This is a genomic window from Fictibacillus phosphorivorans (assembly GCF_007673525.1).
Classification (GTDB): Bacteria; Bacillota; Bacilli; order Bacillales; family Fictibacillaceae; genus Fictibacillus; species Fictibacillus phosphorivorans_C.
Map to the genome: position 1 here is coordinate 1 of NZ_VDZU01000001.1, position 922,746 is coordinate 922,746.

At 40.4% G+C, this 922,746-nt stretch carries 873 protein-coding genes, 4 tRNA genes, 1 other RNA gene, 6 pseudogenes and 10 riboswitches (1 of these 894 only partly in view); of the genes and pseudogenes, 650 read left to right on the forward strand and 234 right to left on the reverse strand.

Translation table 11 applies throughout. The annotated features are described in order from the left end of the window. Positions 1-277: 277 nt before the first annotated feature. From FS458_RS00005 to dnaA, 8 genes are all read right to left on the reverse strand, one after another. Positions 278-1,396, reverse strand: coding sequence for an HD-GYP domain-containing protein (locus FS458_RS00005; RefSeq protein ID WP_144696545.1), 1,119 nt, complete (start codon positions 1,394-1,396; stop codon positions 278-280). 89 nt (positions 1,397-1,485) lie between these two features. Beyond that, positions 1,486-4,038: a DNA gyrase subunit A gene (gene gyrA / locus FS458_RS00010; protein WP_144696547.1), complete on the reverse strand. Its 2,553-nt coding sequence runs from the start codon at positions 4,036-4,038 to the stop codon at positions 1,486-1,488. 186 nt (positions 4,039-4,224) lie between these two features. Beyond that, a complete protein-coding gene (gene gyrB, locus FS458_RS00015; protein WP_144696549.1) occupies positions 4,225-6,171 on the reverse strand; it encodes a DNA topoisomerase (ATP-hydrolyzing) subunit B in 1,947 nt (648 codons plus the stop codon). Positions 6,172-6,203: 32 nt separating this feature from the next. Then, entirely contained in the window at positions 6,204-6,473 is a 270-nt protein-coding gene (gene remB, locus FS458_RS00020) for an extracellular matrix regulator RemB (protein ID WP_066399572.1), read from the reverse strand. A 10-nt stretch (positions 6,474-6,483) separates the two neighbouring features. Then, a complete protein-coding gene (recF, locus tag FS458_RS00025) occupies positions 6,484-7,605 on the reverse strand; it encodes a DNA replication/repair protein RecF (RefSeq protein ID WP_144696551.1) in 1,122 nt (373 codons plus the stop codon). Positions 7,606-7,616: 11 nt separating this feature from the next. Further along, entirely contained in the window at positions 7,617-7,832 is a 216-nt protein-coding gene (yaaA, locus tag FS458_RS00030; protein ID WP_066399568.1) for a S4 domain-containing protein YaaA, read from the reverse strand. Between the two features lie 326 nt (positions 7,833-8,158). Beyond that, on the reverse strand, positions 8,159-9,301 hold the full coding sequence (gene dnaN, locus FS458_RS00035; RefSeq protein ID WP_066399565.1) for a DNA polymerase III subunit beta: 1,143 nt from the start codon (positions 9,299-9,301) through the stop codon (positions 8,159-8,161). A gap of 172 nt (positions 9,302-9,473) precedes the next feature. Next, positions 9,474-10,829 carry a chromosomal replication initiator protein DnaA gene (gene dnaA, locus FS458_RS00040; RefSeq protein WP_066399562.1) on the reverse strand — a complete coding sequence of 452 codons (1,356 nt, stop codon included), beginning with the start codon at positions 10,827-10,829 and terminating at the stop codon, positions 9,474-9,476. Positions 10,830-11,693: 864 nt separating this feature from the next. Between dnaA and rpmH the strand changes: the two genes are divergently transcribed. The 13 genes from rpmH to FS458_RS00100 all read left to right on the forward strand — a co-directional run bounded on the left by rpmH (position 11,694) and on the right by FS458_RS00100 (position 22,361). Further along, complete coding sequence (rpmH, locus tag FS458_RS00045; RefSeq protein ID WP_007201576.1) at positions 11,694-11,828, forward strand: 50S ribosomal protein L34; 135 nt, start codon at positions 11,694-11,696, stop codon at positions 11,826-11,828. Positions 11,829-12,018: 190 nt separating this feature from the next. Then, a complete protein-coding gene (gene rnpA, locus FS458_RS00050; RefSeq protein WP_144696553.1) occupies positions 12,019-12,366 on the forward strand; it encodes a ribonuclease P protein component in 348 nt (115 codons plus the stop codon). Positions 12,367-12,371: 5 nt separating this feature from the next. Next, a complete protein-coding gene (gene yidD / locus FS458_RS00055) occupies positions 12,372-12,599 on the forward strand; it encodes a membrane protein insertion efficiency factor YidD (RefSeq protein WP_082861542.1) in 228 nt (75 codons plus the stop codon). Between the two features lie 37 nt (positions 12,600-12,636). Then, the gene (spoIIIJ, locus tag FS458_RS00060) at positions 12,637-13,407 is read left to right on the forward strand and encodes a YidC family membrane integrase SpoIIIJ (protein ID WP_137791320.1); all 771 of its coding nucleotides are present in this window, start codon (positions 12,637-12,639) and stop codon (positions 13,405-13,407) included. Then, positions 13,404-14,036 (forward strand): RNA-binding cell elongation regulator Jag/EloR, encoded by a 633-nt coding sequence (gene jag, locus FS458_RS00065; protein ID WP_066399554.1) that lies wholly within the window; start codon positions 13,404-13,406, stop codon positions 14,034-14,036. The genes spoIIIJ and jag overlap by 4 nt, the downstream gene beginning before the upstream one ends. 280 nt (positions 14,037-14,316) lie before the next feature. Beyond that, the gene (mnmE, locus tag FS458_RS00070; protein WP_144696555.1) at positions 14,317-15,693 is read left to right on the forward strand and encodes a tRNA uridine-5-carboxymethylaminomethyl(34) synthesis GTPase MnmE; all 1,377 of its coding nucleotides are present in this window, start codon (positions 14,317-14,319) and stop codon (positions 15,691-15,693) included. Positions 15,694-15,711: 18 nt separating this feature from the next. Beyond that, positions 15,712-17,598 (forward strand): tRNA uridine-5-carboxymethylaminomethyl(34) synthesis enzyme MnmG, encoded by a 1,887-nt coding sequence (mnmG, locus tag FS458_RS00075; protein WP_144696557.1) that lies wholly within the window; start codon positions 15,712-15,714, stop codon positions 17,596-17,598. A gap of 17 nt (positions 17,599-17,615) precedes the next feature. Beyond that, positions 17,616-18,332 (forward strand): 16S rRNA (guanine(527)-N(7))-methyltransferase RsmG, encoded by a 717-nt coding sequence (rsmG, locus tag FS458_RS00080; RefSeq protein ID WP_144696559.1) that lies wholly within the window; start codon positions 17,616-17,618, stop codon positions 18,330-18,332. 127 nt (positions 18,333-18,459) lie between these two features. Further along, positions 18,460-19,323, forward strand: coding sequence for a nucleoid occlusion protein (noc, locus tag FS458_RS00085; protein WP_066399545.1), 864 nt, complete (start codon positions 18,460-18,462; stop codon positions 19,321-19,323). 72 nt (positions 19,324-19,395) lie between these two features. Then, the gene (locus tag FS458_RS20490) at positions 19,396-19,536 is read left to right on the forward strand and encodes a hypothetical protein (RefSeq protein ID WP_186320401.1); all 141 of its coding nucleotides are present in this window, start codon (positions 19,396-19,398) and stop codon (positions 19,534-19,536) included. Between the two features lie 236 nt (positions 19,537-19,772). After that, positions 19,773-20,546 (forward strand): ParA family protein, encoded by a 774-nt coding sequence (locus tag FS458_RS00090; RefSeq protein ID WP_144696561.1) that lies wholly within the window; start codon positions 19,773-19,775, stop codon positions 20,544-20,546. Next, complete coding sequence (locus FS458_RS00095; RefSeq protein WP_144696563.1) at positions 20,527-21,369, forward strand: ParB/RepB/Spo0J family partition protein; 843 nt, start codon at positions 20,527-20,529, stop codon at positions 21,367-21,369. Before FS458_RS00090 ends, FS458_RS00095 begins: the two co-directional genes overlap by 20 nt. Before the next feature lie 257 nt (positions 21,370-21,626). Further along, on the forward strand, positions 21,627-22,361 hold the full coding sequence (locus tag FS458_RS00100) for a DUF554 domain-containing protein (protein ID WP_144696565.1): 735 nt from the start codon (positions 21,627-21,629) through the stop codon (positions 22,359-22,361). A gap of 43 nt (positions 22,362-22,404) precedes the next feature. Here the strand turns inward: FS458_RS00100 and yyaC are convergent, their stop codons facing one another. Further along, positions 22,405-23,037: a spore protease YyaC gene (gene yyaC, locus FS458_RS00105; protein WP_144696566.1), complete on the reverse strand. Its 633-nt coding sequence runs from the start codon at positions 23,035-23,037 to the stop codon at positions 22,405-22,407. A gap of 223 nt (positions 23,038-23,260) precedes the next feature. On the opposite strand from yyaC, the gene FS458_RS00110 reads away from it, so the two are divergent. The 10 genes from FS458_RS00110 (at position 23,261) to dnaB (ending at position 32,644) form a co-directional block, all read left to right on the forward strand. Then, positions 23,261-24,145, forward strand: coding sequence for a mechanosensitive ion channel family protein (locus FS458_RS00110; protein ID WP_231607313.1), 885 nt, complete (start codon positions 23,261-23,263; stop codon positions 24,143-24,145). A 13-nt stretch (positions 24,146-24,158) separates the two neighbouring features. Next, positions 24,159-24,356, forward strand: coding sequence for a DUF951 domain-containing protein (locus FS458_RS00115; RefSeq protein ID WP_137791311.1), 198 nt, complete (start codon positions 24,159-24,161; stop codon positions 24,354-24,356). 195 nt (positions 24,357-24,551) lie between these two features. Beyond that, complete coding sequence (ychF, locus tag FS458_RS00120) at positions 24,552-25,649, forward strand: redox-regulated ATPase YchF (protein ID WP_144696568.1); 1,098 nt, start codon at positions 24,552-24,554, stop codon at positions 25,647-25,649. Between the two features lie 397 nt (positions 25,650-26,046). After that, a complete protein-coding gene (rpsF, locus tag FS458_RS00125; protein WP_066399533.1) occupies positions 26,047-26,337 on the forward strand; it encodes a 30S ribosomal protein S6 in 291 nt (96 codons plus the stop codon). A 21-nt stretch (positions 26,338-26,358) separates the two neighbouring features. After that, complete coding sequence (gene ssb, locus FS458_RS00130; protein WP_066399530.1) at positions 26,359-26,904, forward strand: single-stranded DNA-binding protein; 546 nt, start codon at positions 26,359-26,361, stop codon at positions 26,902-26,904. A 58-nt stretch (positions 26,905-26,962) separates the two neighbouring features. Next, positions 26,963-27,196 (forward strand): 30S ribosomal protein S18, encoded by a 234-nt coding sequence (gene rpsR, locus FS458_RS00135; protein ID WP_066399523.1) that lies wholly within the window; start codon positions 26,963-26,965, stop codon positions 27,194-27,196. A 464-nt stretch (positions 27,197-27,660) separates the two neighbouring features. Then, positions 27,661-28,605, forward strand: coding sequence for a YybS family protein (locus tag FS458_RS00140; protein WP_144696570.1), 945 nt, complete (start codon positions 27,661-27,663; stop codon positions 28,603-28,605). Positions 28,606-28,616: 11 nt separating this feature from the next. Next, positions 28,617-30,590 carry a DHH family phosphoesterase gene (locus FS458_RS00145; protein ID WP_144696572.1) on the forward strand — a complete coding sequence of 658 codons (1,974 nt, stop codon included), beginning with the start codon at positions 28,617-28,619 and terminating at the stop codon, positions 30,588-30,590. Beyond that, positions 30,587-31,030 carry a 50S ribosomal protein L9 gene (rplI, locus tag FS458_RS00150; RefSeq protein WP_144696582.1) on the forward strand — a complete coding sequence of 148 codons (444 nt, stop codon included), beginning with the start codon at positions 30,587-30,589 and terminating at the stop codon, positions 31,028-31,030. Before FS458_RS00145 ends, rplI begins: the two co-directional genes overlap by 4 nt. Positions 31,031-31,279: 249 nt before the next feature. Further along, positions 31,280-32,644 (forward strand): replicative DNA helicase, encoded by a 1,365-nt coding sequence (gene dnaB, locus FS458_RS00155; RefSeq protein ID WP_144696584.1) that lies wholly within the window; start codon positions 31,280-31,282, stop codon positions 32,642-32,644. A 16-nt stretch (positions 32,645-32,660) separates the two neighbouring features. Here dnaB and FS458_RS00160 read toward each other — a convergent pair whose 3' ends face one another. Continuing rightward, on the reverse strand, positions 32,661-33,065 hold the full coding sequence (locus FS458_RS00160) for a UPF0158 family protein (protein ID WP_144696586.1): 405 nt from the start codon (positions 33,063-33,065) through the stop codon (positions 32,661-32,663). A 221-nt stretch (positions 33,066-33,286) separates the two neighbouring features. Between FS458_RS00160 and FS458_RS00165 the strand changes: the two genes are divergently transcribed. The 16 genes from FS458_RS00165 (at position 33,287) to FS458_RS00240 (ending at position 47,117) form a co-directional block, all read left to right on the forward strand. Beyond that, the gene (locus tag FS458_RS00165; protein ID WP_137791304.1) at positions 33,287-34,573 is read left to right on the forward strand and encodes an adenylosuccinate synthase; all 1,287 of its coding nucleotides are present in this window, start codon (positions 33,287-33,289) and stop codon (positions 34,571-34,573) included. 186 nt (positions 34,574-34,759) lie between these two features. Then, positions 34,760-34,835 (forward strand) — tRNA-Lys (locus FS458_RS00170). 15 nt (positions 34,836-34,850) lie between these two features. Continuing rightward, positions 34,851-34,925 (forward strand) — tRNA-Glu (locus FS458_RS00175). A gap of 31 nt (positions 34,926-34,956) precedes the next feature. Beyond that, positions 34,957-35,032: transfer RNA gene (locus tag FS458_RS00180), tRNA-Asp, on the forward strand. A 7-nt stretch (positions 35,033-35,039) separates the two neighbouring features. Continuing rightward, positions 35,040-35,115: transfer RNA gene (locus tag FS458_RS00185), tRNA-Phe, on the forward strand. Between the two features lie 453 nt (positions 35,116-35,568). Further along, complete coding sequence (locus FS458_RS00190) at positions 35,569-36,156, forward strand: glycerol-3-phosphate acyltransferase (protein ID WP_186320402.1); 588 nt, start codon at positions 35,569-35,571, stop codon at positions 36,154-36,156. Positions 36,157-36,358: 202 nt separating this feature from the next. Further along, on the forward strand, positions 36,359-37,819 hold the full coding sequence (locus FS458_RS00195; RefSeq protein WP_144696590.1) for a peptidoglycan DD-metalloendopeptidase family protein: 1,461 nt from the start codon (positions 36,359-36,361) through the stop codon (positions 37,817-37,819). 558 nt (positions 37,820-38,377) lie between these two features. Then, positions 38,378-39,082, forward strand: coding sequence for a response regulator YycF (gene yycF / locus FS458_RS00200; RefSeq protein WP_066244253.1), 705 nt, complete (start codon positions 38,378-38,380; stop codon positions 39,080-39,082). A gap of 5 nt (positions 39,083-39,087) precedes the next feature. Further along, a complete protein-coding gene (gene walK / locus FS458_RS00205; protein WP_144696592.1) occupies positions 39,088-40,920 on the forward strand; it encodes a cell wall metabolism sensor histidine kinase WalK in 1,833 nt (610 codons plus the stop codon). Then, positions 40,917-42,326: a YycH family regulatory protein gene (locus FS458_RS00210; protein ID WP_144696594.1), complete on the forward strand. Its 1,410-nt coding sequence runs from the start codon at positions 40,917-40,919 to the stop codon at positions 42,324-42,326. The genes walK and FS458_RS00210 overlap by 4 nt, the downstream gene beginning before the upstream one ends. After that, positions 42,327-43,166 carry a two-component system regulatory protein YycI gene (locus FS458_RS00215; RefSeq protein ID WP_144696596.1) on the forward strand — a complete coding sequence of 280 codons (840 nt, stop codon included), beginning with the start codon at positions 42,327-42,329 and terminating at the stop codon, positions 43,164-43,166. Positions 43,167-43,182: 16 nt separating this feature from the next. Beyond that, complete coding sequence (locus FS458_RS00220; protein WP_144696598.1) at positions 43,183-43,980, forward strand: MBL fold metallo-hydrolase; 798 nt, start codon at positions 43,183-43,185, stop codon at positions 43,978-43,980. Positions 43,981-44,136: 156 nt separating this feature from the next. Continuing rightward, positions 44,137-45,345 (forward strand): S1C family serine protease, encoded by a 1,209-nt coding sequence (locus FS458_RS00225; RefSeq protein ID WP_144696600.1) that lies wholly within the window; start codon positions 44,137-44,139, stop codon positions 45,343-45,345. Positions 45,346-45,784: 439 nt separating this feature from the next. Beyond that, positions 45,785-45,949 (forward strand): CxxH/CxxC protein, encoded by a 165-nt coding sequence (locus FS458_RS00230; RefSeq protein WP_066399497.1) that lies wholly within the window; start codon positions 45,785-45,787, stop codon positions 45,947-45,949. Between the two features lie 80 nt (positions 45,950-46,029). Further along, complete coding sequence (gene rlmH, locus FS458_RS00235; RefSeq protein ID WP_144703137.1) at positions 46,030-46,509, forward strand: 23S rRNA (pseudouridine(1915)-N(3))-methyltransferase RlmH; 480 nt, start codon at positions 46,030-46,032, stop codon at positions 46,507-46,509. Between the two features lie 179 nt (positions 46,510-46,688). Continuing rightward, positions 46,689-47,117, forward strand: a complete 429-nt coding sequence (locus FS458_RS00240; RefSeq protein WP_144696602.1) for an ASCH domain-containing protein — start codon at positions 46,689-46,691, stop codon at positions 47,115-47,117. Positions 47,118-47,427: 310 nt separating this feature from the next. Here FS458_RS00240 and FS458_RS00245 read toward each other — a convergent pair whose 3' ends face one another. Continuing rightward, on the reverse strand, positions 47,428-47,736 hold the full coding sequence (locus tag FS458_RS00245) for a nucleotide pyrophosphohydrolase (RefSeq protein WP_144696604.1): 309 nt from the start codon (positions 47,734-47,736) through the stop codon (positions 47,428-47,430). A gap of 272 nt (positions 47,737-48,008) precedes the next feature. Beyond that, a riboswitch (glycine riboswitch) is annotated at positions 48,009-48,087 on the forward strand. 132 nt (positions 48,088-48,219) lie between these two features. Here FS458_RS00245 and FS458_RS00250 point away from each other — a divergent pair. Then, on the forward strand, positions 48,220-49,566 hold the full coding sequence (locus tag FS458_RS00250; RefSeq protein WP_144696606.1) for an amino acid permease: 1,347 nt from the start codon (positions 48,220-48,222) through the stop codon (positions 49,564-49,566). A 138-nt stretch (positions 49,567-49,704) separates the two neighbouring features. Then, complete coding sequence (locus tag FS458_RS00255; RefSeq protein WP_144696607.1) at positions 49,705-50,184, forward strand: SRPBCC family protein; 480 nt, start codon at positions 49,705-49,707, stop codon at positions 50,182-50,184. A 220-nt stretch (positions 50,185-50,404) separates the two neighbouring features. Here FS458_RS00255 and FS458_RS00260 read toward each other — a convergent pair whose 3' ends face one another. Beyond that, complete coding sequence (locus FS458_RS00260; RefSeq protein WP_186320403.1) at positions 50,405-51,328, reverse strand: DMT family transporter; 924 nt, start codon at positions 51,326-51,328, stop codon at positions 50,405-50,407. Positions 51,329-51,767: 439 nt separating this feature from the next. Here FS458_RS00260 and FS458_RS00265 point away from each other — a divergent pair, with 439 nt between their 5' ends. Next, positions 51,768-52,652 carry a radical SAM/SPASM domain-containing protein gene (locus FS458_RS00265; RefSeq protein ID WP_144696609.1) on the forward strand — a complete coding sequence of 295 codons (885 nt, stop codon included), beginning with the start codon at positions 51,768-51,770 and terminating at the stop codon, positions 52,650-52,652. 141 nt (positions 52,653-52,793) lie between these two features. On the opposite strand, the gene katG is transcribed toward FS458_RS00265, so the two are convergent. Then, positions 52,794-55,013, reverse strand: a complete 2,220-nt coding sequence (katG, locus tag FS458_RS00270) for a catalase/peroxidase HPI (RefSeq protein ID WP_144696611.1) — start codon at positions 55,011-55,013, stop codon at positions 52,794-52,796. Between the two features lie 238 nt (positions 55,014-55,251). On the opposite strand from katG, the gene FS458_RS00275 reads away from it, so the two are divergent. From FS458_RS00275 to FS458_RS00285, 3 genes are all read left to right on the forward strand, one after another. Further along, on the forward strand, positions 55,252-55,587 hold the full coding sequence (locus FS458_RS00275) for a zinc ribbon domain-containing protein YjdM (RefSeq protein WP_144696613.1): 336 nt from the start codon (positions 55,252-55,254) through the stop codon (positions 55,585-55,587). A 271-nt stretch (positions 55,588-55,858) separates the two neighbouring features. After that, positions 55,859-57,421: a UDP-N-acetylmuramoyl-L-alanyl-D-glutamate--2,6-diaminopimelate ligase gene (locus FS458_RS00280; protein ID WP_144696615.1), complete on the forward strand. Its 1,563-nt coding sequence runs from the start codon at positions 55,859-55,861 to the stop codon at positions 57,419-57,421. A gap of 166 nt (positions 57,422-57,587) precedes the next feature. Then, positions 57,588-58,205 carry a hypothetical protein gene (locus tag FS458_RS00285; RefSeq protein WP_144696617.1) on the forward strand — a complete coding sequence of 206 codons (618 nt, stop codon included), beginning with the start codon at positions 57,588-57,590 and terminating at the stop codon, positions 58,203-58,205. Positions 58,206-58,584: 379 nt separating this feature from the next. Here the strand turns inward: FS458_RS00285 and FS458_RS00290 are convergent, their stop codons facing one another. Then, on the reverse strand, positions 58,585-59,001 hold the full coding sequence (locus tag FS458_RS00290) for a carboxymuconolactone decarboxylase family protein (RefSeq protein WP_144696619.1): 417 nt from the start codon (positions 58,999-59,001) through the stop codon (positions 58,585-58,587). A 101-nt stretch (positions 59,002-59,102) separates the two neighbouring features. After that, positions 59,103-59,984, reverse strand: a complete 882-nt coding sequence (locus FS458_RS00295) for a LysR family transcriptional regulator (protein WP_144696621.1) — start codon at positions 59,982-59,984, stop codon at positions 59,103-59,105. Positions 59,985-60,151: 167 nt separating this feature from the next. Here FS458_RS00295 and FS458_RS00300 point away from each other — a divergent pair, with 167 nt between their 5' ends. Together FS458_RS00300 and FS458_RS00305 are read left to right on the forward strand one after the other, a co-directional pair. Then, positions 60,152-61,438: a GntP family permease gene (locus tag FS458_RS00300; protein WP_144696622.1), complete on the forward strand. Its 1,287-nt coding sequence runs from the start codon at positions 60,152-60,154 to the stop codon at positions 61,436-61,438. 24 nt (positions 61,439-61,462) lie between these two features. After that, the gene (locus FS458_RS00305; protein ID WP_144696624.1) at positions 61,463-62,239 is read left to right on the forward strand and encodes a 3-hydroxybutyrate dehydrogenase; all 777 of its coding nucleotides are present in this window, start codon (positions 61,463-61,465) and stop codon (positions 62,237-62,239) included. Between the two features lie 418 nt (positions 62,240-62,657). Here FS458_RS00305 and FS458_RS00310 read toward each other — a convergent pair whose 3' ends face one another. From FS458_RS00310 to FS458_RS00335, 6 genes are all read right to left on the reverse strand, one after another. Beyond that, complete coding sequence (locus tag FS458_RS00310) at positions 62,658-64,604, reverse strand: ABC transporter permease (RefSeq protein ID WP_144696626.1); 1,947 nt, start codon at positions 64,602-64,604, stop codon at positions 62,658-62,660. Beyond that, positions 64,594-65,355 (reverse strand): ABC transporter ATP-binding protein, encoded by a 762-nt coding sequence (locus tag FS458_RS00315; protein ID WP_144696628.1) that lies wholly within the window; start codon positions 65,353-65,355, stop codon positions 64,594-64,596. Before FS458_RS00315 ends, FS458_RS00310 begins: the two co-directional genes overlap by 11 nt. Before the next feature lie 98 nt (positions 65,356-65,453). Continuing rightward, on the reverse strand, positions 65,454-66,458 hold the full coding sequence (locus FS458_RS00320) for a sensor histidine kinase (RefSeq protein ID WP_144696630.1): 1,005 nt from the start codon (positions 66,456-66,458) through the stop codon (positions 65,454-65,456). Then, entirely contained in the window at positions 66,455-67,144 is a 690-nt protein-coding gene (locus FS458_RS00325; protein WP_144696632.1) for a response regulator transcription factor, read from the reverse strand. The genes FS458_RS00320 and FS458_RS00325 overlap by 4 nt, the downstream gene beginning before the upstream one ends. Positions 67,145-67,297: 153 nt before the next feature. Then, complete coding sequence (locus FS458_RS00330) at positions 67,298-67,678, reverse strand: VOC family protein (RefSeq protein WP_144703143.1); 381 nt, start codon at positions 67,676-67,678, stop codon at positions 67,298-67,300. Positions 67,679-67,731: 53 nt separating this feature from the next. Beyond that, positions 67,732-68,598 carry a helix-turn-helix domain-containing protein gene (locus FS458_RS00335; RefSeq protein ID WP_144696634.1) on the reverse strand — a complete coding sequence of 289 codons (867 nt, stop codon included), beginning with the start codon at positions 68,596-68,598 and terminating at the stop codon, positions 67,732-67,734. A gap of 158 nt (positions 68,599-68,756) precedes the next feature. Here FS458_RS00335 and FS458_RS00340 point away from each other — a divergent pair, with 158 nt between their 5' ends. Further along, positions 68,757-69,158, forward strand: a complete 402-nt coding sequence (locus tag FS458_RS00340) for a hypothetical protein (RefSeq protein WP_260858201.1) — start codon at positions 68,757-68,759, stop codon at positions 69,156-69,158. A gap of 72 nt (positions 69,159-69,230) precedes the next feature. Here the strand turns inward: FS458_RS00340 and FS458_RS00345 are convergent, their stop codons facing one another. The 4 genes from FS458_RS00345 to FS458_RS00360 all read right to left on the reverse strand — a co-directional run bounded on the left by FS458_RS00345 (position 69,231) and on the right by FS458_RS00360 (position 73,299). Then, positions 69,231-69,728 carry a C1q-like domain-containing protein gene (locus FS458_RS00345; protein WP_144696636.1) on the reverse strand — a complete coding sequence of 166 codons (498 nt, stop codon included), beginning with the start codon at positions 69,726-69,728 and terminating at the stop codon, positions 69,231-69,233. Positions 69,729-69,928: 200 nt separating this feature from the next. Further along, a complete protein-coding gene (locus FS458_RS00350; protein ID WP_144696638.1) occupies positions 69,929-71,107 on the reverse strand; it encodes an oxalate decarboxylase family bicupin in 1,179 nt (392 codons plus the stop codon). A gap of 130 nt (positions 71,108-71,237) precedes the next feature. Beyond that, a complete protein-coding gene (locus tag FS458_RS00355; protein ID WP_144696640.1) occupies positions 71,238-72,020 on the reverse strand; it encodes a DUF817 domain-containing protein in 783 nt (260 codons plus the stop codon). 121 nt (positions 72,021-72,141) lie between these two features. After that, positions 72,142-73,299, reverse strand: coding sequence for an acyl-CoA dehydrogenase family protein (locus tag FS458_RS00360; RefSeq protein WP_144696642.1), 1,158 nt, complete (start codon positions 73,297-73,299; stop codon positions 72,142-72,144). A 285-nt stretch (positions 73,300-73,584) separates the two neighbouring features. After that, a riboswitch (SAM riboswitch) is annotated at positions 73,585-73,695 on the reverse strand. Between the two features lie 153 nt (positions 73,696-73,848). Further along, a riboswitch (SAM riboswitch) is annotated at positions 73,849-73,950 on the forward strand. 116 nt (positions 73,951-74,066) lie between these two features. On the opposite strand from FS458_RS00360, the gene FS458_RS00365 reads away from it, so the two are divergent. From FS458_RS00365 to FS458_RS00375, 3 genes are all read left to right on the forward strand, one after another. Further along, positions 74,067-75,458 (forward strand): LLM class flavin-dependent oxidoreductase, encoded by a 1,392-nt coding sequence (locus FS458_RS00365; protein WP_144696644.1) that lies wholly within the window; start codon positions 74,067-74,069, stop codon positions 75,456-75,458. A gap of 32 nt (positions 75,459-75,490) precedes the next feature. Continuing rightward, a complete protein-coding gene (locus FS458_RS00370; RefSeq protein ID WP_144696646.1) occupies positions 75,491-76,300 on the forward strand; it encodes a MetQ/NlpA family ABC transporter substrate-binding protein in 810 nt (269 codons plus the stop codon). Between the two features lie 106 nt (positions 76,301-76,406). Beyond that, on the forward strand, positions 76,407-76,586 hold the full coding sequence (locus FS458_RS00375) for a hypothetical protein (RefSeq protein ID WP_144696648.1): 180 nt from the start codon (positions 76,407-76,409) through the stop codon (positions 76,584-76,586). A 686-nt stretch (positions 76,587-77,272) separates the two neighbouring features. On the opposite strand, the gene FS458_RS00380 is transcribed toward FS458_RS00375, so the two are convergent. Then, positions 77,273-77,761, reverse strand: a complete 489-nt coding sequence (locus FS458_RS00380; protein ID WP_144696650.1) for a GNAT family N-acetyltransferase — start codon at positions 77,759-77,761, stop codon at positions 77,273-77,275. A gap of 521 nt (positions 77,762-78,282) precedes the next feature. Here FS458_RS00380 and FS458_RS00385 point away from each other — a divergent pair. After that, the gene (locus tag FS458_RS00385; protein WP_144696652.1) at positions 78,283-79,227 is read left to right on the forward strand and encodes an AraC family transcriptional regulator; all 945 of its coding nucleotides are present in this window, start codon (positions 78,283-78,285) and stop codon (positions 79,225-79,227) included. Between the two features lie 13 nt (positions 79,228-79,240). Further along, positions 79,241-79,621 carry a DUF1761 domain-containing protein gene (locus tag FS458_RS00390; RefSeq protein ID WP_144696654.1) on the forward strand — a complete coding sequence of 127 codons (381 nt, stop codon included), beginning with the start codon at positions 79,241-79,243 and terminating at the stop codon, positions 79,619-79,621. A gap of 290 nt (positions 79,622-79,911) precedes the next feature. On the opposite strand, the gene FS458_RS00395 is transcribed toward FS458_RS00390, so the two are convergent. Then, the gene (locus FS458_RS00395; RefSeq protein WP_144696656.1) at positions 79,912-81,405 is read right to left on the reverse strand and encodes a peptide MFS transporter; all 1,494 of its coding nucleotides are present in this window, start codon (positions 81,403-81,405) and stop codon (positions 79,912-79,914) included. 323 nt (positions 81,406-81,728) lie between these two features. Here FS458_RS00395 and rlmN point away from each other — a divergent pair, with 323 nt between their 5' ends. The 3 genes from rlmN to FS458_RS00410 all read left to right on the forward strand — a co-directional run bounded on the left by rlmN (position 81,729) and on the right by FS458_RS00410 (position 86,144). Further along, the gene (gene rlmN, locus FS458_RS00400) at positions 81,729-82,808 is read left to right on the forward strand and encodes a 23S rRNA (adenine(2503)-C(2))-methyltransferase RlmN (RefSeq protein WP_144696658.1); all 1,080 of its coding nucleotides are present in this window, start codon (positions 81,729-81,731) and stop codon (positions 82,806-82,808) included. Positions 82,809-83,641: 833 nt separating this feature from the next. Further along, positions 83,642-85,594, forward strand: coding sequence for an endonuclease MutS2 (locus FS458_RS00405; RefSeq protein WP_144696660.1), 1,953 nt, complete (start codon positions 83,642-83,644; stop codon positions 85,592-85,594). A gap of 13 nt (positions 85,595-85,607) precedes the next feature. Beyond that, positions 85,608-86,144, forward strand: coding sequence for a GNAT family N-acetyltransferase (locus FS458_RS00410; RefSeq protein ID WP_144696662.1), 537 nt, complete (start codon positions 85,608-85,610; stop codon positions 86,142-86,144). A gap of 14 nt (positions 86,145-86,158) precedes the next feature. Here the strand turns inward: FS458_RS00410 and FS458_RS00415 are convergent, their stop codons facing one another. Beyond that, entirely contained in the window at positions 86,159-87,724 is a 1,566-nt protein-coding gene (locus FS458_RS00415; protein ID WP_144696664.1) for a glycosyl hydrolase family 28-related protein, read from the reverse strand. A gap of 390 nt (positions 87,725-88,114) precedes the next feature. On the opposite strand from FS458_RS00415, the gene FS458_RS00420 reads away from it, so the two are divergent. From FS458_RS00420 to FS458_RS00435, 4 genes are all read left to right on the forward strand, one after another. Next, positions 88,115-89,302 carry a ParM/StbA family protein gene (locus FS458_RS00420; RefSeq protein WP_066399370.1) on the forward strand — a complete coding sequence of 396 codons (1,188 nt, stop codon included), beginning with the start codon at positions 88,115-88,117 and terminating at the stop codon, positions 89,300-89,302. Between the two features lie 14 nt (positions 89,303-89,316). Further along, the gene (locus FS458_RS00425) at positions 89,317-89,904 is read left to right on the forward strand and encodes a hypothetical protein (RefSeq protein ID WP_144696666.1); all 588 of its coding nucleotides are present in this window, start codon (positions 89,317-89,319) and stop codon (positions 89,902-89,904) included. Between the two features lie 376 nt (positions 89,905-90,280). Beyond that, positions 90,281-92,320 carry a catalase gene (locus tag FS458_RS00430; protein ID WP_144696668.1) on the forward strand — a complete coding sequence of 680 codons (2,040 nt, stop codon included), beginning with the start codon at positions 90,281-90,283 and terminating at the stop codon, positions 92,318-92,320. Positions 92,321-92,429: 109 nt separating this feature from the next. Beyond that, entirely contained in the window at positions 92,430-93,089 is a 660-nt protein-coding gene (locus FS458_RS00435) for a glycosyltransferase (protein ID WP_144696670.1), read from the forward strand. Between the two features lie 36 nt (positions 93,090-93,125). On the opposite strand, the gene FS458_RS00440 is transcribed toward FS458_RS00435, so the two are convergent. Next, positions 93,126-93,314 carry a DUF4025 domain-containing protein gene (locus tag FS458_RS00440; protein WP_144696672.1) on the reverse strand — a complete coding sequence of 63 codons (189 nt, stop codon included), beginning with the start codon at positions 93,312-93,314 and terminating at the stop codon, positions 93,126-93,128. A gap of 318 nt (positions 93,315-93,632) precedes the next feature. Beyond that, on the reverse strand, positions 93,633-94,784 hold the full coding sequence (locus tag FS458_RS00450) for a GNAT family N-acetyltransferase (protein WP_186320404.1): 1,152 nt from the start codon (positions 94,782-94,784) through the stop codon (positions 93,633-93,635). 252 nt (positions 94,785-95,036) lie between these two features. On the opposite strand from FS458_RS00450, the gene FS458_RS00455 reads away from it, so the two are divergent. Both FS458_RS00455 and FS458_RS00460 read left to right on the forward strand, forming a co-directional pair. Continuing rightward, positions 95,037-95,729, forward strand: coding sequence for a pseudouridine synthase (locus FS458_RS00455; RefSeq protein ID WP_144696676.1), 693 nt, complete (start codon positions 95,037-95,039; stop codon positions 95,727-95,729). Positions 95,730-95,869: 140 nt separating this feature from the next. Then, positions 95,870-97,249 carry a YjiH family protein gene (locus FS458_RS00460; protein ID WP_228116108.1) on the forward strand — a complete coding sequence of 460 codons (1,380 nt, stop codon included), beginning with the start codon at positions 95,870-95,872 and terminating at the stop codon, positions 97,247-97,249. A gap of 48 nt (positions 97,250-97,297) precedes the next feature. Here the strand turns inward: FS458_RS00460 and FS458_RS00465 are convergent, their stop codons facing one another. Beyond that, entirely contained in the window at positions 97,298-97,774 is a 477-nt protein-coding gene (locus tag FS458_RS00465; RefSeq protein WP_144696678.1) for a glutathione peroxidase, read from the reverse strand. A gap of 115 nt (positions 97,775-97,889) precedes the next feature. On the opposite strand from FS458_RS00465, the gene FS458_RS00470 reads away from it, so the two are divergent. Then, positions 97,890-98,381 (forward strand): NUDIX hydrolase, encoded by a 492-nt coding sequence (locus tag FS458_RS00470; protein WP_144696680.1) that lies wholly within the window; start codon positions 97,890-97,892, stop codon positions 98,379-98,381. Between the two features lie 84 nt (positions 98,382-98,465). Here the strand turns inward: FS458_RS00470 and FS458_RS00475 are convergent, their stop codons facing one another. Next, the gene (locus FS458_RS00475; RefSeq protein ID WP_144696682.1) at positions 98,466-99,143 is read right to left on the reverse strand and encodes a carbonate dehydratase; all 678 of its coding nucleotides are present in this window, start codon (positions 99,141-99,143) and stop codon (positions 98,466-98,468) included. Between the two features lie 263 nt (positions 99,144-99,406). On the opposite strand from FS458_RS00475, the gene FS458_RS00480 reads away from it, so the two are divergent. The 5 genes from FS458_RS00480 (at position 99,407) to FS458_RS00500 (ending at position 102,908) form a co-directional block, all read left to right on the forward strand. Then, positions 99,407-99,754 carry a flagellar basal body rod protein gene (locus FS458_RS00480; protein WP_144696684.1) on the forward strand — a complete coding sequence of 116 codons (348 nt, stop codon included), beginning with the start codon at positions 99,407-99,409 and terminating at the stop codon, positions 99,752-99,754. A gap of 28 nt (positions 99,755-99,782) precedes the next feature. Further along, entirely contained in the window at positions 99,783-100,427 is a 645-nt protein-coding gene (locus FS458_RS00485; protein ID WP_313957510.1) for a PspA/IM30 family protein, read from the forward strand. An 87-nt stretch (positions 100,428-100,514) separates the two neighbouring features. Beyond that, positions 100,515-101,246: a cell wall-active antibiotics response protein LiaF gene (gene liaF / locus FS458_RS00490; protein WP_144696688.1), complete on the forward strand. Its 732-nt coding sequence runs from the start codon at positions 100,515-100,517 to the stop codon at positions 101,244-101,246. Beyond that, positions 101,243-102,304: a sensor histidine kinase gene (locus tag FS458_RS00495; protein WP_144696690.1), complete on the forward strand. Its 1,062-nt coding sequence runs from the start codon at positions 101,243-101,245 to the stop codon at positions 102,302-102,304. The genes liaF and FS458_RS00495 overlap by 4 nt, the downstream gene beginning before the upstream one ends. Then, positions 102,279-102,908, forward strand: coding sequence for a response regulator (locus tag FS458_RS00500; RefSeq protein WP_144696692.1), 630 nt, complete (start codon positions 102,279-102,281; stop codon positions 102,906-102,908). The genes FS458_RS00495 and FS458_RS00500 overlap by 26 nt, the downstream gene beginning before the upstream one ends. A gap of 4 nt (positions 102,909-102,912) precedes the next feature. Here the strand turns inward: FS458_RS00500 and ade are convergent, their stop codons facing one another. The 5 genes from ade to FS458_RS00520 form a co-directional block, all read right to left on the reverse strand. Further along, positions 102,913-104,649, reverse strand: coding sequence for an adenine deaminase (gene ade, locus FS458_RS00505; protein WP_144696694.1), 1,737 nt, complete (start codon positions 104,647-104,649; stop codon positions 102,913-102,915). A 101-nt stretch (positions 104,650-104,750) separates the two neighbouring features. Continuing rightward, positions 104,751-104,945, reverse strand: a complete 195-nt coding sequence (locus tag FS458_RS00510; protein ID WP_144696695.1) for a YwbE family protein — start codon at positions 104,943-104,945, stop codon at positions 104,751-104,753. Continuing rightward, a complete protein-coding gene (locus FS458_RS20495) occupies positions 104,945-105,121 on the reverse strand; it encodes a hypothetical protein (protein ID WP_171005587.1) in 177 nt (58 codons plus the stop codon). The genes FS458_RS00510 and FS458_RS20495 overlap by 1 nt, the downstream gene beginning before the upstream one ends. Positions 105,122-105,132: 11 nt before the next feature. Next, positions 105,133-105,627, reverse strand: coding sequence for a hypothetical protein (locus FS458_RS00515; RefSeq protein WP_066399317.1), 495 nt, complete (start codon positions 105,625-105,627; stop codon positions 105,133-105,135). A gap of 508 nt (positions 105,628-106,135) precedes the next feature. Beyond that, positions 106,136-107,530 carry a dipeptidase gene (locus tag FS458_RS00520; protein ID WP_144696697.1) on the reverse strand — a complete coding sequence of 465 codons (1,395 nt, stop codon included), beginning with the start codon at positions 107,528-107,530 and terminating at the stop codon, positions 106,136-106,138. Positions 107,531-107,753: 223 nt separating this feature from the next. Between FS458_RS00520 and proC the strand changes: the two genes are divergently transcribed. From proC to FS458_RS00535, 3 genes and pseudogenes are all read left to right on the forward strand, one after another. Beyond that, the gene (gene proC, locus FS458_RS00525) at positions 107,754-108,563 is read left to right on the forward strand and encodes a pyrroline-5-carboxylate reductase (protein ID WP_144696699.1); all 810 of its coding nucleotides are present in this window, start codon (positions 107,754-107,756) and stop codon (positions 108,561-108,563) included. Continuing rightward, a pseudogene (locus tag FS458_RS00530) lies at positions 108,564-109,634 on the forward strand (DEAD/DEAH box helicase); the annotation flags it as partial. 214 nt (positions 109,635-109,848) lie between these two features. Further along, on the forward strand, positions 109,849-110,934 hold the full coding sequence (locus FS458_RS00535) for a fatty acid desaturase family protein (RefSeq protein ID WP_144696703.1): 1,086 nt from the start codon (positions 109,849-109,851) through the stop codon (positions 110,932-110,934). A 158-nt stretch (positions 110,935-111,092) separates the two neighbouring features. Here FS458_RS00535 and FS458_RS00540 read toward each other — a convergent pair whose 3' ends face one another. After that, entirely contained in the window at positions 111,093-112,076 is a 984-nt protein-coding gene (locus tag FS458_RS00540) for a nuclease-related domain-containing protein (RefSeq protein ID WP_144696705.1), read from the reverse strand. Between the two features lie 121 nt (positions 112,077-112,197). Between FS458_RS00540 and FS458_RS00545 the strand changes: the two genes are divergently transcribed. Further along, positions 112,198-112,515, forward strand: coding sequence for a hypothetical protein (locus FS458_RS00545; RefSeq protein WP_144696706.1), 318 nt, complete (start codon positions 112,198-112,200; stop codon positions 112,513-112,515). A 41-nt stretch (positions 112,516-112,556) separates the two neighbouring features. Here the strand turns inward: FS458_RS00545 and FS458_RS00550 are convergent, their stop codons facing one another. The 3 genes from FS458_RS00550 to FS458_RS00560 all read right to left on the reverse strand — a co-directional run bounded on the left by FS458_RS00550 (position 112,557) and on the right by FS458_RS00560 (position 116,967). Beyond that, positions 112,557-114,221: a glycoside hydrolase family 13 protein gene (locus FS458_RS00550; RefSeq protein WP_144696708.1), complete on the reverse strand. Its 1,665-nt coding sequence runs from the start codon at positions 114,219-114,221 to the stop codon at positions 112,557-112,559. A gap of 289 nt (positions 114,222-114,510) precedes the next feature. Next, a complete protein-coding gene (locus FS458_RS00555; protein WP_144696710.1) occupies positions 114,511-115,302 on the reverse strand; it encodes an endonuclease/exonuclease/phosphatase family protein in 792 nt (263 codons plus the stop codon). A gap of 3 nt (positions 115,303-115,305) precedes the next feature. Then, positions 115,306-116,967, reverse strand: a complete 1,662-nt coding sequence (locus FS458_RS00560; protein WP_231607317.1) for a PTS transporter subunit IIBC — start codon at positions 116,965-116,967, stop codon at positions 115,306-115,308. Positions 116,968-117,291: 324 nt separating this feature from the next. Here FS458_RS00560 and FS458_RS00565 point away from each other — a divergent pair, with 324 nt between their 5' ends. Continuing rightward, positions 117,292-117,663 (forward strand): VOC family protein, encoded by a 372-nt coding sequence (locus FS458_RS00565; RefSeq protein WP_144696714.1) that lies wholly within the window; start codon positions 117,292-117,294, stop codon positions 117,661-117,663. Positions 117,664-117,756: 93 nt separating this feature from the next. On the opposite strand, the gene FS458_RS00570 is transcribed toward FS458_RS00565, so the two are convergent. Then, complete coding sequence (locus tag FS458_RS00570) at positions 117,757-118,722, reverse strand: aldo/keto reductase (protein WP_144696716.1); 966 nt, start codon at positions 118,720-118,722, stop codon at positions 117,757-117,759. 250 nt (positions 118,723-118,972) lie between these two features. Between FS458_RS00570 and FS458_RS00575 the strand changes: the two genes are divergently transcribed. The 5 genes from FS458_RS00575 to FS458_RS00595 all read left to right on the forward strand — a co-directional run bounded on the left by FS458_RS00575 (position 118,973) and on the right by FS458_RS00595 (position 126,409). Beyond that, positions 118,973-121,345, forward strand: coding sequence for a M14 family zinc carboxypeptidase (locus tag FS458_RS00575; RefSeq protein WP_144696718.1), 2,373 nt, complete (start codon positions 118,973-118,975; stop codon positions 121,343-121,345). A 417-nt stretch (positions 121,346-121,762) separates the two neighbouring features. Beyond that, positions 121,763-122,260 (forward strand): PTS sugar transporter subunit IIA, encoded by a 498-nt coding sequence (locus FS458_RS00580; protein ID WP_066399283.1) that lies wholly within the window; start codon positions 121,763-121,765, stop codon positions 122,258-122,260. Between the two features lie 55 nt (positions 122,261-122,315). Continuing rightward, positions 122,316-123,272, forward strand: a complete 957-nt coding sequence (locus tag FS458_RS00585) for an aminoimidazole riboside kinase (protein ID WP_144696720.1) — start codon at positions 122,316-122,318, stop codon at positions 123,270-123,272. 339 nt (positions 123,273-123,611) lie between these two features. Next, entirely contained in the window at positions 123,612-124,994 is a 1,383-nt protein-coding gene (locus FS458_RS00590; protein ID WP_144696722.1) for a glycine--tRNA ligase, read from the forward strand. Positions 124,995-125,299: 305 nt separating this feature from the next. Next, on the forward strand, positions 125,300-126,409 hold the full coding sequence (locus FS458_RS00595) for a M24 family metallopeptidase (protein WP_144696724.1): 1,110 nt from the start codon (positions 125,300-125,302) through the stop codon (positions 126,407-126,409). Positions 126,410-126,647: 238 nt separating this feature from the next. Here FS458_RS00595 and FS458_RS00600 read toward each other — a convergent pair whose 3' ends face one another. Beyond that, entirely contained in the window at positions 126,648-127,091 is a 444-nt protein-coding gene (locus tag FS458_RS00600) for an 8-oxo-dGTP diphosphatase (protein WP_144703155.1), read from the reverse strand. A gap of 127 nt (positions 127,092-127,218) precedes the next feature. On the opposite strand from FS458_RS00600, the gene FS458_RS00605 reads away from it, so the two are divergent. Together FS458_RS00605 and FS458_RS00610 are read left to right on the forward strand one after the other, a co-directional pair. Continuing rightward, positions 127,219-127,821, forward strand: coding sequence for a TetR/AcrR family transcriptional regulator (locus FS458_RS00605; protein WP_144696726.1), 603 nt, complete (start codon positions 127,219-127,221; stop codon positions 127,819-127,821). 66 nt (positions 127,822-127,887) lie between these two features. Continuing rightward, positions 127,888-129,150 carry an MFS transporter gene (locus FS458_RS00610; protein ID WP_144696728.1) on the forward strand — a complete coding sequence of 421 codons (1,263 nt, stop codon included), beginning with the start codon at positions 127,888-127,890 and terminating at the stop codon, positions 129,148-129,150. A gap of 41 nt (positions 129,151-129,191) precedes the next feature. On the opposite strand, the gene trhA is transcribed toward FS458_RS00610, so the two are convergent. Beyond that, the gene (gene trhA, locus FS458_RS00615; RefSeq protein ID WP_066399265.1) at positions 129,192-129,830 is read right to left on the reverse strand and encodes a PAQR family membrane homeostasis protein TrhA; all 639 of its coding nucleotides are present in this window, start codon (positions 129,828-129,830) and stop codon (positions 129,192-129,194) included. A 435-nt stretch (positions 129,831-130,265) separates the two neighbouring features. Here trhA and FS458_RS20910 point away from each other — a divergent pair, with 435 nt between their 5' ends. Next, positions 130,266-130,391: a hypothetical protein gene (locus FS458_RS20910; RefSeq protein ID WP_260858204.1), complete on the forward strand. Its 126-nt coding sequence runs from the start codon at positions 130,266-130,268 to the stop codon at positions 130,389-130,391. Positions 130,392-130,480: 89 nt separating this feature from the next. Then, on the forward strand, positions 130,481-131,353 hold the full coding sequence (locus FS458_RS00625) for a GNAT family N-acetyltransferase (protein WP_144696732.1): 873 nt from the start codon (positions 130,481-130,483) through the stop codon (positions 131,351-131,353). On the opposite strand, the gene FS458_RS00630 is transcribed toward FS458_RS00625, so the two are convergent. Continuing rightward, complete coding sequence (locus FS458_RS00630; RefSeq protein ID WP_144696734.1) at positions 131,354-131,821, reverse strand: NUDIX hydrolase; 468 nt, start codon at positions 131,819-131,821, stop codon at positions 131,354-131,356. It abuts the gene before it with no gap. A 96-nt stretch (positions 131,822-131,917) separates the two neighbouring features. On the opposite strand from FS458_RS00630, the gene FS458_RS00635 reads away from it, so the two are divergent. Then, positions 131,918-132,883, forward strand: a complete 966-nt coding sequence (locus FS458_RS00635) for a YbgA family protein (RefSeq protein WP_144696736.1) — start codon at positions 131,918-131,920, stop codon at positions 132,881-132,883. Here the strand turns inward: FS458_RS00635 and FS458_RS00640 are convergent. Next, positions 132,860-133,801, reverse strand: a complete 942-nt coding sequence (locus FS458_RS00640) for an AEC family transporter (RefSeq protein WP_186320405.1) — start codon at positions 133,799-133,801, stop codon at positions 132,860-132,862. The two genes, FS458_RS00635 and FS458_RS00640, sit on opposite strands and share 24 nt — an antisense overlap. An 87-nt stretch (positions 133,802-133,888) precedes the next feature. On the opposite strand from FS458_RS00640, the gene FS458_RS00645 reads away from it, so the two are divergent. The 3 genes from FS458_RS00645 (at position 133,889) to FS458_RS00655 (ending at position 135,644) form a co-directional block, all read left to right on the forward strand. After that, positions 133,889-134,383 carry a Crp/Fnr family transcriptional regulator gene (locus tag FS458_RS00645; RefSeq protein ID WP_144696740.1) on the forward strand — a complete coding sequence of 165 codons (495 nt, stop codon included), beginning with the start codon at positions 133,889-133,891 and terminating at the stop codon, positions 134,381-134,383. A 91-nt stretch (positions 134,384-134,474) separates the two neighbouring features. Then, a complete protein-coding gene (locus FS458_RS00650) occupies positions 134,475-134,975 on the forward strand; it encodes a hypothetical protein (RefSeq protein WP_144696742.1) in 501 nt (166 codons plus the stop codon). An 84-nt stretch (positions 134,976-135,059) separates the two neighbouring features. Beyond that, the gene (locus FS458_RS00655; RefSeq protein WP_144696744.1) at positions 135,060-135,644 is read left to right on the forward strand and encodes a sugar O-acetyltransferase; all 585 of its coding nucleotides are present in this window, start codon (positions 135,060-135,062) and stop codon (positions 135,642-135,644) included. Positions 135,645-135,693: 49 nt separating this feature from the next. Here FS458_RS00655 and FS458_RS00660 read toward each other — a convergent pair whose 3' ends face one another. Both FS458_RS00660 and FS458_RS00665 read right to left on the reverse strand, forming a co-directional pair. Continuing rightward, positions 135,694-136,524 (reverse strand): glycerophosphodiester phosphodiesterase, encoded by an 831-nt coding sequence (locus FS458_RS00660; RefSeq protein ID WP_144696746.1) that lies wholly within the window; start codon positions 136,522-136,524, stop codon positions 135,694-135,696. Between the two features lie 232 nt (positions 136,525-136,756). After that, a complete protein-coding gene (locus FS458_RS00665; RefSeq protein WP_144696748.1) occupies positions 136,757-137,458 on the reverse strand; it encodes a queuosine precursor transporter in 702 nt (233 codons plus the stop codon). A gap of 237 nt (positions 137,459-137,695) precedes the next feature. Between FS458_RS00665 and FS458_RS00670 the strand changes: the two genes are divergently transcribed. Further along, positions 137,696-138,667 carry an ABC transporter ATP-binding protein gene (locus tag FS458_RS00670; RefSeq protein ID WP_144696750.1) on the forward strand — a complete coding sequence of 324 codons (972 nt, stop codon included), beginning with the start codon at positions 137,696-137,698 and terminating at the stop codon, positions 138,665-138,667. Next, a complete protein-coding gene (opuFB, locus tag FS458_RS00675; protein ID WP_144696752.1) occupies positions 138,660-140,174 on the forward strand; it encodes an osmoprotectant update ABC transporter permease/substrate-binding subunit OpuFB in 1,515 nt (504 codons plus the stop codon). The genes FS458_RS00670 and opuFB overlap by 8 nt, the downstream gene beginning before the upstream one ends. Positions 140,175-140,495: 321 nt before the next feature. Here the strand turns inward: opuFB and ald are convergent, their stop codons facing one another. Together ald and FS458_RS00685 are read right to left on the reverse strand one after the other, a co-directional pair. Continuing rightward, the gene (gene ald / locus FS458_RS00680) at positions 140,496-141,626 is read right to left on the reverse strand and encodes an alanine dehydrogenase (protein ID WP_144696754.1); all 1,131 of its coding nucleotides are present in this window, start codon (positions 141,624-141,626) and stop codon (positions 140,496-140,498) included. A 125-nt stretch (positions 141,627-141,751) separates the two neighbouring features. Then, positions 141,752-142,999 carry a PucR family transcriptional regulator gene (locus FS458_RS00685; RefSeq protein ID WP_144696756.1) on the reverse strand — a complete coding sequence of 416 codons (1,248 nt, stop codon included), beginning with the start codon at positions 142,997-142,999 and terminating at the stop codon, positions 141,752-141,754. A 133-nt stretch (positions 143,000-143,132) separates the two neighbouring features. Here FS458_RS00685 and FS458_RS00690 point away from each other — a divergent pair, with 133 nt between their 5' ends. The 3 genes from FS458_RS00690 (at position 143,133) to FS458_RS00700 (ending at position 146,145) form a co-directional block, all read left to right on the forward strand. Then, positions 143,133-144,836, forward strand: coding sequence for a M3 family oligoendopeptidase (locus tag FS458_RS00690; protein WP_144696758.1), 1,704 nt, complete (start codon positions 143,133-143,135; stop codon positions 144,834-144,836). 402 nt (positions 144,837-145,238) lie between these two features. After that, positions 145,239-145,772, forward strand: a complete 534-nt coding sequence (locus tag FS458_RS00695) for a DUF420 domain-containing protein (protein ID WP_066399222.1) — start codon at positions 145,239-145,241, stop codon at positions 145,770-145,772. 70 nt (positions 145,773-145,842) lie between these two features. After that, positions 145,843-146,145 carry a hypothetical protein gene (locus tag FS458_RS00700; protein WP_144696760.1) on the forward strand — a complete coding sequence of 101 codons (303 nt, stop codon included), beginning with the start codon at positions 145,843-145,845 and terminating at the stop codon, positions 146,143-146,145. On the opposite strand, the gene FS458_RS00705 is transcribed toward FS458_RS00700, so the two are convergent. Both FS458_RS00705 and FS458_RS00710 read right to left on the reverse strand, forming a co-directional pair. Beyond that, the gene (locus tag FS458_RS00705; RefSeq protein WP_144696762.1) at positions 146,142-146,765 is read right to left on the reverse strand and encodes an NAD(P)-dependent oxidoreductase; all 624 of its coding nucleotides are present in this window, start codon (positions 146,763-146,765) and stop codon (positions 146,142-146,144) included. The two genes, FS458_RS00700 and FS458_RS00705, sit on opposite strands and share 4 nt — an antisense overlap. Positions 146,766-146,855: 90 nt before the next feature. Beyond that, positions 146,856-149,258 carry a S8 family serine peptidase gene (locus FS458_RS00710; RefSeq protein ID WP_144696764.1) on the reverse strand — a complete coding sequence of 801 codons (2,403 nt, stop codon included), beginning with the start codon at positions 149,256-149,258 and terminating at the stop codon, positions 146,856-146,858. A gap of 448 nt (positions 149,259-149,706) precedes the next feature. On the opposite strand from FS458_RS00710, the gene FS458_RS00715 reads away from it, so the two are divergent. Continuing rightward, complete coding sequence (locus FS458_RS00715; RefSeq protein WP_144696766.1) at positions 149,707-151,056, forward strand: MFS transporter; 1,350 nt, start codon at positions 149,707-149,709, stop codon at positions 151,054-151,056. Positions 151,057-151,075: 19 nt separating this feature from the next. Here FS458_RS00715 and FS458_RS00720 read toward each other — a convergent pair whose 3' ends face one another. Together FS458_RS00720 and FS458_RS00725 are read right to left on the reverse strand one after the other, a co-directional pair. Further along, positions 151,076-152,281 (reverse strand): hypothetical protein, encoded by a 1,206-nt coding sequence (locus FS458_RS00720; protein WP_144696768.1) that lies wholly within the window; start codon positions 152,279-152,281, stop codon positions 151,076-151,078. Between the two features lie 69 nt (positions 152,282-152,350). After that, the gene (locus FS458_RS00725; protein WP_137791202.1) at positions 152,351-153,085 is read right to left on the reverse strand and encodes a hypothetical protein; all 735 of its coding nucleotides are present in this window, start codon (positions 153,083-153,085) and stop codon (positions 152,351-152,353) included. A 438-nt stretch (positions 153,086-153,523) separates the two neighbouring features. Here FS458_RS00725 and FS458_RS00730 point away from each other — a divergent pair, with 438 nt between their 5' ends. The 4 genes from FS458_RS00730 (at position 153,524) to FS458_RS00745 (ending at position 156,904) form a co-directional block, all read left to right on the forward strand. Continuing rightward, a complete protein-coding gene (locus tag FS458_RS00730) occupies positions 153,524-153,838 on the forward strand; it encodes a hypothetical protein (protein WP_144696770.1) in 315 nt (104 codons plus the stop codon). A 62-nt stretch (positions 153,839-153,900) separates the two neighbouring features. Next, positions 153,901-154,770, forward strand: coding sequence for an NAD(P)-dependent oxidoreductase (locus tag FS458_RS00735; protein ID WP_255548956.1), 870 nt, complete (start codon positions 153,901-153,903; stop codon positions 154,768-154,770). Between the two features lie 157 nt (positions 154,771-154,927). Next, a complete protein-coding gene (locus tag FS458_RS00740) occupies positions 154,928-155,938 on the forward strand; it encodes a permease (RefSeq protein ID WP_144696772.1) in 1,011 nt (336 codons plus the stop codon). 18 nt (positions 155,939-155,956) lie between these two features. Continuing rightward, entirely contained in the window at positions 155,957-156,904 is a 948-nt protein-coding gene (locus FS458_RS00745; RefSeq protein ID WP_144696774.1) for a TIGR03943 family putative permease subunit, read from the forward strand. 38 nt (positions 156,905-156,942) lie between these two features. On the opposite strand, the gene FS458_RS00750 is transcribed toward FS458_RS00745, so the two are convergent. Both FS458_RS00750 and FS458_RS00755 read right to left on the reverse strand, forming a co-directional pair. Beyond that, a complete protein-coding gene (locus FS458_RS00750) occupies positions 156,943-157,488 on the reverse strand; it encodes a histidine phosphatase family protein (RefSeq protein WP_144696776.1) in 546 nt (181 codons plus the stop codon). Positions 157,489-157,671: 183 nt separating this feature from the next. Beyond that, entirely contained in the window at positions 157,672-159,255 is a 1,584-nt protein-coding gene (locus FS458_RS00755) for a hypothetical protein (protein ID WP_144696778.1), read from the reverse strand. 272 nt (positions 159,256-159,527) lie between these two features. Here FS458_RS00755 and FS458_RS00760 point away from each other — a divergent pair, with 272 nt between their 5' ends. The 5 genes from FS458_RS00760 to FS458_RS00780 all read left to right on the forward strand — a co-directional run bounded on the left by FS458_RS00760 (position 159,528) and on the right by FS458_RS00780 (position 163,237). After that, on the forward strand, positions 159,528-161,108 hold the full coding sequence (locus FS458_RS00760) for a bifunctional metallophosphatase/5'-nucleotidase (protein WP_144696780.1): 1,581 nt from the start codon (positions 159,528-159,530) through the stop codon (positions 161,106-161,108). Positions 161,109-161,126: 18 nt separating this feature from the next. Further along, positions 161,127-161,672, forward strand: coding sequence for a hypothetical protein (locus FS458_RS00765; RefSeq protein WP_144696782.1), 546 nt, complete (start codon positions 161,127-161,129; stop codon positions 161,670-161,672). A 111-nt stretch (positions 161,673-161,783) separates the two neighbouring features. Continuing rightward, positions 161,784-162,158 carry an SLAP domain-containing protein gene (locus tag FS458_RS00770; protein ID WP_186320406.1) on the forward strand — a complete coding sequence of 125 codons (375 nt, stop codon included), beginning with the start codon at positions 161,784-161,786 and terminating at the stop codon, positions 162,156-162,158. Between the two features lie 14 nt (positions 162,159-162,172). Next, positions 162,173-162,892, forward strand: coding sequence for a lysophospholipid acyltransferase family protein (locus FS458_RS00775; protein ID WP_260858206.1), 720 nt, complete (start codon positions 162,173-162,175; stop codon positions 162,890-162,892). 120 nt (positions 162,893-163,012) lie between these two features. After that, positions 163,013-163,237, forward strand: coding sequence for a hypothetical protein (locus FS458_RS00780; RefSeq protein WP_066399175.1), 225 nt, complete (start codon positions 163,013-163,015; stop codon positions 163,235-163,237). A 57-nt stretch (positions 163,238-163,294) separates the two neighbouring features. On the opposite strand, the gene FS458_RS00785 is transcribed toward FS458_RS00780, so the two are convergent. After that, entirely contained in the window at positions 163,295-163,792 is a 498-nt protein-coding gene (locus FS458_RS00785; RefSeq protein WP_066399173.1) for a YajQ family cyclic di-GMP-binding protein, read from the reverse strand. A gap of 178 nt (positions 163,793-163,970) precedes the next feature. Here FS458_RS00785 and FS458_RS00790 point away from each other — a divergent pair, with 178 nt between their 5' ends. Further along, positions 163,971-164,768 (forward strand): alpha/beta fold hydrolase, encoded by a 798-nt coding sequence (locus FS458_RS00790; protein ID WP_144696788.1) that lies wholly within the window; start codon positions 163,971-163,973, stop codon positions 164,766-164,768. 250 nt (positions 164,769-165,018) lie between these two features. On the opposite strand, the gene FS458_RS00795 is transcribed toward FS458_RS00790, so the two are convergent. The 4 genes from FS458_RS00795 to FS458_RS00810 form a co-directional block, all read right to left on the reverse strand. Further along, positions 165,019-167,148 (reverse strand): alpha-amylase family glycosyl hydrolase, encoded by a 2,130-nt coding sequence (locus tag FS458_RS00795; protein WP_144696789.1) that lies wholly within the window; start codon positions 167,146-167,148, stop codon positions 165,019-165,021. Positions 167,149-167,417: 269 nt separating this feature from the next. Continuing rightward, positions 167,418-168,206 carry a helix-turn-helix domain-containing protein gene (locus FS458_RS00800; protein ID WP_144696791.1) on the reverse strand — a complete coding sequence of 263 codons (789 nt, stop codon included), beginning with the start codon at positions 168,204-168,206 and terminating at the stop codon, positions 167,418-167,420. A 222-nt stretch (positions 168,207-168,428) separates the two neighbouring features. Continuing rightward, positions 168,429-169,643 carry an NAD(P)/FAD-dependent oxidoreductase gene (locus tag FS458_RS00805; RefSeq protein WP_186320407.1) on the reverse strand — a complete coding sequence of 405 codons (1,215 nt, stop codon included), beginning with the start codon at positions 169,641-169,643 and terminating at the stop codon, positions 168,429-168,431. A 521-nt stretch (positions 169,644-170,164) separates the two neighbouring features. Continuing rightward, entirely contained in the window at positions 170,165-170,515 is a 351-nt protein-coding gene (locus tag FS458_RS00810; RefSeq protein ID WP_066399166.1) for a general stress protein, read from the reverse strand. A gap of 261 nt (positions 170,516-170,776) precedes the next feature. Between FS458_RS00810 and FS458_RS00815 the strand changes: the two genes are divergently transcribed. Beyond that, positions 170,777-172,366 carry a bifunctional metallophosphatase/5'-nucleotidase gene (locus tag FS458_RS00815; protein ID WP_260858207.1) on the forward strand — a complete coding sequence of 530 codons (1,590 nt, stop codon included), beginning with the start codon at positions 170,777-170,779 and terminating at the stop codon, positions 172,364-172,366. Between the two features lie 47 nt (positions 172,367-172,413). Here the strand turns inward: FS458_RS00815 and FS458_RS00820 are convergent, their stop codons facing one another. Continuing rightward, on the reverse strand, positions 172,414-172,971 hold the full coding sequence (locus FS458_RS00820) for a beta-class carbonic anhydrase (RefSeq protein ID WP_066399162.1): 558 nt from the start codon (positions 172,969-172,971) through the stop codon (positions 172,414-172,416). A 359-nt stretch (positions 172,972-173,330) separates the two neighbouring features. Between FS458_RS00820 and FS458_RS00825 the strand changes: the two genes are divergently transcribed. After that, entirely contained in the window at positions 173,331-173,561 is a 231-nt protein-coding gene (locus tag FS458_RS00825; RefSeq protein ID WP_144696797.1) for a hypothetical protein, read from the forward strand. Between the two features lie 276 nt (positions 173,562-173,837). After that, the gene (locus FS458_RS00830) at positions 173,838-174,164 is read left to right on the forward strand and encodes a YwdI family protein (RefSeq protein WP_144696799.1); all 327 of its coding nucleotides are present in this window, start codon (positions 173,838-173,840) and stop codon (positions 174,162-174,164) included. Between the two features lie 185 nt (positions 174,165-174,349). Here FS458_RS00830 and FS458_RS20500 read toward each other — a convergent pair whose 3' ends face one another. Next, the gene (locus FS458_RS20500) at positions 174,350-174,520 is read right to left on the reverse strand and encodes a hypothetical protein (RefSeq protein ID WP_153236725.1); all 171 of its coding nucleotides are present in this window, start codon (positions 174,518-174,520) and stop codon (positions 174,350-174,352) included. Between the two features lie 204 nt (positions 174,521-174,724). On the opposite strand from FS458_RS20500, the gene FS458_RS21160 reads away from it, so the two are divergent. Both FS458_RS21160 and FS458_RS00840 read left to right on the forward strand, forming a co-directional pair. Continuing rightward, positions 174,725-174,958 carry a YvrJ family protein gene (locus FS458_RS21160; RefSeq protein WP_082861534.1) on the forward strand — a complete coding sequence of 78 codons (234 nt, stop codon included), beginning with the start codon at positions 174,725-174,727 and terminating at the stop codon, positions 174,956-174,958. Positions 174,959-175,073: 115 nt separating this feature from the next. Beyond that, positions 175,074-175,445 carry a DUF423 domain-containing protein gene (locus FS458_RS00840; protein ID WP_144696801.1) on the forward strand — a complete coding sequence of 124 codons (372 nt, stop codon included), beginning with the start codon at positions 175,074-175,076 and terminating at the stop codon, positions 175,443-175,445. A gap of 71 nt (positions 175,446-175,516) precedes the next feature. On the opposite strand, the gene gerQ is transcribed toward FS458_RS00840, so the two are convergent. The 4 genes from gerQ to FS458_RS00860 all read right to left on the reverse strand — a co-directional run bounded on the left by gerQ (position 175,517) and on the right by FS458_RS00860 (position 178,425). Continuing rightward, entirely contained in the window at positions 175,517-175,996 is a 480-nt protein-coding gene (gerQ, locus tag FS458_RS00845; RefSeq protein WP_186320408.1) for a spore coat protein GerQ, read from the reverse strand. Between the two features lie 12 nt (positions 175,997-176,008). Continuing rightward, positions 176,009-176,440, reverse strand: coding sequence for a cell wall hydrolase (locus FS458_RS00850; RefSeq protein WP_137791183.1), 432 nt, complete (start codon positions 176,438-176,440; stop codon positions 176,009-176,011). A gap of 386 nt (positions 176,441-176,826) precedes the next feature. Continuing rightward, the gene (gene hemQ / locus FS458_RS00855) at positions 176,827-177,570 is read right to left on the reverse strand and encodes a hydrogen peroxide-dependent heme synthase (protein WP_066399147.1); all 744 of its coding nucleotides are present in this window, start codon (positions 177,568-177,570) and stop codon (positions 176,827-176,829) included. A 78-nt stretch (positions 177,571-177,648) separates the two neighbouring features. Further along, entirely contained in the window at positions 177,649-178,425 is a 777-nt protein-coding gene (locus FS458_RS00860) for a sporulation protein (protein ID WP_144696803.1), read from the reverse strand. Between the two features lie 228 nt (positions 178,426-178,653). Between FS458_RS00860 and pta the strand changes: the two genes are divergently transcribed. After that, positions 178,654-179,625, forward strand: a complete 972-nt coding sequence (pta, locus tag FS458_RS00865) for a phosphate acetyltransferase (protein ID WP_066399140.1) — start codon at positions 178,654-178,656, stop codon at positions 179,623-179,625. A gap of 235 nt (positions 179,626-179,860) precedes the next feature. On the opposite strand, the gene FS458_RS00870 is transcribed toward pta, so the two are convergent. Both FS458_RS00870 and FS458_RS00875 read right to left on the reverse strand, forming a co-directional pair. Beyond that, positions 179,861-180,694 carry a lipoate--protein ligase family protein gene (locus tag FS458_RS00870; RefSeq protein ID WP_144696805.1) on the reverse strand — a complete coding sequence of 278 codons (834 nt, stop codon included), beginning with the start codon at positions 180,692-180,694 and terminating at the stop codon, positions 179,861-179,863. Next, on the reverse strand, positions 180,694-181,494 hold the full coding sequence (locus FS458_RS00875; RefSeq protein WP_144696807.1) for a class I SAM-dependent methyltransferase: 801 nt from the start codon (positions 181,492-181,494) through the stop codon (positions 180,694-180,696). The genes FS458_RS00870 and FS458_RS00875 overlap by 1 nt, the downstream gene beginning before the upstream one ends. 313 nt (positions 181,495-181,807) lie before the next feature. Here FS458_RS00875 and FS458_RS00880 point away from each other — a divergent pair, with 313 nt between their 5' ends. Beyond that, positions 181,808-183,091 (forward strand): HD domain-containing protein, encoded by a 1,284-nt coding sequence (locus tag FS458_RS00880; RefSeq protein ID WP_144696809.1) that lies wholly within the window; start codon positions 181,808-181,810, stop codon positions 183,089-183,091. 248 nt (positions 183,092-183,339) lie between these two features. After that, complete coding sequence (locus tag FS458_RS00885; RefSeq protein WP_144696811.1) at positions 183,340-183,843, forward strand: YwgA family protein; 504 nt, start codon at positions 183,340-183,342, stop codon at positions 183,841-183,843. A gap of 53 nt (positions 183,844-183,896) precedes the next feature. On the opposite strand, the gene FS458_RS00890 is transcribed toward FS458_RS00885, so the two are convergent. Further along, a complete protein-coding gene (locus tag FS458_RS00890) occupies positions 183,897-184,106 on the reverse strand; it encodes a hypothetical protein (RefSeq protein ID WP_144696813.1) in 210 nt (69 codons plus the stop codon). Positions 184,107-184,219: 113 nt separating this feature from the next. Here FS458_RS00890 and FS458_RS00895 point away from each other — a divergent pair, with 113 nt between their 5' ends. Next, complete coding sequence (locus FS458_RS00895) at positions 184,220-184,660, forward strand: immunoglobulin-like domain-containing protein (RefSeq protein ID WP_144696815.1); 441 nt, start codon at positions 184,220-184,222, stop codon at positions 184,658-184,660. Positions 184,661-184,898: 238 nt separating this feature from the next. Here FS458_RS00895 and FS458_RS00900 read toward each other — a convergent pair whose 3' ends face one another. Then, positions 184,899-186,215: an NCS2 family permease gene (locus tag FS458_RS00900; RefSeq protein WP_144696817.1), complete on the reverse strand. Its 1,317-nt coding sequence runs from the start codon at positions 186,213-186,215 to the stop codon at positions 184,899-184,901. Between the two features lie 162 nt (positions 186,216-186,377). On the opposite strand from FS458_RS00900, the gene FS458_RS00905 reads away from it, so the two are divergent. Next, positions 186,378-186,908, forward strand: a complete 531-nt coding sequence (locus FS458_RS00905; protein WP_144696819.1) for a YwhD family protein — start codon at positions 186,378-186,380, stop codon at positions 186,906-186,908. Positions 186,909-187,225: 317 nt separating this feature from the next. On the opposite strand, the gene FS458_RS00910 is transcribed toward FS458_RS00905, so the two are convergent. Beyond that, positions 187,226-189,289: a transglycosylase domain-containing protein gene (locus FS458_RS00910; protein ID WP_144696821.1), complete on the reverse strand. Its 2,064-nt coding sequence runs from the start codon at positions 189,287-189,289 to the stop codon at positions 187,226-187,228. 118 nt (positions 189,290-189,407) lie between these two features. On the opposite strand from FS458_RS00910, the gene FS458_RS00915 reads away from it, so the two are divergent. The 5 genes from FS458_RS00915 to speB all read left to right on the forward strand — a co-directional run bounded on the left by FS458_RS00915 (position 189,408) and on the right by speB (position 195,574). Beyond that, entirely contained in the window at positions 189,408-190,694 is a 1,287-nt protein-coding gene (locus FS458_RS00915; RefSeq protein ID WP_144696823.1) for an amidohydrolase, read from the forward strand. 145 nt (positions 190,695-190,839) lie between these two features. Then, positions 190,840-191,301: a CarD family transcriptional regulator gene (locus FS458_RS00920; protein WP_144696825.1), complete on the forward strand. Its 462-nt coding sequence runs from the start codon at positions 190,840-190,842 to the stop codon at positions 191,299-191,301. Positions 191,302-191,890: 589 nt separating this feature from the next. Further along, complete coding sequence (locus FS458_RS00925; protein ID WP_144703164.1) at positions 191,891-192,739, forward strand: alpha/beta fold hydrolase; 849 nt, start codon at positions 191,891-191,893, stop codon at positions 192,737-192,739. Between the two features lie 809 nt (positions 192,740-193,548). Next, positions 193,549-194,379, forward strand: a complete 831-nt coding sequence (speE, locus tag FS458_RS00930; protein WP_144696827.1) for a polyamine aminopropyltransferase — start codon at positions 193,549-193,551, stop codon at positions 194,377-194,379. 322 nt (positions 194,380-194,701) lie between these two features. Continuing rightward, the gene (speB, locus tag FS458_RS00935; RefSeq protein ID WP_144696829.1) at positions 194,702-195,574 is read left to right on the forward strand and encodes an agmatinase; all 873 of its coding nucleotides are present in this window, start codon (positions 194,702-194,704) and stop codon (positions 195,572-195,574) included. Positions 195,575-195,865: 291 nt separating this feature from the next. On the opposite strand, the gene FS458_RS00940 is transcribed toward speB, so the two are convergent. Further along, entirely contained in the window at positions 195,866-196,489 is a 624-nt protein-coding gene (locus FS458_RS00940) for an AmiS/UreI family transporter (protein WP_144696831.1), read from the reverse strand. Positions 196,490-196,717: 228 nt separating this feature from the next. On the opposite strand from FS458_RS00940, the gene FS458_RS00945 reads away from it, so the two are divergent. Then, on the forward strand, positions 196,718-198,457 hold the full coding sequence (locus FS458_RS00945; RefSeq protein ID WP_144696833.1) for a PAS domain-containing sensor histidine kinase: 1,740 nt from the start codon (positions 196,718-196,720) through the stop codon (positions 198,455-198,457). A gap of 161 nt (positions 198,458-198,618) precedes the next feature. Beyond that, entirely contained in the window at positions 198,619-199,473 is an 855-nt protein-coding gene (locus FS458_RS00950) for a GAF domain-containing protein (protein WP_144696835.1), read from the forward strand. A gap of 229 nt (positions 199,474-199,702) precedes the next feature. Here FS458_RS00950 and FS458_RS00955 read toward each other — a convergent pair whose 3' ends face one another. Beyond that, positions 199,703-200,716 carry an NADP-dependent oxidoreductase gene (locus FS458_RS00955; RefSeq protein WP_260858208.1) on the reverse strand — a complete coding sequence of 338 codons (1,014 nt, stop codon included), beginning with the start codon at positions 200,714-200,716 and terminating at the stop codon, positions 199,703-199,705. A gap of 160 nt (positions 200,717-200,876) precedes the next feature. On the opposite strand from FS458_RS00955, the gene FS458_RS00960 reads away from it, so the two are divergent. From FS458_RS00960 to FS458_RS00980, 5 genes are all read left to right on the forward strand, one after another. After that, positions 200,877-201,377: a DUF1934 domain-containing protein gene (locus FS458_RS00960; RefSeq protein ID WP_144696837.1), complete on the forward strand. Its 501-nt coding sequence runs from the start codon at positions 200,877-200,879 to the stop codon at positions 201,375-201,377. After that, on the forward strand, positions 201,374-203,044 hold the full coding sequence (gene argS / locus FS458_RS00965; protein WP_144696839.1) for an arginine--tRNA ligase: 1,671 nt from the start codon (positions 201,374-201,376) through the stop codon (positions 203,042-203,044). The genes FS458_RS00960 and argS overlap by 4 nt, the downstream gene beginning before the upstream one ends. Before the next feature lie 456 nt (positions 203,045-203,500). Further along, positions 203,501-204,067: a DinB family protein gene (locus tag FS458_RS00970; protein ID WP_144696841.1), complete on the forward strand. Its 567-nt coding sequence runs from the start codon at positions 203,501-203,503 to the stop codon at positions 204,065-204,067. Between the two features lie 89 nt (positions 204,068-204,156). Then, complete coding sequence (locus tag FS458_RS00975; RefSeq protein WP_066399082.1) at positions 204,157-204,327, forward strand: DUF1427 family protein; 171 nt, start codon at positions 204,157-204,159, stop codon at positions 204,325-204,327. Positions 204,328-204,334: 7 nt separating this feature from the next. Then, positions 204,335-205,108 carry an alpha/beta fold hydrolase gene (locus FS458_RS00980; RefSeq protein ID WP_144696843.1) on the forward strand — a complete coding sequence of 258 codons (774 nt, stop codon included), beginning with the start codon at positions 204,335-204,337 and terminating at the stop codon, positions 205,106-205,108. Here FS458_RS00980 and uvsE read toward each other — a convergent pair. Together uvsE and cls are read right to left on the reverse strand one after the other, a co-directional pair. After that, entirely contained in the window at positions 205,101-206,057 is a 957-nt protein-coding gene (uvsE, locus tag FS458_RS00985; RefSeq protein WP_144696845.1) for a UV DNA damage repair endonuclease UvsE, read from the reverse strand. The two genes, FS458_RS00980 and uvsE, sit on opposite strands and share 8 nt — an antisense overlap. 387 nt (positions 206,058-206,444) lie before the next feature. Then, positions 206,445-207,635: a cardiolipin synthase gene (gene cls, locus FS458_RS00990; protein ID WP_144696847.1), complete on the reverse strand. Its 1,191-nt coding sequence runs from the start codon at positions 207,633-207,635 to the stop codon at positions 206,445-206,447. A 203-nt stretch (positions 207,636-207,838) separates the two neighbouring features. Between cls and FS458_RS00995 the strand changes: the two genes are divergently transcribed. The 10 genes from FS458_RS00995 (at position 207,839) to FS458_RS01040 (ending at position 222,987) form a co-directional block, all read left to right on the forward strand. Then, positions 207,839-209,971: a (Fe-S)-binding protein gene (locus FS458_RS00995; protein WP_144696849.1), complete on the forward strand. Its 2,133-nt coding sequence runs from the start codon at positions 207,839-207,841 to the stop codon at positions 209,969-209,971. 156 nt (positions 209,972-210,127) lie between these two features. After that, positions 210,128-211,312, forward strand: a complete 1,185-nt coding sequence (locus FS458_RS01000) for an acetyl-CoA C-acetyltransferase (RefSeq protein WP_144696851.1) — start codon at positions 210,128-210,130, stop codon at positions 211,310-211,312. Positions 211,313-211,327: 15 nt separating this feature from the next. Beyond that, positions 211,328-212,182, forward strand: a complete 855-nt coding sequence (locus FS458_RS01005; protein WP_144696853.1) for a 3-hydroxybutyryl-CoA dehydrogenase — start codon at positions 211,328-211,330, stop codon at positions 212,180-212,182. A gap of 182 nt (positions 212,183-212,364) precedes the next feature. Beyond that, the gene (locus FS458_RS01010; protein WP_144696855.1) at positions 212,365-213,504 is read left to right on the forward strand and encodes an acyl-CoA dehydrogenase; all 1,140 of its coding nucleotides are present in this window, start codon (positions 212,365-212,367) and stop codon (positions 213,502-213,504) included. Positions 213,505-213,519: 15 nt separating this feature from the next. Continuing rightward, positions 213,520-214,662: an acyl-CoA dehydrogenase gene (locus FS458_RS01015; protein WP_066399058.1), complete on the forward strand. Its 1,143-nt coding sequence runs from the start codon at positions 213,520-213,522 to the stop codon at positions 214,660-214,662. Positions 214,663-214,924: 262 nt separating this feature from the next. Continuing rightward, positions 214,925-215,881 carry a methylmalonyl Co-A mutase-associated GTPase MeaB gene (gene meaB / locus FS458_RS01020; protein ID WP_144696857.1) on the forward strand — a complete coding sequence of 319 codons (957 nt, stop codon included), beginning with the start codon at positions 214,925-214,927 and terminating at the stop codon, positions 215,879-215,881. A 10-nt stretch (positions 215,882-215,891) separates the two neighbouring features. Further along, positions 215,892-216,515: a TetR/AcrR family transcriptional regulator gene (locus FS458_RS01025; protein WP_144696859.1), complete on the forward strand. Its 624-nt coding sequence runs from the start codon at positions 215,892-215,894 to the stop codon at positions 216,513-216,515. A gap of 15 nt (positions 216,516-216,530) precedes the next feature. Continuing rightward, entirely contained in the window at positions 216,531-219,794 is a 3,264-nt protein-coding gene (icmF, locus tag FS458_RS01030) for a fused isobutyryl-CoA mutase/GTPase IcmF (protein WP_144703170.1), read from the forward strand. 634 nt (positions 219,795-220,428) lie between these two features. Beyond that, positions 220,429-220,947 (forward strand): DNA-directed RNA polymerase subunit delta, encoded by a 519-nt coding sequence (gene rpoE / locus FS458_RS01035; protein WP_144703173.1) that lies wholly within the window; start codon positions 220,429-220,431, stop codon positions 220,945-220,947. 438 nt (positions 220,948-221,385) lie between these two features. Further along, positions 221,386-222,987, forward strand: coding sequence for a CTP synthase (locus tag FS458_RS01040; RefSeq protein ID WP_144696861.1), 1,602 nt, complete (start codon positions 221,386-221,388; stop codon positions 222,985-222,987). 207 nt (positions 222,988-223,194) lie between these two features. Here FS458_RS01040 and FS458_RS01045 read toward each other — a convergent pair whose 3' ends face one another. Further along, positions 223,195-223,734 carry a DUF2529 family protein gene (locus tag FS458_RS01045; RefSeq protein ID WP_144696863.1) on the reverse strand — a complete coding sequence of 180 codons (540 nt, stop codon included), beginning with the start codon at positions 223,732-223,734 and terminating at the stop codon, positions 223,195-223,197. Between the two features lie 167 nt (positions 223,735-223,901). Between FS458_RS01045 and FS458_RS01050 the strand changes: the two genes are divergently transcribed. The 9 genes from FS458_RS01050 to FS458_RS01090 all read left to right on the forward strand — a co-directional run bounded on the left by FS458_RS01050 (position 223,902) and on the right by FS458_RS01090 (position 232,651). Then, positions 223,902-224,282, forward strand: a complete 381-nt coding sequence (locus FS458_RS01050) for a response regulator (RefSeq protein WP_171005594.1) — start codon at positions 223,902-223,904, stop codon at positions 224,280-224,282. Between the two features lie 249 nt (positions 224,283-224,531). Continuing rightward, positions 224,532-225,395: a class II fructose-1,6-bisphosphate aldolase gene (gene fba, locus FS458_RS01055; protein WP_066399034.1), complete on the forward strand. Its 864-nt coding sequence runs from the start codon at positions 224,532-224,534 to the stop codon at positions 225,393-225,395. A gap of 198 nt (positions 225,396-225,593) precedes the next feature. Beyond that, the gene (gene fsa / locus FS458_RS01060; protein WP_066399032.1) at positions 225,594-226,244 is read left to right on the forward strand and encodes a fructose-6-phosphate aldolase; all 651 of its coding nucleotides are present in this window, start codon (positions 225,594-225,596) and stop codon (positions 226,242-226,244) included. A gap of 483 nt (positions 226,245-226,727) precedes the next feature. Further along, positions 226,728-228,020, forward strand: coding sequence for a UDP-N-acetylglucosamine 1-carboxyvinyltransferase (locus FS458_RS01065; RefSeq protein WP_137791147.1), 1,293 nt, complete (start codon positions 226,728-226,730; stop codon positions 228,018-228,020). A gap of 83 nt (positions 228,021-228,103) precedes the next feature. Next, entirely contained in the window at positions 228,104-229,072 is a 969-nt protein-coding gene (gene glpX / locus FS458_RS01070) for a class II fructose-bisphosphatase (protein ID WP_066244703.1), read from the forward strand. Between the two features lie 326 nt (positions 229,073-229,398). Further along, positions 229,399-230,685: a transcription termination factor Rho gene (rho, locus tag FS458_RS01075; RefSeq protein ID WP_144696865.1), complete on the forward strand. Its 1,287-nt coding sequence runs from the start codon at positions 229,399-229,401 to the stop codon at positions 230,683-230,685. A 104-nt stretch (positions 230,686-230,789) separates the two neighbouring features. After that, positions 230,790-231,035, forward strand: a complete 246-nt coding sequence (locus tag FS458_RS01080; RefSeq protein WP_066399025.1) for a type B 50S ribosomal protein L31 — start codon at positions 230,790-230,792, stop codon at positions 231,033-231,035. 218 nt (positions 231,036-231,253) lie between these two features. Further along, positions 231,254-231,880, forward strand: a complete 627-nt coding sequence (locus FS458_RS01085; protein WP_144696868.1) for a thymidine kinase — start codon at positions 231,254-231,256, stop codon at positions 231,878-231,880. A 300-nt stretch (positions 231,881-232,180) separates the two neighbouring features. Beyond that, positions 232,181-232,651, forward strand: coding sequence for a hypothetical protein (locus tag FS458_RS01090; RefSeq protein WP_066399016.1), 471 nt, complete (start codon positions 232,181-232,183; stop codon positions 232,649-232,651). A 48-nt stretch (positions 232,652-232,699) separates the two neighbouring features. Here FS458_RS01090 and FS458_RS01095 read toward each other — a convergent pair whose 3' ends face one another. Further along, positions 232,700-234,034: an FAD-dependent oxidoreductase gene (locus FS458_RS01095; protein WP_144696870.1), complete on the reverse strand. Its 1,335-nt coding sequence runs from the start codon at positions 234,032-234,034 to the stop codon at positions 232,700-232,702. A gap of 153 nt (positions 234,035-234,187) precedes the next feature. Between FS458_RS01095 and FS458_RS01100 the strand changes: the two genes are divergently transcribed. The 4 genes from FS458_RS01100 to prmC all read left to right on the forward strand — a co-directional run bounded on the left by FS458_RS01100 (position 234,188) and on the right by prmC (position 237,288). Next, the gene (locus FS458_RS01100) at positions 234,188-234,514 is read left to right on the forward strand and encodes a hypothetical protein (RefSeq protein ID WP_144696872.1); all 327 of its coding nucleotides are present in this window, start codon (positions 234,188-234,190) and stop codon (positions 234,512-234,514) included. A gap of 42 nt (positions 234,515-234,556) precedes the next feature. Then, positions 234,557-235,201 (forward strand): MOSC domain-containing protein, encoded by a 645-nt coding sequence (locus FS458_RS01105; RefSeq protein WP_144696874.1) that lies wholly within the window; start codon positions 234,557-234,559, stop codon positions 235,199-235,201. Between the two features lie 145 nt (positions 235,202-235,346). Continuing rightward, complete coding sequence (gene prfA, locus FS458_RS01110) at positions 235,347-236,420, forward strand: peptide chain release factor 1 (protein WP_066399006.1); 1,074 nt, start codon at positions 235,347-235,349, stop codon at positions 236,418-236,420. A gap of 1 nt (position 236,421) precedes the next feature. Next, positions 236,422-237,288, forward strand: coding sequence for a peptide chain release factor N(5)-glutamine methyltransferase (prmC, locus tag FS458_RS01115; RefSeq protein WP_144696876.1), 867 nt, complete (start codon positions 236,422-236,424; stop codon positions 237,286-237,288). A 146-nt stretch (positions 237,289-237,434) separates the two neighbouring features. On the opposite strand, the gene rbsB is transcribed toward prmC, so the two are convergent. Genes rbsB through FS458_RS01145 form a run of 6 tightly spaced genes read right to left on the reverse strand, consistent with a single transcriptional unit; the run spans position 237,435 to position 243,076 of the window. After that, the gene (rbsB, locus tag FS458_RS01120; RefSeq protein ID WP_144696878.1) at positions 237,435-238,355 is read right to left on the reverse strand and encodes a ribose ABC transporter substrate-binding protein RbsB; all 921 of its coding nucleotides are present in this window, start codon (positions 238,353-238,355) and stop codon (positions 237,435-237,437) included. A 12-nt stretch (positions 238,356-238,367) separates the two neighbouring features. Then, positions 238,368-239,324, reverse strand: coding sequence for a ribose ABC transporter permease RbsC (gene rbsC, locus FS458_RS01125; RefSeq protein ID WP_144696880.1), 957 nt, complete (start codon positions 239,322-239,324; stop codon positions 238,368-238,370). A 2-nt stretch (positions 239,325-239,326) separates the two neighbouring features. Continuing rightward, the gene (locus tag FS458_RS01130; RefSeq protein ID WP_144696882.1) at positions 239,327-240,808 is read right to left on the reverse strand and encodes a sugar ABC transporter ATP-binding protein; all 1,482 of its coding nucleotides are present in this window, start codon (positions 240,806-240,808) and stop codon (positions 239,327-239,329) included. A gap of 15 nt (positions 240,809-240,823) precedes the next feature. Then, positions 240,824-241,219, reverse strand: a complete 396-nt coding sequence (gene rbsD / locus FS458_RS01135) for a D-ribose pyranase (protein WP_144696884.1) — start codon at positions 241,217-241,219, stop codon at positions 240,824-240,826. Next, on the reverse strand, positions 241,216-242,094 hold the full coding sequence (gene rbsK / locus FS458_RS01140) for a ribokinase (RefSeq protein WP_144696886.1): 879 nt from the start codon (positions 242,092-242,094) through the stop codon (positions 241,216-241,218). The genes rbsD and rbsK overlap by 4 nt, the downstream gene beginning before the upstream one ends. Beyond that, entirely contained in the window at positions 242,087-243,076 is a 990-nt protein-coding gene (locus FS458_RS01145) for a LacI family DNA-binding transcriptional regulator (RefSeq protein ID WP_144696888.1), read from the reverse strand. The genes rbsK and FS458_RS01145 overlap by 8 nt, the downstream gene beginning before the upstream one ends. Before the next feature lie 387 nt (positions 243,077-243,463). On the opposite strand from FS458_RS01145, the gene spoIIR reads away from it, so the two are divergent. From spoIIR to FS458_RS01160, 3 genes are all read left to right on the forward strand, one after another. Beyond that, positions 243,464-244,129 (forward strand): stage II sporulation protein R, encoded by a 666-nt coding sequence (spoIIR, locus tag FS458_RS01150; protein WP_144696890.1) that lies wholly within the window; start codon positions 243,464-243,466, stop codon positions 244,127-244,129. A gap of 156 nt (positions 244,130-244,285) precedes the next feature. Beyond that, a complete protein-coding gene (locus FS458_RS01155; protein WP_066398985.1) occupies positions 244,286-244,723 on the forward strand; it encodes a GNAT family N-acetyltransferase in 438 nt (145 codons plus the stop codon). A 123-nt stretch (positions 244,724-244,846) separates the two neighbouring features. Continuing rightward, positions 244,847-245,902 carry an L-threonylcarbamoyladenylate synthase gene (locus FS458_RS01160; RefSeq protein WP_144696892.1) on the forward strand — a complete coding sequence of 352 codons (1,056 nt, stop codon included), beginning with the start codon at positions 244,847-244,849 and terminating at the stop codon, positions 245,900-245,902. Positions 245,903-246,176: 274 nt separating this feature from the next. On the opposite strand, the gene FS458_RS01165 is transcribed toward FS458_RS01160, so the two are convergent. Then, entirely contained in the window at positions 246,177-248,396 is a 2,220-nt protein-coding gene (locus tag FS458_RS01165; protein WP_144696894.1) for a PAS domain S-box protein, read from the reverse strand. Between the two features lie 196 nt (positions 248,397-248,592). Between FS458_RS01165 and FS458_RS01170 the strand changes: the two genes are divergently transcribed. The 4 genes from FS458_RS01170 (at position 248,593) to FS458_RS01185 (ending at position 251,277) form a co-directional block, all read left to right on the forward strand. After that, the gene (locus tag FS458_RS01170) at positions 248,593-249,135 is read left to right on the forward strand and encodes a manganese efflux pump MntP family protein (protein WP_260858738.1); all 543 of its coding nucleotides are present in this window, start codon (positions 248,593-248,595) and stop codon (positions 249,133-249,135) included. A gap of 369 nt (positions 249,136-249,504) precedes the next feature. Beyond that, positions 249,505-250,113 carry a low molecular weight protein arginine phosphatase gene (locus FS458_RS01175; RefSeq protein ID WP_144696895.1) on the forward strand — a complete coding sequence of 203 codons (609 nt, stop codon included), beginning with the start codon at positions 249,505-249,507 and terminating at the stop codon, positions 250,111-250,113. Between the two features lie 108 nt (positions 250,114-250,221). Then, entirely contained in the window at positions 250,222-250,662 is a 441-nt protein-coding gene (rpiB, locus tag FS458_RS01180) for a ribose 5-phosphate isomerase B (protein ID WP_066398975.1), read from the forward strand. A 42-nt stretch (positions 250,663-250,704) separates the two neighbouring features. Further along, entirely contained in the window at positions 250,705-251,277 is a 573-nt protein-coding gene (locus FS458_RS01185; RefSeq protein WP_144696897.1) for a TIGR01440 family protein, read from the forward strand. Positions 251,278-251,544: 267 nt separating this feature from the next. Here FS458_RS01185 and FS458_RS01190 read toward each other — a convergent pair whose 3' ends face one another. Next, positions 251,545-252,009: a GNAT family N-acetyltransferase gene (locus FS458_RS01190; RefSeq protein WP_144696899.1), complete on the reverse strand. Its 465-nt coding sequence runs from the start codon at positions 252,007-252,009 to the stop codon at positions 251,545-251,547. Positions 252,010-252,181: 172 nt separating this feature from the next. Here FS458_RS01190 and FS458_RS01195 point away from each other — a divergent pair, with 172 nt between their 5' ends. After that, complete coding sequence (locus tag FS458_RS01195; RefSeq protein ID WP_260858223.1) at positions 252,182-253,726, forward strand: gluconokinase; 1,545 nt, start codon at positions 252,182-252,184, stop codon at positions 253,724-253,726. A 16-nt stretch (positions 253,727-253,742) separates the two neighbouring features. On the opposite strand, the gene FS458_RS01200 is transcribed toward FS458_RS01195, so the two are convergent. Beyond that, positions 253,743-254,198, reverse strand: a complete 456-nt coding sequence (locus tag FS458_RS01200) for a hypothetical protein (RefSeq protein WP_144696901.1) — start codon at positions 254,196-254,198, stop codon at positions 253,743-253,745. 188 nt (positions 254,199-254,386) lie between these two features. Here FS458_RS01200 and glyA point away from each other — a divergent pair, with 188 nt between their 5' ends. The 6 genes from glyA to upp all read left to right on the forward strand — a co-directional run bounded on the left by glyA (position 254,387) and on the right by upp (position 260,685). Continuing rightward, positions 254,387-255,622, forward strand: a complete 1,236-nt coding sequence (glyA, locus tag FS458_RS01205) for a serine hydroxymethyltransferase (RefSeq protein WP_066398968.1) — start codon at positions 254,387-254,389, stop codon at positions 255,620-255,622. 141 nt (positions 255,623-255,763) lie between these two features. Continuing rightward, a complete protein-coding gene (locus tag FS458_RS01210; protein ID WP_144696903.1) occupies positions 255,764-256,681 on the forward strand; it encodes an ABC transporter ATP-binding protein in 918 nt (305 codons plus the stop codon). Then, positions 256,678-257,424 (forward strand): ABC transporter permease, encoded by a 747-nt coding sequence (locus FS458_RS01215; protein ID WP_144696905.1) that lies wholly within the window; start codon positions 256,678-256,680, stop codon positions 257,422-257,424. Before FS458_RS01210 ends, FS458_RS01215 begins: the two co-directional genes overlap by 4 nt. A gap of 151 nt (positions 257,425-257,575) precedes the next feature. Next, on the forward strand, positions 257,576-258,940 hold the full coding sequence (locus tag FS458_RS01220; protein WP_144696908.1) for a copper amine oxidase: 1,365 nt from the start codon (positions 257,576-257,578) through the stop codon (positions 258,938-258,940). A gap of 72 nt (positions 258,941-259,012) precedes the next feature. Continuing rightward, a complete protein-coding gene (locus tag FS458_RS01225; RefSeq protein WP_144696910.1) occupies positions 259,013-259,657 on the forward strand; it encodes a class F sortase in 645 nt (214 codons plus the stop codon). Positions 259,658-260,055: 398 nt separating this feature from the next. Further along, positions 260,056-260,685, forward strand: coding sequence for a uracil phosphoribosyltransferase (gene upp, locus FS458_RS01230; protein ID WP_137791119.1), 630 nt, complete (start codon positions 260,056-260,058; stop codon positions 260,683-260,685). A gap of 280 nt (positions 260,686-260,965) precedes the next feature. On the opposite strand, the gene FS458_RS01235 is transcribed toward upp, so the two are convergent. Next, entirely contained in the window at positions 260,966-261,391 is a 426-nt protein-coding gene (locus tag FS458_RS01235; RefSeq protein ID WP_144696911.1) for a DUF3889 domain-containing protein, read from the reverse strand. Between the two features lie 291 nt (positions 261,392-261,682). Between FS458_RS01235 and FS458_RS01240 the strand changes: the two genes are divergently transcribed. The 10 genes from FS458_RS01240 (at position 261,683) to FS458_RS01285 (ending at position 268,851) form a co-directional block, all read left to right on the forward strand. Beyond that, complete coding sequence (locus FS458_RS01240) at positions 261,683-261,907, forward strand: AtpZ/AtpI family protein (protein WP_066244770.1); 225 nt, start codon at positions 261,683-261,685, stop codon at positions 261,905-261,907. Beyond that, entirely contained in the window at positions 261,904-262,290 is a 387-nt protein-coding gene (locus FS458_RS01245; protein WP_144696912.1) for an ATP synthase subunit I, read from the forward strand. The genes FS458_RS01240 and FS458_RS01245 overlap by 4 nt, the downstream gene beginning before the upstream one ends. A 6-nt stretch (positions 262,291-262,296) precedes the next feature. Beyond that, positions 262,297-263,007 (forward strand): F0F1 ATP synthase subunit A, encoded by a 711-nt coding sequence (gene atpB / locus FS458_RS01250; RefSeq protein WP_137791116.1) that lies wholly within the window; start codon positions 262,297-262,299, stop codon positions 263,005-263,007. An 83-nt stretch (positions 263,008-263,090) separates the two neighbouring features. Then, positions 263,091-263,303, forward strand: coding sequence for a F0F1 ATP synthase subunit C (gene atpE / locus FS458_RS01255; protein ID WP_066244772.1), 213 nt, complete (start codon positions 263,091-263,093; stop codon positions 263,301-263,303). A gap of 112 nt (positions 263,304-263,415) precedes the next feature. Further along, positions 263,416-263,934 carry a F0F1 ATP synthase subunit B gene (gene atpF / locus FS458_RS01260; RefSeq protein WP_144696913.1) on the forward strand — a complete coding sequence of 173 codons (519 nt, stop codon included), beginning with the start codon at positions 263,416-263,418 and terminating at the stop codon, positions 263,932-263,934. After that, positions 263,931-264,482, forward strand: coding sequence for a F0F1 ATP synthase subunit delta (locus tag FS458_RS01265; protein WP_066398940.1), 552 nt, complete (start codon positions 263,931-263,933; stop codon positions 264,480-264,482). Before atpF ends, FS458_RS01265 begins: the two co-directional genes overlap by 4 nt. A gap of 19 nt (positions 264,483-264,501) precedes the next feature. Continuing rightward, positions 264,502-266,001 (forward strand): F0F1 ATP synthase subunit alpha, encoded by a 1,500-nt coding sequence (gene atpA, locus FS458_RS01270; RefSeq protein WP_144696924.1) that lies wholly within the window; start codon positions 264,502-264,504, stop codon positions 265,999-266,001. A gap of 122 nt (positions 266,002-266,123) precedes the next feature. Next, on the forward strand, positions 266,124-266,975 hold the full coding sequence (gene atpG, locus FS458_RS01275) for an ATP synthase F1 subunit gamma (protein ID WP_144696927.1): 852 nt from the start codon (positions 266,124-266,126) through the stop codon (positions 266,973-266,975). A gap of 57 nt (positions 266,976-267,032) precedes the next feature. Then, positions 267,033-268,421, forward strand: a complete 1,389-nt coding sequence (gene atpD, locus FS458_RS01280; RefSeq protein WP_144696930.1) for a F0F1 ATP synthase subunit beta — start codon at positions 267,033-267,035, stop codon at positions 268,419-268,421. A 22-nt stretch (positions 268,422-268,443) separates the two neighbouring features. Further along, on the forward strand, positions 268,444-268,851 hold the full coding sequence (locus FS458_RS01285) for a F0F1 ATP synthase subunit epsilon (RefSeq protein ID WP_066398933.1): 408 nt from the start codon (positions 268,444-268,446) through the stop codon (positions 268,849-268,851). Positions 268,852-269,233: 382 nt separating this feature from the next. Here FS458_RS01285 and FS458_RS01290 read toward each other — a convergent pair whose 3' ends face one another. Beyond that, entirely contained in the window at positions 269,234-269,413 is a 180-nt protein-coding gene (locus tag FS458_RS01290) for a hypothetical protein (protein ID WP_144696933.1), read from the reverse strand. A 192-nt stretch (positions 269,414-269,605) separates the two neighbouring features. Here FS458_RS01290 and FS458_RS01295 point away from each other — a divergent pair, with 192 nt between their 5' ends. The 4 genes from FS458_RS01295 (at position 269,606) to FS458_RS01310 (ending at position 274,618) form a co-directional block, all read left to right on the forward strand. After that, positions 269,606-270,151, forward strand: a complete 546-nt coding sequence (locus FS458_RS01295) for a glycerol-3-phosphate responsive antiterminator (RefSeq protein WP_144696936.1) — start codon at positions 269,606-269,608, stop codon at positions 270,149-270,151. Between the two features lie 202 nt (positions 270,152-270,353). Beyond that, positions 270,354-271,181 carry an MIP/aquaporin family protein gene (locus tag FS458_RS01300; RefSeq protein WP_144696939.1) on the forward strand — a complete coding sequence of 276 codons (828 nt, stop codon included), beginning with the start codon at positions 270,354-270,356 and terminating at the stop codon, positions 271,179-271,181. 36 nt (positions 271,182-271,217) lie between these two features. Continuing rightward, positions 271,218-272,720: a glycerol kinase GlpK gene (gene glpK / locus FS458_RS01305; protein WP_144696942.1), complete on the forward strand. Its 1,503-nt coding sequence runs from the start codon at positions 271,218-271,220 to the stop codon at positions 272,718-272,720. A gap of 239 nt (positions 272,721-272,959) precedes the next feature. Further along, a complete protein-coding gene (locus FS458_RS01310; RefSeq protein WP_144696945.1) occupies positions 272,960-274,618 on the forward strand; it encodes a glycerol-3-phosphate dehydrogenase/oxidase in 1,659 nt (552 codons plus the stop codon). Positions 274,619-274,908: 290 nt separating this feature from the next. Here the strand turns inward: FS458_RS01310 and FS458_RS01315 are convergent, their stop codons facing one another. Then, positions 274,909-275,298, reverse strand: a complete 390-nt coding sequence (locus FS458_RS01315; protein ID WP_144696948.1) for a DUF1722 domain-containing protein — start codon at positions 275,296-275,298, stop codon at positions 274,909-274,911. Between the two features lie 32 nt (positions 275,299-275,330). Then, complete coding sequence (locus tag FS458_RS01320) at positions 275,331-275,528, reverse strand: hypothetical protein (RefSeq protein WP_066398908.1); 198 nt, start codon at positions 275,526-275,528, stop codon at positions 275,331-275,333. A 219-nt stretch (positions 275,529-275,747) separates the two neighbouring features. On the opposite strand from FS458_RS01320, the gene FS458_RS01325 reads away from it, so the two are divergent. The 16 genes from FS458_RS01325 to FS458_RS01400 all read left to right on the forward strand — a co-directional run bounded on the left by FS458_RS01325 (position 275,748) and on the right by FS458_RS01400 (position 292,386). Further along, positions 275,748-276,122: an NADH-quinone oxidoreductase subunit A gene (locus FS458_RS01325; RefSeq protein ID WP_066398906.1), complete on the forward strand. Its 375-nt coding sequence runs from the start codon at positions 275,748-275,750 to the stop codon at positions 276,120-276,122. Continuing rightward, a complete protein-coding gene (locus FS458_RS01330) occupies positions 276,113-276,628 on the forward strand; it encodes a NuoB/complex I 20 kDa subunit family protein (RefSeq protein WP_137791106.1) in 516 nt (171 codons plus the stop codon). Before FS458_RS01325 ends, FS458_RS01330 begins: the two co-directional genes overlap by 10 nt. Then, the gene (locus FS458_RS01335; protein ID WP_144696951.1) at positions 276,625-278,049 is read left to right on the forward strand and encodes an NADH-quinone oxidoreductase subunit C; all 1,425 of its coding nucleotides are present in this window, start codon (positions 276,625-276,627) and stop codon (positions 278,047-278,049) included. The genes FS458_RS01330 and FS458_RS01335 overlap by 4 nt, the downstream gene beginning before the upstream one ends. A gap of 5 nt (positions 278,050-278,054) precedes the next feature. Further along, positions 278,055-279,155 (forward strand): NADH-quinone oxidoreductase subunit D, encoded by a 1,101-nt coding sequence (locus tag FS458_RS01340; RefSeq protein ID WP_144696954.1) that lies wholly within the window; start codon positions 278,055-278,057, stop codon positions 279,153-279,155. Further along, positions 279,152-280,153, forward strand: a complete 1,002-nt coding sequence (gene nuoH / locus FS458_RS01345) for an NADH-quinone oxidoreductase subunit NuoH (protein WP_066398898.1) — start codon at positions 279,152-279,154, stop codon at positions 280,151-280,153. Before FS458_RS01340 ends, nuoH begins: the two co-directional genes overlap by 4 nt. Positions 280,154-280,668: 515 nt before the next feature. Continuing rightward, a complete protein-coding gene (gene nuoI / locus FS458_RS01350; RefSeq protein ID WP_066244809.1) occupies positions 280,669-281,088 on the forward strand; it encodes an NADH-quinone oxidoreductase subunit NuoI in 420 nt (139 codons plus the stop codon). Continuing rightward, a complete protein-coding gene (locus FS458_RS01355) occupies positions 281,085-281,597 on the forward strand; it encodes an NADH-quinone oxidoreductase subunit J (RefSeq protein ID WP_066398893.1) in 513 nt (170 codons plus the stop codon). Before nuoI ends, FS458_RS01355 begins: the two co-directional genes overlap by 4 nt. After that, a complete protein-coding gene (nuoK, locus tag FS458_RS01360; RefSeq protein ID WP_144696957.1) occupies positions 281,594-281,908 on the forward strand; it encodes an NADH-quinone oxidoreductase subunit NuoK in 315 nt (104 codons plus the stop codon). Before FS458_RS01355 ends, nuoK begins: the two co-directional genes overlap by 4 nt. Before the next feature lie 18 nt (positions 281,909-281,926). After that, the gene (gene nuoL, locus FS458_RS01365) at positions 281,927-283,795 is read left to right on the forward strand and encodes an NADH-quinone oxidoreductase subunit L (RefSeq protein WP_144696960.1); all 1,869 of its coding nucleotides are present in this window, start codon (positions 281,927-281,929) and stop codon (positions 283,793-283,795) included. Next, positions 283,792-285,309, forward strand: coding sequence for a complex I subunit 4 family protein (locus FS458_RS01370; RefSeq protein WP_144696963.1), 1,518 nt, complete (start codon positions 283,792-283,794; stop codon positions 285,307-285,309). The genes nuoL and FS458_RS01370 overlap by 4 nt, the downstream gene beginning before the upstream one ends. 3 nt (positions 285,310-285,312) lie before the next feature. Beyond that, positions 285,313-286,845 carry an NADH-quinone oxidoreductase subunit NuoN gene (gene nuoN, locus FS458_RS01375; RefSeq protein WP_144696966.1) on the forward strand — a complete coding sequence of 511 codons (1,533 nt, stop codon included), beginning with the start codon at positions 285,313-285,315 and terminating at the stop codon, positions 286,843-286,845. Between the two features lie 765 nt (positions 286,846-287,610). Next, complete coding sequence (locus tag FS458_RS01380; RefSeq protein ID WP_144696969.1) at positions 287,611-287,844, forward strand: DUF1146 family protein; 234 nt, start codon at positions 287,611-287,613, stop codon at positions 287,842-287,844. Between the two features lie 109 nt (positions 287,845-287,953). Further along, entirely contained in the window at positions 287,954-288,700 is a 747-nt protein-coding gene (locus FS458_RS01385) for a YwmB family TATA-box binding protein (protein ID WP_186320409.1), read from the forward strand. A 30-nt stretch (positions 288,701-288,730) separates the two neighbouring features. Further along, entirely contained in the window at positions 288,731-290,041 is a 1,311-nt protein-coding gene (gene murA, locus FS458_RS01390) for a UDP-N-acetylglucosamine 1-carboxyvinyltransferase (RefSeq protein WP_144696975.1), read from the forward strand. A gap of 306 nt (positions 290,042-290,347) precedes the next feature. Further along, positions 290,348-290,494 carry a lmo0937 family membrane protein gene (locus tag FS458_RS01395; protein ID WP_137791095.1) on the forward strand — a complete coding sequence of 49 codons (147 nt, stop codon included), beginning with the start codon at positions 290,348-290,350 and terminating at the stop codon, positions 290,492-290,494. Between the two features lie 224 nt (positions 290,495-290,718). Then, the gene (locus FS458_RS01400; RefSeq protein ID WP_144696978.1) at positions 290,719-292,386 is read left to right on the forward strand and encodes a M4 family metallopeptidase; all 1,668 of its coding nucleotides are present in this window, start codon (positions 290,719-290,721) and stop codon (positions 292,384-292,386) included. 57 nt (positions 292,387-292,443) lie between these two features. On the opposite strand, the gene FS458_RS01405 is transcribed toward FS458_RS01400, so the two are convergent. Then, a complete protein-coding gene (locus FS458_RS01405; RefSeq protein WP_144696981.1) occupies positions 292,444-293,058 on the reverse strand; it encodes a DUF3298 and DUF4163 domain-containing protein in 615 nt (204 codons plus the stop codon). Between the two features lie 194 nt (positions 293,059-293,252). Here FS458_RS01405 and spoIID point away from each other — a divergent pair, with 194 nt between their 5' ends. The 9 genes from spoIID (at position 293,253) to FS458_RS01450 (ending at position 301,182) form a co-directional block, all read left to right on the forward strand. Then, the gene (gene spoIID / locus FS458_RS01410) at positions 293,253-294,293 is read left to right on the forward strand and encodes a stage II sporulation protein D (RefSeq protein WP_260858236.1); all 1,041 of its coding nucleotides are present in this window, start codon (positions 293,253-293,255) and stop codon (positions 294,291-294,293) included. Between the two features lie 185 nt (positions 294,294-294,478). Further along, positions 294,479-295,453 carry a M23 family metallopeptidase gene (locus FS458_RS01415; RefSeq protein WP_144696986.1) on the forward strand — a complete coding sequence of 325 codons (975 nt, stop codon included), beginning with the start codon at positions 294,479-294,481 and terminating at the stop codon, positions 295,451-295,453. 533 nt (positions 295,454-295,986) lie between these two features. Further along, positions 295,987-296,253 carry a sporulation transcriptional regulator SpoIIID gene (spoIIID, locus tag FS458_RS01420; protein ID WP_007203593.1) on the forward strand — a complete coding sequence of 89 codons (267 nt, stop codon included), beginning with the start codon at positions 295,987-295,989 and terminating at the stop codon, positions 296,251-296,253. A 195-nt stretch (positions 296,254-296,448) separates the two neighbouring features. Next, the gene (locus FS458_RS01425) at positions 296,449-297,444 is read left to right on the forward strand and encodes a rod shape-determining protein (RefSeq protein ID WP_066398851.1); all 996 of its coding nucleotides are present in this window, start codon (positions 296,449-296,451) and stop codon (positions 297,442-297,444) included. A gap of 384 nt (positions 297,445-297,828) precedes the next feature. After that, the gene (locus FS458_RS01430) at positions 297,829-298,659 is read left to right on the forward strand and encodes a flagellar hook-basal body protein (protein ID WP_144696989.1); all 831 of its coding nucleotides are present in this window, start codon (positions 297,829-297,831) and stop codon (positions 298,657-298,659) included. Between the two features lie 12 nt (positions 298,660-298,671). Next, positions 298,672-299,499, forward strand: coding sequence for a flagellar hook-basal body protein (locus tag FS458_RS01435; protein WP_144696992.1), 828 nt, complete (start codon positions 298,672-298,674; stop codon positions 299,497-299,499). A gap of 15 nt (positions 299,500-299,514) precedes the next feature. Further along, entirely contained in the window at positions 299,515-299,802 is a 288-nt protein-coding gene (locus FS458_RS01440) for a DNA-directed RNA polymerase subunit beta (RefSeq protein ID WP_260858238.1), read from the forward strand. A gap of 138 nt (positions 299,803-299,940) precedes the next feature. Then, on the forward strand, positions 299,941-300,366 hold the full coding sequence (fabZ, locus tag FS458_RS01445) for a 3-hydroxyacyl-ACP dehydratase FabZ (protein WP_066398842.1): 426 nt from the start codon (positions 299,941-299,943) through the stop codon (positions 300,364-300,366). 138 nt (positions 300,367-300,504) lie between these two features. After that, on the forward strand, positions 300,505-301,182 hold the full coding sequence (locus FS458_RS01450; RefSeq protein WP_144703185.1) for an HAD family hydrolase: 678 nt from the start codon (positions 300,505-300,507) through the stop codon (positions 301,180-301,182). 244 nt (positions 301,183-301,426) lie between these two features. Here the strand turns inward: FS458_RS01450 and FS458_RS01455 are convergent, their stop codons facing one another. Then, positions 301,427-302,863: a 4-hydroxyphenylacetate 3-hydroxylase family protein gene (locus FS458_RS01455; protein ID WP_144696995.1), complete on the reverse strand. Its 1,437-nt coding sequence runs from the start codon at positions 302,861-302,863 to the stop codon at positions 301,427-301,429. After that, positions 302,856-303,323 (reverse strand): cysteine dioxygenase, encoded by a 468-nt coding sequence (locus FS458_RS01460; RefSeq protein WP_186320410.1) that lies wholly within the window; start codon positions 303,321-303,323, stop codon positions 302,856-302,858. The genes FS458_RS01455 and FS458_RS01460 overlap by 8 nt, the downstream gene beginning before the upstream one ends. Positions 303,324-303,495: 172 nt before the next feature. On the opposite strand from FS458_RS01460, the gene FS458_RS01465 reads away from it, so the two are divergent. Further along, positions 303,496-303,924, forward strand: a complete 429-nt coding sequence (locus FS458_RS01465) for an RrF2 family transcriptional regulator (protein ID WP_144697001.1) — start codon at positions 303,496-303,498, stop codon at positions 303,922-303,924. Positions 303,925-303,954: 30 nt separating this feature from the next. Here FS458_RS01465 and FS458_RS01470 read toward each other — a convergent pair whose 3' ends face one another. Continuing rightward, complete coding sequence (locus tag FS458_RS01470; protein WP_144697003.1) at positions 303,955-304,989, reverse strand: class I SAM-dependent methyltransferase; 1,035 nt, start codon at positions 304,987-304,989, stop codon at positions 303,955-303,957. A 125-nt stretch (positions 304,990-305,114) separates the two neighbouring features. Between FS458_RS01470 and FS458_RS01475 the strand changes: the two genes are divergently transcribed. The 4 genes from FS458_RS01475 (at position 305,115) to FS458_RS01485 (ending at position 311,387) form a co-directional block, all read left to right on the forward strand. Beyond that, positions 305,115-305,711 carry an SGNH/GDSL hydrolase family protein gene (locus FS458_RS01475; RefSeq protein WP_313957511.1) on the forward strand — a complete coding sequence of 199 codons (597 nt, stop codon included), beginning with the start codon at positions 305,115-305,117 and terminating at the stop codon, positions 305,709-305,711. 21 nt (positions 305,712-305,732) lie between these two features. Next, positions 305,733-306,209 (forward strand): GNAT family N-acetyltransferase, encoded by a 477-nt coding sequence (locus FS458_RS01480; protein ID WP_144697009.1) that lies wholly within the window; start codon positions 305,733-305,735, stop codon positions 306,207-306,209. Between the two features lie 164 nt (positions 306,210-306,373). After that, entirely contained in the window at positions 306,374-306,550 is a 177-nt protein-coding gene (locus FS458_RS20505) for a hypothetical protein (RefSeq protein ID WP_156499221.1), read from the forward strand. A gap of 499 nt (positions 306,551-307,049) precedes the next feature. Continuing rightward, positions 307,050-311,387 (forward strand): alpha-amylase family glycosyl hydrolase, encoded by a 4,338-nt coding sequence (locus FS458_RS01485; protein ID WP_144703187.1) that lies wholly within the window; start codon positions 307,050-307,052, stop codon positions 311,385-311,387. Positions 311,388-311,476: 89 nt separating this feature from the next. Here the strand turns inward: FS458_RS01485 and FS458_RS01490 are convergent, their stop codons facing one another. Beyond that, positions 311,477-311,746, reverse strand: coding sequence for a hypothetical protein (locus FS458_RS01490; protein ID WP_144697012.1), 270 nt, complete (start codon positions 311,744-311,746; stop codon positions 311,477-311,479). A 202-nt stretch (positions 311,747-311,948) separates the two neighbouring features. Here FS458_RS01490 and FS458_RS01495 point away from each other — a divergent pair, with 202 nt between their 5' ends. The 9 genes from FS458_RS01495 (at position 311,949) to yidC (ending at position 321,219) form a co-directional block, all read left to right on the forward strand. Then, on the forward strand, positions 311,949-313,247 hold the full coding sequence (locus tag FS458_RS01495) for a YjiH family protein (RefSeq protein WP_144697015.1): 1,299 nt from the start codon (positions 311,949-311,951) through the stop codon (positions 313,245-313,247). 614 nt (positions 313,248-313,861) lie between these two features. Further along, positions 313,862-316,198, forward strand: a complete 2,337-nt coding sequence (locus tag FS458_RS01500; RefSeq protein WP_144697019.1) for an Ig-like domain-containing protein — start codon at positions 313,862-313,864, stop codon at positions 316,196-316,198. 89 nt (positions 316,199-316,287) lie between these two features. Then, positions 316,288-316,394, forward strand: a riboswitch (TPP riboswitch). Between the two features lie 69 nt (positions 316,395-316,463). Next, entirely contained in the window at positions 316,464-317,084 is a 621-nt protein-coding gene (gene tenI / locus FS458_RS01505) for a thiazole tautomerase TenI (RefSeq protein ID WP_144697022.1), read from the forward strand. Beyond that, positions 317,068-318,135, forward strand: a complete 1,068-nt coding sequence (gene thiO, locus FS458_RS01510; protein ID WP_144697025.1) for a glycine oxidase ThiO — start codon at positions 317,068-317,070, stop codon at positions 318,133-318,135. Before tenI ends, thiO begins: the two co-directional genes overlap by 17 nt. 5 nt (positions 318,136-318,140) lie before the next feature. After that, positions 318,141-318,335: a sulfur carrier protein ThiS gene (gene thiS / locus FS458_RS01515; RefSeq protein ID WP_231607380.1), complete on the forward strand. Its 195-nt coding sequence runs from the start codon at positions 318,141-318,143 to the stop codon at positions 318,333-318,335. Positions 318,336-318,339: 4 nt separating this feature from the next. Continuing rightward, positions 318,340-319,107 carry a thiazole synthase gene (locus FS458_RS01520; RefSeq protein ID WP_144697031.1) on the forward strand — a complete coding sequence of 256 codons (768 nt, stop codon included), beginning with the start codon at positions 318,340-318,342 and terminating at the stop codon, positions 319,105-319,107. Then, on the forward strand, positions 319,104-320,120 hold the full coding sequence (locus FS458_RS01525; protein ID WP_144697034.1) for a MoeB/ThiF family adenylyltransferase: 1,017 nt from the start codon (positions 319,104-319,106) through the stop codon (positions 320,118-320,120). Before FS458_RS01520 ends, FS458_RS01525 begins: the two co-directional genes overlap by 4 nt. Positions 320,121-320,158: 38 nt before the next feature. Next, a complete protein-coding gene (locus tag FS458_RS01530; protein WP_144697037.1) occupies positions 320,159-320,440 on the forward strand; it encodes a hypothetical protein in 282 nt (93 codons plus the stop codon). Positions 320,441-320,469: 29 nt separating this feature from the next. Then, complete coding sequence (yidC, locus tag FS458_RS01535; protein WP_144697040.1) at positions 320,470-321,219, forward strand: membrane protein insertase YidC; 750 nt, start codon at positions 320,470-320,472, stop codon at positions 321,217-321,219. A 271-nt stretch (positions 321,220-321,490) separates the two neighbouring features. Here yidC and FS458_RS01540 read toward each other — a convergent pair whose 3' ends face one another. Next, the gene (locus tag FS458_RS01540) at positions 321,491-322,411 is read right to left on the reverse strand and encodes a DMT family transporter (protein WP_144697043.1); all 921 of its coding nucleotides are present in this window, start codon (positions 322,409-322,411) and stop codon (positions 321,491-321,493) included. 376 nt (positions 322,412-322,787) lie between these two features. Between FS458_RS01540 and FS458_RS01545 the strand changes: the two genes are divergently transcribed. The 3 genes from FS458_RS01545 to FS458_RS01555 all read left to right on the forward strand — a co-directional run bounded on the left by FS458_RS01545 (position 322,788) and on the right by FS458_RS01555 (position 325,689). Then, positions 322,788-323,720 (forward strand): DMT family transporter, encoded by a 933-nt coding sequence (locus FS458_RS01545; RefSeq protein WP_144697046.1) that lies wholly within the window; start codon positions 322,788-322,790, stop codon positions 323,718-323,720. A gap of 87 nt (positions 323,721-323,807) precedes the next feature. Continuing rightward, on the forward strand, positions 323,808-324,758 hold the full coding sequence (locus tag FS458_RS01550) for an ABC transporter ATP-binding protein (protein ID WP_144697049.1): 951 nt from the start codon (positions 323,808-323,810) through the stop codon (positions 324,756-324,758). Then, the gene (locus FS458_RS01555; RefSeq protein ID WP_144697052.1) at positions 324,730-325,689 is read left to right on the forward strand and encodes an ABC transporter permease; all 960 of its coding nucleotides are present in this window, start codon (positions 324,730-324,732) and stop codon (positions 325,687-325,689) included. Before FS458_RS01550 ends, FS458_RS01555 begins: the two co-directional genes overlap by 29 nt. A gap of 258 nt (positions 325,690-325,947) precedes the next feature. Here FS458_RS01555 and FS458_RS01560 read toward each other — a convergent pair whose 3' ends face one another. Beyond that, on the reverse strand, positions 325,948-326,418 hold the full coding sequence (locus tag FS458_RS01560; RefSeq protein ID WP_144697055.1) for a GNAT family N-acetyltransferase: 471 nt from the start codon (positions 326,416-326,418) through the stop codon (positions 325,948-325,950). A gap of 112 nt (positions 326,419-326,530) precedes the next feature. On the opposite strand from FS458_RS01560, the gene FS458_RS01565 reads away from it, so the two are divergent. After that, positions 326,531-326,977 (forward strand): DUF2569 family protein, encoded by a 447-nt coding sequence (locus tag FS458_RS01565; RefSeq protein ID WP_186320411.1) that lies wholly within the window; start codon positions 326,531-326,533, stop codon positions 326,975-326,977. 71 nt (positions 326,978-327,048) lie between these two features. Here FS458_RS01565 and aceA read toward each other — a convergent pair whose 3' ends face one another. The 3 genes from aceA to yhfH form a co-directional block, all read right to left on the reverse strand. Beyond that, on the reverse strand, positions 327,049-328,335 hold the full coding sequence (gene aceA, locus FS458_RS01570) for an isocitrate lyase (protein ID WP_144697060.1): 1,287 nt from the start codon (positions 328,333-328,335) through the stop codon (positions 327,049-327,051). Positions 328,336-328,703: 368 nt separating this feature from the next. Then, entirely contained in the window at positions 328,704-330,293 is a 1,590-nt protein-coding gene (gene aceB / locus FS458_RS01575; protein ID WP_144697063.1) for a malate synthase A, read from the reverse strand. Between the two features lie 83 nt (positions 330,294-330,376). Next, positions 330,377-330,508, reverse strand: coding sequence for a protein YhfH (gene yhfH, locus FS458_RS01580; RefSeq protein WP_137791063.1), 132 nt, complete (start codon positions 330,506-330,508; stop codon positions 330,377-330,379). Positions 330,509-330,786: 278 nt separating this feature from the next. On the opposite strand from yhfH, the gene FS458_RS01585 reads away from it, so the two are divergent. The 11 genes from FS458_RS01585 to FS458_RS01635 all read left to right on the forward strand — a co-directional run bounded on the left by FS458_RS01585 (position 330,787) and on the right by FS458_RS01635 (position 342,326). Beyond that, positions 330,787-331,236, forward strand: coding sequence for an Lrp/AsnC family transcriptional regulator (locus FS458_RS01585; protein WP_066398772.1), 450 nt, complete (start codon positions 330,787-330,789; stop codon positions 331,234-331,236). Positions 331,237-331,851: 615 nt separating this feature from the next. Then, positions 331,852-332,793 carry a nickel ABC transporter permease gene (nikB, locus tag FS458_RS01590; protein ID WP_144697066.1) on the forward strand — a complete coding sequence of 314 codons (942 nt, stop codon included), beginning with the start codon at positions 331,852-331,854 and terminating at the stop codon, positions 332,791-332,793. Positions 332,794-332,811: 18 nt separating this feature from the next. After that, complete coding sequence (locus FS458_RS01595; protein WP_144697069.1) at positions 332,812-333,708, forward strand: ABC transporter permease; 897 nt, start codon at positions 332,812-332,814, stop codon at positions 333,706-333,708. A gap of 16 nt (positions 333,709-333,724) precedes the next feature. Further along, positions 333,725-335,257, forward strand: a complete 1,533-nt coding sequence (locus FS458_RS01600) for a glutathione ABC transporter substrate-binding protein (RefSeq protein WP_144697072.1) — start codon at positions 333,725-333,727, stop codon at positions 335,255-335,257. Positions 335,258-335,266: 9 nt separating this feature from the next. Then, positions 335,267-336,274 (forward strand): ABC transporter ATP-binding protein, encoded by a 1,008-nt coding sequence (locus FS458_RS01605; RefSeq protein ID WP_144703190.1) that lies wholly within the window; start codon positions 335,267-335,269, stop codon positions 336,272-336,274. Further along, positions 336,246-337,220: an ABC transporter ATP-binding protein gene (locus FS458_RS01610; protein WP_144697075.1), complete on the forward strand. Its 975-nt coding sequence runs from the start codon at positions 336,246-336,248 to the stop codon at positions 337,218-337,220. Before FS458_RS01605 ends, FS458_RS01610 begins: the two co-directional genes overlap by 29 nt. A 5-nt stretch (positions 337,221-337,225) precedes the next feature. Then, positions 337,226-338,869 (forward strand): gamma-glutamyltransferase family protein, encoded by a 1,644-nt coding sequence (locus tag FS458_RS01615; protein WP_144697078.1) that lies wholly within the window; start codon positions 337,226-337,228, stop codon positions 338,867-338,869. 36 nt (positions 338,870-338,905) lie between these two features. Continuing rightward, on the forward strand, positions 338,906-339,487 hold the full coding sequence (locus FS458_RS01620; protein ID WP_144697081.1) for a chromate transporter: 582 nt from the start codon (positions 338,906-338,908) through the stop codon (positions 339,485-339,487). Then, a complete protein-coding gene (locus tag FS458_RS01625) occupies positions 339,484-340,014 on the forward strand; it encodes a chromate transporter (protein ID WP_144697084.1) in 531 nt (176 codons plus the stop codon). The genes FS458_RS01620 and FS458_RS01625 overlap by 4 nt, the downstream gene beginning before the upstream one ends. Positions 340,015-340,297: 283 nt before the next feature. Beyond that, positions 340,298-341,260: a DMT family transporter gene (locus FS458_RS01630; protein WP_144697086.1), complete on the forward strand. Its 963-nt coding sequence runs from the start codon at positions 340,298-340,300 to the stop codon at positions 341,258-341,260. 196 nt (positions 341,261-341,456) lie between these two features. Next, positions 341,457-342,326 carry an AraC family transcriptional regulator gene (locus tag FS458_RS01635; protein ID WP_144697089.1) on the forward strand — a complete coding sequence of 290 codons (870 nt, stop codon included), beginning with the start codon at positions 341,457-341,459 and terminating at the stop codon, positions 342,324-342,326. A gap of 87 nt (positions 342,327-342,413) precedes the next feature. Here FS458_RS01635 and FS458_RS01640 read toward each other — a convergent pair whose 3' ends face one another. The 5 genes from FS458_RS01640 to FS458_RS01660 are packed head-to-tail and all read right to left on the reverse strand — an operon-like array spanning position 342,414 to position 347,001. Beyond that, positions 342,414-343,544, reverse strand: coding sequence for a hypothetical protein (locus FS458_RS01640; RefSeq protein ID WP_144697092.1), 1,131 nt, complete (start codon positions 343,542-343,544; stop codon positions 342,414-342,416). Between the two features lie 15 nt (positions 343,545-343,559). Continuing rightward, positions 343,560-344,828: a hypothetical protein gene (locus tag FS458_RS01645; protein ID WP_144697095.1), complete on the reverse strand. Its 1,269-nt coding sequence runs from the start codon at positions 344,826-344,828 to the stop codon at positions 343,560-343,562. After that, the gene (locus FS458_RS01650; protein WP_144697098.1) at positions 344,812-345,696 is read right to left on the reverse strand and encodes an ABC transporter ATP-binding protein; all 885 of its coding nucleotides are present in this window, start codon (positions 345,694-345,696) and stop codon (positions 344,812-344,814) included. Before FS458_RS01650 ends, FS458_RS01645 begins: the two co-directional genes overlap by 17 nt. After that, entirely contained in the window at positions 345,697-346,446 is a 750-nt protein-coding gene (locus FS458_RS01655; protein WP_144697101.1) for a hypothetical protein, read from the reverse strand. Beyond that, complete coding sequence (locus FS458_RS01660; protein WP_260858246.1) at positions 346,447-347,001, reverse strand: RNA polymerase sigma factor; 555 nt, start codon at positions 346,999-347,001, stop codon at positions 346,447-346,449. A 345-nt stretch (positions 347,002-347,346) separates the two neighbouring features. Here FS458_RS01660 and fabF point away from each other — a divergent pair, with 345 nt between their 5' ends. Genes fabF through FS458_RS01700 form a run of 8 tightly spaced genes read left to right on the forward strand, consistent with a single transcriptional unit; the run spans position 347,347 to position 366,321 of the window. Beyond that, complete coding sequence (gene fabF / locus FS458_RS01665; RefSeq protein ID WP_144697104.1) at positions 347,347-348,600, forward strand: beta-ketoacyl-ACP synthase II; 1,254 nt, start codon at positions 347,347-347,349, stop codon at positions 348,598-348,600. Next, entirely contained in the window at positions 348,601-356,670 is an 8,070-nt protein-coding gene (locus FS458_RS01670; protein WP_144697108.1) for a non-ribosomal peptide synthetase, read from the forward strand. 14 nt (positions 356,671-356,684) lie between these two features. Continuing rightward, on the forward strand, positions 356,685-360,611 hold the full coding sequence (locus tag FS458_RS01675) for a non-ribosomal peptide synthetase (protein ID WP_144697111.1): 3,927 nt from the start codon (positions 356,685-356,687) through the stop codon (positions 360,609-360,611). Positions 360,612-360,613: 2 nt separating this feature from the next. Then, a complete protein-coding gene (locus FS458_RS01680; RefSeq protein ID WP_144697114.1) occupies positions 360,614-362,113 on the forward strand; it encodes a lyase family protein in 1,500 nt (499 codons plus the stop codon). Beyond that, a complete protein-coding gene (locus FS458_RS01685; protein ID WP_260858248.1) occupies positions 362,083-363,018 on the forward strand; it encodes a kinase in 936 nt (311 codons plus the stop codon). Before FS458_RS01680 ends, FS458_RS01685 begins: the two co-directional genes overlap by 31 nt. After that, complete coding sequence (locus tag FS458_RS01690) at positions 363,019-364,071, forward strand: cysteine synthase family protein (protein ID WP_144697117.1); 1,053 nt, start codon at positions 363,019-363,021, stop codon at positions 364,069-364,071. It begins immediately after the preceding gene. Beyond that, positions 364,049-365,275: an ATP-grasp domain-containing protein gene (locus FS458_RS01695; protein WP_144697120.1), complete on the forward strand. Its 1,227-nt coding sequence runs from the start codon at positions 364,049-364,051 to the stop codon at positions 365,273-365,275. The genes FS458_RS01690 and FS458_RS01695 overlap by 23 nt, the downstream gene beginning before the upstream one ends. Then, positions 365,272-366,321, forward strand: coding sequence for a GntG family PLP-dependent aldolase (locus FS458_RS01700; protein WP_144697123.1), 1,050 nt, complete (start codon positions 365,272-365,274; stop codon positions 366,319-366,321). Before FS458_RS01695 ends, FS458_RS01700 begins: the two co-directional genes overlap by 4 nt. Positions 366,322-366,323: 2 nt before the next feature. Here the strand turns inward: FS458_RS01700 and FS458_RS01705 are convergent, their stop codons facing one another. Then, positions 366,324-367,325 (reverse strand): helix-turn-helix domain-containing protein, encoded by a 1,002-nt coding sequence (locus FS458_RS01705; protein ID WP_144697126.1) that lies wholly within the window; start codon positions 367,323-367,325, stop codon positions 366,324-366,326. Positions 367,326-367,437: 112 nt separating this feature from the next. Between FS458_RS01705 and FS458_RS20925 the strand changes: the two genes are divergently transcribed. From FS458_RS20925 to FS458_RS01780, 16 genes are all read left to right on the forward strand, one after another. Next, positions 367,438-367,566, forward strand: coding sequence for a hypothetical protein (locus tag FS458_RS20925; protein WP_255547200.1), 129 nt, complete (start codon positions 367,438-367,440; stop codon positions 367,564-367,566). 31 nt (positions 367,567-367,597) lie between these two features. Further along, on the forward strand, positions 367,598-368,251 hold the full coding sequence (locus FS458_RS01710) for a LuxR C-terminal-related transcriptional regulator (RefSeq protein ID WP_144697129.1): 654 nt from the start codon (positions 367,598-367,600) through the stop codon (positions 368,249-368,251). A 135-nt stretch (positions 368,252-368,386) separates the two neighbouring features. Continuing rightward, a complete protein-coding gene (locus tag FS458_RS01715; RefSeq protein ID WP_137791855.1) occupies positions 368,387-369,037 on the forward strand; it encodes a GNAT family N-acetyltransferase in 651 nt (216 codons plus the stop codon). Continuing rightward, positions 369,024-369,776, forward strand: coding sequence for an SDR family NAD(P)-dependent oxidoreductase (locus FS458_RS01720; RefSeq protein WP_137791856.1), 753 nt, complete (start codon positions 369,024-369,026; stop codon positions 369,774-369,776). The genes FS458_RS01715 and FS458_RS01720 overlap by 14 nt, the downstream gene beginning before the upstream one ends. Positions 369,777-369,792: 16 nt before the next feature. Then, complete coding sequence (locus FS458_RS01725) at positions 369,793-370,737, forward strand: ACP S-malonyltransferase (protein ID WP_144697132.1); 945 nt, start codon at positions 369,793-369,795, stop codon at positions 370,735-370,737. A 2-nt stretch (positions 370,738-370,739) separates the two neighbouring features. Further along, positions 370,740-371,651: a hypothetical protein gene (locus FS458_RS01730; RefSeq protein ID WP_144697135.1), complete on the forward strand. Its 912-nt coding sequence runs from the start codon at positions 370,740-370,742 to the stop codon at positions 371,649-371,651. A gap of 3 nt (positions 371,652-371,654) precedes the next feature. Then, the gene (locus tag FS458_RS01735) at positions 371,655-373,097 is read left to right on the forward strand and encodes a class I adenylate-forming enzyme family protein (RefSeq protein ID WP_144697137.1); all 1,443 of its coding nucleotides are present in this window, start codon (positions 371,655-371,657) and stop codon (positions 373,095-373,097) included. Further along, a complete protein-coding gene (locus tag FS458_RS01740) occupies positions 373,085-374,320 on the forward strand; it encodes an aldehyde dehydrogenase family protein (RefSeq protein WP_144697140.1) in 1,236 nt (411 codons plus the stop codon). Before FS458_RS01735 ends, FS458_RS01740 begins: the two co-directional genes overlap by 13 nt. After that, positions 374,313-375,983, forward strand: a complete 1,671-nt coding sequence (locus FS458_RS01745) for a thiamine pyrophosphate-binding protein (RefSeq protein WP_144697143.1) — start codon at positions 374,313-374,315, stop codon at positions 375,981-375,983. Before FS458_RS01740 ends, FS458_RS01745 begins: the two co-directional genes overlap by 8 nt. After that, the gene (locus FS458_RS01750) at positions 375,980-377,014 is read left to right on the forward strand and encodes a 3-oxoacyl-ACP synthase III family protein (protein ID WP_144697146.1); all 1,035 of its coding nucleotides are present in this window, start codon (positions 375,980-375,982) and stop codon (positions 377,012-377,014) included. Before FS458_RS01745 ends, FS458_RS01750 begins: the two co-directional genes overlap by 4 nt. A gap of 18 nt (positions 377,015-377,032) precedes the next feature. Beyond that, entirely contained in the window at positions 377,033-377,305 is a 273-nt protein-coding gene (locus tag FS458_RS01755) for an acyl carrier protein (RefSeq protein WP_231620164.1), read from the forward strand. A gap of 64 nt (positions 377,306-377,369) precedes the next feature. Then, positions 377,370-378,383 carry a beta-ketoacyl synthase N-terminal-like domain-containing protein gene (locus FS458_RS01760; protein WP_144697149.1) on the forward strand — a complete coding sequence of 338 codons (1,014 nt, stop codon included), beginning with the start codon at positions 377,370-377,372 and terminating at the stop codon, positions 378,381-378,383. A gap of 10 nt (positions 378,384-378,393) precedes the next feature. Next, entirely contained in the window at positions 378,394-378,807 is a 414-nt protein-coding gene (locus tag FS458_RS01765) for a hypothetical protein (RefSeq protein ID WP_144697153.1), read from the forward strand. A gap of 163 nt (positions 378,808-378,970) precedes the next feature. Then, the gene (locus tag FS458_RS01770) at positions 378,971-380,206 is read left to right on the forward strand and encodes a beta-ketoacyl-[acyl-carrier-protein] synthase family protein (RefSeq protein ID WP_137791865.1); all 1,236 of its coding nucleotides are present in this window, start codon (positions 378,971-378,973) and stop codon (positions 380,204-380,206) included. A gap of 3 nt (positions 380,207-380,209) precedes the next feature. Next, complete coding sequence (locus tag FS458_RS01775) at positions 380,210-383,257, forward strand: efflux RND transporter permease subunit (RefSeq protein ID WP_144697156.1); 3,048 nt, start codon at positions 380,210-380,212, stop codon at positions 383,255-383,257. Between the two features lie 176 nt (positions 383,258-383,433). Further along, entirely contained in the window at positions 383,434-384,120 is a 687-nt protein-coding gene (locus FS458_RS01780) for a CPBP family intramembrane glutamic endopeptidase (RefSeq protein ID WP_144697159.1), read from the forward strand. Positions 384,121-384,428: 308 nt separating this feature from the next. Here the strand turns inward: FS458_RS01780 and FS458_RS01785 are convergent, their stop codons facing one another. From FS458_RS01785 to FS458_RS01810, 6 genes are all read right to left on the reverse strand, one after another. Further along, complete coding sequence (locus tag FS458_RS01785; RefSeq protein ID WP_260858257.1) at positions 384,429-385,088, reverse strand: hypothetical protein; 660 nt, start codon at positions 385,086-385,088, stop codon at positions 384,429-384,431. A gap of 16 nt (positions 385,089-385,104) precedes the next feature. After that, entirely contained in the window at positions 385,105-385,602 is a 498-nt protein-coding gene (locus FS458_RS01790) for a PadR family transcriptional regulator (protein WP_144697162.1), read from the reverse strand. Positions 385,603-385,624: 22 nt separating this feature from the next. After that, a complete protein-coding gene (locus tag FS458_RS01795; RefSeq protein ID WP_144697165.1) occupies positions 385,625-388,090 on the reverse strand; it encodes an ABC transporter permease in 2,466 nt (821 codons plus the stop codon). Then, positions 388,053-388,784, reverse strand: a complete 732-nt coding sequence (locus tag FS458_RS01800) for an ABC transporter ATP-binding protein (RefSeq protein WP_144697168.1) — start codon at positions 388,782-388,784, stop codon at positions 388,053-388,055. Before FS458_RS01800 ends, FS458_RS01795 begins: the two co-directional genes overlap by 38 nt. Before the next feature lie 93 nt (positions 388,785-388,877). After that, the gene (locus FS458_RS01805) at positions 388,878-389,585 is read right to left on the reverse strand and encodes a 4'-phosphopantetheinyl transferase family protein (RefSeq protein WP_186320412.1); all 708 of its coding nucleotides are present in this window, start codon (positions 389,583-389,585) and stop codon (positions 388,878-388,880) included. Between the two features lie 163 nt (positions 389,586-389,748). Beyond that, on the reverse strand, positions 389,749-390,030 hold the full coding sequence (locus tag FS458_RS01810) for a hypothetical protein (protein WP_137791873.1): 282 nt from the start codon (positions 390,028-390,030) through the stop codon (positions 389,749-389,751). 165 nt (positions 390,031-390,195) lie between these two features. Between FS458_RS01810 and FS458_RS01815 the strand changes: the two genes are divergently transcribed. Next, a complete protein-coding gene (locus FS458_RS01815) occupies positions 390,196-390,483 on the forward strand; it encodes a hypothetical protein (RefSeq protein WP_144697175.1) in 288 nt (95 codons plus the stop codon). 145 nt (positions 390,484-390,628) lie between these two features. On the opposite strand, the gene FS458_RS01820 is transcribed toward FS458_RS01815, so the two are convergent. The 3 genes from FS458_RS01820 to FS458_RS01830 all read right to left on the reverse strand — a co-directional run bounded on the left by FS458_RS01820 (position 390,629) and on the right by FS458_RS01830 (position 393,826). Then, a complete protein-coding gene (locus FS458_RS01820; RefSeq protein ID WP_144697177.1) occupies positions 390,629-391,324 on the reverse strand; it encodes an OmpA/MotB family protein in 696 nt (231 codons plus the stop codon). A 5-nt stretch (positions 391,325-391,329) separates the two neighbouring features. Continuing rightward, entirely contained in the window at positions 391,330-392,955 is a 1,626-nt protein-coding gene (locus FS458_RS01825; protein ID WP_144697180.1) for a hypothetical protein, read from the reverse strand. A 208-nt stretch (positions 392,956-393,163) separates the two neighbouring features. Beyond that, positions 393,164-393,826: a DUF975 family protein gene (locus FS458_RS01830; RefSeq protein WP_144697183.1), complete on the reverse strand. Its 663-nt coding sequence runs from the start codon at positions 393,824-393,826 to the stop codon at positions 393,164-393,166. 120 nt (positions 393,827-393,946) lie between these two features. Here FS458_RS01830 and FS458_RS01835 point away from each other — a divergent pair, with 120 nt between their 5' ends. After that, positions 393,947-394,363 carry a thiol-disulfide oxidoreductase DCC family protein gene (locus FS458_RS01835; RefSeq protein ID WP_144697186.1) on the forward strand — a complete coding sequence of 139 codons (417 nt, stop codon included), beginning with the start codon at positions 393,947-393,949 and terminating at the stop codon, positions 394,361-394,363. A gap of 76 nt (positions 394,364-394,439) precedes the next feature. Beyond that, complete coding sequence (locus FS458_RS01840) at positions 394,440-395,387, forward strand: nucleoside hydrolase (protein WP_144697189.1); 948 nt, start codon at positions 394,440-394,442, stop codon at positions 395,385-395,387. A 79-nt stretch (positions 395,388-395,466) separates the two neighbouring features. On the opposite strand, the gene FS458_RS01845 is transcribed toward FS458_RS01840, so the two are convergent. Beyond that, on the reverse strand, positions 395,467-395,637 hold the full coding sequence (locus FS458_RS01845) for an aspartyl-phosphate phosphatase Spo0E family protein (RefSeq protein ID WP_144697192.1): 171 nt from the start codon (positions 395,635-395,637) through the stop codon (positions 395,467-395,469). Between the two features lie 255 nt (positions 395,638-395,892). Here FS458_RS01845 and FS458_RS01850 point away from each other — a divergent pair, with 255 nt between their 5' ends. Then, positions 395,893-397,866, forward strand: coding sequence for a methyl-accepting chemotaxis protein (locus FS458_RS01850; RefSeq protein WP_144697195.1), 1,974 nt, complete (start codon positions 395,893-395,895; stop codon positions 397,864-397,866). A 130-nt stretch (positions 397,867-397,996) separates the two neighbouring features. Here FS458_RS01850 and FS458_RS01855 read toward each other — a convergent pair whose 3' ends face one another. Beyond that, positions 397,997-398,557, reverse strand: a complete 561-nt coding sequence (locus FS458_RS01855; RefSeq protein WP_144697199.1) for a transposase — start codon at positions 398,555-398,557, stop codon at positions 397,997-397,999. Between the two features lie 341 nt (positions 398,558-398,898). Between FS458_RS01855 and FS458_RS01860 the strand changes: the two genes are divergently transcribed. From FS458_RS01860 to FS458_RS01900, 10 genes are all read left to right on the forward strand, one after another. Next, positions 398,899-399,537, forward strand: coding sequence for a spore coat protein (locus FS458_RS01860; protein WP_144703201.1), 639 nt, complete (start codon positions 398,899-398,901; stop codon positions 399,535-399,537). 181 nt (positions 399,538-399,718) lie between these two features. After that, the gene (locus FS458_RS01865) at positions 399,719-400,012 is read left to right on the forward strand and encodes a YhdT family protein (RefSeq protein ID WP_144697201.1); all 294 of its coding nucleotides are present in this window, start codon (positions 399,719-399,721) and stop codon (positions 400,010-400,012) included. After that, positions 400,009-401,448, forward strand: coding sequence for a sodium/pantothenate symporter (gene panF / locus FS458_RS01870; RefSeq protein ID WP_144697204.1), 1,440 nt, complete (start codon positions 400,009-400,011; stop codon positions 401,446-401,448). The genes FS458_RS01865 and panF overlap by 4 nt, the downstream gene beginning before the upstream one ends. Before the next feature lie 167 nt (positions 401,449-401,615). Beyond that, a riboswitch (cyclic di-GMP riboswitch) is annotated at positions 401,616-401,698 on the forward strand. A gap of 34 nt (positions 401,699-401,732) precedes the next feature. Continuing rightward, on the forward strand, positions 401,733-402,224 hold the full coding sequence (locus tag FS458_RS01875; protein WP_144697207.1) for a hypothetical protein: 492 nt from the start codon (positions 401,733-401,735) through the stop codon (positions 402,222-402,224). A gap of 91 nt (positions 402,225-402,315) precedes the next feature. After that, the gene (locus FS458_RS01880; RefSeq protein ID WP_144697210.1) at positions 402,316-403,050 is read left to right on the forward strand and encodes a YdcF family protein; all 735 of its coding nucleotides are present in this window, start codon (positions 402,316-402,318) and stop codon (positions 403,048-403,050) included. A 15-nt stretch (positions 403,051-403,065) separates the two neighbouring features. Then, positions 403,066-403,242 carry a hypothetical protein gene (locus tag FS458_RS20510; protein ID WP_186320413.1) on the forward strand — a complete coding sequence of 59 codons (177 nt, stop codon included), beginning with the start codon at positions 403,066-403,068 and terminating at the stop codon, positions 403,240-403,242. 138 nt (positions 403,243-403,380) lie between these two features. Next, entirely contained in the window at positions 403,381-403,713 is a 333-nt protein-coding gene (locus FS458_RS01885; RefSeq protein ID WP_144697213.1) for a PadR family transcriptional regulator, read from the forward strand. Next, on the forward strand, positions 403,710-404,480 hold the full coding sequence (locus FS458_RS01890) for an HAAS domain-containing protein (RefSeq protein WP_144697216.1): 771 nt from the start codon (positions 403,710-403,712) through the stop codon (positions 404,478-404,480). The genes FS458_RS01885 and FS458_RS01890 overlap by 4 nt, the downstream gene beginning before the upstream one ends. A gap of 175 nt (positions 404,481-404,655) precedes the next feature. Beyond that, a complete protein-coding gene (locus FS458_RS01895) occupies positions 404,656-405,540 on the forward strand; it encodes an ATP-binding protein (RefSeq protein ID WP_144697219.1) in 885 nt (294 codons plus the stop codon). Positions 405,541-405,605: 65 nt separating this feature from the next. After that, a complete protein-coding gene (locus FS458_RS01900) occupies positions 405,606-407,537 on the forward strand; it encodes a vWA domain-containing protein (protein WP_144697222.1) in 1,932 nt (643 codons plus the stop codon). A 52-nt stretch (positions 407,538-407,589) separates the two neighbouring features. Here FS458_RS01900 and FS458_RS01905 read toward each other — a convergent pair whose 3' ends face one another. Further along, positions 407,590-407,781, reverse strand: coding sequence for a hypothetical protein (locus FS458_RS01905; protein ID WP_144697225.1), 192 nt, complete (start codon positions 407,779-407,781; stop codon positions 407,590-407,592). Between the two features lie 179 nt (positions 407,782-407,960). Here FS458_RS01905 and FS458_RS01910 point away from each other — a divergent pair, with 179 nt between their 5' ends. Then, on the forward strand, positions 407,961-408,251 hold the full coding sequence (locus tag FS458_RS01910; RefSeq protein WP_144697228.1) for a hypothetical protein: 291 nt from the start codon (positions 407,961-407,963) through the stop codon (positions 408,249-408,251). Between the two features lie 28 nt (positions 408,252-408,279). Here FS458_RS01910 and FS458_RS01915 read toward each other — a convergent pair whose 3' ends face one another. From FS458_RS01915 to FS458_RS01925, 3 genes are all read right to left on the reverse strand, one after another. Further along, a complete protein-coding gene (locus FS458_RS01915) occupies positions 408,280-408,948 on the reverse strand; it encodes a sulfite oxidase-like oxidoreductase (protein ID WP_260858261.1) in 669 nt (222 codons plus the stop codon). Positions 408,949-409,416: 468 nt separating this feature from the next. Then, a riboswitch (SAM riboswitch) is annotated at positions 409,417-409,524 on the reverse strand. A 64-nt stretch (positions 409,525-409,588) separates the two neighbouring features. Further along, positions 409,589-409,804 carry a hypothetical protein gene (locus FS458_RS01920; RefSeq protein ID WP_144697231.1) on the reverse strand — a complete coding sequence of 72 codons (216 nt, stop codon included), beginning with the start codon at positions 409,802-409,804 and terminating at the stop codon, positions 409,589-409,591. 127 nt (positions 409,805-409,931) lie between these two features. After that, positions 409,932-411,107: a S8 family peptidase gene (locus tag FS458_RS01925; RefSeq protein WP_144697234.1), complete on the reverse strand. Its 1,176-nt coding sequence runs from the start codon at positions 411,105-411,107 to the stop codon at positions 409,932-409,934. A 324-nt stretch (positions 411,108-411,431) separates the two neighbouring features. Here FS458_RS01925 and FS458_RS01930 point away from each other — a divergent pair, with 324 nt between their 5' ends. Further along, a complete protein-coding gene (locus FS458_RS01930; protein WP_144697237.1) occupies positions 411,432-411,611 on the forward strand; it encodes a hypothetical protein in 180 nt (59 codons plus the stop codon). Between the two features lie 48 nt (positions 411,612-411,659). Then, positions 411,660-411,875 (forward strand): hypothetical protein, encoded by a 216-nt coding sequence (locus FS458_RS01935; protein ID WP_144697240.1) that lies wholly within the window; start codon positions 411,660-411,662, stop codon positions 411,873-411,875. 48 nt (positions 411,876-411,923) lie between these two features. Here FS458_RS01935 and FS458_RS01940 read toward each other — a convergent pair whose 3' ends face one another. Then, a complete protein-coding gene (locus FS458_RS01940) occupies positions 411,924-412,295 on the reverse strand; it encodes a VOC family protein (protein WP_144697243.1) in 372 nt (123 codons plus the stop codon). Between the two features lie 127 nt (positions 412,296-412,422). Here FS458_RS01940 and FS458_RS01945 point away from each other — a divergent pair, with 127 nt between their 5' ends. Further along, complete coding sequence (locus FS458_RS01945; RefSeq protein ID WP_144697246.1) at positions 412,423-412,920, forward strand: DUF1648 domain-containing protein; 498 nt, start codon at positions 412,423-412,425, stop codon at positions 412,918-412,920. A gap of 163 nt (positions 412,921-413,083) precedes the next feature. Here FS458_RS01945 and FS458_RS01950 read toward each other — a convergent pair whose 3' ends face one another. After that, complete coding sequence (locus FS458_RS01950; protein WP_144697249.1) at positions 413,084-413,224, reverse strand: YpzI family protein; 141 nt, start codon at positions 413,222-413,224, stop codon at positions 413,084-413,086. 162 nt (positions 413,225-413,386) lie between these two features. Between FS458_RS01950 and FS458_RS01955 the strand changes: the two genes are divergently transcribed. After that, positions 413,387-414,001, forward strand: a complete 615-nt coding sequence (locus tag FS458_RS01955; RefSeq protein WP_144697252.1) for a hypothetical protein — start codon at positions 413,387-413,389, stop codon at positions 413,999-414,001. Positions 414,002-414,084: 83 nt separating this feature from the next. On the opposite strand, the gene FS458_RS01960 is transcribed toward FS458_RS01955, so the two are convergent. The 3 genes from FS458_RS01960 to FS458_RS01970 form a co-directional block, all read right to left on the reverse strand. Further along, positions 414,085-414,264 carry a DUF2187 domain-containing protein gene (locus FS458_RS01960; RefSeq protein WP_066398675.1) on the reverse strand — a complete coding sequence of 60 codons (180 nt, stop codon included), beginning with the start codon at positions 414,262-414,264 and terminating at the stop codon, positions 414,085-414,087. 369 nt (positions 414,265-414,633) lie between these two features. After that, the gene (locus tag FS458_RS01965) at positions 414,634-414,849 is read right to left on the reverse strand and encodes a DUF2922 domain-containing protein (RefSeq protein WP_144697255.1); all 216 of its coding nucleotides are present in this window, start codon (positions 414,847-414,849) and stop codon (positions 414,634-414,636) included. 43 nt (positions 414,850-414,892) lie between these two features. Beyond that, positions 414,893-415,111, reverse strand: a complete 219-nt coding sequence (locus FS458_RS01970) for a DUF1659 domain-containing protein (protein WP_137791022.1) — start codon at positions 415,109-415,111, stop codon at positions 414,893-414,895. Positions 415,112-415,747: 636 nt separating this feature from the next. Between FS458_RS01970 and FS458_RS01980 the strand changes: the two genes are divergently transcribed. The 7 genes from FS458_RS01980 (at position 415,748) to FS458_RS02010 (ending at position 423,244) form a co-directional block, all read left to right on the forward strand. Next, the gene (locus FS458_RS01980) at positions 415,748-416,248 is read left to right on the forward strand and encodes a sigma-70 family RNA polymerase sigma factor (protein ID WP_144697261.1); all 501 of its coding nucleotides are present in this window, start codon (positions 415,748-415,750) and stop codon (positions 416,246-416,248) included. A gap of 195 nt (positions 416,249-416,443) precedes the next feature. Continuing rightward, positions 416,444-418,069: a DUF6583 family protein gene (locus tag FS458_RS01985; protein WP_144697263.1), complete on the forward strand. Its 1,626-nt coding sequence runs from the start codon at positions 416,444-416,446 to the stop codon at positions 418,067-418,069. Positions 418,070-418,368: 299 nt separating this feature from the next. Then, on the forward strand, positions 418,369-419,598 hold the full coding sequence (locus FS458_RS01990) for an ABC transporter permease (protein WP_144697266.1): 1,230 nt from the start codon (positions 418,369-418,371) through the stop codon (positions 419,596-419,598). Further along, positions 419,568-420,731: an ABC transporter permease gene (locus FS458_RS01995; protein ID WP_144697269.1), complete on the forward strand. Its 1,164-nt coding sequence runs from the start codon at positions 419,568-419,570 to the stop codon at positions 420,729-420,731. Before FS458_RS01990 ends, FS458_RS01995 begins: the two co-directional genes overlap by 31 nt. After that, positions 420,728-421,441, forward strand: a complete 714-nt coding sequence (locus FS458_RS02000; protein ID WP_144697272.1) for an ABC transporter ATP-binding protein — start codon at positions 420,728-420,730, stop codon at positions 421,439-421,441. The genes FS458_RS01995 and FS458_RS02000 overlap by 4 nt, the downstream gene beginning before the upstream one ends. 105 nt (positions 421,442-421,546) lie before the next feature. Beyond that, positions 421,547-422,416, forward strand: a complete 870-nt coding sequence (locus FS458_RS02005; RefSeq protein ID WP_144697275.1) for a DUF6843 domain-containing protein — start codon at positions 421,547-421,549, stop codon at positions 422,414-422,416. A gap of 174 nt (positions 422,417-422,590) precedes the next feature. Continuing rightward, positions 422,591-423,244 (forward strand): NlpC/P60 family protein, encoded by a 654-nt coding sequence (locus FS458_RS02010; RefSeq protein WP_144697278.1) that lies wholly within the window; start codon positions 422,591-422,593, stop codon positions 423,242-423,244. Between the two features lie 503 nt (positions 423,245-423,747). On the opposite strand, the gene FS458_RS02015 is transcribed toward FS458_RS02010, so the two are convergent. Then, positions 423,748-424,791, reverse strand: a complete 1,044-nt coding sequence (locus FS458_RS02015; RefSeq protein ID WP_144697281.1) for an STAS domain-containing protein — start codon at positions 424,789-424,791, stop codon at positions 423,748-423,750. Positions 424,792-425,028: 237 nt separating this feature from the next. Between FS458_RS02015 and FS458_RS02020 the strand changes: the two genes are divergently transcribed. Then, entirely contained in the window at positions 425,029-425,601 is a 573-nt protein-coding gene (locus FS458_RS02020) for a hypothetical protein (protein ID WP_144697284.1), read from the forward strand. A gap of 33 nt (positions 425,602-425,634) precedes the next feature. On the opposite strand, the gene FS458_RS02025 is transcribed toward FS458_RS02020, so the two are convergent. Continuing rightward, a complete protein-coding gene (locus tag FS458_RS02025; RefSeq protein WP_144703208.1) occupies positions 425,635-425,955 on the reverse strand; it encodes a helix-turn-helix domain-containing protein in 321 nt (106 codons plus the stop codon). A gap of 98 nt (positions 425,956-426,053) precedes the next feature. Further along, entirely contained in the window at positions 426,054-426,197 is a 144-nt protein-coding gene (locus tag FS458_RS02030) for an anti-repressor SinI family protein (protein ID WP_260858266.1), read from the reverse strand. Positions 426,198-426,226: 29 nt separating this feature from the next. Continuing rightward, a riboswitch (cyclic di-GMP riboswitch) is annotated at positions 426,227-426,319 on the reverse strand. Positions 426,320-426,529: 210 nt separating this feature from the next. Between FS458_RS02030 and FS458_RS02035 the strand changes: the two genes are divergently transcribed. Then, on the forward strand, positions 426,530-427,504 hold the full coding sequence (locus FS458_RS02035) for an NAD(P)H-dependent flavin oxidoreductase (RefSeq protein ID WP_313957512.1): 975 nt from the start codon (positions 426,530-426,532) through the stop codon (positions 427,502-427,504). A 65-nt stretch (positions 427,505-427,569) separates the two neighbouring features. Here the strand turns inward: FS458_RS02035 and FS458_RS02040 are convergent, their stop codons facing one another. Both FS458_RS02040 and FS458_RS02045 read right to left on the reverse strand, forming a co-directional pair. Next, on the reverse strand, positions 427,570-428,841 hold the full coding sequence (locus FS458_RS02040) for a hypothetical protein (protein WP_144697290.1): 1,272 nt from the start codon (positions 428,839-428,841) through the stop codon (positions 427,570-427,572). Then, positions 428,825-429,397 carry a sigma-70 family RNA polymerase sigma factor gene (locus FS458_RS02045; RefSeq protein WP_260858267.1) on the reverse strand — a complete coding sequence of 191 codons (573 nt, stop codon included), beginning with the start codon at positions 429,395-429,397 and terminating at the stop codon, positions 428,825-428,827. Before FS458_RS02045 ends, FS458_RS02040 begins: the two co-directional genes overlap by 17 nt. Positions 429,398-429,739: 342 nt before the next feature. Here FS458_RS02045 and FS458_RS02050 point away from each other — a divergent pair, with 342 nt between their 5' ends. Then, the gene (locus FS458_RS02050) at positions 429,740-430,111 is read left to right on the forward strand and encodes a hypothetical protein (RefSeq protein WP_144697293.1); all 372 of its coding nucleotides are present in this window, start codon (positions 429,740-429,742) and stop codon (positions 430,109-430,111) included. A 327-nt stretch (positions 430,112-430,438) separates the two neighbouring features. On the opposite strand, the gene FS458_RS02055 is transcribed toward FS458_RS02050, so the two are convergent. Further along, positions 430,439-430,945, reverse strand: coding sequence for a DUF2628 domain-containing protein (locus FS458_RS02055; protein ID WP_186320414.1), 507 nt, complete (start codon positions 430,943-430,945; stop codon positions 430,439-430,441). A 206-nt stretch (positions 430,946-431,151) separates the two neighbouring features. Continuing rightward, a complete protein-coding gene (locus FS458_RS02060) occupies positions 431,152-431,304 on the reverse strand; it encodes an anti-repressor SinI family protein (RefSeq protein ID WP_144697299.1) in 153 nt (50 codons plus the stop codon). A 402-nt stretch (positions 431,305-431,706) separates the two neighbouring features. Between FS458_RS02060 and FS458_RS02065 the strand changes: the two genes are divergently transcribed. The 18 genes from FS458_RS02065 (at position 431,707) to FS458_RS02150 (ending at position 446,750) form a co-directional block, all read left to right on the forward strand. Continuing rightward, on the forward strand, positions 431,707-432,939 hold the full coding sequence (locus FS458_RS02065; protein WP_144697302.1) for a glycosyltransferase: 1,233 nt from the start codon (positions 431,707-431,709) through the stop codon (positions 432,937-432,939). Then, entirely contained in the window at positions 432,936-434,336 is a 1,401-nt protein-coding gene (locus FS458_RS02070; RefSeq protein WP_144697305.1) for a sugar phosphate nucleotidyltransferase, read from the forward strand. The genes FS458_RS02065 and FS458_RS02070 overlap by 4 nt, the downstream gene beginning before the upstream one ends. Positions 434,337-434,428: 92 nt before the next feature. Further along, a complete protein-coding gene (locus FS458_RS02075) occupies positions 434,429-435,277 on the forward strand; it encodes a hypothetical protein (RefSeq protein ID WP_144697309.1) in 849 nt (282 codons plus the stop codon). 47 nt (positions 435,278-435,324) lie between these two features. Next, positions 435,325-436,254: a hypothetical protein gene (locus tag FS458_RS02080; RefSeq protein ID WP_144697312.1), complete on the forward strand. Its 930-nt coding sequence runs from the start codon at positions 435,325-435,327 to the stop codon at positions 436,252-436,254. Between the two features lie 100 nt (positions 436,255-436,354). After that, the gene (locus FS458_RS02085; protein WP_144697315.1) at positions 436,355-437,077 is read left to right on the forward strand and encodes a YveK family protein; all 723 of its coding nucleotides are present in this window, start codon (positions 436,355-436,357) and stop codon (positions 437,075-437,077) included. Continuing rightward, complete coding sequence (locus tag FS458_RS02090) at positions 437,064-437,687, forward strand: CpsD/CapB family tyrosine-protein kinase (RefSeq protein WP_144697318.1); 624 nt, start codon at positions 437,064-437,066, stop codon at positions 437,685-437,687. Before FS458_RS02085 ends, FS458_RS02090 begins: the two co-directional genes overlap by 14 nt. A gap of 14 nt (positions 437,688-437,701) precedes the next feature. Further along, positions 437,702-439,165 (forward strand): oligosaccharide flippase family protein, encoded by a 1,464-nt coding sequence (locus FS458_RS02095; RefSeq protein ID WP_144697321.1) that lies wholly within the window; start codon positions 437,702-437,704, stop codon positions 439,163-439,165. Then, the gene (locus FS458_RS02100; protein WP_144697324.1) at positions 439,149-440,399 is read left to right on the forward strand and encodes an O-antigen ligase family protein; all 1,251 of its coding nucleotides are present in this window, start codon (positions 439,149-439,151) and stop codon (positions 440,397-440,399) included. The genes FS458_RS02095 and FS458_RS02100 overlap by 17 nt, the downstream gene beginning before the upstream one ends. Continuing rightward, positions 440,396-441,454 (forward strand): glycosyltransferase family 4 protein, encoded by a 1,059-nt coding sequence (locus FS458_RS02105; protein ID WP_144697326.1) that lies wholly within the window; start codon positions 440,396-440,398, stop codon positions 441,452-441,454. Before FS458_RS02100 ends, FS458_RS02105 begins: the two co-directional genes overlap by 4 nt. A 114-nt stretch (positions 441,455-441,568) precedes the next feature. Further along, positions 441,569-441,874: a helix-turn-helix domain-containing protein gene (locus FS458_RS02110; protein ID WP_260858741.1), complete on the forward strand. Its 306-nt coding sequence runs from the start codon at positions 441,569-441,571 to the stop codon at positions 441,872-441,874. 133 nt (positions 441,875-442,007) lie between these two features. Next, complete coding sequence (locus FS458_RS02115; protein WP_144697332.1) at positions 442,008-442,439, forward strand: hypothetical protein; 432 nt, start codon at positions 442,008-442,010, stop codon at positions 442,437-442,439. 145 nt (positions 442,440-442,584) lie between these two features. Next, positions 442,585-443,106, forward strand: coding sequence for a hypothetical protein (locus FS458_RS02120; RefSeq protein WP_186320415.1), 522 nt, complete (start codon positions 442,585-442,587; stop codon positions 443,104-443,106). Positions 443,107-443,125: 19 nt separating this feature from the next. Next, on the forward strand, positions 443,126-443,500 hold the full coding sequence (locus FS458_RS02125; RefSeq protein ID WP_144697338.1) for a DUF2750 domain-containing protein: 375 nt from the start codon (positions 443,126-443,128) through the stop codon (positions 443,498-443,500). Between the two features lie 35 nt (positions 443,501-443,535). Continuing rightward, positions 443,536-444,087 (forward strand): hypothetical protein, encoded by a 552-nt coding sequence (locus FS458_RS02130; RefSeq protein WP_144697341.1) that lies wholly within the window; start codon positions 443,536-443,538, stop codon positions 444,085-444,087. 27 nt (positions 444,088-444,114) lie between these two features. Further along, a complete protein-coding gene (locus tag FS458_RS02135) occupies positions 444,115-444,372 on the forward strand; it encodes a hypothetical protein (RefSeq protein ID WP_144697344.1) in 258 nt (85 codons plus the stop codon). A 344-nt stretch (positions 444,373-444,716) separates the two neighbouring features. Next, positions 444,717-445,499, forward strand: a complete 783-nt coding sequence (gene tapA, locus FS458_RS02140; protein WP_260858743.1) for an amyloid fiber anchoring/assembly protein TapA — start codon at positions 444,717-444,719, stop codon at positions 445,497-445,499. 2 nt (positions 445,500-445,501) lie between these two features. Next, entirely contained in the window at positions 445,502-446,065 is a 564-nt protein-coding gene (gene sipW, locus FS458_RS02145) for a signal peptidase I SipW (RefSeq protein ID WP_391503401.1), read from the forward strand. Between the two features lie 91 nt (positions 446,066-446,156). Then, positions 446,157-446,750: a CalY family protein gene (locus FS458_RS02150; protein ID WP_144697353.1), complete on the forward strand. Its 594-nt coding sequence runs from the start codon at positions 446,157-446,159 to the stop codon at positions 446,748-446,750. Here FS458_RS02150 and FS458_RS02155 read toward each other — a convergent pair. Further along, on the reverse strand, positions 446,731-447,114 hold the full coding sequence (locus FS458_RS02155) for a hypothetical protein (RefSeq protein WP_144697356.1): 384 nt from the start codon (positions 447,112-447,114) through the stop codon (positions 446,731-446,733). The genes FS458_RS02150 and FS458_RS02155 overlap by 20 nt on opposite strands. 295 nt (positions 447,115-447,409) lie before the next feature. Here FS458_RS02155 and FS458_RS21235 point away from each other — a divergent pair. Continuing rightward, positions 447,410-447,541: pseudogene (locus FS458_RS21235) on the forward strand (LPXTG cell wall anchor domain-containing protein); the annotation flags it as partial. A gap of 159 nt (positions 447,542-447,700) precedes the next feature. Here FS458_RS21235 and FS458_RS02165 read toward each other — a convergent pair. After that, the gene (locus FS458_RS02165) at positions 447,701-450,070 is read right to left on the reverse strand and encodes an immune inhibitor A (protein ID WP_260858744.1); all 2,370 of its coding nucleotides are present in this window, start codon (positions 450,068-450,070) and stop codon (positions 447,701-447,703) included. 454 nt (positions 450,071-450,524) lie between these two features. Here FS458_RS02165 and FS458_RS02170 point away from each other — a divergent pair, with 454 nt between their 5' ends. The 7 genes from FS458_RS02170 to FS458_RS02200 all read left to right on the forward strand — a co-directional run bounded on the left by FS458_RS02170 (position 450,525) and on the right by FS458_RS02200 (position 454,868). Next, positions 450,525-451,058: a signal peptidase I gene (locus FS458_RS02170; protein WP_144697363.1), complete on the forward strand. Its 534-nt coding sequence runs from the start codon at positions 450,525-450,527 to the stop codon at positions 451,056-451,058. 107 nt (positions 451,059-451,165) lie between these two features. Continuing rightward, positions 451,166-451,888, forward strand: coding sequence for a TasA family protein (locus tag FS458_RS02175; RefSeq protein ID WP_144697366.1), 723 nt, complete (start codon positions 451,166-451,168; stop codon positions 451,886-451,888). A gap of 75 nt (positions 451,889-451,963) precedes the next feature. Continuing rightward, a complete protein-coding gene (locus FS458_RS02180) occupies positions 451,964-452,686 on the forward strand; it encodes a hypothetical protein (protein ID WP_144697369.1) in 723 nt (240 codons plus the stop codon). 45 nt (positions 452,687-452,731) lie between these two features. Further along, positions 452,732-453,655: an LPXTG cell wall anchor domain-containing protein gene (locus tag FS458_RS02185; RefSeq protein WP_144697372.1), complete on the forward strand. Its 924-nt coding sequence runs from the start codon at positions 452,732-452,734 to the stop codon at positions 453,653-453,655. A gap of 3 nt (positions 453,656-453,658) precedes the next feature. Continuing rightward, on the forward strand, positions 453,659-454,285 hold the full coding sequence (locus tag FS458_RS02190) for a class D sortase (RefSeq protein WP_144697375.1): 627 nt from the start codon (positions 453,659-453,661) through the stop codon (positions 454,283-454,285). Between the two features lie 18 nt (positions 454,286-454,303). Continuing rightward, complete coding sequence (locus FS458_RS02195; RefSeq protein ID WP_144697378.1) at positions 454,304-454,633, forward strand: helix-turn-helix domain-containing protein; 330 nt, start codon at positions 454,304-454,306, stop codon at positions 454,631-454,633. Position 454,634: 1 nt separating this feature from the next. Further along, positions 454,635-454,868 (forward strand): hypothetical protein, encoded by a 234-nt coding sequence (locus FS458_RS02200; RefSeq protein ID WP_144697381.1) that lies wholly within the window; start codon positions 454,635-454,637, stop codon positions 454,866-454,868. Between the two features lie 156 nt (positions 454,869-455,024). Here FS458_RS02200 and FS458_RS02205 read toward each other — a convergent pair whose 3' ends face one another. Further along, positions 455,025-455,897, reverse strand: coding sequence for an SDR family oxidoreductase (locus tag FS458_RS02205; RefSeq protein ID WP_144697384.1), 873 nt, complete (start codon positions 455,895-455,897; stop codon positions 455,025-455,027). A gap of 157 nt (positions 455,898-456,054) precedes the next feature. On the opposite strand from FS458_RS02205, the gene FS458_RS02210 reads away from it, so the two are divergent. The 4 genes from FS458_RS02210 (at position 456,055) to FS458_RS02225 (ending at position 460,435) form a co-directional block, all read left to right on the forward strand. Further along, the gene (locus tag FS458_RS02210) at positions 456,055-456,948 is read left to right on the forward strand and encodes a hypothetical protein (protein ID WP_144697387.1); all 894 of its coding nucleotides are present in this window, start codon (positions 456,055-456,057) and stop codon (positions 456,946-456,948) included. Positions 456,949-457,009: 61 nt separating this feature from the next. Beyond that, positions 457,010-458,905, forward strand: coding sequence for a SpoIID/LytB domain-containing protein (locus FS458_RS02215; protein ID WP_144697390.1), 1,896 nt, complete (start codon positions 457,010-457,012; stop codon positions 458,903-458,905). A 119-nt stretch (positions 458,906-459,024) separates the two neighbouring features. Continuing rightward, positions 459,025-459,885, forward strand: coding sequence for a hypothetical protein (locus FS458_RS02220; RefSeq protein WP_144697392.1), 861 nt, complete (start codon positions 459,025-459,027; stop codon positions 459,883-459,885). 28 nt (positions 459,886-459,913) lie between these two features. Then, positions 459,914-460,435: a DUF3916 domain-containing protein gene (locus FS458_RS02225; RefSeq protein WP_144697396.1), complete on the forward strand. Its 522-nt coding sequence runs from the start codon at positions 459,914-459,916 to the stop codon at positions 460,433-460,435. A 52-nt stretch (positions 460,436-460,487) separates the two neighbouring features. On the opposite strand, the gene FS458_RS02230 is transcribed toward FS458_RS02225, so the two are convergent. From FS458_RS02230 to FS458_RS02255, 6 genes are all read right to left on the reverse strand, one after another. After that, positions 460,488-461,417, reverse strand: coding sequence for a hypothetical protein (locus FS458_RS02230; RefSeq protein ID WP_144697399.1), 930 nt, complete (start codon positions 461,415-461,417; stop codon positions 460,488-460,490). A gap of 382 nt (positions 461,418-461,799) precedes the next feature. Beyond that, positions 461,800-463,473 (reverse strand): bifunctional metallophosphatase/5'-nucleotidase, encoded by a 1,674-nt coding sequence (locus FS458_RS02235; protein ID WP_228116141.1) that lies wholly within the window; start codon positions 463,471-463,473, stop codon positions 461,800-461,802. A 193-nt stretch (positions 463,474-463,666) separates the two neighbouring features. Further along, positions 463,667-463,969, reverse strand: coding sequence for a DUF3846 domain-containing protein (locus tag FS458_RS02240; protein ID WP_066398540.1), 303 nt, complete (start codon positions 463,967-463,969; stop codon positions 463,667-463,669). A 251-nt stretch (positions 463,970-464,220) separates the two neighbouring features. Continuing rightward, positions 464,221-465,120 carry an LCP family protein gene (locus FS458_RS02245; RefSeq protein ID WP_260858272.1) on the reverse strand — a complete coding sequence of 300 codons (900 nt, stop codon included), beginning with the start codon at positions 465,118-465,120 and terminating at the stop codon, positions 464,221-464,223. 339 nt (positions 465,121-465,459) lie between these two features. Next, on the reverse strand, positions 465,460-465,675 hold the full coding sequence (locus FS458_RS02250; RefSeq protein WP_144697405.1) for an AbrB/MazE/SpoVT family DNA-binding domain-containing protein: 216 nt from the start codon (positions 465,673-465,675) through the stop codon (positions 465,460-465,462). Positions 465,676-465,778: 103 nt separating this feature from the next. After that, positions 465,779-466,702, reverse strand: a complete 924-nt coding sequence (locus tag FS458_RS02255; protein WP_186320416.1) for a DUF2046 domain-containing protein — start codon at positions 466,700-466,702, stop codon at positions 465,779-465,781. A gap of 691 nt (positions 466,703-467,393) precedes the next feature. Between FS458_RS02255 and FS458_RS20930 the strand changes: the two genes are divergently transcribed. The 11 genes from FS458_RS20930 (at position 467,394) to FS458_RS02305 (ending at position 479,717) form a co-directional block, all read left to right on the forward strand. After that, positions 467,394-467,579 (forward strand): hypothetical protein, encoded by a 186-nt coding sequence (locus FS458_RS20930; RefSeq protein ID WP_260858274.1) that lies wholly within the window; start codon positions 467,394-467,396, stop codon positions 467,577-467,579. Then, complete coding sequence (locus tag FS458_RS02260; RefSeq protein ID WP_260858745.1) at positions 467,552-468,277, forward strand: DUF1672 domain-containing protein; 726 nt, start codon at positions 467,552-467,554, stop codon at positions 468,275-468,277. The genes FS458_RS20930 and FS458_RS02260 overlap by 28 nt, the downstream gene beginning before the upstream one ends. A 79-nt stretch (positions 468,278-468,356) precedes the next feature. Continuing rightward, positions 468,357-469,208 carry a DUF1672 family protein gene (locus FS458_RS02265; RefSeq protein ID WP_186320417.1) on the forward strand — a complete coding sequence of 284 codons (852 nt, stop codon included), beginning with the start codon at positions 468,357-468,359 and terminating at the stop codon, positions 469,206-469,208. A 41-nt stretch (positions 469,209-469,249) separates the two neighbouring features. Further along, positions 469,250-470,128, forward strand: coding sequence for a DUF1672 family protein (locus tag FS458_RS02270; protein WP_144697418.1), 879 nt, complete (start codon positions 469,250-469,252; stop codon positions 470,126-470,128). A 387-nt stretch (positions 470,129-470,515) separates the two neighbouring features. Continuing rightward, a complete protein-coding gene (locus FS458_RS02275; protein WP_144697421.1) occupies positions 470,516-471,418 on the forward strand; it encodes a DUF1672 family protein in 903 nt (300 codons plus the stop codon). A 15-nt stretch (positions 471,419-471,433) separates the two neighbouring features. Beyond that, positions 471,434-473,515: an SA1320 family protein gene (locus FS458_RS02280; protein ID WP_144697423.1), complete on the forward strand. Its 2,082-nt coding sequence runs from the start codon at positions 471,434-471,436 to the stop codon at positions 473,513-473,515. A 52-nt stretch (positions 473,516-473,567) separates the two neighbouring features. Then, positions 473,568-473,801 carry a hypothetical protein gene (locus FS458_RS02285; protein WP_144697426.1) on the forward strand — a complete coding sequence of 78 codons (234 nt, stop codon included), beginning with the start codon at positions 473,568-473,570 and terminating at the stop codon, positions 473,799-473,801. 19 nt (positions 473,802-473,820) lie between these two features. Continuing rightward, the gene (locus FS458_RS02290) at positions 473,821-474,084 is read left to right on the forward strand and encodes a hypothetical protein (protein ID WP_144697429.1); all 264 of its coding nucleotides are present in this window, start codon (positions 473,821-473,823) and stop codon (positions 474,082-474,084) included. Between the two features lie 296 nt (positions 474,085-474,380). Then, positions 474,381-476,480, forward strand: a complete 2,100-nt coding sequence (locus FS458_RS02295) for an Ig-like domain-containing protein (protein ID WP_186320418.1) — start codon at positions 474,381-474,383, stop codon at positions 476,478-476,480. Positions 476,481-477,129: 649 nt separating this feature from the next. Beyond that, a complete protein-coding gene (locus tag FS458_RS02300; protein WP_144697435.1) occupies positions 477,130-477,762 on the forward strand; it encodes a DUF4304 domain-containing protein in 633 nt (210 codons plus the stop codon). A 671-nt stretch (positions 477,763-478,433) separates the two neighbouring features. Then, on the forward strand, positions 478,434-479,717 hold the full coding sequence (locus FS458_RS02305; protein WP_144697438.1) for an alpha/beta hydrolase: 1,284 nt from the start codon (positions 478,434-478,436) through the stop codon (positions 479,715-479,717). A gap of 51 nt (positions 479,718-479,768) precedes the next feature. Here the strand turns inward: FS458_RS02305 and FS458_RS02310 are convergent, their stop codons facing one another. After that, positions 479,769-481,067 (reverse strand): S1C family serine protease, encoded by a 1,299-nt coding sequence (locus FS458_RS02310; RefSeq protein WP_144697441.1) that lies wholly within the window; start codon positions 481,065-481,067, stop codon positions 479,769-479,771. A gap of 83 nt (positions 481,068-481,150) precedes the next feature. Beyond that, positions 481,151-481,236, reverse strand: a riboswitch (cyclic di-GMP riboswitch). Positions 481,237-481,620: 384 nt separating this feature from the next. Between FS458_RS02310 and FS458_RS20515 the strand changes: the two are divergent. The 15 genes and pseudogenes from FS458_RS20515 to FS458_RS02380 all read left to right on the forward strand — a co-directional run. Further along, a pseudogene (locus FS458_RS20515) lies at positions 481,621-482,103 on the forward strand (T7SS effector LXG polymorphic toxin); the annotation flags it as partial. A 732-nt stretch (positions 482,104-482,835) separates the two neighbouring features. Further along, a complete protein-coding gene (locus tag FS458_RS20520) occupies positions 482,836-483,396 on the forward strand; it encodes an HNH endonuclease (protein WP_391503402.1) in 561 nt (186 codons plus the stop codon). Positions 483,397-483,413: 17 nt separating this feature from the next. Next, positions 483,414-483,881, forward strand: a complete 468-nt coding sequence (locus FS458_RS02320) for a DUF2004 domain-containing protein (RefSeq protein WP_144697447.1) — start codon at positions 483,414-483,416, stop codon at positions 483,879-483,881. Positions 483,882-484,026: 145 nt separating this feature from the next. Next, positions 484,027-484,338, forward strand: a complete 312-nt coding sequence (locus tag FS458_RS02325) for a contact-dependent growth inhibition system immunity protein (RefSeq protein ID WP_144697450.1) — start codon at positions 484,027-484,029, stop codon at positions 484,336-484,338. Between the two features lie 81 nt (positions 484,339-484,419). Continuing rightward, positions 484,420-484,542 (forward strand): annotated as a pseudogene (locus tag FS458_RS20935) (hypothetical protein); the annotation flags it as partial. Continuing rightward, positions 484,542-484,982 (forward strand): SMI1/KNR4 family protein, encoded by a 441-nt coding sequence (locus tag FS458_RS02335; protein ID WP_144697452.1) that lies wholly within the window; start codon positions 484,542-484,544, stop codon positions 484,980-484,982. The pseudogene FS458_RS20935 and the gene FS458_RS02335, both read left to right, overlap by 1 nt. A gap of 150 nt (positions 484,983-485,132) precedes the next feature. After that, positions 485,133-485,375 carry an excalibur calcium-binding domain-containing protein gene (locus FS458_RS02340; protein ID WP_391503403.1) on the forward strand — a complete coding sequence of 81 codons (243 nt, stop codon included), beginning with the start codon at positions 485,133-485,135 and terminating at the stop codon, positions 485,373-485,375. Between the two features lie 177 nt (positions 485,376-485,552). After that, positions 485,553-486,566, forward strand: coding sequence for a UDP-glucose 4-epimerase GalE (galE, locus tag FS458_RS02345; RefSeq protein WP_066398442.1), 1,014 nt, complete (start codon positions 485,553-485,555; stop codon positions 486,564-486,566). A 195-nt stretch (positions 486,567-486,761) separates the two neighbouring features. Continuing rightward, positions 486,762-488,024: an O-antigen ligase family protein gene (locus FS458_RS02350; protein WP_186320419.1), complete on the forward strand. Its 1,263-nt coding sequence runs from the start codon at positions 486,762-486,764 to the stop codon at positions 488,022-488,024. Between the two features lie 813 nt (positions 488,025-488,837). Beyond that, positions 488,838-489,188 (forward strand): YwqH-like family protein, encoded by a 351-nt coding sequence (locus tag FS458_RS02355; protein ID WP_144697460.1) that lies wholly within the window; start codon positions 488,838-488,840, stop codon positions 489,186-489,188. 32 nt (positions 489,189-489,220) lie between these two features. Then, positions 489,221-489,511 carry a YwqI/YxiC family protein gene (locus tag FS458_RS02360; RefSeq protein WP_066398429.1) on the forward strand — a complete coding sequence of 97 codons (291 nt, stop codon included), beginning with the start codon at positions 489,221-489,223 and terminating at the stop codon, positions 489,509-489,511. Next, positions 489,508-490,932, forward strand: coding sequence for a T7SS effector LXG polymorphic toxin (locus FS458_RS02365; RefSeq protein ID WP_144697463.1), 1,425 nt, complete (start codon positions 489,508-489,510; stop codon positions 490,930-490,932). The genes FS458_RS02360 and FS458_RS02365 overlap by 4 nt, the downstream gene beginning before the upstream one ends. A gap of 21 nt (positions 490,933-490,953) precedes the next feature. Next, positions 490,954-491,256 (forward strand): DUF4176 domain-containing protein, encoded by a 303-nt coding sequence (locus FS458_RS02370; protein WP_144697466.1) that lies wholly within the window; start codon positions 490,954-490,956, stop codon positions 491,254-491,256. Between the two features lie 3 nt (positions 491,257-491,259). After that, positions 491,260-491,601 (forward strand): hypothetical protein, encoded by a 342-nt coding sequence (locus FS458_RS02375; protein WP_144697469.1) that lies wholly within the window; start codon positions 491,260-491,262, stop codon positions 491,599-491,601. 16 nt (positions 491,602-491,617) lie between these two features. After that, positions 491,618-492,148 (forward strand): hypothetical protein, encoded by a 531-nt coding sequence (locus FS458_RS02380; protein ID WP_144697472.1) that lies wholly within the window; start codon positions 491,618-491,620, stop codon positions 492,146-492,148. 58 nt (positions 492,149-492,206) lie between these two features. Here FS458_RS02380 and FS458_RS02385 read toward each other — a convergent pair whose 3' ends face one another. Further along, positions 492,207-492,719, reverse strand: a complete 513-nt coding sequence (locus tag FS458_RS02385) for a hypothetical protein (protein WP_144697475.1) — start codon at positions 492,717-492,719, stop codon at positions 492,207-492,209. Positions 492,720-492,823: 104 nt separating this feature from the next. On the opposite strand from FS458_RS02385, the gene FS458_RS02390 reads away from it, so the two are divergent. The 9 genes from FS458_RS02390 to FS458_RS02430 all read left to right on the forward strand — a co-directional run bounded on the left by FS458_RS02390 (position 492,824) and on the right by FS458_RS02430 (position 499,221). Continuing rightward, on the forward strand, positions 492,824-493,015 hold the full coding sequence (locus tag FS458_RS02390) for a hypothetical protein (protein ID WP_144697478.1): 192 nt from the start codon (positions 492,824-492,826) through the stop codon (positions 493,013-493,015). 52 nt (positions 493,016-493,067) lie between these two features. Beyond that, positions 493,068-494,924, forward strand: coding sequence for a ribonuclease YeeF family protein (locus FS458_RS02395; protein ID WP_144697481.1), 1,857 nt, complete (start codon positions 493,068-493,070; stop codon positions 494,922-494,924). Further along, the gene (locus FS458_RS02400) at positions 494,917-495,435 is read left to right on the forward strand and encodes an SMI1/KNR4 family protein (RefSeq protein ID WP_144697484.1); all 519 of its coding nucleotides are present in this window, start codon (positions 494,917-494,919) and stop codon (positions 495,433-495,435) included. Before FS458_RS02395 ends, FS458_RS02400 begins: the two co-directional genes overlap by 8 nt. A gap of 194 nt (positions 495,436-495,629) precedes the next feature. After that, complete coding sequence (locus FS458_RS02405) at positions 495,630-496,079, forward strand: SMI1/KNR4 family protein (protein WP_144697487.1); 450 nt, start codon at positions 495,630-495,632, stop codon at positions 496,077-496,079. A gap of 51 nt (positions 496,080-496,130) precedes the next feature. Beyond that, the gene (locus tag FS458_RS02410) at positions 496,131-496,589 is read left to right on the forward strand and encodes an immunity protein YezG family protein (protein ID WP_144697489.1); all 459 of its coding nucleotides are present in this window, start codon (positions 496,131-496,133) and stop codon (positions 496,587-496,589) included. Positions 496,590-496,663: 74 nt separating this feature from the next. Next, complete coding sequence (locus tag FS458_RS02415; RefSeq protein ID WP_144697492.1) at positions 496,664-497,218, forward strand: T6SS immunity protein Tdi1 domain-containing protein; 555 nt, start codon at positions 496,664-496,666, stop codon at positions 497,216-497,218. A 179-nt stretch (positions 497,219-497,397) separates the two neighbouring features. After that, the gene (locus tag FS458_RS02420) at positions 497,398-497,883 is read left to right on the forward strand and encodes an antitoxin YezG family protein (RefSeq protein ID WP_144697495.1); all 486 of its coding nucleotides are present in this window, start codon (positions 497,398-497,400) and stop codon (positions 497,881-497,883) included. A 206-nt stretch (positions 497,884-498,089) separates the two neighbouring features. Further along, positions 498,090-498,545 carry an immunity protein YezG family protein gene (locus FS458_RS02425; protein ID WP_144697498.1) on the forward strand — a complete coding sequence of 152 codons (456 nt, stop codon included), beginning with the start codon at positions 498,090-498,092 and terminating at the stop codon, positions 498,543-498,545. 223 nt (positions 498,546-498,768) lie between these two features. Continuing rightward, a complete protein-coding gene (locus FS458_RS02430) occupies positions 498,769-499,221 on the forward strand; it encodes a DUF6985 domain-containing protein (RefSeq protein WP_144697501.1) in 453 nt (150 codons plus the stop codon). 150 nt (positions 499,222-499,371) lie between these two features. Here FS458_RS02430 and FS458_RS02435 read toward each other — a convergent pair whose 3' ends face one another. Then, a complete protein-coding gene (locus FS458_RS02435) occupies positions 499,372-499,575 on the reverse strand; it encodes an immunity protein YezG family protein (protein WP_144703219.1) in 204 nt (67 codons plus the stop codon). Between FS458_RS02435 and FS458_RS20940 the strand changes: the two genes are divergently transcribed. The 5 genes from FS458_RS20940 (at position 499,547) to FS458_RS02455 (ending at position 501,667) form a co-directional block, all read left to right on the forward strand. Then, on the forward strand, positions 499,547-499,669 hold the full coding sequence (locus FS458_RS20940) for a hypothetical protein (RefSeq protein WP_260858283.1): 123 nt from the start codon (positions 499,547-499,549) through the stop codon (positions 499,667-499,669). The genes FS458_RS02435 and FS458_RS20940 overlap by 29 nt on opposite strands. 35 nt (positions 499,670-499,704) lie before the next feature. Next, complete coding sequence (locus FS458_RS20945; protein WP_260858748.1) at positions 499,705-499,950, forward strand: SMI1/KNR4 family protein; 246 nt, start codon at positions 499,705-499,707, stop codon at positions 499,948-499,950. Positions 499,951-499,991: 41 nt separating this feature from the next. Next, the gene (locus tag FS458_RS02445; protein ID WP_144697503.1) at positions 499,992-500,501 is read left to right on the forward strand and encodes an ankyrin repeat domain-containing protein; all 510 of its coding nucleotides are present in this window, start codon (positions 499,992-499,994) and stop codon (positions 500,499-500,501) included. A gap of 58 nt (positions 500,502-500,559) precedes the next feature. Beyond that, a complete protein-coding gene (locus tag FS458_RS02450; protein WP_260858284.1) occupies positions 500,560-501,042 on the forward strand; it encodes an antitoxin YezG family protein in 483 nt (160 codons plus the stop codon). Between the two features lie 118 nt (positions 501,043-501,160). Next, entirely contained in the window at positions 501,161-501,667 is a 507-nt protein-coding gene (locus FS458_RS02455) for an Imm6 family immunity protein (protein ID WP_144697506.1), read from the forward strand. 187 nt (positions 501,668-501,854) lie between these two features. Here the strand turns inward: FS458_RS02455 and FS458_RS20950 are convergent, their stop codons facing one another. Further along, a complete protein-coding gene (locus FS458_RS20950; protein ID WP_260858285.1) occupies positions 501,855-501,980 on the reverse strand; it encodes a hypothetical protein in 126 nt (41 codons plus the stop codon). Between the two features lie 147 nt (positions 501,981-502,127). Between FS458_RS20950 and FS458_RS02460 the strand changes: the two genes are divergently transcribed. The 3 genes from FS458_RS02460 to FS458_RS02470 all read left to right on the forward strand — a co-directional run bounded on the left by FS458_RS02460 (position 502,128) and on the right by FS458_RS02470 (position 503,952). Further along, entirely contained in the window at positions 502,128-502,886 is a 759-nt protein-coding gene (locus FS458_RS02460; RefSeq protein WP_144697509.1) for a TrmB family transcriptional regulator, read from the forward strand. Positions 502,887-503,017: 131 nt separating this feature from the next. Then, positions 503,018-503,665 (forward strand): hypothetical protein, encoded by a 648-nt coding sequence (locus tag FS458_RS02465; RefSeq protein ID WP_144697512.1) that lies wholly within the window; start codon positions 503,018-503,020, stop codon positions 503,663-503,665. Between the two features lie 41 nt (positions 503,666-503,706). Further along, entirely contained in the window at positions 503,707-503,952 is a 246-nt protein-coding gene (locus FS458_RS02470) for a hypothetical protein (RefSeq protein WP_144697515.1), read from the forward strand. 49 nt (positions 503,953-504,001) lie between these two features. Here FS458_RS02470 and deoD read toward each other — a convergent pair whose 3' ends face one another. After that, entirely contained in the window at positions 504,002-504,712 is a 711-nt protein-coding gene (gene deoD / locus FS458_RS02475) for a purine-nucleoside phosphorylase (protein WP_144697518.1), read from the reverse strand. A 103-nt stretch (positions 504,713-504,815) separates the two neighbouring features. Then, a complete protein-coding gene (locus tag FS458_RS02480) occupies positions 504,816-505,988 on the reverse strand; it encodes an MFS transporter (protein WP_144697521.1) in 1,173 nt (390 codons plus the stop codon). A gap of 544 nt (positions 505,989-506,532) precedes the next feature. On the opposite strand from FS458_RS02480, the gene FS458_RS02485 reads away from it, so the two are divergent. From FS458_RS02485 to FS458_RS02510, 6 genes are all read left to right on the forward strand, one after another. Next, positions 506,533-508,311 carry a sensor histidine kinase gene (locus FS458_RS02485; RefSeq protein WP_144697524.1) on the forward strand — a complete coding sequence of 593 codons (1,779 nt, stop codon included), beginning with the start codon at positions 506,533-506,535 and terminating at the stop codon, positions 508,309-508,311. A gap of 23 nt (positions 508,312-508,334) precedes the next feature. Continuing rightward, positions 508,335-509,477 (forward strand): response regulator transcription factor, encoded by a 1,143-nt coding sequence (locus tag FS458_RS02490; protein ID WP_144697527.1) that lies wholly within the window; start codon positions 508,335-508,337, stop codon positions 509,475-509,477. A gap of 38 nt (positions 509,478-509,515) precedes the next feature. Further along, positions 509,516-510,790 carry an ABC transporter substrate-binding protein gene (locus FS458_RS02495; RefSeq protein ID WP_144697530.1) on the forward strand — a complete coding sequence of 425 codons (1,275 nt, stop codon included), beginning with the start codon at positions 509,516-509,518 and terminating at the stop codon, positions 510,788-510,790. Between the two features lie 305 nt (positions 510,791-511,095). After that, the gene (locus tag FS458_RS02500; RefSeq protein ID WP_144697533.1) at positions 511,096-512,553 is read left to right on the forward strand and encodes a glycoside hydrolase family 68 protein; all 1,458 of its coding nucleotides are present in this window, start codon (positions 511,096-511,098) and stop codon (positions 512,551-512,553) included. 102 nt (positions 512,554-512,655) lie between these two features. After that, positions 512,656-514,200, forward strand: coding sequence for a glycoside hydrolase family 32 protein (locus FS458_RS02505; protein WP_144697536.1), 1,545 nt, complete (start codon positions 512,656-512,658; stop codon positions 514,198-514,200). A 35-nt stretch (positions 514,201-514,235) separates the two neighbouring features. After that, positions 514,236-514,520: a hypothetical protein gene (locus FS458_RS02510; RefSeq protein ID WP_144697539.1), complete on the forward strand. Its 285-nt coding sequence runs from the start codon at positions 514,236-514,238 to the stop codon at positions 514,518-514,520. 164 nt (positions 514,521-514,684) lie between these two features. On the opposite strand, the gene FS458_RS02515 is transcribed toward FS458_RS02510, so the two are convergent. After that, a complete protein-coding gene (locus tag FS458_RS02515) occupies positions 514,685-515,197 on the reverse strand; it encodes a hypothetical protein (protein ID WP_144697542.1) in 513 nt (170 codons plus the stop codon). 163 nt (positions 515,198-515,360) lie between these two features. Between FS458_RS02515 and FS458_RS02520 the strand changes: the two genes are divergently transcribed. From FS458_RS02520 to FS458_RS02545, 6 genes are all read left to right on the forward strand, one after another. Continuing rightward, positions 515,361-515,708: a hypothetical protein gene (locus FS458_RS02520; protein ID WP_144697546.1), complete on the forward strand. Its 348-nt coding sequence runs from the start codon at positions 515,361-515,363 to the stop codon at positions 515,706-515,708. 16 nt (positions 515,709-515,724) lie between these two features. Continuing rightward, entirely contained in the window at positions 515,725-516,651 is a 927-nt protein-coding gene (locus tag FS458_RS02525) for a tetratricopeptide repeat protein (RefSeq protein WP_144697549.1), read from the forward strand. 145 nt (positions 516,652-516,796) lie between these two features. Continuing rightward, positions 516,797-517,636, forward strand: coding sequence for an electron transfer flavoprotein subunit beta/FixA family protein (locus FS458_RS02530; protein ID WP_144697552.1), 840 nt, complete (start codon positions 516,797-516,799; stop codon positions 517,634-517,636). After that, positions 517,626-518,651 carry an electron transfer flavoprotein subunit alpha/FixB family protein gene (locus FS458_RS02535; protein ID WP_144697555.1) on the forward strand — a complete coding sequence of 342 codons (1,026 nt, stop codon included), beginning with the start codon at positions 517,626-517,628 and terminating at the stop codon, positions 518,649-518,651. Before FS458_RS02530 ends, FS458_RS02535 begins: the two co-directional genes overlap by 11 nt. Beyond that, positions 518,644-519,939, forward strand: a complete 1,296-nt coding sequence (locus FS458_RS02540; protein WP_144697558.1) for an FAD-dependent oxidoreductase — start codon at positions 518,644-518,646, stop codon at positions 519,937-519,939. Before FS458_RS02535 ends, FS458_RS02540 begins: the two co-directional genes overlap by 8 nt. Then, a complete protein-coding gene (locus tag FS458_RS02545) occupies positions 519,940-520,233 on the forward strand; it encodes a ferredoxin family protein (protein WP_066398362.1) in 294 nt (97 codons plus the stop codon). It abuts the gene before it with no gap. A 42-nt stretch (positions 520,234-520,275) separates the two neighbouring features. Here the strand turns inward: FS458_RS02545 and FS458_RS02550 are convergent, their stop codons facing one another. Together FS458_RS02550 and FS458_RS02555 are read right to left on the reverse strand one after the other, a co-directional pair. Next, positions 520,276-520,563, reverse strand: a complete 288-nt coding sequence (locus FS458_RS02550; RefSeq protein WP_144697561.1) for a YesK family protein — start codon at positions 520,561-520,563, stop codon at positions 520,276-520,278. Positions 520,564-520,591: 28 nt separating this feature from the next. Then, positions 520,592-520,855: a hypothetical protein gene (locus FS458_RS02555; RefSeq protein ID WP_144697564.1), complete on the reverse strand. Its 264-nt coding sequence runs from the start codon at positions 520,853-520,855 to the stop codon at positions 520,592-520,594. A 525-nt stretch (positions 520,856-521,380) separates the two neighbouring features. On the opposite strand from FS458_RS02555, the gene FS458_RS02560 reads away from it, so the two are divergent. Further along, positions 521,381-523,816 (forward strand): bifunctional diguanylate cyclase/phosphodiesterase, encoded by a 2,436-nt coding sequence (locus FS458_RS02560; RefSeq protein ID WP_144697566.1) that lies wholly within the window; start codon positions 521,381-521,383, stop codon positions 523,814-523,816. Positions 523,817-523,882: 66 nt separating this feature from the next. Here the strand turns inward: FS458_RS02560 and FS458_RS02565 are convergent, their stop codons facing one another. Further along, positions 523,883-525,160: a helix-turn-helix domain-containing protein gene (locus FS458_RS02565; RefSeq protein WP_144697568.1), complete on the reverse strand. Its 1,278-nt coding sequence runs from the start codon at positions 525,158-525,160 to the stop codon at positions 523,883-523,885. Positions 525,161-525,383: 223 nt separating this feature from the next. Between FS458_RS02565 and FS458_RS20525 the strand changes: the two genes are divergently transcribed. Both FS458_RS20525 and FS458_RS20955 read left to right on the forward strand, forming a co-directional pair. Then, the gene (locus FS458_RS20525) at positions 525,384-525,542 is read left to right on the forward strand and encodes a hypothetical protein (RefSeq protein WP_186320420.1); all 159 of its coding nucleotides are present in this window, start codon (positions 525,384-525,386) and stop codon (positions 525,540-525,542) included. Positions 525,543-525,588: 46 nt separating this feature from the next. Next, positions 525,589-525,824, forward strand: a pseudogene (locus FS458_RS20955) (ABC transporter ATP-binding protein); the annotation flags it as partial. 99 nt (positions 525,825-525,923) lie between these two features. Here FS458_RS20955 and FS458_RS02575 read toward each other — a convergent pair. Then, entirely contained in the window at positions 525,924-526,418 is a 495-nt protein-coding gene (locus FS458_RS02575; RefSeq protein WP_144697570.1) for a hypothetical protein, read from the reverse strand. A gap of 563 nt (positions 526,419-526,981) precedes the next feature. Here FS458_RS02575 and FS458_RS02580 point away from each other — a divergent pair. Further along, complete coding sequence (locus FS458_RS02580) at positions 526,982-527,929, forward strand: hypothetical protein (RefSeq protein WP_144697572.1); 948 nt, start codon at positions 526,982-526,984, stop codon at positions 527,927-527,929. Between the two features lie 38 nt (positions 527,930-527,967). Here the strand turns inward: FS458_RS02580 and FS458_RS02585 are convergent, their stop codons facing one another. The 5 genes from FS458_RS02585 to FS458_RS02605 form a co-directional block, all read right to left on the reverse strand. Continuing rightward, positions 527,968-528,738, reverse strand: a complete 771-nt coding sequence (locus tag FS458_RS02585; RefSeq protein WP_144697574.1) for a DUF2628 domain-containing protein — start codon at positions 528,736-528,738, stop codon at positions 527,968-527,970. A 40-nt stretch (positions 528,739-528,778) separates the two neighbouring features. After that, positions 528,779-529,246, reverse strand: a complete 468-nt coding sequence (locus FS458_RS02590) for an NUDIX hydrolase (RefSeq protein ID WP_144703225.1) — start codon at positions 529,244-529,246, stop codon at positions 528,779-528,781. 201 nt (positions 529,247-529,447) lie between these two features. Further along, positions 529,448-529,801 carry a hypothetical protein gene (locus tag FS458_RS02595; RefSeq protein WP_144697576.1) on the reverse strand — a complete coding sequence of 118 codons (354 nt, stop codon included), beginning with the start codon at positions 529,799-529,801 and terminating at the stop codon, positions 529,448-529,450. A 141-nt stretch (positions 529,802-529,942) separates the two neighbouring features. Next, complete coding sequence (gene pssA / locus FS458_RS02600; protein WP_144697578.1) at positions 529,943-530,668, reverse strand: CDP-diacylglycerol--serine O-phosphatidyltransferase; 726 nt, start codon at positions 530,666-530,668, stop codon at positions 529,943-529,945. Between the two features lie 397 nt (positions 530,669-531,065). Beyond that, on the reverse strand, positions 531,066-531,812 hold the full coding sequence (locus FS458_RS02605) for a MurR/RpiR family transcriptional regulator (protein ID WP_144697580.1): 747 nt from the start codon (positions 531,810-531,812) through the stop codon (positions 531,066-531,068). 165 nt (positions 531,813-531,977) lie between these two features. Here FS458_RS02605 and FS458_RS02610 point away from each other — a divergent pair, with 165 nt between their 5' ends. The 4 genes from FS458_RS02610 to FS458_RS02625 all read left to right on the forward strand — a co-directional run bounded on the left by FS458_RS02610 (position 531,978) and on the right by FS458_RS02625 (position 539,769). Beyond that, positions 531,978-533,939 (forward strand): fructose-specific PTS transporter subunit EIIC, encoded by a 1,962-nt coding sequence (locus tag FS458_RS02610; protein WP_144697582.1) that lies wholly within the window; start codon positions 531,978-531,980, stop codon positions 533,937-533,939. Between the two features lie 332 nt (positions 533,940-534,271). Then, positions 534,272-536,938 (forward strand): glycoside hydrolase family 38 C-terminal domain-containing protein, encoded by a 2,667-nt coding sequence (locus tag FS458_RS02615; RefSeq protein WP_144697584.1) that lies wholly within the window; start codon positions 534,272-534,274, stop codon positions 536,936-536,938. Continuing rightward, on the forward strand, positions 536,938-538,611 hold the full coding sequence (locus FS458_RS02620; protein WP_144697586.1) for an alpha-amylase family glycosyl hydrolase: 1,674 nt from the start codon (positions 536,938-536,940) through the stop codon (positions 538,609-538,611). The genes FS458_RS02615 and FS458_RS02620 overlap by 1 nt, the downstream gene beginning before the upstream one ends. A 15-nt stretch (positions 538,612-538,626) precedes the next feature. Continuing rightward, complete coding sequence (locus FS458_RS02625; RefSeq protein ID WP_144697588.1) at positions 538,627-539,769, forward strand: glycerate kinase; 1,143 nt, start codon at positions 538,627-538,629, stop codon at positions 539,767-539,769. Positions 539,770-539,874: 105 nt separating this feature from the next. Here the strand turns inward: FS458_RS02625 and FS458_RS02630 are convergent, their stop codons facing one another. After that, a complete protein-coding gene (locus FS458_RS02630) occupies positions 539,875-540,189 on the reverse strand; it encodes a hypothetical protein (RefSeq protein WP_144697590.1) in 315 nt (104 codons plus the stop codon). Between the two features lie 88 nt (positions 540,190-540,277). Between FS458_RS02630 and FS458_RS02635 the strand changes: the two genes are divergently transcribed. The 4 genes from FS458_RS02635 to FS458_RS02650 all read left to right on the forward strand — a co-directional run bounded on the left by FS458_RS02635 (position 540,278) and on the right by FS458_RS02650 (position 545,705). After that, a complete protein-coding gene (locus FS458_RS02635) occupies positions 540,278-541,045 on the forward strand; it encodes a LamB/YcsF family protein (protein WP_144697592.1) in 768 nt (255 codons plus the stop codon). Between the two features lie 287 nt (positions 541,046-541,332). Then, positions 541,333-541,935 (forward strand): hypothetical protein, encoded by a 603-nt coding sequence (locus FS458_RS02640; protein WP_144697594.1) that lies wholly within the window; start codon positions 541,333-541,335, stop codon positions 541,933-541,935. A gap of 145 nt (positions 541,936-542,080) precedes the next feature. Then, positions 542,081-544,837, forward strand: coding sequence for a CHASE3 domain-containing protein (locus tag FS458_RS02645; protein WP_144697596.1), 2,757 nt, complete (start codon positions 542,081-542,083; stop codon positions 544,835-544,837). 13 nt (positions 544,838-544,850) lie between these two features. Continuing rightward, positions 544,851-545,705, forward strand: a complete 855-nt coding sequence (locus FS458_RS02650) for a CheR family methyltransferase (RefSeq protein ID WP_144697598.1) — start codon at positions 544,851-544,853, stop codon at positions 545,703-545,705. 43 nt (positions 545,706-545,748) lie between these two features. On the opposite strand, the gene FS458_RS02655 is transcribed toward FS458_RS02650, so the two are convergent. Continuing rightward, positions 545,749-546,879, reverse strand: a complete 1,131-nt coding sequence (locus FS458_RS02655) for a fused response regulator/phosphatase (RefSeq protein ID WP_144697600.1) — start codon at positions 546,877-546,879, stop codon at positions 545,749-545,751. A 495-nt stretch (positions 546,880-547,374) separates the two neighbouring features. Here FS458_RS02655 and FS458_RS02660 point away from each other — a divergent pair, with 495 nt between their 5' ends. The 4 genes from FS458_RS02660 to FS458_RS02675 all read left to right on the forward strand — a co-directional run bounded on the left by FS458_RS02660 (position 547,375) and on the right by FS458_RS02675 (position 551,973). Next, positions 547,375-548,145, forward strand: coding sequence for a DeoR/GlpR family DNA-binding transcription regulator (locus tag FS458_RS02660; RefSeq protein WP_231607332.1), 771 nt, complete (start codon positions 547,375-547,377; stop codon positions 548,143-548,145). Continuing rightward, positions 548,142-549,449: a four-carbon acid sugar kinase family protein gene (locus FS458_RS02665; RefSeq protein WP_144697602.1), complete on the forward strand. Its 1,308-nt coding sequence runs from the start codon at positions 548,142-548,144 to the stop codon at positions 549,447-549,449. The genes FS458_RS02660 and FS458_RS02665 overlap by 4 nt, the downstream gene beginning before the upstream one ends. A gap of 30 nt (positions 549,450-549,479) precedes the next feature. Continuing rightward, positions 549,480-550,514 (forward strand): 4-hydroxythreonine-4-phosphate dehydrogenase PdxA, encoded by a 1,035-nt coding sequence (pdxA, locus tag FS458_RS02670; RefSeq protein WP_144697604.1) that lies wholly within the window; start codon positions 549,480-549,482, stop codon positions 550,512-550,514. A gap of 85 nt (positions 550,515-550,599) precedes the next feature. Further along, complete coding sequence (locus tag FS458_RS02675; protein ID WP_066398295.1) at positions 550,600-551,973, forward strand: GntP family permease; 1,374 nt, start codon at positions 550,600-550,602, stop codon at positions 551,971-551,973. 287 nt (positions 551,974-552,260) lie between these two features. Here FS458_RS02675 and FS458_RS02680 read toward each other — a convergent pair whose 3' ends face one another. The 3 genes from FS458_RS02680 to FS458_RS02695 form a co-directional block, all read right to left on the reverse strand. After that, a complete protein-coding gene (locus tag FS458_RS02680) occupies positions 552,261-553,799 on the reverse strand; it encodes a PAS domain-containing sensor histidine kinase (RefSeq protein ID WP_144697605.1) in 1,539 nt (512 codons plus the stop codon). A gap of 377 nt (positions 553,800-554,176) precedes the next feature. Further along, a complete protein-coding gene (locus tag FS458_RS02690; RefSeq protein WP_144697607.1) occupies positions 554,177-554,629 on the reverse strand; it encodes a hypothetical protein in 453 nt (150 codons plus the stop codon). 140 nt (positions 554,630-554,769) lie between these two features. Beyond that, on the reverse strand, positions 554,770-556,173 hold the full coding sequence (locus FS458_RS02695; protein ID WP_144697609.1) for a DHA2 family efflux MFS transporter permease subunit: 1,404 nt from the start codon (positions 556,171-556,173) through the stop codon (positions 554,770-554,772). A 60-nt stretch (positions 556,174-556,233) separates the two neighbouring features. Here FS458_RS02695 and FS458_RS02700 point away from each other — a divergent pair, with 60 nt between their 5' ends. From FS458_RS02700 to FS458_RS02730, 7 genes are all read left to right on the forward strand, one after another. Further along, on the forward strand, positions 556,234-556,500 hold the full coding sequence (locus tag FS458_RS02700) for a hypothetical protein (RefSeq protein ID WP_144697611.1): 267 nt from the start codon (positions 556,234-556,236) through the stop codon (positions 556,498-556,500). Positions 556,501-556,626: 126 nt separating this feature from the next. Beyond that, on the forward strand, positions 556,627-557,919 hold the full coding sequence (locus tag FS458_RS02705; RefSeq protein ID WP_144697613.1) for a hypothetical protein: 1,293 nt from the start codon (positions 556,627-556,629) through the stop codon (positions 557,917-557,919). A 424-nt stretch (positions 557,920-558,343) separates the two neighbouring features. Beyond that, positions 558,344-559,147, forward strand: coding sequence for a YihY/virulence factor BrkB family protein (locus tag FS458_RS02710; protein ID WP_144697615.1), 804 nt, complete (start codon positions 558,344-558,346; stop codon positions 559,145-559,147). A gap of 113 nt (positions 559,148-559,260) precedes the next feature. Then, entirely contained in the window at positions 559,261-560,244 is a 984-nt protein-coding gene (locus FS458_RS02715) for a LacI family DNA-binding transcriptional regulator (RefSeq protein WP_144697617.1), read from the forward strand. A gap of 165 nt (positions 560,245-560,409) precedes the next feature. Then, positions 560,410-561,846, forward strand: coding sequence for a PTS transporter subunit EIIC (locus FS458_RS02720; RefSeq protein ID WP_144697619.1), 1,437 nt, complete (start codon positions 560,410-560,412; stop codon positions 561,844-561,846). Between the two features lie 60 nt (positions 561,847-561,906). After that, the gene (locus FS458_RS02725; RefSeq protein ID WP_144697621.1) at positions 561,907-563,397 is read left to right on the forward strand and encodes a glycoside hydrolase family 32 protein; all 1,491 of its coding nucleotides are present in this window, start codon (positions 561,907-561,909) and stop codon (positions 563,395-563,397) included. A 10-nt stretch (positions 563,398-563,407) separates the two neighbouring features. Then, positions 563,408-564,379, forward strand: coding sequence for a carbohydrate kinase family protein (locus FS458_RS02730; RefSeq protein ID WP_144697623.1), 972 nt, complete (start codon positions 563,408-563,410; stop codon positions 564,377-564,379). Between the two features lie 326 nt (positions 564,380-564,705). Here FS458_RS02730 and FS458_RS02735 read toward each other — a convergent pair whose 3' ends face one another. From FS458_RS02735 to pxpB, 4 genes are read right to left on the reverse strand one after another with little or no spacing between them, the layout of a single operon-like run. Beyond that, positions 564,706-565,497, reverse strand: coding sequence for a putative hydro-lyase (locus FS458_RS02735; protein WP_144697625.1), 792 nt, complete (start codon positions 565,495-565,497; stop codon positions 564,706-564,708). Positions 565,498-565,524: 27 nt separating this feature from the next. Then, positions 565,525-566,715: an NRAMP family divalent metal transporter gene (locus FS458_RS02740; RefSeq protein ID WP_144697627.1), complete on the reverse strand. Its 1,191-nt coding sequence runs from the start codon at positions 566,713-566,715 to the stop codon at positions 565,525-565,527. Positions 566,716-566,730: 15 nt separating this feature from the next. Beyond that, positions 566,731-567,744, reverse strand: a complete 1,014-nt coding sequence (locus FS458_RS02745; RefSeq protein ID WP_144697629.1) for a biotin-dependent carboxyltransferase family protein — start codon at positions 567,742-567,744, stop codon at positions 566,731-566,733. Then, positions 567,741-568,442 carry a 5-oxoprolinase subunit PxpB gene (gene pxpB / locus FS458_RS02750; RefSeq protein WP_144697631.1) on the reverse strand — a complete coding sequence of 234 codons (702 nt, stop codon included), beginning with the start codon at positions 568,440-568,442 and terminating at the stop codon, positions 567,741-567,743. The genes FS458_RS02745 and pxpB overlap by 4 nt, the downstream gene beginning before the upstream one ends. A 217-nt stretch (positions 568,443-568,659) precedes the next feature. Here pxpB and manA point away from each other — a divergent pair, with 217 nt between their 5' ends. Beyond that, the gene (gene manA, locus FS458_RS02755) at positions 568,660-569,619 is read left to right on the forward strand and encodes a mannose-6-phosphate isomerase, class I (protein ID WP_144703231.1); all 960 of its coding nucleotides are present in this window, start codon (positions 568,660-568,662) and stop codon (positions 569,617-569,619) included. 71 nt (positions 569,620-569,690) lie between these two features. Beyond that, positions 569,691-569,864 carry a hypothetical protein gene (locus tag FS458_RS20530; RefSeq protein ID WP_186320421.1) on the forward strand — a complete coding sequence of 58 codons (174 nt, stop codon included), beginning with the start codon at positions 569,691-569,693 and terminating at the stop codon, positions 569,862-569,864. On the opposite strand, the gene FS458_RS02760 is transcribed toward FS458_RS20530, so the two are convergent. Further along, entirely contained in the window at positions 569,853-570,827 is a 975-nt protein-coding gene (locus FS458_RS02760) for a nuclease-related domain-containing protein (RefSeq protein ID WP_144697633.1), read from the reverse strand. The genes FS458_RS20530 and FS458_RS02760 overlap by 12 nt on opposite strands. 407 nt (positions 570,828-571,234) lie before the next feature. Between FS458_RS02760 and FS458_RS02765 the strand changes: the two genes are divergently transcribed. The 14 genes from FS458_RS02765 to FS458_RS02830 all read left to right on the forward strand — a co-directional run bounded on the left by FS458_RS02765 (position 571,235) and on the right by FS458_RS02830 (position 590,352). Next, on the forward strand, positions 571,235-571,915 hold the full coding sequence (locus FS458_RS02765; RefSeq protein ID WP_144697635.1) for an N-acetylmannosamine-6-phosphate 2-epimerase: 681 nt from the start codon (positions 571,235-571,237) through the stop codon (positions 571,913-571,915). 15 nt (positions 571,916-571,930) lie between these two features. Next, positions 571,931-572,728, forward strand: a complete 798-nt coding sequence (locus FS458_RS02770) for a MurR/RpiR family transcriptional regulator (protein ID WP_144697637.1) — start codon at positions 571,931-571,933, stop codon at positions 572,726-572,728. A 32-nt stretch (positions 572,729-572,760) separates the two neighbouring features. Then, positions 572,761-573,948, forward strand: a complete 1,188-nt coding sequence (gene nagA, locus FS458_RS02775; RefSeq protein WP_144697639.1) for an N-acetylglucosamine-6-phosphate deacetylase — start codon at positions 572,761-572,763, stop codon at positions 573,946-573,948. Then, positions 573,945-574,697, forward strand: coding sequence for a glucosamine-6-phosphate deaminase (gene nagB / locus FS458_RS02780; protein WP_144697641.1), 753 nt, complete (start codon positions 573,945-573,947; stop codon positions 574,695-574,697). The genes nagA and nagB overlap by 4 nt, the downstream gene beginning before the upstream one ends. Before the next feature lie 174 nt (positions 574,698-574,871). Further along, a complete protein-coding gene (locus tag FS458_RS02785; RefSeq protein ID WP_144697643.1) occupies positions 574,872-577,235 on the forward strand; it encodes a glycoside hydrolase family 10 protein in 2,364 nt (787 codons plus the stop codon). Between the two features lie 433 nt (positions 577,236-577,668). Next, positions 577,669-578,997 carry an ABC transporter substrate-binding protein gene (locus FS458_RS02790; protein WP_144697645.1) on the forward strand — a complete coding sequence of 443 codons (1,329 nt, stop codon included), beginning with the start codon at positions 577,669-577,671 and terminating at the stop codon, positions 578,995-578,997. Between the two features lie 67 nt (positions 578,998-579,064). Continuing rightward, on the forward strand, positions 579,065-580,009 hold the full coding sequence (locus FS458_RS02795) for a carbohydrate ABC transporter permease (RefSeq protein WP_144697646.1): 945 nt from the start codon (positions 579,065-579,067) through the stop codon (positions 580,007-580,009). Between the two features lie 18 nt (positions 580,010-580,027). Continuing rightward, a complete protein-coding gene (locus tag FS458_RS02800; protein ID WP_144697648.1) occupies positions 580,028-580,849 on the forward strand; it encodes a carbohydrate ABC transporter permease in 822 nt (273 codons plus the stop codon). Positions 580,850-580,885: 36 nt separating this feature from the next. Next, on the forward strand, positions 580,886-582,241 hold the full coding sequence (locus tag FS458_RS02805; protein WP_144697650.1) for an FAD-dependent oxidoreductase: 1,356 nt from the start codon (positions 580,886-580,888) through the stop codon (positions 582,239-582,241). Next, positions 582,242-584,791, forward strand: coding sequence for a glycoside hydrolase family 38 C-terminal domain-containing protein (locus FS458_RS02810; protein ID WP_144697652.1), 2,550 nt, complete (start codon positions 582,242-582,244; stop codon positions 584,789-584,791). 42 nt (positions 584,792-584,833) lie between these two features. Next, positions 584,834-586,516 carry an ROK family protein gene (locus tag FS458_RS02815; RefSeq protein ID WP_144697654.1) on the forward strand — a complete coding sequence of 561 codons (1,683 nt, stop codon included), beginning with the start codon at positions 584,834-584,836 and terminating at the stop codon, positions 586,514-586,516. A 431-nt stretch (positions 586,517-586,947) separates the two neighbouring features. After that, positions 586,948-587,907, forward strand: a complete 960-nt coding sequence (locus FS458_RS02820; RefSeq protein ID WP_144697656.1) for an acetylxylan esterase — start codon at positions 586,948-586,950, stop codon at positions 587,905-587,907. An 18-nt stretch (positions 587,908-587,925) separates the two neighbouring features. Further along, positions 587,926-589,458 carry a DUF4127 family protein gene (locus tag FS458_RS02825; protein ID WP_144697658.1) on the forward strand — a complete coding sequence of 511 codons (1,533 nt, stop codon included), beginning with the start codon at positions 587,926-587,928 and terminating at the stop codon, positions 589,456-589,458. A 6-nt stretch (positions 589,459-589,464) separates the two neighbouring features. Then, positions 589,465-590,352, forward strand: a complete 888-nt coding sequence (locus FS458_RS02830) for an ROK family protein (RefSeq protein ID WP_144697660.1) — start codon at positions 589,465-589,467, stop codon at positions 590,350-590,352. Between the two features lie 29 nt (positions 590,353-590,381). Here FS458_RS02830 and FS458_RS02835 read toward each other — a convergent pair whose 3' ends face one another. Together FS458_RS02835 and FS458_RS02840 are read right to left on the reverse strand one after the other, a co-directional pair. Next, positions 590,382-590,594 (reverse strand): hypothetical protein, encoded by a 213-nt coding sequence (locus tag FS458_RS02835; protein ID WP_144697662.1) that lies wholly within the window; start codon positions 590,592-590,594, stop codon positions 590,382-590,384. A gap of 80 nt (positions 590,595-590,674) precedes the next feature. Next, on the reverse strand, positions 590,675-591,052 hold the full coding sequence (locus FS458_RS02840; RefSeq protein ID WP_144697664.1) for a hypothetical protein: 378 nt from the start codon (positions 591,050-591,052) through the stop codon (positions 590,675-590,677). A gap of 424 nt (positions 591,053-591,476) precedes the next feature. Between FS458_RS02840 and FS458_RS02845 the strand changes: the two genes are divergently transcribed. The 11 genes from FS458_RS02845 to FS458_RS02895 all read left to right on the forward strand — a co-directional run bounded on the left by FS458_RS02845 (position 591,477) and on the right by FS458_RS02895 (position 610,421). After that, the gene (locus FS458_RS02845) at positions 591,477-593,867 is read left to right on the forward strand and encodes a beta-galactosidase (RefSeq protein WP_144697666.1); all 2,391 of its coding nucleotides are present in this window, start codon (positions 591,477-591,479) and stop codon (positions 593,865-593,867) included. Between the two features lie 365 nt (positions 593,868-594,232). Further along, the gene (locus FS458_RS02850) at positions 594,233-595,597 is read left to right on the forward strand and encodes an ABC transporter substrate-binding protein (protein WP_144697668.1); all 1,365 of its coding nucleotides are present in this window, start codon (positions 594,233-594,235) and stop codon (positions 595,595-595,597) included. A 31-nt stretch (positions 595,598-595,628) separates the two neighbouring features. After that, positions 595,629-598,589, forward strand: a complete 2,961-nt coding sequence (locus tag FS458_RS02855) for an extracellular solute-binding protein (protein WP_144697670.1) — start codon at positions 595,629-595,631, stop codon at positions 598,587-598,589. Beyond that, a complete protein-coding gene (locus FS458_RS02860) occupies positions 598,570-599,466 on the forward strand; it encodes a carbohydrate ABC transporter permease (RefSeq protein ID WP_082861496.1) in 897 nt (298 codons plus the stop codon). The genes FS458_RS02855 and FS458_RS02860 overlap by 20 nt, the downstream gene beginning before the upstream one ends. A 19-nt stretch (positions 599,467-599,485) precedes the next feature. Next, positions 599,486-600,364 carry a carbohydrate ABC transporter permease gene (locus FS458_RS02865; RefSeq protein ID WP_144697671.1) on the forward strand — a complete coding sequence of 293 codons (879 nt, stop codon included), beginning with the start codon at positions 599,486-599,488 and terminating at the stop codon, positions 600,362-600,364. 20 nt (positions 600,365-600,384) lie between these two features. Further along, positions 600,385-602,400 carry a YIP1 family protein gene (locus FS458_RS02870; RefSeq protein ID WP_144697673.1) on the forward strand — a complete coding sequence of 672 codons (2,016 nt, stop codon included), beginning with the start codon at positions 600,385-600,387 and terminating at the stop codon, positions 602,398-602,400. Continuing rightward, on the forward strand, positions 602,393-604,678 hold the full coding sequence (locus tag FS458_RS02875; protein WP_144697675.1) for a DUF5696 domain-containing protein: 2,286 nt from the start codon (positions 602,393-602,395) through the stop codon (positions 604,676-604,678). The genes FS458_RS02870 and FS458_RS02875 overlap by 8 nt, the downstream gene beginning before the upstream one ends. After that, positions 604,659-605,519 carry a carbohydrate ABC transporter permease gene (locus FS458_RS02880; protein WP_144697677.1) on the forward strand — a complete coding sequence of 287 codons (861 nt, stop codon included), beginning with the start codon at positions 604,659-604,661 and terminating at the stop codon, positions 605,517-605,519. Before FS458_RS02875 ends, FS458_RS02880 begins: the two co-directional genes overlap by 20 nt. A 15-nt stretch (positions 605,520-605,534) precedes the next feature. Further along, a complete protein-coding gene (locus tag FS458_RS02885) occupies positions 605,535-606,485 on the forward strand; it encodes a carbohydrate ABC transporter permease (RefSeq protein WP_260858293.1) in 951 nt (316 codons plus the stop codon). Between the two features lie 307 nt (positions 606,486-606,792). Further along, on the forward strand, positions 606,793-608,013 hold the full coding sequence (locus FS458_RS02890) for a glucoamylase family protein (RefSeq protein ID WP_144697679.1): 1,221 nt from the start codon (positions 606,793-606,795) through the stop codon (positions 608,011-608,013). Next, positions 608,010-610,421 (forward strand): beta-galactosidase, encoded by a 2,412-nt coding sequence (locus FS458_RS02895; protein ID WP_144697681.1) that lies wholly within the window; start codon positions 608,010-608,012, stop codon positions 610,419-610,421. The genes FS458_RS02890 and FS458_RS02895 overlap by 4 nt, the downstream gene beginning before the upstream one ends. Positions 610,422-610,672: 251 nt before the next feature. Here FS458_RS02895 and bglX read toward each other — a convergent pair whose 3' ends face one another. After that, the gene (gene bglX, locus FS458_RS02900; protein WP_144697683.1) at positions 610,673-612,844 is read right to left on the reverse strand and encodes a beta-glucosidase BglX; all 2,172 of its coding nucleotides are present in this window, start codon (positions 612,842-612,844) and stop codon (positions 610,673-610,675) included. 316 nt (positions 612,845-613,160) lie between these two features. Between bglX and FS458_RS02905 the strand changes: the two genes are divergently transcribed. Both FS458_RS02905 and FS458_RS02910 read left to right on the forward strand, forming a co-directional pair. After that, the gene (locus tag FS458_RS02905; RefSeq protein ID WP_144697685.1) at positions 613,161-613,700 is read left to right on the forward strand and encodes a sigma-70 family RNA polymerase sigma factor; all 540 of its coding nucleotides are present in this window, start codon (positions 613,161-613,163) and stop codon (positions 613,698-613,700) included. An 11-nt stretch (positions 613,701-613,711) separates the two neighbouring features. Continuing rightward, on the forward strand, positions 613,712-614,698 hold the full coding sequence (locus FS458_RS02910) for a DUF4179 domain-containing protein (protein ID WP_186320422.1): 987 nt from the start codon (positions 613,712-613,714) through the stop codon (positions 614,696-614,698). Between the two features lie 52 nt (positions 614,699-614,750). Here FS458_RS02910 and FS458_RS02915 read toward each other — a convergent pair whose 3' ends face one another. After that, positions 614,751-614,978: a group-specific protein gene (locus FS458_RS02915; RefSeq protein ID WP_144697689.1), complete on the reverse strand. Its 228-nt coding sequence runs from the start codon at positions 614,976-614,978 to the stop codon at positions 614,751-614,753. Positions 614,979-615,109: 131 nt separating this feature from the next. On the opposite strand from FS458_RS02915, the gene FS458_RS02920 reads away from it, so the two are divergent. Beyond that, a complete protein-coding gene (locus FS458_RS02920; RefSeq protein WP_144697691.1) occupies positions 615,110-615,634 on the forward strand; it encodes a type 1 glutamine amidotransferase domain-containing protein in 525 nt (174 codons plus the stop codon). 50 nt (positions 615,635-615,684) lie between these two features. On the opposite strand, the gene FS458_RS02925 is transcribed toward FS458_RS02920, so the two are convergent. Then, positions 615,685-616,956, reverse strand: a complete 1,272-nt coding sequence (locus tag FS458_RS02925) for a helix-turn-helix transcriptional regulator (protein ID WP_144697693.1) — start codon at positions 616,954-616,956, stop codon at positions 615,685-615,687. Between the two features lie 210 nt (positions 616,957-617,166). Between FS458_RS02925 and FS458_RS02930 the strand changes: the two genes are divergently transcribed. The 7 genes from FS458_RS02930 (at position 617,167) to FS458_RS02960 (ending at position 625,248) form a co-directional block, all read left to right on the forward strand. After that, entirely contained in the window at positions 617,167-618,105 is a 939-nt protein-coding gene (locus tag FS458_RS02930; RefSeq protein ID WP_144697695.1) for an ABC transporter permease subunit, read from the forward strand. Further along, positions 618,102-619,139 carry an ABC transporter permease gene (locus tag FS458_RS02935; protein WP_186320423.1) on the forward strand — a complete coding sequence of 346 codons (1,038 nt, stop codon included), beginning with the start codon at positions 618,102-618,104 and terminating at the stop codon, positions 619,137-619,139. The genes FS458_RS02930 and FS458_RS02935 overlap by 4 nt, the downstream gene beginning before the upstream one ends. Before the next feature lie 127 nt (positions 619,140-619,266). Further along, positions 619,267-620,778, forward strand: coding sequence for an argininosuccinate lyase (argH, locus tag FS458_RS02940; protein WP_144697699.1), 1,512 nt, complete (start codon positions 619,267-619,269; stop codon positions 620,776-620,778). A gap of 104 nt (positions 620,779-620,882) precedes the next feature. Then, complete coding sequence (locus FS458_RS02945; protein ID WP_144697701.1) at positions 620,883-622,196, forward strand: peptidoglycan-binding protein; 1,314 nt, start codon at positions 620,883-620,885, stop codon at positions 622,194-622,196. Between the two features lie 137 nt (positions 622,197-622,333). After that, complete coding sequence (locus FS458_RS02950) at positions 622,334-624,343, forward strand: penicillin-binding transpeptidase domain-containing protein (protein WP_260858295.1); 2,010 nt, start codon at positions 622,334-622,336, stop codon at positions 624,341-624,343. Between the two features lie 129 nt (positions 624,344-624,472). Continuing rightward, positions 624,473-624,970, forward strand: coding sequence for a VanZ family protein (locus FS458_RS02955; RefSeq protein WP_186320424.1), 498 nt, complete (start codon positions 624,473-624,475; stop codon positions 624,968-624,970). Positions 624,971-625,005: 35 nt separating this feature from the next. Continuing rightward, a complete protein-coding gene (locus FS458_RS02960) occupies positions 625,006-625,248 on the forward strand; it encodes a DUF2584 family protein (protein ID WP_144697707.1) in 243 nt (80 codons plus the stop codon). A 30-nt stretch (positions 625,249-625,278) separates the two neighbouring features. On the opposite strand, the gene FS458_RS02965 is transcribed toward FS458_RS02960, so the two are convergent. After that, positions 625,279-626,037, reverse strand: coding sequence for a C39 family peptidase (locus FS458_RS02965; protein WP_144697709.1), 759 nt, complete (start codon positions 626,035-626,037; stop codon positions 625,279-625,281). A gap of 363 nt (positions 626,038-626,400) precedes the next feature. Between FS458_RS02965 and FS458_RS02970 the strand changes: the two genes are divergently transcribed. The 9 genes from FS458_RS02970 (at position 626,401) to FS458_RS03005 (ending at position 636,401) form a co-directional block, all read left to right on the forward strand. Next, entirely contained in the window at positions 626,401-627,240 is an 840-nt protein-coding gene (locus FS458_RS02970; RefSeq protein WP_144697711.1) for a C40 family peptidase, read from the forward strand. A 126-nt stretch (positions 627,241-627,366) separates the two neighbouring features. Then, positions 627,367-629,478, forward strand: coding sequence for a S8 family serine peptidase (locus FS458_RS02975; protein ID WP_144697713.1), 2,112 nt, complete (start codon positions 627,367-627,369; stop codon positions 629,476-629,478). A 174-nt stretch (positions 629,479-629,652) separates the two neighbouring features. Beyond that, complete coding sequence (locus FS458_RS02980; RefSeq protein ID WP_144697715.1) at positions 629,653-630,366, forward strand: NlpC/P60 family protein; 714 nt, start codon at positions 629,653-629,655, stop codon at positions 630,364-630,366. Between the two features lie 200 nt (positions 630,367-630,566). After that, the gene (locus FS458_RS02985; protein ID WP_144697717.1) at positions 630,567-631,370 is read left to right on the forward strand and encodes a glycosyltransferase family 2 protein; all 804 of its coding nucleotides are present in this window, start codon (positions 630,567-630,569) and stop codon (positions 631,368-631,370) included. A 457-nt stretch (positions 631,371-631,827) separates the two neighbouring features. Next, positions 631,828-634,422 (forward strand): hypothetical protein, encoded by a 2,595-nt coding sequence (locus tag FS458_RS02990; protein WP_144697719.1) that lies wholly within the window; start codon positions 631,828-631,830, stop codon positions 634,420-634,422. A gap of 235 nt (positions 634,423-634,657) precedes the next feature. Then, a complete protein-coding gene (locus tag FS458_RS02995) occupies positions 634,658-635,521 on the forward strand; it encodes a ComEC/Rec2 family competence protein (protein ID WP_144697721.1) in 864 nt (287 codons plus the stop codon). Then, a complete protein-coding gene (locus FS458_RS03000; protein ID WP_144697722.1) occupies positions 635,484-635,738 on the forward strand; it encodes a DUF3006 domain-containing protein in 255 nt (84 codons plus the stop codon). The genes FS458_RS02995 and FS458_RS03000 overlap by 38 nt, the downstream gene beginning before the upstream one ends. Before the next feature lie 52 nt (positions 635,739-635,790). Continuing rightward, positions 635,791-635,943, forward strand: coding sequence for a hypothetical protein (locus FS458_RS20535; protein WP_186320425.1), 153 nt, complete (start codon positions 635,791-635,793; stop codon positions 635,941-635,943). Between the two features lie 56 nt (positions 635,944-635,999). Continuing rightward, on the forward strand, positions 636,000-636,401 hold the full coding sequence (locus FS458_RS03005; protein WP_144697724.1) for a hypothetical protein: 402 nt from the start codon (positions 636,000-636,002) through the stop codon (positions 636,399-636,401). Positions 636,402-636,501: 100 nt separating this feature from the next. On the opposite strand, the gene FS458_RS03010 is transcribed toward FS458_RS03005, so the two are convergent. The 3 genes and pseudogenes from FS458_RS03010 to FS458_RS03020 form a co-directional block, all read right to left on the reverse strand. Beyond that, entirely contained in the window at positions 636,502-637,833 is a 1,332-nt protein-coding gene (locus FS458_RS03010; RefSeq protein WP_144697726.1) for an Ig-like domain-containing protein, read from the reverse strand. Positions 637,834-637,977: 144 nt separating this feature from the next. After that, a pseudogene (locus tag FS458_RS21240) lies at positions 637,978-638,368 on the reverse strand (YkyB family protein). Between the two features lie 132 nt (positions 638,369-638,500). After that, positions 638,501-639,562: a toll/interleukin-1 receptor domain-containing protein gene (locus tag FS458_RS03020; RefSeq protein WP_186320426.1), complete on the reverse strand. Its 1,062-nt coding sequence runs from the start codon at positions 639,560-639,562 to the stop codon at positions 638,501-638,503. 183 nt (positions 639,563-639,745) lie between these two features. Between FS458_RS03020 and FS458_RS03025 the strand changes: the two genes are divergently transcribed. The 16 genes from FS458_RS03025 (at position 639,746) to FS458_RS03100 (ending at position 660,111) form a co-directional block, all read left to right on the forward strand. Next, positions 639,746-642,007 carry a protein kinase domain-containing protein gene (locus FS458_RS03025; RefSeq protein ID WP_144697730.1) on the forward strand — a complete coding sequence of 754 codons (2,262 nt, stop codon included), beginning with the start codon at positions 639,746-639,748 and terminating at the stop codon, positions 642,005-642,007. Between the two features lie 81 nt (positions 642,008-642,088). Next, a complete protein-coding gene (locus FS458_RS21310; RefSeq protein ID WP_425589493.1) occupies positions 642,089-642,205 on the forward strand; it encodes a hypothetical protein in 117 nt (38 codons plus the stop codon). Between the two features lie 368 nt (positions 642,206-642,573). Then, positions 642,574-643,266, forward strand: a complete 693-nt coding sequence (locus FS458_RS03030) for a hypothetical protein (RefSeq protein ID WP_144697732.1) — start codon at positions 642,574-642,576, stop codon at positions 643,264-643,266. Between the two features lie 284 nt (positions 643,267-643,550). Further along, positions 643,551-644,705, forward strand: coding sequence for a lipase family protein (locus tag FS458_RS03040; RefSeq protein WP_186320427.1), 1,155 nt, complete (start codon positions 643,551-643,553; stop codon positions 644,703-644,705). Further along, on the forward strand, positions 644,702-645,007 hold the full coding sequence (locus FS458_RS03045; RefSeq protein WP_144697737.1) for a hypothetical protein: 306 nt from the start codon (positions 644,702-644,704) through the stop codon (positions 645,005-645,007). Before FS458_RS03040 ends, FS458_RS03045 begins: the two co-directional genes overlap by 4 nt. A 70-nt stretch (positions 645,008-645,077) precedes the next feature. Then, positions 645,078-645,320, forward strand: coding sequence for a hypothetical protein (locus FS458_RS03050; protein ID WP_144697739.1), 243 nt, complete (start codon positions 645,078-645,080; stop codon positions 645,318-645,320). 186 nt (positions 645,321-645,506) lie between these two features. Next, complete coding sequence (locus FS458_RS03055; protein WP_144697741.1) at positions 645,507-645,830, forward strand: hypothetical protein; 324 nt, start codon at positions 645,507-645,509, stop codon at positions 645,828-645,830. Positions 645,831-646,297: 467 nt separating this feature from the next. Further along, positions 646,298-646,447 carry a DUF4304 domain-containing protein gene (locus FS458_RS21245; RefSeq protein WP_144697743.1) on the forward strand — a complete coding sequence of 50 codons (150 nt, stop codon included), beginning with the start codon at positions 646,298-646,300 and terminating at the stop codon, positions 646,445-646,447. Positions 646,448-647,008: 561 nt separating this feature from the next. Then, a complete protein-coding gene (locus tag FS458_RS03065; protein WP_144697744.1) occupies positions 647,009-647,308 on the forward strand; it encodes a hypothetical protein in 300 nt (99 codons plus the stop codon). 150 nt (positions 647,309-647,458) lie between these two features. Further along, positions 647,459-647,545: riboswitch (cyclic di-GMP riboswitch) on the forward strand. A gap of 136 nt (positions 647,546-647,681) precedes the next feature. Further along, the gene (locus tag FS458_RS03070; protein ID WP_186320428.1) at positions 647,682-649,298 is read left to right on the forward strand and encodes an Ig-like domain-containing protein; all 1,617 of its coding nucleotides are present in this window, start codon (positions 647,682-647,684) and stop codon (positions 649,296-649,298) included. 897 nt (positions 649,299-650,195) lie between these two features. Further along, positions 650,196-651,617, forward strand: a complete 1,422-nt coding sequence (locus FS458_RS03075; RefSeq protein ID WP_144697748.1) for an MBOAT family O-acyltransferase — start codon at positions 650,196-650,198, stop codon at positions 651,615-651,617. A 12-nt stretch (positions 651,618-651,629) separates the two neighbouring features. After that, entirely contained in the window at positions 651,630-652,814 is a 1,185-nt protein-coding gene (locus FS458_RS03080) for a DHHW family protein (protein ID WP_144697751.1), read from the forward strand. A gap of 119 nt (positions 652,815-652,933) precedes the next feature. Then, positions 652,934-655,906: a heparinase II/III domain-containing protein gene (locus tag FS458_RS03085; protein WP_186320429.1), complete on the forward strand. Its 2,973-nt coding sequence runs from the start codon at positions 652,934-652,936 to the stop codon at positions 655,904-655,906. A 460-nt stretch (positions 655,907-656,366) separates the two neighbouring features. Then, on the forward strand, positions 656,367-657,530 hold the full coding sequence (locus FS458_RS03090; RefSeq protein ID WP_313957513.1) for a glycosyltransferase: 1,164 nt from the start codon (positions 656,367-656,369) through the stop codon (positions 657,528-657,530). A gap of 109 nt (positions 657,531-657,639) precedes the next feature. After that, on the forward strand, positions 657,640-659,724 hold the full coding sequence (locus tag FS458_RS03095) for an LTA synthase family protein (protein WP_186320430.1): 2,085 nt from the start codon (positions 657,640-657,642) through the stop codon (positions 659,722-659,724). Positions 659,725-659,736: 12 nt separating this feature from the next. Then, positions 659,737-660,111, forward strand: a complete 375-nt coding sequence (locus tag FS458_RS03100) for a hypothetical protein (protein ID WP_144697757.1) — start codon at positions 659,737-659,739, stop codon at positions 660,109-660,111. Positions 660,112-660,153: 42 nt separating this feature from the next. On the opposite strand, the gene FS458_RS03105 is transcribed toward FS458_RS03100, so the two are convergent. Then, positions 660,154-661,743, reverse strand: a complete 1,590-nt coding sequence (locus FS458_RS03105) for a M14 family metallopeptidase (RefSeq protein WP_144697759.1) — start codon at positions 661,741-661,743, stop codon at positions 660,154-660,156. Between the two features lie 75 nt (positions 661,744-661,818). Here FS458_RS03105 and FS458_RS03110 point away from each other — a divergent pair, with 75 nt between their 5' ends. Both FS458_RS03110 and FS458_RS03115 read left to right on the forward strand, forming a co-directional pair. Further along, a complete protein-coding gene (locus FS458_RS03110) occupies positions 661,819-662,538 on the forward strand; it encodes a L,D-transpeptidase family protein (protein ID WP_144697761.1) in 720 nt (239 codons plus the stop codon). A 164-nt stretch (positions 662,539-662,702) separates the two neighbouring features. Continuing rightward, the gene (locus tag FS458_RS03115) at positions 662,703-666,254 is read left to right on the forward strand and encodes a S8 family peptidase (RefSeq protein ID WP_144697763.1); all 3,552 of its coding nucleotides are present in this window, start codon (positions 662,703-662,705) and stop codon (positions 666,252-666,254) included. A gap of 52 nt (positions 666,255-666,306) precedes the next feature. Here FS458_RS03115 and FS458_RS03120 read toward each other — a convergent pair whose 3' ends face one another. Further along, positions 666,307-667,452, reverse strand: a complete 1,146-nt coding sequence (locus FS458_RS03120) for a hypothetical protein (protein WP_144697765.1) — start codon at positions 667,450-667,452, stop codon at positions 666,307-666,309. 280 nt (positions 667,453-667,732) lie between these two features. On the opposite strand from FS458_RS03120, the gene FS458_RS03125 reads away from it, so the two are divergent. The 7 genes from FS458_RS03125 to FS458_RS03155 all read left to right on the forward strand — a co-directional run bounded on the left by FS458_RS03125 (position 667,733) and on the right by FS458_RS03155 (position 675,580). Beyond that, positions 667,733-668,950, forward strand: coding sequence for a hypothetical protein (locus FS458_RS03125; protein ID WP_144697766.1), 1,218 nt, complete (start codon positions 667,733-667,735; stop codon positions 668,948-668,950). Between the two features lies 1 nt (position 668,951). Then, on the forward strand, positions 668,952-669,845 hold the full coding sequence (locus FS458_RS03130) for a hypothetical protein (RefSeq protein ID WP_144697768.1): 894 nt from the start codon (positions 668,952-668,954) through the stop codon (positions 669,843-669,845). A 6-nt stretch (positions 669,846-669,851) separates the two neighbouring features. After that, positions 669,852-671,690 carry a DUF2194 domain-containing protein gene (locus FS458_RS03135; protein WP_144697770.1) on the forward strand — a complete coding sequence of 613 codons (1,839 nt, stop codon included), beginning with the start codon at positions 669,852-669,854 and terminating at the stop codon, positions 671,688-671,690. Further along, on the forward strand, positions 671,690-673,117 hold the full coding sequence (gene pelF, locus FS458_RS03140) for a GT4 family glycosyltransferase PelF (protein ID WP_144697772.1): 1,428 nt from the start codon (positions 671,690-671,692) through the stop codon (positions 673,115-673,117). Before FS458_RS03135 ends, pelF begins: the two co-directional genes overlap by 1 nt. After that, entirely contained in the window at positions 673,105-673,803 is a 699-nt protein-coding gene (gene pelG / locus FS458_RS03145; RefSeq protein WP_144697774.1) for an exopolysaccharide Pel transporter PelG, read from the forward strand. The genes pelF and pelG (FS458_RS03145) overlap by 13 nt, the downstream gene beginning before the upstream one ends. Positions 673,804-673,808: 5 nt before the next feature. Beyond that, positions 673,809-674,552 carry an exopolysaccharide Pel transporter PelG gene (gene pelG, locus FS458_RS03150; protein WP_144697776.1) on the forward strand — a complete coding sequence of 248 codons (744 nt, stop codon included), beginning with the start codon at positions 673,809-673,811 and terminating at the stop codon, positions 674,550-674,552. A 63-nt stretch (positions 674,553-674,615) separates the two neighbouring features. Further along, a riboswitch (cyclic di-GMP riboswitch) is annotated at positions 674,616-674,707 on the forward strand. A gap of 36 nt (positions 674,708-674,743) precedes the next feature. Then, complete coding sequence (locus FS458_RS03155; RefSeq protein WP_144697778.1) at positions 674,744-675,580, forward strand: endo alpha-1,4 polygalactosaminidase; 837 nt, start codon at positions 674,744-674,746, stop codon at positions 675,578-675,580. An 80-nt stretch (positions 675,581-675,660) separates the two neighbouring features. Here FS458_RS03155 and FS458_RS03160 read toward each other — a convergent pair whose 3' ends face one another. Both FS458_RS03160 and FS458_RS03165 read right to left on the reverse strand, forming a co-directional pair. Further along, complete coding sequence (locus FS458_RS03160; protein ID WP_144697780.1) at positions 675,661-676,566, reverse strand: C39 family peptidase; 906 nt, start codon at positions 676,564-676,566, stop codon at positions 675,661-675,663. A gap of 148 nt (positions 676,567-676,714) precedes the next feature. Next, the gene (locus tag FS458_RS03165; protein WP_066398112.1) at positions 676,715-678,064 is read right to left on the reverse strand and encodes a sugar transferase; all 1,350 of its coding nucleotides are present in this window, start codon (positions 678,062-678,064) and stop codon (positions 676,715-676,717) included. 260 nt (positions 678,065-678,324) lie between these two features. On the opposite strand from FS458_RS03165, the gene FS458_RS03170 reads away from it, so the two are divergent. From FS458_RS03170 to FS458_RS03190, 5 genes are all read left to right on the forward strand, one after another. Beyond that, positions 678,325-678,990 carry an HAD family hydrolase gene (locus tag FS458_RS03170; protein ID WP_144697782.1) on the forward strand — a complete coding sequence of 222 codons (666 nt, stop codon included), beginning with the start codon at positions 678,325-678,327 and terminating at the stop codon, positions 678,988-678,990. A gap of 126 nt (positions 678,991-679,116) precedes the next feature. Then, positions 679,117-680,148: a processed acidic surface protein gene (locus FS458_RS03175; protein WP_144697784.1), complete on the forward strand. Its 1,032-nt coding sequence runs from the start codon at positions 679,117-679,119 to the stop codon at positions 680,146-680,148. Positions 680,149-680,156: 8 nt separating this feature from the next. After that, positions 680,157-680,783, forward strand: a complete 627-nt coding sequence (locus tag FS458_RS03180) for a class D sortase (protein ID WP_144697786.1) — start codon at positions 680,157-680,159, stop codon at positions 680,781-680,783. 323 nt (positions 680,784-681,106) lie between these two features. Beyond that, complete coding sequence (locus FS458_RS03185; protein WP_144697788.1) at positions 681,107-683,887, forward strand: SpoIID/LytB domain-containing protein; 2,781 nt, start codon at positions 681,107-681,109, stop codon at positions 683,885-683,887. A 215-nt stretch (positions 683,888-684,102) separates the two neighbouring features. Next, positions 684,103-684,822, forward strand: coding sequence for a hypothetical protein (locus tag FS458_RS03190; RefSeq protein ID WP_144697790.1), 720 nt, complete (start codon positions 684,103-684,105; stop codon positions 684,820-684,822). 139 nt (positions 684,823-684,961) lie between these two features. Here the strand turns inward: FS458_RS03190 and FS458_RS03195 are convergent, their stop codons facing one another. Together FS458_RS03195 and secA2 are read right to left on the reverse strand one after the other, a co-directional pair. After that, a complete protein-coding gene (locus tag FS458_RS03195) occupies positions 684,962-685,852 on the reverse strand; it encodes an accessory Sec system S-layer assembly protein (protein WP_144697792.1) in 891 nt (296 codons plus the stop codon). 1 nt (position 685,853) lies between these two features. Continuing rightward, positions 685,854-688,235, reverse strand: coding sequence for an accessory Sec system translocase SecA2 (gene secA2, locus FS458_RS03200; RefSeq protein ID WP_144697794.1), 2,382 nt, complete (start codon positions 688,233-688,235; stop codon positions 685,854-685,856). A gap of 250 nt (positions 688,236-688,485) precedes the next feature. Here secA2 and FS458_RS03205 point away from each other — a divergent pair, with 250 nt between their 5' ends. The 15 genes from FS458_RS03205 to FS458_RS03275 all read left to right on the forward strand — a co-directional run bounded on the left by FS458_RS03205 (position 688,486) and on the right by FS458_RS03275 (position 706,582). Continuing rightward, a complete protein-coding gene (locus FS458_RS03205) occupies positions 688,486-689,772 on the forward strand; it encodes a lipopolysaccharide biosynthesis protein (protein ID WP_144697796.1) in 1,287 nt (428 codons plus the stop codon). A gap of 8 nt (positions 689,773-689,780) precedes the next feature. Continuing rightward, positions 689,781-690,788, forward strand: coding sequence for a polysialyltransferase family glycosyltransferase (locus FS458_RS03210; RefSeq protein ID WP_144697798.1), 1,008 nt, complete (start codon positions 689,781-689,783; stop codon positions 690,786-690,788). 29 nt (positions 690,789-690,817) lie between these two features. After that, positions 690,818-692,044 carry a hypothetical protein gene (locus tag FS458_RS03215; RefSeq protein WP_144697800.1) on the forward strand — a complete coding sequence of 409 codons (1,227 nt, stop codon included), beginning with the start codon at positions 690,818-690,820 and terminating at the stop codon, positions 692,042-692,044. 25 nt (positions 692,045-692,069) lie between these two features. After that, the gene (locus FS458_RS03220) at positions 692,070-693,074 is read left to right on the forward strand and encodes a UDP-N-acetylglucosamine 4,6-dehydratase family protein (RefSeq protein ID WP_144697802.1); all 1,005 of its coding nucleotides are present in this window, start codon (positions 692,070-692,072) and stop codon (positions 693,072-693,074) included. A gap of 9 nt (positions 693,075-693,083) precedes the next feature. Then, positions 693,084-693,776 carry a cytidylyltransferase domain-containing protein gene (locus FS458_RS03225; protein WP_144697804.1) on the forward strand — a complete coding sequence of 231 codons (693 nt, stop codon included), beginning with the start codon at positions 693,084-693,086 and terminating at the stop codon, positions 693,774-693,776. A 1-nt stretch (position 693,777) separates the two neighbouring features. Next, positions 693,778-694,812, forward strand: coding sequence for an N-acetylneuraminate synthase (neuB, locus tag FS458_RS03230; RefSeq protein WP_144697806.1), 1,035 nt, complete (start codon positions 693,778-693,780; stop codon positions 694,810-694,812). After that, a complete protein-coding gene (gene neuC, locus FS458_RS03235; protein ID WP_260858304.1) occupies positions 694,809-695,957 on the forward strand; it encodes a UDP-N-acetylglucosamine 2-epimerase in 1,149 nt (382 codons plus the stop codon). Before neuB ends, neuC begins: the two co-directional genes overlap by 4 nt. A 9-nt stretch (positions 695,958-695,966) precedes the next feature. Further along, a complete protein-coding gene (locus FS458_RS03240; RefSeq protein WP_144697808.1) occupies positions 695,967-696,572 on the forward strand; it encodes an acetyltransferase in 606 nt (201 codons plus the stop codon). Positions 696,573-696,602: 30 nt separating this feature from the next. Then, on the forward strand, positions 696,603-697,763 hold the full coding sequence (locus FS458_RS03245; RefSeq protein WP_144697810.1) for a DegT/DnrJ/EryC1/StrS family aminotransferase: 1,161 nt from the start codon (positions 696,603-696,605) through the stop codon (positions 697,761-697,763). Between the two features lie 423 nt (positions 697,764-698,186). Further along, entirely contained in the window at positions 698,187-700,538 is a 2,352-nt protein-coding gene (locus FS458_RS03250; RefSeq protein ID WP_144697812.1) for an N-acetylmuramoyl-L-alanine amidase, read from the forward strand. A 116-nt stretch (positions 700,539-700,654) separates the two neighbouring features. Continuing rightward, a complete protein-coding gene (locus FS458_RS03255) occupies positions 700,655-701,407 on the forward strand; it encodes a glycosyltransferase family 2 protein (protein WP_144697814.1) in 753 nt (250 codons plus the stop codon). Positions 701,408-701,460: 53 nt separating this feature from the next. Next, positions 701,461-702,342, forward strand: a complete 882-nt coding sequence (galU, locus tag FS458_RS03260) for a UTP--glucose-1-phosphate uridylyltransferase GalU (RefSeq protein WP_144697816.1) — start codon at positions 701,461-701,463, stop codon at positions 702,340-702,342. A 24-nt stretch (positions 702,343-702,366) separates the two neighbouring features. After that, complete coding sequence (locus FS458_RS03265) at positions 702,367-703,668, forward strand: UDP-glucose dehydrogenase family protein (RefSeq protein ID WP_144697818.1); 1,302 nt, start codon at positions 702,367-702,369, stop codon at positions 703,666-703,668. Between the two features lie 764 nt (positions 703,669-704,432). After that, entirely contained in the window at positions 704,433-705,101 is a 669-nt protein-coding gene (locus FS458_RS03270; RefSeq protein ID WP_144703242.1) for a sugar transferase, read from the forward strand. 119 nt (positions 705,102-705,220) lie between these two features. Beyond that, positions 705,221-706,582, forward strand: coding sequence for an O-antigen ligase family protein (locus tag FS458_RS03275; protein WP_144697820.1), 1,362 nt, complete (start codon positions 705,221-705,223; stop codon positions 706,580-706,582). Positions 706,583-706,612: 30 nt separating this feature from the next. Here FS458_RS03275 and FS458_RS03280 read toward each other — a convergent pair whose 3' ends face one another. Next, positions 706,613-708,052, reverse strand: a complete 1,440-nt coding sequence (locus FS458_RS03280) for an oligosaccharide flippase family protein (RefSeq protein ID WP_144697822.1) — start codon at positions 708,050-708,052, stop codon at positions 706,613-706,615. Between the two features lie 278 nt (positions 708,053-708,330). On the opposite strand from FS458_RS03280, the gene FS458_RS03285 reads away from it, so the two are divergent. Continuing rightward, entirely contained in the window at positions 708,331-709,374 is a 1,044-nt protein-coding gene (locus FS458_RS03285; protein ID WP_144697824.1) for an LCP family protein, read from the forward strand. Positions 709,375-709,422: 48 nt separating this feature from the next. On the opposite strand, the gene FS458_RS03290 is transcribed toward FS458_RS03285, so the two are convergent. Beyond that, positions 709,423-710,490: a glycosyltransferase family 4 protein gene (locus FS458_RS03290; protein WP_144697827.1), complete on the reverse strand. Its 1,068-nt coding sequence runs from the start codon at positions 710,488-710,490 to the stop codon at positions 709,423-709,425. A 62-nt stretch (positions 710,491-710,552) separates the two neighbouring features. Next, positions 710,553-711,185 carry a YigZ family protein gene (locus FS458_RS03295; RefSeq protein ID WP_144697829.1) on the reverse strand — a complete coding sequence of 211 codons (633 nt, stop codon included), beginning with the start codon at positions 711,183-711,185 and terminating at the stop codon, positions 710,553-710,555. Positions 711,186-711,498: 313 nt separating this feature from the next. On the opposite strand from FS458_RS03295, the gene FS458_RS03300 reads away from it, so the two are divergent. Continuing rightward, positions 711,499-712,647: a sensor histidine kinase gene (locus tag FS458_RS03300; protein ID WP_144697831.1), complete on the forward strand. Its 1,149-nt coding sequence runs from the start codon at positions 711,499-711,501 to the stop codon at positions 712,645-712,647. 12 nt (positions 712,648-712,659) lie between these two features. Next, entirely contained in the window at positions 712,660-713,391 is a 732-nt protein-coding gene (locus tag FS458_RS03305; RefSeq protein ID WP_137792006.1) for a response regulator, read from the forward strand. A gap of 453 nt (positions 713,392-713,844) precedes the next feature. Here FS458_RS03305 and FS458_RS03310 read toward each other — a convergent pair whose 3' ends face one another. Continuing rightward, entirely contained in the window at positions 713,845-715,638 is a 1,794-nt protein-coding gene (locus FS458_RS03310; RefSeq protein ID WP_144697833.1) for an ATP-binding protein, read from the reverse strand. A gap of 470 nt (positions 715,639-716,108) precedes the next feature. Here FS458_RS03310 and FS458_RS03315 point away from each other — a divergent pair, with 470 nt between their 5' ends. The 15 genes from FS458_RS03315 to FS458_RS03385 all read left to right on the forward strand — a co-directional run bounded on the left by FS458_RS03315 (position 716,109) and on the right by FS458_RS03385 (position 727,223). After that, entirely contained in the window at positions 716,109-716,957 is an 849-nt protein-coding gene (locus FS458_RS03315; RefSeq protein WP_144697835.1) for a DegV family protein, read from the forward strand. Positions 716,958-717,006: 49 nt separating this feature from the next. Further along, a complete protein-coding gene (locus FS458_RS03320; protein ID WP_313957514.1) occupies positions 717,007-718,488 on the forward strand; it encodes a DEAD/DEAH box helicase in 1,482 nt (493 codons plus the stop codon). Then, positions 718,485-719,195, forward strand: coding sequence for a ComF family protein (locus FS458_RS03325; protein ID WP_144697837.1), 711 nt, complete (start codon positions 718,485-718,487; stop codon positions 719,193-719,195). The genes FS458_RS03320 and FS458_RS03325 overlap by 4 nt, the downstream gene beginning before the upstream one ends. Positions 719,196-719,277: 82 nt before the next feature. Beyond that, on the forward strand, positions 719,278-719,673 hold the full coding sequence (locus FS458_RS03330; protein ID WP_144697839.1) for a TIGR03826 family flagellar region protein: 396 nt from the start codon (positions 719,278-719,280) through the stop codon (positions 719,671-719,673). A gap of 86 nt (positions 719,674-719,759) precedes the next feature. Continuing rightward, positions 719,760-720,026, forward strand: coding sequence for a flagellar biosynthesis anti-sigma factor FlgM (gene flgM / locus FS458_RS03335; RefSeq protein WP_144697841.1), 267 nt, complete (start codon positions 719,760-719,762; stop codon positions 720,024-720,026). 10 nt (positions 720,027-720,036) lie between these two features. After that, entirely contained in the window at positions 720,037-720,495 is a 459-nt protein-coding gene (locus FS458_RS03340; protein ID WP_186320431.1) for a flagellar protein FlgN, read from the forward strand. Positions 720,496-720,513: 18 nt separating this feature from the next. Beyond that, positions 720,514-722,049 (forward strand): flagellar hook-associated protein FlgK, encoded by a 1,536-nt coding sequence (gene flgK, locus FS458_RS03345; protein ID WP_144697845.1) that lies wholly within the window; start codon positions 720,514-720,516, stop codon positions 722,047-722,049. 10 nt (positions 722,050-722,059) lie between these two features. Next, positions 722,060-722,956: a flagellar hook-associated protein FlgL gene (flgL, locus tag FS458_RS03350; protein WP_066398006.1), complete on the forward strand. Its 897-nt coding sequence runs from the start codon at positions 722,060-722,062 to the stop codon at positions 722,954-722,956. A 64-nt stretch (positions 722,957-723,020) separates the two neighbouring features. Further along, positions 723,021-723,575, forward strand: coding sequence for a DUF6470 family protein (locus tag FS458_RS03355; RefSeq protein WP_144697847.1), 555 nt, complete (start codon positions 723,021-723,023; stop codon positions 723,573-723,575). Between the two features lie 26 nt (positions 723,576-723,601). Further along, positions 723,602-724,045: a flagellar assembly protein FliW gene (gene fliW, locus FS458_RS03360; protein WP_144697849.1), complete on the forward strand. Its 444-nt coding sequence runs from the start codon at positions 723,602-723,604 to the stop codon at positions 724,043-724,045. 3 nt (positions 724,046-724,048) lie between these two features. Beyond that, positions 724,049-724,276 (forward strand): carbon storage regulator CsrA, encoded by a 228-nt coding sequence (csrA, locus tag FS458_RS03365; protein ID WP_144697852.1) that lies wholly within the window; start codon positions 724,049-724,051, stop codon positions 724,274-724,276. A 144-nt stretch (positions 724,277-724,420) separates the two neighbouring features. Then, positions 724,421-725,233, forward strand: coding sequence for a flagellin (locus tag FS458_RS03370; RefSeq protein WP_144697854.1), 813 nt, complete (start codon positions 724,421-724,423; stop codon positions 725,231-725,233). Between the two features lie 70 nt (positions 725,234-725,303). Further along, positions 725,304-726,374 carry a glycosyltransferase gene (locus FS458_RS03375; protein WP_144697855.1) on the forward strand — a complete coding sequence of 357 codons (1,071 nt, stop codon included), beginning with the start codon at positions 725,304-725,306 and terminating at the stop codon, positions 726,372-726,374. Between the two features lie 233 nt (positions 726,375-726,607). Further along, positions 726,608-726,784: a YjfB family protein gene (locus FS458_RS03380; RefSeq protein WP_144697857.1), complete on the forward strand. Its 177-nt coding sequence runs from the start codon at positions 726,608-726,610 to the stop codon at positions 726,782-726,784. Positions 726,785-726,908: 124 nt separating this feature from the next. Then, positions 726,909-727,223: a DUF5658 family protein gene (locus FS458_RS03385; RefSeq protein WP_066397985.1), complete on the forward strand. Its 315-nt coding sequence runs from the start codon at positions 726,909-726,911 to the stop codon at positions 727,221-727,223. A gap of 64 nt (positions 727,224-727,287) precedes the next feature. On the opposite strand, the gene FS458_RS03390 is transcribed toward FS458_RS03385, so the two are convergent. The 3 genes from FS458_RS03390 to FS458_RS03400 are packed head-to-tail and all read right to left on the reverse strand — an operon-like array spanning position 727,288 to position 729,985. Continuing rightward, entirely contained in the window at positions 727,288-729,084 is a 1,797-nt protein-coding gene (locus tag FS458_RS03390) for a hypothetical protein (RefSeq protein WP_144697859.1), read from the reverse strand. Positions 729,085-729,087: 3 nt separating this feature from the next. Then, on the reverse strand, positions 729,088-729,567 hold the full coding sequence (locus tag FS458_RS03395; protein ID WP_144697861.1) for a prepilin-type N-terminal cleavage/methylation domain-containing protein: 480 nt from the start codon (positions 729,565-729,567) through the stop codon (positions 729,088-729,090). Continuing rightward, a complete protein-coding gene (locus FS458_RS03400; RefSeq protein WP_066397981.1) occupies positions 729,548-729,985 on the reverse strand; it encodes a type IV pilus modification PilV family protein in 438 nt (145 codons plus the stop codon). Before FS458_RS03400 ends, FS458_RS03395 begins: the two co-directional genes overlap by 20 nt. Positions 729,986-730,153: 168 nt before the next feature. Between FS458_RS03400 and FS458_RS03405 the strand changes: the two genes are divergently transcribed. The 11 genes from FS458_RS03405 to FS458_RS03455 all read left to right on the forward strand — a co-directional run bounded on the left by FS458_RS03405 (position 730,154) and on the right by FS458_RS03455 (position 741,160). After that, on the forward strand, positions 730,154-731,572 hold the full coding sequence (locus FS458_RS03405) for a hypothetical protein (protein ID WP_144697865.1): 1,419 nt from the start codon (positions 730,154-730,156) through the stop codon (positions 731,570-731,572). Positions 731,573-731,609: 37 nt separating this feature from the next. Then, positions 731,610-732,347: a PRC-barrel domain-containing protein gene (locus FS458_RS03410; protein ID WP_066397975.1), complete on the forward strand. Its 738-nt coding sequence runs from the start codon at positions 731,610-731,612 to the stop codon at positions 732,345-732,347. A 10-nt stretch (positions 732,348-732,357) separates the two neighbouring features. Then, positions 732,358-733,749 carry a VanW family protein gene (locus FS458_RS03415; RefSeq protein WP_144697867.1) on the forward strand — a complete coding sequence of 464 codons (1,392 nt, stop codon included), beginning with the start codon at positions 732,358-732,360 and terminating at the stop codon, positions 733,747-733,749. Further along, positions 733,746-735,410: a GspE/PulE family protein gene (locus FS458_RS03420; RefSeq protein ID WP_144697869.1), complete on the forward strand. Its 1,665-nt coding sequence runs from the start codon at positions 733,746-733,748 to the stop codon at positions 735,408-735,410. The genes FS458_RS03415 and FS458_RS03420 overlap by 4 nt, the downstream gene beginning before the upstream one ends. 8 nt (positions 735,411-735,418) lie before the next feature. Then, a complete protein-coding gene (locus FS458_RS03425; protein WP_066397967.1) occupies positions 735,419-736,459 on the forward strand; it encodes a type IV pilus twitching motility protein PilT in 1,041 nt (346 codons plus the stop codon). A gap of 1 nt (position 736,460) precedes the next feature. Further along, entirely contained in the window at positions 736,461-737,669 is a 1,209-nt protein-coding gene (locus FS458_RS03430) for a type II secretion system F family protein (RefSeq protein WP_066397965.1), read from the forward strand. 30 nt (positions 737,670-737,699) lie between these two features. After that, the gene (locus FS458_RS03435; RefSeq protein WP_066397963.1) at positions 737,700-738,128 is read left to right on the forward strand and encodes a type II secretion system protein; all 429 of its coding nucleotides are present in this window, start codon (positions 737,700-737,702) and stop codon (positions 738,126-738,128) included. Positions 738,129-738,158: 30 nt separating this feature from the next. Next, entirely contained in the window at positions 738,159-738,563 is a 405-nt protein-coding gene (locus tag FS458_RS03440; protein WP_066397961.1) for a type II secretion system protein, read from the forward strand. 179 nt (positions 738,564-738,742) lie between these two features. Continuing rightward, a complete protein-coding gene (gene pilM / locus FS458_RS03445) occupies positions 738,743-739,726 on the forward strand; it encodes a type IV pilus biogenesis protein PilM (protein WP_144697871.1) in 984 nt (327 codons plus the stop codon). Then, entirely contained in the window at positions 739,720-740,331 is a 612-nt protein-coding gene (locus FS458_RS03450) for a PilN domain-containing protein (protein WP_066397949.1), read from the forward strand. The genes pilM and FS458_RS03450 overlap by 7 nt, the downstream gene beginning before the upstream one ends. Next, positions 740,318-741,160 (forward strand): hypothetical protein, encoded by an 843-nt coding sequence (locus FS458_RS03455; RefSeq protein ID WP_144697873.1) that lies wholly within the window; start codon positions 740,318-740,320, stop codon positions 741,158-741,160. The genes FS458_RS03450 and FS458_RS03455 overlap by 14 nt, the downstream gene beginning before the upstream one ends. A 52-nt stretch (positions 741,161-741,212) precedes the next feature. Here the strand turns inward: FS458_RS03455 and FS458_RS03460 are convergent, their stop codons facing one another. After that, positions 741,213-743,156: an acyltransferase family protein gene (locus FS458_RS03460; RefSeq protein ID WP_260858310.1), complete on the reverse strand. Its 1,944-nt coding sequence runs from the start codon at positions 743,154-743,156 to the stop codon at positions 741,213-741,215. Positions 743,157-743,415: 259 nt separating this feature from the next. Here FS458_RS03460 and flaG point away from each other — a divergent pair, with 259 nt between their 5' ends. Genes flaG through FS458_RS03480 form a run of 4 tightly spaced genes read left to right on the forward strand, consistent with a single transcriptional unit; the run spans position 743,416 to position 746,075 of the window. Continuing rightward, positions 743,416-743,754, forward strand: coding sequence for a flagellar protein FlaG (gene flaG, locus FS458_RS03465; RefSeq protein WP_260858312.1), 339 nt, complete (start codon positions 743,416-743,418; stop codon positions 743,752-743,754). A 21-nt stretch (positions 743,755-743,775) separates the two neighbouring features. Continuing rightward, positions 743,776-745,293: a flagellar hook-associated protein 2 gene (locus FS458_RS03470; RefSeq protein ID WP_144703251.1), complete on the forward strand. Its 1,518-nt coding sequence runs from the start codon at positions 743,776-743,778 to the stop codon at positions 745,291-745,293. A gap of 30 nt (positions 745,294-745,323) precedes the next feature. Next, positions 745,324-745,725, forward strand: coding sequence for a flagellar export chaperone FliS (gene fliS / locus FS458_RS03475; protein WP_066397945.1), 402 nt, complete (start codon positions 745,324-745,326; stop codon positions 745,723-745,725). Continuing rightward, positions 745,725-746,075: a flagellar protein FliT gene (locus tag FS458_RS03480; protein ID WP_144697877.1), complete on the forward strand. Its 351-nt coding sequence runs from the start codon at positions 745,725-745,727 to the stop codon at positions 746,073-746,075. Before fliS ends, FS458_RS03480 begins: the two co-directional genes overlap by 1 nt. Before the next feature lie 58 nt (positions 746,076-746,133). Here the strand turns inward: FS458_RS03480 and FS458_RS03485 are convergent, their stop codons facing one another. Both FS458_RS03485 and FS458_RS03490 read right to left on the reverse strand, forming a co-directional pair. Continuing rightward, complete coding sequence (locus tag FS458_RS03485; RefSeq protein ID WP_144697879.1) at positions 746,134-746,919, reverse strand: AAA family ATPase; 786 nt, start codon at positions 746,917-746,919, stop codon at positions 746,134-746,136. Positions 746,920-746,996: 77 nt separating this feature from the next. Beyond that, a complete protein-coding gene (locus FS458_RS03490; RefSeq protein WP_144697881.1) occupies positions 746,997-748,103 on the reverse strand; it encodes a citrate synthase/methylcitrate synthase in 1,107 nt (368 codons plus the stop codon). Positions 748,104-748,217: 114 nt separating this feature from the next. Here FS458_RS03490 and FS458_RS03495 point away from each other — a divergent pair, with 114 nt between their 5' ends. Continuing rightward, positions 748,218-749,096: a LysR family transcriptional regulator gene (locus FS458_RS03495; RefSeq protein ID WP_144697883.1), complete on the forward strand. Its 879-nt coding sequence runs from the start codon at positions 748,218-748,220 to the stop codon at positions 749,094-749,096. A 141-nt stretch (positions 749,097-749,237) separates the two neighbouring features. Here FS458_RS03495 and FS458_RS03500 read toward each other — a convergent pair whose 3' ends face one another. Then, a complete protein-coding gene (locus tag FS458_RS03500; RefSeq protein WP_171005664.1) occupies positions 749,238-749,501 on the reverse strand; it encodes a YqhV family protein in 264 nt (87 codons plus the stop codon). 202 nt (positions 749,502-749,703) lie between these two features. Here FS458_RS03500 and FS458_RS03505 point away from each other — a divergent pair, with 202 nt between their 5' ends. The 5 genes from FS458_RS03505 to FS458_RS03525 all read left to right on the forward strand — a co-directional run bounded on the left by FS458_RS03505 (position 749,704) and on the right by FS458_RS03525 (position 753,391). Continuing rightward, entirely contained in the window at positions 749,704-750,903 is a 1,200-nt protein-coding gene (locus FS458_RS03505) for a DUF819 domain-containing protein (protein WP_144697885.1), read from the forward strand. 227 nt (positions 750,904-751,130) lie between these two features. After that, positions 751,131-751,328, forward strand: a complete 198-nt coding sequence (locus tag FS458_RS03510) for a cold shock domain-containing protein (RefSeq protein ID WP_066245425.1) — start codon at positions 751,131-751,133, stop codon at positions 751,326-751,328. A gap of 240 nt (positions 751,329-751,568) precedes the next feature. Beyond that, positions 751,569-751,769, forward strand: a complete 201-nt coding sequence (gene cspC / locus FS458_RS03515; protein WP_066397937.1) for a cold shock protein CspC — start codon at positions 751,569-751,571, stop codon at positions 751,767-751,769. Between the two features lie 421 nt (positions 751,770-752,190). Next, positions 752,191-752,745, forward strand: a complete 555-nt coding sequence (gene hpf, locus FS458_RS03520; RefSeq protein WP_144697887.1) for a ribosome hibernation-promoting factor, HPF/YfiA family — start codon at positions 752,191-752,193, stop codon at positions 752,743-752,745. A gap of 163 nt (positions 752,746-752,908) precedes the next feature. Next, complete coding sequence (locus FS458_RS03525; protein WP_144697889.1) at positions 752,909-753,391, forward strand: DinB family protein; 483 nt, start codon at positions 752,909-752,911, stop codon at positions 753,389-753,391. Positions 753,392-753,411: 20 nt separating this feature from the next. Here the strand turns inward: FS458_RS03525 and FS458_RS03530 are convergent, their stop codons facing one another. Further along, positions 753,412-755,274, reverse strand: coding sequence for a dihydroorotate dehydrogenase (locus tag FS458_RS03530; protein ID WP_144697891.1), 1,863 nt, complete (start codon positions 755,272-755,274; stop codon positions 753,412-753,414). A gap of 225 nt (positions 755,275-755,499) precedes the next feature. On the opposite strand from FS458_RS03530, the gene FS458_RS03535 reads away from it, so the two are divergent. Beyond that, a complete protein-coding gene (locus FS458_RS03535) occupies positions 755,500-757,128 on the forward strand; it encodes a long-chain fatty acid--CoA ligase (protein WP_186320432.1) in 1,629 nt (542 codons plus the stop codon). A gap of 380 nt (positions 757,129-757,508) precedes the next feature. Here FS458_RS03535 and FS458_RS03540 read toward each other — a convergent pair whose 3' ends face one another. Continuing rightward, entirely contained in the window at positions 757,509-758,132 is a 624-nt protein-coding gene (locus FS458_RS03540; protein ID WP_144697893.1) for a hypothetical protein, read from the reverse strand. Between the two features lie 212 nt (positions 758,133-758,344). Between FS458_RS03540 and secA the strand changes: the two genes are divergently transcribed. Together secA and prfB are read left to right on the forward strand one after the other, a co-directional pair. Beyond that, positions 758,345-760,864, forward strand: coding sequence for a preprotein translocase subunit SecA (gene secA, locus FS458_RS03545; protein ID WP_144697895.1), 2,520 nt, complete (start codon positions 758,345-758,347; stop codon positions 760,862-760,864). A 132-nt stretch (positions 760,865-760,996) separates the two neighbouring features. Further along, positions 760,997-762,095 (forward strand): peptide chain release factor 2 gene (gene prfB, locus FS458_RS03550; RefSeq protein WP_260858322.1). Its coding sequence is split into 2 segments (ribosomal slippage): positions 760,997-761,059 and positions 761,061-762,095, totalling 1,098 coding nucleotides; the frame shifts between segments, so codons are not numbered across the junction. Positions 762,096-762,386: 291 nt separating this feature from the next. On the opposite strand, the gene FS458_RS20540 is transcribed toward prfB, so the two are convergent. Next, positions 762,387-762,539 (reverse strand): hypothetical protein, encoded by a 153-nt coding sequence (locus FS458_RS20540; RefSeq protein WP_186320433.1) that lies wholly within the window; start codon positions 762,537-762,539, stop codon positions 762,387-762,389. A gap of 351 nt (positions 762,540-762,890) precedes the next feature. Between FS458_RS20540 and FS458_RS03560 the strand changes: the two genes are divergently transcribed. From FS458_RS03560 to tatC, 3 genes are all read left to right on the forward strand, one after another. Beyond that, positions 762,891-764,522, forward strand: coding sequence for a PhoX family protein (locus FS458_RS03560; protein ID WP_144697899.1), 1,632 nt, complete (start codon positions 762,891-762,893; stop codon positions 764,520-764,522). Positions 764,523-764,577: 55 nt separating this feature from the next. Next, positions 764,578-764,763, forward strand: coding sequence for a twin-arginine translocase TatA/TatE family subunit (tatA, locus tag FS458_RS03565; protein WP_066245439.1), 186 nt, complete (start codon positions 764,578-764,580; stop codon positions 764,761-764,763). Between the two features lie 293 nt (positions 764,764-765,056). Further along, on the forward strand, positions 765,057-765,821 hold the full coding sequence (gene tatC, locus FS458_RS03570; protein WP_144703257.1) for a twin-arginine translocase subunit TatC: 765 nt from the start codon (positions 765,057-765,059) through the stop codon (positions 765,819-765,821). A gap of 46 nt (positions 765,822-765,867) precedes the next feature. Here the strand turns inward: tatC and FS458_RS03575 are convergent, their stop codons facing one another. Then, the gene (locus FS458_RS03575) at positions 765,868-767,112 is read right to left on the reverse strand and encodes a helix-turn-helix domain-containing protein (protein ID WP_144697901.1); all 1,245 of its coding nucleotides are present in this window, start codon (positions 767,110-767,112) and stop codon (positions 765,868-765,870) included. Between the two features lie 345 nt (positions 767,113-767,457). On the opposite strand from FS458_RS03575, the gene FS458_RS03580 reads away from it, so the two are divergent. After that, the gene (locus FS458_RS03580) at positions 767,458-771,525 is read left to right on the forward strand and encodes a S8 family serine peptidase (protein WP_144697903.1); all 4,068 of its coding nucleotides are present in this window, start codon (positions 767,458-767,460) and stop codon (positions 771,523-771,525) included. A gap of 18 nt (positions 771,526-771,543) precedes the next feature. On the opposite strand, the gene FS458_RS03585 is transcribed toward FS458_RS03580, so the two are convergent. Beyond that, positions 771,544-772,545 (reverse strand): nuclease-related domain-containing protein, encoded by a 1,002-nt coding sequence (locus FS458_RS03585; protein WP_144697905.1) that lies wholly within the window; start codon positions 772,543-772,545, stop codon positions 771,544-771,546. Between the two features lie 373 nt (positions 772,546-772,918). On the opposite strand from FS458_RS03585, the gene FS458_RS03590 reads away from it, so the two are divergent. The 23 genes from FS458_RS03590 (at position 772,919) to FS458_RS03700 (ending at position 792,527) form a co-directional block, all read left to right on the forward strand. Further along, the gene (locus tag FS458_RS03590; protein ID WP_144697907.1) at positions 772,919-773,779 is read left to right on the forward strand and encodes a YitT family protein; all 861 of its coding nucleotides are present in this window, start codon (positions 772,919-772,921) and stop codon (positions 773,777-773,779) included. Positions 773,780-774,231: 452 nt separating this feature from the next. Then, on the forward strand, positions 774,232-774,918 hold the full coding sequence (gene ftsE, locus FS458_RS03595) for a cell division ATP-binding protein FtsE (protein WP_066397909.1): 687 nt from the start codon (positions 774,232-774,234) through the stop codon (positions 774,916-774,918). Beyond that, positions 774,908-775,801: a permease-like cell division protein FtsX gene (ftsX, locus tag FS458_RS03600; RefSeq protein WP_137791962.1), complete on the forward strand. Its 894-nt coding sequence runs from the start codon at positions 774,908-774,910 to the stop codon at positions 775,799-775,801. Before ftsE ends, ftsX begins: the two co-directional genes overlap by 11 nt. Before the next feature lie 69 nt (positions 775,802-775,870). Then, positions 775,871-777,088 carry a murein hydrolase activator EnvC family protein gene (locus FS458_RS03605; RefSeq protein WP_144697909.1) on the forward strand — a complete coding sequence of 406 codons (1,218 nt, stop codon included), beginning with the start codon at positions 775,871-775,873 and terminating at the stop codon, positions 777,086-777,088. A 134-nt stretch (positions 777,089-777,222) separates the two neighbouring features. Further along, the gene (locus FS458_RS03610) at positions 777,223-778,683 is read left to right on the forward strand and encodes a S41 family peptidase (RefSeq protein ID WP_144697911.1); all 1,461 of its coding nucleotides are present in this window, start codon (positions 777,223-777,225) and stop codon (positions 778,681-778,683) included. Between the two features lie 352 nt (positions 778,684-779,035). Further along, on the forward strand, positions 779,036-779,215 hold the full coding sequence (locus tag FS458_RS03615) for a hypothetical protein (RefSeq protein ID WP_144697912.1): 180 nt from the start codon (positions 779,036-779,038) through the stop codon (positions 779,213-779,215). Next, on the forward strand, positions 779,212-780,411 hold the full coding sequence (locus FS458_RS03620) for a PDZ domain-containing protein (RefSeq protein WP_144697915.1): 1,200 nt from the start codon (positions 779,212-779,214) through the stop codon (positions 780,409-780,411). The genes FS458_RS03615 and FS458_RS03620 overlap by 4 nt, the downstream gene beginning before the upstream one ends. A gap of 228 nt (positions 780,412-780,639) precedes the next feature. Beyond that, on the forward strand, positions 780,640-781,428 hold the full coding sequence (locus FS458_RS03625; protein WP_144697917.1) for an SMODS domain-containing nucleotidyltransferase: 789 nt from the start codon (positions 780,640-780,642) through the stop codon (positions 781,426-781,428). Positions 781,429-781,441: 13 nt separating this feature from the next. Beyond that, positions 781,442-782,203, forward strand: a complete 762-nt coding sequence (locus FS458_RS03630) for a hypothetical protein (protein ID WP_144697919.1) — start codon at positions 781,442-781,444, stop codon at positions 782,201-782,203. A gap of 504 nt (positions 782,204-782,707) precedes the next feature. Continuing rightward, positions 782,708-783,229: a hypothetical protein gene (locus FS458_RS03635; protein ID WP_144697920.1), complete on the forward strand. Its 522-nt coding sequence runs from the start codon at positions 782,708-782,710 to the stop codon at positions 783,227-783,229. Between the two features lie 54 nt (positions 783,230-783,283). Further along, on the forward strand, positions 783,284-783,598 hold the full coding sequence (locus FS458_RS03640) for a hypothetical protein (protein ID WP_144697921.1): 315 nt from the start codon (positions 783,284-783,286) through the stop codon (positions 783,596-783,598). Positions 783,599-783,694: 96 nt separating this feature from the next. Continuing rightward, entirely contained in the window at positions 783,695-784,171 is a 477-nt protein-coding gene (locus tag FS458_RS03645; protein ID WP_144697922.1) for a hypothetical protein, read from the forward strand. A 147-nt stretch (positions 784,172-784,318) separates the two neighbouring features. Beyond that, positions 784,319-784,825 (forward strand): DUF2716 domain-containing protein, encoded by a 507-nt coding sequence (locus tag FS458_RS03650; RefSeq protein ID WP_144703259.1) that lies wholly within the window; start codon positions 784,319-784,321, stop codon positions 784,823-784,825. 193 nt (positions 784,826-785,018) lie between these two features. Further along, on the forward strand, positions 785,019-785,453 hold the full coding sequence (locus FS458_RS03655) for a hypothetical protein (protein WP_144697924.1): 435 nt from the start codon (positions 785,019-785,021) through the stop codon (positions 785,451-785,453). Positions 785,454-785,612: 159 nt separating this feature from the next. Next, complete coding sequence (locus FS458_RS03660) at positions 785,613-786,236, forward strand: hypothetical protein (protein ID WP_144697926.1); 624 nt, start codon at positions 785,613-785,615, stop codon at positions 786,234-786,236. Between the two features lie 1,054 nt (positions 786,237-787,290). Beyond that, the gene (locus FS458_RS03665) at positions 787,291-787,800 is read left to right on the forward strand and encodes a GNAT family N-acetyltransferase (RefSeq protein ID WP_144697934.1); all 510 of its coding nucleotides are present in this window, start codon (positions 787,291-787,293) and stop codon (positions 787,798-787,800) included. 270 nt (positions 787,801-788,070) lie between these two features. Beyond that, complete coding sequence (locus tag FS458_RS03670) at positions 788,071-788,562, forward strand: hypothetical protein (RefSeq protein WP_144697936.1); 492 nt, start codon at positions 788,071-788,073, stop codon at positions 788,560-788,562. 115 nt (positions 788,563-788,677) lie between these two features. Then, entirely contained in the window at positions 788,678-788,893 is a 216-nt protein-coding gene (locus tag FS458_RS03675) for a hypothetical protein (protein WP_144697938.1), read from the forward strand. A 308-nt stretch (positions 788,894-789,201) separates the two neighbouring features. Then, positions 789,202-790,695, forward strand: coding sequence for a serine hydrolase (locus FS458_RS03680; RefSeq protein ID WP_144697940.1), 1,494 nt, complete (start codon positions 789,202-789,204; stop codon positions 790,693-790,695). Between the two features lie 21 nt (positions 790,696-790,716). Continuing rightward, positions 790,717-790,965: a hypothetical protein gene (locus FS458_RS03685; protein WP_144697942.1), complete on the forward strand. Its 249-nt coding sequence runs from the start codon at positions 790,717-790,719 to the stop codon at positions 790,963-790,965. Between the two features lie 105 nt (positions 790,966-791,070). Further along, positions 791,071-791,283, forward strand: a complete 213-nt coding sequence (locus FS458_RS03690) for a hypothetical protein (protein ID WP_144697944.1) — start codon at positions 791,071-791,073, stop codon at positions 791,281-791,283. Positions 791,284-791,432: 149 nt separating this feature from the next. Further along, positions 791,433-792,020 carry a histidine phosphatase family protein gene (locus FS458_RS03695; protein WP_144697946.1) on the forward strand — a complete coding sequence of 196 codons (588 nt, stop codon included), beginning with the start codon at positions 791,433-791,435 and terminating at the stop codon, positions 792,018-792,020. 18 nt (positions 792,021-792,038) lie between these two features. Further along, a complete protein-coding gene (locus tag FS458_RS03700; protein WP_144697948.1) occupies positions 792,039-792,527 on the forward strand; it encodes an NUDIX domain-containing protein in 489 nt (162 codons plus the stop codon). A 107-nt stretch (positions 792,528-792,634) separates the two neighbouring features. On the opposite strand, the gene hxlB is transcribed toward FS458_RS03700, so the two are convergent. Continuing rightward, positions 792,635-793,192, reverse strand: coding sequence for a 6-phospho-3-hexuloisomerase (hxlB, locus tag FS458_RS03705; RefSeq protein ID WP_144697950.1), 558 nt, complete (start codon positions 793,190-793,192; stop codon positions 792,635-792,637). 7 nt (positions 793,193-793,199) lie between these two features. Continuing rightward, a complete protein-coding gene (hxlA, locus tag FS458_RS03710; RefSeq protein ID WP_144697952.1) occupies positions 793,200-793,832 on the reverse strand; it encodes a 3-hexulose-6-phosphate synthase in 633 nt (210 codons plus the stop codon). Positions 793,833-794,022: 190 nt separating this feature from the next. On the opposite strand from hxlA, the gene FS458_RS03715 reads away from it, so the two are divergent. The 6 genes from FS458_RS03715 (at position 794,023) to FS458_RS03740 (ending at position 797,461) form a co-directional block, all read left to right on the forward strand. Then, positions 794,023-794,397 (forward strand): winged helix-turn-helix transcriptional regulator, encoded by a 375-nt coding sequence (locus tag FS458_RS03715; protein WP_144697954.1) that lies wholly within the window; start codon positions 794,023-794,025, stop codon positions 794,395-794,397. A gap of 184 nt (positions 794,398-794,581) precedes the next feature. Then, positions 794,582-794,947, forward strand: a complete 366-nt coding sequence (locus FS458_RS03720; protein ID WP_144697956.1) for a DUF2089 domain-containing protein — start codon at positions 794,582-794,584, stop codon at positions 794,945-794,947. Positions 794,948-794,959: 12 nt separating this feature from the next. Continuing rightward, positions 794,960-795,361, forward strand: coding sequence for an SHOCT-like domain-containing protein (locus FS458_RS03725; protein ID WP_066397810.1), 402 nt, complete (start codon positions 794,960-794,962; stop codon positions 795,359-795,361). An 11-nt stretch (positions 795,362-795,372) separates the two neighbouring features. After that, positions 795,373-795,654, forward strand: coding sequence for a hypothetical protein (locus FS458_RS03730; protein ID WP_144697958.1), 282 nt, complete (start codon positions 795,373-795,375; stop codon positions 795,652-795,654). A 274-nt stretch (positions 795,655-795,928) separates the two neighbouring features. After that, entirely contained in the window at positions 795,929-796,636 is a 708-nt protein-coding gene (locus FS458_RS03735) for a DNA alkylation repair protein (RefSeq protein ID WP_144697960.1), read from the forward strand. Positions 796,637-797,131: 495 nt separating this feature from the next. Then, positions 797,132-797,461 (forward strand): HIT domain-containing protein, encoded by a 330-nt coding sequence (locus tag FS458_RS03740; protein WP_144697962.1) that lies wholly within the window; start codon positions 797,132-797,134, stop codon positions 797,459-797,461. A 509-nt stretch (positions 797,462-797,970) separates the two neighbouring features. On the opposite strand, the gene FS458_RS03745 is transcribed toward FS458_RS03740, so the two are convergent. The 4 genes from FS458_RS03745 to FS458_RS03760 form a co-directional block, all read right to left on the reverse strand. Then, positions 797,971-798,645, reverse strand: a complete 675-nt coding sequence (locus FS458_RS03745) for an ABC transporter ATP-binding protein (RefSeq protein ID WP_144697964.1) — start codon at positions 798,643-798,645, stop codon at positions 797,971-797,973. 3 nt (positions 798,646-798,648) lie between these two features. Continuing rightward, on the reverse strand, positions 798,649-799,683 hold the full coding sequence (locus FS458_RS03750; RefSeq protein WP_144697966.1) for an ABC transporter permease: 1,035 nt from the start codon (positions 799,681-799,683) through the stop codon (positions 798,649-798,651). A gap of 133 nt (positions 799,684-799,816) precedes the next feature. Beyond that, positions 799,817-801,196, reverse strand: coding sequence for a sensor histidine kinase (locus tag FS458_RS03755; RefSeq protein ID WP_144697968.1), 1,380 nt, complete (start codon positions 801,194-801,196; stop codon positions 799,817-799,819). Beyond that, entirely contained in the window at positions 801,193-801,873 is a 681-nt protein-coding gene (locus tag FS458_RS03760) for a response regulator transcription factor (protein ID WP_144697969.1), read from the reverse strand. Before FS458_RS03760 ends, FS458_RS03755 begins: the two co-directional genes overlap by 4 nt. Positions 801,874-802,350: 477 nt before the next feature. Between FS458_RS03760 and FS458_RS03765 the strand changes: the two genes are divergently transcribed. From FS458_RS03765 to FS458_RS03815, 12 genes are all read left to right on the forward strand, one after another. Further along, on the forward strand, positions 802,351-802,542 hold the full coding sequence (locus tag FS458_RS03765) for an alpha/beta-type small acid-soluble spore protein (RefSeq protein WP_066397779.1): 192 nt from the start codon (positions 802,351-802,353) through the stop codon (positions 802,540-802,542). Between the two features lie 126 nt (positions 802,543-802,668). Beyond that, positions 802,669-802,809 carry a hypothetical protein gene (locus tag FS458_RS20545; protein ID WP_186320434.1) on the forward strand — a complete coding sequence of 47 codons (141 nt, stop codon included), beginning with the start codon at positions 802,669-802,671 and terminating at the stop codon, positions 802,807-802,809. Between the two features lie 284 nt (positions 802,810-803,093). Continuing rightward, on the forward strand, positions 803,094-803,729 hold the full coding sequence (locus tag FS458_RS03770; protein WP_144697971.1) for an FMN-dependent NADH-azoreductase: 636 nt from the start codon (positions 803,094-803,096) through the stop codon (positions 803,727-803,729). Between the two features lie 252 nt (positions 803,730-803,981). Then, complete coding sequence (locus tag FS458_RS03775) at positions 803,982-804,653, forward strand: DUF4867 family protein (protein WP_260858330.1); 672 nt, start codon at positions 803,982-803,984, stop codon at positions 804,651-804,653. A 33-nt stretch (positions 804,654-804,686) separates the two neighbouring features. Beyond that, positions 804,687-806,465: a solute:sodium symporter family transporter gene (locus FS458_RS03780; RefSeq protein WP_144697973.1), complete on the forward strand. Its 1,779-nt coding sequence runs from the start codon at positions 804,687-804,689 to the stop codon at positions 806,463-806,465. A gap of 13 nt (positions 806,466-806,478) precedes the next feature. Continuing rightward, the gene (locus FS458_RS03785; RefSeq protein WP_144697975.1) at positions 806,479-808,512 is read left to right on the forward strand and encodes an alpha-glucosidase; all 2,034 of its coding nucleotides are present in this window, start codon (positions 806,479-806,481) and stop codon (positions 808,510-808,512) included. Positions 808,513-808,668: 156 nt separating this feature from the next. Further along, complete coding sequence (gene sftI / locus FS458_RS03790) at positions 808,669-810,009, forward strand: sulfoquinovose isomerase (RefSeq protein ID WP_144697976.1); 1,341 nt, start codon at positions 808,669-808,671, stop codon at positions 810,007-810,009. 17 nt (positions 810,010-810,026) lie between these two features. After that, entirely contained in the window at positions 810,027-811,199 is a 1,173-nt protein-coding gene (locus FS458_RS03795; protein ID WP_144697978.1) for a diphosphate--fructose-6-phosphate 1-phosphotransferase, read from the forward strand. Next, on the forward strand, positions 811,186-811,902 hold the full coding sequence (locus tag FS458_RS21165; protein ID WP_144697980.1) for a GntR family transcriptional regulator: 717 nt from the start codon (positions 811,186-811,188) through the stop codon (positions 811,900-811,902). Before FS458_RS03795 ends, FS458_RS21165 begins: the two co-directional genes overlap by 14 nt. A gap of 24 nt (positions 811,903-811,926) precedes the next feature. Further along, complete coding sequence (locus tag FS458_RS03805) at positions 811,927-812,817, forward strand: class II fructose-bisphosphate aldolase (protein ID WP_144697982.1); 891 nt, start codon at positions 811,927-811,929, stop codon at positions 812,815-812,817. A gap of 18 nt (positions 812,818-812,835) precedes the next feature. Beyond that, positions 812,836-814,269, forward strand: a complete 1,434-nt coding sequence (locus FS458_RS03810) for an aldehyde dehydrogenase family protein (RefSeq protein ID WP_144697984.1) — start codon at positions 812,836-812,838, stop codon at positions 814,267-814,269. Positions 814,270-814,341: 72 nt separating this feature from the next. After that, on the forward strand, positions 814,342-815,244 hold the full coding sequence (locus FS458_RS03815; RefSeq protein ID WP_144703264.1) for an AEC family transporter: 903 nt from the start codon (positions 814,342-814,344) through the stop codon (positions 815,242-815,244). A gap of 39 nt (positions 815,245-815,283) precedes the next feature. On the opposite strand, the gene FS458_RS03820 is transcribed toward FS458_RS03815, so the two are convergent. The 6 genes from FS458_RS03820 to FS458_RS03840 form a co-directional block, all read right to left on the reverse strand. Then, positions 815,284-816,009 carry an alpha/beta hydrolase gene (locus tag FS458_RS03820; protein ID WP_144697986.1) on the reverse strand — a complete coding sequence of 242 codons (726 nt, stop codon included), beginning with the start codon at positions 816,007-816,009 and terminating at the stop codon, positions 815,284-815,286. Position 816,010: 1 nt separating this feature from the next. Beyond that, positions 816,011-816,667, reverse strand: coding sequence for a hypothetical protein (locus FS458_RS03825; RefSeq protein WP_144697988.1), 657 nt, complete (start codon positions 816,665-816,667; stop codon positions 816,011-816,013). 114 nt (positions 816,668-816,781) lie between these two features. Further along, a complete protein-coding gene (locus FS458_RS20550) occupies positions 816,782-816,949 on the reverse strand; it encodes a hypothetical protein (RefSeq protein WP_186320435.1) in 168 nt (55 codons plus the stop codon). Next, positions 816,950-818,092, reverse strand: coding sequence for a Ger(x)C family spore germination protein (locus FS458_RS03830; protein ID WP_144697990.1), 1,143 nt, complete (start codon positions 818,090-818,092; stop codon positions 816,950-816,952). After that, the gene (locus FS458_RS03835) at positions 818,089-819,189 is read right to left on the reverse strand and encodes a GerAB/ArcD/ProY family transporter (RefSeq protein ID WP_144697992.1); all 1,101 of its coding nucleotides are present in this window, start codon (positions 819,187-819,189) and stop codon (positions 818,089-818,091) included. Before FS458_RS03835 ends, FS458_RS03830 begins: the two co-directional genes overlap by 4 nt. A gap of 3 nt (positions 819,190-819,192) precedes the next feature. Beyond that, positions 819,193-820,689 carry a spore germination protein gene (locus FS458_RS03840; RefSeq protein ID WP_231607347.1) on the reverse strand — a complete coding sequence of 499 codons (1,497 nt, stop codon included), beginning with the start codon at positions 820,687-820,689 and terminating at the stop codon, positions 819,193-819,195. Positions 820,690-821,156: 467 nt separating this feature from the next. On the opposite strand from FS458_RS03840, the gene FS458_RS03845 reads away from it, so the two are divergent. After that, complete coding sequence (locus FS458_RS03845; protein WP_144697997.1) at positions 821,157-821,336, forward strand: aspartyl-phosphate phosphatase Spo0E family protein; 180 nt, start codon at positions 821,157-821,159, stop codon at positions 821,334-821,336. A gap of 10 nt (positions 821,337-821,346) precedes the next feature. Here FS458_RS03845 and FS458_RS03850 read toward each other — a convergent pair whose 3' ends face one another. Continuing rightward, positions 821,347-822,246, reverse strand: a complete 900-nt coding sequence (locus tag FS458_RS03850) for a LysR family transcriptional regulator (RefSeq protein ID WP_144697999.1) — start codon at positions 822,244-822,246, stop codon at positions 821,347-821,349. Positions 822,247-822,524: 278 nt separating this feature from the next. Between FS458_RS03850 and FS458_RS03855 the strand changes: the two genes are divergently transcribed. Beyond that, positions 822,525-823,148 (forward strand): methanogen output domain 1-containing protein, encoded by a 624-nt coding sequence (locus tag FS458_RS03855; protein WP_144698001.1) that lies wholly within the window; start codon positions 822,525-822,527, stop codon positions 823,146-823,148. A 23-nt stretch (positions 823,149-823,171) separates the two neighbouring features. On the opposite strand, the gene FS458_RS03860 is transcribed toward FS458_RS03855, so the two are convergent. Further along, positions 823,172-824,068: an STAS domain-containing protein gene (locus FS458_RS03860; protein ID WP_144698003.1), complete on the reverse strand. Its 897-nt coding sequence runs from the start codon at positions 824,066-824,068 to the stop codon at positions 823,172-823,174. A gap of 171 nt (positions 824,069-824,239) precedes the next feature. Then, positions 824,240-824,440, reverse strand: a complete 201-nt coding sequence (locus FS458_RS03865) for a cold-shock protein (protein WP_066397748.1) — start codon at positions 824,438-824,440, stop codon at positions 824,240-824,242. A 377-nt stretch (positions 824,441-824,817) separates the two neighbouring features. Here FS458_RS03865 and moaA point away from each other — a divergent pair, with 377 nt between their 5' ends. From moaA to FS458_RS03930, 13 genes are all read left to right on the forward strand, one after another. Then, positions 824,818-825,837: a GTP 3',8-cyclase MoaA gene (gene moaA, locus FS458_RS03870; protein WP_144698005.1), complete on the forward strand. Its 1,020-nt coding sequence runs from the start codon at positions 824,818-824,820 to the stop codon at positions 825,835-825,837. A gap of 138 nt (positions 825,838-825,975) precedes the next feature. Beyond that, the gene (locus FS458_RS03875; protein WP_144698007.1) at positions 825,976-826,836 is read left to right on the forward strand and encodes a VOC family protein; all 861 of its coding nucleotides are present in this window, start codon (positions 825,976-825,978) and stop codon (positions 826,834-826,836) included. A 64-nt stretch (positions 826,837-826,900) separates the two neighbouring features. After that, positions 826,901-827,575, forward strand: a complete 675-nt coding sequence (locus FS458_RS03880) for a TVP38/TMEM64 family protein (RefSeq protein WP_144698009.1) — start codon at positions 826,901-826,903, stop codon at positions 827,573-827,575. A gap of 184 nt (positions 827,576-827,759) precedes the next feature. After that, the gene (locus FS458_RS03885; RefSeq protein WP_144698011.1) at positions 827,760-828,302 is read left to right on the forward strand and encodes a peroxiredoxin; all 543 of its coding nucleotides are present in this window, start codon (positions 827,760-827,762) and stop codon (positions 828,300-828,302) included. A 249-nt stretch (positions 828,303-828,551) separates the two neighbouring features. After that, entirely contained in the window at positions 828,552-829,001 is a 450-nt protein-coding gene (locus FS458_RS03890; protein ID WP_066397740.1) for a TlpA family protein disulfide reductase, read from the forward strand. Between the two features lie 12 nt (positions 829,002-829,013). Beyond that, positions 829,014-829,448, forward strand: coding sequence for a Dps family protein (locus FS458_RS03895; protein ID WP_144698013.1), 435 nt, complete (start codon positions 829,014-829,016; stop codon positions 829,446-829,448). Positions 829,449-830,015: 567 nt separating this feature from the next. Beyond that, positions 830,016-831,005, forward strand: coding sequence for a TAXI family TRAP transporter solute-binding subunit (locus tag FS458_RS03900; protein WP_144698015.1), 990 nt, complete (start codon positions 830,016-830,018; stop codon positions 831,003-831,005). A 49-nt stretch (positions 831,006-831,054) separates the two neighbouring features. Next, positions 831,055-831,558, forward strand: coding sequence for a DUF1850 domain-containing protein (locus tag FS458_RS03905; RefSeq protein WP_144698017.1), 504 nt, complete (start codon positions 831,055-831,057; stop codon positions 831,556-831,558). 52 nt (positions 831,559-831,610) lie between these two features. After that, on the forward strand, positions 831,611-833,536 hold the full coding sequence (locus FS458_RS03910) for a TRAP transporter permease (protein ID WP_144703267.1): 1,926 nt from the start codon (positions 831,611-831,613) through the stop codon (positions 833,534-833,536). 209 nt (positions 833,537-833,745) lie between these two features. Then, positions 833,746-835,365: an ABC-F family ATP-binding cassette domain-containing protein gene (locus FS458_RS03915; protein WP_144698019.1), complete on the forward strand. Its 1,620-nt coding sequence runs from the start codon at positions 833,746-833,748 to the stop codon at positions 835,363-835,365. 275 nt (positions 835,366-835,640) lie between these two features. Next, positions 835,641-835,964 (forward strand): MGMT family protein, encoded by a 324-nt coding sequence (locus tag FS458_RS03920; RefSeq protein WP_137791646.1) that lies wholly within the window; start codon positions 835,641-835,643, stop codon positions 835,962-835,964. Between the two features lie 26 nt (positions 835,965-835,990). After that, a complete protein-coding gene (locus FS458_RS03925) occupies positions 835,991-836,488 on the forward strand; it encodes a GNAT family N-acetyltransferase (protein ID WP_260858339.1) in 498 nt (165 codons plus the stop codon). Positions 836,489-836,644: 156 nt separating this feature from the next. Further along, the gene (locus FS458_RS03930) at positions 836,645-838,021 is read left to right on the forward strand and encodes a DUF2254 domain-containing protein (protein ID WP_260858341.1); all 1,377 of its coding nucleotides are present in this window, start codon (positions 836,645-836,647) and stop codon (positions 838,019-838,021) included. Positions 838,022-838,057: 36 nt separating this feature from the next. On the opposite strand, the gene FS458_RS03935 is transcribed toward FS458_RS03930, so the two are convergent. Both FS458_RS03935 and FS458_RS03940 read right to left on the reverse strand, forming a co-directional pair. Then, positions 838,058-838,858 carry a serine/threonine protein kinase gene (locus tag FS458_RS03935; RefSeq protein ID WP_144698021.1) on the reverse strand — a complete coding sequence of 267 codons (801 nt, stop codon included), beginning with the start codon at positions 838,856-838,858 and terminating at the stop codon, positions 838,058-838,060. A gap of 22 nt (positions 838,859-838,880) precedes the next feature. Beyond that, positions 838,881-839,066 (reverse strand): hypothetical protein, encoded by a 186-nt coding sequence (locus FS458_RS03940; RefSeq protein WP_137791648.1) that lies wholly within the window; start codon positions 839,064-839,066, stop codon positions 838,881-838,883. 244 nt (positions 839,067-839,310) lie between these two features. On the opposite strand from FS458_RS03940, the gene FS458_RS03945 reads away from it, so the two are divergent. Then, complete coding sequence (locus FS458_RS03945; protein ID WP_186320436.1) at positions 839,311-839,541, forward strand: DUF2198 family protein; 231 nt, start codon at positions 839,311-839,313, stop codon at positions 839,539-839,541. A 15-nt stretch (positions 839,542-839,556) separates the two neighbouring features. Here FS458_RS03945 and FS458_RS03950 read toward each other — a convergent pair whose 3' ends face one another. After that, positions 839,557-840,429, reverse strand: a complete 873-nt coding sequence (locus FS458_RS03950; protein ID WP_144698025.1) for a sulfite exporter TauE/SafE family protein — start codon at positions 840,427-840,429, stop codon at positions 839,557-839,559. A gap of 239 nt (positions 840,430-840,668) precedes the next feature. On the opposite strand from FS458_RS03950, the gene uvrB reads away from it, so the two are divergent. Next, positions 840,669-842,660: an excinuclease ABC subunit UvrB gene (gene uvrB, locus FS458_RS03955; protein WP_144698028.1), complete on the forward strand. Its 1,992-nt coding sequence runs from the start codon at positions 840,669-840,671 to the stop codon at positions 842,658-842,660. A 6-nt stretch (positions 842,661-842,666) separates the two neighbouring features. Next, entirely contained in the window at positions 842,667-845,537 is a 2,871-nt protein-coding gene (uvrA, locus tag FS458_RS03960) for an excinuclease ABC subunit UvrA (RefSeq protein WP_144698030.1), read from the forward strand. 61 nt (positions 845,538-845,598) lie between these two features. Here the strand turns inward: uvrA and FS458_RS03965 are convergent, their stop codons facing one another. The 5 genes from FS458_RS03965 to FS458_RS03985 all read right to left on the reverse strand — a co-directional run bounded on the left by FS458_RS03965 (position 845,599) and on the right by FS458_RS03985 (position 849,316). Then, positions 845,599-846,276 carry a response regulator transcription factor gene (locus FS458_RS03965; protein WP_144698032.1) on the reverse strand — a complete coding sequence of 226 codons (678 nt, stop codon included), beginning with the start codon at positions 846,274-846,276 and terminating at the stop codon, positions 845,599-845,601. 109 nt (positions 846,277-846,385) lie between these two features. Next, on the reverse strand, positions 846,386-848,086 hold the full coding sequence (locus tag FS458_RS03970) for a methyl-accepting chemotaxis protein (RefSeq protein WP_144698034.1): 1,701 nt from the start codon (positions 848,084-848,086) through the stop codon (positions 846,386-846,388). Then, complete coding sequence (locus FS458_RS03975) at positions 848,064-848,579, reverse strand: chemotaxis protein CheW (protein WP_186320437.1); 516 nt, start codon at positions 848,577-848,579, stop codon at positions 848,064-848,066. The genes FS458_RS03970 and FS458_RS03975 overlap by 23 nt, the downstream gene beginning before the upstream one ends. A 228-nt stretch (positions 848,580-848,807) precedes the next feature. Further along, the gene (locus tag FS458_RS03980) at positions 848,808-849,011 is read right to left on the reverse strand and encodes a hypothetical protein (RefSeq protein ID WP_144698038.1); all 204 of its coding nucleotides are present in this window, start codon (positions 849,009-849,011) and stop codon (positions 848,808-848,810) included. 104 nt (positions 849,012-849,115) lie between these two features. Beyond that, positions 849,116-849,316, reverse strand: a complete 201-nt coding sequence (locus FS458_RS03985; RefSeq protein ID WP_144698040.1) for a hypothetical protein — start codon at positions 849,314-849,316, stop codon at positions 849,116-849,118. 174 nt (positions 849,317-849,490) lie between these two features. Between FS458_RS03985 and FS458_RS03990 the strand changes: the two genes are divergently transcribed. From FS458_RS03990 to FS458_RS04070, 17 genes are all read left to right on the forward strand, one after another. Beyond that, positions 849,491-849,793 carry a DUF4870 domain-containing protein gene (locus tag FS458_RS03990; RefSeq protein ID WP_144698042.1) on the forward strand — a complete coding sequence of 101 codons (303 nt, stop codon included), beginning with the start codon at positions 849,491-849,493 and terminating at the stop codon, positions 849,791-849,793. A 91-nt stretch (positions 849,794-849,884) separates the two neighbouring features. Further along, positions 849,885-850,964, forward strand: a complete 1,080-nt coding sequence (locus FS458_RS03995) for a DUF4097 family beta strand repeat-containing protein (protein ID WP_144698044.1) — start codon at positions 849,885-849,887, stop codon at positions 850,962-850,964. 14 nt (positions 850,965-850,978) lie between these two features. Further along, a complete protein-coding gene (locus FS458_RS04000; protein WP_066397692.1) occupies positions 850,979-851,167 on the forward strand; it encodes a PspC domain-containing protein in 189 nt (62 codons plus the stop codon). A gap of 1 nt (position 851,168) precedes the next feature. Next, a complete protein-coding gene (locus FS458_RS04005; protein ID WP_144698046.1) occupies positions 851,169-851,540 on the forward strand; it encodes a phage holin family protein in 372 nt (123 codons plus the stop codon). Positions 851,541-852,377: 837 nt separating this feature from the next. Continuing rightward, on the forward strand, positions 852,378-852,878 hold the full coding sequence (locus FS458_RS04010) for a cytoplasmic protein (RefSeq protein WP_144698048.1): 501 nt from the start codon (positions 852,378-852,380) through the stop codon (positions 852,876-852,878). Between the two features lie 73 nt (positions 852,879-852,951). Then, positions 852,952-853,458, forward strand: coding sequence for a GNAT family N-acetyltransferase (locus FS458_RS04015; protein WP_144698050.1), 507 nt, complete (start codon positions 852,952-852,954; stop codon positions 853,456-853,458). A gap of 75 nt (positions 853,459-853,533) precedes the next feature. Continuing rightward, the gene (gene hprK, locus FS458_RS04020) at positions 853,534-854,469 is read left to right on the forward strand and encodes an HPr(Ser) kinase/phosphatase (RefSeq protein WP_144698052.1); all 936 of its coding nucleotides are present in this window, start codon (positions 853,534-853,536) and stop codon (positions 854,467-854,469) included. 22 nt (positions 854,470-854,491) lie between these two features. Beyond that, positions 854,492-855,307 carry a prolipoprotein diacylglyceryl transferase gene (gene lgt, locus FS458_RS04025; RefSeq protein WP_144698054.1) on the forward strand — a complete coding sequence of 272 codons (816 nt, stop codon included), beginning with the start codon at positions 854,492-854,494 and terminating at the stop codon, positions 855,305-855,307. 16 nt (positions 855,308-855,323) lie between these two features. Beyond that, positions 855,324-856,292, forward strand: coding sequence for a nucleoside recognition domain-containing protein (locus tag FS458_RS04030; RefSeq protein WP_144698056.1), 969 nt, complete (start codon positions 855,324-855,326; stop codon positions 856,290-856,292). Beyond that, on the forward strand, positions 856,267-856,908 hold the full coding sequence (ppaX, locus tag FS458_RS04035) for a pyrophosphatase PpaX (RefSeq protein WP_144698058.1): 642 nt from the start codon (positions 856,267-856,269) through the stop codon (positions 856,906-856,908). Before FS458_RS04030 ends, ppaX begins: the two co-directional genes overlap by 26 nt. Next, on the forward strand, positions 856,909-857,421 hold the full coding sequence (locus tag FS458_RS04040; protein ID WP_144698060.1) for an acyltransferase: 513 nt from the start codon (positions 856,909-856,911) through the stop codon (positions 857,419-857,421). An 89-nt stretch (positions 857,422-857,510) separates the two neighbouring features. Continuing rightward, positions 857,511-858,101: a hypothetical protein gene (locus FS458_RS04045; RefSeq protein ID WP_137791669.1), complete on the forward strand. Its 591-nt coding sequence runs from the start codon at positions 857,511-857,513 to the stop codon at positions 858,099-858,101. A 452-nt stretch (positions 858,102-858,553) separates the two neighbouring features. Then, complete coding sequence (putP, locus tag FS458_RS04050; RefSeq protein WP_144698062.1) at positions 858,554-860,023, forward strand: sodium/proline symporter PutP; 1,470 nt, start codon at positions 858,554-858,556, stop codon at positions 860,021-860,023. 94 nt (positions 860,024-860,117) lie between these two features. Then, positions 860,118-860,561 (forward strand): GNAT family N-acetyltransferase, encoded by a 444-nt coding sequence (locus FS458_RS04055; protein WP_186320438.1) that lies wholly within the window; start codon positions 860,118-860,120, stop codon positions 860,559-860,561. A 70-nt stretch (positions 860,562-860,631) separates the two neighbouring features. Beyond that, a complete protein-coding gene (locus tag FS458_RS04060; RefSeq protein WP_144698064.1) occupies positions 860,632-860,940 on the forward strand; it encodes a hypothetical protein in 309 nt (102 codons plus the stop codon). A 76-nt stretch (positions 860,941-861,016) separates the two neighbouring features. Further along, positions 861,017-861,478: an SRPBCC family protein gene (locus FS458_RS04065; RefSeq protein ID WP_144698066.1), complete on the forward strand. Its 462-nt coding sequence runs from the start codon at positions 861,017-861,019 to the stop codon at positions 861,476-861,478. Positions 861,479-861,500: 22 nt separating this feature from the next. After that, positions 861,501-862,043 carry a histidine phosphatase family protein gene (locus FS458_RS04070; protein ID WP_144698068.1) on the forward strand — a complete coding sequence of 181 codons (543 nt, stop codon included), beginning with the start codon at positions 861,501-861,503 and terminating at the stop codon, positions 862,041-862,043. A gap of 205 nt (positions 862,044-862,248) precedes the next feature. Here FS458_RS04070 and FS458_RS04075 read toward each other — a convergent pair whose 3' ends face one another. Both FS458_RS04075 and cax read right to left on the reverse strand, forming a co-directional pair. Beyond that, positions 862,249-863,271 carry a redoxin domain-containing protein gene (locus FS458_RS04075; protein WP_144698070.1) on the reverse strand — a complete coding sequence of 341 codons (1,023 nt, stop codon included), beginning with the start codon at positions 863,269-863,271 and terminating at the stop codon, positions 862,249-862,251. 407 nt (positions 863,272-863,678) lie between these two features. Then, a complete protein-coding gene (gene cax, locus FS458_RS04080) occupies positions 863,679-864,734 on the reverse strand; it encodes a calcium/proton exchanger (protein ID WP_144698072.1) in 1,056 nt (351 codons plus the stop codon). Between the two features lie 261 nt (positions 864,735-864,995). Between cax and FS458_RS04085 the strand changes: the two genes are divergently transcribed. From FS458_RS04085 to FS458_RS04170, 18 genes are all read left to right on the forward strand, one after another. Further along, the gene (locus FS458_RS04085; RefSeq protein ID WP_144698074.1) at positions 864,996-866,180 is read left to right on the forward strand and encodes an ATP phosphoribosyltransferase regulatory subunit; all 1,185 of its coding nucleotides are present in this window, start codon (positions 864,996-864,998) and stop codon (positions 866,178-866,180) included. Then, positions 866,177-866,821 (forward strand): ATP phosphoribosyltransferase, encoded by a 645-nt coding sequence (gene hisG, locus FS458_RS04090; protein WP_144698076.1) that lies wholly within the window; start codon positions 866,177-866,179, stop codon positions 866,819-866,821. Before FS458_RS04085 ends, hisG begins: the two co-directional genes overlap by 4 nt. Next, complete coding sequence (gene hisD / locus FS458_RS04095) at positions 866,818-868,089, forward strand: histidinol dehydrogenase (protein WP_144698078.1); 1,272 nt, start codon at positions 866,818-866,820, stop codon at positions 868,087-868,089. The genes hisG and hisD overlap by 4 nt, the downstream gene beginning before the upstream one ends. Continuing rightward, positions 868,090-868,686 carry an imidazoleglycerol-phosphate dehydratase HisB gene (hisB, locus tag FS458_RS04100; RefSeq protein WP_144698080.1) on the forward strand — a complete coding sequence of 199 codons (597 nt, stop codon included), beginning with the start codon at positions 868,090-868,092 and terminating at the stop codon, positions 868,684-868,686. It abuts the gene before it with no gap. A gap of 2 nt (positions 868,687-868,688) precedes the next feature. Further along, on the forward strand, positions 868,689-869,330 hold the full coding sequence (gene hisH / locus FS458_RS04105) for an imidazole glycerol phosphate synthase subunit HisH (protein WP_144698082.1): 642 nt from the start codon (positions 868,689-868,691) through the stop codon (positions 869,328-869,330). After that, on the forward strand, positions 869,327-870,058 hold the full coding sequence (gene hisA, locus FS458_RS04110) for a 1-(5-phosphoribosyl)-5-[(5-phosphoribosylamino)methylideneamino]imidazole-4-carboxamide isomerase (protein WP_144698084.1): 732 nt from the start codon (positions 869,327-869,329) through the stop codon (positions 870,056-870,058). The genes hisH and hisA overlap by 4 nt, the downstream gene beginning before the upstream one ends. Continuing rightward, a complete protein-coding gene (hisF, locus tag FS458_RS04115) occupies positions 870,058-870,816 on the forward strand; it encodes an imidazole glycerol phosphate synthase subunit HisF (RefSeq protein ID WP_144698086.1) in 759 nt (252 codons plus the stop codon). Before hisA ends, hisF begins: the two co-directional genes overlap by 1 nt. Next, on the forward strand, positions 870,813-871,457 hold the full coding sequence (hisIE, locus tag FS458_RS04120; RefSeq protein ID WP_144698088.1) for a bifunctional phosphoribosyl-AMP cyclohydrolase/phosphoribosyl-ATP diphosphatase HisIE: 645 nt from the start codon (positions 870,813-870,815) through the stop codon (positions 871,455-871,457). Before hisF ends, hisIE begins: the two co-directional genes overlap by 4 nt. Positions 871,458-871,987: 530 nt before the next feature. Further along, the gene (locus FS458_RS04125) at positions 871,988-873,613 is read left to right on the forward strand and encodes a tetratricopeptide repeat protein (protein ID WP_186320439.1); all 1,626 of its coding nucleotides are present in this window, start codon (positions 871,988-871,990) and stop codon (positions 873,611-873,613) included. Positions 873,614-873,697: 84 nt separating this feature from the next. Then, positions 873,698-874,654 (forward strand): thioredoxin-disulfide reductase, encoded by a 957-nt coding sequence (trxB, locus tag FS458_RS04130; protein ID WP_144698092.1) that lies wholly within the window; start codon positions 873,698-873,700, stop codon positions 874,652-874,654. Between the two features lie 646 nt (positions 874,655-875,300). Continuing rightward, positions 875,301-875,759: an NUDIX hydrolase gene (locus FS458_RS04135; RefSeq protein ID WP_066397616.1), complete on the forward strand. Its 459-nt coding sequence runs from the start codon at positions 875,301-875,303 to the stop codon at positions 875,757-875,759. A gap of 51 nt (positions 875,760-875,810) precedes the next feature. After that, positions 875,811-876,686 (forward strand): RNase adapter RapZ, encoded by an 876-nt coding sequence (rapZ, locus tag FS458_RS04140; RefSeq protein ID WP_144698094.1) that lies wholly within the window; start codon positions 875,811-875,813, stop codon positions 876,684-876,686. Further along, positions 876,687-877,637 carry a gluconeogenesis factor YvcK family protein gene (locus tag FS458_RS04145; RefSeq protein ID WP_066397612.1) on the forward strand — a complete coding sequence of 317 codons (951 nt, stop codon included), beginning with the start codon at positions 876,687-876,689 and terminating at the stop codon, positions 877,635-877,637. It begins immediately after the preceding gene. Between the two features lie 40 nt (positions 877,638-877,677). Further along, the gene (gene whiA, locus FS458_RS04150; protein WP_144698096.1) at positions 877,678-878,619 is read left to right on the forward strand and encodes a DNA-binding protein WhiA; all 942 of its coding nucleotides are present in this window, start codon (positions 877,678-877,680) and stop codon (positions 878,617-878,619) included. A gap of 39 nt (positions 878,620-878,658) precedes the next feature. Beyond that, a complete protein-coding gene (locus FS458_RS04155; RefSeq protein WP_066397607.1) occupies positions 878,659-878,916 on the forward strand; it encodes an HPr family phosphocarrier protein in 258 nt (85 codons plus the stop codon). 139 nt (positions 878,917-879,055) lie between these two features. Next, entirely contained in the window at positions 879,056-879,355 is a 300-nt protein-coding gene (locus FS458_RS04160; RefSeq protein ID WP_144698098.1) for a hypothetical protein, read from the forward strand. Positions 879,356-879,634: 279 nt separating this feature from the next. Next, the gene (gene trpE / locus FS458_RS04165; protein ID WP_144698100.1) at positions 879,635-881,167 is read left to right on the forward strand and encodes an anthranilate synthase component I; all 1,533 of its coding nucleotides are present in this window, start codon (positions 879,635-879,637) and stop codon (positions 881,165-881,167) included. Positions 881,168-881,307: 140 nt separating this feature from the next. After that, the gene (locus FS458_RS04170; RefSeq protein ID WP_144698102.1) at positions 881,308-882,285 is read left to right on the forward strand and encodes a zinc-binding dehydrogenase; all 978 of its coding nucleotides are present in this window, start codon (positions 881,308-881,310) and stop codon (positions 882,283-882,285) included. Positions 882,286-882,338: 53 nt separating this feature from the next. Here the strand turns inward: FS458_RS04170 and clpP are convergent, their stop codons facing one another. Together clpP and yvfG are read right to left on the reverse strand one after the other, a co-directional pair. Beyond that, entirely contained in the window at positions 882,339-882,941 is a 603-nt protein-coding gene (gene clpP / locus FS458_RS04175) for an ATP-dependent Clp endopeptidase proteolytic subunit ClpP (RefSeq protein ID WP_137791692.1), read from the reverse strand. Positions 882,942-883,159: 218 nt separating this feature from the next. Then, entirely contained in the window at positions 883,160-883,375 is a 216-nt protein-coding gene (gene yvfG, locus FS458_RS04180; protein ID WP_066245683.1) for a protein YvfG, read from the reverse strand. A gap of 334 nt (positions 883,376-883,709) precedes the next feature. On the opposite strand from yvfG, the gene cspD reads away from it, so the two are divergent. From cspD to eno, 9 genes are all read left to right on the forward strand, one after another. Beyond that, positions 883,710-883,910 (forward strand): cold-shock protein CspD, encoded by a 201-nt coding sequence (gene cspD / locus FS458_RS04185; protein ID WP_066245685.1) that lies wholly within the window; start codon positions 883,710-883,712, stop codon positions 883,908-883,910. A gap of 215 nt (positions 883,911-884,125) precedes the next feature. Further along, entirely contained in the window at positions 884,126-885,451 is a 1,326-nt protein-coding gene (gene rpoN / locus FS458_RS04190) for an RNA polymerase factor sigma-54 (RefSeq protein ID WP_144698104.1), read from the forward strand. A gap of 218 nt (positions 885,452-885,669) precedes the next feature. Continuing rightward, positions 885,670-885,915: a glutaredoxin family protein gene (locus FS458_RS04195; protein WP_144698106.1), complete on the forward strand. Its 246-nt coding sequence runs from the start codon at positions 885,670-885,672 to the stop codon at positions 885,913-885,915. Between the two features lie 282 nt (positions 885,916-886,197). Further along, positions 886,198-887,220: a sugar-binding transcriptional regulator gene (locus tag FS458_RS04200; RefSeq protein WP_144698108.1), complete on the forward strand. Its 1,023-nt coding sequence runs from the start codon at positions 886,198-886,200 to the stop codon at positions 887,218-887,220. A gap of 81 nt (positions 887,221-887,301) precedes the next feature. Beyond that, positions 887,302-888,309: a type I glyceraldehyde-3-phosphate dehydrogenase gene (gene gap, locus FS458_RS04205; RefSeq protein WP_066397583.1), complete on the forward strand. Its 1,008-nt coding sequence runs from the start codon at positions 887,302-887,304 to the stop codon at positions 888,307-888,309. A gap of 130 nt (positions 888,310-888,439) precedes the next feature. Next, the gene (locus FS458_RS04210; RefSeq protein ID WP_066397581.1) at positions 888,440-889,624 is read left to right on the forward strand and encodes a phosphoglycerate kinase; all 1,185 of its coding nucleotides are present in this window, start codon (positions 888,440-888,442) and stop codon (positions 889,622-889,624) included. A gap of 222 nt (positions 889,625-889,846) precedes the next feature. After that, on the forward strand, positions 889,847-890,605 hold the full coding sequence (tpiA, locus tag FS458_RS04220) for a triose-phosphate isomerase (RefSeq protein ID WP_144698112.1): 759 nt from the start codon (positions 889,847-889,849) through the stop codon (positions 890,603-890,605). Continuing rightward, positions 890,602-892,134 carry a 2,3-bisphosphoglycerate-independent phosphoglycerate mutase gene (gene gpmI, locus FS458_RS04225; protein ID WP_144698114.1) on the forward strand — a complete coding sequence of 511 codons (1,533 nt, stop codon included), beginning with the start codon at positions 890,602-890,604 and terminating at the stop codon, positions 892,132-892,134. The genes tpiA and gpmI overlap by 4 nt, the downstream gene beginning before the upstream one ends. A 93-nt stretch (positions 892,135-892,227) precedes the next feature. Further along, positions 892,228-893,520 (forward strand): phosphopyruvate hydratase, encoded by a 1,293-nt coding sequence (gene eno, locus FS458_RS04230; protein WP_066245699.1) that lies wholly within the window; start codon positions 892,228-892,230, stop codon positions 893,518-893,520. 133 nt (positions 893,521-893,653) lie between these two features. Here the strand turns inward: eno and FS458_RS21250 are convergent, their stop codons facing one another. Beyond that, positions 893,654-893,740, reverse strand: a complete 87-nt coding sequence (locus FS458_RS21250; protein WP_225218726.1) for a putative holin-like toxin — start codon at positions 893,738-893,740, stop codon at positions 893,654-893,656. A gap of 544 nt (positions 893,741-894,284) precedes the next feature. Here FS458_RS21250 and FS458_RS04235 point away from each other — a divergent pair. The 8 genes from FS458_RS04235 to ssrA all read left to right on the forward strand — a co-directional run bounded on the left by FS458_RS04235 (position 894,285) and on the right by ssrA (position 901,169). Beyond that, complete coding sequence (locus FS458_RS04235) at positions 894,285-894,986, forward strand: FHA domain-containing protein (protein ID WP_144698117.1); 702 nt, start codon at positions 894,285-894,287, stop codon at positions 894,984-894,986. Positions 894,987-895,507: 521 nt separating this feature from the next. Beyond that, positions 895,508-895,840 (forward strand): hypothetical protein, encoded by a 333-nt coding sequence (locus FS458_RS04240; RefSeq protein WP_144698119.1) that lies wholly within the window; start codon positions 895,508-895,510, stop codon positions 895,838-895,840. Between the two features lie 89 nt (positions 895,841-895,929). Further along, positions 895,930-896,169: a preprotein translocase subunit SecG gene (gene secG, locus FS458_RS04245; RefSeq protein WP_144698121.1), complete on the forward strand. Its 240-nt coding sequence runs from the start codon at positions 895,930-895,932 to the stop codon at positions 896,167-896,169. Positions 896,170-896,312: 143 nt separating this feature from the next. Then, positions 896,313-897,002 (forward strand): alpha/beta hydrolase, encoded by a 690-nt coding sequence (locus tag FS458_RS04250; RefSeq protein ID WP_144698123.1) that lies wholly within the window; start codon positions 896,313-896,315, stop codon positions 897,000-897,002. Between the two features lie 12 nt (positions 897,003-897,014). Then, on the forward strand, positions 897,015-897,761 hold the full coding sequence (locus FS458_RS04255) for an alpha/beta hydrolase (protein ID WP_144698125.1): 747 nt from the start codon (positions 897,015-897,017) through the stop codon (positions 897,759-897,761). A 58-nt stretch (positions 897,762-897,819) separates the two neighbouring features. Next, complete coding sequence (gene rnr / locus FS458_RS04260) at positions 897,820-900,111, forward strand: ribonuclease R (protein ID WP_144703279.1); 2,292 nt, start codon at positions 897,820-897,822, stop codon at positions 900,109-900,111. A gap of 104 nt (positions 900,112-900,215) precedes the next feature. Next, entirely contained in the window at positions 900,216-900,683 is a 468-nt protein-coding gene (gene smpB, locus FS458_RS04265) for an SsrA-binding protein SmpB (RefSeq protein ID WP_066239234.1), read from the forward strand. Positions 900,684-900,831: 148 nt separating this feature from the next. Further along, positions 900,832-901,169: a transfer-messenger RNA gene (ssrA, locus tag FS458_RS04270) on the forward strand. A 335-nt stretch (positions 901,170-901,504) separates the two neighbouring features. On the opposite strand, the gene FS458_RS04275 is transcribed toward ssrA, so the two are convergent. Then, complete coding sequence (locus tag FS458_RS04275; protein WP_144698127.1) at positions 901,505-901,912, reverse strand: LAGLIDADG family homing endonuclease; 408 nt, start codon at positions 901,910-901,912, stop codon at positions 901,505-901,507. A 125-nt stretch (positions 901,913-902,037) separates the two neighbouring features. Here FS458_RS04275 and FS458_RS04280 point away from each other — a divergent pair, with 125 nt between their 5' ends. The 3 genes from FS458_RS04280 (at position 902,038) to FS458_RS04290 (ending at position 905,754) form a co-directional block, all read left to right on the forward strand. After that, on the forward strand, positions 902,038-903,099 hold the full coding sequence (locus FS458_RS04280; RefSeq protein WP_144698129.1) for a M42 family metallopeptidase: 1,062 nt from the start codon (positions 902,038-902,040) through the stop codon (positions 903,097-903,099). A 167-nt stretch (positions 903,100-903,266) separates the two neighbouring features. Continuing rightward, a complete protein-coding gene (locus FS458_RS04285; RefSeq protein WP_144698131.1) occupies positions 903,267-904,103 on the forward strand; it encodes an undecaprenyl-diphosphate phosphatase in 837 nt (278 codons plus the stop codon). Positions 904,104-904,323: 220 nt separating this feature from the next. After that, the gene (locus FS458_RS04290) at positions 904,324-905,754 is read left to right on the forward strand and encodes an LVIVD repeat-containing protein (protein ID WP_144698133.1); all 1,431 of its coding nucleotides are present in this window, start codon (positions 904,324-904,326) and stop codon (positions 905,752-905,754) included. Positions 905,755-905,810: 56 nt separating this feature from the next. Here the strand turns inward: FS458_RS04290 and FS458_RS04295 are convergent, their stop codons facing one another. Further along, a complete protein-coding gene (locus tag FS458_RS04295; RefSeq protein ID WP_144698135.1) occupies positions 905,811-906,017 on the reverse strand; it encodes a CsbD family protein in 207 nt (68 codons plus the stop codon). A gap of 17 nt (positions 906,018-906,034) precedes the next feature. Next, positions 906,035-906,565, reverse strand: coding sequence for a general stress protein (locus FS458_RS04300; RefSeq protein ID WP_144698137.1), 531 nt, complete (start codon positions 906,563-906,565; stop codon positions 906,035-906,037). A 218-nt stretch (positions 906,566-906,783) separates the two neighbouring features. On the opposite strand from FS458_RS04300, the gene FS458_RS04305 reads away from it, so the two are divergent. The 6 genes from FS458_RS04305 to FS458_RS04330 all read left to right on the forward strand — a co-directional run bounded on the left by FS458_RS04305 (position 906,784) and on the right by FS458_RS04330 (position 914,927). Further along, positions 906,784-908,007 (forward strand): EAL and HDOD domain-containing protein, encoded by a 1,224-nt coding sequence (locus FS458_RS04305; RefSeq protein WP_186320440.1) that lies wholly within the window; start codon positions 906,784-906,786, stop codon positions 908,005-908,007. A 116-nt stretch (positions 908,008-908,123) separates the two neighbouring features. Beyond that, entirely contained in the window at positions 908,124-909,128 is a 1,005-nt protein-coding gene (locus tag FS458_RS04310) for an LLM class flavin-dependent oxidoreductase (RefSeq protein ID WP_144698142.1), read from the forward strand. 101 nt (positions 909,129-909,229) lie between these two features. Beyond that, entirely contained in the window at positions 909,230-910,243 is a 1,014-nt protein-coding gene (locus FS458_RS04315; protein WP_144698144.1) for an LLM class flavin-dependent oxidoreductase, read from the forward strand. 394 nt (positions 910,244-910,637) lie between these two features. Next, positions 910,638-911,159: a DinB family protein gene (locus FS458_RS04320; RefSeq protein ID WP_144698146.1), complete on the forward strand. Its 522-nt coding sequence runs from the start codon at positions 910,638-910,640 to the stop codon at positions 911,157-911,159. Positions 911,160-911,336: 177 nt separating this feature from the next. After that, the gene (locus tag FS458_RS04325) at positions 911,337-911,789 is read left to right on the forward strand and encodes a MarR family winged helix-turn-helix transcriptional regulator (protein ID WP_144698148.1); all 453 of its coding nucleotides are present in this window, start codon (positions 911,337-911,339) and stop codon (positions 911,787-911,789) included. Between the two features lie 15 nt (positions 911,790-911,804). Further along, on the forward strand, positions 911,805-914,927 hold the full coding sequence (locus FS458_RS04330; protein WP_144698150.1) for an MMPL family transporter: 3,123 nt from the start codon (positions 911,805-911,807) through the stop codon (positions 914,925-914,927). Positions 914,928-915,263: 336 nt separating this feature from the next. On the opposite strand, the gene FS458_RS04335 is transcribed toward FS458_RS04330, so the two are convergent. Beyond that, entirely contained in the window at positions 915,264-915,644 is a 381-nt protein-coding gene (locus FS458_RS04335; protein WP_144698152.1) for a hypothetical protein, read from the reverse strand. A gap of 81 nt (positions 915,645-915,725) precedes the next feature. Then, complete coding sequence (locus FS458_RS04340; RefSeq protein WP_144698154.1) at positions 915,726-918,113, reverse strand: immune inhibitor A domain-containing protein; 2,388 nt, start codon at positions 918,111-918,113, stop codon at positions 915,726-915,728. A 407-nt stretch (positions 918,114-918,520) separates the two neighbouring features. Between FS458_RS04340 and FS458_RS04345 the strand changes: the two genes are divergently transcribed. The 3 genes from FS458_RS04345 (at position 918,521) to FS458_RS04355 (ending at position 922,361) form a co-directional block, all read left to right on the forward strand. Next, positions 918,521-919,432 (forward strand): STAS domain-containing protein, encoded by a 912-nt coding sequence (locus FS458_RS04345; protein WP_144698156.1) that lies wholly within the window; start codon positions 918,521-918,523, stop codon positions 919,430-919,432. Positions 919,433-919,599: 167 nt separating this feature from the next. Next, positions 919,600-920,835 carry an aminopeptidase gene (locus FS458_RS04350; protein WP_186320441.1) on the forward strand — a complete coding sequence of 412 codons (1,236 nt, stop codon included), beginning with the start codon at positions 919,600-919,602 and terminating at the stop codon, positions 920,833-920,835. 350 nt (positions 920,836-921,185) lie between these two features. Continuing rightward, positions 921,186-922,361 carry a glycosyl hydrolase family 18 protein gene (locus tag FS458_RS04355; RefSeq protein ID WP_144698160.1) on the forward strand — a complete coding sequence of 392 codons (1,176 nt, stop codon included), beginning with the start codon at positions 921,186-921,188 and terminating at the stop codon, positions 922,359-922,361. A gap of 51 nt (positions 922,362-922,412) precedes the next feature. On the opposite strand, the gene thrB is transcribed toward FS458_RS04355, so the two are convergent. Beyond that, on the reverse strand, positions 922,413-922,746 hold the final stretch of the coding sequence (thrB, locus tag FS458_RS04360; protein WP_144698163.1) for a homoserine kinase. Its footprint extends 581 nt past the window's final position; the window shows 334 of its 915 coding nt (coding positions 582-915); its start codon lies beyond the right edge, outside the window — the gene reads right to left on this strand; the stop codon is at positions 922,413-922,415.

Sequence of the window (922,746 nt, forward strand, 5' to 3'; positions counted from 1 at the left end):
TAAAACTGACGGAATTAATTCTTAATTCCTTACCTATTTCTTTTGTTCAGTTTTCAAAGAACTGTTTGTTTCGTGCACCGTTTTGTTTTGGCGACTTTAATAATATATCACGCTGAAGCACTAGAGTCAATAGCTTTCTTTAACTTTTTTCAAAAACATTTCATTGTGAAACATTTCATCGTGCTAACAGTTTATATTGTGCTGTTTCTGAGACAGCTTGATTAGTTTACCACGGTTGCCAACCCATGGCAATACCTAAATTAAAAAAACTTCTATCCTAGGATAGAAGCTCTTCTATAAACAGATCGTTGCGGTTTTTAAGGGCGATGATATCGCCGCTTGCCTCTAACTTAATCATTGGTCTGGTCGGTTGGCTTTCTTCTATAAATACGATCTCACCGATATCATAGTTTGTAAGTCTAACACGGCTGCCCACTGATAGAGTGGAAAGACCAGCTAACATGGCTTGCATCACTTGATGATCAAATTTCCCAAACTGATCTTTCATCATCATCTCCAGCACTTTAAAAGGAGACTGCTTGCTTCGGTAAGGTCGTTCGGCAGTCATAGCTAAGTAAACATCTGCTACAGCTAGAACTTTACTGAATGGATGAAGCTTATTTCCTTTTACTTTTAGGGGATAACCTGATCCATCTGTTCGTTCGTGATGTTGAAGAACACCGAGAAGGACACCTTCTTTAATAGAGGGAATCTTTTTCAGCATGTTGTAGCCTTGAATCGTGTGCTTCTTCACTTCATCAAATTCAGCTGTCGTTAATGACCCGCTCTTCTTAAGTAATGTAGGCTGTACTTTTGCCATGCCGCAATCGGACAGCACTCCCGCTAGACCGATCTGTATACAGTCTCCGCTAGAGAAGTTTAACTTTTTAGCTAAGAACGTGCTTAAGATGCCTACAGCTATTGAATGATGATACATATAATCAGCACTCGTAGCGTAGTGGTGCAGCAGCAGGATCTCTTTCGGTACACTCGATCCTTTCTCTAATACAGGTAGAACACTTTGCCGTACTTCAAGCATATCGACAGGACTGCCAGATTGCCAGTTTGTAAACAATTGTTTATAACGTTTTACCGTTTGCATGTACAGCGCTGGAAAAGAAAGCTCTTCTTTTTCAGGCGTTTGAGTATGTATTTGTTCTTCAGATATTCTCGCATCACTTCTATTATTCAGTGAATCTTTTACTTGACGTGTTGTGTTCACACCTGACGCTGATTCGTTCAAAACATCTATCTCATTGATCTGAAAACGAGTAAGTACGCGCAGATGCTCATTATTCAATCTCGTGTTTTTATTGACGATCGGCTGATTAGTCATCGAGAATACATCCTGAACCAGCATCTGTCCGGTCTTAGCTTGACTCGTTTTTATCCTCATACAAAAAGCTCCTTTTATTTGGAAGGTCATAATTTTATTTTACATATAAAAAAGAGGAAAATGTAGATTCATTTTCCTCTTTTTAGAAATTATTCGTTATTCTCTTCGTTTGTATCTGTTTCTGGAGCTGTCGTTTCTGCAGCAGGTGCTATACCTTCTTCACCTTCTGTAATGATTGGATTACCTTCCTCATCCAGCAACTCATCCGTTTCTTCTTCACGTTCTACAACAGCTACTGTTGCTACGTGATTCGTATCATTCATGGTCATCAACCTAACACCTTGAGTGTTTCGTCCCATTTGGGAGATGCCTGAGATGTTCATACGAATGATGATTCCTTTTGCTGTAATGATCATGAGGTCTTCTTCATCTGTTACAGTCTTAAGCGTAACAACCGGACCGTTCTTTTCAGTGATGTTCACCGTTTTGATCCCTTTACCACCACGTGATTGAAGACGGTATTCGCTCATAGGTGTACGTTTTCCGTAACCTCGGTCTGTAACGATCAAGATATCTTGTGTCTCATCTAAGACTTCCATACCTACAACCGCATCGTCATCGCCGAGAGTGATGGCTTTAACACCAGTTGCTGTTCTACCCATTGATCGAACGTCAGTCTCTTGATAACGGATCGACATCCCTTGCTTCGTTCCGACTATGATATCTTTTGTTCCATCTGTTAAACGAACACCCATCAACTCATCTTCTTCACGAAGGTTGATCGCGAAAAGACCACCTTTACGAATGTTGCTATAAGCTGATAACGGAGAACGTTTTGTGATTCCTTGCTTCGTCATGAAGTTAAGGTAGATCTCATCACTTTCCATATCTTCTACCGGAATGACAGCAGAGATCGTTTCACCTTGCTCGATCTGCAGCAAGTTGATGATTGGAATACCTTTTGCTGTTCTTCCGTATTCAGGAATCTCGTAGCCTTTTAGCCTATAAGCCTTCCCTTTATTTGTGAAGAACAGGATATAGTTGTGTGTATTTGTCGTAAACAGCTGTTCAACAAAGTCATCCTCACTCGTGCCCATTCCTTGGATTCCTTTACCACCACGACGCTGTGAACGGTAAGTAGAGATCGGAAGGCGCTTGATGTAGCCTTTGTTCGTTAATGTAATAACAATGTTTGAACGAGGAATAAGATCTTCGTCTTCAATACTATTAAATCCTACAGAGATGATCGTACGTCTAGGGTTGTCGTACTTTTCTTTAATCTCGATAAGCTCTGTACGAATAATCTCGAGAATTCTTTGTTCATCTGCAAGAATCGCTCTCAATTCTGTAATTAAAGCAACAAGATCGTTGTATTCGTTCTCGATTTTGTCTCGCTCTAAACCTGTTAAACGCTGCAATCTCATATCTAAGATAGCTTGAGATTGCTCGTAGCTTAGTTCAAACTTTTCCATTAAGCCTTCACGCGCAAGATCCGTTGTTCTGGATCCACGTATGAGTGCAATAACTTCATCCAGATGATCTAGTGCGATACGAAGACCTTCTAAGATATGAGCTCTTGCTTCTGCTTTTTTAAGATCAAATTCCGTACGGCGACGGATGATGACTTGCTGATGCTTCAAGTAATGATACAAACATTCTTTGATGTTAAGAACTTTTGGATGTCCATCAACAAGTGCAAGCATATTGATACCAAAGCTTGTCTGTAGAGCTGTCTGTTTATATAAATTATTTAAGATAACATTTGCATTCGCATCACGGCGTATCTCCATCACGATGCGCATACCATTACGGTCAGACTCATCACGAAGATCCGTGATACCCTCGATCTTTTTATCACGAACGAGCTCAGCGATCTTTTCGATCAAACGTGCTTTGTTTACTTGATAAGGAAGTTCCGTTACGATAATCGCTTGTTTTCCGCTAGGCATCTCTTCGATTTCTGCTTTTGCGCGGATAATGATAGAGCCTCTTCCAGTTGTGTACGCTTTGCGAATTCCTTCACGTCCTAGAATTTCACCTGCTGTTGGAAAGTCTGGGCCTGGGATAATTTCCATCAGTTCAGGAATCGTGATATCCGGATTTTCACTCACTGCTAAAATACCGTCGATAACTTCACCTAATTGATGCGGCGGAATGTTCGTCGCCATACCAACCGCGATCCCCGCAGCACCGTTAACGAGCAAGTTCGGGAAACGAGCAGGTAATACAACCGGTTCTTGTTCAGATCCATCATAGTTATCTTTGTAACCGATCGTGTCTTTGTTGATGTCACGCACCATTTCCATGGCGATCTTAGACATACGAGCTTCTGTGTAACGCATCGCTGCCGCTGCATCGCCATCGACCGAACCAAAGTTACCATGACCATCGATCAGCATGTGGCGGAAGTTGAAATCCTGTGCCATACGAACCATCGTGTCGTATACAGCAGAGTCACCGTGTGGGTGATACTTACCAATTACTTCCCCAACGATACGAGCAGATTTTTTGTATGCTTTATCAGCCGTCATACCAAGGTCGTTCATCGCATAAAGAATACGTCTGTGAACAGGCTTTAATCCGTCACGCACATCTGGCAAAGCTCGGCTGACAATAACACTCATAGCATAATCCATGAATGATGCTTTCATTTCCGTACTAATATTAATTTCTTTAATCCGGGAACGTTCCATTTCAGACATTCATTTTACCTCCATAACCTCTTTAGAACAGGTTTTTAAAGCCCCCTAATTTGGCGCTTAAACGCACCGAAACTGGACCTTGTCCAGCTTCAGTATCTTTTATGTTCAGCTTTCGCGGCGTTAACCGCTAAGCATTTTATATGATTATTTACTTTAAAGTAACTGCTTACCGCAGGCGTGCCTTACTTAAATATCTAAGTTCGTCACATATTGTGCGTTTTCTTGGATGAAATCACGGCGCGGTTCAACTTTGTCGCCCATTAAGATATCGAAAGTTTCATCAGCTGCCATCGCATCTTTCATTTCAACCTGTAGTAATGTACGAGTCTCAGGATCCATTGTCGTTTCCCATAACTGAGATGGGTTCATCTCTCCTAGACCCTTATAACGCTGAAGCTGCGGCTTAGGAACTTGCGGAAGTTCAGCCAGCAATTTTTCAAGCTCTTTATCGTTATAAGCATACTCGATACGCTTACCTTGCTGTATTTTGTAAAGCGGTGGCTGTGCGATATAGATATAGCCGTGCTCAATGATCGGACGCATATATCTGAAAAAGAACGTTAGAAGCAACGTACGGATATGTGCACCATCGACATCGGCATCTGTCATGATGATGATCTTATGATAACGAGCTTTCGTAATATCGAACTCATCACCGATTCCTGTTCCTAAAGCCGTGATGATCGCACGAACCTCGTTATTGGATAGAATCTTATCAAGTCGTGCTTTTTCAACGTTGATGATCTTACCGCGAAGTGGCAAGATCGCTTGGAAATGACGGTCACGTCCTTGCTTAGCCGATCCACCGGCAGAGTCACCCTCAACCACATAGATCTCTGAGATGCTTGCATCTTTTGAAGAACAGTCTGCAAGTTTACCAGGCAACGATGATACTTCTAACGCACTCTTACGTCGTGTTAATTCACGTGCTTTTTTAGCAGCAACACGCGCTCGCAGTGCCATCATCCCTTTTTCAACGATTGATTTCGCAACGACCGGATTCTCTAGCATGAAGGATGAAAACGTCTCTGAGAAGATGGATTCTGTGATCTGTCTTGCTTCAGAGTTTCCGAGCTTGGTTTTCGTTTGCCCTTCGAACTGAGGATCAGGGTGTTTGATCGAGATGATCGCTGTCAGACCTTCACGAACGTCTTCACCCGTTAAGTTCGTATCGTTGTCTTTGAACAGATTGTTCTTACGGCCATAATCGTTGATCACACGTGTTAGAGCTGTTTTGAACCCTGACTCGTGCGTACCGCCTTCATGTGTATTGATGTTGTTCGCAAACGAATAGATGTTACTTGCGTAGCTGTCGTTGTATTGGAATGCGATCTCAACCGAGATGCCGTCCTTTTCCCCTTCAACAAAGATCGGTTCTTCATGCAGCACTTCACGCGTACGGTTGATGTGCTCTACATAAGATTTAATCCCGCCTTCATAGTGGTATTCCTTTACAACCGGCTCTTCTTCACGCTTGTCTTCAGCAATAATACGAAGACCACGGTTCAAGTATGCAAGTTCACGAATACGGTTTGAGAGTGTAGGGAAATCATATTCTAATGATTCAGTAAAAATTTCAGGGTCTGGTTTGAAGTGAGTACGAGTACCTGTCTTGTCTGTTTCGCCGATAACTTTCAGATCTGCAGTCGGCACGCCGCGCTCGTAAGACTGATAATGCAGCTTTCCATCACGAGATACGGTTACTTCAAGCATCGTGGACAAAGCGTTAACTACTGAGGCACCAACACCATGCAGTCCGCCTGATACTTTGTAACCTCCACCGCCAAATTTTCCTCCGGCATGGAGAACCGTCATGATAACTTCTAGAGCTGGTCTTCCCATCTTTTCATGCATACCTACAGGGATCCCGCGTCCGTTATCTTCTACTGTGATGCTGTTATCTTCTTCGATCGTAATTCGAATCGTGTCACAATAACCTGCTAAAGCTTCATCGATTGAGTTATCGACGATCTCCCATACTAGATGGTGAAGACCGCGTACGTTCGTAGCACCGATATACATCCCTGGACGTTTACGGACGGCTTCAAGACCTTCGAGTACCTGGATATTACTTTCATCATAGTTTTGCTGTTGTTCTAACTGTTGTTCAGTCGTCAATTCGTTCACCTTCATTCCGGTTTAAAAACGCTTTATTTATAAAACCTTTATTTTATATTCCAGCCATTTTCAAGTTCGAGGCGATCAGAGGCTCTCTTTTTTAACGTAGAGGCAGAAAGAGGAGATAGATAGATCGTTTTATCTGTAATGATTACGGATTTAGCAGCATTTCCGCTTAAATCGGTCAATGTCTGATTGTTCTCATGCTTTTTAAGAAACTCTAAAGCTAACTCAGAAGCCTTTAACGCATTGATATCCAATATCGCCAGCACATCTTTTGAATGAATGACTTCTTCATCACCTAAATGCAAAAGCAATGTCCTCACCTCATTTCAAACGTTCTATAGAGCCTGCATGAACCTTGTAAGTTGCGGCTTTCTCGAGTGTTTCGTGGTGTATCCCTTCCACACTAGTCGTTGTAACAAAGGTTTGTACTTTACCTTGAATCGTATTTAAAAGATGTGATTGTCTGAAATCGTCTAGTTCAGATAACACATCGTCCAACAATAGGATCGGGTATTCCCCGACTTCTGAATAAATCAGATCGATCTCAGCGAGCTTCAAAGAAAGAGCAGTCGTTCTCTGTTGTCCTTGAGATCCGAATGTCTGCACGTCTTTTCCGTTCACTGAAAAAAGCAGATCGTCCCGATGAGGACCAAATAAGGAAGTTCCTCGTTCAATCTCTTTTTCTTTTATTTTACCAAACTTCAGATGAAACGCTTCTATCATTTTCGACAAGTCGAGCTCATCACATACCTCTATAGTTGGTTTGTAATGAATTTTTAAAGTTTCCAACCCTCTGGATATTCCATGATGGATCGGTTCTGCCCAACTTTGAAGCTTCTCCATGTATTTCATGCGTTTCAACGTTACTCTGGCTGCTTTATCAATAAGCTGTTCGGTTAAGATCTCGAGCATCGTCATGTTCTGCTGACTTTTGTTGCGATACATCTCTCTTAATAAAGAGTTTCGCTGAGACAAAATCTTTTGGTACACAGAAAGGTCATTTAAATAAACTGCGTTAACCTGGCCGATTTCCATATCGATAAAACGACGACGCACCTGTGGACTGCCTTTTACAAGATTAAGATCCTCAGGTGCAAACATAACCACATTTAGATGTCCAACGTAATCGGTTAACCGGCGTTGTTCGATACGGCTGATTTTCGCTTTTTTTCCTTTTTGTGAGATGACGAGACTTAAATCAAAAGAACTGTTTCTCTTTTTGATGCTACCCTCTATTTTAGCATATTCTTCGTCCCAAGATATCAACTCTTTATCTTTTGCTGTTCGATATGATCGTGCCATGGCCAAAACATAGATTGATTCCATAACATTTGTTTTTCCTTGTGCATTCTCACCTAGAAAAACATTGACTTTATTCTCGAACTCCAGAGACTGCTCTTTATAGTTTCTGTAATTCCTAAGCTGAAGCTTTTCGATATGCAAAGGGATACCCCCTATTCCGTTGTTACCTTGAACTCTCCTACTTCTGGAATGGACACAACATCACCCGCATATAGTTTCTTACCTCGGCGTGTTTCATGTTCTCCGTTCACAAGAACTTCATGTTCTGCTAAATACCATTTTACCATTCCTCCCGATTGGATGACATCGGTAGTTTTCAACAGTTGTTGAAGGGTGATGAATTCGGTGTTGATCTTTACGTTTTCCATTTTAAAAAAACCTCCTGGTTGTTTCTCTGGTGTGTTTGAAAGGTTGATCTGCGTTCCAGGTTGCTCGCTTTCCGCGGGGCAGGCGGTGAGCCACTTGCCGCTATGCGCCATTAAGTGTCTCACCTGACCGCTTGTCCCGCAGGAGTCTCGCACCTTCCACTCCGATCAATATTCGATGATGTGAAATAAACAAAAATTCAAAATTAAAATCCAAAAATCTGTTAGTGAAAATATTAGTAAAAACATGTCGCTCTTACTAGTTTCTCCAAAAAACGTTGGACTTAGAAAGAAAAGAAAGCCACCGGTGATTCCGGCAGCTTTATATTTTAGTAAGTTCTTACAGGCAGAATTAATTGTCGGATCGAATCGTCTGATACGGGTTGGATAAGAAACGGTCTCATCGCCCCTGTGAACAGGATGCTGATCTCTGTGCAATCCATAACTTTTAGAGCTTCCATCACATATTTTGCGTTGAATGAGATCTTTAGCTCTTCTCCTTCAATCTCCTCTGCGATCATATGTTCAAATACTTTACCGATTTCTGGAGAATTTGATGAGAGTTCGATTGTTTGGTTATCGAGTGTTGCTAGCTTCACGACGTTGTTTCTTCCTTCTCTTGCTAATAAAGAAGCACGGTCGATCGCTTGTAAGAATTCTTTTGTCTTCAGAACAAATGTTGTTTTGCTCTCTGAAGGAATTAATTTAGATGTATCCGGATAGTTACCGTCCAATAGTCTTGAGAACAATAAGATATTTTTTGCTTTGAACAAGATCTGATTGTTCGTTACAACGATTTGAACTTTTTCAGCATTCTCATCCAGAATTTTTGAAAGTTCGTTCAAACTCTTTCCAGGAATGACGACGTTCTGGAAGGAAAGTTCTTCACTTTGAGAATCGATCGGCATTTTACGTTCAGCCAAGCGATGACTATCTGTTGCAATACAGTTTAGTACACCGTCAGTTAACGTCCAGTTAACACCTGTTAGGATAGGGCGTGTTTCTGAGGTGGACACCGCAAAGACAGTTTGGCGGATCATTGCTTTTAGAAGATCACTTTGAATCTCAAAGACTAAGTTCTCTTCGATCTGCGGTAATCGAGGGTATTCTTCAGGATCTAATCCTAAAAGGCTGAATTCAGAAGCGCCTGAACGAAGAGTCGTTTCAAAACGCTCACCTACTTCAATCTCAACGGAATCGTTCGGAAGTTTTTTAACGATTTCTGAAAAATAACGAGCAGGAAGTACAACACTTCCTTCTTGCTTCACTTCGATATGTACAAGATCTCCTTCTTCAACCGGTATCAGTCGTTCAATTGAAATATCAGAATCACTACCAGTCAGATGAACACCGTCATATGTGACTTCCATTTTGATTCCTGTCAGAATCGGAATTGTTGTTCTTGAAGATACAGCTTTCATTACATCTTGAACAGCTTCGATCAACTGGTTTAACTGAATCTTAACTTTCATTATTTTGCCCCCCTGATATTTATTAAAATCTTTTAAAAAAATAGTAGTAATAGTACTAGGCGCTGTGAATGTGTGGATAACCCTAGAAAACAAAGATAGAACAGCCTATCCACATGTGGACAGACTGTGTATAAAGTAACTGCAGTTATTCACAGTATTCAGTGTTGTTTATTTAATTGGATTTCAGCTGATCATGAATTTCTTGCACTTTTCTTTGCAGAACATGATCCGTAATCAGCATAGTAGAGATCTTTTCGTGAGCATGAAGAACCGTTGTATGGTCGCGACCTCCAAATTCCTCACCTATTTTAGGTAAAGAGTTATCGGTTAGTTCACGAGAAAGATACATCGCGATCTGCCTAGGAAAAGCTACAGATTTTGTTCGTTTCTTTGCTGTGAAATCTTCTAGCTTCACATTGTAATGCTTGCCAACTACTTCTTGTATATGGTGAATCGTCAAAGTTCTTGGCTTTGCAGAAGGAATAATGTCGCGAAGTGCTTCTGCTGCAAGATCTGCATTCATATCTTGGTTGATGAGAGAAGAATAAGCAACAACACGAATGAGTGCACCTTCTAACTCTCTAATGTTCGTATCAATCTGATTAGCGATATAAAGCATTACTTCGTTTGGAATATCAAGGCCTTCTGCTTTCGCTTTTTTACGCAGAATTGCAATACGTGTTTCTAAGTCAGGAGGTGTGATATCCGTAATAAGTCCCCATTCAAAGCGAGAACGAAGTCTGTCTTCTAATGTCGGAATCTCCTTTGGAGGTCGATCACTAGAGATGACAATCTGCTTACTTTCTTCATGAAGTGCGTTAAACGTATGGAAAAATTCCTCTTGGGTTTGTTCTTTTCCTGCAAGGAACTGAATATCATCTATTAAAAGCACGTCCACACTGCGAAATTTGTTGCGAAACTCAACTGTTTTATTGTCACGAATCGAGTTGATGAACTCGTTCGTAAATTTTTCTGAAGACAGGTAAACAACCTTAGCCCCAGGATTATGTTCCAATACATAATGGCCGATTGCATGCATAAGATGCGTTTTTCCTAAACCAACGCCCCCGTAAATAAATAGCGGATTATAAGCTTTTGCAGGTGCTTCGGCAACAGCTAATGAAGCGGCATGAGCAAAACGGTTTCCTGAACCGATAACGAATCGGTCAAACGTATATTTTGGATTCAACATACTTTGAGAAACTTCTTCGTGAGGCTCATTTGCTGCTTTTGGGGCTTTTTTCATTGAAAGTTCCAGATCTAAGTCTAGTTCTGTCTGATTTTGTGGAATGATGAACTTTACGTCAAGTGCTGCTCCTGTTACGTCCAGCAGCGTCTCAGAAATGATACCTGCATATCTGGATTCCAGCCAGTCACGGGCAAACTCATTTGGCGCAGTAATTACGAGCGTATCATTTTGTAATGCATGAGCCGTTGTTGATTTTAACCAAGTCTCAAAGCTAGGCTTACTGACTTTTGTTTCGATCGCAGCAAGTGCTTTAGACCATAGGTCGTTTATGTTTTCCAACCAATTTACCCCCCTTATCTCTTTCGAATCATCCTATTTCAGAAGTCATTTCCCTGTTGTATAAGAATTGTACACCCAGTGAATACCTATGAGTAAAAATAAAAAGTCCACACCTTATGTGAATGATAATTAATATAGTAGATAATAGGATTATGAACAGTAAAACCTTGTCTGTGGACAACCTTTATAACAGCTTTTAAAACCTGTCCACAAGTTTATCCACAGGTTGTGAATAACTTTATTAGCTGTGCAGGTTGTTAACGAGTTAAAACACAACTAGCATATCAAAAATAATCAGGCTTGGCAACGAGTTATTGTTACTTATCCACAACGCCCATACCTTGTGTAGAAAAGTTGTCCACAACACTAGATTTTGTGTAAAACGTGTCGATAATTGGTGTGGATAATGAAAATCATGTCGAAAAAGATGTCCACAGGTTAGGTCATGAAGATTTTGGTGAAGCTTGTAGAAGGATTATATGGAGCTATTGTTGTCCTGTGATAATTGGGAAGCTGCAGTGGATCGTAAGCTCTGCAAACTTTGTGTTGATTTTAAAAGAGTGTTTTGTTTTTATATTTACTTCGTTGGTTTGTTGATTAGAGTGGAAGGTGCGAGACTCCTGCGGGACAAGTGGCTCACCGCCTGCCCCGCGGAAAGCGAGCAGCCTGGAATGGAAATCAACTACTTTCAAGAACTTTACTAGCATTTCGAAACAGAGAGCTTCCACTTTCAAAGGCATTCAAAGGCAAAAAACTTGCAAATAAACACAAACTTAAAATCCAACTTGACAAATTTATGGGTCAGTCATTATACTTTATTAGACTGTCTTTTATAAGAGATATCCTCAGGGAGGTGTAATATACATGAAACCTACATTTCAACCAAACAACCGTAAGCGTAAGAAGGTACATGGTTTCCGTGCACGTATGGCTACTAAGAACGGTCGTAAAGTTCTAGCTCGCCGTCGTCAAAAGGGAAGAAAAGTGTTATCCGCATAGGCCACTGACATCAGTGGTCTTTTTTTACTTTTATAGAGAGAATTTTGCTCACTCCGAGTCAGTGTTTTCTGTACGAGGTCGTTTTTTCAAAGTTAAAGGTTTTATATGAAGAAAACAGGCCGATACTGGGTGATGATCGCAACAAAAAGACTTTGGAATGGGATTGCATAATTGATGGAGTGTTAAATGAATGAAGAAAGAACAGCGCATCAAAAAAAATGAGGAATTTCAAGAAGTCTTCAAAAAAGGAAAATCAACGGCTAATCGCCAATTTGTAATATACAGTTTAAGAAAAGAAGATCAGCCTATTTTTCGAATCGGTCTTTCTGTCAGCAAAAAAGTTGGAAAAGCCGTTACGAGAAACAGAATTAAACGATCGGTTAAAGAAATCTTCCATAAATATAGTGAACAGCTTCTTTCAGGCAGGGATTACGTGGTTATCGCGAGAATACCTACTGCTAACATGGACTTTCACGAGATGGAAAAAAGTCTGCTTCATGTTTTGAACAGAGCAAACGTATTAAAAAAGAGGGTGTAAGAAAAATGAGGTCCTTATTTATAGGGATTATTCGTTTTTACCAGCTATGGATTTCCCCGCTAACACCGCCTTCATGCCGCTTTTATCCGACTTGCTCGCATTACGGTATAGAAGCTTTCAGGCGTCACGGTGTATTTAAAGGAATGTGGCTAACTTTTGTCAGAATTTCAAAGTGCCATCCTTTTCATCCCGGAGGCGTTGACCTCGTGCCTGAAAAAAGAGACAATAAATAATTGAGATAAGATTTATGATTTTAAGGAGGATAAGAGTTTGCGTAAGAAAATAGGTTTACTGATTGCCCTTTTCGCACTCATGGCTGTCCTATCAGGATGTGGAACGATGGATCCCATCACAGAAGACAGAACGGGAATTTGGGACACATATTTTGTATATCCGTTATCATGGTTGATCACATACTTTGCGACCCTAACTGGTGAAAACTACGGATTAGCGATCATTATCGTAACATTGATCATCCGTACTGCGCTTCTTCCGTTAATGATTAAGCAAACACGCAGTTCTAAAGCGATGCAAGAAATTCAGCCTGAAATTCAAAAGCTACGTGAAAAGTACAAGTCGAAAGATGCGAACACACAACAGAAATTACAGCAAGAAACGATGGCTTTATTCCAGAAGAACGGAGTTAATCCGCTTGCTGGTTGTTTACCTTTATTAATTCAAATGCCGATCCTTTTAGGATTTTACCACGCGATTATGCGTACGGGTGAAATCGCGAACCATAATTTCCTTTGGTTTGATTTAGGAGATCCGGATCCATTTTATATCTTACCGTTAGTAGCCGGTTTAACGACATTCTTACAACAAAAGATCATGATGGGCGGAATGGATAATCCAAATCCGCAGATGAAGATGCTTTTATACATCATGCCTGTAATGATCGTTGTATTTGCGATTAATTTCCCAGCTGCACTATCTCTATATTGGGTGATCGGTAACATATTCATGATTGGACAGACATATTTCATTACGACCCCAATGAAAAAGAAAGAAAACCAAGTTGATGGGGGAGCTAAAAAGTGAAAAAGGTACAGGTAACAGGGAAAACGGTTGAAGAAGCAGTAGCAGCAGCACTAGAACAACTTCAGACTTCAAAAGATCAAGTAGAGATATCCGTTCTTGAAGATTCCAAAAAAGGTTTCTTTGGACTTGGCGGGAAGCCAGCAGTTGTTGAAGTAACAGTGAAAGCTGATCCTGTTAAATCCGCGATCGACTACCTCGAGGATGTTACATCCAAAATGGGAGTGCCCGTTACCATCACACAGCGACAGGAAAATGATCATCTTGTGCTGGATTTATCCGGTGACAAAATTGCGATTTTAATTGGAAAACGTGGACAAACGCTTAATGCGCTACAGCTTTTAACGAATATGGTTGCAAACTCAGATCCTGCAAGCAAGCATGTGAAAATTGTGCTTGATGCTGAAAACTATCGTACCAGAAGACAGGAATCACTCGAGCGTTTAGCTGAGCATTCTGCCCAAAAGGTGTTTTTCACGAAGAAAAGCTTTGCTTTTGAGCCGATGCCTGCTAACGAAAGAAAAGTGATTCATTTAGCACTCAAAGAAAACAGAGATGTTGAGACTACGTCTGAAGGGGTTGAACCTTTTCGTAAGGTTGTAATCCGCCCGACATCCTCAAGCAAAAGATAAAAAAGCTTCAGAGGTTTATCCTCTGAAGCTTTTTGTTTGCATTCATCAAATTATGATAAGCACCGTATTTTAGTTGGTCATGGGAGCACATTTAAGGTTGTTTTTTAGCTTGATTTCAGCCTCGTTTTCTTTACTGTGAGCACTTTATGCGATACACTATTTTTTATTGTGGATATTTATGTCCATTTTTACTAGAACCTTATCGCAGTACGTATTTAAGGCCATACTAAAGGTAATTTATATAGAGCGTAAGAAAGAGGAAAGCCGAGGTGAAACAACAATGGAATTTGACACGATTACAGCGATCTCCACTCCTATGGGAGAAGGAGCGATCGCGATTGTCCGTTTGAGCGGACCTGACGCAGTTGCCATTGCAGATAAAGTATACAGTGGGACAAAACGTCTCGCTGAAGTTGATACACACACGATTCATTACGGAAAATTGATCGATCCGAAACTCGATCAAGCGGTAGAAGAAGTAATGATCAGCGTGATGCGTGCACCGCGTACGTTCACGCGGGAAGATGTTGTTGAGATCAACTGTCATGGAGGGTTAGTTTCTGTAAATAGAGTCCTTCAATTGATTCTTCAGCAGGGAGCGCGCTTAGCGGAACCAGGAGAATTTACGAAGCGAGCATTCTTAAACGGCAGGATCGATCTTTCTCAAGCTGAAGCCGTAATGGATTTGATCCGAGCGAAGACAGACCGTGCGATGAACGTTGCCCTCAACCAGATGGAAGGCCGTTTATCATCACTCGTTATGCGTCTTAGACAAACTTTACTAGAAACGATCGCACATGTAGAAGTGAACATCGATTATCCAGAGTATGACGCAGAAGAGATGACTCATTCTCTGTTGAATAACAACCTTCTCACTGTAAAAAAAGAAGTAGAATCAATTTTACAAACCGCAAGCCAAGGTAAGATCCTTCGCGAAGGATTGTCTACGGCGATCATCGGAAGACCGAATGTAGGGAAGTCATCACTCATGAATGCACTCGTTCATGAGAATAAAGCGATCGTTACAGATATAGCCGGAACGACGCGTGACGTTATCGAGGAGTACGTGAACGTTAGAGGCGTGCCGTTACGATTAGTTGATACAGCAGGAATTCGTGAGACTGAAGATATCGTGGAAAAGATCGGTGTTGAGAAATCACGTAAAGTATTAAAAGAAGCAGATCTCATTCTGCTTGTTATTAACGGGAATGAAGTGCTCTCACATGAAGATGAGAACTTGTTCCGTGCAGCTGCAGGACTCGATAAGATCGTTATAATTAATAAGACAGATCTTGAAATGAAAGTAGACTTGAACCGAATCAAGGAACTTGCAGAGAATTCACCTGTGATCTCAACCTCTTTAGTAAAAGAAGAGGGAATAGATGAACTAGAACAAGCAATCGCAAACCTGTTCTTTGCAGGCGGAATTGAAGCGCAAGACTTAACATACGTATCCAACTCTAGGCACATCGCACTTCTGCAGCAGACGATTCATCATATCGATGAAGCACTCGGTGGTATTGAAGCGGATCTACCTATAGATATGGTACAGATCGATATTACAAGAGCTTGGGAGATACTCGGAGAAATCGTAGGAGACACGGTTTCAGAGAGTCTGATCGACCAATTGTTCTCTCAATTTTGTTTAGGAAAATAAAAAAAGGAGGAAAAAACGATGGGATATAAAGCAGATACGTTTGATGTGATCGTAGTCGGTGCTGGACATGCCGGTGTTGAATCGGCACTTGCTTCTGCACGTATGGGCGCTAAAACATTATGTTTAACACTGAACCTAGATACAGTTGCCTATATGCCGTGTAATCCGTCAGTAGGTGGACCGGCTAAAGGGATTGTCGTTCGTGAAGTCGATGCACTTGGCGGAGAGATGGCACGCAACATCGACAAGACACATATTCAAATGCGTATGCTAAACACAGGAAAAGGTCCAGCGGTACGCGCGCTGCGCGCGCAAGCGGATAAATACCTGTATCAGCATGAAATGAAAAAAACGATGGAAAACACAGAAAACCTTACGTTGCGTCAAGGGATGGTAGAGCGTCTGATCATCGAAGACGGTGAATGTAGAGGGGTTATTACAAAAACAGGAGCTGAGTACGCGGCAAAAGCGGTCGTACTTACTACAGGAACGTACTTAAGAGGGAAGATCATCATCGGAGAGCTTGCTTATGAGAGCGGCCCGAACAACATGGCTCCTTCTATCAACTTGTCATATCATCTGCAAGAGTTAGGCTTTGATATGGTACGTTTCAAGACAGGTACACCACCGCGTGTTAACAGCAAGACGATTGATTATTCAAAAACAGAAATTCAGCCTGGTGACGATGTGCCTCGTGCTTTCTCTTATGAAACAACCGAGTACATCACAGATCAGCTTCCTTGCTGGCTAACGTATACTGGTGAAGAAACGCATCAGTTGATCAACGGAAACCTTCATCGTTCACCGATGTATTCAGGCATGATCGAAGGTACTGGACCGAGATATTGTCCATCGATCGAGGATAAGATCGTACGATTCAATGATAAGCCAAGACATCAGATTTTCTTAGAGCCTGAAGGACGCAACACAGAAGAAGTATACGTTCAAGGTCTTTCTACGAGTCTTCCGGAAGATGTACAGAAACGAATTTTAGCAACGATTCCTGGTCTTGAAAAAGCAGAGCTGATGCGTGCAGGATATGCGATCGAGTATGATGCGATCGTGCCTACACAACTTTGGCCATCTCTTGAGACAAAGCGTGTGAACGGTCTATTTACAGCAGGACAGCTGAACGGTACGAGCGGATATGAAGAAGCAGCGGGGCAAGGACTCATGGCGGGAATCAACGCAGCGTTAAAAGTTCAAGATAAAGAGCCTCTTGTGCTTGATCGTTCAGAAGCGTACATCGGAGTTTTGATCGACGACTTGATCACAAAAGGAACGAACGAACCGTATCGCCTTCTAACATCGCGTGCAGAGTACCGTTTATTGTTAAGACATGATAACGCAGATCTGCGCTTAACGAAAAAAGGTCATGAAATCGGACTGATACCAGAAGATCGTTACGAACGCTTTGAAGAGAAGAAAGCATTAATTGCGCAGGAAATAGATCGACTTGAGCATGTTTCGATCAAACCGAGTGAAATCGTCCAGCAAGTTCTTGCAGAGTCACAATCGACTCCATTAAAAGAACCAATGTCAGCAGCTAGCTTGTTAAAGCGTCCTGAGATCACTTATCCGGTCATTCATAAACTGGTACCAGCTGAAACAGCATTGCCAGAGACAGTGATGGAGCAGGTTGAGATTCAGGTAAAATATGCGGGATATATCGATAAGCAGCTCGCACAAGTTGAAAAGATGCGTAAGATGGAAAACAAAAAGCTTCCGGTAGATCTTGATTACATGGCAATCAATGGACTAGCGACAGAAGCAAAACAAAAACTTCACGAAGTTCGGCCTCTTTCTGTCGGGCAGGCATCACGTGTATCAGGGGTAAACCCAGCAGATATCTCGATTCTGTTGATCTATCTCGAACAAGGTAAACTGGCGAAAATCGCCCGTTGAGGGGGAACGTGAAAATTATGAATATCGATTTGTTTCAAACTTCCTTAAAAGAAAAGGGAGTCGAATTATCTGAAAAGCAACTTTCACAGTTTGAAACGTATTATAACCTGCTCGTTGAGTGGAACGAAAAAATGAATCTTACAGCGATCACAGAAAAAGAAGAAGTGTATTTGAAACACTTTTATGATTCTGTGACAGCAGGTTTTTATTTTGATTTTAATCAAGACATCACGGTGTGCGATGTTGGAGCTGGAGCGGGATTTCCAGCTATACCACTGAAGATCGCGTTTCCAGAAATCAAACTAACGGTGGTTGATTCCCTAAATAAACGCATTGGATTTTTGCAGCACGTAGTAGATGAACTTGGTTTACAAGAAGTGTCTCTTTATCATGATCGTGCAGAAACATTTGCTCACCGTCCGGAATTTAGACAGACGTTCGACCTTGTGACGGCTCGTGCGGTTGCTAGACTATCTGTACTATCTGAACTCTGCTTACCACTCGTAAAAATTGGTGGACACTTCTTAGGTATGAAAGGTGCTAACCTTCCTGAGGAAGTGAGAGACGGAGAAAAAGCAGTCAAACTTTTAGGCGGTAAAATAAAAGATATTCATTCGTTCGTATTACCGATCGAAGAGAGCGAACGTAATATCATTGTTATTGATAAAGTAAAAGAAACACCAAAGAAATTTCCGCGTAAACCAGGAACGCCAAATAAATCTCCTATTTCGTAATCTTAGGCTGTGTTTCTATGTGAAACACAGCTGTTACATAAAAGAAAGATTTTTACAGACTTGCAGGATTATTGAACTAGAGAGAAGAATTAGTTAACAGGCAGATTACAAAAGGTGGTGTATTCGCATGAAGCATCCTTTTTCACGTTTATTCGGCATCGGCGAAAAGAGCCAGCAAACCTTAGATCCAGAACCAGCTGAAAAAAACGACAACGAAGAAGTACTTCAACTTCCGGTTCAAAGAATCATACCTAACCGGTTTCAGCCTCGTACGGTTTTTATAGATGAACGAATCGAAGAGTTATCACAGACGATTGAAGCTCACGGAATCATTCAGCCCATCGTTGTTCGAGGTATAGGCGACGACAAATACGAGCTGATCGCGGGCGAACGTAGGTGGCGTGCTGTCCAAAAGCTTGGGTGGGAAAAGATTCCTGCGATCATTAAAGAGATGGACGACTCGCAAACGGCTTCTGTTGCACTTATTGAGAACCTTCAGCGAGAAGAGTTAACAGCTATTGAAGAAGCGATGGCATATGCTAAGCTTTTAGAATTGCACGGACTTACACAAGAAGGCCTTGCTCAAAAATTAGGAAAAGGTCAGTCTACGATAGCGAACAAGCTGCGTCTGTTAAAGCTTCCGCAGTCTATTCAAGATGCCCTTTTGCAGAAAAAAGTGACAGAACGTCATGCTCGTGCATTGATCGTTTTGAAATCTCCTGAAAAGATGGAGGCCGTTCTTCAAGAGATCATTGAAAAACAATTGAATGTAAAGCAAACTGAAGAACGTGTAAAACGAATGATCGAATCTGAGACAGCGGAAAAGAAACCTCAGTCACGCCGTAAATCGTATAGCAAGGATATGCGACTAGCGATCAATACGGTAAGACAATCGGTTGACATGGTCGTGCAAAGCGGACTATCTATCGATACAGAAGAAGAAGAGCATGAAGAGTTCTATCAGTTCACGATTCGCATACCTAAGAAATAAAGAGAAGGCCATCAGCTTGAATGGGAGCTGGTGGTTTTTTTGTTGTTTTGATGGTGCTGGGGGCTGGCTGAAATGGATTGGGTGTGGGGTATCTGGCAAACAGCATTTGTCGATTATTGTAGACTCGCGGATAAACGCCATAGTTTCGCGGGATTATTGCCAAAACTCGCGGAATTAAATCGGAAATTTCCTGAATTGATGCTAGAATTTTAGGGATTCTTAGGCGGAATACCCCTCTCCGTATAGTTAATAATCTACTTCTGAACTCTAAAATGCTACTTCTTCAACTCTTTCCCCCTTAAATTCCTGCAGAAGACAGATATTAGAATCAATAAGATAAAAAACCCAACAAAATAAATCCTTCTTTTTCTATAATTCCGTACGTCATTTTATTTTCTTCATGATAGAATAATAGATAATGAATGTTTTTAAGTGAGGTAGGTGACAACGTGGCCAAGACCATTGCAGTAGCCAACCAGAAAGGCGGAGTCGGGAAAACGACTACGTCGGTCAACCTTGGTGCATGCTTAGCATATTTCGGTAAAAAAGTATTGCTCGTAGACATAGATCCTCAAGGGAACGCAACAAGTGGAGTGGGTGTAGATAAAGGGGATATCGACCAATGTATCTACAACGTTCTCGTCGAGGATGTAGAAGTAAAAGATGTGATCGTCGAGACCATCTGTGAAGGTTTACATATCCTCCCGTCGACGATACAGCTTGCTGGAGCTGAGATCGAACTCGTACCAACGATCTCTCGAGAAGTTCGGTTAAAAAGATCGTTAGAAAAGGTAAGTTCCAATTATGATTTTATTATTATTGATTGTCCGCCATCATTAGGGCTGCTTACCATCAACTCGTTAACAGCTTCTGACTCAGTCATCATACCTGTTCAGTGTGAGTATTACGCGCTAGAGGGTTTAAGTCAGCTTTTAAACACAGTACGACTTGTACAAAAGCATTTAAATACTGATCTGATGATTGACGGTGTGCTGCTTACCATGCTGGATGCACGTACAAACTTAGGTATTCAAGTCATTGAAGAAGTAAAAAAATATTTTCAAGATAAAGTGTATGAAACCATCATACCAAGAAACGTTAGACTATCTGAAGCGCCGAGTCACGGGAAACCGATCATCATCTATGATCCAAAATCCCGAGGTGCTGATGTTTATTTAGATTTTGCGAAGGAAGTGATCGGCATTGGTGAAAGGGTTAGGTAAAGGGCTACATGCCTTCTTTCCTCCAACAGAAGCAGGGGAAGAAGAGCAGATTAAAGAAGTCAGTATATCAGAGCTAAGGCCAAATCCGTATCAGCCCCGAAAAGTGTTTGACCAAAAAGCCATTGAAGAACTAAAAGAATCCATTATTGAACATGGCATTCTTCAACCCATTGTTGTCCGAAAAAGTATTAAAGGGTTTGAAATCGTTCTAGGAGAAAGACGGTTCCGTGCGGCTTCAGAAGCGGGATTGAAAGTCATCCCTGTAATCGTAAAAGATTATGACGAACAAAAAATGATGGAAGTTGCTCTTATTGAGAACTTGCAGCGTGAAGATCTCAATCCTGTTGAAGAGGCTCAAGCGTATCAGAAGCTGATGGAACACTTAAAACTGACGCAAGAAGAGTTAGCCACTCGTGTTGGAAAGAGTCGTCCTCACATCGCAAACCACATTCGTTTGCTTCAGCTTCCAAAACCTGTTATTGAACTCTTATCTAACGGGCAAATATCAATGGGACATGGACGAGCATTGCTGGGTCTTAAGAAAAAGACGAAGATGCAGCTTGTTGTGGACCGGGTAATGAATGAAAACTTAAACGTGAGACAGCTTGAGAAGTTGATCTCTGATATTAATATGAATGTTTCACGTGAAACAAAGAAAAAAACAATCCCAGCGAACGTTTTCTTCCAAGAAAAAGAATCATCTTTACGCGATCGTTTTGGTACTTCAGTTTCGATTAAGAAATCAAAACGAAAAGGAAAGATTGAGATTGAATTCTTTTCACAAGATGACCTGGAACGCATTTTAGAACTGTTAGAAAAGTAAGCAGAAAACCATCGCTAAGGTGGTTTTCTTTTTTACTATTTCTAAAAGAGTTTTGCTTAACAGTTTCTAGATTTGTGTTTTGAAATGCACCATTGTCAAGTTGATCGGAGTGCAAGATGCGAGACTCCTGCGGGAAGGGAGCGTCTGGAACGGAGATCAACCACTTTTAAAGCTAAAGTATAAACGAAAGTAAGCATCTTGAATCTAGCTCATTAAATGGTTAGTGAAGACCTACTTAGATAGGAGAGCATAAAAAAATGTCACTGTTAGGTACGATAGTTAACGGTATTGCAATTATTGCAGGAAGCTTTTTAGGATTATTTTGGACGAATATCTCTGATCGGTATAAAGATACGATCTTACAAGCGATGGCATTAGCTGTTACGATCTTGGGAATCGGAATGGGTCTGAAGAGCGAGCAGTTCTTAATCGTAATCGCTAGCTTGGCGATCGGCGGTGCTCTTGGTGAGTGGTGGAATCTTGAAGAGAGATTGAACGCGATCGGAAAGTGGCTCGAGACGAAGGTCGGAAAACAAGATAAGGGATCGGTTGCTACCGGCTTTGTAACGGCTACGCTTGTGTTTGTTGTAGGAGCGATGTCGATCGTGGGTGCTCTTGATAGCGGTCTTAGACAACAGCATGATGTTCTGTATACAAAAGCGTTGATCGATGGATTCTGTGCGATCCTGTTTACTTCAACACTCGGCATCGGTGTCATGTTCTCTGCTATACCTGTCGTTTTATATCAAGGAATAATCGCATTAATGGCCACACAGATCGACCGTTTCGTATCTCAAGAATTAATGGATGCTCTAATCGTCGAGATCACAGGAACGGGTGGAATCATGATTGTCGCGATCGGACTTAGTTTACTTGGAATAGCTAAGATTCGTGTTGCAAACCTTCTCCCAGGTTTACTCGTCGCAACGATTTTAGTTTTTATCGTTGAAAAATGGGAGAGTATTTTAGCGTTTTCTCAAGGATTGATGTAAACAAAAAAAGCCGCTTCTATTCTAATATTAGAAGCGGCTTTTGCTATTGAATTTTGTAAATGTCTTGTGGACGAGATTCGGTGCTTGCCATCATGTTTTTTTGTTGAATCTTTTTACGTAAACAAGCCATATGAAGAGAATCAGCGATGAGATCAGCCATCTTCATCACAATGCTGAGTCGTGTGTTTTGAAGGACAAAGTACTCCATAAAACCACTGACGTTTACGATGCCTGTAATATGCATATCGCCAACAGGTGGCAGCTGTTTGTTAACGCCAGCCCCTGGTTTAACAGGTCCATCGTTGATTGAAACCATGCCAACGTGGTTTAATCGACCTAAGCAAGCATCAATTCCTATAACAAAAGCACCTGGATGCTCGGTTGCGATCATCTTTAGCTTTTCTTCTAAATTTACCGCATGAACAGGATCATCTAGTGTGCCGTAAACAAAGAATGGAAATGTATCTTTGTTGTGCAACTTTGTACCAACTAGAGGGCCTAATGCATCGCCTGTCGATCTGTCTGTTCCTATACAGACAACGACAACTGGCTGATGAGCTGATTCCGGAAGCATAGGTAAAATTTGTTCGGTGATTCTGAGCATCGCTTCCTTGTCTTCGTGGTGCAATTTATATTGAATGGGTTTCCCTAATCCCAGCTTCCGTTTGAGGAACATGACATCCTCTCCTTTATAATGGTTCTACTAGTATACGGAAGAAATCCTTTTCTTATACATGGTAGAATACAATAATCACAGACTTTTGTTTAAAGTCTATACCCGTTTCCTCTGCACTCGTAACTCTAGAAGTTTTTCGAGAAGCAGACCACACGATTACATTTGATATTCTCGGCAAAAGCTGATTAAATAATTTCATAATCAAAGAGAGGAAGATGACCCATTGGCAGGTGCGAATTTACCGGAAACTGCAGAAAAAGCCGTCACGATTTTTTCCGATAAAGAATGGTGGACAGGCATTGCTACTACGAGCTTAAAGATCGTAGGAATCATAATACTCGCTATTATCTTTAAATATATTGTAAAAGCAGCAATCGCTAATGTATTTAAAGTTCGATTGAAATCTCCTCTGCGTTTAAGTGAGAGAAGAGAGAACACTCTTTTTAGACTCTTAGATAATGTTGCTTCTTATGTGATTTATTTTGTGGCGATCTTAACCATATTAACGGAGTTCGGTGTGGATATTAAAGCCATTCTTGCCGGAGCTGGAGTGGTTGGTCTAGCGATCGGTTTCGGTGCCCAAAGTCTTGTGAAGGATATCATTACCGGCTTTTTCATCATCTTCGAAAATCAGTTCTCTGTTGGAGACACGGTACGAATCACAAACTTTGAAGGAACCGTTGAAGAAATCGGATTAAGAACGACAAAAATTAAAAGCTGGACAGGAGAATTGCATATCCTGCCGAATTCGTCTATCACAGAAGTTACTAATTTTTCTGTTCATAATAGCATTGCGGTCGTTGACTTGAGCATTGCTTATGAAGAGGATATCGATAAAGCTCAAAATATTATTCAAGAAGTTGTGAAGAATGCTAAGCCGAACTATCCTGAGATGGTCAAAGAACCAGAAGTATTAGGCGTTCAAATGCTCGGTGCTTCAGAAGTAGTGATTCGTGTTACGGCAGAGGTACTTCCGATGACTCACTTTAAAATCGCTCGTGAACTTCGTAAAACGTTAAAACATGAGCTTGAAGTAGCAGGGATCGAGATTCCATATCCAAAAATGGTTACGTATCAAAAAGAACCATTACCAAAAGAACATAAATAAGGGAGAGCTGAATATGCAGCAAAAAGAATTTCAACTTCACGATGAAGTAGAAATGAAAAAACAGCATCCATGTGGAACGAATCGTTGGAAAGTAATCCGAATGGGTGCTGATATTAGGATTAAGTGCATGGGGTGTCAACATAGCGTGATGCTGCCAAGAGCTGAGTTCGCTAAGAAAATAAAGAAAGTTCTAGCATCTCCTGGCGAGTAACAATTCCTGTTTCACGTGAAACAAAAAACACGCCTTGAAATTCCAAAAAGTAATTAAACGTTTGAGCCGGGTTACACGACCCGGTTCTTCTTGTTTTTTAAGATGATAAAACCTATAATTGGGAAGGATATTTTTTTATTAAATGAAAAGTCTTAGGTTTCTAAGCTTTATATAAAACAGAGGAGTGAATGAACAGTGGCTCTTACAACTGGAATCGTTGGTTTGCCGAATGTTGGTAAATCTACATTGTTTAATGCTATTACACAAGCGGGTGCTGAATCTGCTAACTATCCGTTCTGTACGATTGATCCAAACGTTGGAATCGTTGAAGTACCAGACAACCGTCTTCAAAAATTAACAGAGATGGTACAACCGAAAAAGGTAGTTCCTACAACTTTTGAATTCACAGATATCGCTGGAATTGTAAAAGGTGCGAGTAAAGGAGAAGGATTAGGAAACAAATTCTTATCTCACATCCGTCAAACAGATGCGATCCTTCAAGTTGTTCGTTGTTTTGATGATGAAAACATCACGCACGTACACGGTAAAGTGAATCCGATCGATGATATTGAGGTTATCAACCTAGAGCTTATCTTTGCTGATCTAGAGTCGATCGACAAGCGTGTAGCACGTGTTGAAAAACTTGCAAAGTCTAAAGACAAAGAAGCTGTAGCGGAGTTTGCTGTTCTTTCAAAAATCAAAGAAGCTCTTATGCAAGAACTTCCGGCACGAAGTGTTGATCTAACACCTGAAGAGAAGAAGATTGTTCATACAATGCACCTTCTTACAATGAAGCCGATCCTTTACGTTGCTAACGTAAGCGAAGATGAGCTTTTGGAAGGAACGAACGAGCACGTTGAAGCAGTTAAAGAATATGCTGCACGTGAAAATGCAGAGGTTATCGTAATCTGTGCAAAAGTGGAAGAAGAAATCGCTGAGCTTGATGGCGACGAAAAGATGGCATTCTTAGGTGAACTTGGTATAGAAGAAGCAGGTCTTGATAAATTGATCCGTGCTTCTTATTCACTTCTAGGTCTAGCTACTTACTTTACAGCGGGTGTTCAAGAAGTACGTGCTTGGACGTTCCGTAAAGGCATGAAGGCTCCAGCATGTGCAGGAATCATTCACACGGATTTTGAAAGAGGATTTATCCGTGCAGAGATCGTAGCTTATGATGATTTGATGGCGGCGGGGAACATGGCAGCTGCTAAAGAAAAAGGTAAGGTACGTCTTGAAGGTAAAGAATATGAGATGAAAGATGGAGATGTTGTTCATTTCCGTTTTAATGTTTAAAAAAACGACAGGAAGAGGTTGATTTCCGTTGCAGGTGCTTCGCTTTCCGGGGGGCGTACGGTGAGCCACCTAGCGCTTTGCGCTGTTAGGTGTCTCACCTGTCCCGCTGATCCCCCAGGAGTCTCGCACCTTCCACTCCAATCAACTTGTCAGTGAAGTTCTTTAAAAAAACAATTCAAAGCATTTTAGATTACGGCCTAAGTATTCTAGAAATCGAAGGAAAAGCAATCGCTTTTCCTCTTTTTTATGCTTTCTTTTAAGAGGTGCTTGTTTTATACAAGATGTTTTGATATAATTCTTTATTGTGAGTTAATTGTCAACAAATACTGTTATGATGATTTTCTCCTTGCCCGAAATAAATGTTTTGGGCCGCTTAGACCAAAAGGAGGTGAACGGAATGAAAAAGTACGAAATTATGTACATCGTCCGTCCGAATATCGAAGAGGAAGCTCTTAAGGCAACTAAAGAGCGTGCGAAAAGCATCCTAACTGACAACGGTGCGGAGATCGCGAACGAAAAGGAAATGGGTAAAAAGCGTTTAGCTTACGAAATCAATGACTTCCGCGATGGATATTACACGCTATTGGAAGTTAACGCTCCAAACGAAGCGATTAATGAATTCGACCGTCTTATGAAGATCAACGAAGATGTTCTTCGTTTCATGACAATCGTAGACGAAAGAAATTAATCCTTTAAGGAGTGGTTCTGAATGCTAAATCGAGTAGTACTGGTGGGACGTTTAACAAAAGACCCAGAATTAAAGTACACTCCAAACGGTGTGGCTGTTGCTAACTTCACACTTGCTGTTAATCGACCTTTTTCGAATCAGCAAGGTGAGCGCGAAGCAGATTTTATTAACTGTGTCGTATGGCGTAAGCCCGCTGAAAATGTAGCGAACTTCTTGAAAAAGGGATCGCTTGCAGGAGTGGATGGACGTTTGCAAACTCGTTCTTACGAGAACCAGCAGGGTCAAAGAGTGTATGTTACTGAAGTAATGGCAGAAAGTGTTCAATTCCTTGAACCTAAAAACGCTAATGCTGGAGGCCAGCAATATCAAGGCAACAGCAACAACTTTGGTGGACCATCAAATGACCGCGGATTTGGGCAGCAAAATCAGAACCGCAGCTATGGAAGTGACAACGGCTTTGGAGGACAGCAACAACAGCAGAATCCAAAACGTAATAACTTCAACGATGACCCGTTTGCAAATGATGGCACGCCGATCGACATTTCTGATGACGATTTGCCATTTTAAACTAACGTAAACTATGAATCGGAATATATAAAAATAAAACTAAAGGAGGGGACCAACTATGGCTGGACGTCGTGGTGGACGCCAAAAGCGTCGTAAGGTTTGTTTCTTCACTGTAAACAAAATCACTTACATCGACTACAAGGACACTGATCTTTTAAAGCGTTTCGTTTCTGAGCGCGGTAAGATTCTTCCTCGTCGTGTAACTGGTACATCTGCTAAATATCAACGTCAATTGACTCGTGCGATCAAACGCTCTCGTCACATGGCATTGTTACCATATGTATCTGAATAAGATCGTTTAAAAAGCGCAGCTGGGTTTTCTAGCTGCGCTTTTTTGTGTGTTCAAAGGGATAGTAGTGGGTTTCGACTTTTGTCGAGGATTGTAGACTCGCGGATAAAAGGCTAAAACTCGTGGATAAACAGCTAAAACTTTAGGATTCAGGTAAGAAATTTGTGGATTGGAGCTCAAAACTTTTGGATTCCTCTTCATTGCGCATCAAAAACGGCCGCAATTTGGCCGATTACCCTCTATTGAACCACCGTAGGCAGCTTCCCACACCATCTCATAACATTGTTTTCACACATGAATTACCTAAAAACAGGTTTACATCACCTATTTCGGACTCCATCCAAGCAAACCTTCCATAATTTGTTTACTTCGCTTCAAGTACGTCTATGCTAGAATTATCGTTTAAGTTGAATTACGGCGGTTATGTCACTACAATTAGAACATATGAAGAATTTATGAGGTGAATCATGCGCAATACTAGAGTATTGGTGGAAGGTGCCGTTGTTTCGGGCATTTATACGCTTCTTTTTTTGATCAGTATGTACATACCGTTATTTAGCTTGGTCTCGTTATTTATTTTGCCGCTTCCGTTTATCATTTACTTGTACCGGCAAGATCTTAAAGCGGGATTACTTCTTTGGGCGGTCACGTTTGGCGTTTCATTGGCGTTTGCGGGGCTTAACGGTATCATTGTTACCCTCTTTGCTGGTTTGACAGGAATCGTGATGGGGGAACTTTATAGAAGAAAAAAACCTGCATTTGCGGTTCTACTTGGGGCGAGTTTGTCCAACATCGTGAACATGTTAGGAACGCTTGCTATCGCTCAAGTATTCATGGGCATTAATTTTGTAAAAGAATTAGAGTCTCAGTTTCAAAGTGCGATAGGTACAGCAGAAGACTTTTATAAATCGGGTGGACAAGATCCTACCCAGATTGAGAGATTTAAAGAGCAAGCGGAATTAATTCCGATGATGCTTCCGACATATATTATCGGGGGAGCTGTTATCCTTGCCTTCTTAACACATATCGCTGCAAGAATGCTGATGAAAAGAATGCGTTATGATGTGCCATCGTTCCCTCCATTTCGTGAGTGGAACCTGCCAAAATCGTTTTTGTGGTATTATATTATAGCGATTGTTTTAACATTTAGTATGCCTGAAAAGGGTACGTCTTTATATATTGTAACGATAAATTTGTATATGATATTATCGTTTGTACTTATAATTCAAGGTTTCACAGTTATTTTTTATTATGCCTGGATAAAGAATTGGAAGAGAAAAAGAATCATATTGTTGATTATACTCTTGTTTTTGCTGAACTCTTTCCTGCCGATTCCTCTGGAAGTCGTTAAATTCTTAGGTATAATTGATTTAGGATTTATGATAAAAAAACGGTTGAAACCAAAACAGTAGGAGCTGAAAGTATGCCAAAGTTTTTACTAAAACGGTGGCATGGTTATCCCGTCATCGCCTTATTTGTAACTTCTGTTGTTCTGGTAAGCATCATCACGTATTTTCATTGGATGATCGGAATGGCAGGCTTCGTGCTGCTCGGCGGTTTGTTTTATTATGCCATGAAAGCCGAAGCTAGTTTTCAGGAGGAGCTAGGCGATTATATTTCGACGCTTTCTCACCGCTTGAAGAAGGTGGGAGAAGAAGCGTTGATGGAAATGCCGATCGGGATTATTTTGTATGATGAGGATTTTAAGATCGAATGGGCAAATCCTTATATGGGAGCCCTCATTGAAGAAGAGTCCTTTATCGGCCATTCTCTAAACCATGTTTCAGAAGAACTGATTCCTCATATCAAGAGTGATGCGAAGGAAGAAGTTATTAAGATTAACACACATAGATTTCAAGTGAACTTTAAGAAAGAAGATAGACTGCTTTACTTTTTTGATGTGACCGAGCAGTTAGATCTTGAACGTTTGTATGATGAAGAACAAACGGTTATGGCGATTATCTATCTCGATAACTATGAAGAAGTAACGCAAGGATTAGATGACCAGTTTCGATCAACGATCAACTCAAAAGTGACGTCTGTGTTGAATGAATGGGCGAACGTACATGGCATCTTCCTTAAACGAACGTCTTCTGAGCGGTTTTTAGCTGTATTTAACCAACGCATTCTCTATGAGTTGGAAAAGAATAAATTCAGCGTATTAGATGAGGTGAGAGAGTCTACAGCGAAGCAGAATATCTCTCTTACGCTCAGTATCGGGGTTGCAGCTGGAACATCTTCACTCCCTGAGCTCGGACAGCTATCACAATCAAGTCTAGATCTTGCTCTTGGACGCGGAGGCGACCAAGTTGCGATCAAACAGACGAACGGTAAAGTACGTTTCTATGGAGGAAAGACAAATCCTGTTGAGAAACGCACCCGCGTACGTGCCCGCGTCATTTCTCATGCACTCAGTGAATTGGTGGCAGATAGCGACAAGGTCATCATCATGGGGCATAAGAATCCGGATATGGACTCTATCGGTTCTGCGATCGGGATTCTAAAGGTCGCGCAAGTGAATGGAAAAGATGGATATATTGTACTCGATCAAGCGAATATCGACATTGGCGTTCAGCGCTTGATGGATGAGCTGAAAGAAACAGAATCGATCTGGAAGTATTTCATCTCGCCTGAAGAAGCGTTAGAGCTTGCATCGCGCGACACGCTTCTAGTCGTAGTGGATACACATAAACCGACGATGGTTATTGAAGAAAAGCTGTTAAGCAAGCTTGATCATGTTGTTGTCATCGATCACCATCGCCGTGGTGAAGATTTCATTAAAGATCCGGTGCTTGTGTACATGGAGCCTTATGCTTCATCTACAGCAGAGCTCGTGACCGAACTTCTCGAGTATCAGCCGAAGAGACTGAAGATGCGTATGCTTGAAGCAACGGCACTTCTTGCGGGTATTATCGTTGATACGAAGAGTTTTACCCTCAGAACAGGTTCTCGTACGTTTGATGCTGCGTCTTATTTAAGGGCTCATGGTGCAGACACGATTCTTGTTCAAAAGTTCTTAAAAGAAGATTTAAACACGTATACAAGACGTTCCAAACTCATTGAGAGTGCGGATGTTTATAAAAAAGGCATCGTGATTGCCAAGAGCTCTCCTGAGGATGCGTACAATCAAGTAGTCATCGCTCAGGCGGCAGATATACTATTAACGATGAACGGCATTCAAGCATCCTTTGTTATTGCAAATCGCATTGACGGCAAAGTAAGCATCAGTGCTCGTTCACTTGGGGACATCAACGTGCAGATGATCATGGAGAGACTGGAAGGCGGAGGACATCTTACAAACGCTGCCTGCCAGATTGAGAACAGCTCGATTGATGAAGCGGAAAAACACTTAAAGCTAATCATTGATGAGTATATTGAAGGGGGAGAAGAGGAATGAAAGTAATTTTTCTTCAAGATGTAAAAGGTAAAGGTAAAAAAGGCGAGGTTAAGAACGTTTCTGAAGGATATGCACGCAACTTCTTATTTCCGAAGAACTTAGCTTCAGAAGCTACATCTGGCGCGATGGCGACACTTCAAGGTCAACAGAAGAGCGAAGAGAAGAAACAACAAGCTCAACTAGAAGAGGCTGAAGCGTTAAAAGCAAAACTTGCGGAGATGACGGTTACGATCAAAACGAAAACAGGTGAAGGTGGCCGCGTTTTCGGTTCTGTGACAAGTAAACAGATCGCTGATGGCTTGAAAGAGCAAGGGATTAAGATCGATAAGCGTAAGATCGAGCTTCCTGAGCCGATTAAATCACTTGGGTACACGAATGTTTCGATCAAGGTTCATCAGCAAGTTACTGCAACTGTAAAAGTACACGTAACAGAAGAATAAAAGAGCCGGGTTTTCCCGGTTTTTTTGCGGGCCAAGAAAGCGTTGATCTCCGTTTCAGATGCTCGCTTTCCGGGGGGCGTGCGGTGAGCCTCTTAGCGCATTGCGCTGTTAAGAGTCTCACCTGTCCCGCTGATCCCCCAGGAGTCTCGCATCTTACACTCCGATCAACCTTGGAGCCAAAAACCAAACTAATCTAAAAGTTCTTAAAACATATACAAACCATTACTAGTAAAGAAAGGAGGAACTACTATGAGTGATTTATTTGCTGACCGTATACCGCCGCAGAATATTGAAGCGGAGCAGGCTGTTCTTGGTGCGATCTTTTTAGAGCCCGAAGCTCTTATAACGGCATCAGAGATTCTGCTTCCGGAAGATTTTTACCGTGCTACTCACCAAAGAATCTATCGCGTGATGCTCGATCTAAACGCAAAAGGTGAGCCGGTAGATCTGATCACTGTCACGTCAGAGCTTCAGGACAAGAACCAGCTGGATGAAGTCGGCGGTTTATCCTTCTTAACAGAGTTGGCGGATAGTTCTCCGACGGCTGCGAACATCGAATATTACAGCAAGATCGTTGAAGAGAAATCACTGCTTCGCCGTTTGATCCGTACAGCGACAGATATTACCGCGAACAGCTATGCGCGTGAAGAAGAAGTAGAGGCAATCCTGAACGAAGCGGAGAAGTCGATTCTAGAAGTAGCGAACCGTAAGAACACGAGTGCTTTTACAGCGATTAAGGATGTGTTGGTTCATGCTTATGACAACATTGAAGCTCTTCATAACCGTAAAGGTGATATAACGGGGATTCCGACCGGCTTTAATGACCTGGACCGAATGACGGCTGGGTTTCAGCGGAACGATCTGATCATCGTTGCCGCTCGTCCATCCGTAGGTAAAACCGCATTTGCTCTGAACATCGCACAGAACGTTGCAACAAAGACAGAGGAGAACGTAGCCATATTCAGTCTAGAGATGGGTGCTGAGCAGCTTGTTATGCGTATGCTTTGTGCAGAGGGTAATCTAGATGCACAGCGTCTGCGTACAGGGTCATTGTTACCTGAAGACTGGCAGAAGCTTACGATGGCTATGGGAAGCTTGTCAGCGGCAGGTATCTACATCGATGATACACCGGGTATTCGTATTAACGATATCCGTGCGAAATGTCGTCGTCTGAAGCAGGAGAAGGGCCTAGGAATGATTTTGATCGATTACCTGCAGCTTATTATGGGTAGCGGGAAATCAGGCGAAAACCGCCAACAGGAGGTTTCTGAGATCTCTCGTTCCCTTAAAGCACTTGCTCGTGAGCTGGAAGTGCCGGTTATCGCCCTTTCACAGTTATCACGTGGTGTTGAATCTCGTCAGGACAAGCGACCGATGATGTCCGATATTCGTGAATCAGGTTCCATCGAGCAGGATGCCGATATCGTTGCCTTCTTATATCGTGACGATTACTATGATAAAGAATCAGAAGCGAAGAACATCATCGAGATCATCATCGCTAAGCAGCGTAACGGTCCAACGGGAACGGTAGAGCTCGCTTTCGTAAAAGAATATAACAAGTTCGTTAACCTGGACAGGCGGCACGATGAGAGTGCCATACCACCAGGCGCATAAAAAAAGCAGCTGGGAATTATTCCGGCTGCTTTTGTATTTCTTTGATTTTATTTTCTGTTAGCCACATTTCTATTCTGCTTTTAACTTTATCTTTTTGAAACGTCTGCCATTTTTCATGCAGGTTCAGTTCACTTACTTTTTCGGTAAAACGTTTAAATGGCTCGTCCTCATTTAAAGCGTGCAGCAGTTCGTTGTTTTGATGAACGCTCTCAAACTCAACCATCCAGCTGAAAGATTCAACGGTCATCACTTTAGGGATCTCAAGAAATCGCTCTGGTTCTTCAGCATCTAGAAATTCTAGGTTGGGAAGACCACCTGGCTCGATCGCATCAAGCAATATCGTTTGTTCATTTTTATCTAAATAATAGATGTGGTTTGCTTTTGTATCCATATAAGCCACCATTAATTTATCGATAAGCAAAGAATCGTACCTCCTAAAAAAGGTGAATACTACAGGATACGATAAGGTTTTCGATCTTCTGGCTATAGAAATGTAAAATTATTACGAACGAAAATATTGTTTTTTCTTTTAATGTTCGTGTTTTTAATTGACTTCTATCAGATATATTGCTAAACTAAGCATGGTTTTCAAGATTAGATGATAAATTCGTCAATCGTTAATTTCATGGAGGTGCAACAACCATGTCATCAGTAGTAGTAGTAGGAACACAATGGGGAGATGAAGGAAAAGGTAAGATTACCGATTATCTCTCAGAAAAAGCAGAAGTAGTAGCTCGATACCAAGGCGGTAACAACGCTGGTCATACAATTGTATTTGAAGGAAAGAAGTATAAGCTTCACCTTATTCCATCTGGAATCTTTTATAAAGATAAAATCTGCGTGATCGGAAACGGAATGGTTGTCGATCCGAAAGCAGTTCTTGAAGAACTTGCATACCTTCACAGCCACGGAGTAAGTACGGACAACCTTCGTATCTCTAACCGTGCGCACGTAATTCTTCCTTATCACCTTCGTCAAGATATCTTAGAGGAAGAGAGCAAGGGCGCTAACAAGATCGGTACAACGAAAAAAGGAATCGGTCCTGCATACATGGATAAAGCAGCTCGTATCGGAATCCGTATCGCTGACCTTTTAGATCGTGAAGAATTTGAAGAGAAGTTAGAGCGCAACTTAGCGGAAAAGAACCGTTTATTCGAACGCATCTACGAATCAGAAGGATTCACAAAAGAAGAGATCTTAGATGAGTATTACGAGTACGGTCAACAAATTAAAAAATATGTAGTCGATACATCAGTTGTTCTTAACGATGCATTAGACGATGGCCGTCGCGTTCTTTTTGAAGGCGCACAAGGTGTAATGCTTGATATCGACCAAGGAACATATCCATTCGTTACGTCATCAAACCCTATCGCAGGTGGAGTAACAATCGGTTCTGGTGTTGGTCCGTCTAAGATCAACCATGTTGTAGGTGTTTCAAAAGCCTATACAACACGTGTTGGTGATGGTCCTTTCCCAACTGAGCTTCATGATGAGATCGGTAATCAAATTCGTGAAGTTGGCCGTGAGTACGGTACAACGACAGGACGTCCGCGTCGTGTAGGTTGGTTTGACGCAGTAGTTGTGCGTCATGCTCGCCGTGTTTCGGGTATCACGGATCTTTCTTTGAACTCAATCGACGTTCTAACAGGTATTGAAACGTTGAAGATCTGTGTAGCCTACAAATACAAAGGTGAACTAACGTATGAATTCCCAGCGAGCCTTAAAGAGCTTGCTCAATGTGAGCCTGTATTTGAAGAAATGCCAGGCTGGACTGAAGATATTACAGGTGTGAAGGATCTTGGAGAGCTTCCAGAAAACGCGCGTCATTATGTAGAGCGTATCTCACAAGTAACTGGTATTCCACTTTCTATCTTCTCAGTTGGACCAGACCGTGCACAAACAAACATGGTACGTGGCGTATTCGCTTAAATAACTAGTGGCCCCTTGTTGAAACGAGGGGCTTTATTTTTGATGAATGAGGAATGCTTTCGTGAGTATTTTTAAGCATTTGAAAGTTTTTTTGAAAAATATATAGAAAACATATTGCCAAAGCTTCGATATCGTGATAAAGTAACACTTGTCGTGAAAAAACGACAAACGTTTAAAACAAAGCACGAGCCATTAGCTCAGTTGGTAGAGCATCTGACTTTTAATCAGAGGGTCGAAGGTTCGAGTCCTTCATGGCTCACCACTTTTTTAAAAAAGTGGCCCGTTGGTCAAGCGGTTAAGACACCGCCCTTTCACGGCGGTAACACGGGTTCGAATCCCGTACGGGTCACCATTTTTCTTTAAGTAAATAAAAGCATTTAAGTGGACTCGTGGTGTAGTGGTTAACATGCCTGCCTGTCACGCAGGAGATCGCCGGTTCGACCCCGGTCGGGTCCGCCACTTTTATGGCTCGATAGCTCAGATGGTAGAGCAGAGGACTGAAAATCCTCGTGTCGGCGGTTCGATTCCGTCTCGAGCCACCATTTTACTTTAAAAAATCCTAAAACATGTTGCATGTTCCTTGAAAAGGGAGCATGCTTTTTTTGTATTTTTATTTTTGTGGGCACGCTTGGGTGAGGGGTATGGAGCAGAGTCGTGAATGTCGAGAATGATCGAATCGCCTTTATTTTGATACTTAGACTTAATTGCTATCGATTTTGACTTAATTTTTTTCGTTTTAACTTAATTCCATCAAGATTAGGCTTAATTTACAGTTCGAGTACCCCGTTAGGTATATGGACTGACCACTTCCTACCGCAAAAATAACACCGATACACATTCAAAAAAGCATACAAAGAGACATCCACTGCACAAATCAGCATCTAAACACTCACGTTTCGTACATTTTCACACCCACCATAGACTTTTAATGCTGATAAAGAGGGATAAGTACTCAATCGTTCGAATATAGTGTATCAATTGGGATGAGGAAGGTAGTGATCATACAGATGGAATTTGAATGGGCGCTGTATTTGATCGCGAGTTACCTTGTTGGTTGTATCATGACAGGGTTTCTTGTAGCAAAGCTTATAAAAGGCGTTGATTTACGATTGTTGGGCAGCGGAAATATAGGAGCGCGCAATGCTGGCAGAGTATTAGGGCCATCAGGATTCATACTCACGTTAGCTGGCGACATTCTAAAAGCGGCAGCGGTCGTTTGGGCAGGGTTACAATTTCAATATCCACCATATATACAGCTTCTCGGTTTTTTAGCGGTTATTTTAGGGCATCTTTATCCAATCTTTCTTCGTTTTCATGGGGGAAAGGGAGTGGCTTCATTTATCGGAGGGATGATTATTTTTCACCCCATATCTGCTGTTCTTGTAGCAGCTGCGTTTCTACTCTTTTATGGAATTAAAAGAAGTTTAACCGTAGCTGGACTTTTTGCCTTTGCACTCACACCTTTCTTCTACTGGCTGTTTGAAAAGCAATGGCTTGAGACATTGATTCTGATTCCGATCAGCTTCCTTGTTGTGTATGTTCAAAAAGAAGATATAAAAGAACGCATCAAATTAACGGAATAGGTGTTAAAAAAGGGTATAAATCGGTGAATTTATGCTCTTTTTTATGTCGTTTATTTACAGTTGCATTACAAAATCCCTGAAATTCTGACAAAGCGAAATTCCTTATGATAGGATACTAGAGGTGCTAAAGACACAAGTAGCAGTAGTTCTTTAGACACATTTTAGAGATAGCAGAGAGAATCTTTAGGGGGAAATAGAAAAAGTGAACAGTCGAAAAACCACTGAAAGATTTATTAAATATATCGCACTGCCATTTACTGCAGTGATTTTAATAGTGTCAGCATTCACGCTGAATCCATCGAATACTTCCGCGAGTAGCGACGATAACCAGTTGATCAAAACGGTGTATCACGTTTATGTAGATGGAAAGAAGGTTGGAACGGTTCGTGAAGAAAGTGTTGTCGATGAGACAGTCGACCAAATTCTCCAACAGGCAAAAGGGAAAAAGAACAACTTTGCTTTTGCAGTGAGAGAGTCTATCGAGCTTAAGCCTGAAAAGATGTTCAGACCAGAGTTCGATAACGAAGAAGTAAGAGAGAACTTGAAGGAGCAGCTTACGGTTGAAGTTGAGGCTTATCGTTTGGTCGTTGGCGGACAAACTGTTGCGTATGTCTCTAGCAAGAAAGAAGCGAAAGATACGTTGCTGAAGTTAAAGCTTGAGCATGTGTCAGAGGCTGAGCTAGATGACATTGAAAAAAAGAAAGCAGAGAACGAAAAGCTTGAAGTACCGGACTTAAAACCGGGAGAACGAAAAGTGGTTGATATCGACTTTTCTACGCCAGTTCTCATTCAAAAAGCACAAACATCAATCAGTGAGCTCGTTACAGTAGATGATGCCATTTCTTCTTTAAAAGAAGGCAGTCTGCATAAAAAAGAGCATATGGTACAAAAAGGAGAAACGGTTCAGTCAATCTTAGAAAGATATCACTTAACGATGGATCAGTTTTTCACGCTAAACCCGAGACTCATGTTAGTACCTATTATTCGTTCGGGACAGGCAGTAACAGTTACAGAGAAAAAGCCTTTTACCGAAGTTCTTGTGTATGAAGCAACACGTGTTCAAAATGAACTTCCTTTCCAGGTTGAGAAACAAGAAGACAGTACGTTGGAAAAAGGACAGATCAAAACGGTTCAAAAAGGCCAGTCTGGGTTAGAAGATATTACGTATACAACAAGAAAAGCCGATAACAGAATGCTACAAAAAGAGATTTTAGAGAAGAAACGAGTGAAGGAACCGGTTAAGGAAATTCAAAAGATTGGTACCAAAGTGATTCCTTCCAAAGGGACAGGCACTCTTTCTTGGCCGGCTGTAGGTGGATATATTTCTAGCCATAAAGGCACGCGTTGGGGTAAAGAGCACAAAGGTATGGATATTGCTCGACCTTCAGAACGCTCAATCCTAGCTGCTGACAATGGTAGAGTTGTTTCTGCCGGTTGGGACGGAGATTATGGGAACAAGATCATCATTGATCACAACAACGGCATGAGAACCATTTATGCGCATCTTGATTCGATGTCTGTATCAGCAGGTGATGTGGTGCAGAAGGGGTCTAAGATTGGTGTGATGGGTTCAACCGGTCAATCGACTGGTGTGCATTTGCATTTTGAAGTGTATGAGAATGGTGTTCTTAAAGATCCAGCTGATTTTGTAAGTGAAAATTAAAGTAATGTGAAAGTAAGTTGATTTCCGTTTCAGATGCTCGCTTTCCGCGGGGCAGGCGGTGAGCCACTTGCCGCTATGCGCCTTTAAGTGTCTCACCTGTCAAGTTACAGTGGCTAGACCCTCGAGGTCAAAAGTTAAATGGCTCAGAAGGGAAAGTGCACCTTCAAATCCATTCATCTTTTGCTTGTCGGGTCTGAACGAGCCACTTCACTCTTCGGACTGACCGCTTGTCCCGCAGGAGTCTCGCACCTTCCACTCCAATCAACTAGTCAATGATGAAAAGAAATAAACAAAATGTCAAAAACCTCTTAGGAACAATATCTTCCTGGGAGGTTTTTCTTGCTCGAATCTAATAGAATTAATTTTCAGGATGTGATTCAAACTACACAACCGGAAAACTAGAGTGAAACCAACTTTTCTTTGTCTAAAATTAGAAGGTTTTGCTAGTAGTATGGAGAAAGTTTCAACTGTGATAAAATAGTAGAGATACCATATAATCGATACTACAAAATATTCTGCTATATATAAAATAGAGTTTCTGAAAGAAGGAGCGTTCTCATGGATAAGAAAATTCTCGTTGTGGATGATGAAAAACCCATTGCAGATATTCTGCAGTTTAATCTTGAAAAAGAAGGTTTTACCGTTAGCTGCGCGTATGATGGCATCAATGCGTTAGAAAAGGTAGAAAAAGAGAAGCCGGATATGATTTTACTAGATATCATGCTTCCCCTAAAAGACGGCATGGAAGTTTGTCGTGAAATCCGTAAAAAGTACGATATGCCGATCATCATGCTTACGGCAAAAGACTCTGAAATTGATAAAGTATTAGGCTTAGAGCTTGGTGCAGACGATTACGTGACAAAGCCGTTCAGCACGCGTGAATTAATTGCACGTGTTAAGGCTAACCTGCGTCGTCATCAGCAGGAATCTGAGCGTGAAGTAGACGAGAACAACGAGATCACGATCGGTTCTCTTACGATTCATCCTGATGCGTATATCGTGACTAAACGTGGTGAGACAATCGAGTTAACACATCGTGAATTTGAACTGCTGCATTATTTAGCAAAACATATCGGACAAGTGATGACGCGTGAACACTTGCTTCAAACGGTATGGGGATATGACTATTTTGGTGATGTAAGAACGGTAGATGTAACGGTTCGTCGTCTGCGCGAAAAAGTTGAAGATAACCCGAGTCACCCATTATGGATCATTACAAGACGCGGAGTGGGGTATTACTTAAGAAATCCTGATCAGGAGTAGTCATGATGGATAAAGTCAATTTTTTTAAATCAATACACGTTAAGTTTGTATTGATTTATGTATTGCTCATTTTAATAGCCATGCAAGTGATCAGTGTTTATTTTATTAACAACTTAGAATCTGATCTTCGGCAGAGCTTCTCTAAATCACTGTACGATAGAGTGAATTTATTAGAGTTTAACATTGAGCAAAAGTTGAAGGATAAAGATCGATATAAGGTCAAAAAAGATGAAACGAGTGAACCTCCTCTAACGCTTGAAGAAGATATTCAAGCGTTAATTGATGAGGAGTTTGAAGAGAAAGAAATTCAAGTACTTAACGAAGATGGCACGGTACTTGCGAGCAATAAACTGCAGTTGGTGGGGCAGATCAGCTTCAATCCTAAGATCAAGCTTGCTCTTGAAGGAACGGTCGATGATGAGATCATGCTTCATGAAGGAGAGCGGGTCATGGTGCTCGCCAAACCGATTAAAATTGATGCTACAGGAGAGAACATTGGGGCTATCTATTTAGTAGCTTCTATTGAAGGCATCTTTAAACAGATTTCTCGAATCAATAGCATTCTAGTGACAGGAACCGTAATCGCTCTTATTATAACCGGACTTCTAGGGGTCTTCTTGGCGCGTACGATCACAAGGCCAATGGCAGATATGAGAAAGCAAGCCCTTGTTATGGCAAGAGGGGACTTTTCTCGAAAAGTTCAGCTGTATGGAGACGATGAGATCGGTCAGCTTGCTATGACCTTTAACAACTTAACAACGAAGCTGCAAGAGGCAACAGCCATCACAGAGAGCGAACGAAGAAAGCTGCGTTCCGTTCTTACGTATATGACAGATGGAGTGATTGCGACAGATCGTGACGGAGCGATCATCCTCATGAACGACCGGTCTGAAGAGATGCTGAACATCTCTAGACAAAACGCTCTTGGAACGCCTCTTATGGAGCTATTGCGCTTAAATACGGAATACACGTGGGAAGAGCTTTATAACGAATATGAATCCATGCTGCTCGATTTTAGTACAGACGACATGCATTATGTGGTCCGAGCAAACTTCTCCACGATACAAAAAGATGACGGGCCAATCAATGGTCTTATTTGTGTTCTTCATGATGTAACAGAGCAAGAACAGATCGATAACGAGCGACGTGAGTTTGTATTCAACGTTTCGCACGAATTAAGAACACCGCTGACGACGATGAGAAGTTATCTGGAGGCGCTGGCTGAAGGGGCGTGGCAAGATGAGAACATCGCTCCGCGTTTTTTAGAGGTTACTCAGAATGAGACAGAACGTATGATCAGGCTCGTAACCGATCTGCTTCAATTATCAAAAATGGACAGCAAAGATTATCGATTTAACTTTTTTGAGATTGATCTGGTGGAGTTCTTGAACGGCATCATCGATCGTTTTGAGATGCTTGAAAAGGAAAACATTGAACTTTCCAGGTCCCTGCCTAAGCATAAGATCAACGTTCAGTTGGATACGGATAAGATGACACAAGTGCTTGATAATATCATCTCGAACGCAATGAAATATTCTCCTGAAGGTGGAACGATTACCTTTAACGCTGCTGTAATCGGGCGCAAAGTGAAGGTAAGTATTTCCGATCAGGGTGTAGGAATTCCGAAGAATAATGTTTCTAAGATTTTTGATCGATTCTTTAGGGTAGACCGTGCCCGTTCTCGAGATATTGGAGGCACAGGCCTAGGTCTTGCGATCGCAAAAGAAATCGTACTTGCGCATGGCGGAGACATCTGGGCAGAAAGTGAGTGGGGCCAAGGAACGACCATCCACTTTACTCTTCCTTTAAAAAAGGTTAAGGAGGGGCTACAACAATGAACTGGTTAAAGTGGATTACACATGCAAAAGAAGTGATCACTTTTTTCAAGAAGAATTATGAACATATCAAATCGATCGCGCTAACTTTTTTAATCGGATTGAGTCTAGTTCTTACATGGAGCTTATGGACATTTAAACCAAGCTATCCATCGCTAGAGGGAGCTCGTATCGTTAAAAAACAAGAAGTTGATGTTGAAGCAGAAGTTAAACAGCTCGTCTATCCAACACAGGTAATCTATCATAGTGGAGACGATTTATATGGACTTGAAGCAAACAGTTTAATAAGAGATTTCCATATGGGATTAAATGAAACCAAATTTATGTTCGATACGGGTAACAAGAGCAGCCGATCATTCGATCCCGACGAAAAATTCTTACGAGACAACAAGTACGTGGAGATAATTTATCCTACCGGAATCACTCAAGATATTTATAAAGAAATTTTCTCATTTGAAACAGATGTTCAAGGAAAGCTTCCTAAAATGGATCGTATCTTCTTATATCAAGATAAGTTAACCGATAGTATTGAAGGCTATCTAGTTTCCTATCAAGCACCGAGAAAAATGCAAAAGATTACGGCTGCCAACAATAAGCTTAATCCGTTAATAAAAAATATGGATGAGTGGGTGGAGAACGGAAGCTTTACGCCATATATCAACTATGATGTTGAGACTGCTGATAAAGAAGGCGAGGCCGAGATAACAAAAAGATACTATTTTCCTAAGAACTCTCTAGAGCTGACTCGTTATACGTATTTTTCAAACTCTACAGGCGAGGACACGTACGAAATGTACAAGAAGGCTCTATTTAAAGATCCGTTAGCTGTGAAAAGTGCTTCTGATAAGAATCAGATCACATACGCAGATGGTACTGCTGCAATGGTTGTTAACGAGGTTATGAATCGTTTTACGTATACTAATTTTTCCGGCAATCGAAACCAGAATACAACACCAAATATTTCGCCGCTTTATCAGTCCAAAGATTATATTAACACTCATGCTGGATGGGGGAACCCCTACATTCTATCCGACTTAACAGGGGATTCGGCTGGCTTCTGGTTATTTATTGATAATTTGCCTGTACTGGACCCAGAGATGCAAATGAGTTTAGTATGGCTTGAAAATGAATTAAAAGAATATCAACGATCACTGACTCAGTTACAATTAGGCCAAAAACCAGATCTATCACAGAAAATGACGATTCCATCGGGATTAGAAGTCATTAAAGAGCTTGAAGAAAAAGAATACAACATGAACTACATTCAGGATATTCGAATCGGATTAACGATGAAAAAGCAAAAACAACCACACATCTATCGATTAGAGCCTCAATGGTTTATCAATTCAAACATTGATTCCAAAGGATGGCGACCATTATTCACAGAAACGGGAAAGGAAGGATTTTAATTGAATTGGCAAAGAACAAAAAGTATTTTTATCCTTACCTTTCTCGTCCTAAATCTATTCTTGGGGTATCAGCTCTATCAAAAGAACGATATTAACAACATTTCGAGGCTTACAGAACAGCCTTTAGAAGAGAGATTAGCCAACAATAAAATTTCACTTTCAGAAAAGCTGCCAAAATATAAAGAAAAACAGACCTTAATCAGTGCACAGCGTTACAAGTTCTCTGAGGAAGAGAAGAAATCTCCTTCTAAGAATGTATCATTGGATAAGGAAGAGAGCACTGACATCACCCTTCACTATGATCTTAGTAAACCGATGGATCTTCCGAAGAAGGACACAAAAGATCTGATATCAGAGCTTAGTCAATTTGCAGAAGAGAACATTTCACGCGGTAAAGAATACGCTTTTTACGAATGGGATAAAGAGAGCAACACCGTGTGGTTTACGCAGGTCTATCAAGAAAAAAGAATTTTCTATAACCCTACTAATTTTGATATTGTTGCGGATGCAAAAGATTATGATGCACCTAACGGAATGCTTAAGTTCAAACTCGATGACAAAGGAAACCTTACTAATTTAACACAAACCTATCTCTTCATTACGAGACAAGGAGCTTTTCAACAAATTATCTCTCCTAGTAAGGCACTTGAGAAACTATTAGAAACGAACCCGAAAAAAGGTGATCATATACAAAAAGTAGAGCTTGGCTACTATAGCCTTGTAGGTGAAGGGGAAGTTCAAGTTTATACACCTACTTGGTTCATAAAAACCAAGAACGGAGAGTACTTAGTTAATGCAACTGACAGTTCCATTCAAGTTTTGACGGAAAAGGCAGAGTAGAGAGGAACATGCGGTTATGAGTTTAAAATTTAGCGTTCTTGCAAGCGGCAGTTCGGGAAACGCTGTTTACGTTGAAACCGAACAAACACGCTTGCTCGTGGATGCAGGCTTAAGTGCCAAACAGATTCAGATTTTATTTGAAAAAGCAGCATGTGGTGAGGTGGCAGACATTGATGGAATTCTTGTCACTCATGAACATAGCGATCACATTAAAGGACTCGGTGTGCTGGCTAGGAAATTTAAGCTGCCGATCTATGCGAACAAAAACACATGGAATGCCATGAACGGTTTGATTGGGGAAGTGGCGACCGAGCAAAAGTTTGAGTTTGAGATGGAAAGTGTAAAAACGTTCAACGATCTAGAAGTTGAATCTTTTGGCGTGTCTCATGACGCGGCAGAGCCCATGTTCTACGTGTTTCATCATAACGGCCGCAAGCTTGCACTCATGACAGATACAGGCTATGTGAGCGATCGGATGAAAGGTATCATCCGTGACAGCCACTCCCTTGTGATTGAATCCAACCATGACATCAACATGCTCATGATGGGACGTTATCCATGGAACATTAAACGCCGTATTCTGGGGGACCATGGTCATATTTCGAACGAAGATTGTGGACATGCTCTCGCTGATGTAATCGGTGACGGTACGAAACACATCTATCTTGCTCACTTAAGTAGAGATAACAATATGAAGGATATTGCTCGTTTAGCCGTTGAGCAGACGTTAAAAACGTATGATATTTCAGCGGGTGAACAAGTGATTCTTCACGATACAGATGCTAGTCAGCCAACAAAATTGGCTTTAGTTTAAAATACTTACTTGTTTAAAGTAAGCCGTTTCCGGAAATAACAATAAGTGTGGGAAATTATGAAAAATAACCCAAAATGTCCATAATTTCAGGACTAATTGCTTATACTAGGTTATGAATTCATCCATTTAATTGTTGAAAGGAACGGTGAGGAGTATATGGGCTATTACGATGATGATTATCAATCACCATCTCGACAAAAAGGAAACCGCGGAGGAAAGTTTCTACCAGCTTTGCTAGGAGCTATTCTAGGCGGTTTGCTTGTCCTATTTACAGTACCTGCACTAGGAGGAGCTGGTCTTTTGCCAGACAATCTGTATCCTCCGAATGAAGAACAAAACGGTCTAGGTACTGACGAAAATGTGGAACAGCGAAAAGTGGATGTCGATCTGACTACGAATGTAACGGATGCCGTTGATAAAGCATCTGGAGCGGTTGTTGAAGTTATCAACATTCAGCAGACTGATTTTTGGAGCCAGCAGCCAGCGGGCACGGGATCAGGTGTTATTTATAAAAAAGAAGGCAACAAAGCCTATGTGGTAACAAATGACCACGTAGTTGCCGATGCGAACCAGATCGAGATCACGCTTAGCAACGGAACGAAGCTTAAAGGTACACTACGCGGAACAGATCCTCTGATGGACTTAGCTGTAGTTGAAATCGATGGCAGCAAGGTCGATAGTGTAGCGGAGTTCGGAGTGTCGGGTGACTTAAAGCGTGGTGAACCTGCCATCGCAATCGGAAATCCGCTCGGAAACTTCCCAGGATCAGTCACACAAGGTATCGTATCTAGTGCGGATCGTTCGATTCCCGTTGATTTGGATCAAGACGGAAATCCAGATTGGCAAGCTGAAGTTATTCAAACAGACGCAGCGATCAACCCTGGTAACAGCGGTGGAGCACTGATTAATATCGCAGGTCAGGTGATTGGGATCAACTCTTCTAAAATCGCGCAGAACGAAGTAGAAGGAATCGGATTTGCTATTCCATCTGATGTGGCAAAACCGATCATTGAAGACCTTGAGAACTATGGTGAAACACGCAGACCGTTCTTAGGCGTTAACATCATTCCGCTTTCTCAAGTGAACACGTATCAGCGTGAACAGACACTTAAGATTCCAGACAGCGTTCAAGAAGGTGTCGTTGTTATGGAGATCACGTCAGCTTCACCAGCAGCTCGTGCGGGTATTAAGGAAATGGACGTTATTGTCGAGATGGGTGGAGAGAAAATCAAAGACCCTATCGCTCTTCGTAAGTTCCTTTATACAAAGGCGAAGATTGGTGATGAGGTGGATGTGACGTATTATCGTGATGGAAAGAAGAAGACCGTGAAAGTAGAACTGAGCGGCGGGAAGCAATCTCAATAAAATCGGGAAACAGGGGGCTTTAGGGTCTCCTGTTTTTCTTTTTGATGAGGCTATGGTGTCTTTGGAAGTGAGTTGATTTCCGTTTCAGGTTGCTCGCTTTCCGCGGGGCAGGCGGTGAGCCACATTCGATCGTTTCACTCTAAAGTGTCTCACCTGCCCACCTGTCCCGCAGGACAAGGAAGGCTGCGGCAGCAAAACATCGCACGAAGAAAATTTGAAGTTTAATTTTCGAGGAGTCTCGCACCTTGCACTGCAATCAACTTGTCGATGAAGTAAATAATAAGACTAAAACAAGAAAAACAAAATGTCACCACCATTTAAGAAAAATCTATGGTTGATTCCACATGTGGACAACTTTATTTTTGCGGATTGTTTACACACAGCTGTAAATTCGTTAGTGTAAGAGGAAGGATTGTGGATAAGTTAGGAGTGAAAAGATTTGGTTATTATTTGCTGCAAAGACCATGCTGAGCTTGCGATTGACATCATTGTGGATGAGTTTGAAACGCCACCTGTAGTAGAGTTACTAACAGAGAATGATGAGTTATCAACAGGTTGTGAATACTGCGATAACAAAGGTGTATATAAAGTATCGAACATATGAACGCCTACAAGATATAGCACTAACTGTGCATATGTGGATAAGTTCTGGGGATAACTTATTTGAAAGGAAGTTTTCAACAAGTGAATATTTCAATCATTTCCGTAGGGAAATTAAAAGAAAAATACTTAAAACTAGGTATTGATGAATACTTAAAACGACTAGGACCTTATGCAAAAGTAGAAATCATCGAGGTCCCTGATGAAAAAGCACCTGAAACTTTAAGTGATCAAGAGATGATTATGGTTAAAAACGCTGAAGGTGAAAGAATTCTAGCTAAAATCGGCCAAGATGTGCATGTGATTGCGATGGCGATCGAAGGAAAAGCTGTTTCATCTGAAGACTTGGCTAAGAATCTGGACCAGCTTGCAACGTATGGAAAGAGCAAGGTTGCCTTCGTCATTGGAGGCTCGTTAGGGTTGAGTGATGCTGTTATGAAGCGGGCGAATGAGAAGATTTCTTTTGGGAAAATTACTTATCCGCATCAGTTGATGAAGCTGGTGTTGGTTGAACAGGTTTATCGAGCGTTTCGGATTAATCGGGGGGAACCGTACCATAAATAACGGTAAACTCCAAGGTTGGATGGTTTCAATGTACTTTTTAATAGTAATCCCCTCATTTTTTTATTTTTCCGGAAGATTACTACTTACCGTGGGCACTTAGACCTTTTTGCTAATATTATTCTTCTCTACGGACACGATAAGACAAACGAACGAAACTTTATAGGTTGGTGGCAGGCAGAATGAAGGTATTATCTATGATTCAGCCTTGGGCAAGTCTTTTTGTTCTTCGAGAGAATGAATTTGAAACAAGGTCATGGAAAACAAATTATCGCGGGCCGTTGGCCATTCATACAAGTAAAAAAATAGATAAGTCTGTCTGCAGGCATGTTGCCATCCGTTCGCTGCTCGATAAGCATGGATATACAGAAGAAACCCTTCCAACGGGAATGATCATTGCTGTATGTCGGCTTGAAAATTGTCTGAAGATAACTGAGGAAAATCAGACATCAGCAGTCCTGGACAATGGACAAATCGTATCAGGAAATGATTATTTTTTGGGAGACTTTAATGTGGGAGGATATGCTTGGATGGTTCAAGACATGAAGATCTTGAATGAACGTATCCCAGCAAAAGGCCAGCTTGGGTTATGGGAAACTGATTTATTTTGAAAGGCGATGAGCTAAGGAGTATTTCACTTGTACATAGGAATCACGGATTAATTTTTATACTGAGGGCAGTTATGATTTTCAAAGGGAAACCAACAGATTAACTGAATTCTTAAAATGATTTTATAATTGAATTCGGTAAGGTATAGATTTTAAAGAAAGGATAGTTATGTAAAAAATCTACACTCAAAAAAATAATTAAACCTCATTTAGACATCTCGTAGAGCCTTATCATAAATAACGATCTAACAGCACCTACTTAACTACTTACTATAGGTGCTGTTTCTTATTTCATTTTGTATTTTTTTCGTATCTAACTATTTGAAACAGGATACTTCAACCCATTTTTCTTAATCTTATCTTTAATAATGGTTTCGACATCCAAATCCAATTCACTGCAGAGCATAAGTCCATAGATGAAAACATCAGCAATTTCTTCTTTAATGTTTTCGATGTTTTGTTCTATAGCCTCTTCACTGCTTTTCCACTGAAAATCTTCTAATAGTTCAGCTGCTTCAATGGAGAGAGAAATGGCAAGATCTTTTGGATTGTGGTGAGGTTTCCATCCTCTTTCATCACGGAATTCATTGATAGCGTTTATTAGCTGTTTAATTTCATTCATGTATACTCATCCTTATTAAGTAGTCTTTTATAGGGGAAATCTAGTTCATATAATTTTATCACTTTAGTGCAGGGAGTAGAGGATATACTCGTAAAGCTGTTATGTACAATTAGTTAAAAGTTTGAACTCTTCTACTCATGTGGGGTAAATGCAATACCAGTATTGTACAGTTGACAAAACCCCAACTCCGTAATAGTATTGAAAATTATATTCAGAACTACTAAAAAATTTATAGATAGCAAGCTATGATCGCTGTAGGTCGTACTACAGCAGGAGCAGCTTCTGGAGAGACCGCTTTGTTAGCGGCGCCGAAGGGTTCACAATCTCAGGCAAACGGACAGAAGAGTATTGAATTTTGACTTTGTTGTGCCTGTCATATCTAGCGCAGTGAATGCTTTTTTCATATTCTAATGTACAAGAGATTGGAGATTCTTCCAGTCTCTTTTTTTCGTTTGTTTTGCATCTTAGAAGGAGGATTCATACGTGTCACAGCAAGAGTTGAAGAGAGATTTAGCTAATCGTCATGTGCAGCTGATTGCCATTGGCGGAACGATTGGTACGGGGTTATTTTTAGGTTCAGGAAAAGCGATTCAACTTGCCGGACCGTCTGTTATATTTGCTTATTTGATCGTTGGGATCGCGTTGTTTTTTATGATGAGAGCGTTAGGAGAACTGCTGCTTTCGAAGGAGGGCTATGAGTCGTTTACCGATATTGCAGAGGACTATCTTGGTCCGCGAGCTGCGTTTATCACAGGATGGACGTACTGGTTTTGCTGGATCATGACAGCGATGGCCGATGTGATTGCGGTCGGTGTTTATGTTCAATATTGGTTTGACATACCGCAGTGGGTTCCTGCGATTGTTTGTTTGCTTCTTTTACTTGGGCTGAATCTGTTAACGGTAAAGCTTTTCGGAGAATTGGAGTTTTGGTTCGCTTTGATCAAGGTGATTACGATTCTAGCGTTAATTGTGATAGGCGTTGTTCTACTCGTTATGGGTTACCAGACGGATGCGGGGACAGTCTCTATAAACAACCTGTGGGATCATGGAGGTTTGTTTCCCAATGGCATGACAGGGTTCTTACTCTCGTTTCAGATGGTCGTGTTCGCGTTTGTCGGAGTGGAGTTGGTCGGTGTGGCGGCAGCAGAAACGTCTAATCCGAGAAAGAATATCCCGTCTGCGATCAATAAAATTTCACTGCGAATTCTATTTTTCTATGTGGGCGCATTGATCGTGCTGCTATGCATCAATCCTTGGACAGAGTTAAACGCATCGGAAAGTCCATTTGTTAAAACGTTCAGCTTAATCGGAATTCCACTTGCTGCTGGAATCATTAATTTTGTTGTGCTGACATCAGCGGCATCTGCATGCAACAGCGGGTTATTTTCAACGAGCCGCATTCTATTCACATTAAGTAAGAGTGAGCAGGCTCCTCGATCTTTTAAAAAACTAACGAAAAATTCTGTGCCGGGAAACGCATTGTGGGTTTCGACTATAGTCGTTTCAGTGGGAGCGCTGCTCAGCAAGTTGATTCCAGAGCAGGCTTTTGGCATCGTAACAACAATAAGTGCTATCTGTTTCATCTGGGTGTGGAGCGTGATCTTGATCAGCCATATTAAATACCGTAAGACACGATCTGATCTGCACAATAAGTCAGCGTTCAAAGCACCTTTTGCTCCATTCATTAATTATGTGGTGCTCGCGCTGTTTGGGTTAATTTTGATCGTGCTGCTCGTGGCAGAAGCTACACGTCCGGCGTTATTGCTGACACCCATTTGGTTTATTTTATTATTTTTCTTGTATGCTTTTAAAAAACCTATGCTGAAATAAAAGGATTGGTTATTTGGAATGCATCATTGATCTGGATTTTTAGAGACATCTTACATTTTATAAGTAGCATCTTTAAGCAGGTGATAAGCAGGAAGCGACGAATTTTCCTTTAGAGTTAATTTCAAGGAGGTTTTTAGGATGAATTTGTCAAGAAATCGGAGAACAGATACTGCTTCAAAAGTGATCCCAGTTCCACCTCAAATCGTCTATCTAGCTATTATAAATCCGGATTCACTAATTCAATGGCTTCCGCCTGAAGGGATGTCGGGTAAAATTGATACCTATGATTGCCGTGAAGGGGGAGCTTATAAAATGACGCTTACGTATGAATTGGACGAGTTGATTCTTGGCAAAACGTCGGATAACACCGATGTGGCGGAAGGAACATTTTTGGAGCTGGTCCCAAACCAGCGAATTGTCCAATCTGTTAACTTCAATTCCGAAGATCCTGCTTTCTCTGGTGAGATGATACAGAAATGGCTATTGGAAGATGTTTCGGGAGGCACTAATGTTACAATTCTTTGTGAAAATGTACCAGAAGGTATTCGTAAGGAAGATCACGACACTGGACTAAGGTCCACGCTAGAAAATCTTGCTGCTTTTACTGAGAAATTGTAAATAGACACATGAAATTTATCGGATTAACAAGCCAGAGATTTTTTAAAATCTCTGGCTTGTTTCAGTTATTTTATTGATCAGCGCGTATCTTTTAGTTTTTTAGTTTAGGGGCGCGGGGACGGTTCTCTTGCTTCTTATTGTATAATTAGATGGAAAAGGTGAATCCTTTAGTGTTTACAGTTGTAAGTTAGGAAGCAGCAGAACCGTCCCTTTGCTTTCCCTACCTCCTCGCACCCCATCGATTTATCAGTCCAACTAGATGACCATTTACGAAAATAACCCCAAGGATAATGATTGCTCCACCTAGAATACTGGTATAAATAACCTTTTCATGTAGAAGTAGCACAGCTGCTATCAGTGTAGAGACTGGTTCAAGGTATAAGAAAACAGATACTTGAGTGGCCTCCAACACCTCTAATGCTTTTGCCCAGTACCAGTAGGCAATACCGGATACAAAGACTCCAAGGAAGATAAGATGAGCCCATTCTACTCCATCTAGAAGAGTAAGCTTTTCCCAGCTTTTGTTCTGATAGATGAATGGGAGAGTAAGCAAAAGTCCCAAAGTACTCATGTAAAAGGTGAGGACCAATGCAGGCAATGGCACTTTTAGGCTTTTTAGTAAAACTGAATAAATGGCCCAATTTAAGGTACTGAGAACCATCAGTAGATACCCGATGTTGATCGAGAATCCTAATGACCTGTCTCCACCTGCTGTTGTGACCAGCAATACACCACTAATGGCCAAAATAATTCCAATAGCCTTTGGAAATGTCATCTTTTCATGCAGAAAGACCATGGAAAGAACGACGGTGAAAATCGGGGATAACGTAATGAGCCAGCCTGCAGAGGATGCATCAATGGATAAAAGCGCGCTTGCCTGAATAACTTGATGAAGAAAAACACCAAGAATCCCTAATACGATTAAGTGAGGAATATACTGTATCGGCAGCTTCATGGAATGTTCCTTTTTTACAAGGATAAGTACTAATAAAAATAATGCACCTATACCAAAACGGATGACCAGAAGAGTAAAGGGATCAAGCTTGTCCAGTACCGCTTTAGTCGAGACAAAGGATATTCCCCAAAGGCTGATGGACATGGTGGCATACAATGAGGCTCCTAGCATTTTTCGAAATGAAATCATAGATAGGCTTTCCTTTCCCAGTCAATTGTTCTACCATCTTATGCTTGTCCTCGAAAAAACATGAGAATGAGAAGCTTAGCTAGGGTCAAGAAAGTTCTTGTGAAACGAGGGGAAGGAACCAGCAGAACTGTCCCTTTGCTTGCAAATATTACGGAGGTGTTGTGATGGTAAGGAAATATCCCGAGCGTATTGCTGCACGAATGACGAAGAAGGGAAACGAGATGATTTCTCTTCTTTTTTGCGTTTGCGATTAGATATTTAAAAAACGACCGAACGACCAACCTTTCGTTTCCATCTGTTAATTTCCCCATAACACGTTTATCTTTTTTATGAATTGTGCTCTAATAAGAAAGAGTTAAAAAAGCAGGTAGCTTACGTGCACTATGGCTTAAATGAGCATTAGTGTATGTATCAAGAGTTTGCGAAATGAGGAATACCCATGAAAAGATTTAAGAAGTTTTATATAGAGATTACGAGCATCTGTAATTTGGCGTGTCATTTTTGTCCTCCAACGGAACGAGCTAAACAGTTCATCTCCATTGATGATTTTACGAAGCGTTTAGACCAGATCAAGCCGTATACCGATTTCATCTATCTACATGTAAAAGGTGAGCCGCTGCTTCATCCTAAAATCGATCAGCTATTGGACATAGCCCATGAAAGAGGATTTAAAGTTAATATCACGACGAATGGGACACTCATCAAAAAGAACTGGGACAAGCTTATCAATAAGCCTGCGCTGAGACAGATGAATTTCTCCCTTCATAGCTTTGATGGCCACGTCGGGCAGAGTATGACGGATAAAGAAGAATACGTTAGAACGATTCTTTCTTTTGTACAAGAAGCAACGAAAGAGTCTTCGTTATTTGTTTCTTTAAGGCTTTGGAACCTGACGCAAGACAATGCAACGAACTTGGAGAAACAGCGTAATCGTCAGCTGCTTGAGATTATTGAAAACGAATTTAATCTCACATTTAAAATTGAAGAAAAGCTCACGCCGGGAAAAGGTATCAAACTAGCGGATCAAATTTTCATCAATCAAGATTACGAGTTTAAATGGCCGGCATTGCATGAAGAAGAGGACGATGGAAAAGGGTTCTGCTATGGTCTGCGCAATCAAGCAGGCATTTTGGCGAACGGTACAGTCATTCCATGCTGCTTAGATGGAGAAGGGGTCATTAACTTAGGAAATATCAATGAAACAGACTTCTCAACTATTATTGAAGGTGATCGAGCAAATAATCTTGTAGATGGTTTTTCACGAAGAGAAGCGGTTGAAGAACTTTGCAGAAAATGTGGTTATCGTAAGCGGTTCGGTAAATAGTACGAAAACACATGCTAGACATTTAAGACGGGGGAGTTATCCTGTCTTTTTTTATTATGGGGGAAAAACGCACCTAATCTTAAGAGCTCTGAAGCAGCAAATTCTGCATCCAGCATTGTGATTAGGTGCGTTCATTGTTTATTATTTTAATTTAACATCAAATCGATCAGCGTCCATCACTTTTACCCATGCTGCAATAAAGTCACGTACGAATTTTTCTTGGTTGTCATTCTGCGCATACACTTCAGCTAGTGCGCGAAGCTCTGAGTTGGACCCGAACACAAGATCGAAGCGGGAAGCTGTTCGTTTCACTTCACCCGATTTACGATGGCGGCCTTCGTACTCGTTAAAGCCTGTTGATTTCCACTCTACACCCATGTCGAGCAGGTTTACGAAAAAGTCGTTCGTTAACGTTCCAACGCGGTCGGTGAAAACACCGTGTTTCGTATTCTTATAGTTTGTCCCAAGAACACGCAGACCTCCTACGAGGACAGTCATTTCAGGAGCAGATAGACCTAGTAGCTGAGCTTTGTCTACGAACATCTCTTCAGGGCTTGTGCTATATTCTTTCTTTTGATAATTGCGGAACCCGTCTGATACCGGCTCTAAAACATCAAACGAAACGGCGTCTGTTTGTTCAGGCGTTGCATCACCGCGTCCAGGTGTAAATGGAACGGTAACATCAAAGCCTGCATCTCTTGCTGCTTTTTCAATAGCGGCACTTCCACCAAGAACGATTAAGTCGGCAAGACTCACCTTCGTGTCGAGCTGGTTTTGTAGATCTTGATAGATTCCTAGCACTCTCTCCAGCTGCTCAGGTTCGTTTGCTTCCCAGCCCTTTTGAGGAGCTAGTCGGATGCGTGAACCATTCGCACCTCCACGCATATCAGAAACGCGGTATGTGCTTGCTGAAGCCCAGGCTGTTTTGACGAGCTCACTCACCGATAGTCCTGTATTTAGAATTTTTTCTTTTAACTGAGCGATGTCAGATGCTGATAGATCATAATCCACACTCGGAACAGGGTCTTGCCAGATAAGTTCTTCGTCTGGTACCTCAGGACCTAGATAACGAACTTTCGGCCCCATGTCACGGTGCAGCAATTTAAACCACGCTCGTGCAAAAGCATCGGCGAATTCATCTGGGTTCTCGTAATAACGACGAGAAATTTTTTCATACTCTGGATCCATACGCAATGCCATATCAGCTGTTGTCATCATCGTTTTCACGCGGATGGACGGGTCCTCCGCATCAGGAGCCATGTGCTCTTCTGTCATATCAACTGGACTCCATTGGTAAGCGCCTGCTCTACTCTTCGTTAACTCCCACTCGTAACCGAACAGAAGATCAAAGTATCCATTATCCCATTGTGTTGGGTTCGACGTCCAAGCCCCATCAACACCACTCGAAATGGTATCACGGCCTTTTCCGCTGCCGTGACGGCTCAGCCAGCCTAGTCCTTGTGTTTCGATGTCTGCTGCTTCAGGATCGTCTCCTACAAGAGAAGGATCGCCTGCACCATGGGCTTTTCCGAACGTATGACCACCTGCGATAAGCGCAACCGTTTCTTCGTCATTCATCGCCATACGGCTGAACGTATCACGAATATCACGAGCACTCGCGAGCGGATCAGGCTTTCCGTTCGGTCCTTCAGGGTTCACGTAGATGAGACCCATCTGAACCGCAGCAAGCGGATCTTCAAGCTCGCGGTCACCAGAATAACGGTTATCCGCTAACCATTCTTTTTCCGTTCCCCAATAAACATCTTCTTCTGCATGCCAAATATCTTCACGTCCGCCAGCAAAACCAAACGTTTTTAGCCCCATGGATTCAATGGCTACGTTACCCGTGAAAACAAGGAGATCTGCCCATGAAATCTTGTTGCCGTATTTTTGTTTGATCGGCCATAAAAGACGGCGAGCTTTATCAAGGTTTACGTTATCTGGCCAACTGTTTAGAGGTGCGAAGCGTTGAGAACCTGATCCACCGCCACCTCGTCCATCAGCCGTACGGTATGTACCTGCAGCATGCCAAGACATACGGATGAAGAAAGGACCATAGTGACCATAATCCGCCGGCCACCAATCCTGGCTGTCTGTCATCAATGCATGAAGATCTTTCTTCAGTGCGTCATAATCCAGTTTGGAGAATTCTTCACGATAATTAAAGTCGTCTCCCATCGGATTCGACTTTTTGTCATGTTGGCGAAGAACATTTAAATTGAGTTGATTCGGCCACCAATCCTTATTTGTCGTACCATGAGGAGCTCTAGATGTCGTAATCGCACTATCCTTGTGGTGTGTGACAGGACATTGACCTGCAGAAGTGTGTTCTTTTTGATCGGGCTTGTTGTTGTTTTCCATTACAATTTCCCCTTCCTTTTTTGGAACTTAAAATTGCAAAACACGAAAAGCCATGATGTTAAATATTTGATTATTATGATAACTCAATTATAGTGGACAGATATGTGGATTCAAAGCGTAATGCACTTTTGATTGTCACATTATGAGTTATGTGTAAAACGCGAACTCTGGAAGAAGTCTTGAGTGAAATTCAGTGTGGTAAAATGAACAATAACTATAAGAAATGAGGACTACATAGATGTCTAACCTACCAAACCGCCCGAAATGCAGCTCTGCTTATGTGTATGAGGATGGAGCTTTTCTCGTTTGTCCCGAGTGTGCTCATGAATGGGCTCCAGAAACAGAGAGCGAATCTGAAGAAAAGGTTGTAAAAGATTCTAACGGAAACATTCTTCAAGATGGTGACTCTGTATCTGTAATTAAAGATCTTAAAGTCAAAGGAACATCTTCTGTTATTAAGATCGGAACAAAGGTAAAAGGAATTCGTCTCGTCGAAGGTGATCATGATATCGATTGTAAGATTGACGGATTTGGCGCAATGAAACTGAAGTCTGAGTTTGTAAAAAAGATATAAAGTTATTCCGAGTAACCACCATTCTCCGGTGGTTATTTTTTTCGTGATATAATCCCGCTTTCTAAGGTTCTAACTCTCTTAACCCCCGTCCTTCCAGTATTTAACGCTCATTTTTTCTCAAAAAAAGATGGAGAAACATAAATAAAAAAAGGTTAACAATCGAATACTTAGGGTATTTAATGAAAGTATGTGTGCATAAAAATTTTAAATACAAACTTTTATATTCTACTATAGTAATTATTCATAGATTGATCGCAAAAGGAGAGGCAGAATGAATATACATTTTGAACAAAAGAAGCAGCAATTAGGTGTTCGGAAAATTTGGGGAAGCAAACAGCAAACCATTTCTTCTGTCTGCTTTGATTCCAGAAACGTAACGAATAACTCTTCCTTTGTTTGTATAACGGGTGAACAATTTGACGGTCACAACTTTATTGAGAGTGCCATCAAGAACGGTGCAGTTGTGGTGGCCGGTGAAAATAAAGCGATTCTAAAAGAGGCGAGCGAAACCTATAGAGATTGTACATTCTTACTCGTTGAGGATGCTCGCGTATTTATGGCTCAATTATCTATCCTATTTAATAAACGTATACATGAAAAATTAATCACAGTGGGCATTACTGGCACGAACGGGAAGACGACGGTCGCTGCTTATGTCAGATCATTAATGAACTTATGTGGTGTGAAATCTGGTTCAATCGGAACAACAGGTATGATTTCATCTTCGGGAAACCTGAACATGAAACAGTCCACACCAACAACGCCTGAAGCACCTGATCTTCATCACATCTTCAAACAATTTGTAGAGAATGGCGATCAGCTCGCTGCGATGGAAGTTACTTCTGTTGGTATTGAACAAAAACGAACAGCAGGAATAGATTTTGATGTAGCGATTCACACAAACTTATCGCCTGAACATTTGGAGTTTCATCATACGTTTGAAAACTACAAACAAGCAAAGTTGAAGCTATTTAAACAAGCCAAAAAAGCGGTTGTGAACATTGATGACGAGGGAATGGGTAAAGAAATCGTTGAGTTGTTTGCAGGTCCGCTGCTAACGTACAGCATGAATGAAAAAAGCGGTGCGGATGTGATCGCATCGGATGTTAAGCAGGTATCGAACGGGACTTCATTCACTTTATCCGTTCACGGAAAACATTATTCTGTCATAACACCATTTTATGGATCTTATAATATAGCGAATCTCCTTTCTGCCATCTGTACAGGTTTGCATATCGGAATTCCATTAGAAAAAATGCTTCATGTTCTACCTGAAATGACAGGACCTGAAGGAAGATTTGAAATTATTCATAAGCAAAAGCGTAAGATCATTCTGGACTACGCACACACTCCTGTTGCTTTACAAAACTTAGTAACAGAAGTGAAAAAGCTGCCATACAGTCGACTGATTGTTCTAGTGATGGGTATTGGCATAAGAGATAAAGAGAAGATGCCAAAAATGGCAGAAACGATTGAGAACCAAGCAGATGAAATCGTCGTATCGGTTGATCATCCAGGATACAACGATCCGAGCGAGATTGTCGGTCATGTGATGAAAGGTTTCAAAAATCCTGATGCACCTAACATTCACTCGGAGCTTACCCGTCATGATGCGGTAATCAAGGCATTGTCTCTTAGTGAAGAAAATGACATCGTTCTCCTCACGAGTGGCTGCATCAATGGGGCTCAAATAGTAAAAGGCGAGAAGATTCCTCACTCTGACAAAGACATCATTGCAGACTTCTTTAGAAGTAAAAAAGTGGCGAAGAGTGGAAGAATGTTTGCTTCTTCTAAGATAAGATGGGCTCCATCTAAAAAGAGAAACGTATTGTAAAAAAGTTGGATAAAAATGAACCCCGTTATGGATATAGCAGGGTTTTTACTCGTTGTGATTTCAGTAAACGAAGCATCAAACACTCTCATTTTACAGTTATGGGGCATAACCCCTGAACAAGCCGGGTATTGGTTAATACTTACAAAATGTTGAGGGAGCTGACAGCGTGAATACACTTTTTTTAGTTTCTTTTTTAGTGAGTTCGATTGTGACAAGTGCGAATTCAAGCGAAATGGCCTTAAATCGGACGAGTAATGAAGTAACGCAGAATGATGAAGAGGAATCACAAAGCTTTTCTGAGCCGATCAATACGGAGAAACAGCAAAATGCTGTTTTGAAATTTATCAATGTGGACGTCGCAGCAGTCTCCACCTACGAAGTACAAGCCTTTGATTCTCTGGCAAGCGTTTCTGGCGGAAATTATACAGACGACGAGACCATGTATTTGGAGTTAGTAGAAACGACGATTCCTGCTTACGAAAAAGCAGTGTCCCAAGCAAAAACAATCGATGTTCAAGGAGAAGAATTAGTAGGAATGAAGAAGCAAATCGTAAAAGCTACTGAGACTTTTTATGAAGGCTTAATCCTTCAAAGGCAAGCGTTAGAACAACAAGATGAAAACCTCATGACACAGTCTAATTTAAAATTAGAAGAATACTTCCAATTGGTAGACGCTTATCACGCAGAAATGGAATTGTTGAGCAAAAAATACGACATCGAATATAAAGACGCTCCAAGTCAATCAGAGCAATTGGAGCAAACAGAAGAAGGAGATTTCTTGTAAATGCTATACCAAAGGGCTTAAGTCAGTGCATAGACATAGATTTTTATAAGACTTCATTGATAGTTGATTGGAGCGCAAGGTGCGAGACTCCTGGGGGATCAGCGGGACAGTTCGAAAAGTGGAAGTGGCTTGTTCAGCCCCGACAAGCAAAAGATGAATGGGTTTGAAGGCGCACTTTGCCTTCTTAGCCATTTAACTTTTGACCTCGAGGGGCTAGCCACTGTAACTAGACAGGTGAGACTCTTAACAGCGCAAAGCGCTAAGAGGCTCAACGCACGCCCCCCGGAAAGTGAGCATCCTGGAGCGCAAAGCAACCTCTTTCAAGACTTCTAGGCATAACAAAAAGTAGCTACCCTGTAAAAAAGGATAGCTACTTTTTTTAATGTGCCTTTGATTCACTCACTTCTTCATCACGCATTGCAAAAACTTTCTTCGCAACCGTTAACGCGTTCAACACACGCGGAAAACCTGTGTACGGAATCAAGTGTGTAATGCTCTCCACGATTTCTTCTTTCGTTAGACCTGCTGTCAGACCCGTATTGATATGAAGCTCCAATTGAGGTTCCGTTCCTTGTGTCACAAGAGAAGAAATGGTAATAAGCGCTCTTTGTTTGTTCGTTAGTCCTGCTCGTGAATAGATCTCGCCGTACGCAAATTCAATAATGTATTTTCCTACATCTGGCGCGATATCTTGCAAATCATCTGAGATTTTTAAGTGTGTTGAAATGTCTTTGTTATCCGTTAGCGTGTACTCCATTAATTTATCTAATCCATTTTGAAAACGATCTTTTTCCATGAGTAGTGCCTCCTATAATTTGTATAGGAATTACTTTATCTCAACTCAACCTATTCGTAAAATACATATAATTTATCTAAATTATGCATTTTAGTTATATGTTATTCGCTAAATGGCGAGAGCATATTAATGAATTCTCGAGTCGCATACGTAACGTATTTATCTTTCTTTTTTATAATACCGAGCTTATAAGGTAGTGAAGGATCAACGATCGGAATGGCTTTAACCAAAGTTTGATCAACCTTTTTTGCGATGGATTCTGGAAAGATAGAAACCCCTAAGTTCTCCCCGATCATGCCGCTGATGAAGTCCCATTGTGAGCTTTCGTAGGAAATTTTAGGCTGAAAACCAGCTGCTATACATTCATTGATCACTCTGTCATGCAGGGTGAAGCCTTCTTTAAAAATGATAAAAGATTCATTCTCTAATTCCTTCATCGATACTTTTTCTCTATTCGCGAGCGGATGTGAATGATGAACAAATAGCATCAGGTGCTCGGTTAAGAAAGAAACGATTTCGAGTTTATCTTCATTTAAGGGCATAACGACAACCCCCAGATCTAAGAGACCGTCATTCACTTCTCGCTGCACACGGTTTGCGCCATGTTCGACGAGTTGAATCTGTATTTCAGGGTATGAAGCTTTGAATTTCTTGATGATTTTAGGGAAAAATAAGAAGCCGATCAACGGGGGAATCCCAATTTTGATTTTCCCTTTTTTTAAGTTCATTAAGTCGTAAAGGTTAGATGATAGATTGTCCAAAGACTCTAGAATCATCTTGCTTTGCTCAAACACAATCTCGCCGGCTTCTGTTAGTTCAATCTGTCTTGAAGATCGATCAATCAGTTCCATCTCAAGTTCATCTTCTAAACTTTTTACCATTTTACTGAGACTAGGCTGAGATAAATGCAGTACAGTAGAAGCTTTCGTGAAGCTTTTGTGCTTGGCCACAGCATGAAAATAGGTCAATTGTCGAATATCCATATGGAGAACTCCATTCTATAACTTTTGTGCATACTATCTATAGTTATAATTCATTTTACTTAATAAATACACAGGAGTAAAATGTCCTTCGTGCAATGAAAACTTTTGAAAAGTAAGTGCTAATAGATGAAAGCGCACTCTTTCTATATAAAAAAGGAGGAAAGATTTTGATTAGTATCATAATAGGTCTGGCTCTACTCATGTTTTTTGCCTACCTGGGCTGGTCGATCATCTGGGTCGCTCCAATCGTAGCGGGTATCGTTGCTCTGATGAGTGGTTTAGACTTGATGGACGCGTATACCAATACGTATATGACCGGCTTTGTAGATTTCGCAAAAGCATGGTTTCCGATCTTCTTATTAGGAGCTGTACTCGGTAAGTTGATGGAAGATACGGGAGCTGCTAAATCGGTTGCGATTCAGTTCACGAAATTTATAGGTGAAAAACGTGCAATTCTTGGAGTTTTGGTAGCATCAGCTGTCTTAACTTACGGTGGCGTAAGTTTGTTTGTCGTTGTGTTCGCCATCTATCCGATCGCATTGGCATTGTTTAAAAAAGCAGATATCTCTAGAAGATTGATCGCACCTACGATCGTTCTCGGTGCATTCACGTTTACGATGACTGCTGTACCAGGTACACCGCAGATTCAAAACTTAATTCCGATGAATACGTTTAAGACAACACCTATGGCGGGTACCATTATCGGTATTGTAGCTACGCTGATCATGGCAGTTGGCGGGTATTTCTGGCTGAAGTTTAGAGAGAACCGTTTAACAGCTGCTGGTGAAAAGTATACAGAACCAAATAAATCAAAAGAAAATGAAGATGAAGATGAGGAAAATCTTCCAAACTGGATTCTTTCATTAGTTCCTTTAATCGTTGTTGTTATTTTACTTAATTTCTTAAAAATCGCTCCAATTCCTTCGTTGTTAGCTGGAATTCTAGCTATTCTTCTTATCAATATCAAGCAATACAAAAAATTTATCCCTTCTATGAACGAAGGTGCTAAAGGTTCTGTAATGGCGATCATCAATACGAGTGCTGCAGTTGGATTCGGTGCGGTTGTAACGAGTGTACCGGATTTCGACAAAATCACTGATATGCTTTTAGGAATCTCAAGCAATCCGCTCGTATCTGAATCCTTAGTCGTACAGCTTTTAGCGATGATCACTGGTTCAGCATCAGGTGGTATGGGAATCGCATTACAAGCTCTTGGCGGAACGTATTATGATTTGTCTCAGTCAACAGGCATGAGTCCTGAGGCGTTCCATAGAATGGCATCCATTGCCTCTGGAGCATCGATCCTGCCTCATAACGGTGCATTGTTAACGCTTCTTGCGGTAACACAGTTATCACACAAGGAAACATATAAAGATGTATTTGTTGTCGCATTAATCATCCCTACTATTGCTGTAATTGTTGGAATTATTATGGCGAGCATGGGAATTATATAAAAACTTTTTAGGAGTGAGTATAGTATGGTAGAAAATAAAGTAGTCGTTATTACAGGTTCTGCAAGTGGTATCGGATTTGAAATCGGAAAAACATTCGCTCAAAATGGAAGCAAAGTAGTCTTAACTGACCTTAATGAAGAAGGCGTAAAAAAGGCTGCAGAAGAATTAAAAGGTCTTGGACTTGAAGCAATCGGTCTTAAAGCTGACGTTACAAGTGAAGAAGACATCAAGAGCATGATCGAAACAGCACACAAAGAATATGGACGTGTTGACGTTCTGATCAATAACGCTGGTCTTCAGCACGTTTCACCGATCGAAGAGTTTCCAACAGCTAAATTCGAACTTATGATCAAAATCATGCTAACTGCACCATTTATCGCAACAAAGCATGTAATGCCGATCATGAAGCAACAAGGATTCGGACGTATCATTAACATCTCATCTATCAATGGTTTGATCGGATTTGCTGGTAAAGCGGCTTATAACAGTGCGAAACATGGTGTAATCGGTCTTACAAAAGTTGCTGCCCTTGAATCAGCAGCAGAAGGTGTTACAGTTAACGCACTTTGCCCAGGTTACGTGGACACACCACTTGTTCGTGGTCAGATGGAAGACTTAGCGAAAACAAGAAACGTTTCATTAGATAAAGTACTTGAAGAAGTTATCTACCCATTAGTTCCTCAAAAACGTCTGATGGAAGTAAGCGAGATCGCAGACTATGCGATGTTCCTATCCAGCGACAAAGCGAAAAGTGTAACTGGACAAGCTATCGTAATCGATGGCGGTTATACTGCTCAATAATTTCAGCTTTTTATAAACCTCAGCCGATTTTTGGCTGAGGTTTTCTTTTTGACTGTTGTGGAAGGCGGCCTTTGTTTATCAGGGTTGAGGGTATATAGATAGGGGATAGCAGTGGAACATTGTCGACTCGCCGATATGTAAGGAAAACTCGCCGGATTATGGCCTAAACTCGCCGGAATAATCCTAAAACTTCAGGGATTATTTCTTAAATCTCCTGAATTATCTTGATGAATACCCCTTATGGTATCAATTAAAATCACCTATAAGCTACATAAACATCAACTTCTAGCCAAGTTTCAGCTCCAAAAACCATTCAAGCTCTTAAACAAAATGAAAAAACCGACTAAATCATCATTTTTCAGTCGGTTTTGTTTACTTTATTCAATTTTGACACTTAGAAAACAAAGCATCCATCAACCTACAGTGCTTCCCTAACCACTTTCTTATAATAAAGAACAGACAGCACACCAAAGATTGAATAGAGGACTGTATACATGACCATGACGATGATCATCGGTGTCCAGAGTTCAGCTCCGAACAGGAACCATCCGGATTGTACGGCAAAATAACTATGAAGCAGGCCGACCACGAGTGGAATTCCAAAGTTAAAGAGCTGCTTATACTGAATGCCTTTCAACAGATCACTCTGCGTGTAACCAAGTTTTCGCAGAATCATATAGTTCGGCTTTTCACTTTCTCCCTCGTCCATCTGTTTGAAGTAGAGGATACACCCTGAGGTGACGAGGAAAGTCAGTCCTAAGAAACCTACGATAAACATCATGAGTCCCATGTTTTTCTTTTGATTCGTGCTGATCTCATGACGGGATTCGTTGTATAGCTTTTTGTACGTTTCAGTTGATTTAAATAGTTTATCTGCTTTTTCTAATTGTTCCCCATTAATAATGTCAACCCCAATATAGAGGGTGGATTCTTTTTGTACCTTAGGATCAATATCATTTTTTAACTTTGTAAAAATGGCATCATCAACGATTGCTGTAGGAACCCCTCCAAAGGTGAAATACCAAGATACGGGATAATCATCTTCTAAGCCTACATAACGTTGAGTGATCGTTTTAGTTTTTCCTTTTATTTTAATTGATCCAGAATTCTTTAAAGGCATAAACTTTTGAAGCAAATCATTATAACCGGTAAAGACCACTTCATTCTGAGAAACATCCATGCCATCTACTGACTTTTCACTGATCACAGGAAGTGGCATCGCTTTTGGATCGATGACAAGTTCTTCTAAGCTTCGGTCAATTAGCTGTGAAGCGTTAACGGTTACTTGAATGACCTCAATTGATTTTTCCGAATACGGAATATTGTTCTTCTTTAAAGCGGCTTGGAACGTATCTGCTGACTCTCTATCAATGATTGAGAAATCATGTGGAACGTTATTTGCAGCCGTTTTTTCAGCAGAATAATACGAGATATATGCAAGGCACAACAAAGCGATCGAAAGCGCTGAAACGGTTGTGATGATCATAAGCAGAAGTGCGTTAGACTTCATACGGAACATGACGGATGCGAGTGACATCACTTCGTTAATGGACAGGTAGCCACCTTTTTGCTTTCTCACTAGGTTAAGCAAAAAACTGACAGAGCCTTTGTAAAAGAAGTACGTCCCTAGAATGACGGCAGCCAAAATGAAGATCATTGCTCCAAATAATTCAGGCATGGTAGTAAAATCGCCGCCGAAAAGTTTGGATGATACGATGTAACCTGTCGCGATCAGAACAAGACCCACGATTCCCATCACCATCTCAAAGCGAGATAGTTTTTTCACTGTGATTTCTGTTGATGATGTGACACGGAATAGGGATAGGATGGTCTGCCTTTTAATGAATGTATAGTTCATGATCATGATCAACAGATAGATGACTGTGAAAACGATAACCGTTTGTACAAGAGCTAGAGTTGAAAACCGTAGTGATGCGATCGAATCAACACCAGTCGTCTTGAACAAAACGAGAATCATTAATTTTGAAAACGAGAACCCAGCAAAGATTCCGATCAATAGGGAACCAAAGTAGAGGAATAAGTTTTCGATTGAAAGAATTCGAAAAATCTTTCCCTTCGTCATTCCGATCAACTGGAACAGCCCAATCTCTTTGCTGCGTCGTTTGATAAAGATGTTGTTCGCGTAAAGTAAAAAGACCGATACGATTACAACAAGTAGGATAGAAGCGGCTCGAATCGCGGCTTCACCTTTTACAGAACCTTCAACAGAATCCATAGACGGATCATATTGCAGCGTCACAAATGCAAAATAAAGCGCTGAACTGAACACTAAAGCAAAAACATATAGGTAATAGTTTCTTAAGTTCTTCTTTAAATTACGGAAGATCAGTTGATTAATGTTCATGCTGAACACCACCTAAAACACCTTGCGTCTTCATAATATCCTTAAAGAAGCTCTGTCGATCCTGTTCTCCTTTCATAAGCTGCGTGTAGATCTGTCCGTCTTTTATAAAGACCACACGGCTGCAATAGCTGGCTGCTACAGGATCATGCGTTACCATAAGAATCGTCGCTTGTCTGTTCTCGTTAAGAGCGCTTAGTTTATTGAGAAGGTCAGACGCAGACTTGGAATCGAGAGCACCGGTCGGTTCATCTGCGAAGATGATACTTGGCTCATGAATGAATGCACGCGCCGCAGATGTTCGCTGCTTTTGGCCACCTGAGATCTCGTTCGGATATTTATCTTTTATCTCCAAAATACCAAGCTCTGCTGCGACTTGATCGAATTTCTGTTCAGCTTCCCTTTTCGGTGTTCTGGTTATCGAAAGCGGCAGGAGAATGTTTTCTTTAACCGTTAAAGTATCTAATAGGTTGTAATCCTGAAAGATAAAACCAAGGTTGTTCTTTCTGAATTCTGCCAGCTGTTTTTCCTTCATAGCTGTCATCTCAAATGAGTTAATATGAATCGTTCCTTCGGTTACTTGATCAATGGAAGAAAGGACGTTCAATAACGTTGTTTTACCTGATCCTGATGCTCCCATGATACTGATGAACTCACCTTTTTCAACGGAAAGATCGATGCCTTTTAGGACATGCTGTTTATTATTTTTATTTCCATAGCTCTTATGAAGCTTAACTGCTTTCAATATACTCATGATCTTATTACCCCTCTCTGATAGTTTCATTATAGAAAGCATTTCAGCTCTTTTCCTTCTGTTCACATAACAAAACAGAAAAGCATGTGACACTTTCGTCACATGCCCATCGTTTGATCGAACTCATTTCTTTTTGGGAAAGCGAGCGTAACGGTTGTTCCTTCATTTCGCTTTGACTCTACAGAGAGTTTAATATGTAGGGATTCGGCTGCTTTTTTGGCTAAATATAACCCCATGCCGGTGGACGCTTGATCCTGATGGTCTGTCGTTGACGTGAACCCTTTATCAAAGATACGAGGCATATCCTTTGTATCAATTCCTCGACCAAAGTCTTGAATCGTTAAATAGTTTCTGTCGTTCATGCAATAGCTGTTAATAATGATTTCTGAAGAATGACTGTATTTCACAGCATTCGTTAAAATCTGACGAATAATAAAAGCTAGCCATTTCGCATCGCTTAAGACATGAGTGACTTCAAGGTTAAAATCAAAGCCGATTCCTTTTTGAATGCACCACGTCTGAAGCGTTTTTAGTTCGGAAAAAAGTAACGTCTCAAGATCAGTCACTTCCATATAAAGATCGTTCTTAATAAAAGGAATCCTCTTTTGATGAAGCTGCTGATCAAGCAGAAGGTGGATGCGAAGCCACTCGTAGGTTAAGTCTCCTTTAAGAGGAGTATCGTCCATGCGCTGTATCATAAGGTGCATCGCTGTCAGCGGCGTTTTCACCTCATGAATCCAAGCGAGGAGATCGTCCTTTTCCTGTTCGATAAGTAAACGGTTCTCAGAAGCGGTTTGTTTTAAATGCTTCGTTTGTTCGATGATACTGTTTTCAACGATTTTCTCAAAAGGTGAAGAAGCTGATGACATATTAGAAAGGTCAAAGTCATTTTCCCTTTCCTCAAGCTGGTGAAAGAAGTCTGTTTCCTTTTGATACCGATAGATAAGAAAGATAACAAAGACGATTAATGAGACGAACACGATATAGCCAACAGCAGAAAGGGGAATCGATGGATCGAGATAGGCGATCAAAAGGAAGATAATCTGCTGCAATAAAAATAAAAAAATCCAGCTGACGCGTTCGATCAAATAGCGTTTGATCATACAGAATCCTCTTCTATTGCACGATAGCCTTGTCCCACTTTCGTCTCGATAAATTGTCCGAGTTCGATTTCCTCTAGACGTTTTCTTAATCGATTCACATTCACGGTGAGGGTATTGTCACTAATGAATTTTTTATCATCCCATAAGCTGTTGATGAGATTGTCGCGACTTACGATTTTATTCTTTTGCTCGATCAGAAGTTTAAGAATAAACACTTCATTCTTAGTCAGTTCAACTGAACCCTTCTCGTTTGTTACGATATTCTTTTCATAATCAATTTGAGCGCCGCACCACGTTTTAAGACTAACAGTGTCTGTATTGTAATTATAAACACGCCTGAGAATCGCATGAATCTTTGCGATCAATACTTCAAAATGAAACGGTTTTTGAACAAAGTCGTCTGCACCGAGCTGCATGGAGAGGACCATATCGCTCGGATGATCACGCGAAGATAAAAAGATGATCGGTACGTTAGAATGCGATCTAATATTTCGGCACCAATGAAACCCATCAAACTTTGGCAGCTGAATATCAATTACAACGAGATCAGGTTTAATCTCTGTAAATTCCTGCATCACCCGTCCAAAGTCATTAATGCCATACACCTCATACGACCATTGAGACAATCGTTCCTTGATCTCGCTGAATAGTGTCGCATCATCTTCAATAAGCAAAATTTTAAACATCAATTATCACCACATCATATTTGATATGTTTTTTAGTGTATAGCAAAACTTGGATATTTTCTAGGATGTGCATTTTTTTTACGTCACAACCGACTAATCTAATAAAAGTCGCTAACTAAAAAAGATGCCTAATCTAGGCACCTTTCTGAAAACTTATGATGTTACAACCTCACTTATCAAAGCTTGGGTATTTCCTTCTGAATCCTTAAAGAATACCATCCAAGTTTCCGTACTCTCCATCTTAGCGACGATATGAGGGGAGTCTAGGAAGGTTATCTCTTTGTTCTTAAGTTCTTTATAAGCTTCTGTTATGTTTTCTACTTGAAAGTATATAACCGAGCTAGCTCCTGCAAATTCTTCTTTTTCAGGAAGGCTGAGAAGTAATCTTAGACCATTACAATCAAAAAAAGCCATATTTTCGGTACTGAAAAGAAGTTGTAAACCTAATACATCCTTATAAAAGTGAATTGAGCGCTTGATATCTAGAACGGGTACTGCAATTTGTCCAATTCTTTGAATGACATCAGTCTGAATCGTCATGTGAATCTCTCCCTTATCATTTTCTCCATCATAAACAGTAATAAAAGCTATTTCTTATCCGATATCACCTTTTTTCGATATTGAAGGGGAGAGAAACCTATATGTTGTTTAAATAATCTGCTGAATGAAACAGGGTTATTCAAGCCAATTTCATAGGTAATGTCAGTCATGGAGTATTCTGTAGTCTTGAGTAACGTAATTGCTTTTGCGATTCTTAACTCAGCAATATGCTGAAAAGGTGTTTTTTTGTAGATGGTTGAGTAATTTCTTAACAGGTGATTAGGAGATAAGCATGAGATTGCTGCAATCTCATCAAGCGTAAGTTGTTTATCATAAAAGGCTCTTATGTATTCATTTGCGATGTTGACTCGTTTATAAATTTCTTCGCGTGTAGATTTTCGGACTAAATCTAGCCGATCGATTTCTTTGAAGGTTTTCATCTGTTCTCTTAATAGAGCAGTCATAATGGAATGAAATTGTTCATCTAATAAGCTTGAATCATTTTGGAATTGATTTGTATTGTATTTTAAAAGATTCATTTGGTGAGTTAGTACGGGACTCTGTGCATACGTCTTTTCAAAAAATGAAGAAGGTGTATGATGACTAAAAGGATCATCTACTAGTTGATGATTGGACGCTGACAGGTTACGAAATACATCGTTTGCAAAATCTTCTTGGAAAAAGACACAGAATGATTCTACTTCTTTTTGTTCGTCTATGGTTATGGTGTAAGGACCTTGATTGAGTAGCAGATAACTTCCTTCTTCAACAACAAAATATCCTCGATTCGTTTTGTAGTAAGCTTTTCCGTTCGAAAAGGTTTTAATAGAGAGAAGTCCAGTGCCGTCCCAGTGAAACTGAGCGCTCTTTGCATGGAGGATGTAATTTGATTTGTGTTTGTTTTTTTCTGCCATATGATGACTCCTAAAAGAGATAGTTATAGGAAAATTATACCTTATCATTAAAGGTCTACGAGAGGATTTTTAATCAATGTTCCACATGAAACAATAAATAATGGCAGAATTCATGTTAAAGTAAATATATGGAATTAATGTGAGGGCGGGATAATTTAATGAAGAATAATACAATTACAATGCTATTTCTTATATTCCTATTGTTAACAGGGTGTAGAAGAGTAACTCATAATACTGACTTGGAAAAATCCATTCGATCTATTGTAAAAGATAAAAATAAAGTTGAAATAAACATAAAATCTCTAACAAATTTTGATTGGGACAAAGGATATTTATTTCCACCATATACAGCAGAAGAAAGTATGGAGAAACAAATGGGCGTAAATTTTAAAGACCGAAGTAATATTTATAGTAGAGATGACATCTATCTATTAGTTTTTCTTAATAATGACGAGGTTGTGCAGTATGTGGAGATAAATCGTTACCAATCGGATTTTTCCATTGGTGATAATCAATATATATCTCCATCAAGTTCTTCAATAAAAATAAAGAGACCTTGAATGAATACTGCAAAAAAAAGCCCGCAACGAGATTTGTTGCGGTTTTTTTTCGTGTCTGTGCTGGGAATCTACTTAACCTATCTTCGCACCCTCAAACCGAGTGGCGATTGGATTTACTTCTATTTCAATCGTTGCGCCTGATGGGCTCGAAGCGACTACTTGAACTTCATCGCCTCTTCTTAACTCGAGAAGTGATGAAGTAGCGACGATCGCATTTGGAGATGTAATCGTTTCTTGATTTCCTGCGACGATCTCACCATTAACGCGGATGCCAACGAACGCAGAATACGGTGTTCCTGTATAAATTGGCAAAAAGATACTCGCTGTGAACGTATAAATGCCGTTGCTCTTTGGAACAAACGTTGATGTATCTGGATTATATTCGTTATTGCTATCAAAAACTTCTACGGGATAGATCACTTGATTTGGTGTGGAGCCTAAAATAAATTGAAACAGATCTTTAACTGCTTTAAATGCGGAAACTTTTTGGCAAGGCTGAATCTTTCTATGCTTGCACTCACAATCTCGTTTCATATGTGCGTACGGATTTTGATCATAGTGGTCGTACATACAAACTTTCCCTCCTATTTTCACTCTAATCTAGAAACTAGTTCAGAGAATAATCTAATAGATTATTACTAGTAGATTATGCGGACAAGTTGTAAGTGGTGTATATAAATAGTGTAGGGGAAGGTGTTTTACTAGAAAGAATAAAAGAAAGCGATCAGAGAGTCCTAATCGCTGTTAAGGGTGTCGTCGTGTACTTCTAGCTAATCATATTTCACTACGGGCCATTTTTCTTTTCGAAGGGAATTCATGAGTTCAGGACTAGCGTTTACGTTCGTCTGCACGATTTCTTTAGGCGTTAAGGCCATCCATTGGTTTAAGGACACATCTGCAAAACGGTCACTTTTGAACATTTCTAAAAACCATAAACTCTTATTTCCGGTATTCTGCACATAATGCCCAAATGCAAACGGGACATATCCCACATCACCAGCTCTTACGTCAAACGTTCGTGCCGTTCCATTTCCAGCGAATGCGGTCATCCGCCCTTGACCAGCTAAATAATATTGCCACTCATCATTATTCGGATGCCAATGCAACTCTCTCATTCCGCCAGGTTTTATTTCTACTAAAGCGGCAGCAATTCTCTGTGAGATCGGAAAATTAGTAGAGTCAACAATGCGTACGGTACCACCGGGTGTAACGAGCGGTTTCTGGGCCATTAAGCGGTGCGTGAAGCTTAATGGTACCGTTCCATATGGATCAGGTACGGCTTGTGTTTCAATCGGACCGGGAACGGTAGACTGATAAATATAACGTTGTTCAGTCGGAATGTTGGCAAACGCACTCTCCGGTATACCAAAGTTTGCTGAAAGAACTTCTTTCGGTGTATGTGCAAACCAATCTGAAATAGAGAATGTGCTCAGATCGGAAAAGTTCCCATCATCAAATACGAGTAAAAACTCACAGCCTTCTTCAAGCCCTTGAATTGAGTGAGGAATGCCAGGAGGAAAGTACCAAAGATCACCTTCACCCACATCGGCGATAAAATTTCTGCCGTTTTGATCAACCGAGGTAATCCGTGCACGGCCTAAAATCATATAAGCCCATTCCGCTTCTTGGTGCCAATGCAGCTCTCTCACACCGCCTGGGGTAAGACGCATATTCACTCCGGCAAGGGTCTTGGCGACGGGAAGCTCACGAACCGTAATTTCTCTCGACCAGCCCCCAAAATTTAATTGCATATGAGTATCAGAATAGGAAAAGCGCAAATTCGGGACAGTTCCCGCATCTGTTGCAGGAGAAACTAGCATATCCGGATTTTGTATATCACGCATAATGTCGCGAGGTCCTAAGTCGGTAGCACCCGCACCATCACTGCGAATTGGTTGCGGAATCTGCATTGGTCTTCGTTGCTGTTGATCTTTATTGTTCTTATCCATGTGATGAGCTCCTCTCTTATAGAAGGTTCAAACGTCATCTATGTATGCATATGGAGCGGACATCTTGAACATGCAGATTTCTTGAGAAGGAGCCACACAAAGAAAAAACACCTAAAAAGCCTACGGCAGCTTAAAGGTGTTTCGTATGCGTGAAAATCTCATCTTGGTGGCTTTTAATGCGTTTTAACTGTGCCACAATAATAATGCTGATGATGACAAGCAGAAACCAGGAGCTGATCTTACCAATATGAACAAGTGACCAAGCGGCTTCCTGATTTGGATATTGCCAGGCATCAAGAAACGTTGTGATGTTCTCAGCGATCCAGATAAAAAATCCAATCAACAAAAAGGAAAGAAGGATCGGCATTTTATAGACACGCTCGTTGATCGTATAATGAACAACGGTCTTATAAAAGATAGGAAATAAAAGCAGAATCAGAATCCATCTGGCATCAAACAAGTAATGATGGAGAAAAAAGTTAAAATAGATCAGGACACAAATACCGAAAGAAAAGAGAGGATTTGGCCAACCCATAATCTGTAGATCGAGTCTTCTCCAGCTTTGGCAAATATAGCTAGCAACACTTGCATACATAAAACCGCTGTAGAGAGGAACACCGTTGATTTTAGAATAGGCTTCTTCCGGATAGCTCCAGGATCCCATATGAACTTTAAATAGCTCTAGTGCTAGGCCGATCAAGTGAAAGACGCAGATGACTTTTAGTTCATCAATCGTTTCAAGTTTCGTTACGATCATTGCAACCTGTGTGATGAGACAAAGGAGGAGTATGAAATCGTATCGAGGAATGAACGGAATGCTGACGAACTTTGAAAGAGCTAACGCCCCAAAAATGATGACTGGAAAGATGCAAGAAAGTGCTTGTAAATAAGTGAATGTCAGAAGCGCTCTCATGAGCAAACCACCTTTTATCGATTGATATGGAAATATATTGTATCCATAATAACCCATGGTGATTGAAATCTCATCATACAAAAAAATGATGAGTTTAACATGAATCTGTCAGTTGACTTGCTTATTTAAGCGCAGCATCTGCTAAGGAATAGACGATCGCATCATCTGTTGGTGGATTATGAAGGCCAGCTCTCACATCGCGAAAGTGCCGCTGAAGCGGATTTTGTACAGAAAGACTTCGAGCCCCAACGATCCTCATCGCAAGGTCTACGACTCTGTTTGCACTGTTTGTTACAGAATGCTTAACGGCAGCGAGTTCTGTTCCTAAATTGTGACGCTGTTCAGGGTGATTCACCCATTTTTCAGCAACGGCGTGCAGAATCGTCCTGGCTTGGAATAATTCAAGTTCGATCTTGCCAATCTTTCTCCTCACTTCTGGCACGTCTGAGATCGGTCCAGATAAAGTGTTAGGACTATATTCAGATGCAAATTGAATCGCATAATTTCGCGCGGCTCTTGCGATACCTAAGTACACAGCGGGTACTTGCAGATACCAGCCTTTCGGAACAATGTTCTTCCCATCTTCAACAACAAGAAGGTTCTCCTCGGGCACATAAACATCTTTCAAAAGGAGATCGTCACTTTTCGTGCCTCTCATAGAGATGCTGTCCCATGTTTCTTTTACAAAAACCCCTTTTTCACGATGATTCACTAAGAAAAACCCTTTATGGTTAGTTTCAGAAATGGTGGCGGTGATGATCGAGTAATCCAGAGCCTCTGCCATAGAAGTAAAAGCCTTGCTCCCGTTGATCAGCCATCCGTCTGCTTTCTTGACTGCTGTTGTAGTAGGAATACCCCCGCGAGAAGGACTTCCCGTTGCACGCTCTGTTTGTGCCAAGTTGATGAGTGCTTTTTGTTCAACAACCTTCCGACTAAGACCAGCGAACGCATCTCCATTCCAATGACGGTTTTCCGCCGCTTCTAAAAGAGTCCCCAGATGCCAGCCAAGAGAAAGAGCAGTAGGAGCATCTCCCTCGGCTAAATGCTCTTGAATGGTTAAGAACTCAAGTAGATTCAACCCTTTACCGCCATATTCTTTTGGGATGGTAAGAGAAAGAAAGCCAGCATCCTTCAAATCTTGAAAGTTCTCATAAGGAAAAACGCCTTCTTGATCTACAAAATCTGCCCGATTCTTGAAAACTTCTTTTAGTGCTAGTGCGGTATTTATCGCTTCTTCAAAACTATCTTTTTGGATGGTTTTTCTCAAAGGTATGCTCATGGTTCCCTCCTATAGTTTTTTCAGTAAGTTGTTTATGTCTGGATGGTTCTTAAAAACTTCATTGTCTTGTTGGTTGGAGTGTAAGGTGCGAGACTCCTGCGGGACGAGTGGGCAGGTGAGACACTTACCGGTGCGAAGCGCGAAGTGGCTCACCGCACGCCCCGCGGAAAGCGAAGCAACCTGAAACGGAAACCAACCGCCAACAAAGACTGCAAAGGATAAACAAACAAAAAAAGCCCTCTTTCAAAGACGAAAGAGGACGTAGATTCCATGTGCTAACACGCTCTCTCATCTATCAGACATTCAAAAACATCTGCTGGAATTAGCACCTTTCTTTTTACAAAGCGGTTGCTGCAGGATCGTAGGACCAGTTCCTCCCCTGACTCTTGATAAGAAAAATATTTAATTATTAGTCAACACTATAGAGGATAAAGCAAACCACTGTCAACTAAAAACTGATTGTTAAGAAAATTATTTTATTTCTCTAAATTCCATTGACAGGTTATTTTTATTCCTGTATATTTCGTTACTAAATTGAATAGTATCGATTCCTTATCGAGAGAGGTGGAGGGACTGGCCCTTTGAAGCCTCGGCAACAACTATTTTTAGGACTGTGCCAATTCCAGCAGGCGAAAGCTTGAAAGATAAGAGGAAATCTATATACGTATGTTTAATTCACGTATTTTTTAACCTCTTCTCATAGCTGAAGAGGTTTTTTATTTTCTCTTGGAACGGGTACGAAAAAATTGGATACGGAGGAATGTAAGTTGAGTAAAGAAATTTTATTAAACGCGTTCGAGATGACGAGTGCCATGCACAATTCTCATGGCCTTTGGAAGCACCCGGAGAACAAGAGACAAAGAAGTTACAAGGATCTGAACTATTGGATCGAATATGCAAAGCTATTAGAAAGAGGGAAGTTTGACGCGGTGTTCTTTGCAGATGTATTAGGCGTTTATGACGTTTATAAACAAAGCAAGGCACCTTCTATTCAAGATGGACTTCAAGTTCCTTTAAACGATCCAGCACTTCTTGTATCGGCTATGGCGAGCGTAACAGAGAACCTATCTTTTGCTGTTACGGTGAGCACAACGTATGAACAGCCGTTTGGGAACGCGCGCCGCTTTTCTACGCTAGACCATCTAACTAATGGGCGAATCGCTTGGAACGTAGTGACGTCTTATCTGCCAAACGCGGCAAGGAATTTTGGACTGCAGAATATGATTAAGCACGATGAACGATACAACATCGCAGATGAATACCTGGATGTTTCATATAAGCTTTGGGAAAGCAGTTGGGAAGATGGAGCCGTTGTAGAAGACGTTGAGAACAATAAACTGGTGGATCCTGAAAAAGTCCATGAGATCAATCACGAAGGGCAATATTTCAGCGTTGAGGGACCTCACTTAAGCGAGCCTTCGCTGCAGCGTACACCTGTTATCTATCAAGCGGGAACGTCTGAGCGTGGACGAGACTTTGCTGCCAAGCATGCTGAATGTATTTTTGTAGGTGGTCCAACACCAGAGAGAATTCGCTTTTATGCGGACGATATTCGTAAACGCGCTATCAAACACGGTCGAAATCCGGAAAACCTTAAGATTTTCTCTTTCTTAAACGTGGTGGTAGGGAGAACGACTGAAGAGGCGGAGGAAAAATTTAAAGAGTATGCAAGTGTGTGGAGTGCAGATGCTGCAAAAGCGCAGTATGGAGCAAGCGGTTATGATATTGCGGAATATGAAGACTTAGATCCGGAACTTCCATTCTCGTACAATAAATCAACAGAAGGTGGACATTATAAGGCTGCGACGCTCACAACGGATGCTCCTAAACCGTTAACGGTGGGAGAAGTATTAAATCGCTTTGAGTCACCTGACAGAGGTAGTTTTATAGTCGGCAATCCGGAAGAGGTAGCAGATGGGATTCAGAAGCAGTTTGAAGAGTCTGGCGTGGACGGTTTTAACCTTAATCACCTAGTAACACCTGGAGACTTAGAAGCTTTCGTGGAGCTTGTTGTCCCTGTTCTTCAAGAAAGAGGATTATATAAAAAAGAGTACAACAATGGTACGCTTCGTGAAAAATTATTCTCACCTGGGCAACCTTTGCTGCCAAACGATCATCCTGCAGCTAGATTTAGACCGGTGCTAACGGAAAGTAAATAAATAAATAAAGAGTGAGTGAGGAGAGAAAACATATGAAACGATTTAACATATTTTTAACAGCAGCTTTATTAATCGGCGTTTTAGCAGGGTGTGGCGTTTCGGGTGAGAAAGAAAGTAAGAAGATCACGCTCGGCGCAACCGTCCCTTACAGCGACATGCTAGAAAAAGGCGTAAAGCCCTATCTAGAGAAAAAAGGATACAGTGTTGAAGTAAAAGAATTCAATGACTATGTACAACCAAACATCTCTTTAAAGAGCGGTTCATTAGATGCGAATTTGTTTCAGCATAAAGTGTACATGGATGCTTTTTCAGAAGAAAATGATATGAAACTAGCATCAGTGATTACGGTACCTACTGCACCAATCGGTATCTATTCTAAAAAGTTCAAGTCCATAGACGAAATCAAGCCTGGAAGCACGGTTTCACTAGCCAATGATCCTACGAATTTAGCAAGAGGACTTACTGTTTTAAGAGACAATGGACTAATCGAGATCGATTCTTCGGCCAATCCGTTAAAAGTCTCAGAAAAAGATGTGACGAAAAATCCAAAGAACTTGAAGTTCCAGCCTGTTGAAGCCGCTCAAACACCAAGAACGCTAGACTCCGTAGATCTTGCAGCAGTAAACGGAAACTTTGCTCTATCCTCTGGACTAGACTTAAAGGATGCACTTGTAAAAGATAAACTTCCAGAGGAGATCATCAATCGAATTGTCGTGCTAGACAAAGATAAAAATTCACAGCTTGCTAAAGATCTTAAAGCGGCAGTAGAGTCAGACTCATTTAAAAAGGTCATTCAAAGTGATTTTGAAGAGTTTCATAAGCCAGATTGGATGAACAAATAACTTTTAAAAATAAGCATCTTCTTTCATGGAAAAGCTGTACGAAAGCCGTTACCAACTCTCTTAAATGCACATAGAATAGGTTATGTTGACTCAAGGGGGGATTAATATGAGTAACTGCCCGCACTGTGGCCTTTTCCGATACGATTTAAGTGGATGTATCTGTTCTGATAAAGATTTTACTAGTGATTGGAATCAAAGATACATTGAAGAAATCTTCAATCCAAACAACAATCAGGTGAATGGATCGAAGAAGACAAGACGCCCGCAAAATCTCTTAGATCTGTAAGAACAATAAGACTTATTCATTCTTATTATTAACGTTAAAAAGCCGACTTTTTGATTTGTTTCTGCAAATCATGAGTGGGCTTTTAATTTTTTTATGGGACTTTTTTAAAGGTTGCTTTTGGAAGTATTGATCTCCGTTCCAGATACTCGCTTTCCACGGGGCAGGCGGTGAGCCACATTTGTTCGTTTCACTCTTAAGTGTCTCACCTGTCTAGTTGCAGTGGCTAGCCCCTCGAGGTCAAAAGTTAAACGGCCAAGAAGGCAAAGTTCACCTTCATAGTCCATTCACCTTTTGCTTGTCGGGGCTAAACGAGCCACTTACACTTTGAGGACTGCCCGCCTGTCCCGTAGGAGTCTCGCATCTTACACTCCAATCAAAGATTCATGAAGACAAAATTTGAAAGCGCAATGTTTTAAAGAGCATGTCTATCATACATTGGGTTTTTCACTTCCTCCTTCCATGCAAGTTGATTGGAGCGGAAGGTTGCCGACTCCTATGGGACGAGCGGTCAGGTGGAGACTCCTAAGGGCGCGAAGCGGCAGGAGGCTCACCGTTCGCCCCATGGAAAGCGAGCAACCTGGAGCGGAAATCAACTACTTTCAAAGAGCATCAATGAAATAAAATTAGTCTTTGAAATTCAAAAAGCAGACCTCACATAGAAGATCTGCTTAAATATTATCCATCAATTAGCGAAGCGATGGAGGAGTAGCGAGCTTTCTTACGCTTGAATTCGTACGAACACCAGTCGGCGCTGAAAAAGAATTAGTAAGCTCTTTTTGGATAACGATACTAGAACCTAGCTGGCCGTGAACTTTAAAGCCCCAATGTTGAAAAGTCTTTAGAGCATCCGTATTCTCTTCATCAACCGTACCAAATACATTGCGAATACCTTGTTTCATAAGGTGACTCTCGAATACGGGCAGAAATGAAGTTGCGATCCCTTTTCCTTGATGCTTCGTATCTAACACAACATAATCCACAAAAATTGTTGGCCCGATTCTGAATCGATAACATACAAAACCAATGATCGTGTCATTGCTGTCACAGACAATCATGACCTCGTTGGCCATGTTTATAATCATTTCAATCACGTTTTTCCGGACTTGGAAATTACTTACTACCATATCTACTAAAAAAGGATCGTCCTTACCAGGAACCCGTTTGCGAATATACAAATATATTCCCCCTTATATTACTTTACGAAGGGAAGATATAAAGAAATAAATAGAAGATGATTCACTTATAGAAACACTTAGGTTACATCGAACATAACTATTATTTTATTAAAAATCCCCCTTGCTTGTACTATATGTGCTTGTCCTTGAAAGGGTCTGGATACCGTCCTAGTTCTAATGAAAAAGGCGCTATGTAAAAGAATGTTCTAAAAACATATAAAAGCCGAGGAAGATCCCCGGCTTTCAACCTGCTTATGCTACTTCAGGTCTTTTTTTACCTTTTTTTCTTTTCTTAAATCCTAATAGGCTACCGATTAAGCTCACTATAGACCCCCCCTTCTATAAGCGAACTGTCGAGAAAAAGAACAATCACTCTTGTTTTCTTCTCTACTCTATCTTACGCAAGCTTGTCTCAAAGGTTTGGACGATTCTTAAAAATGGATGCTAAAAAAATACATTTACAAATACATACAAAGATTCGTTTATAATTTAAGAACTAGCATGAAAAAGGAGTACGATTTATGAGTGTTGAGCGCGAGCAACGAAAACAGATCTTCAGAGTTTTGGAGTATATTGAAGAGCATGTAGAGGATTCTCTGCCACTAGAGAAATTGGCTGGCATCTCTACTTATTCTCCTTTTCATTTTCAGCGAATTTTTAAAAGTATTGTGGGGGAAACACCAGCTGCTTACGTAAAAAGGTTCCGATTGGAGAACGCTGCACATCGATTGATCTATGAAACGTATATCCCTATTACTCAAGTTGCGATGTTGTGTGGTTTCTCTTCCTTATCGTATTTCACATATTCTTTTCAATCCTATTTCAAGACGAGTCCGAAGAATTGGAGAGAAGGAGCTTATCTAAAGCAATTTCCTCGGGAATATGAAGATAGCAAGAAATCTAAACAAGTTCGCAACCCATCGAAAGAAAAAGAGGGCAATGCTCCTTATAATGAGTTTAAATGGCTAGATTTATCTAAAATAAGAATCGAATCATTTCCAAGCCACACTACAGTGAAAGGCCATCATTTTGGGACGTATACGAGTGGCGTTTCTAAAGCTTGGGAAGAAGTTCATAAATGGTGTGAGTCTAGAAATCTAATCGATTCACATTCGTTGTTTCTTGGGATACCGCGAAACAATCCTTACATCACGCCTCCTGGAAAATGCCGGTATGATTGTCATATTACAATCAGTGAAACAATAGCTGATTCGATCGCGCCTGATGATATTTCTAAGTTTGTTGGTGGAAAGCATGTGGTGTACGAATTTGAGGAGCCTGTTGATTATTCAAAACGCGATCTGATAATTGACTGTTACTCCGAACTGTATAGCTATTGGCTACCAAGAAGCGGATACAAATATTTAAGTAATCCAGTTGAAGTCATACAGATTCAACAGAACAAGAATACGTTACAACGGGAAAGCAAGATTAAAGCGATTGCCCTAGCCATTGAACCAAAATAACAAGGGGGCCATTATGGAAATAAACGGAGTTCTATTAAACATGACAGCAATCATCGGTGGGGGACTTTTATATATGATCTACGGAGGAATCTACTATTCAACGATCCTCGGAAAGAAAAAGGAAAATGGCGAGACGGGACCTTTTAAATACATTTTTTCCGTAATCGTTGCCTTTGTCAGCTCATTTCTTATGTCTTATTTTATCGGTTTAATTGGAGCTAAAAGTGCAGCAGAAGGACTCTTGGTTGGGTTTATCATAGGTATCTTGATTACGATGGTCTATTATAAAAACACACTTTTTGGTCTACTGACAAGGAAGTCTTTTATCATTGCGATCGGAGATCATCTAGTGATTTTCACACTACTTGGATTGTTGCATGGATGGATGAATTAAGGATGAAGAAGCTTAGTTGATAAGCTTCTTTTTTTTTTTGTAAAAGCTTAAATGATAAAGCATGATGTTTATGCTTACAATGGCATCATTGACAAGTTGATTGAAGTGTAAGGTGTGAGACTCCTGGGGGATCAGCGGGACAGGTGAGACTCTTAATAGCGCAAAGCGCTAAGAGGCTCACCGCACGCCCCCCGGAAAGCGAGCACCTGAAACGGAGATCAACTACTTCTAAACAAAAAAACCACTGACATAATGGAGGACCATCACATCAGTGGTTGTAAATTTTAAGATTAACGGATACCTTTCATCTTCTCTTGAATCTTAGGTGAGATGACAAATAGGATAAGTGATAACACAATCGCAGCTCCACCGATCGTACCGAAGTACATCATTTCTGTTTCTGCAGAATAGAACTTAACGATTTGTGCGTTGATCGCTTGTGCAGCTGCACTTGCTAAGAACCATAAGCTCATTGTTTGTGCAGAGAACGCTGCTGGAGCAAGCTTCGTTGTTGCAGAAAGTCCTACTGGAGACAATAGAAGCTCACCGATAACAACGATAAAGTAACTAAGCACTAACCATAATGGACTTACTAGTGAATCCTCTCCTCCAAAGTAAGCAGGAAGAAGAATAACTAAGAAAGATAATCCAGCAAATAACAAGCTTAGTGCAAATTTCTTAGGTACTGACGGTTGACGTGTACCAAGTTTTACCCACATCCATGCGAATAATGGAGCAAGTGTAATGATGAATAAAGGATTTAGAGATTGGAACCAAGCTGGTGAAATCTCAAGTCCTGCAAATGTTAGATCTGTACGCTTGTCCGCATAAGCTGCAAGAATCGTTGAACCTTGTTCTTGAATTGCCCAGAACATAACAGCTGCGATGAATAGCGGGATGTACGCAATAATTCGTGAACGCTCGTCAGATGTCGTTTTTGGACTGCGGTACATAACCACGAAATAGATGGTAGGAATCGCGATACCAAAAATACCAACTAGTGTAATGAATACTTCAAGTGTGAAAATACCTGCTGGAATTGTTGTTCCTAAGATAACAGCTAGTACAACTGCAGAAATACCAACGATGATTGATACTTTCTTCTTCTCAGCTGGAGTTAATGGGTTAGGCACATACGTACCAGCAAGCCCAAGATTCTTTTTCTTCGTCACAGCAAATACGATTAGTCCTAATAACATACCAACTGCTGCGATACCGAAACCTAAGTGGAAACTCTTTTTAGCAACTTCCCCAACGATTAATGGAGATATGAAAGCACCAAGGTTGATCCCCATGTAGAAGATAGAGAAACCTGCATCGCGACGAGTATCGCCAGGAGCATAAATATCACCAACAACACTGGATACGTTAGGTTTAAGCAAACCTGTACCGATAACGATAAAGACCATGGAAATAAACAGCATAGTCAGATCGCCTGGTAATACAGCTAGGACGATATGACCAATCATGATCAAAATACCACCATAGAATAACGCTCTAGATGTACCAAAAACTCTGTCTGCTAACCAACCACCGATTACACCGGACATATATACAAGTGAACCATAAATGGACATGATTGCTAGTGCAGTGGACTCTTCTATCCCTAGACCACCTTTAGAAACTTCATAGTACATGTAGTAAATTAGGATTGCACGCATTCCGTAGTAAGAAAAGCGCTCCCAAAACTCTGTGAAGAAAAGTGTGAATAATCCTTTAGGGTGTCCAAAGAAGCCTTTTTGCGGGACACTATCCACAATTTTCTGTCTATTGATGTCTGACATATGACAACCTCCTCTTAGTACATTAAATATAATACTTTGAAATATTTATTATTGTCAAAAGTTTTCGGCTTATCTATTATTACAGGTTCTTATGCATACGTAAATGGAAATTACACCCTTTATGGGCATAATGGCTTATATCTATGCAAAAATAGAGTATAAAAAGTGTATAAAAGTAGTGCGGAAATTTACTTATGTAGTATGCTCAAAAAAATAAAAAAATTGTAAGGTGCTGGGAAACGGGTTCAACCATTGTGTACATAGTGAAATTTTTAGTACTATAGAAGAATAAGTTTACAGGTAGTGAAAAGAGGTCTTTTTACATGAACAAAAATTCCATTTATGGATTAACGATTGAACAACTTACATCATGGCTTGGGAAGCATGGCTATAAACCGTATCGCGCTTCACAAGTATGGAACTATTTATATAGAGAGCGAGTAACCACGTTTTCGGAAATGGTCGATATCAAAGCAGATTGTATTGAATTATTAACCGAAAATTTTACCATTCAAACGCTTCGGGAGCACGTGAAGCAGGAAGCTTCAGATGGAACGGTGAAATTTCTTTTCAAATTGAATGATGGTAACCTAATCGAAACCGTACTGATGAGACATAAATACGGTTTATCGGTCTGTGTAACAACACAAGTCGGATGCAATATTGGATGCAGCTTTTGTGCAAGTGGTTTGTTAACCAAAACACGAGATCTATCAAGTGGGGAAATCGTAGAGCAAATCATGAACGTTCAGCATCATTTAGACACTGCAGGTGAGGGAGAAAAGGTAAGTCATATCGTTGTAATGGGAATCGGTGAGCCTTTCGATAACTTCCAAAACATGATTGATTTTCTAAAGATCATGATTGATCAAAAAGGGTTAGCAATCGGTTCAAGGCATATTACAGTCTCAACAAGCGGAATCGTGAACAAAATGTACGAGTTTGCAGATGTTAACATCCCAGTAAATCTTGCATTATCCCTTCATGCACCGAACAATGAACTTCGTACAAAAATCATGAAGATCAACCGAGCTTTCCCTGTTGAACAGCTGATGGATGCGATCAACTATTATATCGAGAAAACAAATCGCAGGATTACGATAGAATATATTCTATTAAAAGATGTAAATGATCATGTTGAAGAAGCCGTTGAACTCGCAGCTCTTTTCCAAGATAAAAAGAAAAAAACGTATATCAATCTGATCCCATATAACCCAGTTGATGAGCACAGCCAGTATCAGCGAAGTGACCAAGAATCGGTTCTAGCGTTTTACGATACGCTCAAGAAGAACGGCATCAACTGTAAGATCCGCCAAGAGCATGGTACAGATATCGATGCAGCTTGCGGTCAGTTGAGAAGTAAACAGATCAAGAAGGATAAAGATCAATCGATTAAGTCTTAATGGAAGGCTGTTTACTCCTAAAAGTGCGTGGTGAATGGAAGTGGACAGTAAAAATGGCCAAGTAGACAGTAAACGTGTAAAAGTGGACAGTATTTCATCGAAAGTGGACAGTAAAACTCAAAAAGTGGACAGTATTTTCTAAAAAGTCGACAGTAAGCACACTTTGAGGTGTTTGCACGCTACCCATATGCATGTCTACGCCATTAAAACTGCTCCTATGTAGAGGTAGTTTTGTTGATGGTGACGGTAATCTGTCTGATTCTAAGATTAATCTGTCCAATTGGCCACATAATCTGTCCAATCTGCACCGTAATCTGTCCATTTCAGCAAATAATCTGTCCAATTATATATTTCAAAAGCAGCATTGAATTCGAAAACAGCCTAATGAAAAGAGACCGGTTTTTTTAACTGGTCTCTTTTTATTAAGTTGACAACTGTAAAACAATTACATATGATGATGGTAATTCAATGGAAGGGATGGTGTGTTTGTGAGCGTTGTCGTTCTTAACTAAAACAATTTGGATATCGGTCTACAAAAGAAAAATGAAACGGCATGTCCGGTTTATTTGTTATGTCTTTTGTTTGCCACCAATAGTTAAGAACAGCGGTCAGATACAAGCCATCATACTCAACCCCTTGATGCTGCGGACTCTTCTTATGAGCCGATTTTTTTATGCATTTTTTAGGGTGAAGTCTATCTATGAGGCAGAAATGACATGTTCATTTCTGTCTTTTTTTTATTGGCAGTTCCTGGCCTCTGTTAAGAGGAGGGATAATAAACAATTCTTTAAGATAACTTGTTTTTGCTATTAAAAATTTTGGAGGTAGTTCCATTGAATACACAAACTATAAACATGCTTGAATATAACAAAATTAAAGAACAACTTGCATCTCATGCATTAAATAAAGCTACAAAAGAACAAATAGAAAAACTTAAACCTTCTTCAAACCTGTCTGTGATTCAATCATGGATGCTCGATACGACGGAAGCAAAACGCATTTTAGAGAAGAGTGCGAGTGTTCCGATCGCTAATTTAAACGGTTTGGAGCAAGTTCTAGAGATACCGAAAAAGGGATTAAATCTATCTCCCGAACAACTCACATTAATATTCGGACTTCTAGAAAACGTGAGCCGGATGCAGCGATTCATGAGAGACAAAACTTCTGTAGGACCCGGCGTCTCTTCTTATGCGTACTCTATGTTTGACCTAAGTGATTTAAAAGAGGAGATCTATCGTTGTATTCGTAACGGTGGAGTAGATGATCATGCTAGCAAAGCTTTGTTAAAGGTAAGAAAAAAGATTACCGTTGTTGAAGAAAGAATTAAGTCTAAGCTCGATAACATGATGAAGTCTTCGGTTTACCGTGATATGCTGCAAGATCAGATCGTTTCCATGAGAGATGGTCGTTATGTTATTCCGGTTAAGAGCAAATACAAGCGTAATATTGACGGTCAAGTACTTGATAGTTCCTCAAGTGGCGCTACCGTGTATATAGAACCACATGATATTCGTAAACTTCAAACCGAAATCAGTATGCTTAGAGCAGAAGAGGAGATCGAGATCTCTATGATTCTAGGCGTGCTGACAGGTATGGTTGCGAGTTACGAAAGGGAATTGCATATTACGATTGAAGCGATGATTCATTACGATTTTATCTTTGCAAAAGCGAAGTATAGCAGAGTGCTAGATGCGAAATCAGTAGCCTTAAATCAAGAGAATGTGATAAGCATCATTAACGGCAAACATCCGTTGATCGTTGAAAAATGTGTTCCATTGCATTTTAATCTTGGCAAAAGCTATCAGTCACTCATCATTACAGGACCTAATACGGGTGGAAAGACGGTAGCTATTAAAACAGTAGGTCTATTAACCTTAATGGTTCAAACAGGGCTACATGTACCTGTTGATGAAGGAAGTGAATTTGCCGTATTCAGAGACGTTTTTGTTGATATTGGAGATGGGCAAAGTATCGAACAATCTTTAAGTACGTTTTCTTCCCATATGACAACGATCATCTCTATTTTAAAAGATGCAGGACCACAGGATTTGGTCATTTTAGATGAACTAGGTGCAGGAACGGATCCTTCTGAAGGAATGGGGCTTGCCGTTGCTATCCTTGAGAGATTGTACAGCAAAGGAAGTATGATTTTAGCAACCACTCATTATAGTGAAATAAAAGAATTTGCTTCCGTTACACCTGGATTTGAAAACGGATCGATGGATTTTAATCTTGAGACGCTTCAACCTACGTATTCATTAATCATCGGTAAAGCAGGTAAGAGTCAGGCTTTCTCAATCGCAAAGAAATTAGGAATGGACGATGAAATTATCCACCGTGCACAACTCGTCTCAGGAAAAGAAGGTTATCCACATGTGGATAACGATGATGTTTCAATGTTTTCCACAGATGATTTTCAAAAACTTGAGAACTTACGTGATAAAGCTCAGTCGAAAGTAAAGAAACAAGAGGAGAAACCCCGAATAACGGAAGAGCAATTAGGAGAAGTTTTTCATATTGGTGATCGTGTATTCGTTTCAAGTCTAAAAGCCGCAGGTATTGTTTACAAGCTAGAGAATGATCATGGAGAATTAGGTGTATTGGTTGGAGAAAGTAAGCATATCATTCATAAAAAGCGTTTAAAACTTCATATTGAGAGTAAAATGCTGTATCCAGACAATTATGATATGGACATTGTATTTGAATCAAAAGAAAATAGAAAAAAGAACAATTCCATGATAAAGCGTCATGTTGAAGGTCTTTCTATCGAGAGGGAAGATCACTAAGTGAGGGAGCAAAATGAAGAACCTTGTCACGTGTAAAGTAGTTGGCGTTATTGAACTAACGGATGATTTCTTAAAGGAATTCAACCGATTTCAAGAAACAAAACAAGTATGGTATGTAGAAGATAAATCCCACAAAGTGAAGGATGATTATTTTATTGATGACTGGTCGCCGGAAAGGAAGGTTCAGGTCATTGAAGAGTTAAGAAGATGTGTAAGCAGCGGTGGAGTAGTTGTTGCAGCATGGAAACAGAAGCAGTTAGTAGGGTTTGCGAATATAGAAAGTGAACGCTTTGGATCCGAAGCACAGTATGTAGAGCTGCCATACCTACATGTCTCAAATGAGGTGCGGGGTATGGGGATAGGGAAGAAGCTTTTTTCTCTTTGCTGCCAAGAAGCGAAGAGGCTAGGCGGTAAGAAACTCTATATTGCAGCGCATCCGTCTATTGAATCACAATCGTTTTATCGCGCTGTAGGGTGTTCACCAGCAGAAGAAGTGAATGAGCGTATCTTTAAAAGAGAACCTTTAGACATTCAACTTGAAATAACGTAAAGGGAAAGAGACATCTACGTACTGCTAGATGTCTCTTTTTCAATAACGACCTCTTCAGCCAGTGCTTGCTCGATGTCTGAAGCAATATCTATCACTTTTGTAAAAAAATGATCGCAGCGAATGCCTTTCAATGTTACATCATTGGGGCGATGAGGTCCTCCGTATACTTTTACAGCAGGTCCAGAGGTTGTAAAATCTTTTACGACAACATCGTTCAGAACTATGTTGTGAGCACGATATTGAATGGCAATCACCGGATTACCTTCATAGTTATATGTGCGATCACCTAGGACGGTTAAACCATTAATCACAACATGATTATAACCTGATACCACGAGGCCACGAGGAGTTGAATCTTTATAGAGCTCTGTAAAAATAGGCGCGATGCTAAACAGATTAGTTGCTGAGATATGATGAGCTGTTTTCGATTCAGGATCTATATCCTTATGATGGCCGATATGACGAAAATTGTAGGATCGGTTATCATTTACAGATAAATGACCATAGATGTGTACATTTGTAGCGGCAGAAGCGTTATGATGTGCTTTAATCTCAACGCCTCCAAAGCAGCGTGCTGTTGAGTTGTTCAGAAGCCAAACATTATGAGAACCGTCATCGATTTCAATGCCATTAGAGTTCGAGAATCCTTTCTTATGGGACCTTCCGCTTGGATCACACATATGGGAATTCGAAATAAATATATACTCACTGTGGTGTGTGGTAATACCATCATCACCAAAGCCGTAGCCATTGAGATTGTCTAACCAGATGTATTTACTTCCTCTTCTTGAACGAGTACCGTCCCCGAGGTAAGTATATAGCGAAGAAGACACATCAAACCCGTGCAACCCTGGATTAATAGCTTCTAGATCAAACATCCAGCCATAAGTGACATTAGCGAAGGTTAAACAGCTTGATCGATTGTTTCCTGCACTCGTTTTTTCTTCGGAACCTAGCCGTTCTAAGTTCCAATCGAGTGTCATTCCTTTTACAGCTATGTTTCGATTACCTTTAAAATGGTTCTTATTTGTGATCAGCCATTCTGCTTTAGGACAATCATCATGCAGTTGTAGGGTCGTTTTACGTTTTCCTTCCCCTAAAAGAATCGTCCACGAAGGCAATTTGATGCCTTTTGTTATGAATTTTCCTGCTGGAATACGTACAATGACTCTTCCTTTTCCGATTGCTTTTTTAAAAGCCTCTGTATTATCGGTTATTCCGTCCCCAACAGCTCCATAGTCTAATACGTTTACTTCCTCTTTTATATAACGATAAAGCATCTCGTACTGCTCATTTAACTTCGAGATCCATCTTGGATAGATATGTTCTTGTTCATCTTTATCCCAATCAGTTGTATCGACGTCTTTGTAGCGAGCCTTTTTTATTACCAAACTTTTTGTTGCATATTTGAACCATTCTAAAGAATTTCTGCTACGTTTCTTATATTTTTTTAATGAGTCTTTGAATAGATTCTCTGAAGTATTTAAATTAATAGATTCTGTACGAGCATACTTTCTTCTCATTTGTGCGATTAAGTTTTTATTAGTGAGTGGATCATGATGTTTATTAAGTGAAATCATTAAACGATCACCTCGGCTTTAAATAAATAGATTATAATTCATGATTTCCCTATCTCAAATATAATAATCAGCATGTTAAAGGAGTGGGGGAGAGGTATTTTGACAACCTAATTTTGGATGTAAACAAATACGTTTGCAAGTTTACAAATACGTTTGCATTTGTTTGCTTATATGTTTGCAAGTTTACAAAACTGTTTACTTGTTGGTGTATAAGGGTTTGTCCCATATTAAGCGGTTTGTTTGCAACTATGTTTACAAGTTTACAGAAAATGTTTGCGTGTTTACAAATGTATTAAAAAGAAAAATAGGCATTGTTTAATTTCAATTAACCCTCTAATCTATTTATATAGCAACAAAATAAAGATTTGAAAAAAGAAAGGATGTACGCCCATGAGTAATTCTAGAATTGCTGCAGTTGATGTAGGTAACGATTCACTAAAAGGAATTTTCGGTACATTAGAACATGAATTAAACATCCCTAACGTAATTGCTAGAGATATTGAGGATCGTCCTGTAATCGGGATTGAGGAGTTAGACAGCAAAGATCCTTTAGAAGGCATACATATTAGAGTTCACTCCCCTGCCCTAAAAGAAAACAATGTCATTTATCGTGTAGGTCAGCTTGCTGCTAAGAGCGATAACTCTACTGAATTAGATCCAGGAAGCAGTAAATCAGAAGAAGATCAAACATTGATCATGCTTTTTGCAGCATTAGCTCTTGATGCTGTAAATGAAGATAATGCTAAAACATTTACAAAAAATAACAATGTGATTGATACAAGCTATATTTTAGGTACAGGCCTTCCTCTTCGCGAAGTGAAGGAAGGTAAGGATGCTGGATATCGATCAAAATTACTAGGTTCTGTTCACCAAGTAGAATTCTTAGTAACGCCTAAGTATCAAGGAATTAAAGTAAACTTAAAGTTTGAAGAAGTGAAAGTGTATCCTGAAGGTTTTGCTGCTTTTATTAACCTTGTTATGGATAACGATTTAAACATTACTAATAAAGATCTGATCGACAAGCCTATACTGATTCAAGATATCGGCGGACTGTCTACAGATATCGCAGTTATTAAAAATAGAAACGTTGATGATGATAAAGCTCAAGGATTTAACCTTGGTGTTTCTGAAGCGCTAGAACAAATTAGAGAAGAAATCCGCTCTAAACATGGCGTGGAATTAGACAGCCGACGTGATGTAGTAGATATCATTACGAAAAAGACGAACCGCAACCACATCATGGTTCGTGGTAGCCGTACGAGTGTTCATGACATCACGGACCGCATTTTAGTAGACCTGGCGAAAAAGCAATACCGTCTTCTTCGCAACGTTTGGCAAAAGAATTCGCAAACTGAAATCTGCTATTTTGTAGGTGGAGGATCTGCGGTACTTAAAGATTATATCAAGACGTTAAACAATAACCTGGATGGCTACAACATCGACTTTTTTGAAGATGAAAAAGAAAGCATCTGGATGATGGCAAACGCTTATTATAAGCTGATCTCTGATCACTTAAGAAGAACTGCGCCTAAAGAGAAAAAGAGCGAGGATAAAGACAAAAAAGCCGTTAAAGCTTAAGCAAGGGTGATGAAATGGACAAAAAAGCATCCAATGAGATTACAAGAGGTAAAACGATTGCTTTTCGTATCCCCTCTGACACCCCAGATCACGTCATCAAGCAGCTTCAAAAGCTAAAAGAGACGGAGAGGCGCAATTTTTCGAGCAAGATCTCAGAGTATGTTCTTCAAGGTGTTGGACAAGACATCCAAAGAGATCGAGAGACGATTACGATACCGTTGCCGAAAAATTTAAGTAAGATGCAGCGTGATTGGTTAAAGCATGAACATTCAGAAGCCTTGTTAGGCAATATATTGTATCAGCTCATATCCAATCCTGTAAGAACAGCATCTTTACTGGCGGCTTTAAACAGCAACGCAACCGATATTGATCAGGCTCTATATCTACAGGAAGACATACAGCGCGAAGAGGATTCATTGGATCAGTACGAAAATCCAGTTGAGACCGAACAATCAACCGATGGCTTTGACGATGATGATCTAAGTCAATTCGATTGGAACAGTGCAAAGCGAGATGAGCCTGAAGAAAAAGAAGAAACACAAAATCCAGAGCAGGAAATGGAAGATCTGCTTGGGGATTTTCTGGCACATATGAATAAGTAACTAGAAAGCGCAGCTGAATCCTCAGCTGCGTTTTTTTTATAAAAGTGAGCTTTCATGCTACGGGGTATGTAAGAGAAATTAAGATGCATAATTTGTCGAGGATTGTAAACTTGCGGATAAACCATTAAAACTTTTGGATTGAGCAACTAATCTCGTGGATAAACAGCCGAAATTTCTGAATTGCGTTCCAAAACTTCTGGATTGAACGAGTTGAATACCCATATAGGTATATGTAACGTTCAGTTTCGGTACACGAAACAGTAACTATTTTGATTTTAAAGGAGAAGAACTTTTATAAAATATCAGTTTGTTTCCAACACAGGTAGGGAAAGGTCTCTTTGTGATGTGAAAATACATAATGGAGAGGATTAGTTATATGAGCGATCAGAACAAAGTGAACGGCAACAGCAAGAATGAACAGCTGGAACAGTATCGTGCAGATGACAAAGGCAAAAAGTTAACGACCAATCAAGGGTTAAAAGTTGCTGAAGACGAATTCTCGCTAAAAGCGGGAGAACGTGGTCCAACACTTATGGAAGATTTTCATTTTCGGGAAAAAATGACTCACTTTGATCATGAACGAATTCCTGAGCGTATCGTACATGCTCGTGGATTCGCAGCTCATGGTGAGTTTGAATTATATGAGTCTTTAGGAGAATTTACTAAAGCGAATTTTTTAAATGATATCTCTAAAAAAACACCTACGTTCGTCCGTTTTTCAACCGTAGCAGGTTCACGTGGATCCGCTGAAACGGTGCGTGACGCGCGCGGTTTTGCAACGAAATTTTATACGGAAGAAGGAAACTACGATCTTGTTGGAAACAACATTCCGGTTTTCTTCATTCAAGATGCAATCAAGTTTCCCGATCTCGTTCATGCGTTAAAACCTGAGCCTCATAACGAGATGCCGCAAGCAGCAAGCGCTCATGATACGTTTTGGGACTTTGTAGCCAACAACCAAGAGTCGGCGCATATGGTGATGTGGGCGATGTCTGACCGAGCGATTCCACGTAGCTTTCGTATGATGGAAGGGTTCGGCGTTCATACGTTCAGACTTGTGAACGACGAAGGTAAAGCGCATTTTGTAAAATTTCACTGGAAGCCAGTCTTAGGAACACATTCACTCGTGTGGGATGAAGCACAAAAAATTTCCGGGAAAGATCCGGATTTCCACCGAAGAGATCTTTGGGAGTCAATTGAAAATGGGGATTACCCAGAATATGAACTAGGATTACAAATCATTGCGGAAGAAGATGAATTTAACTTTGATTTTGATATTCTAGATCCGACGAAATTGTGGCCAGAAGAGGATGTGCCGGTAAAAATTGTCGGCAAGATGACGTTGAACCGTAACGTGGATAATGTTTTTGCCGAAACAGAGCAAGTAGCGTTCCATCCGGGACATGTTGTACCTGGAATTGATTTTTCTAACGATCCACTTTTACAAGGACGCTTGTTCTCCTATACAGATACACAACTTTCTCGTCTTGGAGGACCAAACTTTCATGAACTTCCGATCAATCGACCTGTTTGTCCGTTTCATAACAATCAGCGTGACGGAATTTCACGACATACGATTAACAGAGGGCAAGTGAGCTATCACAAGAATTCACTTGCAGCGAATACGCCGTCACCTACTCCAGAAGCAGATGGCGGATATGTTCATTATCAAGAAAAAGTAGACGGAAGAAAAATCAGAGGCAGAAGCGAGAGCTTTAAAGATCATTTCTCTCAAGCCACTCTATTCTGGAACAGTATGAGCGAGCCGGAAAAACAGCATCTAAAGAACGCTTTTAGTTTTGAGCTGGGTAAAGTGAAGAGCAAATCTGTACAACAACAAGTCGTAGATATGTTTGGCAACGTGAGCCTAGAGCTTGCGACTGCTTTTGCAGAAGCGATCGATGCGGTACCTCCTCAAGGAGAAGAGTCTTCCGTTACGAAGTCTTCACCAGCGCTTAGCCAGCTAAATACGGTTAAAAGCCCTAAAACAAGAAAAGTAGGGGTAATTGTTGGGTCTACTGTGAGTGGTGAAGTGGCAGAGATTTTGCAATCGTTAAAAGACAGTGGTATTCAGGGTGAATGTATCAGCGATAAGTTAGGTAAGCGCACAGCGGCTGATGGATCAGAACTAGAGATCATGCATACGTTCTTGACGGCAACGTCGGTTATCTTTGATGCGATCTACGTAATAGGTGGAAGTAATGATGCTGCGTTTAAGAAAAATGCTCTGCACTTCGTTAATGAAGCCTTTGCGCACTTTAAACCGATTGGTGGTACTCATGAAGGTCAGCAGTGGCTGAATGAAGCAGAACTGACCGGACAGCCTGGTGTTGTTAGTGGAGATGGAAAAGACGATTTCGTACAGAACTTTACGGAAGCTATTTCTGTTCATCGCCATTGGAACCGTCAACTATAAGGATGAAAGAACAGTGAGCCTAAGGTTCACTGTTCTTTTTTGTATCTTAGGAATGAAATGATGAACTCGATACAAACTACATAAGAAACTAACATGAAGGAGAGTTCATATGTATAGAAAAATATTAAGCATGATTATGGTGCTTGCTATGGTTTTTCCAGTTTTTGGTTTACCCTTATCAGCTGAAGCAAAGACAAAACAAAGAGTGCAGGGACCGTGTTTTAACCAGAATGCGATTGATCTGTATTCGTTGCAAAGAAGACTGTGGAAAGACCATGTTTATTGGACGAGAAGTTACATTGTAAGCGCTACTGAAGGAGCCAAAGATCAAGAGGCTGTGTTAAAGAGACTATTACAGAATCAAACCGATATTGGTAACTCGATCAAGCCGTATTATGGAGATAAAGCCGGGAACGAACTCGGAAAATTATTAACAGAGCACATTGTGATCGCAGGCCAATTGGTGGATGCCGTGAAAAAAGGCGATACGGCAAAAGCGGCGACAATTAATAAAAACTGGTATCGTAACGCAGATGATATAGCCAAATTTATGAGTAAGGCGAATCCAAACTGGTCAGAGCAACAAGTCAAAGAAATGCTTTACACACATTTGAAGTATGTAAGTGATGAAGTTGTTGCAAGGCTTAAAAAAGATTATGCTGGAGAGATTGCGATCTTTGATAAGAACAAAAACCATATGGTGATGTTTGCCGATGAAATAACGAATGGCATCATGAAGCAGTTTCCAGACTCATTTAGAACATCATAAGAAAAAAGCCTCTCGGGAATGAGAGGCTTTTGTTTGCTATTTATCCTTTTTTTCTTTTTTGTTCTGTTCTTTTTGATCAATCGTACCTTGATTAAATGTATCGTTGATCTGCTCGTGAACGGTTTCTAATTCCTTGTCTGTCTTTGATTTGTTTTTCTTATCAAGTTCAAAGTTTTTCTCTGCGATGTCTTCTGATTGCTTTTGTTTATCTGTTTTGTCACTCATGAATGATTACCTCCTATTTTAAAAAAAGGGTCTACTTATCCTTTTCCCTCTCAGTTTTCCCTGAAACATGCTGAATTAAAATAGCCTTATCCGATGGTGGATAAGGCTTTTGAAAAGGCTGTGCTTGAAAGTAGTTGATTTCCGCTCCAGGTTGCTCGCTTTCCACGGGGCGAACGGTGAGCCTCCTGCCGCTTTGCGCCCTTAGGAGTCTCCACCTGACCGCTCGTGTCCCGTAGGAGTCGGCAACCTTCCGCTACAATCAACATGCAACAGATGAGAAAAAACATCTATAAGCCACTGACTTTTAGCAGTAACTTATTAAAAGAAATCCAGGAAAGCTGCGGGCTTATTTGTAATGATTTCTTCAAATCGTTCAGTGTTTTCTTGGTTACCTTTGATTTTTCCGCATGAAAATAAAAACTGGGGCTTTTGTGAGCCTAGAAGTGCTGCTGCCAGCGTTTGTACATCCATAGCTAATGCTTCTGATACAGTCTCTGATTCCCTCGTGATGCCATTTGCATCGATTGTGAACGTACCGTTGTTCCATTCAGCTTTTTCATCTGTAATGGATAGTGTAAGTCTACCTTCTACGTTTTTGAACGGATATTGCTTTAGAAAGCTTTCTACATCCACAATACGTGCCATGAAGTATGGATAGTGCTCTTGGTGAATCCTTGGATTGTTCAATAAAAACGGAAGCTGATCATTAGATGGTGCGATGATTTTCACTTTGTCTACCATCGAATCGTGTTGACAGATGAAATTCCATAGAGCACGCCGTGCGTCATCGCTAACATAGACAAACTCTTGAACGTCCAGCAATTTATCTGCGACCTTGCAGCATAGGTATCCCTTAGGTTCTCCGTTTTTATCTTTATAGAGGATACGGTTATAGCCTTCTGTAAACACATGATTGTTCCACCAATAGTCTGAACGAGCAAGCAGATGATTGTATGTACGGAACCAACCTTCGTAAACCGTATTTAGTAACTCATTTCCGTCCTTTTCCGTTAACCTGGAAATGGTTCCAGGGACATCTTCATATCGCACGAGGTCACTTTTGTTAAGTGTATATTTGTTCACTGAGGCTGTGAGCTCCCAGCCGAAACGACGATAAAATTGGATATTGAAAGGGTGAAGCAAGCTGATGCTTTGACCGTTTTCCTTCATTCGTAAAAGTGCTTGTTGTAATAGACGGGTGACCGATCCTTTTCGGCGATGCTCTGGCCAAGTAGCTACACCAGCAATTCCCCCCATCGGAAAACGTTGATTTTCAATAGAGATCTCCAAAGAGTGAATGTGGAGCTTAGAAATAAGCTCTTCGTTTTCAAACTCTCCCCAGATTTCCTGTCTCTTCATCATTTCATACCGTTTTGGCAGATCTTCTTTTTTTACGATGTACTGAAAAGCATATTGAGAAAGCTGAATGGATTTTTCAAATTCTGATTCTGATAATACTCTAAGTTCCATTTTAAAATGACCTCCCTTTACTTCCTCCATAGTACAAGTTTGGCGAGAGAGTTGAAAAGGATTTCACTAAAAAAGTTTTTGTTGTTCCTTTTTTACAGATTAAAGCATGCATAAACGCTTTAAATAAAAATGGTAGTATGAATAGAGAAGTGAAAAATAATGGATATTTATAAAAACTATCGAAATTATATTCATTTGGAGTTATAATTATAAATCGTTGTGCATATTCACAACGTTGAAGTGAGGATTAGCATGCGCATTCATAAATATATTAGTTTAACGGGTTTTTGCTCTAGAAGAGAGACGAATCGGCTATTGAAGAATGGCCGTATTTCTATAAATGGAGAGATCGCCAATAAAGATAGTTTTGTACATGAGACAGATACTGTCCTTATCGATGGAAAAATCATTCCTCAAAAAACGTCAGCGGTCTACCTCGCTTTTAATAAACCAGTGGGAGTAACGACCACATCTAATTCTGAAATTGATGGAAATATTCTAGAGTATATTGATCTATCAGAGCGCGTATTTGCTGTTGGAAGATTAGATAAAGCTTCTCAAGGTTTGATTTTATTAACGAATGACGGAGAGTTAGCCAATCGGATCTCGCAGACGGATTATGGTCATGAGAAAGAATATGAAGTGACGGTCGATCAACCTGTTACCGAGTTGTTTCTCCAAAAAATGGCTCAAGGCGTCTTCATTTTGGATTCAATAACAAAACCTGCGAAAACAGAGCTCGTAAGCAAATATGTTTTTCGCATCACACTAACGCAAGGACTGAACCGGCAGATTCGGCGTATGTGTAAAACGCTCGGGTATGAAGTGGAGAAGTTAGAGCGTATACGCATTATGAATATACATCTTTATGCATTGGAACCTGGAAAGTGGCGGTATTTAAGGGATGACGAGCTTAGCGATTTGAAAAAAGGTTTAGAAATTTAGTATAAAAGGAAAGAAAAACTAGTATTTTATAAGAATTCTAGCATTTCTTACAATATTGCGAAAATTGTAGAATAAACATATACTTGGAAATGGAAAGTGTATGAAAGCGCTTTACATCGTAGGAAGAGAGGCATAAGATTATGGGTTTACCAAAGCAACAAATGGATTATGAAATGAAGCGAACAAATTTCTCTAGTTTGATTAAATTTATTGTTCCGTCTTTGATTGGTATATTTTTATTTATGATTCCTATCTCATATGATGGGGAAATTACCATTCCTGTAGCGATTTTAGCAGGAATGTTGCAGGATGGAATAGGTGCACATATCCCGAAAATCATGACAGCTATTATAGCGATTACGGTCGTAGGCTCTTTAGGCACATTCTTTTTTAAGCCTAAAGCCATTGTGAATCAACCGTTTCTAAATACATTGTTCAACGTTAATATCGTATGGCAATTGATTCGTGTAATAGGGCTAATTTTTGCTGTGATGACGTTGTTCAAGCTTGGGCCAGAAGCCGTATGGTCTGAAAATACAGGCCAGCTTCTACTCTTTGATTTGATTCCTGTATTGTTTTCCGTGTTCTTATTTGCAGGACTGTTCTTACCGCTGTTATTCAACTTCGGGCTGTTAGAACTTTGTGGAGCGCTACTCGTAAAAGTGATGCGACCTGTATTTAAACTGCCTGGACGTTCTTCTATCGATTGTTTAGCATCATGGCTTGGAGATGGAACGATCGGTGTTCTTTTAACAAACAAGCAGTATGAAGAGGGCTATTATACGAAGCGTGAGGCAGCTGTAATCGGCACAACGTTCTCTGTCGTATCCATTACGTTCGCAATTGTTGTTCTTGCTCAAGTAGATCTGGCTCACATGATCGTTCCATATTATTTAACGGTCGTTTTAGCAGGGCTTGTATGTGCGATTATTATCCCGCGCATCCCGCCACTGTCTCGAAAGCCTGATACGTATTATGAGGGCGCAAAAGAAAATGTAGCCGATGAAGTGATTCCAGAAGGTGAGACACCTTTTCGATTTGGTCTTAAAAAGGCGGTTGAACGTGCTGATCAAAATAAAAAAGCGGCACCGTTAGTAAGAGAAGGTTTTCAGAACGTCCTTGATATGTGGATGGGGGTTGTTCCAATCGTAATGGCGATCGGAACATCTGCACTGATGGTAGCAGAGTTCACACCTTTCTTCACATACCTGGGAGCACCTTTTGTTCCGATCTTAGAGTTCCTGCAAGTTCCATATGCATCAGATGCAGCACAGACGATTGTAATCGGATTTGCAGATATGTTCCTTCCTTCTATCATCGGAGCAGGAATTGAGAGCGAACTGACTCGTTTCGTAATCGCGGCAATGTCAGTAATCCAATTAATCTATATGTCTGAAGTTGGCGGATTGCTGCTAGCTTCAAAGATTCCTGTTAACTTTAAAGAATTAGTTATTATCTTTTTCTTGCGCACATTCATCTCACTTCCGATTGTTGTGGGAATGGCACACCTTATGTTTTAAAAGAAAAGCTGTTCAGAGATTAGTTTCTCTGAACAGCTTTTTTAGATGCTATAAAAGTTCTTGTATATGTTTTTCAATGGTTTCAGGCTTGTCCGTTGGGGCGAAACGCTTTACGACTTGTCCGTTTCGGTCTACTAAAAATTTCGTGAAGTTCCATTTGATCGCTTTAGATCCTAAGATGCCTGGTGCTTCAGCTGCTAAGTATTTAAAAAGGGGATGCGCTTGGTCGCCGTTTACGTCAACTTTTGCAAACATCGGAAAGTTAACGCCATAGTTCAACTCGCAGAACTCCATAATCTCGTCACTTGATCCTGGTTCTTGCGCTCCGAATTGGTTACATGGAAAACCAAGAACAGATAACCCTTGCTCTTTATGGCTCTCATAAATGGATTGAAGGCCTTTGTATTGTGGGGTAAAACCACATTTACTAGCTGTATTTACAATTAAAAGCACATCGCCTTTGTAAGTATCTAAGTTGGTTTTCTCGCCTTTGATCGTTTCAACTGAAAAATCATATACAGACATTTTCTCAAACTCCTTATTTTCGTATTTTTTATTAGTGTAACGGTAAATGGAACGGCTTTCACTGAAAATGCTCGAAGTGGTAAAATAAGGAGCTAACAAAAAGGGGGAAGATAAAATGGACGCAGTGTTTCATGTGGAACATCAAGTTTTTAATTACCGTGTGGCTGGTGTATTGATTAGAGAAGGCCGAGTGCTCCTGCATCGAGCGAAAGCAGAAACAAATTGGTCTTTACCTGGGGGACGCGTGAAGCTTGGTGAAGATGCGCAGACAAGTTTGAAGCGTGAAATGAAAGAAGAACTGGATTTGAACGTAAAAGTTAATGGTTTCTTATGGACAGTTGAAAACTTTTTTACATATGCAGAAAAAGAGATTCACGAGGTTGGATTATATTTTAAAATCACAGCAAAAAACCCGTTACCGTTTCATAATGGTGAGGAATTTACGGTGTTAGAAGCAGATCGACTTGTCTTTAAATGGGTTCCGTTGGAAAACTTAAATGAGTATGTGTTGTATCCCCAAGTGGTGAAGGAAAAGCTGGAGAAAGGTTCTTTTGAACCGGATTATTTCTTAGTAGATCAATCTCCTGTAATGGGTACACGTTTTTAACAGATACGAGATAAGAAAAACAAGGTAAGCAGCGAGGTTTAAGTGTGTTTGACCAGAAGCTGCTTACCTTTTTTACTGCTGTTATTAATCAGATTCTTCTTCACTATTATTGTTGTAAGCTAATCCGCAAGAACAACGACAATCACCAAACAAAAGATGATAAGCAGCTGGGAACTCCTGATTCACTACCTGTACGCCGCGTGCAAACTCTTTAACGTCAGTAGGTACGCGGGAGAGTGCATCGGCTTTCTTTTGAGAATCAATATATGCTCCAGGCGGGACGAACCGATTCTTCCGTATACGCACTCCGTTCGTTACTACTGCATTGTAGGAAATAAAGCTTCCTTTCTCCACCGTAGCGTTATAAACGATCGCCTTAAAGCCTACGAATACTTTTTCTCCAATAAAACACGGCCCATGAATGAGAGCACCATGTGCAACAGATACTTCATTGTCGATAAAAATGGAATACTTTCGGCCATCAACTTTGACGAACTGATTCGTTAATCCATGAAGAATGACGCCATCTTGAAGGTTCGTATCAGAGCCGATATAAAATGGCGTTCCTTCATCTGCGCGAATACTCACCAGTGGTGCGACATATACGTTCTCTTGTATCCTTACATCCCCGATTACGCTTGTAAATGGACTTAAAAATGAACTTTGATCAATGGTTGGTGAAACTTGAATTGGATTAAATGTCGTCTTAGGATTAGGGCTAACAAAAGGTTGAAAGCCATCTCCGCAATCATTGTGTTTCAAAACTACCCACCCCTTACAATTTATCTTCTCAGCGTATGCAAAGAAGAAAGAAGTGGAATCTGGTACTAAAAACCAATACTAGTCTGAAGAGATATGGATTGAAATTATATTAGTGTCCACCCCGCCTGTACAAAGCGGGGTTTTTGTATTTGTGTGGGGTCAGACCCCACTACGCCTCGAGGCTTATCTAAAGATACAGCTACGGCCAGTTTTGAGAAAATGCTGAGGGAGGTAAGCTAAAGATACGAAAGGAGGAAGCCAATATGAAAAAATTAGGCTTGCTTGTAGTTGGAGGAATTGCAGCAATCGTTTTAATCGCGAATCTTGGCCCGATGGTTGGTCTTGCAATCGGTCTGGCTGTCATGTATTACGCATTTAAGAAGGCGATGGCTGCGCAAAGTGGAGGAAAGAAATTTTGGTGGGGTGCTCTATCGGTAGTAGGACTCTGTGTATCCGTTAGCAACCTTCCTGCCATATTAGGTGCTGTCGCGATCTATGTTCTTTACGTGGTCTATAAGAAATGGAACCAATCAGCGGTATTAGATGAGAACGACAATAATGACCCTTTCACCAACTTTGAAAGAGAATGGGCAAAACTTAAAAATAGCTAAAAACAAACGTTAAAAGGAGCGAATCATTATGAATTTATTTGAACGCATCAAAAACTCAATTTCAGCAGATGTACATGAGCTTTTAGATCAAAAAGAGGATAAGAATCCGTTATCTCTTCTGAACCAATATTTAAGGCAGTGTGAGTTAGAGGTGAACAAAGCTCATAAGTTAGTAGAACGTCAACAGCTATTAAAAGATCAGTTCGTACGTGAGATGGAAGAAGCCGAGGCAAGAGCAGCTAAGCGTGCGCATCAGGCAGAAATTGCTCAACAAGCGAATGAACAAGAGCTATATCAATTCGCAGCTCAAGAAAAAGAACAGCATGCATTACGTGCAGCGAACTTAAAGGAGTCGACACTTCAAGCAGAAAAGGATCTTGTAGAGCTTGAACAAAAATATGAGCAGATGAAACATAAGCTAAAAGATATGCAGATCAAACGTATGGAATTGATGGGACGTGAAAATGTAGCACGTGCTCACCAGAAGATGGACCGTGTAATCGATCCGTCTCAATCCATGAAAAAATCGGCTTTCCGTTTTGATGAGCTTGAACATTATATGGATCATCTTGAACAGAAAGTAAACGCTGATTATCAAGCAAGTTCAATGGACGCGAAGCTAGCTAAACTTGAAAAAGATTGGAAAAAGGAAGAATCATCTACTACCGTTTAAGGCAGTATGTGATACGATAAAATAAGAGACAAGGCGCAAATTGCTGCGCCTTTTACCTCGTTTATGACAGAAAGTGAGTGAGTGCAGATGCTGAATCGGAAAAGAAGTGATTTCATAAGTTGGGGGCTTTTATTAGCGGTGGTCTTGGTGTTACTAGAAGCGACCTTAAACGGAGGAGGAATCTTATTTTCTCTTTTATTTAGTGCTGCACTCTTGTTTTTTGGACGAAAACGAATGCCGAAGCGCTCCGGCAAGATCATGTTCTGGCTCGGTGTTTTTATCGCAGTCATGAACGTTTTAAGCATGTTCACTTTTAAGCTTTTATTAGTAGCATTCGTTATCTATGTGATTTATGAATTTTATCAATCTAAACAAAATCCAGTTTTCGTGACGCCTCAGTTCGAACAGGTTCCAACTATGTCACAAGATGATGTATACAAAAAAGAAACACTGTTAAAAAACATCTTTCTAGGCACTCAACAAACACCAGAGCATGTGTATGAATGGAACGATATTAACATCCAATGTGGTCCTGGTGATACGATCATTGATTTGAACCAGACCATTTTACCTGATGGGGAATCCGTTATTCTGATCCGTGGTACGATCGGAAATATCACGATCTATGTTCCTTATGAGATGGAGGCAGCAGTCAGCCATTCTATGATCATGGGGAATTCAAGAATTTTTGACCGAAGTGAATCTAAGCTGTTCAATCAGACGCTTTTTTACCGAACGAAAGGGTATGGAGAGGCTGAGAAAAGAATAAAAATTGTTACAAGTATGTTTGCCGGCAGTCTGGAGGTGAAACGGGTATGAGTACTGTTTTACGTCATATGTTCTCCGGTATCGTAGCTGCATTTGCTGTAGCAATTCTATTAGGTTCGATCGTATACACTACATTTCCGATCGATAACTGGGATTTTTTATTACAGAAGAACTTACTTGATATCCCTTTAGCTTTCGTCTTGCCTTTTTTAGTGTTTATCATGGGAGCTTTCTTTGGCTTAAATTCAGGCATCACCTCTCGTAAACAACTAAACTCCATCAATCGTACACTGAAGTCTATTGAAGACGGCAGGCAAGTAGACATGAAAGAAGTCAGGAGTCTTGAATTACGAACGATTAAGAAGCGAATGGAAGGTATTCAAAAGCAATTAGGGGAAAAGATTCGTCAGTCTCAGAAGATGGCTACTGAAAAAGCGGTTGATCAAGAGAAACGAATCCAAGAGATTATTTCCCAAGAAAGAAATCGTTTGGCGAGGGAACTACACGACTCTGTTTCGCAGCAGCTTTTTGCAGCAAGCATGATCATGTCGGCTGTAAATGAAACGCGAAGAGAAGAAGACTCACGTGAAACTAAACAGTTAAAGCTTGTAGAAGAAACGATTCATCAAACACAGCTTGAGATGAGGGCACTGCTTCTGCACCTACGTCCTGCAGCATTAAACGGGAAATCATTGCAGAAAGGGATGGAAGAGCTTCTACAGGAGCTTCTGCAAAAAGTACCGATCGAACTAAAATGGAAGATTGAAACGATTCCTCTTGCAAAAGGAGTAGAAGATCACCTGTTTCGTATTCTTCAAGAGTCGGTGTCGAACATTTTAAGGCATGCACAGGCAAATAAAGCGCAGATCTTGCTCGTCCAAAGAGATGATCTGATTATCCTCCGCATTGAAGATGATGGTGTAGGCTTTAAGATGGATCAAGAAAAAACTGGTTCCTATGGACTTCAAAACATGCATGAACGGGCAGCAGAAATTGGCGGTACACTTAAGATTGTGAGTTTGCCAGGCGAAGGAACGCGGCTTGAAGTAAAAGTACCTATTTTGAAAGCGGGAGATGAGGGTAATGATCAAAGTATTATTAGTGGATGATCATGAGATGGTGCGTATTGGGGTATCGGCTTACCTTTCTGCGCAGCCTGATATAGAAGTAACGGATGAAGCGGAGAACGGAAAAGTTGCCATAGAGAAGGCACTAGCATTAAGACCGGACGTAATTTTAATGGATCTTGTTATGGATGAGATGGATGGAATCGAAGCAACACGCGAGATAACAACGGCATGGCCAGAAGCGAAGATCATCGTTGTTACAAGTTTTCTTGATGATGAAAAAGTATATCCGGCACTAGAGGCGGGTGCGTCTAGTTATATGTTAAAAACGTCAAAAGCGAGTGATATCGCTCAAGCTGTTCGCGATACGTATCATGGTAAATCTGTTCTTGAACCCGAAGTAACCGGGAAGATGATGAGCAAGATGCGTAAAAAACAAACGCGCGAGCCACATGAAGAGCTGACTGCGCGCGAGATGGAGATTCTTCTGTTGATGACGAAAGGAAAGACCAATCAAGAAATTGCAGATGATCTGTTCATCGCTTTAAAAACAGTGAAAGTACATGTGAGTAACATATTGAGCAAGCTGGATGTACAAGATCGTACGCAAGCTGTTATCTATGCCTTCAACCATTCACTCGTGTAACGCTTTATTCTGCCTGCACAGGGATATGCTGAAAGATTTTGAAATCAAAGAGACCAAGATCTGTCAGCTTGATTTCCGGAATTACAGGAAGTGTTAAGAAGGATAGGGTCAGGAACGGATCAAAATCTCCGCTGAATCCAATCTCCTTTAACTTTTCTTTTAGATGAATGATTTGGTCGTTGACTTCTATAAATGGTCGATCTGACATCAACCCGGAGATGGGAAGCGGGACAGATGCGAGCACTGCTCCGTTTTTCACGATCACATAGCCGCCTTGCATCTTGCTGATAGCTTCTATCGCGACTTGCATATCCTCATCATTCGTACCTGCAACGACTAAATTGTGTGAATCATGCGCAACAGTTGAAGCAATCGCTCCGTTTTGGATAAGAAGGCCTTTTACCACTCCTAGACCAATGTTTTCAGTCTTGTTGTGGCGTTCGATCACAGCCATTTTTATTAAATCGTTCGTGATAGATGGTATGAATTCTCCGTTTTCTGCTGTTGCCGCAAAAACTTTCTTCTTGGTAACAATCTGATTCGGGATGATTTCGATCACATGCATGGGCTTACCATCGGTTATAGGAATAGAAAGCTTTTCGGAATCTATCATTGTCATGTTTACGGACTTTGTTAAAGCGGCTGGAGGCTGTGCGCTTCTAGATTCTGATCCTTTGTACTTCCCGTTCTGAGCAACCAATTTTCCTCCAACAAAAACATCGGATATTACAATGGAATCCAAATTCTCAAGCAAAAGAAAGTCTGCTTTGTAACCTGGAGCGACAGCGCCTTTTTCTTTTAAACCGTAACATTCTGCTGCGTTCAAGGTTGCGAGCTGGATTGCTTGCAGAGCATCCATGCCTTCTTGAATAGCGACCCTCACGTTATGATCTACGCTTCCTTCCGCTACTAAATCATCCAGGTGCTTATCATCTGTACAGAATAAAAAGCGACGAGCGTTTTTCGGTGTTACAGCTGTTATGAGCGCTCTTAAATTTTTGGCTACAGATCCTTCACGTATTAACACGAACATCCCTCGAGAGATTCGATCTAGTGCATCTTCCTTCGTCGAACATTCGTGGTCCGTCGTAATCATTGAGGAGCGATAGACGTTGATGCCATTAGCGTCTAATCCTGCTGCATGGCCATCGATCATTTTGTTTTGATCAGCTGTAGAAACGATTTTTTGAAGCATATCCTCATCCCCTCTAAAAACAGCAGGAAAATCCATGACTTCCGCTAAACCGAGGACACGTGGATGAGTTAAAAAGGGTTCTAAATCAGATGCTTTTAAAACAGCACCTGCGTTCTCAAAAGGAGTTGCAGGAACTGATGAAGGAAGCATCACTCTGACGTCCAGAGGAAGCCCTTCAGAGTGATTCAGCATAAAGGAGATACCTTCAACTCCTGAAACGTTACCGATCTCATGAGGATCCGTTATAACAGTTGTAACACCATGTGCGAGCAGCACTTTGCTGAACTCTGCCGGCGTTACCATAGATGACTCGATGTGCACATGACCGTCGATGAAAGCAGGGGATATAAATTTACCCGCTGCATCAATCGTTTCATTTCCTTCGTACTCACCAATACCGGCAATATACCCATCAACGATCGCAACATCTCCTTCCATGACTTCAAGATTAAACACATCAATGATTTTCCCGTTTTTTATTACAACATCTGCTGGCATTCTTTTTGTACTAACATCAATTCGTTTTTTTAGAGAATCTATGTTCATGAAGTGATCTCCTTTTAAAAAAATCTATCAACTAGTATACGGATATCCAATGTATTCCATGTACAGAAAAAACGGTCCCGAGGTGGTGACCGTTTTCGTGGTTATGCATTCAGAATGTCAATGACTCGTCCAACTTGACCGTCTTCAAGGCGTACCTTGATGCCGTGTGGATGAGTAGGTGAGTTCGTTAAGATATCTTTTACGATACCTTTTGTTTTCTTGCCAGAACGCTGATCTGCTTTTAAGATTACGTTCACGGAAAGACCAGGGGTGATATTTGCTCGCTTACGATGCATTAAACACCTGTTCTCCGCGCTTGGTTGTTTGCTTTTTTTGTTTGTTGGTTTTTTAACTGGTTGGCCACTTTAACAGGACCCTTGCTGAATGATCCGCCTGATTGCTGTGCTTTCTTCTCAGCTAAACGTTGCTTTGCGATTTCTTGAAAGCTTAACTTCTTTTTCTCCTCAGCCATCTTAGTCACCTCTATTTTTTCTTTTTAAAATCTGCTTCTTTTAAATAACCTTCTGCTTCTGCATATGTTTCAAATGCAGCTTCTAGTGCATCATCTTCATCAAAGATGAACCACATGCCATCTTCTCCTACGAGGCGAATCTCCTCATGGCTGTGGCTGTACCAGTGTTCTTCTTTACGTTCTTCGTCATCAGAACGATCTTTCTTCGGCTGCTGCCAGCCGTGTTTCTTTGATAAGAACTCCATGGAGTCTTGGATTAAAGCAATCAGTTCTTCTGCTTCGTAGTCTCGGATGTTCACATAGCCTTTGTCGTTCTTTACGCTTTGTGGCAGGTGTCCGCCATACACGAAGCCGTTTCCGTTCGGGTGAAGGTGGTACACGACGATTTTTTTGTCTTGTACACTTTCTTCAAAATGGAAGTTCAAGCGGCCAAGGGATACCTCGTGCATGTCGAGCTCTGGGAAGTTTTCTTCGATTAAAGCAATTTTATCTTCAAATGAAAGCATGTTTATACTCTCCGTTTCTTTGTTGTGATTGGTTGATTATATCACATTGAGGGGTGAAAACGAAAAGGTCTCAGGGGAAACTGTTAGGGGAAAAATGGTTATATGGATAAACAGGTTGTTTTGTAAGTAGTTGATCTCCGTTTCGGGTGCTTCGCTTTCCGCGGGGCAGGCGGTGAGCCCCTTGCCACGTTGCGCCCTAAGGGTCTCACCTGTCTAGTTGCAATGGCTAGCCCCTCGAGGTCAAAAGTTTAACGGTCAAGAAGGCAAAGTGCGCCTTCATAGCCCATTTAACTTTTGCTGGTCGGGGCTAAACGAGCCATTTCCACTCTTCGGACTGCCCGCTTGTCCCGCAGGAGTCTCGCTCCCTACACTCCAATCAACTAGTCAAGGTGTCTAACAATCAAAAAACAAATTCAAGAGATGAGCCCTTGTTTCAGTCACACGTATAAAATAATAAAACTGACAAGAAAAGTTTACCTAAGTAACTTTCCTGTCAGCTTCATCTGTTTTATTTTGTTGTTGTTTCTTTTTGGATGGATTTTTCGAGTTCGAACCAGTAGTCTGCTAGTGTTTCCATGCCTTTGTCGAAGTTTTCGAGATGGAAGTGCTCGTTTGGTGCATGGAAGTTTTCTGTTGAGAGTCCGAAGCCCATTAATACGACTGGGATGTTTAGCATTTGATCGAACGTTGCTACGATTGGAATCGATCCGCCGCCACGTGTGAACGCTGTTGGTACACCGTACACTTTTTCATAAGAACGTGCCGCCGCTTGGATGGCTGGGTGATCGAACGGCGTTACGTATGGAGCTCCTTTATCAAACAGAGTAACCTTCACATCAATGCCTGCAGGCTTATGCTTTTCAATGTGCGCTTTTACTTTTTCGATGATTTCATCCGGCTCTTGGTTTGGCACGAGTCGGCAGCTGATCTTTGCGTGTGCTTTTGCAGGGATTACAGTCTTGATTCCTTCACCTTGGAACCCTCCCCATACTCCGTTTAACTCTAAAGTAGGGCGTGCCCACGTACGTTCGATGTGAGAGTAACCTTCTTCACCTGTGAGCTCTGTTACGCCAAGCTGATTCTTAAGCGCTTCTTCTGTTAGAGGAAGAGCGCGGAATGCTTCTCTTTCTTCTTCCGTCAATTCTTGTACATTATCATAGAAGCCATCTACTAAAATGCGTCCGTTCTCATCACGGAACGATTGAAGAAGCTCTGTGATCGCGTGCAACGGGTTCTGAACAGCTCCACCATAAAGACCTGAATGCAGATCACTGTTTGGTCCAGTAACATCCACTTGCATCGCACACATGCCGCGAAGGCCGTAGCAGATTGCTGGTTTTCCGCGGTCTAGCATACCCGTATCAGAAATAACGATAACATCTGCCGCTAGCAAATCTTTATTTTCCTCGATAAACTTCGGAAGGCTTGGACTCCCGATCTCTTCTTCACCTTCGATACAGAACTTGAAGTTAAGAGGCAGTGTACCTTCTGATTGCAGTATGGCTTGTAGAACTTTTACGTGCATGAACGTTTGACCTTTGTCATCTGAAGCTCCGCGCGCGTAAAGTTTGTTATCACGAATGGTAGCTTCATAAGGTGGAGATTCCCATAGCTCGATCGGATCAACAGGCTGAACATCGTAATGGCCATAAACGAGTACAGTCGGCTTACCTTCTGCTTTTAACCAGTCTCCATAAACAACAGGATGTCCGTCTGTTTCATAGATTTTCACGTTGTCCATTCCTGCATTCGTAAGACTATCTGCGATCCACTCTGCTCCTTTTCGAACGTCTTCTTTATGTTCAGGAAGTGCACTGACACTTGGAACAGCAAGCCAGTCAATTAACTCTTTTAAATGTGTGTCGCGATTTTCTTTTAAGTAATTTACGATTTTATCTGTCATATCAAAATCCTCCTTATGTACGTTATGCTCTAATCCTAGTTTAATGGAGTTCAGCTCGGAAATGAAATATTCTTTTTTATAAGCCATTCTTTGAGTGTAAACCTCTCCATCCATTTCACACGCCATATGTATTTGTGGTTTACTAAAGGTAAAGCTATCGGTATGAGTATTCTGTAAAAGTGAATATTTCCCTTTATAAAAGATAGAAAGAAGTGCATAGAGTATGGAAAAAAAAATAGGTTTTATCGGGTTTGGAAAGATGGCGCAGGCGATGGCAGGAGGTATGATCAGTTCCGGTTTAATCAGCCCTGATCAGATCATCGCGAGTATGCGAACGGAGAAAACACGCCTGTTTGTAGAGAAACAATATGGTATCCACACATTCTCGTCAAACAGTGATGTTGCAAAAGCGGCTGACGTGCTGTTTCTTGCTGTAGCGCCATATTCCTATCTTGAAGTAATTGAAGAGGTAAAGGAATTCGTAAAATCTGATGCGACCATCGTAACAATTGCAGCGGGGATTACAACAGAAGATGTTGAGCTGGCGTTCGGCAAACAAGTGAAAGTGGTACGGACGATGCCGAACACACCATCACTTGTCGGGGCAGGTATGACGGCTGTTTCGGTTAATGATGGGATTACGGATGATGATCTACAAACGGTTGAGAAGTTGTTAGGCAGCTTCGGAAAAGTAGAGGTGATCATAGAATCTCAGATGGATGCGATTCCTGCGATCAGCGGTTCTTCACCAGCTTACGTGTATATGATGATTGAGGCGATGGCAGACGGAGGCGTCGTACAAGGTTTGTCACGTGATCAATCCTATCGTTTAGCGGCACAAGCAGTTTTAGGAGCAGCCCAAATGGTGCTTGAAACAGGAAAACATCCAGGTGAGTTAAAAGATCAAGTAACGTCTCCGGGTGGAGCAACGATTGCAGCTGTCGCAACGCTAGAGCAAGAACGCTTTCGTGGTGCGGTGTTAGCGGCGATGGAAAGCTGCACTGAAAAAGTAAAGAAATTGGGGAAAAAATAGATGGGCTTTAAAGAATTAGGGATTCATGATGAATTTATAGATATTTTGCTGCAAAACGGAATCGGTGAACCAACGCCTATTCAAAAGGAAACGATTCCTGTCATCTTAGAAGGTAAGGATGTCGTGGGACAAGCTCAAACCGGTACGGGAAAGACACTTGCTTTCGTGCTTCCTCTTCTGCAAAAAGTTGATGCTGAGCGTGATGCAGTTCAAGGATTGATCGTCGCACCGACGCGTGAGCTTGCCATTCAGATCACAGCTGAAGTACGCAAACTTACTGAAGCTCTCGGTGAGGTCAACGTGCTCGCTGTCTACGGTGGGCAGGACGTTATCGCGCAGATGCACAAGTTAGAGGGCAAGGTACATGTTGTTGTCGCAACACCTGGAAGACTGCTCGATCATATTCGACGAGAGACGATCGACTTATCTCATGTTTCAACGTTCGTACTAGATGAAGCGGATCAGATGCTTCACATCGGGTTTTTAGATGATATAGAAGACATCATGTATGAGGTGCCTAAGGATCGCCAAACTTTACTTTTTTCCGCGACGATGCCTGATGAAGTGAAAAAGCTGGCTGAAACGTATACAAACGATCCTCAAGATATTCATGTGAAAACGAAACAGATTACGTTAAAAGAAATTCGCCAGCGAATCGTGGAAACAACAGATCGAGGGAAGCAGAATGACCTTGTTCAAACGATCAGACTGCTGCGTCCTTATCTAGCGATCATTTTTTGCCGAACGAAAAGAAGAGCAAGCAAGTTGAATGAAGCTCTGCAGAATATGGGTTACAATTCTGATGAACTGCACGGTGATCTTTCTCAAGCGAAAAGAGAAGACGTGATGATGCGCTTCCGTGAAGGAGAGATTCAATACCTTGTAGCAACGGATGTGGCGGCACGCGGGCTTGATGTTGATGGAGTCACGCATGTTTTTAATTATGATATCGCGCTAGATGCCGAAAGCTACATTCATCGAATCGGAAGAACTGGGCGTGCTGGCGGAAAAGGACTTGCGGTTACGTTCGTTGCGCAAAAAGACCGTCGTTTGCTACAGGTTATCGAACGAGAGACGAATCAAAAGTTGAATGTGTTAAAACTTGAATATATGTAAGATTATTTTATGAAAAAGTGGGCTATCCTTCAGGATGGCTCCTTTTTTTGTGGGTACATAATACCAACTATTATTACCAGGTAACAAAAATAGTTGCTTCATAAAACAAACCTTGTTACGATTGTATTGTACGAGAATTCGAAAGAGTCAGATTAGAGGAGTTGAGCAAATGAAAGATTTACAATCGTTTGGCTGGTATGCAGCAAAGATCGCTCCAAAGCTGCCGAAAGAAGCCTTTAAGCCAGTACCTTCAAGATTATGGGGTGGGCTTGTCTACTTATTGATCGCAATCGCCGGTATTTTAGTTATCGGGTTATTGAATAATCTACACCCTTGGTTAGGGATTGGAATCGCCGTTATATTAGGAACATGTTTCGCGGGTATGGGCTTCTTAGGCCATGAGATCTTGCACGGCACAGTGATCCGAAAGCCGTGGCTTCGTGACTTTTTAGGAGCAGTAGCTTTCTGGCCGTTAAGTGTTGGACCGAAGCTCTGGCGTAAGTGGCACAATACGACGCATCACGTTCACACACAACATGATGGGAAAGACCCTGATGCGTGGCCAACACTAGAGAACTTGTCTCACAAACCATTGCTTCAAAAAGTGTACAAGCTTCCGATGTGGATGCGTTCGATCGTAAGCTTTGCTTTCTTGTCTGTTTCGTTTACGCTGCACGGACTTTTCATGTTCAAACGATTTATTACAGAATTTAAACCGAGTAAACGGCCTTCTGTTTGGATTCAGCTGTTATTGCCGTGGGCGATGTGGCTAGGATTGTTAGCGTGGCTTGGACCGGTTAAATGGTTCTTTGCGGTATTGCTGCCGTTGTTGATCGCAAACGCGATCGTAATGAGCTATATCTCAACCAACCACCGCTTGAACCCAATGACAGACGTGAACGATCCGTTAGCGAACAGCTTAACGGTTACGGTTCCAAAATGGATCGATGTGATTCATTTTAACTTCTCTTACCATACGGAGCATCATCTGTTCCCTGGGATGAGTCCAAAATATTACCCGCTCGTGAAAAAGCACATTAAAGAGATGTGGCCAGAGCGCTATCACGAGATGCCGCACTGGAAAGCACTAGTTGCACTATGGAAGACACCGCACGTGTACTTTAATCAGACTCAGTTTGTTGATCCAGCACCGGGGAATTTGTACCCTTCGCTTGGGCATGGGATGAATGAAACCGTGGACGAGCAGAAGCGGGAACGAAAGCCAGTGAACCGCACATCGAAAAGCATCCATTAATTTGGGTGTTTTTTTGTTTGGTGTGGGAGTGGGTTTTGTGATTGGACAGATTAACTGCTGAATTGGACAGATTATACTCAAGATTAGACAGATTACGGCCTCAATTGGACAGATTATACATGCAATCGGATAGATTCCCCACTCAATTGGACAGATTCTTATTCCTGAAGGTCATTTAGGGTGTTTAAATCGTATGTTCGCCCTCTTGTTGCACCTGTATAAGGCAATTTCATGGATACTAAGAGCTTAGATGCTACCGAAATAGAAGAAAGCTTCAGAAAATCACGTGCTTGCTGGTTGGTTATCGTAGTTTGGATGAAAAGAGAGTAATCTTTGAGCGCTCTTATGTGAGGATTCCTGCTTGAATCTGAACAATGCGGACAATTCCAGGTACGATAGCCTTTTTTCATATCGAAACCCAAACACCCCTCACACTGCACCCCCTTAATAATCATCTCTTTACTAATTTTATACCTTTCCATTACATTTACATCCCGTGGGGTGTGTTCCTTGATTAACCGCCTTGTAATCTTGTTCATTACATCTCCAGCAACAACCACATGCTGTTTATATTTCCGTTGAAGCTGCCATATACGGTCTAGCAGCTGAACGCTATGAATCACTTTTTTCGATATACGGCTCGACACATCGTTCGTTTTCAAGACAGATTGGGAATGAGTCATAACAACGAGGGTCTCGATCGGAACTGAGGGGAATTTATTTTTACTCAGCCAATTTTCAAGCTGGTATTTTTGGCGTTCAACTTGTGCGATAGGATCTTGGAAGGGTTCTTCTATACCGTTTTTGGTACGTAATAGTTGATTGAAGGTATGATCGAAGAAAAGGTTTCCGGAGATGTTCTTCACTTCAATAATAAGAATGTACGCGGGATTAAGAATGAGCGTGTCGACTTGAAAAAAAGTAGATTCATGGGGAATTCGGAGGTCGTGCAGCACGTGGCATTCTTTCTGGTTTGGAAGCATATTCAAAAAATAGTTGATAGAGTCTTCACCGCGAAAACCGGCCGTCATCTTACCGATTTCTAATTCAAGACTCTGTTTAACAAGATCGTCCTCTAAACGGTTCATCAAGAGCTGAAGCTTATCCATATAAATGGGCTTGAACCTTACCTTTTTTATCATAGCATCACTCCTCACGTTAAAATTCTCCTTTCATCGCGAAAAATCCTTTTAAAAAAGCTATAGGATTGATTAAAGGATTGGTAGAATGGAGGGAGAATGATTTACTGCTGAAGGAGAAGAAATGATGAAAAAAGAATTAAACTGTGATAGCTGTTTGATGCCGATCAAAGAGAGGGAAGAGCTGCGTACGGTATGGGCCTTTTTCAAGTTGAGACCGTATCATAGATCGTGTTATGAAAATTCTCTAAAAGGGGCGGGTCTTGTAGGTAATCAGCCGATCAATGGATTTTCGGGAAATTTTACAGCGCTTGTTGCGTTTGGCTTGGCATGGTTGCCTCTATTTACAAATATATCGCCCGCTATAACAATCGTTGGGACGTTGATTGTACTTCTGCGACTGTATTCCTTTATTCGGTTTGAAAAAAGACTGTCACATTAAAAAAACGTGCTCTCCCTAATCGGATAGCACGCTTTTGTTTGTTAAGCTTTCACGCGATATACGCGCGCTTCATACGGTTGTAACGCTACGCTTGTTACATCCTCATGAGCTGCAACTTCTTTATTTGCTAATAACAGATCATTCGCGTTCAGCTTCAATTCTGTTTCGAACTTCGCTTCTGTCTTAGAAAGGTTCGTGATCACAACAACCTTTTCTTCTCCAAGTGTACGTGTGTACGCATAGATCTGCACATCTTCTTCAAGGATCAGATCATATACACCGTACGTGAAGACTTCGTTATTTTTCTTTAACGCGATCATTTTCTTGTAAAAGCTTAAGATCGAATGCTCGTCTTGTTCTTGCTTTTCTACGTTGATCTCTGTGAAATTCGGATTTACTTTCATCCAAGGAGTGCCCGTTGTGAATCCAGCGTTTTCATCGCTGTTCCATTGCATCGGAGTACGGCTGTTGTCACGAGAAGATGCCCAGATCACAGACATGATATCTTCGTGTGAAACGCCTTCTTCGCGCTTGATGCGGTAACGGTTTTTGTCAGCTACATCATCATAGTCTTCGATCGAGTCAAACTGTACGTTCGTCATTCCAATCTCTTGACCTTGGTAGATGAACGGTGTTCCTTGCATCAAGAAATACATAGCGCCGAAGCTCGTTGCACTTTCATACCAAAACTCACCATCATTGCCCCAAGTAGAAACAACGCGAGGCTTGTCATGATTTTCAATAAATAGTGCGTTCCAGCCTTCTTTTTCAAGACCTTTCTGCCAGCGAGTTAATACTTTTTTCAGTTCAACGATATCGACTTCCGGATTGGTTTCTGCATCCCAAAGGCCAAGGTGTTCAAATTGGAAGATCATGTCCATCTTTCCGTTTTCTTTTCCTACCCAAAGGTCTGCTTCGTCAATTTTAACGCCGTTTGCTTCACCAACCGTCATAACATCATAATTAGCATACGTGCGATCTTTGAACTCTTGTAAAAACGTATGGATCCCTTTTTGGTTCATATGCATGTCGAAGGAAGACACGTACTTTTCGTTCTTCGGGTTTGGCATGTCAGGGAAGCCATCACGCTTTTTAATATGGCTGATCGCATCAATACGGAAACCATCAATGCCTTTATCCAACCACCAGTTTACTGTGTCATAAAGAGCTTCTCGCACTTCAGGATTTTCCCAGTTCACGTCAGGCTGTTTGGTTGAGAAAACATGGAGGTAGTATTGATCTGTCTTTTCGTCATATTGCCATGCAGATCCGGAGAAAATGCTTTCCCAGTTGTTCGGCTCTTTGCCATCTTTACCGTCTCTCCAAATGTACCAATCGCGCTTTGGATTTTCTTTAGAAGAACGAGACTCAATAAACCATTGGTGCTCGTCACTCGTATGGTTTAAAACAAGGTCGATGATCAGCTTCATATCGCGCTTATGAACTTCTTCCATAAGGAGATCAAAGTCTTCCATCGTTCCAAAGTCGTCCATGATATCTTGATAATCGGAAATGTCATACCCGTTATCATCATTTGGCGACTTGTACATCGGACAGATCCAGATAACGTCGATGCCAAGGTCTTTAATATAATCTAAACGTTGAATGATCCCTTTTAGATCGCCGATTCCATCTCCATTAGAATCTTGGAAGCTGCGAGGGTAAATTTGATAGCCAACGGCTTCTTTCCACCAAACTTTTTCCATAATGTTACCTCCATGTTTTCTCTTTAACAACACGCCAGGGGATACCGCAAAACGGCTCCCCATGGTTTGTTTGATTTAAATATTCTTCCGTACTTTTCGTTGCTATTGTGGGAGTTGATTTCCGTTTCAGGTGCTTCGCTTTCCGCGGGGCAGGCGGTGAGCCACATTCGGACGTTTCACTTATAAGTGTCTCACCTGCCCGCCTGTCCCGCAGGAGTCTCACACCTTCCACTGCAATCAACTTATCTAAGAAGCTGATTAAGAAACAAAACCATAAAAAGCGAATTCTTTAAATCTTTATCGTAACAGCAACACCTGCATGATCGGAGACCACCGGTGTTTCTTTTCCGTTAAAACGCACATATGACTGAAGGACATCAACAGGCTTGCTGCTTAAAATATAATCGATCCTGCGGCCAGCTTCGTTATCATCCCAGCCTGCAATTGATCCGATGATCGTGAGGCCGTCATCTTTTTCTGAAGCAAGTTCGTACGTGTCGTAAAGACCTTTTTCTTTTACATAATCATAGCCTTCACCACAAACGTTCGCATCGTTGTTTAAGTCACCCATGATAAAAGAAAGACCTTCTTCAGGAATGTACTGCATCAAACGATCGAACTGTCCTTTAAACGGTTCGATGTCATCTTCCCACCAGCCAAAGTGACCGGAGAAAAATTGAATGTCTTGTCCTTCATAAGATATCGATGCTTTTACGATTTTGCGTGTTTTCCAGTTGTGCATATCTTGTAGATCAGAAACAAAAAAGCTTTCATGAGACGTAATCGGATGGCGGCTGATGATCGCCAATCCTTCTTCGTACGTCACATAGCCATAGTGGGCCATGTCCCATACAAAGTCGTAATCTTCAACGCCAAGTTTCTTCAATAGCTCTAAAAGAACAAGGGCATAATTATCTTTTTTGATATTGTCTTTTACGAGAGGAGAGTCGATCGACTGCATGACCTCTTGAAGTGCGATAACATCATAACGCTCGCCCGCGATATCGCGAGCAAGCATCTCTAATTTTTCCATCTGGTTCTCTTCTTGCCAAGCATGAACGTTTAACGTTAATAGCTTCATGAATTACATCCCCAAACGATCTTGAATATCAGATTTTAATACGTCTGCTTTTGGTCCGTAAATCGCTTGAACACCTTTATCCTTGATGATCAGACCAAGTGCACCGTTCTCTTTCCATTCTTTTTCCGTACCAACACCTGTAGTGTCTTTAACGGTTACACGAAGGCGAGTCATACAAGCGTCAACATCCTCGATGTTGTCAGCTCCACCTAAAAGGTTAATGATTGCTGAAGCTTGAGAGTTGTCTGATCCTGTTGCTGCTTCGTTTTTAGCAGGTGCAGCATCATTTTCTGTTGTTTCGATATAGTTACCTGCACGACCTGGAGTAGGCAGGTTGAACTTTTTGATCAATACATAGAAGATCGAGAAGTTTAATCCAAAGAATACGATACAAGTTAGAGCAAAGTTAATTAAATCACGCGTTAATCCTGCTTTTACAAGCAATGGTGTACGAGTTAATAATTCGATAAAACCGAATGCGTGAACACGTACGTGGATAAGGTCTGCAACCGCGAACGCAAGCCCAGTAGTAATTGCGTACACAACGTAAAGCAGTGGTGCAGCAAACATGAACATGAATTCGATCGGTTCAGTAACACCTGTTAAGAATACAGCTAGTGCTGCAGATAAGAACATAGACTTGTACTTTTTACGCTTGTCTTTATCAACGTTCATGTACATCGCAAGTGCGATCGCTACAAGAGATGCCGTTGAAAGAACAACCTGTCCCATTTTAAAACGAGCTGGTACTACATCATTTAAAAGTGCTTGATACGCTTTTGTATCTCCAGCAGCTAAGAAGTTGTTAAGATCGTTGATCCAAGCCAACCATAGTGGATCTTGTCCAGCTACAGAAGAACCTGCTCCTGAACCAGTCATGATTTGATACGTTCCGCCGAGCTCCGTATAGTTGATCGGTACCGTTAACATGTGGTGAAGACCAAATGGTAACAATAGTCGCTCTAGTGTACCGAACACGAATGGCGCGATAACTGGAGCCGTGTTACGAGATGTTGCGATCCATTTTCCAAAGTCATTAAGTAGAGACTGGATAAACGGCCAAATTAATGCTAGTAGTAAAGCTGTAACCACTGACCATAAAATAACAGCGAATGGTACAAAACGTTTTCCGTTAAAGAAAGCTAATGCATTTGGAAGCTTGTTGTAGTTGTAGTACTTGTTAAATAGAACAGCACCTAGGAAACCGGAAATGATACCGACGAATACTCCCATGTTTAGTGCTGGAGCGCCAAGGATTGAAGTGAAATAATCACCAACAACGAGCTCGCTGCCAAAAAGTGATTTTACTTTCGCGCCTTCTTCAAGCATCATAGCGCTGTTAACGCCGAAGATTGCTCCTGTGATACGGTTGATCAAGATGAACGCGATCACGGCTGCGAATGCACCACCAGCACGTTCCTTCGCCCAAGATCCCCCGATAGCTACCGCAAATAAGATATGCAGATTTGTAATGATCGCCCATCCGATGTCTTCCATAACACGAGCAATCGTTTGCACTAATGTCATGTCACCACCGAACATAGCAATAACTTTACCTAGTGATATCATCAAACCGGCAGCCGGCATAACCGCTACTACTACAAGAAGCGCTTTACCTAGCTTTTGCCAGAAATCAAATGAAATGAGTTTTCCACGTTGTTTCAAAACGATTTCCTCCTTAAAGTATATATCTTTCGTTGTCTTTTTGAAATCGCATTCAGTAGATTGCGAAAAAAAGTTGAATCGCTTACATATTTGTATATGCATGTTGGTGCAATCGTTTGCATTAGTGATTGTAAAATAAAACGGTTTCATTTACAAGTAATATTTCTTAAAAAGTGAGGAAAAAAGTTTTTCCAGATGCTTTGTAATGTTTTTCGTAAGATAGCATGGAATAATTCGATCTTTATAAAATTTAGTTGAATAGCAGGTTAATCCGAAAATTGGAAGAAAGAGGTATATAGAAAAAACGAGCAAGGAGAGAAGGATATGAGTAAATCATTTATTGAACAAGTTCATTATATTAGAATTCCTGTAAAAGATTTAGAACCATCAGCACATTGGTATAGAGATATATTAGGGCTCCAGTTGTTAAATATTACAGAGGAGCTGGCAATTATAAAAGTAAATGAAGGACCATTCTTACTCATCTTAGTTCCTACCGAAGATGAAACTTTTGCACATTTTACAGTCAACAACGAACAAGAATTCAGCATTGGTTTTACGAGTCCTGAATTAGCTGAATTTCATGAACACTTGATTGATAATCAGGTTAAGGTGGACGATATCAAAGAAGATAATGGTCATGCATTCTTTCACTTTTATGATCCGAGTGGTAATAAGTTGCAAGCGCACTGGTAAAATTTCAATAGAATGACCGTATTGCAATTTGTTTAAGGCGCTTAGTCAGAATAAACACTACTGTTGTTCCATATAAACAAAGTTGACTCGTTATTACGAGCCAACTTTGTTTAAGCATCTCAAATTCTTTTTTACCGTGTCTACCTTTCGCATACCGATCATCGTGGACAAGATACCCGGTGTATTTAAAACCATAGACATCAACTCATCTACATTCTTGTGTTGATGATTAGTAAGTCTTCCACAATCTAAAGGGGCACTTGTTGTGACGTGAACGCCTAACTCTTCTGCAGCTTGAAGTAGTGTTCTCCATTTATCACCAACTTGCTGGTTCAGATCTGTTGCCGCTAAATGATTAGATTGGTTGAACGGGGTTTGAATAAAACGAAAATGATGAGAGTGACCTGCAACAGAGTGGGCAACATCCATCATCTTCTCTAAAGATATGTAACCAAGTGTCTCTGGAGACTCTGTAAAAGCGGACCAGACAGCTAGACCGTAATATCGGACCAAGCCCTGTTCGACCTGCTGTTCATAAAGGAAAAAAAGGTTCTTTAGCTTATGGTAAAAGGCCTCTTCACCTAAAACTTTTAAAGAAATTTCTGGGTTATGAATGTAATGGACGTCTATGTAATCGACTTGCATGTGTTTTAAACTTTGCTGGATAGCGAACTCATAAAAAGAAGGTTCTAAAACGTGTTTGTGATGGTCGATGATCTGTAAATCTGAACGCTGAATGACTCCTTTATCCACTAATATCTCTTGCAGGTAATTTTCAGGACGAAGTTGAGCGTCAATATCACCTGGTATGATGCCGGCTTTCGTAGACAAAAATAGGTCTTCTCTTTCGATTTGCTTTTCCATTTGCACAAGTTTCGATAAAACACTTCCAACATCTCGCTCAGAGCGCATACCTCGATAATTGAGTGCTGTATCAATAAAGTTGATGCCGTTTAACAGCGCATATTCTATAGATTTTTGATAGAGAAGTGAATCTTCATCATTCATTTCCCCTAGATGTGTGCCGATGGCTATTCTTGAAACCTCACTAATTTCCATACGTTACAACCCCCTCACTAATATCCAAATTATAACATTATCTCTCGTTAATTTTTATTGAATCCTTCTTTATAAGAATAAAGAACCATGAATATTTACTCATTTCTATTTCTTTGTATTTTTTGTAGAGGTATCAACTATCATCTATTGAATATTAATTCTGGTGAAATTATCTTGAAAAAAATATTGAATAAATATTCATATGTTAGTATAATTATTTTGTTTTTGATAGAGGAAGGGGAGAAATAACATGTTAAAAAAACATTGGGTAGCAGGTGTTATGAGTTTAAGTTTGCTGACATCGATGCCTTTTGCTGTAACAGCAGAGACGCCTCAAAAAAAGTGGACAAATGTTAATAGTTTTGAAGAGGCTGATGGAAGTCCGTTTAACTCTGAGCATTATAACTTTGTTAAGTATTCAAAGATTGGTTCGGTCTTAAAGAAGATTGATAGAGAAAGTAAACGAGTGACCCTCGAACAAACAGGCGTATCATCTAAAGGGTATCCGATGTATGTAGTCACAATTTCTAATAACGGCGATAAAGGTAAGTATGGACATTATAAGAAACTACGAAAGGAAATGTTCAGAAATCCTCAAAAAGCACAAGACTGGATCGCTGACAATCCTGATTTTAAAGTACCCGTGATGATCAATGGATCCATTCACGGAACAGAATACATAGGTTCTGATGCTGTTCTTCAGCTGATCGATCGTTTTGCTAATGATAATGACGCAGAAACAAAAGAGATTCTAGACAGCAATATACTTATCTTTAATGTGGTGGCGAATCCTGATGGTCGTGTTGACGGCACTCGTTTTAACGGAAACGGTATCGATCTAAACCGTGACTTCATCACTCTTTCGCAAGAGGAAACAAAACAAACCGTTAATCTTATCACAGAGTGGAACCCGATGGTCTTCTTAGATCTTCATGGCTATGTTAACAGTGATGATGGAAAGCCTGGGTTGATCGAGCCATGTACACCGCCACATAACCCGAACTATGAATATGATCTGTTCTCTAAGTGGGCGTTAGATCAAGCAAAAGCGATGGAAGCTGAAATCGTGGGTAACAAAGCAAACTATGAAACAGATCTCTATAAAAATATGACGGGTACATATATTCCGCAGCGTGATGACAGCGCAGGCTGGGACGATTATCCGCCGATCTTTACACCGATGTATGCGATGTATCATGGGGCATACGGCTATACGCTAGAAGCACCGACAAATAATTGGGATGGTGTGAGATGGGCGAACGATGCTGTGATGGGAGCTTTAAAGTTTGCTGTGCAGAACAAACAAGGAATGCTTACCGATCAAATTGAGATCTTTGAGCGTGGAATCAATTTTGATCACCCTTACCATGAAGAAGGATTTTTCCCGAATGCCTATGTTTTACCTGTAAATGAAAAAGATCCGACGGTTACAGAAAAAGCAGTGAACCATCTTATTGAAAATGATATTTCTGTAGAAAAAGCCGTTAAACCTTTTTCAGTAAAAGGACAAACCTACCCTGCTGGCACATACATCGTTTCTATGAGCCAAGCAAAGGCCGGCCTCGCAAACACGATGTTATGGGATGGCGAGGATATCACGAACGATACGCCCGCTATGTATGATATTTCAGCCTGGAGTCTACCAGAATTATGGGGCTTTGAAGCGATTGAAGTGGATGAAAAGGTGAATGCAAAAACAAAACCAGTGAAAGAAGCTGAATATGAAGGCTCCTTACAAGGAAAAGGGCCATACGTAATTTCCAACAGCTCTGTCCAAGCTGTAAAGCTAGTGAACGATCTTATGAAAAAAGGTGAGCGTGTATATAAAGACGATGCAGGAAATTTCTATATAGAAAACCTCTCCTCAAGAAATAAGAAGCTCGTTAAAGAGTCAGGAATTAAGCTGCAATCAGCAAAAATGCCAGCTCAAAAAGAAAAGCTTTCAACACTTAAAGTAGCTGTATTAAAAGATGGTGGCATGAATAAAGCACAAAGTCATGCAGGTACAAAACTCGCATTAGAACGACTCGGTTTCTCGGTAAAAGAAGTGACACCAAGAGAAGTTGCAGAGAAGGGTCTATCTCAATACGATGCGTTCCTATATTCAGGAACGGACGCATTGCTGCAATACGAGAATGTAAGAGAAGCGAATAAACCGTTCGTAATCGGCAGCAAGCAAGCTTATGACAATTTCAAAAACAACGTACAAACATTTATTAATAACGGTGGAAAATACATTTCAGTTGGCGCTGGTGGCGCTAAAGCCTCAAGTCAGCTCGGGTTAACAACGATAAAAGTTAATACTGGCGGCTCTAACAGCAACGGAATCGTAAAAGTAAACTATGAAAAAGATGAAGTAACAGCGGGCTATAAAAAGGATGATCTCGGATTTGTCTATCGACCAGTCTGGTTTACAGAGTTAGGAAACTCAAAATCTATCGCAACTTTAGGAGACGGTGACTTCTTTGTTGCGGGTCATTGGAAAAACAATCAACAAGCGGCTGGGCAATCAGTCATTGTGGAAGAAGCACAAAAAGATGTTACGTTGATTGGACTCGAAGCGGGATTCCGTGATCATACGGATTATCTGTTCCGTTTATTGTCCAACTCACTATATCAGTAATAGAGCCTTTCTCATTGACAACTAGATAAGCACTGCATTACTTTTATAGGGAAAGTTTACCCTGTTTAATAGGACCTGAAGAGCATTAAACTTGTTTCTTGCTCTTTGGTCTTTCTTTATATCAGTAAGTATGTATTTGAAAGATTGTTTTTGGGTTATTTTTATGCCTCATTGACAAGTTGATTGTAGTGCAAGGTGCGAGACTCCTGCGGGACAGGCTGGCAGGTGAGACACTTAAGAGTGAAACGTACGAATGTGGCTCACCGCCTGCCCCGCGGAAAGCGAGCAACCTGGAACGGAAATCAACCACCTTCAAGTACAACACGAAAAATGCCCAAATAAAGCTGAAATGTTTTAAAGCGTTCAGACAGGTGTAAATTATAAAAGTAAAGCAAACTGAAAGGTGAGTGAAAAATTATGTTCAATAAACTATTTGGAAAAAAAGAAGTTAAAAAAGAAGAAACACTAATCGCTCCATTAACAGGAAAAATTGTAAACATTGAAGAGGTGCCAGATCCGACTTTCGCTCAGAAGATGATGGGCGATGGGATTGCGATAGAACCAACAGAAGGTGTTGTTGTCTCTCCAGTTGATGGAGAAATCGTTCAGTTCTTCCACACGAAGCATGCAATCGGTATCCAATCAGAAGCTGGTGCAGAAATTCTGATCCACGTTGGTCTTGAAACGGTTAGCATGAATGGTGAAGGTTTCGAGGGACATGTGAATGTAGGAGATAAAGTAAAAGCCGGAGATAAGCTTTTAAGCTTTGACCTGGAATTGATTAAAGAAAAAGCCGCTAGCACGGTAACGCCGATCGTAATCACAAATGGTGATGCGGTAGAATCTTTAGATAAGCGCGCTGCTTCTGAAGCAACAAAAGGTGAAACTTCATTATTGCAGGTTAAAATGAAATAAATCGGGAAATCAGGCTAACCATGCCTGATTTTTTTACAAAAAGGGGGCGGATACGATGAAAAAAGGCGTAATTTCTTTAGGAGAAGCACTTGTTGATTTTATTCCAACCGATGAAACGAACACGACTTATCAGAAAAGTCCTGGTGGTGCACCAGCCAACGTAGCAGTTGGAATTGCGCGATTAGGCTCAGCATCTACTTTTTTAGGAAAAGTTGGGGACGATGTTCTAGGATCGTTCATGATCGATACATTGAAGAGCTACGGCGTGAACGCGTTTCATGTGTACAAGACGGAAGAAGTGAGAACAGGAGCTGTCTTTGTAACGCTCGATCCGAACGGTGAAAGATCGTTCGACTTTTACATTAATCCGAGTGCAGACCGCTTCTTAGAAGAAAAAGATGTACAACCGAGTCTCTTTAAAGAGCATAAGATTCTTCATTTTGGTTCGATCTCGTTAATTGGCGAGCCCTCTAAAAGTGCTACTGAAAAAGCGGTAAGACTCGCAAAAGAAAACGGCATGTGGGTTTCGTACGATCCGAACTTGCGGTTGTCGCTCTGGAAGACTCCTGCACAGGCACGTGAGACGATTCTCTCGATGTTGCAGCACGCTGACATCGTCAAGATTTCAGAAGAAGAGCTCGAATTTATCACAGGTTTGAAAAAGGTAGAAGAGGGCATTAAAGTGCTGCAAGAATATGATATTCCTTTACTCTTCATCACGCTCGGTGATGACGGAAGCTATGTGGTGACGAAAGAGGGCGGCGAGTACATACCGGCAAAACGCGTATCTTCGGTAGATACGACCGGAGCAGGAGACGCTTATGTTGCGGGAGTTCTGCATCAACTAAATGAATACGATGGCTCACTCCAAGAACTGACTCTTGATGAAGCGAGCGACATGGCGTTGTTCGGAAGTGTTTCTGGAGCACTTGCCGTTTCTGTTAAAGGAGCAATGACCGCACTGCCCACTTTAGAGCAAATTGAGAACGAACTGGCACAAAATAAACAATAACTGCATATAATAGGAAAATATTTTGACTAATGTTTTTGTTTTTTGGTAATATTATTTTATTATAAAAGATGATATGCGGCTGTGAAGGATGAATAGTAGCTAAATGTACACTCTTTTTAGCGAGCTGGGGATGGTGAGAGCCCGGTAAGAGACATTAGTGAAACGGCAATCCGGAGTTGCTTTTTCTAAAAGAGGATTCGTTTTTACATACGGATCAACTAGGGTGGAACCGCGGGAGATACAACTCTCGTCCCTGGGCATAGCGCCTTGGGACGGGAGTTTTTTATTTTTTTGAAAACGGCCAACCCATAAGGCAAAACCTAAATGGGAGGAATAAAAATGACAAAAAACATGGAAACCATCACAAATCATGCGAAACACCGCGGTTTTGTATTTCCGGGATCTGAAATTTATGGAGGTCTTGCAAACACGTGGGATTATGGTCCACTTGGTGTTGAGCTGAAGAACAACGTAAAAAAAGCATGGTGGAAAAAATTCGTTCAAGAATCACCTTATAACGTAGGTCTTGATGCAGCGATCCTCATGAACCCTCGTACGTGGGAAGCATCTGGTCACATCGGTAACTTCAACGATCCGATGATGGACTGTAAGAACTGTAAAGCGCGTCACCGTGCTGATAAATTGATTGAAGATGCTGCTGATCAAGCTGGAAAAGAAATTATCGTAGACGGCCTTCCGTTTGAAAAGATGGAAGAGTTGGTGAAAGAATACAATATCGCTTGTCCGGAGTGTGGAAGCCATGACTTCACAAGCATCCGCCAGTTCAACCTAATGTTCAAAACACACCAAGGTGTAACGGAATCAAGTTCAAACGAGATCTACATGCGTCCAGAAACAGCTCAAGGAATCTTCGTTAACTTTAAGAATGTTCAACGTACGATGCGTAAAAAATTACCGTTCGGTATCGCGCAGATCGGTAAGAGTTTCCGTAACGAGATCACACCAGGTAACTTCACGTTCCGTACACGTGAGTTCGAACAGATGGAGCTTGAGTTCTTCTGTAAGCCAGGAAGTGAGATCGAGTGGTTCAACTATTGGAAAGACACAGCTGAAAACTGGCTAAAATCATTGGGTATGACTTCAGAAAATCTTCGTCTTCGCGACCATAACGAAGATGAGCTTTCTCACTACTCAAATGCAACAACTGACTTTGAATACAAGTTCCCGTTCGGCTGGGGCGAGCTTTGGGGTGTAGCATCTCGTACAGACTTCGATTTGAAGCGTCACATGGAATTCTCAGGTGAAGACTTCAACTATATCGATCAAGAAACAAACGAGCGTTATGTTCCTTATTGCATCGAGCCTTCTCTAGGTGCTGACCGCGTAACGTTGGCGTTCTTGATTGATGCGTATGAAGATGAGCAGCTTGAAGATGGTACTTCAAGAACAGTTATGCACCTGCACCCTGCACTAGCTCCTTATAAAGCAGCGATCCTGCCACTATCTAAGAAGCTATCTAAGGAAGCAACAGAAGTGTTCAACGCACTTGCAAAAGACTTCAATGTGGACTATGACGAAACAGGATCGATCGGTAAACGTTACCGTCGTCAAGATGAAGTAGGAACACCTTTCTGTATCACGTATGACTTTGATTCCAAAGAAGACGGCATGGTAACTGTACGTGACCGTGACACGATGGAGCAAACGCGTGTGAAGATTGCAGATCTTAAGAGCTTTATTGAGGAAAAAGTTCAGTTCTAATTATTCAGAGTTGCTTTTGTGAGTAGTTGATTTCCGTTCCAGGTGCTTCGCTTTCCGTGGGGCAGACGGTGAGCCACATTCGTACGTTTCACGTATAAGTGTCTCACCTGACCGCCTGTCCCACAGGAGTCTCGCACCTTACACTCCAATCAACTATTCAATGAAGGTTCAAGATCAGCAAGCTTAATAAGAAGCACACATTTGCGTCTTGCAGTGTGTGCTTCTGTTTTTTCACGGGAGTTTATTCTACAATAGAGTATGAGAGATTAATTCATAGCCCTCGGGCTTTTATTGGAGGTATATACATGAACGAAGGACGTATTCAAAAGGTACAGAACTGGTTAAAGCAAGAAGGGCATACTTTCGCGTTCATTCACACGACAGCAAACGTGTTCTATCTATCAGGATTGTATTCGGATCCGCATGAACGTGTGTTAGGTGTGGCTGTACTTGCAGAAGGAGAGCCATTCATGATCTGTCCAGGCATGGAGCGTTCGCAAGCTAAAGACGCAGGCTGGACGTATGAGATTGTTGGTTACAGCGATTCTGAAGATCCTTGGACGAAGGTACAGGAAGCTTTGGCTAGCCGCGGGGTGACTGAAGCATCATCGATTGCCGTTGAAAAAGAAACACTTCCATACGCGCGTGGCGAAAAGCTACTTGGTATGTTTGATGGTGCGAGCTTGGTCGGCGCTGAAGAACTAATGAACGAGCTTCGTCTCATAAAAGAAGAGAGCGAGCTTAAAACGTTGCGTGAAGCGGCAAGACTAGCGGATTACGGCGTTGAAGTTGGAGTTGCGGCACTTCGTGAGGGTGTAACAGAGATGGAAGTACTCGCGAAGATCGAATACGAACTGAAGCAAAAAGGCATTAGCGCAATGTCGTTTTCTACAATGGTGTTATTCGGTGAAAAAGCTGGACAGCCTCATGGGAAGCCAGGCTTGAGAAAGCTACAGCACGGCGATTTTGTTTTATTCGACCTTGGTGTAGTCCTTGACGGTTATTGTTCTGACATCACGCGTACTGTAGCGTTTGGCGATTTGGACGAAAAGCGTCGCGAGATTTATGATACTGTGCTGCAGGCACAATTGAAGGCGTTAGAAGCTTCTAAGCCAGGAACGCGCATCGGTGACATTGACTTGATCGCACGCAATCACATTGCGGAAGCAGGATACGGAGATCACTTCCCGCACCGCATCGGACACGGCCTTGGGATCGATGTTCATGAATTCCCGTCCATGAGTGACAACAACGATGGCGTGCTTCGTGAAGGAATGACATATACGATCGAACCAGGCATCTATATTGATGATGTTGGCGGTGTACGTATTGAGGATGACGTCTATGTAACGGCAGATGGACACGAAACATTGACGAAATACCCGAAAGAGTTGCAGATTATCAAGTATAAGTAGATAAATAATGAAGGATGGCACTTGTGGGGGCCATCCTTTTCTATTTTACGGGCGAAGAGAGTAGTGAGATAGTCACTTTAGTAGATGCTTAGAGGTGCAATCCACAAGTTTTGCCTTTGAATCCACGAAAAATGACGTTCAATCCACGAGTTTTGTCCTTCAATCCACAAATTTGAGGAGAATATCCACGAGTCTACAAACCTAGACAATTATCGACAGATTGATAGCCTTATTTTCTTTAAGTTTTCAGTAGTGAAACCTCAACCTGTTTGTTTTTATGATCATCCCACACTCTTTGAATCTCAAAAGTACCTTCCTCAAAGAACAACGGAAACCTTTCTTTGAACCATTCTTGCATCGGAAGATCTAATGCTTCATTTATCGAGACCCAAACCAATTCGCCTTCAGGTGGATCTAACAAAATTTCACCTTTAAAAGTATTCGTCCAATAGTTGAACACCATGTATCTCACATTCTTATGAGGATTTACATACTCATCGATTCCTTTGAATACTAAATTCGAGACACGTAATCCTGTTTCTTCCTCAACTTCTCGACAAGCACCATCCACTAAGCTTTCAGGAAAATCAATTTTACCTCCAGGAGCTAAAAAGCCTGGGAAGCCAAGGCTGTCTGGCCGCTTAATCAACAGCACTTTATCTCCGTTTTGAACCATGCACATCGTATAAAGTCGGTGCTCAATAGAAATCGTCACAAGTCATCCTCCAAAAAAACATTTTACTTATTTTAACATACACTTTATAATAATGATTGATTAACCAATCATCCATGAAAAGGAGATTATTCAATTGCCTTTATCACATAAACAACTGAAAGCGATGGAACAGAAGCGTGAAAAGATTTTAGAGCAGGCGATCCTGTTGTTTGCAGAGCAGGGGTATGAGAGCACGACTATTGCGAAGGTAGCAAAAGCTGCAGGAGTTAGTTTTGGGAGTGTATTTACATACTTTGAAAACAAGGACCAGCTTTTTTTCCATGCTGTAACAGAGCCTTTAGAAAAACAATATAGAGAAGCGATGTTAGATTTTAATCCGGAAGCTGAAGATCTTTTGACCGAGATTAAGAGCATGATAGATAAACATATTACTATCTTCATCGAGATGCGTACATATCTGCAGCTGGTCGTGCAAGTGATCGGACAGCATACGAAGTTTCCTGAACCATTTAAAGTTCTGGACGAATTTAGTCTGGAGTTTATTTCAAAACTTCAAGAGATTATACGAAATGGTCAAAAAAGCGGAGTTCTAGAAGAATCTGATGAAGACTTAACAGCAACAGCATATCTCGGCTTTCTATTAGGAATTCGATTAACGTTTACTGACTATGCGGTATCACGGGTTAGAGAAAAGTTTAAGATTCCAGCATTTCAACTGTTATATCCGAAACGCTAAAACGTGTTTCGGTTACTTTTTATCTTAATAATGATTGATTAATCAATCATAAAAGGAGAGATAAACATGAATTTCTTTTCGTTTCATCGCAACATCCAGCTAAGGTTAGTGCTGCAATTTATTACGACTTTTGCTTCTTCAGCAGTTATCCCGTTTCTAGCTATCTTTTTTTCTGATCAGGTAGGGGCGGTTTCAACAGGTTTGATGTATATCGGTGTTATTCTATCTGGAATAACGGGAGCGTTACTTGGCGGGAGGCGTTCGGATCAATTCGGTAGAAAGAGAATTATTTTACTAAGTGAGAGCATGATCGGTCTTGGTTACTTGATTGCTGGAGCTCTCAATCTGATCTTTCCTCTTTCTCCATATATAAACTTTGTACTGTTCATCGTTATTCTCTTTTTTACAGGTATGGCTGGACCTGCTTATGGCGCGATCATTATTGATTCAAGTACGAAGGAAAACAGAAAAGCTATTTATACGATCTCCTATTGGCTTGGGAATTTGGCGGTTGCTGCAGGAGGAATAACAGGGGCTATACTTTTTAAAACCTATCCATATGAGTTGTTCTTAGGAATCGCGTTGGTTACCTTTTTCACATGGATGGTGACTTGGTTATGGCTTGAAGATGTAAGGCTGCCGAGCGCTGTGACTCAGGATATCAACGTAACAAAAAGTTTTCAGGGAAGCTATAAAGAGATTTTTTTGAACCGAAAATTTATCCTATTTACGGTAGCAGGGTTGTTTCTTATTTCACTAGAAGAAAGTCTGACTACGTATATCGGTATAAAACTTGTAAGCGATATGAAGGACCCGGTAGAGTTACTGCCTTCCACATCATTATTTGAAGTAGATGGATTTCAGTTGATCGGTTTACTGAAAGCAGAGAACACCATCTTAGTCGTCGTATTAAGTCTTGTTATAGCCACCATGTTTAAGCGTTTCAAAGATCGATCCTTAATGCTCGGAGGAGGGTTCGCCTACGCTTTAGGTTTTGTTGTAATTAGCTATAGTACGATACCTATTGTTTTAATCATAGCTATGTTTATTGCGTCTGTTGGTGAACTGATTCATATTCCAGCAAAGCAAGCTTATGTGGCATCAATCATACCTGATGATGCTAGAGGCTCGTACATGGCAATATACGGCTTGTCGTTTCACCTGTCTGGCTTGATTGCCGCACTATTCGTCATGCTGAGCGAGATCCTCTCAGCAAATATGATTACCTTGCTTTTTAGTTTGATGGGTCTTACAAGTTTGTTCATTTACCACATTTTATTTCAATCTGAAGAGTCAGCAGAAGCTATGGTCGTTAAAACCACAGCATAAAAAAGAAGCAGAACATTTTCTGCTTCTTTCAAAAAAAAATTTTAGTTAGGCAACACATAAAACATCATAAGAAAATGCATTACACTGCCGGCTAGAACAAACAAATGCCAGACGGCGTGGTGGAACGGAAAGCTGCGCCATACATAAAAGATGCTGCCGAGCGTGTAGATGATTCCGCCTGCAACTAAGAGCTGAATGCCTGCTGGTGGCATGTTTGCTGAAATATCTTGAAAGGCAAATGTGATCAGCCATCCCATCGCGACATAACCCAATGTTGATAGCACAACGAATTTTTTCGTAAAAAAGACTTTGAACACGACACCAAAGATCGCGAGTCCCCAAACGACTCCAAATAATGTCCATCCCAGTGCTCCGCCTACAACGATCAGCACGATTGGGGTGTACGTTCCTGCAATAAAGAGATAGATGGCCGCGTGGTCCATGATCTCAAATAAATCCTTAACCCGACCTTTAGGAAAAGCGTGTACGAGGGTTGAAGCTGAATAGAGCGTCAGCATCGTGCCTCCGAATACGGCGAAGCTAACAATATGAACCGCTGTTCCTTTCCATACGGCAAACACGAGCAGAATGGAAGTAACCGCTACACTTAGAAGGACACCGAGTCCGTGTGTGATGGCATTTGCTATCTCTTCGCGTTTTGAAAATACATGTGTACTCATTTCGTTCACCTTCCTTTACGTTATGGTCAGTATATCAGAAAATGGCATCCTTTAACCAATTAAAGAGCATAAAAATAGCAAATTCATTGAGGGTCTTGAGAGTAGTTGATTTCCGCTCCAGGTTGCGCGCTTTCCATGGGGCGATCGGTGAGCCCCTTGCCGCTTTGCGCCGTTAAGGGTCTCACCTGACCGCTCGTCCCATAGGAGTCGGCAACCTTCCGCTACAATCAACTTGCATAGGATGAGACAATGATAGATCACCAATGTTGTTTAGGCTGAAAGCAAGTACTTTGGAAATGGACATCAATTTCTTTTAAGAAGGCTTTTTTAAAAGATTATTGCTATTGAGTATTTCTTACTTCCTTCTTCGACTATTGATTGTAGTGAAAGATGCGAGACTCCTGCGGGACATGTAGGCAAGTGAGACACTTATACGTGAAACGTACGAATGTGGCTCACCGTCTGCCCCGCGGAAAGCGAGTATCTGCAACGGAAATCAACTACTTTCAAAGCAACAATGAATACACATTGATTACACAATGGATATCAAAACTACTCTAAGAATAAATTTCTAAAAAGAAGGAATCTTTCTCGAAAGTGAGGAAATAGATAAGATTACAGACTTAATAGATAAAGAGAGGGTCACGATCATGGAGGTAACTCGGTATTCATCTATACGAGCTTTTTATAGGGAAGTAGAAGAATTCCTGCTGTGTCAGGAAGATCGCGCAGGGATCATGCTTGGCAACTGTCTGCGTTTTCAAGACAAAGAATGGGAGGGCGAGCAGCCTTTTCTCGCTACCGTAAAACAAAATGGAAAGATCATGTTATCAGCGATGCTCATCCCACCTTATGCCTTGTTACTTTTAGAAAAAGAGGAAACAGAGGGTGTTGCAGCTGTGCCTTTTTTGGTTCGTAATTTAATCGAAGAAGATTACTATATACAAAAAGTAATGTCGCCGAAAGCTGTTGGAAAGGCGTTTGCAGAGAAGTGGACGACCGCTCATCATCTAGAAGAGAAATTGCTGATGGATCTGCGTCTCTATACACTGCCTTCTGTTATCCAGCCTGCAGCCCGACCGGGAAGATTAAGAATGGCGACAAAAGCAGACTTAGCTTTCTTGCCTCGTTGGATCGTAGAGATGACAGAAGAAACGAAGCAAATCATGACGATGGCTGAAGCTGAAGAGTATGCAAAAGTGCGTGTGGAAAACAAGTTTCTTTTTATATGGGAAGAGGATGGGAAGCCGGTTTCGATGGCAGCTAAGACGAGGCCGAATATTAAAGGTGTTTCGATCAATTTGGTTTATACACCTAAGAATCTTAGAGGTAAAGGATATGCGAGTGCTTGTGTTGCTGCACTAAGCGATTATCTGTTGAGTGAAGGATTCACATTCTGCACCCTTTACACAGACCTCTCAAATCCTACTTCAAATAAAATCTATCAAAATATCGGTTATGAACCGGTGTGCGATTATATTGAACTGAAATTTAACGAAAAAAGAACAGAGCGACCGGCGTGATTACCGGTAAGCTTTGTTCTGATTCTTCATCTCTATATAGTTCGTTATGTATTTTCGTGCACCACCTAAAGTTTCTTTAGGAAGCTGATCATATTTAAAATATTGAAAATCATATGATTCATTAAGATCAATCGTTAGTTCGCCACTTACAGAATGAGCCATATACACAGCGGTCACGACATACAGTTCATCACCGTTTGCATTCTTTATATAGTGATCTTGACCAGAATAGACATGAAGCTGGGTCAAGCCTTCAACATCAAGTCCTGTTTCTTCTTTCACTTCACGAATCGCCGTTTCTTCAAAACTTTCACCAAGTTCCATCAGACCACCGGGCAGTCCCCAACCGCCATCGGTACGGTGCTGTAATAAAATTTCATCCTTTTCGTTCACAATAATAACAACAGAGCCAGGTAAGATGAGTGGTGCGGTTCCTACATATTTCCGAAGATCTTCATAGTAAGCCATCAAATCGCTCCTTCCTAACCAACATTTTACAGAAAACATGTTAATAATTCATCTAAAAGTGGAACACTGAATAAAAAGATCGAGGGGAGTTTTGGAATGGAAGCCTTCGCTAGACCCCGTGTGGTGGTAAGTAAGTGTCTTGAATTTGAAGCATGCCGATACAACGGTGATGTGATATATAACGATGTGATCAAAAAACTGATGGATTATGTAGATTTTGTTCCAGTATGTCCAGAAGTGGAGATTGGGTTAGGAACGCCACGAGAAACGATTCGTATCGTGAAAAAGGGTGAAGATCATTTTCTTCTTCAGCCATCGACGCAGCGTGATATAACGAACGAGATGCGAACTTTTTCAGATGGTTATTTGGCTGGAATTATTGATACAGACGGGTTTATTTTGAAGACGCGTTCTCCTTCTTGTGGATTAAAAGAAGTGAAGGTGTATGCCTCGACTGAAAAAGGACCTGCCATCGGTCATTCTAGTGGGTTGTTTGGAGGAAGAGTCGCTGAGCTATATTCCCATTTAGCCATCGAAGAAGAAGGACGGTTAAATAATTTTACGATTCGTGATCGTTTTTATACGAAGCTTTTTACGCTCGCTGCCTTTCGAAATATACTGCCGCAGGGGCTCCAAGCGATTAAAAGCTTTCATGAGAAAAATCAGTTTCTGTTTATGGCCTATAGCAATCCAACGTTAAAAGTGATGAATCGAATCTTGAAAAAAGAGCAGGAAAATGGGGAAGAACGAACGATACAACTGTATGCTAAAGCCATGAACAAGCTGTTTAATCGTACGGCAAGAAGCGATTCTAACAGGAAAGTGGCGTACGAGATCTTCAAAAAGTTTCAGCCGCATCTGTCTGCAAAAGAAATCGCCTTTTTTGAAGAACTTCTTCAAAAGTACGCAAATAAAAAAGAACCGTTTTCAAGTGTGGCTACGATTTTAAAGTCGCACGCTATACGTTTTGAAGACAGCGAGATTCTTGGTCAGACGTTCTTTGCACCATACCCTGAAATTCTGCTTGAAATCTCAGACTCAGGCAAGGGACGAGATTATTAAAACGAGCGCATACAACAGGGGAATGGTTAGACAGGAAAGAATCGTACTTAACATAACACCTGCTGCCGCAAAAGAGGCATCCTCTCCATAACGCTCTGCATACATGGAGATGGTTGGAGCGGAGGGCATCCCAGCGGTTAGAACAGCAACTGCTATTAATTGAAGTGGTAACGAAAAGAAAATAAAAGGCAGTAATAGAAACGGAAAAAGCAGCAGCTTGTAATAACTCGCTAGCCATAAGTGGGAACTTTTTAGAAAGCTCATTACACGTTGCAACGGTAAAGCCCCTAAGAGAACGCCAATCAATAACATAGAAAGTGGAACAGTAGGTTTTCCTAACATTTCTAAAGTGTTGGATACAGCACTAGGAAGTGTACCTGGCAGGAGCATAAGGATTGAGCCAACGAATGTGGAAATCACACCTGGATTTAAAAAGACGCTTCGCCATGGCAAATTCTTGGAATGCCGAGCAAATAGATAGATGCCGTACGTCCAGATCCACAACAGATAAACAAAATTAAAGAATGTAGCAAAAAGCACTCCAGTTTTTCCGAATAATATAAAACAAACTGCAATGCCTAGAAAACCTTGATTTCCAAAAATCATGATTCCTTCTAAGGCATTTTTCTGTGTGTTTTTTATCGTTAGCCGCTTTACTGTCCACCAAGAAAAGAGTGAGGAAATCATTAATACGATTGCAGACATCATAGAAAGCAAACCGAACTGTTTAAGATTTTCAATGGAAAAGGAAACATCCATTCCGAAGATGATCAATGCAGGTAACGTTACATTTAATAAAAGTGCTGAAAGAGTACGTTCACTACCAGATGGTAAGATCTCTTTCTTTCGAAGGATATAACCGATAAGAGCAATGCTGTACAATAGGGTTAATTCTTGCATAAAAGGTGCAAGTTTCATTCGATCTTCACCCTCCTTACCTACAAGCATATGGAGGATGTGTAGAATAGGTGATACATACGATATACTTACGCAGGAGGAAGAATCATGCTGATGGCAAAAGGCGAGATTTTATTCAGGCAAGGAGAAGAAGGTCCGTTATTTCGGTTAGAAAGCGGCTTATTAAAGATCGTTAGAGTTCATGAAGATGGAAGCCAAGTTTTGTTGAATTTAATTATTCCAGGCGAAGTGATTCCACATCATTCATTAACGAGTCCAAACGAATACAACGGAACCGCAATAGCGCTGTTGCCGTGTGAGATCACGCGCATTGAACCGCAGCAATGGTATCGTTCACTGGAAGAGGAACCATACAGATACAAAGAAGTGGCATTAATGCTAGAAACGAAACTAAGGATGATGCAGCAGCGCATCAATCAGATGTCTACCTTAACACCAGAAGGAAAAATAAAAAAACTTCAAGAGTGGTTCGCAAATTATTTTCCTAATATCCAGATCGAAAAAGTGCTGACTCAAGAAGAAATCGGGCAGTTTGTTGGCCTAAGACGAGAGACGGTCAACCGTGCACTTAAAAAGTTATGAAGAAATGTCAAAGAATTTACATACATATGAACGTAAGATTTTCGCTCCTTTAACAAATGATACCTGTATAAAAGTTAAGGGAGTGAGTGTGATGAAAAAATTTATCCCTCTTGCACTGGCGTTTTCAGTTCTAACGAGTGGTGCAATTACGGTGTCGGCTGCCAATCAAGAAAAGGTTCAAGTGGAGGCACATAAGAGAGGTCAACACTTTAAGCAGATGAAAAATTTTGAGGAGCAGGTTCATAAAGCGAACGCTCTTAAAATTGAACGATTAGAGATTCAAAAGGAGATCGTTAAAAAGAAAGACCAGCTTTTTGACATGCACGTTAAAGCTGGGAAGCAGAAACTAAAAGAAAAACGAAGCGCGAACAAAGCCGGCTGGCAGGAGATGAAACAGATTCATCAAGAGTTAAGGACTCTGCAAAACCAAGCACATGAAACGAAAAAAGCGATGCACGATGCTTTCCGAGCAAATAATGAGAAGCTTGCATTAGAGAAGATGAACCAGTGGCTGAGTCTCAATGAAGAAATCAATAAAAAACTTAGTGAAAAATCCGCGAAGCTCGATGAGGTTTTGGCTAAACATAAATAAATCACAAAAAGCATGGAAGTTTTGGACTTCTATGCTTTTTTATTGTTAGATGGTAATAAGAAAAAATAGCCATGGGGGGATTAGGTGAAAGAGTTTGACAGAATGCTATCCGGAGAGTTTTATAACACCCGAGATCCTGAACTTTTACAAATGTCGTTCGATGCCAAAAAGCTTGTGGAGACCTTTAATACGACAAGCGTTGATGAGATCGAAAGGAAAGTACAGATCTTAAAGAAATTATTAGGCAGTTTAGGAGAAGGGGTTTGGGTTGAGAAACCTATTCAATGTGAATTCGGAAAAAATATTACTATAGGACGTAATACCTTTATCAATTTTAATTGCGTTTTGTTAGATAATAACAAGATTACGATTGGGGAAAACGTATTGATCGCACCTAATGTCCAAATCTACACGGCTTCGCACCCTATAACCGTGTTGGAAAGAATCAATAAGCATCCACAGGCAAACGAAGCTCCATATCGAACGAATACCAAACCTGTGACAATCGGAAACAATGTTTGGATCGGTGGAAATTCCGTTCTCTTACCGGGTGTTTCGATAGGTGACAATACTGTAATCGGAGCGGGAAGTGTTGTCACAAAATCTATTCCAGCTAATTGTGTAGCTGTAGGTAACCCATGCAAAATAATCAAAGAGAATATTAATTAAGTAAAAAAGTGTTGAAGCAACCCATAGCTTCAACACTTTTTATAATCATTTATTTTGATTTATGCTTTGGCGTGTAATCCGGATAATCGGTGATAATGCCATCAACACCTGCATCTAAGAGCGGCTTGACTTCTTGTTTGTTTCGAACTGTCCAAGCCATGATGCCCATATGACGCTCATGCACCTCATCAACGATTGAAGAATTAACAAGGGTTCTGCTAGGGTTTACAAATTCAGCATATGTAGCGAACTCATCGAGCTTTGCTTCACTTAAGTCGGTTGGATTGGAAGTAAGTACGCCAACAGGCACTCTAGGAAGCAACTTGTCTATCTGTTGCATAGAACCAAACTCAAATGATTGAATGATAATCTTATCATGAGCGGGTAGATGCATGTTTCGTTCCTTTATAGCTGCAGCTACTTTTTCTTCGATCTCGGGATAGTAATATGTTGCTTTTAATTCAATTAAAATGCCTGTTTTTCCGCGGAATTCATCAAGTACTTCTTCAAAAGTAGGAACTTTCTCTCCTATAAACTTCTCCCCAAAGTAGCTTCCGGCATCAAGCTGACGGATCTCTTCTAACGTATGATCTTTTACATATCCCGTTCCGTTCGTTGTTCGATCGAGTGTAACATCATGAATGACAACGAGCTCACCATCTTTTGTTTCTTGTACATCAATTTCAATATAATCGGATTTCATCTCTACACCTTTATGGAACGCGGCCATCGTATTTTCTGGCGCATAGCCTGAAGCTCCGCGGTGTGCGACGGTTTGAACGCGATCAGACGGGTCGTAAGCAAGTGTGGAAGTGCTATAGATCGAACCGATAATCCCCATTGAAAGTAGTGATGCAACTGCTGTCTTCTTCATGCTCATGTCATTCATCCCCTTGTCATTGTATGGTCCGTGAACTTGCTCGCCTCATGCAACGAGCAGGTTCACATCCATTATGCTAACAAAGGAAAATGGGGAAAGAATGGTCAAAACCTCCTTAGTATTTTAAAGAAAAAAAGGTCTATATGAGGGGATATCTTAACAAAAGACTGTTCTGTAAAGGTGGGGTGAAGGAGATGTCGCCACTGTAAAGGAAAAGAAAAAACCAGGCATTTTAAACGCCTGGTTTCTGAAGGTCTTCTTCCGGATGGTTGAAGCTTCTTGCAATATAGATAAACGGCGTGGAAGCCGCTGACACTACAAATTTAATCACATACGTTGTAAAGAAAATCTGAATCCAAACATCCCATGAGAACACACCAGCAAACGCAATCGTACAAAAGATAACCGTGTCGATCAGCTGACTCACCATCGTACTACCGTTATTACGAATCCAAAGCTGATCAGGACGTGAAAACTTTTTCTTCAGTTTCGCAAAAAGTTTAACGTCTAGATACTGACTGATTAAGTAAGCAGCGAGACTACCGATTACTAGGCGTGGCATAAATCCAAAGATTGCTTCAAGATGCGGCTGGAAGATGTCACTTTCGTGCGGTTGAAACACGAGCACCATCTGCATGATGATCGTCGTCATAATGAGAGTAAAGAACCCGAACCAAACGGCTTTTTTCGCTTCTTTTTCTCCGTACTTCTCATTGATTAGATCTGTTGCTAAATAAATAGTTCCGTAGATCACATTACCGAGAGTCATTACAAGACCGAACATCTCGATCGTTTTAACAACTTGCAGGTTAGCAAGAATGGTAGCTGCTGCGATCCAAGCAAACAATCCCATACGGCCAAACCACTTATAGCACGTTAAAAACAATATAAAATTAACCAGTGCAAAAGCTACACCAAAATAAAAATTAAACATAAAAATTCCTCCTAGTTTTGATAACGCGGGAGTTTGCGAACCGCGAAACACTTTTAACACAACAGTTCCCCATTATAAGGCAGTTTTTGTAATTAATCAATAAACCATATAAATATATAGTACAAGAGTAGTTTACATTCTCTTTCTTTGTGCAATACATAGTGTAGATTGATTATTGATTACAGAAAAAACGGAAATACTGCTTGTAATAGATAAAGCACACTAAGGAGCAGGTGTATGATAACTTTTGATAATGTTTCTAAAGAATACCGTGATGGAACGTCTGCGGTTCGCGATTTGAATTTAACGATACAGCCAGGGGAATTTTTTGTCGTGATTGGTCCGAGTGGTTGTGGAAAAACGACGATGCTTAAGATGATCAACCGGCTGATTAGCCTTACAAAAGGCACGATTTCCATCGATAACAAGAGAATCAGTGATTACAAAATTGATGAATTACGTTGGAATATAGGGTATGTACTGCAGCAGATCGCTTTATTTCCTCATATGACGATCCTAGAGAATATTAGTATCGTTCCCGAGTTAAAAGGATGGGACAAAGAGAGAATTCGTAAGAGAGTGGACGAACTTCTTGATATGGTTGGGTTAGACCCTGAAACGTATCGAGACCGCAAACCTAAAGAACTCTCTGGCGGACAACAACAGCGGGTGGGTGTTGTGCGAGCGTTAGCTGCAGATCCTAACATTATTTTAATGGATGAGCCTTTTAGTGCTCTAGATCCGATCAGCAGAGAAAAGCTGCAGGAAGATCTATTTAATCTTCAAAGAAATATTAAGAAGACCATTGTTTTCGTTACTCATGACATGAAGGAAGCTTTGAAGCTGGGAGACAGGATTTGTGTGATGAATGAAGGTTCTATTGTACAAGTAGGAACGCCAGAAGAGCTGCTCGAAAACCCTGCCGATGATTTTGTAAGAAATTTTGTAGGAACAGAGAGTGTGAGTTCTGTTGAAAATATGGATCTGAGAAAATTAGTGGTTCCATTAAAAGTAGATGAAATTGGATTGGATTATCAATTGCCATCCATTTCAGTGAAAACGAGTATAAAAGAGGCACTCGATATTCTAACCCGTGAAAATGAAGTTACGGTTGAAGATCACGGTGCGATCATAGGAACGCTTAACAGACAGGCTGTTATTCAATATCTTGCAGATCACTTGCAGGAAAGAGGTAGCAGAGATGAATAGTTTCTTACAAGTATTTCAAGATCGAAAAGGTGAACTCGCAAGTGCACTTATTGAGCATATTCAGATTTCGTTTATCGCTCTTCTATTTGCTGTGGTGATTACAATCCCTCTAGGTATCTATTTAACGAAAAAACCAAGATTGGCTGAACCGATCATCGGAGTGACCGCCGTGTTGCAGACCATTCCGTCACTTGCTCTTCTAGGACTCTTGATCCCACTGTTTGGAATCGGTAAGGTGCCAGCCATCATTGCACTTGTTGTTTATGCCCTGCTTCCTATTTTAAGAAACACGTATACCGGAATTAAAGAAGTCGACTCTTCGTTAATTGAAGCGGCGCGAGCAATGGGAATGAACACGAGGAAGAGATTGATGAAGGTCGAACTTCCTTTAGCGATGCCTGTAATTATGGCCGGAATCAGAACTTCCATGGTCTTAATAATTGGAACCGCTACGCTCGCAGCTTTAATCGGAGCAGGTGGACTCGGTGATATCATTTTGCTTGGTATTGATCGCAATAACACGATGTTGATCGTACTTGGAGCAGTCCCAGCCGCATTGCTTGCGATCTTATTTGATTTTCTACTTAGAAGGTTTGAACATCTATCGTTTAAACGAGCGCTAACAACCGTCAGCGCATTTTTGGTAGCTGCTCTATTAATTATAATTGTTCCTTTTGCGATGAAAGGCGGACAAGAAGATATCGTGATCGGTGGTAAGCTAGGTTCTGAGCCTGAGATTTTGATCAACATGTACAAACTTTTAATTGAAGAAGAAACCGATCTAAATGTGGAACTGAAGCCAGGGCTTGGTAAGACTTCCTTTGTGTTTAATGCGTTGAAATCAGGGAGTATTGATATCTATCCAGAATTTACAGGCACAGCGATCGCGGAGTTTTTAAAAGAAAACGCAACAAGTACAGATAGCGAAAAAGTATATGAACAAGCTCGAAGCGGAATGGAAAGTAAGTTTGATATGCAATTATTAAGCCCGATGGAATATAACAATACGTATGCGCTTGCTGTTCCTGAACAGTTGGCGAAAGAATATAACTTAAAGACGATTTCGGATTTAAAGAGTGTAAGCCAAAGTCTGAACGCCGGATTTACGCTAGAATTTTCGGATCGCGAAGATGGCTATAAAGGCATCCAAAAGCTATACGATATTCAGTTTGCAAATGTGAGAACGATGGAGCCGAAGCTAAGGTATAACGCAGTGAAAAAAGGTGAAATTGATGTGGTCGATGCCTATTCTACAGACAGCGAACTGCGTCAATATAAGCTTACCGTGTTAGAAGATGATAAGAAGTTGTTTCCGCCTTATCAAGGTGCACCTATGCTTCGTAAAGAAACCGTTGAGAAGCACCCGGAATTAAAGGAAGCTTTAGATAAGCTTGCAGGAAAAATTACTGACGATGAAATGCGCGAGATGAATTATAAGGTGAATGTTGGGGGAGAGTCACCTAAGAAAGTGGCGGAAGATTTCTTGAGGAAGGTAGGGCTTCTATAACTTCTAACATTTTTCATTAAAATTCGACAAAAATTTCCCGGAAAATAAAGTATCCATGCAGTTGCTTATACTGTATGGATATTTTTTTGTGAAAATATTCGGTGATACTGTTTGTGGAAAATCGGATAAAAAAATTTATGTAGTGAAATAAATCTAATTAGTACGGAATTATTACCGTTTACCTCGGATAAAAATGAAATTACCTCGTATAAGAAGAGGGGTGTCTGTCTTTAACGGACAGATGTCAAATACGTCCACTAGGAAAACACAAAAAAAGCTAAGGCTCAGAATTATGAGCCTAGCTTCTTTTCATTCGATCCATTATACCGTTTGAACTGCTTTTTCTAATGCTGCTTCAGCTGAAACGTAGTCATAGCCAAGGTCAGTTGCAACTGCTTCGTATGTTACGAAACCACCAGCTGTGTTAAGACCCGCTTTTAATGATGGGTTTTGAGCGATTGCAGCTTGTGCACCTTTGTTAGCGATTTGTAGTGCATATGGAACCGTTACGTTTGTAAGTGCGATCGTAGACGTACGAGGCACAGCACCAGGCATGTTAGCTACTGCATAGTGAACAACTCCGTGCTTGTCGTATGTTGGGTTGTCATGTGTTGTGATTCGGTCAACCGTTTCAAAGATACCGCCTTGGTCGATCGCTACGTCAACAACTACAGATCCTGGCGTCATGGACTTGATCATTTCTTCTGTTACCAATTTAGGTGCTTTTGCTCCTGGAATTAGTACAGCTCCGATTACTAGATCAGATTCAGCTACAGCTTGTGCAATGTTTAATGGGTTAGACATTAATGTTTGGATGCTGTTACCGAAGATGTCATCTAGTTGACGAAGACGATCTGGGCTAAGGTCGATGATCGTAACGTCAGCGCCAAGTCCGATCGCAACTTTTGCTGCGTTCGTACCTACAACACCGCCACCGATGATTGTCACTTTACCGCGACGTACTCCTGGTACACCTGCAAGAAGGATACCTTTTCCGCCTTTAGGTTTCTCAAGGAACTGAGCACCGATCTGTGCAGACATACGTCCTGCTACTTCACTCATTGGCGTTAATAGTGGAAGTGTACGGTTAAATTCTACCGTTTCGTAAGCGATCGCTGTAACGCCGCTATCTGTTAGTGCTTTTGCCAATGCTGGCTCTGCAGCTAAATGTAAGTATGTGAATAGAATAAGGTCTGAACGGAAATATTTGTACTCAGATGCTAAAGGTTCTTTAACCTTCATTACCATTTCAGCTGACCATGCGTCTTGTGCTTCTGCTACGATTTCAGCTCCTGCTGCTGAATAATCTTCGTTCGTAAATCCGCTGCCAACACCTGCGTTGTTTTCTACAAGTACTTTGTGGCCTGCTGCTGTTAGTGTAATAACACCTGATGGCGTAATCGCTACGCGGTTTTCATTATTTTTAATCTCTGCTGGAACTCCAATAATCATTTGTGAATCCTCCTATATAAGTAAACTCTTTGAGTGCGTTTTCAATTGTGATTTCAGTATAGTTCGAGGGATTGCGCTTTTCATTGTGGGGAATCTAGAAAATGAAAAAAAGCATTTGTGATAATTCACAAACGCTCTTGTTTGAATAGCCGATTCATCTTGAAATCAAGATAGATCATGATCTTCTGATGAGGGCTCTTCATATCAATATTCGTAAGCTCGCTGATCCGTTTGAGACGATAAAGTAATGTGTTCATGTGGATATGAAGCACTTCTGATGCTTTGTTCAGGTTTTCATCTAACGTCAGATACGTTTCTAACGTGTGATAAAGCTCTGTCTTGTGCTGGGCGTCATATTCTTGTAGAGTCCTAATCATTTCATTGTGATAGCTCTGTCTTTGTTGTTTTTCATAAATAGCATCTAAAAATTGGTAGATGCCGAGTTCGTGATAGCCGTTCAAGGTTAATGTTTCTCCGCCGAGCTTTTCCTGAACAGCTAGTACACTCGATGCCTCTTTATAACTTTTTTCCACGTTTGTAAAAGAGGATACGAGACTGCCATATGCCGCTTTAATATCTGACACAGAAAAACGCTCTTTCATATGGGTAAAGAATGATTCTACAAATGACTTAGCAAGTTCTAAGGGCGGTTCTTTTCCAACAGGTGAGGCGAGGAGAAGCATCTGATTCGCGTCTGCTGCTGATAAAAGAACGTTGATCTTCTGATTCACAGCAGCGAGATACAAAATATCTTTTTCGATAGCTGGTGTGATCTCCTCTTCTAGCTGCAGAATAAAAACAGCTGCTGGAAGTACCGGCAAAATGTTAAGTTCGTGCAGCTTCTCTAAAATATGCTCTTCTTGCGGAAGGTTGCCTGTGAGCATCTTCCAAAAAAGCTCTTGCCGGTTTTCTTCTTTCTTTTTTGTACCGATCTGCATCTGAAGAAGTTGGCTTTTTGCTGAAGCAGCAGCGAGCTTTAATAATTGCATATCCTCTGTTGTTAGTTGTTTTTCCACTTCAAGAACCCAAATGTATCCGAGAACTTCGTTGTTCTTTCGAATCGATACTGCCACACGGTTGCCAAGCCCGACGTTTTGTATCGTGCCGACACGAACAGGGTCATCGCTCTCCTGCAATCTAGGAATCACGCCGTCTTTCCATAGACTGTTCACTACTTTTTCTGGCACGCGCCGTCCGATGATGGTCGCGATACGCGCAGGGTCTGTTCCGTCTTCATGTGTACTGTAAGCAAGGAGTCGGTGATTCTGATCTTCTATCGTTACAGGGCACGACAAAACGTCGCTGATCTTGTCTGCTAAATTTTCAAGACTGCCGAAAGTTCCTTTAAAAGGATCAGATTGAAAGCTCTTCATAACATTTGTCTCCCGCCATTGGTTTCTCTGCTTACATTCTACCTAAAAAGGGAAATGGATTACAGGAGAAAAGCAATGGATTGTAGAATTGGTAATACAGGAATGGAATGTAAATGAATGGGAGGCTTTTTGAATGAAATTTAGTGAATTTACATATGAACGTCCTGATGTTGCAACTCTGAAAACGGAATTTGAAGAAGCCGTACAGATTTTTAAAGACGCGAGTTCGGCGGATGAGCAGAATGAAGCGATGAAAAAGGTCGTAGCTCTACGTAACAGTTTTGAATCAAAAGCAAGGCTGGCAAAAATTCGCCACACGATTAATACAGAAGATGCCTATTATAAGGAAGAGCAAGCGTTCATGGATGAGAATCTGCCAGTTTATCAAGGAATGGTCACAGCGTTTCATGAAGCGCTCGTTCAATCTCCTTTTAAAGATGAGCTCGAGAGTAAGTGGGGCGGTCAGCTGTTCCGCTTGGCAGAATTAAAAGTGAAGACCTATTCTGAAGATGTATTAGAGGACCTTAAGCAAGAAAACAAATTGAGCTCAGAATATGTGAAAGTGATGGCTTCAGCTAAGATCGAGTTTGACGGAAAAGAGCTGAACCTGGCGCAGCTTTCTCCATACGTTCAATCGGCAGATCGTGAAACACGAAAAGCGGCGAGTAAGGCCGCGAACGCTTTCTTGAGTTCAAACCAAGAAAAGTTTGACTCGATCTATGATGAACTCGTGAAGCTGCGAACGGGAATCGCTAAAAAGTTAGGATATTCAACCTTTACAGAATTGGCGTACGATCGTATGGGAAGAACGGATTACAACGCAGCAGACGTAAAGGTATTTCGTGAACAAGTAAAAGAAATCATCGTTCCCCTTTGTACAAAGTTAAAGAAGCGTCAGCAAAAACGTATCGGACTCCATGAGTTCAAGTTTTACGACGAACCCTTCAGCTTTACAACAGGCAATCCTAAGCCTCAAGGAGATGCAGAGTGGATTGTAAATCAATCGAAGCAGGTCTTTAGTGGACTATCGCAAGAAACAGGAGCGTTCTTTAACTATATGGCAGAAGATGAGCTCATGGATCTTGAAAGTAAAAGCGGTAAAGCGCCTGGTGGGTATTGCACGTATCTACAGGACTATACTGCGCCGTTCATTTTTACAAATTTCAACGGTTCAGACAATGATGTTCGCGTGCTGCTGCATGAGATCGGTCATGCGTTCCAGATGTATACGAGCAGAGTGTTCGAAGTCCCAGAATATCAGTTCCCGACACTTGAAGCTTGTGAGATCCATTCAATGAGTATGGAGTTTTTAACGTATCCTTGGATGGAAAAGCTGTTTGGCAAGGACACAGAAAAATATTTATACTCCCACTTAACAGGTGCGGTAGAGTTCATCCCGTACGGAGTTGCGGTTGATGAGTTTCAGCACTTCGTATACGACAACCCGGATGCGACGCCATCAGAACGCCGTTCAAAGTGGAGAGAGCTTGAGAAAACATACTTGCCACATCGTGATTATGATGGGTTAGAGTACTTGGAAAACGGTGGTTTTTGGCATAGACAAGGTCACATCTTCCGTTCTCCATTCTATTATATTGATTACACGCTTGCTCAAATATGCGCTCTTCAGTTTTGGAAGCGTGCTGGTGAGAACTCTGAGCGTGCATGGGAAGATTATTTCGCCCTGTGTCAAAAGGGAGGAAGTCTACCTTTTACAAAGCTCGTTGAGGAAGCTGGTTTGATCTCTCCTTTTGAACAAGGATGTGTAGCGTCTGTTGTTGGCGAAGTAGAGAAGTTTATTGCTACAGTGGATGAGGAACAATTTGCGAGAGCTTAATTCATTTAGGTGGTAGGATGAGGAGAACCGGCCGTGTGCCGGTTCTTCTTTTGTGTGAGAGATGGGGCGTGTGCAAGGGGTATAACTGCTGCAGAAAATGTCGACAAATGACATCTCGTGGATAAAACGCCAAATCTTTTGGATTCAGGCATGAAATTCGTGGATTCAACGCAAAAACTTGTGGATGGATGCCGCAAACTTCTGGATTGAACTTTATCCGCAACCGTAAATACCCTAGGGTGTATTATCGCTAAGTTTCTCATTTTTTGAAGAATTATTGACACTTGGTTGGGGAATGCTGTTTTCAGCTACCTATATGTTTGTGAATAGGGTCTTGAGTGGTAAAATAATAAGGAATCTTAGAAGTTTTAAAGACTTTTAGTGGAAAAGGAGTAATACAAAATGGCTGAAACAAAACAGCGTAACTATACACCGCTAATTATCGGGCTATCCATCGCGATTAACGTACTTGTTGCAGTATTGTTCTTCCTGCCAGAGTATGAGGGAGAAATTGCTTTTGATGTAACGTTGCTGCCGCGTTTGAACGCGATCTTTAACAGCTTTACTTTCGTATTTTTGCTGGCTGCTCTTTATTTTGTGAAACAAAAGAACATCACGCTTCACAAACGGTTTATCCTAGCGGCATTTACGAGTACAACATTCTTTTTGCTGTCGTATGTAACGTATCACTATTTAACAGAATCTACGTCTTATGGTGGTGAAGGTCCCCTTAAGTACGTTTATTTCTTTATCTTGATCACACACATTTTGCTTGCGATCGTTATTGTACCTTTAGCGTTAATCACCGTTACGAGAGGCTTCAACATGCAGGTGGAGAAACACCGTAAGATTGCACGTTGGACGATGCCCCTATGGCTTTATGTGAGTTTGACAGGTGTTATTGTTTATTTGATGATCGCGCCGTATTATTCATAAAAAAACAGAGGACTTTTGCTGATCATATGGAAACAGCAAAAGTCTTTTCTGTACCGAGAGGAAATGAGAGATGAGCTGGTTTTGGATCATACCTGTCGTTCTTTGCGGATTCGGAATTGCTGTTATCGTATATGGCATCCGTTATCAAAAAGAAGAAATTGAGCATAAAAAGCAGTATGACGCGAGTTACAAAGGTGGCCGTGTCTCGGAAACGTTTTTCGGTGCTATTGTAGAATTTATCTTTGTAACGTTCATTGATAAACTGGTAGGATTTTTTCCGAAATGGTTCATCAAGTTCTTCATCTTCATTATCGGAGTAGGTTTCTTAAGTCTTGGCGTCTATTTTTTTCAAGATATGCCTCGAAGGTTTTAATAAGCGATTCCTACACGAGTCTCTAAAAAGCTACTGTTCTCTAAAAGTGAAAACGCAAAATGAGCGGTATCTCCTGTACTGATTCGAGAGCCGTCGATAGGTAAAACGTCTTTTTCCGTTCGATACGTGCCGGTAGGTTCCCCGTCTGGCAAATAAGTGGGACAAACAATCGTCCAATTCAACCCGCTTTCTTGCAGTTGAGTAAACGCCTTATGATGATCTTCAGCCGCTCTTGTTAATTTCCGCTTTGATTCAGATGATTGGTAACGAAGCAGATGAGGCTCTATGCGGCTTTGTAAGATGCCTGCTGTACCGATCGTGATGATACGAGAGATGCCTTCCTTTTTCATCGCTTCTATAATTATAGGCATACCCTCGGAAAGGACATTAGCTCCGTCTGTTGATAGAGCGCTGAAAACAACATCACAACCGGCCATGGCTTCAGTTACGGTTTCTTTACTCAGAACGTCTCCTTTTCTAAAAGAAATTTGGCTCAAAATAGAGTTCGTAAACTTTTCGGGGTTACGTAAAAGTGCAGAAACGCTGATATCATTCTGGAGCGCCATTTTAGTAAAATATTGTCCGACTCTTCCTGTCGCACCTAGTACGCATAGTTTCATAACATACCTCCTGATTGTTCTTTTCTTATCATATCATTTCATGCAAACCATAAAAAAATCCCTTACCGAAAACTCGGCAAGGGATTTCTTTTATTGAAGGGTGATAACATCCGTGTATCGACTGTCGAGCTTATCGCCTCTCTCAGCGAATGCGACAACGCGATATTTGCCTGGTGCAACAGCTTGTCCTGCGATCTTTCCGTCCCATTGGAAATCATTATATTGTTTTGGAACATCTTCGTAGCTGCCGATCAAACCAATTTCTTTTGTCAGGTTGCTATCGTATAGAAACAGATTTACTTTATCGGCTTCAGCAGGGAAGTAAGCGGAAAATGTAAAAGCATTATTTCCTAGTGCTGTAGCGCTGATGCTAGTGATGGAAGGGAAGTCGGGCTCTTGTACAAAGAGAATCGTCGGTACGACTACTTCGTCTCTACCGTCGCTGATCGTAATCGTTCCTTCATGATAACCAGGTGCCATCTTAGAAGCATCCACGTGTACTTTAAACTTTACATCCTTGGAGCTTTTTCCTTTAATCTTCAAGTTCTTGCTTGTTGTTACTTTTACACCTTCAAGATCTACGTCAAATGAATAATCCTTTGACTTGTTGCTTAAGTTCTTGATTGTAAAACGCTCGTCTCTTACTTCTTTGCCTTTCTTTTTAGAGAAGACACCAAACGAATGGCTGCCAGGAGATACGAGTGTTTGTGTTTCAATTGCTTCAACGACACGGATACTTCCTGCTCCTTGTGTATTATGCGGATATAGCTTTCCAGTAGCATCAAATAAATCTTCCGCTGTATTCATAAGAGCTGCTTTAATATCGTCAACACCCCAGTCCGGATGTGCTTCTAATAAAAGAGCGGCAGCACCTGCAACGTGTGGAGATGCCATACTTGTTCCTTGTTTCGCGCCGTAACCATGCGGATTTGCAGGGTCATGAGTCGGTACTGTACTTACGATGTTTACGCCAGGTGCCGAAACATCCGGTTTGATCATCCACGTATCCATTACAGGACCTCGGGATGAGAAGTCAGCCATCAATTCACCAACCTGTTTATCAAACTTGGTGCCAAGTGTTACCGTTGTGTTTGGATTAGTGGTTAACAAGCTTTTAAGCTGAACGCCCTCAGCGTTCGTTAGCTTGATCGTTGGTACTGCCATTCCAGGCACATCTACGATCTCACCCGCAACGTTATTGTAGATGACCATTCCGATAGCGCCAGCGTTCTTTGCATTTGTTGCTTTGTCTACAAACGCATACGTACCGCGTTGTGCTAATACGAGCTTACCTGCTACGTCTTTTCCTGTGAAGTCAGCTGTTCCGGCTAAGCCAACATCAACGATCGGCAATGTTTTTCCGTTAAGTGCTAAAACGGATTCTTCAGACGGAAAGCCCATTACTTTTGCGGATGAAAAACTTGCATTTCCTGCTTTTAAAGTAGCTGCATAAACGTTATATGGAAGCTGTGTAGCTCCTACAGAAATGGCTTCCCTAGAAGTACCTGGTGAACCGACCGTCCAGTTGTTTGGTCCGCTGTTCCCGTTAGACGTCACAGCTACAACACCATCAGACATCGCTTGATCAAGCGCGATACTCGTTGCCCAGTCCGGGTTGTTTAACGAGTTTCCAAGAGATAAGTTCATAACGTCAGCACCGTCTTCTACCGCTTTTTCAACACCGGCAATTACGTTCTCAGTCGAACCGCTGCCTCCTGGTCCTAATACGCGGTACGCTAACAATGTAGCATCAGGTGCTACCCCTTTAATGCCGCCATCTGCCGCAACTGTACCGGCTACGTGCGTGCCATGAGTAGTCTCAGCTCCTCTTGAATCGCCTTTAGGCGTTTCTTGTGGATCGTTGTCATTATCAACAAAGTCATAACCTTTATATTCACCGAATGCTTGATCTAAATCGGGGTGTGTATAGTCAACTCCCGTATCAATAACGGCAACCGTCACACCTTCGCCCGTGTAGCCAGATTCCCAAGCCTGGTTCGCACCAATAAAAGGCGCTGAATTCATCATCTGAGGCGTAACATCATCGAATGATTGGTCTCCCATGTCATCCCCTGTTGTGTGATATTCAACATCTGGATAAACGGCTTTTACACCTGGTGTTGATAGCAGGTTTGGAATCTCGTTTGCTGCGATCTCTAGAGCAAACCCAGAGAAAACATGATCGTACTCATTTTTCACTTTATATGTTTTGGAGCGAGTGGAGATTTCTTTTACCACTGCTTCACGTTTTGATTTTAAATTTGATTTCGTTTGTTTTTGGCCTTTCTTTTTTGCCTCTAGTACAGATGGTTCTTTTAATTCAACCATTACTTTTGTAACATGAGAAGAGTTTAAATTGTACTTCCCATAAAGCGGTGCTAGTTCTGGCTCTGAATTGTTTGTAGATGGAGCAGCAGATACACCAGAAAAAGCAGAAAAAACAAACGTACATGCTAATGTGAAACTAGAAGTCTTGCGTAAAAAACTTTTCATTCAAGCGTACACCCCTTATTTTTAATATCAAGGTAATATTCTACCGCTGTGTTTAAATCCCTTGGTCATATGGTAAAAACAGATAATAGGTCCTTATATTGGAAAATATAGAGCTGGTCTTTTGACCTGAAAAATTCATGAGCAAAACGTAACGCTAATTCTATAGACCCATGATAAGATGGGAATATTGTTTTTTAAGAGAAGGCTGTTTTCTTAAAAAGTTCTGCTTTTATATCTTTGTTTTTCATACGCTTCTTTGAGAAGTTGATTGGAGTGGAAGGTGCGAGACTCCTGTGGGACAGGCGGGCAGGTGAGACACTTAAAAGTGAAACGTATAAATGTGGCTCACCGCCTGCCCCGCGGAAAGCGAGCAACCTGGAACGGAAATTAACTACCATCAAAAGCAACAATGAATACGAAAAGAGATTTAGAGAAAGAAGGTGAACGAATGGCTAAAGAGGAAGGGTATGGAACGATTCAGGAGAACCGGATCATTCCATTATGGAGTCTTACGGTATGGCTTGTGGTCATGAACACGACAATGTTCAATGTAGCATTACCGAGTGTTATCTCGGAATTTGATCTGAGTCCTACTGCAGGATCATGGATTGTTTCAGGCTATTCGATCGTATTTGCCTTATCGACGATCACATTCAGTAGATTGTCAGATTTTATACCGATTGGAAGATTATTATTTACAGGTGTCATTATCTTAGGAATCGCCTCCATCATCGGTTATTTTTCAAATAGTTTTGAGTTTGTATTGATCAGTCGTATGGTTCAAGCAATGGGAGCGGGTGCGGTTCCAGGGCTAGGCATGGTGCTTGCCACAAGATATATTCCGATTTCAAGAAGAGGGCGTGCCATGTCGTTGATCTCATCAGCGGCGTCTCTTGGTTTCGGGTTAGGACCTGTAATCGGAGGCGGTATCACACAATTGTTAGGGTGGAATTTTCTTTTCATCGTAACAGGTCTCGTGCTGCTGTTGCTGCCAATATTTAAGGTCTATCTGCCTGTTGAACAAAAACGGGAAGGATCGTTCGACTTTGTGGGTGCACTGTTAACAGGTGGCGGAGTAACTTCATTATTACTCTATCTTTCTTCATTTTCTTGGTACTTGTTGGGCTTGAGTGTACTCTTCTTTGGCACACTCATATTTTATTCAAAGAAGAAGGAAGATCCGTTCATCCGTGTTAGTTTGTTTAAGAACACACTGTATGTGTCGCTCTTAATCATTGGACTTATCGCGTTCATGACCCATTTTGCGCTGTTGTTCGTGATGCCCGTCATGTTGTCGAACTTATTTGGAAAAGAACCAGCTACGATTGGGTTTGTTATTTTTCCAGGTGCCATGCTTTCCGCGTTAGCCGCAATTTATGTTGGACGCTGGATTGATCGATTTGGAAATCTACCTGTCATGCGAACAGGACTTATAGCACTGTTGGTGTCCGTCGTGCTGTTTTCTCTTTTTGCAACAAAGGCATTCTATCTGACAGCAATCTTTTACATGTTTACGAGTATCGGATTTTCTAGCTTAACGTCAAGCTTGGCTAATGAAAACTCTAGAATCTTAAGCGAGGATGAAGTAGGTTCTGGAATGGGTATGCTTCAGCTTGTGCAGTTTTTTGGTGGAGCGCTCGGTGTAGCTGTTGCTGGACTGTTAATTGAGGGACAGCAAGGGATCGCATTAGAAGCTATCTATCGTAACGTGTTTATCGTGTATACGATTTTGGTCGTCATCTCGATCGTTATTTATCGAGTGAAGATAAAAAGAAATGTGAGCCTGGAACTTGAATAAGTTCTAGACTCACATTTTTTTATTTTAGCATCTTAAAGTCATACGAATAGATAGACTTTCCTTTGATTGATTTGAGGATGTCGTTTAAACCATTGATTTTAATATTCTCTATCTTCTTTCCTTCGGTTAAGGAATAGTGTTCGATGTAATATTTTTCTTTTAGTTTTTCGTCATGTCTTACGACGTAAAGGTTGTCATCTTTATAGAAGAGTTGCTCATGAAATCGAACGCCATCTTTTCTAACGTTTTTCATAGTGAATTTTTTCGTCATTTCTTGAGTTTTTGTATCAAAAGCAAATACCTCACCTAGTCCGTTAGCGTAGTATAAGATGTCGTTATATAAATGGGCAGAGTTTTTTATATTGAATGGATAATGTGCGGTTAGGTTTTTTTCGTTTCGATAAGTAGAGATGGTAAATTCATCTTGTTGTAGCGTCTTCTTGTTAATGCGATAAAGTATAACGTCTGAATTTAAGATATTAGATACACCGTTCTCGGGTGTACTCTCTAAGACCATGTAGTAGTATTGATTGTCGGCAAGGATGGGAGAAGATCCACTTAAGCTAGAATTTTTAGGTTTTTCTATTTGAATGATATCTTGAATTTCCATATTATTTTTTGAGGGCGTTATTTTTCGTAAAAAATATTCACTTGCCTCGATATTTTCTGTTAGTGCGATGATCTCATCCTTATCCACCCCGGAAGTTCCAATATAATAAGGAATATTATCTTTATGAAATCCCTTTTCATTACCATATAAAATATTTGAATCATAGCCACCGTTCGAATTAAAGCCAGAATTAAAAAGAGTAAAAAATAAATTTTCTTTCTCGAGATAACCTGTTCTTTCACCCGTGTACTGTGATTTCTTCATATTAAACTCTTTATAGGTATCTCCGACTAAACGAATTTTATCTCTATCGACTAATAGAACCTCGTTATTTCCTGCAGCAACACTTCCAAGCTCTAAGCCGTTCATCTTAAAGGCATCTGCTTCCCCTTTGTCATTGATGAAAACAGCAAGGCTGATTCCTCTACCATCCATGTCTTGGTCCGCAGTCGTTGAAAAATAGAGAACAGCTCTTTTATCAGATAAGAAATCTTTTTCCTTTATTGCCTCCTTTTTGACTGAAAGTGAAGCACTGATATGTTGGTTAAAGAAAAATTGATAAACAAGGCCTCCGACGAAAAGTGTGACTAAAGAAAAAAATAATATTTTCTTCACTGTACTCTCCTTTTGTAAGAAATAAGGCAATAAGTTCGTAGTTACACGTCCTTATCGCCTTATTATTTTTTATATATTCCGGACGAGCTGTGTGCCAGGCGCATCCCGGACATCCCGAGGATATACTCCTAACCCGCCATCTACGTCTAAATCTAAGTTTCCATTTAATTTATAGGCCGACCAGACCAGTTTGGAACAGTTCTTATCACCGATATGTGAAGTCGAACGGTTGGTCACGAAGTTATAAGAATATGCATCAATGCCTACGCGGCTAAATGCCCAGTTTGCAGCATTATCACGGTTTGACGAGCTTGTTGTAACCGATTTGACCTGTGCGTCTCCTTGATCCACTTTTCGTAGAGTGGTTGAGATCGTCCGTACACCTGTTTCAGGTACAGATTCAACAATGACGTCGCTTGAGTAATACATGCCCACGTGTCCATGATTCATGTAGGCGGTTTGAGATGCGGTGTAATAGAAGTTTCCTTTCGAGCTAGGTCCAACAGAAACAGTTCCTCCGCTGCTACCCATTGTACCGACCTTACCGCTTTGTTGCTTTTCTTCCTTGCTCTTTGTTTGATCATGTTTTAATTCTTCGTAGATTTTTTTTAGAAGTGCATCCTCTGTAGCGCCTGTGTTCTTTGCGATAGCTTGAACACTAGAAAGTAACTCAGCTGATGTTAAATCTGGCTGCATACTTAGGATTTCATCTTTATACGTAATCTGATTTTGAGCAAAAGCACTTGGTACCGAAAAAGCTGTGAGACAGAATGCTAAAACACTAGTAACTAGATGTTTTTTCATATTCCAAACCTCCTGCCGTAATACGGGACCCCTTTGTCGACAAGTTAAATTTACCATTTATATACAGGTGCGTAAATACGAAAGCGAATAAACAGTAGGGTGGACTTATAAGGGAAATGAAAGATACCCCTAAAGGACTGTGCGGGATTTACATAAAAGGAAAAGAAACAGGTCAAAAGGTGTTGCAGTGTACTAGTAAGATTGGATGCATTTCATATTTGTTTAAATGACCGCGATCTTGAAACGAGGAATGTGGTTGGCCGTAAATGGAGTATTCTCTTAAGTGCTGTAAAGTAAATGAGTACGGGAAATAAATTGTGTGGGGTCAGACCCCTCATTAAACTTTCTATGAAACTGCCGATATTTATTATGAATTGCCTAAACAGGCGAAAGTTTAACCTAGTAACACAATATCGGAGAAAGATGAGGGACGAATTCGTGGAAAGAAACAAAGAACTGATTGATTCATTATTGAAACTTCAGGAGCTATTAGACACACTACCAGATACTGTAGAGGCTATACCCGCTTTCACACAATACATCCGCTCCTTTTTACGTATTAAACCAACCGGCAGAACATTGCCTACTATCGAGATGATGACCATAATCAAGAGAAGAAAACCGAATTTATACCAACTTTTTAAAAAGCATTCGAACGATGACATGCTATCGATGTTAACAAATTTAAATATGGATTATGAGCTAGCTCAACTAAAGATCGAACGCATTCTTCAAGGAGAGGTCATCGCTTAATAAGCGGTGTCTTTTTTATTTTCGTTATTCTTCGTTATAATAGGTGAAAGGAGTGAGGACATTTGCAAAGTGTTGGATTTATCGGAACAGGTGTAATGGGAAAAAGCATGGCCGGTCACTTGATGAATGCAGGTTATCCAGTCCATGTTTATACAAGAACGAAAGCAAAAGCAGAAGATCTTCTTGAAAAAGGAGCTAAATGGGCAGACACACCAAAAGAAATCGCTCAAAACTGTGATGTGATCATCACGATGGTCGGCTATCCGAAAGATGTAGAAGAAGTTTACTTAGGTGCAGAGGGATTAGTAGCTCACGCCAAAGAAGGTTCTTATTTGATCGATATGACAACTTCTAGTCCACAGCTGGCACAAAAAATTGAACGCACGGCTGCTGAAAAGAATATCGCGACGCTTGACGCACCCGTTTCTGGCGGGGATATTGGTGCGAGAGATGCTAAATTATCCATCATGGTAGGAGGTTCAGAGTCCGCATTCCACGATATGGAACCGATCTTCTCTAAAATGGGTACGAACGTTGTTTATCAAGGAAAAGCTGGTTCTGGTCAGCATACGAAAATGTGCAATCAGATTGCGATCGCCTCAGGTATGATGGGAGTTTGCGAAGCGATTCTTTACGCGGAAAAAGCAGGATTAGACCCAGAGAACGTGCTGAAAAGTATTGAATCTGGTGCTGCAGGAAGCTGGAACCTTAGCAATCTTGGACCAAGAATCCTAAAAGGAGATTTTGCTCCTGGCTTTTACGTAAAACATTTTATAAAAGATATGAACATCGCATTGAAATCAGCTGAAGAGATGGGCTTGTTAACACCAGGATTACAACTCGCGAAAAAGCTATACGATGAGCTTGCTGAGATGGGTGAAGAAGATAGCGGAACACATGCGTTATATAAACGTTTAGCAAACCAAGGGTAATTCACCTTGGTTTCTTTTTTTGCTCTTTACAAAACGGAATAATTACGATTAAATATAGGGTGCATTCCTATAAATTTTGTGTGAAAATACTAGATTTAATTCATAACGAAACTAGTGTATAAATAAATTAAACAGATGGGTAGAGGAGCGTTAGACGATGAAGGACCTCGCAACAAGAGATGTCGTAAGAAAAGAAATGATAGGGCTTTTATTGCTGGCTATCTTTATTATTTCTTTTCTGTTTATGGAAGAAATAAAAAATGATTCTGTATTTGATAACTTACCAAGTTCCATCATGCATGTGAACACGGTGTTTCTAAGTATTTTAATAGAAGCGGTTCCTTTTATTTTATTAGGAGTTTTTGTTTCGGCTTTAATCCAAACTTTTGTAACAGAACAGCATATTCAACGGTTGATACCTAAAAATCCATTCTTAGGTATCGGAGTCGTTTTGTTCATGGGAATCATCTTTCCTGTCTGCGAGTGTGCCATCATACCTGTCGTAAGACGCTTGATTAAAAAAGGACTTCCGCTACACCTTGGAACGGTTTTCTTATTAACCGTACCAATCGTAAACCCAGTCGTTATCCTATCCACTTTTTATGCGTTCCGTAATAATATGGCAGTCGTATATGGAAGAATTGGACTGGCACTTCTTGTGGCGATCATTATTGGATTGATCGTATATTGGGCTTTTCGCAATAAAGATCAACTCAGATCACACATAGAACATGGAGCTCATGATCATTCACATGGTATTACGATGAGTCGCTGGAAACAAACGGTGTATCATGCATCTGATGAGTTCTTTGATACTGGGAAATTCCTTATTTTTGGTGCATTTTTAGCGAGTATGTTCCAAGTATTTATCAATCGCAATGATCTATTGGCGCTAGGAGGCAATGAGTGGTCATCAACAGGGTTAATGATGGGTCTTGCTTTCTTGCTATCTATTTGTTCAGAGGCGGATGCCTTTATCGCAGCATCATTCGGAAGCACGTTTACTGTAGGTTCGATCATCGCGTTCTTGGTATACGGTCCGATGCTGGATGTAAAGAACATGCTTATGATGTTCGCTTATTTTAAGACACGCTTTGTATTTGTTTTAATGGGACTAATAACGCTGACTGTATTTGCTGTAACGATGGTGTATCAATTTGTGGCATAGAAAGGGAGGTAGGATACGATGAACAAAGAGAGTCGTGATTTTCATACGTATTTAAGAGGTATCATCTTAATCGGTTTCATGCTCCTGCTGATTGGATTAATCACAACAGGGAAGCTGAACTATTATGTAGCACCGAAAATGCATATCTTTGTCTATTTTGCGATCGGCATCTTAGGGATTTTAGGTGTGATGCAGTTCTTTAGACGATCTGATGAACAGCATGATGATGCATGTGGATGTGGTGTGGATCATACACCAAAGGGAAGGCCGCTCAAGCATTTCTTTATCTATATGATCTTTGTGATTCCTCTTCTTACAGGATTCATGATTCCTGAAAAAGCGATGGACAGCTCAGTCGCGGAAAAGCGTGGCATTCGTTACGGAACGGGACTGTATGCTAAACCAGCTCAGAAAACGGATGACGGTAAGGTAACCACTACACAAAATATTGATGTGGAAGCCTATTTAGATGATCCAGAAGGTTATATTAAAGAGATGGAAAAGAACGTTAAGGAAGAAAATCCGGTCGAAACGTATGATGTTACGGCGTATTATAAGAAGTTCGGAAAAGAACAGTTGGCGAAGGATAAAGTGAAAGTAACATCTGATCACTATCTCGATACGATGACTGTTTTGGACATCTACCTGGACAAGTTCAAAGGAAAAGAAATCGAAACGACAGGATTTGTGTATCGTGAAGACGGAATGAGCGAAAATCAAGCTGTTATTGCGCGCTTTTCAATGAACTGCTGCAGTGCGGATGCCGTTGTATATGGAACCATCATTGAAGGCGAGGGAGTATCCAAACTTAAAGCAGATGAATGGTATACCGTTACAGGAACCATTGACGAAACAGAATTGAACAAAGTCCGTTTGCCATTAGTGCAGGTTGGGTCTCTAGAAAAAATTAAGCCAATTAAAGATCCATACGTGTATCCGAGCCCTGAGAGTTTGGGAGCTTATTAAAATTAAAAGGACCCTCAACAACAGGGTCCTTTTTTAATTTACCTTTTATGACGTACAAAGTTATTAAATTCATATGTCTTATACTCTCCATTTTCAGATGAGTATTCTAAAAGATTTTGATCTTGAGGGATACCTTGAAAATAAGCCCCAATACATCCGGTTGTACATCTGTGTCCAGATAGGAGAATCTGCATGTCAGAACGATAACTAACCTCTAATTCCCGTAAGAAGCTAAACACGCGTTCTACATAACTTTTAATATTTTCTACCCCTTTGTATTGATTAGAATCAGGAATAAATCCATCAAATATAACTTCACTTTTCTTCAGCTGGTCGGCTTCTCCTAAGTCAAATACATCAAGTCTGTTATCGATACTCACTTTTTTTCCAGTTGCTATCTCAGCTGTCTGAATGGCTCGTTCTTGGGGAGAAGAAAAGACATAGTCAAAACTTATATCTTTAAGCTGTTCCTTTAAACGTTCTGCTTGTGTGATTCCTACTTGATTTAGAGCTAAGCCGGATCTACCTTGCAGCCTTTTTTCTTTGTTTAAATCTGTTTCTCCATGCCGAATAACATAAATCATATTTCAGCTCCTTAACTCCTCAGTATGCTTGTGAACCCAAAGCAATGTAAATCAGACAGATTATCCCTTCAATTGGACAGATTATTAAACCAATCGGACAGATTATTACATGAAATAGACAGATTTACATTCAGATTGGACAGATTATCCCATCAATCCGCTAAATTAATGAGGGAATAGCCCCTAGTAAACATACGTCCCAACAACAAAGAGTTCGAACAATACGGTAAGTCCGATAAAATAAGAGACTTGTGCAAATAATCCCCAATCCTTATCTCTAGCTACCTGCATTACCCACAGTGCTATCGCGGAAACAATCAGAGGAATGATGAATGAGCTTCCGGTAAAGGTAAGGTATTTTGGTGCTAGTGTATAGAATGTGTTGTTAAACAAAGATTGAATGACATAAAGCTGGGTGATCATAAAAAGTCCAATTGCAGTCCATTTCGCCCAAGGTTTTTCATCCTCAATAACGTCTATCCGTACAAAATAGAGGATGCCTAAGAACAATACAGACGGCACTACCCATATGAATGCGTTTGTCATAGCGATGAACGATACAACGAAAGCCGTAAACGCGTCAAACGTGGCAGTATATAAATCTTGTTTCCCCATTTTTTCACTTGCACTTTTAATCTCTGAATCTTTGCTTGCTAAATAAAGTCTATAATCACTGACAGATTCTGCTTTTAACCAAGCAATCGTCTTTTCATCTACCTGTAACGGATAGACTGAAAAATCACTCGTTGTACTGATTCGTGCTGCTTCCCACTTGTCGCCATTTAAAGTGGCTTTGTAAATGTTGCCCGCTTCCTTTTTAGTAGAAATCGGTCCTTTCGCTGCAAATAGGATGATAGGTTTGTTATTTTCTACGTTCAACTGCTGGTAGGAAGGATTCTCGATCTCATAACCAAGCTCTGAGCTGTATAGCTTAACATTGCTGAAATCAATTGCTGTAAGCTGATCCGTTGGTGCCGCACCGTAAAACGTTTTGAACGTCTTCGTTCCTTGTTTAGAAGAATAAAAGGTATACATAAAATGAACTTGATCATCTGCTTCAGCAAAGCGGAAGTTATAGATCTTATCTGTCGGTGTTTTGCTGTATCGCGTAATAGATTGAGCGTTATATTTTCCGTCAGCTTCTTTTAAATAAAAAGCTTCCATTTCTACTTTTTCACCAACAGTCAGGATAAATGATTGAGATGCTGGGTGACCTGATAATTCTGATAGCTTTTCTTTAGCTGTAAAGATAGATTGACTCTTTCCATCTTCAGGCATATAAACAAATACTTCATTACCTTTTGAATAAGCAAATCGATCTTTTGCATCAGCTAAAAGATCTACATCTTTATCTATAACTGTTTGTTTTCCGTCTTCATAGAGAATGAGCTCACCACTAGAGATAAAGGCGATCTGTTTCCCGTTTGTCCAATAGTTCGCTCTTTCATCCAGAGCAAGATCCTCTTTTTTTTCAGAGACTAGATTTAGCTTTTCGTCTAAAGTTGTCACCTGTAAACCGTCTTTTTGATGAGTATAAGCATAATATTGGTCATCTCTTTTTATAACAGTTGGTTCAGCGCTAATGGATTGAGCGGGCGTGCTTATCGATCGGCTCCAATCAGGATCAGGAAGCTTTGTCTCTTGTCTTACGTTATTCCAGATCACAGCTGCGATTAAAATTAAAACGACTGCAAAAGGAAGTAATAAAGATCTGTAATTGGATTGATTTCTTTTCTTTTTCTTTTTTGTTTTTACATTCGTATTCATGATGATAGATCCCCCTATTTTCTATAAAACGACAAAGTAATACTATTCGTTATATCAAACGTATTTCCTTGTAAAAAATTTCAAATATTTCATAAAAGATTTTGTTGGACGTGAATAATTTAGCCATAGTGGCTCTTTGTAAGTTTTTGTAGAATAACAATCATTCCCCTGGAAATATTGTCGAATATCATCAACGAATTTTTAAAGTGAGGGTTAGAAACTGATGGTATAATTTAGGTTATAAAAAATAATTAAGAAGGTGGGGAGAAGGCATGGAACAATCCATTCATATTTATGTGACAAGCGATATTCACGGCTATGTTCTCCCGTTAACATACGCTAACAATGAAAAAGCAGATATAGGGTTGGCAAAAATGGCAGCACTTATAAAAGAAAACATGTCTAACCACCTCAACACCTTCCTCATTGATAATGGAGACCTCATCCAAGGAACACCACTCACTTACTATCACGCAAAAACAGAGCAAAGTGATGTTAATCCGATGGTTCATGTATTAAATGAACTGAACTATGATGCTGCAATAATAGGAAATCATGAGTTTAATTATGGTCTTCCTTATCTATATAAGACGATTGAAGAATCTAAATTTCCTTGGCTTTCGGCTAATATCGTACACCAAGGAACAGAGAAACCGGTATTTGGACAACCTTATGTGATCAAAACATTTGAGTGTGGAATAAAAGTAGCGCTCTTAGGATTAACAACACAATATGTACCGAACTGGGAGAATCCTGATCATATTAACGGCCTTTCCTTTCTAGATGCGGTGGAGACGGCAAAGAAATGGGTTCCTTATTTACGGTCGAAATCAGATGTCATGATCGTTTCTTATCATGGTGGGTTTGAGAGAGATCTCAGAACAGGGAAACCGACGGAATCCCTCACGAAAGAGAACCAAGCATATCAACTCTGTATGGAGGTTGAAGGGATCGATGTGCTTTTAACAGGTCATCAGCATCGCTTGCTTGAAGGTGAAGTGAACTTCGTCACGATCATTATGCCTGGAACACAAGGAACTGAGATAGGGTATGTAGAAATAAAGGTCCATGGTGAGGGTGATTCATGGAAAGTGAAGAATAAACGAGAAAAACTGATTTCTGTGAGTGAATACAAACCTGATCAACAGGTGCTGGATCTCATTCAGCCTTATGAGAGTGAAACACAGAAATGGCTGGATCAAGCTTTAGGACGAGTAGACGGAGACATGACGATTACTGATCCGATGTTAACGAGGCTAGCTGATCATCCGTTTATTGAATTCATTAATAAAGTTCAGATGGAAGCGGCAGGTGTAGATATTTCAAGTACTGCTCTATTCGATGATCATTCCAAAGGATTCTCAAAACATATAACGATGCGTGATATCGTTTCAAACTATGTGTACCCAAACACTTTAAAAGTGATCGAGATTACAGGGCGAGATATGAAGGATGCATTAGAACGGTCAGCTTCTTATTTTTCTGTGAACGAAGAGGGTGATCCGATAATCAATCCAGCGTTTTCAATTCCAAAGCCTCAGCACTATAACTACGACATGTGGGAAGGTATCGAATACGTAATCGACCTGTCAAAGCCGATCGGACACCGCATTGTGACTTTGATGTATAAAGGAAAACCGATCAAAAACGACTCCTTTTATGAGGTAGTGATGAACAACTATCGTGCTGGTGGAGGCGGTGATTACCCTATGTTTAAGGGAAAACGCGTAGTGAAGGATATTCCAATCGATATGTCAGAACTGATGGCAAACTATATTTTAAAAAGAGGAACGATACAAGCGACGTGCGATCACAATTGGCGTGTTGAGATTTCATCTTTCTTTAAAAAATAAGAGAAGCGGGTGAAGCGGATGAAAAAGTGGGGTTGGTTCGTATTCGTAATCATAGCAGTTTTGCTTGCAGGGTGTTCTAGTGAAGAAAAAAGAACGTTGAACGATAAAAACTTAACACTGCAAGACCATCCAAAAGGTGCTTATCCTCGTTATTACGACCAAGTTTCTAAGAAAAAAACACTTAAAGCTGTTCCGTTCTCACTGGAATTGCCTGATCGCTTGCCGTTTAAAGTCGCTCTTTCAACCTATCAGATCTCTGATTGGGGTGAAAAACGGAATATCCTTGTAGATTCTGTTTTTTATCCTAAACAAGAAGGGCAGAATGTTTATTTAGCTTATCGAGTATCTAATTTTCTTCCTAAGACCGAGAAGTTAGAAACGAAAGACGAAGTGGAGCTTAGTGATGGAACGGATGCTTATTTTTCAGGCAGTAATGATCTTCCTATCCTTGCTTGGAAGAAGGATGGCTTATTCTATAGAATGGAGTATTTAATAAAGGAAGATACAGACAGAAAAGCGGAGAAAACGAAGCTCATCGAAGCAGCAAGTTCTGTTTTTGAATAATTATATATGTGAATATGAGGCCGTGGAGTGACTGAGCTCTTGCGGCTTATTGTTTGAAATTCAGTGGTTTGCAATAAAATATGATAATATGGTTCAAAGGAGGGAATATTCTTGCAAAAACTGGAGTTCGAATCTGCATGGGACAAGACTATAGCCCGCCAAGACAGAGAAGAGATAGAACAGGTCTTTTCAGAGTTGCATTCAGATGAACATGTGAGACAGCAGGCTGTGATATTGAAAACAGCTTATAATCATAAGGAAGAATTTTTAGTGACGGTGCTTGTAAATAATTATTCAACAGAGCCTTTCTCTTTAATCGGCAAAAAAGTGTTGTATATAGAAGAGGAGCATACGATTGGTGACATGGATTCCCGTTATACGCTGGAAGTTCCTGCTGAAACAAGTATGCCATGGACGTTTATATTTTCAGCAGCATCACTAAGAAAACAGCCATCTCGAGAGTATGGAAAATTAATCATCATGTAAAGCGGGGGAAACGTGTGAGAACGATTATTTGGTTTATTTATTTTTGGGGAATTTTATTAAAGTTGATCCCCTCATTAAACCGTGTAAAAAAGTTTTACAATGCCGGAAAGATAGAAGAGCGTGACAGGTTGGTTGATCAGAAAGTAAAGGAGTGGTCAACTTCGCTCGTTAAGCTTAGTGGAACGCGAGTATCGGTGAGTGGTGAGGAACATATTCCGAAAGATACAGCTGTTCTTTTTGTCAGCAATCACCAAGGTAACTTCGATATTCCGATTCTTTTAGGCTATATCGAGAAACCAAAAGCCTTCATCTCAAAAATCGAGGTCAAGAAGATGCCTTTTATCGGGACATGGATGGAGCAGTTGAACTGTTTGTTCATGGACCGTAAGAATGTAAGGCAGTCTGTGCAAGCGATCAATGAAGGAGCTAAACTGCTGAAGAACGGAACATCTCTTGTTATTTTTCCTGAGGGAACGAGAAGTAAAGGCGACGAAATGTCAGAGTTTAAAGCAGGAAGTTTCAAATTAGCGACTAAATCTGGTGTTCCGATCATTCCCGTTACGATTAACGGTTCTTATAAAATTATGGAACAACAAAAGTTTTGGATCAAGCCAGCGGACGTTCACCTTACTGTTCATCCGCCGATTTATCCAGAACAGCATCAAGACGCTAAAGAACTGGCTAGATTGACAGAGGAAATTATTAAAAACGGTGTAAAAGAAGCTGTCTCTTAAGAGCATTTTTTAAAATGAAGTGCAAATGTTGACGAAAACAGCTTAACGAATAACCTGTACGAACAGCATGAATATTTGTTATTATTGGGATAGAAGGTAATAATTTCTAGGAGGAATACCATGACAGGAACAATTACAGTCATTATGATATTCTCAATTCCCATTATTGCAATCGTACTAGGTCATTTTCAACAACAGACGAAACTTAAACATAAGATGCTACAAGATGAGATAGAACTGGAACGTTTAAAGCATGACAACTATGTGATCGAAACCCAAAAGATGAGGATTGAACTCGAACAGATGAAACTGCTCGATTCACCTGATCAGAAAAAATCCGTATAAAAAGAGGATGACTCAAGAGCTAATAGCTTTTGAGTCATCCTTTTTGTTAGAACCTTTTTATCTGTAATTGATGAACTGCACGTCGATCGGCAGGTTTGCTTCTCTAACAAGGGCAATAATCTGCTGAAGATCGTCTCGGCTCTTTGCTGTTACACGAACTTGATCATCTTGAACTTGGCTTTTCACTTTAAGTCCAGAATTTTTGATCAGCACATTGATTTTCTTTGCGTTGTCTTTATCGATTCCAGTTACAAGCTTAGCGCGTTGGCGAACCGTTCCACCTGATGCTTGCTCTATTTTGCTGTAATCCAAGTTTTTAGTTGGTACGCCGCGTTTGATCAGCTTTGTGATCAAGACGTCTTTTAGCTGCTCTAGCTTGTACTCGTCGTCGGAAACTAAAACGAGCTCTTCACTAGATTTGTCTAGTGTAATCTCACTTTTACTACCCTTAAAATCATAACGAGTTGTAATTTCTTTTGTCGCGATATTAATCGCATTGTCTACTTCTGATAGATCTACCTGTGAAACGATATCAAATGAACTTTCTTTAGCCATTTTGTGAAACCTCCTGACGATTACTTCGTTTATATAGTTACAGTATAAATACATTGTGGTTATGTTTCCAGTTTGTACACATTCTTTTCCGTGGAAACGGGTACAAAATATAAGTTTTTATGTTAAAATGAAGGCTGGAAAATTTACAGAATGTTTGAACCACTAGGAGGAGTACTTGTTGCTTCATTACAAAACGTACACACACGAAAAAAATCATCAATGGGTGATTTTCGTCCATGGAGCTGGGGGCAGTTCATCCATTTGGTATAAACAGCTAAGAGAATTTAAACAACATTTTAATATTTTGCTTGTGGATCTAAGAGGTCATGGCAAATCACAATCCGATACATTTTTATTAAAAAAATATTCGTTTAAAGAAGTCAGCCTCGATGTGCTTGAAGTAATGGATCATCTAAAGATTCAAAAAGCACACTTTGTAGGCATCTCTTTAGGTACGATTCTTATTCAAACGATCGCAGAGCTCTATCCTGATCGAGTCGCTTCTATGACACTTGGCGGCGCGGTTACAAAAATGAATTTCCGCTCGCGGTTCTTGATTGCGATGGGTAACCTTTGTAAATCGTTCATCCCGTACATGTGGCTTTACAGCTTATTTGCTTGGGTGATCATGCCGAAAAAAAGACATGAAGCTTCGCGTTCTTTGTTTATTGGAGAAGCGAAAAAGCTTTGTCAAAAAGAGTTCAAGAGATGGTTTAAGCTCACATTGAAGATCAATCCATTTCTGCAAAAGTTAACTAAAAAAGAAATTCCGATCCCAACGCTTTACATCATGGGTGAGGAAGATTATATGTTCTTACCGCCGATTCAGGCGTTCATCGATAAGAAGAAGCACTCAAAGCTTTTAACTATTAAAGATTGCGGACATGTATGTAATGTTGATCAGCCGGAGCTTTTTAACAAAAGTTCGATTGAGTTTATTCGCAAGCAGATTGCTGCTGCACCGAATGCTTCATAAAAAATACATTCAAAGTGTTGATTTCTGTTGCAGGATGCTCGCTTTCCGCGGGGCAGGCTGTGAGCCACATTTGTTCGTTTCACTCTTAAGTGTCTCACCTGCCCGCCTGTCCCGCAGGAGTCTCGCACCTTCCACTCCAATCAACTATTCAATGATGTCTTTTTAAGAAGGTTTAGTTACAAGCTCCTTTAGGGACTCAGATTAAAGAACAAGAAACGACCCTTTAATCAGGGTCGTTTCTTTGTTTTCTTTAGTTTTGCCAATTATTGATCGTAGTTCCGGGTCCTGAAGATGGGGTAGTGAACGTATGATTTGTTCCGCTTTCCCAGACTACATTTCCTGCGGAATCTTTTTTGATGAACTTGAATTCTAGTGCTTTACCCGCGGGCACGCTGATGTCGTAGTACCATGTTGGATACGCTGCTATGATTTGATTGTAAAAAGGTCCAACGGCTTTTGCTGCATTCCAGTTTCCGAGTTCTTCTGTATTTCCTACAACATATACGCTCTGTCCGTTGCTCGTGTAAGCATTGTTGATCAAGAATCGCACGGAACTTTGTGATCCAGATAAGATATCAATCGGTCCGTAGCCAGTACTTACCGTTCCTGAAGAATTTGTTACGGTGACTTGGTAGCTGCCTGCTGCAACTGCAGGAACTGTCACTTTGATCTCGTCGTTGCTCCATGATTGAACACTTGCATTCACTGTGCCTATCTTTACAGAACCAGTCGAGGTTCCGAATGCATCACCACTGATCGTGAGCGTATTGCTTGGTTTCGCCATGACTGGACCGATTCCACCGATAACCGGAGTCGAACTGCTTCCGTTATGTGCATAAACGGCTGCTTCACCTGGTGAAAGGTCGAATGCTGCAATCGTACCACCAGAAACCGTAATAGAACTCCCCGTTAAGAGACCTGTTAACTGATCAGTATAAGTTCCGGCTGGTAGCGATGTAGCAGCTCCACTCACGTTATAACTCGTAGATGTGCTTTTGTTTACTGCGACTAAGACAACATCGTTTCCAAACTGTCTTTCGTATACGTAAACATCATTGTTGATCCAGCGTTGTTTTGTTTTTCCGAAGCCAAGTGCCTGATTCGTCTTTCGCAGTGTAGAAAGCTTTTTAATAATTTGATAAGCTTTTGTTGTTTGATTGAATGATGTCATCTTTCCTCGGTTGTTCGGATCTCCGTTACCCGTCATATACTGCTCAGTTCCATAATAGATATTAGGAACACCGCGTGATGTGAGCATAACGGTAAGCGCGAGATCGGTTTTTTTCGTATCCGCTCCGTTCGTATGAAAACGATCCATATCATGATTATCAAGGAATGTTACTTGATCGATCGGCTGTTCATATTTGGTTTGGGTTTCTGTGATCATACTGTCAAAGCCATACCAATTGTCTGAATTGTTGCGAAGCACTTGACGTAATTCTTGGCCGTAACGAAAATCCAGCAGAGACATTCCGTATTTGTTTGCAAAATCATAATAATTTTGGTCGACTTCATTTTCTCCTAAGAACCATTCCCCAAATGTGAAGACAGGCTGATGAGTATTGATCGTTTCCATAAATGTTTTTTGCCAGCCGAATGGCATATGTTTGACAGCATCTACACGAATACCGTCGATCCCCATGTTCAGCCATTGTTTGATCGCATTCTTGAAGTACGTATCTACGGTTGGGTTTTGGTGGTTAAAATCAGCGAGGTCATACAGGTTACGATAGATACCATCTTCTATCGAGGAGAAATTCGTTCCTTTGTTGTGATGAAACAGACCTTTTGTATCGTTCGTATATCCACCGACAAGTGTTCCGTTGTCATAAAGTTTACCGTTCTCCATATAGCTTGGCGTGTCCTCAGATGATGGAGATGTGTGGTTTGGAGCAAAATCAATAATGACTTTGATGCCTTTAGCGTGAGCAGTATTGATCAAGTTTTGAAAGTCAGTCATGCTTCCGAAATAAGGATTGGTCTTCTTAAAATCCCTCCCCCAATAGCCGTGATAGGCAGTTGTGCCAGCAGCATCATTCAATACGCTGTACACATTCTCAACAGGCTGAGAGATCCAAAGTGCCGTAACACCCATATTTGTCAAATAACCATCGTTGATCTTATTGATGATTCCTTGCCAGTCACCACCGCAATATTTTCGAAGGTTGGAACAGTCGCCACTGAACAGATTTCCAGTAGGGTTATTTGAAGTGTTACCATCTGAGAAACGGTCGGTCATAATCTGATAGATGACATCTTGACCATAGTTAACTTTGTTAAAACTAGCAGCTTCTACGGATTGTTGGCTGTCTTGAAAAGGAAGGTTTGAGAACGTTAATGACAAAGTAAGTGCAGCTGAAACGAATAAACTCTTTTTCATATGTGTTATTCACTCCTTTTTTAGAATAAAAAAAACCCCGTTATTCATAATGAATAACGGGGTTGTCTGTAAAATGAACATTGCCCTCAAGTTTTTACAAGTAATAGCGCGCTCTATTACTCTCATTATTCAAATTAATGTAAACGCTGTCAATTAGGTTATTCAAGGATTGAAGCACAAACGTTGATTCATAAAGGGTAGACAGAATCAAAATGAATCAAAAGTAATTTTTGCTTGTGTGAAGAAGGTATTTAGCCTTAGATTTTCTTTTAGAGATCATTGATTTTCTTCTTCACTTTTTTCATCAAACTATTATTTAGAGTGTTCACATGCTCTTCATTTTTGACCAAAATGCGATAAGCCTCAATGATGGATAGAGTACGAACCAAAATGTAGACCCCGATGGCAATCAATGCAGTAAAAATCGGGTTGTACGGAGTTAAAATATCTACATCCACCCATTCTTTTTTTATGATTAAAAAGAAGATCGCTCCTCCAACAATTGAGCAAATTCCGATCATCATTACCACAGTATATTTACTTTTTATCTCTTCGTATCTCATTTTCAATTCTTTTAAAGAATGTTGGTCAAAAATCAGCATCTCTTTCTTAAGTAAGCTATATCGATCTTCTTTTATGATTCCGGCTGTAATGGTTCCGATCCCGAAAACCGCTATTAGTATCGTTAAAAGGGTAAAGATGATCGGCTCTTCTTTAAATAAGAAGTAAGGAATCGTTGAAAAGATTAAAAGGCTAAATCCAAGGGCAAGGTATTTCGAAACTTTGTTTTGAGATAGGAGGTATCCCTCAGCCCTCTCTTTGCTTACATAATAACCATTTTCATTCTCAAGACTTTGTTCAACAGTATCTTTCAATAAGAAATCAATGGATACTTCAAAAATGTTACCGAGCATCAATAGCTTTTCTGTTTCAGGAAAACCCTGACCGTTTTCCCATTTACTGATTGCTTGTCTGGTTGTGTTTAATTGTTCGGCCAGCGCCTCTTGTGAGAGACCTTTTTGTTTTCTAAGCTTAAAAAGTTTTTCACTGAATGTCATAGAAGAACTCCTTTCATTTACTACTTCAATTGTAGTAAAACAATATATGGTTTTCTATATTTTAGCAGGTGCACTTTGTTAACTTGAGGTTGCACTTATGTAATATCCAATAAAATAGGTGTGAAGGCATAAGAAAAACGACCAAGTAAACTGGTCGTTAAGAGGGTGTTGATTGTTTTATTCAATTGGAGCGGGGTTCCTCGTGTAAATATAAATCGTGTTTTACAAACTTACAGCTCGTGCGATCGTGAACAATCGTGAAGCAGGGTGGAAGCCTTTTGTAATCAAATCTTTGATGATGGTTGCGCCTAACATGCTGTAGACAGTACCGTTACCACCAAAACCTAAACAATAATACTCACCAAGGCGGTTAGGATGTTCACCGATATATGGCAGTCCGTCATGTGACTCACCAAACGTCGCACACCAAGAATGAGAGATTTTTGGCGAGATATCGGGAAAATGTTCTTTAATTTTTTGAAGAATTCGCTCACCGCGCTCTTCAATAAGCCCTTCATTTAAAGGCGCTTCAGCTTTATCTTCATCAAGACCACCTGCAACGATTCTTCCGTCCTTAGTCGTTCTCATATAAAGGTAAGGGCGTTTCGTTTCCCAGATCATCCATTCTTCGTACCACGTTTTCAGTGATGGGATTGGCTCTGTTACGATCGCGTACGAACGATTTAGGTCTGCTCCTAGTTGCTGAGCTAAAAAATCATTCTCATAACCAGTAGCAAAAATAACATATCGGGCTGAAATGGTGCCTTTTTCAGATTCACAGGTAAAGCCGTGAACGGTTTTTGTTTTTCGAATAAGAGGTGTGTGTTCAAAGATTCTCACTCCTGAAGCAGCTGCATCTTTCAACAAGATCTGTACACACTTATACGGGTTCACATCTGCATCGCCACTCGTAACGAGAGCGGCTGGTTTTGAAAAAGGAAAACGTGAAGAAATCTCTTGAGGTTCTAAGTATTCTACTGGAAAACCGTATTTCTTTAATGCCTCGTATTCACGCTCAAGTTTTAACGTATCTTCAGGAGAGCTCGCATAGTACAAGCTCTTTTGTTCACGGAATTCAGGGTCTTCGGATAGTCCAGACGTCATCTTCTTTAGATCTTCTAACGCCTGTAAACAAAGTTGATAGAAATAGACAGCATCCTGTTCTCCTTGCTGTTCAATGAGTTCGTGCAGCATCTTATCGCTTGAGAATTGCAGAAGTCCTGTGTTTGCTGAGGAGCTTCCTGCACCGGGCTGTCTTCTATCGATCAATACAACATCTAGTTCTTTTTCTTGACCGAGTACATGGGCACAAAGGGCACCTGCCATGCCTCCACCAACAATTAGTACATCACACGATATATCTTCTTCAAGAACCGGGTACTGACCCGTGTTTGTATAAGTTTCAGGCCAATAGAGCTGACCATTGTGTAAATTCATAGTGACTCCTCCTCGTCTTCTCTTCATTCCCCCTATCTTCTGTAAAGAAACGCATGAGAAGAAACTTTTTCAAAAATATGGATTTTGTGTGAATACTCTAACGGGAATTATTTTAGTAGGCTGTTTTCGTACTCATTGCTGCTTTTGAAAGATGTTGATTTCCGTTGCAGGTGCTCGCTTTCCGTGGGTCAGACGGTGAGCCACATTAGTACGTTCCGTATAAGTGTCTCACCTGTCCAGTTGCAGTGGCTAGACCCTCGAGGTCAAAAGTTAAATGGTCCAGAAGGCAAAGGGCGCCTTCCTAGCCCATTCACCTTTTGCTTGTCGGGGCTGAACGAGCCACTTCCACTCTTCGGACTGCCCGCCTGTCCCGCAGGAGGCTCGTACCTTCCACTACAATCAATATCAAAGAAGGAAATAAAAAAGGCTAAACAGACTTTCAGTATGAGTGAGGAAGGATTAAAATTACGCAAAAAAAAAGAGCTACATGCCCGACTGGACAAGCAACTCTCTTCATCACCTTATGGCAATGTATTTACTTTATCTTCTTCTTTTACAAACAATAAAATTTTGCCCATATCGAGCTTCTTTTCATATTGATCTGCTTCTACATCAGATAACCCTAGTTCTGTCATCTTGTTGCGAAGCTCATCGCCTCTGGACTCAAATACATTGCTGAGTGCCGTTCCGAGTCCTTCTTCTTTTAATCCGATTGTATTTACATCTGCTTCATGGGCGAGATCTTTTGTGTCATCCTTTTCGTGGGATAATACATATAAGTTGTCCTCGTGAATTCCTCGAGCTTTCAGATCACTTGCAGCTGCAATCAATTCTTGTTGAGAGTTAAATTCATGTACGATAGGTTTTACCATTTACTATCCTCTCCTTTAAACGAAGTTATAGTGTGTATTCACGAATTCGAACAGGGTTAAACATCCTTTTTCAAACGCATACCGGGATAAAAGTACTAAATTAACTGCCGGAATCCAGCTGTGTAGGCATAAATTCCTTTTTTATAGGAATATAGCTTTTTTACACCATTTTTACGAAAATCCTCTATCATTTTACATTTCAAAATATATACTTTTAATTGTTGAGTTTTTTATAAAATGAGTGATAGGGGAGTTTGTTTAATGAAAAAGACATTATCAGCTTTAGCACTTGCTTTAGGATTAACGCCAATCGGCGCAGGCGTACATGCAGAGGAACACGATATCCAAAAACATAAGGGCCGTTACTTAGATGTTCAACTGCTTGGAGTAAATGACTTTCATGGACAGATTGATATTACACGTAATGTGGCAGGAGAACCTGTTGGGCGTGCAGACTATCTAGCAAGCTATTTAAAGATGAGAGAACGCGAAAACCCTAACACGCTTTTAGTACATGCTGGTGATATGGTAGGAGCAAGCTCTCCGACATCTGCATTGCTGCAGGACGAGCCAACAGTAGAAATCATGAATAAGATGGGCTTTGATGTAGGAACACTAGGAAACCATGAGTTTGATGAAGGCATAGATGAGATGATGCGTCTGATAAAAGGCGGAACTCATGAAAAGACAGGTTATTTTAAAGGTGCAGACTTCCCATATGTGGTTGCTAACGTCATAGATAAAGAGACGAAGAAAAATATTTTGCCTCCTTATGTGATCAAGAAGGTTAAAGGAGTAAACATCGGATTCATCGGAGTAGTTTTCTCAGACACGCCGGATATTGTCATTCCAAGTGGAACAGCAGGCGTTGAATTTATAGATGAAGCACAAGCGATCAATAAAGCTGCGAAATCTCTTAAGAAAAAGGGTGTAAAGTCTATTGTTGTTCTAGCGCATAACCCTGTAGAACAATCAGCGACCGGGGAAGTATCTGGTGAACTCGTGGATATGGCAAACAAAGTAGATGATGAAGTTGACGTAATGTTTGGTGCACACAATCATAGAAACGTGAACGCTGTAGTAGATAACAAACTACTTGTACAAGCATTTTCATATGGCACAGCTTTTGCGGATGTAGATTTGAAAATTGACCGCCGCACGAAAGATATCGTAAAAAGTAAAGCAGAAGTCGTGTCGGTCATGCAAAAAGGTATAACACCGGACTCTAGAATTACGAAAATAATTAAACAAGCCGAAGATCAAGTAGCACCAATCATTAATGAAGTCGTAGGGAACACGAATCAACTCCTATCAGGAACAGAAGCATATAATGGTGAGTCTGAACTAGGGAATGTGATCGCAGATTCTATGACAGAAGAGACGGGTACGGATTTTGCGTTTATGAACCCAGGGGGGATTCGTGATGTGATCAATCCTGGTGAAGTGACATGGGGAGAACTTTTTAACGTTCAACCGTTTGGCAACGATCTTGTGACGATGACATTAACAGGAGCGCAGATCAAAGAACTTTTCGAATCTCAATGGGCAACGGATAGAGAGAAGATGCTTCAAATTTCTGGTCTGAAAGCTACATTTGATCTTTCAAAGCCAGTTGGAGATCGAACAGTTTCGATGGTTAAGAAAGATGGAACACCGATTGAGGCAGAACAAGAATATACGGTTACTGTAAACAATTTTATGGCAGGTGGCGGTGATGGTTATACCGTTTTATTAGAAGGAAAGAATCCGACGGTAAGCGTTACGGATCTCGAAGCGCTAGTAAACTATTTTAAAAACCGTGATACCGTATCCGCACAGATTGAAGGACGAATTACGAAGATCAATCAATAATAAGAAAAAAGGCAAAGCGAGTAGTATGCGCTTTGCCTTTTGTATTTCTATTCTCCGCGTTCCACAAGATCAAGTCTTCCTGTAGCAGGGTCGATAACGAGACCGTGTACTTTAATATCTTCAGGAAGCAGCGGGTGATTTTTTACAAGCTTTACACTGTTTCTCACAGAATCCTCAACACTTTCAAATCCTTGAACCCATTTCTTTAAATCGAGTCCAGAATATTTTAATGTATCAAACGTTGACTCTTCAATGCCGCGGTCTTTCATCTTGGCAAGTAGTCCATCTGCGTTTACATTGCTCATTCCGCAATCATAGTGACCGATGACCATAACTTCTTCAGCTTTTAATTCATAGATGGCCACAAGGATACTTCTCATAATTGAACCGAATGGATGGGAGATAACCGCTCCAGCCGATTTGATAACTTTTACATCACCGTTCTTAATATTCATCGCACTTGGCAACAATTCAGTCAGGCGCGTATCCATACAAGATACGATAACAAGTCCTTTATCAGGAAATTTAGTAGTTTGGAAAGGTTCATATTCTTTGTTTTCAACAAATTGGTGATTGAACGCTAAGATTTCGTTAAGTACGGACATGATTCTCCTCCTTGTTTTTACAGAAAATAATTAAAGTATAAAAAGATTTAGAAGTATACGTCTTTTTCTATCATATTCAGCTTAAACTCGCTAACATATTCACTTCTATATTCACTATTATACAAAAATGTGGGCCGAATCTGCTCTTTTTTGTATTTGAAGCGAATCTTTTGTTGATAGAAACTTTAAAACAAAAGCACATTGTGACAAACATTTTATAAAAAGGTACGTATAATCGCAATTAACACCACATACATTGGTAAGTCGAAGGGAGGATGAAATAAAGAAAACACTTGCCAGTAAAGTAGGGTTTAAATAGATCGGTACAAATCAACGAAAATTTGAAAGGGGTAGGGAAGATGGAAGTTATGACGTATGTACTTTGGGTTCTGCTGTTAATGGGGTCGGTTATGAAGAACTACATGGTGTCAGTTTCTATGCCGAAAACGGGACAAGTTATGATGGCGAATGAATCTGGTGTTAACTTCTTTTCGTATGGTGAAGTGAGTAACAAGAATGCATCGGAATTTATGTTTGCAATTGCCGTTCCTTTCAATAATCAGAATTTCAGTTGGGTAGATACGTCGTAGATTACATAGTGTGAAGTTTGTGTTGATGTAGTAAAAATATGTGAAATGAATGTATTGGTAAAAAGAAGGGGGTCTGCTGCAAAAAAATAAATAAGGCTATTTTTCGCATTCACTATCATGCTCGCGGCAGGATCACCGTACGTGTGCTAGTGTATGAATATACTTGAGCGGAATTTGGAGCAAAAGGCAGCTTGTTTGAGCTGCCTTTTTTGGCATTTATTTTATTTATGTGATCGGGTTTGATAGAATAAGAAAAAAACAATTGTGGTGAAACCGATGAATATATCAGTAAGTCAGTTTGCAAAAAAAATAGAAAAGCATGTTGCCGAAATGAAAGTATTAGATGAGAACTCTCCAAAACTGCGCGAACATGTATCAGCTATTCAAACATTGTGCGAATTAATGTTAGAAGCGGATGACGAAGGTACAGCTGTTGACGTGAAAGGGTGGGTCCCCTCATATCCCGTACAAAAGCCAGCCAGCCTAGTGACCGCTCCTCCCGCAAAAAAACACCAAAAGTCTATGATGGATTATGATATGGACTATGAGGATGACGATCAAGACGAAAAAGACGGCAACGGAGACTCTATTTTCGATTTTTAAATATTAGTTTGTGGAAAACCTGCTCTTTGTGAGTGGGTTTTTCTTTTTTTGTGTTGGTTTGTTACTTGTGGTGGGGTAGAAGGAGAGGGAATTTCGGGCACCTGGAACGGAAATCAACTACTTTCAAGGGCAACAATGAATGCGCAAAATATCCATAAAAAAAAACAGCACCACTATCAGCGCTGTTAGATCGATACATACGTATTTTGGTGTTCCATTCTTGCATCTCTACGTTTTGCGATTTCAATTTTTTCGTTAATCTTTTTATTAGAAAAATAAATGGCAGTCACTGTTGCGATTAGACTTAGAGCAGCTAAACCAAGAATTGTATATATCATTGTAATAAGAAGTTCCATTTTATTGTTCCTCCTCTTATGTAATTTTTTTCTGTCTTATTTTTTGTTATTCCACTACCTCATTTATTTAAACCTCTTTTTTGTATAGGTCCTTCGAATCAAAATGAAAATATGAGAAAGGAATGATGGCAAATATTCTCCGTTCGCTTTATACTAAAATTACGAACATACGTTCTGTTTTGTTCGATAAAAAATGAGGGGTGAATGGAAATGGTCGGAGCAAGTGAATGGTTAAACTTAGTTAATCTCCTCGGTAATGTGGGCTTTCCTATCGTCATTGCGGGCTACTTGCTTTTTCAGTTTGAGAGGCGCATTCAGAGTTTAGAAGGAATCATTCGAGAACTTCACTCTGAATTAGTAGAGAAAGAAGAGCTTGAGCGTAAGATTGATCAATACGTCCGATTACTTGACAGCGAACGTCAGCCGAAAAAACGTTAACGTTCGCCTTTTTTATCATGGACAACCCGTCCGCCAAAATTTTTACAATCCTGTGGCATCCTTTGTAATGTCATTTTTCAATGGTAAGATAAAAGAAAAACAGGAGTGGAACAGGATGAAGCTTTTTCTTATATTAGGTGCGATTCACGCGATGCTTGCAGTTATGCTTGGAGCTTTCGGGGCACATGCACTCGAAGCTAAATTAAATGCAAGAAACATGCTAAATGTGTACCAAACTGGGGTTCAATACCACATGTATCATGCACTAGCCTTGTTAGTTGTCGGTGTTTTACTTGGTAAATTTCCAGCTTCAACGCTATTAACAGGAGCAGGTTGGTCGTTCTTTATCGGTATACTGCTTTTCTCAGGAAGTCTGTATGCTCTCTCAACGACGGGGATGAAATTCTTTGGTCCGATTACACCGCTTGGCGGCGTAGCATTCATCGTTGGTTGGGTTCTGCTGATCATCGCAGTTGTAAAAGCATAATAAAAAGGCGCTCTCTTAAATTAGAGGGCGCCTGTTCTATGATTGCCTGAACCAGACAGGAATAATATCTATCAACGAGGGCTGTATTGGGACATCTGACCGCCTTGCTGTTGCTGCTGTTGCGTGCCATACGGATAACTATAGTTGATCTCTTCATCAAACGTGACATAGTTTACATACACCATCAATAGCAGATAACGTTTACCTGTTTGCGGATCGCTAAGGATGATATGATCACGTCCAGCGGCTTCAATGACTCCTTTAAACACCTTGGCGTTCCATTTTTCATTGTTCTCAAAAGTCATATAAACGGTTGCGACTTTCCCTTTGTTCATCCTTAAAATATTTTCGATGTAGGACTGTTCGAGTGGAAGCTGCCCAGGTGCACCGATATCTTGCAGAGGGCCGCCGCCCATACCTGGTGCCTGCTGACTTTGTGCCATGTCTTGAGGAACCCCCATGCCTGCCATTCCTCCCATGCCGCCACCCATCATACCCATTCCATTTTGAGCCCGATAATACTCTTGGCCGTACGGATTAAAGTTGTTCATCAACAAACCTCCCTAAAAGGTGTTAAACACATTTGGACAATCGCTTTGTTTCGGCTGATAAAAACAGTGAGCCTTGAAGCTGCCCGAGTGAGGCTGATTGTACCAAGTCTTCGGACAAGCCCCTTTTGGATCGAAAAACCATAACGAATTTCTGGCAGGGTGGAAGCGCTGACCATTAATAACCCTTCTCGCTAACCTTCTTTCATTCTCTCTTGCACCTTGATAAAAATATCCTTTGATTGTTGCTTCAAATCCCCCAGGTCTTTGGAAGACCATCTGCTGCATCGTACGAATATTTTTGAAGTCAAGGCAGTTGGAGCGAATGCGATTTACGCCGGTATTACCAACAAGGAGCATCCCTTGGTCACCTTCACCCTCAGCTTCCGCACGTATGAGACGTGCCAGCAAGTCAATATCCTTATTTGTAGCCTTAATGACTGCCAATTGCCTTCCCCCTCTATGTTGTTAATCTTGGTGTACAAGCAGGGAAACAGAACATTCGATATATGTGTATGAGCTGTTTTGGGAAACTAGACCAACGTTATGAAAGTTTAATGAAAGAGCAAGAAGAGGCTGACTCGTTTTGAAAGCAATCCTTAGGCAGCAGGAGTGAGGGTGTGTGTGTTTAGGAAGGACATTGAAACGAGGTGTTCGTCTGAGGTGATCACTTCAAAATAATTACGAGGTAAATCTCATTTTATACGAGGTAATCTCTCATAATTCCGTACTTAAGCCACATAATTACGTGTATAAAAATATTTATCCGATTTCCGACATTCCTCGACAACAAAAAAAGATGACTCATCTTAACAAATGAGTCATCTTCATCATTACACCTGCAAATAAGCGGGCACTGCTTCTTTTGTAAGGATGTTTCCAACATAGAAAGATCCGAACTCGCCGTAGCGCGCACTTACTTCGTCAAAGCGCATTTCGTATACGAGTTTTTTGAATTGAAGCATGTCGTTTGAGAACAGCGTTACGCCCCATTCCCAATCATCTAGACCAACTGATCCAGTGATGATCTGCTTCACTTTTCCTGCATAACCGCGGCCGATCATACCGTGGGAGTACATCATCTTCTTGCGCTCTTCCATCGGCAGCATGTACCAGTTATCTTCGCCATCACGGCGTTTGTCCATTGGATAGAAACATACATGTTTCCATTTTGGCAGCTCTGGGAACAGACGAGCTTTGATCATCGGATCCATCTCGCCGCTCTCGTTCTGTGGATTGTACGTACTTAGCTCGACAACAGAAACGTAAGAGTATTCTTTTACTGTATATTGAGCGAATGCTGTTTTGTTAAATGCATTTTCGATCTCGTTCAGTTCTTCCATCGTCGGACGAAGAAGCATCATCATAAAGTCAGCTTTTTGCCCCATGATGCTGTAAAGAGCATGACTGCCCACTTTGTTAGCTTCTACGTTCTCCCACTTCTCAAGGAACGTTAAAAATTCATTGATTGCATATTCTCTCTGGTCACCGGAAAGCGTTTTCCAAGCGGCCCAGTCCATCGTACGGAAATCATGAAGGCAATACCAGCCTTCTAGTGTAATCGCTGCTTCACTCATCAATTATTCACTCCTTGCTAGATATAAACACGTCCCTACAAATATACCATAAGTAGGGACGAATCCAAAAAGGAGGAATTAGCTGTACTGGAGAAGCAACTGCTCGATCTTGCTCTTAACACCTGCAGGATTTCGAAGTTCTGCGCGTGACAATGTGAGGCGAACCTTCGTCTCATCCATGTCCATCGCTTCAGAAAGCATGCCGAACAATCCTTTACCTTTCTTATCGATTTCTAAGAACAGCTCGATGCTATCTGTTTGTGGAACCATGATTACTTCAAGCTCATCTAGCTTTCCGGCATATGTTCCTGATGTTGGAACATACTCAAACTCTTGTAAAAACGGAAGTCTGCGGCGCATATAACGCGGTGCAGAACCGCAGTAAGCTTTTCTGAGGCGGAATCCGAGCTGCTCGATCGCATCAAAGATCGCAGACGTTTCACTATCTGGCAGTACGCGAATCTGATCGTTATCTGTTGGGTCTACGGCCATCTGAATATCAAGCCCTGTTTTGATCCAGACTGGCGTGTGGCCAAGTGTTAATGGCGCATCATATGGAAGTTTAAGAGAGAACGGAATCTCTTGCTGACTGCCTGCTTTAACAACAAGTGCGCTTGTTACATTCGTCTTTTCAATCGCTGCAGTATCTCTCACTTTTTTGTCATCCACTTCTCGATAGTATTCTGTCATGACATAAAGAGTGATGTGGTCGATGTTTTGATCAACTTTACCGCCCTCGATTCTAATCTTTCCTGTAATGCTCTCACCAGGTGAGTACGTATCTTTATCTAAAATGGTGTCTACCTTTGCTGATCCAATTCCTACAGAAGCTAACATACGGTTTACAAAAGACATGTATAATTCCTCCTCAAAATTTTTCAAACAATTTTACGGTAGATGAACGAAAAAGATTCATAATCAAAAAAATAAATATAATAGACGTACAAAAATTCTAAATATAAGAACTTCTTTTATCAAGCGCTTACAACTGCATGGATAGGTTTAAAAGGTGTGAAAAAAGGAGTACCCTAATAGTGAGTGAAAAAAAGTACAGTTTATATAGAGAAAATAGGAGGCTAAATCATGAGTGATCTTTTTATAGATTTAAAGAGTAAAGTCCAATCCGCAAACCCAACCATCGTTTTTCCTGAAGGAACGGATGAAAGAATTCTAGAAGCGGCAAGTCGTCTAGCATCTGAAAAAGTTCTTCAACCGATTTTAATAGGAAATCCTGCTGACGTAACGGCAAAAGCACAAGCTGGTGGATTCTCACTAGATGGAGTAGAAGTATTAAACCCTGCTGAATACGGCGAGTTCGACGCGTTGGTTGACGCTTTAGTGGAACGCCGTAAAGGAAAAACAACAGAAGAACAAGCGCGTAAGATTCTTTTGGATGAAAACTATTTCGGAACGATGCTTGTTTACACTGGGAAAGCTCACGGACTTGTAAGTGGTGCAGCACATTCTACTGCTGACACAGTTCGTCCGGCTCTACAGATTATCAAAACAAAAGAAGGCGTGAAAAAGACTTCTGGTGCGTTTATCATGGTTCGTGGCGATGAAAAGTATGTGTTCGCAGATTGCGCGATCAACATTTCACCTAACAGCCAAGATCTAGCTGAATCTGCTATGGTTTCTGCTGAAACGGCACGTGTTTTCGGTATCGACCCGAAAGTTGCGCTTCTTTCTTTCTCTACAAAAGGATCAGCGGTTTCGCCTGAGACAGAAAAAGTAGTTGAAGCATTGGAAGTTTTAAAAGGAATGAACCCGGACTTCCCGTATGATGGAGAGCTTCAGTTCGATGCAGCATTCGTTCCATCTGTAGCAGCGAAAAAAGCTCCAGAATCACCAATCAAAGGGGAGGCGAACGTATTTATCTTCCCAAGTCTTGAAACAGGAAACATCGGATACAAGATGGTTCAACGTCTTGGCGGATTTGAAGCGATCGGGCCGATCCTTCAAGGGTTGAACATGCCTGTAAACGATCTTTCTCGTGGTTGTAACGCAGAAGACGTTTATAAATTAGCGTTGATCACAGCGATGCAAGCTCTGTAAGTTCATAATTTAGTGAAGCCAGCTCTTTGCAGCTGGCTTTTTTTGTATGGAAAATGGAAGCCATGGTGGTGGAGCTGCAGCTAAAAATACACCATCACATAAAAATGGAGTCACATCACATAAACAAGAGCAGGCATCACATAAAAATTACGGGTTATCACATAAAAATTGCCACTCATCATATAAAAATAAATTTCAACACATAACCTGTACACTCCAAAAAGACACCATCACCCTACAGTGACAGTGCCTTCTCATTACGATCCCACATTCGCTTAATATTCCCAGGAAGCAGCTCGCTTTCCTCTGCTGAAAGCTGACCGCTATAAAAAAGTTCGCTGTTTTTGTGCAGCACTCGTAATAAAGAAGCGTGTATATCTGCTACGGTTAACGGTTGTCCAAGCAGTTCTGCTAAACTGGCCATCACATCTGGCTCAATCACCGGATATTGAAACTTTGTATCCTCACCAGCTAAACCGAGCTTATAAAACTCTCCGATCACGAACGCGCGCTCTGAACCGCTGCCGTCCACACATAAGTAGATCTGTACCGCAACACCGCCGCGCATACGCCGCTGAGAGATTCCTGCAAACTTTTTGCCGCCGATACTCAGATCATAACTTCCCGGGCAATAAGAACCGACGATCTCGTATGCTTCAAACTTCGCATTATATGGTGCAAGAAGCTCTTCCACAAGTGCCGTCATCGTATCGTAGCCTTGATTGATATCAATCGTTCCCTCTTTTTCAGGAAGAATAAGCGAGATGTTCAACACACCGCTATCGAGTACCACAGCAAGCCCGCCGGAATTCCTTACAATTGCCCGGTATCCTCGAGACTCTAAGTATTCAATCCCCTCTTTTAGGTGAGGAAGACGTGTGTCTTGTATGCCGAGGACGATCGTATCGTGATGCACCCACGTTCGTGCCGTGGCGGGAGAATCACCGCTCCCGATCGACGTGCAAAGCGTATCATCTGTAGCGAAAGACTGCCGTGCATCAAAAGACGGACCGAGTGTAGACTGGTCGATCAACCGCCAAACAGGCTGAGAGAGTAGATGGTCGGTCATTACAATTTCTCCGCTGCGATGATGAACGATTTTGGAATGCCGCGGTCGAGTTCGTCTGGGTGTGGTTCTTCAACGAGCTGTTTGATCCAAAGTCCGGCTGATCCGATGGCAGTTATGATCTCGCCAAGCGTCCACTGGCGAATCTGTACTTGAAACGGTGCGCGTTCTTCAGAAGTCGCATACTGAAGTTCTGGTAAAAATTTTGAATAAGCCACGTCTGTTGTAACAAGCTCTTTACTAAAATAATCTCCAGAAACTTTATGCTTTCTAACAGCTTGGCTTTTTCCTTGAGACTCTATCAACTTTGTAGAAACAGGGTGGAAGTCTTGCAGGATCAAAGTTCCTCCCTTTTTCAAAAGTCCTGTAACAACGCTGAAGTATTCGTTCAGATCGGCAAAATAGTGCAGAATGCCGTTTTCCATGAATGCCATATCATAATCGCCTGTCATTTCGGATTCTGGCAGATTTAAAATATCTTCTACCACATAGCGGACATCAACGTTAGCGGCAGCAGCCAGTTCTCGCGCATATGCTGCGTTCGAATCAGAGATGTCGATCACTGTTGTCTCTGCTCCAAGAAGAGAGAGTGCTACTGCTTTACTGCCGTGTGAACCTAAGAGGTTCACGATCTTTTTGCCTGAGACTTCACCAATGTACTGATCTAATGGCTGAAGTCTGCGTTTCGGATCTTTTAGAATACGAGAAACTGCTTTCTCCGGCACGCCAAAGCGGTTGACCCAGGCTGTATAAGAGCTGTTGCTCCAAGCTTGTCCGTTTCTAATTCTTCGATCTTGATCCATGATGAGTTCCTCCTGAAATCTATATAAAATCTATCATTTCCGTTATAAGCCTTATCTAGTATAACCCAAATATGAACGGTAAGAAAATGGTGTGAATGTGGTGTCTTTTACCGATAAAAAGGGAGTGCGGATAGAAAAAAATAGTGGTTGTTTTCAAAGTTAAGAACACGATACAATAGGGTATATTCTAGTAGTTACAACACGATACTTATACAGAAAATACCTTCTTAGCTAGATAGACCAAGGAAGGGATTTTTCTTTTTTACGAGAATTCTTACCTATAAATGCAGGTGAAGGAGCAGGAAAAAAATCAATGGCTAAACTCTTAGGAAAGTTGCACGAAGAGAAAGTATTTAAAGACCCAGTGCATCGTTACATCCACGTGCGTGATGAACTGATCTGGCGTCTGATCGGTACGCGCGAGTTTCAAAGACTGCGAAGAATTCGTCAGCTTGGGACGACATACTTAACATTTCATGGAGCAGAACATAGCCGTTTTAGCCATTCTCTTGGTGTTTATGAGATTACGAGGCGGATCATTGATATTTTTCAAGAAAAGAAAACATGGGACCCAGAAAAGCGTCTGCTCGTTCTTTCCGCGGCTCTTCTACATGATGTAGGACACGGTCCATTCTCACACTCTTTTGAAAAAGTGTTCGGTGTGGATCATGAGGAATTCAGTAGAGACATTATACTAGGCGATACAGAAGTTCATCGCGTCCTTTTGCAGATGGGAGAAGATTTTCCTGTACAAGTAGCAGAAGTGATCGCGAAAACACATAGAGATAAATTGATCGTCAGTCTGATTTCAAGTCAGATTGATGCAGACAGAATGGATTACCTTTTACGAGACGCTTATTTTACAGGAGTGAGCTACGGTAATTTCGATATCGAGCGAATCCTGCGTGTGATGCGTCCGACTGAAGAGGGCGTCGTTATAAAATCAAGCGGCATGCATGCGGTAGAAGACTATATCATGAGCCGCTACCAGATGTACTGGCAAGTATACTTTCACCCTGTAACGCGCAGTGCGGAAGTCATATTAAGTAAAATTTTGCACCGAGCGAAGGAACTGTATGAAACAGGGTATACATTCAAAAGAGAGCTGTCTCATTTTAAAACGCTGTTTGATGGTAATGTTTCGCTTCACGATTATATTTCGCTCGATGAAGGTGTAATCCACTATTACTTCCAAGGATGGATGGAAGAAGAGGACTCAATTCTAAGCGATTTATGTCATCGCTTCATCGACCGAAAACTATTCAAGTATACCGAAATGGTCTCCTTTACGGACGGTCACTTGCTGTCGAGTTACTTTACAGAGGCAGGCATCAATCCGAAATATTATTTAGTCGTCGATTCATCGTCAGATCTGCCATACGACTTTTACCGCCCAGGCGAAAAAGAAGAGCGTCTGCCGATCAACCTATTAAAACCAAACGGCGATATCCGTGAGCTGTCCAGAGAATCAGACGTCGTCGAGGCAATCTCCGGTAAACGCCGAACCGATCACAAACTCTATTATCCCCTCGATCTGATCGAAGCGATTGAGGATAAAACGCTTAAAAGTAAAATTAAAGAGATTTTGAATAGATAGTGTGTTTAACAGTCGATTTGACTATCAGATTCACTTCAAGTTGTTGTTTGTTACTAAAAAGACATCACTGAAAAGTTGATTGGAGTGTATGGTGCTAGACTCCTGCGGGACAGGTGGGCAGGTGAGACACTTAAGAGTGAAACGAACGAATGTGGCTCACCGCCTGCCCCGCGGAAAGCGAGCACCTGCAACGGAAATCAACTCTTACAAACAGATAAATAGAAAAAGGATGTTAGGGGGAACGTACTGTGTTTGAGGATCATTTAAAGGTAGTCACCTTGATTCAAGAAGCCGGAGAAGTCGTCGGTCGGAAAAAGCTTCAAAAGATGGTGTACATCGCAAAAAAGCTAAACTTTCCATTCCAAGAAAAATATCAATTTCACTTTTACGGACCATATTCTGAAGAATTAACACTTAAGATTGAAGAGCTTTGCAACATGGGATACATACATGAAGTGAAAGAAAAGGTGAGCGGCTATTCGCAATACCGATATGCGGTGAACGAAGAAGGCCAGCAACTTCTTTCCACATATGGTGCGGAGATCGAAAAGCTAGGAAGTTGTGTTCGCTCAATGAACGAGCAGTCTTCAAGGTTCTTAGAACTTGTATCTACCGTAATGTATTTTGAGAAGCTTGATAAGGACGAGATCAAGGAAAAAGTTCAAACAGTTAAAGCAAAACAAAAGTATACAGAAGAAGAGATGGATGAAGCTTTTAACTATATTGATTCATTAAAAGGCCAAGTTCAATAAAAAAAAACCTGTTTAGTTAGCGTTAAGCATGCGCTGATGGACAGGTTTTTTATTTACCATCTAAATTGTAAGGGATAACCATTATTTGCAACACCATAAAAATAAACAAACACGATAAAGATCGTAAATGGAACGATAATACCAAGCAGCGTCATGAAAAAGCCTTTTGCCACACTTTTCTCATAAAGGCGCGTTGCGTAATAGCCGATTCCAAGCCCTGTAAACAAGAGCGATAAAATTAATGCAACAAGCCAAATCTTCATGCTAGCGCCTCCTCTATTATCAGCATATCCAGCACATTCTCCTTGTAAACGACAGTTTAACTGAAACTTTTTTTAATGAGGTACGACTAACAGGGTAAAAGGAGGGCTTAGTGATGAAAAACATGAAGCTGATTTTAATGGCGTGTCTGCTCGTTCTCCTCGCCGCTTGCGGATCTAAAGCAATGCCAGAAGAGGAAAAGAAGAACGGGGCACCTCAGGTAAAGAACGAGATACCAGCTGAAAAAGAGGGTGTACAAGCTGAACTCGCACTCCAAGAGAATAGTGAAGAAGCAAAATTAACGTTGAAAAACTCATCCGATAAAGAAGCTGGTACAGGAACCGCGTATGCATTAGAAAAATGGACAGACGGTAAATGGGAGAAAGTAAACAACGATCAAATGTTTACCGAGCAGATGATCATGGTGAAAGCAGGATCAAACTATGATCAAGCGGTTGATCTAAAAGAACAAGATGCAGGAACGTATCGTGTATCGAAAGAGTTCTTTGTAGATGAAAAGAAGGAAAAAGTAGCCGTTGTGTTTGAAACAAAATAAGAAAAGACCGGTCAGCCCTTTATTTTTAGGGTCGGCCGGTCTTTTTGTGTTTTATTGATTTTGTTGTCTTTTATAAATACTTCGTTGCAAAGTTGATTGTAGCGCAAGGTTGCTGACTCCTACGGGACGAGCGGTCAGGTGGAGACTCCTAATGGCGCAAAGCGGCAGGAGGCTCACCGTTCGCCCCGTGGAAAGCATGCAACCTGGAGCGGAAATCAACGGCTTTCAAAAGTATTTTTTAGTGAGGTAAAAACGCGAGTTGATAGAAGAACAACACCGCAAACAAGTAAACCAAGAACGGAACTTCACGATATTTACCTTTTACAATTTTCAGGATCGGATAAGAAATGAAACCTAAAGCGATACCTGTTGCGATAGAAGACGTTAACGGCATCGTTAAAATGATCAAGAACGCTGGGAACGCTTCGTCAAGCTCGTTCCATTTAATTTTACTGAGAGAACCAAGCATTAAGCTACCGACGATGATAAGGGTCGGTGCTGTAATTGCGGCTAATCCTGAAATCGCACCAACGAGTGGTGAGAAGAACGCAGCGGCTACAAATAGCATGGCTACTACAACAGATGTTAAACCAGAACGACCGCCTGCAGCTACACCGGAAGATGATTCGATATAAGCACTCGTTGGGCTCGTACCAAACGCTGCACCAACTGTTGTCGCAACCGAATCAGCTAACAGTGCTTGACGTGCACGAGGCATCTTATTGCCTTTCATCAGTCCAGCTTGTTCTGCTACCCCAACCATCGTACCCGTAGTATCAAAGATCGTTACAAGCAAGAAGGAGAACACCACTGCATATAATCCATACTGAAACACATCAGAAAAGGCTGTGATCGGATCACCAAAGATAAAAAGCTCTGATGGTAGGTTTGGTGTAGATACGAATCCATCTTTAAACGTTAGATGTCCCGTATAATAGGCGATTGCCCCCGTGATGATCATTCCGAAGAATAATGCACCGTTCACGTTCAGTCCCATTAAAATTAACGTTATAGCAAGTCCGCCAAGTGCAAGGAGTACCGTTGGTGAGTGCATATCACCTAAAGTGACTAAGTTATCAGGATGAGCCACAATAATTTTTGTAAGACGTAAACCGATGAACGCGATAAATAGTCCGATACCAGCTGTAATACCGTGCTTCAGGTTTGCTGGAATGGATTCGATCAATTTTTCACGAAACGGTGTTAGCGATAAGATCACGAAAAGAATACCAGCTACAAAGACAGCTCCGAACGCGATACGGTAATCGATGTTAGGATGGTTTCCTACAACAGAAAACGCAAAATAGGCGTTCAGCCCCATACCTGGAGCTATGGCGATCGGATAGTTGGCCATTAAAGCCATCCACAGAGTACCGACTACCGTGGCAATAATTGTTGCAATAAAGACAGTGTCAAAAGGAACACCAGCAGAATGCAGGATGATTGGATTGACTATGACAATGTACACCATCGTTAAGAATGTAGTGATTCCTGCTAATATTTCTGTTTTGATGGTCGTACCAAGTTCTTTTAGTTTAAAAAATGAAGAAAGCATACGTTAGAACCTCCAAAATACGAACGATTTATAAGTACATGATATATAATATTCGTTTTTAGGTACAATTTCAACAATTATCTTCAAACTTTCCAACTGAGAGTTTTGCGTGATTTGTGATACAATACGTGTTAACAATGAATGTTTAGAGGAGCTGGAAGCATGAAAGATTTTTTCAATTCCAATGATGCTGATAAAAAGAAAAAAGGAATGGGCTTTACCATCATAAGTGGTGACTCCACAGACGGTCATGGTGGTTATGGTGTGGGAAGTTTGACACTTGATCACGTAACACCTGTTATCGTAGATGTAGAAGAGTCGATCGCTTATATCGATATGGGAGCGATGCACGCGAGAAGTGATGTGGAAAAGCGCATCAAGTTTACGCCAAATCGTGAAGATACGCCTAATCCCCGTCTTTATTGGCTCGTTTGGGTTACGATCAATAGAAATGCAGAAGGTCCGTTTTATTTCGGATTGACTGCATGCGAGATGCAAGTAGATGTTGAAGCGCGAAGAGGGTATAAAAGTCTTCCAGAACACGTAAACCGCATGGATAAATCCATGAAGGGCAAAGTGATCGTAGAGGAGATGGACGAAAACGCTCGTCGCGTGCTTGGAAACTTCCTTAAAGAGAATGATGAAGCGATGTTTAACCGTTCGAGTGACGAAATCAAGTCATTAGTGGAATAAAAATGGCAAAGTTATGAACCTTTTTTGAACATTTTGCAAATAACTTGTGACAAGAAAGCACTTCCATTAAAATATAGGTAGCATTGTACACACAATGTTTCTAGGACAATAAAGTGCCCGGGGCTCCTGTAGTAGAGCTCCGGGCATTTTATTTTGTCTATTAGAATTCGTTTATGAGTGAAGAATCCTGTCGATTCGTGGATACTCCATCCAAATTTGTGGATTGCGGCTCCATATTTCTGGATACTTTTGGATTCAGACCAAAAACATCTGAAGTCACCGCTTTTCTCACCCACCGAAGGGCACCTTCACCGTCATCACCAAGAAAAAATCCGCTTGAAAAAACCTTTTTCCTCTTTTTTCTGCTCTAATTTTACTTTTATTTCACTTGAAGCACCATGCTCATCACAATACTCTACAGGTTCTGTTCCTTTTTCATAATAAGAGATACGCGTTACCGGACAGCTATCGGTTGCGAGCTTTCCGTTTTGTGGGTTGATCGTTACCGCAGTTACGCCTTCTGGTTGTTCAAACGATAAGATCTCTTTGTTCTTCAACGCGCCTTCCATAAAATAAGCCCAGATTCGTTTGGAGTATCCCGTGTCGTTCACATCATGCAGCTCTTCATTGTTATCGTATCCGACCCAAACGCCAGTAACGAGTTGAGGAGAATATCCGACCATCCAGCTGTCATTTGGCGTAGAGCCAGATTTTCCAGCCATCGGACGCGTCAGATAGTGGTTGATACTTGATCCCGTAACACTCGTATAGTCATTTAATTTTTCATCAAACGTACCAGCTAACAGATCGGTCATGACAAAAGCTTTGTTCTCGTCGATCACTTGTTTGCTTTCATATTTATGTTCATACAGCACTTTCCCTTTAGAATCTGTGATCTTCGTAATAAACACAGGATCTACTTTTTTACCGCCGTTCGCAAAAACGCCGTATGCGTTTGTCATCTCTAACACACCTACTGCTTTAGAGCCTAGTGCGAGTGAAGGGATGCTAGCGAGTTCACTTTTAATTCCGAACTTCTTAGCTGTTTTAACAAGCTTCTTCGGACCGAGATAGAGATTCGTTTTAACAGCATAAATATTATCGGAAAGAGCAAGCGCCTGAGCCATTGTAATAAAATCATTCGCATAGCGGTTCTTGAAGTTTTTCGGCTTATAATCGCCTATGCCATCTCCCATCGCGAATGTTGTTGGTTCTGACTTGATCGGAGTAGACGCCGTGTATCCATGCTCGAGCGCCGTATAATATAGAAATGGCTTAAACGTTGAACCAGGTGCGCGCTTCGCTTGAAGCGCACGGTTAAACGAACTCTGCTCAAAATCTCTGCCGCCAACGAGCGCTTTCACATCTCCGCTTCTAGGGTCCATAGCGACTAATGCTGTCTGGATCGAACTGTTATCGATGATGCGATTTTCAATTGTGTGTTCAGCAACTTCCTGCATTTTTGGATCAAGCGTCGTGTAGATTCGCAGTCCACCAAACTGTATCGAGTTCGTGTTCACGTTCAGCTCTCTTTTTAAAGCACGCATCACAGCATCCTGAAAATAAGGAGCGACCGTAGCGATTTCTTCCTCTTCTTCTCGTACATAGGTTAACTGATCCGATGCTGCTTTTTGGACGGCTGACTTCTTAATCGTTCCATCTTCAGCCATCGCGTTTAAGATGATGCTTTGTCTTTTTTTCGCGTTCTCTTCATGAAGGATCGGAGAATAGTAGCTCGGACCTTTAGGGATTCCCGCCAACATCGTCGCTTCACTCAGTGAAAGATCTTTTGCATCTTTGCCAAAATAATAGCGAGAAGCAGACTGAATCCCGTATGAACCATGTCCGTAATAGATCGTGTTCAAATAACCTTCTAAAATCTCATCCTTTGAATAACTCATCTCAAGGCGCAGTGTGTAGAACGCCTCTTGAAACTTTCTTCGCCATGTTTTGTCATGTGTTAAAAAAAGATTCCGTGCATATTGCTGCGTGATGGTACTGGCTCCTTGGACTTTTGCGCCAGCCTTAATGTCAGCGAGTAAAGCACCGCCAATACGCTTCATATCAAAACCGTTATGTTTATAAAAACTTTTATCTTCAATAGAGATCGTAGCGCCGATCACATGTTTATCAATTTTTTTGAGTGGAACCCAATATCGGTTCTGACCGCCGTTGTTGATCTCACCCATTTTAGAACCGTCCGCTGCATACATGATGGTTGTTTGCGGAACAAGCAGAGCGGGAGGGCCCATGAGTTTAGCGAGCAGCAACAGCCCAACAAAGGATAATGCAAAGCATCCAGTGACGATAAGACCCCATTTTTTCATCCAGCGTATTTTCTGCTGTTTCGTAGCTTCTTTATAGATCTGCCAAAACTTCATAATCCGCCCTCCTTAAAAACTCTCATTTTGTTATCTAGTATGGTGAAAAAAGATGCTCCTTAAACGTGATAAGGGAATGAAGTGCTATAATGGCTGTGAGAAAGAGGAGGTTCGTAACATGCTTATACAAAACATTCAATATATGACGTCTTCGGCAGATGGAAAATGGGTTGTTAACACGGGAGACATCCTTATAAAAGATAATAGGATTGATTCAATAGGAAACTTTGAATGCGATGAAACGGTTGAGAAGCTCGACGGAAAAGGGATGCTGGCGCTGCCGGGTCTTGTAAACGGACATCAGCATACACCGATGTCGCTGTTGCGTTGCTATAGTGATGATGTGACATTGATGACTTGGTTAAATAAAAAGATGCTTCCGCTTGAGATGAAGATGAATGATGAAGATCGCTATTGGGGTGGACTTCTTTCCATGGCGGAAATGATCAAGAGTGGAACCACGTCTTACGCAGATATGTACATAGGAATCGATACAATCGGTGAAGCGGCTGTAGAATCAGGCATTCGCTCCGTTATAGCGCGTGGACTTATCGCGATGGACTCGGATTATGAAGGTCGGCTGAAGGAAGCGGCAGATGTTGTTGATCGCTGGCACGGAAAAGGAGACGGAAGGATTACAACGATGATCGCGCCGCATTCTCCGTATATGTGTCCACCTGATTTTTTGAGAGCTGCTGTAAATCTTTCAAAAGAAAAGAACGTTCCGCTTCATATTCATTTAGCGGAAACGAAAGACGAAGAGAAAATGATTCAAGAAAAGCACGGGTTAAGACCGGTTGAATATTTAAAACAAGCAGGTGTGTTCGATCGCCATGTACTGCTCGCGCATGGTGTTCATTTTAACGATGCAGATTATGAAACGCTGAAAACCGTGCAGGGCGGGATCATTCACAATCCGGTAAGTAACGCGAAGCTCGGATGCGGGATCAGTGATGTGAAACGTTTGATGGATAGCGGTGTGAAGGTTGGTCTAGGAACGGATGGACCAGCGAGTGCAAGCTCTCTTGATCTGTTCTTAGAAATGAAAGCTGCTAGCTGGTTCCAAAAATTAAAGTACGAAGATGCGGCGGTTCTCAGTGCGCATGATGTGTTATCGATGGCCACACAGAACGGTGCTGACATCCTTGGAATCGGGGATGATGTTGGTTCCATAACGGTTGGTAAGAAAGCGGACATTCTTTTAATGGACATGAACAAACTTCATCTCACGCCGAGTCATGAACATGCTAATCTTCTAGTATATTCTGCAACGGGACAAGACGTGGATACGGTGATCATCGATGGCAAAGTTGTTATGCGTGGCCGCGAGTTGAAGACGATTGATGAAGAAAAAGTGATAGCAAACGCTAAAGAACGAACGAAAGAACTTCTAGTGCGATTATGATAAGTAGGGTGTCTCAAATTTGAGGCACTTTTTTTGTTGTAAAAATGATTGACACGAAAATTATAATCATGATATTATAAAATATTTGATTAAATTATAAGGGTGTGGTACTCTTAGAAGGTTAGCAAATCTGGAGGTGGAGTATTTGTTTCAAATTGGCGATAACATTGTGTACCCAATGCATGGAGTAGGTGTAATTGAAGCCATTGAAGAAAAAGAATTCCCCGATGAAAAACAACAGTACTATGTGATAAAGATGTCAGTCAGCAACATGCAAGTTATGATTCCAGCATGTAAGATTATGAATTCTAGAATTCGTCCTGTTACAGAACTCTTAGCATTAAAGCAGATTATGCACGACTTTCAAAATGGAGAATCGGAAACATTACTAACGTGGAAAGAAAGATACAAAGTAAATACAGACAAGCTAAAAACGGGTGAAATACGCGAAGGTGCTGAAGTTGTACGTGATTTAATGCGTATGAAGAAAGAAAAAACACTGAATGCAAGCGAAAAAAAAATGTTGGAAAATGCATATGGATTTTTAATTAGTGAACTTGAAGTAATCAAAGGAATCACTGAAACCCAGATAAAAAGTTTCTGTTAAGGTTTAATGAAATGGTATGGGATCATTAAAAGGGTCTCATTAATAATTTTTTCAGAGACAATACACTTCTTAAACTTACTTATAGTAACCTCTTTAATTTCTACAACACTTTAATCCTTAATTTTTGATTTTACTTTCCTCTTTAACATTATGAAGTTTTTCAAATCAATTCTAATCAATAATCATATGATTGTTGTAATACTGATTCACACTGGCACGGACAAGGAGCCGTAAGGATGGAAGAGAGGTAGGGCTTTCATTGTTTTAGGTAACCTCAGTGACTATTAATTAGAAGATTACTCATCCACCTCCACAAGTACTGTTAATTAAATATTAAATGGGAAAAGCAGCCGAGAGTGGGTAACGCGGGTTGCTTTTTTTATTTTTGGTAAAAAGTTCAGAAAATTATGTTAAAATAAATACGGTTCTAATACCATTAATTATATAAAAGAAGGAGGCCGACGCGTCATGATCATTAAATGGATCAAACTTCGATAATGACAAGTGCAGGCCAAGATAACTCCGTTGAGTGCTTATTGATCTGCGCTTTTTAAAGTGGCAAAAAATAAAATCACGGAGGGAAACAATGATGAAACAGCAACTTTTGCAAACAAATCGAGTGGAAATAAATACGGAAAGCTTCGGTAACCCCAACGATCCCCCAGTTCTACTGATCATGGGTGCAATGTCGTCGCTCGACTGGTGGGATGAAAAATTTTGTGAGCGTCTTGCGGCAGCAGGGAGATACGTGATTCGGTATGATCATCGCGATCTCGGCCAATCCGTAGTCTATGAACCTGGTACGTCGAACTATACGATTACAGATCTGGCTGATGATGCGTTTGGCATTCTAGATGCTTATTCTATAGAAAAAGTGAACATCATGGGAATGTCTCTTGGGGGAATGATCGGGCAGATTATGGCGATCAAACACCCTGAACGTGTGCTTAGCCTGACGATCCTTGCATCCAGTGTTTTTGGTTCTGAGCAAGCTGAGCTGCCTCAGATGGATCAGAAAATTTTAGATTTCCATGGAAAAAGTGCTTCCGTTGATTGGAATGATCGAGAAGAAGCTGTTGCTTATCTAGCAGATGGCTGGGCAGTCCTATCTGGATCTAAACCTTTTGAAAAGAAAAGAATGTACGCATTGGCAGAAAGAGAATACACGCGTGCCAAACAGATTCAAAGCAGATTTAATTATATTTTTCTAGGCGGCGGTGAAGAGTATTTCGATCGTATGAATGAAATTACAGTTCCTACGATCATCCTTCATGGAACAGAAGATCGTGCCCTTCCGTTCGAACATGGTCAAGCGTTAGCGAGGGCGATTCCGCATGCTGAACTCGTCACTCTTGAAGGAACAGGCCATGAGCTGCATACAGAGGATTGGGATATTATTATAGACTCGATTGTAAGGAATAGGTTTATAGGTGAGTAAGGGTTTAAAGCCATGAGCGGGAAGGTTGCTCATGGTTTATTTATTTTTGAGTAGTGCATTTTGTCAGGGCTAGGGGTATAGAATTGGGTGATGGAGTAACTCGCGGATATATGGACAAAACTCGCGGGATAAAATCAATAATTTCCGGGATTATAGCTCTAATTTATTGAATTAGAGTGGGAAACACCCTATTGGTACAAGCGTGTTAACACGAATTGCTCCTAATTTGGCCGGTTATATCATAATCCACCAAAAAAGAAATCGTCCGTGCACGAAACACGGACGAATGGGGCGCCAGAAGGGACACACGAGTCGGTAAAGCGAGGCCGGATTTTCTTCAGACGAAAAGCCGGTGCTTTTACACGTGTGACAGAGGCCTATTTATTTTTAGACGTAAGGACAGTAACGATAAGCGAGCTGAAAGCGACCGCGAACATCAACGCCTCAAAGATCGTCAGAGGCATCACCCCCCTTAACTGTAAGCTGCGGATACCCGCAAGATGTCCAGCTTCAGTTTAAAAAAGGGAATGCGCCGACCGTCTGTCCTTCTGAACGCTATCTCCATTATACCACTTAAGTAGTCAGAATAGTCAGCCGAAAGAAACAGGGTATTCGACTCATTTTTAGTGGATGTCGATTAGGAAAACTGAATTGTGGTATGGATAAGAAGTGGTTATTTGAAATAAGCTGCATTCTTACAAAAATTGAATTGGAATCTTAGGTCCCAGAATGCTATAATCATTTTGTTTGTAAAATCTCGAAACAACGATGCCTGGCATTTCAAAATATATAGTAGGAGTGAGACCAACATGAGTATTTGGTTTACTGAAAAACAAACGGAAAATTTCGGAATTACGATGAAAATTAACAAAACGTACGTATCTGAGCAAACAGAATTTCAAAAGTTAGATATGGTAGAAACAGAAGAGTTCGGAAACATGCTGATCCTTGATGGCATGGTTATGACTACACAAAAAGACGAGTTCGTTTACCACGAGATGGTAGCACACGTACCTCTTTTCACACACCCTAATCCGAAGAACGTTCTAGTTGTAGGTGGAGGAGACGGTGGAGTAATCCGTGAAGTGCTTAAGCACCCATCTGTTGAAAAAGCAGTTCTTGTTGAGATCGATGGAAAAGTTATCGAGTATTCTAAGCAATACCTGCCTGAAATCGCTGGGGACCTAGAGAACCCACGTGTTGAAGTAAAAGTAGATGACGGATTCATGCACATCGCAACGAGCAATAACGAGTATGATGTAATCATGGTTGACTCAACTGAGCCGGTTGGACCAGCTGCTAAGCTTTTTGAAAAAGGTTTCTATGAAGGAATCTCTAGAGCACTTAAAGAAGACGGTATCTTTGTTGCTCAAACGGACAACCCATGGTTCACGCCTGAGTTGATCTCTCAAGTATTCAGCGATGTTAGTGAGATCTTCCCGATCACGCGTCTTTACACTGCTAACATCCCAACTTACCCAAGCGGACTTTGGACGTTCACGATCGGATCTAAGAAACACGATCCACTAGAAGTTCCTGCTGCTCGCTTCCACGATATCGAGACAAAATATTGGACACCACAACTTCACACAGCTGCGTTCGCGTTGCCGAAGTTTGTGAGTGACTTGATTAAAAAATAATCATGAATTACTTATGCTTTGTTGCTTTAGAAAGTAGTTGATTTCCGTTTCAGGTGCTTCGCTTTCCGCGGGGCAGGCGGTGAGCCACATTCGCAACGTTTCACTCTTAAGTGTCTCACCTGCCCGCCTGTCCCGCAGGATTCTCGCACCTTACACTACAATCAACCTTTCAGTGAGATTTCCTTTTGGAAAGTGAGAGCAAAAGTAACCGATCATCTGTTAGAAAATATCAGTGATTAAAATATAAAAATGGGGGCCGTCAAAAGTGAGTTGTACCTTACTTTCGCGACGGTCCCGTATTTTACATAAGGAGTGTAAAATCATGCGTTTTGATGAAGCTTATTCTGGAAATGTTTTTATTTTAAGTAAGCCAGATTATAAGACAGCGGATGCTGTTCTTTACGGCATGCCGATGGATTGGACAGTTTCATTCCGTCCGGGTAGCCGTTTTGGACCTGCTCGTATTCGTGAGGCATCTCTTGGCCTTGAAGAGTACAGCCCATACATGGACAAGCACCTTGAAGAAGTGAACTATTTTGATGCGGGAGACATTCCGTTACCGTTCGGAAATCCTCAGCGTTCTCTTGATATGATTGAAGAGTACGTATCAACGTTACTCGCTGACAACAAGTTTCCGCTTGGAATGGGTGGAGAGCACCTTGTGACTTGGCCGGTATTTAAAGCGTTAAAGCAAAAATATGACGACTATGTCGTGATTCATATTGATGCACATGCTGACCTTCGCGAGCAGTATGAAGGGGAAGTTCTTTCTCACTCAACACCGATCCGTAAAGTTTGCGATTTGATTGGCGCAGAAAACGTATATTCGTTCGGAATCCGTTCAGGTATGCGTGAAGAGTTTGAATTCGCAATAACAAGCGGCATGCACATGTACAAGTTCGATGTAGCTGAGCCGTTAAAAGAAGTTCTTCCAACATTAAAGGGACGTAACGTGTACGTTACGATCGATATTGATGTGTTAGACCCATCGGCAGCTCCTGGAACAGGAACAGCAGAAGCGGGCGGAATCACGTCAAAAGAGCTTCTTGAAGCAATCCAGTTGATCGCGAAAGCGGACATCAACGTAATCGGTGCAGACTTAGTAGAAGTAGCTCCAGTTTATGACCACTCCGAGCAAACGCCGATCGCAGCAAGCAAATTCCTTCGTGAAATTTTGTTAGGCTGGGTAAAATAATATAAATGTAACCCCTGTTTGAAGGCTGTTGTTCGTGTTTGCAGCTGTCGGACAGGGGTTTTTGTTTAGGTCTGCACATGTCGAGCTGTGTCGAATGGCCTTTATTTTGCGAATTAGACTTAATTAGTATGAATTTTAACTTAATTTTTTCTAAATAGACTTAATTGAACGTTACTTCAACTTAATTACTCATTAAAACGACTTAATTACCATCCGCCGCCCTCATCACACCTCATCTTTCAGACCTTACATATAAAAAAACGGCCTCGAATTATCGAGACCGGCGAACACTTAAGCTAATTCTTCTACTAATTTTTCTTTTTTGATCGATTTTGCAAATAAAATCGCTTCTACTACGAAATAAACCATTGATCCGACACATACATACGTCCAGATTTCTTGAAGTTTAGCGTTTTGCCAAAGATCCAGAAGCATGAATAGGGAAGGAAGCGTTAACGTCACCCATGACTGAACGAAAGCGACTCTTCCGATATAGTTTTCGTACGGTTTTTTAAGTGCAGACGACAAGAAGAACAGAAACCAAAGGAATGCCCACAACACCCAAGTTAGTGCGTTTACTATGTCATTTTCTTGAACGTAAAACACAAGTGCATAAACGATGGCCATCATCGATACCCACAGGGAGTACCAACCGAGCCCGCTGGAATCGAATCCTTTTAGAATCGTCACACCTAGGTAAAGGTAAGTGAACCCGAATAAGAAAACAGCACCGTTATTGAACATCGACCAGTTTGATCCATCGGACGTAATAATTAGATAGATCGGTGTGATGACTTGAAGTAATCCGACTAATATATTGAAGAACGCGACACTTTTTTCTTCAGCTTTTCCAAGCAACATTAAGCTGTTTAAAAATAAAGCTCCACCCGAAAACAGCAATCCTATAGCACCCATTTTATTCCCTCATTACTTTTTATAAATTCGTTTTAGAGGTCAGACCTCTTACATTAATCAAATATAGTAAATTCTTAAGTGTAAAGCAATGGAAATCTTAAGAAAAATAGTAGGATGGAACTGACTTCAACTGTTTTTAGCTAAATTTGTCGAAATTTGTTATATCATTATGTCTTTTTTGCTATAGTTACATTAGAGAATTAGTTGGATAAAGGGGGGACAAATGAAATGACAGCGATTTCAAATGAGATGGAGTATTTCCAAATGTTTATCGACCAGCTTTCTGAAGCGGTTGTGGTTGTGGATAATAACGAACGAATATTGGCAGTGAATCACCATTACTTAAACCTGACAGATCAAGCTGCTTTTGAAACAGGAAAGTCAGTGGATGAAGTTCTTTTACGACATTCAGATGGTGAAGAAGGAACATTGCTTGCTGAGAATGGGTTTATTTCGGTAAAAGTGAGTGAAGGGTCTTTACCGTTTATCGAGAGTTCTACTCGCTATTATATTTTGAAAGAACTGCCGGCTGTCGTTCATTCTTGTCAGGAACCTCTTATGAAAACGCTAATGAACATCGTTCCCGATTTTATTGGCATCAAAGACGGAGATGGGCGCTTTGTATTTGCTAATGAATTTGTAGGTGAACTATTTGAACTGCCTGGGTTTGATTTTACCGGAAAGACAGATGCTGATTTGGCGGAGATCACGCCAGATTTTCACGATGTTTTTCAGTATTGTATCGAGACAGATGAGCAAGTGTGGCAGGCAAAAGAAATTGTCAGGTGTGAAGAATTCGTACCTGCACGCGACGGCAGTACACGCTTTTTTGATGTATATAAAATTCCTGTGTTTCATCCAGACGGAGCTCGCAAGAACTTGCTTGTTTTTGGCCGGGAAGTAACGGAAAAGATCGAGTCCCGACAGCTGCTAGAAGAGAGCGAAGCAAGATACAGGCTGCTTGCTGAAAACGCGATGGATATGATCACAACACATAAAGCAGACGGTTCATTTACGTATATTTCACCTGCATCGTATGCGTTATTAGGAAAAAGACCTGAAGAAATTTTAGGAGACACTGGGTATAATATGCTTCATCCCGATGACGAAGAAGTATCGAGAAAAGCACATGAAGATTTAATCGCGTCGCCATGTACGAAAACTGTTCCTTTTCGCTTACAGCATAAGGACGGACATTATGTGTGGCTAGAAACTTCGTGTAAGAGCATTACGGATGACACAGGTAAAGTTGTGGAAATCATAGGGGTTACACGTGACATCTCTGATCGAAAAAAATCAGAAGATATGCTGCGTCAGTCTGACAAACTTTCCATCGTTGGACAGCTTGCAGCTTCGGTTGCGCATGAAATCCGAAATCCACTAACTTCCCTAAAAGGATTTGTTCAGTTTTTACAAGAAAGCCAAGGGATCGATCCATCAAACTACTACAGTATTATGGACAAAGAACTGAACCGCATCGATCAGATCATGGGACAGTTGCTATTGTTGGCAAAGCCCCAAGTCCGAACGTATAAAAAGACTTGTTTAAACGAGATTGTGGAATTTGTAGAAATTCTTTTACAGCCTGAAGCTCTCCGACAAAATGTTCAGATCAAGAAGGAAATGACCGAAGATTTACTATGGATTCATGCCGAGGAAAACGAACTGAAGCAAGTTTTGATCAATCTCTTGAAGAATGCGATCGATTCTATGGTGAATGGCGGAGAGATTGTGATTAGAGGAGAACAGATCGACGAAAACATTCACGTGTCAGTCAAGGATCAAGGCTGTGGTATTCCAGCAGACCGAATTCAAAAAATGTGCGAACCTTTTTACACAACAAAAGAAAAGGGTACTGGATTAGGGCTGATGATCAGTTCGAAAATTATGAAAGAGCATAATGGGAAATTACATTTTACAAGTATAGAAGGTAAGGGCACGACTGTCTCTATGATCTTACCTGTTTAATCGGCGAGCTGGCTTTATTAAGGAGTCAGCTTATTTTTTTTTGAAATTTTCCTTTACTCTATTCATTAACTATTTTATTTTTTAAATTATCCAAAAGTTATAACTTTTAAATGATATACTTGTCTCAAGCAAAAAGTGCTTTTATTAAGGGAGGGAAGATAATGACTGATGATTACGAGAATGAGATTACTAATTATTATTCGTTGAAGTCTGTTTCCCGCAAAATGTTTGACTTAATTAGTAAACAACTGAATGTCAAAACTACATATGTAACAAGAAAGGGAAAAAGAGCGATTACCGTTCTAAGCTCTTTTAATGAGGATGAGGAGATAATTACGGAGGGTTACAGTGTAGAATATGGAGAAACGTATTGCCGGTTAATTATAACGAACGAAGGCAGTACAATGAAGGCAAGAAACTTAATGACTGATTCAAGAACACGGGAGTTAGAGGTAACAGGTGAACTTAAGATCAAAGGATTCTTAGGTGTTACACTAAAAGATCTAAAAGGGAATGTATTTGGAACGCTTTGCGTGATGGATCGAAAGGAAAGAGAGTTTTCGGAAGATGATGTAAACTATCTGCACTCCATAGCAGGTATCTTGTCTCATATTATTGAACTCGATGAAACGAAACATCATATGGGATTCTTAAGTGTCCCGATCATTCCACTTACAGATGGGGTTTCCATCCTTTCCCTGCAAGGCATTGTAGATGAGGTCCGCTCAGAACAAATAATTAGTGATGTCCTACATAATGCAGCAGAAAGTGATATTGATTTCTTTATCATAGATTTATCAAAACTATATATTCAGGATAACCGTTTTCCAAAAGAGTTGTTCACGTTGATCAATGCTCTTTATTTAATAGGAGTAAGAACAATCATTACTGGAGTGACTCCAGCGTTTGCTCATGAGCAAGTCGATCATTTTGATTTAAAGAATGCGAAAACAAAGTATGTGAACAATATTCAATCAGCATTGGATTATATCGGCTATCATTTAATAGAAAAATAAAGGATATGATGCAGACGTTTAGTCTGTTTATAGAAGACTAGATTTCTTATAAGGAGTCGGTCTTTTTTCATTTTAAAAAATCCCCTGTAATTGTTTTTATATGCGTCATCTATCTTTTTTTGTTGAACGATACTCTTTGAAATGTTTCCAGCAGCAACACGCCATTTTATAAAAAAGAAGCTTTCCACCTATAAAAGGTGAAAAGCCACAAAAATTTGAATAAAAAATCCTACACATTCTCCGGCTCAGCTACTTTTACGAGCTGTTTTCCTGTGTTTTCACCTGAAAACAGTCCTAAGAACGCATCAATCGTGTTTTCAAAGCCATCTACGATATTTTCGCTATAAGATATCTTGCCTTCTTTTACCCATTTAGCAAGCTCGATCGCGCCTTCTTCAAAATGAGCCGCATAATCGCTTACGATGAATCCTTTCATTAGAGCACTGTTGATCAGAATTTGACTTTGCATACGTGGACCAACATCTGCTTTTTCAAGGTTGTAAAGAGCGATCTGGCCACAAACAGGAATGCGAGCGCTTTTGTTGATCAGAGCCAATACGCTATCAGAGATCTCACCGCCGACGTTATCAAAATAGACGTCAACGCCGTCTGGGCAAGCTGCTTTTAGTGCTTCAAATACATTTTCCGTCTTGTAGTTGATCGCAGCATCAAAGCCTAGTTCGTCTTTTAAGTAAGAGATCTTATCGTCTGAACCTGCGATTCCGACAACACGAGCACCTTTGATCTTAGCGATTTGGCCAACAATCGTACCAACAGCTCCAGCGGCACCGCTGACTACAACGGTTTCGCCTTCTTGTGGGTTGCCGATATCAAGTAGTCCGAAATATGCCGTTAAGCCAGTCATGCCTAATACACCTAAGTTTGCAGTGAGTGGAGCAAGAGATGGATCTAATTTACGAACTTCAGCATCGCTTGCTACGTTGTATTTTTGCCATGCTAAGTTACCTATCACAAAGTCGCCTTCTGCCAGTTCGCCTGAACGAGATTCAACAACTTGTCCAACGATTCCACCAGAGATCGGTTCGTTTAACTGAAATGGAGGCACGTAAGATTTACGATCACTCATGCGTCCTCTCATGTACGGATCTACCGATAGATATATCGTTTTTAAAAGTACCTGATTGCTTTCAAGTGCAGGAGTAGAAGCTTCCTCGAAGCGGAAATCACTTTTTTGAGGTGCGCCTTTTGGTCGATTTACGAGTAAAATTCTTTCGTTTTTCATTAAGATCCTCCTCATTTCTATTTCTTCTTCTCGAGTGTATAATACGTCATTCACTGCCTTCATTCCAAATCATCCACTCATGAAAACGTGTTTTTAGGATAAATTTACCTAATAAGACCATGATTTTTTAAAAAGACACCCATAAGGTTGAAGGGAGGCAGTGAAATCTTTTATAATAGGTAAGTTAAAGAGGGACATCAAAAAAGGAAGTGTTGTTCGCATGGATCAAGATACGGAATTGTCTGTTGCGCTTTCGATAAGTTCAGAAGTACATTTCAGCGGTGAAGCGGAGAAACATTTCACCGAGACAGAAGGTAAGCTCTATAAACGTGGGGACGTCACCTATCTTCAGTATAAGGAAGAGATAGAAGGTGCAGGTTCTGTCAATAATGTGATTAAGATAACGCACGCTGGTATTCTGATTATCCGCTCAGGCAGTGTATCTATGAAACAGAAATATTTAATCGGCCAAACGACAAAAGGCATGTACGACAGCCCATATGGCCAGCTTTGGATGGAAACGACTACACATGAAATGAATTTCCGCTGGAATCAGCAAAAGCAGACGGGAGATCTTAATCTCGCATACGAGCTGGTTCTGCAGGGTGAACATACAGGAACACATCGAATCAAGATTAATTTTCAGGAGGCAAAAGCATGAATATCCTTGACCAAGTCAAGCAGCTGTTAAAAGAAGAGATCGAAGAAGCGGTCGTTAAAGCAGGACTCGCTAAAAAAGAAGAACTGCCTGCAGTCGTTCTTGAAGTACCGAAAGATAAAGCGAATGGTGATTTCGCGACGAACATGGCCATGCAATTAGCGCGTGTGGCAAAAAAAGCACCTCGTATGATCGCGGACGATCTTGTTGCAAATTTTGATAAAAGTAAGGCATCTATCGCAAAAGTTGAGATCGCAGGTCCTGGTTTCATTAACTTTTACATGGATAACTCTTATTTAACAGAGCTTGTACCGACTGTGTTAAAAGCGGGCAAGGATTACGGAAGAACTGAGCATGGCGGAGGTAAAAAGGTTCAAGTCGAGTTCGTATCTGCGAACCCTACAGGAACCCTTCACTTAGGACATGCACGTGGTGCAGCTGTTGGTGATACGATCTGTAATGTCCTAGACTATGCAGGTTATAACGTTTCTCGTGAGTTCTACATCAATGATGCTGGAAATCAGATCAACAACTTAGCTACTTCGATCGAAGCTCGTTATTTCCAAGCGCTAGGCAAGGATAAAGAGATGCCTGAAGATGGTTACCACGGAGCGGATATCATCGAGTTTGGTAAAGATCTTGCCCAAGAGTACGGCGATTCTTGGTTAGATAAAGACGAGAGCGAGCGTGTTAGCTTTTTCCGTGAATACGGTCTTACACGAGAGCTTGAGAAACTAAAAGCTGACCTCGCTGAATTCCGTGTAGATTTCGATGTGTGGTTCTCAGAGACATCTCTTTATAAAAACGGAAAAATTGATGCAGCACTTGAGAAGTTAAAAGCTAAAGGTGTTGTTTATGAAGAAGAAGGCGCGACATGGTTCCGTACGACAGATTACGATGACGACAAGAACCGTGTACTCATCAAAAATGACGGATCTTACACATATTTAACGCCAGATATCGCGTATCATAACGACAAGTTTGAGCGTGGATTTGAGAAGCTGATCAACATCTGGGGCGCTGACCACCACGGTTACATCCCGCGTATGAAAGCGGCGATTCAAGCATTAGGTTATGATAAAGAACAGCTCGATGTAATGATCATCCAGCTTGTCTCCCTATTCCAAAACGGTGAAAAAGTCCGTATGAGTAAGCGTACGGGTAAAGCTGTAACGCTGCGTGAACTGATGGAAGAAGTGGGCATCGATGCGACTCGTTATTTCTTTGCGATGCGTTCTAACGATACTCACCTTGATTTTGACATGGACTTAGCGGTTTCAAAATCGAACGAAAACCCTGTGTTCTACGTACAATACGCACATGCGCGCGTATGCAGCATGCTTCGTCAAGGGGAAGAAATGGGTCTTTCTTATGAGGGAGACGTGGATCTTTCTCAGATCGATTCTGAAAAAGAGTTCGAGCTTTTGAAGAAAATCGGAGAATTCCCTGCAGTGATTAATGAAGCAGCAGAAAAACTTTTAACGCACCGTGTAACGAACTATGTATTCGAGCTGGCTTCTGCTCTTCATAGCTTCTATAACGCAGAGCGTGTGCTGGATCCAGAAAACAAAACAAAATCACAAGCTCGCTACGCGTTGATGAAAGCTACTCAAGTAACGATTGAGAATGCATTGAACATCATCGGTGTAGAAGCACCAGAGCGTATGTAATATATATGGAAAACCTGTCTTCGGACAGGTTTTTTTCGTTTTGTAAGAAGTTTGCGAGCGTGGTTTTTTTGGTTTGTGAGCGATTCGAAGGGATTGTGAGCGATTCGAGGGGATAGTGAGCGATTCTAGGGTTTTGTGGGCGATTCTAGAGATTTATGAGCGATTCTAGAGGTTTGTGAGCGATTCGAGAGGTTTGTGAGCGATTCTAGGGATTTGTGAGCGATTCCAGAGGTTTGTGAGCGATTCGAGAGATTTGTGGGCGATTCGAGAGGTTTGTGAGCGATTCTAGGGATTTGTGAGCGATTCCAGAGGTTTGTGAGCGATTCGAGAGATTTATGATCGATTCCAGAGTTATGCTCGATTACTGTCATCCACACCGCATCCAAAACAAAAAAGGAATTTTCAAGCTTTTCTTGAATTCTATTGAAGCACATCAATGCTGAGGAGGTTTCAAAAATGACATCATCCAACAAAAGCCCTTTTGTTATCGGACAGATTGAAGGGTACTCAAAAGAATTTTCCAACTTGATATCCATGATGGACTACACGAGGGAAACGACGATCTGGGATGTCCACGATCTATCCGTAGAAGAGCTCGATTACAGAATCAACGGGATCGGGAATTCAATCGGCATGCTGCTCGCTCATCTCGTGGCTGTAGAAAAGATTTATCAATTTATCACATTCGACGGAAAAGATCTTCCAGAGGAGGAGATCGAGCGTTATGCAGAGACCTTGCAGCCTGCACTCGATCTAGGTGAGGCAGCGACGATTATCCATGGCAATACAGCAAAATTTTATCTAGAAGACTTAAAAAAGACCCGTGAAATTACCTTGCAGCATTTTCAGAAGCTTGAAGATTCATGGCTCTATGAAACAACACCGTGGTGGGGGAATGAACTCGGTAACAATTACTTTAAATGGTTTCATGTATTTGAAGATGAACTGAGTCATCGCGGCCAGATTCGTATTATAAAAAAGCAGTATGAGTTAGCGACAGCGAAAACTTCTTCGCAATCCTAACCTCAACAAAAAAAGGGATAATGTCGGGATAACATGCCATATTAATAAGAGATAGGTTTGGAAACTCGTTTTAAAGAGGGGGTACATATATGAAATTGATCGTATTATCACTAATAACAGGCGCTCTCGTAGGCTTTGTTTTTGCCCTGTTAAAACTCCCGATTCCAGCACCACCCGCATTACCAGGAATCATGGGCATCATTGGTATCTATTTAGGCTATCAAGCTTACATCTGGATGGCAGGTACTTTTCTAAAGTGAGGAAAACATGGCATTAGCCGGGCTGACCTCTGAGTTGCAAATCTATTATGAAAAGCTAGGAACTGGTGCTCCGATCGTTTTTTTACACCCGCCCGGTATGAGTCATCTTGTGTTCAAGTACCAAAAAGAATTAGCAGCCGATTATCAGACGATCTTTCCTGATTGTAGGGGGCATGGTCGTTCGTCTAGTAAAGACCCAGAAACGTTTACGATATGGGACTTGGCAGATGATGTGGCTTCTTTATTGGATCACTTATTATTAGAAGAGGCATATATTTGCGGGTATTCAGCAGGTGGCTCGGTTGCACAAGCGTTTGTTCAAAAATATCCGCAGCGCACAAAGGGTCTTATTTTGAGTGGAGGCTTTCCTCAAGTTTCTACATTCACACTGAAAAAGCAGTTTCAAACAGGAATAAGGCTGGCAAAAAATGCACCAGCCCTACTCAATCAGATTCTTGTCAGCACACATTCAAACTCTCCAGAAGATCGAAAAGAAATGTTGTCTTATCATAAGCTGACAGATTCTAAAACGTGTCAGCGGTTCTACCAAGAAAGTCTTTCCTTCCAATGCACGGATCAGCTAAAAGAGTGGCGATTTCCGTTGTTGTTCATTTACGGGGAACAAGCGGAATATATGCATGCTTATAGAAGGATCTACGCAAGGAATGTTCACCCGAAAGCAAAGTTCGTTCTCTTAAACAAAGCGCTGCATCAGCTTCCGATTAAACATTATGCAAGCTTTAATGCAGAGATTAGAAAATTTATTCCATGCCTTACATAAGGATGGTTCCGCCGCTCATCCTTTTAAAGCCGCGTACTTTCTCTAGCTCAGCAACGAGCTGAAGAACAGCGCGGTCTTTTTGTTTCGCTTCAATCATTACGTCCAGCTTATCTGTGTAATTTGACATCAATTTAAAAAACGGCAGAACATAATCCAGACTAACGAAGTCATGGTGGCTTCTGTACGCCTTTTCGTCTTTTGGTGAGGAAAGATGCACCTTTGGTGGTCGACCTGTATTCTCCCACGTTTTCACGAACCTCGGCAATAATTCTTCAAGCTTACCATCGTCATCCGGATTCGCCATGTAATGATGGTAATCAAACATAAGCGGAATGCCTTCATTTTCACAGACTTCTAATGTCTCTTTGGTGGTGAACGTTTTATCGTCGTTCTCAAGCGTCATCCTCGCTTTAACATCAGCAGGGAGAAGTTTAATATTTTCATAAAAACGTTCTAAAGCAGACGGCTTATCACCATAAGCCCCACCGATATGAATATTGATATAGCTTCGGTCCTCGATGCCCATCCCTTTAAGCAGATCATAATGATATTGCATATCTTTCACCGCGTTTAACGTCACCTCTTCACGAGGGCTCGTAAACAGGGTGTACTGGTTAGGATGCATGCTCGTTCTGATATTGTATTTTTTTACGAGCTTTTCGATCTCTTTGCATTCTTTCTTCGTGTGCTTTAAAAAATCCCAAGCTGCTTCAGGGTGGGTAGCTAAAGGGACGATCGAAGACGACATGCGGTGAAGAGGAAGCTCGTGCGCGATGCAATAATGAAGAACGCGCAGTGTGCGCTCGAGATTATTTTTCGTGATGGCAAGCAATTGAGCTGTGCGTTCTTTTTCATCACGTTTTTGATACGTAGCATAAGTCATCGTTTTTGCAGGTGAGGCCTCATATAAATTGAGAGCCGTAGATACAAATCCGAAAGATGTTAACATGTTTGGCCCCCTGTTGTTTTGGTTTAATTTTTTGATATATTTCCAAGAAGGATGAAGTCGTGATCTTATGAAGAAGTACTACTAAATTGCATCATTGAATGGTTGATTGGAGTGTAAGGTTGCCGACTCCTGCGGGACAAGCGGTCAGGTGAGCCCCTTAAGGGCGCAAAGCGGCAGTCCGAAATGTGGAAGTGACTCGTTCAGCCCCGACAAGCAAAAGTTGAATGGGCTATGAAGGCGCACTTTGCCTTCTTGACTGTTTAACTTTTGACCTCGAGGGGCTAGTCACTGCAACTAGACAGGAGGCTCACCGCCTGCCCCGCGGAAAGCGAGCAACCTGAAACGGAAATCAACACTTTCAGAATCTACAAAGAATTCACTTTCAACTTATAGAAACGGCGATAACACAAAACCCACCACTTCTTTTAAGCGAACTTTAACGGTACGGCGTGTCTTCTTTAAGCGGGCTAGCGTCAATTTCTCAGAGCGTTCAAGATCTGAAGCAAGCACCTGCTTCACCGCTTGGATCTCCGATTTATCTGTAAAGATGCAATTTAGCTCGTCGTTATAGAAAAAGCTGCGAAGATCAAAGTTTGCGGTACCAATATCGCAGACCGTATCATCGAACATAACAATCTTGGAATGATAAAAACCTTCATGAAACTGATAGATCTCTGCACCAGCTTCTAAGAGCGGTTTAACGAAACGATAAGATGCTTCTTGCACAAAAGGATGATCGGGGTTCATCGGAACGAGAAGCTTTACGTTGACGCCACGATGGAGTGCTGACAAAAGCTCTCTGTTCATCTTTTTACCCGGAATAAAGTATGGCGAACCTATAAAAATGCTTTTTTTCGCACCTTTTATTTTTGTGTAAAAATAGCGGTAGCCGGCCTGTCCTTTTGAAGGAAGAAGCATTAGCTCTTTTGCCTCTTCTTCATTGAGAAAAGATGAGGTCTCATTATGAGTCATCTTTTCATTTGTTGAACCGTTCCAATCGTCGATAAACAGACGCTGTAATTGGATAACAACTTTACCTCTTAATTTTAAATGATAGTCGCGCCAATCTCCAAACCGTGTGACTCTGCCAATATATTCATTTCCTACGTTATATCCACCCAAATAGCCGATCTCTGAGTCGATGATCGTGATTTTTCGATGATTTCGGTGATTTATGCGGTATAAGAGGTACGGAAATTGCGGCTTGTTGCTGTATTCAAAATGAACACCAGCATCTTTTAGACTGTTAACCGTCTTTTTTTTCAGCCCGTAACTCCCCATGTAATCAAGAAGCAGTCTAACTTCTAAGCCTTGATGTGCTTTTGCGATCAACTTCTTACATAGCTCTTGTCCGAGTTCGTCATCTCGTAATATGTAAAACTGTATGTAGATCGATTTGTTCGCTTGATCTATGTCTTGAAACAGTGAATCGAAAAAATGAGAACCCGTTGTTAAAAGATGCATATTGCCTGTTGTGTTTACAGGAGGTTCTTCTTTTGCGGTCGTTTGTTTATGTCCTAAATAAAAGTCGATCCAAGCCAAAAAACCAATGGCTATCATCACTAAAACGATCCACATGTTCTTCTCCTCCTTTTAAATCAAACTTTTATTTAGTATACCCCTACCATATGAAACCACTAAAAATTTTTTTTGCACGGATGTTGACTGAATGCTCATTCATTTATTTTTTATGATATAATGAAGTCAGAAAATTAATTTCATTTAGAATTATTAAAAGAGAAAGAATTAGGGAATAGCAGCATTGGAAGGGAGAGAAAGCGATGGACGGCTTAATGGTAGCAAACTGGCTTGCATTTCTTTTTGTAACCGCTTACGCACTGTTTTTATTTGCTTATGTTATAAAAACAAGGTTTGAATTCATCAAGCTCGGTAAGAAAGTAGAGTTTGATCATACGGTTCAAGAACGAATTAAAGCAGTCTTAGTGAATGTATTTGGTCAAAAGAAGCTGTTGAAAGACAAGAAGAGTGGAATTATCCATATCATGTTCTTTTATGGATTCATTCTCGTTCAGTTCGGAGCGATCGATTTTATATGGAAGGGACTTGCACCTGGATCGCATCTGCCTTTAGGCCCGCTTTATCCAGGCTTCACGTTTTTCCAAGAAATCGTAACGACGATGATCATGATCGCAGTCGTTTGGGCTTTTTATAGAAGATATGTTGAAAAGCTTGTTCGACTGAAGCGTGGATTTAAATCTGGACTGGTTCTTCTGTTTATCGGCGGCTTGATGCTTTCCGTATTAGTTGGGAACGGTGCAGAGATTATCTGGCATGATCTACCATACGAGTGGACGGCGCCTATCGCGTCCGTAATCGCAATGGCTCTTGGTTTCTTAGGGAAAACGGGTGCTGCAGTCGTATTCTTTATCTCATGGTGGATTCACTTATTATTCTTATTAACGTTCTTAGTGTATGTTCCGCAATCCAAGCATGCTCACTTGATCGCAGGTCCACTAAACGTTTGGCTTGGCCGCAAAGATAAAGTAGGAAAGCTTTCTTCGATCAATTTTGAAGACGAGACACAAGAAGTTTTCGGTGTGAATAAAATTGAAGACTTCAATCAAAAGCAGCTTGTTGATCTATATGCATGTGTAGAGTGTGGGCGTTGTACGAATGTGTGTCCGGCAACAGGTACTGGTAAGATGCTATCACCGATGGATATGATCGTTAAACTGCGTGATCATCTAACGGTAAAAGGAGCAGCGGTAACCTCACGCACACCTTGGATGCCAGCTTTTGCTTTCTCGAACACAACAGGCAACCAGATCGCTTTTGAAGCGAGAGGGAAGGGCGCTGAGGAAACAGCTGTAACAACAGACGGATCATCTGCACTTGCTTATGATGTTGAGATGATCGGTGAAGTCATGACAGAAGAAGAGATCTGGGCATGTACAACTTGCCGTAACTGTGAGGATCAGTGTCCGGTTATGAACGAACACGTTGATAAGATCATCGACATGCGCCGATACCTCGTTCTTACTGAAGGTAAAATGGATGCAGAAGCGCAGCGTGCGATCAAAAATATCGAGAAGCAAGGAAATCCTTGGGGAATCTCGAAAAAGGAACGCGAGAACTGGCGCGAGCTGAAAGAAGATATCGTGGTTCCGACTGTAAAAGAAAAAGAAAAAGCGGGTGAGGAATTCGAGTACCTGTTCTGGGTAAGTTCGATGGGTGCTTATGACAACCGTTCACAAAAAATCGCACTTTCTTTAGCGAAGATCATGAACGAAGCAGGAATCACGTTTGCGATCTTAGGAAACAAAGAAAAGAACTCTGGTGATACGCCTCGTCGTCTTGGAAACGAGTTTTTATTCCAAGAGATGGCGAACGCGAACATTGAGTTATTCCAAAAGCATAATGTTAAGAAGATCATCACGATCGATCCGCATGCGTATAACACGTTCAAAAACGAATATCCAGAGTTTGGTCTAGAAGCTGAAGTGTATCACCATACAGAGCTTTTAGCAGACTGGATTAAAGAAGGAAGAATCAAGCCGAAGTTTGAGGTGAATGAAACGATCACGTATCACGATTCTTGTTACCTCGGCCGCTATAACGAAGTATATGAACCACCACGTGATATCTTAAAGGCAATTCCAGGAGTGAAGGTCGTTGAGATGGATCGCAACCGTCAGAACGGAATGTGCTGTGGAGCGGGTGGCGGAATGATGTGGATGGAAGAAAAAGCAGGATCTCGTGTGAACGTTGCGCGTACAGAACAAGCTCTTGCTGTAAATCCAACAATGATTGGAAGCGGATGTCCGTATTGCTTAACGATGTTGAGTGACGGAACGAAGGCAAAAGAAGTAGAAGAGCAAGTTCAAACACTAGATGTTGTTGAAATCCTTGAAAAATCAATGTTTGGCTCACAGAAACAAGAAGTTCTTCAGTAGTTTTCGAGCATGTAAATAAGCTGCCTGGCATTTTAGCTGGCAGCTTCATGCTTGAAAGTTGGTCGACTGAGCGTTCGCTCGGCTCGTATTTAAACATAATTGTAAGCGTTAACATAACTTTCGCTGTTCTACCATACGAATCGGGAGGTTTTTCATATGACAAAATCAGTAATCGTCAGTGGTGTACGGACACCTGTAGGGAAATTTGGTGGCGGATTAAGTTCTCTTACAGCGTCAGATCTTGGCGGAATCGCGATTAAAGAAGCGCTTCAACGAGCAAATGTTGCTCCAGACGCGGTGGATGAAGTCATTTTAGGCTGTGTTCTTCAAGGTGGCCAAGGGCAGATTCCTTCACGCCAAGCGGCTGAAAAAGCAGGATTACCTTGGAAGACGAAAACAGAAACGATCAACAAAGTATGTGCGTCAGGTCTTCGTGCGATCACAATGGCAGATCAGATCATCCGTGCGGGTGACGAAGAAGTCATCGTAGCAGGTGGAATGGAATCGATGAGCAACGCACCTTACATTTTACCGAAAGCGCGCTGGGGTCTTCGTATGGGAGATAGCTCAGTAAAAGATCTCATGGTTCATGATGGACTAACGTGTACGTTTACAGGTGTTCACATGGGGATCTACGGAAATGACGTAGCCAAAGAGATGGAAATCTCACGCGCGCGCCAAGATGAGTGGGCGTACCGCAGTCATAGCCGTGCTATCGATTCGATTGAAAAAGGAATTTTTGCAGAAGAGATCGTTCCTGTAGAAGTACCTCAACGAAAAGGTGAGCCGATTGTTGTGTCCCAAGATGAATCACCTCGTAAAGATACGTCTGTTGAATCTCTCGCAAAATTAAGACCAGTATTTTCTCAAGATGGAACGATTACAGCAGGAAACGCACCAGGCGTAAACGATGGTGCAGCGGCAGTAGTCGTGATGAGTGAAGAGCGTGCTAAACAAGAGGGCAAAGAAGTGATGGCTACAATTCTTGGTCACACAGCACTTGCTGTTGAAGCAAAGGATTTTCCGAAAACGCCAGGTCTTGTCATCAATGAACTGTTGAAGAAATCAGGAAAATCATTAGAAGAAATTGACCTTTTTGAAATAAACGAAGCATTTGCAGCTGTTGCGCTAGCGAGTTCTGAACTTGCGGGATTAGATCTTGAAAAAGTGAACGTGAACGGTGGAGCAGTCGCGTTAGGTCACCCGATTGGGGCGAGCGGCACGCGCATCGTACTAACATTGATCCACGAGTTAAAAAGACGCGGAGGCGGACTTGGTATCGCTTCGATCTGTTCAGGCGGCGGGCAAGGTGACGCGATCTTAGTAGAAGTGAAGAAATAAGGAGGAGCAATATTCATGAGCATTCAAAACATTATGGTAATCGGTGCAGGACAGATGGGTTCTGGAATCGCGCAAGTTTGTGCGCAAGCGGGGTATTCTGTTGTTCTGCATGACATGCAAGAAGAGTTCGTACAAAAAGGAATCGGAATCATCTCTAAAAACTTAAACCGCTCCGTGGAAAAAGGACGTCTGGATGAAAGCGAGAAAGAATCCATTCTATCCCGCATCACAGCTTCTGTTTCTCTAGAGAACGCGTCAAATGCAGATCTTGTGATCGAAGCGGTCGTGGAAAACATGGACGTAAAAACACAGCTCTTCAAGATGCTCGACCAATACGCGCCAGCTCATACGATCTTAGCATCAAACACATCTTCACTTCCGATCACAGAGATTGCGGCTGCAACGAACCGACCTGAAAAAGTAATCGGCATGCACTTTATGAACCCAGTACCTGTTATGAAACTCGTAGAGATCATCCGTGGGCTTCAAACAGCGGATGACGTGTACGAGACGATCGAATCTGTATCCAAGAAGCTGCAGAAAGTTCCTGTAGAAGTGAACGACTTCCCAGGATTCATCTCCAACCGCATCCTTATGCCGATGATCAACGAAGCGATCTTCTCGGTGTATGAAGGTGTGGCAACCCCTGAAGCGGTCGATGAGATTATGAAACTCGGGATGAACCATCCGATGGGGCCGTTAACGCTAGCAGACTTTATCGGGCTCGACACATGTCTATACATCATGGAGACGCTGCATGAAGGCTTCGGTGATGACAAGTATCGTCCGTGCCCGCTATTAAGAAAGTACGTTAAAGCCGGCTGGCTCGGCAAGAAGTCAGGCAGAGGCTTCTACAACTACGGGGTCTGACCCCACACAAAGACAAAAATTCCAATTTTGTCTTTGTGGAAGAGACAGCAACCAAAAATAAATCAAAGAAAAACAAACAGAAAAATAGACAGAGAAACAGCAAGCAAAGAAAGAACAATAGAGAGAAATCACGGAGAGAGACTACAAGAGTCGGCATTTCACTATAGGAATGGGGAGAGACCATGAACCTCGTATTTACTGAAGAACAAAAGATGATGCAAAAGATGGTACGGGATTTTGCGCAGAAAGAGATAACACCGGCCATTGAGCATATGGAAGAGACAGAAGAGTTTCCGCGTCATCTGATCACGAAGATGGCAGAGCTCGGACTGATGGGAATACCGATTCCAGAAGAATACGGTGGAGCAGGAATGGATTTTACGTCCTACATCATCGCGATCAATGAGTTATCAAAAGTGAGCGCGACAATCGGCGTAATTTTATCCGTCCATACGAGTGTCGGAACGAATCCGATACTTTATTTTGGGAATGAAGAACAAAAGAGAAAATACATTCCTAAGTTAGCGAGTGGAGAGTTCCTTGGTGCGTTCGGACTAACAGAGCCGAGTTCAGGTTCTGATGCAGCAAGCTTAAAGACGAGAGCGGTTAAAAAGGGCGATCATTACATCTTGAACGGCTCTAAGATTTTTATTACAAACGCAGGAGAAGCAGACGTGTACATCGTTTTTGCTTCAACAGCACCTGATAAAGGAAGCTACGGAATCTCGGCCTTCATCGTAGATAAAGATACACCAGGTTTTTCAGTAGGAAAGAAAGAGAAAAAAATGGGGTTGAACGGATCGAACACGTGCGAGATCGTTTTTGAAGATGCACGTGTACCTGCTGAAAATCTTCTAGGTAAAGAAGGCGAAGGCTTTAAGATCGCGATGAGTAACCTAGATGTGGGCAGGATCGGAATCGCGGCTCAATCCCTTGGTATCGCAGAAGCTGCCTTAGAATTTGCGACGAACTATGCAAAAGAAAGAAAACAGTTTGGTAAGCCGATCGGAGCTAATCAAGGGCTAGGCTTTAAGCTGGCGGACATGGCGACAGAGGTTGAAGCCGCAAAACTTTTAACCTATCGTGCAGCTGATCTGAAGACAAACAATCTATCATGCGGAAAAGAAGCTTCGATGGCAAAGTTGTTTGCTTCGGAAACCGCGATGAAGTCAGCGATTGAGGCTGTGCAAGTGTACGGAGGGTACGGCTATACAAAAGAGTACCCGGTAGAAAGACTGTTCCGAGACGCGAAGGTGTGTCAGATCTATGAGGGAACAAGCGAGATTCAGCGTATGGTGTTAAGCAAACATTTATTAGGATAAGAGGGAGAGATAGAAATGCAATTTATGTTATCTGAAGAACATGAAATGATCCGCAAGATGGTGCGTGATTTTGCGAAAAATGAAGTAGAACCTACAGCAGCAGAACGTGACGAAGAGGAGCGTTTTGACCGAGCTATTTTTGATCAGATGGGTGAGCTTGGCCTTTGCGGAATTCCTTGGCCAGAAGAGTATGGCGGAATTGGCGGCGATTATTTAGGCTACGTAATCGCAGTTGAAGAACTATCTCGTGTTTGTGCATCAGTCGGTGTAACGCTATCTGCTCATACCTCTCTTGCAGGATGGCCGATCTTTAAGTTTGGTAATGAGGAGCAAAAGCAAAAGTTTCTTCGTCCGATGGCAGAAGGTAAAAAAATCGGAGCATATGGCTTAACAGAACCAGGATCAGGATCAGATGCAGGAAACATGAAAACAACAGCGAAAAAAGACGGCGATGACTATATCATTAACGGCTCAAAGATCTTCATCACAAACGCTGGAGACGCTGAGATCTATGTTGTTTTCGCGCGCACGGATATTGAAGCGGGATCAAGAGGAGTTTCTGCGTTCATCGTAGAAAAAGGAACACCAGGCTTTTCTTTCGGTAAAAAAGAAAAGAAACTCGGGATTCGTTCATCACCAACGTTAGAGATCATTTTTGAAGATTGCCGTGTGCCAGCTGAAAACCTTCTAGGTAAAGAAGGAGAAGGCTTTAAGATTGCGATGATGACGCTTGACGGCGGACGTAACGGAATCGCAGCTCAAGCAGTAGGAATCGCTCAAGGAGCACTCGATGCTTCTGTAAACTATGCAAAGGACCGCAAACAGTTTGGTAAGCCGATCGGGGTAAACCAAGGGATCGGGTTCAAACTTGCAGATATGGCAACAAAAGTGGAAGCGGCTCGCCTATTAACCTATCAAGCAGCTTGGAGAGAATCGGAAGGTCTTCCATACGGAAAAGAGTCCGCGATGTCAAAGCTATTTGCTGGAGATATCGCGATGGAAGTTACGACAGACGCAGTTCAAGTATTCGGCGGATACGGCTACACGAAAGAATATCCAGTAGAACGCTACATGCGTGATGCAAAAATCACACAGATCTACGAAGGTACACAAGAAATTCAGCGTCTCGTTATTTCTAAGATGCTTTTAAAAGATTAAGAGTTCGAGGTTATTTGACATAGTGGCTAGGGAAACTTCTTGCTAAGTCAGTATTTCTCTATTCAAAACAGAGTGTTGCTAAAAAGCTTTTAAAAACACCTCTGCAGTTGATTGGAGCGCAAGGTGCGAGACTCCTGCGGGACTGGCGGTCAGGTGAGACCCTTAAGGGCGCGAAGCGGCAAGGGGCTCACCGCCTGCCCCGCGGAAAGCGAGCATCCTGGAGCGGAAATCAACTACCCCGAAAAAGTTTTAGGAGGATATTATGCATCCATTAGCACAGCGCATCCAGCAAAAAGAGGAACGTGCTCTCGCGAAAGCGATCACGCTTGCCGAGAACAACGGTGAAGACAAACTCGAGCTTTTAAAGAGCATCTATCCGCAGCAAAAAGGCGCTCATTGGATCGGCATCACCGGTTCACCAGGTGCTGGGAAAAGCTCGCTCGTCAATCGTCTCATCTCTTTTTTGCGTAAAAAGAAGATGACTGTTGCAGTTGTTGCCGTTGATCCGACGAGTCCGTTTAGCGGAGGCTCTATCCTTGGGGACCGCGTTAGGATGGCTGACCATTTTACAGACCCTGGCGTGTTCATCAGAAGCATGGGGACGCGGGGCAGTCTTGGTGGTCTTTCCCGGTCAACAAAAGAAACGGTGCGGTTGATGGATGCTTATGGTTTTGATGTGATTTTAATAGAGACAGTAGGAGTCGGACAATCAGAACTCGACATTATGAAGCTAGCAGATTCGGTTGCAGTTGTATTGAACCCAGGCAGCGGAGATGTTGTGCAAGTGTTTAAAGCCGGAATCATGGAGATCGCTGATCTGTTCGTTGTGAACAAAGCGGATATGCCAGGCGTTCCGAAGCTTCTTGCTGAGATCGAAGCGATGCTTGACCTTGTGAAACACGACAGCCCGTACCGCCCGCCAGTCGTTCAGACGATTTCTACTGAAAATAAAGGTTTACAAGAATTATGGGAATCTCTTCTAACGCACCGTGAATATTTAGAGAAGAGCGGAGAAGGTAAGGAAAGAAAGCTTTCTAACCTGAAACGTGAGGTGATGGAAGTGGTTCAGCATGAAATCTATCAGCAAGTTTGGAAACAAGAACAGAAAAATGGGTTCTCCTGGCTGGCCGACTTAGAATCAGGTACGACAGACCCTTATACAGCTGCAGAAGAGATCTTATCAAAACGATTGCAGCCGGCTGACGGGAAACAGAAATGAGGGAGGCCAATTGGGTAAGAAAGAAGTGCCGTCGCTCGTAAAAGACGAAAAACTGATTCAGAGACGACGGGAAGAGATGGTAAAAGCGGCGGTCTCTCTATTTAAAGAGAACGGTTTCCACCGCACGACAACCCGTGAGATCGCAAAAGCTTCTGGTTTCAGCATCGGCACACTCTACGAGTATATCCGGTCAAAAGAAGATATTCTTTATCTCGTCTGCGACAGCATCTATGACGGAGTAAAGCTGAGGCTGCAGCAGGATATCAATGGGGAAGACAGTGGCATTCAAGGAGTCGAGCGTGCGATTGCGGCCTATTTTAAAGTGATGGACGATATGCAGGATGAAGTGCTCGTCATGTATCAAGAAGCAAAGTCGCTCTCTCATGAAGCTCTACCGTATGTACTCAAAAAAGAGTTAGAGATGACGGCGATCTTTGAAGAACTGCTTTTTAAAGTAGTAAAGCAAGGTGAACTGCATTTAAGCGAAAACGAGATTCCGGCAGCGGCTCACAATATTGTGATCCTCGGACAGATGTGGACGTTCAGACGCTGGGCGCTGCAGAAGATCTATACATTAGAAGAATATACACAGTTACAGCTTCAGCAATTGTTGTATGGCATAAAAGGAGCATAAGAAAGGATGAATGAAATGACTCAGACCGATATTTACCGGCCAAAGAATCCGGTTCGATTTGTAACCGCTTCCAGTCTTTTTGATGGTCACGATGCGTCGATTAACATCATGCGAAGAATCATTCAGTCGAACGGCTGTGAGGTCATCCACCTCGGCCATAACCGTTCTGTAGATGAAGTGGTGAGTGCAGCCATTCAAGAGGACGTTCAAGGAATAGCGATCTCTTCTTATCAAGGCGGACACGTTGAATATTTTAAATACATGATCGATCTATTAAAAGAACGCGGTGCAGGACATATCAAAGTCTTTGGCGGAGGCGGAGGCGTTATTATCCCGCCTGAGATCAAGGAGCTGCATACTTATGGGGTTACACGCATCTTTTCACCGGAAGATGGAAGGTTGCTAGGACTTCAAGGCATGATTAATAAAATGGTAGAAGAGTGTGATTTTCCGACGGTTACCTCTTTAACGGATGAGATCGAAAAAGTAGTAGAAAAAGACGTTCGTTCTGTTTCGCGTTTGATCACATTAGCTGAAAACGTGAAGCAAGCACCAGAAGAAATCGCAGCAACGGCTGAACAGACGTTAAATGAATTGAAAAGTCTGCAAAAACAAGTGCCGGTTCTAGGAATCACGGGAACAGGTGGAGCGGGGAAAAGTTCATTAACTGATGAGCTCGTTCGACGCTTCTTAAACGAATGTGAAGACAAGACGATCGCGATCATCTCGATCGATCCGACAAAACAAAAGACTGGCGGAGCGCTTTTAGGTGACAGAATCCGTATGAATGCGATCTATCATCCGCGTGTGTACATGCGTTCACTTGCTACGCGTGGTTCACGTTCTGAGCTGTCTGATGCGATCAAGGATGCGATCGCAGTAACAAAAGCAGCTGGATTTGATCTGATCGTTGTTGAGACGAGCGGAATCGGCCAAGGGGACGCTGGAATCTCAGAGATCTCTGATGCTTCTCTATACGTGATGACGAGTGAGTTTGGTGCACCATCACAATTAGAGAAAATCGACATGATCGATTATGCAGATATTATCGCGATCAACAAATTCGAGCGCAAAGGCTCTGAAGATGCGCTTCGTGATGTAAAGAAGCAATATCAGCGTTCTCGCAACTGGTTTGATAGAGACTTAGATGAAATGCCTGTTTACGGAACGATCGCGAGCCAGTTTAACGATGCGGGCACGAACGTCCTTTTTTATCACCTGATGAAAGTAATTGAAGAGAAGTCAGGTATGGATTGGGGCATCCAACCTGCAGCGGAGGCGATGACCGCGAAAAAGAATGTCATCATTCCAGGTGAACGTGCTCAGTACTTGAATGAGATCGCACAAACCGTTCGTAAATACCATGAAACGGTGAACGAACAGGCGAAACTTGCTCGCAAGTCGTTCCAGATTCAAGGGACGCTTGAGACGGTAAAAGAATACGACGCAGCAGGTGAAGAAGTAGAGGCGAGTTTAAACAAAGCGCTTGAAAAAGTAGAAGAAAAACTTTTACCGACCACTTCAAAAATGCTGAAACAGTGGCCAGAGCTAAAAGAAATGTACAGCAAAAAAGAATTCGTAACGAAGATTCGTGATAAAGAAATCGTGACCGAGCTGACTACGAAAAGTCTTTCTGGTCTTAATATTCCAAAGGTTGCTCTTCCGAAGTTTGAAGACTGGGGGGACATCGTAAAGTGGATCATGAAAGAAAATGTGCCAGGTTCGTTCCCGTACACAGCGGGTGTGTTTCCTTTTAAACGTAAAGGTGAGGATCCGAAGCGTCAGTTCGCTGGTGAAGGAACGCCTGAACGTACGAACCGCCGATTCCACTATCTATCAAAAGATGACGATGCGAAGCGCTTGAGTACAGCGTTTGACTCGGTAACTCTTTACGGAGAAGACCCGAATCATCGACCGGACATCTACGGAAAAGTTGGGGAGAGCGGTGTGAGCATCTGTACGCTAAACGACATGAAGAAGCTGTATGACGGCTTTGATCTGATCGCTCCTTCTACATCTGTTTCGATGACGATCAACGGTCCAGCACCGATCATTCTCGCAATGTTCATGAACACGGCGATCGATCAGCAAGTGAAGATCTTTGCGGATACGAACGGCAGACAGCCGAATGAAACTGAGTATGACGAGATTAAGGCAAAGACGCTTGCCTCTGTTCGTGGAACGGTTCAAGCAGACATCTTAAAAGAAGATCAAGGTCAGAACACGTGTATCTTCTCTACTGAATTCGCGCTTCGTATGATGGGTGATATTCAACAGTACTTTATCGATCATCAAGTGCGTAACTATTATTCCGTTTCAATTTCTGGCTACCATATCGCAGAAGCTGGTGCGAACCCGATCACACAGCTCGCGTTTACACTCGCGAACGGGTTCACGTATGTGGAATATTACTTGAGCCGTGGAATGGATATTAACGCATTCGCGCCAAACTTATCGTTCTTCTTCTCAAACGGACTTGATCCAGAATATAGCGTAATCGGTCGTGTCGCTCGCCGAATCTGGGCAACGGTTATGCGAGATAAATACAAAGCGAACGAGCGCAGCCAGAAGCTGAAGTACCACATTCAAACATCTGGACGTTCACTTCACGCACAAGAGATTGATTTTAACGATATCCGAACGACGCTTCAAGCGTTGATGGCCCTTTATGATAACTGTAACTCGCTTCACACGAATTCGTATGACGAAGCGATCACAACACCCACAGAAGAATCCGTTCGCCGCGCGATGGCGATTCAGATGATCATTACAAAAGAGCTTGGTTTGGCTCGTAATGAGAACTCGCTTCAAGGCTCGTTCATCATCGAAGAGTTAACCGATCTCGTAGAAGAGATGGTACTTCAAGAGTTCGAGCGCATGAACACAAGAGGCGGCGTGCTTGGTGCGATGGAAACACAGTATCAGCGCGGAAAGATTCAAGAAGAATCGATGTATTATGAAATGAAAAAGCATGACGGGTCTCTACCGATCATCGGAGTGAACACATACCTCAATCCGAACACACCGTCAGAAGAAGAGTTCAATATGCAGCTGGCACGTGCGACAAAGGACGAAAAAGAACAGCAGATCCAGAATCTGAACACGTTCCAAGAGTCTAGCAAAGATCAAGCTGGTGAAGCTCTTAAACGTTTGAAAAATGTTGCCTTATCCGGCGGAAACATATTCGACGAGCTCATGCATACCGTAAAATTTGCAAGTCTCGGTCAGATCACGAGCGCGCTCTATGAAGTAGGCGGGAAGTATAGAAGAAACATGTAGTGTGAGAGAGGAGAGAGCCGCCAGTTTTAGCGGTTCTCTTTTCTTTGGGAGAGTTTTAAGAGAGTTCATTTCCGCTCTTTGTTCTATTTATAACATTCATGAAAGGTTAGAATAACTCCCATAGAAAGATCTCTTGAAATTTAGTTCGTTTAGAAGGTTTTTGTTTTTAGTTTTCATATATTCCTCCTATGCAAGTTGATTGGAGCAGAAGGTTGCGAGACTCCTGCGGGACAGGTGGGCAGTTCGAAATGTGGAAGTGGCTCGTTCGGCCCCGACAAGCAAAAGGTGAATGGGGCAGGAAGGCGCACTTTGCCTTCTTGACCATTTAACTTTTGACCTCGAGGGGCTAGCCACTGCAACTAAACAGGTGAGACACTTAAGGGCGCGAAGCGGCAAGTGGCTCACCGCCTGCCCCGCGGAAAGCGAGCAACCTGGAGCGGAAATCAACCACTTTCAAGAGCATCGAAGCTCAACCTTACACCTTTTATAAAACCTTTTATGGAAAAAAGATAGATTACTACTGGCATATACGCATGGGATTTGTTTATAATGAAGAGTATGATTCTTCTAAAGAATGAGCACAATGTGTTGATATAAATGAGTGTGGAGAAGGAAAGGAAGTGCCGATGTGGCTATGTTGAACACGTACACGAAAGAACAAGTCGTTGAAATGTCAATGGTCGAAATCGCATTTGAAATTTTGCAAAATGCTAAGCAACCTGTTCAATTCTATGATTTAGTTAAACAGATCGCTGAAATCAAAGGTTTGTCTAAAACTGCTGTGGAAAACCGAATTGCGTATTTTTACACAGATATGAATATTGACGGCCGATTCGTTTCATTAGGCGATAATAAATGGGGATTAAAAACGTGGTACCCAGTTGAAAGCTCTGAAGAGGAACTTGGTGCAACGAACAAACCAACAAAACGTAAAAAAGCGTCTGAAGATGACTATGACTTTGAAGAGGACTTCGATGATGAAGACTTTGATGAGTTAGAAGTGGAAGATGAGTTCGTTGATGAAGACGATGATCTTTCTGACGACGATGACGATGATGACGATGAAGATGAAGAATTAGAGTTCGATGAAGAAGATGAAGACTTCGACGAAGAAGACGAAGATGAAGAAGCAGATGAGGAAGAAGATCTGTAAGACTCATCGTGAGTCGTGAAAACCAGTGCCTTTGGCGCTGGTTTTTGTTTTATAGAGGGACACTCGTGGACTACTGGCCGAAACTTTTGGATTCATGCTCAAATCATGTGGATTCACGCCAAAAACATGCGGATTGGCGAGGCCGAGCTGCCATTTCACAAGCTTGTCACATGAATAAATGGTTTATCACAGATCATCTTGACATGAGCTCTATACTCGGGTAAAATTCTTTTTGGGCTATTCCTGTATCTTTTATTAAAAAGACTAATTTTATATGATATCAAAAGCAAAAGTGCCCCCTAACCATAGGGGAAGTGTCTTTTGCTTTTTATTTTTTTACGGATGAGACTGTGTAGACTTACACAGATACCTCTCCCGATAGTAGAAAAAGCGTTAAACGCACATACTTATTTTAGAAAATTTAGGGGGATTGAAAACATGGCAAAATATATTTTTGTTACAGGCGGTGTAGTTTCTTCTTTAGGAAAAGGAATCACTGCAGCATCATTAGGCCGTTTATTAAAAAACCGCGGAGTAAAAGTGACTACGCAAAAATTCGATCCTTACATCAACGTGGATCCAGGGACGATGAGCCCTTATCAGCATGGTGAAGTTTTCGTAACGGATGATGGTGCGGAAACGGATTTAGACTTAGGTCACTATGAGCGTTTTATCGACATTAACTTAAATAAATACAGCTCAGTAACGACTGGGAAAATTTATTCTACTGTTCTTAGAAAAGAGCGTCGCGGTGAATATCTTGGCGGAACAGTTCAAGTTATCCCGCATATCACGAACGAGATCAAAGAGCGTGTTTTCCGTGCTGGCCGTGAAACGAACGCAGATGTCGTGATTACAGAGATCGGCGGAACAGTTGGGGACATCGAGAGCTTACCGTTCCTAGAAGCAATCCGTCAGATCAAAAGTGATGTAGGTTCTGAAAACGTAATGTATATCCACTGTACACTGATTCCTTATATTCGTGCAGCGGGTGAACTGAAGACGAAGCCGACACAACACAGTGTTAAAGAGCTACGCAGTCTTGGTATTCAGCCGAATATCATCGTTGTTCGTACGGAGATGCCGGTTCCTCAAGAAATGAAAGATAAGATCGGTCTATTCTGCGACATCGATCCTAAAGCGGTTATCGAAGCGAGAGATGCAGATACGCTTTACCAAGTGCCGATCGATCTTCAAGAGCAGAAGATGGACGAGCTTGTTTGTAAACACCTTAAGCTTGAAACACACGAGCCGGATATGGCGGAGTGGAAAGAACTGATCAACCGTGTAACGAACTTAAAAGGAAAAGCGAAGATCGCATTAGTCGGAAAATATGTAGCGCTACAAGATGCTTATATTTCTGTTGTTGAAGCGCTTCGTCATGCTGGTTATCAATTTGATACAGATATCGAGATCGACTGGATCAACTCTGAGAACGTGACTGCTGAAAACGTGCACGAACTTCTTCAAGATGCTGATGGTATCTTAGTTCCTGGCGGATTCGGTGACAGAGGGGTAGAAGGTAAGATTCTAGCTACTCAGTATGCGCGTGAGAACAAAGTTCCTTTCTTAGGAATCTGTCTTGGTATGCAGCTTGCTTCCGTAGAGTTTGCTCGTAACGTCCTCGGACTTGATGGTGCACACTCTGCAGAACTTATGCCTGGCACACCGTTCCCGGTTATCGATCTGCTTCCTGAACAAAAGGACATCGAGGACCTCGGCGGAACACTTCGTCTTGGACTTTATCCGTGTAAGATTAAAGAAGATACAAAAGCGTTCGCTGCTTATAACGATGAAGTTGTTTACGAAAGACACCGTCACCGTTATGAGTTCAACAACGAATACCGTGAACAGATGGAAAAAGCAGGGTTCATCTTCTCAGGAACATCTCCGGATGGACGCCTTGTTGAGATCATCGAGTTAGAAGATCACCCGTGGTTTGTTGCGTCACAGTTCCACCCAGAATTCACATCACGACCAACACGCCCGCAAGCACTATTCCGCGACTTTATCGGTGCGGTAACACAATTGAAGAACTAATTCTGGCCGGTAGCTTCACTTTCTGAGTGGGAGCTGCCGGTTTTTTGCGTTTTATGTGATGTTTGTCTATTTTTATGTGATGAGCTCTAATATTTATGTGATGGATGCCGATTTTTATGTGATTAACTATGCTTTTTATGTGATTAAGTTTTTATGGCGACTAGAAATACATAATTTTAAAAGCCTGGCAGACAGCCAGGCTTCATGTTATTCATCATATTCTTCTAGAATCTCTTCCGTTGTTAAAAATAAGGCGTAATACGCGAATAAAGCGGTCAATCCAGATGGAAAACCGAGTCGTGAGCCATCATCAAGCGGTACTAATCCGCGAACGGCCTTCGTATCGATCACGATATCGGCTAATTCCTCCACATTCACAACCATTTCAGCATCTTTTCGTCGTCCGCCGATCAAAATGACGTTGCAATCAACATTTTTACGTACTTTTGAACAAAGTGCTACAGCTTTTTCGTCATCTAAGAAGCGCGAAGCCACTACTACACTATCGACCGGCAGCAGCTCAGATAACAATTCATCTGAAAAATTAGCCCCGGCGCGGAATTTATTCTCTCCAAATAGTGCTTCACTCACAACGGCTTCCATTTCGCCGAATCCCTTAAAATATACAGTTCCTTCTGACAAAACGGTCTGCGCCAGCAAACGTGAAGCTTCTTCAAGAGACTGTTCTTCTTTATCTGAGATGGATTTTAGCAACCCTGCAACTTGTGTTGAAAATATTTTTAACATGAAAAAGAACTCCTTACTTTTTTTCAAATCATCGTGTTTTTGTTTATGAATTTAGTATACTTAATTTAACAATACAAATCATCGGGAACAGCAGGAATTGGTATCCTCTGTCTCGAATGGTATAGGGACAAAATGGTTTTGTAAAGAAACTCTAGATGAGGTGAGCAATAATGAGCGGGAAAATTTTAATTGTAGACGATCAGTATGGCATCAGAATTCTTTTGAATGAAATCTTTCAAAAAGAAGGTTATAAGACGTATCAGGCAGCGAACGGTGTACAAGCTCTTTCGATTGTGGAGAAGGACCGCCCTGATCTTGTCATTTTAGATATGAAGATTCCTGGAATGGATGGCTTAGAGATCCTTCGTCGTGTAAAGAAACATGATGAGACGATTCAAGTGATCATCATGACCGCTTATGGTGAGTTGGACATGATTCATGAGGCAATGAAGCTGGGAGCTATCACTCATTTTGCAAAACCTTTTGATATTGATGAGATTCGCGCAGCTGTTAGGAAAGAACTTCCATTAAACACGCCATCATCATAAAAGATTAAGAAATGCTGGTGTGTCGCCAATGATAGCGGTTACACCCGGAAAACGTTGATGTGTTGCGGTTTTCAGGCGATATTGGTATGCTATACTAGAATGAAATATGAGCATAATGAAATGTTTAGCAAGACGCCATGAAAGGTAAACTAAAGTGGCTTCTTTTTGCTGTGTATGCGCATTTCAGCAAATATACTATACAAAAATGTAGTTGGTCTGCTCGTGCCAATATCTAAGGAGGACATTACTATGCCTTTAGTTTCAATGAAAGAAATGCTTGAAAAAGCAAAAGCGGAAAATTATGCAGTTGGTCAATTTAACTTGAACAACCTTGAGTTCACTCAAGCGATCCTTAAGGCTGCACAAGAAGAGAAATCTCCAGTAATTCTTGGTGTTTCTGAAGGTGCTGCTCGTTATATGGGCGGATTCAAGCTTGTAGTTGCTATGGTTAAAGCGCTTATCGAAGAGTACAAAGTAACTGTACCTGTAGCGATCCACCTTGACCACGGTTCTAGCTACCAAAAGTGTGCTGAAGCGATTCATGCAGGTTTCACATCTGTAATGATCGATGGATCTCACCACCCGTTAGAAGAGAATATCGCTCTTACTAAAAAAGTGGTTGAGCTTGCTCACTTCCACGGTGTTTCTGTTGAAGCAGAACTTGGCCGTATCGGTGGACAAGAAGACGATCTAGTTGTTGAAGATGCAGATGCAGCTTACGCGATCCCTTCTGAGTGTGATCAACTTGTTCGTGAGACTGGTGTTGACTGCTTCGCGCCTGCACTAGGATCTGTTCACGGACCTTACAAAGGTGAGCCGAACTTAGGATTCGACCGCATGAAAGAAGTTATGGAACTAACTGGTGTACCTCTTGTACTTCACGGTGGTACTGGTATCCCAACAAAAGATATCCAAAAAGCAATTTCTTTAGGAACTGCTAAAATCAACGTAAACACAGAAAACCAAATTGCTTCCCACAAAGCTGTTAAAGAATACATCGGATCTAACCCAGACAAATATGATCCACGTAGCTATTTAACTGCTGCTCGTGATGCGATCCAAGCTACTGTAGCTGGAAAAATGCGTGAGTTTGGTTCTTCTAACAAAGCTTAATATAACCTTTCTCATGAAACCGCCTATACATCATAGGCGGTTTCATTTACACTATAAGAGTGCAAAAACGCGAACCACGTATAGATAATAAAAGAATGACACGAAGTTTTGTAAGCGTAATCCTTCGTGTATGAAGACGAACATGTTATAAAAGAATATAAAAGATAGACATACTCAAAAAAACAGGAGTGATTATTTTTGAAATTCTTTATTGATACTGCAAACATTGATGATATTAAAGAAGCCTATGACCTGGGCATTTTGTCTGGAGTAACGACGAACCCTTCTTTAGTCGCTAAAGAAAAAGGCGTAGATTTTCATGAAAGATTAAAGGAAATCACGAGCCTTGTACCGGGTTCTGTTAGTGCTGAGGTGATCGGAACTTCTTATGAAGAAATGGTTTCAGAAGGTCGCGAACTAGCTAAGATCGCACCGAATATTACAGTAAAAGTTCCAATGACACTGGACGGATTAAAAGCGGTAAAAACGTTCTCTGATGAAAACATTAAAACAAACGTAACGCTTATTTTTAATGCAAACCAAGCATTGCTTGCAGCTCGTGCAGGTGCAACGTATGTATCACCTTTCTTAGGTCGTTTAGATGATATCGGCCAAGATGGTTTGGAGCTTATCTCACAAGTGGCACAAATTTTTGCGATTCATGAGATCCCAACAGAGATCATCGCAGCATCGATCCGCCACCCTGTTCACGTAACAGAAGCGGCATTACGAGGCGCACACATCGCAACAATTCCACCAAACGTAATCAAAGGACTAGTTAAGCACCCACTAACAGACCAAGGGATCGAAAAATTCCTAGCTGACTGGGACGCTGCGAATAGAAAGTAATTGCAAACTCTGTAGCTTTTGGAAGGGTTGATTTCCGTTACAGATGCTCGCTTTCCGTGGGGCAGGCCGTGAGCCACATTCGGACGTTTCACTCTTAAGTTTCTCACTTGCCCGCCTGTCCCACAGGAGTCTCGCATCTTACACTCCAATCAACAATCATAGAAGACAAAATTTGATAGTAACTTTCTTCTAGTTAAGCTTTTGATTTTTTAAAGCTTCTTGCAAGTTGATTGTAGCGGAAGGTTGCCGACTCCTATGGGACGAGCGATCAGGTGGAGACTCCTAAAGGCGCAACGCGGCAGGAGGCTCACCGTTCGCCCCATGGAAAGCGTGCAACCTGGAGCGGAAATCAACTACTCTCAAACGAGGTACCTGAAACACCCAAATTTTTATACATGAAAAGAAAATATTGGTAAATAATAGTACTATCTAAAAAGGTAACACAATCACAACTTTTGTGACTCTTACTGAAAGGAGTTTACCATGGAAAAACTGATGATTGAAGGGGGCTATCCTCTAGAAGGAACGGTCCATATAAGCGGAGCAAAAAATAGTGCGGTGGCTTTGATCCCCGCAACGATATTAGCAGAATCTACCGTTACCATTGAAGGTTTGCCTAACATATCAGACGTTCGTATTCTACGTGATCTGTTAGAGGAAATCGGAGGGGAAGCTTACCTGGATGAGAATCAGACTCTAACGGTTAACCCTGAAAAAATGATTGCGATGCCACTGCCGAGCGGAAAAGTGAAAAAGCTGCGTGCTTCTTACTATTTGATGGGTGCGATGCTTGGCCGTTTCAAAAAAGCGGTCATCGGATTGCCAGGAGGCTGTAATCTAGGACCACGTCCGATCGATCAGCACATTAAAGGATTTGAAGCGTTAGGCGCAAAAGTGACGAACGAGCAAGGGGCGATCTATCTTCGCGCGGACGAGCTCGTTGGTGCACGAATCTACTTGGACGTTGTTAGTGTTGGTGCGACCATCAACATCATGCTCGCAGCAGTAAGAGCAAAAGGTCAAACGATCATTGAAAACGCTGCTAAAGAACCTGAGATCATTGATGTGGCTACCCTTTTAACAAGCATGGGTGCGAAGATCAAAGGAGCAGGAACGGATGTTATTCGTATTGATGGTGTCGATGAGATGCACGGCTGCCGTCACTCGATCATTCCTGACCGCATTGAGGCAGGAACGTACATGATTTTAGCAGCATCAATGGGTCAGCAAGTATTGCTAGATAATGTTATTCCATTACACTTAGAATCTCTCATCGCTAAATTGAGAGAGATGGGTGTATATATTGAAACAAAAGATGATCAAGTGCTCGTTTATCGAGGAAAAGATCCACTGAAGAGCGTTGACATCAAAACGCTTGTCTATCCAGGGTTTCCGACGGATCTTCAGCAGCCGTTCACTTCACTTTTAACAAGCTCAGAAGGAACGAGCATCGTAACAGATACGATCTACAGCGCACGTTTTAAACATATCGACGAACTTCGTCGTATGGGAGCGAATGTGAAAGTAGAAGGACGTTCTGCTATAATAAATGGGCCAGCGAAACTTGAAGGCGCAAAAGTGAAAGCTTCTGACCTTCGTGCTGGAGCGGCGCTAGTTGTAGCGGGTCTGATGGCTGAAGGAGTTACAGAGATCTCTGGACTTGAGCACATCGATCGCGGCTATGAATCTTTAGTTGATAAGTTAAAAGGACTTGGCGCTAAAGTTTGGCGTGAGAGCTTAGGTGCAGAAGAGATGGAAGAGCTTAAGAATTCATAAGTTAAAACGAGAAATCACCATCACCTGGTGATTTTTCTTCAGGATAATTATGTAAGCGGTTAAAGTATGGGGAGGGAACAAACATGGAGAGAAGTTTATCGATGGAGCTTGTTCGTGTAACAGAAGCGGCAGCTCTTGCATCAGCACGTTGGATGGGAAGAGGAAAGAAAGACGAAGCGGATGATGCAGCCACAACTGCGATGCGTAACGTTTTTGATACGGTTCCGATGAAAGGGACAGTTGTGATCGGTGAAGGCGAGATGGATGAAGCTCCTATGCTTTATATCGGAGAAAAACTAGGGACAGGCTATGGTCCTCGCGTAGATGTTGCAGTCGATCCGTTAGAAGGAACGAACATCGTTGCATCCGGAACGTGGAACGCCTTGGCTGTTTTAGCGATCGCAGACCACGGAAACCTTCTTCACGCACCAGACATGTACATGGACAAGATCGCCGTTGGGCGTGAGAGTGTAGGGAAGATCGACATCAACGCACCTGTTATTGATAACCTACGAGCAGTAGCAGAAGCGAAGAATAAAAATATCGAAGACTTGGTAGCGGTAATCCTAGACCGACCACGTCACGAGCAGATCATCCAAGATATCCGCGAAGCGGGTGCGCGTATCAAGCTTATTTCAGATGGTGATGTAGCAGCAGCGATCAATACGGCGTTTGATGATACAGGCGTAGATATTTTATTCGGTTCAGGAGGAGCTCCTGAAGGTGTAATCGCAGCTGTTGCGTTAAAATGCCTTGGTGGAGAGCTTCAAGGAAAGCTTCTTCCACAAAACGACGAAGAATTAGAACGTTGCAAACGCATGGGTATCGACGACGTTAATCGTGTATTATACATGGACGACCTTGTAAAAGGGGACGACGCGATCTTTGCTGCGACAGGCGTTACAGACGGTGAGCTTTTAAAAGGAGTACGTTTTGACGGGTCGACGGGTACAACGCAATCTGTTGTTATGCGTGCGAAGTCAGGAACCGTACGATTTATCGATGGAAGACACAGCTTGAAGAAGAAACCAGATCTTGTGATCAAACCATAAATAACGAGTGAGGCCGGACAACTTCGTCCGGTCTTTCCGTTACAATTACATGAATTAATCTCGATTTCAGTTGCAAAAGCTCAGCATGTGTTGTAAATTCTCGTTAGAAGTCATTACTTCTGAGTTTCTGTTGCTTGATTAAAGAACGAATATGTGGTTAAAATAAGAAGTATGATTCATTAGGTTAATATTTTCTTCATACCCACTAATACCCTTAACTTTCAAAGGAACTCCTTCCATTAAAAAACCAAAACCAAACCAACATAAAAAATCCCATTTAAATCATAAACAAAAGATAGTTATTAATAGAAAAGCGTGGTGTCACTATGGGGATAGATTTAGCAACATTAGAGACAAAGAAATTAAAAGAGCTTTATGAGCTTGCCAAACAATATAATATTCAGTATTACGGTAAATTAACAAAGCGTGAATTGATGTTTTCGATTTTGAAAGCACAAGCAGAGCTTGATGGTTATTCCTTTATGGAAGGCGTATTAGAGATCATCCCGAACGAAGGATTCGGCTTCTTACGTCCGATCAACTATTCACCAAGTTCTCAAGATATCTACATCTCGGCTTCACAAATCCGTCGATTCGATCTAAGAAACGGAGATAAAGTATCAGGAAAAGTTCGTCCTCCAAAGGAAAACGAACGTTATTATGGACTTTTACAAGTGAATGCGGTTAATGGTGAGGACCCGGAAACGGCAAAGGAACGCGTGCATTTCCCTGCACTGACGGCTCTTTATCCAGAGAAGAAAATGGTTATGGAGACAACGAGCAACAACATTTCAACGCGTATCATCGACATGATGGCGCCAGTTGGTTTTGGTCAGCGTGGTCTGATCGTCGCTCCTCCAAAAGCGGGTAAGACAAGCTTACTGAAGGAAATCGCACACAGTGTGACAACGAACAACCCGCAAGTAGAACTGATCGTCTTGCTTATCGATGAGCGTCCTGAGGAAGTAACCGATATCGAACGTTCTGTAAAAGGAGACGTTGTAAGTTCAACGTTTGATGAAGTACCAGAAAACCATATTAAAGTGGCAGAGCTCGTTTTAGAGCGTGCGATGCGACTTGTTGAGCACAAAAAGGATGTTGTGATCCTGCTCGATAGCATCACTCGTCTTGCTCGTGCTTACAACCTTGTCATTCCGCCAAGCGGACGTACACTATCTGGTGGTATCGATCCTGCCGCGTTCCACCGTCCGAAGCGTTTCTTCGGTGCGGCTCGTAACATCGAAGAAGGCGGAAGCTTAACGATTTTAGCAACAGCACTCGTGGATACGGGATCTCGTATGGATGATGTTATCTACGAGGAGTTCAAAGGAACAGGAAACATGGAGCTTCACTTAGACCGCAAGCTGGCTGAGCGCCGTATTTTCCCTGCGATCGACATTCGCCGTTCAGGAACGAGAAAAGAAGAGATGCTTATCGCGAAAGATCATCTTGAGGCACTTTGGTCAATCCGTAAAACGATGGATGACTCGTTCGATTTCGTAGACAAGTTCATGAAACGCATGCGTAAAACAGAGAATAACGAAGAGTTTTTCGAGCTTTTTGAAAGTGAAAAAAAGGGAGCGCCAAAGCGAGCTAAACCCGTAACAAACTAACGAAAAAGTATGGTTGCAAATGGGTTTTGTCCCTGTTATACTATTTTTATGTGTTTATAACTCTGTCTCCGCATAGGAAACAGGGCAGAAGGAGTGGAATTAGAATGAAACAAGGAATTCATCCGAATTATAAAAAGGTTATCTTTGTTGACGCTCAAAGCGGATTTAGCTTCCTTTCAGGATCAACTTTGTCTTCAAGCGAGACAATGAAGTGGGAAGATGGTAACGAATATCCAGTAATCAAAGTGGATGTTAGTTCTGACACTCACCCGTTCTACACTGGACGTCAGAAGTTCTCTGATGTTGGTGGACGTGTTGACCGCTTTAAGAAGAAATACAACCTTAAGTAATTTGTTGCAAGTAAAAGGGCAGGAGTCTTTCTTGCCCTTTTTTCTTTTGTATTTTATAGAAAAACATTTTAAGAACTCGGTAACTGTTTTGATGGACCGGGTTTTTTATACGCCTTAAAAGGAGTCAAGTACTCCAGTAACGAACGTTTATGTATGGTAAAACATCATACATTTCGTACATACTAAGGGAAAGATTGTTGCGAAAGGGGGAGCAGGCCATGTATGTGATGAAACAAAATGGCTGGATCGAATTGATCTGCGGCAGCATGTTCTCTGGAAAATCAGAAGAACTTATTCGCCGCGTAAGAAGAGCGACGTATGCAAAGCAAAAAGTACAGGTGTTTAAGCCGCTGATCGATAACCGCTATAGCGAAGAATCGGTTGTGTCTCATAACGGAACAGCTGTTATGGCTGAACCGGTCGGACGTTCTGTGGAGATCTTAAAAAATGTATTGCCTGAAACCGAAGTCGTAGCGATCGACGAAGTGCAATTCTTTGATGAAGATATCATTCCGGTTGCTCAAGAACTAGCCGATCAAGGACTGCGTGTGATCGTGGCAGGGCTAGATCAAGACTTTAAAGGCGAGCCGTTCGGACCCGTTCCAAAGATGATGGCTCTTGCTGAACATGTGACAAAGCTTCAAGCGATCTGCATGGTTTGTGGATCACCTGCTAGCCGTACACAGCGTTTGATCGATGGCAGACCTGCTTCTTACGATGATCCAGTGATTCTAGTGGGGGCGTCCGAGTCATATGAACCGCGCTGCCGCCATTGTCATGAAGTACCAGGAAAGAAAAGAAACCTCCTATCAAGCGCAGAGGGCTTAGAAGGTCGGTTAAAATAAAGGTTTGATGCGATATTGTCCGGGAGCTAAGTGCTCTCGGGCTTTTTTTGATGTTGGTAGGACTGAGGTAGCATGCAGGTGAAGTTGAAAAATGTCGCGGCGTGTCGACTCGTGGATAAATGGCCAAAACTTGTGGATTGAACGAAAGAATTTATGGATTGAAGGCAAAAACTTTTGGATTCAAGCTCCAAATTTGTGGATTCATCGCTACCTTTGACAATCATCCACCTAGAAATGGCTATCAACTTAACATAATCACCTTCAAAACAGGAAATCCTAACGATATGGGAGGTGTTTATAGTGAAAAAGGCAATGTATGCGCCGCTTTTAGCACTATTGGTAACAACAGCATGTTCACCTATGCAGTCTTATAAAGAAGAAGGGGCTAAAATTGAGCCTGCCGCTCATGAAGATAAACGGGATATTCGGGATAACCTGTTTGGTCATGGGATTATCAATTACCACCTAACCAAAAACGAACCAAGAACCAACTATAGCTATGACACGAACATGAATCCAAATGATTATCGGACGATGAACACCACACGATTCGACCTGTCTGATGACCAGGATATGATTCGTCAGGCTGTTATTGATTCATCTGGGATCAATCCGCAGATGGTCACAATAAACGGAAATTATGCCCACATTCATGTGAACGTGCCGCATGATATGTCCAAAAAAGAACGAGCAGCGACGCATCGTAAAATTATGAACGCCGTAGAGCGAGCTGTTCCGCGATATAACTTCTCACTAAAAATCGATCATTAATATTGTGGGAAATAAAACGGGAAATGGGGTCAGACCCCATTTCCCAATTTATTTCCCAAGTCTTCGAGCTGCTTGCTGGATGGGGTCCCATGACCCGTTATACGGAGGCGCGTATGCCAGATCTAAATCTGCCAATTCCTCAACATCCATCTCATGATAAAGTGCTGTTGCAAGCACGTCGATACGTTTATCTACGCCCTCTTCACCGATGATTTGCGCACCTAGTAACTTTTCTGTTTCTTTGTGATATGTTAATTTTATTTCTAATTTCTTTGGATCAGGGTAATAACCAGCATGACTTTTTGATGTAATCTTGATCTCTGAAAAAGGAATGTTCAGTTTTTCAGCTTCTTTATTCGATAATCCTGTTTTTCCAAGTGTTAGATCCATGAATTGGATGATAGATGTACCTACGATTCCTCTAAAAGGTTTTTTCACACCAACCATGTTTAATCCGGCGATTCGGCCTTGTTTGTTTGCTGTCGTCCCCAATGGAATATGATCATTTAGTTTTTTAACTCGGTGATAATGGGTCGCACAATCACCTGCCGCGTATATACCACCCACACTCGTTTCCATCGACTCATTCACGACGATAACTCCTTGTTCATTGAGTGCTACGTCCGTTTCTTTTAAAAAGTTTGTGTTCGGTGACACACCGACAGACACGATAACAAGGTCTGTTGGATAATCTTTTTTGGCTGTTTTTACGAATTGAACGTGATCGTCGCCTTTAAAACCAAGCACTTCTTCTTCTAAACAAAGTTCGATGCCATGTTTTTCTGCCTCTTCATGAATGAATGGAGAAAAATCATGATCAAAGATATTTCCAAGCTGATTGCTGCGCTGGATGATACGTACCTTTTTACCGAGTCTTAGTACGTTTTCGGCCATTTCAAGGCCAATGTACCCTCCACCGATGATGGTTACGTTCTGAACATCTTTTAACCCGGCCATGAGTTCCTCGGCATCAGGAATCGTCTTGAGGGGATAGATGCCCTTTAGATGCAATCCTGTCCACTGTTTCGGTATGATCGGACTAACACCGGTAGCCACTAAGAGCTTATCATATGGCACCTCGAACGATTGCCCTGTCTTCGTATGTACACCAGACACTGTTTTAGAACGGATATCTATATTCTTTACCTCGTGAAACGTACGGGCATCCATGCCATATTTTTCACGGAACGTCTCAATACTGCGAGCGATAAGTTCATCAGTAGAAAGGATGAGCCCGCCTACAACATAAGGAAGTCCGCATTGTCCATAAGAATAGATACCGCCTTTTTCAAGAACCGTGATGTCGGCATCTTTTTCATTTCGAACAATCTGCATCGCGGCACTCATGCCAGCCGCATCTCCACCAATAATGCAATATTTCATCTGATCAGCTCCTTACGTCTCTCTAACCATATAGTATTCCCATTGTTCCGAAAAAAGTAACGTTACCTGTATGATGCCACAACTCTCTTCACTTTGACCAACAAGAAGTACAGAGTTAAAACGAACTATGATAGTAGAAAGAGGTGGTGGACTGTGCTAGAGATCAAATCGAACGGAACGGACTGGAACGCACCGGTTCAGCCGATTCATACACTAATAAAAAAACTTGAACAAAAGCCATTGGATCCTGTCTACGAAGGCATGGGCAATTTTATTATTAAATATAAAAATGAAAATCAGACGGACAACCCGCGTTATGTTGGCTGTACGCATTTTCTTGGACATTTTGCGACCATTCCTTATGTGTTTAACGTGATCACGAATGAAAAAGTGGTCATCGAGGAGCTGACGAAAGCGATTCGAATGAACCAAGAGCGTATTGATTATGAGCAGTTGCGCCGCAATATCTTTTCCTATTAATTTCCTTTTGTCCTGTGCTATGCTTTTCGTGAGGTGAGGGGAATGAAGGGGAATATAGCTTCGTTAAACATTAAGCTCCCAGAGAAAGTTGAGATGCTAGATAAAACGTTTTTTACAGCCTACAACAAGACGCCGCAGCAGCAACCTGTTTTTTTACATATAACACACTTTGAAGGTGACGGAGTGGGGAATACCATTCACCATGGTGGATCAGATAAAGCAGTCTGTGTGTACCCGTTTGAGCATTATGAAAAGTGGACGACTGAGCTGAATTTAGAAGTGCCTTTATCCGTACCATCTTTCGGAGAAAACCTAACAGTGAGAGGTCTTTTAGAGGATGATGTTTGTATAGGTGACTTGTTTTCAGTAGGCGAAGCGATCGTACAGATCACACAGCCTCGTCAGCCCTGTCAGACATTAGCTTCTGTTCTTTGTCGGCCAGATATGATCAAAAAGGTTGTAGATACGGGGCGTACCGGTTATTACCTTCGGGTTATAAAAGAAGGATTGGTTGCAGCAGGTGATGAGATGTTGCTGATTGAAAAACATCCTGCACACATATCTGTAACAGAATCGAATCAGATCAAGTATGGTTTTTTAAAAGATGCTGAAAAAGTTCAAAGATTGATCGAAGTGAAAGAATTGGCGGAATCGATGAGAGAGTCGCTGCAAAAACGGAAAATGTAAATATCGTCTTTAAGTTTCATGAAGGCTCTCTTTTGAAGGAAAGGGCGGCCTTTTTTATTGATTTCGTTCCTTTTTGCTTTTGACTGTAAGACCTGTAATAGTCTATAATTATAATGTTATGCATATAAAACAGAGGTGAAAAACCATGTTAGAACGTTTAGAGACGATCGAAGCAAGATATGACAAGTTAAATGAATTACTCAGTGACCCTGAGGTTATAAATGATACGAACAAGCTGCGCGATTATTCAAAAGAGCAATCTTCCCTTCAAGATACGGTAGCGGTTTACCGTGAGTATAAAGAAGCGAAAGAACAATTAGACGAAGCAAAATTAATGCTCGAAGATAAGCTTGATGCTGAAATGACAGCGATGGTAAAAGAAGAGATCTCAGGGCTTAACCAACAGATCGAAGAATTTACTGCTCAGTTAAAAATCCTATTGCTTCCAAAAGATCCGAACGACGACAAGAACGTTATCGTCGAGGTTCGTGGTGCAGCAGGTGGAGACGAGGCAGCCCTTTTCGCTGGCGACCTTTACCGTATGTACACGCGTTATGCAGAGATGCAAGGATGGAAGTCTGAAGTAATCGAAGCTTCTTACACAGAGCTTGGCGGATACAAAGAGATCATCTTTATGATCAATGGTGCTGGTGCTTATTCGAAGCTAAAATATGAAAACGGCGCACACCGTGTTCAGCGTGTCCCTTCAACAGAATCAGGCGGACGTATCCATACGTCTACAGCGACGGTGGCTGTACTTCCAGAGGCTGAGGAAGTTGAAGTTGAGATTCACGAAAAAGACGTTCGTGTTGATACGTTTACATCTTCTGGTCCAGGGGGTCAGTCTGTAAACACGACTCAATCAGCGGTTCGTTTAACACATGTTCCTACAGGTACGGTTGTATCGTGTCAGGATGAGAAATCACAGATCAAGAACAAAGAAAAAGCGATGAAGGTTCTTCGTGCGCGTGTATATGATAAGATTCAGCGCGAAATACAAAAAGAGTACGATGAAACACGTAAGAGTGCGGTTGGTTCAGGTGACCGTTCAGAGCGTATTCGTACGTACAATTTCCCGCAAAACCGTGTTACCGATCACCGTATCGGTCTAACGATTCAAAAGCTTGATCAGATCCTTCTAGGTAAGATGGATGAGTTCGTTGAAGCATTGATTACAGAAGACCAAACAAGCAAGATGAAAGCTCAGGCGGACGCGTAAAATGAGTACAAAAGTTCATGAAGCCCTCGCGTGGGCTTCTTCTTTTTTAGCTGAAAACGGACGCGAAAGTTTTGCTGCAGAAATTTTGATGAGACATGTTTTAGGGGATGTGAATCGAACAGAGATGCTCATGCGCCTACATGATGTGATGAGTGAAGAGAATGAGTCGCAACTCAAAGCGGCAGTCGCTCGTCATGTTGAAGGAGAGCCTGTTCAGTATATTACCGGTAAAGAAGAATTTTACGGTCGAACGTTCTCGGTGAACGAAGAAGTTCTCATTCCAAGACCGGAAACAGAAGAGTTGGTCGAACACACACTAACGCTTATCTCAGAATATTTCAGTGACGATGAGACCGTTGCTGTTGCAGATATTGGAACGGGAAGCGGAGCTATCTCGATCTCGTTAGCTTTAGAAAATAATCGACTGAACGTATACACGGTTGATATTGCAGAAGAATCGATCGAAGTAGCGAAAGGAAACGCAGATCGACTTGGAGCAGAGGTTACATTCCTACACGGTGACCTTTTACAGCCTTTTATTACGAACGGGAAGAAACTTGATGTTGTCGTATCAAATCCACCTTACATTCCAGATCATGAGATCGCGGTCCTTGAAACGATCGTAAAAGACCGTGAACCGATGAGAGCACTTAGTGGCGGGGAAGACGGCTATGTGTTCTATCGTCGATTTATGGAAGAGCTGCCTCTCGTTTTAAAAGAAAAAGCGATCGTAGGCTTTGAAGTAGGAGCGGGGCAGGGTGAGACGGTAGCGGGCATGCTTCGTGTCACGTTCCCTGGTGCGGATGTGTATGTAAAGGAAGACATCAGTGGCAAGGACCGCATGGTTTTCGCCATCCTCGGGAAATAAAGTGGGAAATGGGGTCTGACCCCGGGTCAGACCCCAAACAATTTACACACAATTCAAATGGCCGACTAGGTACAAGCATGTAACGCTTGCATCCAGTCGGCCATTTCTAACTTCATTCATTCTACTATTATTTCCACTCTGTTCAACTACTCTTCTTTCACCATCAACTTTAGTGGTGCTGCAATCTTCTTTTCTACTTTCTTTCCTGCTAGTACGTCGGATGCGGCTTTTACTGCAAGTTCACCGATCAGGTCAGGCTGCTGTGCAACAGTTGCTGCAAGCTTTCCTTCTTTTACAGCATTGATCGCATCTTCGTTTCCGTCAAAACCAACAACGAGCACGTCTCGACCAGAGCTGTTGATCGCTTGAAGTGCGCCTAGCGCCATCTCATCATTATGAGCGAAAACCGCTTTAATATCTGGATTTCCTTGAAGAACGTTCTCCATAACGTTTAATCCTTTTGTTCGATCAAAGTCAGCCGTTTGTTTGGCTACAACGTCTAAATTTTGATCAGCCACATTGTGGAAGCCTTTTCCGCGCTCGCGTGTTGCCGAAGCTCCAGGTACGCCTTCTAATTCAGCCACTTTTGCTCCTTCACCGAGCTTTTCTGCGATAAAGTCACCTGCCATCTGGCCGCCTTTTACATTATCAGAGGCAACAAGCGTTGCTACATCTCCTTTATCTGTTGAACGGTCTAGTGTGACAACCGGAACATCAAGGTTGTTCGCAGATTGAACAGCGGTTGAGATCGCTGCTGAATCTGTTGGATTGATTAACAGAGTATCAATGCCTTGCTGCAAAAGATCTTCTACATCGTTTACTTGTTTCGCAGAGTCATTCTGTGCATCGACAACGATCACTTCGGCACCTTGCTTTTTCGCTTCATCAATCACGCCATTTTTCATCGATACGAAGAACGGATTATTAAGGGTTGAAACGGATAAACCGATTTTAATTTTTTCTCCATCACCTTTTTTAGCCGGCTTTGCCCATGAAGGGGGCTCTAATGAACAGGCACCTAACAAGAAAACAGATAAAGACATGATGAGTATTAAAGCTTTTTTCATTCAGAAACCCTCCTAAGCTGCTTTTTTACGGTCGATCAATACCGCAATCAGAATAACGATTCCTTTTACGACCATTTGGAAGAATGATGATACACCTAACAAGTTCAAACCGTTATTTAACGTTCCGATGATCAATGCACCGATCAATGTTCCGACGATTAGTCCGCGTCCGCCAGATAAGCTTGTTCCACCTAGAACAACTGCTGCGATTGCATCCAGTTCATACGAGGTGCCGGCAGTCGGTTGAGCAGAGTTCAGACGTGAAGTAAGAATCGCTCCAGCTAGTGCTGCTAATAGTCCTGCTAATGAATAGATCATGACTTTTACTTTAGTTACTTTAATTCCGGAGATAATCGCGGCTTTCTCGTTACCACCGATCGCATACGTTTTTCGTCCGAATGGTGTTTTATGAAGGATCACCCAGAACGCTGCAAAAGCAAGCATCATCGTAATCGCTGGAACCGGAATACCTAAGAAATAGCCTCGTCCAAAAAGTTGGAACATATAGCTTTCGCCAAGACCCGTGATTGGATTACCGTCTGTATACACTAACGTTAATCCACGGAAAATGGTCATGGTTGCGAGTGTAGCGATAAATGGAGCCATTTTTCCTTTCGTGATCAAAAGTCCGTTGATCGCACCCATTACAGCACCTAATAAACATCCGATCAATATCGCTAGCATCGGATCGACGCCTGATACGATCATTCCCGCCATCAGTGCACTCGATAACGCGAGAATGGCACCAACGGATAAGTCGATTCCACCCGTTAGAATAACGAATGTCATACCAAAGGCGATGAGTGCGTTAATTGCGACTTGGCGCAGCAAGTTTAATAAGTTTAGTGGTTCTAGAAAACTAGGATTTAGGATCGATACGATTGTAACGAGAATCAACAGTCCTAATAGAGGTCCAAGTTTTTGCATCAGATTTTCTACATGATTTACTTTAGCCGGTGACGTTTTCATTTTTATTGTCCTCCCGTTGCATATGTCATAATTCTTTCTTGCGTCGCTTCGCTCTTCGTGAGTTCACCACTGATCTGTCCTTCGTGAACGACAAGAATGCGGTCACTCATGCCAAGAACTTCTGGAAGTTCTGACGAGACCATGATAATCGCTACACCACGATCGGTAAGTTCGTTCATCAACTGATAGATCTCACGCTTCGCACCAACGTCAACGCCTCTTGTTGGCTCGTCCAAGATCAATACTTTTGGTCCGATTCCAACCCATTTTGCGATAACCACTTTTTGCTGGTTGCCTCCGGAAAGATTCTTGGCATTCGTCTCGCTCGATTCGGTCTTAATCTGTAAACGTTTGATCAGCATGTCAACAAAGTCAGTCTCTGTTTTATAATCGATCACACCATTTTTAGAAAAACTTCGTAAGTTCGGCAGTGCCATGTTTTCACGTATCGAAAAATCGAGCACCAAGCCTTCGTTCTTTCTGTCTTCTGTAATAAAACCGATCCCGCGTTTTACTGCTTCGTATGAGTTTTTGATCGTTATCTTCTGACCGCCAATCCAAATCTCGCCAGAATCAAGCTGATCTAGACCAAATAACGCGCGCATGATCTCCGTTCGACCTGCACCCATAAGGCCTGAAACGCCAACGATCTCACCGGATCTTACAGAGAAACTAATATTTTCAAAGATTCCATTTCTCGTTGCGTTTCTTACTTCTAAAACAGTCTCACCGACTTGTGGATTTCGCTCCGGAAAGCGATCTGTAAGCTCACGGCCGACCATCTTTCGTACTACTTCATCAAAGCTAGTCTCGGAGAGTGCTTTCGTATCAACCGTTTTACCATCTCTCATCACCGTAATCCGGTCGCAAATCGCGAAAATCTCTTCCATACGGTGTGAGATGTAAACAATCGAAACGCCTTCTTTTCGTAGAGCGTTGATCACGTCAAACAATTTTTCAATCTCACGCTCTGTAAGGGCAGCGGTCGGCTCGTCCATGATGATGACTTTGGCGTTTGTCATAAGCGCTTTTGCGATCTCGATCATCTGCTGTTGACCAACTGAACAGAGCCCTGCGTCTTTTTCAAGTGGAATGGTGACGGCTAGCTTTTCAAACTGCTTTTTTGCCAGCGCTTTCATTTCTTTTGTTTTTAAAAGACCGAACGGTGACCGCAGCTCTTTGCCGATAAAAAGGTTATCAAGTACGGTCATGTCAGGCCATACGTTCAATTCTTGGTGGATGAACGCGACTCCGTGCTTCTCGGCTTCTTTCGGATTATCGAAATATCGTTCTTGTCCATCGATCTGAATGGTTCCCGAATCTCTTTTATGAAGTCCGGTTAAAATGTTCATCAACGTTGATTTTCCAGCGCCGTTCTCACCCATTAGAGCATGCACTTCGCCTGGTTGAAGGTCGAAGTCAACACCTGATAAGACTTGATTGGCACCAAAAGCTTTATATATGTCGTTCATTTGAATGTGCAAAACGATCACCTCTTTTTAGAAGATTACACCTGCTTGCAGGATACAGTTGGCATACGGCGTCACTTCACCGGTTCGAATGACTACTTTCGCCTGCTTTGTTAATTGCTTGAACGCTTCATGAGAAACGAATTTTTGTTCTGTTTCAGAAAAAGTATCGTTCATAAACCTTAACGTCTCTTCGTTCTTCTCTTTGATCTCACTCGCGAGTATCACTTGTTCCACGACCATATCCTCTGATACAGCGGAAACAACATCTTTAAAGCTCGGTACCCCGAGCGTGAGTGCCAGATCGATTCGCGGAACATCGCTCGGAATCGGAAGACCAGCATCCGCGATCACGATAAGATCTGTGTGGCCGAGGTCACTTATAACCTTTGAGATATGACTGTTTAAGATGCCGTGTCTTTTCATAGAGATGCCTCCACTTCTGATCGATTCAGCATGCCGCCTTGCGCACCGAACTTCGTAACAGATAGGGAAGCGGCTCTGTTGGCGAACTGCAAACTTTCGGTGATACTTTTTCCTTCTGCTAAAGCAACAGCTAGTGCGGCGTTGAACGTATCTCCAGCTCCTGTCGTATCTGTTACTTCTACCGTGTAAGAGGGAACGGTAATCTCTTTTTCACCATCAAAATAACGAGCGCCTGCTTTTCCTTCTGTAATGAACACTTTGTTCGGATACTGTTTTAGTGCTGAATCTGTTGATAGACCATCGAAAAGAACAGCAGCTTCATGTTCGTTCGGAGTAATATAGCTTGCCGATTCGATCACTTTTTTAGAGAGTGGGCGAGCAGGAGCTGGATTCAATAACAACGGAACATCAAGCTCCTTGCAAAGCGCACCTACATATTCAACCGTTTCTTCCGGAATCTCTTGTTGAATGAGAACCATGTTTGCTTGTTTGATGAGTGCTTCTGATTTTTTTACATAATGGGGAGTCACATGATCGTTCGCCCCTTTAACGACGATGATGCTGTTATCACCTTCAGCTAGAATGATATGAGCTGTACCGCTCTCTGTATCTGTAACCGGTTCCACATTCGTTACATCAACACCGTTTTGTTTAAAGTTCTCTAGAATCGCTGCTCCATAATGGTCGTCACCTACACATCCGATCATGTACACCTCTGCACCAAGACGAGCAGCCGCGACTGCTTGGTTCGCTCCTTTTCCTCCGGGTACCGTTTTAAACGAACGTCCCAAAACAGTTTCTCCTGCTCCTGGACGTTGATCAGATGTAACGACGAGATCCATCGAAGAGCTTCCGATGACTACAATTTTAACCATTCGTATCAACCTTTCTTGTTGTGTTTCGATCTATAAATGTAACAGGCAGTTGAACCTGCTGTTGATGAATTTTTTCTTGATTAATGATTTTTACAAGCAGCTGTGCCGCTTCTTTTCCCATCTCATAAGCCGGCTGGCGAATAGTAGAAAGGGAAGGGAATAACAAACTGCTCTGTGGTATATCATCAAACCCGATGATCTGAAGTTCTACCGGAATCGATTTTCCGAGACGAAGCGCTTCATGTAAGACGGCTGTTGCCACAATATCGTTGCTCGCTAACACACCATCTGTATCAGGATATGTTGCAAAAAGTTCTTTCGCCCATTTCTCTGCATCTTCAAAAGCAAAAGAAGTCGTCGACATCACATGAAAATCAATGTTCGATTGACTTAACACTTCTAACGCTCCTTGAAAACGATCTTGTGCTGGTTGGATATGCGCGGGACCTTTCAAAATCGTGATCCGTTTGCTGCCCCTTTTCACGATCTCTTCTGCAGCTATTCTGCCACCTTCTTTTCCATCTGCATAGACCGATGGATAATCAGTCGATGTTCGGTCTAGAAAGACTACGGGAATGGAAAGGTCTCTATAGTTGTTTTTTGCTTTATTGTTCGTGGCTGAAATGATGCCGACTACATTGTTTTGAATAAACGTGTTCAAATAATCTAGCTCTTTCTCAGCATTCTCATCACTGTTTCCAAAAAGAATACGATAACCGCCTTTTTGCATCTCATCTTCTACACCTCTTGCTAACTGTGGAAAAAATGGGTTTGTGATGTCTGGCAGCAACAATCCTACCAGTTTAGATTTCTTTTTATAGAGGGAACGGGCGACTTCATTTGGACTGTACTTCAGCTCATCAACGGCAGCCATCACTTTTTTGCGCGTATCTTCATGAACGTATCCGTTCGCGTTTAAAACGCGAGAAACCGTCGCGACCGATACACCTGATTTTTTTGCCACATCACGAATCGTAACCAAATTTCCGCCTCCTCTAAAACATATATGTAACCGTTTACACATTTAAGTTAACAGAATTAGAAGCGGCTTGCAAGTTGGTAAATTTTTCTCCTGTTTGGTTGTCTTTGAAAAGACTTTCTTCAGGTCTTACTCTCCCACATCTTTGAAAAGTTGATTGAAGTGAAAGATGCGAGACTCCTGGGGGATCAGCGGGACAGGTGAGACACCTAACAGTGCAGAGCGCTAGGTGGCTCACCGCACGCCCCCCGGAAAGCGAGCATCTGTAACGGAAATCAACCACTTTCAACGAATGTCGAATCAGACAGAACGAAATTTAGTAGATTACTAGTATGAAAAAATCCCACAGTGTCCAAACTGTGGTTAGATACGACGGGGGAGGAAAAAACAATGAAAAAACGCAATCATTTCTTTATTCTAGTACTTATCTCTTTAGCGGTGATGTTCTTATTTTTTGAAACACAAACCAAGGTGGCGAACGCAACAATGAACGCCTCTGTTAAGATACCTGAAGAATCGATCAGACTTCGCATTCTAGCAAACAGCAATACGGATGCTGACCAAAAGCTAAAGCGCGAGATCCGTGATGAAGTGAACGCCCAGATCACAACTTGGGTGGATGAGTTATCTACGATTTCTGAAGCACGTGAGATCATTCGTAAACAGCTGCCAACGATCGAAAAGATTGTTCAAAGTAAGCTGGATGAAGCAGGACTTGAGAAGACGTTTTCTGTAGAGTTAAACAAAGTGGCTTTTCCTACTAAAATGTACGGCGATTTCATCTATCCGGCAGGACAATATGAAGCAGTACTGATCACACTTGGCGAAGGTGAAGGGAAGAACTGGTGGTGTGTACTCTTCCCGCCATTATGCTTTCTAGACTTTGAAAATGGCGATGCAGTAAAAGAAAACAAAAATGGTAAAGGTGATGTAGTAGATACAGCTTCTGATGCAGAAGCGGATCAAGCAGATGAAACTGAGGAAATTGAGACGAAATTCTTTGTGGTAGAACTGTTTGATAGCCTCTTCAGCTTTGTAGGGTCCTTATTCTCGTAAAATGTGCATATTTTCCTCCCTATTTTCATAGATTATAGAAAATGAAGAAGGTAACCAAATGGTGGTTAGCCTTCTTTTTTTAAAACGATTTTCGGATGATATGGTGAAAAACAGCCGAATGAAGGCTGAAATTATATAGGAATAGGGGAGTTATTGATGACGATAATTTTAAGGCAGGCTATGCAGCATGAAGCAAAAGATCTGTTACAGCTCGTCGGAAAAGCTGGACTTCAGTCAGAAGGGATCAAAGACAGCATCGAAAATTATTTAGTCGTGGTAAACGACCAAGGTGAGACGATCGGTACAGTAGGTTTAGAGAGAATCGGAAACGATGGCTTGCTCCGGTCTTTCGTACTCAAGCAGAAATATTCTTCAGAGACGCTTCTTCTTAAACTCATTGATAAAATTTTGGTATACTCAAAAGATAAAGGAGTCGAAACCCTTTATTTACTTACGAAAGCTGTGCATATGTTCGAACAACTTTCTTTTAAAACAATTCCGAAAGATAAAGTGCCTCCACATATCGAGAGCGCTGATCATATAAAAAATAATGCAACATCAGGAGCAGAACTTTTAGCTTATGCATTGGATTAATCAGAGATTGTCAACAAGTTGTCCACAATTTACGACAAATTGTGTATAACTCTGTGGATATAAAAGTTTTGTAATCGACCTTTCCATATAAGGTTGACCTGAGTAATAGAAAGGATTTATCACATGAACTCATTCCAAACGGAACGCTGGCCTGTGGATAAAACAGAAAAAACGTTAAAAGATCATCCACATATTATTCAAGCTTCCTTGTGGATAAATAAGAATGAAGTAATAGCCATTCCGACAGAAACGGTTTATGGATTAGCGGGAAATGCAAGAAGTGATGATGCGATCAAACGCATCTTTGAAGCAAAGGGAAGACCTAGCGATAATCCTCTAATCGTTCATATTTCAGATCTCTCACAATTAGAGGGGCTTGTTTCTACTGTTTCAGAGACTGCACAAAAGTTAATGACCGCGTTCTGGCCGGGTCCATTGACAATTGTGCTGCCAAAAGGTGAAAACGTAAGTGAAAGAGTGACAGCAGGGTTATCCACAGTTGCGGTAAGGATGCCGGACCATGAGATCGCTCTTGCTGTTATCGCTGCATCGAATGTTCCGCTTGCCGCGCCAAGTGCAAACCTTTCTGGAAAACCAAGTCCGACTTCTGCTCAGCATGTTTATGAAGATTTGAAGGGCAGGATTCCGGGCATTGTGGATGGCGGTTCAACAGGTGTAGGCGTTGAATCTACTGTAGTGGAATGTACAGGTGAACTTGTCACGATTTTACGACCTGGCGGAATCACGTTAGAAGAGCTTGAAAAAGTAGTTGGTTTAGGGCGAGTCATTGTTGATCCGGGGTTGGAGAACGAGAAGCATGCGCCTAAATCGCCAGGGATGAAATATACACACTATGCACCTGACGCACCGTTCGTTCTTGTGGATGGAAGTGTGGAATTTCTACAGAGACTTGTGGATCAAGAACGCGAAGCAGGAAAACGGATTGGAATTCTGACGACAGAAGAAAGAGCTAGCGTTTATAAAGCGGATTGTGTGATTCCAACGGGAAATCGTTCTAACCCTGAAACCGTAGCTCAGCATCTATACGAAGCGTTACGCGCGTTTAACGAAGCGGGTGTCGATCAAATTTTCGGAGAGGTTTTCCCGAAAACTGGTGTTGGTGCTGCGATTATGAACAGACTTGAAAAATCGGCCGGTGGAAATATCATAAAAGAATAGAATGAAGCTCTGATTCAATGTTTTTGGTTGAGTCAGGGCTTTTTTGTTTTTAAAGAGGGCTGAAATTGGCTGTTTGATCTAGTATGCATTGAAAATTTTGTTAGTGGAAATCATAAAGTTAAATAATTTCACGGTAATCTATTATATTTTCACGGTAATTTAATATATATTCACGGATAGAGCCAATAATTTCACGGATAAAATTATTTAACCGATTTTCGACAAACAGAGGCTAGACCAAGCCTTCAAATACAAAAAACAAGCCTGCGTCTACTCAAGACACAGGCTTGTTTTTATCGATCGGAAGCAGGATGGAGAAGGTTGTTCCTTCATCAATCTTACTGTTGATCAGTATTTTACCGTGGTGGTTCTCTACGATCTTGTAACAGATCATGAGCCCGAGGCCGGTACCTTTTTCCTTTGTGGTATAAAAAGGTTCACCTAAAGTTGGCAAGCGTTCTTCTGAAATTCCGCAGCCATGATCGATGAAAGAAGCGATCACATATCCGCCTTCTTTCTTTAAATGAATATGTACAGAGCCGCCTGTTGGCATCGCTTCGATCGCGTTTTTCAGCATGTTCACGAATACTTGCTTGATCTGATTGTCCACACACCATATTTCTGGCAGATCTGGTTCATTCTCGAAATAGATTTGGACATTGGTTAGGATCGCCTGTGTATCAAGAATTGAGATGACGTGTCGTAACAATTGGCGGAGATCCGTCTGTACAAAGTTCATGGCTTGCGGCTTGGCGAGCAACATAAATTCTCCGACGATGCTGTTGATTCGATCGATCTCTGAGAGCATGATCTCGTAATAGTCCTCATTCTCTGACGCCCTTGATTGCAGAAGCTGCAAAAATCCGCGGATCGAAGTGAGCGGGTTACGAATCTCGTGTGCTACACCAGCGGCAAGCTGACCGAGAACAGAGAGCTTGTCAGATTTTCTTAGCATTTCTTCGGTCTTTTTTCGTTCGGTCAGATCACGTGCTACGACAACGAACGAGTCAGGCTGATCTGAATCGTTTGCGATAGGGGTAGCGTTCGCTTCAAGGGTTACCCAGTGTCCATGTGCATGCTTGCATCGAACTTCGAACTTCACAGGCTTTTGAGTTTGGACCATCTCGTTCATCGCCATTCTGACTTTTGCCCGGTCATCTGAGTGGAAGAATCCTTGAATCTTTTTCCCATCATAAAGAGATGGATCAAAGCCGAGAAGAAGACGGTTTGAAGGGGAGACGTATTTAACGTTTCCTTCAAGGTCAACGACACCTACTAAATCAGTAGTGTTCTCTGCGATGATACGGTACTTTTCTTCGCTTTCTTTTAATGCTTTTTCTTTTAGTTTTTTATCTGTGATATCTCTTGAGATCGCGGATAGTGCGACGACTTCACCGTTCTCTCCATAGATTGGACTTAAGGAAAGGCTTACATTTAGCCGTTTGCCAGACTTCGTTAACCGGATCGTCTCCACACCTTTAACATATCCACCATGTTTGACGATCGTCATCAGCCTTTCGGATTCGGCTGCCTTATCCTCAGGAACAACGGGAAGAATATGTGAAGTCAGGTTCGTGAGCTCGTCTTGAGACCAGCCGTATATGAATTCAAAAGCTGGGTTCACTTTTACCGAGTAGTCGGTTAAGTGTACGACTGAAATCGCATCACTAGAATGATAGATGACAGCTTCCAATAGATCCTTTGTTTCGCGTAGTTCTTTTTCCGCCTCTCTTTTTGCGGTTACATCTTTCGCGATCCCGAAAACACCTAGCACTTTATTAAGAACGATGATCGGAGTCAGAGTGAACATGATTTGCCGCGTTCCACCGTTCTTTTGCTGAATACGGGTTTCATACATTTTGGAATGCCCTTTTAATGCATCCTTAAACTGATCGATCGCAGCCGCTCTTCGGTCAGGCATCATGAACGGATTAAAGGTCATGTTCAATAGCTCGGTCTCGCTATAACCGCTCAATGTCGTACAAGCTTTATTGACCGTCGTAAACTTGCCTTCGAGGTTCAGTGAAAACAGCGCATCGATGTTATGATCCATCAACGACCGGAAACGCTGTTCACTTTCAGCGAGCTGAGTCTCCACGGAAACTCTCTCTGTCAGGTCGACACAGAATCCATAGACTTCAGAAACGGTTCCATCTTTATTGTAGATTGGACCGATCGCTGCTAAAAAGGGAATGCCGTTCAATTCAGATTCGTACGTAAGGCTCTCTCCGTTTAGTGCTCTTTCGTACATTTCTTTTTTAAAGGCTGCCATTTCTTTCGGGAAGATGTCTTCGATTCTCTTTTGCAGTACGTTTTCCCGCTTGAGGCCAAACAAGTCAAACAGTTCACCTTCGCTCTCGGTCATAATGAGCTCTCCATTATGCTTCATACATCGAAAAGTCATGCTTTTTTGGCGTGACAGGCCAGTTGGGAATGGCGACGATCGCCACATGTCTTTTTCATTTTCCGTAATGGCCGATGCGTTATGGACCATGCTTGTTCCTCTCCTTTACGTACAGATTCACTTCCTTTTATATACGATATAAATCACATTATCCCTTCCTCTAAAGCGGTAAAGAGTTCCATTTTTTCATCTTCTCAACAGCTTGTATGTTTTTTAGTCTTTTTAAAAGTAGACATGCATAGTCTGAAAGTATGATGGTTAAGGGAGTGGGAAGTATTTGGCAACCATGGGAGAATGGATGACACTGTTATTTATGTCAGTTGCGCTAGGTATGGACGCTTTTTCGATCGGGCTAGGGATGGGGATGTTATCGCTTCGTATAAGACAAATTATGAAAATAGGAATTACGATAGGAATCTTTCATATGCTCATGCCTCTTGCAGGAATGACGCTCGGCAAACAGATCTCAGTTCATTTTGGCGGTATAGCAGCTATCATAGGTGGAATTCTGCTTGTCATACTAGGTGTTACGATGATTCGGTCCTCTTTCTCAAATGATGATGAACCGTTCGTACAGCCGATCGGCATCGGGCTCTTCGTCTTTGCGCTCAGCGCTTCTTTAGATAGTTTTTCAGTGGGATTATCACTAGGTATCTATGGAGCGAAAACCTGGCTCACGATTACGATGTTTGGTCTTATGAGCATGGTTTTAACGTGGGCTGGCTTGATCATGGGAAAAAAAGTACAGAAGTGGCTCGGCTCCTATGGTGAAGCGTTCGGCGGATGTATCCTGCTTGCTTTTGGGGTGAAGATTCTGTTTCCGTTCTAGAAAAAAGCAGATGCTGCAAGAAAGAGTTGATTTCCGTTTCAGGTGCTCCCTTTCCGGGGGGCGTGCGGTGAGCCTCCTTATGCATTCTTAGTAGCATATTTGCTCCTGCGTCTACAAGAAATGCTACCAAGGTGAGCTTCCTCGTAGCATGCCTTGCGAGATGTTCATTCATGTAGAAGGCACGCTGATCCCCCTGGAGTATCGCACCTTACTCTCCAATCAACTTGTCAATGAAGTCAGTGGTACTGGCAGACAAAAGAAGTAAGAAACTCTCTATATTTTTTATTCACTAATCCGATGATATACTTACTAATAAGAGCGTTAACCTATAGGAAAATAGGGAAAGATAGAATATGAGGTGAATTCACCATGAATGTTTTATTTATTTGTACAGGCAATACTTGTCGCAGTCCGATGGCTGAGGCCATTTTACGCAAAAAAGGAAAAGGTAAGTTCAACGTTAAATCAGCTGGTGTTTTTGCTGGAAACGGTGCCGTGATGAGTTCGAACGCGACACAAGCTCTTTCGGAAAGAAGTATTAAAGAAAGTCATCAGTCACAAGGCGTGTCCGATTATTTGATCGAATGGGCAGATCTTATCTTAACGATGACCGAGAGCCATAAACATGCGCTCGTCGGACGATGGCCAGATGCGGTGAATAAGACGTATACATTAAAAGAGTATGTTCTTGACGAAGATGAGCAGAAGAAGATTGAAGAGATCTATGAGCTCTACACAGAGATCGAGATGCTGAAGCTTCAATACATGTCAAAGGATTCTGCGGATGAAGAAGTGAGACAAGCGTTTGAAAGAGAAGTAAGACCGCTCGTTGAAAGAAGGATGAAATTAGAAAGTGAAGTACCTTCTCTAGACATTACAGATCCTTTCGGTGGACCGCTTCATCTTTATCAAGAAACAAGAGATGAAATTGAAGTCCTTATTGAAAAATTAATGAAAAAAGACGATAGCAAGAAGTAGTAAGACAAAATGAGGTAAGGCTGTCCTAAATTGCCTAGGAGTGACATTGAATAGGGAGTGGGGACAGCATATAATGAAAAAAAGTATGAGAGAGCAGGTGCACACAACATGAAAGTAGCAATTGGATCAGATCACGCCGGAGTTGAATTAAGAAAAGAAATAATCAGCATGATTGAAGAGCTGGGTATGCAAGTGGAGGATGTCGGCTGTGAATGCGACACGTCTGTAGACTATCCAGACTATGCGATTCCTGTAGCAGAAAAAGTAGCCAACGGTGAAGCTGATCGCGGAATTCTAATCTGCGGAACGGGCATTGGAATGAGCATTGCAGCGAACAAAGTTAAAGGAATCCGCTGTGCGCTTGTTCATGATCTATTCAGCGCAAAAGCTACAAGACAGCATAATGACAGCAATGTACTTGCAATGGGTGAACGTGTCATCGGGCCGGGTCTCGCACTCGAAATCGCTAAAGTATGGCTGACGACAGAATATGAAGGCGGACGTCACGGTCGCCGTGTAGATAAAATCTCTCAATATGAAGGCCAATAGCCATAAAGCTATAAACCTATAAAATGAAGGGAAGACCATCTCATGAGCGATGAGCTCCAACAAATTCAAGACCAAGTCCTGAATGTTTTGCAAGATCTGCAAAAGCATGCACAATTAAGACCGTCACAATTATTAGTAGTAGGCGCAAGCACGAGCGAAGTAATTGGTGAACGAATTGGCACATCAGGCACGATGGATACTGCGGGTGCACTTTACCGAGGTATCGTAGCGTTTCAAGAAGAAACTGGCGTAGCACTTGCCGTGCAATGCTGTGAACACTTGAACCGTGCGCTTGTCATCGAGCGCGAAGAAGCTGAACGACGAGGCTATGAAGAAGTGCGGGTCGTTCCAGCACGATCAGCTGGAGGTGCTTTGGCAACACATGCCTACCACCATATGAATGAACCCGTGATCGTTGAATATATAAAAGCCGACGCAGGCATCGACATCGGTGACACCTTTATCGGTATGCACTTGAAGCATGTGGCCGTACCAGTTCGCAGTGAAGTGAAAAAGGTCGGCGCCGCACACGTGACGTTGGCGAAGACACGTCCGAAGTTAATCGGCGGCGAACGTGCAGTGTATCCGAGTAAAGAAGACATACGTTGTTTTTAATTCGTGGAAAGCCCTCTTGTTGAGGGCTTTTTTTGTTGTGGTGTGCCTTGCAACCGTGAAGGGTTGTCGTAACGTGTCGAGGATTGTAGACTCGTCGATAAACCGCCAAAATTTGTGGATTCAGAGGCAAAACTCGTGGATAAAACACCCAAACTTGTGGATTCCAAGCTGAAACTCGTGGATTCACCGCCACTTTGTGTGGGATTACGGTTAACAAGCCCCTGTTAAGCGGCTTCTTGGCACTCGCCAAGCTCCCGATCTTTCTACTCAATGTTCAATCTCGTAATGAATCCACTCTGAATTGATGTTTTTTCCGCCCATCTTCTTATAAAGAGCTTGAGCAGACGTGTTATCAATCGCGGTTTGCCAAGTCATGTACGCGTAGCCTTCATTTTTCGTGTATTCCAGAACATGCAGAAACAGCTTCTCTCCTAAACCAGCGCCACGAAGATCAGCATCTACAAAAAGATCATTCAATATGGCGATTTTCTGCAAACGAGTCGTGCTGAACGAAAAGTAGAGTGTTGCGAATCCTGCTAATCTGCCATCTTCTGTTTCAGCAACAAACTGAGTCCCTGCTTCATCTGAAGAAAGCAGATGCTTGATATGATCATCCAACTTTGATCCCTCAGGAGTTTTTCCTTTATAAAAATCAACAATGTAACGATGCATCAGACCCTTCAACTGTTCCAAATCATCTACTATAACAGGGCGAACTCTAAAACTAGCCATCGTTATTCATCTCCTCTAATCTGGTTTCCTTAACAAAGGAAGCATTCATTTTACATCTATATTAAGTGATTCTTTCTGGTCTGAATAGTATGATAAAAAAGGCGATGTAGAATCATGTGTTGTTATGGAAGGGCATACTAGAGCTGCTTCCTTTTTTATGTGAAAGGAGAAAGTGATCTTGAGGAATTATGCGATCGGAATAGATATTGGTACAACGAGTACGAAAGTTGTTCTTTTTGATGAAAAAGGGGCGGCTGTCGCTCATCACTCGAAAAACTACCCGTTGCTGTCGGAAGAGCCAGGGGCTGCCGAACAGAAGCCGGATGAAATTTATGAAGCAGTAAATGAATCGCTAAGAGAAACGGTGCGAAAAAGTGGAGATCTAGCAGATAGAATTGGTTTTATTTCTTTTAGCACAGCTATGCATTCTATGATTGCAGTGGACTCAGAAGGAACGCCACTAACGAACAGCATCACTTGGGCAGATATCCGGAGTGAACCGTACGTAGCAGCTTTTAAATCAGATTATAGTGAAACTGCGCTGGAACTTTATAAACGGACAGGTGTCCCTTTGCATCCCATGACACCACTTTTTAAATTGCAGTGGTTAAAAAACGAACATCCTGCTATTTTTCAGAGAGCAGAAAAGTTTGTTGGCATTAAAGATTACATACTGTTTCGCTGGTTTGGTGAGTGGCAAACGGATCATGCATCCGCGGCAGCAACAGGTCTTTGGAACATTCATACTAAAGAGTGGGATGAAGAAGCGTTGAAACTTGCGGATGTCACACCAGAAAAACTCCCAGACCTTCAGCTCACCACCTTTTATTGGGAGAACCTGTCTGACATTCTGGCGAAGAAATCAGATCTGGATTCCTCTGTAAAAGTGGTGATCGGTGCAACGGATGGTCCGTTGTCTAACCTTGGTGTCGGCGCGATCTCACCTGGAGATATTGCAGTAACGATTGGTACGAGCGGTGCGATTCGAACCACTTCAGCGACACCGATACTTGATACAGATGGTCGCACGTTCTGTTATCCGCTCACGGAAAATCATTGGGTGTCAGGTGGACCGGTTAACAACGGCGGAATCGCGTTTCAATGGATTCATGATACTTTGCAAAAAGAGGATAATAGTGCGGCTTATGAAAAGCTGTCTAAAGATGCCGAACAGATCCAGCCTGGTGCAGAGGGCTTAATCTTTCTGCCTTATCTAACTGGAGAACGAGCACCATTATGGGATGCGCAGGCAAAAGCATCGTTTATTGGCCTAACACTTCGCCACAATCACAACCATATGGTGCGCGCAGTGCTCGAAGGATCGATTCTTAACCTGTTTAGTGTTTACTCTCTCATCAAGAGCCAAGTGGGGAACAGAGAAGTGAAGATATTTGCAACTGGTGGCTTTACGAACTCGCTTCTTTGGAAACAGATCTTAGCAGATATTTTTCAGACGAAAGTGAGTATACCTGAACATACGGAGAGTTCATGCTTAGGAGCGGTCTTGCTCGGCCGATACGCGATCGGTGAAACTGATACGCTAGAAGAGGCGCCTGTTGAGACGAAGCAATACGAAAAAATCACGCCTAATCCTGATCATCAGCCAATCTACGATGAGCTGTTTCACCTATATCAGTCTCTATCTAACACGATGCAATCGCAATATAAGGCCATTCATGATTTTCAAAATAAGCATAAAAAAGAGAGCGGGAAATAATTCCGCTCTTTGTTTCTTAGTTGATATAAGTGGCGTTGATCAGCGGAAGGCCAGTCTTAGCATCCTTACCTGTTTTAACGTTGCCGAATACTGTGACCTCGGTACCTTTTTCATAACCGCTGCCCATCGTAAAGTTCATCACTCTAAACTTAGTTTCTCCAACTTGGAACTCAAAGCTTGAGCCCATTCCTTTTTCGTTATCCGTTAAAACTTTTCCAGTCGCCTTAACAATTTTTTCTTCGTACGCTTTTGGGTCTGCTTCAAGCGCTTTTGGATCTAACTGAACGGCTTTTTCTTCCATGTTCTTAATGATCTCAGCTTGTTGACCAGCCAGATCATCCGTTGTGCTTTGATCTTCGTTATCTCGTGTTTCTACTTTTTCCTTTGCTTCAGGCTTTGCCTTTTCTTCGCTGCAGCCAGCCAAAGCTAGTACAAGAATAAGGAGACTCGCTCCAAACCACTTTTTCATCATGTTGATAACACCCCTTATAAATAGCTCTCTCTCTATTATGTATCATCATACCATGTTCATTCCTATTAAATAAAATGAATTTTCACACTTGTGCATTTCCTCTTACAACTTAAAGCTTTAACGTGTAAGATAGAGGGGTATGTTACAATCATAATCATTTTTTCACATAAGGTAAGGGGGAAGCGAAATTGAACCATTTGAAAACAGCTGATCAAGAAGTTTACCAATCCATCATGGATGAATTGCACCGCCAGCGTACGAAAATTGAATTGATTGCTTCTGAAAACTTTGTAAGTCAAGCCGTAATGGAAGCACAAGGTTCTGTACTTACGAATAAATATGCAGAAGGCTACCCGTCCAAACGCTATTATGGCGGATGTGAACACGTGGATGTTGTTGAGAATCTAGCAAGAGACCGCGCGAAGGAAATCTTCGGTGCCGAACACGCTAACGTTCAACCTCACTCAGGTGCACAAGCAAACATGGCTGTATACTTTACGATCCTCGAGCAAGGCGACACTGTTCTTGGTATGAACCTTTCTCATGGCGGTCACTTAACACACGGAAGTGCTGTTAACTTTTCTGGCATTCAATATAACTTTGTGGAATACGGCGTAGATGCGGAGAAGAATGTTATCGATTATGAAGATGTTCGTCAAAAAGCACTAGAGCACCGTCCGAAGCTTATCGTAGCTGGAGCGAGCGCGTATCCGCGTGCGATTGATTTTGCAAAGTTCCGCGAAATCGCTGATGAAGTTGAAGCTTACCTAATGGTGGATATGGCCCACATTGCAGGTCTTGTTGCAGCAGGCCTTCACCAAAATCCAGTTCCTTATGCAGATTTTGTAACAACGACTACACATAAAACACTTCGCGGCCCTCGTGGCGGTATGATTCTTTGTAAAGAAGAGTTCGCGAAAAAAATTGATAAATCAATCTTCCCAGGCATCCAAGGCGGGCCTTTGATGCACGTTATCGCAGCAAAAGCAGTATCGTTCGGTGAAGTATTAACAGATGAGTTCAAGAGCTACGCAGAGCAGATCGTGAAGAACGCGAAGCGCTTAGCAGAATCTTTGAAAAAAGAAGGCATTACTCTTGTTTCTGATGGTACGGACAATCACTTGATTCTGATCAATGTGAGTGAGCTTGCGCTAACAGGTAAAGTGGCTGAAAAAGCATTAGATGATATCGGAATCACTGTAAACAAGAACACGATTCCGTTTGATAAAGAAAGTCCATTCGTAACGAGCGGTATTCGCATAGGAACAGCTGCGGTCACTTCACGTGGTTTTGTTGAAGAAGATATGGACGAGATCGCTTCAATCATGGCGTCCGTGTTAAAAAACATAGAGGACGAATCGGTGTTGAAAGATGCTGAGACACGCGTTGAGAAGCTTGCAGGTAAATATAAGTTGTACGAATAAAATAGATATTACGAAGACCCTTCTGCACACAGCAGAGGGGTTTTTTCTGTTTTTTTTAACATGATTTTGTCCGGTTAGAAATAAGATGAAACTATTCTCAGTCATCCTCGTATTGTAAAATTAAGGTAAAGGAGTGATAACGTGGAAGACGTAATCATAGTACGCTCACTTATGAAATCCTACGGAACGAAAAAAGCAGTAAACAATCTTTCTTTTTCTGTTAAAAAGGGTGAAATATTCGGCATCATCGGACCAAATGGAGCCGGTAAAACGACCACGATCGAGATCATGGAAGGTCTTCGGAAAAAGGATAGCGGCGAGGTCTCTATTTTAGGCATGAACCCGGAAAAAGATCGGAAGGTGTTGAACCACCGAATTGGTGTTCAGTTTCAGGCAACTTCTATCCAAAAGAAAATGAAAGTAAAAGAAGCATTGAAATTGTTTGCAGCGATCTACAACAAAGAAAATACGAGTGATGAGATGCTAAAACTGCTAGGGTTAGAGGAGAAGATGGATACATACTTTGATGACCTATCTGGTGGCCAAAAGCAGAGATTAACTTTAGCACTTGCTACTTTACATGAGCCTGAGATCATCTTTTTAGACGAGCCAAGCATGGGGCTCGATCCGCATGCAAGGCGAGAGATGTGGAACATTATTCGTTCGCTGCGAGATAATGGTACTACGATTGTTGTAACCACGCATTACATGGAAGAAGCAGAAAAGCTATGTGACAGAGTCGCGATGATCTATAACGGAGAACTTCGTGCATTAGATGAACCGAGCCGATTGGTAGAAGATATCTCTGCTCACTTCATCAGCTTCCGAAGTCCAGATTTTCCTGTCGCTCAGCTTCATCAGATGTCCGGTGTTATCAAAGTGGAACATGATGAAGAGCTAGATGCGTTCAAACTTTACACCGAGAATCTTCAATCTTGTTCTTATCTCCTTTTTAAGATTGCACAGGAAGAAAATTACCATATCTCCGATTACAAATTTGAACGAGGTACGCTCGATGACTTGTTTGTTCATTACCTACAAGGAGGGGCATCCGCATGACCGCTCTATGGCAACTAACATTACTTGAAACGAAGATGTTTTTTCGAGATAAGCTGCAGGTGTTCTGGACGTTTTTGTTCCCCGTACTTATGATTTGGTTGTTCGGTTCGATGTTTGAAAACCAAGCTCCTGAAGGGTTTTCGTTTGCGAGCCTTTACATACCCTCATGGATTGGGGTAAACATCGTGACGACCGCTTTTTTTACACTAGGAACGGTCCTTACCGGATATCGGGAAACGGGAGTTCTTCGCCGATATCAATCGACACCGCTCGCTCCGTGGAAGATTCTCTTTGCCCACACGATTCAAGGTACGGTGATCTTTTGCTTCTCAGCGGTCGTTCTTGTGGTGTTCGGAACGCTCATGTTTGACCTTCATGCACCTGTTTATTTAGGAAGTACGCTAGTCGCGCTGTTGCTTAGCATCCTTGCCTTTTTTCCGTTTGCACTCTTTCTAACATCCCTAGCAAAAAACGTAGGAACAGCGGCAGCGATCAGCTCACTTTTTCTAAACCTTATGCTGTTTTTGTCAGGAGCTACATTTCCGTTAGAGATGATGCCTGATGTGCTGCAATATATCGCTAAGATCTTACCTCTTTATTATGTGATCGAACTGCTGCGTGCAACATGGAACACATCACCTTTATGGGAGAACTGGACGCCTGTTCTCGTACTAAGTTGTATCGCGCTCGTTTCGATCGTTTTGTCGTCCGTATTTTTTAAATGGAGTGGAAAAGCGGATTAGTAGAATGCTATATCAATGAAAAAGTATTGGACGTAAATCAGCCGATACTTTTTTTTTCGACATAAAGTAAAAAAAATTTTAAGTAAGAGTGATCCAAATGAAAATTCTCTCCGTTAGCTTAATGCAATTAACTAAAAAGGAGAGATTTCAAATGAAAATGAAAAAAGCACTTTTAGCAGTACCGTTAAGTGTTTCTTTACTAATACCTACCTTCACAGTGGCAAATGCACATGGTCATGAGAATCATAGCAAAGGACCTATGTCTGCTGAAGTTTCAAACCCGGCAATTGATCTTCGCGCTTCATTGGATACTCTTCTTTCAGAGCATGCATTCCTAGCTGTAGTTGCGATGCAAAAAGGAATTGACGGAAAAGAAGACTTTGAAGCTGCGGCTGGACAGCTGAACCAAAATACAGAGGCACTGTCAAAAGCGGTCGGATCTGTTTACGGTGAAGAAGCTGGAGCGCAGTTCAAAGAAATCTGGAGCAGCCACATCGGCTATTTTGTGGACTATGTAACAGCAACTGCTGAAAATAATGAAGAAGGCAGAAAACAAGCACTCGCTGAATTGGATAAATACCGCACAACACAAGCTGACTTTCTTGATAAAGCAACGGAAGGTAGATTAAAAGCTGCTGATTTAGAAGAAGGGTTGAAAGTACACATCGACCAGCTGATCTGGGCGTTTGAAAGCTATAGAACTGGCGAATACGACAAAGCGTATGACAACATTTCTGAAGCGATGCACCACATGTTCATGACAGGTAAAGGTCTTTCATGGGCGATAACGGATCAATTCCCTGACAAGTTTGAAAACAAATCAGTAGATACACCTGCAGCTGATCTTCGTGCTGACTTGAACAGTGTGTTCTCTGCACATGCTGCGTTAGCGGCATTAACGATGCAAAAAGGAATTGATGGTGCTAAAGACTTTGAAGCAGCGGCAGCTGAGCTGAACGAAAATACAGATGACATCACAGCAGCTGTAGAATCTGTATATGGTGCAGAAGGTGCAGCGCAATTTAAAGAAATCTGGAGCAGCCATATCGGTTACTTCGTTGACTATGTAACAGCAACTGCAGAAAAGAATGAAGATGGCAAGAAGCAAGCCATCGCTGAACTCGATGAGTACCGTATGGAACAAGCTAAGTTTCTAGACACGGCAACAGAAGGACGCCTAAAAGCAGCTGACTTAGAAGAAGGCTTAAAAGTACACATTGATCAGTTATTAGCAGCATTCAACAGCTATACAGGCAAAGATTATCCAGCCGCTTACAAGAACATCTCTGAAGCTTATGCTCACATGTTTGGAGTAGGACAATCTCTATCTGGTGCGATTGTTGATCAGTTCCCAGACAAGTTTGCTGGCCAAAAGCCATCCGATATGCCGAAAACAGGAATGGGTGGAATGAGTCAATCAACAAACGATGCTATTCTTTGGAGCTTGTTCGGACTGATCTTAGCTTCAGCAACAACAGCGATGATTCTTCGCAAAAAGGCGACGAATAATTCTTAAGAGTTAAGAGTGGAGGGCAGCAAATCTGTCCTCCATCTTTTCTATCTATTTGAGATGGAAAGGAAGATTTTTATGAAGAAGGTGTTTGGTGGTCTAATGCTCGCGGGACTATTAATAACCGGTTGTTCAGCTCAAGAAGACACGAAGAATAATAAAGCTTCTGAATCTAGTGAAACGATAAAGATTCAAGAACAAGAGAAAGAAGTAAAAGCATCATCAACCGAACTAACACCACCTGAAGGATTAAAATTAAAAGCAGATACAGAAGGTATTGTTCCAATAGCAATTGAAATACCAGCTTTAAATATCAGTACCGAAATTGAGAAGGTAGGCAGACTAGAAAACGGTCAGATGGGTGTTCCAAAAGGAATGGATACCGTAGGATGGTTTAGTGATGGGGCGAAACCGGGATCTCCAGGAAACGCAGTAATGGCAGGCCATGTAGACAGTAAATCAGGTCCAGCTGTTTTTTATAAGCTTGAAGAGCTTAAGAATGGTGATGAAGTTATCGTCAAGGATCAAGACGGTAAGGCGTTAACTTTTGAAGTAACGGGAAAAGAAAAATACAACAGAGAAACAGCCCCTGTTGAAAAAATATTTGACTATGCATACGGCAGCAAACTGAACTTAATCACATGTACCGGAACCTTTAATGTAGAAGAGGGCACACATGAAGAGCGGTTGGTTGTGTATACAGAGTTAAAAGCGGATGAGTAACAAAAAAGCTTAAAAGCATCCATTCATGTGGGTGTTTTTTTGTTGTGCGTGAGAACTGAGTGGACAGTATTTTTACTTAAGTGGACAGTAAAATGTGAAAAGTGGACAGTATTTATAGAGAACTGGACAGGAAAGTCAGTAAAGTGGACAGTATTATTGGATAACTGGACAGTAAATTACAATTAGGGCTCCAGCATGCCAGGCATATAGAATGTTTTTTGGGGATTTCACCTCTAAATTCAGGGAATAGTAGTAGAGGAGTTTATATGTAAAATTTGGAGTCAGAAAACTATCGTTTCTATGCTGATTTTCCTTGAAGTGAAGGTTGTTTTTCTGTACAATGCTAGAGATGCTTTTTGAACGAAAATAAATGTTACATAAGGAGAGGTGCTTAAAACATGAGTGAGGTATATGTCCTTGATCATCCGTTAATTCAGCATAAATTAACATACATCCGTGACGAACGTACGGGTACGAAAGAATTTCGTGAGCTTGTTGATGAAGTAGCGGGGCTTATGGCTTTTGAAATTACACGTGATCTTCCATTGCAAGAGGTAACGGTGAAAACGCCGGTTGCTGAAGCAACTATGAAAACGATCGCTGGGAAAAAACTAGGGCTAGTACCGATCCTTCGTGCAGGGCTTGGAATGGTAGACGGAATCCTTAAACTCATTCCAGCAGCAAAAGTTGGACATGTTGGGCTTTACCGTGATCCTGAAACATTAACACCGATCGAATACTATGTGAAGCTTCCTTCGGACGTAGAAGAGCGTGATTTTATCGTGATCGATCCGATGCTTGCTACAGGTGGATCTGCAGCGGCAGCTATTGAATCAATCAAAAAACGCGGCGCGAAAAACATTAAGCTTATGTGTTTAGTAGCAGCTCCAGAAGGTATTAAAGTAATTCAAGACGAGCACCCAGACGTTGATATTTTCTTAGCAGCACTTGATGAAAAATTAAACGATCACGGCTACATCGTTCCAGGTCTAGGCGATGCTGGAGACCGTTTATTCGGAACTAAATAAGCAGTAAATTAAAAACTGACTTGATCGCGGGTGAAAACCCTCTTTCAGGCAGTTTTTTTGTTCGTAAAAAGGATTAAATCTTCGTTGTGAGCGAAACGCAGGTAATCCTGAGCGAAAACCAGACTCCATTGAGCGAAACGGAGTTCAAACTGAGCGAAAACTCTGCTCAACTGAGCGAAACTCATGGTCTATTGCGCGAACGTGTAATAAATAAAAGAACACGTACCGTAAAACCGAAAAAAAGAAGGCTGACATACGTCAGCCCGCACATAACGTTTATTTAATGCATTTCCTCGAACTTCATATCAATAAGCTTGTTGTCATCATGCATTACGCCAACTTTTACAAGATGCATCTTATCTTGTTGATACACCTTGAAGTCAAAGTAATCCGAGATCGTGCCGTCCGGACTGATGTTCCGTGTATCGTACTGATAATCACTTACTCTGCTGTTCGGATATTTTTTCCTCGTCTCAGCCAGAGCCATCTTGCCCCATTTTGCGTAGTCGTTTTGTGTCACAGATGAATTTAAATCTTCTGACGGGGTTTGGTCGTTATATTGAACGTTCAAAGGTTTTGTACGATCGTTCTCCACGTTATTTTTCATGTTTGTAGATTCTTCTGAAGGCTTTTTGTCATTGTTCATACAGCCGCCAGCTACCAAAATCCCAATCAACGAAAAGAAAATAAATATTTTTTGTTTCATGTCGAACAAGCTCCTTCCATATATTTAATGTAAGTATTTATCAAATAGGGTGATTTATTCAGGAATATGGAAAGTGCAGGCAGAAGTAGTAAACAAAGTGAATAATAAACCATTGAAACAAGCCACAAAATTTCCACAATTTATTTAATAAACCGTCCCGGAAGTCGTTGACATAGAAATGGCACTATTGTATTCTTACAAAGGGAATATGGTAAGGTTTACATTCTTGTGTTTACAAGGGTTTTCAAGAAAATTATTACCAAATTTCCAGAAGGAAGGAGTCCATACGATATGAGCAACGGGAAACGCCCTTATAAAGCGATGGCTTTAATGTCTGGCATTCTTTCTCAGCTTGTTGGATGTATCTTAGTTGGACTTTTTGGAGGGAAATGGCTGGACGAGAAAGTCGGCAATGAATTTCCAATCTTCCTTATCATCGGGTTGTTTCTAGGTCTTGGAACAGGTGTTTACGGGATGATCCGCTTAATATCGAAGTTTTCAGGGGACGGGCAATGATGAATGAGTACAAATCGGTGTTTTTCAAATACATAAAGTACACATTATATCTTCTCTCTCTTTTTTTCGTCGGTTATGCTGTCACTCCTTACAAAGCTATCTTTTTAGGACTAGCTCTAGGAACTGCTTTTAGCCTCTATAATCTTTGGAGCATGTATTCGAAGATCGACCGCATGGGACAAGCAGTGATTCAGCAGAAAAGAGTGAAAACACTCGGTTCACTTTCAAGGCTCCTCTTTGCAGGGTTAGCGGTGCTCATCGCGATGAAATACCCGGAACATTTTCATTTATTAAGTGTGGTAGTGGGATTGATGTCAGTCTACATTATCATGTTAATAGATTCACTAACTCAAGTTACACGTACTCCAAAGGAAAAGAGGTGAACATAGGTGGAACATGGTGCAGTTACAGCTGATTTTCTAGGTTTGACTTTTAATCTGTCAAACGTACTAATGATCACAGTTTCATCCGTTATTGTTTTCCTTATTGCGGTACTCGCTACTCGAACCCTGTCAATGCGACCAGGAGGAATGCAAAACTTCCTTGAATGGGTAGTCGATTTCGTAAAAGGAATCATCAACAGCACAATGGATTGGCATACGGGCGGACGCTTTTTAGCTTTAGGACTTACATTAATCATGTATATTTTCGTTGCCAACATGCTGGGATTACCTTTTGCAGTAGTAGTCGACCATAATCTATGGTGGAAATCCCCTACTGCAGACCCAACTATTACTTTGACTCTAGCAGTTATGGTAGTGGCGCTATCACACTATTACGGTGTGAGAATGAAAGGTGTCAAGGAATATGGAGCTGAATTCTTCAAGCCGATGAAGTTCTTGTTCCCACTAAAGATTATTGAAGAGTTTGCGAACACATTAACGCTTGGTCTTCGTCTTTACGGTAACATTTTCGCAGGTGAGATGCTTTTAGGTCTATTGGTAGGTTTGACTAAGATGGGTATTTTTGCTGGCGTACTCGGAATCTTCCCACTAATCGTGTGGCAAGGCTTCTCAGTATTCGTTGGTGCAATCCAAGCATTTATCTTCACGATGCTAACAATGGTTTACTTGGCACATAAAGTAAGTCACGATCACTAATCTTTAGGAAATATCAAGCTTCTATAATAAGAAGCCCATTTTCATAAAAACTTTAAGGGAATTCAGAAGGGAGAAATTTTATCATGAATCTTATTGCAGCTGCAATCGCGGTAGGTCTAGCGGCACTTGGTGCTGGTATTGGTAACGGTTTGATCGTAGGACGTACAGTTGAGGGGATCGCTCGTCAACCAGAACTACGTGGTACTCTTCAAACAACAATGTTCATCGGGGTTGCATTAGTTGAGGCACTTCCAATCATCGGTGTGGTTATCGCGTTCATCGCGCTTGGTTCTTAATCCTTAAAACAACCACTGTTTATTACGATTTCTATAATGGCGAAGCAAGTTTCCGTTGAGGGACTACCCTTCGCCATTCCTTATGTATGATTGATTGAAGGGAGGAAATGGTGTGCAAAACTTAATTCTAGGTGCTGCTGCAGGTGGAGGCCTGAACACAGGTGATATCCTTTACCAATTAGCTGCATTTTTAATCCTACTAGTATTATTGCGTAAATTCGCATGGGGCCCGTTAATGGGAATCATGAAGGAGCGCCAATCACATATCAACAGCGAAATTGATGCGGCTGAAAAATCCCGTCAAGAAGCTAAGAGCTATCTTGAGACTCAAGTTGCTGAGTTGAAGAAAGCGAAAGAAGAAGCAAAGTCTATTATCGACAATGCTAAAAAGCAAGGCGAAGCACAAGGTGAAGCAATCATTAAAGCATCTCGTGATGAAGCTGAGCGTGTAAAAGAAGCTGCATTAGCTGAGATCGCTTCTGAGAAAGAAAAAGCAGTTGCTACACTTCGTCAAGAAGTTGCTGCTCTATCCGTTAAGATCGCTTCTAAAGTTATTGCAAAAGAACTTGATGAGAGCTCTCAGGAGAAGCTTATTAACGAATACCTTCAAGAGGTAGGCGAGTCTCGATGAGCAAAGATCAAGCAATCGTAGCAAAACGTTATGCATTAGCACTATTTGAAGTAGTTGGTGTTACGAAACTTGAAGATACAGTTTCAGAATTGCGTCTTGTGAAGAACGTACTGGAGCTTAACAAAGAGCTTCAAAAAGTTCTATCACATCCAAAAGTATCAAAAGATCAAAAGAAAGCTTTGATCAAAGAGAGTGTTGGAGCTGAACTTTCTACTGCTGTAATGAACACGATCTATCTGATGGTAGACCGTAACCGTTACACATACATCACAGAGATGGCAGCGCAGTTCATTGAATTAGCAAATGAGGCACAAGGCATTGCCGACGCAAATGTATATTCTGTACGTCCTTTATCAGACTCAGAGATACAGAAGTTGGAGCAAACGTTTGCTGCCCGAGTCGGCAAAAGAGCGTTGCGCATTAATAATATTGTAGATTCTTCTCTTGTTGGAGGAATTAAAATCCGCATTGGCAACCGTATTTTTGACGGAAGCATCAGCGGAAAGTTGAATCGAATGGAACGTCAATTAGCTTCTAACGGAAGCTGAGAGGATAGGGGTGAAATTCATGAGCATTAAAGCTGAAGAAATCAGTGCTTTAATTAAAAAACAGATTGAAAACTATCAATCTGAGATCGAAGTTAATGATGTGGGTACAGTTATCCAGGTCGGTGACGGTATTGCCCGTGCCCATGGATTAGATAACGTTATGGCTGGTGAGCTAGTTGAATTTTCTAACGGTGTAATGGGTATGGCCCAAAACCTTGAAGAAAACAACGTAGGTATCATCATTCTTGGGCCTTACCAAGAAATTCGTGAAGGTGACGAAGTAAAACGTACAGGACGTATCATGGAAGTTCCTGTAGGTGAAGAGCTTCTTGGCCGTGTAGTTAACCCTCTTGGACAGCCTATCGATGGCAAAGGTCCAATTGCTACTACAAAAACACGTCCTATCGAGCAAAAAGCTCCAGGCGTAATGGCTCGTAAATCAGTACATGAGCCGCTTCAAACAGGTATTAAAGCGATTGACGCACTTGTGCCAATCGGACGCGGACAACGTGAGCTTATCATCGGTGACCGTCAAACAGGTAAAACAGCTGTAGCGATCGATACGATCCTTAACCAAAAAGATCAAGATATGATCTGTATCTATGTAGCGATCGGTCAAAAAGAATCAACAGTTGCGGGCGTTGTAGAAACACTTCGTTCACACGGAGCGCTTGATTACACGATCGTTGTATCAGCATCAGCTTCTCAACCTGCACCAATGTTGTTCCTAGCTCCTTATGCTGGGGTATCTATGGCTGAAGAATTCATGTGGGCTGGCAAGCACGTATTGATCATTTATGATGATCTTTCTAAGCAAGCTGCTGCATACCGTGAGCTTTCCTTGCTACTTCGTCGTCCTCCAGGCCGCGAAGCTTATCCAGGGGACGTATTCTACCTTCACTCTCGCTTGTTAGAGCGTGCAGCGAAGTTGAATGACGAGCTAGGTGGCGGATCGATCACAGCGCTTCCGTTCATTGAAACGCAAGCATCTGACGTATCTGCTTATATTCCAACAAACGTTATCTCTATCACAGACGGACAGATCTTCTTACAATCTGACTTGTTCTTCTCCGGAGTTCGTCCGGCGATCAACGCAGGTATCTCCGTTTCTCGTGTAGGGGGAGCGGCTCAGATCAAAGCGATGAGCAAAGTATCTGGTACACTTCGTCTAGACCTTGCTTCATACCGTGAACTAGAAGCATTCGCTCAGTTCGGATCTGACCTTGATAAAGCGACTCAAGCAAAACTAAACCGTGGTGCACGTACAGTTGAAGTACTTAAGCAAGGACTTCACAAGCCACTAAAAGTTGAGCATCAAGTTGCAATCCTTTATGCATTGACTCGTGGTTACATCGATGATGTAGCTGTTGAAGATGTAAACCGCTTTGAAGAAGCGCTTTACGCTCACATGGAAGCAAACTCTAAAGACGTTCTTGATGCAATCAAAACGACTGGTAAACTTCCTGGCGACGACAGCCTAGACGAAGCGATCAAAGCATTCAAAAAGACATTCGCGTAAGATATATAGACTTTAAAAGCAGAGGTGCAGTTGCAGTGATGTGCTGCGCCTTGCAACCAGCTTACTATGTTTAAAATGAGGTTAACCGATTTTTAAACTACCAATAAAGGTGGTGAAAATGAATGGCATTGAAAGATATAAAAGCTAGAATAGATTCTACTAAGAAGACGATGCAGATCACAAAAGCGATGGAGATGGTTTCAGCTGCAAAGCTAAACCGCGCTGAGCAAAATGCGAAATCTTTCGGCCCTTACGTGGATAAGATCCAAGAAGTGGTAGGAAGCATCGCATCTGGAAGCAACGCGAAACACTCTATGCTTTTAACACGACCAGTGGAGAAGACGGGTTACTTTGTCGTTACAGCTGACCGTGGATTAGCAGGAGCTTATAACTCGAATATTTTGCGCCACGTTTACCGTACGATTCAAGAGCGTCACAAATCAGCAGATGAGTATGCATTGATCGTGATCGGTAAAGTTGGGGTGAACTTTTTCAAAAGCCGTAAGATGTCTATCTTGGACAGCATCACAGGCGTGGCAGACCAGCCATCCTTTGCTGAGATCAAGGCGATCGCATCAAAGGCAGTCGGTCTTTATGCGGACGGAACATTTGATGAGCTTTACATGTATTACAACCATTTTGTAAGTGCCATTCAGAGCGATCTGACGGAGAAGAAGCTTCTTCCGTTAACAGATATCGCTGCAACAAAATCAAAATCTTCCTATGAGTATGAACCATCAGAGGACGAGATCCTTGAAGTGCTTCTTCCTCAATATGCGGAGAGCTTGATTTATGGTGCTTTACTTGATGCGAAAGCAGCCGAGCATGCTTCTCGTATGACTGCGATGAGAAATGCAACGGATAACGCTAATGAACTGATCGGCCAATTGAACCTCTCGTACAACCGTGAGCGTCAAGCAGCTATCACTCAGGAAATTACGGAAATCGTCGGCGGTGTAGCAGCTCTAGAATAGACTTTTTTAAAAGTGATTCTAGCAGCTAATGTGCAAAGTAAGATAGGAGGGAAACCGATGAATAAAGGCTATATTACTCAAATTCTTGGACCGGTCGTTGACGTTAAGTTCGAAGGCCAGCTTCCAGAATTGCTTAACGCTTTAACTGTTAGCGCTGAGGGTGTTGACTTAACACTAGAAGTAGCACTTCACCTTGGTGATAACATGGTTCGTACAATCGCAATGGATTCAACGGATGGTCTTGTTCGTGGAATGGAAATCGCTGACTCAGGTAAGCCGATCTCTGTACCAGTAGGTGAAGCAACTCTTGGACGTGTATTTAACGTAACAGGTGATCACATTGACCTTGGTGAGGCAGTACCGGCAGATGTTCGCCGCGACCCGATCCACCGTTCAGCACCTTCTTTTGAAGAATTAACAACTAAAACGGAGATCCTTGAAACAGGGATCAAAGTCGTTGACCTTATCGCTCCATACGTAAAAGGTGGAAAAATCGGTCTTTTCGGTGGTGCGGGTGTAGGTAAAACAGTACTTATCCAGGAGCTTATCAACAACATCGCACAAGAACACGGTGGTATCTCCGTATTCGCAGGTGTTGGTGAGCGTACTCGTGAAGGAAATGACCTTTTCCACGAGATGAGCGACTCTGGTGTTATCAAGAAAACGGCAATGGTATTCGGACAGATGAACGAGCCGCCTGGAGCACGTGCACGTATCGCTCTTTCTGGTTTGACAATGGCTGAATTCTTCCGTGATGAAGAAGGACAAGACGTTCTTTTCTTCGTAGATAACATCTTCCGTTTCACGCAAGCAGGATCTGAAGTATCTGCCCTTCTTGGCCGTATGCCATCAGCGGTAGGTTACCAGCCAACTCTTGCAACTGAGATGGGTCAATTACAAGAGCGTATCACATCTACGAAAAAAGGTTCTGTAACATCTATCCAAGCGATCTATGTACCTGCCGATGACTATACGGATCCGGCTCCAGCTACAGCGTTCGCCCACTTAGATGCAACAACTAACCTTGAGCGTAAACTTACAGCTATGGGTATCTATCCAGCGGTAGATCCACTAGCTTCAACTTCACGTGCACTTTCTCCTGAGATCGTTGGAGAAGAGCATTACGAAGTAGCTCGTAAAGTACAGGCGACTTTACAGCGTTATAAAGAGCTTCAAGATATCATCGCAATCCTTGGTATGGACGAACTTTCTGAAGACGATAAGCTAGTTGTACACCGTGCGCGTCGTATCCAGTTCTTCTTATCTCAAAACTTCCACGTTGCAGAACAATTTACAGGACAAAAAGGTTCATACGTTCCTGTTAAAGAAACAGTTCGTGGATTCAAAGAAATCCTTGAAGGAAAATACGATGATCTTCCGGAATCAGCGTTCCATCTCGTAGGCTCTATTGAGGATGCTATTGAAAAAGCAAAAACTTTGGCCTAATGCCTGAAAGGGGTAAGATTGGATGAAAACCATTCAAGTCAGCGTAGTAACCCCTGATGGTCCTGTGTTTGAAGGAAATGCGAAAATGGTCAGCGCGAAAGCAAAAAGTGGGGAGCTTGGAATTCTTCCAGGCCATATCCCTCTTGTAGCTCCTTTAACGATCAGCGCCGTGCGTGTTCACGACGTTGATGGGAAAACACAATATGTGGCCGTTAGCGGTGGATTTATTGAAGTGCGACCTGAAAAAGTCACGATTTTAGCAGAAGCTGCTGAGATCGCTGGCGACATCGAAGTGGATCGTGCACGTGCAGCAAAAGAACGTGCCGAACAGCGTCTTGCAAGCAACAAACAAGACAACCTAGATGCAGCTCGTGCGGAGTTTGCGCTTAAACGCGCAATGAACCGTATCGACATAGCAACAAAGCGCTAATTCTAAAGCTCTTCAGCTCTCTTTTTAGAGAGTTGGAGGGCTTTTTTTGTGCTTGTAGGGGGTATGAGAGGAATAAAGGGAGTGCGAGCAATGTCGAGGATTGCAAACTCGTGGATAAAGTAGCAAAACTTTTGGATTGAAGGCTAAAATTCGTGGATAAACAGGCAAAACTTCTGGATAAACGGCTTAAACTTTTGGATTGCATGAAGTTAATACCCCGCACAGTATCTGAGTTGTTCAGTTTCGGGAACTGAAACTGTACCTTTATTCTTTTTCAGAACTCAAAAACCCCTCCGACTCGTTCAAAATAAGTCAAAGGGGCTTTATTACAATACATCACGTTCAGTTTGAGAAGGTTGAACATTGGATGGATCGTTTTTATTTAGTTTCTTCCAAAAATCGGCCGAGCACATGAGACCCTACGTAACCATAATTGGTCGCCATTTTCACTAGTCATCGCGTTCGTTTCTGCTGCCTCTTCCATTTGAACCATTTCATCACCAAAAGGGTTCTGAAATTCGCCAACAGGAGAGATCACAGGTTTCTTTCTCTTTTTAATCATGCTTATCACCTCCTCAAGCTAAGGAAGTGTCCTAAGAAATATAGCTCTTTATACGAGCTATATACTATTAAATGCTCGTCCGTCAGTAGTTGTATGTGTTATTATCACTTAATATGTAAAAAAGGCGGTTTACCGGGGTTTGCAATAAAATGTGAGAACTGGTGAATGATAAGAAAGTAAGGGGTGTGCAAGATGAGCTTTCATGGACAAAAAGTTTTGCCGGCAGCGAGAAAGATGAAGGATTTTGAGAAGCTGCTAAACAGCAAATACACATATATCGTATGTTTGGATACACATATCAGCCAGTTAAAATTTATGATCGCTATGGCGAACGAACGTAAAAAGAAGGTATTGGTCCATCTTGATCTGATTAACGGCCTGAAAGCAAATGAGTATGCAGTCGACTTTTTAGCACAAGAAATGAAACCAGCAGGAATCATTTCAACGCGCTCCAACTGTATCATTCGTGCTAAAAAGAAGAACATGATCGCGGTTCAGCGGTTATTTTTATTAGATTCATTAGCACTTGAAACGAGTTATAAAGTCATTGAACGTGCTCAGCCAGACTATTTAGAGGTTTTGCCAGGCATCATGCCGGAAATAATAAGAGAAGTGAGTGAGCAAGCGGGTATACCGGTAATTGCTGGTGGATTGATTCGTACAAAAGTTAATGTGATGGAAGCACTTGAAGCAGGTGCAGAGGCTGTGACGACTTCAAACCCTGAATTGTGGATCTAATGTTCTTGTGAAATAACGTTTGACAACGTTTTCATCCTTGTTATAATAGAGACAAGTTCATAAACGTGACGGAGAACATGGAGATCCACAAGGGTTACTTATAGCAAAACTATAGGTATCTTTTGCTGGGTCTTTTTTTGATGAAATCCGTTCACAGGCTTGCACTTATAATTGATAGCGATTGCATAAAGGAGGAAAATACATGTCTACATTTATGGCAGAACTGATAGGAACAATGATTCTAATCATATTTGGCGGGGGCGTTGTTGCAAACGTTTCCTTGAATAAATCAAAAGCCCAAGGTGGCGGATGGATCGTTGTCGCACTTGCTTGGGGATTAGCCGTAGCGATGGCGGTATATGCAGTTGGAAGCTTTAGTGGCGCACATCTTAACCCAGCCGTTACGCTTGGTCTCGCTTCAATCGGTGAATTTGCATGGGCTGATGTACCAGCTTATATCCTTGCACAGATGATCGGGGGTATTTTAGGAGGAATGGTCGTTTACTTCCACTTCCTTCCACACTGGAAAGCAACAGATGATCCAGCGGTAAAATTAGGAGTTTTCTCAACGGACCCTGCAATTCCACATACGTTTTCGAATCTTTTATCAGAATTCATTGGAACTGCGGTTTTACTAGTAGGATTATTGTCAATCGGGGCGAATAAATTTTCAGATGGGTTAAATCCACTGATCGTCGGATTTTTAATCGTAGCCATTGGATTATCACTTGGTGGACCAACAGGATATGCGATCAACCCTGCTCGTGACCTTGGTCCAAGAATCGCGCATTTCATCTTGCCGATTCCAGGAAAAGGCGGATCTAACTGGACATACTCATGGATTCCAGTTGTAGGACCAGTGCTCGGAGGAGTTTTTGGAGCATTGTTCTACCAAGCAGTTTTCACAGGGAAAGTTACAACATTATTCTGGATATGGACAGTGGTATCAGTAGCGATTTTCGCCATAACATTCTTCTTAGGAAGTAAAGGCACACATGCACTGCCTCATGGAGATCAAATAGAAAACTAAAACAATAACAACAAACCAATTTGGGAGGGTTTACGTATGGAAAAGAAATATATCATTGCACTCGATCAAGGGACGACAAGTTCTAGAGCGATCCTTTTTAACAAAGCTGGAGAAGTCGTTGAGATCTCACAAAAGGAATTCAAGCAGCACTTCCCGAAGCCAGGCTGGGTAGAGCATGATGCACAAGAAATCTGGGGAACGATCTTAGCAGTAGTTGCTGAAGTTCTTTCAAAAACAGATACAGACCCAGGCGAAATCGCTTCAATTGGAATCACGAACCAGCGTGAAACAACGGTCGTTTGGGACAAGAACACTGGAAAACCTGTGCACAACGCGATCGTATGGCAGTCTCGTCAGACCGCTGAAATCTGTGATGAACTAAAATCTCAAGGCTTAAACGATAAATTCCGTGATAAAACTGGATTGTTAATCGATGCTTATTTCTCAGGAACAAAAGTGAAATGGATCCTTGATAACGTTGATGGTGCTCGTGAAAAAGCAGAAAACGGTGATCTATTATTCGGTACGATCGATACGTGGCTAGTATGGAAACTAACTGGTGGAAGAGCGCACGTTACGGACTATTCAAACGCTTCACGTACACTCATGTACAATATATACGATCTGAAATGGGATGACGAGCTTCTTGAGATCTTAGGCGTTCCGAAATCAATGCTTCCAGAAGTAAAATCATCATCTGAAATTTATGGTGAAACGATCGACTATCACTTCTTCGGTAAAAATATTCCGATCGCAGGTATCGCGGGCGATCAACAGGCGGCACTTTTCGGACAAGCTTGTTTTGAAAAAGGAATGGCGAAGAACACTTATGGAACAGGTTGCTTCATGCTAATGAACACAGGAGAAAAAGCAGTTAAGTCAGAGCATGGCCTATTAACTACCATCGCTTGGGGTGTGGACGGTAAAGTCGAATACGCACTTGAAGGAAGTATCTTTGTTGCAGGATCAGCGATTCAATGGCTGCGCGACGGACTTCGTATGTTAAAAGATGCGGCAGACAGTGAAGATTATGCAGAGCGCGTTGCATCAACAGATGGCGTGTATGTTGTGCCAGCTTTCGTAGGGCTCGGAACTCCTTACTGGGATTCAGAAGCACGCGGTGCGATCTTCGGACTGACACGTGGTACAGAAAAAGAACACTTCGTCCGTGCGACACTTGAGTCACTGGCGTATCAAACAGCAGATGTGTTAACAGCGATGGAAGCAGACTCAGGTATTGAGTTGAAGAAACTTCGTGTAGATGGCGGAGCGGTTAAGAACAATTTCTTGATGCAGTTCCAAAGTGATATCTTAAACGTTCCGGTTGAGCGTCCAGAGATTAACGAAACGACTGCGCTTGGTGCTGCATATCTTGCAGGTCTTGCTGTAGGTTTCTGGGGCGACCGTCAAGAAATCGCAGATAAATGGAAAGTGGACAAAGACTTCGACGTAAACATGAAAGAAGAAGAGCGTAAAGAGCTTTATGATGGCTGGAAAAAAGCTGTTGAAGCAACGATCGCATACAAACCTAAAGCATAACCCTTTCAAAATCTTGAAAACTGCGTTATACTAAACCCAAGTTGATATTGAACCGGTTGGAGATCAGGAGAGACCACAAAACCTCGTACAAACGTTGCGGGGTTCTTGTGGTCTTTTTTTGCGTGCATACGTGCCAATACACGGAAATGTTGAAAAACGTGTGTTGGGTTCGCTGATTCCGGGAAAACTACCCGTATTATATATGTCCAACGGTTCTGTACAGAAGGAGTGAAGAGAAAATGACAGCATCATTTTCAACATATAAAAGAGAAGAAATTATTACAGGTATGAAACAAGAGAAGCTTGATCTCCTTGTAATCGGAGGAGGCGTAACTGGAGCAGGGATTTTATTAGATGCCCAAACGCGTGGTATGAAGGTCGGTCTTGTAGAGATGCAGGACTTTGCTGCTGGAACATCCAGCCGTTCTACAAAGCTTGTTCATGGTGGACTTCGTTATTTAAAACAATTCGAAGTGAAACTCGTTGCTGAGGTTGGTAAAGAACGTGCGATTGTGTACGAGAACGCTCCACACGTAACAACACCAGAGTGGATGCTTCTTCCGTTTTATAAAGGCGGTACGTTCGGGAAGTTCTCCACATCCATCGGTCTAAAAGTGTACGATTTCTTAGCAGGCGTAAAACGTAAAGAACGCAGAAAAATGTTTTCAGCTGAAGAAACATTACGCCGTGAACCACTGTTGAAAAAGGATAACTTGCTTGGCGGTGGATATTACGTAGAATACAAAACAGATGACGCTCGTCTGACGCTTGAAATCATGAAAGAAGCTGTATCACGCGGAGCATCAGCTGTTAATTACGCGAAAGTTACAAGCTTTATCTATAACGGAAAAAGAGCGGTCGGTGTAAAAGTAGAAGACCAGCTTACTGGTGAAGTGCATGAGATCTACGCGAAAAAGATCGTGAACGCAACAGGTCCATGGGTAGATGAACTTCGAGAAGAAGATCGTTCAAAAACAGGAAAAGAGATTCACCATACAAAAGGAATTCACCTTGTTATTGATGGCTCTAAGTTCCCATTAAAACAAGCGGTTTACTATGACACAGAAGATGGCCGTATGGTGTTCGCGATTCCTCGTGCAGGTAAAACGTATGTAGGTACAACAGATACCGATTACAAGGGAGACCTTGCAAACCCAGGCATGACAGAAGAAGATCTTCAATATGTTCTAAATACGATCCACTTCATGTTCCCAGATGTGAAGATCACGCGCGACGATGTTGAATCTTCATGGTCAGGACTTCGTCCGTTAATTCACGAACCGAAGAAAGGACCTTCAGAAATTTCTCGTAAAGATGAAGTGTTCCATTCTCCATCAGGATTACTAACAATCGCTGGTGGTAAGCTGACAGGTTACCGTAAAATGGCTGAAAAAGTCGTGGATATCGTTCGTGATCAGCTCGGTGAAGAAGAAGGAGCAAAATTCCCTGGTTGCCGTACGCAACATATGGAATTATCAGGCGGTAAGATGGGCGGAAGCCAAAACTTCGCAGACTTCCTTCGTACAAAAGTACAGGAAGGCTTAGCATTAGGCTTAGATGAAGCAAAAGCTCGCGAGCTCGTTCAGCGTTACGGGACGAACATCGACATCGTATATGGTTATATGAAAGAACGCGGTGAAGAAGCGAAGAGCTACAACTTGCCAGAAAGCTTGTATGCATCATTACTCTACGCATTAGAGTATGAGATGACATCCACACCATCTGACTTCTTGATCCGCCGTACGTCTGCTCTATATTTTGACATTGATACGGTATATGAGTGGAAAGAAAGTGTGATCAACTGCATGGCCGACAAATTGGGCTGGGATGCAGAGCAAAAACGCGAACATGCAGAAGATTTCGAAGAGCAATTACGATTGTCTGTTGAGGCGATCTAATAGAAGTTTATAGGTACGGCAGAGAGGCATCCCGCTTTTAGTTAGAGCGGGGTGTCTTTTTTGATGTGGAGGGGTAAATGAGGGGGTAAACATGTCTGCTGGATGTCGAGGTTTGTCGACTCGTGGATAAATAGCCAAAACTTTTGGATTCATGCTTAAAGGCTTGAACTTCTTGATTGATTCTCAAAAATACCCATCAGGGTATGCACAAAGAACAGTTTCGTCCACCGAAACTGCACCTATTTTAGGCCAAAACAAAAGGATGATCCCACAACACGACGGGAGCATCCTCAATTCTTAATAAATGTTGAACGTGATAAGTATTCTGAAGGGTATTTTTGAAGCAAATATTGCATAAAAAGACTAATTTCATACGGTATTTCATCATAATACTCTTCATCTGACGCTCTCAACGTCTTCAGTAGCGAAAAGAAGTGCTCTTTGTCCACTTCTTCTGCTGATTTTTTAAAATAACCCCAAACATGTTCTAAAGTGTTGCATAAAGCACGACGCTCAAAAGGTTTTTCCTTCAACTCAGCAATCAACAACCTCACTTTTTCATAGTCAGATTCAGATTGAGCATCTCTCATGAGTCCTTGAACCTCTTTGTAAAGGTTATATCCCTTAGCCATCACGGTGTATTTTTCACTTGCCCACAATTGTTCGGTCTCTTTTTTCAAAGTAGATCACATCCTTTAATAACAGCATTCTATTAAAGATAGATGTAGAGAGCAAGTGCTATGATCGAAACGAGGATCACCACTGCATAGATGAGTGTAAGGCGCACGAGGTTCTGACGAGTTGAACTTCCATATTTTTCATCCTGTGTTTTAGAAATCATGATCGTACCAACTAATCCAGCGATCGAGATTACGACGATCAAGAAGTAAGCAATCCACCATATATCCATTACGAATCTCCCCTTTATACCTATCATACTGCTAACAGTCTATCGGCACCTCCAAAAAATTTACAGGATTATGAACATTTCTATAGAAAAATAAGGGGTAGACCTTAATATAGTAGAAGTACCATATGTGAAGAAGCACATCGACACAAAATATGGAATTTGCTATAATTAAAGCGGTTACAGAATTTATAAAATTCTGAAGATTAGGAGGTAGTCAGAATGGATTTTTATCATCTGTATCAAAACAATTACCTCATTGTGGCTGTATTTTTATTTTTAGGGGTCCTTTTGCCGGTAGTCGCACTGACTGCAGGCCGTTTGTTACGCCCTTATAAACCATCAGCAGAAAAATACACCACCTACGAAAGCGGAATTGAGCCTTTTCATCAAAGTTGGGTTCAGTACAATGTCCGTTATTATTTGTTTGCGCTCATGTTTGTTATTTTTGATGTTGAAACCGTATTTTTATACCCCTGGGCCGTGGCCTATGAAGAGCTAGGCGTGTTTGCTCTGATCGAGATGGGGATTTTTGTTGTTCTTTTAACGTTAGGTCTTGTATACGCTTGGAAAAAGAAGGTGCTTAAATGGACATAAAGTGGGAACTTACGGCTGAGGAACGCGCCGAACTAGACCGCAACGTATTCATGGTAACACTTGAACAAGTGAAAGCCTGGGCCAGAAGTAATTCACTATGGCCACTAACCTTTGGGCTCGCCTGCTGTGCGATTGAAATGATGGGTACTGGATCGTCCCATTACGACCTCGACCGTTTCGGAAGTATATTCCGTACATCACCTCGTCAATCTGACGTAATGATCGTTTCAGGAACTGTAACGAAAAAAATGGCGCCCGTTTTAAAACGACTATACGAACAGATGCCAGAGCCGAAGTGGGTTATCGCGATGGGATCATGCGCTACAGCCGGAGGTCCTTACATCAAATCGTATGCCGTCGTAAAAGGCGTCGATCAAATCGTACCCGTGGATGTATACATACCAGGATGTCCACCTAACCCTGCTGCACTCATTTATGGCATCAACAAGCTTCAAGAAAAAATCCGTTATGAAGCGAAGACAGGCAAGAAGGTGATGAGCGAATGACAGATAAGCAAAATGATTCCAATGAAGGATTATCGATAGAAGAACAAAAAAAGAAAGCGGCTGCAGAAGCAAAGGCGAAAGCCCTCGAGCTTGCAAAACAGCGACAGGCTGAAAAAGCGAAAGCGGCAGAACAGTCAGAGCTGACTGCGACCGATCCAGAGCTAACAAAAGAAGAACTGAAGAAGAAAGCCGCCGCAGAGGCGAAAGCAAAAGCGCTCGAACTCGCAAAACAGCGTCAGGCTGAAAAAGCGAAAGCAGCAGATGTGTCGGAACCGACGGCAGCCGAACCAGAGCTAACAAAAGAAGAGCTGAAAAAGAAAGCAGCTGCAGAAGCAAAGGCGAAAGCTCTTGAACTCGCAAGACAGCGCCAGGCCGAAAAAGCGAAAGCGGTAGAAGGAACCGATTCGACAGCAGGCGAACCAGAGCTAACAAAAGAAGAGCAGAAGAAAAAAGCCGCCGCAGAGGCTAAAGCAAAAGCCCTCGAGCTCGCAAAACAACGCCAGGCTGAAAAAGCAGAAACCGCGGAAGCTCCACAAAGTGATGAGTCAGCAGATGATCTTGCGAAACAAAAAGCGCTAGCAGCAGCGAAAGCAAAAGCTGCCGCAGCAGCTAAGACAAAGGCAGCAGCAGCTGCTAAAGCAAAACTAGCCAGAGAGGGTGGAGGCGACACGACATCCACCGAACCTGCTTCAGATGACGAAAAAGCGAAAGCCGCCGCAAAAGCAAAGGCCATCGCTGCAGCAAAGGCAAAAGCCGCCGCCGCTGCTAAAGCGAAAGCTTCACGTGAAGCAGGATCAGATGCAACAACTGAGCCAGCAGGTGACGACGAAAAAGCGAAAGCGATCGCCGCTGCAAAGGCGAAAGCAGCTGCAGCCGCAAAAGCACGCGCTGCCGCAAACGCCAAAGGTGCAGCAACAGAACCTCTGGCTGAAGAAAAACCATCACCAAACCAACCTATCCTCGATACCTACATAAAAGTCATCAAAGAACATCTAGGAGAAGATGTACTCGAAGATTCCTATATTAACAGACTGTCAAAAGACGTCCCTACCTTAGTTGCAAAACCTGATTCCTATTACAAAATCGCGGAGTTTTTAAAATATAACGACCAGCTTCGTTTTGATTATTTATCTGAAATGCACGGCACCGATTTTGAAACGCATTTTGAAGTCTATAACCACCTGTATTCGTACAATCATCGCCAGTCCGTTGCATTAAAAGTAAAGATAGACAGAACGAGCGCTACTACCCATTCCATTACCCCGTTATGGGAGGGAGCAAACTGGCCAGAGCGTGAAACGTATGATCTTTTAGGCATCCATTTTGAAGGTCATCCGAACTTAACGCGCATCATGCTGCCGGACGATTGGGTAGGACATCCGCTCAGAAAAGATTACGAACCACATGACGTGGAGGTGTAGAGACATTGATCAGAACAGAAGAGATGCTCCTCAACGTTGGGCCTCAGCATCCTAGCACACACGGCGTTTTTCGAATCGTACTAAAAATTGACGGAGAGACGATCATCGAAGCCACGCCAGTGATCGGCTATCTTCACCGAGGCACCGAGAAGCTAGCAGAAAACCTTCAGTACACGCAGATTATTCCATACACAGACCGCATGGATTATTTAGCGGCCATGACGAACAACTATGTAATCTGCCATGCGGTGGAAACGATGATGAGTCTAGAGATACCAGAACGAGCGGATTATTTGCGCGTGATCGTGATGGAACTAGGCCGCATCGCAAGCCATCTCGTCTGGTTCGGTACATATTTATTAGATATCGGGGCGATGAGTCCATTCCTATACGCTTTTCGCGAAAGAGAAGCCATCATCAATATGTTGAATGAAATATGTGGAGCTCGCCTGACGTTCAACTATATGCGTGTTGGCGGTGTGAAGTGGGACGCACCAGAAGGCTGGATCGAGAAAGTCCGTGACTTTGTTCCGTACATGAGAGAAGAGCTTGCTGGCTATCACGACCTTGTGACAGGCAACGAGATCTTCTTGAACCGTGTAAAAGGAATTGGATTTTACACGAAAGAAGAAGCGTTGAACTTTTCATTAAGCGGTGCAAATTTAAGATGCACAGGTACGAACTGGGATCTTAGAAAAGATGAGCCTTATTCGATCTATGACCGATTTAATTTTGATGTACCGGTCTTTCATACGGGCGATGCATGGGCGCGTTATCAGTGCCGCATGCAAGAGATCGAAGAATCACTCAAGATTGTAGAACAAGCGGTGGAACAGTTTCCAGAAGAAGGACCTGTTATGGCAAAAGTACCAAGAATCATTAAGCCGCCAAAAGGCGAAGCTTTCGTTCGCATCGAGTCGCCTCGCGGAGAAATCGGCTGCTACATCGCATCAGAAGGAAAAAAAGAACCATACCGCTTGAAGTTTCGCAGACCATCTTTTTACAACCTTCAGATTCTGCCAAAACTTTTAGTCGGTGAAAACATCTCCAACTTGATTACTATCTTAGGCGGGATTGATATCGTTCTCGGGGAGGTTGATGGCTGATGGAGGATCTTTTATACGCACAACCTGGCTGGACACATGTTGCCATCTTCTTTGCGCTCGGTGCGGCACTACTCGTAACGGTTCTCGGGTTCGTAACCTACGCGATTCTAGCGGAACGAAAAGTGCTCGGGTTCATGCAGATGCGGACAGGGCCAAACCGGGTTGGGGGAAGATTCGGCCTTCTACAAACCGTTGCTGATGTTTTTAAACTATTAATAAAAGAAGACACCATACCGAAATTAGCTGATCGTCCATTGTTCATATTGGCACCGGTCATCGCATTTGCACCAGCGTTCATGGTACTCGCGACGATTCCGTTCTCAGAAAACATGCAGTTCGCAGACCTTGGCGTCGGCCTTCTGTATTACGTAGCCGTTTCAGGCATCTCAACGATCGGCATCTTAATGGGTGGCTGGGCATCAAACAATAAGTACTCGTTACTCGGCGGCATGCGTGCTGCAGCACAGATGATTTCGTACGAAATTCCGCTCGTTATCTCGGTTATTGGAGTGATCCTGTTCGCCGGAAGCCTGAATTTAAACGATATCGTAAGAGGCCAAGAAAACATTGCCTACATCTTTTTAACACCGATCGGATTTTTCGTATTCTTAATCTCCTCAATCGCTGAGTTGAACCGTACACCGTTCGACTTGCCAGAAGCAGAGTCAGAGCTTGTGGCCGGTTATCACGTCGAATACTCAGGATTTCGCTGGGCGTTCTTCATGCTCACAGAATATGTGTATCTATTTGCGATGGCATCCTTAACAACCGTTCTTTTCTTAGGAGGCTGGAACCCGATTCCGTTCTTAGATTTTATCCCAGGGATGTTGTGGTTCGGCGTCAAATTCAGCATCGTCGTGTTTTTCATGATCTGGATCCGCGGAACACTTCCACGCCTCCGCGCCGATCAACTGATGGGCTTCGCATGGAAGGTCCTACTACCACTAGCACTGCTCAATATTTTCGTCAGTGCAGCAGTTAAGGAATTGTTTTTATAAGAGAGGTATTGTAGATGCTCTGGTGTTCTCGAGGGATGTTGATTTCCGTTACAGATGCTCGCTTTCCGCGGGGCAGGCGGTGAGCCACATTCGTACGTTTCACGTATAAGTGTCTCACCTGACCGCTAGTCCCGCAGGAGTCTCGCATCCTCCACTACAATCAACTGTTCAAAGAAGACAAAAATATATTGAAAATCAACAATCCTTAAAAAAAGCCTTATAGAACGATCTTGGGCATTGCAATATTTTTAAAATGTTTGAGGCAAATTTCCTTACAATCAAGGTTTTGTCTATAACTTCATTGACTAGTTGATTGGAGCGTAAGGTGCGAGACTCCTGGGGAATCAGCGGGACAGGTGAGACTCTTAATAGTGCAAGGCACTAAGAGGCTCACCGCACGCCCCCCGGAAAGCGAGCAACCTGGAGCGGAAATCAAACTTTCATAAACGACAAAGCAATGCTAAAACAATGCTCTATCAATCGAAAGACCAACGCATAAGGAGCGTGATCTCAGGATGAAAGGTCTTGTAAAAGGTTTAAGCTATACCGTCAAAAACCTAACAAAACAAAACGTCACCACAAGCTATCCAGACGTGCCGATCCAGATGCCTGACCGTTTCCGCGGCATCCAAAAGTTTTATCCCGAAAAATGCATCGTCTGTAATCAATGCGCGCAGATCTGCCCAACCGACTGCATCCAGTTAACGGGTAAGCCCCATCCAGATCCTGCGAAAAAAGGGAAGATCATCGACACGTACGACATCAATTTTGAAATCTGCATACTATGCGACCTGTGTACAGAAGTCTGTCCGACTGAAGCGATCGTCATGACGAATCAGTTTGAGCTTGCTGAATACAGCCGTGATGAACTTTTCAAAAACCTCGAGTGGCTCGATGAGAACGATGAGAATGTTAGAAAGGAGAACAAAGCATGACCGGTGAAATGATCGCGTTTTTCTTTCTCGCCTTAACAGCAATTGCCGGCGGCGTTCTTCTTATCAACCTATCAAATGTCGTTCATATGGTTGTTGCTCTTATTTTTACGTTCATTGCCATTGCAGGAATCTACATCACACTATCAGCAGAGTTCGTTGCCGTCGTCCAGGTGCTGATCTACTCAGGAGCTATCACGATCATCATGTTGTTTGGAATCATGCTTACGCGTCATCAGGAAAAAGAAAAACGTGCACCACGGTTAAAAGTCATCTTAACCGGGCTTGCGATCGGACTTTTCTTTCTGATCATGTACGGCAAGATCAAAGACCTTGATTTTGGTCAGCAGAACGCAGAGCTTCACATAGATAATACGAAAAAGATCGGAATTGAGCTGTATTCGCATTATGTGATTCCGTTCGAGTTAACTTCTGTCTTGCTGCTTGTTGCTTTAATTGGTTCTATCATTTTGGCAAAGCGGGATGACGATGAAAAGGAGGCAAAAAAATGAGCTCTGTCCCTTTAGCAGCTTACTTGATGCTTGCCTTGATCCTGTTCTGCATCGGTTTGTTTGGTGCTTTAACAAAACGTAATGCGGTCATCGTGCTCATTTCGATCGAATTGATGTTGAATGCTGTAAATATTAATCTCGTGGCATTTGCCAAATATTCTATAAATCCTGGTTTAACAGGTCAGATCTTTTCGCTGTTTACGATCACGGTTGCTGCGGCAGAAGCGGCAGTCGGACTTGCGATTCTCATCGCGCTGTACCGCAACAGACAGACGGTAAACGTGGATGAGATGGATACGATGAAGCGATAAGGAAGGAGATGGACGATTATGTTGCAGAATAGTTGGCTTATACCGTTGTTCCCGCTTTTATCCTTCGTTTTATTGCTGATTTTTAGAAAATCAAAAAGTGAGGGCACTGCATGGATCGGTGTGCTTCTAACCGGGTTATCGCTCATTCTATCCATCGGGGTTTGGATCTCGGTGTGGCAAGGTGACGGAATTAAGGTTGAAGGCACTTGGTTCGAGATCGGTGAGCGTGCCATCACGATGGGATATGAAGTCAATCCGCTGAACGCTCTTATGCTTGTAATCGTTTCACTCGTCAGTTTTCTTGTACATCTTTACTCAAAAGGATACATGCATGGCGATGATCGGTTTCCTGTGTTTTTTGCGTATTTAGGATTATTTTCGTTTGCGATGCTCGGACTCGTTCTATCTCCGAATCTATTGCAACTCTATATGTTTTGGGAGCTTGTTGGACTTGGTTCGTTCTTGCTGATCGGATTCTACTATTTTAAACCAGAAGCAAAAGCCGCAGCGAAAAAGGCTTTTGTGATGACCCGAATTGGGGACGTTGGTCTTTTTATCGGAATGATTTTGTTATTTTGGCAGGTTGGTAGTTTTGAATATGACGAAATTTTTGCTTCCGTTCGAAATGGTGATATATCATCGGGCATGCTCACTCTTACAGCACTATGTATCTTTGTAGGAGCGATCGGAAAATCAGGTCAGCTACCTCTTCATACATGGCTTCCGGATGCGATGGAAGGTCCAACACCCGTATCAGCGCTAATCCATGCGGCAACGATGGTCGCGGCTGGGGTGTACTTGGTCGCTGCGATGTATCCGCTCTTCCAAGCTTCAGAAACGGCACTAACGGTCGTTGCTGTAGTAGGGGGAGTCACAGCAATCTTTGCGGCTTCAATCGGACTTATGCAAAAAGACATCAAACGCGTCTTGGCATACTCTACGGTCAGTCAGCTAGGATACATGATGCTCGCACTTGGTGCATCCGGTTATGTGGCAGGGATCTTTCACCTAACAACGCATGCATTCTTTAAAGCATTATTGTTCTTAGCTGCAGGAAGCGTGATTCATGCTGTACATACACAAAACATTGATGAGATGGGCGGACTTTGGAAAAAGCTTCGGCTGACAGGGCCTCTCTTTTTAATCGGCGCTCTAGCCATCTCGGGAGTTCCGCTTCTATCCGGTTTCTTTTCAAAAGACGAAATTTTAGCCAGTACGTATGCAGATGGCCGTTACGGATTGTTCTGGCTGGCAGTCGTTGCAGCCTTTATGACGGCGTTCTATATGTTCCGTCTATTTTTCCTTGTGTTTACCGGGAAACCGCGTGGAGATCAGAGAGGTGTACATGAGTCACCAAGTGTTATGACGCTTCCGATGATTGTTTTAGGTGTTCTAGCAATCGTGGCAGGTTACCTGAACACAACGTGGTTCGGTACGTTTCTATCAGATTACTTAGCAGGTGGCCCGGTTGAACTAGCACATGGAGATCATCACGGTCCAGGCTGGATTCCGATTGTTGCAACAGCCGCGTCTCTTTTAGGAATTGGTTTAGCTTATCTGATTTACCAAAAAGGTACACTTTCCGGTGATTGGGTCACCCGGTCGTTACCAGGGCTCAGCAACGTGATCTACAACAAATGGTACGTTGATGAAGGATATGACGCGACTTTCGTTAAAGGAACGAAGGGGTTGAGCAAACTTGGCGTCCTGTTTGATAAATATATCGTGGACGGACTCGTGGCAGCAGTTGTGAGTGGCGTTCAAGGGTTAAGTAAGGTAGGCTCGCGTCTTCAAAACGGGCAGGTTCAAACATATGGGACGTTCGCCATTTTTGGCATCGTGATTCTATTGCTGATCGTCGCATTAACAGGGGGGTACTTCACATGAACACATGGCTTCTATCGATATTAATCCTTTCCCCATTGTTAGGCGTTTTGGTTCTCCTATTTACTCCATCTCAAGATGAGAAGTCGATCAAATGGATCGGAATATTAGGTACATTATTTCCGCTAGGTACCGCACTCGTTACGTTGTCTGCTTTCAATAAATCGGGCGAAGGTCTTCAGCTTGCCGAAAAGTTTCAGTGGGTTTCGTATGAAGTCTTTCAGTCGAATGGTGATGTGAGCTATCCAATCTTCTATGAAGTCGGTGTTAACGGTTTATCGATGGTGCTCATTTTATTGACAACGGTAGTGAGTGTCCTTGCTGCCATTGCATCCTACTCGATCAAAAAAGATTGGAAAAGTTACTTCATATTGTTCTTTTTGCTTGAGATGGGCATGATTGGCGTATTCGCCTCACAAAACCTATTTTTGTTCTTTATTTTCTTTGAGATCACGCTCATTCCGATGTTCTTCCTCATCGGACGCTGGGGTTACCTTGAAAAAGAAAAAGCAGCGTACAGTTTTCTGATCTATAACGGCGTGGGTTCAGCCATTCTTCTGATCGCGTTCGTCGCGATGTTCATGAAGACGGGAACGATGAATTTTGAGCAGTTAGCTTATACATTCTCGCTTCCGCAATCTGAACTGAGTGATATGAACATCACGAAGGATTTTAAGATGGGAATGCTGATCGCGCTTCTTCTCGCGTTTGCCGTGAAGCTGCCGGTCGCACCGCTTCACTCTTGGATGGTGAAGGTTCACGTTCAGGCACCACCACCGATCGTTATGCTTCACTCGGGGATTCTTTTGAAAATTGGGGCGTACGGCTTAATCGTTTTTGGGGCAGGGCTGTTTCCAGATCAGTTTGAGTCACTCGCTTTTATCATCGGATTGTTCGGTTTGATCAACCTGCTTTACGGAGCGTTCTTAGCACTCACACAGCGTGATATGAAACGCGTCTTAGCGTATTCATCTGTTTCGCATATGGGAATCGTTCTGATCGGGCTCGCCGCATTAAACGAAGCGGGTATGACGGGTGCCGTGTTCCAAGTCGTTTCACACGGATTGATCTCGGCGCTATTGTTCTTCTTAGTAGGTGTTCTTTACGAACGAGGAGGTTCATCACAGTTAAAAGATTTTGGTGGAGTCGCGAAAAGGATGCCGATCTTTGCAGGTGTTTTGCTCGCAGGGGGACTCGCATCATTAGGACTACCGGGAATGTCAGGTTTTATAAGCGAGTTCATGGCGTTTTTAGGATTGTTTGAGACGATGCCCGTGTTAGCAGCTATAGGAACATTAGGGCTGATTTTAACAGCGGTCTACGTGTTGCGTGCGGTCTTGGCGATCACGTTTGGTACTGAAAAAGAACTATCGAACGCACATGATCTTTCATCAACAGAACGAATTCCGGCGTTTATCTTGCTTGCAGCGATTTTGTTTATCGGCATCTATCCTGCATGGTTAAGTGATATGCTCCGTCCAACATTAGATAGCATTCTGCTAGGGTTAGGGGGCTAAATCATGGATCTAGATACTTTATTATCGTTTAGATGGAGCGTCATGCTTCCTGAATTTATTATCTTAGGTGTTGCGACCCTTTTATCTGTTATTGACCTTTTTATGAAAAAAGAATCGAGCAGAAAGCCTCTGGCCTGGCTTGCTGGAGCAGGTATTCTAGCTGCCCTCATCGCCATATTTATGCAGCTCGATATTGAAGTAACTTCCATTCTGTATGATACGTACAGACTTGATTCGTTCTCAAAAGCTTTCAAGATTCTGCTTTTGTTAGGAACTTTATTAGTAATCGTTCTTTCTTCCAATTATAAAAAAGAAGATCTGGAAGAAAACCGGGGAGAATTTTATTACTTGCTCCTCGCAGCTCTATTAGGGGCAATGATGATGGCTTCAAGCGCTGACTTGATCACATTGTTTGTGGGCCTTGAACTTCTCTCACTTTCTTCCTATGTAATGGCAGGACTCGAGAGACGCAATAAACGAAGCAACGAATCTGCGTTTAAGTATATCGTGTCTGGCGGGATCGCGACCGCTATCACCCTTTTTGGAATGAGTTATATTTTCGGGCTGACCGGAGAGACGAACCTGTTCAAGATCGCAGAGAACATGGGGAACCTTGAACTGTTAGAGCACAGCTTTCTCATCGTCTTCGCTTTCATCATCACGTTTGCAGGACTAACGTTTAAGATCGCGGCCGCTCCGCTTCACATGTGGGCACCAGATGTATATGAAGGTGCGCCTGTTCCGGTTACAGCATTTTTGAGTGTCGTGTCGAAAACAGCAGGCTTTGTGATCTTGTTGCGAGTGATCATCATCTGTTTCATTGCGGCTCCAGGGATCGATAAGGAACCGATCCTTCTACAAGTTCAGCCGTATGTGATGGTATTAGCGGCTGCAACCATGATCATCGGTAACGTCACAGCGCTTCGACAACGAAATATAAAAAGGATGTTTGCGTATTCGTCTATCGCACAAGCGGGTTACATTTTAGTACCGTTCGTGTCAAATTCGTCATTAATATTCGAACTGATTTGGTTCTATCTGCTGGCGTACTTATTTATGAATATTGGCGCGTTTACCGTCATTCAATTGTTAACGAGTCAAGAAGGTTCAAATGATATCGGCGTTTTCCGCGGGTTATTCCGTCGATCACCGTGGCTCGCTGTTCCGATGACATTCTTTATTCTCTCTCTTGCCGGGATTCCCATCACAGCAGGATTTATCGGTAAGTTTGGAATCTTCATGGGAGCGCTTGGACTTGAACAACCACAATATTGGCTGGCGTCTGTAATGATGGCAACCACGCTCGTGTCGTACGTGTATTACTTTAACATCATTGCGATCATGTTTTTCCGCGACAGTGATGGAACAAAGGTTTCAATCCCAGGTGGAATGGCTGCCGTACTCGCCTTTTGTGCAGCATCAGTTCTTATTCTAGGGGTTATGCCCGATCTCGCACTGGATTTCTTCTACGGAAACTTTGATGTGAATGAATTCTTCATGCAGATTGAAACGGAAGTTCATACACATGATCATTGATTGTTGAGCTTAGATGAAAGTCCATCAACCTTCTCCTTAGTTGGAGGTTGGTGGGCTTTTTTAGTTTTCTTAAAAAGAAGTACTCTTTTAGAAACTATAAGAGCTAGTGGTTAAGTAGGCTGTCCAACTCATATTACTCATAATTTTTTGCAGTATGAATGGCTGTTTATTAACAGGTTGTTTGCTTTTAAATCTTTTTATTTACTACCTTGACTGTTGATTGAAGTGTAAGATGCGAGACTCCTGCGGGACAGGTGGGCAGTCCTCAAAGTAGAGGTGGCTCGTTCAGTCCCGACAAGCAAAAGGTGAATGGGTTTGAAGGCGCACTTTGCCTTCTTAACCATTTAACTTTTGACCTCGAGGGGCTAGCCACTGCAACTAGACAGGTGAGACACTTAAGAGTGAAACGTACGAATGTGGCTCACCGCCTGCCCCGCGGAAAGCGAGTATCTGAAACGGAAATCAACTACATCCAAAAACAACAAAGCTTATGAAAACAGCTTTAAAGTAAATCTCCGCCCTACCCGAAAAAAGTCCTCAAAAAATAAGCCAAAACTACCGTAACTTCTTACGTTTTGTTTCGTCTAATCATAGTGAAACGACTATCTATTGAGATTGACATTTATTAGTCGTTACAACTTTTTGAACTTATTGAAAGAAAAGGCTTTCAAAACACCTTACTAGGGAAAAAGTATCTATCTAAAATGTTGGGAAAGACGTATGCTTAAGATGTCGAAATATGTAATGAGGAGGTCAGACTTTTAAATGATTCCAATCGGACAACAAGCTTTGTTACATATCATCGTACATCTATTGTTTCTCGTGATCTCTTGGTGGGCATTGCAGGCCGTTCATTTTGATAAATGGATCAAAAAAGGTAAGGTCATGCAAGCTAGAGTGTTATACATACTTCTAGTGATCAGCTTAGCAAGCATAGCGAGCGATTTTTTTCTAAAGTATCTACAGTATTCCACGAATCTCAGTCAGCTATTTGGATAACTCCACGACATTTACAGAAGTAGTGGATTTGTCGGAATATGACTACAACTTCCACGGATATCCTCTGTTTCATTGGCAACAATGAGAAATAGAGAGGATGTGCTGGGGAATGAAAAAATGGACGATGACGATTACAGCGATTTTGCTATTGGTTATGATTACTTCTGGATATGCAAAAACAGATGAAAAAACAAATGAAGTTACACATATAATAGACGTTCTAAAGAAGAGCGGAGCAACGCCTGACAAATGGACTATGTATTTTCGTGGTCAAACAGGTTTTGCATCTAAAGGACTAGGGTATGTAAAACAAGCAGAAGAGCTTAAACGTAATTATCCTGAATTTACATGGGCGGTAACTGAAGATGAAGCCGGACATTATAAAATGACCGGACTATTCGAGCGTAATGATATCGGGGTTAGAGAGAAAATGACCGTCATTACATACCCCCAAAAAGATCAATCTGCATCGTATTTTATTTATGCGGTTGAAGGACTTGTAAATGCAAATCAAAATTGGAAAGAAATCCAGAACCTGATCGATAGCCGTGTAAAACAATCAATTGGAGGAAATCCCAAAATTTTCTCTTGTGTTACCGGTACATACGGTGATAAAATGGTGGTTGATTTGTATTCGCAAGCAAATGAATTGGTACGCGCCTTTTCTGGTGATCCTGTCGAGGAACTAAAAGAAGAGACGGTTGTGTCGCTTTCTGCATATACTGAGCAGTGGGAACAAGCGATTTATACCGGTCATCAACATAAAATGAATCTTCAGGTGGCTTTGCGATCTGAAGGATTGGGCAGCGGAACAACTGTCACAATTGGCACACCAATAATTACGTCTGAATATTAATATACAAATTGGACGCGGAGGGGAATATCGTTGGAAAAAATCATTGTCCGTGGTGGTAGGCGGTTAGAAGGCTCTGTTCGAGTTGAAGGAGCTAAGAATGCCGTACTTCCTGTCATCGCAGCATCCATTTTAGCAAGTAAGGGCAAAAGCACGATCAAAGACGTGCCTAGTCTAGCTGATGTGTTTACGATTAACGAAGTATTACGTTATTTAAATATTGATGTAGCATTTGAAAACGGTGAAATTTCTGTTGATGCTACAAACGAATTGAAAACTGAAGCACCATTTGAGTATGTCCGCAAAATGAGAGCATCATTCCTAGTAATGGGACCATTGCTTGCTCGCGTTGGATTGTCTCGTATCGCACTTCCTGGGGGATGCGCGATTGGATCACGTCCGATCGATCAGCATCTAAAAGGATTCGAAGCGATGGGTGCAACAGTAAAGATCGGAAATGGATTTATCGAAGCAAAAATTGATGGCCGCTTGCAAGGTGCAAAAATTTATTTAGACTTCCCAAGTGTAGGAGCAACTGAGAACATTATGATGGCTGCAACACTTGCTGAAGGAACGACTATCATCGAAAACGCTGCAAAAGAACCTGAAATCGTATGTCTAGCTAACTACTTGAACGCGATGGGTGCTACAGTTATCGGTGCAGGAACAGGTACGATTCGCATTGTCGGAGCTGAAGAACTTGTTGGTGCTGAGCATACAGTAGTTCCAGACCGTATCGAAGCGGGTACGTATATGGTAGCAGCAGCTATTACACAAGGTGACGTTTTAGTTGAAAATGCTATCGCAGAACACCTACGTCCTTTAATCGCAAAAATGGAAGAGATGGGTGTACAGATTCAAGAAGAAGGAAACGGACTTCGTGTTCGCGGACCTCGTGAATTAAAACCTGTTGATATTAAAACAATGCCTCACCCAGGATTTCCGACTGACCTTCAGTCGCAAATGATGGCGCTATTGCTTCGTGCAAACGGAACAAGCGTGATCACGGAAACTGTATTCGAAAACCGTTTCATGCACGTGGAAGAATTCCGCCGTATGAATGGTGATATTAAAATTGAAGGCCGTTCTTCTGTAATCAACGGACCTGTAAATCTGCAAGGTGCTGAGGTTGCTTCAACTGACCTTCGCGCAGGTGCTGCTTTGGTACTTGCTGGGCTTGTCGCTGATGGTTACACGCGTGTAACTGAACTTAAGCACATTGACCGCGGATACGTTGATTTCACTGGGAAATTGGCTGCATTAGGTGCTGACATCGAGCGTGTAAACGAAGATGTGAAAGCAACACCTGCCAAAGAGCAATCATTAAAAAGTAATTTAGCATAATATTAAATTTAGAAACCTCTTCTCATTTTGAGAAGGGGTTTTTCTGTTTTTTATGAGTTTTTACGGTACGTGTTTTTATATTTGTTATACGTTCACCGGTAAAGAGGTAATGAGCACCTAAAAAGTGTGTCGTTCCACCTGTACGCATCCTCTTACCACCTTAAAATCATGAATAACCACCTGAAAATGATATTTTTCCACCGACATCCAAGATTTTAGAGGCACCATCCGTTTAATTCAAAGCGTATTCGGGAAATCTAAACCGTATACTTATACTTTTTTATTTATAGAAGGGATGTCGAACTCATGCTTTGGACCATTATCGGAATATTAGTCGTACTGTGGTTATTAGGTGTTATTTTTAAAGTCGCTGGCGGTATCATTCATATTTTACTCGTAATTGCATTGATCGTATTTGTTTTAAATTTTATTAAAGGTCGGAAATCGAAATAGCTGTAAAAGCTGGCTTTCATAGTCAGCTTTTTTTTATGGCAAAAGTTCGTTTATTCACTCGAATCAACACAAAAAAACAGTACCTAATACCCGTTTTTTATTTGAAATTTTTGCTTTTAGTACGATGTAATCAAAATTTTAAGAATAGTTTGAAAATAAAAAGAAAGGTGCTATTATAAATCCACTGGCTTTAAAATTCATGAAGCAAAGGGGATTGGGAAGGGATGAAAAAGCAATTATCTCTATGGGGTTTAGCACTCGGACTTGCAGTAAGTCCGTTAGCAGCAGGACAAGCATCAGCAGAGGCACCAGTTAATGTTTTATCAACTAAAAAGATGAACAGCTTAACGGGTACACCGTCGTTCGTCTCTGGAAAACTGTCTGAGGCGTCTTCAAAATCAGCAAAAGAAGTGGTATTCAACTATCTTCAGAAAGAATCAAAAACATTTAAATTAGGAACTCAAAAAGCGGAGCAGTCGTTTACGGTAAAGTCTGTTACAAAGGATGAGTTAGGCAGACAACTCGTACGCATCCAACAAACTTATAAAGGCGTTCCAATTTGGGGATCGACACAAGTAGCACATGTGAACGAAAAAGGAGAGCTCGTTGTATTTTCAGGAACGGTTACTCCTGATCTTCAAAATAAACCAGGGTTAGGCTTCGCTAAAAAGATTACAGCTGCAAAAGCGGTAACCGTAGCGGTTAAAGACCTCGGTTTCACGCCTGAATATGAAGCAGATCCAACATCTGAACTTGTAGTTTATACAAATGGAGATAAAGCGAATTATGCGTACTTGGTAAATCTAAACTTCTTATCGCCTGAACCTGGTAACTATAATTATTTTGTAGATGCAGTATCAGGTAAGATTTTAAACTCGTATAACGATTTAGACGAAGCTCATGGCGATAAAAAAGCACCGCCAACGGGTGGTGGAACATTAGTAGGAACGAATGCGCTTGGTACAGGAACGGGTGTACTTGGCGATACGAAATCCCTGAACACATTATTATCGAACGGTACGTACTATCTGCAGGATAACACGCGAGGAAACGGCGTATTTACATACGATGCGAAGAACCGTCAGCAGCTTCCTGGCACATTATGGGCGGATGCAGATAACAAGCTGAACGCGACTTATGACAGAGCAGCAGTCGATGCCCACTATTATGCAGGTGCAACGTACGATTATTATAAAGAAGTCTTCAACCGTAACTCGTATGACAATAAAGGAGCAGCATTAAAATCAACGGTTCACTATGGCCGTAATTACAACAACGCGTTTTGGAACGGACAGCAGATGGTCTATGGTGACGGCGACGGTTCAACGTTCGTATCATTGTCTGGCGGATTAGATGTTGTCGCGCATGAGTTAACACATGCTGTAACGGATTTCTCATCTGATCTTATCTATCAAAACGAATCTGGTGCATTGAACGAAGCGATGTCCGATATTTTCGGTACGCTAGTCGAGCACCATGAAAATAACAATCCGGATTATGAGATCGGAGAGGATATCTACACACCAGGAACACCGAATGACGCGCTTCGTTCGATGAGTGATCCGACGAAATATCAAGATCCTGATCATTACTCGGTTCGCTACACAGGAACAGGGGACAACGGCGGCGTGCATATCAACAGTGGTATCATCAACAAAGCGGCATATTTGCTGGCGGTCGGTGGAACACATTATGGTGTAACGGTTCCTGCAATCGGCAACCAAAAAGTAGGAGCGATTTACTACCGAGCGAACACGGTATACTTAACAGCTTCTTCAAACTTCAGCCAAGCAAGAGCGGCTCTTGTTCAATCAGCATCTGACCTTTATGGAGCAACATCTCCAGAGGTAGCAGCGGTTAAAAAATCGTATGATGCTGTTGGTGTGAACTAAATTTTAATGCGAAAACCCTGATCTCTTAGTGTGGAGGTCAGGGTTTTTATTGTTGTTTTACAACCCATTCACCGCCATTTTACCAAGTGGTCCGTTTTCATCCAAGATGTTTTGAAAATCGAAAACAGAGATAGGGAACATGGGAAAGCCATATACATAAGCGGTGATCTCATAAAGTTGAAAATAGATCACGAGCGACTTGTCGGCGATATAAAAATCTTGATCCGGCCGGATGCTTTTAAAAGGTTCGAGTGTATCAATCTGCCTCGATTTAAGCTGTTCTTTTATATGACGGTTGATCACATCTACATAATTGCTTCCGGGTTTAAACAGATCTTTCAACTGATACGTTTTCCCTGTCGATAGATCCCACGTTTCTGATTTGATATACGTCATCCCATGAGCGGCCATAGGTGTATAAGCGAAATTTAAGAAGCCGATGGATACGATGTTCTTTTCGTTCGTTTTTACAGCAAATTCTCCATACATGCCTGGACGTGCCTCGGGATTCTGATAACTCGCGAGCTGCTCGTTGATCTGAACGATTCTTTGGTTAACTTGCTGCTGAATGCGAGGGTTGATTTTGCCTTCGATCTGCGGGTAGTAAATCTTTATGTTACCAGGTGCATACGTAAGCGTACGAACCAAAACAGGAGGCTGAAAACTGTCCATATGATTCACCCTTTCAAGCATTTCATCTCTCTATTTTATGCGGCGGTTGGCTTGTATCAGTCCTTGAAGCAAAACTTGTAAATGAAGTATGTAGCGAGCTCATTTCAATTGTAAAAATGCTAGTTTTGAGTTCTAAATGCCCCTCTTTTTGTATAAGTTGTATGGTAGATAACAATCTAGGAGGGCATTGGAACGTGAATGTAAATATAAAGCCGCTGATTTGGATTCTAGCTATTTTTGTCGCTATCATCATACTTCTCCCGACGATACTCGTACTACCATTTTCCTCAGCACCTCCTGAATGGAAAGAAGAGAAGGCTGCGCGTCCATCTGAGAGAGTGCTAGCTTTAGAAGTCCCGCATTCAGACATCGTCGTGCCTGTTTTCAGAAAATCGATGGATACGGTTCAGAACATCCCGTTAGAAGAGTATGTGGCTGGCGTGGTAGCCTCTGAAATGCCAGCGGACTTCGAGTTAGAGGCGCTAAAAGCACAAGCATTAACTGCACGAACGTTTATTGTAAAAGCTCTACTAAACCGCGGTAAAGATGATAGTCTGCCAGAAGGTGCGGTCGTGTCAGACACGGTGATGCATCAAGTGTACAAAGGAAACGAAGAGCTAGAGACGCTTTGGGGAGATGACTTCAACCAAAAGATAGAGAAGATCATCAAGGCCGTCCGAGAGACAAAAGGACAGATCTTAACGTATGAAGGAGATCCGATTCAAGCGAGTTTCTTTTCCACAAGCAACGGGTTCACCGTCAACTCCGAAGATTATTGGAAGAACGAATATCCATATTTAAGAAGTGTAGAGAGTCCTTGGGATAAAAAAGAGTCTCCTAAATACACAGAGACTATCCAGCTGCCTGTCAGCACGGTAGAACAGAAGCTCGGCGTCTCATTAACGAAGGACGGTCAGATCGGAAAAGTGGTAGCCACAACGAGCGGAAAACGAATCGGCAAGTGGGCCATCGGTAAAAAAGAGTTCACTGGAAAAGAAGTACGAGAGAAGTTGGAGCTACGCTCGACTGATTTCCAGATGAAGAAAAAAGGAAAACAAGTTACCGTAACAACACGAGGATATGGTCATGGAGTGGGACTGAGCCAGTATGGTGCGAACGGAATGGCTAAGGAAGGTAAGACATACAAAGAGATCGTGAATCATTATTATAAAGGCATTGAGATTACGGATTATAAACCAATTGCTGATAAGGGCCTTGCGTACCAGCCTCAGTGAATTGTGTGGAAATTGTAGGGGGTCTGACCCGGGTCAGACCCCCTCTTTATCGTTATAAGGAACCGCTAGATGTCATCAGGCATTCGGCGGTTTTTTCAATTGTCGAAAGAAAACTTCAAAAAAGTTTTGCACTAAAGTATATATTTTCAGAATTCTGTTCAAACTTGTTGCTGAGGTGATGAAAAATGAAAGAAGAAGAAAAACAAAACAAAAAAACAGTACCGATGAAAGGTAAGAGTGCTATGAAAAAACGTTGGGTTTATCCTGCAGTATATTTAAGCTTTGCAGCAGTCATTCTAACTTCTGTTCTATGGTATCAAAACGATGCGAAGAATACGGAGAATAATAATACTCCAGATAGCGCATTAGAGGACAATGGAGCAGCAGTGCCTGTATCCCTTACAAAAGAAGTTTTCCAAATGCCCGTTTCTGACCCTGAAGCCATTGAAGTGGTAAAAGATTACTTTAGCCCAGAAGCTCCAGCTCAAGAACAAGAAGCAGCTCTTGTATTCTATAACAATATCTACTACCAAAACCGCGGTATCGACTTAGCGACTGCTGATAATAAAGCATTCGACGTAACCGCAGCATTAAGTGGTAACGTTGTAAAAGTAGCAAAAGATCCTGCACTAGGGTTCGTAGTAGAAGTAGAGCATGACAAAGGTGTTGTCACACACTACTCATCTCTTGCTTCTGTATCTGTAAAGCAAGGTGACCAAGTGAAGCAAGGCGCAGTTTTAGGACAAGCTGGTGAGAACGCATATGATACAGATGCGAAGATCCACGCACACTTCGAAGTTCGTAAAGACGGAGAAGCAGTCGATCCGGTAATGGCTTGGGATCAATCTGTTGCACAACTTGCAACCGCTGTTGATGACTCTCGTAAAGAGATGAAAAAAGCGGAAGAGAAGAAAGCCGCTGAAGAGCAGAAGAAAGCTGAAGAGAAAAAGCCTGCTGAAGAAAAGAAGCCAGCACCAAAGGCTGAAGACAAAGGTTCTAAAGATACAAAGGACACAAAGGATTCTAAAGATACAAAAGATACGAAAGACACGAAGGATGGCAAAGATGGTAAAGATGCCAACCGTGAGCAAGAATCATCATCTCAATCAGCCGAAGATACGAATGCTCCTGCAGCAGACGACTCTGGCGCTAGCGAATAATTGCAAAAAGGAAACTGTCTCGGGTCAATCCGAGGCAGTTTTTTCATTTTTATCTAAGTTTCAACCGTTTATCGGTGAAACAATCCTCTTTCCAGGTGGTCACGATTGCATCACCGGTGTAACGAAGCGGTTCTTAGGTGGTCACGAGCGTTTTACTGGTGAAAAAAGCAAGTTTACCGGCGAACGCGTAATACATATAAAAACACGTACCGTGAAAATTTTTTTCTTCATCCACACTCACTTAAATAACTTAATTTTCCAGCTGTTTATGCAGGTTTTTTCACAAATATGGACATTTCCCCTTGTCCCAGTTGAGATTTAGGCATATAACGAAAACTTGGTTAATAAGATGTTACAAAACCTACAATAATTCAATTGAGGGTGAGCGGTGAGAAATCGTACTATGGCTGCGGTGGAAAAAGGGGAATGGAAGCAATACTTATAAGCCGAAGATGACAACGAAACTTGTCACGTAGCTTGTTCATACAAGTCTCTATCGCATCTCTCACATCCATTTTAGGGAGGCGAGTGGTGTGCACGATTACATCAAAGAGCGAACCATCAAGATAGGACGGTATATCGTGGAGACAAGAAAAACAGTCCGCATGATCGCAAAAGAATTCGGGGTTTCCAAAAGCACGGTGCATAAAGACCTCACCGAGCGGCTGCCTGAAATTAATCCTGATCTTGCAAACAACGTAAAAGAGATCCTCGAATACCATAAGTCCATCCGCCACTTGAGAGGTGGAGAAGCGACTCGCGTAAAGTACAAAAAAGGCACAGAGGAAGTTGTTCAGTAAGTTTATGAGATGTAAGGATGTTAGATGAAATGATATTACATTATGTGCCGCATCGTTCCAATGCCAAATAATTAATTTTTGACAATATTTCACCTTGTTCGACAGACTTGTGATATAATGATAAATTGGATAGAACTTCGATTTTTTACTAAAAATGTCATTATATCGTATGGAAGTTAACAGGGAGGATATAACATGTTTTCAAGGGACGTTGGAATTGACCTTGGTACCGCTAATGTACTGATTTATGTAAAAGGAAAAGGGATCGTACTCGATGAGCCATCTGTTGTTGCGATCGACACGAATACCGGAAAAGCACTCGCAGTTGGAGAAGAAGCCCGCCGCATGGTAGGCCGTACACCTGGAAACATCGTGGCGATCCGTCCGTTAAAAGACGGCGTTATCGCTGACTTTGAAGTAACTGAGCAGATGCTGAAACATTTTATTAATAAGATTAACGTAAAAGGCATGTTTGCCAAGCCTAGAATCTTGATCTGTACACCAACGAACATTACGTCCGTTGAACAAAAAGCGATCAGAGAAGCTGCGCAAAAGTGCGGAGCAAAACATATTTTTCTTGAAGAAGAGCCAAAAGTGGCTGCAATTGGGGCGGGGATGGATATCTTCCAGCCGAGCGGTAATATGGTTGTGGACATCGGTGGTGGCACAACTGACATTGCGGTCTTGAGCATGGGAGATATCGTTACGTCCTCTTCTATTAAGATGGCTGGGGACAAGTTCGATACTGAAATCCTTCAATATATTAAAAAAGAGTACAAGCTGTTGATCGGTGAACGTACGGCTGAAAACATTAAGTTGAACGTCGCTACCGTTTACGAGCGTGATGAAGAACTCGAGATCCGTGGCCGTGACATGGTATCAGGACTTCCACGTACGATTACAGTAGGTTCAAAAGAAATCCAACGCGCATTGATGGAGCCAGTAATGGTTATCGTTCAAGCGGCAAAGAGCGTGTTAGAAAAAACGCCGCCTGAATTATCCGCTGACATCATCGACCGTGGAATCATGCTAACAGGTGGGGGAGCGCTTCTTCACGGCATCGACCAGCTGTTTGCAGATGAATTGAAAGTACCTGTATTGATCGCAGAAGAGCCGATGAGAGCAGTCGCTCAAGGAACAGGCTTAATGCTTGAACATATGGACAAAATCGCAAAAAGAAAAGTATTTTAATGAAGGAATGCCGCCCGAACCGGGTGGCATTTTATTTTTGTGTGTAAGATGTGAAGGGTAGATGAACAGGAGAACCAGCTTATAGGCTCTAAGTTGAATTTTATAGGCCCTAAAATGAAATTTATAAGCCCTGAAAAACCTTTTATAGTCCTTCAAAAAAATTTATAATCCTTCGAATGGATTTATAGGCTTTTCGACAAACAAGCGGGTGGGGTCCGCTGCTCCATGTCACTTTACTTCTCCTCACCACCTCTAGGACAAAATCCTCATCATGAAAAAGGAATCTCACAATTTTTGCAGAAATCTATTAATAATTGTAAAAAACTGTCGATACAACGGAAGAGACATTTTGTGTCCAGATTACGAATACAGGAGGAATACTCCGTGTTAAGAGGCTTCTATAATGCTGCAGCTGGCATGCTGGCACAGCAGCGCAAACAAGAAATTTTAACGAACAACATGGCGAATGCGAATACGCCTGGATATAAAGCGGACAATGCGAGTCTGCGCACGTTCCCAACGATGCTGCTTCAGCATATGGGGGAGACAGAGAACGGAAAAAAACTGCCGAACAACTACCCGATTGGACCTGCTGCACTTTCAACAGGTGTTTACGTGCAGGAAACAACTCCTAATTTCCTGCAAGGAGACATGCGCGAGACGGGAATCAAAACGGATATGGCACTTCTTCAAGGACAAGTTCCGGTAGACCCAGAAACAGGGAAGCCAGGAGGACTCTTTTTCAGGTTGAATGTGAACGGTGAGGAGCGCTTTACGAGAAACGGGCATTTTTCAGTTGATGCAGAAGGCAGTCTTGTTACGCCTGAAGGCTATTATGTGCTTGGAACAGACGGCAACCCGATAACGGTGAGAAGCGACAATTTCACAGTGAACAAAGACGGTATGGTGCTTGATAACGGTGCAGTTGCGGGGCAGATTGATGTTGCGTACATCACGAACCCTAACGATCTTGTAAAAGAAGGCACAGGGTTGTTCAGACTGGATGGAAACGGGAATGCGCCAAGTGCTCTTGGGAATCCAAACATCACGTACAACGTGCAGCAAGGTTTTGTAGAACGTTCGAACGTTAACACGGAACAGACGATGACAGAGATGCTGACGGCTTACCGTGCGTTTGAAGCCAATCAAAAAGTGCTTCAAGCCTACGACCGAACGATGGAAAAAGCATCGAATGAAATTGGCCGAATCGGCTAGGGGGATCTAAACATGAACCAGTCTATGATTTCAGCAGCAGTAACGATGGGTCAGTTGCAACATAAGCTCGATACCATCTCAAATAACATGGCGAACAGCACGACGAACGGCTATAAAAGACGCGAGGCGCAATTCTCTGATATTCTTTTTCAGCAGATCAATAGTGAAGCATTGAACCCGACAGAAGCGGGCCGTCTAACGCCGAACGGAATTCGACTTGGCAGCGGTGCGCGTGTTTCTTCAACTGCGCTCAGTTTAGAAGCGGGCACGCTCCAGCAGACAGGCAGGCTTCTTGATGTAGCGCTCACACAGCCTAGCTATTATTTTCAGGTTTCCGCGGTAGATAACAACGGAAATGAATCGTTGCAGTTCACACGAGACGGCGCGTTCTATCTGTCACCGTCTGCTAACAACCCTAATGAGATGGAACTCGTTACATCAGAAGGCAATAAAGTAATGGGTGTAAACGGACCGATTACGATTCCAGCTGACCATAGCAAAATTACCATTGGACAAAACGGCCAAGTTTCGGTAACGTTAAATAATGGAGCGATTGTTGAATCAGGTCAGCTTGCGATTGTGAACATGGTGCGGCCGCAGTTGATGGTATCTGTTGGACAGAACTTGCAAGCGCCACAGGACATTCCGTTGAATCAATTGATAGAGGAAGTAAATGCTGGAAGAGGGAAATTCGTTCAGCAAGGTGCACTCGAATCCTCGAATGTAAACATCTCCACGGAGATGACGGAAATGATTCAAACACAGCGTTCTTATCAATTTAATGCGCGTTCTCTTACAATTGCTGACCAAATGATGGGGTTAGTAAACGGGCTTCGCTAAATGAGGTAGGTTTGTATGACGAATAAGATGCAAGAGTTGAATAAAAACGAAAAACCGAAAACACAGCGTTACCAAGAGAAAGAAACGTCTTCTAAAGACGAGAAGAAACAGTGGTACCAACGCCGAACGAAAAGAAGCTTTCCGATCTGGCTGCGTCTTCTGCTTCTTGTCTGTGGAATCATTGTCTGCTTTGCTGTTGGTACGATGGTTGGATATGGCGTAATCGGTGACGGTAAACCGATGAACGTGTTTGAAAAAGAAACATGGACACACATCATCGACCTTGTAGAAAAAGATGCGTAAAGATATAATAAAAAAACAATGACATTGCATGAAAGTCATTGTTTTCTTTTGGTGTAAAATTAGTACCAGGTAACAATACCAAGTATAATTAAAATAGACTATAAAACATGAGTGAAAATAGAAAGGTGATGATTGTATATGCTAACAATCGAAGAAATTAAAGAAATCATTCCGCACCGTTACCCGTTCTTGCTGATCGACCGCATCTTAGAAGTAGAAGAAGGAGAGCGCGCTGTTGGAATCAAAAACGTTACAGCAAACGAAGAATTCTTCAACGGCCACTTCCCAGAGTACCCGGTTATGCCAGGCGTTTTGATCGTAGAAGCACTTGCTCAAGTAGGTGCAGTCGCGATGCTGAAAAAAGAAGAAAATCGCGGACGTCTAGCATTTTTCGCAGGCATCGATAACTGCCGCTTCAAAAAGCAAGTCGTACCTGGCGATCAGCTTCGTCTAGAAGTCGAGATGACACGTGTGCGTGGTTCGATCGGTAAAGGCAAAGGAATTGCGACTGTGGATGGGCAGGTAGCCTGCGAAGTCGAGATCACCTTTGCACTAGGCAAATAGGGGTCTGACCCCACACAATTATCATAAAAGCTTGAAATGGAGCATTCCCTGAGGGTGTATGTCCTATTTCAAGCTTTCTTTTTATGCTATTTTTATTTTAAGCTTTCAAAATAAGGCAGCGAAGGAGTATATAGTATGATGAAGAATTATGAATATATCTTGTTTGACTTAGACGGCACTATTTCTGATCCTAAAATCGGTATAACAAAATCTGTTCAATACGCCCTGAAAAGAATGGGGATCACAGAAGAGAATCTTGATCACTTAGAATCTTTTATCGGGCCGCCGCTTCAACAATCTTTCTCAGAATGTTATTCCTTTAACGAACCACAGATTCAAACTGCCGTCACGTTCTATCGAGAAAGATTTAAAGACATAGGCATGTACGAGAATACACTTTACGAACGTATACCATCACTTCTTCAAGAACTGAGTGATAATGGCCATACATTAGTTATCGCAACTTCTAAACCTACTGTTTTTGCTGAAGAAATCTTAAAATACTTCAATATCCACCACCATTTTGACCTGATCGTTGGCAGCAATCTCGACGGAACACGTACAAGCAAAACAGAGATTATCCAGCACATACTTCACCATTACAGCGATCAACCAAAGGGATCATTCATCATGATAGGTGACAGAAAGCATGACATTATCGGGGCACATAACACAGGTATCGATTCAATAGGAGTTACATACGGTTATGGTTCATTGGAAGAACTTACGGCTATAAAACCTACAAAAATTATTAACTCTGTTTCAGAAATTAGGGAATTCTTGTTGAAAGACACAAATATTCAAAATCAGAGCTGAATAATAATTAAATATCTTGTTGTAGCGTACTTGTGGAAACGACACTTTACCTATATGTCCGCACAAGACGATCGCTGTTTAATAAATACGAGGTAATTCCTTTTATATCCGCAGATAAGCTCATTAATTCCGGGTATAAGCCCAATAATTCCGTGTATAAATTTATTTATCCGATTTTCGACATATTACAACTTTTATAAGTTGCCGAGATTGTTACACCAGAGCGTATATACATCATCAACTATTACAAATACAAATCAAGCATCTTCCTAAGAGCCGCTTTATCATGCCCCGTATACTGAGCGGCTTTATTTCGAATCGGATCGCCGGCATAGAAACGCTCGTACAATTCGTGCCTCGAGCCTAGCGAACTGCCTATCAAATCCCACGCTAATTTAAACAATTTTGTCTTTTCAACAGCATCAACGTTTTTACCCTTATAGTACTTATCCAACATATGGCCGATCGGTCCATCGAAATCAGCGATAACGGATGGAGTTTGCATGAATCCACCTGCTCCGATCAACTGCAATAATTCGATCGCGCGCGGATAATAAGTGGTACCGAGATTTCTTGCTGTTTCAATAAACGAAAAGTGCGGTAGAAAGATGCCTTGACCATTACACTTACCCGCCGATTCACTCGCAATGACAAGCCCTTTGATCGTTTCACTCTGCATAAGGAGTTCACCTAATTTTTCTTGTACGTGCAAATACTGATTGGCTCCGATGCTTTCTGCAATTGCATGCCCGATCGCAGCAGTGAACTCCAATTTTACTTGAAGACGAACGATCGCTTGATGATAGGCGAGAGCGTTGGCGACAGGGTCATTTTTGAACTGCCAAACCGCGTCTGGATTTTCGTACAATAATACTCTTTCCCATGGGATCAATACATCATCAAATATCAGGACCGCGTCCATCTCATCAAAAGCGGAACTAAGCGGATAATCAGCACGCGACACATTCCCAGAATCAAACCCTGCGCGGCAGATCATATGCAATCCCTTGCTGTTCGCCGGAACAATCAGCGCACTAGCCAACGTCTTCTCCTTTTCACCCCATTTTGCAACAGGAAATACGATGAGATCGTTGGAATACGGAGCGGCTGTAGCGATCATCTTGCCACCACTAACATACACCCCTTCACTTGTTTTTCGTGTGATACGGAGAAGGCCAAGTTCTTCGGCAAGAATCTCGCCACTCACACTCCGGTTAATCTGCGGATCTCGCTGAACAACCGTTAGAAAACGGTTTTCATCTCGTGCTGTTTCATAATACGTTTTTATTTTTTCAGCAAAATGCTTATCGAAAGTGTCATATGCCAAACGATTTCCGTACCATCCTGTTAAACGAGATCGGGCATAATCGGACAACCGGCTCATCACGCCTGAAGTCGCTCTGCTCCAAGTTTCAAAAGCGATTTTTCTTTTTAGCAGATCATCCTGTGAATGAGGAACTAGAAAAGACGTGTGTATGCGCTGCTGTTGCTCTCTAACATGCTGCACTACGCTAATCTTATCCTGATGCTCAGCACTACTCATCATATTGAATAAAGAGCTGATGGTAGATAATGTCCCAGCAAAATGAGGATCTGTCGTCACATCTGTCACACTGCCGTTCAGCCAAACCGAACGGGCGTCTTTTAAGCTATGAATAAATGATTCACCATAGTTATTCATGCGGCTTGTACACCTGCCCAGTCCCGAGTGGAGGAGAATAGATATGAAGAGTCACCGTGGCTGAGAGCGAAGGGTTGTACATGGCGTGGGTCGTATCTCCCTCCACAGAAAACAGTTCACCTTCTTGGTAATACTCATTTCTCTCATACTTCACACCATCTTTTTCCTTCGCATACAGAAGATTTAACACAGAACCGTCCACAACATAAATCCATCCTGAAGAGAACCCATGATCATGCACGAGCGTTTTTGAGAAGTGAGGTAAGAAGATTAATAGAACCTCGAAAAGTTCATTTTTAAAAATTACATTCCTTCCATACTCCAAGTCCTGTGGAGTTGTTAATAGTTTCTCTACATCCTGAAAAGTAGGAGAGAGCTGTAGCAAGATATTTTCTGCATCTTCTCTATTTATGTGTGAAAACGTGCGAAATACACGCTCAATTTTTTGTATAAAATCCAACTTCCATTTCCCCTTTGCTGCCTTTGACGACATTGTTGATAAACGAAGTCGCCTTTATATAAGGTATGAGGCTTAAGGGACAAGCGTTACGGCACCGCATAATAAATGGACGAATCATGGAATATATCGAACGGTTAACCATAGAGTGATAGAGATGGGAAGGAGGAGGGGTATGAAGATCTCGAGCAAAGGAGAATATGCGCTTCGAGCGTTAATCGTGTTAGGTGCACAATACCCGCAGCTTGTTCAAACAAAGGATATTGCAAGAGAGACCCTTGTTCCTTCTAATTACTTGGAACAGATCCTGTTACTTTTAAAAAACTTAGGCTATGTGAAAAGTAAAAGAGGGGCAAGTGGAGGTTATACGCTAAAAAGAGAGCCTTCACAGATTTGTATTGGAGAAGTTGTTCGTGATATAGAAGGACCGCTCGCTCCGATGAGCTGTGTGAGCGTTACAGCCTATGAATATTGTCCGCTAGAAGATAAAGCTTGTCTGTTACAGCCTTTATGGCGTCTCGTTCGAGATGTTGTTGCCGATCTGCTTGATCACACTACTTTAGAAAACTTGCTGACCGGAAATCTTCCATCGAAATCAAAATAAAAAACCTGGAGCTCCCTCCAGGTTTGAAGTCTATTTCGCCCTCGCCACGATCCCGTTATGCACCTTGATGTACCCATGGCGCATGATCTCCAGACCATTTTCATGCAGATAGAGTCCCATCTGCTCTAATGTCATCAGCTCGCGGTACGTATGGTTCATCACATCCGCCATGATCTCGTAATATAGCTTGGAACGCATTTGCGCACGAGGTGTTGTCATCACGATATAGCCGCTCGGTTTCAAGAATTTTCGATGCCACTCAACAACTTCAGCTTTCATAGAATCTGGAAAATGCTCTAACAACCCAACGCTGAGCACGATGTCGAACTCTCTACCATATGGCAGATTGCGGATATCATCTACAACATATGAAATGTTGAAGTCGTTTTTATAATAAACTTTATCTCCGCCCGTTCGTGAATTTTTCCCCAAAAACGGATAAGATTCAGGAAATTCTGCGAACCGTGCATCTCGACAGAACGGATCGTAATCCACCATCACCACTTCACCGTCAGGGTACATCGCAGATAGCTGCATCGCCTCATATCCTTCAGCGGCACCCAAAAATAGAATGCGAGGTTTATCCACGTCCAGTCCCTCGAACAAAGCTCTCTTTCCGCGCGGATCCCAGATGCCGTCCTGAATGCGGTGCACATAATTCCAGAGGTGAATCCGCACGTAATCACCAAGAGCTGTCTTTATTTCGCTAGGCTTAAAGCTTGTTAAACTTTTCAAAAATGCACCCTTTTTCTCTCCGATCTCAGCGGGAACATCCTTAGAGAACCATTCGTGAAACGACTGGTTGAACATCGTCCAGGATGTATGAACCGGAAGCATCTCACCGTGTGTTTTTTCCCACTCTGTTTTTTCTTTTGAGAAAGTAGTCACCTCATACGGTTTGCCAATGTCTTTCCACGTCACAGTGGACCAATCGTTCACCGTATTTACTTTTACAAACTTTTCATATTCTTTTCTGTCTCGATACTGGCGCAAATCCATTCGGTATGACGGTCTCATTTCCGTTTGACCTAACGTTTTCGGCTGCTGAACCGCTGTTTCAAGCATGATTTACCCTCCTTAAAAAAGGATTTTTTATAGATATTCAAAGAAAGAATGTAAAATCCTCTAAAACCTAACATTTCACTTCAACATGATAAAATAGAATAAAGAAAACAGGGAGGGAAATGGTTATGAAGATTATTTTTATCGGAGACAGCATCACAGCTTCAAATAAAAACACAGATCCAGATCGACTTGGGGATGGGTACGTTCGCATGATTAAAGAGGTCTTACCAAAGGAAGTAACGGTGATCAATAAAGGGGTGAACGGACATCGCGTGACAGACCTCGCTTTCCGGTGGCAGCGAGATGTAATTGATCTTGAGCCTGATCTTTTATCTGTTTCCATCGGAATCAACGATGTGTGGAGACAGCTCGACAGCCCTCAATTGGAGCAGGTGGATGCTTCTAAATTTGAGGAAGTGTATCGGGAGTTGTTAACGCAGCTTTCACCAAAAACAAAACTTGTCCTTATGGAACCTACGATCATAAAAGAAAACACAGGATCTCAAGGAAATCAGCTGTTGATTCCTTATGTGGAAGTGGTCCGAAAGTTAGCAACAGAATTTGATGCAGTGCTCGTACCTACGCATGAAATTTTCCTCAACCATCTAACCAAAAAGCCAGATGTGTCCTTAACAACAGACGGTGTACATATGAGACGAAAAGGAAACGAACTCATGGCAAAAACGTGGCTGGAAGCTGCAGAATCACTTGTTACCCTATAAAACTGAACAGGAGTTACATAGATGGCAAACATTACACTTACATTCTTTAATGAGATACATCGAGACTCGTTAAACGCATTTTATTTACCTCAGGAGCAAGAAAAATTCACGGCTATGCCTAGTGATGCCTTAAAAAAGTGTGAAAAAGATCGGGGTCGTCATCCTGTGGTTATTGAGGAAAACGGCAATACAGTAGGTTTTTTCGTCCTGCATATCGGTGAAAACATTGGAGATTTTACCGCAAACCCAAACGCGATGGTGATTCGTGCGCTATCCATCAATCATCCCCAGCAAGGAAAAGGGTACGCAAAAGAGGCGATGCTGCAGCTACCACTGTTTGTTTCCAAACACTTTCCAGAAGTGAACGAACTCATTCTAGCCGTAAATTTTAAGAACGATCCAGCAAAAAAGCTTTACGAAAAAGTAGGCTTTGTAGATCGCGGTCAGATCAAACATGGTCCAGTCGGGCCGCAATATGTGCTGCATTACGATGTTTGATTGTTAAGCTCATATAAAGCTGATTTTAGAATTGTAAAGTGTTGGTTATGACTTGGTAAATTGCGTCTTTTCGGGTTTTTTTCATGATATATTCTGAACAGGGACAGAGAAATCCCATACTCATGCAAAAATCATAATGAAAATCCGAAGGGAGCAATTGAACAATGAGCAAAACGTTTTTGGCTAAAATCGGAGCATCTCTTTTGGCAATATTTTTGATCACTGCATGTAGCAACGCGGAAGACACAAATACTGAAGAAGATACAAGCACAGAACAATCTGATACTCAAGATGAAGAAACTTCAACAGATGAGGAATCAACGGAAGAGTCAGCTGAATAAGAAAAGAAATGCCGGGCCTCTACCTTCCAGAGAGGACCCGGTTTTTTGTTGTTTGAAGTAATTTGACATGGGACGAGTAAGTTTCACTGCAAGGTGCGTGCATCTTATAAAATTTCACGGTACGTGTTTTTTAATTTATTACACGTTCGCTCAAACATGGCCGCTTTTCGCTCCAAACATCTCTTGTTTCGCTCCAAATAACCATCGTTTTGCTCAATAAACCCCTGGTTTCGCTCCATAACCCTCAGATTTCACTCTTGACTTAAAAAACAAGTAAACAGCTATCAACTTCATATTTCCAACCCCTCTACCACCTTGGAAATGTCGAAAACATAAGAATATTTAACTATTTATAAACAGTTTTATCAGCCGAACGGCTCATTTCCAATATATAAAAACATGGCATAATAAAAATAATGAAAGCGTTATCTTAAAAGTATTTGTGCAAACGCTTTCGCTAATTTGCACACCACTAAAAGGGGGAAATGAAGTGAGGAAAATGAAATCTCGCAACACGGTTTCTTGGTTATTGCTTTTTACGCTAATTTTGCAAACGTTTGCATCTGCATTACTCATACAACCATCTTCAACAAAAGCAGTAGAGCGCAACGTAACGCTTGTTGGAGATCTGCAATCTGAACTTGGTGGTTCTAGTGACTGGAATCTGGCAGAAGTAGCTACAAAAATGGAACTTCAACCGAACGGAAAGTACAAGCTTACAGGAAAACTTCCTGCCGGAACCTATGAATACAAGGTTGCGATCAATGGTTCATGGGATGAGAACTATGGAGTGGACGGAAAACAAGGTGGCGACAACTATAAGTTGACGATCGACACGGAAAAAGAAGTGACATTTGTTTACGACGATACGACCCATAAATTAACGATTCCAGAACCACTTCCTGCTGAGAAAACACCGAGAATCGTAGGCGATATTCAGCCGGATATCGGAGCAGGCGGCGAGTGGACGCCTGGTGAATCGACTGCCCTTTTACAAGATGAAGACGGTGACAACATCTACACATACACCGCACAAGTACCAAAAGGAAAACATGAATTTAAAGTAGTGCTCGGTAACAATTGGGATGCCCCAAATTACCCGGCAGATAACATGAAATTAAATGTACTGAAAGACGCAGAGATTACGTTTTTCTACAACCATGACACAAAAGAAGTGTATACGAACTATGACGCGGGTCTTCCTGATGGCAGCGTGAACGCGGGCAAGCTTCACCATGATACATGGAACGAAGCGTTTCGTGCGCCGTTTGGAGCGATTAAAGCTGGACAAGACGTAACACTCCGCCTGCAAACGAAAAAGGGCGACCTGACTGGCGCGAAGCTATATCTTCGTAACTATAACTCTGGCAATACAACGGTAAAAGATATGGTGAACGCTGGTTGGACAACAGTGAATGGCGAAGACATCGAGCTGTGGGAAGCTACGGTTACACCTGAAGAAAAAGGGGTGTACGGCTATAAATTCACCGCGCGCGATGGAGATGCAGTAAAAGAATATGGAGAAGATACGGGTGAAGGTGGAAAAGGAACAGCCGCAGATACAAACGCTGCACTATTCCAGATGACGGTGTACGATCCGTCTTACAAAACACCTGACTGGATGAAAGAATCAGTTGTGTATCAGATTTTCCCGGACCGTTTTTATAACGGAAACAAAAAGAACGATACGGCTAAAACAACAGCACGTGGCACTGAACCGATCGAGCACAGAGATTGGAATGAGCTCCCTGATAATCCTCGTCAAGCAGAAACAGAAGGATATGACGGAGACGAGATCTGGTCGAACGATTTCTTTGGCGGTGATATTGCTGGTATTCAGAAGAAATTAGACTATATCGAGTCACTTGGCGTCAATACTCTCTACTTGAATCCGGTCGCACATGCGGCATCTAACCATAAGTATGATGCGACAGATTATAAAGCGATCGACCCGATGTTTGGGTCACCAGAAGAATTTAAGGCTTTTACAAAAGAACTGAAAAAACGCAAGATGCATTTGATCCTTGATGGGGTATTCAACCATGTTGGAGACGATTCGATCTATTTTGACCGTTACGGAAAATATAAAACGGTCGGAGCTTACGAATATTGGGCAAACATCTACGACCTGATGAGTACGAAGGGTCTAACAGAAACAGAAGCGAAAAAACAAACAGAAGCGAAGTTCAAGAAAGAAGGACAAGAGTTTAGTCCATACGGCTTTCATAACTGGTTTAACATCGAGAACGAAAAAGTGAACGGTGTTTATAAATACCAGGCGTGGTGGGGCTTTGACTCACTTCCTGAGATCAAATCGGTTCCAGGTGAAGCGGTAGACTATGATTCTGAGTTGAACAACAAGCCGTTCGCAGACTATATCATGTATGACAAGGATTCTGCTGCAAAATCGTGGCTAGATCGCGGTGCATCAGGCTGGCGATTGGACGTTGCGAACGAAGTAGATACAGAGTTTTGGAGAGAGTTCCGAAAAGAACTTAAGGAAGGTAAGAAAGAAGATCCATTAATCCTAGGTGAGATCTGGGATGATGCGTCTGAATACTTCCTTGGCGATCTGTATGATTCGGTAATGAACTATCGTTTCCGCGGAGCGATGATCGATTACTTGAAGAACGGTAACGCAGAAGGTGCCGAGAACCAGATGAACGCAGTGTTTGAAGATTACCCACAAGAAGCGTTTTATGCGCTAATGAACTTGATGGGATCTCATGATACACCTCGTGCAGCGTTTATCCTTGGAAACGGAACAGATTCTTACGAGCGTGCTGAGCTGGATCCGAAGTACGATCATGAGCTAGGTGTGAAGCGACTGAAGCTTGCGGCGATCTTACAGATGGGTTATGCGGGCGCACCGACTCTTTATTATGGAGATGAAGCGGGCGTTACAGGCTCTAAAGATCCGGATGACCGCAGAACGTATCCATGGGGCTCTGAAGACAAAAATCTTGTAAAGCACTATCAAAACATCGGAAAAGTACGTAGTGATTACCACGATCTCTTCAGTTATGGTGAGCTTCACCACCTATACGCTGAAAAAGATGTGCTAGCATACGCTCGTACAGATAAGAAAAATGCAGCTCTTGTAATCACAAACCGCGGCAACGAAGATAAGACCGTTGAACTGGACGTGAAGAAGCTGATCGTAAACAACGTAAAGCTAACAGATCAGCTGAACAAAAAGTACAAAACAGCTGTAAAGGATGGAAAGCTAACAGTAACCGTTCCTGCGATGAGTGGTCGTATGCTCGTTTCGGATAAGCACCAGAATCTGAAAGCGCCAAAAGCGGTGAAAGATGTAAAAGCGTCAGAAAGCAGTCACTCTGTTTCGCTTTCATGGAAAGGTGACGCAAAACGTTACGCAATCTATCAGACCACAATCTCTGGTGCTTTTTATGAAAAGGTAGCAGAAACGAAAGGCAACTCAATCAAGATCGATAACTTGGACAACGGACGCAAGTATTATTTTGCAGTCGTTGCAATCGATAAAAACAACAATGAATCTCTAAAAACAGAATCAAAAGCCGCGATTCCGCATGTGGCGTTAAAGAACGGAAACTATAGCATTTCAAATGTAACAGCGTTAAAGAATGGCGTGATCGACCTATCTAAGCCACAAACCGTTACAGCAGATATCAAAATCACAGGTGAAACAGAGACGGATCTTGCAGAAGGATTACAGAGTGAGCTGCAAGTAAAAGAGCCAGGCAAGACGAACTGGACATCTCACAAAGGAACGTACACCGCTCAAAACGGAGAATATAACACGTTTAGCGCAGATTTCTTACCTTTTAAAGAAGGAGCGTATCAATATCGTTACGCGTTCTCAACCGATCTAGGCAGAACGTGGGTCACAAGTGAAACAAAGACAGTTACCTTTACAAAAGGCGATGACACGACTGCTCCTGCAACATCTGTAACATTAGAAGAACCAGCGCAAGAGTCAGGACAAGTGAATCTGAAGTGGTCTGTAGAAGGAGCGAACGAGCCTTATCTGTTCACGATCATTCGTGATGGAGAAGTTATTGACCAAGTTCTTGATACGAGTACCACAACGTACAAAGATCTGAACGTAACGAACGGAAAAGTCTACAGTTACGAAGTTCACATCTACGACAAAGCCGGTAACAGCGTGAAGTCGAACGCCGTTCAAGTAACACCAGATCTTGTTATGGTAAAAGTCACAATGAAAGTAAACGCACCAGCCTACACACCACAAGGCGTGGATGTTACGATGCCAGGTAGCAAGAACGGCTGGAACACTGGCGCGTGGAAGATGACGCGTGGCGGCGCTGTAACAAATGATTATGAATATACGTTCGAAGCGCAAGAAGGTGAAGTGATTACGTACAAATATGCAAAGAACAGCTCTTGGGATCAAGAGGGTCTTGCTGACCATACACCGAGTAATTCGAACGATGATGATGTAAGTTATTACGGATACGGTGCAACAGGAACAGACCTGAGCTTTGTTGTTACGAACCAAGGTGGCAATGCGATGGTCGTTCAAGATAAGATCTTACGATGGATCGATATGCCGGTTGTCGTTACCTCTCATACGGATGGTCAGACCGTAACTTCTGACACGATCACACTAAAAGGAAATGCCATCAAAGAAGGTGTGATGACGATTAACGGTCAGCCGGTTACGATTAATGATGACATGACGTTCTCACACACGGTGAACTTGAGTGCAGGAGAGAACAAGCTGAACATTCATATCGAACCGTCAGAAGAAAACAAAACTACTATTTTCAAAAATGACGGCGGCGCGATTGGAAAGAACACGAAAGATATCGTTATGACGATTAATAAGAATTAGTTTGGAAGGATGCTGCTTCTCTTGAGGAGCGGCATCTTTTTTTATACAAAAAACGAGTAATTCCATAAGGAGTACTCGTTTTTAAATATCTAATTCTGATACTTCTTTAAAATGTTACCGGTCACATGTTTTACATCTTTATTACTTCTCTTCGCCTCAGCATACCTCTCATAATCCTCAGCTGAAACCTCCAACAAGAAGCTTTTCGGAAAAATATATGGTTTTCCTTTATCTTGTTCGTCAAGATTGTTTAACACTTCCAGCTCGTCTTCGTTCTCCTTGTTGCGTTCAGGATCATATACAAACATCTTTCCATACTCTTCTTCTACACTTTTGTTCACATTGATAAAATACTTCATTCACAAAACACTCCTGTTCTTTTGATTATGTCAATGTTATTCCCTAGACACGCTGTCATCAGACATATAAAGACACAAAAAGGGAAGATAACCTATAAAAATTGTACAAGCACGACTCGTCATATTTCGAACTTTGTCCCGATAAGATGTAAAGAGAGCCTGACAAGTCCAGGCTTATCAAACGGAAAGGGAGTTGGAAGTAATGAAAACTGCGGGTTCTTGGTCTCATTCGTTAAAATTTCTTTTGTTCAGTGCAGTTGGTATTTTCATGTTCTTCATTCCGATCACAGTGAAAGGAAAGTCGTCGATCCCACTCGATCACCTTGTAACGTGGGTAAGAGATACGGCGGGTGAAGCAGTGCCACTCTATGCATTGCTCGTCATATTGCTCGGTGCTGTTTATCCGTTCTACACGAAAACGTGGAACAAAGACCGAGTCACAACTACGTTCTCTTTATTAAAAGTTGTAGGACTCGTTGCAGCTGTCCTGCTTTACTTTGAATGGGGGCCGAGCTGGTTAAGCGATCCGAACATGGGGCCGTTCTTATTTGAGAAACTCGTGATTCCTGTTGGATTGCTCGTTCCGCTCGGTGCCGTTTTTCTAGCGTTTATTGTTGGATATGGTCTGATGGAGTTCATTGGGGTGCTTGTGCAAAAAATCATGAGACCCATCTGGAAAACGCCGGGCAGATCAGCAGTCGATGCCGTCGCTTCATTTGTCGGCAGCTATTCGATCGGTCTACTTATCACGAACCGCGTGTTTAAAGAAGGAAAGTATACGGTAAAAGAAGCAGCAATCATTGCAACAGGTTTCTCTACCGTTTCTGCAACGTTTATGATCATTGTGGCAAAAACGTTAGGGCTTATGGAAATGTGGAACACCTACTTCTGGACGACGCTCGTTGTTACGTTCTTAGTAACGGCGATTACGGTTCGGATTCGTCCATTAAGCAGAATGGATGATACGTATGTTGGTGGGGAGGGACAGCCAGAGGAAGTCGTAAACGAGAAATACCTGCAAACTGCGTGGAGAAGCGCAATGGATTCTTCACAGAGCGCTCCGGCATTTTTGAACAATATCTGGTCTAACTTAAAAGACGGCTTCGTCATGGCGATGAGCATTCTGCCTTCCATCATGAGCGTAGGGCTGCTCGGCTTGCTGCTCGCCGAATACACGCCGGTATTTGACTGGATCGGCTACGTGTTTTATCCAATCACATGGGCACTGCAGCTTCCAGATGCCATGCTAGCAGCAAAAGCAGCTTCAATCGGTGTCGCTGAAATGTTCCTCCCAGCCCTCTTAGTAGCAGAGGCGGCACTTGTCACAAAGTTTGTAATCGGTGTCGTATCCGTAGCATCCATCCTATTCTTTTCCGCAAGCATTCCATGTGTATTATCAACAGAGATTCCGATCAGTGTACCTCAGCTCGTATGGATCTGGTTCCAGCGCACGGTTTTGGCATTGATTTTGGCCACTCCAATCGCGTATTTGTTGCTGTAGAGATATAAAGACGCTGCCTGAATATTTGGCAGCGTCTTTTTTATTGTCTCTTCACATAAATGGGTCTTGTTTTAGCTCAAAGAATGTTCAAGCTTGATTTATATCTATGATTTTTATAAAAAAATCCAAATTAAACGTCGTTCATGATTAAATTTGAGCTAAATTATCATTTTTTATGGAAAATTAGATTGCTTTTTTAATGTGTGAAAGAGGGTTGAATGGTGTTAAAGCGAAACGGCAGATGTACTGAGCGAAACTATGGTCAGTTGGAGCGAAATAAAGGGTCTATGGGGCGAAACGGAGGGCGTTATGAGTGATAACCGGCTGAGTTTGAGCGAACGTGTAATAAATATAAGAACACGTACCGTAAAAACACAATACATGTTAACTACAGGCCGAAAACATAACCAGGCTGAACATACCGATTATTAAGTGACCTCTTTATGTTGTTGGTGCTGGGAAATCCACCTCCATACTACATGTATATAAGCAATAATAAAACACATTTAAGAATAATAACATTTACTAAAATTATCAAAATATATCTTTATTTTTCCATTAATTATTGTATGATAATGAAAGTAGTGATATGAAATGACAGGGGAGAAGACGTGTTGAAAAGGAAATTGAGCTCTTTGTTCTTAATGATGATTTTAGTAATTAGTAGTTTTCCTTTTACTAGTTTTGCAAACGGAGATTATCCAACGTATCAAAGTTTAACAGTTAGTCCTAAGGAAGCGGCATTAAATGAGCAGGTATGGTTTGATCTCTACGCACCAGATTCTGCCTATTTTATGTTAGAAGCACGCCTTACTTATCTTTCTCCACAGGGAGAGGAAAGAGTAATTGAGTTGTCTGGACCAGATCATTGGACAAGCCAGTTTACGGCAACGTCAATGGAAGAAGTGGGAACATGGGAGCTTCAAAGCATTTATCTATATGATGATAGCTATAACAGCAGTACATTTTCACGAGAACAAATTGATCAGCCCGAAAACTATGATTTTACTATATTGAACGAAGTGAAAAATCCCGATGTAACAGCACCAACAATAGATGCAATTACATTTGATAAAGAAGAAGTAGAAGCGGGCGGCTTTACCAAAGTAACGGTAACCGCAAGTGATGAGTCGGGGATAGATTCAGAATCTATTAATCTAGCTCTTTTCAACACAACCGCTCGGGGATATGAGTATGTATTTAACTTTGTAAAATCAGGAGAAGGAACATACGAAGCAACATGGTGGGTTCCGCCATATAGTGATTCAGGCGAGTGGAGAGTAAGCTGGATCAATGCATCTGACAGGATAGGAAATCAATATTATTGGGATAACTTAAATGGTGAAGAGTATCCGGCATCATTCGGCACAATTCAAGTGAAGAATAATAATCCAGACCACACAGCACCAACCGTATCTAGTATTCGATTTGATAAGGAAGTCGTTGATGCAGGTCAAGAGAACACCATTACCCTTCATGCTGAGGATGATCTGTCTGGTATTAACTATCTGTCGGTTGAATTAAGGAACTCTTTTAATCAAAGAATCTATGTTGATGGTATTTACCCTAACGAAGACGGTGCATTCGCTACATCGTTCACAGTACCGTCTTATATGAAAAGTTCAACATTTAAGGTATGGAGTGTATATACACAGGACAATGCCGGAAATGAGGATCATCAGTTTTATGAAGAAGATTACCCGGATGAATTTGACTCTTTTGCAATAAAAAATTCAAACGAAGATAATCAAGCACCAGCAATTCAAGAAATAACTTTTGAAAAAGATATGGTTAGGTCAGAAGAAACAAATGCGGTTAGAGTTGTAGCTAGTGATGATAACAGCGGAGTAGAAAATATTGAAATCTTTTTAGAAGGTCCAACTGGAAGAGGAAAAACAAGTTCAAACCTCTATGTAGATGAAGAAGGCAACTTTAGAGGAGACTTCTATATTCCTCCCTTTACGGAACCTGGTGAGTGGAGAGTTAGTCAAATTATTGCTAAAGACTTTGCAGGAAATGTTTTAGATGCAAAATATTCACCTGAAAACTATCCAAATACATTCAGTAAATTTATGGTTGAATCCGATAATTTTGATACAACACCAGCAACTGTAAACAAAATAGTATTTGAGAAGCCTGAGGTAAAAGGTAACGAGGAAGCAAGATTGACGGTTTACGCAGAGGATACTCAAACTGTCCCCGCCTTTGTTGAGGTAGAACTTATAAGTCCAAGTGGTCAGCAATCCATTAAAGGCAACACCGATTATTTAGATGAAAGTGGATTAATGCACATTGGAATCTCTGTTCCAGAGGATGCCGAACATGGTGAATGGCTTGTAAAACGAGTATGGATCTTTGACTTGGCCGGAAACGAAGCTATATACACATACAATGCAGAAGATTACCCTGCTGAATTCGGGAAGTTGTTTATAAATAATGATACAGTTGCACCGGATGCACCTATAGTGAATGAAGTAAGCGATAAGCATACAGAGGTAAAAGGAACAGCAGAATCAATGTCAACCATCGTAATACTTGCGAACGGTGAGTTGTTGTCAGAAGGGCGAGCGACAGAGGAAGGGGTGTTTACAGTTGAAATCCCAGTTCAAAAAGCGGGTACTGTATTAGAAGTAACATCAACTGATTCAGTTGGCAACGAATCTGAAGTAACAACTGTAACGGTAGTTGATAAAACGGCACCGGATGCACCAATTTTAACTTCAGTAACAAAGGAAGCTGTAGCTGGAACAGCAGAAATTAATTCAACTATTTTTGTGAAAGATGCTGAAGGCAATGTGATTTCTTTTGCTGCAACAGATGAAAATGGAAACTTCATAGTGAAAATGGAGAAACAGAAGAATCATTCTGTCATTTTTGTAAGTGCAGCAGATTCTGCTAAAAACGAAAGTGAAGTAGTTAAGATTCTTATTAAAGAAGGCAGAAAATTTTAATTGGATTTCGTTTCACCTATTATGTGACATCTATTGTTATGAACGCAAGTTAACGATAAAATAGATGTACCAATAACAATTAAATAGTATTTCACCACTAGGGGTGCCTTTGTTAAGGCTGAGATTAAAGTGAACTTTAAGACCCTTGGAACCTGATTTGGTTAGAACCAGCGTAGGGAAGTGGTGTGTGGATCAGATACTTCGCTATAAATACTAAAAACTGTGAAACCACCTCTTTGCTGCTTAAAGGAGGTGGTTTTTTATTGTGGAAAAACAGCTTCATGTGATTACTACGGGAAGGCAAAGCGTTGAAGAGTTAGTAACTATAGCGGAAAGCATTCATCCGTATATGACGATGCTGCATGTACGGGAAAAAACAAAGTCTGCCAAGGAAGTCAGTCATCTTATCGAACGTCTTCAGAAAGCAGGAGTTCCTTTCACTAAAATCATTGTAAATGATCGAGTGGATGTGGCACTTTGCACAGGCGTAAAAGGTGTTCAGCTGACACATCACAGTTTAGATGTGTCACAAGTGAGAAGAGCTCTGCCTGAAATGATGATCGGCTGCTCCGTCCATTCCGTTTCAGAAGCACAGGATGTTGAACAAAACGGCGCCGACTTCATCATGTATGGTCATATTTTTAAGACGGCTTCTAAACGTGATGCGGAGCCAAGAGGGTTAGATCAGCTTCAACGTGTAGTAGATCAAACTACACTTCCGGTCATCGCGATCGGAGGCATCACACCAGAAAACGTACGGAATGTCATTAAAACAGGTGCATCTGGAATCGCCATCATGTCAGGCGTTTTAGAAGCAAAATCACCACTACAAGCTGTAAAACTGTACAAACAACAACTGGAGGTGTGGGATGCGCACAACGTATGATGCCATCATTATTGGAGGCGGCGTGATCGGCTGTTCCATCGCCTATGAGCTTTGTAAACAAAACAAACGTGTGCTGCTTCTTGAAAAAGAAACCATAGGAAGCAAGGCGTCAAGTGCTGCAGCTGGCATGCTTGGTGCAGAGATGGAGTTTGAGACGAATCATCCCCTCTATCTACTAGCAAAAGAAAGTCGGGATTCCTTCAGTTCTTTATCACAGGAGCTTTTTAACGTTTGTGGAATAGACATCGAGTTAATTCAGGAGGGAATCTATGAACTTGCTTTTACAGAGGAAGAAGCGGTTGATTTAAAAAGAGAAGCGAGCAAGCGTCAAGATCAAGGGGAAGAAGTGTTCTGGGTCCCAGCACAAGACCTGCTTAGGAAAGAACCCTCGATATCCTCACTTGTAAAAGGAACTCTCTTTTATGCAAAAGATGCTCAAGTGTCACCTGTTAAACTTACCCAAGCTTTTTATCAATCAGCAAAAATTCTCGGAGCTGAAGTTAGAGAGCATACCAGTGTGGTTCAGCTTCTCCAAACTGGCAACAGGGTAACAGGTGTCGTAACAACAAAGGAAACGTTTCTTGCTGATTCCGTCATAGTAGCTTGTGGGGTGTGGAGCTCTGATCTAGAACCTTCACTAAAAATGGTGCCGGTAAAAGGGGAATGTCTTTCTTTTAAAACACAGCGTCCACTGCTCACAGGTACGGTAAAATACAAAAACTGTTACCTCGTTCCAAAGCGGGAAAACCGAATTTTTGTTGGCGCGACAAGTACACCACACGTCTTTGATGAAGAAGTTACATTTTCAGGTCTCTTTGAATTGATGGAGAAGACAAAACAGATCGTTCCTGAACTAAGTGGTGCTAGTTTTGAAAAAGCATGGGGAGGCATCAGGCCCCAAACGCTATCTGGTAAACCTTATATCGGTCCTTCTCCACATAAAGAGGGGCTCATTCTTGCGACAGGACATTACCGAAACGGCATTCTGCTTTCCGCCATTACTGGAAAAAGGATTGCCGACTATATGAAAAGTGAGGTACACAGTTCGTGAAACTTATGATAAATGGAGAAGAGGTCATGGTGCCAAACTCTTTGCAGTCAATTACAGATTTGCTGAAGCACCTTAACTTACATGACCAAGTTGTGATTGCAGAAGTGAACGAAGATATTATTGATAATCAAAAACAAAGAGAAACTCAAATAAAAGAAAACGATAAGATCGAACTTGTTCGATTCGTTGGCGGAGGTTGATTGTATGTTAAACATTGGACATTATTCCTTTTCATCACGATTACTTTTAGGTACAGGCAAATACCCGGACTTTAAAACACAAAAAGAAGCGGTAGAGGTATCTGGTTCTGAGATTTTGACGTTTGCAGTTCGTCGAATGAACATCTTTGAAGCGAGTCAGCCCAACTTTTTAGAGATGCTTGATCTGAAAAAATACACATTGTTACCGAACACAGCAGGTGCGAAAACAGCGGCAGAAGCGGTTCGAATCGCAAAACTGGCGAAAGCATCGGGATTATGTGATATGGTAAAAGTAGAAGTCATCGGATGCGACAAAACGCTGCTGCCGGATCCAGTGGAAACGTTAAAAGCAACAGAAGAGCTTTTAAAAGAAGGATTCATCGTGCTTCCTTATACTTCAGATGATGTGGTCCTCGCTAGACGATTAGAAGAGCTGGGTTCACATGCGATCATGCCTGCCGCTTCTCCGATCGGTTCCGGGCAAGGAATCATCAACCCGCTTTATTTAAAATTCATCATCGAGCAAACGAAGGTCCCTGTTATTGTTGATGCAGGTATCGGCAGTGCGAGTGATGCGATGATCGCGATGGAACTCGGAGCAGACGGTGTGCTGTTAAATACTGCCGTTGCGGGTGCGAAGAATCCTGTGAAGATGGCCCTCGCGATGAAAATGGCTGTAGAAGCAGGGCAGCTAGGGTATGAAGCGGGAAGAATCCCGAGAAAAGAAACGGCAACAGCGAGCAGTCCTTTAGAAGGGTTGAGTGTGAAGTGAATGAACGTTATTCAAGGCAGGAATTATTTAGCCCGATCGGTATAGATGGGCAAGCAAAAATACGAACAAAAAGCGTGCTGATTGTTGGAGCAGGTGCGCTTGGTGCAGGAAGCGCTGAAGCACTTACACGTGCAGGGGTGAAACGGATCGTTCTCGTTGACCGCGATTATGTGGATTGGACGAACCTTCAGCGTCAGCAGCTCTATTCTGAAGAAGATGCGAAGAGACAGCTGCCAAAAGTAGTAGCTGCAAAAAATAGATTGAACCAGATTAATTCTGAAGTAGAAATTCAAGCACATGTGATGGACATGGGGATCGAGGAAGCAGAAGAATTAATCTCTGGCATCGATCTGATCATGGATGCGACGGATAACTTTGAGACGCGTTTGTTGATTAACGATCTAGCTCAGAAATATGAGATACCGTGGATTTATGGGGCGTGTGTTGGGAGCTATGGCATCTCATACACGATTTTACCTGGAGATGGACCGTGTTTGAACTGTTTGCTCGATAAGATTCCAGCGAACGGCCAAACATGCGATACGGCAGGAATTATCTCTCCAGCCGTTCAGATGGTCACCGCTTATCAAACAGCTGAGGCGTTAAAGATTTTAGTTGAAGACTATGCATCCATTCGAAAGAAGATCGTAACATTTGATACGTGGACGAATCAGCATGTTCAATTAGGGATGGGAAAAGCGAAGAAGGTAGATTGTCCATCTTGTGGGGCTAACCCTACGTATCCTTACTTAGAGAAAGGTGCTGCGTTAAAAACAGCTGTTCTTTGCGGGCGGGATACCGTTCAGATCCGTCCGGCTCATACAATCGAAATTGATTTGGGAGAGATGGAAAAGAGATTACTGCCTCATGGTGAAGTTCGCTGTAATCCATACCTACTAGAGCTTCAGAGTGGAAGTCACCGCCTCGTTCTTTTTAAAGACGGACGCGCACTTGTTCATGGCACGAAGAATACGACAGAGGCGAAATCTCTATATCATAGATTTATAGGGTGAAAACTCTGTATAATGAAGTATAGGAGGTGATTTGATTTATGGAGTTTTTTGATCTGATCTATCAAACGGACGCATTAGTTTTATCCATTAGTATCGCACTAACGTTCATTATTGCTAAGCAGCTTTCGGTCGTTAATCAATCTCTTGTTCATAGATCAAATCACCATGTGAAACAGGACAGGCTAAGTTCCGAGAAGAGGATGAACGATTCTCACCTCGTTCAAAACTATTGCTTTATTCGAGACGAGATCGCACGGACAATGTTTAGAAAAGAAACACCAGATGATAAAGAAGGGCACGTTTACTCCTTGTTTGCTTAAATTTTTTTAAAAACAAGGAGGAACAAAGATTGAAGAAATATGTATCCATTCTTTCATTACTTGCTATTTTTCTATTATCCGGCTGCAATAACGCACCGATTACAGCAGAAAGTCCGGGTGTGTGGAACCATTTTTTCATCTACCCGTTTTCAAAGCTCATCCAATATGTGGCGTATCTGTTTAACGATAGCTATGGCATCGCGATCATCATCTTAACCGTGGTAATACGGTTCCTGATCATGCCGTTAACATTGAGACAAACGAAAAATCAGGAAAAGATGAAGAAGATTCAGCCGGAGATCCAACAGCTACGTGAAAAGCACACAGGAAAAGATCGAGAGTCTCATCTGCAATTACAAAATGAATTAATGGCTGTTTATAAAAAACATGAAGTCAATCCGTTATCCATGGGGTGTTTGCCCCTTTTGATCCAGATGCCGATTCTGTTTGCATTTTATTATGCAATCATTAAAACGAAAGAGATTGCTCTGCACAACTTTCTTTGGTTTAACCTTGGAACAGCAGATCCTCTGCATCTGCTACCAGTGTTAGCGGCGTTAACCACCTTCATCCAATATAAAATGAGTACAACTGAGCTTGCTGCTTCAAATCCGCAAATAAAAATGATGGGTTACGTGATGCCGATCATTATCCTGTTTTCGGCATGGAAGCTGGCCGCTGTTCTGCCTCTTTATTGGATGGTCGGGAATGTATTTTTAACGATTCAAAATGTGGTGCTGCAGAAACGGAAGAAGAAAGCAGCTTCTGCTAGTTTGTAATAAATGTTTTCGTATTCCTTGTTGCTTTTGAAAGTAGTTGATTTCCGTTCCAGATGCTCGCTTTCCGCGGGGCAGACGGTGAGCCACATTTGTACGTTTCCGTATAAGTGTCTCACCTGCCCGCCTGTCCCGCAGGAGTCTCGCATCTTCCACTCCAATCAAAAGTCAAAGAAGGAAATAAAAGATTTAAAAGCAACATTTTTTAGAAAACAGCCTAAGGAAAACGACCAGATCTTTAATCTCTGGTCGTTTTTATGTTCAATAAATCATTCTATGCCGCGTGTTTTTTGCGCAATCTCCTGTTCCGAATCTCTTCAACAGCTCCAGATCCTAAGAGGACACCTGTGATGATAAGCAGAAATCCGAAAACATGCTGAAACAAGATCTGTTCACCTAAAAAGAGATATGCACCCACAAGAGCGAAAAATGGATTTAGGTTAATAAAGATTGAAGCTTCTGATGCTCCAATTTTACCGATCGCCTCATTATAGAGCATATGACCCACCGCCGTAGCAATACAAGCTGAAGCAAAATAGATCAGCCATAGCGAAACTGTCGAATTTTCAACAACACCTGCAAATCCTTGTGGCTCTTCGATCAATCCGATCACGATCAGGAACAGTGAACCGATCACCATCATATAGCCGGTCATGAGTCGAGGATCTAACGTGTGCGCCACGCGCTTGATGAGGATAAAGCTTACAGCTTGCGTGAGTACAGATAATAAAATGTATCCATCACCGAACGAGATCCCTGCTACCTGACTGTTTCCTTCTAAAACGATAAACGCAACGCCTGAGAACCCAAGCAGAAGTCCGATCGATTTTAAGAGAGTAAGAGGCGTTCCTAAAAACGAGATAGCGAGAATGGTCGTGAGAAGCGGCGACATTCCCATGATCAACCCGCCGTTCGTGGCTGTCGTTTCGGTTAAACCGATCGAAAGGAAATAGTGATGCGCGACAACGTTAAAGATAGATGCCAGAAAGACATACCAAAACTCCTTTTTCGTCAGCCACCGCACTTTTTTTATAATAGAGAGAAGCAGAAATACGGTTAATCCCGCCGTTAGAACACGTATTCCAGTGATTGTAACAGGCAAAAAGTTCGTAACCAGAATTTTCGTCGCTGTTACGTTTAACCCCCACACCACCATCACCAGGAATAAAATCACATACGTCCGATACGCTTTCATTATGTCATCTTCTTTCTTCTGCTTTTTACTTCATAAAGTAAAGTATTTCAATGATTTTAATTTCCATTGTACAGCATTCAAAGTGGATTTACAGGAAAAAAGCTTACAAATTTTAGATTGAGGCGAAATGACCATATCTACTTTAAAAGGTAGTCTGCTATAGTGGGAGAAAATGATTTTTGAAGTTGCTGATTAGGAGGACTCTGGCAGGCGATGTTTTATGTTCACCGTTTGTCGAATGGCCTTTATTTTTGATTTTAGACTTAATTGGTAGCTGTTTAGACTTAATGCGTGGCTGATTAGACTTAATCTACTTTGAAAATGACCTTATTGAAGCTCAAAACGACTTAATCTCAAAAAAGAGGTGATTCACACCGTGCAAAAAGTTAACCCGTATGTACTTTTAGTGGTAGCAAACTTAATCTGGGGCGGAAATTTTGTGATCGGACGTGCCATAGCGAGCAGTTTACCGCCTGTAACACTCTCTTTTTTGCGATGGTGTACGGCGTTTCTCATTTTCCTTCCGTTTGCTGTACCATTTTTACGAAAAGAATGGCAGATGCTAAAAAAACATTGGCAAGTCGTCCTCATCTTATCAATTACTGGAATCACGGGCTTTAATACGCTTCTGTACATCGCCTTGCACTTTACGACGTCCATTAATGCATCCATCGTTAACACATCAACGCCGATTCTGCTTTTCCTATTGTCGTTTGTTTTTCTGAAAGAGAAGCTCAACGCAAAACAGATAGCTGGAGCCCTAATTTCACTCATTGGACTTTTATTTATTATCTCAAAAGGCTCAATCACAGTTTTACTTCAGTTGTCGTTTAATAAAGGTGACTTAATCGTGATCGGAGCTGTGATCTGCTGGAGCATCTATTCGCTCCTTATACGAAGATATGCGGGAATTCTCCCTACATACAGCACGTTCATAGTAACGGCGTTTCTTGGCATACTCATCTTGCTGCCATTTTCCATACGTGAGATGCAAACAGAAGAAATAGTATGGTCATATGGTACTGTTGCAACCATCCTGTATACCGGAATCTTTGCATCAATCGTTGCGTTCATGTCTTGGAATACGGCGGTTGAGCGGGTGGGTCCGAGTAAAGCTGGAGTCTTTTTGAACCTGATCCCTGTGTTTGCTGCAATCTTTGCCGTTATTTTTATAGACGAAACACTGGCATGGTATCAAGGAGCGGGCGGTGTGCTCGTTATACTGGGTGTTTTTATTTCAACACGCGTTACAAAAAGAGAAAAGCATATACCAAAAGCAAGCAGAAGTGGTAATGTGATAAGTAAATAATTTACATAATTTACGAAACTTTTCTTTATTCTCAGTCGTATTACAGTGTGAAAAGAGAGAGTTATGATAGGAGGAATTGGGGAGCGCATGACAACACATACGTTAGAACTTAAAAACTTAACGAAAAAGATCAAAGGCAAGACCATTGTGGATGATCTCTCGTTTTCGGTAAGAGAAGGTGAGATTTTCGGTCTGCTTGGTCCAAACGGAGCGGGTAAGACTACAACGATTCGAATGATCGTTGGACTGATCTCTATCACGGACGGAGACGTTTTGATCAACGGTGATAACCTGCGAGGGAACTTTGAAAAAGCGATGGAACGCGTTGGCGCAATCGTTGAAAATCCGCAGCTGTACGATTATATGACAGGCTATAAAAACCTCATGCAATATGCGAGGATCATGCCGGATGTGACGAAGGAAAGAATTGACGAAGTGATCGAGCTCGTCGATCTGAAGTACGCGATTAACGACAAGGTAAAAACATACTCGCTTGGTATGAGACAGCGACTGGGCGTAGCTCAGGCACTTTTACATAAGCCGAACGTGTTAATCCTGGACGAACCGACAAACGGTCTCGATCCACAAGGTATCTATGACCTTCGTAACTATTTACGTCTACTCGCGAACAACGGAACGTCTGTTGTCGTTTCTTCACACATGCTCGCTGAGATGCAGATGATGTGTGACCGTGTAGCCATTATTCAACACGGAAAGCTTGTGCGTATCGACGAGATTATGAACCAAGAACACGAGGCCGATGTGAAGGTTCATTTCCAAATCGAAGGAGATGTAACGCAGGCAAAACAAGTTCTTTTTAATTTGAATGAAGATCTGAACGTAACTGAGTCAGGTCAAGAACTGATCGTCCAAACAGCAGACGTTCGATTTATAGCTGAAGTGAACAAACAACTTGTTCTCGCTGGGGTCCTCGTTGTGGGTATCCAACGCAAAACGAAGACGCTTGAAGAACGATTCTTAGAGATGACAAAGAAAGGGGGAGATCTGAATGAAGTGGCTGTCCCTGTTAACGAATGAGTGGATTAAAATTTTTAGCCGTACACGTACATGGATCTTCCTTGCTATCCCAATCGTTATCATTATCGGTATCGCTGTTTATGATAAGGTAACAACAGATGTAGAAGTGAACGAAAATTGGAAGCAAGAGCTGACGCAAACGGTTAAGGATGACCAAAAAGCGCTGGATGATGCAAAAAAGAATGGTGACAACGCCATATATATTGATTCACTTGAATCAGCCATCAAACAAAATGAATATGCGATTGCTAACGACATTTCACCATATGAAACAACAGCATGGCAGTTTATGAAAGATATGGCGTGGATTTCGTCCTTTATTGGGTTATTTGTTATCGTTGTGGCTAGTGACATTGTATCTAATGAATTTGCTAAAGGAACGATTAAGATGCTTCTGATTCGTCCTTACAGCAGATGGAAGATTCTTTTATCCAAATTCATTGCAACATTAGCCTTTGCATTTGTTATGTGGCTCGTTGTTATTGTAGCAACGTGGCTTGTTGGTGGTCTTGCCTATGGATTCGGCGGAATGGACCAATCCTACTTAATCACAACAGAAGATGGTCAGGTAAAAGAAAGACTGATCGTTGAATATGTATTTGCCAACATCGGTGTAGAATTTATTGAATTAACAGCGCTTGTGGCTATGTCATTCATGATCTCAACGCTGTTCATGAGTAACTCAGTGGCGATTGGTGTTGCCATGTTTACGCTGTTTGCAGGTAACACGATCGTAATGCTGCTTGCAACAAAAGACTGGGTGATCTATACGCTGTTCGCCAACATGGATCTTAGTGTATTGATTGATGGGCAGAACCAGATGGTCAAGGACTTAACGCTACCGTTCTCCATTAGCGTTCTCGCCGTATACACCGCAATCATGCTCGCGATTACGTTTACAGTCTTCCAAAAGCGTGATGTGAAAGCTTAATAGAACGAGAAAGAGGCTGACTTTCGTATCAGCCTCTTTTCTTTATTTTTCGCTCTTTTCTAAAAGATTGCTTTGTACCCATGTCACCTTTGACAATTGATTGTAGTGGAAGGTGCGAGACTCCTACGGGACAGGCGGGCAGCTGAGACACTTAAGAGTGAAACGTACGAATGTGGCTCAGCGCCTGCCCCGTGGAAAGCGAGCAACCTAGAACGGAAATCAACACTTCCAAAAGCAACAAAGTTTAAGAAAACAGCCTTATTTTTTTAACAATACAGGCTGCTTTTCCATAAAAACAAAGATAGTTTCTTCAAAGTCTAATCGATGGGTTTTAAACGCTTTGTAGCCTAGCTTTTCGTAAAAAGAGATATTCTTCACGCTCTTACTGCCGGTGTATAATTCGTAACGGTATCCAGTGAACAATTGCTCAATCTCCTGTACTAACTTTCTACCGATGCCTCTGTTCTGAAAGTCAGGGTGGACCATGAGCTTACCTATATAGCACGTTCCTTCGTTTTCATGAGCTTTGACGGAGCCAATAATTTTACCGTTAAATAGATACTTCAATACGTGGTGGGTTCTTATGCTTTCTTCCACATCAGCGACCGTTTGCTTAAGAGGCTGAATATCAAAGTTTCCGTATAATTCAGCCTCACTCACATAAGCCATTTTTTGTAACGCAAGTATTTCAGCAGCATCAAAAACAGTAGCTTTTTTAATCATTTCCATAACATGACTCCTGACATGATTAATTTTAGATATAATATTCCGTATAGAGTTACTTTATCCTTCATGGAAAATAGAAGTGCAGAAAAGACAAACATCAGAAAGAGGTCGGAAATTGGAGACACAACCAAAACAAAAAGAAGATTTGAAAGGTTTAGGAGGATGGCTGCTATTAGTAGGAGCAGGACTCATTTTGGCTTTGCCGTTTAAACTAAATGCTGTACAAGTGGGATTTGATGCGATTCAAGGTTATAAATTCAACTCGTTATTATTAAAATACGTCGTATACGGAGAATTAATCTTTAATATTGGATTAATCGGATTGAATATCTATCTTATGTATTTATTTTTCACGAAGAAGAAAGCTTTCGTAAAGACGTGGGTATTTTTGCTGCAGATTACATTAGCCTTTGCGATTTTAACAGATATTCTGCTTCTGTTTGTAGATGAAGTGAATACAGGAACGCCGTTTGTAAACTCAGCCTCTGCGTTATTGGCGTTTATCATCTGGTCAACGTATGCAAAGAAATCGTGGCGCGTTCACAATACATTTGTAAATTAAATGCTAAAAAAGGACAAGGGCATCTGCTCCTGTCCTTTTTTCTATATATCTCCTATCCAATAATACTATCTCTACGCTTTTTGTGATTGAAATTGCTCTTCTTCTGTAGATCCTTTTAGAGCCGTTGTTGAAGCTGTACCACCCGAAACGAGCTGTGTTACTTCATCAAAATAGCCTGTTCCTACTTCACGCTGGTGGCGAGTTGCCGTATAGCCATCGATCTCACTATCAAACTCTCTTTGCTGAAGCTCAGAATAAGCACCCATGCCTCTAGCTTTATAGCCTTTTGCAAGCTCGAACATGCTATGGTTCAGTGCGTGGAAACCAGCCAACGTTACGAACTGGAACTTATAGCCCATCTCTGCAAGCTGCTGCTGGAACGTTTCAATCGTTGCATCATCCAGCTTCTTTTTCCAGTTAAAAGAAGGAGAACAGTTGTAAGCTAATAGTTTACCAGGGAACTGCTCGTGGATCGCATCTGCAAAACGCTGTGCTTGTTCTAAGTTCGGTTCACTCGTTTCGCACCAGATCAGATCCGCATAAGGAGCATATGCAAGTCCTCGTGCGATCGCTTGATCAAGGCCAGCATTCGTACGATAAAAGCCTTCAGCAGTTCGCTCACCTGTAATAAACGCGCGATCGACCGGATCGATGTCACTAGTGATCAAGTCAGCAGCATCAGCATCCGTACGTGCGATCAGAATCGTTGGCGTTCCCATCACATCTGCCGCCAGACGAGCAGAGATCAAGTTACGTACAGCCGTCATCGTAGGCAAAAGCACTTTTCCACCTAGATGTCCGCACTTTTTCTCAGAAGATAACTGATCTTCAAAGTGAACGGCCGAAGCTCCAGATTCAATCATACCTTTCATCAGTTCGAAAACGTTCAGTTGTCCGCCAAAACCAGCTTCTGCATCGGCAACGATCGGAAGGAAATAATCCACTTCGTTTCCGCCTTCCATGTGCTGAATCTGATCAGCGCGTTGAAGAGCAGAGTTGATGCGTTTTACCACGTGTGGCACAGAGTTTGCTGGATACAAACTTTGGTCGGGATACATGTTTCCAGAAAGGTTGGCATCTGCTGCGACCTGCCAACCGCTTAAGTATACGGCTTTCAGACCTGCCTTTGCTTGCTGAACAGCCTGATTGCCCGTTAGTGCTCCTAAAGCGTTTACATATGTTTCGTTCTGAAGCAGATCCCAGAATTTTTCGGCACCTTTTTTTGCAAGTGTATGCTCGATATCGATGGATCCGCGTAAGCGAATAACCTCTTCTGCTGTATAAGGACGCTGAACACCTGACCAGCGCTCTTCGTTTTGCCACATATCCTGTAATTTCTCCACACGTGATTGATTCATTAATCTCTCTCCTTAAGGTTTATTGGTTTTTTGTGAGTTGATGATTCTTAGACATGATTAGATAAATCTTTTAATGCAATTGGGACGTGGGCATTTTGGGATAGTAAGAATTTTGGTTTTTACGGTACGTGTTTTTATATTTGTTACACGTTCGCTCAAACAGGACAATGTTTCGCGCCAAAAACCCCTCATTTCACTCAAAAGGTCACTTGTTTCGCGCACAAACACTATCGTTTCGCTCGGTAAAGCACTTAAACCGTCTCAACTACATTAATAAAGGGGCATATATTACATGAGAATGGGTTAATCATTCATTAATTAATATGAAAATCTATAAGTTGGAACAAAAAATTGATAAAAAGATAAAACTACAACACCTCATAACCACGATTGGTTAAGAAATCTTGAAACTCATCATCGCGGATCAGCTCATCAAACAGCGCGACAGCTTCCATAAAACGACCAGAATTGAATGACTCCTCATTCATTCCTTGTCTCAACTTTTGAACTTCCTGCAACTTTAGTTCCTCTACCAGCTCGAACGTCACTTTGCGGCCGTCACGTAAAATGCCTTTCGGGTGTCGGATCCATTGCCATACTTGGGCTCGTGAGATTTCTGCCGTAGCTGCATCTTCCATGAGATGGTTGATCGGTGCAGCTCCTTTACCTCTCAGCCAAGAAGCAATGTATTGGATGCCGACACTAATGTTGACCCGCAAACCTTCTTCTGTGATTTCGCCTTCTGGTACAGCCACTAAATCATCAGCCGTTACGACTACATCTTCACGTTTTCGATCGATCTGATTAGGTGTTGGCATGATTCGGTCGAACACATCCATAGCAACAGGCACGAGTCCCGGATGGGCAACCCATGTCCCGTCATGACCGTCAGAAGCCTCGCGCTCTTTGTCAGCACGCACTTTTTCAAAAGCAGCAGCGTTTGCAGCTTCATCGTTTTTGATTGGAATTTGTGCCGCCATCCCACCGATCGCAGGAGCGTTTCGTTTATGACACGTCTTGATTGCCAAAAGAGAGTAAGATCTCATGAACGGAACAGTCATCGTAACGAGCGAACGGTCAGGAAGAATGACGTGTGGCTGATTACGGAACTTCTTAATATAGCTGAAAATATAATCCCATCTTCCACAGTTTACGCCTGCGGAATGTTCACGAAGTTCGTATAAAATTTCGTCCATCTCAAATGCGGCAACGATCGTCTCGATGAGTACAGTTGCTTTAATTGTGCCTCTTGGAATCCCAAGCTGTTCTTGCGCGTAAATAAACACATCGTTCCAAAGGCGAGCTTCTTTATGGCTTTCCATTTTAGGAAGATAGAAGTAAGGTCCTGACCCGTTTTCGATCAGTGTCTTTGCGTTGTGGTAAAAATAAAGGCCAAAATCTACTAAGCTACCAGACATCGGTTCATTGTCGACAACGATATGTTTTTCTTCAAGATGCCAGCCACGTGGGCGTACAATGAGCGTGGCGATCTTTTCGTTCAATGTATACGTTTTTCCGTTTCCATTATCAAAAGAGATGGAACGGTTAACGGCATCCTTTAAGTTGATCTGACCATCAATCGTGTTCTCCCAAGTAGGAGAGTTGGAATCTTCAAGATCAGCCATGAACAGCTTAGCTCCTGAGTTAAGCGCGTTGATCACCATCTTGCGGTCAACAGGACCTGTTATCTCTACTCGTCGGTCTTGAAGATCTTGTGGAAGTGGTGAGATGGTCCAATCACTGTTACGGATATGTTCGGTTTCTGGTAAAAAGGTGGGCATGATCCCAGCATCAATTTCGAGTTGTCTCGCTTTACGTTGTTTCAGAAGTTCTTTGCGGGTGTTGTTAAAGTGAAGGTGCAATGATTTTAAGAAAAGAATGCTACCTGGTGTTAATATTTTTTCATACGCTGGAGTAATGGCGCCTAACACTTGTAGATTAGTAGTTTCAATCGTCACTTATTACACAGTCCTTTCTGAACATGTTATTAAACAGATGTGTTTATAAAATTATTGTTATATAACAGAAGAGGTAAAAAAATTTACCTCTCGTGTTTTCCCATGCAGCGCTCGCACTCATAAAGATAAGATTCATGTTGTTCCTCGATTACACATCCACATTCCGAACACGTCTTCTTAGGAATATTACGGTGAAGCTCCAAGTAATTTTTCATTTTAAATTCCTCCTGTTTTGTTTTTGATTTGATTATAATGCATTGTATTATAACAGTTTATATTTTGCAACACCTGTTTTACAACATTTTCTCATTTTTTATAAAATTGAGTCATCTGTCCAACTGTTTATCCTTGATATGACAGGGTTTGTGATAATGTGTAAAATTGCAAATACTGTTGTAATACAGTGTGAAATCCATATCTTTTTAGAGCTTATTTGAATTTTGAGAAAATAACGCTTACAATGAATTCATTCAAAGTAAGTGTGGTGATTGATTTGAAAATAGATGATACAGATCGAAAAATATTAGAGTTGCTTACACAAGATGGCAGAATGTCTTATGCAGAGATCGGTAAGGAATTAAGCCTTTCGCGTGTATCTGTTCGCGAACGTGTTAATCAGATGAAAAAAGCGGGAGTTATAGAGAAATTCAGTGTGGTGATTGACTCAGAAGCAGCAGGAAAGACCGTTTCAGCCTTCTTTGAAGTAGACTGTGAACCAGCCTATTTAGTTAAAGTAGCAGAGAAACTCGTAAATAACCCAAGTGTCGCAAGCTGTTACCAGATGACAGGGCCCAGCACATTACATATGCACGTATTGGTAGAAGATTTTCCTTCGTTAGAGAAGTTTATCAATAATGAACTGTATGGCATCAAAGGGATTTCGAGAGTAGAATCACATATTCTACTCAGAAGATTCAAGAGCCGATCAGGGCTAAAACTATAGAGCTGTTTTTTGTAAACTTTATTGCTTTTGGAAGGGTTGATTTCCGTTCCAGGCTGCTTGCTTTCCACGGGGCAGACGCTGAGCCACATTCGTACGTTTAACTCTTAAGTGTCTCAGCTGCCCTCCTTAAGAAGTTCCTTGCTCCTGCGTCTACAAGTGATGCTTCGTAGTAAGCTTCCTTGTCGCATGCCTTGCAAGGAGTATCTCATGTGGTAGGCACGCTCCTTCCACTCCAATCAATTTTCAAAGGTGACAATTAGTTTAAAGCAACAATCTTTTAGAAAAGAACGAACTATAAAGAATACAAAGAGGATTCGAATGGACAGCTATCCATTTCGAATCCTCTTTTATTATTCCAGTGAAGCAATTATATAAACTAGGCTCATCCTCCTATCCCAAAAACGTTTAGTAGTGCATTGGTTTATGTCTCGATACATAGGTGCGGGAACAAAGAACCAAATTAAGATTTTATATAGAAAATATTCTGAATATATTTTATAATCAGAAACAATATTAAACGTTTGTTAGTTTATATTTGGATTTTGGTTAACAAACGGAGGTAATTGTTGCTTAATTGTATCGGAAAAATGAAAAAAGGGGAGAGGTGAAGAGAAAATGGCAGGTTTGGTTGTAAGGCGTGTTTTTCAGTTAGTGCTCTTATTAATCGGTATTTCATTCATTGTTTTTATGAGTATGCATATTGCGCCAGGTGATCCGGCAAGTATTATCGGCGGACCAACAGCGACTCAAGAAGACGTTGAAGCGATCAGAGAAAACCTTGGACTTAATGAGCCGTTGCTCGCTCAATATTTTGATTACTTAAAAGGTATTTTTGCAGGTGACTTAGGGTTCTCCTATCAGACAAAACAAGCGGTGTCAGAAGCGATTATCGATCGTTTCCCAAACACACTGAACCTGGCAATCGCAAGTATTATTGTTGCGATTGTAATCGGTGTAACTGCAGGAATCATATCAGCATTAAAGCATAACACGTGGTTTGATGGACTGAGCACCATTATTGCTCTCGGGGGAATCTCCATTCCTAACTTTTGGTTAGGTGCGATATTGATCCTAATTTTCGCTGTTAACCTTCAATGGTTTCCAGTTGGGGGATTGACCGAACCGTTCTGGACTGTTGAAGGAATGAAACAGCTCGCACTTCCTGCTATTACTCTTGGAACAGGCTCAGCCGCAATGATCGCTAGAATGAGTCGTTCTGCCATGTTGGAAGTGATTCGAGCAGATTACGTAAGAACCGCAAGAGCGAAAGGCGTTCGTGAAAGAACAGTCATCATGATGCATTGTCTTCGAAACGCAATGATTCCAGTCATTACAGTGATCGGCTTGAATTTTGGTTTCTTACTTGGAGGCACCATCATTACAGAATCTGTTTTTGCCATCAATGGGGTTGGCAGGCTTATGATTGAGTCTATTGCAGCTCGTGATTTTCCGATGGTTCAAGGATCGGTTCTTCTTGTAGCCACACTGTTCGTCTTAGTGAACTTAATTGTCGATATCGTATATGCCTTTATTGATCCAAGGATCAGTTACGAATAAACGCGAAGGGGGGATAACATGTCAACGGAATTAGTAACACAGCAGTTACCGTCACATAAGAAAAAGAAAGAGTTTGCGCTTTTCAAAACGTGGAAACGGCTCATTAAGAATAAGATGGCTATCGTCGGTCTCGTGATCATTGCCTTTCAGCTGTTTATAGCTCTTGCAGCTCCAGTCATTGTAGGAGTGGATCCAAACAAACAGAACTTGGAACTGAGTGAACTGCCTATTGGAACAGAAGGGCATTGGCTAGGAACGGATAATTATGGACGAGATATCTGGAGCAGAATCGTATATGGCGCGAGGATCTCGTTGTTAGTAGGAATCGGTGCTGTAAGTCTTGGATTAGCGGGCGGAGTCGTACTTGGTTTGCTATCTGGTTACTATAGAAGGCTCGACGGCATCATTATGAGATTCGTAGATTTAATGTTTGCTTTTCCTGGTATTCTGCTAGCTATGCTGATCATTGCAATCTTAGGGACAAGCCTAGTGAACGTCGTAATTGCCATCAGTATATGGTCGATTCCAACGTGTGCGCGTATCGTTCGGGGAAGTGTTCTCTCCATTAAGAAGCAAGAGTACATTATCGCGATGCGATCACTAGGAGCAAGTGACCTTCGCATCATGGTCAGGCATGTTCTGCCAAATTGTATGGCTCCTATTATCGTCTTTGCGACTATGAGGATGGCAACTGCGATTCTATCAACGGCATCATTAAGTTTCCTAGGCTTAGGCGCACAGCCGCCAACGCCTGAATGGGGTGCGATGATTGCTGCAGGACAGGAGTACATGTGGACATCGCCTCATATGATTGTGATTCCGGGTATCGCCATCATGCTAGTTGTGTTTGCGTTTAATGTTGTCGGTGATGCGCTTCGTGACGCGTTAGATCAAGGAATGAGTTTGGACAAATAAGAGGGGGATATGACAAATGGGAAAAAAGTGGTTTGCTAGTTTGCTAACGGTTCTTTTTGTATTGTCATTGGCTTTAGTGGGTTGCAGCAGCAATTCTTCATCAGGCGGAAGTGCAGGGAAAGCTGAACAAGAGCTAACCTATGCAACGACTTCCAAAGTGGTAGGTCTATCACCAATTCTAACAAATGATTCTGTATCATCTACAGTGATTGAACAAATCTATGAAACGTTATTTGTTCGAGATAACAAAGGTGAAATCGTTCCACACCTTGCAGAATCCTATGAAAACCCAGACGAAAATACATGGGTGATCAAGTTGAAGAAAGATATAAAATTTCACGATGGAACTCCGTTCAACGCAGAATCTGTTAAATACACGTTTGATAAATTAAAAGATCCGAAGACAGCAGCACCGCGTGCATCACTTTTAGCACCTGTATCATCCATCGAAGTTCAGGACGAGCATACAGTTGTTTTAAAAACAGAGAAGCCATATGGACCGATGCTTGCGGCTTTAACGCACTCAAATGCGGCCATCGTATCTCCAACAGCTGATCAAAAGCAGGATCTCATGAAAGATCCAGTTGGAACAGGACCATTTACGTTCTCTGAAAAAGTAAACGGCGATGACATCGTACTCGTGAAGAACAAGGACTATTGGCAGAAGCCGGCCAAACTTGAAAAGCTAACGTTTACAGTCGTTCCTGAAGTATCAACGGCGATCTCTATGCTGCAGACCGGAAAAGTTCAGTTGATCGATGGACTGGCACCTGAACTGATGCCGCGTCTAGAGAAGATTAAGAACGTTGATATTCGGAAAAAAGAAGGAACTCCTGTTTACTACTTGGCTTTTAACATGGAAAAAGAACCGATGAACGACTTGAAATTTAGACAAGCTGTTTCACAAGCAATCAACCGTGAAGGATACTTGAAAAAGTTAAACGGTCTCGGAGTTTATTCAAACAGCTTCATCGGACCAGAAGTTTTTGGGCACAACGAAAGCAGTGATAAGGGACCGAAGTTTGATCAGGCAGAAGCGAAGAAACTTGTAAAAGATAACGGGTTTGATAAAAAGGAAATCAAGATTTTAGCTGCTAATACGAGTCAGTACATGAACATGGCTGAAGTCATTCAGTCACAGTTAAAAGAAGCGGGGATAAACGCAAACATCGAGACGATTGAGTGGGGCACTTACCTGGATGTGTCGAAAAAAGGTGACTTTGATATTACGATTGCTGGCTGGTCGAACGTTACGGGAGATGGAAGTGAATTATTGTTCCCACGACTTCATTCTGCGAACATTGACGCAACAAATTTAAGCCGTTATAAAGATGCTGAGCTCGATAAGCTGATCGATCAATCTCGTTCTGTAGTGGATCAAGAACAGCGTAAAGAAATCTTAACAAAAGCGGATGAATATGTGATGACACAGCTGCCGGTTCTGCCGATCTACCATGGCATCGCCTCAGCCGCTTACGATAAATCTGTTAAAGGCTTTGAGATGGAACCTACAGGACAGTGGTCACTTTACGGCGTTTATAGAGAGTAGGGATGGATGATGAAAGAGACTGTTTTAGAGGTAAAGGATCTAGTGACAACGTTTAAATCAGCGGACGGTCCATTGCCGGCTGTCCGGGGCGCTTCCTTTTCAGTAAAAAAAGGAGAAACACTCTGTATCGTTGGAGAATCGGGCTGTGGTAAAAGTATCACAGCTCTTTCCATCATGGGACTTCTGCCATCAAACGGAATGATAGCAGACGGATCGATCTACTTTAATCAAAGAAACCTTGCCGAAATGTCACCAAAACAGATGCAGAAAGTGCGCGGAAACGATGTATCCATGATTTTTCAGGAACCGATGACAGCTTTAAACCCTGTATTCACGATTGGTTTTCAGATTCGTGAACCATTGATGATCCATTTGAAGTTATCAAAGAAACAAGCACATATGAGAGGAATTGAGCTTTTAAGGATGGTTGGGATTCCGTCACCCGTCGAACGGATGAATCAATTTCCGCATGAGTTGAGCGGAGGGATGAGGCAGCGCGTCATGATTGCGATCGCACTATCTTGCAACCCGTCTCTGTTGATTGCTGACGAACCGACAACAGCACTTGATGTGACCATTCAGGCTCAAATCATTGACCTTCTCAACGATTTGAAAGAACAGCTCGACATGAGCATGATTATGATCACGCATGATATGGGAGTTGTCGCCGAGATTGCTGATCGAGTGATCGTGATGTATGCAGGAGAAATAATTGAAGAAGGCCGTGTGGAAGAAATCTTTGAGAATCCTCAGCATCCTTATACAAAAGGCTTGTTAGCTTCTGTACCAAATGTTGATGATCCAGAATTTGATCTGAAGCCAATCGCAGGGTCGATGCCGATGCTAAATGAGCAGATCTCGGGATGCCGTTTTCATCCGCGCTGTCCGTATGCTTTTGATAAATGTATGGAAAAATCTCCGAAAACATTTCACGTTACAGATAAACAGAGTGTAAGGTGCTGGCTGCAAGAAGAGGGGGTCGAACAGAATGGTGGTAGACGAGCAAGTTCTTTATAGCGTAAAAAATGTAAAAAAGCATTTTCCTGTGAGAGGCGGCCTGCTGCAGAGGGTAAAGAACCATGTGAAGGCAGTTGACGGAATCACGCTTGATATTTATAAAGGAGAGACTTTAGGCGTTGTTGGTGAATCTGGGTGCGGGAAATCGACGCTCGGAAGAACGATCCTTGGACTTGAATCGCTGACAGAAGGAGAACTCGTTTTTAACGGGAATAACATTAGTAACTATTCATCGAGGCAGTTAAAGCCTTATAAAAAAGAGATGCAGATGATCTTTCAAGATCCGTATGCCTCACTTAACCCAAAACAGCGGATTGGTGATGCTCTAGAAGAAGCGCTCATCATCCATACAAATCTAACCTCATTAGAACGAAGAGAAAGGGTTCTTCAACTTTTAAACGAGGTTGGTCTAAAAGAAGAGCATTATGAGCGCTATCCGCATGAATTTAGCGGTGGTCAGCGCCAGCGAATTGGGATAGCACGTGCGATCTCGATCAATCCATCCTTTATCGTGTGCGATGAACCTGTGTCAGCGTTAGATGTTTCCGTTCAAGCACAAGTGATCAAACTTTTACGTGATCTTCAAGAAAAGCATGGCCTAACCTATCTGTTCGTGTCGCATGACCTTGGTGTAGTGCGGCACCTCTGCAATCGAGTACTGGTTATGTATCTGGGTCAGATGGTGGAACTCGCGCCTGTTCATAAGCTGTACGAAAATCCAACACATCCATATACAGAGGCGTTATTGTCTGCCATACCAAGACCTACTGTTGGGAGAAAGAGAGAGCGCATCCGGTTAAGAGGCGATCTACCTAGTCCCTCCAATCCACCGACAGGATGTCCATTTCATACGCGTTGTCCTATCGCAAAAGAGCATTGTTCAACAGAAAAACCCGCATGGCGCGAAATTGATGAAGGTCATTTTATCGCCTGCCACGAAAGGTGAGAATCATGAATCAAACGATACAGGATACGAAACAGAAACTTCAGTACAATGCCCTTCATAACCCTTATCATTCAGATCGTATGAGCGTTTTTTCGAAAAAAGGGATGGTTGCGACGAGTCAGCCGCTCGCTGCTCAAGCTGGGCTTGATATGTTAAAAAAGGGTGGAAATGCGGTTGATGCAGCTATTGCTACCGCAGCCTGTCTAACGGTCGTTGAACCAACATCGAACGGAATCGGTGGTGATGCGTTTGCACTCGTCTGGGTGAATGGTGAACTGCATGGCTTGAACTCGAGTGGTCCCGCACCAAGAAGCATTTCGATTGAAGAAGTAAAAAAAGCGGGACATGATGTCATGCCAAAGTTTGGCTGGCTGCCTGTTACAGTGCCAGGTGCGCCTGCTGCTTGGGCGGAACTATCCAACCGATTTGGCAAGCTTCCGTTTAAAGAAGTGTTGCAACCTGCAATCTCATACGCCGAAGAAGGTTACCCTTTAACGCCCATTCTCGGTAAGTACTGGCGAAAAGCATATGAAACGTACAAGCGTGAATTAAAAGGCGAGGAGTTCGAGAGCTGGTTCCAAACCTTTGCACCTGACGGACGTGCGCCAGAAGTAGGCGAGATTTGGCGCTCACCTCACCATGCGAATACATTACGAGACATCGCAGAAACGAAATCCGAATCTTTTTATAGAGGAGCACTCGCACAAAAAATAAGCGAGGCGTCAGAAGCGCACGGCGGATTTCTCCGAAGTGAGGATTTCGCTACCTTTTATCCCGAGTGGGTAAAACCGATCAGCGTGAACTACAGAGGATATGACGTTTGGGAAATACCGCCGAACGGTCAAGGCATCGTTGCACTTATGGCACTTAACACGCTAAAAGGATATAATTTTACCGAAAAAGAATCAGCGGAAACCTATCATAAACAGATCGAAGCCATCAAATTAGCCTTTGTGGATGCGAAAAAATATGTAACAGACCCACTAAGGATGAATGTATCTGTTGAAGGATTATTGTCGGAGAGCTATGCTGCAAAACGTAGAGACCTGATCGGTCATGAAGCTCTTCAGCCAGAACCCGGAACACCGCCAAGTGGTGGAACGGTATATCTTGCAACGGCAGATGAAGAAGGCAATATGGTCTCCTTCATTCAGAGCAACTACATGGGGTTCGGTTCTGGTGTAGTCGTTCCTGAAACGGGGATCGGACTGCAGAATAGAGGACATGATTTCTCGCTGGATCCAGATCACGATAACGCACTCGCTCCAGGAAAAAAGACGTATCATACGATCATTCCTGGCTTTTTAACGAAGAATGGAAAAGCCGTAGGACCTTTCGGTGTGATGGGAGGCTACATGCAGCCTCAAGGTCACGTGCAAGTTGTGATGAACACGGTTGATTTTCATCTTAACCCGCAAGCCGCACTAGATGCGCCACGCTGGCAGTGGATGGAGGATAAGAAAGTTCTAGTCGAACGCTCACTACCGCCGCATATTGTTGATGACTTAGCGAGAAGGGGTCATGACGTTCAAGTGGCTGCAGATTCAGGGAACTTTGGTCGAGGACAGATCATTTGGAGAGACCCAGAGACAGGTGTATTAGCAGGTGGAACGGAAGGAAGAACAGATGGCTCGATCGCTGCATGGTAACATACTAAACTCAACTAAGAATAAAGGACTGATCATATGACGTATCTCAACTTGTTTCTTGCCTTCTTTCGGTCGGGCATGCTGGGGTATGGGGGAGGTCCTTCTTCCATCCCTTTAGTTCATAAGGAAGTGGTCGGAAAATACAAATGGATGAACGACGAAGAATTTGGAGATGTGTTGGCGCTAGGAAACACACTTCCTGGGCCGATCGCGACAAAAATGGCCGGATATATCGGATACCGAGTTGCAGGCATTACGGGTCTCTTCGTTTCGCTATTAGCAACGATTCTGCCGACCATTATCCTCATGATTCTGCTCTTAACCTCACTCCGAGAATTTAAGGATCAGCCATGGGTACAAGGCATGACAAAAGGAGTCATTCCCGTTGTCGCTGTGATGCTCGCTGTCTTAACGTGGCAGTTCTTTGATAGCTCCAAAAAAGGGCTAGGTTTAAAGCTCAGCCTATTTCACATTTTCGCTGGTGTTATCCTTCTTCAATTTCTAGGTGTCCACCCTGGAATCATCATTGGTGCATTATTGGCATACGCTCTTTTTGGACCATTGAAGGGAACGGATAAAAAGAAAGCAAGCGTGCGGGAAGGAGAGGAGACAGGATGACTTTTTGGCATATCTTTCTCGCCTTTTTCTTACCCGGAATTTTAGGATATGGCGGTGGACCGGCGTCCATTCCTTTAATTGAAAACGAAGTCGTCGACCGCTATGAATGGCTTTCTGTTAATGAATTTACCGAAGTACTGGCGCTAGGTAATGCGCTTCCTGGTCCGATCGCGACAAAGATGGCAGGCTACATCGGATACCAAGAGGGAGGCTGGTTTGGGGCGTTTGTTGGCGTATTCGCAACCGTTGCGCCATCCCTTTTATTGATGGTCGCGTTTTTAGGTCTTGTTTATAAATTTAAAGATTCACCACGAGTAAAGAACATGAGCACGTATGTAAAACCGACGATCGCTGTGCTTCTTGGCATCATGGCGTATCAGTTCTTTGCCGAATCGTATATAAGCGTTGGTTGGATGCACACACTATTTCTAACTGCTGCCAGTTTTTTATTGATGGAAAAAGTGAAAGTGTCCCCGGTGTTTGTGATTATTGGATCACTCGGGTATGGAGCGGTGTTTTTGGCTTAGGTTAGGGGGAAGCGGAACTTCTGTGGGGTTTCGCTTCTTTTCGTTTGTTACAAAGTTGTCGATTATGATCGAAAATCGGATAAATGTTGGATTACCACGTATAAATGGCAAGTTACCTCGTATAAAATTCGGATTACCTCGTACAAAAAGTAATTTACCTCGTAATTATTGAACCAAAAGACTCCTCCCAAATGCATACAACCATATGGTAAGATAATAAAAAAAGATAAGCATGTTGGACAAGACAGATGAATACTTTTTAAAGGGAAATGGAGGACTTAACATGAGACCGATATGGCTTGGAATTGCGGCAGCCTTTTTCTTTGGCGTCACGTTCATCTTGAATCGTTCCATGGATTTATCAGGCGGAAGCTGGCATTGGAGTGCAGCCCTTCGCTTTTTTTACATGGTTCCGTTATTGTGGATTATCGTTTGGATGCGTGGCAACGTGCGTCCTGTGTTTCAAGAACTTAAGAAACGGTTTGGCACATGGTTTTTATGGAGTTCGGTTGGATTTGTGCTCTTTTATGCACCGATTACATACGCAGCAGGTTTTGGAGAAGCGTGGTTAGTGGCGGCGACTTGGCAGATTACGATCGTTGCAGGTTCTCTTCTCGTGCCCTTCTTTTATGAAGGAGACAAAAGCAATGGAGCAACACGTCAGAAGATACCTTTTAGAGGATTAGGTTTTTCACTGATCATACTAGGAGGTGTGGCACTCGTTCAAGTGCAGGAAGCAAGTGGGGTAAACGGCTCTGCTTGGTTGAACGTTGTGTTGCCTGTTCTGATTGCGGCGATCGCCTATCCACTAGGCAATCGAAAAATGATGGTTGTAACAAACAAACGCCTCGATGCTTTTCAGCGAGCATTCGGTATGACAATCGCCTCACTTCCTTGGTGGATTGTCCTCGCCGGAATCGGATGGGTGGAGAGCGGACCTCCAACGAATGATCAGTTGTGGCAGACGTTTTTAGTAGCCATTTCATCTGGGGTTATTGCAACTGTCCTCTTTTTCCAAGCGACGGATCTTTGTGCGAACAATCCTGTGAAACTGGCTGGTGTAGAAGCGACGCAATCGGCTGAGATCATTTTTGTATTAGCCGGTGAGATGTGGCTGTTATCGATCGCAAGCCCAACGTTCCTTTCAATGATGGGCGTTCTCATCATCATGCTCGGCATGTTTTTACACAGTTATTATGGAAAAACAGAAGTGGTGCAAAAAAAATCTATGAAACTTGCAAAATGATGAATAAAAAAATGTGAGCTGGGAATAGTAGTACTACCCCCCCCTTTTTAAATAGTAATTTGAAACAGCCGTTGCCCGTAGCAGCGGTTGTTTTTTTTGTGCGATGTAAACGTCAAATCCGTTAAACTATATACAGAGATTGTCGGATGTCATCTTCTTCCCCTTGTTATTCTTATTTTGAAAGGAGGCGTTAGTAATGGATTCGCTTAAGAGTATGAACGACGCGTTGCAATATATGGAGGATCACCTTCAATATGAGATTGACTTTGCGGAAGTAGCGAAACGAGCGTATTGTTCAGAGTATCATTTTAAACGTATGTTTTCCTTTTTGGCAGGAGTTCCACTTTCAGAATACGTTCGCCGCAGAAGGCTAACTCTTGCAGCTTTTGAGTTGCAGAACAGCGACATAAAAGTAATTGATGTGGCAGTGAAATACGGATACTCTTCACCAGATTCTTTTACAAAAGCGTTTCAGCAGATGCATGGCATTACACCATCAGAAGCTCGTAAAAACGGTCATTCACTCAAAGCCTTTCCGCGCATGTCCTTTCAATTATCGGTAAAAGGAGGAAGTGAAATGAACTATCGTATCGTTGAAAAAGAGGCCTTTTCTATTGTGGGTCTCAAGAAAAGGGTTCAGCTCGTTTTTGAGGGAGTTAATCCCGAGATTGCCGCGATGTGGCAGAGCCTCACACCAGAGATGATTAGTGAGCTGAAGAGTTTATCAAATATAGAGCCTAGTGGCTTAATCAGCGCTTCAACGAACTTTTCGGAGAGGACAACTGAAAACAGTGAGCTTGATCATTATATTGGGGCAGCCACAACAAATGTTTGTCCTGAGAATCTGTCAGAACTAATGGTGGAAGCATCCACTTGGGCAGTATTTGAAGCGGTCGGCCCTTTTCCAGAAACTCTGCAGAACGTGTGGGGACGCATCTATTCAGAATGGTTTCCATCATCGTCGTATGAACAAACAGAAGGACCAGAGATTCTTTGGAACGCGGATAAAGATACGACGTCACCTACATTTAGAAGTGAGATTTGGGTGCCTGTTAAGAAAAAATAAAGCAGTAGTATAGGATGCATCGGCTAAGTGGCCGGTGCTTTTTTAACAAAGCAGCATCTAGCTTGAATTAGCTGATGCTGCTCCTCCTTATATATTCTTCAGTTTCTCTCTTCGATAACGCCACATAAACAATAGCGAGGAAAGTATAAGGATGATCACGAAAGAAATAGGTAAGAGGTAAGGGTTTAAATAAATGGTAGTAAGATTTTGCACGAGATACGTTGTACCTGAACCAAACAGCAAGAAGGCTAGCGGAACGTGCAGACCTACACTCGTCATATAATTGGGAGCAACGCTAGATACCCAAGCTCCGACCAATACTAACGCTAATCCTAACAGAAAGATACAAATAACAGTAAGAACGATATATTGGAAAAAGGTTAGATCATACCATGAAACAAAAAAATTAAAAATAGAGTTGATCGGCAGCGGAAAGAACATACTCGTGTCATTGCCTCTATACATGAAAAAGAAAAAAGCGAGCTGAGCGGTTATAACGATCATTGCGGCAGATATTCCTGTAAGGAGCTTTTGAGAAAAAAGTTTGCGTCCTGTTTTTGATGTATACTGCAGAAGCTGCACGTGATTTCGCTTGTCCCTGATATATAAAGGCATATGAATAATCATGATGTTTAGGAAGATAAGGATGGCTACATATTTTATTAAACAATTGTAATTATCAAATACCATATCCGTAAATATCGCTTTTGTTGATCCGTTTTCAACCAATTCATCCATACGTGCATTTTGTTTTGGAGTTAGTTCATGCTCATTAAAACGTTCAGGATGCTCATATCTGTCGATGATCCCATCGCGTGCCTGAATCTCCCAAAAAATATCTACAGAGTCTTCAAAAAAGATTTTGCTGTGCAGGGCAGCTAGTTTTTCGTTTTCCAGATCCATGTTGCTAAATTCCTCATAGGTATCAATGCCAGCAGCGACCATTTCTTTCTGTGACTTAAGATACTCTGTTGCTTCTGCTATTCGTTGTTCCTTAATCTCTTTAAAATCTTCAAATTCCTCATTATCCATAGATTTGCCATAATCAACTAGCATTTTTTGCGTAGCTCGGAAATCATCTAATAGTGGTCTGCCGTTAGGAAAATACTTAAATTCAAACATGATAAACTGTTGATATACGATGAAGCTGACTAAAAGCAGCAGGCAGATGATTTTTACCGAAAACAGCTTTCTTATCTCATTAAATAAGATTCTCATAAGTTCGCGTCCTATCTATATATTTTCTTTAGCAAAACGTTTGATGAAAAACCATGCTGTGAGCAGTAAAGCGATTAACCATCCTGTGACGGTAATGACTTCGTAAAATTTGAACGTCGTAAAAACTCCGCTTTCCATCCACCATTTCTTCACATTCATCACTAGAATAAAAGGAGAGAAGTGCGTGTAAAGAAGCATTGTACTGTCCTTGGGCATGATGCTTGGCATATAAAGACCTGCCAAAAAGATAACACCAAAAAGTGTGAAAACGATGTAGCTGTTCCGTATCAGCATGGAGAGGCAAAACGTAATCAAAACAAATAGGATTTGGCAGATTACAACTAAACCACATGACATGAATAGATATTGGATAAACGTGACGTTCCACCAGCTAATAAAAGGTATTTTGTTTAATTCGATTAAGAACCCTGTACTTATCGGTACGTTCCACAGGCCAGAATAATCAAACACTATAAAATAAACAGACAATGTTATAGCGAGAAGAGCGACAGTTACAAGTGTTGATGCAAAGGTGGACACAAGAAGCTTATCCCACATCAATCTTCTGCCACGTTTTGTTGCATAAGTGACTAAAGCTGTTCTATGTTCAAACTCATAGTTCACGATAAAAGCAGTGAAAAGAACGATTAAGATCATCGCCTGAAAAAGCATAAACCCAAATAACGTTTTAAAAAGAAAAGAATGCGTTCCGAACATCTTTCCATGAAAGAAAAGATGAAGATGTTCTTTGTTCTGGACGAGTTCTTCAACACGTGGTTTTAATACAGCGTATTGCTCACGAACTTTTTCAGCAGCTGCACCTTTCAATCCGAAAAGCCTAATGCCTTCTTCTGCATTTTCCATTACATTTAGTTCATTATATTTTGTCTCAATCTCTTGTATGGAGTTCACATACGTTTCTTTTATCGCGAGTTTGTTGATGTCTTGCAGCTCTTCTTTTGAATAAATGTTTGATTCAATCAAACTATAGTAGAGTTCGGGCTTATAAAATTCCGCTGCGGTTTGGTAGGTGTCTCCAGTCTTGCTCTGTGTGAGCTTATTCCAAGTATTTAAATCTTGCTCATAAGAGGTTTGCAGCTTTTGACGCCCCTCTTCATCCATTAACGTTCCCGTTTCTTGTACGATTGGCTGAAGTGACTTCATATCATGACGCAGATTTGATTGCTGATAGATGAGAAAGCAGTTGAACAAAAGAAAGAGTACGAACAATCCTAGAATAATAGGTGATGAGATGATTTTTTTAAATTCAAGCCGTTTGATCATCTGAAAGTACTCCATCTTGATAGATATACAAAAAGACATCTTCTAAGTTCGGATGAACCGGTTTCCATTCTGGTTTAGCTGTATCTTCTGTTAAGAAACGCATGTACATGCTTCCGTTTTCTTGTTTTTCGGACAGTGTAAGGTAAGTAGTACGAAATTGTTCTGTTTGTTCATAACTCACTTCGGTCTCGTAAACGAGGCCTTGAATGTTACGGCAGATGTTAGAAACAGTATCTTTGTATAACACTTCTTGATTTTTAATCATGATGATCTCGTTTGCGATCGATTCTACATCTGATACGATATGTGTGGATAAAATGACAATGCGATCTCGAGCGAGATTCGTAAGCAGATTACGAAAGCGAACTCGTTCTTTTGGATCTAAGCCAGCTGTGGGTTCATCTAGAATCAAAATCTTCGGGTCGTTCAACATGGCTTGAGCGATCCCAACACGTTGAATCATCCCGCCTGAAAACTTCTTCATCTTTTTATTTGCCACATGATCCAGTGCTACAGTTTTAAGCAGTTCTTCAACACGAGTAATCGCCGTTTTTGGGTGTATTCCTTTTAACGCTGCAAGGTAAAGCAGATAAGAGGTTGGCGAATAATTTTTGTAATAGCCAAACTCCTGAGGAAGGTAACCGATTATCTCCCGGTACTTTTCATCCATCTTAATAATATCTTCTCCGTCGTAACGGATGCTTCCGGTCGTCGGAAACAAGAGGGTTGTGAGCATCTTAATTAAAGTTGTCTTGCCCGCTCCGTTCGGCGCCAATAAACCATATACGCCGTTACAAAACTCGAGGTTAATATTTTTCAGTGCATTGAACTGTCCAAAATTCTTTGTAACGTCTTCAACAAGTAACATCTATAAAACTCCTTCTCGAAATGCAATTAGTTTTTTTAATGAGTTCACATAGAGTGCGAGACTTACGGCACATACCACCATGTACACATAGCTCGGAACATGACTGAGAAAAGCAGCGTATACATCTTGGCTTAGCAATGCTGGGATAAAGTTTACTAGCAGCCAGCTCGCCATCAAGGCATAGGTAGAATATCTTCCTTTTATATGCTGCAAAACATAGAGATACAAAACGGAAAATATGCTTAATGAACTGCATGATAAAAGCAAGGCTTGAAGTACGCTGATCGATTGAAAGAGCAGGGAAACAATAAGTATTAAAAAACTGTTTAGAATGAGTGCGAGCACACTAAAAATCAGCATTCGAAAGGCAGCCAGCTGAAACACGTGATATTTACATGTCATCTCGACGGCAAACGTGTTTTTGGTTAACGCAATTATTAAAAAAAGGGACGCGACGGTAAAGTATATAACGGGTGATAGCGTAAAAATAAAGAAGTAAATGTCGTTCGTTTTGATGGAAGAATCCAGCGAGAGTATGCCGTATAGAAACACACAAAGCGCTAAAAAGACGACAAATAAAATCTCAGTCGCGTCGCGGAACAGGTAACGGAAACCAAGCTGCTGATACATGTCGGTTAGGTATTGAATAAAGGATTTTGGTTTGGTCAGCCCTGCAGAAACGATGGATTGTATGTGTTTTTTCATTTCATGCTTCTCAGGGTAATCAACGTGAAAACTGTGTTTGTCCACTTACTCAGCCTCCATTCGCTGTTTGATCTTTCGTATTGCAGAATAATACTTGGTCTTAATGGATGATTCAGGAATATCCAGTGTGACGGCAATTTCTGAAAACGTTTGCTCTGCAAATAATTTTAGGCGCAGTATTTGCTGATCTTTTACATGAAAAGCGTTTAAGAGGTCAATCACTCTTTGGAGATCTTCTTTATACTCCAGCTCAATCGTAAAATCTGAAGATGCAGCGACTTCATCAAACTCCAAGTAGTCTGTGGACTGAGCATATGTATAGTGGCGAGATCTAAAATAATCAACCACTTTATATGTGGCGATCCGGTATAGCCATGTTTTAAACGAGGCTTTTTTGTCATCGTAATGATGAATGGACTGCAGCATGCTGATAAAGATTTCCTGCGTTAAGTCCATCGACAGTTCTTTATTGAGCGTCTGCTTGTAAACGTACGCATAAATAGATGGATAGTAATGGGCGATGAGTTCGTTCGCAGCGTTCTCATCAGATTTTTTTTGGATTAGCTTGATCCATTTTTTCTGTTGCAACTGTTTCATCATGATTTTTCTTCACTTCCAGACTGGAAAAGGGTGTCATACTTTTACATTCGTAAGTAAGAGGTAAATAGTTTTACATTTTATAAATTTTTTACCAATTTAATTATAAAATCAATCTCCTTAAAAAGACTATTGATCATTTAAGTTACTAGGATGAATGTAGATTTTACAGTACGTGTAATAAATAAAAGAACACGTTCCGTAAATATACAGTATTGTTTTACTCAATTATTAAAAGTAATAAAAATTGATAATGGACTTTGAACCTTAAAGTTGCGGAAATTACGGATGTAGCACAAACGCAATATTTGTAGAATTGACATGATATTAGTGAAGAAGGAGCTACTTATGCGAAAAAAAGTGGTTATAACGGGAATGGGAATCATCTCACCAATCGGTCATACCCTCGATTCTTTTTGGTTCAACTTGAGTAAAGGAGTCAGTGGGATCGATTATATTAAATCTTTTGACACATCGATCTTTTCTTCGAGAATCGGAGGAGAAATAAAGAATTTTGATCCGACAGAATATTTATCATCTAAAGAAGTCAATCGAACGGATACATTCACACATTATGCTTTAGCAGCCACTCTTGAAGCTGTTGAACAAGCTTCACTAAATATGAAAGAACTCGATCCGTTTCGTGTAGGCGTCTTGGTTGGGTCAGGGTCAGGCGGGACAGGCATGATCCTTGAAAACCATCAGACCTTACTCACGAAAGGAGCAAGAAGAGTAAGTCCTTATCTCGCGTCTGGGATGTTAATCAACTCGAGCGTAAGTGAGATCGCTATAAAACTAGGCGCAAAAGGAAAGAGTGGTTCTTTCGTTACCGCATGTGCCGCAAGCAGTAACTGTATTGGTGAAGCGATGCGTGCTATCCAATATGGCGATGCGGATATCATGATTGCCGGAGGAACTGAAGGTGCTATCACACCACTGGATCTTGCATCGTTCACTAAGATAAAAGCATTGTCTACACGAAATGACTCTCCACAAGAAGCCAGCCGCCCTTTCGATCGATCTCGGGACGGCTTCGTGATCGGATCAGGTGGAGGGATCGTCGTTTTAGAGTCAGAAGAATCAGCGCTACGTCGTGGAGTTCCTATCATCGCTGAACTCGCAGGGTACGGAGCTACTAACGATGCATACGGTGTAACTGCTCCTGACCCTGAAGGACATGGTGTCATCATGGCCATGAAACGAGCGATACAAGATGCGGACCTTACCCCTGATGACATCGACTACGTCAACGCGCATGGCACGAGTACCAAATTGAATGATCAATCTGAAACGTACGCGATAAAAAAAGTGTTTGGTGAACGAGCTTACGAGTTACCGATCAGTTCAATCAAATCGATGACCGGCCATTTATTGGGTGGTGCTGGGGCAGCCGAGCTAATCGCGAGTGTGTTATCCATACAGAACAAATTGGTACCGCCAACTATAAATCATTCAGAACCTGATGAAGATATGAACTTAAACTTTGTGCCTAACCGAGCGCAGAACCATCGCATCAGAACGGTGTTGAGTAATTCTTTTGGTTTTGGTGGACATAACGCTTGTTTAGTCGTGAAAGAGTGGGAAGAGGAGAGGGAAGTCTAGATGGATACTGTTTATACTCACGTGTTAGAAGGCAGAAGAGAAACGTTCTCAAATGATGATGCCTGTATTCATCATTTAATTGAACAACAAGTAGAAAGAACCCCTGATCATGTAGCGGTCTTCTTTCAAGATGAGTCACTTACGTATAGAGAGTTGAACGACAGAGCAAATCAGGTGGCTCACCTGTTATTGAATAAAGGACTCAAGCGAGAGGAACCTGTCATTGTCAGTCTTGAGCGATCACTCGAGATGGTCATCGCGTTACTCGGAATCTTAAAAGCGGGAGGTGCATATGTTCCCGTCGATCCGACTTTTCCTATCGCAAGGATTCAAGGATTGGTGAGTGAGTTAGGACAGCCACTCGTTCTAACAACGAAAAAGTACCAATCTCTTTTTGAAGATTGTGATGTTGTTTGCTTAGACACGTTTTCATGGAGTGAGAAGCTGATCGCAAATCCTGAGGTGGAGATGGACGCAGATTCTCTCATGTACATCATCTATACCTCTGGCTCTACCGGCAAACCAAAAGGCGTCATGAACACGCATCGAGCGCTCAATAATCGGCTTCAGTGGATGCAGCGTGAGTTTTTACTCAACGGTAACGACCGGATCCTGCAGAAGACACCGTATAGTTTCGATGTATCCGTTTGGGAGTTCTTTTGGCCGTTGATGGAAGGTGCATCGATCGTCATGGCCAAACCAGAAGGACATAAGGATCCGGATTATTTATATCAGACGATTCAAGAATATAGGGTGACGACTCTGCATTTTGTTCCATCGATGCTTCAACTCTTCTTGGATGCTGTTCCCGATCTTTCTCAAACTTCTATAAAGAGGGTGATCTGTAGCGGAGAGGCATTAAAGAAGTCGACAGAAAGCCAATTTTTTGATCAATCGGCTGATGTAGAGCTTTATAACCTGTACGGACCGACAGAAGCAGCGATCGACGTTTCATATTGGAGATGTACGACGGATGACAGAAGTTCTTCTGTTCCGATCGGGTACCCCATCAGTAACATCGATCTCTATCTCTTAGATGAAAAGATGCGACCAGTGGCTCAAGGGGAGAGCGGGGAACTGTATATCGGTGGAGTGGGACTTGCGACCGGTTATTACGGACAACCGACTCTAACGAGCGAACGATTCATCCCGAACCCTTTTGAAACGGGAGAGAAATTGTATAAGACAGGAGACCTCTGTCGCCTGCGTAGAGATGGAGCGATCGATTATATCGGTCGTAACGATTTTCAAGTTAAGATCAACGGTTTACGAATAGAACTCGGTGAGATCGAACATGCTCTTGAGAACTCTGACCACATTAAGCAGAGTGTCGTTATGGCGGTTACAGAAGGTACACGACAGTTTTTGACGGCTTACCTCGTATTAGAGGACGAGCAAGATTTTGTAGAAGAGGAAGTACGAGAACAACTGCTGAACGTACTGCCAGCCTATATGGTTCCTACTCTGTTCGTTTGTTTAAAAAAACTTCCGCTATCAATAAACGGAAAAGTGGATCGTGCAGCGCTTCCTCGTCCTATCCTAAAACAGGAAATGAATGATTCTGAAACGTTGACTGAGACGGAAACGTTTATCGCAAGTATTTGGAAAGATGATTTAGGAGTTTCTTCATCTCTTCATCAATCCTTTTTGTACATAGGTGGAAACTCATTGTTTGCGGCACGTGTGGCTAGTCGTCTCAGAAAAAAATATCGCGTACAGATGACGATCCAAACAGTCTTTGAACATCCAACGATCTCTAGTCTAGCATCTTATGTGGACAGTAAGAGTGTGATCCTAGAAGACGAAGACTTACAGTTCATGTGTGAGAGCGGTAATACCCTCTCTGACGCGCAAAAGAGGCTCTGGTTCCTCAACGAGTTAGAGGGTGCTTCTTCTCTTTATAACCTTCCTAGTTTTGTAGATATAGAAGGAGACCTCAGACTACAAGATTTTAAGAGTAGTCTCGATCTTGTCATACAAAATCAAAGTGTACTTCAAAGCCGTTTTTTAACGAAAAACGGTGAACCAGTTTGTGTGATCGACGAAGGAAGAACAAGTGACTTGGTTATGTTGGACTATTCCATGTCTTCCTATAATCAAGCGATCAAGATGACCGAAGATTATATGAGAGAAGATGCTGCTAAACCGTTTCACTTATCAACCGGTCCTCTGTATCGGTTTACCTTATTTAAGGTATCTGATGATCAGCATCGTTTCTATTTTAACTTTCACCACATCATCTTTGATGGGTGGTCAGAATCTATCTTCTTAAACAACCTTCTTTCAGCTTATGAGGGAGAGCCAGTCAAGGTATCTGGTAGTTATAAGGATTATATCAACTCTCAAGAACGTTATTCATCGACCACAGAAGCACAAGAAGAGATCAATTTCTGGAAACGTAAACTGAGTAAAGACACGCCATCTATCGAGTTGTTCAAAACTCAAAAACATAGAGAGAGCACTGGTAGTCCTGGTGGTGAGGTAACTTTTCAGTTATCTAAGAAAGAACTTCATTCATTAGAAACGTTTTGCCAGAGCTTAGGAGTGACGCTCTACACGGGTCTCATTTCGTTGTACAAACTCTTAATCTACAAGTTATCAAGTGAAAAAGACGTCTCGATCGGTACACCTGTTGCTGGGAGGTCGTTCGAAGGAACTGAAGACATCATCGGCATGTTTGTGAACACGATCGTCTTACGTAACCAGATCGAAGGTACGATGACGTTTAAGGATTTTCTTCAATCGGTAAAAAACACGACGCTTGAAGCTCTTTCAAACGATAAAGTACCGTTTGAGAAGGTCGTAGAGGCGGTCCAACCGAACCGAGCGTCGAACCAAAACCCGCTCTTTCAATACATGTTCGCTTTTCAGAACTATCCGGATGCCGTAACAACAACAGATACACTCAAACTGGGGCATACGGTCTTATTAAACAATCACACTTCGAAATTCGATCTAACTTTGTTTCTTGAACCTTCTGATGAAGGTCTTAAAGGGAAGTTTGAATATAGAAGTGACGTGTTCCAACAAAAGGATATAGACCGACTGGCTTCACTGTTTAAACAAATGTTTAAATTCATAGAATCTGAGAACCCGATCGATGAATGGTCGTTAGTAACAGATGAAGAACGAGAAAAGGTGATCTATGGTTTTAACAAGACACAGATGGCTTTTCCTGATGTTCATCTTCACGAACTGTTTGAAGGACAAGTTAAGAAAACACCAGATCACGTAGCAGCAGAATACGAGGGAGAAACGATCACGTACGGTGAGCTTGAAAGAAGGGCCAACCAGCTCGCTCATCTTTTGATACAAGAGGGCATCACTCCAGATACACCAGTCGGACTTGTGATGGGTCGATCCATCGAGCTCGTCATCGCGATGATGGGTATCTTAAAAGCTGGAGGCGCTTATCTTCCTTTAGATATCGAGGCACCCGAATCACGGATGAAAGACATCTTGATCGATGCGAACGCGCCGATCTGTATAACGAATCAAGCGTTAACACTCGGAGAAGAAAAAGAGATCAACGTTTTGATGTTCGAAGAGATTCTGAGTCGAATGGATGATCTCTCGACTGAAAAGCCGACGGTCGACCTGTCCCCACTGAACTTAGTATCTGTGTACTATACGTCGGGATCAACCGGAAAACCAAAAGGCGTGAGCAGCAAACATAGAGGCTGGGTGAACCGAGTTTGTTGGATGCAGAACAAGCACCATCTAAGAGAGGGTGAGACAGCACTTCAAAAGACGACATTGACGTTTGATGATGCGGCGATCGAATTCTTCTGGCCGTTAATGGTAGGGGGAAGGATCGCTCTGATCCCGCCGGGAGCACATAAGGATCCTCATGAGATCTTACGTTATGCCGTTCAGTATAACGTGTCACTTCTTCAGTTCGTACCGAGCATGCTGCAGATGGTCATCGACGAGATGACGCCAGAGATGAAAGAGAAGCTTCAAAATCTTCGAGTCGTTGTCTCGAGTGGTGAAGCGTTAAAAAGCGAACTGATGAACCAGTTCTATGAAAAGATGCCGGGCCATCTATACAACACATGGGGTGCGACGGAAGTATCGATTGATTCTACATGTTTTGATTGTAAACAGGATCACACGGGTGGTTCATACATAGTGTCAGTCGGAAGACCGATCGATAACAACCGGGTGTATGCGCTCGATCGTTATCTTCTGCCGGTTCCAATCGGCGTGCCAGGTGACTTATACATTGCAGGCATCGGGCTTGCGAGAGGATATCTGAACAACCCTGAAAAAACAAAAGCTTCTTTTATGGAAGATCCTTTTTATCCTGGTGAACACATGTATAGAACCGGAGACCGCGGGTATCTCACGGAAGACGGAAACATCATGTTCTTAGGAAGAGAAGATAATCAGGTAAAGATCCGAGGGATGAGAGTGGAGTTAGGTGAGATCGAAAATCGCATCCGCGAAATCGACGGAATCAAAGATGCGGTGGTTTTGTTTCAAAAAGGAGATGTGGTCTCCCACCTTATCGCCTACTTCTCGAGTGATGAGTTTGATCTGGATGGGTTGACGATCAAGAACAAGCTCTCAAAAGAGCTTCCAGAATACATGGTACCGAGCTTTTATATGGAACTTCAACAGTTCCCGCTCAACGCTAACGGGAAAGTCGACCGAAACAATCTACCGAACATATCTGAATCGAACTTAGTCGTAAGCACAGAGTTTACGGTACCTTCAAACGATACGGAAAGAGAGATTCTATCGATTTGGGTAGAAAAACTAGGTATCGATCATATCGGGACGAACGATAATTTCTTTGAACTTGGCGGACACTCTCTGTTAGCCGTAAAGATCATGGCAAGCATCAACAAAGCGTTTTCTTTAGCATTACCTGTAAAGGTGCTGTTCGACCATCCGACGATCAAAAGTCTTGGCGAAGTCATGAACGTTTACGAGAAAACAGATCAACTTACGATAACGGAACGAACAGATAAAACAGAAGAGGTCCCTTTAACAGATGCACAAAGAAGCATTTGGTTTCTCGATCAACTCAACCAAGACAGCAAATACAACATGCCGCTCGTTTTGAGGTTACATGGACTCATGGATCCTGAAAAACTTCAGCATGCGATCAACGCATTAATAGATCGGCACGAATCGTTGCGGACTTCTTTTATCAATAGAGACGGTGAACCTCTTCAGATGGTAATGGATAGAGGGGAGATCGAGTTGATCAGTCAAAAGGTTGAGAAGGTTTCGATTCAATCGATCGTCCAACAAGAACTTCAGACTCGGTTCGATCTCACCCAAGGACCTTTGGTGAGAGCCACTCTTGTCGAGATGGTCGATGAGATGTATCTGATACTCACGTTCCACCACATCATCTGTGATGGATGGTCGCTCATGGTGATCAAAGATGAACTTATCAAGCTTTGTAACGGTGAAGAACTTTCGCCATACCCTGTGCAGTATCCAGACTATGCACTCGCTTATAACGAACAAGTCGAAAGAAACGAGAACAGTCAAAAACAGCTTCAGTACTGGAAAGAAAAACTTAGTGGACCCATACCTCTCCTGCAGCTGCCTCAAGATTTGGACGAAAACCGAAAAGGCAATAACACGATAAAACAACACGTGCCAAAACCGTTTTCTAAGATGATCAAGCAGTTCAGTAAAGACCAAAAATATACACCGTTCATCGTGTTTCTTGGCGCGTTTTATGCGCTACTCGCGAGACTCTCAAGAGAAGAGGACATCATCGTCGGAACACCGATCGTCAACCGTCCTTTAGAAGAGCTGGAAGGGTCGGTCGGGCTGTTTTTAAACACCTTGCCATTACGAACGACGGTGAAGAACGATGTGACTGTACAAGAACACTTGGACATCGTACGAGATACCGTCTTCCATGCTTTTCACAACCAAGATGTTCCGTTTGAGAGAATCGTAGAGACTGTTCAGCCTGAGAGGAACTTAAACCGTAACCCATTGTTTGATGTGATGATCAACTATCGCAATTTTGAAGAGAAAACAGATTTTAGAGTCGGTGAGATGAATGTCCAAAAAGTGGATGTGGATGAGATTCAATCCAAGTTCTTCATGACGTTGTATATCGAAGAAACAGAATCAGAATATGTGTTAGACCTTTCGTATCAGAACAGCTCGTTCTCATCGAAGAGGATGGAGGCGTTCATCGAACAGTATTTGCATCTGTTAAGAACTTGTATCCAACAACCACAGATGATGCTAAAAGAATGTTCACTCGTAACACCATCGCTCTCACCTCTTCTACCTGATTTAGAGAGTCAGCTGGTCCCAAAAGAGTATACGCGTATCACGGATCTGATAAGGCGTATTGGAGAGGAAACACCAGAACAAACGGCGGTTGAAGAAGACGGCAACAGTTATAGTTACAAACAGTTGAACCACGAAGTAGATCGAGTGGCATCAGGGCTTCTCTCCACTACATCACCAGGTGACGTAGTCGCGGTTTACGGAAAACGAAGTTACCATATGATCGTTTCTATCTTAGGCGTGTTAGAATGTGACGCTGTATTTTTAAACGTAGATGAGAACGTACCAAGTGTTCGTTTAAAAGAGATGTTATCGCAGTCGAACGTGAAGCGAATTCTTCTGACAGAGGAGTTGAACCCAGACCACGTATCCGTCTTAGATGAATTTTCGCTACCACTATCACGTTTTGATGAACTTAGTGAAAATCTCGTAGATCTCGCGATAAGACCGAAAGAGAATCGTGGCGCTTATCTTTTCTTTACATCAGGGACTACCGGAAAACCAAAAGGGATCTTAGGAACACATAACGGGTTGTCACACTTCTTAGAGTGGCAGCGTTCTAATTTTAAGATCAAACATAGTGATCGGTTCGCACAGCTGACGAACGTGACGTTTGATGTTTACTTACGAGATGTTTTTCTCCCCTTAACATCAGGAGCGACATTATGTATTCCGAGTGAGCATGAAGACGTTCTGTCTTTTATAGAAGAACAGAAGATAACCGCGATACATGCGGTGCCATCTTTATCAAAACTCTGGATCAAGTCGTATGAGGGGAACCAATTGAGCGACCTTCGGTATGTTTTCTTTGCCGGAGAAGCACTTTCAAAAGAAGTGATCACGCTTTGGCATGCAAAAAGTCATGCGGAATTAATCGGTTTATACGGACAAACGGAAACGACACTCGCTAAAAGTTTTTATGAAGTCTCAGGAACCGAAACCTATGAACACATGCCTATCGGTCGATCGTTACCTGACACCCAGATCTTTATCTTAAACGACAGTGGAAAACTGACAGGGATCGGTGAAGCAGGTGAGTTGATTGTACGAACACCTTATAAAACGCTCGGGTATCTAGATGTTCAGGAAACGTTTGTAAAGAATCCATTTACGGATTGCGAAGAAGACAAGATCTATCGTACAGGAGACATCGGTCGATATCTGCCAACAGGAGAGATTGAAATACTCGGCCGTCAAGATGAACAGATCAAGGTCAGAGGCGTTCGCTTCAACAAGCGTGAGGTAACAGAAGCGGTCAAGCGAATTCAAGGGATCAAGGAATGTTACATCCTCGATGTAAAGGAAAAAGACGAGGTCACTCTATACGGCTATGTTGTGACAGATACTATCACATCTGAAGAAATCCGAGAGCAGTTATATCATGTTTTGCCACTCAGTTTGATCCCGAACACATTCATCGTTGTTCCGTATCTGCCTGTAACCGTGAACGGTAAAATCGATAAGGCGAAACTGCTTTCTTATAAGAGTCAAGAAGTGGAAGTAGTGAAGAAAGAAGCACTTCCTCAAGAACTACCGATCAACAAGATATGGGAAGACCTCTTAAAGCTTCCTCATATGAGTAACACAGATAACTTCTTTACCCTTGGCGGCCATTCATTGTTGATCGTGAAGATGATCGGTAAGATCAAAGACCAATTCGGCATCGAACTCTCGTTGAAAGAGATCTTTAAGAACCCGACGATCCATAGTATCGCTGAGTTGCTGTCGAAAAAGAAAGTCAAACCTAAAGGTGAGATCAAGCGAGTGAAGAGGGTTAAACAAACTATCAAGAATTAAAGGATGTGCCAGCAATGACCGTTTCAACCGAAAGTGAGGTTTATCTGTTACCAACGTCTTTTGGACAGGACCGGATCTATTTCTTTGAGAAGATGTTTCCTAACAGTGCGACGTACAACATCCCTTTTATTTTTAAGCTCAGAGGAACCATCCAGCCACAAACGTTAGAAAAAGCGTTAAGTAGAATCGTTGAGAAACATGAGATCTTACGAACGACGATCACTGAGGTAGAAGGGGAGCCGATGCAGAAGGTTTCCCTCTCTCCTTCTCTCTCATTCAAACAACTGGATAAACGAGAGATCGAACACACGACTTCGCTTGAACAATATATGCAAGATTTTGCGCTACGCCCTTTTGATTTTAAATCAGAATCACTCATTCGTTTCGAGCTTATCTGCATCAAAGAAGAACTCTACTATTTATTGATCAACGTCCATCACATCGCATTCGATGCTTGGTCGATCGATCTCTTAAAAAAAGAGATACTCACCCACTATACGAGCATCGAGGAAGGGACGATCGATGAAGGTGAGGAACTTGAGCTGCAGTATGGAGATTTTGCGGGTTGGGAAAGAGATGAGATAGATGAAGAAGCAATGGAGCTCCAGATGGATTTCTGGCGTGGGTATCTAGATGGCGCACCGCCACAGCTCGAACTGCCCACTGACTTCATCCGACCACTCCAACCCACATATGAAGGAGATAATGTAAGGTTTTCTATCCCACAAGAGCTTCTCTTGAAAGTAAGGGAATATGCGAAGAGTAACAAAGCTACACCTTATAGTTTTTTCTTAGCAGCATTCAACGTCTTGTTGTATCGATACACGGGACAAAAAGATATCGTGGTCGGCACTCCTGTTGCGAACCGTTCGGAAACATTTACGCATGACTTGCTCGGATTTTTTGTGAACACACTGCCGATTCGTTCCACGATCAACCCGTATAGTAAGTTTCCTAACTTTCTAAAGAAGAGCGTTCAAAACTTTATTCAGACGTTCGAGTATAGCAATGTACCTTTTGAGAGAATCGTACAAGCTGTAAACCCAGAGCGAATCACGTCCACACAGCCGATCTTTCAAGTCATGTTCACCTTTCATGAAGGTCAGAGAAACGATCAGAACGCTGCGTTCCTCATCGAGCATGAGAAGATCTATACGAAAACATCAAAGTTTGACCTTGTTCTATATATCGGCTGCGATGACAAAGGGGGGATCGGCGAGATCGAATATAGTTCAGAGATCTTTACGAAGACCCGGTTGAAGAAATTTATCGCGCACTACCTGTTGTTGATCGAAGAAATCTTAAAACATCCTAACAAGCCGATCTCTAAGATGAAGATCATGGACGATCATGAAAAGAAAGAGCTCACGCTTTTTAAAGAGAGTCATTATCCTACCAATCTATTTTTTCATGAATGGTTTGAAGAAACGGTGAGAAAGCACGAAGCAGCGTGTGCGGTTAAGGATAAGCTTGCAAGTTGGACGTATAAACACTTAAACTACAGGGCTGATCAGATCGCGAACGAACTCATCAAGCGAGGAGTTAGAGCACCTTCCAGGATCGGTATCCAGATGACGCGATCGAACGAACAATTGGCCGCTCTGCTCGCGGTCTTTAAGATCGGATGCAGTTACATCCCGTTAGATCCTAGCCTACCTGTATCCCGAAGAGAATTTATCTTAAAAGATTCAGGAGCTGTTCTCTTGATTCAAGACGAAGAGTACGAAGTAAGTGGGGTACCAGTCTTATTTACGAAAGACTGTGAGATCGACAAGGAAGGGTCTATCCCGAAACTCTTAAGAAGTCCCCATGAAACAGAAGCTTACGTGATCTATACTTCTGGCACGACGGGCAAACCAAAGGGCGTCTCTGTTTCACAAGCTTCACTACTAAATCATATAAACGCCTATGTGGAAGCGTTTCCGTTCGTACAAGGTGAGAGGATGCTCCAAAACATCAATTATACGTTCGATGCATCGATCACGGAGATCTTTAGCCCGCTCGTTTCAGGTGCTACTTTAATCTTGAGCGACTCGAACTGTCAGTTCGATGTGGATTATCTCGCAGATCTGATCCGTAGCGAACGAGTCACACGAGCCCAATTGTTTCATAGTCTCATAGAGAGGTTGATCGAATACCAATCGTTCACGTCAACAGAATCCCTGCGCTATATCTTTACGGGTGGTGAAGCACTGAACCGCAGACTCGTCTTGAACTATTATGATCGTATGTCTAAAGAGGTACCACTCATCAACTTATACGGACCAACAGAGGCAACCGTGGCTTCAACCTATTTTTATACAACACCAGAGCACAAAGAAACGGTCGCACCGATCGGTATACCTTTTTCAAACTATCGTCTTGCGGTATTGGACGAAAATCAAGAAATGGTACCAGTTGGAGTGACAGGCGAACTCTATATCGGAGGCGATGGGGTCTGTAACGGTTATATCAACCAACCTCAGTTAGACGAAACGTTCTTTTTGGAGTTAGACGTGTTGGGTAAGGTTGAGAGGTTCTATCGGACGGGGGATCTCGTGAAAAGGCTCGACGACGGGAATTTGCTCTTTGTTTCTCGCAAAGATTCACAAGTGAAGATCAGAGGTTTTCGTATCGAACTTGACGAGATCAAGCAATGCGTTCTACAGCAACAGGAAATTCAGGACGCAGCGGTCGTCGTAGAAAAAGTCGGAGAAGAGAAAAAACTGTTCGTATTTGCAGTACGCCATGAAGGAAGCCGTTTTTCGGCAAACGCACTCAAAGATCGAATGAGTGAGGAACTTCCACACTATATGGTACCGAACGTCATTGTATTTATGGAAAAGATCCCGATCAACAAACACGGCAAACTCTTAAAGGTAGATCTACCCTTTTCAAAGAACGATCTTGTTCGTTCTTTGAAGAAGAGGCCGTCTTCTCTATTAGAAACAGAACTTGTCTCACTTTGGGAAAAGGTTCTTGGTACGAAAGACATCAGCATAGACGATGATTTTTTTGACCTTGGGGGTCACAGCATAAAAGTGATCGAAGTGGTCGGATATATCCGAAAGACCTTTAAGGTCCAGCTTCCGATCTCGTCACTGTTTCAATATCGGACGGTGGAGACGCTTGCTAAACATATAAAAGAAAACAACTTCTCAACGGGTAACGTGATCGTTCCCTTAAAGAGGGAAGGAACGAATGCGCCACTATTCATCGTGCACCCGGGTGGTGGAGGAGCACTTTGTTATATATCGCTAGCGGACCACCTTATGATTGATCACCCTATATATGGCATTCAATCCGTTGGTTATGATTCCGATGAATTAAGCCCACTCAAGACGATTCCCTTGATGGCGGAGCGTTACGTGGAGGAAATTCAGAAGATTCAGCCTTCTGGTCCGTATTTACTCGCAGGTTGGTCGATGGGAGGAACGCTTTCTGTTGAGATGACCCGTATCTTAGAGAGTCAGGGAGAAGAGGTTGCTTTTATCGGTCTGTTGGATGCTCATCCTTTCGATCATACGATGGTTGTAGAAAAAAGAGATCCACTCGTCGTGTATAGTCAGAACTTTGGATTCGATCCCACCGAGTTCGAACGCCTTAACAAACATGACCAGTACAGTTTACTGTTGCATGCTGCTAAAGAGAGGAACGTACTTCCTCATAACGCAGAACTAGAAGATGTAAAACGTATCCTTAACATCATGGCGATCAACAACCAAGCGAGCGATCATTATATCTTTTCAGAACCGATCAAGACCGATCTGACCGTCTTTTGTTGTAGTGAGCGTGATCCGAACCATTTTCATACCATCGTCGACCCAACTGATTGGGAGAAGCGGACGACCGGTAAAGTAGAAGCGGTCTATGTTCATGGTCATCATAACAACGTGATGAGTTCTCCATATGTTCAACACTTAGGACAAAAGATGACAGACATGCTTAAAGGGAGAGGGTAGAAATGACAAGTCAAGTAACAGGGAGGGTCACGAGCCCTCCACATGAACGCTATACCGAGACGATTCTGTATCCACAGTTCGACTTTGAACTGAAAAATTATCTACATCATTATGTATCGATCGAAAAAGCACTCATACATGCTTACAAAAAGATGGATCTTATCACACAAGATGAAGCGAGCGAACTGTATCATGCGATATCGGCGGTCGATCGAGAAGAGCTTCATTACAAGTCCAAAGAGAACTTAACAGACATCGCGCTCACTCTTGAGAAGTTCATCGATCAACAGATGAACAAGACGGTCACACGTTGGCACTTAGACAGAAGTCGTAACGATTTCCAAGCTTGTGCTCAGCTCATGTTCGGAAGAGAAAAGTGGCTTTCGCTCATCGAGAAGATGATAGAGCTCAGTCATCTCGTTCTATCAAGAGCGGCCGAATATCGAGATACCTTGATGCCTGGATATACCCATTATCAATCCGCGCAGGTCATCTCGGTCTCTTTCTATCTTACTGCGATTAGTGAACACTTGATCGTCACACTCAAAAAGATGATTGACACACTCTACAAAATGAACGAACGATCCCCGCTCGGATCTGGAGCGATGTCTGGGCAAGAACTTCCGTTTGATTGTGACGTGATGGCAAAACAGTTAGGCTTCACATCATATGTGGGCCACGCGCTGGTCGGTGTTGCTTCAAGAGATTGGACGCTTGAACTGGCTGAGAACCTTTCCTTTTTTGGAAATAATATGAGCCGTTTTCTTACAGATTTAATCAACTGGGGAAGCAGTGAATACCAGTTCATCCACTTTCCCGATGAACTCTCTGGAATCTCATCATCGATGCCTCAAAAACGAAATTACCCCATCTTAGAGAGAGCACGAGGCAAGACCAGCCATTTTAGCAGTTATTATGTGGATATCTTATTAGGACAAAGAAGTACTTCGTACAGCAATCTGGTTGAGGTCTCAAAAGAAGCAGGGAAAAATGTTCCTCATCTCTTAAAAGAAGCCGATCATTTTCTCGATCTGTTGTTTTTGATCTTTGAACAGATGGAGTATCATACGGATATCCTCGAAAATCGTTGTCAGGAAGATTTCTTTGGCGGTTTCACACTCGCGAACCATCTCACGATAACAAACGATATCCCTTATCGGAAATCACAGGTAATCGCTGGAAAATTTATTACCGAAACGTTAAAACAAGGTCTCCATCCAAAAGAAGTATCTGTTCAACTTCTTCAGGAGATTTGTGAGCAATACGGATATGAGAACAAGTTGAGCCAGAAAGAGCTTCTGGGTACCTTCGACGCGAAGCTTGGGCTCACGAAGAAAATTTCAAAGGGCTCGACTCATCCTGATGCTGTACAACAGATCATCTTCATTCAGGAATGTGAACTTCAAATTCTTCAGAAGCGATTCGCAGAAAAATATAACGAGATTCAATCAGGGATCAAAGGATTGGATGAATGGATACACGAGAAGGGACAGATGGTATGAAAATAAAAGAGCCTCTACCGCTGTCTACAAAGAGACAAGGGTATGGAAGATCATGTGGCACGTTCGGGGAACTTCTGCAGGGAGTCCTGCCAAACGAACAAAACTTCCTAGTCACATTCCCGATCGAGATGTATTCAACCTGTACCTTCGTTCCGATCGACGGAGAAACACTCTCTATCATGCCAGAGGGGAAAGTAAAGTCTTTGCAGCTAGCTAAAAGAATCCTAGAATTCTATGAACTGCCGTTGGGTGGACATCTGTTACTCAACAGTGAACTTCAGCAAGGAAAAGGGCTCGCAAGTTCGACCGCTGATATGGTAGCTACGGCTAGGGCGATCGAGGATTATTATGATTTTTCAATTCCGGTCATCCTCTTAGAAGATTTTATCAGAGAGATCGAACCCTCTGATGGCATCATGCATGCTGGGGTCGTGGTCTATTATCATAAAGAACTCCGATTAAAAGAAGCGTTAGGAGACTGTCCGTCGTTTACCATCCTTGGAATCGATGAGGGTGGGGAAGTGGATACCGTCCAGTTCAACCGAACCGCTAAACCTTTTACAAAGAGTGAGAAGCAAGAGTACGAATCACTTCTATCTCAAATGTGTACCGCTTTTAAATCGAACGACCTCGAATGGATCGGGAAGATCTGTACGAGAAGCGCTATCTTGAACCAAAAGTTAAGACCGAAAAAGCACTTGGAACACTTAATCACGATCTGTCAGGAGATCGGAGGCATCGGAGTAGTGACCGCACATAGTGGGACTTATATCGGTATGCTTCTTCATGATCGAGACCCCCAGTATCAAAAAAAATTAAGTGAAGGAACGAACAGGTTGAAGGGACTTGGGTATCCCGTACAATCTTTTCACTCTATCACGAGAGAGACGGAGGTAATGGTATAAATGGCTCTATCGATGATCGAACTAATCGGAAAGACCCCTCTCGTTCAACTGAGGCGAGAAACCATAGAACATGCTTCTATCTACGCCAAACTTGAAATGCATAATCCGTTCGGCATGAAGGACCGAGTAGCCAAACAAGTCATCTTAGAAGCAAAACGTACAGGAGAACTCAAAGAAGGTGCACCGATCGTTGAGAGTTCTTCTGGCACCCTTGCGATGGGGATCGCGCTCGTTGGAACCTACCTCGGACACGACGTTCATATAGTAACAGATCCGAGGATCGATCAGTTAACGTATACGAAGATGAAATCCTTAGGTGTCCATGTACATATCGTGGATGAGATGGGACCGAGTGGCGGCTGGCAGCAGGCGAGACTTGATTATCTAGATGGTCTTCTAATGCGCTACCCGGATGCGTTCTGGCCGAAACAATATGAAAATATCGAAAACCCAAGGTCTTATCATGAACTTGCAGATGATTTAATCGCAGATATGGGTCACGTTGATATCTTGATTGCTGGTGTAGGTAGCGGGGGATCGCTCTGTGGAACGGCAGAGAGACTAAAGAAGCACAATCCGAACGTGAAGATCATCGCGGTGGACGCTGCTGGAAGTTCCATCTTTCATCAAAACGATCGACCGGGTCGTTTGCAGGGCGGGCTCGGAAACAGCCTTCAGCCGAAGAACGTGAACTATTCAGTCATCGATGAAGTTCACTGGTTAAACGATGAAGAAGCGTTCTCATGGACTCTCGAACTCGCACGATATGAGAAGATCTTTGCCGGAAACAGTTCTGGAAGTGTGTATGCTGTAGCCAAGTGGATCAGTCGTACGGTCGATCCTAACACGAAGATCGCCTGTATCTTTCCTGATCGAGGGGACCGCTATTACACGACGATCTATGATGAGATGTATCTGAAGAACAAACAGATCAATCCTTTTGCTCTTAATAATATCCCTAGAAAAATTGAGCATATCCAAGATACGGATCAGTGGTCGTACATATTTTTTGAAAACGGGAAGTGCTTACATGAAAAAGCTATTGTTTATTGAGTCCAATACGACTGGAACAGGGATGCTTGCAATCCAAAAAGCAAGGACGTTAAACGTCGAGCCCCTCTTTATCACGAATGACCCGTCCCGTTACAAGGGTCTTCCTAGAGATTGTAAGGTCATCGTCTGTGACACGAACGATATCGAGACGCTTCATCACTCAATAAAAAAGAACGTGTCGCAAGAACAGATCGCAGGGATCACGACGACGAGTGAATTTTATATCCACACGGTCTCCCTATTAGCAGAGAGGTTCGATCTGCCAGGGAACCCGGCGATCGCTGTAGAGGCGGTCCGAAACAAAGCTTCTGTGAGGAGCTGGTTGAAAGATGCGACACACCTCTATAAACCTTGGTTTTTAACGGTGGATTCTTTGAATCAGTTAAGAGAGAAAAAAGAGCTTCTCTCTTTCCCCTGTATCGTTAAACCAGTCGATGATAGTGGTTCGAATCGAGTGGTCAAATGTGAGAAATACGAAGCGGTAGAGAAGTTCGTTTTGAGTCAATTGAAGATCGAGAGAAACACGAGGAATCAGCTCGCGAAAAGACTCGTACTCCTCGAAGAATACGTGGGTGGACAAGAGTATAGTGTCGAGATGTTCTCCTTTGAAGGTGATCATCAGTTGATCGGTATCACAGAGAAGACGGTTGGGGAAGGTCCTTATTTTGTAGAGATGGGACACGTTTTTCCCGCTCCTGACCTTTCTCACGAGATGAGAGAAAGTATAAAGGTTGGAGCACTCGAAGTTTTAAACACGATGGGATGGAGAAATGGTCCGGTTCATCTAGAGATCAAATTGAAAGATCATAAGATGTTTGTTGTAGAGATGAACGGAAGGTTAGCGGGTGGTATGATTCCTGAACTCATCCGTTACTCAACGAGTACCGATCTACTCACACAACAGATAAAGATCGCGATCGGACAACCGCCCGAGATTAACAAGTTTTCTTCATGTTTTGCGGGAATTCGCTTCTTCGTTCCCCTTACTTCAGGGAGAGTTAAAGTGTACTCGATTCAGCAGCAAGAAGAGATCAAAGACGTGAAGATTAACGTAGAAGACGGTCAGTTTGTAGAGAAGGCAAAGAATGCTTACGGAAGGTTAGGGCATATCATTGCTACACATACAAACAGTGATGCGCTGAGAAGTATACTAAGGCAAACTGAGATCGTCACAATAAAAGAGGAAGAAGGTGCTCTACAATGAACTATTTAAGCGATACCGTAACACTCCCCACTGAGGAGATGATGATATCCATTCAGAACGCGCACCTCGGCGATGATGTTTACGGACAAGACACAACCGTGAACGTGCTTGAAGAAAAAGCCGCTTCTATGATGAACATGGAGGCTGCTTGTTTCATGCCGAGCGGAACGATGGCTAACCTTGCTTCTATCATGGCCCATTGCCCAAGAGGCTCAAAAGTACTTGTTGGTAACGAATCAGATATTTATATCTACGAAGCGGGAGGGGCATCCGTCTGTGGTGGAATCATGTATGAACCGATACCTACTCAAACAAACGGAGAATTAGCGATCGGTGATCTAGAGAAAGCTTTTCCTGTTGATGTCGAGGACCCTCAGTTCGCCCTACCGGCACTCATCTGTTTAGAGAACACGCATAACCGCTGTGGGGGTAAAGTATTATCGGATTCTTACTTAAGAGAGGTTTATGAGTTCAGCAGAGAAAAAAATGTTCCGATCCATATGGATGGAGCCAGAATTTTTAATGCTGCGGTTGCTTCTGGTGTTGATGTGAAGGAGATTACGAAGTATGCAGATTCCATCCAGTTCTGTTTATCAAAAGGATTATCCGCTCCTGTTGGATCGATCGTAGCTGGAAGTCATGAATATATTAAAAAAGTTCGTACCCTTCGTAAGATGCTAGGTGGGGGGATGCGTCAAGTTGGGATCATCGCAGCTCCCGCAATCATAGCATTAGAAACGATGATTCATAGATTAAGTGAAGATCACGCTCGTGCACGTGATCTTGCAATGGGATTATCTTCTATCAAAGGGATTACACTAGAACCTGAAGTTATCGAGTCTAATATCATCATGTTTAAAGTTGATTCGAACCTCTACTCGTGGCAAGAGTTCCTGAATGTGACAAGTGAGAAGGGAATCGTATTCTCAGAGATGGGTTACGGCCGATTGCGTGCAGTCGTTCATCGTCATATTACAGACGAGGACATCTTTAAAACGGTAGAGTCCGTCAAAGAAATCATGACCCGCTCTCTAATAACGAAATAGATTTATCTTTTAGCATACTGTTCCTCAGTATGCTTTATCTTTTTTAAGAAGGTTTCTGCCAACTCTTTATCTTCAATTCTTTCAATTCGTCTTATAGAATCTGCAACGAGTTTATCTCCTTCAGCACGGTCTCCTTTTAAGTAACAAACCTCAGCGAGCGCTCTCATAGTACGAAGTAAAAAGAGTTCCTTTCCTTCTAAAGAGAAGACAGAAATCGCGTCTGTGAAATATTTATAGGCATTCTCATAATCTTTTTGTACTTCATAAACAATCCCCAACAGATGGTAGAGTTCTCCTTTTGAATAGAATAGATGGTTACTTAATAGATAATATTGTAGCCGGTATGCCAGATCGATACACGCATCATATTGTTTTTTTAAATAATGGATATACGCCATATTATATGCCACTCGAGGGTACAGAGACTTATCTTCCACTGATAATAACGTTTCCAAAGCCGTTAGCCCTTTCGATAAGAATACGGCGGCTTCATCGTATTCTTTCGTCTCGATGAGAATGATAGCAAGAGAATTTGCAATATTGATATCCAGTTCTGTGATCACTTTATGGTTTAGTAGTTTTCTCAATGATTTTTCTGCTTTTTTAGGAAACCTCTCTTTCTTATGAGAGAGGATCGCCTTCTGCCACTCGATGAAACGGATAAAACTTTTGTCTAACTGGTGGCTGTTCTTTCTTATATAGTTTTCTGCTTCTTCAATCACGTATTGCAAGGAGTTAAAATCTTGTTGGTATAAACTTTCGCGGCAAAGTTTTTTTATCTTTGAGACGTAGATCGCAGAGGAGTCTTCTTCAGGTGTAAGGACAAAATCTACAGAAACATTTAATTTTTGGCAAATATTTTGTAGGACATCAAGTCGTGGTAACTGAGTGGATTTTTCTATCCGGTAAAGAGTAGATTCGTCACAAATGTTTTCAGCTACAAATTGCCTAGAATAACCGTTCTTTTTACGTATCCATTCAATTTTTTGACCTATATGTTTCATTTATCCTCCTAAAAATGACAATTATGTAAGAAACCTGCGTAAATGCATATATAACTTAACATATATTTATTTGATAATGATACTAGATACTTTCAAAGGAGGAAAAGATAGGATGAAAAGACTAAAAAAATTCGTATACGCAGCAATGCTTTTAACCTTACTATTCGGTAACCCGGTGGTAGATAAGGCTATAGTAATAGTAAATGGACCGGTTGATGACCCGATCATCGGACACCACTAAGAAAACGTGTCAACGTATGAGGTGATTGTTAATGGGGAATAAAGTACTATTTGTAGACTTTAGTAAAGATAGGAAGAATACACATTCGTTAATCGAATTGTTGTCAAAAAGGGGATATCACTGCCATTATTTGAACCATTCATCATCCCTTTCAGATTCCGTTTTTACTAATTCTTTTGACCTAGTCATTATGAACCTTGCAAAAGGTGAGCTCATTCATACTAATTTTGGAGAGTGCAAGAAGATCTTACTCGTAGGTAAGGGAGAGAAACATCTTCTCTCCTATGTCAAAAATACGCAAGCCGTCATCAATCGAGATAACATCCACGAGCTCTTAAAGGCAATACTGGTCATTCAGAACGGTGGATTTTATATATCTGAAGAGTATAGAAACGATATCATGCCTGAGATCAATCTTGATTCTCATGTTCATCAAGATATCGACCTCATCTCTGTGTTAACCGAGATGGAACTAAAAGTGGTCGAAGAACTGATCAACGATAAAACGAACCAGCAGATCGCCGATACTCTGTATCTCAGCAAACGGACAGTGGAATATCATATCGCTGCGAGTATGCAGAAATTAAGAGTAAAGTCCCGCGTCGGACTCGCTGTGAAAATCACAAAAGCGAATCTTATCTGTAAGTTTTCAGGGGCGACCCCTGCGATTCAATCTATATTATAAAACGTTAAAATGAGTCCCTTCACGGGGGGCTCATTTTTTTAGTGTGGATTGCGTGATTTACGGGTGTTTTAGCCCTTCTCTTTTCTTATGATGAACATGCAAAGTTTTACGCTCAAACAAAGAAAGGAGATATACATGAAAGGTAATTTTGTGAAACTAAGACCACTTGAAGAAGAAGATTATGCGTTGTTCTCGCAATGGGTCGTACCGTCTAAGACCAGTGCACTAGCGAGAGGGTCCCAAGATTTTGCGACTACAGAAGAGATCAAACAGGATATCAAGCATGGCAATACTCGCTATGCGATGGTCCTTACACACGAAGATAAGAAGATTGGGTTCGTATCATGGCAGCCTCAAAAGTATGACGGCAGTTATCTTTTAGGCGGAGTAATCGGTGATCCGGACCTTTGGGATTCTGGATATGGAGCAGAAGCGTCCATCTTGATCATGGACTACCTTTTCCATTTCAAGAACGCGCATAAAGTCCAGTTCATCAACGGGTTACATAACTTAAGATCTGTCCGATTCCTACTCAAGAACAAAGTTGTCATCGAAGGGATTCTACGGGATTATTTCTTCTTAGACGGTGAGTACCATGATGCGATCGTCTCTTCCATATTAAGAGATGAGTATTACCAAGATGAACAGAACATGCCAGAAGACAGTATTCCTCGTGAGGAGAAACAAAAGATACGTGAAGAACTCTATGAGTACATGAACGGCTATTGGCTGAAGAACACGTTTCCTGACCTCGTGACAAAAGGTGAACTTCATGAAGTGGAATGATGAAGTCGTCGTCATCACAGGAGCCAATAAGAGTATAGGAAAAGGAATGGCATCTCATTTTGCTTCTCTTGGTGCGAGTGTCGTCTTAGGATACCGAAGCTCAATGGAAGAGATCGAAAAAATCGTTGGTGAGATCAGAGAAGAAACGGGGAACCACAACGTCTCCTATGAAAAGATGGATGTAAACGACAGTGGAGCGATTGAAGAAGCAGTCGGACGAATCATCAAGAGGTATAAGAAGATCGATGTTCTCGTGAATAATGCAGGTGTCAGTTACGGCGGCGCTTTGATCCCGAGTAACCCACTCGACAAATGGGAAGAGATCATCCAAACGAATATCATGGGCACGATCAACTGTATTCATGCGGTTTCCTTGCATATGCTGACGGCACAGAAGGGATCCATCATCAACATCGCCTCTTTAGCAGGACTCGTTGGGATGGAGAGACTAAGCGCTTATAGTGCGAGTAAAGCGGGTGTCATCGGACTCACTCGTTCACTAGCGAAAGAATATGCTCGTTTTCAAGTACGAGTAAACGCAGTGGCACCGGGTTACATCGAGAACACCGGCATGGTAGACCGTATCCCGGAAGATCAGATGAACGCGTTTCACAAGAAGATCGCGATGGGGCACCTCGGTGAAGTGAGTGATATTGCAGAAGCCGTATCCTTCTTAGCATCTTCTAAATCAAAGTATATTACCGGCCAAACGCTAGTCGTTGACGGCGGATTAATGTAAAGAAAGAGTGGTAGTGATGAAAACAGCGGTTCTATTCCCACCGTTGATGGCGATCAAAGAGAAAAGCTTCTATGATCTCTATCAACAGTACCCTCATGTTCAAAGAAAGTTTCAAGAAGCGAGTGACATCTTATCACTCGATCTGGTCAAACATTTTTTCTCAGATGACGAGAGTGAAATAAATCGTGGTCTAGTAGCGAGACCGAGTATCGTGACATTGAGTACGGCGCTCTTTGAGATGTTAAGAAGTGAGTTAGGGGAGATTTCCTACTATCTTGGACCGAGTCTCGGTCAAATGACCGCGATTCATTGTAGCGGATCTCTCGACTTCCCCACTACGATCCAAATGGTGAAGAGCATGGTGGAACTGGAAGAACAAGATGAAGCGAACAAAGGGTATAGTGTCTACTTCTTTTATAACATCGATGTCGAAAAGTTAGAACTTGCGATCCAAGAGGTCAAGCAGCAGGGTGGGTATCTTGAACCTTGTATGTACGCCAATCATAACCAGATGATCATCAACGGTGACATTAAGAGTCTTGAGAAGTTGAACAAACTCGTAGTTCCTCAAGGGGGGCTCGGCGTAACGATTCCTTACGGACCCCCTGGACATTGTTCATTATTACAGAACGTTGTGGACCGTTTTAGTGAACAGTTCATGCCTAAAGCCATCTTTCTTGATCCTGATCGCCCACTTGTTAGTAACGTGGACGGTAATCTGCTTCTGACAAAAGAAGAGGTCATGAACGAGATCGTCGGACAATATACAAGAAGTGTCCAGTGGTATCGCTGTCTACAGCGCCTCTGGAATAGTGGTGTGAGACGGTTGGTCGTACTCGGTCCAGGTAACTTTATCACGAAATCTTTACAGTTCACGGATATTCCGTTTGAAGTCGAGACGTATCTAACAGCGGAAGAGATAAACAACAAACTAACCAGTGTTATTGAAAAGGAGGTGTAACGATGGAAGCCATTCTTTTACCAGGACTTGCTCCTTCATCTTATAGTGAAGTGGAAGACTTCATCCATCATAGTCCTTTTGCAATCAAACGTTTTCAAGAGGCGAGTGATGTGATCGGTTATTCATTGATCGATGCTTTTAAAGAAGCGGGTGAGAGAGACTATGAAGTGTATGAGAGTGCGTTCTTAGCGAACTCTATCGCTCTACTCGATCATTTTAAAGATCGGTATGGAGTCGAACCGAACGTTGCAATCGGCCCTAGTTTTGGCGTGTTAGGTGCAGCTGTTTACACGAAATCTCTGACTTATGAAGAGTCTATGTGGCTCACTCATGAATCCGGTAAAGTATCAAAAGATTTTTATCTTAATCTAGAAGGTGATTTCCAGACTCATTTTGTTTATAACTTATCCCTAGATGAAGCTAACGACATCATCCAGTCGTTCAACCAAAAAGGGAAGTACTTAGAACTTGCGGGATATCTAGAAAAAGTGGTCTGTCTGTGCGGACCTAAGGTTGTGATCAATGAGTTGAAGGAAGAACTAAACCACAAGCCTAAATGTTTTTCTCTTCATACGATGAACCAGCCGATCCACAGTAAGCAGTTAAGTGAGCTGAACCAAAAACTTAAGAATAGTATTTTTAAGGAAGTAGATTTTAAGCCGATCCATGGAACGTTCATCTCGGACGTGAACGGAGCTTTGATCACAGATCCTGATGAGTTTAAACAGACCATACTAGATGGGTATGACAACCCCGTTCGTTGGGATCTAGTAAAGCAAAAAATCGATCAACTCGGCCTAAAAAAGATATACGTGATCGGTCCAAAGAACCTTTTCAGTCAGTTGCTTAAAAATCAGATACAGACAATCGACGTTGGACCAGACAACGTGTTTACGTCAGGAGCCGTGAAGTAAGGTATGAGCCGTGAAATTTTTACACCAGACGGTACATACTCTTATGAAATGTTTCTTCAAGAAGTTTGGGGTTGTGTCGATTATTTGACCGCTAAAGGGGTAAAAGCCGAAGATCGTGTCCTCTTGTCTATGGAGAACTCGTTCTCTTATATGGCTACGGTGTTTGCTTTGATAGAGATGAAGTGTTCGATTGTTTTAGTAGATTGCTTGGTAAACGGAGAAGAAGTCACGAGGATCGCGTTAGAGTCAAAGAGTAAATGTTCGATTACCGATCGACTCGTCCCTTTTTCTGATGCTTTGATCCACATCACGATGCCGACACATGAGAAAAGGATTTCGACGAAAACGGATGAGCTCTCCATTGAAGGATGGATGACGTTAAAAGACGCACTGATCCTTTACACTTCAGGTTCTACAGGAAACCCGAAAGGCATCGTAAAATCGGGTCGATCCTTCGTATGTAACATCGAATCAACGATGAAGAGGATGCGGTACTACCGTGAAGATGTTCTTCTGCCTTTGATTCCGTTTACACATTTTTATGGTCTGTCTATCCTCTTCATCTGGTGGCTAGAGAAATGTGATCTTGTTCTATGTAACTACAAAGATATCAGAAGTATCGTGAAAGCGATCATCGATAAAAAAGTGACAGTCGTTGATGGAATTCCCTCTACCTATTATGTATTCAATCGGTTGTTGAACAAGCGCGCAGAGTCTCTTCAAGTGATTAAAGAGTCAAACGTAAGGATGTGGTGTGTCGGAGGAGCCCCACTATCTAAAAAATTGAGTGGTGAGTTTGAACGCTTGATGGATAAACCGCTTTTGGATGGCTATGGTCTCTCAGAAGTGGGGAACGTTGCTCTGAACGTTGAGGGTCCTGAGTTTGGATGTGGGCAGCCGATCGAAGGTGTGAGACTTAAAGTCGCTCGTTCTGACGGTAAAGAGAGTGAGTTCTTAGAGATAGGAGAAGTTCTTGTCCAATCTTCTGGTGTGATGGAATGCTATTTTGAGAATCAGGAAAAGACCGACGAGGTCTATCATGATGGATGGTTCAAGACGAACGATCTTGGTTATTTAGACGCTCATGGAAACCTTTTTATCGTCGGTCGATTAGGGGAAGAGATCCTACGGAACGGATATTTGATCTATCCCGCTAGTATCGAAAAAGAGATCGAAGATCGTTTAGGGATCAAAAGTAAAGTCATCTCGATAGAAGATGAGAAGAAAGGTGCCGTTCTTCTGCTGTTTGTGGAGGCTTCGGAGGAAGAAGAGAATCAACTGAAAAGAATGATCAACCAGGCACTAAACCCCATATTGCGGCCGGATAAAATCATTGTGTTAGATGAGTTTCCGTATCTTGCGAACGGGAAGATCGATCAGATTCAGATTAAACAATGGGCTACACACTATAGCAAAGGAAAGGAGAGGGAGTTATGGGTTACGTAAGTGTGTTGGATAGACGCACTTCTTTGATGGAAGTACGAAAAGAAACCCTCGAACGAACGGTTGAGTACATGGAGAACAATCGAAAGGCGATCGAAGATATCTTACTTGAGATTTCTACGTACCGAACAGTAGAAGAAGAGTTCGAGACGGCTATCCGAACGCTCAAGAAGGGCTATATGGAAGTGGAGATGAATCAGCCTCCGACCATCAACAAGATGTCTGTTTTTATGCCATCGAACCTTATTCTTTATTCGTATGTTTTGTATCTACTCATTCCTTCTTATTATACGAAAGAGATTGAGTTTCGCAGTTCTAACCAGGTGATCGACCAAGTGAGAAGACTTCATGAGCTCTTGAAGCAGGCACACGAGCTGCCGATCACACTGCTCGAGTTATCACATAGACAATACATGAAGCGTTCTGCACTAGAAGCTGAAGTGGTGGTTTTTACGGGTACGTATCAAAACGCCGAACAGATCAAGTCCCAGTTCAGCAAAGACCAGATGTTTATCTACTTTGGACAAGGTGTGAATCCATTCATCCTTTTAGAAACAGCAGATATTGAGAAAGCTGTTCATGATCTCATCCAAGCGCGCATGTTCAATACCGGACAAGACTGTATGGGGCCGGATGTGGTGTATGTACCCGTTAACGTACGAAAAGAGTTTACTGATTATTTAGTGAATTCTCTTAAAAACCTGAAGTTTGGAGACAATCAGGATCCCTTCGCTGATTATGGGAAGATGTTCTACACTTCGACTCTAGAGTCGATCGGTGAGTATCTGAATCAACATAGTCAATTTATCGAACACGGCGGTACGATCGATTTTTGGAATAAGGTCATCGAACCCACCGTGATCACGAGTTCTCTAAGAGACAACTTAGAGATCGAAGAGTTCTTCTCACCCATCTTTAACGTTGTAACCTATGAAGAAGTGGACGAACTAAAGAAAATAGTTCAAGAGAGCTACTTCCGAGAACGTGCGATGGGGGCTAGTGTTTACGGAACAGATGATAACGGACTTGTTGATGTATTAAGACGAAAACATGTTGTGAGTATTAATGAGACGCTATTTGCTATCGAGAACGGTAACGAACCATTCGGTGGCTACGGCCCTATGGCTAATTACGTGTACTATCAAAATCAGCTGCACATCAAACCGTTATTGATCTCAAACGTGTTACGTGAGCTATGGACCAGCGAGGAGCCTCTGGATGACTAAACAGACTGTTTGGGAAAAGGTAGCATCGTGTCTCAGTGCGTATGGAACAGAGATCGTTTTTGGATTACCGAGTGATGACTTAAAACTGTTACAGTGCATCGAAGAGAAGGAGATAGAATTCTTCTCTGCTAAAGATCAAAGCAACGCTCTATACATGGCAACGGGTTATTCGTTAGCTTCAGGTAGACTGTCTGTATGTCATATCGGCAAAGGCCCCGCTGTAGCAAGTAGCATCACAGGTGTTTTAGAAGCGAGTTCGCAGAGTATACCGCTCTTAATCATCGCTACCGCTACAGATACGAACCGCTATGGTTCAAAGAAAGCCTTTCAAGAAGCTGATCAGTTAAAGTTGATCTCACCTCTCACGAAGTGGAGTCATCGGGTAGAGAGCGCTGCATCTGTTGGGTGGGTATTAAAGAAAGCGATCTTTACAGCGATAAATGGTTCTCAGGGACCGGTCTATATCGAGATCCCTGAAAACATCGGCAGTGAACTCGTCGATGAAGAACTCTTTTCTTTCAAGCATTTCCACGTTTCAGATAAAGTCCCATCATCAAACTCTATCCGTGAAGCACAGAGGTTGATTCATAACGCGAGAAATCCGGTCATTTTAGCCGGTGGTGGTTGTAAACGTTCGACCAACAGATCAACGATCACCCAGCTCGCAGAGTTGATTGACGCACCAATCTTTGTGACGGCATCTGGAAGAGGGTGTGTGGATGAAAATCACCCCTTATTCTGTGGTCTTGGAGGCTTATACTCTTCAAGTGAGATGGACACGCTCATCAAAGAGTGTGACCTCTTCCTCTCACTCGGCAGCAAACTCGAAGAAACGGTGTTATTCGGGTGGGAAGAGCATCTTTTATCGAGGGACATGATCGAGATCAACATCGACGAGAACGATTTTAACCTCTACTTTGACAGCTTAAAACTAGTCGGAGAAGTCGGTTCTACTCTTAACCTTTTAATTGAAACCATCGAACCATCGTTTAAAGTTACATCACAGAATAAAGTCAGCATCATCAAAAAGAAGTTGCACGAGCAAAAACAAGAGAACCTGCAAAGAAACGATGAACTGAAGGTCATCGATATTCTAGAAGAGATGGAAACGACTCTAGCCGAAAACAGTGTACTGGTTCACGAGAACGGCCTACAAGACATGTGGAGCTATTTTTATCCGAATTTCAAGTTGAGAAAGAATCAGAACGCTATAGTCCCGAGTGAACAGACGAGCCTTGGGTTTGGGTGTGGAGCGGCTGTAGGCGTGAAGAAAGCTCATCCAGATCGTCCTGTTATAGCACTCGTGGGAGATGGGGCGTTCAACTTGTTCAGTGTAGAACTTCCTACACTCATCACGCAAAAGATCCCCATCATCTATGTTGTATTAAAGAACGGGGGATATGGTTGGTTAGAATTTCAGAACAACAGTCAGGAGACGAGATTTGTAGAACCTTCGATTTCTTTAGTGTCTATCGATCACGAGCAACTGTGTGTTCTCCCGTTAGTTGAAAAGAATCAACTAGGAAAGGTTTTTTCAGAGAGTATCAAAAGGATGAATGAAGGAAAGACGGTTGTGATCGAAGCGACGGTTCACCTAAATGATGTTCCTAGTGCGTTAAGCGAATTGTATGGAGATTTTCCAGTAAAGGAGGTTGTTCAATGACGACACAAACGGTAGTAAGACCGAGTATTGTTGAGACGACAGGATTGAAGATCCCCGTCACGATTCAAGGAGCGGGTTTTGCCGTTCCGAGTCAGATCGTAACGAACGACGAACTGAGCGAGAAGTTTAATACAACCGATCAGTGGATCCAAGAGAAGACCGGTATAAAAGAAAGACGGTACTTAGAAGATGGCCGTACAACTTCAGATCTATGTATCGAAGCAAGTCTAGAAGCGATCGCAAAAGCAGGTATCCAACCTGGAGACCTTGATGCAATCATCATCACTACGACGACTCCTGATCAATGTCTACCATCAACGGCCATGATCATAAAAGATGCGCTTGGAGCTACTCGTGCGATGCCGATCGATTTAAACCAGGCTGCCTGTGCAGGTGGGATCTATTCGATACTGATCGGCTCACACTTACTTCAGAACGAACATATGAACAACGTTCTTGTGATCGGCGCTGAAATCCTCTCACGAATCATGGATCCTACAGACAGAAGCACATCGGTGTTCTTTGGTGACGCTGCTGGAGCTGTTGTTCTTCAAAAGACAAGTGAAGGGTATGGTTTGTTAGCGTGGGATGTGGATTCCAAGTTGAATGATGCTGTCAAGATCGTGGGTGGTGGGGCGACGCCACTTCCAGAGGGAGAGACGCTCGAGAGCGGTCAGTATATTAAGATGAACGGTAGAGAAGTTTGGAACGTAGCGACTGAAGCGATTCCATCATCCATTCGTAACGTCGTCAAGAAGGCAAACTTAACGATCGAAGATATCGATCACTTCTTGATTCATCAAGCAAACGTCAACATCGTACGTGCAGCGTTAGAAGAACTTCAGGTACCAGAAGACAAGACAACGTTTACGGTTCACGAATACGCCAATACAGGATCAGCAACTCTCTTTTCTGTCCTTTATAAAGCGTTACAAGAACAACGTATCAATGAGGGTGATACGATCGTCTTCTCGGCGATCGGAGCAGGTTTTCTTTGGGGCTCACTCTGTTTAAAATACATCAACAATTAAAAATAGAAGGGTTGGATTATGATGAAAGAAATAATGAAAGAGAAGATCAAGTTGAAGTTTATCAGCTCGTACAAGTTATCACTCACACCGGATGAGATCGATGATGATGCAGCATTATTCGGAGTGAACTCTCCTTACGGTCTAGATTCGATGGATGTTTTATTCTTTATCAATCATGTGAAACAAGATTATGAACTCGAGTTAGGGGCTATCGATACGGAGAGCTTTAAGACGGTTAACAACATCGTGAACTTTATTGAAAAACAAGCTCAAGAACGTCAGACGAACTAATCCACGGAACCCTGTAAACACAGGGTTTTTATTTTCTTCTTATTAGAGAAAGGTCAGGATAAACATGGTAAATAAAATCGTCATAACGGGTCTAGGGATGATCAATCCACTCGGTCATACCTGTCTGGAGGTCTATAACGCTTATCAAGACAAGGTGAACTCTATCAATCAAGGCATCTCTCATTATGACCCTACCAACCACTTTGAAAAAAAAGAGATCAACCGACTAGATAGTTTTTCTCAGTATGCGATCGTTGCAGCGAACGAAGCGATCGAACAAGCGAAACTAAGTGACTATGAAGGTTCGATGGAAGAAATCAGCGTCATCATCGGTGCTGCTGGAAACGGAGCGGATCAGTTTCTTCAAGAGAATCACGAACTCTTGATAGAACGAGGCCCTAAACGGATCAGTCCCTATTATTCATCTGCAGCGATGATCAATTCACCACCCGCTGAGATCGCTTTAAAGAACGGGTTTCAAGGTCCGTCGGCTGCTGTCTTGGCAGGAGAGGCAAGCGGTCTACTCGCTCTCGGTCAAGCGGTGAACTATATCCAAAACGGTAGTTGTACGATCGCTATAGCTGGTGGAACACAAGGAGATATCTCACTTCTGACGGAAACAGGATACGAAAAATCAGCTATCATTTCAGAGTACCCACACCATCCACTCAACCCAGGAGCGGGAGCTGTCGTGATAGAAACAGAGAAAGAAGCAAGACGAAGAGGTGCAGAACCCATAGGTGAAGTGATCAGCTTTTCCATGAGTACCGTGAGTGATGAAGCAGAGGTTAAAGAAGCGGTGATTGATGCGTTAGCAGAAGCTAACATTGAAACACATATGGTCGACTTGATCGGTGTAGCGGAAGAAACGGATGTTGTCACATCGATCTTTAAACAGGATGTCGAAATTCTTTCGCTTAAAGAATCAATGGGTAACACGCTTGCAGCGAGTGGTGTCAATCAAGTCATCTTAAGCCTTCTATCACTTAAAGAGACGGGAAAGAAAGAAGCGATCGGGCTGGTTAACTGTATAGATCCTGCAGGGCATTTCGGATGTTTAATCATTAAAGTAGTTTAGGAGACAGATAATGGATAACTTTAATATTCAAAAAGTGCTTCCTCACCGCTATCCGTTTCTTCTCGTCGATCGTGTAACAGAAAGAGAAGTGTTGAAGTGGGCAAAAGGATTTAAAAATGTAACACGTAATGAGTGGTTCATGAACTCAAAATTAGAACCAACTATGCCAGAAGTCCTTATCCTAGAAGCGATCGGACAGCTCGGTGCGTTCGTTTTACCAGAAGAAGAGACTGATATCGGACTTCTTTCTGGAGTTAAGAACGCGGTCTTTATAAAACCGGTCTACCCCGGAGACCGGTTAGATCTTTACTTTGAAGTGATTAAGAAGAGAGCGACCGTCTTTAAAGGAAGAGGGTACGCGATGGTAGAAGGAGAAAAAGTGGTGGAAGTAGATGAGATCACGGTCTCTTACTTAAGAGAATAGGTAATTTGAAACTGTACAAAGACTCTCACGTTTTTTGAGGGTCTTTTTTTAGTTCTTTGTGTTGATTTATTCCAATTCCTTCATTTTTGCGGTAATTGCTAGTTTTTTTCTCACTCCTTGTTAATAAAATGAGGAGGTAGTTTTACAGAAAGGGGACAACACTTTGAAACGCAGGGTAGTCATTACCGGATGTGGTGTCGTAACTCCTATCGGTACACACATCGACGAATTCTGGCAGAACATGATTTTAGGTAAGAGTGGGGCAAGAACAATTGAGCGCTTTAATACGGAAGGATACACTACGCGGATCGCAGCTGAGATCGATAACAGTTCCTCTCTAACTCCAAGGTCAGAAGAAGTAGCTGACTCGTTTTCAGATTATGCACTTACAGCGTCAATAGAGAGCTGGAAGATGGCAGGGCTCGATGAAGGATCTTTCGATATCAGGCGGACCGGTGTGATCGTAGGATCGAGTAACGGGGGAGATCAGTTCTTTCAAGAGAATCACCTTTCCTTATTAAACGGCTCTAAGGAAGACGTAGATCCAGAGAAATTTAGAGCTAGTATGATCAACAGCGTACCTATCCGCATAGCAAAAGAACTAAAGATAAAAGGTCCCGCTTGGTCGATCTCTACCGCTTGTGCTTCTGGAACGAACGCGATAGGTGAAGCGTTTCGAGCCATACAGAGGGGTTCGATGGATGTTTTCATCGCAGGCGGAACAGATGATGGTATACAAAGTTTGAACATAGCAGGACTCGCACGCATTCATGCGATGACGAGAAAAAATGATACACCTACAAAAGCGAGTCGTCCTTTTGATAAGAACAGAGATGGATTCCTCATGGGCGCTGGGTCTGGGATGGTTGTCGTGGAAGAATTCAACCACGCTAAAGATAGAGGAGCTAACATCTTAGCTGAAGTGATCGGATATGGTGCAACAACTGATGCTCATCATATTACGGCGCCTCATCCAGAAGGTCTTCTAGCTGCTCGGGCGATGGAAAAAGCGTTAGATGAAGCGGGATTACCACCGAGAGACATCCATTATATCAATGCTCATGGCACAGGAACACAACTGAACGATCAGATGGAAGCAAAAGCGATCCATCGTGTGTTCGAGGAATATGGAAAAGAGATACCTGTCAATGCGATCAAGTCCATGACCGGACACATGCTCGGTGGATCTGGTGCTGTCGAAGTGATCGCAACGGTCCTTTCGATGGTAAACAACTTTATCCCTCGTACGATAAATTGCGATGAACTCGATGAAGATTTACAGCTGAACATCGTGAGGGAGGAATCCATTCCTCATCCGATCGAGAACGCAATGAGCAACTCGTTTGGTTTTGGTGGCCATAACGTAAGTTTAATTCTAAGAAAAGTCAGAGGAGAGTAAACTATGCAGAAATTTATCAATTTCTCCATCAACAACAAACTTGCCATTTGGATCGTTACCCTATTTATTATCGTGTTTGGAACGTTTTCTGGATACTCGATGAAACTTGAAACGCTACCGAACATCAACGAACCGATAGTTGACGTTACAACGATCTATCCTGGTGCTTCACCGAATGAAGTTACAGAGAACGTAACAAAACCGATCGAAACAAAAGTAGAAGGCTTAGAAGGCGTCAAGAGTGTTACGTCTACTTCCTTTGAGAACGCTTCATCCGTACAGATTCAATATGACCTCAAGAAGAATATGGAAGAGGCAGAGCGTGAAGTAAAAGAGATCGTCTCTACGATCGAACTTCCTGCTGCAACAGAACAACCGAAAGTAGCAAGATTAAGCTTTAACGATCTACCGATCCTCGTCTTATCCCTCGCGGATGACAAACGAAGTATCGAAGAACTCAGCAAGATCGCAGAAGATGACATCAAAAGAGATTTTGAGAGCATCGAAGGAGTTTCAGAAGCCAAAGTCATCGGTAACAAACAAAAAGAGATACAACTCTCGTTCTCTCCTGAGAAGTTGAGTCAGTTTAAACTACAAGAAGAGAACGTTGTAGAATATGTAAAAGCATTGAGCAAAGATACACCACTCGGCCTACAAGTGGTCGAGCAAAAAGAACAAGCTTTCGTCGTGAATGGAGCAGTCGCTTCGATCGACGATTTAAAAAGTCTAGAGGTTCCCACGATTGAAAATGCTGAAGGCTTCGTGACGCTAGGGCAACTGGCTGAAGTAAAAGAAGTCACAAAAGAACAATCCGTTGCCAGGATCAACGGAAAAGAAGCAATTGGGATTCAAATCTATAAAAGTGCTGCAGGAAACACAGTAAAAGTAGTAGACGGCATCAAAGAGAAGATGGCATCTAATACAGATAAGTTCGATTCAATCGAATTTACTTCTGTGTTGAACGAAGGAGATCCGATCAAGAATTCCGTTCATGTTATGTTCGAGAAAGCATTGATGGGTGCCGCGTTCGCGATTCTGATCATCTTGTTGTTCTTACGAAACATTAAAACGACGTTGATCGCGGTGGTCTCGATCCCGCTCTCACTTATCATCTCGATCATCTTCTTGAATCAGTTAGACATCACGTTGAACTTGATGACGTTAGGTGCGATGACGGTTGCGATTGGTCGTGTAGTGGATGACTCGATCGTTGTCATCGAGAACATCTTCAGACGAATGGCCTTAAAATCAGAAGTACTAGAAGGAAAACAGTTGATCAAAGCGGCTACATACGAGATGTTCTCACCCATCGTCTCATCCACGATTGTTACCATCGCCGTATTCTTTCCGCTAGGTCTCATCGACGGCCCGGTAGGGGAATTGTTCTTACCGTTCGGACTTACGATCGTATTCGCTCTTTTAGCTTCTTTGGTGGTCTCTGTTACCATCGTACCGATGATGGCACATCTTCTTTTACGAAAGAAGCACATTAAAGCACATGAACCAGAAACGAAACCTTCGTTCTACCACAAGACATTAAACTGGAGTCTGAATCATAAGATCATCAGTTTTATCGCGATTAACGTCCTGTTGGTCGGTAGTCTGTTTCTGTTACCGCTCATCGGGGTCAGTTTCATGCCTGACAGTCAGAACAAGATGATTATCGCTTCATACAACCCAGTACCAGGTTCAACGAATGAAGAGATCAAAAAAGAAGTTCAAAAAGCGGAAGCGATTCTTTTAGACCGCGAACATATCAAACATGTCCAATCTTCATTCGGTGAAGGAAACCCGCTAAACCCTTCAGACGTTAAGCAAGTGCTGTTCATTATGAACTATAAAGATGGTTTGGCAGACGTCACGAAAGAACAAGACAGGTTAGCCCCTCTACTGAAGAAAGCGAACACGGGAGAGTGGAGTATCCAAAGCTCTGGAGGAAACAACAGTCTATCACTCTACGTTTATGGTGATGATGTAGAAAGTGTTAATCAAGCGATCGATAAGGTCTCAAACACATTAGATGATCAAAAAGATTTGAAAGGGTTAGATTCAACTAGTTCCGATACGTTGAGTCAGCTGGGCTTCTCGATGGATCTTGAGAAGATGGCTAAGTTTGGCGTTCAGCCTCTTCAAATCTATCAAACTCTTGGGGCGAAGGATTCACTTGATACGCTTACTTCTGTAGACGTAGAGGGGAACGCAGTGCCGGTTCGTCTCGTACAAGAAGCTGACGATCTTACAAAAAACACGATTCTTGATAAAAAAATAACCACTCTGACTAATGAAGAGGTCGCTTTGTCTGAGTTCTTATCTGTAAAAGAAGAGAACGCACCAGCTTCTATCACGAAGAGAAACGGCCGAGTGTACGGAGTAGTATCCGCCACGATTACGAACAAAGATGTAAAAGCTACTACAGAAGCCGTCAAGAACGAAGTGGATAAGATTAACTTCGAAAACGGGATCACCGTAGAATACGGTGGTGTGTCGGCGCAGATCGATGATTCCTTCACACAGTTAGGAATCGCGATGGGAAGTGCGATCATGATCGTATACTTCGTTTTAGTCGTGACGTTCGGGGGCGGACTCGCACCACTGGCCATCCTGTTCTCATTACCGTATGCGATCATCGGCAGTCTGTTAGGACTCTTTGTGATCAAAGAACCGATCAGCATCTCCGTAATGATTGGAGCTCTGATGTTGATTGGAATCGTCGTAACGAACGCTATCGTACTAGTTGATCGTATCATTCAAAAAGAAAAAGAAGGTACACCGTTACGACAAGCGATCCTTGAAGCCGGCATGACGAGACTACGACCTATTCTCATGACAGCCCTCGCAACCATCGGTGCTCTTGCGCCACTTGTGATTAGTGGGCAGTCTGATGGAAGCGGATTGATCTCTCGTGGGCTAGGGGTAACGGTAATCGGAGGGTTGATCTCTTCAACTCTTCTTACATTGATCGTTGTACCGATCGTGTATGAGACGCTCATCCGCGTGAAGACAAGAATATTTAAGAAAAGGGTTAAAGAGAGTACTGAAAAAGCAGCTTAAACAGGTAAGGATAATAAATTTAGAGCTAGCTAATTCGTCTATGAATTAGCTAGCTTTTTTTGATCGTAGGTAAAAAGTAATCAAGTTGAATACTCCTTAATTAGTTCTTACTTAACAGTTTATGGAAACCGCGTAAGAGGTAAAGAAAGTTATACATATAAAAGTGGGTGAGATATATGAACAGAGCAAACTGGAGAATATGGGATGTTGTTTTCATATTGAGCATACATCTTATCGCAAAATTTATCGTTGTAGATTTCTGGTTAGAACCTCTTTTGACTGGTTTCGGTTTTGATGGGGTGATCACAGGCACGATAACAGGTTTATTTTTAGCATGTGTAGCACTGACTTCTGTCTTTTTGTTCGGCATCAAAAAAAACAATCTATCGTTTAGAGATCTTGGTTTTCGTCCAGAGATCAAGATCAGGAAACATCTTCGGCTAATCTCGATATACACGCTTCTCGCGCTGGTTACGGCAGGATTGCTTCTGTATATCATGTATGAAGTTATAGGTGTTGGACCGAACGAGCGGTCGAACGCAGTCGCCGATCCGAACGTATTTAAGTTAACACTCGCTCTTCTTTCTGCTGCCGTGATCTCTCCGTTCTATGAAGAGATCGTCTACCGTGGTTTCATTTATGAGAACTTTCGTAAACACTTCAATCGATGGCCGGCCATACTTTTAAATGCCATCATCTTCTCTCTTGTTCACCTACCCTCACTCGACATCCTACCTGTAAACATCGTGAACGGAATCTTGTTCGCTCTTGCATATGAAAAGACAAGATCGATCTATGTTCCTATGATTATTCATGGTTTATTTAACGCCATCCTGTTCCTAGGAGTACTGATTGGAAATTAATAAGTAGATTCGAACCGATAGTAAACCAAAACGAGTATAAAATCTCATGGATTTTATACTCGTTTTTTGATTGAAAAACCGTTCAAACAAGTGCTGAATTAGAAATTGCTTATTTAGAAGATACTATGAAGTTTCCAAGGGAGATCTGACTTGTTCGTTGAAATTCTTCCTGTGGGAAAGGGGAGTGAGATAAAAAAGACCCACATTGGTCCGCATTGTTAAGAGGCGTTGTGGGTTCTGTTAACTATAAGGTATCATGACTTAATGTTAAAAAGAAGAACTAAGTTGTCACGATTTACACTTGTATACTAGTTATTTGAAAAGACGGATTTTTTCTCATTCTTCGGAAAGAACGTGTACGATAGGGACGTGACTCCGTCGATGACTAAGACAAGGGTCCAGATTCTACTCAGGTTGTTCATCGATTCGTTGTTGAACGGGTAGAGTGCATCTTTGCTGCTGAACCACTGAGACAACAACTGTTCGATGTTTTCAGTTTGTGTGAGCTGATCGGAAAGGCCGTATACAAGGAACATACCAATATGGGCCAGGATGAAGATCGAGAGGTGTATCGCAAAATGTTTTCTCTCTTGACGTGCTAGGTCTTTACCATAGAGCTTCTCGGGTCCTTTTAACTCAGGAATCGGCTCACCCTTCCACTTCGCTACCTTTTTCTGAATAAAGATATCCAGTTTTCTAAAATCAGACTTACCGTAAGTGAGTGCATAGACGATGATGATCAAGATGGCGATTTGGTAGCTCGTAAAGTTTCCGGTCTTCAGATAATCCATGAATCCCATGGTCGCGATCCAGAGGTCGTTGATGATAAAAAGGAAAAAGAAGACGATGCTTAATTTCTTTAGGTTGAACCAATAGCGAACGACAAGGAACGTTAATGAGAAAATCCAAAAGAAAACTTCTGCGATGATCAAGAACTGCCATTTATTTTCTAAGATAAAGTCCATCATAATGTTTACCTCTCCTTTAATCGGGGATAATTTCTAACCATTTCATGTCTGCTTCAAGGTGAAGGATCTTCCCATCTATCAGATATAGTATGGTCTCATTCTCTTTTGTAAAAGGGATGTTCTTCCTTAATAGCTGCAGTTCTAAGATGTTTTTAATGATCGTCTCTTTTTGCTGTTTGACCATCTTCTCCAGGTTGAACGAACTCAGTTGTTTCACACATAACAGTTTAAAATAAAAATCGTCTTTTAAAAGTGGCTTCTCCACAGGTTCCAGCAGCCACTTTTGTATTTCCTCCTCACCCTTAGCGGTAATACGATAGATACGAAGGTCTGTCTCTTCTTCAGAAGATGCATCTACAAGCCCATCTCTGACCAGCCGGTCGATGGTCGTATAGATCTGACCGGCGTTGATCTCCCATTGTTTATAGACCATAGATTCAAAGGACACTTTTAGATCGTATCGATGCCTAGGTGATTGTGATAAGAGAATTAAGATGGCATGCTTTACTGACATAAAAACTCCTCATTCCTTCTTTTTACTCATGTTTTAACGCTTGTTGAAGATCGTATTTTACAGCCTTCCGAGCAGGTAAGTACGCTGCTAGAAGACTCACAATCACTCCCATCAATATACTAACAAGTAAAGTACTGAACGGCATTGTAAATTCGATCATCTCATCTTTTGTCGTTAACGTGTTGAGGTAGATGGTTATAACTCCCATGATGATACCGAATACGATTCCGTTAATTCCGATCAAAAGCCCTTCTGTCAGGATCGTCTTATAGATCTGTGAAGAGGTAAAAGCTACCGCTCGCATGACTCCGAGTTCACGCATCCTCTCCATTACATTCATGAGTAACGTATTGACGATTCCGATACCAGAAACCAAGATCGTGATGAACAGAAGCCCGTTAAATAAAGCTCTTACACCCGGAAGGGCCCGTTCCTGTTTGATCACTTCTTCTCGCATCGTCTGTATCTCCAGAATGTTAAAAGGGGAGGTTGCTAAAAGGTCGTTCTTAATCCTGTTCTCTGCACCTTCTTCTGAGACGGTTAATAAGGCATGATAAGGCTGGCTGCCAGGAACGATCGTATCGTAGCGATCGTTCTCTAAAAACGCTGCATACCCTCCGTGATGATTCGTGTTCACTTTACCGATTACTTTCAACGACTGAACCTCGTTGTTCACACGAACCTTGATATCTTCTCCCACTTTACCGCCCCATTCATCAAAAGCAAATGAGCCAAGTAGGACGCCTTTTCCGTTTTCAAAGGCGATTGATGTCTTTTCTTGTTCTGTATCAAAATAGAACAGAGGATGTTTCTCGTTCCATTCAGGATCTACACTCACCATTTTGATCTGTCTAGTTGTGTCATCCGTATCCCATGTAACATCTGTTTCTTGGTACGAATAAACATCATCGACCCCACGAACATTCTTCAGTTCTTTAACATCTTGTTCTGTGATCTCTTGTTCGGTCGTGACCTGGATATCTCCACCAAAAGAACGAGCGATATCTTTTTTCGTGTTGTTCTCAAGTGATGTAAAGATAGAGGAGACGAACAAGCCCAGACAGATCGCAAACGCTAAGATCAACGCCATGTTTGCAGACCGATTCAACGTGAGAAGCAAATTATTGCATGCCATCTTTCCTTCAAATCCGATAAACGGCATTCTCTTGATAGACGAAATCGTGTATTTCATCAGTGTAGGAAAGAGCAGTGCAAATCCAAAGAATAAGAAAAAGATGGATAGCGCGTGATCAATCAATCCGAAACCTAGCATGATGACGCCTAACACAACGCGTAGTTTATTCGTCTTTGGTTTTGATTCTGGTATGTTTTTTAGCGTCTTTATGATATCAAGGCGACTCGCATGAGTCACCGGTAATAAGGATGCTACAAGCGGAATCAACAGACCTAGCGCGATGGAAAGTAATAACGCCCATTGATATTTCATGGAAAAATCGAAATCAGTTTGAAACGAACTAAACAAACCAGTCTGAAGCAACGATCCCAATCCAAAACCGATCGGGAGAGCGATCAAGATACCCATGACAGAGAGTGTTAATACCTCTGTTAAGAAGATTTTCTTGATCTGTGAAGGTGTGTATCCGATCGTCTTCATGACTGCGATCTCATTTTTTCTTTCTACGATCGTGACATACAGAGTGTTATATAAGATGAATGCAGATATGAACATCGCGAGTCCGCCGATCACATACAGCATCAAATAGAGTTCTTCTAACTGATTGGATTGTTTTTCATCTAGAACGACTTCTTGAAGATATACATTATCATCTGAGATAGTTCGTTCTAGGTCCGATACGATTTGGTCGGTAGATTTCTTATCGAACTTCATACGAACTTCTTGTACTTGATCTTCTAAAGAGTACCATTCCTGCAGGGTGTCGAGTGGTAGTAATGCCCGCCAACTTTTGTTCTTTGCATCTTCCCAACTTGTTGGTCCTTCTAGAAGAGGAGTATCTCCAACAATCGCCGCTACAGTTGTTTGTTTTTTTCCTTCTGGAAGGTTGACGTCGATCGAGTCACCGACAGACAAGTTCCAAATGGCAGCTGTAGACTTTGGAAGAATCACTCCTTCTTTGTTCAGTTCTCCATCAACGTTTGTTAAAGATAACAATTCGCTGTTAAAAGAAGAGAGCCCAGTCAGCCGGATCCTCGTTTGGTCTTGATCCAGTCCCTCTTGACCGGTATCCACGTAAGCTTGTTTATGGATGAGACCGAGTGAACTCTTCACACCGTCAACATCTTTTGTTTTAGCTAATACGTCTTCAGCAAACAGGTTCTCACGGCTTAAGATAGAATAATCAGCATTTCCCGTATACAGTTCTAACCGTTTCGTCGTAACATCCTGTGCGGTCTCTACCGTACTGATCACAGCGAACATGGAGGAGACTCCGAGTATGATAGCAAGCAGGGTAAGAAGTGTACGTACTTTCTTACGAGTTAAGTTTCGCCAAGATGTTTGCCATAACATCGGTGTTTGCTCCTTCCCCTTGACGGATGTCTGATTCAATCAGGCCGTCTTTGATGAGAATGATACGATCTGCGTAACTTGCTGCGTAAACATCGTGGGTGACCATGATGATCGTAAGTTTCTTTTCTTGGTGAAGTGTCGTGAGTAAGCGAAGTACCTCAGTTCCTGATTTTCGGTCCAAGTTACCGGTCGGTTCATCCGCTAAGATCAAAGGAGGATCCATGCTTAACGCTCTTGCGATGGCTACTCGTTGTTGTTGACCCCCACTCAGTTGGGAAGGATAGTTCTTCTCTTTTCCTGTAAGACTGACCGCGTTCAAAAGGTTTGAGACCGTTTGATGGATATCTGTTCTTTTCTTACTAGCAGCATGCATCGGAAAACCTACGTTTTCTTCAACAGTCAGGTTTGGAAGCAATTGATAGTTCTGAAAGATAAAACCGATCTGTTCCCGGCGAAACAGCGTACGCTGTTTTTCACTCATGGTATGGATGGACTCATCGTTAATCGTTATCGATCCGTTGTCAGGCTGGTCAAGGCCACCTAGAAGATTTAAAAGGGTACTCTTACCAGAACCTGAAGGACCCATGACTGCTATGAACTCTCCTTCTTCTGCTTTAAAGTCTACTCCCTTTAAAACATTGTAGGACTTGGTGCCGATTGTGTAGTTCTTCTCAAGATTCTGCACATGTATCATGGTCTACCTCCTGTGTTATATACTGAGTATATAATAATATATATACTCAGTATATACAATTATATTTACTGAGTATATACAAAATGAGACAAATTAACCATAAATGAGAGTTTGTGGAAAAGGGCTATTGAGCAGATGTGAGGAGAAATCTAACTGCTTTATATCAACGGGGTTTGATGTACAAATTGATACGATGTTACTTCCTCTCATAAAAGAATTTAGGTGATATTGATCAACTTCCGCGTTTTGAAGCTGAACAGAGGAAGTGACATAACCTGTAATAGCATGAGGAGAGGAACTGAAGCCTGTGCCTTTAGCTTTTAAGATCGCTTCTTTTTGCGTCCAAACATGGTATAGAGCACGTTCAGGATCTGAAGAGAGCTTGAGTACTTTCATTTCGTTGTCGTTTAAAAAAAGAGAACTAGCTTCTTTCAAACTCTGACCTGTCGTACATTCAATATCTACACCAATACTTCCTTTGGTTATACCGATCACAGCCGAGTGTTTACAGTGGCTGATATTGAAACTGATGTGAAGGGGATTGTCTGTTAAATAAGGCTTACCATATTGGTTATAAGATAGAGAGATTGATGAAGGAAGTTGTTCTATATATAACGCTAACAAATGTCTCAACACATAACGACATTTAAGATAGGTGTCTTTTTGTTCAGAAACTTTGAAGGTGTTCAGCCGAGCAGTCTCGTCATCTGAGAGGATAGAGATATCCATATCTAAAGGCTGTTGTAAATTTACAAACCATAAATGAACTTCTGTTGCTGATGCAGTAAGTTGTTCGACCATATCTAGACCTCCTCTTTCATTAACCATACAAGATTCACTCCACGCTTTCTATACGGTTCAATAAAGATTGCGGTAAATACGAGTAAAGAAAATAAAAAAGAAAAAACACCTGTTTATGAACTTTAAACAAGTGTTTAAGATAGTACATTTTGTTATTTGTTTACTATGATTCATTGATCATCTTGGTAGGATAGATCAATGAAGAATATCTCCATAAAGAATATAAGTTACAGTTTTGACATCTACTGATGGAGATAACGTGGTTCTGGTCCGAATAATCAGGATCTGATAGTGTGGAAACGCGCTTTGAATCGAGTGCTTTACTTGTGTAATCTTGTTCATTGTGGTGGATCTCATCCCACGCGTGTTCAGATAGTTCTCCGCAGTGAGGACAATTAAACGTCTTCGCTGAAAAAGTAGGTGGGGAATATGTATCTAACGTCATCTATTCTCTTCCTTCCTCATGTTTAATATGTTAATTAAAAGGTCTTTTTAACCTTAACAAAAATAATAGCTTGTTTGTAAAAAATTTTAAGGAGTTTTTTGTTGTAACCAATATTAGCTCGTAATGAATTACCAACATTACTCTTTAAAGATTTAGAGGGGATAAATGGTATTTTACTCAAAATTTAAAACGGCGCACTATTCATATTTAATGGTTTTATTTACGAGTCTTTTGCTGATCGGTGGGAGTATAAGTGTATTCATGGGTGTGGCAGATATTGTGAACCCAAACACATATTATTCTAGTTTTACAGAATACAAGCTTGGTCGGCAAGAGACCTTATTCCATGAAAACAAAAATTCAGTACCTAGAAAAAAACGGATGAAAGAGTTGCGGAAGGGTTACGAGATCATGTTTGAAGAAGAGAAACACAGATTAATAGCAATGCGTTAAACAAAATTGTAAAAAGTTCTGGATTTATACTAATTCCGCTACCGGTCTTTCTTTATTTCAATTGCCAATTGCGTAAGATAGAATCAAAATAAACAGAACAAAACGAGCGAATATTTCCGCTCGTTTTTTGTGCCGCTAGAAAATGCTATTGCTCCACAATTTCCTTCAGTTTGCTCTGCCATTTGTCGTCGTCCAAAATGATCTGAAACGAGATGCGGCGGTTTTTTTGCAGAGCCTGAGCAGAGTTACCTTCTGCAATTGGCTTATATTCGCTATATCCTGTTGCGGCAAGGTATTGAGCGTACTCTTTTTTAGCAAGCTTTGGATTTGCTTTTCCAAGATAATCAACGACCGCGACCGCACGCTGAGTGGAGAGCGACCAGTTGTCGTACGGAACGGAATCAGTATGGCCTTCGATCAGAATGATGTACAGGTACTGACTCATGTCTTTTTCTTCGATGATCGCGGCGAGTGCGTCAGCGAGCGGGTCGAGCACTTGCTTTCCTTTTGCTGAAATATCTGCGCTTCCGGTATCAAAAAGGATGTTTCCTTCTACAGAGATCGTGTTGTTCGGTCCGCGGATGATCTTATCTTTTCCAACGTTTTCTTCTAGCTGTTTTTGAATGAGGTCAGAAATGTGCTTCTTCACCTCTGCCACCTGACCAAGTTCGCGTTTGATCTGAGCTTGATCATACGCGTTATAGATGCTCTGCACATAGGCAAGGATCGCGATGAAAATCATAACGAGTACCATCATGCTCATCATATCGGTAAAACTTGGCCAGAAGATTTCTTGCGTTTCTTGGTTATCGTCGTTGTAGTAGGATTTACGCGCCTTCATACCGGTCACCGTCTCCTAAAATTTTGCGGCGAGACTTCTGGCATGCGTTCATCTTCGACATATTCGGGTGCGCGAGGACTGCGTGTTTCATAGATCACTTGATTGGATGATTGGTTCATCGCAGCTTGGTAGATGCGCTGCATGAGGTGATACATGTCAGAGAGTGTGCGATTGTTGTCGGTGATGCTTCGCGTTAAGCCGTGGTGCAGGTTTTCGAGCGTTCGAGCGAGCTCGCGCATATCATCATCGCGGCTGTTTTGATTTTGTGAGTTGTTTAAGGCAGAAGCGAGCTGTCTGCTCTGACTGTCCATGATGTTTCTAACTCCATCGGTAAAATCACGCTTGATATGCTCCACCGCAGCGTAGAATCCTTTTTCGAGCTGACCGACGCTTGAAGCAAAGTCAGCTGCCGCACGGCCGTATTCGCCTTGTTTTTCGGCATAGCGGTAATGCCATTCGTCTTGCTTTTGTGCGAGGCGGTTCTCGAGTGCGTCATGCTGATTTTGGTAGTGCTGCAGCTGTTCCTGCATGCCGCGAAGCATCGATTGGGCATGTTCTTCAGATCGGCGCTGTGCTTCTTGCAGCATTTTATCAGAGCGTTGGATGAGTTGTTCAAACTTTTGCTGACCTTGTGTGTGGCGGTCGTTGCTCGTTTTTAGCTGCTGCTCGAAAGAAGAGATGTTCTTAGCGAGCGCGTTAATACTCGTGTCGACCGTTTTTTGAATGGTTCCTAGTTCCTTTGTCGTCTCGTTGAACCGCTGTCCGAACTGATCGAGCTGAGTAGCAGAAGCGGCGAACCGTTCAGCGTGTTCGCGCTGTGCTTCAAATATGCCATTCACGTCTTCCATCGCTTTTTGAAGACCTGCTGTAAAATTAACCATCTGCGATGCGAACTCACCGAGTGTTTTATCAAATGACGACTCGACGCGTGAGGCAAGGCGATCAAGAAGGCGTTCAACCGAATCTTGTGGTTTGTCGTTGATCAGGTCGCTGTTGATGTTGTGATCAAGGTATACTTCACAATCGGCTAAAAGTTTGTTCTGCATATAAGAAAGTGATGTTCCTTGCGAGAAGAAGCCTGACTGAATGGAATTGAGCAGAAGTGCGGCTCCAATTCCAGCAATACTCGTATAAAAGGCAACACTCATCCCTTCGAACGGTGCGGTGAGGGAGGAGATGATCGAATTCAGCGTAAGATTTGAATCAGCAGGCTGCGTGCCGAGCGTCATGAGCGTATCTTGCATAGATAAAAGAGAGAGCGTGAGTCCGACGAACGTTCCAAGCACGCCGAGAATGATCGTGAAAGACGGAAGCTGGTTGAGCAGCTTTTGGATATTGCCGACCGGTACCCGCAAGACACCAAGAAGTGGAATGCGTTCGTTGTATAGGTGCTTTTCGATCAGTGCTTGTGTGTTGAGCTGTGATACACCTGCTAGATGAAACTGTTTGTAATCCGCTGTAACGCGTTGTAGCCAATGCGAATACGGCTGCTGCTCTTTATTTGTTTCGACCTGTTGAAGCTCTTTGTTCCATTTGCGAAAGTGATAAGCGGTCTGTGTATGACCTACAATCCCTATAAACACGAGAAACCCAATGACCCCGACGACGATTAAAGTAAGTTGATCCATCATGCCACCCCTTAGATGTCTTGTCTGACTGTCCTATATTGATAGATATGTCCTACTGTCGGGAAATATTTTAGGAAATGGGGTCTGACCCCAAACAAATACAAAACCCCCTGAACTGTCCATTTAAGATGGACAGTTCAGGGGGAAACTTTTGGGGTCATTTCTAGGTACATTGGCATTGAATAGTTGTGTTTCCGAGGTGAATAGAAACTTATTCTGCTTGATGGTCGTTAACAAGATCGTTGTAAAACGCAGCATACGAAGCACTCATGTAGGGAGCGAGCCAGAAGAAGCCGATGCCTAGAGATAAAACACAGAGAATTCCCCAGCCTAGAAAGCTTATATGTAAAACGAAAAACTTCCATTTATAGCCGTCCATCAGCTTACGGCTTTTCTTGATCGCAGCGTTGATGCCAATTCCAGGATGATCTTTTAGAACAAAGTACGTTTGCGAATAACTGAACGCTTTAATGATTCCAGGAATTAAAAGAAGAAGAGACCACAGAATCAAGTACACCATCATCACGAGATAAGCACCGAGTATTTTTACATACGTACTGATCTCAGAGAACGCTTGAAATAGGCTTGAAACGTTAATTTTTTCAACCGTACGGATCACAGATAAAAACGTCCACAGGTATCCAATATATAATGGCAGTAAAACGAGTGTGATGATGAACGTGCTGAACGTCGGTCCGTTAAGTTCATCGGTCGGTTGATTCAACCAAGCGCTCCAACCACCACTCAAATTCACTTCTATAATTAATGGGATGAGGTAATAGGTGCTCGAGAACAACAACGTGAATAACGCCGCTGTGCCCCATTGTCCCTTTAGTCGAAGCCGAGCTTGCTGTTTAATTTCTTTATTTTTCATGATGTATCACCTTTCTGAAGTTGTCCTATCCTTATACTACGGTTTAAAAGGCGGAAAGATGCGTTTTCTTTAAAATTAATAGTAGACTAGAGGAAAGCGGATGTTAGAGGAGGTCTGAAAATGAAAAGTAATGAAGAAATAACTCCTGCTGTGCTTCTTTTTGATGGAGTGTGTAATCTTTGTAATGGAAGCGTGCAATTTATACTGAAACATGAAAAAAGTGAGAAGTTAAAATTCTCGGCTATTCAGTCAGAAGCCGGACAAAAATTGTTATCACAGTACAACATTAATCCCGAACAAACAAACTCCGTAATTTTAATTTGTGACGGAGTAGTATATACAGAATCAGATGCCGTGGCAAAGGTTGCAGAGTTTCTGAAATTTCCATACAACACAGGAAGGTATATGAAAGTTGTACCTCGGCAGATTCGAAATGTTTTCTATAAAAAGGTCGCGAGCAATCGGTATAAATGGTTCGGGCAAAAAGAAAGTTGTATGATTCCCACACCTGACCTTCGAAATAGGTTTCTGCAATAGTTTTTACGACCAAACTTCATAAGTGTGCAGTCTAACTAATAGGATAGAACAAATGCCTATAAAGGGGAACTGCACGATGGGACAAAAAGTTCTGTTCTTTGGTGACGCCGGAATCGACGATACGATTGCACTAGCTTATGCTTTTTTAAGCGATGAAATAGAAATTGTTGGTGTTGTGGCCGACTATGGCAACGTATCAAGAGAACAAACCGTGTCGAATGTGAAATTTATAGCGAAAACATTTAACTTTCCGGAGGATGTTAGAGTTATTGGTGGAGCAGAAGTTCCGATGACAGGGGAAAAACCAACGTTTTATCCAGACGTGCACGGCGTTTATGGATTAGGTCCGATTGATCCAGGTATATCAGAAGGATTCATTGAAAACTTTTTTGAAATTGTAAATTTGATCGAACAGTATCAAGATGAACTGATTATCGTGAATGCAGGCAGGCTGACCTCTCTTGCTACCATGTTTATTTTGTTTCAGTCGCTGATGAAAAAAGTAAAAGCGTACTATATTATGGGCGGAGCGTTCTGGGTGCCTGGAAATGTAACGCCAGTGTCTGAAGCGAATTTTTATGGAGATCCGATCGCGGTTAGAACCGTTTTAACGTACGCCAAAAACGTGACGATCATTCCGTTGAATGTTACCGATCGGGCCATTGTCACTCCTGAAATGGTGAATTATATTGATTACAAAGGTAAGATGCCCATTCTAAAACCGATGCTCGACTTTTATTACAATTTTTACAAAAACAGGAACCCTGATATCCTAGGAAGTCCTGTTCACGATGCGATTACGTTGATGGCCTGTATAAGAGAAGATATGTTCACGTATAAGTCGCTTCCAATACATATTGTGATTCAAAATGGCGATACGGCAAGAGGGCAGAGCATTGCCGATGTTCGGCCGTATGCGCAGTTTGGGGATGATGAGAAAAGGCACCGAATCGCATTTGATTTTGATTATAGTTATTTCTTCCGAGATTTTATGAGTATCATGACAGGTGAGACGTTTCAGTAGCGTTTGGTCATAATAAAAAACCGGACGCCAAATAAATCAATTGGACACCGGTTTAAATTTTAATAGGTAGTTTATGAGATTAAGCGCAATTTTTAATTTGATGTAGTTTGTTTAGTTTTTCGTCTAAAATCTGGCTCAGTTGAACAAGAAGCGGATCTGCAAGACTATTAACCTTTTTACTTACCTCATACATGGTCGTGCGAATGGCGTCTATCTCTGTAGTTAAGACAAGAGCATTGCTTCGGCTCATGGTCCATTCCCCCTCTAATATAATAACCACTTCTGCACCATTAATATCGGTAAATCTTGTAAATATTATATACCATATTTTGTGTCAAGTCTATTATTTTTTTACACATATAGGGGGACAGACCCCCTACAATTACACTTTTGCGTGTTTTGTACTACTCAGGTAGACAAGTTTTGCTCTAATTCTGTAAAACTTTGTAGCTTTCTGTCGATATACTTTTTGCTATCTAGTAAAAAGTAACTGCAGGAGGAAGAAATGATTAATAAAAGTCTACAGAGGCAAATTCTTGTGCCATTTATATTGCTCATTATTATGACAGGGGTCGTGGTGAGCGGAGTTAGTTATTTATTCAGTAAGAAAACTACCGTTGAAAATTCATCAGAGAATACATCTGAGCGTATGCATGATCTTGATGAGACGCTCAACGGGTTTTTGAGAGATAGCGGAAATTTTGTATCCGCATATGCAGATTCCGCTACGATTAAGCTTCATGCAAAGGGAGACAGCCCAGACTATATCATCTCTAAGTTTGAAGACTATCATCTAGCAAATAAAGCGATTATGAACAGCTATTTTATTTCAGATGATAAGGAAGTAGTCATGTATCCGATTCCTGCATCACCGGTTGAGGACATGACGTTAACGCCGTGGTATCAACAGGCAACGAAGGATCCTACTAAAGTGTTCTGGACAGATCCTTTCATTGATGAAGCGACAGATCGTCCGGTTGTAAAAGCTGTGAAGGCCGTTGAGTACAGCGGGAAAATCGTGGGAGTAACAGCGATTGATATCGCAGTAAACGATATCTTAACGCTGATGCAAAACGTGAAAATCGGGGACACCGGTTATGCTCTTCTCATCGATAACTCGGGGAATTATATGGTTCATCCAGATGCAAAAAAGCTGGGGAAAAGCGCTACAAAGGAATCTTTTTATAAAGATATTACTAAAAAAGAAGGTACGTTAACTACAAAGATCAATGGTGAAGATAGAGTGGTCAGCTATACGAAAAATGATACAACCGGTTGGAAACTAGCCGGAACTGTCGCGCTTAGTGAGTTTGAGGAAAAGGCTTATGTGATTCTTTTACCGATCGGAATCGCTTTAATCGTCACTCTTTTAGTGGCGGCGATTATTTCGGTTTTCGTTTCAAGAAGAATTACAGTACCGGTGAACCAACTGAAGAATGCTATGCATGAGATTAGAAATGGAAATCTACAGGCGAGCGTTTCTATACAAAGAAAAGATGAGATCGGTGAACTGGCTGCAAGCTTTGATGATATGTCTAACCAGATGCGAACATTGATCAGAGAGATGGCTCAGATTACCGATCATGTAACGGACGCGTCTCAAACGGTCGTTGCGAGTGCAGAGGAAAATTCAGCATCCGCTCAAGAAGTATCAACGACGATGCAGCAGATCGCAGCGGGCTCTTCTCATCAAGCAGAGTTGATGGATGAGAATGCGAAAGCTGCTAACGTGCTGGCTGAGCGTATCGGTACCGTTCATGCGCATGGAGAAAGAATAGAAAAAGCGACACAGCAAATGAATGAAGAATCATTGACCGGTGTAAAAAAGGTGAGCTTGTTAAAAGAGAAGTCACTGATGACAACAGAAATGACGAAAGAGATGATTTCATCAATTAAAAAACTTGATGAAACATCTGGCAGTGTTCAACAGATCGTTCTAACAATAAGCGATATAGCCAACCAAACGAATTTACTAGCGTTAAACGCGGCAATCGAGGCGGCTAGAGCAGGAGAATCTGGAAGAGGCTTTGCCGTCGTAGCGGATGAAGTAAGAAAACTTGCAGAGCAGACCGAGCTTTCCTTAAAAGATATCAGCGCATTGATCACGGATATGCAGCAAGTAACGGAAAACACCGTCGGACAAGTTCAAGAAGCTGCAGCTCTCATTCTTTCACAAAGCGTAGCGGTGGAAGAGACAGAGCAAAGCTTTACCGCGATCTCTACTACAGTTAAAGGGAATGCAGAGGCATTAAAAGACGTGATTCAGTCTGTTGACGAAATGACGAAGCAAAAAGATGTACTGCTTGAAAATGCGTCACATATCTTGGCGATTACGCAAGAAACAGCGGCTGGAACTGAAGAGGTTTCAGCATCAGCAGAACAGCAATCAGCATCGATGGAGCAGTTGAACCATCTAGCCGACCAGCTCGAGCAGTACGCGGAACAGATGCGTACCCACGTCCAGCGGTTTACGTTCTAGGGGTCTGACCCCAAACAAATACATGAATGCCGTTTTTGTCTTTTCCAAAAAGACAAAAACGGCTTTTTCTTTGATACGACTGACTTTTTGAAAAAGGAAAGAGTGTAATTTTACATCTGATTAAAAGGGTCTAAAGCTCTACTACAGGGGTAATCTTGCTTTCAACATAATCTCGGTATTGAGATTTCGAATGGTTAAACTGTTCTAGAAGGGTTGAGGTGTGTACGAAAGGGCACACCGATGGGGTTACATAATAGCGGTAACTGCTCCATTGATATTCTAAGGGGTACATGACCAGGTCGGCAGAAACGGGATTCAAGTGAATGTAGCGGCTAGTGTCTAACAAATGTGAGCGATCTTCGATCAATTCTGCTCCATAGCGACCTTGAAACACATGACCAGTCAGCTCATATTTCTTATTAAAAAACATAGCATACGTTTCATTTAATTCTTTCATGAAATCTCCAGGTGGGGACTTGCTGCACAAAATTTGTAAGTGAGTGTGGTTTGTCATGAGGCAATACGAGAAGAGCTCAACATCGTGCTTTTTAACACAGTGACTTAGAATCTTTAAATAGCGGTGGAAATCCAAGTGGGAATAAAAAAGAGGTTCCCTGCGATTTCCGCGAGTAGTCACATGATAAACAGCATCAGGATACCAAATACGTGGGGATCTAGGAATGTTTTTCACCTCCTTTCAATCGTACCTTAATTATACTTCTTGCAAGTGAATCTGGGAAATGGGGACTGACCCCAAAAAAATTATTTCCCTCGTTGTTTTCAAGCAAAACCTCTATAGCCGTTTTGAAATGCAATCGGTTCGAAACTTTTCTTTTCAGAAAGTTATCTTTTTTTGCGAATAACACCCCACAAAAATGTCGAACTCCGTCTCATCAACAGACTTCCTATCATATTTCCTCGGAAATTATTAAAAAAAGAGAATAGAGTATTACTTTCTACATAAAATAACCCCGTATTTTTTTATAAATCGGAGGTAAAAGTATGATGAATCAAGATTCTAATCAACCAAACATGATTCCTCAATCGGGGAACAACAATCCAGAATTCAACCATGTAAACATGCAGACTGGACAGGTACCTGCTCAATTAAACCATGGCGGACATGAGATGTTTGATGTTCATGAAATGCTCAGCGGCATCGTTGGAACATTGAACTTATATACATTGTGTAAAGGACATGTTCAGGATCCAGAGCTCAAATCGATGCTCAACCGTCACTATCAGCACATTACAAAGGAATACAATGCGTGTGTTCAAGCTTTTCAGACAGGGAAAGATCCAGCAATGCGTACAGAATCATACAAGATGGCGCAAGATAACGATTTTGTATATGGTCTGAAACCTGCTCAACCCGTTAAACCTATTCAAAGCGTTACAGAATTAAACGACCAATCCGTTTCATCTCTAATACTAGGAACATTAAAATCGAACGCATCTTTAAGAGGAATGGCGACACTCGAAGTTACAAATCCTGTGCTTAGACGTGTATTAGCAGATGGAATTCCAAACTGGATCGAGATGGCATATGAATTGTCAATCTGGCAGAACAAGAATCATTATTATCAAATTCCTCAACTGAACCAACAAGATATGACGAGCATGCTCGGCGCATATGCTGCATCCACTCAAGCACAACCACCTCTTCAATAAAAAATGACTTTAACGAGTGCCTCTAAAGGTGCTCGTTTTTACTTTTAACCATACAAAAACAGGGATATCATGAGAAGAAATAGAAAATTTCATAAATGTCAAAAGGACTCGACAATAAGAAATGAATTTGCCATAGTAATGAGTGGACTTATACGGTATTGAAACTTCAGGGGGTTAAGAAATGAAAAAAGGAACAGACTGGCGGTACCGAGTATCGAATAGAGAAGCCATCATGGGTACAGTACTCGCCATTTTGAACTTTATCTGGTGGTATGCATTCGCTTACGGCCTTGGCGGACGCCCTATCAAAGAATACACATACATATTTGGATTTCCGGCTTGGTTTTTTTATAGCTGTATTATGGGATTTGTTGTTTTTACCATTTTAGTTTGGATCATGGTGAAGTTTTTCTTTAAAGAGGTCCCGTTTGAACTTGATGAGACGAGCGATAAAGAGGAGGGAGATGCTCAATGAACTGGGATGTCATTCTTCCTTTAGCAATCTTTTTAATTTTAGTTTTTTTAGTTGGCATCTATACATCACGGCACATTAAAAGTGGACCTTCCTTTTTACAAGATTACTTCTTAGCAGGCAGAGAACTTGGTGGATTTGTTCTTGCGATGACAATGGTCGCGACATACGGAAGTGCTTCGAGTTTTATCGGTGGACCTGGTGCAGCTTATCAATTAGGCCTTGGTTGGGTGTTACTTGCGATGGCACAGCTTGTGACAGGATACTTCACACTTGCTGTACTTGGTAAAAAATTTGCGATTGTTGCACGAAAGATTAACGCAGTCACACTGATAGATTTTCTAAAAGCGCGGTATGAAAGCAAGTGGGTCGTTATTTTGTCAGCATTAAGCATTGTCGTCTTCCTGTTTTCTGCGATGGCCGCTCAATGGGTAGGCGGTGGCCGGTTAATCGAATCATTTACAGGTGTTTCTTATACAACAGCGCTTTTCATCTTTTCAGCTTCGGTCCTCGTGTATGTAATCGCTGGCGGCTTCCGAGCAGTCGTCATCACAGATGCGATACAAGGTGTTGTTATGGTGATCGGAACAGTCATCATATTGGCCGGTACGATTATCGCAGGTGGTGGCATCGAGAACATCATGAGCGAATTAAGAGCGGAGAACCCGAACCTTATCACGCCTTATGGTTCTGATCAATCGCTAACACCTCTTTATGTATCATCATTTTGGATATTGGTTGGTGTTGGTGTAGTAGGCTTGCCACAAATATCAGTGAGAGCGATGAGCTATCGAAATGCAAAAGCGATGCATCGAGCGATGATCATCGGAACGTTCGTTGTAGGGTTCATCATGTTAGGCATGCATCTCGCTGGTGTGTTCGGAAGAGTGGTGCTACCGGGAATCGAAGTGCCGGATAAAGTAATGCCGCTTTTAGCACTCGAAGTATTACCAGGATGGTTAGCGGGTATCGTTTTGGCAGCGCCTTTAGCTGCTGTCATGTCAACGGTTGACTCGGTGCTATTACTCGTGAGTTCTGCAATTATTAAGGACGTGTACATCAATTACATCAAACCAGATGCCGAAGAGCAATTTGTAAAAAAATTGAGTTTCGGGATAACAGCAGTAGTTGGACTGAGCGTATTCGCCATGGCGATCAACCCGCCTGACTTGTTGATCTGGCTGAATCTATTCGCGTTCGGAGGGCTAGAAGCTGCTTTCATATGGCCGATCGTGTTGGGGCTATATTGGAAAAGAGGAAACGCGAATGGAGCGATTGCCTCTCTGATCATTGGTGTTGGATCCTATATGTTCCTTCATCTGAACTATCCAAATCTTTGGGGCATGCACACGGTAGTGCTGCCGATCCTGCTATCCTTGATCGCCTACATTGTGGGGAGTTTCACAAAGGGGGACAGACCCCATACAAATACATTCTAAAAGACAATGTCCACGCTCAGTGGACATTGTCTTTTTTCGTTCTAACATTTTTCCCACCGATTTTTTTCTAAAATAAAATACTAAAAAAACTATTTATAGTAACATCTTACTAAATACCCATTTACAGTGAATGTGGCCGGTGGTAATTTTATAGCAGAATATAATTAGATAAGTGTGGAGCTGTGAAGGTTATTCTGTATGTGGGCGCTTGGATTAACTGAAGCTAGTAGCGCAACCGACCGCTTTCTTTATTCGTTCTCTAAATAAAGGAAGGGGTATTTATTATGGAAATATCACGTAAAGAGAAATTTAGCACAAAGAAAAAGGCAGCTAAGAAATGGTCGAAGATTGTTTTAGCGACTACGATTGCACTTGGTGTAGGTACTACGTCTGCGTATGCGGCAAATCCAAATCTTGCAAACGACTTATACAATAAGATTATGGAATATACGTACCAATCTGAGATCGAGAGTGAGTTGAACAAAGAGAAGAATGACTTGCTTAAAAATGTGAATGTAGCGGTAAAAGGGATCGTTGCTGATGCCAAGAAGGATCTGGATACTAACAAAGAAAAGATCATTCAAGATAAGAAAAAAGAACTTGAAACACACTATAAACAAGAACTAGCTGAAATCACGAAAAGAAAGAATGAAGCCGTTAATAAAAAAACCGAGAACATGAGCACCGATGCGACACGTTCTTCCGAGCAAAAGAAAGCAGACATCTCTTCAGCAATTCAAAAAGAAATTCAAGAGTCTGATATAAATAAAAAATAATAACTTTTTAAAAGAGCGGAATCTTCATTCTCCGCTCTTTTCCTTTTTCTGATATCCTAGAATATAGAAAATCTATGAACGGAGACTCTTTATGAAAAAACTATTTTTAGCGCTCGGTATCCTCTTTGCTGTATACGCGACGGCCATGCTACTTCAAACGACTAACATGGATATGGGACTTGCTGTTTTTTTCTTGTTAGGTGTTCTTTTTCTCGTTCTTTTCTTCCGCTACAACTCAGCTATGAAACTATTTCAAACGTACAAAAAAACGACGCTGACCCTCTTAATCACAACAATCCTTTTTGCAGCAACGCTAGAAACTCTTATTCTTACATCTGCTAACACCGATCCAGAGAAGGTTTCTTCCAAGATAGATTCAATCCTCGTGCTTGGTGGCGGAACGAAGAACAATCGACCAGGTGCCGTACTGAAAGGTCGACTAGATCAAGCACTTGCCTATGCAAAGGAACATCCAAACGTTACGCTCATCGTAAGCGGTGGTCTTGGCTTTGGTAAAACAACGAGTGAAGGGTCTATCATGAAAAATTATCTCGTAGAAAATAGCATCGAAGCGGATCGCATTCAGATTGAGGAAAAAGCAACGAGTACATACGAAAATCTTTTATATACAAAAAAGATGATACAACCAGACGATCAACTGCTCATTGTAACGAGTGATTTTCATCTTTTTCGAACAAAAATGATCGCCAAGCGTGTTGGCATTGAGGCGGAGGGGCTTGGTTCGCCGTTGAGAATTTCATCTGTTCCACAAGCACATGTTAGAGAATATATGGCGATCATAAAAAGTTACTTTACTGATAGATAGAGGAGGGCGGCTTCCATGAAGAAAAATAAGTATCATTGCTGTGCGACGTGTATCAATTTTAAGCCTGAAAAAACAAATCAAGGGATGCGCTATTACTGTGTGCGTCTTGGATATGATACGAAACCAGACTATCAGTTCAATTGTTGGGAGCCGAAACCTCATGTGGTAGAGCTCATGAATAAGAAAAAATAAATTTTGGAACAATTTAACACAAATACCTTGCATTACAAGTTAGTGGCGCATATACTAATGATATATCTTGTTATGCAAGGGATTCTTTTTTTACCCGTAACCCTTGTAATACAAGATAGTGAAATGAGGTGTAGCCACATGTCGAACACTCAGATGTTAAAAGGAATTCTCGACGGCTGTCTATTAGCAATCATCAACGAAGGTGAAGTGTATGGCTATGAGCTAGCAGAAAAGCTAGAATCGTACGGCTTTCAACAAACGAGTGAAGGAACGATCTACCCATTGCTCATACGCATGCAAAAAGAGGAACTTGTTACCACCACGTTAAAAAAATCAACGGCGGGGCCAAGACGCAAATATTATTCGCTTACGCCTAAAGGCGAGGAAGAACTTCAAGCATTTATTGAAAGATGGAACCAACTAAGCCGTTCGGTCGATCACATTTTACAAAAGAGAGGAAGCGGAAAATGAGTGCGCTAAAACATACGTTAACAGCTGAAAGCCAAGATTTCTTAGATAACCTTAGACTCTATTTATTTTCGAGTGGAAAAAAGGACGAAGAGGTGAAAGAGATCGTAGAAGAGTTGGAGGATCATTTGATAGAAGCAGAAAAGCGAGGAAAATCAGTCTCTCACATCATCGGCCATTCGCCAAAAGCTTATATGGAGCAGCTTTCAAACGAAATGTCATTCGATTTTAAATGGATCTCTTATCTCCCGATCATTGTTCTCGGTGTTTTCGCCTATATTTTGCTAGGCGATTCGATGAGAGGGGGCGTGCAATTCACGTTGCTTCAAGTGGTTGGTTATCCAGCGGTTTGTATCATACTAGTGCTTTTTTATTTAAAGATGTTCAAATTTTTAGCAAGCACAAAGCTTTCAAAAACTAAGACGATGATCACCACTTTTATCTTAGGAAGTTTGCCGATTTTGTTCTTTTTAGCTCTTCTGTTTGCAAACGATGCGTATAAAACTCCGGTTGTCATAAAGCTTGGAGCAACAGGAAACATCATTGCGGCACTCGTTGCGATCGCCATCTTTTTAGGAATCGCTTTATGGAGCAAAACCTGGTTCACAATCGTAATACCAACCATGCTTTTCCTACCAGAATTTTTAATCAGTCTAACCTCATTTGAAAAAGAAACGAAAGCCATTTTAACAATAAGTGTGCTGTTTGTAACGCTCATTATCTACAACGTATATACATTTAAAAAAGCAAAAAAAGAGAGCCGAATTTAGATGATCGGCTCTTTTCTCTGAGTAAAATGTGTTTACTAAACAACGTACTTGCACTGAAAAAGCTTACAATGTTACATTGTGTAAGGCTTTACACAGCAAATTAGTGGAAATACTGTTGATAGATAAGGTGATTGATTTTTAGTAAAAGATCACTGATAGAGAAAGGAAATTTGATATGAATCTCCAACTTCCGATTGAAATAAAAGAAAAGCTCCAACAAGATGCAGCGAAACGATTAGAAAATCTACCAAATGAATATAAAGAATTAATTGGGGAGCAGGGATATACAGCGCCTGACGCAGCATTGATTGAGGATGCGGTGATCGCACTTGCTCTCGGAAAAAATGTATTGCTGAAAGGGCCGACGGGGTCAGGTAAGACAAAGCTTGCCGAACTTCTTTCAAACGTGTTCGGACAACCTCTGCACCAAGTTAACGCCTCTGTCGATCTTGATGCAGAAGCGCTTCTTGGTCATAAGACGTTAAGTTATAGCGAGGGTAAACAGGAGATCCAGTTTATTCCTGGACCAGTTACAAGAGCTGCAGCAAACGGGCATTTTCTCTATATAGATGAGATCAACATTGCAAAACCTGAAACGCTACCGATTCTAAACGGAATGCTTGATTACCGTCGTACAATCGCCAACCCATTCACAGGTGAAGTGGTAAAAGCGCAGCCTGGTTTCAATGTCATCGCAGCAATCAATGAAGGATACATCGGAACGGTGCCTTTAAACGAGGCGTTGAAAAACCGTTTTGTCGTGATCGAAGTGCCTTACATTCAAGGTGATACGTTAAAAGAAATGCTGAAGAACCAGTCTCAGCAAAAAGACGAGGATGTATTATCCAAGTTTGTACAGCTGTCGTCTGATCTGATCGGGCAGGCGAAAGCGGGTCATCTGTCTGAGGATGCAGCATCTATCCGTGCGTTGCTTGATGCAGCCGATCTCTCTGTTTACCTGCCGGCGAAGCGTGCCATTCAGCGCGCCATCGCAGACAAGCTTGAAGATGCGCGCGAACGCGCGCTCGTTGCTAACGTAGCCGCAACCCTGTTCGCGTAAGCTGGGAAATGGGGTCAGACCCCATACAATTTATTTCCCACGACGATTTTGGAGGTTTTCCCTAGATGAAATTCCTAGTATTTGCGGATACGAAGATAGATTCTTTTGTTCACATGCAACTGATCGATCTTTCCCGCTCACTCTCAAAAGTGAATAAAATGGACGTTTCGTTCTCGTATCATTCGTACCTCGAGCGAAACAGCGGCGTTACACACGTTAGCCAGTTCTGGAACCCGTACCCACGCGACATTCAGCTTGAAGGCTGGAAATCGGATGTTTATTTGCGCAGCTATGGAACTCAGTTTCACACGGACGACCACGTGATCTGGGGCACTTTGAAGCAGCTGAAATCTCATCCTCACCGGAAATTTCTTAAGCAAGTCCTTCTTTTTGCAGAAGACTATCGATTAGAGGAGATCTGCGTGAAGAACCGACCCGGGATGAAGCATGCTTTTAAGCTTCGAAAAGAAACGTTCCAGGTTCACTACAACCGTGAGTACCGAAAACATATTCAGCAAAAGCGTACCCTTGATGCGCTTTTTTGTCATATCATCCTTTTAGCGAACAAACGATTTGTAGCCGTGCCACAAGAAACGCAGGAACTCTACCAAGAACTACGATCATTTCTAACAAAACTTACAACGGCAAAATCGACTGAAGATATTGCGGCGATCATCACCGAGATGGCTGCTATCACACTAAAATATACAAACTTAAATGATATGAAAACCGCATACCGCAGTTTTAGTAATCCATCAAAAGATAGCCAAACTAACAACGAAACTGATCAGAACTTTGACGACCTCACGCGCAACAACGAAACGAAAACGAAGAAAACGATCATCAAGGATGAAGACTCAGACAAGGACAAAGACGATAAAGAAAAAGAGTCTCATTCCTCTTGGCATGATGAAACATCTGATCCACAAGATTCGTTTTTACAAATGGACCTTGATCAAGGGACTAACACGGATCTGTTAGGAGAAGGTGCGAGGGAAGCGGAAAGTGGTGACGCGGTGTTCGGATCGGTTCAAACTAGCGCTAAAAGTACAGACAACAATGACTTCGACACCCAAAACGAGCATGAAGCCGAAACCGACAACAACCAAAATGGTTCCGACTCTGCAAACCACTTCCCATACGGAGAAGTGAACAAAAATGTCACCGAGCATTTTTTGCCAGCAAAACCAGCAACACCAGACGAAATCGCGCAATACGACGAATACAATCAAGAAATTGCACCATTCGTTTCGCAGCTGAAGCAAAACTTTTTAAAAACGATGGAGCACAAACGAACAGCACCGAGAGAAGATCTTCACTTTGGAAGACTCGGAAAGAAGCTTACAAGACTCGTAACCGATAAGAACCCAAGACTTTTCCGAAAAAAGCAAGAATCTCAACAAGAACTCGATACGACGTTCACGCTACTCGTCGACTGTTCGGCCTCTATGTTCAACAAAATGGAAGAGACGCAAAAGGGGATCGTGCTTTTTCATGAAACGTTAAAAGCTCTTCGGATACCGCATTCGGTAGTTGGCTTTTGGGAAGATGCAGCAGATGCTTCAACGAACGATCAGCCGAACTATTTTCATGAAGTGATCTCCTATCGCAACTCTCTGCATCAATCAGGAGCACCGATCATACAGCTCGAACCTCAAGAAGATAACCGTGACGGATATTCAATCAGACGTATGGGTGAAGAACTGGCTAAACGTCCAGAGCAACAGAAAGTCTTACTTGTTTTCTCAGACGGAGAACCCGCGGCTTTTGATTATGAATCGCATGGTGTACTCGATACACATGAAGCGGTCACCCGTACACGAAAGCTTGGGATCGAAACGATCGGTATGTTCATCGCGAACGGAGAGATCACAGAGGAAGAAGAGAAGTTGATGCAGAACATCTATGGGCCGCAAAACGTAGTTGTGCCAAGTGCTTCAGAGCTTGTCGACTATCTGATGCCCGTACTTCGTAAGCTGCTTTTTAAATCGCTATAAAACGCCAAAACGCCTGGGGGCAGCAAACCCCGAGGCGTTTTTTATGTATGTATCAATACTCCAATAGCTTCAGCCAAGCAAAGATTACTCCAACAAACCCTGTGTAGCTAAAGATTTTGACAGACCACTCTGGTAAGGCTGTTCGAAGCAGGCTTGAGAAAATGCCGACCACAATGATTGCGGCAAGTAAGATGTAAATGGAAATGATATCGAACGGAATACGAAAAGACAGCCATTGTTCCATCGCCAAACCTCCCTAGTAAGGATAATATCGGTCAAAATGCCTATACATGAAGAACAATTTACGAAAAAAAGTCGAATTTTTACGTTTCGAAAATCAGAATAGGAAAGGAGGAACATCGGGCACCGCAAACAGGGCAAACGCATATAGTATTACATATTCGGGTGTTAGGAGTGAATGATGTGAATCAACGTGTAGTAGACGTCATTTTAGCAGAAGCAGAAGAAGAATATTTAGCAAATAATAAAGATGGTACCACGTTTGCTGCAGAACTCGCCTTACTCGCCTCAACGCTTGTGACCGCGGGGGATTTCTTAGCAACGTTCAGTGCAGCGATCGCTCTCAGACAAGTGTACATCGATCAAGCACAGGACCTAAAAGACCAGCAAGAACAAGAAGCTCAGATGAAAGACATCCAAGATCAGATTACGGCGTTAAAAAATGAGATCAAAATGCTGAGGGGAAGAAAGTAAACAATTTTCCCCTCTATTTCTTATGAGATCAATCATACTCTTTCTTCTTCCACTCATCTTCAGGCATCTCAAACTCATCGCTCGAAAATCGTTCTTCTTTAAACGGGTCGCCATACATATGAAAGCCGTTCTGCTCCCAAAAGCCTGGCTGATCCTCTTCTAAGAACTCGAACTTGCGAATCCACTTGGCGCTTTTCCAAAAATAAAGATGTGGAACAATGAGGCGAAGCGGAAATCCATGCTTGTCTGTTAGTGGCTTGCCGTCAAACGAGTGCGCAAGAATAACATCATCGCGTAACAGGTCTTGAAGAGGAACATTCGTCGTATAATCGTAATCGGCGTGGACCATTACATACTTTGCTTTAGGGTCCACATCAAAGTACTTTAAAAAATCGGTAAACTTAACGCCTTCAAACGCATTGTCGAACCGTGACCATCTCGTCACACAGTGAATATCACGGACAACTGTCGTTTGAGGCATCTTCATGATGTCTTCAAAGCTAAATTCGACACGTTTTCCTACGAGTCCTTCTACAGATAACGACCATTTTTTCATATCGTAAACAGGAACTTCTCCTTCATGAAGAATGGGGAACTTTTTTGTTTCAACCTGCCCAGGAGGCAAACGGTCATCCAGTTTTTCATCGGCTTCTGGGACACGCATCTTTTTAATACGGTCCGCTTTGTTAAGGTCCATACATGAACATCCTTTCTTTACTGGTAAAAAAGTTAATACTGCTTTTCTAGATGCTTTTGGATGCGGTTGATTTCCGCTCCAGGTTGCTCGCTTTCCGCGGGCTGTGCGGTGAGCCTCTTAGCGCTTTGCGCTGTTAAGAGTCTCACCTGTCTAGCTACAGTGGCTAACCCCTCGAGGTCAAAAGTCAAACGGTCATGAAGGCAAACAAACGCCTTCCTAGTCCGTTCGCCTTTTGCTTGTCGGGGCTGGACGAGCCACTTTCACTTTTGGAACTGTCCCACTGATCCCGCAGGACAAGGAAGGCTTCGGCAGCGACACATCGCACGAAGAAAATTTGAAGTTCAATTTTCGAGGAGTCTCACACCTTCCGCTCCAATCAACTATCTATGAAGTTAATGATAGAGCAGCATCCAACAAAAAAACGCCCTCTTTTTTTAAAAAAAGAGGACGAATGGTTCTGTTCACATCCTCTTATCTTTCAGTCTGTAAAACTGTTAGATGTAGCACCGTGCCTAACAAAATAGGTGGTTGCCGGGCTTCATAGGGCTAATTCCCTCCGCCTGCTCGAAATAAGAGACCGATAAATCGGCTTTAAACGATATTAAAAGTTACAACTATTATACAATCCGTACATGAAAAATCAACTTAGAAAAGAATCAGCAACAAAAGACATCTCACGAGAAATACCAAGATACAGTACGACAACGCCAAAAACCGCTGTACTGATTAAGAAAAAGTAAACGATTTTTTCTTCCGCTTCTTTTTCACTCTGCCTTTTTTCTGATTCCGTCGACTCACTCTTGCCAGAGCCTTGAGACGTTTTTTTCTTTTGCTTACCCTTACCAAGACCAAACATAGCTAAAATCCTCCGCTCTTTACAGCTGTTTCTGTTTACAGTTTTTCAATAATGAGCGGATTCTAAACAAAAAAACCTCTAGAAGTCTTAAAATATAAGACTACTAGAGGTTTTGAAATTGTAATGACTATTGCTGAACGGCTTTTGCTGCATTCACACGACCGTTTTGGAACAGCGTGCCAGTGCCTGTTACAGGATCTGCCGTATCCTCAAGTGCTGCTCGAATTTGTGAAGCGTTCTTACCTTGAGCGGCCAGAAGTCCAGCTACACCCGCAACAACCGGTGATGCCATGGAAGTTCCTGAGAAACTCGCATATTGGTTGTTTGGTGTCGTTGAATAGATGTCAACACCAGGTGCCGCGATATCTACCCACGTACCAAAATTAGAGAAAGACGCTTTTTTATCGTTTTGATCAGTAGCGGCAACCGCAATTGCGTTTGAATAATATGCCGGATAACTCGGAAGTAAAACGCCAGAGTTACCAGCAGCAGCAATTACAAGCGATCCTTTACTAGATGCATAGTTCACCGCATCTTCAAGAGTTTGCGTACCAACAGATCCGCCAAGACTTAAGTTGATAACTTGTGCACCTTGGTCAGCTGCGTAACGGATGCCTTGTGCAACATCATCCAGTGAACCACTGCCTTCTGCGTCTAGCACGCGAACAGCTAAGATTGATGCTTTAGGAGCTAGCCCTGCGATACCAACACCGTTATTCGTGTTCGCAGCTGCAATTCCTGCAACGTGAGTACCATGTTCGTTCTCATCAATCGGATCGTTGTCATCATCAACAAAGTCAGCACCCTTGATTACTTTTCCAGCTAGATCCGGGTGATTGTAGTCAACGCCTGTGTCAATCACGGCGATTTTTACAGATGATGAACTTTGCGTTGTGTCCCAAGCTTGCTCGGCACCAACTTTTTGAGGAGCGTATTGTTGCTTATATGCAGGGTCGTTCGGAACATAACTAGCATGAAACGTAGCGTTTGGCTCAGCGTATTCCACGGATTCTAAACTCTCATATTGTTTTACTGCGTCTGCCACATTGCCATCGACTTTTACAACGGTAAAGTCTTTCGTCACATCCACAACTTTACCGCCAAATTTTGAAACCTTATTTTCAACAGAACTTGCAGCTGAAACAGAATCTTTAAAATGGACGATAATTTCCTGTGATGCAGCTTCCTGTTTAGCTGAAGGTGTAAAAGAAGCTTCCTTCGCTGGCTCAGCAGCTGAAGCTGGAAGAGCCAAAGAGACGACTAGTGGTACAGATGCGGCAACTGCCACGAAACGCTTTAACATAAAAATCACTCCTCAGATGTATTTACCAAGCGGACTTAGGCTTAGTTGGTAAGGAATTCAACAGCATTCAACAAAACCCTTTATTGTTATCTAGAAATAATGATAACTTACTATAATGCTGTCGAAGGTGAGACTTTCTATCTATGGTTAAAGCGTAACATGTAAAACTATTTTATTATCTTGAGATATGATTAAGATAGTAAACATTACTTAACAAATCTGTAAAGGAAACATAAAGACGTGATCTGAAACAGAATAATGTAAACTTTTGGAGAAGTCATGTAAGCTAAAAAATGAATAATGAACTTTGAGGAGGAGTAAAAAATGGCACGTTTACCTGAAGTAGATGTTGAAGGAACGCCCTTTAAGAAAACACTTGCGAACGCACCAGGAATTCTAGATGCTTTTCAGCAGATGGACAAAGCACTGAACAACATCCTTGAGCCAGAACTCATGGAATTGCTCCGCTTGCGAGCGGCCTCAAACAACGGCTGCGACTACTGACAAAGCATGGACTATGGGACTCTGGATGAGTCCTCTCGAAAAACCGCGATGAACGAAGGAAACACAGAACTATCAGAACGCGGGAAGCTAGCTCTCGAACTCGCTGATCACATCATGGCGTATCACGGGCAACTGCCAGATGAATTATACAGCCGGCTACAGAGACATTTTTCAAAAGAAGAGATCATTGCGCTATTCTTCCAAATCGGAAGCAAAAACGGAGCTAACTGGTTTATAATCGCGATGGGAATAGTAAACGAATAAAAAATAAAACGTCCAGATCGACATATGATCTGGACGTTGTTGTATGTATTATCTATGCTGATCGATCAAAATCAGGTTTCCATCTGGATCTTCAAGTGTCAAACTAGCAGAACCCTCACTTGCCTCATCCGCTTCAGTCGATAACGAAATTCCTTTTTCTTTCAACTGCTTTTGGAGTTCTCGAATGTCAGTGAAATCTTCAAGGTTTTCTGCATTTTGGTTCCAACCAGGGTTGAAGGTCAGGATGTTTTTCTCAAACATACCCTGAAACAGACCGATTACCGTATCCTCATTCTTCATGATCAACCAGTTATGCTCGATGTTGCCACCTAACGTTTCAAATCCTAAGTTTTCATAAAATGCTTTCGAACGGTGGATGTCTTTCACGCTTAAACTTACAGAAAACGCACCAAGTTTCATAAGATTCTCCTTAAAATATCCGATAATTTTACTATAGATATCTTTTACGTGGATTACAATTGAATTCATGACGAAACTTATCATTGAAAAAAAACGTATAGGATAGAGGGAGGAGGTTGAAGAAAATATGTATGAAGGTCGACCAAAACTTAAAATACCAAGAACATGGTTCGAAAACTTTTTAGATATCGCGTCAATCGCCTTACTTGTAATGGGAACCGTGAGCTTGATTTCCGAATGGGCCGCTATCCCAGACACCGTACCTACCCACTTTAATGCAGCCGGAGATCCTGATGGCTGGGGAAGTAAGAGCAACCTTTGGATTTTAATCGTGATGGGAGCGGTGACGTGGTTGCTGCTTACCGTGCTAGAAAAATACCCGCACATCTACAACTACTTAAATCTAACGGAAGAAAACGTCGAGAGACAATATAAAAATGGGCGCATGATGATAAACGTAATGAAAAACGAAATCTTAATCTTCTTCGTTTACATGACTTGGGCATGTTCGGAAGTGGCAAAAGGAGTCAGCGAAGGTTTAAGCGTGTGGGTACTTCCTATTTTTATCGTAGGAATTACCGGATCGATCGCATTTTTCATCGTAAGATCAATTAAATGGAAGTGAAGAAGAGGATGAGTTGCATTTTTGGGTGCCGTCCTCTTTTCTATGTCTGTCTGTCGTTACCTAGAGGACATAACAACGGGTCGGGCAAAAGGATACTGATAAACGCTTCATAATTAAATAAACGAGCAGCCCACATTTTAAATGAGCTGCTTAAGCATTTCCATTACTGATCTTGATGGTTGCGTGCGCGTGCTTCGTCAGGACCTTCCATCTTTGTAGCACCAGAATATTTTAAGTCTTGGTCACGGTCAGACTCAACGCGTTTAGACTCACGTAACTTCTTCTCCTGTCTGTCTTTTCCCATAGTGAAACCCTCCAATCACAGTAGATTTTCATTAGTATGAGAACTAAGAGAAACTTTTATGTAAAAGTTGAAGATATAAAGAAAAAGCCTACCCATACGTTTAGCTTTTAGAGAAAAGGGAATCCCCTTACTACGAAAAAAATTAATGAAGGAGGACTTAAAATGGTACAAAGTGTAAACACTACAAACGGATATGAAAACGGCATGTATCCCCAAGATGCTTACGGTACAGCGCAAAGAGAGCGAGTGGCAGATCCGCAAAAAAGCAAGCTCCTAACAGGGATCGTCATTGGCGGTATCGTTGGTGGCGCACTTGCCTTGATTGATTATAATACGCGGTCAAAAGTGAAGAACACAGCGGTAGGATTAAAGGATAGTTCTAGCAAAATGATTACAGAGGTCAAACAAAATCCAGGTGAAGTGAAAGATCAGATGATCAGCCAGTTCAAAACGGCTAGCACCACCTTAAAAGATGCGATCAATGACGCACAAGCACTGTACGAGCGTCTTAATAAAGACGTGTTTGGAAACATTAATACGCTAAAAGAAATCTCAAATGATGTGCTATCAACAGCAAAAGAAACAAAAGGCGAGCTCGGCAATATCGGTACCAAATTAAAAGAAGCAGGATCCGAAATTGTTGAGAATCCAATCGGAAAAGACAATCTACAAGATTATTCATCCAACACGTCTCAAGAAACGACGTACACAAGAGAAAACGATTCAAACGTCGTCTCGGTAGGTGTGACTTCACAAAACAATCGAAAAAATTTATAAAAAACGAAAAAACAGCTCTCTGTGTTGATACAGAGAGCTGTTTTTATTTGTCAGTTTAAATTTTAGTTTCTATATAATAAGTTCTAGCTATTTATGATCTGTCTAATATCATTCAAACGAACAACTTGCTTTGCGTCTTCAAAATGCTCCGAATAGTTTTCTGTTACGGAAAAGTCCACAACAGCGGTGTTGGTCAACAATGAAGTAATTTCTCCTTTTAAGCCGTCGAACGTTTCAATAATATCACCGATTTTAAATTCCATGCCTTTTCCTCCAACGTGATTAATGTTTGTACTATTTTACCATAATTGTGACTAATTTTCCTTTTATTTTTAAAAACTTCTATTTGTTAAGTATTATAGCGAAACCCTATGAGCATTTCCATAAAAGCGCTTTTATATAGCGCTTCCAATATTCACTAAATAACGTCACTTTTTAGACTGAATAAAGGTTATCCAAAGGTTATCCACAACTATAAAAGATAAAGCTCCCTATAAAGTAAAGCTATCCACTTATTTATCCACATTGTCCACAATATCCACAAAATAAAAAATCCGTCCTCTGAATAACTACATCAGAAGACGGATTTTGCGGTCGCTTTTTTATAATGATTTCTAAGATGTTTCTACTACTTACAGATCGATCTCGCTCACTTCACGATCAACAATACGCGCACCTTTTTTGCTCGTATAGTTTCCGCCTGACGAAGTGAAGATGTTTTGCGCGATTACCGTGTCCATCGCTGCATTAACAGCTGCAGGATCAACCGGTTCGATCGGAGCATCCAGGCGGATGGTTACCGTTTTGTTCTCTTGGTTAAGAAACTGCAATTCAAGCACTTTGGCCATTGAAATCCCTCCTTTCTTCTATATTTTCCTCGTTCCTACTCAATTAAGAGTGGATCGCGAAGGAATCGTTTCGCTTAATCATCACAAGCGGATACACTTGAAGTCCTGATAATGCGTTCGCTACCGCATAAAGCTGGTCAGGTGTCGAAGAAGTCTTAACATGAGCGAAGTTCTTATACTTCACCACCGGCTTGTTGTCTGCATCCAAACCACCATCAAGCTCCAAACGCATCGCTGAATCAATCAAAGCTGCTGTTGCCATGTGCCTCACCTCCTTTCACACCATAAGTTCCAAAGGGAAGTGAAAAGGAGCCATGTGGCTAAAAACTTTTTGAAGAGGCTAGAGTATTGTCCAAAAGCGACTTTGCGTGGATCAAAATCATCAAAAGGAAAGATGGTGTGTTTTCTAACTAAAGATGTTGCCCTCAAGTTTTCCAACAACCTTGATAAGTTGATTGAAGTGAAAGGTGCGAGACTCTCGGCTAGGACAAGTGGTCAGGTGGAGACTCCTAACGGCGCGAAGCGGCAGGAGGCTCACCGATCGCCCCGCGGAAAGCGAGCAACCTGGAACGGAAATCAATCACCCTCAAAGCAACGAAGCCTTAACAAAAGTGTTCTACCCACACCACTTATCCACAATTTTTAGAATTTTACTCCAAAACAACACTGAAATTTCTCGAAATCCACCATTTCACACAAAAAATCTATCAATTTTCGTAATTCTGCACACACATTGTGGATAACTATTCAAAAGTTATCAGGCAACTTTTGTCGTTCTGCATCGTTTACCATACAACTTTTCAACAGTTGCACTTTGTTTTACAAAACTCCTCCAATTTATAGTGAAGATACCGCGGAATTCCCCGAATGTGCGCACATTCCAAAAGGAACGATTCCCATGAAAAACACGCCGTTTGAAGAAGTTGCTGCAATGTTTGAACCCCTCATCAAATCTCAGATCAGACGCTACCACCTCATAAACCATTTTGATCAATACTATCAAGCTGGTTTACTCGGACTCTGGAAGGCTTATGAAACTTACAATCCGGAAAAAGGGCAGTTTTCCTCGTTCGCCTTCATCCATGTTCGCGGCCGCATTTTACAAGAGTTGCGAAATGAGATGAAGAGGCAGGAGGCAGAGGTCACGCATGATCCGCATAATTCGATAAGTTTTCAACAGCTATCCCATCAAGACCACATTCCTTTTTTGGAAGACGAAACATTGAACCTCTATCTGATGCATCTCACAGAAAATCAGCAACGGTGGGTCGTGCATCGCGTCTTTCTCATGAACACGGAAGCTGAGATTGCAGAAACGTTTGGGGTCACTCTCTATGCAGTGAAATCTTGGAGAAAAGCAGCAATAAAGAAGCTTCGTACAGTTTTAGTTGCCAAATAAAATCGAACTTTCTTACTATGTGATTTGATGGATATAATTTTGGAATTAGGGTATAGTAGAAAACTGTGGGCGAAAAAATTCCTTTTTTACCCATAATAGCCAATAGAGAAATAAGCTGCTATTTTTTTAGAATAACAGTGTAATAAGTTGGTAGGACAAAGCTTATATATTTATTAAGAGGGGGACAATTAAACGATGGAAACACAAGTTAATCAGAGTACTGGAAACAAGAAACGACCGTTGATCATTGGGCTAGCTATTATCGCAGTGCTTGCAATCGGGGCAACTGCTTATGCGATGTTCGTAGATCTATCTCCGCGTGAATTGTATTTGAAATCCGAGATGAACACATTTAAAGCACTAAACGAATCTTTTGAAGACAGCTTTGGAGATGCACTAGCACTTTCTGAAAAACAAATGGAAGAAGCGTATAAGTCTGAAGCGAGCGTTGGGGTAGATGTTGACCCGGCGATGTTTGGAGCAGGTGGAATGGAAGCGGCGATGATTGGTTCTGTTCTACAAAACAGCGAATTCAAGGTAACAACACAGCATGATCCGAAGAAAGAAGAAGGATCTGTGGGAATGGCATTAACAATGAACGACTCAGACTTAGTGAATGCTGAGTTTTATCAAAACAATAAACAAACAGCTGTAAATGTACCTGCAGCTTACGATAAGAACGTTTACTTCGAAAACAGCCAGTTCGGTGACGTGATGCGTAAGTTCGATCCAGCGTACCAAGGTATGGAAAAGCTTGAAAACTTCTTTAAAGCAGTTGATGGCGACCTAAGTGAAGACGCTCGTGATGAAGCGTTCGAAGAGTTTGCAAAAGTTTACGCTGACAGCGTGAAAGATGAAAACGTAAAACTAAAAGACGATGTTGATTTTAAAGGAGAGAAGCTTCGCGAGTTAACGGTTTCTCTTTCTGAAAAAGAAACAAAGACAATGCTTGTAAACTTTGTTGAGAAGATTGAAAAAGACGATGAGATCCTTGATGCGATTGCTGAACAATCAGCATTGCAAGGCGGACTTCAAACAGGCATGGTAGCACCGACTAGCAGCATGAGTAAAGCAGATGCGAAGAAAGAAATTAAAACACTTCTTGCTGATGCGAAAAAAGCGATTAAAGATGACTTGCAAGTTCCAGGTGGAATGAAGCAAGTGGTTATCATCGATGGCGATGATAAAGTAGTAAGCCGTAACGTAACGATGAAGATTGGTGCGAACGGTGAAGAAGCGGTTCCGATGAACTACAAATCTGAAAGCTGGACGAAGGGCGACGTAACGAACTCTTCTTGGGTTCTTAATGCAGGTCCTGAAGGCGAAACATTGCTTGTTGATGTGAAGATGGAAAGCGAACCAAAAGGTAAAGACGGCATGAAGCGTGATATTAAAGCGAAGTTCGAAGCGACTGAAAACGGTACAACAGAAGGTATTGGTTTCCAAATTAAAGGTGAAGGTACAGATAAGAAGTCAAAATGGACAGCTAATCTTGTTCCTGCAGGCGATGCGCCAATGGAGCTTCCAGACATGACGCTTGAAATTGAGCACACGGGCGACCAGAACCTTGATAAAGACTTTGCAAAACACGATTACAAAGTAACACTAGTTGGTAACGACGCTACAATGGGCGATATCAACGTTGGATTAAACATCAAAACAAAAACAACGTTCGGCGATAAACTGAAATTCCCTGAGCTTTCAGAAGGAAAAGCAGTAAACGTTGCTGAGATGAGTGACGCTGAAATGATGACGATGATGTCAGAAATTCAACGCAACATCGAGCAATTTATCGGTGAAAACGCTCAAATGTTCCAATAGAATGATAATAAGAAGGACAGAGATAACTTAAGACAAAGTTGATCTTTGTCCTTTTTTCTAACTTAATAGGGTATATAAAGCATGTAGGCTGCGTCTGAATTGTCGAGGATTGTAAACTCGTGGATAAACGGCCGAAACTTTTGGATAAAGTGCCAAAACTTCTGGATAAACAGGCAAAACTCGTGGATAAATAGCCAAAACTTCTGGATTCAACCAGTCCAATGCCCCTACAGGTATAGGTTCTAAGCGGTTTTCAGCTCCGAACCTTCACCCAATTTTTAAACGAAAGGAACGACACTATGAGGCAAACGCTACTCATTGCCCATCTAACGGTAAAATGCTGGCTAAAGCAGCCTTTTCCTCTGATTGCTATGATGCTGTTTCCGATACTGTTACTTGGAATCACGTATCTTGGGCTAAAACCACTTCTTGAAGAAAAGCAGTGGGTAGAGCCTTTTGCCGTAGCGATCGTAGATGAAGATAACACGTTTGAAACCAAATTGCTCATGAAGCAGTATGAAAACTCAGAAGAACTAAAAAACGTATTAACCTTTGAAAAAACAGATGCAGAAACCGCAAGTGAAAAGCTGGCTAGCAACGAAATCGCGGGCATGGTGATCGTACCCGATGGATTTACTAAAGGGATACGCAAGGGAAAAAATATCCCCGTAACCGTCATCGGTAACCCTGAACGGCCTTTTCAAGCAAAACTCCTACAACAAGTAATGGTGTCAAACGCCAACTTAATCTCTTCTGCACAAAGTGGAGCGAACGCAGCTTTTCATTATTTGCGAAAGATGGACTTAAGTTCTGAAGAATTCCGGGCATACCGCGACACAGTTATCACGGACTTTACGCTGCAAGCATTGAACCGAAACAAGATCTACGAAACGGAAACGCTAAGTGCGTTCGGCGGAGTCACAACAATCGACTATTACAGCTTATCTGGTGTGTTGATTCTGTTACTCGTTGGCGGGTTGTTTGGTATGAGTCTAACCGCAAGAAATGAGCAAACCGCACTGCGCGAAAGACTAAGTCTACAGGGAGTAAGATCTGCTGTATTCGTTTTTAGCAACATACTATCCGTTTTTCTTCTGCTCGTCATCCAAAGCGCTGTTTTGACTGTACTATTTTATGCGTTAACAAAAACGTGGAGCATCACGGCGACATTCATACTTTTAGCATACTGCCTAAGCATCGCATCTCTTTTCGCACTTTGTCAGGAACTTTTTGCTCGGAACGCAGCAAAATGGGGAGCGGGAATCATTCTTGCGATGGGGCTCGTTGCGACAAGCGGAAGCGTTTTGCCACTATCGTATCTTCCGGAAATGTGGCGCAGCGTAAGTATGCTTAACATCGTGCATCACGCACACAGCGGACTGATTGAAACACTATTTGTGGGGAACGAAACATGGATGTCTGTTCTTCTCTTGCTTAGCTTTTCAATCACCATTTGGGCAGTGAGTTTGCTGCTTATCACGATAAAGAAGAGGTTGCCATGGTCTGGACAATTGCCATTACACGTATAAAATTATTGCTTCAAAGTCCGTGGAGCTGGCTGGGACTCATCGTTCCTGTCCTCGTGCTGATTTTTTTAGACATGTCCGTGGAAAAAACAAGTGATGCGACTAAAATTCCTGTTGTGATCGTGGACGAGGATGAAACAGAATACTCAAAAACGGTCATAGAACGAGTGAGTAAAAATCCAGCGGTCTCAGTAAGTGTTCATAATGAAGATGATGCGCGAAATCAGATTGAGACGCAAAAAGCCGCTATCGGTTTCTTTATAGCTGAAGGATTTATGGAAAGCATACAAAAAAATGATGAAGAAGGACTTGTTACGATGTGGCTCTCGTCAGGCTCAATTTCTCATGGATTAGTGCGTGAGATTTTTGCAAGTGAAGTGAAGCGGTTATCGAGTAATTCGTATGGCGCCAATACGGTGTTAAAAACGTACGGAAAAAGTGAGAAACTGGATGCTGACGAGCAAGCTAAGGTCTGGAAAGATGCGTGGGCGTATAGCGATAAACATTGGGAGCCGAAGCCTCTCATGACCGTTGACTATAAAGTTGGGGTAACGAGAGAATCTTCAGTAGAGGCAAATGGGAAAAGCGTCTCGATCTATGTTCCAGGCATGCTCGTACTTCTCATGTTGTTTAGTTTTTTTTATAACAGCTGGCCGATTAAAGACCGTGATTCAGGTATGCGGGTGAGAATCCCTTATGCAGCTGGTCGATTTTCAGTGTACTGGTTTGGAAATGCACTGGGCGTTTTGCTTTTACAGCTATTCATGCTCATCTTATTGATCGGGTTTGGCTGGTGGAGAGAAGCATTAACGTTAAACGTGACTACAATTTCTGGTTTGATTGGCTACGTCTTATTTCTAAACGCACTATCACTTTTGTTTGCTTATTTCGTGCACAGCAACCGCACATGGCAAGCGATTACACTCTTTGTCGTATTGTGCACATCACTTTTAAGCGGAACTTTCTTCCCGAGTGACGAGCTTTCAAGCTTTTTACAACGTGCTGCAGAGTGGACACCGCAATATTGGATCGTGTCTTCGTTAAACCAAGAAACGTTAATGATTCCCTTCATATTTGTAGGTCTAAGTTTTATATTATTCGTACTTTCAACCTTAAAGGCAGGTGACAACGCTTGATTGCAGCAAAAAATTTGAAAAAGAAGTTTGGTAGAAAAGAAGTATTAAAAGAAATGAACTTCTTTATTGAAAAAGGAGAAACCGTCGGCGTTGTTGGCCCAAACGGTGCAGGTAAATCGACGCTTTTAAGAATCCTTGCGACCCTTATGAAAGGATCTGGCGGATCGGTTCAGATAGACGGGCTAGATGTAAGGAAAGAACAAAAGAGAATTCGGCAAAAAATCGGTTACGTACCGCAAGAAATCGCTGTCTATCATGAACTGACAACGCGCGAAAACTTGCGATTTTTTAGCAAATTAGCTGGTGGATCGTCAGAAGAAAGATGGATGCAACGCTGCGAGGAGTGGCGACTGGCTGAGCACCTTGATAAGAAAGTGAAGCATCTGTCTGGTGGTAACCAGAGAAAGCTGAACATCTTGATCGCGATGCTTCATGACCCTGATCTTTTGATTCTGGATGAACCGACTGTCGGAATTGATATATCGGCAAAACAAGAGATCGTAAACGATTTGCGACAACTGGGACGGGAAGGGAAGACCATTCTCTATTCCAGTCATGACGCGCAAGAGCTCGAAACATTATGTACTTCTTTTTTAATTTTAAAAGAAGGCGAGTTACTGTTTTACGGGTCAAAACAAAAAGTGCGGCAGTTCGGTTCCGTTGCACAATCGGAAAACTTTGCGGAAACGCTTGGGGAAATTGTTGGATGAAGTCTGCTGATAGAGCAGGCTTCTTTTTTTATTATCCTGAATATTCCAATATCGCAACTAAAGTGATAAAATTGTATGTGAAAACATTCACAAGGAGGTTGAATTATGAATGAACATCTGTTGAGAAAAATAAAGTCCGCTCTTTTAGCATCCTTTTTCTTTACCTTATTACTAGGTTTATATCTTGTATATGAATCTGGTTCAGCTGAAGGTTCTTTTGCTTTAATTATCGTTTTGTTATTTGCACTAGCTGGAAACTTTTTGTATGGAATACCTGTATCTCTACTAATAGATTCATTCACAAACAAAATTGTTAAATCTCATTTTTTTGTATCAGGCTTTTTACATATTTTCTTTGCTTTTGTGTCTTATTTCATCATAAAAGAATTTTATTACTTTGCAATTATTTGTGCTGCTCTCTTTTTCTTGTCTGAAGAATGGCAAAAGGTAAAAAAACAAAACTTTAAGTGGAAACCAATGATAGTGAAAAGTATCTTTATGGTTGGATTTACTGTACTTACATTGTATTTATCGCTTTACATGCATGAATTACTAGAAAAGAAAACGAACGAATATTACCTCATCCCAGCTGGTTATGTAGGTGGAGTGACAGTGATATACGACATTGAAAATGAGCCTCAACCAAACAAAGTGGGAGACTACAATGTTATAAAAATAAATGATCAAGGGTATGGGCTAACAGCTTTACCAGAACCAGAAGGTACATTTAATAATAAATACTATTATATAGATGAAGAAGGGCGGAAAGAGAAGATTAAGGAAAAGTGTATTCACATAGGCGGTTCAGGATCTACATCAAATGATGACAGGGATTTTCTTTATAGTTCGTTTACCGTTATTAACTCAAATTGTACTGACCATTTTTCTACTTATGGTAGTCAATATTTAGAGGATCATAGCATTGGGGTTGAAGAAATTCTACAGCGAGAAGGATTTGGAGATTTTGGCTATTAGAGAACAAAATTGTTTATTACATATAATTATTTTAGCACGATACTAAATTCGACAGGATTTTACAAGAAGACCAAATTCCTATTTTCCGTAACGCAAGCGTAAAACACAAGTCCTATTATTTATTGTAGGATAATAATAGATCACTTGGAAAATCAAAGGAGTTTGGGATAAATAATGAAAAAATGGATAGTTACATCAGTTTTAGGTGCGAGTTTATTATTGTCGCCACTACAGGCGTTTGCAAATATTGGAGATCAAACACTTCGTCCAACGATGACTCATTCAGATGTTAGAACGTTACAATCATTATTGCGCAGTAAAGGTTACTTTACATATAGTGGTTCTTATACAACATATTTCGGTTCTTATACAAAAAGTGCGGTTATGAGTTTTCAACGTGCAAAAGGCTTAACTGCAGATGGGATTGCGGGCCGAAGTACGTTTAATAAACTAGGTGTTTATAATGTTAACAATGCATACTTAGTAGATTATGCTAAACGTTTTCAAGGAACGGTATACAAATGGGGAGGAACGACTACTTCTGGTTTTGATTGCTCAGGGTACATTAACTACGTATTTAAAAATTCCCATAACATTACTTTGCCGCGAACAGTAAAAGAGATGTGGGTAAACACAGGCTATAAGGTTGGCAGTCAAGAGATTGGGGATCTTGTATTCTTCTCAACAACAGATGCTGGAGCTTCCCACATGGGTATCTACGTTGGCAATGGAAAGTTCATCCATGCCGGTTCTTCAACTGGAGTAACGATTTCAGATATGAACAACAGCTACTGGAAGCCGCGTTATTATGGGACAAAACGTTTATAAAGAAAAAGGAGTCCATTGATTGGACTCCTTTTTTGTATCCTAGAACAAGATTCTTGCCCAAGGATCGCAGCAGCAATGATGTTGCTTTTTCTTAGCTTTTTTGAACTTTTTGCACTTCAACACTTCGTAGCTAGAAGATGAAGATGAAGAAGAGGACGAAGAAGATGAAGAGGATGATGAAGAAGATTCTTCACAAACCCATTCTACTTTCTTGTAACACTTCTCAACTTTTTCATGCTTCTCATGCTTTTCATGTTTGCAGTGGTCGTAGTTTCCACACTTGTTACACATTAATCGTTTCACCTCACAAATTGATACCGACTTCCAATTGGTTTCGGTTTCTGTATATCATATGTAGAGGCAGACAAGTTGCTTAGACAAACGTTGAGATTTTAAGAAATTGGGGTCTGACCCCATACAATTACAAATCCCTTCATTTTGTACGTCCCAGAAATACAGCAGAAAATAAAAAAACCACGCTGCAACCGCAGCGTGGATTTTCGTTACTTCGTAGGTTCTTGTATGAGCATTCCTTCCTTTGCAAAGGCAAAGTGGATGGCGTGCTTCAGATTTCTAAAATATGTACTTTCTCCAAGGGAATACTGGTGTTTCGTTATTTCTATACTTAATTCAGGTGATATTCCTACCAATAACGTTTCCATTCCAAACAATCGAGCAGAGGAAACAAGCTTGTTCAACATATCCACCATTTCAGAATCAATAGACTTAATACCGGTTAGATCTAAGATAACAAATTTTGCTTTGTGTTGAGGCAGTGAAGTCAGAGTATGCTCTAACATATCTTTAGAACGTAGCTCATTATATTTACCGATTAAGGGAATAACCACAATATGATCGGTTACCGGAATAATAGGAGAGGAAATCTCCCTAATTAAATCGGTTAACTCTCTTGTTCGGTCTTCAACCATAGCTTCCAGCTTCATAATTTCATGTTGCTCATCCCGTTGAACGAGATCGCGAATGTTATCATTTGGTGTTATATGTGATTCTGAAATTGCTAATTTTAGTGTGTTAGGATCGGCTTCGTTTTCTAGGACCTCATACCACATGTTGGTTTGAAAGAGTCCTGTGAAAACGCCAGCCCAATGGCCAGGTAAGAAGCGCCCCATACGATCGCTGTTCTGCGCTTTTTTAACTTTAGTTTCCCAGCTGTTCGTAATCGTAATAATCGCTTCTTTTTTCTCTACATCAAGCTCTATGTAAGTCTTACCCCAACCAGCTGATGCATAGATGGTAGGTAATGATTCAGCGGAAATCTCAATATTTCCGATCGTTCTTATGTAAAAATCGCTAACGATTAACCCTGTCCGATACCCAGCCGTCTCAAAAACAAGGTCCGCGGTTCCTTCTCCTGTTATCTCTTCAATAGAATCGAGAAACACCTTGAATGCTGAATCAATCCAGAACAACATCACATCTTCGCCTTCAAATTGAAAAATACCTTTTGCTAGGTCCCAGTGGAAAGAAGAACCATTAACATCTACACTTTTTTGAGAATCTATTAGTTCGTTGGGCGATTGATTCATTTATAATCCTCCATAGTAAAAATAGTAGACACCCTTTTTCCGTACCCTATTTTAGTTAATATGAAACGTAAGGTTTAAAATTGTTTAATGATTTTTTTCTGTAATGGAACATTCAAAAAGGTTTATCATCTCTTATGAAGTTTTAGGATATAGTTTGCCGGGGCTTGTTCTTTATATATATTTATTTGTTCTTCATTAGGAACAATTCGTGGTTTCGAATAGGGAGGGATTATTAGATTGAGAGCGGAAGAAATTAAAGAGATGAGACGTAAGCAGTTTATTGTGTTAAATATAGTGATCATTTCAGTAATAAACTTATTTTTTCTTTTAATTAGAGTGGTTAACATGACATACGCTTCAATGTACTTTTTGTTAGGGGTATTAGCCCTTGTGAATGGATTAATAGGTTTACTAAAAAAAGGAAAGACAAAACAATCACTAATAATCTTTGAAAAAGTGGCAACTTATGAAAAGAACAAGATGGGAAAGGAGTGGAGTAAGCAACGAAGATTGAGTTATATAATGAATATTGCGTTAGGTATGATTATGTTCTTTCAAGCTTACTTATATCGGAATTCAGATGATAAAACTTTTTCACTTAACTGGGGTATTCTATTGCTTATTACGATATGGATATTAGCAGTTGTGAATATTGGTCTAATCTTTCATGTAAGAAACGTGGATGGTTATAATCCAAACTCAATTTTAAAGGGGTACACAACGAAGAAATATTTATTTACTATTTCAATTGTTATATTATTTGCATTCTTAACAATTTCTACTTTTGCTATATACGTTTATGCTTTGTGAAGACAAAAACCACCTTATCCAAGAATGAGGTGGTTAGTTTTGCTTATTCTTCCATTTGTTGAATTCCAAAAACTCTTTAAACTGTTCTTTGCTTACACCAGAACCCATGGCTTCCTTAACCAATTCAGCCCATTCTTGATCTAAGTTTTTTGTGTCGACTTCAGCTTTAATTAAGTGATCTACAGAAATATTCAGTACATCCGCAATCTTTTCAAGAAGTTGAATAGAAGGATTTTGTTGAATATTTCGCTCCAGAGCACTTATATACGACTTGGCTACTCCTGCTTTATCAGCTAACGCTGTAATGGAGAGGCCTTTTTCGGTACGGTATTTTTTTACTCGTTCACCAATCATCATTTGCAATCCCCATTTAAGAAATAATTTGCCTTTATTATATCTTTCTGAATGAGGTAAGTAAATAAATTCTGTGACTTGCTTACTATTTCAATGAATTAATTTCCTTGCAATTGATATTGTTCTAACGATAATTGGGGATTTTGTAAAAAACGAATAATTTCTTCTTTAGTAAAACCTTGATCTCTCGCTTCTTTAATCAATTCAATCCACTCGTGATCCAGCTTAAACGTATTTTCCACTAAGAATCCCTCCAGAAAGTAAATGATGTCCAGGTAACCCGGCGATCGTAGCTTTTTTAAGTTAAGCGTTAGACCCGTGGCTTTGCGCCCACTTCTTTCGAAGATGTTTGCCCTTGTCTGAAGGATAATTAGGCCATATTCCCTAACTAAAATTGATTATAAACAAGCTAAATAGAAAATGTTGTCAGAAAATGACTGTAACAAAAATGTAATATTCGGAAATCTTATTTGACCCCTATAAAACTTTCTTAAAGGAATGATGCAGGTTATGTTGAAATTATTCTTAATAAATACCCATTAAACTAATTTTAGCTGCTGAAAGGATGAATAAATTGTCTAACAAATTGCCAATGAATTTGTCGAATCAACTCAGTTTACCAGTAATTAACGCCCCAATGTTTCTTGTATCGAGTCCTGATATGGTGATTGAAAGCTGTAAGAACGGAATAATAGGTACCTTTCCATTACTGAATGCAAGAACCTCCGATCTATTAGAAAATTGGATGAAACATATTTCAGAAGAGCTGAGTAATGCCAGGGAAAAAGATCCTTCGGCAAAGATTGCTCCATGGGGTGTTAACTTAATCGTTCACCGTACGAATAAACGTTTTGAAGAAGATTTGGAGCTAATAAAGAAATATGAACCGCCAGTGGTGATTACTTCTCTTGGTAATCCAAGCGATGTTGCTAAAATCGTTCACGGGTACGGAGGTCTCGTATTCTCTGACGTTATCTCGCTTGATCACGCGCGTAAGGCTGCTAAGACGGGCATTGATGGATTAATACTCGTGTGCAGTGGAGCAGGTGGCCATGGTGGGACGTTAAATCCGTTTGCTTTCTTAAAAGCCGTAAAGGAATTCTGGGATGGGATGACGATTCTAGCTGGGGCTATTTCTACAGGTGAAGAAATACTAGCTGCCAAGGTTCTTGGAGCCGATCTCGTATACATGGGAACGCGCTTTATTGCGACGCAAGAATCTTCGGCGAGCGAAGATTACCGGCAGATGTTAATAGATTCTACTCTTGAGGATCTTGTTTATACGGATGCGATTAGTGGAATAAAAGGAAACTACCTGCTTCCATCCTTACAAAGAGCGGGATTTGATGTGGAAAACTTGATGAAAAAGGATGATGTTGACCTCTCGTTCTCTGAATCCAAAGCAAAAGCATGGAAAGACATCTGGTCCGCAGGACAAGGTGTTGGCAGTGTGAAGAAAATCTCTACCATTCAGGAAGTAGTAGATGACCTAAAGGAAGAGTACAAAAAAGCATTAAAAACAAAGGAAGCTATGAGTATTATCCCTTAAAACATTAGTCCTTTAGAACTAAATCCCCCAAAACCACGCTGTATAAACGTGATTTTGGGGGAAGTTTATTTAAAATCTTTTAAATAACTTGGATCATCTTTTATTCGAAGATCTACACTATAAAGATCTTTGGAATCTGCTATTCCTCTAGAAATATCAAGTAATTGATTAGAACTCTCTGAATAAAAATATACACTCTCACTTCGTTCATGAATATGATATGGCTTTCCAAGCTGTTGTATTAACGCATCTCTCTCTTTCTTTTTAAGATGAAAGCTTAAAGTAAAGGCTCGGTCTTGATTCATATAATTGATACTAAGAAACTCATAAGGAGGAGAATCATTTATTTTAGTTTTCCAACTATAAGTACTTTGTGCATCATATTCAATCTCTGAAATATACTTTTGATCATAAAGCCCGAGGACTTTTACGGTTTCTTCTAAAGTCATTTCTGTAGTTACACCATTGAAATAATACTTACCTCCTTGATAAGAAACATTTACTTTATCAAAAGGAGTTTTCTTTTGTTCTTTAATTTCTTCAGGTTTTTCTACTATAGCGGACTCTTCGGCTAACTCTTCGATTGGTTCTTCGAGTACTTCTTCATTAATAATTGTATTGTCAGGTGTGTCAGTAGATTCAACATTTTTTTCCTCTATGCTAGTGTTCTCTTCTTGTGATTCTACCTCTTTTTCTTCTTTTGATAAATATGTTATATCATTTATAACAAACGAGGTTAAAATATTTTCCTTGCTGTATATTTCTACTTCTACGGCATCCTTAAATGTGTTTTCATCAATAATACCAAGGTCAACAGTGACTACTTTCTTAAAAGTGTAACTTTCATCGGGTTTTAATATTTGATTAGTAGGAGTTTCTATAATTAAGCTTTCTGCTCCTAAAGCTTTTGCTACATCTTCATCTAAGATATTTACTTTTGCCTGAACCGGTTCACTATTATAATTTGTTGTATTTACAACCGTTCCTGAAATCGTAAGTTCTCTTTTACTAACCTCAAAAGACAGCGTACTGGAAGCTTGGGTTAACTTCTGAGCGTAATGGACTTTAGGTTTCTTATTTTCTTTCTTAATATCTGGCATCGTTTGGGGTTCCAAATACGTGTCAATCAATGTATAAGAGGTAAAAACAACCCCAGCAAAAAGAGCTGCTGTCAGGAGTTTTGGAAGAAATATATTTTTTTTCTTTCCAGCTTTTTTGTTGAATGATGAGTTTCGTATAGAAAGTAAAATATTTTCTTCATCTTTTTTCGTGAAAACGGGATTTGTAGAAATTTGTTGATCCAATGTTTGTCTAAGGTCTTTAAGTTTTTTTTCCATTACGCTCACCTCCTAGATGAATATAGGAACCTTGTAACTTTGTTCTGGCTCTGCTTAAACGGGTTTTGACTGTCGATTCACTTATCTTCAACAACCCACAGATCTCTCGAATAGAAAATTCCTTATAATAGTGTAATAAAATGACTTCTCTATACTTTATCGGCAAAGAAAGGACAGCTTGATACAAAAGTTCATCCTCACTCTTTGAAATGACCCCATATTCGGCAGAGTCGACGCTTCCGGTTGAATTTGCAGTGAATTTATCTGTAAATGCAAGTTTTCTATAGCTCCAACTTTTTAAAAAGTCTTTTGACTTATTAATAGCTATTGTATAAATCCAGCTCTTTAGTGCGGATTCTCCACGAAATGTATCAAGTTTCGTATACAAAGCAATATAAACATCTTGAGTAATATCTTCAGCTTGCTGCCAATTCTTTACGAATGTATAAACGAGACGTTTGATCTCTTCACCGTAACATCTCATTAAGTAAACAATGGCATCATCTTTAGTCATCCCATCAATACTTATGGAACCCCTTAATTCCTCACTTTTCACTAGCTGTCCTCCTTAGTTGTATTTCCGATAGTAAGACGACGATATATTAACATAAGTTTCATAAATTTAGAATACCAGTATAATATTACCATTTAGGGGTCTGACCCCATACAATTACAAAGTACTAAATATGTTCACTAGGAAAGGACACAGCAAATCTGCTGTGTCCTTTCCGATGTATCTCCAATAACAAAATCCAACCATATTCACCTCGAAAAGAGGAGAAGGGAAGAAGAGAGCGAAAGTATAAGTAATATCTTTATGTAAAGAAACCGTGTAAACTGTAAGGAATTCATTACGATGTGATAAAAATCAACAGCTAATAAATATGGAGGTGTTACCATGAATTTATTCTCATCGATTACCGAAGAAAGTTTTGATTATTTAATACGAGATTATGGATTTTCTAAGCCGGTCGATACAGATGGGAGTTGGAAGACAACCTTCTTATACGTTAATGATCAGCTAGAAATTGAAATAGAATTAAATTACCGAGATATGGATACGTTTATTTACATGAGAAGGGTAGATTTTGATTCGGAAGAACAATCGCCGCGTATGCAGCTAGAAGAAATTTTGAATGTTGAACCGATTAAAAGTAATGGAGATCAAACAACAATTGAGCAATTTGAAAAAGGAATTACGGACAAGGCAAAATTATTAGAGAATAACCTAAATCAAATCATGAGCAAAACTGAAAGGATTTTTTCGTAAAATTGAAGTCTCTCGCGTACTGTAAGAATCGCAACGAATATCCGTTGTGATTTTTTGTTTGCTTGTTTGCAGTTTCTAAAACCAATCTAATGAGAGTAAAGAATGAAGGCAAGAACTCACTTTACTTTGTGACGACTTAATAGAAAAATATAATGATGTATTTAGTTGGGAACATAATAGGGTACGGAAATTTTGTACAAAGTTTAAGACAATTTGTCTAGAGGCACTGGAGAAGAAGAAGCATATCGTTGGTTCAGGCGATTAGTATTTCACTTATATATAAAGCAAAAAGATAACTCATTAGTCGAGTTATCTTTTTTAAAGGAATTATGCAAAAGTAAGTGTCAATCCAAGTGTAATAGCCAAATATCCTAAAAACATTAAGACTGCTAAGAGAGCTCCTTTTCCACTCGTACCACCGCGTTTGCGAAGTTCATGCATCTTCTCCTCTTCGCTGACCGAAAGCTGATTAACCTCTTGTACTTGTTTTTCAGCGTGCTTTCTATAAAACATATTACCTGTTATCCCTAGCGCTCCAGCAAGCCCATAACCTAATCCTCTACTGATTGCTGCCTCATCAATTCCAATGAAAAGAATAATGATGTCTATTACTAAAAAACCAAGAATGATGTAAACAACAGATTTAAGCATTTTTCTGTAACCAAGCCAAAAAATAGTTAACAAACAAGCTGCCCAGTTCCAACTGTTGTCTTTTTGCCATTTTTTTAAGTAAAAGTCTTTCTTCTTTTCTCCTACAAAAGCCTCGAACTTTTCTTTTTCTGCTAATTGGCCGTCTAATAACTTTGAATTAGCGTAATTTGTTTGAATATCCAATCTGCATCTCCTTTCTCTAAACAAGAAACTCATCTTAATATTCCATTATTTAGAAAAAGTGAAACCTGTTTTTAATCATAACCTGGTTCTATTTAAAATTATAAAAAATGCTCCTAAGCATATATTATTTCGGCGGAGCTAATTTATCTTTAAATTAATTGTTTTATTAAATGAGCGATATGAATGGTTTTACGAGTGAACTTTAATTAATTTAAAGTTCGAAACTCACTATTTCCACATTGATTTTCTGCTATCTGTACATTCAAAAAATCTCTTATCTCTTGTTTGGTTAACCCTTGGTCTTTCGCTTCAATCATTAATTCAATCCATTCTTTGTCCAAAGACAAGGTGTACTTCATAGCAACTTCCCCCCCATATAACAATTTTATAATTTAGTGCTGTATATATTCACTCAACCATCTATTAAATAGGCCTTTAAAAGAAAATCTTCTAAATAAAGGAAATTATATGTATCGATTATAAACAGGAGTTTCTAAAAATGTTGTCAGAAAATGAAATAATTAAAAATCTAATCCATATTGAGTATATTTTCCTATTAATGAGAGTGATCGAATTCAATAATCTTTTATATTTTAATAGAATTCTATTAAAATTAAGTTTCTTTAGAGTCAATGTTCTCAAAAACGAATATTTTGTTCTTTAATCCTTGCGTTTTGGTCTAACACCTACTATAATCATAAGAAATTGTACTTTTTAAAGAACGGTAAGTATTTTATAAAAAACAAAGGGTGGGTGATCACATGAAGATTTTATTTGTTTCACCTAGATTTCCGTATCCTCCTAAAAAAGGAGATCAACTAAGGGCATATAACCAGATGAAAGGGCTAAAGGCTTTAGGTCATGAAGTCCATTTAATCTCCTTTGGAAATCAGCAACCTATTCCGAATGAAGTCCGCCAATTATGTAGTAAAGTGACGATTGTTCCATTTAGTAAACGTACAGCAGTAAGAAACATGTTCCTCGGTTTGTTTAAGAAATGGCCTTTGCAAACCTCCCTCTATTATTCTAATAAACTTCTTCAAATTTTGAGAAATGAAACGAGTAAAGAACAATATGATATCGTTCATCATCAACTAGTGCGCCTTTATCCATATCAGTCATCGATTAATCATGTCCCAAATGTATTAGACTTTGTTGATTCTATCTCTCTTAACCTCAAACGGTCTGCACAGCTTAAGATCTCGTTAATAAATCCAATTACTCGTTGGGAAGCTAAAAACGTACATAATATGGAAAAGGTAGCAAGTTCCCGTTATGACGGAGGTATCTTTATTTCGGATATTGACAAAAACAATGTTTCCTTAAATCGAGACACATTGACAACTATTGCAAATGGGGTCGATCTGGAGTACTTCTCTTACCAAAAACACCTAACTACTAAAAACAACATCGTATTCGTCGGGAATATGAGCTACTCACCTAACCGAGATGGTGTGAAATATTTTATTAAACACATTTTCCCTCTTATAAAAGAGAAGCTGGAAGACTTTACTTTTTACGTAGTAGGTAGAAACCCTACGCAAGACCTTATACGTCTCTGCGAAAAGCATAAAAACATTGTTTTAACTGGTGAAGTAGATGATGTAAGAAAATATCTATGGGATGCTAAACTATTTGTTTGCCCATTGAAAAGTGGTGCAGGATTGCAAAACAAAGTGCTGGAAGCTATGTCATGCGGCATCCCTGTCATTACTACTTCAATCGTCAGCGAACCTATTAAAGCAATAAATGATCAAAGTATTATTGTTAGAGATCGAGATGAAGAGTTTGCCGAAAAAATTGTTGATCTGCTCTCTGATTCAATGAAGTTAAATGATATACGAAGAGAAGCAAGAACATTTGTTGAGACCAACTACAAATGGGAGCAACTAAATCTTCAATTAATTGATTTTTACAATATGACCATTAGAAAGCACATTAGTAAGAAGAACTATACACCACAAAAAGAAGTAAAAGCTGAGGTGATAGGATGAAAGTGGTTCTTTTATCTGGAGGCTCGGGGAAACGGTTATGGCCACTATCGAATGATGCGCGATCCAAACAATTCCTAAAAGTACTGAAAGATAAGAATAATGTTAGCCAATCAATGATTCAGCGTGTTTGGAATCAATTAACGGAAGTTAATCTTGCTAATTCAACACTTATATCAACAAGTATGGCTCAAGTAGATTTGATTTTAAATCAGTTGCAACCAACGAATGGAATAATTGTTGAGCCTGAAAGACGGGATACTTTTCCAGCAGTTTGTTTAGCAGCCTCTTATCTTTATTCAGAATTAAATACAGATCCAGATGAAGTAGTTGTCGTTTTACCTGTCGATCCGTATGTGGAAAATGAATTTTTCAATAAAGTTAAGGAGCTTGAAACAGCTCTTCAACAATCAGAAACTCAAATCGCATTAATTGGTGTACAGCCGACGTACGCATCTGAAAAGTACGGGTATATTATCCCAAGTTATGAAGGTGATGATTTGTGGAATAAAGTACTTCATTTTAAGGAGAAACCAACCCAGGTCATAGCCGAGGAATTCATAAGTCAAGGTGGTCTTTGGAATTGTGGTGTTTTTGCTTTTCGGATTAGTTATATCCTTTCTTTGTTAAGGAAGATGGAGTTTCCTATCCAATATAAGAGTTTGCTAGAAAACTATTCTCTGTTACCAAAGGACAGCATGGATTATATGGTAATTGAGAAAGAGAAGAATGTAATTGTTCTTAAATATGATGGATATTGGAAGGATCTAGGGACATGGAATACGTTAACTGATGAAATGGATACAATTCAATTAGGAAAAGGGACCATGGATGATTCAGTAAATACTCACCTCATCAATGAACTGGATATTCCTATTACAGTAATTGGTGGCAGGAATCTCATTGTAGCAGCTAGTCCTGATGGAATTTTAGTAGCAGATAAAGAAAAAAGTCATAGGATTAAACATCTCAAACAAAGTGACCATCAAATACCTATGTATGAAGAGCGAAGATGGGGATGCTATAAAGTATTGGAACATAGAAAGATTGATGAAGAGCAAGAGGTACTTACAAAAAGGTTAGTGATTAACAAGGACAAGTATTTAAGTTATCATACTCACTTTTATAGGCATGAAGTATGGACTGTTATTAAAGGTGAGGGGGAATTTGTGTTAAACGGAGAAATTAATAGAGTCAGCGCGGGGGACATATTGAAAATTCCACCTAAAGCCAAACATAGTATAAAAGCAATAACGGATTTAGAAATTATTGAAATTCAAAGCGGTCCAAAATTATCGCGAGAAGATAAATTATGTGTATACACAAGCTGGGATGATCTTGAGAAGTTATTCCATAGCAATTCTATTGTTAAACCACCCAGAGATAGAGTGGCATTTTAACCATTAGTTTCATATCTTATAGTATCTGTTAAGCTTGTCTTTCCCTTAGGAATAGGCATGCATGAATAGAGTAACAAGCAGTAAAGCTTGTTATGAAAGGTATGATTTTAATGACAATTAATGTGGAGAATTTTAGTGGTGTAAATGATGCTGCAGCCGTTCAGTCTGCAATAGATTATGCCTTTTCACATAATAGTTTCAAAACTGTTTTGCTTTCAGATCGAGATTACTATATAACAGGTAAAATCGTCATTAAAGAAGGTATAAGACTACTATTTGGTTATGGAACACGGTTTGTAGTAAATGGTAACTTTAGAGTTTTGGAACTTCAAAAAAATGCATCGTTAGAAGGAGCTTATATTGCAATTGATGATGTAAACTTCAATTCGCCAGTAATATACTTGGATGGGAAATACAAATACTACAATACGTGGAATAAAACCTTGATTAAAGATATTAATATTGTAAACTGGAGCGGCAGTTATAAGGGAACAGGGTTACATCTATATTCTAACGGTACGGGTCACGAGATCTCATTTGTGAATTTTGAGAACATCAATATTGCTGGTCTAAATACAGCTGTACGTTTACAGAGCACAAAGCCAGCAACAGGGTATAGCTGGGTGAATGCGAACCGTTTTACGAATGTATCAATTGATGATTGTGTTCAAGGTATTGTGTTTAACTCGAGTGAAAGTATACCGAATGAATGTAGTGGAAACGTTTTTTCGAATTTGCAGATTCAGCCTTCTACCAAAACCGTTAAATTAGTCACTATATCTGGTCAGTACAATGAATTTAATGGCATGGCATGGGATTTATCCCTAGTGCGTAATAATACGTTAATAGAATTCACGTCACAAAGTTCGTATAACAAGATAAATATACGAAGCATCCCGACTTCACGTATTGTAGACAACGGAAAGTTTAACCTTAAGTAAATCGTTTGAAACTCCAATTACTTGGAGTTTTTAAGTGGGGGTTATGTATGTCCAGACCGGTTTTCGGATACCTCTTTCTTACAGCTCTAATCACCGCTGTATTGACGTTGATCCTTCAGCAGATGTACATCAAATCTACCAATATAGAAACACATGGTAATGATTTGAAAGATGATGCTATAGTCATCCAGCAAGCTATTAATAATAGTTTTAAGAATAAAGAGGGGCTAGTGAAGTTGACTGGCAACAAGAAATATGTGATTCGATCAGGGTTAGTGATCAAAGAAGGTGTAACGTTAGAACTTGGAAAAAATACTAAAATCCTAATCGATGGGAATTTTAGGGCTATACAGCTTGAAAAAAATGCCTCTATTATCAATGGAACCATAGAAGTGATTGATCCCAAATTCAATTCAGAAGTGGTTTTTATAGAGGGAAAGCATAAGTTTTGGTCATGGGAACGAACGGAAGTTACGAATGTTTCCATTATCAATTCTAGCGGATCTCATAAGGGGTCAGCTCTTTCCCTGTATGCAATGGGCGATAATAATTTTATCAGCTTTGTCAATTTTACAGATAATAAGGTGGCCGGGTTTGATAATGGCATCCAGATTGTCGTAGAGCCCAGTGATAACAAGAAAGGACAGAGTTGGATTAATGGAAACCGTTTTGTGAACATGACATTAGATGATTGTGTAAATTATATTGTTATAGACTCATCTGTTTCCATACCAAATGAAAGTTCTGGGAACCAGTTTACTGGATTGCAGATTCAACTGTCCCAAATTTCTCAAACGATAATTAAAGTGAGCGGATCTTACAATACGTTTCAAGGCATGGTTTGGGATCAACACCTGTTAAATACTCCGAATAAAGTTGTCCAATTTACTCAGGAATCTGCACATAACAAGCTAGACATGAACATTGAAAGATTTTCTATTATGGATAAAGGAAATCAAAATAGTTATACAGAATAATAAAGATAGTCCGTTCTTTAAAATGAACAAAACGCTAAACCTAATATTTTTTTTACTCATCAAGTTCATTATTTAGAACGACCACTTGAGGAGGTTAAGGATGGAACAGAGAATAGATCTGAAAAAATTCATTCGAATTTTAAAAAATAGAGCTATTACAATTATAGTAACCACCTTGTTTGTTACGGCTATTGCAGTAATAGTCTCCATGTATTTTGTAAAACCTTCATTTGAAGCGACGGAATATATTATTGTGGGTAAAGAACAAAATGAGAATAGCTATACGGAAAATCAAGAACTTATTCGGATTTTGGCGTCTGCCGTAGACTTAATAAAAAGCCCCATTGTTCTTAATGCTGTTAGTGCTGAACTAGGCAATCAAAATAGTCTTAAAGAGCTTGAAGAAAATATATCGGTTCAAAATAATAAAGATTCTCAAATTATTCATATTGTCATTAAGGAATCAAGTCCAGAAGTTGCAAAACAAATGGCATATGCAGTGGGAAATGTTTCCGTTCAAAAATTAAATGATCTGCTGAATGTAAAGAACCTAAAAATCGTAAGTGAATCAGAATCTGATATCTCAGTCAAACAAGTCGGTAATTCTCTGTCTAACATCGCTATTGGATTGTTTGTAGGATTATTCATGGGAATAGGTCTAGGAATGCTGAAGGAGTATTTTGATCATTCCATAAATGATCCTTCAGAGGTAGAAATGACCCTCGGTCTCCCAGTATTAGGGCATATTCATGTAAAAAAGAAAGAAAAATATTTATTTCAAAACAAATCTGTTCAACGAGGTGAGATAAGTGTTAAGGCGTAAAAAGAATTCAGTCATGAATTACAACCAAAGTACAGAAGAAGTTAGGATATTAAGAAGTAACATTGAAAAACAATTGGAAGATAGTCACTCTCAAATCGTGATGATTACTTCGCCAAAAGGACCATCTCATCACATCTATATCTCATCTCAACTAGCCATCTCTTTTGCAGAACAAGGAAAGAAAGTATTGTTAGTCGATGCAAATTTAAGAAATCCAACGTTGCATACTTATTTTAATATTTCAAATACAAAAGGTTTCTCTGATGTAGTTATGCAGGGTGAGAACGGATTTCTACACGCTCAAAATGATTATATAAGAGGTCTCTCCATTCTTACAGCCGGAAATCTATATGAAACGCCAGTTGACTTATGGGTTAGTAAAAAGATCGAACATGTAGTGAATAACTGGAAACAAAGGTTTGATTTCGTCTTATTTCATGCTCCTAGCTATTTGGAAATATCAGATGCTCAAGTTTTGGTCGACCAATGTGATGGGGTTTTGCTTGTTGTTCAGTCCGGTAAAACAAAAATAGAAGACGCTGTAGCAGCGAAAAAACAAATCAATCATTCTAAAAAACCAATACTCGGTGTAATCTATCAAACAGGGTAGAAAGGTGTAGGGCAATGAAAGAAGTGATACCTAATACAATATCTAAAAATATCTTTCATCTATTGTATAGTACAGCTGCAGCGAGCTTTCTGAATGCTTTGGTTCTTATCTACTTAGCTTCTTATCTGGAGGCTTTTCATTATGGGATGTTCAGTGTGGTTTTAGCTTCAGCAATGGTCATGGGGTATTTTACGGATGCAGGTCTAACGGAGATTGCAATAAGAGAAGGTTCAAAAGCAGAGGCTGATCGAGTTGCTATCTTATCTTCTTATCTTAAGGTGAGGGCGCTGCTTCTGCTTCTAACATTAGCAGGCGGTGCTTGTTATATTTCCTTTTTTTATAATGATAATCCTGAGTTAACAAAGTTGGCGTATTACTTATCGATTCCCATGGTAGTCGGGTTAGCTTTCCAAGGAATAGGTACCATGTTCTTTCAATTGGTTCAAAAGATGCAATACATCGGTTTTATTAAGATGTTTACAGCATTGTTGTTGATCTGCACCCTTGCAATGAGTATGTTTCTTTCTCTTACACCAGTAATTGTTTGTTTTTTGTATGGTTTCTCCTACTTTATAGCAGGGATATTTGCACTCGTATTGGTGGCGAGACATATTCCCTTTCGTCTTGATGTTCCTTTTTTACCAGGGTTCTTGAAAAATTTTACTTCTTTCATGTTAAGCGGTTTGTTATTCATCATAACTCCTCAATTAGGACCTATTATTCTAGAGAAAACACTAACATTAAAAGAAGTAGGACTGTTTGCGGTAGCCTATCGCATACCGCAAGCACTGCAGCAGTTACCACTAATTGTTGCTGGAGCTTATCGACCTGTTATGTTTACTCACTTTCATAGAAAGCGAATGGATCAGCATGTAGATTTAAATGTAACACTTATTAAACTGATGGCGATATGTGGAATGGTTATCACGATCCCTCTATTCTATTTATCAGATGAAATCATATTGTTCTTATTCGGCGAGAGCTGGCTGCTTTCTTCTCAAGCACTAAAGATATTGTCTCTCCTTTTATTGATTCAAGCTGTTGGAGTCGGTATAGCTGATGGTTTAACGACGAGGGGATTGCAGAAATTTCGAACGGGAATTCAATTATTTTCAGTTCTAACTGGGATTGCTGTCTATATCCTTTTTAGCAACACCTATGGAATAACAGGAGGAGCCTTAGCTGGTCTTTCTGTTGAGTTGATAGCTCTTATTGGTTATTATTTATTCCTTCCTCAAAAAAGAACGATAGCGTTAAAGTCCTTTGTACCTTATTTCCTTTACTTTGGTTTATTTCTGTATCTCTGTTCCTTGATTATGACTACATATTCATATCTTGCTGCAATCATTCATCTTATGAGTGTTGGATTTCTAGTAATTCTAGATAAAGAAATGAAGCGAAAGTTAGTGGGATTGTATGACATTGTACGTTCAAAATTAAAGGTGAGGGAGAGGGTGGAAGATGCAGTCCATAAATAAACGAGAGAACTTTCACCTTAGTTTGTTCTTACTGTTTCTGCTTGTGTTCTTAGGAAAATATAGTTTATATATTGGGTTTGCTTTGAAGCCATACATGATCTTTTTAGTTCTCTTTTATGTCATCCATCTATCGTGTATTCATTTCTATAAGCTTCAGTTATTCGAGTGTGCCATGCTTTTATTCTATATGGTCTATTGTTTATCTGGTGTATTTGCTCTATACAGCTCAATGAGTTTACGAATTGTATGTGGAATTGCCTTATACTTGTTCTGTTATTTTCTTATGAAAAGCTTAGTCAGCTCTTCAAACACATATTCTATTGAACGTTCAATCTCTTATGCAGGAATCGTGTTTAACTTAGGGTGCTTACTGTTATACGTACTAGGTTTAAAAAAGTTAAACTTTATTCTTCAGGGAGATGGAATCTATTCACTAGGTGTATTCATGGATCGTGAATATCCTCGTTTGATCGGTCTTGTAGCGGATCCTAATTACCTTGTATTTTATAACACACTTTTCTTCACTTACTTTCTTTGCAACCTTAACCATATACGAAACCGTATAGGAATGCTTTTATGCATCATAACGAGTGTTCTTTCTTTTTCAAGAGGAGGATTAGTAGCATTTATTGCTATTTTCATCTTGTATATTCTCATTTTGAATAACCCCATCAAGCAATTAAGATTATTGATTGGAACATTTATTGCTATTGCCGTTTCCTTTTATATTGCTATTACTTTTCTTAGCTTTGATATTTTTGGTGTGATTCAATCTCGAATGCAAGATTTTTCAAGTGATGGAGGTAGCGGCAGATTTGAACTGTGGGGAAGAGCGTGGGATTATTTTTTGAGTAGTCCATGGATTGGAGTAGGGGCATCGAACTTTCTTCCGTACAACCAATTTCAGTTCGGTGATTCTTTGCAGGTGCATAATACCTTTTTAGAGATATTATCAGAAACAGGAATCATAGGAGCATTTTGTTTTATGATATTCCTTCTTCTAACCATTTATCAATTATTTCAACATAGAGTTTATGAAAAAAAACCATATCTATTCTTAGCGTTTTTTGGTTTTTTATTGCAGATGATATCATTATCAATCATTATCAATGATTTATTTTTTATGTATTTAGCTGTTCTTTCTGTTTACTTTCATCAAGAAGAGAATAGGCAGAAAGAACAGGCAGAAGACAAATTTTTGAGTGATAGTTTACGAGGAGGTGTTAGTCTATGAATATCCTTTTAATGACTGATAAGTTAACAACAGGAGGAGCTGAAATTTATTTTTGTAAGCTGGAGAATAATTTACCTCAAGACAAAGTTACCGTGTATACAGCAGCGGGTTCTGGAGAGCTCTACAAGCACATAAAACACAAAGATCGATTTCTAGAACTGAGTAAATCCAATCATTTATTAAACTTATGGAGAATACGCAAACTCATCCGCAACAAAAAGATAGACATCATTCACGCTAACAGCTTAAGAGTAGTGCTGTTGCTGCTCTTCATTCGATTGACCATCCTTCAATCCTTTCAGTGCATATACACAAAGCATAATGTGACCATTCTTGAAAAACAGGCGCCCGATCTTTTTGTATTTCTTTTAAACAAATTCGTAACCAAAGTGATAACCGTCAGTCATTATGAAAGAAACCATTTAATTGAATTAGGCGTTCATAGACAAAACATAACAACCATCTATAATGGAGTGGACTTAGATCAATTTCAATATCAAAATAAACGATCTGAAATGGTGTTCAAAGTCGGAATTTTAGCAAGACTTTCTGAAGAAAAAAACCATACGCTATTTATAGATATTGCTAATCAATTAAAACAACATACCAAAATTGAATTTTATGCAGCCGGAGATGGGCCAGACTACCAAATCATTAAAGATAAAATAATCAAGGCGAACTTAGAACATAGAGTTACGTTGTTAGGAAATATAGATGAGCCTGAGAAGTTTATAAAAGAGATGGACGTTTTAGTATTAACTTCTAAGCGAGAGGTATTTCCGATGGTAGTGCTTGAAGCGATGGCTGTAGGAACACCTATGATTTCTATTGATAAAGGTGGGATAAAAGAAGCCATTATCAATAACGAAACAGGAATACTTATCTCTGAACATTCAGTAGATATGTACTGTACAAAAATAAGAGAGCTTCAACAGAATAAACAACTTCGTTTAAATCTTACACGAAGAGCACGACAAAAAGTGATGAATGAATTTTCTTTAAACAATATGGTTATGAAAACATTTGAAGAATACGGCAGGTATCATTTTTTTTAAGGATAAAATTCTTAATCAAGAACAACTTTATATGAATATTGAACGGATAGGATATATTTCTGAAAAAACATATAGGCGGGAGGCAGTATTATTGATAGAACCCTTGGACAGCACATTAAAAAATTAAGGTTATCAAAACGGTTTAGTATAACAAATTTAGCGTTTAAGGCAAGTATCTCAAAAGGGCACTTAAGTAATATTGAAAACCATGGCACCAGTCCATCGGTTCATGTATTGAATAAGCTAGCCTTTGCTCTTGAAATTCCGGTTGAATCCATTATTAGTTATTCTGATAACCAACTTGATCCAGAATGGGCAAACTTAATGATCCAAGCACAAAATATAGGAATTAGTAAAGAAGAAGTCAAATCCTTCTTAGCTTACGAATCATGGAAAATCTTTTTAAAGAAAGATGGATAGCTTTAATTCAGATACTCAAACTCTCCGAAAAATATTAAATATTAAGATAAAGGGTTCCAATTTTCTAAAAAATATTGTAAAATAATTTGAAAATTAGGTTTCGTTTTAGCGGAATTGGGGAAGGAGAGTATATTTGGAGATGAAACATAACACATCAGGGTTTGGATTTGCGTTTATCTTCTTAGCAGGACTTTTTGCATTGGGACTTTATCAAACAGTGATGGTATGGGGGAACATTAATTTGTTCTTTGAACGAATTATGGGACTAACTTCTACTTCATTTATTTCTTCCATACTTCTATTCTGGTCAATCACGAGTGCATTTTGGATTCTTAGCTTAAAAGTCTTAGATCTTGCACATAAGACAGAGCTATATAATGCGAAGAACGCAATCTTCGGAACGGTATTTTTGTTCTTCGCCATTCCATTTGGTATCTGTGCACAAGTGTATCACGCGCTTAATATCAATTCTGGCGTGACAACAATAACTACTGCACTGTTCATCATGACAATTGTATCGTTCATTATTGGATTTGTTTTCAAATTTAGAAAGACAGCCCGTTAATTAACCGTTTTAAGTAGCCATCGAATTCTCTTACGAATGAGATGGCTATTTTAGTGCGCAGAACCGGCATAAGAAATTCTTCACAGCCCTAACAAAAAAGAAAGAAAAGGAAAATTCGAAGTCTGATTTAATGACAGGTGACGAAATGCACAAATACCGCATTACAAAATACAATCCATTATTCCGGGATGCTGAAGGAAGTTTTACCCGCGATGATTGGACGAGCATAAGTGATATTGGAAAAATGTTTGATAATCAAGAACTAACAATAGAAATGTACAAAAAAACAGAGGACTCTTACATAAAAGCTGTACATCTAACAATGGATTTTTTAAATCTTCCCCATCTACATGCGAGAAATATTATCAAAAGTTTTCCGGATGATCAGTTTTTAGCACTAATAAATGACAATATCGAGTTGTACCCAAAAGACATGCTTCATTATTATTTTTCGAATGTAAACAAGACCGGAAAAATAACCTATGAGGATGTAAGTAAACATTGTAGATTACAACTAAGAGAGGACTTGGGCTCGGCGCTTTTTTATCCACGAAAATGTAAGCTTTTTATCGGGTATGATTATTTGATGAGCGTTCATTCGCACATACAATTGGATCCAATCTTTGAATCGATACAGAATTTAGGGCTATTTGTTGAAGAGTTCTAAATAAGGGGGAAATCTAACAATGAAATTTATAAAAAAATTGATGTTAAACCGTCCTGCTGAAAAGCGACTGGTCTATTTTTATAGCATGGTGGCGACCGATGAACAGGTTTGGCTATTGGAAAACAAGCATGGTGATCTGTTAGTTTCTGAAGGTGACGAAGATTATGAGTTTTTGTTACCTGTTTGGCCGAGTAGAAGTTTTGCTGAAATGGAAGCCGCAAATCTCAAGAAATCATATAAAGCGTTCAACATGCCGCTTTCTCAGTTTATAGATCACTTACTCGTTGATCTTGAAGAAGACGGTGGTGCAGCAGCTATTTTCCCGAATGAGAAAGACACGATGATACAAACGCGCAAAGAAATAATAGAAATGATCGATCAAATAAACGACTGATACGACTCGACTAACAAGATTAGAGGAGACTATTTATGAAAATTGATTACCAATTAACAGGTGCTGGATGGGCTGAGTGTGTTTTCATATTAAATGATAAAAAGTACACGTTCTGGCCAGGTTACTTAACAGATGCTCTAGGCGAAATTCTAGAGGCCCTATTGAACATCAATCCTATATATACAGAAGAATGCTATATAGAGGACGGGGCTAGTGCGAGATGGGATGCTGAGCCTCAAGAAACAGAATGGAGATTTAAGTACCTAGGTGAAGATCAAATGGAGATTGAACTCTACCATTATGAAGATGAAAGATGGAATCCCGAGATAGATTTAAAATTTCAGTGTTCGTATGATGAGTTTCTTAAAGCATGGGTTGATATAAGTGAACAGCTTCTTTTAGAATATGGAATCGTAGGATATAAAGAGATGTGGGTTCAATATGAATTTCCGTTAAGCAACTTCTTAAAATCTAAATATTATCTAGAACATCATACTGAGTTTCCAGTAGATACAAAAACGATTGACGAGATTACGATGATAAAGAGCAAGATCGAGATGGAAACGACTTATATAAGAGGAATCTAAAACCTAGATATGTATTTAGAGTCACCTGTGAAAAAATTGAACATAAAAGCAGGAAAGACTCACACTGTACGGGCTAAAGCGAAACTCAGTTATCGGTTGGATAACCGAGAAAGAATTGATACGGTGCTTTATGTAAAAGACAATATGGGTGCTGTCCGAGTAGAAGGAAATACTATTCAAGCCATCGCACCAGGAAACGCGCAAGTCTTTGTGAAGCATACGTTTGAAATGTTAGGTGAAGAGTGCAGTTTGGTGTCTGAACCGATTGAGGTAACGGTGAAATAAAAGATTCAAAAACAAAGACTGTATATATTACTTTGAAGAATCTCGATATTGGACCGAGTGAATGGTCCTCTTTCGGGATTTTTTTGTCTGTTTTAATGAGTTACAGATATCAAGCGTGTGAGAAATACATAACGCATAAAGTTCTTTGAATAGAACGAAATTTTCTTTAATAAAACGATAATTAATGAAAAACAAAGAAAAACTTTAAAAAATAGTACATTTGTATGTTAAAAAGAACAAATTCTACCATAAATGAAGGTTTTTAAACTAGTAAAATCGTTCTATAATAAAGTTGTAAATGTTCTTTAAAAAGAACAAAATGCAAGCTGAAGGAGGGACTCGAAATTAGAGTTAAGCGTCTTCGGAAATTCAGAAACAAGAATTGGTCTTATGTCTTATGTATGAAACTTGGACTTATCTTTTATTCTATGACGTTCTCTATTCTCTACCTTACAGGTTATACAAGTGCTTACTTTAATGATAATGAAAGTGTAACTGGAGTGATCCAAGCAGGAACTTGGTGGGATAAAAGCTCCCTAACATTTGTAACAATACAAAACCAAACGAAAAGCGATGCTCTTTGTACATCTATTGATATTACGATAAAGAATACTGGTGACGGAAATAGGATAGGACCTGTCCGGTACGAAGTATGGTGGGCTGAAACAGGAAACCCGAAAAATGGAATAAAGGTAAGTGAAGGAGAAGTTTCGGCGTTAAACAGTGGGGAAAGTGAAATCCTGTCACACAGGCCGGATAAAGAGGGCACCTATAAATTTAAAGCTTTTCAAAGTGATGGATATCCGGGTCAAGGTGAACTTTGGAGTGAAGATCTGAAGGTTAACTGTTCTGAATCAAAGCCTGAGGAAGAAAAGAAAGAAGATCATAACAGTTCTGAGCCTGAAGAAGAACAGCAACCATCAACAGGACAGGAATTAGAGGTACCTATTGAACCTACTACTCCTGAGGCTGAAGAAAACACCTCACAAGAGATTGCTGAAACAACTTCTGAAAATCAACAAAACGAAAACCAGACGGATGAGAATGTAGAAGGAAATCAGAGTGAAACAAAATCAGAAACTGAGCCAGTTAAGGAAAATGAAACACAAAAGGATGATTCAAAATGAAAATGGTAAAAGTGAAAGCTTGGATAAGCAATATTATCACTTGTCTATTATTTCTAACCTTGATTTCAACTGCTTTTGTCGTCATCTCCTCTAAAGCGTCTGGTGGAGAACCTACCGTGATGGGTTATCAGCTGAAAACCGTTCTTTCAGGATCGATGGAGCCTGGTATTAAAACAGGATCCATTATTGCTATTAAACCGGGTGGAGACGTGACACGTTTTAAAAAAGGTGACGTCATTACCTTCAAGGAGTCTGAAACAAAACTCATTACTCACCGCATCCAAGAAGTGAAAGGGAGCGGGGAGAATACGCAATACATTACAAAAGGCGATAACAATGATGCACCTGATATGACCCCAGTGCTCGCTGCTAATGTAGTAGGTGAGTACAACGGATTTACCATTCCTTATATCGGATATCTCTTAAGTACTGCTCAATCCAAGATGGGTTCTGCACTGCTTCTGATCTTACCAGGCGTGTTATTGCTTCTATACTCTGCTGTTACCATATGGAAAGCGATTAAAGAGATTGAAGTGAGCAAAGACACAACAACGACTTCCAACTAATGTGGTTGAACTGCCGTGAGAATTCTTAATACTTACGGTTTCAATATAAAAATGTACATACCCAAAAAGGGTGAAAGGGAGGAAGTTTGATATGAGTTTAAAGAAAAAGTTAGGTCTTGGGGTAGCATCAGCAGCACTAGGTTTGTCTTTAGTAGGTGGGGGGACTTATGCTTATTTTAGTGATACAGAAGTAACTAATAGTACATTCGCGACTGGTACTCTTAATTTGGTGGCAAATCCTACAACGATAATCAATATCAGTAATCTTAAACCGGGAGATACAATGCTACGTTCCTTTAAACTTGAAAACCAAGGAACGTTAAATATTAAAAATGTATTGCTAAATACTAATTATACTTTAAGTGATCCGGGCAACGATTTAGGTGAACACATCAGAGTGAACTTCTTAGTTAATAATGACAAGTTAGATGCTCCGATATATTCTACTACTCTTTCTGCTTTGAAAAAAATGAGTCCAGAAGCTGTAGAAAATACATTTGATTATAACTTTTGGAGTGAATACAAAAATTTTGGAACAAACGGCTTAGTTGCTGGATCTAGCGATACAATGTGGGTAGAGTTTGAGTTTGTAGACAATGGAAAAGATCAAAACCAATTGCAAGGAGACTCGTTAAATCTAGAGTGGAAATTCACTGCAAATCAGACTAAAGGAGAAAAGAAATAGACTTGATATCTGTAAGGTGGGAAACAATATTCCCACCCCCATTAAAAAGAACCTCTGACTGATCTTCAATAGTTAAGTGGAAAATGTTAAAAAGTTTCGTAGATCCTGATTTCATACGTGCTTGTATGTTATAAGAAAAGTCCTGATTGCCGTTATTTTGGATCGTGAGAACACGAGGAGCCCAATCGCCTGGTTTAAAGTTATCGATGTCAAAAAGAACCTTTTGAGGCAGAGCATCTATTTTAATTTCGGGTGTTGTTGAATCAGCTCCCGTGTTGCCGATGGGAATAAAGACGGCAGCGACTAAGAGGATGCAGGTATAGATTAATAGTAATTTAAATTTGTTTGAGTTAAGTAATTTCATAAGTTTACCTCTCAATCATTATTCTTAGAGGTACTTCTTATTGTGAAAAAGACTAAAGGACTTTAAAGGACTCGAACGGCGTTCGCTAGCTGCTTTTTCTGAAGAGAAGCTAACTGTAACGGTTGAATTTCCTTATGTCTCTGGTAACGAATTTCAAGGGCTTGATACCGAAGTTGAATTTGTCCTTTATGCAGAAGGAGAGAGCGAGCCACCTCCCACAGATCCGGATAATCCTGGAGGGGATGATGGTGAAAGTGAAACACCTGGACATAATGGCGGATCTCCTAATAAACCTACAGGCACCTTACCTCAAACTGGAGAAGACAATCCGTTGTTTTTAATTTTAACAGGGCTGTTCCTTTCAATGACAGGTATTGCGTTATTACTCGTTAAGAATGCGATTCTTCAAAACCCTTTTAAACGATAAAGCTATACTGCTTATAAAATAGCTAGCTGTTGGATGTGCGACTCAGACTGAGTGCATTTATCCTAATAGCTGGCTTTTTTATTTCTCCCAATTGTTGTGATGACTTACTAGCAAAATCAAAAACCTCAGCTCTAATGAGCCGAGGTTCTTTTTAAACGATTATTTACTGATCTTAATCAATCCAGCAGAGTTATCAGATGCTTCTCCTAGGATCGTGAATTTTAGACCGTATTTAGGAAGAACTTTACCAGCGTCGTTAATTACACCATCTAACTCACTTCCGTTATAGTCTGTGTTATCAATGTACGTAACAGAGTCGTTAAATACTGGAACTCCTTTTTCGCCTTTGTAATCAAAGATTCCACGGCTAGGTGAATCAATGTACCAGCTTGGAGACTTATCAAATGAGAAGGCTGCATCTGCAATTTGATAACGAGTAGAGTCTTCAACAGTTGGTTTGCCATCCTTCATACCTACGATTGCTTGAGGATGAGAATCAACTACACCGATGAATCCTTCTCCAGGATGATCTCCAACCCAGTTGTCGCTGAAGCTGTCATCACCGTACCATACAAGCATACCTGTGTTGTATTTAACACCACGGCTAGATTGTAATGCTTTATCTGATCCTTCTGTGTTTCTCCACTCGATATAATAGTAGTGGTCTGCATAAGAAACGCCATTTGATACAGTAAAGTCATTTAGTTTGAACTTTGCTGCTCCTTCTGCGTCATCAGAGAAGACAACTGCTCCGTCAGCAGTAAGTTGAGCGTTATCAAGAGCGAATCCTTCAGGCGCAAGTCCACCATCTGTTGAATAATCAAAGACAAGTTTTACTTTTTGCCCTGCAAATTCACTTAGGTCATAAGATTTATCAACCCAATTACCCTCAGTGGTGTACAGCTCTTTTTGTGCATTTGTTGCTGTCCAACCAAGTCTCTCGATTTCTTTAAGTGTTTTGCCGTCTTCTGTTTGTACATATACAGATAACTTATCGTATTCTCCTGCATTTTCGATTTCATAGTTTGCTTTGTACGAGAATGTTGCTGATGTTTTTCCAGTAAGATCGAATACTGGTGACTCCATACTAGTGTGCAGGTTATCACCTTTTGTACTGTAGTAGTACTTCGATCCAAATGCAGGCTGTATTTTGCTAGGCACTTCTTTTTGTGGAAGATTTACTTTTACAATGCCTGGATTCTTAGATTTCGTAACCGATTGATCGATTTTCACTAAGCTTCCAGCTGAAGTAATATCCTTCACATCAATTTCAGTAATGTTTGCCCAGTTACCGCCCATCACTTTTTGGAAATATTCTTTGTTTTGTGGAGAGAAGCTTGTAGGTTCTGTACCTGCAATTTTCCCATTCCAGCTTCCGCCACTCATGATGGACCAAGATGCGACTGGTTCTCCATCTCCTGTGTACTGTGTATCGTACTCATCTGGAAGACCGAGATCATGTCCGAATTCGTGAGCGAATACGCCGACCGCACCATCTTCAGGTTCAATCGTGTAATCGTAAGCTCCCATCTTACCGCTCCATGGCCCAGTAGAACCAGGAACCCCGTACACTCCACCTAGCGTCCAACGGTGAGACCAGATCGCGTCAGCTCCTAAGCGTCCGCCGCCTGCTTCTTGACCTACACCTGCATGGATAACCATTAAGTGGTCAACGATTCCATCCGGTTCGTTTGTATTGCCGTCTCCGTCAAGGTCATAAATATCAAGTTCGTCAAAATCAGATAAATTTATTCCGTTTGCAACGGCAGCATTTAGTGCATCAGCTACAAAGTTACGAGGCCCCTTAGGATTTAAGTTGTCGTGACCACCTGCAGGGTTATCATCGCCGTACTCTTTGGCTGTACCAGGAACAGTCAGCCAATTTGACACGTATCCGTCCACTGTATAGCTGCCGCCTGATTGTTCTTCGTAATATTGCTTGAATGTTTTAACTTTAGAGCCATCATGTAACTTGAAATCCTTGTCGCCGAAAAGCATTTTTTGATAATGCTCTCGGTTGAAGTCTTTTGAATACATGTACCCTTCTACTTCGTCAATATTATTATGTTTAAAGTCCGAAAACTCAGCTAAAAGTACAAGGACTTTATCTTCACGAACCCCGCCTTTATACTTTGCTGGTTTCGCTGGTTCAACATCTAGAAAGCCGCTTCCGGATGTTGAATTATGTGATTTATTTAGCTTTTTAGAGAGTTTTTCCTTTTGGTTGTTTAAGAATTCCTTTGATTGATTGGATATATCTTTTGCCTTTTGATCTTTGATTTCTGGTGAAGGTGCTGTTCCTTTTTTACTTTTAAGTTCAATGTACCTTTTTACCGCTTTTTCTGTTTCTGTTTTGGAAGCATTCTTTGCAATGATTCCTTGATCTTTAAGAGCCTGTGCCAAGCGGTCTTGATCGACTAGGTGCATATCAATTGGTGCGGATTCTAGGATGGCTGTTGATTTTGAATAGGAACTTTCAAGTGGCATTGCTTTACTTGTCGTAAAAGCAGACGGTGCTAGTAGACTCATAGAGATCCCTGTAAGCATTAAAGAAGTGCCGAGCTTTTTACTCCATTTCCCCATTTCTTCTCCTCCTGTTTTTCCATTTTATTAAGAACCGTACATAACAAAAAAGTAGGAACATCATCTCCTTATGTAAGTTCAATATATAGAACAAATAGTTCTATAATTAGAATAATACGAAAATAGTAAACTTTTGTAAAGTTAATTTATTCGTTTTATATAAAAAGTTATTTTGTACGGTATATAGAACGTTAAGTGGCAATGTTCTTTATAAAATTACAGCGTGGTATTTCTTACTTTTATCAAATATTTATAGGAAAGAAATAAATAAAAGTGTTTTTGTAGGAATTTGTCGACAAAATATAGAACAAATTGTTCTTTATATAGGTTGACAGAGCATTGAGTGTGGTGTAAATTGATAGTCATAAAGTGCTTTATAAAGAACAAAGGGTGTGTTGAGATGCACAAGTCCATATTGAAAATTGGATCATTCACATTTGTTATCTGCATATTTATCAGTATTTGTTCACTTCTTTATATGAGCTATCAAGCTAGTAAAAATCCAGACGATGTTCCCTCTCTTTTAGGCTATAAATCTTTTACCGTTCTCTCAAATAGTATGCAGCCCGCATTTTCAGCAGGAGATATGGTTTTTGTAAAAGACAAACCAACAGCTGAGATTGCTGTAGATGATGTTATAACCTTTAAAGCGGAAGGACGAAAATTAATCACACATAGAGTAGTGGGTGTATCAGAACAAGGATTCATTACAAAAGGTGATAGCAACAACGTAAAAGATGCAGCGATTGTTAAGCCAGAAGATGTTGTAGGTACACAAGCTTTCACGATACCGAAAGCGGGATATGTATCAAAGTTCGTCAGCAGCCCAATAGGCATAACACTTCTTATATTAATACCGTTACTTGGTTACTTGCTTTTAGAAATACATGATTGGATCACCAGATTTCTTAACAGAAAAGAAAAAGCAGTATGAGCAATGCTTATTCCTTTTAGGAGGTGGGGCTATTCAATAGGTTGATAGGGGAAAGCTACATAGTTCCATATGAAAAAAACAAAATAAATTAATTGGAGGCAATTTAAATGAAAAAAGCAAAAAAAGCGTTACTAGGAACAGCACTAGCTGGAGCATTGGTTGTATCTGCAGGATTTGGAACGTATTCATGGTTTACGGATGTAAAAACAGCAAATAGTGAAATTGATAACGGAACACTTACTTTAGGAATGGATACACAATTATTCACACATGAAAAATTTGCTCCTTCGCAAGTTTTAGTAAGTGATTTCAAAAAGATTGAAAACACAGGTAGCTTGGATCAAATCTTACGAGCATCTTACACGCATTCAGTAGATAAAGCTTCTGCTAAAAAGTACAAAGTAGCGTACTTAGCGATTAAGTATGCTGAAAGACCTGATGAAACAGTATTAAAAGGTATGGCAACTGAATATGAAAAAGGGTTTAAAAAGGGTGTAGATAACCCAGTTATGCCGAGTGGAAAGTCAAAACAAGCAGTAGGCTATGAGGTAGAAGGCGGATTAGTATCTGCAGATGAAGCAAGCGCTATGAAAATGCAAGCTGCTAATCAAGAGAAAACATTCAAATTCGGTAAAGACGGTTTCTGGAAGCTAAAAGATAACCAAAATATTGAAATCATGTTCTTTGTAAAACTTCTTGATAGTGCTGGAAATGAGTATCAAGGAGCACAATATAACGGGGAATTCAAAGTGGAAGCGAAACAAACAGATGAGGGAGCAGATTTTGGTCCAGCTGCGAACACAGACGTTTCACCAACAACAGCAGAATAAATGAAAGAAGCGGGCAGTCGATTTTGTCGGCTGCTCTTTTTCTAATTAGGTAAATTGTAGTTTGGAGGTGTATGAGTGGTACCGAAAAGGAAGCTAATCAAGAAAAAACATATCTTGCTGAGTTTGATTCTCTTTTTCTATGTTTCTATTTTAATCATACCGAAATACGATACGTTTGCATGGTTTACAGCCGAATCCTTTGCTGAAGGAAAAATAACAAACGCCAATACATCCGACTTATTAAATATTGATGTTAGTGAAGTACAGTATCAAAAGAATTGCAAAGTAAAAACGAGTGTAACCATTACGAATATCTCCAATATAGAAATTCCCGTGTCATTAGATCTAATAAGTAAAGAAAATCAATCAAAATCAAAATGGTTACAACCTGGCGAAGCGTTTAGTAGCGGCACAAACGTTACTGATCCTTCGTGTGATGCGAGTCAAGTGATGTATCACTTGTATGCATTCGAAGGATATGTAGATGAAAAAATTGTGGTTCCATTAAGTCCAGAAAAGATGATTAAGCCTGTGGAGCCTAAGAAGGAGGATACTAACGATGAAAGTAAGAAAGAGCCAGAAGTAGAAAAAGAAGAGCCTCAAATACCTGAAATAGAAGAGCCACCTCAACAAGATCCAGCACCTGAAGAAGAAGTACCAACAGATCCAACACCACAACCAGAAGAAAATCCAGACACAACCAATCCAGATGATGACCAAGCTGACACGCCAATTCCTGCTCCACAACCAGAACAGTCAGACCAAGAAGGTAAAAAGGACGTTAAAACAGATGCTTAAACAAACTCATGACGTTCAAAACCTATTGAAGTGGGGTGTGGTCTATTGCTTAGTCTAAAACAAATCATTTATGGAGTTATGGCAGTATTAATAATCGGTGCGGCTGCTATTCAATCGGAAAAAATTTATTCGTTTACGGATGGAAGCTATGGACTAGAGCTTACACCATCCGCATTTCAGATGAAGAATATGCGGCCAGGTTATAGTGAGGACTACACATTGACTGTAAAAAACACTGGTAACCAGCTATTGAAATATAACGTAAAAACAAAACATAAAACAGGTGAGATGCTTTTTAGTGCGTTAATTGTAACCGTAAAAAAAGATAATACTGAACTATTTAAAGGGAAATTACGTGAACTTACAATAACCCCAAGAGCCTTACCTGCTAAAACAGATGACAAACTAACTTTTTCTATAGGTTTAGCTGGTGAAGCTGGAAACGAATTTCAAGGGTTAGCGACCACTTATGAGATTCAAGTTCAAGGTGAAGGCGAAGACCCAGACCCAGGCGATGGTGACCCAGGCGATGGTGACCCAGGCGATGGAGATCCAGGCGATGGAGATCCAGATGATGGTGACCCAGGCGATGGCGATCCAGGCGATGGCGATCCAGATGATGGTGACCCAGGCGATGGAGATCCAGGCGATGGCGATCCAGATGATGGTGACCCAGGCGATGGTGACCCAGGCGATGGCGACCCAGGCGACCCAGGCGACGGAGATCCAGGCGATGGCGACCCAGGCGATGGAGATAATGGCAGTGAACCACCGGCACAACAACCTCCAACAAAAGGTGACACTCAGAAGCCGACTCATTCACCATCAACAGGTACCGAATCATTACCACAAACAGGCGAAGAAGATCCAATGATATGGATGCTAATTGGTTCATTACTATCCATGACTGGATTTTGCTTATTATTCTTAAAGAAACTACTTGTACCAAAGCGAATCAGAAGAGGATAAGGCATGAGATGGCTGGCATACTTGTTGATTTTTGCAGGGGTCATGACAATGGCGTACCCGAAAGCCAAAAGTGTGTACTTTTCTTATCAAGAACAAAGGCTGCTTGAAGACTGGCAATCCTCGATGGAGCAATCAAAGATTAAACAGAGCTACAAACAGTTGGATGATATTTTTTTACAAGAAAGAAGTTCAGATCATAAGGAACAAGTCTCTTCGAAGACAGGAATAATTGGGAAATTGACTATAAAACAAATTCAATTGTCTATTCCTATTTTAGAAGGAGCAACGAAAAACAACCTGAAGGTGGGAGCGGGGCATCTGTCGGGTACTTCTCCACTTGGACAAACAGGGAACGCTGCGATTGCGGCGCATCGCAGCTACACGTATGGAAAACAATTTAACCGGCTGCCTGAAGTAAAGCCGGGGGATTCCATTCAAGTTGAGACAGCTCATCAAAAATTGACGTACACCGTAACGGAAGAAATTCTCGTTAAACCAACTGACCTATCCGTTCTACAAAATAACAAGAAGAACGAAGCAATGATCACCTTGATTACATGTCATCCTATGAAAAATCCTACTCATCGTTATATTGTGAAAGCTGTTTTGAAAAAAGAGGAGGTTTTATAGAAAAGGAAGTTGTTGAATGTGAATAAGAAACTTGGTTTACAAATAAAAAATAATCGTTTAAAAAAACGGATGAGCTTATCTAAGCTAGCGACAGTCGCGGGAATATCGAAAAGTTATTTAAGCAGCATTGAAAATCATGAGACAAACCCATCTGCGCATATGATTCAAAAAATTGCTGAAGCGTTGGAGGTTCCTGTGGAGCAGTTACTGAGTATACAAGTAGGTATTCTAGATCCAGAATGGGTGGATCTTGTCGTACAAGCCAGAGATTTAGGTCTTAATAAAGAAGATATTCGAGACTTCTTAGCTTACGAATCATGGAAGTGTTCTGATAAGGAAGGTGTTTAACGTGATACGGTTAGCGAATGGCTTGTATATTTGTCATCTCAACGGTCATATTTTAAGGATTGTCTATAAAGGCAAGAATGAATGTGAAATCTATTTAGGTGATGAGTATCAAGGTAGGGCACCGTTTGATTATGTGAAAAAGAAATTAAATTTTATGGAAAAGAAATGGAACACGTCTAAAATCACTAACTATCAGTATCAAGAACTAAAGTCTTCGTTCGATACTCTAGTCTGAATGTGAAGGCACTGCCCTAATGGTTTATTGGGCAGTGGCTTTCTTTCGTTTATCATGTACATGGTGCGAATTTGTATTTTTTCACAAAAAAGCTGGCACTCTTGAGTGATAGTTCTCACTTAAGAAGCCAGCTTTTAGCCGAAATGTTTACATCAACTATCCGTTTACAACCTTACCACCATTAATATGAATCATCTGCCCAGATACATAGGAAGAATCTTCACTTGCTAGATACACATATGCAGGTGCGAGTTCCTCTGGCTGACCTGGTCGACCCATCGGTGTATCTTTACCGAACTGTTCTACTTTATCTGCCGTGAAAGTAGAAGGGATGAGCGGCGTCCAGATTGGGCCTGGCGCGATACCGTTCACACGAATACCCTTCTTAACGAGGTTATTCGATAACGAACGAGTGAACGATACGATCGCACCTTTCGTTGACGCATAATCGATTAACTCCGGATGCCCTTGATACGCCGTAATTGAAGCCGTATTAATGATCGAACTTCCTTGCTTCAAATGTGGAAGCGCAGCTTTGGTCAGGTGGAACATGCTGAATATATTTGTGCGGAATGTTTTCTCAAGCTGTTCTGCTGTAATATCCTCAAAGTTTTGCTGTGGATGCTGTTCTGCTGCGTTATTCACCAGCACGTCCAGTCCGCCGAACGAACCAACCACATCGCGAACCGTTTGTTCACAGAACGATTCGTCACCGATATCTCCGCGAATCAACAAGCATTTTACTCCTTCTTGCTCGATCTGTGTCTTCGTTTCCTCAGCGTCTTCTGATTCCTCTAGATAGACGATCGCAACGTTGGCGCCTTCTTTCGCGAAAGCAATTGCGGCTGCTTTACCGATTCCGCTGTCTCCACCCGTGATCAGTGTGGATTTTCCTTTTAGCTTACCACTTCCTTTATACGTCGGGCTTTCCGATTGCGGCTTAGGTGTCATTTCAGATTCTACACCTGGCTGTTGGTTTTGATGTTGTGCGGGTTGTCCTTTTGGGTGCTCTTGATTAGACATAGACATTATCACTCCTTATATTTCTTCATAACTCTTTTCTTCCCATCTCACATATGAATAAACATCTACACGTGTTAAACCAAAAAAAATTTCAATTATGATGGCTCCTTTTATCGTTGATCAGACATTTATAGGTTGAGTCAAATGATGAGGAGGAAAAAATGTGAGAGCGGGAAATATCTATCAATTTAAATACTTGAGTCAGTTTCGGAGTGTAAAGGAGTTTAATGAACACAAAGAAAGGTATTTGCAATTATACCCGGATCAGTTTACACATTCAGAATTTATTGCTTTTGAAGTATTAACCCAATTCAGTGTGGTTGTTCCTGGTGTTGCTAACGCGAAGATTGCGACGCTCGTTTCAGCTTGCCAAGGTAAACAAGGCGGGGTATCTCGTGCGACTTTTGTACGTATGCTGCGCAAAGCGAAAACAACAGGCTTTCTTACTGTTCATAAAACATATCGTTCAAGTGGTGGATTCGCACATAATGTATTTGTATTTCAACCAATTGACACATTCGTGTATACACAAATGACTTACCGTGTTAACAGTGAAAACCTTACTGAGAGTATGTCAGAAGAAATACTCACAGCCCCAGAAACGGAAAAACTCTTTTTAAATCTGCAAAATAAAGATAAAAACATACGTCTGGAAGACAACGTTTCAGCTTTACATGCACCATCTTCAACTTCTTTTGAAAACCTTGATTATTCTTTCGTTCCAGATACGGTGCCGCAAACTTTTATACAAACGGTTAGGCCATTTTTCAATCTTGCTGCAGAGATTTTTACATTTTGGGAAAAAGCGTTGATGGCATACAGACAACTAAACCTTTATCAGCCAATTGAACACATGACAGACCTTGTTATTCATGCTTTCAAGACAACTGTCTTTCAGTACAAACATCGCAAAATTAAGACAAGTTTCATAGCGTATTATTATGGCACGTTAATAACGATGTTATCTGCTGAAAAAAGAAAAGAGCATCTCACGGATTCTAGCGTTCCAAGGTACAACTGGATAGACGCAGAAAATACATATTCTAGTAGTCTATGACACAATGATTTTGATATACTAGTATTTGTTAAATGTAAATATTAGGATAAGTTGGTGCGAAATGAGAAAAGGTATTGTTCTATTTGTGGTTGCGTTGCTTTTGTTTAGTGTTCTTCCGGTAAAAAACAAAGTAGCTGACGCAGCAGAGTCTGAGGTGAATGTTTCACTTATTCATGACGTAGATCAACTCTCAGCCTTGGATTTTTCATTAAAAGGAACATTTAAAGAGGTTACTAGCGGAAGAAGTTTAGTAGCAGGCAAAACATATACAGTTAAAGTAGAAAATGAACAGATTGGGCTTTACGACGGAAGTACGTTAATGATCAAACAAACTGAGCTTTCACTGAAACCAGCAGGTATTTCTCCAAGTCATCTCACGACACTAAACGGAAAAGTAAAAAGAACTTATATGGGTACGATGAATTTTAAAGTTGATGGGAAGTATGTTCGACCGGTAAACACAATTCCTGTTGAAGAATATATCCAGGGTGTTCTTCCTGGTGAGTTATATCAGTCTTATCATATCCATACAATGCGCTCACAAGCTATTGTAGCAAGAACATATTTACACTATTGGGTAGGAAGGAAACCCGTTACAGACACGGTTGCTTTCCAACGTTATGTAGGTTACAGCATGGACTATCATAATTTTATAAAAGCAGTCATTGAAACAAAAGGTAAAGTTCTGACTTATAACGAAAAAATCATCGATGGCGTATATTCGTCTTCAAATGGGGGACATTCAGAAACGAATACGGGTGCTTGGCCGAGCGGTACTGTTGATTTTCCATACTTTCCAGCTAGACCTGATCCGTATGATGTAAAGAGCACGGATAGTGAAACGATTTATAAAACACAGTTCTCATTAACTGGACTGGATGTAAACAACACAGAAGCATGGTGGAGTAAAGAAGAAAAGAATCCTGTTTTTGCTTCACAGTTAAAGAGAATGTTTTTACCTAATGATTATAAGAATGCAAAAATAATAGACGTTAATTCATTTACTATTTCAGACGAGCTTACAAAAGGAAAACGAATTAAGAGTGCAAACGTAGCATTTACTTACGTGATGAAGGATGCTAACGGAAAAGTAATAACAGATGACAAAGGAGCAGTTAAAAAGTTTAACAAGCAGCTTACTTTAACCGGTCCTCAGTTTAAATATGCTCTTCAAGTAAACAGTACGCTTGTTACTTCAATTAAACCAACAATGGTTGACTATCAAGTATCCGTTGTCGGAAACGGTCATGGTGTTGGAATGAGTCAGACAGGTGCGAACGTTATGGCTAAACAGGGCAAAGGGTTCCGTGAGATCCTTGCATTCTATTATCCAGGTACAGTGATTACAAATGATAAAACAACTACCATTCCGACAACTGCGCTGCAGATGACAGGGGTTGTTAACTATGAAGGTACTAAGATTAGAAAATCAGCTTCAATAACAAGTGCTGAATTAGGCAAAACCAAACTCAATCAAAAGATTATCATTCTAGGTAAGTCTGGAGAATGGTTTAAAGTGAAAGCAGGCACAATTACAGGCTACATGAATGAACATTATGTAACTCTTGGCCAAACCATCTCTTATAAAGATGGCATCACGCCAATCACATCAGGACAAATCTTGAACCTAGGTTCACCGATAGTTTCCAAAAACAATACGTTGTACGTCCCAATGCCAGGACTTGCAACACGTTATAAGATGAAACTTAGTTATACTTCATCTAACTTTACTATTGTTGATGGATCACGCAAGGTTGTTGCATCGCATCTGAGTAAGTACGCGACGGTGAATGGAAAGAAAATTGCGCTTACAGCAAAACCAGAAAAGTACTATAACAAAATCTATGTGCCACTCGCGTTCTTAAAGCAAACGGGCTTAGTTCCTTCTTATTATGATGAGAAAGCAGAACAAGTACTGTGGCTAAATAAATTGGTGGGGGAGCTCTTTGGAGGATGATTCTCTAAAGAGCTTTTTTATGTAAATGGTTATTTTTATGTGAATATCTCATTCCTAAGATGAGGTAGAGAAGTTTTTAGTGGTACTATAAAATTCATATAACAATCTAGAGGTGTCGAATGAAGAGCTTGAATGCACAATTGTATTGTAATTTAAAAAGTTACTTAGGTAGGTCTGATTCTTGGAACATTAGTATAGATCATGAGGGAAATTTAATCGTTCTGACCAGTACTAAGGAAGGTTCGATGTATCATCACGATCTCTATCATCTCAAGAACGACAGTACCATTCATATTAAAATACCAGCCTTAAAAATGACGATACTGACATCTGCTCAACCTGTTGGGGATAATTATTTACTTGTGGAAGCACTCATGGAAGATGAAGAGAACGATCCAAGAAACGCCTATGTGATTAATAAGGAAGGAAATATTTTAAATAAATATGCGTTTGGAGATGGTGTTCAAGATGTACAAACCACTACTGAAGGTGATGTGTGGGTAAGTTACTTCGATCAAAGTGATGCAGGGAGGTTGAACTGTTTTAATAATGGTAATAAGACGTTTGACTTTTATTATTCAATCAGAGAAAAGAATAGACACGTTCCTCCCATTGATGATTGCTATGCCATGAACGTAACACCTGATTGTACAAACATTTATTATTACTCCGATTTTCCGTTTCTTAAGATCAAAGGCGAAAACCAATTTGAACTCTTTGAGGACATACCAATCCAAGGATGCAGTGCATTCGCTATTCATGGTTATGATGTATTATTTAGCCAGGATTACGATGCTAAGCCAGAAGTGTATTTATATGCTCTTCAGGAGGAGAAAAAGATTACTTTTAAGACATTAAAACCTGATGGAAGTATTTTAAACTATTATCAAGCGGCTGGTCGGGGAACAAAGCTTTTCTTAATAGAAGATACAGAAGTGTATCTGTTAGACATTAACCATGTAAAGAATTTCTTTTTGTAAGAGCTTAAGAAAAAAACGAGGTGTTAGTATGGCTAATGGAAAAAAATATAGGGAAATGAAAAGAAAACTTCAAAACATGAAGAACGATATTGATGAGTGGACACAATCCTTACCAGTACCTCCAGACAAAAGTCCGAATTATCTAGGATATCGAGCATATAGTTTTTCATTAGATGATAATAATTACGATGAAAATATGCTTATCGAGTATAAAAAAGAAATTATGAAGCAAGTGATAGGATTTGTTAGACGTTTACGTAATAAGAAATCTGTACACGAAAAAGAATATCGTATTTATTGTTATTTCACTTTACCGGATTTATTTTATTCCGAGGTCATGATTAGTTATACGAAAGCAGGATTAAACAGTTTTTATGAAGGTTTGAATCATGATGGTAACTTCTTAAAGAATTACTCCGTAAATAAGAATTCACAATACCTTCAAAAAGAATGGGGATTACAGATTCCTAGTGAATTAAAAGTTAGGGGATATGATGGAGTAGGGGAGCATGAGGGATATTCCTTTTGGTTAATAGGAGATATAAATTAGAAATGAAATAGGTGCACGTCTTAATTAAGATGTGCACCCCAGTGGTGTAGAATCAATTACTTAACAACACACTACAAATATTCTTTTTGAGATTTGAAGATTCGCACTCTGTTACTTTACGTGCTGAATCAACCGTTATCTCAAGGAAATCTCTCTCCTCTTCATACAATCGTATGGAAAACTCTGAGTCACTAACAGAGGTATCGTGTATTAACTTTTCCATCTGTGGAATCGAGAACCCGACCGTATCTTTATGTATAGTGAGATGGAGTGATTCTTCACTATTAATACTACTAGCGATATCTAGCTTCAAATTGGAATAACGATTCTTGAGGTGATTGTGTACAAACTCTAATTCTGAATATGGTTTGTAACTTGTATGGGCTTCTTCATGAGCTTGTAAGATATGAAAAGTGCTTGGAAGAAAAACGGTACAAATACTTATAAGAAAGATTGTAATTCTTAACATGATATGGCCACTAAGAAATAAATAGGCAGAAACTCCGAATCCTATCGTAATCAGTACAAAAATAGGAGTCAAATCTCCCAACTGTATATTAAAATGATCAGTACTATTTATTTGAAGAATGAACCCTGTGAAAATTAATGAAACCATCCAAATACAGAAGAATAAGACCTCTTTTGTTTTTCCCTTCTCAATAAGCAGGTGAGTGATCGCAAAAAAGAACGCCACAATATTCCCCAATATAGGTATAACCGTACCAGCTAAAGTATGGAACCAGATAAAAGAAATGTTATCTCCCACTACGCTTCGTTCAGGTTGCTTAATTAACCATTCAACAAAAAAAGATAAAGCAATTCCGCAAGTCATAGTTATGATCAGACCTTGAAATCCAAACCATAGCAGAATTATTGTCAGTTCTTCTAACTGTCCCTTTGTTATGCGATAGATCGCCATTATTCCTAATAAACCAAAAATCCCCACTAATGCTGAATAAACCTTAATGAATAACCGATCCAAAATTATTATCCCCCATGTTGACTGCAATAAAAAAAATACTCTTCTATAATGTACCAAATAATGAGTGTGGAAGAATTATATAAATAAAAAAATAGATTTGCAAAGTCCAGTTTTACACGTTTACGGTACGTGTTTTTATATTTGTTACACGTTCGCTCAATTCTGCCCCCGTTTCGCTCAAAAAGACTATAGTTTCGCGCAGTGAACCCGCCGTTTCACTCCAACTAGCCCTCGTTTCGCTCACACCCGCACATTCCAGCAAAAAAACAACCTTCACTTCAACCACAAGTCACTTCTTACACCCCGAAAACGAAACCCCAAACAAAAAAGCTAACACAAAAGGCGCATTCCGCACCTTTCATGCTAGCTTTCCACACAATTACTATTGTTTTGCTACATCCACAATTCGTCCTTCAACTTGTGGATCAACTTTTACTAATTTCGCTACATAGTCACGTAGGTTTTCCCAGTCGGATGCACCTAGGTCTGTTACGCGGCCTTGCGCATAAGCGTCAGCGAATACAGTGTATCCGTCTCCGCCTTTAGCCGTAAACGCGTTTGTTGCAATGACATATTCTTTTGCTGTGTCGATCGCTGTATATGTGCCATCAGCGTTCTTCACTTCCATAGAAACTACGCGGCTGCCAGCAGCTTTTGTGCTGTCGAACTTGAACTTCATGCCAGACACGTGTAGGAAACCGCCGCTTTCTTTTGGAGATTGACTTACACTGTGCTCAAGAGCAGTCTTGATTTCAGCACCAGTTAACTTCATCGTTGCTAATGTGTTACCAAAAGGAAGAGTCGTTAATACATCACCGTATGTGATTTCACCTTGGTTGATTGGCGCACGGATTCCGCCACCGTTTTGGAACGCCATCACAACGTCTTTGTTGTATTCTTTTGCTTTATCTAACATACCGTCTGTGATCAAGTTTCCAAGCGGTGTTTCGTTGCTTCGTACACTTGGTCCTACATCATTTGAACGAGGATTCTCAAGTGCTTTTTCAGCTGTTGCGCCAGTTGGTTTGTTTTTTAACTCATCTATCTTGCTTGAGTATTTCTTTAGAAGTTCAGCAGCTTCTGGATCTGCTGCTTTGTCAGCAATCTTGATCAACTGACCAGCTTGTCCAACAACTTTACCTTTTTTATCGAACTGAACATCAAGTGTTCCTAGGAAATCGCTGTATTGGTAAGCTTGTACGATGACAGTTGGATTCTTTTTCTTTCCTTTATAGTTCGTATCCACGACAACAGGCTGGTCCAGTTGTGTATGGCTGTGACCGCCAACGATGATGTCGATGCCATCAACGTACTTAGCTAATTCTAAATCGTTGTCATACTCTGGGTTATCATCGTACCCAAGGTGAGTAATTGCCACGATCTTATTTACGCCAAAAAGCTGAAGCAAGCGTACTTCTTTTGCTGCTTCTTTAATGTAGTTTTCGAATACTACACCTTCAGGACTGGAGATATCTGCTGTTTCTTCAGTCGTTAGACCGATGAACCCAACATACTCGCCGTTAATTCTTTGCATTACAGAAGAGTAGACATTGCCGTCTTTTGGCTTGATTGAATACCCTTTATATAATTTCTTTAATAATGGATCTTGAGAAAAGTTTACGTTTGTACTGACAAAAGGAAACTCCGCGTTCTTTACGAAGTCAGCCAATGCTTGGTGGCCTTCAGGGCTTGAGCCAAGATCGAACTCGTGATTACCGAATGTCATAAGGTCATAGTCCATAAGATTCATAAATTCAAGATCTGCTTGTCCTTTAAACTCATTAAAATAGAGCGTACCAGAGAAAACATCACCTGCATCTAACAATAATGCGTCAGGCTTAGCTGCTCGAACTTCTTTAACGGCTGTTACCTTTTTTGCAACATTATCCAAACGAGCATGTGAATCGTTCGTGTGCATGATAGATAAGTTGAACGTTTTATCCTTCGGCGAATTTCCGTGTGCATCTACTGAAGCAGGCATTGCTAATGGGGAAGAGATAACCCCGACAGCAAGGGAACTAACTAGTAATCTTTTAAACGTGTTCTTAACTGACATCTCATCACAATCCTTTCAATTTGTCATACGAATTAAATATATCAAAGAAAATGTAAAGTAGGAGAAAAAATTTGTCGAAATATAATAAAAAATTGTAAAATTCATAGTTCGGAAGGTCATTGTTTTTCACAAAACAGCATCTAAACGCCTAAATCATACAAAAAAGCCAACCATTTGGCTGACTCTCCTAAGTTTATTTCCACTTCTTCATCTTTTCTTTTAAGTGATCTCTCACTTCTTCAGCTTCTGTTCGGTCGATGCTTCGGAAATCTCCATCATGCTTTACGATAAAGAAGCTCTCTTTTGGTTTGCGTTTTCCATATGTAAGTTCGTATCCGTTATCCACGTTGCAGACGATTTTGTAAGGAGAACGAAAAAAAGGCTGCATATCTAGGGGGCCGTTCACTATATTTTCAAAGGTTGATAAATCATTTTCAATTGATATAATCGATGGTCGTTTAGAAGGCTCGACCATTAAAACAGAAATAGTAGACAAAAGTTGTCCCTCCTTTATTACCCTACTAAAGAAATGGTAACATATTCCTTTTAAATTGGTAATAGGTGTAAATTGAAAGATATTGTCGAAATTGAAGTTTTTTAAATCATTACGTTAGAAAAATAAAAGTTGAAATATTATACAGTAAATGTATTATTTTCATACAATTTTCAGCATTTTACGACAAGGATTTATTAGTGTAGAAAAGTAAATAAATAAACTCAGAGCGCATTCGATCTGAGTCTATTATCCTATTTATTTAGATACTCTTTTAATAAATTCTGCACACGCAGCTGTTCTGATTCATCAACAATTCCATACCAAGTGTTTCCGATCATCTTCCCTGTACTCTTAAATTCCGTATAGTTAATTTGATGTCTTGCACCTTTATAATTCTTCTGAATTTTCTTCATCTCATCAAATGTCATGTTCGTTTTCACATTTTCACCGAGGATATCTAGAATATTATCGAACTTTGTAATGGACGAAACGTTTGCGCCTTTATTGATAATAGATGTAATAATCTGGCGTTGACGATCATTTCTTCCAAGGTCGCCTTTCGTATCCTCATATCTCATGCGAGAATAGGCAAGGGCTTCGGTTCCATCTAATTCTTGCTTGCCTGCTGGGAAAGAGTAGCCTTGGTAATCGAAGGCTTTTGGGTTATCGACTTCTACACCACCGACTGCATTAACGATATCTCGGAAAGATTCCATATTCACTTTTACATAATAATCAAGGGATGTATCTAAGAAATGTTCTGCCGTATCCATTGCCATTTGTGTTCCGCCGAAAGCGTATGCGTGGTTGATTTTGTCTTCATACCCTTTTCCTATAATTTCGGTTCGGGTATCTCTAGGGATGTTGAACATGAGCATTTTTTCACTCTTTGGATCGATGGCAACGACAATCATAGTATCCGATCGTCCTCGGTCACCCTCCCGTTCATCCACTCCTAATAATAGGATAGAGATTGGTTTCAGGTCTTTCTTCTTACCTGTAATCACGGGCTTTGGCTTGTCAGTCTCTACTTTTTCGTGCATGTCATTGACTGCATCCTTAGCCGTATCATATAGGTAGTAGGCATAGCCCCCAAGACCTAATAGTACGAGTCCAACTAATACTCCTGTCACAATAAGAAACTTCTTCATGTACGTCATCGCTTCTTTCTTATGTAAAATAATGACTCTATTGGCAGTATAACATGGGGCTAATTAATGAATAAAATAGATACATCAATAGATATATCTAAATTCCTATTAATTAACGCTTTCAGTTGTATGTTTACCAAAGGTTTTACGGTTAGGTTTAAGGGGCTATTAAAGTCTTATATGAAGAGTAACAAGGGGGACAAGGTGAGAATAAGAGGATTAGTTTCAACAAAGATAAAAGAATCCTACTGTAAATTATACAGGTATAGAAAATATAGATGTATAAAGAAAGAAATAGATAGTTGTGTATAAAAAAACACTCCACATTTGAGCAGAGTCTTATTTCTTCTCTAGGTATTCATCTAAGATTTGAATAACCTTATTCTTTAATTCGTCAGTAACCTCATCTGTAGATTTAGTTATTATAATCTTATCTTCTTTATAGGAGACGTAAACAGCATCTCCTTCTTCTAATTCCATCTGTTTTATTATCTTTGATGGAATATGAACTCCTAATGAGTTGCCTATTCGTCTAATTTTTCTCTCTACCTCCATATTAATTTCTCTCCTTTAGCATGTATAGAAATAGGTGAAGGACTATGCCTCCACCTTATCATACATTCTTACTATTTATTTGTATACACGCCTAGAGTTTTACTTATGCTCCTGCTTTTACTGATTGCTTCCATACTCCATTTTCATCTTGCCACTTAATTATCATTGTTCCGCCTTTACCAGTCATATAAAAAGTTTGTGATGGGTTTGCTACTAGCTCGCCAGTTGTTCCACCGCCAGCAAATTGCCATTCAACATACACTTTAAATTTATTGTTATTGGTAACACGCCATACACGATCGCCTTCTTGGATATTAAGATCAGGGTGTGCAGCTTTGAATGTTTCTGATTGACCGTCTTGAATGTATGTGAGATTTAAATTTTGTACGACTAATTCAGCATCATGTACTACTGGTGAATTAACTGTTCCGATTGCATCAAGCTCAGACTCAGTTAGAGGTGCTTTACCTTCAATAGCTGCTGACACTTCAGTAGAAGTTTCTTGTAGTTCAGCTACCTTGTCGTTAGCTTCTTCGATTTCAGCATTTGCACGGTTAGCTTCTGTTTTTAAATTATCATTCTCTGCAACCAGTGCGTTATAATTTGCGAGCAATGTGTCGTATTCAGCTTGAAGAGTTGCTAGCTGAGTATTCACTCCTTGAAGTTCCCCTTTTAATCTGTCAATCTCTGCATTTTTTGATTCAATCGTAGCATTTGCAGTAGTAAGGTCTGCTTTTAGTCCTGTAACTTCATCGTTTAAGTGATCAATTTGAGTTTGTAATAACCTTTTTTCCGCTTCAAGATCTTTAATCTTAGTTTTAGCATCTACAATCTTACCATTTGCGTCTGTTAACTTAGTAGTAGCATCCGCTTTAATTAATCCAATTTTTTCAAGTAAGCCAAACTCGCTTTGTTCATAGCTAACAATCTTATTTTTCATGTCAACCAGTTGATATTTTACATTGTCTACTGTATCTCCTCCAGTAAACACTACTCCTATTGTTCCAAGTGTTACAGTCCCTGCCACTACCCCTGCTATTACCTTTGTTGATAAAACTCCCATCAAGATCCCAACCTTCCATTATTTAATGTAGCTTTTTCTAAACTTCGTATACTAAACCGTATGTAATTACTTGTTATTACTTATTATAAAAAAATATAATGTTTTTCCACATAGGTATATTTACGTATACGTTCTTTAGAAAGAACAACTTAAGTATAATATTACAATTATAAGTAAATATTTGTCAATATTTTAATTTTTTGTGCTTTTGGAAGAACATTAAACACTAGGTTATAGCGACTAAAGTAATGAATTTGTGTTTTTTTTTGTTATTTTGTCAAATGTATATACATAATGCAATGGGGATTCGTGTGAGAGAATTAAATTAAGTGAATCAGTTAAATATATTCTAATGTTTGTCCATCCAATGAAGTGCGTTCAGAGGGTGTTTGGACACAGGAAGGTGAAGTGGAAGGAAGTATAAAGCGGGATTTATGCGTTAATTCATAAAAAAACTCAAACCACCAGGGTATTAATAAATCATACTTAATGATAATTTCATTTCCTAAGGAAAAGGATATGGGAAAAAGACAATACGCTCATGCGTATAAATCCAGATTATATTATTAAGAATTAGCTAAAAAATTGCACTCTCATTGTTCCGTACACAAGCTAAATTTGCATGTAAGTCTAAATTAACAGGAGGTTCATACATATGTTATCCATAAAAAAGAGGATGGTAGTTTCTTTTATTAGCATCATCCTACTAGGAGGCTGTGGTTTTACTGGAAAAAAAGGGGGGAATTCATATGTTCGCGTCAGGATTACACAGGCAAGGAATTCAGGCTGCAGAATGGTGATGAGAACGACAAAATTGCTGAGAGAAGCAGAGAGAAAGTGATTTCAGGAACGGAAGAGTTCTTTCTGAAAAAATATAATACAAAAGTGAAGGTTAACAACATTGTGGGGAATAAAGACGGTGCTACTGTATATGTGGAATCTGTTGGAGAACCTCATTTTCACACATTCGCTGTTATTCCAATTGATACGCAAGAAAACGTGCGACCAGATGGTATATGGACCCTAGAAGGTGAAGTGGAAGGCAATATCGAGAGTGGGATATATGCTTTAATTCATGAGGAGAAATTAAAAAAAATTAATAATTATCTAAATGAATTCATCAAGAAGCATCCTGTAGTCGGTCGTAGAGAGGAAGTAATTAAGAATACTTCTTCAACAGGTTATACAACACCTTATTATTACGTTATTAATTTTGGAGACAGTCTTAGCTCCTATAAAGATCAGTATTTAAGGAACCCTGAAACAAAAAAGGAAGTGTATCAGAAACAATCTCAGTCTTTAACTTTTGATCCGGAATATTACAACATTGTAATTGAATTATTTATGAAAGAAGAAAACAAAGAACCTGATCAAAAGATTTTTGATGAGCTTGAAGCGGATATCGAAAAAAGGGATGGACTTCCTCCTGGTTCTTACACAGTAATACTTAATGATAATTACATACAAAAAGAAAATGGTCACAGCCAAAAAGACAATACTCTTATGCGCGTAAATCCTGATTATATTATTAAGGAGTAACCTATGGTGTTTTATCTAATGAAACAGGGAGGATCGTATAAATGATAATTACAAGAAAAATCGAAATGTTTTATTCGCTTTGTTAAGCATCCTACTACTCGGAGGCTGCAGCTTACTAGAAAAAAAGGAAGAAAATCCATATGCTCGTGTTCAGGATTACACAGGCAAGGAATTCAGACTGCCGAATGGTGATAAGAACGACAAAATTGCTGAAGCAAACAGAGAGAAAGTGGTTTCAGGAACGGAAGCCTTTTTTCTTGAAAAATATAAAGCAAAAGTGAAGGTTAACAACATTGTGGGGAATAGAGACGGTGCTACTGTGTATGTGGAATCTGTTGGAGAACTTCATTTTCACACATTCGCTGTGATCCCAATTGATACACAAGAAAACGTGCGGCCAGATGGTATTTGGACCCAGGAACGTGAAGTGGAAGGCGATATCGAGAGTGGCATCTATGCTTTAATTCATGAAGAGAAATTAAATAATTTGAATCATTATCTAAATGAATTCATCAAGAAGCATCCTGTTGTCGGCCGTAGAGAAGAAACATTTAAGAATACTTCATCAACAGGCTATACAACACCTTATTATTACATTATTAACTTTGGAGACAGTCTTAACTCCTACAGAGATCAGTATGTAAGGAACCCTGAAACAAAAAAGGAAGTGTATCAGAAACAATCTCAGTCTTTAACCTTTAATCCAGAAGATTATCGTATAGTCATTGAATTATTCATGAAAGAAGAAAACAAAGAACCTGATCAGAAGATTTTTGATGAGCTTGAAGCGGATATAGAAAAAATGGATGGTCTTCCTCCTGGTCTTTACACAGTAATACTTAATGATAATTACATACAAAAGGAAAATGGTCACAGCCAAAAAGACAATACTCTTATGCGTGGAATTCCAAATTATATTATTAAAAAGTAAACTGAGGTGTATGATCTAATGAAACAGGGAGGATCGTATGAATGATACTTACAAGAAAGACCGGATTTGCTTTGTTGGGCATCCTGCTACTCGGAGGCTGCAGCTTATTAGAAAAAAAGGAAGAAAATCCATATGTTCGGGTTCAGGATTACACAGGCAAGGAATTCAGACTGCCGAACGGTGACAAGAACGATAAAATTGCTGAAGCTAGCAAAGAGAAAGTAATTACAGGAACGAAAGAGTTTTTTCTCAAAAAATACAAAACAAAAGTGAAGGTTAACAACATTGTAGGGAATAAAGACGGTGCGTCAGTATATGTGGAATCTGTTGGAGAACCTCATTTTCACACATTCGCTGTCATCCCAATTGATACGCAAGAAAACGTGCGGCCAGAAGGAATTTGGACCCAAGAAGGTGAAGTGGAAGGTAGTATAAAAAGCGGGATTTATGCGTTAATTCATGAAGAAAAACTCAACAGATTGGATAACTATCTTAAAGCATTTGTTAAGAAGCATCCTGTAATTGGACTCCGAGAAGAGGCGTATGAAAACACATCCTCAACAGGATATACGACTCGGTATTATTACATAACGATTCCTGGAGATAGTCTTGAACCATTTCTCAGTCAGTATCTAGAAAATCCCGAAACAGTAAAAGAAGAATATGAGGCGAAAGCTCAGTCTTTATCAGCTGATCCCAAAGAATTTAGGATTGTTATTGAACTATTTATGAAGGAAAAACAAGAACCTGATCAAAAGGTATTTGATGAGCTTATAGCAGATATTGAAGAAATGGAAAACCTACCACCAGGGTATTATACGATCATACTTAATGATAATTTCATTTCCAAAGAAGAAGGATATGGCAAAAAAGACAATACTCTTATGCGGAGAAATCCAAATTATATAATCAAAAATTAGCCAGAAGTGACGTAACAAATGTTTGATCAATTAGTAGGTGATCTTGAAAAGATGTAGAATCTATCTCCTGGTTTTTATAGCGTAATACTTAACGATAACTCCATTAATAAAGGCAGTGCCAACAATACAAAGGAAAACAAATCTAGAACATACAAATCAATGATAGATGAAACCTTAGTAGAATAATAAATTTTTCGATATACTTAAATAATTACCAATATCATTAAAATAAATAGTAAAAACCTCACAGCAACATCAGCCATTTGATGTTGTTTTTTTACTTTTTATGGGTATATATTAGGTGGCAGGTAATAATGTGTAACTTTACAATAATATAGGACGTATACTTGATATCACATTTCTCACCAACCAGGGAGGTTCATACATATGTTACACACAAAAAAGACGGGAATGATTACAGCTTCTCTTATTGGCATCATGCTACTTGGAGGTTGTATGAAAGGGGCAACAGAAACGGTGAAAAAGGAAGACAATCCACTTGTGAGTGTTCAGGGGTATACTGGCGAAGGGTATGACTTGCCAAACGGAAAAGAAAACGACAAGATCGCTGAGGATAGCCGTGAAAAAGTTGTTTCTTCAACAGAAAAATTCTTCTTAGATACATACAAAACAAATGTAAAAGTACATAACATTGTCGGCAACAAAGACGGAGCGAGTGTGTTTGTAGAATCGATCGACGAACCACGTTTTCACACGTTTGCTGTGATTCCGATCGATAACAAAGGCAAAGTACGGCCAGAAGGCATCTGGACGGAAGAAGGACAAGTCGAATTATCGATCAAGAGCGGCTTGTATGCCATGATCTATGAGGAGCAGCTAAAAACACTTGATACTTATCTTGAAGGTGTTGTAAAAGAACATCCGGTAGTAGGAAAACAAGAAGAAGCGATACAAAAAACGTCTTCAACAGGGTTTACGACACCGTATTATTACATCTCCATAGCAGGGAAAAGTCTAGATGGTCTTTATGAAGCGTATATAAACGATCCTCAAAAAACGAAGGAAGAGTGGCAGGCGGAAGCGAAAAATCTTCAAGCCAGTCCAGAAGACTTCTTAATCACGATTCAGTTATATATGAAAGAAAAAGGTGCAAAGCCTGATCAGAAGATTTTTGATCAGATGGTAGCTGATCTTGAAAAGATGGAGAATCTATCACCTGGTTCGTATAGCGTGTTCCTAAACGACAACACCATTAATAAAGGCAGTGCCAACAATACAAAAGAAAACAAACTAGAACTTAATTATCCGAATGAAATTAAAAAGCCTTAGCGATAGGAGGTTAATATGATTAAGACCCAAACGAAAACAGTTACCGATCAAGACTTAGTTGAAATTTCGGGATTTCATGCCTACCAAGAATACGAAGTTAACCAAGTTGTTGAAGTCAACGGAAATTCGTACCGCGTCTTAGATGTAAAAGAATCAGAAGTAAATGGTTTAAACGCAATCACTCTTGCATCAAACGATACGAAAGAAGTGGTCGTCGCTTATACGGGTACCGACACGGGGGATAAGAAAGATTTGCTAACTGACCTCCAGCTGTTAAGTGATATGGTTCCAGCACAAGTTGAGGCAGCTCGCGATTATTTCGATGATATGGAAAAGAAGTATGGAAACATCTCCTATGTGTGCGGTAACTCACTTGGCGGCGGAAACGCAAATGCGGTAGGGGTAGCGAATCCTGATGTTAAAACGGTAACGCTAAACCCCGCTATGCTGCCAGAAGGTGTCGTAGATTACGGTAAAGAGTATGATAACATCACGAACTATTTTGGCCGATATGACGTTTTAACGAGTCTCGAAACCGGCTTAATGCTCGGTCATCGTATCCCTGGAAAACAAATTGAAATCAATCATGGAATTCCGAATATGATGCATTTTGCTAACAATCATACCGGATATATTGGTAAGGATGAAACCGGTAAGCTGGTTTATGTGATCGGTGAACCTGGTGAGCCTGGATTTGGGAAGATTCATTTCGATGAAGCCGACTCAAGCGTCGTATCGAGTATCTGGACGGGACATTCCCTTCATACAGGAAGTTCTGAGCGTATCGACATGAATACAGAGAACATGCACAAGCTTTCAAAGTCTTTAGAAGGTTATGTAGGCACCCGAATGGGATATGTTCATTCGTACTTACAGAACTCTGCTGATATCGTGGATCACGAAGGAAGCCGTTATTATGAGCGACTTCATACGCTGCAACAGACTTTCCGCGATATGTTTGAGGAGGCGGCTGAAAATCCTCTATTCGCAGGAATTACCACAACGGGTAACGTTATCAAAACAGAGATCTACCATCTCATCACATTATTAGATAGCGCGGAATCCAAAGTTCAATCGTTAAATTATTTCTTGAACTCTCCACCTGCGGAGCTTGTGGAATTTCTAATGAACAAAAATATAAACGTAGAATCACTTTTTGGAGACGCCAGAAACTTTCTTTACAATCTGCGCTCAAACGTTGAAGATCTAACCGATACACTTCCCAGAATGGTAACGCAAAAGATCCCTGAACTTTTTGAAGGTGGGACCGATCATTTTACCGATGCTGTAGTTGGTGAGTTTATGGCTCATTACAAGATTCTAAGTAAGAACAATACAACGGTTAAAAAGCACATGGATTCTTACAGCACAGATGTTACAGCAACGGCTGACAATTTTACAGAAAGAGACAAGCTGCTCGCAAGCGGCATCTCAACTGGTGTCCCTCAGTCAATTATTATACCTAACTTTGGATCTAGTGAGGATTTCAAAATGCTAGATTCTCCTTATCTGAAGATGGGGATGAAAATTCTCGATATTCAGCTAGAGCTCTCTATAGCCGCTTTCGGAGATTTCGCGCATAAATTTTTATTGCCACTGCTCGTTGGGCTAGAGGGAATTGCCGCCATGTTGGAAAGCGTATTAGAAGGCATATCTAATACGATAAAAGGTGCGGTGTTTGTCATTTTAAACGGAAGCTTACCTGTTAAATTGGCTGGTATGTTCACGGACTTCGACGATAAGCTTCGTGCGATGGTCAATGACGCGCTCGAACCTCTGGATGAACTTGCTGATACCGTAGAAGGTCTTCGGCGTGGACTCGATAACCTAATTGTTTTCTTTCCTGGACTTATCCAAAAGTTTAAGCCATACCTGAAATCTGCTTTGTTCAGTCAAACTAACTATTTCAATATCTACTTATATAATACGGCGGCAACCGGCATCCTTGAGGAAATGGATATGCTATTCAAAGACATCGTTTATCAACTGACCCATAACAAAGGACTCGCGATTGATGCCTTGAGTGAAATCTCACAACATGTAAAAAACAATATGCTCGTGATGCATGAGCAAACAGAACGCGGGACGTATGGTTAACCTCGATATGTATTTTAATTATCTACAATCGTAATTTAGGAGAATTAAAATAATGGCAAAGAATGTCCTTTATTTTTTTGTGGCCTCTTTCATCTCTTTTATTCTTTTAATTGCCGGTTTACTTATTTGGGTATCTCGTATACCTACTAGGGATCCTTCAGACGCTGATGGTAAAGGGTTTGCAATTGTTTATGGATTTATGGCAGCCGTTCCTACTTCAATTATTATTGGTCTCATCGTCACTATTGGTGCTTATGCCTATCGGAAATATAAGGAAAGAGGTTAATAAAGAGGTGAATAAGTAAATGGATGATTTGATAAGTATCATCATAGTCTTATTGTTTTTAAGCTTATTTATCTTCTTGCAAAAATTATATAATAGAAAATACAAGGTACCCGCTATATTCTCATGGTTTCCAGGCCGTTTCGGGATCAGAAAGGTAAATGAACATTTATCTCAAATGAATAAAGAGCTTGCTGCACAAGGAATAGGAATCTGGGTGACCTATTATGCTGTAGATCTGTATTTTGTTACGATTCCATTAAAGGTAAGCAAATATGAAAATTAATAGTAATAGGTAAGGAAGTATGGGAATTCCATACTTCCTTTTATTTTTCAAATCCACGTTGTTTTCCGCTTCTTCATACATCCAAAACTTCTTTCTATTAAATTTATATCCTCTGGAAATTTACAATAATTACAATAAATGAGGTAATAAGTACTATATATAAATAATAACTAAAATGGTATTATTTCCTTTGGTTTATTGAAAACAATGGAAATAAACAGAGTGAAAAGAATCAAAAATGTTATTGTTGCATGGTTGGTTTTTTCATAAATAAGAACATAAGGACGGTTAGCACATTGAAGAAGATTTTGGTTTTATTTATTGCATTAGCTATTGTATTACAGCCATTTTTATTTAGCGGGTCAGTAAAAGCTGAGGTGCAAAATACATATACGCTTTCTCAAGGTACGTACACAGTTGGGAACGAAATGATGCCAGGCATTCATCGTTTTACTGCAATAAATGGTGACATAGAATTAAGGGTAACTAGAGATGGTGAAACCTTTTTATATCAATCTCTGGAAGCAGAAGGAAACTATGAAATTAGCAATTATACGGTAGGATTAAGAGACGGAGATCAAGTTGAAGTATATTCCTATTACACAGATGACATCGAGTTGCAGGTGCAGAAACTCTCTCAGCTTAACTTTACAAATATGACTTCTGGTTATTATGAAATTGGTAAGGATATAGCTGCTGGAACGTATACGATTGATGTTCAAGCAGACAATCCCGATTATTACGATTTTACAAGTGTTCAGTTGTACGACAAAGACTATAACGATAAGGCAAGTTATTCACTCACGCCAGATGATCAGCCCGTTGATCTAAAGGTATCCAATGGAGACATACTCTATATTCACAATTTTTCAGGTACAGTTTCGTTCAAACAAAAGATTCTTGTGCCTAAGAGCATTTCTTTTAACAAAACTAGCTTATCCCTCATGGTAAACCGTTCGGAATCCATTACGGCGACTGTTCATCCGATTACGGCTGTTAACCGTACAGTGAGCTGGGTCAGCAGTGATCCATCTGTTGCAACCATTGATTCTAAAGGGAACGTAAAAGCTTTAAAACCAGGAAGTACAGTGATTACGGCAACAGCAAAGGGCGACTCATCTATTCAGAAGAGCATCAAGGTTAACGTGAACGCCGTTTTACCGACAAGCTTGAAATTAAGTAAAAGTAAGATAGGTATCGTTAAAAATCAAACCTACAATGTGGTTGCCACTGTTAATCCAAGTGATGTTCAAGATAAGTCTGTTATCTGGAGCAGTTCAAACACAAAAGTAGCTACTGTCGATGCAAAAGGAAATATAAAGGGTGTTGGTTACGGTTCAGCTACGGTTGTAGCGAAAGCAAAAGCGAATCAGAATATTCATAGCAAAGTTACGGTAACCGTTTCTGCAAAAACGGTAAAGCTAAACAAAACGGCTTTAACACTTACAGCTGGTACTTCTGCAGCAATAGCTGCAACAGTATCTCCAACAGACAGCCCAGATAAGACGGTCACATGGAAATCGTCGAATACGAAAATTGCAACTGTAAACAGCAAGGGAAGCGTAACCGGTAAGGCAAAAGGAACCGCAACGATTACAGCAACTGTAAAAGGCGCCAAATCGGTTACAGCGAAGGTTACGGTAAAGCCTCCTGTATTAGCTAAGTCTATTAAAGTTAACAAATCATCAGTAACGTTAGCGTCTGGCAAATCGGTTACATTGTCTGCTACCGTGTCACCTAGCAATACAACAAATAAAAACATTAAATGGAAAACTTCTAATACAAAGGTTGCCAAAGTAGATTCTAAAGGGAAAGTAACAGCAGTAGGAGCAGGAACAGCGAAGATTACAGCTACAACTTCAAATGGTAAGACATCTTCAGCTACCATAAACGTTCCTTACGTAAAAAGTTTGAGTGCTGGAAAATGGAAAGGTGGTACTCATCTGCCGGCTGGACGTTACAGAATCACTACGGATTCAGGGAGTGGTAATTTAGTAATTGGAATGGGTACAGATCGATTTGTAAATGAAGTGCTCACAAGTGAGGATGACGAATTCGCTGTGAGAGTAGTTACCACGGATATTAAAGCGGGAGATAGCATTGAAATTATGGGGTTATACAAAGTAACCTTCACGAAAGTGACCAATGTTAAATCCAACACCTTGCATGCTGGTTATTGGACAGTGGGTAAGGATATTAATGAAGGCACCTACCGTATCACAACACCATCTGGAGCGGGTAACCTGGTTGTTCATAGAGGTTATTCATTGGTTGTGAATGAGATACTCGCAGCTAAAAGTGACGGATATTCTGTTACAAGTGTAACGGTTCCGCTGAAAAAAGGTGATCGAATTAGTATTTACGGATTAAATAAAGTGGTTTTCACAAAAAAATAGATAAATTTTTTACTGCTTTTTTTCAGTTAAGAAGTCACGTGGAAGTATCAAAAAACTCTCTCAAAAGTTAAGAAACTTTTGAGAGAGTTTTTTTAAAAGTTATAAGTTATTGGCTTTTAGTTGGAAAGCTACTTTCATTAATTGAAGGTAGAGAGGCAGCTAGTTCAATCAAGTCTTCCTCGTTTAGATTTCCGGATAATACAATCACAGATTCTGAGTCGAAATAGTAAACATAGCGATTTTCCCAGTTAACACTTTTCTACAATAGAATAGATAAACAGGCAGGTTGAAGAAGATGGTTTATGTAAAAATAAGACACAAAAAGAAATTCAGGGAACTTTCAAGTAAAATCAGCGTATGAAAATATATAGATAGTATCACTTAAACGATAGAGGGATTTTTATGACAAAGAAGAAGATGGCAAAGGTCATCTTATGGGGAATTTTATTATCATTGCCATTATGGCTGCTTACCATATTAATTGCAGTTACCATATGGATTATATTTTAGTGGAGAAAGCACGAAGACGGTTCAGTTCACGTGCTTTCTTTTTTGTATGGAAAAGAAGTTAACGGCTCATTAATTGAAACTGTAAGAAGACCCAGAGGGCCAGGTTTGTGAGAGGTTTTCATTGAATGGGGAGAGATTTATGGTGAAGATGAAAGACGTATTTAAACAAATAGTGAAGGAAGTTATTGCTCCTACGTTAAAAAATCATGGTTTTAAAAAGAAAGGAAATAACTTTGCACGTACATTCTCGGAGTTTTCGTGGACTATCAACGTTCAATCCTCTAGTTGGAATACTAGTGAGAATCTAGCGTTCACGATTAATACAGGTATATCGGTTGAAAGCTTATATGGAACATACTATCAGTATGTTCCGCCAAAATTTCCATTAGAAGTGGATTCTGTGATGAGGATAAGGATATCCGAGCTCAAAAGTATAACGGATCAACATGAAGATAGTTGGTACAAGTTAACTCCAGTCACTATTTTAGATGATCTTACAGAACAAATTAAACAAGACGTTGAAAATATAATCATCCCACATTTTCAACAGTTTCAAAGTGTTCAGGATGTTATACAGGGGCTAGAGAAAAGAGAAGCACAAGGATATCATGAGAATCCCCATGTTCTAGCAGTTCTTTATCATGAATGCGGTGATAGAGAGGCAGCAAAAGAACGTTTGAGGAGCGTCTTTGCAGAATGCGGAACAGATTTAGAAAGACAAGAGACGAAAGAACTTGCAAAAAGATTGGGTTTTGATATAACCAAATCATAAAATATACTAAACAAATGTTTAAGATTACATATAAAGGATATTCATAAATACAACTAGAGAGGAGAGTATCAATGTTCTTCAAGCGCAATGAAAAAATTAAGCAGAGGAATGTTAATATTGCTTGTTGGTGTACCTTTATCGTATGGGCCGTGCTGCTTTTGATTAATTCGTTCTATGAATTTTTCATGGATAAAGAATTTATTGCTAGCTCTTTTACTATATTAGTTATTGGTCTAGTCGTGTTTTTTGTAGTTGAAACGTTCTTAAATATCTATGATAGAAAGTCGGAAAGATCTCGAAACTTATGAGAAAGGGGTTAGACCCATGCTGAACATATTTATACTCTTGGCATTTATATTAGCCCTAGGTTTTAACATCTATGTAAAAACGACTTTTTCCATTGTGGTTGTGTTGGTTATTGCAGCTATTGGGATCATTTACAGAATTTATAGCGGGAAGAATAAGGATAGACAGATAAATAGCTAAAGAAAATCTCTGGTAACAGGGATTTTTTTAATGGAAAATAACTTGGCTGATAAATTGTAAGGAATTTATACCCAGAACCCCTTCTTTTACCTAAAGTCCTTAGCCTCATTGTAATTCGCATACATGCTCTGTAATCTTATTCTTATATAAGGAAATTTAAGGTAAGTAGAAGAGGAGGCCATACCATGTTTCGGATTTTACTTAAGTGTTTACTTGTATTTCTATTAATTATTCCCCTTTATCCAAGTGAACAAGCTCATGCACAAGTGGAGTTGATTTCCGACACGCCGTTAAGTGAGAGACTTCACGACATTACACTTCATAGTCCAGCATTAGGAAAACAGACATCACTGCGAGTTATTTTGCCGAAAGGATATGAGGAATCAGAGCAAACATACCCTGTTCTTTATTTGTTGCATGGTTGCTGCGGTGACTATAAAGCTTGGGCGGCTCGAACGGACATTGAAAAGATAACAGAGAATCTGCCGTTAATTGTAGTTATGCCTGATGCGGGGAGAGGTGCGAGTTATTCGGATTGGTACAACGGAGGTGCCTATGGACCGCCGGAGTGGGAGAAGTACCATATAGAAGAACTCATTCCTTGGGTGGAGCAGCATTATCGTGCAAAAGGATCGAGAGAAGGACGAGCAGTAGCTGGCTTATCCATGGGTGGCTTTGGAGCAATGTCATACGCGGCAAGACACCCTGATCTATTTGTAGCTGCAGCATCATTTTCAGGTGTACTCGATACGAACCTAGATCCTGTGTTTTTAGAGAAAACAATTTTTCAGAATCAGGAAAAAGTGCCACCTGGAACGGTTTGGGGTGACAGGGAAACGAACGAGATTATCTGGAGAAGCCATAATCCTTGGGACCTAGCAGAGAACTTGGAAGGTGTGGATCTTGCCATACACACGGGAACAGGTGAAGCGGGCGGACCGTTGGATGGTGGTTTGGAATCTCCGGTTGAAGAGACTTGTTTTGTGATGTCAACGAGTCTTCATAATCGACTAGAAGAACTGAACATTTCGCATGTGTGGGATAGTTACGGACCTGGTTCCCATACGTGGGGCTATTGGCAGCGCGATCTGCACCAAACGTTGCCGCGGTTCATGGACATCTTTAATAACCCACCTGAAGCACCGATTCCTTTTCAATATAAGTCGGCTGAATCATCCTTTTCTGTCTACGGTTGGGATGTTACATTCGATCGAGATGAAATGGAGTTTGCTAGATTATCCGACGTGAGGAAGACAGGATTTAAGCTTCAGGGTTCAGGAAAATCGGATGTTCAAACAGCGCCTTGGTTTAAGCCGAATGGAAAATATCAGGTGAAGATTATGAGTGATCGAGGTGCTAAAGTAGTAAAGACACGTGCGGATGAAGAGGGAAGACTACGTGTTGAGTTGGATTTTGCTTCAAAACATGTGGGGGACACAGTATCGGTTCGTATAAAATATAAGAAATAATATAATAAATAAACAGCACTGCAGTTGCAGTGCTGTTTATTTGTTAGTAATTTAATTAAGCATTTCTCCACCTAATAATTTAAGTCTATCCTCTTCCATTCCGACCACATAGCTCATCTGATAAACAGAAGTTTGTTCGGTTTCATTTACATATTCTTGTGCCTCTAACGTAATCTCAACTTGGTATGTGCCATCACCGTTATCGCTCACGTAAGAATTCGTAATCGTAGTATATAGTGTCTGAGCATATCCTTCTGCAAACTCTTCTAATGAAGGAGAAGAAGCTTTCCAGTTACCGCCGATTAGATTGTATGCCATCTCATATTCTCCGGCATTCACATAATTATAATATTCTTGAACAGTGTATACCGCATCATCAGGTGTTACTTCGTAAGAAGAATCATATTCTTCATCGTAATCTTCATAATATTCATCTTCCTCATATTCCTCATAAGGCTCTTCGCTATATTCTTCATTCATACCGGTGTCAGCATCAGTTCCATCATCCTCATAATATGAATCTTCACCGCTACAATCTTCAGAAAGGTCTCCATCATACTCTGGTATTTCGTAATCAAAATCATGATCTTCTTCATATGGCTGAAGATTCATCGGATTTTTTGACCATTCTGCTAATGTCGGCAATACGGCATACAAAGGAATGCTAAATCCAATATTGTTTTCTTTTATGTATTTGACAGAGTTAATGCCAAGCACTGAACCATCTACGCCACTTACAATCGGTCCTCCACTGTTACCCGGTGAAATCGGTGCTGTAATTTGATACATATTTTCATAGTAGTAGCGATCTAGTTGGAAGGAGCGATCTAGTCCACTGATGATTCCTACAGTTACCGTGTTTTGCAAACCGAGTGGACTGCCTAATGCTACTACATCGTCACCTGTTTCCGCTTTTTCTTTTTTTACCTTTAACGGAGTAGTATTTGCTAACTCTTGAACTCGAATTAGAGCAATATCCGTATGTTCACTCCGCCCGATTACTTTACCTGTATACGTTTGTTGATTGCTCATGCGTATCGTTACGCTAACTTCATACCCTACCACATGGGCATTGGTAACAATATCTCCCTTTTTATTATATAGAAACCCTGAGCCTTGGCCGTTGGATGTCTCAATTTGCACAACCTTGTCTTGAGTTGCTTTGATTATAGACTTTAAACTGGGCTTTTCTTTTGCAGCCACTTCTTTTGTTATCGTTGTGGTTTTCACTTCAGTTACAGCAGGCTTTGCTTGATTTTGTGGAATCGTTGTAAATAGAAAGTAAGCTAGAGATAGTCCGCATATGAGGACAATTGTGACCAACGTCGAATGGAAGAGAATTTTTTTCATCGTGTCTTTTCACCCTTCAAGATGTATGTCTATAAAAAAATAAAAAACCTACAAACTAGCCGTAGGTTGAATGAGTATGTACCTTTAGCTGCTCGGCTGTCGTAGTGTGAAGCACCTTAGACCCGTGGCTTTGCGTCCTTACTTTTCAATAAGTTTGCCTTTATACGGTTATCATACTTTTATCCTATCATAAATGGAAAAATATACAATATGAAGATATGCTTTTGTTACTATTGAACTATTATGTAAGTGACTCTTAGGTGAATTAAATTTGTTTATCTCCGAATTTAGCGTCTTCTATAACCGGGAATGTCTTACTAGGTAAAACTCTCTAAAAACAGTACTATGTGCGGTTTATTTTACAATTACTAGGGTATAAGATTTAATGGTAAATTTTAACGGTAACTGTGCTGTGAATGAAAATTTTAGAGAGGGCAATGGTGAATATGGGAAGCAAAGTGTATGAAGCACCAACCTTAAAAGCTGCAACCAAAGAGCGAGCCCAAAATTATGAGAGGTTACGAGAACAGTTTTTGGATTAAAAAAAGAGTTTGGTAAAATTGTAGATGACGGACAATTTCAAGGACATGGAGCAGAAGCGATCAAAGGCTTTTATCAAGCACAAAGTGATATCGTAGACGCTTGGCTTCGGTTCATTGATGTGAACATTGAGTTCTTCAAAAGCATTCCGGGTTATGCTGAAGATGCTAATCTAGCCGGAAATTCAATGGTTCAAGTTCCGTTTCTCGAGGAAAATGTAAGCCAAGGATTACAATCAGCAAAAGACAGAGTTGCTGATCAACAGGATTCACTGCAGAACATCTTTAATGGAATCAATGATCTTGTATCACTGACTGTCTTTTCAAAAGATCCATTTGATGAGCAGATGGATCAAGCTGAAAAGAAACGGACGCGAACCGTTGAAGCGGTTAACGCAATCGACCAGCAGCTCACTCAAGAATATCTAGGGTTACAAAACCTAGTGCAACAAGTAAACGAATTGTACTCTGCGATGATAAACGCAACGCGTCAAGGCGAGAATATCTCACCTCTTTACTTTAACGCAGAAGCTTATAAGACGAGCACAGTGTTTAAGAAGCAAAGCGAACTAAAAACGCAGGCAGCCGGTTATGTGAAGCAAAAGAGATCAGAACGAATGCCCAGTGCGATGAAGCAACTATCTCAGGAAGCTAAAGTATATACATTAAAAAAAGAAAAAGGCTTTTTCACAGAAATTTGGGATAACGTTCAGAGTGGATCAGGTAGCGCTCTTGATGATACCGTAGACGGTCTTGTGAATATGGTGAAAAACCCAGGAGAAACTTTCGATGGATTAAAATATGCCGCAGCGCACCCCATCAAAACAGGAAGTGCGGCTTGGGATCAACTATCCACATCATTTAACGAAGAAGTTATTCACGGAGATGCGGGCAGCCGGGCACACTACTTTTCCTATATGGGCACTCAATTGGGAGTTAGCGTCTTAGGCGGAAAAGGGATTGATAAGCTCTCTAAAGTGTCAAAAGTAGATCTGGCTAAAGGCATGGGGAAGGTAAAGAAACACACGTATGTAGTGAACAAGAAATCCACTGCTTATCTTGAGAGATTTAATCTTTTATTTCAGAAAGAGAGAGTAGTCACTTCAGAAGGCTATAGTTTTGACGTAAAAAATTTGGTTGATGTTCCAAAAGATAATAAGATTTTGCAGGCTTCTAAGTTGAAAGAGGTTGAGGGTAGGAATAAAAGTGGTAGTAATAAAGTTACTGAAATTCCGCAAGTTTTCAAACAAAAAGAGTTTGCTAGTTCCTATGAAGCAAGGATTAACCAGACACCTGGACTAATTAATCCAAAGGTTGAATTTATAGGAATCAGAGGAGAATCATTATGTACACTAAAACCACCACCAGATCCAAAGTTACAACGTATATTGGATGAAGCTGGTATTGAAGGAATCCAATATAAGAATGGAGTCCCTGATTTTTCTCCGGTATCAAAAGCACAGTTTGAAATCGATCATATGTTAGGTGGAAATGGAAAAAGAGGAACAGATGCTAGAAGGGCTAATTTTGCTCAAGCAGATCAAAAGCTAGCAGATCAGCTTAATAATTCTTCTGAGATGGCTCGTGAATTTGGAATGGAACCTGGAGAAATTAAAGCTAGAGATATTGAAAGGTATCGAGAAAAAAATAAATTAACATGGCACGAATTGAATGATGTTAAAACTATTCAACTTGTACCCTCAGAGATAAACAAAAAATTTGGGCATGTTGGTGGCGTGGGAGAGATTAATGCAGGGGCGTTTGGGCCAAAGGGATTTGCGGATAAATAAAAAAGGAGAACTTACAGATGATAATTAATGATGAGGTATTTGGGGAGTTAAAATATAATTATGGATGGCTTAGGTACACTAGCATAGAATTTTGTGGGAAAGAAGCCGAAATAGCATTAATGGTTAAAGGTGAAGAAGACGGAAAGTTTGATCAAGAACAATATATCGCTTACAAATCATTATTACAAAATTGGGGTAAACTACAGCAAAATTTTTTACAATCAATATTAGATTACTACAAACAAGAGCGTCAAGAACTAGGATATGATATTGAAGTTAATGAAAATTATCCGCCAATTGAAACAACTAATCAAATTGCAGAGATGATAACTTTAGTGGGGATTGTAGTACCTTATGGCGATATATATGAAGAGAGAGATATTGGTGTAACCTTTGATTGTACATGGGACACAGAAAATGGACTAGGACTTCGTCTATTAAATGAGAAAGTAACTGAGGTGGGTTACCAGGATGTTGCAATTTAAATATTAGTATTTGTCTGTATAATTAAGTACTAGGGTTTTATTGTGACTACTTAAGAGCACTTATTGTCAATCGGGCAACAAGTGCTTTTTTGTTAATACTATAAATCAGAAGAAATAAAGATTGTTAAATAAAAGAGGTGTGTTTTTGGACGAAACTTATGAGCATTATTTAGAGCAGCTAGAAGATTTTTTAGGAGGAACATTTCATCAAGGTATCATTTCTCCAGAACAAGCCCTAGATGATTTTATAAAGGAAGTCAGCAAAGAATGTCTGCTATCCACAATAAATGATTGCGAGAATTTATTGAATAGTAGTTTAACAAAACAGGAGAAAGAAACTTTTATTAAAAATAATACCGAAGTTTACTTTCCAGCGATTAAATCAACCCCTCTAAAATGGCTATCTAATTTAATAGACCAAATGAAAGAAGGAGTAAAAACAAATAAAAATAAATAAATTTTAAAACCTTGATAGACTAAATATCTTTTAAGATCTTTTGCATGGAGGCGCTACTCTGAGTATGTAAAACAGCATTACACTTTCAGAAGGGAACATGAATGGTGGAACATGCATCCTGCAAAATTTCCTAATGAGCATCAAGCTGGTATTCATGGAACAGGATCACCAGCAAATACACTATTTAAAGGTGGTAATAAATAATGGGCTATGAATTTATTAAGGCAAACGAAGAAAACAGTTTTTATCCAGTGTCTGAAAATGAAATAAAAGAGGTTGAGAAAGAACTCAATTTAAAATTTCCTAAGGAGTTAGTTGATTTTTATATAGAGGTTGGCTATGGGTTTATTAAAGGTTCAGAGTTTAATATTAATCGTATTATGGACCCATATTCCGTAAGAGATTTTCGGTTAAGAGTTAATGATTTTGAGTTTTACCCCGAGATAGAAATCTATGATGAATATGAAAATAACAAACTAATATTTTTTGAAGGTAGTGAATCAGCTTTAATGTCAATCGAATTAAAAGAAAAGAATAGCAGTCCGGTTTACTATTACGATATTCAAATTGCAACTTCTCTTGAAGAATTTTTAAGAAAAATAAATGAAAATGATAGATATTACTTGGAGTTGCTAGTTGATTAAGAAACATAATAAAACTCATACCGTGATTGGCTAAAACGCCTATCAAGTTTTAACTTACAAAAAAACGTTATTGCACCCTAATATTGGATGGTTCATCATATATAGGTAAATGTTAGGGGGTGTAGTACTATGAGAAAGTTGCTTCCCATCATGATAACTTCTGGGCTGATCGTTGGTATGATTACCATCCCGACTGAAGCTGCAGCACCGAAAGCGAAAACGTACAAAAACTGTACGGAATTAAACAAAGCGTATAAAGGTGGAGTAGCTAAAGCTTCTAATGTTAAGAACAAAGGTGGAAAAACAAAATATAAGCCATATGTTTCGAAAACACTTTATGATGCTAACCAAAAAAGTGATCGTGATAAAGACTTAATTGCTTGTGAACGTTAACAATAAACCATTACGTTTCGAAGTCTATCTATGAAAAGATAGGCTTTTTTGTATGACGATCTAGAGAGCGGTTTAATAGATTCTCTTTGTATAATAGAGGCGTTATGATAAAGTAAAATTTAAGACATGATTACGCATAATGAGACCGATTTAAAGATATATATTGGAGGGAATAAAATGGCTATTTTAGTCACAGGTGGCGCAGGTTACATCGGCAGCCACACGGTTGTACAACTCATACAATCCGGATTTGAAGTCGTTATTATCGACAATTATTTAAATAGTGATCCAGAAGTATTGAATCGACTACATACGATTACAGGAAAAGAGATCAAGTGCTACGACATAGACCTATTAGACAAAGAAAAGGTCCAGAACGTTTTCTCTGAAAACAACATTGAGGCCGTTATCCATTTCGCTGGATTAAAAGCAGTAGGAGAGTCTGTTGCAAAACCTCTTTATTACTATCATAACAATATTACAAGCACGCTAGTTCTGTGTGAAGTGATGAAAGAAAACGATGTGAAGAAGATTGTGTTTAGTTCTTCTGCTACTGTTTATGGAACAGCAGAGACCGTTCCTTTGACGGAAGACACACCACTTGGCGCAACAAATCCATATGGCTGGACGAAGTTGATGTTAGAACAGATCTTTAGAGATCTACACACTTCTGATGAAGAGTGGAGCATTGCTCTTCTTCGTTACTTCAACCCAGTTGGAGCGCACGAGAGCGGCTTGATCGGTGAAGATCCGAGCGATATTCCGAACAACTTAACGCCTTATATCACGCAGGTCGCAGTAGGCAAGCTCGATAAACTTCGTGTGTTCGGTAACGATTATGACACAGAAGATGGAACGGGCGTACGTGATTATATTCATGTGGAAGATCTTGCGAGCGGCCACTTGAAAGCTTTAGATAAAGTGCTGACGAACCCGGGCGTTGACGCGTACAACTTGGGGACAGGCAAGGGTTACAGTGTAATGGATATGATTCACACGTTTGAAAAAGTGAATGGTGTGGATATCCCATACGAAGTAATCGACCGACGTCCTGGGGATATTGCAGTCAGTTATGCAGATCCGACAAAAGCAAGACAAGAACTTGGCTGGGTTGCAGAAAAAGGGTTAGAAGATATGCTTCGTGACTCGTGGAACTGGCAGCAGAAGAATAAGAACGGATATAAATCTTAATGCAAGAGGAGAGAATCTACGTAGATTCTCTCCTTTTTTTATGTTCTTTAATGTAATTGCTGAGAATGTTAAGAAAATATAGCCAACGTGAAGAAATCGTTTGGTTTCCGTAAAAGTGCAATATCGTTAGACTTTTTCAAGTATGATGAGTTAATGCGATTTTGAAATGAAACTTATACGATGAAGAGGTTGAATATGGCTAAATCTATTATCGGTTTTTCTAGTAAGTATTTTTTCGAAATAAGCATCTCTCTTTGTTTTCTGCTTCCTCCTTTAGGTATTTTACTTGTATTAATAAACGGATGTTACCATTTGCATATTACTTTAAAAGAGGGAAGAAAGGTTCAGATTACGCCAGGACTTTTTTTACTAGGAAGTTTATTTCTTTCAACCATTGGATCGGCATTATTCAATAAGGACTATTCTTACTTTTTGATTTCCGCTTTACTACTCTCTTATATGGGCTTGTATGTGAAAATGAAAGATAACAACGTTCAAAAGACTTTATCATCTATTAAGTGGATTACCATTTGGGGCGGACTTTATTTTTATGCGCTTTATCCTGTTCAAAAGCTGTTCATGAAAAATATGTATGTAAGCTATTTGACAGGTACTGCCCTAATTGGACAAACTGAGATTCAACAAGATTATGAAAGGTTGATGGGGGCTTCATACAATCCTAACCTGTCAGTCGCACTCCTATTGTTCGGCCTTTCATTTTTACTTGGAGAGTGTTTGAAAAGTATTAAAAGTGCTTCTCATAAGAAGCTAGCAATGCAAGTAATAGTAGTGGGTATGTTGGTTCACGCGATTTTTTTAACGGGATCAAAAGCAGGGTTTGGAATATTAATCATCATCTTTACGCTTTTTATTTTTAGATGGAATCGCTTTTATGCCTTGTTCCTTGCTTCAATCATGCTGATAAATATTCACCTTATCTTAGAACTAATGCCAAGAAAAGCTAGGCTCTTTGCATCCGCTGATATGCGGAAGGTCATTTGGGAACGATCTATTCATCTCTGGCAGGAACATTCATTATTTGGAATAACACCTATTGGATTCCACCGAGAATATATGAATCTTTACCATGATAATATACCGCACGCTCACAATATGGTTATAGGTATATTCACAGAATACGGATCCCTTGGTGGTGTTGCGTTGCTCATTGTAATCTCGATTCATGTTTACAAGATGCTTTCTCTGTATCTATCTAATGTAGCGAGTAAAAAACACCTTGATACTTTTTTGCTGTCATTACCGATTATCTTGCTGACGGGTGTTTTTGATTATGTCCTGTATTCTCCACAAGTAGCTCTTATTGCCATCATATTACTAGCCACTTGGGAGAAGTACACCGCACGTATAACCTTGGTCCACCCACGTATATTAAGTTTTGTGAGAAAGTGGAACGTAGATCTAACGGTTAAACACGGTAAGAAAAAAGAATATCTCTAATTCTACCTCTTCTTCATAGCAAGAAGGGGTATTTTTCTCTCACATCCCGAATACGTTAAAACAAGAACGTATAATTGACGATACACTCTATGAGTATAAGATCACGATATCGTACGAATTATGTAAAAAGTACAAGTATCAACATAGAGGTGTTATCAATGAACAAGAATCCTTCATTTGCAAAGGGATGTCTTTGGGGTCTGTTATTATCTATTCCGGTATGGCTTGTCTTGATTGTCCTGTTCCTCTTATTAAGGAAATTATTCTAGTAATCCTAAGCGTATGTTCTCTAGCAATTCTGTTAAAACTACTATTAGAATTTAAAATCTAGTAATAGTTAGGAGAGCGGAATATGGAAAGAGAAGGAGATTTCTTTATAGGCTTATTTTGGGCACTTCTTTTTTGCATTCCATTATGGTTATCGATCTTCGGCTGGTTAAATCTTATAAAGCGTTTTTTGTAAACCTCGGCGTGGTAGTGGCCGGGGTTTTTGTTTTTAAAATTGAGTTGGAAACATTGAAGGCATTGGGGAGATTTTATTTAAACCAAATGACAAACTTATTCTTGCTGTGTGGTTTTTAACTTTTACCTTTAAATACCCATTTAAAAGTAGCCATATTGGTTTAATATTTATAAGAAAATGGTAAATAAGTTATATGTGTATTTTCCAAATCCATACAAATTAGTAGGTTAATTAGTACAAATGAGGGATTCAACCTTTATTTTCCTTATTCTAACATGGTAATAGACCTAAAATAGAGTGTGCAAAGTTCATTCGATACGTTATTTAGTTATGAGGAAGGAGACTGTGGAGTGGATCTTAATCTAATCAGTTATCATTATTCTTCCATGATCAGGGAGAAGCAGGAACAAATTCTTAAGTTGCAGAGGGCAAGCAGTGAACTAACGAGTTTTCAAGGAGAACTTGGTCAATTAGGACCAAATCTTCTAAAGCCAAGTTTACAAGCTGAGACCTGGATGGGGCAGTTAGCGAGTAAATTTGAAGATGGGAGAGAAGAGATTCAAATAGCCTTCAAAGAGTTAGAGAGCGAACAGTTTTCTGAAGTATTTCAATCGATCTCATTAAAGGTCACTCAGCTTCAGAACGAGATTGAGAGTTTGCAAAATCAACTTCAAACGATGCAATTACAATTACAGAAGTGATTCATTAATTAAAATAAAAAGAAGTGGTGAATATGAAAGAAATTAAAATTCAATATGGTAGTGTTGAACACTCATTAAACCAATTCAGAACAGCGATACAGGGATTCAAGCCCTCCATCAACGTTCGTGATGATGGAAAGAACTCTCTTGAGACTATGGATGAGCTTGTAGAAGTTAGTCAGCTTATGGAACAGTTATTTACGAACTATGTAAGTTTGCTTCAGAAAAGTGCTGTTATGTCCGAAAATGCGGTTGAGAGTATGCGCGAAACAGATGCAGAGGTGTCATCAACTATTTCATCGGGTAAAGGAGTCGTAAAATGAAAGTACTAGATGTTTCCAGTCTAGATGCATACCTGGATCAGCTTGAAAAAAGCAATCATGAAAAGAAAGAATCTTTAAATGAAATTCTGCGTTCGATAAACGCTCTTGTAAATCTAGAATCTACCTTTACAGGAGAAGGTGCAGATGCAATTAAATCTTATTTTTCATCCTGTCACCTCCCTTTAATAACAAGATTACAAGAATACTTTAGTAGCTTTGATAAGAAGATCAATACTTGTAAACAAGCTGTCTCTGCGTTTGAACCTGCTGACCATGGTAAAGTCCGACAAGATTTTTTGGAAGGAGATATCTTACCTCCACTTTTAAAAAACCAAAACGAAATCGAACAAATAACTTCAGATGCTAACCAAGTGATCTCAAGTATTTCTTCCATCGTTTCCATACAGCAACTGGACGATTCTTTCGTTAATCGGCAGATTCAAAACTCTAAAAAATTTGTAAAGAAAGTGGTCCGTGATCTAGAAGAGATGGATGCAAAGCAAGCAACATCTATTAACGAGTTGAAAAGTGAACTGACTTTTCTCAATCAATATGTAGTAGAGATTGAAGGGAAGATAAAATCTGGACAAATTACTGTTAAAGACTTCTCACCCAATCAAGTTACCACGTCCTATCTTCATCATTTAATGGTTACAGGCATTAAAGGGAAAGCTAGCTCTTTAGACTCTGCGTATGCGAGTTTTACTCAAAGTAGTGTTTACAATATGATTCATAATAAGAATCAAGTTTATGATTTCTTAGGGCTTGCCTATTATCCATCTACAACTGCTTCTAAAGGAATAGAGAAAGATACAGATTATTTATCAGGTAACACAAGCAAGACTGGCGACTTTACATTTTCTGCTGGAGCAGGGAAAATGGAGAACAAATGGGGAGGCTGGGATGATTTCACAAGCGGAAAAAGCCAGCTTGGTGGAAGCAGTACGCTAACCGGAATTCATTCTAGTATAAAACACGATACGGAGATACTAGATAGCTCATTTTCACAAGACATTGGAAAATTAGAGGGTGAAGCAAGCATAGGTGGAACGAGCCTTCTGCCTGTAGTAAAAGCAGGTGCGACTGTTTATTCTGCTAGTGCCGATGTGAAAGTAGATGAAAGATACTCTGATTATGCAGTTGTTAACAAAGTAGGTGCTAAAGGAGAAATATTAAAGGCAAATGCTTATGCAGGCGTCGATAACAACTCGATCGGTTTTGGTGCAAAAGCCTCGGTAGTAGAAGGAGAAGTTTCGGGACTTACCCCAATCCCGTTTACAGATTATAATATTAAAGGAACCATAGGAGGCTCAGCGTTCGGAATAGGCGGTGAAGCCAAAGTAGGTAAGGAAACGGTTATTGATCTCAGATTCTTGTTAGGCGTTAAGCTAGGCATTAGTTTTGAAAAAGATGAAGATTGATAAGTAAAAGGAGAGATATACGTGTCGACTGAAATTAACTCACTCAAATTGGATAAAGGATCAGAACTGCTTCCTATCGGTACGATTGTACTGTTAGATAAGGTGGAACAACCTTTAATGATTTATGGAAGATTGCAGCAACAAATGGACCTAGAGAAAACGTGGGATTACGTGTCATGTCCATATCCTCAAGGAAATGTATCAGATGAAACCAATGTCTTCTTTAACCATGATCAAATAAACGAAATTGTATTTAAAGGGCTAGAAACAGAAGGCGAAAAATTGTTGAAAGAGAAATTAAAACTCATCAAGTCAGGATTGTAAAAAATGAAAAAAATCGGAAAATGGTTTATTGAACCTTACATAATCATAACGCAGGAATGGCAACTCCTATCTCAACGGAATAAGGAGGAGTCTATAACAGGTTCTGAAAAAAGAAGAATAAAAGAGCTTCAATTCTTTAACATCATGCTCGCGGCTGTGTATACCTTATTTTGCTATATGTTTTTAGGTGACTTAGTCATGCTAATACGCGGAAATTGGGTCTCACTAATGGGTGTAGTATTTGGGTTCTTAATGATGTTACTTCTAAAGAGAATACAAGTCTCGCGTTATCTTAAACGACGAGATGCTTATATTAAAAAGGATGAAACGCTTATTAAACAGTAGAAAGGAAACATCAACTATGCGTAAACCGATCTTCATTACATTCTCCTTACTCCTTATTCTCATCCTTGCAGCATGCAGCGAGAGTAAGACTTCTACTAAAAAAGAAATGTCAGACAAAGAAAAACAAGAAGAGATCGTTAAAGTCATTAATGAAGACATCGCTCAAATCTCTAAATATGAGGTAGAAGCTAATCAGATTCTTGCTTCCGTTTCTGGTGAAAATTTTAAAAATGATAAAGAATTATATGATGTGCTCGTCAATCAAGTCATCCCAACCTACGATAAAGTAGTAAAAGGAGCCAGAGAAATCAATCCGAAAACAAAAGAGCTTAAAGCACAAACAGATAAGATGGAAAAAGCATCCTTAATCTATCAAGAAGCTTTACTGCTGGAAAAGGAAGCATTAGAAAAACAAGATAAGAGTTTAATAGAAAAATCCAATGAAAAAGGACTTCAATACCAAGAAGCGATTCAAGAGTATCATGAAGGTATGGAAAAATTAACGAAGAAGTACGACATTGATTATGAACCAACTCCGTTGAACTAATCTAAAAAGGCGATCACTTTGTGAAGTGACCGTCTTTTTTGTGACTATCTACTTTTTATTATAGGGACTCGTCATTCTCTTTCTTTTCCAACTTCACATCATGTTTCTTCGCTAACTTTTCCACATCGTTCTGATAATCTCGCATCATTTTACGTGCAGTATTAAGCTTTTCGTTCGCTTCGTTAATCGTGTTGCTGTCTTGGTTTTCAATCGCGGTCACGATGAGAAGAAACGCGCTCGCCTGTAGATTCGTAGCTTCAATAAAGTCTTCATGTAACTTTCGAAGTTCGTCTGTTTTGGTCTCAACAGCCTCAAGCTTTTGGATAAACGCGTTGTACTCCGGAATAATCTCTAATTTTAATGCGTCGTAAAGGGTGTAATCATCTGTATAGTTCACTCCTGTTACCGCTTCATACTTTCCGACAACCTTTGTTTCCTCATCTGCCAAATCCGGCATCTCTTCGTTCACGTAGTGAAGCAGATCTTCCTGAACCGGATCATCACTGCAGCCAGAAAGAATGAAAATGAACATGAGCATGCTCGCTAGTGCGAATCTTTTTACCAAATTCATCTGTCACCTCCCTCAATCACTGTATTCTCGGTGAAATCTGTCCTATGACTGGGTATTTTCCTGGTGTGATTTGTGGCTAGGAGGCCTGTACAGGTGGAAATTGCTTGTTTACCGGTGGTGAGTGTCGAAGTTCAGGTGGTGGAGAACAAGTTATCGGTGGAAGCGAACATATCTCAGGTGGAAACAGCCATTTTACCGGTGAACGCGTAACAAAATATAAAAACACGTACCGTGAAAATCACGAAAGAAAATGGTACACAAGTTTCATTGAAAATCACGGTTTACTTATTGGATAATAAAGGAAGTGTAAAATAGGAAAACATTACAGACGAAAGAGGGCAACAGTAAATGGGAAGCAAAGTGTATGAAGCCTCAACCTTAAAAGCTGCAACCAGTGAACGAGCCCACCATTATGAGCAATTAAGAGAACAATTTGAGACTTTAAAAAAAGAGTTTAGTAAAATAGTAGAGAACCATGACTTTAAGGGTCATGGAGCAGATGCAATAAAAGGATTCTACCAGGGGCAGATGGATGTTATCGATGCATGGATTCGGTTGATCGACACGAATGTTGGCTTTTTTAAAGGCATTCCGGGAGATACGGAGGATGTGGACCTTTCTGGAGACACGTTCGTGCAGGTGCCTTTTTTAGAAGAGAACGTGGAGCGAGCGGGAAAACAGGCGAAGGATATGGTCGCTGATCAACAAGAAGCGCTGCAGCATATTTTTAATAGAGTCAATGACCTTGTCTCTTTATCGGTATTTTCTAAAGATGCATTTGAAGATCAGATGGAAAAAGCAGAGAAAAAACGCTCTGATACGGTCGAGAAAGTAAACGAGTTCGACCAACGCTTATCAGAAGAGTACAGCATTTCTCAAAACCAAGAACAGCATATTTACGGGCTGTTCGCACAGCTGATGGAAGCGACAAGGCAAGGGGAGACCATTTCTCCGCTGAACTTTAACGCGGAAGCTTACCACAATAGCGAAGTCTACAAAGCAATCGGACAAGCGAAAAAGGATACCTCTGACTATCTGACGTTTAAAAAGCAGCAAAAAGAGGATCGAAGGATTGCAAAAGAAATCGAAGAAATGGAAAACAGACCTTTTTACGAAAAGGCGTGGGACACTGTCTGTACGTTTACAGGTGAAGTAACCGGATATTACGATACACAGCGAGCTGCGACGGGCGTTGATCCTGTCACAGGACGCAAACTGAGTGAGGCAGAACGCGTGACATCTGGCGCGATGGCAGCGGCAGGCTTTGTTCCGTTCGTCGGTTGGGCTGGGCGAATCGGTAAAGGTGGATCGGCCATTTACAAAACGGTAAAAGGAGCAAACGCCGCGAATCATATGCTCGATGCCCACCGAACGGCGCAAGGACTTAAGAATCTCCAAAAAGCCGAATACGGCATATACGGACTCGTCTCAGCGAACGGTTTTGGGGAGTACTTCACTGGGAAAGACATGTTTGGCAATGACTTAACGGAACAACAGCGTAACCAGAGTCTGTTTAATGCGTTTGCGATCGTTGGGGTAAGCGGTGCAGGGTATGGTTTAAGTAAAGTAGATATGGGTAAATTTGTTCAAACGAAATTCCCTTACAGCACTCAATTTGCGAGACAGAAGGTTTTGCAGGCTGAAGAAATGGCTAAGACCATAAAGCATAACGTAGGCAACACACACATTCCAGTAGGATTTAAAGTCCATGCGTTTGCGTCACCGACCGGTCATGTGATCAGGACGATTAGCACGGAGACGAGGACTGTTAAGGACTTGATGCAGCAGGCTTCGGTTACTAGAGGGAATGGTGAGCTAAGTGGTACTGTAGAGGTAAAAGCACCACCTGGAGCGACGGATGAACAGATAGAGCAAGTTAAGGCATATGTTGAAGGCTCTAATAAAGCTTTGGAAGCTGGAGTATTATCTCCTACAGGAAGAGTGTCAACAAAAGGTAAACTAAGACAAGAAGCTTCACGTGCAGCAAGGCTCGAAGGAAAAAGAGCGGCTGACAATGGAGAAGCATATAAAGGGCATGTTGGTCATGTTCCTGATACAACTTGGATGGGCAAACCGGATCCACATAGTTGGTTAGATCTTGATCCAAAAGTTAATATGAGTATTGGAGGACAGGCTAATAAATATCCTGTTGGTTATAAACCTACAGAATTTAAATTCGTAGAGGAGGAACTAAAAGATGATTAATTGGAAAGACATGATAGCAACTTTAATTTTAGTAAAACAAGAATTAATGAAACAAGATGTAGAGAAAATTTGGCCACATCATTTTCCAGAGGTAGGAGCAACTGAAGAAAGTCTTCTAGATCTTGAAGAAGAGTTGGGTTATAAACTGGACTTAACGTATCGAGACTTCTTACAACATGCAAATGGTTGGAAAGGTTTTTATCAAACGGTAGATTTGTTTGGAACTGAACAACTGAAAGACTCCACTAAAAAAGAATATGCTGAAATGCTATTAACAGCTATTGATGATCAGGTATTAAAAGAAAGTGGTGTTAGTAGAAGTGAACTATTGCCAATAGCTGCTACGGAATATGATAAGGATTTATTTGTATTAAGCCTACCAAATTCAGCTAAACCAGGAGAAATAATTTGGTTTGCTGGAGAAGAAATAGATAGGTTTGAGAATTTTGCTGAATTTTTTCTAGCAATGATTGACTACAATCGAGAAGAAGTTTTGGCTTTAAAGAGCTAATAATTAGGTAAAGTGAATATAATCAACCATAGTTCACCGAAGCATGTGACCTGTTGAGTAAATGAAAAAGTATAGAAGAATAAATTCCAAACACTTGATTACCCTCATAAGGTCACAAGTGTTTTTTAATACTAATGCATGGCAATCGGAAGCGGAGAGGGTATGATTTAAGTAAAGCGGAGGAGGATATTACTATGATAATGCTAGAAAGTAATAACGAAAAAATTTCAATAGAAACCATTAAACAATTTGAAAATGAAAACGAAGTAAAGTTAACCGAAAAATATAAACAATTCTTACTTCAGTGGAATGGTGGTTACCCTTCCGCTAGTACATTTAAAATTTCAGATGAAAAAGGGAATAGTGTTATAAATGTATTTAATGGCATCGGAGATATGTACGATAATTTAGAGAAGGTCATCAATATATATGAGTATAGACTTCCGAATGGGTTCATTCCTATTGCAGATGATTCTGCAGGTAACGTAATTTGTCTGGGAACGAATGAATCCTATTATGAAAATATTTATTTTTGGGATCATGAACAAGAATCAGAGAATCCGGATGACATGAGTAATATGTACTTTCTTGCCAATAATATTAACCAATTTTTAAACTTGTTACATACCAGTTTGGAAGAGTGAGTAATGATGGCTAACATTTAAGCATGAATAAGTCTAAGGAGCTAAAGCAGGATGAAAGAATTTGAAGATAAGTTTAGTGCACTGCAAGCAGATATGGTCTCTATATGTCTGGAATATGTAGAGGATAGGGCTGATGAAATATACATCTATGCTTCATGTGAAGAAACTGTAATTTCGAGTAAATTCTTTTATTTAATTAATGATCAATATGTAAAAGCTCATAAATTAAATGACGTATTAATCTATAACGACAAAGAATATGACGTTTCTGCTAAACGACAGTTTATGGTATTAGATATTTTAAGCGAAGATATTGAGAGTATTAAAAATACTTGTAAAGAATATGAGAGAGATATGCCAACTGAAATGAAGATTAGATATGATGTGAAAAGTGGCGAACTTACTGCTGAATATAAGTATGAGTTAGTATATTTCAATGATGAGAATAAAACTGCAAGTGATATAGCGGATGAGTGGTTTAAAGAATTGTCTAATAGTAGTAGAGTATGAAAATTTAACTCTTACGTACTTTCCTAATTAGCAAAAATACTGCTTAATTATTGTTATGAGAGGAGGTCTGTAGTATGGATATATTTAAAGATTTCAAGAAAGTAAGTGAAGTTGAGGAGTATACCATTAACAAATACAAAGACATGCTTCCAGAAGAATTAATTGCCGCATGGAAAACATACGGCTACGGGACATTTATGAATGGGTATTTAAAAATTATTAACCCAGATGAATATAAGTCAATAGTGAATGATTCATATTTAAGAAGTGAAGGGACAACCCCAATATTCACTACATCCATGGGTGATGTTATACTTTTTGAAAAAGATGAGAATCAAGAGTCCTACATTGTAACAATTAATTATCGAAAAGGTAATACAAAAGTGGTAGCTTCTAAATACTCATTGTTTCTGAGGTTTTTAGAGGAAAAGACATTTAAAAACAAGGCATTAGACTGGTCTCCTTATCCTGAAGCAATAGAAAAATATAAAGAACCAGAATATGAATATTGCTTTGGCTACACTCCTTTACTAGGTTTAGGTGGAGAGGAAAAAGTAGATCATCTTAAAAAGGTTAATTTAAAGGAACACATTCTTATTATTAATGAATTTATGGGACCTGTTGAGTAAACAAAAAGATGATAAAGGAATATATAGGCACTTGATTGCCCTTAAAAGGTGACAAGTGTTTTTTAATTAACGCTCTCTCTTAGAACCTCATTAAGACAAGATTCATATAAAGTAGTTTATAAAATTGAGGGTAAAGGAATTTTTAAGAAAACTATTGAAAATAGAGCAGGAGGGTCAACATGGAAAAAAAAATTAATAGATTATACAGAGAGATAGGTGAAACAGTTAATGAGATGATCCCAGAGGATTGGAATAAGTTATATTTTTATGCTCAAATTTCAGAAAATGGAGGCGGAACTTACTTTTATTATAATACTCTTGAAAATATGAAATTTAAATATAGTTTAGAAATTCCTTTCCAATTTCAAATTGATGAAGATGAGTTTGAAAGAAAAGAAGATATTTTATATACACTGAGTAAGGAACTAAGAAGTATTTTTAAAGAAAATGACCAAGATCTTTGGTATGCTTTTACAATGTCTCTAGAAAGTAATGGGAAATTTAATATGCACTATGATTATACCAATTGGTTTAATACCGACTACAGTTTTAGTGACCAGATGATTATTTGGACGAATAAATATTTAGGTGAAGTACCAAATGATGATAAAGATAAAGCATTAATTGAAAAGTATAACCGCGAGTTTTCTAATAATCCTATTTGATATAACGTTGGATAAATAGTTTTTAAACATGAACTTAAAGCACTTGATTTTCCTTCAGGACAGCAAGTGTTTTTTTATGTCTAGCGTAGTGCCATACGAACCCGTCTCAGTAAACGGTTCGGGGAGTAGTTCACCTTTAAATGAAGTGATACGGATCCCTAATAAATCTTCAACAATTAGAAGCTAACCAAGGAGTGAATAGTAGTATGAAAGAATTTGAAGATAGATTTAGTGAGCTACAAGCGGATATGATATCTATTTGTATGGAATATATCAATGAAAGAGCAGATAAAATATACGTTTACGCATCGTGTGAAGGAAATATTATTTCGAGTAAGTTCTTTTATTTAATGAATAACAAATACGTAAAGTGTAATAAAGTGAATGATGCTTTGGAAGATGGAGACGAAGAATATGATGTTAGTCCAAATAGAATGCTTTCGGTACTAAATATAATTAATGAGGATATTGAAAAAATAGAAACTTTATGCAAAGAATACAATAAAGAAATGCCAACAGAAATGAAATTAATCTATAATGCACATAGTGGTAACTTTAAAGCAGAGTACAATTATGATTTAGCATATACGAATGATGATATGAAAACAGCTAATCATATAGCTGATGAATGGTTTGAAGAAGTTAGAAGTAATAATCTCTAATTTTTTATGGGATTATATGTTAAGTTTTATAAGGAGTAAAGTTGATAAAATATGATGAAAACACTTGATTGTCTTTAGGCAAGCAAGTGTTTTTTCGCGATTATGGAGAGCTGCTAAACACGTAAATTTAGAAGAGCCTTGAATATAATATAATAAAAAGCAGAGTTGCCTCATGTACTCTGTATTGGAATGTACACTAAAGGTATAAGGAGGAGCTTGTAAGGTGATTATAAATGATTCAGTTTTCGGTGAAATCGAGTATGAATATGGTTGGACTAAGGATACTTTTATTCAATTTTGGGGAAAAGAAACTAAGGTAACTTTAATGATAGATGGGGAAGAGAACGGTAATTTTGATGAGGAACAATACGTAGCATATGATACATTCATACAAAATTGGGAACACCTACAAAAAGATATGTTACAGTCCATCTTCACTTATTATGAACAAAAAAGGAAAGAATTGGGTTATGATGTAAGCGTGAATGATGATTATCCTAAAGTTGAAACAATTGAACAACTACTTAAAATGGTAGAGTTAGACGGTATTGTTGTTCCTTATGGAGATCTGTGTGAAGGCAGGGATATTAGAGCCACACTGAAGTGTACATGGGATACAGAGAATGGGCTTGGAGTTCGTATGTTAGATGAGAAAATAATTGAAGTAGGTTACTAGGATATTGCGATTTGAATGAATGAGTTAATAACTTCGAATGATGATGTTAAAACAGCTAATCATATAGCAAAAATAATTTTGAGTACAAAAAAGTATTTCATCAAGAACCACTGCAACAGTTTAAGTGCAGTGGTTTTGTATTATATTTATCTAGCTACTTTGAGTTGAAATACCATAACCATAATTAATCTTAAGCTTACCTGTGTTTTCTAATATGTAAGTTAGATTAGTCCATTTTTCTTGTACTTGCTCTAAGAACTCTTCATGTAATCTTGAAATATTTTGATACAATTCGTTTTCAAGAGAGAATGAGGTGGTATGACTTATGAATAATACGATCCAACAAATGATAATTTCCTTTGAAGAAGAAAAAAATTTTTATGGTTCTGTTTCTATTGAAGAAATAAAAAATACTGAAAAAGTTTTAGGTGTGAGTTTTCCTTTATAGAGAAGTATGGTTCTGGAGGTATTTGTGGTGTCAATATATTAGGGGTTGAAGGTGATCGGGGCGCTTCTGTACTTGCAACTACTGAAAACTATAGGAAACTAGGATTAAGAGAAGATCTAATTGTTTTAGAAGACTTAGGTGAATTTGTAATGTGTAGTGAAACAGGTAGTAAGGAACAAATCTTCTATTGGGACAGCGTTCAAAAGTTGGAATCACTTAGGTATCTAAATTTTGACGAATATCTTGAGGATACTTTTAGAGAAGCTATTAGCAATTGGTAGTAATCCAAAGTATGCTTACGTATTAATATGGAGGTAAGGCCGTGGATAATATGCATCTAAATAAAGAAATTAGGAATGCCATTAAAAACTTCGAGAACAATAAAGTTAAGCTATTAATTGGTCAGGATAAAGAAGTCTTAAACACAATGACAACGTTTGGCACATGGCTACATGTAGCTGCTAAACATGGGAATCTTGAAATTTGTAAATACATAATTGAAGAAGGAATCAATATTAACACAAAAGGTGGTACTTTTGATGCTTCAGCATTAAATTTAGCAGCAGGTGCAGGGCATCTGGAGATCGTAAAACATATGATAGATTCTGGGGCAGAATTAGATGAGAGCTTAGCAAAAAGAAATCCATTGTTCGGAGCAATTTATGGTGGGCATATTGACATAGTTGGGCACTTAGTGGAATCAGGAATTGATATTTCGAAACGATATACTGAAGAGAGTTTGAAAAATATGAATGCATATGAATATGCTAGAGAATTTGGGGAAACAGATATTGCAGAGTATTTAAGAGAGCAGATGGACGAAATTAAATAATCTTGTTTTGCATTGGAAAGCAAAATAATAGAACAAATATTAAAAAAGGGGACTAAATTTGATTGGTTTTGAGAAGGAATTAAATGTTTTATATAGATCTATTGCACAGCAAGTTAATGAAATGATACCAACTGAGTGGGATCATTTTTGTTTTAACGGTGAAGTTAAAGATGGAGAAGGAGGAGTATATTTCTTTTTTACACCTAAGGGTGAGCAACAACATATTTTCTCACATTATATTTCGAAATTATTTTATGTAGATAAAAGAGTATATAATGAAAAGCTCCACAAATTATTTCAATTAACTAATGAGTTACAAAACGTTTTTATAGAAAATGAACAAGAGCCTTGGTTTTCAGTAACAATATTATCTAATGAAAGAGGGAAACTAAATGTGCATTTTGGTTATACAAAATGGCATGAAAGTAAATTTGGTCCAACAGCTAGAATTAAGTATTTTGAGTATAAATATGCGAATTATAACGACGAAAAACTAGATTTAACCTTAATAGAAGAAATGAGAGATTTTGAAGAAAACTAGCCATGAAAGAGAATGTTTAATTGTTAGTATCAGCAATGATTTGTTTGTATTAGATAAGGATAAAATCAAAAAAGTTGGATTTTTAATAGAAACTAAAACAAATTAATTGGAGGGCATTTTGATAATTAGAAAATTCTATAATTTATCGGATGATGGTAAAATATTATTTTTTCTGGGACTTTCAGAAAGGGTAGTATCCGAACTTACATCAAAGGAAGATCAAAAACTAGCTCGGAATGCCTTGTACAATTGCTGGGAATGGTTGGAATACAAAAACACTAGTGGAGATTTACTTTATGATTTATTAGATAATGAAGAAACGAGTATCACCATCTCTCTAGAGCTGGCTGATAATGAAACAGATATTATGGCTTGGAACTGTATAATTGATACAGTTGCATTTACTAGTAGAAAGGCATTTGAAAAAGAAGGTGTTAAATATTATCCTGAACCAATTTCTTTAGTAGATGATACTTTAGTAGAACATTTTTTGGAGTGTTTTAATGCATGTGTAGAGCATGCAGATAGTTATATTAATGATATATATTTGTTGCTAGATATATATAATAATGGAAGTATTAAGAGGAATTTAAGGGACGAAGTTTTAATTGAATTACAAATATAAATAATAGTTAAATGATGTTTTTCTTTAAGGAAAATAATATGTAGTTTTTTATTGGACTATTTGTAGTAAAACTCCTGTTTATAAGGAATAAAGTTGATAAAGCATGATGAAAGTACAAGAAAGTATATATATAATAAAAAACCACTGCAACGATAAAAGTGCAGTGGTTTTAAACTATAATTTTTAGCTAGTTTGAAGTTAGTAACTCATAAGCTTTATTAAATCCTTCGACTAGACCGTCCCAAAACAAAAGGCCTAAAACTAGTAATCCAATGCTGAAGAGAGCGATAAAAAAATCCATTACTTTTTTCATTTACTCGGTCTCCCTTTCAATAGATCATACTCATTAAGCGATTGAATACTCGTGGAGCCTATAAAGAAACGTTTCAAGGACTAGTAGTAAGGCCATAATTGTTTTAAGATAGCTGTAGAAGATAAGAGGCTATTTTTAGGAGGAACCATGCTACAAAAATTCGGTTTTTCACAATACGAAAGTCAGGTGTTCGAGGTTCTTGCGTCAAGCGAGGAACCGATGGACGCGACGAATATCGTAAAATACTCGGGTGTTCCGAAATCAAAGATATATGAAGTGCTATCGCGCATGATCGAAAAAGGTATGGTGCTGGATTCGGTGTCAGAAAAGAAGAAGCTGTATACCGCGTTGCCATTATCAATCGTGATCGAGAAGCTGACGACAGAATTTCAGGAAAACGTGGAGCAACTCAAAAATAATACGTCGAAGCGGAAATTTTACGATGAACACGTTTGGAGTCTGAAGGTAGATTCGTCGATTCGTGCACAAACGAAGCAGCTTCTCCAAACGGCGGAGAAATCCATTCGCGTATCTGGCTGGCAGGATGATATTCAAGAAATCCTACCGATTCTGCAAGAAAAGGAAAAGCAGGGAGTGGATGTGGAAGTGCTTGTTGTTGGTGAGTTGGAGTCCACACTTTCTCATGTGCACACGTTGATTCCTGCGCAAGAGCATCACTCCCTAGAGCGCTTTCGCCTTGTAGTCGTTGATGAGACGGAAGTCATCTTCGCAGGGATGGAGAGTCAGAGTTGGCAAGCATTGAAGACCAAATCTCGTCCATTCATCAAGGTTTTCATCGAATTCTTTTATCATGATGTGGCGTTAGCTAAGATTACAGAGAAACATTCAGAACTAATGATGAATGATGAAGAGATTAAGAGCGTATTGATGAAGTTAAGATACTAAATAAAAAGTAAGTAGGCTCGAAGGGATATTTAAAATTATCTTTTGAGCCTTATTTTTTATGTGAAGCCAATCATTTCTACCGATATAAGAAGAGCACTGAATTCTACAAGCAAAAAGGAAGTGTTACTTAAATGCGCTTTGACAACGAACAACTCAAGTTAATCATTTCAGGTGAACCAGTTGGTGTTGCTCATCCTTATGACACAAAAAACGAAGAAACAATAGAAAATCATATACTAGACTTGTTTGAATCTCTAAAAAAATCGAATTCTGTTGATTGTTTTGGAGAATTTGATCACTACGGCAGTGGGTATGCATCTTACGTAGAAATTTTCTGTGTTAAAACAGGTGGACGCAGCATCATCCAAAAAGAAACCAAGAAATATTACGAAAAAGACGATGTTTGGGTTACTTCCACAGGTTATACAGGTGTTGTCTTATATGTTAACAGGTTAGCTCCAGTTGTTATATTCTCAAAAGATGAACGCTATAAAGAAAAGAATGAATCAGTAAAAGCTCGATATAGTTACGAAACGTTTAGCAAAAATCATTCTTTTGCAGAACTAAGTGAAGACTTTGGGAAACTACCTTTTGGAGATTGGGATAACGAATTTAACGAAATTCAAGCCATCCTCAAAAAATATGGGTATTCTTTTTTAGAGAAAGAATATCTAGAACAAGAACTTCCGTTTAAAGCGGATATCCCCACGCTACTTTGCATCCCTGATTTTGGAGACAAGTATAAGATATTCGATAGTCTTTTTTACTGGTCAGATTAGAATGATTAATTAAAAATAGAAAATTGAAAGGAAAGATTAGTATGTATCTATTATTATCTATTGTGTTAAGTGGTTTGTTAGGTGCGTTTTTACTTATGTTTGGTCCAGTATTTGGGGGAGTTATCGCTTTTGCGATTATCGCTGGATGTTTATTTAGAGGAATCTACCTTTTAAATGATCTTCACCAAAGAATTTCTAAAATTGCTCCCAAAAAAGATAAAGTTAAAGACGCTTATGAGGATTACATGAAAGAAAAAGCAAAAAGGGAAGAAAACGAGTCCTTATAGAGGGGAAAAAACTGCACCTTATCCATATAGAGTGCAGTTTCTTTATTATTTATTCTTGAGTACTCACAACTTCCAAAGCCATCTCAATCATATCGTTGAACGTTGTTTGGCGTTCTTCAGATGTTGTTTCTTCACCTGTGAAGATGTGGTCACTTACTGTTAAGATCGATAGTGCGTTCACACCGTATTTTGCTGCGATTGTGTAAAGTGCTGTTGTTTCCATTTCAACCGCTAGCACACCGTTATCTGCAAGCTTTTTCACGATATCCATGCTATCGCGGTAGAATAAGTCAGCTGTTAATACGTTACCTGCTTTGATCTTCAAGCCTTTTGCTGTTCCAGCTTCATACGCTTTTCTTAAAAGATCGAAGTTTGCGCAAGGTGCGAAGTCGATGTTTGGAAACGCCAAATGGTTCATGCGAGAATCCGTAGATGCTGTCATCGCTAGGATTACGTCACGTACTTTTACGTCTTGTTGTATCGCGCCACACGTACCAACGCGGATCAAATTTTTCACGCCATATTCACGGATTAACTCGTTTGTGTAGATCCCGATCGATGGAATCCCCATGCCTGTCCCTTGAACAGATACGCGTTTTCCTTTGTATGTTCCTGTAAATCCTAGCATGCCGCGAACTTCGTTGTAGCATGTTACGTCTTCTAAAAATGTTTCTGCAATATATTTTGCACGAAGCGGATCCCCTGGTAATAGGATGCTTTCTGCGATTTCACCTTGTTTTGCGCCGATATGAATACTCATTTGTTCACCATTACATCGTTACGATTGTAATGGTTTCACCTCCTCAGATATTGATAACTTACCAAAAATTTCTCTACCTTCATCATGCCATAGTTTTCGCAACCTAGCTAATAGTATGTGCAGATTCTTGAGACGGGCGTGCTTTTTTTGTCATAGAAAGCACAGCGGTTCCGAGTGCTAAGATGATCAGCAGTCCGCCGACCGTTGCGTTGTTCTCGACAGATGCGTTCTCAATCACGATTCCGCCGATCATGGACCCGAACGCGATTCCGAAATGTAGCGCCGAGTTGTTTAGACTCTGCTGGATGTCGGATGTTTCAGGTGATGACTCGATCAGATAGCTCTGCATCGCCGGCGTGATCGCCCAGCTGAGCATGCTCCAAATCACCATGACCACTAAAAATAGCGGAAAAGCAAAAGTTGTATAAGGAATCATAAAGATTGAGACCGCAAAAACAATAATAACGCCTATAATCGTAGGTTTTGTTCCGAACTTGTCAGCAAGCATACCACCTATTCCGCCTCCAAAGACCGCAGCAACACCGAATATTAAGTATACGATGCTGACCCATGTTCCGTTAAGTCCAAGCGTCATTTTTAAAAATGGAGTCAGGTATCCGTATAACGTTAGGTGACCGGCTAAGAACAAGAACGATGTGATCTGAGCAAACAAGATTCGTCTGTTTTTTAATGTCCGCAGCTGTTCTTTAATTGGAATCGCCGGTTTTGGAGCCAACGTATTCATGAAGAAATGCACCCCGAGTATGGAAAGAACGGTAAGTGCAGTGATCAAGATGAACGGTGCGCGCCAACCGAACGCATTTCCAAGCATTAAGCCGACAGGAATGCCGAGTACGAGCGAAGCACTGATTCCCATGAACACAACACCAATCGCGCGAGCTCGATATTTTTCTTCCACGATGTTAGATGCCATCGTCACACAAAGTACAACGAGTAACGAACCACTAACCGCGGATAAAATTCGTGCGATGAGCAGCATCGAATACGTCTGACTCACAATCACGAGTGCGTTACCTATTAGAAACACAAATAAAGAGATGATCGTTAGTCGTTTTCTCTCGATATGAGCTGTCATCGTAAGCAGGATAGGTGCCGCGATAGCGAACACGAGTGAGAAGATCGTGATCAGAAAGCCCGCCTTACCGAGACTAACGCCAAGATCGTTAGCGATCAGGTCAAGGATGCCGCCAATTATTAACTCGACCATCCCAACCACAAACGAGACGATCGTTAACAAATAAACACGTTTGTTCATATTTATCTACCTTCTTTTATATAAAAGTTACCCCTGTAATGGTAACTTATTTTGGTTGTGGTGGCAATAACGAAATTGATGTTAAAAATAGGGTTTGGTTGGGGAGTTGGAGTGGACAGTAAAAATAGGGAAGTGGACAGTAAATGTGTAAAAGTCGACAGTATTTCATAGAAAGTGGACAGTAAAACTCAAAAAGTGGACAGTATTTTCATATAAGTCGACAGTAAGTGGTTGTGGAGGTACGGGTGCACCCCGAAAAAGCATCTTCAAGCGAGCAGAAATTACTATGGGCGACATGCAATCTGTCGGATTCAATGATTAATCTGTCTGTTTGTCCACGTAATCTGTCCAATCTACAACATAATCTGTCCAGTTCGGCGGATAATCTGTCCAATTCAAAACATCTTGCTGAAAACCTCTCACTGCCCATCCCCACAACAAACAAATCCTCACAAAACCACCCACCACCACGAACAACTAAAACATCCAAACCTCGTTTTGATTGCACAATAATAGGAAAAACTTCATGTAAAGGAGGTCGCACGTGAAAAGTATACATAGTCGTTTGTTGCTCATGCTGCTGGGTTTTATTATCGTGCCGTATTTTTTAACGATTTTTCTCATTTATGCTTATACGAAGAACAGTGTTGAGGAATATGAGCTCAACAACAGCAAGATGCAGCTGGAAAAGAATGCGGAAGACCTCCAACAATATTTTGATGACATGGTGAACCTCCCGTACATCTTGTATCGAAATCCAGATCTGTTCCGAATTTTTACCGAGGGGTTTGAAGACTCGATCTATTTTGATCAGGATTCGGTTGAGAAGAGTATTGAGACGTTTTACTTAACGAGAAATGAGATTCGCCAGCTCCGGTTTTATTTAAATGAAGGAAAAGAGTCGTTTACCGTTTATAACGCGACTGTTAGTACACGAAAACCGCAGCCGGAGCTACTGAATCAAGAACATATTAAACAATTGTTTAAATCCAATAAAAATTACCTGATCGAGCCCCCGCATGTGATAAAAAACTATAACAATGCGGCGATTATTCCAGAGTCAGACCGTACGAAGGTGTTAAGCATTCATCATAAAATAAAGGAAGTGCCGTCTGACAAGTTTCTTGGAATCATGACGATGGACATAAGTTTAGGTGAGTATTCAAAAATCGTGAGTAACTTAGCGGGAGAAAACGGGTCATCAGCTTATCTGATTAATGATCAAAACGAAATCATGTATGCAACGGATGCTTCATTAATAGGTAAACGTGTTCCGTCAGATCTAAAAAGCCGAATCCAAAAAGGCACAACAAATAAAGAAATTTCGTTAACAAAGACATTAGATGGACCGGTTGAAGGCTGGAAGTTAGTGAAAAAGACGCCGAGTGACGTACTGTTCCGCGATGTTAGGAAGACAGCAACCATCAATATCCTTGTCGGTCTTGGTGTCGGCCTTTTAGGTCTTCTCATGATTAGTTTCATCTCATATAAAATTTCTCGACCGATTCAGGAACTGAGTGAGAAGGTGCGCGGGATCGAAGGGGGACATATCGAGATACCTTTTGAAAACGAGCGGCAAGATGAGATCGGACATTTGGAACGGCATATTAAAGACATGACGGATCGGATCAACCTTCATATTAATCGTGAATATAAGTTAGAAATCGAAAACCGAAGAAATCAGTTTCGCGCGTTGAAGTCACAAGTGAACCCGCACTTTTTGTTCAATGCTCTGCAATCGATCGGAGCGGTGGCGCTGCGTTCCAAGTCACCGCAAGTGTACAGCCTTATAACTTCGTTGTCTAAGATGATGCGTTATTCCATGCAAGCGAACCAGTGGGTGAGCGTGCAGAATGAAGTGGATTATATGAAGGCTTACCTCAATCTGCAACAGGCTCGATTCGGAAAAGAGCTTCATTATTCGCTGGATTTTAGTGATGAGGTACTGGAGAGTAGGATTCCAAGTATGATTTTACAACCGCTCGTTGAGAATTTTTTCAAGCATGTGTATGAAGAGGGATATTACGAAGCGCAACTTACGGTTTCAGGCGAGGTGAAAAGTGATTCAATCTACCTGGTAGTCGAAAATTCTGACGGACCTGAAATCACATCAAGTGATTTAGAGCGTTTACGAGAAAACATTTATCGATCAGCATCGGAAGGTACCCCTTTAAACGAGCATATCGGACTGAAGAATATATATCAGCGACTGATTCTAAACTATGGCACGCGAGCTGATTTCCTTGTGGATCAGCTGAATGGACAAGGTTTTTCGGTGACGATTGTCATTCCAAAAGAGCTAAGCGACGAGCCCGCAGTTTAGTGACAGAAAGTAGGGAAACGAAGATGAAGGTGTTGATAGCTGACGATGAGTTCAATGTCCGCGATGTTATTCGGTATATCGGGAAATGGGATGAACACGGGATAACAGAGCTTTTGGAAGCAGCAAACGGAAACGAAGCGAAGAAGGTTATTGAAAAAGAGCAGCCGGAGATTATTTTTACGGATATTAAAATGCCTGGCATGAGTGGCTTGGATCTGATCGAGTGGCTGGATTCTATCTCGTACGAAGGCAAAGTGGTCTTAATTACGGGTTACGATGATTATCAGTTTATGAGAAAAGCCATTCAGCATAACAGCTTCGATTATCTATTAAAACCGGTCGAGGATGAGGCGTTTAACAACGTGCTGAAAAAAGCGGTTTCGGCTTATGATGAGGAAAGAAAGTCTCGTTTGTATCAAGAGGACGCGGTTAAGATTCGATGGAGTCAGACGATGTTAGCCGCTTGTCTCGGTGAGCCGGCAGACCTCGACCTTATCGCTTCAAACCTGCCGTCATCGGAAAAATATGATTTTACATTATTAACGTTCTATCAGATGCATCAGCCGGCACCTTATATCGAAAAGCTGGCTGATGAGTTAGTGGAACAAGAAATCGGGAATGCTGTAATGCTGCCGGGTGACTCTAATCAAAGTGTGCTCATCACCTTGGCGGAGGAATGGTTTTTCGTTGAAGAGCATTTAAGTCGTGAGCTCGATATTCCGGTGCGCCTCGTAAAGGGCGAGCTGCAGTCACTTCAGGAGATTCACGAAAAATATAACGATCTCCAAAGTGAGCTCGAAAACCAGAACTACCGATCGATTCAGCGGTTGGACGAACTTGAATCGAAGCAGCGCATGAACGATATTATTTCGTATGTTGAAACATACTACATGGAAGATATGAGTTTAGAGAGACTAGCGAACCGGTTCTTTTTCAGCCGGGAGCATATCTCTCGCAAGTTCAAACAAGAAACGGGCATGACGTTATCGAAATATATAACAAAATTGAGGATTGACCAAGCGAAACGTTGGTTGAAGGAAAGTGATGAAAGCATCTTTTCGATCTCGACGATGCTCGGGTACCAAGATGAAAAATACTTTTCTAAGCTTTTTAAAAAAGAAGTAGGGATAACACCGTTTGAGTTTCGAAATGGTGAAAAATCGTAAGCAGAGATTTTATAGAGAAAGGGGTGATTCCACGAAACATGAAAAAGCATTATGTAATCATTGGTATGATAGCGATTCTTCTTGCGGGCTGTCAGAAAGAAAGTGATTCTAGGCCACAAAAAGAAGAAAAGATAGAGAAGAGGGTCGTTCTTGATATCCGAAACCCGAAAGTAGAGATCGCCTCTGAATTTGAAGAGCTTGCAAAAGTCTATGAAAAAGAAAATCCTGAGATTGATATACGGATTCGTACGGTCGGAGGAGCGGCAGATGATTATTCCGACTTAAAAGCAGAGCTCGCTTCAGGTAAGGGACCGGACATTTTTACAAACACGGGGTATGAGAATGCTGAGACGTGGCGGCCTTATTTAGAGGACCTGTCAAAAGAGCAATGGGTCAAGGAAGTCTATCCAGGTACGCTTGACGCGATCAAAATGGACGGAAACGTGTACGGAATGCCTATGAATTTAGAAGGTTACGGCTTTATTTACAATAAGCAACTGTTTCAACGTGCAGGAATTGAGCAAGTACCAGAAACACTTCCAGAACTGAAAAAGACAGCGGCGATGCTAGAGACAAAAGGAATCACCCCGTTCGCAACCGGCTATTACGAGGACTGGAAGCTCGGTGTCCACTTATTAAATGTGGCTTTTGCGAGACAGCAAGATCCTGATGCTTTTATAAAAAAGTTGAATGTAGGTGAGGTGCAAATCCCGGATAATCCACTGTTTCAGGACGTGATTGATCTATTGGATGTTACGCTGAAATACGGAAACGCCGACCCGTTAACGACGGATTACAACATGGAAGTAGACCTATTTGCAAAAGAAAAAACCTCGATGATTCTGCAAGGAAATTGGATTCAACCGATAATCGATGAACGTGCTCCTGATTTAGATGTTGCTTTCATGCCGATACCGATTAACGACGAGCCGACAGATCAGCTTGTGGTGAGCGTGCCGAACTATTGGGTCGTGAACAAGCAGGCAGATTCATCAGATAAAAAAGAAGCGAAGCGCTTTTTAAACTGGATGGTGAGTTCAAAAAAAGGGCAAACGTTCATAACCAAGCGTTTTAAGTTCATTCCGGTTTTTAAAAACATTAAAACGGATGACTTAGGTCCACTTGCTAAAGAGACGATTGCTGCATACAAAAAAGGCAACACACTGGATGCCAACTGGAACGGCTTTCCGGCGGGGGTGAAAGAAGAGTTTGGATCTGCCATGCAGATGTATGTAGGTAAACAACTGACACGCCAGCAGCTGTTGCGAGAATTTCAACTTTCTTGGGACAGAGCACGTGAAACACAAGAGTGATGAGACTCCTTGATAAGGGGTCTTTTTTGTTGTGAAAGTGGTGGATCTCCATTTCAGATGCTTAATTTTCCGAGGGAAGTACGGTGAGCCATCTCAGCGCTTACCACATAGTTGCTCCACCATCTTACATTACATTCAATGACGCTTTTCACTAAAAACATTTACGCGATATCAATTTAAGACGAAATCCTCATCAATCCATGCCATATCTACTTGCCAAAACCTCCCCTATACTTGTACTAGCAAAGACAAACGATTGGAACTGTTTCTTCAGTCCCAACGAAAATCACATAGGAGGAATACGTATGAACTATCGTAATATGGCGAAAAAAGTAGCTGTCGTATCACTCAGTACTGCGATTTTATTAGGAGGGGGCGCAACAACATTCGCGTCAGGTCAAACCCCTTCAGATTTTAAAGAAACGTACGGAACTTCACAGATCACGCGCTACGACATGAAGCAGATGATCAATCAACATAACGATCCAAAATATACAGTGCCAAAATTTGATGCATCTACGATCAAGAACGTAGAGTCAGCTAAGAAGGTTGACGAAAACGGTAAACAGATCGACATGGATGTTTGGGATACGTGGCCACTTCAAAACGCGGACGGAACGGTTGCTGAATACAAAGGCTACCACATCGTTTTCGGTCTAGCAGGTGATCCGAAGAACCCGAACGACACGTTCATCTACATGTTCTATAAAAAAGCGGATGATCAATCAATCGATGCTTGGAAAAATGCAGGACGCGTTTTCGAGGACGATGACAAGTTCAAAGCAAATGATAAATACTTAAAGCATCAATCTGAAGAGTGGTCTGGTTCTGCAACGTTCACTTCTGACGGAGAAGTTCGTTTGTTCTACACGAACCGTGAAGCATTCAAGCCGGATCAAGATCGTTTCGGAAAACAGACGTTAACAACAGCGCAAGTTAACCTTTCTCAACCTGATAACAAAACGCTTGAGATCGACGGTGTAGAAGATTACAAGTCTATCTTTGAAGGCGGAGACAGCAAGATGTACCAAACGGTTGAAAAAGCGTTCGGTGGCGGGGACTACAACGACAACCATACGTTCAGAGATCCTCACTATATTGAAGAAGATGGACGCAAATATTTAGTATTTGAAGCGAACACAGGTACAGAAACAGGTTACCAAGGAGAAGAATCTCTTTATAACCAAGCGTACTACGGAAAGAGCAACGCTTTCTTCCAAGATGAAAAGAAGAAGCTTTTAGCATCTGATAAGAAAGAAACAGCTAAAAAAGCAAACGGTGCGATCGGAATCATTGAGATCAACGACGATTATTCTGTGAAAAAAGTGATGAAGCCACTTATCGTATCCAACACGGTTACAGATGAAATCGAGCGACCAAACATCTTCAAAAAAGAGGGAAAATGGTACCTCTTCACAAGCAGCCGTGGTTCTAAAATGACGATCGACGGCATCGATGACAGAGACATCTACATGCTTGGGTATTCAGCTGACTCTCTAGACGGCCCGTTCAAACCGTTGAACAAAACAGGTATCGTGTTGCACCAAGACCAAGATCCGAACGACATCACTTGGACGTATGCACACTATGCGATTCCGCAAGAAAATAGCGACAATGTCGTTGTAACAAGCTACATGACAAACAGAGGCTTTTTCGAAGACCGCAAATCAACGTTTGCACCAAGCTTCGAGATGAACATCAAAGGCCAGAAAACATCTGTTGTGAAAAATAGCATCCTTGAACAAGGACAACTAACGAAGTAAAGATTTCTATCAATCAATTTTCGACCTACCCTACACATCAACCAAAAGGAAATGCCAGAGATGGCATTTCTTTTTATTTAGGGATTACTAGGAGGTTAAGTCATGTATAAGAATGACAAATGGCCATTATTATTTATTCTAAGTTTACTGGTTGCAGGCATGTTTCTGGTGAATCATCTGATGGATGAATCGAGTAAGCCTGTTCCAAAAAAGGAGAACGACCCATCATACCGTGCGGATTATCATTTTACAACGCCTGATAAGTGGAAGAACGATCCTCAGAAACCGGTCTATTATAAAGGGAAATATCACTATTATTATCTGTATAACAAAGATTACCCAGACGGAAACGGAACAGAGTGGCGCCATGCAACGTCAGAAGACCTTGTGAACTGGAGGGATGAAGGCGTGGCGATTCCGAAATTCACGAACGATAACGGAGACGTTTGGTCAGGTTCTGTAGTAATCGATAAAGAAAATACCGCTGGGTTCGGGAAGAATGCGTTTATCGCTATTCTGACACAGCCTTCAAAAGACGGAGGAAAACAGAAGCAATTTCTTTGGTACAGTACGGATGAAGGAAAGACGTTTAAGCCTCATGGCGAGGATCCCGTTTTAGATAACCCGGGAACGAAAGATTTTAGAGACCCTAAAGTCGTCTGGGATGATGAGCGGAAAAAGTGGATCATGCTGATGGCAGAAGGGACGAAGATCGGTTTTTATGAGTCTGATGATCTGAAAAACTGGAGATTTACGAGCGGTTTTCAAACGAAAGAAATTGGAATGATCGAGTGTCCTGATCTCTTTTTGATGCGTGCAGAAGATGGAACGTTGAAATGGGTGCTCGGGGTGAGCGCAAATGGTCTTGCGTCTGGAAAGCCAAACACGTACGCGTATTGGACAGGAGATTTTAACGGCGAATTCTTTGCTGTTGATCATGAAGAGCCAGAGTGGCTGGATCACGGCTTTGATTGGTATGGCGGCGTGACGTTTGATGAAGGAGAGAAGAGTGATCCTGATGCGAAAAGATATGCGCTCGCTTGGATGAACAACTGGAGCTATCCGCATGAGACGCCGACGATGAAAGAAGATTTTAACGGTATGGATTCCGTGGTGCGTGAACTTCAGTTGAAACGAGATGCTGATGCTGATCGGTATTATTTAGCGTCACAACCGGTTGCAGCATTAGATAACTTCACGAGTTATAGGGATTCTTTCCAGCAGATAAAAGTGGATGGAGAGAAAACCCTCGATGTATCTGGAGATTCATACGTGTTAGAAACAGATATCAGTTGGGAAGACAGCAAGAATATCGGCTTAAGACTTCGTGAGTCCGAAGACAAGAATCGTCATATTGATGTTGGGATTCATAGTGAAGGGCAGTTTTCTTATGTGAACCGATCCGCTTCAAACCAACCGGATAAAAGCGGACAATATGTAGAGAGCAAAGCGCCATTTTCTTCTGGAAAGCAAAACGTTCACTTGAAAATTCTTGTAGATAAGACAAGTGTGGAAGTGTTTGTAGATGATGGACGAGTTGCGCACTCAAGTCTAGTGTATCCAGAGCATAATGATCAGGGAATAACGCTATTTTCTGATGGTGGAGAAGCTATATTTGAGAATTTACAGGTTAAACATGTAGAATGAGTGTGATTTTTGTGTGAAAGCGGGTTCCGTAGATTATGTTTGCGCGGGTTGTCGGTGGTTATGTGTGGTTTTCAGGTGGTCGTGGGGCGTTTACCGGTGGTCACGTCATCGTTTCAGGTGGTCAGCAGCCATTTTCAGGTGGTTACACTCCATTTACCGGTGAACGTGTAACAGTTATAAAAACACGTACCGTAAAACAACTTAACAACCATGATAAAAAAGCAGTTCTCAACAGAGGGAACTGCTTTTTTGCATATCATAAAAGATCTCCAGTCCTAAACCGGACTGGAGAATATAGAAGGAGTATAGGTTTAAAATGAGTGGGTCATCGACCATCCATTGCAAAAAGTGGGTAATAGGTAAAAGGTAAGTTGGTAATCGGTGATGGGTGATTGGTTGGCTCATCTGCCGTTACAAAGGTACCAGTGTACGCGAAAATTTTTCTCCTTCTATACCTTGAAGAGGAGTCTCACCTCTTCAAGGCTTAAAAGTATTTCTCACTGTCGAAGTCTAACTCGACAGAATAGTTTTTAGCGTTGATCAGATTGGATAGACGGTTTGCTTGACGCTCCGTCTCGATTCCTTTTAAACGATAATCTTCTGGCTCGAATGTTGCAATACGCATCAAGTTTGCGTTCTCGCCGAACAAATAAGGCTCTTCTTTTGAAGCAGCTCCGAATTCTTTATACTTTTTTGACTTTGCACGTAGTTGTGTAGCAAGTTCAATCGCTTCCACAATCGTTAGAGTTTCATCATTGAATTCAATCTGATGCTTGCTGTTTGCTTGATACATCAGTTTATCTAATAAACGAAAATCTTTGCGGACTTCCTCTATATCTTGTTCGACATTTGATAATGTACGGACTTGCTTTGGAACTTGATCCCCTTTTTCAATTTCAACAAAGGCTACACGATCCATTTCATCCTCAAGTTCATGTATACGTTTTGATAATACACTTTTAAGTTTAACAGCTTCTGCAAGGGAAATTTTAGGCATGTCATCATGCTCCTTCTAAATAAATGAAATACTTAAAAATATTACCATTAGACTTACTATTCTGCAATCATTTATTTACCTTTTATTATCACTAAAAAGGTTTCCGGAAGTAAATGTAAGATTTATAATAAAATCACAGACAGAAAAAGGGGATATGAGGGGTATGACAAATATTTTATGGACGGTTTATCTTGGAATTCTAGGCACTCTTGCGATCGGCTATTTTATTAAAGGCGGTTACAAGACTCACTCTGCGAAACTAGATTTTGTTATTTCAATCATTACTTGGATCGGCTTGTTCGGGTATGTTACGAGCAATGAGCTCTTTACGCCACTACTATGGAAAGTCGTTTTTATCGGTGGATTGGTGTGGGATCTAGCGTATGGACTTAAAAAGTTTAATGAAGACGCGAACGAGATTCCTAGAGCCGCTCGCCCAGCGGTATTCGGTATTACGGCATTAATTATGATCGGTCCACTCTATTATGGGCTGTTTCAATACGCGTTTTAACTATAAGGGAAGGTAGATGTTTCCTATCAATACGAATAAAGAAGCGATTCAGCAGCTAGAAGAAAATAACGTAGATCAAGCGGTGAAACTATTTCACAAAGCTGTACTAGAAAATAGAGATGTTCAATCGTTAACGAACTTAGCATGGGTGATATGGCGTGAAGAAGATGACTTAGAGCGTGCATTGTCACTCGCATCAGAAGCCGTTGATCTCCGCCCTACTTCTCATTTTCCATACAGTTTGTGTGGAGAACTATTAGTAGATAAAAAACATTATGAAGAAGCGTTAAATATGTTGCAGCAAGCCCTTTCAATTGAACCGACTAATATCACTCATCATAACGTTGGTGTAGCGTATTATTATCTTGGAGAAACAGCAAAAGCAGCTACTCATTTCGGGCTGGCAGCTGGTAAATCTGACTACACGCTGTACAATCAGGTAAAATGTTTGATAGAAATTGGAGAAAAGGCCGAAGCCTTAAGATTCATTCAAACTTTTGATGAAGATGCCGAAGACTTTATAGGTACGATCGACCTTGCTGAATTGTATGCTGAGATTGGATTACATGAAGAAGCTGTTCATTGGTTTGAAAAAGGATGGAAAGACTATTACTTACAGCCAGAATGGGTAAGCCTGTATATCTATTCTCTCTTACAGAGCAAAAAAGAAACCAAAGCGAACAACACGATAAAAGAATTTCTTCGTTACAAGAAAGAAGAAATACTAGAAACGGAAACAGAAGAATTAGATGAAGACTGGACGGAAGAGGATAAAAAAGAAGTGATTATCAGACTCTCAAAAGAGATTAATGATTTTGAGATTCTGCTCAAGAAAATAGAGGACGGATATCTTCAGGCGATTCTACTAGAGCCTTCACCAGAAAGAGACTGTTATCTTTTCGGCTGCGAACGCCATCAACATCCTGAATATAAAGACTGGTGAGACGAGAGGCTCTTTTCAATAGAGTCTCTTTTTTATATCCAAAATAATTCCGTCATGTATTGAACGAGCCCTCCATATAGTAGTAATAATCATCATAAAAGTGGCTTCTTATGTGAGAAATGCCTGTGATTAGAGGAGGGGTCGAATGCTTCATATTGTGGCTTGCATCAAGCAGGTGCCGGATACGAAGATCATCAAGATGAACCCGAAGACGAATACGATGGACCGTGCGAGTGCTCCTGCGATACTAAATCCATACGACGCGCATGCGGTGGAAGAAGCGGTGCGTCTGAAAAAGAGATACGGAGGAACGGTTTCGGTGCTGACGATGGGTCCTCCACCAGCCGTAAAAGCGATCAAAAAATGCATTGAGATCGGGGCAGATGAAGGCTACATGATCTCGGACCGAGCGTTTGCAGGTGCGGATACGCTTGCGACGAGCTACGCACTCACGAAAGCAATAGAGAAAATCTCGCAAATTAAGCCTGTCGACCTAATCATCTGCGGAAAGATGACGATCGACGGTGATACGGGACAAGTTGGGCCAGGCATCGCACGCCGGTTAGACATGCCTCCGCTCACTTCCGTTAATAAGGTAAAAGAGATCAACTTGGAAGAAGGGTATGCAATCGTTCATCGAAAACTGGAGGACGGATATGAAGTGATTCAATCAACGATGCCGTGCTTGATGTCGGTGGAAAAAGAGATCAACGACGTTCCGTATTCGTCGATGACGAACATGCTGAAAGCGGCTCGCTATCAGCCGGTGATCTGGGCGGTCGCCGATCTAGAGGATGTGGAGAGAACACAGCTCGGACTGAAAGGCTCACCGACGATCGTTTCAAAAGTGTGGGCACCAACAAAACCGAGTGGCGGCGAGATGCTAGAAGGGGATGCAGCTCAGCAGACGGAACAGCTGCTGAATCTTTTGTTAGAGAAAAAAGAGCTTTTTGCGGTGAAGGGAGGGTCTGGCGTTGAGCTTTGAGGATTATTCAGGTATTTGGGTTTTTATTGAGGTAAAAGACGGTGAGGTCGTTCCTGTTTCGCTTGAGTTGTTAGGAGCTGGAAAAGAGCTTGCGGAAAAACGTGGCACCGAGCTTGCTGGCGTATTGATCGGAGAAAATATCACACATCTCTCCGATATGCTTTTTGAATACGGAGCGGACACGGTCTATGTGTATGACGACACCATTTTTAAAAACTACCGAACCGAGTCTTATATGAAAGCATTGTTAGAATGCTGTCAAAAGTATAAGCCAGAAGTCATTTTATACGGTGCAACATCGACCGGGAAAGACTTGGCGAGCGCCGTTGCGACGGACCTTCCAACAGGACTCACTGCAGACTCTACCATTTTAGATATAGAAGAAGACACAGGATTGCTGCTTGCGAGCCGACCAGCGTTTGGCGGTAACATCATGGCAACGATTCTATGTAAAAAGTATAGACCACAGATGGCGACGGTCCGCCCCAAAGTGATGAAAGCACTCACGCCTGAACCTGGCCGAAAAGGACAGTTAATAGAAGAAACAGCTTCTATAAAAGAAGAAGATATCCGAACAAAAGTGCTCGAGATCGTTCAGTTCACGACGCAGAAAGTTCGAATCGATGAAGCAGATATTGTTGTTGCTGGCGGAAAAGGTTTAGGCAGTGAGAAAGGATTTCAGGTTGTTCATGATCTTGCTGAAACGCTTGGGGGAGCGGTTGGCGCAAGTCGTGATGTTGTGGAAGCCGGATGGGTCGAGCACCATCACCAAGTAGGGCAGACAGGGTTAACGGTCACGCCAAAAATCTATTTTGCGATCGGCATTTCTGGAGCGATTCAGCATATTGTTGGGATGCAGAATTCGGGACTGATCATTGCGATCAACAACGACCCTAAAGCAGCAATATTCCAATCGAGCCATTATGGCATTGTTGGGGATGCCTTTGAGATCGTACCGCTTCTGATCCAACAATTTAAACAAGCGTTTAACGGGGAGGTGGTGGATCATGTCTGAAAAGTTTGATGTAATCGTTGTTGGTGCAGGTCCTGCCGGCATTTCCTGTTCATATGAACTTGCGAAAGCCGGCGTAAACGTATTGCTCATCGAACGCGGAGAGTATCCGGGCTCAAAGAACGTGATGGGCGGTGTGCTTTATCGCAAAATGATGGAAGACGTGATCCCAGAGTTCTGGAAAGAAGCGCCGCTCGAGCGACCGATCGTAGAGCAGCGATTCATGATGATGGACAAAGAATCTGCGGTAACAGTCGGGTACAAGGGGATGGAATGGGGACAGGAGCCGTACAACAACTTTACGGTACTGCGGGCAAAATTCGATCAATGGTTTGCGGGGAAGGCTGTTGAGCAGGGAGCTCTTTTGGTGAACGAAACCGTTGTTCTAGAGTGTATCGTTGAGGACGGGAAAGTAGTTGGAGTACGAACGGATCGACCAGACGGTGACCTGTACGCGGACGTTGTCGTGCTGGCAGATGGCGTAAACTCCCTGTTAGCCAAATCGCTCGGCTTTCATAAAGAATTTCGTCCAGATGAAGTGGCCCTCGCCACGATGGAAATTATCAAGCTCGACAAGAAGACGATCGAGGACCGATTTAATTTAGAAGAGAATCAAGGTACGACAATCGAGCTTTTTGGTGATGCGACAAAAGGAATCCTCGGGACTGGATTTCTCTATACGAACAAAGACACGTTGAGCTTAGGTGTCGGTTCACTTCTATCTGGCTTAATCAAGCATAAGATTAAACCATATGAGCTCTTGGAATATGTGAAGAACCACCCGATGATTCGTCCTTACATTGCGGGCGGTGAGCCAGTCGAATATTTGGCGCATATGATTCCGGAAGGTGGCTACAAATCGATGCCAAAAGTAGCGGGCAACGGGGTGCTCGTTGTTGGCGATGCCGCCCAGCTCGTGAACGCGATCCACCGAGAAGGCTCAAACCTTGCGATGAAATCCGGTCAGTTTGCGGCTGAAGCGGTGCTCCTTGCGAAGGAACATGACGACTATTCAGAAGCGACACTCAATCATTATAAGACGCGCTTAATGAGTAGTTTTGTCGGTCAGGATATGAAAAAATACAAAGATTCAACACATCACTTTGATAAGTTTCCGCAATATTTTGATAAGTACATTCCGATGGTAAACAAGGCGGCGAGCCAGATGTTTACGGTCGATGGCTCATCTAAATGGGAGAAACAGAAGAAAATTTGGCGTGATGTAGGAACGGCTGGAGAGAAATTCAAACTAGCTCGTGACGCATACCGGGCGTGGAAGGTGATGAAGTAAATGAGCGAAAGAAAGTGTCAGAGCATCGAAGAAAAACAGTATCTCGTTCGTTTTAACGCAGACACGAAGTCACATCTCACCGTTATGGATGCGGATGTTTGTCTGAACCATTGTCCTGATAAAATCTGCACGATCTTCTGTCCGGCTGAAGTGTATAAGTGGGAAGAGATTCGGATGCACGTCGGGTACGAGGGCTGTCACGAGTGCGGAAGCTGCCGAATCGGTTGTCCGCATCAAAACATTAAGTGGGAATACCCAAAAGGCGGGCATGGGATTGTGTTTCGTTTGGGGTAAAGGGGCGGAAAAGGGTAAGGATGACCTGGGGTTTGAGCCAGGTTATCCTTTTTTTGTGTTTTGAATGACGGTGATTCTTTTTGTAGCAAGGAAATAAGCGGCAACTCCATAACAAAGTAAGAAAAACGCGAGGATTCCGTAAGCTGCTCCTTCAAAACCTCGAATGAACTCTAAACTCACATAAAAAATGACCAAGGAACTAATCACGGTTAACAAACATGGCACAAGTTTTATGAACAAAGAGACGTTCTTTTTTCTTAGCCACCACGTGAAAAAGAGGACGACTACCCCTGGGACTGAGCTAATAAGAAAAGGCATTCCAAAAAACATGATAAATTCCTCCTGTTACTCTGCTTGGTTAAGGTTTTGACCAGAAGATATGCATGCCCAGGTATAAGAGAGCAGCAAAGATTATGAATCCAAAAACGAGAGTTGTAGCAATTCGCTTTGATAATCCATTTTCCGCGTAAAAAGCCAAGAACAAAGATAAGACGATAAACGTGAAAAAAATAGGAAACATATAGTCCCCAATGAATTGACTATATGCAGCCAGAATGATTGGAGATCCCGCAATTAATAAAGAAAGAATCGAAAGTATACCAGCATTTCTTTTTAGCACCATAAAATCATTCCTCACAATCAAGTTTAACTTTTATTTCCAATTATCTTTTATTATACATAATTTTCCTTTAATTTGTATGGATGAAATTGAAAGAATACAACAACTTTAACGTTGGATAACGACGCCTGCCTGCGAAGTTGGCGTTGCGTGTAACGGTAGTACTTCTGAGCAAAACAGATGTTAGTTGGAGTGAACTCTTGAAGTATCTGCGTGAAACAGCACACAGTTGGAGTGAAACGACTCTAGGATTGAGCGAACGTGTAATAAATATAAGAACACGTACCGTAAAAAAAAAAGCAGCTCATAACTTTCATTGTAAGTAACATATTAAAATTACTAGTCAGAATAATTTCTACTACAAAGCAATGTGTTCCTGTGCTTAAAATCTATAATTGATACAGGTAATCTATCAAATTAAACAACTGTTTAAAAATATTATGATTACCTCTCTTAATACGGTAAATATTTTACCGATATAGAATATGTAAAGTAATTTTGATTCATTAACAAGGAGAGTTTCTATAAATGGACGCCGTTTCAAGTACATATCACATTCCGCTTGTCTCTCTATCGATCATTATTGCAGTCATTGCTTCTTATGCTGCGTTGGATCTAGGGATTCAGGTACAGAAAACAAAATCATACGCACGGTACATTTGGATGATCTCGGGAGCTTTTGCGATGGGGATGGGCATCTGGGCCATGCATTTCGTGGCGATGCTTGCTTTTCACTTATCCATCACAGTCACCTATGATATAACACTCGTCATTGTTTCAATCATTCCAGCGATCCTATCATCCGGAATCGCTCTCTATATTATCAGCCGCCCTGTCATGGGGAAGAAGCAGGTATTGTTAGGAGCTCTTTTCATGGCAACGGGTATCGTTTCCATGCATTACACAGGCATGGAAGCGATGAAGATGAACGCTGAAATACAGTACAATCCATTTCTATGGACGCTTTCGGCAGTCATTGCTTTTGTCGCATCAGTCGTAGCTTTGTATCTACTTTCGTTTGTTAGCCAAAACTATAAAACAAGCAAAATATGGCTCGTGAAGTTAGGAAGTGCGGTGCTCATGGGTATCGCCATATCTGGAATGCACTATACGGGTATGTCGGCTGCTAGTTACAAAGCGCATCAGCATCACACGGATCTAGCATCAACACCGTTTAACAGCACGCTTTTAGCTTATGCGATCGGAATCGTAATCCTCATTCTTTTAGGGATGGTGTTCATCAGCACGTTCATCGATCGAAGGTTTGAGTATCAGTCGATTCTATCAGAAAGAAAGTTTCGCTCTGTTATTGAGTCTGCCAACGATTCTATTATTCTGTCAGATCGAACAGGAACCATTATTTCGTGGAATAAAGGAGCAGAGCTGATTTTTGGTTTTACCGAAAAAGAAGCACTAGGGAAAAATCTGCAGATCATTATACCGGACAGGTTTAAAATTGCTCATCAGCAAGGGATGGAACGTTATCTTTTATCTGGAGAACCAAAAGTGATCGGCAACACGGTTGAGTTAGAAGGACTTCGAAAGGATGGGAGTGAATTTCCGATCGAATTGTCACTTGCAGCATGGCAGGAAGATGATCAAGTTTATTTCAGCAGCATCATTAGGGACATTACGGAGCGAAAAAGAAACGAGAAAAAGATTAATCAAATGGTCTACCGTGATCCGTTAACGGGTCTGCCGAATCGACTTCTGTTGAACGACCGTCTTTCTCAAGCACTCGAACTGGCAGATGAGAACAAGCAGACGATTGGAATCATGTTCATTGACCTTGATCGATTCAAGTATATCAATGATACTCTTGGGCATGCAGTCGGAGATCAACTGTTGATTGAAATTGCAAAACGCATCCAAGCATGCGTAGGAAAGAACGACACGGTCTGCCGCCAGGGAGGGGATGAATTTATCGTCCTTATACCAAATACAACAGCAGATGAAGTCTCAAAAATCGCACAGCAAATCGTCGATCTGTTCAGCAGCTCTGTTATGGTCAATGAGCAAGAGCTCTTCGTGACTCCTTCAATCGGAATCGCCATGTACCCAGGAGATGGCCGCGATATTGAAACGTTGATCAAAAATGCGGACACTGCGATGTATCGAGTGAAAGAACAAGGGAAGAACAATTTTCAATTTTATACCCCTGAGATGAATGAGGCGGTTACTAAAAAAATGAAGCTTGAGATCGGCCTGCGAAAGGCACTGGAACGCGATGAGTTTAAAATTGTGTATCAGCCTCAGATCGATGTGGAAACAGGCGGAATCATTGGAGTTGAAGCACTTTTGCGCTGGCATCATCCGGAATGGGGAACGATCTCACCGGCAGAATTTATTCCGATTGCTGAAGAAACAGGACTGATCTTGCAGATTGGGGAATGGGTGCTTCATGGCGCTTGTCGTCAAAATAAAGCGTGGCAAGACGCAGGATACGCGCCTTTACGGGTGGCGGTCAACATTTCATCGCGTCAGTTTCAGCAGAGTGACCTCGTTGAGCGGGTGAGTAGAATTCTTAGAGAAACAGAGCTTGATGCTCAATATTTAGAGCTGGAGCTAACAGAAAGTATCATTCAAGATTCGAAGTATGCTGTAGCGAAAATGCATAAGCTAAAAGAGATGGGAATTCATCTGTCGATCGATGACTTTGGAACAGGCTATTCGTCGCTAAGTTATCTAAAGACATTCCCGATTCATACGCTAAAAATTGATCAAAGCTTTACGCGTAACATCTATGCAGATCCGAAAGACGCGTCACTCGTAGAAACAATTATCGCGATGGCTCACAACTTAGATTTAAAGGTAATAGCAGAAGGGGTAGAAACGGAAGAACAGCTTCAGTTTCTACAGCAAAAGCAATGTAACGAAGCGCAAGGGTATTACTTCAGCCGGCCGATTTCAGCGGAAGATATGGCGATGATTTTACAAGAGCAATCGGTGATTGAAGTGTGCTAGTTTATAAGTTTATTAAGAAGAAAAAAAGCACTTTCGAAAGTGCTTTTTCTTTTGGTTTAAATGAGGTTAAACGTAGGTTACACCTAAATCATGTAATCTTCTAAGTGCATTATAAGCCATTGAATAATATTTGCTCGCTTGTTTATATTTTTGAGTATTCTCAAAATAACTGCCTACTATCGGGTAATATATTGATAGATGAACCCATTCGTTTCTTTGTTCAAAGTAAGGAAGTAGCTCTTTAATCATAAAATTAATTGATGAATCGTTATGTTTACCATGTGTAAATATGTGTTTGTGATATAAAAAATGAAGTTCGTATTCGCGATAAAGCGGATTTTCTGTAACCTGATCTAGCCAGGTTTCTATGAGTACTAATCCTTTTTCGTTATCTTCAATCTTTTCATATTCTTTAATAAGAGCATAGATTGTCATTACTTTAGAAAAAAGAGGTTCTTTCTCCTTAGCTTCTAAACTTTTTATATAAAGTTCAATAGCTTTATGAGTTTCACCTTTATGATTAGCTATACCGCCAAGATTATGATAAATGACGCCTTTTAACTCTTTATCATTGAAAGAGTCCGCAATCGTTTCTGCAAGTCGTAGTTGCTTAACTGATTCATCAAAATTTCTAATTCGTAGATGAATAATAGCAATAATGACTCTGCAATCCGCACATCTTCTGAAATAGTAACTTTTCTCAAATATGTCTAGTGCTCTTTTGGTATATTCTAAACCAACTATACTGTAGTAAAGTTGATTGGCAGTTAGGCCAATCATGTAAAATAGATACCCTTTTTCCCATTCTTGATGATGATATTCTTCTAAGAATTTTTCTGCTTTATATAAATATTTTATCGCTTCTTCAAAATCTTTTTTAAGATAACTGAGTAGCCCCTTGGCAAGAAAATAATAGAAAGCTTTTTGACCTTTTATCACGTCTTCTATGTAAGATACTTCGTTTAATAATGATTCTACACCTGGAATTTCTTCTGTAGTCATCATAATATAGATGCTTTTAAAAATCTTTTGTAAAATGTCTTCATCCACCGAACGTGGAGGTAGGTTAATTAACGCATAATACTTATCCTTAGCAGATGGGTAGTCTCTTAGATAAATAGAATGAAACAAACTTACAAAATTATGAATGATTTCATTTTCGTTTAGATAATTAAGACTAATATCTAATCTTGCAGCTAAGTGATGCTGTATTTCCTCTGAAGGTTCAGTGACTCCGTTCTCTATCTTACTTAAATAAGGAACAGAACATATCCCGGCAGCGAGTTCTTGCTGGGATAAGTTTTTGACTCTTCGGAAATATCGAATCTTTTCTCCTAAGTTCATATTTGTTACCCCGCCTTTGTTTACATGATGAGTTTACAATTATTAGGTATAAGCTCACGTTAAAAATTTTCCCTTCTATAAATATACCTGAACTTTAACTGTAAGAGGAAACTAGTCTTGAATTATCGTGATTTAACCTCTAAATCCCTTCATGTTTCCCAATTTTTTTACTGAAATAGTTAGGTATAATTAACTATAGAAACTAACGACTAGGGTGAAAGCTATGACTATTGAAAGAGGCGACCTCGTAAGCTATCATGATGAATTGCACAAAGTACTTCACGTGTATTCTTCAGATTTTCTTGAAATCAGGAAAGTGAATGAACCATACGTACCTCGTGTGATCTTGGTTCATAAATCAGAAGTAACTGTCCAAATATAATTTACACATTTCTATATATTATTAAAAAGACTCATGAATAAGCTTAGCGACGAGTGCACTGGATAATGAATCCGAAGCAGTAATCAAGGAATCACTTGAGTCACTAGCAAAAGGGCGAACGACGATTGTGATTGCCCATCGCCTCTCTACGATTCGTAACGCTGAACGAATTATTGTTCTAACGAAGAAGGAATTGTTGAGGAAGGTACGCACGATGCATTGCTTAGCCGCGGTGGAGTGTATGCGCAGCTTTACAATAAGCAGTTTGAAGAACAATATTAGAAGTTACCAAAAAAGGTCTTTCCAATAAAACGGGGAGGTTTTTTTATAAGTATCTTCAAATAAGATTGATGAATCATCTGCACTTGCCGACCCTTTTATTTAAAAAAATTGAATAAACAAAAATAGGGAAAGTGTAACAACAATAACGGTGAGTATCGCCCATAGATATATTTTTTCAATCTCTTCAGATTTCCCTTCCCCTTTCTTAACTCTGAAAAGTAACCACATATCAAATGCTGCGAATACTAGCGCACTTAAGCCCCCAGTATACGTATATAACCCCCAGAAACCAAAGATTAGTCGCCCTATTAAAAGCCCCATTGCTCCATGAAAAACTATGTACATAGGCACACTGATGCTGTAGTTCATGCCGATTTTACAGATGATATATTCAATAACTGCTGATGTTATGAGACCGAAACATACGAGGATTCCTGCAGCTATAAACGCGGCAAAAATCGGAATCATGATAATCTCTAATCCACTCTCACCAGCTTTACGATCGAAAACAGACAGAATTGTCAAAACGAGTGAAAAAAGTAAGCTCGTTATTATGGTAGCGAATAGCTTGCGTTTTCCAAAAGCTTCTTCCATGCTTATATACTCCTTATTTATAGAATGAGTCCTAACGATAATACTAAGATGTACAAAGGGGATGTAGATAGAAGCAGAGCTATGCTTTTTCTTTTAATCATTCTACTAGAAAAACAATAGACGAAGCTGCCAACTGTTAATAATGGTGCGATTAAGATCATAAAGAATAAATCACCGTAAATTAATAAACTAAAAAATATACTAATTGTGATAGATAACAGCAATAATAGAGATAGATTAAATGAGTGTTTCTTGTTAGAAAAAAGATAAAGTGCAGTTTCTCCTAGAAAACAAATGATATAAACGAATAAGATGAAATAAGGGATAAGATAAGGAAGACCTTCATTTTCTCCGCTAAATCCTGTGCTAAGGAAGAAATAAAACATAGTGAATAAAAATGTTGTACCTGCACCTATGTATAAGGGACTTTTTGTAAGCATATTAAGCATGTGAGTTCAACTTCCTTCTAAAGAATCTTTATCTTAATAGTACCATTATTGAGTAAGTCGAAGTTTCTTTGTTTAGGGAATTAAAAGGAACGTAACGTTTTAAGGAGGGGTAAGATGTTTGGTTCGCCTCAAATGGTTTCGGTTATTTTTTATGGAGCGGCCCCTATGCGCTCGCAGTATCACAATCGTGCTGCCCTTCAAGCGGCAATCGCGGATGTAGACAGCAGGGGAAGAGGGGTTGTCGTGGTACCGCCAGAGATTGATTACGGATATAAACGTGGAATCCCAAGTACATACCCTGATTTTTCTTCTGCACGGCATGATATTCTAATACATGATTATTCCATCAATACTCGTTATGATTCGTGTAACGGGGACGGTATGCAATATAGAATCATTACGAAGACTCATAATGAAACAGCTGGCAAGAATGATGGAAATACTCAATGGTTAAACGGAAATTGGCATCCAGCATTCATGTTGATGCATGAAGGGGAAAACACGAATAATCGAAGAGCCACTTATTTTACAGGGATAAAAGGAGAAGTGGCTTGGGGAGTAGGGCAAGGAATCAATACAGCAGGTGTATCAAGTGGTGTTTCAAAAGGGGCATCAGATGATGAATTGGCACATTTTAAGATTATCGGTAATAAAGTAGCCGGTGGTAGAGGACTTGAAACGATGCTAGCGATCAACAAAACGAATGGGTATTGGGGTTTCGGTGGAATGGCGAACCCAGACAAAGAATTTCATTTTAAAACAAAGCGTGGCTGTAAAGGTGAAGTGAAGTTTGAATCACATACGGATAACTTGGAAATCAGCTTAAGTACACCGAATAAAATGCGGAAGTGGACAATTCGTGATGATAACGGCAGTTTAAACATTACAGATCTGAACGGAACTTCTAATGTAGTGACATTTACGGAAACTGGAGAAGTTATCGCAAAAGACGGTATCAATATAAATGTATCCAGCTTACCGAAGAATCCAACTGCGGGGCGCATGGTTTTTTATAAAGGGGAGCTGAAACTTTATACAGGTTGTGAATGGAGAACGATATAATAAAAAGGAGCTGCTTATAGCTCCTTTTCTTGTTTAAATTACCAAGAACTTTCCTCAATATATAGCTCATAATCGATTGAATCTTCTTCGTTAAGTTTTTTACCGTTAATATAGACTTGATTCCATTCATACATGTACTTGTCAAAGTAAACATAAAAGACGATTCTCACATCTTCTTTCTCGGTGTAATCGTATCCTGTGAATTCTACAACATGGTGACGACCATCTTCTTTAATATAGTCCCACTTTGGATCGTCCATGTAAACTTCTAATGTAGCTGCCTCTTCGCTGATTCGAACGACATCCTTTATGTTCGTTTCTGTTGGTATGAAAGATAAACCGAAATCCATCGCAAAGAAAAGTGCGAACAAGAGAACATGGAAACCAAGCATAATTCCAACGTGTGTTCCGCCTTTAGTTTGTATATAAGAGTCTTGTACGGTTTCAGGTAAGGCTCTAGCTTGCTTCAAAACATGGTTTGTATGGTTAAAATACCAACGATTTCCGAATGATCCGACGATTATGGATAAGATTCCGTAAAAGGGAAGATCAAGCCATGCAGTAAGATCAGTAAAATAAAAAGGTATAGCCCAGAGCAATTGAATACCTGAAATAATAAAAAACGGCTTATACATTTTGCGGTAGGCGAGCCAAAACGTTGAAAAGAAGAAGGCTAGCCAATTCCACGTATCTTTTGTTGCCGGGTTCTCAACCGATTTCCATTTCAAATCATAGTACGCTATATTTTTCTGAACAACTTTATGCTGCGCTTCAAATAATGTAAGTTCTTCTTGGTGTGCTTCGTTCATATCCTGTCCTTCTCTCAAATATTTAGTATTTTTATAAACGTTACTTCACTACAGGTCTTTCAATCCCGTTTAGAAAATCTTGTATCATCTCAAGGTGATCCGAATATAGGTTTTGTGGAAGCTTGTCTATTGGGAAAAATTTATTATCCATTGATTCCGAATTTGAAGTAAGAAGGTCTCCAGAAAAATCATGGCATGTAAACACGTGCTTTACCATGGATACTTGATCGCCATTTGAAAAGGTCTTATCAAGGCGTTGTCCAGAATAAATGCCAAACAGCTCAAGTTTACCAAGTGTAAGTCCTGTTTCTTCAAAAACTTCCCGTCTAGCTGTATCTTGAACCGTTTCTCCGAACTCCATAAAACCACCTGGTAGACCCCATTGGCCGTTGTCACTCCGTTTATTAAGAAGTAATTCATTTTCTGTATTAAAAACAAAAGCCCCTGCGACCACCGTAATAATTTTTGAGTGGCCAACCATGGCTCTCACGTATTTAATGTAATCCATCAGAATCCCCATTTCTCTATTTCCTTATTTTTCTACTATACCTTCATTATGTAAGTTCGTCTGCACTTATTTTTGAAAAAAGACATAATAAAAATGAACTGGTTTATCATCCACTTCATTGGTTCGTTACTTATATAGTTTGCTTTTCTATGTACACTGTTTCACAATCTGTAGCAAAAAGAAAAGCGAGGGTGAATCACGTTATGCTTCTCTTTGTAGGGCAGGCTTTTCAATCGTACTTAGCAGATCTTCGCGGGCTTTTTGACTTAACTCGTTAGAGTACTCAATCGCTTCATAAATGGATGTAAAGTGCTGGGACGCGTAATAAGGAGACTTATAGCAATGTATCACTTTCGTTTGTGAAGGATAGATGAGCACCTTCCAATGGTACACATTTCTTTGCTTTTCACTGCCTTCCATGGCGATGAGCCAGTGTGTGCTCTCAAGTGCAGTGTCGTCATCCTGAGCTTTATTCTTTAAAGCAGCCCGATCGTTCTCACCGATTAAAATAGGCACCTTTTCATAAAACTCTCTAAGGTTTGGGTAGTTATTCATACCATCTCTCCTCTCAAACATGATTTGTCCATTTCACAAAGTACATGTTTCGCTTATTGTGACATTATATGAAGGAAGAGGAGAAAAGATGATTCATAAATAAAACCAGATGCTAAATTTTTCAGCATCTGGTAAGTGATCTTAGAAGCGTCTTCTTTTGTTCCGACGAGGTCGCCTTGGACGTCTGATCTTAATCTCTTTCACCTTAACAAACCTTACTCCAATAAATAAGAAGTATGTGGCTAGTGCGACATAAAAGAAGATCGGTACGCTTTCAAATCGGTTCTTCGCTAGCAAGTAAAACATATAAAACAAAAATAGCGAAATGATCGTTCCGTATCGCGGCATCGGGATATCCTTGAAGCTTGGAATCTTGATCGTGCTTACCATCAAGAGGCCGAGTCCGTAAAAGAGAAGTACAAAAATCCAAAGTGGAATCCATTTTACAAAGAAGACTAAGAATACAACGATTCCACCGGCTAATGGGATCGGAATTCCTTTAAAATATTTCATTGATTCTTCAGCATCCGTAATGTTAAAGCGTGCTAAACGGTATGCGCCGAACAACGGAAATAATCCTGCAAATAGAAAGCCCCACATTCCTAAATGTGCAAAGTAAGTATTCGCGACAAAATAAGCAGGCGCAACCCCAAAGGATACAACATCCGCAAGTGAATCGAGTTCCTTACCGAGGTTTCCTGAAACCCCTAAGATCCGAGCTGCTCTTCCGTCGACCGCATCCAGCATCATCGCGATAAAAATGAGGATGGCGGCGTTTCGAATATCACCGTTTGAAACGTAACCGATGGAAAGAAACCCACAGAATAAATTTCCTAAAGTTAATAAGTTTGGAATATGCTTTTTCATTGTCCACGTCCTTAAAAAATACTCTTCTTTATATAATAGATGATTTTATTGGAAAAAGTTATGTTTTTTTGGTTAAGTGAGTAGTTTAACATATTTTTTAGGTGGCAAGGGGTAGGGAGTTGTTTAAGTGGGTGATAGATTATGAACGAAATTCATTCAAAAATGTACAGAAAGTGACCTTGTATGGTTCATGTACTTGGTCTGAGCAAAACAAGTCCACGATTGAGCTAAAAAGAAGAGGATTGGTGTGAAATGTGAGCGATTCGGAGCGAAACGCTCAACTGTTGGTGTGAAACGATAGCCATATTGAGCGAACGCGTAATAAATATAAGAACACGTACCGTAAAAACAACCTCGTCCATATAAAATATGATAATTTGAGTCCGCCCCATGAAAATCACTTCACACTTCTCTTCAAATAGCTCTCAAACAAAAGGTCGATCAACAGCATCAATGTCGATCTTGCTGTAATATCATAGCCTGCGAACTTCACCCGTCCGACCGTCATGCTTAAACTTGTCTTCACCATCTTACCTAATGTGGAGTCAGATGCATTCGTGATCGCGGCTGTATCTACGACTTTGTATGAAAGCTTTTCGGCTGCTTGCAGAAGCGTTTTCGTTTCGCCGCTTGACGAGATAAAGAACACGAGGTCGTTCGGTTCCACCATGTTCGGTAAAAGGTCGATCATGTGTGACTCGTATGTGTAGTGAGTCTGCTTGTTCGTCTGCATGAGTAATTTGCTGAAGTACTCCGCCATCATTTTCGATAGACCTACACCGACCACGATCACTCGCTTTGCGTTCACGATTTTCTCACTCAATTTTTCGAGCTCCGTTTTTTGAATCGTTTCAAATGCAGAAACAAACTCTTCTTTATAGCGCTCAACGGGATTGTCTCCTAACATCACATGTTGATTCTCGATCGTTTTAAGAATGTATTTTAGTTCGGAGAAGCCTTCAAGTCCAAGCTTATGGGACATGCGCACGATTGTTGTTGTACTCACGTTGTTCACTTTTGCGCTCTCAGTCAACGAATGCGTTTTTGCATCATCTATATGATTGTCTATGTAATATACGACTTGTTTTTCGGTCGGTGTAAGTTCAGCTAACTTGCTGCTGAACTGATCTAGAAACTTCCCCATCGTTAACTTCCTCATTTCCGTACGATTCTTTCTTTTAGTATAGCCCATTTTTCATTCTGTACAAATGTACGGACTCTGTACAAAGATAACGCTTACTTTCATGTTACAAATAGAGTATAGAAAGTTGGAAGTGCTTTCATACTAGGGGAGATTGGAGTGAATGTCATGGAACTAAGAAACATGACCCATCCGAATTTAGTGTTGTTCGATGTAGATGCTCAGAATAAAGAGCAAGTGATCCGACAGCTAATTTCAAAGATTAAAAAACAAAATTATATAGAATCTGAAGAAGCTTTATTGGAAGCGGTATTAAAACGTGAGGAGCAATCTCCGACAGGCATGGAGGAAGGGTTAGCGATTCCGCACGGAAAATCGGCAACGGTAAAACAAGCCGTCTTTGCGGTAGCTCGTCTAAAAACACCACTCCTAGACTGGGAAAGTATCGATCCGAACAACAAAGTCCAGCTCGTATTCTTGATCGCCATTCCTGAGAGTGAAGCGGGAACGACGCATTTAAAAGTATTGTCTACACTAAGTACGAATCTGATGCGAGACGGTTACTTGGAAGGTTTGATGGCAGCAGGTACAACTGATGAGTTTTTAAACAGACTGGATGTTGAAGAGAAGAAAGAAGCTGCCCCTGAAAAAGAATTCACCAAAACCGTCGTTGCGGTTACAGCATGTGCAACAGGTATCGCGCATACGTATATGGCGGCTGAAGCTCTGGAAAAAGCAGGACGTGAGTTAGGTGTTTCTGTACTCGTTGAAAAGCAAGGTGCTAGTGGGATTGAAGATGAGTTATCAGCAGATGTGATCAAAAATGCAGACGCTGTCATCTTTGCAACGGATATTGCACCAAAGCAAAAAGACCGTTTTGCAGGTAAATCATATGTGCAGACCCGAGTTGCTGAACCATTACGAAAAGGGAAAGAAATGATTCAAAAAGCGCTGAGTAACCCTGATGGTGTTGTTGAAGCAGAGGAAGAAGAATCTTCTACTACTCAATCAAGCGGCGGAGGCGGATTCTTTAAAGATATGGTCCAAGCGGTAATGACAGGGATCTCATACATGATACCCGTTATCGTAGCAGGTGGATTGATGATGGGAATCGCAAAACTCGGTGCGATGCCGTTCGGACTTGTGAATGAACTCGCAGATCCGAAATATGCTACGCATTCAAATGAGCTATTCGTTATTCTTCATCATTTAGATAAATTTGGAGCACTCATATTTAAATTCATGTACCCGATATTTGCAGCGTTTGTCGCCTATTCACTGGCTGACCGTGTAGGACTTGTAGCTGGATTTATTGGGGGAGCTTTTGCTGGCGGACTTCATTATACGTTCTGGAACAACCCGGATGGCATTCCATCTGGATTCTTAGGAGCATTGATCCTTGGTCTTGCAGCAGGTTATATCGCTCGTTTCTTGAACCGAAAAATTCAATTGAACAAAAACTTAGCTGCGATGAAACCGATGTTTATCATCCCAGCGATCTCAGTACTATCAATCTTTTTCTTAAACTTTTATATTGTAGACCCTGTGTTTGGCGGTCTGAACGTTGTATTACGCAACTGGATTGAATCTGCACAAGGAACAGGTGACGTTGTGCTTGCATCGATCATCGCTTCTGCAACTGCTTTTGACTTAGGTGGACCGATCAACAAAGCAGCAGGTGCGATCGCGATCGGACTTGCAGCAGATGAAGTGTATCCGTTAACGGCTCGTGTTCTAGCGATCGTTATTCCACCGATCGGACTTGGAGTTGCCGTGGTTATCGATAAATATATCGTCGGCCGCCGTGTATTCCCTGCAGATCTTCGTGTAGCAGGTAATACTTCATTATTACTAGGATTCCTTGCAATCTCTGAAGGTGCGATTCCATTCATGCTTCGTAACCCGTTGATCACGATTCCGATCAACATTATCGGTGCCATCCTTGGCGCAAGTACGGCTGTCTTGCTTGGGGCTGTTCAATGGCTTCCGCTTCCGGCAGTTTGGGGCTGGCCGCTCGTTGAAAACCTTTGGGCTTACTTGCTCGGACTCGTTGTCGGCGCAGCGTTCATCGCATTCGCGAACATCTTTATCCGCTTTGCGATTTTAAAGAGAAAAGAGAGACAAGCGTAACGATATTTTTCAGATTCTGGAGCTCCAGGAGCAATAATCTTAGTAAATATTTAATCTCTTGAGCGAAACTAAGGGTGTTTTGAGCGAACAGAGATATATGTTGAGCGAAAGATATGATCCAATGAGCGAAAAAGAGGATGTTATGAGTGAAACAAAGACCAGTTTGAGCGAACGTGTAACAAATAAAAATACACGTACCGTAAAATCCAAACTGTTTAAACAATACGTCGATATGAGCTGAAAAATAAGCATTCAAAATTAAAAAAGGGGCGCATCTGTAAAAAGATGACCCCTCTTTCTATTAAACGTGAGCAACACGGGAGGGAAACAGCATGAAACAGAAACAAAAAAAGGTATACGTCGTACCGCATTCGCATTGGGATCGTGAGTGGTACTTTACTATAGAAGATTCAAACCTATTACTCGTAGAAAACATGGACCGATTGATGGATGTGATGGAGAAAGATCCTGAGTATACGGGCTATGTATTTGACGCGCAGAGCTCGATCATTGATGAGTATCTAAAGATTCGTCCAGAAGAAAAAGAACGATTGAGCTATTTGATCGCGGATAAACGTATCTTTGTAGGGCCTTGGTACACACAAGCGGATTCACTACTTGTGAACCGAGAGTCATTAATCCGCAACTTGATGTACGGAACGCGGATCGCTGAAAAGATGGGTCACTCCCTGAACGTTGGTTACCTGCCTGATATTTTTGGTCAGAACACATATCTTCCGTCTATGTTCAAAGAATTTGATATCGACTATAGCGTGTTGCAGCGCGGGATTTATACCGATCAGTTGAACGGTGATCTGAACTTCACGTGGCAATCACCAGACGGCGAGAGCGTGAAGGCGAATAATATCTACTTCGGTTATGGTCCAGGAAAATTTTTATCAGATGATCCTCAGTACATGGAAGAGCGATTGCTCCTGATTTTAGAAAAAATAGCTGATCTGAACGCGGGAACGGATAACTTGTTGTTGCCAGCTGGTGGTGACCAAGTGCTCGTTCGAGAGCATTTTCCTGAAACGGTAAAAAAACTGAACGAAAAAGATGAGAAACATGAATATGTGCTCTCTGACTATGAGACGTTCATGAAGGATACGTGGGAAGAAGGAGATTTTAAGAACGTGATACAGGGTGAGCTGATCGCGACTCAAAAATCTCGTATTCATAATACGATCCGTTCACAGCGTTATGACATCAAAAAACTTAATGATATGGCTGAAGAAAAGGTCATTTATGAACTAGAACCTTTGGCAAGTCTGGCGAGTACGCTAGGCTTTAAATATCCGCAACGATGGCTGGATGAGATGTGGAAGATGCTATTCGACGTTCATGCGCATGATAGCATCGGTGGGTGTAACTCTGATGACACGAATCAAGAAATCGTGAATCGTCTTACAAAGGTTATCCGAATCGCTGATGGCTGTTTGAATCTCTTAAAAAAACAAATAACAGAAGCTGTGAGCCGTCAGCTTGGGAAAGACTCAATCTTTATTATGTTCCATCTGCTTCCTAAAGCGTTCGAAGGTTCGCAAAAAGTGGTTTTTTTCACGAAAGAAAAAGGGTTTGGTGTTCGTGATTTAGACGGAAAGACTGTTTTGTTCGACGTATTGAATCAGGAATATATCTCAGGCGGAAAGACGATCGTCGTGACCGCGGATGGTGAAAAAGAAGTAGAAGCGCCAGGTTATTACCGAAATGAAGTACTTTTACGCGATGTGAAACTTCCATCCATGGGCTATGAAACATTTGAAGTGGTGGAAGATGAAGTGATCGAACATGTAGCTCCGAAAGTTGAAGACAACCGAGCGATCGAAAATGAGAGCTTCCGAATTTATGAGGAAGATGGAAGATTACATTTAAAGGTGAAGACACTGAACAAGACGATCTCTGATTTTGTAAAGTTTGAAAATGTTGCGGATGCGGGAGATTCGTATGACTTTTCTCCGCTTGCTGGAGACTCGCCGATCTATTCAAGAGAGATCGAATCTGTATATGTAGAGGGAAGTAATGGTGTCGAGTTCATGGAAGTCGTACATCTGTTACAGGTGTCGAAAGACTTGGAAGAACGAAAAGTTGGAGATGCAACAGGAAACCTAGTCATTGTAACCCGATTTGAACTTCGCGAGGGTGAAGATTTTATACGAGTTATCCATGACATTGAAAATGAAGTAAAAGATCACCGCGTTCGTGTGTTGCTGCAAACTTCTGTTGAAGGACCAGATGACTCGTTCGGCGATCAAGGATTCAGTCTGATTCAACGCCCGACGGTTAATCCGTACATGGAAAACTGGAAAAAAGAGAAGTTCGCTGAAGCACCGGTGCCGTTCTATCCGCTAGAAAATCTAGCAGGTGTAACGAATGGAGAATTAACTTCTGCTGTTATCACGAAAGGCATCAAAGAATATGAGTTGATCAAAGAAACGGGGCAACTCGCTTTAACATTGTTCCGAAGCGTAGGTTTGCTTGGCCGTGACAATTTAGCTTGGAGACCAGGTCGCGCGTCAGGTATCAACAATAAAGTCGTTCATACACCGGATGCTCAAATGCAAACAAAAATGTCATTTGAGTACGCGATTATGGTCACTGAAGGTCATGACGTTAAACAGTTGTTTAACACGGTAGATGAATATCGCGGACACAGTGTGAGTTATCAAAAGCAAGCGTTGAACACGTTTGAAGAAAGACTCGATCGTTTTGAGATTCCATATCCAGTAGATATCTTGCCTGCGAGATTCAGCTTGTTTGAGTCAGAAGGCGACTTGTTTTTGAGCACGATGAAAAAAGCGCACGACGATGATTCGGTCATCTTACGTTTGTTTAACCCTAGTGAGGTAGAGCAGACAGTTGTCTTAAGAAGTGAACACATCCAATCTGTTCTACAAACGAAACTGAACGAAAAAAGTGTGATCGACGTGAAAGACGAAGTGACGGTTACAGCAAAAGGATACGTCACATTAAAGCTTCGTATGAAGGAGAATGTGTAATGAGTTTTTCTGTGAAAGCTGAGAGTCTGTTAAAAACAATCTATGGCGAAGATTTTTCGCCTGATTATAAAGAAGAGATCGTAAAGCTTGTAGAGGGTTGGAGAGAGAAAAAGTGGAGCGAGACAGCTCCACTCTCTGAAAAAAATGTGTATCTGATCACGTACGGCGACATCATTAAAGAAGAAGGAGAATCAACGTTAAAAACGCTGAACAAGTTCATTAACGAATACGCGGCAGATGAGATTACGGATGTACATTTGTTACCGATGTTTCCGTATACGTCTGATGATGGTTTTTCGGTCGTTGATTATCGTGAAATCCACCCTGAACTAGGGAACTGGGCGGATATTGAACGTTTGTCAGGCGATTATCGTCTAATGTTTGATTTTGTAGCGAACCATATGTCGAAGTCGAGCAAGTGGTTTCAAGGCTACCTGAAGGGTGAAGCAGAATATGTGAACTATTTTACCCCGAAAGAAGATGGTTTCGATGCTTCAAACGTCGTGCGTCCCCGCACCTCTCCGCTATTTCACGAGTACGAAGGTGGAAAGACAGCGTGGACAACATTCTCTGAAGACCAGGTGGATGTGAACTTTAAGCATTTTCCTGCGTTGCTTGAGATGACGGATATTTTACTAGATTATGCGAACCGAGGTGGGACAAGCATTCGTCTAGACGCGATCGGTTTCATGTGGAAAGAATCGGGTACAACATGTATTCATCTTCCTCAAACACATGCCATCATCCAGTTGTGGCGCGAGATTTTAGAAGAATTGCAATTAAATACGCTCTTGATCACAGAGACGAATGTTCCGCATAAAGAAAATATCAGCTATTTTGGTGACGGCAACAATGAAGCGCATATGGTGTATCAATTTTCACTGCCGCCGCTCGTATTGCACACGTTAACGACTCATGATGCGAGTAAGCTGACGGGTTGGGCGAAGTCAATTGAAAAGGTGTCTGATTCTGCTACTTACTTTAACTTTTTAGCGAGTCATGACGGTATCGGCATGCGGCCAACAGAAGGCATCTTAACAGAAGAAGAACGTTCATCAATGGCTAAGAAAGTGTTGAATAACGGCGGTCGTGTTTCGTATAAGAGTAACCCTGACGGAACGGAATCTCCTTATGAGCTGAACATCAATTACATGGACGCGCTCATCAATAAAGAAGAAGATACGAGTGAAGATATGCAAGTGCAGAAAATGCTTGCTGCACATTCTGTTTTGTTCTCCGTAATGGGTGTTCCGGCTGTCTATTATCACTCATTGTTAGGTTCTCGGAACGATTATGAAGGGTTGAAGTCGTCAGGAATCAACCGTCGGATCAATCGACAGAAGTTTAAATACGATGAACTCGTTTCGGAGTTAGAAACATCTACTCGTCGTCAAAAAGTGTTTACAGGATTGAAGCGTTTGATTCGTACGCGTCAGCAGGAAACAGCGTTCTCACCCTTTGCTTCACAGTCGATTCTAGACCTTGGGAAGCAGGTATTCTCACTGGTTCGCAGAAATGAAGAAACAGGTGAAACGGTGTTGTTCGTGATGAATGCATCGAACAAACTGATTGATGTGGAGCTTCCTTTTTGTGGCGAGGACTTGTGGAGCGGCAATTCTGTTGAAGGAACTGTTGAACTTGTTCCATATCAGTTTATGTGGATTAAAAAATAAAGTAGGTGGACACGGATGAAGATTGTCATCGCTCCTGATTCATTCAAAGAAAGTATGACAGCAGCTGAGGTCTGTAGAGCAGTGGAAGCTGGTTTTAAAAAGACGTATCCTCACGCAGATTATGTGCACGTGCCTGTTGGCGACGGTGGAGAAGGAACGGTTACATCTGTTGTAGATGCGACAGGCGGCGAGATGGTCGAAGTGGAGGCAACAGGTCCGCTCGGTGAAAAAGTAGCTGCCTTTTACGGCGTAACTGGTGATGGGAAGACGGCAGTGATCGAGATGGCTGCCGCTTCGGGTCTGCATCTTGTTCCGAGAGAGAAGCGGAATCCTTGTGTGACAACAACACGCGGAACAGGTGAACTGATTCTAGATGCTCTTGATCGAGGAGTGGAGCGGATCGTGCTCGGTCTTGGCGGGTCTGCGACAAACGATGGCGGTGCTGGCATGGCGTCTGCACTTGGTGTGAAGTTTTTGAATGTGAACGGTGAGGAATTGCCTGCTGGTGGTGAAGCGCTTCGTGAACTTTTGACGATTGATGTGTTGGGGCTGGATGCTAGACTGCAGTCGGTAAAAGTAGATGTGGCGTGTGATGTAACAAACCCGTTAACAGGACCGCACGGGGCATCGGCAGTTTTTGGACCGCAAAAAGGTGCGACTCCTGAGATGGTAGGTATTTTAGATGAAAGTTTAAAACGATACGCTGAAGTGGTAGAGCGAAATCTTGGTGTTGCTGTAGATGAGTTGCCAGGTGCTGGTGCTGCTGGAGGCCTTGGTGCAGGAGTCGTGGCGTTTTTAGATGGAAAGCTGCAGAGCGGAATTGATCTTGTGCTTGATGTAATCCACTTTGAAGATGCGGTTCAGGATGCGGATCTCGTGATTGTTGGAGAAGGGCGAATCGATTCTCAAACCATTCATGGAAAAGCGCCAGTAGGTGTAGCGAAACGAGCGAAGACTGTTGTGAACGGTGTACCCGTTGTTGCGATTGCTGGCAGCATCGGTCCTGATTATGAAGCGGTGTACGATCACGGAATTGATGCTGTTTTTAGCGTAATGAACGGTGTGGTGACGTTAGAGGAAGCATTGCTGCATGGAGCGACTAATGTGGAAAAAACAGCGGGAAATATAGCGCGCTTGATACATTTGAAAATAAATTAGCTTCTTGTTCTCAAGGGGCTTTCCTTTTTTAGGAATTGAGAATAATGAAATGTCTAGAGATGTACAAGCGAGGGCTTTTTCTGAAGTAATCTATACGACATGAGGTTAGTGCTTTTGTTTTTGCATCACTTTTAATAACCCGATCACATCATCATTTTGACTAACTTCGATCCGACTGACAGTAGCTTTAACATCTTTTACATCTGTTTCTAATGTATTCAGTCTAGTAACAATCTGTTGTTGGCCAGTTTCTAAGATCGTTACCTTATTATCTAAACTGGTCACTTTATTATCGAGATTGCTCACCTTATTATCCAAGTTGCTCACCTTATTATCCAGTTCAGAAACCTTATTATCGATGCTGAGTAATTTTACTAGAATTTCATTCAGTACTTTTTCCACATGTATCACCTCCTTCATTAGTCTTCCTAAACATTTTACAATATATAAAACTTATCGTACAGTTGGTGTAAATTAAACAACTGTTTAAAAAGTGGGAGGTCTTTTCATGAGTATTATTGATATTAACTGCGATATGGGCGAGAGTTTTGGCGCTTACAAGCTTGGAACAGACGAAGAGATTTTAAAATACATAACGTCAGCAAACATTGCATGCGGTTTTCATGCGGGAGATCCTGCTACGATGAGAAAGACGGTAAAACTCGCGCTAGACCATGAAGTTGGTATCGGTGTTCATCCAGGATTGCCTGATCTCGCTGGATTCGGCCGTCGCAACATCGACATCTCTCCTCAAGAAGCGTATGAGATGGTTGTTTATCAGATCGGCTCATTGTGGGGATTCGTGAAGGCTGAAGGTGGAACGATTCAACACGTGAAACCGCATGGCGCGCTTTATAACATGGCAGCGGTGAATCGTGAACTGTCTGAAGCGATTGCCGAAGCGGTATACAAAGTTAACCCTGAGCTTATTTTATTTGGACTTGCAGGCAGTGAGCTCGTTTCAGCAGGTGAAAAGATCGGCTTGCAGACAGCATCTGAAGTTTTCGCTGACCGAACATATCAGCAAGATCGCACGCTTACTTCACGCAAACTGCCGCATGCGGTGATTACGGATGATGATGCGGCTGTCGCACAAGTTATTCGTATGGCAAAAGAGGGAAAAGTGATGACGCAGCAAGATGTTGACGTCGATATTAAAGCAGATACGGTTTGCATCCACGGAGATGGTGCGCATGCGTTAAGTTTTGCGAAAAAAATTAGACAAACGTTAGAGGATTCTGGAATTTCTGTTCGTAAAATCGGAGAAAGTATTTAGATCAGACTGAAGTAGGCTCAAAGGGTTGCACCTTTGGGCTCTTTTTTTATGTGTGAGAGTTTGGTTTCAGGTGGTCAGGAGCGAATTTCAGGTGGTCAAGGTACAGTTAGCGGTGAAAAATGATGGTTCACAGGTAGAAACGATCACTTTACAGGTGAAAACACCCACTTTACCGGTGAACGTGTAACAAATATAAAAACACGTACCGTAAAAACCTCCTCTTCATGTAATAATATGTCATAATAATATCTGGAAAACTCCTACTATAGAAAGGAATCATCACACCTATGATCTGGATTCTCTACCTCACACTATTCATCCTATCATTCACACTCTCGGTACTTGGTGCACAAACGTGGATGTTCATCACACTGCTGATATTATTCGTAGCAAGCTCATTCCTAGCACTTCTCTATCCATTACTGTGGCAAAAAGATGCCGAAAAAGTAAAGAGGTACTTACTAAAATCAAAACAACCATACCACCGCTTCCTACACGCGTTTTTATATGAAAAAGAACGTGAGGCAGAAATGAGACTCACAAAAATCAAACAAGATCAGTCAAGGAAATATGCAGAAATCCTGCTTTTTACACAACAAGAAAGATGGGCAGATGTGAAGGCGCATTTACAAACTATGAAAAAAAGTAATCTAACTCATTATTATGCCGCAATCGTTGCGATGGAAGAAGGCAGACAAAAAGATTACGAGCAACATAAAAACCAGCTAAAAGACCCTCATTATGTGACGTGGTTAACAGTGGAAGAACTCAGACGAAACGGCGACAAAAACGAAGCACTCACCATACTTGAAAAACAAATCAAAACCTTAGGTGGACTAAAATTGCTATCTGCACTTCACTATAAAGACAAACTGCAACACACAAACTAAACGCCTAAAACTAGATCTCAGTAAAAAAGATCTAGTTTTTTCTTTTTCCAGCACATTCCACGGCCTTCCTTACTACCTTTATCTCACAAATAACAGTATAATTAGGCATAAAAACATTTTTTGTAAAAAGGCAGGAATATAGGGGATGAATAATTTTAGATTCGGGATTCGCCAGAAGATTATTACTGGCTATATTGTGATCATTATCTGTTTAATTGCTGCTATTCTTGCGGTAACCAATCAGTTGGACACAATGAAGAGTGAGAGGAACTTTATTATCCAGCATGATTTTGCGGTTCGAGATCTTACGAGTCAGATTGAAAAGGATCTTTTGAAAATGGAAACCAATAAGCGTGCGTACATCATTACGGGAGATGAAAGCTACCTTCAGCTTTATAATGAAGCGAGCTCTCAATGGTCAAAAGACTTTAACACCCTGAACCAGCTTTTATCGGATAATCCGAGTCAGCAAAAGAGAATTGCTGAGATCAATGAAAACATTCAAAATTGGGTTGCTGTTGCAGGTGATCCACCGATCCAAATGAAACAGCAGAATGACACGGCGGGTATTGCTGAATTTTTTAAACAAGATCCAGGAAAATCTCAGACAGAAAAAGTTCTACAGCAGTTTGATTCTTTTCGTGATACAGAAAAGAGTCTCACACAAAAACGTGCAAATAATCTAAATGAACAAAATCGATACTTAGAGATCGGTCTTTTTAGCTTGCTTGCGTTTGTTATTGTCGTTTCAGTGGCTCTGGCATGGGTCATTTCAGGATCGATCATCAAGACGATAAAAGAAGTCGTTGGCACGATTCGCGCCATGACGACAGGCGGAAACTTGAGCAGTCGCATTCATGTAAAATCGAACGATGAGATTCGTGATTTAGGAGAAGCAACGAACGAACTGTTGAATTCTTTTGAAGAACGTGACTGGCTGCAGCGCAGTGTAACGGATGTTGTGAGTAAGAACCAAGGCGTATCATCACTTGAAACGTTAGCCGAGATTTTCCTTTCTGCGACCGCACAGATTACGGAATCGTCATACGGTGCTTTCTATATTAAAGAAGGCAAGGACGAGAACACTCGGTTTGTAAAAAAAGGAGCGTTTGCAGATACAGCTGCAGATGTTGGACGATCTAGCTTTAAGCTAGGACAAGGTCTTATTGGACAATGTGCACTCGAAAAACGAGTTCAAGTGGTCGAGAAGATCCAAGGAGAGTACACGCTCATCTCTTCTGGACTTGGAGAAACAAAACCGAACAGCATCTTGATTGCACCAATCGTGCATGAAGACGAAATTGTAGCGGTGATCGAACTTGCGAGCCTGAATTCATACAGCAACCAGCACATTACCTTTATTGAAAAAGTACTTGAAACATTCGGACTCACAATCAACCGAGTGATCGATCGTATGGAGATCGCAAGACTGTTATCTGAATCACAAGCGATGACCGAAGAACTGCAGGCGCAATCGGAAGAGCTTCAAACACAATCGGAAGAATTACAGATGCAGTCGGAAGAGCTGCAGATGATCAACGAACAGCTTGAATCACGTTCACAAGACGCCGAGGAGAAATCAAAGGCACTTGAGGTCGCGAAAAGAGAGCTTGAAGAGAAAGCGAAACAGCTAGAGACTGGCTCAAAATACAAATCAGAGTTTTTGGCGAACATGTCTCATGAACTAAGAACGCCGCTTAACAGCATCTTGATTCTATCTGAGATGCTTGCTGAAAATGGAAATCAGTCCCTTTCAGATGAAGAGTTAGAGTTCGCGCGAGTGATTCATTCTTCTGGACAAGATCTGCTGAACCTGATCAACGATATTCTGGATCTTTCGAAGGTAGAAGCAGGGAAACTGGAGATCATGCTTAGTGAAGTGAACCTCAGTGAGTTCCCAAGTAACTTGGAGAGAAACTTCACTCATATCGCAGATCAAAAGAACCTTAACTTTACAATCAATATGGCACCAGATGTTCCAACACTTCTACAAACAGACGAAAAACGATTCCAGCAGATCATTAAAAACCTGCTGTCTAACGCGTTTAAGTTTACAGAGAAAGGCTCCGTGTCTGTTAGTGTGAAAAAAGTACAAACCGATGTCATCTACAACGGTGTTGATTATTGGTTAGAAGTGGCGATAAAGGATACTGGAATCGGTATACCGAAAGAGAAGCACGAACTCATTTTTCAAGCTTTCCAGCAAGGGGATGGAGCAACGATTCGTAAGTTTGGCGGAACTGGCCTTGGGTTATCTATAAGCAGTGAGTTTGCAAAGCTCTTAGGTGGAAGATTGCAGCTTCAAAGTGAAGAAGGAAAAGGAAGTACGTTTAAACTTCTGATTCCAAGTATCTCGGATGAAAGTGTTTCTGTGCAAACGTTCCTTGGCGCGTCAGCCGAAGTGGCAACTGCACTTGAGCAGTCCAGCAGCTTGGTAGCTGTGGCAGAAGCACCAATCACCGCTAAAATCGTACCGGCAGAGCCTGAAGCCGAACAACCATCAATCACAGTTGATGAAGAGAACGTGTTCTATGGTAAAACGGTATTGATCACAGATGATGATAATCGAAATATATTTGCGCTAAAAACAGCTCTTGAACAAAAAGGAATGAACATTCTGATCGCCAATAACGGTATGGAATGTCTGGATGTTCTTGATGCGAACAAAAAGATTGATTTGATCTTGATGGATATTATGATGCCTGAGATGGACGGCTATGAAACAATGCAGCGCATACGCGGAACAGGTGAGCACAAGGACTTGCCGATCATTGCGCTAACGGCAAAAGCGATGAAGAACGACCGTGAAAAGTGCTTAGAAGCAGGGGCTTCTGATTATATCAGCAAACCGCTGAAGCTCGAGCAGCTCTTTTCTGTGATGCACGTTTGGATGACAAAGTGAGGATCGACCAACCATGAAGGATTTCTTATGGAACAACGACGACAACCAGGAAAATAGCATAACAGAAACGCTTGAGATGGAGTTGTTATTAGAAGGGTTGTACCGCATATCTGGATTTGATTTTCGCCAGTATATGCGGTCCTCCATCCATAGACGTGTGCACAATCGCATGCAGCTTGAACAGATCTCAACGATTACAGGCGTGCTAGAAAAAGTTCTGCACGAACCTGCGTTTATGACAACGCTGCTCAACGACTTTTCGATCAATGTAACGGAGATGTTTCGAAACCCTGAGTTCTTTCGTGCTTTTCGCCATAAAGTGATTCCTGAGCTGAGAGAACTACCGGAAATTCGCATCTGGCATGCTGGATGTGCTACGGGTGAAGAAGTTTATTCGATGGCGATCTTAATGGAAGAAGAAGGCTTAAGTCATAAGACGAAATTTTATGCGACTGATATGAACGAACCCGTGTTGAACAAGGCGCGATCAGGCATTCTGCCGCTGAGCAAGATGAGGACGTACACGAAGAACTATATGGCGGCTGGAGGGACTCAAGCTTTTTCTGAGTACTATACGACAGACGGGCACTTTGCTTATTTAAAGCCTTCGTTATTAAAACAGATCAGTTTTTTGCAGCATAACCTTGTGACAGATCACTCGTTCAATGAATTTCACGTGATTCTTTGCCGAAATGTACTGATCTACTTTACCGCCGCTCTGCAAAATCAAGTGCATGAGCTGTTTTACGATAGTCTCAGCCCGAATGGTTTCCTTGGCCTTGGTGATAAAGAATCTATTCAATTTGCTGACTGTGCACAAAAGTATACAGACTTTGCTGAACAAGTAAAAATCTATCAAAAAAAATAAAGCAGGAAGAAGGGGTGTGATGACCTCTTCTATCCTGCTTTTTTTATTTGGCTTGAATCATCATGATACACATATCATCGCTCTGACCTTTTTGTTGTTCTTCTGGAATGACAAGATGGATCGGTGAGCGGATGTTGCTCCATTTTTCAGAAGCCACGTATTTCAGCTTCTCCAGCATCAATTCTTCATCATCACCAGCTTCTAACACACCATCCGTAAAGAGCAGCATCTGAATGTTGTCTTCGTAATGGATAACAGACTTCTTCACTTCGATCTGTTCAAAGAAACCGACTGCATAACAGCTGCGTTCGATAGATTGAAGGGAGTTATCAACGAGTGCATAGCCTTCCGGATGACCGGCATTCACGTATTCAACCGTCTTTTTCTCGGTATCAATCAAAAGGTAGATGCCTGTGAAATAGTAGTTGTAGTCATTTTTCGGGTTATGCAGAAGCGCCATATAACGGTTCAATTCTTTAATCACGAGCTCCGGATCTCTTAGTTCTTTAATGCTGTCTCTCATAACCGACGAGATGAACATGCATACAAGAGAAGAGGAGATCCCATGTCCCATCATATCGAGCAAGATGATGCCATAACGATGTTCATCGAACTTGTGCCAATAATACATATCGCCAGCGAGCTTAAAAGAAGGCAAGTGAGACACGTTTATCGTGATGTTGTCTTCTTTAATCGGCGGATTCAACAAGCCTTTTTGAACTTGCATCGCAAGATCGAGTTCGTTCTGAATCTTTTGTTCTTGTTCCGCGTGCCAATCTTTTTCGTACTTCAATCGCAGTGCGACTCGAATTCTAGCAAGCAATTCTACTTTATTAATAGGTTTCGTCACATAGTCCATACCGCCGCAGTCGAGCGCTTCCGCTAACTTCGTAGAGTCTTCAAGCGCTGTGATGAAGATGATCGGAATGTCTTTGAAACGCTCGTCTTTTTGAACGCGCTGACAAGCCTCGATCCCGTCTATCTCTGGCATCATGATATCAAGGAGAATCAAGTCGATCGACTTTTTGTTCAGCTCTTTTTCGTTTTCTTCGAGGTGATCGAACAGCTGTTGAGCAGAAGAAAGAGAGGTGCAGTCATCGTATCCTGCATTCTTCAATATTTTTTCTATTACAAATAAATTTACTGTATTATCATCAACGATCAGAATGGACATTCAAACTTCTTCCCCTTATATGTACCATTTATTGTGTGTTTTTCTAAGATCATTCAGTTCTATAACTCTAGTATACAAGTAAATGTGGAAAGGGACTATTTTTTAGATTATTTAGAGTGGGATAGTGGTGGTGGAACATTTTATTAGGGGTGATTATGCTAGATGTAGCAGACGAGGGGTGTGTTACGTAATAGACTGTGTTTAGCGTAAGGACATTATTGCAGTTTGTACACACTAGATAGACTACTTGAAATATATCCACGGTAATCCAATTTATATTCACGGATAAGTGTATTAATTTCACGGATAACCACAATAATTTCACGTATAGAATAATTTAAACGATTTTCGACACTTATCGCCACAGTAATTATTCATGAAAAGACACAATGCTCAACAGAATGTTCATTTTAAACATTTTAATTGACATTTATGTTCGTTTATAACATTATAATACATATAAGATGTTCGAAAATAACAAAGGTGATGAAAATAATGCCTAAAGAACGTAGAGAGCAAATTCTTCAACAATTAAATGAGAACGGAAAAATTGAAATTGAGGACCTAGTAAACGAATTAAATGTTTCGGCGATGACAATCCGCCGTGATCTTGCCTTTCTCGAAGAAACTGACCAGATTATTAGAACGCATGGCGGAGCAATACTTAACAAGCCGTTAGTCGTGGAATCATCTTTCCGAACGAAAGAAGGAAAATTCAACGAACGCAAGAGAGCGATCGCCGAGAGAGCCCTGCAATTCATTCAGGATCACTCGACAATTCTTTTAGATTCAGGAACAACAACATTAGAGATCGCAAAATTATTAAAAGAGAAAACTACGATCACAGTGGTTACGAATGATATAAAAATTGCAGCTGAGCTTCTTGATACAGATGTGAAAGTGATCGTGACTGGCGGCGAACTGCAAAATTCGATCGGAACATTGTTCGGCCCATTAACAGAACAGATGTTAAGAGGCATTCACGTAGATCTTTTTTTCTTAGGAGCTCATGCGATCCACAGCCGAGCGGGTGTTACAGCACCGACTTATGAGAAGGCTGCGATCAAAAAGCTGATGATTGAAGCATCAGAAAAAACATGGCTCGTGGCTGATTCTAGCAAGTTTGATCAAAAATCTTTAACAAAGGTTTGTGACTTAAACCAAATACACGGTTTGATTACAGATCAACACCTAACAGATGAAACGAAGCAAATGCTGAATGAATGCTTAGAAGTTGTAACCGTTGAAGGTGGTGAAAAGGGATGAAAGTCGGCGTTATCGCAGATGATCTAACAGGTGCCAATGCGACAGGTGTAAAACTGATCAAACAAGGTTTTGAAGCGGCAACGATGGTGTATTACGATCAGGAACCAGCATCCGGCAGTTACAACGCAGTGTGTATTGATACAGACAGCAGGTATGCACGAAAAGATGTGTCCGAGATGCGGATAAAAAAGTCAATGAGCAACCTACAGCGTTGGGGCGCAGATGTGATCTGTAAACGAATCGACAGTACCGTAAGAGGAAACATCGGAACAGAGATCGACATGGTCTTAAATGAACTTGGTGAACGATCGATTGCGGTTGTCGTTGCATCGTTTCCAGATTCAAGCCGTATCACATCCGGCGGTTACTTACTCGTCGATGGTGTGCCTGTTCAAGCGACAGATGTTGCCAAAGATCCGGTCATGCCTCTTACTGAATCGTACGTTCCTTCTATTATCAGTAAGCAGAGTGAACATCTCGTATCACACATCGGACTCGAAACCGTTTTACAAGGAAAGAAAACGATCCTTCAGGAGTTAAAGCGAAAAATAGACGAGGGAAGCCGTATTCTTGTGATGGATGCGGTAACAGATGAAGAGATTGAAGATATTGCACATGCGATGGCATTGATCGAGGACTACCAACTCGTACCGGTAGATCCAGGACCATTAACGGCTTATTATGCAAAGGCTTACACGTCTCTGCACACACAAAGTAAAAAGATTCTCGTTACCGTCGGAAGCGTAACCTCTTTAAGTGGTGAGCAGCTAACGTATTTGATCGATAAAACGGATGCGAAACCGGTCTATGTCGATGCTGAAAAATTAGCAAGTCTATCGGACAGCTGGGAAACTGAAGTTCAAAGAGCTGTAACGGCTGCCTTAGAAGCGATCCACCACCAAGACATCTTAATTATCACGACCAACTCGCCAGAGGCAAAACGATTAGAACTAAAACGATTGGCTGAAGAGCAAGGTGTGAGTCAGGATCAACTCGCGAAAAGAATTGCAGATGGATTAGGAAAGATCACGCGTATTGTTATTCAGTCAACGAATTATGAGATTGGCGGCTGCTTTTCCAGTGGAGGAGATGTGACGGCTTCACTCTGTTCTGTTGGAAGAGCTGAAGGCATCAAGTTAAAAAATGAAGTACTTCCTCTTGTCGCATACGGTGAATTCATCGGTGGATACTTTGATGGTATACCGCTTGCTACAAAAGGCGGCATGGTTGGTGACAAAAAAGCGATTCACACGATCGTAAAGCATTTATTAGCAAACCAAACATCTACAAAGCAAGTTCAATAATTCTATTAAAAAACTCAAGGAGGAAGAAACATGACAACGACAACAAAAACGACAACAACAGAAAAAGCGATTATTGCGATTCCAATGGGTGATCCAGCAGGTATAGGACCAGAGATTACGATGAAGTCTCTTGCCAAAAAAGAGATCTATGATGTTTGTAAACCGCTCGTGATCGGAGATGCTGCGGTTCTAGAAAAAGCGATTGCGATTGTAGGTGCAGACCTCAGAATTAATGAAGTAACATCTCCTGCAGAAGGAAAGTACGAACTAGGAACGGTTGATGTGATTAACTTAAACAACATTGATATGAACAAGCTTCAGTATGGTGAAGTATCTGCTCAAGGCGGACAGGGAGCTTTTGAATATATCAAAAAAGCAGTAGAGCTTGCGACAGCAGGTGAGGTTAAAGCCCTGGCAACAACTCCGATCAATAAAGAATCGTTAAAAGCCGCGAATGTTCCTTATATCGGACATACGGAGATGCTTGAAGCACTTGCAGGTTCTGATGATCCTCTAACGATGTTCGAAGTAAGAGGAATGAGAATTTTCTTCTTAACACGCCACCTTTCATTAAAAGATGCGATTGCAGCTATGACGAAAGAACGTGTGCATGATTACTTAGTACGATGTGATCGAGCGCTCGCTCGTCTAGGCGTTGAAAACAGACGCTGGGCTGTTGCTGGTCTAAACCCGCATAGCGGAGAAGGCGGATTGTTTGGCTGGGAAGAAGTGGAACAAATCAAACCAGGTATTGAGCTAGCTGTTGCAGACGGAATCAACGCAGTAGGTCCGGTTCCAGCAGACTCTGTATTCTTCCAAGCACTTAACGGAAAATATGATGCAGTGTTGTCTCTCTATCATGATCAAGGACATATCGCAGCTAAGATGACAGATTTTCATCGAACCATTTCTATCACTAACGGTCTTCCGTTCTTAAGAACTTCGGTAGACCACGGAACAGCGTTTGATATCGCTGGTAAGAACATTGCAGAAAGCACGAGTATGGAAGAATGTATCAAACTGGCTGCTCAATATGCACCGAAGTTTACAGCAAATAGTCTTTAAGATAGATGAAAGTGAAGGGTTCTCATGCCCTTCACTATTCTTTCAACAATAAATAAAAGCGCTTACATTAAAGGGGGTTAATGAAATGGAAGTTTCAGGAGCACAAATGGTAGCTGGTTTAGTTCTTGGGGTTATTGCATTAATTTTTCTCGTTTTAAAAACAAAGATTCACGCTTTTCTAGCTCTTATTATCGCGGCTTCAATCGCCGGTCTTGTCGGCGGAATGGAACCGGGAAAAGTCGCTGATACCATCTCCGCTGGGTTCGGGAGCACGCTTGCCTCTATCGGTATCGTAATCGGACTCGGTGTGATGATCGGACGAATTCTTGAAGTTTCAGGAGCGGCTGAAACACTGGCGTATTCACTCATTAAAGCAGTCGGAAGGAAAAAGGAAGAGTGGGCGATGGCAATTGCGGGTTATGTGGTTTCCATTCCGATCTTTGTTGACTCAGCGTTTGTTATTTTAAATCCACTCGTAAAAGCTTTATCTAAGAAAACGGGGAAGTCGGTCGTTTCGTTAGGTGTAGCTCTAGCAGTGGGTCTTGTAATCACGCACTCTTTAGTACCGCCAACGCCTGGTCCGTTAGGTGTAGCGGGAATTTTTGGAGTGGATATCGGACTTATGATCGGTCTTGGTCTTCTTTTTGCCATTCCAACTATGATTGCGGGGGTTCTATACGCCAAATGGATTGGTAAAAGAATCTATCAAGTGCCGGATGATTCTGAACTAGGATTCACACGTCCTACTAAACAAGCAGCTTATCAAGAGTTTATTGAGCTCGCTAGTGCGCGAGAGGATGCTCTTCCTTCTTTAGGTCGCTCACTATTACCGATCGTCCTACCAATTCTATTAATCTTTTTAAACACGACGTTAACTGCACTCGAGCTTACATCTGGGTTTTACGGAATTTTAATTTTCTTAGGTAAACCGATTATTGCCGTAAGTATTGGACTCATTGTAGCGATCTACGCTCTAGCCGGTAACTTGAGTCGCTCTGAATCCCTTGACCGAATGGAAGAGGGAATTCAGACAGCAGGTATCATCCTATTAGTAACAGGTGCAGGTGGAGCGCTAGGAAATGTACTTCGTGAAAGTGGAGCGGGAAACTTTATCGCTGAAAAAATTGCAGACCTTCCACTACCGGCGATCTTGATTCCGTTCTTCGTTGCGACGATTGTTCGCCTCGTTCAAGGAAGTGGTACGGTAGCGATGATAACTGCCGCATCTATCTCAGCACCGATCCTTTCTCAGCTAGATGTAAACATGGCACTTGCCGCTCAAGCTGCCGCGATGGGCTCGATGATCTTCTCGTACTTTAACGACAGCTTGTTCTGGGTTGTTAACCGAATGTTAGGCATTAAAGAGGTGAAAGAGCAGATTATGGTCTGGTCAGTACCGACAACAATCTGTTGGTTCGTAGGATTAGTATCACTTTTAGTTGCGAATATGTTCTTTTAAACAGATGTTTAATAAAGAGTCTCACCATGTTGATATCATGGTGAGGCTTTTTTGTTTGAGGAGGGGAGGTTTTACGGTACGTGTTTTTATAATTTGTTACGCGTTCACCGATAAAGTGCTTCTTTTCACCTGTAAACGTGATCTATCCACCGCTAAACGCTCACTTTACACCTATAAATGAACGGCGACCACCGGAAAACAACTCACGACCACCGCTAACCCATCCAATTCGAGCTATATGCACCAAAAAAAGAACCTACAACACGTAGATTCTTCACTATCCAGCCCTATTTAGGTAAAGGATCAGCAGTTGATGCGGCATGTACGGGCAATGTGATCTGAAAGGAGGTGCCTTCGTTCAGTTTGCTGTCAACTAAGATCGCTCCTCCGTGGTTTTGAATGATTTTAAAGCAAATCATGAGGCCAAGGCCCGTTCCGTTAAACTTCGTCGTGTAGAACGGTTCGCCGATTCTTTTTTGTTGCTCTTCTGTCATGCCGACTCCATTATCTTTTACGGAGATAACAACGTGTCCATCTCGGGAAGTGGCACGAAGTGAGATCTCACCACCGTCAGGCAGGGCTTCCATCGCGTTCTTAATCATGTTGATGATCACTTGTGTCAGCTGGTTCTTCTCACCATAAACAAGTGGCATGTTCGATTTCTCGAAAGAAATGATCACGTTGCGCAAATTTGCTTCAGGCTGCATCAGATCGATGACGTTCTGAATGCTTTCTACGATATTGAACCAGCTGAAATAGACAGCGTGGGGCTTCGCGAGGACCATCAGTTCACTTACGATAAAATTGATGCGATTGATCTCTGTTAGAATGATGTCTTTAAAAAATGTGTTCTTCTCCTGATCAGATTCGTTAATGAGCTGAACAAGCCCTGCGATGGAGGTGAGTGGGTTGCGAATCTCATGAGCGATTCCCGCGGCCAAATCACCGATCAGGGAAACCTTTTCAGACTTCAACAAAATCTCCTCTGTTTTCTTTTTCTCCGTCACATCGTATTGGATCGATATGTGCTGATAGGCAACACCTTCTCGGTCTAGAAAAGGAACGATCGTCGTATCCACCCAATAGAGTGTGCCGTCTTTCGCTTTGTTGCAGATCTCACCGTTCCATACGCGTCCTGCTTTAATTTCTTGTTGAATATGATGAACGAAGCTCTCTGTATGAACGCCTGAATAGAAAATCTTGCCGTGATCCTGACCGATTAATTCTTCGCGGGTATATTGCGTCAATTCGCAAAAATGGTCGTTCACTTGAATGATGCGGTCGTTTTTGTCTGTGACGGAGAAGATCGTTCCTTCAAATAGAGCGGTTCGAATGTTATTTAACTCTAGAATGGAGATATCCAGATTTCGATTCGTATGTTGAAGTGCTTTTTTCGTATTATGCATGAACGTCGTATAATGTGTAACGATTGAACGAGCTGCTGTATCAATCAACAAGTTCAGACGATTTGCCGCAAAGATGGCGCGATCAGCATTCAACTCATGAGTTTCAAACTCTTTTTCTAAAAGCTCTGAGACGATAACGCGGGATTCGAAGATAAAATGTAGAGCGTAATCGAGCGGGATCTCCATTTCAGATGAGCGCTGCCCAAATGCATCAGCCCATTTCTTAATCTTTTCTTCAGCGGTTTGAACATTTTCTGATAAGCCTTCACCTAAGTATTGAAAAAGAATGTCCATCCAGTGAGAGACTTTGGTTTTGTAGATCGAAAAGTCAGTCTCTAAGTTCTTGATCGGCTTTAGTTTGCATACAAGTTGTTTGCTGTTTTCTTTTATCTTCGTTCCTATATCCCTACAACTTTCCATGGGGTCTGCCTCCTGTAACGGTTTCCGAATGCATCTAATGAAACCTTCGACATTTCGACAAACATCCCTTCTATTGGAAGAAAAGGAATGATGAAACTTTTTTTGTGTAATTCTTTAGGAGAGTATTGTGGGAGTTGATTTCCGTTCCAGGATACTCGCTTTCCGGGGGGAGTGCGGTGAGCCACCTCGGCACTCTGTGCCCTTAGGTGTCTCACCTGACACTCTAATCCCCCAGGAGTCTCGCACCTTGCACTCCAATCAACTTTTCAATGAAGTCAATGATGTCTAAAAGCGACAATAATTATAGAAGAAATTAAAATTAGGGAAAGTAAACAAAAAAAACACTCGATCTAATGATCAAGTGTCGCTGCAGCTTATTACATCGCTTCTAAGATACTCTCCATATAGGTTTCGGTAAATACCTGAAAGCATAGATCGAGCATCTGATTTATCTCTTGAATGATAAATATCACTTCTTTTACGCTTGTTTCTTCTTGTTCTGCTAGACGTTCAATCACTTGAAGAATCTCACTGCGAATAAATTGCGTTGATTGCATCGCCACATCCAATGATTGACCGTATTCGAGCGCATAGCGAGCGGTTTGAACAGACCATAACTTCAGTCCATCTTCTCTTGCGGACGGTGACAGCACGAGGGAGCTGCCTAAGAGTTGGACTAATTTCATAATATAATCGGTCGATGACTGGCGATCAAACAGCTGTTTATCTTTTATCGGGTATTTCTTAAACCGTAGTGTGAGTATCTGCTCAGCCAACGTAGGTGCCTCATCTATGAGTGCTTTGGCTAACGTGTGTTGGATCTGATTCAAGATGGTAACCTCCTAATTTAAAAGATATATGTATTGAAATGTTAAAAATATAAAGCTTTACCTTTAGTATTACTTAATCTAATAGGCTTGTCACGAACAATCGAGCTATTTTAGACCAAATTTACAAAGGACAGCTATAATCAGCTGCCCTCTGTTTCTGGTTGTTTTTCTTTTATAAAGAATGAGATCACAAGGCCGATCAAGGATAATACGGATACGACGATAAACGCCATATTTGCGCCATACATATCAGGGTGTGTGATTTCAGGACGCGCTCCCGCCGTTTCAGCGGTAGTTGTCATGACTGTGACTAAAATGGCAGTACCGACTGATGCTGCGATCATTTTCATCGTATTGTCCATCGCTGCGCCGTGTGGAATCAAACGCTTCGGAAGTCGGTTGAGTCCAGCGGTTGCAACAGGCATCATGACCATCGCAAGGCCAAACATCCTGACACCATACATCACGGTTAAAAATGTAAACGATGTGGTTGGACTTAAAGTAGCAAACGCAAAAGATGATCCAGTGATGATCGTTAACCCGATGATTGCAAGCCAGCGCGCACCGAACTTATCAAAAAGTCTCCCAGTGATCGGTGATAACAGCCCTGTGATAAGCGCACCTGGTAAGAGTGCAAGACCTGCTTCAAACGCCGTAAAGTCTCTCATGTTCTGCATGAATAGCGGTATGATTGTCTCCGCGCCGATCAGCCCTAAGAATGTGATCATTCCAATGATGATCGTAAGCGGGAAGATAGAGTTTGCGAACACCCTGAACTCGAGCATCGGATGTGCTAAACGCAGTTGTCGTGTGATGAATAAAATAAGAGCAACGACACCGATCGCTAGCCAAATCAGCGTGCTTGGCGCAGTCCATCCGAGATTTCCTGCACATGTGAATCCGTATAGCAATCCTCCAAAACCGAACGATGACAGAATGATCGATGTTACATCTACTTTTGTTTTTGATGTTTCCGTAACATTTTTCAAAGCAAAAAAGGCCACGATAATATCAATGATGGCAATCGGCAAGATGATGAAAAAGAGTACCCGCCAAGAGTAATGTGATGTTACCCAGCCTGAAAGAGCAGGGCCGATTGCTGGTGCGAATGAGATCACAAGCCCGACTAACCCCATTGCTGATCCTCGTTTGTTCACGGGGAAAATCATTAAAAATACGGTCTGCATCAGAGGCAGCATAACCCCAGCTCCACTTGATTGGATGACTCTGCCGAGTAAGAGGGTCTCAAAGTTTGGCGCTAGTCCTGCAACGAGTGTTCCAACAGCGAAAACGCTCATCGCTGAAATGAAAAGCTGCCGAGTCGTGAAGCGTTCGAGCAAAAACGCACTGACCGGAATCATGATCCCGTTTACGAGCATGAATACGGTTGTCAGCCATTGAGCGCTGTTCGCCGTGATGTTCATCTCTTTCATGATCGGCGGTATCGCGGTGATCATAAGTGTTTGGTTTAATATCGCAATAAACGTTCCAGCGAGCAACAAGGCCACGATCGTCGATTGTTTAACATTTTGTGTAGTTTCCATAGCCGTTCAATCCCATCTAACATTTTATGATGTGTACAGCTTACAGGATTTTTAACGGAAATGACATTAAGATGCTTTTTAAAAATGAGCATCTCTTCACTCACAACATACACTAATCAAAAAGCGGGTGAGGGTATGGGTGAGGAACAGTTAGCTGAGCTGGACGAAGTCTTGCTGCTCGTTGATATCATCGCAATCCTTTTAGTAGAAGAACGCCCTATATTAGGTCTCGTTTTTATCGGACTTCTGAAGGTAGTCACAAAAGACCGGAGTATCAGAATCGCATTTATTCTATTGATCATCGTATTGAATGTGAACCGAAGATAAAAAACACTCATTTATACCTGGGTAGTAGGATGGCTGTTTTCGACGGGGAGATACAGGATTAAACAATTCATACTATTCAAATGATTTCGTCGTTATTCTACAATAAAGAACAAAAGGAGTGGTTTCGTGAAGATATCATTTGGAAAAAGTATTGGAATGACGTGCGCTTTGTTGCTCGGAGTCGTTATTTTTGAAAATGGTGAAACAGCAGAAGCAAAGAATAAGACAAGCTGTTTTGATTCAAATGTAGCGTTAACAGCAGAAGAACAAAGAATTGAGGATGGCCGACCGATTCCGCAACAGTTATTGAAGGAAAGTGAATTCACCTCATACGTGGATCATTTTAAAAAAGATCTATGTTCAGCAAGAACTCCAGAGAAAGCTGAAAAAGTGATACAGAAGCATGGAACGGCACTATGGAAAACAGCTGTTGACCGTGCTCAAGGTAAGAGACCGGATTTAGGTGAGCTTGATTCCTACGATGACCGCCCTCTATACTGGGCAAGATTACATATGACGAGTGCTCTCAGACAATGGGATCCGGCGTTTAACGTCACGAAAGAACAACGCGGGAAGTTAATAAAATCATTAGAATATACATCAAGAGGCATTACGACAATCGACTTTCCAAAAAGCAAGAAAGTGAAGAGGATCCTTGTGAGTGGATTCGATCCGTACCGCCTTGAACAAGAATTTAGACGAACCAACCCTTCAGGTGCAAGCGGTCTGCAGCTCGACGGACGATGGGTGTGGACAGGTGATGGATTAGCCGTCATTCAAGCGGCGAATTTCCCTGTTCGATGGGATGACTTTGAAGAAGGAATCGTTGAGAATACGTTTGGCCCATTTTTGAAGCAAGGCTCGAAACAAGTGGACTTAATCATGACCATCAGTCAAGGTGGACCGCGTAAGATGGCGATCGAAGGATATGCCGGACGCTATCATACGGGAGCTGACAACAAGCTCGAAGAACGAGCAGAGGTCACACCACCTGTAGCTCATTGGCCGATGCCAAAGCCGCTTCCGGAGTTTATTGAAACCACCCTTCCGTATGAAGAAATGATTGCGGCTGAAACGGGACCGTGGCCGGTTTTCCGAAATGATAAAGTTTGTGAATGGCTGCCGCCAAATTTTGAAGACCCAGCAGTTTGTAATGAGGATGGACCAACACCGGGCTCTAAAGCAAAAGAAGGTGGAGGCGGAAGCTATCTGTCTAACGAAAGCATGTACCGCTCGAATCGCGTTCGCTTAGGTTTAGGTGCGACCGACATTCCAGGCGGACATCTGCATATTGCAGCACAAGAATTTTACCCAGAAGACAAATCTGTATATATCACAGAGGAGTTCAAGGAGTTTCGCCGAAATACAGTGGATCAAACAGTCGATCTTGTGGAAGCTGCTGCTCGAGCGGTGAAATAAAATAGGTAGAGGAAGATGTCTCTCATGTTGATGAGGGGCATTTTTCGTGTGTGATTGATGGGACTTTGAGGGTCAGGAATGATGACAGGTATGATGACTCATAGAAACATACGGAAGGCCCATAGAATGTGAACGACGACCCATAGAATATTGTTTGACTCAAAGAAACCCCATTAAGACTCATAGGATGTTCATGACGACCCATAGAAAGGCTATGATGACCCATAGAAGTCTCGTGACGACCCATAGATGATTTTCTGGTTCATTTTAGTAAATTAATGAAACCCTTTTAAACAAACCAACACTCGAAAAATTCAACATATGAAATTTTTTTTCGAAAAAAGTGATCTGATTTGACTACTTTTAACGTATATATTATATTACTGTATTTATGGACTGGCTTTAACTAAAGAGGTGTTGCAACATGAATATCGTTAAAGTGTTAAAACAACTAGGTGACCGATTTCTCAAATTGAGGGTGTACGATTTATCGGCACAGATGGCTTATTATTTTTTAATGTCGGTCTTTCCATTTTTGCTCGTCATCTATTCGTTACTGACATATTTACCACTGAGAGAAGAAAATATACTAGAGCTAGTCCAGCCGTATGCGCCAGAGAGCACATACAATCTGATTGATAAGACATTATCCTATACCGTTATGAGACAAGAAGGAAACCTATTGTCGTTTAGTTTGATCGTCACTTTGTGGCTTTCATCAATGGGTTTTCAAAGCATGAAGCGTATTATGAATGATGCTTATCAAGTGAGAAACGACGAGAACATGTTAAAACAGATTCTAGAAAGTCTATTGTTAACTGTTGGATTCATGATCGCTGTTCTGTTCTCCGTGTTTGTACCGTTGTTTGAAAAAATTCTGCGGGTTTATCTCGAAGGCATCTTTTCAAACCTAGCTTTTCAAAAGCTATGGATTATTATCCAGTGGGGAATAGGGACCGTATTTCTGCTGTTATTTTTTATCATGCTCTATTCCTTTGCACCAAGCATTAAGCTTGGGTTTAAAAAAGTACTTCCAGGTGCGTTCTTTGCGACGATCGGCTGGCAGCTTGTTTCAATGGGGTTCGCTACGTACGTGAGTGGAAGCAACTATTCCGCGCTGTACGGGCAAGTTGCAGGTCTCGTCGTCTTGATGTTGTGGTTCTACCTGTCTGCGATGATCATCATCCTAGGTGGATTGCTGAATACTGTGGTGTACCCAAGTAAATAATTAATAAAGGCTGACCTTTTGGAGGGTCAGTCTTTTTTCTTCTCCTTTAAACAACTCTATCCATATACTATAATGGTAACCATCTAGCAGTTTTAAAAAAGTAGGTGAATGACATGAATATAACGATCAAGGATATAGCGAAGCTCGCAGGCGTTGCCAAAAGTACCGTTTCTCGTTATCTGAACGGCGGCAATGTTAGTGAAACAACGAAAGCGAAAATTCGAAAAGTCATCGAAGAAAACAATTATGAACCGAACTCATTCGCTCAAAGCTTAAAAGCGAAGAAAACAAATTTTATTGGTGTGATCGCTCCTACGTTGGATTCGTATGTAACGTCTACTGTATTGATGGCGATTGATGAAGAGTTACGAAAGCGTGAATATACGACGCTCATCATCAGCACGAGCAAGCATGTAGATCGAGAAATCGAAAGCCTGATCAATCTGTCACGCCAAAAAGTTGACGGTATCATCCTTATTTCTACGGGTATTACAGATAAGCATTACCAAACTATACAGTCCATTCGTATTCCGGTACTCGTTGTTGCACAGGAAGTGGATGCGTTTAACTGCATCATAAATGACGATTATCAAGCTGGTTTTGCAATGGGACAATACATGGCAACTCAAGGCCATCGATCTATTGTCTATCTAGGCGTAACCGAAAGTGATGTCGCCGTTGGGCAGAAGCGTAAGCAGGGCGTTTTGGATGGACTTGCACAAGCAGGAATCACAGAGGTTCATACATACATCTCACAGTTCGATCTACATAACGCTTCTGAAGTTACAAAAAAAGCACTTGAAACTTCAACACCTACAGCAATCATTTGTGCAACAGATACGATCGCATTTGGAGCGATGAAGACGATCTCGAAACTCGGAAAAAAAGTCCCGGATGATTATTCACTGGCTGGTTTTGGAGGATATAACATTTCGGAAGTCATTCATCCAACACTAACCACGATTCGTTTTAAAAATGAACAGACGGGTATTCAAGCTGCAAAAACGATCATCAACATGACAGAAGGTGAAGAAGTACAGAAACTGCAGGTCTCCGGTTTTCATTTTATTGAAGGAGAAAGTGTGAAAAAAATATAAGCTGATAACGTTTTCAGAAAAGGGTTGCAAAATGTTATCAGCTATTTTATTATAGGTTTGTGGAACCGGTTCCCATTAGTTTTTACACAATAATGGGAACAGCGGAAATTTTTTTATCTTAAATTGGAACCGGTTCCGTAAATGTTTCTAGGGGAGGAACAAACGATGGCTGATTCAAATATAAAATCAAAATACCTGCCTACCGTTAAGGAAATGATCACATTGATAGGCGGAAAAGAAAATATTCAAGGCGCAGCTCATTGTGCAACAAGACTGCGGCTTGTACTTAAAGATAACTCGCTGGCTGACACGAAAGCTATCGGTGAACTTGACCATGTGAAAGGATCGTTTGTAGCTGGCGATCAGCTGCAGATCATCATTGGAGCAGGAACGGTCAATGACGTGTATGCCGTATTTACGGAGGAAGCTGGCATTTCTGGAATGTCACTTGGCGACGTAAAAGAACAATCTGCTCAAAAACAAAATGCGTTCCAAAGAGGAATTAAAGCACTGTCTGATGTGTTCGTCGAAATTATTCCTGGTTTGCTTGCGGCTGCACTCTTAATGGGTGTTACAGGACTGTTAAGCCAAAAAGGAATCTTTGGTCCGAAATCAGTTGTAGAGATGTATCCGGCCATCGAAGGATTTAACCGTTTCATCTCAATCATGTCTACTGGTATTTTCACGATTTTACCGCTGCTCGTTGTTTATTCAGCAACAAAACGGTTCGGTGGTAATCCCGTACTTGGTCTTGTGCTTGGAGCGATCATGCTTCACCCGGATCTTGCTAATGCCTATGCAGTTGGAAACGGGACGGTCAAACCAGAAGTAATCAGCTTATTTGGTTTAAAAGTGTCTCTTGTTGCTTTTCAAGGCGGTATTATCATCGCCCTGATGATGGGATTTGTTATTGCGAAGCTGGATAAATTCTTTAGCCGAAAAGTTCCTGATATGATCAAACTTTTCTTGGCACCGTTCTTAACGATTGTTGTATCAGGATTTCTATTGTTTTCAGCGGTCGGTCCATTAGGCCGTTTGCTGTCTGACGGGATTACAAACGGGCTGATGTGGTCTGTTGATAATCTGGGTATTGTTGGTTTCATGCTGTTTGCAGGCGTTCAACAGATCATCGTGATCACAGGTCTTCATCACGTCATCGGAGCTGTTGAAGCTCAATTGATCGCGGATACAGGATCGAATTTTATTATGCCATTAATGTCTGTTGCGTTGATGGGGCAGGGTGGAGCTGTTCTTGGTTACACGTTAGCGATGTGGAAAAGTGAAAAGGCGAGACAGATTGGTGTTTCTGCATTTGGTTCAACGTTGTTTGGAATCTCAGAGCCAGCTCTGTTCGGAGTAAACGTTAAATACAAGTTTCCTCTGATCATGGGAAGTATCGGTGGCGCTATCGGCGGAGCTTATGTCTACTTATCAGGAATTAAAGCTCTTGGTTTTGGCGCAACGGCTATACCTGGATTTGCGATCATCGCTGCAAAAGACAGTGGACATCTTCACTATGTAGCGGCAAACCTTTTAGCACTCGCAGTCGGAGCGATTCTAACGATCATTTATTTAAAGGTAAGAAAACCAAACATGGATTAATCTCAAGGATGAGAGGGAGAAATTCCTCTCATCGCTATTTTACGCAGGAGAGGACTCATTATGGCAAAATATATGGAACCAAAATATAGAACGATCTTGGAAGCAAAAGAAAATGAATTGGACAATTTAAAAGGGATGTCGGTTAATTCCGCATGGAAGCCAGCTTATCATATACACCCTCAGTTCGGATTGATTAACGATCCGAACGGTCTCGCGTATTATAACGGCGAGTTTCATGTGTTTTACCAATGGTATCCGTTCGATGCCATGCACGGCATGAAGCACTGGGCGTATGTGAAATCGAGTGATCTCGTGAACTGGGAAAGGCAGCCGGTAGCACTTGTTCCGGTAGAGGATTTTGAATCACATGGTGCGTATTCAGGAGCGTCCCTTGAAGTGGATGGAAAGCTGTATATGTACTACACAGGCAACATCAAATATAGTGCAGAAGAGAGATCGGCTAACCAGTGCTTGGCGATCATGGAGAAAGACGGCACGATTACGAAATATGCTAACAACCCCGTGATCGAAGGTGTTCCAGAAGGGTATACGGGACATGTTCGGGATCCGAAGGTTTTTGAAAAAGACGGACGTTATTACATGTTGTTAGGTGCACAGCGCACGGACCAGACAGGTGCCCTCATTGTCTATGAATCTGAAAATGCAGTGGATTGGCGTTTTAAAGGTGAATTGAAGCTAGCGTTAGATCTGCCGAATTCTGTGTATATGCTAGAGTGTCCTGATTACTTTGAAGTCAGCGGGAAAGATGTACTTATTGTTTCTCCGCAAGGCTTAGATGCTGATGGTCATAACTATCATAATCTATATAATGTGATCTCTGTTATCGGAAAATTAGATATTGAGAGACTTACATTTGAGGTAGAAACATATCACGAACTGGATAAAGGTTTTGACTTTTACGCACCACAATCGTTTGCAGGAAAAAATAATGAACGTCTTCTATTCGCATGGGCTGGAATGGGGGAGGTCGAGTACCCGACAGACAAGGAAAAGTGGGCGCATTGCCTTTCAATTCCACGTGAGCTCGAGGTTGTGGATGGTAAGCTTCGTCAAAAACCAGCTGAAGAGTTAAAACAGTTAAGGGTACGATCGGAATCCTCTGAGATGGAGATTGTGGAGGGAGCTGTTGAGATACAGAATGCGTCAGATCAATACGAGTTGGAGCTTGAACTTAACGATTTAGAAGCGAACCAGTTTGGCGTAGAATTGTTTGCATCAGAAACGGAAGGTCTAGTCGTAGCGTTTGAACGAGAAAAACAAACCGTCTCTGTGAACCGCGAAAAATTTGATGCAGCATTTGGCGGCGATTTCGGATTTGTTCGAAGTTCAGAGCTTGCGATTAGTGATTCAGTTAAGGTCCGCGTGTTTGTTGATCACAGCATAGCAGAAATTTTTATCAATAATGGAGAAGTTGTGTTTACAACAAGAGTGTTCCCTAAAAAAGAATCAAAAGGAATCAAAGTGTTCAGTGATGATAAGTTGAGGGGTAGTTATACGAAGCACGAGCTATCTCAAGGAATCACGGTTTAAGGGTGAGAGTATGTCAAAACTATTTTCAATCGGTGAAGTACTAATCGATTTTATTCCAGAACAAAAAGGTGTTGCCTTAAAAGATGTAATTTCGTTTGAACGTGCTCCTGGTGGGGCTCCGGCCAATGTTGCTGCTGCGGTTGCGAAATTTGGTTTAGAATCATCGATGATAACAAAACTTGGTCACGATGCGTTTGGTGATTTTCTTATCGAACAGCTGACGAAAGCAGGGGTAGAGACGGAAAAGATCTCTCGCACGAAAGAAGCGAATACAGGGCTTGCGTTTGTTTCGTTAAAAGAAAACGGTGAGCGCGATTTCTCCTTTTACCGAAAACCTTCTGCTGATCTGCTTCTGAGTAGAAAAGAGATCGATGAGAAGTGGTTTAGTGAAGGAGACATCCTTCATTTCTGCTCCGTGGACCTTGTGGAAAGTCCAATGAAAGAGGCACATCGGACAGCGGTTCAGTATGTGAAGAAAAACGGCGGACTCGTGAGTTTTGACCCTAACGTGAGATTGCCTCTATGGGAGAGCGCGACAGATTGCCGGAATGCGATTCATGAGTTTTTGCCGCACGCACATATTGTGAAAGTGTCCGATGAGGAGCTGGAATTCATCACAGGAATCCATGATGTGGATGAAGCCATTCAATCAATGTTTGTAGGTGATGTGCAAGCAGTTGTGTATACGAAGGGTGCAGCAGGAGCTGACCTCTACGTCAGAGATACAAAGTGGGAATCATCAGGGTACAAGATTGAAGTTCAGGATACAACGGGTGCAGGTGACGCGTTTATCGGTGGATTTTTGTTTAAACTGTTAGAGGCAGAAGCTACACTTGAGAATTTAGTAAACGAACTCCAAGAGCACCATAAAGAAATTTTGCAGTTTGCGAATGCAAGCGGTGCATTAACGGCAAGTGGAAAAGGTGCGATCTCAGCATTGCCGAATAAGAAACAAGTACTGGAACTAATGGGTAGGGATTAAGCAAGGCGAGAGGCGGTCTATAAAAGTAGATATACTTTTGACTGCCTTTTTTGATGTGAAGAATGGTGGATTTTACGGTACGCGTTTTTATATTTGTTACACGTTCACCGCTAATGTGCTTGTTTCCACCTGTAAACGCAACGTATTCACCGGTAACGTAGCTGCGAGCACCGATGATGGCTCCCTTTTCACCGATAAAACGCTCGTCACCACCGCTCAGAACAACTATCTTACCCAAATAGTCATCCCCACACCTAAAAAACCATTCCGTAAAAAGAAAAAAGAATCTACAAAAGTAGATTCTTTCCTCATTTAATAGTCTCACCTTACAAAACGCCATACTTTTCATCACGAACATCGGTAATAAACATGTGTCCCGGAGCATGCGTGATCATGATCTCAGGTTTTACATGCATCGCGACGGCTTGAGGCGTTACCCCACAAGCCCAAAACACAGGAACTTCACCGTCATGAATCTGTACAGGGTCACCGAAATCTGGCTGATACAGGTCAGATATCCCGATCGCTTCGGGGTTCCCGATATGAACCGGAGCTCCGTGAACAGAAGGGAAGCGGCTTGTTACTTGAACTGCACGAACGACATCCTTTTCTGGAACTGGACGCATGCTCACGACCATCGGACCTTCAAATCGTCCAGCTTTCACGCATTCTATGTTTGTTTTAAACATCGGAACGTTACAGCCACGCTCGATGTGACGAACGGGTATGCCGTTATTCATCAAAGCATGCTCAAACGTAAAGCTGCAACCGAGCAGAAAGCCGACCATGTCTTCATTCCAAAGCGAAGTAATATCGGTATACTCTTCAACGAGCTGGCCGTGACGATAGACGCTGTACTTTGGTATGTCCACTCTTAGGTCAGCGTTCGGCGCAACTAAGGCTGGAACTGCGGAACCTGGCTCAGTTACATCAAGCACCGGACAAGGCTTCGGATTTCGTTGACAGAACAGGAGGAACTCAAACGCCAGATCTTTCGGCAACACCACAAGATTTCCTTGTGTAAAGCCGTTTGCGAGTCCGCTTGTCGGCTTTTTCCACTCACCGCGGCGTATGAGTTCACGAGCTTCAACTGGAGTTAAACGGTCTAGTGCGTTCATAACAAGCTCCCCTTTTTATAAAAGTAGTTATGCGAAAAGTTTCGGAACTTCTGTGTACATCGTGTACACACTCATCGCTGCCATGATCAGAACGATCACAGCGCCAAAGACTGTCATCCACATCGGATGTTTATAGTCTCCGACGATTTTAGGTTTGTATGCTGCAATCAGCATCACACCAAGTGAAATCGGTAAAATGAGTCCGTTTAACGCTCCCACAAGAATTAAAATCGCTACCGGTTTTCCAACTAGCGCGAAGACAATGGTTGAAATGGCGATAAATCCGATGATGATCCACTTATGATACTTTTCAAGTGTTGCATTCAACGTACGGATAAACGAAACAGATGTATATGCTGCACCAACAACAGACGTGATGGCAGCGGCCCACATAACGACACCGAACATTTTGTAACCAATGTTTCCAGCAGCTAATTGGAACACAGAAGCTGGCGGGTTTTTAGGATCAAGTGCGAGTCCTTGAGACACGATACCAAGTGCCGCTAAGAATAAGAAAATACGCATGATAGATGCGATTCCGATTGCCGAAATCGAACCTTTTGTTACTTCACCTAAGCTTTCTTTTCCTTTAATTCCTGCATCAAGCAACCTGTGTGCCCCGGCAAACGTAATATATCCACCGACCGTTCCACCGACAAGCGTTACGATAGCTAAAATATCAATCGTGTCAGGTACGAACGTTTTTACAACCGCTTCTCCAACAGGAGGCTGGGCTGTGAACATCACATATACAGTCAATGCAATCATGATAAAACCGGCAACTTGAGTGAAACGATCCATCGCTTTTCCAGCTTCACGTACGACGAATACTAAGATGGCAACGATACCGCTGAGTACAGCTCCCATTGTAGGGGAGACGCCGAACAATACGTTTAAACCAAGACCAGCACCGGCTATATTTCCGATGTTAAACGCGAGTCCTCCAATAACAATCAATACAGCTAGGAATACACCTAAGCCCGGAAGTACGGCGTTCGCGATATCTTGTGCTCTTTTTTCAGATACAGCGATAATTCGCCATACGTTCATCTGCGCGCCGATATCAATAATGATAGATGTTAAAATGACAAAACCAAAACTTGCAGCAAGAATGGACGTGAAGTGTGTGGTTTGTGTTAAAAACCCTGGCCCGATTGCTGATGTCGCCATCAAGAACGCGGCTCCTAAGAGAATACTAGCTTTTGACTCTTTCTTCATAACTTACCTCCTAAATTACTTCGTTTCTTGTCGTATTTTAAGTGCGATTCCTTGTTTTAACTGATGCAATTTCTTTTCACGATCTAAGTAGAGTTGTTGAGCCACTTCGTGTGAAACTTCTACGAACTGCACTTTGTCTCCAGGCTTCAGCTGCGCCATGATTGAGAGATCGACGGTTGCGATCTGTCCGATCTTTGGGTATCCGCCAGTAGTTTGGCGGTCAGCGAGCAGTACGATCGGATTGCCTTCAGATGGAACTTGAATCGTTCCGAAGCTTACAGCTTCAGAAAGCATCTCTTGTTTCTCTTCGAGAGCAAGCTCAGGTCCTTTTAAACGGTAACCCATCCGATCTGACTGTGAAGTAACCTCAAAATGATCGGTAAAAAGCTTCATCTGGCTTTCTGTTGTAAACCAGTCGTACTGTCTGCCCTTTATGACTCGAACTTGCGGTTTAGAAGCAGAAGAGCCGATAAAATCAGACGAGATCGTCCATTGCATCTCCACGAATTTATTCTCTCCGAGCTGTGCCGCTAAAACTTTTGCTATTTTTCGGGAAAGTTCACTCGGCTCACCAATAGAAAGCTCATCTTCATTCTGCAGAGCTTTTCCGTTATGTCCGCCGATTCCCGCTCGTAAGTATGTAGATTTACTGTTCATCACTTCGGGTACATCAAAACCTCCCGCAACAGCGAGATATGCACGACAGCCTGTTTTACAGCCGCCGAACTTCAACTTGCTCCCAGCTGTTACAAGGACTGAGCGCCATAACTTCACAGGTTTCCCGTCAATAGAAGGAGAAAGATTGCCGCCGCAGATCGAGATCAGCGTGTCTTCTCTAAACTCCATATCAGGTCCGAGCAACGTAAGTTCTAATGTTGCTTCATTCTCAGCATTTCCAACTAAATAATTTGCTATCCGATGCGCAGTCGTGTCCATGACACCACTCGTGATCACACCATATTTTTGAAAACCGTAACGGCCTAAATCTTGAACACTCGTTAGGAGGCCAGGCTTTGTAATCTTAATCATCTCGCGTCCTCCTCTATTTTTTGAAACTCTTCTTCTGAGATCGGTACAAACTTGATCTGGTCACCGGCTTGAAGCAGGGAAGGCGTATTACCTTCAGGGGTGAAAAGCTTTTCCGGTGTTTTGCCGATCAGCTGCCATCCGCCAGGCGTTTCGATCGGATACACGCCTGTCTGTTTGCCGGCAATCCCGACTGAACCAGCTGGAATCTTCAGTCTCGGATTACTTCTTCTCGGTGCAGCAATCTTTTCACTCATGCCACCAATATAAGGAAAGCCAGGCGCAAATCCAATCATATAAACTGTGTATTCACCATTGGAGTGGATATCAATTACTTCGTCAACCGTCAGTCCATTATGATTCGCGACTTCCTCTAAGTCAGGACCAAACTCACCGCCGTAACAGACGGGAATCTCCACCACACGAGGTTCAGTGTCACCATCAACCTCTAATTTTTCTAAAAGCGGTTCCAAAAATGCGCGTACTTCATCATAAGGAAGTGTTGTCGTCTTGATTTTCAAAGGATCATAAAAAACAGCCACAGTCGTAAAACCAGGAACGGTTTCAATCACCCATTCAAACTTATTCTCTTCAAAGAAAGAGGAGACTTTTTTGACTTTTTGCTGGATCTCATGGCTCATGTCTTGTCCGAGTTCAATGATCATGCTGTTATCGCCAAGCGGCTCAATGGTATATTTCATCATCAGATCTCCTGTCTTTTTATGTAAAATTAATCAGAATATTTGTATATTTATAAAGGTCTAGTATATCGGAATATGTGACAAAATCAAACCTACATTCTTAGATTCCCGATAGTAATAATCTCTAGTCCGATTTTTTTATGGTATCAGGTGGTTTATCTTTAAACAAACGTTTAGAATGGGAGGGACTATACCCATGTGGGGAGATGTGAAAAGCGTGTATAATGAACCTATTTTTCTAAAACCTGTATTCAAGGACCGAATCTGGGGCGGTACGAAGCTTCGTGATGAGTTCGGTTATAAGATCCCGACTGAAACAACTGGTGAGTGCTGGGGTATTTCCGCACATTCACACGGGCCGAGTGAAGTAGTGAACGGACCATTAAAAGGAGAGACACTAAATTCAGTATGGGATAAGCATCGAGAACTTTTTGCTGACCAAGAAGGTGAAGACTTTCCGTTGCTTGTAAAAATCTTGGACGCAAAGACCGACCTGTCCGTTCAAGTGCACCCTGATGATTCGTATGCGCGCGAAGTAGAAGGCGAAGCGTTCGGAAAAACAGAATGCTGGTACGTAATCGACTGTGAGCCAGGAGCAGAGCTTGTGTATGGACATCACGCGGGTTCCAAACTTCAGTTTGAAGAGATGGTAAACGAGAACCGGTGGGACGAGCTGCTTCGTAAAGTGGCGATCAAGCCAGGTGACTTCGTCTATGTACCGAACGGAACGATCCACGCGATCGGCGCAGGCACGATGATTCTTGAAACGCAGCAAAGCTCAGATGTTACGTATCGTGTGTACGATTACGACCGTCGTGATGATGAAGGGAATCTACGTGAACTGCACATTGAAAAATCGATCGAAGTCGCGATGATTCCACACGAAGACGCTGACTTTGAACCGGTGTTGTCAGGAAATGATGATTTAAGAATCAAAAAACTGGTGAAGGAGAGCTACTTTACCGTTTATCATTGGAATCTGGCTGGAGCTGTTGCTGAGGTCGAAAATCCATCTTATTTGCTCGTAAGCGTGCTAGATGGTGAAGGTGAACTGCAGGTAGAAGGTGGAACGACATCTACATTTAAAAAAGGGGATCACTTTATCGTCCCTTCAACAATAAAAAGCGTCGGAATGAACGGTGATGCACGGTTTATCGTGTCACATCCGAGTATATAGAGAAGATGAAGCAACCGGAATATTGGAATTCCGGTTGTTTTTTTGTTGGATATCAGGATTGGGTGGGTCTTGTGAGTGAAACGGAGGCTGATTGGAGTGAAACGTTGCGTCGTTGGAGCGAAAAGAGGGTTGGAGTGAGCGAAACGCATCATTTATGGGGTGAAACACAGCATTGTTTGAGCGAACGTGTAACAAATAAAATAACACGTACCGTAAAACAGCATAAAAAAACATTACACACGTAATAAATCTTCAAGATGGTAAATTTTATGTTTTCCAGATTGGGAGGTTGGAAGTTTAATCGAATTTAGCAGGTGTTTGACGATATGCCGTGAGGGGATTTGAAAAAAATCACAGCATTCATTATTGGTAATAGAGGGTTTCAACAAAAAAGCATATTCTCTTAAAGCTTCAATGTGGGCAAGTTTGTCATAATGCCCGCATTCTAGACAAAACCACTTTCTCCTCGATCTAATCATAGGCAGTTTAAGGCACTCTGTACAAGCCACTCCTTTTAACAAGTCGCTTTCAGTGATTGAAAATTGTTGTAAATAGTTATGGTTCGGTTCGCTATGATGCTTAAGTAAAAGACGAGATAATCTTTTAATATCTTTTTTAGAAATCACGTCTTTCGTTCGGGTGTTCTGATATCCATGAAATTTTGCAAATACATTCGCACTATGAGTAACCACATTTGAAATATCTTTATGCTGGGGAATGCTTTTAACACGTGTGTTGGAGTTACTTACGACGACGAGTGATTCGATGGGAATATAGGGGAATTTCTGTTGTTTGAGCCATTCTCTCAATAAATGTGTTTGTCGATAAACTTGTGAAATAGGGTCAGGGAAAACCTCCTCTTTGTCTTTGTATATTCGTATCAGTTGGTAAAATTCTTGGTCAAAGATCAATGTGCCGGACATGTTTTTAATTTCGAGTATGAGAAAAAAAGTAGGCGTTAAAATGAGGATGTCGATTTGAAAGTAGTTTGCCCCAAAAGGCAGGCGAAGATCATGGAAAATGTAAGTTTCGTCTTTAGGTAGTAACTCCATGTGATAGTCGAGGGATTTTTCACCATTATAACCGGTCACACTTTTAATTAGTTCGACTTCGATTTCATTTCGAACTGGATGGTGGGGTGGGAATCTCTTCATAATCAACTTTAGTTTTCTAATTTTAATAGACTCTGAAGCTTCTTTTATTATCATTGCATCTCTCCTTTCTAGATTTGAGCACTATTTCTACTTTTTTAGACAAAATCCTCTATCTTTAATAAATATTTGTGGTGTTACATTTGAAAAAATACGAGTCTGGGTGAACCAGTGAGCTTTCTGAGCGAAACTAGTTATCGCTTGAGCTAAAACGATACTTCAATGAGCGAAAAGAAACGAAGTTGGAGTGAAACCTTCAATGTTTGAGCAAAAGTGTAACAAATAAAATATCACGTACCGTAACCTATTCAACTTGTGATCCATCAATTTGCATGCACAATAAATTTTCTTTGTTTTCAACTGATGAAATATGCTATTTTAATAATGTAAAGAAAATAAATACCAAAATAAAAATTATTTTGATGAATATTTTCACACAAAAACTGAAATGGCAGGTAGATCATATGTTAAAACAAATCAAAAAAGGTTTAGTCGTATCATGCCAAGCACTAGAAAATGAACCACTGCATAGCTCTTTTATCATGTCCAAACTCGCTCTTGCTGCAAAAGAAGGCGGAGCATCTGGTATTCGTGCGAACTCCAAAGAAGACATACTCGCGATCAAACAAGAAGTGGATCTGCCGGTTATCGGAATCGTGAAAAGAGATTATGATGACAGCGAAATCTATATCACCGCAACAAAAATAGAAATAGATGAATTAATCGAGAGCGGCTGTGAAATGATTGCAATAGATGCGACACTCAGAGAAAGACCGAAAGCGCTCACTCTAGAGGAACTCGTTTCATACGCTCGAGAGAAGAATTCGAACGTGCAGCTCATGGCTGACATCTCTTCCGTTAAAGAAGCCAAGAATGCTGAGGAACTAGGTTTTGACTGTGTTTCTACGACTCTTTTTGGGTACACGGAGGAATCTAAGAAACACAAACTGTATGAAAATAACTTTCAATTTTTAAAAGAGGTATTAAAAGAAGTATCCATCCCAGTGATTGCAGAAGGCAACATCATGACGCCCGAGATGGTAAGAGATGTACTTCATATCGGTGCTTATTCTGTTGTTGTAGGCGGTGCGATCACGCGTCCGCAGCAGATCACAGCTCGATTTGTTGCTCAAATTCCTAAATAAAAAGGATGTTTATCAATGGCTTCGTTACTCAAAGAAATACAAAGCGTGTTTTCCACGCTATCTGATAAGGAAAAGAAAATAGCGAATTACATTTTGGCCAATCCTGAAAAAGCTTCGCGAAGCCATATTCAGGAGCTTGCCGATACAACTGGCGTATCAATCAGCTCGATCACCAGATTTGCGAAAAAGGTTTCATGCCGGAATTTTGTAGAGATGAAAGTGCGTCTTGCTGGAAGTTCTGAATCCAAGGAAGAAGAGGGGATCGAACAGCAGCTTTCCTCCTCTTATCGAGATATGCTGACAGATGTCCAGGACCTAGGAGACAGAGATCAACTTCAGAAAGTCTTAGCTCACATGACAAAAGCAAAGCGGATATTTATATATGGACTTGGAAGTTCTGGGTTAGCGGCACAAGAATTAAACTATCGTTTAAGCAGAATGGGTTTTGTATGTGAATCGATTACTGATCCACACTTAATGGTTATTCGTAGCACACTCATGCAAAAAGGCGATGTGATCCTTGCATTTTCTCGTTCCGGACAAACTGTAGATCTTCTTCAATCCATTTCTAAAGGAAAAGAAAAAGGAGCTGTTGTAATAGCATTTACAGCTTTCGGGGAAACGCCACTCACCAAAATTTCAGATCTTATTTTGTGGACGGTGCATCCGCTTCGAAATCATCACCTATTAACAGGATTAGATTTAAGTACATTATATTTAATCGACAGGATCAGTCTGTATTTTTTATCGGATAGCAAACGAGAAGAAAAATATTTAGAAACGGTAGAAGCAATCAAATCACGGGAAAGATAGATTACTCCCCACCCTTTATTGGAGGCAGTGTAATGGTTAGAAAAAAAATCACCTTAAAGAATGCAACGATCTACGGCGAGACCCAAACCATGCATAGAGGCTCAATCACCATACAAAACGGAAAAATAATAGATTTGAGTACGGACTTTTTTCCAGGTGACGATCAAACAGAGGTAATCGAACTTCCTGAAACGTATCACATCGTTCCTGGAATGATTGATGTTCATATTCATGGAGCTGCAGGTGCAGACACAATGGATGCTACCTTTGATGCGCTACAAACCATTGCGAGTGTCCTGCCTCAAGAAGGTACGACTAGCTTTCTTGCAACAACGATGACTCAGCACCAGAACAAAATTGAAAAAGCGCTTGAAAACGCAGGTTTATTTATTGAAGCTGGGCAAGTGGAAGGAACAGCTGAAACGCTCGGCGTTCATCTTGAAGGACCATTTATTTCTGAAAAAAGAGCGGGTGCACAGCCTGTCGGCGCGATCATCAAACCAGATTTAGAACTATTTAAACAGTGGCAAGATTTAGCTTCAGGGCACATTAAGCTCGTTACGATCGCACCTGAAATTAAAGGTAGTCTTGAAGTCATCTCCTATCTGCATGAACAAAATATCGTCGCGTCGATCGGACATTCTGATGCGACATATGAAGAAGTGGTGACAGGAATGAAGGCCGGCGCCTCTCATGTGACTCACCTTTATAACGGAATGCGCGGACTTCATCATCGTGAGCCTGGGGTTGTAGGAGCGGCACTTTTACACGATGAACTAACAACTGAACTCATCGCTGATGGAATCCACGTTCGGCCGGAACTCATCTCTTTAGCTTACAAACAAAAAGGAAATGAGAAAGTCGTGTTAGTGACAGATGCGATGCGGGCAAAGTGTCTTGGTAATGGGCAGTACGATCTTGGCGGCCAGGAGGTAACCGTTCAACATGAGACGGCGACACTAAAAGATGGAACACTTGCTGGCAGCATCATCAAGATGAACACAGCGGTGAAGAACATGATGCAATTTACTGGCTGTTCAATTTCTGACATCATTCAGATGACATCTGTTAACCCTGCAAAGGAACTGAATGTTTTTGACCGTAAAGGGAGTCTAGCCCCAGGAAAAGATGCCGACATAGTGATTCTGGACGAAGACTATGAAGTGGTGATGACTTTTTGTAAAGGCCATATCGCTTACCGGAGGGGTGATGAAGCATGAAAATCTTAGAAGTGAGAGATTATCATGAGATGAGCTCTATTGCGGCCAAAATCATTATTGAAAAAGTTCAATCTAAGCCAGATGCAAAACTAGGACTTGCCACAGGCGGAACACCGATTGGACTTTATAAGGAATTGATTCAAGATTACAGGAGTAACGGTACCTCTTATGAGAGAGTGTGCACCTACAATTTGGATGAGTATGTTGAAATTGATCCAGAAGACTCCAATAGTTATCGTTATTTCATGGAGCAACATTTATTTGCTCATATTAACGTACCTGAATCTCAAATCCATATTCCTGATGGAACAGCAGAGGATTTGGAAGCGGAATGCGAACGGTATGATGTAGAACTGAACAGAGGAGATGGTGTAGACATCCAGATCCTTGGTATCGGAAGCAACGGTCACATCGGATTTAATGAACCTGACACATCTTTTGCTTCACACACCCATATCGTTAAGCTTGCTGAAACCACACGTAAAGCAAATGCTCGTTTTTTTCAACGTTTAGAAGATGTGCCAACACATGCTATTACAATGGGGATTGCATCCATCTTAAAGGCTAAGCAGATTATACTTCTGGTCTCGGGCGTTGATAAAGCTGAAGTGATGAAGCAATTGTTAACTACAGATGAAGTCAATGAACAGTTGCCAGCATCAGCGTTAAAAAAGCATCATAATGTCACGATAATCGCAGACGAGGAAGCACTTTCGCTACTTCGTGAAAAAAAATTTCAAAATAAGTAAAAAGACCCTTTTTAAACAGGGTCTTTTTTCGTGTTTTAAAACGGAAATCCCTTATTCACCCTCATTAATATAGAGAATGAAAATAAATTTCAAAAAAATAATAATAATGAAAATAATTTAGAAAAACTTTATAATAAATGAAAGCGTTACCAAACCAATAAAAGGAGATTGATTATGAAGAGAAAATTTAAAGTTTTAACGGGTTCGCTCCTTGCTACAAGTCTTGTTTTTTCAGCTGTTGACCTGTCAGGTTCGGTTAAAGCACAAGAAAATGTACCTTACAATGTCCTGTCCGTAAAAGATGAGTCAGGTGATCAAATGGCGATCAACGGCAAAAATCAGCTAGCTAACGACAACAAACTGATTTTATTTAACGATGAATTTAGTTATTACACGGAAACACAAAAAGGAAGTATGGAAGTAGTCTTAGAAAAAACGGGTGTAAATACATACCGTGTGGTAAAAGACACAGATGGTGACAGCGCTATTCCTGAGAACGGGCTCGTTTTATCAACTGGGGATATTTCAACAACTGAAATTAGAAGCTTCTTAACACAGTTGGAAGCGGGAGAATCCGTTACATTGAATGAGCCAACCGAAAAACGTGAGCAAAAACAGTCAAATGCGGTGGATCCTACAAGAGAATCCAACCCGGGTGGAGCTGTGTTTGATGGATTCCGCGGACCTGATCAACTGATTGTTTACACACCTGCGTTCGGTGAATCTACAAAGACCAACCAGTATGGATATGAAATTACAGTAGAAAACGGTTTTGTTACAAAACTTGGAGGGGGAAACTCTAAAATTCCTAAGAACGGTTTTGTCGTGAGCGGACATGGCGTGAATTCCAGCTGGATCTCTTCTAACTCCATCATTGGCGCGAAAGTTAAGGTGAGTGAAAATGGAGTTGTAGAAATCGTACAAGATGTTGAGAGTTTCCAATATCAAAGTCAGCAAGCGATTGATCAAGCGAGATCGTCTATTGAAAAAGCAAAGTCAGAGTATTTAGATGTCGCGTTTGAAGAAGCAAATGCTGCGATTCAAAAAGCGGAGTCTCTATTAGCTGAAGCGGAAGCAATCAAAACAAGCGATCCTATAAGATCATTAGATAAAACAAGGCAAGCAACCCAATCCGCTTATGACGCGTACTATTATTCACTGGCTTCTCATAAAGCAGAGCAGCGCGCAATCTGGTATCGTCCAGAAGAAACTACATTAGCAGGAGTTAATCAAGTCCTTGATCGTATGGAAAAAGCGGGTTTTAACTCTGTTTATCTAGAAACAACATTTTGGGGTTATACGATCTACCCGAGTGATGTTATGAAGAAATATGGCCTCCCATCACAGCATCCACGCTTTGCGGATGGTAATTATGGCAAGTACGGAAAAGATCTTCTTGCTGCTTATGTAAAAGAAGGGAAAAAGCGAGGGATGACAATCCAAGCGTGGACAGATGGGTTCATGATCGGAGAAAGCAGCATAGGTGTGCCGTCTCAATTTGCAAAATATCCAGAGTGGGCAGCGATCCAGCGCAGCAACACAACTGGAACATTCAAGCCGGATACAGCGAGCAAATATTACTGGCTGGATATCGCACAGCCTGACGTACAGAATTTTATGTTAGACATCTATAAAGAGATGCAGGCCGATTATGACATCAAAGGTTTAAATATTGATTATATGCGTTATCCGCATCATAAGTTTGAAGATAGCTATGGTTTTAGCGAGCGGACAAAACAGCTGTATCAAGAGAAAACCGGAATCGATCCTTACACACTATCCCCAACAGCTACACCTGCTGAGTGGGAAGAATGGCTGAATTGGCTACGCGAGCGTGAGAACGATTTTGTGGACAAGCTTCACGTGCAAACAAAAGAGATGAACAAAAAGTTTATGCTGACGGCAACACCGGAACCAGGACCTGAAGCAATACAGATCAGCGACTGGAAAGAAGATATCGATGGTGTTATCCCGCAAGCATATGGGCACGACTTCAACAGCATACAAAAAACAGTAACAGAGAGCAAAAAACTGATGCCAGAAGGAACGATGTACTACACAGGAATTTACTCTTTCTATCATCATTTAAGTGAGATGGCGAGCGTGAGTGACGTCATGTCTGCGAAGTATGGAACGTCTGGTGTGAACATGTTTGCTTTCGGTCAAGCGAGTGCGCCGTCTGTAGACGCTCTAGGAAAGGGTCCTTGGCGTGAAAAAGCAGTGAACCCTGGAGAAGAGCCGATTTTGGCGACTCATACTGTACTGAAAAATATTGAAAAACAAATTACAAAAATCTATATTCCTCAAGGTGTGATAGATAAAAAAGAAGGTATCTCTCTTAAACTAGCGATTAAGAAACTCAATAAAGCAGTGGAAAAAGATATTAAGAATAGTTCCGTCCTGTTTGATTCTACTGTGTCGAAAGTAGAAAAGGCAGTCACGGACGAAAAACTTGCTCCAGTGGTAGGAGAGAGAATGAAAGCCGATCTTCTTGATGCGAAGATGTGGGTAAATTACGCATTAAAGCATCAAAAATAACTGAAACTTTCTACATTAAGATTTCATTTTTATGAAAAAAGTTTGAAACGCTGGCGCAAGAGGTGCATTTAGTGACCGATTGTTGTCAGCTTTTCCTCTTTATTTTGATGTTGAGTGAAATGGTTACCCTACTGGGTGAAACTTAAGCATGTTGTAGTGAAACATAAGTATGTATGAGCGAAACCGAATCTTGTTGGAGTGAAACCACCTGTAAATGGAGCGAACGTGTAACAAATTATAAAAACACGTACCGTAAAATCGCTTCAAGCAGAATTCTTTCATACCTCTAGTCTACAAAATAAGAAATTAATTTTCAAAAATTAATTAAAAATGAAAATTATTTTTAAAATGGATTGAAATCTCTTAATCTAACTTTTATAATTGAGTTATCAAGAAAACGCTTACCAAAATGTTTCTGAGGGGGAAATGAAAAGTGAAGAAACGTACAAAAACATGGGTTTCTGGTTCACTAGCAGCAGCATTGTCACTAAGTTTGATCGCGTGCAGCAACGGAGAAGATGATAAGGCGAAAGGGTCTGCTAAAGATGGAGAGCTTTCCGGAGAAGTTACACTTTGGACAGCGTCATTAGCAGGTGAGCCATTTGACACCTACTTCAAAAATATCGAAAAAGACTTCGAAAAGCTTCATCCGAAACTTGATGTTGTGATCGAAGACGTTCCTCAAAATGAGATGGAGCAAAAGGTGTTAACATCGCTCACAGGTGACGATGTTCCTGATGTTGTTAACTTAAATCCTCATTATATGTCTAACATTGCTGCTCAAGGCGGACTATTAGATCTTACAGATGCGGTGAGCGAAGAGACGAAGGACTCTTTTGTAGAAGGACCATACGAGTCTGGTATGTATGACGATAAGCTATATGCTTTGCCATGGTACTTAACAACAACTGTTTCTTGGTATAACAACGATGCTTTCTCAAAAGCAGGCGTTTCAGAGCTTCCTACCGATACGAAGGGACTTTATGAAGCTGCGAAAAAAGTAAAAGACGCAACGGGTAAACCGTCATACTTCCCGGTTATCAATGACGGAAACACGATCATGGAAAAAATGGTTTCAATCGCGAACGGAACTCCTATCGTCGAAGATGGTAAAGCAAAGTTTGCAGATAACAAAGATCTATTAGAATTCTTTGAGGCAACTCAGAAGATGTATAAAGAAGGAATCATTCCTCAAGAAGCAGCGGAAGGTTCAATTAAAACAGGTCAAGAGCTTTACATGGCAGGAAACGTTTCAATGCTTGAAGGCGGCGTGACTTTCCTAGGACCGATTGAGTCAGGAGCACCTGAAGTGTACAAAGCTTCTAAAGCAGGACAGCCGTTGAACGCAGATGATGCACCAGTGAACGTAGCGGTTATGAACTTTGCGGTACCAGCAAAAACAAAGAACGAAGATGCTGCAGTAGCACTTGCTGAGTTTGTATCGAATGCTGAAAACCAATTAGAATTCGCTAAAACGGCAGGAACCGTTCTTCCAGCTACAAAGAAATCTCTAGAAGATGACTACTTTAAGAATCCAGGAGATTCTCCAAAAGCATTCGGTATGTTAGAGGCTTCTAAGTCTTTAAGCCGTGCAGAAGTACTCATTCCTCCAACGGAAAACAGTGCTGACCTGCGTACAGCAACAAAGAACATCTTCATCCAAAACTTACAAGGTAAACTATCTCCGAAAGAAGCGTTAAAAGAACTTGCTTCTGAGTGGAACAAAGCGTTTGAAAAATCAGGTGAAAAAGTAACATTCTAATGTAGTAGATGAAGAGACTAGCTTTTTATAAAGCCTAGTCTCTACTTTTTAAAAGGGGGGTTCTAACATGAACAGAGAACCTGTTGTACTGCCAAATGTAAAAACAAAAATCAAAGCAACAAAAAAGAAGAAAAAGTTTAGCATGAAGTTCCTTACACCATGGCTGTTTTTACTTCCAGCTATCGTGATTCTAGCAACGTTTTTAGTGTATCCGATTCTAGAAGCGTTCAAGTGGAGTTTTCTGGATTATAAAATCATTGCGGGTACTGGAGAATATGTTGGTCTAGCTAACTTTAAAGAGATGTTTGCAGATAAGTATTTCTGGGTTGCATTAGTCAACACGCTGACGTTCCTAGTGATCGTCCTGCCATTAAACGTCTTTTTACCAATGATTTTAGCAGTCCTTGTAAACCAAAGAATAAGAGGAGCCGGCACGTTCCGCGTTCTCTACTATCTACCAGTTATCACACCAATGGTAGTAGCTGCGCTCATGTGGAAGATGCTTTACTCACAAAGTGGAATCATCTCTGAGTTTTTAGTAAAACTCGGAGTGTTCGATGGTCCTACCAATCTACTGGTTCAGTCATCAACCGCACTAACAGCTGTAGCAGCCATCACCGTTTGGAAAGGACTTGGCTATTATATGATCATTTATTTAGCTGGTCTGCAATCGATTCCAAAGGATGTTTATGAGTCTGCAAGTATTGATGGAGCATCTGTTTGGAAGCAGTTTACGAAGATTACAATTCCTATGCTGACGCCATCTATTACACTCGTATCGGTTATGACGATCATTGCCGGAATGAAAGTCTTTGAAGAGATCGCCTTAACAACAGGCGGTGGTCCATCAGGTGCGACCACTACGCTCGTAATGTACATCTACAACAAATTTATGAGTCTTGACGTAAGTATCGCGTCTGCTGCAGGTATCGTGTTACTCGTACTTGCGATCGCTGCATCACTTTTACAGATGAAGTTAACAAGTAAACGCGAAGACGATCTACGTGTTTAATAGATTGGGGGGAATCTCATGAAATCAAAACAAAACAGTAAAATATGGCTCTATGCGGTAATGTTATTAATCACCGTACTAACGGTCGGACCGTTTCTGATCACATTATTTATGGCGATGAAATCAGGAAGTGAAGGCATCTACACAAGTCTTCTTCCGAAAGATCCAACACTTGCAAACTTCGTAACGGCATTTGAAAAAGCGAACTTTGGACTTTATTTTATGAACACAGCGATTATAACAGCCATCGCGATTCCTTTAAACTTATTGTTCTGCAGTTTAGCGGCTTATCCGCTCGCACGAATGGACTTTAGAGGACGAAGTGTTGTTCTGGCACTCATCATCTCAACGATGATGGTTCCGTTCCAGCTATACATGGCTCCACTTTTTCAGCTAGCAGGAGAACTCGGACTAAGAAACACACATATCGGTCTTGTTGTGATGCAGGTTTCAACAGCGTTCGGAATCTTTTTAATGCGCCAAGCTTATCTGCGTATCCCAAAAGAACTTGAAGAATCGGCTTACTTAGACGGCGCAAACCGCTTTAAAGTCTGGTATCTCGTCGTATTGCCACTTGTGAAGCCGACGCTTGTAACTCTGGCGATCTTCACATTCATGGGCACATGGGGCGATTACTTATGGCCGCTGCTTAACTCAACAGAAAGCAGCATGTACACGTTATCCATCGGGCTCGCACAGCTTTCACAGAACTTTGACGGATCCAATTTAAAATTAATCTCTGCCGCATCCATACTAACGACAATTCCTACTTTACTAATCTTTATTTGGCTGCAAAAGTACTTTATTTCAGGAGCAACAGACGGAGCAGTAAAAGGATAACCTACATTACGATATCTTTTTAAGAGGTGAATTCATTTGAGTACCCTATCTTTTTTCGGCAAAGAAGTTCCTGTCATCTATGATGTAGATTGTGTTGTGGTCGGTGGAGGTACGGGAGGAGCTGCTACAGCGATCTCTGCATTAGAAGAAAATCTCTCCACGTTAGTCGTAGAGAAAACCATTTCACTCGGAGGAACTCAAACGAATTCCCTTGTTTCTCCTATGATGCCGACACATGTAAAAACACAGCGCATTAACGGTTTGATCACCGAGCGTTTAAACAAAGAAAATGTTGAAACAAACGACGGAACGACAGCATGCAGCTGGTTTAACGTTGAGTCTTTAAGTTATGTACTTGAACAACTGATCACAGAACGCGGAGGCAGCATTCTGTATGATACGAATTTTATAGATTGCGTAAAGGAAGACGGGAAGATTACGCATATTATCGTAAACACGTGTAATGGGCTTGTTGCGATTTCAGGAAAAACGTTCGTTGATGCTACAGCAGATGCCGTTCTTTCTCGTTCAGCAGGTGTTGAAGTTGTGAGTGGGAATAAAGATGGACAAAATCAGCAAATTTCCTTTCGATTCGAAATGGGCGGGATTGATATGCCAGCTTTAAGGACGTTTATTCTCTCTCAGAACGAGACGTTTTGTAAGGTCGAAAATCCTGACTTTTTTGAGATCGCGATGGTTCCTGGTAAAGGGCATGTATTAGAACCTTACTTCCGAGAAGCACTTGCTAACGGTGACTTAATTGAGGAGGATCTGCGGTATTTCCAAGCGTTTACCCAACCAGGAAAACCCACGGTCATGTCATTCAACTGCCCGCACATTCCAGGCATTACAAAAACAACAGATCCGAAGCTTCGTTCAGAGGCTGTTGTAAAAGGAAGACAAATGATTCGCAGGCTCGCAACCTTTTTACCAAAATACATTCCGGGATTCCAGAACGCGTTTCTATTGAAAGAAGCGAATCAGCTTGGTATTCGTGAATCATACCGCATTGTTGGCCAATATGTGCTTACTGAACAGGACTATGTAGACCGTGCTCGATTTGAAGACGGAATTGCACGAGGCGACTGGTACATCGATGTTCATAGTGTTACAAAAGAATCGGTAAACGAAGCGAAATTCTCTCGCGGAGAATATTACGAGATTCCTTATCGTTCCCTTATCACATTTGAAGTGGAAAACTTAGTTGTTGTAGGCAGACACATCTCAAGCACATTTTTGATGCAAGCCTCTCTTCGCATTCAGCCGACTGTTCGTGATATGGGGCAAGCGGCAGGAATGGCCTGCGCGTATTCGATTAAAAACAACATGGCATTAAATACATTGAACGGTGCACATCTGAAACAGCAGCTTCAAATGGTGGAGGAGTTTTAAATGAAGAACATAAATACAGTAAACATATTGAACCATACGCATTGGGACCGTGAATGGTATGAAACATTTGAAGAGTTTCGATTCAGACTTCGCAACGGACTCCGCTATACACAGGGCCTGTTGAATGATGGGAAGATCGATAACTTCTTTTTAGACGGGCAGACGATCGTTCTTGATGATTATCAAGAGATCGTAAGTGATGAAGAGTATGCGCGTCTTCTTGCTTTTATAAGAGAAGGAAAAATTGAGGTTGGCCCCTGGTATCTCTTAGCAGATGAGTTTCTCGTTTCAGGTGAGTCCATGATTAAGAACTTAGAGATCGGAACAAGCACGGCAAAGAAACTAGGTTCACCGTACAACATCGGATATTTGCCAGATACGTTCGGACACATTAGTCAGATGCCGCAAATTTTACGCCATTACGGAATTGATTCTGCTCTCATTTTCCGTGGTGCTATATCGGACCGTTTTGAAAACACATGGGAAGGTGCAGACGGAACGAAGGTATTTACAATTGTCTTGCCACTATTTGAGGGGTATTATCAAACGTTCCTTAAATCTAAGGATTTTGTGGAGAAGACGAAAACCTATTTAGAAGGAAATGCTCCTTATTTAACTTCTGGCCATGCTTTAATTATGAACGGAGCCGACCATACATTTACGAGCTCAGATGTGAATGAAAGAGTGAAGCAGTTGAGTGATGAAATGCCTGTTGTCGTGTTTAAGCAAACATTGATGTCAGATTATGTGAACTCGATTTCTGGAATGAAACCGGAGGCAACAATCTCTGGGGAACAACGCGACCCATCCAAGATCTTCATTCTACCTGGTGTGTATTCCACGAGATCTTATTTAAAAAATCAGAACCAAATGTGTGAAGACCAAGCAATTGGAATCATGGAAGCATTAAACGTTTGGACAAATGGTCGTTCAGATTCTGCAAAGTTCATGGAATATGTGTGGAAGCTGATTTTACAAAACCAGCCTCATGACAGCATCTGCGGATGCAGTGTGGACGCGGTTCATGAAGAGATGGAGACACGAACACAAAAAGTCTTAAGCGCGATCAGCCGATTTTCAAAAGATGTTCTTCACGATGAATTTCCGTTTGAATATCTTGATGATTCAGTAGATAACGGCTACTTATATGTGGTCAATAACACACCGATTGCTTCAAGTTATCCTGTAACAGCTACGATTCGCATACCAGCTCCATTAGACAAAGGTTCAATCAAACTGTTTCATAACGAAGAGGAGATTTCGATTGACGTGTTGAAAAGAGAACGTCGGGAAGAATTTATTCATCATATTTTAGCTGAGCCTCATTATGGGGATTATGTGATCTATGATGTAAGCTTCTCAATTCCATTTGACGGTGCTGAAATGAAAGTGCTTCGAATTGACACTGTGGAAGATGAATTCGAAGTTGTTGAAAGTAGTGCGTTGCCATTCATTCAAAACGACTTTTATAAAATAGAATGGAACGAGGACAGTTTAACGATCACGGACTTAGAAACCGGCGATAAACATAAGAATCAGCATCATTTCACTTCGTCCCTAGATGGTGGAGACACGTACAATTATTCACCACCTCTGAATGATAGAATGAGTAAAGCTGTTATTACAGGGGTATCGGACATCCTTAAGGGCGAGACGTTCCAGTCAGCTACTGTACATTATGAACTGAAACTGCCTGCTTCACTGAACGAAGACCGATCAGGTCCGAGTGAGGCGGAAACCACAAATACGATGAAAACAACGATTACCCTACATAAAGGGAAAAGATTCATCTATTTTAAAACAAAGGTAAACAATACAGCGAAAGATCAAAAGCTGAAGGTTGGATTTTCAACCTCAAAAGCCGATATTAGCTATGCAGATACAGCGTTTGACCTGCTAAAAAGGGAAACGCTTCGAGATAAGAAATACGATATGCCGAAAAACAAAGAAGCCGTTATGAATCAATATCCGACTCAATCCACAGTGATCGCAAATGAACATCAGCTTCTTCACCGCGGTTTACAAGAATACGAGGTAGATTCCTTTAATGGAAAAGACCACATTTTCTTAACGATGATTCGTAGTGTTGGCTGGTTGTCGAGACGCGACCTGCGTACGCGTGGAAATGGGGCTGGACCAGGGTTTGAAACACCTGGTGCACAATGTCTCGGTGAGTATGAATTTGAATACGGATTGGTTCTTGGAAAGAACAACATGAGTTTAAACAACGGGAAGTTCTTGCGTCAGCAAGTGTTGACACAGCAATCACATGTGAATAAAGAGGATCAAAAGCTATTTAAACTTTCATCAGCTGAGGTTGCTTTTTCCTCATTCATGTTGAAGGAAGAAAATACGTTTGATATTCGTCTGTTCAATCCTTCGCTTGAGGATGTGAACACAGATTTAATTCTTGGTTTTGATCCTGAAGAGCTGTATGAAGTTGATTTTACTGGGGAAATCATTTCCAACGTTTCTGCAGCAAAACAAACAGCCATTACGTTTGGCCCTAAACAAATCAAAACCATTCGTGTAAAAAGGAAAGGCCGGTAATGAAGGGATCAAATACTCCGTCCTTAGAAAATGAAGGTGATCATGATGAGAAAGTTTGTAGCATTTGACATAGGCGGGACATTAATTAAATACGGTGTTATTTCAGAAGATGGTACGTTTATTGAAAAATTCGAAGTGCCAACAGAGGCGCAGCTTGGCGGACCCGTAATCGTTCAAAAAGTGAAGCAATTTGGAGAGCAGCTGATGAAGCAGCATGAGATTAGTGGAATCTGTGTCAGCACGGCTGGCCAAGTAGATTCTAAAGAAGGTGTAATACTGTTTGCTTCATCTTTAATTCCCAACTACACAGGAACCAAGTTGAAGCAGGAACTAGAGGGACACTTTAACTTGCCTGTAGAAGTAGAAAACGATGTGAATTGTGCCGGACTTGCGGAGTCTTGGATCGGAACTGGGAAAGATTCGAAGAGCTTGTTCTGTTTGACGATTGGTACAGGGATCGGCGGAAGCTACATTTTAGATAATAAACTTCACACCGGCCACAGCTTTAGCGGTGGTGAGATTGGTTATATCCCGATCGAAGGTGGTCAGTTTGAAGAACTAGCTTCGACACGCGTTTTAATTAAAAATGTGGCGAAACGAAAAGAAGTAGCTGAAATTGAGCTTGATGGCAAACAGATTTTTGAGATGGCTCAAAACGGTGATGAAATATGCATCGAGGAAATTGAACGTCTTGTGTACTATCTATCAAAAGGGATCGCAACGATTGCGTACATGATGAATCCGGAAACGATAATCATCGGCGGAGGCATTACGGCTCAAAAGGATTACCTTCTGCCTTTAATCATGAAGCAGCTCGAGATCGATGTGATTCCAGCTATCTTAGCGAAAACGAAGATCGAGATCGCCCGTAACTTAAATAATGCTGGAATGGTCGGAGCTCTACGTCATTTCTTGCTTCAAGAATCTCTGCAGCCGCTTAAGAGCATCACAACAATGATCGAGTCGAACAGACACAAGCTGACGAAACGCGAGCAGATGATCGCAAAATACATTATCACGAATTTAGAGTCATTCCCGAACAGAACCATTTCAGAACTGTCGCGACAGATCGACGTATCAGAAGCGACAATTACTCGTTTTTGCCAAAAGCTTGAGTTTGGTTCCTACAATAAGCTTCGATTGATGGCAAAAGAAGCATCTGTTAGCACAAGGCTTTTCGAACCATCTGAAAGCAGTCATTTAACAGGTGTTAAAGAGACGTATGTAAAAATGCTGAAGAAGTTCGATACGCTCTACGAGTTAAAAGATGTTGAAAAAGTAAAACAACAAGTAACTAACGCAGAACAAATATACTTGTATGGCGGAAACAAGCTGTCTTTTATAGCCGATCAAATGAAGTATAAATTGATGAGACTTGGTAAGAAAGCAGACACCTTTTTGTCTGCGTATGAGATGGAACTGTCGGCATACACACTAGATTCAAATACACTGGTTATCGGACTTAGTGCTTCTGGTTATGATTCAGAAGTGGTTGGTATGCTGAGGCAAGCTAAGAAATTAGGGTGCGAAACGATTGGGGTGACCAGCCAACAGGATTCTCCGTTATCAGAGGTTTCGAATACACGTTTACTCATCCCGGCAACAGATGATATTGCGGGTGACGATAACTCTATTTGTGAAGTTTCCGCATTCTACCTGATGGATGTTATTTTAAAAGAACTGCAAAGTGACTATAATACGGAAAAACAAAAAGAGATTATTTAAACGTGTGATTCGGTTTCAATTTACGCTTAAATTGAATTATTATGACGCAAATGAGCAGGTTGGACATAGTTTTAAAGTTGTAAAAGAGGGATGAAGTTTGTATTTTGGGGTGTTGGAGCGAAAAGCGGGCTCCACTGAGCGAAACGGTGGTCAGTTGGAGCGAAACTGTGGTTCCACGGGGCTAAACGGAAGGTGTTTGGAGCGAAAAGCGGCCATGTTTGAGCGAACGTGTAATAAATATAAGAACACGTACCGTAAAAACAGACATAATACAGAACTATGGTGCAGAACGAAGCCCAACTGCCGACTGGCACGCTTGCAACGGCACCTTTTCGCATAACAACTTCCAATATAAACAAATTGAAAAGAAAGGGAGAAAATATTACACTACAAAATATTTTCTCCTTTTTACGTATGAAGGGTGAACAGTCATGAACGCATATGATGAAGCAATGGAACAACTTCTAAATTACAAACCTGAACAGACAAAAAAAGCCGATTTCGAGGAATTTTGGGATGGATTAAAAGTTGAAGATCAGGAGTATCCTCTGAATGTTGAAGTGAAGGAGCGGACATACAGCGTTCCGGCCGTAAAAGTCTATGATGTGGCTTTTGACGGATTTCGCAATTCACGCATCCACGGTGTTTACGTTACATCAGAAGTTGTAAAAGACGATGCACCAGCTGCAGTCATTTTTCATGGCTACAACTGGAACACGCTGCAGCCGCATTATACGTTTAAGCATGTGATTCAGGGAATACCCGTTTTATTAGTAGACGTAAGAGGACAGAGTGTGAAATCGGCGGATAAGAATTCCTATGAAAATGGCGGGGCAGCCGGTTGGGTCACGCAAGGGATTTTCGATCGTAATCAGTATTATTACACATACGTTTATATGGATTGTTTCCGAAGTGTAGACGTTGTTCGAAAGCTTTCTGGAAAAAGGGACGTTTATCTTGAAGGCGGCAGTCAGGGTGGAGGATTGGCCATTGCCACTGCTGCTTTACAAAAGGACATCACCTTAACGTTATGCGACATTCCGTTTATGACGGACTTTGAACGTTCCGTTGGGCTTGCTGCAGAAGGACCTTATACAGAGATTTCGCATTATTTTAAAGTTCACGATCCGCAGCATAAAACATCAGCTAAAATCTTTGAAACACTAAGTTATGTGGACGCAATGAATCTAGCAAGCTCTGTAACGTGTCCGGTCCTTTTATCGGTGGGAATGATGGATCCCGTATGTCCGCCGACAAGCGCTTTTTCTTTGTATCATCATTTAGGCGGCGTAAAGGAAATTAGAACGTACCGTGAATACGGTCACGAAGTTTCTATGATTCATGAAGAAGAAAAGTTGAAATTTATTCATTCTTATATAAAAAGTATGTAACGAAAGAAGGCTAAACGCATGAAGATTGCTTATATACCAATAGATGAACGCCCTTGCAACATCACATATGTTCAGATGATTGCGGAGTCTTCACAGGATGTAGAGTTGTTTGTTCCTGGACCTGAACTCTTAGGTTATAAAAAACAGGCTGCGAATACAGAAGAATTATGGAACTGGCTAAGAAATCTAGCCGGGAAAGTGGACGCTCTTATTTTAAGCATTGATATGCTGGTATACGGTGGGCTGCTTCCATCCAGACTTCATTATTTGACTGAAAAAGAAAGTGCGATATGGGTAGAACGCTTGCGCTCGTTGCGCCAAGATTATCCGAATCTAGGAATCTATGCATCGAACTTGATCATGCGCACCCCAAAATACAGTTCGAGTGACGAGGAACCCGATTATTATGAACACTGGGGCCGGGAATTGTTTCTACGCTCTTATTTGTTGGATAAAGAGAAGCGTGAGAAGTTAACAGAAGATGAGGCGAAACAGCTTAGTGAGCTCAAGGCTAAGCTGCCAAAAGAGCATATTGAAGACTATGAGACGAGACGTGCTTTCAATTCAAACATGAATGTACAAATGCTAGATTTGGTTAAGGAAGGCGTGTTGACGTTTTTATCCATTCCTCAGGATGACAGTTCTGAATACGGATATACAGCCATTGATCAAAGCGCTGTGGTGACAAAAAGAGAACAGCTGCGTTTATATAAAAACGTTCACATGTACCCTGGTGCAGATGAAGTAGGGGCTACATTACTGTCTCGAGTTTACAATGATTTACGAAGTCAGAAACCTAAAATTTTTCCAATTTGGAGCAGCACGCTCGGCCCGCAACTTGTGCCGATGTATGAAGATCGTCCTTTTGCAGAAAGTTTAAAAGCACATGTCTTAGCTGCGGGGTGTCAGTTGGTGGATCGTGCTGATGATGCCGATCTAGTGCTCGCTTATAATACCCCTGGCCGTGTGATGCAAGAGTCATGGGAACAGAATGTAAAGGACATCACGTACACAAGTTTCCGAAATATGCTCACGTTTGTGGATGAGATTAAACAATTTATCAACTCAGGGAAAAACGTCATTGTGGCGGATTCCGCATATGCCAATGGCGGAGACCGCGAGTTAATCACCATTTTAGATGAAGAGGGTATTCTTGATCAGCTCGTGTCATACAAAGGATGGAACACGAACTGTAATACGTTAGGCACAACCATCTGCCAAGGTGTGTTGGGTGCTGATGGTAAACAGACAGAGATCCAGCAAAATCTGATTTACCACCTATTTGATGATTATTTTTATCAAGCAGAAATTCGTATGGAAATGAACGCAGATTTTCTGCCGAAGTATGATTTGAATTATTTTGATCTGAAAGATGAAGCGGTTCGTGTTAATGAAGAACGTAATGATCGTATGTTAACCAGATTTAATGAACAGATTCTTCATAGTTTTAAAAAGTTTAAAATCAATAATCTGAAAACATTTGCTCCATGGAACCGAATGTTTGAATGCGGTCTCTCATTTGATATTAAGGATGCTACAGGTAAGGAGTGATTTGTTGTGATATTAGGCGCAATTGAAGCAGGCGGCACTAAGTTTGTGTGTGGAATTGGAAATGAGGACGGGGAAGTTATTAAGAGAATCTCTATCCCAACAACAACCCCTGAAGAAACGATGAGACACGTTGTTGATTATTTTAAGGAAAAAAAGGTGGATGCTCTAGGAGTTGGTTCATTCGGACCGGTTGATCTTGATGTTTCAAGTGCAACTTATGGATACATAACAAGTACGCCAAAAGAACATTGGAATCAGTATGATTTAGTGGGAGAACTGAAAAACCATTTTCATGTTCCAATCGGATTTGATACGGATGTGAATGCAGCCGCTCTAGGTGAATCTCTCTGGGGTGCCGCCAAAGGTCTAGATAGCTGTCTGTATATGACGGTCGGAACTGGAATTGGTGTAGGAGCCGTTTCAGAAGGAAAGCTGGTACATGGGATGCTTCATCCAGAGATGGGCCACATTCTCGTTAGGCGACATGTTGAAGACCATTTTGCAGGAAGCTGTCCGTTTCATGGTGATTGTCTAGAAGGTATGGCGTCAGGTCCCGCGATCGAAGCACGCTGGGGGAAGAAGGGCGTGGAGCTTGCGTCAAATCTAGAGGTGTGGGAGCTAGAAGCTTATTATCTCGCACAAGCTCTTGTAAACTATATTTTGGTGCTCTCTCCAAAACGAATTGTGATCGGCGGTGGTGTTATGAAACAAGAACATCTATTTCCGCTCGTACGAAACGTGGTGGTTCAGCTGTTAAATGGGTACATTCAACACGAAAATGTACTGGATCAAATCGAAAAGTATATTGTACCGCCTAATTTGGGTGACAATGCAGGTTTGTGTGGGGCATTAGCGCTGGCAAGGCGAGCGTATGCTATTAAAAAGACAAGCTGACTCTGAAGAAAGAGTCAGCTTGTCTTTTTCTATCGTTGTTTACTCTTTTGAGGTAAGCAGCTGGCTAACGTTAATAAGAGAATCATCGCTTCCGATATCGTAATGAGCAGGATGAGATATTTTTGACCATCGTCAATCCAGCTCCCTTTGTTTAGTAGTAGTAAACCAATCATCGCTAGCAAGACTATGTTGGCTTTCCCTAAAAATGAAAATCCTCGTTTTAATGAAAAGGTTTTGTTCATGGGCAATTCTCCTTGAAACTATCTAGTATATAAAACAATCATCATTACTAAAGGGTATAAAAAACGATTAATCTCTTAAATTATCCATTAAACATAATGAATAGGATCCACCAGTTGATAAGCAGAAGAAAAAAGAAAATGAGAGCCAACAATTTGTTTAAGATCAAAGGTAATTGACTTAGTACAGATTGAACACTATGGTTCAGACTGAAAAACGCAAATGTAGTGTATTTGTTTATTAATGAAAGAACTCCTTTTTTGTTTGGCACATAATTATGTTGATAAAGTTTAATGATGACACGTTGAACAAAAATAGAATAGAAGGCAAAGATGGCGTTGGTTAATAAGAGAAGCATGATTATTGTAGTTGGAAAAGGGATGTCAATTCCTACAAAAATAAGTGAAAAAAGCGAAACGAATAGAATGGTTAGAAAAATACTGATTGATTTGGTAGCCATTAGAAGTCCTTTCGTTAAGTATGGAATTAATAAGATATTACTAGAATAGCACAAGAGATTCAGACAAAATGAAGATTACGAAATGCACCTACAGTTTAAATCTGGTTATATGAATATGCCATCACAAAACTCCAGAATTACTAATTGATCAACGAACTTCACTTATAGCACGTCACAATTTTTAGAAAATTATATTGTAACCGTTTACAAGTTGGATTATAATATTGAAAAGTGAAACGTTTCTATTGGTAAATTGAGGATTTTGAGTATCAAACGACAATTCAAACGTTTATATTTACTGAAAATCCTATTTTTTTGCACTATATCGAAACGTTTCGAGTAGCTATACCCACATGCATCGACCATATGATTTAATCCATTTTTACTCCAGTACCCCGGTTTTCTCCGGATGAAGAGGTGATTTATGAAGAACATAGCAATAAAAGATGAAAAGGTGATCGTGGACGGTCAGGAGGTCTTCTTGTTCGGAGGAGAACTTCATTACTTTCGAATTCCTAAGCAAGACTGGCGCGAGCGCATCCAGCAAGTAAAAGAAGCAGGAGCGAACATGATCAGCACGTACGTGCCGTGGATTTTTCACGAGTATGAGGAAGGAGTTACGGATCTTACCGGAACCTCTCGCCCAGAACGTGATCTACATACGTTTCTGCAACTCGTAAAGGACGAGGGGATGTTCTGCTTAGTCCGTCCGGGACCATATGTGATGGCAGAAATCGTGGATCATGGTGTTCCAACATGGTTCATCGATAACTACCCGGAGGCAGTAGCGAAAACGAACGTAGATGAAATTCATCCAACCCGAGTCGTAAGTTACAGCCATCCAACATTCTTAGAAAAAACAGAGCTTTGGTATGAAAAGGTATGTGCTGTTATTAAGCCGTTTTTAGTCACAAACGGCGGTCCGGTTATCCTATTCCAGCTCGATAACGAAGTAGGGATGTTTCACTGGGTGACAAACCAACCCGATTTCAACACTTCGACACTGCAAGAGTTTCAACAACATCTGAGAACAAACTATACAGAACAATCGTTTCAAGAAACTTTCCGCATCCCATTTGGTGATATCCAGTCATTCGCGGAGAACATGACAAAAAAGCCTGAAGCGATCTACGCTCACGCTCTACGAAATGAGTTCGGACTTTTTTTACGACAGCACTACAAGCGTTTCATCGAGCATCTGAAACAGTCAGCAGAAGAAAAAGGCATCGACGTTCCGTTCGTCGTGAACATTCATGGCTTTCATGGAATCGATATCTTAAAGCGTGGCACGATGTACCCGATCGGCATTTCGCAGCTGCTTGAAACAGCCAAAATTGAGAACACACTCATGGCTGGTGATTATTATATCGGCAACATCGAGTATGACAGCTATGTGGATATCGTTTTAGCAAACGCCTTTACAAAAGCGATCCAATGGAAAGAGCAGCCGCTTTTCTCAGCAGAGTTTCAAGGTGGAAGCATCCACGATAAACCGAAGCTCCAACCAACAACGTTTGATCTGACGACGCGCTTATGTATTGCGGACGGGATGAACGGTGTGAACTATTACATGTTTGGTGCGGGCGAGAACTATGAAAACATCGGCTTGTTCGGCAGACGTCACGATTGGCAGGCACCACTCACTAAGTCGGGCAAGAAGAATCCGCACTATCCTGTAATTCAGCATATCGGAAAGATGCTTCAAACATTTGAGAGCTCACTTCTACAAACGAAGCCAGTCGTTGATACACATCTCGGTTTTTATCCGGATTATTACATGACTGAGTTTCACGATGAACACACGAAACACATGGTGAATCAGATTCAGCGTGACCGTGAAACGTTTATGGCGAACGGCATCGCGAAGGCGCTTCGCGTGAACAACATCATCTATGATGCGATCAACGTGCAGGATGATGCCGAAATCGATCCGAATGAAATCCCTTCTCTATGGATGTTTACCACAGAGTGGATGGATGAAAACATTCAGCAAAAGCTCGTTACGTATCTAGAGAACGGTGGAAAGCTTATCCTGTTCCCGACTATTCCGACAAAAACGCTGAAAAACGTACCGTGCACGATTTTGAAAGACTACATCAACGTAACCGTAAAAGAAACAAAGCACCGCGTGTTTGGTCAGATTGATCAGGCGGACAACGTGTTGATCGACCGGGCTGAGATCTATGAAACAACAGATGGAGCTTTCGCTCATATAGAGGACAACCCGGACGAAGTGATCGCATTTGAAAAGCAGCTTGGCAAAGGTCATCTCTATATGTTTGGAATCGGTATGGATCACGGTTTTCATTATCAAAACGACATCATCGTTGAGCTCGCCAAACGAGCGGAGATACAGAGTCGTTTCACACTTGAAGAAGAGCTTGATATTACCGTACGATCTTCACCAGAAAAAGGAGACTTCTTCTTTCTTCAAAACTTCGATGAATTTAAGAAATCAACGACGATCGCGTACGACGGAACAACCCTTTTCGGTGGTAAAGAAATATCGATTCCAATGCGAAGCGGCCTCATGTTACCCGTCAACGTTCCTTTACATGAAGACTTGTTCATCGAATACGGAACTGGCGAAATCTATGAAACTCTGCAGCAACAAGACGAGATCTCACTCACTATAAAAATGATTCAAAAAGAAGAAGAGTTCGTCTTCCGTTCCTCCTCCTGGAAACCTGTAGACACCAAAGAGGTTTCAATAGAGGAAGTACAAGAGCACACATTCAAAGTGTTGATTTCATCAACAGAAGACACAGCATCCATTCGGTTTCAACCAGCGTTCGCAAACGCTATTCAACCATAAGGCTATTTCTAACTGTTGCTGCTAATGTAATTTTTTCATTCTCATCACCGAATAAGTTGATTGAAGTGTAGGGTGAGAGACTCCTGCGGGACAAGCGGTCAGTCCGAAGAGTGAAAGTGGCTCGTTCAGCCCCGATAAGCAAAAGGTGAATGGGTTGGAAGGCGCACTTTGCCTTCTAAACCATTTAACTTTTGACCTCGAGGGGCTAGCCACTGCAACTAGACAGGTGAGACCCTTAATGACGCAAAGCGGCAAGGGGCTCACCGCACGCCCCGCGGAAAGCGAAGCACCCGAAACGGAAATCAACACTTTCAAAAGCAACAGAGCAAAATAGCCCAAAAAATTAAATCGGGAGTTGATAGGTAATGAAGAAAGTATTATCACTATTCATGATCATCGCACTGCTATTTTCAGTAGCAGCTTGTAGCTCAGATGACAAAGCAAGCTCTGACGACAAGAAAGAAAACGTAACCATCTCGTATGCAAGCTGGTCACTTGGTACTGAAAAAGAACAAAACCTCGAACGCCTGATGATCAAAGCGTTCGAGAAAAAATATCCGAACATCAAAGTGAAGATCGACGAGTCGATCACATCAACAGACTGGAACGGAACACTTGCTGCTGCAGCAAGTGCGGGCAAGATGCCAGATGTTCTCGCTCTTCCACAGATTCCATCGTCACTATCAAACGATTGGTTGATGGACATCACGAAAATGACGGAAAAAGATAAAGATTTTGCAAACATTCCAGAAGCAGTTCGTGAATCAGCGACTTACAACGATAAAGTGTATGCGGTTCCATTCGCACAGCATTTCTTAGGCTACTTAGTAAACAAAGATCTGTTTAACGAAGCGAACCTGGATTACCCTGAGTTTGGTTTTTCACTAGAAGAGTACACGAAATCCATTAAAGAAGTAACGAACATTAACAAAGGTGTAGCTGGAACGAACCACGCGTTCTCCGTAACAGACTGGTATCCGGCAGCAGCTAACCCAGATATGGGCTGGTATACGGTTCAAGACGGTCAATACTCTCTTGACTCAAAAGAATTCATCGCAGGAGCTAATCTTGCAAAAGAAATCACAACTAACAACTACGCGTACGAGTCACTTCCAGATGACTTGAAAGCTAATTTTAAAGGCGAGAACCCAGAAGAAGTATGGATGAACGGACAAGTTGCTGTGAAATGGGACGGCACTTGGGGAGTTCCTGCTCTTGTTGAAAAAGGAACGTTTGACTTTGACTTCATCGGTCTTCCTGGTGGAAGAACGGGTGTAACGAACGACTTTGTTGGAATTTCTAAAACGAGTAAGCACGCTGAAGAAGCATTCCTTTTCTCTAAGTGGATGTCATTCGGTAAAGAAGGTTTCATGAAGCGTATGGAAATCGCTGAAAAAGAAGGAAAAGCACTGAACACACTACCTGTTAACGCAGATCCTGAAATTTTAGATGAGTACTTCGCGATCAATGAAGTGCCTGGAATCAAGACAGCTTATGACAACTTAGACAACGCAGTCGTTGAGCCGGTTAAAACCGTACCTGGCTATGTTGATGCACGTTGGGAAGCTCCAACAGGCGTGAAGGTTGGAGAAGAAGCGAACGCGAAAGTGGCCGTGATTTTAGATAACGTGATCAAAGGAAATCTAAAGATCGAAGACTACGCAAAGCAGCTTGATCAATTAGCAGACCAAAAGAGCAAAGAAGCTAATGAGGCTTTAAAAGATAAATAGAAAGCCTGAAGTTTAAGGGGAGGTTGATAGTATGAAGTTTAAAAGATTTCTTTGGTTAGGTTTAGCGCTGTGTCTCATTATTCCACAACCATATGCATCTGCTGAAGGCAACAGTCAGGATAATAAGCCTGCCGAACAAGTCGTGGAGGAAAACTATCATACCGTCCTTAACAGTTGGGAGAAGAAAGGGACAGGGGACGCTTCAGATTTTGAAGCGTCTGTCTCTCCTTCTGATTTTAAGATCAAAGATAAGAAGAACTTATTGTCAGATTCAGAGAGTAAGGGCTATAACGATCGTGTTTTCTATTGGCATAACCGAGAGTCCGTGTCTTATGAAGTCAATGTGGAGGAAGCGGGACTTTATGAGCTAGCGTTTGATTATTATCCACTGAGCAACGAGGTTGTTCCAATAGAGGGCGCCATTCAGGTAAACGGTAACTATCCTTTTTATGAAAGCCGCAGAATCGTGTTTCCGGCCGACTGGAAAAACGAGAAAAACACCTTTGAGAAAGATCGGTTCGATAACGACATGATTCCGAAGCAGAAGCGGATCGAGCGTTGGAACACGTTAACAGCAGAAGATGCGAGTCAGCTTCAATCTGAGCCGCTTCGTTACGAACTTAAAAAAGGAAAGAATACGATCCAGCTTACGAACCTATCAGGCGAGATGCTGCTAGGAAAAGCGTACGTTAAATCACCTAGCAAACTACCAAGCTATAAAGATTACGTAAAGAAACATGAAAACGCAAAATTAGCTGAAACAACGATTACGCGTGAAGCCGAGAAGGATTACGAAAAGAATAGCTCGTACATACGTCCTTTTGCAGCAGATGATTCATCGGCGGTACCGAGCTCTCCAAAGAACCTTCTATTAAACACGCTAGGCTCTGAATCGTGGAAAGACTCCGGACAGACGGTGAACTGGAACGTCAACGTGAAGAAAGATGGCTTTTATAAGCTGACATTTAAAGTATTGCAGAACAAAGAGACAGGTGGCCCGGTTTTCCGAAAACTATTGATCGACGGAAAAGTTCCGTTTCAAGAAGCTTCGCCCGTTACGTTCCCATTCAATAAAAACTGGAATAACGTCACGTTGAAAGATGAAGATGGAAAAGCATATCTGTTTTATTTATCAAAAGGGAGTCACCAGATCGGTCTAGAGGCTGATGCGGCCCCTGTTGAGCCTGTTCTTCATACGACGAACAAAGTGATGCGCGAGATGGAAGAGCTCACGCTTGAGATCCGAAAGCTTACTGGGAATCAGACAGATACGTCTCGTGGCTGGAAGATCAGCGAGTACATTCCAGGCATTGATAAAAAACTTGCGGGCTGGGCAGACGAGCTTGAGCAAGAATTGAAATACCTCAGAAAACTTGATAACTCAAAAGAAGATTCAAAAGATATGGTCTCGCTTGAGATGGCGGTTCAAAAGCTAACAGCACTTAGTAAAAAGCCGGACCAGATTCCAAGCCGACTAACAGAGCTGTCAGAAGGATCGTCTTCAGCGGCGCAGCTGCTAGGAAACATGCTCGTAACGTTGCCTGAACAGCCGTTAACGGTGGATCGCTTCTACGTGCATGGTGATGAAAAAGATTTGCCAGATGCAGAAGCAGGTTTTTGGGAAAAGCTAATTGACTCGATTCAACGCTTCTTCTTATCGTTCTTCTCTGAAAATTATTCAGCGAGTGAAGCAGAAGAAGATACGTTAGAGGTTTGGGTGAACCGACCTCGTCAATATGTTGAACTTCTACAAAATCTATCTGATCAAAACTTTACGCCAGAAACAGGAATCAAAGTAAAGTTCTCGATCATGCCAGAAGAGCAGAAGCTGATTCTCGCGAGTGCGTCGAACAAACAGCCAGACATTGCGCTTGGTATCTCTTCATGGTTGCCTTACGAGTTATCCATCCGTGGTGCGGCCGTTGATCTGCATCAGTTCGATGACTTTGAAAAGTTCAGCAAGCAGTTCTCACCAGGAGCCTTTCTACCGCTCATGATCGGTGATTCGGTTTATGCGATGCCAGAGACGCAAGATTTCTTTGTGCAGTTTTACCGAAAAGATATTATGCAAGCACTCGGTCTTCCGGTTCCAGATACGTGGGATGACGTAAAGAGCATCTTGCCAGAGCTTCAGCGTTTTGGGATGAACTATTATACGCATATCGCTGGTGCAACAGGCTTTAAGCCGTTCCAAGCAACCGCTCCGTTCGTGTATCAGTTTGACGGAGATCTGTACGGAAAAGATGGCATGAAGACGGCGATCGGAACAGAAGAATCACTAAAAGGTATTCAGTTCATGGCAGAGCTGAACACGATCTACAGCATGCCGTTACAAGTGCCAAACTTTTATAACCACTTCCGATATTCAACACTTCCGATCGGAACAGCAAACTTTACGACATACACACAGCTAACAGCAGCCGCTCCAGAAATCGCAGGATGGTGGGATATTGCACCACATCCGGGTGTGAAGAAGGAAGATGGAACGGTGGAGCGTTGGGCAACAGGTTCGGGTCAGTCTGCGATGATCTTTAAAGGGACGAAGAGCAAGGAAGATTCATGGGAGCTTTTAAAATGGTGGCTGTCAGAAGATACGCAGACCGAGTTCGCGACAAATCTGCAGATGCTGTACGGACCAGAATATATGTGGAACACGTCCAACCTAGAGGCGTTCAAGAACCTTCCGTGGCCAGAACAGCATAAGAAAACGATTCTGAAGCAGTGGGAGTATCTATACGAAGTACCGAAAAATCCAGGTTCGTACATGATCGAGCGTGAGCTTTCGAACATCTGGAACCGCATCGTGTTTGATGGTGTGAACCCGAGATCAGCAGTTGACGACTCAGTCGTTGCGATCGACCGGGAGATCAAGCGAAAGATGGAAGAGTTTGGATATGTGGAGGACGGCAAGATGGTCAAGCCGTATCCGATTCCTACGATAGAACAAGTGAAAAGTTGGGCAGGCGATGAGAATGAAAAAGAAACCAAATAAACGAGATTATTCACCGTGGATGTTCCTTGCTCCGTATATCATCTTTTTTACAACGTTTATCATCATACCTGTTGCAGCGGCAATCCTATTGTCATTCACGTATTTTAACGCGATCGAAACACCGACGTTCATCGGTTTGAGCAACTATGTCGGTCTGATCACACAGGATGAAGTGTTCATGCAGAAAATCCTGCCGAACACGTTAACGTTCGCACTAATTGTGGGCCCTGGCGGGTATATCTTATCGTTCATACTCGCTTGGGCGCTCGCTCAAGTACCAAAGCGCATGCGAACGGTACTTGCGTTAATCATCTACTCGCCATCCATGACAGCAGGTGTTGCGATGGCCGTTGTTTGGACGATTATCTTCTCTGGAGATGAAACTGGTTATCTAAACAGCCTGCTTCTAACGATGGGTGTGCTGTTAGAGCCGATCCAATGGCTGCAGTCGCCTGAGTACCTCATGAAGATTATGATCTTTGTAACGCTTTGGGGCTCTATGGGTGTTGGATTCCTCGCGATGTTATCAGGTGTTCTGAACATTAACACCGAGATTTATGAAGCAGGATACATTGACGGCATCAACAACCGTTTTCAAGAGATCATCTATATTACAATCCCGTCCATGAAGCCGCAGATGTTGTTCGGCGCGGTCATGGCAGTTGTTGGAACGTTTCAAGCTGGTGCGATCGGGGTGGCGCTTTCTGGTGCTAACCCGACACCGCAATATGCGGGTCAGCTAATGGTCAACCACTTAGAAGATTATGGTTTTATCCGTTATGAGATGGGTTATGCGGCAGCGATTTCGGTCGTGCTGCTCATCGTTGTATATCTGTTCTCGAAAGTAGCCTGGAGGCTGTTTGGAGAGAAAGACTAGCGAAAAAGGAGTGATCAACATGTCAGCCTTTCAAGGGACAAGAATGAACCCGTCAAAGTTCCATAGGAGTCAGCTGAAATTTCTTGCGTTTTTAATTCCACTGGCTATCTTTATGGCTTTGCCGATCGTCTATATATTCTTTCATGCGTTCAAACCGATCGACGAACTGTTCGCATATCCACCGCGCTTTTTTGTAGAAAACCCAACATTGCAGAACTTTGTAGACCTTTTTACAAAGACGAACGATACCGGTGTTCCGATGTCACGCTTTCTGTTCAACTCTGTTGTCGTTACGCTGATCGTTGTTGTTCTAACTGTAATCATCAGCACGATGGCAGGCTACGCGCTATCTAAGAAAAATTTTAAGATGAAAAAAGCGATCTTTGAGATCAACACGTTAGCGCTCATGTTCGTACCGGCAGCCGTTATGATCCCACGTTATCTGTTGATCGACGAACTCGGATTGATCAACACGTTTCTGGTTCATATTCTTCCGTTACTCGCGATGCCGATCGGTCTGTTTCTCGTCAAACAGTTTATCGACCAGATACCGGATGAACTGCTTGAAGCAGCGAGGCTAGACGGAGCATCTGATTTTCAGATCTTCGTACGGATCATCATACCTCTCGTCAAACCTGCGATCGCTACCATCGCGATTCTATCGTTTCAGCTCGTATGGAACAGTGTTGAAAGTTCATCGCTCTATGTGAACGACGAAGGACTGAAGACGTTCTCGTTCTACATGTCGACGTTAACTTCAACGGTTGAAGGAAACAACGTAGCAGGACAAGGGCTCGCAGCAGCGGCATCCTTGATCATGTTCGTACCAAATCTAATCATCTTTATAATTCTGCAGAGCCAGGTGATGAACACGATGGCCCACTCAGGAATCAAGTAAGAAAGTAGGAGGGGGGAGAAATGAAGCGCATTGCCCAATTTGTAGCATTCTTGGTATTCCTGCTTGTTCCGATCTACTCTACCGCTTCTGCTTCTGTCCCTTATCAGACAGAAACGTTATCAGCAGACGGTCAGACGATCGAAACACAGACTGCCTACACACCGGTCGGAACATTGTTACCAGACGTTGAGATCATGAACCCAGAAGATATTTTCTCTGATACAAAAGGAAACCTTTATATCGCGGATTCTGGTGCTAAGAAGATTCTCGTCGCCGACAGAAATGGGAAATTTGTACGTGAGATCGGAAAAGGTGTTCTTAAATCACCAACTGGCGTCTATGTGGACGAAAACGAAAAAATCTTTGTAGCGGATTATGAAGAAGAGAAGGTATTCCGCTTTTCACAAGACGGCAAGGTCGAGGAGCAATACGGAAAGCCGGATTCACCGCTTTTCGGTAAAAGTTCTTCTTTTAAACCGCAAAAAGTAGCGGTCGATCGTCGCGGCAGCATCTATGTGATCAGTGAAGGGTCAACGAACGGAATCATTCAGCTTAGTAAGGATGGCGGATTTCTCGGTTATTACGGTGTAAACAGCACAGAAGGATCGTTTGGCACGTTTTTGCAGAAGCTTTTCACATCAGAGAGCAAAAAAGCAAATATGTTCATGAAGACACCTCCCGCGCCAGATAACATCGCGCTTGATGATAAAGGTCTCGTCTATTCCGTAACAGAAGGAACGACGAACGAAGTTATCAAAAAGCTGAACGTTGCCGGCAAGAACATGCTGTTTGGTGATATCTCTGATGAGAAATCACTGCAAGATATCGCGGTCGATTACGACGGAAACATGTTCGTCGTATCAAGCACTGGTGAGATCTATGAATATGACAGCTTCGGAAATCTCTTATTCATCTTTGGTGGAAAAGACGATGGAACAAACCGTCTCGGGTTGTTCAAACAGCCAACAGGCATCACGATCGATCCTGACGGCAGATTGTATGTAACAGATAAAGAACGCGGCATGATCCAAGTCTTTGAATCTACTGCTTTTTCTAAACAAGTACATGAAGGAATCGCGCTTTTTAAAGAAGGCCGTTATGTAGAAAGTCAGAAATATTGGGAAGAAGTGCTGGAGATGAACTCCTCGTTCGGTCTCGCGCATTCTGCCATGGGCTCTGCTTACTACAAACAACAAGACTATGATAAGGCGCTAGAAGAGTATCAGTTTGCAAACGACGTGTACGGTTATTCCGACTCGTTCTGGGAAGTCCGACATGCGTGGATGCAAGAGAATCTGGAAACGGTGCTGTTCGCAATAATCTTCTTCACCATTTTGTACTATATCGTAAAAGTGATCGACAAAAAGAAAGGCATTCTGAATCAGCCGCGCAGAAGTCTCGGCGCGATTAAAAAACAGAAATTGATAGGAGAACTGCTCTTTTTGTTCAAGTTCTTCCGTCATCCGATCGACAGTTTTTATTATTTGAAAAAGAAACAATACGCGTCGATCCTGTCAGCGACGATTCTGTATGTAATCTTAATCGTCGAGTATATTTACAGCCGCTTCTATACCGGATTTATCTTTAAAACGGTGAGCAGCGATGCGAACTTAGTCGGCGAGCTTCTCTTACTGCTCGTACCGCTCGCACTGTTCATTGTGGTGAACTATCTCGTTAGTACGATCAACGATGGTGAAGGAAGGTTCAAGGACATCTATATCGGAACGATCTATTCACTCGCTCCGTTCCTCGTGTTCAGTCCGATCCTTACGCTTTTGTCGAACGTGCTGACTTATAATGAATCATTTGTTTATGTGTTCTCAATCCGCATCATCTACGCATGGTGTCTGATCATCCTTTTCATCATGCTAAAAGAGATCCATAACTACACGTTCTCAGACACGATCCGAAACATCTTCGTCACGCTGTTCGGAATGGTGATCATGCTTCTTGTCGTGTTCATCGTGTTCGTGTTGATCGATCAAGTATACGATTTTGTTTATTCCATCATAAAGGAGGCTGTTCTTCGTGTATAAAAAGATAAGTATCGCGCTTCTTACCTTGCTCGTACCGATCTCTGTATTCGCCGCGCAAGATGATAAGAAAAGTACGGAGCAGCCTCCCGTACCAACAGAAAAGAGTCAAAATGTGATGAAGTATACATCTTCATCGTTTACGAAGCCTGAGAAAGAAGATGCGGCTCCGATCAAACAGAAAAACTCGTTTCAAGGCTTTGAAAAAGCAGCCGAGAACAAAAATCTCGCTCTTTATGTGAACGAAGAAACGCTCGCAATCAAGATCGAGAACAAAAAAACAAAATACGTCTGGAACTCTGGGCTTGATAACCCCGATCAGTACCGACTGAACAAAACGTGGGAACAGATGGCACAATCAGCGATCACCGTTGATTATATGGACCGTCGCGGAAAAGTGAAAACCGAGAGTATCACGACGAACGATTCTAGACCTCGTGTGAAGATGAACGATAAAGGGTTTACGGCCTCTCTTTACATGAACCAGTCGAAGTTAGAATTTGAACTGAACGTGGAGCTTCAAGAAAACGATCTTGTTGTTTCAATTCCTGAGAATGAGATCAAAGAAAACAAATACACGAAGCTCATCTCTATGCGTGTGTATCCGTTTTTAGGTGCTGTGAACAAAAGTGACATCAACGGGTACATGTTCATCCCGGACGGCTCTGGTGCATTGATTCGTTATGAAAAGAACGGAACAAAAGCCGATGCGCCGTTTACGGGATCCATTTACGGTGATGATGAAGCCTTTTTGAAAACGAAAGTGAAGAAGGAAGAAGAAGAAAAAGTAACACCGGTGGAAGAGATCAAGATGCCAGTATTCGGAACCGTTCATGGTGTGAAACAGAATGGATTTCTTGCCGTGATTGAAGAAGGCTATACGCATGGAGACATTTTAGCGTATCCGTCAGGTGTTTCGACCGACTTTAACTGGATCTCTTCTGAATTTCATTTTAGAAAAGAATATTATCAGCCGACGAGTAAGAACATGAAAGGTCTGAACGTTTATCAAAAAACAAAGAATCCGTTCGGCGTTAAGCTGAGATACATGTTCTTACAGAAAGATGACGCTGATTATGTAGGGATGGCCAAAGCGTATCAAAACCATCTTTCTGAAACAAAACAGCTAGAAAAGAACGACGACCAAACCGGTGTCAGACTCGAATTTCTAGGTGGAGAAGTGAAAGAAGGTCTGTTGTGGGACTCTGTTCTGCCGATGACTAAAGTGACAGAAATTCCAAGCATGACATCTCAGCTCAAAAAAGACATCGATGATCTGTTCGTCGTCTATAAAGGCTGGTCGGAAGGCGGTCTAACGGGTACGCTGCCTCAGAAGTTTCCGTTTGAAAGTGAGCTCGGTAGCAATGACGACGTGAAGAACACGATCAACAGTCTTAAAAAAGATAACATTCCGCTCTATTTTTATAGCGATTACACAAAAGCGTATGACGGGGCATCCGGCTATTCCGGCAGCAAAGACGTAGCGAAGAAGATTAGTGCCGAGACGATCTCACACAGTGAAGATAAGAAGACGCTGTATTATTTATCGCCAGAAAAATCTCTTGCGATCGCAAAAGAAGATGCAAAGGAATTTAAGGAACAAGGCATTTCAAACGTAGCGATTGATACGAGCGGATACACGTTGTTCTCTGACTTTAGCGGAAAAAAATCGAGTGAGCGAAACCAGACGATCAAAACGTATCAAAAGCTGTTCGGCACACTCAACAAAGAAGTAGGGAACGTTGCTCTTTATGAGCCGAACACGTATCTATGGAAGCAAACTGATCGGTATCTCGACATTCCGATGAACGCGTCCAACTATGTGTTTGAAACAGACACGGTGCCGTTTCTGCAGATCGTATTAAAAGGCTACATGCCATACTACGCACCGTTCTCGAACTTTCAGTCAGATTCGGAAGATCAGATGCTGCGCATGATCGAGTACGGAGCCTATCCATCGTATCTTTTAACGAAGGAAGCGTCACACCTTCTTGCTAAAACAGCATCGAGTGACGTTTATACATCGGAATACTCGATCTGGAAAGACAAGATTTTGTATCAATACGAAAATATTAAGAAAAGTCTTGGTGAGGTGGAAGGCGAAGAAATCGTCAGCCGTACTGTGCCTCAGACAGGTGTTGTGGAAGTAGAATACTCCCACGGAAAAGTGATCATCGTCAACTATACGAACACGACTTATAAAAGTAATGGTATTGAAGTGAAACCTAAGGATTTTGTGGTAACAGAAGGGGGAGAAAGCGATGAAACGACTAGGCAATAACAGAAATCTTACAGGATTGCTGTTTGTTTCACCATGGATCATGGGCTTTCTCGTCTTTACCGCGTTTCCGCTTCTATACTCGCTCTTTTTAAGCTTTCAGGAAGTAAAGATCACGACAGATGGCATCAAAACGAACTTTGTAAGCTTTGGAAACTATGAATATGCGTTTTCGGTCGATGGAACGTTCGTTGACCGCGTCCTAAAATACCTAGAAGAGATGGTCATCTCCGTTCCGATCATCATCGTCTTTTCATTGATCATCGCTCTATTGTTAAACCAAAAGATCAAGTTCCGCGGATTGTTCCGTACGATCTTCTTCCTGCCCGTTATTATCGCGAGCGGACCGGTTATCAAAGAGCTGATCGATCAAGGAATCACAACCATTCCTTCTATTGAACAATACGCGATCTATCAAGCGTTAAATGATAACCCGGATGGTTTCTTTAACGGGATCTTACTGTATTTAATAAAAAACCTGATCGTAATCCTTTGGTATTCAGGCGTACAGATCTTAATTTTCTTAGCTGCTCTTCAAAAGATGGACAAGCAGATCTTTGAAGCGGCGAAAATCGACGGTGCGAGCAACTGGGAGTTCTTTTGGAAGATCACCCTGCCAAGTCTAAAGCCGATGATCATCGTTAACTTGATCTACACGATCGTAACGTATTCGGTATTCTCGCTGAATCCAATCATCGAACATATTCAGAAAAACATGTTTAAAGTAGACACAGGTTATGGCTATGCTTCGGCACTATCTTGGATCTACTTCTTGATCATTGCCGCAGCGCTTGCGATCGCGGTTGGTGTGATGACGGTAAAAAGAAAGAAAAAATACACCTAAGAGGATGTGATCAATGTGCAAACCAAAACACAGCAAGTGAACAAGTATTACTTAAAAACGAAACGCATGTTTTTGGGCATGCAGGGGACAGATGGTCTTCTTTACAAGCTCTTGATCTACGGACTCTTGGTGGGAATCGGATTCGTGTATCTCTATCCGCTTCTCTACATGGGTGTGTACAGCTTTAAAAGTTTGGATGATCTGTTGAATCCACTCGTAAACTGGATTCCAACACAGTTTTATACCGGAAACTATGAGCAGGCGAACAAAGTTCTGAACTTTTTCTCAACACTAATGGAAACGTTGTACGTGACGGTTCTTCCGGCATTGGCGCAAACAGCTGTTGCAGCTGTTGTGGGATACGGACTCGCTCGATTTGAGTTTCGCGGTAAAAAGATCATGTTCGTTCTTGTGCTTGCAACGTTCATCATCCCGCCGCAGGTGACGCTCATTCCAAGATACATCTTCTTTAATGAGCTGAACATCCTCGGTAGTTTGAGTGCGTTCTTGCTTCCGGCAACGTTCGGACAAGGATTGAATAGCGCGATCTTTATCCTGATCTTTTATCAGTTTTTTAGAGCAGTGCCAAAAGCATTGGAAGAAGCAGCTCAGCTTGATGGAGCAGGACATTTTCGAATCTTTTTCACGATCGCCTTACCAATGGCATTGCCTGCGATCATCATCTCGTTTTTGTTCTCGTTCGTTTGGTATTGGAACGAAACTTACTTGGCGGCCATCTATTTTGGTGATGCGTTAACAACATTACCGCTGCAGCTGCAAAAGTTCGTTGCCACGTATCAGCAGATGTTCCCAGCTGAGATGGGAGTGTCGGGCGGTAACCAGTTGAACGAAGGAATCAAGATGGCAGGAACCGTCCTGTCGATCCTTCCGTTATTGATCGTGTACTTTATCACGCAGCGCTGGTTTGTTGAAGGTGTGGACCGTTCGGGGATTACTGGGGAGTAAGGATTGGTGCGGGGAGTTGATTTCCGTTCCAATCGATGAAAAATCATGTTTTGAGCGAAACGAGGCAAGTATGGGGTGAAATTAAGGTCTGACTGAGTAAACGAGTAGTTTTCAGAGCGAAAGAAGCAACATTTGGGGCGTAACTAAGCTGAGTTTGAGCGAACGTGTAACAGATATAAAAACACGTACCGTAAATAAAAAGGCAATTACATCCCTTAAAACCGTAGCCAAGCTAGCACTTCACGCCTCCACTAGTATTCTATTTATGAACAAAATGAAGATAAAACAGATAGAGAGGGGAATAACGATGGATACACAGAAACTATTAGACCTTGAAGCAAAAGGATGCTTTGATTTCTTTTGGAACGAAGCAAACACGGATAAAAATAGCCCAGGATACGGGTTGATACTGGATCAGTCGGCGAATAAAAAAGTAGCAAGTATCGCATCAAACGGGTTCGGATTAACGGCGATCATCATCGGAATCGAGCGCGGTTGGATCACGAAAGAAGAAGGCTATGAGCGTACGAAAGGGACGCTTGAAACATTCTTGAACAACGTGGAACACGCGAGCGGCTTCTTTTATCATTTCTTAAACATGGAGACGGCAAAGAAAAACGAAGAGTGGTACGACTGTGCGTCGATCATCGATACGGGAATCTTCCTATGTGGTGCCGTTACATCTGCTGAATACTTTGGCGGAGAGATCGCCGAGCTTTTCGAGAAAATTTACGCGCGCATCGACTGGAACGTGTATTATGACGAGCCGGTAAACCAGTTCTACATGGGCTACAACCCAGAAACAGGCGGCTTCCACCATTGGGATATGTACGCGGAGCAGATGATGACTTATGTGCTTGGCGTGGCATCTCCAACACATCCGGTTCCTGCAAAAATCTATGACGGCTTCGAGCGCAGAAAAGGGACATACAAAGATTACGAGTACATTCACGCGCCAGGAAACGCGATGTTTGTTCACCAATATTCGCATGCGTTCATCGATTTTAGAAATATCGTCGACGGAGACGGAATCAACTGGTACGAGAACTCGGTAAAAGCATCGCTGGCAAACCGTGCGTTCTGTAAAGAAAAATCGAGTGAGTTCAAGACCTATCACGAGAACGCGTGGGGCTTAACGGCTTGTGCGAGTCCGACCGGCTACCGTGTTCCAGGAGCTCCTCCTTATTATGATGGGTGTGAGCCTGAACTAGAAGGTACGGTCGCACCAACTGGAGCAGCGGGATCGATCGTGTTCACACCAGAAGAGTCGATCGCAGCGATGAAGTACTTTTACGAAGAACATCCACAGCTTTGGGGTGAGTATGGCTTCCAAGATTCTTATAACCTGGACGTAACGCCAGCTTGGTATTCAGACCATGTCATCGGCATCGATAAGGGGATCACGCTTCTTATGATCGAAAACTATCAATCTGGTCTTGTATGGGATCTGTTCATGAAAAATGAATATGTGAAACAAGGTGCTGACCTTTTAGGTTGGAAAAAAACAGAAGGAAGTCCGGCAAAATGATTGAGATCAAGAACAAACAGATTATCATCGACGGTAAGCCCGTCCTGATCACGTGCGGCGAGATTCATTATTACCGTCTTGATAAAAGCGATTGGCAAGACCGATTGGACAAGCTAAAAGAAACGGGTTGTAACGCCGTGGCCACTTATGTGCCATGGCTTTGGCATGAACCGGTGGAAGGGCAGTTTGATTTCACAGGCAAAACGCGTCCTGAAACAGACCTAGCTGGGTTCATCGACCTTTGTACGGAAAACGGCTTTTATTTTTTCGTTCGTCCGGGACCATTCATTATGGCCGAGATGAAAAACGAAGGACTTCCTTATTGGGTGTACGAAAAGCATCCAGAGATCATTCCGGTTGGTTGGGACGAGAGCGAGCCGACTACACCGACCGTCGATTATCTTGCACCAGGATTTTTACAAGAAGTTCGTAAGTATTATGAAAAAGTGATGGAAGTGGTTACACCGCGCATCTATCCGAACGGCGGAAAAATCATCGCATTTCAGCTTGATAACGAGATCGGCATGCTGTCATGGGTGAGCAACACACCAGATCTGACTGACAACGTGCTGAACGATTTATCAAATTGGTTGAGTGAACGATACGGAGATAACGTTTCTGACCGCTATTCATTCTCGTTGGAAGAGAGTACTGAGCGAAATACTGCTTTTCGTTCTCCGAAGGAAGAGTATGCAGCACAGCTGTTAAAAGATCTTGGCTATTATATGCGCTATCGCTTCGCGAAATATATCGCGATTTTAAGAGAGTACGCGGAAGAGTTCGGTGTGAAAGATATTCCGTTCGTCGTAAACATCCACGGAACAGGCGGAGGACGAGGCTTCACGTACCCGATCGGAATCAGCCAGCTTTATGAAACATATAACCAAGGACCTGGATATATCTCGGGTTCTGATATTTATTTTGGCGATCTTGACATGAAAACGTTCCAGGACCTCTACATCATCAACGGTCTGATGGAAGCCGTTCATAACGAGGATCAGCCGTTAACGTCTGTGGAGTTCAACTGTGGAGACGGAAACTTTGGTGAGACACTAGGTGAGCGCTATGATCCATCAGCAGCGGATTTTAAGTTTAGAATGTGTCTTGCTCAAGGAAACCGACTCATCAACTATTATCTGTTTGCTGGCGGAAAAAATGCTAGACTCGATACGCTTGTTGACGATGGGAACGACCGAATCGCCTCAACTGGTGAACGCCATGGTTTCGCGGCACCGATCGGTCCAGAAGGGGACTACAACTATACGTTTCCGCGCATGTCACGCGTGAACCAAAGTGTGATGGCGGTGAGTGATAAGCTCGCACAAATGAACGAAGAACGAGATGAAGTATCGTTCGCGTTCATCCCGGATTATTACATGACCGAATACCGTTATCCGAAGAGTGAAGTGATGCGTGAGATCCTCTCGAACATTGAGGCGAACCGCGGTGCCGGCGCTTGGGAGATTATGGGCCGTGCGATGTTGCTTAACGGTTATCGTTTTACAGCGGTTGATGTGCAGAACAAACCGCTGGATGTGACGAAAACGCCTGTACTCGCGTTACCGTCAGCACGCTATATGGACAGTGCGATTCAGGACAAGCTGGTAAACTATTTAACAGATGGTGGAAAGATTCTTTTGTACGGTGAGGTTCCTCTTTTTGATATGGAAGGGAAGGACTGTACGATTTTAGCGGATGCACTTGGTGTGACGTATAAAGGTATTAGCCGTGATGGTCACGGAAACTATCTTTCTATCTATGGAGACAATTGGGCTTCAGCTCAGCCGGAAATTCGTTCAGGCTTCGTTCAGCGTTTTGAAGTTGGACCGAATGTGACTCCGATTTTTAGAGTGTACGGATCGGATGATGTGTGTGGTTTTGAGTCTGAAGTGGGGGATGGACGCGCGATCGTGATCGCCAGCTTCTATCGCTGCGATCTGCCTTTCTTTAAAAACGCGCTTGAGCGATTAGGAAGTCGAGCGAAACTAACGCATGATTGTCCGCATCACGGCATCTTCATGACATCGACAGTTGACGAAGAAGGTGAGCGCTTCCTTCATCTGTTGAATCTAGACGGATTCGATAAAGAATTCACTCTTTATGAAGATGGTGTAGCATTGTTAGGTGGAAGGAAGCTGTTGCTGCAGAGCAAAGATGGTGTGATGCTGCCTGTGAATCTATCAGTTGGTCGTGTGAAAATTGCTTATGCGACAGCTGAAATTACCGGTGTGAGTGCAGATTATATTGATTTCCGGTTAACTCAGGTGGAAGATGTGATCGCGTTTGACCGCGGAACGAAGATTTTACCGAGTGCTGATTATGTGATTGAAGAAAATGAAGAGTTAATGCTCGTTCGCAGCAAGAAACATGCGAAAGTGGATGATCAGCTGCGAGTTTTGGTGGGATAGTAAGGGAGACTGCTCTTTGTGAGCGGTCTTTTCTTTATGTTAGAAGTCAGTCTTTGGTCGCTTGAGCAAATGTAAGGCAGTTGGAGCGAAACGCATTGTTGTTTGAGTGAAAACAGAGGTTTACTGAGCGAAACGAAGGGTCAATTGAGCGAAAAGAGCCTTCGTCTGCGCGAACGCGTAATAATTATAAAAACACGTACCGTAAAACATACAAAAAAGGACTGCTCGACACAAGAGCAGTCCTTACTATATTACTTAACCAACCTAAACGGAACACTCACCACATCATGGCTGTTTTTTCCGATAAACATCGTAAACTTACCAGCATCACTCTTGAACTCAAGGTTCTCGTGGTGATAGCGAAGCATTTCTTCTGTGATCTCGAATGTAACTTCCTCGGACGCACCTGGTTCAAGAACAATCTTTCTATAACCTTTTAACTCTTTCACCGGACGAACAACATCACCCGCAATATCACGAATATACAGCTGAACTAGCTCTTCACCAGCCACATCGCCTGTATTCGTTACGGTTACAGAAGCTGTAATCGACTCATCCTCTGTTAACACATCACTAGACAACTTCACATCGTCATACTTAAACTCTGTATAGCTCAACCCGAAACCGAACGGGAATAGAGGCTCGTTCGGAATATCCAGATAATGAGACAGATAGCGCTCTTTATTTTCTGGAGTCGGCTGTGGACGACCTGTGTTGAAGTGGTTGTAATAAACCGGTACCTGACCAACTGAATACGGGAACGACATCGATAAACGACCAGACGGATTCACATCTCCGAATAAAAGATCTGCAATCGCAGCACCCGCTTCAGTACCTGGGTACCAAGCTTCTAATACAGCATCCACTTGATCTGCCACACCATGAAGATCGAGTGGACGACCATTAAAGAGTACAGTCACGATTGGCTTATCTAACTTTTTCATTTCCTGGATCAATTGAAGCTGCGGCTCAGGCAAACGAATGTCAGCACGGCATCCCGCTTCACCACTCATGAATGAAGCTTCTCCGAGTGCAAGCACGATCACGTCCGCATCACTCGCAACACGAACCGCCTCTCTCAGCTGCTCATCTGTTACAGACTCAACCTCACAACCATTCGCAACCGTTAAAAGTGATGAATCAGCCAGTTTACCCAACATACCAGTATCCACTTTTACCACGTCATCAAACGCACCTTGCCACGACCAAGGTCCCATCAGATCACCATTTGTAGCGAACGGACCGATCAGTGCAATCTTTTGCGTTGGTTGAAGTGGAAGAACGCCACCTTCATTTTTTAAAAGTACACAAGATTTCGCAGCTAGTTCACGTGCTACATCACGGTGCTCGTCACACAAAATCACTTCTTCCGCACGCTTCTCATCAGCTCCACGGTATGGATCTTCAAAAAGTCCGAGCTTCTGCTTCAATGTTAAAATGCGTTCTACCGATTCATCTACAAGAGATTCAGATAACTTGCCGCTTTCCACAAGGTCTTTTACATGGTCGACGTAGCACGTTGTCATCATTTCGATGTCAACACCAGCTGTGAGCGCTTTATATGCCGCTTCTGCTTCATCTTCAGCCACACCGTGCGGAAGCTGCTCTTTTACCGCACCCCAGTCTGAGATGATCACACCGTCAAAGCCCCACTCGTCACGAAGAAGGTCGCGCATCAGCTTCTTGTTCGCCGTTGCTGGAATACCGTCAACTGTATTGAACGCCGTCATCACCATCTCACAACCCTCATCAAGCGCTGCTTTATAAGCCGGCAGGTAAGACTCGCGAAGCTGACGCTCAGACATGTTCACCGTATTATAATCGCGTCCGCCCTCAGGAGCACCATATGCCGCAAAATGCTTCACGCAAGCCGCAACACGGTCTTTGTCGTTCGTTAGATCTGTTCCTTGGAAACCACGAACGAACGCACGAGCGAACTCACTGTTCAAGAAACCATCTTCACCCGTTGATTCCATCACACGCCCCCAGCGTGGGTCACGAACAAGGTCGACCATTGGCGCGAACGTTACGTGAACACCTGAAACAGATGCTTCTTTCGCTGCGATCTCAGCACTTTTTTCAGCAAGGTCCATATCCCATGAACAGCCGATCGCTAGAGGTACCGGAAAGATCGTCTTAAAACCATGCACGATATCAGCCATCATCAATAAAGGAATGCCATGACGGTTTTCTTTTAAATGTGCGTCTTGAATGTTGCGCGTTTCACGAGCACCTGATCCGCCTAGCACAGATCCCGTATTGCGAATCACGTCATCCGTAATCCCCATTTCCTGCATAGGACCTGTGATGAAGCCTTGATCAGATGAACCTTTAAAGAAAGGAGTAGCAAGCTGAACTAACTGGCTGATCTTTTCTTCTAATGTCATGTCTTGAATTAAGTGTTGCACGTTTTGCTTAAGCATAAAAAAAACCTCCTGGATAGCGTTTAATGTGTATGGTCTGACGTAATCGAAACGTTTCGATAAACCTGATAATAAAAATTATAAGCGCTTTCATTTTGAGAGTCAATGAAAAATCGAAACGATTCACTAGATTTGAGTAATCGTATTTCTTTTGAACATATATAGACAATTAATAAGGAAATAAAGGTATGCTTTATAGCGTAGTGATTCTTCCAAATGCTTACTTCCTTAACAAATTTTTTGATAAGTGATAGATTATTCCCATTCATTTCGTAATACATAGTAGGTACCAATAATCAGTAGGAGGGGTGTACGATTGAAAGTTACAGAAGAAAATGTTGTACAACAATTAATAGATAAAAATGAAAATGCGATCTCTTTCATGATTCAGCAATACGGTGGTCTTCTCACAGCAATCATCAAGCGTCATGTGAGTTACCAGCAACAAGATTATGAAGAGTGCCTTGACGATGTTTTACTTTCCGTTTGGAACAATATTCATCAATTTGATCCTACGAAAAATACGTTCAAACAATGGATCGCAGCTGTAGCAAAATATAAAGCAATCGATTATGGGAGAAGACAGATTTCTCTACAAAAACAACAATTTTCAGTTCCAGATTTTACTGAATCCAACTTATTGTCACAAAAGTCACGAGAAGAAATTCTCGTTGATGAGTTGCTTCAACAGTTACCTCCCGGTGAACGCCGGATTTTTGAAAAGTACTATTTAGAAGGAAACACGTCAAGTGAGATCGCTCATGAATATAACGAGAGAGAATCCTGGGTGTACAATAAGTTATCCCGAGGGCGTAAAAAACTAAAAGGATTTTTGTTTCAAAATAATGAAGCATGAGGAGTGAAGATATGACGATCTATCGCGAATTAAACGAAATGGATATAGATTTGAAACAATATGAAGAGCAAGACCTTTCTCATTTTGAAAAAAAGCAATGGGAAAAGCGAGTACTAAAGAAAGTAAAAAAACAAAAGCCGTCGCAGGTAAAGAAGTATATGGGTGTAGCAGCGGCCATGCTCATAGCGACGGGATTATCAATAAGTACAGGCATCGTATCTATAGCTAATATGCCATTTGTAGGTGAAACAATTGAAAAATATTTGAATCAAAACGAGAATCTCGATTTTTCTTCCTATAAAACAGCGATAGGTCAAACGGCTGAAAACGAGAAGGGGAAATTGACGTTGAACGAAGTGATGATCGATGGCGGACGATTACTCATAAGTTCGACCTATGAACCAGCAGACGGGATCGACTTTCATCATAAGATGCACCCTATGCCTAAAGTGAAGATGAACGGTAAAGACTTAACGTCCAGTACAGGCGGGCAATCGATAGAATTGAACAATTCCATGTTTACGGTTTACAACGAAGTTCAGTTAAAAGAGATCCCAATCGGGGAGAAGGTCCGATTTCATATCGAGTACGATCGCTTAGATTTAGAGATGAAAATGAATCAGCCGTGGGTGTTTGATATTAAAGTTCCCACCGAAAAGTTAGCAGCGAATAGCAAAACGATCACGGTTGATCAAAAGATAAAACTTGAGAACGGACGCTCTATAAAACTAGAAAAAATGATCGTTACACCTATTTCCACCATTCTCTATTATGACTGGCCAGGTGAAGAGAATCACATCGCGTTTAAAATTGTAAGTGAATCTGGAAAGGAAATCTTGCCTGACACGGTTTCTGTTACACCGGAAGAATCTTATAACCGATTTAGTGCGATCGATATGGATTCGGAAAAATATTATGTAGTCCCATTTGAGCATTCAGCAAATCCGAGTGCAGATAAGCCGGGCAAATTACCAGAACGATCGATTCCTATTAATTAAATGATAAAAACACTTGGAGACGATCCCAAGTGTTTTTTGCTGCCATTTACTCTTATTTCACTAATTCACTCAATTTGCCGTTTCGTTTCTCTCTTTCGCTTTCATCCGCAAGGTCGTACTTTTTCAAAAGATGAAACACTTCATTTAAGTAGGTCTGATCACTATCATCAGATAAAGAGTCGCCAACCTCCATCACCAACTCACGTGGCATAAAAGCGGATTGTTCAGCAAGCTTCTGCTTCACATCTTCTAACGTGTGGTCGATCGTGCATTTGCCCATCTATAATCAGTCTCCCTCTATTTTATATTAAAAAAATCGTAACATACATCTCTGTTGAAGTGGAAGAATAGTGTCTCACCTAGGATTCATGTTACGCTATTAGGGATATAAAAATAGTGGAGGTGTTAAACATGCGTTTAAAAGGTAAAAAAGTGCTTAGTCTTGTGCATCATGATTTTGAGGATTTGGAATTGTGGTATCCGATCTTGCGATTGCGTGAAGAAGGGGCGATCGTGGAACTTGTAGGAGAGAAAGCAGGAGAGACGTACATCGGAAAATACGGTGTTCCGGCTGATGCTGATTATGCGTTTGGTGATGTGAATGCTGGAGATTACGATGCAATCTTAGTACCGGGTGGTTGGGCACCGGACAAGTTGCGCCGTTTTCCAGAGGTGATCGAGATGGTTCAGCATATGGAAAATAACAAAAAGCCGATCGGCCAGATCTGTCATGCCGGCTGGGTTCTTGTTTCAGCAAAAGTTTTAGACGGTAAAAAAGTGACAAGTACACCAGGTATCAAGGATGACATGGAAAACGCAGGCGCAACATGGATCGATGAACCTGTCGTAGTTGACGGTCACCTCGTATCTAGCCGCCGTCCACCGGATCTGCCGGATTATATGCGTGAATTTGTTGCGGTTTTATCTCAAAACTAAAATCAAAGGCCAAGAATAAGGAAGATACTCCTTTCATTCTTGGCCGTTTTTTATAGACTGGATAGTATCTCTTTCGCTTCTTCAAACAATTCTTCTTTAATAAAGTGTTTATTAACGTGTTTTTGTAGATCAAGCTTGCGATCGAGATCATCTGTTGAGTTTAACGCCTTTTTAAAAAAGGCAACACTTTGTATCAAGTCACTTTGATTTTTGTGTTTTCTGTAGGATTGTAAATGGAAAATTCCTTTTAACAAAAAGCGATCATATTCATTGTTGATTTCCGTTTCGATGTTCTGCCACAACTCGTATGCTTTTGAATAGTTATCTTCTAATAGGAAATTTTTTATGATTTGAACATCACATTTAGTTCCTAGTTCGCTATTCAATAGAGAAAGATAAATTTGCTTAGCATTTATAAAATAATCAGTCGCTTTTGCAATACTCTCCTTTTCTCTATAAAGAAGACCAAGATTAAAGTAGACAGCAGCCAACTGTTCATTTTCATGATTAATGCTAAATATCTCTTCTGCGTGTATGTAGGACTCAATCGCAAGGTCAAAACTTCTAAGATTTTTATATGTTATACCTAAAGTCATTTGAATCTCTCCTAATTTATAAAGAGAGGAATGACTTTCTGCAGTTTCTAATGCTTTCTTTAAATAAAAGGCAGCCGACTGGTACTCTTTTAAGTGAGTATGATAAACACCCATATTTAAATTGGTTTCTACCTTTAGGTTGTAATCTGAAGGGAATTGATGAGTATAGGTTAAAGCAGAAGTAAAGGATTTAAACGATTCCTCTACTTTTTTTAACCGAAACGAAATTATCCCCAAAAAATTGTACAGTTTCCCCAACTGGTTCGTATATTGATCCTCTAGGAGATCAATCGCTTTTCGAGTAATTATCTCAGCCTCATGATAGTCACCTTCAAACCATTTTAATCGAGCCTTTACCCAGAGATATTTGCCTTTCTCATAGGTGTTCATTCTTTCAATCCATTCTACAGAAAGACTCTCAAATGCTCTCTTACCCTTATCTATTAGACTTTCATTTAAATAAGATTCGATGTTATCTAATAAGCTACTAATATTCAATTGCTCAAGAGCACTGTTTCGTTCACTTTGGCCGATGAGATAAGAAATAGAACAGTCTAATCGATGAGCTAATTTTTCTAATGTCTCAATTGAAGGACTAACCATACCTTTTTCAAGCTGACTGATAAAACTTCGATTAACGATTCCTTTAGAAAGCTCTTCTTGTGTGATTTTTTGAAGAGTTCTCATTTCTTTAATCTTAAGTCCGATTTGTGTGCTGATATTCATGTTTTGCCTCCATTGATAAACAATCTACGTAACTAAGTATAATTTAAAAGTTATAATATTCCAAAAAAAGTTTGAGAATTGTAAAATAATGCAATAAAATAGAAAGTGATTGTAGGTAACTGTAATTGTTAGTTGGAATAACAAACCTGTATTTGAAAGGCGGATAATAACTAGAACGTTAAGTAGGCCAAGAAAAGGTGGGGGAGGAACATGAAAGTCGTAAAGCTTAGTGTGAATTTTCTGTTGCTGTGTATCAGTATTCTTATGGTAGGTTCTTTACCGTTTCTAATCTATGACATTGATAGGCAGCTTAAAGTACTTAAGATGATTGAGAATAACGAGATAGAGAACACCCTTTTTCTCTATGATTCTGTTCAATTTAATGTAGGGAGTTACTTTAATCATGTTAAAGAGATGTTCGGAAACATTTTCTCTATTCAAGACTTTCAATATTATAAATTCAAAGAGTATCACCCCGTTTTCCCTGAACTGAATCAGCTATATTTGATGTCGGTAAAATATTTAATAGCAGCCCTTTGTATAGGATTGATTCTGGCTGTAATTACTAGTTTCCTTATCATGCTATTACCAACACATCAAAGAGATAAAGTTAAGAAAGTGTTATTTGTGGTTGAATCACTTCCAGATATTTTTATTATTTTCCTCTTACAGTTTTTGATTATCTGGATTTATAAAAAAACAGATATTTTGTTGTTTCAGATCGTGAACGTTTTTGGTAAACCCGCATTTTTTCTGCCAGTACTTTGTTTGAGTATTCTTCCTTCTATATATATTACAAAGTATTTATTGATCTCATTAGAAGAAGAGGAAAAGCAATCCTATGTGGAGATGGCTAAAGGAAAAGGCTTATCTATGTATTACATTATTTTTGTGCATATACTACGTAATGCCATATTCACTCTTCTCTTTCACTTTAAAACGATCTTCTGGTTTTCACTATCAAACCTTTTTGTGCTAGAAATTATATTTAATATTCATGGAATCATGACACATATCAAAACTTACGGAAGTATGAACCCTGACCTTGTGACGATATGCATATTATTAATTTTTATCCCGTATTATTGTTTGTTTCATTTGGCTTCTGCCGTTATTTCCAAAAAGATAAAAGGAGATATAAGTCTATGAACAGACTATTGAAGGAGAAGTCATTTGTTTTTGGCTTTTTATTTTTATCAACGCTATTCGTCATGAGTTTTGTTTACACCTATGGAATAAAAGACCCAAATGATAAACCTCAAGCTGTTCTTTATAATGAGAATCAAGAGGTAGTGGCTCGAGCACCGTTTCCTCCTTCAGAAGATTTCCTTTTAGGCTCTGATAAAGAAGGGAAAAGTGTTCTAACAAACTTAATTGAAGGAGCGAAGTATACAGTCGGTTTAGCTATTCTATTAAGTTTAATACGAATCGTCCTCTCATTTATCCTAGGGTATATCTTCTATACGTTACCAAAGCTATTAAAAGACAAAATAGAGGTTCTATGTGATGCGTATCATTATGCACCTACTGCCATATTTGCCTACTTATTACTCTCGCCGGCAATAATTGCATTCTCATGGTCTTATGATGAAAAAGTGAAATTATTACTCACAATAGGAGTCATTGTAGCATTGGCAATACCGATTCTATCTGTTTTAATCATGAGAGAAATTGAGCATGTATTTAGTAAGGAGTTTATTTCAAGCTGCAGACTGATCGGTGGAAGTTCAATGCACATTTTTCTAAAACACGTAACACCCTTTTTGATACCTAAAATTATCATATTGTTTGTTCAGCAAGTGGGACAAGTGTTAACCTTGTTTGCCCATCTAGCACTGCTGGATATTTTTATTGGTGGTGGAAAACAAGTTATCATGGAAATGGATTTAGAGGGTAATTTACTTATGGAGTCTTTCTCTCTATCATCTGAATGGGGTGGATTGATCGGAAAGAGCTGGAACAGTTTTATGTCATATCCTTGGATGCTTTTTGGTCCTATATTAGCCTTTACTTTAACGATTTTAGCTGTGAATTTTATGGCTTCAGGATTAATAAGGTGGAACCAGAGAGAATATAATGTCCCTTCTAATAAAAAGAGTAAAAGCTCACCGTCTGTAATGAAGGCACCAAATGAACACGTAATTAGTTTTGATAAAGTGAAGTTAACAGAAAAAAGCGGGTAACAGATTGAAGCGCCTTGAGGTATATCATAATACTGAAGGCGCTTTTTGTATATCTGCACATCTTCACCAATATCGTTCTCTAAAAATACACTGTATGAAATGCCATAAATCTGGAGGGGTGGGATAAATGCCATCCAAAGACGATTTTATCAAACAAGAAGGCACGGAGTTCCCCGGCAAAACATACGTGGAACACTTACTGCGCCCCGTATTCAACGACCAAAGAGACTATCTTTTTAAACATATGTTTAACATTCACCGAGCACATGTTGTGATGCTATCTGAACAACGAATCTTAGATAAAAGTGATGCCACGAAAATACTCAGAGGTGTAGAAGCTATAGCGAAGATCGATCCACAAACACTAACCTATGATCCACAATTCGAAGATCTATTCTTCATGATCGAGCACAAAATTAGTGAAGAAATCGGATCAGATCTTGCGGGCAGTATGCATATAGCCCGTAGCCGGAACGACATGGGAATCGCCATGTACCGACTCGTGTTAAGAGAACACATTCTAACACTCACAGAAAGCGCACTATTACTCGCAAGAGCCCTTCTAGAAAAGATCGACGAACACGCCGAAACTGTCATGACCGCCTATACTCACACCCAACCCGCACAGCCGACAACACTCGGCCACTACTTAACCGCTGTGCTAGACATCCTTCTACGAGATATCAAACGTCTTCAATCGGCTTACGAAACTGTGAACTCTTCACCAATGGGAGCGGCAGCACTCTCTACAACGAGTTTTCCAGTCGATCGCTATCGAGTAGGTGAACTGCTCGGTTTCTCGCGTCTTATTGAAAACTCCTATGATGCTGTAGCAGGTGCGGATTATTTGATAGAAACAGCGACTGCCGTTTTAACGTTGATGACGAATAGCGGTCGTTGGATTCAAGATTTTCTTCAACTCGTTACCCGTGAACATGACATCATAAAAGTGGCAGATCCATACGTGCAGATCAGCTCGATCATGCCGCAAAAACGAAATCCGGTTTCTATTGAGCATTCGCGGGCACTGGCCAGTTCCTCCATTGGAGAAGCGCTTGCCGCTATCACGATGATTCACAACACACCTTTTGGCGATATCGTCGATACAGAAGACGACCTTCAGCCGCATCTATATAGAAGTTATGAAAAAGCAAACCGGGTAATGCACCTCATGCATGCGGTCATCCGAACGATGGAAGTGAACAAAGATCGAGCCCTCGCTCGTGCAAAAACATCTTGTATCACGATTACAGAGCTTGCGGATTTTTTAGCGAAAGAAAAGAGTGTACCGTTTCGCGCTGCTCACAAAATAGCGAGCACCCTTGCAAAAAAGTGCTCATCGGAAAAGTTAGAACTATATGAACTGCCCCTTCAAACGGTTCAACAAATTTTGATGACTCATCACCAAAACCTGACTCTCACCCAAAAAGAGTGGGAAGAAATCATCTGCCCCATCCAATTTGTGATAAGGCGTAGTATTCAGGGTGGACCGAATTCGGATGAGGTGAGGAGGATGGCAGAAGAACGACACACTGTGATAAATGATCTAGTAAAGTGTCAGGAAGAAAGGAGATCGACCCAAACAATAGCAGAAAATAAGCTGCGATGTGCAATTTGTAGTCTAATAGAAGGAAATTAAAAAAAGCCAGCAGGCTTTTTTTCGTTTCCTGTCGAAAAGACAGTTAAATAAATATCCATAATTTCCGATATATGTAATAAACGGTATTTTTGAAGGAGGAGAACATGGAGAAAACGGTTGTAAAACGGTTAGTGATGACTTCTGCGTTTGCTGGTGCATTTTTTGCTGTGCCTCTCGTTGGTGAAGCTGCCTTAGGTGATAACACTCTTAAACAGGGGACAACGCATGCGGATGTTCAGCAGCTGCAATCCATTTTAAAGCAAAAAGGATACTTCAAAGATTCACAAACGACAACGTATTTTGGACCGGTTACAAAAAAGGCAGTTATGGATTTTCAGAGAGCGAACGGACTCGTGGTAGATGGGATCGTGGGGAAGAATACGTATAGCAAGCTGTTGCAGAAGTCGTTTCAAGAAACGGCCCCGAAACCAGCACCAAATCCAATAACAGCTAAGCCAGTTCCGTCAAAGCCAGCTGCATCAAACCCAGCGGCTAACACTTCTTCCAAAGAAATGAAGCTGAAGTCCACAGGACAAGCTGTCATGAAGCTTCAGCAAGACCTTAAGTTCCTTGGTTATTTTACATATTATAAAACGACCGATTATTATGGAACGATCACAACAGAAGCGGTTCGCAAATTTCAGATCAGTCAAAAATTAAAAGCTACAGGTGTAGCTGATGCGAAAACGCAAGAACTGATTCTGAAAGCTGTGGCGGCTAAAAAGGCACCAGCGGCTCCACCTTCACCAAAGCCAACGCCGGCTCCATCAAAACCGGCGACACCACCAGCTCCAAAGCCCCAGCCAAGCACTTCTAAGGACTTGAAGTTTGGCACAACAGGGCAGGAAGTCAAACAGTTACAAACACGCCTGAAAAATCTAGGCTTCTTTACATACCCTATGATCACGGACTATTTTGGGACGGTAACAGAAGATAGTGTTGAAGCGTTTCAAAAGGCACACGGCCTACCTGTGACAGGAGTCGTAACCAAAACCGTTTTGGATAAGATGACTGAAGTAGAGAACAAAAAGCCAGAGCCTGTCAAAACACCGAACGAAATTACAATCAACGTGATCGCGAACGCGGCAGAACTTATGGGAACGCCGTACGTTTGGGCAGGAACGACTCCGAGCGGCTTTGACTGCAGTGGTTTTATTCAATATGTGTTTGCAAAAGAAGACGTTGCACTTCCAAGGACGGTTGCTCAGATGTGGAACGCCACAACGGCTGTATCTAAGCCAGCAGTTGGCGATCTTGTATTCTTTGAAACGTATGCCACTGGTCCATCACACCTTGGCATCTATCTAGGAAACGATCAGTTCGTTCATAGCGGATCGAGCACAGGCGTGACGATCAGCAATCTTACTTATAAGTATTGGCAAGACCGATATCTCGGTGCTAAGCGTATCAACTACTAACAATCTATCACCTTGTGCGTATCCTTATCTATGCGCGCAGGGTGATTTTTTTATCATGGAGTTATCACACATTTATTGCCAGATATTTTGCTATAATGATTAAACAACTGTTTAATGGTAGGGAAAGGAGTTCTGTTTTGAAGAATTTTTGTAGAATCCTCGTATTAGCAGCACTTTGTTTTGTCTTTTTGACGGCTTGTTCTGAACCGCCAAAGCCAGAGTCAACGGTGGAGAAGTATATGGCCGCGTGGCAAAAACAAGATTTTGAGAGTATGTATGACATGCTAGATTCAAAGTCTAAAAAAGCCATCTCGAAAAAAGAATTCGTAGATCGTTATACTACGATTTATGGTGGAATTGAAGCTGCAGATCTTAAGGTGAATGCTTCAGGGAAAGTGAAACAAAACGAGAAACAAGAAGAAAAAGCTGAAACATCGTATTCTGTAAAAATGAACACACTTGCGGGTCCAGTGGACTACACGCATAACATAAAACTGAATCTGGAGGAAAAAGAAGATACAGAGAGTTGGAGAGTTCAGTGGAATCCGTCACACATCTTCCCACAGATGAAGGAAGGAGATAGAATCTCAGCTTCATCCATCGCACCAAAACGTGGAGCAATTCTAGACCGTGAAGGAAATCCGCTAGCTTTTAACGGAACAGCTTATGAGGTATCGATTGTTCCTCAAGAACTGCCGAAAGATCAAAGCAAAACGATCGTTCCACTCGCAAAAATTCTAGGCATGACACCAGAGGAAGTTCAGAAAAAACTTGATCAGCCTTGGGTCAAGCCTGAATATAGCGTTCCAATTAAGAAGATGCAAACCGATAACCCAGATATTCAAAAAGCCGTCGCGCTAGAAGGCGTTCAGTCACCGAAAGTCGAAACGAGACTGTATCCGCTAGGAGAAGCGGGAGCTCACTTAACAGGTTACATCGCACAAGTGAACGCTGATGACCTGAAAAAGTTAGAAGGAAAAGGATATACCGCGCAAGATTTTGTCGGTAAAGCAGGACTCGAGAGATTGTACGAAGAACAGCTTCGCGGTCAAGCGGGCGGAGTCATAAAAGTACTTACGAGTGAAAAAGAAGAAAAAGCGGTTGTCGCAGAGAATGAGGTCGTAAACGGTAAAGACGTGAAAACGACGATTGATAGCGGCGTGCAGAAATCTATCTATGCTCAACTCCAAGGGGATGTGGGAACATCATCTGCCATCCACCCAACAACGGGAGAAGTGCTCGCACTTGTTAATAGTCCATCTTACAATCCGAATGAGTACACGCTCGGAATGACCGAAGCAGTAAGTAAAAAATGGCGGGATAACCCGAAAAATCCTTCACTAAACCGTTTCGCATACACATATGCACCTGGTTCTGTATTGAAACCAATAACGGCCGCAATCGGAATGGAGAACGAAACACTTAATCCGAGCGATGTGATGAACGTGAGCGGCAAGTCGTGGCAAAAAGATGAATCATGGGGCGGTTATACGGTAACTCGTGTAAGTGCCGTGCCAAATGTGAACCTTGAAAAAGCACTCATCTACTCAGACAACATTTACTTTGCTCAAGCTGCACTCAAGATGGGGCAAGAACCATTCGTCAACGGCTTGAAGAAGTTTGGGTTTGGCGAAGATCTGCCACTCGCGAATCCTTCTACAATAGGCGAAGAGGGAATGACCGAGGTACAGCTCGCAGATAGCGGATATGGGCAAGGTAAGGTTGAAATGAGTCCGCTTCATCTCGGAATCTCGTATACGCCATTTTTGAATAACGGAAATCTTTTGAAACCGCAGATTCTTCAAGATGAAGCGGCAGGTCAACCAACTGTTTTGAAGGAAAATGTAATTTCTGAAGAAACAGCAGCGATCCTTCGGGATGATATGTCGAAAGTGGTCTCAAACCCAGCTGGAACAGCGCATGACGCTTATATGGCGAAGCTGCCGCTTGCAGGGAAAACCGGAACGGCAGAACTCAAAGCCAGTAAAGAAGACAAAAACGGTATGGAGTTAGGCTGGTTTGTAGCTTACAATACCGAGAATCCTTCCCTTATAGTTACGATGATGATTGAAGATGTGAAGGGAAGAGGCGGCAGTCATTATTTGGTGCCTAAGGTGAAGAAGGTTTTCGAAGATCATGTGAAATAAACCAAAAGACCTCCTTAGTGGAGGTTTTTTGGTTACTTTAAAGGCATTCATTTCATCTTTTTTGAGTTCTTCTTCATGTGTTATAGTAAGTTCAAGCATGTCACTTTTTTAGCAGGTGGTACATATTTCATGAAACGATTTTTATTATATTGGCTCCCGGTTTTCTTGTGGATGGGTATCATATTTTATGCCAGTTCTCAACCTTACGAGAAACAAGATCTTCGGCCTACACTGTCCAGTAATCTTAATTTAAATACGGTAGAGAATCTTTTTTCGTCGATCTCATTTCATTACGCAGGTGACGAAATTAGTATTGAAGCTTTAGGAGCGGCACATTTTCTAGAGTTCTTTATTCGTAAAGCTGCACATTTTTTCACTTATTTTGTTTTAGGCTTCTTGATTTACCGAGCACTTGACAGGTATTTGTTAAACAATCGTTTAACATTTATGACTTCATGGATTTTAACCATTCTGTATGCCATCTCTGACGAAGTACATCAAGGCTATACACCGAATCGTTCCCCTCATATGGAGGACGTAATGATTGATACGATAGGTGGTCTTATTGGAATCATGATAGCTCTATTCATATACAGGAAAATTCGTACAAAAAAGAATTTAGTTTAATGCTACAATAATAGAAAAAGAATGCAGGTGATACCATGCAAATGCCAATGACGATGCAAGCTAACTTAGTGACGACTGGAAGAGAAAAACGTTTAGAAGGAAATGTATTTGAAGTTTCATTAGACGGCTATATGCTCTTCATCTTAGATCATCCTGTACCCGTTCAAAAAAAAGAAAACAGCTCTCCAGTCGGGAAAGCTGTTATTAAAGAAGTTACGTGGAAAGAAGATACCACTCATTTGGTTTATGAACTAATTGATCTGCATAGTGTGAACTAACTTTTACGGAACCTCTCTAGGGGTTCCTTTTTACTTATAGGTAATGGCTTGTGAACCCATCTGTTCCCAAGCTTTCTTAAACTTTTCTAGAGGCAGTTTCCGGTTACTTTGCTGATTTAGCGGATCGTTCACATAAACATGGTCTCGATCAAAGCCAGTAATAACAACAGAGTGTTCCTTCCAAGTAATCTGAACTTGTCCAGTAGGTGTGTTCCATGTTCTAAATTCACTTTCAGGCAATGGGCTAAAATCGGAGTTAATGATAATCCATACCGGAGTTCCATTTTCTATGTTAGTCAGCACATCATTAAAGCTCTCACCGCTTATATCCTGAATTCTTCCCGGCAAATACTCTTCTGCTAACTCTGCAACCGGTTTATGATAAACACCATATCCCATCTTATCAAAGGTATAGATGTCACCGACGAATCCTTCATTAGGATTTCCGTAATAATAAGTTCCATTTTCATTTCTATAAGGAGTATCTACCTTCTTAATCCTTTCAGCTAGCTCCATCTTGTCAACATCAACACCAGCATGTTGAAGGAGCATCGCTAAGGAAGTAACCTCACATCCCCGGTCTAATTCTGGCATCTGTTGGATGAGTGGAACATGATCAACGAGTACCTTCCCGTTTTCACCTGTAGTTACGCTCTTTTTATTTTGAACAGAAAGACCTTCTTCCTTATTCATCCTCTCATTATCAATCTGCTGTTTATTACTTTGTGTAAATCCAAATAATCCTCCAATTACAAATGCGAATAGTAGGGCGATAAAAAGTTTCTTCAATGGGTACTCCTTACAAGGTTTTCTTTTATCTTACCAGACTAGTAAAAGATTTAAGCATAAAGACTATTAAATAGATATGTAGTTCTATATATGTAATAACAATTACTCTCGAAAATATTCCTTTTTCCCGCAAAAAAACCAGTTGATTACAAATTATTTAAATATTTTGTCAGAGATGTAATAACAATGTAATAAATTGTCACTATTTTTCGTGGTACCATAGGCATGGGGATAAAGGGACAAGGAATAGGTAGAATTGTACATTATACATAACTTATATCAAACCATAGATTCATAATCTACTAGACTACTTGGCCCAATTGATGAAATTACATCAAAGTAATCAATTGGAGGGTACATACATTGAAGAAGAAAGTAATGTCACTCATTATAGCAGCAGGGGTTTTAGTTCCATCGGCAGATTTAGTTCATGCATCATTAGGGGATGATGTCATCAATACAGGCGATAACTTCTTAGGAAAACCTTATCGCTATGGATCTGCATTCGGAAACACAAGTTCATTCGATTGTTCTTCATTTACGTCTTATGTATTTTCAAGACACGGCATCACACTGCCTAGAACGAGTATTGGACAAGCTTCAGTCGGTACACCAGTATCAAAAGCAAATCTTCAAAAGGGAGATCTTGTTTTTTATGATACGAATTATGACGGAGTGATCAACCACGCTGGAATCTATGCCGGTAATGGAAAGATGCTTAACGCTCAATCATCTGGCGGTGTGCAATTTACAGATGCCTTTTCTCGTTATTATTGGGGAGCTCGGTATGTAACAGCGAGACGAGTGATTAAAGAAACACCAAAGCCTGCTGTAGCAGCGGCTTCAACGGTAACGAATACTAACGCGCTTACGCATAAAGTGAAACAAGGTGAGACGCTTTATGGAATAAGCAAAAAGTATAAAACGACTGTAGCAAATATCCAAAAATTGAATGGACTAAAATCCACTTCATTGCGTGCGGGTCAGGTGTTAAAACTTAAAGCACCAGCAGCAACACCTGCAAAACCAGCGGTTAAGAAAACGACGCCTGCTAAAACAATCGCGACAAAAACATATACAGTAAAAGCCGGTGACACACTTTGGGGAATTTCAAAACAATTCAAAGTGTCTGTAGACCACCTTGTAAAGGTTAATCAATTAAAGTCCACTTCTATATCTATTGGACAAAAAATAAAGTTATAAAATGTCGAAAAAAACTTTAAGACGTCGAACTGTCTTAAAGTTTTTTTTATTGGAAAATTAATGTATCCAGGAACCGTTATACCGATATATAATTAATCATCAGAGTAGAGAAGGCGGGGGATAATAATGAAAAAATTCATGATCTTAGTACTCAGTTTGTTTTCATTCGTATTCTTAGGAGACCAAGTTACGGCAGAGAAAACATCACATGTGCAATCTGATGAATTTAAGAAGTTATTAAAAACAGAAGAACATATCTCAAACGAGCTTTTGCTGACATTTAAGAAAGCTCCATCTCAAGAGGAGCTAAACACACTTCGAAATAAGTTTCCGATAACAAAAGTAGAAAACATCGGATTACCTAAGCTGTACAATATTACGTTGGAAAAAGGAACAAGTCTTGTACATACAGCAGAAGATTTATCTAGAGAATCCAATATTGAAAGAGCAGAACCAAACTTTGAATTTGAGTCATCGTACATTTCAAGGGAACCTTTGTTTAAAAATCAGTGGTATTTAAGTAAGTTGAACGCAGATCGGGCATGGGACCAGACGAGGGGCGAGAACCATGTAGTCGTAGCCGTGCTGGATGGCGGTGTTCAAATCAATCACCCTGATATAAAAGGGAAGATCGTCAAACCATACAACGCCGTTACAAAGAAAACGACGTTTCCTCCAGATGATCATGCGACGCATGTAGCGGGAATCATAGGGGCTTCTTTTAATAAGGTTGGAATCGCCGGTATAGCACCAAATATTAAAATTATGCCTGTAAATGTATTCGAGGGAGAGATGGCTAATACGGCAGATATCATTCGTGGTATTGTTTATGCTGCAGATTCAGGGGCAGATATCATCAACTTCAGCATGGGAGGATATGGAGAGAATTACCCTTTAAAAAGTGCTGTGAACTATGCCCGATCAAAAGGCGTGATCTTGATCGCTGCTGCGGGTAATGATGATACAGATGAACGTACTTATCCTGCTACTTATCCAGGAGTATTAAGTATCAGTTCGAGTGATAAGGCAGACGAAATCTCGTGGTTTACCAACTATGGAGATTACATTGATTTCGCAGCACCAGGAGAACAGATCTATTCCACTGTTACAAATAGCAAATACATGTATATGGACGGTACATCCATGGCGGCACCAGTCGTATCGGGTACAGCAGCCTTAATGCTTTCAAAGAATCCATTGTTATCCGAAAACGACCTAAGAAATCTGTTCATCAAATCTTCTACAGACCTTGGGGATAAAGGCTGGGATCTATATTACGGTTACGGAAGAATAAATATTGATAAGGCAGTTATGGATACACCAGCTGCTATTGATAAGCTTACTGTACCAAGTACTTTCTTTATGAAAGGTAACAACTATAGTGCCATCTCGTTTATTCCATACAATAAAGCTAAAGTATCAGCTTACGTTGTTGATGCAAAAGGTAAGATGGTAAAAAGCTTTGTTGCGAACAAACAAGGAGCGGGTACGAAATTATCCTATAATTGGGACGGTAAGGATGCGAAGGGGTACTATGTTGCGGCAGGAAATTACCGTGTAGTCGTGAAGACTGTTGCAGGAGGGAAGTCTTTTTCGAAAGTTTCTTCTATAAAAGTAACAGATCAGATTCCTTTTGTTTTTAACACAGAGTCATCATCCCTTTCTTTTTCACCAAAGCTTAAATCTCAACCTATTAAATTTAATTTAAGCAAACAAGCGAAATTAACGGCGAAGGTCTATAACAGCAAAGGGCAGGTCATTGACACGCTCTTTACAAATCGAATGTGGGCTCCAGGTAATCACTATTTTTACTGGTCAGGAAAGAAAAACGGCGAGACGCCATATGGAGATGGGACGTATGTGCTAAAGATAACTGCACAAGATTCCTCTAACAAAATCATAAAGAAAAATGTGAATGTGACGATAGATACGAAAGCACCCGTTGTAACGGTCGAGTCACCTTCCGTATATAACGGAACAGGGTATGCGACTTCCTCATTCAATAATAATGAACGAGGAACGCTTACAGCCAAAATAACAGACTCAAAAGGAAACGGAATTAAAGTACTGACGTCTAAGAAAGCCTATAATCCGGGTCCACACATCATCAACTGGGATGGTACAGATCAGCAAAATGCTCCAGCTAGTAACGGAGATTATCAATTGAATCTTGAATTTACGGATTTGGCTGGAAACAAAGTGATAACAAAAAGTACACCTATTAAAGTAGCACGATAAAAAATTCAAAATTAAGGGACTGTATACCCATACAGTCCCTTTTTAATGTCTGAAAATTCAATTTGAAATATAACTGTAATATAAAATACCTAGTTCTGAAACATTTATGCGATAGAATACAAGAAGATTGTAAAAACGTGTAAAAATATAGGAAATTGAGGGGAATCATACATAATGAAGAAATCTTTTGTTACAAAAGCCTTGGGTACAATTGCATTAGCTGCTGTAGTATTTGTCTCAAATCCTTTATCTGCAGACGCTGCTCTAGGAGATCGACAATTAAAGCAAGGCATGACACATAAAGAAGTTAAAGATCTACAAGTCGCTTTAAAGAAAACAGGCCACTTTACATATAATCAAGGTTATACGACTTATTATGGTACTTATACGAAAAGTGCGGTAACAAAGTTTCAAAAACAATATCGCTTAAAAGCAACCGGTGTTGCAGATAAGAATACGATTAAACTCATCAAACAAAAAGCTGCAACTAAAAAGGTCGTTGCCAAAAAAGCACCAGCAAAAAAAGCAACGGTGAAAACATTTAACGTGAACGCAGCGAAAAAGTTACAAGGTGTTAGATATACATATGGCGGAACAAGCCCGCAAACCGGATTTGATTGCAGCGGTTACGTATCTTATGTAATGAAGCAACAAGGAGTTAAACTACCAAGACGTTCACAAGATATGTATAACACTGGAAAGAAAGTATCTTCTCTTCTTCCAGGAGACCTTGTGTTTTATAACACGAGCGGAAAAGGAATCTCTCACGTTGCGATCTATATCGGAAACGGACAGATTATCCATAGTGCTTCTAAGAATGTAAAAGTAGATAGCATGAGTTCAGGCTATTGGAAACAACGTTATGTTGGAGCAAAACGAGTATTATAAAAAACAAAGTGATCTCATTTATTTCATTAGAAATAGATGAGATCTTTTTTTATAAAGTTACAGAGGATTTTGATAAAGAAAAAGTATACGAACTGTGCTACAATAATTTGAGCAACCTTGTTAAGTGACAGGTTTGAAATGCAGCAGAATAAGGCAACATTATATAATGATTATATTTTATAAGAAACTCGGAGGATGTTATGATCAGTATCATCATTCCAACACTAGGACAAAGAGAGCAAGAACTCTTCCGACTGTTAGATAGCTTATCCAAACAAACGTATACTAATTTCGAAGTCATTATGGTATCTCAAGATAATCATGAGGCAGTAGAAGAGATGTTGAAACAACATACGTTTACATACAAACATATTAAATTGGATCAAAAAGGTTTATCGATGGCAAGAAACAAAGGATTGCCGTATATTTCGGGTGACTATGTTACATTCTCGGATGATGATTGCTGGTATCCGGAAGATGGACTTCAGAAAGTGATGAACACTTTTCAGGAGCATCCATCCACTGATGTCATCTGTTTCAAAATTCATGATCCATTAATTCAAAAAGATTATAAAAATTACTCAGCTCAACCAAAGAAAGAAATCGGCAGAATTGATTTCTTAAGAAAATCATCTATCGAAATTTTTGCGAAGACGCATTGTTTTAAAGATGAAAAGATACTCTTTGATGAGCGTTTTGGTTTAGGGAGCCCATACAAATCAGGTGAGGAAAATATAATTCTTCATGATTTGAAAGCAGCTGGGTTTAAGATTGCGTATGAACCGACCGTTGTCGTGTATCATAAGAAAAGAGAACAAGAAATTGTAAACAATTTGGATATAACGAAGAAAGGTCCGTTATTTATCCGGATTTATGGTAAACCTCTTGGGTTAATTTTGTTCCACCTATTTTACTTTAAGAAATGGAACACGATTAACGATCCGATTAAATCTTACAAAAAGTCTTTAACTGAAATAAAAGAATACAATCAAACTGCTAAATAGCAGAATGATACAAAAGTCCTTCTTTTCATAGAGAAGGGCTTTTTTTTGTCTATGAAACTCACTTTTTTTTACTTTTTTTGAACTTTTTTTAAAATACTACTAAAACATTCGTATACTTTTCCGATAAAGTAATTAGCTCGAGTGAAAAAATTGTCGTAAAACACATCCAAAGTTTCAAATGTAAGGAAATTTTTATAAAAAATTTCAAAAAAATGCTAGTAATTTATCAAAATTTGTTATATCATATGAAATGTATTCCAAAGATTCCAAATTCTACTGTTATTTCCAAATAATTTCATAATAGTAGTCGTAAGGTCGTAGGTCTACATAACTTATGGGTTTTGAAATTGAATAGTACTGATTTTTCGGGGTTAATTAAAAAACTACGAATCTACAAATCTCGTACTGTTTAATTTTGTAAAAAAATATTTACTATATGGAAGGGGTCATTTTTAACATGGCTAACAAGAGAGTATTTAAAGTTGCAACAGCTTCAGCAGTTGCGGCAAGTGCATTAGTAGCAGCTGTACCGGCAAGTGCTGCTTCAGTAACTTACGAGCAAGCAGAAAAGCAAGTAAACGTAGCTCGTGAAGCTGCAAACGGCCTTCACGCTGAGTATACAAAGAACGCTGATTACAAAACAAAAGTAGACATCAAAAAAGCAAACGACGAGCTTAACCGTGCGAAAGCAAAAATCGCTGCTCTATCTGATGCTAAACAAAAAGCTTACTTATCTTCACGTATCCAAGGTACGATCGACACAGTTGCTCGTGCTAACGCATACAACAACGCAGTGCGCGTTGGAACTGAAATTCTTCCAGCTGCACACCAAGCAGTAGTTAAAGCTGCTGACGTTGCTTCTTTAAAAGAAGGAAATGTAGTTCTTGCTGAGAAAATCAAGCAAGCTAAAGAAACTTTCCCTAAAGTTTACGGAAAAGAAATTCAAGCTAAATTCGCTTCTCTATACTTAACTGCTGACCTTGAAGCAGATCGTAAAGATGGACACTATGCAGCAATCACTGCTGATCGTGTTGCTGAAGGTCTAAAGCTTATCGCTGCTGGTAAAGTAGAAGAAGCAGAAGTTCAATACAAAAACGCTGAAGCTTCTTTCAAAGCTGTAAAAGGTCTTGCAACAATCAAAGAAATCATTGCTGCTGACTGGACTGAGCTTGGAAAGAAAATCGAAGCTGCAAAAACTCCTAAAGTTGAGTCTGTAAGTGCGATTAACGCTAAAACAATCGTTGTAAAGTTCAATTCTGAGCTTACAGCTGACAACACTGTAGTTGGTGATGCTTCTGAAGTTGCTAAATATACTTTAGATGGAACTTTAGCTACAACTGCAGTTCTTGGATCAGATAAGAAAACTGTAACGTTAACATTTGCTGGTGGTGTTGAAGGAACTGATCAAGTATTAGTAGTTAACCCTGTTGTTACAACTAAGAAAGATAAAGACGGAAACGCTGTAAGCACAGAGAAATACTCAAAAGTACTTAGCTACACTGATGAAGTAAAACCAGAAGTAGTAGGCACTTCTTATGAAAACGGTAAGATTGTTGTTAGCTATTCTGAAGCAATCGGAACTAAGCCAACTGTAGTACGTGTAAACGGAAACCCAGTTGCTGCTAGTGACATTGCGATCGCTTCTGATGCAACTAAAGTTGAAATTACTTATGCTGGATTAGCTGCAAGTACAACTGCTTCTTTATATGTTGCTGGTGCTAAAGATGCTTCTGCTGCTGGTAATGAAATGAGCCTATTTAATGGTACTGTTATTACTCCAGCTGCAGACACTGCAAAACCACAAATCACTGGTGTACAAGTGACTGGTCAAAATACAGCTAAAGTTACTTTAAGTGAAGCAATCAACGAAGCAACTGTTGCTGCTACATTACAAAAAGGTGCAACACAAACTGCTGTATCTCTAGTTAAAGATGCTACAGACACTACTGGGAAAACATATACATTAACTGTTGACCTTAATGGTGTAACTGCTGGAGATGGAATCTTTGCTGGTACATCTACAAGTGAATCGTTTACTTTATATGTAGCTGCTGGTGTAATGACTGATACATCAACGCCTGCAAATGCTAATGAGCTTTTCAGCACAAACTTAACTTTTGTTAAGGATGTAACTGCTCCTGCTTTGGTTTCTTCTCAAACTTCTGCAGATAGCAAAAAGTTAGAATTCAAATTCAACGAAGATTTAACTGTTGCTGGATCTGATGCTAACATCATCATTAAAAACGCTGACGGTGTTAGAATTAGTGCTGTAGATCCTGAAACAGCTCTTAAAGTTGGCGACAACAAAACTTACCAAGTAGACACTAAAGCTGGTGATGTAGTACTTGATGCAGGTACTTACACTGTAACTATTCCTGCTGGATTCTTTACAGATGCATACGGTAACGCTTCTACAGCAGTAACTTCTACATTCACTGTAGGTGCTCCAACTAATAACGATACTACTAAACCAACTGGAGCAGTTACAACTGCAGATACAAACGTATTCCAAGTGGTATATAGCGAAGAAGTTACTGCAACTGCATTAAACCTTTCTAACTACAAGTTAGATGGAGCTTCATTACCTGCAGGTACTGAAATTTATTTCACAAGCACAGCTAAGGATACTGTAAAAATTGTATTACCAACTGGATCTATTAACATTGGTAACCAAACTACAGGTGCTTCTGCAATCCTTAATGTATCTGGTGTAGCTGATAAAGCTGGAAATGTTATTGCTACAGCTAATACACCTGTAGTAGTTAAAGACAACACTGCTGCTTCTGTTACAAATGTACAAGTACTAGGAACTGACGTTTATGTAACGTTTAATGAAAACATCACTGTACCAGGAACAACTAATGCTCTTGATGCTTTCAAAGTTACTGTAAACGGTACAGAATTACTAGCTGCTGATGTAAGTGAATTAGCTGCAGTTTCTGGAAATGCTAAGCAAGTTAAGTTCACTCTTACAACTGCTGCAACTCCAGTGGTATCTGTTAAAGCTGCTCAAACAGTTTTAAAAGATGCTAACGGGGTACTAGTTAAATAATTTAAAAACTCAATGAAAGGTTGTGCTATTTTAAGGATTACTTTTGTATCTTAATCTAGCACCCTCTTCCATAGGAGAAGAACCACTAAGTGACTATTAGTCATGCAGTGGTTCTTTTTTATAGATTTATAGATCAAAATATATATTGGGAATTATAGTTTATCTTTGTTCTTAATAATAAAATTAAATGTTATATTTATAATGGAATTATTTTGAATATAGAGGTGGGAAAAGTATGAAAAAGCCATTGAAAATATTTACACTTATGGCTCTTGGTGTATCGTCGTTAATTTATCCGATTAATTCCTCTGATGCTACAACAAAACCCAAACCCATGACTATTCATTTCATTAATGTAGATCAAGGGGATGCTACATATATTAAAACGCCTAATGGTGATGATATCCTCATTGACGCTGGTAATAAAGGCAAAGGTGATGCAGTTGTTGCGTATTTAAAGAAGCAAAAGGTGGATGATATTGAAGTAATGATCTCTACACATCCAGATGCTGATCATGTTGGAGGATTAGATGAAGTATTGGCTGCATACAAGGTAGAAGCTGTTTATGCCCCAAAGGTAAGTCACACGACTCAAGCATACAAAGATTTTTTATCGGCTGTTAAAAAAGAAAAACTAACAATAAAAACAGCGAAAGCAGATGTACAGGTAGCATTAAAAGACAAATCTATTAAAGCAAAGTTTGTTGGACCAGTAAAAGAATATGGTAAAACAGATTTAAATAACTGGAGTGCTGTACTTCACGTCAATTACAACAAGAATCACTGTTTATTTACAGGTGATGCTGAAGCACATTCTGAAAAAGATATGATCGCTAAAAAATACATCTCGAAAGTGGATGTATTAAAAGTTGGCCATCATGGATCTAAGGATTCATCAACACAAGCTTTCTTGAATCTTGCTAAGCCTACTTATTCAATCATCAGTGTGGGTGCTAAAAACTCCTACAAGCACCCCACAACGGAGACGTTAAACAGACTTACCAAAGTAAAATCAAAGATTTATCGTACAGATGAAAAGGGAACCATTAAGGTTGTATCTGATGGACAGAAAATTACCATTACTACTGAAAAGAAGTGATAGTTTGAAAGGAATAATTGACCGATTTGAAGGGGATTTTGTTGTAGTTGAAATCAATGGGAAGACGAAGGACTTTTTAAGAACTCAATTCCCTAAAGAAGCAAAGCCTGGAGATGTAGTAATTATAGAAAAATCCAATGTTACAATAGCCAAAGATGAAACGGATAAGTTAAGGAAAGAGATTGAAGAACTAATGAATGAGGTTTGGGAAGATTAAAAACTTGTTGAACATAAGGTATTCATTATGTTTATTAATTAAGGGGAAAACATTGGGAAAAAATAAAGGCTTTATTTTATTAGTAATTGTGGCTGGTATTCTTGTGGGATTGCAAGTTAACAGTCAAAATAATACTTTTACGATTAATAATGAGATTAAAAATGATGTAGAACATAAAGAAACATCATCAGGACTAACCCCCTAAGTATCGATTATCTTTCAAAAAATGGCTTTAGTGTATCTCCAGTAGATAAAGGGAAAATGAGTGACATTTATACAGCTAAACTGAATGTAGGAAATACAAATGTCGTTATATATGTTGATATATATCTAGAACGGAAAAGTGATCAGGTAAAACTAATAGAAACTACAATAGACGGAAGCTATTATGTAACAACTTCAAATAATAAAGAGGCAGAGCAGTTTGTAACAAAAGTTGCAACAAATTTTTTAGTTCCTTTTGCAGCATTACCTTATAATACTTCAAGACCTGAGGAAGCGGAAAAATGGGTAAAAGCCCACATAACTGACTCTTATGATCACGAACCGAAAGAGGAAACAAGTAAGAAAATAGAAATGGGAACACTCAATATATATGGGAATCAATTAATGAGGACATTTGAAATGGACTTTGGTTATGGAGATATAACTATAGAAGACTAAATTTCATTTCATCTATGGACTAATAAAAAGAAGGAGCGGCTATTGCCGCTCCTTCTTTTTATTAGTAAAGTTTTCCCTAAGATAAGTTATTCAAATACCTCTACTTTGCCTTTTTTACTTTATGATTATATGCCTTGCTTGTATTACCAGCTACATCCTTAGCATACAAAGAAAGAGTTGTATCAGTCTTTTGTGCTTTAATTTTTACAGAAAAATCACCTTTGGAACTTGTAGTAGCTGTTCCTAATACTTTACTTCCGACTTTAACCGTAATCGTAGAGTTACCCTCAGCTTTCCCTTTTACATATTGATCATTGTTATCTACATGATTAATTTTTGTGACCTTAGGTGGTGTTTTATCAAGTACCGTAATGCTTTTTTCTTTACTTGTATTACCAGCAGCATCCTTAGCCGTAACTTTTAAGACTGTTTTTGCTGCTACTGCTTTAATTGCAATATTGAATTCCCCTTTAGAATTAGCTGTTACACTTCCGATTATATTTTTCCCATTTTTAACCGTTACAGTTGAATTAGCTTCAGCTTTCCCTTTAATAGAGGTGTCATTATCATCTACAGGATTAACAGTTGGTACAGCAGGTGGGGTTTTATCAAGGACTCTTATAGAAGCACTAGGGCCGACATTTTCAGCAGCATCCTCTGAGAAAACAGTTAAGACAGTACCCGTTTTTTGAACAGGTATAGGAATACTGTACCTTCCATTAGAATCTGCATACGCAGTTTTAAGTAATGAGCTCCCTCTATATACATAGATCTTTGATTTGGCTTCTGCATATCCAGTAATTAATTTATCGTTATCATCGATTGTATTTATGGTTGGTTTCTTTGGAGGGATTGTATCTAACATCCCAACCTGTATTCCGTACACTTCACCATAATCTGAAGGTAGACCATAATAATCAATAGCCACAGCATAATAGGTACCTGCCGGTAATTGATAAGCAAAATATGTACCAATATCTGTATAATCTTTGTAAGACGGTTCAATAAACTGATCATATTCATCAAATAATCCAATTGCTAAAGAGATAGAAGGATAATCCGTGATTCCTCCTAAAAGAAGAGTGCCTGATTGAGGAACGGTAACTTCGTAATAATCAACATCCTCATATGTTTGAAAAGAACCAAAGGTCAATATATCTAAAGGCAGATAGTTTGCTGAATATATAAAATCATTCGGTTCAATTTCAAGAAAATAGTCATCAGCGGCCAGCTTTTTAAAAGATGAAGTCTTTTTTAGTGTTGAGGACATATCTAGTTTTGTGCTTAGATCACTTTTAGGTATCTCTCTCTTTACTTTTAATTGATCAATTACTGATTGATTTTTTGTGCTTGTGTATGCTGCAACACTATTAGCACTAAAACTAAAAAATGATAACGTTAATAAAATAGCTATTCCAATTATTTTTTTCATATACCCTCCTATAATACTATCATAAGTAAAATTCTAACATTAATGAGTGCTCAAAGGCCTATATATTAATCGACAAAATTTTTAAAATGTATTGGAATATAAAGCATTATTCTAAATGGGTATTAATCATTAAAAATAAAGTAATTAGTCTAAATAAGAAGATACAGCCCATCTTGGTCTGTTTTTTTCTTTTGGGATTTTAGTTAAAATTATAAAGCCTACATAATCTTCTAGTAATTGGATTGCTGATTTTAAAGAAACTCTAGTTTTAGGATTCCTATAATGATTATCCCTAGAACCTAGGTGAGGTAAGTGTAAATCTTCTTTTGTTATAGGTATATGGAATAGATAGGAGTCAACCTGGATGAGTACATCTGATTTCTGATAAGAATATTTGGGGTTAGGACTATAATGAAGTCCTACTTTTTTGGCATTACCTTCTAGAAGTAATTTGTTCAGTTTTTAAACAATAAAGCTGTTCAGGGTTGGAGGAAGTTTTCGAATGGAGGTTTATTATGTGGATCACTAGCGCCATATAGACATTAAAATTGGAAATTCTAATGTCTATAGAGTGCTTTTATTTAAAATATGGTTGTTAATAAACCATTAAATAAATAAAGCACACAAAAAACCAAAAATGCACATGGTTTTTTGTGTGTAGAATCTTTTATCTAGAGTGGAATATAGTTAGTCCTAAAACTTCTTCCCAAAACGGAGTAAACTCGAGCCCTAGGCGTACATCTTCAAATTCAGATTCGAATTTTTCAACAAACAAAATATTATCTAAGTTCCCACTAATAACATTACTTAATTTTTTTATTGCATTATTAGCTCTGTTAATAACAGGGTGTTCATAATCAGGTTCCCATCCATTATCCCACTTAATAAGTCCTTCGTTTTGTAAGGCGTTTAATTTAGGCTTATCATCTTGTTCACCTATAAATCCAACCCCAAATGAGGAGCTTTTTTTAAGATCATGGTACATGATACTTGTAACATACGGTGATAATCTTCTAAGTTGTTCATTTGTTTCTTCAACAGCTTCTAAAAAAATCTCCCATTCATCCATTTTTGAAAATTCAAATTCTCTTATTTCACTTGCATCCTTCATTTTACATAAAGCATCGTTTTCATTTTTTAATCGACTTAATTCTTCTTCAGCTTCTTCATATGCAATTTTATATTCTTCAATATTTAATTTTAATTGTTTAACAGCTTCTAAAGTAACTACCTCTCTTTTTTCTAGTTTTTGAATAAAAGGTATAATACTTTCTTCAAAAAATTTCTCAGCACGGTTTGTAAAACGTACCATCCTTACTCTCCCTACATCTTTTCTTTCCATTGCTTCCGCTATACGCTGGAGATCTTTTACTGAATTTAATGTAATTGCTTGTGTCCAGGCGCGATAAGGAGTTCCATCAAGTGCGTGGTAATCTAGAGGGGGGATGATAATTGGAACTAACGCCTTTTGGTTTATCCAGGATGCTCCTAGCTCGCACAAACAAAATTGGCTATCTAGAAAATTATTAGTTATTATTGGCATTATAATATTTGCATCTTCCATCCCTTTTCGAATTTCCTCTATCCAATTATCCCCTACTTCAAGTTCTTCATCGGATGTCAAAAAGAAATTATCTCTCGTAAGGTTAAATTGGTTTTGTAAAAGGTCCATTAACCTAGTAGCAAAATCACCATCTGCAGTAGAATGACTTATGAAAATCTTTGACACGAATTCTCCCCCTAAAAATATTTTGGCTAAAACAATTATAAATGAAATTTTTAGAAATATGTTATGATTTGGTAGAATTTTCATTTTTTAGTTTGGATAATAAAGGGATATTGACGAATTAAATATTTTAATAAGTTTATTGACCAAAGGAAGAATTTTAAAATTTTTTAAGTGGGTGATTTAATGAGATCCAAATTATTTAACAATCAGTATGAAGTAATAGAAAAACTAGGTAGTGGAGGTAATGGGAAAGTATTTAAAGTAAAGGATTTAAAATCGGGTGAATACTATGCACTCAAAACTTTACATCAACATTTGTTAAACAACACAAGAAATGAATCTAGAATTAGACGTTTTATTAATGAGATTAATATCGTAAAGGAAGTCCAACATGATATTCGGGGAGTATTACCAATAATAGACTTATATTTACCTCCTTTTGAACAGATCATCAAAGGTGACTCACCTTATTACCTTATGCCAATAGCAATACCATTAAGTAAAAAATTAAAGGGTGCAGATATCGAAGAAAAAGTAAAATGTTTTATAGAATTAAGCAAAATATTAATTGAATTACACAAAAGAAAAATTGCCCATAGGGATATAAAACCAGAGAATATTTACTTTTTGGAAGGTAATTGGTATTTAAGTGATTTTGGACTAGTCAAATACCCAGATAGGGAAGAGCTCACTCAAACTAGAGAAGCTGTTGGTCCTTGGACAACAATAGCTCCGGAAATGCGCAGATATGCACAAAATGCAAACCCAATACCCTCAGATGTTTATTCAATAGCTAAGACACTCTGGATGACTCTAACGGAAAATTACAAAGGTTTCGATGGTCAATATAACTATAAAAATAATCATGTGACAATTGAAAAAAATTTTGAAAATATTCATTTAACAACACTACATGATTTATTAAACAAAGCAACTATTGATGAACCAACAGATAGGTTAAACGCAGTACAATTTTTTGAAATGTTAAATGATTGGTTTGAAATTAAAGATAGTTTTGAGAAAAGAACTAGAGTGGAATGGAATTTTATTTTGAAAGAAATATCACCAGCAGGCGCTGAAAGCACGACATGGAGAAGAATTGATTCAATAACTTCAGTCCTGAACAGTGTGAGCCAATTAAAAGCTCTAAATCATACTTTTCTTCCTGGAGGCGGGGGATTGGATCTAAAAGGTGTCGATAAGTCAGAACTGCATGGTTATATAGAAATGAATTTAGATGACATTGTAAGAATTATTAAACCGAAGAGCCTTCATTTAGAAACGTTTGATGATCCACAATGGAATTACTTTTTTCTAGAAACAGAGTCAATTCCTCCATCGGGAGTTTATGAAGTAGAAGAAGAAAAATATGAGGAGTTTTTATTAGAAATTGCACCAGGGAAATTTATTGAACCTTATCACAAAAATTATGGTTTTTATAAAGGGGAAGCTCTTCCATCCACCTCGCGTGAAATTATCTTAGGTTTGAAAGGAAATTATGTTATTTTTCCAAAAAACTCAATTTATAATTTTAAAATGGATAGTTATGGGGCTTATCAAACTAAGTATGATACCCCTGATAAATTCAGAGAATTTATAGAAAAAGTTATTAAATCAATTGAATGGCATGAAAAAAATCCTGAAGAAAGTGAAAAGCTAAAACAAAAAATAGAAATAGAAAAAGAAGAAGAGAGAAGGAAATGGTTAGGAACATTTGAAAAAGAAAAACAATTAATTATGGAATATGCTAAAACTTTAGACTTAAGTGCATATAAGGCAGATGAGGAGAAAAATGGTTCATTAAATTATTATGTTTTTTTTGATGTATTACCAGAACTTGAGTTTTTCGTTTCAAGAAACTTCACGTTAGAAATTAAAGAGGAAGACGAATTTAATTTTGAAGATTTATTTTCTCCGATGAATACCCAAAAATTTGATAATCACTTATCATTTAATTCATGGGAAAAGGCTTATGAATTTTCCCGACATGTTTTAGAAAGTTTTAGTGATTATATTAATGAGTTTGAAATAATTAATACAGTCCATTTTACAAGCAAGTTAAGGAGGATAAAACGACCTAAACACTTATTTAATCAAGAAGACATTCATCAATCTATACTTATGGGAAACGATCAAACCAGTAATTGTGTTGTAATTGATAGTGAGGGTGTTGCTAAGTTGGCTCCTATAACATCTTCGATTAATGAACATGAACTTGATAGATATCCTGTTATTGGAGAAAGATTTTCAGCTTTAAGTAATACAGTAGGTACTGCTGCTGCATATAAAGAAGAGGAAATAGAGGAAATTTATTTGTATTTACTTGATACTTGGTATAGACACCTCAGAGATGGGGAAAGAAAATATTTGTCTGACTTTTGTGCTGATGACAAAGAATTATTAATTAAAAAAATAAGTAAAGAATCCGAGAAATATCCTGAATAAAAAATTGTTTTGTTTCTAGAAGATTGGTAAAAGCTCTGCAATTTTATAACGGGTTCTCTTTTGGAGTACTAAACATTTGCTTTGGAGTTTGAATTTTGGATTGATAATGAAGAAAGTGACTTAACATTATCTAGTGAAGCAATTATAGATAAAAAAAATAACGTTTTATCTTTTAAAATTGAAAATCTACATACTTAAAAAGTAGTTCACTTCCACAAACGGGTGCAATTGCTGATTAACAATATAGTATGTTTTTATTCTATTTTTAACGATTTATGAGTTAAATATTGCTAAAGGATATATGAGTTATTTAAGGCGGAGCAACAACTAAATGTCGATTTTAAAGAACTAGACAAGGCTAACCGTTGAGGTTAGTCTTTTTTATTTAACCGTAGCAGGAGTCTAGAATAAGTTAAGCAATCTCCAAAAATCAGTGGTGATTATAGAGGGTAAAATATTAAATACACTTTTCTAAGTTTAAGACTGTAGAACCTTAAATGTAAAATAGGATAAATATGTTAAAATGGATATATAACTGACAGGCTAATTATAAGGGGCTGACTAAGATGGCAAGAAGCCAACTTTTGAAAGATATAGTGAGTGGAAAAGAAAGTATAGAAAATATACTACTGCGCTTAAAAGTAATTTTATCAGATCTTGATAGTGAGCCTATAACTATGTGGGTTAATGGTGAATTAGAAGGATACAAAGGGCAGAAAGAAATTCTTCCACAATATAGAATATTAAAAGGAACACCTACTGGAACCTTTTTGGTGAATTACAATTTTAAATATACAGAAGCTCCTGTTCCAGTTAGATCCTTAATTACAGATGATAAACACTATGAAAATCTTATTACCGTAAATATAACAGACAGTATTTCTGCAATCCAAAACATACTTAATAATGAAAATCGAGAAAATTATGCGAAAATTATCGATACCGATTTTTGTCACGCAATTTCAACAGAAGAACTACAAATTGCTTCAATGAAAATCAGATTTGGATCTAATCAACTTGATAGTGTTGTATCTAAAGTGAAATCTAAACTTATTGATATTGTTATGGAACTTGAAAAACAGTTTCATAATTTGGATGAATTAGATATAGAAAAACAAGTGGAAGAGGATAAATTTAGAAGAGATAATGTAGTCTATAATATACAAAACATCATCTATGATGGTTCACTTAAAGTCGGAGATAACAACAAAATCAATAAATCTAATTTAGGTCATTTGTTGGGTGGTTTGAAAAAATGAATATTAAAATTGGTGATAATAACCAAATTAAAAATTCTAATATTGGCCATCAGCTTAACTCAGAGAATCATAAAAAGTCTTTTTTAGAGAGACACCCTATTATCATCTCATTTATTATATCGATGATAACTGGATTTATATTATTGTTCTCTTTTTGGGATAGAATTATTAAGCAAATAGAGCATTTTTTCCAATAGAATAAAGTGATTTGCTTGTATAAATTCCCTTTAAAAGGAACGAAACAATGAAAACGAAGTAAAAAGTAAAATGATATGGAGGATATTATGCCATCATATAGCGATAAATTATATCTATCTTTATCTCAGCAAGCCTATAAAGTTAATCATGAAAAGCTACCGAATTTATGGATTTTCAAAAATAAGGAACAACTTGAAGAATGGAAGGTTATTAAAGACCAAAAACTACAATTAACTGATAAGTCCACTGGCTTTGATGCTTTCGTAGTAAAAAAGGATAATCACGTTGTTATAGCATATAGAGGAACACAAGCAAATGATTTTTTTGGTGCAGGTTTGGCTGATTTCGAGACTGACGTTGATTACATTGTAATGAAAGCTGCTGTTGATCAGGAAATTCTAAATCCTCGTGTAGACCGACCCGATGTTTACTATAATTCAAAAAATGAGAAATGGTTTAAGAAGAACCAATTTCAGCAGGCAGATAAGTTAGTAAACGATATAAAGAAGAAATATCCTCATGTAGAGATTTCAGTTACGGGACATTCGTTAGGTGGTGCTCTGGCTCAATATACTGCCGCAAAACACAACCTCTCTGCAGTGACTTATAGCGCCCCAAGTGTTATTGACTTATTAGATAATACGACCAAGCAAAAAGTTATAGCAGGGAATTTTGACTCAACAGTAGTAAATTATGTGCATCCAAAAGATTCTGTTGGAGCGGGAGGATTAGAGCCCTACGAACGTCATATTGGCTCTACTTATTACATTGGAACCCAATTTGATTACGAAAACATAGAAACCAAAGGAAAGCCGTTTAAACGCTTATTTGAATCGTTTAAAACATACCACGGAATGCACCAATATACATTTGATGAGTTCGGAAACTTAGACAACCCTATCATTTTCAATGTCTTAACAGGTATGGAACTTCTCAATTCTCCTAGATACGTCAGTGCTAATGCAGAGTTAATTAAGGTCATTCCAGAAGATTTAAGGGATGCTGCTTTATCTTTAGAACAAACAGCACAGAAAATAATGGCGGAGTTCCCTTATACTCAAGCTAGTATCCAGGGTAATCTTCTAGATGATGCACAGCGACATGAGACCCGTGATACAGGATATAATATAATTGATGATTTAATACGTATGTCAAATTGGTTGGATCAAGAATCCGCAGAGCTGAGTCACTACTTAAAACAAGCAGCTGATCAATATGAAAAGGCGGATAAATTAGTATGAATAAAAAACTGCCTCAGTTCATGAATGACATTAAGAATTTGAATGCTTCTGAAGAAGTTTTGGATAGCTTCCTTGTAAAATTACGGCAAGCTCAATTAGAATATAAAAATAGCATGGAAAAATTCAGTAGTTGGACCGCTGGTGAGGGGGCAACAAATATACATCAGCGGAGTGAAGAGTTTTTTAGTGAACTTGCAAAGCATATTCATAGAATAGAAGAAAGCCAAATTGAAATATTGGAAACAAAGAGAAGGTTAGAATCCCTCATGAAAGCCGAGATAAATTCTGGACCAAAATGGTAGGAGAGATCAGATGTTTAAAAGGGTTCTTGGTTTTTTACTCATATTGTTAATTCTACAGGGGTGTAATGGAATGTCTCAAAAAGAAGAAGAAGAGATTGTACAAAAGGCAACGCATTCAGCTAGGGCATACTTCATAGAGGAAGTGGGTTGGGATGTGGTGATTACCGAACATGAATTTACCGATAGGGAAAATGGTACTGAAGTATTCCTCTATGGCCATCAAGAAGGTAATAAGAAAAACAGAATACATGCAATGGTCGATTTTTCTAAGGACTATGAAATTGGAGCGATTGGATACGATAGCAGTAAATGAAAGAACAATTTCATTATGACGAAGAGTGTTGTAATTGATACAGATACCGATAGGATTTAACTCCTTCATATTAAAAGCTGCTTAACGCAGCTTTTTTCTTTTTTGAATAATAGAATCCTTCTACAGTCGGGTGCTTTTCTAGAGCAAGCGGGTATATTATGATAATTCAAAGAATAGGAGATTGAAATGTTTTTAAGAATGTATCTAGAAGCTAAACATGAAGCTGTTGTTATGCAAATTGCAGAAAAGGTTCTTGGTCATATTAAACTCCAAAGAATTTCCAAACAAGTTATTAAACCCTACTGGAAGATTAAAGGTATTTACGTCTTTGAAGTAGAGATGGTTCTGCAACCAAAAATAAGTGAAAATGATACAATTCAGGCATTATTACCCATTGCTGAAAATTGGATCACGTTTGAAGATTCACTAAATGAATTCCTTGTATCGGATACTGCAGACGGATGTAAAATAAAGTTACCAGAAATCAAAATGATTAATATACATTTTTAAAAGTAATTTGTATAACTTCCTTATTCCACGATCGTGTGTATTTCTTCAAGAGGAAGAAGAATTGCGGATTTAGGGATGTCAATCTAATGTTATTATAGGTGATTAATATGAGGAAATATGCACTACTAGAAGAAGAAAAAAACAATATTTGCAAGGTAATGATCTACCAGCTTCAAGAAGAAACGTATGTATTTTTGTATAATACAAAAAAGGACGCATCTTGTTTTGCTGATTTGTGTTTCGACCAATTGGACGATGCAGAGGAATATTGTAAAGGACTAGGTGTCCACAACGATAATTGGATATTTATTGATGACCCGTCGGACGACTGCCAGGAAGATTTAATAGAATGTTTATAGTTCAAAGTTATTCCACAAAGTGGGTGCATTTCTTTAGAAGGAGAAATGCTTATTTTTTGATATACAAAATATAAGGAGCAATGTAATGTCCTCTACGAAAGAAAGAAAATGGATGCAGCCTTAAAACAGGTAGTAATACCAATTTTAAGAGAACAAGGATTTAAAGGTTCCTTACCGCATTTTAGAAGAGTTAATAAAAAAAATATCGATTTGATTACATTTCAATTTAACAGATGGGGAGGCTATTTTTATTGTTGAGTTAGCAACCTGTCCTACAGAAGGAACAACGATGTATTGGGGAGAAAAATTCCACCAAATAAAGTGAATGCTCACCATATAGATGATAGATATAGATTAGGAGCCAGTTCCTTAGAGGATGATGGGTATATGGTTTAAATACGAAACCGCTCTTACAGAGGATGATTATGCAAAAGTTGCAGAAAATGTTTTCAAACTAATTAAAACATCAGATCAGAATTGGATATCCTCAATATTCCAATAGTTATTCAACAATTGGGTGCGTTGATCTAAGCAAAGGTACTTTCTCAATTAATAAATGACATTGATAACTTACAAAAATCATTGATACTTCTTGGTAGAATTAAGAAGGTTCAATGGGAATATAAAAAAAGAATGGAGCAGTTTAGTAGCTGCTGGGCTAGTACGGTTGCTATTAAAATGAATGAGTGTAGCGAAACCTTCTTTGGTGAAATATTGAAAAAAGACTAGAAGATATTCAGATGGAGATTGTGAAAACAATGGATCGTTTACAATCTGTTATAAAAATTAATTTGGAACCAAAGTGGTAGGAGAGGGAGCATGTTAAAAAAAGGAATAGGTTTATTATTTGCTTTATTAATCTTGCAGGGGTGTAATGGAATGTCTAAGGAAGAAGAGCAAAAAATCGTTCAAAAGGCTACACATTCAGCTAGAGCATATTTTCAGTCGGAGATGGGTTGGGATGTTGTAATTACAGAGCATGAGTTCACATCTCGAACAAATGGTACTGAGATCTTCCTTTATGGTCACCAAAAAGGGGATAAGGAAAATAAGATTGAAGCCATTGTAGACTACTCAAAAGATTATGAGGTTGAGTTAATTGGTGCAGATAAAGAATAGACTAAACTGTAAGTTGCTAATATATTAGTAGCTTACAGTTTTTTTGCTCTATGAATATTTCATTTTCTAATGTAGAGTGCTGATATTACAGTGGTTATTATATAAATATTCCCATTAATAAAAAATAATGGTACTATATACTTACCGATAAGAAAATATTGGCAAACCCTTTGAAAAAAGGGGACGCAAAGCCACGGGTCTAAAGTCAGGGTAGACTATGATAGCCGGGTTGCATTAAATGTGTAATATATACTCATTTAACAATACCCCTGCTAATTTGGTTGGTATACGTTAAATGATTTTTTTATGGGGGGAGCTATTTAGTATTACTAATGGAATAAATATATCTTTAAGATTACAGGAGGTAATTATTATGAAAACAATGTACAAAAGAGTTATACAATATTTACTAACAACAATATTAGTTCTTTCATGTTTTTGGAGTCATGGGGTTAATGCACAAGATAATGCAATAGTATTTGGGAATCAAATAACTGATAGTTTAACAGAGTTAAATAGGTTTAAAGAATACAAGCTATCAGTACCTACAGCTGGTAGAATTTCAATTGATTTTGTTTCCTATATTGAATCTTCTAGCCAAATTAGTATTGTAGATAGTAACTATGAGAAAGTATTTGAAAAATCTGTTTATAGTAGTAGTAAAGAACCTCAACGTTATTTTAAATGGATAGATCTTGAGCAAGGTGAATATACAGTGAAAATTCAAGAATATTATGGGGATGACATTGGAGAATTTAAATTAAAAATAAATTTTCTTTCAGCAAATAGTAATGATATAGAGCCTAATAATGGAGTAGAAGAAGCTCAAAAGTTAGATTTTAATAAAGTCTCAAATGGATTCTTATCCTGGAATGATAAAATTGATACGTATCAGATTATTCTTCAAAAAGCAGGACGTGTTACAGTCGATTTATATTCTTATATTGATGATTCGACTTCAGTTCAGTTAGTAGACCAAGATGATAGTGAAATTTTTAAAACGAATTTAAGTAGCAGCTCTAAGAATCCAGAGAAGTATGTCAAACAAGTAGATTTAGAACCAGGCATTTATTACATCCGAGTGTTTGATAATTATGGCTCGAATTCAGGGAAATACCAAATTAAAACTAGTATAGAATATGCAAATAATAATGAAAAAGAACCAAATAATGGAGTTGTAGAAGCAGAGTCTCTTTCGTTTTTCAAACCTGTTACTGGTTTCTTATCTTGGAATGATGAAATTGATACGTATAAAATTACTCTCCCTTCTACTATGACTATTCAAGTGAATTTAGATTCTTTTGTAGATAATCATACGGATATAGAAATGATTGATAGCAAAAATAATATGATAATAGAAACTTCTATTCACGGGAGTAAGAAAAATCCAGCAAAGTATAACAAAAACTTGACTTTGTCACGTGGTGAATACTATTTAAGAGTTCAAAATTATTGGCTTTCTCAAAACACAGGAAAATACATCTTAAATGTTACTTCACCCAATCTTCTTCCAGCACTAAAAGTAGATGAGGTAAGCGATGCATCAACTCTTGTAAAAGGAAAGGCAATTAAAGGGGAAGAAGTAACGTTATCGTTAGCTGGGAAGCAATATAAGGTTAAACCGAATAGTAAAGGCGAATTTTCTATAGCAATTCCAAAACAAAAAGCAGGTGGGAAAATAAATATATCTGCAAAGAATAAATACGGTTCACAACAAGTTACCATTAGCATTGTTGACAGAACACCGCCTGGGGTTCCTACTATAAATGCTGTCAAAACATCCTCTAAAACTGTAACAGGTAAGTCAGAGGTAAATGCTACTGTTTATGTAGAAGCGGGTGGTAAAGTACTAGGTTCTGCAAAAGTAAATAGTAACGGAAATTATACAGTAAAGATTAAAGCTCAAAAAGAAGGAACAAATTTAAATGTTTATGCTAAAGATCAAGCAGGAAACAAAGGGAAGAGCAAAAGTATAAAAGTGAAAAAATAACAGTTACTAAAGAGTTATTGCATTTAAAAATTGCTATAGCTCTTTTTTTTTAGGAATTTGGACAGGTTACCACAAAATTAAGAGTAATTTTTGTGAAAAACAAAAGCAAAGAGGTTACTTCTTTATCAAGATAAAAAAATTCTAACCAAATATCCTTCTCTAGAGAATGTTCCTCACACTACCAATTAGTAAAAGAAATGACAAAAAAGCCAGAGCTACAAGCTTTTTCGTTTGCAAGATGATAGAAATACGAGGAGATTGCAACAATGATAGTTTACACAATATTATTTATCATCACAGGGATTAGTTATTTAGACAAAGAGTTTTATCATAGTCTGACCTTTTTCTGAAAGGGAAACAGACTTTAATGTAACTTACTTTAGGGATAGGGTTTATCATTCTTGAGTTGATGATTCCTTACTATTACGCTCTTTTTCGGTATGCTTATCGAACGTGATGGGAATTTTAGATAATTTGTCGCTTAATCCTTATGAGTGTATGCAATGAGAAAAAAGAAGTGCATCAAGCAGGCTAGTTAAAAGGAGGACCAAAAAAAGGAGCAGTTGTTGAATTTATTAAAATCCATGTAATTAGTATTTATAAAATTTATCCAAAACACTAAACAATAGCGAATTATGACCGATATAAAAAAGGGAATTAAAGTGATCTTCATGAGTCATAATTACTTACAAAACACGCAAGGAAAATGGAACCATTAATTTACATATCGTCATTACCCAAGAATGTGAATAATGGTGCGAATATATATTTTGTGCTGAAGCCTAACTGTGGGCTTCTTTTCTTTGGGGAAATTTTTATAGACGCTTTCACAGTAATCGGCTATAACAAGAAATAGAGCTATTTTTATTTATTAGTTTGATCTTCAGGAGGAACACCATGTTATTTAGTTCAACCGTCTTTTTATTTTTATTCTTACCCATAGTTTTATTCACGTATTTTCTAGTACCACGCAGCTTTAGAAATGTTTTGCTGTTGGCTTATAGTCTGTTTTTCTATGCTTGGGGAGAACCTGTTTTTGTTTTGATCATGTTAGGTTCTATAGGTCTTAACTATTTGTTTGGTCTTGTCGTTGACCGAGTGCGAGATCGAAAACGTGCAGTAACTTGGGTCATGACAGCGATGGTGCTTTCTAACATCGCGATTTTGTTTATTTTCAAATACACTAATTTCTTTGTGGAAAACATTAATGCGGCATTTGATCTATCCATTCATGTGGACCCAATACCGCTACCATTAGGAATTTCGTTCTACACCTTCCAAGCGATGAGTTATGTGATTGATGTATACCGCAGAGATGGGGAAGTACAAAGAAATCCACTTAACGTGGCCCTGTATATCGCTTTATTCCCTCAGCTTGTTGCTGGACCGATCGTGCGTTATCAAACGGTAGCGGATCAAATCAAGCAAAGAGTTGAAACGTTCGGTAAGTTTGCTGAAGGTGTTAAACGATTTATTATCGGTTTAGCTAAAAAGATGCTTATCGCGAACAACGTAGGCTTCATTGCAGATGAAATCTTTAAAACACCAGCGAACGAGCTTTCAGTGGGTATGGCATGGATTGGTATTATCGCTTATTCACTTCAAATTTATTTTGATTTCTCTGGGTACTCAGATATGGCGATCGGCTTAGGAAAGATGTTTGGTTTTGATTTTCTAGAGAATTTTAAATACCCATATATCTCAAGAACCATTTCAGAATTTTGGCGTCGTTGGCATATATCATTAGGATCATGGTTCAGGGATTACGTGTACATCCCGTTAGGTGGTAGTAAAAACGGCAAGTTGATGACGTATCGTAATCTTTTCATTGTTTGGTTTGTAACAGGCTTTTGGCATGGTGCCAACTGGACGTTTATCGCATGGGGATTGTACTTCGGAATTATCATTGCACTGGAAAAAGCATTCTTAGAGAAACTCATTTTCCGCATGTGGAGACCACTTCAGCATCTCTATGCGTTAATATTGATCATCAGTGGTTGGGTTCTGTTTAGAGCAGATACGTTCACCTATGCGTATAGCTATCTCAAAGTAATGTTTGGTTTTGGAAATGCTCCTTTATTTGATGAACGAGCAGCATTTTACCTAACAAATTATTCCGTTTTATTATGTCTTGCGATTATTAGTGCTACTCCTTTATTCAAGTGGTTAATCGACAAATTACAAGCTACTGCTTCAAACAAGGTTTATGTATTAGGAAACGAAATTGGTGCACCGATCTATTACGCGACCGTACTTTTACTTTCTATTGCGTACATGGTGAACTCAACCTTCAATCCTTTCATTTATTTTAGATTCTAAGGTGGGCTATATATGAGAAAAATCATTGGAGAAAAAGTGTTAGCCGTTGCTTTTGTAGGATTGATTAGTACGGTGGGAGTAGGTATGGTGCTAGCGGAAGATACCAAAATTTCTGAGCTTGAAAACAGAGAGATGGCATCATTTCCATTAGTGGAAAAGGACGACGACCTGTTGTCTGGCGAGTATTTTGGAAAATTCGAAACCTACTATAACGATCAGGTCTATAAGAGAGAAGAGTGGCTTCAGCTTTATTCAAGCTTCAAGAAAGAGTTCATGAAAGAAAAAGAAGTGAATGGTGTCTTTCTAGGAGAGGATGGATACCTTCTACAAGCTGTCGATAAAATCGAGAACCTTAAGGATGAACACCAACAGATCAATAAATTCATTGAATATGGTGATTCAAAAGGCCTTGATGTATATTACACGATGGCACCTACAAAAGTGATGTCCAACAAAGACAAATTACCTGCTTTTGCAGAAGACTTCTCGCAAAAGAACATGAATAACTTTTTAGAAGGTTTAAGTCCGAAAGCGGAGCAGATCAATCTTCGTAAAACGATTGAGAAAAAGAACCAAGAGGAACAGCTCTACTTTTATACAGATCATCATTGGAAACAAAAAGCAGCTTTCTATGGATACCAACAAGTAATTAAAGAGTTAAGTGAAAAACACCCAGAAGTTGGAGAACCCAAAAAATTCTCTGATTTTAACGTAAAAACATATAAAGAACCTGAGTTTTATGGATCTGCCGCACGCCTATCAAACAAAGCCTATGCAGAAAAAGCAGATCAGATCGAGATCATGGAACCAAAAGAGGGTTACGATGGATACGATGTTTGTATCAAAGGAGAATGCGGTCAGCCTTTCTACGATCTTAGCAAACAAGGGGATAAAGAGATGTATGCCGATCGTTACAATGTATATATGGGTGGAAACGCATCGCAGATTGTTGTGAAGAACGAAAAAGCAGACAATGACCTTAAAGTGCTGGTATTAAAGGATTCCTATGCAAATCCGATGATTCCACTTTTAAGTGCTCATTTTAAAGAAGTACATGTTGTCGACTTACGTCTAAATGGCGGAAACATGTATGACTATCTTAATAAACAAGATCTGGACATGGTGTTATTTGTGCACAACGTATCTTCAGCTATTCAAACACCAAACCTTTATACATTTGAAGGTAGAAGTAAATAACTATTTTGAGCTTGCAGAGAAAGAATCTGCAAGCTTTTTCTATCTATTTTCTTCCCAAAACTATTTAACAATACTGAGACTTGTCGATATGTATGAAAAAGGTATTGGGAGGAAAAGGTATGAGGTTTACATATACCAAACTTATAATTATCGTAACATTAATTCTGCCCTTCATCTCATTGTCTTCTTATATAGTAGAAGCAACTTCGAGTAAGAGAGTCTATTGGAATGATACAGTTAAGTCCATAAAAAATGAGCCTGTATGGAAAGGTGATACGCTGTGGCTTCCCATTGACGATATATTCTCAGTGATCGGTGCGAAAGTGGGATGGGATAAAGGCAGGAAACAAGCAACGGTAACTTATAAAGGAAACAAGATCGTTCTGACGATGAATACAGATCGTATACAGCTTGGTGGGAAGTCGTTTAAAGTTCTTGAACAACCTCAAATGTTTGGAAAAATTGCTATGATATCGGAGCATACATTGGAAGAACTAACAGGTGTGGATGTGGATCACAATAAGAAGAACAAGAAAATACATTTGGAGCCTAGTGAAGTTTTAAATCAAGCAACAACAATCTTAAAAGTTCCTCTCCGGGAACATGCTCAGTTTGAGGTCAAGATAAAAAACAAGTTTGCTCATTCTAAGCAAGAATACTCGTTAACGATTCCTTCAAAATACAGCAATCAGTTTAAAGTAGATAAGCAAAAATTAACCCTTTTACCTGGTGCTGTTGGTCAATTTGTTATACAGTCTAAACAACCTTTAACAAAATCCGAAAAAAAGGAGTTGTATGTGAATATTTCTTCTTCTTCACAAAAATATAGCGTCCAGCTACCATACGAGGTATCGGATTATCAACTTTCGAAACATAGGCATCCGAACTCATTTATAGGTGAACAAGAGCTAAGTAGAGCGAAACAAAGAATACATAATGTGCAATGGGCTAAGAATTATTGGCGGTATTTAGAAGGGGAAGCTCAAAAAGCACTGAAATTAAAAGTGAAAGTGCCAGATGAATCAGCAGGGCATTCCTCCTGGTATACATGTAAGGATGGATCACCTCTTACTTATCAGAACGGACATTTCTGTAAAAAAGAACATACATACTATTATGGCGACCGTTATGATGCAGGGTACAGATTCTATCAACACAATGAAGCCATTGCCGCATTAAAGACATTGTCGGTAGCTTATGCATTAAGTGGAAAAGAACAGTATGGAAACGAAGCGGTAAGAATTATAAACGAGTATGCAAAAAAATATCCGAACTACTCTCTACAAGATCGAGGAGGTAGAATGTATTGGCAATCGTTAGATGAGGCAGTTGGAATGGTCGATATTCTAACATCATATGACCTACTTTATTCTTTTAAAGGATTAAACGATACTAGTAAAAAGAATATCGAGCTCAACCTGATCAGACCGTCCGTTCAAACGATAGAGAGTAGCTCCAAAGGACTCTCTAACTGGCAGGCATGGCATATAGCAGCAATAGGTATGGCGGGAACCGTGTTAGGAGATGTTTCATTCATTGAACGTGCTGTAAATGGACCAGATGGATTCAATCACCTTATCCAGCATGGAGTCATGTCAGATGGCTTTTGGTGGGAGGGGTCTATGGCTTATCATACGTATACATTGGCAGCTTTTAATATTTTGGGGGAAGCGGTCAGTAAATGGAACTATGACCTGTTTTCAAAGCCTTCACTTAAACAAATGTTTAATGCGCCTATATCGTATGCTTATCCTAACTTGACCTTGCCTGTTAATAACGATGGTGGGAAGTTTGGAGCTTCATTGATCAATACCTTTTCATCTAAAGGGTACAATGATTATGAATCTGCCTATTCCCGGTATAAGGATCCTACCTATTCGTGGTTACTAAACCAAAAATATAAGTCATTGTATAGGAGAGGAGATTTTGCCTTATTTTTTGGTGAAGATGTGATTGGTAACGGACAATCATCTATTAAAAGTACAAATTTTAAAGATGTAGGACATGGGATTTTAAGGTCTAATGCACTGAAGAATGAAGATCAGTTGTATGTATTAATGGATTATGGCCCACATGGAGGATCACACGGTCACTTAGATAAGTTAGCTTTGGATATTTATGGTGCAAGAACGAATCTGGCACCTGATTTTGGAACCCCAGCCTATTCACATCCGTTGTATCGTTCATGGTATAAACAGACACTAAGTCATAATACAGTAGTTGTAGATGGGGAATCACAAGTAGAATCACATGGAAAAATGATTTCTTTTATTGATGAGGGAGACTTCAAGCATATGCATGCTGAAGCGAATTCCGCTTATAAGGGGATTACGTATAATCGATCAATCATGATGGATTCTGATTATCTCCTCGATTGGTTTCATGTTTCAGATCCGATTAAAGAGCACCAATATGATTGGTTTTTACATGGAATGGGCTCGTTGAGTACAACAGTTAAATCGAAGGCAGTAAAGGATACACCATCACTACTTTATAATCAAAAAAATGGCTATGAACAGCTAAAAAATTTATCGGCAGGAACTACTTTAACAGGATGGAGCGGGGTGTTTAAGAATCAGACAGCAGGCATGGAGGTTTATTCTGTTCCGACATCAAACCCCGTACAGGTCATAACTTCGACAGGACCCGGCCCTTCCAATCTTATGAATGGTCAACCGGTTATCATCCAAAGAAAGTTTAGCAAGGAAGCTGACTTTATTACGATTATCCGTCCTTCCGAAAATGGGAAGATCAGTCAGATAAAGGGAACCCTTCAAACGAAGAACAGTGTCACCATTGAACTAGAAAATGAAGATCATCACTATTATCAAAATTATAGTAAAGCGAACACAAACTCAAATCTGCTAGCAGCTAAAGCAGTTACTGAAAAAAATGCTACGTATCGAATTGATTCATCTATACTCTTTTCAGTAAATAAGGACCAATTACATGTACAGGTACTTCAATATAACCAATTAAAACAACTTAGTCTTTATTTAGATGCTAAAGGTATTAACTCGGTTTACCTAAATGGAAGTTCTGTAGACTATAAGTCCCTAGGTGATCGAGTTATGATCTCTATAAATAAATAGTTATAAGTTTCCCCCTCATATAAATAAATATGAGGGGGCTTTTTTGTGAAATGTAAATATATTCATATAATTTTATTTTGAAAACATTAACAATTTAAGCCTATTTATAAAGAAATAAACAACTTATTATATTATTGTAAAAAAGCTTGATTATGTTAAGTTAGTACTTTAATATAACAAAGGAACAAGGATAAACATGGGTTTGTTTACAGAGAAAGTATGAAACATTAATGATAGGGAGGTTTTTAAAATTAATAAAAATATGATTGATTTATCAGATTACATATCATATGAAAAGTTTAGCGATTACATAAAAAAATCGAAGAATGATGACTCGAATTCAAATAATAAACTAGTTTTCGTATCTATCATTTTTAGTATTACAATCATCGCAATGTTTGCTATGAGTTATTTTATTCGAGGTACGTTTAATGTTTTCTTAGGAGTTTACGGTTCTATCATGGTCCTGTACTTACTCACTAAGCAGTCTTTATCCTTCTTTTACAGACCTGCTGTCGGAGAAGCGCAACAAGCAAAAGTCGCTGTTGTCATACCTTCTTATAACGAAAGTGCGGAAGCTATTAGAAATACGATAAATAGTATTCTTGCTCAAGATTATCCGGTTCATGAAATCTTTTTTGTGGATGATGGTAGTAAAGACCAATCTGCATATAACATGGCACTGAGAATGAAGAATGAATTAGAATTCACCAATAAGGAAGTAGCAGCTACTCTTGAGGGTACAGTTGGTACTATACCTAACTTAGTTGTACATAGGTTAGAAAAGAATAGCGGAAAAAGACATGCTCAGTTATGGGCATTTAGAAGAACGACAGCTGACTTTGTTGTAACGATCGATTCAGATGGAGATCTGTTCCCGAACGCTGTAAGAGAGTTGCTCATTCCGTTTAACGATGAAAAAGTGATGGCGACTACGGGACATGTTAACATCAGAAACAGAAAAGAAAACCTGCTTACGAAGTTAATAGACATGCGTTATGATAATGCATTCAGGGTAGAAAGAGCTGCACAATCTGTAACTGGAAATGTTCTTGTATGTAGCGGTCCATTAAGTGCATATCGCGTTGAAATTATTAAAGACAATTTAGAGAATTATGGAAACCAGATGTTTCTTGGTGAAACCGTACAGTTTGGTGATGACCGATGTTTGACAAACTACTCCATATTAAGAGGGAAGACGGTCTATCAATCTACTGCAAGATGTATAACTGATGCACCTACGACATTAAAGCAATTTATTAAACAGCAACTAAGATGGAATAAATCTTTCTTTAGAGAAAGCTTAATTTCATTTGGTATTGGTTTAAAGAAACCGAACGTGTTAGTGTGGACGATATTAGAAATGTCTCTTTGGATTCTGTTTGGCTTCTCATTAATTTTAAGTGTTGTTCTTAAAGCAACATCAGTAGGTTTTGTTTTACTATTTTATTATCTGGCTTATATTTCATTATCTGCCTATGCAAGAAATGTATTTTACTTATTGAAACACCCACTAACATTTTTATTAGCACCTGTTTATGGAATCATACATTTAACCATGCTATTTCCGTTAAGATTTTATGCGCTTCTTACTATCAAATCGAACGGATGGGGAACTCGTTAAGAGTTCCTTTTTTTGTATATATGTAAATGTTCATTTAAATTATTATGAAAATTTGCCATAATAAAGAAAACATCTTTTGGGGATGAACCAAAATAGAAGTGAGGTAATAATGAATAGAATAATTTACAAAGCTACATTGTTTATAGTGGTTAATAGTCTACTAGCCATAATTCTATCCTTGAGTTTACTATCCATGTTTCATGGTTTGAGCATAGATCGTGCAATTGATTGGTCACAGTTGAACACCAAAGTATTTGCAGGGTTATTTATAGTTGTATTCTTGATTTTAGGAATACTACAACGGTTTAAATTTATGTTTGTTGTGAGAGAACAAGCAGCAGCGAAAATGACAAACAATAAGTTACTGCGTATGATGTTTGTCTTCATCTTTATTATTGCCTCGTCTTTTGTTCTCTATGGTATCCTTCAATTCTTCCAAAGCGGGATGAACGTAGATATTTTTATAGACTGGATACAAGGGAAGACAAAAATCTTTGTGCTTAGTTCCTTGTTTATTCTTTCCCTATATCTTTTGTTTTTATCTGTAACGGGAAGACTTTATTTAAGCTTATTCATGAGTGTTAGCGTTACTGTTCTTTTCGGACTTACTCATGCAAACAAGATGACGTTTCTGGGTGAGCCGCTCTATCCATCAGACTTCAAACAGGTCACTCATATCCTTGAAGTGATTCCAATGGTTCTCGGTGCTTTTTCTATTTGGAAGTTGCTCATTCTTGGACTGATTTTCGTTCTTATTGTTAGCTATGTTGTCATCATCTATTTGCAAATGAATGAAATCAAAACGCCATGGTGGGCAAGAGGGATAGTCCTTTGTTTATCCATTTTCATTTTTTATTCTTTTTTCAATTATCCAAAGACGTATGTCAACGCACTCGCAGAAAAGTCAGACGTGAAGATCGTTCGTTGGAATCAGCCTTCGAACTATCGAGACAACGGAATGGTATTTGGCTTTTTGTCCAACTTGCACGTGGATGCTTTTGATAAGCCAGCAGGCTATAGCAAGAAGGCTGTTCAAGAAATAGCGAATCGAATTCAGGATCAGGCTTCTGAAAAACAGCCAGTGAAAAAAGGGGATGTGAAGAACCCTAATATTGTCTTCATCATGAGTGAGGCATTTTGGGATCCGACTAAACTAGAAAATGTCACGTATAGCAAAGATCCTTTACCAGTTACGCGAGAGTTGATGAAGAAGTACTCTTCCGGAAGTGTTCTCTCACCAACGTTTGGAGGAGGAACATCCAATGTTGAGTTCGAGGCACTTACTGGGTTTTCGATGAGGTTCCTTAAAGCGGGATCACTACCGTATCAACAGCTGATCGATCAAAAAGACTTTATTCCTTCAATTGTTAGTGAATTAGAAGCAAGGAAATATGAGTCTTTGGCTATGCATCCGTACAATAAAGTTTTTTATAAAAGAAACAGGGTGTATGACACGTTTGGATTCAATCGGTTTCTTCATATGAACTCGATGAAAAATAAAGAAATGACGGGACCGTACATTTCAGATGAAGCGGTTGCTCATGAAATACTAGATAACATAAAGAGTAAAGATAAGCCTATGTTTGTTCATGCTGTAACGATGCAGAATCATTTTCCCTATGCTGCAGATCGTTATAAAAAGAATTCCATTAAAGTCTCCGGACTGAGTCCGGCTTCCAACGCAGAGCTAGAAACGTATGCGGAAGGTCTTTCTCAATCCGATCGTGCACTAGAGTTGTTGGTGAAGAAGCTTGAAACGATGGAAGAACCGACACTCGTTGTTTTATGGGGAGACCATCTGCCTATTCTAGGTCAAAATAAAGCAATCTATGAAGAAGCGAAGTTTATGGAGCCATACAACCCGAAGATTGAACTGCAAAAATTCTCGGAAACACCATTGTTGATGTACGCAAACTATGATTTGCCGCGTGAAGATTTGAAAGTGATGAGTCCTTCCTTTATCGGACCAACGTTGTTTAATTTGGCAGGACTTGAACAGCCACCTTTTTATACGTTTTTAGATGAGGTGAAAAGTGAGCTTCCCGGAATCAAGCCAGGCTTACTAATTAATAATGAACAACGATCAGAGTTTGCGCTTTCTAAAAAACAGCAGCAATTATTGAAAGATTACCAGATGCTGCAATACGATCTTCTTGTCGGAAAGCAATATAGCAGGGAGATTTTGTTTAAATAAAAGGAGAGCACCATGGTGAAGACTTTAAAGGTACTGTTACTTACTTTCTTATTTAATGGCATTCTTTTTCTTGGACTCCCTTATGCTTATTTGGCTTATCAAGGTTCAAAATTCACATTCTCGGTTGAAAAATGGCATGCACAAGAAGACAAACGAGGAGACATAGTAGAGGATTTAGTAGAGAAGTATGATTTTAAAGGCTGGTCCGACACAAGAGTCATTAAGCTTTTAGGAGAGCCCGTGAAAGATGGAGCTAGGAAAGAGCCTGATAATATTGTATATTATTTAGGTGATGAGAGTGGCTATCCTAGTATTGATAGTGAATGGTTACTTTTTTGGTTTGATGAAAACGATCGTGTTACTAAATTTGAAGTTACAACAGATTAATAGAAAAAGGGCTTACTCAAAAATATTTGAGTAAGCTCTTTATTATTGTGCCGTATATTCTTTTACCCAGCCGTTACCTTGAGGCGTTTCAATGTAATACCAAATATCTTTCCATTGCTTAGTCGCTTTAGCTGTACCTGGCTGAAGAACAGTTGGTGTCTTGCGTACTTCTAACGGATAGGTATACAGATTCTTTACGGTTGTAAGATTAATCTGCTTATTGATTGCAACGGGTTTATAGTTCAATACTACATTCTTAGCTTGAACCCATTTAACTCCACTCGGTGTTTGAAGGGCATACCAGTTTTTATAAGACTTAACTGCTTTATATTCCCCGGCAGGAGCAGAACTGCTTGTCACTTTACTTGTAAGTGGAAGCGTATATAAAGTTAGCGGTTCTGTTAGTAAGATAGGCATTGGAGTTGAATAGCTAGTAACAGAACCTACTACGTAATTTCCTTTAGACACCCACTTCTTACCGTGAACCGTATTTAATCTAAAAAAGTTTCCTTTTTCAGCAATAACCGTTGCAGGCTGAGCATTAAAACGCAACGTTGATTTATACTGAGTGCCCGGACGGTCATACAAATACGTATTATCAAACTTTGTGATCAGGTAATTCGTTTTTGTAAGCTTTCCTTCCCAAAGTTTTTTGCCTTCATTTGCAATATAGAGTCCAGCTTTTTTGTTTCGTTTCCATTCTTCAGGAATCACTGATAGAGGAGGGTTCGTTTCGTTGACTGCATAACTTAACTCAGGTGTGAACGCAGGGCGTTTGAATTCACTGATGAACCAGTCTTTATAACCTCCACCACCACCCGGAGCTGGTGCGACTAAAGAATAACCAGTCATAGATGAGAAAGCTTTTGCCATATTATAATCACGTGTATAGTTTTCTTTTGTATTATTATAATGCCAATATAATATTCGTCCTGCTGAATGATAAGAGATCGTTACCTCAGGATCTACGTAATAAGTGAAGTTATACAGCAATCTGTTTTCGTTCGTTTGAAGCGGCTTTGTTCCCTTGTAATTCTTGTAAGATGGAGATGTGGGGCCTTCAATACTGCTCCAACCAGGAGGATATTGTCTGTTTGGATCAATACCTTGAGCGTTCGCTTTCCAACGCTTAAAGTTGGTGCTTCCGTTGTTCATCTTAATCAGACTAGATCTCACGGTAGAAGGGAAAGCGTTTGGACCGTATTGCTGAAGCGTAACTCCATCAGGGTTCACCATGGGAACGAACCAGATGGATACATCATTTAATAGATTGAATACATTGTAGCCATCGAAAGTGGTCTTATTTTTGTAAGCATTCGCGTATTGATCGAGCATTTCCATCGTGATATTCGTTGTAATCCACTCACGACCATGGTGAGATCCGTTGTAAAAGACGGTAGCATCACCTTTACCAAGTTTCACAGCCCAGATGTGTCGGCCGTAAATGGTTTTTCCTAATGATTTGTATGTAATAAGTCCAGGGTATTTCGTTGATAATTCTTTTATGTCTGCCGTCATTCCTGTGTATGTAGCCGTTGCGTTCAAATTTACATAATCTGCAGCTTCAGCCTTTTGGCTCATCATTGGAAGAATGAGAGTAAATGCTAACATAAAGGCGATTATTTTTTTCATATGACCCTCCTAAAATATGTGCTGATTCGCAATTATTAGTATACTATTAAACTAATTGGTAAAGGAGATAATTTCATGCAAAAGAAAAAAATAGTTCTATTTATCCTGTCGTTCTTTGCTTCCACACTATTACACCCGTTTCAAACAAAGGCGGTAACACCCATTCCGTATGAAAAACAATTATTGTCACATGCTTTGGCGAAAAAAGGTTCAAAGCAAGTCATCATTGTGAAGGCAGACAGCTCCACTTCATTTAAAGCCGTTCTAGCTGCATATGAATACACAGGTTCTTCATGGAAAAGGGTATATACATATCCTGCAGTTTTAGGGAAGAACGGTATATCTACTCAAAAGAAAGAAGGGGATGGCAAGTCACCGGCAGGTATGTACCTTATGGGACAAGGGTTTGGTTCTGTAACTAAACCAAGCGGAATGAAGCTATCCTATAAAAAAACAACAGCGTATGATTATTGGATTGATGATGTAACGTCTCCTGATTACAACCGATGGAAAGTTTATGATGGAAATCCGTACTCGAATTGGAAATCTTTCGAACGACTCAATCATCCTCTATACAAATATGCAACGGTCATACGTTACAATGAGAAACCGGTTGTTGGAAAAGGAAGTGCTATATTTCTTCATATTTGGAGAGATCGCACGAGTCCAACAGCAGGATGCACAGCGCTTCACGAAGGAAATGTATTAAGACTCATGCAATGGATGGACCCAGCAAAAAAAACTCTGCTTATACAAGGTACGGAAACTGATTTAAAGCGTATGTCACAGCTATAAAAAATGATTAACCAAAGTGAATTCACTATTCATTTTGGTCTTTTTTTGTCGAAAAATAGAGTATAGGTTATAGGCAAATAGTATCTACTAATCACCTAGTAATCTGCTATAATTTAATTAACTTATTTTTCCAAAATGAGTAAATTGTTGGTAGGAGGAAAGAAATGCTACATTGGAAAAAACAGCTATCAGTATTAGGTTTATGTGCAAGTTTAGTAGGAACAGGGTTTTCCACGGTTAATGTACAAGCGAAAGGAAAAGAGGTTAGTCTTTCAAACTCGTACATATCAAAATACCTAGAAGAAAAACGTCAAGAAAAGGTAAATAAGAAACCGGCTATTAGTGAGGATACGTTAATCGTTAAATACAATAGGCCGATCTCCGCAAGTGAACACAATCGTGCTGGAGCAACACCTATTAAAACAATCAGTAAGTTGAATTATACAGTGGTTAAGATTAAGAAAAAAGGAACAATTGATACGGTCTTAAAAGCTTATCAAAAGATGGGTAAGGTAGAGTTAGCGAGTCCGAGTGCAATGTACACAACACAAAGCACGAATGATCCTAAGGTGAAAGAGCAATATCATCTAGCTCTCCTACAAATAGAAAAAGCGCAAAGTTTAGTAGGGAATAAATCAATTAAAGTAGCTGTTATTGATCAAGGAGCAGATAGAAATCACCCTGATCTTGCAGGACAGCTGCTACCTGGATACAACACAGTGAGTCCGATAAATCAGCCAGCACCTGATTTCCATGGTACTCACGTGTCAGGAATCATTGCTGGGAAGAAAAATAACGGAATAGGCGGTTATGGCGTTAACCCTAACGCTGATATTCTAAATATTGATGTATTCGATCGTGGGGGCGGTGCTTATGACTTTGCTATCGCAGATGCGATTCTTTATGCGGCAGATAACGGTGCAAAAGTTATCAATATGAGTATTGGGGGCGGAATGCCTTCTCCTTTGATTGAAGATGCTGTAAAAAAAGCGATTGCAAAGAACGTGACGATTGTAGCTTCTGCAGGAAACAGCGGAGATGATGGACTAAACTATCCAGCCGCTTTTGAAGGAGTTATCTCCGTTGGTTCTACCAATAAAGATAATAAGTTATCCAGCTACTCAACTTTTGGACCGTCAGTTGATATTGTAGCGCCGGGTGAAAATGTTTATGCTCCGATCTATGAAGCTGAACGTAAATCAAGCTTTGATTATCTGAGTGGAACATCCATGGCTTCACCAGTTGTTGCAGGTGTGGCGTCCCTATTGCTAACTAAATATCCAAACCTTACGCCAGCACAGGTGGAATATGTGCTAGAGCACACGGCAAAAGATCTTGGCGCAAAAGGATTTGATACGAAGTTTGGAAACGGACTCGTTAATCCTGTTGACGCGTTAAAGTTTGATGTGAAGAAGATCCCTGCATCAGTGAAGAATCCGAAAACTGAAAGTGAGATTCTTAAAGCGGCAAAATCGGTAACAGTAGCAGGGAAGTACTCATACTCAAACAAAATTACAAAAGCTAACGAAGAGCAGTGGATTAAGTTTCCTGTAAAAGAGGGAGAATTCATTCAAACCTCTTTACAAGGTGCAGCTCCATACGATTACAAGTATAAGCTTCATTTATACAGTGAAGATGGAACACTGATCGAAGAAGTCAACCAAGTTCGCGAAGGCAAACCAGAAGGGAAACTGTTGGAAATACCATACTCTGGTACATTAGCGATCGGAATTAAAGATGCAAACGGAAGCTTTGATGATTCAGGTAAAGGTTTGTCTCACTTCAAGCTAAACATCGAAAGAAGCAATGAACTAGCAGAAGACGGTGTGGATGTTGAGAACCCTCTAGTTGTAGATTCTTTCCCTTATTCTTCTAAGGGAAAAGCCCTAACCTTTACAGGTGAAGAAGGCGATGAAGACTACTTCAAGATTTCTGTTGATGAAAAACAGATGGTGCGTGTAAAAACATCAGCTGTTCCTGGAATTGATGCAAGTCTGAACGTATACCTTAATGAGCAATTCTTCCCACCAACTGAAGGTGAAGATGGTGAAGGAGAAGAAGGCGAGGAAAAAACATCAGGTACTATGGCAGCTAAACCATCCCATGAGGATGAAGAAGAGTTCCTAGAGCCTATGTATTACTCAAACTCTCGTGGTTATGGTGAAGGGGAGACCCTTGTATTCGAAGCAGAGCCTGGAATAGAGTATCTTGTAGCTACATCAAACATGATGAAGTATAACGATTTTATGTTTGACTTCTTCATGAACGAACAAATGATGTATCAGGGTGCTGAAGGAGAATTTGATTCGTCTAACCTTTCATATGAGGTAACAATGGATAGTAAGGTTCTTCCTGAAGATGAAGATAACTATCCAATCCTTGAAGAAGACATGCCTGAGGAAGAGTATGAAGAAGGCGAAATCGATGCAGAAGAGTATGTTGCAAAGAAACAAGCGGTTAGAGATGTCTTGCACGATGCAGAGGATGAAGCCGATGAATACGAAAGAATGATCCTTGAGATTCAAGAATCTGCACTAGAGTACAATATTGGCGAGAAAGCTGCTGGTTATCTTCAGATGATAGAAGATGAGGATTATTTTAAAGTTACACCAAGTGAAACAGCAATTTATGATTTTTCTTTTGCTAAGAACGGAAACATTCCAGCATTAGAAATGTATGAGTTAATCGAACAAACAGATGAAGAAGGAAATACGTTTACAGATCTTAGTCAAATCGGCGCTAACTACACATGGGATTGGTCTGGAATAAAGATGGATTCAACGATGTTAGTAGGTCTACGCAAAAATAAAACATACTATGTAAAAGTGATGAATGATCCGTTTAACGAAAACAGCATCTCTTTTGATCAGTATGCGTTCAGTTCTAAACTGAAGATTAAGAATCCAGAAGATAAGTATGAGAACAATGATAAGCTTGAAAGAGTAAAGAATCTTCCAGCTAAACGTTTCTCTGGAAACTTCGCGATGCAGAATGATATGGATGTATTCTATTTAAAACCAGGAAGCAAAGATACGCTCTTTGGTGTTAATATTGATCGCTATCCTGTAACGAATGACTTGAAAAAGAAGTACCCAGCTGAATTACTAGGAACGATTTACAGTGCGGCTATCGTTTTTGAAGACAAGAATAATAACCGTAAAGTAGATGACAGTGAATTTGACACGCTTCGTTATATGGAAAAAGGTTGGGAAACGGGTCATTCTAGCGGCTCTTTCTTAGCGAAAAAAGGCAAGGGATACGTTATTGCATTTGTAAGCATGACTGAATCTCCTAATCCTAGTTTAATTCCTTACTCAGCACAAGTTGCTCCAGTTAACGTAAAGGATGAGGATGCAGGTTCTGTGGTTCGCAAATACAAGCCTTCTAAGCCACTTTCACTGAAAAAAGTGAACAGCAAGAAGTGGACAGCAACAGGGTACTTAAATGCAGGTGTAACAAATGGCGATACAGATTGGTATGCATTAAAGCTTACGAAGGACAGCAAGGCAAAGCTTACATTAGATATTAAAAATGATGTAGATGCAGTCATGTCTATCTACAAAGATGGAAAGTTAGTGAAGCGTGCTGATTATTATCGTCTAGGAGACGATGAAGTATTGCTCACGAACCTCAAGAAAGGTACGTACTACATTGAGGTGAAAGACAAGAATCGAAATGCTAGTCTTAGCCCGTACACATTAAATGTAGAGTTTTAATAGGAAAAACCCAGCCGAAGACTCATTCGGCTGGGTTTTACTTTTCACTTAATTATTTTACCGAAGATCTTCGATATAACTCTTCTGTCATGGGAACCACTTCTTCTCTTACGATAACCTCTCCATCACTATGAACAACTTCTAATACGATTCTAATCTTTTTGCCTACAGGTATTATTTTTTCGTTTGATTCATTGATCGGATCAAGATAAGAATCCCAATACCCATGAACGATATTCATTTGATAGGCACTGCTCCAATCACGGTATGTCCAGGTGAATGCTGATAATCTATTTCCCCAATCATTACTGGAATAGTGACCATACACTTCTGTCCCGACTGCAGATTTAAGTGATTCATAAGTTGGGTACTTTTCTGCGTCAGCAATCCAAAGTCTGATTTCGCCTTCATAATTAAAAGTCACTTTCATTTTGTTATTACTATTTTTAGTAACATAGAATGTGTCATTAATGCCGCTTACTTTATCTTCCAGCAACTCTTGTAACAGATGAGTTCGTTCTTGAAGGAGTTCTTTTCTTTTTGGTGCCTCAATTTTATTTATACAAGCTGTTGCAAAATGTAAACGTCGCTCGGCTTCCTCTGTGTTTTTAGAAATAGATGCTTCAGCACGATCAAGATGTGTATCAGCACTTATGATGTAATACACTTCATCGCGGGATTTTTTAATTGGATTTAAGTAACGTTCTATAAACTCTTTCTGAATTTCCTTTCCATACACTTTGTCATAATTAGGCTGGAGCAGGCTCAGTTTATAATTGAAATAATTGTAAGATCTCCATTTATAAAATGGTTCATCAGATAGGTAATGATCAAGGTGCTTCTTCTTATAGTCTAGTAAAATCGGATAAGTTCGCACGGCATTGTTGTAAGCATTGCCGTTCTGTACGACTTTCTGATACCCCTTTACTTGAGCAAGCAGTTGTCTTTTCCTATTTGTATTTGGAAGCGAATCTACCATACTCTTCGCTTTTGCCACTTCATACCTTGCTTTATTGTAAGGAGTTGTAATTAATGTACTGAAATCGGGATTCTTCGTATATTTTTGATGAAGAATACTACTGACTTCTGCTGCGATTTTCACTTGTTTCTCTGTAGCAGGGAGAGATGCAGCTTTAGCTGTAAAAGGGAATACGAATAGCAGGCATGCAATAAAGATCGAAGACATTAGTTTTTTCAAGAGAATCATCCTCATTTATTAAGGTAATATACTATCATTATAATAACAAAATATAGAAAAAATGTATTTGTTTACAGAGTATTGAAAGTGCTTTTTTGAATCGCCCACTTGCATTATGTAATTTGGGTCATTTCAATATATAGTAAACTTTATTTTGACCGATATTATAGTAAACATCTATTGCAAGCTAAGTGCATATTTGGTAATATTATCAAGTTGTATTTTTGGATATATTTGGTTCGTTTGAGGGGTTTTATATTAGGAGTCAGGAGTAACGTCTATGTATAACAATAATAAAAGCTGGATTAAATGGTCAGAACTTTTAGTTGTTTCAACCATCCTATATATCATAGAATTGTTCGTTTTTTCTTTTTCTGAGTTATCAGCAAGTCCTTATGCTATTCTCGTTCTCTTAATCGGTATACGGTATGGGATTCTGTACGGCTTGTTTATTTCAGGAATTATTCTAAGTCTTCACATAGTAAATGCTTGGAGCGGCAACGAGGATATTTATTCCTTTATCTTTTTTGGCAACTTTTCTATCTTTGCCATTATATACTTGCTGACAGCCTATATAAGTGGAATTTATGCTACTCGTTACAGAGAAAGGTATGAGGATAAAGAGGCGGAGAGAGAAGAGCTCCAAGTACAACTTGAACAAGCTGTTACGACCTTATACACAGTTAATGAAACAAATGATCTTCTAGAGAAAAAAGTTCTAGCATCAGAAATGACAATGGTTAATGTTTATAAGATGCTGCAAGCGCTTGATCAAGATCATGTAGAGATGTTTATTAACGAAGTGGCAAAAACGCTCGAGACTTATTATGGTGCTAAAACCCTTGGTGTATATCATGTTGATCAAAGTTTAAGAGCTTTACGCGTAAAAGTACGTAAAGGGGAAGAAAAGCTTCTTCCTCAGACGATATTCATAGATTCAGCACCTATGTTCTACGAAAGATTGATTAAGGATGAAAGTATTACAATTCGTCGTATAACGGATGAAGAAAACGCTCCATTATTGGCAGCTCCGATTAAGATCAACAATCAAATCAGACAGATTATTGTCATACAAGAGCTTGATCTTTCTCGGTTGAGCAATGAAGGGCTTTCTATGTTACATATGCTGATTGAAATTATTTCGGAACAATTAACGAAGACTTGGCACAAGTCTGAACAGCAGGAACAACAACAGTATTATCAACATACTAAAGTGTTTAAGCCCTCTTCTTTTAAAGAAAGGATTGAGATTGAAAAAGCGAGATTAATAGAATTTCAAGTACCCTATTGTTATGTTCATTTTAAAACAAAGCCTTTAGCCAATCCAGACCTGCAGATTTTAGAAACATCACTTAGGAAGTATTTAAGGGAAATCGACTTAGTTGCTTATTATCCTAGATCTAACAACTTAATTATTTTATTGCCAGGAACCTCTAAAGAACATGTAAAAGTCATCGAGGATCGATTACAACAGGTTGTGATGGGAGTTCTGAATTAACATGGTGAAGTATTTCATTTTTCTCTATGCAGTGAACATCCTGATTATCTTGGTAATAAAGAGCTTTTTTCAAAAAGAGAGTGGTGAACAAGACAGGAAAACAGAGTATTTTTGGTTATTGGCTATTAGTTCAGTTGTCCCTGTTATAGGCGCTTTAGGTGTTTGGATGGTTATTAAACTTTCTGATAGCAGGGGGAAGGAAAAACGTTATATTCATCATGAGCGTTTTTATGTAAATAACCTTAATGAGATTGGACTACTTTCACTAAAAAGAAGAGAAGCTATTCCTTTTTATGCAGCTATGCAAACGGTGGATGATCTAGGGAAAGATTTAGTCGTTCGTTTGATGGAAAATAAAATACCTGAACAGGGAAGGTATTTAAAAGCAGCTGTTGGGCAGCAAAATAGAGAAACAGCGCACTATGCAGCCACAGCATTAAACTTATTGAATAAACGCTATGAAGCAACCATTAATAAAATGAAGTTATCACTGAGCCATAAGAGCAGTTTACAAGGGTACAAGAATATTCTTTATACATATAAAGAGTATCTTGCGAGCGATGTTGTTTCTGATACGATTCTGAAGGAAAAGAAAGAAGCGTATGAAACACTTTTGAGAAGTGCCATTAAGAAGTTTCCAAAAGAGGTCTTGTTTTATGAGCACTTAGCATTATTCTATTGGGAAAATAATAAACAAAAGCTGGCTGTTCAATTATCGGAAAAGGTAATATCGTATTTTCCGCATTCAGAAGAATGCTACTTCATTCTACTTAACTATTACTATGTAATTCATGATAAGGCTAAGTTAAACAAACTTCTAGTAAAAATAAATAAAAACTATTCACCTACAATTCCTAAGAGACTACAGTCTATCTTGGAACTAATAAAGGGATGAAGAACCATGAAAGATGTTAATAAAGTTGTTTGGACACTTATGCTAATTACCGTCCTATGTATAATTATTGTACAAATTTCTAGGATAGGAGAGGTTCATTGGCTTTTTCCTCAACAAGAAGTAAGGGATAAAGAACAAGCCTTAATTCCTACTGTATCGGGGGCTGTTAAAGGTGATCAACTTGAGATTCTTGTATTGGGTAATAAAGAATCGCTTAAGGACAACCCCTCTATACTTCACCTCAATAAGTCGCTTGAACTAGCAAAATTGTCATTTGCATATATAGATTCTTTGGATCGAGTTCCTGCATCCCCATTAACAATTGTTGTGGTTTTGGACGAAAAAAAAGCGATTGCAGAAGAAGACAATATTAGGAATTTTGTAAATGAAGGTGGAAGGTTATTTGTAGGATTACGTTTTTTTCATCCTAACCTCAATGATGTAATGGGTATTGAGCAGGTAGAAGGTTTTAATCCTAATAATTTAACAGGGGTTACATTTAAGAAGCCATTTGTACCTATCTACCCAGATATTGAAGATTCTCACGGTAAAATTCCGAATAATTCTCTTGAGCTTACTTTACAAGATGACAGTGAGGTCTATTTGGAAAGTCAAGAAACTCCTATACTCTGGTACCATTCATATGGAAAGGGAAAAGTAGCTTTCTGGAATGGAACCATGCTGCAAGGAAAAGGGGCGAGAGGGTTATTGTTACAATCGCTCTCTTTACTGCCTCCAAGATTTGTTTCAAGTCGATTAGAAATGAGTGTTTTCTTTATTGATGATTTTCCCGCACCGTTTCCTGACGGGAATCATGAAAATATAACTCCGACTTTTGATAAAAGTGTTAGTTCTTTTTATAAGAATATCTGGTGGCCGGATATGAAAGAATTGCAGGATAAATATTCTTTAAAGTATACTCATGCTTTCATTGGGACTTATCGAGCCGACCAAAAGATGAAAACCGAACATTTAATTGAACAAAATCAATCCAAATTCCTATTTTTCGGTCGGGATGCCCTTCGAAATGGTGATGAGTTAAGTTTACATGGTTATAATCATCAATCACTTGTTACAAAGAATGAACCTATTGATGATGAATTTGAGTATATTCCTTGGAATAGTCAGGAACAAATGGAGGAAGTAATTTCTCGAGTAATGAAGATGAATGAGCATTTTTTTCCTAATTATACTATTAAAACCTATGTACCTCCCTCAAACGTAATCAATAAAACCGGCATTAAAGCATTAAGTCAAGCTGCACCTTCCATTGATACTATTTCGTCTCTGTATTTAGGCGATAATAAGCAAGGATCCTTTATCCAAGAGTTTGGCTACGACGAAAACAACTCAGGCTATTTCCATTTACCTCGAGTATCTAGTGGGTATGCACCTGATTTGTACGAGCAATTTTCATACGCTGATGCACTAGCGAATGCTGGTATACTGTCTCATTTTATTCATCCAGACGATCTATTAGATCCCTATAGAAATAAAGGGTTTAAATGGCCAGATTTAAATGTTGAACTTGATCGTCATTTGAAAAATATTTATGAAACATATCCTTTTCTTAAAGGGGTTACAGCTCAAGAAGCAAAAAAGCTTTATTTAAGTTACAGCGAATCAGAAATGAGAGTAGATTATCAAGAGAATCAATTAATTATTTATGGTAAGAATCTAGTGTCACCAAGTGTTTTTCTAATACGTCTAAATGATAATGAAAAATTGGAAACAGGTGCTTTCGATGGTTATATCGTAGCAAAAGTAAAAGGTGTTGAAGGACTTTATACAGTTCAAACAACTATGGGAAAAACGGTAGTTCCTATTAAAAGAGGTGAGGCATAGTGAGAGTAGCAATCATAGCAGAGGGTAGTTACCCTTTTGTCAGTGGAGGGGTTTCTTCATGGATACATACGCTAATTACTCAGATGCCTGAGTTTGATTTCACCATTATTTCTATTATGCCTGGTAGTTCCCGAACAACCACAGAAGATTGGAAGTATGAGATTCCTGTTAATGGAAAATCAGTTAAGGTCTATCCATTAGAAGTAAAGGAAGAAAAACCGGTATACCCTAATTTGAGTGCTGAAAACAAAGAGGATTTACTTTCTTTCTTTTTGTCGAAGGATCAAATGGGTAAAGCCATGCGTTTTTTAGGGAACTCAGATATTATTGGCAATCCCTCTGGTTTTTTTAGAAGCAATGAATTTTGGGAAATTGTTCAGATTTGCTATAAAGAAGAAAAACTACAAAGCTCTTTCATTGATTATTTCTGGATGATTCGTAACAAGTATGAGCCTATACTCCATCTTCTTCAAAGTGAATTTGATGATTATGATCTATTGCATGCAGCCTCTACTGGTTATGCAGGGGTCATAGGAGCATATCTTTCAGTCAATCAAGATATTCCTCTAATCGTTACAGAACATGGAATTTACTCTCGCGAACGAGAAGAGGAAATTTTGAAGTCCGATTGGATACCTATGATCTATAAAAGCAGGTGGATTCAATTTTTCTATTTTTTAAGTCAACTAGCCTATAGTCAGGCTGAACAATTAATTACGCTTTTTCAAAAAAATGCTTTGGTTCAAGAGCAGCTTGGAGCAGCTAAATCCAAACAGCTCGTCATTGCAAACGGAGTAACACTTTCAAACCCATCGTTTAATAGTATGCGTTTCTCTGTTGAAAATCCTATTCAGTTAGGGGCAATTGTTAGAGTAGTCCCTATAAAAGATATAATAACCATGATTTATGCAGCCAGTATGTTGCGAAAAAGGCATATTCCTTTTCAATTACAAATATTTGGACCATTAGATGAAGATGAAGAGTATGTAAGAGAATGCCGAAACTTAGTTGAAGAACTTGATCTAAAAGAGTTTGTAACATTCACTGGTAAAATCAATGTACAAGAAAAATTAGTTGAAATTGATGTATTACTGTTAACGAGTATATCAGAGGGTCAGCCTTTGGCCATTCTAGAAGGTCTAGCTGCCGGTGTTCCATTTGTAAGTACAAATGTTGGGGATTGTGACGAACTGATAACAGGCGGTGCAATCGATTTGTTCGGACCTGCAGGTTTCATCGTTCCTCCTGTAAACCCTAGAAAAATTGCGGAAAGCATAGAAAAATATGTGGAAGAACCATCATTAATCGAACTTCATGGCAGACATGGATTCAAGCGGGTGCAGCATAGATATCAGCTTAGTGAAGTAATTGAGAGATATCGTTCTCTTTATAAGGAAGTAGGTAGAATAAAACAATGGCAGGAATAGGCTTCCAACTTCAAAAGATGTTCCAAGAAGATTACTTTTCTAGCAGAGCAAAGGCTTATGGTTTTACTATTCTTTTAACTTCGGGACCTTGGTTAATCACCATTGCTGTTCTCACTCTTTTGCAATGGGGGATGAAGAATTACGATGTTGATCTTCGTACAAGAGAGTTATTTGTAGTCTCCATCTCGTATACGTTTATTTTTTCACAAGTGATTTATTTTTCACTTCAACTCGTTGTAACAAGGTATATAGCAGATCTGTTCTATGCAGGAAAAATTGAAGATGTTGCTGCAACGAGTGTTGGTCTGGCAAAGCTAACGACGAGTATTGCGCTTTTATTGTGGATTCCGTTTGCTCTACTTACTCCCATACCATTTTGGTACGATTGGCTTGTTTTGATATTGTTTCTGATTATGAACCTTATCTGGGTACTGTTTTTATATAGCACGGCAACAAAAGAGTACATGAATATTGTGTATGCCTTTTTTTTCGGAGGACTGTTAACGGTTGTCGGGTTTTGGGTGCTTCCAATTGGTGAGCTTGTCCTTTCTCTTCCCTATATAAAAGGAGCAGCCGTTATGCTAGGTGTCTTTACATTGGGGATGCTAGTTACGCTGCTCTGGCTTCTTTATCATCTTTTTATTAGTTTTCCAGAGCGTCCCTATCTAACCAATGGGGCTTTTTAAAATATATCTATAAATACCCTGATTTACTTTTCACAGGACTATTTTATAGTTTTGGACTTTGGATCAGTAATTGGATTATTTGGTTTGGTGAGGGATCGGTGTATGTTGAGAATACGTTCCGTTATCATCCAGATTATGATACTGCTCTGTTTTGGTCTTTCTTAACAATCATTCCTACTATGATGACTTTTGTAATCTCCATAGAAACAAGATTCTATAAGAAGTATTGGACTTTTTATGGCTTTATTAATGAAGGTGGAAGTTTAGATCAGATTAAAGAAAGTAAGAAGGTGATGATCCGGGTACTAAAAGAAGAAGTTGTACGCCTTATAAGAACTCAAGGGTTATTTACATTGCTTGTTCTTCTATTGCTACCTAGATTTGTTACTTGGTTTGAGTGGAAAGCTGATTTCTTTGAATTAATGCCGATTACATTAATAGCAGTCTTTTCAATCAGTCTTGTTTTAACACTTTCTCTTCTACACTTATACTTTGATGATCGTAAGGGAGCATGTGTAACTACATTTATATTCTTTACCGTAACCTTTCTAATAACCATTTTGTTACTTCCATTTGGATTTGATTGGTATGGGGTGGGAATAGCTGTTGGTGCAATCCTTTCTTTTACATATGGTGGACTTCGATTAATATCCTATGTAGGTGAAGCTGATTTTCATATTTTCACAAAAAAAGATCCAAAACATTATCAAAGTTCTTTAGAGAAAATTATTTCTAAATCTTCAAACTAATAAAGCTGATTCTATTGTCATATGGATTCAAAACCTATAAACTGGAAATAACTAATTAAATACTGTGGTGATGGGCAAACTTGGTGAAAACCAAGGACGCAAAGATATGGGTCTTCGATTCTCTTTTTTTGAATAAAGATTGCCAGTCCGCGAAACCAACCCATCCCTCGTATGAATCGGGGGAATTTTTTATGAAGAAGTGGTTATTAATAATGGCGATTTTTACTTTGGGATTTATGTCGCTAAATCCTAATCCTGGCTCTGCTGAGGATGTAAACAGTGGTTTGCAAAAGGTAAAGAACTACAAGATTTATTACTCTGCACCAACAGAACGTATACTAAACAAGTTGCGATCTTATGATTTAATTGTGATCGAACCACAGCTATACACAAAAGAGCAAGTTCAATACCTGAAACAAAACGGGACGATTGTTCTGGGCTATATTAGTGTTATGGAAACACCAACATGGAATCAGAAAAGGATGGAGCTTCTTTCTGAAAATGACTATTTTTACAGAAATGGCGATAAAGTTCATTATGAGCAATGGGATTCTTTTTTAATGGATATTACGAGTAAAAACTATCATAATATCCTGATAGATGAAATGGAAAGACAAGTTTCTTCAAAAGGAATGGACGGTGTTTTCTTTGATACAGTAGGAAACATCGATAACGAACATTTAGAGCAAAATACGATATATAAAAAGCAATTGGATGGACTAAAAAACTTTCTTAAAGAAAGTAACGAAAGATTTCCAAACCTCCTTATGGTACAGAATTGGGGTATGGAGACGATCCAGCATACTCATAAGTATATGGATGGCTTCATGTGGGAAGGTTTTGATTACAATGAAGTATCAACAAATGAGTGGGCTCAGATTCAAATTAGTAAGTTGAAAAAGATACAACAATTGGGGAAAACTCAAATTATGACGGTGTCTACGAAGTCGGAACGTAAAAGTAAAAGTTACGCAAAAAAATTTAACTTTCTGCACTATCATGATAAGAAGTCGTATGATGTATTTTAAAACATGAGCCATAGCACCAAACTAATTAGGATGAAAAAAAGCCAGCGTTGCAATATACGCTGGCTTTTTTCTGTATTTGTTTAGTTATAACTAATCGCTTGTTTGCCCATCTGTTCCCATGCTGCAATAAAATTATTTAAACGTAGCTTTCTATTCTTTTGGTTTGATAGTGGATCGTTAAAATAAACATACCCACCGCTATAACCTGTTACCAATACAGAATGCTCACGATATGTCACTTTTATCTTCCCTTGGGGTGTGTAGAAATATGTAAATTGTGATTCAGGAAGCTTTGTGAACCATGAGTTTGCTATCACCCAAACGGGTTTTTTCTTATCAAGTTGTTTTTTGACCTCTGTGAAGGATTGACCAGATAGATTTACAACACGGTTTCCAAGGTATTGTCTAGCTAAGCTTTCAACGGGTTTATTATACACGCCGTAACCAGGCTTATTATACGTATACATGTTTCCTACAAATCCAACGTTTGGATTTCCGAAATATACTTTTCCATCCACTTTTCGATAAGGAGTTGGATCTTCTTTCACTTCATAAGCAAGAGTCACCTTACTCACTTTCTTACCTGCATGATGAAGCATCATCGCAAGGCTTGTCACCTCACATCCTCTTGGAAGCTCAGGCATTTGAGAAATAAGTGGAGCGTTTATAGGAGAGTAAGCAGGAGCGGTTGAAGTGATCAGCCAGCTTGCGATCCATCCCTTCTGTCCATTAGGCAAAGTAACGTGGTACCAGACTTCTTTTTTGCTGTTATATGCATATTGAAAAGCTTGTAGCTTTGTTCCGTATTTGACTTGTGTAACGGTTGGATAATTGGTTCCCGTTCCCGAACGAATGTTAACAACGTCACCTTTTACATAGTACGTTTTGTTGATAGATGCAGCTGCAGATACACCATCTGCATGAGTGAAGGCCACCGCTGTGAAAACCATACAAAAAAGGACAAGACTTTTTAAAACAAATTTCATTTTTTTCCTCCCTAAAGAAAATTCGATCTGATTCACTTTTATATCGTAATATTTGACAAAATTTTCATCAATAGGGAATGATGATTATATTCTCTCATAATATCCAAAACATAGAAAAAGGACAGGAGAATTCTCCTGTCCTTACCTATTACATTTGTATAGTTTTTGTTTCTTTAGCAGGTTTTGTTGCTCCACCTTCTGCTTTCGTTTTATCAAGTACTACGTTTATCGTACGAAGCAGGATAACAAGATCCATCCAAAACGAATAGTTTCTGATGTAATATAGATCGAAGCGAAGCTTGTTCTCTACGTCTGTCGTATATTTACCCATAATTTGTGCGTAACCTGTAATTCCTGGTTTAACTGTATTACGGTATTGATAGGATTTGTTGCTTTTCGTGAACTGCTGAATGAAAAACTCACGCTCAGGACGCGGCCCAATGATAGACATGTGTCCTGCTAGTACGTTAATTAACTGTGGCAGTTCATCAATGCGGGTTGCACGTAAGAATCGGCCAGCTTTTGTGATACGGTTATCGTTCTGTTCAGCCAGAGTAGGGCCAGTTAATGCCTCTGCATTCATAACCATTGAACGGAACTTGTAGATCATGAACGGACGATTATGTCTTCCAGCTCTTTCTTGTTTGTAAAAGATTGTGCCTTTTGGTTCCTCGATCTTAATCGCAATCGCTGCAAGTAAGAAAAGAGGGGAAAGAACGATCAGCATGATGAGTGATAAGGTGATATCAAACACACGCTTTACTAGTAATTGATCAAACGTAAGTCCGAAAGGCTTAACACCAACAATCATTGTATCATCTAGTGAAGTAATCACTGATTTAGAAACAAGTAAGTCATACAAAGATGGTACAACATAAACCAATTTATCATTTTTCATAGAATAAAAAATGAGTTTGGATTTTGTTTCTTCTGGGCAATCAGGGCCGATCATTAAGCAATCAGCGGATGAGAGAGCTTCAGCTACATCATCAAATGGAGAATCCGGACTGATTGTTTTTACAGACATGTTGTTTAATGAGGGGTAAAGGTACTTTAATTCATCTGTTGCTTCTCTTGTAACGAATAGTACTGTTCCTTCATTACTCTTACGTGATGTATTCACTAGAATCAATTTAAATGAGATTAGTAGAACGATTGATAACAAGTATGCAAGTAAAATGACTGAACGCGGTAAGGCGAATGCTCGGAACATGAACGATGCTGCCATCGTAAAGAACATGATAAAAGTGGTTACGATGAAAATATTGCTGTAGATGTCCCAAATGGTCTTACGGTGAAACGAGTACATTTCATAAGCCGCTAAGAAGAATAGACTTACAACGAGAATCCAAGGCAGGACAGCTAAGGATGCGTCCCAGTTTCTAACCTCAAGATCGGGTCTTCTTAATAACAGGGCTATGAAATACGAAAGCGTAATGAGAACAAGATCTGTTAAAAGAACTGTTATCTTTTGTGTTGGTGATTCAATTTTATTCATTCATTAATTTCTCCTTATCTTGAAAACTATGTTCTGGAAGAAATGCGTTGACATGTTGAAAAATTTACTATATACAATGTAACGCTTAACCCTTTAAAAAACAAGTGAACATATGTTTATTCTCGACAATTTTTACAATACCCAATGTGAAATATTAGAAACCTGTAAAAGCATGTTGTAACAAGCTTAGAGGATTTCTTCGAAAAAGTGCGAAATATGAATAAAATTACAAATTTATAGGGAAAGCAGTGAAATTTTCTATGAAAGCATTTATTTTTGATTTTGATGGAACTGTGGCAGATACATTACCTGTTTGTTTTTATGCTTTTCAGTCAGTTTTTAAAGAATATGACCAAAAAGATGTTACGGAAAAGGACATAATTAGTATGTTTGGTCCTTCTGAAACAGGGATTATTCGCGAAAATATAACTCATCCGAATACAGATGAAGCCATTGAAAGATATTACTTACACTATGAAGAAAAGCACGAAGAGTTAGTTGATAACAATCAACAGATGCATGATTTTCTATCCCTCTTAAAAGAAGAAGGATATTTGTTAGGAATCGTTACAGGTAAAGCAAAAAGAAGTTTAGATCTTTCGTTAGAAAAACTAAGTATGAAGAAATATTTTGATGTATTTATTTCCGGCGATGATGTAGATCAGCCTAAGCCACATCCAGAAGGTATTTTAAAAGCTATAGAAATGTTAGGTGTATCTAAAGATGCTGCAGCTTTTATTGGAGATAGTGATGCGGACATTTCTGCAGGGAAAGCGGCTGAAGTTATGACGGTTGGTGTTCATTGGCTGCCCACTGTTCAAACATCTACTTTTAAGGATGAACCAGACCATTATATAAAAGACATTCATACATTTAAACAGTTGTTTAAAATAAATAAAGAAACTACGTATAAAAGTCCTAAATAAACCCCAATAAACCCTTTTAAACAGCAGGATGTCGAAATTTGTCTACAATATTTTATATATTATTTTGTGCCTACGAATTATACTATATTAGTAAAATATAAACATATTTTGGCAGGGGGCTATTGAGTGAAAAAGTTAGTAGGGTTAGTTTTAGCATTCGCAATGATTTTAGGGTTTTTCGCGTCACCATCACCAGCATCAGCTGCGATCGACGAGACAGATTTGGATACTTACTTAAAAGAAGTGAGTGCGGAGCGTGGATGGGATACACTTACAGCAGATGATTTCAACGAATACTTAAATACATACAGCTTTCTTGAAGATGGTGTAGATGAGTTCGAATCAATTGAAGAGATGAAAGAATATTTAGGTGAAGTTATTTTAGCTGACTTGAGTAATGTAGATCAACTTAGTGAAGAGTACGATACTGATGTTGTAAAAGTATTGGAAGAAAACGGGGACTCTGTAGAAAACTATCTTTATATAGACGACCTTGACTTCGCTGTGATGGACTACATCGGTTATGAGTGGGAAGACGAAGAAATGTTTGATGAAGAATTTCTGGGCTTCCTAGCAGACACTTTTGGGTTAACTGGAGATGAGATCGACCGTTTGGTGGCTCACTTAGAAATGCTTGATGAGGAGTTAAGCATGCCTGAGAATGAAGAAAGACTAGACGAAATTGCCAATCGTATGATGGCTTTTCAAGATTTCGAGAGTGTAAGTGAATTGACGGATGATCAAGTTTCAGAACTTCTATATTTAACAAGTGAGTTAATGAAGATCTTGAAATTAGACGGAGAAATTTATCTTTTAGATAAAGATGGAAATAAAACTTCTATTAGCTATAAAGAATTGATCTTTATGGATGATTTAAAGGGATATAGTGTTTTAGTAGAGTTGTATAGTGCAGTAGATGGAGAGTTTTTAGCAGATTTTATCCTTACGGCAGATATGTTTGACTCTGAAATCATCACAGATACAGGGAAAGAGATCAAAGAAACACCTGTAGCTGCAAAGCCTCAAAAGCCTGCTAAAACAGTTAACGGTGCGAAGTTGCCTAAAACAGCTGGATATCATGCTGATTACGTGATCCTAGGAGCAGGGATGCTAGCTCTTGGATTATGGGTTAGACGTCGTGCAATTTCTGTAAAATAGGAATTGATATGAGAAAAAAATGGATTCTGCTTATCCTTTCAGTAGCATTGATTTCAGGTGGTGTATGGTTTTCTTCCACTAGCATCTATCAGTTAACAAAAGGATATCTGATGTTCAAGTTTGGTTCAGAAAAAACATTTACTGATAGCAATGAAAAGGTGCAGGCAACGGAGAGCACTAAAAAAAGTGAAAAGACTGAAAAACTATCATTATATGAAGTACGACCAAAAATAGGAGAGCAGATGGGAGAGTTAAGAATTCCGAAGCTTGATGCTGTTCTACCTATTTATCATGGTACGAATGAAGATGAACTAGAAAAAGGAGTTGGTCACTTTGCAGACAGTGTACTGCCAGGTGAAAAAGACAATTCCGTACTTTCAGGTCATCGTGATACAGTCTTTCGCAAATTAGGTGAAGTAGGAAAAGGTGACTTATTAGTTGTAGAGACAACAGCTGGAACCTTCACGTATAAAGTTAGAAAAGTACGTATCGTTGATAAGGATGATCGTTCAGTGATCGTTTCAGTGCCTCGCGCAACGTTAACGGTAAGTACATGTTATCCCTTTACCTTTGTAGGTGCTGCTCCTGATCGTTATGTATTAGTAGCTTACTTGATTAAAAGTGATAAAAAATAAAAAAAGACAGATACAGCTAACTCATCTGAGGGAGCTGTATTTTTTTATGAATAAATGACCTGTCATTCATCCTGATGGACTCAAGAAATAAGTGGTGCTGACGATAATAAAGATAGTTCTATGACATAGTATATTTCTCATCTTTGTATATTTTAAGATAATTTCGCCGTTATTTATGTGAATTAGAAACAATTGCTCAACTCATATCCGTCTAAAGAAAATAATATTTACTTTTTTTTCTAATTTATCTTGTTATTACAAAAATAGGTTAATATACTATAATTATGCAATTTTAGTAGAATAATGAAGAAAGAGGGGCGGAAATGAAGAAATTTGTAGTATTATTTTTTGTACTTATGGGGTTGTTAATATCTCCACATCTTGCAACAAATGCGTCGGCAGAAGTAAACAATGAGATTGTTAATGTTAAGCTACAAAACTATTTAGGAAACAAAAGCAGTATCTCGGTAGAGGTGAACGGCAAGTACATAGTAGATAGTGACCGCCGAACTATTTCGGGCAGTGGATATACGATTAAAATTGAGTCTGGAATGTTGAATCTTTACAAAGGTACAACATTCATAAAATCTTATGGTTCAACCTTTTCTGTTCATCCTGTTAAATACGGAACAGACCACTTTATTACCATTCAAGGCATGAAATATACAGGAGTTTTCACTTTTGTTGTAGAGAGTGGAAAATATGTAAGACCTATTAACTCTCTTTTAATAGAGGATTATGTTAAAGGTGTAACTCCTAAAGAGATGCATGGAACTTGGAACGTTAATACGTTAAAAGCAGGAACTCTTGCAGCAAGAACTTATGCAATGAGACATGCAGGCAAAACAATGGTTGATACGCAAGCTAACCAAGTTTATGGCGGTTATACATGGTACGACAACTCAAATCGTGCTGTAAATGAAACAACTGGTGAAGTTCTGAAATTTGGAAGTAAATATGCTGAAACTCTCTATTATTCTAGTAATGGAGGAATGATGCTATCTAACACAAATACATACGGAACTCCGCTATATGCGTATTTTACAAAGAAACAAGATCCTTATGATATTCAGAGCGGCAAGAACACAAATTGGTCGTATAATATCAAAAAACAGCAGATTAGTATGATTGGAAGAGACTTGGCTAAACCAGAGCTTTGGTGGAACTCAGTCTCAGAAGCAGATGCAGCGTTTATCAAGAATTTAAAATCTACTTTAATCGGCACACAGATCGCTTCAAATTCTGATATCAAAATTATTAACGTAACGGGTATTAATTTTAAGACAACCTTTACAGCAGAAGAATTATTAACAGGTTATGTTGATATAGAGTATTACAGAAAGAAAACAGATACGAATCAATTTATAAAGGATTCTTCAGGAAAGCTACAAAAGCATACTCTTCGTTATGAAGATAGAAGCAATGATATTCGAAGTCTTGTTGGTTCATATACAATGAAAAGCCCCTACGTGAAATCTGTAACTGCTGATGCAGAAAAATTCACAGTAAGTGGCGGAGGGTTTGGTCACGGAATCGGTATGAGCCAATGGGGCGCATACGTAATGGGTAATCAGGGGATTTCGTATCAAGAAATTCTGTCTTACTATTATCCAAACACGAGCATTGTAAAGGAAAGCTATAATTATACTCCAATTAAGATGAATGGAGTAACAGCAAGTATTGCTAGCCCTCAAGCTGCGAATACGGCCGTTACTTTAACGGCCAATGCAGTAGGTGGATACGATAAACTCTACCGGTTTTATGTGCAAGAAGGAACAGAGTGGAAGCTGCTTCAGGACTATTCCACAAAAAGTACGTACACGTGGATACCAAAAGCTGGTGGAAACTACAAGTTTAGTGTTCATGTAAAAGACAAGTATTCGGCAAAGGATTATGATGCATATAGTGCTTTAAGTTATAGCATCCTTTCCAACGTAGATATGAAGAGTGTTACATCAGACAAGCCATCACCTCAATTAGCAGGAACACCTATTAAAGTATCAGCTAATGCGGATGGTGGAAAAGAAAAACTTTATAAATTTAATCTTTTAAAAGATGGTGTATGGACAGTTGCTCAGGAATATTCACCTTTGAACACGTTCAACTGGACGCCTTCTGTTTCGGGAGATTATAAGTTCAGTGTTCATGTTAAGGATGCTGGGTCATCAAAAAGCTATGATGATTATGGAACTCTAGATTATAAGATTTCAGCTAAAGCTGCCCAAACTGTTGTGATGCAAAGTATTTCAACAGATAAAGTAAGCCCGCAATTAGCAAACACTTTGATCAATATTTCAGCAAATGCTACAGGTGGTGCTACAAAACTGTATAAGTTCAACATCTATGACGGTAAAACGTGGAAAGTGAGTCAAGATTACAGCACAAAGAACGCTCACGCATGGAAGCCAACTTCAGCAGGAACTTATAAAGTCAGCGTGCATGTAAAAGATCAGTCATCTTCAAAAAGTTATGATTCATACAAAGCATTCGATTATAAGATTACAGCATCAACGTCAGGTCAGTTTGGTACTCCAATTACGATTGACAGTTTTGTAACAGATAAAGTGTCCCCTCAGGCAGCTAATACTTCAATTAAAGTAACAGCAAATGCAAAAGGCGGTACAACTAAATTGTACAAGTTTTGGGTATCAAAAGATGGTGGTGCATTTGTAAGAATGCAAGATTATACTTCAAACAACACGTACAATTGGAAACCTGCGGCGGCAGGAAATTACAAAATTAACGTACATGTAAAAGACCAAACTTCTAGCAAGTCTTACGATGTGTACAAAGTGATCGATTACAAGGTTACGCAAGGTCAAGTGGTCGTTCAGAGTGTTAAAGCAGATATTGCTTCACCACAGCGCATTCATACAGCCATTCATGTTACAGCTAATGCAACCGGCGGAGAGTCACTTCTATACAAGTTTAATGTATATGACGGTAAAGAGTGGTCCGTTCTAAAAGAATATTCAACAGAGAAAACATTAAGATGGCTACCCGCTAAATCAGGATCATACAAATTTAGTGTACATGTAAAAGATGCAAAGTCATCCAAAGCATACGACCATTTTGGTGTGTTGTTCTATAACGTTACAAATTAATAAGGTAACCAGCTGCTCCAAAAGACATTTCGGATGTTCTTTTGGGGCACTTGTTTTTTTTGTCGCTCATTCATTAACCGGATTTCAAATAAAAGTAAATATTGTTTCTTATTTAAATGTAAACAACATGTATAGAAAGCGCGGTCCTTGTTGAACATTGTGAATAGCGAGTGGTAATATGATAGATGAACGTTCTGAGATGAAAGGGAATGAATATGAAAACAAAATGGAAATGGATTGTATTTAGTATCATTGCAATTGCAGCGACATTTTTAATAAAGAACCCTTATTATGATGCATCGCATGATGACAAAGTAGTAACAGAGAATACGGTTGAAAAGGCACGAGAGGCGTCTGTTAAATTAAGAGCAGCATATAAAGACAAGAACATTTATTTAAATGGAATCGATGCTCCATATGATAAAGCGAGAACCGAATACGCACATGCGATTGGCATGGTGAACGAACTAGAAAAAGGTGAACGTAAAACACGATTAAAAGGACAACTGAAATCAGTTGAACAAGAGATCGAGACAGCTAATACATTTAATAAAGCAGTTCGTGCGGGTAAGATTTTGTTGACTGCTCAACAAGAAGCAGAAGCGGTTCATGTAAAAGAGCCTTTTGATATTAAAGCGGCTGTAAAATCACAAAAAGAACTTGAAGAAACGATCGACAAACAATCTGGTATCTTTACTGAAATCCCTTTTAGTTATGTACAGAAAGATATGAAAGTTACGTATGTATATCCTGCTATGCAATTTAATAGAGATGCCATTTTCTATGTGGAAGGATTGGCCTTATTAGATGAAGCAAAACAAAACCAGGTAGAAAGTGAAAAAATGAAATACGTGGATCAAGCGGTTGTTAAAGCAAACGGAATAAAACATAAAGAACTTAAAGCCAAATTAGAAAAGAAAATCAAGGATATTTAAGAATGAAGAGCGGTTTGCCCAATAGCACACCGCTTTTTTGTATACGCCTTTTTATCAGTAAAGCAATCAATCACTTCCATGAACAACAATGTATACAAAAAAACAAAAGACCAAAGCATTAACTTTGGTCTTTTGTTTTTTAATTTGATGAAGGAACAAGTACTTTCCATCCACTAAAGTCTTCCGGCATATGCTGAACCAAGCTTTCAGGAAAAATAAAAGTCCATGGTTTACTGCAGAATGGGTTTACTGAGAAAGCTTCTAGTTGAAAAACGCCTGAAGCTAAGCAAATGCCATCAGCACTAGTCAACTGCAAAGGCAGTTGAGATAACTCGATTTTTTTACTTGTTCCATTACGAACCAAAAGAGTTACAGCAATGCCGTTTTCAATAGCTTTCTCTGCTTTTAATCCAAAAAGATTTACTTCTTCGTTCTTTAAAGGTGTCAGTGACGAAATTAGCTTTTTCAAATTTTCTTTTTCTTCTGCACTTAAGCGTTCTTCCCAAGAAGCTTCAAGTTCAAGTGTTTCGGAAGTTGGACGCTGTTTTTGCAGCTCAAATGCAAGTTTCCAGTCTGATAAATTCCATTCTGATAATGGAACATGGAAATCTTCGGGTTCAAATAAAAATTTCCATGGTATGGACGAAGAGGGAGGCAATTCTCCCAACATATTAAAATCAAATACTTTACGAGCAAGCATTTGATCAGATGAATCCATTACTAACAGGATCACTTCTTCAAAGCGAATCTTCGAAGGCAGTGTATTTCGAATAAAGCCTTCAATAATGGCAGAATCATTAAACACCATGAGGTCATACCCATTAATTGAGATTTGATTTGGTTGCAAATCTGGTAACAGTTGGTGGTAATATTGAAAAACATATTTTTCTTGTGGGCTAACCACAACGGCAGGATGAACAAATAATTCGGTTTTTCCTGCTCTTTCTTCTATAACTTCTTCCTGTATAGGATTGTTGATTTCTTTAGAAGAGGAATCAGCTTCTTTTTTTCTTTTTAATAATGACCACATACTAAACCTCCATGGTGCTTAATGCTTGATCGTTTATATTCTGATTAAATTCCATCTGCAGCAATAGTTTTACTCGATTCAAAATTTCCTTGTTTAAATCAAAAGTCATATCTTTGAAAAGGGCAAAGCCGTTTTTCTCAAATGCACGAGTCGGATCTTCTTGACCATAACTGTGAAGGTTAATTCCTTCTTTTAAGTTTTGCATATTTTCAAGGTGTCGGATCCAATTCTGATCCAGCGTCTGCAAATAAACGCCACGAACCTGTTCACTCTGACAGAGTTGAAGCAGTTCTTCCTGTTCGAATGCATGTTTTACTTTCAGAAGGAATTCAGCTTCGATTTCATAGCGTTCTTTTCCTTTTATATCTTCAATACTAAAAGATTCGAAGGGGAAAATTTCTGATAATTGCTTAACAAGTTGAGCAAGATTCCATTCTTCGGCAACTAATTCTTCCTGACATTCTTGCTCGATAATCATCAACCCTGTTGAGCGCAGGGTTTCTTCTGCTCGATCGCGAATGTTATCTGTTTCTAGAAGTTCATTTCTGAGCTTATAGATCGTGTCTCTCTGATTTTCAATAACGCTTTCTAGCTTCAACATATGAGAACGAGACGAATAATGGATACTCTCAATCGCTTCTTGTACATTTGAAATATACTTGATAGCTTTAGGTGACATTACTTGACCGTTTTCATCTGTCTTTATTTTTTTCTTCCAATTTTCAATAAGCTCTTGATCGTATAGGTTGAATAATTCGTCTTCAAGTGAAATCACAAATTGAGTTGTTCCAGGATCACCTTGACGGCCTGCACGGCCCCTTAATTGGTTATCAATCCTGCGGCTTTCATGACGCTCTGTTCCAAGAATGAAAAGACCGCCAGCTTGTTTTACTTTTTCATCTAGCATGATATCAGTCCCGCGTCCTGCCATATTAGTAGCAATGGTAATCATGCCTTGTTTTCCGGCTTTGGAGATCATTTCTGCTTCTAATTCTTCACTCTTAGCATTAAGAAGCTGGTGAGGAATCTTAGCCTTTTTGAGACCTTCAGCAAGCTTTTCTGACTGTTCGATCGAAGTTGTACCGATTAATACTGGCCGTTTCTCTTTGTAGAGTTCTTTAACGGTATCAATGATTTTCTTATATTTCTGTTCTGATGTTTCATAGACAACGTCTTCTAAGTCAATTCTCTGTCTATCGCGATTCGTAGGGATGACAGATACAGCTAGACCGTATGTTTGAAGAAATTCATCCTTATCCGTAAGGGCTGTTCCAGTTAAACCAGACAGCGACCTATATAATTGAAAGTAATTTTGGATGGTGATTGTCGCAAATGTTTGGTTCTCTTCTGTGATTTCAACGCCTTCTTTTGCTTCAATCGCTTGGTGAAGTCCATTGCTATAGCTGCGGCCGTCCATTACTCTACCTGTAAATTGATCTACAAGCATAATTTTGCCTTCTCGAATGATATAATCGATATCTTTACGCATGATCACTAGTGCTTTAAGCGACTGATTGACAAAATGGTTAAGAAGCTGATGTTCTGCATCATACAAGTTATTGATTCCGAAAGCACGCTCGATCTTGTTTGCTCCCTCATCAGTAAGGAAGACTTGCTTTGTATTTACTTCTAAGTTGTAATCAACATCATTTTGAAAATTTTCTACAACAAGAGCTGTTACTTTAAACAAATTAGCTGATTCACTTGATTTACTTGCGATAACAAGCGGTGTTTTCGCCTCATCGATCAAAATGCTATCTACTTCATCAATAAGAGCAAAATGAAGAGGGCGTTGGACACGTTGAGAGATATCCTGCACCATATTATCTCGCAGATAATCAAAACCAAATTCACTTCCGGTTCCATATGTAAGATCACACAAGTATGCCTGCTGTTTTTCAACAGGGTCCATTTGCGAAATATTTAAACCTACCGTTAATCCTAAAAACTCATGAATTTTTCCTATTGTTTCATAGTCTCGATTGGCTAAGTATTCATTCACGGTAATAACATGTGCGCCTTTTCCTTCTAAAGCTTTTACGTAACTTGGAAAAGCTGCTACTAGTGTTTTACCTTCTCCAGTTTGCATTTCTGCAATTTCATTATTTAATAAAGCAAGACCACCAATGAGCTGAACATCATATGCACGAAGACCAAGAACACGAAATGCAGCTTCTCGGACCGTTGCGAAAGCTTCTTCAGAAATGTCATCGATAGACTTGCCATTAGATAGAGCTTCCTTAAACAGGAGTGTTTTTTCTTTTAACTCTAAATCACTCAGTTTTTGATAAGATGATTCTAATTTATTAATTGTTTCTATAGATTTTTTAAATCTTTTAAATGTCTTATTAGACTTACTAGATGCCTTTAACCCCAATAACATAATTCATCTCCCAATTCATTACAATATTAGTGAAATTATAACATAAAATACTAAATTTTAGAGATTTATTGGAATAATTTTATATTTATATAACATTTTTCATTTAGGACCTATAATCAAACTTTCTACGAAGAAGTATTGATGGGATATAGTTAGTTTAAAATGAAGATATACAGTGGTATGATTATGATGATTTTGAAAAAAACATGTCGAAAGAAAAGACGAAACAAAATTGCGAGGAAAGCGATACATGAAATACTCACCAAAGATAAAAAAACTTCTTACGAATAAATTTTTCGTGAACTCATTCTGGTATACGTTTGCAACGATGTTACCTCCACTAACAGGTATCATCCTTTTACCTGTTTTTACGAAATATTTTACTCCAGGGGAATATGGTATTTTCACAACCGTCCAATCATATGTTTGGATTCTGCAGCTTCTAATGATTCTTTCATTACACGGAGCCATTACTAGACTGTATTACGATTACAAAGAAAACAGTAAAGAACAAAAAGAATATCTGGGGTCTGTAGTAATGTTTACAGTGGTGTTTGCAGGTTTAATTTCCGCTTTACTTCTATTATTAAAGCCAATCGTTGGACCATTACTATTTAAAAATATTCCGATTGATCCTTACTATGATATTTTAATATATTTTGCATTATCGTCTTCTTTATCTCTGGTTCCAATGGCGATCTTACGTGCGCAGGAGAGAGCAAAGTCGTTCGTTGTCATTAATATTATTAAAAGCGTCATTGTTATGGCTGTTACAAGTATTGCCGTGATCTTTATGAATAAAGGGCCGGAAGCGGCTTTGTTTTCTTTTATCATAGCAGGAATCGGAACTGGGTTAGGATACATAGGTGTCCTCTACAAGAGTGTTCGGCTGTCCTTCAAAAAGGAATATATTAAACAGAGCTTGGCCTTCAGTATTCCTTTATTGCCACATGTTATAAGCGGATGGGCGATTACCGCTTCGAGTCGATTCATTTTAGAGAAGTTTGTGTCTCTTGACGAACTTGGAAGATTTTCATTAGCGGCTCAGATGGCAATGGTTTTGGGAATGCTATATACAGGTGTGAATAACGCTTTCGTTCCTCGTTATACGAGATTGATGAAGGACGCAAAAGAGAATGAAGCAAATAAAATAATGAAATATTTCCAAGTAGGAGTCATTGTACTTGGGGTCCTAGCCATCATCTTTTCGTTATTAGTTATTGAGTGGCTGCTTCCACCGAAATATAATGGTGTAAGTGGAATACTTATCTTTTTACTAACGGCTGAAATTGTAAGAGGATTTTATTTTGTTGTCGTAGCCCGATTATTTTATATCAAGAATACTAAGATCGTAGGCATTAGCAGTGTTTCAGCTGCAACGGTCAACGTTGGAGTCAATTTGATCTTAATCCCCATCATTGGTGTATGGGGCGCTGTAGTCGCAGCGATAGCGGCAGAATTAACTCGATTTATTTTTAACCTTTATCAAGAGAGAAGATATCTGAACAAAAAGTTGCAAGCTGAAAGCCAGGAGTGAAAGAAGCTATGAACATATTTATGATTGAATCGCCCTTACAATTAATTAATGCAATAGAAGCAAAGCACCATTTTTCTATTAAAAAGGAAGAAGCCGTTCTTTTAATCCTGCAAGCTGAGAATGAGAATACCATGAAACAGATCGCGAACATGGTGTCAAAAGAAGAGTGGGCAGATGTACAGGTTATCGGCAGCGGAACGGGAAAAGTAACGTGGGTTACTCGTCTGTTTAGCTTGCGTAATGTTGTTAAACGATATCAGCAAGTTGATTATATTTTTATTGGAGACTATCGATCAGATATCATGCGAGATTTTGTTGTGTCTGTTAATCATAAGAAAGTCTATCTCCTCGACGATGGCAACGTGACCATCCGGATGTTTGAGATGATCTCAAATGGAAGATTGCCACAAGATTCAGGGGCCAAATTCATCATTAAATCAGCATTTAAAAAAGTATTAACCCCAAAAGCACCAAAAAATAACGAAATAACCAATATAGCGTTCTTTACGACATTCGATCTAAAGTCAGATCACATCGAGATCGTCAAAAACAATTATGAATACTTTAGTTCGATCAGCAAGAATCAAGAAAAGAAGCCTGTATTTTTCTTTTTGGGCGCACCGCTTAGCGAGAAAAATGTTATGGCAAGTGAAGAAAGATATATTGATTATCTGCGACAAGTAAAAAGTTATTTACAAGATACAGAAATGGTTTATATCCCTCATCGAAGTGAGAGTCCTGAAAAGTTGGACAAGATAAAAAATGAACTGAATATTAAAGTTACAACCATTCAAACGTGTATTGAATTTGAACTTTCTAAAAATCCTTATCTACCAGAAGGATTAGGTTCTTTTTATTCATCTGCTTTAGGTACGTGTCATCAGATCTTTAAAGATTTGATCGAGATTAAAGCTTTTTATCTGCAACCTCAAGATCTTGCTGAAAAGAACCAGCCAGAGATAGAAAAGATCTACCGTTACTATGGGGAGTTTATGGATGTTATTAAGGATTACTAAAACAGAATGCTGCAGTTGGAGGAAATGAAATGTTTTTTTATAGCTTTGCCCCGTGGGTGTTGTTTTTAATATTTGTTTATATTGCATATAAAAAAGACCTGCTTAAAAGTTTCTCAGGTGCCTTTTATGTTACGGTAACCTTCATGATTCTTCCAGCAGGGCTTTTCTATGCTTTTGGTGGTGAGCGATATTATGTCCCGAATGAGGACAGTATAAAATGGTTCAGCATCTATATGAGTATTTTATACGTAGCGATGATCGCAGGTCTATTTGTTCAGTACAAAGTGAAACAAATATTTCTAGAACGAGATTTCAAGCTTTCAGAAGGATTTCAAAATTACACCTACATCAAATGGATCAGTGTGATCGTATTCTCAGTTTGTTTTATCTATGTGATCACCTTTGCAGAAAAGATTCCACTTATACAGCTCGTATTAGGGAAGACGCTGCAAACTTCGTTTAGCCGTCCTGATGTTGCTGGTGGCATTCCTTTCTTTTATACGTTTACGATTGTAGCAAATACAGTTATTCCGTTTTTCTTAATATTGATGCTAAGTAAGAAGAATTTCTTTAAAGTAAACAATCGCACATTGCTGATCGTATTTACACTTATGGCTGTTATCTTTACTTCCGTAGCCCTTAATAAGAATACTTTGTTCCTTATTATTATCTTTTTCATTCTGTATGTCATCAAAAGCCGTAAGCGTTTTGTGTATCTTTTTTCAGCAGGCTTTGTATTCGTCGTCTACTATTTTGCTACTAAGGTATTTTTTAACGCAGGCGAGAACCCTTATAGTGCTTTTACGTTCGTCGAAAGTATCTTAAAACGAATCTTTGTTACACAAGGTGCCGGTCTCACGACTCGAATTGAGTTTGAAGACAGACCATTACCTGACGATACTTCTATTAAACGATATATATTTGAACGTATGTATGGAAAAGAAGGCGGAAGTGCTCCAACCATTTTCTTTGGAGATAACATCATGACCGAATCTCTTCTTGTAACAGCCGTACTCATCATAGTTGTTACATTATTCTTCTTTGCACTAGCTGGAATGACAGATGGATTGTATCAAAAATCAAGAAAAGTTGAGTTTTTAGCATTTGGCTATGTTGTTTTTTATGGAGGACATTTATTAGGAATTTCAGAAGTTCAAAGTTTTGGTCTTCGAACGTTACTTCCTATTGCATTGATAGCTGCTTTATATTTGACAGATAAGCTAGTGGACAAGACACAGCTCTTTAACAAAAATTAAGTAAAACATGAGGATTGGTGATTGTATGTTAGAAGGAAAGAAAGTTCTGATTACAGGTGGGACAGGTTCAATAGGAAGCGAGATCGTTCGACAAGTTCTTGCCCAAAATCCTGCCGTTGTTCGTATTTTTAGCAGAGATGAATCTAAGCAGTTTGCACTTCAGCATGAGCTCTCAGATTTCACAAACGTACGTTACCTCGTTGGTGATATCAGAGACAAGAATCGTTTAAATTATGCAACAAAAGATATTGATGTCATCTTTCATGCTGCTGCTCTTAAGCATGTTCCTTCTTGTGAATACAATCCTTTTGAGGCAGTAAAAACAAATGTGATCGGCGTACAAAATATCATTGAAGCGGCGATTGAGAATAACGTAGAACGCGTTGTTTCTATAAGTACAGATAAAGTGGTAAATCCTATGAATACGATGGGTGCTACTAAACTTCTTTCAGAGCGTCTGATCTTAGCAGCTGAATACTATAAAGGTTCAGCAAGAACGATTTTCTCATGTGTTCGATTCGGAAATGTTATGGGCTCAAGAGGCTCGGTTATTCCATTGTTTAAGATGCAGATTGAAGAGGGTAAACCTGTCACGCTAACAGATCGAGAAATGACACGATTCATGATGTCTATCCCACAAGCAGCAAGACTTGTATTACGAGCGGCTGAACTCGCAAAGGGTGGGGAAGTATTCGTGTTGAAAATGCCTGTTCTAAAGATTGAAGATCTAGCTCAAACACTAATCGATGACTTTAAAGAGAAACGCAAGGTTACTGACGTTTCTGACATTGTAGAAGTTGGTGTTCGTCCGGGTGAAAAAGTGTACGAAGAATTGATGACGCTAGAAGAATCTGAAAGAGCCTATGAGAATGAGATCATGTATGCGATCTATTCACATTTAGATGCTGATTGGCAAGCACCTGCAGGTTTCAAAAAGGCAGATCGAAAAGCATATTCTTCACATAACAGTCCATTGATCACAAAGCAAGAAATCTTTGAACTTATTGATGAGCAAGGACTTACCTTTTAGGAGGATCTTATGAATATTGTCGCTATCATCCCTGCTAGAGGTGGATCTAAGGGCCTTAAAAGAAAAAATGTTCTGCCCTTGAATGGAAAGCCGCTGATCGCGTATTCCATCGAAGCTGCATTGAAGCTTGATAATGTATCAAGAGTGATTGTCTCTACGGATGATGAGGAAATCGCAGAAATTGCAAAGCAGTGGGGTGCAGAAGTTCCTTTTATTCGACCAGAATATTTGGCATCTGATACTGCAACAACAATAGATGTATTAAAGCATACGATTGAGTTCTTAAAAGAAAATGAAGGCTTTGAGACAGACCATGTCCTTCTTTTACAACCCACCTCTCCGCTCAGATCAGAGCAGCATGCGAGAGAGGCACTCGATCTTTATTTACAATCTGATTGTCCTGTTGTCAGTGTCTCATTAGCAGACACACATCCATTTCTAATGAGGGTCAAAAAGGAGAATTACTTGATTCCTTTTATGGAACTTCCTGATCAAAAGGCTACTCGTAGACAGGACCTTCCTGAAGTGTATGAGCTGAATGGGGCGATCTATCTAACAGATCATCATCACCTCATGATCGAGAATGCGATTTATACAGATAAGGTTATTCCATATGTGATGGACAAAAGGTCATCCGTTGATATAGATGACGAAATAGATTTTAAGTTAGCAGAAGTACTCTTAATAGATGGAGCTGTTTAATATGTTTCAAATTGGTGATAAAAAAATTGGTCACGGTGAACCTGCTTATATCATTGCTGAGATTGGTGTAAACCATAACGGCGATATGCAGCTCGCTAAACGATCGATTAAAAAAGCGGCAGAAATTGGTGCAGATGCAGTTAAGTTTCAAACGTTCAACAGCAAGAAGCTCGTATCAAAGTATGCGGTGAAAGCAAAGTATCAAACACAGAATACAAGTTCTGAGGAATCTCAGTTAGATATGCTAAAAAAACTCGAACTATCGTATGAAGATTATATTGAGTTAAAGGACTATTGCGAACAGCTAGGAATTGAGTTTCTTTCAACTCCGTTCGATCCGGATAGCGCAAAATTTCTTAACGAGATCGGTGTGCATGCTTTTAAAATCGGTTCAGGAGATCTTACAAACCTGCCACTTTTACAAGAAATCAGCACATACAATCGACCTGTGCTCTTATCTACAGGGATGGGTAACCTTACAGAAGTAGAGGAAGCAATTGATGCTTTAAAAGGAACTGAGACTGCGATCCTGCACTGTACGTCTAACTATCCGACACCTTGCGAAGATGTTAACCTTCGCGTGATGAATACGATGGAACAAGCTTTCGGAAAAATAGTAGGCTATTCTGATCATACACTAGGCTATGAAGTTACCGTAGCAGCCGTAACATTGGGTGCAAAAGTGATTGAGAAGCACTTTACTTTAGATCGTGACCTGCCAGGACCTGATCATAAAGCATCGATGAATCCTGAAGAGTTTGCTGAGCTTGTGCAAGCTATTCGTAATGTCGAGAAGAGCTTAGGTGATGGAATCAAGCGGTGCATGCCTTCGGAAGAAGATACTAAATCAGTAGCACGAAAAAGCCTTGTTGTGCAGGAAGATTTAAAGCCAGGGGACGTTCTAACTGAAGAGAACTTAACTGTAAAACGACCAGGAACAGGGATTCCGCCTAAATACTTTTCACTATTGATCGGTAAAACAGTGAAAACAGAAATCAAAGAAGATAATGTTCTAACGTGGAATGATGTTCTATGAGTATTGAAAAAATCACAATCGTAACAGGCACTCGTGCAGATTATGGCATCTATCACCCAGTACTTCAGCGGTTGCAGCAAGATCCTAACTTTCAAGTGAACTTACTTGTTACAGGTATGCATCTGTCTCCTCAATACGGTATGACAGTAAACGAGATCGAAAAAGACGGTTTTGCTATTTTAGGAAAAGTAGATATGCTTCTTCAAGGTGACTCGGATGCTAACATGTCTAAAGGAATAGGCATTGGGATTCTCGGAATGACGCAGTTACTTGAGCAATCAAGACCAGACCTTATGATTGTTTTGGGGGACAGAGGAGAGATGCTAGCAGCGAGCATTGCTGCAGCACACCTTAACATACCGATCGCTCATTTTCATGGTGGAGAAGTATCCGGTTCAATTGATGAGTCAGTGCGCCATTCTATCTCAAAGTTTTCACACATTCACTTTCCTGCTACAGAAAAAAGTGCGGAAAGACTTCGTAAAATGGGTGAGGATGTGTGGAGGGTGTATCCAGTAGGAGCACCTCGTATTGAAACGATACAAAATGCCGAGCTCAAGAGCTGGAATGAAGTGAAAGCAGAGTATACTCTTAAAGCAGAAGAAGACTTTATTCTTTTAGTCTTTCATCCCGTAACGACAGAGATTCAGGGAATAGAAGAACAAGTGAGAGCTGTATTAGATGCTGTTGAGAAAACGGAAAGATCTGTCGTTTGCATCATGCCTAATTCAGATGCGGGAACTGAACATATTTTACGTATCTATAAGGAGTATCAAAATCACCCGCGTTTTGATTTTGTCACAAACTTTCAGCATCTCGACTACTTGACTGTTTTAAAGCAATGTTTGGCTCTAGTCGGGAACTCATCATCTGGAATTATAGAAGCTGCTTCTTTTTCAAAACCTGTTTTGAATATTGGCTCAAGACAAAATGGCCGTGAAAGAAGTGGAAATGTGATTGATGTTCAGCCGAATGATGAGAAGATCATTCAAGGCTTGGAGAAGGTTCTTTCTCATGACTTTGTTGAAGAAGTGAGATCCATGCATAATGTTTACGGAGATGGAACGACAAGCTCGAAGGTAGCAGAGATTATAAAGAATGTAGAAGTTAACGAACAACTTCTTCAAAAGAAAATCTCTTATTAGGAGGTCCACATGTTTGTAATCATTGGTGCTGGTGGACATGCAAAAGTCGTTCTCGATATCCTTAGGGCAAGCGGTCAAGAGATTGCAGGATTTTATGATGATCATCCAGAAGCAAAGTTAGAGGATCTTCCTCTTTTAGGAAAGATTAACGAAATCTCAAATTCTGAACATCAACATATTATTGCGATTGGTAACAATAACGTTAGAGAGACGATTGCATCGCAGCTAAGTCAATTAAGCTGTAGAATCGGTTCTGCGATACATCCATCTGCTATAATCGGTAGTCATGTAACGATCGGTGATGGAACAGTGGTGATGGCGAACTGTGTTATCAATCACTCGGCTGAAATCGGAGACCATTGCATCATAAATACCGCTGCAACGGTAGATCATGACTGCAAGATTAGCGATTTTGTTCATCTTTCTCCTGGCGTCCATCTTGCTGGTAATGTTTCTGTTAGATCGAATGCCCACATTGGTATTGGTTCTTCGGTCATTCAATCGGTTAAGGTGGGAGTGGGAGCTGTGATTGGTGCAGGGGCAGCAGTCATTCATGATATTCCTGATCATACCGTGGCGGTAGGTTGTCCAGCGAAGGTCATTAAATCAAAATAAGTAAATCTTATGAGAAAGCAGGTTGGCAAAATGTCTGCAAACGATAGAATCTTATTATCTACTCCCCATATGAGCGGGAATGAACAAAAATATATTAACGAAGCATTTGAAACGAACTGGATTGCTCCACTTGGACCAAACGTTGATTTATTTGAAAAAGAAATCTCTGAATATGTGGGATCAAAAGGTGCTGCCGCAATCAGTTCAGGTACAGCAGGTATCCATCTTGCACTAGATCTGCTAGGCGTAAAAAGTGGTGACACTGTATTCTGTTCTTCTTTAACGTTTATCGCAAGTGCGAATCCCATTCTTTATTGTGGAGCGATTCCAGTATTTATCGACTCAGAACGTGAGAGCTGGAACATGTCACCGATCGCTCTTGAAAAAGCGTTTAAAGAAGCAGAGAAAACGAACACCCTTCCAAAAGCAGTAATCGTTGTTAACTTATACGGACAGAGTGCTGATATGGACCCGATCCAAGAAATCTGTAATCGCTATAACGTACCTATTGTGGAAGACGCTGCTGAATCACTTGGGGCAACGTACAAAGATAAAGCAAGTGGTACGATAGGAAAGTATGGTATCTTTTCTTTTAACGGAAATAAGATCATTACAACATCTGGCGGTGGGATGCTTGTATCAGATGATACAGAAGCATTAAGCAGAGCTCGTTTCCTTGCGACACAAGCAAGAGATCAAGCACCGCACTATCAACACAGCAAAATGGGCTATAACTATCGTATGAGTAATATTCTTGCGGGTGTAGGAAGAGCTCAATTAGAGGTATTAGATGAAAGAGTGAACGCGAGAAGAGAAGTCTTTGATCGTTATAAAATTGCTTTTTCTGAAATCGAAGCGATTGAAATGATGCCAGAAGCTGAGTTTGGCCGATCTACAAGATGGCTGACAGCTCTGACAATCAATCCTGAGAAAACCTCGCTTAAGCCGATGGACCTTATAAACTATTTAAATGAACATAATATTGAGGCACGTCCAGTATGGAAACCGTTGCATCTTCAACCTTTATTTGATGGAATAAAGTATTTTACACACGGTGAAGAAAGTATTTCTGATTATCTATTCTATAATGGTGTGTGCTTGCCTTCTGGATCGAATATGACAGTAGAGCAACAACAGCGAGTGATTGAACAAGTGAAGAAGTGCTTCGTAACAGAGAGCGCTAAAATATAATTTTATTAATATTAAAAGCAGATTCCAAAGTATCTTTGGGGTCTGTTTTTTTTTTGTCTTTCTCTCTATGTTTATCTTTATGTAAAAGCTATTTTATCTCGATCGATTAACCTTGTAGCATTAACATTTTATGCTACTGTTTATGCTTGGAATTACAAATAGAATGGATAATCCAATAACCTATTGACTACTAAATTCCTATAAAATTAGGAAATTTTAGAATTTTTTATCCTGATTCTCTTCCATTAAATTGGAAAACATTATAAAATTATAGAAGATTTTGTAGGAAAATGTCTAAATAACAAAATCTATCTGACGATAATATTGTTGGAATAGAAATTTCCAAAAAAGGGGGAGAGAGGGATTTACTTCGACCAAGTTTGATCATGGTAAAGGAAAATCATAAAGGGTAAGGGGAACGTAATGCGTAATAAAATATCAATATTATCCATTCTGTTTGTATTTATGTTTATGTCTGTTTATCATCCTAAAGTGGATGCAAGTCTTGCAAAAGGACAAGTTACCTCTTTAACAGTTGGTACTCCAATAACGGCAGGGAAAGCTATATCAATTTCTTCTGTCGCTAAAAGTCCGAATCAAGCATTGTATAAATTTCATGTTCAAGACAAGAAGTCAGGAACTTGGACAGTAATTAAAGATTATTCTTCTATTTCTTCAACAACATGGACGCCAAAATCAGAAGGCTCTTACCGCGTAGTTGTTCATGTAAGAGATAGTAAGAGCAATACTTCATATGATTCTTACACATATAAGGATGTTGTTGTAAATTCAGGTATTTCAAAAGCAAAAGTATCTGCCATGACAGTAGGAAATCCTCTTGTGATCGGAAGTTCTACAATGGTAAAAGCAACAGCTTCAAGCCATAACCAACCGCTTTATAAGTATCTTCTTGGAAACAGAACGACGAACGAGTGGACGGTTTTAAAGGATTATTCAACATCATCATCCTATTCATGGGTTCCACAAAAAGAAGGTACATTTAGAGTAGTTGTACATGTGAAAGACAGTAAAAGTAGTGCTTCCTACGACACTTATGACTATAGAGATGTTGGAGTATCTTCTGCATATACCGCATTTGCAAAGAGTTTGAACGTAAAAAAAATGGCTTATGTGGGTTACAAAGAAACAATATCAGGTAGTGCAGAGAGCACATCTCATGCGCTATATAAATTTTTCTTAAATAACCGTGATACAGGAGAATGGGTAACTTTACAGGAGTATGCAAGCAATTCTAAACTCTCCTACACACCTCCAAAACCTGGTAATCACCGTATTGTTATGCATGTGAAAGATGAAAAGAGCAAAAAGGATTATGATCACTACCGTTTTGAAGACATTACGATAAAGAATCTTTCAAAAGCAGAGGTCGAACCATTACAGACTACAGAAGATCTTTTCTTGAATCCAGCTAACGTGATCACAGCAACGGCAAAGTCGGATAACACTGCTCTTTATAAGTTTATTGTGAAACACCCAGACCAAACTTGGGAGACATTGCAAGAATTCTCTCCTAACGGAAAAATCACTTGGAAGCCTTCAAAGCTGGGTGATTACCGAGTAGTTGTACATGTGAAAGACAGTTATAGCAAGAATACGTATGATAATTACACGTTCAAAGATGTTGAAGTAAAAGAACATCCTACAGCGGATTATCAAGAGTTCAAAACAGACAGAGCGTTTTATTATGCTAATCAGACCACTAAAATTTCCCATGTGGCGAAAAGTTCAATCACAGCACAATATAAAACTGTTGTGAAGAACCAAGCAACCGGTGTTGAAACAGTTCTTCAAAATTTTGATTCGAAAACACAAATCAGTTGGACACCGAACAAAACAGGAAATTATCTGGTTAAAGTATATGCAAAGGATCAGTACAGTCCGAAAGCACATGACGATTATTATGAGAAAACCTTAACAGTTACAGAAGCTCCTAAGGCAAAACTAACGACATTTGCTATGAATGCTTCAGCGTTCTATTCGGATAAAACATATCCAGTAACGGCTGCAGCTTCCTCTTCTAACGGTGCACTGTACAAGTTCACAGTTAAAGATGAATCAACGGGTAAATGGACGATTTTAAGAGACTACAGCATGAATAGTTCTTATAACTGGGTTCCTAAATATAAAGGAAAATACAGAATGGTTGTTCATGTAAAGGATCGTTATTCAAATGCTGCTTATGACGATTATAAATTCCAAGATGTAACTGTAACAAAGATTACAAAAGTTGTGATCGATGCAGGACATGGTGGCAGTGATCCTGGAGCGGTTGGAAGCAACAAAACACATGAGGCCGACTTAACATTGGACATTTCTCAGCGTGTTGTAAAGATGCTTAACGAACAATCAGACTTTATAGGACTAACGACGAGAGATACAGACAAATATGTAACGTTGAGCGATAGAGTAGCCTTTGCAAACAGTCAGAATGCAGACTTGTTTATGTCCATTCATTACAATTCGAGCACAAGCAAGGATGCTCATGGTACTGAAACGTATATCTATTACAACTCAGATCCTACATTTGGAAAAATCATTCATAAACATCTGATAGCAGCGACAGGGTTACGAGATAGAGGGCTAAAAGAGAGTAATTTTTATGTTATTAAAAACACAAAAATGCCAGCCGCCCTTGTTGAAATTGCATTTGTCAGCAATCCGACAGAAGAAAAGTTAGCTAATACAACTGCATTCAAAGATAAAGTATCTCGCGCATTAGCAGATGCACTTATCGAATATGCGTCATTGCGTTAAAATAAGAGTTGCTCTTCGGAGCGCTCTTTTTTTGATTGTTTGTAACCTTTGGTGTAGAGGGGTATAATAAGTATGCTTTATATCCATAAACGTATTAAAATTGAGGTGTAAGGAAATTGGATGAAATATTAGTGAGTGTCATTACTCCATCATATAATGCCGAAAAATTTATTCAGCATACAATAGCTTCCGTACAATCTCAGACTCATCAAAACTGGGAGATGCTCATTGTTGATGATTGCTCGAAAGACAGCACAGTAGAGATCATCAAACAAATTTCTTCAGAGGATCCTAGAGTGAAGCTCATTCAGCTGGAGACCAATTCTGGAGCGGCAGTAGCAAGAAATACGGCCATTGAAAATGCTAATGGAAAATACATAGCTTTTTTAGACAGTGATGATTATTGGAAGCCTGAAAAGCTAGAAAAACAATTAAGTTTTATGGAAAAGAACGATTACGTGTTTTCTTATACGAATTACGATATCGTCAGTGAGGATGGCACCCCAACGGGTATTGAGGTAAAAGTCCCTCACTCTTTAACGTATCATGACCTATTAAAAAATACGATCATCGGCTGCTTAACGGTAATGGTGAATATTGAAAAGATAGGCAAATATAAGATGCCAAACATACGTACTCGGCAAGATTTTGCTTTGTGGTTATCCATTCTTAAAGACGGTTATACGGCATACGGCTTACAAGTACCTTTGTCTTGCTATCGAAAAGTTGAAGGTTCTATTTCAAGCAACAAAGTCAAAGCAGCTAAAAAGACATGGGCGGTTTATAGAAACATCGAAAAGTTAAGTTTACCTTATTCGGCATGGTGTTTTGTAAATTACGCCTATAATGCTGTCAAAAAATCAAGATAATCAGCGACTACTATGGAAATATAGATAAACCCTTAAAATAGGAGTGGAAAATCATGAAAGTAAAAAAAGCGATAATACCCGCTGCAGGATTAGGCACACGATTCTTGCCAGCAACGAAAGCACAACCAAAAGAAATGCTGCCAATCGTGGATACACCAACGATTCAATATATTATTGAAGAAGCTGTGGATGCAGGTATTGAAGACATCCTGATCGTAACGGGAAGAGGAAAGCGTGCGATCGAAGATCACTTCGATAAATCTCTTGAACTGGAAGAAACTCTTAAGGAAAAAGGCAAGGACGAAGAGTTAGCTCGTATTCAGAAAATCTCTAATATGGCTGATATTCACTATATTCGTCAAAAAGAACCAAAAGGGCTTGGACATGCTATTTGGTGTGCACGTAAATTTATTGGAAACGATCCATTTGCTGTTATGCTTGGTGATGATATTGTTCGTGCGCAAAAGCCTTGTCTAAAACAACTTATTCAAGAATTTGAAGCACGTAACTCTTCAGTAATCGGTGTTCAAGAAGTACCGACGAAAGATGTTTCTAAATATGGAGTTGTTGAATACGATAGCTCGTTCAATTCTGGCAACGGACTATATAAAGTGAAAAGCCTAGTCGAGAAGCCTTCAATCGAAGAAGCGCCGTCTAACTTGGCTATTATGGGAAGATATGTGTTAACCCCTGAGATCATAGACATTCTGGAGCATTTAAAGCCTGGAAAAGGAAACGAGATTCAGCTTACAGATGCTTTGCAGGAATTAAATGGAATACAAGAAGTGTTTGCATATCTGTTTGAAGGTAAACGCTATGATATAGGGGATAAATACGGTTTTGTGCAAGCGACTGTAGAATTCGCCTTAGAGAGAGAAGATATTGGAGAGCCTTTGCTTAATTGGCTTAAACAAGTAGTAAAAGAACGTTCATAATTGTTTATTTTGGGGAGTGGAAGAATGAATATTTGTGTTATAGGAACAGGGTATGTCGGACTAGTATCAGGAACTTGCTTTAGTGAAATCGGAAACAAAGTTACCTGTATCGATTTAGATGAAGGCAAGATCGAGCGTCTTAAACAAGGGATCATCCCGATCTATGAGCCAGGCTTAAAGGAATTGGTGTTGAAAAATATTGAAGAAGAACGTCTTCACTTTTCAACGAACTTAGCTGAAGGTATGAAGGATGCGGAAGTAGTTATCATCGCTGTTGGGACTCCGCAGGCACCATCTGGAGAAGCGAACTTAGAATATGTAGAAAATGTTGCGGTTTCGATCGGTGAAAACTTAAACGGCTATAAAGTAATCGTTACAAAGAGTACAGTTCCAGTAGGGACAGGACAGCGCGTGAAGAGCATCATTAGTGAGTATTCACACGGCAAGTATGAATTTGATGTTGCGTCTAATCCTGAGTTCCTCAGAGAAGGTTCAGCGGTATACGATACAATGAATATGGATCGTGCTGTTATTGGTGTAGAGTCTAAACGAGCAGAAGAAGTTCTTACGAAGCTTCATGAACCATTTAACACAGAGGTCGTTGTAACGAACGTTGAGACGTCAGAAATGATTAAATACGCTTCAAATGCATTTTTAGCAACAAAAATTAGTTTCATTAATGAAATCGCAAACCTAAGCGAACATTTTGGAGCAGATGTTACAAAAGTTGCTGAAGGTATGGGTCTTGATAAAAGAATCGGAAAGCACTTCTTACAAGCGGGTATCGGATACGGTGGTTCATGTTTCCCGAAAGATACGAGTGCTCTTATCCACATCGGAAGAGAAGTGGGTGAAGACCTCAGCATCCTTAAAGCTGTAGAAGAAGTTAACGGAAAGCAAAGAATGAGAATTGCTGATAAAGTGAACGAAATCTACCCTGATCTTGAAGGTAAGAAACTTGCTGTACTAGGACTAGCGTTCAAGCCAAATACAGACGATATGCGTTATGCGCCATCGATTGACCTGATTCCTTACTTTAAGAACAAAGGTGCAGAAGTAATCGCTTATGATCCTATCGCTTATGAAAACGCAGCAAAAGAGATCGAAGGACTGCAATATTCAACAGACCTTTATGAAACTGTAAAAGATAGTGATGCCGTTATCATCTTAACGGAGTGGGATGAAGTGAAAAAGATGGATCTCACAAAAGTAAAAGAATTAGTTAAGGAACCGATTATCATTGATGGCCGAAACATCTATAAGTTAGATGACATGAAAAACTCCGGCTTCTATTATGCTTCAATCGGTCGTCCAACAATCAAATAAGTGAAACGAGATGCTAGTAAAGCGCAGCTTTATTAGCATCTTTTTTATGCTCTTTTCTAAATGCTGTTGTCTGACATTGTTGTTTGACGAAAGTAGTTGATTTCCATTCCGGGTTGCTCGCTTTCCGCTGGGCAGGCGGTGAGCCACATTCGTACGATTCCGTATAAGTGTCTCACCTGTCTAGTTGCAGTGGCTAGCCCCTCGAGGTCAAAAGTTAAATGGACCATAAAGGCAAAGAGCGCCTTCATTGTCAATTCACCTTTTGCTTGTCGGGGCTGGACGAGCCACTTCCACTTTTAGGACAGCCCGCCTGTCCCGCGGGAGTCTCACACCCTCCACTCCAATCAACAGTCAAAGAAGTAAATACAAAAGATTTCAGTGCAAAAGCCTGGTTAGAATAGATTATTCTAGAAGATTGTTGCTATTGATAGCAACATGTAATGCATATCAACCACCTTTGGAGACATGATTTTTATTAAGAATTTGTAAATTCAATAAAACATATGCGTTTGAATCCCTTATAAACAGGGGATTTATACTTCAGTCGTAGAGAATCGAATGTAAAGGAATAAATTCACAGCGAAGGTATACCCAGAAAGACTCGAAAAAAGTCGAAAAAGTGAGTATCGCCTTGAAATGATCAAGGAAAGAGTTACAAAAAATTGACAAAAAAAACATATGTACACACGAAAGTTGTGTGATATGATATGAAATGGTTTATATAGTCATCATTGAAAGAAACTATGAGGTGAATGTTAGTGGCAATGAATCGCGCTGAAACAAATAATTATTATAATTCCTATACACAACAAGCTGACACAAATAAAATAGCAGAGTACTCTAAAATCAATGACTCAACGTTTCTTTTTACTAAACGTTTAATTGATTTAATGGCAGTTTTACTATTAAGCATACCCGCTACAATCATTGTTTTGATTACAATGGTAGCCATTCGAATAGAATCCAAAGGTTCTGCACTGTATTTCCAAGAACGCTGTGGACTAAACGGTAAAGTGTTCAACGTAATCAAGCTGCGTTCCATGTATACAGATGCAGAGTGCAACGGTCCGCAATGGGCACAAAAGAACGACTCACGCGTTACCAAAGTAGGTAAGTTCATTCGAGCAACTCGTATCGATGAACTACCACAGTTAATCAATGTACTGCGTGGAGACATGAGTTTCGTAGGTCCTCGTCCTGAACGACCTATGTTTGTTGAAGAGTTCTCTAAAGATATTCCTGATTTCAAGGATCGCTTGTTAGTTAAACCTGGATTGACAGGATGGGCACAAGTGAATGGCGGATATGATATTTCTGCTAAAGAAAAGCTGCACCTGGATAAGTACTACATCCGTAACATCAGCATAGCGATGGATATCAAGATTTTATTAAGTACTATTCGAGTAGTATTTACAGGTGACGGCGCAAGATAATCAGCTTAAAGAAACGCTTCTATCATCAAGATAGGAGCGTTTTCTCCATGAAAAAATGTATGTATTTCCATTTTTTTCGTTACAATAGAGATAGATTTATTATGAGAGGATCATTCATTATGAAAACTTCTAGCTTTGACAAATGGATTGACTGGATTTTTTATCTTTATATTTTCTTAATTCCCTTTTCGGTGTCAGAAGATTTTAGAGCACTAACTGGACTAATACCGGCATCTGTATTATTGACGCTTATTATTTCAATAGCATTTATGGTGTATTACATAAGGATAACTTCAAAATTACCACTCGTGTTTAATCAGCAAATTGATAAGAATTTGTTAGTTGTATTGCTTTGCTTTTTTCTGCCGGTTTTATTATCCACTTTAAGCGCTGTTTATAATTTCTTAACGATAGATGGCTATCCTTATAGTGAATACTTTAAAGGTGATTTTCCTGCTCGTATTATTAACTTTGGATTATTTTTTGTTTTGCTTATCAGTCTAGTACCATTAATCCAAAAAATGAATGCCGAACGATTACATAAATATATACTAACGTATTGGATTGCCGTCTCATTTCTCTTGTTTATCGGGTTTTGGCAGCTCCTTCACTTAACTGTTGGAGTTCCTATGTTCGATATGCAGACTCGCTCTTATGTTCATAGTGTAGGAGGGGGAGCAAAATTATTCTTTGATTTTCGACTGACCTCGTTTGCATCAGAACCAAGTTATATGGTGCCATTCGTTATTGATGGTTTATTAATCGGTGCTCTCGTTTTCAGTTCGCTCAAAAAATATGTTCTATGGAGTTTTTTGCCTGCACTCTTTATTCTGTTGTTCTCATTCTCATTGGGAGGATATTTGAACTTCTTTTTAGTAGTGTGCGGATTTCTGTTATTGATCTTTACGACACATAATCCCTTTAAGAAAAAGGTTTTGTACGCGTTAGCCGGATTGGTTGGACTTATTATCTTAGTAGGTCTAGTGAATATCAATCTTCTGTTAGAATTTGTAGGGCCTGTTATCGGTAGACTTGATACCGTATTTGATATGCAAGAACACGAAAGACTTTTCCTGCTGCTCATGCCTTTTGTTTGGATTGTTCATCATGCTCAAACCTTTTTCCAAGTGCTGTTCGGTATGGGACCAGGTTCGTTCAAATATTTAAACATCACGCAGTACTTTCCAGATGATATTCATAAAGTATACGTGACATCCAATAATGTTTACATCGACGTGCTATATGAACATGGTATGGTTGGGTTTATATTGTCATTAATATTAATTGGCTACTTTTTGTGGTACTTCTTTAAACGAAGAAATGAAGGGAAATATGCTCAAATAGGTTTCTTAATCACATTGCATCTGAGTATCACATCGCTATACAGAGCAGATTTTACGTCACCGCGCTTTTGGATGCTGTTTATTATCTTGTTCATTCTGATCCATCTCTTATCACTCAAAAAGCAAGAAAAGGTTTAAGAGCGATAAGAAGGGGCTAGACCATTATGGTCAGCCCCTCTTTTTTATGAACTTATTATATGCTTTTGGAATCAGTGATCTGCAGTTTGCTACGTTTAATACATACACAAGCAATCCGTAAACGATTCCGCCGATACCTACTTTTAAGAACATCCACAGTACTCCATTCACGTTGTATAGTGGATAAAGACACAAAGCCATACCGAAAGTAGCAATAAAAAGTTTTGCGACATTCCGACCAGGGAAAGTTAAAGGAAATGCTTTCTTTCCGATTGTCCAGCTCATCATGATTGCAACAATATAAGCGATAATGGATGCGTAAGCTGAGCCTTTAATTCCGAATTGGGGAATCAGCAAGAAGTTAAGAATGATGTTAATAACTCCAGCAATCAAAACTGGCCAAATTTGAAATAGCGTCTTCTTACCAAGTTCGAACGCTAAGTCAAAGTAATAGGTCTTAATGCTTTGAATAAACACAGCTACACATATCAGTGAAAATATTATTCCTCCGGCTTCTCTAAAACTTGCCCCTAAAAAAACAGATGTAATATCAGGGCTAAGCAAAATGAGCCCTGCTGTTGCAGGTAGACCAATAAAGAAAAGCAGGATCGTATTTTGATCTAGCTGCTTTTGAGCAGCCTTAACACCTTCTGTTTCAAGAGCTTTAATCACTAGAGGATAAGCTGCTAAATTTACGATCATCATCAGCAGGACTAGAATCTGTTTCGCAAGGTCGTATCCTACAGAATATAGACCCGTACTCTTTGTTCCTAATAAGTAGCCGATGATAAATCGATCAGAACTAAAGATGATATAGTTCATCGATAACGTAGCGACTAATGGCATTCCGTAACGAAATACTTCCTTTACCAAATCCCAATCTATATGACGTAATCTGATTTTTTTAAGATATCTTGGAAGGAGATATACTAAAGGTATTATCATTCCAATAATCAGACCCCAAAGAATTGAGCTAGCTTCCAGACCCCACTTAATTAACAAGAAAGAAATTCCTAAAGAAAGTACGGTTTTCACAAGTGTGATGATTCCATAAAGAAGGGACGATAATTTTGATCTTAAGTATTCTGTGGCCATGTCGAATAAGTTTTGAACAAGCAACAATCCTAGTCCGATCATCCATAGTGCTTGCCATTCGTCCGTTCTTGCAAAGTAAAAGAAGGGTCCTGTAAATAAAATAAGAGAAAATCCTACTAAAGATAGAAAGGCAGCCGATATTGAACTTAGAAATAAATTTTCCTGTTCCGTATATTTAGGTGCAAATCGCAGCAAACCTAGTCGCAGCCAGTGAAAAATACCAGTACTAGCAAATCCCACTGCTGACAAGACTAGAGCGTATTTTCCGTATTCTGAAGGTGATAAGAGCCTTGTATATAGAGCGATTGCAGCAAAATTAACAAGACCAGGAAGGCCTCTTGATAAGAAATAGATAAACGTGTGTTTTAATAACATTTTATGCTCCTAACATATTTTTACATCATTTTAACCACTATAAAAATAAAAGATGGGTCGAAACGTGTCAAAGATAGTCTTTTTATATTAAAATTTGTAAATTATTATCAAGGTCTTTTGTGCTATAATGTATCCTGATACAAATATATAGATAGAAATTAAATCAAGCAATAGTAATCTCATTATAGTATGTAAATGTACCCTTTTAAAATAAAGGCTATACGGTAAAGTATGAAGCTTAGAAATCACATTGTTAGAAAAGAAATGGAGAGTTTAAGATGGATGAGCGCAATAGAAGTATACGCAGGAATAGGAAGAAACGTAAGAAAAAGCGTTTGTTATTGGGTTGTTCTGTATTTTTCCTTATCCTATTAGGGATAGGCGGTTTTCTGTTCTACAACGTTTATCAGGCTGCCAATAACTCGTTTTCAGATTTAGAACGAGGTGAACACTCTAAGCTTCGTGAAGAGTCTGTTGCAATCGGGAAAGACCCTATCAACATTTTAATCATGGGAATTGAGGATTATTCGAGTGGAGGAAACGGGCGAACAGACTCGTTAATGGTCGCTTCGATTAACCCAGAGAAAAACTCAATCAAAATGCTAAGTATCCCTCGTGATACGTATGTTGATATTGAAGGACATGGCCAAACGAAAATTAACCATGCCCATGTTTACGGTGGCAAAGAGTTAACCATTGATACGGTAGAAGGTTTGTTAGATGTTCCAATTGATTATTACGCAACGGTGAACTTTAAAGGGTTCAAGGATGTTATTGATGAAATTGGCGGAGTTACAGTTGATGTTCCATTTGATTTTTCTGAAGTAAGTGATGGAGAAGCTGGATCTGACAAGCATAAGATTTATTTCAAAGAAGGCGAAATGACTCTTAACGGTCAAGAAGCTCTAGCTTATGTTCGTATGAGAAAGCAAGACCCTAGAGGTGACTTTGGACGAAGCGAAAGACAAAAACAAGTCATCCAAGCTGCGATTAAAGAAAGTGCATCTGTAAGTACGCTATTGAACTTTAGTGATATTGCTAAACACATTGGAGATAATGTTGAGACGAATCTTTCCGTTCGTGAGATGTACACGTTGAAGAATAAATATGGAAATAAGAAAATTGACAGCTTAACCCTTGAAGGTGTAGATGATACAATTAATGGTGTTTACTATTTTGTGCCGACTGAAGAAGGGTTAGCGAATCTTCAAAATGAGTTAAAAATGCAATTAGGACAAGAAGTTTCTGCTTCAGAAACAACAAACACAGAGTCAGATTCGAGTGGATCTGAAGCAAATGACTACAGCGAAGATCAAAATTAAATGTTAAAAGCTGCTTCGAGAAGTTCTCGAAGCAGCTTTTTTTCTGTATCATTGTTTCTTTTTATGTGGAGCCCAAAAACCTGATAAAAATTGGGTAAGAGGTTTTTTTTGGCCCATTAATCCTAAAAACTCTGCAGCGAGTTCAATCGTGACAAGTAAAAGAAGAAACAAGAAGAACGACTCTTCTAAAGTGGATAGTGAAAAAGCGAAGGCCAGTGCACTAAAGAAAATGCTTATTCCATAGATCAGTAAAACCGTTTTCGGATGGCTGAACCCTCTTGCCAAAAGTCTGTGGTGCAAATGAGACTTATCAGGCTGAGACCACTTTTGTTTGTTAACAAGTCGCCGTAAAATGGCAAAGGTGGTGTCCATAAAAGGAACACCTAAAATCATGATCGGTACGAATAGAGATAAGAAGGTGACGCTTTTAAAGAAGCCAGAAATTGAGATGAGTGCAATCAAGAGACCTAATAACTGCGACCCCGTATCCCCCATAAAAATCTTAGCTGGATAAAAATTGAAGAATAAAAACCCTAGTGTGCTTCCTGTTACAATGACACAAAGCATGATAACAAGAATTTGATCTTTACCTAAAGCCATAATCAATATAGTGGAGAGGGCAATCGTCGAGACTCCTCCTGCAAGCCCATCTAGACCATCAATGAGATTGATTGCATTGATTAGCCCAATAAACCAAAATAACGTAAGAGGGATACTCATAAGTTGAAGCTCTACTAAGCCGAAATAAGGAATCGTAATATAGTCGATCACAAATCCGCCATAGATTAAGACAAATGCGGATAAGAATTGACCAAGAAGCTTTTGCTTAGCAGAAAGCTCGTACATATCATCTAATACACCCGTAATAACGATGATTAATGTACTAAGAAAAATATAAGTGGTCGTATGGCTATCGATTGGCAGAATAAAAAGGCCAGCCAAAAACGCAGCATAAATGGCTAGACCACCTAATCTAGGCTTAATTTCACTATGTACTTTTCTTTTATTAGGCTTATCAACAGCACCTATCTTCTTTGCTAAAAATGCAACAAACGGTGTGATTGAAAGGGCGATAAAAAAACAAGAGATAAAAGCAATGAAAAGTTGAAGGTTCATGGAATTGCACCTTTCCAAGAAAGTAAACTCTGCATTAGTTTTATCTCTTATGCTGAAAATTATTAAATTGTCTTTTCTAAATACTCCTCTGCACCAAAAACAATCTCACTTTGTGCGTTCGAAAGGTCGATGATCCACTCTTTAAAGATTTCTTTTTCTTTTATTGGTACATACATCTGAATCTCCACTTTTTCCATATAGTTCATCTCTTTGATGGGGTAAACAGAGTTGCGCAGTTCGTTCTCCATTTTTCCGAGAAGCGTATAATACACGGTAATGTGAACGATCTGTTGAAGTTGACGTTCAACAACGCCAATGTGGTTGAGGCCTTCTGAAACTGACTTGCCGTACGCACGGATAAGTCCTCCAGCTCCTAATTTGATTCCGCCGAAGTAACGAGTAACAACTGCAACGGTGTCTTTCAATTGCCTTTTCTTAAGAACTTCTAAAATTGGAACACCCGCAGTACCGCTCGGTTCTCCGTCATCGTTCGCTTTTTGAATGTTATCGGTTTCTCCAATTAAATATGCAGAACAGTTATGTGTGGCGCTGTTATGTTCTTTCTTAATTTTTTGAATGAATTCTTGTGCTTCTTCTTCAGTGGTAGCTCGTGCGATATGTGCGATAAAACGAGATTTTTCAATCACAATCTCGTGCTGTCCTTCGCATTTTACGGTAAGATAGTTGGCAAGCATATAGGGTAAAACTCCTTTGAGTAGTGAATATTATGAATTCCATGTCAAATTTGTCGAATAATCTTCATGTTTCAAGTGTATCGTGTTATCCTTCATTATAAGGTGATTATAAATTGCATTCAAATTCTTAAAATTTTTTTAGCATTAAAAGTCATAAAATTCCACATCCTGGCGAATGTAGTATATTAGAAGGATTAATGTCTTCGAGGTATGATTCGTCCAAGTGGGTATTAAGTCCTATTTATAAATTAGGCAAGATGGTTCTAGAACTTCCGGGTACACTTCTTTATCGTGTTAATTGGGGGAAATTTACATGACTGCAGCTAAGTTAACGATAGATCCACATTTGTTGGACGGAATACTAAATCAAACCATCGATACGGTTACGGCAAGCCAATCGCAAATTTTTGAGATCAGCGAGCATTCTCGCCAAGAGTTTCAGCAGCTGCGCCGTGAGCTTGAGTTAGTGAAGCAGCAGGTCATAGAGGTCATACATAAATCTGACCGGACCGAGGAATATGCAAAGCTGGCACGAACTCGACTGGCCGAGGTGAGTAAGCATTTTCAAAAGTACAGCGAATCTGATATTCGTGATGCATATGAGAATGCCAATAAGTATCAGATTGAACTATCCATCATCCGGCAAACAGAGAAACAGCTTCGGGAAAAAAGAGATGAACTCGAACGGAGAATCGGCGCATTGAACGATACCGTTCAAAAAGCGGAGTCTCTTGCAGGTCAGATTTCTGTTGTTTTAAATTATCTTAACGGTGATTTAAGAAAGATTAACGAACTCGTACAAAACGCTCAGCAAAAACAAGAGTTTGGACTTCAGATTATTGAAGCACAAGAAGAAGAGCGTAAACGAGTCTCACGTGAAATCCATGACGGCCCGGCTCAATTGATGGCGAATGTCCTCATTCGCTCGGAACTGTTAGAGAAAATCTTTGTAGAAAAAGGAACTGAGGCTGCTCGTGTTGAAATAAAAGATTTACGGGTTATGGTCCGTGATTCTTTAAAAGAGGTCCGTAGAATTATTTACGACCTGCGCCCGATGGCTTTAGACGATCTTGGTATCGTTCCGACGTTAGACAAATATTTACGTAATGTGAAAGAAAGTACAGGTAAAGAAGTCGAGCTTCATGCGCTTGGTCAGACCCGACGGTTTCCGAATAAGATGGAGATCGCGATTTTCCGTTTGATCCAAGAATCGGTGAGCAATGCCGTTAAGCATTCTGAAGCAAATCTGATTGAGGTAAAGTTAGAGTTTACTCAAAAGTTTATTTCATTATATATCCGAGATGATGGCAAAGGGTTCGATATGGCACAGCCTACAAAATCAAATTCCTTTGGCATGATGGGGATGAGAGAGCGGGTCGAACTGCTCGAAGGAACTCTAAAAGTGAAATCCCGCATAAACTTCGGTACAAGTGTTTACATTCAAATTCCCATTCAAGACTAGGAGGGTTCACACATGAATAATGTTAATGTGTACGAAAATAACGCCTCAGCACCTGAGAAAACAAGAATAGCAATCATTGATGACCATCGTTTGTTCCGTGAAGGAGTAAAACGTATTCTAGATATGGAAGATCAATTCTCTGTTGTTGCTGAAGGTGATGATGGCTCTGAAGCGGAAAACATCGTCCGCGATCATAATCCAGATGTGGTGTTGATGGATATCAATATGCCAAACATCAACGGTGTTGAAGCAACTCGTCGTTTGGTTGAGAAGTCTCCTGATACGAAGGTGATTATCCTTTCGATCCACGATGATGAGACGTATGTGTCACATGCGGTTCAAACGGGTGCATCTGGTTACCTCCTAAAAGAAATGGATGCTGATTCATTGATTGAAGCGGTTCGTGTTGTTGCAGATGGTGGTGCTTATCTTCATCCGAAGATTACGTATAATCTTTTGAACGAATTCCGACGTTTATCGACATCGAATAAAACACAGCAAAACAAAGCTGGTTTTGTGGAAGTGGAGTATCGTAAGCCGCTTCATATCTTAACGCGTCGTGAGTGTGAGGTTCTTCAGTTGTTGGCGGATGGACGCAGCAACCGTACGATTGGGGAAGAGCTTTATATTAGTGAGAAGACGGTTAAGAACCATGTGAGTAATATTCTGCAGAAGATGAATGTGAATGATCGTACGCAGGCTGTTGTTGAGGCGATCAAGAATGGTTGGGTAAAGGTGCGTTGATTTGATTTTAGGAGAAAAGACCTTCGATTTTGAAGGTCTTTTTTGTTTTGTCTTTTTGGAGCGGGTGGGGTGGTGCGGGGATATATATTTGAATCATTGTGGGTGGTTTTTAGAGTTTCTCAGGATGATGTGAGCTGTTAATTTCCGTTGCAGATACTCGCTTTCCGCGGGGCAGGCGGTGAGCCCCTTGCCGCTTTGCGCCGTTAAGTGTCTCACCTGTCTAGTTGCAGTGGCTAGCCCCTAGAGTCAAAAGTTTAACGGTCAAGAAGGCAAAGTGCGCCTTCATAGCCCATTCAACTTTTGCTGGTCGGGGCTGAACAAGCCACTTCCACTTTTCGAGCTGACCGCTTGTCCCGCAGGAGTCTCGCATCTTCCACTCCAATTAACTTTCGGAGAGGAGTAAAAATACAAATCCTTCTCCCGTTTGATTACAAGGTTTAAGAGAAAAAACAATCAACTCAAGCTCATTTCGAGGATCTTTTCTTCTGAAGGAACGGTTATTGGGAATTCTAGTGAGACTTTTGTTCCGTAGCCTTCTTTTGATTCAATCCTCATCTTTCCTCCGTGGTTCTGGACGATTTGGTAGCAGATTAAGAGGCCGAGTCCAGGATTGCCTTCTTTTGTTGTATAGAACGGCTGTCCGAGCTTTGATAGGAGGTGCTCGGGGATGCCGGGTCCATCATCTTGAATGGCGATCGTGATGTTTTCTTTCGTTTGTTTGAGCTGAAGCGAGATATTTCCCCATGAAGGTGTCGCTTCTAACGCATTTTTTACGATATTTAAAATGAGTTGAGCTATTAGATTTTCTTCGCATTGTAAAAGAACGGGTTGTTCTGGCAGATCGAGGTTTAGTGAGATAGTTTCAAATTCTGTTTCTTCTTCTATAAATTTAAGCGAGCGTTTGATGACTTCGTTTAAGTCGTGGTTACTTTTCAAAATCATATGTGGTCGAGCAAGTATCATAAGCTGGCTGATGATAAAGTTTATTCGATCTGTTTCTCGTAACATGATGCCTAAGAAATGGTGCGTTTCTTCTGTTGTGTTTTGAGACTGAAACAATTGCGCGAACCCTTTTATAGAGGTTAGAGGGTTCCGGATCTCATGCGCAAGACCCGCCGCAAGTTCTCCGACATAAGCGAGCGTGTTTGCTCTTTGTTTAAAGTTTTGAGCTTCATTGATGGCGGTCATGTCTTTTGCGATTCCGATTACAGCGGTCATATCACTTCTTATTGAATAAGGGATGCTCGTAATATCAAGCTCTATTTCGTAACCTTCTTTATGGATGATGGTAAGTGGATGTTTGATTGTTTCGCCTTCAATCACTCTATTTAAGTAATCCAGTGAATTTGAGATTTCATTTTCTTTTAAAAGGTTTGTATACGGCATATCGTGCAGCTCTTCTAATGAATAGCCAGTGATCTGTACAAGTGAGGAATTTACTTTTATAAAATTCAAATCTGGTCCGATTACAAAAACACCTTCAGGATTCAATTCGAATAGTGAGTTGTACCGGTGCTCAGATTCAAGCAGTTGAAATTGATGCTCTACGAGCCTCTTTTGGTTTCGCTGTTCTAGAATGTATAGAATCAATACGACGGTTGTCGCACCGAAAACTAGTAAAGTAGCTGTCATGTTGATGTTGTTGATTGGAAAACTGCTATGCCAATCGAAAGAAGGCGTCCCAGCCATTAAGCCCATCTCACCGATATAGTGCATAAGACTAACACCTAGTGTGAATGAAAGACTTGCTGAGACTTTTCTTGCTGAAAAACTTGTTTTAGTGAGTATATAAAAGCCGAGCCATGAAAAAAAATAGGCTGAAGAAATTGAAAGTAAGATAAACATGAAATTGGGTTCCATCGGCATATGCAAGTGCATAGAAAACAACCCAATCACATGAACAGACACTAAACCGATGCTAAATAAACTAACGGGTACAAAGAGTTTATTCTGCGGTCTTCCAGAGGTGAAATGTAAGAACGATATATAAGAGAAGAAAATACCTGCAGCAAGTGCTGCGGTAACAACTAAAAAATTGTAGTTTACACGAACGGGACTTTGGATGGATAACATTCCCATGTAGTGAGTTGCCCAAACTGCGATGCCCATTGTAACAGAACCTATTAGTAAGAATTGTTGCTGCGATTTTTGCTCTACTGTACGTCGATTGACCCAATCGAGTGAGATTAAAGCGAACAGAAAGCAAACGAATAGAGAGAGTATTACGATATATAGATTATGATCCAATGGTCCTAGCCCTCCTTTAATACATGTCTCACATTCTAATTTCTTCCATATCCGACAAATTCCTTCTTCATTCGAAAAAAACTTTTAAAAAGATTAATAATTCGTGTGCTTAATAATGAACACCGGTGTTGAAAACGGTTTGGACATGATTTAAAAATGTTAAAAGTAAGTAATAAAGATGATTTTGAAGGGGTGTTAACTGATGTTGATACCAAAAAAATAAATTAAAATCTCGAGAAACATGTGCTTCACAAGCTTAAATTAAGCAAATGACTTATGCAGAATCACTTTATATTGTAAGGTGCTTTCTCGGAATGCAGAAAACAGGTAAAAAGCTCATAAAGGAAAGTTGAAGAAAAAAGAGAATACTTAGTGTAAGTAAATTTGAATTTAGTGAATTACTTTTTCTGATGGTGTACACTGTTAGAGGAGAAATAAACAGATTTTTGGCATAAGAGAGGACTAAAATTATGAGCAAGGTAGCCGTCATTACAGATAGTACTTCCTACATACCCGAACATATCCGCAACGAAAAAAATATTGTAATGATTTCGCTCAACGTGGTTTTTGACAAAGAAACATACAAAGAAGAAGCTGAAATAAAAGCAGACGATTTTTACGACATGGTTGGTAAAGAAGGAGCCCTTCCAAAAACGTCACAGCCCGCAATTGGCGAGCTTGTGGAACTATTAGAAGAGCTATCTCAAAACTATGATGAAGCAGTGATGATTACTTTATCGAGTGGCATAAGCGGAACCTATCAAAGTGCAGTAGCAGCAGGCGAAATGGTTGAAGGAATCAAGCTGCATGTATTTGATTCTGAGATCAGCTGTTCACCTCAAGCCTTTTATGTGTTGAAAGCTGCTGAGCTAGCAAGTGAAGGTGCAAACGGTTATGACATTATGAATCACCTTTTGCAGATGAAGAACAACGGCATTCCCGCTTACTTCATGGTCGATGATTTAAATCATTTGCACCGCGGAGGTCGTTTGAACACCGCACAGCTTTTTGTAGGAAATTTACTTCAAATCAAACCGATTCTTCACTTTGAAGAAAAAAAGATCGTTCCTTTTGAAAAAGTACGCACGAAGAAAAAAGCATTAAAACGTATTTTCGATATCATGGATGAGACTGTGCAACCAAATGATAAAGTAAAAATCAGTGTGATTCATGCTAAACGTGAAGATGAAGCGGTAGAAATTGCTGACGAGTTACGTAAAAAGTTTGTAAACGCAGACGTCTGGGTAAGCTATTTCGGACCTGTAATCGGCACTCACTTAGGTGAAGGCTCACTCGGCATTACGTGGATAAAAGAATAATCATTGGAGAGATGAAAATGAAATCTCTAACACAAGGGGAGACAACACGATGAGGTTTGTCTCCCTTTTTTTAAACAACCGTTTAACTATTACCCCTGAAACTCTAGTGAACGATTCCTCTTTGAAAACTGTCCCTTTTAGTGAACTTCCTCCTTTAAACCCAACTTTTCAGTATGATGAGAAACTTCAACAAATCCTCTATGGTAAGCAACTTCTATTTGATGAATTACCTTTTACAGTAGATCAAATTCAACTGCATTATGAAAATGGTTATGTGAAATATTCACCTGGTATCTGTAAAACTTCTAACGGTTATTTATGTAGCCGGTGCGGAAACGAGAAGAGTCGTTTGTTTGCGATGTTTTCTTGTTTTCGCTGTAAGAATGATAACTGTGTGTACTGTCGGAACTGCATCATGATGGGGAGAGTTAGTGAGTGTACTCCGTTGATTTCTTGGAGTGGACCTGAAGTGAGGTGGCCAGATGAAAACAACCTGTTTTGGAATGGTGAATTATCGATTGGTCAACAACTAGCATCTCAAAAGTTTGCAGATAATATCGGAAGTGATGGTGAACTTTTAATTTGGGCTGTGTGTGGAGCGGGTAAGACAGAAGTACTCTTTAAAGGGATTGAAAAAGCATTGAATCTCGGACTTCACGTTTGTATAGCGACTCCTCGTACGGATGTGGTACTTGAATTAGCTCCTCGTTTAAAAGCGGTTTTTCCAAACACGAAGGTAGCGAGTTATTATGGTGGATCAGAAGAACGTGAAACACCAGCACAACTCGTTATCTCAACGATGCATCAGCTGTACCGATTTAAACAAGCGTTTAACATCATGATCGTCGATGAAGTCGATGCTTTTCCTTATTCTTACGATAAAACGCTTCAGCATGCGGTGTCTCATGCCGTTACACCAAAACACTTTCTTCTTTATTTATCTGCGACTCCTTCTAGAACGATGAAAAAAGCAACACAAAAAGGGACATTACAATGCGGAAAAATTCCAAAGCGGTTTCATGGATTTCCATTACCTGTTCCAAAAATGGTTTGGGGTGGGGAGTGGAAGAAGAGGTTGGAAAGAGGGAAACTACCTGCTCCATTTCTAAAGTGGTTGAAAGCCCAAGTTGAGAGTGGACGACGAGCGATGATATTTGTCTCTTCCGTATCCGTTTTAGAAAAGCTGACAGAACTTATAAGGAAGGAAGTTGATGTATCCGTTGACAGTGTTCATGCCGAAGATCCATTCAGGAAAGAAAAAGTAATCCAGTTTAGGAATCAAGATACTCAATTATTAGTTACAACAACCATACTAGAACGCGGAGTTACTGTTCCTTATTTAGATGTCGCAGTGTTTGGTGCCGATCACGATGTATTCACAGAAAGTGCCCTCGTTCAAATAGCAGGACGAGCAGGTAGAAGTAAGGATGATCATAATGGTAAGGTACTTCTTTTTCATTACGGTAAATCGCTAAGCATGATACAAGCGCTCAACCATATAAAGAGCATGAATAAGGAGGCTGGACTTTGAGTTATTGTCTTTACTGTCATGAACTATATTCTGAAGCTTGGTCATGGGAAGCGCTGATTGGCTTAAAGCAATCACCACTATTGTGCCAAGACTGTGAAAGGAAATTAGTGAGGATAAAAGGTGAGATATGTAGAATATGCGGTCGTGACTTTTCAGTATTTCCCGAGCAATATCGACAGAATAATTGTTGCTTTGACTGCATTCGGTGGGAGTATGACGAGGAGTGGACCGGCGTTTTAAAGCAAAATCGGTCACTTTATGTCTATAACGACTATATGAAAGAAATGATAGCCAAGCTGAAATATCGTGGAGATGCTGAAATTGTTAAAGCCTTTTACCCAGTGTTGAGTTCGGAGTTTAAAAAGATTTCCCGTGATGCAATCCTTGTTCCCATTCCATTAAGTGAGGAACGGCATTATGAAAGAGGATTTAATCAAGCTGAACTTTTGGCAGTTGGAATGAAAAAGCCAGTAGAACACCTATTAAAAAGAAAAACGCATGAAGAGAAACAAAGTAAGAAAACACGTGAGGAGCGGTTATCTCAAAAAGAGAATCCGTTTGAAGTCATAGATTCTGTAAAAGTGAAAGATCAGAAAGTCATCCTAGTCGATGATGTATACACAACAGGAAGTACATTACGATATGCGGCGAAAGTCCTGATTGAAGCTGGTGCGATAGAAATCTCCTCAATTACCCTAGCACGATAAATAAAACGAAGGACCTGTTAAAACTCGCTCACTCAAATCCGATATATACAGAAGATAGAAGTTTTAAGGAGCGGGAAGCGATATGGACAATTTAATGAACTGTCCGCAGTGCGGCAAACTTTTTGTGAAGTACATACGTGAACAGTGTGATATGTGCTTTCGAGAAGAAGAACATGATTATGATAAAGTATACCGATTTCTTAGAAAGAGTGAGAATCGTAAGGCAACAATAGTCGAAGTAAGTGAATCAACGGCAGTGGCTGAAAGTAAGATCATCTATTTCATACACCAAGGGAGAATTCGAGTAAAAGGATATCCGAATTTTACATATCCGTGTGATGGCTGCCAATCCCCAATCAACAATGGGCGTTTATGCGAAGAGTGTAAAGCTCGTATCAAATCAGAGCTCTCATTAGAGGACTTGATCAGAAGAAAACAAGAAGAAGCATTACCTTCTTACCATACTGATGACAATTAACCTATTTTCTTTTCATCACTTAAAGATTTTTATAAAATAGCCGATATATTAAATAAGATTAAAGTCTCTAGATGAGGTGACTAAAAATGCGAATTAACCATTTTAACTCTATTCAAAATAACCCATACACAAAACAGGTGCCCCATATGAAGGATAATCATGTTAAGGATGCATACAAAAAAGATGAAATACAAATTTCAGATGAAGCAAAGAAACTCTTGTCTTCCTCAAAATTTGAACAAGACCGGACGAATAAAGTGAATGAGATTAAACAACAAGTGGATAGGGGAACATATCAAGTCAATGTTTCTAAAACAGCAGCTTCCATTATTCAATATTACAAGCAGGGTTAAGGAGGATCTCATGGAAACGGCACAGATGACATCACTTCTTGAACGTTTGATTCAATCCCACACAGATCTTCTAACTCTTGGTGAACGCAAAACAGAAGTGCTTAAATCAGGAGATATGAAATCATTAGACGTTTTGTTAAAAGAAGAAGATCTACAAGTGAAAAGACTTCAACAGATAGAAAAAGAAAGACTTGTTAAGTTTGCAAATGTCACGTTAGATGATGTTTTAGAACAAGTAGAAGAACCCGAAAAAGAACGATTGTTGAATCTGCAAAACAGACTGATTAATGTTTATGATGCTTTAAAAGATATAAATAAACTAAATCAAGGGTTGCTTGAGCAGTCACTTCAATATGTAAATATGTCACTTAGTATGATGCAGCCTCAAAGTGAACCTGTGACTTATAACCAGACGAAAAAAAATCCTTATCACAATAACGCAGCATCACTTTTTGATTCGAAAGCTTAAACCTACGGAGGAATTACAATGCGCTCAACCTTTCATGGATTAGAAACAGCCCGTCGAGGAATGTTTACACAGCAAACCGCTCTTCAAACGACAGGTCACAATATAGCAAATGCGAATACTCCTGGGTATAGCCGTCAAAGAGTGAACTTTGTTCAGACTGAAGCATATCCAGCTGCGAGTATGAATCGCCCGCAAATTCCTGGACAGATGGGAACGGGTGTAGCGGCTGGATCGGTACAGCGTGTTCGCGAAGGATTTCTCGATACTCAATTTCGAGGAGAGAACAACAAGCTTGGGTATTGGGATGCGAGAAGTGAAGCGCTTGAGAAGATGGAAGACATCATGAATGAACCATCTGACAATGGTTTAGCAAAAACTCTTGACCGTTTTTGGCAATCACTCCAAGATCTATCGGTTAACCCTGAAGATTCAGGTGCACGTTCCGTTGTGCGTCAGCGTGGGTTAGCAGTAGCAGAAACGTTTAATTATCTTTCAAACTCGTTAACTGCCATACAAGGTGATTTAAAGTCGCAAGCTAATATCACGACAAAAGAAATTAACGCACTTCTTGACGATATTCAGAGCATTAATAAACAAATTAGTGAAGTTGAGCCGCACGGCTATCTTCCTAATACACTCTATGATGAGAGAGATAGTTTAGTAGATCGTTTATCCACTCTACTAAATGTAGAAGTTACAACAAATCCTAGCGGTGGTAAACCAGATCCACTAGCTGCTGGACTTTATGATATTAAAATGAAAGACAAAGATGGAACTGAGTTTACATTGGTAGATTCTGCAACGGGACAGGTTAACCACCTTGCGATTAAATATGATGATGCAACAGGTGGAAATGGATTAGCGGACAGTGTGGTAGTAAACGGTACTGAGATTGCTGTAAGTAAGTTTGCGGGCGGTAAGCTACAAGGTTTGATAGAGTCCTATGGTTATAACGACAATGGTTCTGTTAAGGGAATCTATCCAGAAATGCTTGCAAACCTTGATCAAATGGCTTATCAGTTTGCGACAGAATTTAATAAAGTTCATTCTGCAGGATGGAGTCTATCGGAGATTGAGGCAGGTGCTCACACCGGTTATAATTTCTTCGACCTTGGAGGGGTATCTGATCCGGTAAATCCTAAAGGTGCAGCAAAATTACTCAAACTTCATGATGACATGAAGGAGTTGGATAACATTGCAGCTGCAACTAACCAATTTGCTGGGGACGGTAGCAATGCATTACGATTAGGTGATGTGAAGAATGCACCACTAGATTTTCCAGGCAGTAAATCATCTTTACAAAGCTTTTATGAAGGAGCAATTGGTAAGATGGCAGTTGATGCACAGCAAGCGGTTCGACTCACGAACAACTCAGCTGTATTGACGGATTCCGTTCAACAACGCCGACTTTCTGTAAGTGGTGTCTCCCTTGATGAAGAAATGACAAACATGATTCAGTTTCAACATGCTTATAACGCATCTGCTCGAAACATCACAGTAATCGACGAGATGCTAGATAAAATCATTAACGGCTTGGGTGTCGGCGGAAGGTAGGTGCAACTAAATGCGCGTAACGCAATCGATGTTATCTAATAACATGCTGCGACATATAAGTAATAGCTATGAAAGTATGGCCAAAACACAAGAACAATTAACAACGGGTAAAAAAATAAGCCGTCCATCAGATGATCCAGTCGTTGCGATGAAAGGCATGACTTACCGAACAAATCTAACAGAGGTTGAGCAGTACAAGCGAAACCTATCTGAAGCGTATAACTGGATGGATAATTCAGATGCTGCTCTTGATAAAGCAACAAGTGTGATGCAGCGTATTCGTGAGCTAACCGTTCAGGCAAGCAACGGAACGTATGAAGAATCTCAAAAAGGCATGATTGGAAAAGAAATTGAACAGTTAAAAGAACATCTCGTTTCTATCGCCAATACACAGGTTGCTGGGAAGTACATTTTTAATGGGAATGATACAACGAAAAAACCGGTTGATTTGAGCAAAACACCTTCCGTTTCAGATAATGGTAATACGGTTAACCTTGAACTATCTCAAGGTATAGAAGTTGCAGTTAACATCAACCCTAAAAATGTATTTACTCATACAGCTGGCTCACCGGAAAGCGGTTTGTTCGGGGATATTAATGAGTTGAAAAAAGCCCTTGAGAGTACTTCAGGACAAGATATTAGTGGATTTCTAGAAAAGTTAGATTCTCACATCAATAATTTAGTTTCTGAACGCGCTGAGTTAGGAGCAAGATACAATCGAGTAGAACTAATTGATGCTAGAGTTGGCGAGCAAGAAGTTATCGCGAATCGCATACTTTCTGATAATGAAGATGCGGATATCGAGCGTGTAATTACAGACTTAAAGATGCAAGAAAGCTTACACCGTGCGGCATTAGGAGTAGGATCTCGCATCATGCAACCGACACTTATGGACTTTTTACGATAAATCTAAGAGAGCTATCCTTGTGATAGCTCTTTTCTTGCAATAAAATATTTTGGAGGGATCAATAATGAATGTTCCTCAACTTAGACTAGAATCCACGAATGCTAGAATAGGACTACAAACACAGCAGCCTGTTCAAGAAATCCAACAAGCCCCCGCTGATTTGCAAATTAAACAGCCGAAAGCTGAACTAGAAGTGAATGTAACACCTAATCAATTAACCATTGATCAAACAGAAGCATGGGCTGACATGGATTTAAAACACATCTCACGCAGGATTGAAGAGTTTGCACAAAGAGGTTATGAAGATTGGCTATCTGGTCTGGCTCGAATGTCTCAAGAAGGCGATGACTTAATGAGGGTAGAGAACGGTGGTAATCCAATAGCGGAACATGCCAAAATGAATAGTGAAAGTCCTATGTATGAGTTTAACATCGGCTTTATTCCGAGAGCAAACAGTGTGAAAATCAATTATCAACCTAGTAAAGTTCAACTAAATTGGCAGACTCACAAACCAGAGATTGATGTTACGATTAATAGACCTCAGCATCAATACACTCCAGGTAAGGTAAATATAAGCATGGAACAAATGCCTTCTTTAACAATCAACTGGACGACATAGAATACAAAAAATAAAGGATGATTGCTATGATACTTCATACCAAGTTTGAAGAGATAATAGAGGTATCTGAGAAAGATATCTTACATTTTGAACAAGGATTACCGGGTTTTGAAGACGAAAAACAATTTGTTCTTTTACCTATGGAAGGGACTCCATTTTCAACCCTGCAATCGGTGTCCACAAAAAAACTGGCTTTTTTTACAACAAACCCATTTCTATTCTTTAAGAACTATGATTTTGAATTAGTAGAATCGGTACAATGTCAATTGAAAATAAAAGAAGAATCTGATGTGCTGGTTCAGATCATCTTAACGATACAAGAACCTTTAGAAAAATCGACAGGTAATCTTCAGGCACCTGTAGTGATTAATGTAAAGGAAAACTTAGCAAAGCAAGTAGTACTACCTGATAGTAAATACCGAACAAGACATGAGTTACTAGAATCTAGCATTATCGGACAGGAGGGTTAAGGCATGCTTGTATTAACCCGGAAGCTACAAGAAGCTATTAAAATTGGTGAAGATATTGAATTAACTGTGTTATCCATAGATGGTGAACAGGTGAAGATAGGAATTTCTGCGCCAAAACATATAGAGATCCATCGTAAAGAAGTCTTTCTATCTATTCAACAAGAGAACAGTAAAGCAGCAAGCACCTCACTCAACACATTCCAGACATTAAAAAAGTTAAAAAACTCATAAAATCCATTAAAGATGTTTCTAATTACTCCGATATAACGAATGTAGGAACAAGCAGTACTTTTAACGGCCGTAAGAGTACGAATGTTTCAATAAAGAATCCAACCACAAGGATGTGGGCGGAACACATTCAAGGAGGAAATTATAATGAGAATTAATCACAATATCGCGGCACTTAACACACACCGTCAATTAGCAAGTGCTTCTAATGCACAAAGTAAATCAATGGAAAAATTATCTTCAGGTATGCGTATTAACAGAGCTGGCGATGATGCAGCAGGATTGGCAATCTCTGAAAAAATGCGTGGGCAAATCCGTGGTTTAGAACAAGGTTCAAGAAATGCCCAGGATGGAATTTCAATGCTTCAAACAGCTGAGGGAGCATTAAATGAAACACATTCTATTCTTCAACGTATGCGTGAACTTGCTGTTCAATCTTCAAATGATACGAATGTAACTGAAGATCGTGCGGCAATTGATAAAGAGTATCAAGCGTTAGCAACAGAGATTACTCGTATTTCTGATGATACAGAATTTAATAAACAAAAACTTTGGGATGGAACTACCACTGCTGTAGAATTTCAAGTTGGACCAAATGCTGCACAAAAAATCTTATTTACTTTTGAGAATATGGATGCGGCGACAATTATGGGAACAGTTGGAGATTTAACAAGTAAGACTAACGCACAAACAGCTATAGGTGCTTTAGATACAGCGATTGGAAAAGTTTCAACTGTACGCTCAGATTTAGGTGCTACTCAAAATCGCTTGGAACACACTATCAATAATTTGAACACCTCTTCTGAAAACTTGACTGCTGCTGAGTCTCGTATACGTGACGTAGACATGGCGAAAGAAATGATGGAGCAAACTAAAAACTCTATCCTTTCTCAAGCAGCTCAAGCAATGCTGGCTCAAGCTAACCAACAGCCACAAGGAGTACTTCAATTATTACGTTAATGATAAAAAGGGATCTTCTTTTACAGAAGGTCCCTTTATTAGATTAAGATTGTAAACAGGAGTTGTTTTCTTGAAAACTTTAGCTTTGGTAATGATAGTTAAGAATGAGGAAAATAATCTTAAAAGGTGTATTGATAGCGTTAAGGACATAGTGAACGAAATAATAATTGTTGATACAGGTTCAACAGATTTCACAAAGAGTATTGCAGTTGAAAAGGGTGCCAAGTTGTTTGAATATAAATGGAAAAAAGATTTTTCTGATGCAAGAAATTTTAGTATAAAACAATCAACCTCTGATTGGAATTTAGTCTTAGATGCTGATGAATACATTTTATCTAACGCTGAGTCATTAAAATACTTTATTGAAAATAATGACAATAGAATTGGAAGGATAAATATTTTAAGTAAGTATTTTGATAATGGACAAGAAATGGTTGAGTCAACTTATGTGACTAGATTGTTCCCTAACAAAGCAATTTTCTTCAAAGGAAAAGTTCATGAACAATTAGATACGAACCTACCAAGAGTAAATATTCCTGTTAGTGTTGCGCATGATGGTTATTATCTTACTGATAAAACCGATAGAAACCTCCCCCTGTTACTGGAGGAACTAAATGAGACTCCGAGTGATGCTTACATCCTCTACCAAATAGGGAAGCAATATTATTTAAAAAAAGAATATACTAAAGCAAATAATTATTTTTCCTCATCTTATAAAAACATAAAAAATAATGTGAACTATAAACCTAAAATGGTTATTGATTATATGTATAGTTTGATAAAAAGTGGGAATTTAGAATTTGGTTTAAGAATAATTGAGAAAGAAAAAAATAATCTAACTATGTATACTGACTTTCACTTTGTGTGTGGTGTTTTTTTTATGGAGTTAGTATTCAGTAATGTTAATAAATTCATAAATTATCTTCCTTTTATTGAACATCAGTATTTAAGATGTTTAGAAATAGGTGAAGATGAAAAACAAGAAATTGTGAAGGGCACTGGTAGTTTTTTAGCTCTTTATAATTTAGGAACAGTATATGAAGCAATGGGTAATATAGATAAAGCAGTAGAGTATTATAAAAAATCTTCGGAATATAAATATAAACCAGCTACAAAAAGGTTGGAAGCATTGAGAAATTGATAAAGATTTTTATTAAACATGGTCCTTTCTTAACAGAAAAACTATGATGGCTTAAACTAACCACAACCACAAGGAGTTCTTCAACTTCTTCGTTAATTTCATTAAGTCATCGGGATATACCCCGGTGGCTTTTTTACATCATGCTCGATTATTCCTATAGATTAGTTGCATAGTCTAAACAGGTTAAAGTACTAAGTTTAAATATTAAACCTTATATGAGAGTAGGTGTAAGTATGGATATTGCTGCTCTTTCTGTCATGATGAATCACTCACAAGTCAAGCAACAAGCGAACATCTCTGTTATGAAAATGGCGATGAACACTGCTGAACAAAACAATGTGAATTTGACCAGGATGCTGGAACAGTCTGTTCAGCCACACATAGGTAGCAAAATAGATTTAAAGTTATAAAGAGATCTCTTTTTCAGAGGTCTTTTCTTTTTGTCGATATTCCTGTCGACTTTTGCAACACATTTCTAGTAAACTTTCTTTCTCAATATGGGTATACTTCATTAGTAGAGGAGAGTGAGCGGAGATGGAACGGCTTGTACGAATACAGCGACATTTGTGGGTTTGTTTGTGTTTAGGTCTCTTAAATGCGGCAGATGCTCTGTTTACTCATCAGTTGCTGCAAAAAGGTGGTAGAGAACTAAACCCGTTGATGCGTGGTATCTATGAATATGATCCTGTTATCTTTCTGCTAGTTAAATTCTTTTTTACGTATTTGATCATCGCAGTTGGATTTGTTCCTTTAAAGAAAAGAGTTCAAGTGTTACTCAACATAGCATTGCTCATTTATTCTGTAGTAATTATATGGCATATAACCATTAATGTTCTACTCGTAAGATAAGTAAAATTCTCTCTATAAATAGCATATAAAAAAGCCCACCAGAATCTCTGGTGGGCTTTAATAGTTATTTCAAATACCTATCTATTTTTTTCACAGATAACTCTGTTACTTTTGGTAGTCCTTCGGGTGGGTTTTGAATAAGATCTGGGTTATAAATGACTCTTAGCCGTGATTCATCAGGTGAGATTCTGTCTTGGTTATCATCGTATTTGTCTCTAGAACTACCTTCAGTTACATTACCTCTAGTAGCATTCAACACAACTTTTCTGCCAAATACTCCACCTTGTAATTCAACGTTAGATCCAACTCCGTAGATTTCCATTAAGTCCTCTGAATAAAAGAATCCTCTTATAATATTAGGATCATTTTTATAAACGTTGTTATTGGCAATCAGTATTTTTTTCTTACCAAAGAGTACTAATGATTTCTCATCTTCGTTCCCATTCTGAGTTCCTTCTAACCTAGCAAAACGGATCGTTGTTGTTCCTGTTACGTAAATCACAGAATCAAATTTTACATGTGAATTCCAGATCGTTAGGTTACCATTTACAAAGATAGGACCTTTTATCTCGAATTTCTCGTAGTTGTTAACATTATAATGGCCGTTAGCTTCAGGTTTTCCAATTGTTAAATTACCACCAATGTATGCACCATTTTCGAATGACAGTTGGTTCCAATTTGCGATTTTGTTCGGATGACTATTAAACGATACACTATTAGTTGTGCTCAAACGTTTAAACGAAAAGCTTTCCATAAAAGGAACAGGATTCACTGAATTAACGTATACATTTCCATTGTTAGTTCTGGAATTGGTACATCTGTTTTGAAGATCTAATATAAATACACAATTTGCAGGTGGTTTAGTAACTGTAAAGTTCCTAGTTGAATCTGTAAAAAAGTAATCATCATTTTGGTCGTCAATTTTAATCGGAGTGAACTTTGGTGTTCTTGTCTCAATTTTGGGAACGTACTTACTTTGAAAGCTTGTAAAAGCTGGACTTATAAAGTTTTTATCTAGTTTTTCATATTTTCCCTGTCCTAAAAATTCCTCGTACCAGTTAAGTGATGAAGGAAAATCTTTTTCTTTAATATGAACACTGTAGTTTGGAGAATTTTTCAGTTTATATAAATTCTTCAGCAAGATCAGCCGGGCTTTTTGAGAGCCTTCACCTTCCATACTCGGATAATCTGATGGAATCCAGTTTCTTGCCTCTCCTTCAATACCGTTATTGTGAGTCACTAAGTTACCTTCAACATAAACATCGCCTTTAATGGCTACTCCGCCATGTAGAAACATGTTTCCGTCATCGGTAGAAGAATTACAATTACTGCCCGTACAAGGGAATGGATTATACGAACCAAGCGCATAATTAAGTGCTTCAGGTGTTTGTTTACCGCCAAGCTGAATCGTTGAAATTAAGGTTTTTGTTTTTCCTTTTACTGTTGCCTGGCTATGTATAGTCATCGTTTGCGTTAAGTCTTCGGGATTCGTTGAGATTCTCTTACGATCATAAATCTTAACTTTAACGACACCGTCTTCTGCAGGAATAGTGGAGTTAGGCAAAAAAGCATCACTTGGTTTGTCTACTTCATAATTATCTAGAAGGTTAGTTAGGGCTGTGTCGAATGCAGAAACATCCAGGTTTATATAATCTTTTGACCGAGTCTCTAGAAGGGTGGATACATAATCAATTCCTTTTTCAGCCAGTTCAATAGATTGAATTTGCGTTTCACGCGCATCTGTTTTTTTGACACCATTAAATGTTGTAGTGACTAAGGAGAGTCCTGCGACCGTGAAAATAACGATCATCAAAAGGGCGATTATCAACGTATTACCTTTTTCAGAACAAAAGTATTTCATGCGTTATTCCTCCATTAGTCTAAATTGACTTTCTAGTTTTAGCTTTTTTGCATTGGCATTCTTGTTACTTCCAACTAACAGATCAATTTTAATACTTTTATCCACTATAGTTATTGTGGATCCTGAGAAATTAAAATCGTTAGAGCTAATCTGCCTGCCATCGATAACAGGCTTATCTTGTACGAATCCAATGGTTTTGCTCGTATTGTTATTTAATTTATAAACGAGATTATTAGGATCATTCACTGTTTCTTTCACTTTTGAAGGTGTTGCAGTGTAAAGTACGTTAATAAATTCTGACATGACTAAATCTGCTTCATCACGAATTAATGTTTCATTATAAATTTTGTTCTCTGTTTTTAATCCGTTGAGTAAAACGAAATAAACAGCAGTAGCGATAATGGAGAAGAGAACAAGGGAAAGTAAAGATTCGACTAAGGTGAAACCTCTTTGGTCTAAGTATCTAATTCGTTCTCGCAGCATCTTTTAAATACCCCTCTACAGATGTAGGATTTGGTTTCCCATAATTGACAAGAACTTTTGCAGAATATAGTCCTATCTCTTTATCGGCAGGTAATTGTTTAACTCTTATGGTTATCTTATATGGCTTATTATTAATATCCATCTCATATAAACTTTGGCAAGCAGAGGTTGAACAGGTGGATTTGGTTAATGACTTTTCAGACATTCCAGAAATCAAATTAATTCCATATGGCTCATGATTAATCTGTATACGCTCCAATGTCATCCGAGCTAGATTGGTAGCAACTAGCTTTGTGTTATTTCCTGCTGATATTTGGTTTGCTTGGTGAAAAAACTGCGAAATCCCTATAACGGAAACAGATAGGATCGTTAATGAAATAAGAACCTCTATTAGAGAAAAACCTTTTTCTGAAAGCATTATAATCATCCTTAACTGTTTTTTTTTGGTCATAAAGACCTAGTAATAAAGATTTTACTGCTTAATTATACAATATTTTTTAGAAAAGTTTGATATTATTGGGTGATTTTTAGTAAAAATGTAGTATTATAGGTTTAATTAGCGAATATTGGAATTGAGGAGAGTTCATTGACACAAATTATTGTTTTGTTAGTAATCACATTAATTGTAGGTTCGCTGCTATATTTTTATCCTCCAAACGTTAAACGGCCATTAAAAATGACAATTCTAGGGCTAGCTTTTTTGTTGGCTTTAGGAGGGTTGTTTATTTTAAATAATTTATCTTTTGGATTAGCTCTTACTGCAATGATGTTAATTGCTTTCATTGCATCATATATAGCAGCAAAAAAATTCAACTTAGTTTCAGCGAGTACAGGGCAATCAGATATTGTTTTTTCTTTTTCCCAGAATGAAATAGCACCTGAGGAGTATGTTCAAGAGAATCTTATAGAACAAGATGAACACGCTGCTGCAATAGAAGAATTAGTAATGAGCAGTGAATTTGATAACGAGATAAAAGTATTTGAAGAAGGTTCATTGATAACTGAAGATTTACAAGCGTTAGACCCTAATGAACTATTAGATTTAGATATCGACAAAATTATAGCAGAAGAAGAAAAAATGAGTATAGATATCGTTTTGCCTGTAGAAGAACTGGAAACGGAAGACATACTCTCTGAATCTATTGAAGATGAATTCGAATTCTTAAAAGAAACGAGAGAAATATCTGATGAAGAGCTTACGAATATGCCTATAGCTACCGATATAGAAAATGAGGAGATTCTTTTACAACGCGCCTCATTATTAGAAGATTTAGGTGAAACGGACACAATAGTAGAGACACCGGATATTGAAATCTCATCACTCGAGGAGATCATTGAACCAACCGAAGAACTATCTCATGATAAGAACTTTATTTTGGAGGATAATGAATCATCAACAGAATCCATGCTTGAGGAACTACTAGAAGTAGAGGATACAGAAGAGTTGTTAACTGCGATTGAAGAGATAAACACCGAAGAAGCCCACATCATGGAAGAACCTATCATCGAAGTTGAAATCACATTAGAAGAGCCTATACAAGTTGAAGTTGAATCTGAAATTGAAGCAACACCTATGGAAGAAGTAGTTGAAACAGTAGAATCGGTTGAAGAGATAGAATCATACGAAGAGCAAGATGAGTTTTCTGTGTCGGATACAGAAGAAGTAGTGGCTGAAATAGAAGAAGTTGAAGCCTCTATTAACGAATCCGTTGAGATCAGTACACCTGATATGAATGTAGAGCTACAGGATATGTTTCTAAGTACCTTGCGCTCGTACGAAGAGACAGGCGATCATAGCTCTTATCAAGAAATGCTCGTCACATTATTGAACCAAAAATTATCAGACAAAGACTTCTATCTGTTTTCAAAACTATTGTTAGATTCTTATGTGAAATCTAGTGAATTAAACAGCTTCAATCCTTTAATTGAGAAAATGGAAGAAAAGCTAAGCATTTATCCTGTTATTGTAGAAGAGCTTCAAAGATACAAAGAAATGAACAAATAACATAATTATTTAAAACATAAAGGACTGGGTGAGTAATATGAAAAAAAGTAATCAATTTGTTGGACTGCCTATTATTAGTATTGCAGATGGAGCAGAAGTAGGACATGTAAAGTCATTAGTCGTTAATCCAAAAGAAGGTATGGTTGATTTCCTAACGGTTGAACATGCGGACTGGCAGATCAGCGTACGCGCGGTTCCATTTAAGAAAATTGTAGGTGTTGGAGAGTTTGCAGTAATGATTGAAGACAGCACATCGATCTTTGATTTAACAGAGATTCCGATCGCAAACGAACTTGTGCAAAAGAAAATTACTGTAGTTGGAGCTAAGTTGATTGATCGTAAAGGTCAACTGATTGGAGAAGCGACAGAGTTCTTTATCAACGAAGACACGGGAGCCATTCTTGGTCTGGAATTGTCACTACGCTCAAAGAAAGTCATCCTTTCATCCGAACAGCTTATCACTTATGGACGTGATTTGATCGTTATTAAAGAAGAAGCACAGTTGAACTTTTTAGATAAAGCTGAGTCTTTATTAGGTGGCGCTGTTGAAGTAGAAGAAGAGGTTGCTGTGTCTGTTGAAACAAACGAATTATCTGAGTTTCAAGAAAAGCAACTGAAATTATTGACTGGACGAACGACAACCAAAGATATCTTCGAAAGAAACGGTGAGCTTTTATTTCCGAACGGAACCACTCTAAATAAAGAGGATGTGCGGAAAGCTCAAGAGAAAGGACCTGCCGTTCTAGCAGAACTTTCCATGAACGTTGTGGGCTAAAGAGAACGCGATGGCTAAAAGAGAATTCAATCCCAAAAATTTTCTTGTGATCTTTGCATCCCTTAGCCTTGCAGCTCTTTTTCTTTTCTTTTTTAGTCACTTAGGGACAAAGGTATACTCTAATATTTTCGAAGAAGAAAAGTATGGTACGGGGGTTGCTATCGCTTCTATCCCTTTAGAAAATCTATCAAAATCAGAAGCGCTTCCACTGGTTAACGAAAAAGTATCACAGTGGCAAAACGAGCATCCCGTGTACTTGGTTTACATCGAGCAAAAAGTTAAATTGCCTAGTGATGTATGGCAGTTTCAGGTTGAAGATAGTCTGAAGAATCTTTCGGATAGTGTTTCACCGTTATTAGTAAACGTAAATAAGGAAACGGTTGAAAAATCGATACAACAACTTCAAGTTAGTGGACTTACAGAGTTATTGGATGAAGAGATGCTACATGCGCACCTGAAAAAGATAGGCTCTACTTTACAAACAAATGAACTTGAAATCCCAATAAACGAATTTCTCACTACGTTCGGACAAGCAGAAGAAGTGGTGAGTGAAAGCACGATTAAACTCCCAGGAGAGCATGTTCTTTTGGAAGATTGGGTAGAGGGTTTAGAAAATTATGAGATGAAACCAGGAGAAGTTTTCTCATTAATAGGAGCTCTAGAAGAAGTAGACATGACGGCACAAGATTCGATTGATCTTAACGTGCTGGCTAGTGGCATTTATGGAGCGATACAAAAAACAAACTTCAGCATCATCGAACGTCATACATCAAGAGAGCTGCCTGATTATGCGTCACTAGGATATGAAGCACTCGTTAAACCTCAAGACATGGATCTAGCTTTTAAGAATACAAATGCTTCGTCTTATAAGTTCAACTTTATGATGGATGGAAACAATTTAAGCGTTTCTATTGTTGGGGTACCACTTCCTTATACATATACCGTCAAAGTGGACAAGCAAGTATTTGAACCAAAGACTATTATTCATTTTAATGACCAGCTGGCATCGATTCTGAGTGCAGTTACCGTAAGTGGTGGAAGGGAAGGCTATCTGGCAACGGTCTATCGTAAATCGTTTGGTTCTGGTGGTGAGGAAGTGGCTTCGGAAAAGCTGGCAGAAGATTTTTATCCGCCGCGACATCGTATAGAGGTGAGAGGCTATCCGGTTGAGGAAGAGGAAACGCCTGAAACAACACCAGAAGAGGGTACACCTGGAACGCCTTATCCGTATCCTTTCCCGTATTATCCAGATCCGAATAATCCGATGAACCCTTATGTACCTGTAATGCCAGGTATTCCGGGAACTGACCCTTCGGATAAACCAACTACATCAAAGCCTGTTCCAGAAAAAGAAACAAATCCTAGTAATCCTGGTAAAGAGAGCGACGGTGAGATAAAGTGATCGTTCAAAAAAAGCGCCTTGGTGATCTTTTAGTAGAGTCTGGATTAATCACTGAAGAAGTTCTTCAGCAAACGTTAAAAGAAAAACGTAGCAACCAAAAACTTGGTGATGCTTTTATCGAAAAGGGTCTGCTGACCGAACAGCAGCTTATCGAGGTACTTGAATTTCAACTCGGTATTCCGCACTTAAGCTTGTATCGCTATCCCATTGATGAACAAGCAGTGGCAATTGTCCCAAGAGAGTTTGCTAGAAGACATTTTCTTATGCCGGTGAAAAAGGAAGCAGATAAGCTCTTTGTTGCGATGGCAGATCCTATGGATTTTACCGTTATCGATGATTTGCGATTAACAACTGGTTTTCAAATTGAACGTGCGATATCAGCAAAAGACGATATTATACGTGCTCATAACAAGTATTACGATATCGATGATTCTATGGACGAGTTTCTTGATCTTCTGCCACAAGGTGCGTCGTTGAGTGATGACAGCCGAATGACAGAAGAAGATTCACCAATCGTTAAGCTCGTGAATCAGATCATCCAGCAAGGTGTTCAGCAAAAAGCGAGTGATATCCATTTTGATCCTCACGAAACCAAGATTGTGATTCGTTACCGAATCGACGGGATGTTAAAAACGGAACGAAGTCTACCAAAGCATATGCAGAACATGCTGACGGCTCGTATTAAGATTATGGCGAACTTGAACATAACCGAAAGCCGATTGCCTCAAGATGGACGAATAAAGATGACACTGGATATGCATCCTGTAGACCTTCGTGTATCTACATTGCCAGCGATCTATGGTGAGAAGATTGTCCTGCGTATTCTTGATCTCGGTAGTTCGTTAAATCATCTAGAGAATCTAGGTTTTAACAAGCTGAACATGCAGCGGTTTACAAATCTAATCAAACAGCCGAACGGCATTATCTTAATCACGGGTCCGACGGGATCAGGTAAATCATCAACTCTGTATGCAGCATTAAACAAGTTGAACACAGAGGAAGTGAACCTAGTAACGATTGAGGATCCAGTTGAATACCAACTGGCGGGGATTAACCAGATTCAAGTGAACTCTTCAGTTGGTCTTACGTTTGCAAGTGGTTTGCGTTCTATTCTCCGACAGGATCCTGACATCGTCATGATCGGGGAAATTCGAGATACTGAAACGGCTGAAATTGCAGTTCGTGCGTCTCTAACGGGTCACTTAGTATTAAGCACGCTTCATACGAATGACTCAATCGGTACGATCGCTCGTCTTACTGATATGGGTGTTGAACCGTTCTTAGTTGCTGCATCGCTATCTGGAGTTATCGCTCAGCGGTTGGTCCGAAGAGTATGCCGTGATTGTAAACAAACGTTTAAAGCGACAGAACGAGAAAAAGAAATCTTCGCTAAACGCGGTATCAAGATTGAAGCCGTTTCTCGTGGAAAAGGCTGCGGCATGTGCAACAGTACGGGATATAAAGGCAGGATTGCTCTTCATGAAGTTTTAGTTGTGGACGAGCATATTCGCCAGCTCATTATGAACAACAGACCAATTGTAGAATTGCGTGATTATGCGATGAAAAATGGAACTATCTTTTTGATTGATGATGGGTTCCTAAAAGTGAAACAAGGCTTAACGACGACTGAAGAAGTCTTGCGTGTAGCCATCAACGAGTAGGTGCTGACATGAAAGAAAAGCTGGAACAATGGCTGAGAGCAGCCTTTCAATTAAAAGCATCAGATGTTCACCTGTCTGTTGGGATGCCTCCTGTTTTTCGAATCAATGGGGGATTAAAACGATACGGTAGTGAAGCGTTGAGACCCGAGGATACGGAACAGATTTCACAACTAGTCATTGATGAAAAGTATTATTCCGATTTTGAAGAAGCGGGAGAAATTGATATCTCGTATGGGATTCAAGGATTATCGCGGTTCAGGGTAAACGCATACCGTCAGCGGTCCTGTGTGAGTCTTGCTTTTCGAATCATTCCAACTTCTATTCCCAGCATGGAAGATCTGAAGCTTCCTGAAAGTGTACGGAAGATGGCGGGGAAACATCAAGGACTCGTGCTTGTTACCGGCCCAACGGGGAGCGGTAAGTCTACGACTCTTGCCTCGATGATCGATTTTATGAACCGGACGATGAGTCGGCACATAATTACGTTAGAGGACCCGATCGAGTACTTGCACAAACATCGAACGTGCGTGATCGACCAGCGTGAAATTGGGTTTGATACGAACAATTTTGCAAACGGCCTTCGCGCAGCACTCCGTCAAGACCCTGATGTGATTCTGCTCGGGGAAATGCGGGATCTGGAAACCATTGCAACAGCTATTACGGCAGCGGAAACGGGTCACCTTGTTCTAGGCACACTACATACGACAAACGCATCATCAACGATTGATCGAATCGTCGATGTGTTTCCACCGGAACAACAAGGACAGATCCGTATTCAGTTAGCCTCCGTCTTAGTCGGTGTCATGTCGCAAAGGCTTCTTCCAACCAATGATGGTAAAGGAAGAAGAGCGATTACTGAGGTGTTAGTCAATACACCTGCTGTAGCGAACTTGATCCGCAATGAAAAGATTCACCAGATTCATAGTGTGATGCAGACAAGCAAAAACGCTGGTATGCATACGTTTGAGATGTCTGCCAAGGAAGCTCTTGAGCGCAACGAAGTTTCAAGAGAGTTCGTGGAGCCATATCTCCTGGAGAAGGGAGGCTAAGATGGCACAGTTTAGTTATGTAGGTCGTGACAAGAGCGGAAAAAAACGTACAGGCTCCGTTCTTGGGCTATCCAAGCGTGAGGCGGTTCTAAAGCTAAAAGAAAAAGGAATCGCAGTCACAGAAGTACAAGAGATGAAACAAACGCTGTTTAACAAAGAAATTTCGTTAGGCAGTCCAGTAAAATCTCAGCAGTTTGTCATTTTCTTAAGGCAGTTTGCAACATTGTTGCGAGCGGGTGTATCCGTTGTTGACTCGACAAGTATCATGGCTGCTCAGACAGAAAGTAAGGCGCTGCAAAAGGTGTTAGCAGATGTGGAAGAAGAGCTTCGGCAAGGTAACCCATTGTCTAATGCGATGAGTCGACACCGAAATGTGTTTCCACCGATGGTCATTAACATGGTGTCCGCAGGTGAAGCAGGTGGTAGTTTGGACGATACACTCGATCAACTAGCGACCTACTTTGAAAAGCAGCATTATACGAAGCAAAAGATCATATCAGCGATGATGTATCCAATGATAGTCGGAGTGGTGGCAGTATTTGTAGTAATCTTCTTGCTAGCTAAAGTTGTGCCAACGTTTGCGGCTATGCTTCAAGAAGCTGGAGGAGAGCTCCCAGCTATTACACGATTTGTTTTAGGAGCCAGTGATTTTGTGCAAGGTTTTTGGTGGCTTTTACTCATATTCTTGGTGTTATTCTATTTGGCACTCTTGATTATTCGTAAAAATAAATCAAGCCGATATTACTTTGATTATGTAATTTTGAAAGTTCCTATATTCGGTAAACTACTTCAGAAATCTGCACTTGCGAGGATGACACGAACGCTTAGTTCACTGTTTTCAAGTTCAGTTCCAATTCTGCAATCCTTATCGATTGTGGAAAAAGTGGTAGAGAATGAGGTAGTGGCAAAGGTGATTCGTGAATCGAGAAGTTCTCTGGAAACCGGTCAGCGATTGACAGAACCGATGAAAAATCATTGGATATTCCCGCCACTCGTAACCCAAATGATATCAATTGGTGAAGAAACTGGATCGCTGGATGAAATGCTTGCAAAAGTAGCAGATTTTTATGAAAAAGAAGTTGAAACGGGGACAGATCGCTTAAAAGCGTTGATTGAGCCATTGATGATTGTTTTCTTGGCATCTGTAGTTGGTACGATTGTTGTATCCGTAATGGTACCGATGTTTGAAATTTATAAAACAATTGGTTAATACATCAAAAAATATTGGGAGTGAACAAAGTTGTTTAATAAACTATTAAAAAAACACGCAAAAAATGAAAAAGGACTAACGCTCATTGAGTTGTTGGTAGTTATCGTTATTCTAGGTATTATAGCAGCTATTGCTGTTGTAAGTATAGGTGGAATTATTGGAAAAACTAAAGATAAAGCTGCAGTTAGTGAGGCAGTTCAAATTATTAAAGCAGCAAAGATGGCACATTCAACAGAAAATAATGCAACGACTTGGACAAGTACAGCGGAAGCTAATAACCCATTAAAAGAGTATGTTAGTAATTTAAAGGATAACGCATGGACTGTTACATTTGATGCGACTACAAAAACATATAAAATATCAGATCATGCAGCACTTGATGCTATGAAAAAAACAAATACTTCTCAAGCTGATCCTATTACAGAAGCACAATTAACGACTTATCTTGGTGGAAATTAATTCTACGAATTTAAAGGAGATGCAAGATAGATGTTAAAGAATTTTGAAAGATTTTTAAAAAATGAAAAAGGTTTAACACTGATTGAATTGTTAGTGGTAATTGTAATTCTAGGTATTATCGCAGCAATTGCGGTGGTAAGTATAGGTGGAATTATTGGTAAAACAAAAGAGAAAGCACAAGTTACAGAAGCGGTTCAAATTATTAATGGCGCAAAATTAGCATATGCTGCTGACAATAAAGCTTCCTCTTGGGAGAATTCTAGCTCTCTATCAGATTATGTTAATAATTTAAAAGATAGCGAGTGGAAGGTAACATTAGCAAGTGGAGCATATAGCATTGATGGACACGCAGCAGAAGCTGTTAGTGGGGTTGATACAAATACAGACGGTGTATTATCTGAAACTGAATTAACTAAATATTTAGGTGGACAGTAAAAAATAAAATGCTAATTCTCCTTTTCTTGAGAAGGAGAATTAGTATTATTCTTACGCACTAACATCAAGGGGAAACTGAAATTGCGCATCATTTTACGATTTCATCTATATAAGGTGCAATGGTCAAATGAATCGCTAATAAGTTAATAGTTTTGCATTCTAGACAGAGGTGAAAACATATGTTATTCAATCTAGGGCTTTTCAACAAAAAGAGAATCAACTTAATACTCCAAGATCATGTTATCCGTTATTTGGATTACCGTCACCCAGAAGATCTTGATGTAAGAGGTACTGGTGAACGTTATCTTCCTGAAGGATTGATTCATGATGGCCTAATTGCAGATCGTGAAACTCTTTTAACCATTCTAGAAGAGTGTGTAGCGGAGTGGGGAATCAAAGGTCGGGAAGTTCAGTTTTTAATCCCTGATAGCAAGCTCGTTATTCGGAAACATCAGGTTCCCACTAATCAAAAGGATGAAGAGATTAAAGACTACTTATATATGGAGCTAGGTAATACCATCCATCTTCCGTTTGAGGATCCTGTATTTGATTATGTGTTACTTGATACAAATGAGGAGAAACGAGAGATTTTACTTTTTGCCGCTTCCGAAAGAATGGTACACGATTATTCATCACTGCTTACAGATGCTAAGTTAAAACCAGTTGTTGCCGATGCTTCATGCGTCGCCTTGTATCGACTTATTTTTATGAAGGATCTCGTTTCTGAAAAAGATCATACCCTTTGTCTGCAGTTTGATATTCCTGCCGTTCAACTAAGTATCTTTCACCATCATAAGCCTTATTTCTTCAACCATCTAAAAATGGAGACTGATTATAAGAGCTGGAATTTTAAACAGCATTCTACTGGCGTACAGAGAATTGAATGGCAAGGTGATTCTGGTTATATACATGGATTAATAGAGGATAAATTGGTAGAGATAGAGCGCATCGTAAACTATTACAAGTTTACCATTAATCAAGGTGAACAGGGTGTAACGAAAGTTGTGTTGTCTGGTGAGTTGCCAGAGTTGTCATACATTCAAGAAAGATTGTCTTCCAAACTGGATGTACCCGTACTGACGATCAAACCCTCTGACACATTACTGCCTCCACAATTTGATGTAGTACTAGGTCTTGGGCTAAAAGAGGTGCAGCTATGTTAGTCGATATTAATCTTTTACCCGTTAAAGAAAGTAAATCATTAAAGACTACCATTCTATTAATAGCTGCAGTGACGTTGTTTCTAGGGTCAGCCACTTGGTTAGGACTCGACTATTATGTAAGTGCAGGCACACTGCAAGAAAAAGAACGACTATTAGAACAAGAAAGACTTCTCGTGCAAACGCAGTTGGAGAAACAGCAACAAGCAGTTCCACAAGTTGAATCAGAACCTTTAGCAGAAAAGATTGATTATATTCGTAATAAGAAGATCGCTGCTACAGATTTACTTCAGCACTTAGTTGCCCTGCTTCCAGAACGTGGTTTTTTTATGAAATATGAATACAAAGATAAGAAGACAATCTATGTTGAAGCTCAGTTTGATACACTAGCGGAAACTTCTCACTATTTATTTGAATTAACCAATTCTCCTTATCTAGCAGATGCTACAATTGAAAAGATGGAAACGACTAACTTTGAGGAAATCAATAATGGAGAAGATATGACAGCTATGGAAGAGTATCTGCCCCGTTATAAAAGTCTCTATAAGATTGAATTTGATAAAGAGAAAATTCTTGAGTTAAAAGGTGAAGAGAATGGCGGAGAATAAAAAGCTTCTTACATATGTGGGACTAGGTGTCATTCTTTTAATGGTTATAGGTGGAGTATATGGATACTTTGGATTACTGTCACCTTTGCATCAGAGAATTGAATCGGTAGATACAGAAATGAAACAGCAAGAGGTACTGTTAAAGAATGCTAATGAATCTGTTGCTGTAACTACACAAACGAGTGAAAATACATTTGCTCTACAAGAGGAAGTGCCGGTTAAGCCTCTTGTTGATCAACTTATGCTGCAGTTCGAGAAAGCAGAGGTCTTATCTGATAGCCTTATCCTAACGATGGACTTTTCAGATGGCGAAGCATCAGAAGAGGAAGAGGTTGTTGCTGAAGAAGAGGCTTCTGATAGTCCTACCCCTGAAGGTCCTGCAAATGAAGAAACCACTGAAACCGAAAATGCAGATGAAAGTGCTGAAAATGTTACCGAAGAAGTAGAAGATGAAGATGCAAACGAAAGCGATACGGTGGAAACAACTGAACCACAAACACCTGCTGTACCTGAAGTTTTACCTCAAGGCGTAAAAAAAATTACTGCTGAGATGTCAGTTGTATCAAAAGATTATGAAGGTATTCAAAAGTTTATACGAACCATTGAAGAATTAAAGCGTGTCATTGTTGTAGAAGGCATTACGTTTACTGGTATGGAAGAACTTGAAATCGCTTCTGCTGATGCTGTTACCGACCAGCTCAAATACGAGATCACCATTTCAGCCTATTATTTACCGGAACTCACGGATTATTTAAAAGATCTTCCTAAGGGAGAGTTTCCAGCTCCGAACGGAAAAGACAATCCTTTAATCAACAATGACGATGAGTAGATATAGAAAAGCCAATCCCCGTATGTTTTTTTCGGATGATTGGCTTTCTTTTTTAATCAATATGTTTAATTAGAAATTCCGCATACTCTTTTGCACCAGTGAGCGTTAAATGCACACCATCGCTACCAATGTATTCAGGGTGAGATTCACTCATCTCAAACCAGTCTACGACTTTAACGTGTTTGTACTCATGTGCAACATTTGTGATCGTCTCATTCACTTCCCGCTGCCAAGGCTTAGGAACACGCGCTGTAATCATATAAATATCTCGATCACCGATTATTTCAATTAAGTTATGCATTCTTTTTTCAGAAAGTGGTCCGTTCGCTCCAAGCTCAATGACAACAATTTCTCCTAAACTGCCTGAGCTTTTCTTCTGTTGAACAAGATCTTCTGCTTCTCTAAACTGGCGTCCAATCTTCGCGTCCACTTTAGCATTCGGGAATACTTCCTCGATGTGAGGTGTCACATCAATCATGACGGAGTCACCGATAACAGAGAGTGAGCGTGTATCTTGAGCAGGTTGTTTTTCTTCATCTGTTTCTTCATTGTTTGATGGTGCTTCTTCTGAAGGTTTTTCTTCAGGTTTTTCGTCTTCTTTTGGCGTCTCAGGCTTCGGTTCTGGTCTCACCGTATTCTCTGGCGGTGGCTCTTCATTGCCGACTTTGTCTTGTATAGCAGAAATTACTTTACCTTTACTTAACGCTACTGAAGTTGTCGTGAAGCCGATTGCAGATACGCACATGAAAAGGCCAAGAATACAAGCTGTTAACACAAAACGTCCGATAAACGATCGCTCACGTTTCCATTCACCGCGTTTCACCACTCTACAGAATCTCGATAGAGCACCTTTACGAATTGGGTTTTCGATGTATTTCCAAGATAGGTTAGCTAGAACTAAGATGAGTACAATCTGAAATGTCGTTCTAAAAAAGCTTGGCGAATCCGCTCCCCATTGAGGGCTCGTCAGAACAATTACTGGGAAGTGCCACAGATAGATGCCGTACGAACGGATACCTACCCAGCGTAACGGTTTAAAGCTCAACCACGTGTTGAGTCTGCTTGATGGGTGAACCATAACGGCTACTACTAAAAGAGCGGCAACAGATATCGCGACCATTCCACCTTGGTAGAGAAAGTCTTGATATTGATCCGTGCTTGCGAACATGTAAAAGATAAAAGCGAGTGCGGATAGTCCGACAAAGTCTAGTTTCCAACGAATTTCTGGTGGTAGAGTACTAGACAGTTTGCGGCTTGGCCAGATGACAGCAAGACTTGCTCCTAGTAGAAGGGAGAACACGCGCGTATCTGTTCCGTAATAGATACGGCTTGGGTCTGCACCTGGTTCGTACAGAAGTGTCATAGCTGCTGCTGAGATAAGTGCACCTGCTAGCATCATAGAAAACAGGGAACCTTCACGAACTTTCATTTTTAATAGAACGATAATGACTAAAGGCCATAAGATATAAAATTGTTCTTCCACCGCTAGACTCCAAAAGTGGGTTAGTAGGGAAGGGGGTCCAAAGCTTTCAAAATACGAAAGATCTTGGAATATATACCACCAGTTGCTTACATAAAGAATGGCTGCAACGGTATCTTCTTCAAGTTTTTCAAGCATGGATGGCTCGAACAAGGTTACGTATGTGATGACGACGAGAAGCATCGTAAACATGGCTGGCAATAACCTTCGGGCTCGGCGGATCCAGAAGTTTTTAAAGTTAATAGAATTTGTTGTTACATATTCAGTGATTAATAGATCGGTTATTAGATATCCTGATAAAACAAAAAAGACAGTAACCCCTAGTAGACCGCCTGCCGCCCATTCAAAATTCAGGTGATAGGCGATAACTGCAAGTACGGCGATGGCTCTGAGCCCATCCAGGCCAGTTATGTATCTGTTTCTGTGTAGAGGTTGTTCCATGGCTTTCGTTTGCTTAACGGTTGAGTTAGGCTGTTGGCTGCGTTTTCGTTGTTGCTTCGATTGTCGGTGTTTCATTACTGCCAGAATCCTCTCGTTTTCAATTTTTCATTTTTTAGAGTATGTATTGCTATATGTAAATGCCGCAGACATTATTGGTCATTTTTCTACATTTTTTATGTTCCTAAGCAACTATTTTACAATAAATAATTAGAAGATTGAGTAGTTTCATAGAATTGTAATAAAATTTTTTTCTGGACTTCTGTCTTTACTCTTCCTCAACAATTTTTTGATTAATCCGATATAAATTTTAGAGAAAATAAAAGGGGCGATGAAGGTGGAACTGCAATCGATTAGTTCTCCTGTATTTCAAAAGTCTGAGCCTGTGCTTAAAAGCCAAAACCAACCAGAACAAACGACTCAAGCCGAAGCTTCAGTACAGAGTAAACCAGCGAAAGAATCACTAGAAAAAGTGATTGATGCGATGAACGATATGTTAAAGCCAACACACACTTCTTCAAAATTTGTGCTTCACGAAAAGTTGAACGATTATTACGTTCAGGTCGTGGACGAAGTGACACAAGAGGTGCTCAAGGAGATTCCAAACAAAAAGTTCCTTGATATGTATGCAGATATGATTGACTTTATGGGTATTTTTGTAGATAAAAAAATTTAGGGACGGTGATGAACCGTGAGTATGAGAATTGGCGGATTAGCCAGCGGAATGGACATCGATACGATCGTTGGGGACTTAATGAAAGCAGAGCGCATCCCACTCGATAAACTAGCGCAGAAAAAGACAACGCTAGAATGGCAACGTGATGATTATCGTTCGATGAATAAGCTACTGACAGATCTCGATCGTTTCGTTTTAGACGGAATCGCTCTTCAAGGGACATTTAATAAGAAAACGGTAACAAGCACGAATCCAAATGCGGTAACTGCAACTGCAGCGGGAAGTGCTTCTAATATTACATCAAACATTAAGGTTACTCAGCTGGCAACAGCAAGGAACTGGGTATCTGCGCCGATTTTAGATGCTGGCGTTAAGGCCAAAGGTACCGAGCTATTAAAAGATGTTAATGCAGCATTTGGAACAACACCCATTGAACTGAAATTTAAAGTTCAAAAACCAGGAAGCACAACGCTAGAAGCTGAGAAAACAATTTCAATTGACCCAACAAAGGATACTCTAGAGTCTGTTGCGAAGAAATTTTCAGAAGCAGGGCTTGAAATGTCTGCATTCTATGATGAATCTACAGGGAAATTTGCAATTTCAAATAACTTAACAGGTAAAGGTTCGAATCTCTCTCTTGAAAGTGCTGATACAGTTACGTTCTTTTCTAATCTTGGTTTTTCAATTGATGGGAAAAATCTTGGTGCAGCAAACTCTGACAATGGAGTAAACGCTAAATTCGATCTTAATGGGATTACTGGGATAGAGCGCACATCCAACAACTTCACAATCAGCGGGGTTTCCTATTCACTAAAAGCAGTAGGAGAATCCACCATTAGCTCAACTACAGATACTGAAGGTGTAATCACTTCCATTAAAGATTTTGTAAAGAAATACAACGAAACGATTGAAGCGATCAATAAAAAGACTGCTGAAACTAAGTACCGTGATTTTCCTCCTCTAACGGATGCACAGCGTAAAGACTTATCTGAAAAAGAAGCGGAACTGTGGGATGAGAAGGCGAAGAGCGGGATGCTGCGTGGAGATTCTATCCTATCGAGTGGTTTGAACACGATGCGTTCGGTTTTATATGCCTCTGTTAATACAGGAGACACGAAATATGATCAGCTTTCTGAGATCGGAATCACAACTTCTCGTAACTACCTCGATAAAGGGAAACTAGAGATCGATGATAAGAAACTAAGAGAAGCATTAGCGGCGAATCCTGAAGCTGTAATGAAGATGTTCACTGGCGATAGCACAAATAACGTGGAAGGCATTGCGAAAAAACTGCGTGCCTCGATTGATCAGACTGTCGACAAAATTGAATTAAAAGCTGGAAACGCGCTTCGTACAAATGCTCAGTTTACGCTAGGTAAAGAGCTAACTGATGTAGATAAGCGTATTTCAGCTTTCGAAGATCGGTTGAAGCAGGTGGAAGACCGCTATTGGCGCCAATTTTCAGCAATGGAAACAGCCATTCAACGTTCAAATCAGCAATCAGCTTACTTAATGCAGCAGTTTGGCGGCGGACAGTAATTTTAAACCAAAAAGGAGTGTTACCTTTACATGTCCATACTCAACGCAAACAAGGCGTATCAAAATAACTCAGTCCAAACGGCGTCTCCCGGCGAGTTGACGCTCATGCTCTATAACGGATGTTTAAAATTTATCGGTCTCGCGCGAACAGGGATCGAGCTTAAGAATACAGAACAAAAGAATACAAATCTATTAAAAGCACAAAAAATCATTCAAGAATTGATGGTCACGCTGAATATGGACCTTGAAGTATCAAAGTCATTAATGACGATGTACGATTACATCAACCGTCGTCTGATTGAAGCAAACATTCAAAATGACGTGAAGATCTTGGATGAAGTGGAAGACTATGTGCTGGATTTCCGCAATACGTGGAAAGAAGTGATCCAGATCAACCGCCGCATGCAACATGGCGAAACAGGGCGCGTGTGATGCCTGTCGTAAAAATTCTGCTTGAGATTACGAAGAACCTGTATGATCATGTGAGCGCAGGTTTGCCGAAAGAAGAGCGCGAAATCTATATCGATCGTTTAAATGAACTGCTCGATCAGCGTCAAGCGACAATTAGCAACTTACCTGCCACGTATTCGGAAGACGAACAGCGTATGGGGCGTTTGATCGTAAAGATGAATGAGACGATTGATCCTCTTTTAACGCGGCAGTTTGAAGAGATTAAGCACAATCTTTCAACGATGAAGAGAAAGAAAGAAAAAAACACCCACTACGCGAACCCCTATCAGTCGGTTTCAGTGGATGGGATGTATTTTGATAAAAAGAATTAACGTAAAGGCACTTGCTGTGGATTAGCGGAGTGCCTTTTTTACGTTTGAAATCACTAGATTACAAATGCCTCAAATACCTCTCCGGACTCTCCAAAAAGTTTTTCGTGATCTGCACATGTTCCAGTTCTTCGTAAGGAGTTGGAGCGGGTGGCAGGGAATCGAGACTGATGATTTCTGCACTGGGATAGGCCATTAAGATGGGTGAATGAGTCGCAATAATGAACTGTGCGTTTTGTTGCTCCATCTCTTTTAACATCGATATAAAACTTAACTGTTTCATAGGGGAGAGCGGGACCTCAGGCTCGTCGAGAATATATAAGCCGTTCGGGCGAAAGCGTGATTGAAAGAAATCTAAAAAACGTTCTCCATGTGATCGAAACTCGAGACCATCATTATAAAGTTCCTTGAGTTCAGATAGCGTTCGATTGTGTGGAAGGGATGCAAGGCTCTTGGCATAAGCAGACTTGTCTTTGTACTCCACTTCAATGTTAGCTAATTCTTGTAATGCGGTTTCCTTCATTTCCGCTGCACGCCTCACAAAGCTAACAAAGTCTTCTGCGTTTAGAAAGAATCCTTTTTTCGTTTTCACACTCCACGTCAATTTTAACTGTTTGGCTAATTTTTTGATGGAGGCGTTCTCTTTTTCTGAACGATTAATCTGAACAGAACCCGCTTGATCTGCGATTGCCTCGAGCAACGTTGATTTACCTGTTCCATTTTCACCTACTAAGATGGTTACAGGTTTTTGAAAGTGAAGAGACTCTAAGGATTGAAGAAGCGGAAGTTGAAATGGATATCCTTCTTGTTTTTTTTCTTTTATATATAGAATTGATTTTAAAATCACGAAAAAGCACCTCTTTCTCAAACGGTTCTTACTTCTAATTCTACCACTGAGTTTAGAGGTGCTTCTATATGGAATGGCTATTCGTTAACTGTAACTTTATCGTGAAGCTTCCCGGTATATACGGACTGTGGACGGTAAATCGTGTTGTCTTCTGCTTGTTCTAAAATATGAGCGGTCCATCCGACCATTCGACTTGCTGTAAAGGTAGGGGTGAATAAAGCAGGATCTAGTTCGATCGCCTTCATAATCGCTGCAGCGTAGAATTCAACGTTCGTATACAACGCTCTGCCTGGTTTGTATTCCTGTAGTAACGTTATTGCTGTTTTTTCTACTTCCAGCGCGAGATCTATCCACTCATCTTCACCGACCAACTCTAAAAGTTTTCCTTTTAGTGCAACTGCTCGTGGATCGTGTGTTTTATAAACACGATGTCCGAATCCCATGAGCTTCTCACCATTCTCCAATTTACCTCGTATCACTTGTTCAGCACTTCCAGCTTTTCTAATTTCGTCTAGCAAGTCAATGACCGCTGAAGGTGCTCCGCCATGAAGAGGTCCTTTCATCGTTCCAATCGCAGATGTTGCGGCTGAAACCATATCCGATTCGGTCGATGCTGTAACCCGAGCCGAAAAAGTGGAAGCGTTCATTCCGTGCTCGAGCGTTAGGATCATGTATGTTTCAAGTGCTAGTTTATGGGCTTTACTCGGTATGTCACCTGTAAGCATATATAGGTAGTTTTCAACATGGCTTAACTCGGTAGATGGCTCAACAAAAGGCTTACCATTTAAAAGACGTGTCCAATAGCAAATGACGGTCGGAACAAGACTCGTTAACCGAATTGCTTGTGAAACGGTTGGCTTCCAACCATAACTAGATACACCTTCAGATGAAATGGCCGTTCGGATTACACTCATCAAATTCATGTCTTTAGGCAGGTGATCTAAGATACTTTTAATATGAAGAGGAAGCTCACGATTTCTTATAAGTTCGCTTTTGAGATTTTGTAATTGTTCATCGTTAGGTAGTTTACCGAACCAAAGAAGGTGTGCCACTTCTTCAAACGAAAAACGTGAAGTAAGGTCACCAATCTCATAACCTCTATAAATAAGTTTGCCCTCTGTTCCATCAATATGGCTGATCGCTGTCTCCGCTGCAACGATTCCTTTAAGTCCTTTTTGCATCATGGTTTTCACTCCTTCCATTATTTAGTACCATTGTATAAAATGAAATTGATATAAGATATTAATTGTTTTTAATTGATTTGATAAGAAAAGTTAATCAGAAGGGATTGAAGAAGGATGGAGTTCTCTTGGCTACAAACTTTTATTACTGCGGCAGAATGCGAAAATTTTAGAAGAACGTCTGAAATTCTTCATGTTTCTCAGCCCTCTGTTTCTGTACATATTAAAATGCTGGAATCTGAATTAGGGATGTCACTATTTTTACGAGATGGCAGAAGAGTGAAGTTAACGGCGGAAGGGAGAAGGTACCTGCAGCATGCAAGAAAGCTGATGGAAGTGTATGAAAGTGGACTAGAAGATCTAAACGCGTTTCAACAAGGCTATGATACGAAGCTTTGTATCGGAATCTCACCGCTTATTGCAGATACGATTCTGCCTTCTGTTTTGAAACGATATGTAAAGGCTAATCCCGATGTGGAGATTTCGATAAAAATTATTGATTCAGAAGATATTGAGAGAGCGGTTTTAAACGAGGATGTGGACCTTGGGCTTTCTTGTTTAGGAAGTTCACATGCTGAGATTACGAGTCAGATGCTTTATCAAGACAAGATCGTATTAGTGGCACCGCACGATGGGCTGGATTTTGAAGCAGCGCCGCCCCTGGATGAAAAAGAAGTGCTGCTTTCAAACTATCTATTAACTCATAACCATCCAGGATATTGGGATGATCTTTGCAAACGTGTGAAATCCCGTTATCCCGGCGTTCGGATGATGAAGGTGTCTCAGATTCACATAACAAAACGTTTTATTGCAGAAGGGTTAGGAATCTCGTTCTTACCTTTATCAACAGTAAGAAGGGAGCTGTTAGAAGGACGATTGCTAGAGGTGGACTGTTATTCAGTGGACATTCCGAATGCTCATACCTATGCTTTAACGAAGTACAATCATGGGAAACAGAGAGAATTTTTGACGTATTTGTCTGGGTATCGGTTTTAAGCAGCTGGCAAGCTCGCTTTGTCGACTCGCGTTTATGTTGGCTTTTTTCGCGACAAAATGAAATTTCTCGTGAGATTAATAGTAATTTTCGTGAGATTATTCGTTGTTTCTGCGAGATTATTTGAAATCAAGCCATATCATTTATCTCTTTATCCCATAAACAATACAAACGACGCCTAACATGATCCAGATTAAGCTGCCGAATGATAATTTCGTTGATAATCCATAGATTCCAAGCGTCATCGTCGAGAAAAAGATGATCGGCCCGATGATGGAAAGCAGGGAATTGATGACGAGTGCTCGCTCTACCGTATTATAGTGCAGCATGAAAAGTGCTGCTGTAATCTCAAGGGTACCGGATAAAATACGAATGGCCGCCATAGCTAGTACGACTTTTTCAATCATTTGCAGCAACGTCCATTGCCTCCTTTTAAACAAATGTTTAATGGTCTTACGCTGTATAGTGCATTATATGTGGTCAAGCTCCGATTAGAAGTGTAAAAAAGTTGCTACTATTCCCACTCTTTGCAATTGAAGGACTATACAGGTAATGAAGATTTATTAGTGTATACTTGTCACTCAAGTCATTGTAAGGGGGAATAGGGATATGTTTGCAACATCAAATGGACCGCTCATTCAGGAGCCGATGGCGATTTTTGCATATCTAGTAGCACTAGTTGGCTTCGTATTCATCTTGGGCGAATCCAAAAACCACATTCTGCGGAAGTTTTTCCACTATGCGCCGCCACTGATCTGGACGTATTTTTTGCCGATGATCTCAACGACTCTTGGCATCATACCTTCAAGTTCTGATTTATACAGTTTTGTTTCCGCTTACATACTGCCGGTTGGACTGCTGTTATTGCTTTTATCTATCAATGTAAAAGCGACACTCAAACTTGGACCGAAAGCGATCCTCATGTTCTTAGCGGGAACGGTAGGGGTAATCGTTGGTGGACCAATAGCACTCGCGATCTTCCAGCCGTACTTGCCAGAGGACGCTTGGGCAGGTGTAGCTGCACTAGCGGGTAGCTGGATCGGGGGCTCTGCGAATATGGCAGCGCTCGTTGAAGCGGTGGACACACCAGAACATATTCTGTCACCAATCATCGTAGTTGATACGGTTGTAGGATACAGTTGGATGGGAATTATGATCGCACTTGCTGGGTACCAAGCTCGTTTTGACAAGTGGAACAAAGCCGATAACCGCATCATTGGAGAAGTGAACAAGCAGGTTGGTGAGCTTGAGAAAAAGAATGCTCGTCCGATCGCTGTTCCGCAATTGCTTGCGATTCTTGGTCTTGGTTTTGGTCTAGCATTTATAGTAGGGAAGTTTTCTGAGAAGTTGCCACAAGGAGATATTCTAAACACTGCTACTTGGACAATCATGATCATCTCTGCGATTGGTATCGTGCTATCTTTTACAAAGGTTCGTGAATTAGAAAATTACGGAGCGAGTAAAGTAGGGTACGCAGGGATCTATCTATTGCTTGCAACAATTGGGGCAAAAGCGAACCTGATCTATGTGGTGGAAGCACCTCAATATATTTTAATGGGAATCGTGTGGCTAGCTATTCATATTCTTTTCTTGTTCGCGGCAGCAAGGTTATTACGTTCACCTATGTTTTTCGTTGCGGTTGGATCACAAGGAAACATCGGTGGGACAAGCTCTGCACCTGTTGTAGCCTCTGTTTTCCAACCAGCGCTTGCACCAGTCGGCTTATTAATGGGCTTACTCGGTAACATTGTTGGAACGTATGGCGCAATTGTTTGTGCAAAGCTCGCACAGATGGTTTCACAGATGTAAATTTTTTTGAGGACCGTTCGATTTTGATCGGTTCTTTTTTTATGCTATTTGTATAATAGATGTCGAAAGTGTATTTTTATGCAAAATCAAACATGGAGATTTTTCGACAAAACTTCTCATTTTTCGCTAATCTTAAGCCTTTGACAACTTTTTTGGGTATATGTCATACTATAAAGTGTATAGAAGATCTATACAAAGATTCGCATGATGAAGGGATTGTGAAAGGCATGTTAGGAAAAGTAAAATGGTTTAACGCAGAAAAAGGTTTTGGATTTATTGAGCGCGAAGACGGAGACGATGTGTTCGTACACTTCTCTGCAATCAACACTGACGGATTCAAAAGCCTTGACGAAGGTCAGCAAGTCGAGTTTGATATTGTAGATGGAGCTCGTGGGCCTCAAGCGGCAAACGTAACTAAACTATAATTCAAGGCACTATGACCATACTTTTAATCCCGTCTGTTACCGCAGGCGGGTTTTTATTTCTAGAAAATATTTCATATTATGAATGATTAGTTTGCATCATTTCGCAATCACTGTTATGATGGTTATAGATTATTTTTGTTCGGCGTAAAAGATTGTATGAGTTTCGACTTTTCTTCTTTAGCAATACTTTGGGCAAGAGTAGCAATATATCGTGTGGTAACGCACTAGGAGGCAACAAACATGGAACAAGGTACAGTAAAATGGTTTAACGCAGAAAAAGGTTTCGGATTCATCGAGCGCGAAAACGGAGACGATGTATTCGTACATTTCTCAGCTATCCAATCTGATGGTTTCAAATCTTTAGACGAAGGTCAAAAAGTAACTTTCGAAGTTGAGCAAGGTGCTCGTGGCGCTCAAGCTGCTAACGTTCAAAAAGCATAAGCTTCGTTATACCAAAACAGGTTCTCTTTAGAGCCTGTTTTTTTGTTTGTCTAAAAAAATACATAAAAAAAACCCCACTCAAGGATCGAGTAGGGGGATGGAACAGGTTTTGTAAAAAGTTTAAAGCTTAAAAGGTTAATTCCTAGTATACCACATAGTTTGAAACTAAAAGAATGTAAGTGAAATTTATTTTTCCTTCAAATCTACATTGGTAAATATAAGCAATACGTTGATCTTCTCAAAGAAAAAAATATTTGAAAGAGTACAGAATGTATTTTTCCCCGGTAGTATAAGGTTTGTCAGCATTGTAAAGAATTTGTCGACAGTGTAAAAATATTGTCAAAATATTTTAAATGTTACGGAGGAATTCTTTTGGGGTATATCGAAATATATATACATCACCGAAAGGAGGAGTTAAGTTATGCATTTTAACATTCGTGGAGAAAACATCGAGGTGACTGAAGCCATTAGGGCTTACGTTGAGAAAAAGGTGACGAAACTCACAAAATACTTTAACGAAACTCCAAATTCTGAAGTACACGTCAATCTAAAGGTGTACAACAATGAACAATCCATTGAGGTTACGATACCGATGAAGGGCCTGCTGCTTCGTGCAGAGGAACGTCATTTGGATTTATACGCTGCGATTGATTTGGTGGTAGAAAAATTAGAGCGTCAAATTCGAAAGCACAAAACAAAAGTAAACCGTAAATTTAGAAATGCTGAAGGCACAAAGCATATGTTTGCTAACGGTACAGAAGGCGTATCAACGGCACTGTTAGAGGAAGAGGACGATTTCGAAATCGTACGTGAAAAGCGATTCGATCTGAAACCAATGGACACAGAGGAAGCCATTCTCCAAATGGGATTACTCGGCCATAATTTCTTCGTTTATAACAATGCTGAATCTGGTGAGATGAACGTCGTGTACAGACGTAAAGACGGCAAATATGGCCTGATTGCAGGAACGAACTAACATATACAAAACTAGACTACACACCCCATGACACTTTTGGGGTGTGTTTTAAATTTTTGGAAGTAAGGTTGCCGATAAAATTGAATTTTTGCCGATAAATTCTGAATCTCGCCGATAAAACTGCATTCTTGCCGATATTTTCAAAGTGAAGGAGCCGCTAACCATGAAAAACGATATCCTGTTAAAACAACTCGCAGCGTTTCGTCATAACACCATAAGCACTGTAGAAGGACTCACTGAAGAGGAAGCAGATTTTATTCCTGAGGGGTTTAACAACAACATTCGCTGGAACTTGGGGCATATTTTTTTGGATCAGTACGATTGGCTGTATCATAAGATCCGTGAAGATAATCCAGCACCGATTCATTATCGAGAGTTATTCGGTTATGGAACGAAGCCAGAGAATTGGCAGCAGACGCCCCCAACTCTTCAAGAACTTAGTCACCGTCTGATGGAGCAGGTTCAAGTGATTGGGGAGCAATTTGGTCATCGACTACATCAAGAATTAGATGAACCAACTGAACTAGGTATGAATACATTTGCAGAAGTGCTGCCCCGCACGTTTTATCATGAAGGTCTTCATTTAGGAACGATCCTCGCTATAAAAAAAGCGATTCACCTACAAAAACAAACACAAGCAAAATGAAAAAAGTGCAGACTCCACGTCTACACTTTTTCGTCTTTCCATACAGAAACATTTCTCAACTGAGTTTCACCACTGCGATTTAAATAACCATACGAATAAACCAATCCTACGAAATAAAAGACAAACAATAAATAAGCGGGTGAAAGATGAAAGTGGTTGTCGTACCCAATCATAAAATGTGTGCCAACGCCTGTTAGAAATCCTGGCAAACCACCGAGTGCCAGTGTCCACCACACCCATTTTGCTCCTTCACGATATCCCCATAACGCTATGGTTAACAATAAAAATCCTTCTGAGATCAAAGCACCGCCAAATCCAGCACGATCGTGTGCGATTAACGGAATTAACTTATCGTTGAACGCAGTGATTTGTTCAGGTGTAAGTGCGAAGAACATTAAGTCTTCTTTTACAAAAACTCCGTTCATTCCGATGATGGAAATCACGATTCCCGCAGAGAGCAAGCACATACCTGATACGATAAATAAGCTCTGCCCAAGCTGACTTCTTTTCCAAGATAACGTGTTATAGAGATTCAACCCTTTTGATCCCGTAGTGAGCTTTCGAGATTGATAAAGCCCATAAAGGAAAAAGGGAAGGATGATTAAATAATAGATAAAGTGAAGCTTGTCAAAATAGCCGAAGCCCATAAAATAAAAGATGTTTAAGAAACCAAGAGCTGCAGCAATCAAATATGCCTTTTTTGCCAAATGTTCCCCTTTTCGAATCCCGTGATACGAAAGCTGCATGAACATGAAACCTGCCGAAATCATAACACCTGCCAGACAAATCCGGTCATGAGACATGAAATGAAACAGGTGATGACTGAACCTTTGAATCTCTTCTTTTTGTATGCCTAAATATTGTTCATCATACGCTAGAAGAACTTCTGTTAGTCCGATGATTAAAGCGATGATGCCTGCGATGAATACGCCAAGTCCCATCAGGAAAAAGGAGATCCAACCTGTTTGTTCAGCGGGTTTAGAAATAGGCTGTTGTTCATACAAAATTCGTTCGTTGATGCGCTTCGGAAGACCTGGTCCGGAATAAACAAATCCGCTATGAAGCTGTATGAGAGATGCGCCTTCATGAAAAAGTTCCATCGCATCACTCGGTTCATGGACGCCACCAGAAGCAATGATGGGCTTGTTATAAGGTAAGAGCTGTTGAATACTTTCTTTTAGATGATGCATTTCCATTTGTCCGAGTTCAATGCCTTCATCACTTTCAATTCCTTCTCGAATGATAAAACCGTCTACAGCAACATCTTCCGTAACAGACTTCACTTTTTGATGAGTAAGTTCCAACAGAAGGGGTTTTAATGTAGATTCCCGAATTTCCTCCAAAAAAGAAATACCTTTCACATCGATAACAAAGAAAGCCGCATTTTCATCGAGTCTTTGAACAAGCTTTTCGTATTCTTGCAGTGATTCTCCCTTGATCGTTATCCCCAGTGGGATTGTCGCATTCTTCATAGATTGAAGTTTTACTATAGTTGCATCCAAACCTAAATTGTCATGAAGGTTTTCATACGAAAATTTTTCTTTTGCAACATCTCGTAAAATAGGCTTTTTTGTTTTCTGCGGCAAAGCGGTAATCGGTCCTACTTCAATAAAACCAAAGCCAAGGTTGGTGAATGCTTGAGTCCCATTCAGATGAGTGTCTAATGCACCACTAATCCCAACAGGTGAAGGAAAGGTGATCCCAGCAACCATCCTCTCTAATTCTTTACTTGGCTGCATATGACCGAAGAATTGTATGATTTTATCTCCAAACGGCAGTTTGGCGAGGGTGTTCATCGTATGTAAGGTGAGATCGCGGCTTCTTTCTGATTTCATGCGAAACAGAAGTGGCTTGAAACAAGTATGATAAGACCAATCAGGCATAAGTAAACACTCCTTTTTATGCCGTTTTTTAATAAGTGTATCGCAAAAACTGGATGATATTTCAAACTTTTTTCAAACGAAAAATATTTTTCGTGTTTTTCTGCGTTTTGTTCTGAGGAATCTGTTTTAACAGCAGGATTTTGAAGTAGGTAAGGGGAACTAGTGAGTAACAAGAAAACGCTTACACTAATGACTATGTTTACTATTTAAGGAGGAGAAGTAGTTATGATGATGAATGTGCCTTTTCGAGTTACGAGTATGCTAGAGCATGCGGAGCGGTATTTTGCGAAAAAGGAAGTAACGAGCCGTACGATGTCTGGAATCAGGAAATTCAATTACCGGGAGATCGGTGAACGAACACGCAGGCTTTCGAGCGCGCTAAAGCGCCTTGGTATTCAAAAAGGTGAGCGGGTTGGAACACTTGCATGGAACCACCACCGTCATCTAGAAGCTTATTTCGCCATCCCAGGTGTTGAAGCTGTTCTTCACACGATCAATATCCGACTTTCCCCTCAGCATATTGCATACATTATCAATCACGCCGATGACCAGATCTTGTTCGTAGATCAGGATATCCTGCCTCTTGTTGAAGCACTTAAAGACCATATTCCTAATGTAAAAGCGTTTATATTGATGACCGATGAAGACGAGCTACCGCAATCGCCACTTCAGCCTCTCTATCATTATGAAAAACTAGTAGAAGCTGGTGATCCGGTTTACGAATTTCCGCAGGATGTCAATGAGAACGATCCAGTCGGGATGTGCTATACATCGGCAACGACAGGAAATCCAAAAGGCGTAACGTACACGCACCGCTCGACCGTACTACATTCGATGTCACTAGGACTTGCCGATGGCGGTTCTGTATCAGAAAGTGATGTTCTTATGCCAGTTGTACCGATGTTCCACGTAAATGCTTGGGGACTTCCGTATGCGGCAACCTGGTTCGGTTCGAAGCAAGTGATGCCTGGACCGCGATTCACGCCACAGCTTTTAGCGGAACTGATTGAGATGGAAAAAGTAACCTTTGCTGCAGGTGTACCAACGATTTGGATGGGGCTTCTTCAAGAACTCGAACAGAATAGTTATGATACTTCTAGTCTTCGAGCGGTTATTTGCGGAGGATCTGCTGCACCAAAAGGGATGATAAAAACGTTCGAGGAAAAACATAATATTCCGTTCATGCATGCTTATGGAATGACAGAAACGAGTCCACTTGTAATCGCAACGCGACTGAAAACCTATCAAGCAGATTTGGACGAAGAAACGAAATTTGATTACAAAGCGAAACAAGGTTATGTCGTGCAAGGTGTTGAGATGAAAGTAATCGGTGCGAACGGGGAAGTGAAGTGGGACGGCCACGAGATGGGCGAGCTCTTGCTGCGTTCGAACTGGATCGCGGATGAATATTATAACGATGATCGAACAGAAGGTACGTTCAACGATGGATGGCTTCATACCGGGGATGTGGTTACGGTAGATGAAGAAGGATTCGTGAAGATCGTCGACCGGACGAAGGATCTCATCAAGAGCGGTGGTGAGTGGATATCATCCGTTGATCTAGAGAATGCGATCATGGCGTTTCCAGATGTTTTTGAAGCGTCCGTTATCGCGGTGCCTCACCCTGAATGGCAGGAGCGACCACTCGCATGTGTCGTGTTGAAGCCTGAGGCAAAAGGAAAAGTGCCAAAAGAAGATATTGTTGAGTTTTTGAGGCCGCAGTTTGCAAAATGGTGGATTCCAGACGATATCGTGTTCATGGATGAGATCCCGAAAACGTCGGTTGGTAAGTTTTTAAAGCGGACGTTGCGTGATCAGTTGAAAGACCATTATATGACGACCGCGAAATCGTAAAAATGTATGCAGAGAACTTCTCAAAAGTTTGAGAAGTTCTTTTTTTTGCGAAGGGGAAGAGAATAATCGCCTATAAATTTGTGAGCTATAGGAAAAAAGTATGTATCTGCTGGACACAAAGTCATTATGTCTACCTCAAAAATACATCATAAAATATATTCACAGATAGCTGCTTTTTATTCACGGTAAATTGCAATATATTCACGTATAACAGCGATAATTTCACGGATAAAATTATTTATGTAAAGTTCGACAAAGCGCACTATGTATCTCCTGAATCCTTCATACCGAATCAACACTCAAATGACTCAATATCCCCTCATTAACGGTACAAAAAAAACACCACCCTCTGCAAACCACGAGAACAGTGCCCAATCTACCTACTCTTCTATTTCTTTCTCAATCCATTTACCTGTTTCCGTTACGTCCCAATAATCACTAGCTTTATAGTCGTTCAACGACATATCGAGATCGTGAAAAATGCGGTGAACGCCTTTTAATGGCTCTACACTCTCAGAACTCATACTTTTCTCAATCTTGCTAAGCGCATTCTCAACATCTGCCTTTAGTGGACCCGCAACATAGGGCAGAATTTTATTTCGTATATCAATTTCAATATCTTTTAATACCGGTGTATGTGTGTCTATGTTGTATTTCGACCATTTATCATAGCCGAGCTCACCGTTCCAAAATTCATGAATCACATTGATTCGTCTTTGGATCTCGGTTTTTGGAACTTCTATGGTCGGCTTGAAGAGAGCGGTACCGCTTGATTTTTCTGCCTCCGTTAATTCCTCATCAGACGGTGCATCTACACTCGCCGCAGAATTAGGACCAAACAGTGAATAATATCCCCATGTGCCAAGGCCGCCGATGATGAAGAAGCTGAGAACGAGGGTGAGAATGATCGTTTTGCTTTTTTCACTTCGCTGCTTATTTTGCTGCAGCTGCGCTTTTTGTACTTGCCCAGCGTTATCTGTCCTGTCTAGATCTGTGTTTTCCATTCAGAACCTCCCCCATCCATCTTTATATTATTTTACCAAAATTTAGTGCGTCAGTCTCTATGAAAGTGTCAAATTTTTCACATATATAGGAAGTTTCTTTACGATGAATGCTACAATTCCGATGAAAAGATTTGGGATTTCTTGTGGCTCGTTTCACAAACTGGTAGAATAGAAGTGGTATATAATTTTCGAGAACAGGGAGCGTTATTCGGATGATTAGCATTTTGAAAAAGATTTTTCCAAGTTCCAATGACCGAACGTTGAATAGATACGAGAGAATTGCGGAAAAAGTGGAAACGTTAGCTGAAGAGTTTAAGGCTTTAAATGATGAAGCTTTGGCGAACAAAACGGCTGAGTTCAAGAGCCGTATCGAAAAAGGGGAATCTCTGGATGACCTTCTCCCTGAAGCGTTTGCGACTGTGCGTGAAGCGTCAGCTCGTGTATTAAACATGCGTCATTATCCTGTACAGATTATGGGTGCGGTTGCGCTTCATGAAGGTAACATTGCAGAGATGAAAACCGGTGAAGGTAAAACGTTAGTTGCGACAATGCCTATTTATTTGAACGCACTAGATGGCAAAGGTACTCACGTTGTTACAGTCAATGAATATTTGGCTCGTCGTGACTCTGAGATCATGGCGCCGCTATACAATTTCTTAGGTTTAAGTGTTGGATTGAACGTATCTGACCTCTCAAAGGAAGAGAAACGTGATGCGTATGCAGCAGATATCACATATGGTACGAACAATGAGTTCGGCTTCGATTATCTGCGTGACAACATGGTTGTTTATAAAGAGCAGATGGTTCAGCGCCGTAACTATGCGATCGTCGATGAGGTTGACTCCATTTTAATTGATGAAGCGCGTACACCGCTCATCATTTCAGGTTCTGCCCAAAAATCAACGCAACTTTATCAGATGGCTAACATGTTCGTGCGTCAGCTGAAAAAAGAAACAGATTATACAGTAGATGAAAAGACGAAGAACGTTCAGCTTTCTGAAGAAGGTATCAACAGAGCGGAGCAGATGTTCTCGATCGATAACTTATATGATTATCAGCACGTAACACTGAATCACCATATTAACCAAGCGTTAAAAGCGAACATCATCATGCAGCGTGATGTGGATTATGTCGTTCAAGACGGCGAGATCGTTATCGTTGACCCATTCACGGGACGTTTGATGGCTGGTCGTCGTTACAGCGATGGACTTCACCAAGCGATCGAAGCGAAGGAAGGTTTGGAGATTCAGCGTGAGAGCATGACACTCGCGACGATTACGTTCCAAAACTACTTCCGTATGTACAATAAGCTTGCTGGTATGACGGGTACGGCGAAAACGGAAGAAGAAGAATTCCGCAACATCTACAACATGGATGTTATCTGTATTCCGACGAACCGTCCGATCGCGCGTGATGACAGAGCAGATCTTATTTATAAAACGATGCAAGGCAAGTTCAAAGCGATTGCTGCTGAAATCGAAGAGCGTCATAAAACAGGACAGCCGATCCTTGTGGGTACGGTTGCCGTTGAAACCTCTGAACTACTTTCACAGCTTTTAACGAAGCGTAAGATCAAGCATAACGTGTTGAACGCGAAAAACCATGAGCGTGAAGCGGAGATCATCGAAAATGCGGGTCAGCTTGGCATGGTTACGATCGCAACGAACATGGCTGGTCGTGGTACGGATATCAAGCTTGGTGAAGGAGTTCTTGAAGTTGGCGGACTGCACATCCTAGGTACTGAGCGTCACGAATCACGCCGTATCGATAACCAGTTGCGTGGTCGTGCGGGTCGTCAAGGAGACCCGGGTTCATCTCGTTTCTACATCTCGATGGAAGATGAATTGATGCGTCGATTCGGTTCTGACAACTTAATGACGATGATGGAGCGTCTTGGCATGGATGAAGAGACGCCGATCGAATCTAAAATGGTTACAAAAGCCGTTGAATCTGCACAAAAACGTGTAGAGGGATCGAACTTTGATGCTCGTAAACAGCTTTTACAATATGACGATGTTATGCGCCAACAGCGTGAGATCATCTATGCACAGCGTCAAGAAGTGCTAGATGCTGAGAACTTAAGTGATATCGTTCTTCGCATGATCGATTCTACACTTGAGCGAATCGTGACGGTTCATACACCAGAAGCGGAAGTTCAAGAAGAGTGGAACACGAAAGAGATCACGGATTATGTGAATGCAGTTATGTTCACAGAGCCGACGTTTACAGAAAAAGATCTATTCGGTCTTGATCGTGAAGAGATCATCGAGAAGATTCAAGCGAAAGTACATGCAGCGTTTGCTGAAAAAGAAACACAGCTTCCTGCTGAACAGATCGCTGAGTTCGAAAAAGCAGTAATCTTACGTTCAGTTGACAGCAAGTGGATGGATCACATCGACCAGATGGAACAGCTTCGTCAAGGTATTCACCTGCGTGCGTATGGTCAGAACGATCCGTTGCGTGAATACCAGTTTGAAGGCTTCGAGATGTTTGAAGCGATGGTTGCTGCAATCGAAGAGGAAGTTACAACTTATATCTTAAAATCGCAGATCGAGCAAAACATGCAGCGTGAACAAGTGGCTGAAGGGAAAGCCGTTGTTCCGAGCGATAAACAAGATACAGCGAAAAAGAAGAAACCGGTTCGTAAAGCACAAGACATCAAGCGTAATGATCCTTGTCCATGCGGAAGCGGAAAGAAATACAAGCAATGTCACGGAGCTGAACAAGAATAGAAAGTTGCGTGAGAGAAGAGAGTCTTTTTATAGGCTCTCTTTGCGCTTGTAAGCAGACGTGAAAAAGGGTTAATTTTAACAGCGTTCGCATATTTTAAAGATGGAACAATTATAAGATGAGGTGCAAAGACTATGGATTTAGTAGAAGTAAAACAGGAATTAAACGTTATTGAAAAACGTATCAACGACTTTAGGGGGTCTCTTTGACCTCGATACGAAGAAAGTACGTATCGCAGAACTAGATGAAGAGATGAGTGCACCAACTTTTTGGGATGATCAAAACGCCGCACAAGTCGTGATTAATGAAGCGAACGGATTAAAAGAACAAGTGAACGAGTTTGAAGAACTTGCTTCCGCTTATGAAGATCTAGAGATCGCACACGAGCTTGTAAAAGAAGAAGCGGATGAAGATCTTCAGAAAGAACTTGTAAAAGATCTGAAATCCTTAATCACGAAGCTGAATGATTTTGAGCTTCAGCTTTTATTGAACGAACCGTATGATAAAAACAACGCGATTTTAGAACTTCACCCAGGTGCGGGTGGTACAGAGTCTCAAGACTGGGCGTCCATGCTGCTTCGTATGTACACGCGTTATGCAGAGCGCCAAGGGTATAAAGTAGAAACGCTCGATTACTTGCCAGGTGATGAAGCAGGGGTGAAATCTGTAACACTGAGCATTAAAGGACATAATGCTTATGGCTATTTGAAGGCCGAAAAAGGGGTTCACCGTCTTGTTCGTATTTCACCGTTCGATTCATCAGGCCGTCGTCACACGTCATTCGTTTCGTGTGAAGTGATGCCTGAGATCACCGATGATACAGAGATCGAGATCCGTACAGAGGACCTTAAGATCGATACGTATCGTGCGTCAGGAGCAGGTGGTCAGCACGTTAACACGACTGACTCTGCAGTTCGTATGACACATATTCCAACGAACACAGTCGTTTCGTGTCAAACGGAACGTTCGCAGATCAAGAACCGTGAACGCGCGATGAAGATGATGATGGCGAAGCTGGTGCAGCGTCGTTTGGAAGAGCAGCAGGCACAGTTGAATGAAATTCGTGGTGAGCAAAAAGAGATCGGATGGGGGAGTCAGATTCGCTCTTATGTTTTCCATCCTTATAGTCTTGTGAAGGATCACCGGACGAATACTGAGGTTGGTAATGTGCAGTCTGTGATGGATGGCGAGATCACGCCGTTTATTGATTCTTATTTGCGTTCTAAGTTGTAAAAAACCATTTTGATTAGGCTTCGATGTTTAAAAGAGTTGATCTGCGCTCCAGGTGCTTCGCTTTCCGCGGGGCAGGCGGTGAGCCACTTGCCGCTTTGCGCCTTTAAGTGTCTCACCTGACCGCTTGTCCCGCAGGAGTCTGCGCACCTTCCGCTCCGTTCAACTTGTCGAGGGTGCTAAACAAAAAACTTTAAGTTACAAGCAAGCTTCAAATAACAAGCTAACAAAAACACAAACTAAAATAATGATACAAAAACAAAACTTCCGGGCTATTTGCTTCCGGAAGTTTTTTTATCGTATGTGTGTGAGATCTCCCTCTTGTACGAGCTCGATCTTTCTATGTTGTCCATCTGTTACAATCTCCACGTTTCCATTGTCATAAATCCAAACGACTTGATACTCCTGGCCGTTATAAATGACGAAACTCCCCACTTCTATTCGCATGGCTTCACTCCTAATAAAGCTCTCTAGTTAATTATACCTATCTAAATCGGAATGTATATTGGGAAAAAACATGGACATCTGTCTTCTTTAGTATAAAGGAAATTGCCCTATTTTCCCAACTTATATTTTCTATAACAGAAATCTTCACCTGTTAAAAGGTTTGATGAGGTAATTATCAATTCCTTCTGACTCTATCGTTAGCCATATTCATTTTATGTCGGCAAACATCGTAACTTTATAAAAAACAAAAAATTCTTAAACGTTTGTTTAAATCCTCTACATAGTGGCTTAACATTTCGACAGTATTCTTATAGATGCAACATCAATTTTATAGGTCTAGGGGGAAATGACATGGAAAAGAAGCCATTGGATAGAAGAACCTTTTTAACATATTTGGGTACAGGCGCAACGGCACTTGCTGCAGCTACGACAGGATTAGGAGCTTTATCAGATACAGCTAACGCTCAATCAGATAGCTTGATGCGCATGAAACCTCGTAAAAAAGGATTTAAGTTTCACCCGATCGCACCAACGGACAAAGATGATCTTGTTCTTCCAAAAGGATATAAATATGAAGTGATTGCATCTTATGGTGATGTAATTAATAAAAAAGGTGACACGTTCGGATTCAACAATGATTTTACGATGTATTTTCCAATCGACAAATCCAGTGAACATGGTTTGCTATGGGTAAATCATGAGTACACGAATCCATTATATGTAGAAGGCGAAAAAGTAAACGACAAGTATACTTCTGCTCAGATTGAAAAGATGCTTTACAATCAAGGCGGTTCTATTATTGAAGTGAAAGTGAAGAACGGCAAGTGGGTAATGGATAAAAATTCGATTTACGCACGACGTGTAACAGGACTAACGCCTTTCGCACTAACTGGCCCGGCAAAAGGTACGGCAGCAGTAAACGGTGCAACTACGGCACAAGGAACGTTTGCAAACTGTTCTGGCGGACGTACACCATGGAACACCGTATTATCGTGTGAAGAAAATTTCGAAGATACTTCAAAAGCAGCTAATCTCGATCAAACGCATTATGGTTGGGTGATCGAAGTAGATCCTTTTAATCCGAACTTTAAAGTAAGAAAGCACACGGCTCTTGGACGCTTCAACCATGAGAATGCAAGCGTTGGAATCTCGAACGACGGACGAGTCGTTGTTTATATGGGGGATGACAAAAAGGATGCTTGTGTGTACAAGTTTGTGAGTAAAGGCAAGTACGCTCCTGCTAAAGGAAAAGACAACAGCAAGCTTTTAGAAGAAGGAACACTTTATGCCGCAGATCTTGCAAACGGCAAATGGCTTCCTTTAACGATCGAAGCTGTTCGTGAAAAAGCAGCAGGGAAAGCTGAGCTTTTAGAAAAGTTCCAAACACAAGGTGATGTAGTGGTTAACGCACATGATGCTGCAATCCTTCTAGGTGCGACACCGACAGATCGTCCAGAGGATGTGGAAATTTCACCACTTGATGGTACAGTATTCATCGCACACACGAATAACGACAAACACGGCAACATTCATGGCCACATCACACGCTTTTTTGAAAAAGACGAAGATCACGGTGCAGAGAGCTTTGAATTTGAGATCTTTGCAGCAGGCGGTCGTCAAAGTGGATTCAGTGCACCTGACAACCTAACGTTCGATTCAAACGCAAACCTATGGACTGTGACGGACATTTCATCAAGCAAGCTGAATTCTGGTGCGTGGACAAGCTTTGGTAACAACGGCATGTTCATGATACCTACGATCGGCCGTGACAAAGGAGAGGCGTTCCAGTTTGCATCTGCTCCAAAAGAAGCAGAGTTAACAGGACCATCTTTCACACCGAACGAAAAAACATTGTTCCTAAGTGTGCAGCACCCTGGTGAAGAAACGAAAGATAAAGCAAATCCAACAAGCACGTGGCCGCAAGTACGAGGTGGAAACACACCGCGTCCATCTGTTGTAGCCATTACTGGTTTCAAGTTTTAATTTTTTGAGACAAGAAGGTAACAAATGATCACCAAAATTTGAGGAGGCGATCTACATGGGTTTCACAAACATCGGAGTACCAGGACTGATCTTGATCTTAATCATTGCGCTTATCATTTTCGGGCCATCTAAACTGCCAGAGATCGGACGAGCATTCGGAAGCACGCTTCGCGAGTTCAAGAACTCAGCGAAAGACCTCATGTCTTCTGATGAAAAAGAAGAAAAGCCGCAGTCAAAATAAAGAAAAATGGAAGATGCGGGCGCGGTTAGAGTCCGCATCTTTTTTCTTCATACCAGTAGCGATTTTATACTCGTGGATTGGGAGCCGGAACTTGTGGATTGGGAGTCAAAACTTGTGGATTGTACACCTAAACTCGTGGATTGAAGGCCCAAACTTCTGGATTGAACACCCAAACTCGTGGATTGAAGGCCAAAACTTTTGGATTGAACTCCAAAGCACATGAATCTAAAGTTCAAACACGGCACAACAAAACCAAAATGAACCGCTATTAATAGAAAGGAGGCTGTATGATGATGAAAGCTGAAGAGATGTACTTCGTTGAACACCTTGGTGAGCTAAGAAAACGGATCATTATCACGCTCGCCGTATTCATAACGGTACTTTCCGTTTCTTTTTTCTACGTTCAGCCGATTTATGACTGGCTGATTCGAGATCTTGATCAGCAGCTTGCTGTTCTTGGACCAAGCGAGATTTTATGGGTGTATTTTATGATATCCGGTGTCATCGCGATCGCGTTCACCATTCCGGTTGCCGCGCATCAAACGTGGATGTTCATCAAACCGGCACTGAGTAAAAGAGAGCAGAAAGTCACACTGTCTTACATTCCAGCACTATTTTTCTTATTTGTACTCGGTTTAGCGTTCGGTTATTTTATCGTTTATCCTATGGTGCTAAATTTCTTGTTGAGCTTATCGGAAGGGCATTTCCAAACATTCTTCACCTCAGAAAAATACTTTAAGTTCATGATGAATCTGACACTTCCGTTCGGCTTTTTGTTTGAGATTCCGTTAGTGGTTATGTTCCTAACGTCGCTTGGTATCTTAAATCCACACGTGCTAACAAAAGCTAGAAAAGTCTCGTATTTCGGACTTGTTGTCGTTGCTGTCTTGATCACACCGCCAGACTTAGTATCAGATTTCCTAGTCGTCATTCCATTACTTGTCCTCTATGAGATCAGCATCATGTTGTCACGCGTGATCTATAAGAAGAAGCTCGCGAAAGAACAGCTCGCCATGGAAGAAGAAAACAAGGTCGTTCAGATGAGACGCCCTTCATAAAAGACAAAAAGGAAGCCCGCTATGGCTTCCTTTCTTTATGTACTTTTTAAACAAACTGATTCGTACGTCGGTTCTTGTCCGCAATGTACTTGGCATATTCATTTGCACGTCCAGCATCGCCATTTTTATTATAAAAATCAAACAGAATGATCTCATAGTGTTCAGCAGGTAAGACATAACCTAGCTTTTTAAGATGTGGATACAATTCTGTTTCGAGGTAGTGATAATATTCGTCGTCTTGCTTTTTCAATCGATAGATATGCATTTGAAAGAAGTGAACAAAGGTTGTGCTTCTGTTCTCTCTTGCTGTTTTCAACCCTTTTTCGGCAAGTTTAAGTATGTTTGTGGCAGGTTCTTTTCCTAAAAGAGTTGCGGCGTTCACATACCCTTCGAGAGAGCCTAAGTAGTTAGAAGTGCTAGGATCTTTTAACTGCATCGATTCTTTGTAGTACTGACACGCATCTTCAAAATGGCCATGAAGGATCGAATGATAGCCAAAGTTGTGAAGAAGAAGCGCTTTTTGTTTTTCCAAGCCGAAGTTCTCGCACATCTCGATCAGTTCTATATATTTTTCGTTCTGAGGTCCACTAGTTGGCTCTTGTTCGATTTGAATGAGCATGAGCATTTCGGTTTCAATCACTCGAGCGTAGCAGTGCGATTTTTCAAAAAAACTAAGTGCTTTGCTAGCGTAATAATAGGATAGCACACGTGAATTGGTAGAGTGATACGCGACAGCCATATGATAATAATATTCCGGGTTGTTGTAGTAGGTAGGGTCTACCTGTTTCAAGAGATCGATCGCTTCGTAGTAATCATGTTTCATTTGAAGTCCGTAGATTCCTTTAATATGCACAAGCATACTCTGTTCACGATGTGAGAGTTCAGTCCACTTTTCCATCTCTTGAAGAAGGGTTTCTGTCTTTTTTCTTTGTTCGGTAAGTATGTAATAGCGTGTTAACAAAAGGGTGTGAGTGCGATAAAAATCTGGAATCTGCAACAAAGGAATCTGTTCGAGTTGCTTTTTGATAGTTTCTGTTTTGACATCCAGCTTCATGATGATTGCTTCTTCCCACTTTCTTAAGAGAAGTTCCACGTTTCTGTACAAATTCATCTCATTTTGAATATCGATCTGTAGTCGGTCCGCTAAAAACTGGATCGTTTCGTCGGAAACCTCAGTCAGTCCTCGCTCGATCTTACTCACATGTGTCCCTGAACAAATTCCGTCTCCAAGCTCTTTTTGTGTCATATTTTTAAGCTCACGATAGAATTTTATGATTTTTCCTTCAAGCATGAGATGACCCCCTATCTGTATTAAGAAATTCTCTACTTTTTCTATTCTACTAAAGAAAACCCCAAATCAGTTAGACGTTTTTTAAGTCTATTTCCCTATTTCTCACTTCATTTCAGAGTGAAAATTCATTAAGTACTGTGTTGATATAGGTAACGAGTCATATGGAAAACCCCGATAGCGGCAAGGCGTTCTTGCACTTACAATTACATTTGAATCTACAAAAAATTCAAAAAATAGAAAGGAGGATACAACTCTTATTGTTTTGCTAGGAAAACTTCACATCTAAGAGATTCATATATAAATAATGGCTTGAAAAACATTAATCACAAAGAAAGCAGGGAAACAATGAAAAAGATATCTTTTATTAAAAAATCTACTGCTCTTACATTAGCTGCAGGATTGCTGTTATCGCCAAACACAACGATGTTCACACAGCAAACAAGTGCGGCTCCTTTTAAAGCCGAGGATATTCTAGCCTCTCTTACCGCTAAACAAAGAGAAGCTTTAAAACAGCTAGAACTGACAGATGTCGAAGGTCTGCAAGGCTTTAAGAAAGAAGAACTGCAGAACGAAAGAGAAATCTCTGTAATCGTTCAATTCCAATCAAAACCTGGACAAGCTGCAGTGATAGACGCTCAGTTAAAAGGTAAAAAGATCTCACGCCAACAAGCTGACAGCAAAGTAGATCAAGAGCATACTCAATTTAAGAAGGATGTTGAGAAACTCATTCCATCTGTCGCACCAATGACAAAAAAATCAACGCACAGAATTACGTCCACATACAAAACCGTATATAACGGTGTAGCGATGAAACTGCCTGCCAATCAGGTAGAAGCACTCCTACAATCAGAAGCTGTTAAGGCGATTTATAAAGATGTAACGTTTAAAGTGGATCCGATCGCGATGGGCGAAGAAAAAGCTCTGAATAGCAACAGTGCGGGAACATCAGTTGAGAGCATTCCTTACTTGAAAATTGATCAGCTACATAACGAGGGCATCACAGGTGAGGGTGTTAAGGTAGGAATCTTAGACACAGGTATCGACTACAATCATCCAGACTTAAAGGAAGTGTATAAAGGCGGATATGATTTTGTTGATAATGACAGCGATCCGATGGAAACGACGTATAAAAACTGGCAAGACTCTAAAAAACCAGAGTTTAACGGCAACGCGTATTACACGTCGCATGGGACACATGTTGCTGGTACGATCGCTGGTCAAGGAAAGAACCCGAATGTATCCGTTCAAGGTGTAGCGCCAGATGCTGATATCTATGCGTATCGTGTGTTAGGACCTTACGGGACAGGCTCTTCTGAAGGCATTATCGCAGGCATCGAGAAAGCTGTTAATGACGGAATGGACGTGATCAACCTTTCGTTAGGGGCGGGTATCAACGATCCGTATTATCCGACGAGTACAGCGATCAACTATGCGGTTCTTAATGACGTGACAGCAGTTGTCTCAGCTGGAAATTCAGGTCCAAACGCATACACACTTGGTTCTCCTGGTGCTTCTGCATTAGCACTTACGATTGGAGCGAGTGACGTACCGATGACAGTCGCTTCTTTTACAGGATCAGTGGGCAGTGAGAGTGGACTTCAACTCACTGGACTCGCTCGTCATTATGCTGATCGATTGAACGAACTGTCAGGTAAGTCATACGATCTTGTTGACGTGGGTCTAGGTAAGAATACTGATTACACAAGTAAAGATGTAAAAGGAAAGATTGCTCTCATCGCTCGCGGTGAAACGACTTTGAACGAAAAAGTGACACTCGCTAAACAAAACGGTGCGGTTGCAGTACTTCTATATAACAACGTAGATGGAGTTATCGAAGCGAACCTAGGGGAGTCTACAACATTTATTCCATCGTTCTCCTTAACAAAAGCAGCAGGTGAAAAGATTAAGACTCAGATCTCTGCAGGTAAATCCAGTTTTACGTTCGGAAAGTATGCTGAGATTCAAACAGAAGGCGATCGCTTAGCCGCTTTCAGTTCGAGAGGTCCTGCAAGACAGACGTACGATATGAAGCCAGAGGTTACAGCACCTGGAGTTGCCGTTCTTTCTACGGTTCCGTCCTATATGGTGAACCCAGCGAACCAAGCAAACTATGATTACGCTTATTCTCGATATTCAGGTACATCGATGGCCGCTCCTCATACTGCAGGTATCGCAGCTCTGATGCTCGATGCTAATCCTGACTTAGAACCTGAAGATGTTAAAACCATCTTAATGAACACAGCTGATCCGCTCAATGGAGATTATTCAGTATTTGAAGTAGGCGCAGGACGTGTTGATCCTTATCAAGCGGTGTACAGTGGTACGAGTTTTCAAGTAAACGATGAAACGTTAATTCCTAGTTCCACAAATCTTGTAAAAATTAAAGAACGTACAGGTGGAATCGCGTACGGAAGTCATTATGCCGGCAAAAAGCTGTCATTAAAGAAGTCCATTACAGTTGAGAACAATGAAAAAGTGAAAAAGACGTTCAAAGTGGAAGTAGAAGAAACAAAAGGATCGCCAAGCTTGAAGAAGAACGGAATCGAGATCTCTATTCCAGACGAAATCAAGATTGCAGGAGACGATTTTAAAAAGGTATCAGCGGGGATTGAAGTTCCGAAAAAAGCAAAAGAGGGCATTTACGAAGGGTACATCACGCTGACGAATCAATCGAAAGCAGCTGAACACTACCGAATTCCATTCAGTGTTCGTATTACGGAAGAAGGCTATAACAAGTTAGAGCTTGCATCTCCTGCTATTGCTCCAAACTATTTGAACCAAGGAGGATTCTTTGGGTATCGCGCTATCTACACAGGAATGGAATTTAACTTTAAAGCGCCGATGGAAAAGATGGAAGTGGTTCTCCAAGACGGAGAGACAGGCAAAGATCTAGGATATATCGGAACCCTGAATTTAAGTGGACGTAACGAGAACCAATCGTATTACGTGTTAAACGCATTTAACGGCATGTACTACAAATTTACTGGTGATGAAACAGAGCCGATCGATTCTGAGATCTCTTACGCACCAGCAGGTCACTATAAACTTAAATTCATTTCTACCACAGCTACTGGGAAACAAATTATTGAAAATCGCCACGTTTTCATTGATATTGAAGCACCAACATTTGAAAGCTCGCTTGACGGAGAATCACCGTTTTTAGAATACAAACCAGGTCAAGCAACCTATCCATTCAATATTAAAATTAACGATCCACTTGTAGACAAGATGAAAGAAGTTGGCCTAAACGTAGATCAATCTTCAAACAAGATGGTCTACTATTGGAACTCCGCTTTTCCGTCAACTGCAATATCAATGGACAAAGAAGGACAGTTCGTTGAAGAGATTGCGATGAATGAAAAAGTTGAGGCACTCAATTTCCGCATGGATGGGTTCGATATGGCTGGAAATCAAGCGATGCAGAAAAATTACTATTTTGTTAAAGAAGGTACAGCCGTTTCCTACACGAAGAGTACGGAAGCTGTTTTGAAAACGGGAGATACGGTAAAAGCAACCCTTTCGTTAGACAACTTAACGAATCTTACGAAAGCAGAATGGAACTTAAACAATAACAGTTATGGAGCAGTTTCATTAGTCGATGCTAAACTAAGTGATTCCTTTAAAGATAAAGGCTCTATTGATGTAAAAGATGGCATTATCACGGTTCAATTCAATGAAGGAAGCGGTGTTTTAGATCATGCTGATCTTGTTGAAGTAACGCTAAAAGTAAGTGATGCGTATTACGCGACTCGAGCAGGCGTGCTACCGGTTGTAAAAGTAACGAATAACAATGCAACGACAACTACAGTCCTTCAAGCTCCTTTCGCTTGGTTAGTGAAGCCGCAATTCTCTACAGCCAATGGTTACATCACACCACAAGGATTCAAGAACGATGAAGGAACCGTAACAGAAAAACGTGATTGGACAAAAGTAGGTGGTTCTGTTCAAATTATTGATGCAGACGGGAACGCACATAATCCATCTACACGCATAGCGGACAATGGGCAGTATAAATACGATAAGCTACCTTTACAAAAAGAAGCATTCACGGTCGAGATGAAAGTACCAGGACACTTTTTGACCAAAGGTAAAGTCTTTATTGGATTTGAACACAAAGGAGAGTTATATGGTCAAAGCCGCTTTATCACCGCGCTCGATGTGAAAGCGGGAGATGTGAACCAAGATAACGTGATCGACATTTATGATGCAATTGAGATTCAAAACGCGTGGGGAACAGCGAAACGAGATGCTGATATTAATTTCGACGGAAAGGTGGATGCAAAAGATATGAAACATGTACAAACCAATTATCTCCTGCAAAATCAACATGTTGACGATACACCATCACCTAGAAAGAAATACAAAGGAAAAACGTTAGAAACGATTTTAGTAGAATTAGGCATCCAGCAATAACTGATAGTGGAACAACCTTTAAGGAGAAGCAACTTCCTTAGAGGTTGTTTTTTTAATGAGATCATCAAGATGATAGATGCGGGATTTTCGATTGCCTGTGAAGGGGAGGTTCAGCGACTGGAGCAGGTAGTAGGCTTGGTCATTAGTTGAAAGATTCAAAAATTGTTTGCATGACTTGTTAGAGATTGTATTAGAAATAAGGAGAGCATAATCTATTAATGCTGCCATTTGAGCTTTATTGTAGTAACTTTTACAAGTGAAACAATACCAAGATCTTTTTACTCGTTGTAAAATTTCAGTCTCGCAACTAGGGCAAAATACTCCTCGTAGTAAGTCACTTTTATCGATTTGAAATTTGCTACATACGTCGGGTTCTTCAGGTGTGTGTTGTTTGATTAGATACTTAATTAGTCTCTTCATTTCGTTTGGTTGCAGTATTGCCTTTGAATTCTTATTGTTTAACTCTTCAAATTTAGACATGAGACCTGAGCTTCTGATTACTTTTGAGCGAGCTTCCTTATAAGTAGGCGAAAATTCTGTTATTGCTTTCGGGTTAGTCATAACTACGAGTGATTCAATTGGTAAGCTTGTAATTTTTAGCTTTTGTAAAAGTGACATTAAGTGAAAAGACTGCCTTTTTACTTGTTCCACCGGATTATCAAAGGCTTCTCGCTGATTGTTTAGTGTTCGAATCATCGGATCGTATGAACTTTCAAAATACAAGTGTCCAGCAATATTCTTACTCTCAATAATAAGAAGGAAGTTTGGTGTAATAATAAGTGTGTCCATTTGAAAAAAGAAATCTTGGTGTGAAATCCTAATTCCGTGAACGAAATTAAGGTTGTTTTGTGGCAAGTATCGATAAAAATAGTCCATGGATTGCTCTCCCCGATAACCAGATTCATATCTTCTGAGAGCATCTTGAATTTCTTCTTTTTTTGACTCTGAGAGTGGCATTCTCTTCAAAAGTGATTTCAATTTATAAATGATAATAGGCTTAGAACGATTTTTTTTAATCAAATGCAAGCACCCCAACTGTTTTTTCCATTATTGAAGATGTTAGAGAAGTCTTGCAAATACCGAAAAATAATTACGAGGTAATCACTATTAATTACGAGGTAAATGGAAATATATCCGTAGTTAAAAGCCATAATTCCGTACATAAAATATTTTATCCGATTTTCGACACTTTTTGACAAAGTATTACTCTAACAAGTAAGTGTGCACCTACAGCACATTAATCATCTCTTACAAGCAATCAACCGCACTTCACCCCGTCACCGCGGCACTAAGGTCTCATTTACAAGGGTATACTGTGATTGGTATACTTTTTCTCGGTTTAAAGAAATTCCTTATGAAAGTTTGAGGGTTAAAGACAGCAATGATGATGGCTATGCGAAAACGACGAGGGATACTTCACCCGACCGTTGAACTCATTTTAGAATATGTATATGTTGTGATTGGATCAGGACTTGTGGCACTCGCATTCTCGGTATTCCTTCTGCCGAATCAGATCGCCTCTGGTGGTGTGAGTGGGATATCGACGATTTTATACGGACTCTTTCAATGGAAACCTTCTATTGTACAGTGGAGTTTAAACATTCCGCTCTTCTTTGCGGGATTATTTTTCCTCGGACGCCGATTCGGTGCAAAAACGCTTGTTGGAACCGTCGTGCTTCCGTTCTTTGTCTTTATTTTTGAAAGCTGGGGAGCGGCGACAGAAGATCCATTGCTTGGCGCGATTTTTGGTGGACTTGGAATCGGAGCTGGTCTTGGGATCGTGTTTCGCGGAAAAGCTTCTACAGGGGGCGTTGATCTCCTCGCGCAGATCGTCCATAAATATACGGGTGCTTCACTCGGATCGATTATCCTTCTCATAGACGGCACGATTGTTACGTCGTCTGCTCTATTTTTCGGGATTGAACAGGCTCTGTATGCACTTATCGCGATGTTCATTACGGCAAAAACGATTGATGTCGTACAGATCGGGCTAGGGACGACAAAGATGGCTTTGATTATTTCAGATAAAGAAGATGAGCTCCGCCAAGGCATACTGACTCACATTTATCGAGGTGTTACGAAGATCAATGCGTTCGGTGGTTACACGCAAGATGAACGACCGATGTTGATGGTCGTAGTTGCTCAATATGAAGTAACAAAATTGAAACAATACGTAAAAGGTGTGGATCCAGATGCTTTCGTAATCGTTGTAAATGCGAACGAAGTATTGGGAGAAGGCTTTAAACGCGGATAATCTTTTAAAATCGCAACCAGTTGGGACTTATCTCAACTGGTTTCTTTTATTCACTAGTACTTTTCGCACAAAGGTGCCCTTTTTACTAGAATTAACGAATAACCAAATGAAAAACTCCACTAATACCAGGCCAAAAGACCCGAAATCCCACGGCGATGGTCGGTTTTATCGCCTTCGTGTCGAAAAGTCTCCCTGCAGGTTTTTATGATATATGAAGGATTTCAGCGAATCATGTCGTATTTTAAGTACTATGGAATCTTGAAAACATGACCATGGTCCCTTGTTTGAGGGAAGATGAAACACAACTGTAATAAAATTGTCAGTGCAAGATGTTATAATAGTTATTGCGGAAAAAAACTGACATATATCGCGTATTTGTCGAAAGACCTTTATATAGAACTTGTTGATTGATCAGGGAAATATTTTTTGGGGTAGTAAGGAAGTGATTTTGTTTGATAGAAATGGTTGATGTATGGAAAACATACCCGAACGGTGTTATGGCACTTAACGGGATTGACGTCTACATAGAAAAAGGTGAATTTGTTTATGTAGTCGGACCAAGTGGAGCAGGTAAATCCACGTTTATAAAATGTATGTATCGTGAAGAGAAACCTACACAAGGTTCAATTATCATTAATGGAACAAACCTTGCAAAAGTAAAAGAAAGACAGATTCCTAAAGTACGAAGAAAGATTGGAGTTATCTTCCAAGACTTTAAACTGTTGCCGCGTTTAACGGTATACGAAAACGTAGCTTTTGCACTTGAAGTTATTGAAGAATCTCCAAAAGTGATAAGAGAACGTGTTATGGAAGTTCTTGATCTTGTAAAACTAAAAAACAAAGCGCGCATGTTCCCAGACGAGTTATCAGGTGGAGAGCAACAGCGTGTATCCATCGCACGTTCGATCGTGAACCATCCTCCAGTTGTTATCGCGGATGAGCCGACAGGTAACCTTGATCCAGAAACAGCGTGGGAGATCATGGACATCTTTAAAGAGATCAACGCTCGTGGAACGACAGTTGTTATGGCAACTCATAATAAGGAAATCGTAAATACAATCACAAAGCGCGTAATTGCCATCGAAGGCGGCCGAATTGTACGTGATGAGGCGAAGGGGGATTACGGCTATGAAGATTAGAACATTAAAACGTCATTTTGTAGAAGCATTCAAGAGCATGGGAAGAAACGGCTGGATGTCCTTTGCTTCCATCTCTGCCGTAACGGTAACATTGCTATTAGTAAGTGTGTTCTTGGCAATCCTCTTGAACATTAACTATATTGCAAGTCAGATTGAAGACGATGTACAGATCAGAGCTTATATCGAACGAACGGAAAAGCCTGAAAGATACGATGCTTATAAACAAGAGCTTGAAAAGCTTGGTAAGGTAAAAACGGTAGAGTATCAATCTAAAGAAGAAGGTCTTGATGAACTGATTGAAAGTCTAGGAGATGAAGGAGAAGCCTTCTCATCTCTTAAGAATGAAAATCCATTGCGAGATGCGTTCATCATCTATACAGAAAAGCCGCAAGATACGGCTGCTGTAGCAAAAGAAGTTGAGAAATTTAAATTTGTAAACAAAGTTGAGTACGGACAAGGGACTGTCGAGAAACTCTTTAAAGTGACTGATGTTGCCCGCAACGTTGGAATTGTCCTCGTATTAGGACTTGTTTTCACAGCGATGTTCCTCATCTCAAATACTATAAAATTAACAATTGTAACACGACGACGCGAGATTGAAATTATGAAACTCGTTGGTGCGACGAATGGATTTATCCGCTGGCCGTTCTTCATTGAAGGTTTTGCATTAGGTGTTGCGGGTGCTATACTACCAATCGTTGTCATCACAGTTGGCTATCAAGCTATTTTCGATATCGTTAATCAAAAATTAGGAACAGTATTTATTGAGCTATTGCCAGTAACACCACTTATTCCGCAGCTAGCGCTGTTGATGATTCTAATCGGTGGAGTGATCGGCGTTTGGGGAAGCTTAACGTCTGTTCGTAAGTTCTTGAAGATTTAAGTAAAGATAGCAGAAATAAAGAGATCCAAGAAAAACGAAACAATTAATAGGGGTTAGGGAGGAAAACGAATGAAAAGGAAAGTGGTTGGTACAGTGCTTTCACTAAGTTTAGCACTGGGCGCCTTTACTATGTATCACTCTGAATCCGTCGTTCACGCGGAATCTTTATCAAGCATCAAGAAAAAACAACAAGAAAATGCAAAGAAAGCGGAGGCTGCAAAATCAAAGCTGGACAAGAATAAAAGCAGCCAAGCAGCGATTGAAGCGGAAGTAGCAAGAATCGATAAGCTTTCTTCTGAAACAGACCTGAAAGTACAAGCCAAACAAACAGATATTAAAGAAACAAAAGAAGAGATCGACGTGTTAAAAGGCGAGATCGCCGTTGTTCAAAAACGAATCGATAAGCGCGATGCTTTATTAAAAGAACGAGTTAACTCTATGTATGAATCTGGCGGAGCTGTTTCTTACTTAGAAGTAGTTCTTGGTTCAAAAGATTTTGGTGATTTTCTTGACCGCGTTCTAGCATTGAACATGATTGCAGAACAAGATCGTCAGCTCCTAGAAGAACAAAAGAAAGATAAAGAGCTTCTAGAGAAAAAGATGGCAGACGTTGAGAAAAAACTAGTTAACCTACAAAACGCAATGAAAGAATTACAAGTACTGCAAAAGCAATTAAAAGCGCAAATGGATGAGAAAACTCGTCTGATGGCTTCTCTTAAAAAAGAAGAAGACTCGTTGCATGCTGAAGCACACAAGATTGAAAACGAAGGTGCACTTCTAAAATCTCAAGAAGATGCGTTCCGTGCTGAACAAGCACGTGCAGCTGCACGTGAAAAAGCAGCTCGTGAATCATCGTCTTCAGGTGGATCAGCTCCTTCCATGGGACCTGTTTCAGGTAACGGTATGATCATCAAACCTGCTGCTGGAAGAATTTCTTCTGGATTTGGTAACAGAAGCAGCGGTATGCATGAAGGAATCGACATCGCTCAAGGTGGAACGGTTCCGATCTATGCAGCTGCAGATGGAACAGTTATCCGTTCTGAGTACTCATCTTCATATGGAAACGTTGTATACATCTCTCACTCGATCGGTGGGCAGCAATGGACAACGGTTTACGCTCACATGAGCAGCCGCGCTGTATCAGGCGGTTCTGTATCAAAAGGACAGTTCCTAGGCAACATGGGGGACACTGGACATTCATTTGGTCAGCATTTACACTTTGAACTTCACAAAGGACCTTGGAATGCAGGAAAAACAAATGCTGTAAATCCTGCGGCTTACTGGTAAAATAAACACATAAAGTAAACAAGCTATTCATATAGTGAAGTAGGAGACAGGCTGTTGCCTAAAGACTCTTACAATGGAAGGCATCGCACTTTGCAGGGTGTGATGCCTTTTCCTGCAAAAACGAGGTGAGCAGAATGAACGTAAATAAAAAAATGTTGGCCCTGCTGATTGTTCTTTCCTTGCTTGTTGGTGCCGGTGGCATGTATGGTTCGATGGCACTGTTTGGAAACGATTCGAAGTATGTTCAGAACGGTGAAGTAAACGATCTGCCGAAGACCGCAACGAAAGTCGACAACGACGAAGAGTTTGCGAAGCTTCAGAAGACGTATGAGATCATCTCTTCTCGTTATGTAGAAGATGTTGATCGTGACAAACTCCTTGAAGGTGCCATTCAAGGAATGGTCAAAACGTTAAAAGATCCATATTCCGTTTATATGGATGAAGAGACAGCAAGTCAGTTTACACAGTCACTCGATTCTTCTTTTGAAGGAATTGGGGCAGAAGTAAGTATGGTAGACGGTAAAGTAACGATCGTCGCACCGTTCAAAGATTCACCTGCGGAAAAAGCAGGACTAAAACCAAACGATCAAATCATCACGATCGATGGTAAAAGCGTTGAAGGGCTAGATCTGTATAAAGCGGTATTAAAAATCCGCGGTGAAAAAGGATCTATCGTAACACTTGGTGTAAAACGAACAGGTGTAAACGATGTAATGCCGGTTAAAGTAACACGTGATGAGATTCCGATCGAGACCGTTTACTCTGATATTGAAGAAGTAAAAGGTAAGAAAATCGGTGTACTTGAAATCACATCTTTCTCAGAAAAAACCGGAGCTGATTTCAAGAAACAGCTAACAGAGCTAGAAAAAGAAAAGATTGATGGTCTAGTTATTGACGTTCGTGGTAATCCTGGAGGCTATCTAGAAGCAGTTGACAGCATCCTACGTCAGATTATTCCTGAGAAAAAGCCATTCGTTCAGATCGAAGACCGCAAAGGAAACAAAGAACGTTATGTTTCTACGTTAAAAGAAAAGAAAGATTATCCGATTATCGGTTTGATCGACAAAGGCAGTGCATCAGCGTCTGAAATTTTAGCTGCTGCCTTAAAAGAAGCTGGAAACTATGATCTTGTTGGTGAGAAGTCGTTCGGTAAAGGTACCGTTCAGCAATCAATCGATCTTGGTGATGGATCGAACATCAAGCTAACGCTGTTTAAGTGGCTAACACCGGATGGAAACTGGATTCACAAAAAAGGGGTAAAGCCTACTTTTGAAGTGAAGCAGCCAGACTACTTCTACACAAACCCGATTACGGTAGAGAAAAAAGCGTTAGAGTTTGATATGAACAACGAGCAAGTGAAGAACGCTCAAGTAATGTTGAACGGGTTAGGGTTCCAAACGGGAAGAGAAGATGGCTATTTTGATGAAAAAACGCAAGCTGCGGTAACCGCATTCCAGCGTGCGAACGACTTGCCAGCAACAGGGAAAGTAGATACGAAGACAGCTGGTAAGATGGAGTCAAAAGTGATCGATTCAATCCGTGATGACAAGAACGATGTTCAGCGTAAAACGGCAATTGAATTGCTTGCAAAATAAGGGATTATGGCAGGAAAAAACAACTGAAACACGAATACTATCCGTAGAGGAAATTATTCTCTACGGGTATTTTTTTTGGTGAAGCTTTGATGTATTAAAAGCCTCTTGTGAGAGGTTGATTTGCGCTCCAGGTTGCTCGCTTTCCGCGGGGCAGGCGGTGAGCCACTTGCCGCTTCGCGCCATTAAGTGTCTCACCTGACCGCTTGTCCCGCAGGAGTCTCGCACCTTGCGCTCCAATCAACTATTCAGAGAAGCTAACAAACTAAAAAATTCATAATAATTTTAGGGTTTTTCAAATGGGGAAATAATTTAAAAGATAAAATCCTTTGTCAGGTTTAAAGGGGTAGTCAAAATGCAGTCATTGAATGTTGGAGATGTATTGTTTCAGCTCTTTTCGTTACTTGTGCTATTCGCCATCATCGTTGGAGTGGGGTTATTAGTGAAGCGGGCTGTGAGTACGGATAGAAGATTGAAACGTATTGAAGAAAAAGTGGATGAATTGAAAGATGAGAAAGGAAGAGACCGCACATGACAGACACCTTTGTGAAAGAATTACTTCAGGGCATGCTGCTGCTTTTTTTACACCCGCTTTTTTATGGTTTTATTCTAGTTGCTTTTTTAATAGGATTAAAACGTGTGAAACGAGAGAGAAAAGAATTTAAAGTTCGCGTGCACCCTGTTATTGATAATTTAATATTTTCATTGCTGCCAGGCATTCTGATTGGACTCATCGGTTCTGTAATCTTTGTGGCAGCTGGTATTACATTGCCGCTTGGTATGATTGCTTTGATCGGAGTCGTCTATCTTGCTTTAGGGTTAACGTTTAAAACAAGGTTTATGAATCCTGCATACGCGGTAAGTTTATCGGCAGTCGTTGGGCTTTTGCTTCCGAAATTTCAGCTTGGCATTTCTTTTGTAGATCAATGGATTGTGGATGTTCAAAAAACGCCGCTTGATTCATTAGCGGTCATTATTGGTGTTCTTTTGATACAAGAAGGAATACTGGTCATCTGGAAAGGTGCAGATCGCACGTCTCCTCGATTGTTCAAAGGAAAACGAGGACATTATATCGGGGCACATGAAGCTACGAGATTTTGGATTGTTCCACAGTTTTTAGTTCTTCCTGTAGGCTCCATTCCTGTATTAGATTGGTGGCCGCTGTTTCCGATGGGCGCAGTAGGATTCTCATTCTTCCTCGTACCATTTGCCATTGGATATCGCCAGCTGGTTACACATACACTGCCAGAAGAAGCGATTAAACATCTAGGAAGACAAGTTCTGATTTTAGGATTTATCGTAACTGGTATTGCAGCAGTAGGTCATTTTTATAATTTACCGCTTTTGATAGCAATAGCTATAGCGGCTGGTCTTGCTGGGCGCGAGCTCATCACACTCGTTACGAGCCAACGTGATGATACGAGGCCATCTCATTTTGTACCAAGAGATCAGGGAGTTATGATTCTTTCAGTCGTGCCAGGGACACCTGCTGCAAAGATGGGATTAAAGATTGGCGAAGTCATTGTGAAGGTAAATGGAGTAACACTTTCACACGAATCAAGTTTGTACCGAGCACTTCAAATTAACGCAGCTTACTGTAAACTTGAAGTTCTTAATTTAAATGGTGAGATTCGATTCGTTCAAGGATCACTCTATCAAAATGAGCATCATCAACTTGGTGTACTGCTAGTACATGATGTAGTGGATCGGAATGCAGCTGTAGGGGATTAATGTAATTTTTCATAATTAACCGGAATCTGTTCAAAATTCTCCGGAATGATTATTCACAATTTATCGGAATCGCATAAATTTTATTAAAAAGGCTCATTCAATACGAGTCTTTTTTTTTATTCAACAAACGGGCCAGATTGTGGAGTAAAACAAGTTGTTTTTTACATTTATTTTCCTTGTTATTTGTTATAATTATTGGATAAATAAGGAATGGAAAGAGTGAGAGACATGAGTGTACAAACTTATTTAGGAAATTTGGCTTCAAAACTTAATTTGAAGGAAGAGGAAAAGGACAAAGTAATAAAATCAATTTCCACTCTAGCAACTAGACTAGATCTATATTTTTATAATGACCTTAAAGAACATTTCAAATTTGGTTCTTACACAAGAGGTACTATATTGCCAAGAAAGGCAGATTTATATTCCGATGTTGATTATATGGTTGTATTTGAGAATCCAAACAATTACAAACCACAAACTCTTCTGAATCATTTAAAGAACTTTGTAAACAGTTACTATAAAAGCTCAGAAATTTATCAGTCTCATCCTACCATTGTACTTGATTTAAATCACATTAAATTTGAGTTAGTTCCAGCAAAAAAAGATTACTTTGGAGAACTTTATATACCTTCAAAATCATCTCCATTTGAAGAGTGGATTAAGACAGACCCAAACGCATTTAATCAAAAATTAACTGATAAGAATAAGACAAACTATTATGAGATTAAGCCGCTAGTTCGTCTGTTAAAATACTGGAACAGATTGAATGGTAGTTACCGTTCATCATATATGCTTGAAAACTGGATTGTCGAAAACTACTATTGGGATTGTACGAATATCAAAGATTATGTGTTTAGTGCTATAGAGAAAATGGAATATAGCTATTTTGATACTCAGGGTTACAAAAACAAAGTAGATAGAGCCAAAAAAATTGTTGCCGATACAAAAGAGTATGAGCGACAAAATATGCCTTATACAGCAGAAACTGAGATAAAAAAGTTATTTCCTGATTTCTAAGGAGATGAGACAGATGGAACGTATAGATACCGTTAACGATTATTTTAAGCCAGTCACAACTGCTAATAAATGGAGTGGCTTTTTTTTCTGGAGCTCTATTGTATTCTCTTGTTTAGTTTTTTTTACGGATGAAAATCGTCTTTATAATACCGGAGCAAATATTATCTTTATAATGGTTACAGTAGCTTATTTTATAGTTAGCAATTGGGTCGGACTGTTTATACTAAGGGAGGCACAAGGTAAAAGAAGGGTACACCTCTTATCAAACGCTCTTGGTGTTAAGTTAGACGATGAGCATACCAACTTTTTTTATAACAATACACAAAAGGAATCTCTCATTAGATTAGGAATGAATGTTTTTGAAAATACTTTGTTTACTTGGCGAGTAACAGAAGAAATGGCAAAAGCAGAAAGAGTAAAGGTTGTTTTTTATATATTGTTCTTTATACTCTTAACATTAATTAATGGTATTAACATTAATTTTATATCAATAATTGCACAAACGATATTTACCACAGGAATTATTGTAAATGTAATCAAACTAGAGATTTTACGCTCATCTTGTAAACAATTGTTTTATGAATTTAGGCAAGTATTCCTTACAAACGGTACAAATTATACTGAAAAACTAGCCGCTATACTTTTACAATTAGCCTTTAAATACGAAACTACAGTTGCAAGCATGGGAGTTCATACATCTGATAAGAAATTTAAAAAAATCAATCCTAGTGTAACGGAAGAGTGGGAAAAGGTGAAAGAAAACCTTAGTTTATAATTGAAAGGTCAGATATTAATAATATGAGCAATAGATATCCTAAATTCAACAAAAACAGAGCATTCCTTCATGAAAAACAGTAATTGGTACCCGATTTTTTACGACTTTAATATGTCGCTGCTTCACCAGATCATGTGTTTATTTCTTCAACAAAAGGGTGCGTTAATCTAAGAAGGATTAACGCCTTTTTTATAAAACTTATTTAACAAAATGTGTAGGACTGTTGAATAAGCAAGAGTGGATAAAGGATAGGAGAAAGTATGAAAATTAACAAAAGCAGATACAGGAGATCTATTAGAGATATATTAAGGGAATTTAGAAGTGAATTATTATTTGAATTGCTATGGAACATCTTAACTTTTATTCCAAGAATGATGTTCCGCTTAATAAAAAGCATTTTTAACCACTGTTAAACAATCGGGTGCAATTCTTCGAAAGAAGGAATGCTTATTTTTATTCCTAATATATAATATAGAAAAGTAGCATTGATAGGGAGTAGTTAAAATGCTAGGAATTAAGGGATATTATCCGAAAATATACACAAAACCAATTAACTTATTAAAAGAACAAAAGCCGAAATTTGAAGAACTTCTAGGTAAAACAATTAATGACATTTTGATTGTGTGGGATCAAACAAATAAAGAATGGTTCTGTGATTATCCGGTTATTTTTAGTTTTGATCATTGTAATTTAGAGCTATGTGCACACAAATTTGATGAGTACTTAATCTCTTATAATCAAATTAGAGTTTCTAGCGATATAGATTGGCATGAATCAGATTTGCTGCTGAAATGGGAAAAAAGTAAGTTGGAAATTACACAATCGGTTATTGGACAAGTTATAACAAAAATCGAAATCATCTATAGATATGAAGCAGTTAATTCCGATTATTTTTATTTATATGGCTTAGGTTTTACTTTAAACGACGGTTATATTGCCATTTGTAATGGAATGGATGAGAATGCAATTTTAAGAACAAGACAAGAAGATTCACATTTTAAGCATATAGTTATTGCATCCATATAACTTTAGTAAAAGTAAATCAGAGCTTAAATCATAAAGAGAAGGAGCAAGTTGATTTTGGCACTTGAATTAATAACTTATGATACGAAAAAGAATATAATTTGTTATCTACCAATAAGCTACGGCTTTCATAGTGCCATTTTCTTTAGAAATAACACAGGGAGAATCAATAAGGAAAATTACCCTTTTTTATTTAAACTCTATCACTACAATGGTAATTCAGTAGAATATTATGCGAGTCATATTGATCGCCTTATTGTTGAACTAAAAGATTATTGCAAGTTTGTAGAAGGTCATCAACAAAAGATTACATTGATTATAAAAAGAATATCGGATTCTCGTGTATGGAAAGTAGAAGTTGCAGGAGATTGAAATTATTCCATAATCGGGTGCGTTTCTTCAAGGAGAAGGAATGCTTATTTTATTTGCTAAATATAAGTTAGAACTGTTAAATAAGGAGGATTGTTTATGATAATAAGTTATCAAATAACGAGTTGTGAATGTGATTATAGAGATTATTTAAGAGCCAAAGATTATGCCTCATTTTTTGGATGTGAATTTAATTTGAAGATCTCTGAAAATTTAACTATAAATTCAGAACTACATAAGTCTTTTTTAATTGTATTTTTTAGAGAGTTGGAATACATATTTAAAGGCAAAAAGAAAAAGAAAGATGATTGTGAACTACAAGCGTTTGGTTGGTCCATAGTTTATATAATCAAAAACGAAGGTAAAAAAATTTATATTAAAGAATATGATGAATACGATCGTAAAACAAAAAGTGTAAGTTATTTGGATAAACATGATTTTATGAATGCCTTAAAAACATTTATGGGTAAATACAAAAGAGAAATAGTTTCTTGTCAACCAGATGTAATACATTCTTCAGAATTTAAGGATTTAGAAGAGCAATTCCAAAAAACATTAAAAGCTGCATCTTTATAAATAAACAACAATTACACTTATAACACTATTTTTATTAAACAAGCGGGTGCATTTCTTCAAGAAGGAGAATTGCTCTTTTTATTGAATTTAAGGGCATAAATGGTAATGTTAACCTTATTGATAAGCAGTGTTTTGGGGGGATCAAACATTAATAATTGGATTGAACTTAAAGAATCTGAAGAAAAAGCTGTGTGGAAAAAGGTTTATAAAGATTTTAAATTCAAACCTAGTATTACTAAATTCCCATCTTTTAAAGTACCAAGCCCATTCATTACATACGATATATCAGTTTATAAAAATTTGTCAGGTGATTTTAAAGAATTTGATGAGATTTATAAAGACCTTGAAGAGAAATCATTGTTTGCATTTAAAGAATTAACGAATAATGATGAATATTTTTTTGCTCTAGATTGGCAACACCCTTCATACTGGGTAAATCCCTTTTTAGAGTTTCCAAAAGACGAAGAATTTGATGAGTGGACTATACCTATTTTTCCTGATGGGGATTATTACTTCTTTATACAAAAGGAATTTGACTGGGGCTTGTTAGGTCATCCCTGGGAACAGACCATAACTATATTTGGTAAGGATCTTATCCAAGCATTTAAAAAGCATAATCCTAGAATGTTTAAAACTATTTTACGGATAGGTTAATCTTTACACATGATTTGCTAGTCCTTTTCTTTATGTGATAATGGGCACATTCCTGTAATGAGTCATTCCACAAACGGGTGCAATTCTAAGAAGGAGAAATGCAATTTTTTATTGAACTAAACCAAGCGGGCAGGATTGTAGAGGAAGGCAAATCAATAAAAAAAAGAATAACCAAGATTAACAGGAGAGAGTTATGGAAAGAATTGATTACCTTCATTACAAAAGAATATATGAAAAGATACATAAAATCTGGGGAATAACATTTCCGATATGGTATCCATTAGATAACTGTAACAGAAACGATGTTATAGCATTTAATATTAATCCTTGCTCGACTTCAGAGCTGCATTTAATTAATAACTTATTAAAGGTTTTTCTTGTTAAACATGCAGAAACAGATATTTACCTATTAGGAGAAATTAATTTAGGTATTGTGCCATATAGATTTAATTTTACAGAATTCCACTTAAAACAAAACCAATTTAATGAAGATATGTATTGGTGTGATAACAAAATGGATTGGATAATTTATGCGTGTCATGATGGTTATTTAACCATAGGAGGATGCAAAATTATTCAGGATATAAAATCCAATTGGTCTGCCTGGGAGAAGTATTTTATTGAATGAAAGACTCGAGATTTAAATTGATTTTTTAAGAGCATTTTACTCGGTAATATAAAAAATATTAGGTTTTTATTCCACAATCGGGTGCTTTTCTTTATTAAGGATTGTACTCTTTTCTTTGAACGTTTCAAAGAACCAGCTGCACAATAAGGAGAAATGCTTATGAAGATTGAGTTAGGGTTTTTACCAAGAATATGGATTTCTGATGCGCCGGATTCAGGAGGTTATTTTCCTTTCGCTATTGATGGTGAAATGGAATACATTATTGAGTTTTCATTAGATAGAGAAAAAGAAACAGAACAATTCGTTCCTAAATATATGCACCTTTTAAACAAATTCCCTCTTTTCGTAATGGCAGAGATATATGATGATCAAAGGGAAGAGCTTGAACAAGACTGTCATTTATTAAAAATACAATTTGAAACAATTAACCCGAAAAAAAAGAATGATTGCTTTTATAAGATTAAAATAGATAATAACAAACAACTTGAGGTAATATATCCTTTCCTATACGGCAATGGTAGTATGAATAATATGGTTTTATGGTCTCTAGAGACCGATGTGTTTAGTTATGGTAAAAGAAAATTTAAGAATACCTTTTTAAATAGAGATAAGTACACAGTGATTGCGAAAATGAATGATAATAATAGTATTTTTTGGATTAGTTATGATGGTTCAAGTGTAATTGCAATTTCAAATGATAATCATTTCTCTACAATTAACGAAATAACAAAGAAGTTGCCTTTAGGGGTTAATTATGAAGTATCTGAGTATGGTAATGATTAGTAATCTATTTAAAAGACCATTAAAACTTATTCCACAAATCGGGTGCATTTCTGTAAAAAGAAATGCCTTTTATTATGTTAAAAATGATAAATTAAAATGATACGGAAAAACCCTTACTTGTGATCGTGTTTTTAATTATTTTTACAGGAAAGGGGATTTGAGGCGGAGATGAGGGAAACAGGTGAGGTATTTATAATGTTACTTCCGATTATTATAGTTCTAATATTTATTACAGGAATGTACCTATTATGGTATGGTATCTACCTTATTTTCAAAAAGGTTAATAACAAAGATGGATTAATTAAAAAATTTGAAGCTTTAGTTTCAATTATTTTCGGATTACATTTAGATCCTTTTAGTAGAATATCAGTAGCAATTCTATTAGGTGGCTTACTAAGCCTATCTTCGTTCTTTTTTATTTTAAATATGTTTGGCTATATTTACATGAAATAGGGCAATGAATTAATAGCTTTTAACTAGGAACTTTATGAATGAAGTGGTTTTGGTTGATTCAATAAAGAATTGGCGCCTTTTTTTAGGTATATTATTAAAAAACGTATCAGGTTAGTAGAAAAAGGAATGGTTAAAATAGGTATCTGAAAGGATAGATTTAAATGTGGGGAATACCACTTATTTATTTTCTTTTCTTATTTACAATTTTATTAGTTATAGGTTTTTTTGTAAGCATTTTTACAAGAGTGAGTTTTAAAAGTAGCTTTTTACTCTCGTTTTCAATTTCATTTTTAGTAACTTTAATTTATTTTGCTTATCCATTCTTAATTGACTAATGAGCAGCTTGTTTACTTTTCAATGCAAAAAAGCTGTATAGAAACAAATAATTTTTGTTCAGCTATCGTGTGCGTTGATCCAAGAAGGATTAATCCATTTTTTAATGAACTTTTTAAACAAACGTTGCAGGTTAATTGAAGAAGGAATCCAAATACTCTGCATTGAATTATAGTATAAATTTCATAAGCAGATAACAAACGATGAAGTTTAATACCGTTCACATTGATAGGTTATTTATATTAAGTAAGAAAGGCTGGAATAAATCATGGCAAAAAAAGAAGCCCCTAAAATTCAAACAGAACGACTGGTTTTACGTCCGAGAGCGGAAAAAGACATTCCCAATATGATTAAAATGTTAAACGATGATGAGGTAAGAGAATTTCTTGGAATTAATCCCCCTCGTGATGAATATTCAATGTTAGAAATGGTTAGGAATCGTACTGAAACAAAATGGGCTGTCACGTTAAAAGATACGGATGAGTTCATCGGTGATGTAATGATTCCAGAAATAGCAGAAGATTATCTTGGTGAAATTGGATATCGCTTCATGAGGGAGCATTGGGGATGCGGTTTTGCATATGAAGCAGTTTCCGCGGTCATTGAGCATAGTAAAAGCACATTACACCTTAAACGCCTATCCGCTAAAATAGATAATAAAAATCTACCGTCAAAAAAATTAATTGAAAAACTCGGATTTACTTTAGTAGCTGTGTTGCCTGAATCGCATTTGCAAGGCAGAGTTGCCGATGTAGCCTACTATTCTCGTATAGTATAAGCATTCTTACGTTCTCCTAAGAACAAACTGGTGAAAGAGTATGTAGTCGTTGTGAATAATAGGCATAATCCACTAACGGTTGCATTTCTTAAGGGACGGATATGTACCAGGAACTATAGTTCAAAGTTTTGTGCATATAAGAAATGAGAAAAGTAGGTAATTCAAAGTAATTTAGTATTCAACAAAAGGATGCAATTCTTCAAGAAGGAAAGCAATTTTTATAGAATTCGAAAGTAAGGTTAAATAATTTAGATATATAAAGGAGATAAAATGCATCTATATTTATTAGAACCAGAAGTAGCGGGCGGGCTGGGTGAAAAAACAACCTATTATAATAAAACATATAAAAACGGGTTAAAGTTAATATCTTTCTTAAATTATGAATTTGAAGGTTGGTTAGGAGATGAATTACTCGAATCAACTCCTAGTTTTATAGTTACGCAAGAGCTTGCAAATTCAATTCAATATAGTCAGTTAAATGGTTATGTATTTGAGGGAGTTGAAATAACTAAATCAGATTTATTTCAAGAAATTTACCCTAACAGGATTCTTCCGAATTTCAAGCGTCTTATTCCAAATGGTAAAGTCTCTATAAATAATGATACATATAATAACTGGTCACAAGAAGACTTCTGTTTATCTGAGAATTTAGAATTAGTTGTTTCACCTCAAGCTTTAAAAGTTTTAAACTTACATGTCTTAAAGCATTGTAATGTAATTAAACTAGAAAGAAATATTTCAACGGGTGCATTTCTTAATTAATTGATAAACCTATTCATGAACCTATTAAATAGTATAAATTTTATGTTCTTCAATAATATATAGGGTAATAAAATGGTAAGCATAATATAGGTAAGATCAAGGAGAAGGGAATAGTATGGCCTGGTTAATTATACTTATACCACTTCTACTTGTAAGTTTAATAGCCCTTTATTTTGATTACAGAGGGAAGAGAATTGGGTCTGACGATATGAATATACATCATGATGATAAATATTTGAGTCAAGGTACTCAAATTCATAACGCTGCAGAACGTGGTCGTGCAGCTGGGCGTAATCATCATAACGGTGGAGGGGGAGGAGTTATAAATTAGATTCCCTTTTAATTAATTTATCTTATCCCACAATCAGGTGCTTTCTTCATAATTGTATTTCCAAAAGAGCTTCTCTTTTTAACATATAAATAACAAATAAACTTTCTAAGTTTTATTTAGTAGCACTGTTAATCGAAATTATATTAACAGTGTTTTTTATTTTGCTATTTTATAAGCTATAAAACTTGAAAACTAATTTTTGGATAAGTTGAATTGTAATTGTATTAAATAAATGGCTTTAATTGTAAAATATAAGTTGGTTCACATTTCTATTATTCTAGAGAAAATGCCGTCAAGGAGAAAACTTTATGAAACATTTAGTAAGAATAATTAGCTTTTTAGGTACATTGATTCTAGGATTGACTTGTCTTACTGCTCCTTTAGTTAGCGCTGAATCAAGTGGAAAAATGGAGAAAATCGAAGAGCTGGTTGAACAGCAAAGACATATTAGTAAAATTCCAGGTATATCACTAGTTATCGTTGAAAAGGGTGAAACAGTTTATCAAAGGAATTTCGGCTACAAAAACGTGAAAGAGAAAACACCTGTTATGTCCAGTACATTATTTGAGATTGGATCAACTACTAAAGCATTTACCGCTTTGGCCATTCTTCGTTTGGAGAAGGAAGGAAAGTTAAAACGTTCTGATAGTGTTCAAAAGTATATTCCATGGTTGAAGCTTAAATATCAGGGAGAACTTCAAACCATCACGCTGAATCAGTTACTCTATCATTCAAGTGGAATCGCCTCGAACTCTATAGCGCAAATTCCTGAAAGTACTGATTCAAACGCACTAGAGTTGAACGTAAAAACATTATTGAATCAAGAACTGAATCGAAAGCCAGGAAGCATGTTTGAATATGCAACCATTAATTACGATGTTTTAGGACTTGTTATTGAAAATGTAACGAAACAACCCTATGATCTTTACATAAAAGATGAGGTACTAAAACCTATTGGGATGAAAGATTCTTTCGTTGGACTCCACCAAGTTCAGTCATCTATGGTCGCACAAGGCTACAAGATAGGGTTTTTGAAAGAGCAGAAATACACACCACCTATTTATCGTGGGAACATACCTGCTGGATATATCATCAGCAACACTATTGATATTGCGAAATGGATGAATTTACAGTTAGGATATAATTCGACTAACGAGTTTAATCAGCAACTGATTAAAGAATCGCACCATCCTGATCGATCGGTGGCTACTTTTAATAAGAATTCTTACTATGCTAGCGGATGGGAAGTTGTAAAAAAGGAAGCAAAACAATATATTCAGCATGAGGGGCAGAACCCAACATATTCATCGTTTATCATTATGCAGCCAGATAAAGAATTAGGTGTAGCTATCTTTTCTAATATGAATTCAAGTTTTACGACATCGATAGGACAAAGTGTTATGGATATATGGGAAGGTAAAAGTGTTTCAACCTACCATACTGACAGCTATCAAAAAATGGACAAAATAGCGACCTTTCTCCTTAGTGTACTTTTTGTACTTGGTGTTATTCTCATCCTATTATCACTACGAACAATAAGAATGATTGTTAGAAAACAAAGAGAAAGAAGAGTATTAAAAGGTAAGAGGATCTTGATTTTATCCATACATACGTTGATAGTTGCTGCAATATTGATTTTAGTGATTTTAATTCCAAATATCTTATTAGGATTTACGTGGACATTCATACAGGTATGGGGACCAGTTTCTATAACAGTATTATTTTATGGTTTTATAGTCACAAGCACTATCTTCTATGTGTATGGGATATTGCTTATTCTCACAAAAAATATTCAGCAATAATAATTTATTTAGGGAGCTATTATGGTTAAACCAGAAGTGAAATTATTAAAAATAAATGATATTAAAGAAATAAAAGATGAGACATATAGAGAGTACTTATATTCCATAGAAGAGAAGTATTATTTATTATCTGTACATATTGGTGAACACATTGTGGGAGTATGTAACATTAAAAAAGTAGATAAAAATAGTTATGAAATAGTTGATTATATTGGTTCTGAAAGTTGTATTAAACTAATTGAAGAAAAATTAGTGAATTTTAATAATTAGTTATTCAACAAATGGGTTACGTTAATCTAAGAAAAATTAAGACCTATTTTATGAGCAATTAATAAAGACATAATATATGACATAAATAAGTTTGAGGTGATTTTCATGAAAAAATTTGGATACGGTCTATTGGTAATAGTTTTTGGATTTGTAATTATGATGTTCACCGCATCTATCTATGATAATGGTTCGGAAGGTCCGATTACTGCTGGTACTTTATACAATGGATTAATGATGTTAATAGTCACCATTTTGTTCTTTTGTGGAACAATCACCGTGTGTACACTTTTAATAATAGATGCATTAAAGAAGAAGTAAAGATTACTCCTATTTCAATACGGATGCATTTTTAAATACAAAATATTAAAGTGGATCTACCAGAGATGGAATAGAATTTTAAATAGCTTTGGGTGTTTTTTTGCCGATATTATTTCTTATAACATTGTTATTAAGTTAGGAGGAATCCCATGAGCACAACAGTATATATGGTAAGGCATGGTGACTCACCAAAAGAAGGCAATGAACGGATGAGAGGATTAACGGAAAAAGGTTATCAAGATGCTCAGCGAGTGGCTGAACTATTAAGAGAAGAGGAGATCGATCTTGTAGTCTCAAGCCCTTATCTTCGTTCTATTTTAACGGTAGAACAGGTAGCTCTACATAAAGGAAAAGAAGTAATGGTTATGGAGAATCTAAGAGAAAGAGTATTTTCTTCTAGTTACAATAGATTAGAAGATAAAGACCTTCGTCCTCTATTGCAAAAATCCTTCGAAGACTTCAACTTCTCTCTTGAGGGTGCCGAATCAAATGCAGTTTGTCAAAGAAGGTCAGTACAAGTTTTGAAGGAACTCTTACATACGTATCAAGATAAAAAGATGGTGTTCGGAACTCACGGTGCTGTTATGACTTTAATGATGAATTATTTCAATCCTTCATTTGACTTAGACTTTCTTTACAGCACAACAAAACCTGATATTTATAGAATGGAATTTAATAACGAGCAACTAGTATGTGTTGAAAGAGTGTGGGACAAAGCTTTAACGAATTTTACTTAATAACGGGGGATTAAAGATATGACCTATCATATACGAGTAAGAGTGGGTGCGCTCATTATTGAAAATGATGAAATCTTATTAACGGAGTTTGATGATCCTTATCGGGGAGTTTTTTATGATTTCCCAGCTGGTGGAGCGGAACCTCATGAATCGTTGATTGAAGCTGTAAAGCGGGAGGCGAGAGAAGAAGCTAGTATTGATGTAGAAGTTGGTCCGTTAGCTTTTGTCTATGAGTACGCTCCCCATCTTAACGAAAATAAATATGGTCAAACACACACGTTAGTCATGCTGTTTGATTGTACATTGAAAAGTGGATTTAAGCCCAGATTACCGGAAAAGCCTGATCCAAATCAAACGGCTGTTAAGTGGGTTCCTCTTTCAGAGCTCGAAAATCTAGAGCTTTATGCGAACATTGGAAAGCAAATAAAAGAATATGCGAGCAAGAAAAAAAACATTGATTTTCTTGAAGAACATAAACTTTTGGATAAGACATCTAGCCTAATGTAATTCCGTCCGTCAAGTTCTTGAAGTCTCTCCATTTGGAAATCTTGTAGCTATTACTATACAAAAAAGGCCACAATCCTAAAGTTGTGGCCTTTTCTGCTTATTTACTTCTATTCAAGATTTGCATGTTTGCCATACATTTTATTAGAATCTAATCCTTTTTTCTCCATAAAACGTAAGATAATGGCGTCATAAATTAACAACATTGTTTGCTCAAATAGAGATCCCATCGGTTGAATAGTCTTGAAATCACCTTCAGATTGATCTTTCGTTATTCCAGGAAGTCTAACAGTAATATCTGCTAATTCTCCAATGGTTGATTCAGGAGAAATGGTGATCGCTGCTACTGTTCCTCCCAAGCTTTTAGCTTTTTCAGCAATAGCAACTAGCGTTTTGGTCTCTCCTGAACCTGACCCAATGATTAACAGATCGTCCTTTTCTAAGGAAGCTGTTACTGTTTCACCAACTACGTAAGCATCAATCCCCATGTGCATCATCCGCATCACAAAAGATTTACCCATAAATCCAGACCTGCCAGCACCAGCCACAAAGATTTTTTTGGATTCTAAGATTCGATCTACTAAATTCTCTGTTTCTTCATCAGAGATTAAGCGTACCGTTTGGCTTAATTCTTCAAGGACTGCAGCTAAATATTGAGTAGTCTTCATCGTTAAATTAACCTTGTTTAATTAATTCCTGCATTTTACGTGCAATAACTCGTTTATCATCTTTGCTTGTGATACCGCCACCTACAATAATAAGGTCAGGGTTTTCTTTAATTACTTCTGGGAGTGTTTCTAATTTGATTCCACCGGCAATTGCCGTTTTAGCATTTTTTACAACGCTCTTAATAGTGTGTAGATCTTCGAATGAATTTTTACCTACAGCTTGCAGATCGTAGCCTGTGTGTACACAGATATAATCGGCACCAAGTTCGTCTAATTCTTGAGCACGGACTGCAATGTCTTTTACCGCAATCATGTCGACAAGGATTTGTTTACCTTGTTTTTTTGCTTCTTCTACTGCGCCTTTAATCGACTCGTCTTCTGCGGTTCCGAGAATCGTTATGATGTCTGCACCTGCAGCAGATGCTTGGCTTACTTCATATCCAGCTGCATCCATAATTTTCAAGTCAGCTAAAACAGTTAAGTTAGGAAATGCAGCTTTAACTTCTTTTACTGCTTTAAGACCTTCATTAATTACCACTGGTGTACCAATTTCTACGACATCAATATACTCTTCTACCTCTTTTACTAATTCAATTGCTCCTGGGATATCCACAAGATCTAATGCTAATTGTAATTTCATTTATATAATCTCTCCTTATAGATAATTTTATTTTGTTGCACTGCGTGGCTGGGTGTAAATGTTAATATTCATTTACTTACTAGCATGCTGTTTAGTATACTCAGTATATAAATAAATTTAAAGTACGCACTTTTTCCGCATATAGTTACAAAAGTATACTATTGGATGAAATAAAGGAGAATGGATGTAGATGCCTAATTTAGGAGATAAGGATTTTAACTGTGAAAAGGAATTAACTCTTGCAGTAATAGGTGGTAAATGGAAAATGTTGATTCTGTGGCACCTAGGCAAGGAAGGAACGAAAAGATTTGGTGAATTAAAGACTCTTATGCCAGGTATAACTCAGAGGATGCTTGTAAACCAATTACGAGAACTGGAAGATCATTTAATCGTACATCGAGAAGTTTATCCTGTAGTTCCACCAAAAGTGGAATATTCCCTTACTGAGCATGGAGAAAGATTATTGCCGATTTTAGAGGCGATGTATGAATGGGGCAAAGACTATATAGAAAATGTATTGGAAAAGGATACGGATGATCAATCGCCGGTGAGCAAAAAGGGTTAATATTATGAATACAAATAGAAAGAAGAGACTTTCCATTAAGGAAGGTCTCTTTCTTTGTGAAAAATTAATAATTTTATAATATATATTAATTTTTTTGATAATAAATTTAAAATAATTAAATTACGATGTTAATTTTATTGATTTTATAGTATATAATGAAATTAATTAAAGAAAGGAGAATGAGATGGCTTACCCATTACTTACAAATTGTCCAGTTTGTTCACAAACATTAAAGATTACAAAACTTCACTGCTCACATTGTCATACGACAATTGAGAACGAATTTGAACTATCTAAATTTGCTTCACTATCAAAAGAACAGCTTCATTTTGTGGAAGTCTTTCTTGTATGCAGAGGCAATATTAAAGAGGTTGAAAAAGAGCTTGGGATCTCGTATCCAACGGTTCGAGGCAAGCTGAACGACATTGCATCTTCATTAGGGTATGAATCTAAAAAGAAGAATGAAGCAGACGAGAAAAAGATTGTTACAATGCTTGAACGTGGAGAAATTTCTCCAGATGAAGCAATTAAAATGCTAAAGGAAGAATAGGGGGATTAGGAAATGAAAAGTGAGATTGAAAAGGTTTTAACGATGGTTCAAGAAGGTAAAATCGATACGGATAAAGGTTCAGAATTAATTCAGGTCTTACAAGAAAAAGAACTTGGTGCTGCTGTTAAGCCATTAAGCTATACATCTCATACATCTTCTAACTACAGCGACAAAACCTTGAAAATACGCGTTGTATCTGAAAGTGACAACGTGAATGTGAACCTTCCCATCAAGTTAGTAAAGGTTGTACTAGCAGCAGGTCACAACATTGCTCTAAAGATTCCCCAATCTGAACAGTATGTAAAGGATATTGATATTAATCTGATACTTGAAGCCATTGAAAACGAACTGGATGGACAGATTGTTGATGTGAAATCAGCAAACGGGGATACCGTTTCAATTACGATTGAGTAGAGGTTGCTAACATGTTACATGTAAAAGTGAAAACAAACGAGACAAAGTTCTCAATCCCTGTCCCTTATGTCCTATTAAATATCGGGATTTCCATTATCACTTCTAAGCTATTAATTCGACATGCAAACAAATGGTCAAAACCTCATCTAGATAAGAAAAACATAAACTTTTCTTTCCCTTCCATAGACCAATCAGAACTGAAACCTATTATTAAAGAGTTAAAAAAGCACAAAGGATTAGAGCTTGTTAATGTGAAAGCACAGGATGGAACTGAAGTGATTGTGAGATTATAAAATAAGTAAAAACACTTTTTAAAGGTTTCTGATTCTGCAAAAGCATTCATAAACAAAAACAAGATAAATAAATAGTTAAACTAAATGGGTGCTTTTCTGTAGTGGAAAAAGCGCTCTTTTTTATGCATAAGTTGATTGTTGATGAAAGAGGAATATGAATAAGCAGTCGAGAAGAAGAGAATGGGATAGTTAACGATAAAGTTTTTAGCTCAGTCAAAACTAGCCGTGCCCTTTTCCGACTCAATACGTAAAAACTAAGAAGGATGTGCAATAGATGAATGCAAAAGATGTGATGCAGGAACTTGAAGCTCTTAGCAAGGAACGGACAAAGAAAATCTATATATCAAACGGTGCCAAAGAACCGGTGTTTGGCGTAGGTACTGGTGCTATGAAGCCAATAGCTAAAAAGATCAAAAAAAATCAACCATTAGCTGAAGATCTTTATGCGACAGGAAATTACGATGCGATGTATTTTGCAGGAATTATAGCAGATCCAGCCATAATGACTGAAAATGATTTTGAGCGTTGGATCGATGGAGCTTATTTTTATATGTTGTCCGATTATGTAGTAGCCGTCACTCTTTCTGAAACTGAAATAGCACAAGAGGTTGCTGATAAATGGATTGCAAGTGGTGAAGAGCTTAGAATGTCAGCAGGTTGGAGTTGTTACTGCTGGTTATTAGGAAATCGACCAGACAGCGAATTCTCCACAACGAAGATAGAAAATATGCTTGAGATCGTAAAAAATACCATTCATGATGCTCCCGAACGTACAAAATCCTCAATGAATAATTTTGTTTATACAGTAGGGATATCCTATGTGCCATTACATGAAAAAGCGGTTGATACAGCAAAAGCTATAGGACCAGTTGAAATGAGTCAGGACAAGAAAAAAACGAAGTATCTACTTGCTTCTGAAAATATTCAAAAGGCGATAGACCGAGGTCAGGTTGGTTTTAAGCGAAAATATGTAAGGTGTTAGGATTTTTACTACTAAAGGAGGTAACAATGAACCGTGACAGGATGATCACAGTATTTAGTATACTTATTATTGCTTTCATTCTTTATTGGAGCAGATTCCAACAAGGAAGAACATACACTGAAATAGTTATCGTGTTTACACCAGTGATCGTAATTCCCTTGATTATCTCTCTTATAAAAAGAATTAGAAAGAAATAGAAGTTACTAAAAATTTTTAAAAAATGCTGGTACTATTTTTAGAAGGTTGAGGAGAGCTGCTATTGTTAAGAATAGACGGCAGTTTATTTTTATTTTAACGTTGTTGTTCCTTACAGGTATTATGTTTTTTAAGTTTTTGTATGACCCATTTCCCGTTAAGCAAGTAAATCATTCTTTACTTTTTTGAAGGTGAGCAAGGAGATATTAATGTTAAGAGTAATATCTGGAGAAAGAATTACACGATCTTTCGATTTTCAAAAGATATTTAGTAGAAAGATTTCTAAGAAGGGGGTTCTCAATGACACAGGATTTTTATTGTGATGAAGTATTGAGTGGCAAAACTCAAGTGGAAAAAGTAAAAGAAACAGAAAAGGTGCTAGCTTACTATCATACTAGACCTTTTTACCCCATTCACATTGTGGCCATACCTAAAAAACATATCTCGTCTTTGATCACATTAGATGAACGTGATAACGAGTTATTGCTAGAACTAATGAGTGTCGTAAAAGAGATAGCCGGCAAAGTTACAGATGAGCATGGAGCTTGTCGAGTAATTACGAATTTGGGTGATTATCAGGATTCCAAACATTTGCATTGGCACATTGTTTCAGGAAAACCAAAAGGTTAGGTAAGTAAGGAATAGATTAGAAAGAAAGATATGAATGAACGATAGCTAAATTTTTTAAAGAAAAAAATAATTCTATAATAAAAAGGATCAAAAACAAGATATAGAACAGGCTAAGATAGATTATTTTTTTGTCGAAACCTTTATTTAATACAATCATCAAAATGTAAAAGAAAATAGATAATAGTAAGGGGTTTTTCCAATATCCAGCGCCTGATGAGTATTTATATAGAAAGTACAATACTGTCATGAGCCACAACGTAAAAGTAATAGAATATGAATACTTTTTTGTAATCACCAATCAATTCCTCTCTACTAAAAGAATCTACAATTGATTAAGAATCTCTAGACATATCTTACAATAGGTTCCATTTGTGTACTAGCGATATTTCACTCCTTCTGAACATCACCATAAAATCATCATTCATTAGTTACTGAATTCTCTGCTGCAAATGGAAGTGATCATTAATAAAAAAAAGCTATGAACAGATCCATAGCTCTTTACATTTAATCTACACAACCAAACCATCGCTCATTTTAACAACATGATCAACATAAGAAAGCATTTCCTCGTCATGGGTGACCATAAGGGTCGTAAGGTTTAAGGTTTTCGTTAGATCTTGGATGAGTGACATAATCTCTTTAGATTTCTTTGAATCCAGACTTGCAGTCGGTTCATCTGCAAAGAGAACTCTCGGTTTATGGATAACCGCTCGAGCGATAGCGACGCGTTGTTTCTCTCCACCAGATAAAGAAGAGGGATAAGCATGTTTTCGTTCGGATAAACCAACACGTTCTAAAATGTAATCAATTTCTTGTTCGCGTTTTTCATTTTTCATTTTCACTTCAGATACATCTAACATGAAGCTTAATTGCTCCCGAACAGTTAAAAAGGGGACAAGGTGCGCAAATTGAAACACAAAACCGAATTTCTTCGCTCGTATATCTCGAACTTGCTCTGCTGTCATTGATGTGATGTTGTTGTCATTAAATAAAATTTTTCCATCTGATGCGGGTTGCAGCCCTGCAGCAATGGTTAGCAGGGTACTCTTACCAGATCCAGATGGACCGACTAACGCTGTAATCTCGCCTTCTTTAAGAGTAAGGCTTATTCCTTTTAATATCTCTTCTTTCATTTCGCCATTCGTAAACGTTTTTCGTAATTCATCAATCGTAAAGATATCCATCTCTTAAACCTCTCCTTGTTGTATGGCTTGTAAAGGTTCAACTCGTTTAATTTGTAAACCAGATAGCGTAACTCCAATAAATCCAATCACTAGGAAGACGATAGACAGTTGTAGGGTGGTTTCATTCGTTAAATGATAAGGCATATCTTCAGGTGCAACTTTGTTGAATAGTTGGCTAGAACCAACAGAAAGCGTAAGGGATAGGATCGTGATAAACAACATCTGTGTCCACATCATTTTAAAAAGATCACTTGTTTTTACTCCGATTGCTTTTAAAATGCCATAGAGCCCAATCTTTTGAACATTCATCATATAGAAAAAGATACCGAACAGCATACCGCTAATCACAATCAGAAACCACACGATCATATTTAATGACATTTGTTCTGCACTGTAGCTTGGAATGGTGTTAAGAAACTCTTTATTTGAAAAAGATTGTAGACCTTTTATGTTTTGAGTTGAATCTTCACCAGGAGTAAAGAGGAGCTGCATTTCTTCAGCACGGTAAATTTCGTTGTAAACCTCTTTATTTATATAAGCAACTGGAGCGTGACTAAACTTTTTTTGGTCTACAAACTTTTTTACAACGAACGAGCTCTTGTATTGTTTATGTGTTAAGGTATCTCCGACTTTCATACCTTCTTTCTCTAATGAACGGTCCAGAATGATTTCTCCGGGACCTACTTGCTCGAACCATTTTGAATCGGTAGAAGTGACAAAAGCAACACTTCGTTCTTTATCACTCTCATCATTTAAAAAGCCCATCTGTATAGAGAAGGCAACAGCATCCTTTTGTTCTTGTACCAGTTGTTCTCGAATTCGATCATCAATCCTCGAAAGATTATAATTTTCTTCTGCATCTTCATTCATATAAAAATGCCCACTCGGCAAATCTTTTATCAAGGAAGCATTATCTTGTGATAATCCATTGGCCAAACCAGAAATAATAAACGTTAACAAACTAACGAGAAAGATGATGGATCCTAATATGAAAAACCTCATTTTATTTTTCTTGATTTCTTTCCATGCGATGTTCATAACATCTCTCCTCCAATCTATTTACATCCTTAGTTTAGAATCCTTATATGAACGGAGAATGAATAACAAGTTACAAAAAAAACAGGCTTCATCAATGTGTTCCATTAATAATGCCTGACATATTTGAAATTAATTAATCTATAGGTAATTCAACGACAACCGAAGTTCCCTCATTTTCCTCGCTCTTCACATCTGTTTGACCACCGTGAAGTTTCACAATTGTAGCAACGATGGATAGACCAAGACCTGTTCCGTCAACGGTTCGCGACCGGGCAACATCAGCTCGATAAAAACGGTCAAAAATTCTTTCCACTTCCTTCTCGTTCATGCCTATCCCAGTATCTTTAAAGGTGATGAAAATCGAATTTTCTCTCGCATCAACAGTTATCTCAATACTTCCATCAGGGTTATTATATTTAATGGCATTGGTCAAAAGGTTATCCCATACGGCGTTCAATAGTGAAGGATCGCCAAAGAACTCAGTATCAGGTAAGGAATAGCTAAGCATGATTCCTTTTTCATTTATTAACCATTGATAATTTCGAATGAGTTCTTTAATCTGTTGTGACAGATTGAACGTTTTTTTCTGTAGGATATCTTCGTTTCGATCTAATGATGCAAGAAGTAATAATTGTTTCGTTAAGTTCGACAGTCTACTGATCTCACCGTTTATAACTGTTACGTATTGCATTCGATTGTTTGAACTCAGCTCTTCTTTTTCTAACAGGTTGGTGTAACCTTTTATATTGGATAGTGGAGACTGTATGTCATGAGAAATATTTGAAATGAATTCTTTTCGCATCTCATCTGATTGTTCTAGCTTTCGGGCCATCTGTTTGAAGCTCTGAGAAAGCACACCTAATTCATCGCTGCGCTTCGTATCGAGCTCAACAGAATAACTTCCTTGTGAGAGTGACTTTGTAGCAATGGTTAATTTTGATATTGGTTTTACTAAATATTTTGCACTTATGATTACCATCAAAATACTGAGGACAATCATCAAGCCAAAAAGCCAGCCAAATAATACATGCATCTCATTAAAAAGAAGTTTAATATCAGGTCGAATAAACAGTGCATAATTTTCACCGCGATGCGTTAGCGGAACACCGATCGAATTACTTAATTCGTTTGCAAAAAAACCAGTTACGAATGTTTGTTTTGGATAATGAAGGATTCCATGATAGACCTCACCATTTAATACACTGTCTTTTGTTGAAGAATGAAGTGTAGTGTTACGAAATTTTGCCCCAAAGTAGGTTTCTTTTCCTGTTTTTTCTGCAAGGTAGATTTGATAACCAATGGAAGATAAGTTCTTCAAGTATTCGTTCAGGTTGATGTCAGGGTGTTCTTCTACAAAGGCAGCCATCTCAAGCGCAATCTTTGTGTTTTTTTGATCATTAGCCGGTTTTAATTTTTGTTGATAGTATGTATTGGAGGCAACAAAGGCTAACACACCGCTTAAAAGCATGATGCCGATCGTTATGACGACAAATTTGGTATACAGCGACTTCATTTTTTCCCCTCCAATAAATAACCAACTCCACGTACCGTTTTGATTTGAAAGTCATCTGTCAGTTTGGAAAACCGTTCTCTTAACCTTTTCACATGTACATCTACCGTGCGTTCGTCCCCTTCATAATCGATACCCCAAATGTGATGTATGAGCTGATCTCGTGTGAAAGCTTGCATAGGGTTCGACATAAAAAAATAAAGCAGTTCAAACTCTTTCAGTGGTAGTAGAATCGTTCGGCTGTTTATATGAACTTCATAGCTTTTTTTGTTTACCGTTGTATGTCCAAGGGTAATGACGGATTCATCATCTTGGTGTTTATCGTATCGTCTTAAGAGTGCTTTAATACGAAAGAGTAATTCCCTTGCTTCAAACGGCTTTACTAGATAATCATCTGTTCCCGATAGATAGCCTTGTTCTTTGTCTTCAATTTGATTTTTGGATGTTAGTAAGATGACAGGGATATCGTATTTTTCTCGTATTTCTTTTGTTAACGAAAAACCGTCCATATAGGGCATCATCACATCAACTACAGCGAGATCAAACCTCTTAAGGCGTAAGATGTCTAATGCTTCAATGCCATCTTTAGCTTGAGAGACTTGATACCCTGCTTCACTCAGATTATAATGCACGAGCTCAAGTATATTTTTATCATCATCTACAATTAAAATATGGGTCACGATGTAATCCTCCTAATGAGAATCAAATAGTTGTTGTATAAGCAACATTAGTCTATCCGAAATGGTTGATATTCACAAATATCAGCTTAACTTCAACAACTCAACCACAGCAAAAAAGCTAACCATAAGGCTAGCTTTTTTTGTGGCTTTAATTGATTGGGTTAGCCGATTCTCTTCTTGTTTTTCTTGCTTTTAGCACGTTTTTTAGAAGATAGAACCCCGTTTAAGATACTAATGAAACTCACAATGAATTCCCCCCATATAGAACTTCGGAAAAGAGAATATTCGGTGTATCCTCTCTTCTCTAGTATCTTATGCAAACTTGTCTAAAATGTTTGGACAAACTGTATCAAATCACTTTTGGAACTTAAAATACACATGCACCTAATGAAACATTGAAAAAAATTTTCTGAGTTTATGAATAAGATTGTAAGTTAGTGGGATTCTAAGATTAGAAAAGAAAGGGAGGTGAATTAAATGGCTAAAAACAACAGCAACCAATTATCAGTACCTGGAGCTCAAGGAGCTCTTGATCAAATGAAGTATGAGATCGCTTCTGAGTTCGGTGTAAACCTTGGACCAGACACTACTTCACGTGCTAATGGATCTGTAGGTGGAGAAATCACTAAGCGTCTTGTAGCACAAGCTTTAGGCGGACAACGCTACTAATTTTAAAATCTTTTGCTATGGCTATCTGTTTGTGCAGATAGCTTTTTTTATGTCGTTAGAAAAATGCGTGATGAATCAAATGTTAAACAACCGTTTAAACTATCTCTGTTGGAGGTGAATGTTTAGATGAATGAAGATAAGCCGACTCACTATGATGGGAGTCTTTTAAACCATGAAGTTTTCAACGAGGATCTTTCGCAAGAGTCGTTTTTTTTAACAGATGACGTGAGAGCTAACATTGCTGGAAATCCTTTTAATCATTCCTAAAGCTGCTTTTGGGAGTAGTTGTTTTCCGTTCCAGGTTGCTCGCTTTCCGCGGGGCAGGCGGTGAGCCACATTCGTTCGTTTCACTCTTAAGTGTCTCACCTGCCCACCTGTCCCGCAGGACAAGGAAGGCTTCGGCAGCGAAACATCGCACGAAGAAAATTTGACGTTTAATTTTCGAGGATCTCGCACCTTCCACTTCAAACAACTTTCAAGGGAGACACAATACTTAAAAGCAACAACAATCATAAGAAGAAATAACAACAAGAAAGGCAGTGTGAAATTACATGACAAAGGTATTATATATTACAGCGCATCCTCATGATGATAGCGTTTCATACAGCATGGCTGTTGGTAAAGCATTTATTGATGAATACAAAAAAGTTAACCCGGATCATGAATTGATCCACGTGGATTTGTATAAAGAGAACATTCCTCACATCGACCTTGATGTATTTAGTGGATGGGGGAAACTGCAATCTGGTAAAGGATTTGAGGAGCTGTCTTCCGAAGAAAAAGCGAAAGTAGGAAGACTTTCAGAGCTTTGTGAGCAGTTTGTATCTGCCGATAAATATATATTCGTAACGCCAATGTGGAATTTCTCATTTCCACCTGTTATGAAAGCATACATCGATTCAGTGGCAGTAGCAGGAAAAGCATTTAAATATACAGAGCAAGGACCGGTTGGCCTTTTAACGAACAAAAAAGCTCTACATATTCAAGCTAGCGGTGGAATTTATTCAGAAGGACCTGCAGCAGCCATGGAGATGGGGCATCGTTATTTAAGCGTGATCATGCAATTTTTCGGCGTACCTTCGTTCCAGGGATTGTTTGTAGAAGGACACGCTGCCATGCCGGATAAAGCAAATGAAATAAAAGAAAATGCGATTGCTCGTGCTAAAGATTCCGCACATATATTTTAATGGTTAGGAAGCTTCAGAAAGAAACTTGTAGACGATGTCTGCAAGTTTTTTAAATTGAAAAAGTCCTTGTATGCCGAGTGATTCAAAGATTTGTAAACAATTGTATGTAAAAAACTCCTTGCAATTTTGGATGCGTTTTCATAGAATAAAAAGCAACATCCATATTGACTGAATTTTTTTAAAACAAAAGGTAGTGATGTTTAATTAAAGATACCTATGTTATTTCGTGCTTGAAAAAGAGGAGGTAATAAGTTGTCACACGTTAACATGAAAGAAAACATTGTTATTGAGCATGTTAGAGATGATTCATTTAAGAGTTATGGGAAAGAGATTACAAGCTATGATTTTACACGTTTAATCAATACGATGAAGAAATCTACGGAAATTCCAGAGCATGAAAATGTGTATGTGGCTTCAGAACCGATGCTGGAAGACGATGCCGTAAAAAAACAAATAGAGAGTTACTTCTATGGTGAGATGCCTGCCCAGATTGGGTATTGCAATGGTCGTAATTCAACATTAAATGGCCTTGAATATCACAAAGGAAGTGAGATCAATATAGCTGTGACTGATCTAGTTCTACTTCTTGGGAAAGTACAGGAAATCGAAAATAATACATTTCATTCGAATAATGTAAGGGCTTTCTTTATTCCTGAAGGAACGGCAATTGAATTATACGAGACGACACTTCACTTTGCACCTTGTAAAGTTCAAGAATCAGGATTCAAATGCATTGTTGTTTTACCAAAAGGAACGAATGAACCGTTAGAAGTTGCGCCAGCAGAGCGTGAAAAAAGTACTGATGAAGATCACTTGCTCTTTATGAAGAATAAATGGCTGATCGCACATCCAGATCGAAAACAGCTGATTGAAAAAGGAGCTTATCCTGGAATTATCGGTAACAACATAGAAGTCTTGTTATAACTATCATTACTTAAAAGGACAGGGGTGTTCGATATGTTTTCAGGCATTGGATTTACACTTTTATCATGTACATTTTTCATGGGGCTTGTTGCATGGATCTCTTACTTAAAAACAAAAGGGGAGACAGAAGATTCTACTGGCTATTTCTTAGCAGGGCGAGGGTTGAATGGGACATTTATCGCCGGATCACTTCTTCTTACCAATCTTTCTGCTGAGCACTTGATCGGTTTGAATGGACAAGGATATCGAACGAATATGTCCAACATGGCATGGGAAGTAACGGCTGGGTTTGCGATTGTTATCATGGCTCTATATCTATTACCGAAATATTTAGGTGGAGCTTTTACAACATTGCCAGAGTTTCTCAGCACCCGATTTGATGAAGGGGTTCGTCGCTATACAGTTTTACTATTTATGCTCGGCTATATTTTAGTTACGATTCCATCAACTCTTTACTCAGGAGCACTGACTATACTTAAACTCTTTGATGTGCCAGGTCTTTTAAACATTTCCTACACACAATCGGTTTGGCTTTTAATTTGGGTGATCGGAATTATTGGAGCAGTTTACGCGATCTTTGGAGGGTTAAAAGCTGTTGCTGTATCGGATACGATTAATGGAATCGGACTTTTGATAGTTGGACTTTTAGTGCCTGCTCTAGGCTTCTTCGCACTTGGAGACGGGAACATGTTTGAGGGCATGAAGACAATAGCAACAAACAGTCCGGAAAAACTAAATGCGATCGGATCGAGTACGGATTCGGTTCCATTTGGGACAATTTTTACGGGTATGATTTTTGCTAACTTGTTTTATTGGGGAACAAACCAGTACGTTATTCAACGTACGCTTGGAGCACAAAACTTAAAAGAAGGTCAAAAAGGGGTGCTTTATTCCGGTTTCTATAAGCTTGCTATTCCAATATTTATGATGATTCCTGGTATTATCGCTTTCCACCTATATGGGGGAGGATTGAATCCGGTTGACCTTGCTTATCCAACATTAGTAGCAGATGTATTGCCAAAATATTTATCAGGTTTCTTCCTTGCTGTTCTGTTAGGAGCGGTATTCAGTACTTTTAACTCGCTACTTAACTCAGCAGCAACTATGTTTGCTCTTGATATCTATAAACCGCAATTCAATCCGAAAGCTACTGACGAACAGTTGATTCGGATGAGTAAATGGTTTGGTACAGTAATCGCACTTGTTTCATTTTTTATCTCACCATTGTTGATGAACGCACCTGATGGTCTTTGGGATCTGATCAGACGTTTTACAGGGTTCTTTAATATTCCGATCATCACCATTGTTCTTGTAGGTATCTTCTCTAAACGAATTCCTGCACTTGCTGCAAAAGTAGTAATCATTTTCCATGTTATTACGTACTACTTGCTCGTTTGGGGCTTGGATCAGATGTTCGGCATTCAAACCACCATTAACTTTATCCACATTTACGCGATTCTGTTCTTTGTAGAGGTTGGAATTATGATCGCTATAGGAAAATGGAAGCCCTTGCAAAAACCATATGTGTATAAAGCTAATGCGCAAGTCGACATGGTACCTTGGAAATACGCACTATCCGTAACGTTTATATTGCTAAGTTTGCTTGCGAGTATGTATATCGTATTCTCTCCGATTGGTTTGGCTTATCAGGATTCAATCGTGTCAGGGTATTTCTGGCCAGCGATTGCAGGATTGGCAATTGTTACTGGAATTCTTATCTATCTATCGCTAAAGGTTTGGAATCGTAAGTATGCAGACTTCTTAAGTGAACAGCACAAAAAAGAAGTAAAAGAAGCAAGAAAGCTAGCATAATTAGGAGGTTCTTATGGCTCTAAAAACGAATGAAACAACATTTGTATTGAAGGAATTAAATAATGGATTTCAAATTGTTGCTGAAGGCAGACTGCTCTTTCATCACTCAGTTCAGCAACCCATGCTATATGTAGGATACGGTGAAGAAACAATCAACATGTATCGAGGAAATTTTAACATTCACGATTATGTAGTAGAAAGAATCGGGCTTCGTTATGTTGATGTTTTTCAAACGGAGAATGGATTTCAACTTTCTTTTTCAAAATTTGACGGTGGACCAACTGATCTCGAAATTCTTTTAACCGAAGAGGACGGAAAAGTAAAACTTTATTTTACAAAACATTCATCAGAAATTAACCGGTTATGGATACGTGTAAAAGCAGATGGTAACGAGAAAATCTATGGTTGCGGTGAACAGTTGTCACATTTTAACTTGAGAGGCAAAAACTTTCCGCTATGGACTTCTGAACCTGGTGTGGGAAGGAATAAGAATACGTACACAACATGGCAGGCGGATGTAAAGGATAAAGCAGGTGGTGACTATTACAATACGAACTATCCGCAGCCAACTTTTATTTCTACTAAAAAATATTATTGCCATGTTGAAACAACCGCTTATGCCGATTTTGACTTTCGGAATAACGAATATCACGAACTTCAAATATGGGATATACCAAAATATGTGCTCTTTGAAACAGCGGAAAGCTATGTGGAGCTTGTTGAAAAGTTAACTGAAGTGTTTGGGCGTCAGCCAGAATTACCAGATTGGACATATAACGGAATCTGGCTTGGTTTACAAGGCGGAACCGATATAGTTCAGAAAAAGCTGGACTTAGCTCTCGAAAAAGGAATAAAAGTCGGAGGCGTTTGGTGTCAGGACTGGCAAGGTAAACGCATCACTTCGTTCGGAAAGAGATTGATGTGGAACTGGCGTTGGAACAGTGATGAATACCCGAATCTTGATGAAAAAATAAAAGAATGGAAAGCCAAAGGAATTCGATTCCTAGGTTATATTAATCCTTATGTGGCTGTGGAAGGTGATCTGTATGAAACAGCTGCAGATCATGGATATTTAGCTTTGAATGAAAAAGGAGATATCTATTTAGTTGATTTTGGCGAATTTTATTGTGGTGTGGTTGATTTTACAAACGACGAAGCATCTAGTTGGTACAAATCAGTTATTAAAGAAAATATGATCGATCTTGGACTAGATGGTTGGATGGCTGACTTTGGTGAATATTTACCAACGGATGTACAACTTCACAATGGAGTCTCAGCCAAGATCATGCACAATGCTTGGCCGGCACTATGGGCAAAGATCAACTATGACGCTGTAAGTGAAGCGGGGAAATTGGGTGAAGTTACTTACTTCATGAGAGCTGGATATACGGGAACTCAAAAATATTGCACGCTCTTATGGGGTGGGGATCAAAGCGTGAATTGGTCGTTAGATGATGGACTTGCTTCCGTTATTCCTGCTGCTCTCTCATCTGGTATGACGGGCTGTGGACTTCATCATAGTGATATTGGCGGCTATACAAGTCTTCATGGAAACAAGCGAAGTAAAGAACTTCTTCTTCGATGGACAGAAATGGCGACTTTTACACCTGTCATGCGAACACATGAAGGAAATCGCCCTGATGATTGTTTTCAGTTTGATGGTGATGAAGAGACGCTGCAGCATATTGCTCGTATGACGGATCTTTATGTAAAACTTGCACCATATACGAAAGCAATCGTGAAAGAAAATGCTGAAAAAGGAATTCCTGTACAGCGTCCTTTGTTCATGCACTATGAAGAAGATAGCAACGCTTATGACATTCAATATCAATATTTATTTGGCAGAGATCTTCTAGTAGCACCGGTGTATGAAGAAGCTACAACTCATTGGAACGTCTACTTACCTGAGGATGAATGGGTGCACGTATGGACTGGAGAAGAATATCGTGGCGGATATACAGAAGTTGAAGCACCAATTGGAAAGCCGCCTGTATTTTTCAGAAAGAATTCTTCATACAAGGAATTGTTTGAATCTTTAACGAACTAGATATAGTAGAGGGGACAGCGAGTAGGTTTGTCCCCGCTATTCTGTTTATGCATTTGAGTAATTTTTATAAGCATAAAGGTAATAATATATTTTTAAAGGTAGTAACCTTTTGTTATACTTATCTTAGGAAGAATAATATGAAGGATGTGGACAACTATGCAAACGTCATCAATCGTATATATCCCAATTGGCAGAAAAACATTTGATCTAGAAGCTGGTGAGCAATACCGTAATCAAAGCTCTGAATGGCTAAGAAGTAAGTACCATACTGTTTATGAACCAGAAGAAATTCTTACATCTGTAGAAGATCTAGAGAAGTTCCTTGAAACGTTAACAAATAAAAATATTGATTCTATCATCTACCAAAGTGTTACTTTTGCAGATGGTGAGTTTATCGCGAAAGTACTTCAATATCGAAACGAACCTGTTGTTGTATGGTCTGTAAGAGAACCAAGTGTAGGCGGTAGGCTGCGACTTAATTCATTAACTGGAGGAAACAGCACGAGTAATGTCCTCATGCATCATCGTCACCCTTTTACATTCGTACTAGGTAATCCCGACGAAGAACAGCTTCAAAACCAGCTTTCTCGTCAAATCAGAGTGAATGTTTTGGTTAACAAGCTGAAGCAGCTAAAGATTGGAGTGATTGGAGAACATCCGCCTGGATTCTTTTTCTCAGATACAGACGAAGAACTTCTTCATCGAAAACTGGGAGTCACGATTCAAAAAATGGATCTCCTAAAAGCATTTCAAGAATGTGTAGAGCTGCCGGAGGAAGAATGGGCAGGTGTTATTGATCGTGCTGAACAGCAAGTCATTGGATTGAATCGATCTGATGACACGGTAAAAAAGTTTGCGCAGTTTTCCACGTATGTGAAAAAGTATATCGAACGAGAAGATATTGCAGCACTCGCTGTAAGATGCTGGCCAGAATTTTTTAATGAACTAGGAGCAGCTGCTTGTTCGACTCTATCTCAGTTTACCGAAGATGGTGTGGTATCTTCCTGTGAGTCAGATATTCATGGTGCGGTTTCGATGTTCATCCTACAAGAACTAAGTGGAGGAAACGCTCCGTATCTTGGGGATCTCGTTCATGTGAACGAACCAAATAATTCAGTTGTTTTCTGGCATTGCGGAGCAGGTGCTTATTCGCTCGCAAGTCCGTCAACGGGCGCACAATCAGGTGTACATCCTAACCGTAAAATGGGATTTACAATGGACTTTGGATTAAAAGCTGGAGAAGTAACGATCTTCAGACTAGGGTATACGCCAGATGGATATCGTCTTCTAGTGATGAAGGGTGAAGCGCTAGATGTTCCTCAGCCGTTTTCAGGAACCTCTGTTGAAGTAAGATTAAACGGGAATGTTTCAGAAACGGTAAATACTCTAATGGAAAGTGGCTATGAACCTCACTTTGCTGTCGTATATGCAGATGTGGCTGATGATCTATTGCAGCTAGGTAAGTTGCTTAATATTCCGACTGAGGTGTATGTATAGGAAGGGAGCGAACTTAGATGGCAAAGAGAGTAGCAATTGGGCAGGCTGGAGGTCCAACAGCCGTCATCAATTCCAGTTTAGTAGGTTTTGTAGAAACGCTCCAACAAGAAGTAGAGTTATTTGGTGTTTATAACGGTTATCAAGGTTTATATGAAAACGACATAGAAAAGCTTGATGATGAACTTTTAGGATGGATCAAATCACATCGATATGTAAACGGTGCATGCCTTGGTTCGGGACGCTATGAATTTACAACTGAAAAGATTCAAAAATCAATTTGGCATCTAAAAAAACATGGAATTGATACTCTTGTTTTTATTGGAGGCAATGGTACGATGGCTGCTCTTCATAAGCTAGCTGAGGAAGCGCGACACATTTACTATGATCTTCAAGTCATCGGTATACCGAAGACGGTTGATAATGATCTATCTGAAACGGACCATGCGCCTGGCTTTGGAAGTGCCGCGCGTTATGTGGCAACTGCTGTCAGAGATATTAGCAGAGATCTATGTGCCATGCAGAATTTTGAGCAAGTGAGAATACTAGAAACGATGGGGCGTAACTCAGGATGGCTCGCTGCTGCAAGCGGTCTTTTGAGAAATGGGGAAGATGATGGGCCACACATCGTATATGTTCCAGAACGAATCATTGAACCAGAACATTTGTTAGCAAATGTTAGAGAAGCTGTTCGATCTTTTGGATATGCAACAATTGTTGTTGCCGAAGGGTGTAAAATTAATTCCTTTTCAGATCAGGTCGAGAAAGCGAATGTTCAAGGCAGGACGATTCTAGGCGGCATTTCTGGAGTGCTTGAGAAAATGGTTAAAACAGAACTTGGTGTGATGGCTAGAGCTGAGATTCTTGGTATGAATCAGCGCAGCTCATCAGCTGTTATTTCTATGCAAGATCAAGTGGAAGCTTTTGAAGTGGGACGAGAAGCTGCAAGACTTGTATTACATGGTGAGACGGGGAGAATGGTTACCTTACAACGATCGGCAAATATAGATTATACTTTTAGTATGAATAGCTGTCCTCTGCAAGTTGTTGCGAAGGGCGGGGAACGTTTCCTGCCTGATGCACTTATTGATGACCCGGAAGCCTATTACAAATGGCTCCGACCTCTCGCAGGGGAAGATCTACAGCTTTATCCCACTGTGAGAAAGAGGAGAACATTATATGAAAAGCAATAATACAGCACTTTATCTGCAAGTAAAAGATCATTTGATTGAGAAGATCCAACAGCAAATCTGGCGTCCGAACCAACTTATCCCAACTGAACAAGAGCTGATGAAGCAATTTGGTGTGAGCCGCACGACCATCCGTCAAGCGATCAATATGCTTGTGGCTGACGGTCTTTTAGAAAAACAGCAAGGAAAAGGAACGGTTGTGAAGCCGCAACAGCTTGTTGGCTCATTAAAAAGATTAAAAGGATTTGCAGAAGAAGTAATGGAGAAAGGACAAGTTCCTCACTCTAAAGTTCTGCGTGCAGAATTTATTGATACGCTTTTTTTTGAAAAAACAAAGTTAGGATTAAATGAAGATGAAAAAGTCCTTATCATTGAACGCATCCGATTTGCAGATGATGTTCCGATTGCATTAGAGCGATCATGTTGGCCAGAAGCGATCGGAAAGTTACTGATGAAGCACGATCTGGATACTGCTAAATTTTATTCCATCTTGGAAGAAGACAATATTATGTTAAAACGTGCAGATGAAAAAATTTCTGCTATAAATTCTACGATTTCTGAAGCAGATCTACTTGGAATTCGTGCAGGAGAAGCACTTTTAGAGATGACTAGACTGAGTTATGGATTGAACGACAAGCCGATCGAGTATACAAAAACAAGGTATAGAAGTGACCAATACCATTATGACATTGAACTAAGACGTTAATCAAAAACATTCGGAGGTATTACAATGGGATATATATCAGGAAAAGAACTGTTAACACATGCTTACGAGAATCAATATGCTGTTGGGGCATTTAGTGCACATAACGCAGAAACCATCCTTGCTATCTTAGAAGCTGCTGAACAAGAACAAGCACCAATTATGATTCAAGTTGGGCAAAAAGTAATCAACACGATCGGACTTGAACCGATGAAGGCAATGATTGATGTTTTCATGAAAAACATATCTGTTCCAGTCTGTATCCATCTAGATCACAGCAGGGAATATGAACAAACAATGAAAGCCATCCAGCTCGGTTTTCAATCTGTTATGTTTGATGGCTCTGCTCTTTCTTTCGAAGAGAATACGTTCATAACGAGAAAAGTAGTAGACGCTTCACGTGCGCTTGGAATCGGTTCTGAGGGTGAGATCGGTAAGATTGGCGGAACGGAAGATGATATAACGGTTGCTGAAGAAGACGCAATGATTACAGCAACCGAAGAAGCAGTGGAGTTTGTTGAAGCAACGGATGTAGATTATCTTGCTGTCTCAATAGGTACAGCACATGGAATTTATAAGAACCCTCCAAAACTGGCATTTGAAAGATTAAAAGAAATCTCAGCAGCGGTTAACCGTCCTATCGTACTACATGGTGGTTCTGACGTGCCAGATGAGCAAATTACAAAAGCAGTATCGTTAGGTATTGCAAAAATCAATGTGGATACAGAACTTAGACAATCATTCACAAAAGGAATGCAGCAAGTTCTTGAAGAAAATCCTGAAGAATTTCATCTAGCTGTTTCCCTGGGCAGAGGGCGTGAAGTTATGCAGAAAAAAGTTCAGGAGAAAATACGTCTATTCGGAAGTGCAGGAAAAGCGAGTGAATTCACAATGCGCGAAAAGGTCGTAACGTTATAAAATAGGGAGTGATGATTTGTGGCGATCAATACAAAGTATCAAACATACGGACTATGGATTAACGGTGTTTGGAAAGAAAAAACAGAGGTCTTGGAAGTACTCAATAAATATACGCAAAATGTAGAAGCTGCGATTGCGCGCTCTGAAAAAAAGGATGTAGATGAAGCGGTAGAAGGAGCCAAAGAAGCATATAAAGAAACCTTCTCGGCATACGACCGTTATCTTGTGCTCACAAATGCTGCACAATTATTATTGGAGAAAAAAGAAGAGTTCGCAAGAGTGTTAGTCGCTGAAGTAGGTAAGCCGATCCGTGATTCACGAGTAGAAGTAGAACGAGCTGCCCAAACACTTGAAATCTCAGCTGAAGAAGCGAAGCGTATCCACGGTGAAGGGGTACCTGTAGAATCAGCACCAGGTTCTGAAAATCGAATGGCTTTTACACTACGAGTACCAGTTGGTGTTATTGCGGCAATTACACCGTTTAATGTGCCGCTGAACCTCGTTTGTCATAAGATTGGTCCAGCGCTGGCAGCAGGTAATGCGGTCGTGCTAAAGCCAGCTGAAGTTACACCATTGTGTGCCCTTATGTTAGCAGAGGTATTTAAGGAAGCTGGCTTGCCTGATGGCAGGCTCCAAGTCATTACAGGCGATGGTGCAGAAGTAGGCGGATGGCTGCTAGAAAATCAAGACGTTAAGATGTTTACTTTTACCGGAAGTCCAAGAGTAGGTGAAATCATCAGACAAAAGGCAGGACTTCGTAAAGTGTCACTGGAGTTAGGAAATAACTCCGCAACGATCGTTCATAAAGATGCCGATCTTGATAAAGCTGCAGCACTCATTGCAAACAAAAGTTTTAATAATGCAGGTCAAGTATGTATTTCTGTTCAGCGTGTATATGTTCACCAAGATGTTAAAACACCATTTACTCAATTATTAAAAGATAAAACAGAACAGCTGCAATCGGGTGATCCATTGGACGAAACAACCGATATTGGCCCGATGATCCGGCAGGCTGAAGCAGAGCGTGTTGAAGAGTGGGTGAACGAAGCAGTGACTGACGGAGCAACTATTGTAACGGGTGGTAGCCGTAATGGAGCATTTTACGAGCCTACGATACTCTCAGATGTTAAAAGAGAAATGAAAGTTTGCAAACAAGAAGTGTTTGGTCCTGTTGTTGGGATAGACACATATGCTACGATAGACGAAGTGATCGACCAAGTGAATGACTCGGATTATGGATTGCAAGCAGGTCTTTTCACAAATGATCTTGCATTCGCTATGAAAGCGGCGAAAGAGATTGAAGTGGGTGGACTTATCGTAAACGATGCTTCAGCATATCGAGTGGATCACATGCCATACGGTGGCGTAAAGAAGAGCGGGACTGGAAAAGAAGGTCCTCGCTATGCGATTGAAGAGATGACTGAAGAACGAATCATTGTTTTAAATTTGTAGCGAGAAAAAAGTGCTGATCTCTCCGGTCAGCCTTTTTCCGTTGTAGTTAACAGAAAGAAGGGATAAGACATGATAGAGCTGCTGAGCATCATTCTTCCGGTATTTGCGATCTTTGGTATCGGGTTTCTCGGTCAAAAAACGTTAGGTTTCGAAACACAAACACTTTCCAAGATGGCACTTTATCTGATGTCTCCTTTTCTTGTATTTCGAACGTTTTATGAAACTACTTTTACGAAAACGTATGGATATATGCTCATCTATACGCTCATTCTATGTTTTACTTTGATCGGTCTCGTGTACGTGATCAGTTATTTTAAAAGATACAATATGCGGGAAACTTGCGGTGTCATTTTAGCTTCTGCTTTTATGAATAATGGGAACTATGGTACGCCAGTCGCGCTGTTCGCGTTTGGGGCAGCAGGGTTAGATTATGCGGTTGTACTTATGGTTATCCAGCAGTTAGTCATGTGTACAGTAGGAGTCTATTATGCAGCAAAAGGCAGTCCAGAAAACGACGGTATCTCTTCAGCATTAAGAGCAGTGCGACGGATGCCGATTGTATACGGAGCGATAGCGGGTGTAGTCTTTCAACAGTTACACATACCGATTAAAGGTTCTGTGTCAGAAGCTCTAGATCTTGTGGCGAACTCTGCGATACCGACCATCATGATCATACTCGGTATGCAACTCGCGAAGATATCATTACGCCACGTACAAGTGGAGAAGTTAACGTATTCGCTGCTACTAAAATTAGCGGTGTCACCTCTGATCGCATTTTGTATCACCTTGATTCTTCCTGTAGATGATATGCTTGCAGCAATTATGATTCTTATGGCTGCGATGCCTTCAGCAGCAAACACGACGATGTATGCGTTACAGTTTGGAACAGAGCCTGATTTCGTATCGAGTGCAACCTTAGTAAGTACACTTTTTTCACTGATCACGCTGCCCATATTACTTGCAGTATTAATGTAAAAAAAACTCACAAAAATAGTGAGTTTTTTTGTTTATATGTTATTGATTATCTAACCACTTGATCATCTCATCAGCAATCAAATCCTGCTGTGATCTAGCAGAAATGTCTGCTTGATTATCACCTTTTTGCTCTCCATACATTCCGAATTGAGCATGATTTCCACCTTTAATCTCAAATAGAACAGTCTCACGTGACAACAAACTTTTCGTTTCCTCAATCTTATCCTTAGTCGTTAGTCCATCTTTTTCTGCGTAAATAGATAGAATGGGAGTGTCTTTGTTTGAAAAGTCATCCCCATTTGCAGGATAAGAGGCGAGCAGAATAACACCTTCTATTACGTCGGGATTTTCATTTGCAAATGCAGCTGCGCTTACTCCACCTAAGGAGTGCCCGCCAATAAACCATTTCTTAATGGATGGTTTACGTTTGATCCATTCTTCTGCTTTATTTGCTTCTAGCATGGCGAGATTTAGGTTGAATTTCGGAATTCCAACGGTGTACCCAGCGTCTGATAATCGTTTCCCGAGATAACCATATGCTTCTGGTTCAACTTTTGCACCCGGATAAATGATAATCCCAACCTCTTTATTCGTACCACTGGGTTTGAACGTCACCCAATCGTCTTCATACTCAATGTCTCCAACGCTCCTCAGCAGTTCTTTAGTAGGTGCATACGTCTGTTGAGTCCACACAAAAAATCCAATCAAGCAGCATACAAATAGGATTGCGAGAACAAGAAAAGCTCTTTTAATTAGCCGTTTCATATTAAGCACCTTTCAATTGGCGGTCTTGATGGATTTTCGTTGCAACAAGTGTGGTCATCAGAAACAATTCAAATCCGTTTGTAACTGCGGCACTTTCTACTGGAATAGGCACTGCGCTTCCTACTGTCATCACCACTGAACCAATCAGCATCCACTTCCAGCCCGTTTTTTTCCAAAGAATTGCTCCCGCCGTGATCAAAGCAATAGAAACGAACAGGACCATGAGAGGAGGCCCTGATGAAGGTTCTGCAGAAACATAGCGAAGCAAACCATGTTCTCTTTCTGGAACAATCTTTATCCCATATGTTTCAGTGATGATTTCCATAATGACAAGGGCAATCGTGTAGAGAAGAGCTCCTATGTATACAATTTTTCGCTTAGCGAATTCAATTCCAGCTCTGTTTAAAACACTCCATGAAAATAGAACGAGGGTAGGAGTGAAGAACGCATGAAACCAAAATCGTAAATAGCTCAAGTTTTCTAAAAGTGGTCCTTCACCTAAGAATTTTCCTATGGCGATTAATCCGTTATCATAAACAAGTCCGAACACTACCAGAAAGAGTAGGGAAGAAGCATCCCATATGTTACCGAAGTTTATGCACATGATAAGTAAAACGAGGTAAGCCGCTGTATAGATAAAATATAATACTGTATCCATGAAATTCCCCCTTAGGTTTATACTCATAACAATTACCTTATCCATACAAGGCAAAACGTTATGAGTATATCATAGTCTGAAATGAGGAATAGCATCAATTACTTCACGCATTGTTCATTTATTTGAAGTGGTACGTGCCTCTTTTTTCCATAGTGGCATCCCTCTTTTTTGCAGCAACTTATACAGTGTGATGTAGGTGAACGGAAATAAGAAGGATAGTAAGGTGAAGAAGATAAATCGCCATGTAAGAATGCGAGCTAATAATTCATTCATTTCAAACATTTACCTTAGACCTCCTGCTGAGTTAATAGACGTATGGATGTGTGTGTTTATCTTCACTTGGCTAAAGTGATTTTTACCCGTTTCCCAGTTATCTTTTAGTTTTAACCATTCTTTATGATGATGTTTTTCCATGTATACACCAAGGCCAAGAACGTCCGTTTTATACTGTTTTTGCAATTTCGTAATAACTCGCTCCGTTTTCTTAGCAATCTGTTTCTCTACCTCTTTTTTTACATGATCTGATGAAATGGTACGTGTATCCATCTTTTTATTGACTTCTTGAATTTCTCCTTCCACGCTGACTGTAATCTTGAAGGTAAGCTGTCCGTTTGCTGTAGGAACGAGTTTGATCTTGCTTTTTGATTTATCAATCTTATAGATGTATAGATCGTCATCTAATTCGAAATAAAGCATACCGTTTTGGAATTCACCGTTCAATAAGTTCATCGCTTCTGTATCCTTTTCATTTAGAACATGCGTTAATCTGCTCGATCCTCCTTTTATGATGGCTGCTCCGCCAAGTTTGATTTCTTCTGTATTCTTATAATTCAGCATTGGCAGGACGAATGAACGATGTGCTAACAGGTCTTCCTGTAGATCTCCTAACCGCTTAATACTCGCAGTACGGGAATGATTTTGTACATTAGCGGACAGCGTATCGATATAGAGTGACGGTAATTTTTCGTTATTCTCAACGTTAAGATACTGTTTTGTATCACCTTTCGTAATAAAGACACGTACACTGCGTCTAATATCTTCATGTCTGACAAAAAAATCTAACAAACGCTCCATTCTTTGCGGCTGTTTGGCAACCTTATCCGAAACCAAAATAATTTGGTTGTGAGCAAAATATAACTCTTTGTTCGAATATTGAGCAATTCTTGATATTTGTTCGGATATATCATGGCCTTTTTCCTCAAAGTTTTGATATGCTTTTTCATTCGTTATTTCAGGTTTTAGTGATCTTGGTACAGCAACTTGAAAAGTTCCGTTCATCAATGGCTGACTCGAATCATCCCCCGATTTTTTCGCATCGATTCCGACACCAATCACAAAAGCCTTTTTCTCGATCTCTCGTGCTCCGCAACCTTGTAACAAATTAATAAAAAGTAGGATTGATAGGATATAACAAAGTTTCTTCATGATTTCACACCTCTGATCTTAGCGATAACATAAAGAGGAATCGGCACGATTGCAATTAAGGCTAAGCTGACTCGTCCGATAAATGTTCCCATCGCTTCCATACCTTCCATGCCTATCGGAACCATAGAGATGAAAAAAATGATAGGAGATAGGATAACGATAAGTGTCTCTTTCTTTGCTTTTTTAAAAAGAGATTCTAAGACGATGAGTGAAGAATCAATAGACATCGATGTAGTATTAAAGATCGTCATGATCCAAATCGTAAAGTAGACTGATTCGAATCTTTCAAAAAAACCTCCAGGAAGCTCAATTTCCTTCCCTAACTCGATCGTTGGGTTTTCCAAAAAATCAGTCCCGAGATTAGAAAAGACAGCTACACATGAAACAAAGACCATGGTGTAGATGATTATGGAGATAAATACACCTTTCACCGCAGCAAAGGATGCTTTATCAGGTTCATTTACGAGGTAAGAATAGCTTAAGATAATTGAGATGCCTGTGAACGAAAAGAATATATTAATCATGCCTGATCCATAGCCTGGCAGGTCTGTTGTGAACAATGGATAAAAATTATCGAAATGCATGATTCGAATATTTAAAACAACTAATAATAAGGACACGATTAATACGACAGGTAAGAACATGGAGTTTATACGAATGAGTGCTGTACGAGATCCGAAAAGCGCATATAATGTAACAAGCAGAAAGAGCAGACTAAGACTATCAGAGCTCGTGTTGGGTAACAGATATTTTTTAGTTATTTCTGCGATTGCTCGTATTTCATAGGCTGCCAATAAAGCAAAAAATGCACCATAAATGATGATCAAAGGAAAGGCGATCGGCTTTGGGATGATCGCTAGCAATATTTCATAGATGCCTTTGCCTGGATACATTCGGATGAACTGCCCCATGATCCATACGATACCTAGTACGATTCCTCCCATTAATAGAATACTGATCACACCGTCGATGCCGTTTGTAACGGTCGTGATATAGCGAGGCAGATTAAAGATACCTACACCAATTACCATGGAAGCTACTGCGTACATTAATTCTTTAGCATTGATGGAACGATCGGTGTATTTGACTTTACTCACAGTTTATTCCTCTTTCTCTGAACGGACTTCATCTACAGGATCTAAGAAAACAGGTCTCTTTTTTGTAAAAGAGATAGGCAAACGTACGAATAGTTCTTTCCAGTCGTTGATAAAGATAGGAGCAAGAGGGGCTGCGTATGGAATACCTAGACTGGTCAGATTTACGATGTGTATAACAAGTACGATAAAAGCGAGTGAGATTCCATAGAGTCCCATCATGCCTGCAGCAAAAATAAAACAGAACAATAGAATTCTATACGTTACACCCATGCTATAGACCGGTAATGTAAAAGAAGCAATTGCTGTGATTGCGATTACGATGACCATTACTGTACTAACGATCCCAGCTTGAACAGCAGCTTCTCCAATCACGATTCCTCCCACGATACCAATCGTTTGTCCGATGGGTTTCGGAAGACGCAATCCTGCTTCGCGTAGAAGTTCCATCGTGATGGCCATCATCAGAGCTTCAACAAATGCTGGAAAAGGAACACCTTCACGCGAAGCTGCTATTGAAAAAGCGAGACGTGACGGAATCAAGCCTTGATGAAAGGAAACTAGGGCTATATAAAAGGATGGAAGAAAGAGTGAGATGAAAACAGCGAATGCACGCAGCATGCGCAACAGTGAGCCGATGTGCCATCTTTCATAATAATCTTCAGGTGACTGAACCGTATCCAGAATTGAAACGGGTGCGATCAGTACGTTTGCTGTCTGATCAGGAATAATCGCTAATCTTCCTTGCAATAGTGAGAGCGCAACTTTATCAGGACGCTCCGTGCTAATAAATTGCGGAAAGGGAGACATAAAGTTGTCTTCTATCGATTGTTCGATAATGCCAGAATCGATAGTTGCATCAATGCTTATATGTTGTAAACGATGTCTTGCTTCATCTACGATTGCAGGATTGATTACATCGCCAATATATAACAAAGCTACTTTTTTCTTTCCTCGTTCACCGATCACGAAACTTTCTATCTTCAAGTTTTGATCTGTGATTTGTCTACGGATCATCGCAATATTGACACCGATTTCTTCTGTAAAACTTACTTTAGGACCACGAATAAGAGATTCAGTTTGTGGTTCCTCGATAGCACGAACTTTCCCCCCATACGTATCCACACTAAACCCTTCGTTTATGGAATCCATTAGGATAACGGTTTTTCCATTTAAAAGATGGTATATCACATCATTCATTTTTGATACTTTATCAGTTTGAGCCGTGAGATAGATATCCGAGTACATTTGCTCAAACAATGATGTATCCACAGGTGGCGCGTATTTTATATATTTGATTGATTTTAAGATGTTCTGCAGCTTTTCTGAATCAACTAAATCTGCCATATAAAGAATGGTTAATGGTTCACTCCTGATTTCGAACTTTAACATTTTTAAATCAGGTGTTGGACCGAGCGTAGTTTGAATCAGTTCTAGATTGCTAGAAAGACTGTTACTTAAGAATGGGGAGTGGTCTATATGTGAATTTCCTTCTTTTTTCAATGCAACAGACCTCCCTCGTTTTTTACTAGGTATGTCCATTGAATGAGGTGTTTATTCCTTTAACAGGAGAGAAGTAAAAATATACAGGGACTTGTAAACGAAAAAAAGAAGCCCATATGCTTGAATGGAACTTCTCTTTTCGTATATATTGTTGCTCTAGAAAGTAGTTGATCTCCGTTTCAGATGCTCGCTTTCCGCGGGGCGTGCGGTGAGCCACCTCGGTGCCTTGCGCCATTAGGTGTCTCACCTCTCACCTGACACTCAATGAACTTGTCAATGATGTTTTTAAAACACGTCAAAAGCAACGATCATTTAGAACTGAGCTTCCTATATGACATACAAGATGCCTTAAGAATAGATTAGTGGTCTTTAACTATTTCTAAATTTACATAAAAACAAAGAACAACTATGATAAATGCATATCCATTTATTTGGAAGTAGCTAGTTGATAGAAAGGGAAATCATTCATGGATGTTGATCTAAATATATTATTGCAAGAAATTAAAATCTGTCGTCAAGAAATGTATGATCTAAAACCAAGTTCCAATGATTTTTCAAATGCTGATCTCGTCAAACAGAGTCAGAAGCTGGACAAACTGATCTATCTATATCAAAAAAGAATAATGGAGAATCCATCTGTAAAATAAAAGATCAAAACTACTTATCTAAAAGATACTTTACTTTTTCCTTAAATTCTTTTGCTTCTTCAGACAAACCTTTTGTTAAAGGATACAATGTCCAAAAGTCTTGATAGATTAAATCAGGCTGCTTGAACGGGATGATAGATAAGTTGCCGTTCTTAACATCCGTATTGTTTTTGAAGGTGAAGTTAAAAACAAAAGAAAAAGCATGTCCATCCAAGATTGCAGAACGCATGACTTCAATATTATTGGATGAGAATAAGATTTGTTCGTTCTTTACGTACTTATCGTTGAATGTTATACCTCCTTTAGAATTATAAATCACCAGTTTTTCATCGCTCAACTCATCTGGCGTAAGAAAATCTTTGTAGTACAACGAAGATTTCTTGCCTGCACAAACGCACACGTGTCCTGTATACAACAATTCATAGTCCACTCCTTTTTCATGCTGAAGGTTGGATACTTCATAATCTGTAAAAGGACTTAGACCAATATCAATATGTCCGTTCTTCATTTCCTCTAATATATGATCTTGATCGATTTCTCGAATCATCACGTTCGTTTCAGGAAACTGCTCATGAAATAACAAAAAGGCATCGTACACGATATACATCAGGGCAGGTGCACATCCCACCTTTAATACATGTGTTTTGGCATGTTGTTTATCGGCTAACTCTTCATGAAGCTCTTGCATTTTTTTAAGAATTTCGTATGCTTTGGATACGATAAATTTCCCATCAGTAGTAGGAATAGTACCTTGTCTAGATCGAGTGAAAATAGTAACACCAAACTCTCTTTCGAGTTGAGTGATCGATTGTGATATCGCTGAAGGAGATAGGTGAAGTTTGTCTGCCGCCTTCGTAATCGAACTTTCTTTGGCCACTTCTACAATATATTTCATTTGCTCTAAGTTCATCGTTATCTCCTTTATTTAAGCTATGTTTAACTAAGTTAATTTTATTTAATTTTAACTTAAAATTGATTGAATGAAAACCGTTTCTGACAGGAACAGTCCCTCTCAGCATAAGTTTTGTAGAATAAAAAGAGTGCTAGATAACTTAAAGAGTAAAATATTTATTCCGATGAGTAAAATAATGTTTTAAACAATCTCATTCGGGTATCCAAAGAGTGTTGTCCATATCTTGCCAAAATAAATGAAACAGCATGTAATTCAATAGAAAGGGTAGATGCATTATGAACCTTTCAAAAGGTGAATTGAATGGACACACTTTTTTAGCAAAACTCATTACTCAATATGCCCATATTCATAAGAAAACAATTGGTTCTGCTGCGGAACAATATATCGAGCAGCTCGGTCTTCGTACCGGAGAATGGATAGAGGGATTTTATGAGAATCCACCGGACTGGACAGTCGATCGATACGTTCATGTCATCATTGATTTAAAAAATTCAATCGGCGGGCATTTTGAGATTGTCAGTGTAAAGCCTGACCATGTAATAGTTCGTGCAAAAGAGTGTCCTTTCGGGGAATTTGTTAAGGATGCACCGCACTTATGCAAAATGACATCCAGTATACTTGGAGGAATAGCAGCACGAAAATTTGGTTATGGAAAAGTTTCGCTGCGTCAAAGAATCGCTCTAGGAAGTCCAACTTGTGAAGTAGCCATATACTTTCAGCCTGATGAGCGAGAACAAGGAGATATCTATCAAGATCTTCCAGTCACACCGGAAAACGGTGATCCTTTTTCTTGGGAAGAAGAGACCATCAGTATGCTTAATAATGAGCTGAAAAAATGTGATGAGATGGTAGAGTCACTTCTTCAAGAGTTAGAGGAATTAAAACGTGGCAACTCCTAAAAACGATTAAAACAGACCCTGAATCAGAGTCTGTTCTTTTTGTTGGTTGTATTTGTTCTATCCAATTTTCCATATCCAAAGTCAGCCAATGCTTGAAGAAGATTTCCTTTTAACGTGATTTCATCAAAATCTAGATTCAAGCTCACAGATGTTTGGGCGATCTCAGGGCTTAAACCTGTTAGAGTGGTTTTGACTCCTAAAAGTTTCAGTGTTGAGACAAGTTGAAAAAGGCGGTGAGCAACCATCGTATCAATATAACTTACACCAGATAAATCAATTACTAAGGAAGTGATTTCATGATCTAAGCACTGTTGCAGTGTAGCTTCGAGTAAAAGCTTTGCACGGTTCGTATCAATATCACCAACGACGGGCAGGACGGCAACACCAGGAAAAAGAGGCACAACAGGAACAGACAGTTCTTGAAGAGATAGATGGAACTGTTCACTCATCTCTCTGTAATTCTTCACATATGACTTACTGAATGCTTGTACCGCGTAATCAATCATTGGATTGATCGTCATTGAAATATGCAATACGGAATCCAAAGACATCGATTGCAGTGAACCTTCTTCTTTTATAAAATCCCATATCACTTCCCGATAGAAAGAAGTACTCTCAAGTGTTGTATCAAGCGGCTGGCCAGAGTGAACAGCGAGCATGCCGATATTCTCTCCCCATTCGAAAATCGTTTTCTTTGAATCCGAAACTTTTCCAGACACAGCATCACCGATTAAACGAATGAACATAATAGATTGTTGAAGTTCCTCGTACTCATTCATAGGAGCATTTTGCTGAAGTGAAACATATGCATTACTATTTTGTATGTTAGTTATGATCTTCTCTGCAATTTGAGGAGCATTTTCAGCAATTCGTGTTCCGATTTCAATCTGATCTTGTTTCTGCTTCAAGTGAAGATCCATTTTTAACTCCTAATTATTTAAGACGTTAAATTTATTTTAACAAAAATAATTAACGCATGTTTGAATTTACTGAAAAATTTTTAAAACTATGAAATGTTTAAGGTGAAGTGAAGTTGAGGTCATAAAAAAAACAGGCCTCTTTTGCAAGAGTCCTGTTTATCTATTGGGTTATTATGCTTTACGTACGTTAGTAGCTTGAGGTCCACGTTGTCCTTGTTCAACTTCGAACGTTACGTCTTGACCTTCGTCTAAAGATTTGAAACCGTCAGCTTGGATAGCTGAGAAGTGTACGAATACATCGTCTCCACCTTCGCGCTCGATGAATCCGAAACCTTTTTCTGCGTTAAACCATTTAACCTTACCTTGTTCCATTTTTGTTGCCTCCTGTCGTGCCAATCCGCACAATAATACTATCTCTGCTCAAAAATATCAAGATAATAGGTTACCTGTACAATCGAACAAAAATAATTCTTATTTATCGTAACATTTTACTAACCAATAAACAAGTGCAACAAGAAAAAGGAAATGATTAAATATTCGGTATGATCATAAAATGCCGTGGGATCAAGGATTAGCGAAGTTCAATAGAAATAAATTTGGTAATAATGATCTATTTAACTGTTTTAAATAGTGATTATGAACTAATCTCATTCATATAGATGAAGAACATTTTTGTAAGTGGTTCTGGTTTTAACTTCCTTTTATTCGTGGTACATTGATAAAAATACTAAAACAAATGATGTGATGATATGAATGAAAGTAATGGAATCACTGATCGTTTGCATCGTCCGCTGCAGGACTTGCGGATTTCGGTAACCGATCAATGTAATTTTCGGTGTACCTATTGTATGCCTAAAGAAATTTTCGGACCAGATTACCCGTTCTTAACACCAAGCGAGTTATTATCTTTCGATGAGATCGTACGTATTGCCTCACAGTTTGCAAAAGCAGGGGTGGAAAAAATTCGAATTACTGGTGGTGAACCTTTACTTCGTAAAAATCTTCCTGACCTGCTGAAGCGTCTACGTGCAATAGAAGGAATCAAAGATATTGCCTTAACCACAAATGGCGTACTCCTTCCAAAGATGGCGGTTTCTTTAAAGCAAGCAGGTATGGACAGAGTAACCGTGAGTTTGGATACGCTTGATAACGATTTATTCGGCTACATTAACGGACGAGGTGTAGGGGTTTCTCCTGTATTGAAAGGGATAGAAGCTGCACATGAAGCGGGTCTTGCTGTCAAAATAAACATGATGGTCAAAAAAGGGATCAATGAAAAAGAAATTCTTCCTATGGCCCGTCATTTTAAAAACACTCCATATGTTTTGCGTTTCATTGAATATATGGACGTTGGCACCTCTAACGGTTGGAATTGGGATGAAGTGGTATCAAAGAATGAGATCTTAAAGATGATTGATTCAGAGATGCCGTTGAAACCGGTTGATCGAAAATATTATGGAGAAGTTGCCAAACGCTATCAATACTCTGACGGTCAAGGCGAGATTGGCATAATTTCTTCAATCAGTGATACGTTTTGTTCGACTTGTACAAGAGCGAGGTTGTCTGCAGATGGAAAAGTCTACACATGTCTATTTACAGGGAAAGGGACTGACCTTAAAGAATTTGTACGAGCTGGTGCTACTGACAAGGAGATTTTCAATCGCATTGTTGAAATATGGGGAAATCGTTCTGATCGATATTCAGATGAAAGAAAAGAACAAGGAATAAGTGAAAGAAAAAAAATAGAAATGTCCTATATTGGAGGCTGAGTGAATCAGCCTTTTTTTCTTTTCATTTTTTTGCTAGTTGAAGTTTGTTAATAACTATTTTATAATAACTTACATAAAGTAATTAAATAATTTATAAAATTCATCTTGTTGCTATTAAATAGGAAAGAAGGAAGAAAGATGACGCCTATTCATAAAGAAACTCATATCGGAAGTGTGGCTTTACAAGTTAAGAATCTCGAGAAGCTTGTTAAATTTTATACAGAAACAATCGGTCTGCAAATTTTATCAAAACGAGAAACTAGCGTGAAATTAACAGCTGATGGGAAAACGCCAATCCTTATTTTAGAAGGTAATCCTGAGCTCCAGCAGCGACCAGTGAAAAGCGCAGGTCTATATCATTTGGCTTTGCTTGTACCAAGCAGAAAAGATCTTGCGAATGTGCTGTATCACTTTATTGAAACAAACACACAACTGTTAGGAGCGTCAAACCATAAATTTAGCGAAGCGATCTATTTACAAGACCCTGAGAACAATGGAATCGAAATTTACAGAGATATTGATCGCGAAGATTGGCGACGAGATGAAAGAGGAAAATTGCCAGCTGTCAGCGAACCATTAGACGTACAAAGTCTTTTAGCAGAAAGAGATTCAGAAACTTGGAGTCGTCTGCCAGAAAACACGGTTATGGGCCATGTGCATCTGAATGTATTAAATATCGCTGAAGCTGAGAATTTCTATATGAACGTATTAGGATTTGAAGAACAGACAAGGATGGGAAACCATGCTCTATTCATCTCAGCGGGAGGATATCATCACCATATCGCCGTAAATATTTGGAACGGAATGGATGGCGAGTCAAACCGAGAAGATGTAACAGGACTTCTTCATTATGAAATCATCGTTCCGTCGATGTTAGAGGTCGAAAAGGTTTTAAGTGCTCTAGAACGTGAGCAAGTTCCATATTATATAGAATCGGAAAACATTTTGTTAAAGGACCCTTCTGGTAACGGAGTGGTGATTAAAGCCGGACAGCGCTAACGTTTACAAACTCTCAAAATCAGGAATATTAAAAGTAAGAAAAAACGGCAAAGAGGGGGGTTATATGAAAAGAAGCACTTTGATGAAGATTAGTGTAATCTTATTGATTGTTTTGTTTCTATTTGCTCTCAACCATTTTGTCTTTAAAATAACCCCCATATCTATGCGTGATTGGGTATTATCCTTTGGGATGGTCGCTCCAATCGTTTATATCATCGTAAATGTTATTCGGCCATTTACTTTATTTCCAATCTCCGTTCTTTCACTGGCGGGTGGCTTAGCATTCGGAGTTGTATGGGGAACGGTTTATACCGTATTCTCAGCTACGATTGGTGCTATTTTATCGTTCTACATCGCTAAGCACCTTGGAGCGAGATGGATCAAACAAAAAGCAGATTCACCTTCAAGAATTGAGAAATGGCAGAATCAACTGAAGGAAAAAGGGTTTCTTTATATCTTCTTATTGAGAATCATTCCGGTATTGAATTTTGATGTTGTAAGCTATGTGGCTGGAATCTCTAAGCTTAAACTCCGTTCATACATTTTAGCTACGATGCTTGGTGTTTTACCAGGAACACTTGCATACAACTTGTTAGGTGACAGCTTTATTAAAGGGAATGGAACAATCATTGCAATTGCGGTCGGCTTAGCGCTCTTTGTAGCTTGTATACCGATTCTAATGAAAAACAAACAGATCATTACTAGCCAAATTCACCAGCATAAAGAAGATAATGCATAGTCTTACTCCTAATATCGGAGTAAGGCTTTTTTGTTTTTGATTACGTATGAGCACAATACTTGTTCCTTATTAATAATTATTATAAATTAGTATTGACTTCAAAATAGAAGTGAGTATAATAAAGATTGTAAACAACATGATAATGATATTCATTATCATTTGAAACATAAGGAGTGAATGTTAAATGGCAGAACGTATGGTAGGCAAACAAGCACCTCGCTTTGAGATGGAAGCGATCATGCCTAATAAAGAAACGAAAAAAGTAAGTTTAGAAAAAAACATGGAAGATGGAAAATGGACTGTTCTATTCTTCTATCCAATGGATTTTACTTTCGTATGTCCGACTGAAATCACTGCGTTATCAGATAGATATAGTGAATTTGAAGATTTAGATGCTGAGGTAATCGGGGTTTCCACAGACACCGTTCATACACATTTAGCATGGATCAACACGAGTCGTGATGATAACGGACTTGGTGAATTAAACTATCCTCTAGCAGCAGACACGAATCACCGTGTATCACGTGATTATGGAGTACTGATCGAAGAAGAAGGCGTTGCACTTCGAGGCATGTTCATCATCAATCCTGAGGGTGAGATGATGTACCAAGTAGTCTTTCACAACAACATCGGCCGTGATGCTGATGAGACACTGCGTGTACTTCAAGCTTTACAAACAGGCGGACTTTGCCCAGCAAACTGGAAGCCAGGACAAAAGACACTTTAATTAAAAGGATTCTTTAAGAAGGTAGTTGCTTTGAAAATCTTAAAAGAAATTACCTCATTGAATAGTTGATTGGAGTATAAGGAGCGAGACTCCTAGGGATCAGCGGGACAGGTGAGACTCTTAACAGCGCAGAGCGCTAAGAGGCTCACTGCATGCCTCCCGGAAAGCGAGCTCCTGTAACGGAAATCAACACTTTCAAAACTACTATTGTGAAATCAAAAATCGTTTAAACTCTGGAGGGAATAATAGATGAAATTACGTGAACAAATGCCTGAACTTGATGGTGCTACAACTTGGTTGAATGAAGAAGTAACAAAAGAAGAGTTGGTTGGAGAAAAAGCAACCTTGATCCACTTCTGGTCCGTAAGTTGCGGACTGTGTAAAGAAGCGATGCCGGATGTTAACGAGCTTCGTGATGAATATGAAGATGATCTAAACGTAGTGGCTGTTCATATGCCTCGCTCTGAGAATGATTTAGACATGAGCGTTATCGAACAGATGGCGATCGGGCATGATATTACCCAGCCGATCTATGTAGACAGCGAGCATAAACTAACGGATGCTTTTGAGAATAAATATGTACCTGCGTACTATGTGTTTGATAAAGAAGGAAAGCTTCGTCACTTCCAAGCTGGAGGAAGCGGAATGGACATGCTTCGCAAACGCTTGAACCGTGTATTAAACGAAGAAACAAAATAAGGAGATGATTATATGAATACCATTCAAGAAGTATTAAATCGTCAAGTAGCGAACTGGAATGTATTGTTTGTGAAACTACACAACTATCACTGGTATGTAAAAGGACCTCACTTTTTCACACTTCATGAAAAGTTTGAAGAGCTGTACAACGAAGCCGCAACGAACATTGACGAACTGGCTGAGCGACTGCTTGTTCTAAAAGGGACACCGGTTGCAACGATGAAAGAATATTTAGAGTTGGCGACAGTAGAAGAAGCAAAATCTAACGAATCAGCAGAAGTTATGGTTCAAAACGTTATTCACGATTTCGAACTTTTGATCGCAGAAATTAAAGAAGGAATGGAAGTAACTGAGCGTGAAGGTGATGAAGTAACACATGATATGTTATTATCCGTTCGTGAAAGCCTTGCAAAACATAACTGGATGCTACGTGCATTCGTAAGCTAATAATAGAAGACTGTTTTCGTAAACTTTGTTGCTTTTGGAAGTGTTGATTTCCGTTATAGGCTGCTCGCTTTTCACGGGGCAGGCGCTGAGCCACATTCGTTCGTTTCACTCTTAAGTGTCTCAGCTGTCTAGTTGCAGTGGCTAGCCCCTCGAGGTCAAAAGTTAAACGGTCTGTGATGAGCAAAGTGCGCCTTCCTAGCCCATTCAACTTTTGCTTGTCGGGGCTGAACGAGCCACTTCCACTTTTCAAACTGCCCGCCTTTATGCTCCTTGCTCCTGCGTCTACAAGTTTATGGTAGCGGAGTAAGCTTCCTCGTCGCATGCCTTGCGAGATGTATTTCAGGTGGTAGGCACGCACCTTCCACTACAATCAATTGTCAAAGGTGACAAGGAGTTAAAAGTAACAATCTTTTAGAAAAGAGCGTAATAGAATGAGAAAGAGTGACTTCGGTCGCTCTTTTTTTATGTCTGAATAATATTTCTAAAAATTATAATTATTCTGCAATTTTAACGAAGCTTATGCTAAAATTTAAGAATGGACCAAATTATTCCAAAAGGAGGACAAACATGAAAAAGGGGATTGCGTTATTTTTTATACTGATTCTTGCCTTTTCACTAGCAGCATGTGGTCAGAAGATTGAGACTCCATCTGAAAAGAAAGAAACGGGTGACAAGAATGCTTCTTTAAATCTTGATCAGATCAGTATTGTAACAGGTGGGACAGGCGGTACATATTATCCACTTGGTGGAGAGATGGCGAAGATTGTGAAAGACGAGTTAGATATTGAAGCAAACTCTCAAGCTTCAGGTGCATCTGTTGAGAACATGCAGCTGCTTCAAGATGGTGATGCTGATGTAGCGTTCACACAAACAGATATCGCTAGCTATGCAGTTGAAGGCAAAGAAATGTTCAAAGAAAAAGTTGATCAAGTAACAGGGATCGGGACATTATATCCTGAAACGATCCAAATCGTAACGTTAAAAGAAAGCGGAATTAAGAGAGTTGAAGATCTGAAAGGCAAAAAGGTTTCAGTAGGAGCACCAGGTAGTGGAACGTTCGCGAATGCTGAACAAATTCTAAAGATTCATGGCATGACAATGGATGACATTGATGCGCAGCATCTATCTTTCGATGAGTCTACTGAAGGAATTCAAGATAAGAACATACAAGCAGCTTTTATCACAGCAGGAACGCCTACAGGTGCTGTTGATGCTTTATCAGCTACGAATCCTGTAACGATCGTACCGATTTCAGATGACAAGATTAAAGAGCTGATCGAAGCTCATCCATATTACATTGAAGATACTGTTAAGAGTGGTACTTACAAGATTGAAGCAGATGTAAAAACGGTAGCCGTTCTTTCGATGCTAACTGTTCGTAAAGATATGGAAGACGATGCAGTGTACGCGATCACAAAAGCAATCTTTGAAAACACGGATAAGATCAGTCACGCAAAAGGAGAGCTAATCTCTGCAGAGAATGCAGTAGAAGGAATGGGGATTGATTTCCATCCTGGAGCTAAAAAGTATTTTGAAGAAAAAGGAATCTTAAAATAAGAGGTGTCGAGCATGGACTAAAAGATTATTTTTTAGTCCATGTATTCTTATGAAGAAAATTTTTGTAAGCATCGTTGGTTTAGTGATCTTAACAATGTTTTCAATGGTGCCACTTTTCAAATCCGTAGTGATTGAAGAAGGAATGACAGGGAAACCGTTAGCTTTCTTTGATGCAAAGCAAAGCAGTGAATTCAGTATTGAATACATACACTCGATCCATAAAACACCGGTTCGTGAAATCTATCAAGTTCATCATGAAGAGATCCTTCAGACCGAAATGAGGTTTCAGGAATTTGGAGTGGGCATGCCATCTGGTGCAGCTGAAGGGGAAGTTTTTGCACAAAAAGGTGAGAACTATATTTTATCCAACATGAAGAGAACGTTTCCTTCATTAGATATTCGAATCGGACAAATTATAGCCAATCATACACTTCTTCTAAAAGGTAATAGGTATCCCTTCTCTGAAATCAGTGAAAAAGGGTCTTGGGTTTCAATAAAAGTAGAGAAACTGAACGTATGGCAAAGGTTGATAGGAGGGAAAAAACTTGGATAAGAACAAGCATAAAGAACGCGAACAAATATCAGATCAAGCTGTACAAGAACTAATGGAAAAGTACGATCCAGAAGCAGGCTTTCGTAAATTAAAAGGTGTACTTTATTGGATCACACTCATCGGTTTGATTACTTTTTCATTATTTCAGCTTTATACAGCTATTTTTGGAGTATTGCCAGCACAATTGCAAAGAACGATTCATCTAGGCTTTGCACTTACATTAATCTTTTTGCTCTTCCCGGCTTCTAAAAAGAAAAAAGAAGGCAAGCCACTTTTTCAAGTCGCTTGGTATGACATGATTTTGGCTGTTCTATCGATAGCCGTTGGATCCTATTGGTACTTGTTCATGGATGACCTTGTTATGAGGGTAGGAAGATTAACCACTCAAGATTTCCTAATAGGTGTGCTCGCAATCATACTTGTTTTAGAAGCAACAAGAAGGGTAGTTGGGCTGCCCATCACGATTATTGCAGGTCTATTTCTGCTATACGCGTATATGGGGCCTTATATGCCGGGCTTCTTAGAGCACAAAGGGTTGACGATCGAACGAATCGTACGGACGATGTTCTTTACAACAGAAGGTATTCTAGGAACACCGCTTGCGGTTTCATCCACATATATCTTTTTGTTTCTTTTATTTGGAGCCTTTCTCGTTAAAACGGGAGTCGGCGAATATTTTAATGATCTATCCATCGTTATCGCAGGAAGACGAGTCGGAGGACCTGCTAAGGTAGCTATTTTCTCTAGTGCACTTCAAGGAACGATCAGTGGAAGCTCGGTGGCTAACGTTGTAACTTCTGGAGCTTTTACCATTCCGATGATGAAACGTTTAGGTTATGACAAAAACTTTGCAGGAGCAGTCGAGGCAGCTTCTTCAACAGGTGGTCAGATCATGCCTCCTGTCATGGGAGCCGCAGCGTTTCTGATGGTTGAATTTATCGGGGGTGGTATCACCTATTGGGATATCGCTAAAGCTGCTGCCATTCCTGCGGTACTATACTTTGCGGGAATATGGATCATGACGCATTTTGAAGCAAAACGTATCGGTCTAAGAGGGTTATCTCGCGAAGAGATGCCCGAAACGAAAAGAGTTATTAAACAGGTGTATTTGTTGATTCCGATCGTTGTGGTTATTTTGTTGCTTATGACTGGTATGAGTGTGACAAAAGCTGCGCTATGGTCAATTGTGAGTGCGATTGCGGTTGGCATGTTCAATAAGCAAACTCGCATGGGGCCGAAGCTCTTTTTTGAAGCATTAGCCGATGGGGCGAGAACAGCGCTCGGTGTTGCAGCGGCTACAGCTGCGGCTGGTATGATCGTCGGGGTTGTTACGGTAACCGGAGTTGGTCTTAAGATGGCGAACGGTTTGCTAGAGTTGTCAGGTGGGTATTTAATTCCAACCTTGATCTTAACGATGATCGCCTCGCTTGTACTTGGAATGGGATCGCCGACGACTGCGAACTATGTAATCACATCAACGATCGCTGCACCAGCTATTTTGTTGTTTGGTGTTCCTGATCTGTCTGCTCACATGTTTGTCTTTTACTTTGGAATCATCGCGGATATTACACCTCCTGTAGCACTAGCTGCCTTTGCAGCAGCAGGGGTTTCAGGCGGTGAACCGATACGCACCGGGATACTGTCATCAAAACTGGCCATTGCCGCATTCATTATTCCGTACATTTTCGTTATCTCTCCACAGCTCATGTTGATTGATACAACTTGGACTGAAGCCATTTGGGTGATTTCGACAGCATTTGTCGGAATGATTGCCATTGGTGCAGGAATGATCGGCTATTGGATGCGACCTCTTTCTTGGTTAGAAAGAATCTTAGCCGTTGCGATCGGCTTCTTGCTGATCTATCCAGAAGGAATGTTCAGTGCGATTGGTCTTGCAGCGTTCGCTCTTATGCTTGGAAGCCAATATTGGCTTTTGAAGAAAGACAACACACAAGCACCATCATCACCAGCGGTTTAAAAGATGATTTGCTCAGAAGCAATTGTGCTTCTGAGCTTTTTTATGTGTGTAAAGTTTAAAATTTTCAATGTGGGTAAAAGATTGTAAGGTTATACATCTCGTATTTATGATACAATCAATAAGTATGCATTTTTGTAGGATACGGATTTGAATATATGTATGTATAGAGATATGATGGTCAGTTATATATAAAAAGGAGAGATATCCAAATGATTACGGTAACTAACGTTGGTCTTCGCTACGGCGACCGCAAGCTGTTTGAAGACGTTAATATAAAGTTTACACCAGGGAACTGCTACGGCTTAATTGGTGCGAACGGTGCGGGTAAATCTACATTCTTAAAAATTCTTTCTGGTGAGATCGAAGCACAAACAGGTGACGTTCACATGACTCCAGGCGAACGTCTAGCCGTATTGAAGCAGAACCACTTTGAATATGAAGATCAAGAGGTTATGCAGACCGTTATCATGGGTCACGCTCGTCTTTATGAAGTGATGCAAGAGAAAGATGCGATCTACATGAAAGCTGATTTCTCAGACGAAGACGGAATCCGTGCAGCTGAGCTTGAAGGTGAGTTTGCTGAACTTAACGGTTGGGAAGCTGAATCTGAGGCTGCGATCCTTCTTAAAGGTCTTGGCATTAAAGAAGATCTTCACACGAAGAAACTAGCTGAACTAACAGGTTCTGAAAAAGTAAAAGTATTGCTTGCTCAAGCTCTTTTCGGTAAGCCGGATGTTCTTCTTCTGGATGAGCCGACGAACAACTTAGATCTTCAAGCAATTCAGTGGCTAGAAGATTTCTTGATCAATTTTGAGAACACAGTAATCGTGGTATCCCATGACCGTCACTTCTTAAACAAAGTGTGTACGCACATGGCTGACCTTGATTTTGGAAAGATTCAGATCTATGTGGGTAACTATGATTTCTGGTACGAGTCTTCTCAATTAGCGCTTCGTATGGCACAAGATCAAAACAAGAAAAAAGAAGAAAAGATCAAAGAACTTCAAGCGTTCGTTGCGCGATTTAGTGCGAACGCATCTAAATCAAAACAAGCGACTTCACGTAAGAAGTTATTGGATAAAATCTCTTTAGATGATATCCGACCTTCTTCTCGTAAATATCCGTATGTGAACTTTGGCATCAACCGTGAGATCGGGAATGACCTTCTTCGTGTTGACGGTCTAACGAAAACGATCGATGGCGTAAAAGTACTAGATAACGTGAGCTTTATCATGAACAAAGACGACAAGATCGCTTTTGTAGGTAAAGAAGAGATCGCCATCACAACTTTATTCAAGATTCTGATGGGTGAGATGGAAGCGGACAGCGGAACATACAAATGGGGTGTAACAACGTCTCAAGCGTACTTCCCTCGCGATAACTCGAAGTACTTCGATGGAAGCGAGCAGACTCTAGTTGACTGGCTTCGTCAATATTCTCCTGAAGATCAAACTGAAAGCTTCCTTCGCGGGTTCCTAGGTCGTATGCTTTTCTCAGGTGAAGAAGTAATGAAGAAACCGTCTGTATTATCCGGAGGAGAGAAAGTTCGTTGTATGCTTTCTAAGATGATGCTTAGCGGATCAAACGTGTTGATTATGGATGACCCTACGAACCACTTGGATCTAGAGTCTATCACAGCCTTGAACAACGGATTAATCAGCTATAAAGGTTCATTGATGTTCACATCACATGACCATCAGTTCGTTGAAACGATCGCGAACCGTATCATCGAGATCACGCCTAAAGGAATTCTTGATAAGCAAATGTCTTATGATGAGTACTTGGCGAATGATGAGTTGAAGAAGCAGCGTCAATTGATGTATCAATAAAATAACAAAAGAGTGTTAAGTCTGAGTTTAGATTTAGCACTCTTTTTTTATATTGCTCTGTTGCTCTTGAATGAAGCTGATCTCCTTCTCAGGTGCGCCGCTTTCCGGGGGGCGTGCGGTGAGCTACCTCCGCGCTTTGCGCCATTAGTTGTCTCACCTGTCACGCGGACCCCCAAGAGTCTCACACCTTACACTACAATCAACTTGTCACCGATGCTGATTTGATAGGTAGACCAGATCAAGTAATATCTATACGTGAAAGTGGGGCAAAAATGATGGAACCGTTTACTGAGAAAGTTATTAAAGTTATCAAAAACATACCGAGTGGCTACGTCATGTCTTATGGACAGATTGCCCGCGTAGCTGGTAATCCGCGAAGTGCTAGACAGGTCGTCCGTATCCTTCACTCTATGAGTAAGAAACATGATCTGCCTTGGCACCGTGTAATCAATGGAAAAGGAGAAATCGGCATTCAAGATGAGGAATTATTTTTTACACAAAAATCACGATTAGAACGTGAAGGCGTGCAATTTAAAGGGAAAAATAGAGTGGACATCGAAACTTACAGATATTCGCCAGATTGCGAGGATACTATTTAATCACCAATTGCAGGGAGAATTGACAGATGCTGATGAAAGAGATTCCGGTAATAAAGGTAGCAGAGTTAAGGGATAAAGAAACGATCTATAATCTTATGCAGTTTTATTTTTATGATTTCTCAGAGTATATTGATCTTCAAGTGAACGATAATGGGGTTTTTGGTCAGTATGCTTATCTCGATAGCTATTGGGAAGAAAGTCGGCGTTTTCCTTATCTGATTCAAAAAGAAGACAAGCTAGCAGGTTTTGTATTAGTAAGCGAAGTACAGGAAGCCAACAATCCTTACTGGTCGATCTCTGAATTTTTTATCTTGAAAAGATTTAGGCTTGATGGTTTGGGGAAACTGGCCGCGCATCAGATATTTGAAAAACATAACGGAGATTGGCAAGTTTCTCAAATAGAAGCGAACAAACCTGCACAGAGGTTTTGGAGAAATGTGATAGGTGAATACAGCAAGAAACAGTATACAGAGCGGAAGGAAGAGGGACGAGTCATCCAATCGTTCTCCAATAAAATAGTTTAGAAATGATGTGCGATTCTATCAATGGAATCGCTTTTTTTATTGTGATAAAACGATAGAAAGTTTGACTTTTTTTTAATAGGGCAAAATAGGAGAGGAACTACTAACATTTTAAGTGGTCCCAAATAACCGTTTTTTTACTTCTGAGGGGATGTACACATGTTTAGATTGAACCTATTAGATAATTATTTAAAGAAATATACAAAAATGTCCGAGAGGGAACTATCACATACCGTTCAATCGAATATGTGGTTTACTCCCGTACTTTACGTTTTGTTTTCTGCACTACTAGTTACGGCGACATTAACAACTGATCTAAAGTACGACTTAGGCAATCAGATGCGTCCTTTTTTTGCAGTTGATTATGATCTTACACGAAATCTAGTAGGGACTCTTACCGCGGCCACTCTAACACTGACCACCTTTACCTTTAACTTGATTCTTGTTGTGTTTACGACGTTTTCTGGACAGTTTTCTCCTCGTATGTTGAAAAACTTTATAGCTAGTAAATCAACACAGCGTGTTCTAGGGATATTTACCTCTAGTTTCATTTATATGTTGTTGAGTTTTTTATTTTTGAACAAAAGAATGGCTGAATACTATTTTGCTGTTCCGTTGGTAGCAGCTATCATTGCAGCCTTTGCGATGGGAACGTTTATCTTTTTTATCAATCATGCTGTCGCTTGGCTTCAAGTGAACCAGATGACGTATGATATGAAGAATGAAGCATTATCTATCGTGAAAAGTGCACTAGAAGATGAAGTGGATCCTTATAAAGTAAATGATTTAACGACCGTGAACAGTGAAATATGTGAAGAAAGCGGCAATGCGATTAAAGCTCGCAAATCGGGATTTATCCAATTGGTGGATTTCATCTCAATCATGAAAGAAGCAGAACGAGATGATATCGTCATACGTTTGGAGTATGCGGTCGGAAGTTATGTGTATGCTACAACACCTTTTATTACTTATTGGAAAAAAGGTGAGAATGAAATTGACGAAAAAAAATATTTGTCACTCATTAGTATTGGAAGAAGGCAAACGGAAGTACAAGATATTGAATTTAGTATCAATAAGCTTGTAGAAGTTGCAATCAGATCTCTAGGAAATAATGATCCAAAAACAGCGATTAACTCTATTTATCAATTAGGTGAAGTTCTTACTACGATTTCACGAGGATCCATATTCTCAAAGTATCTGGTAGATAAACAGAATAATCTGCGCGTCGTATTACAAGAACGAGATTTTAGCCATTATTTATATAACGCTTTTGGGTATATTCGTCACTATGCAAAAGATAACGTGATCGTGTGTACGGAGATCTTGAAAGTTCTGGATTTGATGGCAAAATCCTTAAATAAGCGGGATTATAACGCAGTCTGGGAATTTGGGGTACTAACTGCTAGCGGGTTAGAGAATCATTTCTTGTTCGCTCTGGATTATCAACAATTTCATAGAGCGCTGCAAAATCTTTCTGTAACGACCAAACATGAAAAAGAATATGAAGAGTTCTTGTTTAAAAGTAAGCAACCATAAAACGAAAAAAGCCCGGTATAAGTACCGAGCTTTTTTTTATATGGAGCGCAATGCTTTTTGAACGTCAGTAGCCGAATGAAATGGCTCGTCAAGTTGGAGCATTTTCCGAAGAATTGATTTTAAAGGAAGTGATATTTCTAATTCCTCTTCCCAGCTCAACTCTTTTTTTGACTGAGGCACGTAAGAAGAATATAGCAGAAAGAGTGCAAAATGACCGAGAGCAAACAAGTCGCTTTCCACTTTAACTGCCCGCATCCGAAGTTTCTCAGGATGATCATTCGAATCTTCAATCTCTTGGTGTTTGTCTGATAAATAACAAGCAAGTCCAAAATCAATCACGATCAATTTGTTATCACGTTGTATGATGTTTGGAATACGAAGATCTCGATGTATGATTCCTTTCTCGTGAAAGTGCTCGGTAATGTTTAGAAGCTCTAGCAGAATCGCGATCGTTTCTTTTTCGTTATACGTTTGATTGTCACGAAAAATTAGATCTTCGAATGTTTGACCCTTAATCCACTCCATAGCAATAAAGTGACCTTGTTCATCTTGAAAGGTATTCAATAACTTCGGAACGGGGTGTTGATGCAGTGCTTCTAAGATCTGAGACTCTCTTTGGAAAGAGAGAAGCCCAGCTGTGGTTTTGGCTTTTGTGTTCCTCAGCTGTTTTAAGACGATGATAGCTTCTGTTTGCCGATCGAGTGCTAAATACGTAATGCCATAGCTACCCATTCCAAGAACTTCTTGAATAAGATATCGCTCATGAATGAGATGCCCAGCTTTAAAAGGTCTGTCCCATAACGTTCTTTGCAGACCTTTCCAAAGTTCAGTTATCATGTTGGTTTTATCTTAACGCAGATTAGGAGCTAAAGAAGCTGCTTCTCTTTTTCTTTTTATAATGCTTGTGTCCATATCCACCATAATGCTTCTTGCCAAAATCACTGCTGCTGTATTTCTTGTAGCTTTTCTTATATTTGTAGCCAGAGCTGCTGTACCTTTTATGGCTGCTGTGTCCCAATAGTGATTTTAATAGTTTCTTTAACATGAAAAATCATCTCCTTTGAAGATACTTGTTAAATCTTATTCGTCCTTTTCAAGCATTATCCTACTGTACGTACTTTTAAACAGAAAGTTTCAAAGAGAAGGGGTCTGACCCCAAACAATTTATTTCCCCTAACAATTTCCTTGTTTTTGTCTAGAGAGTTTTGTTAAATTTAGAGAGGTATAATAGAACGTTTACAAAAATGATGTTTTTTGTGAGGTGTTCAAGGAGAGGGGTTCTTCGTTTCATGTTGGAGTATAGTGTTGCAGCTTTATTGCCTTTATGTTTGCAGCTGCTTTTTAATAGAGTATTGTTTACTAAATACTTACCTTTAGGGATTACGATCGTTATTATGATTTTTGGTTTCGATGGTTTGAATCAACCGTTGCCTCTCCAAATCGTGGCTGTAGTTTCTACGATTGTTGGCTTTTTTCTTGGCCTTAAAATTTATAACAAACAAAAAAGAAAAGTAAAATAAAAAAAGACGTCACCTTCATGAGGTAGACGTCTTTCTTTTTGTATGAATAATAGTTTCTTTTAAGAAAAGTACGAGCATGGTTAACACATACAGTGTAATAATTCCAAGTCCAGCTTTATCTAAGTGAGCAAGTTTTAGAATGACAGAGCTTAAAATTGTGATGTACAGGGCACTTAAATATTTTTGAATCTGTTCACTGGAATAGATGGTTGTAAGTTTGGCTCCTAGCTGAGTGCCCACAAGGGCGCCTAATATAAGTAGAAGACCCAGTTTATAATCAATCTGAACACTTGATGCGTACGTTAAGAAACCAGCACTAACGATGAAAAACACACTGACTAAGCTCGTACCAACAGCTTTTCTAGAAGGAAACTTCATTAAAGAAATGAGCATTGGAACCATTACGAATCCTCCGCCAACGCCTAATGTCGTAGAAATGAATCCTCCGGTAAATCCAATAAAGATTGCTTTAGGCCAAGAGAAGTGAATCTCAGTAGTACTTTGCACTGTATTCTTGCGTTTTGTTTGCTTATAAAGCAGGGAAAGAGCAAAGTAGGCAAGAAGAACAATATAAAATATAGGAATGATCGTTTCGTCATAACCCATCTTCTCTAGCCAAACAACAAGTGGATGAGCGATTTGTGTTGCTCCAATCCCTACAATCCCTAGAACAGCAGCCGGTTTCCATAGAATGTTCTTAAATCTCAGGTGCGCAGCAACTCCTGAAACACTTGTCCCGATAGAGTACATGAGACTCGTTCCAATCGCAGACAGAGGCGGAATGCCGAAAAGAATAAGGACGGGTGTTAGAATAAAGCCGCCACCAATTCCGAAAATGCCTGAAAAGATACCGATGCACAAACCAAGCAGTATATAAAAAAACTCCATTTTAAAACTCCTTTAAGGGGACACACCTTCTACAATTTTTCTGAAGATCATGGTAATGCTAGTGGGAAATGGGGTCAGACCCCAAACAATTTATTTCCCATCTTGCGCCTACCTTTGAGTATACCACTTTACTTTCTTTCCAGAAACTTCTGCGAATATTTGTTCGTAATTATTAGGTTTTGGATAAGGGCTGTGCTATAATTTGAGTAACCAGAATTTAGGAACGGAGGTTCGGTTTTGTGAGTCAAAGTCAATTGTTCGAAATCAAATCAAACTATCAGCCACAAGGGGATCAGCCCGCAGCGATCAAACATCTTGTGAACAATATAAACGCAGGGAAAAAGAGTATGACCCTGCTTGGTGCGACCGGAACAGGGAAGACGTTTACGGTCTCCAATGTTATTCAGGAAGTAAACAAACCGACTCTTGTTATTGCACATAACAAAACATTAGCCGGACAGCTTTACAGTGAGTTAAAAGAATTTTTCCCGAACAACGCAGTTGAATATTTTGTTTCGTATTACGATTATTATCAGCCAGAAGCATACATCGCACATTCTGATACGTATATCGAAAAAGATGCAAGTATTAATGATGAGATCGATAAACTTCGCCACTCGGCTACTTCATCACTTTTTGAACGAAAAGACGTTATTATAGTGGCCAGTGTATCGTGTATTTATGGTCTAGGTTCACCTGAAGAGTATAAAGACATGGTGATCTCCTTAAGAGAAGGAATGGAGAAAGACCGTGACCAGCTTTTACGTGATCTTGTAGATGTTCAATACAACCGAAATGATATTAACTTTACTCGTGGTACGTTCCGAGTTAGAGGAGATGTCGTGGAAATCTTCCCAGCCTCACGAGACGAACATTGTCTTCGTGTGGAGTTTTTTGGGGATGAGATCGACCGCATTACGGAAGTGGATGCACTAACAGGTGAAATTCTAGGTGAACGTAAACACGTTGCCATTTTCCCGGCTTCCCACTTCGTAACACGTGAAGAGAAGATGAAAGTAGCGATTAAGCGCATTGAAGCTGAACTTGAAGATCGCCTAAAAGAATTGAATGAAGCTGGAAAACTGTTAGAAGCTCAGCGTCTCGAACAGCGTACAAGATACGACCTGGAGATGATGGCGGAAATGGGGTTCTGTTCAGGGATCGAGAACTACTCTGTTCATCTGACTCTAAGACCTTTAGGTTCAACGCCTTACACACTTCTAGACTATTTTCCGGATGATTCACTGATTGTTATTGATGAGTCCCATGTTACTCTCCCGCAGATTCGTGGAATGTTTAATGGAGACCAAGCGAGAAAAGGAGTCCTTGTCGATCATGGATTCCGATTACCTTCCGCAAAAGATAACCGTCCGTTAACTTTCGATGAATTTGAGCGTTATACTAAGTTTCAGCACATTTACGTATCAGCAACACCTGGTCCGTATGAGCTCGAGCATGCCCCTGATCCGGTTGAGCAGATTATTCGTCCAACGGGGCTCTTGGATCCTACACTAGAAGTCCGTCCGATCAAAGGTCAGATTGATGATTTGCTAGGGGAGATCAATGAAAGAATCGAGAAAAACGAACGAGTTCTTGTTACAACGTTAACGAAAAAAATGTCTGAAGACCTTACCGATTATTTTGTAGAGCTTGGTATAAAAGTTCGATACCTGCATTCAGAGATTAAGACGCTAGAACGGATTCAAATCATACGCGATCTACGTCTTGGTGTGTTTGATGTACTCGTCGGCATTAACTTGCTACGGGAAGGATTAGATATTCCTGAAGTTTCTCTCGTTGCGATTTTAGATGCAGATAAAGAGGGCTTCTTACGTTCAGAGCGTTCGTTGATCCAAACAATTGGTCGTGCTGCTCGTAACTCAAACGGTCACGTTATTATGTATGGAGATAAGATTACAAAGTCCATGCAGATCGCGATTGATGAGACGCAGCGCAGACGTCAGAAACAGATGGAACACAACGAAAAGCATGGAATCACGCCGACGACGATTAAAAAAGAAGTGCGTGATGTGATTCGTGCGACTCAAGCTGCCGAAGATACAGAAACGTATACAAGTTCAAAAGCTCCTAAGCAAAAGATGAGCAAGAAAGATCGCGAAGCGTTTATCGAGCGTATGGAAAAAGAGATGAAGGATGCTGCAAAGAATCTTCAGTTCGAGCGTGCAGCAGAGCTTCGTGACCTCATTCTTGAGTTAAAAGCGGAAGGATGATAGCAGTTGGCTACCAATCAAAACATAATTGTAAAGGGTGCTAGAGCCCATAATTTAAAGAATATAGATATTACGATCCCGCGTGATAAGCTGGTTGTTTTAACCGGCTTATCTGGTTCGGGTAAATCTTCACTTGCTTTTGATACGATTTATGCAGAAGGACAGCGCCGTTACGTAGAATCTCTTTCTGCTTATGCCCGCCAGTTTCTCGGACAGATGGACAAGCCAGATGTGGATTCAATCGAGGGTCTGTCACCTGCTATTTCAATCGATCAAAAAACAACAAGCCGTAACCCTCGCTCAACAGTAGGTACGGTTACAGAAATCTATGACTATCTTCGTCTTCTATTCGCACGTATTGGTCGACCGGTATGTCCTGTTCATAACGTGGAGATCACTTCCCAAACGATTGAACAGATGGTAGACCGAATTTTAGAATATCCTGAGCGTACAAAACTTCAAATTTTAGCACCTGTTGTTTCCGGTCGAAAAGGAGAACATGTTAAAACGCTTGAAGATATTAAAAAACAAGGGTATGTTCGTGTTCGAATCGACGGAGAGATGCGTGAAATCTCTGAGGAAATTAAGCTTGAGAAGAATAAAAAACATACGATTGAAATCGTGATCGACCGTATCGTCGTAAAAGAAGGAGTCGCTACTCGTTTAGCTGATTCTCTTGAGGCGGCACTCAACCTAGGTGGAGGAAGTGTTGTCGTCGATGTTATGGAAGAAGAGGAGCTTTTATTCTCGCAAAACCATGCTTGTCCTCATTGTGGATTTTCAATTGGTGAATTAGAGCCACGTTTGTTTTCATTTAACAGTCCATTCGGGGCGTGCTCTTCGTGTGATGGTTTAGGAGTAAAACTCGAAGTAGATCCAGAGCTTGTTATTCCAGACTGGAGTCGTTCTTTACGTGACAACGCCATCGCACCTTGGGAACCGATCAGTTCGCAATATTATCCGCAGCTTCTTGAAAGTATCTGTAATCATTTTGGTATCGATATGGATGTACCCGTTGAATCTCTGCCAAAAGACCAGATGGATAAAATTTTGAACGGAAGTAAGGAGTACCTTACATTCACGTACAAAAATGATTTCGGTCAAGTACGTAAAAATGAGATTCAATTTGAAGGTGTATTAGGCAACATTCAGCGCAGATACCGTGAAACGAGTTCAGATTATATTCGTGAGCAGATGGAAGGATATATGGCACAAAAGCCATGTCCGACATGTAAAGGACATCGTCTAAAAAAAGAAGCTCTTTCTGTTTTAATCAACGGAAAACATATCGGTGAAACGACTGCTCTTTCCATAACAGAAGCAAAGAACTTCTTCGATAACCTCGACCTAACGAATAAAGAACGTGCAATCGCGAAACTGATTCTCCGCGAGATCGTGGATCGTTCAGGTTTCTTGATCAATGTTGGACTAGACTATTTAACGCTAAGCCGAGCTGCTGGGACGCTATCTGGTGGTGAAGCACAGCGTATTCGCCTTGCGACACAAGTTGGGTCACGTTTGATGGGCGTTCTATATATTCTTGATGAGCCGTCAATCGGCCTTCATCAGAGAGATAATGACCGACTGATTCGAACACTCGAAGAAATGCGTTCTCTTGGAAATACGTTGATCGTCGTTGAGCATGACGAAGATACGATGCTAGCAGCAGACTATGTTATCGATATCGGTCCTGGTGCCGGTGCACATGGTGGTGTGATCACATCACAAGGTACACCACAAGAGATTATGGAAGACCCAGCCTCACTGACTGGGCAATACTTGTCTGGTAAAAAGTTTATTCCTCTTCCAAAAGAAAGACGTAAGCCAGATGGAAGATATATTGAAGTAAAAGGTGCAACAGAAAACAACTTAAAGAACGTTTCTGCTAAGATCCCATTAGGGTTGTTTACAGGAGTGACAGGTGTATCGGGATCTGGAAAGAGTACGCTTGTTAATGAAATCCTGCATAAAGCTCTTGCACAAAAGCTGCACCGTGCAAAGGACAAGCCTGGTGCTCATAAGTCTATTAAGGGTCTAGAACATATTGATAAAGTTATTGATATCGACCAGTCTCCAATAGGCAGAACGCCACGATCGAATCCAGCGACATACACCGGAGTATTTGATGATATTCGTGATGTGTTTGCATCAACGAATGAAGCGAAAGTTCGCGGTTATAAAAAAGGACGTTTCTCCTTCAACGTAAAAGGTGGACGTTGTGAAGCATGCCGTGGGGATGGAATCATAAAGATTGAGATGCATTTCTTGCCAGATGTATACGTACCATGTGAAGTTTGTCATGGTAAACGTTATAACAGAGAAACGCTAGAAGTGAAGTATAAAGGGAAAAACATCGCTGACATCTTAGATATGACGGTGGAAGATTCTGTGGAGTTCTTTGCTAATATCCCTAAGATCAATCGGAAGCTCCAGACTATTCTTGATGTAGGTCTTGGTTATATTAAGCTTGGTCAATCGGCTACCACTCTTTCTGGAGGAGAAGCACAGCGTGTGAAGCTTGCGTCACAGCTTCACAAGCGTTCTACAGGAAAAACCATCTACATTCTAGATGAACCAACAACTGGTCTTCACGTAGATGATATTTCTCGTTTGCTTGTCGTTCTTCAAAGACTTGTAGATAACGGAGATTCTGTACTTGTTATTGAGCATAATCTTGATGTCATCAAACAGTGTGATCATTTAGTCGATCTCGGACCTGAAGGTGGGGACAAAGGCGGTATGATCGTTGGTGCAGGTACGCCAGAAGAACTGGCTGAAATTGAAGCTTCTCACACTGGACGTTATCTTGCTCCGATCTTAAAACGTGATAAGAAACGTATGACTGGAAAGATTAAAGAAAAAGAAACGATTAAATAGACTACTAAACAATAGGTTAGTAAGGAAAGGAGGGTGAATATATTTCACCCTCCTTTTTCTATTAAAAGAGATGACTTGGGAGGAAAGGAACAATCCCATTGATCCAACCATTTTGGTAAGCTTTGATTACTGCTGAAGTCCTGTCCTTGACGGTTAGTTTTTTTAGCAGCGATGCGACGTGATTTTTTATGGTGTTCTCACTGAGGAAGATAGATTGAGAAATTTCCCTGTTACTCATACCGATTGAAAGCAATTCAAGAACTTCCCACTCTCTTTCGGTTAGGAGTTCTTGAGGTCGGGGCGGTAATAAGGGCTTTTTTAATAGAATGTACTCTTCCCATATCAAGATTGAAATCGCTTGTGGCATATATCTTTGGCCGCAAAATATAAGGGAGATCGCGTGCATCATGAGACTCGGAACCATATTTTTTAGAAGGACACCGTGAATGTTAAATGTTAGACATTCTAAAAGCAAAGAAGCCTGTTGATCGATGCTCGGAACAAAGAGAACAACTCTAACATCTTGCTTCATAAAATGCTGAATCATCTCAACAACATTGAAATGTTTGATCTCTAAGTCAATAAATACAATATCAATATTTTTTGCTAGTTTATAAAGTGGATTATGTTTATGGCTTTCAATGGATGTGATAAAAATCTCATCCATTTCTTTTAGAAGCATATGTTGAAGAGAATCTTTAAAGATTGTATCATCATCGATTACTAGTATATGAATCATAGTTATGGGCACCTCACTAGGTATATATATTTCTATTAATAGAGTGAAACGTTTAATAAAAAGATGTGATATGCTCGATAGTCCCCATTTTATAACTGGCTATTTCATGTCATACCTTAAACTGGCTAGTAGCTTCTTGTAATTCTTCCGCCATTGTTGATAAAGAGTTGGCAGAGGATGCGATTTCTTCCATGGATGCGAGTTGTTCCTCTGTTGCAGCCGAAACATTCTGAGCACCAGACGCGGAAGATATGGCAAGCACGGAAACAAAATCGATTGATTTTACAACTTGCTCTGTTCCAACAGCTACTTGTTCAGATGCAGATGAGATCTCACTGACTTGTTGAGAGACATCTTCAATAGAAGATAAGATTCTTCTGAAGGATTCTCCTGAAGACTGAGCTAGCGAGATTCCAAGTACCAATTCTCTATTTCCGATTTCCATCGACTGTACGGCTTCCTTCGTATCCGCTTGAATGGAGTGGATCAACTGGCTGATTTGATTGGCTGAAGCAGCAGATTGTTCAGCTAATTTTCTAACTTCATCTGCAACGACTGCAAATCCTCTACCATGTTCTCCTGCTCTTGCTGCTTCGATTGCAGCATTCAAAGCAAGCAGGTTCGTTTGAGAAGAAATATTTGTTATAACATCCACGATTTGATCAATCTCTAAAGATCTTACTCCCAAGCTCTGTATAGCTTTTCCGGTTTGCTTTATGGATTGATCGATGGTCTCCATTTGTTTAACCATGTTGTCCATTGATTGATTACCTTCATATGCCAATTGAAGTGAGCCTTGGGAAGTAGTAGAGACGTTCAGTGCACTTGCTGCGATTTGTTGAATCCCAGCACTCATCTCACTTATGACGAGTGAACTCTCCCCAACATTTTTAACTTGGTTATCAGATCCGCTCGCCATCTCTTGAATGCTTCCAGCGATTTGTTGGGTAGCTTCACTATTTTGTTCAGCACTTGCTAATAGTTGCTCAGAACTTGCTGCGACCATCTGCGAACTGCCTTTGATCTGGGTGATGAGAAGAATTAAATTATTCTTCATCTGTTCAAATGAACGAGCGAGTTCACCAATTTCATCTCTATTCTTTACTGAAATGGATTTACCCGTTAAATCACCGTTTGAGATCAATCCAGCTTGTTGAGAGAGTAGAAGAAGTGGTTTTGAAATTAAATGAGACATATAGAGTGCCACTACTAACCCAAGAAGTACCGCAATGACAGAGAACAAAGTAACAAACCTAGCACCGTCTTTAAACAGATCAACAGAAGTATCAGCGGCCAATGTCGCACCTTTTTCATTGATTTCAATCAATGATCTAAGGTGGTCATCAGCTGAAGTCCATCCTGTATGCATTTCTAACTGAAGTTTGTTTGCAAGAGCAATGTTATTTTCACTTTTAGCTTGTAAAACTGCTGGAATACCCTCTATGTAGGCGTTTATATCTGCTAAAAAAGCGTCATATACCTCTTGCTCTTTATTGCTATCAATAAGGGGGGCATACTTTCCGCTTCTTTCATTCATTTCTAGGACCGTCTCATCTATTCTACCTGTTAGCCGTTCAATTTCAGATTTTTCATCAGTGAGGATAAGTTTAAGAAGAATCCGTTGAATATCTGAAATATTTCCATTCATCCCTCCAAGATAAACAAGGCTCGGTGTCCAAACTTTGTTAATTTCTTCTGCTTTTTTTCCCATTCCATCCATTTTAATGAATGCTACAACACTGATTGCGATTAAGAGGCTTAGTATGACTAAAAAACTACTGATTAGTTTAGCGCGAATGTTGAATTTCATTTTCTTCACTCCCTATTGAATGATTGATTGTTTCGTGTTTTAAAGCAGAAGCTTCAGAAATCAACAGTTGGTCTACATTGATTATTGTTATTAGTCTGTCCTCTAGCTTGGATATGCCTGAAAGGTAGGAAGGGATGTTTTTGTCATTGATGGTGTTTGTTTGAATAGAATCATGGGGGATATCTAGCACATCAGTTGCTTCATCGACTATTAAAGCAAATGGCTTTTCTTCGAATTTGACAACAATGTACCTTTGTAATGAATATTCGTGAGGAATTAATTCTGAATCTGAATATAAGAGGGTGGTTAGGTTAATAACCGGAGTTATTGTGCCACGTAGGTTAATAACACCCAGAACATGCTTTGGCATAGCTGGTACGACGGTAACTCGCTGTGTTTTCTCAATTGATAATACTTGCTCTACATGAAATGCGAATTCCTCACTGCCGATTTTAAACGCAACAGCTTTAAACTCATCGAAAGCATCTTTCAAATTCATCACCCTTTTTTCTATATTTGCAGTAAAAAGTGAGCATGCCATTATCAGACTTTTATACTACAATTTAAATATCGTCTATTTAAAACATTTATTAATTAAATATATAGGAAAGGTAGGATTTAACTAATTGAAATAGGACTTTTATGCTATAAATTGGTGAAGGGAGAAAGCAAAAAAAATGCACCTTCACTTTTTAAGAAAAGGTGCATTTGAATATAATTTCTATTTATATTTTTCCTCTGAAGAAGAAGAATTTTTTGTACCTTTTTTGTCCTTCTCTTCACGCTTTTCTTGCTTAAGATCTTCCATCGGAATGGGATCAACGTTTTGCTCACTCTCAAATTTATCAAACAAGCTTTGTTGATCTGTTTTGTATTGTTCAGGATTGTCAATTTTGCCTTTTTGCTTCTTTTTCACATCAGCCATAATAAATCACTCCTGTCTTAGTTATATATCCATTCCTTTTTCATAGTTTTCTTAAACAAAAACTCCTCAAAACGACAATTTTCGTATAAAATAGATAAGTGTTTTTATTTCCATATCTTAGAAAGAAGCTTATAGAGTACATAGTTGATCACAATTACGATGAATGACCCGAACAGGCCAGCGAGAATCCGATCACTTATGGTAAGTTCCCTAGCATCTTCAGTCATAACGCCGAATATAATGCTATTGATCATCAGTATAGCTAATACTATAAAAAGAATTTTTAATGTTCGAATCTGTTTCAATGGTGGTTGCTCCCTTGGGTGTTTTTGTCATTATGATACGGAATTTTAGAAGTTATGTCGAATGGCTATAGAGATAAAGGAAGATTGTTTAAAGGGGTCGAAGTAAAAAAGGCACATGCCTTTTGCTTGCAGTCCCGTTTGTTATGGTTTTATTAAAGCAGGAGGTCTTGTTTCATGAAGGAAGGCTCAAAAAAAGCTATTTCTGCACTATGTTATTTTAGTCTGTTTTTCGCACCTTTTTTATTCCCGATCGCTGTATATTTAATCTCCGATGAGCCTGAAGTGATGGAGCACGCAAAAAGATCATTTTTGTCCCATCTATTGCCCATTATCGCTGTTCCATTAGGTATTATTATCATTTTTGAAACGCAATATCATCTAGTCGCTATTATTATAAGTGCACTCATTTTTGGAACGCTGACATTAATTGTGATGATCTGGAATATTGTTAAAGGAATAAAGGTAATTGTTTCATAAACTAATTTTGTACAAGTAATACCGGAAAGTCTCAGTCATCTTAGAATCAGCCGACGCCGGTGACGGAACCCCAAAAAGGAGGCGTCAATGTATGGAAGAACGCAAAATGATTTTAAACATGCTGAACGAAGGTAAGATCTCTGTTGAAGAAGCGGAGAAACTTTTGTATGCCCTTAATGATAAGAAGAAGCTGCAGCTGAGCTCGATCGGTTCTCTCAACCTTAAAAAGAAAGCTGTGAATGGTGCTACCGCTGTTAAGCTGCCGACTTCCGGTTATAAAGTGGCAAAGTTTTTTGACCGTGTTGTAAAGCGTATTAAGACGGTTGATTTTGACTTGAATTTCGGACCTTCTGAACCTGTTCACTATGTCTTTCAAGATAGTCATGTCATGTTTCAGGCGATGGACGTTGAAGTATACAACGGTTCAGTAACGGTCGTTCCATGGGATCGAAAAGACGTGCAAGTAGAGTGCGATGCTCATGTTTATAAAGTGCCAGAAGGATCTTCGGCGAAAACGAAATTTAGAAATGAAACGTTCTATGATTGTGATGCCACAAAGATGCGCTTCTATTCTAGAAATAAGCATCAAAAGGTAAACGCCGTAATCTCTATTCCAAGAGAAGCTTATGATGAGATAAAGATTACAACGTTTAACGGACCTGTAAAAATAAGTGAATCTCATGCAAAAACACTGACAGTCAAAACGACTGTAGGAGCGATTGCGATGAACCACTGTACGGGGGAGAACGTTAAAGCATCCGCTGCTAATGGCTCATTAACACTTAACGATTGTCAGTTTAAAGACGTAGAAGCAGAAACGATGAACGGACCTGTACGCCTTTCTGTAGATGCTTCACAAGTCCGGTCAGAAACGATAAATGGTTCAATCTACTGCTGTTTTGCTTCAGCGGTTGAAGGGTATGCATCTTTTAAGACGGTGACGGGAAAAATAGAAACAGAATTCCCAGAAACAGTAGAGCTTGATGCCGTTCTTAAAACAATCGTCGGCGGATTTGTTTGTGATTTTGAATCTGTTGAGGTCCGAGAAGAAAAGAAAGAAGTGACTCGAAAGTTTCTTTCTTTTATTGCGAACGGAGGTAAGAGCTTTCCGTCTTTTAAATTGGAGGCGGAGGCGAAAACAGGCTCTGTTGTGGTGTTAAAAGCGAAATAGAGGTGACTTACATCATGAAAAAACTTAAAAGATCGAACGATGCTAAAATTTCAGGAGTTTGCGGTGGAATTGCTGAGTATATGAATGTTGATCCTACGGTTGTAAGATTAGGAACAGTAGCGCTTGCTCTGTTTACAGCGGTTTTTCCAGTTGGTTTAGCTTATATTATCGCACTAGCTGTCATGCCAGAGGACGGCGTATAAAATGATGAGCTGGTTAGCTTCTTTATTGATTAATACGATTGCGCTAATGGTAGTAGCCGGTTACTTTGATGCTTTTCATATTGAAAACATCAGTGCTGCTTTACTAGCTAGCGTTTTGTTATCACTGTTTAACGTTTTTCTAAAGCCGGTCCTGGTCCTGTTGACATTACCTGTGACGATTTTCTCTTTAGGATTATTTTTAATCGTCATTAACGCAGCACTATTATCGTTAACGGCAGAATTGATGGGTAGCTCGTTTAACATTGATGGATTCGGTATGGCATTACTCGCTGCAGTCATCATTTCACTTCTAAATATGTTCCTGACGAATTTTGTTTTGGAGCCTTTAAGAAAGAAGCGGAAAAGAAACTAAAGTAGCAGTTCGATCAAAAGAAATTTTTGAAAAGGTTGTTTTCATAAACTTAGTTGCTTTTGAAAGTGTTGATTTCCGTTCCAGGCTGCTCGCTTTCCACGGGGCAGGCGGTGAGCCACATTCGTACGTTTCACTCTTAAGTGTCTCACCTGCCCGCCTGTCCCGTAGGAGTCTCGTGCCTTCCACTACAATCAATTGTCAAAGGTGACAAGGAGTTCAAAGCAACAATCTTTTAGAAAAGAGCGTTGAAAAAACATCTTTTATGCAAAGCTTGGAAAACCGGTGGATTCTCACCGGTTTTTCTTTTTTAATTGGCAGTGGTGATAATTGCGTTACATTAATGGGCCAGGAAGGCGCTCTTTGCCTTCTGACCATTTAACTTTTGATCTCGAGGGGCTAGCCACTGTTGAAGACAGGTGAGACCACTAAAGGCGCGATGCGGCAGGGGGCTCACCGCCGGCCCCGCGGAAAGCATGTACCCTGGAGCGGAAATCCCCTCATCCAGTTATTATTTGGTTTCCAAAATTTATACTTTATAGTAATATTAAGGTATTCTGTTTGAAAGAAAGGACTACAAGTGACCTGTATGCCAACATTTAATCTGTAATGGAAAACAATTTAGATCGCTTCTCAACCGTTAAGAAACAACGTGTTTCTGACCTCGGGAGAAGTCTGTCTCCAACCCATTACAGAGGAAATACAGCGAACTGCAGTCCGTTATAACGGGTAACATTGCGTTCAAAGCTCTCCTTGTATTAGGGGAGCTTTTTTACGTTCTGCAAGAAATCAAATAGAAGTTGTATTTCTTCACTACTACATTTTAGAGGTGAAGAAAAAATGGAGATACAACAATTTGCTTTAGCACTCAATCAACAAATGAGAGCGGACACGGTAAAAAAACAGTGCAAAATGTGCGGGAAAGTTACCACTTTTACAGATACGACCATACAGAGACACAACGCAAACGGAAAGAACATCTATCAGTTTGCGATTTATAAATGTCAGAAAAATCATTCTTGGAACAAAAAACTCAACATTTATAAATCGTTCACAGAGCATGTCGATCCCCAATCGATCGTTCCTACAACATTTATAGAGATAGAGCCCGGTAAGAAGATTACCTCCTTGAAGAGAGGGGATTCTTCATGCGAAATAAAGATAACATCAGTTAACGGGAGTTTTCGGATTGATCGTACACTTGCAGATCGCCTTGAAGGGTGGAGCAGAACAGAGATCGCTCAAAACATAAAAACAGGCAAGATTCTGTTAAACGATTGTTTAACAAAACCAAGTCAAAAGCTTTCCGTTCATGATAAAATTTTTATAGATGTAAAATAAGAACAATAATCATTTCAGCCGTTTGCTTCGAACTCGATCAAACGGCATTTTTATTTAGAAGGAGCTGAAGTTCTTGCAAACAGAAAGATTGAAATTCCGACCGTATACGACTGAGGATTTTTCGTTTTTTGCATCATTATGGGCAGATCCTGATGTCGTTCGATTCATCGGGAAAGGGGTAACTCGTTCAGAAGAAGAAGCTAGGAAAAGCTTTGAAGAATGGCTTCTTCCTGGATATCGTGAGGGCAGAGGATTGTTTTTGGTCGAGCACAGGGAAAGTCTAGTTCCGATCGGTCACGCAGGTATTGTGCAGCAAACGATCGATGGGAAGAAAGAATTCGAGATCGGCTATTGGTTGGCGAAGGAATATTGGGGAAGCGGCTACGCAACAGAGGCTGCGGTTCACTTCAAAAGTTACGCTGTTCAGGAATTAGGAATCACACGTCTGATCTGCTTGATTCAGCGGAAAAATAATAAGTCTATTTCTGTTGCTTCTCGATTAGGGATGACCCTCCAAAAAGAAACAACGTTTAATACGATACCTGTTGATGTTTACAGTTGGGAGGAAAGTGAGAAATAAGCTCATAGTAGTCTTTGGTTAATCCGTGGTTGAAGTGATACAATAGAATCATTGAAAAATGTCGAGGAGGACCCAATGGCTAAGGTACATATTCATGAACTCATAAAGAAATTCCATCTAGAGCTTGTTAGCGGGGAAGAAGGGATTCACCGCACGATTCGAACGAGCGACATCTCACGGCCAGGTCTAGAGATGGCTGGTTATTTTACCTTTTATCCAGGTGAGCGACTACAGCTTCTTGGGAAAACAGAGCTTTCGTTTATTTCAGAGCTCGATCCTGATACACGCATGGAGCGATTAACAGCACTTTGCACGGATGAGACACCAGGAATCATCGTTTCTAGAGACATCGAAGTTCCTAAAGAACTGCTGAAAGCTTCTCATAAAAGCGGAGTGCCGATCATGCGTTCACCCGTTACAACAACGCGTTTATCCAGTCGTATCACGAATTATTTAGAGAGTCGTTTAGCGCCAACGACTGCTAAACATGGTGTTTTAGTAGATATATATGGGATCGGTGTTTTGATCACTGGTAACTCCGGTGTTGGTAAAAGTGAGACCGCGCTTGAACTCGTAAAACGAGGGCACCGGTTAGTAGCGGATGATTCGGTTGAGATCAGACAGGAAGATGAAGATACGCTTATCGGCAGCGCACCTGAACTCATACAGCATCTTCTTGAGATTCGAGGTCTTGGCATCATCAACGTGATGACGTTGTTCGGTGCTGGAGCCATCCGCAACTATAAAAAGATCTCAATCGTTATGAATCTTGAAGCTTGGGATTCTAAAAAAGTCTATGACCGCTTAGGTTTAGAAGAAGAGACAACAAAGATCATTGATACGGAAATACCGATCTTAACGATTCCTGTTCGTCCTGGACGAAACTTAGCAGTCATTATTGAAGTCGCAGCGATGAACTTCCGTTTGAAGAGAATGGGCATGAATGCCGCACAACAATTCTCAGACCGTTTGACTGATGTAATTGAAGCTGGAGATGAAGAAGACCTATAAGAATGAGAAGGAAGTGTAGACTGTGGAAGAAACGATTCAACCTCTAAATCGTGTAGCACTCGAGTTAGGGCCGCTCACGATCTATTGGTACGGACTTATTATTGGGTTTGGTGCGATGCTTGGCCTTTGGCTTGCGGTAAGAGAATCAGAGAGACGCGGGCTTGCTAAGGATACGTTCGTTGATGTAGTAATGATCGCAGTGCCAGTGGCCATCTTATGTGCAAGGCTTTATTATGTAGCGTTTGAATGGGATTTTTATAAAGACCATCCAAGTAAGATTCTTGCTGTATGGGAAGGCGGAATCGCGATTCATGGTGCATTGATCGGTTCGTTCTTAACGGCACTCGTTTTTTCAAGAGTAAAGAAGATCTCATTCTGGAAACTTGTTGATATCGCAGCACCTAGCATCTTGCTCGGTCAGGCGATCGGACGCTGGGGCAACTTCATGAACCAAGAAGCTCATGGCGGGGAAGTGACACGAAACTTTTTAGAATCACTTATGCTGCCCGACTTTATTATCAATCAGATGTATATTGACGGCACTTATTATCACCCAACTTTTCTCTATGAATCACTTTGGAGTTTCATAGGTGTTATCGTCTTGCTTTATTTGCGCCGTGTTAACCTTCACAGAGGTGAATTGTTCTTAACATATATCATCTGGTATTCGATCGGACGTTTCTTTGTAGAAGGTCTTCGTACGGACAGCTTGATCGTTTGGGGAACTTCTCTTCGCATTGCACAAGTCGTCAGTTTGGTCTGGATTGCATCAGCGGTGATCATCTGGATCTATAGAAGAAAAGCAGGATTGGCTAAACAGCGATATCTAGAAAGTTAAAGGAGGCGAATGAAAAGTGGAAACGTTAAAAAAAGGCACACTTGCAGGCTTGAAAACCACTTGGACGCTAGGGAAGATCATTTTTCCTGTCACTTTACTCATCACGTTGTTGAGTCACACACCGGTGTTAGATTGGCTGATAGCTGTTTTAGCACCAGCCATGAAATGGATCGGTCTTCCGGGTGAAGCGGCGATCCCGCTCGTTCTTGGTAACTTTCTGAATCTATATGCCGGAATCGGGGGGATTCTTACTCTCGATTCTTTAACGGTGCAAGATGTGTTTATTCTCGCTGTTATGCTTTCTTTTTCTCACAACCTATTTATTGAATCTGGTGTAGCAGCGAGTGTGGGCATCAAATTATGGGTAATTCTACTTGTTAGAATTGGCTTGGCACTCTTTTCTGCATTTATGATTAATCTTTTATGGGATGGCGGAACAGAAAAAGCACAGTATGGTTTTATCTCAAAGCCCGAAGCAGCTCCGAACGGCTGGGGAGAGATCACGCTAACCGCGTTAGAAAAAGCGTCACTCGGTATTCTGCAACTCGCACTTATCGTCATACCGCTCATGATCATCATGCAATTTATGAAGGACAAAGGATGGCTGAACAAGTTTTCGAACTGGATGGCACCAGCTATGAAACTTCTTGGAATGAAAGAGAATACGTCCATGACGATGGCAGCTGGTCTTACGATCGGTCTTGCATATGGAGCAGGTGTGATGATGCAGGCTGCAAAAGAGGATGGCGTCTCAAAGAAAGATCTGTATCTAGCTTTTATCTTTCTCGTAAGCTGCCATGCTGTTGTTGAGGATACACTTGTTTTTGTACCATTAGGAATTCCGGTTCTGCCGCTGTTGATCATTCGAGTAGTGACAGCAATCGTTCTTACCGTATTAGTAGCATACGTATGGAACAAGCTTGAACGGAAAAATCGTTTAACAAGAAAGGAACGACAACATGAAACGCAACACCATACTATTTGATCTTGACGGAACATTAATCAATACGAACGAACTGATCATCGCTTCTTTTCTATACACATTGGATAAGCATTTTCCAGAGCAATACAATCGTGAGAGTGTCTTGCCGTTTATGGGGATGCCGCTCGTTGAGACGATGGAGCAGTTCGATAAAGAAAAAGTATCAGACTTAGTTCAAACATACCGTGAACATAACATCTCACATCATGATGAACTTGTTACAGAGTTTGAAGGAGTTTTTGAAACGGTAGAAGAATTGTATAAAAAGGGCTATAAACTGGGCATCGTAACTACAAAAATGAGAAATACAGTCGAGATGGGCTTACGCCTTGTTGGTCTTGATAAGTTCTTTCAAACGGTTGTTACGCTGGATGACGTGAAAAACGCGAAGCCAGATCCAGAGCCTGTTCAAAAAGCGCTAGCCTTGCTTGGATCGACCCCAGATCAAGCGATCATGGTAGGCGACAGCAAGTACGATATTCTCGCAGGGCAGAATGCTGGCACACAAACGGCTGGTGTAGCTTGGACGATCCGTGGCAACGATTATTTGCAGCAGTTTAATCCAGACTTCATGCTAAATGAAATGACGGATTTGCTGGATGTTTTAGGAGAGAGATAATTGCGAAATACTGAGCGTTATCCGGTAAAAGGAAGAAACTCGTTGTACCAGGTGTATGACACCGTTCCGTTCTGGAAAGTGGTAAAGAATTTCATTGCGATACAAGTGGCAAGATACACACCATTCCTACCGATAAAAAATTGGATCTATCGTACCTTTTTGAAGATGAAGGTCGGTGAGGGAACAGCATTCGCGTTGATGGTCATGCCAGACATCATGTATCCAGAACGCATATCAGTAGGGAAGAACTGTGTGATCGGCTATAATACAACGATATTAGCTCATGAATATTTAATAAAAGAATACCGTTTGGGTGACGTAATCGTGGGCGATGAAGTGATGATCGGTGCGAACTCTACGATCCTCCCAGGCGTTACGATCGGTCACGGTGCGATCGTATCAGCTGGAACGCTCGTCCACAAAAATGTCCCAGAAGGATCTTTCGTTGGTGGTAATCCGATGCAGGTCATCTACACGAAAGAAGAACGATCTAAGAGGGAAATGGAAAGCTAGAAATTTGTCGTAAGTTCCCCTCTTGGGTTTTCTTGTTTTTCGTCGTATACTTAATACAGGCAAAAAAGCGAAAGCTGGAGGCGCATACTATGAGAAGGAAATCATTCTCGATCGTATTTATGAAAAACACGTTTAAAATTGGACACCTCGTTGAAGACAACTGTCAGTCTCAGCATGCACCGAAAGCATCTCATCCTCAAAATAAGGCCGAACAACTGGCTGCTCGAGACACCTACCGTTTCCGGACTGCTGTGTCAAAAATGAAAGGTCATGGCCTTGTTAAGCATTACGAACTTCAAAGCAAACGTGCAAAGCTGGTTTTTTATGGCGACTATTCTACCTACAAACGTAACGTACCTCATATTGCGTTTACACGCGAACATTTTCAACACTACTTTGGAACAGAAGATTTAATCTGTGAATTTCTCCTTGATACTTCTATTTATTTATTTAAAGAACTCCATTTTTTAGAAGAGATCCAACTGGATATTCCGAGTCATGGTAAGATGTATACGGTCGAACTAACACGACAGGAACTCGATGAGTATATGAAGTGTGATTTGGCCGAGATGAAAGATGGTCATCACCATAGGTTCTTCTACATCTACCGAGACGAAGAGCTGGATCTATTTACGAATCAATTTGTAAAGGTCAAACGTTTAAGACGAAAAAAATTATAAAGTAGTTAAAACTGGCGCCCACTCGTCTTATGAATGGGTACCAGTTTTTTTGTTGTGTGAAGGGAGTGGGGGATAGCGAGTATGAGGCTTAGGGGCTAGTGACAAACAGCGAAATTTGTCGAGGATTGCAGACTCGTGGATAAACAGCCAAAACTCGTGGATTGAGCACCAAAACTCGTGGATAAATAGCCAAAACTTCTGGATTGAATGCAGAAACTTCTGGATTCAATCCAAAACTTTTGGATTCAGCATCAAAACTTCTGGATTGATAAGCCCTTATGTGCCATGCCACTTTGTTTTGATAGCAAACAAACTCCATTACTAGAAGTCTTTCCAAAAAAAATCTATTCCTTTTGTCGAAAAATGTCTTTATAATAAAAATGTTCCTTTTTTAAATTTTAAAAATATTGAAAGCGTTTTTACAACAAGAAAAGGCAGGAGGAAAACTGAATATGGAATATGGAGTTATTTTTTCAATTAGTGTGTACATGATCGGGATGGTGCTGATCGGGCTTTATGCGTACCGAAAGACCGATAACCTTACCGATTACATGCTTGGCGGAAGAAATCTTGGACCAGCTGTTACTGCACTAAGTGCGGGTGCATCAGATATGAGTGGATGGCTGTTGATGGGTCTTCCGGGTGCCATGTACGTATCTGGTTTAAGTGCTGGATGGATCGTGATTGGACTTTGTGCAGGAGCGTATCTGAACTGGCTCTTTGTAGCACCGCGTTTACGAACGTATACGGAAGTAGCGAACAACTCGATTACGATTCCAGATTATTTTGAGAACCGATTCAAAGATACTTCTCGCATACTGCGTATTACGTCAGCGTTAGTTATCGTGATATTCTTTACGTTCTATTCATCATCAGGAATGGTTGCGGGCGGACAATTGTTCGAGACAGCGTTTGGTCTGAATTACATGTGGGGAATCTTGCTTACAGCTGGAGTAGTTATTATTTATACTTTATTCGGCGGTTTCTTAGCGGTAAGTTATACAGATTTCGTACAAGGAGCGATCATGTTTGTAGCGTTGATCCTTGTACCATTCGTTGCGATTCTAAAAGTTGGCGGATGGGATGCTTCGTTTAACGAGATCGAAAGCATCAGTCCGACTCTGCTTGATGCCTTTACGGGAACAAGCTTGATCGGTATCATCTCCTTATTAGCATGGGGATTAGGATACTTCGGCCAGCCGCATATCATTGTTCGTTTTATGGCGATCTCGTCTGTAAAAGAGATGAAGAGCGCAAGACGAATCGGGATGGGTTGGATGGTCTTCTCGATCGTTGGAGCGATGTTCACAGGTCTTGTGGGGATTGCTTATTTCAACCAAGCAGGTGCTCCACTAGGGGAAGCAAAAGCTGAAACGGTATTTATCTTATTATCTGAAGTATTGTTCCACCCGATCATTACGGGATTCTTGCTTGCTGCGATCTTAGCGGCAGTTATGAGTACAATCTCCTCTCAGTTGCTCGTAACATCTAGTGCTTTAACAGAAGACTTTTACAAAGCATTCGTAAAACGTTCTGCATCTGATAAGGAACTCGTGTTAGTAGGGCGTTTGGCAGTGTTAGCTGTAGCCGTTATTGCATTTGTGATGGCTCTTAATCCAAGTGAAACGATCCTAAATCTTGTAGGTTATGCTTGGGCTGGGTTTGGTGCAGCATTCGGTCCAGTAGTATTGCTGAGTCTATATTGGAAGAGAATGACGAAATGGTCTGCTTTTGCGGGTATCGTTGTAGGAGCTGTTACTGTTATCGTTTGGGAACTCATCCCGGCTATGGCTGATGTATATGAGATCATTCCTGGATTCATTGCATGTACACTAACGATCGTAGTAGTTAGCTTAATGACAAAAGAACCAAGTGCAAGTATTCAAGAAGAGTTTGAAGAAACGAAAAGATTAGTAAGTTAATAGTGAGGATATGGACTGACCAAATAGCGGATTTAATTGCTGATTTGGTCAGTTTTTTCTTAGAATAAAGTTACTGATAGGGGAGGACTGTAGAATGGAATTCATGATTCTTGAAGGAATGCCAGAGGAGGATCTATTGAAACGAATCCTTCAGCTACATGAAATAATCTTTGGTGCATCAAATGACGATCTCCTTTTTAATATGAAATTGAAGAATAAACTAACAATCGTTACAGCTATTCATCATTCAAAGGTAGTTGGCTATAAAATGGGCTATGAAATCGATCATAACACTTATTATAGTTGGCTAGGCGGAGTCGACCCTGTTTATAGGGGGCAAGGAGTAGCTTCGAAGTTAATGAAACAACAGCATGAGTATCTGAAAATGAAAGGGTATTCTGTTGTTCGAACCAAAACGATGAATAAGTGGCGCCACATGTTGCTGTTAAATATTAAAAATGGGTTTGATGTGAAGGAAACGTATACGAATAAGAATGGGTTACATAAAATTGTACTCGAAAAAAAGTTATGTGATTAAACAATTGTTTAAAAAGAATTCACTCTTGATAGCAGCCTCCGCATATGATGGTATAAGCGGGGTGACGGATATGAGGATAAAAGATAGAGTGAAGCTTTGGTTCTTAGGATCGCTTTATCCGGGAAATTCATTACAACCGATTGAAAGCACAGAGCAGTTTGTTCGTGAACTAAATAAGGGCTGCCCGGTAATCTTTACGTTAAGAGATGTTTACGGATTGATTCTATACGATAAAAAAGAACAGCTCGGAACACTGTATATAAAAGATGTGTTCGGAATCACAGAAGACTATAGAAACTATTATTCAATACTTGAGTTGCTCTCGTTTTATAGTGAGCATGTTAGGGAAGGAATTTTATTCTATGCAGAGAATAATTAAAGAATCATATACTGTTGGACACCTCATTACTTGAGGTGTTGTTTTATTACATCCATAGAAAGTGAGTCATCGTTATATGCCGATTATTATACATCGAGAATTTGTACGTGCTCCTGCAGAAGTCTGCTTTGATCTTGCTCGAAACGTAGAAATACATACTGAAACGACCTCTCATACAAGAGAAAGAGCGGTCGACGGAGTAACGTCAGGTTATATGGAAAAGGGCGATTATGTAACGTGGGAGGCTGTTCATCTTGGCATAAAACAAAAGCTGACTGCAAAAATTATTGAGATGGAGAGGCCGCATATGTTTGTAGATGTGATGGTGAAAGGTGCTTTCCATTCATTCGTACATACCCATACGTTCGAACCGAAGAAGAACGGCACCATTATGGTAGATCATTTTCATTATAGATCTCCGTATGGCGTGATTGGAAGGTTAGCAGATTGGTTGTTCCTCGAAAAGTACATGACGAATTTTTTAGTAGGACGGGCGAGAGCGCTAAAAGAGATCGCAGAAAATACGCACCACACATAAAGATAGAAAGCGGTGATCAGTGATGAAGATAGGAATGGTACGTCATTTCAAAGTCAAACGAGGCTATCCGACTGAAAAATGGATTACGCCTACTGAATTTGATCAGTGGTTGAAAGAATACGAAGCGTCTGATGTAGAAGAAACAGACGTTGACTTAGGCGGAATCAACTGGAATACATGCTATTCGAGTACCGTTCGTCGTGCAGAATATACAGCAGGTAAGATTTACAGAGGTGAACTGATCAGAACGGATGATCTTCGTGAGATTCCTGTCTATCCATTTTTTAAAAGAGACATTAAGATTCCGATGATTCTATATCCTCTTTGCATCCGAACAGCATGGTTCTTTAACCACAAATCACAGCTTGAGCGAAGAACGGATGTAGAAATGCGTGTGTCAAAGATCGTTGACCGCATATTAGAAGAGAACAAAGAAAATGCATTGATCGTAAGTCATGGTGGACTCATGATGTTTATGAGAAAAGAATTGATCCGTAGAGGATTTAAGGGACCAAGATTAGGCAGACCCGAAAACGCGAAGCTCTATTTGTTTGAAAAGATCTAGGTGAGGCTGTCGAGGTGTGTCGAAAATCGGATAAATTTTATCCGTGAAATTATGTATGCTATCCGTGAATATAATGTTCATTACCGTGAATAAAAAAGAGATTACCGTGAAATTGTGCACTTTTACATCTATGTATCGAAAGAAAACTGGCTGATACCCCACACGAAAAGGGAATGTAGCCAGTTTTCTTTCGTAAAACCTTCATTTATTGAGCGTTCTTATAAAATTCTTCCATCATATCGTAGCTCATCGGGCCAATATGTTTTTGCTCGATGATTCCCTTTTTATTAATAATAAAAGTAGTCGGAATCGTGACCGTTTTGTACGTATCTCCGACTTTACCGTCTGGATCTAATAGAACGGGGAAGTTCAGCTTGTACGCTTGCGCAAACTTTTTTACTTCCTTCTCGGAGTCACTGTCTGTTAAGTTTACAGCTAAGATTTCTACTTTCTTAGAGGAGTGGTCTCTATAGAAACGTACCATTTCCGGTATCTCCGCACGACAAGGTGGACACCATGTAGCCCACAGGTTTACGAATACGACCTTACCTTTAAGATCTGATAGCTTTACGGTTTCGCCTTCGATCGTTTTTAATTCAAAATTCGGTGCACGGTCCCCTTTTTTGATACCGTAGGATGCTGCCTCTACGGCTTCTTCACTTGATTTCTGTCCACTGAGCGGGGAATTTGTTAGAACGGAAAAGAAGAGTGCAGTGACTAACATAGACAGAACGGTTTTTCTGATCTCAAACGAACCTTTCGTATATAAGTAAAGGGACAAGATAGAAAAGAACAAGGAGACCAAACCGTCAGCTAAGAGTGTAGTCGACGCCAAATGCGCACCATAATAAGCAGCGAAGTATAAAGTTAACCCTAATATACCGATATAAAATACCCTGCTTCTATCAAGCTCACGCTTACTCGCAGCCCCAAGAACATAAAGAATTGAACCGATGATTCCTAGAACGATTCCTGTTTCTCCTCCATTAAAGTACAAGATACTCGACGGGTGTTCAATGATCAGTAGGGGATGTAGAACAGCATAACTGAACTTCCAAACCAATAGAAATATTCCAACCGCATTACTCAATACGTCTAACAGCTGCTTTTTATCAGTTTCTTCTCTTACCTTTACATACAATAAGCCATACGCGATTAATGCCGATCCTACAATTGCTAGCCAAACCATCTTTACAGAAAAAGATCCGATCGTTATATAATCCTCCATCGTAACACCCACCTTAAACTTGTCCTCTATTCTAAACTTTATCAAACTTTAGCCTTTTTTATTCCTAATTTGCTTGTTTCATATAAAAAACCAGTGAAGGGTTCCTCCCTGCACTGGTCCTATACTACATTTCTTTTTTACATACTTCTTTGGCTTTTGAATTTTTTTATTTCTTTGACTGGTGATTGTAATGTAAGGTGCGTGCCTACCACTTGAAATACATCTCGTAAGGCATGCGACGAGGAAGCTTACTCCGGTAGCCTTAACTTTTAGACGCAGGAGCAAGGATCCTCTAGTGTCGAGCAGTCCAAGAAGTTAATGTGGCTCACCGCCTGCCCCGCGGAAAGCGAGCAACCTGGAATGGAAATCAACTGCTTTCAAAAGCAACAATGAATACGAAACAGCCTTTATAAAAGATAAAACCCAACTCCCATGATCAAGTAAGCGGCGAGGAGGGTGAGTCCTTCAAACCAGTTCGTATCGCCATCACTTGTTAACGAGATGGTTAAAAATACAGCGAGTACCATCGCGACAAGTTCAGGAAGAGTAAAGACGAGTGCCATCGATTTTTCAAAAAATAACGAAACCAATACTAGTAGTGGAGCGACAAACATCGCGATCTGAAGTGTTGAGCCGATTGCGATCTCTACAGCAACATTCATTTTGTTCTTATATGCCATGATGATTGCTGAAGCATGTTCAGCCGCGTTACCGACGATTGCAACGATGATGATTCCGATGAACACTTCACTCCAGCCGAGTGTTCTTCCTACTTCTTCAAAAGTATGAACGAGCTTTTCAGAAACATAAGCAACAGCAAGAGTAGCTAGAGCAAGGACGATTAGAGCTTTCCACTTACTCCATTCTGCCCTTTCATCTCCATGAGCCACATCATGTTCGGATTGATACACACCGCGGTGAGTAACGAGCTTGAACAAAAGTGCAGCCACGTAAAGAACAATCATGATTACAGATACCCATACACTTAAGGTGAGTGAATCGGCGCCGTTCAGTTTATAAGAAAAGACCTCAGGGAAAACAAAAGCGACTACAACAGCGAAAATCAGCAGCCCCGCGTTATGGCGTGCATCATAAACGTTGAATTTTTGCTGTTTATACTTTAAACCACCTATGAAGAAAGACAAGCCTCCGACTAGTAAAAGATTTCCGAGTACAGAACCAGTCAAAGACGCTAATACTACACTTATCAAACCTGCTTTTAGTGCAAAGATTGAAATGATGAGCTCGACCGCATTACCAAAAGTGGCGTTGAGCAAACCGCCGATTCTTGGACCTGCAATGATAGCTAAGCTTTCCGTGGCGCGTCCCATATAACCGGCTAGTGCGATGATCGTTGCACAATAGATTACAAAAAGTAAAACAGCAGGCCAATGTAAGATGCTGCCGATAACGGATAGCGGTACGCCGATGATGATGGCAATAAAAAAGATGCGATTAAACAAGACGCATTCCATCCCTTCTATGTATTTTATTTTTACATACTATTCCCTGAAATCTGTTTTCTTAACTCTGAATAAGGAAACAAGATTTTGTGTGAATTGGTTGACAGTTTCGACAAGGACGTGTAGACTAACTACTAAATCTTTATCATGGTAGTATGTTAGCGAACTAAAGTGTCGTGTTGAAATTTTGGTTTCTCACCAAGCTTTATTCAAAAAAACAAAAATCAATCTATTCATTTCATAAATAAAGGATGAAAGATCATGTCAAAACCGTTTGTTTTTGAAAAACCAGCAGGTATGCGCGATACACTTCCTGCCTTTTATCAGAATAATGAAGATATAAAAAATAGAATTAAACAAGAGATGGAGTCTTGGGGTTATCAATTCATTCAGACTCCTACTTTGGAATATCACGATACAGTCGGTGAAGCTTCGGCAATCTTAGATCAACAACTGTTCAAGCTGCTTGATATGGAAGGAAAAACATTGGTTTTGCGACCAGATATGACTGCCCCGATCGCAAGGGTCGTGTCATCAAGCATGAAGCAGGTAGCTTACCCGCTTCGCCTAGCATACAGTTCTCCCGTTTTCAGAGCGCAACAGCGAGAAGGGGGCCGGCCGGCTGAATTCGAACAAGTGGGTATCGAATTGATTGGTGAAGGTACAGCAAGCGCTGAAGCTGAAGCCCTAGCTCTTATGTCTGAAGTGTTCAAAAAGAGCGAGATTGCTTCATTTACTGTGGCTGTCGGACATATCGGATTTGTGCAAGAACTTCTTTCTGAAATTTTAGGAAATGATGACCGAGCAGCGGATCTGTTGCGTTATTTAAACGAAAAAAATTATGTGGGTTACACATCACATGTGAAAAAGCTGCCTCTTTCTTCTATTGATACACAGCGATTATTGAAATTGTTGGATTTAAGAGGCGGGATTGAAGTACTCGAAGAAGCATCTTCATTAAACCCGAACAGAAGAGGACAGCAGACCTTGCAAGAATTAAAAAATCTGTACGATCTCTTAGAAGATTACGATGCGGCACAAAACATTGTCTTTGATTTTACGTTGTTCAGTCATATGAGTTATTACACCGGAATTGTGTTTGAAGGGTACGGTGCAGGTATCGGGGCGCCGATCGCAAGCGGAGGACGTTATGACGATCTGCTCAGTCGTTTTGATCGAAAAGCACCCGCTATTGGTTTTGCGATCCGAATGGACTATTTTGTAGAAGCGTTAGGAAAGAAAAAGGATGATACAAAGAGACAATGCATTCTGTACACGAATGAGAGAAGAAAAGAAGCGCTAAAGCTTGCAAGAAACATGCGCAGTGAAGGCAAGCGTTTAGTGATGCAGAATCTATCCGGAGTAAAAAATGTGGATGAATTCAGCAAACGATTTGATGATGTTCTTTATTTAATCGGAACACAGCAAGGAGAGGACTTTTCATGAGTACGGTCTTAACGATGGCGATGCCTAAAGGGCGAATATTTGAAGAAGCAGTCGATCTTCTTAGACAAGCTGGATATCCGCTGCCTCCAGAGTTTGATGAATCAAGAAAATTAATCATCGATGCACCAGAAGCGGGTCTTCGGTTTATTCTGGCAAAACCGATGGATGTTCCGACTTATGTGGAGCATGGAGTAGCTGATATTGGAATCGCGGGAAAAGATGTGATGCTTGAAGAAGAGCGTGATGTGTACGAAGTACTTGACCTGAAAATCTCAGAATGCTATCTCGCAGTTGCAGGACTTCCAAACGGACATGATCAGAGAGTTGCACCAAAGATTGCTTCAAAATATCCGAATGTTGCATCTCATTATTTTAGAGAGCAGGGTCAACAAGTAGAAGTGATCAAATTAAACGGATCGATCGAACTTGCTCCACTCATTGGGCTAGCGGATCGAATCGTTGATATCGTTTCGACGGGGAGGACGTTAAAAGAAAACGGTCTGGTTGAACTTGAGAAAATAGCTGAAATTACATCGAGATTGATCGTGAATCCCGCTAGCTACAGACTTCATGCTGCACGCATCAACGATCTGGTTGAGCGACTTCGAACACTTGTTGAGAGCAAGGAGGAAGGTCAATGAAGATACAACCTGTAACGGAACTGAAAAACTTAGTGAGAAGTGTTGAACAAAACACGGAGAAGCAGAGAAAAGCAGTTCTTGATATTTTACAAAATGTGAAAACAAAGGGTGATGAAGCCCTTTTTGAATATACGGAGACATTTGATGGTGTATCTCTATCATCTCTAGAAGTAACAATGAACGAAATAGATGAAGCGATCTCTTCACTTGATCCTAAATTGATAGATATTATTTCAGAAGCAGCAGACAATATTCGTGAATATCACGAAAAGCAAAGACGACAATCATGGTTCTTCACCCGTGAAGACGGAACATTATTAGGTCAAAAAGTAACACCTCTTGATTCAGTCGGTGTTTACGTTCCAGGAGGAACAGCTGCTTACCCGTCATCTGTGTTGATGGGCGTCATACCAGCCGTTGTTGCTGGCGTAGAGGAGATCGTCCTAGTGTCACCGCCAGGAAAAGATGGAAAACTTCCATCTGCTGTATTGGCGGCCGCTTCAATTGCCGGAGTCAAACGGATGTTTAAAATCGGTGGCGCACAGGCGATCGGTGCACTTGCATATGGAACGGAATCTGTTCCCAAAACGGACAAAATCGTTGGTCCGGGTAATATATTCGTTGCGCTCGCAAAACGCGAAGTTTTTGGTGTATGTGACATTGATATGATCGCAGGTCCAAGTGAAATCGCCGTTCTTGCGGATGAAACCGCAAACGCTCGTTACATCGCGGCAGACCTTTTATCACAAGCAGAACACGACCCCCGGTCTGCAGCGGTATTGGTTACAACATCAAAAGTGTTAGGTGAGGAAGTTGCGACGGAAGTAGAGTCGCAACTCGCTGAACTTCCAAGAAAAGATATAGCGATGAAAGCAATTCGAGATCATGGAGTCATCTATATCGTGAATTCGCTTGAAGAGGGAGCAGATGTGATCAATCAGATCGCACCTGAACACCTTGAGATCATGACGAAAGATCCGATGGGTCTTCTCGGAAAAATAAAACATGCGGGTGCGATTTTTCTTGGAGAATATAGCTCAGAACCTGTAGGGGATTATTTTGCAGGAAGCAATCATGTTCTTCCGACAAGTGGAACTGCGCGTTTTTCAAGTCCGCTTAACGTAGACGATTTTACCAAAAAATCAAGTGTGATTCGATACAGTGAACAAGCACTAAAAGAAAACGGAGAGAAGATATCAGCTTTTGCTCGCTTAGAAGGACTTGAAGCACATGCGCGAGCGATTGATGTTCGACTGGAGGACAAGTAGATGGAGAATCAAGTGCGACAACATACGATTGAAAGAAATACGAAAGAGACACAGATCAGCTTAGCTCTAAACATTGATGGAGAAGGACAAGCAGATATTCAAACGCCTGTCCCATTTCTAAACCACATGTTAGACGCGATTGCACGTCACGGGCATTTTGATCTTTCTGTAAACGCTGCTGGAGATGTGGAGATCGATGACCATCATACAACAGAAGACGTTGGCATCTGCCTTGGCCAAGCGATCCAAGGAGCTCTTGGTGACAAGAGAGGAATCAAGCGATATGGCAATGCGTTTGTCCCGATGGATGAAACGCTCGCTCAAGTGGTGATCGATCTATCCAATCGTCCTCACCTTGAATTTCGTGCAGAGTTTCCAAGTCAAAAAGTAGGAACGTTTGATACAGAGCTCGTACATGAATTCTTCTGGAAGCTCGCGTTAGAGGCGAGAATGAACCTTCATGTGATCGTTCATTATGGCACGAACACACACCATATTATAGAAGCTATTTTTAAAGCTTTTACAAAAGCGCTTGATGAAGCTACACAGATCGACCCTCGTGTAAAAGGAGTGCCTTCTACGAAAGGAATGTTATAAAAATGATCGGAATCATTGACTACGGAATGGGCAATCTGCACTCTGTCTGTTCTGCTTTAAAAAGAATCAATCAGCCCTATATTCTTTCAGGGGATATAGAAGAACTTCAAAAAACGGATGGGCTTTTACTACCGGGAGTTGGTTCTTTTAAAGATGCGATGACGGAGTTAGAGAAGACGGGTCTCGCTGATTTTATAAAAAAAGAAGCTCAGAGCGGTAAGCCTTTAATGGGCATCTGTCTAGGCATGCAGCTCCTTTTTGAAGGAAGCAGCGAGAACGGAATAACGAAAGGACTTGGACTACTTCCTGGGAGAGTAGAGAGATTTACAGGCACAACAAGGGACGGACGCTCCTATAAAGTGCCTCACATGGGCTGGAACGATCTAAACTTTTTGCAGAGTGATCAGCCGTTAATAAAAGGTATCGACGAAGGACATGTTTATTTTGTCCATTCCTTTGTTGTACAGACTGAAAATAAAGAGGTGCTTGCCGCGGTCGCACAATACGAAGACGTTGAAGTTCCAGCTGTAGTTGGAAGCGGTAAAATTATGGGGACCCAGTTTCACCCTGAAAAAAGTTCGGTGACTGGCATGAGCATGCTGCAAAACTTTTGCCGTTTTGTTGAGGAGGGAAAACAAAGATGAATGAATTTGTATTGTATCCGGCGATCGACATGCGTAATGGAAAATGCGTTAGGTTGATGCAAGGTGATTATGACCAAGAAACGATCTATGGAGATTCTCCTTTTGATATGGCAAAACAGTTTGCAGATCAAGGTGCAGAATGGATTCACATGGTAGATCTTGATGGCGCGAAAGATGGGAAGAAGATCAATCACGAGTACGTATTAAGAGTTGCAAAAGAACTATCCGCAAAGGTCCAGATCGGTGGAGGTATCCGTTCGATGGAAGACGTTTCATTTTATCTAGACGCTGGTATTGATCGTGTGATCTTAGGAAGTGCCGCCGTTTCGAATCCAGAGTTTGTTCGAGAAGCGTTACAGCGATACGGTGGTTCGAAGGTGGCGATCGGACTTGATGCTCGTGATGGATTTGTAGCAACTGAAGGATGGCTCGAAACGTCCCATATTAAAGCTGTTGATCTAGCGAAAAGATTAGTAGAAGAAGGTGCAGAGACGTTTATTTTCACTGACATCTCAAAAGACGGTATGCTGCAGGGACCAAACGTTGAAGCAATCGGAGAATTAGCGAGTGTCACTGGAAAAGAAGTGATTGCCTCTGGTGGTGTAAGCTCGATCGATGATCTTGTTCGTTTGAAAGCAGATGAACGTAACATCGCTGGTGCGATCATAGGAAAAGCTCTTTATACAGATCGATTCACTCTGCCAGAAGCGTTAGGAAGTGTGAAATAATGCTTACAAAAAGAATTATTCCATGTCTAGACGTTAAGGAAGGAAGAGTGGTTAAAGGCATTCAGTTTCTAAACTTAGTTGATGCCGGTGACCCTGTTGAACTGGCACGATTTTATGATGAAGAAGGAGCAGACGAGCTCGTGTTTCTTGATATCTCTGCTAGTCACGAAGGGCGGGACACGATGGTCGAAGTCGTCGAACGAGTAGCAGCAGAACTCGCGATACCTTTTACTGTTGGTGGCGGTATCAATAAACTCCAAGATATGAAACGTGTATTACGCGCTGGAGCTGACAAAGTTTCTGTAAATACTGCAGCGGTTTTACGACCAGAATTAATCACAGAAGGATCGGATTATTTTGGCGCTCAATGCATCGTAGTGGCGATCGATGCAAAGTATGACGAAGAGTTAAAATCATGGCGCGTGTATACGCATGGAGGTCGCAAGCCCACTCAATGGGAAGTCACTGAATGGGCGCGAGAGGCAGTAAATCGTGGTGCTGGAGAAATTCTGTTGACCAGCATGGATAAAGATGGAGAAAAGTCTGGATTTAATCTGGAGCTAACGAAAGCGGTCAGTGAGGCAGTAACCGTTCCTGTTATCGCGTCAGGTGGTGCAGGATCGTCAGAGCATTTTAATAATGCATTCACGATTGGAAAAGCGGACGCGGCACTTGCTGCAAGTATTTTTCATTATAAAGAAACATCGATCACAGAGGTAAAAGCAGATTTGCGAAAGTTAGGGGTGCCTGTTCGATGAATTTAGAAAAACTGAAATTTGATGATAAAGGACTGATTCCTGCTGTAGTCCAGGATGTTCAATCAAAAGAGATACTAACGGTCGCATTTATGAACCGAGAATCGCTCGAAAAAACGATCGAAATTGGTGAAACGGTATTCTTTTCAAGATCACGTCAAGAATTATGGCACAAAGGTGAAACTTCCGGAAATACACAAAAAGTTAGGAGTATCCGCTATGATTGTGATCAAGATGCTTTGGTCGTACTTGTAGAGCCAAAAGGTCCAGCTTGTCACACGGGCACATATAGCTGCTTTTCAGAAACCCTTTTTGAGGTGGATGAGAGAGTTGATGCACCAAATCCGGATCGTTATAGAATTCTGTCAGAACTGCAAGAGATTATCGCGAAACGCGAACATGAGATGCCAGAAGGAGCTTACACAACCTATCTTTTTGAACATGGAGTCGATAAGATTCTGAAGAAAGTTGGAGAAGAAGCTGGCGAAGTGATCATCGCTGCAAAAAATCGTGATGCGGAAGAACTGAAATGGGAAGTTTCTGATCTTTTCTATCATGTTTTAGTACTGCTGCAGGAGCAAAAGGTACCTTTAGACGAGATTTTAGCTACACTGAAAGAAAGACATACGAAAAATGACAACTGAGGCTTTGTAGCTCGGTTGTTTTTTTGTATTTTTCTTTCATTAGAGGGGTTTTATGAGCGATTGCAGAGATTTATGAGCGATTGCAGAGATTTATGAGCGATTGCAGAGATTTATGAGCGATTGCAGAGATATATGAGCGATTGCAGAGTTTTATGAGCGATTGCAGAGATTTATGAGCGATTCCAGAGGTTTATGAGCGATTCCAGAGATTTATGAGCGATTCGAATAATTTCTGAGCAATTCCCAGAAATCTCGGATCAATTACCGAGTTACGAGCGAATAGAAATCTTTGATAATCCCTACACCAAGAGTTTCGGAAAATTTTTCGCATAACACTCAAACTTCGGACCCCATGACTCATACATCTTGTCACGCTTTAATCATTTTTTGTCGAAAGTTTCCTGCACATTATTTACAGTCTAAGGGGTGTTAGTCTTTTTAGCCTGTGTTATAATTTTTTGGTTGAAAACTTTGTAAACGGAACGATATAGAAGTATATAAGTTTACATAAGTAGATGGAGGAACCAAATATGCATAAACAAAAACGGGCCAGTGCAGCTAGCGGCCGTGTTCTTCCCTTTATCCAAGATGGGGATTACTTTTTTGAAAAAGGAATAAAAGCCTATAACAGGCGTGATCTATATACAGCAAAAAAAATGTTTGAACGGGCCGTTACTTTCCAGCCGGAAGAGCCCTCTTTTTTATGTCAGCTTGCTTCTACGCTCGCTGAGATCGGTGAATATGAAGAATCCAATAAGTACTTGCTGAATGCTCTCGAACAGTCTGGTTCAGACCTTTCAGAATGTCATTTCTTTCTTGCGAATAATTTTGCGCACTTAGGCATGTATAGTGATGCCGAAGAACATGCTCGTTTATATATAGCAATTGATCCTAACGGTGAATTTGTGGAAGATACACAAGAACTGTTAGATCTTATCTCACTTGAAACAGGAAGCAAGACTTCTAGCTTGCCCCTGTCAACGGAAGAAGAGCTGATCAAGCTTCATGATGAAGCGAGACAGTCGATCGAACGAGGTGATCTACCACTTGCGCAACAACAGTTAAGAGAGATCATTTCAAATCATCCTAAGTTTTGGGCGGCGTATAATAACTTAGCACTCACTCATTTTTATAAGAGCGAGTTTGATGAAGCGATGGATGTTCTTCAAGATGTTTTGGATAAGAATCCTGGTAACTTGAACGCACTCTGCAACCTTGCTATTTTTCTGTTCCATTTAGGGATGGACGAACCTGGTGGTAAGCTTGTTGAACGATTAAAAACGGTGCATCCGATGCATCCTGAACATCGTTATAAATTAGGAAATACGTTCGGCTTATTAGAAGAGCATTTGTATGCGAATAAATGGCTACAGTCTCTTAGAAAATCGTCATTTGTATACGATCCTGTAACCACACATATGCTGGCGGTGTCGTACTTTGCACTTGGACAAAAGGACCTTTCAATTAAAACTTGGAAAAAGGTGATCGATCTTGATCCTGAAGGTCACGTGGCTCCTTTTTATATGGAAAAGGCGCAGAACGATGAGCTGACAATAACAGGCGGGGATTATCAATATCGCATTCCAACTAACAATCAGAACAAACCAAAAAAAGATCGCCAAGTGAAAGCGATGGAACATATCCAACAGGTTCGTAAAGGACTGGAAAAAAACAAAATTACGCATTTAATTCTTCTCAGAGGGAATAAAAATGAAGAGGCTTATGAGACGCTTCGTGATTTTTGTCTTAGAAAAGAAGAGTCGTTACTTGTAAAAGAAATTGCGGCAACGATTATGCTTGAACATCAGCCAGAACGAGCTGTGAAACTTGTTCATGATGACACTTCTGTAGAAGTGGGTACAGCATCTGAGATAATCAGTATGGCACTGGATGTTCTTCTTTCTGTAAAAGAGAGGGGTTCTGCACTTGACGAGCACGTATTGTTTTATTGGGCAGAAGCTATTAAGTTTGCAGAAATGACAGGTGAGCGAATCTTTGATAACCAAAAAGCAATTGCTGCGGCAATCGATCACTTAGCTCGTAAGCAAAAAGGGCGTTCCACCCAAAAAGGGATTGCTGAGCAATACGAAATCACCGTTTCTGTTTTGTCACTACGGATAAAAAAACTTATCGGTTGGGTGAATCGCAACGTTTGAGCAGAATGATGGACTTTACTCCTATGTGCGAATAGGATAGAGATATAGTAAATAAGAATTTCCTTATATAAGGAGTGGGCATGAATGACTGAAGAAAGAATTTATGATGTAGCTATTCTTGGTGCAGGACCAGCTGGTATGACTGCAGCGGTTTACACATCACGCGCGAACTTGGATACGATCATGATCGAAAGAGGTATCCCGGGCGGACAGATGGCTAATACGGAAGATGTAGAAAACTATCCTGGTTTTGATCACATTCTAGGACCAGAACTTTCAAACAAAATGTTTGAGCACGCAAAAAAATTCGGTGCTGAATATGCTTACGGAGATGTAAAAGAAATCGTCGATGGCGAAGAGTACAAGACGATCCATGCTGGTAGCAAAACGTACAAAGCGCGTTCAATCATCATCTCAACAGGTGCTGAGTATAAGAAATTAGGCATTCCAGGTGAAAAAGAATTCTCTGGACGCGGCGTTTCTTATTGTGCGGTTTGTGATGGAGCGTTCTTTAAGAACCGTGAATTAGTCGTTGTCGGCGGTGGTGACTCAGCTGTTGAAGAGGGTGTTTACCTGACTCGTTTCGCTTCTAAAGTAACGATCGTTCATAGACGTGACAAACTTCGTGCACAAAAGATTCTTCAACAACGTGCGTTTGATAACGAAAAGATCGATTTCATCTGGAATCATTCCGTTAAAGAGATTCACGGTGAAAACAACAAAGTGAACAAAGTGACGTTAGTTCATTCTGAAACTGGAGAAGAACAAGACTTCTCAGCAGATGGTGTGTTCATCTATATCGGAATGCTGCCACTTAACGCTGCGTTTAAAGATCTTGGCATCACGAATGAAAATGGCTATGTAGAAACGAACGAACAGATGGAAACAAGAATTCCTGGTATCTTTGCAGCAGGAGATATCCGTGAAAAAACTCTTCGTCAAATTGTTACGGCTACAGGGGATGGAAGTATCGCTGCACAAGCGGCTCAGCACTATGTGGAAACTTTGACGGAGAAGTTAAAAAACGTAACTTCCAATTAATGTGATTGTAACAGTGATGAAATAATTGTGGGGTATATTAAAAATAAGAAATTGACCCCCTTTTTATAAAGGCAAGACTTTGACACGGAGCTATGCTTCGTGTCCTTTTTTTGTTTTTTTTTTTTTTGCAATAGATCAATATTGGAGGGATTTTGTTTTTTCCGTCAAATGTTTTCTCATCATTTACAAGGTGATTGGAGTAGAAGGTGCGAGACTCCTGCGGGACAGGCGGGCAGTCTTAAAGGTGGAAGTGGCTAGTCCAGCCCCGACAAGCAAAAGGTGAATGGAACAGGAAGGCGCTCTTTGCCTTAATGGTCTATTCAACTTTTGACCTCGAGGGGCTAGCCACTGCAACTAGCCAGGTGAGACACTTAAGAGTGAAACGTCCGAATGTGGCTCACCGCCTGCCCCGCGGAAAGCGAGCACCTGGAGCGGAAATCAACTACTCTCAAATGCGACTCAGAAACTTGCGGAATTCCTTAAATTTAAAAGCTCATTTAAAAAGTGATTTTTTCACATAATAAGAAAAACAAAATACCATAAATTAGAATGCTAAAATACGTCAAACCCTTGAGGCCTCTGTATTGTGAGGGGTTACATAATTTAGTATACTAACAAGTAGGACATAGCCCTGAGGTGAAAACAAGTGCAAAGAGTAACAAACTGTGTGTTAATAAGAGATAATCAAGTGCTTTTACTTCAAAAGCCTAGACGGGGCTGGTGGGTAGCACCAGGCGGAAAGATGGAGTCTACCGAATCTATCCGTGATTCTGTAATACGAGAGTACCGTGAAGAAACGGGAATCTATCTGAAGAATCCGCAGCTTAAAGGTGTGTTTAATTTTATTATTAAAGAAGGCGACAAAATCGTTTCAGAGTGGATGATGTTTACCTTTTTTGCAACAGACTCAGAAGGTGTTGCATTAGATGAATGTGAAGAAGGGATTCTTTCTTGGAAGCCGGTTGAAGAAGTTCGTGAACTTCCAATGGCGCCAGGAGACCATCACATTCTTGACTATATGACGAGTGGCAGCAACATGATATTTGGCACATTCACATATACACCTGATTTTGAACTGCTTTCTTATCGTTTAGACCCTGCATAAGATAAGATGGGTCGCATAAAAATGGAACATAGCTAACTGGGGGGAAATGGCATGGAAAGACATGATGTACAAATGGTGATTATTACAGGAATGTCAGGGGCCGGGAAGACGGTAGCCATGCAGAGCTTTGAAGATCTAGGCTTTTTCTGTGTTGATAATCTACCACCTGCACTACTCCCTAAATTTGTAGAATTAATGCAAGAATCTGCAGGTAAACTGAACAAGGTGGCACTTGTTATGGACCTTCGTGGTCGAGAATTTTTTGATCAGTTGTTCTCAACGCTCGATCAACTTGCCATCTCATCCGATGTTCAGCCGCAGATTTTATATTTAGATTGTAAAGATGCAACTCTTGTACGCAGATACAAAGAAACGCGACGTTCTCATCCTTTAGCGAAGAGCGGAAACCCGCTTCAAGGCATCACGCAAGAGCGAGAGATGCTCGAAGAACTAAAAGGAAGAGCTCAGCAAGTATTAGATACATCTGACCTAAAGCCTCTTCAGTTACGTGAACGTATCATTCAGCGCTTTTCCGCAAATGCCGCTCATCCGTTCACGATCAACGTGATGTCATTTGGATTTAAGTATGGGATGCCGATCGACGCTGACTTAGTGTTTGACGTTCGCTTCTTACCGAATCCGCATTACATCGAACATATGAGACCGCGAACAGGGCTTGAGGCAGATATTTCTGAGTATGTGTTAAAGTGGCCAGAAACGAACATGTTTTTAGAAAAACTGCTCGATCTGCTTCAGTTCATGATTCCTCAATATAAAAGAGAAGGCAAGAGTCAGCTGATCATCGGGATCGGGTGCACAGGCGGAAAACATCGTTCTGTAGCTCTAGCTGAATACATCGGAAATGCACTTTCCAAAGAATATGTGACATTCAGCTCTCACAGAGATATGGGAAAGGATAAAGTTTAAATGAATAAGCAGCCGAAAGTGGTAGTGCTTGGCGGAGGAACAGGCCTTTCTGTTCTTCTCCGTGGTTTAAAGCGCTATCCAGTTGATATCACTGCTATCGTTACGGTTGCAGATGACGGAGGCAGTTCTGGAAGGTTGAGGAGGGATTATGATATGCCTCCTCCTGGTGATGTTAGAAACGTGATCGCCGCCCTTTCTGAAGTAGAACCGCTTGTAGAAAAAATGTTTCAGCATAGGTTTAAAGTGGGCGACGGAATTACGGGTCATTCGCTTGGAAACTTGCTTCTTGCTGCCATGCACGATATTACGGGAGATTTTTTAACAGGAATTCGGGAACTTAGCCGCGTTTTAAACGTAAGAGGACAGGTACTCCCTGCAGCGAAAAACAGTATAATTTTATGTGCCGAATTAGAAGATGGGACGATTGTTCAGGGGGAATCTAAGATCCCGCTGTCGAATAAGAAAATCAAACGCGTCTTTTTATCTGATGAAAAGATCGAGCCTCTTCGTGAAAGCGTGAAAGCGATTCAAGAAGCGGATCTAATCGTGATCGGACCAGGTAGTTTGTATACGAGCATCCTGCCGAACCTTCTAGTAAACGGAATCTCTAATAGCATCCGTGAGGCAACGGCTCCTAGAGTTTATGTGTGTAATGTGATGACACAGCCTGGTGAGACAACTGGTTACACAGCTGGTGATCATATTCAGGCATTAATCGATCATGTGGGGCACAATTTTATTGACGTTGTTATCGCAAACAATGAAAAGATTCCACCAGAATATTTGGATCTATACTTGGAAGAAGGCGCATCACAAGTTCAGTATGATGAGGAACGGTTAAAGTCGTTCGGCATCGGTTTGTTGTGCGACAACATTATTCAATACGGAACGCTTGTCAGACACGATGCACAGCGTGTTTCTGATTTATTGTTAGGACTTATAGAAAAATAGAATACGGATTGAAATGGATGGAAGAGAGGTGGTGATGCAGGTGTCTTTTGCTGCAGATACAAAAAAAGAATTAACGCAGCTTGAACTGAAAGATTGCTGTAAAAAAGCAGAGTTAGCTGCCTTGATTCGAATGAATGGTTCCATCTCTTTCAGCAACAGAAAATTGATTCTCGATATCCCGACTGAAAATGCTGCTATTGCAAGAAGAATCTATACGTTGATCAAACGTGTATATCCTTATCACGTAGAGCTATTAGTACGAAAAAAGATGCGCTTGAAAAAGAATAATGTCTACATTGTACGTGTTTCAGAAGAATCAAGAGCATTGTTGGAAGATTTGAAGATTATTGACGGAGCTTTTACGTTTACCCGCAACATTGCAGATGAATTTAATAAGAAAAGCTGCTGCCGCCGTGCATACATGAGAGGGGCTTTCTTAGCAGGTGGGTCCGTAAACCACCCAGAGACAAGCTATCACTTAGAAATATTCTCGATGTATGAAGAGCATACGGTTGCATTAGCTGAACTGATGAACACCTTTGAACTTAAAGCAAAAGTTCTTGAACGTAAAAAAGGGTACATCATCTATTTAAAGGATGGCGAAAAGATTTCAGAGTTTCTTACTCTGATCGGCGCTCATCATGCTGTATTGTTCTTTGAGGACATCAGAATCTTAAAAGATATGCGTAACTCAGTAAACCGACTCGTAAACTGTGAGACGGCAAACCTTAACAAAACAGTAGGTGCTGCCATGAGACAGGTCGAGAACATCAAATTCATCGACGAACAGGTAGGACTTGAAACACTTCCAGATAAGCTGCGTGAGATTGCGCAACTAAGAGTGACCCATCAAGAGATTACCCTTAAAGAACTAGGTGAGATGGTATCTTCTGGCCCTGTAAGTAAATCAGGTGTTAACCACCGATTACGCAAGATTGATGAGATCGCAACGAAAATTAGAAACGGTCAACCCATCCATTGATGTTTTATAGAGAGATAAGGTTAGAGGAGGTAAGGTAGAATGGTTGAAAAGAAAGTAACCGTGCAGTTGAAGAGTGGACTGCAAGCACGACCAGCAGCATTATTCGTCCAAGAAGCAAACCGTTACACATCTGATGTATTTGTCGAGAAGGAAGGCAAGAAAGTGAACGCGAAGAGCATCATGGGGATCATGAGTTTAGCTGTAGGATCTGGCAGTGAACTTGTACTCGCTGTTGATGGCCCTGATGAGAACGAAGCTGTCGAAGCCCTAGCAGCTTTTGTTTCCAAAGCAGAATAATAGGGGTCTGACCCTACACAATTACAAACCGCTATTTTGTCCATATGGAAAGGACAAAATAGCGGTTTTTCAATTTTACAGGGTTGGCCACTATCGTTCTCTCAATATACTGTATAAGAGGAAAAGGGAGGCGATTACTTTGCATCATACAAGTTTTATGCATGACTGGTCGTTTGCCGCAGGATTAACGATTGTAAATATCCTTCTGACACTTTACCTGATAAGACCTCGAAGAAGTACGGCACGTTTGATCTTTTGGGTTCTGATGCTGATCTTTATATTTCTATATCCTTTGGCGTTAGCTGGATTTTCGCTGCTAGGTCCAGCAAGTTCAGGATTGTTCCTTGGCCTTGCGTTTATGATTACAATCATCTTCAGTCTCATTCTATTTTTTAGTGTGTGCTGGGTATGGGTGATTCGGCATTCGTTTTATCGATAAATAAATCTATAGAAACGATATCAAACAGCTTACTTTAAACTGCTGAGATCTCTCCTTAAATGAGAGTTGACAACATGTGGGTAACCCTATATATTAATCACTAATCAGGAGAATAGTAAGAGTTGAGATGAGTGGAGAAAAGAGAGCATAGTTTGAGCTGAGTTGAGAGTATTTTAATCCTCCGATTAAACCTCTTTCTTAGTTTATTTATGATGCAAACATCAGCCTCCGCTGTAAAAAGCGAGAGGTTTTTTATTTTTTGAAAGAGGTGGATTAAACATGTTTATGCCAAAAGTAGAGGAAGTTATTTCTCTATCAAAAGAAAACTTTAATGTGATTCCGATCGGTTTTACTTACCTATCTGACCATGAAACGTGCATCTCTCAGTTTGAGAGAGTTCGTCATGAAGAACATGCTTTTTTGCTTGAAAGTGTTGAAGGAGGAGAGCGTTGGGCGAGGTACTCGTATATTGGCAGAAAGCCTTTCTTGGTGGTTTCTTCATCAGGAAAGACCATAGATATCACATTTATAAATGAAAAACAAACGATCCATAAGCAAGGTTCTCCGTTAGATATTGTGAAAGAGTATGTATCACGATACAAATCTCCTAAACACTCTTCTCTGCCTCCGTTCACAGGAGGCGCTGTTGGCTTTTTCGGCTATGATTTGATTCATACGTTTGAAAATGTGCCAAGGCCAAAATCTCCATCTGAACAAGAACATGAAATGGAATTTTTGTTTACAGATGAGGTCATCGTATTCGACCATCTTAAGCAAAAAACAACGATTGTGTGCAATCTGCACGTTTCTCCTGATGATAACGAAAAAACCTTACACGAAAAATATGAACAAGTGTGCAACAGAATTCGGAGAACATATGAAGAGCTGCAGCAGCCTATAAAAAAGAAAGCTGTTCCTTCAGAAACTCCACTAACGGAAATGAAAAAAAATGAAGTCCGTTCTTCACATACAAAAGATGAGTTTTGTTACATGGTGAAGCAAGCGAAGAAGTATATCAAAACCGGAGATGTTTTTCAGGTCGTATTATCACAGAGATTCGAACAAGAGACCGAAGCAGATCCTTTCGATGTGTATCGACTTCTTCGTTCCATGAACCCTTCACCGTATATGTATTATTACAAATCAAAGGATGCTTATATCGTTGGTGCGTCTCCAGAGCTTCTTGTAAAAGTGGATGATGGATGTGTGGAGAACAGACCGATCGCGGGAACACGTCCAAGAGGAAAGACGCTTCAGGAGGATCTAGCTTATGAACAGGACTTGCTTGCTGATGAAAAAGAACGAGCAGAGCATGTCATGCTTGTTGACCTCGGAAGAAACGATGTAGGCAGAGTGAGTGAGTACGGAACCGTAGAACTAGATTCATATATGGAGATCGAGCGTTATTCACATGTTATGCACATGGTGTCACACGTGAAAGGTAAATTGCAAAAAGATAAAGACTTTTTCGATGCTCTCCGATCTTGTATGCCGGCCGGTACCGTTTCAGGTGCGCCAAAGGTCAGAGCCATGCAGATCATTTCTGAACTCGAACAACAATCGCGAGGCGTGTATGGTGGTGCCATCGGGTACTTAGGATTTAACGGCCAGATGGATTCTTGCATCGCGATTCGGACGATCGTGTTTCAGGATGGAAAAGCCTACGTCCAAGCAGGTGCAGGCGTCGTAGCGGATTCGGTTCCAGAGCGAGAGTACGAAGAGACAGTCAACAAAGCGAAAGCCATGCTGAAAGCAATCGAGGGGGGGACAGACCCTAGACAAATACAAACCCCCGTTTTGTCTATTCGGTGAAGACACTCGCGTCCCGTATAAGCAATACAGCGTGTCTGGAAGCCAACCGCCTCTGAGCAGAATGCTATTATCAAATGTTGAAAATGGATATACTGTCCTTTATATTCTTTTAAATGACCAACTTAAAGGGGCGAGTATAGATGAAAGCTTTAATGCTCGAAGATAAAAACATGTGGCGTGAGATGAAGGTTCAAGAAACTGAAAAACCTTCACCAGGACCCGGGGAAGTATTAATTCGTATCAAGGCTGCTGGACTTAATCCTGTAGACTACAAGACTGCTACAAACGGCAATCCTGCCTGGAATTATCCACACATCCTTGGTGTTGACGCAGCGGGGATTGTTGAAGAAGCAGGTGATGGCGCAGCTGAATTCAAGCAGGGAGACCGTGTATTCTTTCATGGGAATTTCATGAAAAACGGAGGTTTTGCTGAGTATGCTGTGACAACTGCTCATTCTTTGGCTAGAATTCCTGATGAGCTATCGTTTGAAGAAGCAGCGGCTCTTCCTTGTGCAGGGATGACAGCATACCAAGCACTTTTTAGAAAAATGAACCTCCAACAAGATGAGACAATCTTGATTCACGGTGGAGCTGGTGGTGTCGGCGGATTCGCTATCCAGTTGGCTAAACAGATCGGAGCTACCATCTTCACAACATGTTCTCCTGAAAATGAGGAGTACGTAAAAAGCCTTGGGGCCGACCACGTGATTTTTTATAAAACAGAAGACGTTCATGCACGTGTTATGGAACTGACAGACGAAGTTGGAGTCGATGCTGTCCTTGACACGGTGAGCCGCGAAAATGCAACTGAATCATTAAAAAGTATCGGATTTAATGGGCGAATAGCATTTATTGCGGGAAATCCTGATTATTCTGCTGTAAAACCTTTTAGTCAGGCACTCTCTTTCCATGAGATCGCACTTGGTGCTGCTCATTTCTCGAATTCAGTAAAAGCTTTAAAAGATTTACCAACAATGAATGAAGAATTAGCTCAGCTTGTCGTTGAAGGAAAGATCTCAGCGATGATTTCTGAAAAGATCTCACTTGAAGAAGTGCCAGCAGGACTCATCAAACTCTCTGAAAGACATGTTAAAGGAAAGATTGTTGCTGTTATATAGTCATAAAAAAAACTGGACTGTAAATTCTGCAGTCCAGTTTTTATATTGCCTTATTATTTTTTAATATCTGTGCTATCTACAGATGTGATCAGTTTATCAACCAATCCGTATTTAACCGCATCTTCTGCAAGCAAGAAGTTATCACGGTCTGTGTCGCGCTCGATGACTTCAAGCGGTTGACCTGTTTTTTCAGAAAGGATCTTGTTCAGCTGTTCGCGCATCTGGATGATACGACGAGCGTGAATTTCGATATCACTTGCTTGACCACGTGTTCCTCCAAGAGGTTGGTGAATCATAACTTCAGAGTTTGGAAGCACGTAACGTTTTCCTTTTTCCCCTGCTGCAAGTAAGAAGGCACCCATAGATGCTGCCATACCGATACAGATCGTGGAAACGTGTGGCTTGATGAAGTTCATCGTGTCATAGATCGCCATACCAGCTGTGATCGAACCACCTGGGCTGTTTATGTATAACGAGATGTCTTTATCAGGATCTTCAGCCGCTAAGAATAGAAGTTGTGCTACGATTGAGTTTGAAACATTATCGTCGATCGCACTACCAAGCATGATAATACGGTCTTTTAATAGACGGGAGTAGATATCGTAAGCGCGCTCCCCACGGTTCGTTTGTTCAATTACTGTTGGAATTAAGTTCATGGAAATCCTCCTTCTCCTTTTTCAAGTTAAACTGTACTGTCATCATACAAAAAAGGTCAAACAAGGTCAAACAATATGCTGTATGTAACTCATTTCGCCAGCAATGCTCAATATCCTTCTTACACCTTATGTATGGGCTATCATCATAATGCCCGCTAGAAGCAGGATTTTAAACCTCTAGATTAGAAAACAATACCCTTATTACAGAAATATAAGCCCTAGTTTTCGTTTTTAATTTCAATATAAGCGGTTTCTAGGTTGCGTATACGACGGACGATCTCACTGTTTTTGTTAAGATTATCATTGATCAGCGTGCCCACGATCGAACGGTAGTACGCATTCATCGCATGTGTTTTCGTAAAAACATCTTTGTTGCGTTCTATGTATTGCTGAAAGTTCTCTTTAAAATAAGGTACTGAAAATGCTTCGCTCACTTGATGTTCCTCCTTCATTCGTAAAACCATTCATGAAAGGTTCATGTTCTTTATCTATCATAGCCTATCAAATGTGTATGCAAAAGTATTATAAAATTTCTATCCCTTGTTTTGACAATTGGATTTTAGCATGTTATAGTTAATTCAACCATTTACGTTGTGAATATCTTTTGGATTTAAAGCGGTCGTACTTTTTGAATAAGAAGTGGAACACTTAAAATCCACTTCAGAATTATTCAGATGAGTGCGCATTTTTTTATGCCTTTTTATTTACATAGTAAGTCGGTTAAAAGAGTTAAAACGCTTACATAGCGTTTGTAAGGAGGAAACACCCATGCAAAATGGTAAAGTAAAATGGTTCAACGCTGAGAAAGGTTTCGGCTTCATCGAAGTTGAAGGCGGAAACGACGTATTCGTTCACTTTTCTGCGATTCAATCAGAAGGCTTCAAGTCTCTTGAAGAAGGACAAGAAGTATCTTTCGAAATCGTTGATGGCGAGCGTGGACCACAAGCTGCTAACGTAACAAAACTTTAATAGTAAAGTTTAAAATGCCAGACTGCCTTCGGGCGGTGCTGGCATTTTTTTGTAGGCTAAGAATTCATGGTTTCCATGGGAAGTTGAAGAGCTACTTGTCTTCCTCACAAATACATATTCGAGGGACTTGTATTTGTGTGGGGTCAGACCCCAAATTTTGTAGGATGTATAGCGCTTACATCTGTAGTATGATGAAGAAATAGGGGGGATCTAGAATGGAAATGGGTTTGTTTCAACAACAGAGCATGAACCTTGTCATGACAACTGAATTGCGTCAGGCCATCGCCATTTTACAAGTTCCCAGTTATGAACTGACGTCATATCTTCAAGAGCAGGCGTTAGAAAACCCGCTCATTGAAATTGCAGAACCAAAGGGCATGTTCACGACATTAAAGAAGAACGTACGAAAAAATGGGGTTAATAGCCGATCGGGTGATCATCAGCCACTTGAGCATCTAATCATAGAAAAAGAAACTCTTTTTGATTACCTATATAAGCAATCGATCCTTCTGCCGATTAAAGAGCAGGATCAAAAACTCTTTCGATACTTGCTGTTAAGTGTAGACGAGAGCGGATACCTTACCGTCTCTGCTGAGGAAACGGCCAACCGGTTTCATACGACAGTTGAAAAATGTGAGGAACTGATCGCTCTTCTTCAAACGTTAGAACCTGTTGGAATCGGGGCGCGAGATCTAAGAGAATGTTTGTTGCTTCAGCTTGAAGAACAGCATCTCCAACATACATTAAGCTACATAATCGTTGATCAGTATCTAGATAAGCTTGCAGAGCGTAAGATGAAATGGCTAGCTACTCATCTGAATGTAACACCTCATGAAGTCGAAGAAGCAGCTGATCTTCTCCAAACACTTGATCCTCGCCCAGGCGCAGCATACGCTCCTGCCAGCGATCAGGCATATTTATATCCAGATGTCTCTGTGACCGAAGAGAATGGAAAGTTTCACATTGCGGTGAACGAGCAGTACTCACCGATGTTAAAGTTGAACGAAAGCTATGGAACACTCTTGAACGAAAGAAACGCAACATCGAAGTTTTTAGATGATTCGTTCCAAAAGTTCAATTGGTTAAAAAAGGCGCTGGATCAAAGAAAAGAAACGTTGCTTAAGATAACGAAAGAGATCGTGAGAATACAAGAGAAGTATTTTGTAACATTCAACCGATCGGATTTAATACCACTCACTTTAAAAGAAGTAGCAGATGAGATTGGTGTACACGAATCAACGGTAAGCCGTGCCGTCAAAAATAAAGTGCTTCAAACATCAAAAGGGGCTGTTGAACTAAAATCATTTTTCACAGCTAAAATCTTTACGCAAGATGGAGGAAGCGTTTCGGCAACCTCTGCCAAATCGGAGATTAAGAAACTTGTAGAGAGCGAAGATAAAACAAAACCTTTATCCGACCAGATGCTCGCCTCTCTTTTAGAAAAGAACAGCGGTCTCACGATATCCCGAAGGACGGTTGCGAAATACCGGGAAGAATTAAACATACCATCTTCTTCAAAACGGAAACGGTATACCTCTTAAAATAAGGTCTTTTCCTCTCGGAGAAGTCCTTTTTATTTGGCGCTATGGCTCACGAGTAAGTTCACTTCGTTAGAATAAACTTGTAGACGCAGGAGTAATGAAACAATCTTGAGGCTAACCGCCCCGTGGAAAGCGAGCAACCTGGAGCGGAAATCAACAACTTTCAAAAACAAAAACGCATACAAGATAGCCTAATACAAACCAAAGGAGCACTGAAAATGGGTGAAAAAAAAGTCATACTTTACACGAAGATACATTGTCCACTTTGTGATGAGGCACATAAACTATTACAGAAGCTGCAGCAGGAGATTCCGTTTTCCATAGAGTCGATCGACATCTATCAAGATGATCTCCTTCTTGAAAAATACGGTCTGATGATTCCGGTTGTTGAAGTTGACGGAAAAGAAGTCGACTATGGAATATTATCCGAAAGCAAGGTGAAGAAAGCGCTTACTAATTTTTAATAAGTAAAAGTTGTTGAAATGTAGGGATACTATTTGATAATATAAACTTGCCAGAGAGAAATCTGACACTTTTATGACAAAAAGTGAATGCTGGCACGTTTTAAAAGATCACTTTCAGGGTAATATACAATAGGTAATATTGGGACTTGGGTTAAACCAAGTTATTTTCTTAAGTTAATGGGACAAAAAATGACTAACCGGGACATAAAAAGTCCAACCGGTTTATCATTTAATTTACTTAAAAGCTTAATCGTTCATCTCATTGAATCAGGAGAATGTGCAATGAAAAAACTTATAGAGATACAGAAGAAGTTGCTGCCAGATCTTCTAGAAACGATGCGAAAGCGATACAACGTATTAAATGTTGTGAGAATCCATGAACCTATTGGAAGAAGAAGTTTAGCATCAACCCTGAACCTGACAGAACGCGTACTGCGCTCAGAAGTTTCGTTCCTAAAAGATCAAGGACTTCTAAACATCCAGACTGCTGGCATGTCACTAACAACAGAGGGGCATGATATTTTAGTAGAGCTATCTGAGATGATGAAAGAATTGTCTGGTTTGCATGTTTTAGAATCGAAACTTAAGGATATGTTAAATCTGTCAGAAGTCATCGTAGTACCGGGTGACAGTGATCAAGATGTTTGGGTAAAAAATGATATGGGTAAAGCAGCAGCAGACCGATTGAAGCGTCAGCTGTCAGCAAAGAACATCATTGCTGTAACGGGTGGAACAACACTCGCTTCAGTAGCTGAGATGATGACACCTATACAAAAGGGACAACATTTATTGTTCGTTCCTGCCCGAGGCGGACTTGGTGAGAAAGTTGAGAACCAAGCGAACACCATTTGTTCCACGATGGCTCAAAAAGCGAACGGGGAATACAGGCTGCTTCATCTGCCAGATCAGTTGAGCAAAGAAACGTATCTTTCTTTGATGGCTGAGCCTGGTGTTAAAGAAGTCATGGAGCTCATACACTCCGCTGGTATAGTGCTTCACGGGATTGGCGATGCTAAAACAATGGCAGTACGTCGAAACTCTAACCCGTCGGTTCTACTAAAGCTGGAAGAAGAAAAAGCAGTTGCAGAAGCATTCGGCTATTACTTCGATCAGCAGGGTGAAGTGGTTCACCGCGTACGCACGATAGGGTTGCAGCTAGATGAGCTGCAGAATAGTGATTTCATCATGGCAGTAGCAGGCGGATCTTCTAAATCCGATGCGATTGCAGCATTCATGAAACACGGTCCGAAAAAGGTTTTAATCACGGACGAAGGAGCTGCCCGGCAACTATTGGGTAACTCGTAAGTTCATTTCCATTTCGTTATTAAGGGGATTTCCCTTTATATAAAAAATAAATTCTCTCTTAAATCAAGGAGGTCATTTTACATGGCAACAAAAATTGGTATTAATGGTTTCGGTCGTATTGGCCGTAATGTATTCCGCGCAGCATTCAACAACCCTGAGGTAGAAGTTGTAGCTGTAAACGACTTAACAGATGCTGATACTCTTGCTTTCCTATTAAAGCATGACACAGTACACGGCAAATTCGCTGGTTCTGTTGAAGTTAAGGAAAATGCACTTATTGTAGATGGCAAAGAAATCAAAGTTTTAGCTGAGCGCGATCCAGCACAACTTGGCTGGGGAGACCTTGGTGTAGAAGTAGTTGTTGAATCAACTGGACGTTTCACTAAGCGTGCAGACGCTGCTAAACACTTAGAAGCTGGCGCTAAAAAAGTAATCATTTCTGCTCCTGCTTCTGATGAGGATATCACTGTAGTTCTTGGTGTTAACGAAGACAAGTACGATGCAGCTAGCCACGATGTAATCTCTAACGCATCTTGTACAACTAACTGTCTTGCACCATTCGCAAAAGTTCTTCACGAAAAATTCGGCGTGAAGCGCGGTATGATGACAACTGTTCACTCATACACAAACGATCAGCAAATTCTTGATCTTCCACATAAAGATCTTCGTCGTGCTCGTGCGGCAGCTGAGAACATCATTCCAACATCAACTGGTGCTGCTAAAGCAGTTTCTCTAGTGCTTCCTGAACTTAAAGGTAAGCTTAACGGTATGGCAATGCGTGTTCCAACTCCAAACGTATCTCTAGTTGACTTAGTTGTTGAACTTGACAAAGAAGTTACTGTTGACGAAGTAAACGCAGCACTTAAAGCTGAAGCTGAAGGAAACCTTAAAGGAATCCTTGGCTACTCTGAAGAGCCGCTTGTATCTACTGACTACAATGGCGACACTCACTCTTCTACAATCGATGCTCTTTCTACGATGGTTATGGAAGGAAACATGGTTAAAGTTGTATCTTGGTACGATAACGAAACTGGATACTCTAGCCGCGTTGTAGATTTAATTGACTATATCGCTAAAAAAGGACTTTAATAGATAGAGAAGAACAATAAGGAGGGGGAGAAGTCGTTTCAAACAGGCTTCTACTCCTCTTTCCCATGTAAAACCTGGGAGATTGCTGATTCTTTTAATCTTTTTACTAGTCAGGAGGCTGCATGTACTTATGAACAAAAAAAGTGTTCGTGACATCGATCTAAAAGGCAAAGTCGTATTTTGCCGTGTTGATTTTAACGTACCTATGAAAGATGGAAACATTACGGATGAAACGCGTATCAACGCTGCTCTTCCTACCATCAAATACTTAACAGAGCAAGGCGCTAAAGTTCTTTTAGCAAGTCACTTGGGACGTCCAAAAGGACAAGTTGTTGAAGAACTTCGTCTAACTCCAGTAGCAGAACGCTTAAGCGAACTTCTTGGAAAAGAAGTTGTAAAAACGGATGAAGCTTATGGAGAAGAAGTTGAAAAAGCAGTCGCTAACCTAGAAGAAGGCGGCGTGATCTTACTTGAGAACGTTCGTTTTTACCCAGGAGAAGAAAAGAATGATCCTGAATTAGCACAAAAGTTTGCAGCACTCGCTGATGTGTACGTAAACGATGCTTTTGGAGCAGCTCACAGAGCACATGCTTCAACAGAAGGGATCGCGAAACATCTTCCTGCTGTATCCGGTTTGTTGATGGAAAAGGAACTTGAAGTGCTAGGAAAAGCATTATCAAATCCTGACCGTCCTTTCACTGCTATCATCGGTGGTGCAAAAGTTAAGGATAAGATTGACGTAATCGACAATCTATTAGACAAAGTAGACAACCTGATCATCGGCGGTGGTTTAGGGTATACATTCATTAAGGCGCTTGGCCATGATGTAGGGAAGTCTCTTTTAGAAGAAGATAAGATTGAAACTGCTCGCGGTTTCATGGAAAAAGCTAAAGAAAAAGGCGTGAACTTCCTAATTGCTGAGGATGTTTTAGTAGCCGACGACTTCTCGAACGACGCTAACACGAAAGTAGTAGCGATCGATTCTATCCCATCTGACTGGGAAGGGCTTGATATCGGAACAAAAACGATCGAAAAGTACGTAAAGGTTATTAAAGAATCGAAGCTTGTAATATGGAACGGACCGATGGGTGTATTTGAGATCGACGCATTCGCAAACGGTACTCGTTCAGTAGCAAACGCACTAGCAGAAGCAACTGACACGTACAGCGTTATCGGTGGTGGAGATTCAGCTGCAGCTGTTGAGAAGTTTGGTCTTGCTGATAAAATGAGCCACATCTCAACTGGCGGCGGTGCTTCCCTTGAGTTCATGGAAGGTAAAGAACTTCCAGGCGTTGTAGCTTTAAACGACAAGTAAGATTTTGTGCGCGGTCGATTTCCGCTTCAGGTGCTTCGCTTTCCGCGGGGCAGGCGGTGAGCCACTTGCCGCTTTGCGCCACTAAGTGTCTCACCTGACCGCTTGTCCCGCAGGAGTCTCGCACCTCACACTCCAATCGACTTATCAATGAAGCTACTGTATAACTGACTGCTTCAACTTTTAGTACTACTCTAAAAGAAACACTTTTAAGAGGTGAAAAGAATGCGTAAACCTATTATTGCAGGTAACTGGAAAATGAATAAAACGTTAACAGAAGCACGCAGTTTTGTAGAAGAAGTGAAAGGTCTTGTACCTTCAGCTGAGACTGTAGATTCTGTAATCTGTGCTCCTGCTCTGTTCCTTGATAGCTTAGCAGACGAGTCAGAAGGTACACCGCTTGCGATCGGTGCACAAAACATGCACTTTGAAGAGAGTGGTGCGTTCACAGGTGAAATCAGCCCTGTTATGCTAAAAGATCTTAACGTTCAATATGTTATTCTTGGACATTCTGAGCGTCGCGAACTTTTTGGTGAAACAGATGAGCTTGTTAACCAAAAGACACATGCTGCATTCAAACATGGTCTGACTCCGATCGTTTGTGTTGGTGAAACGCTTGAACAGCGTGAAGCAGACAAAACGAAGGACGTTGTAAAAGAACAGACTGAAAAAGGTTTATCTGGTTTGACAGATGAGCAGATGAAACAAACCGTTATCGCATACGAGCCAGTTTGGGCGATCGGAACAGGCAAAACAGCTTCTTCTGAAGATGCGAACGAAGTATGTGAATACATCCGCAGTGTTGTAGCAGATCAATTCTCTCAAGATGTTGCTGATGCTGTTCGTATTCAATACGGCGGCAGTGTTAAGCCTGACAACATCAAAGAATTAATGGGTATGTCTGATATTGATGGCGCTTTGGTTGGCGGAGCTAGCCTTGAGCCAAAATCTTACCTTCAGCTTCTGGAGGGCGTTAGCCGATGAGTAAAAAACCAGTAGCTTTAATCATCTTAGACGGTTTTGCTTGCCGTAATGAAGACAAAGGTAATGCTGTTGCACAAGCGAAAAAGCCCAACTTTGACCGCTACTGGGAAACGTATCCGCACGCTCAACTAACAGCTAGTGGGGAAGCCGTTGGACTTCCTGAAGGTCAAATGGGTAACTCGGAAGTAGGTCACTTAAACATTGGTGCAGGACGTATCGTCTACCAAAGTTTGACACGCGTGAATCTATCGATCAAAGAAGGAGATTTTTACGAAAATCAAACGTTTATTGATGCTATGGATCATGTGAAAAAGACTGGCAAAGCACTTCATATCTTTGGATTGCTATCTGATGGTGGTATTCACAGCCACATCGAACACATTCTTTCACTATTAGAACTAGCTAAAAAGCAGAACGTGGAAAAGGTATATCTGCACGGATTCTTGGACGGGCGTGATGTACCACCACAATCAGCAAAAGGTTATATTCAAAGAACAGTGGACAAGATGAATGAACTTGGTGTTGGTGAGATTGCAACACTTTCTGGCCGCTACTATTCCATGGACCGTGATAAGCGTTGGGACCGAGTTGAAAAATCATACCGCGCAATGGTTTATGGTGAAGGACCAGATTACAAAGATCCATTTGAAGTCGTTGAAGATTCGTACAGCAATGGCGTTCATGATGAATTCGTTCTTCCTTCAGTTTTGAAAAAAGAGAACGGTGAACCTGTTGCAACCGTTCAAGATGGAGATGCAGTTATCTTCTGTAACTTCCGTCCTGACCGTGCGATCCAAATCTCACAAGTGTTTACAAACGAAGATTTCCGTGGGTTCGACCGCGGAGAAGCGTTCCCGAAAAACCTTCACTTCGTATGTTTAACACACTTTAGTGAAACGGTTGATGGGGATGTAGCGTTCAAACCTACAAACCTAGACAACACATTAGGTGAAGTTTTATCACAACAAAACTTTAAACAGCTTCGTATTGCTGAAACAGAAAAGTATCCACACGTAACGTTCTTCTTCAGTGGAGGACGTGAAGCAGAGTTTCCTGGTGAAACGCGTATCTTAATCGACTCGCCTAAAGTTGCAACGTACGACTTAAAGCCTGAGATGAGTGCTTATGAAGTAACGGATGCGCTTGTTGGAGAGATTGAAGCAGATAAGCACGATGCGATCATCTTAAACTTTGCAAACCCAGATATGGTAGGTCACTCAGGGATGCTTGAGCCTACGATTAAAGCAGTTGAAACAGTGGATGAGTGCTTAGGAAAAGTGGTCGATGCGATCCTTGCAAAAGGTGGAGCTGCGATCATTACTGCTGACCATGGTAATGCTGATGAAGTCATTACGATGGAAGGCAATCCGATGACGGCTCACACAACAAATCCTGTTCCTGTAATTGTGACACAAGAAGGATTAAAACTGCGTCAAGACGGAATCTTGGCCGACCTTGCACCAACAGTTTTAAACCTTTTAGGTGGAGTACAACCGAAAGAAATGACAGGTAAATCGTTAATTAAATAAGTTTGTTTACGAAATATGTACAGAGACTCTTGTGCATAATGCCGGAAATGCCTTATTCTCAAATTACATTTTCTTATAAAAGGAGAGACAATTATGTCAGCTATTATTGAAATTTATGCTCGCGAAGTTCTAGACTCTCGCGGTAACCCAACAGTTGAAGTAGAAGTTTACACTGAATCAGGTGCATTCGGACGCGCAATCGTTCCATCTGGTGCTTCTACAGGTGAATATGAAGCAGTTGAGCTTCGTGATGGTGACAAAGAGCGTTACCTTGGAAAAGGTGTTATGAACGCTGTTAATAACGTAAATGAAAACATCGCTCCAGAACTTATCGGCTTTGACGTACTAGACCAAGTAGGAATCGACCAAACGTTGATCGAGCTTGATGGTACTGAAAATAAAGGTAAACTAGGCGCTAACGCAATCCTTGGTGTTTCTATGGCTGTTGCACATGCTGCTGCTGATTTTTTAAACGTACCTCTTTACATGTACCTTGGAGGATTCAACTCTAAAACTCTTCCAGTTCCAATGATGAACATCTTAAACGGTGGAGAGCATGCGGATAACAACGTAGACATTCAAGAATTCATGGTTATGCCTGTTGGTGCTGAAAGCTTCCCTGAAGCACTTCGTATGGGTACTGAAATCTTCCACAGCTTAAAAGCAGTTCTTAAAGAAAAAGGATTGAACACAGCTGTAGGTGACGAAGGTGGATTCGCTCCAAACCTTGGTTCAAACGAAGAAGCTCTTCAAACAATCATGGAAGCGATCGAAAAAGCAGGTTACAAGCCAGGTGAAGAAGTTCGCCTTGCAATGGATGTTGCTGCTTCTGAATTGTTCAACAAAGAAGACGGAAAATACCACCTTTCTGGTGAAGGTGTTGTTAAGACTTCTGAAGAGATGGTTGCATTCTACGAAGATCTTGCTAGCAAATATCCGATCGTTTCAATCGAAGATGGTCTTGACGAGAACGACTGGGATGGCTTCAAGCTATTAACAGAGCGTATCGGTGACCGCGTACAGCTTGTTGGTGACGACTTGTTCGTAACAAACACGACTAAGCTTTCTGAAGGTATCGAAAAAGGAATCGGTAACTCAATCCTTATCAAAGTTAACCAAATCGGTACGTTGACTGAAACGTTTGACGCGATCGAAATGGCTAAACGTGCTGGTTACACAGCAGTTATCTCTCACCGTTCTGGTGAATCTGAAGACAGCACAATCGCTGACATCGCGGTAGCGACAAACGCTGGACAAATCAAAACAGGTGCTCCTTCTCGTACAGACCGTGTTGCGAAGTACAACCAACTTCTTCGCATCGAAGACGAGCTAGGCAACCTAGCTGTATACCCAGGAATGAACGCATTCTACAACCTTAAAAAATAATTGGGGTCTGACCCCACACAAAGACAAACTCGCCATTTTCTCTTTGTGAAAAAGACAAGCCCCCGGATCAAGCACTATAAGCGCTGATCCGGGGGCTGTCTTCATTTAAAAGGGGTTAAGCCAACTCTGCTGCTTATCGAGAGCGATTGTTAGAATGAAGGATAGTAACAATGAGCATTGAGAAACTGATCATGAGCGACATCGTTTCAAAAACAGTCATTTTTGATCCCTCCAATCGTGTTACCCTTAAGATTCGTAAAAGCAGGGTTGTCCTATACCTAAAAAGAGAAAGATAGGTAATAAGGCTTGTCTTTTTTGCTTAAAGGATTTAAGGATTAATTACATATAATGTTTTCATGGGGTTGTGAGCGATTCAAAAGTTTTATGAGCGATTCCAGGATTTTGTGAGCGATTCAAAAGTTTTATGAGCGATTCTAGGATTTTGTGAGCGATTCGAGAGTTTTATGAGCGATTCTAGGATTTTGTGAGCGATTCAAAAGTTTTATGAGCGATTCCAGGATTTTGTGAGCGATTCGAAAGTATTATGAGCGATTCCAAGACTATGAGCGATTCGAGAACTTCACGACCTTCTCAGAATCTCAATGTCATTGCAATCTCAAGAGCGTTCCAAGTTTTTAACTCACTAAATATCTACCACAGCTCTTACCGAATTTCTCACAAAACCTCATAATCCTTCTATTTTTAACGAAAATCATTTAAAATGCTTATAACAAGTACTTGCTTGATGTACGGGGGAATTTTTGATGAATGATAGTTTATACATACGTATAGAAGCTGGGGATCCTTATGACACGGGGAGCCTCATGCCATTGAAACCTGAGGGAGAAGCACTTGTATTCGGCCGATCTTCTCAAACGAACGAAACAGATGTGTCATTTATAAGTCCATACGTTTCCCGAAAGCATGCAGAGATTTACATGCAAGACGGGGTATCTTTTATTCGTGATCTAGATTCAAAGCACGGAACGGCGCTCAATAACCAGCTTCTCGAGCCACATATGCCGAAACAGCTTCAATCTGGAGATGTGATCAGCTTGGCAAAGGGAGTTATTCTGTTAACCTACCTGAATACTGAAGCGGATCAATCAGATCTTACGATGGAGTTTACTTCACCTATTCAACCCGCAGAATCACAGATCACGAGTGGGTTGCATATCATTCCTGAACGCCGCCAGATCTCGATAGATGGAGAGCCATTATTTCTGTCAGGAAAACACACCGACCTTCTTGTATTTTTGTATCGAAAAAAGAATCAGGCGGTCAGCAGTGACGAAATAAAGATTCAAATATGGCCGGAGCGAATGGTTGCTGGTTCCAACGACATTCCTGACGTTGGAAACGATGAGATCAATGCACTTGTCTACCGTCTCAGAAAGAAGCTTGGCCCATACGGAGATTCGATCGTTACCGTTCCTCGTTATGGATACATGCTGCAGATTAATTAAATAGGAATACTCCAAAGAGTCTGTTAGAACACAATCGTTCTGATAGACTTTTTTTCTTATAAAAAACCCCGCAAAATTATCAGAACCTTATCATTTCCGTATGAGGAAAGAGTCATGATAAATCCATTTTAGACTAGACAAAAAGAGAGTAAATTAAATAAAAGGAAAAAACTCCTTTTTAGATGTTTCTGATAAATAGGTGTGGTGAAGAAAAAATGAGGGTAGAGGAAACTAGACGGGATCGAAGAGGAAGATCATATCGGTTCCGATTAATCCGGGCATTTATCGTTCTACTATTTACAATTTTGTATATACGAACCTATGACCTTCAGATTACGAATGGAGAAAAGGCTCGTTTGAAATCTGAGACCTATGAAGATGTTGTAATCAAAAAATCCATTTTCAATGATAACTACTACTCGTCAAAAAAAGACACACCACTAGAAACAGACATAAAACATAACAAGTAACAGTAAAATGAAAATGGGGGATGTCCCCATTAATACGAAGAGGGGATGTTTATGATGCAACCACTTAAACAAGAATCTTCGGATGGTGCAGAAAACAAACTGGAGAAATTGAATCCGATCAGCTTTATTGGAAAAGTGAAAGAAACCAATGGCCAAGTATTTACCATCTCTCATAAGAAAACGTTGATGAAAGTAAAACTGGATGCTAAGACAGAGCTGCTCGATGGGGACAAGACGCTAGATATCGCGCCAGACGAAGCCGTGCAGCCAGGAGCTACCGTTCAAGTAGTAGGGATGTTAAACAAAAGACTGAATGTAATAAGAGCGGTTCGCCTCTATATTTTTCATAAAGAATTTGATATCAACTATTCAGGAACAAATTAATGAAGGTTCTGAAAAAAGCTTTGCCTCGTCCCTTCAAGTTATGGTACATTTAGGGTAATGTAACGTGGAACGGTGGAGGTGTAACATACATGCTAACAGCAGCAAAAATCCTTCTTATTTTAGTATCAATCGCATTAATCGTTGTCGTTGTTCTTCAATCAGGTCGTTCGGCAGGATTATCAGGTGCGATTACTGGTGGAGCTGAACAGCTTTTTGGTAAACAAAAAGCACGTGGAATCGACGCATTGCTAAGTAAGTTAACGATCATTCTTGCAGTGTTGTTCTTCATTCTAACGATTTCAGTAGCATACTTTATTCCGATGAACTAAAGAACAGTCAAAAACAACAAGCGGTATTTACTGCTTGTTGTTTTTTTAGTCTGTAGAAACACCGCATAACCTTTATGAGAGTGGTTGTGATATGATTTGATACGAGGATAAAAGGGTAACCTATAGACAAAAAAGGTGGTAGCATGATCGGGTGTCTTTGTTTGCATGGGTTCACAGGCGGACCTTATGAGATCGAGCCAATTACAGAATATCTTGAGAAGCATACAGATTGGTTGTTATCTGTGCCCACTTATCCTGGTCACGGAACTGAGCTCTCATTAAGAGGTAGAACACATACAGAATGGCTTCAAGAAGCTGAAAATGCCTATTTGGAGCTACGAGAAAAAGTTGAACAAATCTATATAGTCGGCTTTTCAATGGGTGGAATGATCGCGGGGTATCTCGCTTCAAAGTACGGGTGTGACAAATTAATTCTGTTGAACGCAAGTGCCTACTATCTTAACCCCGCACAGATGATTAAAGATATAGCCAATATGATGGTCTCTGGTCTGAACGGTCAACTAAGAGATCATGAATTATATAAAAGGTATCGAAAAAAGTTCCTTGATACACCTTTCAGTGCGACAAGAGAGTTTCAGAAGCTAGTAAGGATGATCAAACCTGAATTCTCACAAGTCTCCGCACCAACTTTGATCGTTCAAGGAGAATGTGATGGCCTTGTTCCGAGAAGAAGTGCAGAATATCTGTACAAAGCGATAGCAGCATCTAACAAACGTCTTTGTTATTTTAAAGAATCAAAGCACATGATCTGTCATGATGTAGAGAAAGATGACTTAATTCAAGAAGTATATCAATTTTTAACGAATGAATAGGAGAGGTACAACATGAAAATCGCAGCACCAAAACCGTTCTTCTTTGAAGGAGGAAAACGGGCAGTCTTAATGCTTCATGGGTTCACGGGCAGTTCAGCCGATGTACGAATGATGGGGAGATTTCTGCAGAAGAAGGGCTATACATGTCACGCTCCTCAGTATAAAGGGCATGCCGTTCCCCCTGAAGAACTAGTACACACAGGACCCAAAGACTGGTGGGAAGATGTGATTGGCGGCTACAATCATCTTAAAGAAAAAGGCTACGACGAGATTGCTGTTTGCGGTCTTTCCTTAGGTGGCGTATTCTCTTTAAAACTTGCTACTGAACATCCTGTGAAAGCAGTTATTCCGATGTGCGCACCCATGTCTATCAAGAGTGAAGAAGTGATGTATAAAGGGGTTTGTGCGTACGCTGAAGAATATAAAAAGCGTGAACAGAAATCAGCAGAACAGATTCAAGAAGAGATGGAAGAATTCAAAAAAACACCGATGAATACGTTAAAAGCACTTCAAGATCTAATTCAAAGTGTAAGAAATTCAGTAGATCTCGTATACGCACCTACGTTTGTTGTGCAGGCTAGAAATGATGAAATGATAAACACGGAATCTGCAAATATTATCTATGATGAAGTAGAGAGTGAAACGAAAGATTTAAAGTGGTATGAAAACTCATCACACGTTATTACATTAGACAAGGAAAAAGAACAGCTGCATGAAGATGTTTATGCTTTCTTAGAAGACCTTGATTGGTCAGAATAGAACCTTTTTTCCTTAAAAAGGAGGTCAGTTTTTGGATAAACTGCAAATACTCCAGCTCATGAAAGATTCGGAAAAACCGATGACAGTCACAGAGATTGAAGAAGCTCTTCAACTTCCTGACGCTGAAGCTTTCAAGAAACTGGTTTTAACACTTAATGAATTAGAAGATGAAGGATCTGTCGTTCGAACACGTACAAACCGTTATGGATTACCTGAAAAGATGAGCCTGATCAAAGGACGCGTTCAGGGACACGCAAAAGGTTTTGCGTTTCTTATCCCAGAAGACTCTGAACAAAAAGATGTGTATATCTCACAATCTGATATGAATGGTGCGATGAGTGGAGACACGGTGCTCGTGCGCTTAAACCAAACATCTTCAGGATCACGTCCTGAAGGTACGATCATTCGTATTTTGGAACGAGGCGTTACAGAGGTCGTCGGAACGTTCCAGGAGAGCCGTAAATTTGGTTTTGTTGTAGCTGATGATAAACGGATCCCGAATGACATCTTTATCCCTGCAGACGGCGTTAACGGCGCTGTAGAAGGACATAAGGTTCTTGTTAAGATCACAAAATACCCTGAAGGCAGAAACAGTGCCGAAGGGGAGATCATTCACATCATCGGACATAAGAACGATCCAGGTGTAGATATCATCTCTGTTATCTTCAAACATGGACTGCCAAGAGAGTTTCCGGTTGAAGCACTTGAGCAAGCTCATAATACGCCAGATGAGATCGACCCGAAAGATATTGAAGGACGTCGCGATCTTCGTAACGAAACCATCGTAACTATTGATGGAGCGGACGCGAAAGACTTGGATGATGCGGTTCATGTGATCAAGCTGCCTAACGGTCATTACAAGCTTGGCGTACATATCGCAGATGTTACGCACTATGTAACTGAAGATTCTCCGATCGATAAAGAAGCGCAAGAGCGCGGTACGAGTGTGTACTTAGTCGATCGTGTAATCCCAATGATTCCACATCGTCTATCAAACGGGATCTGTTCCTTAAATCCGAAAGTAGACCGCTTGACGATCTCTTGTGAGATGGAGATCAACCATGATGGAGAAGTCATTAAACATGAAATCTTCCCGAGTGTGATCAAAACAACAGAGCGAATGACGTACACAGATGTTCGTAAAATCTTACAGGATGAAGATGAGGCGGTTAACAAGAAATACGAATCACTCATCCCTTTCTTTCAGTTAATGGGAGAGCTTGCTGAAATTCTTCGCAAAAAACGTTTTGCCCGTGGTGCGATTGACTTTGATTTTTCTGAAGCAAAAGTACTCGTAGACGAAAACAGCGATCCACAAGATGTTGTTCTTCGTGAGAGATCGGTTGCAGAAAAACTGATTGAAGAATTTATGCTATGTGCCAATGAGACCGTTGCACAGCATTTCCATGAACTCGAGCTTCCGTTCATGTACCGAATTCATGAAGATCCAGATGAAGGCAAACTAGAGCGATTCTTAGAGTTCATCGGCATGTTTGGTTATGCGTTAAAAGGGACTGCAAGCGACATTCACCCGCGCAGCCTTCAACAGCTTTTGGAGACCGTAAAAGGCGAGCCAGAGGAAATGGTAATCAGTAAAATCATGCTTCGTTCCATGAAGCAAGCGAAGTACGATCATATGTCACTTGGTCACTACGGATTGGCGACAGAGTTCTATACGCATTTCACGTCACCGATTCGTCGTTATCCAGACTTAATCGTACATCGCCTCATCCGTACGTATCTATTTAAAAAAGACACAGGACCAAAAACAGTCAGTCATTGGAAAGCAGAACTTCCTGCGATCGCTAAGCATTCATCCGCGATGGAACGCCGTGCTGTTGATGCGGAACGTGAAACAGATGAGCTTAAAAAATCACAGTTCATGCTCGATAAGATCGGGGAAGAGTTTGATGGCGTGATCAGCTCTGTTACAAACTTTGGATTGTTCGTTGAACTTCCAAATACGATTGAAGGTCTCGTACATGTTAGCTACCTAACAGACGATTACTACCGATTCGATGAGAAGTTTATGGCGATGATCGGTGAGCGGACAGGTAACGTATTCCGAATCGGTGATGAGATTTCCATTCGAGTTGCGAACGTGAATGTAGATGAGCGAGCGATCGATTTCGAAATCGTCGGAATGAAGGGGACACCTCGTAAACGCTTCAAAGATCGCCAAAAAGTGATCGATATTGGGGATACACCAAAACGCGGACGAGGAAGAAGAAGCAAGAATCGCACAAGTGAATCTGAGCGTTCAAGCGGTCCTCAAGATTCAAAGAAAGGGAAGAAGAAGCCTTTCTATAAACCAGTTGCTAAGAAAAAAGGCAAGAAAAAGAAGAAATAAGAAAGCATGTTAGTCAAGGTTCATCCTCGGTGGTGAACCTTGACGTTATTTGACCATATTGCTATAATTAAACTTCACTTGCTGTGGGGAGGATTGAGTTTTACATGCCAAAAGGAGAAGGGAAAGTAGTCGCACAGAATAAGAAAGCGCGGCACGATTACCACGTCGAAGAAACATTTGAAGCAGGAATTGTCCTTCAGGGTACGGAGATCAAATCCATTCGCGCAGGCAGGGCAAATTTAAAAGATTCCTTCGCACGTGTGCAAAACGGCGAGTTGTTCCTACACAACATGCACATCAGCACGTATGAGCAAGGAAACCGGTACAACCATGATCCACTTCGTACGCGTAAGCTGCTTTTGCACCGCAAAGAAATCAACAAGCTATTAGGTGCAACAAAAGAACAAGGATACTCTATCGTTCCTTTGAAAATGTATTTAAAGAATGGTTTTGCGAAGCTTTTGATCGGACTTGCTAAAGGGAAAAAGCATTACGATAAGCGTGATGATCTGAAGAAGAAGGATGCGAAGCGAGAGATCGAACGTGCATTCAGAGATCGCCAAAAAGCTTAATTGGTTCCTTTTACAGGATGTTACAATTGAGACGATGAAGCAAAAATGTTATACTGAGTAGACAAGTGAATAGAAGCGATTGAGCTTTTATCTCTTTCCGAGGTTCGGCAGAATTAAGTTTCTGCTTACCATTTTATAATGGGGACGTTACGGATTCGACAGGGGTAGTTTGAGCTTAAGTTGCGAGTCGAGGGGGTCGGCCTCGTTAAAACGCCACAGCCAATAACTGGCAAACAAAACAACAACTTAGCTTTAGCTGCGTAATAGCACTTTAGCTGTTCCTCCCTCCATCGCCCATGTGGTAGGGTAAGGGACTCACTCTTAGTGGGCTACGCCGGTTGTCCTCAGCCTGAGGACGAAGGAAGAGAATAATCAGGCTAGCGGTCCAGGCGCCTGTCGGCTGGCAGACGGATCCGCGAAACGCGAATAAACCGACTACACTCGTAGAAGCTTAAGTGCCAATATCTTTGGACGTGGGTTCGATTAATATTTAGTCGCCTTATGTGGTAACACATAAGTGATAATTCGGCTTTATCGGTGAAACCTAACCAACATTTATCGTTGCAAGGCAATGCCGAGCGGTATGTGGAGCAATTCAACAGCCGTGTATCGACTTATAGGCTGCCATTCTGGTAGTACTAAGATACGAAATTCTGCTTGGTCTCAAGTAAATTTATGTTTCGTATAATACGCCGAAGGACCTGGAATTTTCAGGTTCAAGATATAGTCAGTGCCATGACGAAAGCATGGAATAACATGTCCCACCGTCTCCACCATACATAGGTGGATAACAGATCAGCAGTTTATGCTGGTCTTTTTTGTTATAATTCAAAAAATCTCTTCTCAAATAATAACTTCTGATTCAATAACTCAGGTGTATATTTACCATTTCGAGAGGTAACGTTATTATATTCTTTAAGAATGAAAAGAGCTCTTTTCCTCTTCTTATGAATTCTTAAAAAAGGTACTATCTGATTCAAGAGATAAAAAACAATGTCTTTCTTTTTGATAGTCAAAGTAAATGACTTCTTATGCATTACAGGATAGTAATTCTTTTTACAAACTAATATACCTCCAGTGTGTGATTGAACATATTGTAATAGCTCCAAGTCGGTCGATGCAATTGAGATACAGGGTCTTCTAAATTCGTTTTTATGCATTCTTGTCAGCATGATACTCCCTTCTCCGTCAATAACCCCTGCTATATATGAGGCTTCCCATTTTTTCATAATATTCACCTTTTTCCTTTTATTGTATCACGAAAATCGAACAAACGTTCCCTTTTTAGTTAATAAAAGTTTTGGTAATAAATATTTATATTTTCCCCATCCTATAAAATAGGAAGGTGAAAAACATGGACTTATTAAAAGAGTTAACCGAAACGAATGGAGCTCCTGGTTTTGAAAAAGCGATTCGAGAGATTATGAAACGCGAGATCAGCAAAACAGGTGCTACGCTTATGAACGATCACATCGGTAGTGTATTTGGTGAAAGACACGGATCTACGAAAAACGGTCCTAAAATACTTCTTGCAGGTCACATGGACGAAGTCGGTTTCATGGTCAGTGAGGTCACAGAGCAAGGTTATTTGCGCTTCGTTCCATTAGGAGGCTGGTGGTCACAAGTTCTTCTCGCGCAACGTGTACACGTTCAGACGAAAAGTAAAACGTTCACTGGGGTCGTTGGATCAAAAGCGCCTCATATCTTAACGCCGGATGAACGAAACCGGGTTTATCCGATGAAAGAGATGTTTATTGATATTGGTGCGAAGGATAAGGACCAAGTGAAGGAGTGGGGGATTAGAGTAGGAGATCCGATCCTTCCGATATGCCCATTTGAACTGATGCCTGACGGTGACACGATACTTGCAAAAGCACTAGACAATCGAGCAGGATGTTATACAGCGCTTCAGGTTCTAGAGCAGCTTCAAAACGACACTCATCCGAACACTGTGTATTGTGGTGCGACTGTTCAAGAAGAAGTAGGACTAAGGGGCGCGATTACGGCACCTGCAATCATGGAGCCGGATATGGCGATTGCACTGGATGTAGGAGTTGCAGAAGATGGTCCTGGTGGGAATGCGAACAAGGCGAAGCTCGGAAAAGGGCCGCTGATTACATTCCTTGACTCATCCATGATCCCACATACCGGTTTTCGCGACTTAATCATAGAAGTGGCAGAGAAACATAACATACCTTATCAAGTAGACGTGATGCTTGGTGGAGGAACAGATGCAGGTAAGTTTCATCTTTTCAAAAAGGGAATCCCAAGTCTTGTAGTGGGAGTGGCAGCTCGCTACATTCATAGCCACACGTCCATGATCAGTAAAAGCGATTTAGAAAATAGCGCAAAGCTTCTAGTAGAGCTCGTAAAGGTTCTAGATAAAGAAAAGCTACATTCGCTTTTGGATTACTAAAAACTACCTCAAAAACCTCGTTGGATTTCATTCCGACGGGGTTTCTCACTTTATCGCAATATGTTACAGTGTTATAAAAAGTTTTACATCATTCTTTGCTAATCATCGAAAAACGTCTATTATATAGAGATGAGAGTATAAGTTGTTAAAGGAGATCAGTAATTTTTATGGACATCCTATTGTTGTTAAAAGCCCTTATTCTAGGGTTAGTAGAAGGTTTGACGGAGTTTGCTCCTGTTTCATCTACGGGACATATGATTCTTGTTGATGACATGTGGTTAAAATCACAAGACTTTTTAGGTAAATATCCAGCGAATACTTTTAAAGTTGTGATCCAGCTTGGTTCGATCTTAGCGGTAGTCGTTGTTTTCAGACAGCGATTCATCGATATGCTGGGACTTAGCCGAAACAAAGCAACAAATGAAATTACGGGGAGCCGTTTAAAATTAACTCAAGTCATCGTAGGTCTCTTACCGGCAGGCGTTCTTGGCTTGTTGTTCGAAGATTATATTGATGAGTACCTTTTCACTACGAACACGGTTCTTATTGGACTCGCAATTGGTGCGTTCCTTATGATTTTTGCCGATCGATTTGCTGCTAAAAATCAAAATCCTGTTATTGATACAGTAGATAAGATTACGTACAAGCAAGCTTTCTCTATCGGATTGATTCAGTGTTTATCCCTGTGGCCAGGATTTTCACGTTCTGGTGCTACGATTTCAGGTGGTGTCCTTCTAGGGCTTAGCCACCGTGCTGCAGCTGATTTTACATTCATTATGGCTGTTCCGATCATGGCAGGTGCGAGTGGTATCTCCCTATTAAAGAACTTAGAGTATTTTAGTATGGATGCTATGCCGTTCTTTATTGTTGGATTTATCAGTGCATTTGTATTCGCTATGTTATCGATTCGCTTCTTCTTAAACATTATCGAAAAAGTTAAGCTAACACCTTTTGCGATCTATCGTCTTGTGCTAGTAGCTGTTATCTTTTTTGTGATCATGTAAAGTGAATTTAACCCTGAACGTTCGGCAGAATTAGTGCCAATGAGTTCAGGGTTTTCTTTATGCTTTTAGCATTTAGCAGGATGATAGTCCCGTTGTTGAAAGACAAAATCACGCAATTTTTCACATTCTAAATTTGGAATATTTAGTCTATTCACCACTTCTTTCTTAAGCTTGACTCCTTTAATGTAGGAACTATTAAGATGGAGGTGGCTATAGGGATATGAACAAATTTGCATCAAAAATTGTATTGAATACACTTGCACTTTCGTTAGCAGGTGGAGGAATTGCTTTAGCTTGTGAGAATGGGCAAAAAAGCTACATTGAAGCTGGTGAATCTACGTTTGGTGGAATTCCAAAAGTAGAAGGATCAAAGAACTTTGAGCACCTTAAAGAGGTGGCAGCTGTTCCCCTAAAAGATTTAAAAGGAAAACCTGCTACAACTGCAGACGTATATGCGTACAAAGGATATGCATATCTTGGTACACACCGTGGTCAGATGACAAATGAGGGAGTAAGGATTTTTGATATGAAGGATCCTGCAAATCCTAAAGAAGTTGCCGTTCTTGCGAATGATATTCCTGGCACATGGCAGGAAAAAGTAATCGTTCAATCTGTAAGTACTCCGTCATTTAAAGGTGATTTAGCTGCTGTAAGTGTTCAGCGCGTAGATAAAGAACGTTATGGTTATGAAGGGGAGACTTCTGAGAATGGTGGGGTTGTGCTTTACGATGTGACCAACCCTAAAGAGCCGAAAAAGCTAGGATTTTGGAAAACGCCTTCTGATCTTCCTACCGGGACGCATGAACATTGGTTAACAGAACAGAACAACAAAGTCTTACTTTTAGCAACGAATTATCAAGCTCATCGTTATAAGGAAGATGGGGTTGATGTACATGACTTTTCAATCGTTGATGTGACTAACCCAAGTAAACCGAAAGAACTCTCAAACTGGGATCCAACTGAAGTAGGCGGTAGTTTTAATGGTGATTATCAATATGAAGATGAGACAGGTGCACAGCGTACGGCATTTTTACATAGTGTCATCACGGATGAGACAGGTAAATATGCATATCTCTCTTATTGGGATCTTGGTACGATAATCTTAAATATTGAAGATCCTGCAAATCCTAAATTTGTAGGGAGAACAAAATTTGAACGTGATGTTCAAGGGGCTGCACATTCAGCTGCACTAGCTCATGGCGGAAATATTTTGATTGAAACGAGAGAAGTTTTTAATCCGGATCCTCATGACCCGGGTTTTGAAAGAGGTTGGGGATATGTTCGTGTGTATGATATAAAGGATAAGAGCAACCCTGTTCTGTTAAGTACGTTCAGAACGCTAAACTCGATGGTTCAGATTAAAGCAGGAGAGCGCAAACCTGGAACATATACGGTTCATGATCCAAAAGTAAGAGGAAATACACTCTATCTCTCTCATTATTCTGATGGTATCCGTATGGTTGACCTTACGAATCCAGCAACTCCAGTTGAAGTAGGTTCATACGTGTCAGATAAGGCTAACGTATGGGGTGTATTCGTAGATCGAAACTATATTTTAGCATCCGATATGGGACAAGGATTAAAAGTTTTGCAGAAGAAAGCGGATCCGAATATAAAAAAGATGAACTTACAATCTTTTCTTATTAGATAAGATAAGACCACAAAACAAACCCCACTAAGTGCTGACTTAGTGGGGTTCTACTATTTTTAATATTGCTCCATTCTGCTATACCAATCGTCGTATTCACGTTCAGCTTCTTCACGTTTTCTTCCGTGTCTTTCTTGAATCTTTCCGATCATCTTTTCACGGTCACCCTGTGCTTGATCGTAATCATCATCTGTCAGGTTGCCCCATTGTTTCTTCGCTTCACCTTTAAACTGTTTCCACTTGCCTTCCATTGTATCGTTTTTCATGTTGAATCATCCTCCTTTTAATATTTGTTGGAATATGAATCTTCATAACGATGTGCATTTGTAGAACGGTACGTACGGAATGTATCATTAACTTGTCTATGTCGGCTTACTTCATTCGTGTCGACGAGAACGAGAATGTCCCCGGCTTCGACTGATTGTTCGTATTCTTTTGCTTCATTTTCAGGAATTCCTAATCCAACAAGAGCTCCGACAATTCCACCTGCTCCAGCACCTACAGCTGCTCCACCAAGTGCTGCAGCAATGGGTCCAGCTGCTACGATCGGCCCGATTCCTGGAATAGCAAGTGCACCTGCACCTAATAATAGCCCGCCAAGTCCTCCAAGAATACCACCTGTAGCCATACCTGTGGCAGCCCCTTCAGGAGCTTTTGAGCCGGTTTCTTCTTGAATGTGTTTAACTTCTTTTTTGTCTTTTGCGATCACTGAGATTTCATTGTCACCATAACCTTCTTCTCTCAGTTTTTTAATGGCATCGATCGCATCATCTTCTGAACGGAAAACGCCAACTACTTTACCATGAGTATCCATCGATTTCCTCCTTTTGTAGAAGATTAGTACGTAGTTTGTGTTCCCACTGACTATTGAGATGAAACATGAACTTGCAGGTTCGACAAAAGTATACATAAAAGATGCAACGCAACATTTGGAAGCATTTAACACCAAAACACGTATTGTGCTTGTTTACAATTTATGGTCTGATGTCTATATAAAGGAAAATGATTATTGAAATGTGAATGGGGATTGAAATGGATATTTTTATTGGCAGACAACCGATCCTAGACAAAGATGAGAACGTTGTTGCTTATGAACTTTTATATAGAAACAGTGAGAACAATAGATATGATGGGTTGGATCATGATAGTGCAACGATTGATGTTATGGTGAACAGTTTTGCTGGAATCGGGATTAAAGAAGTCGGAGAACGCAAGAAATGTTTTATCAACTTTACGGAGAATCTGTTGTTAAATCGGATTCCAACGTATATTTCACCTCAATATATCGTTGTCGAGATCTTAGAGGATGTCCGTTTAACGGACGAAGTGCTTGAGGTCTGTAAAGAGTTGAAAAATAAAGGATATATTATTGCACTCGATGATGTATCGGTAAACCGCAACTTGAATAGAGTGCTTCCTTATATCGATATTATTAAAGTAGATTATTTGTTAATGGACGTCCAAGAAATGAAGAGCATGATTGAAACGTACCGCGAGCAGATTACATTTCTAGCAGAAAAGATTGAAACGCGTGAGCAATTCGAAGAAGCTAAAGAGCTTGGATTTGAGTACTTTCAAGGCTATTTCTTTAGCAGACCCGTCATATTGCAAGGAAAGGATATCGCTCCTATTCCAACGAACTATCTTTTGCTATTGGAAAAGTTGAATGGTTCGGATCCAGATATTCATGAGATCAGCAGTTTGATCCAACGTGATCTCTCACTTTCTTATAAGCTTTTAAAAGTGATGAATTCTGGTACTTACTTTTTTAAAAGTAAGATCACAACGATCAAACAAGCTGTTGTCTTAGTTGGACTATATGAAATTAAAAAGCTTGTCATGATCTTGATGATGTCGAGCTTGAACAGAGTTGATAATGGATTAGAAATCGTAAAAATGAGTCTTACGCGCGCATTCTTTTTTGAACGCATCGCCAAAGTTGTAGGTGTATCCAAAAATCATCTCTACATGTTCGGAATGTTTTCTCTTATCGACACTTTGCTCAGTAAAGACATGAAAGATGTGATAGCTGATCTCCCGATAACGAATGAACTGGCTGAAGCTCTTTTAGGCAACAAGGATTCCTATAATCTTGCATTAAATATTGTACAAGGTTTGGAGAGAGGTTCATGGCTGGAAATACAGTCGATATGCAGCACGATGAATTTGACAGAAGCTGAGCTCTATACGCATTACCGAGCAAGTACATTATCTGCTGATCAATTTGTAAAAGCGGATACAGGAGTGAGAGTCTAGTATTGTTAGAAGACAAGAACCTCAGATTGGGGTTCTTTTTTATTTTGATAATCTCCAAGAAAGTAAAGAATGAGACTTTGGAGTAAAATACAAACATGTATAGGAGGAGGTAGGCGATGAAATTAAGCATACTCGATCAATCCCCAATCTCATCCGGTAAACGTGCACAAGATGCTCTTCAAGCTTCTATGCAACTGGCAGTAGAGGGAGAAAAGCTTGGCTATACACGTTATTGGATCGCGGAACATCATAACTTTAGCGGCTTATCTTGTTCAGCACCAGAAGTGATGCTGAGCTATATTGGAGCAAACACAAATAAGATGCGTCTCGGCGCAGGAGCTGTGCTTTTACCGCATTATAAACCATACAGAGTTGTGGAAACGTATAACATGCTAGCTACACTTTTTCCGGATAGAATTGATCTAGGGATCGGTCGTGCCCCTGGAGGATCGGCAGAAGCTTCGATCGCTCTCTCGGGCAATTATCTGGAGAATGTTCGAAAAGTTCCTGAATTGACTAAACAACTACTGCATTTTCTGCGTAATGATTTTCCAGAAGACGATATGTTTTCTAAAATTCAGCCGTCTCCAGTCCCTGATATAACACCCGTTCCATGGATTCTTGGAACAAGCCAAAGAAGTGCGGATCTAGCTTCTGAATATGGAACAGCTTATGCGTTCGGTCATTTTATGAGTGAGAAATTAGGACCCGAGATTGTAGCCTCTTATCAAAAAACGTTTATACCTAGTATCTCATTAAAAAAAGCGAATACGATTGTTGCTGTGTCTGTGATTTGTGCAGAGACAACAGAACAGGCTGAGGAACTCGCATTACCAGGTATTCTTTGGAGAAAACAGAATGCTTCTGGCGAAGGAAATGGCGTTCCGACTATAGATGAGGCACATCGTTCTTTTTCAAGAGAAGAACGGAAACGATTCATATCTGAAGCGAAAAGAAAAATGATTATCGGCAACCCGCAAGAGGTAAAGAAAGAACTATATAGACTTCAAGAAACGTATAATGCAGATGAAATAATGATTGTGACGATTACTCACTCTTATGAGGACCGAATAAAGTCATACGAATTAATAGCTAACCATGTCCTATCCATAACGGACTAAGCAGTATTTTTTATTTAAGAAAGCAAACTTGTTATACTAGTAGCGAATTATTAAAATATAGTAGCTAATTTTTTGTTGCTTTAAATAAGGAGGACGTTACGATGTCCAATAAAAAAAGTTTGAGTGATGTAAAATGGTCAGTTCTTGACCTTGCGCCGGTCGTTGAAAGCGGAACGGTAACAGAATCGTTTCAAAATACGTTAGATCTCGCTCAGCATGCTGAAAAATGGGGATACAACCGTTATTGGTTAGCTGAACATCATAACATGCCTGGGATCGCGAGCTCTGCCACTTCTGTAGTGATCGGACATGTGGCAGGAGGTACTTCTAAAATTCGGGTCGGCTCAGGCGGGATCATGCTTCCAAATCACGCCCCACTCGTGATTGCTGAACAATTCGGTACACTTGATGCACTGTATCCCGGTAGAATCGACCTTGGACTCGGCCGAGCACCAGGAACGGACCAGGTAACAGCACAAGCACTTCGCCGTGATCTCGGCAACATGGGTGATGATTTTCCGTATCAGTTAGATGAGCTGCGTACGTATCTGGATCCAGACCGAGCAGACTCACCGATGAAAGTTAGAGCGGTTCCTGGAGAAGGACAAGATATTCCGATCTGGCTCTTAGGTTCAAGCGGATTTAGTGCACGGTTGGCAGGTAGAGAAGGACTGCCGTTTGCATTTGCGAGTCATTTTTCGCCAGATAATACGATTCCTGCTCTAGAGTTATACCGTAATACGTTCACCCCATCAGAAGTACTTGAGCAGCCGTATGCGATGGTTGGAGCGAACGTGGTAATCGCAGATACAGATGAGGAAGCAGCACGAATCGCTACTTCTCTTCAGCAGCAGTTCGTCAACTTAGTGCGAGGAAACCCAACAAAGTTGAAACCACCTGTTGCGAGCATGGACGGCATCTGGAGTCCGTATGAAAAAGCGGCACTCGATCAGCAGTTACGCACATCCTTCATCGGTAGTCCTGAAACAGTCAAAGCCAAGCTCCAAGCGTTCTTAGACGAAACACAGGCAGACGAAATCATCGTAAATGGCCAGATCTATGACCATGATGCAAGATTGCGTTCATTCCAGTTGTTATCTGAAATCGTAAAATAGAATGTGTGGTGATCAGCGTACTCCCTAGTGGAGTGCGCTTTTTTGTTGGGGTATTTGAGTTACTGAGTTTGTCGAAGTTTGTAGACTCGCGGATAACTTTATGATTGAGAAGCAAAACTCGTGGATAAAACCGTAAAACTTTTGGATTAAGAGAGAAGACTGATGGATTGAGACTTTATAATACCTAGCTGGGTATATATCGCTTGCAGATTTGAAACATACAAAATGTGGTTTACCGCCTGCCATGCGGAAAGCGAGCAGCCTGAAACGGATATCAACTACGTTCAAAACAGCTTTCTAATAAAAGAGAGAACATTTGTTTGCATTTTTAAAGGAGTTTTCCATCCCAATATCGAAATTAGTACCTTGAAAAACAAACTTGGAGGTATGAACGATGGACAAATCGCTACAGCTTCACCAATTCAACGGTTGGGCTAATAAGAGAGTCTTTGACACACTAAAAGAACTCCCAACCGCAATGTACAGAAAAGAGGTAGAAAGTGTTTTTCCTACAATCGCCGATGTTCTCGTACACATGTATCAAGTCGAGTTTGTATGGCTACAGGTACTAAAAGGGGAGACTTTCGAAGATATTTTTAACTCTATTAAACAGCTACACGAAGAATTAAATGAGGCTGATCTACAAAACATGCATAAGAAGTTCCAAATCATGTCTGAAGAGTACGAGAATTTCATCAGAGAAAATGAAGATTTATCTGCTGATATCACCGTTCATCATCCACACTTCGGAACACTTCAATCAACCTATGATGATCTTATTCAGCACATCGTGAACCATGGCACGTATCATCGAGGTCATCTATCTGCGATCGTCAATCAGCTGGGCTATAAAGGTGCATCGATCGATTATATTTTTTATCTTTATTCACTTCAAGAAAAAAAGCAAACTTCATAAGATTGGTGAAAAAGGCATATCTAAAGAGATATGTCTTTTTTGTTACGTTTAAACAGATCTCTGCAAAAGTTATTGCAGAGTGATTGACAAGCTGCTTGTCCACCATGTAATCTAAGTTTGGGAATATATAGTTCAATGATTGAACAGTTAAAAAAATGAACCAACAGGAGGATATGCATGTCACAACTATCCATTAAAGAACTTGTTGATCGTTATATCGATCTCACATTTGCGGTTCATAAAAAAGGGGAGTCCCTTGTAAAAGAACAGCTGCAGAGTGAACTTTCAAATGATCAATTTTATACATTGAAATATATCTACAAGACAGACAACTGTACGTCAACAGAGCTAGCGAAAGTATTTGATGTAAAAAAAAGCGCGATTACGGCTGTGATCACAAAATTGTGGGATCAAGACTTGATCGAGAGAACGAGAGATCAAAATGATCGCCGCGTCGTTTATCTCACATTAACGGAAGCGGGACTCGAGCTCTACAAGAAAACTGAAGAAAGAATCTATAACTTGGTAGAATCTATCATTACTCAGTTTGAAGAACAGGAGATCAAACAGTTTATTGACACGTACGAAAAGATCAACAACATCTTAACAACACTTCAGGAAAAACAATAGGCAGGGGGAAAAATCGTGCGGTTTATTTTAAGACAAAAATGGCTAGTGCTTGTTGCATGGATCGCTGTCGTTGCCGTTCTTATGTTATCGGCCCCAAATATGGCAGAACTGGTACGAGAAAAAGGACAAGTCGATGTACCAGATGGCTATTCATCATCATTAGCTTCTGATATTATGAGCGACGTCCAGGAACAAGAAGGCGGGGGAGATGAGTCTTCGGTAGCACTGGTCTTTACAGATGAAAAAGGACTTAGTGCAGCAGATAAAAAAGAAGTTGAGCGAGCGATCCGTCAACTTGAAAAGAATAAAGAAGAGCTAGGAATCACGGAGATTCTAACACATTTCAACGAAAAAAGTCTTGAGAAACAGTTAGTATCAAAAGATGGAAACTCTATCTTAACGTCTATAAAAGTTGCTTGGAACGATCGAGAGCCAAGTGAAGTGAATGAAGCCCTATATAAAACGATCCAAGACAATAAAGTAGAACATTATTACACAAGTAACTGGATGATCAATGAAGATCTTGTCAAGAGTTCTGAAGAAGGACTTAAAAAGACAGAAGGCATTACGGTAGTATTCATTCTAGGCGTGTTGCTTTTAGTATTCAGATCGGTTGTTGCGCCACTTATTCCATTGCTAACCGTTGGTGTGACATATCTCGCTTCACAATCAATCGTGGCGATGTTAGTCGATTCGTTCGATTTTCCGATCTCTAACTATACACAGATCTTTTTGGTCGCTGTATTGTTTGGAATAGGGACAGATTATTGTATTCTTTTGCTAAGTCGATATAAAGAAGAATTAACGCTCACAGAAAGTAAAACAGAAGCGATCATCGCAACGTATCGTCAGGCTGGCCGTACCGTTTTCTTTAGCGGTTTGGCGGTCATGATCGGTTTTGCTGCGATCGGTTTTTCTCAGTTCATTCTCTATCAATCAGCAGCAGCTGTCGCGGTTGGTGTAGGTATACTTTTAGTCGCTCTATTCACGATTGTTCCTTTCTTCATGATGGTCTTAGGTCAGAAGATCTTTTGGCCATCTAAGAAAAAAGCAGAGCATGGTGAGAGCAAGCTTTGGGCGATTGCTGGGAACTTTTCGCTAAAACGTCCGTTGTTGTCGCTCATACTCGTTGCGGTCATTTGCGTACCGTTTCTTGTAACATATGATGGAAAATTATCCTTTAACTCTTTAGAAGAGATCTCAGGGGATGTTTCTTCGATCCAAGCGTTTAATGTGATTGAGAAAAGCTTTGGAGCGGGAGAGTCGATGCCAACCAACATCGTTATAAAAAATGACGAAAGAATGGACTCGACTTCATACATGGAGCTTGCTGAAAAGATCAGTCAGGAACTCGAAAAAGTTAACCATGTTGATGCGGTAAGATCTGTTTCTAGACCTACAGGCGAACCTGTTGAAGATTTCTTCGTCTACAAGCAGGCAGAAAGCTTAGGGGATGGCCTTGGTGATGGAAAAGAAGGGATCAATAAAATCAGCAGCGGTCTTATGGAAGCGAGCGGAGAGTTATCGAAATCTGAACCGCAGCTGACTGGTGCCACAGACGGCATTCAGCAGCTTATCGACGGCACGAGTGCTACTCAATCTGGATTGACTGAAATTCAAAGAAATCTGGTGAAGATAGAAGATGGCATCCGAAAAGGAACGATGGGAGCAGCTGACGCACAAAAGGGATTACAACAGATAAAATCTAAGCAACAAGAGCTGCTTTCTGGTTATCAGAAGATTCAGCAGGGTTATGAACAAGCGGGGTCAAATCTATCAACGATTCAATCAAATTACGTAAAACTAGGGCAAGGGTTAGGAAGCTTGAATACTGCATTGGCGTCCATTACAGATCAAGACTTTCAAGTATTAGAAGACCGTTATGAAATTCAGGATAACGATGCTGAGTATCAGAAGATAAAGAACACAGTGAAAGCTACTCAAAATCAATTGCCTGTTATCAAAGGTCAACTAGACCAATTAAACGGTGGGTTAAATCAAGTTTCATCAGGCGTTCAACAAGCCAACGGGAAATTTCAAGAGATAAACGGCTACCAACAAGGTATAATCGGTGGACTTCAGCAAGTAATCGATGGTACGAATCAACTTCAGTCAGGTCTCGGTCAACTTGCTGACGGCCAAGGTCAGATCGTTGATAATGTGCCTAAGCTAACAAACGGTTTAAACGGTATCAATAATGGCCAACAGGAACTGTTAAAAGGATTTGAAGATCTTGGTGGTCAGTTCAGTCAGTTAACGACTGGTCTGGATCAGAGTGCTGATGGGTTGAATCAAGTGTCAGATGGCCTCGGTTCTGCTCAAGATTATTTGAACAATCTAGCCGAAACAAAGGATAAGAGTGCTTTTTATATGCCAGAAGAAGTTCTTCAAAGTAAGGATTTCGAACAGGCACTGGATGCGTATCTATCAGAAGATCGAAAAACGATGACGATGGATGTTGTGTTTGGAATAAACCCTTATTCTAACGAGTCTATAGATGAAGTAGATGAGATAAAAGAAGCAATCAATCGAGTGACGAAAGGAACTGAATTAGAGAACGCAAAAGTGGCTGTGGGAGGAATCACTAGCTCCAATGCTGACTTACAGACTGTTTCTAGCAATGATTTCTCAAGAACTGTTCTGCTTATGTTAGTAGGAATCTCAATCATTCTCGTATTCTTGTTCCGTTCTTTGATCATGCCGGTCTACTTGATTGGTTCACTCATTTTAACTTATTACACGTCAATGGGAATCAATGAATTCATCTATGTAAACCTATTAGGATACACAGGAATCAGCTGGGCTGTTCCGTTCTTTGGATTCGTAATCCTCGTCGCGCTAGGCGTTGATTACAGCATCTTCTTGATGGATCGATTTAACGAGTACAAAGATCTTACGGTTGCCGATGCGATGCTTCTGGCTATGAAAAAGATGGGAACGGTTATCATTTCGGCAGTTATCATATTAGGTGGGACGTTTGCTGCAATGATGCCTTCGGGAATGCTTTCGTTATTGCAGATCGCGTCTATCATCTTAGTAGGATTGCTTTTATACGCATTTGTCGTTCTGCCATTGCTCATCCCGGTTCTCGTTAAGAACTTTGGAGAAGCAAACTGGTGGCCGTATAAACGAAGCTAAGCTATAAAAAAGATGGTTTTAAAGTGCTGTAAGTATAGACACTTTAAACCATCTTTTTTTTCTATAGAATGTGGGTGCTTTGAAAGTATTTGATTTCCGTTACAGATGCTCGCTTTCCGCGGGGCAGGCGGAGAGCCACATTCGTACGTTCCACGTATAAGTGTCTCACCTGCCCACCTGTCCCGCAGGAGTCTCGCACCTTACACTACAATCAAATATCAAAGAAGGAAATAAAAAGACTTAATAGCAACAATCTTTTAGAGAACATCCAATTAAAAGATTTAAACGAGTAAATTAATAAATAAACAGTCTCTTATATACTTTAGATGACTACAATTATTCAGAAGTCTTACTTTCTTTTTGAATCTTTTGCTTCAATTCCTCGATGTATTTCTTTTTTGCTTTTTCACTTTCTAGGCTGCCAGGCTTCTTTTGTTGCAGATATTTTTGAAGAGCATTGTTGATTTCTTCTGTTGTGGCATCCTCAGGAATCTCGCCTTTGTTTTTAAGCATCTGTATTATTTTTTCATCGTTTGCAATCATGGCAGTCACCTCGTTTTGTTCTGCAGATTTAGAATCAGAGGAATCTTTCTGATCAGATTCTGCCTTTTCTTCTGATTCCTTTTTCCCAGGAAGATTATCGTTTTCTTGTGTGCTGCAGCTCATAAGAAAAATCAGTGTAGAAACCGTTAAAAATACGCGTACAAACTTTTTCATCTCATACCCTCCTTATTAACAGTTTACCCTAGGAAAATAAAACCCAACTGCATGTATACAGTTGGGTTTATGAATGAATGTTTATTTCTTGCGAGAAATCTTGATCTTCGCTACAGAATTATCTTTACTCTTTCCTTCTACTGAGAACTTTAGGCCGTATTGTGGAACGTTACGTCCAGCGTCTAGAAGTCCAGGATTAGAGTAGTCATCTTTATCATTGAATACGGAGTTTGGATGGATCGCGTTATCTGCAAGCGATGTTCCATTGATTGATTTGTAATCTAGGAACATTGGCTTTCCTTTATCCGTGTTGAACGCAGCATCGTGGATCAGGTAGCGAGTTGAAGCCACTTTTCCATCGCTCCATTTAAGAGTTTCTTGGTTTGCATCGACTACGCCTAAGAAACCATCTCCAGGGTGGATGCCTGTCCAGTTGTCAGAGTAGCTGTTGTCTACGTACCAAACAACAAGTCCGCCATCATAAGACATTAAGCTCTTACCACGTGCGATGTGAGCCAAACCTTCATCGACACCTTGGTGATTTCTCCATTCTAATAAGTAGTAATGATCAGAATAGAATTTACCTTGGTTCTTTGTGAAGCCTTCTTGTTTGAATGTAGATGTCCCTTCAGCGTTATCAAACAATACTTCAGTTCCATCAACGTTTACAGAAATGTCATCTACAAAGAATCCAGGCATTGTTGCTGCTACATCCGTCCAATAGTTGAATTTCAGGTCGATTTTCTTACCAGCATAAGCAGATAGGTTGAACGCTCCGTTCACCCATTCACCGTTCGTGCTTCCTGTAATACCATGGCCAGGGTTCTGCTCGTTTGGATTCGTATCCGTGGTCAGGTTACCTTTAACAGTCACCCAATCCTTTGCTCCTTCTTCTTTCACTTTGATAGAAGCATAATCCCAATCTTTTTCAATGTCATACCATGTTTTAAAGTTTAGTGTAGCTGTTGAAGCTTTTGTAAGATCAAGAGATGTAACTAATGAGTTGTCTAGGTCATCTCCGCTGCCACTGAAATATTGATTCGCACCGCTATACGGCTTGTTAACGACTGTTTCTTTTTGTGGAAGATCAACGCGAACGGCATCATTGTTCGTACCTTTCGTGTTTGCCTGATCAAGAAGAACGTCGATTCCTTTACGGTCGATCTCTTCGTAAACGAACGTTTCTCCACTTAACCAATTACCACCGATATACGATTGTAAGAATTCTTTAGACCAAGCACTAAATCCAGTTGGCTCAGTACCAGGAACTTTACCAGCCCAGCTTCCGCTAGACATGATCGACCAGTATGCAACAGGCTCACCTTGGCCAGTGTACTGTGTATCGTACTCATCCGGAAGCTCCAGATCGTGACCATATTCATGAGCGAAAACGCCAGCTGCTCCATCAGCAGGTTGAACCGTATAATCATAAGCACCCATCATACCGTTCCAATAATCAACTTCAGACTCTGAGCCTGCGATTGGGAAAGGTGAACCAAGGTTCCAACGGTGGCTCCAAATTGCGTCACCAGCAAGTGCACCTCCGCCAGCTTCTTCACCAACGCTTGAGTGAACGATCATAAGGTGGTCTACTAAACCATCAGCTTCACGTGTATTGCCATCTCCATCTAAGTCGTAGCGATCTTCTTGGTCATAGTCTCCTAGGTTAATGTTAGGATCTTTTGCAGCCGCTTCTAGCGCTTCTTTTACTAGAGAACGAGCGTCCTTGTCATTACCATCTGGAGTAGGTACGTTTCCTCCATAATAAGCTGCTGGATGTTTAGCTTTATACCAACCTCCAACACTACCTGTTACAGAATAACTTCCACCAGATTGCTGTTCATAATATTGTTTCATGGAGATTAACTTTTCCCCGTTCGGCCCTTTATAACCTTTATTTCCAAAGACTAAGTCTTCATAGTGTTTCTTAGGATATTCTTCATAAAACATATCAGTTTCATCTGCTTTAATGTTTGTAGCAGGGTAGTCTGGGAACTCTATCATAAGAACAAGAACGTTATCAACGCGCTTTTGTCCTTTCCACTTTTCTTCTTTTACGTTTTTAATCTTATCTTCTTTTTTACCGTCTTTTTTAAGTCCTTCTTTTTTGTGCTTACTTCTAATTTCTTTACGTTTTTCACTATGTTCGTCTTCTAGTGCACCTTCAGAGAATTTAGAAGCGTTCTCTTGTTTTTTGTGTAAGAATTGCTGTAATTTTTTCTGTGCATCTGCTTCAGATGCGTTTTTACTGATTTCGCCTTGTTTTTTCAACATTTCGATCAACTTTTCATCATTGGCGATTCCTAAATCAAAAGGACCGCCTCCGTGCTTATGACCTTTATGATCGTCGTGTTGATGTGTTGCTTTCACATCAGATGAAACATTTGCTGGTGCAGCACTAACACTTGAAAAAGCAGAGCAGCTTAACATTGTAGCGAGTGCAGCAGATACCCATTTCCCTTTTTTCACCAAGATTCCCCCTAAATCGTAGTAGTTACCGAAAACCGACATATATTGTCGGATAATTCCGTGTATTCAAAATGTTACCACGATAATCCATCTACTAGAATAGGAGATAACTCCCGTGTTTTTTATGTATAATAGGGAGTATTTACTATTTAAAGAACTATTTTCAAACACTTTTAATTTGAAAAAATGGTGAAGAATGTTTTAATTTAGGAGTTTTCATATAGTTCTTTAGACACAGAAGAACAACATCCCTCATACAAGAACTGTCTTAGATCATTTTTATCTAAGTTTTAATTGATCTTTTAGTCAACGCACTATAAATGTTTGACTGAAATGTTTATTTCATTTTACTTAGGGTAAATAAAGGGGTGGACCATCAAGGGATTGAGACAGAATGATTTATAGAAATGAAAGGTTGGTCATTTACTTTGTCTATTCATCTAAATTCAGCACTTAAAAATAAATCGGTTAAAAACTTTGACGAAGCAACTGCAAACATTCTTCATTTTATGAGCAAACTTATCAACATCAATACGTTGTTTATTGCCAAGAATGACAAACAAGTAAATGAGATCAAAAAAGCTGTAAATAAGAATACGGTATTGATTCAAGAAGGTGAAACAATGCCCTTTCAAGAAACGTTCTGTAAAGTGAGCGTAGATAAAGGCAATGATATTCTTCTTATTGAGGATATTACGCAAAATGAACGGACGAAGCATCTGAATGTGACAGCGGATTTAGGCGGGGGAAGTTTTATTGCGATTCCGATCTATTATGAAGATGGTGAAAATTACGGGACTATCTGTGGTCTTGATACGAAAACATTTGAGTTTACCGATCAGCATGTCGAGCTTTTCCAGACGATGTCTTCGTTGTTGACTTACGTTTTAGAGCTTGATAAGGCGAATAAAGAGATAGAAGAAATTTCAGTGCCGATTGTTCCTTTAACAAAAGGTGTTGCGATCCTTCCGATCATTGGCCATATTAATGAATATCGAGCAGAACTCATCATTCAAAGCACACTTGAAAGCAGCATGAATTTAGAACTCGAACACATGATAATCGATCTATCTGGAGTTAGCAGAATCAATAACTCTGTTAGTGAATATCTGTTGAACATCGTGAAGTTGTTAAGGTTAATAGGAGTCACTCCAATTCTTACAGGGTTCAGACCCGATCTTGCCATAACCACTTTATATGTTGATGTGGATTTCAAAGGGATCATGATCACGAACAATTTAGAGAGCGCACTGACTCAAATCGGATTCAGCCTAAACAAAAACGAAAATAATCATTCAAGATCACAGAGTGTTATGTGATCTTTTCTTTTTTTAATCATTTGTTATTGAGAATTGATTACCTTATAAAGGCTTGCTTCCTAGAAGTATTAAATAAAACAGTAGTCATAATATTCTTTTTTTTATATAATTAAAATAATATAAACTTATCAGTCGTTTTTATGTATTTACCAATCGGAGGGGAAATAATGAAGTCGTTTGAAGAGAAGTTGGATCAATACGCTGAATTAGTGATAAAGGTTGGATTAGGTTTAAAAGAAGGGCAAAGGTTGCTTATCAGTTCGCCAATTGAAACGGCAGAATTTACGCGCAAGGTAACGAAGCATGCCTATGAGAACGGTTGTAAACGAGTGATGGTGGATTGGACGGATACACAAACAAGCCGCATTCACCTAACGCTTGCTGCAGAAGAAGTTCTTCAAAATGATTTGCCGTCTTGGGAGATTGACAAATATAACAGTCTTGTGGAAAATCATGATTGCTTTTTGATGATTACAGGAAATGATCCGAATGCTTATAAAGGTGTTCCTTCTGAGCGCATGATGTTCGTTCAAAAAAATCGTGGTGAGAAACTTCAAGCTTTCTCGGCAGGACAATTAAGAGGAGATATGCACTGGGCAATTGCGGGTGCACCTACTGTTGGCTGGGCTAAGAGCGTTTTCCCAGACAAAAATGATGAAGAAGCGGTAGATGCATTATGGGAAGCGATCTTCAAAACTGTTCGAGTTGATCAGAATGATCCGGTAGCAGCATGGGACGATCATGTGAAAACGTTGACAGATAAAGTGAACTATTTAAACGAACAGCAGTTCAAAACGCTGCATTATAAATCAAAATGTACCGATTTAAGCATCGATCTTCACCCAGATCACACGTGGATCGGTGGAGGTCACCATTCAACATTCGGAACTTACTATATCCCGAACTTGCCAACGGAAGAAGTTTTCACAACACCAAGAAAATATGGTGTAAACGGTAAAGTTTCAAGCTCTAAGCCACTTTCAGCGATGGGGAATATCATCAATAATTTCAGCTTAACGTTTAAAGACGGAAAAGTGATAGATTTCACTGCTGAGGAAGGATACGACACGTTGAAACAACTGCTTAGCATTGATGATGGAATGGGATATTTAGGTGAAGTGGCATTAGTTCCTCACGATTCACCGATCTCAAACTCAGGCATCACCTTTAATAACACGTTGTATGATGAAAATGCTTCATGCCATCTAGCGATCGGAACATCCATTACGATGTCAGTGAAGGATGCAGGCAATCTTTCACCAGAGCAGATGGAAGAAAAAGAAATCAACTTCAGCCGCGGCCATACTGATTTTATGATCGGTTCTGCAGATCTTGAAATTGAGGCTGAATATGAGGATGGTAAACGCATTCCGTTATTCACAAACGGAAATTGGGCGATATAAATTTTAAAGACTCCACGCTGTTGGGGTCTTTTTTTTGTTCATGGAATCTTTGGCAGCCTATGAAAGTAGTTGATTTCCGTTTCAGGTGCTTCGCTTTCCGGGGGGTGTGCGGTGAGCCACCTCGGTGCTTTGCACCCCTAGGTGTCTCACCTGTCACACTGATCCCCCAGGAGTCTCACACCTTACACTACAATCAACTTGGCAATGATGCTTAAGAAGATAAATCACAAATAGCAATTAGTTTGGGACTTATGAAAGATAAGAGGAATGGCTGGTGCGAGCTATTTTTTAAAAAGAGAATAGGACAAACCTCTTCATGGAAAAATAACGAAAATGAAGGAGGTTTGTTTATGAAAAAGATAGTCGCGCTTTTAGCGGCGTTTACGATTGTACTAAGCGGATGCGGCAACTCTAACAACATGAAAGAAAGCGAAGCCGCTCCAAAGAACATGAGTAACGAAACGCGAAATAGCCCAAGGTTAGAACAGATTAATTCACCACAGAAAAAACAAGTGGACATCTCAAAAGCGGAAACGAATCATGGTAAAACGAAGATTGAGACTTTAGGGTTCTTAGAGCCGATCGAAGCAAAACAATCAATTAAAGATGTACAAGAATCCGTAAACGATCTAACTTACGTAGCGTTTTTTAGTTACCAAGTAAATAAAGATGGATCACTCAAGCCGATTAAAGATTATGCGGCACTTCAAGAAGTGAAGAAATCTAAAGCAATGCCGATGATGGTGTTAACTAACTTTATAGACGGAAACTTCTCGCCAGAGATCGCACACAATATCTTTACAGATAAAACAGCTTCAAAAACACTGATCGGAAGCGTTATTAGTACGATGAAGCAAAAAGGATATAAAGCGCTAAATATTGATTTTGAACATATTAAAGAAAAAGATCGAGAGCTTTACAACGGCTTTTTAGAAACGATCATCCCACAAGTTCAAAAAGAAGGATTTAAAGTTTCAACTGCATTGGCACCAAAAACAAGTGACGAACAAAAAGGACCGTGGCATGGAGCACATGACTATAAACGTCATGGAGAGCTAGCAGACTTTGTTGTTCTTATGACATATGAGTGGGGTTGGTCTGGAGGACCTCCTATGGCTGTTGCACCAATACCTCAAGTAGAGAAAGTAGTGAAGTATGCAACATCTGTCATCCCTCCTGAAAAAATCGTGATGGGTGCTCCCCTATACGGATACGATTGGACACTTCCTTATAAAAAAGGAAATAAATTCGCAAAACGCGTCGCACCGGCAGAAGCACACGATTTGGCATTAAAAGAAGATGCGACTGTAAAATACGATAACGAGTCTCAAGCACCGTTTTTTAATTACAAAGATGACAACGGAAAAGAGCATGTTGTCTGGTTTGAGAACGAACAAAGTGCAGAAGCAAAGAATCAGCTCGTGAAGAAATACAAATTAAGAGGTCTTGCTTATTGGGTACTTGGTGAACCGTTCCCAGAAAACTGGACACTACTTAGAGACCAATTTAAGATTGTTCATAAATAAAGACAAAAAGGATTAAGCATTTTTGGTGCTTAATCCTTTTGCCTGTAAAATTTATAAAGCAGCAGACAAACATTTTTCAACAACAACACCTCTCCGGTCAGGAAAAACCGTCTCAAAGTGGTACTGAGGAAACAGAACAGAAAGCTGTTCTGTGATACCTGCTGCCTTTTGATGAGGAGTGAAACAGACGATGGATGGACCTGATCCACTTATAGCTGCACCATAAGCGCCGAGATCGATCGCTTTTTCCTTAAGTTCAGCATATAGGGGAACCCATTTTGAACGAAACGGCTCGTGAAACAGATCCCGATTCATCATATCCGCTGCTTTCTTCCAATCATTCTTCATTAAAGCGGCTACAAGAACATTGCTGATCGCACTGCCT

Coding starts and splice junctions, on each gene's coding strand:
- FS458_RS03560 (WP_144697899.1), top strand. CDS start 762,891: ATGGAAAAGAAGCCATTGGATAGAAGAACCTTTTTAACATATTTGGGT.
- FS458_RS03490 (WP_144697881.1), bottom strand. CDS start 748,103: ATGATGCAAAAAGGACTTAAAGGAATCGTTGCAGCGGAGACAGCGATC.
- FS458_RS03795 (WP_144697978.1), top strand. CDS start 810,027: ATGGCAAAGAGAGTAGCAATTGGGCAGGCTGGAGGTCCAACAGCCGTC.
- FS458_RS03440 (WP_066397961.1), top strand. CDS start 738,159: ATGTTAAAGAATTTTGAAAGATTTTTAAAAAATGAAAAAGGTTTAACA.
- FS458_RS01805 (WP_186320412.1), bottom strand. CDS start 389,585: ATGGTCGAACAACTTACTGCATCAGCAACAGAAGTTCATTTATGGTTT.
- FS458_RS02515 (WP_144697542.1), bottom strand. CDS start 515,197: ATGCCTAAAATTTCCCTTGCAGAAGCTGTTAAACTTAAAAGTGTATTA.
- FS458_RS01325 (WP_066398906.1), top strand. CDS start 275,748: ATGGATTTTTATCATCTGTATCAAAACAATTACCTCATTGTGGCTGTA.
- FS458_RS02880 (WP_144697677.1), top strand. CDS start 604,659: ATGAAACGACTAGGCAATAACAGAAATCTTACAGGATTGCTGTTTGTT.
- nuoK (WP_144696957.1), top strand. CDS start 281,594: ATGAGCTCTGTCCCTTTAGCAGCTTACTTGATGCTTGCCTTGATCCTG.
- FS458_RS02595 (WP_144697576.1), bottom strand. CDS start 529,801: ATGAATAACTACCCAAACCTTAGAGAGTTTTATGAAAAGGTGCCTATT.
- FS458_RS01015 (WP_066399058.1), top strand. CDS start 213,520: ATGCAATTTATGTTATCTGAAGAACATGAAATGATCCGCAAGATGGTG.
- FS458_RS01560 (WP_144697055.1), bottom strand. CDS start 326,418: ATGGAAATGATTAAAAAAGCTACTGTTTTTGATGCTGCTGAAATACTT.
- FS458_RS00385 (WP_144696652.1), top strand. CDS start 78,283: ATGAGTGTTGAGCGCGAGCAACGAAAACAGATCTTCAGAGTTTTGGAG.
- FS458_RS03660 (WP_144697926.1), top strand. CDS start 785,613: ATGAAGATTGAGTTAGGGTTTTTACCAAGAATATGGATTTCTGATGCG.
- FS458_RS01830 (WP_144697183.1), bottom strand. CDS start 393,826: ATGAAAAATAAAGAAATTAAACAGCAAGCTCGGCTTCGACTAAAGGGA.
- FS458_RS03275 (WP_144697820.1), top strand. CDS start 705,221: ATGAAAACTTCTAGCTTTGACAAATGGATTGACTGGATTTTTTATCTT.
- FS458_RS03925 (WP_260858339.1), top strand. CDS start 835,991: ATGCTGATGAAAGAGATTCCGGTAATAAAGGTAGCAGAGTTAAGGGAT.
- FS458_RS01745 (WP_144697143.1), top strand. CDS start 374,313: ATGACTAAACAGACTGTTTGGGAAAAGGTAGCATCGTGTCTCAGTGCG.
- FS458_RS00500 (WP_144696692.1), top strand. CDS start 102,279: ATGATCAAAGTATTATTAGTGGATGATCATGAGATGGTGCGTATTGGG.
- rlmN (WP_144696658.1), top strand. CDS start 81,729: ATGAACAAAAATTCCATTTATGGATTAACGATTGAACAACTTACATCA.
- FS458_RS03495 (WP_144697883.1), top strand. CDS start 748,218: ATGGAGTTCTCTTGGCTACAAACTTTTATTACTGCGGCAGAATGCGAA.
- FS458_RS20545 (WP_186320434.1), top strand. CDS start 802,669: ATGAATGAAGATAAGCCGACTCACTATGATGGGAGTCTTTTAAACCAT.
- FS458_RS02205 (WP_144697384.1), bottom strand. CDS start 455,897: ATGTCTATGTCTAATCAAGAGCACCCAAAAGGACAACCCGCACAACAT.
- FS458_RS02820 (WP_144697656.1), top strand. CDS start 586,948: ATGAACGCATATGATGAAGCAATGGAACAACTTCTAAATTACAAACCT.
- trhA (WP_066399265.1), bottom strand. CDS start 129,830: ATGAGTACACATGTATTTTCAAAACGCGAAGAGATAGCAAATGCCATC.
- FS458_RS03720 (WP_144697956.1), top strand. CDS start 794,582: ATGGCTTACCCATTACTTACAAATTGTCCAGTTTGTTCACAAACATTA.
- FS458_RS02635 (WP_144697592.1), top strand. CDS start 540,278: ATGAGTATTATTGATATTAACTGCGATATGGGCGAGAGTTTTGGCGCT.
- FS458_RS03940 (WP_137791648.1), bottom strand. CDS start 839,066: ATGTTAAAGAAACTATTAAAATCACTATTGGGACACAGCAGCCATAAA.
- FS458_RS03110 (WP_144697761.1), top strand. CDS start 661,819: ATGCAAAAGAAAAAAATAGTTCTATTTATCCTGTCGTTCTTTGCTTCC.
- FS458_RS03690 (WP_144697944.1), top strand. CDS start 791,071: ATGAAAAAATTTGGATACGGTCTATTGGTAATAGTTTTTGGATTTGTA.
- trpE (WP_144698100.1), top strand. CDS start 879,635: ATGTTTATGCCAAAAGTAGAGGAAGTTATTTCTCTATCAAAAGAAAAC.
- FS458_RS00590 (WP_144696722.1), top strand. CDS start 123,612: ATGACAAAAAACATGGAAACCATCACAAATCATGCGAAACACCGCGGT.
- mnmG (WP_144696557.1), top strand. CDS start 15,712: ATGGGATATAAAGCAGATACGTTTGATGTGATCGTAGTCGGTGCTGGA.
- FS458_RS00260 (WP_186320403.1), bottom strand. CDS start 51,328: ATGATTTCATTTCGAAAAATGCTAGGAGCCTCATTGTATGCCACCATG.
- FS458_RS00925 (WP_144703164.1), top strand. CDS start 191,891: ATGAAACAGCAACTTTTGCAAACAAATCGAGTGGAAATAAATACGGAA.
- FS458_RS01875 (WP_144697207.1), top strand. CDS start 401,733: ATGGAAATATCACGTAAAGAGAAATTTAGCACAAAGAAAAAGGCAGCT.
- FS458_RS03605 (WP_144697909.1), top strand. CDS start 775,871: ATGAAAAGGAAAGTGGTTGGTACAGTGCTTTCACTAAGTTTAGCACTG.
- yyaC (WP_144696566.1), bottom strand. CDS start 23,037: ATGTTCCTCAAACGGAAGCTGGGATTAGGGAAACCCATTCAATATAAA.
- FS458_RS02420 (WP_144697495.1), top strand. CDS start 497,398: ATGGAAAAAAAAATTAATAGATTATACAGAGAGATAGGTGAAACAGTT.
- FS458_RS02285 (WP_144697426.1), top strand. CDS start 473,568: ATGGCAAAGAATGTCCTTTATTTTTTTGTGGCCTCTTTCATCTCTTTT.
- FS458_RS02165 (WP_260858744.1), bottom strand. CDS start 450,070: ATGAGTCTACTAGCACCGTCTGCTTTTACGACAAGTAAAGCAATGCCA.
- FS458_RS02560 (WP_144697566.1), top strand. CDS start 521,381: ATGGACGCCGTTTCAAGTACATATCACATTCCGCTTGTCTCTCTATCG.
- FS458_RS00395 (WP_144696656.1), bottom strand. CDS start 81,405: ATGTCAGACATCAATAGACAGAAAATTGTGGATAGTGTCCCGCAAAAA.
- proC (WP_144696699.1), top strand. CDS start 107,754: ATGGAAAAAAAAATAGGTTTTATCGGGTTTGGAAAGATGGCGCAGGCG.
- FS458_RS01480 (WP_144697009.1), top strand. CDS start 305,733: ATGGCAAACATTACACTTACATTCTTTAATGAGATACATCGAGACTCG.
- icmF (WP_144703170.1), top strand. CDS start 216,531: ATGACTCAGACCGATATTTACCGGCCAAAGAATCCGGTTCGATTTGTA.
- FS458_RS00695 (WP_066399222.1), top strand. CDS start 145,239: ATGGCTGAAACAAAACAGCGTAACTATACACCGCTAATTATCGGGCTA.
- rpiB (WP_066398975.1), top strand. CDS start 250,222: ATGAAAGTAGCAATTGGATCAGATCACGCCGGAGTTGAATTAAGAAAA.
- FS458_RS00725 (WP_137791202.1), bottom strand. CDS start 153,085: ATGAAAAAACATCTAGTTACTAGTGTTTTAGCATTCTGTCTCACAGCT.
- FS458_RS03105 (WP_144697759.1), bottom strand. CDS start 661,743: ATGAAAAAAATAATCGCCTTTATGTTAGCATTTACTCTCATTCTTCCA.
- FS458_RS03875 (WP_144698007.1), top strand. CDS start 825,976: ATGACGCCTATTCATAAAGAAACTCATATCGGAAGTGTGGCTTTACAA.
- FS458_RS00760 (WP_144696780.1), top strand. CDS start 159,528: ATGGAACAATCCATTCATATTTATGTGACAAGCGATATTCACGGCTAT.
- FS458_RS03625 (WP_144697917.1), top strand. CDS start 780,640: ATGAGTGTACAAACTTATTTAGGAAATTTGGCTTCAAAACTTAATTTG.
- FS458_RS01080 (WP_066399025.1), top strand. CDS start 230,790: ATGAAACAAGGAATTCATCCGAATTATAAAAAGGTTATCTTTGTTGAC.
- FS458_RS03505 (WP_144697885.1), top strand. CDS start 749,704: ATGTTTGCAACATCAAATGGACCGCTCATTCAGGAGCCGATGGCGATT.
- FS458_RS01235 (WP_144696911.1), bottom strand. CDS start 261,391: ATGAAACAAAAAATATTTATTTTCTTTTCGTTGATTGGGATTTTGGTA.
- FS458_RS01700 (WP_144697123.1), top strand. CDS start 365,272: ATGAACTATTTAAGCGATACCGTAACACTCCCCACTGAGGAGATGATG.
- noc (WP_066399545.1), top strand. CDS start 18,460: ATGAAGCATCCTTTTTCACGTTTATTCGGCATCGGCGAAAAGAGCCAG.
- FS458_RS04055 (WP_186320438.1), top strand. CDS start 860,118: ATGGAATTCATGATTCTTGAAGGAATGCCAGAGGAGGATCTATTGAAA.
- FS458_RS03895 (WP_144698013.1), top strand. CDS start 829,014: ATGAATACCATTCAAGAAGTATTAAATCGTCAAGTAGCGAACTGGAAT.
- FS458_RS03460 (WP_260858310.1), bottom strand. CDS start 743,156: ATGAAACACCGACAATCGAAGCAACAACGAAAACGCAGCCAACAGCCT.
- FS458_RS04125 (WP_186320439.1), top strand. CDS start 871,988: ATGCATAAACAAAAACGGGCCAGTGCAGCTAGCGGCCGTGTTCTTCCC.
- FS458_RS03665 (WP_144697934.1), top strand. CDS start 787,291: ATGGCAAAAAAAGAAGCCCCTAAAATTCAAACAGAACGACTGGTTTTA.
- FS458_RS02975 (WP_144697713.1), top strand. CDS start 627,367: ATGAAAAAATTCATGATCTTAGTACTCAGTTTGTTTTCATTCGTATTC.
- FS458_RS03280 (WP_144697822.1), bottom strand. CDS start 708,052: ATGTTATTAAAACACACGTTTATCTATTTCTTATCAAGAGGCCTTCCT.
- FS458_RS03025 (WP_144697730.1), top strand. CDS start 639,746: ATGAGATCCAAATTATTTAACAATCAGTATGAAGTAATAGAAAAACTA.
- FS458_RS00435 (WP_144696670.1), top strand. CDS start 92,430: ATGTATAGAAAAATATTAAGCATGATTATGGTGCTTGCTATGGTTTTT.
- dnaN (WP_066399565.1), bottom strand. CDS start 9,301: ATGAAAGTTAAGATTCAGTTAAACCAGTTGATCGAAGCTGTTCAAGAT.
- hxlA (WP_144697952.1), bottom strand. CDS start 793,832: ATGAAATTACAATTAGCATTAGATCTTGTGGATATCCCAGGAGCAATT.
- FS458_RS00410 (WP_144696662.1), top strand. CDS start 85,608: ATGAAGAACCTTGTCACGTGTAAAGTAGTTGGCGTTATTGAACTAACG.
- FS458_RS04145 (WP_066397612.1), top strand. CDS start 876,687: ATGAATAAGCAGCCGAAAGTGGTAGTGCTTGGCGGAGGAACAGGCCTT.
- FS458_RS02590 (WP_144703225.1), bottom strand. CDS start 529,246: ATGGATTACATTAAATACGTGAGAGCCATGGTTGGCCACTCAAAAATT.
- FS458_RS00785 (WP_066399173.1), bottom strand. CDS start 163,792: ATGGCTAAAGAAAGTTCATTTGATATCGTTTCACAGGTAGATCTATCA.
- FS458_RS00810 (WP_066399166.1), bottom strand. CDS start 170,515: ATGGTAAAACCTATCGTACATGAATTTAACTCTCAACAAGAATTGATT.
- FS458_RS02290 (WP_144697429.1), top strand. CDS start 473,821: ATGGATGATTTGATAAGTATCATCATAGTCTTATTGTTTTTAAGCTTA.
- yycF (WP_066244253.1), top strand. CDS start 38,378: ATGGATAAGAAAATTCTCGTTGTGGATGATGAAAAACCCATTGCAGAT.
- moaA (WP_144698005.1), top strand. CDS start 824,818: ATGAATGAAAGTAATGGAATCACTGATCGTTTGCATCGTCCGCTGCAG.
- FS458_RS03125 (WP_144697766.1), top strand. CDS start 667,733: ATGTATAACAATAATAAAAGCTGGATTAAATGGTCAGAACTTTTAGTT.
- FS458_RS02785 (WP_144697643.1), top strand. CDS start 574,872: ATGAAGAGAAAATTTAAAGTTTTAACGGGTTCGCTCCTTGCTACAAGT.
- FS458_RS00440 (WP_144696672.1), bottom strand. CDS start 93,314: ATGAGTGACAAAACAGATAAACAAAAGCAATCAGAAGACATCGCAGAG.
- FS458_RS02215 (WP_144697390.1), top strand. CDS start 457,010: ATGAGAAAAGGTATTGTTCTATTTGTGGTTGCGTTGCTTTTGTTTAGT.
- FS458_RS01190 (WP_144696899.1), bottom strand. CDS start 252,009: ATGGCTAGTTTTAGAGTTCGCCCTGTTATAGTAGATGATTTGGAACAG.
- sipW (WP_391503401.1), top strand. CDS start 445,502: ATGGTAAAAGTGAAAGCTTGGATAAGCAATATTATCACTTGTCTATTA.
- FS458_RS03290 (WP_144697827.1), bottom strand. CDS start 710,490: ATGAACCTTCAACTTTTCATTGCTTTTATCTCTTGTTTTTTTATCGCC.
- FS458_RS02835 (WP_144697662.1), bottom strand. CDS start 590,594: ATGAACAAAACCTTTTCATTAAAACGAGGATTTTCATTTTTAGGGAAA.
- FS458_RS03540 (WP_144697893.1), bottom strand. CDS start 758,132: ATGGAAAACACAGATCTAGACAGGACAGATAACGCTGGGCAAGTACAA.
- FS458_RS03220 (WP_144697802.1), top strand. CDS start 692,070: ATGTTAGAAGGAAAGAAAGTTCTGATTACAGGTGGGACAGGTTCAATA.
- FS458_RS03635 (WP_144697920.1), top strand. CDS start 782,708: ATGCTAGGAATTAAGGGATATTATCCGAAAATATACACAAAACCAATT.
- FS458_RS03730 (WP_144697958.1), top strand. CDS start 795,373: ATGTTACATGTAAAAGTGAAAACAAACGAGACAAAGTTCTCAATCCCT.
- FS458_RS02065 (WP_144697302.1), top strand. CDS start 431,707: ATGAAGATTTTATTTGTTTCACCTAGATTTCCGTATCCTCCTAAAAAA.
- FS458_RS01985 (WP_144697263.1), top strand. CDS start 416,444: ATGGAAACACAAGTTAATCAGAGTACTGGAAACAAGAAACGACCGTTG.
- atpE (WP_066244772.1), top strand. CDS start 263,091: ATGAATCTTATTGCAGCTGCAATCGCGGTAGGTCTAGCGGCACTTGGT.
- FS458_RS00705 (WP_144696762.1), bottom strand. CDS start 146,765: ATGAAACTATGCGTACTAGGTGCGACAGGAAGAGTCGGACAATATTTT.
- FS458_RS20940 (WP_260858283.1), top strand. CDS start 499,547: ATGAATAATACGATCCAACAAATGATAATTTCCTTTGAAGAAGAAAAA.
- FS458_RS00685 (WP_144696756.1), bottom strand. CDS start 142,999: ATGAAGAGCTTTCAATCTGATCCTTTTAAAGGAACTTTCGGCAGTCTT.
- FS458_RS04285 (WP_144698131.1), top strand. CDS start 903,267: ATGGACATCCTATTGTTGTTAAAAGCCCTTATTCTAGGGTTAGTAGAA.
- FS458_RS02605 (WP_144697580.1), bottom strand. CDS start 531,812: ATGGGGAAGTTTCTAGATCAGTTCAGCAGCAAGTTAGCTGAACTTACA.
- FS458_RS04345 (WP_144698156.1), top strand. CDS start 918,521: ATGAAAGGTTGGTCATTTACTTTGTCTATTCATCTAAATTCAGCACTT.
- FS458_RS03980 (WP_144698038.1), bottom strand. CDS start 849,011: ATGGCTGATGTGAAAAAGAAGCAAAAAGGCAAAATTGACAATCCTGAA.
- FS458_RS01435 (WP_144696992.1), top strand. CDS start 298,672: ATGAACCAGTCTATGATTTCAGCAGCAGTAACGATGGGTCAGTTGCAA.
- FS458_RS03655 (WP_144697924.1), top strand. CDS start 785,019: ATGGAAAGAATTGATTACCTTCATTACAAAAGAATATATGAAAAGATA.
- FS458_RS01965 (WP_144697255.1), bottom strand. CDS start 414,849: ATGGCCAAAGTGCTTGAATTGCAGTTTCTTAACCAAGAGAACAAAACG.
- FS458_RS20930 (WP_260858274.1), top strand. CDS start 467,394: ATGTTATCCATAAAAAAGAGGATGGTAGTTTCTTTTATTAGCATCATC.
- FS458_RS02305 (WP_144697438.1), top strand. CDS start 478,434: ATGTTTCGGATTTTACTTAAGTGTTTACTTGTATTTCTATTAATTATT.
- FS458_RS03935 (WP_144698021.1), bottom strand. CDS start 838,858: ATGATAACTGAACTTTGGAAAGGTCTGCAAAGAACGTTATGGGACAGA.
- FS458_RS01650 (WP_144697098.1), bottom strand. CDS start 345,696: ATGTTACTTGTTGAAGACGTTACAAAGAATTTTGGACAGTTCAATGCA.
- ade (WP_144696694.1), bottom strand. CDS start 104,649: ATGAACATAGATTCTCTAAAAAAACGAATTGATGTTAGTACAAAAAGA.
- FS458_RS02150 (WP_144697353.1), top strand. CDS start 446,157: ATGAGTTTAAAGAAAAAGTTAGGTCTTGGGGTAGCATCAGCAGCACTA.
- FS458_RS00350 (WP_144696638.1), bottom strand. CDS start 71,107: ATGGATAAGAACAATAAAGATCAACAGCAACGAAGACCAATGCAGATT.
- FS458_RS01660 (WP_260858246.1), bottom strand. CDS start 347,001: ATGATGAAACAGTTGCAACAGAAAAAATGGATCAAGCTAATCCAAAAA.
- FS458_RS01750 (WP_144697146.1), top strand. CDS start 375,980: ATGACGACACAAACGGTAGTAAGACCGAGTATTGTTGAGACGACAGGA.
- gap (WP_066397583.1), top strand. CDS start 887,302: ATGGCAACAAAAATTGGTATTAATGGTTTCGGTCGTATTGGCCGTAAT.
- FS458_RS00875 (WP_144696807.1), bottom strand. CDS start 181,494: ATGGATCAAGATCGAAGAATTAGAAACGGACAAGCTTGGAGCAACAGC.
- FS458_RS03735 (WP_144697960.1), top strand. CDS start 795,929: ATGAATGCAAAAGATGTGATGCAGGAACTTGAAGCTCTTAGCAAGGAA.
- FS458_RS04000 (WP_066397692.1), top strand. CDS start 850,979: ATGAAAAAACTTAAAAGATCGAACGATGCTAAAATTTCAGGAGTTTGC.
- FS458_RS20500 (WP_153236725.1), bottom strand. CDS start 174,520: ATGGAACTTCTTATTACAATGATATATACAATTCTTGGTTTAGCTGCT.
- FS458_RS04335 (WP_144698152.1), bottom strand. CDS start 915,644: ATGAAAAAGTTTGTACGCGTATTTTTAACGGTTTCTACACTGATTTTT.
- FS458_RS04350 (WP_186320441.1), top strand. CDS start 919,600: ATGAAGTCGTTTGAAGAGAAGTTGGATCAATACGCTGAATTAGTGATA.
- FS458_RS02075 (WP_144697309.1), top strand. CDS start 434,429: ATGAAAGGTATGATTTTAATGACAATTAATGTGGAGAATTTTAGTGGT.
- FS458_RS00740 (WP_144696772.1), top strand. CDS start 154,928: ATGAAGGACCTCGCAACAAGAGATGTCGTAAGAAAAGAAATGATAGGG.
- FS458_RS03195 (WP_144697792.1), bottom strand. CDS start 685,852: ATGTGGTCATTATTAAAAAGAAAAAAAGAAGCTGATTCCTCTTCTAAA.
- cspD (WP_066245685.1), top strand. CDS start 883,710: ATGCAAAATGGTAAAGTAAAATGGTTCAACGCTGAGAAAGGTTTCGGC.
- FS458_RS01775 (WP_144697156.1), top strand. CDS start 380,210: ATGCAGAAATTTATCAATTTCTCCATCAACAACAAACTTGCCATTTGG.
- FS458_RS00880 (WP_144696809.1), top strand. CDS start 181,808: ATGGCTAAACTCTTAGGAAAGTTGCACGAAGAGAAAGTATTTAAAGAC.
- FS458_RS01865 (WP_144697201.1), top strand. CDS start 399,719: ATGAAAAAAGGAACAGACTGGCGGTACCGAGTATCGAATAGAGAAGCC.
- FS458_RS00355 (WP_144696640.1), bottom strand. CDS start 72,020: ATGAGAGCGCTTCTGACATTCACTTATTTACAAGCACTTTCTTGCATC.
- FS458_RS02770 (WP_144697637.1), top strand. CDS start 571,931: ATGGCTTCGTTACTCAAAGAAATACAAAGCGTGTTTTCCACGCTATCT.
- liaF (WP_144696688.1), top strand. CDS start 100,515: ATGCTGAATCGGAAAAGAAGTGATTTCATAAGTTGGGGGCTTTTATTA.
- FS458_RS04325 (WP_144698148.1), top strand. CDS start 911,337: ATGTCACAACTATCCATTAAAGAACTTGTTGATCGTTATATCGATCTC.
- rnpA (WP_144696553.1), top strand. CDS start 12,019: ATGAAGAAAGAACAGCGCATCAAAAAAAATGAGGAATTTCAAGAAGTC.
- FS458_RS02470 (WP_144697515.1), top strand. CDS start 503,707: ATGTATCTATTATTATCTATTGTGTTAAGTGGTTTGTTAGGTGCGTTT.
- FS458_RS02575 (WP_144697570.1), bottom strand. CDS start 526,418: ATGGAAGAAGCTTTTGGAAAACGCAAGCTATTCGCTACCATAATAACG.
- FS458_RS02695 (WP_144697609.1), bottom strand. CDS start 556,173: ATGGAAACTACACAAAATGTTAAACAATCGACGATCGTGGCCTTGTTG.
- FS458_RS01845 (WP_144697192.1), bottom strand. CDS start 395,637: ATGAGCCGAAGCAATGCTCTTGTCTTAACTACAGAGATAGACGCCATT.
- fabF (WP_144697104.1), top strand. CDS start 347,347: ATGCGAAAAAAAGTGGTTATAACGGGAATGGGAATCATCTCACCAATC.
- hisIE (WP_144698088.1), top strand. CDS start 870,813: ATGAATTTAGAAAAACTGAAATTTGATGATAAAGGACTGATTCCTGCT.
- FS458_RS02540 (WP_144697558.1), top strand. CDS start 518,644: ATGTCTGAAAAGTTTGATGTAATCGTTGTTGGTGCAGGTCCTGCCGGC.
- FS458_RS03990 (WP_144698042.1), top strand. CDS start 849,491: ATGAAGGAAGGCTCAAAAAAAGCTATTTCTGCACTATGTTATTTTAGT.
- FS458_RS00495 (WP_144696690.1), top strand. CDS start 101,243: ATGAGTACTGTTTTACGTCATATGTTCTCCGGTATCGTAGCTGCATTT.
- FS458_RS00375 (WP_144696648.1), top strand. CDS start 76,407: ATGAGTAACTGCCCGCACTGTGGCCTTTTCCGATACGATTTAAGTGGA.
- FS458_RS01065 (WP_137791147.1), top strand. CDS start 226,728: ATGGAAAAACTGATGATTGAAGGGGGCTATCCTCTAGAAGGAACGGTC.
- FS458_RS02990 (WP_144697719.1), top strand. CDS start 631,828: ATGGCTAACAAGAGAGTATTTAAAGTTGCAACAGCTTCAGCAGTTGCG.
- FS458_RS03745 (WP_144697964.1), bottom strand. CDS start 798,645: ATGGATATCTTTACGATTGATGAATTACGAAAAACGTTTACGAATGGC.
- FS458_RS02795 (WP_144697646.1), top strand. CDS start 579,065: ATGAACAGAGAACCTGTTGTACTGCCAAATGTAAAAACAAAAATCAAA.
- FS458_RS00805 (WP_186320407.1), bottom strand. CDS start 169,643: ATGAATTTACACAATGGTCAGCTCTATTGGCCTGAAACTTATACAAAC.
- FS458_RS03300 (WP_144697831.1), top strand. CDS start 711,499: ATGACTGCAGCTAAGTTAACGATAGATCCACATTTGTTGGACGGAATA.
- FS458_RS00945 (WP_144696833.1), top strand. CDS start 196,718: ATGACAGCGATTTCAAATGAGATGGAGTATTTCCAAATGTTTATCGAC.
- FS458_RS00140 (WP_144696570.1), top strand. CDS start 27,661: ATGCGCAATACTAGAGTATTGGTGGAAGGTGCCGTTGTTTCGGGCATT.
- FS458_RS00240 (WP_144696602.1), top strand. CDS start 46,689: ATGAAGGTATTATCTATGATTCAGCCTTGGGCAAGTCTTTTTGTTCTT.
- FS458_RS03930 (WP_260858341.1), top strand. CDS start 836,645: ATGTTTAGATTGAACCTATTAGATAATTATTTAAAGAAATATACAAAA.
- rpmH (WP_007201576.1), top strand. CDS start 11,694: ATGAAACCTACATTTCAACCAAACAACCGTAAGCGTAAGAAGGTACAT.
- FS458_RS01810 (WP_137791873.1), bottom strand. CDS start 390,030: ATGACGTTAGATACATATTCCCCACCTACTTTTTCAGCGAAGACGTTT.
- rbsB (WP_144696878.1), bottom strand. CDS start 238,355: ATGAAAAAAGCTTTAATACTCATCATGTCTTTATCTGTTTTCTTGTTA.
- FS458_RS02245 (WP_260858272.1), bottom strand. CDS start 465,120: ATGAAGAAGTTTCTTATTGTGACAGGAGTATTAGTTGGACTCGTACTA.
- FS458_RS02615 (WP_144697584.1), top strand. CDS start 534,272: ATGAAACAGAAACAAAAAAAGGTATACGTCGTACCGCATTCGCATTGG.
- FS458_RS03845 (WP_144697997.1), top strand. CDS start 821,157: ATGGATGTTGATCTAAATATATTATTGCAAGAAATTAAAATCTGTCGT.
- FS458_RS03315 (WP_144697835.1), top strand. CDS start 716,109: ATGAGCAAGGTAGCCGTCATTACAGATAGTACTTCCTACATACCCGAA.
- FS458_RS00660 (WP_144696746.1), bottom strand. CDS start 136,524: ATGAGCATGAAGAAGACAGCAGTTGCATCACTACTTTCAATGGGGATT.
- FS458_RS01790 (WP_144697162.1), bottom strand. CDS start 385,602: ATGTCAGTAAAGCATGCCATCTTAATTCTCTTATCACAATCACCTAGG.
- FS458_RS01380 (WP_144696969.1), top strand. CDS start 287,611: ATGATTCCAATCGGACAACAAGCTTTGTTACATATCATCGTACATCTA.
- FS458_RS02655 (WP_144697600.1), bottom strand. CDS start 546,879: ATGTCCATTCTGATCGTTGATGATAATACAGTAAATTTATTTGTAATA.
- glpK (WP_144696942.1), top strand. CDS start 271,218: ATGGAAAAGAAATATATCATTGCACTCGATCAAGGGACGACAAGTTCT.
- FS458_RS03085 (WP_186320429.1), top strand. CDS start 652,934: ATGAGGTTTACATATACCAAACTTATAATTATCGTAACATTAATTCTG.
- FS458_RS03410 (WP_066397975.1), top strand. CDS start 731,610: ATGAAAAAAAGTAATCAATTTGTTGGACTGCCTATTATTAGTATTGCA.
- FS458_RS00825 (WP_144696797.1), top strand. CDS start 173,331: ATGGAAGTTATGACGTATGTACTTTGGGTTCTGCTGTTAATGGGGTCG.
- FS458_RS03385 (WP_066397985.1), top strand. CDS start 726,909: ATGGAACGGCTTGTACGAATACAGCGACATTTGTGGGTTTGTTTGTGT.
- FS458_RS01240 (WP_066244770.1), top strand. CDS start 261,683: ATGAGCAACGGGAAACGCCCTTATAAAGCGATGGCTTTAATGTCTGGC.
- FS458_RS00815 (WP_260858207.1), top strand. CDS start 170,777: ATGAAAAAGACATTATCAGCTTTAGCACTTGCTTTAGGATTAACGCCA.
- FS458_RS01620 (WP_144697081.1), top strand. CDS start 338,906: ATGACGTATCTCAACTTGTTTCTTGCCTTCTTTCGGTCGGGCATGCTG.
- FS458_RS01615 (WP_144697078.1), top strand. CDS start 337,226: ATGAATCAAACGATACAGGATACGAAACAGAAACTTCAGTACAATGCC.
- FS458_RS01940 (WP_144697243.1), bottom strand. CDS start 412,295: ATGAAACTTGGTGCGTTTTCTGTAAGTTTAAGCGTGAAAGACATCCAC.
- FS458_RS02480 (WP_144697521.1), bottom strand. CDS start 505,988: ATGAACAAACGTGTTTATTTGTTAACGATCGTCTCGTTTGTGGTTGGG.
- FS458_RS00950 (WP_144696835.1), top strand. CDS start 198,619: ATGACTGATGATTACGAGAATGAGATTACTAATTATTATTCGTTGAAG.
- FS458_RS01245 (WP_144696912.1), top strand. CDS start 261,904: ATGATGAATGAGTACAAATCGGTGTTTTTCAAATACATAAAGTACACA.
- FS458_RS01520 (WP_144697031.1), top strand. CDS start 318,340: ATGTTAAACATTGGACATTATTCCTTTTCATCACGATTACTTTTAGGT.
- FS458_RS03995 (WP_144698044.1), top strand. CDS start 849,885: ATGGAAGAACGCAAAATGATTTTAAACATGCTGAACGAAGGTAAGATC.
- FS458_RS02410 (WP_144697489.1), top strand. CDS start 496,131: ATGAAAGAATTTGAAGATAAGTTTAGTGCACTGCAAGCAGATATGGTC.
- FS458_RS04300 (WP_144698137.1), bottom strand. CDS start 906,565: ATGGATACTCATGGTAAAGTAGTTGGCGTTTTCCGTTCAGAAGATGAT.
- nuoN (WP_144696966.1), top strand. CDS start 285,313: ATGGATCTAGATACTTTATTATCGTTTAGATGGAGCGTCATGCTTCCT.
- FS458_RS03380 (WP_144697857.1), top strand. CDS start 726,608: ATGGATATTGCTGCTCTTTCTGTCATGATGAATCACTCACAAGTCAAG.
- pdxA (WP_144697604.1), top strand. CDS start 549,480: ATGACAACGACAACAAAAACGACAACAACAGAAAAAGCGATTATTGCG.
- FS458_RS00635 (WP_144696736.1), top strand. CDS start 131,918: ATGGAAGCCTTCGCTAGACCCCGTGTGGTGGTAAGTAAGTGTCTTGAA.
- FS458_RS03415 (WP_144697867.1), top strand. CDS start 732,358: ATGGCTAAAAGAGAATTCAATCCCAAAAATTTTCTTGTGATCTTTGCA.
- cspC (WP_066397937.1), top strand. CDS start 751,569: ATGGAACAAGGTACAGTAAAATGGTTTAACGCAGAAAAAGGTTTCGGA.
- FS458_RS02235 (WP_228116141.1), bottom strand. CDS start 463,473: ATGTCAGTTAAGAACACGTTTAAAAGATTACTAGTTAGTTCCCTTGCT.
- rplI (WP_144696582.1), top strand. CDS start 30,587: ATGAAAGTAATTTTTCTTCAAGATGTAAAAGGTAAAGGTAAAAAAGGC.
- FS458_RS04210 (WP_066397581.1), top strand. CDS start 888,440: ATGAACAAAAAAAGTGTTCGTGACATCGATCTAAAAGGCAAAGTCGTA.
- FS458_RS00860 (WP_144696803.1), bottom strand. CDS start 178,425: ATGTCTTTTGTAAACCGTATGTTAGCTTCTGTAGGAATTGGATCAGCA.
- FS458_RS00510 (WP_144696695.1), bottom strand. CDS start 104,945: ATGCATCGTAAGCGAGCAAATATCACCCCTGGTCTTTCCGTGAACGTA.
- FS458_RS02840 (WP_144697664.1), bottom strand. CDS start 591,052: ATGGCTACCAAATCAATCAGTATTTTTCTAACCATTCTATTCGTTTCG.
- FS458_RS03450 (WP_066397949.1), top strand. CDS start 739,720: ATGTTAGTCGATATTAATCTTTTACCCGTTAAAGAAAGTAAATCATTA.
- FS458_RS03695 (WP_144697946.1), top strand. CDS start 791,433: ATGAGCACAACAGTATATATGGTAAGGCATGGTGACTCACCAAAAGAA.
- argH (WP_144697699.1), top strand. CDS start 619,267: ATGCCATCCAAAGACGATTTTATCAAACAAGAAGGCACGGAGTTCCCC.
- FS458_RS02500 (WP_144697533.1), top strand. CDS start 511,096: ATGAACTATCGTAATATGGCGAAAAAAGTAGCTGTCGTATCACTCAGT.
- deoD (WP_144697518.1), bottom strand. CDS start 504,712: ATGAGTATTCATATCGGCGCAAAACAAGGTGAAATCGCAGAAAGCATC.
- hprK (WP_144698052.1), top strand. CDS start 853,534: ATGGCTAAGGTACATATTCATGAACTCATAAAGAAATTCCATCTAGAG.
- FS458_RS01605 (WP_144703190.1), top strand. CDS start 335,267: ATGAAAGAGACTGTTTTAGAGGTAAAGGATCTAGTGACAACGTTTAAA.
- FS458_RS03855 (WP_144698001.1), top strand. CDS start 822,525: ATGAACCTTTCAAAAGGTGAATTGAATGGACACACTTTTTTAGCAAAA.
- FS458_RS01850 (WP_144697195.1), top strand. CDS start 395,893: ATGATTAATAAAAGTCTACAGAGGCAAATTCTTGTGCCATTTATATTG.
- FS458_RS01475 (WP_313957511.1), top strand. CDS start 305,115: ATGAAGATTATTTTTATCGGAGACAGCATCACAGCTTCAAATAAAAAC.
- FS458_RS00245 (WP_144696604.1), bottom strand. CDS start 47,736: ATGAATGAAATTAAACAGCTAATAAACGCTATCAATGAATTCCGTGAT.
- FS458_RS00915 (WP_144696823.1), top strand. CDS start 189,408: ATGCTTATACAAAACATTCAATATATGACGTCTTCGGCAGATGGAAAA.
- yhfH (WP_137791063.1), bottom strand. CDS start 330,508: ATGAAAAATTACTTGGAGCTTCACCGTAATATTCCTAAGAAGACGTGT.
- FS458_RS03700 (WP_144697948.1), top strand. CDS start 792,039: ATGACCTATCATATACGAGTAAGAGTGGGTGCGCTCATTATTGAAAAT.
- FS458_RS04280 (WP_144698129.1), top strand. CDS start 902,038: ATGGACTTATTAAAAGAGTTAACCGAAACGAATGGAGCTCCTGGTTTT.
- FS458_RS04310 (WP_144698142.1), top strand. CDS start 908,124: ATGAAATTAAGCATACTCGATCAATCCCCAATCTCATCCGGTAAACGT.
- FS458_RS02680 (WP_144697605.1), bottom strand. CDS start 553,799: ATGGAAAGTTGTAGGGATATAGGAACGAAGATAAAAGAAAACAGCAAA.
- FS458_RS00750 (WP_144696776.1), bottom strand. CDS start 157,488: ATGATTTATGTTATTCGGCATGGAGAAACAGATTTAAACAAAGAAAAA.
- FS458_RS00870 (WP_144696805.1), bottom strand. CDS start 180,694: ATGACCGACCATCTACTCTCTCAGCCTGTTTGGCGGTTGATCGACCAG.
- FS458_RS03785 (WP_144697975.1), top strand. CDS start 806,479: ATGGCTCTAAAAACGAATGAAACAACATTTGTATTGAAGGAATTAAAT.
- FS458_RS00765 (WP_144696782.1), top strand. CDS start 161,127: ATGAAAAAGTGGGGTTGGTTCGTATTCGTAATCATAGCAGTTTTGCTT.
- opuFB (WP_144696752.1), top strand. CDS start 138,660: ATGAATAGTTTCTTACAAGTATTTCAAGATCGAAAAGGTGAACTCGCA.
- galE (WP_066398442.1), top strand. CDS start 485,553: ATGGCTATTTTAGTCACAGGTGGCGCAGGTTACATCGGCAGCCACACG.
- FS458_RS00430 (WP_144696668.1), top strand. CDS start 90,281: ATGAGCGATCAGAACAAAGTGAACGGCAACAGCAAGAATGAACAGCTG.
- FS458_RS01200 (WP_144696901.1), bottom strand. CDS start 254,198: ATGATGAAAAAGTGGTTTGGAGCGAGTCTCCTTATTCTTGTACTAGCT.
- FS458_RS01330 (WP_137791106.1), top strand. CDS start 276,113: ATGGACATAAAGTGGGAACTTACGGCTGAGGAACGCGCCGAACTAGAC.
- FS458_RS03330 (WP_144697839.1), top strand. CDS start 719,278: ATGGACAATTTAATGAACTGTCCGCAGTGCGGCAAACTTTTTGTGAAG.
- FS458_RS01685 (WP_260858248.1), top strand. CDS start 362,083: ATGGATACACGAGAAGGGACAGATGGTATGAAAATAAAAGAGCCTCTA.
- FS458_RS00895 (WP_144696815.1), top strand. CDS start 184,220: ATGAAAAACATGAAGCTGATTTTAATGGCGTGTCTGCTCGTTCTCCTC.
- FS458_RS00800 (WP_144696791.1), bottom strand. CDS start 168,206: ATGACATTCAGTGAAAAACTTTTTAAGCTTAGAAAACAAAAAGGTCTC.
- FS458_RS00255 (WP_144696607.1), top strand. CDS start 49,705: ATGAATTTGTCAAGAAATCGGAGAACAGATACTGCTTCAAAAGTGATC.
- FS458_RS01675 (WP_144697111.1), top strand. CDS start 356,685: ATGACCGTTTCAACCGAAAGTGAGGTTTATCTGTTACCAACGTCTTTT.
- FS458_RS02735 (WP_144697625.1), bottom strand. CDS start 565,497: ATGAACGCACTAGACCGTTTAACTCCAGTTGAAGCTCGTGAACTCATA.
- FS458_RS02225 (WP_144697396.1), top strand. CDS start 459,914: ATGGCTAATGGAAAAAAATATAGGGAAATGAAAAGAAAACTTCAAAAC.
- rpoN (WP_144698104.1), top strand. CDS start 884,126: ATGGAAATGGGTTTGTTTCAACAACAGAGCATGAACCTTGTCATGACA.
- FS458_RS03070 (WP_186320428.1), top strand. CDS start 647,682: ATGAAAACAATGTACAAAAGAGTTATACAATATTTACTAACAACAATA.
- FS458_RS03030 (WP_144697732.1), top strand. CDS start 642,574: ATGGCAAGAAGCCAACTTTTGAAAGATATAGTGAGTGGAAAAGAAAGT.
- FS458_RS02610 (WP_144697582.1), top strand. CDS start 531,978: ATGGAACTAAGAAACATGACCCATCCGAATTTAGTGTTGTTCGATGTA.
- FS458_RS01175 (WP_144696895.1), top strand. CDS start 249,505: ATGAATGTTTTATTTATTTGTACAGGCAATACTTGTCGCAGTCCGATG.
- panF (WP_144697204.1), top strand. CDS start 400,009: ATGAACTGGGATGTCATTCTTCCTTTAGCAATCTTTTTAATTTTAGTT.
- FS458_RS00830 (WP_144696799.1), top strand. CDS start 173,838: ATGAATATATCAGTAAGTCAGTTTGCAAAAAAAATAGAAAAGCATGTT.
- FS458_RS00625 (WP_144696732.1), top strand. CDS start 130,481: ATGGAGGTAACTCGGTATTCATCTATACGAGCTTTTTATAGGGAAGTA.
- thiO (WP_144697025.1), top strand. CDS start 317,068: ATGCGCACAACGTATGATGCCATCATTATTGGAGGCGGCGTGATCGGC.
- FS458_RS02025 (WP_144703208.1), bottom strand. CDS start 425,955: ATGATTGGTGAACGAGTAAAAAAATACCGTACCGAAAAAGGCCTCTCC.
- FS458_RS03045 (WP_144697737.1), top strand. CDS start 644,702: ATGAATAAAAAACTGCCTCAGTTCATGAATGACATTAAGAATTTGAAT.
- FS458_RS00220 (WP_144696598.1), top strand. CDS start 43,183: ATGAGTTTAAAATTTAGCGTTCTTGCAAGCGGCAGTTCGGGAAACGCT.
- FS458_RS01455 (WP_144696995.1), bottom strand. CDS start 302,863: ATGAATAACTATGGTGAATCATTTATTCATAGCTTAAAAGACGCCCGT.
- FS458_RS01045 (WP_144696863.1), bottom strand. CDS start 223,734: ATGTTAAAAATATTTTCAACACAAGTTGCAGGGTTGCTAAAATCCATC.
- FS458_RS02190 (WP_144697375.1), top strand. CDS start 453,659: ATGAGATGGCTGGCATACTTGTTGATTTTTGCAGGGGTCATGACAATG.
- FS458_RS03770 (WP_144697971.1), top strand. CDS start 803,094: ATGACAAAGGTATTATATATTACAGCGCATCCTCATGATGATAGCGTT.
- FS458_RS02155 (WP_144697356.1), bottom strand. CDS start 447,114: ATGAAATTACTTAACTCAAACAAATTTAAATTACTATTAATCTATACC.
- FS458_RS01490 (WP_144697012.1), bottom strand. CDS start 311,746: ATGAAGTATTTTATCAATGTGAACAAAAGTGTAGAAGAAGAGTATGGA.
- FS458_RS01105 (WP_144696874.1), top strand. CDS start 234,557: ATGAAGGGGAATATAGCTTCGTTAAACATTAAGCTCCCAGAGAAAGTT.
- hisH (WP_144698082.1), top strand. CDS start 868,689: ATGATCGGAATCATTGACTACGGAATGGGCAATCTGCACTCTGTCTGT.
- FS458_RS03080 (WP_144697751.1), top strand. CDS start 651,630: ATGAGAAAAATCATTGGAGAAAAAGTGTTAGCCGTTGCTTTTGTAGGA.
- FS458_RS01735 (WP_144697137.1), top strand. CDS start 371,655: ATGAGCCGTGAAATTTTTACACCAGACGGTACATACTCTTATGAAATG.
- FS458_RS01000 (WP_144696851.1), top strand. CDS start 210,128: ATGACAAAATCAGTAATCGTCAGTGGTGTACGGACACCTGTAGGGAAA.
- hisG (WP_144698076.1), top strand. CDS start 866,177: ATGAGTACGGTCTTAACGATGGCGATGCCTAAAGGGCGAATATTTGAA.
- FS458_RS01740 (WP_144697140.1), top strand. CDS start 373,085: ATGGGTTACGTAAGTGTGTTGGATAGACGCACTTCTTTGATGGAAGTA.
- FS458_RS00890 (WP_144696813.1), bottom strand. CDS start 184,106: ATGAAGATTTGGCTTGTTGCATTAATTTTATCGCTCTTGTTTACAGGG.
- FS458_RS00280 (WP_144696615.1), top strand. CDS start 55,859: ATGAATATACATTTTGAACAAAAGAAGCAGCAATTAGGTGTTCGGAAA.
- smpB (WP_066239234.1), top strand. CDS start 900,216: ATGCCAAAAGGAGAAGGGAAAGTAGTCGCACAGAATAAGAAAGCGCGG.
- FS458_RS00305 (WP_144696624.1), top strand. CDS start 61,463: ATGGTAGAAAATAAAGTAGTCGTTATTACAGGTTCTGCAAGTGGTATC.
- FS458_RS01310 (WP_144696945.1), top strand. CDS start 272,960: ATGACAGCATCATTTTCAACATATAAAAGAGAAGAAATTATTACAGGT.
- FS458_RS03185 (WP_144697788.1), top strand. CDS start 681,107: ATGAAGAAATTTGTAGTATTATTTTTTGTACTTATGGGGTTGTTAATA.
- tpiA (WP_144698112.1), top strand. CDS start 889,847: ATGCGTAAACCTATTATTGCAGGTAACTGGAAAATGAATAAAACGTTA.
- FS458_RS03575 (WP_144697901.1), bottom strand. CDS start 767,112: ATGCTTGAAGGAAAAATCATAAAATTCTATCGTGAGCTTAAAAATATG.
- FS458_RS02350 (WP_186320419.1), top strand. CDS start 486,762: ATGGCTAAATCTATTATCGGTTTTTCTAGTAAGTATTTTTTCGAAATA.
- secA2 (WP_144697794.1), bottom strand. CDS start 688,235: ATGTTATTGGGGTTAAAGGCATCTAGTAAGTCTAATAAGACATTTAAA.
- FS458_RS01825 (WP_144697180.1), bottom strand. CDS start 392,955: ATGATGGATCAACTTACTTTAATCGTCGTCGGGGTCATTGGGTTTCTC.
- FS458_RS00670 (WP_144696750.1), top strand. CDS start 137,696: ATGATAACTTTTGATAATGTTTCTAAAGAATACCGTGATGGAACGTCT.
- rpoE (WP_144703173.1), top strand. CDS start 220,429: ATGTTGAACACGTACACGAAAGAACAAGTCGTTGAAATGTCAATGGTC.
- FS458_RS02825 (WP_144697658.1), top strand. CDS start 587,926: ATGAAGATTGCTTATATACCAATAGATGAACGCCCTTGCAACATCACA.
- FS458_RS02460 (WP_144697509.1), top strand. CDS start 502,128: ATGCTACAAAAATTCGGTTTTTCACAATACGAAAGTCAGGTGTTCGAG.
- FS458_RS04295 (WP_144698135.1), bottom strand. CDS start 906,017: ATGAAAAACGATACAATGGAAGGCAAGTGGAAACAGTTTAAAGGTGAA.
- FS458_RS01995 (WP_144697269.1), top strand. CDS start 419,568: ATGGTCTGGACAATTGCCATTACACGTATAAAATTATTGCTTCAAAGT.
- FS458_RS20490 (WP_186320401.1), top strand. CDS start 19,396: ATGGATTGGGTGTGGGGTATCTGGCAAACAGCATTTGTCGATTATTGT.
- FS458_RS01990 (WP_144697266.1), top strand. CDS start 418,369: ATGAGGCAAACGCTACTCATTGCCCATCTAACGGTAAAATGCTGGCTA.
- FS458_RS02645 (WP_144697596.1), top strand. CDS start 542,081: ATGAATAATTTTAGATTCGGGATTCGCCAGAAGATTATTACTGGCTAT.
- FS458_RS00975 (WP_066399082.1), top strand. CDS start 204,157: ATGAAATTGATCGTATTATCACTAATAACAGGCGCTCTCGTAGGCTTT.
- FS458_RS01540 (WP_144697043.1), bottom strand. CDS start 322,411: ATGAAAGCGTATCGGACGTATGTGATTTTATTCCTGGTGATGGTGGTG.
- FS458_RS04170 (WP_144698102.1), top strand. CDS start 881,308: ATGAAAGCTTTAATGCTCGAAGATAAAAACATGTGGCGTGAGATGAAG.
- FS458_RS02120 (WP_186320415.1), top strand. CDS start 442,585: ATGCACAAATACCGCATTACAAAATACAATCCATTATTCCGGGATGCT.
- FS458_RS00550 (WP_144696708.1), bottom strand. CDS start 114,221: ATGGAAAAAGTTTGGTGGAAAGAAGCCGTTGGCTATCAAATTTACCCT.
- FS458_RS02005 (WP_144697275.1), top strand. CDS start 421,547: ATGAATGAACATCTGTTGAGAAAAATAAAGTCCGCTCTTTTAGCATCC.
- FS458_RS02050 (WP_144697293.1), top strand. CDS start 429,740: ATGAATTTATTCTCATCGATTACCGAAGAAAGTTTTGATTATTTAATA.
- FS458_RS00905 (WP_144696819.1), top strand. CDS start 186,378: ATGAAAGATTTTTTCAATTCCAATGATGCTGATAAAAAGAAAAAAGGA.
- speB (WP_144696829.1), top strand. CDS start 194,702: ATGCGTTTTGATGAAGCTTATTCTGGAAATGTTTTTATTTTAAGTAAG.
- FS458_RS03500 (WP_171005664.1), bottom strand. CDS start 749,501: ATGATTGAAAAAGTCGTACTAGCTATGGCGGCCATTCGTATTTTATCC.
- FS458_RS03090 (WP_313957513.1), top strand. CDS start 656,367: ATGGTCCTGTACTTACTCACTAAGCAGTCTTTATCCTTCTTTTACAGA.
- FS458_RS03055 (WP_144697741.1), top strand. CDS start 645,507: ATGTTTTTAAGAATGTATCTAGAAGCTAAACATGAAGCTGTTGTTATG.
- FS458_RS00325 (WP_144696632.1), bottom strand. CDS start 67,144: ATGTTTAAAATTTTGCTTATTGAAGATGATGCGACACTATTCAGCGAG.
- FS458_RS04045 (WP_137791669.1), top strand. CDS start 857,511: ATGAGAAGGAAATCATTCTCGATCGTATTTATGAAAAACACGTTTAAA.
- FS458_RS01450 (WP_144703185.1), top strand. CDS start 300,505: ATGAAGAATTATGAATATATCTTGTTTGACTTAGACGGCACTATTTCT.
- FS458_RS03890 (WP_066397740.1), top strand. CDS start 828,552: ATGAAATTACGTGAACAAATGCCTGAACTTGATGGTGCTACAACTTGG.
- FS458_RS04085 (WP_144698074.1), top strand. CDS start 864,996: ATGTCAAAACCGTTTGTTTTTGAAAAACCAGCAGGTATGCGCGATACA.
- FS458_RS01950 (WP_144697249.1), bottom strand. CDS start 413,224: ATGGGAAAAGACAGACAGGAGAAGAAGTTACGTGAGTCTAAACGCGTT.
- FS458_RS03525 (WP_144697889.1), top strand. CDS start 752,909: ATGAAAAACGATATCCTGTTAAAACAACTCGCAGCGTTTCGTCATAAC.
- FS458_RS00485 (WP_313957510.1), top strand. CDS start 99,783: ATGAATTTATTTGAACGCATCAAAAACTCAATTTCAGCAGATGTACAT.
- FS458_RS02845 (WP_144697666.1), top strand. CDS start 591,477: ATGAAGAACATAGCAATAAAAGATGAAAAGGTGATCGTGGACGGTCAG.
- FS458_RS00610 (WP_144696728.1), top strand. CDS start 127,888: ATGAATTTCTTTTCGTTTCATCGCAACATCCAGCTAAGGTTAGTGCTG.
- FS458_RS03615 (WP_144697912.1), top strand. CDS start 779,036: ATGCAGTCATTGAATGTTGGAGATGTATTGTTTCAGCTCTTTTCGTTA.
- FS458_RS02270 (WP_144697418.1), top strand. CDS start 469,250: ATGATACTTACAAGAAAGACCGGATTTGCTTTGTTGGGCATCCTGCTA.
- FS458_RS04195 (WP_144698106.1), top strand. CDS start 885,670: ATGGGTGAAAAAAAAGTCATACTTTACACGAAGATACATTGTCCACTT.
- neuB (WP_144697806.1), top strand. CDS start 693,778: ATGTTTCAAATTGGTGATAAAAAAATTGGTCACGGTGAACCTGCTTAT.
- FS458_RS01800 (WP_144697168.1), bottom strand. CDS start 388,784: ATGATACATGTGCAGAATCTTGAGAAGAACTACACAATCGGCACCAAG.
- FS458_RS03820 (WP_144697986.1), bottom strand. CDS start 816,009: ATGAAACGGCTAATTAAAAGAGCTTTTCTTGTTCTCGCAATCCTATTT.
- FS458_RS01680 (WP_144697114.1), top strand. CDS start 360,614: ATGACAAGTCAAGTAACAGGGAGGGTCACGAGCCCTCCACATGAACGC.
- FS458_RS01320 (WP_066398908.1), bottom strand. CDS start 275,528: ATGGATATATGGTGGATTGCTTACTTCTTGATCGTCGTAATCTCGATC.
- FS458_RS02365 (WP_144697463.1), top strand. CDS start 489,508: ATGAAAGTACTAGATGTTTCCAGTCTAGATGCATACCTGGATCAGCTT.
- FS458_RS03115 (WP_144697763.1), top strand. CDS start 662,703: ATGCTACATTGGAAAAAACAGCTATCAGTATTAGGTTTATGTGCAAGT.
- FS458_RS01385 (WP_186320409.1), top strand. CDS start 287,954: ATGAAAAAATGGACGATGACGATTACAGCGATTTTGCTATTGGTTATG.
- FS458_RS01815 (WP_144697175.1), top strand. CDS start 390,196: ATGGTATTTTACTCAAAATTTAAAACGGCGCACTATTCATATTTAATG.
- FS458_RS04070 (WP_144698068.1), top strand. CDS start 861,501: ATGAAGATAGGAATGGTACGTCATTTCAAAGTCAAACGAGGCTATCCG.
- FS458_RS02530 (WP_144697552.1), top strand. CDS start 516,797: ATGCTTCATATTGTGGCTTGCATCAAGCAGGTGCCGGATACGAAGATC.
- FS458_RS01285 (WP_066398933.1), top strand. CDS start 268,444: ATGAAAACCATTCAAGTCAGCGTAGTAACCCCTGATGGTCCTGTGTTT.
- FS458_RS01610 (WP_144697075.1), top strand. CDS start 336,246: ATGGTGGTAGACGAGCAAGTTCTTTATAGCGTAAAAAATGTAAAAAAG.
- FS458_RS00575 (WP_144696718.1), top strand. CDS start 118,973: ATGTTAAAAAAACATTGGGTAGCAGGTGTTATGAGTTTAAGTTTGCTG.
- pelG (WP_144697774.1), top strand. CDS start 673,105: ATGGCAGGAATAGGCTTCCAACTTCAAAAGATGTTCCAAGAAGATTAC.
- FS458_RS00315 (WP_144696628.1), bottom strand. CDS start 65,355: ATGAGTATATTGAAAGCAGTTAAGCTTCATAAGAGCTATGGAAATAAA.
- FS458_RS01890 (WP_144697216.1), top strand. CDS start 403,710: ATGAGTGCGCTAAAACATACGTTAACAGCTGAAAGCCAAGATTTCTTA.
- FS458_RS00645 (WP_144696740.1), top strand. CDS start 133,889: ATGCTGATGGCAAAAGGCGAGATTTTATTCAGGCAAGGAGAAGAAGGT.
- FS458_RS02650 (WP_144697598.1), top strand. CDS start 544,851: ATGAAGGATTTCTTATGGAACAACGACGACAACCAGGAAAATAGCATA.
- FS458_RS01900 (WP_144697222.1), top strand. CDS start 405,606: ATGAAATTCCTAGTATTTGCGGATACGAAGATAGATTCTTTTGTTCAC.
- FS458_RS02545 (WP_066398362.1), top strand. CDS start 519,940: ATGAGCGAAAGAAAGTGTCAGAGCATCGAAGAAAAACAGTATCTCGTT.
- neuC (WP_260858304.1), top strand. CDS start 694,809: ATGAGTATTGAAAAAATCACAATCGTAACAGGCACTCGTGCAGATTAT.
- FS458_RS03100 (WP_144697757.1), top strand. CDS start 659,737: ATGGTGAAGACTTTAAAGGTACTGTTACTTACTTTCTTATTTAATGGC.
- FS458_RS01395 (WP_137791095.1), top strand. CDS start 290,348: ATGCTTTGGACCATTATCGGAATATTAGTCGTACTGTGGTTATTAGGT.
- FS458_RS03750 (WP_144697966.1), bottom strand. CDS start 799,683: ATGAACATCGCATGGAAAGAAATCAAGAAAAATAAAATGAGGTTTTTC.
- FS458_RS00700 (WP_144696760.1), top strand. CDS start 145,843: ATGAGCTGGTTTTGGATCATACCTGTCGTTCTTTGCGGATTCGGAATT.
- FS458_RS02015 (WP_144697281.1), bottom strand. CDS start 424,791: ATGAATCAATCGCCCAACGAACTAATAGATTCTCAAAAAAGTGTAGAT.
- FS458_RS01730 (WP_144697135.1), top strand. CDS start 370,740: ATGGAAGCCATTCTTTTACCAGGACTTGCTCCTTCATCTTATAGTGAA.
- FS458_RS00940 (WP_144696831.1), bottom strand. CDS start 196,489: ATGGGTGCTATAGGATTGCTGTTTTCGGGTGGAGCTTTATTTTTAAAC.
- fliS (WP_066397945.1), top strand. CDS start 745,324: ATGTCCATACTCAACGCAAACAAGGCGTATCAAAATAACTCAGTCCAA.
- FS458_RS00585 (WP_144696720.1), top strand. CDS start 122,316: ATGAAAAAAGGCGTAATTTCTTTAGGAGAAGCACTTGTTGATTTTATT.
- FS458_RS02400 (WP_144697484.1), top strand. CDS start 494,917: ATGATTAATTGGAAAGACATGATAGCAACTTTAATTTTAGTAAAACAA.
- FS458_RS01970 (WP_137791022.1), bottom strand. CDS start 415,111: ATGGCAACAGCAGCTTTGATTGATTCAGCGATGCGTTTGGAGCTTGAT.
- FS458_RS02385 (WP_144697475.1), bottom strand. CDS start 492,719: ATGAATTTGGTAAAAAGATTCGCACTAGCGAGCATGCTCATGTTCATT.
- FS458_RS01880 (WP_144697210.1), top strand. CDS start 402,316: ATGAAAAAACTATTTTTAGCGCTCGGTATCCTCTTTGCTGTATACGCG.
- FS458_RS01710 (WP_144697129.1), top strand. CDS start 367,598: ATGGGGAATAAAGTACTATTTGTAGACTTTAGTAAAGATAGGAAGAAT.
- FS458_RS02925 (WP_144697693.1), bottom strand. CDS start 616,956: ATGAATATCAGCACACAAATCGGACTTAAGATTAAAGAAATGAGAACT.
- argS (WP_144696839.1), top strand. CDS start 201,374: ATGAATATCCTTGACCAAGTCAAGCAGCTGTTAAAAGAAGAGATCGAA.
- FS458_RS02625 (WP_144697588.1), top strand. CDS start 538,627: ATGAAGATTGTCATCGCTCCTGATTCATTCAAAGAAAGTATGACAGCA.
- FS458_RS03155 (WP_144697778.1), top strand. CDS start 674,744: ATGAAGAAGTGGTTATTAATAATGGCGATTTTTACTTTGGGATTTATG.
- FS458_RS03670 (WP_144697936.1), top strand. CDS start 788,071: ATGCATCTATATTTATTAGAACCAGAAGTAGCGGGCGGGCTGGGTGAA.
- FS458_RS02870 (WP_144697673.1), top strand. CDS start 600,385: ATGAAGCGCATTGCCCAATTTGTAGCATTCTTGGTATTCCTGCTTGTT.
- FS458_RS21250 (WP_225218726.1), bottom strand. CDS start 893,740: ATGACTGTTTTTGAAACGATGTCGCTCATGATCAGTTTCTCAATGCTC.
- FS458_RS02525 (WP_144697549.1), top strand. CDS start 515,725: ATGTTTCCTATCAATACGAATAAAGAAGCGATTCAGCAGCTAGAAGAA.
- FS458_RS02760 (WP_144697633.1), bottom strand. CDS start 570,827: ATGATAATAAAAGAAGCTTCAGAGTCTATTAAAATTAGAAAACTAAAG.
- FS458_RS03240 (WP_144697808.1), top strand. CDS start 695,967: ATGTTTGTAATCATTGGTGCTGGTGGACATGCAAAAGTCGTTCTCGAT.
- FS458_RS03965 (WP_144698032.1), bottom strand. CDS start 846,276: ATGATTCATATACTAGTAATCGATGATGATACAATCTTTAAAGATTCT.
- FS458_RS02320 (WP_144697447.1), top strand. CDS start 483,414: ATGATAATTAATGATGAGGTATTTGGGGAGTTAAAATATAATTATGGA.
- FS458_RS03755 (WP_144697968.1), bottom strand. CDS start 801,196: ATGAAGTCGCTGTATACCAAATTTGTCGTCATAACGATCGGCATCATG.
- FS458_RS04255 (WP_144698125.1), top strand. CDS start 897,015: ATGAAAATCGCAGCACCAAAACCGTTCTTCTTTGAAGGAGGAAAACGG.
- FS458_RS01040 (WP_144696861.1), top strand. CDS start 221,386: ATGGCAAAATATATTTTTGTTACAGGCGGTGTAGTTTCTTCTTTAGGA.
- FS458_RS02070 (WP_144697305.1), top strand. CDS start 432,936: ATGAAAGTGGTTCTTTTATCTGGAGGCTCGGGGAAACGGTTATGGCCA.
- FS458_RS00995 (WP_144696849.1), top strand. CDS start 207,839: ATGGACGGCTTAATGGTAGCAAACTGGCTTGCATTTCTTTTTGTAACC.
- FS458_RS00335 (WP_144696634.1), bottom strand. CDS start 68,598: ATGGCAGAAAAAAACAAACACAAATCAAATTACATCCTCCATGCAAAG.
- prfA (WP_066399006.1), top strand. CDS start 235,347: ATGTTAGAACGTTTAGAGACGATCGAAGCAAGATATGACAAGTTAAAT.
- FS458_RS01640 (WP_144697092.1), bottom strand. CDS start 343,544: ATGAGAATCTTATTTAATGAGATAAGAAAGCTGTTTTCGGTAAAAATC.
- FS458_RS01290 (WP_144696933.1), bottom strand. CDS start 269,413: ATGATTAAAAAGAGAAAGAAACCTGTGATCTCTCCTGTTGGCGAATTT.
- FS458_RS02855 (WP_144697670.1), top strand. CDS start 595,629: ATGAAGTTTAAAAGATTTCTTTGGTTAGGTTTAGCGCTGTGTCTCATT.
- FS458_RS00100 (WP_144696565.1), top strand. CDS start 21,627: ATGTCACTGTTAGGTACGATAGTTAACGGTATTGCAATTATTGCAGGA.
- FS458_RS01835 (WP_144697186.1), top strand. CDS start 393,947: ATGAAAAGTAATGAAGAAATAACTCCTGCTGTGCTTCTTTTTGATGGA.
- FS458_RS04075 (WP_144698070.1), bottom strand. CDS start 863,271: ATGGAGGATTATATAACGATCGGATCTTTTTCTGTAAAGATGGTTTGG.
- hemQ (WP_066399147.1), bottom strand. CDS start 177,570: ATGAGTGAAGCAGCGATTACACTAGAAGGCTGGTATTGCCTTCATGAT.
- FS458_RS01005 (WP_144696853.1), top strand. CDS start 211,328: ATGAGCATTCAAAACATTATGGTAATCGGTGCAGGACAGATGGGTTCT.
- FS458_RS01785 (WP_260858257.1), bottom strand. CDS start 385,088: ATGATGGACTTTATCTTAGAAAATAAATGGCAGTTCTTGATCATCGCA.
- FS458_RS03685 (WP_144697942.1), top strand. CDS start 790,717: ATGGTTAAACCAGAAGTGAAATTATTAAAAATAAATGATATTAAAGAA.
- FS458_RS00265 (WP_144696609.1), top strand. CDS start 51,768: ATGAAAAGATTTAAGAAGTTTTATATAGAGATTACGAGCATCTGTAAT.
- FS458_RS20550 (WP_186320435.1), bottom strand. CDS start 816,949: ATGTTTGAAATGAATGAATTATTAGCTCGCATTCTTACATGGCGATTT.
- FS458_RS02380 (WP_144697472.1), top strand. CDS start 491,618: ATGCGTAAACCGATCTTCATTACATTCTCCTTACTCCTTATTCTCATC.
- FS458_RS01935 (WP_144697240.1), top strand. CDS start 411,660: ATGAACGAAGGAAACACAGAACTATCAGAACGCGGGAAGCTAGCTCTC.
- pilM (WP_144697871.1), top strand. CDS start 738,743: ATGTTATTCAATCTAGGGCTTTTCAACAAAAAGAGAATCAACTTAATA.
- ssb (WP_066399530.1), top strand. CDS start 26,359: ATGCTAAATCGAGTAGTACTGGTGGGACGTTTAACAAAAGACCCAGAA.
- FS458_RS04065 (WP_144698066.1), top strand. CDS start 861,017: ATGCCGATTATTATACATCGAGAATTTGTACGTGCTCCTGCAGAAGTC.
- fliW (WP_144697849.1), top strand. CDS start 723,602: ATGATACTTCATACCAAGTTTGAAGAGATAATAGAGGTATCTGAGAAA.
- FS458_RS01370 (WP_144696963.1), top strand. CDS start 283,792: ATGAACACATGGCTTCTATCGATATTAATCCTTTCCCCATTGTTAGGC.
- FS458_RS01215 (WP_144696905.1), top strand. CDS start 256,678: ATGACCGCTCTATGGCAACTAACATTACTTGAAACGAAGATGTTTTTT.
- FS458_RS03160 (WP_144697780.1), bottom strand. CDS start 676,566: ATGAAATTTGTTTTAAAAAGTCTTGTCCTTTTTTGTATGGTTTTCACA.
- FS458_RS03430 (WP_066397965.1), top strand. CDS start 736,461: ATGGCACAGTTTAGTTATGTAGGTCGTGACAAGAGCGGAAAAAAACGT.
- FS458_RS20495 (WP_171005587.1), bottom strand. CDS start 105,121: ATGGCTGAGGAGAAAAAGAAGTTAAGCTTTCAAGAAATCGCAAAGCAA.
- FS458_RS20925 (WP_255547200.1), top strand. CDS start 367,438: ATGAAAAGACTAAAAAAATTCGTATACGCAGCAATGCTTTTAACCTTA.
- FS458_RS03210 (WP_144697798.1), top strand. CDS start 689,781: ATGAACATATTTATGATTGAATCGCCCTTACAATTAATTAATGCAATA.
- FS458_RS03265 (WP_144697818.1), top strand. CDS start 702,367: ATGAATATTTGTGTTATAGGAACAGGGTATGTCGGACTAGTATCAGGA.
- FS458_RS00310 (WP_144696626.1), bottom strand. CDS start 64,604: ATGAACATTAATCAACTGATCTTCCGTAATTTAAAGAAGAACTTAAGA.
- FS458_RS00275 (WP_144696613.1), top strand. CDS start 55,252: ATGTCTAACCTACCAAACCGCCCGAAATGCAGCTCTGCTTATGTGTAT.
- hisD (WP_144698078.1), top strand. CDS start 866,818: ATGAAGATACAACCTGTAACGGAACTGAAAAACTTAGTGAGAAGTGTT.
- pxpB (WP_144697631.1), bottom strand. CDS start 568,442: ATGAAATATACCATTGAGCCGCTTGGCGATAACAGCATGATCATTGAA.
- FS458_RS02510 (WP_144697539.1), top strand. CDS start 514,236: ATGTTTGCGCGGGTTGTCGGTGGTTATGTGTGGTTTTCAGGTGGTCGT.
- FS458_RS00540 (WP_144696705.1), bottom strand. CDS start 112,076: ATGATAAAAAAGGTAAGGTTCAAGCCCATTTATATGGATAAGCTTCAG.
- FS458_RS01695 (WP_144697120.1), top strand. CDS start 364,049: ATGAAAAAGCTATTGTTTATTGAGTCCAATACGACTGGAACAGGGATG.
- FS458_RS02100 (WP_144697324.1), top strand. CDS start 439,149: ATGCAGTCCATAAATAAACGAGAGAACTTTCACCTTAGTTTGTTCTTA.
- FS458_RS03205 (WP_144697796.1), top strand. CDS start 688,486: ATGAAATACTCACCAAAGATAAAAAAACTTCTTACGAATAAATTTTTC.
- FS458_RS01160 (WP_144696892.1), top strand. CDS start 244,847: ATGAACTCATTCCAAACGGAACGCTGGCCTGTGGATAAAACAGAAAAA.
- FS458_RS01595 (WP_144697069.1), top strand. CDS start 332,812: ATGTCAACGGAATTAGTAACACAGCAGTTACCGTCACATAAGAAAAAG.
- FS458_RS02630 (WP_144697590.1), bottom strand. CDS start 540,189: ATGAAGGAGGTGATACATGTGGAAAAAGTACTGAATGAAATTCTAGTA.
- FS458_RS03950 (WP_144698025.1), bottom strand. CDS start 840,429: ATGGAGTTTTTTTATATACTGCTTGGTTTGTGCATCGGTATCTTTTCA.
- bglX (WP_144697683.1), bottom strand. CDS start 612,844: ATGCTTAAGCAAAACGTGCAACACTTAATTCAAGACATGACATTAGAA.
- FS458_RS01625 (WP_144697084.1), top strand. CDS start 339,484: ATGACTTTTTGGCATATCTTTCTCGCCTTTTTCTTACCCGGAATTTTA.
- FS458_RS01010 (WP_144696855.1), top strand. CDS start 212,365: ATGAACCTCGTATTTACTGAAGAACAAAAGATGATGCAAAAGATGGTA.
- sftI (WP_144697976.1), top strand. CDS start 808,669: ATGCAAACGTCATCAATCGTATATATCCCAATTGGCAGAAAAACATTT.
- FS458_RS04320 (WP_144698146.1), top strand. CDS start 910,638: ATGGACAAATCGCTACAGCTTCACCAATTCAACGGTTGGGCTAATAAG.
- FS458_RS02665 (WP_144697602.1), top strand. CDS start 548,142: ATGAAAGTCGGCGTTATCGCAGATGATCTAACAGGTGCCAATGCGACA.
- FS458_RS02955 (WP_186320424.1), top strand. CDS start 624,473: ATGAAACGATTTTTATTATATTGGCTCCCGGTTTTCTTGTGGATGGGT.
- FS458_RS01670 (WP_144697108.1), top strand. CDS start 348,601: ATGGATACTGTTTATACTCACGTGTTAGAAGGCAGAAGAGAAACGTTC.
- FS458_RS00115 (WP_137791311.1), top strand. CDS start 24,159: ATGCAGCAAAAAGAATTTCAACTTCACGATGAAGTAGAAATGAAAAAA.
- glpX (WP_066244703.1), top strand. CDS start 228,104: ATGGAGAGAAGTTTATCGATGGAGCTTGTTCGTGTAACAGAAGCGGCA.
- FS458_RS02175 (WP_144697366.1), top strand. CDS start 451,166: ATGAAAAAAGCAAAAAAAGCGTTACTAGGAACAGCACTAGCTGGAGCA.
- FS458_RS01155 (WP_066398985.1), top strand. CDS start 244,286: ATGACGATAATTTTAAGGCAGGCTATGCAGCATGAAGCAAAAGATCTG.
- FS458_RS04315 (WP_144698144.1), top strand. CDS start 909,230: ATGTCCAATAAAAAAAGTTTGAGTGATGTAAAATGGTCAGTTCTTGAC.
- FS458_RS02220 (WP_144697392.1), top strand. CDS start 459,025: ATGAAGAGCTTGAATGCACAATTGTATTGTAATTTAAAAAGTTACTTA.
- FS458_RS01930 (WP_144697237.1), top strand. CDS start 411,432: ATGGCACGTTTACCTGAAGTAGATGTTGAAGGAACGCCCTTTAAGAAA.
- FS458_RS03620 (WP_144697915.1), top strand. CDS start 779,212: ATGACAGACACCTTTGTGAAAGAATTACTTCAGGGCATGCTGCTGCTT.
- FS458_RS03885 (WP_144698011.1), top strand. CDS start 827,760: ATGGCAGAACGTATGGTAGGCAAACAAGCACCTCGCTTTGAGATGGAA.
- FS458_RS00710 (WP_144696764.1), bottom strand. CDS start 149,258: ATGAAAAGTTTTTTACGCAAGACTTCTAGTTTCACATTAGCATGTACG.
- FS458_RS04200 (WP_144698108.1), top strand. CDS start 886,198: ATGAAAAAACTTATAGAGATACAGAAGAAGTTGCTGCCAGATCTTCTA.
- FS458_RS02425 (WP_144697498.1), top strand. CDS start 498,090: ATGAAAGAATTTGAAGATAGATTTAGTGAGCTACAAGCGGATATGATA.
- FS458_RS03675 (WP_144697938.1), top strand. CDS start 788,678: ATGGCCTGGTTAATTATACTTATACCACTTCTACTTGTAAGTTTAATA.
- ald (WP_144696754.1), bottom strand. CDS start 141,626: ATGATTATTGGAGTTCCAGCAGAGATTAAAAATAATGAAAACCGCGTA.
- FS458_RS02920 (WP_144697691.1), top strand. CDS start 615,110: ATGCGTTTAAAAGGTAAAAAAGTGCTTAGTCTTGTGCATCATGATTTT.
- FS458_RS01465 (WP_144697001.1), top strand. CDS start 303,496: ATGAAGATCTCGAGCAAAGGAGAATATGCGCTTCGAGCGTTAATCGTG.
- FS458_RS00955 (WP_260858208.1), bottom strand. CDS start 200,716: ATGAAAAACGAAAGAATTTTACTCGTAAATCGACCAAAAGGCGCACCT.
- FS458_RS02980 (WP_144697715.1), top strand. CDS start 629,653: ATGAAGAAATCTTTTGTTACAAAAGCCTTGGGTACAATTGCATTAGCT.
- FS458_RS04250 (WP_144698123.1), top strand. CDS start 896,313: ATGATCGGGTGTCTTTGTTTGCATGGGTTCACAGGCGGACCTTATGAG.
- trxB (WP_144698092.1), top strand. CDS start 873,698: ATGACTGAAGAAAGAATTTATGATGTAGCTATTCTTGGTGCAGGACCA.
- nagA (WP_144697639.1), top strand. CDS start 572,761: ATGGTTAGAAAAAAAATCACCTTAAAGAATGCAACGATCTACGGCGAG.
- FS458_RS02815 (WP_144697654.1), top strand. CDS start 584,834: ATGATGAGAAAGTTTGTAGCATTTGACATAGGCGGGACATTAATTAAA.
- eno (WP_066245699.1), top strand. CDS start 892,228: ATGTCAGCTATTATTGAAATTTATGCTCGCGAAGTTCTAGACTCTCGC.
- FS458_RS03865 (WP_066397748.1), bottom strand. CDS start 824,440: ATGGAACAAGGTAAGGTTAAATGGTTTAACGCAGAAAAAGGTTTCGGA.
- FS458_RS02555 (WP_144697564.1), bottom strand. CDS start 520,855: ATGGTGCTAAAAAGAAATGCTGGTATACTTTCGATTCTTTCTTTATTA.
- FS458_RS04240 (WP_144698119.1), top strand. CDS start 895,508: ATGATGCAACCACTTAAACAAGAATCTTCGGATGGTGCAGAAAACAAA.
- FS458_RS03610 (WP_144697911.1), top strand. CDS start 777,223: ATGAACGTAAATAAAAAAATGTTGGCCCTGCTGATTGTTCTTTCCTTG.
- FS458_RS03065 (WP_144697744.1), top strand. CDS start 647,009: ATGTTAAAAAAAGGAATAGGTTTATTATTTGCTTTATTAATCTTGCAG.
- FS458_RS04275 (WP_144698127.1), bottom strand. CDS start 901,912: ATGAAAAAATGGGAAGCCTCATATATAGCAGGGGTTATTGACGGAGAA.
- FS458_RS04305 (WP_186320440.1), top strand. CDS start 906,784: ATGGATATTTTTATTGGCAGACAACCGATCCTAGACAAAGATGAGAAC.
- FS458_RS00360 (WP_144696642.1), bottom strand. CDS start 73,299: ATGAGCATACCTTTGAGAAAAACCATCCAAAAAGATAGTTTTGAAGAA.
- FS458_RS03000 (WP_144697722.1), top strand. CDS start 635,484: ATGGACAGAAAATTACCATTACTACTGAAAAGAAGTGATAGTTTGAAA.
- FS458_RS03270 (WP_144703242.1), top strand. CDS start 704,433: ATGAATCGCGCTGAAACAAATAATTATTATAATTCCTATACACAACAA.
- FS458_RS03645 (WP_144697922.1), top strand. CDS start 783,695: ATGATAATAAGTTATCAAATAACGAGTTGTGAATGTGATTATAGAGAT.
- FS458_RS03825 (WP_144697988.1), bottom strand. CDS start 816,667: ATGGATACAGTATTATATTTTATCTATACAGCGGCTTACCTCGTTTTA.
- FS458_RS01755 (WP_231620164.1), top strand. CDS start 377,033: ATGATGAAAGAAATAATGAAAGAGAAGATCAAGTTGAAGTTTATCAGC.
- FS458_RS00820 (WP_066399162.1), bottom strand. CDS start 172,971: ATGTCCGTACTTAACGAAATCTTAGCGTTCAATCACCAATTTGTTGAA.
- FS458_RS00370 (WP_144696646.1), top strand. CDS start 75,491: ATGAAACGATTTAACATATTTTTAACAGCAGCTTTATTAATCGGCGTT.
- FS458_RS03580 (WP_144697903.1), top strand. CDS start 767,458: ATGAAAAAGATATCTTTTATTAAAAAATCTACTGCTCTTACATTAGCT.
- fabZ (WP_066398842.1), top strand. CDS start 299,941: ATGCTAACAATCGAAGAAATTAAAGAAATCATTCCGCACCGTTACCCG.
- FS458_RS01725 (WP_144697132.1), top strand. CDS start 369,793: ATGAAAACAGCGGTTCTATTCCCACCGTTGATGGCGATCAAAGAGAAA.
- yidD (WP_082861542.1), top strand. CDS start 12,372: ATGAGGTCCTTATTTATAGGGATTATTCGTTTTTACCAGCTATGGATT.
- fba (WP_066399034.1), top strand. CDS start 224,532: ATGCCTTTAGTTTCAATGAAAGAAATGCTTGAAAAAGCAAAAGCGGAA.
- FS458_RS00455 (WP_144696676.1), top strand. CDS start 95,037: ATGCGCATTCATAAATATATTAGTTTAACGGGTTTTTGCTCTAGAAGA.
- prmC (WP_144696876.1), top strand. CDS start 236,422: ATGAGTACAAAAGTTCATGAAGCCCTCGCGTGGGCTTCTTCTTTTTTA.
- atpD (WP_144696930.1), top strand. CDS start 267,033: ATGAATAAAGGCTATATTACTCAAATTCTTGGACCGGTCGTTGACGTT.
- rapZ (WP_144698094.1), top strand. CDS start 875,811: ATGGAAAGACATGATGTACAAATGGTGATTATTACAGGAATGTCAGGG.
- FS458_RS03740 (WP_144697962.1), top strand. CDS start 797,132: ATGACACAGGATTTTTATTGTGATGAAGTATTGAGTGGCAAAACTCAA.
- FS458_RS03590 (WP_144697907.1), top strand. CDS start 772,919: ATGCGAAAACGACGAGGGATACTTCACCCGACCGTTGAACTCATTTTA.
- FS458_RS00460 (WP_228116108.1), top strand. CDS start 95,870: ATGGGTTTACCAAAGCAACAAATGGATTATGAAATGAAGCGAACAAAT.
- FS458_RS03910 (WP_144703267.1), top strand. CDS start 831,611: ATGGAAAAGTACGATCCAGAAGCAGGCTTTCGTAAATTAAAAGGTGTA.
- hisB (WP_144698080.1), top strand. CDS start 868,090: ATGGAGAATCAAGTGCGACAACATACGATTGAAAGAAATACGAAAGAG.
- FS458_RS01955 (WP_144697252.1), top strand. CDS start 413,387: ATGGTACAAAGTGTAAACACTACAAACGGATATGAAAACGGCATGTAT.
- FS458_RS00980 (WP_144696843.1), top strand. CDS start 204,335: ATGGCATTAGCCGGGCTGACCTCTGAGTTGCAAATCTATTATGAAAAG.
- rpsR (WP_066399523.1), top strand. CDS start 26,963: ATGGCTGGACGTCGTGGTGGACGCCAAAAGCGTCGTAAGGTTTGTTTC.
- FS458_RS01550 (WP_144697049.1), top strand. CDS start 323,808: ATGACAACACATACGTTAGAACTTAAAAACTTAACGAAAAAGATCAAA.
- FS458_RS01355 (WP_066398893.1), top strand. CDS start 281,085: ATGACCGGTGAAATGATCGCGTTTTTCTTTCTCGCCTTAACAGCAATT.
- FS458_RS03905 (WP_144698017.1), top strand. CDS start 831,055: ATGAAGAAAATTTTTGTAAGCATCGTTGGTTTAGTGATCTTAACAATG.
- upp (WP_137791119.1), top strand. CDS start 260,056: ATGAGTGAGGTATATGTCCTTGATCATCCGTTAATTCAGCATAAATTA.
- FS458_RS01960 (WP_066398675.1), bottom strand. CDS start 414,264: ATGGAATTTAAAATCGGTGATATTATTGAAACGTTCGACGGCTTAAAA.
- FS458_RS01780 (WP_144697159.1), top strand. CDS start 383,434: ATGAACAGAGCAAACTGGAGAATATGGGATGTTGTTTTCATATTGAGC.
- FS458_RS02710 (WP_144697615.1), top strand. CDS start 558,344: ATGAATATCGTTAAAGTGTTAAAACAACTAGGTGACCGATTTCTCAAA.
- FS458_RS04155 (WP_066397607.1), top strand. CDS start 878,659: ATGGTTGAAAAGAAAGTAACCGTGCAGTTGAAGAGTGGACTGCAAGCA.
- rbsC (WP_144696880.1), bottom strand. CDS start 239,324: ATGAAAACGTCACCGGCTAAAGTAAATCATGTAGAAAATCTGATGCAA.
- FS458_RS02800 (WP_144697648.1), top strand. CDS start 580,028: ATGAAATCAAAACAAAACAGTAAAATATGGCTCTATGCGGTAATGTTA.
- FS458_RS21165 (WP_144697980.1), top strand. CDS start 811,186: ATGAAAAGCAATAATACAGCACTTTATCTGCAAGTAAAAGATCATTTG.
- FS458_RS00535 (WP_144696703.1), top strand. CDS start 109,849: ATGAAAGATTTACAATCGTTTGGCTGGTATGCAGCAAAGATCGCTCCA.
- pta (WP_066399140.1), top strand. CDS start 178,654: ATGAGTGATCTTTTTATAGATTTAAAGAGTAAAGTCCAATCCGCAAAC.
- FS458_RS00295 (WP_144696621.1), bottom strand. CDS start 59,984: ATGGATATTCGACAATTGACCTATTTTCATGCTGTGGCCAAGCACAAA.
- FS458_RS03050 (WP_144697739.1), top strand. CDS start 645,078: ATGTCTCAAAAAGAAGAAGAAGAGATTGTACAAAAGGCAACGCATTCA.
- galU (WP_144697816.1), top strand. CDS start 701,461: ATGAAAGTAAAAAAAGCGATAATACCCGCTGCAGGATTAGGCACACGA.
- nuoL (WP_144696960.1), top strand. CDS start 281,927: ATGTTGCAGAATAGTTGGCTTATACCGTTGTTCCCGCTTTTATCCTTC.
- FS458_RS02860 (WP_082861496.1), top strand. CDS start 598,570: ATGAAAAAGAAACCAAATAAACGAGATTATTCACCGTGGATGTTCCTT.
- FS458_RS00715 (WP_144696766.1), top strand. CDS start 149,707: ATGGCTAAAGAGGAAGGGTATGGAACGATTCAGGAGAACCGGATCATT.
- FS458_RS00520 (WP_144696697.1), bottom strand. CDS start 107,530: ATGACAGATAAAATCGTAAATTACTTAAAAGAAAATCGCGACACACAT.
- FS458_RS02310 (WP_144697441.1), bottom strand. CDS start 481,067: ATGAAAAAAATTCTCTTCCATTCGACGTTGGTCACAATTGTCCTCATA.
- FS458_RS02810 (WP_144697652.1), top strand. CDS start 582,242: ATGAAGAACATAAATACAGTAAACATATTGAACCATACGCATTGGGAC.
- rbsD (WP_144696884.1), bottom strand. CDS start 241,219: ATGAAAAGACACGGCATCTTAAACAGTCATATCTCAAAGGTTATAAGT.
- FS458_RS02945 (WP_144697701.1), top strand. CDS start 620,883: ATGGAGAAAACGGTTGTAAAACGGTTAGTGATGACTTCTGCGTTTGCT.
- FS458_RS02300 (WP_144697435.1), top strand. CDS start 477,130: ATGGTGAAGATGAAAGACGTATTTAAACAAATAGTGAAGGAAGTTATT.
- FS458_RS03245 (WP_144697810.1), top strand. CDS start 696,603: ATGTCTGCAAACGATAGAATCTTATTATCTACTCCCCATATGAGCGGG.
- FS458_RS03425 (WP_066397967.1), top strand. CDS start 735,419: ATGAAAGAAAAGCTGGAACAATGGCTGAGAGCAGCCTTTCAATTAAAA.
- FS458_RS01920 (WP_144697231.1), bottom strand. CDS start 409,804: ATGTTTGGTCTTGGTAAGGGTAAGCAAAAGAAAAAAACGTCTCAAGGC.
- FS458_RS03165 (WP_066398112.1), bottom strand. CDS start 678,064: ATGAATAAAATTGAATCACCAACACAAAAGATAACAGTTCTTTTAACA.
- FS458_RS00340 (WP_260858201.1), top strand. CDS start 68,757: ATGAAGAATAATACAATTACAATGCTATTTCTTATATTCCTATTGTTA.
- FS458_RS03320 (WP_313957514.1), top strand. CDS start 717,007: ATGAGGTTTGTCTCCCTTTTTTTAAACAACCGTTTAACTATTACCCCT.
- FS458_RS03295 (WP_144697829.1), bottom strand. CDS start 711,185: ATGCTTGCCAACTATCTTACCGTAAAATGCGAAGGACAGCACGAGATT.
- FS458_RS20540 (WP_186320433.1), bottom strand. CDS start 762,539: ATGCGAATAGAAGTGGGGAGTTTCGTCATTTATAACGGCCAGGAGTAT.
- FS458_RS01225 (WP_144696910.1), top strand. CDS start 259,013: ATGAAGAAGGTGTTTGGTGGTCTAATGCTCGCGGGACTATTAATAACC.
- FS458_RS02095 (WP_144697321.1), top strand. CDS start 437,702: ATGAAAGAAGTGATACCTAATACAATATCTAAAAATATCTTTCATCTA.
- FS458_RS03095 (WP_186320430.1), top strand. CDS start 657,640: ATGAATAGAATAATTTACAAAGCTACATTGTTTATAGTGGTTAATAGT.
- FS458_RS01600 (WP_144697072.1), top strand. CDS start 333,725: ATGGGAAAAAAGTGGTTTGCTAGTTTGCTAACGGTTCTTTTTGTATTG.
- FS458_RS03850 (WP_144697999.1), bottom strand. CDS start 822,246: ATGAACTTAGAGCAAATGAAATATATTGTAGAAGTGGCCAAAGAAAGT.
- FS458_RS03400 (WP_066397981.1), bottom strand. CDS start 729,985: ATGCTTTCAGAAAAAGGTTTTTCTCTAATAGAGGTTCTTATTTCATTA.
- FS458_RS02765 (WP_144697635.1), top strand. CDS start 571,235: ATGTTAAAACAAATCAAAAAAGGTTTAGTCGTATCATGCCAAGCACTA.
- FS458_RS01980 (WP_144697261.1), top strand. CDS start 415,748: ATGAAAAACACGCCGTTTGAAGAAGTTGCTGCAATGTTTGAACCCCTC.
- FS458_RS02125 (WP_144697338.1), top strand. CDS start 443,126: ATGAAATTTATAAAAAAATTGATGTTAAACCGTCCTGCTGAAAAGCGA.
- FS458_RS00290 (WP_144696619.1), bottom strand. CDS start 59,001: ATGGAAAAAGATCGTTTTCAAAATGGATTAGATAAATTAATGGAGTAC.
- FS458_RS01905 (WP_144697225.1), bottom strand. CDS start 407,781: ATGGAACAATGGCTGTCTTTTCGTATTCCGTTCGATATCATTTCCATT.
- FS458_RS00650 (WP_144696742.1), top strand. CDS start 134,475: ATGAAAAAATTTATCCCTCTTGCACTGGCGTTTTCAGTTCTAACGAGT.
- FS458_RS02085 (WP_144697315.1), top strand. CDS start 436,355: ATGGAACAGAGAATAGATCTGAAAAAATTCATTCGAATTTTAAAAAAT.
- FS458_RS00900 (WP_144696817.1), bottom strand. CDS start 186,215: ATGCTTTCTTCATTTTTTAAACTAAAAGAACTTGGTACGACCATCAAA.
- FS458_RS01170 (WP_260858738.1), top strand. CDS start 248,593: ATGGGAGAATGGATGACACTGTTATTTATGTCAGTTGCGCTAGGTATG.
- FS458_RS03190 (WP_144697790.1), top strand. CDS start 684,103: ATGAAAACAAAATGGAAATGGATTGTATTTAGTATCATTGCAATTGCA.
- FS458_RS02895 (WP_144697681.1), top strand. CDS start 608,010: ATGATTGAGATCAAGAACAAACAGATTATCATCGACGGTAAGCCCGTC.
- FS458_RS01765 (WP_144697153.1), top strand. CDS start 378,394: ATGGATAACTTTAATATTCAAAAAGTGCTTCCTCACCGCTATCCGTTT.
- FS458_RS03970 (WP_144698034.1), bottom strand. CDS start 848,086: ATGAAATTCAACATTCGCGCTAAACTAATCAGTAGTTTTTTAGTCATA.
- FS458_RS02550 (WP_144697561.1), bottom strand. CDS start 520,563: ATGTTTTTTGGAATGCCTTTTCTTATTAGCTCAGTCCCAGGGGTAGTC.
- FS458_RS00565 (WP_144696714.1), top strand. CDS start 117,292: ATGAGTAAATCATTTATTGAACAAGTTCATTATATTAGAATTCCTGTA.
- FS458_RS01895 (WP_144697219.1), top strand. CDS start 404,656: ATGAATCTCCAACTTCCGATTGAAATAAAAGAAAAGCTCCAACAAGAT.
- atpG (WP_144696927.1), top strand. CDS start 266,124: ATGGCATTGAAAGATATAAAAGCTAGAATAGATTCTACTAAGAAGACG.
- FS458_RS00480 (WP_144696684.1), top strand. CDS start 99,407: ATGAAAAAATTAGGCTTGCTTGTAGTTGGAGGAATTGCAGCAATCGTT.
- FS458_RS02865 (WP_144697671.1), top strand. CDS start 599,486: ATGTCAGCCTTTCAAGGGACAAGAATGAACCCGTCAAAGTTCCATAGG.
- tatA (WP_066245439.1), top strand. CDS start 764,578: ATGGGTTTCACAAACATCGGAGTACCAGGACTGATCTTGATCTTAATC.
- FS458_RS03900 (WP_144698015.1), top strand. CDS start 830,016: ATGAAAAAGGGGATTGCGTTATTTTTTATACTGATTCTTGCCTTTTCA.
- FS458_RS03535 (WP_186320432.1), top strand. CDS start 755,500: ATGATGATGAATGTGCCTTTTCGAGTTACGAGTATGCTAGAGCATGCG.
- FS458_RS03250 (WP_144697812.1), top strand. CDS start 698,187: ATGCGTAATAAAATATCAATATTATCCATTCTGTTTGTATTTATGTTT.
- FS458_RS20525 (WP_186320420.1), top strand. CDS start 525,384: ATGACTATTGAAAGAGGCGACCTCGTAAGCTATCATGATGAATTGCAC.
- hisF (WP_144698086.1), top strand. CDS start 870,058: ATGCTTACAAAAAGAATTATTCCATGTCTAGACGTTAAGGAAGGAAGA.
- FS458_RS01635 (WP_144697089.1), top strand. CDS start 341,457: ATGGATTCGCTTAAGAGTATGAACGACGCGTTGCAATATATGGAGGAT.
- secA (WP_144697895.1), top strand. CDS start 758,345: ATGATTAGCATTTTGAAAAAGATTTTTCCAAGTTCCAATGACCGAACG.
- FS458_RS01300 (WP_144696939.1), top strand. CDS start 270,354: ATGTCTACATTTATGGCAGAACTGATAGGAACAATGATTCTAATCATA.
- FS458_RS02250 (WP_144697405.1), bottom strand. CDS start 465,675: ATGGAGGTAGAGAGAAAAATTAGACGAATAGGCAACTCATTAGGAGTT.
- FS458_RS02985 (WP_144697717.1), top strand. CDS start 630,567: ATGATCAGTATCATCATTCCAACACTAGGACAAAGAGAGCAAGAACTC.
- atpA (WP_144696924.1), top strand. CDS start 264,502: ATGAGCATTAAAGCTGAAGAAATCAGTGCTTTAATTAAAAAACAGATT.
- rpsF (WP_066399533.1), top strand. CDS start 26,047: ATGAAAAAGTACGAAATTATGTACATCGTCCGTCCGAATATCGAAGAG.
- gyrB (WP_144696549.1), bottom strand. CDS start 6,171: ATGAAGGTGAACGAATTGACGACTGAACAACAGTTAGAACAACAGCAA.
- FS458_RS01630 (WP_144697086.1), top strand. CDS start 340,298: ATGAGACCGATATGGCTTGGAATTGCGGCAGCCTTTTTCTTTGGCGTC.
- FS458_RS02040 (WP_144697290.1), bottom strand. CDS start 428,841: ATGGAAAAAAAACTTAAAGACCTTAGACAAACATTGGATCAACAAATT.
- FS458_RS03395 (WP_144697861.1), bottom strand. CDS start 729,567: ATGCTGCGAGAACGAATTAGATACTTAGACCAAAGAGGTTTCACCTTA.
- FS458_RS01485 (WP_144703187.1), top strand. CDS start 307,050: ATGAAATCTCGCAACACGGTTTCTTGGTTATTGCTTTTTACGCTAATT.
- FS458_RS02010 (WP_144697278.1), top strand. CDS start 422,591: ATGAAAAAATGGATAGTTACATCAGTTTTAGGTGCGAGTTTATTATTG.
- FS458_RS00600 (WP_144703155.1), bottom strand. CDS start 127,091: ATGTGCATGGTTCAAAACGGAGATAAAGTGCTGTTGATTAAGCGGCCA.
- FS458_RS03225 (WP_144697804.1), top strand. CDS start 693,084: ATGAATATTGTCGCTATCATCCCTGCTAGAGGTGGATCTAAGGGCCTT.
- FS458_RS01165 (WP_144696894.1), bottom strand. CDS start 248,396: ATGGTCCATAACGCATCGGCCATTACGGAAAATGAAAAAGACATGTGG.
- FS458_RS03135 (WP_144697770.1), top strand. CDS start 669,852: ATGAAAGATGTTAATAAAGTTGTTTGGACACTTATGCTAATTACCGTC.
- putP (WP_144698062.1), top strand. CDS start 858,554: ATGGAATATGGAGTTATTTTTTCAATTAGTGTGTACATGATCGGGATG.
- FS458_RS02720 (WP_144697619.1), top strand. CDS start 560,410: ATGGCTGATTCAAATATAAAATCAAAATACCTGCCTACCGTTAAGGAA.
- FS458_RS03170 (WP_144697782.1), top strand. CDS start 678,325: ATGAAAGCATTTATTTTTGATTTTGATGGAACTGTGGCAGATACATTA.
- FS458_RS02340 (WP_391503403.1), top strand. CDS start 485,133: ATGATAACTTCTGGGCTGATCGTTGGTATGATTACCATCCCGACTGAA.
- FS458_RS02465 (WP_144697512.1), top strand. CDS start 503,018: ATGCGCTTTGACAACGAACAACTCAAGTTAATCATTTCAGGTGAACCA.
- FS458_RS03510 (WP_066245425.1), top strand. CDS start 751,131: ATGTTAGGAAAAGTAAAATGGTTTAACGCAGAAAAAGGTTTTGGATTT.
- FS458_RS20510 (WP_186320413.1), top strand. CDS start 403,066: ATGAAGAAAAATAAGTATCATTGCTGTGCGACGTGTATCAATTTTAAG.
- FS458_RS01555 (WP_144697052.1), top strand. CDS start 324,730: ATGAAGTGGCTGTCCCTGTTAACGAATGAGTGGATTAAAATTTTTAGC.
- FS458_RS02490 (WP_144697527.1), top strand. CDS start 508,335: ATGAAGGTGTTGATAGCTGACGATGAGTTCAATGTCCGCGATGTTATT.
- FS458_RS02495 (WP_144697530.1), top strand. CDS start 509,516: ATGAAAAAGCATTATGTAATCATTGGTATGATAGCGATTCTTCTTGCG.
- FS458_RS00755 (WP_144696778.1), bottom strand. CDS start 159,255: ATGAATACGAATGTAAAAACAAAAAAGAAAAAGAAAAGAAATCAATCC.
- FS458_RS01885 (WP_144697213.1), top strand. CDS start 403,381: ATGTCGAACACTCAGATGTTAAAAGGAATTCTCGACGGCTGTCTATTA.
- FS458_RS01185 (WP_144696897.1), top strand. CDS start 250,705: ATGAGCGATGAGCTCCAACAAATTCAAGACCAAGTCCTGAATGTTTTG.
- FS458_RS03285 (WP_144697824.1), top strand. CDS start 708,331: ATGGATGAGCGCAATAGAAGTATACGCAGGAATAGGAAGAAACGTAAG.
- FS458_RS02170 (WP_144697363.1), top strand. CDS start 450,525: ATGCACAAGTCCATATTGAAAATTGGATCATTCACATTTGTTATCTGC.
- FS458_RS02335 (WP_144697452.1), top strand. CDS start 484,542: ATGGGCTATGAATTTATTAAGGCAAACGAAGAAAACAGTTTTTATCCA.
- FS458_RS01470 (WP_144697003.1), bottom strand. CDS start 304,989: ATGCTTGAAACAGCGGTTCAGCAGCCGAAAACGTTAGGTCAAACGGAA.
- FS458_RS02130 (WP_144697341.1), top strand. CDS start 443,536: ATGAAAATTGATTACCAATTAACAGGTGCTGGATGGGCTGAGTGTGTT.
- flgL (WP_066398006.1), top strand. CDS start 722,060: ATGCGCGTAACGCAATCGATGTTATCTAATAACATGCTGCGACATATA.
- meaB (WP_144696857.1), top strand. CDS start 214,925: ATGCATCCATTAGCACAGCGCATCCAGCAAAAAGAGGAACGTGCTCTC.
- FS458_RS03455 (WP_144697873.1), top strand. CDS start 740,318: ATGGCGGAGAATAAAAAGCTTCTTACATATGTGGGACTAGGTGTCATT.
- FS458_RS20505 (WP_156499221.1), top strand. CDS start 306,374: ATGAGCAAAACGTTTTTGGCTAAAATCGGAGCATCTCTTTTGGCAATA.
- FS458_RS02060 (WP_144697299.1), bottom strand. CDS start 431,304: ATGAAGTACACCTTGTCTTTGGACAAAGAATGGATTGAATTAATGATT.
- FS458_RS01795 (WP_144697165.1), bottom strand. CDS start 388,090: ATGTTATGGCAAACATCTTGGCGAAACTTAACTCGTAAGAAAGTACGT.
- flgM (WP_144697841.1), top strand. CDS start 719,760: ATGCGAATTAACCATTTTAACTCTATTCAAAATAACCCATACACAAAA.
- FS458_RS03470 (WP_144703251.1), top strand. CDS start 743,776: ATGAGAATTGGCGGATTAGCCAGCGGAATGGACATCGATACGATCGTT.
- FS458_RS02700 (WP_144697611.1), top strand. CDS start 556,234: ATGACATTAAGATGCTTTTTAAAAATGAGCATCTCTTCACTCACAACA.
- FS458_RS00470 (WP_144696680.1), top strand. CDS start 97,890: ATGGACGCAGTGTTTCATGTGGAACATCAAGTTTTTAATTACCGTGTG.
- nuoI (WP_066244809.1), top strand. CDS start 280,669: ATGAAAGGTCTTGTAAAAGGTTTAAGCTATACCGTCAAAAACCTAACA.
- FS458_RS02080 (WP_144697312.1), top strand. CDS start 435,325: ATGTCCAGACCGGTTTTCGGATACCTCTTTCTTACAGCTCTAATCACC.
- FS458_RS00630 (WP_144696734.1), bottom strand. CDS start 131,821: ATGGCTTACTATGAAGATCTTCGGAAATATGTAGGAACCGCACCACTC.
- FS458_RS00745 (WP_144696774.1), top strand. CDS start 155,957: ATGAACAAAGAGAGTCGTGATTTTCATACGTATTTAAGAGGTATCATC.
- FS458_RS01705 (WP_144697126.1), bottom strand. CDS start 367,325: ATGAAACATATAGGTCAAAAAATTGAATGGATACGTAAAAAGAACGGT.
- FS458_RS00420 (WP_066399370.1), top strand. CDS start 88,115: ATGAGTAATTCTAGAATTGCTGCAGTTGATGTAGGTAACGATTCACTA.
- FS458_RS02740 (WP_144697627.1), bottom strand. CDS start 566,715: ATGAAGAAAGAGTCAAAAGCTAGTATTCTCTTAGGAGCCGCGTTCTTG.
- FS458_RS03305 (WP_137792006.1), top strand. CDS start 712,660: ATGAATAATGTTAATGTGTACGAAAATAACGCCTCAGCACCTGAGAAA.
- hxlB (WP_144697950.1), bottom strand. CDS start 793,192: ATGAAGACTACTCAATATTTAGCTGCAGTCCTTGAAGAATTAAGCCAA.
- FS458_RS00665 (WP_144696748.1), bottom strand. CDS start 137,458: ATGTTTAATTTTTATTTTGGTGTAGCTTTTGCACTGGTTAATTTTATA.
- FS458_RS01425 (WP_066398851.1), top strand. CDS start 296,449: ATGTTTTCAAGGGACGTTGGAATTGACCTTGGTACCGCTAATGTACTG.
- FS458_RS04235 (WP_144698117.1), top strand. CDS start 894,285: ATGAATGATAGTTTATACATACGTATAGAAGCTGGGGATCCTTATGAC.
- FS458_RS00425 (WP_144696666.1), top strand. CDS start 89,317: ATGGACAAAAAAGCATCCAATGAGATTACAAGAGGTAAAACGATTGCT.
- FS458_RS02930 (WP_144697695.1), top strand. CDS start 617,167: ATGAAAGTCGTAAAGCTTAGTGTGAATTTTCTGTTGCTGTGTATCAGT.
- FS458_RS02725 (WP_144697621.1), top strand. CDS start 561,907: ATGGCAAAATATATGGAACCAAAATATAGAACGATCTTGGAAGCAAAA.
- FS458_RS00580 (WP_066399283.1), top strand. CDS start 121,763: ATGTTCAATAAACTATTTGGAAAAAAAGAAGTTAAAAAAGAAGAAACA.
- tatC (WP_144703257.1), top strand. CDS start 765,057: ATGAAAGCTGAAGAGATGTACTTCGTTGAACACCTTGGTGAGCTAAGA.
- FS458_RS21160 (WP_082861534.1), top strand. CDS start 174,725: ATGGAAATGGTCGGAGCAAGTGAATGGTTAAACTTAGTTAATCTCCTC.
- FS458_RS02730 (WP_144697623.1), top strand. CDS start 563,408: ATGTCAAAACTATTTTCAATCGGTGAAGTACTAATCGATTTTATTCCA.
- rbsK (WP_144696886.1), bottom strand. CDS start 242,094: ATGGTTAAAATTGTAGTCATCGGAAGCTCTTCGATGGATCTCGTCGTT.
- FS458_RS03355 (WP_144697847.1), top strand. CDS start 723,021: ATGAATGTTCCTCAACTTAGACTAGAATCCACGAATGCTAGAATAGGA.
- FS458_RS02565 (WP_144697568.1), bottom strand. CDS start 525,160: ATGAACTTAGGAGAAAAGATTCGATATTTCCGAAGAGTCAAAAACTTA.
- FS458_RS03915 (WP_144698019.1), top strand. CDS start 833,746: ATGATTACGGTAACTAACGTTGGTCTTCGCTACGGCGACCGCAAGCTG.
- FS458_RS03805 (WP_144697982.1), top strand. CDS start 811,927: ATGGGATATATATCAGGAAAAGAACTGTTAACACATGCTTACGAGAAT.
- FS458_RS01530 (WP_144697037.1), top strand. CDS start 320,159: ATGGAGTTTTTTGATCTGATCTATCAAACGGACGCATTAGTTTTATCC.
- FS458_RS00690 (WP_144696758.1), top strand. CDS start 143,133: ATGAAATTTAGTGAATTTACATATGAACGTCCTGATGTTGCAACTCTG.
- FS458_RS03130 (WP_144697768.1), top strand. CDS start 668,952: ATGGTGAAGTATTTCATTTTTCTCTATGCAGTGAACATCCTGATTATC.
- FS458_RS03860 (WP_144698003.1), bottom strand. CDS start 824,068: ATGGATCTTCACTTGAAGCAGAAACAAGATCAGATTGAAATCGGAACA.
- speE (WP_144696827.1), top strand. CDS start 193,549: ATGAGTATTTGGTTTACTGAAAAACAAACGGAAAATTTCGGAATTACG.
- FS458_RS01915 (WP_260858261.1), bottom strand. CDS start 408,948: ATGGACCTTAACAAAGCGGACCGTATTAAAAAGATGCGTGTCCCAGAA.
- FS458_RS02620 (WP_144697586.1), top strand. CDS start 536,938: ATGAGTTTTTCTGTGAAAGCTGAGAGTCTGTTAAAAACAATCTATGGC.
- hisA (WP_144698084.1), top strand. CDS start 869,327: ATGAATGAATTTGTATTGTATCCGGCGATCGACATGCGTAATGGAAAA.
- FS458_RS01265 (WP_066398940.1), top strand. CDS start 263,931: ATGAGCAAAGATCAAGCAATCGTAGCAAAACGTTATGCATTAGCACTA.
- FS458_RS00595 (WP_144696724.1), top strand. CDS start 125,300: ATGAACGAAGGACGTATTCAAAAGGTACAGAACTGGTTAAAGCAAGAA.
- FS458_RS02640 (WP_144697594.1), top strand. CDS start 541,333: ATGATCTGGATTCTCTACCTCACACTATTCATCCTATCATTCACACTC.
- FS458_RS00545 (WP_144696706.1), top strand. CDS start 112,198: ATGATGAAAAAAGAATTAAACTGTGATAGCTGTTTGATGCCGATCAAA.
- FS458_RS02715 (WP_144697617.1), top strand. CDS start 559,261: ATGAATATAACGATCAAGGATATAGCGAAGCTCGCAGGCGTTGCCAAA.
- FS458_RS04010 (WP_144698048.1), top strand. CDS start 852,378: ATGGAGATACAACAATTTGCTTTAGCACTCAATCAACAAATGAGAGCG.
- nagB (WP_144697641.1), top strand. CDS start 573,945: ATGAAAATCTTAGAAGTGAGAGATTATCATGAGATGAGCTCTATTGCG.
- FS458_RS00320 (WP_144696630.1), bottom strand. CDS start 66,458: ATGATCAAACGCTATTTGATCGAACGCGTCAGCTGGATTTTTTTATTT.
- FS458_RS03010 (WP_144697726.1), bottom strand. CDS start 637,833: ATGAAAAAAATAATTGGAATAGCTATTTTATTAACGTTATCATTTTTT.
- walK (WP_144696592.1), top strand. CDS start 39,088: ATGGATAAAGTCAATTTTTTTAAATCAATACACGTTAAGTTTGTATTG.
- FS458_RS00345 (WP_144696636.1), bottom strand. CDS start 69,728: ATGTACGACCACTATGATCAAAATCCGTACGCACATATGAAACGAGAT.
- FS458_RS03480 (WP_144697877.1), top strand. CDS start 745,725: ATGCCTGTCGTAAAAATTCTGCTTGAGATTACGAAGAACCTGTATGAT.
- FS458_RS02745 (WP_144697629.1), bottom strand. CDS start 567,744: ATGATTAAGATTACAAAGCCTGGCCTCCTAACGAGTGTTCAAGATTTA.
- FS458_RS02585 (WP_144697574.1), bottom strand. CDS start 528,738: ATGAACGAAGCACACCAAGAAGAACTTACATTATTTGAAGCGCAGCAT.
- FS458_RS00145 (WP_144696572.1), top strand. CDS start 28,617: ATGCCAAAGTTTTTACTAAAACGGTGGCATGGTTATCCCGTCATCGCC.
- FS458_RS04355 (WP_144698160.1), top strand. CDS start 921,186: ATGAAAAAGATAGTCGCGCTTTTAGCGGCGTTTACGATTGTACTAAGC.
- FS458_RS00910 (WP_144696821.1), bottom strand. CDS start 189,289: ATGAAGTTTTGGCAGATCTATAAAGAAGCTACGAAACAGCAGAAAATA.
- FS458_RS01405 (WP_144696981.1), bottom strand. CDS start 293,058: ATGGACAGTTTTCAGCCTCCTGTTTTGGTTCGTACGCTTACGTATGCA.
- FS458_RS00970 (WP_144696841.1), top strand. CDS start 203,501: ATGACATCATCCAACAAAAGCCCTTTTGTTATCGGACAGATTGAAGGG.
- FS458_RS00840 (WP_144696801.1), top strand. CDS start 175,074: ATGAAGCTTTTTCTTATATTAGGTGCGATTCACGCGATGCTTGCAGTT.
- FS458_RS02850 (WP_144697668.1), top strand. CDS start 594,233: ATGAAGAAAGTATTATCACTATTCATGATCATCGCACTGCTATTTTCA.
- FS458_RS02660 (WP_231607332.1), top strand. CDS start 547,375: ATGCCTAAAGAACGTAGAGAGCAAATTCTTCAACAATTAAATGAGAAC.
- FS458_RS03725 (WP_066397810.1), top strand. CDS start 794,960: ATGAAAAGTGAGATTGAAAAGGTTTTAACGATGGTTCAAGAAGGTAAA.
- rsmG (WP_144696559.1), top strand. CDS start 17,616: ATGAATATCGATTTGTTTCAAACTTCCTTAAAAGAAAAGGGAGTCGAA.
- FS458_RS02105 (WP_144697326.1), top strand. CDS start 440,396: ATGAATATCCTTTTAATGACTGATAAGTTAACAACAGGAGGAGCTGAA.
- pssA (WP_144697578.1), bottom strand. CDS start 530,668: ATGAAAAAGCATATTCCAAACTTATTAACTTTAGGAAATTTATTCTGT.
- FS458_RS21245 (WP_144697743.1), top strand. CDS start 646,298: ATGGATGCAGCCTTAAAACAGGTAGTAATACCAATTTTAAGAGAACAA.
- FS458_RS00570 (WP_144696716.1), bottom strand. CDS start 118,722: ATGGAAATTAGTGAGGTTTCAAGAATAGCCATCGGCACACATCTAGGG.
- FS458_RS03945 (WP_186320436.1), top strand. CDS start 839,311: ATGTTGGAGTATAGTGTTGCAGCTTTATTGCCTTTATGTTTGCAGCTG.
- FS458_RS01220 (WP_144696908.1), top strand. CDS start 257,576: ATGAAAATGAAAAAAGCACTTTTAGCAGTACCGTTAAGTGTTTCTTTA.
- FS458_RS01860 (WP_144703201.1), top strand. CDS start 398,899: ATGATTCCTCAATCGGGGAACAACAATCCAGAATTCAACCATGTAAAC.
- gerQ (WP_186320408.1), bottom strand. CDS start 175,996: ATGAACAACTTTAATCCGTACGGCCAAGAGTATTATCGGGCTCAAAAT.
- katG (WP_144696611.1), bottom strand. CDS start 55,013: ATGGAAAACAACAACAAGCCCGATCAAAAAGAACACACTTCTGCAGGT.
- FS458_RS00795 (WP_144696789.1), bottom strand. CDS start 167,148: ATGAAAAAGAGTTTATTCGTTTCAGCTGCACTTACTTTGTCATTAACG.
- nikB (WP_144697066.1), top strand. CDS start 331,852: ATGGCAGGTTTGGTTGTAAGGCGTGTTTTTCAGTTAGTGCTCTTATTA.
- FS458_RS01095 (WP_144696870.1), bottom strand. CDS start 234,034: ATGAAATATTGCATTATTGGTGGAGATGCGGCTGGCATGAGTGCCGCG.
- FS458_RS03830 (WP_144697990.1), bottom strand. CDS start 818,092: ATGAAGAAACTTTGTTATATCCTATCAATCCTACTTTTTATTAATTTG.
- aceA (WP_144697060.1), bottom strand. CDS start 328,335: ATGAATCAATCACGTGTGGAGAAATTACAGGATATGTGGCAAAACGAA.
- gyrA (WP_144696547.1), bottom strand. CDS start 4,038: ATGTCTGAAATGGAACGTTCCCGGATTAAAGAAATTAATATTAGTACG.
- FS458_RS02890 (WP_144697679.1), top strand. CDS start 606,793: ATGGATACACAGAAACTATTAGACCTTGAAGCAAAAGGATGCTTTGAT.
- cls (WP_144696847.1), bottom strand. CDS start 207,635: ATGTGGATCGTTTTAGTGATGATAGCCATTGGTTTTTTGGCTTGGATC.
- FS458_RS02995 (WP_144697721.1), top strand. CDS start 634,658: ATGAAAAAGCCATTGAAAATATTTACACTTATGGCTCTTGGTGTATCG.
- FS458_RS03680 (WP_144697940.1), top strand. CDS start 789,202: ATGAAACATTTAGTAAGAATAATTAGCTTTTTAGGTACATTGATTCTA.
- FS458_RS00465 (WP_144696678.1), bottom strand. CDS start 97,774: ATGTCTGTATATGATTTTTCAGTTGAAACGATCAAAGGCGAGAAAACC.
- FS458_RS00515 (WP_066399317.1), bottom strand. CDS start 105,627: ATGCTTTCATTTGAAGATAAAATTGCTTTAATCGAAGAAAACTTCCCA.
- FS458_RS01720 (WP_137791856.1), top strand. CDS start 369,024: ATGAAGTGGAATGATGAAGTCGTCGTCATCACAGGAGCCAATAAGAGT.
- FS458_RS02275 (WP_144697421.1), top strand. CDS start 470,516: ATGTTACACACAAAAAAGACGGGAATGATTACAGCTTCTCTTATTGGC.
- mnmE (WP_144696555.1), top strand. CDS start 14,317: ATGGAATTTGACACGATTACAGCGATCTCCACTCCTATGGGAGAAGGA.
- FS458_RS02505 (WP_144697536.1), top strand. CDS start 512,656: ATGTATAAGAATGACAAATGGCCATTATTATTTATTCTAAGTTTACTG.
- ftsX (WP_137791962.1), top strand. CDS start 774,908: ATGAAGATTAGAACATTAAAACGTCATTTTGTAGAAGCATTCAAGAGC.
- clpP (WP_137791692.1), bottom strand. CDS start 882,941: ATGAACTTAATTCCAACAGTAATTGAACAAACGAACCGTGGGGAGCGC.
- spoIIR (WP_144696890.1), top strand. CDS start 243,464: ATGAAAAAACGCAATCATTTCTTTATTCTAGTACTTATCTCTTTAGCG.
- FS458_RS01440 (WP_260858238.1), top strand. CDS start 299,515: ATGACGAATAAGATGCAAGAGTTGAATAAAAACGAAAAACCGAAAACA.
- FS458_RS02520 (WP_144697546.1), top strand. CDS start 515,361: ATGACAAATATTTTATGGACGGTTTATCTTGGAATTCTAGGCACTCTT.
- FS458_RS03765 (WP_066397779.1), top strand. CDS start 802,351: ATGGCTAAAAACAACAGCAACCAATTATCAGTACCTGGAGCTCAAGGA.
- FS458_RS02395 (WP_144697481.1), top strand. CDS start 493,068: ATGGGAAGCAAAGTGTATGAAGCCTCAACCTTAAAAGCTGCAACCAGT.
- FS458_RS01690 (WP_144697117.1), top strand. CDS start 363,019: ATGGCTCTATCGATGATCGAACTAATCGGAAAGACCCCTCTCGTTCAA.
- FS458_RS00390 (WP_144696654.1), top strand. CDS start 79,241: ATGGAAATAAACGGAGTTCTATTAAACATGACAGCAATCATCGGTGGG.
- hpf (WP_144697887.1), top strand. CDS start 752,191: ATGCATTTTAACATTCGTGGAGAAAACATCGAGGTGACTGAAGCCATT.
- FS458_RS04005 (WP_144698046.1), top strand. CDS start 851,169: ATGATGAGCTGGTTAGCTTCTTTATTGATTAATACGATTGCGCTAATG.
- FS458_RS03340 (WP_186320431.1), top strand. CDS start 720,037: ATGGAAACGGCACAGATGACATCACTTCTTGAACGTTTGATTCAATCC.
- FS458_RS03880 (WP_144698009.1), top strand. CDS start 826,901: ATGAAAAGAAGCACTTTGATGAAGATTAGTGTAATCTTATTGATTGTT.
- FS458_RS02915 (WP_144697689.1), bottom strand. CDS start 614,978: ATGGGCAAATGCACGATCGACCACACGTTAGAAGATGTGAAGCAGAAG.
- FS458_RS00555 (WP_144696710.1), bottom strand. CDS start 115,302: ATGAAGCTATTAACGTTAAACGTTCATGCTTGGCAAGAAGAGAACCAG.
- FS458_RS00640 (WP_186320405.1), bottom strand. CDS start 133,801: ATGAAACTTGCACCTTTTATGCAAGAATTAACCCTATTGTACAGCATT.
- FS458_RS02415 (WP_144697492.1), top strand. CDS start 496,664: ATGGATATATTTAAAGATTTCAAGAAAGTAAGTGAAGTTGAGGAGTAT.
- FS458_RS03920 (WP_137791646.1), top strand. CDS start 835,641: ATGGAACCGTTTACTGAGAAAGTTATTAAAGTTATCAAAAACATACCG.
- FS458_RS03390 (WP_144697859.1), bottom strand. CDS start 729,084: ATGAAATACTTTTGTTCTGAAAAAGGTAATACGTTGATAATCGCCCTT.
- FS458_RS03530 (WP_144697891.1), bottom strand. CDS start 755,274: ATGCCTGATTGGTCTTATCATACTTGTTTCAAGCCACTTCTGTTTCGC.
- FS458_RS03180 (WP_144697786.1), top strand. CDS start 680,157: ATGAGAAAAAAATGGATTCTGCTTATCCTTTCAGTAGCATTGATTTCA.
- FS458_RS02405 (WP_144697487.1), top strand. CDS start 495,630: ATGATAATGCTAGAAAGTAATAACGAAAAAATTTCAATAGAAACCATT.
- FS458_RS00780 (WP_066399175.1), top strand. CDS start 163,013: ATGACAGGAACAATTACAGTCATTATGATATTCTCAATTCCCATTATT.
- FS458_RS04290 (WP_144698133.1), top strand. CDS start 904,324: ATGAACAAATTTGCATCAAAAATTGTATTGAATACACTTGCACTTTCG.
- FS458_RS01925 (WP_144697234.1), bottom strand. CDS start 411,107: ATGTTAAAGCGTTTCGTGGCAGTTGCCGCATCTGTACCACTAGTCGTC.
- FS458_RS04060 (WP_144698064.1), top strand. CDS start 860,632: ATGAGGATAAAAGATAGAGTGAAGCTTTGGTTCTTAGGATCGCTTTAT.
- FS458_RS03040 (WP_186320427.1), top strand. CDS start 643,551: ATGCCATCATATAGCGATAAATTATATCTATCTTTATCTCAGCAAGCC.
- FS458_RS00225 (WP_144696600.1), top strand. CDS start 44,137: ATGGGCTATTACGATGATGATTATCAATCACCATCTCGACAAAAAGGA.
- FS458_RS01820 (WP_144697177.1), bottom strand. CDS start 391,324: ATGAAGGCGCGTAAATCCTACTACAACGACGATAACCAAGAAACGCAA.
- FS458_RS00005 (WP_144696545.1), bottom strand. CDS start 1,396: ATGAGGATAAAAACGAGTCAAGCTAAGACCGGACAGATGCTGGTTCAG.
- FS458_RS01495 (WP_144697015.1), top strand. CDS start 311,949: ATGAAAACTGCGGGTTCTTGGTCTCATTCGTTAAAATTTCTTTTGTTC.
- FS458_RS02280 (WP_144697423.1), top strand. CDS start 471,434: ATGATTAAGACCCAAACGAAAACAGTTACCGATCAAGACTTAGTTGAA.
- FS458_RS00165 (WP_137791304.1), top strand. CDS start 33,287: ATGTCATCAGTAGTAGTAGTAGGAACACAATGGGGAGATGAAGGAAAA.
- FS458_RS20950 (WP_260858285.1), bottom strand. CDS start 501,980: ATGAAAAAAGTAATGGATTTTTTTATCGCTCTCTTCAGCATTGGATTA.
- dnaB (WP_144696584.1), top strand. CDS start 31,280: ATGAGTGATTTATTTGCTGACCGTATACCGCCGCAGAATATTGAAGCG.
- FS458_RS02910 (WP_186320422.1), top strand. CDS start 613,712: ATGACGATCTATCGCGAATTAAACGAAATGGATATAGATTTGAAACAA.
- yaaA (WP_066399568.1), bottom strand. CDS start 7,832: ATGGAAAACGTAAAGATCAACACCGAATTCATCACCCTTCAACAACTG.
- FS458_RS01840 (WP_144697189.1), top strand. CDS start 394,440: ATGGGACAAAAAGTTCTGTTCTTTGGTGACGCCGGAATCGACGATACG.
- FS458_RS03715 (WP_144697954.1), top strand. CDS start 794,023: ATGCCTAATTTAGGAGATAAGGATTTTAACTGTGAAAAGGAATTAACT.
- FS458_RS03075 (WP_144697748.1), top strand. CDS start 650,196: ATGTTATTTAGTTCAACCGTCTTTTTATTTTTATTCTTACCCATAGTT.
- secG (WP_144698121.1), top strand. CDS start 895,930: ATGCTAACAGCAGCAAAAATCCTTCTTATTTTAGTATCAATCGCATTA.
- FS458_RS00415 (WP_144696664.1), bottom strand. CDS start 87,724: ATGATTTCACTTAATAAACATCATGATCCACTCACTAATAAAAACTTA.
- FS458_RS02935 (WP_186320423.1), top strand. CDS start 618,102: ATGAACAGACTATTGAAGGAGAAGTCATTTGTTTTTGGCTTTTTATTT.
- FS458_RS03630 (WP_144697919.1), top strand. CDS start 781,442: ATGGAACGTATAGATACCGTTAACGATTATTTTAAGCCAGTCACAACT.
- FS458_RS03005 (WP_144697724.1), top strand. CDS start 636,000: ATGAGTGACATTTATACAGCTAAACTGAATGTAGGAAATACAAATGTC.
- FS458_RS01400 (WP_144696978.1), top strand. CDS start 290,719: ATGAAAAAGCAATTATCTCTATGGGGTTTAGCACTCGGACTTGCAGTA.
- csrA (WP_144697852.1), top strand. CDS start 724,049: ATGCTTGTATTAACCCGGAAGCTACAAGAAGCTATTAAAATTGGTGAA.
- FS458_RS01645 (WP_144697095.1), bottom strand. CDS start 344,828: ATGATCAAACGGCTTGAATTTAAAAAAATCATCTCATCACCTATTATT.
- flgK (WP_144697845.1), top strand. CDS start 720,514: ATGCGCTCAACCTTTCATGGATTAGAAACAGCCCGTCGAGGAATGTTT.
- FS458_RS02675 (WP_066398295.1), top strand. CDS start 550,600: ATGGAAGTTTCAGGAGCACAAATGGTAGCTGGTTTAGTTCTTGGGGTT.
- uvsE (WP_144696845.1), bottom strand. CDS start 206,057: ATGTTAACATCTTTCGGATTTGTATCTACGGCTCTCAATTTATATGAG.
- FS458_RS01715 (WP_137791855.1), top strand. CDS start 368,387: ATGAAAGGTAATTTTGTGAAACTAAGACCACTTGAAGAAGAAGATTAT.
- ppaX (WP_144698058.1), top strand. CDS start 856,267: ATGAAACGCAACACCATACTATTTGATCTTGACGGAACATTAATCAAT.
- FS458_RS01295 (WP_144696936.1), top strand. CDS start 269,606: ATGAGCTTTCATGGACAAAAAGTTTTGCCGGCAGCGAGAAAGATGAAG.
- rho (WP_144696865.1), top strand. CDS start 229,399: ATGGGGATAGATTTAGCAACATTAGAGACAAAGAAATTAAAAGAGCTT.
- FS458_RS02375 (WP_144697469.1), top strand. CDS start 491,260: ATGAAAAAAATCGGAAAATGGTTTATTGAACCTTACATAATCATAACG.
- FS458_RS01085 (WP_144696868.1), top strand. CDS start 231,254: ATGTATGTGATGAAACAAAATGGCTGGATCGAATTGATCTGCGGCAGC.
- FS458_RS03780 (WP_144697973.1), top strand. CDS start 804,687: ATGTTTTCAGGCATTGGATTTACACTTTTATCATGTACATTTTTCATG.
- rnr (WP_144703279.1), top strand. CDS start 897,820: ATGAAAGATTCGGAAAAACCGATGACAGTCACAGAGATTGAAGAAGCT.
- FS458_RS01945 (WP_144697246.1), top strand. CDS start 412,423: ATGTATGAAGGTCGACCAAAACTTAAAATACCAAGAACATGGTTCGAA.
- FS458_RS02360 (WP_066398429.1), top strand. CDS start 489,221: ATGAAAGAAATTAAAATTCAATATGGTAGTGTTGAACACTCATTAAAC.
- thiS (WP_231607380.1), top strand. CDS start 318,141: ATGATAAATGGAGAAGAGGTCATGGTGCCAAACTCTTTGCAGTCAATT.
- FS458_RS03215 (WP_144697800.1), top strand. CDS start 690,818: ATGTTTTTTTATAGCTTTGCCCCGTGGGTGTTGTTTTTAATATTTGTT.
- FS458_RS01760 (WP_144697149.1), top strand. CDS start 377,370: ATGGTAAATAAAATCGTCATAACGGGTCTAGGGATGATCAATCCACTC.
- FS458_RS02580 (WP_144697572.1), top strand. CDS start 526,982: ATGTTTGGTTCGCCTCAAATGGTTTCGGTTATTTTTTATGGAGCGGCC.
- FS458_RS00210 (WP_144696594.1), top strand. CDS start 40,917: ATGAACTGGTTAAAGTGGATTACACATGCAAAAGAAGTGATCACTTTT.
- FS458_RS01415 (WP_144696986.1), top strand. CDS start 294,479: ATGAAAGAAGAAGAAAAACAAAACAAAAAAACAGTACCGATGAAAGGT.
- FS458_RS00450 (WP_186320404.1), bottom strand. CDS start 94,784: ATGGAACTTAGAGTATTATCAGAATCAGAATTTGAAAAATCCATTCAG.
- FS458_RS01335 (WP_144696951.1), top strand. CDS start 276,625: ATGACAGATAAGCAAAATGATTCCAATGAAGGATTATCGATAGAAGAA.
- gpmI (WP_144698114.1), top strand. CDS start 890,602: ATGAGTAAAAAACCAGTAGCTTTAATCATCTTAGACGGTTTTGCTTGC.
- FS458_RS03370 (WP_144697854.1), top strand. CDS start 724,421: ATGAGAATTAATCACAATATCGCGGCACTTAACACACACCGTCAATTA.
- FS458_RS02960 (WP_144697707.1), top strand. CDS start 625,006: ATGCAAATGCCAATGACGATGCAAGCTAACTTAGTGACGACTGGAAGA.